This is a genomic window from Pseudomonas salmasensis (genome assembly GCF_014268375.2).
Classification (GTDB): Bacteria; Pseudomonadota; Gammaproteobacteria; order Pseudomonadales; family Pseudomonadaceae; genus Aquipseudomonas; species Aquipseudomonas salmasensis.
The window spans coordinates 2,066,891-2,989,636 of sequence record NZ_CP077083.1; the positions used below are offsets into that span (position 1 = coordinate 2,066,891).

The following is a 922,746-nucleotide window of genomic DNA, read 5'->3' on the forward strand; positions in this document are numbered from 1 at the left end:
TGTGCCCCAACGACGCCTGCCGCGCCGCCTTCGATAGCACCAATGCGTTGAGCACCTTCAACGCCACGAACGTCAACTACCAGCGCACGCCGCACTTCAAGAACAAACCCGGCACGCGGCATATCGACGGCTGCCGCTACGCAGGCAGCCACAAGTCGGCGACGGGTGAAAACGACGACGAGCGTGAGGAAAGTTTCCCATCAGAATTTGTGCTGACGCGTCGACTGTACGCGCCTAAAACGTCGATAGTCGGCACCGATGGAAGCGCCCTGCAGAAACCGACGAAAGCGCCCGCAAACCGTGCTACGACATCCTCTGGCAACAGTGACACAACCCCAGACAAAACCAGCGTGTTCGCACACCCGGTGGAGTGCTACGTGTCCAACATCGATGATAAGGACAAGCTTAAGGCCATGCCCTTGAAAATCGGTGAGCACACGGCGACCTACTGGGCATTCTTCAAGAAGATCGAATACCTGCAAGACAACCAGGGTTTGATTTACTGGGGCAAGATCAAAGCCATCAAGGACTACACCAGCAGCTTTCGCATCGACTTCGAAAAGAAGGTGTGGCTCGACAAGAAGCCTTATTCGGTGAACGTCTACCTGAGCAAAAAGCTCATCGAAAACTACCGCAAGCGCACGGCCTTCCTGGAGCAGATCAAGGCGGCAGCCAGCAGTGAACGGCCACTGTATTGCTTTTTCTATGGGGTCACACCGCAGCTTGTGCAGGTGCCCAGCAAGAAAAACCCCGAGCAAACGTTCGGGGTATTCAGCGCCAAAATCGAGAACCTGGACCACCTGATTATTCGTGAGGCGCCACGGCTGGAATCGTAAGGGTTGCAACGCCAGTGGATGAGCGGTAGAAACAACTGTACAAAAACACAGTATAGTTGCACCTCCCCTGTCGAACCTGGAGAAACCCCATGCCCTCTCTGGCAATGAGTTCTTTCGTAGAACAGCAGATCGTCCTGCATCAATTCACCGCCAAACACTGCGCGCAGGCGCGCGTCATGCTGGGCTGGAGCCGCGAAGAGCTGGCTCGCCAGGCTGGCGTGGCGGTGCAAGCAATTGAGCAACTGGAAGGCCACGGCGACGTGGACGATGAAACCCGTTTGATCCTGGCGTTTCGCCTGGAGGCCGAAGGGCTGGTGTTTTTTCCGGGGTTCGCGCCGGGGTGGGGGATGAGTGCGCGCCGGTTCGATACCCCGGCGGCGCAACCTGCTGTGCAAGGCCTCATCTCTCAATTGATGGGTTCAACAGTGGCAATCAGCAGAGGCTGACTCAAATTCAGCCGTTGGTGGCCTCAACCGTTTTATCTGCACTGGCTGATATTTGCGTAGAAGGAATACCCGGGAGAAAAGCCGGTTTTTGAATGGCCTGCGAGGCGTGTTCATAACCATAGGCGACTGCCAGTAAGGTGGCTTCACTGTTGCCGGAGCCATACACGTAAAGTGCCGTGGGCATACCTTCCTCGTCCATGCCTGACGGAACGGATATACCTGGGTACCCGGCCGCAGCACTGTAAAAATAGTTGTGGGACAGAAAGTTCGACACCATGGCGTCGAGGTTGTGCTCCTTTATGGGGTCATCAACGGTTTTCTGAAATACGGGAAGGATCGCTTCCCACAACGCCTCGCGTTTTTCCGGGGTGGTCTCTAGGTCATTGATCATTTCCAGCAATTTCTGGTCAGGCTCACCAGGTTTCTGCGTACGCTTGATAAAAGCAATCAGCTCAGAAAGTGACTTGACGGGCAAACCTTCCCGCCCAGCCAAATAGTCTTCCAGTTGTTGCTTGACCTCCGAGAACATTGCCTCGTTATAACCCTCATAGGCTTCATCGGGGACACCAGCGTCCAACCGTTCCAAGGGCACCAGAATCGCCCCCTGGGCCTTCATCACTTCCAGCGCCGCCTCATAGTGATTGCGGTCTGCCCGCTTGGCCGGGTCCTTGGCCTCCTCAGCGGACAACTGAGGTAAAGGGGTGTAGCCAATTCGCTTGCCCTTCAAGGCATCGGAGCGCAGGCCTTTGGTGTAGGCAGTCGTCTCGGTCATTGCGTTAAGCGCTTCTGCCGCATCACAGATATTGCGGGTGAAGGTCCCTACCGCATCCATGCGGGTGCTGGTCATGACGCCTTCGGTGCTGACCAGGCCCGTCGTGGTTTTCAGGCCAAACACACCGTTGTAGGCTGCGGGGCTGATGATAGAACCGTTGGTTTCCAGCCCTAACGCCACAGGCACATGCCCTTGCGCTACAGCTACTGCCGAGCCAGAACTGGAGCCTGCCACCGGCCCGCCAAGTCGATGAGGGTTCAACGTCTGGCCACCTCGGGAGCTCCAGCCATCGGCAGGTGATAGTGAGCGAAAGTTGGACAGCTCACTCATATTGGTTTTGCCTACAATCACCACTCCGGCTTTCAGCAAATTATCGACGACCTTGGCATTTTTAGTGGCCGGCGCACCCACCAAGGCCGTTGAGCCTGCGCTGGTCTGCATGCGGTCGTTGGTTTCAAAGACATCCTTCAGCGCTATCGGCACGCCATGTAAATGCCCGCGCACACGGCCATCGGCACGCTCCTTATCGCGGGCCTTCGCCTCACTGAGGGCATCCGGGTTGGTTTCCAAGAATGCATTGCCGCCCTGTAGCCCGCGATCAATATTGGCAATTTTCTTGAGCGAGTCCTTCAATAATGTCTCTGAGGTGACGCCGCCTCCTTGGCCCATCTCCACTGACATCTGGCAGGCACTTTTGAAGCCTTGCACAGGGTTTGAAAGCTCCTGAAGCAGGCCTGTCGCCCATCCACCTGCAGAAACTGGTCCGATCATGAAGTGCCCTCTGTTTGACTGAGTGTGAGCGCTATCTGCCGATAACACCGCACCAGTCTAAGAGCCGACACCCCACCGCTATTTCAGGCGAATCCTGCCACCGCGTCCTCCCCTTCCCAGCCCGGTGTAGGCATCTATACCGTCTATGGCCGAAGCTGGCGGTAAGCGCGCACCAGTGCCGCCAAACCATCACCTGCCCAGCGCGCACCGTAAAACCAGACTCTGGAGCCATCCTCCAGGGTTTCACACACAGTGGGGTATCCGCTTCTCAAGGCGTGATGAAAGGCAGCTTCGGGATCCTCCGACACCAAGGCATCCAGGCGAAGGCCTGCCACCAGCTCATCGATTTCACGACAGGCCTGCTGACTGTCGCCGCTGCGCTGCATGTCCACTGCTACCCATTGCACACCGGCCTGGCGCAGGGTGTCGAAGACCTGCTGCAAAGCCGCACTGTGCTCAACCGGCTCAACCTGATTGCCCTGCACATAGCGCTCGGCATAGCCGATCCGATACCCGGTCAACGCCCGCGTGGCGGTGAAGGTGGTGTTATTTAACACTAACGGCACTTCCACCATCACCGGTTCGCTAGGGTCCACGCCTTTGACGGCGACAAGCGATAGCGCAGGGTCACGTACCGGCCGTATATGGGGCGCCAGGGCGTTATACCCAGGGACGAGCGTGGCGCCCGCAGCCTGTTCGGCGCCAAAGACAATAGAAGTGGGGGCTGCATGGGGTCGTGAGGCGGGCACATCGACGGTGTCCATTGGCCAGAGCAGCGGCTGGGCTGACGCACACGGCAAACCCATCTTCCAAAGTTTCTTACAATGGCTGTCCATCGAAACATCCTCCCGGAAATAAAATTCCCGAAGGATCATCGCACTCTCCTTTGACGTTTGTCGCAGAGCTGAAACCCGCTGAAAAACTCTTTTCCAAGCGGGCTTTCGGCTCAGCCTGCTGCGTGTTCGTTAACCGGTTGAGGCTCCACTTCCAGCCACCAGGCATGCCCGCGCTCAGGCTGGTTCAAGCGAAATGCCTGGCCCATTGCCGGGGTGGTGATCGAGACATTGCGCTCCCAGGCCAGGGCCATGATGCGGTCGAACGGTTCGTGCCAAGCGTGGAAGGCCAGATCGAAGGTACCGTTGTGAATCGGCAGCAGCCAGCGCCCTTTCAGATCGATATGCGCCTGCAGTGTCTGCTCCGGCTGCATGTGCACATGGGGCCAATCAACATTGTAAGCGCCGGTTTCCATCAGGGTCAGGTCAAACGGCCCGTATTGCTCGCCGATACGTTTGAAACCGTCGAAGTAGCCGGTGTCGCCACTGAAAAAGACACGTCGCGTGTCGTCAATCATCACCCAGGAGCACCACAGGGTCTGGTTGCCATCAAACAGGCCGCGACCGGAAAAGTGCTGGGCCGGCGTGCAGACAAAACGAACGCCATCGACTTCGGTGCCCTGCCACCATTCCAGTTGGCGCACTTTGCTGGCGTCTACGCCCCATTTGACCAGCGTGTCACCCACGCCCAGGGGCGCCAGGAAGTAGCGGGTCTTTTCGGCCAATTGGACCACTGCTTTGCGGTCGAGGTGGTCGTAATGATTGTGGGAAAGGATCACCGCTTCCAGCGCTGGCAGCTCTTCCAGGCTGATCGGCGGCTGATGAAAACGCTTGGGGCCGGCCCAGCTGAAGGGCGAGGCGCGCTCGGCAAACACCGGGTCGGTGACCCAGAACTTACCGCGCATTTTCAGCAGCACGGTTGAATGGCCGAGGCGATACACACTGTGATCGGGGGCGGCCAATAACTGCTCGCGGGTCAATGGCTGTACCGGAATCTGCCCCACGGGCCGAGTGGTGCGCGGTTTGTTGAACAGCATGTTCCAGAAAATACGCAGGGTCTTGCCCAAGCCACCGTGCTGCACCGGAGCGTCGTTGCTGAAGGGCCCCAGGCCCTGCTCGGCAGGCTTGGGAGCCGAGGGCGCACGGTCGAGACGGGTTGAAATAGTGGCCATGACAAAGTGACTCCTGCGGTCCGCTCAAGTATTACACTGCACAGTGTAGTTTCTAGATTGCAACAAAGTCCGGAGCAAGTAAACTGCCCGGTGTAAATTCATTGTTGAGTCGAATGCCTTCCATGACTGCCCCCAAACGCCTCACCGAGCGTAAACGCGAAGCCATCGTGGCGGCGGCGATTGCCGAATTTCGCGAGAACGGCTTCGAGGTCACCAGCATGGACAAAATCGCCGCCACCGCTGGCGTTTCCAAGCGCACGGTGTACAACCACTTCCCCAGCAAGGAAGAACTGTTCGCCGAGATCCTCCACCAACTGTGGGCCAGCAGCGTTGCCCAACTGGACGTGATCTATACCCGCGACCGCCCGCTGCGCGACCAACTGCGCACGTTGCTGGAAGCAAAAATGCAGATGATGTCGGATGCCAACTTCCTCGACCTGGCACGCGTGGCCATTGCTGCCACCATTCATTCGCCGGAACGTGCGCAAGACATGGTCAACCGCCTCAGCGCGCGGGAAGAAGGTTTTACCCAATGGGTACGTGCCGCCCAGGAAGACGGCCGCCTCACCTGCACCGACCCGGCGTTCGCCGCCCACCAGATCCAAAGCCTGCTCAAGGCTTTTGCGTTCTGGCCGCAAATCACCCTCGGCCAGCCCACCCTCGACCCTGCCGCCCAAGCCCACGTCATCGAATCAGCCATCGACCTGTTCCTCGCCGGCTACGAAGCCAGCACGCAGTGCCCGCCTCTGTAAGCACTGTTGCAGGCGCGACATTTAAGGTCGTTTCTGGCGTATTTACCCGCTGTTTTGCGCAAATGGCCTGGAAGGACACTGATTAATCCCACGGGAATAATCGACAATTCACCTCTATTACCCGATCACCGGCTCTGCCCGTTGGCCTCACGCTGTCGCATCTGCAAAAAAAGTTAACCCAGGACACTATGGAAAACAGACGAGGCAAAGGGCTTTCATTTGCCAGGCGAATCTACACGCCAAGGATTATCGGCCTGGGTATCGGCAGCATCAGCGTGATCGGCGCGTTGTATCCCTTGTCGATGCCCGGTTGGGTCTGGGCGTTGCTGTTGTTCAACGGCATCGCCTGGCCGCACGTGGCGTACCTGGTTTCCACCCACTCGCCGTTTCCCTACCAGGCCGAACAACGCAACCTGCTGTATGACTCGGTGCTGGGCGGTTTCTGGGCCGCCGCCGCCCAGTTTTCACCACTGACAGCGGTGACCATTCTGTCGATGATGGCCATGAACAACGTCGCAGCCGGAGGCAAGCGCCTGTTCCTGCGCGGGTTGCTGGCACAGGCCGCCGGTATTGCGGTGGCCTGGGGCCTGTTCGGCGTCAAGTTCGACCCCAGCGTCAGCCTCACCGAGGTCTACACCTGCCTGCCAATGCTGACGCTTTACCCGATGGCCATCGGCATGGTCTGTTACCAGTTGGCGATCAAACTGTCGGAACACAAACGCGCCCTCAGCGCCCTGAGCCGCGTCGACAGCCTGACCGGCCTGCTCAACCATGGTTCGTGGAAAGACCTGCTCAACCTCAAGTTTCACAAGTGCCAGCAGCAACAGGGCCAAGCGACCATTGCCTTGATCGATATCGACCATTTCAAGCACATCAATGACGTGCATGGCCACACCGTCGGTGACGCGGTCCTGCGCCAGTTGAGCCAGGCACTGCGCGAACACTTGCGCGAAGAAGACCTGGCCGGCCGCTACGGCGGCGATGAGTTCTGTGTGATTCTGCCGAAAATGCCCCTGCACGCCGCTGCGCAGGTGATGGAACATCTGCGCGAAACCTTCAGTCACTATCGTCATGCGCAGATCCCCGACCTGCGCGTCAGCCTGAGCATCGGCCTGGCGGATTTCCACACGTCGTTCAAGGACGCGGTCATGTGGCTCGATGCCGCGGATCGCGCGTTGTACACCGCCAAAAACAGCGGCCGCAACCGCGTCAAGGTCAGCGAATGCACGGCCGTTCATTCAGCCGGAGTTGTCTGATGACACCTCGTCCGAATCTTGCTCCGCCCACCTGCTGCAATAGCATAATGCCGCCATTGGTCGCCTGGTCAAAATAGTCCTGCCTGATGGGCGAACTTCCAGGTCGATTGATCACTCTGAGACCGTTGTTCCACCCCCCTCTGTCAGCATCAGGAAGCTGGCAATGAGCAAGTCAACCGTAAGGCCAGGGGCCCTACGGGGTCAGGCGCAAATACATGGACCCCGCATACGCTTGCATGCCCGAGCCCTCCACCATGCTATTTCACGCTCACAAGAAAACCATCAGTACCCTGCAACACAGCCTTGCCCAACAGACCAGCCTGCTGGACGCCATTGAGCGCTCCATGGCCGTGATCGAATTTGACCTGCAAGGCACCGTGCTGCGCGCCAATGACAACTTCTTCAAGACCATGGGCTACCGCGCCGAACAGATCCTGGGCCAGCCCCACCGGATGTTCTGTACCCCGGCGTTCGCCCGCAGCGCGGATTACAACCAGTTGTGGACGCACCTGCGCAACGGCCAATTCCAGTCGGGCACCTTTGAACGAGTAGGCGCCAACGGCGCCTCGGTGTGGCTGGAAGCCAGCTATAACCCGGTACGGGATGAAGCGGGGAACGTGATTAAAGTGGTGAAATACGCCATGGACGTCACCCCACGCCTGCAGGCCGAAAGCGAAGCCAACGCCAAGCTCGAAGCCATCGACCGCGCCATGGCGATGATCGAGTTCAACCTCGACGGCACCATCATCACCGCCAACGGCAATTTCCTGCAGCGCATGGGCTACAGCCTGGCACAGATCCAGGGCAAGCATCATCGCCTGTTTTGCACGCCCGAGCTGGCCAACAGTGCGGCCTACAGCGAGTTCTGGAAGCGCTTGAACCAGGGCGAGCTGTTCAATGGCCAGTTTGAGCGGGTGGACAAACACGGCCAGGTCGTGTGGCTGGAAGCCAACTACAACCCGGTGTACGACGCCAGCGGGCGCCTGTGCAAAGTGGTGAAGTTCGCCTCGGATGTCACCGCCCGCGTGCTACAGCATGCCGCTGACGCACAGAGCGCCGCCCAGGCTTACCACCTGTCGTTGAACACCCAGGAGATGGCTGAAAAAGGCGCGGAAGTGATTCAGAAAACCGCCACCGGCATGCGCGAAATTGCCGTGGATATCGACGCCTCTTCGCAACTGATCGCCAAGCTGGGCGAACGCTCGCAACAGATCACCGCCATCGTCAACACCATTCGCGGCATTGCCGACCAGACCAACCTGCTGGCCCTCAACGCGGCTATTGAAGCGGCCCGCGCCGGCGAGCAGGGCCGTGGCTTTGCCGTGGTGGCCGATGAAGTACGGCAACTGGCGGCGCGCACCAGCGGCTCCACCGCCGAAATCTCCGGCATGATCGCCATGATCCAGGACGAAACCCGCCAAGCCATCGACAGCATGGACGCCACCCGCGACCGCGCCGCCCAGGGTGTGGAACTGGCCAACCAGGCCGGCACGGTGATCCTGCAAATTCGTGAAGGCACCGGCGAGGCGGTACAGGCGGTGAGCGCGTTTGCGAACGAGCGAGGTAATCGCTGAGCCATTGGCGCTGGCTGTCTGCAGGCTAACTTCGCAGCCAGCGCACATGCCGCCCCAACTCATCAAACAGCGTCACTACCGAGCGCAATGCCCGGCAATCAGGCCGCGTCAACAACCACAGCGCCGTATCGTGCCCTGCCAGCGCAGGGCCCAGCGGTTGCAGGCCATCGCCCATCAGAAAATCCGGCAGCGCCGCCACGCCCAACCCCGCGCGCACTAATTCGGTCACCGACTGCATGCTGTTGCACCGATAACGGGGACGCACGCCCGGCAAATGTTCACGACGCCAGATGACGGTGGGGTGATCGGGTAAAAAGTCATCTGGCGCGATCCAGGCCAGGTCGGCCCACTCGTGGCCTGCATGCTGGCGCGCATAGTCGGCACTGGCACACACCTGATAGGTCACCGCCCCCAGGCAGCGTCCGACAAGATGCGCTGGCGGCGCCTTGGTCAGGCGCAGGGCGATATCCGCATCGCGGCGGCTGAGGTTGGCGAAGTCATTGGAGGTGCTCAGTTCCAGGGTCAACGCTGGGTAGGCCGGCATGAACTGCGCGAGGGCTGGTAACAGCAAGCCTTGCAACACCGAGTCGGTGCAGGTCAGGCGCACAGTGCCGCTGATCACTTCACCGCCCTGCTCCACGCCAATGCGCGCGGCCTCCAGCGCCTGCTCGGCACGCTCGGCCTGTTGTGCCAGGTTGCTCGCCAGGCCGGTGGGCAAATAACCGGCACGGCTTTTTTCAAACAGGGTCTGGCCCAGCGCCGCCTCCAGCCGCCGCACCGCACGGAACACCGTGGACACATCCACCCGCAGCAACGCCGCCGCCCGCGCCAGAGTGCCGCCGCGCACCAGGGCCAGGATCAATGACAGGTCGGCGTAGTCGATTTGATAGTGCGTGGCTGCATTGAACATATGGGCAAACGCCAATATTGATTGCGTAAGCGCCAATCTATAGTGGGTATCAACCCACCACAAGCCATGGGACGTACACGATGCCAACCCCCGCGCTGCACCTTGCCCTGATCGGTGACTACAACCCCGATGTGACCGCCCACCAGGCCATTCCCGTGGCCCTGCAACAGGCCGCCGATGCTCTGGGCCTGAACGTCCAAGTGCAATGGCTGGCCACCGACACCCTCACCTGCACTTCTGCCTTGTACGATTTTGACGGCTTCTGGTGCGTGCCCGGCAGCCCCTATCGCGATATCGACGGCGCCCTGCGCGCGATACGTTTTGCCCGCGTACAAGGTCGCCCTTTCCTCGGCACCTGCGGCGGTTTTCAACATGCCGTGCTGGAATATGCCCGCAACGTGCTCGGTTGGGCCGATGCCCAGCACGGCGAGTTAGTACCGGATGCTGAGCGCGCCGTCATCACGCCGCTGGACTGCTCCCTGGTGGAAGTGAGCGACACCGTGCGCCTGGCCCCCTACACACGCATCGCCCAGGCCTACGGCAGCCTGGATATCCACGAAGGATACCGCTGCCGCTACGGCATCAACCCCACCTTCGCCGACGCCCTGCTGCAAGCCAACCTGATCCCCACCGGCCACGATTCGGCGGGCGACCTGCGCGCGGTGGAATTGCTCGACCACCCGTTCTTCGTCGCCACCCTGTTCCAGCCCGAACGCGCCGCGCTCAAGGGCATCACGCCGCCGCTGGCGATCGCGCTGCTCAAAGCCTGCCAGGAGGTATCGGCATGATCGCCAAGACACCCGCCCCACCTTATTACGCGGTGATTTTCAGCTCGCTGCGTACCGACGCCGACCTGGGTTATGGCGAGACCGCCACACGCATGCTGGAACTGGCCAGGCAACAACCGGGGTTTCTTGGAGTGGAATCAGCGCGGGAGGATGGGCTGGGAATCACCGTGTCCTATTGGACCAGCGAGGCGGCGATCCTGGCCTGGAAACAGCAGGCCGAGCATCGGCAGGTGCGCGAGCAAGGGCGGGCCACTTGGTATGCGGCGTTTCACACGCGGGTATGCAAGGTAGAGCGGGCCTACACCTTCCCCACTTGAAACACCGAACCCTGTGGGAGCTGGCTTGCCTGCGATGACCATAGGTATCTACACAATCTTGTAGGGTGTAGCAGCCAACGGTAACCACGATGCGAAGCGAGCCGCTCTTGATCTTGATCTGCTTGTGATCTTGATCTCAGGCGCCCCGTTAAACCACGCTGGCCGAACGCAGGCTTGAATTCGTGGGTAACCCGGCAGGACGCCGGGTTAGCCGCCCCGCGCCATGGATGGCGCGTGGCGGCGGCCCACGGATTCAAGCCTGCGTTCGGGCACACCGAGCCTAAGCGAGGTGCCGAGTGGTGGGGCAAGAGCGTTTTGCTTACTTTTGCGCTTTTCAAAAGTGAGCCGCCGTCAGGGCGGAACCCTAAGTGGCCGTTACCTAAATAACGGATATGTACTCAATCTAATCCCACATCCCGGTCGGCTGGCAGGCCGCCATCGCAGGCAAGCCAGCTCCCACATTTGCTCGTCATCGCTTGCAAAATGGCGGACGACTAACTCACCAAACTACGCAACGCGCTGATCTGCGGGATCTCTACCCGGCGCATATACACGCGTAGCGGCTCGGTGATGTTGATGCGGTCGTCGATATTCTGGTCGAGCAACAACTGCAGGCGCGCTCGGCACAGGGTCATGGTGTGGTCGGCGGCCGGTAGCCAGACGAACTCGGCGGTGGGAATGATGCCGTCATCAGCCACGTCCATGCCAAATGAGTCTTCGCTGAAACGCACGATGTACTGGCCGGTCTTGCGATTGAGGCCGACAAAACCCTGGAGTTGGTCGGCGGCCTGGCAAATAAGCTCGGAAGTGATGCGCATGGTAAACCTCACTGAAAAGTCCCACAGGGACTGGAAAGATGGTTTACACGCGTGGCAGAAAATACCGCCCTCTGACGGGGCAGCTACCTGTAAGAATACTGCAACGCCCTGCAAAAAAGTCCACAAAATTGGCCGGTGCGCACGTTAATGTCGGTTTGGTGATAGCGCCGTTCGCAATCAATTGTTAAAAAGGACACCTTCTCAAAGTTACCTCCACGAAAGGACTTCGCATATGCCTGTCACGTTTTCCAAAAGCGCCTTGCTGCTGGCATTGATGCTCGGCCTTGGCCAGGCACAGGCTGCCGAGCCGGTCAGCCCGGCCGAATTGGCGACAAACGAAGGCATCCCCTACCCTGCCGTGATCGCTCACCGTGGCGCTTCCTACGACGCGCCTGAATCCACCGCTGCGGCCTACAAGGTTGCACGCGACCTGGGCGCCGACTACCTGGAACTGGACCTGCAACGCAGCAAGGACGGCGTGCTGTTCGCCCTGCACGACAACAACCTGCAGCGCACCACCGACGTCGCCACCAAGTTCCCCGAGCGCAAAGACGCGCCCGCCAACGAGTTCACCTGGAAAGAACTGCAAACCCTCGACGCCGGCAGCTGGTTCAACGCCGCCTACCCGGACCGCGCGCGCCCTGGTTTCGTCGGCCTGAAGATTCAGAGCCTGGATGACATCATCAAGATCGCCGAAGGCAACCCCTCGCACAAACCCGGCCTGTACATCGAGACCAAGGAGCCCAAGCAGTTCCCAGGCATCGAAGCGGACCTGAAAAACAAGCTGCTCGACAAAGGCTGGCTGAGCTCCGCCGGTTCCAAACTGGGTAAGAGCAACACCGGTGTCGGCCAAGGCAAGGGCCGCGTGGTGCTGCAAACCTTCGAAACCGCCAGCCTCAAAGAGCTGCAGAAAGAAATGCCCAACACCCCGAAAATCCTGCTGTTGTGGGTGGGCGAAGGCAGTATCGAGCCCAAATCCAAAGTGACCTTCGCCGAGTCAGGCGAAACCACCAAAGCCGCCTACTACGCCAAGCAAGAGCCCAAAGACGCCGCCGAATTCGAAAAGTGGGTAGGTGAAGCCAAAAGCCTCGGCGCCATCGGCACCGGCCCGTCGGCTGAGCTGACCGACCACGGCGACCAGAGCTACACCGACTTGGTGAAGCCTGAAATGAACACGCTGACCCACGACAAGGGCCTGCTGGTGCATGTGTATACGGTCGATGAGCCGGTGGACTTCGAGAAAGTCATGAAGGCCGGCGTCGACGGCATCTTCACCAACCGCGCCGCCGAGCTGCTGAAGTTCTACAAACGCTGGCCGTCGTCCAGCGTGCAAGACCTGCTCAACGACCATAAGTACTAAAGGCGTTGGTGTCAGTGAGCCATTAAGGATGAGTTAAGTTGCGCCGGTTAATCTGGCGCCACTTAAACAGCTCAACCAGAAGGACACACACGATGAAAACCTTGACTGCCCTGTTCGCTGCTACTGCCCTGACCTTGACCGCTGGCCTGGCCCAGGCTGATGTTCGTCCGGACCAGATTCCTAGCCTGCTCAAGTCCGGTGAAGTGATGGCGTTTGAAAAGCTCAACGCCGCTGCCGTCGCCAAACATGCCGGCGCGACCATCAACGATACCGAGCTGGACCACGAAGCGGGCAAGCTGGTCTACGAAGTGGACCTGACCGACACCACCGGCAAAAAATGGGATGTGAAGCTCGACGCCAAAACCGGTGCCGTGCTGGAAGACAAGCAAGACACCTGAGTTGAACCTTGAAAAAACGCGCCACCTTAGGGTGGCGCGTTTTTTTATGCGCGCCTCAAACCGTCACATAACCGTCATACGGCCTTGCAATGATTCGCCTAGGAACCTGTGAAACGTCCTACAGGCCCTTTCTCTGCGAGTCGCCATGAACCACAGCATCGACCACGCCCATCAGGATTCCGATCTGTTTGGCCTGCTTTACGGTTTTCGTTTTCGCCCCGGCGAGAAAGGCCAGCAAATTGATTCCGCCACCGCCCTCGCCGCCTTGCAGCAACCGCCAGACTCGGAAGAATTCCTGTGGCTGCACCTGAACCTGGCGCACGCCGCCTGCGAGCGCTGGATGCAGGCGCATTTGTCGCTGCCGGAAGAGTTTTTTGAAGCCCTGCACGAGGGCTCACGCTCCACACGCATCGAGCATGTGGACTCGGCCTTGCTGGCGGTGGTCAACGATGTGGTGTTCAACTTCAGCAGCATGGTGTCGTCGGATATTTCCACGCTGTGGGTGTGTGCGCGCAGCCGCTTGCTGGTGAGCGCACGCCTGCAGCCGTTGCACTCGGTGGATAAATTGCGCTCGTCAGTGAAGGCCGGCGAACACTTTCGTTCCCCCTTGGAGCTGTTGGTGCACCTGCTGCGCGACCAAGGCGAAGTGCTGACACAGATCGTGCGCAAGACCAGCATCAGCGTTGACCATATCGAGGATCAGCTGTTGTCTTCGCGCCTGTCCACCAACCGTGCCGAACTGGGCGCCGCCCGCCGCGTGCTGGTGCGCCTGCAACGCCTGCTGGCGCTGGAACCGGGCTCGCTGCTGCGCCTGCTCAATCGCCCGCCGCAATGGCTGCAAAAGGAAGACGTGAAAGAGCTGCGCAAATCCACCGAGGAGTTTGCGCTGATCATCAACGACCTGACCGCCCTAGGCGAGCGCATCAAGCTGTTGCAGGAAGAGATCGCCGCCAACCTCAATGAACAGAGCAACCGCACGCTGTTTACCCTCACGGTGGTGACGGTACTGGCGCTACCGATCAACATCATTGCCGGCTTTTTTGGCATGAATGTGGGTGGGGTGCCGCTGTCTCAGGATCCGGAAGGCTTCTGGATATTGGTGGCCTTGGTCGCAACCTTTACCCTGATCGCCGGGCGTTGGGCCTTTCGCAAATTCTCAAATTGAAATAAGCCCCAACTGTGGGAGCTGGCTTGCCCCAATGCCACTGTAGGAGCGAGCTTGCTCGCGAAAAACTCGCAGACGCCGCGTTTATTCAAGAAGCACGCGTTATCGTTGACGTTTTTCGCGAGCAAGCTCGCTCCTACAGGGTCAGTGATTGAAAAGCCCAGCCATCGCTTTGAGCCGCTTCTTGTACACCCGCCGCGCCTCCAAAGCCTCCTCGAGACTCACCGCCACAAACCCCGCTCGCTGGTTGGGCTGCATCTGCCCGATCAAGTCCAGGTCGGCGCTGATCACCGTGCCAATCATCGCGTAGCCACCGCCCGATACCGCATCGCGGTGCAGCACAATCGGTTCCAGCCCGGCCGGTACCTGAATCGAGCCAATCGGGTAGCAACTGTCCACGATGTTGGACGGATCGGAGCCCGCGCCGAACGGCTGTTCCCGTGGCTGGAAGCTCAACGCGCTGCCGCCCTTGAAGCGATAGCCAATGCGATCGGCCTCGGAGCCGACCGTCCATGGCTCGGCGAAAAAGCTGCTTTTGGCCTCGTCAGTCAAACGCTCGTAATACAGCCCCGGCACCACCCGCAACGTCACATCGCCGCCGACCGAACGTCGCAACGCCATCGGCAAGCTGTTGCCCGCACGCCCGGTACCGCTGGCAGTACCGATCGACAATTGATCGCCCTCCTGCAAGCGCCGGCCATTAAACCCGCCGAGGGCGCCGAGGGTGTAGGTGGAGCGGCTGCCGAGCACCAACGGCACGTCGATACCGCCGGCGACGGCAAGATAAGTGCGTGCGCCGGCCTTGGGAAACTCGAACCGCAGCACCTGCCCGGCGCGCACGGTAAAGGCGGTGTCCTGGTGCACCACTTCACCGTCCAGGCGCGGCGACATCAAGGCGCCGCTCAACGCCACTAGCGCGTCCTGTTGGAACTCCAGCTCCGGCCCGATCAGCGTGCACTCCAGCCCCGCCGCGCCCACGGGGTTGCCCACCAGGTGGTTGGCCGCACTCAACGCGTATGGGTCCAGCGCCCCCGACGGAGGGATGCCCAAGTGGTAATAGCCTTCACGGCCCAGGTCCTGCACGGAGGTGGCGAGGCCAGGTTTGAGGACCTTGATCATGCCAGCGCCTCCTGCAGGGTTTTCGGATAGCCGATGGGGTCGGCGAGAAAGGCATCCAGGGAAAATTCCACCGGGCGAATACGCAAGTCGAAACGCCCGGCGTCCACCTCGGCGACGGCCCGGTCATACGCCTCTCGGCCTATCGGCTTGAACTGCACGATATCCCCAGGGCGAAAGAACACCATGTGCTCCTTGAGATACGCCAACTGCTGCGCCGGGTCGTAGATCGGTGCCGGGGTGACGCCGAACATCTGGTAACCGCCCGCCCCTCGCACCGAGTAGATACAGCCAAAGCAGCCGCCATGGCCCAGGGTCAGTTTCGGTGTGTCGGTGCGTGGCCGCAGGTATTTGGGTACCTGCAATTGCCGCTCGCGTTCGACCATCTGGAACATGAACGGCAAGCCCGCGACAAAGCCGACCATCGACACAAACCACGGCGCGCCGCTGTGGGCGGCGATGAACGCGTCCACGTCGGCCAGGCCATTGATGCGTGCGGCGTATTCCAGGTCTGTGCCGCTGGGGTCTTGGTGGCGGTCACGAAAGCGCATCAGGGTTTCGTGAGTCCAGGGGTCGTTATAGAGCACCGGGATTTCGATGATGCGCGTGCGCAAGGTGCGTTCGGCCACGGCCTGGGCTTCGGCGCTTTGCACGGCGTCGAGCAACGCGTAAGGGGCGATGCGGTCGGGGTCGAAGCGAATCTGGAACGATGCGTTGGCCAGGCACACATCCAGCACGCCTTCCAGCGCCAGGCGCTCCACGGCGCGGGTCACCGCCATGCCCTTGAAAAAAGCCTCCAGGGACATGCTGTCGCTGACCTCGGCAAACAGGTGTTCATCACCGCCGAAGCTGTAGCGGATGGGGGACGTTTCAGCCATGTCTGTTCCTCTTGGAATCATTGTAGAAAGGCAGGCAAAAAAGTAAGGGGTAAATCTTATTGGGGTGCTCTGACGTCGATGCCCGCCTGGTCCAGGGCTGCACGGGTGGCCTCCACCAGTTCCAGGGCGCCGGGGGTGTCGCTGTGCAGGCAGATGGAATCGAATTCGATGGCCAGGTCTTCGCCTTCGACGGTACGCACCAGGCCGGTTTGGCAGGCGCGCAAGACCCGCGCTGCAACCGTGGCGGGGTCCAGCGCCCGCACATTGCGAGTAAACACGATGGAGCCGCTCAGGTCGTATTCACGGTCGGCATAGAACTCGCGCACCACCGGCTGCCCCAGTTCCTTGGCAATGCGCCAGATCACCGAGTTGGGCATGCAGTACAGCAACAGCGTGGGCTCGATGATCTGCAGGTTTTGCACCAACAGCCGGGCGGCCTCTTCATCGCGGGCCAGGTGCATGTAGAGCGCGCCGTGAGGCTTGATATGTTGCAGGGTCACGCCTTGGGCACGGGCGATTTCGCGCAGGGCACCGAGCTGGTAGAGCATGTCGTCCACCAGTTCCTGGGCCGGTGCGTTGATATGCCGACGGCCGAAGCCCACCAGGTCACGAAAGCCTGGGTGCGCGCCAATCGCCACACCCAGTTGCTTGGCACGCTCGACGGTGCGGCGCATGGTGCCGGGGTCGCCGGCGTGAAAGCCGGTGGCGATATTGGCCGAGCTGATGTAGGCCATCAGCTCTGCGTCGACGCCGTCGCCGATGGTCCAAGGGCCAAAGCCTTCGCCCATATCTGAATTGAAATCCACTGCCTGCATCGAGGTCGCTCCGCCAAAGGTGATGCCCGCAAAGTAGGCCGGGGCTTGACCCCTTGGGAAGATCTATTATCAGATGGCCCATCTTCTGAAAATCAGATATCGCTCATGTCCCTTACCTTGCGCCAGGTTCGCTACTTCGTCGCCACCGCCGAGATTGGCCAGATTTCCCAGGCGGCGATTCACTTGAATATTTCCCAATCGGCGGTGACCACGGCGATCAAGGAGCTGGAAGCCATGCTCGGCGTACAGTTGTTCGTGCGCTCGGCCCAGGGCATGAACCTCACCGACGCCGGGCGGCATTTTCTCAACCGTGCCTATGTGATTGTGCGCAGCGTGGAGGACGCCCTCAACAGCCCGTTGCCGGACTACCGCGCCAGCGGCGTGCTGCGGGTGGCGGCCAGTTACACGGTGCTGGGTTATTTCCTGCCGCACCATTTGCAGCGCATGGAGCATTGGCATCCGGACGTGACCATCGAGGTGTTCGAACAGGAACGCCAGGCCATCGAACAGGGCCTGCTCGACGGCCAGTTCGACATGGCCGTGGTGCTGACGGCCAACCTCACCCATGCCGATATCGTTTCGGAAATTCTGTTCAACTCCGAGCGCCGCCTGTGGCTGCCCAGCCATCACCCATTGTGCGAACGCGGGGCCGTGAGCCTGGCGGACGTGGCCCAAGAACCCTACATTTTGCTTACCGTGGATGAAGCCGAACACAGCGCCATGCGCTACTGGGAACAGGCCGGGCAAACCCCCAAGGTGCGGCTGCGCACCAGCTCGGTGGAGGCGGTGCGCAGCATGGTCGCCAACGGCAGCGGCGTGGCGATCCTGTCAGACCTGGTGCACCGGCCCTGGTCCCTGGAAGGCAAGCGCATCGAAACCCTGACCGTCACCGACCCGGTCACGCCCATGAGCGTCGGCCTGGCCTGGCACCGCGAGCGTGACTTTACCCCGGCGATGCAAGCGTTCCGGGACTACTTCCACGACGCGTTCCTGGCACCGCAGCAGTTGTCGGCGCGCCGCTAGAGATGGGCTTGCAGGGTGGCGGCCAACCAGTCCATGAACACCCGGACCCGCAATGGCAAATGCCGCTGGCCGGCGTACAGCAACGACACATCCAGGGGCGGCGCCTGATAGTCGGGCAGCACCGCCACCAACTCGCCGCTGGCCAACAAGTCGCGTATGCCGAGCTGCGGCACCTGAGTGATGCCAAACCCGCCCAGGCACGCCGATTGATAGGCATCGGTGCTGTTGACCGTCACCCGGCCCGCCATCGGTAACCGCTGCACCTTGTTGCCCACCAGGTATTCGAACCCTGCCGAGCGTGCGCCCAGCGGCCGCACGTAATGCACCAACTGATGATGCGCCAGGTCTGCCAGGGTTTTGGGCACGCCATACCGTTGCAGGTACGCCGCGCTCGCGCAGTTGACCATCGGCATGCTGCACACTCGCCGCGCTACCACGGTTTGATCGGGCTGGGCGCCGACGCGCACCACGCAGTCGAACCCTTCGGCGATCAGGTCCACTTGGCGGTCCGAACAACTGATCTCCATGTCGATCAGCGGGTGGCGCGCCATGAAGGTGGGCAGGTTCGGCAAGATCACGCTGCGTGCCATCACATTGGGCATGTCCACCCGTATGCGCCCGGCCAGTTGGGTTTCATCCTGGCGAAACAAGCCCTCCAATTCCTCCATGTGCGCCAGCAGGTCCTTGCTGCGTTCGTACAGCACACGACCATCCTGGGTCGCCTGTACCTTGCGTGTAGTGCGTTGCAACAGCCGTGCGCCCAGCAGTTCTTCCAGCGCCTGCACATGCTCGGAGACCGTAGAGCGCGGCAAGCCCAGGCTTTGGCCGGCCTGAGTAAAGCTCGACAACTCAGTGACGCGTACAAAGGTGCGCAGCAGCTCAAGCTTGTTCATTAGATTGTTCGTCTTATCCGGCCAGTGATTCCGATATCAGCCTGTTTATCACGTTATGGCCGGACAAATACACTCAGTCCCACTAACCCCATTCGAGGACTGCACCATGACCCGTAAAATCGCACTCATCACCGGCGCCAGCCGTGGCCTGGGCAAAAGCGCTGCCCTGCACCTGGCTGCGCAAGGCATCGACATCATCGGCACCTACCACAGCGCAGCGGCCGACGCCCAAGCCGTGGTTGCCCAAGTGGAGGCCTTGGGCGGCCGCGCCGCCATGCTGCAACTGGACGTCAGCCAGAGCGCAACTTTCGATGCATTCGTTGACCAGATCGGCACCCTGCTCAAGGATGTGTTCGCCCAGGATCATTTCAACTTTCTGATCAACAACGCCGGGGTTGGCACCTACGCAAGCTTTGCCGAAACCACCGAAGCCCAGTTCGACCAGTTGGTGGCGATCCATGTGAAAGCACCGTTTTTCCTCACGCAAAAACTGCTGCCGCTGATCAGCGATGGCGGGCGCATTATCAATATCTCCAGCGGCCTGGCGCGCTTCAGCCTACCGGGTTATGCCGCCTACGCGTCCATGAAAGGCGCGGTGGAAGTGCTGTCGCGCTACCAGGCGAAAGAGCTGGGCCCACGGGGGATTACCGTGAACACCCTGGCACCTGGCGCGATTGCCACCGACTTCGGCGGCGGCGCGGTGCGCGATAACACCGATGTGAATGCGATGGTGGCCAACAACACCGCCCTGGGCCGCGCTGGCTTGCCGGACGACATTGGCGGGGCGATTTCGATCTTGCTGGCCGAGGGCAGCCACTGGATCACCGGCCAGCGGATCGAGGCGTCGGGCGGGATGTTCCTCTAAACCAATGCTTCTCTGTAGGAGCGAGCTTGCTCGCGAAAAACTCAAGAGCGCCGCGTGTTTCCAAAGGCCTCGCGTTATCGTTAGCGATCTTCGCGAGCAAGCTCGCTCCTACAGGGTAACTGGGGTTTTACCGGCGAATTTCTCGCGCAACACGTCATAACCCCAGTGGTACACGTAGGTGTACGGCAGGAAGAACAGCAACACGCCAATGTCGAGGATGAAGGCTTCCAACAGGCTGATCTTCATCAAGGCGGCAATCAACGGCACCGCCAGCAGAATCAGGCCGCCTTCAAACAGCAGCGCATGCAGCACACGGGTCCAACCACCGTTGGCCAGTTGCAGGCGGGTTTTAAGGCGGTCGAACAGGCTGTTGAACACCACGTTCCAGCTCAGCGCCAACAGGCTGATGCCCAAAGTCACTGCGCCCATCTCCAGCGCCGGCCGGCCGGTGATCCACACCAGCAGTGGCGTGCAGATCAACAAGGCCAGCCCTTCGAAACCTAGGGCTTGAAAAACGCGTTCTGTAAGGGATTTGGTAGGGGTCATGACCCGGCTCCATGAGTGACGATGGTTGCCATGATCAGGCTTTGGCTCGATACTTCATAACCAATAACCATCGATCAAGGCGATAGTCATGGCTTCCCATGAAGTGCTCCAGGCGTTTGTCCAGGCGGCCACCCAAGGCTCGTTTTCCGCGGCGGCGCGCAAGCTGGGCAAGAGCCAGTCCACCGTGAGCGCGGCAGTGGCCAGCCTTGAGATCGACCTGGATGTGGTGCTGTTTGACCGCAGCAGCCGCAAGCCGACCCTCACGCCCGCCGGGCAGGTTTTGCTGCAACGGGCAGAGCAAGTGCTGGAAGCCAGTAGCCGCCTGGAGCTGGCGGCCAGTCAGTTATCGCAGGGCCTGGAGCCGAAGCTGAGTATCGCCATGTCCGATACTTACCAATCTGATCGATTCGAGGTCGCCCTCACCGCCTTCGAACAACGCTACCCGGACCTTGAGCTGGAATGCCTGATCGCGGAATGCGAAGACCTGATCGCGCTGGTGCAAAGTGGCCGGGCGCAGATCGCGTTTATCGAGCAACAGGAAGTCTACCCGCCGGACCTGACGTTTTCTCCCGTGGAGGAACGCACGGAAATTGCGCTGTTCGTCTCGCCTAAACACCCATTGGCGAGCCTGGACAAGGTTGCCCCGCACACCCTGCAACAACACCGGGAGCTGCGCCTGGCGAGCATCATCAGCCCCAATGAAAACCGCAGCACCCAGCGCGTGTGGTCGGCACCGAGTTACCTGATGCTGATGGAAATGGCCCAACTGGGGTTTGGTTGGGCACCGATTCCGCGCTGGCTGGTGGAGCGCTTTGGCGGCAACCAGTTGGTTGAACTCAAGGTGCGCAGTTGGCCACGCTCGGTGGCGGTGGATGCGTTGTGGTCGCGGCAACAGCCACCGGGGCCTGCGGGGAGCTGGTTGCTGGAGAAGATGCTGGAATAAGCCTGTAGGAGCGAGCTTGCTCGCGAAGAACGTCAACGATAACGCGTGCTTCCTGAAGAAACGCGGCGTCGGTGAGTTTCTCGCGAGCAAGCTCGCTCCTACATTTGGATCGTCACTGTCTGGGGGATTTGAGTTCGGTGAGGCGTCCCGTGATGAAGCGTTTTTCTGGCGCCTGTTGGGTCAGGGCCAAGGCTTTTTCGTACGCGCTGCGGGCTTGGTCAAACCGTCCCAACTGCCGGCAAAATTCCCCACGCGCCGAATGCGCCAAGTGGTAGTCCTGCAGCTCACCGCGCTGCAATAGGTCGTCTACCAGCGCCAACCCCGCCAACGGCCCCTGCTCCATCGCCACCGCGACCGCACGGTTCAACTCGATCACTGGCGACGGCACAGCCCCGAGCAATACATCGTAGAGCCCGACGATCTGCCGCCAATCGGTTTGCCCCGCGCTGGGCGCCTCGGCGTGCACGGCGGCAATCGCAGCCTGCAAGCAATACGGCCCAAAGCGTGGCGTAATCAGCGCCTGCTCCACCAATGCGCAGCCTTCAGCGATCAAGGCGCTGTCCCAAAGCGTACGATCCTGAGCGTCCAACAGCACCAGTTCGCCGCTGGCAGAAGTGCGGGCAGGCCGGCGCGACTCGTGCAGCAGCATCAACGCCAGCAAGCCCATGACTTCCGGCTCGGGCAGCAACTCGAGCAGCAAACGGCCCAGGCGAATCGCCTCCAGGGTCAGGTCTTCGCGGGTGAGGTCGGCACCCGCTGAGGCCGAATAGCCCTCGTTGAACACCAGGTAAATCACCCGCAGCACACTGTCCAACCGCTCGGGCAATTCGGCCCGGGATGGCACTTGATAGGGAATTTTCGCCTGACGGATCTTGCCCTTGGCGCGCACGATACGCTGGGCAATGGTGGTGGGCGTGGCAAGAAAAGCGTGGGCGATGGCCTCGGTGCTCAGGTCGCAGATCTCGCGCAGGGTCAGCGCAACCTGGGCGTCGGCTGCCAACGCTGGGTGGCAGCAGGTGAACATCAGGCGCAGGCGGTCGTCTTCCACGTCTTCCTCACTCCACGGCGCGGCTTCCAGCGCGTCGACTTGCTCCTCCAGTAACGGGGTAAACCGCGACTGGCGACGCAGGCGGTCGATGGCTTTGAAGCGGCCGGTGGACACCAGCCACGCCCGAGGATTATCCGGCACGCCGTCCTGGGGCCAGCGCTGCACGGCGACAAAAAACGCCTCGTGCAGCGCCTCCTCGGCCAGGTCGAAATCCCCCAGCACGCGAATCAACGTCGCGAGCACGCGGCGTGATTCGCTGCGGTAAATGGCGTCGATCTGCGCGGTCAATCGACCATGTCCTCGGTCACCCATTTCACCAGGCGGTCCAGGCTCCGGCCCCAGCCGTCATGAAAGCCCCATGGCCTGGTGGGCCTGCTGGACAGTTCACATTCAGCGGGTTGAGTGTTCACGGGGAAACCTCCTCACGTCTTTTGATTATTGTGTTGAGAGATTCAATTGGCGCACGGGGCGCACTTCCACACTGCCGACCCGGGCCGCCGGAATGCCGCCCGCCACCTGGAGCGCTTCATTGAGGTCCTTGGCGTCGATCAGGTAGAACCCGGCGAGCTGCTCCTTGGTTTCGGCAAACGGCCCGTCGGTGATCGACAGCTTGCCGTTGCGCATGCGCACGGTAGTGGCGGTGGTCACCGACTCCAGCGGCTCGGCGGCCAGCATGCGCCCGCTGGCCTGGATGGACTCGGCGTAGGCAAGGCATTCCGAGTCGTGAGGACTGTCGGGCGAGGTGTGCAACACCTGTTCGTTGCTGTAGATCAGGCACAGGTATTTCATGGCGTTCTCCGTTTTCGGACTAGTGACTATAGTTCGCGGTGCTCAAGGTTTCAGGTCGAACAACGCTGTGCCGCTTTGCATATCAAACGGTGCCGACCAGTGCTCATGCACCACCTTCCATTGGCCATCGATACGCTGGTAGCCGGCGGTTACGCGCATCCAACAGGCCTTCACCTCGCCATCCGGCCCGGCACCGCCGCAGTGGGCAAGCCAGTGGGCGAACGCGCTGTCTGGCGCGTCGACGATATGCAGTTCATGAAACTCGAAAATACCGGGGCCGGGGCAGTGCTCCATACACGCTTCCCAATGCGCGCGGTAGGCCGCCTTGCCTTTGAATTGCAGGGCGGTTACGGCGTCGAACGAGACGATATCGTCGGCGTAAAAGCTGACAATCTTGTCGATATCGCGGCTGACAACCGCGTGTTTCCATTGCTCGATCAGGCTCTTGATGGCAGTGCTCATGGCGATGACTCCTTGGGTGGAAAATCACGGAAGACACCCTTAGTCGAATGGCCCAAAGGGAAATCGACATCCCCCTGAAAAATAATTTCCCATGGCCCAAACCCGATAAACTGCCCCTTCCCTTGCAGCCGTTCGGACAGCCCGATGCAAACCCGCCTTGTCGCCTACGAGGCGCTGAACGCTGTGCAACAACAGCACGTCGGCGCCATCGAAGTTCACCCTGAACAACTGCCGTTTTGCGGTGACATGTATTGCGCCCTCAATACCCTGCTCGCCAACCCGAGCCCTGGGGTCAAGGGCTTTGCGCTGTTGGCCGATGACCTTCCCGTGGCGTTCCTGCTGCTCAAGCGCCCCCCGTGCCTGCCTCATTGGGCCGATGAACACAGCGCCACACTCCACGCGCTACAGGTAGACCGGCATCAGCAGGGGCGTGGTTACGGCAAGGCGTGTTTGCAGGCGTTGCCCGCCGTGGCGCGCGAGGCATGGCCGCAGATCATGGGGTTGGAGTTGTCGGTGGATGCCCACAACCTGGCGGCGATGGGGTTGTACCTGGGGGCGGGATGGGTGGATCGCGGTGAGGCGTACAAGGGCCGCGTGGGGTATGAGCGTCGGTTGGGTTTCAGGCTTGATCCATAGCGGCAATGTCACGTAAACATGTTCTGTTTACGTGACATCCGGTGCAGTGTCAGCCCCGCTCCCCGATCGGCAGCCAGATTTCCACCGTCCCCGTGCCCTTCCTGGCATCGAAATCCGCGCTGTAGCGCTCGAAATCCGCACCCATGACCTTGTAGCCCGAATGCGGCAGCCATTCAAACATGATGCGCTCGTAGGTTTGCTCAAGCGCCTGCACCGGCCCGTAGTGGGGGAACACGGCATAGTTGAGCGGCGGGATTTCGATGTACTCGAAATTGCTCGGCACGTCCTTTTTAGCCGGGACTTCAACCCCTGCCAGGTAATCGAATTCGCCGTGATGCGGGTTATGGCACACCCCATAGGTCACACCGCCGACGCGCTTCTTGATGTCCTTGATGCAGGTATCGAACAATTCCCACAGCCGTGGGATATCGCCCACGGTGGCCTTCGAATATCGCCCTTGCACCCCGGCGATCACCAGGGCCTTGCCAGCTTCCAGGCGTGGCTCCAACGGTTGTTTTGTCTGCTGATCCATACGAACAGTCTCCTTCTTATGAGGGAACAAACCCGCATCGAGTATAGGGGCATATCCGCGTCGTACTCCATGTAGAAAAATTTCATACGTATCTGGACAACGGACCATCATCGCCCGTATTGTCTGCCCCGCAGGCCACCGCAGTGGCCGACGTCGCTCGGACGGTTCCGGGCGCTTACGTACCTCGAGGCAACAATGGCAGACCAAGGTTCGCCGCGCCGCTTTGCGCGCATAGATCGACTCCCCCCCTATGTTTTCAATATCACTGCCGAGCTGAAGATGGCTGCGCGTCGGCGCGGCGAAGACATCATCGACTTGAGCATGGGTAACCCTGACGGCGCCACGCCTCCTCATATCGTGGAGAAAATGGTCACCGTCGCCCAGCGTGAAGACACCCACGGCTACTCCACCTCCAAAGGCATTCCGCGCCTGCGCCGGGCGATTTCGCGCTGGTACAAGGACCGTTACGCGGTGGATATCGACCCGGAGTCCGAAGCCATCGTGACCATCGGTTCCAAGGAAGGCCTGGCGCACTTGATGCTGGCCACCCTGGACCAGGGCGATACCGTACTGGTGCCCAACCCCAGCTACCCGATTCATATCTACGGCGCAGTGATTGCCGGCGCCCAAGTGCGTTCGGTGCCGTTGATACCCGGCGTGGATTTCTTTGCTGAGCTGGAGCGCGCGATTCGCGGCTCGATCCCCAAGCCGAAGATGATGATCCTCGGCTTCCCGTCCAACCCGACCGCGCAGTGTGTGGAACTGGACTTCTTCGAACGGGTGATCGCCCTGGCCAAGCAGTACGACGTACTGGTGGTGCACGACCTGGCCTACGCCGACATCGTCTACGACGGCTGGAAAGCCCCGTCGATCATGCAAGTGCCCGGCGCCAAGGACATTGCGGTGGAGTTTTTCACCCTGTCCAAGAGCTACAACATGGCCGGCTGGCGCATCGGCTTCATGGTGGGCAACCCGGAACTGGTCAACGCCCTGGCGCGCATCAAGAGCTACCACGACTACGGCACCTTCACCCCGCTGCAAGTGGCGGCGATTGCGGCGCTGGAAGGCGACCAACAGTGCGTCAAAGACATCGCCGAGCAGTACCGCCAGCGCCGCAATGTGCTGGTCAAGGGCCTGCATGAGCTGGGCTGGATGGTGGAGAACCCGAAGGCGTCGATGTATGTCTGGGCCAAGATTCCCGAGCAGTACGCGGCCATGGGCTCGCTGGAGTTTGCCAAGAAACTGCTGCTGGAAGCGAAGGTGTGTGTGTCGCCGGGCATCGGCTTTGGTGAGTATGGCGACGATCATGTGCGCTTTGCGCTGATCGAAAACCAGGACCGGATTCGCCAGGCCGTGCGCGGGATTCGCGGGATGTTCAGGGCGGATGGGTTGGTCAGCAAAGCCTGACCTGCCCCCCTGAAGAAACCCAATGAATGTGGGAGCTGGCTTGCCTGCGATGGCAGTGTTGGATTCACTACCGCTATCGCAGGCAAGCCAGCTCCCACATTTGATCAGTTCCCACCCTTGCTTTGGGGTGTGGCTTACACCACCAACGACAGCAACATGATGAAGATCAGCGCCACGATCGACAGAATGGTTTCCATCGCCGTCCAGGTCTTGAACGTCTCGGCCACGGTCATGTTGAAGTACTGCTTGACCAGCCAGAACCCCGCATCGTTGACGTGAGACAGGATCAACGAACCTGCGCCCGTCGCCAGCACCAGCAACTCGCGGTTAACCCCAGGGATCATGCCCACCACCGGCACCACAATGCCTGCGCCGGTAATGGTCGCGACCGTGGCTGAACCGGTGGCAATCCGAATCACCGCTGCCACCAGCCACGCCAGCAGGATCGGGTTGATCTGCGCGTTCACCGCCATATGGCCGATCACGTCACCCACGCCGCTGGTCACCAGCATCTGCTTGAAGCCGCCACCGGCACCGATGATCAGGATGATCGCGGCGGTCGGCGCAAGGCTGGCGTCGAGCAACTTGAGGATCTGCTTGGAGTGGATGCCCTGGCGATGGCCAAAGGTGTACAGCGACAACAGCAAGGCCAGCAACAGTGCGGTGATCGGGTGGCCGATCATGTCCATCCAGTTGCGCACCACGTTGCCTTCGGCAAACGCGATGTCGGCAAAGGTTTTGAGCAGCATCAGGAACACCGGCAGCAGCACGGTGATCAGGGTGATGCTGAAGCTGGGCAGCGACTTGTTATCGGTCTCGCGGACCAGTTGGTCCACCAGTTCCTGGGACGGATTACCGGGGATGTACTTGGCGATGAACGTACCGAAGATCGGGCCGGCAATGATGGCGGTCGGCAGGGCAACGATCAGGCCATACAGGATGGTCTTGCCGATATCGGCGCCGAACACACCGATGGCCAGCAGCGGGCCCGGGTGCGGTGGCACCAGGCCGTGCACCGCCGAGAGGCCAGCGAGCAGCGGGATACCGATCTTGATCAGCGACACGCCGGTACGTCGGGCGACGATAAACACCAGCGGGATCAGCAACACAAAGCCGATCTCGAAGAACAGCGGGATGCCCACCAGGAACGCGGCGAACATCATCGCCCACTGGACCTTTTCCTTGCCGAAGGCGCGGATCAGGGTCTGGGCGATCTGATCGGCACCGCCGGACTCGGCCATCATCTTGCCGAGCATCGTGCCCAGCGCGAGGATGATGCCGACAAAGCCGAGCACCCCGCCGAAACCGTCCTGGAACGCCTTGATGATCTTGTCCACGGGCATGCCCGAGGTCAGGCCAAGGAAGCCGGCCGCGATGATCAGTGCAATGAACGGGTGCACCTTGAACTTGGTGATCAGTACGATCAACCCGATGATAGTGACTACTGCATCTAGCAGCAGGTAAGACTCGTGGGACATGCCAAACATGGGGGGTCTCTCCTGTTTGTTGTTGTTATTAAAGCGGGTGTTGAACTTCCTGCCGGGGATAGCGCTATCTTTCCGGCAAAAAATTAATGAGTAGGTTCAAAGCCGTGCTTGTGCCACCAAGCGTTGGTCTGGTTGGCCAGTTCCTCGACGCTGTCTTCACTGGCGTTGAGCGCCAGGGTCAGCGGCTCGCCCTTGGGCGATTCAAGGGTGGCGAACTGGCTGTCGATCAGGCTTGCCGGCATGAAATGGCCGGGGCGGTGAGACACGCGGTCGGCGGCGACTTCGCGGGTCAGCTCCAGGAAGACAAAACCCAGGCCCGGCGCGGCTTCGCGCAGGTGGTCACGGTATTTTTTCTTCAGGGCCGAACAGGTCAGTACGGGATGCTCGCCGGCTTTCAACGCGCGGCGCAGTTCATCGCACAGGATGTCGAGCCAGCCGGCGCGGTCGTCGTCGTTGAGGGGGTGGCCGGCGCTCATCTTTTCGATGTTCGCGGCAGGGTGAAAGCTGTCGCCTTCAATGGCAGTGGCGCCGTTCAGGGCGCACAGGGCTTGGCTGACGCTGGACTTGCCACAGCCAGAAACACCCATGATGACCAGGGCGGTAACAGGTTGACTCATGAAACACCTCAGGACGCAGATAGCGCTACCTTTGCATAGCGTAAGGCTAGTGCAAAAACAGGCTTTTCCCGCGCCGACTTGTCATTTTTATGGAGTGACGCGTGCATCTGCTCCAATCATTCGAACCGGATCAGGCAACCCTAGGTTCAATAATTTGCAGCCCTTTGGAGACAGCGCTACCTTAGTGCCTCGATTTTTGTTTGGCAAGCTGCCTGATGACCTCTAAGAACGATAAAAATACCCGCACAACGGGTCGCCCCACCTTGAACGAAGTTGCCCGCCTGGCTGGCGTCAGTCCGATTACTGCCTCCCGTGCTTTGCGCGGTATCAGCACGGTGGCCACCGAACTGGTAGAAAAGGTGCAACAGGCCGCCGCCGAACTGAGCTACGTGGTCAACCCCGCCGCCCGCGCCCTGGCCTCGGCGCAGAGCCATTCGGTGGTGGTGCTGGTGCCGTCACTCTCCAACCTGCTGTTTATCGAAACCCTGGAAGCGATCCATCAGGTACTGCGGCCCAAGGGCTTTGAAGTACTGATCGGCAACTCCCATTATTCGCGCGATGAAGAAGAAGACCTGCTGCGCAACTACATGGCCTACCAGCCACGGGGTTTGTTGCTGACCGGCTTTGACCGCACCGAAAGCGCGCGACGAATGGTCGAGGCCAGCAATGTGCCCTGCGTGTACATGATGGATTTGGATCCCAATGCTGGGGTGAACTGCGTGGGCTTCTCGCAACTGGCCGCCGGTGAGACAGCGGCGGCGCACTTGCTGTCCCGGGGTCGCAAGCGCCTGGCCTATATCGGCGCACAACTGGACCAACGCACCTTGTTGCGTGGCGAAGGCTTTCGTCGCGCCTTGCAGCAAGCAGGCATGTACGACCCGGCGCTGGAACTGCTGACGCCACGCCCGTCCTCCGTGGGCCTGGGTGGCGAACTGTTTTTGCAACTGCTGGCCGCCCACCCGGATGTGGACGCGATCTTCTTCGGCAACGACGACCTGGCCCAGGGCGCCCTGCTCGAAGCCTTGCGCCACGGCATCAAGGTGCCGGAACGTGTAGCCGTGCTGGGCTTCAACGACCTACCCGCCTCGTCCTTCATGGTGCCGCGCCTGAGCAGCATCAGCACGCCACGGGAAGCCATCGGGCGCCGAGCGGCGGAGCATCTGCTGACGATCATGGCGGGCAACAAGGTGGCCAAGCCGGTGGTGGATATGGGGTTTGAGTTGCAGGTGCGCGAAAGCACCTGAGCGTCGAGCCGAACGCACTCAATGTGGGAGCAGGCAAGCCAGCTCCCACATGGGCCATGTAGTGTCCAAAGAATCAGCGCCTGGCACAGATCCCTGTGGGAGCGGGCTTGCTCGCGAAGGCGGTGGGTCAGTCAATCAATCTTTAACTGAACCACCTGAAACTCAGAATTCCTACGTAATCGTGTAAGAGCAGTCAGAGCGCTGTGGGACGCCTGTAGGAAGTGACTGACATTGCAGCAAGCGCCTTGCTCCGCTGCCTACGCTTACGTCAGAATCCGCCGGCTTGTGCGCCTCGGTGGCGGTCTCTAAGGTTTGACGGTCGCTGAATTTCTCGGTGATCGGGTTTAGTAGCCCGAGTTCGGTCACTCTAAGTGCATAAGTCTGCCCGCGTTAATGGCGGCTGTGCGTAGGGCACTTTCGGGTGCGCCGGCTTTGAGTGTCCACCGGTCTACTAACCTGCGTACAGTTGCCACCCTCGTTTAGTAGCGATACGGCGGCAGCCCATTCCAGGATGCTCTAATGATCAAACAAATCGATACGCCGCCCACCACCCTCTTCACACTCATCCCCGATGTTTCCACCGAAACCCTGCTGGCCAACAGCTACGAAACCGTCTGTTCCGTCAGTACCCTCCTGCTCGACCTGTCCGATGACCTCACCGGCAAACACCGCGATGTGGCCCTGGCCATTCATCAATTGAGCGAGCTGAGCGTATTGCTGGTGGGCAAGGCCATGGACCAGCACGCACCACGCTGTTAAGACCTCTATCGGCCAAAGAGTGGGAGGGGCTTGCTCCCGATAGCCGTCCGTCAGTCGATGTTTCCAGTGACTCAGACTTCGAAATCGGCAGCAAGCCTTCTTAATTTACTGCGTTAGCCACCACGGATCGCAGCGTCAAAACCCTTCACCCTATTCCTTGAAATACAGCATAACAACTGTGAGATCTACCAGTAGACACCTTTGAAAGTCCGTCATTTAATCGAATTACCGCTTGCACTCAACAGTGGTTCTTACTACTTCAAAAGAGGCCTGCACTATGGACGCTAAAAAAAGAAAACGTCACAGATCAACAGCGAGCTTCACGCTTAGCAAATCTCCCTATGGCGAGTTCGCTGCCACCCAAATCTTTTTATACGATAGAACACAAACCCTTCTAGTCATGGGCCGTTGCTATATCGAGGATAAGGAAGATGAAGTTCTGCAGGTTGGACTGGTACTGCCAGCACCGGATGGCGAGAGCAAAGGTGAACTTGGCCCTATACCCGAAAGAGTTCCTTTCGCCTATTTCGACCATTACATAGGTAATGAAGGTATCGCTTATGATGCCGAAAGCGGAACCTTTAACATTACACTTATAAGACAAGCCCAGCACCTCACAGGAAACTTCTCCTTCATCTCTCGGGGAAGTGAATTTGTGGGCACTTTCAACGTGAACAACTTTAGTGAAGAGTGATCCTGCTGCTACGTGCGGGCTTTAACATTCAAAGCCTGCACGTTCTTGAAACGCCTTCTCGACTCCCGCGAGCGATACGTTAATCCTAACCGCCCAAACACTCGTCGTAGCCCGCGACGCCTGCTAAATTGCCCTTGTCATCTCGTCATCTTCAGGGAAGCACCATGGGCCATTCACTGAAAATCCTGGGCCGCACCTCCTCCATCAACGTGCGCAAAGTACTCTGGACCTGCCAGGAGCTGGGCATCGACTATGTGCGCGAAGACTGGGGCATCGGTTTCAAGCCTACCCAATCCCCCGATTTCCTCGCCTTGAACCCCAACGCCCAGGTACCGGTGCTGATCGACGACCATGGCGTGCTGTGGGAGTCCAATACCATTTGCCGCTACCTGGTCGGCCTCTATCAGCGCCATGACTTGCTACCCGTTGAGCCTGCCTTGCGTGCACGGGTCGAACAGTGGATGGACTGGCAAGCCACCGAGCTCAACCCTTCGTGGGGCTATGCGTTCCACGCATTGGTGCGTCAAAACCCGGACTATCAGGACCCGCAACGCATCCAGGCGGGTGTGCAGGCCTGGAATGACAAGATGGCCTTGCTGGAACAACAGTTGGCCAAAACCTGTGCCTACGTCGCCGGCGAAGAGTTCACCCTCGCTGACATCTTGATAGGCCTTTCGGTACATCGGTGGCAGATGACACCCATGGAGCGGCCACCCTGCCCCGCCATCGCGGCCTATTACCAACGCCTCAGCCAGCACGCCGGTTTCAAGACGTTCGCTCTCGACGGCCACAATTAGAGAAGCAGTTGCGCGCGTTAAGCTCCACGCCCAATAGCGGTTTGGCTTAAAGCTCGAAGCTTCCAACTCGCTGCTAACTGAAGGTTATTCATGCCCACACTCGCCGCCTGCGTCTCAGACCCCACCCGAGCCGCCCACATCAGCGCCCGCATCGACCGCCTCCCCGCCGTCGCCACTATTTGGCGCCTGGTGGCGTTGCTTTCCATCGGCGGCTTTTTCGAGTTGTATGACCTGTTCCAGACCGCCTATATCAGCCCTGGCCTGATCAGCGACGGGATTTTTCATACCGGCAGCGAAGGTGTGTTTGGCTTCTCGGACCAGGCCGCGTTCGCCTCGGCCACGTTCCTGGGCCTGTTCCTCGGCGCCAGCCTGCTCAGCCCCATCGCCGACCGCTTCGGGCGCCGGGCGATCTTTACCTTTGCGTTGGTCTGGTACACGGTGGCCACGGTGTTGATGGGCATTCAAACCTCGGCCGCGGGCATCATTTGCATGCGCTTTCTGGTGGGCATTGGCCTGGGTATCGAACTGGTGACCATCGATGCCTACCTCTCGGAACTGGTGCCCAAGCGCATGCGCAGTTCGGCGTTTGCCTTCGCATTTTTTATCCAGTTTTTGTCGGTGCCAGCCGTGGCCTTGATGTCGTGGTGGCTGGTGCCACAGGCGCCGTTGGGTATCGCGGGCTGGCGCTGGGTGGTGCTCTCAAGTGCGGTGTTTGCGCTGTTTATCTGGCAACTGCGCAAGCGCCTGCCGGAGTCACCGCGCTGGCTTGCACAACAGGGGCGGTTCGAAGAGGCCGACACGATCCTGAACACCCTGGAAGCACGCTGCCAAAAGGATCATGGCAAGCCGCTGGACGAGCCGGAGCCCGAAGCAATCAGCGTGCAGGGCAGTGGCCGTTTCGCCGATATCTGGCAACCGCCCTACCGTCGCCGCGCCTTGATGCTGATCGTGTTCCATGTATTCCAGGCCATCGGCTTCTTCGGCTTTGGCAACTGGCTGCCGGCGTTGCTCTCGGGCCAGGGTGTCAGCGTGACCCACAGCCTGCTCTACGCCTTCATCATCACCCTCGCCTACCCGCTGGGCCCGCTGTTGTTCGTCAAGGTGGCCAACCGCTTTGAAAACAAATGGCAGATTGTCGGCTCGGCCATGGGGGCGGTGATCTTCGGCAGCCTGTTTGCCCTGCAAACCACCGCGTCAGGGCTGATTTTCTGCGGGGTGATGATTACCTTCTGCAACGCCTGGCTGAGCTTCAGCTATCACTCGTACCAGAGCGAACTGTTCCCCACCAATATTCGTGCGCGGGCGGTGGGGTTCTGTTATTCGTTCAGCCGTTTGTCCACGGTGTTCAGCAGCCTGTTGATCGGCTTTATCCTTGAGCACCTGGGCACGCCGGGTGTGTTGGCGTTTATTGCCAGCAGCATGTTGATTGTGATGATTACTATCAGCTGGTTTGGGCCGCGCACGCGGAACCTGGCGCTGGAGAACATCGCTCACTGACGGCAACGGTTGGCCGCACAAGGGAGACGGCTTGCCGCGCCGGCTGCGCCAGCCCCAGTAAACACTGGGGTTTGGCATCCGGCACAGTATTTGCTCCAGCTGTCGCACCGTCTATTTTCATAGGTGACCGATCATGCTGGTTAACAACACTCAAGCGGCGTCGAACGTGCAACAGATCACACGACCCGACATGGACCCCGCCAACGCCGCCGCCAGTGCGCTCTATAGCGGCGCCCTGCAGGCTGCGCAACACAGCGTCACGGTGCCGGCCGCTCAGAAGGAATTGGACAAGGCCAGCGATCGCATCGACGAAGCCTTCGCCAAGACTCGCGTGCAGTTACAGGCCACGACTAACGGGGCGCGTACTGAGTTCACCGAATACATGAGCAAATCCCCGGCCGAACGTATTCGTGAACAGTTGCTCAAGGAACAATGGCTGACCGAAGAACACGTGCAGGCAATGCCCCAGGAACAACAAGACGCCATCGCCAAACAAGTGGCCGAGCGCTTGAAGGAGCAGCAACAGCAGCAGGTAGCGGCGAAGGCCACTGCTTCGCCAGCCCAGACAAGCAAAGAAACCCTGGCCGCGATCTGAGCCACACAGCAGAGCAACTGTGGGAGCGGGCTTGCTCGCGAAAGCAGAGTGTCAGTCACTGATAAGTTGGCTCAAGCACCGCATTCGCGAGCAAGCCCGCTCCCACAGTTGAATCTTTTTTTCACAGGGGATCAGCGCAGTGTTCGGTTATTGCAATTGCAGCGTCGAACTGAACTGACTGCCGACGCTACTGATACAACAACCCGCAACGAATAGTTTTTCCTGCCGCGTCATTATAGCAACTAGCAATAAGCCTGCTCAGTAACAGCAATTAAAACCCCCTACAATAAGCCACACAAGTGGACAGCGACACTGTCAGACCTGACAGTTGAAATACTATCACCCCAGCGCATAATCACGTCTCGCCTGCAGAAAACGCTGCATTCCGATACTCACTCTCACAGAGAGAACTTAGTCATGTTAAAAAATTACACAACGGGATCTCTTGAAGTTACACGACCTTTAGAGTTTGCCTTCAAGGCTGAATCGGTCATTCTTTATGAAGTAGGCCCAAACTTACAGTTAAACGCATCCCTTGATAAACCAGACGGCATAAAACTAAGAGTCACTTTAGTGGTGGAGGCCAAAGAAGGAGACTCAGAGGGCACGTTTACCGATGACGGCTCCATCCCCTACACGTTCTACGCCAAAATCGAATCACCCAATGGAAAATTCTATTACTCAGACAGCGGTACCTACGCTGTTTATTACAATAAAGCTTCAGGAATATTCACTGGCAAAGTGAACTTCACTGTCAAAACGTCAGAAGCGCCCATTGAGTTTGCATACACCTTTGCCATTCCGGGTACTCGTCAATGAAGGGCGCCCCCTGCTCGCCCGCTCGCGCGGCTGATGGCATCGTTTCAGGGCTCTGGCTCATGGACGATCAAGAGGCTTGAAGACCACCTGCTGCACATCGACTTTTTTCGGGATCAGGCCGTTGGCAAAAAACAGGTCAGCGGTGCGTTGCTGGTTGGCAATGTCGATGGCCTCCAAGGGGCGGATCGGTTCAGGGGAGCGATGTTCGAAGTAGCTTTTGACCACCGCCGGTTGCAGCCCCAAAGTGCCGGCCATCAGCGCGATGCTCGCATCGGGCTGGTCAAGCGAAAGGCGCTGCGCCTTGCCTAGTGTCTGGATAATCGTGGCGATGGCCTCGGGGTGCTGCTTGGCAAACGGGTGGTTGACCACGAAGAAACTGCCCGCAGGGTTCAACCCTTGCCCATCCCCCAGCACGCGTGCCGAGCCGTCGATCACGGCGGCCGAGTAGTACGGGTCCCACACCACCCAAGCGTCCACCTTGCCTTGTTCGAATGCGGCACGGCCGTCGGAAGGCGACAGGTACACCACGTTCACATCCTTCCACTGCAACCCGGCGCGCAGCAGGCTCTTGAGGAACAAGTTGTGTGCACTGGAGCCCTTGAGCAACGCCACGCGCTTGCCCTTGAGTTCAGCCACGGTCTGCACCGTACTGGCCTTGGGCACCAGCACCGCTTCGGTCTTGCCTTCGTTAGGCTCGACGGCGAAATACTGCAAGTCGATCCCGGCCGCCTGGGCGAAGATCGGCGGGATATCGCCAATGTTGCCGATGTCCAGGCTGCCGGCGTTGAGCGCTTCGATCAGCGGCGGGCCGCCGAGAAACTCAGTCCACTGCACCTGGGTGCCGGGCAGCGCCGCTTCAAAAAGCTTGTGCTCACGGGCGAGCACCATGCTGACCGAGCTTTTCTGGTAGCCGATGCGCAACGTGGAAGGTTCGGCCGCTGAGGTGGGCTGCGCCAATACCGCCAATGCCAGCAGCGAACTGCCCAGCAGGTGTTTGATTGCTTTCATAAGTCGCCTCTTGGTGGTTCGATTCACAACAGGTTCCGAGTGGGCACAGCCAGGGTGGGAGGTGCATGGGGTTCAGGGCCGATAACAGGCGATGTCTTCGGCGTGAGCACGGGAGTTGAGGGGGCGGTGCAAGCGGCGCCGGACATAGTGGCTCCTTCTTAATAGGTTGCGTGGTATGTCCGGTGTTCCGGTGAAGCGATCCTAACAAGGCGGCTTATGCTTTAATAATACTTAAAACGTATTTTTATATAACCACATGCAAGTACCGCAGAGGCTACAATGCGCGCCTCGCCCTCTGAGTGGTTTTGACATGCACATCGAACGGCTGGCGCCGCCGCTATGGCCCTTACTGAACAAGTTTTACCGCAGCCATGACTCGTCGATGAAGGCACTCAAGGACGGGCAATTGTGGGTGGCGCGCGACAGCGAGATTGTGGCCGGTGTGTGCCTGAGCCCGGTGGTGGGTGGGCAGTGGCTCACGGGGGTGTTTGTGGCGCCGACTCATCGTGGCCAGGGGCTGGCGGCGCGACTGATTGGCGAGGCCGTGGCGGATTGTGAGGGGACGGTCTGGTTGCTGTGCCATCCAGACCTGGAACGGTTGTATCAGGGGATGGGGTTCAGCCAGGACACAGTTTTGCCGCAATCGCTGAGTGAACGGCTGGTGCGTTACAAGCGTAATAAACCGATGATTGCGATGGGGCTCAATGCCCTGGATAAACGCTGACCCCATGTGGGAGCTGGCTTGCCTGCGATAGCGGTGGGCCAGCCACCTTATTTGTAGCTGATACACCGCCATCGCAGGCAAGCCAGCTCCCACAGTTGAACTGTAGGTGTGCCAGTAACGTTATTCGTCGGCCGTTGGGTCCAGCTCCGGGAACATCACTTCAATAAACCCGAATTTGCTGAAATCGGTGATCCGGGACGGGTACAGCCGGCCGATCAAATGGTCGCACTCATGCTGCACCACCCGCGCATGGAAGCCGTCGGCAAAGCGTACGATCGGCTCGCCTTTGGGGTCGAACCCTTCGTAGCGGATCTGCTGGTAACGGTTCACGGCGCCGCGCAGGCCCGGCACCGACAGGCAACCTTCATAGCCCTCCTCCAGCACCGGGCTGAGCGGTGTGATCAGCGGGTTGATCAGGATGGTCTGCGGCACCGGCGGTGCGTCAGGGTAGCGTTCGCTGGCCTCGAAACCGAAGATCACCAATTGCAGGTCCACACCAATCTGCGGCGCAGCCAGGCCAACACCGCCCACGTGCTCCATGGTCTGGAACATATCGTCGATCAGTTGCCACAACTCAGGGCTGTCGAACATTTCCGGCGGCACCGGCGGGGCGATACGCAGCAGGCGCTCGTCGCCCATTTTCAGGATTTCACGGATCATTGCTCAGGCTCGGTCATGGGCTTGGAGTGGTCCCGGCCTAGGCCAGAGACGTGTTGTTTTTCATCGGTGTGGCCCGGCTCGCCTATTTCCTTTTCGCCAGGGTCCTTGCCCTCGGCAGACATGTGTTCGATCACGGCGTTCATCTCTGCGCCCAGCAGCAGTACGGCGGCAGAGATGTAGAAATACAGGAGCAAGACAATGATCGCACCTATGCTGCCATACATGGCGTTGTAGTCCGCGAAGGTCTTGACGTAGTAGCCAAAGCCCAGGGAGGCGACGATCCATACCACCACGGCCAAGACGGAGCCGGGGGTGATAAAGCGAAATTCCTGCTCAACGTCTGGCATCACGTAGTACATGAGGGCCACGGCGAACATCAGCAAGATCACAATCAGCGGCCAGCGCAGGATGGTCCACAGCGTGACCACGAATTCCTGCATGCCGATCTGCCCGGCCAGCCACTCCATCACTTGCGGGCCCAGCACCATCAGCGCGGCGGCGGCCAGCAGCATGCCGGCGATGCCCACGGTGTAGAAGATCGACAGCGGGAAACGCTTCCAGATCGGCCGCCCTTCAACCACGTCGTAGGCGGCGTTCATGGCGCTCATCATCAGGCGCACGCCCGCAGAGGCCGTCCACAGCGCGATGACGATACCCACCGAGAGCAAGCCACCCTTGGACTGCTGCAACTGGTCGATCACCGGGTTGACCTGCTCCAGCGCCTGGGGAGGCAACACCAGTTCCGATTGCAGGCGCAGCCAACTGAAGAAGTCCGGCAGGTGCAGGAAGCCGATCAGGGCAATGAGGAACAGCAGGAACGGAAACAACGAGAACAGCATCTGGTAGGCCAGTGCCGAGGCGTAGGTAGGCATCTCGTCATCGACGAATTCCTTGATGGTGCGTACCAGCACCTTGTGCAGCTTGAGACCATCGAGTACCGGAAAAAGCATAGCGTCTCCTTTCGCCGCAAAGAGGTTGAGTTCGTGGGCGACTCAGGGGCCGTTTTCTACATCAAAGTAGCCCATTTGGCGACTTTGAAACAATTTCGAAAGTTTAGTTGCAGCACCGGATACAAAAACGGCCATCCGTGGATGGCCGTCGGGCTGCTGGGGGCTGCCCGCCAGGACGTGTTACTCAGTGGCTTTTTTCACTGCGTCCTTGGTCTTGCCCACTGCTTGCTGCGCTTCGCCTTTCTTCTCTTGAATCACGCCTTCAGCACGCAGTTTGTCGTTGTCTGTGACTTTACCGACGCCTTGCTTGATGTTACCGACAGCCTCGTTCGCCAAGCCCTTTACCTTATCGGAAGTGCTGCTCATGGTATTACTCCTGATAACAATCAAATGGTTTATGGTCACTACGTAGCGGTTGACCTGAAGCGCAGCGGCAGAGTTTCAATTATTTTTGCGCAAGCATTTCATCGAATACGGCAGGTTTGGCTTTATGTTTTGCAGCCAACCCACGAGAATGCCCGGCACATTCAGGCTGCAACGCTGAATAACAGATCCCGTAGGAAGGTTATGAAACTCAATAAAGCACAGGCCATTGCCCGCAGAAACCAGGAACTGGGCGGTGCCGTACTCGGCGTCAACAACTGCCACTTCACCGACCTGGACCGCAAACGCAACATCTGGTGGTTCGACCTGCCGGTGGGGCGCATTGCCGTGGGCCAGTACGAGTGGGTCCACCTGTTGATGCACAACGCCGACACCGACCAGTTGCTGCACCTGAAGGTGCCGACCGTGTTCCTGCGTGAAAAACTCGAAGGGCTGGTGGTGCGCAATGCGGGCAAGCGCAAACCGGAGATTACCCTGGAGTTGAGTGCCGACAAGGATTCGTTCTTGAAGGACGTACGCCCCGCCGGTGCGGGTGTGAGCTTCGCGCAGTTCGCCCTGTAAAAACCGTGCGGGCTGCCCTGACAGGCTTTTTGTAGGAGCGAGCTTGCTCGCGAAAAACTCACAGGCACCGCGTTTATCCAGGAAGCACGCGTTACCGTTGACGTTTTTCGCGAGCAAGCTCGCTCCTACATAAAAAACCCCGCATCAGCGGGGTTTTTTTATGGGTTACTTTTTAAGACCGAGTTTCTTCAGCTCTTCATCCCGCAATTCACGCCGCAAGATCTTGCCCACGTTGGTGGTCGGCAACGCATCACGGAACTCCACGGCCTTGGGCACCTTGTAGCCGGTGACGTTGGCGCGCATGTGTTCCATCACCTGGTCCTTGGTGAGCGTAGCCCCTGGCTTGACCACGATGAACAGCTTGATGTGCTCGCCGGATTTTTCATCCGGTACGCCGATGGCCGCACACTGCAGCACGCCCGGCAGGCCCGCCAGCACGTCTTCCAGCTCGTTGGGGTAGACGTTGAAACCGGAGACCAGAATCATGTCCTTCTTGCGGTCGACGATACGCATGTAGCCGTCTGGCTGGATGATCGCGATGTCGCCGGTTTTCAGCCAGCCCTCGCTGTCGAGCATCTCGTCGGTGGCGTCCTGGCGCTGCCAGTAGCCCTTCATCACTTGCGGACCTTTCACACATAGCTCGCCGGTTTCACCCAGTGCAAGCTCGGTGCCGTCGTCGGCGATGACTTTACACACGGTGGAAGGCACCGGAATGCCAATGGTGCCGATCTGGATGTGCTGGATCGGGTTGACCGTGGCCACCGGGCTGGTTTCGGTCATGCCGTAGCCTTCGCAGATCGCGCAGCCGGTCACGGCCTTCCAACGCTCCGCCGCCGCCAGTTGCAACGCCATGCCGCCCGACAGGGTGACTTTCAGCGCAGAGAAGTCCAGCTTGCGGAAACCTTCGTTGTTGCACAGCGCCACGAACAGGGTGTTGAGGCCGACGAAGCCGCTGAACTTCCACTTCGACAGTTCCTTGACCATCGCCGGCAGGTCGCGCGGGTTGCTGATCAGGATGTTGTGGTTGCCGATCAGCATCATCGCCATGCAATGAAAGGTGAAGGCATAGATGTGGTACAGCGGCAGCGGCGTGATCAGGATCTCGCAGCCTTCGTTGAGGTTGGAGCCCATCAGCGCCTTGCATTGCAGCATGTTGGCCACGAGGTTGCGGTGGGTCAGCATCGCGCCCTTGGCCACGCCGGTAGTACCGCCGGTGTATTGCAACACGGCCACATCGCCGCTGGCCGGGCTGGCATCGTTGACCGGCTGGCCATGGCCCTTGGCGAGTACATCGTTGAACTTGATGGCCTGGGGCAGATGATAGGCCGGGACCATTTTCTTCACGTACTTGATCACGCTGTTGATCAGCACGCGCTTGAACGGCGAGAGCAGGTCGGCGACTTCGGTGACGATCACATGTTTGACGGCGGTCTTGGGCACGACTTTTTCAGCCAGGTGCGCCATGTTGGCCAGGCAAACCAGGGCCTTGGCCCCCGAATCATTGAATTGGTGTTCCATCTCCCGCGCGGTGTACAGCGGGTTGGTGTTGACCACGATCAGGCCGGCGCGGATAGCACCGAATACGGCGACCGGGTATTGCAGGACGTTGGGCAGTTGCACGGCGATTCGATCGCCAGGCTTCAAGTCGGTATGCTGTTGCAGATACGCGGCGAATGCGCCGGACAATTCGTACAGTTCACCGTAGGTGATTGTCTTGCCCAGGTTGCTGAAAGCCGGTTTGTTAGCGAAGCGCTGGCAGGACTGCTTCAGTACCGCCTGAATATTCGGATACTCGTCTGGATTGATCTGTGCAGCAATCCCGGCGGGGTACTTATCCTTCCAAAAGTCTTCATTCATGGAAGCCCACTCCTCAGCGACGCGAATTCATCATCGCATTTGATGCGATTATTATTGGTGTATGTTTTTAGGTGAGTCTGGCGCTTTCAAGCAGGCCTAGAAGTCACAAAGCGCGCCGAGAGTAGCAGCTTTGCCAAGGGCCGCCTAGAGCCAAAAGAGGGCCCTACAGTCATAAACATGACTCAAGAATATCCAATGGTCACTTTTAGAGCAAAAATTCTATAACGCCAGGAATGGCTCTAGAACAAGCTCTCAAGGGTGCAGAATGGCAATGTGGGAGCTGGCTTGCCTGCGATAGCAGTGTTTCAGTCACCTGTTGAATTGACTGATCCACCGCTATCGCAGGCAAGCCAGCTCCCACATTTTTTTACCCTGTTTCAATTTCAAGCGATGTCGCGCAGCTCCCGGCGCAGGATCTTGCCCACCGGCGTCATCGGCAACGACTCCCTCAACACAATATGCTTGGGCACCTTGTACCCGGTGAAGTTGGCCTTGCAGTACGCTTTCAGTTCCTCAAGGCTCACCCCCTGGGCCCGAGCCACCACGAACAGTTTCACCGCCTCCCCCGTGCGCTCGTCCGGCACGCCGATCACGGCGCAGTTGGCCACGGCCGGGTGGGCCATGATCACGTCTTCGATTTCGTTGGGGTACACGTTGAAACCCGAGACGATGATCAAATCCTTCTTGCGGTCCACAATGCTGATGTAGCCATCGGTATCGATTACCGCAATGTCACCGGTCTTCAACCAGCCATCGGCGTCCAGGGTTTCGGCGGTGGCGGCCGGTTGCTGCCAGTAGCCCTTCATCACTTGCGGGCCCTGAATGCACAGCTCGCCACGCTCGCCCAACGGCAGTTCTTGCCCCAGGTCATCCACGACTTTCATCGCCGTACCCGGCACCGGGATGCCCACGGTACCCAGGCGCGACAGCCCGCCGTAGGGGTTGGTGCTGGCCACTGGCGAGGTTTCGGTGAGGCCATAGCCTTCACCGATGGCGCAGCCGGTCAGCGCCTTCCAGCGTTCCGCCGTAGCCTTGACCAGGGCAGTGCCGCCGGAGTTGGTGATCTTCAGGTGGGAGAAATCCAGGGTCTTGAAGTCCGGGTGGTCCATCAGCGCCACAAACAATGTGTTCAGCCCCAACAGGCCGGAGAACTGCCACTGCTTGAGCTCCTTGATAAACCCGCCGATGTCCCGTGGGTTAGTGATCAGCACGTTGTGGTTACCGGAGACCATCATGCACATGCAATTGGCCGTGAATGCATAGATGTGGTACAGCGGCAGCGGTGCAATCATCACCTCCTGCCCTTCCTTGATCAGCGGATGGCCGTCGTCGCCCAGTTGCGACATGCACGCCCGCACCTGCTGCATATTCGCCACCAGGTTGCCGTGGGTGAGCATCGCGCCCTTGGCCAGGCCGGTGGTGCCGCCGGTGTATTGCAGCACGGCGATATCGTCCAGGGTCACCGGGTGGCGCGTCACCCCAAAGCCCGCGCCCATGCGCAGGGCGCGCTTGAACGACACTGCCCGCGGCAGGTGGTAGGCCGGAACCATCTTCTTGACTTTGTCGACCACGGTGTTGACCAGCCAGCCTTTGGCGGCGGGCATGAAATCGCCCATCCTGGCTTCGATCAGGTAGTCGATCTCGGTATCGGCGCACACCTCCTGTACCCGCGAACCGAACAGGTTGAGATAGACCAGCGCGCGCACACCGGCGTCCTTGAACTGGTGGCGCATCTCCCTCGGGGTATACAGCGGGTTGGTGTTGACCACGATCAGCCCGGCGCGCAGTGCGCCGAACACCGCCACCGGGTAATGCAGTACGTTGGGCAACTGCACCGCGATGCGCTCGCCGGGCTTGAGGTCGGTGTGCTGCTGCAGGTAACCGGCAAACGCCGCACTTTGGCGTTCAAGCTCGGCGTAGGTGAGGGTAATGCCCATGCTGCTGAATGCCGGACGGTCGGCGAAGGTCTTGCAGGAACGCTCGAAGACCTCGATCACCGACTTGTAGGTGCTGAGGTCGATGGCATTGGGGACGCCCGCCGCGCGTTTGTCATTCCAGAAATCAGGTTGCATTATTCTTGTCCTCTATACCTGAGTGTGTCCGGCCGCTGCCATGCAGATGTGCAGCAATAAGAAGCGGAGCTTTGGGGAAGTTAGCAGCTATGGCCAAACAGGCAAGACGCTGAACTGTGTCATTGATTGTATGAATCTTGCACCTAAGGCGTAGGCAGATACCCCGCCCCACGCCGGATGAGCTATACAATGCAACCACCCTGAGCAAAGGAAGCCGCCATGAACCACAGCACCTTATGGCTGACCGCGAACGACCACACCCGTCTGTACGTCAACCAATGGCTGCCCGACGGCCCGCCCAGGGCCGTGGTGATGCTCTCCCATGGCATGGCCGAGCACGGCGGCCGCTATGCGCGCCTGGCACAGGCATTGTGTGCGGCAGGCCTGGGCGTGTATGCACTGGACCAGCGTGGGCATGGCCGTACCGCAGAGGCCGGCACCGTTGGGCTGTATGCTGAGACGGATGGCTGGAACAAAGTGGTGGGCGACCTGGCCAGCCTCAATCAGCACATCGGCCAACAGCATCCCGGGCTGCCGATCATCCTGCTGGGCCACAGCATGGGCAGCTATATCTCCCAGGCGTATTTGCTGCATCACAGCGCCAGCTTGCATGGCGCAATACTCAGCGGTTCGAATTTCCAGCCGGTGGCCCTCTACCGTGCAGCGCAAATCATTGCGCGCATCGAGCGAGCACGCCAAGGCCTTCGAGGACGCAGTGCGTTGATCGACTTCCTGTCGTTCGGCTCATTCAACAAAGCCTTCAAACCCAATCGCACCGCCTTTGACTGGCTCAGCCGCGACCCGGTTGAAGTGGACAAGTACATCAACGACCCACTCTGTGGCTTTCGTTGCACCAATCAACTGTGGATCGACCTGCTGGGCGGCTTGCAGCAGATCAGCAAAGTCTCCAACCTGGCGCAGATCGATCCTGGCCTGCCGGTCCTGGTGATGGGCGGCGATTGTGATCCGGTGAGTGAAGGCAAGCGTCTCAAGAACCTGGCCCACGCCCTGCGTGAAGCCGGTTGCCAGGACGTGCAATTGACGCTCTACCCGCAGGCGCGCCATGAGGTGTTCAACGAAACCAACCGCGATGAAGTCACCGCCGACCTGCTGGCCTGGCTCGACCAGGCGCTGGCGTTGCGCAGGCCCGCCCGCTGCGAATAGTTTTTGCTTTAAAATCAGCCGATTAATTACCGTTAAGCCACAGGATGCACCTTCAGATGACCCAGGTAACCAACACCCCGTACGAAGCGCTTGAAGTGGGCCAGACTGCCAGCTTCAGCAAAACCGTCGAAGAGCGCGATATCCAGCTGTTCGCCGCCATGTCGGGTGACCACAACCCGGTGCACCTGGACGCCGAATACGCCAAGGCGACCATGTTCAAGGAGCGCATCGCCCACGGCATGTTCAGCGGTGCGCTGATCAGCGCCGCGGTGGCCTGCGAGCTGCCTGGGCCGGGCACGATTTACATTGGCCAGCAGATGACCTTCCAGAAACCGGTGAAGATCGGCGACACCCTGACCGTGCGCTTGGAAATCCTCGAGAAACTGCCGAAGTTTCGCGTGCGCATTGCCACTCGGGTGTTCAACCAGCGCGATGAGTTGGTGGTAGATGGCGAGGCAGAGATTCTGGCACCGCGTAAGCAGCAAGTCGTGACCTTGACCGAGTTGCCGCCGATCAGCATCGGCTGATCTGAATTCCAGCCTCTGCATTAAACAAATGTGGGAGCGGGCTTGCTCGCGAATGCGGTGGATCAGTCAATACAACAGTAACTGATCCACCGCTTTCGCGAGCAAGCCCGCTCCCACACTAGGTCCAGCGTATGGCTTACGACTGAGCGCGAGCCTGGTTACGCAGGGCTTTTACCTGGTCGTGGTTACGCTGTACGCCGTGGTACTGACGCTCAACCAAATCACGAATGCCCACTAGGTTGTGCTTGTTGATCTTCTCGATCGCTTCACGGTAAGCCTTCAATGCGTGGTCTTCACCGCGCTCGGCTTCGTTCAATACCGCCTCTTCGTCCTTGCCAGTGACCATCGACTTCACGTCGACCCAGCCACGGTGCAGGGCGCCGGCCATGCTGCCGGAATCTTCAGGATCGCCACCCAAGGCACGCACAGCCGTTTTCAGTTCAGCGGCGGCTGTCGCGCAATCAGCGGAGCGCTTGGCAAACAGTGCCTTGAGTTCTGGATGCTTGATGTCTTCAGCGCATTCCTTGAAACCCTTTTGGCCGTCGATGCTGGTCTCGATCAGGTCGTTGAGTACGGAGATCGATTCTTTGTTGATATCAGTCATTTTTCAATTCCTTGTACGGGTTAGAAGGTTGCCTTGGTTATTGCAGCGCCCGTGCCAGGTTTTAAAAAATAATTTTTATGTTTATTTTCAATAGCTTACGAATTATTGAACCATCTGTATCTTGGTTATTTGCATGATCTGTCATTTGGCCTTCATGCAGAATGCCTGTATTTTCGAAAGCCTGGCCTCAACCCTGCGACGCTCATGAATCCCGAAAAACTCGAACTGCTGATCACCCGCCAAATGCCCTTCGGCAAATACAAGGGCCGGATCATTGCCGACCTGCCTGGGCCCTACCTGAATTGGTTCGCCCGTGAAGGTTTCCCCCACGGCGAACTAGGCGGTTTGCTGGCCTTGATGCAGGAAATCGACCACAACGGCCTGTCCGAATTGCTCGAACCGCTGCGCGCCAAACACGGTAAACCTGCCCCCCGCCACTAAAGAGATTCGCCATGCCAAGGAATGCTGAGAACGAACCGCACTGGCACACCCTCGCCCAGCGCTATGAGTGCGAACCCGGCCCGATCAACCTGGAAAACGGCTACTTCGGGCGCATGAGTCGGGCGGTGCAGGCCCAATTGAAGTGCTGACTCCGGATGACCCGCGACTGTATTGCGATTGCGGGATCACCGCCTTCAAGCTCAGACGCCGGGGCTGGTGACGTCGGCGGCGGACATCAATGCGCTGGCCCACGCAATCACCCAACTAAACACCGATTAAAACTGTAGGAGCGAGCTTGCTCGCGAAAAACGTCAACGATAACGTGTGCTTCCTGAATAAACACAGCGCCTGTGCGTTTTTCGCGAGCAAGCTCGCTCCTACAGGAATTACGGGCAAAAAAAAGCGGCACACCGACCAAGTGCGCCGCAAAAATGCCGTTAAGCACAGCAACAACGATTCTATAAATCAGTCCAGCAGCGCCAGCGCCTGGGCAGTGACTTCCTGGATACGCGCCCAGTCGCCGTTCTTGACCCACTCCGGATCCAGCATCCAGCTGCCGCCCACGCACATCACGTTTTTCAATGCCATGTAGCTCTTGATGTTGGCCGGGCCAACGCCGCCAGTCGGGCAGAATTTCACTTCGCCGAACGGGCCGCCAAGGGCCTTGATGGCCGCAACGCCACCGCTGACTTCAGCCGGGAACAGTTTGAAGCGGCGATAACCCAGGCCGTAGCCTTCCATGATGCCGGAGGCATTGCTGATGCCCGGCAGCAGCGGGATCGGGCTGTGCACCGAGGCTTCCAGCAAGTCACGGGTGATGCCGGGGGTGACGATAAATTGCGAGCCTGCCACTTCTGCCGCTTCGAGCATGTGACGATCAAGCACGGTACCGGCACCGGTGCACAGCTCAGGACGTTGCTCGCGCAAGACCTGAATGGCCTTGAGGCCGAACTCGGAACGCAGGGTCACTTCCAGCGCGGTCAAACCGCCGGCTGCCAGGGCGTCGGCCAACGGCAGGATGTCCTGCTCGCGGGCAATGGTGATCACCGGCAGGATCCGCGCCTTGGCGCAGAGGCTGTCGATCAAGGCAACTTTATCCGCCATGGACACGGTCGGTTGAGGGCTTTTCATAGCGGCTGATCCTTGGCTCATGGGCACCAGTAAATCTCTAAAGTAGGTTGCAAAAACGCGCGAATCGGCATGGCGGCAACATCGTCGCTGGCCAGGGCGGCGCTCAAGGTCGTCAATTTCGAACTGCCGGAAATCGACAGCACGGTGTAGTTGGCCGTGGCCAGCAACGCACGACTCATGGTCAGGCGCTGGTGCGGCACAGTGGGCGCCAGCATCGGCCAGCAACGGCGGGTACCGTCGGCCTTCAGCGCTTCACTCAGGTTGGGGCTATTGGGGAACAGCGATGCGGTGTGGCCGTCATCGCCCATGCCCAGCACCAGCACATCAATGGCTGGCAACTCGCCCAGCAGGCGATCGGCCTGCTCGGCAGCGTCTTCAAGGTTGGCGGCAGGGCTGTACAGGCTCAAGAACTTCGCCTTGGCCGCCGGGCCTTGCAGCAAGTGTTGCTTCAACAGGCCAGCATTGCTGTCGGCGTGTTCGACCGGCACCCAGCGCTCATCGGCCAGGGTGATGGTGACCTTGGACCAGTCCAGGCCCTGCTTGGCCAGGTTCTGGAAAAACGCCACGGGGCTGCGGCCACCGGACACCACCAACGTCGCCTCGCCCCGGGCACTGATGCCCCCGCGCAGTTGCTCGGCCACGTCATTGGCCAGGCCATCGGCCAGCAGCGCAGGCGTACGGTACTCATGGGCAGTGACACCCTGAGGCAGTTTCAATTCAGATATCGCCATACCACGACCTCCCATCCCGCGTGATCAGTGCAATGGAGCTCATCGGCCCCCAGGACCCCGCGGCATACGGCTTGGGCGCATCACCGGATTTTTTCCACCCGGCGATCAACTGGTCACACCACTTCCACGCGGCTTCGATTTCATCTTTGCGAACAAACAGGTTCTGATTGCCGCGCATCACTTCCAGCAACAATCGCTCGTAGGCATCGGGGATGCGTGCGCTGCGATAGGTATCGGAAAAATTCAGTTGCAGTGGCCCGCTGCGCAGTTGCATGCCTTTGTCCAGGCCCTGCTCCTTGGTCATCACACGCAAGGAAATACCTTCGTCCGGCTGCAGGCGGATGATCAGCTTGTTGCTGATCTGCAGGCGCTGCTCGGGGGCGAAGATATAGTGGGACGGTTCCTTGAAGTGGATGACAATCTGCGACAGCTTTTGCGGCATACGCTTGCCGGTACGCAGGTAGAACGGTACGCCGGCCCAGCGCCAGTTACGAATATCAGCACGCAGGGCAACGAACGTCTCGGTGTCGCTCTGGGTGTTGGAGTTGTCTTCTTCCAGGTAACCCGGCACGGCTTTACCGGCGCTGTAGCCGGCGATGTACTGGCCACGCACCACTTGGGTAGTCAGGCCCTCAGGGCTGATCGGCGCCAGGGCCTTGAGCACCTTGACCTTCTCGTCACGGATGCTGTCGGCGGACAGGTCGGCCGGCGGGTCCATGGCAATCAGGCAAAGCAGTTGCAACAGGTGGTTCTGGATCATGTCGCGCAGCTGGCCGGCCTTGTCGAAATAGCCCCAACGGCCTTCGATGCCAACCTGCTCGGCCACGGTGATTTCCACGTGGGAAATGTAGTTCTGGTTCCACTGGGTTTCGAACAGGCTGTTGGCGAAACGCAGGGCGATCAGGTTCTGCACCGTCTCTTTGCCCAGGTAGTGGTCGATGCGGTAGGTGCGGTTTTCCGGGAAAAACTGCGCCACGGCGTCGTTGACCTTGCGCGACGACTCCAGGTCCGAACCGATGGGTTTTTCCAGCACCACGCGGGTATTTTCCGCCAGGCCGACCTTGGACAGGTTTTCGCAGATCGCGCCGTACACCGCCGCCGGGGTGGCGAAGTAGGCAATCAGGCGTTGATCGCTGCCGGCCTTTTCGGCCAGGGCGACGTAGTCGTCGGCTTTCATAAAGTCGACATGCACATAAGCCAGGCGTGCGAGGAAACGCTGGGCCACGGCTTCGTCGAGTTCCTTGCCGACGTATTTACGCAATTCTTTTTCGATATGGGCCAGGTGTTGCTGCTCGGAGCCGGCTTCACGGGCCAGGGCCAGGATGCGTGTGTCGTCGTGCAGCAACCCGGCGCCATCGAGTTGATAAAGGGCAGGAAATAACTTGCGCAGCGCCAGATCACCCAAGGCGCCAAACAGGGCAAAGGTGCAGGGTTCCACGGTTATCGAAGGCATGATGTTTGTTCTTTTATCAAGTTAAGCTACAAATACCTTTTTTCAAGGCATCACTCAAGGAAAAATGTAGTAATAACCACAACATTTTCCGCAAATACGCATTGCGAGTGGTGGTGTTCAGCTACCCTCAGTAGGATAGGCCACCGCGAAAAGCCACTCATCGATTGGTTACCGCCTTTTTATTTGCATCGTCGCCCGAAGGAAAGACTGAATGGACCGCGTGCGAAATCTTCTGGAACAGATCCGGAACCGCCTCGAAGAATTGAACAAGGCCGAGCGCAAAGTCGCTGAAGTGATCCTGCTCAACCCGCAGCAGGCCACACGCTTCTCGATCGCCGCCCTCGCCCAGGCCGCCTCGGTCAGTGAACCGACGGTCAACCGTTTCTGCCGTTCGTTCGGTGTCAGCGGTTACCCTGAACTTAAATTGCAGTTGGCGCAAAGCCTGGCCAGTGGCGCCGCGTATGTCAGCCGCGCCGTGGAGGCCGATGATAACCCCGAGGCCTACACCCAGAAGATCTTTGGCAGCGCCATTGCCTCCCTGGACAGTGCGTGCCAGGCCCTGGACCCGGCGCTGATCAGCAAGGCCGTGGACTTGTTGATCCAGGCGCGGCAAATCCACTTCTTTGGCCTCGGCGCTTCAGCCCCGGTGGCCATGGATGCGTTGCACAAGTTCTTCCGCTTCAACCTGGCGGTGACCGCCCACGCCGACGTGCTGATGCAACGCATGATCGCCTCGGTGGCGCACACCGGTGAGTTGTTCGTGATTATTTCCTACACCGGCCGTACCCGCGAGCTGGTGGAAGTGGCGCGTATTGCTCGGGAAAACGGTGCGTCAGTGCTGGGCGTCACCGCCGAGAACTCGCCGCTGGCCAAGGCCAGTACGGTAAGCCTGAACATCCCGTTGCCGGAAGACACCGATATCTACATGCCGATGACTTCTCGGATCATCCAGTTGACCGTGCTGGATGTGCTGGCGACCGGCATGACCTTGCGTCGTGGGGTGGATTTCCAGCCGCATTTGCGCAAGATCAAAGAGAGCTTGAATGACAGCCGGTATCCGGTGGGGGATGAGTTCAACTAGCAGGCAGCCCTGCCAGCAGTACCGGCCTTATCGCAGGCAAGCCAGCTCCCACATTTGGAATGCATTCCCCTGTGGGAGCTGGCTTGCCTGCGATAGCGCCATCAGCCACACCGCTAAGCTCCAGCCCGCGCCTGCAAACTCAAATGCGCCCTCTCCCCCGGCGCCAGGCTCGCCGCCGCCATCGCCGCCTCTACGCACACAAACCCCGACGCTTCGTTAAAGCTCACACCCAATAACGGCCGGCTCCCCGGGTGCCACACCACGGTGTCGGCAGTGTCGCCCGTGTCGATGCACAGTTCGCGCTGCCAGGCGTGGTCCTTGAGCTGCAATTCACCCTCATGCTGGAACACCCGCTGGCACCCACCATCGACCCGCAGCTCGCCTTCCTGCTGGCAAACCTGGCGATTGAGCTGGTCATAACCTTGCGCCCCTTCGAGCCCAGACAGCGCTACCTCATCAACGTGACCAATACGCCAGTAAGCGTGCAATGCATGGCTCAACTGGCACGGCAGCTCGTCGTGATGCTCGGTGCTCAGGCGCAGTTCCAGGGTGTCGCCCAGGTGCGCGTGCAAGTCCACCTGCCAGTCGCACAGTTGCAATTGCCAGTGCAGGCGCACGCCGTCGTCATCGGTGCTGCTGTCGAGCAGTTTCCAGTCGATCAAGCGGGCCCAACCGTGGGAAGGCCAGGCATTTTCGCTGGGGTGGCGGCCATACCACGGCCAGCACACCGGCACGCCGCCACGAATGGCGCCGACCTGCGGCCACTTGGCCGCGCACCACAGCCAGGGCTTCTGGCCGGTGGGCTGAAAATGCAACAGTTGCGCGCCCTGGCGACTGAACACCGCCTGGCACAGCGGATGGTCGATCACCAACACATCGCGCATCTGAAAGCGCTCCCAGGCGAACACCGGACGCTCGCGCAGGGATTTGAAAAAGCGTTGCAGCGGTTGCTCGTGCATGTGCCCAGGTCCCGAATATCACAGTGCCACGCAAAAAAAAGCGGATAGCCATGGCTACCCGCAAATGCGCACAGAGAGAGGAGCTTATCGCAACAGCGTTAGAACGTAGACTGAATTTTCAGGCCAGCGACCAAGGCGTTGTCGACTTCATCCACGCCACCTGGGTGGGTGATGTATTGCAGGTTAGGGCGTACGGTCAGCCAGTTGGTGACATGGAAGCCGTAGTTGATTTCGTAGTTGTACTCAGTGCCTTGCAGCGGCATATAGCCGGCTTGGCTGTAGTCAGTGAAACCACCGGCCGCGTTACGCAGCTCTGCGGTTTTCTTCACGTCATCGTTGACATGGATACGGGCAAAGCCAATGCCGATGTCATCTTTTGGACGCGCATCGAACGGGCCTTTGTACACAAACATCAGCGACTGATAGTTGTCGATGAAGTTGGTGTCCTTGTCGTGGAAGGTGACGTTAGCTGCAACGTTCAGACCACGGGAGGCATCCCCGTTATGGGTAGTGAGTTGCTGTTGCACCACGCCCCAGTAGCCGCTCTTGCTGTTGCGAACGCGCAAGGCATCGCCGGTGGCACCAGCATCGCCGCCGTTGACGTCTTCACGGACATCATCGGCGTCAGCCGTGCTCTTGTAATAACCCACACGATATTCGCCCGGCAGGCCATTGACCTTCGGCGACCAGACCAATTCAACCGGCAACACGGTCCCCTTGGTGCCGCTACCGCTGAGCTTGAAGCCGTTGCCCATTTCGGTTTGCGACGGGTTCTGGTTGTACGCGCCAATTTGCGCATACAGCTCAGGGCTGATGTGGTATTTCACGCGCAAAGCGGCTTGGCTGACTGGCCAGTTGTACCAGATGTTGGTGGCCCAGTTACCCACTTGGGAACCACAGAACGCCAGGTTCTGGAATTCGCACGGGAAGGTGTTGAAGTCTTCGCCTTCACCGAAGTAACCGGCTTTGACGTCCAGCTTGCCATCGAGGAACTGGTGCTGGATCCACAGCTGGGTCAGACGCACCATATGGCCACGGCCATACACTTCTTGCGACGAACTCAAGGTGCCGGCACGCGGATCGCCAATGCGGTCATTGGAGATATTTTCGCCATTACGATTGGTCAACTGGATCTTGGCCTGGGTGTTATCCCAGCCCCACAGTTTTTGCAGGTCCAGCGCCACGCCCAGACCGAACTGGTCGGAGTAACGGCCGGTCTTGTCGTCGTTGTAGCCGCCGTGGGCGTTGTAGCCCATCTCGCCCACGTAGTCGGCCTTGATGTCGATACCTTGCTCGATCAGCTTGGTACGCTCGCCGCCCCAATCGCCGGTCATCCACTTGGAATCGGCGCTGAATGCATCGGCCGCCATCGCATTGGCGGACAATACAAGGGCTGCTGCCGCTGACAGTTGGCAGATCAGCCGGGTGTTGTTGTGTTGCTTTTTCATCCCTACATCCTCGTCTTTATTGTTATTAAACTGTTTTTATCTAACGCGGGTTACATTTTTTAACTAAAACAATCACTTATCTTGCTTAACGGCCCTTGAACTGGGTCACATTGTCGGCATGCCCCTGTGCCGGCAATGAAGCGGCCGTGCCCAACCGTTCGCCGGTCTTGGCGTCAAACAGCAATACCTTGGCCGGGTCGAACTGCAAGGTCAGGGTCTCGCCCACTTGCGGTGCCACGTCCGGCGCCAAACGGCAGCAGACCTTGGTGTCGTTAAGCTGCACAAACACCAGGGTGTCCGGGCCGGTAGGCTCGGTCACCTGCACTTCGGCACGAATGCTCGACGAGCCGTTGCCCTCGCCCGCTGCCAGCACGATCTGCTCCGGGCGCAGGCCCAGGATCACATCGCGGTCTTCCAAACCGGCGTCATTCACGCCCAGCGGCAACTCGCAACGGGCCTGGCCGCTGTCGAGCAGCGCGACCAGACCACCGTTCTGGCGTTTTAGACGCATGGGAACGAAGTTCATCGGTGGTGAACCGATAAAGCTTGCCACAAACAGGTTGGCAGGGTCGTTGTAAATTTCCTTCGGCGTGCCGAATTGCTGGATGATCCCGTCCTTCATCACCGCCACTTTGTCGCCCAGGGTCATCGCTTCGATCTGGTCGTGGGTCACGTAGACGGTGGTGGTTTTCAGACGCTGGTGCATCAGCTTCATTTCGGTACGCATCTCGACGCGCAGCTTGGCGTCAAGGTTGGACAGTGGTTCGTCGAACAGGTAGATCTTCGGCCGACGCGCCAGGGCACGGCCCATGGCCACACGCTGTTGCTGGCCACCGGACAACTGGCCCGGCTTGCGGTTGAGCAAGTGCTCGATTTGCAGCAGCTTGGCCACGCGCGCCACTTCGGCGTCGATGTCGGCTTGCGGCATCTTGCGGATCTTGAGGCCGAACTCGATGTTCTCACGCACGCTCATGGTCGGGTACAACGCGTAGGACTGGAACACCATGGCGATGTCACGGTCCTTGGGGCTCATGCCGCTCACGTCTTGATCACCGATCATGATCGCGCCGCCAGTGATGGTCTCAAGGCCGGCGATGCAGTTCATCAGCGTGGATTTACCACAACCCGACGGACCGACCAGGATGAGGAACTCGCCTTCCTTGATCGACAGTTCGATGTTCTTCAAGGTGTCGGGCAGGCCGGCGCCATAGGTCTTGTTTACATTGCGAAGTTCAAGCGTAGCCATGATTACCCCTTGACCGCGCCGGCCGTGAGGCCGCGCACGAAATACTTGCCTGCGATCACATAGACCAGCAGGGTCGGCAGCCCGGCGATCATCGCCGCCGCCATATCCACGTTATATTCCTTGGCCCCGGTGCTGGTGTTGACCAGGTTGTTCAGCGCCACCGTGATGGGCTGGGAGTCGCCGCTGGAGAACACCACGCCGAACAGGAAGTCGTTCCAGATCTGAGTGAACTGCCAGATCAGGCAGACCATGATGATCGGCGTCGACATCGGCAGGATGATCCGACGGAAGATGGTGAAGAACCCCGCTCCGTCCAGGCGTGCCGCCTTGATCAGCGCATCCGGGATGCTCACGTAGTAGTTACGGAAGAACAGCGTGGTGAACGCCAGGCCGTAGACCACGTGGATAAACACCAGGCCGGTGGTGGTGCTGGCCAGGCCCATCTTGCCAAGGGTGAACGACGCGGGCAGCAGCACGGTCTGGAACGGCAGGAAGCAGCCGAACAGCAGCAGGCCGAAGAACAACTGCGAACCGCGGAAGCGCCAGAACGACAACACGTAGCCGTTCAAAGCGCCAATGGCGGTAGAGATCAGCACAGCGGGAACGGTGATCTTGATCGAGTTCCAGAAGTAGCCATCCACAGTGGCCCAGGCCTTGACCCAGCCGATGCCGCTGACCACGGTGGGCCAGCTCAGCAGGTTACCGGTGCTGATGTCTTCCGGGGTTTTGAAGCTGGTGAGCAGCATCACCACCAGCGGCACCAGGTACAGCAGCACCGCCAGGATCAGCACCGCGTAGATCGCGATGCGGCTCAGGCTGATGGCAGGTTTGGCGGCGAGACTAGTCATTGCGCTTGGTCCTCAGCTCGGAATACAGGTACGGCACGATGATCGCGAGGATCGCACCGAGCATCAGGATTGCACTGGCCGAGCCCATGCCCATCTGGCCACGACTGAAGGTGAACGAGTACATGAACATCGCCGGCAGGTCGGACGAGTAGCCCGGGCCGCCTGCGGTCATTGCCGCCACCAGGTCGAAGCTCTTGATCGCAATGTGCGCCAGGATCATCACCGCACTGAAGAACACCGGACGCAGGCTGGGCAGCACCACGCTCCAGTAGATGCGCGGCAGGCTCGCGCCGTCGATCTGCGCAGCACGAATGATCGACTGATCAACGCCGCGCAGGCCGGCGAGAAACATCGCCATGATAAAGCCCGAGGCTTGCCATACAGCGGCGATTACCAGGCAGTAGACCACGCGGTCCGGGTCGATCAGCCAGTCGAGACGAAAGCCTTCCCAGCCCCAGTCCCGCAGAAGTTTGTCCAGGCCCATGCCCGGGTTGAGCAGCCATTTCCAGGCGGTACCGGTGACGATCATGGAGAGCGCCATCGGGTACAGGTAAATGGTGCGGATAAAGCCTTCGCGGCGGATTTTCTGGTCGAGGAAAATCGCCAGCAACACGCCGATCACCAGGGTGATGCCGATGAACATGCCGCCGAACACGGCCAGGTTCTTGCTCGCCACCCACCAACGGTCGTTATCGAACAGCCGCTGATACTGCGCCAGGCCCGCCCATTTGTAGCTGGGCAGGAAGGTCGAGGTGGTGAACGACAGCACGAACGTCCACAGGATGTAGCCATAAAAGCCCACCAGCACGATGAACATGCTCGGCGCCAGCACCAGTTTAGGAAGCCAGCGCTGCAGCACATCGAATGGCGAGGCCTTGCTGAACACAGCAACAGAACTCATGGGAAAATCCAGTACAGGGAAAAAGGACTACAAGATGAACCGAACCCTGTAGGAGCGAGCTTGCTCGCGAAGGACTTCAACGATAACGCGTGCATACAGGATGAACGCGGTGACCTTGAGTTTTTCGCGAGCAAGCTCGCTCCTACAGATGGCTGTGTTACTTGGCCGACTTGATCGCCGCGCCAAGCTTCTTGGCCGTGTCGGCCGGGTCGGCTTTCGGGTCGTTGATGAAGTTGGTCACGACATCAAAGAACGCACCCTGCACCGCCAGGGTCGTGGCCATGTTGTGGGCCATGCTTGGCTGCAAGCCACCGGTCTTGGCGTCGGCCAAAAAGTCCTTGGCGGCGGTCTGGGCGCAGGAGTCAAAGCCGTAGGATTCCATCTTGGTCAGCATGTCGTTACGCACAGGGATCGAGCCCTTGTTGATGCTGAACACCTTCTGGAAGTTTTCACCCAGCACGACTTTGGCGATGTCCTGCTGACCCGCGGCAGTGCCTTTGTCTTTCTGCTTGAACACCGCCAGGGAGTCGATGTTGTAGGTGAAGGCTTTGTCGGTGCCCGGGAACGCTACGCACTCATAATCCTTGCCGGCGACTTTCTTGGCCGCGGTCCATTCGGACTTGGCCCAGTCACCCATGATCTGCATGCCGGCCTTGCCGTTGATGACCTTGCCAGCTTCCAGGTTCCAGTCCTGGCCCTTGCCGTCGACGTCCATGTAGGTCGCGACTTTCTTCAGCTCGGTGAGCGCCTTGACCATTTCCGGGCCGGTCAATGCGCCGTTATCCAGGTCGACCAGGGCTTTCTTGTAACCATCAGCACCCATGACCGAGAGCACCACTGCTTCGAACACGGTGCTGTCCTGCCAAGGCTGGCCGCCGTGGGCGAGCGCAATGAAGCCTGCGGCCTTGAGCTTGTCGCCGGCTGCGTAGAATTCTTCGAGGGTAGTTGGGTTCTTGGTGATGCCGGCTTTCTTGAAGACTTCCGGGTTGATCCACAGCCAGTTCACGCGGTGGATGTTCACCGGCACGGCGACGTAGTCACCGTCGTATTTCACGGTGTCGGAGACTTTCTTGTCGAGCAGCGAATCCCACTTTTCTTCTTTGGCGACGTCTTTGAGCACGTCGGTGTCGAGCAGGCCAGTAGACGCCCATTCCTGGATGTCGGGGCCTTTGATCTGGGCAACGCCTGGCGGGTTACCAGCGACCGCGCGGCTTTTGAGCACGGTCATGGCAGTGGCGCCACCGCCACCGGCTACAGCACCGTCTTTCCAGGTGAAGCCGTCTTTCTCAACTTGGGCCTTCAGGACATCCACAGCCGCTTTTTCACCGCCGGAGGTCCACCAATGCACCACTTCCACCGTACCTTTGGAGTCGGCGGCAAATGCACTGAGGGGGAACAACGAGGCAATGGAAATAGCGACGGCGAGGCGATTAATCGCGTTCATCTGAGTACCTTTTCTTGTTGTTATGCATGCAAGTCTAGAGCTTGCGCTGCACGGAGTTTAAACATGGATTTTCAGGGTGCAGGTAACAAAGGGACGCACAAATGTCACCACTTGGTGACATAGCATCCGCTGCCCAATGCACTGGCCAAGCTGGGTGCCAAGGGCAGCGCAGGCAGCACGACCGCTTGCCAGGCATGGTACAGGTCAGGTTTGCCGCCCCAGATTTTACTGCTGGGTTGGTTGTGGGGGCTGAGCTCGTGGTGCCAGCTGCCCTGGAGCCGGTCGATGAAGTGGGTTTCGCAAAACTCCCAGAAGCGTCGGTACCAGGTTTCGTAATGCAACTCGCCGGTACGTTTGAGCAGCGCCTGAGCGGCGGCGCTGGCTTCAGCATGGGTCCAGTGCAGGCGCTCGCGTACCACCGGGCGCTGGTTCCAATCCAAAGTGTAGACAAGGCCCGACGCACCATCCACCGCCCAGGCGTACTCGCAGGCACTGGCGAACAGGCCTTTGGCGTCACTCATTAGCCAGTCCGGTGTGGCCAGCTTGGCCTTGAGGCGCGCAGCTTCCAGGTGCAGCAGCAACCGCGCCCATTCAAAACCATGGCCGGGTGTGATGCCGTAAGGGCGAAAGCCATCGGCGGGGTTGTCTTGGTTGTAACCGAGCAATGGCTTCCACTGCGCGTCAAAATGCTCGATCACCATGAACTGGTTGCCGGCGGCGTGAGTATGGATCACCCGTTCGACAATGCGCAGCGCGCGGTCCAGCCAGCGTGTATCACCGCTGACATCGGCCAACGCCAGGAAGGCTTCGGTAGCGTGCATGTTGCTGTTGGCGCCACGATAGGCTTCGACGCCGCTCCAGTCCCGGGCAAAGGATTCGAGCATGACGCCCTCCTCTTCGCTCCAGAAGAACTGGTCGATGATATGGATGGCGTCGTTCATCAATGTTTGTGCACCCGGCGCGCCGGCCACTACGGCAGAGCTGGCCGCGAGGGCCACGAAGGCGTGCAGGTAGGCGGCCTTGCCGGTGTTGCCATCGGCCGCGTGGGGCGCGGCGAACCAGCCACCGTGCTCGCTGTCGCGCAGCGGGCCGCTGAGCGCCGCCACACCGTGCGCCACCAACTCGGCATAACCCGGTAACCCCATGGCATGGGCCATGGCAAAGCTGTGGGTCATGCGCGCGGTGTTCATGGTTTCGGCACGGGCGTTGGCCGGCAATTGGCCTTTATCGTCGAGGTTGCCGAAACCGTCCGGCAGGCGCGATGCCTTGGCGAACGCCAGCAGGCGCTGGCCTTCGGCGGCGAGCCAGGCGTGATGGGCAGGTGCATTCAGCCAACTGCTGGCAGGCAGTGGATGGGTGGTCATGGGTGGCCCTTATTGTTTTTTTGGGATGACCGGAGTCTAAACAAGGGCGTGGGATGGGCAAGTAACGAAAGGGAGGGTAAATGTCACCAAGTGGTGACAATCAACACCCTAATCCTAATGTAGGAGCGAGCTTGCTCGCGAAAAGCCAACAAGCGCCGCGTTTATCCAGAAAACCCGCGTGATCGTTAACGTTTTTCGCGAGCAAGCTCGCTCCTACATAGGACGATTTGCGGTCATTGGCTCAGTGGTGTGGCCGCTGCCGGCGCATTGAGACGCTGATTCAAGGTCTGCACCTGGCTCTGCAAGGTGGTGATATTGCGCGTGGTCTGGATGCGGAACACGTCGAATTCCTTGTTGGTCGGCGCGTCGATATTGGCCGGCTGGTTTTCCTGGGCGCTCTTGAGTACCAGCAGGTCCTGCTCGAGACGGGCGATGGCCGCGCTTGGGTTGCCTTGTTTCTTCAACGCTGCCACATCGGTGGCCAAGCCCTTGACCTCGGCCTGCGCTGCCGTGAGGCTGGCGACTGCGTCGGTAAGGGCCTGCACCTGGCCTTGCAGCTTGGTGTTGGCCGCTGTCAGTTCGGTGGTGCTGGCACTCATCTGCGCCAGGCGGCTGTCCAGTTCGGTGGCTTGACCCGCGACGCCCAACTGTTGCTTGCCCTGCTCCTGCAACTGGGCTTCCAGCTGCTTGATCTGCAGCTTCAAGGCTTCGCTGCCGTTGTTTACATTGGCTTCGCTGGCCACGACCTTGCCGGAAATCGCCTGCAGGCGCCCCGCCGCTTCCTCGCTGATGCGGGCAAAGCTTTCCTGGGTGGCGACCAACTGCTGGCCCATCAGGGAGATCTGCTGAAAGCTCCACCAGGCCAGGCCCGCGAAAGCGATCAACAGCGCGCCGACCAGTGCCCACAACGGGCCGGTGCTGGCGCTCTTGACCTTGACCACGGGCGTCGTTCGCGAACGCACCGAAGTCGCAGGGGTCGGCACGAAATCATCGTCATCCCCACTATCGGCCCGCAGGCTGGGAACGTTGTCGAAGTCGTCTTTAGCATCGTTACGCATGAATCTACCCTGAATCAATGAGATGGCTGGCTGCAAAGCCGAGCGGCAGGAGTATAAACCGCACTCCCGGCGCATGGATCGACTCGGAACCTGGAATTGGGTTCCCGAAGTGTTGCTGCTTATGAGCTTATTGGCGGCCCGGGTCCTGGGCTTTCCACCAGCTGCAGAACTCGTCAAGCGCGGCCCACAGGCTGACCTTGGGCTCGTAGTCGAGATAATGCCTGGCGCGGCTGATGTCGAGGGTGAAATCTTTGTTCATCACCTGCATGCCCAGGCGCGACAATGCCGGTTCCGGCCGCCCCGGCCACATCGCGCAGAAGGCTTCATTCAAGGCCGCCACGCTGTAAGACACACCGTAGGAGCGGTAACGGGTCACCTGGGGCAGCTCCATTTGCCGCATCACGTAGTTCACCACATCCCAGATCGGCACCGGTGCGCCGTTGCTGATGTTGTAGGCTTTGCCCAGCGCCGAGCCGGTGGCGAGCAAACTGCTGAGCAGCGCCTCGTTAAGGTTGTGCACACTGGTGAAGTCGACTTTGTTCAAGCCGTCGCCGACGATCGCCAGGCGGTTCTTGCGCTGCATTTTCAGCAGGCGCGGGAAGATGCTCATATCGCCGGCCCCGGTGACGAAGCGCGGGCGCAGGGCTATCACTTCCAGGCCGAATTCCTGGGCGCCGAACACCTTCTGCTCGGCCAGGTACTTGGTGGCGGCATAGGGATGTTTGAAACGCTTGGGCACTTGTTCTTCGGTGAGCCCCAGGTGGTCGCGACCGTCAAAGTAGATCGACGGCGACGACAGGTGCACCAGGCGCCCGACGCGCTGTTTCAGGCAGGCTTCGACGACGTTTTCGGTGACCAGCACGTTGTTCTGGTGAAAGTCCTGGTACTTGCCCCACAGCCCGACGGCGCCGGCGCAATGCACCACGGCTTCGACATCGCGGCACAGGTCGCGCACCAGGTCGGCGTCATTCAAGTCACCCTGGATAAACTCGGCACCGCGCCGTACCAGGTGCTCCACACCCTCGGCGCGCCGCCCGTTGACCCGCACGTCCAGGCCCTGTTCAAGGGCGAAGCGCGCAAAGCGCCCGCCAATGAAGCCGCTTGCGCCGGTGACCAGAATTTTCATGTCGTACTCCGTGTTCTTTCGTTTTTCATCGCTGTTGCCTTGACGCGCGCCATCACTCCAACGGCACCAACCAATGGCCACACACATCGGCCAGATGGTCGGTCAACAAGCCCAACAGTTGTCCGCCACTGCGCCAATGATGCCAGTACAGCGGCACATCGATGGGCTTATCTGGCAATAACTCGACCAATACGCCGGTTTCCAACTGGTCGCGCACCTGCAATTCAGGCACCAGGCCCCAGCCCAGGCCGGCTTCCGTCAGGCGGATAAAGCCTTCGGATGACGGGCATAGATGGTGTTCGAAACCACCGTCCACTCCCAGGGACGCCAGGTAGCGGTGCTGCAGGAAATCATCCGGGCCGAACACCAGCGCAGGCGTGCGCGCCAATTGGTCGGCCCGCACGCCCCCAGGAAAATGCCGCGCCAGAAAGGCCGGGCTGGCCAGCGCCCGATAACGCATGGCGCCCAGCAACAGGCTGCGGGCACCGGCCACGGGGCGCTCGCTGGCGCAAATGCAGGCCGCCACTTCACCGGCGCGCATGCGCTTGAGGCCCACGGTCTGGTCTTCGACCACCAGGTCCAGCAGCAAATGCTGTTCGGCGCAGAAGTCGCTGACCGCCTCGGCCCACCAGGTGGCGAGGCTGTCGGCATTCAGGGCAATGCGCAGGCGCTCGGGCATACCCTCCTCGTCCAGGGCCGGCACCTGGCTTTGCAGGTCACGCTCCAGCAAACGCACCTGCTGCACATGGTTGAGCAGGCGCCGGCCGATATCGGTGGGCGTTGGCGGCGAGGCGCGTATCAACACCGGCTGGCCGACGCGCGCCTCCAATAGCTTGATGCGTTGGGAGATGGCGGACTGCGACAGCCCCAACACCTGGGCACCGCGCTCAAAGCCGGCTTGTTCCACCACCGCCGCCAGGGCGGAAAGCAATTTATAGTCGAACATCAGTTTCTCTAATGAGCGATCAGCAATATTGGTTTTTCTTATACAACCTCGAGCGGCACCATAGCCAGCATCGTTTGAGCATCAACAAGGATCTCCCTCTATGTGGCAAAGCTATATGAACGGTTTGCTGGTGGCCCTCGGGCTGATCATGGCAATCGGCAGCCAAAATGCATTCGTGCTCGCGCAAAGCCTGCGCCGCGAACATCACTTACCCGTGGCGGCGCTGTGTGTGATCTGCGACGCACTGCTTGTGGCCGCTGGGGTATTCGGGTTGGCCACCGTGCTGGCGCAAAGCCCGATACTGCTGGCGGTGGCACGCTGGGGCGGCGCAGCGTTTTTGCTCTGGTACGGCGCATGCGCGCTGCGCAGGGCCTGCTCGAAACAGAGCCTGGACCAAAGCGACAGCCTCAAGACGCGCTCATTGCGCGCCGTGTTGCTGAGTGCTCTAGCGGTGACTTTGCTCAACCCCCATGTCTACCTGGACACCGTCCTGTTGATCGGTTCCCTGGGTGCGCAACAAACCGAACCCGGTGCCTACGTAGCCGGAGCAGCCAGTGCTTCGTTCCTGTGGTTCGCCACCCTGGCGCTGGGCGCGGCATGGCTGGCGCCCTGGCTGGCACGCCCGGCCACCTGGCGACTGCTGGACCTGCTGGTGGCCGCGATGATGTTCTCGGTGGCCTATCAACTGATCAGTGCCTGAGCAATATTCCAAAACGCGCTGGAACCTCTATCCCACACAGTTGTTGCGTGGTTATGCCGCACCCCCGGTGCTATGATCGGCCCCCTGCGCCGCAAAGAGTACAAACTCCCCGGCGCATGTTTGGCCGCCCGTGATCGGCCTTGCGCTCACCGCAACTGACCTGATTAGGAGAATCATCATGGCTTTCGAATTGCCGCCGCTGCCCTACGCACACGATGCCCTGCAGCCGCACATCTCCAAGGAAACCTTGGAATACCACCACGACAAGCACCACAACACCTATGTCGTGAACCTGAACAACCTGGTGCCTGGCACCGAGTTCGAAGGCAAGACCCTGGAAGAAATCGTCAAGTCTTCCTCGGGCGGCATCTTCAACAACGCCGCTCAGGTCTGGAACCACACCTTCTACTGGAACTGCCTGGCGCCAAACGCCGGCGGCCAACCAACCGGCGCACTTGGCGACGCCATCAACGCTGCGTTCGGTTCGTTCGACAAGTTCAAGGAAGAGTTCACCAAGACTTCGGTCGGCACCTTCGGTTCCGGTTGGGGCTGGCTGGTGAAAAAGGCTGACGGTTCGCTGGCCCTGGCCAGCACCATCGGCGCCGGCAACCCGCTGACCAACGGCGACACCCCGCTGCTGACCTGCGACGTCTGGGAACACGCCTACTACATCGACTACCGCAACGTGCGTCCAAAGTATGTGGAAGCGTTCTGGAACCTGGTCAACTGGAAGTTTGTGGCTGAGCAGTTCGAAGGCAAGGTCTTCACTGCCTAAGCAACGCTTGCAGTAGAAAGAGCCCGGCGACTGCCGGGCTTTTTTATGCGCGCCAGTCAGACAGCCCAGAGATACCGGAACTCAACAGTAACAATTGACCACACAAACGTCAGGAGGAATAACCCTCCTGAATCAATGTGGAGCATGACGATGGATCCTATTTCGATGGCAGCAGGGGTTGCAGGTGCAGTCCCAATGGTAGCGGGCGTTGTTGATAAAGGGCTGGACCTGGCAAACGGCGTAGTGGGCGCGGGAAACAAGATCCTGGACATGGCAAACAAAGCCCTGGACATGGCCAGTGAAGGCTCCAAGATCGGTGGGGAACAGCAAGAGCCCCAGGGCAAGATCGATTTTTCTTAAATCGTCGCCTACTCGAAGGCGGATCGCCTCCGCCTTCTCTACTGCCGGGCTTGCAGCCCCCTGCCCTTTCCTGTTTATGACAAGCCCGAACCTCAGCGGGCGCCTACCTGCTTTTATCCAGCCCCAACCTCAATTAAGCCAAGGCCCCAATGTCCCTTTGACTGCCATCACCAGATTGCCAATACTCATGGCATATTGACGGCCACCCGCATGAGACAAGGAATGCCCCTTTGAAGCTGGAACTCAAGAACAGCTTGTCGGTGAAGTTGCTACGGGTTGTGCTGCTGTCGGCCTTGATAGTGGGTGTGGCGCTGAGCGTGGCGCAGATCGTTTTTGATGCCTACAAGACGCGCCAGGCCGTGGCGGGCGATGCCCAGCGCATCCTCGACATGTTTCGCGACCCCTCGACCCAGGCCGTGTACAGCCTGGATCGCGAGATGGGCATGCAGGTGATCGAAGGTCTGTTCCAGGACGACGCTGTGCGCATGGCCTCTATCGGCCACCCCAACGAGACCATGCTGGCGGAAAAAAGCCGCCCTTTACAGCAGTCCCCCAGCCGCTGGTTGACCGACCTGATTCTGGGCCAGGAACGCTCCTTTACCACTGCGCTGGTGGGCAAGGGCCCCTACAGCGAATATTACGGCGACCTGAGCATCACCCTCGACACCGCCACCTATGGCCGAAGCTTTCTGGTCAGCTCGGTCATCATCTTTATCTCGGGGGTATTACGCGCCCTCGCCATGGGGCTGGTGCTGTACTTGGTGTATCACTGGATGCTGACCAAACCGCTGTCGCGGATGATCGAGCACCTGACCTCGATCAACCCGGACCGCCCCAGCGAGCACAAGATCCCTCAGCTCAAGGGCCACGAACGCAACGAACTGGGGCAGTGGATAAACACCGCCAACCAATTGCTCGAATCCATCGAGCGCAATACCCACCTGCGCCACGAAGCCGAATCGAGCCTGTTGCGCATGGCCCAATACGACTTCCTGACCGGCCTGCCGAACCGCCAGAAGTTGCAGGCGCAACTGGACAAGATCCTCACGGACGCTGGCCGCCGGCAACGCCGTGTCGCAGTGTTGTGCGTGGGCCTGGATGACTTCAAGAGCGTCAACGAGCAGTTCACCTACCAGGCCGGCGACAAACTGCTGCTGGCCCTGGCCGACCGCCTGCGCGCCCACAGCGGCCGCCTGGGTACGCTCGCGCGCCTGGGCGGCGACCAGTTCGCCCTGGTGCAAGCCGATATCGACCAGCCCTACGAAGCCGCCGAACTGGCGCAAAGCATTCTCGATGACCTGGAGGCTGAATTCGCCCTCGACCACGACCTGATCCGCCTGCGCGCCACCATTGGCATTACGCTGTTCCCGGAGGATGGCGACAGCACCGAGAAGTTGCTGCAAAAAGCCGAGCAGACCATGACCCTGGCCAAGAGCCGCTCGCGCAACCGTTACCAGTTTTATATCGCCAGCGTCGACAGCGAAATGCGCCGGCGCCGTGAATTGGAGAAAGACCTGCGCGATGCCCTGAGCCGCGAGCAGTTGCATCTGGTGTACCAACCGCAAATCAGCTACCGCGACCATCACGTGGTGGGCGTGGAAGCCCTGCTGCGCTGGCAACATCCCGAACACGGGCTGGTACCGCCGGACTTGTTTATCCCGCTGGCGGAACAGAACGGCACCATCATTCCCATTGGCGAATGGGTGCTGGACCAGGCGTGCCGGCAATTGCGCGAATGGCATGACCAGGGCTTCACGGCGCTGCGCATGGCCGTCAACCTGTCCACCGTGCAACTGCACCACACCGAGTTGCCGCGGGTGGTCAACAACCTGATGCAGATCTATCGCCTGCCGCCGCGCAGCCTGGAGCTGGAAGTGACCGAGACCGGCCTGATGGAAGACATCAGCACCGCCGCCCAGCACCTGCTGAGCCTGCGCCGCTCCGGGGCACTGATCGCCATTGATGACTTCGGCACCGGCTATTCCTCCTTGAGTTATCTCAAGAGCCTGCCCCTGGACAAGATCAAGATCGACAAGAGCTTCGTCCAGGACCTGCAGGACGACGACGATGACGCAACCATCGTGCGCGCCATTATCCAACTGGGCAAAAGCCTGGGCATGCAGGTGATTGCCGAAGGGGTGGAGACTGCCGAACAGGAGGCCTACGTCATCTCCGAGGGGTGCCATGAAGGGCAGGGTTATCACTACAGCAAACCGCTGCAGGCCCGGGAGTTGACGGCTTACTTGAAGCAGTCAGAGCGCAATAACGCCGTGAGTCTTTGAATTTACACTTCGATACTCAATATTTCCCGCGTATAAGCCTTTACACAAAATGCAAATCTTTCGCATTATGTCGCAGCGTTTGCGCTCCCCGCGCGCCCTATCAACAACCGAAGCAGGATGTTCGCCATGATTCGTATGCCCCTGGCCACCGCCAGTCTGCTGGCCATTGCCATTTCTCTCGCCGGTTGCGGCGAAGGTAAAGACAAGGCCGCCGCGCCCCAGGCACCCGCTGCCGCCAGCACTACCGCACCGGCGGCTGCCCCGGCTGGCCAGGTCGACGAAGCGGCCGCCAAGGCCGTGGTCGCGCACTACGCAGACATGGTGTTTGCGGTGTACAGCGATGCCGAATCCACCGCAAAAACCCTGCAGACTGCAATCGACACCTTCCTCGCCAACCCGAACGACGAAACCCTGAAAGCGGCCCGTACCGCCTGGATCGCCGCGCGCGTACCCTACCTGCAGAGCGAAGTGTTCCGCTTCGGCAACACCATCATCGACGACTGGGAAGGCCAAGTTAACGCCTGGCCCCTGGACGAAGGCCTGATCGACTACGTCGACAAGTCCTACGAGCACGCGCTGGGTAACCCAGGCGCCAACGCCAACATCATCGCCAATAACGAGATCCAGGTGGGCGAAGACAAGGTCGACGTCAAGGACATCACCCCGGAAAAACTCGCCAGCCTCAATGAGCTGGGCGGTTCCGAAGCGAACGTCGCCACCGGCTACCACGCCATCGAATTCCTGCTGTGGGGCCAGGACCTCAACGGCACCGGCCCAGGCGCGGGCAACCGCCCGGCGTCGGACTACATGACCGGTGACGGTGCAACCGGCGGCCACAACGAGCGTCGCCGTACTTACCTGCGTGCGGTCACCCAACTGCTGGTCAGCGACCTGCAGGAAATGGTCGACAACTGGAAGCCCAACGTCGAAGACAACTACCGCGCCACCCTGGAGTCGGAACCGGGCACCGACGGCCTGCGTAAAATGCTGTTCGGCATGGGCAGCCTGTCCCTGGGCGAGCTCGCCGGGGAGCGCATGAAAGTGTCCCTGGAAGCCAACTCGCCGGAAGACGAGCAAGACTGCTTCAGCGACAACACCCATTACTCGCACTTCTACGACGCCAAGGGCATCCGTAACGTCTACCTGGGCGAATACACCCGTGTTGACGGCACCAAGCTGACCGGCGCCAGCCTGTCGTCCCTGGTGGCCAAGGCCGACCCGGCAGCCGACGCGGCCCTCAAGGCTGACCTGGCGGCAACCGAAGCGAAGATCCAGGTGATGGTTGACCACGCCAACAACGGCGAGCACTACGACCAATTGATCGCCGCCGACAATGAAAAGGGCAACCAGATCGTGCGTGACTCGATCGCCGCCCTGGTCAAGCAGACCGGCTCGATCGAAGCCGCTGCCGGCAAGCTGGGCATCAGCGACCTGAACCCGGACAGCGCTGATCACGAGTTCTGATCAAGCGCAGTTGAAAGAGGCGACCCGCGGGTCGCCTTTTTCATGCGCGCAGTAACTGCTGCACCCATCCCTGTGGGAGCTGGCTTGCCTGCGATCCAGACAACTCGGTGATTCAGGCACACCGAGTCGATACCTTCGCAGGCAAGCCAGCTCCCACAGTTGACCGCGCCCGGCCACACACTCCACGATGCGAAGCGAGCCGCTCTTGATCTTGATCTGCTTTTGATCTTAGGCGCCCCGTTAAACCACGCTGGCCGGAATTCGACAGGGATTTGGGGGGTAAACCGGCAGGGATGCCGGTTTAGCCGCCCCGCGCCATGGATGGCGCGTGGCGGCGGCCCCCCAAATCACTGGCGGATTACGGGCACACCGAGCCCAAGCGAGGTGCCGAGTGGTGGGGCAAGAGCCCTTTGGTTACTTTGGGGCTCTTTTCCAAAGTGACCCGCCGTCAGGCGGAACCCCAAGTAGCCGTGACCGCAGCAATGGATATGTACACAATCCAACTGTGTTGACTGTCAGGCCGCCTTCGCGAGCAAGCCCGCTCCCACAGTTTTGACCGCGGCGTGTCAGGTAAATAAGTGTCGGCTGGCAGGCCGCCATCGCAGGCAAGCCAGCTCCCACAGTTGGATCGTGGAAGTGTCAGGGAGATCTGCGCCAGTCACGGGAGCAAACTACCTCGCCACAGGTTCAGCGTCGCCGCGAAGTTGTGTAGACACCAAACCACCGCAGCCCTTGGTTTACAAGACCTGCACCGCAGGTAGAATGGCGCCTCAGCCCAATCACCCGAGCGAACTTCATGGCGTTGCCGACTCTGCGTATCATCGGTTTCATCATCGGCATCTTCCTGATCACCCTTGCGGTCGCCATGGTGATCCCGATGGCGACCCTGGTGATCTTCGAACGCACCAGCGACCTGCCCTCGTTCCTGTGGGCCAGCCTGATTACCTTTATCGCCGGCTTGGCGCTGGTCATCCCTGGCCGCCCAGAGCATGTACACCTGCGCCCCAGGGACATGTACCTGCTCACGGTCAGCAGCTGGGTAGTGGTGTGCATCTTCGCCGCCCTGCCCTTTTTGCTGACCCAGCACATCAGCTACACCGACTCGTTCTTTGAAAGCATGTCCGGCATCACGGCCACGGGCGCCACCGTGTTGAGCGGCCTGGACAGCATGTCGCCAGGCATTTTGATGTGGCGTTCGCTGCTGCACTGGCTCGGCGGTATCGGCTTTATCGGCATGGCGGTGGCGATCCTGCCGCTGCTGCGCATTGGTGGCATGCGCCTGTTCCAGACCGAGTCCTCGGACCGCTCGGAAAAGGTCATGCCTCGCTCGCATATGGTGGCGCGCCTGATCGTGGCGGCGTATGTGGGCATCACCATCTTCGGCAGCCTGGCCTTCTGGTGGGCCGGGATGGGTGTGTTCGATGCGATCAACCATGCCATGTCGGCGATTTCCACCGGTGGGTTTTCCACCTCGGACGAGTCCCTGGCCCACTGGAAGCAACCGGCGGTGCACTGGGTGGCGGTGGTGGTGATGATCCTGGGCAGCTTACCGTTCGCTCTGTACGTGGCCACCTTGCGCGGCAACCGTCGGGCGCTGATCAAGGACCAGCAAGTGCAAGGCTTGCTCGGCCTGTTGCTGGTGACCTGGCTGGTACTCGGCACCTGGTACTGGTGGACCACCAACCTGCATTGGCTTGATGCCTTGCGCCATGTGGCGCTGAACGTGACGTCGGTGGTGACCACCACCGGCTTTGCACTGGGGGATTACAGCCTGTGGGGCAACTTCTCACTGATGCTGTTCTTCTACCTGGGCTTTATCGGCGGCTGCTCGGGCTCCACCGCGGGCGGTATCAAGATCTTCCGTTTCCAGGTGGCCTACATCCTGCTCAAGGCCAACTTGAATCAGTTGATTCATCCGCGCGCGGTGATCAAGCAGAAGTACAACGGCCATCGCCTCGATGAAGAGATCGTGCGCTCAATCCTGACCTTTTCGTTTTTCTTCGCCATCACCATTTGCATGATCGCCCTGGCCCTGTCACTGCTGGGCGTGGACTGGATGACCGCGTTGACCGGCGCCGCCAGTACCGTATCCGGCGTGGGCCCAGGCCTGGGCGAAACCATCGGCCCGGCCGGCAACTTCGCCACGCTGCCGGATGCCGCCAAGTGGATCCTGTCCCTGGGCATGTTGTTGGGGCGCCTGGAGATCATCACCGTGTTTGTGTTGTGCATTCCGGCGTTCTGGCGTCACTGACGGTCGACATTTGCTGCAAGCGCGCCCGGTATTCGCCGGGCGTGGCATCGAACCAGCGGCGAAAGGCGCGGAAAAAATTGCTCGGGTCGGCAAAGCCCAACAGGTAGGCGATTTCCAGCAAGGTCATGCCCGGTTGTGCCAGGTACTGCTCGGCCAGTTCGCGCCGGGTGTCATCGAGCAAGGCCTGGAAGCTGGTGCCCTCCTCCTGCAACCGCCGCTGCAAGGTACGCTGGGACAAGTGCAACGTCTGCGCCACCGCTTCGCGCTTGGGTTCGCCTTGGGGCAGCAGGCGGCATAGCACCTGACGCGCCTTGTGGGTCACGCGGCTTTCGGAAAAACGCGCCAGGTATTCACCGGCAAAGCGATCATGCAACAGCGCCATGGCTTCATTGGCCGTGGGCAGCGGCGCCTCCATGTCGGCCTGCTCGAAAATCAGCGCGTCATAGGGCGCATTGAATTGCAAAGGCGCGTGGAAGGCGTGTTGGTAGGGCGCCAGGTCCGCTGGCTGGTCGCCTTGCAGCAGCACTTTGCGCGGTTGCAGAGTGCGCCCGGTGAGCCAGCCGCACAGGGCGAGGGCGCTCGCCAGCGAGGCTTCGGCGCTTTGGCGGGTGGGCGGCAGATGATCCCCATGCACCGTCAGAATCAACGCATAGCCTTCGGGTAAAAGTCGGAAACTCAAGTCAGCGCTTTCGGCGATGATGCGCTGGTAACGCACCAAGCGCATAAAGCCTTCGGCCAGGGTGTTGCTGGACATCAACGCATAACCGGCAACATGAAACGAGGCAGGCCGCACCACCTTGCCCATGTTCAGGCCAATCGCCGGGTTGCCCGACACCTCCACCGCACGCTGCCACAGGCGGGTCATGGCGTCTTGCGGGAAGCGCGCATCGGGGTCAGTGAGGGACGCATAATCCAGGCCCAACTGCTTGAACAAGGCCCTGCAATCCAGGCCATCCATTTCCAGCGCCTTGACGATGCCCATCGCCCAGCTTGCAGAAGTTGTTCGTTCGCTCATGGCGTCTTCTTATTGAAAGCAGGCTCAAACGGCAGCCAGGAAGCCAAGGATACTAAAGTGGCATCTATTGTCACTGGCTGTTAGCACTGTTCACTCTAGACTCAAATAAGCTCCCCGCCGCGCACCCGTTGGCGGCACAACAACCAGAGGGCCGGTGACCGTGGAAAACATCAAGAAATTCAACAGTTTTGCCGAGTTCTACCCGTACTACCTGGCCGAGCATGGCAACAGCACCTGTCGACGCCTGCACTTTATCGGCACCACCCTGGTGATCGGCATTCTCGCCTATGCCATCGGCAGAGGCTCATTGGTTCTGCTGCTGGCCTTGCCGCTCGCGGGCTACAGCTTTGCCTGGATTGGCCACTTCTTCTTCGAAAAGAACCGCCCTGCCACCTTTCAACACCCGTTCTACAGCTTACTGGGGGATTTTGTGATGTACCGCGACATGATCCTGGGCAAGGTGCCGTTCTAAATCCCTTGTAGGAGCGAGCTCGCTCGCGAAGCTCGCACAGACACCGCTGGCTACCTGACGCACTGCGTTATCGTTGACGCTTTTCGCGAGCAAGCCCGCTCCTACAGTCTTTTAGGAGAAAAATGGGCGAGACAGTCGAGATAAAAGTCTTTTTGTCATTTACGGTGCTGTATCCTGCCAAGGCTTTTTGAGAGCGCGGAATCACCTGCGATTGAAAAAACAGACCTTGCGAGGAGCGACCACGATGCACGAGATACCTAATCTCCCCTTCCCAAGCCTGCACCCAACTGAGCAGCCAACACCGCAGCAGGCCAGCGACAAGCAGCCTGAGGCCAAAGAAGCAAAACCAGTCGAGCGCGAAAGCCGGGACTGACGCCGTACCAGACCGTGTGGAAAGCGCGCCTTTGAGCGCTTTCCACACTGCCTGAATCATCGAGACCTTCCCTATGACCACCTCCCCTTCCGACACGCCGGACGCCGCTGTACTCGACGCTGCCTTGCAGATGGTCGAGGTCTGGAACCGCCTCAGCGCCGACAAACAAGCGGCACTGCTCAAGCGCTTTGGCACTCAGGAAAACGCCCTGGCGGCCCTGGTGACCACCCAATTGCTGGCCCCCGCCCAAGCTTGATCGGCTTTCGATCCGACGTTTTACATTTTTGCCGCCCTGCCCGGCCTGAGCGCCGGTATCATTAGCAGCCTATCTTTACCTGCTGCGACAGTGGATCTCTCCCATGCCAGATACCCAGCGCCCCAAGGCGGTCACGCTGCAAGTCGTTTCCATCGTGCTGTTTACCTTTATCGGCTACCTGAATATCGGCATCCCCCTGGCCGTATTGCCCGGTTATGTGCATAGCCAACTGGGCTATGGCGCCGTTATCGCCGGGCTGGTGATCAGCGTGCAATACCTGGCTACCTTGCTGAGCCGCCCCTATGCCGGCAAGATCATCGACAACCTGGGCAGCAAGCGCGCCGTGCTGATCGGCCTGGTGGGCTGCGGTTTGAGCGGCGTATTCATGTTGCTGGCGGCGTGGTTTTCCAGCCTGCCGGCCTTCAGCCTCGGCTGCCTGCTGATCGGTCGACTGGTGTTGGGCAGCGCCGAAAGCCTGGTGGGTTCGGGCGCGATTGGCTGGGGCATTGGCCGCGTCGGCGCGGCGAACACGGCCAAGGTTATTTCCTGGAACGGCATCGCCAGCTACGGCGCGCTGGCGGTCGGTGCGCCGTTGGGGGTGCTTCTGGTCAGCCAGTTGGGGCTGTGGAGCATGGGCGTCAGCATCATTCTATTGGCCGTGCTGGGCGTGCTGTTGGCCTGGAAAAAACAAGCCGCGCCGATTGTGCCCGGCATCCGGTTGCCGTTCATGAATGTGCTGGGCCGTGTGCTGCCCCATGGTTGCGCGCTGGCGCTGGGCTCCATCGGCTTTGGCACCATCGCCACCTTTATCACGCTGTATTACAGCACCCAGCACTGGGATAACGCGGTGTGGGCCTTGAGCCTGTTCGGTGCCAGTTTTATCGGCGCGCGTTTGCTGTTTGGCAATTTGATCAACCGCATTGGCGGTTTTCGCGTCGCCATCGCCTGCCTGTCGGTGGAAGTGCTGGGCCTGCTGTTGCTGTGGCTGGCGCCGGATGCCCAGCTGGCGTTGGCGGGTGCGGCGTTGAGCGGTTTCGGCTTTTCCCTGGTGTTCCCGGCGTTGGGGGTAGAGGCGGTCAACCTGGTGCCGGCTTCCAGCCGCGGCTCGGCGGTGGGCGCCTATTCACTGTTTATCGACTTGTCTTTGGGCATCACCGGGCCACTGGCGGGCGCCGTGGCGGCAGGTTTTGGCTTTGCCTCGATCTTCCTGTTCGCCGCCCTTGCCGCTTTCGCCGGTTTGCTGCTGAGCATCTACCTGTACCGCCAGGCGCCCAAGGCCCGCGAAACACGCGATGCCTAGAAGTCGACCTTGCCGCGCCCGGCCTTGATGCTGCCACGCTTGGTCTTGGATTCCAGGCGTCGCTTCTTCGAGCCCAGGGTAGGCTTGGTCGGACGGCGTTTTTTCTCGACCTTGGTGGCGCTCTGGATCAACTCCACCAGGCGCTCCAGCGCATCGGCGCGGTTCTGCTCTTGGGTGCGATATTGCTGGGCCTTGAGCACCAGCACGCCTTCGCTGGTGATCCGGCTGTCACGCAGCGCCAGCAGGCGCTCCTTGTAGAACTCTGGCAACGACGAGGCCGGAATATCAAACCGCAGGTGCACCGCACTCGACACTTTATTGACGTTCTGCCCACCCGCACCCTGGGCACGAATGGCGGTCAGCTCGATCTCGGCATCGGGCAAGTGTACGTTGTTGGAAATCACCAGCATGGAAAACGCGAGCCTTGGTAGGAAAGCTTAGAGATACGCCCCTCAAGCCGAGCGCGGTCAAAAATGTGGGAGCGGGCTTGTGTGGGAGTCGGGCTTGCCCGCGATGCAGGCACCGAGGTGTAACAGGTACACCGCGGTGATGCTATCGCAGGCAAGCCAGCTCCCACATTTAGCGCAGTATACGGCCTTACTTCGCCGTCAAGGCTTGGACTGCGACGGACTGCTGCGCCCGCCTGTTCTTGACCCAGTAACAAACGCCCATGAACGCCACCCACACCGGGATCGCGTACACCGAGCGGTCAATGCCTGGGATCATCAACATGGTGCCCAGGATAAACACCACGAACGCCACACAGATGATGTTGCCATACGGGTACCACAGCGCCTTGAACAGCGGCACCTGGCCGGTGCGGTTCATGTGCTGGCGGAACTTGAAGTGGGAGAAGCTGATCATCGCCCAGTTGATCACCAACGTGGCCACCACCAGCGACATCAGCAGTTCCAGCGCGTCATGGGGCATCAGGTAGTTCATCAGCACCGCCACCAGGGTGATCGCCGCCGAGGCCAGGATCGAACGCACCGGCACGCCGCGCTTGTCGATCTTCGCCAGGGCCTTGGGCGCGTCGCCCTGCTCAGCCATGCCCAAGAGCATGCGGCTGTTGCAGTAGGTACCGCTGTTGTACACCGACAGCGCGGCCGTCAGCACCACGAAGTTGAGGATATGCGCGGCGGTGTTACTGCCCAGCATCGAGAACACCTGCACGAACGGGCTACCGCTGTAGGCATCACCGGAAGCGTTGAGGGTGGCCAGCAGGCTGTCCCACGGGGTGAGCGACAGCAAAACCACCAGCGCACCGATGTAGAAAATCAGGATGCGATAGATCACCTGATTGATCGCCTTGGGGATCACGGTACGTGGCTGGTCGGCTTCGGCAGCGGTAAAGCCGAGCATTTCCAGGCCACCGAAGGAGAACATGATGATCGCCATGGCCATCACCAAGCCGCCGACGCCATGGGGGAAGAAACCACCATGCTCCCACAGGTTGCTGACCGAGGCTTGCGGGCCGCCGCTGCCGCTGACCAGCAGGTAGCTGCCCAGGGCAATCATGCCGACGATCGCCACCACCTTGATGATGGCGAACCAGAACTCGGCCTCACCGAAGACTTTGACGTTGGCCAGGTTGATCGCGTTGATCAGCACGAAGAACGCCGCCGCCGAGACCCAGGTCGGGATCTCGGGCCACCAGTAGTGCACGTACTTGCCGACGGCCGTCAGCTCCGACATGCCCACCAGAATGTACAGAATCCAGCAGTTCCAGCCCGACAGGAAGCCGGCGAAACCGCCCCAGTACTTGTGGGCAAAGTGGCTGAAGGAGCCGGCGACCGGCTCCTCGACGATCATTTCGCCAAGCTGGCGCATGATCATGAAGGCGATAAAGCCGCAGATGGCATAGCCCAGGATCATCGACGGGCCGGCGGATTTGAGCACCCCGGCCGAGCCCAGGAACAGGCCGGTGCCGATGGCGCCACCGAGGGCGATCAACTGGATATGCCGGTTTTTCAGGCCGCGTTTCAGCTCGCCTGAAGAAGAATGGGGTCCACTCATGAAAAGGGTCTCACGCAAGGTTTGAAGAGGTGAATGCAGGTTGCTGCCTTGAATTACCGACTCAAGCAGCGCCGCTCAAACCCCAGCGCAGGCACCAGGAGTACAGCGTCTTTCTAATGGTCATGCGTCACCTGTTTGTTTTTATCTGTGACGAAATCGAACCCGTCCGGCTCGTGGCCAGGCGGAGTGATCAGGGGAATCAAACCCTGAGGTCTAGGCCTTTTGCGTGGGTACGCAAGGGGGGTCACAGTAAAACGCGGCGCATTGTACACCGCTCGACAGCTTCGGCACGCACCGCGAATGTGCATAGGCGATTCTGTCAGCTAATGCTTACATCAGTGCGACGTCCAACAAAGCCGGGGCAGTTGCGTAAACCTGTCGTTACACCCCGGAAAATCTGCGTTACAACCAGACTTTGGCAGCCCTCAACGGAATTCTGTCGGTAGGCAACGTCTGAAGAATCGCTTCAGCCAATTCACTGTTTTGCCTGGATAAAAAAATCCGCCAAAAAACAGAAGAAAAAATCCAAATGAAACCGTGTCAATAAATTTTTTGCATTTCGAAACACTCTCTTCTAGGTTCTTTGCACTTGCCCGCGAAGCCCGTGGGTGAGCCGTTCTCAATCAACGTCCTCTAGGAGATACACCATGCAAGCACTGGAAAACGACCTGGAAACCGAACTGCAACTCGACGATTGGTTTGAAGCGCCGACCCATGAGGCCGCCGTTGAAATGATGCAAGCCGATGCCGTTGTGCCTTTTGGCACCGCGATGTGGCCTTTCTAATACCCGGCAGGCATCCGGCAGGCGCTGTGCACGGCGCCTGCCCCCTTACCCAAGGCACAGAAGGACACCCGTCATGGACAAGGCCCGCGCCGTCGAACACTTTCTCTACTACCTTGCGCACCACCCGGCCCTCAACGGCCTGAACCGCCCCACCGTGTTGCTGGGCCATACCGAGCGCTATGACGCCATCGCCCAGGCGATCACCCACGGCAGCGCCGCCCGCTTCAACTTCCAACTGCAACGCCTGGACCTGGCGCCCAGTGACACCCTGGCCCAAGCCATTCAAACCTGTGACCTGTACCTGTTTCTCTACGATTCCTCCACGCTGCCCAACCCCCGCGCCGAAGGCCCGGACTTTATCCGCGCCCTGCAAGGCGTGATGGCCGAGCACTGGAAAAAATCCCTGCTGTTCAAGGATTACGGCGACTATTTCTACGACACCTTCAGCGTCGAGCCCCAACGCATCGCCGACCTCAACGCCACGCTGATCCGGCGCATGGCCCAGGCCAACGTGCTGAGCTTTACCGATAAACACGGTTCACGCCTGGAAGCGCCGATGAGCAGCATCAAGAAGTGGACCAATATCAACGGCGTCGGCAACCATGACCTGGCCCCCGGCGAAATCGCCACTCACAGCGAAGCCATCAACGGCCAGGTACGGTTTGTCGGCACCTTCCTCAGCACCATCCCCTTTGCACGCAAATACGGCGTGCTGCAATCACCGCTGGAGTTATGGATCGAAAACTCCACCGTTTGCAGCGTGGCCAGTGATGTGCCGGGGCTGGCGGATGATTTCAACAAGTACCTGAATGCCAACCCGTCCAACCGTCGCGTAGAGGAATTGGGGATTGGTACCAATGAAGGGGTCAAGGACCTGTATGCGCGCAATGCCGGGTTTGAAGAGCGCCATTGCGGGTTGCACCTGGGCTTGGGTGGCGGGCAGAAAGGCAGTCATCACCTGGACCTGATCTTCGCCAGTGGAGTGTTGGCGCTGGATGACAAGCCGGTGTTTGATGGCGCCTTTGCCTTTTAAAAGACCGTCAGACGTGTAGAGATCCCTGTGGGAGCCGGGCTTGCCCGCGATAGCGGTGGGTCAGTTAGCATAAAGGTGACTGACCCACCGCTATCGCAGGCAAGCCAGCTCCCACAGTGGGTTGCATTTCAAATTCAAGTTGAAAAAAAACGCCAACCCTAGGGTTGGCGTTTTTGTGCAGCGCTTAACGCATCACTGCGGCTTCTTGCGACCGAAGCCAGGACGCTGGCCGGAACCGGCCGGTGCGCCACGGCGCTTGCCCGACGGCTCGTCCGCGACCAGTTTCGGCCCAGGGCGCTTGTTCGCCGCTGGCTTGGCTGGACGCTTGGTGCTGGCGTTATCGGCCGGGCGATCCTCACCACGGTTGCTGCGACCACCCGCCGGGGCAGGACGTGGCGTACGTGGCGCACGCTCACCTTCCTGACGCGATGGCGCGGTAGGGCGGCGCTCGCCTTCAATGTGCGGCTGACGCGAGATACGACCGCCGGTGGCCGGTGCATCCAGCGCAGGGCGCAGGGTGCGGGCAACACGTTCGGTACGTGGCACCGGGCGCGACGATTTACGCTGCATACGCTCAAGCTTGTCTTTGCTCTTGGCGTTCATCTGAGGCATGGCAACCGGCGTCAGGCCCACTTCGGCACTGAGGATATCGACTTCGTACTGGCTCATTTCGCGCCAGCGGCCCATCGGCAGGTCGGAGTTCAGGAACACAGGGCCAAAACGCACGCGCTTGAGGCGGCTGACCACCAGGCCCTGGGACTCCCACAGGCGACGCACTTCACGGTTACGGCCTTCCATCACCACGCAGTGGTACCAGTGGTTGAAACCTTCTCCACCTGGCGCCTGCTTGATGTCGGTGAACTTGGCCGGGCCGTCTTCGAGCACCACGCCCGCCTTGAGGCGTTCGATCATCTCGTCATCGACTTCACCACGCACACGCACGGCGTATTCGCGGTCCATCTCGTAGGACGGGTGCATCAGGCGGTTGGCCAACTCACCGTCAGTGGTGAACATCAGCAAGCCGGTGGTGTTGATGTCCAGGCGGCCGATGTTGATCCAGCGGCCTTCTTTAGGCTTGGGCATCTTGTCGAACACGGTCGGACGGCCTTCCGGGTCGTCACGGGTGCAGATCTCGCCGTCGGGCTTGTTGTACATGATCACGCGGCGCACCGATTCGGCGGCCTCTTCACGCTTGATGACCTTGCCATCAATGGTGATTGCATCGTGCAGGTCGACGCGCTGGCCGAGGGTGGCCTCGACGCCGTTGACCTTGATGCGCTTCTGGGTGATCCAGGCTTCGACGTCGCGGCGCGAGCCCACGCCGATACGCGCCAGCACCTTTTGCAGTTTTTCGCCTGCTGGGCCGATTTCCTGGTCTTTCTGGTCTTGGTCATTCATCGTAAGCACCTCCCGGTGGGTCGATTCAGGCGTGGCCTGAGGGGTATTGAAAGCGGGGCCTTGGCCGAATAGCTCGCCAAGGGGTCGCGAATCATACGCGCATGGCGCGTGTTGCGCATCACAGACTAGTCGATAACGCCCAGCTCATTTGCTTTTCCGCCGACCGGTGGCCCCCAGGGCCAGCAATCGCAGCTCGGCTTCGGCCAATACTGTGCGTTTGTCAGCTTTATCGAGTTTCTTCCAGGCACGGATTTCACGCTTGCTGCGGCCACAGCCGACGCAGATGTCGTCGTTGAATTTGCAGATGCTGATGCACGGGTCTTTCATAGCACTCATGGTCGATCCTCTGTGGGAGCTGGCTTGCCTGCGATGGCATCACCTCCTTGCATCTGAAACACCGAGGTGTCTGCATCGCAGGCAAGCCAGCTCCCACATGGGTTGCGCGGTGAACGTCAGAGCCGGTCAGTCTTCGAGTTGGCGACGTTCGTTTTCGATGGCCTCGGCCAGCGCCCGAGCTTCGTCTTCTTCGTCGCTCAAAGGCGGCTGTTCAAGAGCAGCAACAGCGGCCAGGAGTTTTTCCCGAGCCTCGGCCACGCCGAGAATATCTTCCTCGGTTTGGACCTCAGGCTCGGATTCAACGTTCACCTGGGTTTGCGGCTGCTCCGCACCATCACGCAGCAAATCGTCGAAGTCGGTCTTGATGCCCTGCTCCATGTCGTCCAGCTCCAGCAACAGCGTATGGAAACTGGTCTCGTCCTTGGGTTCCAAGGGCTCGGCGCTGGCGTCGGCCAGCTCCTGCAGGCTTTGCGGCACCGGCGCGTCGTCGAAGTCGAGCACCGGCTCGGCTTCCATTTCCCGCAGCTCGGCCAGGGGTGGCAGGTCGTCGAGGTTTTTCAGGTTGAAGTGATCGAGGAACACCTTGGTGGTGGCGAACATCGCCGGTTTGCCCGGCACATCGCGGTAGCCAACAATGCGGATCCACTCGCGTTCCAGCAGGGTCTTGACGATATTGCTGTTCACGGCCACGCCACGCACGTCTTCGATCTCGCCACGGGTGATGGGCTGGCGATAGGCGATCAGCGCCATGGTCTCCAGCATCGCCCGGGAGTAGCGCTGCGGGCGCTCTTCCCACAACCGCCCGACCCACGGCGAAAACTTCTCACGGATCTGCAGGCGGTAACCCGACGCCACTTCGCGCAGTTCAAAGGCACGGCCCTCGCAGGACTTGCGCAGGATCTCCAGGGCTTTCTTGAAGACCGGCGGCTCCGGGCGTTCGGCTTCTTCAAAAAGCTCGAACAGGCGCTCCAAAGATTGCGGTTTACCCGAGGCCAGGAGAAAGGCCTCCAGCAAAGGGGCCAGTTCGCGGGGTTCAGTCAGATTCATCGATTCAGCTCGTTATTCGGCTCGCGCCCGCACGTGGATAGCCGCAAAAGGCTCATTCTGCACCAGCTCGACCAAGGACTCCTTGACCAGCTCAAGGATCGCCATAAAGGTCACCACCACGCCCAAGCGCCCTTCTTCGGCGGTGAACAACTCGACAAAGGGCACAAACCCTCCGCCCTTGAGGCGCTCCAGCACATCGCTCATGCGTTCGCGGGTGGACAGCGCTTCACGGCTGACCTGGTGGCTTTCAAACATATCGCCACGGCGCAGTACTTCGGCCATGGACATCAGCAATTCTTCCAGGCTCACGTCCGGCAGCAATTTGCGCGCGCGCGCCTCGGGGGCGTCGAGCTTGGGCACCACCACATCACGGCCCACACGACTCAGGCCGTCGATGCCTTCGGCGGCAGCCTTGAAGCGTTCGTACTCCTGCAGGCGGCGGATCAGCTCGGCGCGCGGGTCGTCCTCTTCGGCTTCCACCGTCTCCGAGCGCGGCAACAGCATGCGCGACTTGATCTCGGCGAGCATGGCCGCCATCACCAGGTACTCGGCGGCCAGTTCCAGGCGCACCGACTGCATCAGCTCCACATAGCCCATGTACTGGCGGGTGATTTCTGCCACCGGAATGTCGAGGATGTTGATGTTCTGCTTGCGGATCAGGTACAGCAGCAAGTCCAGCGGGCCTTCGAAGGCTTCAAGGAACACCTCCAGAGCGTCCGGCGGGATATACAGGTCCAGGGGCATTTCCATGACCGCCTGGCCGTACACCATGGCAAACGGCAGTTCCTGCTGGGCGCCGGCCTGGGGATCAGCGGTTTGCACGGCCGACATTCAGGCCTCGACCATGAACGGAGCCGGGTCGCCACAACCCACACGTACCACTTCTGGCTCGCCGTCGGCCAGGTTGATCACCGTGGAGGCCTTATTGCCGCCATAGCCGCCGTCGATGATCAGGTCGACGTGTTTTTCCAGCAATCGGCGCATTTCGTAAGGGTCGTACAACGGCTCGGTTTCACCGGGCAAGATCAACGACACGCTCATCAGCGGTTCGCCCAGCTCGGCCAGCAGTGCCAGGGCGATCGGGTGTTCCGGCACGCGCAGGCCGATGGTGCGTTTCTTGGGGTGCAGCAACAGGCGCGGGACTTCGCGAGTGGCGTTGAGAATGAAGGTGTAAGGCCCCGGCGTGTGGGCCTTGAGCAGACGGAAGGTGCCGGTGTCGACCTTCGCAAACAGACCAAGCTGGGACAAGTCGCTGCAGATCAGCGCAAAGTTGTGCTTGTCGTCCAGCTGGCGCAGGCGTCTTACCCGCTCGACCGCGCCCTTGTCGCCGATCTGGCAGCCAATGGCGTATGAAGAATCCGTCGGATAGATGACTACACCACCGGCCCGGATGATCTCCACGGCCTGCTTGATCAGGCGCGCCTGAGGGTTTTCCGGATGAATCTGGAAGAATTGGCTCACGTGCTCTACCTGTTCAGACGGTGGCAATAATGGGGTCATGCTTGAATCGCCCCCACAACAGCGGCAGATCTTCCGGGACCTGGCGATACTCGCCAATCTCGGACCAGCCGCCTGGGCCATGAAAATCACTGCCGGCACTGACCAGCAGACCAAATTCGCGGGCAAGGATCGCCAGGCTGCCGACCTGTTCGGCGGGTTGATGCCCGTTGACCACTTCGATGGCGTGGCCACCCGCTCCAATATAGTCGCTGATCAGCTTGCGGCGCTTGCTGCGGGTGAAATCGTAATGCCAGGGATGCGCCAGGCTCACCCAGGCCCCGGAGTCCCGCAGGGTCTGGACGGTGTCTTCCAGGGTCGGCCAATGCAGCTTCACGTCGCCCAACTTGCCGGCGCCCAGCCATTTGCGAAAGGCCTCGGCGCGATCCTTCACATAGCCTTCACGCACCATCCAGTCGGCAAAGTGCGGACGGGCCGGTGCGTTGCCGCTGTCACCCAGCTCTTGCTGGATAGCCCGGGCGCCGTCTAGGGCACCCGGCATGCCTTTAAGGCTGAGCTTGCGGCTTATTTCTTCGGACCGCAGCCAGCGGCCATCGTGCAATTGGGCAATCGCCGCCACCAAGGGTGGGGCCTTTTGATCAAAACCGTAGCCCAGCACATGGATGGTGGCGCCGCCCCAGGTGCAGGACAACTCCACGCCATTGACCAGCTGCATGCCCAGGGACTGCGCGGCCTGGCGGGCTTCATCGAGGCCTTCGAGGGTGTCGTGGTCGGTCAATGCCAGGACTCGCACGCCTTTTTCAAACGCACGCGCAACCAGTACCGCGGGCGCCAGGGCGCCGTCGGAGGCCGTGCTGTGGCAGTGCAAATCAACATTCACGGGAGTGTGTAACCTCAAGTCAGCTGGCGCTATCGCAACCAAGGATGTTTGTTATTATGCCGCCACATCCAGCTTCTGGCTCTTACTGTGAAACAATTCATCGACTTCATCCCGCTGTTGCTGTTTTTCATCGTTACCAAACTCGACCCCAGGGTCATCGAAATCGCCGGCCACGAGTTATCGTTCGGGGGCATCTACAGCGCCACCGCCGTACTGATCGTCAGCTCCATCGTGGTCTACGGCGCCATCTTCATCTCCCAGCGCAAGCTGGAAAAAAGCCAGTGGCTCACGCTTATCGCCTGCCTGGTCTTCGGTGGCCTGACCCTGGCCTTCCACAGTGAAACCTTCCTTAAATGGAAAGCCCCGGTGGTGAACTGGCTGTTCGCCCTGGTGTTCATCGGCAGCCACTTCATCGGTGACCGCCTGCTGATCAAGCGGATCATGGGCCATGCGCTGACCTTGCCGGAGCCGGTGTGGGTACGCCTGAACGTGGCCTGGATCGTGTTTTTCCTGTTCTGCGGCGCCGCCAACCTGTTCGTGGCCTTTACCTTCCAGGATTACTGGGTCGACTTCAAAGTGTTCGGCAGCCTGGGCATGACCGTGTTGTTTTTGATCGGCCAGGGTATCTACCTGTCGCGTCACCTGCATGACACCGCAGCTACCACACCAAAAACCGAGGACTGACATGCTCTACGCCATCATTGCCACCGACGTTGCCAACTCCCTGGAAAAACGCCTGAGCGTACGCCCGGCCCACGTCGAGCGCCTCAAACAGCTGCAAGCCGAAGGCCGCATCGTACTGGCCGGCCCGCATCCGGCCGTCGACAGCAATGAGCCCGGCGACGCCGGTTTCACCGGCAGCCTGATCGTGGCCGAGTTCGCCTCCCTGGCCGACGCCGAGGCCTGGGCCAAGGCAGACCCTTACGTTGCAGCAGGCGTCTACGCCGATGTGGTGATCAAGCCGTTCAAGCAAGTCTTGCCTTGAGCCCGGCTGCGTCGAACCTAATCGTTTCGGCGTACTCATAATGGCTCACGGCGTCACCGGTGGGGCCTTCGCCGCCGACAATGGCTAAATTGAGTGAGTCATGAGCGAGCTGTTACTGATAGATGATGACCAGGAGCTCTGTGAGCTGCTGACCAGTTGGCTGAGCCAGGAAGGTTTCCAGGTGCGCGCCTGCCACGACGGCTTGAGCGCCCGTAAAGCCTTGGCCGACAGTGCGCCGGCGGCCGTCGTGCTCGACGTGATGCTGCCCGACGGCAGCGGCCTGGAGCTGCTCAAGCAATTGCGCAACGACCACCCGGAGCTGCCGGTGCTGATGCTCTCGGCCCGGGGCGAACCCCTGGACCGCATCCTTGGCCTGGAACTGGGCGCCGACGACTATCTGGCCAAGCCTTGCGATCCACGTGAGCTGACGGCGCGCCTGCGCGCCGTATTACGCCGCAGCCACCCGGCCGCGGTGTCGACCCAGCTGGAACTGGGCGACCTGTGCTTCAGCCCGGTGCGCGGCGTGGTCAGCATCGATGAACAGGAGTTCGCCCTCACCGTCTCCGAAAGCCGCCTGCTCGAAGCCCTGCTGCGCCAACCCGGCGAGCCCCTGGACAAACAGGAACTGGCGCAGATCGCCCTGGGCCGCAAGCTGACCCTGTATGACCGCAGCCTGGACATGCACGTCAGCAACCTGCGCAAAAAGATCGGCCCACACCCCGATGGCCGGCCAAGGATCGTGGCGTTGCGCAGTCGTGGCTATTACTACAGCCTCTAAACACAATACAGCCCCCTGTAGGAGCGAGCTTGCTCGCGAAAAACGCCAACGATAACGCAGGCATCCTGATTAAACGCGGTGCCTATACGTTCTTCGCGAGCAAGCTCGCTCCTACAGAGACCGGGCTTTGTCAGTGCCTATCAAACCCGTCTTTACCGAAGCTTTACCCTCCCCTGACCGCCGCTGACCTTGCTCTGCGTAACCTACTCACATCCGGACTCACCGGAATAGAGACAGGAGAATCACCATGCGCAAGACCCTTATCGCTTTGATGTTCGCCACTGCCCTGCCCACCGTTGCCATGGCAATGCCGGAAGGCCCAGGCCCGATGGGTGGCCCTGAAAGCCGCATGATGGGTGGCCCAGGCCACGGTGAACACGGCCCGCGTGGCAAAGGCGGCCCGTTCAGCCAGCTGGACTTGAGCAAGGAACAGCGCGAGCAGATCCGCAAGCTGATGGGTGACCAATGGCACGCCCGCAAAGACCTGACCCAAAAGTACCTGGACAAACTCCCCGCCGCTGACCAGAAGGCCATGCAGGACGAAATCGCCGCCGGCAAGCAGAAAACCCAGGCCGATATCCGTGCCGTGCTCAAGCCCGACCAGCAGAAGAAGTACGACGATATCGTCAAGAAGCAAGCCGAGCGCCGCGCCGAATGGAAAGAGTTCCAGGCCTGGAAAGCCCAGCAAGCGCAAAAAGCGCAATAATGGCCTAGCTTCACCCCCAGCCCAGTGGTTCACGCCGCTGGGCTTTTCCTGTTTGAGGGTTTCCTGTGCGTTCATTGTTCTGGCGTATCCTGGCGAGTTTCTGGCTGGCCATCGCCCTGGTTGCCGGGTTATCGATCCTGCTTGGGCACATGCTCAACCAGGACGCCTGGATTCTCAGCCGCCACCCTGGCCTCAACAACCTGGCCCAGGAGTGGACGCAGCTCTACGAAACCCAGGGCGAAGACGCCGCCCAGGACTTGTTGCAGCAGCGCAAACGCCAGTACCACATCGACGTGCAAGTGCTTAACGAAAGCGGCGATCCGGTGGTGCGCGGCACCTTCCCGCGCCGCGCCGCCGCCTTCGAAGCCCGGCAGAACGACAGCCAGGACGGCCACCTGCCCTGGCGGCGCCTGACCGCCGAGTACACCAGCGCCAAAACCGGCGATACCTACCTGCTGATTTACCGTATCCCTCACCCGGAGCTGGACGCCTGGCACCGCAGCAGCCTGCTGTGGCCGCTCAGTGCATTGGCGATTACCCTGGTGGTACTGACCCTGTTCAGCTTGCTGGTGACCTTGTCCATCACCCGCCCGCTCAGCCGTCTGCGCGGCGCGGTGCATGACCTGGGGCAAACCACCTATCAACAGAACAGCCTGGCGCAACTGGCCAACAGGCGTGATGAATTCGGCGTGCTGGCCAACGACTTCAACCGCATGGGCGCGCGCTTGCAAAGCCTGATCGGCAGCCAGCGCCAATTGCTGCGCGACGTCTCCCACGAACTGCGCTCACCCCTGGCACGCTTGCGTATCGCCCTGGCCCTGGCCGAACGCGCCAGCCCCGAAGAACGGGAAAAACTCTGGCCGCGCCTGACCCGCGAATGCGATCGCCTGGAAGCCTTGATCAGCGAGATCCTGGTATTGGCACGGGTCGACGCCGACAACGCCAGCGCCGAAGACATCGACCTCAACCCGTTGCTTAAAACGCTGCAAAAGGACGCCCAACTCAGTGCCCCCGAGCAAGTGGTGCAACTGACGACTGCCAATGATTTGCAGCTCAAAGGCTGGCCGACCATGATCGAACGCGCCGTGGACAACCTGCTGCGCAATGCCCAGCGCTTCAACCCGGTGGGCCAACCGATTGAATTGCAGGCCCAGCATCAAGGCGGGCGCATTCTGATCAGCGTACGCGACCACGGCCGCGGCGTTGAAGCCGAGCACCTGAGCCAATTGGGCGAGCCGTTCTACCGGGCGCCGGGCCAGACCGCCCAAGGCCATGGCCTGGGCCTGGCCATCGCCCGTCGCGCCGCCGAACGCCACGGCGGCAACCTGATCCTGGCCAACCATCCCGATGGCGGCTTTATCGCCAGCATCGAACTGCCCTTGATCCCTGGGGTTGCCACACCGGTGGGATGATCTTCTATAGTGGCCCTTCTCTTACGGAGGGCCTTTGATGACTGACCTGCTGACTCCCATCCAAGCCGCACTCGCTCTACCGCACGCCCCACTGCCCCAGGCGCAGGCCGGTGCCTTGCCTTCGACCTTTGCCGTCACTGACCTGGCGGCCGCCAGCATCGGCGCCGCGGGCCAAGCCGTCGCCCAGTTGATTGAGCAACAAACCGGGCGCCTGCCCAGCGTCAGCGTGGATCGACGCCAGGCCTCGTTGTGGTTCTCCTCGTCGATTCGCCCCGTGGGTTGGCAAGTGCCGCCTTTGTGGGACCCGGTAGCGGGTGACTACGCCAGCGTCGATGGCTGGATTCGCTTGCACACCAACGCGCCCCATCATCGTGCAGCGGCCGAGCGGGTATTGGGGCCTGCCGCTGATCGCGCAGCAATGGCAAGTAAAGTTGCGACCTGGAAAGCCGCCGAACTGGAACAGGCGGTTGTCGATGCGGGCGGTTGTGCGGCGCAGATGCGTAGCTGGCAAGCCTGGCAGCAGCATCCCCAAGGCCTGGCGGTAAACGCCGAGGCGTTGATCCAGCGCCAGGTCTTCGAACCTGGCACCGACAAACCCTGGCTCGGCTCAGCCGCTCGCCCACTGGCTGGCATCAAAGTGCTGGATTTGACCCGCGTACTGGCCGGCCCGGTGGCCAGTCGTTTCCTCGCAGGCTTAGGCGCCGACGTACTGCGCATCGACTCGCCCAGCTGGAACGAACCCGGCGTGGTGCCGGAAATGACCCTGGGCAAACGCTGCGCCCGCCTTGATTTAAAGAGCCGCGAAGGCCGAAAGGTGTTCGAAGCGTTGCTCAAGGACGCCGACATCCTGTTCCACGGCTACCGCGCCGATGCCCTGGAACAACTGGGTTATACCCTTGGCGAACGGCAACATATCGCCCCCGGCCTGATCGACGTCAGCCTCAACGCCTACGGCTGGAGCGGCCCATGGCGCAATCGTCGTGGCTTTGACAGCCTGGTACAGATGAGCAGCGGGATTGCCGAGGCCGGCATGGCCTGGAAACAGGCGGATAAACCACTGCCGCTGCCGGTGCAGGCGCTGGATCACGCCACCGGCTACTTGATGGCCGCCAGTGCGATCCGGGCGTTGGCCGAGCGCCTCGAATCCGGGCGCGGCGGATCGGCGCGCTTGTCGTTGGCGCGCACGGCGAAGTTGCTGGTGGAGGCCGGGCCAGTGGCACAGCAAGCGGCATTGCGCGAGGAAGACATTAATGACCAAGGCCTGGTCGTGGAGCAGACAGCCTGGGGCCAGGCCCATCGGCTACTGGCGCCGCTGAGTATCAGTGGCACGCCGTTGCAGTGGGATTTGCCGGCGGTGGAACTGGGCTCGCACCGGCCTCAGTGGTGACTAATACCCTGTAGGAGCGAGCTTGCTCGCGAAGGTCGCCAACGATAACGCGGGAAACCTGATACACAGCGGCGTTCTCAGGTTTTTCGCGAGCAAGCTCGCTCCTACAGGGTTGTCCACAAATGCTGCGCCGCATACGCCCTCAACGGCCGCCACGCCTCGGCCCGTGCCAATAACTGCCGGGCCGACACTGGCCCACCTTCCAAAGCCGCCAAAGCATTGATCAGCCCGATGTCCCCCGTCGCAAACGCATCCGCCTCGCGCAACTGGCGCATGGCGATGTACTGCGCGGTCCACTCTCCAATCCCCGGCAACGCCACCAACCGTGCCACGCCATCCTTGAGGCTGGCCTTGGGTTGGAAAAGCTGAGGGTCATCCAACAGCGCCTGGGCCACACCAGACAAGGTACGGCCCCGCGCCTTGGGCATGCCCAGCGTGGCCAGGTCCGCCGCCGCCAGCACTTCAGGTGTCGGGAACAGGTGGGTAATACCGGCGTGCGGGGTTGGCAGCGCCTGGCCATACTGCGCCACGAGCTTGCCCGCCAGGCGAATCGCCGCCACCACGGTGATCTGCTGGCCCAGCACTGCACGCATCGCCAGTTCCAACCCATCCCAGGTGCCAGGCAACCGCAGGCCAGGGCGAGCCGCAACCAGTTGCGCCATCAGGGGGTCTTGTGCCAATTGCGCGTTGATCACCTCAGGTACCGCGTCCAGATCAAACATCCTGCGCAAGCGCCGCTCGATCTCAGGCATGGCGGCAGGCTCGGGAAAGTCGACCGTCACCTCCAGCCAATCCCCCGCCCCCGGTTCGACGCAGACCCAGCCATGTCGCCCAGCCACACTGATGCTGCGTCGATACACGCCGGCGACCACCGTTTCCAGCCCGGTAATCGCCCGCGCCGATAGGAACCCCAGCATCGCCGCCCAGTCGTAGGGCGGCTGATACGCCAATCTCACAGTGACAATACCCCGCTGTACAGCCCATACGCGGCCAACCCGGCGCCCGCGATCACGCCGCTGAAAATGCCTTTTTCCACGGTGGTAAATAACGGTTGGCCCTGCTCGCGCTTGGCCAGGGCAAACAGGATCACGCCCGGTGCGTACAGCAACGCCGACAGCAGCAAGTACTTCAAGCCCCCCGCATACAGCAGCCAGATCGCGTAGCCGAGGGCAACCAGCCCCACCAACAGATCTTTCATGCGCCGGCGCTGCCAGCCGGTATAGGTTTCGCCGCGCGCGCTCAACAGCACCGCATAGGCCGCCGACCACAAATAAGGCACCAGGATCATCGACGACGCCAGGTAGATCAGGGTGGTGTAGGTGCTGGCTGAAAACAGCGTGATCACCAGGAATGCCTGGATCATCACGTTGGTCAGCCATAAGGCATTGACCGGCACCTGATTGGCGTTTTCCTTCTTCAGGAACGCCGGCATGGTCTTGTCCTGGGCGGTGGCATAGAGGATTTCCGCGCACAGCAGCGCCCAGGAGAGCAACGCCCCGAGCAGCGAAACCGCCAGGCCGAGGCTGATCAATACCGCGCCCCAAGGCCCGACGATATGCTCCAACACACCGGCCAGGGACGGGTTCTGCAACTGTGCCAGCTCCGGCTGGCTCATGATGCCCAGGGACAGCACGTTCACCAGCACCAGCAAGGCCAGCACGCCCACAAAACCAATCACCGTGGCGCGCCCCACGTCCGAGCGTTTCTGTGCTCGCGCCGAGTACACACTGGCGCCTTCGATGCCGATAAATACAAACACCGTGACCAGCATCATGTGGCGCACCTGCTCGACCACGCTGCCCATCTGCGGGTTACCCAGGCCCCAGATATCGCGAGTGAAGATATCCGCCTTGAATGCAACCGCAGCGATCACGATAAACATCAACAGCGGCACGATCTTCGCCACCGTCGTCACCTGGTTGATAAACGCCGCCTCTTTGATGCCGCGCATCACCAGAAAATGCACCGCCCACAGCAACAGCGACGCGCAGCCGATGGCCAACGGGGTATTGCCCTGGCCGAACGCCGGAAAAAAGTAGCCGAGGGTGCTGAACAGCAAGACGAAATAACCGACGTTGCCCATCCACGCACTGATCCAGTAACCCCAGGCGGACGAAAAACCCATGTAGTCGCCGAACCCTGCCTTGGCGTACGCATACACTCCGGAATCCAGTTCGGGCTTACGGTTCGCCAACGTCTGGAACACAAAGGCCAAGGTCAGCATGCCGATGGCGGTGATTGCCCAGCCGATCAGTATGGCGCCCACATCGGCACGGGCGGCCATGTTCTGCGGCAGTGAAAAGATGCCGCCGCCAATCATCGAGCCCACCACCAGGGCGATCAGGGCGCTGAGCCGAAGTTTCTGGGCGGGTTGAGACATGCAGGTTCCTCGAAATAAACGGTTGGGCAACAACTGCGCCCACACGTAATTCAAATTAATGACGGTGTCATAACATAAGGATATGTAAAGGCGCGAAGTTTAGGCTTATTTAGAATTTAAATACGTCAATTATGAAGTACTCGACAAACAACGTACAAAAAATTTGCACATCCGCAAATAAGAACTAGCGTCAACACCCATGCCCTCGACCAACTGATTAACCACAAAGCAGAGAGCGCTCTAGCAAGCGCCTTTGCGGGACTCGTTCGCCCGCAAAATCTCACCCTAAGTCGTTAATTCACAATGGAATGTGCCAATGAAGTGATCTGAGTCAGCTGTTTGCTTAGCGCACGGAATTATTCTGTGGTCTCTCTTCTCCTGCATTGGAGTCATGCAATGTCTGAAACTCCCGGAAAACTTCGATTAGGCGCCCTGGTCGCACTTGTCGTCGGCTCGATGATTGGCGGCGGCATCTTTTCATTGCCACAAAACATGGCCGCCAGCGCCGATGTCGGTGCGGTGCTGATTGGCTGGGTGATTACCGCCATCGGCATGTTGACCCTCGCCTTCGTGTTCCAGACCCTCGCCAACCGCAAGCCCGACCTCGACGGCGGGGTGTACGCCTACGCCAAGGCCGGTTTCGGCGACTACATGGGTTTTTCATCCGCCTGGGGTTACTGGATCAGCGCCTGGCTGGGCAACGTCGGCTACTTCGTCTTGCTGTTCAGCACCCTGGGCTACTTCTTCCCGGTCTTTGGCGAGGGCAATACGCCTACGGCGGTGATCGCTGCGTCAGTGCTGTTGTGGGCCGTGCATTTCCTGGTGCTGCGCGGGATCAAGGAAGCCGCGTTCATCAACCTGGTGACCACCGTCGCCAAGGTGGTGCCGCTGCTGCTGTTCGTGCTCATCGCCCTGTTCGCGTTCAAGCTGGACATCTTCACCGCTGACATCTGGGGCGTGAAAAACCCGGACCTGGGCAGTGTGATGAACCAGGTGCGCAACATGATGCTGGTCACCGTGTGGGTGTTTATCGGCATCGAAGGCGCGAGCATCTTCTCGTCCCGTGCCGAAAAACGCAGCGACGTGGGCAAGGCCACCGTGATCGGCTTTATCACCGTGCTGCTGTTCCTGATGCTGGTGAACGTGCTGTCCCTGGGGATCATGACCCAGCCGGAACTGGCCAAGCTGCAGAACCCGTCGATGGCCGCCGTGCTGGAGCATGTGGTGGGCCACTGGGGCGCGGTGCTGATCAGCGTGGGCTTGATCATCTCCCTGCTCGGCGCGCTGCTGTCCTGGGTGCTGCTATGTGCGGAGATCATGTTCGCCGCCGCCAAGGACCACACCATGCCGGAGTTTCTGCGCAAGGAAAACGCTAACCATGTGCCGGTCAACGCCCTGTGGCTGACCAACGCAATGGTGCAGATATTCCTGGTGATCACGCTGTTTTCCGCCAGCACTTACCTGTCGCTGATCTACCTCGCCACCTCGATGATCCTGGTGCCTTACCTGTGGTCGGCGGCCTATGCCCTGCTGCTGGCGGTGCGCGGCGAGACTTACGAGAACGCCCTCAAAGAGCGCAAGAAAGACCTGTTCATCGGCGCCATCGCCCTGATCTATGCGATCTGGCTGCTGTATGCCGGCGGCACCAAATACCTGCTGCTCTCCGCCCTGCTCTACGCCCCCGGCGCGATCCTGTTCGCCAAGGCCAAGCGTGAACTGGGCAAACCGATTTTCACCCCCGTCGAGAAGCTGATTTTCGCCGCAGTGGTCATTGGCGCCCTGGTGGCGGCCTATGGGCTCTACGACGGCTTCCTGACCCTGTAATTGTTGTTCACTGGAGGATCTGTAATGACCACGGAAAAAGTGAAGTACGGCGTACATTCCGAAGCCGGCAAACTGCGCAAAGTCATGGTGTGCTCCCCAGGTTTGGCCCACCAGCGGCTGACCCCCAACAACTGCGACGAACTGCTGTTCGATGATGTGCTGTGGGTGGCCCAGGCCAAGCGCGACCACTTCGACTTCGTCACCAAGATGCGCGAGCGGGACATTGATGTGCTGGAAATGCACAACCTGCTCACCGACATCGTCGCCAACCCCGAAGCGCTGGACTGGATCCTGGAGCGCAAGATCACCGCCAACACGGTCGGCCTGGGGCTGGTCGATGAAGTGAGCGCCTGGCTGCGCAGCCTGGAGCCGCGCAAAATCAGCGAATACCTGATTGGCGGCGTATCGGCCGACGACCTGCCGAGCAGCTTCGGTGGCAAGACCATCGAGATGTTCCGCGATTTTCTCGGCCACGCCAGTTTCATCCTGCCGCCGCTGCCCAATACCCAGTTCACCCGCGACACCACCTGCTGGATCTACGGCGGCGTGACGCTCAACCCGATGTACTGGCCGGCGCGACGCCAGGAAACCCTGCTGACCAGCGCCATCTATAAATTCCACCCTGAGTTCACCAACGCGGACTTCCAGATCTGGTACGGCGACCCCGACCAGGAACATGGCGCCGCGACGCTGGAAGGCGGCGACGTGATGCCGATTGGCAATGGCGTGGTGTTGATCGGCATGGGTGAGCGCTCGTCCCACCAGGCTATCGGCCAACTGGCGCGCAACCTGTTCCAGAACAAAGCCGTGGAACGCGTCATCGTTGCCGGCCTGCCCAAATCCCGCGCGGCGATGCACCTGGACACCGTGTTCAGCTTCTGCGACCGCGACCTGGTTACCGTTTTCCCCGAAGTGGTCAACCAGATCGTGCCGTTCACTCTGCGCCCTGACGAGAGCAAGCCCCACGGCATCGACATCCAGCGCGAGAAAACCAACTTCCTCGAAACCGTGGCCGCAGCCCTCAACCTCAAGGCCCTGCGCGTGGTCGAGACCGGCGGCAACAGCTTCGCCGCCGAACGCGAGCAATGGGATGACGGCAACAACGTGGTGGCCGTGGAGCCGGGCGTGGTGATTGGCTACGACCGCAACACCTACACCAACACCTTGCTGCGCAAGGCCGGTGTGGAAGTCATCACCATCAGCGCCGGTGAACTTGGCCGTGGCCGTGGCGGCGGCCACTGCATGACCTGCCCGATCATCCGCGACCCTATCGACTACTAAGGAGATTCCATCATGGCTTTCAATATGCGCAACCGCAGCCTGCTGTCGCTGATGCACCACACCACCCGCGAGCTGCATTACCTGTTGGACCTGTCCCGTGACCTCAAACGCGCCAAATACACCGGCACCGAGCGTCCGCACCTGCAGGGCAAGAACATCGCGCTGATCTTCGAAAAAACCTCGACCCGCACTCGCTGTGCCTTCGAAGTCGCGGCCCACGACCAAGGCGCCCACGTCACCTATATCGACCCGGTGTCGTCGCAGATCGGCCACAAAGAAAGCATGAAAGACACCGCCCGCGTACTGGGCCGGATGTTCGACGCCATTGAATACCGTGGCTTTGAACAGGAGATCGTCGAAGAGCTGGCCAAGTTCGCGGGCGTGCCGGTGTTCAACGGCCTCACCGCCGAATTCCACCCGACCCAGATGATCGCCGACACCCTGACCATGCGCGAACACAGCGACAAGCCGCTGCATGACATCAGCTACGCCTACCTGGGTGATGCACGCTACAACATGGGCAACTCGCTGCTGATGATCGGCGCCAAGCTCGGCATGGACGTGCGCATCGGCGCGCCGAAAGCGCTGTGGCCCCATGAAGATTTCATCAAGGAGTGCCAGGCCTTTGCCGAGGAAAGCGGCGCACGCATCACCATCACCGAAGACCCTGCAGAGGCCGTGAAGGGCGTGGACTTCATCCACACCGATATCTGGGTGTCCATGGGCGAACCGGTGGAAGCGTGGGACGAGCGCATCGAGCAACTGCTGCCGTACCAGGTCAACGCCAAGATGATGAAAGCCTCGGGCAACCCTCGGGTGAAATTCATGCATTGCCTGCCGGCGTTCCACAACAGTGAAACCAAGGTCGGCAAGGACATTGCGGCGCGCTATCCGCACTTGGCCAATGGCGTGGAAGTGACCGAAGAGGTGTTCGAGTCGCCGGCCAATATCGCCTTCGAGCAAGCGGAAAACCGCATGCATACCATCAAGGCGATTCTGGTGTCGGCGTTGGCGGATATCTAAACCCTGCCGCGATCCCACTGTAGGAGCGAGCTTGCTCGCGAAAAACTCAAGGGCACCGCGTTCATCCAGAATGGGCGCGTTATCGTTGACCGCCTTCGCGAGCAAGCTCGCTCCTACACCGGATTGCGAGCTCTAGAAGGATTGCATTATGCGCATCGTCGTAGCCCTGGGCGGCAACGCCCTCCTGCGTCGTGGTGAACCCATGACCGCAGACAATCAACGGGCCAACATCCGTATCGCCACCGAACAGATCGCCAAGATCCACCCCGGCAACGAACTGGTGATCGCCCACGGCAATGGCCCGCAAGTGGGCCTGCTGTCGTTGCAGGCAGCGGCCTATACCAGCGTCTCGCCTTACCCGCTGGACGTGCTGGGCGCCGAGACCGAGGGCATGATCGGCTACATCATCGAACAGGAACTGGGCAACCTGCTGGACTTTGAAGTGCCGTTCGCCACCCTGCTCACCCAAGTGGAAGTGGACGCCAAGGACCCGGCCTTCCAGAACCCCACCAAGCCCATCGGCCCGGTATACGCCAAAGCCGAAGCAGAGAAACTCGCCGCCGAAAAAGGCTGGGCCATCGCGCCCGACGGCGACAAATACCGCCGCGTGGTCGCCAGCCCGCGCCCCAAACGCATCTTTGAAATCCGCCCGATCAAATGGCTGCTGGAGAAAAAAGCCATCGTGATCTGCGCCGGTGGTGGCGGCATCCCGACCATGTATGGCGAAGATGGCAAGCTGCGCGGCATTGAAGCCGTGATCGACAAAGATCTGTGCTCCTCCTTGCTGGCCACGCAACTGGAGGCCGATTTGCTGGTGATCGCCACCGACGTCAACGCTGCCTTTATCGACTTCGGCAAGCCCACCCAGAAGGCCATCGGCCAGGCCCACCCGGACGACATGGAAAAACTCGGCTTCGCCGCCGGCTCCATGGGCCCCAAGGTCCAGGCCGCCTGCGAGTTCGCCCGCCAGACTGGCAAAACCGCGGTGATCGGTTCACTCTCGGACATCGAAGCCATCGTCCAGGGCAGCGCCGGCACCCGCATCAGCACGGCAACACCTGGCATCACCTACCTGTGAAGTTGAGGAGAAACGCCTATGGCTATCTTTGAACCCGGCCACCTGCATATCGAGCGACACGCGCTGAACAAGGACGATGTCAGCTACGACCTGTGCCTGGACTACGAAGTCTTCACGGATGAGCGCGAAGGCAAAGGCATGCAGTTCACCCTGCACGGCAGCATCCAGGGCAAGGACATGAAAGAGACCTTTTTCCTGCCCAAGGACCAGGCCTACAACTTCGCCAGCAATGTGACCAAGATTGTTGAAAAACACGGTATTCCCAAGACCCATAGCAGCGTCGGCTCGCAGCACAAGCACTACGATCTGATGTTCGAGGATGTGCGCAAGCAGTTGGATATGAAATCCGGCGACCCGGTCAAACCCGAACACCTGGAATAACAGCCCCAATTGTAGGAGCGAGCTTGCTCGCGAAGATCGCTATATCAACACGCGCATTCAGACAACCCGCGTTATCGTTGACGTTTTTCGCGAGCAAGCTCGCTCCTACAGATTTCACCTCTGGCATACTTGCCGCCTCTGCTCTTCAGAATTGCCAATCGCCCCATGCGTATCCACGTCAGCTTCATCGACCGCGTCGGCATCACCCAGGAAGTCCTGGCCTTGCTCGGTGGGCGCAATCTCAATCTGGATGCGGTGGAGATGGTGCCGCCCAATGTCTATATCGACGCGCCGACCCTCAGCGCCGACGTGCTCGAAGAGCTGCGCGACGCGTTGTTCAGCGTGCACGGCGTGCAGGCGGTAAAGGTCGTCGACATCCTTCCCGGCCAGCGTCGCCACTTGCAACTCGACGCCCTGCTGGCAGCCATGACCGACCCGGTGCTGGCCCTGGACAGCGCGGGCAAGATTTTGCTGGCGAACCCGGCATTGATCGCCTTGTACGGGCGTGAACCGGCCGGCGAAAGCATCGCCGAGCTGTTCGATGACGCGGCATTGCTGGAGACCCTGCTGGAGCAGGGCTTTCGCTTGCCGCTGCGCGAGATCAGCGTGAACGGCCAGACCCTGCTGCTGGGCGCCACGCCGATCACCGACGCCGGCGCCCTGCTCACGCTCTACCAGCCCAACCGCATCGGCGAACAACTGTCGGCGCTGCACCATGACCATGCCGAAGGGTTTGATGCGCTACTGGGCGAGTCGCCGGCGATCCGCACGCTCAAGGCCCGGGCGCAACGGGTGGCGGCGCTGGATGCACCGCTGCTGATCCAGGGCGAAACCGGCACCGGCAAAGAGCTGGTGGCCCGCGCCTGCCACGCCATCAGCACGCGTCACAGTGCGCCGTTTCTGGCACTGAACTGCGCGGCGCTGCCGGAAAACCTCGCCGAAAGCGAATTGTTTGGCTATGCGCCAGGCGCCTTTACCGGCGCGCAACGCGGTGGCAAACCGGGGCTGATGGAGCTGGCCAACCAGGGCACGGTGTTCCTCGATGAAATCGGTGAAATGTCGCCGTACCTGCAAGCCAAGCTGCTGCGTTTTCTCAATGATGGCAGCTTTCGTCGCGTGGGCGGCGACCGCGAAGTGAAGGTCAATGTGCGCATCCTCAGCGCCACCCACCGCGACCTGGAAAAGATGGTCAGCGAAGGCACCTTTCGCGAAGACCTGTTCTACCGCCTCAACGTGCTCAACGTCGCCGTACCGCCCTTGCGTGAACGCGGCCAGGACATCCTGCTGCTGGCGCGCTACTTCATGCAGCAAGCCTGCGCGCAGATCCAGCGCCCGGTCTGCCGCCTGGCGCCCGGCACCTATCCTGCCCTGCTGGGCAACCACTGGCCGGGCAACGTGCGGCAGTTGCAAAACGTGATCTTCCGCGCTGCCGCCGTCTGCGAAAGCAGCTTGGTGGACATCGGCGACCTGGACATTGCCGGCACCTCCGTGGCGCGCCAGAACGATGGTGAAGTCGACAGCCTGGAACAGGCCGTGGAAGATTTCGAGCGCAGCCTGCTGGAAAGCCTCTACAGCCGCTACCCCTCCACCCGCCAACTGGCCAGCCGCTTGCAAACCTCCCACACGGCTATCGCCCACCGCCTGCGCAAGTACGGCATTCCCAACAAACCCTGAGCCATGTTCTCTCCACTGTAGGAGCGAGCTTGCTCGCGAAAAACCCGAGGGCGCCAGGTTCATCCAGGCTTCCCGCGTCATCGTTGACGATCTTCGCGAGCAAGCTCGCTCCTACAGTGGGGCGCATTACAGTTTTGGTCTGGGAACGACACTCAGTGTACTGAAAGCGCTACAGCGTAACGATATCGCTACAACCCTGCTTTTTGCGCGCCATGCAAGGCTTTGATCCGCATAGGCTTTTTTTCACGCACCCAACTGTAGCGAAATCGCTACAGCTCGTTACGCCCACCTTATCGCAGAATCTGTTAAGCATTTGATATATAACGAATTAATAACATTGGCCGCGATATTGCTAAGCAACTCCCCATTATTCCAATCCCGTCCACCAGACGATTCTGGCCCTGAGGAGTTTCCATGAGCGAGTTGCGTTTCACTGAAGATCACGAATGGCTGCGCGCCGAAGCCGATGGCAGCGTCACCGTGGGTATCACCGCGTTTGCGCAGAACGCGCTGGGTGATGTGGTTTTCGTGCAACTGCCGGAGTTGCAGGCTTACGAAAAAGGCGCCGAAGCCTCCACCGTTGAGTCGGTAAAAGCCGCCAGCGGTGTGTACATGCCGTTGGACGGTGAAGTGCTGGAAGTCAACGACAAGCTCGATGGCAGCCCGGAACTGGTCAACGAAGACCCGATGGGCGAAGGCTGGTTCTTCCGCTTTAAACCGGCCGATGCCAGTGCAGTGGCTAAGCTGTTGGATCAGGATGCGTACGACCGCCTGATCAAAGCCAACGCTGAAGCCTGAGGAGCGCGCCATGACCGTTAATCTGACCACCGCCAACGAATTCATCGCCCGCCACATCGGCCCGCGCCAGGAAGATGAGCAGCAAATGCTCGCCAGCCTGGGGTTTGATTCCCTGGAAGCCCTGAGCGCCAGCGTGATCCCGGAAAGCATCAAGGGCACCAGCGTGCTCGGCCTGGAAGACGGCTTGAGCGAAGCCCAAGCCCTGGCCAAGATCAAGGCCATTGCCGGCCAGAACCAACTGTTCAAAACCTACATCGGCCAGGGCTACTACAACTGCCATACGCCGTCGCCGATCCTGCGCAACCTGTTGGAAAACCCGGCCTGGTACACCGCCTATACGCCCTACCAGCCGGAGATTTCCCAAGGCCGCCTGGAAGCCCTGCTGAATTTCCAGACCCTGATCAGCGACCTCACCGGCCTGCCGATTGCCAACGCCTCCCTGCTCGACGAAGCCACCGCTGCCGCCGAAGCCATGACCTTCTGCAAGCGCCTGAGCAAGAACAAAAGCAGCAACGCGTTCTTCGCGTCGGTGCACAGCCACCCACAAACCCTCGACGTCCTGCGTACCCGTGCCGAGCCACTGGGCATCGATGTAGTGGTGGGCGATGAGCGCGAACTGACCGACGTCAGCCCGTTCTTCGGCGCCCTGCTGCAATACCCGGCCAGCAACGGCGATGTGTTCGACTATCGCGAACTGACCGAACGTTTCCACGCCGCCAACGCACTGGTCGCCGTGGCTGCCGACTTGCTGGCCCTGACCCTGCTGACGCCGCCGGGTGAATTCGGCGCCGACGTCGCCATCGGCAGCGCACAGCGCTTTGGCGTGCCGCTGGGTTTTGGTGGCCCGCACGCGGCGTACTTCTCCACCAAGGATGCGTTCAAGCGCGACATGCCTGGCCGTCTGGTCGGCGTTTCCGTTGACCGCTTCGGCAAGCCGGCCCTGCGCCTGGCCATGCAGACCCGCGAGCAACATATCCGCCGCGAGAAAGCCACCAGCAACATCTGCACAGCCCAAGTGCTGCTGGCCAACATTGCCAGCATGTACGCCGTGTACCACGGCCCCAAAGGCCTGACCCAGATCGCCCAGCGTATTCACCAGTTAACTGCGATCCTGGCCAAGGGCTTGACCGCCCTGGGCCAGAACGTCGAGCAGGCACACTTCTTCGACACCCTGACAATTAACACCGGCGCCCACACCGCGGCCCTGCACGACAAGGCCCGCGCCCAGCGCATCAACCTGCGTGTAGTAGACGGCGAGCGCGTGGGCTTGTCGGTCGACGAAACCACCACCCAGGCCGATATCCAGGCCTTGTGGGCCATCTTCGCGGACGGCAAAACCCTGCCAGCCTTTGCTGCCACCGACAGCACCCTGCCGAACGCATTGCTGCGCCAGTCGCCAATCCTCAGCCACCCGGTGTTCAACCGCTATCACTCGGAAACCGAGCTGATGCGCTACCTGCGCAAACTGGCCGACAAGGACCTGGCCCTGGACCGCACCATGATCCCGCTGGGCTCGTGCACCATGAAGCTCAACGCCGCCAGCGAAATGATCCCGGTGACCTGGGCCGAATTCGGTGCCCTGCACCCATTCGCTCCCGCTGCGCAAAGCGCCGGCTACCAGCAACTGACCAGCGAACTGGAAGCCATGCTCTGCGCGGCCACCGGTTACGACGCGATCTCCCTGCAGCCGAACGCCGGCTCCCAGGGTGAATACGCAGGCCTGTTGGCCATCCGTGCCTATCACCAGAGCCGTGGCGAAGAACGTCGCGACATCTGCCTGATCCCATCGTCAGCCCACGGCACCAACCCTGCCACCGCCAACATGGCCGGCATGCGCGTGGTGGTCACCGCTTGCGATGCACGCGGCAACGTCGACATCGAAGACCTGCGCGCCAAGGCCATCGAGCACCGCGAGCACCTTGCCGCGCTGATGATCACCTACCCGTCCACCCACGGGGTGTTCGAGGAAGGTATCCGCGAAATCTGCGGGATCATTCACGACAACGGCGGCCAGGTGTACATCGACGGCGCCAACATGAACGCCATGGTCGGCCTCTGCGCACCGGGCAAGTTCGGTGGCGACGTGTCCCACCTGAACCTGCACAAAACCTTCTGCATCCCCCACGGCGGTGGCGGCCCGGGCGTTGGCCCGATTGGCGTCAAGTCGCACCTCACGCCATTCCTGCCTGGCCACGCAGCCATGGAGCGCAAGGAAGGCGCGGTGTGCGCTGCGCCGTTCGGCAGCGCGAGCATTTTGCCAATCACCTGGATGTACATCAGCATGATGGGCGGCGCCGGCCTCAAGCGCGCGTCGCAGTTGGCGATCCTGAATGCCAACTACATTTCCCGCCGCCTGGAAGAGCACTACCCCGTGCTGTACACCGGCAGCAATGGCCTGGTGGCCCACGAATGCATCCTGGACCTGCGCCCGTTGAAAGACAGCAGCGGCATCAGCGTGGACGACGTGGCCAAGCGCCTGATCGATTTTGGTTTCCATGCGCCGACCATGTCGTTCCCGGTGGCCGGCACCTTGATGATCGAGCCGACCGAAAGTGAATCCAAGGAAGAACTGGACCGCTTCTGCGACGCCATGATCGCCATCCGCGAAGAGATCCGCGCGGTAGAAAACGGCACCCTCGACAAAGACGACAACCCCCTCAAGAACGCGCCGCACACGGCTGCGGAACTGGTGGGCGAATGGAGCCACCCATACAGCCGTGAACAAGCGGTGTACCCGGTAGCGTCGTTGATCGAAGGCAAGTACTGGCCGCCGGTTGGCCGGGTCGACAACGTGTTTGGCGATCGCAACCTGGTGTGTGCGTGCCCGTCGATCGAGAGCTACGCCTGATAATGCCCCACCTGTAGGAGCGAGCTTGCTCGCGAAGAACCTGAGATCGCCGCTCAAATCTGATTGAACGTGGCGCCTATAAGTTTTTCGCGAGCAAGCTCGCTCCTACAGGGAAGGGGTGGATTGGGTTCCCAATAATAAGAAACCGGAGAACAACCATGTCCCTTAGCGTGTTCGACCTGTTCAAGATTGGCATCGGCCCCTCCAGCTCCCACACCGTCGGCCCGATGCTTGCCGCCGCTCGATTCGTCGAGGGGCTCAAGCGTGACAACCTGCTGGAGGCCACCACTGGCATCAAGGTGGAACTCTACGGGTCGCTGGGCGCCACCGGCAAAGGCCACGGCAGCGACAAGGCCGTGCTGCTGGGCCTGGAAGGCGAACACCCGGACACCGTGAACACCGAAACCGTGGCTGCACGCCTGGCGCAGATGCGCAGTGACGGGCGCCTCAACCTGCTCGGCGAACACAGCATTGCGTTCAACGAGAAAGAACACCTGGCGATGATTCGCAAGCCCCTTGCCTATCATCCCAACGGCATGATTTTTCGTGCCTTTGACGCCGCCGGCATCCAGATCCGCAGCCGCGAGTATTACTCGGTCGGTGGTGGTTTCGTGGTGGATGAAGACGCGGCCGGCGCCGACCGTATCGTCGAAGACGCCACGCCCCTGACCTTCCCGTTCAAACACGCCAAGGATTTGCTTGGCCATTGCACCACCTATGGCCTGTCCATCAGCCAGGTGATGCTGACCAATGAAAGCGCCTGGCGCCCGGAAGCGGAAACCCGCAGCGGTTTGTTGAAGATCTGGCAGGTGATGCAGGACTGCGTCGATGCTGGCTGTCGCAACGAAGGCATCTTGCCCGGAGGCTTGAAGGTCAAGCGCCGGGCAGCGGCCTTGCACCGGCAGTTGTGCAAGAACCCGGAGTCGGCGCTGCGCGACCCGCTGTCGGTGCTCGATTGGGTCAACCTGTATGCGCTGGCAGTCAACGAAGAAAACGCCAATGGCGGGCGTGTGGTCACCGCGCCCACTAACGGCGCAGCCGGGATCATTCCCGCCGTGCTGCATTACTACATGCGCTTCATCCCCGGCGCGAACGAAGACGGCGTGGTGCGCTTTTTGCTCACCGCCGCCGCCATCGGCATTTTGTACAAGGAAAACGCTTCGATCTCAGGCGCCGAAGTCGGGTGCCAGGGCGAAGTCGGCGTGGCCTGTTCCATGGCCGCAGGCGCACTCTGTGAAGTGCTGGGCGGCAGCGTGTCCCAAGTGGAAAACGCTGCCGAGATCGGCATGGAACACAACCTCGGCCTGACCTGCGACCCGATTGGCGGGCTGGTGCAGGTGCCGTGCATCGAGCGCAATGCCATGGGCTCGGTGAAGGCGATCAATGCGGTGCGCATGGCCCTGCGTGGCGACGGGCAGCACTTCGTGTCCCTCGACAAGGTCATCCGCACCATGCGCCAGACCGGCGCCGACATGAAAAGCAAATACAAGGAAACCGCCCGTGGCGGTTTGGCGGTCAACATTATCGAGTGCTGACGCCCACAAGCGCGTCGGCACGTTTTTCAGGAGCTGAATATGTCCACCGAAACCCTGTTGAAAACTCCACTGCACGCCCTGCACCTGGAACTGGGCGCACGCATGGTGCCCTTCGCCGGCTACGACATGCCGGTGCAGTACCCCTTGGGCGTGATGAAAGAACACCTGCACACCCGTGAACAGGCCGGGTTGTTCGACGTGTCCCACATGGGCCAGATCCGCCTCACCGGCGCGAATGCCGCCAAGGCCCTGGAAACCCTGGTACCCGTCGATATCATCGACCTGCCAGTCGGCATGCAGCGCTATGCGATGTTCACCAATGAGCAAGGCGGCATCCTCGACGACCTGATGGTCGCCAACCTGGGTAACGACGAGTTGTTCCTGGTGGTCAACGCGGCTTGCAAGGACCAGGATCTGGCGCACCTGCGCGCACATATCGGCGACCAATGCACCATCGAACCGCTGTTCGAAGAACGCGCCCTGCTGGCCCTGCAAGGCCCGGCGGCGGTGAAGGTATTGGCGCGCCTGGCCCCTGAAGTCACCCAGATGACCTTCATGCAATTTGCCACCCTGCGTTTGCTGGACGTGGACTGCTACGTCAGCCGCTCCGGCTACACCGGTGAAGACGGCTTTGAAATCTCCGTACCGGCGGCCAATGCCGAGAGCCTGGCCCGCAGCCTGTTGGCCGAAACCGAAGTGCAGGCCATCGGCCTGGGCGCCCGCGATTCGCTGCGCCTGGAAGCCGGCCTGTGCCTGTACGGCCACGACATGAACACCGACACCACCCCGATCGAAGCCAGCCTGCTGTGGGCGATCTCCAAGGCTCGACGTGCCGATGGCCCGCGGGCCGGTGGCTTCCCTGGCGCCGACCGCATCTTCACCCAGCAGCAAACCGGTGTGGCGCGCAAACGCGTAGGCCTGCTGCCGCAGGAGCGTACCCCGGTGCGTGAAGGCGCAGAAATCGTCGATGCACAAGGTACGGTTATCGGCAGCGTGTGCAGCGGCGGCTTTGGCCCCACCTTGGGCGGCCCATTGGCGATGGGTTACCTGGACAGCGCATTTGTCGCACTGGATACCGAAGTTTGCGCAATGGTACGTGGGAAAAAGGTGCCACTGCGTGTAAGTAAAATGCCATTCGTTCCGCAACGTTACTACCGCGGCTGATTGACTGTTTCTATAAGTAACGCGGTTGCGTTAACGTGCACTAAACTGTAACGCAACCGCCATAAAACAGTGCATTCACGATAGGCTTTTTTATAGCTACCGCTCTATAACAAGTGAGCAACTCTATCGAATAAGCCGGCACCCGAACATTCAACAAAGTGTCATGAGACCCAGTAAAATCAAGGCCTTCCCCAGGGCTTGTTTTTTTCATCTTAGTTGGCGTAGAGTTTGCCCACTGTGTTTGCATGGGTCGCTTGGAACCTGGACCTGGGCAGTAGCTGAAGTAGTTGCTACAACCCGTTCGACGTCTCTTAACTTTCCTGCAACCCAGCCCAGTACTCTTTCGTGTGAAAGGGGCTGTCATTAATTTTTAGCGTCAAAGGAAAGAAGAAAATGTCGGATAGCAAACGTCAGAGCGGTACCGTCAAGTGGTTCAACGACGAGAAAGGGTTTGGTTTTATCACTCCTGAAAGCGGCCCGGATCTGTTCGTGCATTTCCGCGCCATTCAGGGCAACGGCTTCAAAAGCCTGAAGGAAGGCCAGAAGGTCACCTTCGTTTCAGTTCAAGGCCAGAAAGGCCTGCAGGCTGACGAAGTCCAAGCAGAAGGCTGATCCTTCCTGCGACAAAAAGCCCCTGATATGACATCAGGGGCTTTTTTATGGGCGCCATTGCGTAAACTGCGTGCTTTCTTCAGAGAGCCCTGCCATGTCCAAACCCCTGTTGAGCCCCCGGGGCGAATTCCCCGCCGTTGGCCTGGGCCGCCGCCTGGCAGCGATGTTCTACGACTTCCTGTTGTGCACCGCCTTGCTGATCGTCACCGCGTTTATCTACAAGCTGGTGTGGATCGCCTTCGTGGGCGAAGCGAAGATGCGCACGCTCACCGAATCCGGCGCGCTGGACGGTGACCCGTTGCTGTCGACGATCCTGTTGTTCGTGCTGTTTGGTTTCTTCGCCAAGTTCTGGACCCATTCGGGGCAAACCCTGGGCATGCAGGTGTGGGGCGTGCGCGTGCAGAACGCCGACGGCTCGCGGATCAGCCTGTGGCAGGCACTGTTGCGTTTTGTGGTGTCGATTGCGTCATGGCTGTGCGTGGGGCTGGGGTTTATCTGGTCGTTGTTCGATAAACAAAAACGCAGCTGGCATGACATCTATTCGGATACCCAACTGGTGCGGATTCCGAAGCAAAAGAAGTAACTCAAGCGCATCACAGATTAACTGTGGGAGCTGGCCTTCTGTAGGAGCGAGCTTGCTCGCGAAAAACGTCAACGATAACGCGTGCTGCTGAATGAACGCGGCGCCTTTGAATTTTTCGCGAGCAAGCTCGCTCCTACAAAAACGCCTTAACTCACTGGCATTAAGGCAAGCCAGCTCCCACATTTTGATTTGTGCTCAGCCTGAGGATCAGGCGTTGCCGGCCAGCTTCAACCGTGCAGCCTGGGTAAAGTCGAGCATGCGCTTGAGCGGCCGTACCGCCTGTGGAATCACCGCCGGTTCCACGAAGATCTCATTGCTGCCCTCCCGCAAACACTGCAACGTACGCTCCAGCGTATTCATCGCCATCCACGGGCAGTGCGCGCAACTGCGGCAGGCTGCGCCGTTACCGGCGGTAGGCGCTTCGACGAAAACTTTGTCCGGGCACAGCTGCTGCATCTTGTAGAAGATGCCGCGGTCGGTGGCGACGATAAAGGTCTTGTTCGGCAAGCGTTGCGCAGCGGCGATCAGTTGGCTGGTGGAGCCCACCGCGTCAGCCAGTTCGATCACCGAAGTCGGTGACTCCGGGTGCACCAGGATCGCCGCATCCGGGTACAGCGCCTTCATGTCTTCGAGTTGCTTGGACTTGAATTCTTCGTGGACGATGCAGGCACCGTCCCAAAGCAGCATGTCGGCACCGGTCTGGCGCTGGATGTAGGTGCCCAAGTGTTTGTCCGGGCCCCAGATAATGGTCTCGCCGTTGTCCATCAGGCTTTCGACGATCTCCAGCGCGCAGCTGGAAGTCACCACCCAATCCGCCCGGGCTTTGACCGCCGCCGAGGTGTTGGCATACACCACCACGGTGCGCTCGGGGTGTTGATCGCAGAACGCAGAAAACTCATCCACGGGGCAACCCAGGTCCAGGGAGCAGGTGGCTTCCAGGGTAGGCATCAGGATGCGTTTTTCAGGCGTGAGGATCTTGGCGGTCTCCCCCATGAAGCGCACGCCGGCTACCAGTACGGTCTTGGCCGGGTGGGCGGCGCCGAAGCGGGCCATCTCCAGGGAGTCGGAAACACAGCCGCCGGTTTCTTCGGCCAGGGCCTGAATCACCGGGTCGCAATAAAAGTGGGCAACCAGCACTGCATCCTGAGCCTTGAGCTCGGCGGCGATTGCGGTTCGCAGGCTCGCCTCTTCGGCAGCGCTGAGCACCTTGGGCTGCTTGGCGTCGAGGTGGGCTTGAACCAGTAGGCGTTCGGAAATGTGCGTCATGTTCGCAAGACCTGCAGGCGCAGTAGCGCGAAAGTCGAGTGTACCACCGGCTCCGGAGCCCTTCGGGCGCCGCCGGACGAAGTGTTTTTGTTCATCAAGTACGGGTAAAACTGAAGCTGCGCAAGGCTACAGAATATCCAATGGATTCAAAAGCCTAATCTACAGGTGAAGACACGCCGGCCGCACAGAGCTCCCACTTACAGTTTCACTAGTGCGAGCGGCCCGTTGGTAGTATCTTCGCCGCGATGTTTCAAAACATTTCACACCTGCATGTATGTCGGTCGGATCTGCATCATGGAGGAGCTGCTGAAGAATAAAGATGGGCTAACCGGCTGCATTCTCTGCCGGACACAAGGCCGCTCCCCGCACCTCGACCCGGTGTGGAGAGTAAGGCGCAGCCTCCAAAACGTGTGACTCGCCGTTGAGATAGAGAGACAAGGAGGTCTGATGGATACATGGAAGAGCGATATGTGGGGCATTTTCGAGCTCGACGGCTGTGAACAAACCATCTTCAAAAAAATAACAGCTGCCGCTCAGCAGCTCGGTTTTGATCACTGCGCTTACGGCTTGCAACTGCCCCTACCCCTGACAGCCCCCAAAGTCATTATTCTCGACAACTACCCTGAGGCATGGCGAGCCCGCTACAGCGCCGCTCACTATATGAAAGATGATCCCGCCGTCCTGCATGGTCGTCGCACTCAAGCCCCGTTGATCTGGAGTGCATCGAGCTTTTGCCAAGCTGCGCAACTGTGGGAGGAGGCCAATGCTCACGGCATCAACGTCGGCTGGTCGCAGTCGCACATCGATTTGGTCGGTGCCGGCGGCATGCTCAGCGTGTCCAGGTCTGCTCAAACGTTAAGTTCATCAGAACTGGCACACATTGAAAACAGGCTGACCTGGTTGGTCTCCATTGCCCATTCTTCCTTGTCGAGGGCCATCACTCATCGCCATCGAAAAGAACAAGATCCCAACCTGACGTTCCGTGAATTGGAGGTCTTGAAATGGACAGCCGACGGAAAGTCAGCAAGCGAAATTTCGGACATTCTTACTGTGTCCAAAAACACCATAGACTTTCATATCAAGAACGCCGTACTCAAACTCAAGACATGCAATAAAACCGCTGCCGTCGTGCGGGCGGCCATGTTGGGTTTATTAGTATGACCTTATCACCCCCAACGTCAATAAACCATCACCGCGCAACACTAAGGCAATGCCAATTTCTTGGCATGAACGAAACTTAACACGCCGTGCCCAAACGGGCAACCTACGATTTATAGTAGGTGGCCTGAGATCATTTTTTATATCTAATTGCCTGGCAGATTCTCGCCAGGTGATCAAAAGTGCACTTCATTACCGGAACATCATCCACACTTACGCCCTCTGTAATGAACGCGATAGGACAATATCGCCATAAAGTGTTCGTTGAGCACCTGGGCTGGAAGCTCAATTGCACTAACGGTCTCGAATACGATCAATTTGATCGCGACGACACTGTCTATGTGGTCGCTCAGAATGATGATGAACAGATCATCGGCACCGCCCGACTGCTCAGCACTACCCGTCCTTATTTATTGAGCGAAGTGTTCCCCGAGTTATTGAGCGGCGAAGCACCGCCGAACTCGGAAACTGTCCTGGAGTTGTCTCGCTTCGCGGCGATGGATTTCGAGACTCGAAACAAAAGAGTCGCCTCTCAGTTTTCTTCCGATGTCGCTATCGACTTGATGCGCAAAACACTGGCGAGCGCCGCCGGGCAAGGCGCAAGCAAGCTGATCACCGTATCGCCGCTGGGCGTGGAACGGTTGCTGCGCAACGTCGGCATTCATGCCAGCCGCGCTGGAAAAGTCACGCACTCCGACGGCAAGAAAATTTTCGCATCGTGGATAACGGTGGCGTGACTCGTCGTCTTTTTTTCATTCGCTGACAGACACAACACAGCCGGCCGCGACTTCGCTCGGGCCTCGTATCTCAATCCCTGGAGGGCCGTCATGCCTGCAACTGAACTACTGAACAAGATCACCGACACGTGGTACGCCAAGGCCACCGTACGTTCAACACCGCGGATTCTTGTGCCCGACTACAGCGGCGAGCAGCTTATTTATCCAGTGGCACGCTGCTCTATTTGCGAGCACCCCTTGGTATCGGCGCTGGGCCCGCAGGTGCGCTCTTATATTCTGACTCAGGCCGCCTATCAATTTTTATACGGCGTCGGTTTACTCGAAACCAAGTTTGTCATCCAGTGCTGCCTGGACATGCTTCACAATCATATCAAAGGCATCAACGATGCCGCTAAGTTGCAGGCACTGACGGTTATCGTCGACGAGGGTTACCATGCCCATGTTGCGCTTGACTACATCATTCAAATGAAGAAAAAAAGCGCAATAGAACCCTTGGAAGTGCCGCAGACCAATCGAAAACTTGATGCGACCGCGCGAGCTTATGCGGCCTTGCCGGAAGACATGCGCATGGACTTCCAGCTCCTGGCCGTGACAATCGCGGAGAACGTCCTGACCGATGAAGTTGCCAACCTTGGTCGTGAGCGGGAACTCGCTCAGTCATTTACCACCTTGATGATGGACCATGTACGCGATGAGGGCCGCCACTCTCGATTCTTTGCTGATCTTATGAAAGAACGCTGGCCACAACTTCCACGCGAGACACAAGAACACATTGGCTTAATGCTCCCGGCCTACTTGGATGATTTCCTCGGGGCCGACCTCAGTCGTCGTTTCGAACGCAGAATACTCGCTGAATGCGGTTTGTCCGACGCCCAAGCAGAGCGCGTTATTGATGAGTCCGATCCGCATTTCTCAACGGATCAGGAGCGCATGAAGAAATCGATATTGCAGCGCATCTACCGACTGCTCAACCAGATCGGCGTATTAGAACTTGACAGTGTTAAGGATGCTTTTTCAGATCGCAACTATGTCACGTCTTGAGTATTAAGAAACGAGAGCTGACCCCATGTTCAAGACTTTGATTATCGACAACTTCGATTCTTTCACCTACAACCTTTATCAATATATGGGGCAAGTAACAGGGGAAGAACCTGATGTCTTTACCAACGATGCGTCGCCCCACGATATAGACCTGGGCCGCTACGACTGCATCATCGTGTCCCCTGGCCCTGGTACGCCCAAGCGTCGGCAAGACGTTGGGATCAGTGAAGACGTGATCCGCGATGCCCACGTGCCTTTATTGGGGGTTTGCCTGGGTCACCAGTGCATGGCGCACGTGCACGGCATGGACGTGGACCACGCACCGGAACCCATGCATGGGAGAGTCAGACATATACGCCACAACAATGAAGGTGTGTTCAAAGGCCTGCCCGAGGAAATGCCGGTCGTTCGTTATCACTCCCTCGTCGTAAAGGCGCTCAAGGAACCGTTTGAGCTCAGTGCCTGGGATGAAAACGGAATGATCCACGGTATCCGTCATAAAGAGCGACCGCTCTACGGCATCCAGTTCCACCCCGAATCCATCTGCACTGACTCCGGGCTTGATCTGCTGCGCAATTTTCGAGACATCGCGCACCGGCACAAACTCGACCGTCTACCCCGCTAAACCTGCCGGCTACCGGCATCACAACTAACAGGAGTGGGCAATGACAACCTTTGATGTCGAAGTCAGAGCACTTGACTATAACCCCGATCCATTGCGTGTATTTCGCAGCGAATTTCTGAGTTCACCGCGCCATTTCTTTCTCGAAAGCAGCGTCGTGAAACCCGGTTTCTCCCGCTTCTCGTTCATGGGCGACTCCCATGGACGCCTCGCTGAAACGATCACTTACGAGGCATCCTCGCACAGCGCCTGCGTTGAGTGCAGCGACGGCATCACTCGGGAGTCAACGCAGGACTTCCTCCAATTGTTAGCCTCGCGTCTCAACCATTACCAGTGCAAACAGCCAGACCGGCTGCCGTTTGATTTCAACCTTGGGTACGTCGGCCTGCTTGGCTATGAGCTCAAGAGCCAAACCATCGGCGCTCAAGCTTATGCATCCCGATCACACGATGCGGCCTTCATTCTGGCCACACGGATGATTGCGTTCGATCACGCCGAACAACGCTGCTACTTGCTGTACCTCGTGGAACATGATCAGGACCGTCAGAGTGCGTCCCACTGGTTCGACCAAGTCCAAGCGCGCCTGCACGAACAGCCCAGGGGTGCGCAGCCGATAAGCCGTCAACGTAAGTTGTCGCTGCCTCAGGTGGAGGCGTGGATACAAGACCACGCCTCCATACGACACTCCAAACAGTGCTACATCGACAAGATCAACGAAGCCCAACGCGAAATCATCGATGGTGAGACCTATGAGGTCTGCCTGACTAACTTGATTGAGTTTCCATTCGCCGACTCGCCTTTTGATCTCTATACCGTGATGCGTGAACTGACGCCCGCTCCCCATGCCGGCTATTTCTCGATCCCCGATTTTCAGATCGTCAGTTCGTCACCGGAACGCTTCCTGAAAATCGACCGGCACCACCAGGTCGAAGCCAAACCGATCAAAGGTACCCGACCACGCGGACGGTGCGCCGAAGAAGATCAGGAACTGATCGAACAGATGCGCGGTGACGAAAAAGATCGGGCTGAAAACCTGATGATTGTCGATCTGCTGCGCAACGACCTGGGGCAGGTCTGCACCATCGGTTCCGTCAGGGTGCCAGCGTTGTTTGCCGTCGAAACTTACTCTCACGTGCACCAATTGGTATCCACCATCAGCGGCCAACTCAAACCGTCACTCAGCGCCGTTGACTGTGTGCGGGCGACGTTTCCCGGAGGCTCGATGACCGGTGCGCCGAAAAAACGCACGATGGAAATCATCGACCGCCTCGAAGAAGGCCCGCGTGGCGCCTATTCCGGCTCGCTCGGCTGGTTTGGCCTGGGCGGTGCCTGCGATCTCAACATCATGATCCGCTCTATCACTGTCGACGCCAAGGTCGCCCGCTTCGGCGTCGGCGGCGCTATTACCTCGCTTTCCGATCCATTGGGCGAATACATCGAAACCATCGTCAAGGCCAGCGGCGTTGTCGAGGCCGTCACACAATTGAGGAATACATCGGTATGAGCCTTCCCTCCTCCGCGCATCGTCATGCCGTCGTCGTCGGCGTACTCGGCTCAATCGGCCAGTTACTGGCCAATCAACTGAGCGTTGCCGGCTACAGCGTCACCGGCATTGACCTGGCCGCAGACGGTCAATCGCTCGAGGCCCAGACACACACGGTTATCCAGGGCGATATCCTGCGCCCCAGCAGTGAAATAAAACAGCAACTGGGCGACGCTCGAATCCTCGTGTTGGCGCTGGCCCAGAACGTCCTCATAGAAGCGCTGCCTCACCTACTCCCCTCATTGCGCTCCGATTGCCTGATCGTCGATACCCTGTCGATCAAAAGCGAATTCGCCGATTTCGTCGCGACCCTGGATGTGCCGCAGCCCATGGTTGGTATCAACCCGATGTTTTCCGGTGACCTGGACCCCACCGGCAGGCCTGTAGCGGTAGTGACCTACCGCGACGGCGACGCGGTGGCCGGACTCATCGAGTGGTTGTACAGCTGGCCAGTGAACGTCTTTGAGATGACCACCGGCGAGCATGATCGGACGATGGCGTATCTGCAGACCCTTGGCCATGCCTTGGTGATGGGGTTTGGTATGACGCTGGAGGAGTCTGCTGCCCCGCTGGAAAAGGTATTCGAACTCGCACCGCCCCCCTTCAAAGTCATGCTTGCGTTACTGGCACGCATGACTAAAAACCATCCCGATGTGTATTGGGAAATACAGTCGAATAACCCCTACTCCCAAGAGATACGCAGCCGAATGCTCGCGCAACTGGGCAAGCTCGATGACATGGTCAATACCGGCTCACGCCTGGACTACCACTTGTCGATGGCAATGCTGAGAAACGCGCTGCAACCGCTGAACCCCGGCCTTGAAAATACCAGCCGCCGCCTGTTCGAACAGCTTGGCCAAACGCCGCCAGCGAAGAATGAGGCACCAGAGGGTTTGGCGGACTTTCGTCAACGTATCGACTGCATCGACGACCAACTGGTGGACTTGCTCGGTCAGCGCCTGGGCCTCATTCGAGAGGTCGCGCAAAGCAAAAAAGACCACCACACAGCAGTCATGCAGCCCAACCGCGTGGTCCAGGTCATCGAGCGGTGCAAGGCTCGTGGTCGCCAGCACCACATCCGCGAGTCCCTGATCGAGCAACTCTACGGCCTGATCATCGATGAAGCCTGCCAGATCGAATACGACGTGATTGGCGGCCCCCGCGAGTCGCTTTACGAAGCCAGCCCATCCGCCTTCACCTCAAGTGCAGAGAAAATCCAATGAGCAATGTCAAACAACAAACTGCCCAAATCGTCGATTGGTTGAGCTCAACCCTAGGTAAGGATCACCAGTACCGTGAAGAAAGCCTGAGCCTGACGGCGAACGAAAACTATCCCAGCGCCCTGGTGCGCCTGACGTCCGGCTCTACCGCCGGGGCGTTCTACCACTGCTCGTTTCCCTTTGAAGTGCCCGCAGGCGAATGGCATTTCCCTGAGCCTGGGCACATGAACGCCATTGCTGATCAAGTGCGTGACCTGGGTAAAACACTGATCGGCGCGCAGGCCTTCGACTGGCGCCCCAATGGTGGTTCTACCGCTGAGCAGGCACTCATGCTGGCGGCCTGCAAGCCGGGTGAAGGTTTTGTCCACTTTGCCCACCGCGACGGTGGTCACTTTGCGCTGGAGAGCCTGGCGCAGAAAATGGGCATCGAGATTTTCCATCTGCCGGTAGACCCCATCAGCCTGCTGATCGACGTCGCCAAGCTCGATGAGCTGGTTCGACGCAACCCTCATATCCGTATCGTCATTCTCGATCAATCGTTCAAGCTGCGCTGGCAGCCGTTGGCCGAGATCCGCGGTGTACTGCCGGACTCTTGTACCCTGACCTATGACATGAGCCACGACGGCGGCCTGATCATCGGCGGTGTGTTTGATTCTCCTCTCAACTGTGGGGCCGACATCGTCCATGGCAACACTCACAAGACCATCCCTGGCCCGCAAAAAGGCTATATCGGTTTCAAATCGGCTCAACATCCCCTTCTGGTAGATACCGCCCTCTGGGTCTGCCCACACTTGCAGAGCAACTGCCACGCAGAACAGTTGCCGCCGATGTGGGTGGCGTTCAAGGAAATGGAGCTCTTCGGTCGGGACTATGCCGCACAGATCGTGAGCAATGCCAAGACTCTGGCCCGCCATCTACATGAGCTGGGGCTGGATGTGACAGGTGAGTCGTTCGGTTTCACCCAGACCCATCAAGTGCACTTTGCCGTTGGCGATCTGCAAAAAGCCTTGGACCTGTGCGTCAACAGTCTGCATGCCGGTGGTATTCGCTCCACCAATATCGAAATCCCTGGCAAGCCTGGTGTACATGGCATCCGCCTGGGTGTTCAAGCAATGACGCGCCGAGGCATGAAAGAAAAAGATTTCGAAGTGGTCGCACGCTTCATTGCCGACCTGTACTTCAAGAAAACCGAGCCGGCCAAGGTCGCGCAGCAGATCAAAGAATTCCTCCAGGCTTTCCCCCTGGCGCCATTGGCCTACTCCTTCGATAGCTACTTGGACGAGGAGTTGCTGGCGGCGGTGTATCAGGGAGCCCAACGATGACTGACCTCCCCTCCACACATATCAACCTGACCTCCCTGGAGGTCAGCCTGGGCGACCTGGTGGGTCGAGTGCTGGTTGAAAGCGGGATCGATGATCTGTTTTGTATCCCCGGTGACTTCACCATGCAGTTGTCGCGAGAACTGCTGAACACGCCGGGACTTGCACTCAGGACCATGTCCCACGAGTACGGCACCACGCTGGCGGCCTTGGGTTATGCGGTAGGCAAAGGGGTTCCAGGCGCCGTGTGCTTCACCTATGGCGTGGGTGTGCTGAACGCCACCAATGCCATCGCCCAAGCCTACGTGGAACGCGTGCCGCTGCTGGTATTTTCCGGCTCACCGGGCACCCGCGAGCGCCAGGCGCCATTATTCCTGCACCACACGATCGTAGATCACCAGACCCAGTACCGCATCATGAAAGAGATTACGGTGCATCAGGTCTGTGTCACGGACCCGCATCAGGTGCTGGAGCAACTGCGCGAAGCGGTTGCCTTGGCGGTACTGCACTCAAGGCCCGTATATGTAGAAATCCCACGAGACCTGTTCCAGGCGCGGGTGCGCTACACCCCTGCCCGTCGGGTGCCGCTGGAACCTTCCGTGCGTTATAGCCAGGCCGCGCGCCAAGCTGCAGAACTGGCGTATGCGTTGGTACGCAAGGCCCGTGACCCGGTGTTCGTACCTGGCCTGGATCTCAAGCGTCGCGGGCTGACGGACCTGGCCATGCGGGTCTGCGAGCGGCTCGCCATGCCTTGGGTGGCAACTCCCATGTCCCGAGGCGGCATTCCGACCTCGCATCCCAACTACCGAGGCATTTATGCCGGGCCTGCTTCACCTTCAGGGATAACCCGTGAGCTTTTGGCCAAGTGCGATGTGCTGATGCTCGTCGGCGAACCCAACTCTGACGTCAACATGGGTATTGCCAGCCATATCCCCAAGGGCCGCTTGATTCACGCCGATGACGGCAAAATTGTGGTCGGACGCCAATGCTTCAAGGCCTCCACAGCAGAGTTCCTGATTGCCTTCAGCGATGTGATCCAGAGCACCAAGACGCCACTGGCGCCACTGACCGACGCGCAAAAAACCTTCATCGTACCGCCGCCCACCAGCCTTTACCCCTCAGAAGAAGGCCCGCTGACGCCGTTCGACATTATCAACGAGCTCAACCGTCATTTCGTCAGTCGGCCGGACACCCAACTCGTGGTCGATTGCGGCGATGTGTTCTTCATGTCCCTAGGCATGTTCCCCGCCGACGTCCTCACCTCGCCGCTGTATATGAGCATGGGGATTGCGGTGCCTGGGGCCATGGGCTACCAATTGGGCACCGGTAGACGGCCGATCGTTCTAGTGGGGGATGGCGCCTTCCACATGACGGGCAACGAGCTGATGCGCGCAGCCAAGTTTGGCCTGAGCCCTATCGTGATTGTTCTCAATAATCAGCGCTGGGCCTCGCTGTCCTCGGATGCCGCTGACATCGCGCTCACCGAACAGATGCCCATGAGCTTTTGCGCAGCAGGGCAGTTCCTGCAAGTCCAGGCGTTCACCGCCACCACTGGCCGCGAGCTGCGCCTGCACTTGGACGAAGCCTTGAGCATGGACAGACCGGTGCTGATTGACGCTCAAGTCGACCCTTCCAAACGCTCCTATTTGTGCGAGCGTTTTTTCGACGCTGTTAAAAGCCAGCAGCATTTACCCAAGGCATGACCTTTCGTGCATTTACCATTTCCGACCGGAGTTAAAACTGGCATGTCAGCCTCATTCACCACTGCTTTGACATCTGCCCAACAGTCGATTTGGATGGGGCATCAATTCGACCCGCAAAGCCCTGCCTACAACGTTGCCAGCTATATCGAGCTGCGCGGTGAGATAGACCCCCAGCGCCTGCAGCATGCCCTGCAGCGGGCGGTGAACGACATCGAGGGTTTGCGCGCCCGCTTTGATGAAGACCCGGCTCAGGACGGCGCACTGACACAAACCATCCTGGCCCAGGTCGCCGTAGACCTTGGCGTGCTCGACCTGGATGCCGAACAGGCGCGGGCCTGGATGGAGAACGACCTGGCGCGTCCCACGGACCTGTCAAGCGGCCCGATTTTCTCCAGTGCACTGCTGCACGTGGCACCCAACGTCAACTATTGGTACTTCAAGACCCACCATATCGTCATGGATGGCGTCGCACTCTCCATGCTGTTCAAGCGCGTCGCAGAGCTTTATGGGCAAGCGCTGGAAGTCAACTCGCCATCGCCTTTTGGCAGTGTGCGAGAGGTACTGGAGAACGAACTGGCTTGGCGTGCATCACCAGCCTTTGCACAGGACCGTGCGTTCTGGCAACAACACTGCCAGGACATGGCCGAGGTGGCGAGCCTCAACAGTGACGTCGCTCAACCTTCCTACCAAGCCATCCAGCATCGCCAGGTGTTGAGCGAACCTATCCTGGCCAGCTTGCGCGAACGTGCCGAGGCGCTGGACTCGCAGTGGGTCAATGTACTGTTGGCGGCCTTCGCAGCGTTTATCGGGCGTAGCACCGGGTATCGCCAAGTGACCGTTGGCCTGCCGATGATGAACCGCTTCTCCACCGGCGCGATCAACGTTCCCTGCACCCTGGCCAATGTGCTGCCGCTGCGACTGGACATCAAGCCCGGCGAAAGCGTTGAACAACTGGTTGAAAGCGTCCAGGAACAATTGGACCGCATGCGTGCCCACCAACGCTATCGCGCCGAAGATATCCGACGAGATTGCAACCTGCTGGGTGATAACCGACGCCTGACAGGACCGCAAATTAATATTGATTTCTTCTCCACAAAGCTATCGTTCGATGGCGTGCATGGCGAAGTCCACGTGCTCAGCGCTGGCCCTGCCGACGATCTCTCATTACTGATCCAGACGCCGGCCGATGATAAAACCTTGAACATCATTGCCATGGCCAACCCGGCGCTATACAGCCATGAGGCCCTTCAACGGCACGTGCAGCGGTTCGTCGACTTTGTCGAGCGTTTCGCGGCGGCCAGCGATGCCCCGTTGGGGCTGCTGGACGCCTACGACGCCACAGACCCGGGCTACGCCCAAGGCAACGCCTGCTTCAGCCCGGTAAACCAAGCGCATACGCTGGCGCAGACCCTGGTCGAACGTTTCGAACACGCCGTGCATGCGGCCCCGGATGCCATCGCCCTGACCTTCAATGGCGAACATCTGAGCTACCAGACGCTCAACCAGCGCGCCAACCGTCTCGCCCATTTGATCCAGGCCCGGACCGGACGAAACGGTACACAACCGGTCGCTCTGTTATTGGCGCGCTCTGTCGAGACACTTGTCTGCATCCTTGGGGTCTTGAAGGCCGGCGCCTACTACGTGCCACTGGACCCGGACGCCCCAGCCGAACGCATCGCCACGATCCTTGAAGACACCGGTCCGACATTGGTGATCTGTGATCAATCAAGCCAGGAGCTGGTCCCGGGCAGCAGTTTGAACGTCATGGTCATCGACGCACCAGAGTGTACGGACGCTTTGCAGCAGCAGCCCATCGACAACGTGCAGTCGGGACCGGGCGCCGAAGACCTGGCCTACATCATCTATACCTCCGGTTCCACCGGCAAACCCAAAGGGGTGTGCATTACCCACCACAACGTTGTGCGCTTGTTCGAGAGTACCCATCACTGGTTCGATTATCGCAGCAGCGACGTATGGACCGCCTGCCACGGCTACATCTTCGATGCGTCGGTCTGGGAAATGTGGGGCGCATTCGCCCATGGCGGCCGCCTGGTATTGGTGCCTGTAGACACCACCCGCGACCCGGAAAAACTGCTGGAACTGGTGGTGCAGGAACAGGTGACCGTATTCGGCCAGATCCCGTCCGCGTTCTACCGTTTGATGGAGGCCCAGGCCGATCACCCGGAACTCGCGTCCCGCTTGAACCTGCGCTATCAGTGCTTTGGCGGCGAGGCGCTGGACTTGAGCCGGCTCAAACCCTGGTTCGATCAGTACGGTCATAGCCGTACCCGTTTGTTGAACCTGTACGGCATCACCGAAACGACCATTAACGCGACGTACCAGTTCATCACACTGGAACAAGTCCTGGCTAATCAAGGCAGCCTGATCGGCACGGTCTACGATGACCTCGACATCAAGGTTCTGGATGATGCACTGCGCCCGGTACCCGTGGGTGGTTATGGCGAAATGTATGTACGCGGGGCGGGCCTGGCGCGCGGTTATCTCAATCGCCAGGACCTGGATGCCACCCGCTTTGTGGCCGACCCGTTCGGTGCCCCCGGCGAGCGCATGTACCGCAGTGGCGACGTGGCGGCGTTGCAGGAAGGTGGGGTATTGGAGTACATCGGGCGGGCCGACCAGCAAGTCAAGGTCCGTGGTTATCGCATCGAGTTGGGCGAGATCGAAACCCAACTGCGCGGCCACCCGCTGTTGTCCGATGCCATTGCGTTGGTGGTCACCGATGCATCGGGCGATCCCAAATTAGTGGCGCACGTAGTGCCAAGAGCCACATGCCGTTGCGAGGATATCGACACTGCGCAGGTGCGCGACTACCTGCGCGAGCGTTTGCCCTCCTACATGGTGCCTGGCGCCATCGGTGTGCAAGAGCGCCTGCCTGTCACTTTGAGCGGCAAGGTGGATCGAAAGGCTTTGCCGGCCATTGCTCTGTCGGGTGCGCGTCAGGTCCAGGCGCCTCGTGATGAGTTGGACGAGCGAGTCCTGGCCGCCTGGAGTGAGCAACTGGAGATAGAAACCCTCGGCATCGATGATAACTTCTTCGATATCGGCGGTGACTCGATCAAAGCCATCAGGGTCTGCCGGGACCTGGGACTGCCAGTGACCGAGCTGTTCGAACAGCCGACCCCCAGGGCCAATGCAGACTATCTGCGTGATCATCAGGACAGCGAGACCCAGGGCGCGGCCAACTGGCTGCACAAGTTCGACAAGGGCGCAAAGAAAGAGCGCCTGAACCTGGTCTGCGTTCCGTTTGCCGGTGGTAATGCGTTTGCCTACCGCAACCTGGTCAACCAGCTGTCGAGCGTCTTCAACTGTGTCTCGGTCAACCTGCCGGGGCACGACATCATGCGCCCGGACGAAGGCATGCAAGACCTGGAAACCGTCGCTGACGCCGCGACTCAGGAAATTCTCGCCACGCTGAGCGGGCCGATCGTTGTCTACGGGCACTGCGCCGGTAACGCCACCGCCATCGAGATCGCACGACGCCTGGAACAAGGCGGTGCCGATCTCAAGGCTCTGGTCATTGGCGGCATGCTGCTGGATCAAGACCCGGTAGAAGTGCGGGCCAGGGTTGCCGAGCAGAGCGGCGAAAACATTATTGATTTCCTGCAGCAAATTGGCGGTTTCAAAGAGGTCCTCGACGATGCCAGCATGGCAAGCATCGCTCGCATGACCAAACATGACGCCACCCAGACCGCACGCTTTTTCGCCGAGGAAGCGCTCAATCGCCAAACGTTGCAGGCGCCTATCCATGTGATCGTTGGCGACATGGACCCGCTCACCCCCGACTACGAGGCGCGCTACAAGGATTGGCTGATGTACTCGCCAGACGTAACGCTGTCGGTGATCGAAGGCGGCGGACATTATTTCGTGACCGACCTTGCCGAACCGTTAGCCCAGGTGTTGCTGGCGCGCTATAAGCACCTCAACCCGATTGTCCCTATCCGTGGGCCACGCGCCCTGCGCGCGTTCCATAACCCGTTCGACGATGTTGACGGTAGCTTCCGCCTGCTCATCAACGATGCCCAGCAACTGTCGTTGTGGCCAGACTTTGCGCCCACGCCGACGGGCTGGAACACACTATTTGGCCCAGCCAGCCATGGCGAATGCCTGGGCCGCACGCAAGACAACCGACTCGAAACACTGATCAGCCCTCCTGCACCCATCGAAGGGCTCGATGCCCCTTATTGGCCCAGGGAGTTCGAGACTCGCTATCGGGCCAGTGGTTGGTGGACCGGGGAAACTCTGGGCGCAATACTCACGCGTCATGCGCTGCTGGCCCCGAATCGCGTGGCGGTTACCGACGGCGAACGGAACCTGAGCTATTCGCAACTGGACAGCAATGCCGATCGAATTGCCGATGGCTTCGCCGCCCTGGGCTTGAAGGCGGGTGACCGGGTGGTTGTGCAGCTGCCCAACTCCCTGGAGTTCATAGAAACCATTTTCGGCTTGTTTCGTCTCGGTGCAATTCCGGTGTTTGCCTTGCCCTCGGATCGCCTGAATGAAATCACCCACATTTTTCAGATTTCAGGCGCAATCGCCTACGTAATCAAAGACCAGACGATGGGCTTCGATTACCGACATATCGCCACCGAGCTCACGCAGCAGATTCCAGCCATCAAGCAGGTCATCGTCGTCGGCGATGCTGAAGGTTTCGTACCTTTCGCCCAGCTGTACGGACGTACCGCTGCCTGGCCGCAGCGCCATTCGCGCGAGCCTGCGCTCATCACGTTGTCCGGCGGCAGCACCGCGCTGCCTAAACTCATCCTGCGCCGACATGACGACTACCTCTATAGCTTCAAGGCCAGCGCTCAAATCTGCCAGTTGAATAGCGACAGCGTGTACCTGTGCGTGTTGCCTGCCGGGCACAACTTCACGCTGAGTTCGCCAGGCTTTCTCGGCGTGCTGTACGCCGGTGGCCGCGTCGTCATGACTTCGGACCCTAGTGGTTCAGCCGCTTTTGCATTGATAGAGCGCGAGCGCGTGACATTGACGTCGGTAGTTCCAAGCCTGGCCCAGGCCTGGCTGCATGCCTCCCGCGAACATGACCTGTCCAGCCTGAAATTGCTCCAGGTTGGAGGTGCACGCCTGAGTGATGATGTGGCCGAGCGGCTTGCCAAATCGTTCGATTGCCAACTGCAGCAGGTCTACGGCATGTCCGAAGGCTTGGTGTGCTACACGGCGATGGACGACACCCAAGAGCATGTTTTGCATACGCAAGGGCGTCCTATCAGCAGTGACGATGAAATCCTGATCGTCGACGAGAACGACGAGCCAGTGGCCAACGGCATCGCAGGGCAACTGCTGGTACGCGGCCCCTACACCATTCGCGGCTACCTCAATGCGCCGGAACACAACGCCAGGGCCTTCACACCAGAAGGGTTTTACCGCACAGGGGATGTGGTGGTGTTCCGCGACGACGGCTATCTGGTGGTCACCGGTCGCATCAAGGACCAAGTGAACCGCGGCGGCGAAAAGATCGCCGCAGAAGAAATCGAAGGCTACCTGCTTGCCCATCCGGGCGTTCTGGAGGCCGCGATCATCGGGCTGCCGGATGAGTATCTGGGTGAGGTGTCATGCGCGGTGGTCGTGCTGGCACCTGGCACGCAGCTGTCGGGCAGTGCGCTCAAGTCGTTCGTTCGTCAGCAAGGGATAGCGGCCTTCAAGGTCCCAGACCAGGTTTATCTGGTCCCGTCATTGCCTAAAACCACCCTGGGCAAGATCGACAAGAAGCGACTGCGAATACAACTGGGCCAATGACCACCGCTTAGCTGGCACCTGAACCTACAAGGACTGAATGATGGCAATCCCGAAAATCATGGAATACCGCGCGCCGAACGAAGTAGCACTGCAACGCAAACCGCTGGACTGGGCCGTCGAGCCATCCCGGGCGGCGCTGTTGATTCACGATATGCAAAATTACTTCCTGGCGCCTTACGCCTCCAAGGCTTTCATCGATGGCGTCATACAACGTATCGCTGCCATCAAGGAGTGCTGCCATGCGCTGAATATTCCCGTGTATTACACCGCCCAGCCAGGCAACCAATCCAAGGACGACCGTGGTTTGCTGACGGACTTCTGGGGGCCGGGCATGCCCGAGCAAAGCAACGCAAAAGATATTGTCGCGGGGCTTGAACCTGACGCGGACCTTGATGAGGTGCTGGTTAAACATCGCTACAGCGCCTTTGCCAAGTCGCCGCTGCTCAAACGCATGCAGGAGGGCCAGCGCGACCAACTGATTATCTGTGGCGTATATGCCCACATTGGCTGCCTGGTCACGGCGACCGAAGCCTTCATGTGTGATATCCAGCCATTCGTGGTCGCAGATGCCATGGGCGATTTCTCTCTGGACTTGCATGAAATGGCGATACGCCACATGGCCAACTGCTCCAGCAAGATAATGTCTTGCAATGACATGCTGGCAGAACTGGGGAAGGCACGATGACCCCGGGCAAGCTGATGTACGAAAAGCCGGATTTCTACGCTGAGATTGCCGCGATATTGAGAATCCCAACGGAGGAACTCGCCGAGTTCGAGTCGCCTCAAGAGGCTGGCGTAGACTCAGTGCGCTTGCTGACGCTCAGTGAGAAATGGCGTAAGCGCGGGATTGACGTGAGCTTCATGGAGCTTGCTGAACGCCCCAGTTTTACCGCCTGGTGGATGCTGCTCAGCGAGCGGATGCCGGTGACGGAGTGTGAGCAACCATGAGCCGTTTCCAACATCAGTCGATTGTCGTTACCGGAGCGGCCCAGGGCATAGGAGCTGCTATCACACGCCTGCTGCTCCAGGAAGGCGCCGAGGTCTTTGCCTTGGACAATAACGCCCAGGCACTGGCGGTGCTGGCCGATGAACAACGCTCGCTCAAGCTGCATCCGAAGGTTGTCGATATCACCCGGGCGCACGAAGTGGAGTCGGCCATTGCCGCCATTGACAACCATTACCCACTGGACGGGCTGGTCAACAATGCCGGCGTTTTGATCCCCAAGAGCATCGCCACTACGTCAGCCGAAGAATGGCAGAAGACCTTTGAGGTGAACGTCCACGGTACCTTCTTCATCTCCCAGGCCGTGGCCACACGCATGGCCGCCCGTGGTCAAGGCGCTATCGTTACGGTTGCCTCGAATGCGGGCAGCACACCGCGCGTCAACATGGGCGCCTACTGCGCGTCCAAGGCAGCTGCAGCCATGCTCACCCGTTGCATAGGCTTGGAGTTCGCCGCTCAGGGAATTCGCTGCAATGTGGTGTCGCCCGGCTCGACCCGTACGCCCATGCTGGCAAACCTTGCTGGTGAAGGCACGCAGACCGAGCAGCGCATCATCGCTGGCGACCCCGCGCAATACCGACTCGGTATTCCCCTGCAAAAAATTGCAGAGCCGCAGGATATTGCGGCGGTGGTGGCCTTCCTGCTGTCTCGCGATGCGAACCATATCACCCTGCAAAACCTGATCGTTGATGGTGGGGCCACCTTTGAGTAAGTCACCCCACGCCATTGATGTCGAGTATTGCCTGGAGGCTTGAAGTGTTAAATCTTGATTCGGTATACGCATCGCAATCCTGGCGTCCGGAAAGCTGGCGCGACAAGGAACGCCGACATATGCCCAACTACCCGGGCAAGCAGCTGTCTGCCGTGCTCAAGCAACTGTCACGGCTACCGGGCCTGGTCAATGAAGACGACATTGTCCGGTTGCGGCGGGCACTGGTGCACGCAGCCGACGGCCAAGCGTTCGTGCAACTCATGGGCCAACGTGAACAGAGCCTGAACGACGTCACTAAGGCCACCTTCGAACAGCGCATCAAGACGCTTGAATCGCTAAGCGGGTACCTGGCATTAATGCTTGGCCTACCCGTATTGGCAATCGGCCCAGTCGCTGGAAGCTATGCGCGCACCCAACCCGATGCCACGGAGTTGCTCAATGGCATCATGCTGGATCGCTACTTTGGCGACATGGTCAACTGCAAGGCAGCCACACCGTGGGCCAGGCGCCCGGATGCCAATCGTCTGCTGTGGGCGTATGAAGCCACTGACACCGCAATGCAGCAGCTGCGCGGTAAAATGTCGGCAGTCCATACTTGCCATGAGTGCGCTCATCTGGACTATGAGCAAGCCCTGGTGCGCCGTACTTACCACTCGGGTTTCTACGCCTCCAGCGCGTCTTTGCTTTGGATCGACGCGTGCAACCTGTTTCACGACAGTTGCTATGTAGAGTTTGCCCGTGGCCTGCAAAACCCCGTCGCACTTCGCCTCGGGCAGCAGATCGATACCGATGTGCTGGTAAACACCGTGGAACGCCTCAACCCCGACCGCCAGACCGGCAAGATCCTCCTGATCGCCAATACGGCGGGCAGCCCGCAAGCGTTGGGCGAAGCGATCCGCGCCCTGCAGACACAACGATCACCCGTGATCTGGTTATGCGACCCGCTGAATATACACACAGCGCAACAATCGGCCGGCAGCCAGACCCAAAACGCCGCGCTTGAATGGGACCAAACCTTGAACCTGCACAGGACCCTGGACAGTCGGTTGAGCGGTATCGCTCTGGAAGTTCGTAGCCTCGCCAGCAGCCATCCTGCCCCTGAGCGTCATGAAGACCCGGCCCCGTTCTTCGACTTTCAAAAAACCTTGCAACTGTGCAGTCATCTGGCCCATGCCTATCGGGAGTCTCGATGAATACCCTCAAACAGTCGAGCTATGCCAACCCCTATCCAAACCTGAACGCGCACGAGCTGGGTGCCGCATTGCTGCCCGTGCTGGAACGGCGCTTCCCAAAACTGGCGAGTGAGTTCATGGGCTTGTTCAGCCACCATACCGACGGCACGAGAACGTCAATGATCGGCATCGGGAGTGAATTTCGCCTGGTGGTCACCCATGACGGGGCGCACCTGAATCTGCAGTTGCAACATGAACAAGCGGTGTGCCTGGCAGAAACGGTGGCGCTGGACGTGTCGCAGCTGTTCCATGAACAATTGTTCGATGCGGTGGCGCGCTTCGTGGAGCAGCTACGCCCATGGTTAATGGAAAAGCAGGGGCTGCCCGCATCAGCGACCTTCCTGGGAGGATGGCGTTGCGCAACCCATCCTGAGTACCTGAGCGAACCGCTGATATTCACCCTACCGCGGTTATTCTGCCGGATCAGTGAAGAGCAACTTACGTTCAGTTGTCTGCACGAAGATATCTGGTACGCCATCGACGAACGTCTCATCGCCTCTGTGGCTGACTTCACCCCGACGGCCAACCCACGTATCACCAAACGCGAAGACATTCCGGCGTGTGCAGACTACGTGGACGACCTGGTCGGTTTGTTGAACGAGCTGGCGTGCACCGATGCAGACAAAGTTGTCATTGGCCGTGAAGTCAAATTAACCCTCGAACGCCCCATCTCTCCTGCGGTGTTGTTACGCCTGGTGGCGCCCCGTCCCAACCCCCATTACGAGTTTGTCTTCCGCTGGGCCGATCAGGTGGCGTGGGTGGGAATTTCACCTGAGACGCTGCTGCGCAAGGAAAAAGAGCTGTTGGTAGTCGAACCCCTGGCGGGAACGCGCAAGGGCTCAAGCGAAGGTGAAAAAAATGCGCGCTACAGGCAGGAGCTCACCAGTGACCTGAAGGAACTCGAGGAGCATGAAACCGCCGCAGGGCTGTTTCTTGAACAGCTCGCCACCGTCTGCGAGAACGGCACATTAGACTTGCGCGAATCTCGCAGCGTGATCGACCTGGGGTATGTGCAACACCTCAAAAGCTTGATCAGCGGTACAGTAAAAGCAGGGCTGAACGTATTCAATGCATTGGCGGCGGTTTACCCTCCCGCCACGATCTGGGGCAAACCCTTGGCAGTCTGCGGCGAACGTATTCGCCGCTATGAACAAATCGACCGCGGTTTTTTCACCGGTGGGCTTGGTTACTTCACCCTGGGTGATGATGCCAACTTTGCGCTGGCCATACGCATGGTCAAGCTCACTCAATCGCATATTCACGTCTATGCTGGCAGCGGCATCGTCAAGGCCAGCGACCCCTATCGGGAATGGCTGGAGACCACTAACAAAATGAAACCCTATCTCGCCAATGAATATGTCTGGAACATATCGTGATATGGTTGCACACCGCGGTTCCAGACGCTTGGGCAGCCTATTCAGGTTAGGTTGCCCATACACTCATATGGCTACACACAACGCATTCACGCGTTAGATACTATTAATATTCGAGCACCCTTACATATGGTCACTATCGCTCTACCGGACGGCAGTCGCAGAGAATTTCCAGAAGCTTTGACTGTGCAACAGTTGGCTCAATCCATTGGCGCAGGACTCGCCGCCGCGACCCTTGGCGGCAAGGTCGACGATACGCTGGTCGATGCCAGCTACCTCCTGGAAACAGATGCCACCGTAGAGATCATCACGACCAAGAGCCCACAAGCGCTGGAGCTTATACGCCACTCGACAGCTCACTTGATGGCCCAGGCGGTTCAACGACTGTATCCCGGCACTCAAGTAACGATAGGCCCTGTTATTGATAATGGCTTCTATTATGACTTCGTGGCACCTCGTCCTTTTACAATGGATGACCTGCCGCTCATCGAAGCCGAGATGACCAAGATCGTCAAAGAGCAACTACCGGTGATTCGCACGCAGCTATCGCGTGATGAAGCACTGGCGTTTTTTGAAAAACTGGGCGAAAGCTACAAGACCGAAATCATCGATTCTATCCCTTCCGGCGAAATACTCTCGCTTTATACCCAGGGCGAGTTCACCGATCTGTGCCGCGGGCCTCATGTACCCAACACTGCAAAGCTGGGCGCTTTCAAACTCATGAAAGTGGCGGGTGCTTACTGGCGTGGTGACTCCAACAACATCATGCTCAGTCGCATCTACGGTACCGCCTGGGGTAACGAAAAAGAGCTCAAGACTTACTTGAATCAACTTCAAGAAGCCGAAAAACGCGATCACCGCAAACTGGCAAAACAATTCGACCTGTTCCATCAACAGGAAGAAGCTCCAGGCATGGTCTTCTGGCACCCCAAAGGCTGGTCGTTGTGGCAGACGGTCGAACAGTACATGCGTCGGGTTTACCGCGACGGTGGCTACCGTGAAGTCAAGTCGCCGCAAGTGCTTGACAGTACCCTGTGGAAAAAATCCGGGCACTGGGACAACTACAAAGAAAACATGTTTGTCACCGAGTCCGAAAACCGCCAGTACGCACTCAAACCGATGAACTGCCCAGGCCATATCCAAATCTTCAAGCATGGCCTGCGCAGCCACCGTGAACTGCCGATCCGTTACGGCGAGTTCGGTGGCTGCCACCGCAACGAACCTTCGGGTGCCTTGCACGGCATTATGCGGGTGCGCGCCTTTACCCAGGATGACGGGCACATCTTCTGCACCGAAGAGCAAATCGCAGCCGAGATCAAAGCGTTCCACTACCAGGCAATCAAGGTGTATGCCGACTTTGGCTTCACTGATATTGCGGTAAAAATCGCACTGCGTCCTGAGCCGGGCAAACGCTTGGGCAGCGACGAGGTGTGGGACAAGGCCGAAAACCTGTTGCGTGATGCCCTCTCGGAGTGTGGCGTTGAGTGGGAAGAGCTGCCAGGCGAAGGCGCGTTCTACAGCCCCAAGATCGAATACCACCTGCGTGACGCCATCGGCCGTGAATGGCAGGTAGGCACCATGCAGGTCGACTATCACATGCCGGATCGCCTGGGCGCAGAATACGTCGATGAGCACTCGCAACGTCGCAAGCCAGTGATGCTGCACCGGGCAATCGTAGGTTCGCTGGAACGGTTCCTCGGTATTCTCATCGAGCACCATGCTGGCCAGTTCCCGCTATGGCTTGCGCCAGTGCAAGCCATCGTCGTGACGGTCACCGATGCACAAAACGATTATGCCGACCAGACACGCAATGATTTGGTGCAGCTTGGGTTCAGGGTTGAAGCCGATCTGCGCAATGAGAAAATCGGCTACAAAATTCGTGAAAGTACGCTTCAACGCGTGCCTTACCTGCTCGTAGTCGGTGAACGAGAGAAAGAAAACGGCACCGTCACTGTTCGCTCCCGCGCGGGCGAAGACTTGGGAAGCATGACCATGGAAGCCCTGCATGCCTTCCTGTTGAACGAGCAATCAGCTGGAGGCTGATGAGAGGTTCGCACCCGAAAAGGCCATTCGCGAGAATGGCCTTTTTTCGTTTTACCGTGCAGACACGTCTGTCGGGCGCCCACCGTAGCTATAAACAGGGTGATTAACAGCACTACTTGCAACAATAAACATAACGTCTCGCCCCCTCCCCCCCCTACAAAGCCCTGAAACAAAGGGTTATCAGGTTGCCTCCTGCCCGCCACGCACTATTTTTGTGCGATTTTTCCCTGAATAACGTGGCATTCCTCACGTTTTATGCAATAAATCCTACACCCATGTAACAAAACGATTAATGATGACTCCAGTTCAGCAAGCCCCTGAACTCAAGGTTTGGCTCAGAAGGCATAGATCGTGTGTATTTCTACGTTAAGGATGTCGAGTGCCAAATCAGCTCTCAACCGGACACTTGTGCTGTCTTCACAAACTGGGCGTCGCCCTGCTCTGCCTTTGCTCGCTGCCTATGGCCGCTGCCGACGGCCCGCAGCCTGGCCAGGAAGCCTTGCGCTTGCAGCAACAACAGCAGCGCGACCTTCAACAACTCCAACTCGAACAACGCCAGCGGCAGATGCAACGCGGCAGCTTCGCTACGCCTGCGGCCACACCGGCCTTGCCCACGGACATCGCCAAGGATGAACACTGCTGGCCCTTGAGCGGTACGCGCCTGGCCGGGGTCACGCTGTTCAGCCGTGCCGCGCTAGACAAACATATCGAGCCCTACGTAGCGCCTTGCATGGGCGTCACGCAGATCAACCGCCTACTGGCCGAGATCACCCGGCTGTACGTCGAGGCCGGTTATATCGCCAGCCGCCCCTACCTGATCAGTGCGCCCGCCGCCGGGCAGCCGCTGGATATTCACGTCGAAGAAGGCTACCTGGAAGCTATCGAACTGGCCGACCAGAGCCTGCCCGTTTCATTGGGCGGGGCATTCCCTGGAATGCTCGGCAAACCCCTGAACCTGCGAGACCTGGAACAGGGCCTGGACCAGCTCAACCGCCTGCGCTCGGTGGACCTCACCGCCGACATCGCCCCAGGCAGCACAGCGGGCGCGTCGCGCATCATCCTGCGCTCGCGCGGCAGTGCCTCGCGCTGGGCCCTGGGCCTGGGGGTGGATAACCTCGGCAGCGCCGGCACCGGGCGTGATCGCAATGCCATCAACTTGAGCCTGGACAGCCCGCTGCAACTCAACGATTCGCTCAACCTGAGCTTCAGCGACACGCTCAACCATGGGCCGCGCTACAGCCGCAGCCACAGCCTGTTCTACTCCATCCCTTACGGTTACTGGACCTATAGCCTGTTCGCCAGCCATGCCGAATACCGCTCACCGTTCAAGCTCAGCCGCACCACGTTTTACAACAGTGGCCGCACCGATCAGGTCAGCCTGCGCAGCGACCGTGTGTTGTGGCGCGACCAGGGCCACCAACTGAGCGCCAACCTGCAACTGGCCTACAAAGACGTCGACAGCTACCTGCAGAAGGTGCACCTGGACATCCAGAGCCCCACGCTGACCGTGGCCGAAGCGGGCCTGAACCTGTTCTGGCTCAACAGCGCGGTGTGGAACCTGGACGTCAACTACGCCCAGGGCCTGACCTGGTTCGGCGCCGATCGCGATGCCGACCAAGTGCAGAAAAACCGGCCCAAGGCGCAGTTTCAAAAGTACCGCGCCAACCTCACCCAATGGCGCAACGGCCAATGGTCAACGCAGCCATGGCAGTGGCAAAGCCAGTTGTCGGTGCAGTACAGCCCGGATGCATTGCCCGCCATCGAACAGTTGCTGATCACCGATGACTCGGCCGTGCGCGGCTACCGCGAAAACAGTACTTCCGGTGCCATTGGCGCGGTATGGCGCAACACCTTGCGCCTGCCGCTCAACACTGACTTGCCGGTGAAACTCACCCCGCGCCTGGGCCTGGACAACGGCTGGGTCAAGCATGAACACGGCGCCCGGAGCCAACGCCTGAGCGGCGCCAGCGCGGGGCTCAACCTGAGCTGGAAGAACGTGCAGCTCGACGTCGATTACCAACGCAACCTCAACACCCCCACAGGTTTTCGCCAGGAGCCGGAGGTCTGGCTGACGCGCCTTAGCGTGCAGATATGAGTGTGCACAGATGAGCCAACACCTGTTTTTAGCCTGAGTCACCGCCGTACCTGACCACCCCAGCAGCGTTGCAACGAACAACGCACGTGGTGGATCAGCCAACACAGAGCGAGATTATTTATGCCGACTACTCCACACAGCTTCCACCTTTCACCCCAGGGCAAACTGCGCTGGGCCATCGCCAGCCTGTTCCTGCTGCCGCAGCTCGCGCTCGCCGCAGGCTTGACCGTCGTCGAAGGGCCTGGCGGCACGCCGCAACTGCAAAACCAGGGTGGCGTACCCATCGTCAACATCGTCGCGCCGAACGCCGGCGGCCTGTCCCATAACCAGTTTTTGGACTACAACGTCGACCGCCAGGGTGTGGTGTTGAACAACGCCTTGCAGGCTGGTCAATCCCAACTTGCCGGGCAGCTGGCGGCCAACCCGCAGTTCCAGGGCCAGGCGGCGAGCGTGATCCTCAACGAAGTGATCAGCCGCAACGCCTCGACCCTCAACGGCGCCCAGGAGATTTTCGGCCAGGCGGCCGATTACGTGCTGGCCAACCCTAACGGCATTTCGGTGAATGGCGGCAGTTTCATCAACACGCCCAATGCCAACCTGGTGGTGGGCCGCCCTGAACTCAACGACGGCAAGCTGCAAGCCTTGAGCACCCGCGATGCCAACGGCCAACTGACAGTGCAAGGCCAGGGCCTGCAAAACCGTGAAGGCTCCATCAACCTGATCGCGCCGCGCATCGACAGCGAAGGTCGCCTCAGTGCTCGCGATCAATTGAACCTCACCGTCGGCCGTAACCAAGTCGATTTCGCCAGCGGGCAAGTGCGCCAGGTGGACCCGGCCAGCAAGACCCAGGACCAACGCATCGACGCGCGCCTGTTCGGCGCCATGCAGGCCGGGCGCATCAACATCATCAGCACCGCCGAAGGCGCCGGTGTGCGCGTGGGCGGCGTGCAGGTGCAAGGCACCGACGGGGTGAAGATCAGTTCGGCGGGCGACCTCGACATCAGCGGCCAGGTGCGTGCCGACAGCCTCGACGCCATTCGTGCTGGCGTGCACAGCCGCCAGGGCGATATCGACTTGCACAGCGCCAAAGATTTGAACCTGGCCGCCACCGACGTCAGCGGGCGCAACGTCAAACTCGACGCCAGCCGCAACCTGACCCTCAGCAGCCTGGAAAGCCGCAAGCTCCAGGAAAAGCGTGAGCAGTGGAACAACAGCAACTTCCTGTTCACCTACGAAACCTACGACCGCACCACCACCGACAAAGACTCGCGCCAACACGGCAACAAGGTCGTGGCGCAACAGGATGCCGCGCTGTCTTCCGGCGCCAACACCGAGATCAAAGCCAGCCATGTGGAAGCGGGCAACACCCTGCGCGTCGACAGCGGTGCCGACCTGCACGTTAACGCCGCCACCGAAACCCATGAAACCCGCGACCAGGGCAACCATCGCAAGCACCTGTGGAAAGCCAACTGGGATAAGTCCAGCAGCGAACAACGCAGCATCACCAGCAGCCTCAAGGCCGGCAACACGCTGGAACTGACCAGCAAGCAAAAACTGCAATTGCAAGGCGCCGAGCTGAAAACCCCCGGCGATATTCAACTGGCCGCCCGGCAGGTGGAAATCACCAGCGCCAGCCGTACCCAGAGCAGCCGCGACAACGCCTACTCCGGCGACCTCACCGGCGGCAGCTTCTTCGGCAAGAACGGCGACGGCAACCAGGGCAAGACGTCGAACACCGGCAGCAAGGTCAACGCCGATGGCAAGCTGATCGTCAAGGCCGACGACGTGCGCATCAGCGGCAGCCAGGCCCGGGGCGGCAAGCAGGCCAGTGTCATCAGCGACAAAGGTTCGCTGGTGATCGACGGCGTGCAAGACACCTCCCACGACAACCGCTACAGCAATGACAGCAAGTTCTTCGGTATCTCCAAGGATGAAAGCCGCAAGAACCTCAAGGACAGCACCGTGGTTGCCAGCGACCTGCGCTCGGACAGCAACCTCAAGCTGCAAAGCGCCCAGGACATCCGCGTCAGTGGCTCCCAGGTGTCGGCTGGCGGCGAACTGCAGGCGGATGCCAAAGGCGATATCAAGGTCGTTGCCGCCGAGAACACCACTCACGACACCACCCGCACCCATACCCGTGGCTTCGATGGCTACGCCAAGGAAACCGAGGGTGTCAGCCGCCAGTACCGTGCGGGGTTGAGCTACGAAGACCAGCAGCAAACCCGCACGACCGACACCTCCCAGCAGCAGGCTTCCAGCCTCAAGGGCGGCAGTGTCGTGGTGAAGGCCGGTAACAACGTCAGCATCACCGGGTCCGACCTCAAGGCAACCGCAGGCGATGCCAGCCTGAGTGGCAAAAACGTCGAGCTGTTGGCCGCCCACGACAAGCGCACCGAAGCCGTCGACAAAACCACCACCGGCGGCAGTTTCTACTACACCGGCGGCATTGATCGGGCAGGCAGTGGCGCTCAGTTCAGCCACCAAAGCAGCCAAGACACCGCTGAAAAAACCACCGCGCAAACCAGCACCGTGGCCGCGGCTGGCAAGCTGACCATCAACGCTGGCAATACCTTCACCAGCGAGGGTGCACAGGCCAAGGCCGGCGCCGAGCTGCAGGTCAACGCTGGCCAGATTAACAACCAGGCCGCCCATTCCACCGACACCAGCACCCACAAGGAAAACGGCTGGGCCGCCGACGTCGGCGCCAATGTCGAATACAGGGGCATTACCCGCCCGATCGAAAAAGCCGTCGAGGGCGTGGCCCAGGCCAAGTTCCATCAGCCCGGTTTGCTGGACGCGTTCGAGCAACCCAATGTGGGCCTGGATGTGGAAATCGGCCACACGAACAAAACCGGCACAACGCAGGACAGCACCGCCGTGGTCAGCCAGTTCAGTGGCGCCACGGTGCAGGTCAATGCAGCCGGCACGTTGCAGGACGAGGGCACCCAGTACCGCGCCACCGAGGGTGGGCTGAACATCAAGGCCGGCGAGCACCTGGCCACGGCAGCGGCCAACACCCAGAGCAGCAGCGAGCAAGGCGTGGACGCCAAGGCTGGCGTGCGGGTCTATACCACCACCGGTGAAGACGTGAATGTGCGCGGCAGCGGCCTGGGCGGCAGCAGCGATGTGCGCGAATCCACCAGCACGGCGGTGGTCGGCAGCTATGCGGCCAGCCAAGGCGTGAGCATCGAGGCCAAGGGCGATGCCCGATATGAAGGCAGCCAGTTCGACGGCGGCCAGGCCGGGGTCAACCTCAAGACCGGCGGTGAATTGGCGCTCAACCAGGCCACCGATACCCAGAGCAAAAACAGCAGCACGCTGCGCGGCAACGGCTCACTGACGGTGGGCACCGCACCCGGCGCCAATGGCAGCAACGTCAACCTCGGTGCCGGTGTGCAGCTGGATAACAAGCGCCTGGACACCCAGGACAGCCAAGCCCAGGTCGCGACCATTCAGGGCAGCGGCCCCGTGCAGCTCAGCAGTGGCGCTGACATGACCCTGCAAGGCACGCAGATCGGCAGCACGGGCGCGAAGGCTGGCGATATCAGCCTCAGCGCCGGCGGCAAGCTGGACCTGCAAGCCGCCACCGACAGCCACGTCAGCAACGGCAGCAACCTGGGCGGCGGCCTGACCCTCGGCGCCGGCAAGACCAGCAGCGCCGAAAGCAGCAGCAAGACCGGCAGCCTCAGCGCCAACTTCAACATTGGCAAAGTGGCGGAGAACGACCAGAGCGCCGTCATCGGACAGTTGCACAGCACGGGCAAGGTCAGCCTCGCCAGCGGCGCTGATGCAACCGATGCCATTCACTTGCAGGGCACTCAGGTCAGCGCAGCCAGCGTTAGCCTCGATGCGCAAAACGGCGGCATCCTGCAAGAGTCCGCGCAATCGACCCAGGCCCATGACAACTGGGGCGTCACCCTGGGCGCAGGGGGCAGCGTCGGCAAAACCACCTTGGCCGACGCCAGTGAACATGAGACACCCAAGACCCAGCGCGGCATCAATGCGCGGGCCACGGTCGATGTGGATCACCTGCAAGGCACCACCCAGCACAACAGCCTGATCACGGCGGGTAACGTCACCCTCAACAGTGCCGGCGATACCCATCTGGCCGGAGCGCGTATCGACGCCGACAAGGTGAACGGCACGGTGGGCGGCGACCTCGTCGTGGAAAGCCGCAAGGACCACGTCAATAGCACCCAGGTGAATGTCGACGCCAGGCTGGACGTCGAGAAGAACCAGCCGGGGGTGGTCGATAAACTGGCCAAAACCACCGGCCCGCTCAAGGACAAGGTACAAGCCAAGGCTGAAGGCGCGTTCGACAAGCATCGCGACAAGCTGGAGAACGTCGTCGACAAGGGCACCGGGCACCTGGCCTCGGCCAAGGACAGCGTGGTCAACAGCGTGGTCAATGCCAAGGAACGCCTGGGCGAAAAACTCACCCGAAGTGGCAGCTACGACGTGAACCCAGAGCCCCGTGGCGCCTTCGGCACTCGCGTGGACAAGGCCAAGGCTTACCTGGCAGACAAGACCGATGCCCTGGGCACGCGCCTGTCTGGCTTCAAGGATAAGGTCTGGCCAAAAACCAGCGACAGCTACACCGTCAGTGGCAAAGACACCACCGGCAGCAAGGTGGCCAATACCGCTGAAAACGTGTTGTTCGGCGACAAGAGCGGCAACACCAGCTACACCCCGACGCTGTATCTGGATGTCAGCCATGTGGTCAAAGACAGCGTCACCCAGGCGTCGGGCATTCGCGCAAGCCGGGGTGTCAACGTGCAGGTCAAGGGTGATACGCAGCTCACGGGCGCGCGGATCAGTGCGCCCAATGGCAAGGTCGAGTTGGGTGGCTCCAAGGTGACTGCAACCACACTGGCCGGCAGTGACTACCGCGCCGATGTCGGGCTGAACGTTTCGAAGTCACCGGTCAACCTGGCCCTGGGCGCCAAGGACGAACTGACCCAGAAACACGACGACGCCACGCGCAAGGACCAAGCCTTCAACCTGGGCCCGCTGCGCGCGGGTGGGCACAGTGAAAGCCAGGCCTTGCAGGCGGGGATTGATCAGGCCATCAACTAAAGGGTAATGCCCACCCCACTGTAGGAGCGAGCTTGCTCGCGAAGAACGTCAACGATGACGCTGGCATGCTGAGAGTACGCGGCGTTCTCAGGTTTTTCGCGAGCAAGCTCGCTCCTACACATCAGTTGAAGAGCGCCTGTACGTTCTTCATCGCATCATCGGCAAAGCCTTGCAGGAAGGCTTCGAACGCCGGTACGTCTTCCTTGCCGCCCGTGCAGGGCTGGCCAATGATGGTCCAGGTCGCCAGGCTCTGGGCCGGGCCTTGCTGCACCACCTCCATCAGCGCCCACAGGTTGCCAATATTCAGTGAGGTGTAAATCAGCGACCAGGTCATGGTCATGGCTTGGTCATCATGGCTGTTGAGTTGCTCAATCACCACGTTGCCGTCCTTGAACAACTTCTTGCGTACGGACCGCACGCCCTCGCCGGTCATTTCGATATGGGACAAGGCCGGAATAAATGTCGCAAAACCGGCGAAATCGCCGACCACATTCCACACACTGCGAGCATCGCCGTTCACGCTAACGCGTGCGACGACAGGGTTGCCCACCGGGTTACAAACCAGGGTATCGGGTTGTTGCATGAGAGAGCTCCTTTTTTCCGGGAGGCGGATAGTGGGCTCCTACCCAACGCAGTGAGCTGTACACATTCAATACCTGCTTGGCGTGGTTATGCGTTTTTGGCTGACTGCCGTAACGCCAAGGCCGCGACACCGCACACGATCAACGCGACACAGGACACGTAGAACGCATCGCTGTAGGCCATCAGGTACGCCTCGCGCCGCACGGTGTGGATCAAGCCGTCGATCACCTGCTGTTGAGCGGGTAGTAGCTGGTTGAAGATGAAAGCCTCGCTGTCGGCCATGCTGGCGCGCAGGCGTTCCTGCAAGGACGGGGAAAACAGCGTGATCGACTCCCCTACCCGCTCAGAGTGAAAGCGCTCGCGCATGGCCACGATCTGCGTCAGGCCCGCCGTGCCCACGGCACCACCCAGGTTACGCAGCATGGAGAACAAGGCCGAGGCCGAGCCGGCCTCATCCTTTGCCAGGCCAGACACCGCCAGTACGGAAAGCGCCACCATGATCAGCGGCTGCCCGATGCCCCGTACCACGGTGGACGGAATAATCACGTTGGCGGCACTGTCCACGTCCAGGTGCGCGCCGAGGTAGCACCCCAGGGCCATGATGAAAAAGCCACTGGCGACCATCAGTTTCGGGTTGAGCCACTGCATCAGGCGCGGCATGAACGGCGCCAGTACCAGTTGCACCATGCCGTAGGCGATCAGGCTGATGCCAATCTCCCGGGCGTTGTAGCCCTGCAATTGGGACAGGTAATTGGGTACCAGGAACACCAGGCCGAAGGTGGCCCCGCCGAAGATAAACATCGCTGCGCTCGCCACACCGAAGTTGTAGCTCTTGAGCAGGCGCAGGTTGATGAAGGAGCGACTGCCATACAACTGCGACAGCACGAAGTACACCAGGGCAACGCCGGCAATCAGTGACATCCACACAATGAAATCGGAGCCGAACCAGTCCTTGCGGCCGCCCTCTTCCAGCACGATCTGCAAGCCACCCAGGCCGACGATCATGGCGATGATCCCGCCCCAGTCGCCACGCTTGAGCAGGCTTAGTTGCATGGGTTTGGCATCGATGGACCATGCCACCGCCAGCAGCAAGAGAATGCCGGGAGCCAGTTGCAGGTAAAAGATCCAGCGCCAGGAATAGGCATCGGTCAGCCAGCCGCCAATGGACGGCCCGGCGGCCTGGGCGACGCTGTTGGACAGCGCGAACAAGGCCATGCCCATCGCGATTTTGCTGGGCGGCAGCTCGGTGATGATCAACTGGAATGACAAGGGGATCAGCACTGCGCCGGCAGCGCCCTGGATCACCCGAATGATGATCATCACTTGCAGGTTGGGCGCCCAGGAGCAGGCAATCGACGCCACCAGAAACACAAACGAGCCCACGAGCATCACCCGTCGCAGGGAGAACACCTGCACCAGCCAGGCGGTGAGCGGAATCATCACGATTTCTGCGACCAGATAGGCGGTGGAAATCCACGAGCCTTCCTCGAACGTCGCCCCCAGGGAGCCTTCGATCTCCGGCAGCGCGGCGCTGGTCACATGCACGTTCATGCCAGCCATGAAACACCCGAACAGCCCCCCGATCACCGCCACCCAGGCGCGAAAGGAGACGCTCTTTTCAGCCGCTTCAGTCATGTGTAGCGCCCTGATCATCTGGGCGGGTGTCCACCGTGGTGATGACCGACATGCCCGGCAGGATAGGTCCGCCTTCGTCATGCTCATCAATGACGATCTTCACTGGAAAGCGTTGCACGATCTTGGTGAAGTTGCCGGTGGCGTTATCCGACGGCAACAGTGCGAACACCGCCCCGGAGCCTGGCGAGAAACTCACCACATGGCCTTTGAGCTTGCGCCCCGAATAGCTGTCGACGCTGATATCCACCGGTTGGCCGGCACGCATATCGCGCAATTGGGTTTCTTTGTAGTTGGCCACGACGTAAGCCTGCTGCAAAGGCACCACCGCCAGCAGCGGCAACCCTGGCGCGACGTATTGGCGGGTTCGCACTTTGCGCTGCCCCACTACGCCGTCGATGGGCGAGCGGATCAAGGTGTCCTCCAACGCATGGGTCGCCAGGTTCAACTGCGCCTCGGCGTGGCTGCGCCGGGCTATCTGTTGCTGGAGCGAGGCCTGGGCCAGTTGGCGACGGGTGACGGCCACGGTCAAGCGGGTTTCCTGCTGACGTTGCATGGCCTTGGCAATCTCCACCGCAGCATTGGCCTGGGTGTAACTGGCGGCGGCCGTTTCCAAGCGCTGGGCGCTAGCGGCGTGTTCGCGCACCAAGCCTTCGTAGCGGCGCTGGTCCAGGCTAGCGCGGCGCAGCTCGGCAGCCACACTGCGGACGTGGGCCTCGGCCTGGGCAACGCCGGCCTTTTGCTGGGCGATAAGGTTGTCGGTGACGTGCAGGTTGGCCTCTTGCGCTGCCACCGAGGCCTGGGTCTCGGCCAATTCTGCGCGGGCTTGTGCCAAGCGGGCCTGGTAGTCACGGTCCTCGATGCGCACCAGCACATCCCCGGCCTTGACGGGCTGATCGTCCTCTACCATCACCTCGGCCACATAGCCTGAGACCTTCGGGCTGATGGGAATCCAGTCGGCCCGCACATAGGCATCATCGGTTTGCTCCAGGTAACGGCCGACCGTCATCCAGTACAGGCCGAACACCACCGCCGCGATCAACAACCCAGCGCCGCCCAGGATGAGCAGATGCCTTTTGCGGCGTGAGTTGTGCTCAGCCAGCTGTTCATCCTGGACAGCAGTTTTTTCATCAACGGCGATATTCATGGCTGGGTACCGGAAAAAGTGGTGTAAGCGTGGGTGGGCGCTGAAGGCTGCCAACCACCGCCAAGCGCCCGAAACAGGCTGATCTGGCGTTGCAGCAATTGACCATCGGCGTCGGCGCGCGTGGCCTGCAAGCGGATCAGTTCACGCTCGCTGTCCAGCACGTCGAGAAAGTCGATAGCCCCCGCCTCATAGTTGAATTGGGCCAAGGTGTAGGCCTGGCGGCTGCTCTCCAGCGCCTGGCTCAGGGCCGCGTGGCGCTGGCGTTCGCCGTCGTATAACGCCAGGGCCTGGCGCACCTCCTTGAGGGCCTTGAGCACGCTGGCCTCGAACTGCGCCACCTCCCCTTGCTCAAGCGCTCGCGCCTGCCTGACCCGCGCACGGTTGGCCTGCCAATTCGGAAACTGCCAGGTAATCAGCGGGCCGATGCCGAACATCACCGCACTGCTGTCCCCCAGCTCATGGGGCTTGTTGGCCGATGAAGACACGGACGCGCCGAAGGTCACCTTGGGGTACAGGTCGGCCTGGACGATATCCACTTGCAGCGTGGCCGCCTGCAACGCTCGCTCGGCCTGACGGATGTCGGGGCGGCGCGCCAATAATTGCCAGCCATCGCCCACCGGTAACTCGGCATTGAGTTGTGGCACCACTTCACACGTCGCGGCGCCAGAGTCCTGTTCAAGATCAGCGACGCCGGTCAGCATGGCCAATTCGTAGAGCGCGGCTTGCCGACGCGCCTCGAGCATCGGCAACAGCGCCTGGGTTTCGCCTTGCAGGGCTTGCATGCGGCTGTACTCAAGGTCTGTCACCACACCGGCCTGGCGCTGGCGATCGGTCAACGCCAGGCTATGCCCGACCACGTCCAACGAATGGCGCTGGACCTTGGCACGCGCCCCCAGGGCGCAGGCATTCACATACGCGCGAGTGGTTTGCGCCACGACCGTGATGCGCAGCAAGTCTTCGGCATCCTGCGCGGCCGCGGTTTGCACTTGAGCCCGTTCAATGGTGCGCTGAACCTGGCCCCAGACATCCACTTGATAAGCCAGCTCGAAGCCTGGGTTGAATGCCCACTCTGACGGCGCATGACTATCGGTGGCCTTGGCCAGCGTCTGGTCATCAGCCGTCTTGCCGTAAGCGGCACCCAGTGACGCCTGGGTGGACGGCCAGCGCTCGGCATCGGCCTGCTGGATGCCGGCCAGCATTGCCTGCACATGGGCCTGGGCCGCCGCCAGGTCGCGGTTGTGCAGCAACGCCTTTTGCACCAGCGCATCAAGTTGCGGATCGTTGTACAGCTGCCACCAACGCTCGGGCAATGCCTGGGCCGACACGCCTTGCGGCAAACGACTCAGGGCATTGATGCGTTCAGGATGGGGCTGTGCCGGTGTATGGGCGACCCAGGACGAACACCCCGCCAACAACGACACCGCCACGCCGAGCAGCGAAAGACGGCCATGCCGTGGGGAAAAAGAAGGCGAACCCATCGAAGAAATCCAGAAAGCCAAGTAGAGGCGCAGGGTAAAAGCGCAACGGGGTGCGCATCTCCCGAGTTCTGGACAACCATCGTTTCGATTGGGACAAGGTGCAGGTCTGTAGGAGCGAGCTTGCTCGCGAAAAACGTCAACGATAACGCAGCGCTCTCAGGTTTTTCGCGAGCAAGCTCGCTCCTACACGGGCATGAGGGCAGCCCCCACATTTGGACCGAGGCCAGAAGGAAGTCCGTCGCCGAGTCAGCTCACACCAATCGGCAGTGACTCGGCGTGTAACCCAGGGTGCGCTTGAACATCGCGGTAAATGCACTCGGGCTTTGGTAACCGTGCTCCAAGGCCACCTCCAAAATCGAGGCCCCACTGGCCAGCCGCTGCATGCTGAGCAGCAACCGCGTGCGCTTGCGCCACTCGCCATAACTCATGCCCAGCTCTTTCTGAAACAGCCGCGCCAGGGTGCGTGAACTCATATTCAGTTGCGCCGCCCAACACTCCAGTTTCGACTCCTGGGAAGGGTTGTCGATAAAGCCCGCACACAGCGCCTTGAGCCGCGGCTCATCCGGAATCGGCACATGCGCCAGCACCCGCTGCGCGCGGTCAAGCTCCGAGAAAATCAGCTCGACAATCTGCACATGACGCAACGACACCGCCTGGCTGTCAGGCTCATCGCCCGCAGCCACAATCAGCTCGCGCAGCAAGGGCGAAACCCTGATCACCTCACACGCCTGCGCCAACCGACCGTGCGCCCCCGGCGAGATCAACAAAGTGCGCATACGCACCTCGCCGGTCATGCGGATCTGATGCTCCATCGCCGGTGGCACCCACAGGGCATGCCCAAAAGGCAGCACCCAAGTTGCCTGCTGCACCGACACCAGCATCACACCGTTGATGGCGTAGACCAGTTGGCCCTCGTCATGTCGGTGGGCAGGCACGATGTCGCCGTGAAGATAGTTACCGGCGAGGGCTGCCAAGGGGGTATGCGCGTTCATCTCAGGAGGCCGCGAGCAGGTTAGGTCGGCCAGTGTTGGAAGGATCCTGGGGTGTCATGTCGCTTCTCCTTTTTTGAACAGCGTGACCCGTTGGGCCTCGGTGGCCACTGGATTCAATACTAAACAAAGAAAGGGTGGGGGGAATTGCGTATTGGGGTGGGTATTGGGGAAAAACGTCGAGGAAAAATTAAAAAAACCGGAATATTGGGGAGTGGATTTCGACGAAGAAAGATTAGTGTTTTTGGGGATAACAGGGGCTCGCAAAGAGCCCCTGTTTGCGTTCACCCCTAAAACGCGTAACGCGCCTTGACCATCACACCATCAGCATCAAACCCGCTACGCGCCTGGCGGGTATAGCTGGCGCCCACCGTCAGCGCCGACACCTGATAATTCAGGCCCAGGCTGGCTTCGTAGCTGTCACGTGCCACCGAAGCGCCCGTGACGGTAAACGCCGAACCGCCCAGCACAAAGCTGGAGGTTTGCGCCACGCGGTCGCCCATCAGGTCGTGATAGGCCATCAGGGTCGCTTCCGGTTGCAGGCTGCCGGTAGCCAACGGGAAGTTGCTTGCCAAGCGCACACCCGCGCCCAACTCGCCTACTTCATAGCGTTGTGAGCCGGTGCTCAGCGCCGCCGAAGAGCCCTTCTCGGTGAATCCATCCATGCGCACGTTGGAATAACGCGCCGCTACTCAAGGTCCAATCACAGCAGCATCCGACAGCTTGAAGCTGTAGCCACCCAATACGCTGGCCGACAACACATTGCTGTCGTAGCTGCCCTTGGCGGTAGTACCCGCCACACGACGCTTGCTGTCATTGTCGTTATGGCCGTAGCTCAAGCTGCCGTCGACAAACCAGTTCTGCAGCGACCAGTTGCCGTACAGCGACAGCGCATGGCCTTCGACGTCGGTCTTGTTGCCGAGGTCCGAATGGATGTTGGAATTGAGGTAGCTGTACGCCACGCCCAGGGTGGTGGTGTCGTTCAAACGACCATCCACACCCACCGCCATGCCGCTGCTATTGGCCGAATAACCGTTGTCGCCGTTGCGGCCATTTTGATCCATGTTGCTGCTCAAGCCTTGCAACCACACACCCATGGCTTCGCGATTATCACGCTGGCCCGAGAGGCGATTGAGGATTGCGCCATTGATCACCGTCTGGCCCGACAAGGCCACGTCCAGCGCACCACGGTTGACGTCCGGCTTGAGTTGCTTGCCCACCTGCGCCAACTGCTGCGCGGTGCCCGCGTTGGCCAGGGCCTGGAACACCGGATCATCCGTTGCCAACTGCCCGAGCACGTCATTTTTTGCTTCGTTGACCACGGTAACGACCGGGTCAGTGGCGCCCGCGCCGGTCAGCTCCTCTTGCACTTGCTGATTGCTCTTCAAACCCACCACGGCCTTGACCGTTTGCGCGTCGGCCGAGTAACTCAGCACATCCAGCAACGACGAAGTGCTGGCGACCGACAGGCCGTTGTTCTGCACACTGCTGGCTTGCAGCAAGGTGTATTCGGTGCCGCTTGGCACGGCGGTGAAATCGCCTGGGTTGGCGCTCAAGGTCACTTTCGACGCCTGAGCAAAATTCGCCGCACCGTTGACCGTCAGGTATGGCGTGGTTGGCACCACGCTGTTAGCCAGGCGCATATCAATGCCCGCACCGCTGGCGATGTTGAGGTCACCGGTGAGCACCGTGCCAGGGGCCGACAGGTTCAGAGAGCCCGAGTTGATCGACACCGGCGCGATGATGCGGCTGCCGGAAAAGTCAGCCTGGCCGGCGATGTTCACCGCGCTGACGTTGAGCACATCACCGACGATTTTGCCGCCGGTCCAGTTGAGGGAGGCGCGGTTGGCTGCGTCGATGGCGATGCCGGAGTTGCTGCGGATTTCACCGGCTTGTTGATTGATTTCGAAGACGGAAGTTTGCTCGGCTGCGTCAACAGAGATGGCCGTGCCATCGGCGATGATCGTGCCGCGGTTGATGATCCCGCGGGAGCCGGTGGGGTTGTTTTGGGTGAAGGTGGCGCCCAGGAGATCAATGGCTTTGGCGTTGGTGCCTTGGGCTTGGAGCGTGCCGGTGTTGAGGATGGAGTCAACGGTGCCTACATAAAAAATGAGGCCGGCTGAATCAGAGCCATTCACGGAAATCAGTCCACTGTTTTCAATACGCAGTGGACTCGTGGTGGTTTCAACCTCTATGCCCCAGGCGCGCTGGCCCGTTGCGGTGATGGTACCGGAGTTGATGATTTTTCCGCCGATATTGATCGGGTACGCTTGCGGGCCATCCACCGCCAGACCCACCACCTCATCACCCGCCATTTCGATCACGCCTGTATTAGCCACGTCGCCTGCCACTTGGGTGTTATGCAGGAACATGCCCTCGCCGCCAAACGTGCCATTGACAGCAGAGACGTCCGATACAAAAGGCGTTGATTTGATAGTGCCAGAGTTGATAACACTGCCACCAATCACTGCATCACCAATCTCAAAACCTTCGTAACCGCCATTGTTCATGGTGATGTTACCGGCCTGAATAACATCGCCCGTAATCGTACTGGGGGTCGAGCCGTCATTTGCAAAACCGAATGGGTCCACGGCAAACGCCCGGATGGAACGTCCGTCGGAGGTCATCACAATATCAGCACGATTGATCAGCGAACCTTGAATGCTGGTACTGGAAACACTCACGCCCATCAACGCAGTAGTGCCAGAGTCGGGGGTGGGCGTTTGATTAGTCGCCTCAGTCAGCCTTCCGGTGAAAATCAGAGACTCATTGAACGTCTCACCCTTCCACGAGGTTTTGCCTTGACTCAGATCTACTTCAACGGCCAATACCTGGCTGCTGATTGCACCGACCATCACGGCCAACAGTTTTTGCTTGAACGGATTTCGCTTCATTTGAAAACTCCATGTACGACAGAAGAGATCGCCATAAACCCTGGCGATCACAGATATAAAACGAACGACTACAACAAGCGCCGCTGCACCGCCTCATCCAACGTGCTGCGAGTGAGGGCTTGCACCACCTCGTGGGTGTCCTGACGGAAAGGCACGGCAACGATCAACAACAATTGCATCCAGGTACGCAGCGACTCGCTCTTACGCACACGACCCAGCTCTTTACCGTCCTTGTCCTTGAATACGGTCTCCAGGGTGAAAGTGTTCTTCGCGGTAGAAGGAATAATGAAAAACGTCACCCCGGTGATGATGGCCGACGCCATGCTGAACTGTTCGTTGTTGTACAAGGTGGCCTCAACATAAAGATCTGCCTCGGCCTTATCCGTACTCACCCACGCAAAACGCCCCGACTCACGAAAGCCCTCGGCAACCGTCGCCTCCCCAACCGCTGCCGCAGCCCCCGCAGCCGTATTGGCCGGCCCACCGTTGACCTGATTCATGACCGTGGTGCGCACGAACACCTTCGGCTTCTGTTGCGGCGTATTGGCCGTGGGTGGCCACGTCTGTACGGGAGGCAACTCGTTTTGCGAATACGTCACGCAGCCAGACAACAGAACCGCAGCGAGCACCACACAGTGCTTGATTGAACCGATCATTTTTGTTCTTCCTTAAGGGTTGGTTGTACCAACTTCGCCGTGGCGTTATCGAGCAGCGTTGAAACCAGTTCATTCAACTTCTTGACCCCCATCACCGGCGACCAATACTCCCGCCCGTAAAGCCCCACGTTGTGCTCAAACTTGATCTGCTCCTTGGCGGCAGCCAGTTCTTTACCGTTACGGTCAACGATCGCCAGATCACCAGCCATATCAAAACTGTCGACGTAGATGGGGCCGTTGACCCAAATCCAGATCGTCAGGGTCAATAAAGCCCCCGGAATGTAAGCAGGATGCGGCGCGCGATGGCCCTTGAGCGATGTCATGTTGAATTTGAGCACCACGTCGTTCTCACCCAGGCGCACCGGGTATTCGGTGACATCCTTGAAATAGCCACCGGCCTTGACGTATTGGTTGAGCTGATGGGTGAGTGAGCGGCTGATGGCGGCGCGGGTGGCGTCGTCAGTGTCTGGGATGGCGACGGAAACGTCGGCGATTTGTGCGGTACGGGGGCTGCTGACCAGTGCTGGGTGAAGCGGAGTTCCTAACGGACCGGTGACTGTGTAAGAAACGCAGCCGGTCATCGAGAACACCGTGATGAGTACGGTGGTTTTGAAGAGGGTTTTAAGCACGGAATGTGCTTATGGGTGTAGTGGTATGTTGGAATGAAATTTTGGAACAGCAAAATAGAGGCGCGCCGGAGGGATGCAATAGTTTTCTAACGTTAAGTTTTTATAGGCGAAGGACCGGGTTAGAAAACCGGACAGCCGTGGAACGCTAAGCAAGTGACATTCGGGATGAACTTATTGACACAGCAAAGCGGGGGCGACGAATAAATCCGCCCCGAATAAAATTAGTCACATCGCTGGTTAGCTGTTAAGTAAGCGCCATTCAAATCTGTCTCCTTTTTTTTGCAAGCGCCTTTTGCACCATCTAAACTCTAACGAGCACAAACTCCATCAAAACACCACTACCACTCATACTTTCAATAATTGCTCGACTCGCTTCTATCGACTTCAAAGCGAAATTCATTTCATTTAATGACGAGGAAAAGTCAACAATACAATCCATGTCTGGAACTCTCTTGTTTCCCTTGACTTTAAAACCCTCAATACCAAGAACTGCAATATTATTATTTTTGCAGTAGTCGACCAGCCTGATGCCATCGCCAACATCAAACAAAGGAATGCCACCCCACATCAATGTAGGTGTGATAGGTAAATCCTCAACGAACACTTCAACTGTAATCAGTCCCATGGTGCAACCCACTCAGGATCTTTTTTATTGGAGACTTGGACAATCGCTCCCGTGCGATCATTCCTTACCACATAAGAACCATCCTTAGCGATATACCCAGTAGCTGGATCGTTAAGGCGGCCCCCTGACACAGTATCAAAGCGAGTATCTTTCGTCACAACCGTTTTGACTGGTTTATCGATTACAGACTGTATAGAGCTTTCCGTCCAACCCCGTTTACCCATTTGGTCGGCAATCTTTGGTTCAATCGTAATTGAAACTCCTTTTGCACCTCCCATCACAAGCCGACCTAATACAGCCGCTAGCCCCGCACCAGTGAGCTCACCGGCCATAAAATAACCCCAAGCCTCAACGAACTCATTAGCCGGTTGAACCCCTTCAAAACCCTGCCCTCGGGCCAGCTCCAGCTGTGCTTGGGCAATTTGGTCGTTAGTGGCACCTTTTTCCAGCATGTCCTTTGCCAGAGTAGTCGCCGCTGATCCGTATTCACTTAAGCCTGGTGGCAGATGCTCCAGAAAATTGTATTGCGTCAGGTTTTGCGCAACCCAAGCCCCTTTCTCGATCTTGGCAGCATTCGCATCTTTCTGCCCCGCAGCCGCCAACACTCCCACGATCTTCGAACTCATCGTCAGCAACTCTTCGTTGCCGTTAACCAGCGTATTCAGATGAGTAACCAGCGCCTCATTCGCCCCCGCCGCCAATGCACCGGTTTTAAAATCGCCGCCTGTAGCCTCAGCCAGCAAACCACCTACCATCGCGTGAATCGCAATCTTAGGTGCCGATCCATCGGCAACTACACCTTCAGTGAAATTCCCCACCAGGTTGAAACTGGCTGCCGCCAACGTGTTGAACAGCGCGCTTTTCAGCGCGTCGCTGGCGCTACCGCCCTGCCCCAGCGCCTTGCTCAACAGCATGGATGTGCCGCTTTGCAGTGTTTGGTTGGCGGCAAATTTACCGACGCCACTCCACGTATTCAGTAGACCCGGCGTCGTAACTTTCCCGGTGATTGTGTTTGTTTGAGTTCCCGTCCAATCACCAAAGTAACCAGCGGTCAGCCCTGCCGTAGCACCGGCAATTACGTACCCCTTCATCGCATCCGAAGAGGTCACGTCCTCGAGCACCGCGCCCAGGTTGCCGCGATTATTGATGACACTTACCGTCGCGTTGGTTGCAGCTCCCGACGCAACTGCACCGATCACCGCACCGGATACGGCTCCCCCTGTCAGACCAGCAGCCAACGGCCCAACCACCGCCGCCATCACAATCGCAATAATGATCTGCGACGCCGGCCCCAACCCCGAGTTGCTGTACTTGAAGCTGTCATGAATCTCCTTGACCTGCCTCCAGTCCACATCCCCACGCGCTTCGGCCTCTTTGATCCAGGCCAACTGCGGATCGGCCTTGACCATCGCATCAATCGATTGGCTGACGGTTTGCTGGTTGACCTGCCTGACGTCGATCTTCAGGCCTTCCACCGCCTTGATCGCGATATTGCCCTCAGCCACCATTTGGGTCTGGCGCAGGGTCTCATCTGTATTTCCTTTTCCTTTTGACGATGTCCAGAACGCATCTCCCTTGCTCTTCTCGTGGCTCTCCTGATGCAGATCCTTCACCGCCTCAAACTCGACGGCCCCTCCACTGACAATCGCAATATCCCCACCACTCTCAAGCTTCGCCGCCTGATACTTCTGATCCCCCCCGCTCTCCAGCGTCAGGTCCCCCCCAGTCTTGATCTCACTGCCGACATTCTTCACATCGGTCACTTCATCACGCTGAGTCTTCTTGCTGCCCCAACTGCCCTTCTTGCTCATGTCGTACAGCGAGTAGTGGCTGTCCTGCGCCGCCAGCATTTGCAGTTCGTTATCAGCGTGCACATAGGCTTCGTTGCCCGCGCTGATTTTGCTGGCGACTAGCGTGAGGTCGGTGCCGGCGATGGCGATCAGGTCGCCGCCGGCTTTGAGTTCGGCGCTTTGTTGGGTGACGTCGTCCAGTTGGGTGGTGGTTTTGGTGCCGCCTTTTTTTCCTTTTGAATAGTCGTGTTGTTCGTTGGCGGCGGCGGCCAGGGTCAGGTTTTCGCCGGCCTTGACGCTGAGGTCTTTGGCGGCGCTGACGGTGCTGGCGACCACGGCGATGTCGCGGCGGGCGTCGATGGCGAGGTTGCCGCCCACGTCCACGGCGGAGGTGTGTTGCAGGATAGTTTGCTCGGTGCCGCTGATGCGGCGGCGTTGGTAGGCGTAGTCGTCCTGTTCGGTCTGGCTGGCGATCAGCACGTCGCGACCTGCCGTTACGCTGGCGTTGCCACCGGCCTTGAGGTTGCTACCGAGGTTGAGCACGTCGCGCCCGGCGTTCAGTTTGAGCGTGTCGGTGGCTTCGAAACGGGAGGCTTCGCTGGCCACGTCGTTGCGCAGTTGGTAGCCCTGGCCGTCCTGTTTGAAGGTGGTGACGGTGCGTTCGTTGATGATGTCGCCGGTCACGGCGGTGGCGCTGATGTCGCGGCCATTGATGATGCCGCCACGGCTGTTGCGGATCGAGTCGGTGGCGAGCATTTCCAGGCGGTTGCCGGCTTGCATCAGGCCACTGTTGTCGATGTTGCCGGCGACCATGTTCAGGTTGTTGGTGGCGCGCAGGGTGCCGCTGTTGTGCAAGTCGCCGCCGGTGACCAGGCTCACGTCCTGGCCCTGGATCAGCGCGCCGTTGGGGGCCAGGCGGTTGTTGGCCTGGGCCAGGTAGAGCACGGGGGTCAGGACTTTCTGGCCGTTGACCTCGGCTTCTTCCATCCACACGATGTCGTGGGTCAGCGCCGCGACTTGTTCGGCGGTGAGGGACACGCCCAGTTGCAGGTTGAGCGAGTCCTTGTAAGAGATGGCGTTGTCCATCAGGTAGCGGAACAGCGCGTCATCACTGGCAAGGCCGTTGATGTAGCGTTGGCCGGTACGGGCCACCACGGCTTCGCGGATCAGGCGCTGCTCGTACAGGCCGTCGCCCAGGCGCTTCCAGCTGGCGTCGGGGTTGTAGCCGAGTTTGCCGAGCAGGTAGTCGGAGCTCATGAACTGCTTGAGGTCGGTGAGCGCCGGGTTGGTTTCGATCAGGTATTTGTGGCTGTTATCTACCGGGGTGATTTCCGGCAGGCCTTGTACGCGGGTGACTGATGGGGCACGGCTGTCCAGAGCCAGCGGGCCCTGGCCGTTGACTGCGCCGCTGACGGGCTGGCCGTCGAGGCTGAAGCCGCGTTCTTGCACGGCGTTGTAGTCGAGGGTTTTCTCGCGGTCGGCGGCGGTGATGACACGTCCGTTTGCGCTGAAGTCACCCGTGGCGGTATCCGCTTTAGCCGCTGCACCGCCCTTCGCGGCCTGGCCGCTGAGACGGAATAGACCGTTCTCACCCGTTGGCAGGCTGAAGCCCGGCAAGGTCACTGGGTTGACCTGACGTTGGGCCAGGTCTGGCGGTAGTTGCGCGGTTATCGCCGGTTTTACCGTGGAGGCAAATACATCCGAGTTGGTGTTGCGGTTGGCCGCCGGGGTGTCGATGTTGGTGGCATTCGGGCGGATGACGCTGTTGTTGATTTCTTTGGTTGCGTTAACGGTGACCGAGCCGGCTGCCTGGATCACCGCTTGGGCAATTACGCTGCCGGAGGTGGGGACGGTGTAGTCGATAGGTGATGTGAAGAAGGTGTCCGAGAACCTCGTCTTCTCAACAAACTGGTCGAACGTGTACGCACCCGGCTTATAGTCACTTGAGTTGGGATCGTTGCTGCGGTTGAACTGCTCGACTTCGCTCATCAGCAACGAGTAAGCCGACCGGTTGCGTGTGTAGTAGGCGTAACCGAAATTACGCTGTTCACCACCAGCAGCGCCGGTGTTGTTCAGCACGTCGGTGTTGATCAGGATGTTTTTAGCGGCCGATACCGAGCTGTAGAGGTTATCGAAGGTCTGGCTGCCCACCGTCAGGTCGCCACCGGCATTGATGAATGCGGAGGCGGAGCTGCCTTTGATGGCGTCCTCATAGGTTTCGACGCCGCTGAACTTCAGCTCGCAGCCTTTGCCTTTGCAGTAGTCGTTGCCGTAGACACTGATGCTCCCGGAAACCATGCTTTTTTCGGTGGTGAACTGGTCGCGCCGGTTGCTCAGGGTATCGGCCAGCAAACGCATATTGCCGTCGCTCTCCAGCGTCCCGGAGACGTTTTCGATCAGCGCACTGCGCCCATTGGCATCATCGCGGGCGATGTCGAGGCCGCCCAGGCTGTAGACATCGCCGAAGCGGTTGCTGAAGTCGTTGACCCGCAGGGTCATGTCCTTGCCGCTGAACAGCAGGCCTTTTTCGTTGAGCAGATGCGTGGCGTTGAGGCGCACGCTCTCGGAGCCGCCCAGGGTGCCGTAGTTGTTCAGGGCGGCGGCGTTGACTGTCAGATCACCTACGGACGTCAGGCGACCACGGTTGTTCAGGACGTTGGTGCTGGTGATTTGAGTAAGCGCGCCACCGGCAATACGACCATTCTCGCCCAGGTCCAGGTTGGCCGCCGCGAGGGTCATATCGCCCAGGCTGCTGACCCGCCCGTTGCCGCTGTAGCCACCGGTGAGGGTCAGCTTGAGGGTGCCATCACTGGCCAGCAGGCCGTCGTTGGTCCAGGTGTCGCCCGTGCCGGTCAGGCTTTGTGCGCCGAGCAGTTGCCCGCTGGCAGTCTGGGTGAATTGGCCGATGTCGAGCTTCAGGCGCCCGGCCTGGATCACGCTGCTGTTGGTCCAGCTGGCAGCCTTGATGTCCAGTTGGCCGTTGGTGACGAAGCTGCCGCCGGCGCGGGTGACTTGATCGGACGTGAGGTCGAATTTACCGCCGCCAGTGTGGACGATACGCCCGCCGTTGTTATCCAGGCTGGCCGCTTGCAGGTTGAGGGTTTCGTTGGCGCTTTCCAGCGCGCCGAAGCGGTTATCGAACAGGCCCGTGGTGCGAATATCGGTGGTGCCCACCCGGCCCATTGCGCGCAGGTTGCCGCTGACGTTGTCGATGGTCTGCGCGACGAGGCTCAGGGTGTCGTCGCTTTCGATCAGGCCATTGCGGTTGCTCAGGGTGCCGGTGAGGCCGAAGTCAATGGTGCGTGCGCCGACTTTGCCGCCGTTGCCCGCCGCCGTGCCCTGGTTGTCGAAGTCCTGGGCGGTGACTTTGAGCAAGGTGTCGGCATACACACCGCCGCCCTGGTTATTCAGGGTGGTGGTGACGATCTGGCTGTCACCGCCAAGGGCCGACAGATGCCCCAGTTGGTTGAGCAGGCCGCCTTTGGCTTCGATGTTCAACGACTGCGCCTGGGTGATGCCGCTGCCGTTGTTGAACAGCCCAGTGACCAGCTTGATCCAGCCTTTGCTGCTGTTGAGGATGCCACCTGCGGTATTGGCGACGCTGGCCGTTTCCAGGTCCAGGTTGCCACTGAGGCTGTCGACACGGCCGCCCTGGTTATTCAGGGCGCCACTGAGGCGCAGGCGGTTATCGGTCTGGCTTTGCAGCGTGCCTTGATAGTTGGTGAGGGTGCGGGCGGTAAGGTCCAGCTTGCCCTTCTGGCTGAACATCAGGCCGTCTTGCTGGTTGTGAACGTCACCGGCCAACAGCTTGATCATCAGGTCTTTCTGGCTGGCGAGTGTGCCTTTGGCGCTGTTATCCAGGTCGCCCTTGGCGAGGGTGAGGTCAAGGCGGCCCTGGCTGACCAGTTGACCGCCTCGGTTGTCCAGGCTGGCGGCGTTCAGCAACAGGGCTGCGCCACTGGCCAGGCGGGCGTTGTTGGCGTTGATCAGCGCACCACTGAGGGTGCCTTCCAGGGTGCCCTGGCTGATCAGTTGACCGCCGCTGTTGTCCAGGCTTTCACCGAGCAGTGAGAGGCTGGCAGCGTTGATCCGGCCACCACGGTTGAGAATGTGGCTCTGAGCGTTGTTGAAGTCCAAGTGCTGGGCTGCGGAGATCAAGCCGTTGTTGCTGTTTTCCAGGCGGCCGGCCACGTTGAGGCTGACATCAGCCTGGCCGGAGATGATCCCTTGATCATTGTTCAGGCTGCCGGCGATAAGGGTTTGTTTGCCCTGGCTGACCAGGGCACCCGCTGCGTGGTTATCCAATACACCTGTGAGGTCGGTGTGCAGGGTGCCGCTCCTGCTCGACAACGTGCCCTCGGCGCTGTTGTCGAGGCTATTGCCGACCACCGTCAGACCGTTCCATCCGGAGATCAAGCCCTTGTTGGCGTTGACCACAGCATCTGCTTCAAGGCGTAGTTGATCAGCACTGAGGATGACTCCGCGATCGCCGTTATCGATGCGTTTGGCGGCCACGGTGAACGCCGCCTGGCTGGAGATTTCGCCTTGTTCACGGTTGGTCAGGTTGGCCAGGCGTGCGAACGTCAGTGGGCCTCTGGCACTGATCAAGCCGGCGCTGTTATCGAGGTTGCCGCCTTGCAGGTCGAGGGTTACGGCGCGCTCGCCGATCAAGCGGCCCTGGCGCTGGATCAGCTGGTGGACGATGAGTTTCAAGTCGCCTTTGGCCGAGATCTCCCCGTCCAGGCTGGAGTCGACTGTATGCCCGGTCAGGGTCAGGTCCGCCTGGCTATTGATCAACCCGGCGGTGTTATCGAGGTTGGCAGTGGTCAGGTTCAGCGCCTGTTGGCTGCCGATCACACCCGCGCGGTTATCCACATTGGCGGCAGTGACTGTCTGGCTACCGTCGCTGACGATTCGTCCGCCCTGGTGATTATCCAGCGCGCCGGTGTTGAGCGTCTGGTGGGTGCCCGCCGAGAGGCGGCCCTTGTCGCTGTTGTCCAACAAGCCTGCGTTAGCGGTCAAGGCTGTGGCAGCGGAAATCAGCCCTTGGTTATGGTTGTCCAGTGCTCCGATGACCTTCAGGTCCAGCGCGCCCCGGCTGGCGAGTGCGCCACCGGCCTGGTTGTCCAGGCTGTCGGCCTGTACCTGCAGAAAGCGCTTCGCCGACAACACTCCTTCGAGGCTGTTATCCAGCGCCTTGGCGACGCGGACCTGAAGGCTGTCGCCACTGATGACTTTACCGCCGCGGTTGTTCAGCGCGTCGGCGGCCAACAGGAATGACTGGGTGCTGGAGATTTCACCGCCCTGGCTGTTGTCGACGCTGCCCAGGTTGTTCAGTAGCAGTTGACCCGGTGTTGCGATCAGGCCGTGGTCGCGGTTGATCAGTTGCCCATGGTTCAAGTCCAGTTCGATGCCGGTATTGCTGACCAGCTCACCACGGTCATGTTGGTCCAGCCCATTCAGGGTTGCCTTGACCGCTGACTTGGCGAAGATCGACCCTTGTTGGCTGTTGTCCAGTTGCCCCGCAGTGAGAGTGATACCGGCATCACTGCTGATGCTGCCGCGCTGGCTGTTATCAAGGCCGGCACTGCGCACATCAACCTGTTGCTTGGCGCTGATCACGCCGCCCTGACTGTTGTTCAGCGCAGCGCTGACCAGCGTGGCTGTGCCATCTGCCAGCAGTTTGCCCGCCTGATTGTTCAGTTGGCCCTGAGTGGTGATCGACAGCGCATTGGCCGCCGACACAATGCCGCCCTGGGTGTTATCCAGGGTGCCAGCCTTGACGGTCAGCCCGCCCTCGCTCAGCAGCGTGCCCTGCTCTTGGTTGAGCAAGGCGCCGGTCAGGGTGATGTTCAGGTCTTTTTGGCTGGTAACGCGGCCACCTTCACTGTTGTCCAGTTGGGCGCCGCTCAGAACGAGGCTCTCACGCCCCGCCAGCAAGCCTTTGCTCTGGTTGAGCAGGCGTTGCACCGTGAGAGTCAGGCCGCTGTCGCCAATGACTTTGCCGGTGGTGTTGTTCAGTTGGTCGGCAACTACCAGCACCTTGGCCTGGCTGGAGATCTCGCCCTGCTGGTTAAGGATGGTCTGGCTGCGCAGGTCCACGCCGTGGGTGGCCGCGACAAGGCCGCCGTTGCGGTTGTCCAGCGAGGTGCCGCGCAGCGTCAGTGCACCGTCGCTGACGAGTTCGCCCGCTTGTTGATTGAGCACACCGACCGTTGCCTGCAAGTCGCCCTTGGCGCTGATACGACCGGCGCCGTTTTCGAGCCGGGTGGCGTTAAGGGTCAACGCACCATCGCTGCTCAACTTGCCGCCGCTGCTGTTGTTCAACTGGTTCAGTTGCACCTGCGCAGTGGCCTTGGTGCTGATCACACCTGCTTGGCTGTTATCCAGATCGCCGCCGGTGAGGGTCAGCGCATCGTCAGCAATCACCAAGCCGCCTTGGTTGATCAGGTTATCGCCGCGCAGGGTCATTGTGGCTTTGCTGGACACCAGCCCGCCCTGGCTGTTGTTCAATTGCCCGGCGGTTATTTGCTGAGCGCCCTGGCTGACCAAGTTGCCTTCATTGCGATTGTCCAGCAGCCCAGCGACGGTCAGGTTCATCAGGCCTTGGCTGGCTACCGAACCTTTATCACGGTTATCCAGGCTGCCTGCCTGTAAGGTCAACAGACTGGTGGCGGAAAAAATCCCCAGGCGGTTATCGATGCCGCCGCTGGCGGTCACGTTGAGGTTGCTGCCCAGCAACTTGCCGGAACGGTTATCCAGGGTCGTGGCAGCCACGGTGGCCTGGTTGGCGGAGATTTCACCCGCTTGGTTGCTCAGTTGCCCAGCGGATACATGGGCTTGCGCCTGGCTGGCGACCAGGCCGTTATCGTTAGTCAGTTGGCCTGCGTTGAGCGTCAGGTTTTTCAGGCCGATCACGCGACCGCTCTGGTTATCCAGCGCAGCGGTTACCGTAACGTCGGTGCTGTTTTCGCTGTGCAGCAAACCGTTGGTGCGGTTATCCAGGCCGGTAGCCGTGACCTTGAGCGAGTCCGTACCCAGTACACGACCGCCGCGGTTGTCGAGTTGACCGGCGTTAATCACGGCGGTGGTACCGCTCAATGTGCCGCCTTGATTGTTCAAGGTTTGGTTGGCTGTCGCGGTGAGGGTTCGGCTGGCAACCACGCTGGCGCTATTGCTCAGGTTAGCGGCGGCAAGGCTGACATCGCCGCTGGTGTTGCGGCTTTCATCGGCGTTGACCCCGGCTTCGATGATGCCGCTGTTGACCAACGTCCCACCGCTGGTCACGGTGATGCTGTCGCGGGCCGCCAGGCTTTTCTGATTGTTCAGGCCTGCCGTGGTTTGTACATCGACTCGCGTGCCGGCATACACCGCACCCGCAGCGTCCAATTGACCGGCCTTGATCACCACCGCTTCGCTGGCTTTGGCATTGGCCAAACTCAGACGTCCGTTGGCATCGAGCTGAATATCACCACCACTGGCCATTAACGTACCGTCGAGCTTCACGCCCACGCCGGCCTCGGTGCCCACCAGTTTGATCGCCCCGGCATACATCCCGCCCAACGCCGTCGAGTCAATCGCCAGTTCCGGCTTGGCACTGCCGTCATCGGCGCGGGCAGTGGCTTGCAGGCTTTTAGCGTCGACATCATTACGACCGGCAACCACGCTCAAGTTGCGCGCATTGATCTGCGCATTGATCTTGGCCGAGCGGGTGATGATCTCGAAGCGGTCGACGTTGTCGGCGTTCAAGCCCTGGCCGTCGATGGTCACGGCGCCGCCATCAACCTGGTAACGCTGCAGTTGGCCGCTTGCGTCGAGTATCGGTTTGCCGGTGGTCAGGGTGACATTGGGGGTGTTGATGAAGCCGCAGCCGCTGCAGGTGATGCCGTAGGGGTTGGCAACGATGACCTTGGCCGACTGGCCCGCCACTTCGGTGTAGCCGCGCAGTTGGCTGGGGCTGCCGCCGTTGACTTCGTTGAGGATGATATTGGCGGCGCGACCTTGCAGGTTCGGGTTGCCGAGGATGAGGCCGCCCAGTTGCGTCGATTGAGTGCGTTCGGTGGCGTTGTTGAGGATTACGCCGTTGGCGCCGACGTTGTAGTCCTTGAACTGGTTGTGGGACAAGCCACTGCCATTGGGGGTGGCGATGTTCACCACCGGCACGCCATTGCCCGCCGCGCCCACGGTGGTGCCGGGCGCGCTGACCACGATGCCTTCGGCCTGGGCCAGTAGCGGCTGCCAGAACAGCGCGTTGGCCAGGATCAGTGCCAAGCCGCGTTTGGGCAGGCCGAGGAACGCGTCACGGCTTTTCAGGGCAGCAGAAGGCTGGCGAACCAGGAAGGCAAATTGGCGAACATCCATTTCAAATTCTCGTTGCAACTGGGCGTTGAATTACAGGAAGAAATCCAGGCGGAAGTAGATCGGCGCTTCGCGCTCAAGCAGCGCAGCCGGTCGTTCCAGCGAGTGGGCAAAGGTCACGCTGGTGCTCACGCGTTGGCCGCGGGCGAACAGCTCAAGGGAGTTGCTTGAGACGCGACCGTGCACTTCGCCGTTGTAGCGGCCGTTGCGGATCACGCCCTGGTCGTAACCGACGCTGGCGCCGTATTCACCGAACACCGGGCGCAGCCAGCCGAGGGTCACCGGGCGGCTCCAGCGCAGGTCATTACGCCAGTAACCGCCGCTGTCGCCGGTCAGTTGCTGGTCCTTGTAGCCGCGAACTGAGGCTGACCCGCCAAGGCTCATGCGCTGGGGGCTGAACAGTACGTCTTCGCTGCGTTGGCCGGTGGCCAGGCTGGTGAAACTGAACGACTCGCCCCACAGCGTGAAGGGTTGCAGGTAGCTGACAGTGGCGGTGTATTTGCGGTAGCGGGAGTTGGCCAGTCGATTGCCGTTCTGATCGCGCTCATGTTGCGCCTGAGCATCGAGCAAACCGATGCCGTCCTGCATACCGAGGTCAACGTTGACAAACGCACTGCCAACTCGCCGACCGTGGTTGATGCCCCACTGCAACTCGCTGAGCCGATTGCTGCTGACGGCCAGGCGGCTGTCTTCGATGTAGTTGTTGGTGCGCAGGTGGGACAGGCCGACGTTGAGCGAGGTTTTGCTCAGGGCGTCGCGGTGGATCACCCGCTCAGCGCGCAGTTGGTGGTTTTCACTGTCGCCGGTTTGCTTGAAGTCGAAACCATCGCCCTGGACGACCGAACGGTAGTCGCTCTGGTTATAGCTGTAGCTGAAGTTCCACCAGCCCCAGGGCACGTTGTAGTAGAGCATCGCGTTCTTGGAGGTTTTCTGGTGGTCGCTGATGGCGTCGTGGCCGCCGCGCAGAATCAGCTGGTCGGCCAGGCCCAAGGGACTGTCCCATTCAAAACCGGTGCCCCACTGCTGTTCGCCGGTGCTTTTCTGGCCATCGTTGTTACGCGACAGGCTGGCGCGCCAGGGCTTCTGCGGGTTGTTTTTGACCAGCACCGAGCTGCCGCCCACCGCATCGCCTGGGGTCAGTTCCATTTGGGCTTGGTTGGATGGCAAGCGGTTGAGTTGGTCGACGGCCTGTTCGATTTCTCGCAGGTTCAATATCTCGCCGCTTTTGCCGGGAAAGGCCATGGCCAGCTCGTGGTCCGTCAACTTGCTGGTGTCGGCGCCCTTCAAGCCTTCGAGTTTGCCTTCCACCACCAGCACTTGCAGATGCCCCTTGGACATATCTTGCTGGGGCAAGTACGCGCGGCTGGTGACCAGGCCTTTGTCGATGTAGAAGTCGGTGAGGTCTTTGAGCAGGGCGTTGAGCTGGGAAACGCCCAGGCATTGATCGGTGTACGGCTTGAGCAGACGCTCACGCTCAGTGACAGGCAGGTGCTCGGCACCTTGCAGTTCAATGGTCTGGATCGGGAAGCAACGGCTGTCCACCGGGGCTGCCGGCGCTTCGGGCCTGGCCTCTTTGCCGGGCAGTTCCTTGAGTTGTTCAAGGCGGCGTTGTTGATCTTCCAACAGGCGATTTTGCCGCTCGCGGATCAGGTCCTGATCACCCGGGAGGGTTGCCGCCATCACGCTGTGGGAAACGAGGCAGGCAAGCAGGGCAATACTCAGTGAATACCGAGTCCGTGGCAGTTGGGAAGACATGTTCGATCCATCGAATTTACGAAGGGTGGCAAACTAACATCGTCCGCCCCTCACGCCAATAAACCGACTGTATTTTAGGAAATTTCTTAAAAAATTCTTAAGTAGCTGACACATAAGAAAAAACAACCAAACAGGAAAGAATTTCGTTTGGAGTTCTGAGCTGGTTTCCGACCAGCGGTATCAGGTTTGATACACATGAGGGCGCATACGAACGACCGGACTCTTCGGTCAGCACCGGTCCGCGTATGAATATTAGAATTTAAGGAATGCTTTTTGAACGGCGACAGAATCTGAGCAAGGGATGACTCAGCGTCGACTCGGATCTGCCAAATGACAGGCAAAAAAAAACCCGGAAATCCTCACTTACGTGGGCCTTCCGGATTTTCTAAACCGCCAAAAATGGTGGGTCGTGTGGGATTCGAACCTACGACCAATTGGTTAAAAGCCAACTGCTCTACCAACTGAGCTAACGACCCGCTGTGTGGTGGCGCGTATAATACTGATTTCTAAGGATTATTCAACACCTTATTTTAAATAAATCAGAAAAAACGCATTTGAACGGTAATTCGGTGGGTAGAACGCCTCTCGCAGCCGCCTGATCAGCGCCCTGGCTCGTCGTTCCACAGGTACTTGTGCAGCTGCAATTGCAGGCGCACCGGCAGGTTGTCCGCCACTACCCAGTCGGCCAGCTCCCGCGCATTCAGGTCGTGATGGCTGGGCGAGAACAGCACCTCGCCCGCACGGCGCTCCAGGCCATACTGGATCAGCTTGGAGGTGGCCCAGTCATAATCGTCACGGGAACAGATGACGAACTTGACCTGATCGTTGGCCGTCAGCAAGTCGATGTTCTCGTAGCGGTTGCGGTGCGCTTCCTTGGAGTCCGGGGTCTTGAGGTCGACGACTCGGCTGACGCGCGGGTCGACTGCAGAGATGTCCAGGGCGCCGCTGGTTTCCAGTGACACCTCGTAGCCGGCGTCACACAGTTGCTTGAGCAACGGGATGGCGTTGGGTTGCGCCAAGGGCTCACCGCCTGTCACGCAGACGTAGCGCGGCCGGTAGCCGGCAACCTGTTCCAGGATGTCGTCGAGGGTGCGCACGGTGCCGCCGCTGAAGGCGTAGGCGCTGTCGCAGTATTGGCAGCGTAACGGGCAGCCGGTGAGCCGTACAAATACGGTGGGCAGGCCAGCAGTGCGCGTTTCACCCTGCAACGAGTAAAAGACTTCGGTAATACGTAATGTGTCTTGCATAGTCGCCACGGGCGTAACAGCTAAACAGGCTGTCCGCCTCCGTCAGGCACTTCAAGGGATTGCGCCAACGCGTCAACCCCAGAAAGCGTGTTTCATAAAAGGGCGTGGATTCTAACGAAAAAACCCGCGACAAGCGCGGGTTTCTTCTAAACGGGCTGCATCGCTTACAAGCGTTGCAGGTCCCGTTGGGCCAACTGAGCCGCGGAGGTACCCGGGTACTGGGCAACCACCTGCTGCAGAATGCCTTTGACCTTGTCGGTATGACCCAGGCGGCGTTCTACGTCAGCGAGTTTGTACAGCGAATCCGGAACCTTGGCGTGCTTGGGGTACAGCTGGCTGACCTTGGCAAAAGCCTGGCCAGCCCCCTGCAAATCACCCTTTGCCAGGTTGACCTCACCCAACCAGTACTGAGCATTGCCCGCGTACTGGCTGTTAGGGTATTTGCGCAGGAAAGCAGTAAAAGCCTGGCTGGCTTTATCGAAATCCTTGGCTTTGATCAGGTCGAAGGCTGCATCGTAATACAGTTTTTCCTTCGCTGGATCACCCGGCTCGCTGCTGGCAGCAGGGGCAGCAGCAGCGGCCCCCGCTGCGGCGCCACCGGCAGCGGCACTGGGTGCGCCACCGGCAGAAGAATTATCAGGAGTAGCGGCAGGTGCAACACCGGCTCCAATACGACGATCAAGATCCTGGTAACGCTCCAGGCCTTCTTGCTTGAGCTGGTTCACTTGGTTCTGCAGAACTTCAATGGCGCCTTGTTGCTGGGCCAATTGATCCTGCATGCGTTGCAGCTGGTTGAACAGCTCGCCCTGTGCCGAGGGAGCGGACGTAGCCGCTCCCCCCGCATAGGCGCCGTTCGTGCCATAACCTGCTGGCGGATAACTGCTCCCGCTATTGTTATAGCCTGAGTTGCTATCCGTTACAGGAACCGCAGCCCACACCGCAAGCGGTGCGAAGCTGAGAGCCAATACAGTTAGAGCACGACGGCACGTTCGCATAACGAATTACTTACGCAGTTCGACGCGACGGTTCTGAGCCCACGACTGTTCGTCGTTGCCAGTTGCAACTGGACGCTCTTTACCGTAGGAAACCAGTTCCAGTTGGCTTGGAGCAACACCTTGCAGTACCAGGTAGCGCTGAACGGCTTTCGCACGACGCTCGCCCAGAGCCATGTTGTACTCACGAGTACCACGGGCGTCAGTGTTACCTTCCAGAACAACGCGAGCGCCGTTAGCTTTAAGGTCCTTGGCGTGAACGTCCAGAGCGCGCATGGCTTCTGGCTTCAGGTCCGAACTGTCGTATTCGAAGTAGAAAGTGGTGATAGCGCGCAGAGCAGCTTCTTCGCTCAGGGAGCCGTCGACCGCACCAGTGTTGGCGCCGTAACCAGCGTTTGGATCAACAGCTGCGCCTTCACCGGCATTGTCGCCGCCTTTAGAGGAGCAACCAACGGCTACGGACAGAGCCAGAGCCAGAGCAGCAAACTTACCAAACTTCAGCATTTCCATCGTGAAACTCCTAATGAACCCCAGTGTGTTAAGTACTTCTTTTTGTAGCGCCGCGTCAGTTCAGGTAAGGGGACCAGGATGGTTCTCTGACTTCGCCTTGTGCGGTAGGAAGTGGGAGCCTTACGCGTCCATTGATGGACACGAGCATCAAGACTCCCCGGCCCTGCTGGCGGGTGGCGTAGATTACCATGGTGCCGTTGGGCGCAACAGTGGCTGACTCATCAAGGTTGGTATCTGTAAGGATTTTTACGGTTCCGCGCTGCAAATCCTGGGCCGCAACCCGGAAATTAGTGAAACCATCCTGACGGTGAATCATCACCAACGTCTTTTCATCGGCCGAAAGCTTGGGGTTGGCGTTGTAGTTACCAATAAAGGTCACACGTTCCGCACCGCCGCCGTTCACATTTGCCTTGTAGACCTGAGGCTTGCCGCCACGGTCGGAGGTGAAGTAAATGGTCGAGCCATCCTTACCCCAGAACGGTTCGGTGTTGATGCCCGGGCCGCTGGTCACACGCGAGAGCTGACGCGAGGCCATGTTCATCACGTAGATATCCGGGTTGCCGTCCTTGGACAGCACGAAAGCCAGGCGCGAACCATCCGGCGACCAGGCTGGCGCACCGTTGAGGCCTTCGAAGTTGGTGATCTGCTCACGACGGCCAGTATCAATGTGCTGCACGAAGATACGTGGACGGCGCTGCTCGAACGATACGTAGGCAATACGCTTGCCGTCCGGCGCAAAGCGCGGCGACAGGATGGGCTCACGGGACTGCAGCAAGGTCACTGCACGTGCACCGTCGTAGTCCGAACGTTGCAGGGTGTAGCGGGTATTGTCTACAGAGAAACGCTCAGCCGTGACATACAGCAGGCGCGTCGAGAACGCCCCCTTGATACCGGTGAGTTTTTCAAACGACTGGTCCGAGATGTAGTGGGCCATGTCGCGCAATTGCTCGGCGGTACCCGATACGCTGCCGGTCAAAACCTGCTGCTCGGTGGCCACGTTGAACAAGGTGTATTGGATCTGCAGGCGACCACCGGCCGGCGTGATGTTGCCGACCATCACGTACTGCGCGCCCACGGCTTTCCAGTCACGGAACACGACTTCGCTGGCCTGGTTGGGCTGGCTGATCATGTTGCCTTTTGGAATCGGCGCGTAGTAACCGGAGTTACGCAGGTCGTCGCTGACGATCTGGGCCATGTCGTCCGGCAGCACGCTGCCGCCCTGCCAACCGAAGGGTACGACGGCGATCGGAGTAGCCCGATCGCTGCCGCTGGTTACCAGGATGTTCTTTTCATCCGCCGCCGCTATCCCTGCCATACAGCAAATAACGACAAGCATTCCTCGAAGAAGGTTTCTCACAAGGCTAGATCCTCAGGTGTGAATGTCATCTTGAATGAACGATAGGGAGCGAAGTCACTTGGTTTCATTCCCTGCATCTCGGTCAACCGGCCAATATTCTTGACTGCGGCAACCGCTGAACTGTCGAACGTACCGTCACCACTGGACTTGGCCACGCTGACCGAAGTCACCGTACCGTCTGGCAACATGCCGATCTGCAGCACTACTGTCATGCCTTTGCGTGCCGAAGGTGGACGAGTCCAGCCTTCCGCTGCCCGCGCCCGAATCAGGTCGTCGAAACTGCCCGCGACTTCATCGCCACGCTCATCGGCCAAGGCTTGCTGACGCTGCGGCGTGTCGGAAAGCAAATCTGCCAAGGCCTGGGCCTTTTTCTCTTCGGCGGATTTGCGTGCTGCTTCCTGGGCCTTCTTCTTGGAGGCGTCGGCGGCAGCTTTCTTCTTCGCTTCGTCGGCGACTTTCTTCTTCGCCTCGTCTGCTTCAGCTTTTTTCTTGGCGTCTTCGGCGGCTTTCTTCTTCGCGTCTTCGACAATCTTTTTCTTGGCTTCTTCAGCGGCCTTTTTCTTGGCCTCTTCTTCGGCAGCTTTCTTGGCTTCTTCTTCCGATTTCTTCTTGGCTATATCAGCCAATTGTTTCTCTTCGGCCTTTTTCGCTTCGGCAGCTTTCTCGGCTTTCTTGGCTTCATCAGCCTTTTTCGCCTCGTCGGCCTTCTTGGCTTCGTCAGCCTTTTTCGATTCCTCGGCCTTTTGAGCCGCCTCTTCTTTCTTTTGTTCCGCAGCAGCCTTCACCGCTTCCTGCTCGACCTTCTTCTGTTCCATCTGCTCGACTTCAGTCTGGCGCGCGGCCGACTTCTGGGCCTCACCCGCAATCTTCTGATTGGTCTGGGTGGTGGCCTGGCTTTTCGATTTCAGCTGATACAGGGTCGCCTGCACGATCGGCTTGGCTGGCGGCAAATCCGGGGTCATGGCAAAGCTGACAAACAGCATGCCGAACACCAGGACGTGCAGGGCTATTGCCCACACGCCAGGCCAGAAGTAGCTTTCCGAGGCGGACGGCTCTCGCTGTTGCTGCATCAGGGCGCCTCGGTAATCAAGCCAACGTTACCGACGCCGGCCTTCTGCAGCCCGCCCATGGCACCCATGACGGAGCCGTAGTCGACCGATTTGTCACCCCGGATGAAGACCTGGGTGTGCTTGCCGCCTTCGTTGCCGGAGCGAATGATCTTGGTCACCGCATCGGTCATGGCCGGCAAGGTCAGGGCCTTGTCCTGCTGCTTTTGCGTGTCGACTTCGCTGCCAAGGTTCCAGTAATAGGTCTTGTCAGCCTTGATCGAAATGGTCAGGACCTGAGTGTTGTTGTCCTGCGGCAAGGCTTCACTGGAAACCTTGGGCAGATCAACCTTCACGCCCTGGTTGAGCATCGGCGCGGTCACCATGAAGATCACCAGCAGCACCAGCATCACGTCGATGTAGGGCACTACGTTCATCTCGGCGACCGGCTTGCGCTTTTTGCGAGATCGAGCGATTAAAGCCATTGGGAATTACCTGCTTATTCTTCGCTGGTGTGCACTTTACGGTGCAGGATCGCCTGGAATTCATCGGCGAAGGTGTAGTAACGGCCAATCAACGTCTCGCTGGTTGCGGCGAAACGGTTGTAGGCGATTACTGCGGGGATAGCGGCGAACAGGCCGATCGCGGTGGCGATCAGGGCTTCGGCAATACCCGGGGCCACGGTGGCCAGCGTGGCTTGCTGCGCCTGGGCCAGGCCGCGGAAGGAGTTCATGATGCCCCATACGGTACCGAACAGGCCGATGTACGGGCTGACGGAACCCACGGTGGCGAGGAACGGCAAGCCCTGCTCAAGTTTCTCTTCTTCGCGGGAAATGGCCACGCGCATGGCACGGGCCACGCCTTCCATCACCGCTTCCGGGTCGACACCAGGCTGCTGGCGCAGACGCGAGAATTCCTTGAAGCCGGCACGGAAGATCTGCTCGACGCCCGAGTCCGGGTCCGGGTTGCTGCCGGCCTGGCGGTACAGCTTGGACAGGTCGATACCCGACCAGAAGCGCTCTTCAAAGCTCTCCAGGGCACGTCGACCGGCACGCAGCATGTTGCTGCGCTGAAAAATCATGACCCAAGAGGTAACCGATGCGGCTACCAGGGTCAGCATGACCAGTTGAACCACGACACTGGCATTGCTGACCAGGCTCCACATGGAGGAATGGTCGACGACGGTAGGTTCCACGCTAAATCTCCTGCTTTGATTGTTGACCCGCGCCGCTCACGGCGGCAAAGGCCGCGCGTAGAGTTTCGGGAATGGCCCGAGGTTTCAAGCTGTTGGTGCGCACACACGCCACCAGGAACTGCCCCTCACAGAGCAGCGTTGCATCCGTGGCCCGCCTGACCTGCTGTTTGAAACGCAGGCTGGCACGGTTCAATTCGATGACTTCGGCACTGACCAGCAATTCGTCGTCCAGTCGCGCCGGTGCGTGGTAACGCGCCTCGCTGGAATGCACGACGAATAACAGGTCCTCGCCTACCAGCTCGGACTGGGCAAAACCCAACTCCCGCAGCCGCTCGGTTCGAGCCCGTTCCATGAATTTCAGGTAATTGACGTAATAAACGATGCCGCCGGCATCGGTGTCCTCGTAATAAACGCGACAGCGATGTGCGAACGACTGATCCCCGTTTTGCGCGCGCATACTCTAGTGCTTACTCCTCAGGTTGCCAATTGGCTGGGCAACTGTTTTTTCATTCCTGAACGCTTTCAAATGACGACGCCAGACACTGGGACAGCACAAAGCTCGGATAAATCACCCCACATGGCAAATACCCTGTAGGAGCGAGCTTGCTCGCGAAGAACCTGAGCACGCCGCGTATAACCAGACATACCGCGTTATCGTTGGCGTTTTTCGCGAGCAAGCTCGCTCCTACAATTTTTAATCGTCTACTGCATCGAGGAATTCGTCTACCACGGGCATCTCTCCCAATCGTGACGGAATGTTTAGCCCAAAGTGCAGGTAAGCATGACGTGTCACCACCCTGCCCCGTGGGGTTCGCATGATGTAGCCCTGCTGGATCAGGTACGGCTCCAGCACATCCTCAATGGTATGGCGCTCTTCACTGATGGCCGCGGCCAGGCTGTCCACGCCGACCGGGCCACCGTCGAATTTCTCGATCATGGTCAACAGTAGGCGTCGATCCTGGTGATCGAAGCCATGCTCGTCCACATCCAGCAGGTTCAACGCCAGGTCCGCCACCGCCTTGGTGATGTGGCCCTTGGCACGCACTTCGGCAAAGTCGCGCACGCGGCGCAGCAAGCGGTTGGCGATGCGTGGCGTACCGCGGGCGCGCCGGGCGATTTCAAAGGCGCCTTCCGGGTCCAGGGGCAAGCCAAGGATACTCGCGGAACGGCTGACAATGGTCGCCAGATCGGCGGTGCTATAGAACTCTAGACGTTGAACAATACCGAAACGGTCTCGCAGCGGGTTGGTCAACATGCCCGCGCGAGTGGTCGCGCCCACCAGGGTGAATGGCGGCAGGTCGAGCTTGATCGAGCGGGCCGCCGGGCCTTCGCCAATCATGATGTCGAGCTGAAAGTCTTCCATGGCCGGGTACAGCACTTCTTCGACAATCGGCGACAAGCGATGGATTTCGTCGATAAACAGCACGTCATGGGGTTCAAGATTGGTCAGCAGCGCTGCCAGGTCACCCGGCCGTTCCAGCACCGGGCCGGAGGTTGACTTGATCGACACGCCCATTTCATTGGCGATGATCATGGCCAGGGTAGTTTTCCCCAACCCCGGCGGACCGAAGATCAACGTGTGGTCCAGGGACTCACTGCGCCCGCGCGCGGCCTGGATAAACAGCTCCATCTGCTCGCGCACGGTGGGCTGGCCGATGTATTCGGCCAGGCTCAGCGGGCGGATGGCCCGGTCCTGGACTTCTTCACGGTCACGCGGGCCGGTGGCCGCGATCAGACGATCGGCTTCAATCACTTAAATCATTCCCTTCAGGGCACGGCGAATCATGTCTTCAGCGCTCAGGTTCTTGTCCTTGATGGCCGATACGGCCTTGCTGGCCTCCTGGGGCTTGTAGCCCAGGGAGATCAGCGCATTGACCGCATCGCTTTCGGCGCTGGCGACCTGGGCCGCCGGCATATCCGGCTGGTTCGGTACCAGGGCGAACATGCTCGGTACCACCTCCCAGGCTTTGAAGCGGTCCTTGAGCTCGACCAGCAAGCGTTCGGCGGTTTTCTTGCCCACTCCCGGCACCTTGGTCAGGGCCGAGGTGTCCTGGGCGGATACGGCACGCACCAATTCATCCACTTCCAGGCTCGACATCAGGGCCAGGGCCAATTTGGGCCCCACGCCATTGAGACGAATCAGCTCGCGGAAGAAATCGCGGTCGCGCTTGCCGATGAAACCATAGAGTAGTTGCGCGTCTTCGCGCACCACTAAATGCGTGTGCAAGGTTATCGGCTCGCCGACCGACGGCAGCCGATACAGGGTGGTCATGGGCACTTCCAGCTCATAACCCAACCCATTCACATCCAGAATCAGGTGCGGCGGCTGTTTCTCAGCCAGGGTGCCGCGCAAGCGTCCAATCACGGTTCAGATCCTTAAAGCTTGGGGGTCAGTTCAAGGCCTGACCGCAAAAATAACGATTGCGCTGATGCTATCAGAGACGCAGGCGCCCGCCACGACTACGTGCTGCGCCCAAGCCATGAGGCAGCAGGCTGGAGCGGGTATGGGCATGGCAAATGGCGATGGCCAGGGCGTCCGAGGCGTCGATCTGCGGCTTGGAAGTGAGCTTGAGCATGTGCATGACCATCATCTGCACCTGCTCTTTGTTGGCGCCACCGGTGCCGACCACGGCCTGCTTGACCTGGGTCGCGGTGTATTCAGCGATCTCCATGCCCTCCTCGGCACCCGCCACGATGGCCGCGCCACGGGCCTGGCCGAGCTTCAACGCCGAGTCGGCATTCTTGGCCATGAACACTTTTTCGATGCCCATGGTGACCGGGCCGTAGGTCTGGATGACTTCACGCACGCCGCGATAAACGATCTGCAGCCGCTCGGCCAACTCGCCGGCACCGGTGCGGATGCAGCCCGAGGCGACGTACACACAGCCGCGCGGGGTCTGCTGCACCACGCCAAAACCGGTGATGCGCGAACCGGGGTCGATACCTAGGATTAAAGTCATAACGCCTGCGGGTTTATCAGTTGAGGCGTCAGAAGCGACGCTATTCCACTGTAGGAGCGAGCTTGCTCGCGAAAAACTCGATAGCGACGCGGGGTGTCAGATACCCAGCGTTATCGTTAACGACCTTCGCGAGCAAGCTCGCTCCTACAATGGTGGGTGTCAGGTGAGTTGTTCGGCTACCGATTCCGGGATGTCGGCATTCGAATACACATTCTGCACATCATCCAGGTCTTCAAGCATGTCCAGCAGCTTCAGTACCTTCTGCGCACCGTCCAGGTCCAGTTCGGCACTGGTGGTCGGCAGCATCACGATTTCCGCTTCGGTGCCGTTGAAACCAGCGGCTTCCAGGGCGTTGCGCACGGCGTAGAAGCTGGCGAACGAGGTAAATACATCGATGGAGCCGTCTTCGTTGGTGACCACGTCATCGGCATCCGCTTCCATCGCGGCTTCCATCAGCGCGTCTTCATCGGTGCCGGGTGCGAAGGTGATCTGCCCCTTGCGTTCAAACAGGTAGGCTACCGAGCCATCCGTGCCGAGGTTGCCGCCGCATTTGCTGAACGCATGGCGTACGGCTGCCGCGGTACGGTTGCGGTTATCGGTCATGCACTCAACCATCACCGCCACGCCGCCCGGGCCGTAGCCTTCATAGGTCAGTTCGACCATGTCGTCGGTATCGGCCGCACCGGCACCACGGGCCACGGCGCGGTCAATGATGTCGCGGCTCATGTTTGCGCCCAAGGCCTTGTCCAGCGCCAGGCGCAGACGCGGGTTGGAGCCCGGGTCACCGCCACCCTGGCGGGCAGCGACGGTCAGTTCGCGGATCCACTTGGTGAAGATCTTGCCTTTCTTGGCATCCTGACGCTCTTTGCGGTGCTTGATGTTCGCCCACTTGGAATGGCCAGCCATAACACAACTCCGAAATTCTCTAGAAACCTTATCAATCCCGCCCCCCGGCGTAATGCCGTTCAGTTAAGCGTATATCGCCCTCTGTAGGAGCGAGCTTGCTCGCTCCTACAGAAAGCCTTAACTGAACGGCATTACGCCCCAGGCGAGATTTCCCTCTTTTAAACGCAAAGGCGCATCCGAAGATGCGCCTTTTTGACTGCCTACCACCTTAATCGCGCTTTCACGCAGCAGCCTTACTCAGCCTTCGGCGTCTCACGCAGGCGGATGTGCAGCTCGCGCAAGGCCTTGGCATCCACCACACCCGGCGCCTGGGTCATGACGTCCGCAGCGCTCTGGGTTTTCGGGAAGGCGATCACTTCACGGATCGACTGGGCGCCGGTCATCAGCATTACCAGACGGTCCAGGCCGAACGCCAGGCCACCGTGCGGCGGCGCGCCGTATTTCAGGGCGTCGAGCAGGAAGCCGAACTTCTCTTCCTGTTCCGCTTCGTTGATGCCCAGCAGGCGGAATACCGCTTGTTGCATCTCTTTGCGGTGGATACGGATCGAACCGCCACCCAGCTCAGTACCGTTGAGCACCATGTCGTAGGCACGGGACAGCGCGCCTGCAGGGTTGGCTTCCAGCTCCTGCGGGGAGCACTTCGGCGCGGTGAACGGGTGGTGCAAGGCGCTGAAGCTGCCGTCGTCGTTCTCTTCGAACATCGGGAAGTCCACAACCCACATCGGTGCCCATTCGCAGGTCAGCAGGTTCAGGTCGTGACCGAGCTTGATACGCAGCGCGCCCAGGGCTTCGCTGACGATCTTGGCCTTGTCGGCGCCGAAGAACACGATGTCGCCGTCAACCGCACCGACGCGATCAAGGATCGTGTTCAGGTTGGCTTCAGGGATGTTTTTCACGATCGGCGATTGCAGGCCGTCGACGCCGTTGGTGCGCTCGTTGACCTTGATGTACGCCAGGCCCTTGGCACCGTAGATGCCGACGAACTTGGTGTAGTCGTCGATCTGCTTGCGCGGCATGCTCGCGCCGCCAGGCACGCGCAGGGCGGCGATGCGGCATTTAGGGTCGTTGGCCGGGCCGCTGAACACCTTGAAGTCGACGTCCTTGAGCTGGTCGGCCACGTCCACCAGTTCCAGCGGGTTACGCAGGTCTGGCTTGTCGGAACCGTAGCGGCGCATGGCTTCTTCGAAGGTCATGTGCGGGAATTCGCCGAACTCCAGGCCCAGCACTTCCTTGAACAAGTTGCGGATCATCTGCTCGGTCAGGCCCATGATCTCTGTTTCATCGAGGAAGCTGGTCTCGATGTCGATCTGGGTGAATTCCGGCTGGCGGTCAGCGCGCAGGTCTTCGTCACGGAAGCACTTGGCGATCTGGTAGTAACGGTCGAAGCCGGCCACCATCAGCAGTTGCTTGAACAGCTGTGGCGATTGCGGCAAGGCGAAGAAGCTGCCAGCGTGGGTACGGCTCGGTACCAGGTAGTCGCGCGCGCCTTCCGGGGTGGCCCGGGTGAGGATCGGCGTTTCGACGTCGAGGAAGCCGTTTTCATCCAAGAAGCGGCGGATGCTGGTGGTCATGCGCGAACGCAGGCGCAGCTTCTCGGCCATTTCCGGACGACGCAGGTCCAGGAAGCGATAGCGCAGGCGGGTTTCTTCGCCTACGTCGGAGTATTCGTTGAGTGGGAACGGCGGAGTTTCCGACTCGTTCAGCACTTCCAGCTCATAGCCCAGCACTTCGATGCCGCCGGACGCCATGTTCTTGTTCACGGCACCGGCCGGACGCAGGCGTACCTTGCCGGTGATCTTGACGACGTATTCGCTGCGCACGCGGTCTGCGGCGGCAAAACTCTCGGCGCGGTCCGGGTCGAACACCACCTGGGCCAGACCATCACGGTCACGGATATCGAGGAAGATCACCCCGCCGTGGTCGCGGCGACGGTGAACCCATCCGCAAAGGGTGATTTCCTGACCTTCCAGGGTCTCGTTCAGTTGGCCGCAATAGTGGCTGCGCATCATGGTCGTGGTTTCACTTCTCGTAATTCGAAATTCGGTGGCAGGCCTGCCTCGTCACCGTACAGTTAAGCAGGGGACGGATAATGCAGGAGCCTGCGCGTAGAGTTCAACTCAGTCTGCTTTGTCGCCGCCCGCCAGGTTCTTCTTGGCGCCGGTCTTGAAATCGGTCTCGTACCAGCCGCTGCCGCTCAGGCGGAAGCCCGGCATGGACAACATCTTCTTCAACTCAGGTGCCTGGCAGGCAGGGCAATCGACCAGCGGCGCGGCGCTGATCTTCTGAATGGCTTCCAACTGATGACCACAGGAAGCGCATTGATAGTCGTACATGGGCATGGAGATGTCTCAGCGATCAGATCGTTACAGCGCCACGCCCTGCCCTGTGCATAAAGCCCGGCATGCGCAGCAAAGCGCGGGATTATATCTGGTAAATCAACACAGCGCAGCCGGCTTTGTGCCCAGGGCCCGGCCCGCCGGGATGACGGGCCGACCACCGGACTACTGCGCGAGCGTGTCTCCGGGCGTGAGGGCGCCCCGGCCTTTGAGCACGTGGACCACGCACACCACCCTCACCAGCCCACTGAAGTTCTTTACGCCTCCGTAACGCAAATGCACTTCCCGATCGACATAGGACAACAACGCACTGACCGAACAGGTATTGAGCCTGGCGATTTCCGTCAGGATGTTCCAATAGATCTGTTCAAGCCGCAGGCAGGTAGAAAACCCATTGAGCCTGACCGACCGGGACAGTGGCTTGGCCAGCCCCATATCAAAACCCTTGGCAAAAGGGTCGACCTTTATCTTGTGAAAACCACAGGTTTCCATCACTCCCTTACCCACTCCACGTGACATACACCTGACACTCCATTGCCAAACAGCAGCCAACAGGTTTCTCCCATTGGACGATGGGCCTATAAAACAGCAGCCAGCGCAGAGCAGCCAGAAGACGGGGAGTAGTTAGTCGTAGGACAACGCCAGGAAGCGCAGGGAAACCAGCAGGCAACGCCCAAAAGGCGCCGCCAGGGTTTCAACCGTTACTGGTTTTCGAGCAGGGAGCGCAGCATCCACGCGGTTTTCTCGTGAACCTGCATACGCTGGGTCAAGAGGTCCGCCGTCGGCTCATCACTGACTTTGTCGAGCAATGGGAAGATGCCTCGGGCGGTACGCGTGACCGCTTCCTGGCCGGCCACCAACTGCTTGATCATCTCTTCGGCGCTCGGCACACCCTCTTCTTCCTTGATGGAAGACAGGCGCGCGTAAATCGAATAGGCACCCGGCGCCGGGAAGCCCAGGGCACGGATACGCTCGGCAATGGAGTCCACTGCCAGCGCCAGCTCGTTGTACTGCTCCTCGAACATCAGGTGCAGCGTACGAAACATGGGGCCTGTGACGTTCCAATGGAAATTGTGGGTCTTCAGATACAGAACATAGGTATCGGAAAGCAGGCGGGAAAGTCCGTCGACGATGGATTTACGGTCTTCTTCACTGATACCAATATCGATTGCCATGTGTTTCCCCTTCAATTGACGAGCATTCATTGATCAGGTGCAGCTCCACTCTAGCAAGAGAGTGCGCCATGTGCAGCCCGACACACCCAGGCGACATGCGGCAAATCGCCCCGCACCGCCTGCGAGATCTGACTTGGCAAGCCTGTTTACCTGTGGGAAGAGTCTCGGCATGCCAATGAAAAATCCCGCACCTGTCTAGGACAAGCGTTTGACGCAGAAATGCCGTGGCCGTGGCAACACCCCGAAATGCTTGATTTGAGTAGGCACAGCCTTTGCTGTTAAATAGACGCGGTGTGGCTGCCGTTTATTCCTGCGGCACGTCACATAGGCTGATACCCGCGCACGTGCTCAACGCCTCCCATTGTTCAGAAGCGAACCGTGCCAGTCAGCTCTTCCTTGTGATCCGTCTTAACGTGAGTTAACCAAAATGTTGAAAATCGTCCACCTGCTAACGGGCGTTGCAGCGTTGCTGCTGTCCTTTATTCCGAGCCTGCAGCCTGAAAGCCTGCCCTATCTGGAACAACACGACGCCCTGTACCTGGCCTTGTTCGGCCTTCTTAACCTGACGCTCGCACCGGTAATCCCTTACTGGAACAAAGGCACGCGTCATCAACTGCAAAACCTGGTCAGTGCGCTGCTGGTGCTGACTGTTGTCGTACAAACCCTCACCCTCCTGGCGCCCATGCCTGAAGTCGGGGGCCATCCGGCCATCCTGCTCAGCCTGGTGATTGCTGTGGTCGCCATCGTTCTTCACCTGGCCATCAGCTTCTACCGCTCGTCTCCAGCGGCCGCGTCGCAAAACTATGACATGACCAACCGGGATACCGGGACCGTCAAGTGGTTCAACACCTCCAAGGGCTTCGGCTTCATTTCCCGCGATTCGGGCGACGATATCTTCGTCCACTTCCGAGCCATTCGTGGCGAAGGCCATCGCGTCCTGGTCGAAGGCCAGCGCGTGGAGTTCTCGGTGATGAACCGTGACAAGGGCCTGCAAGCCGAAGACGTCATCGCTGCCCTGCCGCGTCGCTGATTCCTAGCCTTCGCAGCAAAAAAAAACCGCGATCCAGCCTTGGCTGGGTCGCGGTTTTTTATTGCGTGCACATTCAATAGTGGGGCGGCGGCGCTTCTTCTTCGGATGACTCGAACTGCCCGCCCATTTCTTCCTGGCGCTTGAGCAGTGCAGTCATCTGCAATTGCAGGCGTTCGACGGCCCGCTGCTGGGCAACCAGGATGTCGTTGAGGGTTTCAATGGTGTCGTCCTGGAAGGCCAGGCGGCTTTCCAGGTCGGTAACGCGTTCTTGCAGGTCCATGGTTCAGTCCTGGGTAAAGATGAAGTCGGCAGGCAATAGCTCGCGCATCCGGCTGCGAATCGCGGCCACCTGCTCTTCGGTGTAGGGCTGGGCTGGATGTTTGCCCCACACGGGGGCTGGCCAGGCGGCGTCGTCGCGCTTGCGCACAATCACATGCACATGCAACTGGCTGACGACGTTACCCAGCGCGCCGATGTTCATCTTATCGGCCGCCAAGCCCTCGTTGAGCAACTGCGCCAAGGCCGTCGTTTCTTGCCACAAGGTTTGTTGATCTGCGACATCCAGTTGAAACACTTCGCTGATACCGTTGACGCGTGGCACCAGGATGAACCAGGGGTAATTCGCATCATTGGACAGCAGCAGGCGACAGAGCGGGAAGTCCCCAATGGCCAAGGTATCTTGTTGCAGGCGTTGATCTAAGGCGAACACGTGGCACTCCGTTCGGCAGGTCGGTAACAGGTGCCCAGCATACCTTCGAATGCACAAGGCTTCACGGGCAATGCTGGCGGCCTTGAGGCAGTCGGGCGAAAAAATGCACCCTTTAGAGGCAGTGACCCAGAGGAGCAACGCTAGGCCGGGCCTCAACGGGATGCACCAAAATGACCCACCTGTGCCTCAAAGGGATCCGCCGATTACCCACCGATAAGGGTCAACCGGTAACGTTTTACCCAGGTAAAGGATTCAGGTACCACCGAACCTGGGTACCACCCTGGCGTCAAGCCCAACCCAAATGGCGTAAAACCCCCGTGCTTATGCGGTTTTTACAGGTTCATCACACTTTTCACGAAAAAATGACATTCGGTCGGCGGTTTGAGCACGCTTGTTGCATTCACCCCCATATCGTCGACAACGGCACCCGTTTGGACACAGGTGTTTCGCGATAAAAACAGTGGCGTTTCGATGTGTATCAGGGACGTGTTCAAACTTTGTAAAGAAGTCTGAAAACAGCATTGAAGTTGTCAGCCTGGATACATTTCAGGCTGTGAATTTGCGACATGGATCTAGCGATTTACGACAGCCTCGTAAAGAAGCTGAAAGGATAGTTGAGTAAGTATCGTCAATAGGGTCTGCGTGAGCTAACTTTGCGCCGACACAAAAAGAAAGAGCCGCCCAGATAAAAATACAGGTGGGACGGCAGTACTCTTCCTAAAACCAAAGGAGCAAATCACGATGCGCGTGATGAAGTGGAGCATGATCGCCCTGGCTGTTTCAGCAGGCACCTCGCAGTTCGCAATGGCGTCCGCCCAGGACGATTCCAAGGGCTTTGTTGAAGACAGTACGTTCAGCATCAATACTCGCGCGCTGTACTTCAGCCGTGACTTTCGCAACAACCCGTCGGGCCCAGGCTCCAAGAGCCGTGCTGAAGAAACCGGCCTGGGCTTCAATGCCCTGTACGAATCGGGCTTCACCCAAGGCACTATTGGTGTCGGTGTGGACGTGATCGGCCTGATGGGCCTCAAGCTCGACAGCGGCAAGGGCCGCGCCGGCACCGGCCTGTTCCCTACTGGTTCCGACGGTCGCTCGCAAGATGACTATTCCAAAGGCGGCGGCGCGGTCAAGTTCCGCATCTCCAACACTGTGCTGAAAGTGGGTGACCAATACACCACAGCTCCAGTGTTTGCCTCCGACGACAGCCGCTTGCTGCCAGAGCTGCCACAAGGTATCTCGATCACCAGCAACGAGATCAAGGGCCTGAAGCTTGAAGGCGGTCACTTCACTTCCAGCGTCGCGCAGAACCAGACCTACCATGACAGCCTGGGTCTGACCAAAACCGACTTTGTCGGCGGAGTGTATGCCTTCACTCCGGAGTTCACCGGCAGCCTGTACTACGCGAAAACCGAAGATTACTTCCGCAAGTACTACAGCAACCTGAACTGGACCCACGCCCTGAGCGATGATCAGTCGTTCGCCCTGGACTTCAACATCTACGACACCAAGAGCGACGGCGCCGGCCTGCAACGTGCAGAGAAAGACGGCGTGACCAAGCTCGACAACCGCGCCTTCAGCTTGCAGGGCGCGTACACCATCGGCGCTCACACCTTCACCCTGGCAGCCCAGAAAGTCACCGGTGACGGCGACTACGGTTACGGCGTAGACGGCGGCGGCACTGTGTTCCTGGCCAACTCCATTGCCCGTTCCGACTTCAACGCCGAAGGCGAAAAGTCCTACCAGGCGCGTTATGACATCAACATGGCAACCTTCGGCATTCCGGGCCTGAGCTTCATGACCCGTTATGTCACCGGTAGCGGCGCCAACACGGGCACCACCAGCAACGGCAAAGAGTGGGAACGCGACATCGAAGCCAAGTACGTGATCCAGAGTGGCCCGGCAAAAGACCTGAGCCTGCGTCTGCGTCAAGCGACTTACCGTTCCGGTGATGGCGTGTACTACGGTTCGCCGTCGATCGATGAGCTGCGTCTGATCGCCAACTACCCGCTGAACATCTTGTAATTGCTGGTTCAATTACAACGATGACTTGAGGCCTAGGCCTTAAATAAAAAGCCGCTCCTCTGTTCAACAGGGAGCGGCTTTTTTATTGCAGTTTTATTTCAACCCAAAAAAACAACTAGCAAGCTAAGTAACTAGTTTGTCAAAACTGACCTTTCGGCCAAATTTTATAGCGTCACGCCAAGTTATTTCGTTGCACTTTCCTGCATCACCCGAATAACCCGTTGTGGAAACGGAATATCAATTCCGGCCGCTTTCAAACGGTCACGCGCCAGTTCATTGAGCATAAACACTACGTCCCAATAATCCGGGGTGTTGGTCCAGCAACGCAGGGAGACGGTGATGGAACTGTCGCCCAAGGTCGACACCACGGCCACTGCGGCAGGGTCCTTCAGTACCCGTGGGTCTTCGGCCAGAGCCAGCAATACTTCACGGGCCTTCTGCAGGTCCGCCTCATAGTCCACACCTACGTCAAACACGACCTTGCGGGTCGGCTGGCGGTTGGTGTTGGTGATAAGGCCGTTGGACAGGCTGCCGTTGGGAATGATCACCGTCTTGTTGTCGCCGGTGCGCAACACCGTGTGGAAGATCTGGATGCTGTCCACGGTACCCGAGGTGCCCTGGGCTTCGATCCAGTCACCGATGCGGAACGGACGGAACAACAGGATCAGCACGCCGCCGGCAAAGTTCGCCAGGCTGCCTTGCAAGGCCAGGCCGATAGCCAGGGTAGCGGCACCGATCGCCGCCACGAACGAGGTGGTGGCCACACCGATCATCGAGGCCACGTTGACCACCAGCATGACTTTGAGCGCGATGTTGGCAAGGCTGGTGATGAAGTGTTGCAACGCCATGTCCGCGTTACGCATGGCCAGCAGGCGGCCCACGCGTTGCGTCAAGACATTGATCAGCCACCAGCCGATAGCCAGGGTGACCAACGCCAGCAATACGCGGCTGCCGTATTCCATGATCATGGGGATCCAAGACTGGGAGGTCTTGATCAGGTGATCCATTTCAGCGTTCAAATCCATCTACTTTCTCCTGTTGTGCGGCGATAAGGCTCGACTGACTGCCTGAAAACGCAATTGAGCCCCGAAGGGCTCAATTGTAGGCAATGATGCTGGGGCGTGGGACGTCAAAAGTACCCACAGGTTCCCCAAAGTGCCATCAGTCGCGGAAGTTATTGAACTGCAGCGGCATATCAAACGTCTTGGCGCGCAGGGCCGCGATGGCCTCTTGCAGGTCGTCACGCTTCTTGCCGGTAACGCGAACCTGCTCGCCCTGGATGGCGGCCTGGACCTTGAGCTTGGCGTCCTTGATGTGCGCCACGATCTTCTTGGCCAGCTCTTTGTCGATGCCTTCCTTGAGCACGGCTTCCTGCTTCATCAGCTTGCCGGAGGCGTAGGCATCCTTGACTTCCAGGCACTGCACGTCGATCTTGCGCTTGACCAGAGCCAGCTTGAGGATCTCGATCATCGCTTCCAGCTGGAAATCGGCTTCAGCGGTCAGGTTGACGGTCAGTTCCTTTTCCTTGAATTCGAAGCTGCCCTTGCCTTTCAAGTCGTAGCGACGGTCCAGTTCCTTGACGGCGTTCTCGACGGCGTTGGTGACTTCGTGTTTGTCCAGTTCAGATACCACGTCGAACGAAGGCATGTGATTTCTCCAATATAAGGGGCGGGCTCAGTAGAGATGGAGCGCGCCCGAGCTAAAATGCCGGGGCATTATAGCGGTTCTTTCGCGCCATTCACCGCTGGCGAGCTTATGGAGTACACACTGATGGCGACCCCCTGGCATATTCTTGGCGCCGGCAGCCTGGGCACCCTCTGGGCCGCACGGCTGGCGCGCGCGGGCGTGCCCGTCAGGCTGATCCTGCGCAATGAGGCGCGCCTGGCCGACTATCGAGCCGGCCAAGGGCTGACCCTGGTCGAGCAGGGTGTGGAGCAGACTTACCCGGTAGTCGGCGAAACGCCTGACAGCCCAGAGCCCATTCATCGCTTGCTGGTGGCGTGCAAAGCCTACGACGCCCAAAGCGCCATTGCCCAGTTGCAACCTCGACTGGCGCCCGACGCCGAACTGATCCTGCTGCAAAACGGCCTCGGCAGCCAGGACGCAGTGGCTGCACAGGTGCCGTCGGCCCGCTGCATCTATGCCTCGAGTACCGAAGGCGCGTTTCGCGAAGGCGACTGGCGGGTGGTATTTGCCGGCCATGGTTACACCTGGCTGGGAGATGCGAGCCACCCCACCCCGCCGCTATGGCTGGACGACCTGCAAGCGGCCGGCATTCCCCATGATTGGGCCAGCGATATTCTCACGCGCCTGTGGCGCAAGCTGGCGCTCAATTGCGCCATCAATCCCCTGACCGTGCTTTACCAGTGCCGCAACGTCGGCTTGCAAGCCCACGCGTGTGAAGTGGCGACCTTGTGCGCTGAACTGGCCGAGCTGCTCGAATGCTGCGGCCAGCCCGCCGCCGCACAGGACCTGTACAGCGAAGTACAGCGGGTGATCCAGGCCACGGCGGCCAATTACTCGTCCATGCACCAGGACGTGGCCAACGCACGGCGTACCGAGATCAGCTACCTGTTGGGCTACGCCTGCCAGGCGGCCGCCCGCCATCAATTGGTGTTGCCACACCTGCAACAGTTGCAAGCGCGCCTGGTCGAGCATTTGCGCGCACGCGGATTGGCCAGCGACTGAGGCACGCGCTACCCTGCCTACCTGTCTATCACCTGGGAAAACCCTGATGCCACTGCGCCAGCGTCTTGAAAATCTACCGGTAGGGCAGAAACTGTTGGCGGCCCTGCTGGTGTTGTTGACCACCGTATTGCTGGTGGCCAACCTGACGTTTATCAGCGCCGCCTACTGGATCTCCCAGGAAAGCATGGCCCCCCAGGCCTTGCAGTCCATTGGTCGACTGGTGTCCAACCCCGCGCTCGCCGCCGAGGCCCTTGAGTCTCCGACCAAGGCCGAGGCGCTGCTCAATGAGCTGACCAGCTATTCACCCTTGCGCGCCGCTGCCCTGTACGACGGCGAAGGCAACCGCCTGGCGCAGATGCAGCACGGCGACCGCCTGCACCTGCCGGACCACTACCGGCATATCGAAGCATGGCGCCTCACTGAATTTCGCAGCAACCAGGTCATCACCCTGCCCCGCGGCAACCAGCCTTCTGGGCATTTGTTGCTGGTGGCCAGCAGTGAGCTGCCGGTGGCGTTCTATACCGGCACCCTGACCGCGAGCCTGGGCATCCTGATTTTCAGTGTGTTGCTGTGGCTGGTCATCGCCCGGCAGATCAAACGCCTGATCACAAGGCCGATTCATGAACTGGAAGAACTGTCTCGCCAGGTGACCCGCGAGGAGAACTACGCCTTGCGCGCCGGGCGTGGCAACCGTGATGAAATCGGCAGCCTGGCCGAAGCGTTCAACACCATGCTGTCGCGCATCGAAGCCCGTGAGCAGCAACTCAAACGCGCGCGCGACGACTCCCAGGCCGCGTACGACCAGGCCCAAGGCCTGGCCGAAGAAACCCGGCATACCAACCGCAAGCTGGAGCTGGAAGTCCAGGTGCGCAGCAAGATCGAGAAAAAGCTCACGGGTTTCCAGAACTACCTGAACAGCATTATCGACTCGATGCCCTCGGCGTTGATCGCCCTGGACGAACAACTTTATGTCACCCAGTGGAACCAGGAAGCCACCGCCCTATCCGGCACGCGCCTGGACGAAGCCTTGAACCAGCCGGTGTTCCTGGCCTTCCAGCCGCTCAAGCCGTACCTGCCGCAGATCAAGGCCACCGTGGAGCAACACACCGTGGAGCGGATCGAGCGGGTCACCTGGATCAAGGACGACGAGCCCAAGCATTACGCGCTGACGTTCTACCCGTTGATGGGTGGCGCCGGGCGCGGTGTGGTGATCCGAATCGACGACATCACCCAGCGCCTGTCCCTGGAAGAAATGATGGTGCAATCGGAAAAAATGCTATCCGTGGGCGGCCTGGCCGCCGGTATGGCCCATGAGATCAACAACCCGCTGGGCGCGATCCTGCACAACGTGCAGAACATCCGTCGGCGCCTGTCCCCCGAGCTGCCCAAGAACCTGGAACTGGCCGAACAGGTGGGCATTGAGCTGGAGACAGTCAACCGTTACCTGCAAGGCCGCGAGGTCCCGCAACTGCTCGACGGCATTCAGCAGGCCGGCGCACGTGCCGCGAAAATCGTTACCCACATGCTCAGCTTCAGCCGCCGCAGCAATCGGCAGATGGCCCCCTGCGATTTGCCGGCGCTGATCGACCAGGCCGTGGAAATCGCCGGCAACGACTTTGACCTGACCATCGGTTTCGATTTCAAGGGCCAGGCGATCATCCGCCAGTTCGACCCGCAACTGGGCCCGGTGCCCGGTACCGCCAACGAGCTGGAGCAAGTGCTGCTCAACCTGTTGAAGAACGCCGCCCAGGCCATTCACCTGCGTGAAGACGACAGCGAACCTGGGCGCATTATCCTGCGCACCCGCCTCAACCCGCCGTGGGCAGAAATCCAAGTAGAAGACAACGGCATCGGCATGAGCGAAAACGTGCGCAAGCGTACATTCGAACCGTTCTTTACCACCAAGGAAATCGGCCAGGGCACCGGGCTAGGCCTGTCGGTGTCGTACTTCATCATCACCAACAACCACAAGGGCCAGATGGAAGTGCATTCCACCCTGGGCCAGGGCACCTGCTTTACCTTGCGCCTGCCCCTGGCCGGCAGCCAATTGCCCCCCACTGAACTTACCCAACTGGAGCACTGACCATGGGCTTTCGCCTGTCGAAGATCTACACCCGTACCGGCGACAAAGGCGAGACCGGCCTCGGCGACGGCCGTCGCGTGCCCAAGGACCATCCACGCGTGGAAGCGATTGGCGAGGTGGATACGCTGAACAGCCAGTTGGGCCTGCTGCTGGCCAACCTTGAAGAACAAAGCGGCAAGCACCCGGGGTTGAAGGATGTGATTGAAGTGCTCACACCTTGCCAGCACCGTCTGTTTGACTTGGGCGGTGAACTGGCGATGCCGGTGTACAAGGCGCTGAATGCGGCGGAAGTGGATCGGCTGGAAGCAGCGATTGATCGGTGGAATGAAGAGGTTGGACCGCTGGAGAACTTCATTCTGCCCGGCGGCTCAGCCTTGATAGCCCAGGCCCATGTGTGTCGCAGCCTGGCGCGAAGCGCAGAGCGCCGCTGTCAGCACCTGAATGCGGTGGAGCCGTTGGAGGGTGTGGGGTTGGCGTATATCAATCGGTTGTCGGATTTGCTGTTTGTGGCGGCCAGGGTGATTGCCAAGCGCCAAGGTGTTGCGGAAGTGTTGTGGCAGGCGGCGGCCAAGCCACACTGATATTTATCAGGTGGCTGGGAGGGCCTCATCGAGGTGTAGGAGCGAGCTTGCTCGCGAAAAACTCGCAGGCGCCACGTCTATTCAAAAAGCCCGCGTTATCGTTGACGCTTTTCGCGAGCAAGCTCGCTCCTACATCCCGATAGGGCCCATCAGCGCTGCATCACACCTGCGGCCAAAACGCCCGAATACCTGCCACACCTTGCGCACCAGCCTCCCACGCCTGCTCCCGCTGCGCCGGCCCAACCCCGCCCAACAGAAACACCGGCTTGCTGAACCCGGCGATCAACTGCTGCGCCTGCTCCCAACCCAACGGCTGGGCATCCGGATGAGTCTGGGTGGGCTGCACCGGCGACAGGGTGACAAAATCCACGTCCATCATTTCTGCCAGCGCCAGCTCTTCAGCGTTATGGCACGAGGCAGCCAGCCAACGGTCTTTGGGCAGCGGGCGGCCCTTGCTGGCGTATTTGCGCAACTGCGCCGAGGTCATGTGCCAGCCGGCAGCGGGAAAATCCCCCAGCCACTCGAACGGCCCCTTGAGCATCAGTTGTGCCTTGCCGGCACACAGGCCCACCGCATCCACCGCCAGGTCGCGGTATTTGGGGTCATAGCCGTTGGGGGCACGCAGTTGAACCAGCTTGATGCCACCGGCGATAGCCTTCTGGATACCGCGCAACAACGTCGGGGTTTCCAGCTCGCCAGGGGTGATCAGGTACTCGGCGGGCAAGCGTGCCGCTGCGACAATCGGGGCATTCGCCGCCGGGAATTCATAGTTGACCAAGTCCCGCGGTGCCACCCATTCCAGCGGCTGCCCTTCAGCGCCATGGGGCTCGCCAGTAAAGGCCGAGACTTCCCAGACATCCAGCAATACCTGTTTGTCCGGATAGTCATGTTGCACCTTGATCAGCGGCCGCGCCGTGGTGACCTGGATGCCCAGCTCTTCCTGCAATTCACGGGACAAGGCCGTGGCAACCGACTCATCAGCCTCCACCTTGCCGCCGGGAAACTCCCAGAGGCCGCCTTGATGCTGAGTATCGGCACGGCGCGCCAGCAGGATCCTGCCATCGACACCGCGGATCACCGCTGCTGCTACATGCACTCGTTTCACGCCACTGCTTCCTCTCGTTATAGCCCTTTGTAGGAGCGAGCTTGCTCGCGAAGAACGTCAACGATAACGCGTGCATCCTGGATAAACGCGGTGGCCTTGAGTTTTTCGCGAGCAAGCTCGCTCCTACAGGGGGAGGGTCATTTTCAGGTACGGTATTCCGCGTTGATCTTCACGTACTCGTGGGACAGGTCGGTGGTCCAGATGGTTTCGCTGCACTCGCCGCGACCCAGCTCGATACGGATGGTGATTTCTTCCTGCTGCATCACCGCCGAGCCCTGGGCTTCGGTGTAGGTTTCGGCGCGGGCGCCACGGCTGGCGATGCACACGTCACCCAGGAACACGTCGATCTTGCTCACGTCCAGGTCCGGCACGCCAGCACGGCCGACAGCCGCGAGGATACGGCCCCAGTTCGGGTCCGATGCAAACAGCGCGGTCTTGATCAGCGGCGAGTGCGCCACGGTGTAGCCCACATCCAGGCATTCCTGGTGGTTGCCGCCGCCGTTGACTTCAACCGTGACGAACTTGGTCGCGCCCTCGCCGTCCCGCACGATGGCCTGGGCCACGTCCATGCACACTTCGAACACCGCCTGCTTCAACGCCGCAAACAACGGGCCTTCGGTAGAGGTGATTTCTGGCAGGTTGGCCTGGCCGGTGGCGATCAGCATGCAGCAGTCGTTGGTGGAGGTGTCACCGTCGATGGTGATGCGGTTGAACGACTTGTTGGCGCCGTCGAGCATCAGGCGTTGCAGCACATCGCGGGAGACTTTGGCGTCGGTGGCAATATAGCCGAGCATGGTGGCCATGTTCGGGCGAATCATGCCTGCGCCCTTGCTGATACCGGTGACGGTGATGGTCACGCCTTCATGCACGAACTGGCGGCTGGCGCCTTTTGGCAAGGTGTCGGTGGTCATGATGCCGGTAGCGGCAGCCGCCCAGTTATCCACAGACAGGTCATCGAGCGCGGCTTGCAGGGCGCCTTCGATTTTTTCCACCGGCAGCGGTTCACCGATCACACCGGTGGAGTACGGCAGCACCTGGCTGGCATCGACACCGGTCAACTGGGCCAGCTTGGCGCAGGTGCGCGCCGCCGCGACCAGGCCCGGCTCGCCGGTGCCGGCGTTGGCATTGCCGGTATTGGTCAGCAGGTAGCGGATCGAACCGGCCACGCGCTGCTTGGCCAGAATCACCGGTGCGGCGCAGAAGGCGTTGAGGGTGAACACGCCCGCTACGGTCGAGCCTTCAGCACAGCGCATCACCACCACATCCTTGCGCCCCGGGCGCTTGATGCCGGCCGAAGCGATACCGAGTTCAAAACCGGCAACCGGGTGCAACGTGGGCAAAGGACCAAGACCAACAGCCATGAATGCGCTCCTTAAAAATAGGTGATGTCTGTGCCGTCGCTATCGACGGTGGGAATTAATGGCAAAACGCCGCGACGGCAAAGGCCGGTCGCGGCGCGGGGTGTTGCAGCGTCAGGCGAAAATCTTATTCGATCTGGCCGTGGCAGTGTTTGAATTTCTTGCCCGAACCGCAGTAGCACAGCTCGTTGCGACCCAGCTTCTGGTCATTGCGAACCGGGGTCTGGGCCAGGGCCACATCGACCTCTTCACCCAAGGCTTCAGGCTCATCCAGGCCCGGCGCTTCGTCGTGCTGGAACTGCATGCGCGCCGCCAGGGCCTCGGCTTCCTGACGCAGGCGTGCTTCTTCCTCGATCGGGTCTTCGCGACGCACCTGAACGTGGGACAGCACGCGGATCGAATCGCGCTTGATCGAATCCAGCAATTCGGAGAACAGAGTGAACGACTCGCGCTTGTACTCCTGCTTCGGGTTCTTCTGGGCGTAGCCACGCAGGTGGATACCGTGGCGCAGGTGGTCCATGGTCGACAGGTGGTCTTTCCACAGGTCATCCAGCACGCGCAGTACGATCTGTTTCTCGAAGGTGCGCAGTGCTTCGGCACTCGCCTGCTCTTCTTTCTCGTTGTACGCGGCCAGCAGCTCGGCCATCAGTTTTTCGCGCAGGGTTTCTTCGTACAGGTGGTCGTCTTCGTCCAGCCATTGCTGAACCGGCAAGTCCACACCGAAGTCGCTCTTCAATGCCGCTTCCAGGCCGGCAACATCCCACTGCTCAGGCAGCGATTGTGGCGGGATATGAGCGCTGACTGTGGCGTTGAGCACGTCCTGACGGAAATCAGCGATGGTCTCGCCAATGTTGTCGGCGGCCAGCAACGTGTTACGCATGTGATAGATCACTTTACGCTGTTCGTTGTTGACGTCGTCGAACTCGAGCAGTTGCTTACGAATGTCGAAGTTACGGCCTTCTACTTTGCGCTGGGCCTTCTCGATGGCGTTGGTCACCATGCGGTGCTCGATCGCTTCACCGGACTGCATGCCCAGGGCTTTCATGAAGTTCTTCACCCGGTCCGACGCGAAGATACGCATCAGGCTGTCTTCCAGCGACAGGTAGAAACGGCTGGAACCGGCGTCACCCTGGCGGCCGGCACGGCCACGCAGCTGGTTGTCGATACGACGCGATTCGTGACGCTCGGACGCGATCACCTGCAAGCCACCGGATTCCAGCACGGCCTGGTGACGCTTCTGCCAGTCGGCCTTGATCTGGGCGATCTGCTCAGGCGTCGGGTTGTCGAGCGAGGCCACTTCCACTTCCCAGTTGCCGCCCAACAGGATGTCGGTACCACGACCAGCCATGTTGGTGGCGATGGTCAGTGCGCCTGGGCGACCGGCCTGGGCGATGATCTCGGCTTCTTTTTCGTGGAACTTGGCGTTCAGTACCTTGTGCTCGATACCTTCCTTGTTGAGCAGGTTGGACACGTGCTCGGAAGTCTCGATGGTGGCGGTACCCACCAGGATCGGGCGGCCCTTGGCCATGCCGTCCTTGATGTCATTGATGATCGCCGCGTATTTCTCTTCGGCGGTCAGGAACACCAGGTCGTTGTAGTCTTTACGCGCCAACGGTTTGTTCGGCGGAATGACCATCACGGCCAGGTTGTAGATCTGGTGGAATTCGAACGCTTCGGTGTCGGCCGTACCGGTCATGCCGGACAGCTTGTTGTACAGACGGAAGTAGTTCTGGAAGGTGGTGGACGCCAACGTCTGGCTTTCGGCCTGGATGTTGAGGTGTTCCTTGGCTTCGATGGCCTGGTGCAGGCCTTCGGACAGGCGACGACCGGGCATGGTACGACCGGTGTGCTCGTCGACCAGTACCACCTGGCCTTCCTGCACGATGTATTCGACGTTGCGGTGGAACAGCTTGTGGGCGCGCAGGCCGGCATACACGTGGGTCAACAGGCCCAGGTTGTGCGCCGAGTACAGGCTTTCACCTTCGGCCAGCTCGCCGATCTGGGTGAGCATTTCTTCGACAAACTGGTGACCGGCCTCGTTGAGCTCGACCTGGCGGGTCTTCTCGTCGATGGTGAAGTGACCTTCTTTGGTCACCACGCCTTCCACTTCCTCGATGTGCTGCTCCAGCCGCGGGATCAACTTGTTGATCTCGGTGTACAGGCGCGAGCTGTCTTCGGCCTGGCCGGAGATGATCAGCGGGGTACGGGCTTCGTCGATGAGGATGGAGTCGACTTCGTCGATCACGGCAAAGTTGAGTTCACGCTGGAATTTTTCATCCATGCTGAACGCCATGTTGTCGCGCAGGTAGTCGAAACCGAATTCGTTGTTGGTGCCGTAGGTGATGTCGCAGGCGTACGCGGCGCGCTTCTCTTCCGGCGGCTGGAACGGCGTTACCACGCCGACGGTCAGGCCGAGGAATTCATACAACGGGCGCATCCAGTTGGCGTCCCGGCGAGCCAGGTAGTCGTTCACCGTCACAACGTGCACGCCCTTGCCGGACAGTGCGTTGAGGTAGACGCCCAGGGTTGCCACCAGGGTCTTGCCTTCACCGGTGCGCATTTCGGCAATCATGCCTTCATGCAAGGTCATGCCGCCGATCAACTGGACGTCGAAGTGGCGCATGCCCATGACGCGCTTACCGGCTTCACGGGCGACCGCGAAGGCTTCGGGCAGCAGCTTGTCGAGGGTTTCACCTTTGGCTATGCGGGCCTTGAACTCTTGGGTCTTGGCGCGCAATTGCTCGTCCGACAGAGCAACCATCTGCTCTTCGAAGGCATTGACCAGCTGCACCGTCTTGAGCATGCGTTTGACTTCGCGCTCATTCTTGCTTCCAAAAAGTTTCTTTAACAAAGGCGCAAACATATCGGCAGGTTCTTCCACACATAGGGATGGAGGGCGCACCGTGAGTGGCCCGAGCAGCCCTCACGGCCGCATTGCGAACGCGCATTCTACCCGGAATCGTGGGTGAGGAAAGTGGCGTTGTTCCCCGAGGCAGGCACGGCGCTGTGAGAGGGCTTGTTTAAAATAAGGGCTTTTGCGCGAACTTCAACCCATGGAGTGCAGAAGTTACTTATTGATTTCATGGGCAAAGCCCAGTCGACGCAGAGCCTCGGGGTGTGCAGGCGCTTTCTGCTAAGATAGCCGCTCTGTTACCTAAGGTGTCTAAACATGGCATTTCGCCCTCTTACAGCCCGCGCTCCCGGCGTGTTGCTTCGCGAAGCCAAGCCGTTGAAAGCCATCTTTGGCCATGCCAAGCGCCTGGGCCATTTGCAACGCCTGCTTGAAAGCCAGCTGCAACCGGCCGCACGTGAGCACTGTCATGTGGCGTCCTGGCGTGAAGGCAATCTGCTATTGATCGTCACCGATGGTCATTGGGCCACGCGCTTGCGCTATCAGCAAAAACGCTTGCAGCGCCAGCTGATGGTGTTTGAAGAGTTCGCCGGTTTGACGCGCATTCAGTTCAAGGTACAGCCACCCACCGTGCCGCAAGGCGCGGTGGGGCATACCATGGACCTGTCGGAAACGGCCGCCGAAACCCTTCAGGCCACCGCCGAAGGGATCAACGACCCGGGCTTGCGCGCCGCCCTGGAACGGCTGGCCGCCCATGCCCGGCCCAAAGCCTGAAGCGCTACTTGCGTTTGCTGCCGCCCAATAACGAACCCAGCAGCCCCCGCACCAACTGGCGCCCCATCTGATTGGCGGCCTGCTGCATGGCTGATTTCAACGCCTTGCCCGCCGTGGTCCCCAGGAAGGCACCCGCCTTGTCGGTGAAGCTTGGCTCTTCGGCGGCCGGCGCGGCCTGCTCGGCAGGGCCAAGCTCCTTGCGCGCCATCAGCACTTCATAGGCAGACTCACGATCCACCGGCTTATCATAGCGCCCCAACAGCGGCGAACTGGCGACCAACGCTTTGCGTTCGGCTTCGGTGAGCGGCCCGATCCGCGATTGCGGGGGGGCAACCAATACGCGCTGGACGACTTCCGGCGTGCCCTTTTCCTGCAAGGTTCCCACCAATGCCTCACCGGTGCCCAACTCTGTAAGCACCGACAAGGTATCGAATGTCGGGTTGGGCCGGAAACCGTCCGCCACTGCCCGCAGCGATTTCTGTTCTTTGGCGGTGAACGCGCGCAAACCGTGCTGGATGCGCAGGCCCAGTTGCGCCAGCACCGTATCCGGCAGGTCGCCCGGCGATTGGGTGACGAAATACACACCGACGCCTTTGGAACGGATCAGGCGCACCACCTGCTCCAGACGCTCCTGCAAGGCTTTTGGCGTATCGGCGAACAACAAATGCGCCTCATCGAAAAACAACGCCAGCAACGGTTTGTCGGCATCGCCGCGTTCCGGCAATTGTTCGAACAACTCTGCCAGCAGCCACAACAGGAAAGTCGCGTAGACCTTCGGCGCCTCATGCACCAAGCGGCTGGCGTCCAGCAGGTGGATGCGCCCACGTCCATCGCTGGCGGGCTGCAAAATGTCTTCCAGTTGCAGGGCCGGTTCGCCAAACAAGGCTTCGGCGCCCTGCTGTTCCAGCACCGCCAGGCGCCGTAACAAGGCCTGGCTGGAACCGGTGGTCATCAAGGCGGCGTCTTCGCCCAGCAGTTCCGGGTGATAGCGCAGGTGATTGAGCAGTGCCTTGAGGTCCTTGAGGTCCAGCAGCAACAGGCCTTCGCGGTCGGCCACTTTGAACGCCGCATAGAGCGCCGATTGCTGGCTGTCGGTGAGTTCCAACAGGCTGCCGAGCAACAGCGGGCCCATTTCACTGATAGTGGTGCGCAACGGATGACCGGATTGGCCGTGGATATCCCACAGGGTGACCGGGTACGCCTGGGCCGTGTAATTAAGGAAGGGCATACCGGCGATGCGCTCGGCCACTTTGCCCTGGGGGTTGGCGGCGGCGCCCAGGCCGCAGAGGTCGCCCTTGATGTCGGCAGCAAACACCGCCACGCCCGCATCACTGAAGGCTTCCGCCAGGCGCTGCAAGGTGACGGTCTTGCCGGTGCCCGTGGCGCCAGCGATCAAGCCATGACGGTTGGCCAGGCGCATGGACTGGGCGATGGGCTGGCCGTCAAGGCCGGCACCGATAAGCAGTTGTGTGGAGTCAGGCATTTCGTCACCTATGGTTAATCTTTAGTGCCGCGAGGTCGATATAGACGGATGTAAGCCCGACAAAGACTAAAAAACGGTCAGATAATTCCGATACGGACCAACGGAGCTATCACCAGAAATACCACACCTTTTTTGACGCTGCCATTTTGCGCCTCCCGCATAGGATGCGCCTCGGATATTAAGACCTTAGCGGACCCTTCAAGCCATGAACAAAAATCTGCGCTTCAGCCACAAGATCCTGCTTGCAGCCTCCCTTATCGTCATCGCCGCCTTTGCGTTGTTTACCCTCTACAACGACTACCTGCAGCGCAACGCGATTCGTGACGACCTCAATAACTACCTGCATGAGATGGGCGACGTCACCGCCAGCAACATCCAGACCTGGCTCACCGGGCGTATCGCCCTGGTGGAAAACGCCGCACAGAACATCGCTATCAACCCTGAACAAAGCGTGGTCGCCAACCTGCTGGAACAGAAAGCGCTGACCTCGTCATTCATGGCCACCTACGTCGGTGACAGCCAGGGCGCGTTCACCATCCGCCCCGACACCAAGATGCCCGACGGTTTCGACCCGCGCGTTCGCCCCTGGTACAAAGGCGCCCAGGCCAGTAACGGCTCGACCCTGACCGAGCCCTATATCGACGCGGCGACCGGGCAACTGATCATCTCTGTCGCCACGCCCAGCGCCAAGGGTGGCCAGAGCATCGGCGTGGTCGGCGGCGACCTGAGCCTGCAAACCCTGGTGGATAACATCGGCGCGCTGGATTTTGGCGGCATGGGCTATGCGTTCCTGGTCAGCGCCGACGGCAAAGTGCTGGTGCACCCCGATAAAGCCCTGGTCATGAAAACCCTGGCGGATGTGTATCCAAAGGACACGCCGAAGATCAGCGGCGACTTCAGCGAAGTGCAAGCCAACGGCAAGACCAGTATCGTGACGTTCACACCGATCAAGGGCCTGCCCTCGGTGAACTGGTACCTGGGCGTTTCGGTGGATAAAGACAAGTCTTTCGCCATGCTCAGTGAGTTTCGCACCTCGGCGGTGATCGCCACGATCATCGCGGTGGTGATCATCATCGCCCTGCTTGGCATGCTCATCCGTGTGTTGCTGCAACCTTTGCACCTGATGACCCGGGCCATGCAGGACATTGCCGACGGTGAAGGCGACCTGACCCGCCGCTTGACCATCCAGAACAATGATGAGTTCGGCACCCTGGGCAATGCGTTCAACCGCTTCGTGGAGCGTATTCACACCTCGATTCGCGAAGTGTCTTCCGCCACCGAGCACGTCAATGAAGTGGCCCTGCGGGTGGTCAGCGCCTCCAACTCGTCGATGGTCAACTCGGATGAGCAGGCCAACCGCACCAACAGCGTCGCCGCCGCCATCAACCAACTGGGCGCTGCGGCCCAGGAGATCGCACGCAACGCCGCCCAAGCCTCCAGTCAGGCCAGCGATGCACGGCACCTGGCCGAAGACGGCCAGCAGGTGGTGGAACGCAATATCAAGGCGATGACGCAGTTATCTAGCATGATCAGCACCTCAAGCACCAATATCGAAGCACTTAACAGCAAAACGGTGAATATCGGCCAAATCCTTGAGGTGATCACCAGCATTTCCCAGCAAACCAACCTGCTGGCGCTCAACGCGGCGATCGAAGCGGCGCGCGCCGGGGAAGCCGGGCGTGGCTTTGCGGTGGTAGCCGATGAAGTGCGCAACCTGGCCCATCGCACTCAAGAGTCGGCCCAACAGGTGCAAACGATGATCGAAGAGCTACAGGTGGGCGCCCGGGACTCGGTGACCACCATGAGCGAAAGCCAACGCCACAGCCTGGACAGCGTGGAAATCGCCAACCTGGCCGGCGAGCGCTTGAACAGCGTGACCCAGCGCATTGGCGAGATCGACGGCATGAACCAGTCGGTCGCCACCGCCACTGAAGAACAGACCTCGGTGGTGGAGTCGATCAATATGGACATCACCGAGATCAACACCCTCAACCAGGAAGGGGTGGAAAACCTGCAATCGACCCTGCGCGCCTGCTCGGACCTGGAACAACAGGCCTCGCGCTTGAAGCAATTGGTGGGCAGCTTCCGGATTTGAAATTCACCCGTAGGAGCGAGCTTGCTCGCGAAAAACGTCAACGATAACGCGGGCTGCCTGAAGAAACGCGGCGTCTGTGAGTTTTTCGCGAGCAAGCTCGCTCCTACAGCGTAGGTTTGTCCGCTTCCGCCACCGTTATGCTGCGAATCTAAACCGAACATCTATCCTTACCTCAGGTCCATCTAGGGAGAGCAATGGATCGGAGGGATGTTCATCGTGCATATCGCTGACATAACCATGTTCTACGCCCCAGCCAGCGGTGGCGTACGCACTTACCTTGACGCCAAGCACCGGCGTCTGGCGCTCAAGCCGGGCATTCGCCACAGCCTGTTGATCCCCGGCGCACACTTGAGCGAGCAGGACGGCATCTTCAAAGTACCGGCGCCCGCCCTGCCCTTTGGCAAAGGCTATCGCTTCCCCGTTCGTTTGGCGCCCTGGCGAAACGTCCTGCACGATTTACAGCCCGATCTGATCGAAGTTGGCGACCCTTACCTGACGGCCTGGGCCGCCCTGGACGCCCGGCGCCAGTTGGATGTGCCGGTCATCGGCTTTTACCACTCCGACCTGCCACTGCTGGTGAGCAACCGCATGGGGCCTTGGTTTACCCCCAATGTTGAAGCCTATGTGCGCAAACTCTATGGGAATTTTGATCGGGTGCTCGCCCCCAGCCAGGTTATGGCCGACAAGCTCACCGGGCTTGGCGTCAGAAATGTCTTCGTGCAACCCCTGGGGGTAGACCTGCAAACCTTCACCCCTGAGGTACGCGACCCCGGCCTGCGCGCCGAACTGGGGATTGGCGAAGACACTCGGCTACTGATCTTCGCCGGGCGCGGCTCCAAGGAGAAAAACCTGCCGGTGCTGCTCAACTGCATGAAGCGCCTGGGGGAAGGCTACCACTTGCTGTTGGTGGGCTCTGGCATGCCGGCCAGCGTGCCGGACAATGTCACCGTCATTGATGGATTCCGCCCTGCCCAGCATGTTGCGCGCCTGATGGCCAGCGCCGATGCCTTGCTGCACGGTGGCGACCAGGAGACCTTCGGCCTGGTGATCCTGGAAGCCATGGCCTGCGGTATTCCGGTGGTCGCCGTGGCGGCCGGAGCCTTTACCGAGATTGTCGACGAGCGTTGTGGCCTGCTGTGCGCGCCAAACAACCCCAAGGCCATGGCCGATGCGGTGCGCGAGCTGTTCAGTACCGACAGCCGACGCTTGGGTGCTCAGGCTCGGCGCCACGTCGAGCAGTATTATGCGTGGGACACCGTGGTCGACAGCTTGCTGGGGCATTACTACGCCGTGCTGGGCAGCCATGAACCGATGCTCGCCCATGGCTGAGCGCGCGCTGATGCTGGTCCTGCACGACGTGGCACCGCACACCTGGGCCGACTACCGGCCCTTCGTCGAGGCCGTCGATGCATTGGGCAACGTGCCCATTACTTGGCTGGTAGTGCCGGACTTCCACCACCATGACGACCTGGCCGCCCACCGCGATTTTCGGCGCCTGCTCGATAGCCGTGTCGCCAAGGGCGATGAGCTCACCTTGCATGGTTATTACCATTGCGACGACCAACCTCGGCCGCGTACGCCAAAAGAATGGTTTATGCGACGCATCTATACCCACGAAGGCGAGTTTTACCAGTTGTCTGAGGCCGAGGCGTTGCGGCGGCTGACCGCCGGCATTGAGGTGTTCCAGCGCAATGGTTGGCCGCTGCATGGCTTTGTCGCGCCCGCCTGGTTGATGAGCGACGGCACCCGACAGGCATTGCGCCAGTTGCCGCTGAGCTACACCAGCGACCCGCAACATCTTTATCGCTTGCCTGACTTCACGCCCATCGACGCTCCCGGCCTGGTGTGGAGTGCCCGCAGTGCCTGGCGCCGTGGGCTGTCCAAAATCCTCAGCGACCGCCGTGAACAACGCTGGCAGACGGCCCCGCTGATCCGACTCGGATTACACCCGGTGGACATGCGCCACAGATTTTCCCGCGATTATTGGCTGCACACCCTGCAACGCCTGCTCAACGCAGGAAGCGTCCCCCAAACCAAGGCCGCCTGGCTGGCGACGCAGCCATGGGGCGGCTGATCTGGCTGGTGGTGGCCCTCCTGGCGGCACTGGCCATTCCGGTGTGGCTGGGCGGCGGCGAAAGCATTGCGCGCCTGCGCCAGTTTCCGTTGCCCCAGTTGCTGGGGATGTTCGCCATGATCATCGGCTGCTGGCTGATCAACAGCCTGCGTATCCGCCTGTTGCTTGGCGAACATCGCGCACAGTTAGGGCCGCTTAAAAGCCTTGGCGTGGTGATATCCAGCGAGTTCGCCATGTGCGCCACACCCGGCGGCAGCGGCGGGCCGTTGACCCTGATGGCGCTGCTGGCACGTAACGGCGTGCGCCCTGCCCACGGCAGTGCGGTGTTCGCCATGGACCAATTGAGCGACTTGGTGTTTTTTCTCTGCGCACTGGTGGGGATCCTGCTGTATGCGCTGTTTCATAGCCTCAGCCCGCGTATGGAGTGGTTGCTGGGGCTCAGCGCCGTGTCGATGGTGGGTGGGGTGATCAGTGGCTGGGCCGTGGTGCATTTTCACCGACGGCTGATTCGCCTGGCGGGTTTGGCACTCAAGGCCATGAAGGTCGGCGCTACCACCCGCCGACGCTGGGCACGCCGGTTGCTGCGTTTTCTTGCGGCGTTCAGCGCCACCCTGAAACTTCCCCGGAGCACCTTGCTTGGGGTCTTTGCGCTGACCAGCCTGCATTGGCTGCTGCGTTACAGCGTGCTGTACCTGGCGCTGCGCGGGTTGGGCGGTGAGGTGCAGTGGGCGTGGAGCTTTCTGATCCAGATGCTGTCGCTGACTGCCGGGCAGTTCAGCCTGGCGCCAGGCGGGGCCGGCGCTGCGGAATTGACGTCCGCGGCACTGCTGGCGCCCATGGTGGGCACATCCACAGCGGCGGCGGCGATTCTGATCTGGCGCGCAGTGACCTACTACTTTTATTTGCTGGCCGGTGCGCCTGTATTTCTATTGATGGTCGGCAAACCGCTGCTCAAGCGTCTTTTTCAGGGGCGGCAGGCGGCTCGTCCTGCGCCTGTGTCTGCTCCCATAAACGCGCCGCGCCTGGAAAGTCAGTACCATCCTCGGCATCCAGCGCGTCCGGGTCGTAACGACTCAAACAGCCCTCGCCCAAGGTAGCAGGCGCCCGTGAGGTGGCTTTATCGAGCGGGTCGCTCATGGGAATCTCCTGAAACAGAAATAAAAAAGGGCCTGGAGAGTTTTACCTCCAGGCCCCTGCGTCTTTCAATCAAAACCGTTTGATCAGAAGACCACGGTCTTGTTGCCGTGCACCAGCACGCGATCTTCCAGGTGGTAGCGCAAGCCACGGGCCAACACCATCTTCTCGACATCACGGCCGAAGCGCACCATGTCTTCAATACTGTCGCTGTGGCTGACGCGCACCACGTCCTGCTCGATGATCGGGCCGGCGTCCAGCTCTTCGGTCACGTAGTGGCAGGTTGCACCAATCAACTTCACGCCACGCAGGGAAGCCTGGTGATACGGCTTGGCGCCGACAAACGACGGCAAGAAGCTGTGGTGGATGTTGATCACTTTGCCAGCGTATTCGCGGCACAGCTCCGGTGGCAGGATCTGCATGTAGCGCGCCAGCACCACCACATCCGCGTCGTGCTGCTTGACCAGGCGCGACACTTCGGCGAATGCCGGCTCCTTGTCCTGTGGGTTGACCGGCACATGGTAATAAGGGATGCCATGCCATTCGACCATGCTGCGCAGGTCGTCGTGGTTGGAGATCACGCAAGCAATCTCGCAATCAAGTTCGTCGCTGTGCCAGCGGTGCAGCAGGTCTGCCAGGCAGTGGGATTCGCGGCTGGCCATCAGCACCACGCGTTTCTTCTGCTCGGTGTCGGTGATGTGCCAGGTCATCGAAAACTCTTCGGCAATCGGCGCAAACGCCTCGCGGAAAGCCTCCAGGCCAAAGGGCAGCGTATCGGCACGGATTTCGTGACGCATGAAAAACCAACCGCTGAGATCGTCCGAGTGATGGCTCGCCTCGGTGATCCAGCCATTATGGGAAGCCAGAAAGTTACTGACCTTGGCAACGATGCCAACCCGGTCCGGGCAAGCAATCACCAGCCGAAAAGTGCGCATTAGGGGGAAACTCCAGAACTTCACAAAGGCCGCTATTCTAGCGATTACGCAGAAAAACTGCAGTATTCCCTTGCACCTAATCTTGAGCCCTCGCCGTGGTAACACCCCTTAATCGTGTAAGGTTTTACCACCGCTATATGACGGTACAACGGCATGCTCAGGCCAGTAGCAAAAAATTAACGCGATTATCTTTGCGCATAACGCTTACTAATTAACTCATCGGCCAGGTTTTCTCACACACATTCAATGTCATTCACCTGAATAACGTCTTAAATGTTTACTTGATGAAATTGCCTGACTATTATTAGCCCACTCACCCTGTCAATCAGCGTTCTACATAAGGTAGTCCACATGTCACTGATCAACGAATACCGCGCCACCGAAGAAGCTATCAAAGAGCTGCAAGCCCGTTTGAAGAACCTGTCCGAAGACGACAAGCTGAAAACCGAGCTGGAATTCGAAGGCAAATTGCGCACCCTGATGGGTGAATACTCCAAATCCCTGCGTGACATCATCGCGCTGCTGGATCCAGAGTCGAAAGTTAAAGCACCGCGTGGCGCTGTGAAAACTACCGGCACCAAGCGTGCTCGCAAGGTCAAGCAGTACAAAAACCCGCACAACGGCGAAGTGATTGAAACCAAAGGTGGCAACCACAAAACGCTGAAAGAGTGGAAAGCCAAGTGGGGCGGTGACGTAGTTGAAGGTTGGGCAACCCTGCTGGGCTAAGCCCGGTCGGACGTGCACCCGATACGTCACACATAAAAAACGCCAGCTTGCTGGCGTTTTTTATTGTCTGAATATTCTGTAGTTATGCGCCTACAGATTCAGGCGCACTGCTAAAGAGTCCACATAGTCCTGCCATTGCGCCAGTACCTGGCACTGAAACGATGTAGCACTAACCGCCAACTCCTCATGCGCCTGCTTAAATGCCAACAGGGTATTCGGTGCCCCCCACTGCGCATCCGACAAACGTTGCTGACAGAAAAGTTTCCAGCGTTGCTGCTCCTCATTGTTCAAGGTTTCAGGAAAGTTACGTGCCCGATAGCGAAATAATAATTCCGGCAAACGATGATCGTCGAACGGCCACTGCTGATGGGCTAATTGCGCGGGCTCTGCCATGCGAACTTGCTCACATAAACGGCGGTCACGGTCGCCAATAAAACCATCGTAGAGCTGCTGCTCCGGGTCCGCGTTCGACGCAAAGTCTTCCTCGGCATAAATGGCCGCTAACTTGTCCCGCCAAACTTCCTGTGCGTCAGTTAGCCGCAGCGCCCGCGCGAGGCACGCCTCCTTATCCAATTGCAGGCGCTCCAGGTCTTGCGGGCGCAGCACTTTCAACGGCGCGACCACTGGGCATCGGTTGATATGCAGCAATTTGAGCGGAACCGGCAGCTCACCTTCGGCCAACTCATCGCGGCGCGTGTAAAGACGCTGGCGCAGGGTCGCCGCATCCAGGTCCAACAGCCCTTGTGGATCGAGCCCCAGGTCACAGACGATCAAGGCATTGCGATTGCGCGGGTGCCAGGCCAGGGGCAAGACCACGCCCAGGTAATGGCGCTCGGCAGAAAAACGCCCCGAGATATGCACCATCGGTTGCAGCAACCGCACCTGATCCATGACCCGCTGTTTGCTGCGCAGTTGAAACAACCACTCATACAACTTCGGTTGTTTCTCCCGGACCAACCGCGCCAGGGCGATGGTTGCACGCACATCCGACAACGCGTCATGGGCCTGGCCATGGTCGATGCCGTTGGCCTCGGTCAAGCGTTCAAGCTTGAGGGTCACACGCCCGTCCTGCTCGGGCCAGTTGATGCCCTCCGGCCGCAGGGCGTAGGCAGTGCGCATGACATCGATCAAGTCCCAGCGACTGTTGCCGCCCTGCCACTCGCGCGCATACGGGTCGAAAAAATTGCGGTACAGGCTGTAACGCGTCATTTCATCGTCAAATCGCAGGGTGTTGTAGCCGGCGCCGCAGGTACCTGGCGCGGCCAGCTCGGCGTGCACCCGGGTCATGAAATCGGCTTCGGCAAGGCCCTTCTCGGCGAGGATACCCGGCGTGATACCCGTGATCGCACACGCTGCCGGATGAGGCAGGATATCGTCGCTGGGCTGGCAATAAAGATTGATCGGCGCACCGACCTCATTGAGCTCAAGGTCGGTGCGGATCCCGGCTACCTGGAGCGGACGATCGTTGCGCGGGTTGATGCCGGTGGTTTCATAGTCGTACCAGAAAATCGAGGTCACGGGCTATTCCTGTGCTGAAGACCGACAAAGTCTAGGCGCTGCAAGGCGTTTGGGGCCAGCGATACCTGACTGTATAAATATCCAGAAAAACCTCGGGTGGTTGCTTCCATCCTCGACACTGCTAGCATCCGTGTTTCTAAGTCGCCTCGCACTGCCAAGGATCGCAATGCCATCAACGCCTTTGGATACCCACTATCAGATAGAAACGCCGGAGGGCATCGACCTGCCCCTGCGCCCTGCTGGCCTGCCCTCGCGGGCATTGGCGTTTGCATTCGACCTGGGCGTGCGCGGGATCATCATGGGTATCCTGCTGGTGCCGCTGGCGCTGCTCGGCAATGTGGGGGTCGGGCTGGGTTCGCTGCTGCTGTTCCTGGTGAGCTGGTGGTACATGGTGTTGTTCGAAGTGCTCAACCAGGGCTGCTCGCCGGGCAAGCAGGTCATGGGCCTGCGCGTGGTACAGGATGACGGCACGCCCATTGGCTGGTCGGCATCGCTGATCCGCAACCTGCTGCGTTTTGTCGACATGCTGCCCTTCGGTTACTTCCTCGCCGCGATCAGTTGCCTGCAGCATCCACACTTCAAGCGGCTCGGCGACCTGGCCGCCGGTACGCTGGTGGTGTACCGCGAACTGCCGCTGGTACGCCCAAGCATCCCTCAAGCACCCGCCCTGCTCCTGCCCTTCGCCCTGGCGTTGAGCGAACAGCGGGCCATTCTCGGTTTCGCCGAACGCCAGGCCGAGCTCTCGGCCGAACGGGTGCATGAACTGGCCGCCATCCTCGCAGAGCCCCTGCAGGTTTCTGCGACGCGCGCCGTGGAGCAACTCAACGGTGTAGCCCGTGGTTTGTTGGGGCCGACATGAAACAGAGCCTTTTTGAAAGCCGCCACCAGCACCAATGGCAAACCTTCGCCGAGCAGTTGACCCAACTGGAGCAAGGTAAAGCCAAGGCCGCCGACGTCGCCGACTTCCCGCATCAATATCGACGCCTGTGCCAACACCTGGCCCTGGCTCAGCAGCGGGGCTATAGCAGTTACCTGGTCGACCCGTTGCAACAGCTTGCACTGCGCGGCCATCAACAACTGTATCGCCATCGCAGCCACCTGACGGCAAACATACTGGCATTTCTTCTGGCCGACTTCCCGCGTCTGGTACGCGAACAATGGCGCTTTGTGCTGATCGCCGGCCTGCTGTTCTTTGGCAGCCTGGTGGGGATAGCCCTGCTGGTGTACCTGTTCCCGGACCTTGTCTACAGCATCATCAGCCCCCAGCAGGTGGCCGAGATGCAGGGTATGTACAACCCCGACGCCAGCCGCTTGGGCCGTGCTGCCGAACGTGCCGCCAGCGAAGACTGGATGATGTTTGGCTATTACGTGATGCACAACATCGGCATCGCCTTCCAGACCTTTGCCGCCGGCCTGTTGTTCGGCCTGGGCAGTGTGTTCTTCCTGATTTTCAACGGTCTGGTCATAGGTGCGGTCTCCGGGCACCTTACCGACATCGGCTATGGCCAGACCTTCTGGTCGTTTGTCATTGGTCACGGCGCATTCGAGTTGAGCGCCATCACACTGGCCGGTGCCGCAGGCTTGCAACTGGGCTGGTCACTGGTCGCCCCCGGGCGCTTGGCGCGCAGCGAAGCGCTGCGCCTGGCCGCGCGCAAAAGCGTACGGATGCTTTGCGGTGTCATGGTGTTTCTGTTGATCGCCGCCTTTATAGAAGCCTACTGGTCTTCAACCACTGGCATTGAGCCCTGGATCAAATACGCGGTAGGCGCCGCGCTCTGGCTGCTGGTGGCCGCTTACCTGACCCTGGCCGGGCGGAGTCGCCATGCGCCTGACTGACGCCAGCGTAGTGATTCGCCCGCGCACTTCCTGGGAAGCCATGGACCTGGGTGTGCTCATGGCCAGGGAACACCGCGCCCTGCTGATGGGCAGTTGGGCGCTGGTGAGCCTGCCGGTATTCAGCCTGTTGACAGTGCTGCTCTGGAATTATCCGTCTTTGGCCATGTTCCTGTTCTGGTGGCTCAAGCCGGCCTTCGACCGCTTGCCGCTGTACATTCTGTCCAAGGCCCTGTTTGGTGAGCCCCCCAACCTCAAACAGGCCGTTCGCCATTGGCCGCAGTTGCTCAAGGGGCAACTGTTCGCCAGCCTGACGTGGCGGCGGCTGAGCATGAGCCGCAGCTTCACCCTGCCCGTCAGCCAACTGGAAGGCCTTGACGGTGACGCACGTCAACGACGCCTTGGGGTGTTGCTGCAACGTAACGCTGGCGCCGCACGCTGGCTGACGACCATCGGCGTGCACCTGGAAATCGGCCTGTGGTTTGGCGCCATGGCCCTGTTCTATCTCTTCATCCCGCAACAGGTTGAACTGGACTGGGACTGGCAACGGCTGGTACTGGCGTCAGGCTCGGACGTGCTTTGGCTGGAGCACCTGAGCAATGCCTTCTATGCCTTGGTCCTGGTGTTCTGGGAACCCATTTACGTCGCCTGTGGCTTCAGCCTGTACCTCAACCGCCGCACGGTGTTGGAGGCCTGGGACCTGGAACTGGTATTCCGTCGCCTGCGCCAGCGCTTGAGCAACGTCGCACCGCTGTTGTTGCTGGTCGTCGGCTTGGCGCTGCTACACGTCAGCCCACCCGCCATGGCAGATGAAGCCACAGCCCATAAGCCCCTCAGCACCCAGGCCGCCAGCCAATCCATCCAGGCATTGCTGGAAAAGCCACCCTTCAAGAACCCGGAAACCGTCACACGCTATCGGTTTGGCGAAGAAAAAACGCCGGTTAAAAACAAGGCCAAGGGCGACGGAAAATTACCTGGCTGGCTCCAGGCACTGCTCGACAACTTCAACAGCGACACTTTCAAATACGTCGCCAAAACCTTGGAAGTACTGCTCTGGAGCCTGGTGATTGGCGGCCTGGCCCTGGTGTGCTGGCGTTACCGTGAATGGTTGCGCACCTTCGTCAGCCGCCTCGGGCCCACTCGCACGGCCGCTCCCTCGCCCGTTCCCGCTCAGTTGTTCGGGCTGGAGCTGGGCACCGAGACATTGCCCCAAGACATCGCCAGCACCGCCGAACAGCTATGGCCCACCCAGCCCCGGGAAGCCCTTGGCCTGCTGTATCGCGGGTTGCTCAACCGGCTGTTGCATGAGTTCGACCTGCCACTGACAAGCGCCGATACCGAGGGGCAGGTACTGGAGCGTGTTCATCATTTGCAACAACCGCAGTTACTGGCGTTCAGCGACGAACTGACACGCCACTGGCAAAACCTGGCCTATGGTCACCGTCTGCCGCCCTCTTCAGCCCAACAGAAATTGTGCAGCGACTGGCGCGCGCTCTTCAGTGACGGAGCGAGCCAATGAACCGGGCGTTATGGTGGGTAGCGCTGCTACTGGCGTGCCTGTTGGGTGCGGGCGGTCTATATGCCTGGCACAAGGCAATTCCCTACGACGAAGTGGTAGATCGCGGACCGTCGCCAGAGGCACACGCCAACCCTTACCTGGCCGCCGAGCACTTTCTGCGCCAGCAAGGCGTGGTGGTGGCGCACGCCAATGGCCTTGAACGACTCGCCGAACTGCCCGCCAAAGGCCATAGCCTGTTGCTGCTGGGGGAGCGCAGCAACATGACCCCGCGCCAGGTCGAACAACTGCTGGGCTGGGCAAAAGCCGGCGGCCACCTGCTACTGGTCGCCGAGGCATTATGGGATGAAGAAACCGGCACCAGCGGTGACCTGCTGCTTGATCGCCTCACTGTCCGCCAAACCTTGAGCGACACCTTCGACGAACCCTCACCACCGCGTAAAAAAACCAAGCCGGACCTGACCAAGCTGTATGTCGACAACGAAACGGCACCGGCGTATTTCAGTTTTGACACCGACTTCAACCTCACCGACCCCAAGCACCTGGCGCAGTTTTCCGCCAACAGCGCCAAGTCCAGCCACCTGATGCAACTTGAACTGGGGCAAGGTCGCGTCACGGTGATCACCGACAGCGACCTGTGGAAAACTGCGGATATCGGCAAACATGATAATGCCTGGTTGCTGTGGTACCTGAGCCAGGGCACTGACGTCACCTTGCTGTTCAACAGCGACACGGACGATCTGTTTACCCTGTTGCTCCGTAATTTCCCCCAGGCCCTCGTCGCCTTGGTTGCACTGCTTGCCCTGGGGTTGTGGCACGCAGGCATGCGTCAGGGCCCGATCCAGGCGCCGGCGCCCAAGGCCCGTCGCCAGCTGCAGGAACACTTGAAGGCCAGCGCGGATTTCCTGTTGCGCCGCAGCGGCCAGGGCACGTTGTTGCAAGCCTTGCAACACGACATTCTGCGCGCAGCCCGGCGACGCCATCCTGGGTTTGAACACCTCGATGTGCCAGGGCAACGCCAAGTGCTGGAACACCTTACGCGTCAACCCCCTCATATCATCAGCCAGGCGCTTGAGCCCGTTGCGCTGAAGCGGCTCTCCAGTGCCGACTTCAGCCGTCAGGTGGCGTGCCTGCAAACCCTCAGGAATGCCTTATGAGCGACTCTCCACTGGCCACCGCCCTGACCGCCGAGAACCTTCAGCATGCCAGCCAGCAGGCCCAGGCGCTGCGCGTGGAATTACGCAAGGCCGTGATTGGCCAGGACCTTGTGATTGATGACGTGCTCACCGCTCTGATCGCAGGCGGCCACGTACTGCTGGAAGGCGTGCCCGGCCTGGGCAAGACCTTGCTGGTACGCGCCCTGGCCCGCTGCTTTGGCGGTGATTTCGCCCGTATCCAGTTCACCCCGGACCTGATGCCCAGCGATGTCACCGGCCACGCCGTGTACGACTTGCAGACCGAACAGTTCAAACTGCGCAAGGGGCCGTTATTCACCCACCTGCTGCTGGCCGACGAGATCAACCGTGCACCGGCCAAAACCCAGGCAGCGCTTCTTGAAGCCATGCAGGAACGTCAAGTGACCCTTGAGGGTGAGGCATTACCCATCGGCCAACCCTTCATGGTACTGGCGACCCAGAACCCCATCGAGCAGGAAGGCACCTACCCACTGCCCGAGGCCGAGCTGGACCGGTTCATGCTCAAGGTGCGAATGGACTACCCAGATGCTCTACAAGAGCTGGATATGGTCCGCGAAGTGACGCGCTCGTCCAAGGCCGACATGCTGGAAGTACAGCCGTTGCGTACCGTGCTGCAAGCCGAGGACGTAGTACTGATGCAGCAAATTGCCAGCGGCCTGCCATTGGATGAACAGGTGCTCGATTACGCCGTGCGCCTGGCCAGGGCAACACGCAGCTGGCCGGGGCTGGCCATCGGTGCCGGCCCCCGGGCCTCCATTGCGCTGGTACGCGGCGCCCGTGCCCGCGCGCTGTTGCGCGGTGGCGAATTCGTCACCCCTGACGACATCAAAGGCTGCGCCCTGGCGGTGTTGCGTCATCGGGTGCGCATCGCACCAGAACTGGACATCGACGGCTTGGAGGTCGACCAGGTGCTCCAGCAGTTACTCGACCAGATTGCAGCACCAAGGCAGTGACGCCGTCATGAAACCGACCCGTCTGCTGCTGTCCTGGCTGGGCGTTCTGCTCGGTTTGAACACCCTGTTGGGCGCCTCGGCAGCGTTGCAGTTCAAAGTGCCCGCCACCTTGCATTCGGTAGCCTGGGGCCTGCTGCTGGCCCTGTTGCTGCTGGCGATGCTGGATGCCGCACGCTTGCGCCGCCGCCCCTCGGCCCGCGTGTACAGGGCATTGCCCGGCAGCCTGGCGCTGGGGCGCTGGGAAGAAATACGCCTTTGCCTGGAGCACGACTACCCACAGCCACTGACCGTGCAGGTGTTCGATCACGTGCCCGATGGCCTGGCTGTGGATAATCTGCCTCAATCCATTCAACTACGCCCCGGTGAACGTGCTGAGTTGGGCTATCGCGTACGGCCCTTGCGACGCGGGCATTTCCATTTCAGTCGCTGCGAGCTGCTGCTGCCCAGCCCATTGGGGCTGTGGTCGGCACGACGCTGGGTCGAGACCCACGATGCCACCCGTGTTTACCCGGATTTCGCGCGCTTATACGGCGCGCAGTTGCGGGGTGTGGATAACTGGCTGAGCCAACTGGGCGTGCGCCAACATCAGCGGCGAGGATTAGGCCTGGAGTTTCACCAACTGCGCGAGTTTCGTGAAGGCGACAGCCTGCGTCAGATCGACTGGAAAGCCACCGCCCGCCAACGAACGCCCATTGCCCGGGAATACCAGGATGAGCGCGACCAGCAAATCGTGTTCATGCTTGATTGCGGCCAGCACATGCGCAGCCAGGATGATGAGCTGTCCCATTTCGACCACGCCCTCAATGCCTGCCTGCTGCTGAGCTACGTCGCCTTGCGCCAGGGCGACGCCGTAGGGCTGTGCACGTTTGCCAGCGACCAGCCGCGCTACCTGAAGCCGGTCAAGGGCAGTGGCCAATTGAACCTGTTGCTCAATACGGTCTATGACCTGCAAACCACGCGAAAAATCGCCGACTACCAGGCGGCCGCCAGCCAATTGCTGGCACGGCAAAAACGCCGGGCGCTGGTGATCATCGTTACCAACCTGCGGGATGAGGAGGATGAAGCCTTGATGGCCGCCGTCCAGCGTATCGGCCGTCATCACCGGGTACTGGTGGCCAGTCTACGGGAGGAGATCCTGGATCAACTGCGCCAGGCGCCGGTGCACACATTGCCCGAAGCGCTGGCTTACTGCGGCACGGTCGATTACCTCAACACCCGCAACCAACGCCATGATCGCTTGAGCGCCCATGGGCTCTCGGTGCTGGATACCTTGCCATCGGCGCTGGGTGCCGGGCTGGTTACGCGCTATCTGGAGTGGAAAAAGGCCGGGGTATTCTGAGGATGACTGCGCAGGGCCATGGCCAGTAAACAGCCACGACCCCACGCATAATTCAGACAGGGGCTTGCAAAGGATGAAAGCTGAAGTACTGCAACAGCGCGTTGATCAGGTGCCGGTATTCTTCGGGCGCCTCGAGCACGCTGAACCCCGAGTCGTAATGCTGCGGGGTGACATCCTCATGGCTCCACAAGCAGGTTGCCGTGAGGTCAACCGCCTTGAACTCGCCTTGCGCCACCGGCACTTTCAAGCGCAGCTCGAAATCCACCTCGGTCATCATGGGTAACGAGCTGATCAGCATCAGTCCGTTTTCAGACACATTTCCAAGAAAGCCGATTGGCTTGTCAGTAATACGATTGAACACCTGCAAAAAATACGGCAGTTGATGCCGCTCGATCCGTCGTTCGGTAAACATGATGAAGTCGCCATCCAATAGCCAAAAAATCTGGCCGTGCCAGTGATTCGGAACAAGCAATCGCTCGCTCTCCCTGGATCTCGGTGTGACAACAGGTACCGCTTGTCACCAAACAGCTGCCGAATCCGGGCCTTGCATCCGTTCGAATGGGGAACTGCACAAACAGACATTCAAAGAATAGCGCAAGACTGGCGACAGGCCAGCTACGAAGCGACAAATACCCTTACAACGACGCAGGCCTCGGTTTTGCCAGGCCTGCCGCCGGCAAATGCCCCAGTTGTTGCAAGGTATCGAGCCGCGCGCGGGCTCGATAGGCATACTCGCTCGACGGGTAGTGGCCGATGATGAACTGATAGGTCTGTGCGGCATCGACAAACAGTTTCTGGCGCTCCAGGCACTGCCCGCGCAACATCGAAACCTCCGGTTGCACGTAGCGGCGGGTACGGCTCTCGCGATCGACCTGGGACAACTCCAGGGTGACACGCTGGCAATCACCGACCCCATAGGCACGGTAAGCATTGTTCAAATGGTGGTCCATCGACCAGCGGGTACAGCCGACAACACTGACGGCCAGGGCAGCAACGAGCAAAATTCGCATGGGGTTCTCCTGTCTTGTGCAGTGTATCGACCCCTGGTCGAAAATCTTCAAGGCGTTTGCCCATTCAACCGCAGCCAAAACAAGCCAATCGTCGATAAGTAGTGCAAACGAACAATGACTACAACGAAAGAGCATAGTAGCCTTCCCCAGCGCTTGAACTCAGGAGTCCGTGCATGTCCGTCCGTCGTACCAAAATCGTCGCCACCCTTGGCCCGGCCAGTAACTCGCCGGAAGTCCTCGAACAGCTGATTCTGGCTGGTTTGGACGTCGCCCGTCTGAACTTCTCCCACGGCACCCCGGACGAGCACAAGGCTCGCGCCAAGCTGGTGCGTGACCTCGCCGCCAAGCATGGCCGCTTCGTTGCACTGTTGGGCGACCTGCAAGGCCCGAAAATCCGTATCGCCAAATTCACCAACAAGCGGATCGAGCTGAAGATCGGTGACAAGTTCACCTTCTCCACCAGCCACCCGCTGACCGAAGGCACCCAGGACGTGGTGGGCATCGACTACCCGGACCTGGTCAAGGACTGCGGCGTCGGTGACGAGCTGCTCCTGGACGACGGCCGTGTGGTGATGCGCGTCGACACCGCCACGCCGACCGAACTGAACTGCACCGTGATCATCGGCGGCCCGCTGTCCGACCACAAAGGCATCAACCGTCGCGGTGGTGGCCTGACGGCGCCGGCCCTGACTGAAAAAGACAAGGCTGACATCAAGCTCGCCGCCGAAATGGAAGTGGACTACCTCGCCGTGTCCTTCCCGCGCGACGCCGCCGACATGGAATACGCTCGTAAGCTGCGCGACGAAGCCGGCGGTACCGCCTGGCTGGTAGCGAAGATCGAACGTGCTGAAGCCGTGGCCGACGATGAAACCCTCGACGGCCTGATCAAGGCTTCCGATGCCGTGATGGTTGCCCGTGGCGACCTGGGCGTGGAAATCGGTGACGCCGAGCTGATCGGTATCCAGAAGAAGATCATCCTGCACGCACGCCGTCACAACAAAGCGGTGATCGTGGCGACCCAGATGATGGAGTCGATGATCCAGAACCCGATGCCGACCCGTGCCGAAGTGTCCGACGTGGCCAACGCCGTACTCGACTACACCGACGCCGTGATGCTCTCGGCTGAAAGTGCCGCCGGCCCTTACCCGCTGGAGGCCGTACAGGCCATGGCGCGTATCTGCGTCGGTGCCGAAAAGCACCCGACCAGCAAGACCTCCAGCCATCGCATCGGCAAAGTCTTCGAAAGCTGCGACCAGAGCATCGCCCTGGCTGCCATGTACACCGCCAACCACTTCCCGGGCGTGAAAGCGATCATCGCCTTGACCGAAAGTGGCTACACGCCGTTGATCATGTCGCGCATCCGTTCCTCGGTGCCGATCTACGCGTTCACCCCACACCGCGAAGCCCAGGCCCGAGCGGCCATGTTCCGTGGCGTGTACACCATCCCGTTCGACCCGGCGTCACTGGCGCCGAACGAAGTCAGCCAGAAGGCGATCGACGAGCTGGTTAAACGCGGCGTCGTGGAGAAAGGCGACTGGGTCATCCTGACCAAGGGCGACAGCTACCACACCACTGGTGGCACCAATGGCATGAAGATCCTGCATGTAGGCGACCCGCAGGTCTGAGTGACAGGCTGAAAAACAAAAGCCCCGCCCTGTGAATGGCGGGGCTTTTTGCATTTAAAATGCCGTTGAGGTGTTGACGATCGGCGGCAAGCCCTAGGCTCTATTGTAGGAGCAAGCTTGCTTGCGAAAAACGTCAACGATAACGCGTATTTCCTGAATAAACGCGGCGCCTATAAGTTTCTCGCGAGCAAGCTCGCTCCTACAAAAGCCTTAACTGACCAGTTCATCGCGGCTACGCCTGTGCTCAACGCCAGCTACCCACGGGGCAGGAACACATCCGCCAGCAGTTGATTACGCGGCAGTCCCGCCAGGAACAAGCGTTTGGAAAAGGCCTCGACGCTGGCCGGGTGCCCGCAAAGCAAGGCCAGGGTTTGCCGGGAAACCAGCCGCAGTTGCGCCAATGCCGGCTGCAACTGCGCCGCGGTCCATAGCTCCACGGTCAGGTTCCCATGCTGCGCGGCAAGCGCTGCCAGGGGCTCAGCCAGATAATGAGCCTCGGCCTCATGGGCCAGGTGAATCACGCGAATCTCGCCTTGATGATTCTGGCGCAGCGCCTCGCGCAACACGCCCCACAAGGGGCCCAGGCCTGTACCGGAAGCCAGCAGCCACAATGGCCGCGATTGCCAGTCGGGATCATAGTGCAGCGCTCCACCCCGCAGCTCGCCCAGGCGTAGAGGCTCACCGACCTTGAACTGTCGCGCGGCATTGCTGAATGCACCAGGTTGGCGGCAGTCGATATGAAACTCCAGATACGGGTCTTCCTGGGGCAAGCTCGCCAGGGAATACGGACGTGCCACCTGCCCCGCCCACAGCACCAGATGCTGCCCGGCGCTGTACCGCAGGGCACGTTCCGGTTGCAGGCGCAGACGCAGTACCGTCGAACTCAGCCAATCGGCGCCCACCACCTGGGCGGGCAGGCCATCGCGCTGGGGGTCAAACGCTTCGACCTTCAGGTTTGCACTCACCCGGCACTGGCACGCCAGGCGCCAACCTTGCTGGCGCTGCGTCGGGCTCAGGGCGTCGGGCTGTTGGTCGTCAACCTCACCCTCGCAACGCACCAGGCACGCATGGCAACTGCCGGCCCGGCAACTGAAGGGCACGGCCACGCCGGCCTGATTCAAGGCATCCAGCAGGTTGCTGCCGGAGGTGACCGACCAGTGGCGTTCGCCGACGTACAGTTCAGGCATAACGCCGTTACCTCTATTAGGTAGGAGCGAGCTTGCTCGCGAAGAGCGCCAACGATAACGCGGACCACCTGATGAAACCCACCAGATTCACGTTTTTCGCGAGCAAGCTCGCTCCTACAGATAACCGGGCCGGGCATTCGTGACCATAGTCGGGTGTATCGGCCACCGTGCCGGGTTATACTGCCGCGCCTTTTTAGCGTCGCGCCTGCACCATTCTGGCGTGCCTTGGAAAGATGGCTTCAGCCGACCGATGCAACACTGACGCCATCTTTATTGAATGTTCCCTTATAGAGGAGCGCGACTCATGACCGTGATCAAGCAAGACGACCTGATTCAGAGCGTTGCCGACGCCCTGCAATTCATTTCCTACTACCACCCCGTTGACTTCATCCAGGCCATGCACGAAGCCTACCTGCGCGAAGAATCGCCGGCGGCCCGTGACTCCATCGCCCAGATCCTGATCAACTCGCGCATGTGTGCCACCGGCCATCGCCCGATCTGCCAGGACACCGGTATCGTCACCGTGTTCGTGCGCGTGGGTATGGACGTGCGTTGGGACGGCGCCACCATGGGCCTGGACGACATGATCAACGAAGGCGTGCGTCGCGCCTACAACCTGCCGGAAAACGTCCTGCGCGCCTCGATCCTCGCCGACCCGGCCGGCGCCCGCAAGAACACCAAGGACAACACCCCAGCGGTCATCCACTACTCCATCGTCCCGGGCAACACCGTGGAAGTGGACGTGGCGGCCAAGGGTGGCGGTTCCGAGAACAAGTCGAAAATGGCCATGCTCAACCCGTCCGACTCGATCGTCGACTGGGTGCTCAAGACCGTTCCGACCATGGGCGCCGGCTGGTGCCCACCGGGCATGCTCGGCATCGGCATCGGCGGCACCGCCGAGAAAGCCGCGGTAATGGCCAAGGAAGTGTTGATGGAGTCCATCGACATCCACGAGCTGAAAAAGCGCGGCCCGCAAAACCGTATCGAAGAAATGCGCCTGGAGCTGTTCGAGAAGGTCAACCAACTGGGCATCGGCGCCCAGGGCCTGGGTGGCCTGACCACCGTGCTCGACGTGAAGATCATGGACTACCCGACCCACGCCGCCTCCCTGCCCGTGTGCATGATCCCCAACTGCGCCGCCACCCGTCACGCGCACTTCGTGCTCGACGGTTCGGGCCCGGCGTCGCTGGAAGCGCCACCGTTGGACGCCTACCCGGAAATCGTCTGGGAAGCCGGCCCATCGGCCCGTCGCGTCAACCTCGACACCCTGACCCCGGAAGAAGTGCAGAGCTGGAAGCCGGGCGAAACCGTACTGCTCAACGGCAAGATGCTCACCGGTCGCGACGCGGCGCACAAGCGCATGGTCGAGATGCTGAACAAGGGCGAAACCTTGCCGGTGGACCTCAAGGGCCGCTTTATCTACTACGTCGGCCCGGTTGATCCGGTGCGCGAAGAAGTGGTTGGCCCAGCGGGCCCGACCACCGCGACGCGGATGGACAAGTTCACCCGCCAGATCCTCGAGCAAACCGGCCTGCTGGGCATGATAGGCAAATCCGAGCGCGGCCCGACCGCCATCGAAGCGATCAAGGACCACAAGGCTGTGTACCTGATGGCCGTGGGCGGCGCCGCTTACCTGGTGGCCCAGGCCATCAAGAAGTCGCGCGTGGTTGCCTTCGCCGAACTGGGCATGGAAGCCATCTACGAGTTCGACGTGAAAGACATGCCGGTCACCGTTGCCGTGGACAGCAAAGGTGAGTCCGTCCACATCACCGGTCCTGCCATCTGGCAGAAAAAGATCAGTGACAGCCTGGCGGTAGAAGTGCAGTAAGCACTTTCTCCACAAGCATAAAGGCGACTGCGGCCCCATGGCCCAGTCGCCTTTTTTATGCCCTACCCACGATGCGAAGCGAGCCGCTCTTGATCTTGATCTGCTTGTGATCTTGATCTCAGGCGCCCCGTTAAACCACGCTGGCCGAACGCAGGCTTGAATTCGTGGGTAACCCGGCAGGACGCCGGGTTAGCCGCCCCGCGCCATGGATGGCGCGTGGCGGCGGCCCACGGATTCAAGCCTGCGTTCGGGCACACCGAGCCCAAGCGAGGTGCCGAGTGGTGGGGCAAGAGCGCTTTGCTTACTTTCGCGCTTTTCGAAAGTGAGCCGCCGTCAGGGCGGAACCCTAAGTGGCCGTTACCGCTGCAATGGATATGTACACGATCCAACTGCGTAGACTGTCAGGCCGCCTTCGCGAGCAAGCCCGCTCCCACATTGGGATCGTGGGGTGTCAGGTAGATAGCCGTCGGCTGGCAGGCCGTCATCGCAGGCAAGCCAGCTCCCATAGTTGGATCGTGCGGTGTCAGGTAGATAGCCGTCGGCTGGCAGGCCGTCATCGCAGGCAAGCCAGCCCCCACACAAGCGCCTTGGCCACAAGATATGTGCCGCCCATGCTATGGTGCTCGCCCCTTACCGTGCCTGTTCATCATCGTATGATCGTGATCCCTCGCCCCCTGCGCCTGACCTTCTATTCCCTGTTGATCATCGCCGGTGCGGTGCTGGCCGCCGCCTTGGCCACGCGCCATGCCGAACGCCAGGCCTTGGTGGACGACGCCGCCCGTGCCAATCAGCAACTCGCGCTGTATGCCAACTCGCTGCACACCCTGATCGAACGCTACCGTGCCCTGCCCGCCGTGCTGGCGCTGGACTCGGAAATGATCAGCGCCTTGAAGGGCCCGCTGGACGCCGCCACGCAAGACCGGCTCAACCGCAAGCTGGAGCGTATCAACGGCGCCGCGCAGTCTTCGACCCTGGAACTGATGGACCGCACCGGCCTGGCCGTGGCCGCCAGCAACTGGAACCTGCCCAGCAGTTATGTCGGCCACAATTACGCGTTCAGGCCGTATTTCAGCCAAACCTTGAGCCAGGGCACCGGGCGTTTTTATGCGGTGGGGGTGACCACGGGCATTCCGGGTTACTTCCTGTCCAGCGCGGTCGTGGATGAGCACGAGCAGTTCCTCGGCGCCATGGTGGTCAAGCTGGAGTTCCCCGAGCTGGAACGCGAATGGGCCCAAGGCAATGACCTGCTGTTGGTCAGCGATGCGCGGGGCATCGTGTTTATCGCCAACCAACCGGGCTGGCGTTATCGCAACCTGCGGCCGTTGTCCGAAAATGACCTGGCTGAACTCAAGGCCACCCGGCAATACGACAAGAAGCAACTGCAGCCACTGGACACCCAGCCCCTGCAACGCTTTGACGAAAACAGCCACTTGATCCGCGTCAACGGCCCCGACGGCAACGCCAATTACATCTGGGAGTCGCTGCCGCTCAAGCGCGAAGGCTGGACCCTGCACCTGTTGCGCAAACCCCAGTTTGCCTTTGAAGACCAACGCAACGCGGGCCTTGCCGCTGCGGGTTCGTGGCTGGCCCTGGTATTTCTGGTGCTGTTTCTCAGCCAGCGTTGGCGCCTGGCCCGCTTGCGCCAGCGCAGCCGAGAAGAGCTGGAGCAATTGGTCGAAGAACGCACACAAGCCCTGCGCACCGCTCAGGATGGCCTGGTGCAGTCGGCCAAGCTGGCGGCATTGGGGCAGATGTCGGCCGCCCTCGCCCATGAAATCAACCAGCCACTAACCGCCCAGCGCATGCAACTGGCGACGCTGCGGCTGTTGCTCGACCATGGTCGCGTGGACGATGCCTACAAGGCTCTCACGCCATTGGATGACATGCTCACGCGCATGGCCGCGCTCACCGGCCACCTCAAGACCTTCGCCCGCAAGAGCCCCAGTGGCTTGCGCGAAAAGCTGGACCTGGCGACGGTGGTCGATCAATCCTTGCACCTGCTCGATGCGCGCCTGCGTGACGAAGCCATCGGTGTGGTGCTGGACCTCACCCGCCCGGCCTGGGTACGCGGCGACGCGATCCGCCTCGAACAGGTACTGATCAACCTGTTGCGTAACGCTCTGGACGCCATGGCCGACAAACCGCGCAAGCGCCTGGAAATCCGCCTGCACGCCGATCAGCAGCTGTGGCAGTTGAGCGTCTGCGACAGCGGCGGCGGGATTGCCGAAGAACATTTGAGCAGCGTGTTCGACCCGTTTTTCACCACCAAACCGGTGGGCGACGGGCTCGGCTTGGGGCTGGCGGTGTCCTACGCTATCGTGCATGAACTGGGCGGCCGCCTGAGCGCCGCCAACCGTGGCGATGGCGCAATTTTCACCTTGACCCTGCCTATCGCCCTGGAGACGCCAGACCTATGTTGAACGCGGTGATTGTGGTCGATGACGAAGCCAGTATTCGCACGGCCGTCGAGCAATGGTTGAGCCTGTCGGGGTTTGAGGTGCAGTTGTTCAGCCGCGCCGAAGAGTGCCTGGCGCAACTGCCCAGAGACTTTGCCGGGGTGATTCTGAGCGACGTGCGCATGCCAGGGCTCAGCGGCCTTGAGCTGTTGGCCGAGGTGCAGCGCCGCGATGCCGATTTGCCGGTGATTTTGCTCACCGGCCATGGCGACGTGCCAATGGCCGTCGAAGCGATGCGCGACGGGGCCTACGACTTCCTGGAAAAACCCTTCAGCCCCGACGCCTTGCTCAACAGCCTGCGCCGGGCACTGGACAAGCGCGGCCTGATCCTGGAAAACCGCCGCCTGCATCAACAGGCCGATCATCGCGCGCAGTTGGAGTCCAGCCTGCTGGGCGTGTCCAAGGGCCTGCAAAGTTTGCGCCGCCAAGTGCTGGACCTGGCGAGTTTGCCGGTCAATGTGCTGATTCGTGGCGAGACCGGCAGCGGCAAGGAGCTGGTCGCCCGCTGCCTGCATGACTTCGGCCCACGCGCCAAGAAGCCCTTCGTGGCCCTCAATTGTGCGGCGATCCCCGAGCAGTTGTTCGAAGCCGAGCTGTTCGGGCATGAAAGCGGCGCCTTCACCGGCGCCCAGGGCAAACGTATCGGCAAGCTGGAATATGCCCACGGCGGCACCTTGTTCCTGGATGAAATCGAAAGCATGCCCCTGGCCCAACAGGTGAAATTGCTGCGTGTGTTGCAAGAGCAGAAGCTTGAGCGGCTGGGCTCCAACCAGAGTATCCATGTGGACCTGCGCATCATCGCCGCCACCAAGCCCGACCTGCTAGAAGAGGCCCGCGCCGGGCGCTTTCGCGAAGACCTGGCCTATCGGCTCAACGTCGCCCAACTGCGCCTGCCGCCATTGCGTGAACGTCGCGAAGATATTCCGCTGCTGTACGAGCATTTTGCGCAAAGCGCCGCCGAGCGTCTGGGCCGCCAGGTCGAGCCCTTGAGTGGGCCGCAGCTGGGGCGCCTGCTCAGCCATGACTGGCCGGGCAATGTGCGCGAACTGGCCAACGTCGCCGAGCGCCAGGTGTTGGGGCTGGACGAGCCGGAACCGCAAGGGATCGAAGCCGGGCAGTCGTTGGCAGCGCAGCAGGAGGCGTTCGAGGCACACTGCCTGAAGGCCGCGTTGACGCGTCACAAGGGCGATATCAAGGCGGTGCTGGCCGAGTTGCAACTGCCGCGCCGTACCTTCAATGAGAAGATGCAGCGGCATGGGTTGGTGAGGGAGATGTTTGTGTAGCGGCCTTTGAATCGCCATCGCGGGCAAGCCCGCTCCCACATTTTGATCTGTGAACACAAGCAGGTGTGGGAGCTGGCTTGCCTGCGATGGCGTCGGCAGCCATAAGCGGATTTCCGCTCATTACCCAAAAACCATCAGCGACTTTCCGCTCAAAAAAATCCCACAACCCTTCTATTGCGGGCCTTCCTCTACCTGGCACAGCTCCTGCTATAGCCCCAACAGGCTGCGCACGCGCCGCTCCATAAAAACAACTAGATGAAGGATCCTTCAATGGATAACTCCAACACCGTGCCTCTGGGATCGACGGCCGCAAAAGCGCAGGAGCGCACCACCTCCAGCCGCATCAAGTCGATTTTCAGCGGATCAGTCGGCAACATGGTCGAATGGTACGACTGGTACGTCTACGCCGCCTTCTCGCTGTATTTTGCCAAAGCCTTCTTCCCCAAGGGCGACACCACTGCCCAACTGCTCAACACCGCCGCGATCTTCGCCGTGGGCTTCCTGATGCGCCCGATCGGTGGCTGGCTGATGGGCCTGTACGCCGACAAAGTCGGGCGTAAAAAAGCCTTGATGGCCTCGGTCTACCTGATGTGCTTCGGCTCGCTGCTGATTGCCCTGAGCCCAGGCTATGAAGTCATTGGTATCGGTGCGCCGATCCTGCTGGTGTTTGCCCGCCTGCTGCAGGGCCTGTCGGTCGGCGGCGAATACGGCACCTCTGCCACTTACCTGAGTGAAATGGCCACCAAGGAACGTCGCGGTTTCTACTCCAGCTTCCAGTACGTGACCCTGATCTCCGGCCAGCTCATCGCGCTGGCGGTGCTGATCGTGCTGCAACAGGTACTCACCACCGAGCAGTTGTACGCCTGGGGCTGGCGCATCCCGTTCGCCATCGGCGCCCTGTGTGCCGTGGTCGCGCTGTACCTGCGTCGTGGCATGGAAGAAACCGAGTCGTTCACCAAAAAAGAAAAAGCCAAGGAAAGCGCAATGCGCACCTTGATGCGCCACCCCAAGGAACTGCTGACCGTGGTCGGCCTGACCATGGGCGGCACCCTGGCGTTCTACACCTACACCACCTACATGCAGAAATACCTGGTGAACACCGTCGGCATGAGCATCTCCGACTCCACCACCATCTCGGCGGCGACGCTGTTTCTGTTCATGTGCCTGCAACCGATCATCGGCGGGCTGTCGGATAAAATCGGCCGCCGCCCGATCCTGATCGCCTTCGGCGTGCTTGGCACCCTGTTCACCGTGCCGATCCTCACCACCCTGCACACCATTCAGAGCTGGTGGGGCGCGTTCTTCCTGATCATGGCAGCGCTGATCATCGTCAGCGGCTACACCTCGATCAACGCCGTGGTGAAGGCCGAGCTGTTCCCGACTGAAATCCGTGCGCTGGGCGTAGGCCTGCCGTATGCCCTGACCGTGTCGATCTTCGGCGGTACCGCTGAATACATCGCACTGTGGTTCAAGAGCATCGGCATGGAAACCGGCTACTACTGGTACGTGACGGCGTGTATCGCGGTGTCGTTGATGGTGTACGTGACCATGAAAGACACGCGTAAACACTCTCGAATCACCACCGACTAACAGCCTAATGCAGTAAAAACTGTGGGAGCGGGCTTGCTCGCGAAAGCGGAGTGTCAGTCGATAGGTTCATTGACTGGCACACCGCATTCGCGAGCAAGCCCGCTCCCACATTGGATATGATGGAGGCCCCAGAATCGAGAGCAGAACAGGGCCATGTCCGACGATATCCACTTTTACGAACCCGCCAACGGCCACGGCCTGCCCCATGACCCGTTCAATGCCATCGTCGGCCCACGCCCGATTGGCTGGATCTCCTCCCACGACCGCGAAGGCCGCCTGAACCTGGCGCCCTACAGTTTCTTCAACGCCTTCAACTACATTCCGCCGATCATTGGGTTTTCCAGTGTCGGGCGTAAAGACAGCCTGAACAATATCGAACAGACCGGCGAATTCGTCTGGAATCTGGCCACCCGCCCGCTGGCCGAGCAGATGAATCAGAGCTGCGCGGCAGTATCGCCCGAGGTGAATGAATTCGAACTCTCCGGCCTGACGCCAGTGGCTTCGAAAATCGTTGGCGTACCACGGGTGGGCGAGAGCCCGGTGTCGTTCGAGTGCAAGGTGACGCAGATCATCCAGTTGCAACGTGCTGACAAGGCATTGGTGCCGAGCTGGTTGGTGCTGGGCGAGGTGGTTGCGGTGCACATCGCCAAGTGGTTGCTCAAGGACGGGATCTACGACACCGCTGCCGCCGAGCCGATTTTGCGTGGGGGTGGCCCGGCGGATTATTTTCAGCTGGGGCCTGAGGCCCTGTTCAAAATGTACAGACCTCAATAGCCCCTGTAGGAGCGAGCTTGCTCGCGAAGATCGCCAACGATAACGCGGGGCACCAGGCTGAACGCGGTGCTCTTGAGTTTTTCGCGAGCAAGCTCGCTCCTACAGTGCGGCGGGAGCCCAGCTCAGTTGGCCTTCTGCATCCACATCGACCAGATGCTCAAGTTGCAGCGTCGCCGCATCATCGGCATCCGAAGCCGTCTTGAACGTCTGCCCATCAAGGATCTTGTGAAACCTGGGTGCGCCCATGCCATCCAGTGCCTTGACGGCGACGGCGGCGCTGTAGCCACCTTCGCCCGGTACTACGGCGGAAACGGCTTCGTGGTGGGCAAATTGCTTACGTGCCATGTTGCAGGTCCTGGCCAATGGAAAGTCGGCCATTCTAACCGTTAACCGGCCAGTTGCAGGTACTCGCCGTAGGCCTGTACGGCCGATGCGTCGGTAAAGGTCTGGAAGTCCATGCTGCGTACGACCATGTCGTTCAATAGCTCAGTGAAGATCATCAGGGCAGGAGAGCTGAAGTAGGCGCTCATGGCCTGCTCGCTGCTCCAGAACCCGGACACCAGCCAGACATCGGGGTCGACCTGGGAATGCTGCAACGAGAATTGCAGGCAACCCTGGGCCTGGCGACCCGGTTCAATCAAACTGCTCAAGCGTGCACCGAGTTCGGTGCTGCACCCGCTACGGGCACGGATAAAGGCCATATGGCTCGCGGGAATGGGGGTGGACATGTTCGACTCTCCCGTTGAGAAGTGATGCTCGGCAAGCACAATGAGGGCGTGTTGCCACAGGATCAAAGATAACGGCGCGGGGGTGGGCGCGGTTAGTCAATTCCTGCAGGCTTATTGCACAATCCTGCGAGAAGCGTAGGGAGGACGTCCGGCCCCAGCATTTATTCCAGGCACAGGCCCCATGTTTCAGGCAGATGACAGGCTGCGCACTTGCCTGATTCACGCTATCTCGCAGGATCAGGCAAGGATGCTGCAGAATCGACGTAACACTTTTTGAAAAGCCGCCGCTAAGCTGAGCCCATCAAAGCAGCGTGTAGAGGACGCCCCATGCCGTCGCCCGAATCCAAGTCCGTTCCCCTCGATGCCGAGATGGAGAAACAACGCGCCGAGCTGGCCAGTATCGTGCACCGCCATACCTGGGAGGACGGCTCCTACGGCACGGCGATCACCTCGCTGTACCTGAACCGCCACAACGCGCCACGGGATTTCATGCCGGTGTTGGTGGAACCCGCACTGTGCATCCTTGCCAGTGGCAGCAAGGAAGTACGCCTGGCCGACGAGATCTTTGCCTACGACCCGCTCAACTACCTGGTGTTCTCGGTGGCAATGCCGGTGGCCGGCCGCATCATCGACGCCACCGCCGAGGACCCGAACCTCTCGGTGCGCATCAATATCGACCCGGCGCAGCTCACCGCGCTGATCGCAGAGGCCGGGCCAATGGGCGTGCCCTCGCGCCCGACCTCACGAGGCATGTACGTCGACCGCATCGATCACGCATTGCTCGACGCGGTGCTGCGCCTGACCCGCTTGCTGGACACCCCGAAAGACATCGCGATGCTCGCGCCCTTGATCAACCGTGAAATTCTCTACCGTTTGCTGCGTGGCCCGCAGGGTTATCGCCTGTATGAAATTGCGGTGACTAACAGCCAGAGCCATCGGGTGAGCCAGGCGATCAAATGGCTGAACGGCAACTATGAGCAGCCACTGCGTATCGACGACCTGGCCAAGGAAGTGAACCTGAGCGTCTCGACCTTACACCATCGGTTCAAAGCGATCACGGCCATGAGCCCGCTGCAATACCAGAAGCAACTGCGCTTGCAGGAAGCCCGGCGGCTGATGATTGCCGAAGGGCTGGAGGCTTCGGCGGCGGGGTATCGGGTGGGGTATGAAAGCCCGTCGCAGTTCAGCCGGGAGTACAGCCGGTTGTTCGGTGCGCCGCCGCTGCGCGACTTGGCCAGACTGCGTCAAAGCATCTGATGCACGCGTAGCAAAATGTGGGAGCTGGCTTGCCTGCGATGGCGGTGTGTCAGTCACTTTTGTATTAACTGACCCACCGTCATCGCAGCATAGGTATCTACACAACTTTGCGGGTTGTAACAGCAGACGGTAACCACGATGCGAAGCGAGCCGCTCTTGCTCTTGATCTGCTTTTGATCTTGATCTTAGGCGCCCCGTTAAACCACGCTGGCCGGAATTCGACAGGGATTTGGGGGGTAAACCGGCAGGGATGCCGGTTTAGCCGCCCCGCGCCATGGATGGCGCGTGGCGGCGGCCCCCCAAATCACTGGCGGATTACGGGCACACCGAGCCTAGGCGAGGTGCCGAGTGGTGGGGCAAGAGCGTTAATGAGATGGTCAGCCCGGCACGGGAACCCCGGTAAATCTAGACTTACCGGGGTTCTCACTTACTTGAGGAGACCTCTCATGGACACCTTGGAACTGCTTGGCCTGGATATTGGAAAAAGCACTTTTCATCTCATCGGGCACAACGGCAAAGGCCATGAAGTACTACGCAAGAAATTCAATCGCAATCGCTTGCTTGAGTTCGCTGCAAAACTAAAGCCTTGCACCATCGTGATGGAGTCTTGCGGCGGTTCGCACTGGCTTGCCAGAAAACTTATATCTTTCGGGCATCAAGTGAAGTTGATCGCGCCGCAACATGTAAAACCTTACGTTACCGGCAATAAAAACGACTACATCGATGCTGCTGCCATCTGTGAAGCCGCGTCCCGCCCCAGAACGCGCTACGTCGCGATCAAGACAGTGGAGCAGCAAGTGCTTTCGACCCAGCACCGCCTTCGAGAGGCGCTGGTAGGTCATCGAACTCAAACCATAAATCGCATTCATGGGTTCTTGCTTGAGTTTGGAATTGCGTTGCCTGCGACAAAAGCGGCGATGAATCAGATTCACCAAATTCTGGACGATCCTGCCGCAGAGCTGCCTCAACAGCTGAAGTGCGATATTGAATATCTGCTGGAAGAGATCAAACGGCTCACCGGGGAAATAAAGGCAATTGACCGAAGTATCAAAGAGCAAGTGGCAGCTGATGATGCGGGAACACGCTTAATGAGCATCCCCGGCATCGGCCCGATCATCGCTAGCGCGCTGCTGGCCGACATCGGGGACGCTTCCAATTTTCATTCGGCTCGAGACTTTGCCGCTTCGCTAGGACTGGTGCCGAGGCAATACTCAACAGGCGACCAAACCGTCCTTTTGAACATCAGCAAACGTGGTGATAAGTATCTTCGAAAGCTTCTGGTCCAAGGTTCGCGGGCAGTGTTGGTGCGGATCGACAAACGCAACGATGCTCTTGGAAGGTGGTGCAGAGACCTCCTTGCACGAAAGCACCCAAACAAGGTTGCCTGCGCCTTAGCCAATAAATTGGCAAGAATCGTATGGGCCGTTTTAGCTCGTGGAGGCAGCTACAACGCGCAGTTGGTGACTTGAGCGAAACACTACCGGCTTTTGCGACGACAACGATGATGACGATAAACAGCTCAGATCCTGCTTGAAAACCTGGTAAGCAAAACAGCTTTCGAAGCTGAAGCGTTTTTCAAGGACAGGCGGGAGCGACTATTCATCAAGGGCCGAGCGGTGAAACTGCCAACTATGAGCCCGGATACATTAGCGCAAGCATGCTTTACCGCTCATCGCCTGTGGTTGCAGGAGGTGGGCTGACCATACATTTGCTTACTTTTGCGCTTTTCAAAAGTGAGCCGCTGTCAGAGCGGAACCCTAAGTGGCCGTTACCTAAATAACGGATATGTACCCGGTCCAACTGTGTTGCCTGTCAGGCCGCCTTCGCAGGCAAGCCAGCTCCCACAGTAGTCCTGCGTATATTCAGTCTAATCCGCGGGGAAGTTGCAAGGTGACGCGCAGGCCGCCTTCGCGCAGGTTCTGCAAACTCACTTCGCCCCCATGGCTGTGGGCAATGTTGCGCGCAATCCCCAACCCCAACCCGTAACCCTGCTGCTGGCCGGCCAGGCGAAAGTGCGGTTCAAACACTTGCTCCAGTCGCTGCTGCGGCACGCCGGGGCCCTCATCATCCACGTGCAGGATGAACTGCACGCCATCGTCCTCGATATGCAAATGCGCGTTCTGCCCGTACTTGAGCGCGTTGTCGATCAGGTTGCCGATGCAACGCTTGAGCGCCAGTGGCTTGCCTGGGTAGGCTGACAGCGCCGCGCCATCGAGGGTCACTCGGCCATTGCCATGGGGTGCCAGGTACGGCTCCACCAGGCATTCGAGGACGTGGTTGAGGTCCACCGGCTGGATGTTTTCGTGGATGTCGGTGTCTTTCACGCATTGCAGTGCGCCCTTGACCAGCAATTCCAGCTCATCCAGGTCACGGCCGAATTTGTTTTGCAGGTTCTCGTCTTCCAGTAATTCCACGCGCAGGCGCAGGCGGGTGATGGGCGTGCGCAGGTCGTGGGAAATCGCGCTGAACAGCTGACTGCGCTCGGTCAGGTAACGGCTGATGCGTTCACGCATGGCATTGAATGCACGGCCCACTTCCACCACTTCACTGCCGCCGCCTTCAGCCACCGGCTCCACATCGGCGCCCAGGGACATGTCCCGCGCCGCGCGCGCCAGGCGCTTGAGCGGCCGGCTTTGCCAGTGCACCAGCAGGCCGATGAACAGCAGCAGAAAACCGCTGGTGAGCACGATAAACCACACCTGCTGGGAAGGCAGGCCTTGTTCTTCCAGGCTGGTGTAGGGCTCGGGCAACAGCGAGGCGATGTACAGCCACTCGCCGGGCGCCAATTGGATCTGGGTGACCAGCACCGGCGGGTTCACCGGCTCCAGGGTCAGCGCGTAATGGGCCCAGGAGCGTGGCAGTTCGTCGAGCTTCAGGCCGGCATTGAAGATGCGCAGGTCTTCGGCGCTGACGAACTCCACCGAGATGTGCACGTCGGCACCCAGGGTCTGGCGCAGCACTTCATCCACCGCCACCAGCACCGCCTGCTTGCGCGGGGTTTCCGGCAGTATTTGCATGTCCAGCGGGCGATCATTGAGGGTCACGACAAAACGCGTGCCGCCCATGCTGCGCAACTGGTCCAGCACCAACGGGCGATAGGCCACCGGCAGCGAACGAAAATAACTCACGCTGGCGGTCATTGAATGCGCCAGGCTGCGGGCGCTGGTGACCAGGCCCTCAAGCTGGGTGGCGCGCAATTGCGACACCCAGATCACGCTGGACAGCGCCTGGGCGAACAGCACCGCCAGCAAGGTCAGCAGTAACATGCGCCCCAGCAGCGAGCGGGGTACCGGCAAGCGGCGACGGCGTTCGTTCAGCGGTTCAGTGGGCATTGCCGGCAACCACGCTGGCTGCCAGTTGATAGCCGCTGCCACGCACGGTGCGGATCAGCCGCGGTGGTTTCTCGGTGTCGCGCAAGCGCTGGCGCAGGCGGCTGACGGCCATGTCGACGATCCGGTCCAAGGGCATCAGGTCGCGGCCACGGGTAGCGTTGCCGATGGTGTCACGGTCGAGAATCTGCTGCGGGTGGTCGAGAAATAACTTGAGCAAGGCAAAGTCAGCGCCGGAGAGGATCACCTCTTCACCATCCACATGAAACAAACGGTGGCTGATCATATCCAGGCGCCATTCATCGAACACCCACACATCGCCGCCGCTGCTGCGCTCCTGGCCGAACTGGCAGCGGCGCAGCAATGCCTTGATGCGCGCCTGCAACTCGCGGGGGCTGAAGGGTTTGCCGATATAGTCATCGGCGCCCAGCTCCAGGCCGATCACGCGGTCGGCTTCGTCGGAACTGGCGGTGAGCATGATGATCGGCACCTGCGCCTGGCGCGGGTGCTGGCGGATCCAGCGGCACAGGCTGAAGCCGTCTTCGTCTGGCAACATGACATCGAGGATGACCAGGTCGCACGGCGCCTCGTTCATGGCCTGGCGGAACCCTGCGCCGTCGGCTACGCCACGGACCTGGAAGCCGGCGCGACTGAGGTAGGTTTGCAGCAATTCGCGGATTTCCTTGTCGTCGTCGACGAGGAGAATGGATTTACTGATTACGCTCACGGGGGCCTCCTTGTTGTTATGGCCTGGCTTAAATCATCGGGTGCCCTTTAGGCCGCCATCGCAGGCAAGCCAGCTCCCACACTTGGAATGCATTCCAGACGGTGGGAGCTGGCTTGCCTGCGATGGCGCCATTATGACCTATGCAAAGGCTTGCTCAAGCGCCACAGCCGCCCCAGTCAACCCGGAATACGGCGCCGTCACCAGCCACACCGGAATACCCTTGAAGTAGTCGCTCATGCAGCCTTTATCCGCAAAGCTTTTGGCGAAACCGCTGTTGATAAAGAAGTCGGCAAACCTCGGTATCACCCCACCCACGATGTACACGCCACCGCGCCCACCGGTGGTCAAGACGTTATTGCCCGCCACCCGGCCCAGCCAGATGCTGAACTGGTCCAAGACTTCCATGGCCACCGGGTCACCGGCCAGGCCCGCCGCCGTGATGGCTTCGGGGGTGTCCAGCACCGGCGCATGCCCATCCACCGCACAAATAGCCCGGTACAGCCGCGGCAAGCCGCCACCGCTCAATGCGGTTTCGGCGCTGACATGCCCGATCTCGCTATAGATGTGCTGCCACAGCTGGGTTTCCCGTGGGCTGCTCAGAGGCAGGTCGACATGCCCACCCTCCCCCGGCAACGCTACCCAGCGGCCTGCGCCCAGGTCCAGCAAGGTGCCGACGCCAAGGCCGGTGCCCGGGCCGATCACCACGGCCGGGCGCAAGGGTTCCGGCGTGCCTTCGCAGACCACACGGAATTCGTCGGGTTTGAGCCGGGTCATGCCCAGGGCCATGGCCGAGAAATCGTTGACCAGCAACAGCTCATCCACCTGCAGGGCCTGGCAAAACGCGGTTTTGCTCAGGCGCCAGTGGTTGTTGGTGAACTTGAATTCATCGCCGCTCACCGGCCCGGCCACCGACAGGCACACCGCACCGATGTCGCCGATTTGCAGGCCTTCTTCTTTGAGATAGACCTTGATCGCCTCTTCAGGGCTGCCGTGATCCGCCGTGGCATGCACGCGGATCGAATGCAGTTCCTGATCCCGCCATAACGCAAAACGGGCGTTAGTCCCCCCGATATCACCGACCAGCGCAAGCTTCACTTAAGCGTCTCCAAGGCAGAGGTAAAGGCGCTGGCGCCCTGCTCTGCGGAGCTTGCGGCCAAGCGCATGAATGCAAACAGCTCGCGACCGGCTCCCACGTTATTGCCCAACAGGCCCGTGGCAGGCGTGCGCGCTGCAAATACTTCGGCGTCCACCTTAAGCTCCAGGGTGCCGGTAACGCCATCCACACGGATGATATCGCCATCCTGGACTCGCGCCAGCGGCCCGCCGCTCTGGGCTTCGGGGTTGACGTGGATCGCGGCAGGGATCTTACCCGACGCGCCGGACATTCGCCCGTCTGTCACCAGTGCCACTTTGAAACCACGGTCCTGCAACACGCCCAGGAACGGCGTCATCTTATGCAATTCCGGCATGCCGTTGGAGCGCGGCCCCTGGAAGCGCATTACCGCGACGAAGTCTTTTTCCAGCAGGCCGGCCTTGAAGGCATCGGCCAGGTCCTGCTGGTCCTGGAACACCACCGCCGGCGCTTCGACCACCTGATGCTCCGGGGCCACCGCCGAAACCTTCATCACGCCACGGCCAAGGTTGCCTTCCATCACGCGCAAACCGCCTTCCGGCGAGAACGCACGGGCCACGGGGCGCAGGATGGTTTCGTCGAGGCTTTCGATCGGGCCGTCGCGCCAGACCAGTTCGCCGTCGACCAGGAAAGGTTCCTGGATATAGCGGCTCAGGCCCTTGCCGGCCACGGTGTTGACGTCTTCGTGAAGCAGGCCGGCTTCGAGCAGTTCGCGGATCAGGAACGACATACCGCCCGCCGCCTGGAAGTGGTTGATGTCAGCCTTGCCGTTTGGATACACGTGGGACAGGGTCGGCACCACCTCGGAAAGGTCGGCCATGTCCTGCCAGGTCAGGATGATGCCTGCCGACATGGCGATGGCCGGCATGTGCAGGGTGTGGTTGGTGGAGCCGCCGGTGGCGTTGAGCGCAACGATGGAGTTGACGATGGACTTCTCGTCGACAATCTCGCCAATGGGCGTGAAGTTGCCATTGGCCTTGGTCAAGCGCGTGACCTGGTGCGCGGCTTCGCGGGTCAACGCATCGCGCAGTGGCGTGTACGGGTTGACGAACGAAGCGCCCGGCAAGTGCAGGCCCATGACTTCCATCAGCAACTGGTTGGTGTTGGCGGTGCCGTAGAAGGTGCAGGTGCCGGGGCTGTGGTAGGACTTCATCTCCGATTCCAGCAGTTCTTCGCGGCTGGCCTTGCCTTCGGCATAGCGCTGGCGCACATCGGCCTTCTGCTTGTTGGAGATACCCGACGGCATCGGCCCGCCCGGCACGAAGATCATCGGCAGGTGGCCATAGCGCAGCGCGCCCATCATCAGGCCAGGGACGATCTTGTCGCAGATGCCCAGCATCAGCGCGGCGTCGAACATGTTGTGGGACAGCGCTACCGCCGTGGACATGGCAATGACTTCACGGCTGAGCAGGCTCAGCTCCATGCCCGGCTCGCCCTGGGTCACGCCGTCGCACATGGCGGGGGTGCCGCCGGCGAACTGGCCGACCGAGCCGACTTCGCGCAGGGCCTTTTTGATTTGTTCGGGGAAATGCTCGTAGGGCTGATGCGCCGAAAGCATGTCGTTATAAGAAGAAACAATTGCCACGTTGGCGGCATTCATCATGCGCAGGCTGTTTTTGTCTTCGGTGCCGCAACCGGCCACGCCGTGGGCGAAGTTGGCGCATTGCAGCTTGCCGCGCATCGGACCGTCGCTGGCTGCGCCGCGAATGAGCGCAAGGTAAGCCTCGCGGGTGGCGCGGCTGCGGGCGATAAGCCGTTCGGTGACCTCAAGAACGCGGGGATGCATGTATAGAACTCCAGGCTAACGGATGTGGCGACCTGAGAGTCTATGCTGATCAAACGCCCACGGCTCATGGGATGGCAGGGGGTCGTTTGGATCATCGGACCAGTTGATTCAGGTCACTCGTTGTAGATTGAACAAAATATTGCCACTAAAAAGGCTTGTTTTCTATTTTTATGCGAATAATCTTGTAATTCTTACAACAAATCGACGACAGGCACTTTCCGATGACTCTTCGAATCGCAATCAATGGTTTTGGCCGTATCGGCCGTAATGTCCTGCGCGCACTGTATACCCAAGGCTATCGCCAGGATTTGCAGATCGTCGCCATCAACGATTTGGGCGACAGCTCGATCAATGCCCACCTGCTCAAGTACGACACCGTACACGGCACTTTCGACGCAGAGGTTGCCCACGATCAGGAAAGCCTGACCGTCAATGGTGACCGGATTGCCGTGAGTGCCATTCGCAACCCCGCCGACCTGCCGTGGGCTGCGCACAAGATTGACGTGGTGTTCGAATGCACCGGCCTGTTCACCGACCGTGACAAGGCTGCCGCCCATATTAGCGCCGGCGCGCGCAAGGTGATCATCTCCGCCCCGGCCAAAGGCGCGGACGCCACGGTGGTCTACGGGGTAAACCATGACATTTTGCGTCAGTCCCACCAGATCATTTCCAACGCGTCGTGCACCACCAACTGCCTGGCACCAGTGGCCCAGGTGCTGCATCGCGAGCTAGGCATCGAAAGCGGGCTGATGACCACCATCCACGCCTACACCAACGACCAGAACCTCACCGACGTGTACCACACCGACCCGTACCGCGCGCGTTCGGCCACTCAGAACATGATCCCGAGCAAGACCGGCGCCGCTGAAGCGGTGGGCCTGGTGCTGCCGGAACTGGCAGGCAAGCTGACCGGCATGGCGGTGCGTGTACCGGTGATCAACGTGTCCCTGGTGGACCTCACCGTGCAGCTGAAGAAAGAAGCCACGGCCGATGAGGTCAACGCCCTGCTCAAACACGCCAGCCAGCATTCGAAGATCCTCGGCTACAACACCCTGCCGCTGGTTTCCAGCGACTTCAACCATAACCCGCTGTCGTCGATCTTCGACGCCAATCACACCAAGGTCAGCGGCAAATTGCTCAAAGTGCTGGCGTGGTACGACAACGAGTGGGGTTTCTCCAACCGTATGCTGGATAACTGCCTGGCGCTGTGTAACGCCGAATAAGCCTCGGCATCCTGTAGGAGCGAGCTTGCTCGCGAAGAACGCGTAGTCACCGCGTTTACCCAGGTTGTCAGCGTTATCGTTGACGACCTTCGCGAGCAAGCTAGCTCCTACAGCCAAACGTGCCACTTGCCATTTCAGTTGATGATAAGCATTATCATTCACTGCAAATCGGTCTGGTATCATTGTGAGCCAATCTCGCTTCAACCACGTCTTCCTCACCCAACGGGTGATCCTGCTACGAACCCTGCAACGCATGGTGCATAACCACAGCACTGCAGAGGACCTGTTGCAGGAAACCTACCTGCGCGTGACTCGGGCCCTGAGCGAGCGGCCAATCGACCATCTTGAACCCTTTGTTTACCAGACAGCGCGTAACCTGGCGCTGGATCATTTGCGCTCGCGCAGGATTCAGGCGCGTACCCTGCAGGAGGATGTCCCGCTGGATGTCCTGCAAAGCGTCGCCGCGCCGGCCAGCACGCCGGAGGAAGCCACCCAGGCCGAGCAACTGCTGGAGCACTTGAGTGTCAGCCTCGGCCAGTTGAGCGCCCGCCAGCAGCGGATTTTCATCCTCAGCCGCCTGCACGGTTGCAGCTACCAGGAGATTGCCGATCAGTTGGGTGTGTCCTTGAGCACGGTGCAAAAGGAACTCAAATTGATCATGGCTATCTGTGTGGGTGTGGCCGAACGGCTGGATCAGCCTTAAGCTTCACCCGACAGAGGTGTCGATCCAAGCTGTAGGAAAAATGAATAGAACGTGGCGAAGACCCGAGGAACACCGTGACGGACCCGAATAAACTGCGCCCCCATGCGTTGGCTCATGAGGTGTTGCAAGACGCGGCCATGGACCAAGCCCTCGACTGGCTGATCGCCTTGCAGTGCCCGCAACCTGGGCAGCAGGCCGCGTTCGACGCCTGGCTGGCCCAGGACCCGGCCCACGTCCACGCCTTCAGCAAGGCCCAGGCCGCCTGGGGTGACGCGCCGGTGCACAGCGCCGCCGTGGCCCTCGCCGCACCGCGTAAGCCCAGCGGCTGGCGGCGGATCAGACCGCACTGGAAACCCCTGGCCACCGCCGCCGTGTTGCTGGTCGGCCTGTTCAGTTTCAGCAACCTGCCGGTGCGCTTGCAGGCCGACCATCTGACGGTGGTGGGCGAGCGCCAGCGCCTGCAACTGGACGATGGCTCCAAGGTGCTGCTGAACACCAACTCGGCGTTTTCCAGCACCATCAAGGATCACCAGCGCATTGCCCGCCTGTACCAGGGCGAAGCGTTCTTTGAAATAGCACCCTCCCGTGGCCTGCCCCTGGAGATCGACGCCGGGCCGGTGCGCGCCAGCGTGCGTGATACCGCCTTTGCCGTGCGCTACCTCAATGGCGAAGCCCAGGTTCAAGTGCAGCGCGGCGATGTCGACCTGAGCAACACGTTCGACGATGCCCGTGTGCGCCTGAGCGCCGGGCAAAGCATCCGCATCGGCCCCAAGGGTTTCGGCCAACCGGCCAAGCTCGATACCAGCAAGGACCTGGCCTGGGTGCAGGGCCGGCTGGTGTTCGAAAACTGCCCGCTGAGCGAAGTACTGGCTGAACTGCGCCGCTATTACCCAGGTTGGATCGTCAACAACAACGAGCAACTGGCCAGCGTCGCCGTCACCGGCAACTACCGCCTTGACCAACCCCTGGACGTGGTGCGCTCCCTGGCCCACATCACCTCGGCCAAGCTGTCGGAGTACCCGGCGCTGGTGATCCTGAACTAAATGAGAATTATTTTTACTCGATGTTAACCGGCGATACGTCTCGTTATAGCCAATGCAACTGATTCCTATTTGGTTCGGTTCGCAACTATAAGATTCGTATCCCGGAGCGCTCTCGATGTCCTCTCGTTTCAACCGCCGGTCTGCTTCGCCCGTTTTGTCCTTGCTGACCGCCGCGATCCTGCTGGCTGGCGCGCCCGTCATGAGCGCCACCGCCGCCGAACCTGCCGCTCGCAGCCACGCCAATTACACCTTCAGCATTGAACAGCAGCCACTGGTGTCGGCACTCAACGCCTTTACCGCAGTGACCGGCTGGCAAGTCGGCCTGCCGGCCGAACTGGGCCAGGGCGTTTCGTCCCCGGGCGTACGCGGCCCACTGCCAGCGGAAAAAGCCCTGGACCGGCTGTTGGTGGGGACCAACCTGAGCTATCGCAAACTGGGTAATAACAGCATCGTGCTGGAAAAACGTAGCGCCGGCAGCGTCCTCGCCCTGCAACAGGTGACCATCAGCGCCACCCGCAATGAACAGGATGTGAACAGCGTACCGAGCACCGTCAGCGTGCATGATCGCGAAGAGCTGGACCGCCAGAACGTCAACACCATCCGTGAACTGGTGCGCTACGAACCCGGCGTCTCGGTCGGCGGCGCCGGTACCCGCTCGGGTAACGCGGGCTACAACATTCGTGGCATCGACGGCGACCGCGTGCTCACCCAGGTGGATGGCGTCGAAGTGCCCGACAACTTCTTCAACGGCCCCTACGCCAAGACCCGCCGCAACTACGTCGACCCCGAAATCGTCAAGCGCGTGGAGATCCTGCGCGGTCCGGCCTCGGCCCTGTACGGCAGCAGTGCCATCGGCGGCGCGGTGAGTTATTTCACCCTCGACCCGGACGACATCATCAAGCCAGGCCAGGACGTCGGCGCCCGCCTGAAGACCGGCTACAGCTCCGCCGACGAGAGCTGGCTGACCTCCGGCACCTTCGCCGGGCGTGTGCAGGACTTCGACGGTTTGCTGCACCTGAGCCAGCGCAACGGCCATGAAACCGAGTCCTACGACGGCAATAACGCCACCGGCCTGGCCCGTACCGGCGCCAACCCGGAAGATGCGCGCACCACCAACGTGCTGGCCAAGCTGGGCTGGAACTATGGCGATGACAACCGCTTGGGCCTGACCTACGAGAAGTTCAAGGATGACCGCGACGTCAATCTGAAAAACGCAGTGGGCGGCCCGTTCATCGGTGGCCGGGGCATGAACCTGTACCGCGACCGTCGCGGTAACGACACCATTACCCGCGAGCGCTTCGGCCTGGAAAACACCTTCGCCCTGGAGTCGCCGATTGCCGACCGCATCAAGACCAGCCTCAACTACCAGATCGCCAAGACCGACCAGACCACCGCTGAAATCTACCAGGCCGGCCGTCGCGTGCTGCGCACCCGCGACACCCTTTACGAAGAAAAACAGTGGGTCTTCGACGCTCAGTTGGACAAGGCTTTCAGCCTGGGTGAGACCGACCACCAAGTCACCTACGGCACCACCCTCAAGCAGCAGAAAGTCACCGGTTCACGCGAAGGCTCGGCCTCGTGCCTGGCCATTGGTGCCGGCTGCACCGCCATTGGCGCGCCAAGCCCGCAAGCGAGCGACAGCGTGAAGAAGGCCAGCGACTTCCCCGACCCGACCATCAACACCTACTCGCTGTTCGCCCAGGACCAGATCACCTGGGACAAATGGACCTTCCTGCCCGCCGTGCGTTATGACTACACCCGGCTCAAGCCCAAGCTGACCCAGGAATTCCTCAACACCGTCAACCCGACCGGCGCCTATACCGTCGACGGCAAAGACAAGACCTGGAACCGCGTAACACCCAAGTTCGGCCTGACCTACGCCCTGACCGACAACTACACCTGGTTCGGCCAATACGCTGAAGGTTTCCGCACGCCGTCTGCCAAAGCCCTGTACGGTCGCTTCGAAAATCTAAACCTGGGCTATACCGTCGAACCCAACCCCGACCTCAAGCCAGAAACCAGCAAAGGCATCGAAACCGGGATTCGCGGCAAATTCGACGAAGGCTCCTTCGATATTGCGGTGTACTACAACAAATACCGCGACTTTATCGACGAAGACAACGCCGTGGTCGGCGGCACCGTGGAGCAGTTCCAGGCCGTCAACATCAAGCGCGCCACCATCAAGGGCGTGGAAGCCAAGGGCCGCCTGAACCTGGATACCTTCGGCGCGCCGAAGGGCCTGTATACCCAGGGCTCGGTTGCCTACACCTACGGTCGCAACGACGACAATGGCGAGCCGTTGAACAGCGTCAACCCACTCAAGGGCGTGTTTGGCCTGGGCTACGACCAGGACAACTACGGTGGCCTGCTGAGCTGGACCGTGGTGAAAAAACAGGACCGCGTCGACAGCACAACCTTCCACGCGCCCGACGGCGGCACCGACGGCCCGTTCAAAACCCCGGGTTTCGGCATCCTCGACCTGACCGCCTACTACAAGGTGAGCAAAGACGTGACCGTCAACGGTGGCCTCTACAACCTCACCGACAAGAAGTACTGGAACTGGGATGACGTGCGCAGCTACGACAGCGTCGGCGAGGCCGGTGTGACCGGCCCGGCCAACCTCGACCGCCTGACCCAGCCCGGTCGCAACTTTGCGATCAACGTGATCTGGGACATCTGACCCATGCGCCCCACCTCGCCGCCCATGCATCCGCGGCGAGGTGAGGATTTTTTACTGTGCCGCGTCTTCTTGTTCGTCTAGTTGATAACAGCTCTCTTTAAGGGCACCCAGGCGCTTCTCTTCTCAAGGACTTTTTTCATGACCGCTTCTTCCACCGCAGAACGCCCAAGCCTGCGCTCCCAGCGCCTGAACCAGATCACCAACGCGCCGCACACCAAGCTCGACGCATTGGTGAAGGCTCACGCGCCGTTCGAAACCCAGGCCAACTTCGCCCGCTTCGTCGTGGCCCAATACCTGTTCCAATCGGAACTGGTAGCCCTGTACAACGATGCCGAGCTGAACCAGATCATCCCTGACCTGGCCGCCCGCTGCCGCGCCGAAGCGGCCAAGCTCGACCTGGCAGACCTGGACACCGAAATCCCGGCCCCGGTTGCCGGCGCGGTGAACAACCCCAGCAAAGCCTGCGCTTTGGGCTGGCTGTTCGTCTCCGAAGGCTCCAAGCTGGGCGCTGCGTTCCTGATCAAGCGCGCCGTGGGCCTGGGCCTGAGTGAAACCTTCGGTGCCCGCCACCTGGGCGAGCCAGCCGGCGGTCGCGCCGAGGGCTGGAAGAGTTTCACCCGCACCCTCGACGGCCTGGAGTTCAGTGCCGAAGAAGAAGCTGCCGTGGAAAAAGGCGCGATTGATGCGTTTGTGCGCTTCACCGTGTTGCTGGAACAGGCGTACGCTAGCGCCCCGGAACTGGCATAAGTATTCCGGTAGACAGCGGTTCAATGTGAGAGCTGGCTTGCCTGCGATGGCGGTGAGTCAGCTCCAGATGTTTAACCTGATACACCGCTATCGCAGGCAAGCCAGCTCCCACAGTTGAGTGCATTTCATGGCTAACAATGTGTAAACCTTCCCACCAGAAAACTGCAGCATGACCGGCAAACCCCAATCCTCCTCCAAAATCGCCCAGCTTCTCTTCGGCCTGCTGGCCTACGTCAGCCTGGGGATCGGCTTGGTGGCGATTGTCATACCGGGGTTGCCCACTACTGAATTCATCCTGCTCGCCGCCTGGGCCGCCACCAAAAGCTCGCCGCGCCTCAGCGCCTGGCTGGAAAACCATCGCCTGTTCGGGCCGATCCTGTCCAACTGGCGCAACGGCAAGATCATTGCCCGTCGCGCCAAGGTCAGCGCCACGGTGAGCATGTTGCTGTGCGCCGTGTTGATGCTGGTGATGCTCGATCACGGCTGGCCGGTGTACCTGGCGATTGCCGGGATGAGCCTGGGCAACCTGTGGATCTGGTCCCGCCCCGAACAGCTCGCACGGCCCGTCTAAGGCGGCGTGTAGGCGTTTTCCTACCGCTCATCGCCTATTTCTCATGAATTGATGTGTGACGCCGATGTTCCAGGCATGACGCCGAAGGGACTTGGCGCGTTTGCGTGCATTCCAACAAGTCCATTCGTGAGTGAACCTATGTTCGACACCCTCTCTATCCGCTTGAAAATCGTGTTGCTGTCCGGCCTGTGCCTGCTGGGTGTCATCGCACTGGTGGTCGGCATCAATATCTACAACACCAACCAGAACGATCGGCTGGTCAGTGATTCAAGCTCACGAATGCTCACCGCCAGCGTGGAGCAGTTGCTGCAATCCAAAGCGGCCGAACAGGCCGGCCACTTGCAGCAGACCTTCGGCGAAAACCTGCTGGTGGTCACCGCCCTTGCCGACCAGATCAAAGACCTGCGTCAGTTGGGCACCCAGCGTTCCCTTGAAGCCGCAGCGCTGCGTGAAGAACTCAACCGCAGCGTCAAAACCGCGTTCGAGCGCAACACCAAGGTGCTGGGCATCTGGTTGTCGTTCGAACCCAACGGGCTGGATGGCAAGGACAGCGAATTTATCGACGACAAGGCACGCGCCTCCAATGAAAAAGGCCGGTTTTCCAGCTACTGGAGCCGGGCTGGCGGCGAAGGCCAGAACACCATCATGGTCGAAGACGACCTGACCAAAACCACGCTTAACCTCAGCGGCACGCCCTATAACATCTGGTACACCTGCCCACGGGACACGCGCAGCACTTGCCTGCTGGACCCGTACGAAGACACGGTGGCCGGCAAACCGGTACTGATGACCACCATTTCCTTGCCGCTGATCGTCGACGGCAAAGTCATCGGCGTGGTCGGCGTGGACATCGCCCTCACCGCCCTGCAAGCGACCACCGATGCGGCGCAAAAAGACCTGTTCAACGGCGCCGCCCACCTGGAGATTCTGTCCAGCACCGGCCTGATCGCCGCCTACAGTGGTGAGCCGGCCAAAGTCGGCAAGAACCTGATCGACAGCATTGGCGCCGAAGGCAAGGAGATCGTGCAACTGCTGGCCAATGACCGGCCTGTTATCCGTGAAGAGGACGACACCATTCGTGCCGTGTACCCGCTCAAGCCGATTGCCGGTGCCAAATCCTGGGGCGTGGTGATCAAGCTGCCCAAAGCAGTGATGTTGGCCGACAGCGAAAAACTCCAAGCCGTGCTCGACGAGGCCCAGGCCACGGGCACGCTCAAAGCCCTGCTGGTGGCCGCCGCCGCTGGCCTGCTGGGCTTGCTGTTGATCTGGCTGACCGCTACTGGCGTGACCCGCCCTATCAATAGCGTGGCCGCCATGCTCAAGGACATCGCCAGCGGTGACGGCGACCTCACCCAGCGCCTGGCCTACACCAAGAAGGACGAACTGGGCGAGTTGGTGAACTGGTTCAACCGTTTCCTCGACAAGCTGCAGCCGACCATTGCGCAGATCAAGCAAAGCATCACCGAAGCCCGTGGGACGGCCGATCAATCGTCCGCCATTGCGCGCCAGACCAGCGAAGGCATGCAAGTGCAGTTCCGTGAAATCGACCAGGTCGCCACCGCGTCGAACGAAATGAGCGCCACCGCCCACGACGTGGCCAACAGCGCCTCCAATGCCGCCAGCGCGGCACGCGGCGCCGATCAGTCGGCACGCGAAGGCATGTCGATCATCGAACAGAGCACCCGCGATATCACCACTCTGGCCGACGAAGTCAGCAAAGCCGTGGGCGAGGTCGAAGCCCTGGCGGTCAACAGCGAGCAAATCGGTTCAGTGTTGGAGGTGATCCGCAGCATTGCCGAACAGACCAACCTGCTGGCATTGAACGCCGCGATTGAAGCGGCACGCGCCGGGGAAAGCGGGCGTGGTTTTGCGGTGGTGGCCGACGAAGTGCGCAACCTGGCCAAACGCACCCAGGATTCAGTCGAGGAAATCCGCCTGGTGATCGAACGTATCCAGAGCGGCACCCGTGGCGTAGTGGCGACCATGCACTCCAGCCAGCACCAGGCGCAGAGCAATGCCGGGCAGATCCATCAAGCCGTGCAAGCCCTGGGCAAGATCAGCGACGCGGTCACGGTGATCAGCGACATGAACCTGCAAATCGCCAGCGCGGCCGAACAGCAGAGCGCGGTGGCCGAAGAGGTCAACCGCAATGTCTCGGCGATTCGCACCGTGACCGAAACCCTCACCGGCCAGGCTACCGAGTCGGCGGCGATCAGCAGCCAGCTCAATGCCCTGGCCAGCCAGCAGATGAAGTTGATGGATCAGTTCAGGGTCTGACGGTCCTTAAAACATTGCCCCCTGTAGGAGCGAGCTTGCTCGCGAAAAACGTCAACGATAACGCGTGCTTCCTGAATAAACGCGGCGTCTGTGAGTTTTTCGCGAGCAAGCTCGCTCCTACCTATAGAGCAGAATGGGGGTGAATTACCGGCCGGGCCAGGCCTGGACGAACGGCGTCAGGTCTTCCTTCGGCGCCGTGCGCGGCGGGTTCTGCGGCGTGCCCAGGTAGAGAAAACCGATCACTTCTTCATTCGCCGCCAGCCCCAGGCCTTTGGCAACGTGCGCCGAGTAGGACAATTCGCCGGTACGCCACACCGCGCCAATACCCTGGGCATACGCCGCCAGCAGAATGCCGTGGGCCGCGCAGGCGGCGGCCAGCAATTGCTCGGACTTGGGCACTTTGAAATGCTCTTGCAAGCGTGCAATCACCACCACCACCAGCGGCGCACGCAGCGGGCCGTTCTGGGCTTTGTCGATGGCAGCCTGGGGCGCTTCGGCGTCCTGCAAGCGCGCCGCTTCGGCCAACAGCGTGCCCATCTGTTCACGGGCGCAGCCTTCGACGGTAAGGAAACGCCACGGGCGCAGTTGACCGTGGTCGGGCGCGCGCATGGCGGCGGCGAACAGCAGGTCGCGCTGCTCCTGGGTCGGTGCCGGGTCGAGCAAACGCGGCACGGAAACACGGTTGAGCAAAGCGTCGAGAGCCTGCATTGGCCACCTCCATAAAAAAATGTGCGGTCATTCTAACGGGAAAGAATCGGGATGCCACCAAACGATAATTGCTCTTATTCAATCCGCCCTGCCCTGTTAGACTTTGCGCCTTAATTTTCTGCCCTCGTCCAGGAATCTCGATGTTCCGTGCGCTTTTGTACCTGCCTGCAGCGTTGATGGCTTTAAGCCTGACCGCTTGCGATGACGCCCCTCGCTTCACGAAAGCAGAGCCGGGTGAATCGCGGGCCGGTGGCTCGGCGACGGTAAACAAGCGCGACCAGAACGCCTTTTCCCTGCCCTCGGCCAACCTGACGCCCACGCGGCGCCTGGACTTCAGCGTCGGCAACAGCTTCTTTCGCAACCCGTGGGTGATTGCGCCGTCCACCACCACGGCGCGCGATGGCCTGGGCCCGTTGTTCAATACCAACGCCTGCCAGAACTGCCATATCAAGGATGGCCGTGGCCACCCGCCACTGCCCGACGCGCCCAATGCCGTGTCGATGCTGGTGCGCCTGTCCATCCCGGATGCTCAGCCTTACGCCAAGCTCATCGAACAGATCGGCGTAGTACCCGAGCCCGTCTATGGCGGGCAACTCCAGGACATGGCCGTGCCCGGCGTTGCGCCGGAAGGCAAGGTGCGGGTCGACTACACACCGGTCAACGTCAGGTTCAACGACGGCACGCTCGTTGAATTACGCAAGCCCGACCTGCAGATCACCCAACTCGGCTACGGCCCGATGCACCCCGACACACGCTTCTCGGCGCGTATCGCCCCGCCGATGATCGGCCTGGGCCTGCTCGAAGCGATCAGCGATGCCGATATCCTGCGCAACACTAACCCCAAGACCGCCGACAAAGAGGCCATCGTGGGCCGCGCCAATTGGGTCTGGGATGACGCCCAGAACAAAACTGTCCTCGGGCGTTTTGGCTGGAAAGCCGGGCAGCCCAACCTCAATCAACAAAACGTTCACGCATTTTCGGGTGATATGGGCCTCACCACGTCCCTGAGACCCTTCGATGACTGCACCGACGCGCAAGTGGCCTGCAAACAGGCGCCCAACGGCAATGGCCCCGAGGGTGAGCCGGAAGTCAGCGATAACATCCTGCGCCTGGTGCTGTTCTACACCCGCAACCTCGCGGTGCCCGCACGCCGCGACGTTGATACGCCGCAAGTGCTGGCCGGCAAGAACCTGTTCTACCAGGCCGGTTGCCAGGGCTGTCACAAGCCCACGTTCACCACGGCCGCCAACGCCGCCGAACCTGAACTGGCCAACCAAGTGATTCGGCCTTACAGCGACCTGCTGCTGCACGATATGGGCGAAGGCCTGGCCGACAACCGTAGCGAATTCAAAGCCACTGGCCGCGACTGGCGCACCCCGCCGCTGTGGGGCATTGGCCTGACGCAAACCGTGAGTGGCCACACCCAGTTCCTGCATGACGGCCGCGCCCGCAACCTGCTTGAAGCCGTGCTGTGGCATGGCGGCGAAGCCCAAGCGGCGCAGCAACATGTGTTGTCGTTCAATGCCGAGCAGCGTGCCGCGTTGCTGGCGTTCCTGAATTCTTTATAAGCTTTGCCCCACTTACAGAAGGGAGCTCGACATGTTTCGTCCCAAGTTGTTGTTCACCAGCCTCGCCGCTCTGGCCTTGGGCGCCTGCTCGCCCCAAGACCCGCAAGCCGTGACCTCGGCGGCCATCGCCAAGCAAGTGATCCTGCCAACCTACAGCCGCTGGGTTGAGGCCGACCGTCAGTTGGCCGTCAGCGCCCTGGCTTACTGCCAAGGCAAGGAAAGCCTGGACACTGCCCGCGCCGACTTCCTGCACGCGCAAAAAGCCTGGGCCGAGCTGCAACCGCTGCTGATCGGCCCGCTGGCCGAAGGCAACCGGGCGTGGCAGGTGCAGTTCTGGCCAGACAAGAAGAACCTGGTAGGCCGTCAGGTCGAGCAACTGGTCAGCGCCCAGCCGCAGATCGACGCCGCGGCCCTGTCGAAATCCAGCGTGGTGGTACAGGGCCTGTCGGCGTACGAATACATCCTTTACGACGCCAAGCCCGACGTCGCCGACGACGCCCAGAAAGCGCGCTATTGCCCGCTGCTGATGGCGATCGGTGAACGCCAGAAAGTCCTGGCCGAAGAGATCCTGGCCAGTTGGAACAGCACCGACGGCATGCTCGCGCAGATGACCAAGTTTCCGAACCAGCGCTACGCTGATTCCCACGAAGCCATCGCCGACCTGCTGCGCGTGCAAGTGACCGCCCTGGACACCCTGAAGAAAAAACTCGGCACCCCGATGGGCCGCCAGACCAAGGGCATCCCGCAACCGTTCCAGGCCGATGCCTGGCGCAGCCAGTCGTCCCTGCAAAGCCTGGAAGCCAGCCTCGCCGCGGCTCAAACCGTATGGGTGGGCGTCGATAACAAAGGCCTGCGTGGCCTGCTGCCGGCGGACCAGAAGCCACTGGCCGAGAAAATCGACGCCGCCTACGCAGCGTCCCTGAAACTGTTCGCCAGCAACCAGCGCACCCTCAACGAACTGTTGAACGACGCCGCCGGGCGCCAGCAACTTAACGACATTTACGACAGCCTCAACGTGGTCCACCGCCTGCATGAAGGTGAACTGGCCAAGGCGCTGGGCGTACAACTGGGCTTTAACGCCAACGACGGTGACTGATGATGCTCAGGCGACAGGCTTTGGCGGTGGGCAGCGTGCTGCTCAGCGCTATCACCTTGGGTGGCTGGACGCTGTTCAAGCACAAAGACAAAGGCCCGCTGCTGCTGTCGGCGCGCGATGATGCCGACGGCAAGCACTACGCTGTCGGCTATCGCCTGGACGGCAAGCCGGTATTTGCCACCCAGGTCGGCCAGCGCTGCCATGACATCATCAACCACCCGACCTTGCCGATTGCACTGTTCGTCGCCCGTCGCCCAGGCACCGAGAGCTACCTGATCGACCTGCGCGATGGCAGGCTGCTGCAAACCATTACCTCGAACGCCAACCGTCATTTCTATGGGCATGCGGTGATCCACAAGAGCGGTGACTGGCTGTACGCCACCGAAAACGACACCTCCGACCCTGGCCGCGGCCTGTTGGGTGTGTATAAGTTTGAAGGTGAGCGGCTGGTGCACAGCGGCGAGATTTCCACCCACGGCATCGGCCCGCATCAGGTCTCGTGGATGCCCGACGGCGAGACGCTGATCGTGGCCAACGGCGGCATTCGCACCGAAGCCGAAAGCCGGGTAGAAATGAACCTAAACGCCATGGAGCCGAGCCTGGTGCTGATGCGCCGCGACGGCAGCCTGATCAGCAAGGAAACCCTGGCCCAGCAGATGAACAGCGTGCGGCACATGGGTATTGCCAGCGATGGCACCATCCTCACCGGGCAGCAGTTCATGGGCCCGTCTCAGGAGCGTTCCGAGTTGCTGGCGATCAAGCGCCCGGGGCAGCCGTTCGTGGCGTTCCCGGTGGCCGATGAGCAGTTGCAGGCGATGGGGCATTACACCGCCAGCGTGGCGGTGCACAGCGAACTGCGCCTGGTGGCGCTGACAGCACCGCGGGGCAACCGCTTTTTTATCTGGGACATGGACACCGCCGAACTGCGCCTGGATGGGCCCTTGCCAGACTGTGCGGGGGTGGGCGCGGTGGCGGATGGGTTTGTGGTGACATCCGGCCAGGGGCGTTGCCGCTTCTATGACTGCCGCCAGGAAAAGTTACTGGCAACCCCACTGGAGTTACCGGCGGGGTTCTGGGATAACCATCTGCACCTGGTCTGAAATTACCCCTCTGTATTCTGTAGGAGCGAGCTTGCTCGCGAAGATCGCCAGGGATAACGCGCCCATCCTAGATGAACGTGTCGTCTGCGGTTTTTTCGCGAGCAAGCTCGCTCCTACAACAGTTGAGGTGTCAGGCACAAAAAAAGGGCCTTGCATCGCAAGGCCCTTTTGGGGGTCAATCGTTTCAACTTTGCGGCCTCATCGCTTGAGACATGCCGAACATGAATAACAGCAATTCATGGTCGGGCTTGGCCGCCACACTCGTCTTGGCAATGCGTGGCAGCAGGCATTGCCCGCCACCGTCTACCGCACTCAACACTTGTGTACGAGGTTGTTCCCATACCGCCAGGGCCAGGGCTGCAACACCCAATGCCCCGACCAGAAACAAACCTCGTGCTATTTCTAGCTTCATCTGGTTAAACCCTTGATAGCGCTGCCAAACGCCGTCTCGTAAAAGTAGCTGAGTTTTTTCCAGTCGGTATCATTCCACGACGAATGGCGACGCAATTGCAGCATGTCGTGGGACGCGGCCCGATAAGCGGTCAAGCGCTGGCGGCATTTCTCAAAGTCCAGCAGGGCCACTTCCACTGTCGCCGCATCAGGCTCACCGGTCACCCGCACGAAGATGTGCTTGATATACAGGCAACCGTGTTGCCAGCGGCCTTTGTGCATACGGGCCAAGGTGCCGGCCAACTCTTGCAGCAGGCGCTCGTGCACCGCCTCGCCATACTGTTGGCGGCCACCGGCGGCGTACCAGTTTTCGATCTCGTCGAAACCGTCCAGGGACGCGGTCACCAACAGGGCTTTCCATTGGTGCTCCGGGTCGCGACGCGCCTCGCAAAACACCAATTCCGGCACACGCACATCCAGCAAACGCAGGCCTTTGAGGGCATCACGCTCACGCAGCACGGTCGGACGCCCGAAGGGGTGCAGCCAACTGCGGTAAATGTGGCCGGTCTGGCGCTTGCAATAGAGCAAGCGGCCGTTAGGGCTGATCACCCGCTGCACGCCACTTTCACCACCACGGCGACGGTTGGGTTCTTCCACCCATTCACCTTGCTGACGCCAGAAAAAATCAAATCGTTCTTCGGGAGCTACATGACTGCCTACTACGCACTCAACTGCCATCCTGTTACCTCTTACGCAATACATACACTCGCCACATGGCGTAAAGCGGTATGAAGTCCAGGGATTCCTGAACACGGAAACCGGCCTGCTCGAACTCTGCCTCGACAGTAGCAGCCGGTAACACAAACCGGTTTTGGTAACCTTCCTGCTCACCTTTTTTGCGACGACGCACTTCGCTGCGCTTGCGCTTCCAGGCCTTGAAATTGCCGTCTACCCACAGCGAAAGAATCACGCTGTCGCGGGTAACACGTTGAAACTCGCGCAGTATTGTCAGCCTGTGCTCCGGCTCACCAATGTGGTGCATCAAGCGCATGCAGAAAATACTGTCGACGGAATTATCTGGCAAATCGATATCAAAGGCAGACGTCTGCAAAGGGCGTACCCGTTTCACCACCTCTGCCGGTTGGGCCGCAGTGGCGATCTTCAACATCGACGCCGAATTGTCAGCTCCGATAATCACACGGTTGGGTTTTTCGGCCAGTAACGGCCAGAAGCGTCCAGCGCCACACGGCAGGTCCAACACCAGGCCCGGCTCACCGGCCATGGCCAGTGCACCGCGCGCCAACTGCTCGTCGCGTTTGTGGGACAACCGGCGAGCCAGATTGTCCTGATGCTTGAGCAAATATTTCTGCGCGTGTTGATCGTCGTACTTGTCAGAAAATTCCAGCTTGATCGGGGAAGGCATCTTACGTCTCCAGTAACTGATGCCTACGACCTTAAGCAGCGAACTGTGATCAACAGGTCAACTGGTTGTGAAAATCTTGTCCTGTCCAACTGCATACATTTCAAGACTTTACAGAAACATTCAGTAGCACCGGGCCATCTTCGCCGAAAAGCAGGCAGTCTGCATCAGCAAAACGACAGACTGAAGGGTCAGGTTTTGACTGGGTTGAGCTCCACATGAAAACGGCAGCCATTGGGCTCCATGGTGCTCAGGCTTACGCTCCAGCCCTGGCTTTCGCAGATCCGTTGCACCAGCGACAGGCCGAGGCCAAGGCCCTCGCCACGCTTCTCGCTACCGCGCACGAACGGCTCGAACATCGCTTCGCGCTTCTCTTCGGGGATGCCGACACCGGAGTCCTCCACCACGAAGCCACTGGGCTCCAGCGTCAGGCGGATAAACCCGTGTTCGGTGTAATGCAGGGCATTGCGCAGCAGGTTACCCATCACCGCATGCAAGAAGGTGGTGTTGTAGCGGGTGTCCAGGGGGTTGCCTGGCAGGTAGATCAACGCCAGGCCTTTTTTCTCGATGGGCTCGCGCCAGATACCGAGCAGGTCTTCGGCCACCTGGGTGAGGTTGCCCTGCGGCGAACTGGCAGCGTCGTCGTGTTTGGCGCGGGCCAGCATCAGGAAGGTCTGCACCAGTTCGCGCATTTCTTCACAGGCACGGGCAATGCGCTCGACCTGGTTGCGACCACGTTGATCGATGGCCGGGTTTTCGCGCAGCAGTTCGCAGGAACTGGCCAGGACCATCAAGGGCGTGCGCAACTCATGGCTCACATCGCTGGTAAACAGCTGCTCGCGTGACAACGCCTGGCGCAAACGGCCGAGGGTGGCGTCGAACGCCACCGCCAGTTCGCCCACTTCATCGGCGGCGTAATCCGGCGCCAGGGGCGGAGCCAGGCCTAACAGTTGGTCACGATGACGGACCTGGCGAGCCAGGCGTACCACCGGCGCCATCACCTTGCGGGCCAGCACCCAGCCGAGGAACGCCGCCAGCGCCAGGCTGAGCACGAAGCCCACCAGCACCACCGCAAACAACACGCGCTCACGTTCTTCGAAATCGCTTTGGTCTTGCAGCAACACATAACGCCGACCATCGACCACTTCAACCATGGCGTGGTACGACAGCGCCTCGCGAAACACCTCATGAAACCCTGGGTCCAGATGGCGCAGATCCTTGGGCAGTTCAAAATCGCCACGCCCGCCGCTGAAATAAAACAGCTGGTCCGGCTCCGGCCGATGGCTCCAGTCTTCGACGCTGTCCATCAACAACAGGCGTTGCAGGTCACCGCCCAGGCCCGCCGAGATCAACTTCTCTTCCACCAGGTGCACCGTCGCAATGATGCCCACAGCGAAGGCCCCCGCTACCAACGCACTCATCAAGGCGAAGGCGATGATGATCCGCTGGGCAAGGCTTTGCTTAAACTCCATCACGACCCTCGGCCAGGCGATAACCCACACCGTGCACCGTTTGCAGTAGCGGTTTGGCGAAGGGCTTGTCGATCACTTGGCGCAGTTGATGAACGTGGCTGCGCAGGCTGTCGCTGTCCGGGCAGTCGTCGCCCCACAGGGCTTCTTCAAGAACTTCACGGCGCAAAACATGCGGGCTTTTCTGCATCAGCACGGCGAGCAGTTTCAGGCCCACCGGGTTGAGCTTGAGCAGGCGCCCTTCGCGGGTGACTTCCAGCGTATCGAGGTCGTAGTTCAGGTCACCCACTTGCAGGGCACGACGACCGCCGCCCTGGGCACGGCGCAACACCGCTTCGATACGGGCGGCCAGTTCCGACAAGGCGAAGGGTTTGAGCAGGTAATCATCGGCGCCGGACTTGAAGCCCTGCAGCCGGTCATCCAATTGGTCACGAGCGGTGAGCATGATCACCGGTGTGTCGCGGCGTGCGTCTTCACGCAGGCGTTTGCACAAGGTGTAACCATCGATGCCGGGCAGCATGATATCGAGCACGATCAGGTCGTAATGCTCGGTGGCCGCCAGGTGCAGGCCCGACAAGCCGTCCTGCGCACAGTCCACTGTGTAGCCTTTGAGCCCTAGGTAATCGGCCAGGTTGGCGAGGATATCGCGGTTGTCTTCAACCAATAGAATTCGCATGGGCAGTGTCTCCGTACGCGGTAACGGCCGTGTTGGCTCGCGCAGCTTAAGGCCAAGCGGGGCTCAGGGATAGAGCGCCGAGCCCCGCTGATAAAGGTTTTCAACTGCGCGTAGAGCCAAACAAGTTTTTCACTATAGCTTCACACACTGACTACAGCCTCAGGAAGAAGATCGCCCCCCATTGATCTAAGGAACATAGACATGGGGTTTATCAAAACTGCACCAATGCGCTACTTGCTGCTGATTACCGGTACCTGGTTACTGGTTTTCCTGCTTACCCGCAGTGTGCTGCTCATTACTCACCTGGATGAAGTCGGTGGCAACCTGCTGCCGGTGTTTGGCGTGGGTGCGCTCTACGACCTGGCCTTCCTCGCCTATGCCGCCTTGCCGCTGGGCCTGTATCTGCTGCTCTGCCCACCAGCCCTGTGGCGTCGCCGTGGCCATCGCTGGTTCCTGCAAGCGGTGCTGACCGTCAGCCTGTTCGCCATGCTGTTTACCTCGGTGGCCGAATGGTTGTTTTGGGATGAGTTTGGCGTGCGCTTCAACTTTATCGCCGTCGATTACCTGGTGTATTCCGATGAGGTGCTGAACAACCTGCTGGAGTCTTACCCGATCGGCAAGCTGCTGAGCCTGCTGGCGATGCTTGCACTGATTCTGAGCGTGGCTCTGCGCAAGCCCTTCAATGCCGCGATGGCAGCGCCCTTGCCTGCGCTGCGTGGCCGTTTGGTCAACGCCCTGAGCCTGCTGGTGCTCGCCGGCCTCAGCCTGCAACTGGTCAGCCAGGACAGCCCGCGCACCCAAGGCGGTAACGCGTACAACAACGAATTGGCCAGCAACGGCCCCTATCAGTTCTTCGCCGCCTTCCGTAACAACGAATTGGACTACACCCAGTTCTACAAAAGCCTGCCGACCGACGTCGTCGCCAAGCAGTTGCGCGCCGAACTGAGTGAGCCCAACGCCCGCTTTATCGACCCGGACCCGCTGGATATTCGCCGTGCCATCACCAACCCCGGCACACTGCGCAAGCCCAACATCGTACTGGTGACCATCGAGAGTTTCAGCGCCAAGTACATGGGCAGCAATGGCGATGCGCGCAACCTCACGCCCAATCTGGATGCGTTGCGCCAACAGAGCCTGTACTTCAATAACTTCTATGCCACCGGTACGCGCACCGACCGTGGCCTGGAGGCTATTACCCTGGCAATCCCGCCGACGCCGGGGCGTTCGATCGTCAAGCGCATCGGCCGCGAAAGCGGGTTCGCCAGCCTGGGGCAACAGCTCTCGGCCATCGGTTATGACAGCGTATTTGTCTACGGCGGGCGCGGTTACTTCGACAATATGAACGCGTTCTTCAGCGGCAACGGTTATCGGGTGGTGGACCAGAGCAGCGTGCCCGAAGCAGAAATCTCATTCAAAAACGCCTGGGGCATGGCCGACGAAGACCTGTTCAAACAGACCTTGAAACTGGCCGACGCCGACTACGCCAAGCAACAGCCGTTCTTGCTGCAATTGATGACCACCTCCAACCATCGCCCTTATACCTACCCGGACGGGCGTATCGACATCAAGTCCGGCAAGGGCCGCGACGGCGCGGTGAAATACACTGACTACGCCATCGGCCAGTTCCTCGAAGCTGCACGCCAGAAGCCGTGGTTCGATAACACGATCTTCGTGTTCGTCGCCGACCACACGGCTGGCAGCGCCGGCAAGGAAGACCTGCCGATCACCAACTACCAGATCCCGCTGTTTATCTACGCGCCTAAGCTGATCGACGCACGGGGATCCGCCCAACTGGCCAGCCAGATCGACCTGGCGCCGACCTTGCTGGGCCTGCTCAACCTGAGCTACGAATCGACATTCTTTGGCCGCAACCTGCTGCAAGACAACCCACTGCCTGCACGGGTGGTGGTGGGCAATTACCAGCACCTGGGCCTGTTTGATGGCAAGGACCTGGCAATCCTCAGCCCGCGCCAAGGCTTGCGTCGCCACGACCAGGCCCTGGGCGAGAGCCAGGAGCTGCGCGTCGGTAGTGATGACCCCTTGATCCAACGGGCAATCACCTACTACCAGGCCGCCAGTTACGACTACAAACAGCAACTGCTGAGCTGGAAAGCACTCAAGGAACAGGCTCCCGTCTTAAGCAAACGCTAATCAAAAAGCCCCGCGCAGGTAAGCACGGGGCTTTTTTACCAAGGTTCGAGATGAAATCCCCCTCCTCTTTACCGGTTTCCAAACCGCTTGATTTTTGGCTGTGCCTGGGCCTGCCTGCCAGCGCTGCGGTGGCCTTGCTGTTGCTGGAGCTGACGTCACTGGACATGAACCTGGCCAGGCATTTCTACAGCGCAGAGGCTGGCGGCTTCATTGGCCGCTATAGCTTCTTCCTTGAAGACATCCTGCATGACCGTGCCAAGCAACTAGTGATCCTGTTTTCGGTGCTGGCAATTCTGGGGCTGGTCGGCAGCTTTATCCTGCAGCGGCTCAAACCGTACCGCCGTGAACTGGTGTGCCTGGTGCTGTCGTTGGGAATGGCGACGGCGTTCGTGTCGCCATTGAAAACCATCACCGCCGTGCAATGCCCCTGGAGCCTCAAGGAATTCGGCGGCCAGGAAACCTACAGCGAACTGCTCAGCCCGCGCCCGCCTACCGATAAACCCGGCCGCTGCTGGCCCGGCGGGCATGCCGCCACAGGGTTCGCCTTGTTCGCCTGGTTCTTCGCCCTGCGGGATCGACGGCCACGGCTGGCGCGTTACGCGTTCATCTTTGCTGTCAGCCTGGGCAGCGTGTTTTCCGTCAGCCGTATGCTGCAAGGGGCGCACTTTTTTTCCCACAATGTGTGGACAGCGATCTTTTGCTGGTTGATTTGCCTGGGGCTGTACTGCTTGTTGCTGTACCGGCCTGCACGGCAACGGTCATAGCCTTCTGTAGGAGCGAGCTTGCTCGCGAAAAACTTCAACGATAACGCGTGCTTGCTGAATGAACGCGGCGCCTTTGAGTTTTTCGCGAGCAAGCTCGCTCCTACAAAAAAGCCATTAGGGCTGCCTGCGAAAGCCAACGGTAACCACGATGCGAAGCGAGTCGCTCTTGATCTTGATCTGGCTTTTGATCTTAGGCGCCCCGTTAAACCACGCTGGCCGGAATTCGACAGGGATTTGGGGGGTAAACCGGCAGGGATGCCGGTTTAGCCGCCCCGCGCCATGGATGGCGCGTGGCGGCGGCCCCCCAAATCACTGGCGGATTACGGGCACACCGAGCCCAAGCGAGGTGCCGAGTGGTGGGGCAAGAGCGTTTTGCTTACTTTTGCGCTGTTCAAAAGTGAGCCGCCGTTGGGGCGGAACCCTAAGTAGCCGTTACCGCAGCAATGGATATGTACCCAATCCAACTGTGTCGCCTGCCAGGCCGCCTTCGCGAGCAAGCCCGCTCCCACATTGGGACCGAGGGGCGTCAGGTAGATATCCGTAGTCACGAGAGCAAGCTCCCTCGCCACAGCTCCAGCATACAGCCATGCATAAAAAAGCCCCGCCTGCATCACTGCAGGCGGGGCTTTTTATAGCGCCGGGTAAGGCTGGCTTACATCATGCCGCCCATGCCACCCATGCCGCCCATGTCTGGCATACCGCCGCCAGCGCCTTCAGCCTTAGGCTTGTCGGCAATCGCAACTTCGGTGGTCAGCAACAGACCAGCGATCGAAGCGGCTGCCTGCAGAGCCGAACGAGTCACCTTGGTTGGATCCAGGATGCCCATTTCGACCATGTCGCCGTATTCGCTGGTAGCAGCGTTGTAACCGTAGTTACCTTTGCCGTTCTTCACTTCGTTGACCACAACACTTGGCTCGTCGCCGCTGTTGGAAGCGATCTGGCGCAGAGGTGCTTCAACAGCACGACGCAGTACAGCGATACCGACGTTCTGGTCAGCGTTGTCGCCGGTCAGGCCAGTCAGGGCTTCCAGAGCACGGATCAGCGCAACGCCACCGCCAGGTACCACGCCTTCTTCAACGGCTGCACGGGTTGCGTGCAGGGCGTCTTCAACGCGGGCCTTCTTCTCTTTCATTTCAACTTCGGAGCCAGCGCCAACCTTGATCACTGCAACGCCGCCAGACAGCTTGGCCAGACGCTCTTGCAGTTTTTCACGGTCGTAGTCCGAGGAAGTCTCGGCAACCTGGGCACGGATCTGAGCGATACGGGACTCGATGTCGCCTTCAACGCCAGCACCGTCAACGATGATGGTGGCTTCCTTGGACAGGGTCACGCGCTTGGCGCTACCCAGGTTTTCCAGGGTGGCGCTTTCCAGGCTCAGGCCGATCTCTTCGGAGATAACGGTACCGCCGGTCAGAACGGCGATGTCCTGCAGCATGGCCTTGCGACGGTCGCCGAAGCCTGGAGCCTTGACGGCTGCAACCTTGACGATGCCACGCATGTTGTTAACAACCAGAGTCGCCAGGGCTTCGCCTTCAACGTCTTCAGCCACGATCAGCAGTGGGCGACCGGCTTTGGCAACGGCTTCCAGCACTGGCAGCATTTCGCGGATGTTGGAGATCTTTTTGTCGACCAGCAGGATCAGCGGGCTGTCCAGCTCGGCAACCATGGTGTCCGGCTTGTTGACGAAGTACGGGGACAGGTAGCCACGGTCGAACTGCATGCCTTCTACAACCGACAGTTCGTTTTCCAGGCCCGAGCCTTCTTCAACGGTGATCACGCCTTCTTTACCGACTTTTTCCATGGCTTCGGCAATGATGTCGCCGATGGAGCTGTCGGAGTTGGCAGAGATGGTACCTACCTGAGCGATGGCCTTGGTGTCGGCGCATGGCTTGGACAGGTTCTTCAGCTCTTTGACGATGGCGATGGTCGCCTTGTCGATGCCGCGCTTGAGGTCCATCGGGTTCATGCCGGCAGCAACGGACTTCAGGCCTTCATTGACGATCGACTGAGCCAGTACGGTCGCGGTGGTAGTACCGTCACCTGCGTCATCGTTGGCACGGGAGGCAACGTCTTTGACCAGCTGCGCGCCCATGTTTTCGAAACGGTCTTCCAGTTCGATTTCTTTGGCGACGGAAACGCCGTCCTTGGTGATGGTCGGAGCGCCGAAGCTCTTCTCGATGATCACGTTACGGCCTTTCGGGCCCAAGGTTGCTTTTACTGCGTCAGCCAGTACGTTGACGCCAGTGAGCATTTTCTTGCGGGCGGAGTCGCCGAATTTAACTTCTTTAGCAGCCATGATCGATATTCCTTAAATACTTTGTAGTAACGGGAAAATGAGCGAGGAAATCAGTCTTCCAGAACGGCGAGAATCTCGTTCTCAGCCATTACCAGCAGGTCTTCGCCGTCTACTTTCACAGTGTTGCTGCCGGAGTAAGGGCCGAAAACAACCTTGTCACCCACTTTCACGGCCAGTGCGCGTACATCACCGTTCTCCAGGGTTTTGCCTGGGCCAGCAGCGACGATGACACCGTGGTTGGCTTTTTCAGCAGCCGAACCTGGCAGAACGATCCCGCCAGCGGTTTTCTTTTCTTCTTCGCTGCGACGGATTACGACGCGGTCGTGCAGAGGACGAAGCTTCATTGTCGATCTCTCCTAATTGTGTTTTTCATCGGCCGGTATCAATTCCGGCGGGTTAAATTCCGGCGGTGCCGGTCGCGGCTCGCTGGGCGAGACGCGGAAGTCTGTCTGATGTCACCACCAGAAACCTTGCGGTGACCGTTACATAAGGGCGCCCAGGCTTATTACAAGGGGCCGGGGATGAAATTTTTTGTGTCTGCGCAAGGTTAAATGCAACACGGCACCCGAAGGTGCCGTGCCAGTGAAGCGGTTATTTGTTGTCGCGGTGTTCGAACTCGCCTTCGATCACATCACCTTCACGCCCCAGGGGTTGGCGCGGAGCCGGGCCGCCACGGGGTTGCAGGTCGTCGGCGAACGCACGCTGGCGCATCGCGGCCTCTTCGGCACGCTGGCGCATCTTGCCGGCCAGCAGCTTGCGGGTGAACGGCAGCAACAGCACCAGGCCGAGCACATCGCTGATAAAGCCTGGCAGGATCAGCAGGCCACCGGCCAGGGCCATCATCAGGCCCTCAAGCATGGTCTGGGCCGGCAGTTCGCCGCGGTTCAGGCTTTCACGGGCACGCAGCGCAGTCGCCAGGCCGGCGACACGCAGCACCAGCACGCCAAGCATGGAGCCTACGATAATCAGCAGCAGCGCCGGGAAGAAACCGATCGCACCGCTGACTTTAACGAATACGAACAGCTCCAACACCGGAAACAGCAGAAAGAGCAATAAAAAAGGGCGCATCAAATGGTTCCTCAACGCAAGAATGCCTTGCCAGTTCACCTTAGATGACGTCGCCATTGCGTGAATTCAAGCAGTAACCGCGGTTTTTTTCGGCCAGACCTCGGCATGCGCCAATGAAACCAGGGCTTCGCGCACTTGTGTCGGCGTGTTGCAGGGCTCGGCAAACCCTAGCCAATGTAACGCCTGACCAATACGCAGATGCATGCCTTCGCTGTCGATACCGGCCAGTTGCGCAGGCTCGGTGGTGGGCAAGCCGCCCAGCTCGACGTAATGGGCAATAGCCTTGGTGTGATCGCTGTTCATGTGCTCGATCATGCTGCGCTCGGCCTTGCCCGCAAACGGGTTGGCCAAGGTCAACTGGTCGACCCAATGGATCGCGCCGAACCCACCGATATAACGGTGGCGCACTGGCTTGAGTACCCAGAAATCGAAATCATGGGCCTTGTGGTAGTTGGCCGAATCAGGGAAGTAGCGGTAGTAGCGCTCGGCAGCGGCTTCGATGGCGGCGGCATCTTCCAGCTTCTCGGCTTCGGCCAGGTAGGTCAGGCGCCCGACGGCTTGCACATCATCGGCCTCGCGCTCCCCCACCAGCAACGAACACTTGGGGTCTTTTTGCAGATTATGGGTGTGCTGGGCAATGCGGCTGATCAGGATCAGCGGGCGGCCCTGCTCGTCCAGGCAGTAGGGCACCACCGAGCCGAAGGGAAAGCCGGGCATGGCTTTGGACTGTGTGGCGAGCGCCCCACGGTATTCCTTGAGCAACAGCTCTCGGGCGTTCTTGGCAACCTGCGTGCTCAATATAGGATTCCTCGGATGTTCCGCGACCCATGGCATATGGGAATGGATCTCAACACAAGGTAATCAATATCTGCGCAGGTTGCCAGAGGGGCCGACGCCGGTTTACCAGGCCACGCCAAAGCCTGCGGTGTAGCGGGTCTTGCTCAAGCTGCTGTCGGAGTCGCCGCTGATGACGTCACGCTCGGCCTTGAGGTTGAGCGATGCCCATTCGGTGACTTTGTAGCGCAGGCCCATCTCGGCATCCAGGGAATAATCGGCCGGGCCGTCCAGAGGCTTGCCCAATTCGCCGTTGGTGAAGAACTCCACGGTCTTGCCCACCAGGTAGCGGTTGTAGTTCCACTTCATGGCCAGGGAATAGAAGTTGTCCTTGCCGCCGTCGGCATATTCGTAATCGGTGCGGTTGACCAGCGAGCCGAGGGAGAACGCGCCCAACTCATCGTCCCAGAACTGGTAGCCCGGGCCGGTACCCACGGTGCGCTGACGCGCCAGGTCTTCGACCTTGTCGCGCTTGTAGGTCAGGCGACCCTGCCAGAACCAGTGTTCTGTAATGAAGCGGTCCAGGTCGTATTCCAGGGCCCAGTTGTCGGTGGTGGTGACGTCGTCCTGGAACTCGCGGTTGTACTCGCCCTTGCCCGTATGACGCCACTGGCCGTGACGGGCCGAGGTCTTGAAGTCGATGTCGTAGTCGTTGGTGTCTTTGTCGGCGCGCTTGTAGTCCAGCGCCAGGTCGACGTTACCCTTCCACACCAGGTCTTCGATCACGGGCTTGGGCTTCATGATCTGTTGGATACTTGCCAGTTCCACCGTCTTGGGCGCCTCGCCATTGGCCAGCACCACCTTGCCGTCATCGGCTGCCTGCAAGGATTTGGCCTTTTCACCGGTGTAGGCGTCCTGCTTGACCAGCAGTTCCTGGTCGCTTTCCAGGGTTTTGACCTGCTTCCAGTCCACCGGGATGGAGCCTGCGTAGGAGGTTTGGATCAGCAACTTGCCACCGTCGAAGACTTTGATCTTGCCGGTGAGCCGGTCACCGTTTTTCAACCAGACGGTATCGGCGAGCAAGGGCGTGGAAGCACTGAAAACAGCAAGGCACAACAGGGTTCTGGACAACATAAGCAAGTACGGGGCTCAGGGTAGGCAAAAAAGGGGCGTTATAGTGTTACATGGCTAGAACTGACTCAAGGATTTATATTGAGTTCAATACTCATCACCATGTTTACAGACGTTTCTGACAAAACCACGACGATCTCAACGGACATGCCCACAGTGATCCCACCTGCCGATACACCACAAAGCCCCGCCGAGATGCGCCGCACAGCCCTGTACCTGACGCTGTCGCAGGTGCCCGAAGGCTGCGTGGTGAGTTACGGCGAGCTGGCGCACCTGGCAGGTTTGGGCCGTGCTGCCCGTTGGGTCGGGCGCACCCTGAGCCAGTTGCCGCAGGACACGCGTTTGCCCTGGCATCGTGTGCTGGGTGCCGGTGGTCGGATAAGTCTGCCGGTGGGCAGTGCCTCGGGTGACGAACAACGTGCGCGTTTACGTAGCGAAGGCGTCACTATCCTGAACAATCGTGTTGATATTCAGCGTCATGGCTGGCGCCCGGTAGAGCACAGCGGTTAGAGTGCGCGCTTTGTTTCCGCAAATCTGAGGCAGACTCCAGCCCATGCCCCGTAAAACCTGGCGCGCCGCGCTCGCCGCCTATGCCAGCCCTTCGACGTTAGTGCTGTTGTTGCTCGGTTTCGCCGCCGGCATGCCTTACATGTTGGTGTTTTCGACGCTTTCAGTGTGGCTGCGTGAAGCCGGTGTGGCCCGCGAGACCATTGGCTATGCGAGCCTGATCGGTCTGGCCTACGCCTTTAAATGGGTCTGGTCGCCGCTGCTCGACCAATGGCGCCTGCCGTTGCTGGGCAAACTGGGGCGCCGTCGCTCGTGGCTGGTGCTGGCCCAATCGCTGGTGATCCTCGGATTGATCGGCATGGGTTTTTGTGACCCGCAAAAACACCTGTCCTGGTTGATCGCCATTGCGGTGGTCGTCGCCTTCGCGTCGGCCACTCAAGACATCGCCGTGGATGCCTACCGCCTGGAAATCGCCGACGACAGCCGTCAGGCGGCCCTGGCGGCCAGCTACATGTCTGGTTATCGCATCGCCGCCCTGCTGGCCACGGCCGGTGCGCTGTTCTTTGCCGAAGGCTTCGGCTCCACCGGTTTCAACTATAAACACTCGGCCTGGACCGGCACTTATGTGCTGTTCGGCGTGTTGATGGTGCCGGCGTTGCTCACCACCTTCCTCATGCGTGAACCTGATGTGCCACTGCGCACCCAATTGCAGGCCGGGCGCTACAGTTTCATGCACCAGTTGGTGTCGGTGTTTGTCTTGATCGTGCTGTTGGTCTCGGTGCCGGCGATGTTCACCCAGCTGTACAACACCGACTTTGCCAGCGTGCTGTTTCAGGGCGTGAGCCTGTGGGAACTGCTAATGGAAGACCGCGCCTTCCTGCGTGCCATCCTCTATATAACGCTCACTGCCCTGTGCCTTTCGGCCATGGGCCGCCGGGGCCTGGCGCCGGTGCTGACGCCGGTCAACGACTTTATCCTGCGCTACCGCTGGCAGGCGCTGCTGCTGCTCGGGCTGATTGCGACGTATCGCATGTCCGACACAGTGATGGGCGTCATGGCCAACGTGTTTTATATCGACCAGGGTTTCACCAAAGACCAGATCGCCGGGGTGAGCAAGATCTTCGGCCTGATCATGACCCTGCTCGGCGCTGGCATGGGCGGGCTGTTGATCGTGCGGTTCGGGATATTGCCGATCCTGTTCATCGGCGGCGTGGCCTCGGCCGGCACCAACCTGCTGTTCGTGATGCTCGCCGACATGGGCCCCGACCTGCAGATGCTGATCGTCACCATCTCCCTGGACAACTTCAGTTCGGGCATGGCCACTTCAGCGTTCGTGGCTTACCTGTCGAGCCTCACCAACCTCAAGTTCTCTGCCACCCAATATGCGTTGCTCAGCTCGATCATGCTGTTGCTGCCACGCTTGATCGGCGGCTATTCAGGGGTGATGGTGGAGAAGTTCGGTTACCACAACTTCTTTATGATCACCTGCCTGCTGGGTGTGCCGACGCTGCTGCTGATTGCGCTGCACTGGTTCCAGGAGAACCGGCGGGCCCGGCTGAATCCCCCTGAAGAAACGGACCCCTTGTAGGAGCGAGCTTGCTCGCGAAAAACGTCAACGATAAAGCGGGCTTCCTGTATGAACGCGGCGCCTGTGAGTTTTTCGCGAGCACGCTCGCTCCTACAGGCATCAGGGCCAGCCACCCCCACAGTCAGATCCCCCGCAACGTCACGCCTGTACTCCGGCGACAAGCGCCCGTACAATCCCAAGTCATTTCAAGTCCAAGCAACCGACAACGGCCTACCATGCGTACCAGTCAATATTTGCTCGCCACACAGAAAGAAACGCCTTCCGACGCGGTTGTGATCAGCCATCAGCTGATGCTGCGCGCCGGTATGATCCGCAAACTGGCCTCGGGCCTGTACACCTGGTTGCCCATGGGCTTGAAGGTGATGCGCAAGGTCGAAGCCATCGTTCGTGAAGAAATGAACGCTGCCGGCTCTCTGGAAGTGTTGATGCCGAGCACCCAACCGGCTGAGTTGTGGCAGGAATCCGGGCGCTGGGAAGAGTACGGCCCTGAGTTGCTGCGCTTTAAAGACCGTCATGGTCGCGATTTCTGCGCCGGCCCGACCCACGAAGAAGTCATCACCGACCTGATGCGCAACGAGTTGAGCAGCTATAAGCAGTTGCCGCTGAACCTGTATCAGATCCAGACCAAGTTCCGTGATGAAATCCGCCCACGCTTCGGCTTGATGCGTGGCCGCGAATTCATCATGAAGGACGCGTATTCGTTCCACGCCGACCAGGCTTCCCTGCAAGCGACCTACGACCGCATGCACCAGGCCTACTGCAACGTGTTCACGCGCCTGGGCCTGAAGTTCCGCCCGGTTGAAGCGGACAACGGCTCCATCGGCGGTGCCGGCTCCCACGAATTCCACGTGCTGGCCGAGTCCGGCGAAGACGATATCGTGTTCAGCAACGGTTCCGACTACGCGGCGAACATCGAGAAGGCCGAAGCCATACCACGTGAAACCTCGCGCCCTGCTCCCACCGAGGAACTGCGCCTGGTCGACACGCCAGACACCAAGACCATCGCGGCCCTGGTGGAGAAATTCAATCTGCCGATTGAAAAGACCATCAAGACCCTGATCGTGCGCGCCGAAGAAGAAGGCAAGCTGATCGCCCTGGTGATCCGTGGCGACCACGAGCTCAACGAAATCAAGGCCGCCCAGCAACCTGGCGTGGCCAGCCCGCTGGTCATGGCCACCGATGCCGAACTGCGCGACGCCATTGGCGCCGGTGCTGGCTCCCTGGGCCCACTGAACCTGCCGCTGCCGATCATCATCGACCGTTCGGTGGAGCTGATGAGCGACTTCGGTATCGGCGCCAACATCGACGACAAGCACTACTTCGGCGTGAACTGGGAGCGTGACCTGCCGGTTCCGACCGTGGCCGACCTGCGCAACGTCGTGGCCGGCGACCCGAGCCCGGATGGCAAGGGCACCCTGGAGATCAAGCGCGGCATCGAAGTCGGGCACATCTTCCAGCTGGGCAACAAGTACAGCAAGGCGATGAAGTGCGAAGTACTGGGTGAGAACGGCAAGCCGATCACCCTGGACATGGGCTGCTACGGCATCGGCGTATCCCGCGTGGTGGCTGCTGCCATCGAGCAGAACAACGACGAGAAAGGCATCATCTGGAGTGACGCCCTGGCGCCGTTCCAGGTGGCCCTGGTGCCGTTGCGCTATGAAACCGAGCAAGTACGCGAAGCCACCGACAAGCTGTACGCGGAACTCACCGCTGCCGGTTTTGAAGTGCTGCTCGATGACCGGGACAAGAAAACCAGCCCGGGCATCAAGTTCGCCGACATGGAACTGATTGGCATCCCGCACCGGATCGTGGTCAGTGACCGCGGCCTGGCAGATGGCAATCTGGAATACAAGAGCCGGACCGAAGCCGAAGCCCAACCGTTGCCGGTGGCTGACGTGCTGTCTTTCCTTCAGGCGCGTATTCGTCGCTGAAAACCAGATCAAGAGAAGTCATGTTCAAGCGAAACACCAGAGCCCTGGGGGGCGCCGCCTTGTGCGGCGCCCTGCTGGTCAGCGGCTGCGCCAATCAGATGTCGCAACGCAGCGAGCACGAGGAGCGGGTCGAGCGTAAGTTGCTCGACCACAGCCTGCAGATCGATGTAGGCGAGCCTAAAGTGCTGGAGCTGCCGCAACGCCGGGTTCGCATTCATGAGCAGAAGACCTTCGAGGTCAACGAATTCGAAGTCACCCGTCGCTACGATCGCTACACGCCCTACCAGCCCTGGCGCAAACTCTATGAGATGCCCTTGGGTGCAGTGGCGCTGGTGGCGGGCGTGGGTGCCAACGTGGCGAATATCTTCGCCCTCGGCAACCTGCCCACGAGCGTGACCCGTGACTGGCTGAGCTACGGCGTGGACGGCATCAACCCGTTCATGAACGTGCAATCCCACGGCCGTGCGCAACAGAACCTGGCGGCTATCGATGAAGTCCAGCGTGACAAACGCCTGGAGTATTCGAGCCTGCCCTGGAGCGAGCGCCCGGTACAAGTCACCGCCGGTAAGCAGACCCATGAGCTGACCACCGACCGCAACGGCATCCTGCGCCTGAACCTGTTGGACAGCCCCTTTGCCGAGCAGGATCTGAACCGCGTCACCACCTTGAAGATCACTGTGCAAGATGGCCAGGACGACGTGCATACCGACTCGACCCTGGCGGTCAGCAACACGCTGCGCAGCAAGCTGCTCGAAGCCCATGCCCTGATCTATGACGACCTGGAAGATGACGAGGTGAACCAGTGGGTGCACCGGGTCAAACGCCTGTCGGAGCTGGGGCTGGAAGAAGAAGCCAGCGAGCTTGAACAGAGCCTGATTGAACTAACGCGCAATGATCCGGAGTTGCAGCAGGAGTTTGTGCAGGCGCTGACCAAGGATGCGGGGCGGTTAGTCGCCGATCCTGGCGCACGCTGATCCCAGGCTTTTTTTGTAGGAGCGAGCTTGCTCGCGAAAAACTCACAGGCACCGCGTTTATTCAGCAAACACGCGTTATCGTTGACGTTCTTCGCGAGCAAGCTCGCTCCTACAGGGGGCACCCGTTTTTTACCAGGAAAACTCGAGCTGTTCGTTGCCGCCGCTCAGGTCCAGCAACCGTACGCCTATCCCCAGCAACCGCACCGGCTTGCCCCCGCGATTGAACGCCTGGGTCATCAACTGCTCATAACTCTCCAGATCCCGCCCTGCCCCGGCCTGCTCCAGCGTCGTCTGGGTAAAGTCATGAAACTTAACTTTGACGAACGGCTTGCCCGCCCGGTAGCTGCTGTCGATACGCGCCATGCGCCCGGCCAGGGTTTCCATCAGTTCCGGCAGTTTCGCCAGGCAACTCGGAAGGTCTGGCAGGTCCACGTCGAAGGTATTTTCCACACTGATGGACTGCCGCCGACTGTCGTTTTGCACCACGCGGTCATCAATCCCACGCGCCAGGCTCCACAGGCGTTCGCCGAAACTGCCGAATTCGCGCACCAGCGCCAGTTTGTTCCAGTCGCGCAATTGCAGGCAGTCTTCGATGCCCAGGCGCGCCAGCTTGTCGGCGGTGACCTTGCCCACGCCATGCAGCTTGCTGACACGCAACTGCGAGACAAAGTCTTCGACCTGATCCGGCGTGATCACAAACAACCCATTGGGCTTCTTCCAGTCGCTGGCGATCTTGGCCAAAAACTTGTTGGGCGCTACGCCGGCAGACACGGTGATATGCAACTGGTTGGAAACACGGCGCCGAATGTCCTGGGCAATACGCGTGGCGCTGCCGCCAAAATGCGGGCTGTCGGATACGTCGAGGTAGGCCTCATCCAGCGACAACGGCTCGATCAAGTCGGTGTAGTCGCGGAAGATCAGCTGGATTTCTTTCGATGCTTCTTTATAGGCATCCATGCGCGGCTTGACGATGGTCAAGTCCGGGCACAGCTTCAAGGCATGACGTGACGACATCGCCGAACGCACCCCATACGCCCGCGCCTCGTAATTGCAGGTGGCGATCACGCCGCGCCGATCTGCCGAGCCACCGACGGCCAAGGGCTTTTGCGCCAGGCTCGGGTCGTCGCGCATCTCGATGGCGGCGTAGAAGCAATCACAGTCGACGTGGATGATTTTGCGCTGCGTCATATAAACGGGGTGTTAACCAACGGGTGGCCAGTATCGCACTCACCCCTGTATATAGCACCAGTAGTTTGAATCTTCCGCCTGAGCGGTAGGAAATTCCGTAGATGAATATATTTTCTCAATCGAAAATCACATCCCAATAGAGCTGAAAGCCTTGTCCTGCCTGGCTTCAAGCCCTCAAGACGCGCCCCATCAAGCGCTAACCGATTGAAGCGCAAGCGCTTTTCTTCGATTTACGGGTTGACACACTCGCGTTCCTCTGTAGAATGCCGACACACAGACGCGGGATGGAGCAGTCTGGTAGCTCGTCGGGCTCATAACCCGAAGGTCGTCGGTTCAAATCCGGCTCCCGCAACCAAACATCAAAAAAGGCTACTCGAAAGAGTGGCCTTTTTTGTGCGCGTCTGTTTTCCCTAGCACGATGCGCCCAACACCTTGATTTCTGAATAATTAGCGCTTATTTCAGCGATCGGCTCATTAACGGTTGACACCCCGCCGCTGGGCTGTAGAATGCCGCCCACAGACGCGGGATGGAGCAGTCTGGTAGCTCGTCGGGCTCATAACCCGAAGGTCGTCGGTTCAAATCCGGCTCCCGCAACCAAACATCAAAAAAGGCTACTCGAAAGAGTGGCCTTTTTTGTATCTGGCGAAAAAGTTCTTCTGAAACAATGGCATGGCATCTTTCATGAAACCGTAGACGGTTTGCAGAGTCCATCTCATTGCACGCTATGCTCACTGCTCAAGCGCTACCCCTCTACGACCAATGGCCGCAGTCGCCGCCCCCGGCGATCCGCGTTAATATTTGTAATTATTTTGTCCATAGGGATTGGTAACTTGGCTGGATACCTCCATCCTGTCGCGCACAATCCACGAGGTGATTGATGCGCGCCAACTCGTCTGAACCACAAGACACCGTCACAGCAGAACAACCGATCACTCCCACCCGTTTGCGGTGGCTGGACCTGTTGAGCAAGTACCGCCAGCCCATTGGCCTGGCCGTGACGCTCCTGCTGTTTGCAATCGCCCTGATCGCCTGCCGGCACCTGTTGCTGGAACTGGACCTTTACGCCCTGCACGATTCGATCCTGGAAGTGCCCAAGCCTGCTCTATTGGGTGCCTTCGCGGCGGCGGTCGCCGGCTTCATTATCCTGCTCGGCTATGAATTCTCCGGCGCGCGGTATGCTGGCGTGAAATTGCCCGCCAAAACCCTGGCCCTGGGTGGTTTCACCGCCTTTGCCATTGGCAACGCCATTGGTTTGTCGATGCTCTCCGGCGGTTCGGTGCGCTACCGTTTATATGCACGCCATGGCATCGGCGCCTCGGAAGTGGCGCACATGACCGTATTCGCCAGCCTGGCCCTGGGCTGCGCCCTGCCGCCACTGGCAGCGCTGGCCACGTTGAGCAACTTGCCGGCCGCGTCCACTTACCTGCATTTATCGCAAAGCCTGCTCGGCGGCATTGCCGGCGCCGTGCTGCTGTTGTCGGCCCTCCTGTGCATCGGCATCTATCGCCGCCGCCTGCCGGAACAGCCCTACCCCGACAACCTGCTGGTCAAGGCTGGGCGCCGTACCCTGCGCCTGCCGGGCCGACGCCTGACGTTCCTGCAACTGATCATCACCGCACTGGACGTCGCCGCAGCCGCTACCGTGCTGTATCTGCTGTTGCCGGAAGCACCGCCCTTCGGCCCGTTCCTGTTGGTGTACCTGCTGGCGCTGGCCGCCGGCGTGCTCAGCCATGTGCCGGGCGGTGTGGGTGTATTCGAAGCGATCCTGCTGGCGGCCTTTGCCGACAAACTCGGTGCCGCGCCCCTGGCTGCTGCCTTGTTGCTGTACCGCATGATCTATGTGGTGCTGCCGCTGCTGATCGCCTGTGTATTCCTGCTGGTCAACGAGGCCCAGCGCCTGTTCCAGACCCAGCAAAGCCTGCGGGTTGCATCAGGGCTGGCAGCGCCAGTATTGGCCGTCCTGGTTTTTTTGTCCGGCGTGGTCCTGCTGTTTTCCGGCGCCACGCCAGAGATCGACTCACGCCTGGAAAACATCGGCTTCCTGATCCCCCATCGTCTGATTGACGCGTCGCACTTCGGTGCCAGCCTGATCGGCGTGTTGTGCCTGTTGCTCGCTCAGGGCCTGCGTCGGCGGTTGTCGGCGGCCTGGATGCTGACCATGGTGCTGCTGCTGGTCGGCGCCCTGCTCTCGCTGCTTAAAGGTTTCGACTGGGAAGAAGCCAGCCTGATGACCATGACCGCAGTGCTGCTGGCGATCTTCCGCCGCTCGTTCTACCGCGCCAGCCGCCTGACCGAGTTGCCGTTTTCGCCGCTGTACCTGGTGGCCAGTGTCTGTGTGCTCGGCGCTTCGATCTGGCTGTTGCTGTTTGCCTACCAGGACGTGCCCTACAGCCATCAACTCTGGTGGCAGTTCACCCTCGACGCCAACGCCCCACGTGGCTTGCGTTCGCTGCTCGGCGCCGCCGTGTTGCTGGTGATCGTGTCGCTGACCTGGCTGCTGCGCACGGCACGCCCGGTCATCCACCTGCCGACCCCGGAAGAACTGGAGCGCGCCAGCAAGATCCTGATGGCCTCGTCCCAACCCGACGGCGGCCTGGCGCTCACTGGCGACAAGGCGCTGCTGTTTCACCCCAACGATGAAGCCTTCCTGATGTATGCCCGTCGCGGGCGCAGCCTGGTGGCCCTGTATGACCCGATCGGCCCGACTCAACCGCGCGCCGAGATGATCTGGCAATTCCGCGACCTGTGCGACATCCACCACGCCCGCCCGGTGTTCTACCAGGTACGCGCCGAGAACCTGCCGTACTACATGGACATCGGCCTCACCGCGATCAAGCTGGGTGAAGAAGCCCGCGTCGACCTGAAACGCTTTGACCTGGAAGCCAAGGGCAAAGAAATGAAGGATTTGCGCTACACCTGGAACCGTGGCACCCGGGACGGCCTGTCCCTGGAGATCTGCGAACCGGGCAAGGCGCCGATGGATGAATTAAAAGTCATCTCCGATGCCTGGCTTACAGGTAAGAATGTGCGGGAAAAGGGCTTCTCCCTGGGCCGTTTCAGCGATGACTACCTCAAGCACTTTCGTATTGCGATCATTCGCTTCGAAGGGCGCCCGGTGGCCTTCGCCAACTTGCTCGAAACCTACAACCATGACCTGGCCAGCCTCGACCTGATGCGCGCCCACCCGGACGCGCCCAAGTTGACCATGGAATTTATGATGGTGGGCCTGATTCAACATTATAAGAGCCACGACTACGCACGCTTCAGCCTCGGCATGGTGCCGTTGTCGGGCTTGCAACCGCGCCGTGGCGCACCGCTGACCCAACGCCTGGGCTCGATGGTGTTCCGCCGTGGCGAGCAACTGTATAACTTCCAAGGTTTGCGCCGCTTCAAAGACAAGTTCCAGCCCGACTGGGAACCCCGTTACATGGCCGTGCCCGCAGGACTGGATCCGCTGGTGGCATTGGCCGATACCGCCGCCCTGATCGCGGGCGGCTTGACTGGATTGGTGAAACGCTGATGATTCGACGCTCCTGGCGGTATGTATTGGCTTTAGTGGTGCTGCTTGCGCTGATCGCGGCGGGTGGCTTCTGGTACTGGAACCGCCCTGCTCCGCAACCGACCCTGGAGCACTTGCCCCAGGCCGACGGTTCGGTAATGACCCGCGTAACCCCGGCCAGCAACGCAAAAGCCCGCGTGGCCGTGGCGGTGATGGCCGACGAAACCCTGACCGACAGCCAACTGATGGCCCTGAGCCAGGGCGGTTCAGCGCAACTGGTTCAGGTGGTGCTGCCAAAAGATGACTGCGCACTGCAGGAAAAAGCCCTGCAAGGCGCCCTGGCCCAGCTTAAAGGCCCGGCGACCCTGGTCAGCGGCATCGGCCCTGGCGCCGCACTCGCCTGGCGCTGGCTGGCCACCCAGAACGACGACAAGGCCAACGCCATCTCCGTGGGCTTTGCCCTGAAACAGGAAGGCTGCAACGACCCGCTGCCGAAAACCGCCGCCCATGGCAGTTGGCTGGTGGCGTGGAACGATAACCCCGACGATGAAAGCGCCAGTTTCGTACGCGACACACCGCGCGCCACCACCAGTATCAGCGACTACGACATTCATTACCCACAGGTGCTGAACAACGAACTGCGCAAGCAACTGGTCGGTTCGGACAACGGCGGCCTGGCGATTCCGGTGGTGGAAGTACCTGCCGGCCAAGCCAAGGACACCGTGACCCTGTTCCTCTCCGGTGACGGCGGCTGGCGCGACCTGGACCGCGACGTGGCGGGCGAGATGGCGAAGATCGGCTACCCGGTGGTGGGCATCGACACCCTGCGCTACTACTGGCAGCACAAGACGCCTGAGCAAAGTGCCAAGGACCTCACCGAGCTGATGCAACACTACCGGCAAAAGTGGGGCACCAAGCGCTTCGTGCTGACCGGTTACTCGTTCGGCGCCGACGTATTGCCGGCGATCTACAACCGCATGCCAGAGAACGAACAGCAACGGGTAGACGCGATCATCCTGCTGGCCTTCGCCCGCACCGGCAGCTTTGAAATCGAAGTAGAAGGTTGGCTGGGCAACGCCGGCAAAGAAGCCGCCACCGGCCCGGAAATGGCCAAGCTGCCGCCTGAAAAAGTCGTGTGCATCTACGGCGCCGAAGAAGTCGACGAGAGTGGCTGCACCGACAAGACCGCCGTGGGCGAAGCCATGAAGCTACCGGGCGGGCATCACTTCGATGAGAACTACCCGGCGCTGGCCAAGCGCTTGGTGGATATTATCGTCAAGCATCAGGCCAAAGCCGAGTAACTCAGGCTTAACCGAAGACCCAATGTGGGAGCGGGCTTGCCCGCGATAGCGCTGGCTCAGTCACAGTAGCGTTGACTGACACTCCGCCATCGCGGGCAAGCCCGCTCCCACACTGGTCTGTAGTGTTGGTGAAAACTAACGCGGTTCGATGTGCGCAATCATCAACTGCACCGTCTCATTGCCACGAAATTCATTCACATCCAGCTTGTAGGCCAATTCCACCCAACGCACCGTCGGGTTCGGCCACACTTCGCGGTCCACGCCAAAGGCAATGCCATCGAGCTTCACCGACCCGCATTCGCTCTTGAGCACCACTTTCAAATGCCGCTCGCCCACCACCCGCTGCTCCACCAGCTGGAATACCCCGTGAAACAACGGCTCGGGAAAGTGCTGCCCCCACGGGCCGGCATGGCGCAGGGCGCGGGCCAGTTCCAGGTGAAACTCTTCCACCGCCAGGGTACCGTCTGAAAGCAGGCGGCCGGTGAGGTCTTCTTCGCGCAGTTGCCGACGCACTTCGGCATCAAAGGCTTCGGCGAACAACGAGAAGTTGGCCTCCGGCAAGGTCAGCCCCGCCGCCATGGCGTGGCCGCCGTATTTGGTGATCAGGTTGGGATGCTGGCTGGCGACGACCGCCAGCGCATCTCGGATATGAAAGCCCTGCACCGAGCGTCCAGAGCCCTTGAGCAGGCCATCGCCCGCATCGGCGAAGGCGATGGTCGGGCGGAAATAACGCTCCTTCATACGTGATGCGAGGATGCCGATCACCCCTTGGTGCCACTCCGGGTCGAACAGGCACAAGCCGTACGGCATCGACTCCACCGGCAAGTCCTTGAGCTGGGCCAGGGCCTCGCGCTGCATGCCTTGCTCGATGGATTTACGGTCCTGGTTCATGCCGTCCAGTTGCGCGGCCATTTCCCGTGCGGCGGCGAAGTCGGTGGTGAGCAGGCATTCGATGCCCAGGCTCATGTCATCCAGGCGCCCGGCGGCATTCAGGCGCGGGCCGAGGATAAAACCCAGGTCGGTGGAGGTGATACGTGCATGATCACGCTTGGCCACTTCCAGGATCGCCTTGATCCCCGGCCGCGCCCGGCCGGCCCGAATACGCTCCAGGCCCTGGTGCACGAGGATGCGGTTGTTGGCGTCCAGCGGCACCACGTCGGCGACGCTGCCCAGGGCCACCAGATCAAGCAGTTCAGCGATATTCGGCTGGGGCTTGTTGTCATACCAACCCAGGCTGCGCAACCGCGCACGCAGGGCCATCAACACATAGAAGATCACGCCGACCCCGGCCAGGGCCTTGCTGGGGAACCCGCAGCCCGGCTGGTTCGGATTGACGATAGCGTCGGCGGCCGGCAGTTCATCGCCGGGCAAGTGGTGGTCGGTCACCAGCACCTGCAACCCCGCCGCTTTCGCCGCCGCCACGCCTTCGACGCTGGAGATACCGTTGTCCACAGTGATCAGCAACTGCGGCTCGCGCTGCAGCGCCACCGCGACGATTTCCGGGGTCAGGCCATAGCCGTATTCGAAGCGGTTGGGCACCAGGTAGTCGACATGGGCCGCACCGAGCAAACGCAGGCCCAGGGTGCCTACGGTGCTCGCTGTGGCGCCATCGGCGTCGAAGTCACCGACGATCAGGATGCGCTGACGCTGCTCCAGGGCCGTCACCAGCAAGTCCACCGCGGCGTCGATGCCCTTGAGCTGCTGATAGGGAATCAACCGCGCCAGGCTCTTGTCCAGCTCGGCTTCCGATTGCACCCCGCGTGCGGCGTAAAGGCGCGTCAACAGCGGCGGCAGTTCACCGAGAAAAGGCAGGACGGCGGGCAATGGGCGGGGATCGATACGCATAGGGTGGTGATAACTTCTCTTTAATCATTGTAGGAGCGAGCTTGCTCGCGAAGGTGGTTAACGATGGCACGTGTGCCTGGGTGATCGCGGTGCCCTGGAGTTTTTCGCGAGCAAGCTCGCTCCTACAGGGAGCCCTGCTCAACCGCGTTCGCCGACCAGCCATTGCAGTTGCACTTCATGCTGGCCACGGTCATCGGTCACAAAGATCGTGCCTTCGCTGATCATCACGTCCCACTTGATCACTCGCGGCATGTCCTTGGCCAAAGTCTCCAAGACTTCCTGAGGCACCGCAGCGATATGCACGTTTTTCAGGTTGTTGGCCACCGGCACCACCTTGCCTTCCCACACGCGCAAGCTGCCATAGGCCAGCAGGCTGGTGCGTTCGGTGCGGCGCGAGCACCAGGTGAGCCGGTCGGCATCCGGCTGGCCGACTTCGATCCAGTGCAAAACACGATCATCCAGGCTTTTTTCCCACAGGGCCGGTTCGTCCACATCCGACAGGCCACGCCCGAACGCCAATTGCTCGTTGTACCAGAGGGCGTAGGCCAGCAGGCGCACGGTCATGCGCTCCTCGGTTTCCGAAGGGTGGCGAGCGATGGTCTGTTTGACGCTCTCGTACACCGAGCGGTCGAGGTCGGTGAGGTTGAGTTCGAATTTGTAGGTCGTGGACGGCTGGGCCATGAACGGGCTTCTAAAGACAAGGAAAGGCGGCCAGTCTAACCGATGGCGAGGGCATTGAACGAATACTGCGCTGCATCCGCGCGGCTCGCCTATGTTAAAAAGCAGTACATCATCGTCCCGCGCTTGTAAGGATCCCCATGTCGCTCACTGCCAAACCACTTGCCGGCCTAAAAGTCATCGAACTGGGCACTCTGATCGCCGGCCCGTTTGCCTCACGCATCTGCGCTGAATTCGGCGCCGAAGTGATCAAGGTCGAATCCCCGGACGGCGGCGACCCACTGCGCAAATGGCGCAAGCTGTATGAAGGCACTTCGCTGTGGTGGTTCGTACAGGCGCGCAACAAGCAGTCGCTGACCCTCAACCTCAAGCACCCTGAGGGGCTGGCGATCCTCAAGCAACTGTTGGCCGACGCCGACATCCTCATCGAAAACTTCCGCCCAGGCGTGCTGGAGAAACTCGGCCTGAGCTGGGAAACCCTGCACGCCCTCAACCCCAAGTTGGTGATGGTGCGCCTCTCGGGCTTCGGCCAGACCGGGCCGATGAAGGACCAGCCGGGGTTTGGCGCGGTGGGCGAGTCCATGGGCGGCTTGCGCTATATCACCGGCTTCGAGGACCGCCCGCCAGTGCGCACCGGCATTTCCATCGGCGACTCGATTGCCGCGTTGTGGGCGGTGATCGGCGCGCTGATGGCGCTGCGTCACCGCGAAGTCAACGGCGGCCTGGGCCAAGTGGTGGATGTGGCGCTGTATGAAGCCATCTTCGCCATGATGGAAAGCATGATCCCCGAGTTCGATGTGTTCGGGTTTATCCGTGAGCGCACCGGCAACATCATGCCCGGTATCACCCCGTCCTCGATCCACACCACCGCAGACGGCAAGCATGTGCAGATCGGTGCCAATGGCGATGCGATCTTCAAACGCTTCATGCAGGTGATCGGCCGTGACGACTTGGCGAACGACCCTGCACTGGCCAGCAATGACGGGCGTGACACTCGCCGCGACGAGCTGTACGGCGTGATTGATCGCTGGGTCAATTCGCTGTCGCTCGACCAGGTGATTGAGCATCTGAATAAAGCCCAGGTGCCCGCCAGCCGCATCTACAGCGCCGAAGATATGCTGGGCGATCCGCAATTTCTGGCCAGGGAAATGTTCCTCAAGGCGCAGTTGCCAGGCGGCAAAGACTTCAAGATGCCCGGCATCGTGCCCAAGCTCTCGGACACACCGGGCAGTTGCGAATGGGTTGGGCCGCAATTGGGTGAACACAACAGCCTGGTGCTCAATGCCCTGGGCTACGACGCCGCAGCTATCACCCGCCTGCGCGAGGACGGGGCGATCTGACAAATTGCAGGCAAAAAGAAACCCCGAGCAGTGGGGAGACAACTCGGGGTTAAACGTGGCCTACAAAGGCCAGTACAGCAAGCGACAAGCACCGGAGCACAATGCCTGCTCTTGCTGTTACAAACTCTGACTGACCACCTTGTAGGAAGGTTCCGAAGAAAAATAATGTTTCATGCCAGTGCGCCGCCACGGGTTTGGGAGGCGTTGCGCAAGGCAGCGATGACTGAAGGTTCCAGGCGCCCTTCGGCGATTTTCAGGTCGCGAAGCAGGCAATCCACCACATCCACCAGCGCGCGCTTGTCGCTCAATTGCGCACGATCGACTTCACGTTCAACCACGATGGCGCCACCGGGGTTCTTCACGGTTACCAGGCAGTCGTCGCGCATACCGGCAGAGGTCAGCGTAACCTGATAAGGGCTCAGTGCTTGGCTGAGCAATAGGTTGATACTTTCCATCTCGATCACCACTCAATCATTCGAAAAAGGTTCGAAAAACAAAAATGTCACGAAGAGGCTGACATTCAAGTGACCCGTGCTCAAAGCAGAAAGTTCTACCTTTTGTGTAATCCACTGCTTGAGGAAAACGAGCATGCACGGAAAAGATGACAGAGAAAAAACAACAGCTCACAGGCTAGAATCCCTGGATTATCCCGGGAGCCTGCCTTGAGAGCTGCGTCTGAACCGCCCTTGCGTATCGTGATTGCCGACGATCACCCGATTTTCCTGATTGGCCTGCGCGCCGTGCTCGAACGGGACCCGCAGATCAGCATCGTCGGCGAGGCCAATTCCCCCCAGGCCCTCAGTGCGTTGTTGCAACACTGTGCCTGCGATGTGGTGGTGACCGATTTCATGATGCCCGTCGAGCCCCAGGCCGACGGGCTGCGCTTGATCGAGCAACTGCGCCGGCACTATCCGCACCTGCCCATTGTGGTGGTGACCATGCTCAATAATGCCGGCTTGTTTCATTCCATCCTGGCATTGGGTGTGATGGGTTTGCTGAGCAAGGCCAGCCTCGCCGATGAGCTGCCCCAGGCGATCCGCCAGGTGCGCCAGCAACGCACCTACGTGGCCCAGACCATCCGCCAGGCGCTGAGCCTGGCCGGGGAAGTCGGCGCTGATCGCCTGCATTCCCAGGAGCACCTGTCACCCCGGGAGCTGGAGGTGATTCGCCTGTTGGCCGGTGGCATGACGGTGGGCGAGATCGCCGCGCACCTGCATCGCAGCAAGCAGACCGTCAGCGCGCAAAAAGTCAGCGCCATGCGCAAGCTGGGGCTGGTCAACGATGCCGCCCTGTTTATTTACGTGCAGGAACACGGGCTGGCCTAGCCTGGAACGCGATCCATTGCTTGAGCGCCTCGGCCTCCATGGGCCGCGCGATAAAGCAGCCTTGCAGCCACGCCGCGCCCAGTTCGCCCACGGCGTGATAGTCGGCGGCGGTTTCCACACCGGTGACCACCACGGCGACGTCCAGGCGCGCCGCCATGCTCATGGCGCCCGCCACCACCGCAGCCTTGCGGTCATCATTGGCCATCCCACAGGCAAACGCCGGGGGGATTTTCAGTTCGGTAAAAGGTAGCTCCAGCAAATGCTGCAGGCTGGTGCCGCCCATGCCGAAGTCGCCGATGGACAACTGGCAACCCAACATGCGCAAGCGCAGCAAGCCGGTGACATGGGCGCTGTCGGTTTTCAATGTCGAGGTTTCCACCAGCTCCAGGGTCAGGCTATGGGCAGGCACACCGTGCAGTTGCAGCAAACCTTGCAGTACCTGGGGGAAGTGCTCGCGCTCCAGCATGCGCCCAGGGATGTTCACGGCCACTGGCAGCACCTGGCCGCTTTCGCCCATCACTTGGTTCGCCAGGCCAAGCGCCTGCTCCAGCACATGCCAGGTAAACGCCTCTTCCATGCCGGCAAACTCCAGCACCGGCAGGAACTCGTCAGGCAGCAATAGCTCACCGTCCTGCAACTGCCAACGCGCCAGCGCCTCCACCCCTTGCAACACCCCGGCCTGACTGACGATGGGCTGGTACCAGACCCTGCCACACGCCGCGATAGTCGCCTGGCTGACATCCGCCGAGGGCGGCAGTTGTTCCTGCTCGCTCAAGCTCAGCAGTTGACGGACGCGCTCCCAGGACAACACCGGTGGGCCCGGGCGCAAGTGCTCCTGACAGTCGCTCAGCACTTGCCCGATCAGCTTGGCCGAAGCCGGCTTGGGCAAGCACGCCAAGACCTTGAGCCCCAATTGGCGCGCCATGTTCGCCACGCCTTCCAGCACGTCGGGCTCGGCGTTGCTGAGCAGGATCAACACCTGGGCCAGGCGGCGCTCGGCCAACTCACGGATCAACGCCAGGCCATCGCCCTGCTCCAGGTACAGATCACAGATGGCGATATCCACCGGGCCCTTGCTGTCCAGGGACTGGCGGGCGGTTTCGACCGTTTCCGCGGCGCGTACATTGAACACGCCGTTGGCATTGAGCATCTGGTGCAGGGCCATCAGTTGAAACGGGTTGTCTTCGAGGATCAGGACGTTCAGGGATCGCATGGGTAAGGGTGTCGATACAGGGAAAGTCCTGCACAGTAGTCATACGCTGCGGTGTGCCCCATAGGACGTGTCCTAAAAGCATCCTTAAATGTAAGAGGGGCAGATCCCCTGTGGGAGCTGGCTTGCCTGCGAAGGCGGCCTGACAGTCAACACAGTTGGACCGTGTACATATCCATTCCTGCGGTAACGGCTACTTAGGGTTCCGCTTTTACAGCGGCTCACTTTTGAAAAGCGCAAAAGTAAGCAAAACGCTCTTGCCCCACCACTCGGCACCTCGCTTAGGCTCGGTGTGCCCGAACACAGGCTTGAATCCGTGGGCCGCCGCCACGCGCCATCCATGGCGCGGGGCGGCTAACCCGGCGTCCTGCCGGGTTACCCACGAATTCAAGCCTGCGTTCGGCCAGCGTGGTTTAACGGGGCGCCTGAGATCAAGATCAAAAGCAGATCAAGAGCGACTCGCTTCGCATCGTGGTTACCGTCTGTTGCTACAGCCCACAAAGTTGTGTAGATACGGCTATCGCAGGCAAGCCAGCTCCCACATTTGATCTTCGTTGCCTTGAGCATCGCGCTCGCTTAGCTGACCGGCATTAGGGTGTCAGGCATCCAGATAGGGTTGCAGATCGCGACGAAACGCCTTGAGCACCTCCGACAAGCGCAACCAGGGTGCCTCAAGCTCGGCGCCGCGCTGTTCACGGGCGCACTGCTCAAGGGCGACGCAGGCCTTGGCGAGTGGCAATGCGTCCACCAAGGAGCAAATGCCCTTGAGCCGATGCAGCGATGCATTCAAGCGTGCCATGTCACGCTCGGCCAGGGCGCCCACCAATACCTCGTGTTCGTGGTCCAGGCTCTTGGCCAGTTCCTGCAACATGCTCTGCAGCACCGGCCCGTCGGCCTGGGTCATGGTGCGCAGGGCCTGGATATCGAACGAACGCTGGGGCGCCACGCGGGCCAGCACTTGGGTCCAGTGTTCCAGGGTTACGGGCTTGACCAGCAGTTCGTCCATACCGGCGTCCTCGCAGCGGCGTTGTTCATCTTTCATGGCGTTCGCGGTACAACCCACCAGCGCGCTACGAGGCCGTTGCTCCTCTGCCTCCAGGCGCCGGATCGCCGCGCTCAAGGCATAGCCGGACATGCCGGGCATCTGGCAATCGGTGACCAACACGTCAAAACGCTGCTCACGCCAGCGTTGCAACGCGGCCTCGGCCGACTCCAGGGCGACCACCTGGTGACCGAGGAACTGCAACTGCTGCGCCAGCACCAGGCGATTGGCCGCCAAATCGTCCACCACCAGCACCGACAGGCTACGCCCCGTCGATGACAACGTCGCGGTAGGCGCTGCTGGCACATCATCGGTGCTGACCCGGTCCAGGCGCAGGTCAATGCACACCACCGTCCCCTCGCCCACCACACTGTCGAGGTGAATGCTCCCGCCCATCAATTCCACCAGTTGCTTGCAGATACTCAGGCCCAGCCCGGTGCCGCCGTGTTGCGCGGCGGTCAGGGCGCTTACCTGAGTAAACGGCTTGAACACCCGCGGCTGTTGCTCGGCGCTGATGCCCGGGCCGCTGTCCTTGACGCACAGGTGCAGGTATTCGGTATCGTGCTCATCCCGCTGGCAGGTCACGCTGAGGTGAACGCCGCCCCGCTCTGTAAATTTGAGCGCATTGCCCAACAGGTTGTGCATCACCTGGCGTAACCGCAGCGGGTCGAACCAGTAATAGCCCTGAGCAGCCGGATCAAACGCAAGGGTCAGATGCAGGCCCTTCTTTTGCGCCGTGGCTTCGAACAGGCTCTGGATACCCTCGAAAAAGCCCTTGAGTTCAGTGGTCTGTGGCGCCAGTTGCAGGTGACCGGCCTCGATCTTGGCCAAGTCCAGGCTGTCGCCCATCAGCGCAATCAGCTCGCGCGCCGAACGATGGGCCACTTGCAGCGCCTCGGAAACCGGCTGGCCGCTTGCCAGGCAACGCTCTTGCTCCAGTTCGAGCAAGCCAATGATGGCGGTCATGGGGGTGCGAATCTCATGGCTCAAGGCCGAGAGAAATGCACTTTTGGCGTAGTTCGCCTCATCGGCGGCCTGGCGGGCGTCCATCAGCTGGCGCTCCAGGTCTTTGCGTTCGTTGATATCGATCCAACCGCCCAACAACCCCTGCAAGCGGCCCTCAGCATCGAAAAAGGGCACGGTCCACTGATAGACGTGATAAGTGCCGCCGTTGAGTTCCAATTGCCGGTCGACAAACAACGGCTGCTGCTTAGCCAATTGCTCCATGTGCCCTTCGTGCAGGCGCGCCGCCGTGGCGTCGGGCACCACCTTGCTTTCCATCAGCGTCAGGCCCTGGATCAGCTCCAGCCGGGTGGCCAATTGCTGTTCATAACTTTTATTGCAGGTCACCAACCGCCCGTCCAGGTCGCGGACGAACAGCGGGTTGGGCATACCGTCGAGCAATGCACGCTTGAACGCCAGTTGGTCATTGAGCCGTTGCTCGGCCTCCAGCCGTTGGCGGATCTGGCGCTTGAGCCGGCTGTTCCACACCAGCGACACCAACACAAACAGCAGCGCCGTGGCCACCGTCCAATAGGCCCAGGGCGGTACACGCTGCCAGACGGGCGGGGGAATCGTCACGGCACCGATCCAGCGCAGGCGCAAGGCACTCAACTCAGCCACCGGCAACGCCTCCAGGGCTTTGTTCAGAATGTTCAGCAATTCAGGCTGGTCCTTGCGCACCGACAGGCAGTTGGACGACCACCGCCCGTCGACACTGCGGCCCATGCGCAAGCCATCTTCTGCGTAACTCTGCACTTCCACTTCAGTCTGTAGGGTGGCGGCGGCCTCGCCCCGTCTTACCAGCTCACGGGCCTGGGTGTAATTGTCTACCAGGCGCAACTTGATGCGCGGATGGTCATGGCGAATCTGGCTCTCCATGACGTGGCGCGCCGGCAATGCCAGCACCTTGCCGTCCAACTGGTTCAAGCCCATCAGGGGCGCGGCATCGGCACGTTCGATAAACACCCAGCCGGCCCCGCCAAAATCATGGCTGAAGTTGAGCAGCGCACTGCGCTCCTGATTCACCGCCAGGGTGGTGTTCATCTGCGCCCGGCCGGTTTCCAGCCATTCCAGGGTTTGTGCGGTAGAACCCACCTCTTCATAAATGAACTGCAAACCGGTCATGCGCGAGATGCGATTCAACAGGTCGACATTCAAGCCAACCCAGTGGCCGTCCTTGTCCCTGAAGATATAAGGCGACATTTGCTGGGCCACCACCACGACATGGGGATGCTCGCGCACCCAGGCCTGCTCAGACGCGGACAACGCAATGCGCTCACCACTGATGCCGACGCCCAGCCCGGTGGTCCAGCGCGCGAGGATTTCGCGCTGCACAGACTCGTCGAGGCTTGCCAGCGCGCGGTTCATCATGGCCCCCAACAACGGATCGGCCTGGCGGGTGGCGAAGGCAAAACCGATCGGCGCCAGCCGGCTTTGCTCCTTGATCTGTAACCCCAGGTAAGGCCGCAGCGATTTATAGGCGCGCACAATCACTTCGTTGCCGATAAACGCATCGACGTCGCCCTGCTTCAAGGCTTCGAGGCCGCTGTAGAGGTTGGGCGCGAGCATGATGTGGCTGTCCGGATACGCCGCATGAACCTTCTGCACGTTGGCGTAGCCGTCGAGCAACACCAGCTTCTTGCCGGCCAGATCGTCGCCTTGGGTATCGTCGCGACGCAGCACTACTACAGAGCGGTCGGGCATGTAATCGGGGGTGAATTGCAGGCCGGGCACATCTCGCTCGTAGCCATTGGCACTGGTGAGAATATCGATGGTGCCGTTGCGCAGCGCTTCGACCGCCTGGGCGCGCTCGGAGAAGCCCAGCACTTGCATGGGCACACCCAGCCGCGCGCCGACCAGGCTCAAGTAATCGGCGCTGATGCCCTGGTAGCGGTTGCGGTCGCGGGTGATGTCGATCGGCTGGTAGTCATCTATCGAGATGCCTACTTTCAACGTCCGATACGCCGCCAACCACTGCTGCTCGGTCGGCGCCAGGGGCATAGGTTCAAGCGCGATAAACGCCGGCACCAGTTTGAACGGCAGGCTGACAGCGGCCAGGGTCATGGGCACCTGGGTGAGCCACAACAGGCACACCAGCTTTAACGTCCATTGGATCAACACCTGCACCGGTTGGGTTTCCTTGATTGGGCGAATGGGCAAGTATGGCTCGCCAGAATGAAAAAGCCCGTCACGAGGACGGGCTTGGCCGACTGCAAAAAAAGCTGACTGTTGCCCCACCACGTCTTGGGTGGATGAAATCAGCTTGAATGTGGGAGCGGGCTTGCTCGCGAAAGCGCTGTGTCAGTCACTGAATGTGTGACTGATCCACCTCATTCGCGAGCAAGCCCGCTCCCACATTTTGGATCGTGGGGCAGCACAAAGATGCCCCTTGGCCGTCAGGCAGCCCTGTCGATCAGAGCGGCTTGCCTCGATTGCCATGCTGGCTGACGAACGCCTGCACTGCCTTCAGGTCGTTGGCCAACACGGTGCAGCGCTCTTCGCGCTCGAACAGGTCGGTCAAGTGTTCCGGCAGTTCCAGCGCCTTGCCAATGCCGGCCTTCTCCACCGCTTCCGGGAACTTGACCGGGTGCGCGGTACCGAGGATCACCATTGGAATATCCAGGCTGCGGCGGCACTCGCGGGCGGCTTTCACGCCGATGGCCGTGTGCGGGTCGAGCACTTCGCCGGTCTCGGCATAGACTTGCGCGATGGTTTCGCAGGTCTGCGCGTCGTCCACGGCCAGGGAATCGAACAGCTTGCGGGTTTCGGTCCAGCGCTCTTGTTCGACGCTGAAACCGCCACCTTGCTTGAAGCTGTTCATCAGCTCGGCCAGGGCTGCGCCGTTGCGACCGTGCATGTCGAACAGCAGGCGTTCGAAGTTCGAGGACACCATGATGTCCATGGACGGCGACAGCGTGGCGTGCAGGGTTTCCTTCACGTACTGGTTGCCGCTCATGAAGCGATGCAGGATGTCGTTGCGGTTGGTGGCGACAATCAACTGGTTGATCGGCAGGCCCATATTGCGCGCCAGGTAACCGGCAAAAATGTCGCCGAAGTTGCCGGTCGGCACCGAGAACGACACCGAACGCGCCGGGCCACCCAACTGCAGCGAGGCGTGGAAGTAGTAGACGATCTGGGCCATGATCCGCGCCCAGTTGATCGAGTTCACCGCCACCAGGCGCGTGCCCTTGAGGAAGCTCTGGTCAGCGAAGCTGTTCTTGACCATTTCCTGGCAGTCATCGAAGTTGCCTTCGATGGCGATGTTGTGGATGTTCTCACCGAAGATGGTGGTCATCTGGCGACGCTGCACTTCCGACACACGCTTGTGTGGGTGCAGGATGAAGATGTCGACGTTCTCGCAGTGCTTGCACCCTTCGATCGCCGCCGAGCCGGTATCGCCGGAGGTGGCGCCGATGATCACCACGCGCTCGCCGCGCTTTTCCAGCACGTAGTCGAGCAGGCGACCCAGCAGTTGCAGGGCGAAGTCCTTGAACGCCAGGGTCGGGCCGTGGAACAGCTCCAGCACCCACTCATTGCCGTTCAGTTGACGCAGGGGCGCGATGGCGTTGTGGGAAAACACGCCATAGGTTTCTTCCAGAATCTTTTTGAAGTCCGCATCCGGAATGCTGCCGGTCACGAACGGGCGCATCACTCGGAAAGCCAGCTCGTGGTACGGCAGGCCGGCCCAGGAAGCGATTTCTTCCTGGGTGAAGCGTGGCAGGTTTTCCGGCACGTACAGGCCGCCGTCGGTGGCAAGGCCTGCCAGCAGAACGTCTTCGAAATTCAGGGCCGGTGCCTGGCCGCGGGTGCTGATGTAACGCATGACTGGCTCCTCTAAAACATTCTCGAACAGGGGCCGCCGAATGGACGGGGCCCCTGGAACAAATCGGTTAGTTCAAGTGTTCAACGCGAATCCGCACCACCGGGCCCACTACGCCTTGCAAGGCTTCCAGGGCATGGATGGCATCGTTGATGTGCTGTTCGAGCACGCGGTGGGTCAGCAGGATCATCGGCACCTGGCCGTTTTGCTCCTCGACTTCCTTCTGCATGATCGACTCGATGTTGATACCGCGCTCCGACAGGATGCTGGCCACCTGGGCCAACACGCCTGGATGGTCCTGGGCCTGGATGCGCAGGTAGTAGGCACTTTCGCAGGCTTCGATCGGCAGGATCGGGTGGGCCGACAGCGAGTCCGGCTGGAAGGCCAGGTGCGGCACGCGGTTTTCCGGGTCGCTGGTCATGGCGCGAACCACGTCCACCAGGTCGGCGATCACCGACGAAGCGGTCGGCTCCATGCCGGCACCGGCGCCGTAGAACAAGGTGGAACCGGCGGCGTCGCCGTTGACCATCACCGCGTTCATCACGCCGTTGACGTTGGCGATCAGGCGGTCGGCCGGGATCAGCGTCGGGTGCACACGCAACTCGATGCCCGCCGCAGTGCTGCGCGCCACGCCCAGGTGCTTGATGCGGTAGCCCAGGGCTTCGGCGTAGTTGACGTCGGCGGTGGTCAGCTTGGTGATGCCTTCGGTGTAGGCCTTGTCAAATTGCAGCGGGATACCAAAGGCGATGGACGCCAGGATGGTCAGCTTGTGGGCCGCGTCGATGCCTTCCACGTCGAAGGTCGGGTCGGCTTCGGCGTAACCCAGGGCCTGGGCTTCGGCCAGCACGTCTTCGAAGGTACGGCCCTTCTCGCGCATTTCGGTGAGGATGAAGTTACCGGTGCCGTTGATGATGCCGGCCACCCAGTTGATGCGGTTGGCGGACAGGCCTTCACGGATCGCCTTGATCACCGGGATACCACCGGCCACCGCGGCTTCGAACGCCACGATAACGCCCTTCTCGCGGGCCTTGGCGAAGATCTCGTTGCCGTGCACGGCGATCAGCGCCTTGTTGGCGGTGACCACGTGCTTACCGTTCTCGATGGCCTTGAGCACCAGCTCGCGGGCCACGGTGTAGCCGCCCACCAGCTCGATAACGATATCGATCTCAGGGTTGGTGGCCACCGCGAACACATCGTTGGTAATCGCAATACCGGTCGTTTCGAACTGAGGCTTTGGCGAACGCGTGGCAATCTGCGCCACTTCAATCCCGCGACCTGCGCGGCGGGAAATTTCTTCAGCGTTACGCTGAAGTACGTTGAAGGTACCGCCACCGACGGTCCCTAACCCACAGATGCCTACTTTGACCGGTTTCACTGAAGAACTCCCCATGAAACGGCCGACGCGAGGTCGGCCGTGAAAACAGCCGCACAACTGCGGCTCTCAATTAATGACCCACCGACGGTTCGGCGGGCCATGATCGTCAAAGGCTCAACGATAAATGCTTACTTGGCACCCAGTGCCAGTTTGGCAACTTGCGGCGCCGGCTGGTAGCCCGGAATCACCTGGCCGTCGGCCAAAACGATGGCCGGTGTACCGTTCACACCAATGGACTGGCCCAGGGCGAACTGCTTGGAAACCGGGTTGGCGCATTTGGCCGACTTGATTTCCTTGCCATCGACCATCTTGTCCATGGCCGCTTTCTTGTCGGCCGAGCACCACACCGCCTGCAACTGCTCGTCACCCGGCGAACCCAGGCCCTGGCGCGGGAAGGCAACGTAGCGCACCTCCACGCCCAGCTTGTTCAGCGCCGGGATTTCAGCGTGCAGCTTGTGGCAGTACGGGCACGTGGTGTCGGTGAACACGGTGATGTGGGTCTTGGTTTCGCCAATGGCGGGGTAAACCACGGTTTCAGCCACCGGAATGCCGTTGATCAGCTTGGACACGCCCAGGCGCTCGGCCTTCTCGGTCAGGTTGACCGGCTTGCCGTCCTTGAGCTGGAACAGGTAGCCCTGGACGATGTACTGGCCATCGGCACTGGCGTACAGCACGCGGCTGCCCTTGAGCTTGACTTCGTACAGGCCGGCCATGGGGCTGGCGCTGATGCTTTCGATAGGCGTGTCGAGCGCCAGGTTGGCCAGGCTCTTGCGGATGGTCTGCTCGGCCGCATCATCGGCGAGCGCAAAGGTGGAAACCAACGCAATGGCTGCGGCGGCAATAATCTGGGTCAAGCGCATGGGAACTCCTGAAGGCAGAGGCAGGGACGGGAGCAGAATACTGATCTGGACCACAATGGATGCCGTCCCCTTTGCGAACCGGCAAAGCCTACCACAGTTGGGCGGGAGGGCAGCCCGCGACAGGTAAAATGGGCCATTTCTGACGGTTTTATCCGCGTGGGTGGTGCTTGGCGTGCATGTCCTGCAAACGTGCGCGCGCCACATGGGTGTAGATCTGGGTTGTGGATAAGTCGCTGTGCCCAAGCAGCATTTGCACCACGCGCAAATCCGCACCGTGGTTGAGCAAGTGGGTGGCGAACGCATGGCGCAGGGTGTGGGGTGACAGCGCCTTGCCGATCCCGGCCACTTTGGCCTGGTGCTTGATGCGGTGCCAGAAGGTCTGGCGGGTCATCTGCTCGCCGCGCAGGCTGGGGAACAGCACGTCGCTGGGGCGCCCACCGAGCAGTTCGTGGCGCGCATCGCGCATGTAGCGCTCGACCCACACAATCGCCTCCTCGCCCATGGGCACCAGCCGCTCCTTGCTGCCCTTGCCCATCACGCGCAACACGCCCTGGCGCAGGTTGACCTGCTCGAGCGTCAGGCTGATCAGTTCGGTGACGCGCAGGCCGCAGGCATACAGCACCTCAAGCATGGCGCGGTCGCGCTGGCCGATGGCCTCGCTCAGGTCCGGGGCCGCGAGCAAGGCATCGACGTCGGCTTCCGACAAGGACTTGGGCAACGGCCTGCCGAGTTGCGGCATGTCGATTTGCAGGGTCGGGTCGACGGCGATGAGTTTTTCCCGCAGCAGGTAGCGATAAAAGCCACGTACACCGGAGAGAAATCGCGCGGTGGAGCGCGGTTTGTAGTTCTGCTCCAGGCGCCAGGCCAGGTGATCGAGGATCAGCTCGCGCCCGGCATTGATCAGCTCAAGGTTTTTCTCCTGCAGCCAGCCGTTGAACAGCGCCAGGTCGCTGCGGTACGCCTGGCGTGTGTTGTCCGACAGGCCTTTTTCTAACCAGAGGGCGTCGAGGAAGCGGTCGATCAGGGGATGGTCAATGGCAGGCATGGGCACTCAAGCAACGCAGCACAAGGCAATACGCGAATTATTTAGTGAACTGTGGCAAGAGCCATTAGTCTTTCATAGCCCGCTACTTCTAGGAACAGGAAGCTTTAATGAACGAACAACAGATTTTGTTGGCTTTTGGCGGTATTGGCGTGGCCGCACTCGGCTGCCAGTGGCTGGCCTGGCGCCTGAAACTGCCAGCGATTCTGTTTCTTCTGCTGAGCGGGATTCTGGCAGGGCCGATACTCGGATGGCTCGACCCGCAGGAAATGTTCGGCCCACTGTTGATGCCGTTGGTGTCGTTGGCGGTGGCGCTGATTCTGTTTGAAGGCAGCCTGACCCTGCACCTGTCGGAATGGAAGGAAATCGGCAGCGTCGTCCATCGGCTGGTCACCGTCGGCGCACTCTCGACCTGGGCGGTGATCACCCTGGCCACCCACTGGCTGCTGGGTTTTGACTGGATGCTGGCGCTGCTGTTCGGCACCCTGACCCTGGTCACCGGCCCAACCGTGATCGTGCCCATGTTGCGTGTGGTGCGCCCCAAAGCCTCCATCGCCAACATCCTGCGCTGGGAAGGCATCGTCATCGACCCGATTGGCGCACTGCTGGCGGTAGTGGTGTATAGCTTTATCATCGCCAGTGCATCGGGCGACGGTTTGAGCCACAGCCTGCTGACCTTCGGCGGCGTTATCCTTTGCGGCAGCCTGTTCGGCATCGCCGGTGGCTGGGTACTGGGGCAGATCATGCGCCGCCAGTGGTTGCCGGAATACCTGCATAACCTGGCGACACTTGCGGGCGTGCTGGGCATCTTCATTGCCTCCAACCAAGTGATGCATGAGTCCGGCCTGCTGGCGGTCACGCTGATGGGCATGTGGATGGCGAATATGAAGGGCGTGGATGTACGGCACATCCTGCACTTCAAGGAAAACCTCAGTGTGTTGCTGATTTCCGGGCTGTTTATCCTGCTGGCGGCACGCCTGGACCTGAACGCCATGATCGCCCTGGGCCCGTTCGTGTTGATCCTGCTGTTGATCATCCAATTCATTGCACGCCCGTTGAACGTGGCGCTTTCGACCTTTGGCTCGGGGTTGAACTGGCGCGAGCGCGCACTGCTGGCCTGGATCGCCCCACGGGGTATTGTGGCGGCGGCGGTGTCAGCGATCTTTGCGATCCGTCTGGATGAGGCTGGCCACGAAGGCGCGTTGTTGCTCGTTCCGCTAACCTTCGCGGTGATCATCGGCACCGTGGTGCTGCAAAGCGCCACGGCACGCCCCTTGGCCCGCCTGCTGAAAGTCGCCGAGCCGGCGCCCAGCGGCTTCCTGATCGTGGGTGCGAACGGCCCGGCACGGGCACTCGGTAAAGCGTTGCAGCAATTGGGCAGCCGCGTGTTACTGACGGATTCCAGCTGGGAAAACATCCGCGCCAGTCGTATGGAAGGCTTGCCTACCTACTTCGGTAACCCGGCTTCCCAGCATGCCGAGTCCCATCTGGACCTGGTCGGCCTGGGGCATCTGCTGGCGCTCTCGCCTTCTGGCGAACTGAATGCCTTGGCCACCATGCGTTTTCGCCATGACTTCGGCCATCGCCTGTTCGCCCTGGCCAGCAGCCAGGAAAACCGTCGCACCGACAAGCACAAGGCCAGCCATGAACACCGTGGCCATTTGCTGGGCAGCCAACCTTTGAGCTACACCAAACTGGCCAGCCTGTTGGGCCAGGGCGCCGAACTGTATAGCACCAACCTCACCGACGGCTTTGGCTGGGAGCAGTACCAGGCGTTGCACGGCGAGCGGGCTACCTTGCTGTTTGCCCGGGACACCAGCGGCTGGGTGCACGTGGTCTCGCCCGAGAGTAACTTGAAGCCTGTAGCGGGCTGGACCTTGCTGGCGGTGATTCAACCGCAGGCCAGCACCGCCGAGTAATCAGTCAACAAGGCCAGGCAGTACCGGGACAGGGCGTTTATCTGCGTCAATCGCGACGAAGCTGAACACGCCCTGGATCGCCTTTTCACGGCCATCAGCGCTCATGCTCTCAACGAACACCTCCACCTCGACCTTGAGGCTGGTGTTGCCGACCTTGATCACCCGACCGATCAGCTCAACGATAGAGCCGGCCGGGATCGCGTGGTTGAAGTCGATACGGTCGGTGGAGACCGTCACCAAAGGCAAGCGGCAGAAACGCGTGGCGGTGATGAACGACACTTCGTCCATCCATGCCAAGGCGGTGCCGCCGAACAGGGTGTTGTGGTGGTTGGTGGTGGGCGGGAACACGGCCTTGGTCACGTGGGTGACGGACAGGTCGGTGCGACGCTGGATTTCTTCGAGGCGGGTGGTCATGGATCAATACCGGTAGATAGGCAAATTTCAGGCACAAAAAAGCAGCCCGTAGGCTGCTTTTTTCTGCATCGGGAAGCTGGACTTAAGCCAGTTTTTCCTTGATGCGAGCTGCTTTACCGGACAGGTCACGCAGGTAGTACAGCTTGGCTTTACGTACGTCACCGCGACGCTTAACGGCCATGCTGTCGATTTGCGGGCTGTAGGTCTGGAAAGTACGCTCTACGCCAACACCGTTGGAGATTTTACGAACAGTGAAAGCACTGTTCACACCACGGTTACGCTTGGCGATTACCACGCCTTCGAACGCTTGCAGACGCGAACGGTCGCCTTCCTTCACTTTCACCTGAACGACAATGGTGTCGCCCGGGGCAAAGGTAGGGATCTCTTTGGTCATCTGCTCTGCTTCGAGTGCAAGGATGATTTTGTTAGTCATGCTGTGCTCCTAAGGTAAGTCAATGGACCTACCATCGATACGTTGTTAACTATCGTCCCGCGCGAGGATGTATTCCTCGAGCAGCTTCTTCTCTTCTCCAGAAAGCGAGCGGCTTTCCAGAAGATCGGCGCGTCGTTCATAGGTCCGACCAAGGGACTGCTGTAAACGCCAACGCCGGATGTGTGCGTGATTGCCACTTAGCAATACGTCGGGAACACGCTGATCCACATACACCTCCGGACGGGTGTAGTGCGGGCAATCCAGCAAACCATCCGTGAAGGAATCTTCCTCCGCGGAGTCCGCATGCCCTAAAGCTCCGGGCAGCAGTCGTGTAACCGCATCTATCAGGACCATCGCCGGCAGCTCGCCGCCAGACAGGACATAGTCCCCAATCGACCACTCTTCATCGACATGAGCTTCAATAAAACGCTCGTCAATGCCTTCATAGCGACCGGCAATCAGGATCAAACTTTCCTCATTCGCCAGTTCGCGTACCGCCGCCTGTTTCAGCTGACGGCCTTGAGGGGACAGGTAAATTACCTTCGCCTTCTCCCCGGCAGCTGCCTTGGCCTGAACCAACGCGTCTTCCAGGGGCTTGATCTTCATCACCATGCCCGGGCCACCGCCAAATGGGCGATCGTCCACAGTGTGATGTCGATCCGTCGTGTAGTCTCGCGGGTTCCAACAGGTGAGCTGCAACAGCCCCTGTTTCACCGCCCGACTGGTGATGCCGTACTCGCTGATGGCGGAAAACATCTCGGGAAACAAACTGATCACTTCAATGCGCAAATTAGCCACGCTTAGAAGTCCGCGTCCCATTCCACCTTCATCTCGCCCGCGGCTAGGTCGACGGCCAACACGCATTGCTCGGTATAGGGCAACAGGCGTTCACGGTCATCCAGGCTGCCAGCGCAAGGCTTGACCACCATTACATCATTGGCGCCGGTTTCCAGAAGATGATCGATTTTCCCCAGCAATTGCCCGAGTTGATCAATAACCTTCAGACCTTCCAGCTGGTACCAGTAGTACTCGCCGTCGGTCAATTCAGGGAACAGGTTGCGCGGCACGCAGATCTCATAACCGGCCAGAAGACGAGCTTCTTCACGGTCATCAAGACCCTTGAGCTTTGCGACCAGGAACTTGTCGCTCCCGCGTCCACTGACCAGCTCTACCTGTTTCACACTCCCTTCGCGCTTGAGCGTCCAGGTCTTGTACTGCAACAGGTTTTCAGTCGGATCAGTAAAGGAATACACCTTCACTTCGCCGCGAACGCCATGAACAGAGTAAATCTTGCCGATAACGATCAAATCATCAGCAACAGCTGGCGTCGCGTTCATATTGCTCAGGCTGCGGCCTTAGCCGAGTCCTTCAACAGTTTTGCAACGCGCTCGGATGGCTGTGCGCCAACGCTCAGCCAGTAGGCTACGCGCTCTTGGTTCACGGACAGACGAACTTCTTGACCACGAGCAACAGGGTTGAAGAAACCAACCTGTTCCTTGTGCGAACCGTCACGCGGGTTGCGGCTGTCGGTTACGGTCAAGTGGTAAAACGGGCGCTTTTTGGAGCCGCCAAGGGCAAGACGGATTGTTAGCATGTGAACATCGTTCCTGTAGTCGGTGCTGCAAATCTAAATGCACAGCGGGCATAGGTGCCCGAAAGGCCGCATATTCTAAGGAATATCCGGACTTTTGCAAATGTCTTTTTCTGGCGCCTATCAGCGTGCCATTCAGATCTGCTATAGAGCCGTCGGTTAAAACGGCGAGTCAGCGCCCGCCAACGGCGGGTTTGCTGGAAATCCCACATCCTTGTGGGGCGGAGCGCAAGCAAGGCTTGCGCTCGAATACTTTACATTTTAGGCATGCCGCCGCCGGGCAACATACCGCCCATGCCGCGCATCATCTTGGCCATACCGCCCTTGGCGGAGAATTTCTTCATCATCTTCTGCATCTGCTTGTGCTGCTTGATCAAGCGACCGATGTCCTGCACCTGGGTGCCGGAACCCATGGCGATCCGGCGCTTGCGCGAACCGCTGATCAGCTCAGGGTCGCGGCGCTCGGCCGGGGTCATAGAGTTGATGATGGCTTCCATCTGCTTGAACTGTTTCTCTGCCGCGCCCTGGGCGTTGCCCATTTGCGCCAGGTTCACACCGCCGATGTTAGGCAGCTTGTCCATCAGGCCGCCGAGGCCGCCCATGTTCTTCATCTGTTGCAGCTGGTCGCGGAAGTCTTCGAGGTCGAAGCCCTTGCCCTTCTTCAGCTTCTTGGCCAGTTTGTCGGCCTTGTCCTTGTCGAGCGTGGCTTCGGCCTGCTCGATCAGGCTGAGTACGTCACCCATGCCGAGGATGCGCGAGGCGATACGCTCAGGGTGGAACGGCTCGAGCGCTTCGCTCTTCTCGCCCATACCGATGAACTTGATTGGCTTGCCAGTGATGGCACGTACCGACAGCGCGGCACCGCCACGGGCGTCGCCGTCGACCTTGGTGAGGATCACGCCGGTCAGCGGCAGTGCATCACCAAAAGCCTTGGCGGTGTTGGCCGCATCCTGGCCGGTCATCGCGTCGACCACGAACAGGGTCTCGACCGGGTTGATCGCGGCATGCAGCGCCTTGATCTCGTCCATCATCTCTTCGTCGATGTGCAGGCGACCGGCGGTATCGACGATGACCACGTCGATGAACTTGAGCTTGGCTTCTTTAATAGCCGCGTTGGCGATGTCGACCGGCTTCTGGCTCAGGTCGGACGGGAAGAAGGTCACGCCCACTTCGCCCGCGAGCATTTCCAACTGCTTGATGGCCGCCGGACGGTACACGTCGGCCGATACCACCATCACGGATTTCTTCTTGCGCTCTTTGAGGAAGCGCGCCAGTTTGCCGGCGGTGGTGGTTTTACCCGCACCTTGCAGGCCGGCCATCAACACGACAGCTGGCGGCACGGCGCTGAGGTTCAGGTCTTCGTTGGCCGCGCCCATCAGGCTTTCGAGTTCGGCCTGGACGATCTTCACGAAGGCCTGGCCCGGAGTCAGGCTGCGGGACACTTCGGTGCCGACCGCACGTTCCTTGACCGAGTTGACGAAGTCCTTCACCACCGGCAAAGCCACGTCGGCTTCCAGCAACGCCATGCGCACTTCACGCAGGGTGTCTTTAATATTGTCCTCGGTCAGCTTGGCCTTGCCGGTAACGTGGCGCAGCGTCTGCGAGAGACGGTCAGTCAAGTTTTCAAACATGCGCGATCCTTTCAGGCCCTACTCATCGAAATGCAGGTAGACCGAGGTAATGGCGGCCCAGGCTGGGGTCAATCGCTATTAAAAACAGCGCTCGCCGAGCCTGCGGCGTGGGCAGGTCGCGGATTATAGCGAAGACTGCGCCCATGCACACCCGCTGTCTGGCGAGGGAGTCTTTCGTGCAGCGCAGGTGTGTGCCAAACTCAACGCCTTTCGGGCTTGCCTACCAGGATTTATGCTCCCCTTGTCACCCAGTTTGCTACCCAGCCTCGCCGCCGCCATTTTGTATGCCGCTGCGACCCTCTATCAGGGCACTCGTCTGGCCCAAGGCACCAAAGCGGACAAACGTCTGCTCGTCGGCCTTGGCGTGCTGGCCCTGCTGGCCCATGCCGCCAGCCTGTTCACCCACCTGATGACCCCGGTGGGCCTGGGCCTGGACTTTTTCAGCGCCGCCAGCCTGATCGCCGCGGCCGTCATCGCGCTGACGCTGCTGGCCTGCTACCGGATCCCGGTGGAGAACCTGCTGGTGCTGCTATTCCCCCTGGGAATGCTGACGGTGCTGCTCGCCCAGTTCACCCCCACTGGCACCGTACAGGTGATCGACGAGGAGCCGGGCATCCTCGCCCACATCCTGTTGTCGATCCTCGCCTACGGCATGTTCACCATCGCGGTGTTCCAGGCCCTGCTCCTGCTGCTGCAGGATCACCAGCTCAAGCACAAGCACCCCTCCGGGCTGATCAAGAACTTCCCGCCGCTGCAAACCATGGAAAGCCTGCTGTTCGGGTTCCTTTGGGCCGGCTGGACCCTGCTGTCGCTGTCGCTGATCTCCGGCTGGCTGTTCGTCGAAAACCTGTTTGCCCAGCACCTGGTGCATAAAACCTTGCTGGCGTGCCTGGCGTGGGTGGTGTTCAGCGTGCTGCTGTGGGGGCGCAACCGTCTCGGCTGGCGTGGGCACAAGGCGATCCGCTGGACCCTGGCCGGTTTCTGCCTGTTGATGCTGGCCTATTTCGGCAGCAAGCTGGTTCGCGAATACATCCTGCATATCTGACGGGCAGTGATCATGGACAACTTGCCCTTAGGGCCGATGCTCGCCGTAATTGCCCTGCTGATTTTATGGGCGGCGCTGTTTACTGCCATAGAAGCTGCACAACAACACCTGCTGGCCCTGCGCCCAGGCACACGCCAGGGCGACAAGGCGGCTGCGCGCCTGAGCTTCCCGCGCCATAGCCTGATCCTGTGCAACAGCCTGTGCCGCGCCGCCGTGGTGATTCTTTGCACCCTGCTGGCGATCTATGCCTGGGCAGAGAACGGGCCCTGGCTGGGCTGGCTGATTTCCTGTGCAGCGCTGCTGGTACTGGCCGACTACCTCCCCCGCACCCTGGCCACCCGTCACCCCCAAGCAGTGCTGGGCTTTGGCAATACGTTGCTGGGCGTGCCGCTGAAAATCCTCTACCCGCTGGCCTGGCTGCTCAATGGCATCAGCCTGCTGTTATTGCGCCCGTTTGCCCGCAAATCCGGCGTGGTCAAAAACAGCGACGAGCCCCTGCCCGACCATGACGACGACCCAGAGCCCGACACCGACGCCGACCGCACGCCCGGCCTGCCCGGCATCCATGCCCTGGACAACATCACGGTCAATGACATCCTGGTGCCGCGCAGTGAAGTGGACGGTATCAACCTGGATGAGCCGATAGAGGACATCATCGAACAGTTGCGCACCTCGCCGCGCACCCGCCTGCCGGTGTTCCACAGCGACATCAACCAGGTGCAGGCGGTGCTCAATACCCGGCAGGTCCAACACCTGCTGCCCGACGCCAGCCTGACCAAAGAGGCCCTGCTCGCCGCCTGCCACGAACCTTACTTCGTGCCGGAAAGCACGCCGTTGCAGCTGCAACTGCTGAACTTCCACAAACAGCAGCGGCGCCTGGGCATGGTGGTGGACGAGTACGGTGAAGTGCTGGGCATTGTCACCCTTGAAGATATTCTGGAAGAGATCGTCGGCGAGTTCGAAAGCGACCAGGCTGTGGATAACCCGCATATCGAAGCCCAACCCGATGGTCGCTACATCATCGACGGCGCCGCCTCGATCCGTGAACTGAACAAAAGCCTGGGCTGGCACCTGCCCAGCGACGGCCCCAAGACCCTCAACGGCCTAGTGACCGAGGCGTTGGAGACCATTCCCGATTGCGCGGTGTGCCTGAAAGTCGGGCGCTATCGGCTGGAAATCCTCGAGACCGAAGACAACCGAGTGAGCAAGGTGCTGATCTGGCATACCAGCCACGTGCCAGTGGCTGCATAAGCGCCTCAATCCCCTCTGTAGGAGCGAGCTTGCTCGCGAGAAATCTGTAGGCGCCGCGTTTATTCAGAAAGTACGCGTTATCGTTGACGTTTTCGCGAGCAAGCTCGCTCCTACAGAAGTCACTTGTTGTCTCTCCAAACCCCTTCCTATAATCCCTGCGGCTTACCCAAGCCCTGCCCGACCGCGTGCTACCCGCACCCAGCGTGTCCTGGCACCGCCTTACCATGTCCGACCGGTGTTTGCTCCCATCCCGAGCCGCCCCGCGCACAACCCTGATCCATGGGTGTTCGACCAATAATAATCCGCGTCCAAACGCGCAATAACCGTCAGGGATAACGTCATGAGCACCACCTACCAAGAGGCCGCGAGCGCCGCACCTGCCAACTCGACCGCCCGCGTCGCGACGGCAAGCATCGTCGGCACCGCCATTGAGTTCTACGACTTCTACATCTACGCCACGGCCGCCGCCCTGGTGATCGGCCCGGTATTCTTCCCCCAGACCTCCGGCACCGCGCAGATGCTGGCGTCGTTCCTGACCTTCGGTATCGCCTTTATCGCCCGCCCATTGGGGTCGGCGTTGTTCGGCCACTTCGGCGACCGTATCGGCCGTAAATCCACCCTGGTGGCTTCTCTGCTATTGATGGGCGTGTGTACCACCTTGATCGGCTTGCTGCCGGGCTACGACAGTATCGGCGCCTGGGCGCCGATTCTCTTGTGTGTTTTGCGCTTCGGCCAAGGCCTGGGCCTGGGTGGGGAATGGGGCGGCGCGGCCTTGCTGGCGACCGAGAATGCCCCCAAGGGCAAGCGCGCCTGGTTCGGCATGTTCCCGCAACTGGGCCCGTCGATTGGCTTCCTGGCGGCCAACGGCTTGTTTCTGATTTTGGCCATGAGCCTGAATGACGAACAGTTCCGCAGCTGGGGCTGGCGCATTCCGTTCATCCTCAGCGCCGCGCTGGTGATGGTGGGCCTGTATGCGCGCCTGAAACTGCATGAGACGCCGGTGTTCGCCAATGCCGTGGCCAAGGAAAAACCGGTGAAAGTGCCATTAGTGGAGCTGTTCAGCCAGCATTGGCTGCCGGTACTGCTGGGCGCCGCGTCGATGGTGGTGTGCTATGCGCTGTTCTATATCACCACGGCGTTTTCGTTGAGCTACGGCGTTTCCACCTTGGGCTACAGCCGTGAAACCTTCCTCGCCCTGCTGTGTTTCGCGGTGCTGTTCATGGGGCTGGCGACACCGTTGGCCGCCTTGGCCAGTGATCGCTACGGGCGCAAGCCGGTGTTGATCGTCGGTGCGGTCCTGGCGATTCTGTCGGGCTTTACCATGGAGCCGCTGCTGACCCACGGCTCGACCTGGGCCGTGGCGCTGTTCCTGGCGCTGGAGCTGTTTTTGATGGGCGTGACCTTCGCACCAATGGGCGCCTTGCTGCCGGAATTGTTCCCGACCCGCGTGCGTTATACCGGTGCATCGGCCGCCTATAACTTGGGTGGGATCGTGGGGGCCTCGGCGGCGCCGTTCTTCGCGACCAAGCTGGTGGCGATGGGCGGGCTGAGTTATGTCGGGGGGTATGTGTCGGCGGCAGCGTTGCTGAGCTTGATTGCGGTGCTGTGCCTGAAAGAGACGCGGGATAACGACTTGAACAAGGTTGCCTGATAGTCAAAATCTGTAGGAGCGAGCTTGCTCGCGAAAAAGGTACATCCGACACCGCAAGGTGCCTGAAATACCTTCGCGAGCAAGCTCGCTCCTACAGGGGCCGCTTTAGAGCTCTACAACAACAGCCTTGGAAGCACGGGTCGCTTTAGCCCGAGCCGCTTCAATCGACTCATCCCGCGCCAGTGCTACGCCCATGCGGCGCTGGCCGTTCACTTCGGGTTTGCCAAACAGACGCAACGCCGTATCCGGTTCGCTCAGCGCGGCGCCAAGGTTGGCGAATGCGGTCTGGGTGGACTGCCCTTCCACCAGGATCACCGCCGACGCCGAAGGCCCGAACTGACGGATCAAGGGGATCGGCAGGCCCAAGATGGCGCGAGCGTGCAAGGCAAACTGCGACAGGTCCTGGGAAATCAGGGTTACCAGGCCAGTGTCATGGGGGCGCGGCGACACTTCGCTGAACCACACCTGATCGCCCTTGATAAACAACTCCACACCAAACAGACCACGACCACCCAAGGCTTCGGTGACGGCTTTAGCAACGCGCTCGGATTCCGCCAAGGCAACCGGGCTCATGGCCTGCGGCTGCCAGGATTCCTGATAATCGCCCTTCTCCTGACGATGGCCCACCGGGGCGCAGAAAGTGGTACCGCCGATGTGACGCACGGTCAGCAGGGTGATTTCGTAGTCGAAGTCGATAAAACCTTCGATGATCACCCGACCCTTGCCGGCACGCCCGCCCTCTTGGGCGTAGTCCCAGGCTTTCTGCACGTCGTCGGCGCTGCGCAACAGGCTCTGGCCCTTGCCCGACGAACTCATCACCGGCTTGACCACGCACGGGAAGCCCAGGTCCTGGACGGCCTTGCTGTAGTCTTCGAAGGTGTCGGCGAAGTGATATGGCGAGGTCGGCAGGTCCAGCTCTTCGGCGGCCAGGCGACGGATGCCTTCACGGTTCATGGTCAGCGACGTGGCGCGGGCGGTGGGGATCACGGTGAAACCTTCGGCCTCCAGCTCAACCAGTGTCGCGGTGGCAATGGCTTCGATTTCCGGCACGATGAAGTGCGGCTTCTCCGCCTCGATCACCGCACGCAATGCGGCACCGTCGAGCATGTTGATCACATGGCTACGGTGCGCCACCTGCATGGCCGGCGCGTTGGCGTAGCGATCCACGGCAATCACTTCAACGCCCAGGCGTTGCAGTTCGATTACCACTTCCTTGCCCAGCTCACCGCAGCCACACAGCAAAACGCGGGTCGCGGTTGGCGACAATGGAGTTCCGATTCGGGTCATCTCAGGTCCTCAGGGGAGCGGATCATGGGGGAGAAAGGCCGGCATTTTACATGAACTGTAAAAATTGGCCTCAGTTGGCGACGGCCCGCCGGCGGATGCGCCAGGCCATGATCAGCCAGACCACGGTGACCCCGGCGAATTTGGACACCAATGCCGTGCCCGCCACCGCCGGTGTTAGCGCGCCGATCAGGCCGAAAAAGATAAAGGTATCGAGGGGAATGCTCAGCGCCGAACTTATCCACAGGCGGTCATGCAGCGGGCGCTTGGTGATGCTGAACACCAGCCAATCGATGCACTCGGACACCGCAAACGCCGTGGCACTGGCCAGGGCGATGGACGGGTCGGAGGTGATATAGGACAACACCAGCGCCGCCAGCATGGCGATGATTGCGCCATGGCCGAAGCGGGTTTGCACCATGTCGCGCAGGATGAATACCAGGCCGCCCCAGGCAGACCAGATAACGTCCAGGTGTGGGGCGGTGGAGAAGGCGAAGTTGATCAGCACGACGCTGCTGATGTAGGCGATCAGGAAAAACATGGGGCAGAAAACCTGTAGGAGCGAGCTCGCGAAGAACGTTAACGATGACGCGGGGCACCTGACTATACGCGGTGTTCTTGGGTTTTTCGCGAGCAAGCTCGCTCCTACAGGGGGGCAGCGGTCAGGCGCCGGATTTCCCAGGGGTCATCCACATCATCCCACTCGCCACCGCCCGCTCATGGCACAACCCCAGCACCACCCGGCGCTCGGCGTTGTCCATGCGGCTCCAGCGCGTGATCTCATCCACATTGCGCTGGCAGCCGGTGCAGATATCGTCATCATCCAGCGCGCAAATGCTCACGCAGGGCGAGGCGACCGGTCGTTCAATCGTGCTCATTCCTGCTGCTCGGCCAGGTCACGGGCATAACGCTGCGCGTTATGCACATAGTGCGCGGCGCTGGCTTCGAGCATGCGCTTTTGAGCCTCGGTCAGCTCGCGCACCACTTTGCCCGGCGAGCCCATGACCAGCGAGCCATCGGGGATTTCCTTGCCCTCACCGATCAGCGAATTGGCGCCGATGATGCAGTGCTTGCCGATCTTGGCGCCATTGAGGATCACTGCGTTGATACCAATCAGGCTGTAGTCGTCGACGGTGCAGCCGTGCAGCATGGCGTTATGGCCAATGGTCACGCCGGTGCCGAGGGTCAGCGGGTAGCCCATGTCGGTGTGCATCACGCTGCCGTCCTGCACGTTGCTGTTCTTGCCGATCAGGATCAGCTCGTTATCGCCACGCAACACCGCGTTAAACCAGACGTTGGCGCCCTCCTCCAGCTTGACCTTGCCCACCAAAGTGGCATTAGGCGCCACCCAGCTGTGGGGGTGCGTCTCGACGCGGGCGTCGCCCAGGCGGTATTTCATGGTTTTTCCTCACGGCATGCCATTTAAGCGATGGCTTATAGATTGATGAAGCTCTTGGGCGGCTGGTGCAGGCTGATCTGGGCATCGTCATAGAGCAGGTTGATCAGCTCGACAATCATGATCGCCGTCAGCCCCCAGATTTTGTATTCGCCGAACCGGTAGCTGGGCACATACCAACTGCGGCCCTGGTAATCAATGCGGTGAGTATGTTCGCGTGGGTCCTGTCGGAAAAAGTCCAAAGGCACGCTGAAAACGGCGGCAATCTCGGCGTCGTTGGCCAGGTATTCGACATAATCGGGGATCACGCCTACATACGGGGTCACGCGTATGCCATGCAGGGAGATCAACGGGCTCAATGGCCCGATCACCTCGACCAGCCCCGGCGGCAGGCCGATTTCTTCTTCGGCTTCGCGCAAGGCGGTAAAGATCAGGTCCGGGTCTTCGGGGTCGCGGCGCCCGCCGGGAAAGGCCACTTCGCCCCCGTGGGTCGACAGGCCGCTGGCGCGCAGGGTCAGGATCAGCTCGGGTTCGTCACTGCGGGTAATCGGCACCAGCACCGCCGCCTCGGGGAAACGCCCGTCGGTTTCCAGGGTGTGGGGGGTGTGATTGCTTACCCGGCGAAGTAGCTCGTCCAGCATGAGTCATCTCGGTCTGTTGGCTACCTTGCATCATGCACCAAAGCGTGCGAGCGCCCAACCCCAAAACCGCAGGGCTGTCGCGAAACGACAACTTGCAGGAACGCCCGGCACCGAGCCAAGATGTGCCCATTGTCCAGGAACCCCAGCATGAATTTCTGCAGCCAGTGCGGCAAACCGGTGACCCAACGCATTCCCGAAGGCGACGCACGCCTGCGTTATGTATGCGACCACTGCTCGACCATTCATTACCAGAACCCCAATATCGTCGCCGGTACCGTGCCGGTATGGGGCGATCAAGTGCTGCTGTGCCGCCGCGCCATCGAGCCACGCCTGGGTTACTGGACCCTGCCCGCAGGCTTTATGGAAAATGGCGAGACCGTCGAACAGGCCGCCATGCGCGAAACCCTGGAAGAAGCCTGCGCCCGGGTGCGTAACCTGAGCATCTACACCCTGATCAATGTGCCGCACATCAGCCAGGTGCATATCTTCTACCGCGCCGAACTCATCGACCTGAACTTCGCCGCAGGCCAGGAAAGCCTGGAAGTGAGGCTGTTCGACGAAGCCGATATCCCTTGGTCCGAGCTGGCTTTCCGCACGGTCGGGCGTACCTTAGAATGCTTCTTCGCTGACCGTCGCCAACAGGCGTACCCGGTACGTAGCGAGTCCGTGCCACCGCTGTCCAAGCCCGCCCAATAACAAGCCGGCCAATGTCGCCAAAGGGATACCGTTTCAATGCGTTGGTTGCTTGCTCTGATCTGCCTGTCGTTCGCCACGCTGTCCCCGGCCTCCACGGTGCAAACCCTTGGCGGTAAAACGGTCGAGAAAGTCCTGGTACTCAAGTCCGCCCACCAGTTGCAGTTGATCAACGACGGCAAGCCGTTCAAGACCTATCGCATTTCCCTGGGCAAGAACCCCAAGGGCCACAAGTTGATCGAAGGCGACCGCCGCACGCCCGAAGGCCTCTACTGGATTGACTGGCGCAAGACCAGCGACCGCTTCAACCTGGCCATGCACATTTCCTACCCCAACATCAGCGACGCCGCCCGCGCCCGCCGCGAAGGCGTGAAGCCGGGCAGCATGATCATGATCCACGGCACCCCCGACACCGAAGACTACCCGGAACAGTGGTTTCACACCCTGGACTGGACCGACGGCTGCATCGGTATGCGCAACGTGGATATGCGCGAAGTGTGGAACCTGGTCAAAGACGGCACCCTCATCGAAATTCGGCCGTAATCCCACGCCGTTGGTAAAATAATTCGAAAATAATTCCTGCCCCAGGCAGCGCCTGCCGGTGAATACCAGTTCACCGCGCGGGACCCTGCACTTGTGCGCGCCATAAAGACCTCTCTAATACCACTTGATGCCAAGCCCCATTAAAGCGCCCTGAAACCGGGATTCGCACCGTTTTGGTAGCATTGACATGGTATTTAAGTGGTATTAGTTTTCGGCCATTACCGGGCGACAACACTCCAATAACGCATCGGAAACCTGACAGATGAACCCCATCCTGGCCCTGCGCCCCGACGACAAGCAATCCACGCCGCTGTACCTGCAACTGGCCCGCAGCCTTGAAGCAGCGATCCATGCCGGCCAGTGGAAATCCGAACAGGCCCTGCCTTCGGAACGCGCCCTCAGCGAGCAGTTGAGCATCTCGCGGGTCACCGCCCGTAAAGCGCTGGAAGTGTTGCTGGCTCAAGGCCTGATCCGTCGCAGCCAAGGCTCCGGCACTTTCATTACGCCGCGCCTGGAACAACCCTTGTCGCGCCTGTCGGGGTTCAGCGAAATGCTGCGGCTCAAGGGGTTTGTGCCCACGTCCCAGTGGCTGGAGCGCGACATCACCCCGCCGACCCACGAAGAACTGATCCGCCTGGGCCTGTCGCCCACCGACAAAGTGGCGCGCCTCAAGCGCCTGCGCAAAGCCGATGACACGGTGATGGCGATTGAAATGACCGCCATGCCGGCCTCGGTGTTGCCCCACCCCCAGGCCATCGGCAATTCGTTGTACGAATACCTGGAAAGCATCGGCAAGCCCATCGTGCGTGCCTTGCAGCATATCCAGGCGATCAATGCCTCGGAGGAGTTCGCCGCGCTGGTCGGCATCGCCCCCGGCACCGCCATGCTGCTGATGACCCGCGTGGGCTACACCGCCGACAACACGCCGATTGAAATCACCGACACCTACTGCCGCAACGATTACTACGACTTTGTCGCAGAACTGCGCCGCCATGATTACTCCGCCGAATTGCGAACTTAGAGAACTGCCCATGACTGAAGACAATATCCTCACGCCCAGCGGCTGGATGCGTGGTCGCCTGGTGCACGAGCACGGCAAGGTGGTCGCCATTGACGGCACGCCGTGCGACCCGGCCGACAACGACCTGCCCTACCTGCTGCCGGGCTTTATCGACCTGCATGTGCATGGCGGTGGCGGCGCGGACATCATGGAAGGTGCGGGTGCCTTCGAGACCATTACCCGTACCCACGTGCGTTTTGGCACCACCTCGCTGCTGGCCACCACCATGACGGCGCCGGTGGAAGAAATCTCCCGGGTGCTCGGTGAGCTGGGCACGTTCTGCGAACAGCGCCCAGCCGGCAGCGCCCGCGTACTCGGCGTGCACCTGGAAGGCCCCTACATCAATCCGGGAAAACTCGGCGCCCAACCCAACTTCGCCCACACCGCATTGATGCAGGAAGTGGAAGCCTACCTGCGCCTGGCGCCGATCCGGGTGATCACCATCGCCCCGGAAATCGCCGGCCACGACGGCCTGATCCGCGCCCTCAGCGAACGCGGCGTGCGCATGCAGATCGGCCACACCCTGGGCAGCTATGAAGAAGGCGTTGCCGCCTTGGCCGCTGGCGCCACCAGTTTCACCCATTTGTACAACGCCATGAGCCCGCTGCATCACCGCGAACCCGGCATCGTCGGCGCCGCGCTGGCCCACGCCCAGTACGCCGAGCTGATCCCGGACTTGCTGCATGTGCACCCCGGCGCCATGCGCGTGGCGCTGCGCTCGATCCCCTGTTTGTACTGCGTCACCGACTCCACCGCCGCCGCCGGCATGCCCGACGGCGAGTACAAGCTGGGCAGCCACACCGTGACCAAATGCCTGGGCGGCGTGCGCCTGGCCGACGGCACCCTGGCCGGCAGCACCCTGACCATGGATCAGGCGCTGCGCAACCTGGTGAAAATCGGCCTGCCTATCAGTGAAGCCTCACAACGCTTGTCGCAATTTCCTGCGGACTACCTGGGCCTGGAAGAACGCGGCCGCCTGCAACCCGGCAGCTTTGCCGACTGCGTGCGCCTGGACCGCTCCCTGACACTCACCGACGTAATGGTCGAAGGAGACACCATTGACTTCAAAAATGCTTGAAGAGGCCCTGGCCTCCTGCGACGCCGTCGCGGCCCAACTGCAACGCCTGGACCCGATGCTTGAAGAAATCGCCGGCCGCCTGCGCCGCCAGCCACCGCAAGTGGCGATGACCATCGCCCGTGGCAGTTCCGACCATGCCGCCAGCTACTTCGCCTACCTGGCCATGCAGCATGTGGGCATTCCGGTGGCATCGTTGCCGATGTCGGTGGTGACCCTGTTGCAGGCGCCGATGAAAGTCAGCGGCCAAGTGGCGTTTGGTTTCTCCCAATCGGGGCAGAGCCCGGATTTGGTCAACAGCCTGCGCCTGTTGCGCAAACGTGGCGCCCTGAGCATCTCACTGGTCAACGCTGAAGACTCGCCGCTGGAAGCCGCCTGTGAATTCCACGTGCCGCTGTGCGCCGGGCCGGAACTGAGCGTGGCCGCCACCAAGAGCTTTATCGCCACCCTCAGCGCCAGTGCACAGTTGATCGGCCACTGGAATCAGGAAGCCGACTTGCTGCAAGCCTGCCAGGCCTTGCCCGAGGGCCTGCGTGACGCCGCCACACAGGATTGGCGCACGGCCATCGACGCCCTCAAAGACAGCCAGCGCTTGATGGTAATCGGCCGTGGCGCCGGGTTTGCCATCGCCCAGGAAGCCGCGCTCAAGCTCAAGGAAACCTCGGCGATCCAGGCCGAAGCCTTCAGCAGCGCCGAAGTGCGCCACGGGCCGATGGCGCTGATCGACGAAAACTACCCCCTGCTGGTGTTCGCCCCACGCGGCGCCGAGCAGGCCGGCCTGTTGAGCCTGGCCGCCGATATGCGCCAACGCGGTGCTCGCGTGCTGCTGGCTGCGCCGGATGACATCGCCGAACGCGACCTGACCCTGAGCCGCGCCGAACACCCGAGCCTGGACCCGATCCTGGCGATCCAGAGTTTCTACGTGATGGCCGCAGGCCTGGCTGAAGCCCGGGGCATGGACCCGGACCAGCCGCGCCACCTGAGCAAAGTCACCCGCACGCACTAAAGCGGCGTTTTCCTGATGAGTACCGTGCCCATGCCCAACAACAATAATCCATTGACCCTTAGCGCCCCCTTGAGTGGGCCGGTGCTGGCCCTGAACCGCGTCCCCGACGAAGTGTTCGCCAGCGGCGCCATGGGCGACGGTATCGCTATCGACCCGCTGAACGACTGCCTGCAGGCGCCCTGTGACGGCGTGATCATCCATGTCGCCCGCACCGGGCACGCCCTGACCCTGCGCGCCGACAACGGTGCCGAAGTGTTGATGCATATCGGCATCGACACTGTTGAACTCAATGGCGAAGGCTTTGCCTTGCTGGTGAAGGAAGGCGCACGGGTAAGCCAAGGCCAGGCACTGGTACGGTTTGACCTGGACCGCATTGCGCGCCAGTGCAAGAGCCTGGTGAGCCTGATCATCCTCACCAACAGCGACCGTTTTGCGCTGACGCCTGTGGCCGTGAAAAGCGTCAAGGCCGGTGAGCCGCTGATGCAACTGGCCCCGCGTTCGGGCACCGTCGTGCAGGCAGCTGTGGATAACTCCAGCGCCGAAGCCAGCGCCAGCGTGCGCATCACCCACCGCGGCGGCTTGCATGCGCGCCCTGCCGCACTGGTGCGCAAAACGGCGCAAGGTTTCAGCAGCCAATCGCAGTTGCACAGCGGTGATAAATCGGCGCCATGCGACAGCCTGATCGGCCTGATGGGGCTGGGCATTGGCGAAGGCGACGAGGTGCGGGTGACCTGCCGTGGCACCGATTGCGAAGCCGCGTTGCAGGCACTGGTCGCCGCGCTGTCTGTGGTGGTGCACGAGGAACATCACGCGCCGGTCGTGGCCACGCCCCGCCGCGTGAATACCGAAGCCAATGTACTGCAAGGCGTGTGCGCGGCACCGGGCCTGGTGTGCGGGCCGTTGTTCCGCCTGACGGGCATCGAGCTGCCGCAAGACACCGGTTCACATAACGTCGACGAGCAACGGCAACAGCTGGCTGCGGCCCTTGAGCAAGTGCGCGGCGAAATCCGCAGCACCCTGGACCACGCTCGCCAACGCAAGAATGTCGAGGAAGAAGAGATCTTCGCCGCCCACCTCGCCCTGCTGGAAGACCCCGCATTGCTCGACGCGGCCACCGCCGCCATCGCCCTGGGCAGCGCCGCCACCCACGCCTGGCGCGATGCGATCCAGGCCCAATGCGCCGTGCTGCTGGCGTTGGGCAAGCCGCTGTTCGCCGAACGCGCCAACGACCTGCGCGACCTGCAACAACGGGTACTGCGTGCGTTGCTGGGTGAAGCCTGGCACTTCGAATTGCCGGCCGGTGCGATTGTCAGCGCTCACGAACTGACGCCCTCGGACTTACTGCAACTGAGCACGCAACAGGCCGCAGGCATCTGCATGGCCGAAGGCGGCGCGACCTCCCATGTGGCCATCTTGGCCCGCGGCAAAGGCCTGCCCTGTGTGGTGGCGTTGGGCGATGAAGTGCTCGACGTGCCCCAAGGCCAACGGGTGGTGCTCGACGCCGGCAATGGCCGCCTGGAATTGGCCCCCAGCGAAGCGCGCCATGCCGAAGTCCACCAGATTCGCGAAACACAAAAACTGCGTCGTAAAGAGCAGCAGGCCCAAGCCCAGCAAGCGGCGCTGACCCGCGATGGCGTGACCATCGAAATCGCCGCCAATGTCGCCTCCAGCAGCGAGACCCAATTGGCGCTTGCAAACGGCGCCGATGGCGTCGGTCTGCTGCGCACCGAATTCCTGTTTGTCGACCGTCGCACCGCGCCGGATGAGCAGGAACAACGCCAGGCCTACCAGGCCGTGCTGGATGCCATGGGCGACAAGTCGGTGATCATCCGCACCATCGATGTGGGCGGCGACAAACAACTCGACTACCTGCCACTGCCCGTCGAAGCCAACCCGGTGCTGGGCCTGCGCGGCATTCGCATGGCCCAGGTACGCCCGGAACTGCTCGACCAGCAACTGCGTGCCTTGCTGCAAGTCTCGCCGCTGGGGCGTTGCCGCATCCTGCTGCCGATGGTTAGCGAGGTGGATGAACTGCTGCAGATTCGCCAGCGCCTGGATGAGTTGTGCGTGGAGTTGGCACTGACCGAGCGCCCCGAACTGGGGGTGATGATCGAAGTGCCCGCCGCCGCGCTGATGGCCGAAAAACTCGCCGAGCATGCGGACTTTTTGTCCATCGGCACCAATGACCTGTCCCAGTACACCCTGGCCATGGACCGCGACCACGCAGGCCTGGCCGCCCGTGTCGACGCGCTGCACCCGGCGTTGTTGCGGCTGATCGCCCAAACCTGCATCGGCGCAGCCAAGCATGGGCGTTGGGTTGGCGTGTGTGGCGCCTTGGCCTCAGACCCGCTGGCCACGCCGGTACTGGTCGGCCTGGGCGTCACCGAGCTGTCGGTAAGCCCGCCACAGATCGGAGAGATCAAGGACCGCGTTCGCCATCTGGACGCGGCGCAATGCCGGCAACTGAGCCAGGCACTGCTCGACCTGAGCAGCGCCAAGGCCGTTCGCCAAGCCTGTCAACACCACTGGCCGCTGAGCTGAAAACAACAAGAATAGGGAGACACGCCATGTACCAACACTTTATCGAAGGCCTGCAACGCCTGGGCCGCGCCTTGATGCTGCCGATCGCGATCCTGCCGATTGCCGGCCTGTTGCTGCGCCTGGGCGACACCGACTTGCTCAACATTGCGGTGATGCACGACGCCGGCCAGGCGATCTTCGCCAACCTGGCGCTGATCTTTGCCATCGGCATTGCCGTGGGGTTTGCCCGTGACAACAACGGCACCGCAGGCCTGGCCGGGGCGATTGGTTACCTGGTGATGATCTCCACGCTCAAGGTGATGGACACCACCATCAACATGGGCATGCTCGCCGGTATCGCCAGCGGCTTGATGGCCGGTGGGCTGTACAACCGCTTCAAGGACATCAAGTTGCCGGAGTACCTGGCGTTCTTTGGCGGGCGACGGTTTGTGCCGATTGTCACCGGCTTCAGCGCGGTGGGCCTGGGCGTAATCTTCGGCCTGATCTGGCCGCCGATCCAGCACGGCATCAACAGCTTCGGCGTGCTGCTGATGGAAAGCGGCAGCCTGGGCGCGTTCGTGTTTGGCGTGTTCAACCGTCTGCTGATCGTCACCGGCTTGCATCACATCCTTAACAACATGGCCTGGTTCGTGTTCGGCAGCTTTACCGATCCAGTCACCGGCGCGGTCGTCACCGGCGACCTGACCCGCTACTTTGCCGGCGACCCCAAAGGCGGCCAGTTCATGACCGGCATGTTCCCGGTGATGCTGTTCGGCCTGCCCGCCGCGTGCCTGGCCATGTACCGCAATGCGTTGCCTGAGCGGCGCAAAGTGATGGGCGGGATCTTCCTGTCGATGGCGCTGACCTCGTTCCTCACCGGGGTGACCGAGCCGATTGAATTTGCCTTTATGTTCCTGGCGCCATTTCTGTACCTGATCCACGCGCTGCTCACCGGCCTGTCGATGGCGGTCACCGACCTGCTGAATATCCACCTGGGCTTTACCTTCTCCGGTGGGTTTATCGACATGGTGCTGGGTTGGGGCAAGTCCACCAATGGCTGGCTGGTGGTGCCGGTGGGCCTGGCCTACGCGGTGATCTACTACAGCGTGTTCAGCTACTGCATCCGCCGTTTCAACCTGAAGACACCGGGCCGGGAAGACATCCAGGTGGTGCAGGCTGAAGCGATGAGTGATAACCAGCGGGCTACGGCTTATATCCAGGCGTTGGGTGGGGCTGAGAACTTACTGAGTGTGGGTGCTTGCACCACGCGGCTGCGCTTGGACATGGTGGATCGCAACAAGGCGGTGGATGCGCAGCTCAAAGCGCTGGGCGCCATGGCTGTGGTGCGGCCGGGGAATGGCGGCAGTTTGCAGGTGGTGGTTGGGCCGATGGCCGATAGTATTGCCGATGAAATTCGCTTGGCGATGCCGGGGTTTGTCGCCGTAACGCCTGTAGCGGTTGCACCTGTGGATAAGCCGGTGACGGTGAATGTGCAGGAGGCTGAGAAGTGGCTGAGTGCGTTGGGTGGCCGGGGGAATGTGCGCCATCTGGAAGCGGTAGCAATGACCCGGTTGCGGGTGGAGTTGGGGGATGATTCGCGGCTGTCTGAGGTTCAGCTCATTGCGCTTGGTTGCCAAGGTGTGAGTCAGCTTGAGAGCGGTGTTTGGCACCTGTTGATGGGTGACAAGGCATCGGGGTTGGGTGAAGCGCTGGAGCGGTTGGTGAGTCGTCCGATCAACGCCTGACGGCGCTAGGGTGACGCAGAGCGTCACGGGATGCGTTCCCACGCAGAGCGTGGGAACGATCAAACATTAGTAAGCGTCTTAAGTAACCGTGATCACCCATGGTTCCGAGCTATCTTGTGTATCTCTGTTAACGGCCACGAACTCGTATTTCTTGGCATCCAAATTGTTCACAGTAACGTCGAAGGGGGTACCAGTGATGGCTTGCGCACTCCCTAAGACCTGCCCTTGCGGGCCATCTTTGATATCAACAAACCCAGAAACAGAGACGCGACCGGTAAAGGTCAAAGTTCTACGAGGGGTATTGCCGCCACTTGGAATCTCTTGCCCACCTGCCGTTTTAACGCTGGTAATCATAACAGCCATGATCATTCTCCATCTGCGTAAGTGAGCAGCCAGTGAGCCATTATTGGCGAACAGGGGTAACTGTTAGAAATAACAGTTTCGATGAGCGGTTCGGGCCACTTCAGTGGTTGGGCGGGGCGTTGGAGCGGTTGGTTACCCGACCAATCAACGCCTGACCGATCGGTTACGTGTCTACTGTGAGATCTCACAGTAGATATTCGAGAAAGCGAGCACTAGTCTTGGCTGACAGGACAGTACTCCCGTGTAGCCGTCGCCCTGATTCTTATTGACTGAGTCTGGAGATGCGGCAATGGCTATCACTGTCGAAAAATTAGAAATCGCTCGTCGTGACTTTGAAAGAAATGACGCGAACCATGACGGCCTGTTAACAGCAGATGAATACCGACAGGCGCTGAAAGGCTATGGAGTTTCAGACAACACCATTGATGAGGCGCTGAATGAACTGGACCCCGATCACAATGGTGAAATTACGTGGTTCGAATTCCTCGTCGATTATGTCAACGATGTCCTAGGCCGTAAGGTCGCTTATCTCCAGATGCTGGAAAATCTGGATAAAACCTTCAAAGAATACGACACCAACAATGATGGCAAAGCGTCAGCCATTGAGATCACCGAGGCGCTGAAAAATCAGAACTACAGTGGCTACGATATTGAGAGCGCCATCACTCACCTGACCCAGCATTACGATATTGATGAGGATCGGGAAATCACCTGGAACGAACTGTTCATCAGCCTTATCCGCCAGTTTGAACACTGACAGTCCATCACTGCCTGAACTGGCCTCATCGCAGCATAGGTATCTACACAACTTCGGGTATTGCGCCGAGCCTGTGGCGAGGGAGCTTGCTCCCGTGGCGACCGGACAGCCGATGCTTATCTACCTGCCGCCCCGCGATCAAACTGTGGGAGCGGGCTTGCTCGCGAAGGCGGCCTGACAGCCGACAGGGATGTGGGATTAGATTGAGTACATATCCGTTATTTAGGTAACGGCCACCTAGGGTTCCGCCCCGGCGGCTCACTTTTGAAAAGCCGGAATGCCGGCCCAGTCAAAAGTAAGCAAAACGCTCTTGCCCCACCACTCGGCACCTCGCTTGGGCTCGGTGTGCCCGAACGCAGGCTTGAATCCGTGGGCCGCCGCCACGCGCCATCCATGGCGCGGGGCGGCTAACCCGGCGTCCTGCCGGGTTACCCACGAATTCAAGCCTGCGTTCGGCCAGCGTGGTTTAACGGGGCGCCTGAGATCAAGATCACAAGCAGATCAAGATCAAGAGCGGCTCGCTTCGCATCGGGGTTACCGTTGGCTGCTAAAACCTACAAAATTGTGTAGATACCTATGCTCATCGCAGGCAAGCCAGCTCCCACATTTTGAGCTGTGAATATACCGATCGCTCCCACGTAGAGCGCGGGAACGATCAACCCTGTGGTGAGGGTTCAGTTACTGATGGGTACTTCCTGGAGATCCAGAACTCGATCCACCATCAACTGAATGCCCTCCACCATCCGATGAATCCCCAGCACCGCATCACGGTGCGGGCCGTCGATTTCAAAAGCCAGATTACCCGCCAGCGCCTGTACGGAAGCCAGGTCTTGGGAGGCGTTGGCGAGCAGGGTTTCGCTGTTCAGGTTGGTTAGGACGGTGAAGATTTGGTCGGTGGACAGAGAATCAGATGGGGGATTTGGGCTGTCTTTGATCATGGTAAACCTCTGGTGTGAAGTAAGGACTACCAGCATCACTTGCAGATGATGGGTGGCAGCTGTGTGCGGGCCTGCAAGACCGAGAATCACCAGCAAGTCTCGGTAGACCCGAAGGTCTCCCGCACACAGCCGCCATAAATGGCGACCATGAAAAAGCGCCGCAATTATAAAGGCGCTTGTAACTAACTGGTGAGGTTTCGGCGGGCTTGCAGTCCCGGTCGCTGAATTGGCAGCGACTGACGAAGGTTAGTGGTACCCGTTCTGAGGGACAACCTGAAAGGCTTGTCGGAAAGTTCTGAGGCACCTGCACCGGCGCCATCGCAGGCAAGCCAGCTCCCACAGTGGGTTGATGCATGACAGGACAACACGATCAAACTGTGGGAGCCGGGCTTGCCCGCGATGAGGCCCTCACAGACAACAAAAAACCCGCTGACCAAACTGGCCCAGCGGGTTTCTTGTTTATGCAGCCAGCCGATCAAAAATCCGCCAACTGCCACACCTCATACGCCGGTGTCTCATACGGGTGACTGAGTTTCAAAGCAGCCACAACAGCCGCAATCAACTCATCCGCCACCACCAGCTCAACCTTCCACTCCTCAACCACTTCAACCTGGCCCACCTGCCCGATAAACGGCTGGCTGCCGTCCAACGCGCGGAATTGGCCCTGGCCCAGCACTTGCCAGGCGCAGCTGTCGTAGTCGCCGATGCGCCCGCCGCCAGCGGTGAAGACGGCGGTTTTCACCGTCTCTACATGGCTGTCGGGCACGAAGAAGGCGAGCTTGTACACGGCCTTAGTTCACCCACACACGAGCGTTGCGGAACATGCGCATCCAGGCGCCGTCTTCGTTCCACTCTTCTGGGCGCCACGAGTTCTGCACGGCGCGGAATACGCGCTCCGGGTGCGGCATCATGATGGTTACGCGGCCGTCGCGGCTGGTGAGGCCGGTAATCCCGCGCGGCGAGCCGTTCGGGTTGGCCGGGTAGCTCTCGGTGACCTTGCCGTGGTTATCGACAAAGCGCAGAGCAATGGTGCCGGACAGGTCGGCTTCAAGCAGTGCTTCTTCGCTGCTGAATTCGGCATGGCCTTCACCGTGGGCGATGGCGATGGGCATACGCGAACCGGCCATGCCCTGCAGGAAGATCGAGTTGGACTCCTGCACTTGCACCATGGCAACACGGGCTTCGAACTGCTCGGAACGGTTGCGCACAAAGTGCGGCCAGAACTCGCTGCCCGGGATCAATTCGCTAAGGTTGGACATCATCTGGCAACCGTTGCACACACCCAGGGTGAAGCTGTCGTTGCGTTCGAAGAAGCCCTGGAACGCATCGCGGGCACGGCTGTTGAACAGGGCCGACTTGGCCCAGCCTTCACCGGCACCCAGCACGTCGCCGTAGGAGAAACCACCGCAGGCCACCAGGCCCTTGAACTCGTTGAGGTCAACGCGACCGGCGAGGATGTCGCTCATGTGCACGTCAATCGCATTGAAGCCGGCGCGGTCGAACGCGGCCGCCATTTCCACCTGGCCGTTGACGCCCTGCTCACGCAGTACGGCAACCTGTGGGCGAATGCCCTTCTTGATGTAAGGCGCGGCAATGTCCTGGTTGACGTCGAAGCTGAGCATGGTGCTCAGGCCCGGGTTGTCTTCTTCCAGGATCACGTCGAATTCCTGCTCGGCGCAGTCGGCGTTGTCGCGCAGACGTTGGATCTGGTAGCTGGTCTCGGCCCACTGGCGTTGCAGCAAGCGGCGCTGACCGGTAAAGACCGTGTCGCCGTTGAACGAGATATTGACTTCGCCGTTGTTGATCGGTTGACCAATCACCGCCACGCACTCGGCCAGGCCAGCGGCGCTGAACTGCGCGAGTACGTCTGGGGTAGCGTCCTGGCGCACCTGGATCACCGCACCCAGCTCTTCGTTGAACAGGATGCCGTTGATTTCGGCAGCATCCTCGGCAACGCTGTCGAGCACGATGTTCAGGCCGCAGTGACCGGCGAAGGCCATTTCGACAACGCTGGTCAGCAAACCACCGTCGGAACGGTCGTGATAAGCCAGCAGGTGGCCGTCGGCGTTGAGGCCCTGGATCACGGCGAAGAAGGCTTTGAGGTCTTCGGCGTCATCGACGTCCGGGGCCTGCTTGCCAAGCTTGCCGTGGGTTTGCGCCAGGATCGAGGCGCCCATGCGGTTCTGGCCACGGCCCAGGTCGATCAGGATCAAGTCAGTGGTGCCCTTGTCCATGCGCAGTTGCGGCGTCAGGGTCTGGCGAATGTCGGTGACCGGCGCAAAACCGGTGACGATCAACGACAGCGGCGACGTGACGCTCTTGTCGGTGCCGTCTTCGTTCCAACGGGTGGCCATGGACATGGAGTCCTTGCCCACCGGAATGGTGATACCCAGTTCCGGGCACAGCTCCATGCCGACGGCTTTGACCGTGTCGTACAGGCGCGCATCTTCACCCGGGTGGCCGGCAGCGGACATCCAGTTGGCCGACAGTTTGATGTCGGACAGCTTGCCGATGCGCGAGGCGGCGATGTTGGTAAGGGTTTCACCAATGGCCATGCGGCCCGACGCCGGAGCGTCCAGCAAGGCCAGCGGCGTACGCTCGCCCATGGCCATGGCTTCACCGGTGTACACATCGAAGCTGGTGGCGGTGACGGCAACGTCGGCCACCGGCACTTGCCATGGGCCGACCATCTGGTCACGGGCAACCAGGCCTGTGATGGTGCGGTCGCCGATGGTGATCAAAAAGCTTTTGCTCGCCACGGCCGGGTGGTGCAGCACGCGTTCGATGCTGTTGGCCAGGTCCAGCGTGCTTGGGTCGAAATCATCGCCCAGTTCGCTTTCACGTACCGCCGAACGGTGCATGCGCGGGGCCTTGCCCAGCAGCACTTCGAGCGGCATGTCCACGGGGCTGTTGCCAAAATGGCTGTCGGTGACTGTCAGCTGCGGCTCGGCAGTGGCTTCGCCGACCACGGCAAACGGGCAACGCTCGCGTTCGCAGATGGCCTGGAAGCGTGCGAAGTCTTCAGGGCCGACGGCCAGTACGTAGCGTTCCTGGGATTCGTTGCTCCAGATTTCGTGCGGGGCCATGCCCGGCTCGTCGTTTGGAATGTTGCGCAGTTCGAAACGGCCACCACGCTCGCCATCGTTGACCAGTTCCGGGAAGGCGTTGGACAAACCACCGGCGCCGACGTCGTGGATGAAGCTGATCGGGTTCTTGTCACCCAACTGCCAGCAACGGTCGATGACTTCCTGGCAGCGGCGCTCCATCTCAGGGTTTTCGCGCTGTACGGAAGCAAAGTCCAGGTCGGCCGAGCTGGTGCCGGTGGCCATGGAAGAGGCCGCACCGCCGCCCAGGCCGATCAGCATCGCCGGGCCGCCGAGCACGATCAGCTTGGAGCCGACCAGAATTTCGCCTTTCTTGACGTGCTCTTCACGGATGTTGCCCATGCCGCCGGCCAACATGATCGGCTTGTGGTAACCGCGCACTTCATCGCCACGCGGGGTGGTGATGGACTGCTCGAAGGTCCGGAAGTAGCCGGTGAGCGCCGGGCGCCCGAATTCGTTGTTGAACGCGGCACCGCCCAGCGGGCCTTCGATCATGATGTCCAGCGCGGTGACGATGCGCTCAGGCTTGCCGTACGGCACTTCCCAGGGCTGTTCGAAGCCCGGGATCTGCAAGTTGGACACGGTGAAACCGGTGAGGCCCGCCTTGGGCTTGGCACCACGACCGGTGGCACCTTCATCGCGGATTTCGCCACCGGAACCGGTGGCTGCGCCCGGGAATGGGGCAATCGCGGTCGGGTGGTTGTGGGTTTCAACCTTCATCAGGATGTGCACCGGCTCCTGCACCGCGCCGTACTGACGGGTTTCAGGGTCCGGGAAGAAACGGCCGGCGACGGAGCCGACGATCACCGAGGCGTTGTCCTTATAAGCCGACAGAACGCCTTCGCTGTGCATCACGTAGGTGTTCTTGATCATGCCGAACAGGCTTTTTTCCTGGCTTTGGCCGTCGATGTCCCAACTGGCGTTGAAGATCTTGTGACGGCAGTGCTCGGAGTTGGCCTGGGCGAACATCATCAGTTCGATGTCGTGGGGGTTGCGCTTCAAGCCGTTGAAGGCGTTGACCAGGTAGTCGATCTCGTCTTCGGCCAGGGCCAGGCCCAGCTCGGTGTTGGCCTTCTCGAGGGCGGCGCGGCCACCGCCGAGTACGTCAATGGCGGTGAGCGGCTTGGGTTCGGCGTGGCTGAACAGGCCGGCAGCCTGTTCCAGCTGGCTGACGATGATCTGGGTCATGCGGTCGTGCAGGCTGCTGGCGATCAGCTCGGCCTCGGCGTCGCTGAACTGGCCGGCAACGTAGAAGGCGATCCCACGTTCCAGGCGCTGGATTTTATCCAGGCCGCAGTTGCGGGCGATGTCGCTGGCCTTGCTCGACCAGGGCGAGATGGTGCCGAACCGTGGCAGAACCAGGAACAAGCGGCCAGTCGGCTCTTGAACGGGAACGCTTGGGCCGTACTTCAGAAGGCGTGCCAGCACTTGCTGTTCGTCGGCGGTCAAGACGCCGGTTACGTCGGCGAAGTGAGCAAATTCAGCGTACAGGCCTGTAACAGCTGGAACCTTCTGGCTCAGTTGCTCAAGGAGTTTGCTGTGGCGAAAGGCAGAAAGGGCAGGAGCGCCGCGCAGGATCAACATCTTCGGGACAGCCTCGGGAAGGGGTGTGCTTTGAGGCCGTGCATTCTAGCGTAAACCTTCGCCAACGGCACCCGAAACGCTACCGGTGGCCGCCGCCGAACGTCAGTTGGCACGCTTTGCCTGCGATCACGGCGTTATCCAGGGCATTGGGCGCAGTTATTTTAACCGTCACAAACGCTCGCCAAGCCCCGTTTCTGCGGGTTGCAGCACAGTTTTGCGCTGGCTAGCAGACAAGTGCGCCGCTGTCGAGATATGGCGCCGTGAGCCGTTTGCGTATACTGCGCAGATGTTCTTCCCAACTGTTTCGCGCCTGCGATGCGTCAAATGGCTCATCGCCACCTTGCTCTTCCTGATGCTCAGTGCCTGTGTTGATAAACCCAGCACACTGGAGCGAATCAAGGAGGATGGCGTATTGCGGGTGGTCACTCGCAACAGTCCCGCCACGTATTTCCAGGATCGCAACGGTGAAACCGGCTTCGAATACGAACTGGTCAAGCGCTTTGCCGACGACCTGGGGGTGAAGCTGGAAATCGAGACAGCCGACAACCTTGACGACCTGTTCAACCAGTTGAGCAAACCCAACGGCCCGGTACTCGCCGCCGCCGGCCTGGTGAGCAGCGAGCAGCGTCAGCAGCAGGTGCGCTTTTCCCACCCGTACCTTGAAGTCACCCCGCAGATCATCTACCGCAACGGCCAATCGCGCCCGACCAACGCAGGCGATCTGGTGGGCAAGAAGATCATGGTGCTCAAGGGCAGCACCCACGCCGAACAACTGGCGGCGCTGAAAAAACAGAACCCGGCCATCGAGTACGAAGAATCCGACGCCGTTGAAGTGGTGGATTTGCTGCGCATGGTCGACGAAGGGCAAATCGACCTGACCCTGGTGGACTCCAACGAAGTCGCCATGAACCAGGTGTACTTCCCCAACGTGCGCGTGGCCTTCGACCTCGGCAATGCCAGCAACCAGAGCTGGGCAGTGGCGGCCGGTGAAGACAACAGCCTGCTCAACGAGATCAACAGTTACCTGGACAAGGTCGAGAAGAATGGCACCCTGCAGCGTCTGAAGGATCGCTACTACGGGCATGTCGATGTCCTTGGCTATGTCGGCGCCTACACCTTTGCCCAGCACCTGCAACAACGCCTGCCCAAGTACGAGAAACACTTTCGCGCCTATGCCAAGGCCGAGAAAGTCGATTGGCGGTTATTGGCAGCCATTGGTTACCAGGAATCGCTGTGGCAACCCACGGTCACGTCCAAGACCGGCGTGCGCGGCCTGATGATGCTGACCCAGAACACCGCGCAAGCGATGGGCGTGTCCAACCGCCTGGACCCCAAGCAGAGCATCATGGGCGGCGCCAAGTACCTGGCGCGGATCAAGGATGAGCTGGACGACAAGATCGCCGAACCCGACCGCACCTGGTTCGCCCTCGCCGCCTACAACGTGGGCACCGGCCACCTGGACGACGCACGCATCCTGGCGAAAAAAGAAGGCCTGAACCCGAACAAGTGGCTGGACGTGAAGAAGATGCTGCCACGCCTGTCGCAGAAGCAGTGGTACAGCAAGACCCGCTACGGCTACGCCCGCGGCGGCGAGCCGGTGCATTTTGTGGCCAACATCCGGCGTTACTACGACATCCTCACCTGGGTGACCCAGCCGCAATTGGAGGGTAACCAGGTGGTGGAAGGCAACCTGCATGTGCCGGGTGTGGACAAGACCAAGCCTGCGCAAGACACCCCACAGCTATAAGAGCCTTAAGGCCTTTGTAGGAGCGAGCTTGCTCGCGAGAAACCCATAGGCGCCGCGTTTATTCAGAAAACACGCGTTATCGTTGGCGTTTTTCGCGAGCAAGCTCGCTCCTACAGAGGGCATTAGGGCAAGCCCTCACACACTTTTAGAGGCCGGTGAGCAGGTGGACCACGCCACCCGTCAACACCATCACTGCCGGTATACCCGCCGCCTTCAACGCCGACTCATCCAAACGCCCCGCCTCCCGCAACTGCACACGCACCCGCGTGAGTGCCACGCGCTGCTGTGACGTGACGTTGCCCGCCCCGCCCAATGCACTCAGCACCTCGGCCGACAACAGGCTCGGGGTCGTCGGCGTGACCGTCTCCGCCACCAAATCAGGCGTCAGGGCTTTCCAGAACGCCCGCTGCAATTTCTCGAACATGCTCAGTGCTCCACGACAGGTGAGGTTTCAACGGTGGCCGCGTGGTACAGGCGCAGGGCCTCGCGCACTTGGTCGGCTTCTTCAAGGCCCAATACCTGGCGGGCGATGAGCTGGCAGTCGTGCAGGTCCAGCTCGCGCACGGTGGCCTTGATGCTGGGGATCAGCGGCACACTCACCGACAGCTCATCCACACCCAGGCCGATCAACACCGGCACCGCCATGGTTTCGGACGCCAACGCACCACACACGCCCACCCACTTGCCATGGGCATGGGCCGCTTTGACGGTGATGTCGATCAGGCGCAGCACCGCCGGGTGGAAACTGTCGGCCTGGCTGGCCAGGCGCGGGTGGTCGCGGTCCATGGCCAAGGTGTATTGGGTGAGGTCGTTGGTGCCGATGGAGAAGAAATCCACGTGGGGTGCGAATACATCCGCCATCAACGCCGCGCTCGGCACTTCGATCATGATGCCCAGCTTGGGGAGTTCGCTCAGGCCAAGGGCCTGTGCTTCCTCTTCGAGCATTTTGCGCGCCAGGTGCAGTTCCGACAGCAGGCTGACCATCGGCAACATGATATGCAGCCGCGCCAAGCCGGCGCTGGCAAGAATCGCACGCAGCTGTTCACGCAACAGTTCGGGGCGTTCCAGGCACAGGCGGATGCCGCGCAGGCCTAGGAACGGGTTGGTCTCGCTGTCCATCGGCACATAGGCCAAGGGTTTATCGCCGCCCACATCCAGGGTACGTACCACCAGATTGCGCTCAGTGCCGAGGGCGCGGGCGATGGCGCTGTAGGTATCGGCCTGCTCCTCTGCGCTCGGCGCACGGTTGCGCTCCAGATAGAGAAACTCCGAACGCAGCAGGCCCACGCCTTCACCGCCTAGGGTCAGGGACTGCTCCACTTCCTGCAACGAGGCGACGTTGGCCGTGACCTCGACGTGGTGACCGTCGCGGGTGACCGCTGCCTGTGAGGCCTGTGCCACTTCACGCTGCAGCCGCAGCTTTTGCTGTTGGCGCACCGCCTGCAGTTGTTCGATTTCGGCCAGGTTCGGCTCCAGCTGCAGCTCACCTTTGTCGGCATTGAGCAGTACCCGCTTGCCGTTGGCCAAGGCCAGTACTTGACTGGGTACACCGCAAAGGGATGGCAAGCCGAGGGCCCGGGCGAGGATGGCCACATGACTGGTAGCGCCCCCGGCGACCGTGACAAAGCCCAGCACTTTGCTGGTATCCAGGCCGGCGGTTTGTGAGGGTGTCAGTTGTTCAGCGACCAGGATGGCGCACTCCGGCAGTTCCATGGACCGCTCTGGAACGCCCAGGATCAATTTGAGTACGCGCTGGCCGACGTCGGCCAAGTCCGCCGCACGCTCAGCCAGCAGCGTTTTACCCAAGCCTTCGAAGAGTCTGGCGGTCGCCACTGTGGCGGTGTTCCAGGCAAAGGCAGCGCTCTTGCCTTCGGCCAGCAGGCTATGGGCTTGTTCAAGCAGGGTCGGGTCTTCAAGCAGTTCCTGATGGGCGCGGAAGATCTCGGCCTGGGCGCTGCCGGCCGCCTTGGCCTGCAACGCTTGCAACGCCTCGTTTGCCGCCCGCAGGCCACGCGCCAATGCGGTACGTTCGAAGGTTTCTCCGGCACCGGCTTCGGGAATCTCAAGCGCCGGTTCAGCCACTTGGACCACCTGGCCGAACGCCGAGCCAGGCGAGGCACAGATGCCTCGCAACACGGACGCCGAAGAAGCAGGCGCAGCGGGTTTGTTGATCGTCTCGACCGCTACCGGCAGCGTCTCGCCACAGCCCTCGAGCAACAACGCCACCAGCGCCTGAATCGCCGCCTCGGCATCTTCCCCCGCCGCGCTCACTTGCACACTGTCGCCCTGGGAGGTCTGCAGCGCCATGATCGCTACAAGCGACTTGGCATTCGCGCTCAAGGTTTGCTTGTGCAGGAAAATGCTGGAACTGAACCCCTTTGCCGCCTGGGCAAATACCGCCGCAGGGCGGGCGTGCAAGCCGCTGGCATTGGGCAGGGTCACTGGCTTGGAAAACAGCGCATTGCCCTCCTCCTCGTCCACCTCAGCTTTCATCGGCCCCGGTGAGACCTGCAACAGTGGCTGGCCGGACTCGACCAGCGCCTGACCGGCCACCAACGGCACAAACGGCTCGCCGCTCACAATGAGCATCAAGGTCAGCAGGCTGCGCGCATTGAGCGCCACATAATCGGCATCGAACTCGATCAGCGGCTGCCCGGCCTCCACCCGCTGGCCCTCCTCGACCAGCCGGGTGAAGCCCTGGCCCGCCAGGTTCACGGTATCCAGGCCAATATGCAGCAGCACCTGCACACCGTTATCGGCGGTGACACTGACCGCATGGCCGCTGTCCTGAATGTTGCTGATCACCCCGGTCAACGGCGCGCAGAGGGTTTGCGAGGTGGGGTCGATGCACAGGCCATCGCCAATCACGCGGCCGGAAAATACCGGGTCGGGAACCTGATCCAGCGCCAGCAAAACCCCGGACAAGGGTGCCAGCAGTTCCAGGGGTTGAGATGTGGTCATGACTTCACCTGTTTGTGTTGTTCTTTAAAAATCGTTGAGTCGATGCAAGGTTGAGGATGACGAAGGTCCGTGTGGGAGCGGGCTTGCTCGCGAAAGCGGTGTATCAGGCGACACATTCACTGACTGACCCGCTGCATTCGCGAGCAAGCCCGCTCCCACATTAGCCCGCGTACTCCCTCCTGATTACTTCCACCAATATTCGACCTGCACACCGACGTTCGACCCATGCCGCGCCGTGCCATAGGCGCCGGTGTCGGACAACGCCGAGCCCGCCGCCAGCTCATTGGCCGCACGCTTGGCCGCTTCGTTCCAGGACGCATAGGTGTAATACAACCGCACCTCCGGCCGCGCCCAGAACTCAGGGCCTTTGGGCGACCAGGTCGGGGCGAAGGTAAATTTGCTCAATTTGCGCGTACCGCCGGTGGCCACGACCTGATCGTGCCCCAGCTCAGTGACCAGTTTGAATTGCTCGCTGAGCGCATACGCAGGACGCACACCGAGCGACATCCAGTTCTGGTCCTGGCGCCCTGGGCGCACATCTTTCTGGTACACCGCCTCGACTTGCCCGCCGAAACGCGGCGTTACCTGCCAATCAAAGAACTCCACGGCGCGGTAACTTTTGCTGCTCTTGTCCAGCGCGGTATTGCCGGTGTAACCCAGGCCGGTGCCGGGGCCTTCGCCATACTGCAGGGCAAACTTGTTCTTGCCGCCCAGGAAGGCCGCTTGCACATGCTGCGCCGTCAGCGCCCAGCCGCTGTTAGTGTCACGCCCACCGGCCTTGGCGATGTAGCTCAAGCCCAGTTCCAGTTCGCCACCGGGGTTGGTCTTGAAACCTGCGACGTTGAAGTCGTGACGGGTGGCGTATTCCTTCTGGTACAGGTTGTCCTTGCGCGACAGCGCATAGCTGTATTTCAAGCCGCCGATCAGCACGTCCTCGATCCCGCCACCGGTGGCGCTCTGGTTCCAGTAGTAGAAGTCGGAGATATGGATATCGTTACGCTTGTAGTAACGCCGCCCGGCCCACAGCGAGCCGCCATTGAGGCTGGGCAGGTTGGACCATTGCGCATACATCTGCGGCATGCGCGCCGAGCCGTTGTTTTCACCCTGGAACTTCAGGGCACGATCGTACTTGTTATAAAGGGAAGCCATGGCATCGACGCTGAGCACCGAACCGTCGTCGAAGGTCAGCAAATCCTGACGCAGTTCCAGCTCGGCGTACTGCTCGCATTCGTTGCCCAAGCGGTACTTGGTTTGCGCACCCGGCAGTTGGAAACATTGCTGCTTGCCACTGCCCGTTGACGTGCCCACGCCGCTGCGCAAATACCCGGCAAACTCCAGGGCCTGTGCGCCGAGAGGCAGAGTGAGGCACGTCGCTATAAGGCCCAGCTTTATTGTTGTTTTCATGAAGCGCTCCTTCTATTTTTATTGTTTTTCTTACGGTCTTGCGTGACGCGATCACCTGTAGGAGCGAGCGTGCTCGCGAAGAACTTGCAGCCTCCGCGCAAACCCTGGAGGGGCGCGTTTTCGTTGACGATCTTCGCGAGCGAGCTCGCTCCTACAGGGGGGGTTTCAACCCGTCAGGTGCAGCACGAAGGATTCATAAGGGCGTAGCGCCAGCGTGCTCGTGCGCGGTGGGCAGTCGGGGTAGTTGCTGATCAGCAGGCGTTGCTCGTTCGCGGCGTTGATCACGCCTTCGGGCAGTTGGATCTCGCACGGTGATCCATAGAAGTTGTTGACTACCAACAGGCGCTCGCCGTGGCCTTCACGCAGGTACGCCCAGACCTGGAGATGGTCTTGCAGCAACGGGCGGTAAACGCCTTGCTGTATCAGTGGTTCGCGACGGCGCAAGTCGATCAGCCTGCGGTAGTGATGCAGCACTGAATCGGGGTCATCCATCTGGCTTGCGACGTTGATCTGCGCGGCATTGGCGGGGATGCCGATCCAGGGTTCACCGCGGCTGAACCCTGCGTTCGCTTCGGTGCTCCACTGCATGGGCGTACGCCCGTTGTCACGGGACTTCTGCATGATCGCCGCCATGCTCGAGGCTTCGGACTCGCCCGCATCGCGCTTGAGCCGGAAGATGTTCAGGGTTTCCACATCACGGTATTGCGAGATGCTGTCAAAGCCGGGGTTGGTCATGCCCAGCTCTTCGCCCTGATACACATACGGCGTGCCCTGCAGAAAGTGCAGCGCCGTGGCGAGCATCTTGGCCGAGACCACGCGGTATTCGCCGTCGTCACCAAAGCGCGAGACCACCCGTGGCTGGTCGTGGTTGCACCAGAACAACGCGTTCCAGCCGCCACCGGCCTGCATGCCCACCTGCCAGTCGGAGAAAATCTGCTTGAGCTGCAGGAAATCGAAATCGGCCTTCACCCACTTCTGCAGGTTCGGGTAATCGACTTTCAGGTGATGGAAATTGAAGGTCATCGACAGCTCTTTCGACGCTGGATTCGAGTAGCGAATGCAGTGCTCCAGGCGGGTGGATGACATCTCGCCCACGTTGATCAGGTCATGGCCTTCAAAGACCTCGCGGTGCATTTGCTGCAGGTATTGATGCACGTTCGGGCCGTCGGTGTAGAAGCGGCGGCCATCGCTGTTGTCCTCGGGGAAATCGGCGGGCTTGGAGATCAGGTTGATCACATCCAGGCGGAACCCACCCACGCCTTTGTCGCGCCAGAAGCGCATCATCTTGAACACTTCGGCGCGCACCTGGGGGTTGTCCCAGTTGAGGTCGGCCTGGGTGTGGTCGAACAGGTGCAGGTAGTACTGGCCGGTCTGCGCTTCGTATTCCCAGGCCGAGCCGCCGAACTTGGACTCCCAGTTGTTCGGCTGGTCGCGCCAGATGTAGAAGTCGCGGTAGGGGCTGTCGAGGCTGCTGCGCGCCTGCTGGAACCATTCGTGTTCGATGGAGGTGTGGTTGACCACGATGTCGAGCATCAGCTTGATGCCACGCTTGGCGGCTTCGCTGATCAGCAGGTCGCAATCGGCCATGGTGCCGTAGCTGGGGTCGATGGCGTAGTAGTCGCTGATGTCGTAGCCGTTGTCGCGCTGGGGCGAGCGCAGGAACGGCGTGACCCACAGGCAATCCACGCCCAGCCACTTGAGGTAGTCGAGTTTGTCCACGATGCCCAACAGGTCACCGGTGGCGTTACCCGCGTGGCTGTGGAAGCTTTTGGGGTAGATCTGGTAGATCACCGAGTGTTGCCAGGTTTGCATGGTAGGTTCCTTCAGTAGAGTTGGGGGCTGGCCCTTCTGGTCTCATCGCAGGCAAGCCAGCTCCCACACTTGAATGTGTTCACAAATCACTGTGGGAGCTGGCTTGCCTGCGATAGCGATCTTCAGGCGACCCGGTACCCAGGCCGAACGATCTTCATGCTCAACATGCACGTCAGCGCAAACGGCACGACCATCGCCACGACCATGCCAATCACAAACATTGGAATGGCGCTCGGCACGATCGAGATAAACCCGGGCAACCCGCCGACGCCGATAGCCGAGGCCTGCACCTTGTTCAACGACAGGAAAATGCTGCCCAGCGCCGAGCCCAGCAGCGCGGCATAGAACGGAAACTTGAAGCGCAGGTTCACCCCGAACATCGCCGGCTCCGTAATGCCGAAGTAAGCGGAAATCGCCGAGGTCGAGGCCATGCTTTTGTCCCGCGCGTTGCGGGTCATGTAGAACACTCCCAGCGCGGCGCTGCCCTGGGCTAGGTTGGACATGACGATCATCGGCCAGATAAAGGTGCCGCCCTGAGTCGAGATAAGTTGCAGGTCGACGGCGAGAAACATGTGGTGCATGCCGGTGATCACCAGCGGCGCGTAGAGCAGGCCGAAAATCGCGCCGCCGATCATCGGGGCAATCTCGAACAGCGTCACCAAACCCTCGGTAATCAGGATGCCAAGGTGACGGGTCACCGGGCCGATAATCGCCAGGGCCAGCACGCCGGTGACGACGATGGTAGTGATGGGCACCACCAGCAGTTGAATGGCATTCGGCACCCGCGCCCGCAGCCATTTTTCGATCACGCTCATGACAAAGGCCGCCATCAGGATCGGCAGGATCTGCCCTTGATAGCCGACTTTCTCGATCTGGAACCAGCCGAAGATATCGAAGTACGGCAGGCTCTGGCCGTCGAGGCCGGCGACCGCCGTGCCGTAGTTCCAGGCGTTGAGCAGGTCGGGGTGCACCAGCATCAGGCCGAGCACGATGCCGAGGATTTCACTGCCGCCGAACCGCTTGGCCGCCGACCAGCCCACCAGCGCCGGCAGGAACACGAAGGAGGTGTTGGCCATCAGGTTGATCAGGCTCCACAGGCCATCCAGGTTCGGGTAGGCCTCCAGTAGCGTCTTGCCTTCGATGAACATGCCCTTGGCGCCCATCAGGTTGTTCACGCCCATCAACAGGCCGGCGATGATCAACGCGGGCAGGATCGGCATGAACACATCGGAGAACACCCGCACCAGGCGCTGCATGGGGTTGGTCTTGTCGCCGCCGGCCTTCTTGACGTCGGCAATGGTCGAGGCGGCCAGGCCGGTCAGTTCGCGCAGGGCGGCGTAGACCTTCTCCACTTCACCGGGGCCGATCACCACCTGGAACAGGCCACCGGTAAAGAACGACCCTTTGACCAGGTCGACCTGGTTCAGCGCACTGCTATTGACCAGGCTGGGGTCCTTGAGCGCCAGGCGCAGGCGGGTCACGCAATGGGCGGCTTGCTCAAGGTTTTCGCGGCCCCCGAGGTTGTCGAGAATCTCGCGGGCAATCGTTGAATAGTCGTGGCTCATGCTCGTTTTCCACTGTGATTGTTTTTATGGGTGGCAGTCGTTGGCAGCACGCCGAGGAGGGAAAAGTACTCGTCTGTACGAGTTAAATCAACAACTCGTCTGTACGAGTTACACTTTTGTTTATGTCTGCGATCTTTCTGTCAGATTTTTCCCCGACTCGCACCGCTGTCCAATGGACAAACCCCACCTCTGCCACTATGGTTCCTGCCTTGAACGCGCCGTCCACCTTCATAACGCCGGGCAAGAGCCATCCCATGAGCAAATACAACCAGATCTATACGGATCTGCTTGCCAGCATCACCACCGAACGCCTGCAGCGCGGTACGCGCCTTCCCTCCGAAACCGAACTGATGGACGCCTACCAGGCCAGCCGTGGCACCGTGCGGCGCGCCATCGAACAGTTGCAGGAACGTGGCTTTGCACAAAAAATCCACGGCAAGGGCACCTTTGTGTTGTCGCCCAACCCGATCGAGTTCCAACTGGGCGGCATCGTCAGCTTCCACGAGACCCACGCCGACCTGGGCGATGACGTACGCACCGACGTAGTCGAATTCACCCAGATCCCACTGGAAGGCTCACTGCTGCAACACATCGAGGCCGAGCCCGGCACCCTGATCACGCGCATCAAACGGGTACGCCGCATCGGCGGCAAACGCGTGATCCTGGACATCAACCACTTCATCAGCGACCTGATTCCCGGCCTGGACCGCGACATCGCCGAGCAGTCGATCTACGCGTTTATCGAGCAAACGCTGCAGTTGCAGATCAGCTACGCGCAACGCACCATCGAAGCCCTGCCGCGCAGCAAGGACGACCAGGCGCATCTGGACCTGGATGGGCAAAGCCATGTGATTGTGGTGAGTAACCAGACGTTCTTGCAGGATGGAAGGCAGTTTGAGTACACCGAGTCGCGGCATACGTTGGATAAGTTTTACTTTTCGGATATAGCGCGGCGGTAAGCGTAAGCCGTGAAACCCACTGACACCACGAAAAATACCCTTCACGAAAAACCTTCTTCGTAGTGACTGCATTAACTGTTGCGCAGACGTCGTACACATTATCCGAGTCAAACCAAGGGAGAGAATACGATGTTCAGGAAGAGCTTGGTGTCGAGTATGTACGCGTTGCTATTGATCGGCTGCACCGGCAGAGGCTTTCAACCACCGTCGCCGGAATTTACCAATTGGAAGAAGATCGGGGTGTCTGAAGAGGGCGTCAAACACGCCATGACCACATGCGGCTATACCAACCTGATAGGGACGGGCGACAAAACCCCGATTGACCAGGTGCTCACGCGGTTTTATTGCATGAAAGACGCAGGTTTCAAGCGCACAGATAACATTGACCTTTGCAAGGAAGGCCGCATCGGCGAATCACCCGTTTGCGAAGGCCGCCGGTAATCCGTCAGCAAAAAGACACAAGGTGCTTGGCGATGCACAAAGCTGCCAGAATTTGCCAGACCCAAAAAGCCAAAAGCCCGCTATTACGCGGGCTCCAGGGCATTTGATGCTAGATCGTGCCGGACAATGCCGGACGCCCCATCATTCCCACTCGAACATAAACATACTTCATAAGCTGAAACACGCTCGCCTATGGGAATGACTGAACGTGCTGGACGGCAATCAAACAGTGCATAACCGCTATGAGGATGCCGGGGCCGCTTGCAAACCCTTCTAGAGCGACTCACCCTACGGCGTCTCACACTTATCCGAGTCAACCCATAAGGAAGAACGCCATGTCCACTAGGAGCCTGTTGCTGAGTTTTTGCGCTGTGTTACTGGTTGGCTGCACGGGAAGGGGCTTTCAACCGCCGCCTCCGGATTACACAAAATGGTACAAGGAGGGCGTCTCGCAGACCGGGATCATTGCTGCGATGCGTGCGTGCGGATATACCAATGTTGATGGCGCAGGAGACAGGTCGCCAATCGATGTGAGGTTAATGAATTTCTATTGCATGAAAGACGCGGGCTACAAACGCAAAGATAACTTGGACATGTGCAAGCTCGGTCGTATTGGTGAGTCTGCGGTGTGTGACGGGCGCCGGTAATCAGGCACAGTCCGGGGCGCTCATGGACATGGAGCATGTGATGTTGCTGACTCGAAATCAGTGGTTGGGCCTGAGCCTTCTGGTAGCAGTTGGGGGCTGTACCCCTTTTCAACCGCCGCCAGGGGACTACACCCAATGGAAAAAGAAGGGCGTCTCCCAGCAGGGCGTCGATGACGCAATGCGGGCTTGCGGGTATACCAATCTTGATGGCGTTGGCGACAAGTCGCCGATTGATGTGGTGCTGACGCGCTTCTACTGCATGAAGGATGCGGGTTTTATCCGCACGGACGATCTGGACCTGTGCAAGCTAGGCCGCGTTGGCGAATCGCCGGTGTGCGACGGCCGCCGTTAAACCATTACTAAAAGGACACAGGGAATGAACAATCTACGCAACGGACTGTATGGCGCCGCATTGGCCCTGGCGGCAACAGCGCTGGGCGGTTGCGCCTCCTCGGCCGCGATCACCGGCGAGCCTGGGGTAAACATGGGCGACAGCTATCAGAAGGTGCTCGCGGTGGTCAGCCGCACCAATACCGTGACCAAACAGGTCGATGGCCAAGGCTTCCGGGCGGAAGGTTACTCAGCGATGTTCAAGGACTGTCGCGTCAAATACTTCCTGTTTCAGGACGCCGATGGTTTGCAGCGCGTGAGCTATGAGCCGGCGCCACATCTGTCGGTCAACCAGAACTGCCGCCAGCCTTAACTTCCCCCTTACGAGTCAATGCCTGATGAGACTGTTGCCTGTAATCCCCGCCGTGCTGCTGCTAGCGCTCGGCGGCTGCGGCCAAGTGGCGAACGTGCGTTCGCTGTCCACCGGCTATGTGCCCCCGCAGGGCGGCGAGACCGCGCGTATCCGCCTGCTCACCGACGGCCTGGTGCGCGCCGTGCCGGGGCGTGATTGCCTCGACTGGAACGTGCCCGGCGCGGGGGTAATGGCGTCGGCGAAACCCGGCTTCCCCGACCATAACGGCGAAAACCTCGGCATTCCCGGACCGATCTTTTCGTGGGCCGGTGCGGTCTCGTCGGAGCTGGTGGTGTCGGCGAACAAGCCGATCGCGTTCCATTATCTGGGGCGCCTGCAATATTCCCGGCAGTGTGCCAAAACCATGACCTTCGTGCCTCGGCCCGGCGTGGACTACATGGTGCAGGCCACCATGTCGGCGGACTGTTCGTTCCAGCTGGATGAATTGGAGGCGGGCGGCAAGCAGTGGGCCATGACCAAACCGCAGCCAGCGGGGAAGGTGTCGATGTGCAACGCGATTGATAACTTCTAGCCCGAAATCTGCGCGGGTTGAGGCTGCGCGCGAAGTTCTTCAAAACACACGCCTACACCCTAGGGTAGATGGGCAAACAGTTATTGCTGACATCTGCGCTGCTAAGCGTTTTCGATACCATGCCGACATTCCTTGTCCGGGACATGGTATCGATCTAGCTCTCTCAAATACGTACGATGGGCGCCATTAGAAACGCCATTGATGACGTATCAAACATAACTATTCAATTCTATTTTTTCAAAGAAAATCAAATAGTTATTGTACAGCTTTACTCCCACTCAATCGTCGCCGGCGGCTTGCTCGACACGTCATAAGTCACGCGGGAAATACCTTCGATCTCATTGATAATCCGGCCGCTGACCGTTTCCAGCAGTTCGTAAGGCAGGTGTGCCCAACGCGCTGTCATGAAGTCGATAGTCTCTACGGCACGCAGTGCAACAACCCACGCGTAACGGCGGCCATCGCCTACAACGCCAACCGATTTTACCGGCTGGAACACCACGAATGCCTGGCTGACCTTGTGGTACCAGTCGGCCTTGCGCAGTTCTTCGATGAAGATGTGGTCGGCGCGACGCAGCAGGTCGGCGTATTCCTTTTTCACTTCACCCAGAATACGCACGCCCAGGCCCGGGCCTGGGAATGGGTGGCGGTAGACCATGTCGTACGGCAGGCCCAGTTCCAGGCCCAGACGGCGCACTTCGTCCTTGAACAGTTCGCGCAGCGGTTCTACCAGCTTGAGGTTCATTTCCTCAGGCAGGCCGCCCACGTTGTGGTGGGACTTGATCACGTGGGCCTTGCCGCTCTTGGCGCCGGCCGACTCGATCACGTCGGGGTAGATGGTGCCCTGGGCGAGGTACTTGATGTTGTCCAGTTTGGTGGACTCGGCATCGAATACGTCGATGAAGGTGCGGCCGATGATCTTGCGCTTCTTCTCCGGGTCGGACTCGCCGGCCAGGTTGTTGAGGAACTGGTCCTCAGCGTTGGCGCGGATCACCTTGACGCCCATGTTCTCGGCGAACATGGCCATCACTTGCTCACCTTCGTGCAGGCGCAGCAGGCCGTTGTCGACAAATACGCAGGTCAGCTGGTCGCCGATGGCCTTGTGCAGCAAGGCCGCCACAACCGAAGAGTCAACGCCGCCGGACAGGCCGAGCAGCACGTTGTCGGTGCCGACCTGGGCGCGCACCTGGGCGATGGCGTCTTCAGCGATTTTCGACGGGGTCCACAGGGCTTCACACTCGCAGATGTCGAGGATGAAACGCGACAGGATGCGCCCACCTTGCTTGGTGTGGGTCACTTCCGGGTGGAACTGCACGCCGTAGTAGCGACGCTCGTCGCTGAACATGCCAGCGATCGGGCAGCTTGGGGTGCTGGCCAGGATGTGGAAGTCTTCCGGCATCTTGGTGACCTTGTCACCGTGGCTCATCCACACGTCGAGGCCGAACAGGCCGTCGGCGTCGATGTGGTCTTCGATGCCGTCCAGCAGGCGGCTCTTGCCGACCACGTCGACACGGGCATAACCGAATTCACGCAGCTCGGAACCCTCAACCTTGCCGCCCAGTTGCTCGGCCATGGTCTGCATGCCGTAGCAGATGCCGAACACCGGCACGCCCAGGTCGAATACCGCTTGCGGGCAGCGCGGGCTGTTGGCTTCGTGAACGGACTCGGGGCCACCGGCGAGAATGACGCCTTTGGGTGCGAATTCGCGGATCGCTTCATCGTCCATGTCGAACGGGTGCAGTTCGCAGTACACGCCGATTTCACGCACGCGGCGGGCGATCAGTTGGGTGTACTGGGAACCGAAGTCGAGGATCAGGATGCGGTGGGCGTGAATGTCGAGGGCCATGAAGTCAGTCTCGTCTAATGAATCAGAAACAACTCGGGGCTGAAGAACAGCCCCGGTTACTTAACATTTTGCTGGAAGGCTCAACCTACACGGTAGTTTGGCGCTTCCTTGGTGATCTGCACGTCGTGGACATGGGATTCAGCCATGCCGGCGCCGGTGATCCGCACGAACTCTGGCTTGGTGCGCATTTCTTCGATGTTGGCGCTGCCGGTGTAACCCATCGAGGAACGCAGGCCGCCCATCAGTTGGTGGATGATCGCGCTCAGGGTGCCTTTGTACGGCACACGGCCTTCGATGCCTTCCGGTACGAGCTTCTCGGCGCCTGCCGAAGAGTCCTGGAAGTAACGGTCGGAAGAGCCTTGCGCCTGGGACATGGCGCCCAGCGAACCCATGCCACGGTAAGCCTTGTACGAACGGCCCTGGAACAGTTCGATCTCGCCCGGCGCCTCTTCGGTACCGGCGAACATCGAGCCCATCATCACGCAGGAGGCACCAGCCACGATGGCCTTGGACAGGTCACCGGAGAAACGGATGCCGCCGTCGGCGATCAACGGTACGCCAGTGCCTTCAAGGGCAGCGGCGACGTTGGCGATGGCGCTGATTTGCGGCACGCCGACACCGGCAACGATGCGGGTGGTGCAGATGGAACCAGGGCCGATACCGACCTTGACTGCATCGGCGCCCGCTTCGGCCAGGGCCTTGGCGGCAGCGCCGGTGGCGATGTTGCCGCCGATCACCTGCACGTCAGGGAAGTTCTGCTTGACCCAACGCACGCGGTCGATCACGCCTTTGGAGTGGCCGTGGGCGGTGTCGACCACCACCACGTCAACACCGGCAGCGACCAGGGCCGAGACGCGGTCACCGGTGTCTTTACCGGTACCGACCGCAGCGCCAACGCGCAGACGACCTTGGTCATCCTTGCTGGCCAGCGGGTAAGCCTTGGCTTTTTCGATGTCGTTGACGGTCATCATGCCTTTGAGGGCAAATTTGTCGTCGACGATCAGCACGCGCTCGATGCGGTGCTTGTGCAACAGTTCGCGCACATCGTTCTTGTCGGCGCCTTCCTTGACAGTGACGAGGCGCTCTTTAGGCGTCATCACTTCGCGGACGGTGACTTCAAGACGGTTCTCGAAACGCACGTCACGGGAAGTGACGATGCCGACCAGGTCGCCATCGTGCAGCACCGGAACGCCGGAGATGTTGTGCATGCGAGTGAGTTCGAACAGGTCACGCACGGTGGCGTCAGCTTCGATGGTGATCGGATCTTTCACCACGCCGGCTTCATAACGCTTGACCTTGCGCACTTCGGCAGCTTGCTGCTCGATGGTCATGTTCTTGTGGATGATGCCGATGCCGCCTTCCTGAGCCATGGCAATGGCCAGACGGGCTTCGGTGACGGTGTCCATGGCAGCGGAAACCAGGGGAATATTCAGCTCGATGCCACGGGTTAGGCGGGTCTTGAGACTGACTTCGTTAGGAAGCACCTCGGAATAACCGGGCACTAGGAGAATGTCGTCGAATGTCAGAGCTTCTTGGCTGATACGCAGCATCGCGGGGGCTCCCGAGCGGGAAAATGGAAGCGCGCCATTATATACATGCACCCTGCCGGGCTCAATGTAAAACTCTGACAAACTTGGTAATACTGATAGATGGAGAAAACCCGCCGCTTTTTCTGTAGGAGCGAGCTTGCTCGCGAAGGAGGCAAAGGCACCGCGTTAAATCAGACACACCCCGTTATCGTTGACGATTTTCGCGAGCAAGCTCGCTCCTACAGCTCAACGTTGACCCAGGCAATCTTCTGGTCCAACCAGTCGGCAAACTCGTCGATAAAACTCTGCTTGAAGCCCGCCTCCGCCCAGTTGTTGAAGATAAAGCCCAGGTTGGAAAACCCGCATTCCTGCAGGAATAGAAAGCCGTTGATGTCGTCTTCATGCCCACACAGCGGGCAGGTGAAATTATCGGTGTGGCCGGGCATCCAGTCTTCCAGGCTTTCGAACAGCGCTTCTCCGACTTCCTTGAGGCACTCCGGGCAGCCGGCTTCTTCGAGAAAGCCCTTGGCCGGGGTATAGATGCACCGCTTGTAGATGATCTCCAAGCCATTGACCGGCTCGTTGAATGGCAGCGCCTCGGGGTGCAGCACCACGGCGCGGGCGCCATCGGCCAGGGCATAGCCCATGCGGTTGCCAGTGCGACCGCAGGTGGTGAGTTCTTCCTTGATGATGTTCTTGCGCACCAACCAGCGCACGATCGCCCGGGCGCGGGGCTCGTGGACCGGCAAGGTGGAGATTTTCGGGACAAGGATGCTTTGGGAGTTCATGGGAGTCCTGCGGTGTGGCTATTGGCGCCATCGCGGGCAAGCCCGGCTCCCACAGTTGATCGCATTCCAATGTGGGAGCCGGGCTTGCCCGCGATGACGCCCGGGAGGACGGCAGCTTAATCCCTGAAAAAATGAGGTCAAGTACTCAAATACCGTCCGACCAACGCAATACCACTGGCCAATACCAACCAGGTCACCAACCGCACGAACGCCTCACGGGACAGCCGCATCGTCAGCCTGCGCCCACACCACAGCCCCAGGGCCATCGCTGGCAACAGGCAAACCGCCAACATCCATAACGGCCAATCGGCATACACCCCGGCAATCAGGAACAGACTCAAACGCACGACCGTGCTGCAACTGATCAGCGCACTTTGCGTGGCCCGCGCTGCGTCCTTGGGCAAACGGCTATTCAGATAGATCGCATATAAAAAGCCGCCACTGCCAAATAGCGCACCAAACAGCCCACCCACCGTGCCCATGGGAATCGACCACCCCGCCGCCAGTTGAGTGGGCCGTGCTTTCACCGCCAGGCTGTAGATCGCGTAGGCGCTGATAAACAGCCCCATCAACAACAGCAACAGGTCCGAATGCAGGTTGAGCAAAAACACCACCCCCAAGGTGCAGCCGATGGCCATGCAGGGCAGCAACCGCAACAGTTCCGGCTTGCTCACATTGCGCCGGGTTTGCAGCAAGCCGCCAAACGCCGCGACAAAGTCCAGAAGCACCAGCAACGGGATAATCTTTGACAGAGGCATGAATAAAATCAGGATCGGCCCCGCCACCAGCGCCGTGCCGAACCCGGCAATGCCGAACACGATATACGCCGCCGTCACGCCCAAACCGATCACCAGCCAATCAACACCGCCGAACGACCACTGGCTCATTAGCTCCACCAGGCTCATGGCTTATTCCTTCTATTTCAGATGCCGTTCACTTTAGCCATCGACGAGCGTTGCGACTAATATCTTCAAAGCTCGCTACCCATCTCAAAAAGGCATGACTTGTGATCTCCACCCGGCAACTGCGTTACTTCGTCGAAATCGCCGACAGCGGCAGCTTCAGCGCCGCCGCCGAACGCCTGTTCGTAGCGCAATCGGCGTTGAGCCGGCAGATCAAAGAGCTGGAAGCCCAACTGCAAACCCCGCTGTTCGAGCGCACTGCACGCCAGCCACGGCTGACGGCTGCTGGCGAAGCCTTTTACCCGCGGGCGCGTAACCTGCTGAGTGAGTTGCTCAAGGCCAGCGACCTGGCGACGCAAGTGGGCCAGGGCCAGCTCGGCACCTTGCGTCTGAGCCACTCGAGCACCGTGCCGATGAGCGGCGCATTACTACAAGGCATCAGCACGTGGCTGGAGTGCTGCCCTGGAGTGTCGATGGATATCGCGAAGCTCTCCTCCGAAGCCCAGTTGGAGGAAATCGCCGAGGGTCGCCTGGACGTCGGCCTGCTGCGGTTGCCGGTGTTGCGCCAGCGCGAAGGCGTGCGCGTGGTGCCTTTGTACACCGAGCCGTTGGCGCTGGCGGTGCCGGCGGATCATCCCTTGGCACGCGGCAACGCAGCGGTCGAATTAATGCAACTCAAAGACGAGGCGTTTATCTCGATCCCCCACCCTCAGCGCGGCGGGCTGAGTTATCTGTCAGCCGAGTTATGCATGCGTGCCGGTTTTTTCCCCAAGGCGGCGCGGGTGATGTCGCGCAAGACCACGCAGTTGCAATTGATCCAGGCAGGTTTCGGTATTGCCTTGTTACCAAAATCCATGCAGGACATTGCCCCGCCCAATGTGCATTTTTTGCCCTTGGCCGACCCGGACTGCCACAGCACCGTAGCCCTGGCCTGTGCGCAAGCGCCGAACGCGCTGGTGGAGCAGTTCTGTCAAACCCTGCACGAATGCCTATAAACTGCCGCCCATGATTAAAGATCCTTTTGCCCGCTTGGGCCTGGACCGCGAAGTCCTGACTGTCAGCCAACTCAACGGCCGTGCGCGGGTGTTGCTGGAAGACGTATTCACCAATATCTGGGTGGAAGGCGAGATCTCCAACCTCGCCCGCCCGGCTTCCGGCCATGTGTACTTCACGCTCAAGGACAGTGGCGCCCAGGTGCGTTGCGCACTGTTTCGCAATAACGCGGCGCGGGTACGCCAGGCGTTGAAGGACGGCCTGGCGGTGAAGGTGCGTGGCAAGGTCTCGTTGTTCGAGGGCCGTGGCGATTACCAACTGATCCTCGACACCGTGGAGCCGGCCGGTGATGGTGCGCTGCGCCTGGCCTTCGATGCACTGAAGGAAAAGCTCAGCGCCGAAGGCCTGTTCAGTGCCGAACGCAAAGTGGCGCTGCCGGTGCATCCTCGGCGCATTGGCATTATCAGCTCGCCGACCGGCGCGGTGATTCGCGACATCATCAGCGTGTTCCGCCGCCGCGCGCCGAGCGTTGAACTGACCCTGATCCCTACCGCCGTGCAAGGCCGCGAAGCGATCGCGCAGATTGTGCGAGCGCTGAAACTCGCCGACGCCCGCGGTTTCGACGCGCTGATCCTGGCCCGTGGCGGTGGCTCCCTGGAAGACTTGTGGTGCTTCAACGAAGAGGCGGTGGCCCGCGCAATCGATGCCTGTGTTACCCCCATCGTCAGTGCCGTTGGCCATGAGACCGATGTGTCCATCAGCGACTTCGTGGCGGACGTCCGTGCCCCTACCCCCTCCGCCGCCGCTGAGTTGCTGGCTCCCGACGCCAGCCACCTGGTGCGCCAGGTAGAAAACCTGCAGCGCCGCCTGGTGATGCTGATGCGCAACCGCCTGAGCCACAGCCGCCTGCGCCTGGAAGGCATGGCCCGTCGCCTGCGCCACCCTGGTGAGCGCTTGCGCCAGCAGGCGCAGCGCCTGGATGACCTGGACATGCGCTTGCGCCGTGCGTTTGAGCGCAGCCTCAATACCCGTCGCGAACGCTTGATCCGCCTGGAGACCCGCCTCGCCGGCCAGCACCCGGGCCGTCAACTGGCCCTCTTGCGCCAACGCCTGGACAGCCTCGCCGAACGCCTGCCCCGCGCCATGCGCGAAGGTCTCAAGGCGCGGCGCCTGCAACTGCAAAGCCAGGTGCAGACGTTGCAGGTGGTCAGCCCGCTGGCGACCCTGGGCCGTGGCTACAGCATCCTGTTGGACGAGCGCGGCCAGGCGATTCGCAATGCCGCACAAACCCACACCGGCCAGCGCCTCACCGCGCGCCTGGGTGAAGGCCAATTGCAAGTGCGGGTGGAAGACAACCACCTGACACCCGTCACCCTTTCATTATTGGATTGATCGATGCCACGCCTACTGAGCCTGTTGATGCTGTTGTGCCTCACGTTTAACGCCTACGCCGACAGCTACATCACGCGAACCCTGAACAAACCGGTGCCTGGCGGCGTGGCCGTCGTCGAACTAGGCCCTTCGGCCACAGCGCCGAAAGCCACCTACCAGGGCAAGCCGGTGCTGGTGGTCAAGGAGCAGGACAACTGGCTGGCGATTGTCGGCATCCCATTGACGGTCAAGCCTGGCAACGAGCGCATCAGCAGCGGTGGGCGCAACCTGCCATTTATCGTCGGCTACAAGAAGTATCCGGAACAGCGCATCACCTTGAAAAACAAAAGCCAGGTCAACCCTGACCCGGCCCAGCTCAAGCGCATCGAAAATGAGCTGGCCGTGCAGATCAAGGCTTACCGCAGTTTCAGCCCGAACCTGCCGAGCAACCTGGTACTGGATAAACCGGTGAACGGGCCGCTGTCGAGCAAGTTTGGCGTGCGCCGCTTCTTCAACGGTGAAGAGCGCAACCCGCACTCGGGCCTGGACTTCGCCGTGCCGGCCGGCACGCCGATCAAGACGCCCGCGAACGGCAAAGTCATCCTGGTGGGCAATTACTTCTTCAATGGCAACACCGTGTTCGTCGACCATGGCCAAGGCTTTATCAGCATGTTCTGCCATATGTCCAAGATCGACGTGAAGGTGGGCGAGCAACTGGTGCGCGGCGCGGTGGTGGGCAAGGTTGGCTCGACAGGCCGTGCGACCGGGCCGCATATGCACTGGAACGTCAGCCTCAACGATGCCCGGGTAGACCCGGCGATATTCATCGGTGCGTTTCAGCCCTGATCAAAGGTGAAGCTACCGCCTCATCGCGGGCAAGCCCGGCTCCCACATTGGAATGCGGCCTAATGTGGGAGCTGGCTTGCCTGCGATGGCGCCAGGCCAGTCGCCTCAATTGCGCGCCTCACAAACGCCACGCAACAAAAACATGAATAAACCTAGATTAAAGCAATAAAATCTCGATTCCTACGACAGCAAAAGAACTTATCTCAATTTTTCTCGACTGCTTGCCATCTTTCACCTCGGCGGTTAGGGTTGAGCTTATGAAAACCTCTCACACCCTCATTCAGCTCCGCCAGCACCGCAGCCTGTGCCTCGTCAGCGCACGACTGCCAGGCTGAATCGATCTGCCTCGTCCTCACGTTTTATCCCCAATAACAGTTCTACGGCAGGCCGCCTTTTCTCGGCCCCTACAACCAAGGATTTCCCGATGAGCATGCTCAAAGACCCGTCTTCTAAATACCGCGCGTTCCCGACCATCGACATCCCGGACCGTACCTGGCCGTCGAAGACCATCACCCAAGCGCCTATCTGGTGCAGCTCCGACCTGCGTGATGGCAACCAGTCGCTGATCGAGCCGATGGACGCGGTGAAAAAGCTGCGCTTCTGGAAAACCCTGGTGGCCGTTGGCGTGAAGGAAATCGAAGCCTCGTTCCCGGCCGCTTCGCAAACCGACTTCGACTTCGTGCGCACCCTGATCGAAGACAACCACATCCCCGAGGACACCACCATCCAGGTGCTGACCCAGGGCCGTGAAGACTTGATCGCACGCACTTTCGAATCCCTGCGCGGCGCCAAGAAAGCCATTGTGCATTTGTACAATGCCACTTCGCCGTCGTTCCGCCGCATCGTGTTCAACCAGGACAAGGACGGCGTCAAGGCCATCGCGGTCAACGCCGCCAAGCTGTTCGTCAAATACGCCGCCCAGCAGCCGGAAACCCAGTGGACGTTCGAATACTCCCCAGAGACCTTCAGCGCCACTGAGCTGGAGTTCGCCAAGGAAGTCTGCGACGCGGTGATCGAGGTGTGGAACCCGACGCCTGAGCACAAGATGATCCTCAACCTGCCGGCCACCGTCGAGTGCGCCACGCCGAATATCTATGCCGACCAGATCGAGTGGTTCGGTCGCCATATCAACCGTCGTGACAGCGTGATTATCAGCCTGCACACCCACAACGACCGTGGCACTGGCGTGGCCGCCACCGAGTTGGGCCTGATGGCCGGCGCCGACCGTGTGGAAGGCTGCCTGTTTGGCAACGGCGAGCGTACCGGTAACGTCGATTTGGTCACCGTGGCGCTGAACATGTACACCCAGGGCCTGGACCCGCAGTTGGACTTCTCCGACATTGACGGTGTGCGCAAAGTGGTCGAGGAATGCAACCAGATCCAGGTGCACCCACGTCACCCATATGTCGGCGACCTGGTGCACACCGCATTCTCCGGCTCGCACCAGGACGCGATCCGCAAGGGCTTCTCCCAGCAGAAAGACGATGCCTTGTGGGAAGTGCCGTACTTGCCGATCGACCCGGCGGACATTGGCCGCAGCTACGAGGCGGTGATCCGCGTGAACAGCCAGTCGGGCAAGGGCGGCATCGCCTACCTGCTGGAGCAGGAATACGACATCAGCTTGCCGCGTCGCATGCAGATCGAGTTCAGCCAGGTGGTGCAGGCCGAAACCGACCGCGTGGGCCTGGAGATGACCGCGCCACAGATCTACGCCTTGCTGCAACGTGAATACCTGCAAGCCAACACGCCATATGCGTTGGTCAGCCACCGCCTGCAGGAAGAAAACGGCAACAGTTTTGTCGAGGTTGAAGTCTCGGGCAAAGGCCAGGGCGAAACCAACCTGCATTGGAAGGGCAAAGGCAACGGTGCACTGGAAGCCCTGGTGGCCGGCCTGCCGATTGGCGTGGAGATCATGGACTACAACGAGCACGCGATTGGCGCGGGCACCAATGCCAAGGCGGCGGCCTATATTGAACTGCGCGTGAACGGCGAACGCCCGGTGCATGGCGTGGGGATCGATGAAAACATCACTACCGCCAGCTTCAAGGCGCTGTTCAGTGCGCTGAACCGTTCGTTGAGCCAGTTGGAAGCCAAAGCGGCGTAACTTTATCGCAGCAATGCAAAAGGCCCCTGGGTGAGAATCCAGGGGCCTTTTCGTTTCAATACCTTGTAGGAGCGAGCTTGCTCGCGAAAAACCAAAAGGCACCGCTGGCAACCTGATAACGCTGCGTTATCGTTGACGCTTTTCGCGAGCAAGCTCGCTCCTACAGGAACTGAAAGCTATCGGCATCCAGGTTCGCCGGGAATCGTGTACGGTAAGCCGCCAGCTCCGCCGCATCCAGGATCACCTGGAACACCCCATCCGCCTCCCCTGCACTCAGCAACGTCTCACCCTGGAAATCCAGCACCTGGCTATCGCCGGTGTAGGCAAAACCCTTGCCGTCGGTGCCCACCCGGTTCACCGCCGCCACATAACACAGGTTCTCAATGGCCCGCGCCGGCAACAGGCGGTTCCAATGCTGACGCCGAGCACCCGGCCAGTTGGCGGTGTACAGCAGCAGGTCCGTATCCTGGGCGTCGCGGCTCCACACCGGGAAGCGCAGGTCATAGCAGATCAGCGGGCGAATGCGCCAACCCTTCAATTCGAACTGCACCTGGCGCTCGCCTGGGGTGTAATGGTCATGTTCACCGGCCATGCGGAACAGGTGGCGCTTGTCGTAATGCAACACCTCGCCATCCGGCCGCGCCCACAGCAGGCGGTTGCGGTGGCTGCCATCGGCGGCCTGGATGATCACACTGCCGGTAATCACGGCCTGATACTTTGCCGCCTGGGCCTGGAGCCAATGATGGGTGGGGCCGTTTTCCGGCTCGGCGAGGGCTTCTGATTCCATGGAAAACCCTGTGGTGAACATCTCTGGCAGCACGATCAAGTCGGCGCCTTTGGCCTGCTCCAGCAGCAACTCGAAGTGTTCGAAATTGGCCTGGCGGTCATGCCAGGCCAGGCTCGTCTGCACCAGGGCAATGTTCAGATTCGGCAATGTACTCAGATCACGCATAGTTTTTGCGCCGCGTGTCGCAGCGTCTCCTCGCGTTTGGCAAAGCACAGGCGCACCAGGCGCTGGCCTTGGGGTGGGTGCTGGTAGAACACCGAAACCGGAATGGTCGCCACGCCATGTTCGCGGGTCATCCACAGGGACATGGCCACGTCATCCAGGTCTGGGCGAATCTGCGAGTAATCCACCAGTTGGAAGTAAGTGCCGCTCACCCGGGTGAAGCTCAAGCGCGATGGCGCCAGCAGGTCGCAGAACAAGTCCCGTTTGGCCTGATAGAAGGCCGGCAGTTCTTCGACATGTTCCGGGTGTTCGGCCATGAAGTCCGCCAAAGCGTACTGCAAAGGGGTGACGCCGCAGAAGTTGACATATTGATGCACCTTGCGCAGTTCGGCGCTAAGGGCCGGTGGCGCGACCACGTAGCCGGTCTTCCAGCCTGTGACGTGATAGGTCTTGCCGAATGAGCTGACCACGAACGCGCGCTGATACAGCTCCTCATGGGCCAATACGCTGACGTGGGGCACGCCGTCGAACACCAAGTGCTCGTAGACCTCATCGCTGACCAGGTAGATATCGCGGTCGCGGATCAGTTCGGCCAACTGGTCCAGCTCGGCACGGCTGATCAAGGCGCCGGTGGGGTTGTGCGGGCTATTGAGGATGATCATGCGCGTACGCGGTGAAAGCGCAGCCTTGAGTTTCTCGAAGTCCAGGGCGAAGCCTTGCAGGCTCAGTTGCACATGCACGCAGCGACCACCGGCCAGTTCAACCGAAGGCTCGTAGCTGTCGTAGCTGGGGTCAAACACGATGACCTCATCGCCGTTGCGAATCACCGCCTGGATCGCGCAGAAGATCGCCTCGGTGGCACCTGGCGTAATGGTCACTTCAGTGTCCGCATTCACTGTGGCGCCATAGCTGCGGGCGATCTTGGCGGCTACCTGCTGACGCAACACGGGCAAGCCAGTCATGGGGGCGTACTGGTTATGACCGAGGGCGATGTGCTTACCCACTGCATCGAGCAAACCCTGCGGGCCATTGAAATCGGGAAAACCCTGGGACAGGTTGAGCGCGCCGGTTTCGGCGGCGAGTTGCGACATGGTGGTGAAAATGGTCGTGCCGACGTTTGGCAGCTTACTGGTGATCATCAAAAGCCCCTGCAGGTGAGCCCCAAGTTTTAAGCTGCCTATTGCATCGGGTCAAGGCACAAACCGTCGCGCACAAAAAAGGGCTCCAAAGGAGCCCTTTTTTGCAGCGTGTCACTTACCACTCAAAGCTGCCGTTATTTCTTGTCACGGCGCTTCTTGTCGGCCTTCTTGTGGTGAGTCATCAAACGACGCTTCTTGTTCACCTGACGGTCGGTCAGTGTGTTCTTGTTGCCTTCGTATGGGTTATCGCCACCTTTGAACTCGATACGGATCGGCGTACCGACCAGCTTCAAGACACGGCGGTAGGTGTTTTCCAGGTAACGCACGTAGGACTTGGGCACCTTCTCGATCTGGTTACCGTGAATCACGATAATCGGCGGGTTGGCACCACCCAAGTGGGCGTAACGCAGTTTGATCCGGCGGTTGTTGACCATCGGCGGTGCGTGCTCGCCCACCGCGTCTTCCAGGATCTGGGTGAGGCGGTTGGTCGGCCAGCGGGTGACCGCAGACTTGAACGAGTTCTGTACGGACGCGTAGAGGTTGCCCACGCCAGTGCCATGCAGTGCCGAGATAAAGTGGATATCGGCGAATTCGACGAAGAACAAGCGGCGTTGCAGCTCGATCTTGACGAAATCGCGCTCGCTCGGCGTCATGCCGTCCCACTTGTTGATCGCGATCACCAGCGCGCGACCGGCTTCCAGGGCAAAGCCCAGCAAGTTGAGGTCGTGGTCTACCACGCCTTCGCGGGCGTCCATCACGAAGATCACCACGTTGGCGTCTTTGATGGCTTGCAGGGTTTTGACCACGGAGAACTTTTCAACTTCTTCGTGGATCTTGCCGCGCTTGCGCACACCGGCGGTGTCGATCAGCGTGTACTTTTCCTCGTTGCGTTCGAACGGGATGTAGATGCTGTCGCGGGTGGTGCCGGGTTGGTCATAGACGATAACGCGGTCTTCACCGAGCATACGGTTGACCAAGGTCGACTTGCCGACGTTCGGACGGCCAATGATGGCGATCTTGATACCGTCTTTTTCGCTCGGGCCCGGAATGCGCTTGGCTTCCTCGCCTTCAGCAACGATCTCTTCTTCGCCCTCTTCTTCCTCGACGTCATCCTTGGGGAAGTCGCGCAGGGCGATTTCCAGCATCTGGGTGATGCCGCGACCGTGAGCACCGGCGACCGGGATCGCGTCGCCCAGGCCCATCGGGCTGAATTCGGCACGGGCCGCCTCAGGATCGATGTTATCGATCTTGTTGGCGACCAGATAGGAACGCTTGTTGCGCTTGCGCAGGTGCTCGCCAATCATCTGGTCGGCAGCGGTGTAGCCCGCACGGGCGTCCACCAGGAACAGCACCACATCGGCTTCTTCGATAGCGAGCAGCGACTGCTCGGCCATCTTTTCGTCCATGCCATGCTCGTCACCGGAGATACCACCGGTGTCGACAATAATATAGGAGCGCCCTTGCCACTTTGCCTCACCGTATTGGCGATCACGGGTCAGACCGGACAAGTCGCCGACAATGGCGTCACGAGTCCTGGTCAGGCGGTTGAACAAGGTGGACTTGCCGACGTTAGGTCGGCCCACCAGGGCGATTACGGGAACCATGCGGCTCTCCACTTCGTTATTTCAGAAAATACAAAAGCCGCTGCAGGGCAGCGGCTGGTGCTCGGGGCGGCATTTGAAATGCCACATGCCCTGCTCTGGCACTACTACTGTAGGAGCGAGCTTGCTCGCGAAAAACCCGAGAACGACGCGTTTATCCAGAAAACCCGCGTTATCGTTGACGTCCTTCGCGAGCAAGCTCGCTCCTACACCGAGCATTGAAGCAGGGCCGCCTGGGGGTTACCCCAAGCATAGTCAAACCTTTACTTGATGGTCAGGGCTTCCAGCTTGCCGCCGTTGCCATACACATAAAGCATGTTACCCACCACCAGCGGACGCGCACGCAGGCCGTCGCTGTCGATACGCTGGCGACCGACAAAACGACCGTCTACCTGGCTCAGCAGGTGCAGGTAGCCTTCGAAGTCACCGACCGCGACGTAGCTGGAGAAGACTTCCGGTGCCGACAGTTGACGGCGAGCCAGGGAGTCATTGCTCCACAGTGCAGTGGTGGAACGCTCATCGACACTTTCAACGGTGCCGGATGCCAGGCTCACATAGACGCTGCCAAACCCTTGGGCGACACCCGCATAGCTGGAAGCATCACGCTGCCAGTTGATGCGGCCGCTTTGCAGGTCCAGCGCGGCAACACGGCCCTGGTAAGTAGCGACGTAGAGGGTTTCACCCGACAGCAGCAAGCCGCCGTCGATGTCTACAACGCGATCCAGTTCGGAACGACCTTGTGGGATAGCCACACGGGTTTCCCAGGCCGGCACGCCGTTCTGGGTATTCAGGGCGACCACTTTACCGGTCGACAGGCCAGCAACGGCCAGGTTGTTGGTCACAATCGGACCACTGGTACCGCGCAGGGTCAACACCGCAGGGGTGCTGTCGTACAACCAGCGTTGGTCGCCGGTGGAGGCATCCAAGCCGATCACGCGGTCGTCCTGGGTTTGCACCACGACGATATCGCCGTTGGTCGCCGGTGCCGAGAGCACTTCACTGGTCACGCGAGCGCGCCATTTCTCTTCACCGGTGCTGGAGTCCAGCGCGACCACGTCACCCTTGAGCGTACCGATCAGCACCATGCCGTAGCCGACGCCCACACCGCCGGAAACCGGCAGCTCGAGGTCTTTCTTCCACTTGACGTCGCCGTTCATGCGATCCATGGCAACCACGACGCCAGTGGAATCAGTGGCCACGATGTTGTCGCCGTCAATCGCCGGCTGCAACAGGTTGTAGAGGTCGCCCTGCCCATCACCAATGGATTGGCTCCATTGTTTTTGCAGGACCACTTCTTCCTTGAAGCTGGTCAGCTCGGCAGGAGGCAGTTCTTTTTTGCTGTTGCTGCTGCAACCCGCGGCCAAAACGGCCAGAGCCAGCAATGCTGCATGTTTCCAACGGATCACGTCACGCATCCCCTTTGGCCAAGTCGTCGAGCTTGATTTGTAAGCCACCGACCGCCGCTTCATCAGACAGCGCCGCCTTGGCTTTTTGGTACGCAGCATGGGCTTCGTCGGTACGACCCAATTGGACCAACAGGTCGCCCTTGAGCTCTTCGCGAGTGGCCACGAATGCCTTGTCAGCATCGCCGTCGAGCAGTTTGAGTGCTTCGTCAGCCTTGTTCTGTGCCGCCAATACCTGTGCCAGGCGCTGACGTGCGATCTCACCCAGGGTCGGGTTGGTCGGCTTGTCGGCGATGGCCTTCAGCTCGGTGGCCGCGTCATCCAGCTTGCCGGTGTCGACCGCGACTTTCGCGACGAACAGGCTGCCGTACTGGGCGTACGTGCTACCACCGAATTCGTTCTTCAGCTTGCCGGCCAGGTCTGCAACCTGTGCAGGGTCGGGCTTGCCGTCCGGGGTCAGGGTAGTTTCCAGCAATTGCTGATAAACGATCGAGGCACCTTGGGACTGGTTGGCCTGATACTTGGTCCAGGCTTGCCAGCCGAACACCACCACTAGCGCCAGCAGGCCACCTGTGACCAGGGGCTTGCCGTTACGCTGCCACCAGTCCTTGAAGTCGGCCAGTTGCTCATCATCAGTACTCGACACCCCAATACTCCTTAATCGCTAAATTCGGCTGTTCGACAGCTTCAACCCTGCACAACGCAGGTGGCCAAGTGCGCAGCGAGCGCATCAAAGGCAATGTTCTGTTGTTCGCCCTGGCCACGCAGGGGTTTGAAACCTACCACTTGCTGGGCCAGCTCGTCATCGCCGAGGATCAGTGCGTACAGCGCACCGCTCTTGTCGGCCTTCTTGAACTGGCTCTTGAAGCTACCAGCGCCGGCATTGACCTGCAGGCGCAGGCTCGGCAGTTGGTCACGTACTTTTTCGCTCAAGGCCAGGGCCGCCAGTTCGGCAGCCTCGCCGAAGGCGCACAGGTACACGTCCACCTGACGGGAAATCTCTTGCGGGACCTGCTCCAGGGTTTCCAGCAGCAGGATCAGCCGCTCGATGCCCATGGCAAAGCCCACGCCCGTGGTCGGCTTGCCGCCCATTTGCTCGACCAGGCCGTCGTAGCGACCACCGGCACACACGGTGCCCTGGGCGCCAAGCTTGTCGGTGACCCACTCGAACACGGTCTTGCTGTAGTAGTCGAGGCCACGCACCAGCTTGGGGTTGATCACGTAGGGAATACCGGCTGCATCCAGGCGAGCCTTGAGGCCCTCGAAGTGCACACGGGATTCGTCGTCCAGGTAATCGGCCATTTTCGGCGCATCGACCAGCACGGCCTGGGTATCGGCGTTCTTGGTATCCAGGACGCGCAACGGGTTGGTTTTCAGACGGCGTTGGCTGTCTTCGTCCAGTTTGTCCAGGTGGGCCGACAGGTACTCGACCAAGGCTTCGCGGTAGCGCCCGCGGGACTCGCTGGTGCCCAGGCTGTTGAGTTCAAGCTTGACGGCGTCACGAATGCCCAACTGGCCCCATAGGCGCCAGGTCAGCACGATCAGCTCGGCGTCGATGTCCGGGCCGTCCAGGTTGAACACTTCGCAACCGATCTGGTGGAACTGGCGGTAACGGCCTTTCTGTGGGCGCTCGTGGCGGAACATCGGGCCGATGTACCACAGCTTCTGGGTCTGGCCACCACCGGTGATGCCATGTTCCAGTACGGCGCGCACGCACGCGGCCGTGCCTTCCGGACGCAAGGTCAGGGAGTCGCCGTTGCGGTCTTCAAAGGTGTACATCTCTTTTTCGACGATGTCGGTCACTTCACCGATGGAGCGCTTGAACAGCTCGGTGAACTCGACGATCGGCATGCGGATCTGCTTGTAACCGTAGTTATCCAGCAGGCGCGCGACCGTGCTCTCGAAGTAGCGCCACAGTGGCGTCTGCTCCGGCAGGATGTCGTTCATGCCACGAATGGCTTGCAGAGACTTGCTCACATCAGATCCTTAAATTCGGTCAATCAGCCGCGAGCGATCAGCGCTGCGTCAGCGGCGACCTTCTCGGCCGCTTTCTCGCGGATCAGCTTTTCCAGCTCATCCACCAGATTGTCATTCGTTAGCTTCTGCGACGGCTTGCCGTCGATGTAAATCAGGTTCGGTGTACCACCGGTCAGGCCCACGTGGGCCTCTTTGGCCTCACCCGGCCCGTTGACCACACAACCGATCACCGCGACATCCAGCGGCACCAGCAGGTCTTCGAGGCGCAACTCCAGGTCGTTCATGGTTTTCACCACGTCGAAGTTCTGCCGCGAGCAGCTCGGGCAGGCGATGAAGTTGATACCACGGGAACGCAAACGCAGGGATTTGAGAATGTCGTAGCCGACCTTCACTTCCTCTACGGGGTCTGCCGCCAGGGAGATGCGGATAGTATCGCCAATCCCTTCGGCGAGCAGCATACCGAGACCCACCGCAGATTTCACCGTGCCTGAGCGTAAACCGCCCGCTTCGGTGATCCCCAGGTGCAGCGGTTGCACGATTTCTTTGGCCAGCAGGCGATAGGCTTCTACGGCCATGAACACATCAGAGGCCTTTACGCTGACCTTGAAGTCCTGGAAATTCAGGCGTTCCAGGTGTTCAACGTGGCGCAGTGCAGACTCAACCAGCGCTGCCGGCGTGGGCTCGCCGTATTTTTTTTGCAGGTCTTTTTCCAGGGAGCCGGCGTTGACGCCAATGCGGATCGGAATACCACGATCCCGGGCAGCATCAACCACAGCACGCACGCGATCTTCACGCCCGATATTGCCGGGGTTGATACGCAGGCAGTCCACACCCAGTTCGGCCACGCGCAACGCGATCTTGTAGTCGAAGTGAATATCGGCAACCAGTGGCACCTTGACCAACTGTTTGATACGACCAAAGGCCTCGGCTGCGTCCATGTCCGGAACGGACACCCGCACGATGTCCACGCCAGCCGCTTCCAGACGATTGATCTGGGCCACGGTGGCGGCCACATCGTTGGTGTCGCTGTTGGTCATGCTCTGCACTGCAATGGGGGCATCGCCACCCACCGGCACCGAGCCGACCCAGATCTTGCGCGATACGCGACGTTTGATTGGAGATTCGCCGTGCATGACTATTGTCCCAACTTGAGGCGAGCAGTCTCGCCACTGGTGAACGGCGCCACGTCTACAGGCTGGCCGTTGTAGGCCACTTGCGCGCCACGGGCAAAGCCCAGACGCAGCGTCAAAGGAGGCTTGCCGCCCTGGTCAAGCGTATCTCCCTTACGCTTCAAACCGCTGAACAGCACTTTGCCGTTGCCATCGGTGACCTGCGTCCAGCAGTCAGCGATGAAGGTAATTTGTACGCGCCCGTCACCGGCGATCAATGCCGGGGTGGTGGGAGGCGACATCGCCGGCGCTGCGGGTGCGGCTGGCGCAGGGGTCGCAGGGGCAGGTGTCGGAACCACCGGAGCCTGGGCCACGGGTGCTGCCGGAGCGGTTGGAACCGCCGGAGCCGGCACCGCAGCCGTCGCAGCCGGGGCCGTGCCAGCGTCTGGCGCGGGTTGCTCGGCAGTGGCCGGCGCTTGCGGCGCGGCTTGCCCTTCTACCACGGCCTGGTCTTCCGGCTCGTCCAGGGGGTGAATCTGAGTGGTGCCGTCCGCACTTTCGACTTCGACATGTTCCATGGCGTTGCTGGTCAGGTCTTTGTTGCGCTGGGAGGTCTGGTCTTGCCACCAGACAAAACCGCCGCCGACCACGGCAATCAGCAACAACAGGCTGACAATCCGCAAAATGGTGTGGGAAACCCGTGTTGGCTCTTCGATACGCCCCAACCCATGGACATTACTGCCTTGGGCGTCGGTACCGGTGAACTGGTCGAACTCCTGAACCAGCACGGCCTGGTCGATACCCAGCAATTTGGCATAGGCGCGGATATAGCCGCGGGCAAAGGTGTGCCCAGGCAGCTTGTCGAACGCGCCGGCTTCCAGGTTGGCCAGGGAGGTGCTGGTCAAATTGAGCTTGAGGGCCACTTCCGCCAGCGACCAACCATGGCTTTCGCGGGCCTGGCGCAAGGTTTCGCCTGGGTTGACGCGATTAGCTGCTACATCTTCCGGGTGCGCGGCTTTCATCATTGCTCCGACAGGTATTGCTGATATTCCGGCGTACCGGGATAGAGTCGTTCGAGTTGCTGGCCAAAACGTGCGGCCGTGTCGTGTTCTTCATGAACCGTCGCCAGGCGCACACCGAGCAATAGACTACGTGCATTTTGCCCGCTGAGCAGGCTAAAACGCTCGTAATAGTCACGTGCCGGCACATAATGCCTGTCTTCGTAAGACAACTCAGCCATTTCGAGCAATGCCCGTGGCTGGCGACTATTCAAATGCAGGGCTTTTTCCAGTTGCTGGCGGGCGCTGTCGCGCTGGCCGAGGCGCATCGAGGTCACACCGAGGTTCTCGAACACCCGCGAACGTTGCGGGTAGAGGGTATCGGTGGCGGCTTGCTGGAAATAACGTGACGCCAGGTCATACCGTTGCTGCTCGAACAGGAAACTGCCGTAGTTGTTCAGCAGCCGCGGGTCGGCAGGACGGGAGGCCAGGGCCTTGTGAAAATAGCGGTCGGCCAGCTCGGGCTCGGCCTGGGCCTGAAACACCAGGGCCAGCGCGGCGTTGGCATCGGCATCATCGGCGTCCAGTTCAAGGGCCTTTTTCAACGGCACCTTGGCCTGCTCGCTCATGCCTTGGCGCAGGTACCCCAAGCCCAGTTGCACATAGGCAACTCGCGCCTCATCACGGCCTTTATCAGTGCGCAACGGGCTGTCATGGCCCGATGAAACGCAACCGGCCACGAGGCCGGTAAAGAGTAAAAGCAGCGCAAGGCGCAAGGGCATAGAGATCCTCTCTCAGATTCGATTCACAGCGATTTGCGGCAAATCTTCAGCGGCGTTAAGTTCGCGCACGGCGATATAACGTTCACTGCGGCGGGTGCGGTCCATCACCTGCCCTACCAATTGGCCACACGCGGCATCGATGTCTTCACCACGAGTGGTTCGCACAGTGACGTTATAGCCGGCCTGGTGCAGTTGATCCTGGAAACGACGGATAGCGTTGTTGCTCGGCCGCTCGTAGCCAGAATGGGGAAACGGGTTGAACGGGATCAAGTTGATCTTGCACGGGGTGTCCTTGAGCAATTCGATCATCTCGACCGCGTGCTCCAGTTTGTCGTTGACGTCCTTGAGCATGGTGTACTCAATGGTCAACACACGCTTCTCACCCAGGGTCGCCATATAACGCTGGCACGACTCGAGCAACATCTTAAGCGGATACTTCTTGTTGATCGGCACCAATTGGTTACGCAATGCGTCATTAGGTGCGTGCAGCGACAACGCGAGGGAGACGTCGATGTGCTTGGCCAGCTCATCGATCATCGGTACCACGCCGGAGGTCGACAGGGTCACACGGCGCTTGGAGATGCCGTAGCCCAAGTCGTCCATCATCAGGTGCATGGCCGCAATCACGTTGTCGAAGTTCAGCAGCGGCTCACCCATGCCCATCATCACCACGTTGGTGATGGCACGGTCGACGGTCGCCGGGACGCTGCCAAAGGATTTGTTGGCAATCCACACCTGGCCGATAACTTCAGCGGCGGTGAGGTTGCTATTGAAGCCTTGCTTGCCGGTGGAGCAGAAACTGCAGTCCAGGGCACAGCCTGCCTGGGACGAAACGCACAAAGTGCCGCGTTTGCCCTGGGGAATGTACACGGTCTCGACACAGCTGCCGGACGCCACGCGCACGACCCACTTACGGGTACCGTCGCTGGAGATGTCCTCGCTGACCACTTCGGGACCACGCACCTCGGCAATGGCCTTGAGCTTGTCGCGCAGGGCCTTGCTGACGTTCGTCATGGCGTCGAAATCGTCGACGCCAAAGTGGTGAATCCACTTCATTACCTGACCGGCACGGAAACGCTTCTCCCCGATTGAGTCGAAGAATTTCTCCATTTCCGGCTGAGTCAGACCCAGCAGGTTGGTTTTAACAGTCGATGTAGTCATGGATTCACCCTCACTCTTTAAGCCGATGCTTAGCGAGCGGTTACTTCAGTAGCAGCGAAAAAGTACGAGATTTCGCGAGCAGCAGCAGCTTCGGAGTCCGAGCCGTGAACAGCGTTGGCGTCGATGGATTCAGCGAAGTCAGCACGGATGGTGCCAGCAGCTGCTTCTTTAGGGTTGGTAGCGCCCATCAGCTCGCGGTTCAGAGCGATGGCGTTTTCGCCTTCCAGAACCTGGACAACAACAGGACCGGAGATCATGAAGGCAACCAGGTCGCCGAAGAAGCCACGAGCGCTGTGCTCAGCGTAGAAGCCTTCAGCTTCAGCCTTGGACAGTTGCTTGAGTTTCGAAGCTACAACCTTCAGGCCGGCTTTTTCGAAACGAGTGGTGATCTCGCCGATGACGTTTTTTGCAACAGCGTCAGGCTTGATGATGGAGAAAGTACGTTGAACAGCCATGGTGTAACTCCAGAAACGGTAATTTACGAAAAATTAAACCCGCGAATTATACGCGGGTTCAGGGGTATTGCCTAACCTGCAAGGTCGATCAGTCGATTTCTTCGATCCAGAGCTGTTGGACAGCTTCCAGAACCTTCTCGCCACAACGGCCAGAGTTACTATCGAAATCGGGAAGCTCCATGATCCAGTGCTGCAGATCGACAAAATTAACGGTCAACGGATTCACGTCCGGCTTGGCTTCGGCCAACTCTTCTGCGATGCGTTGTACATCATTCCAACCATAGCTCATGACAGTGACACCATCAGTGCGGCGCTTCGGCCGCATGGTTAAGCGAATATTTCGGGATTTCGACGGTGAGGTCTTCAGTCCCCACTTTTGCCTGGCAACTCAGGCGCGACGTCGGCTCCAGGCCCCACGCCCGATCAAGATAGTCTTCTTCCAGGTCGTCAGCCTCATTGAGGCTGTCGAAACCTTTACGAATGATGCAGTGACAGGTGGTGCAGGCATTGACGCCGCCACAGGCACTTTCGATCTCGATATGGTTGTCATGCGCGACGTCGAGCAGGGACTTGCCGGTCTCAGCCTCCACGACCATGCCATCAGGGCAATGTTCGGCGTGCGGTAGAAAAGTGACCTGCGGCATCAGTTATTCCTCAATTTCATTCAGGTTGCGGCCCGCCAGCGCGGCTTTAACCGTCTGATCCATACGGCGGGCGGCAAAGGCATCAGTCACTTGCGACAGGCGCTTGGTCTGTTGCTCGATGGCGTAACCATCGTTGCCTTTCATCAGTTCGGCCAGTTCCTGCATCTGCAGGTCAATGACCATGCGTTCTTCGGCATCCAGCAAGCGCTCGCCGTCGGCTTCAAGGGCACCCTGCACCGCTTCAAGCAGGCGCTGGGCATCCACTTGTTGCTCGCGCAATACGCGGGCGACCTTGTCGTCACCGGCATACTGGAACGAATCCTTGAGCATCTTGGCGATTTCGCCATCGGTGAGGCCGTAGGACGGCTTGACCTGGATGCTGGCTTCAACGCCCGAGGCCAGTTCGCGCGCAGCCACGCTGAGCAAGCCATCGGCATCGACCTGGAAGGTCACGCGAATCTTGGCGGCACCGGCCACCATCGCTGGAATGCCACGCAACTCAAAGCGCGCCAGGGAGCGGCAGTCGCTGATCAGCTCGCGCTCACCTTGCAGCACATGAATCATCATGGCTGTCTGGCCGTCTTTGTAGGTGGTGAAGTCCTGGGCGCGCGCGACGGGGATGGTGGTGTTACGCGGAATCACCTTCTCCATCAAGCCGCCCATGGTTTCCAGGCCCAAGGACAACGGGATCACGTCGAGCAACAGCAATTCGCCGCCATCGCGTTTGTTACCCGCCAGGGTATCGGCCTGGATGGCAGCGCCGATGGCGACGACTTGATCCGGGTCGATTTCGGTCAATGGTTGACGCCCAAAGGCCTCGGCGACCGCTTCACGCACGCGCGGCACACGGGTGGAACCGCCGACCATGACCACTGCACCGACGTCTTCCAACTCGATACCGGAATCACGCACAGCACGACGGCAGGCCTTGAGGCTGCGGGCGACCATCGGCTCGATCAGCGCATCAAAGGCTTCGCGGGTCAGCTGTGCCGACCAGTCACCGTAGGACACTTCAACAGAGGCAGCGTCAGTCAGCGCCTCTTTGGCCGCGCAGGCAGTTTGCAGCAAGTTGCGCTGCGCGCCTGGGTCCAGGTCAGCCGACAAGCCGACACTGCTGATGATCCAGCCAGCAATAGCGTGATCGAAATCATCGCCACCCAGGGCGCTGTCGCCGCCGGTTGCGAGCACTTCAAACACACCGCCGGTCAGGCGCAGGATCGAAATATCGAAGGTGCCGCCGCCCAGGTCATAAATAGCGACCAGGCCCTCAGCGTGCTGATCGAGGCCGTAGGCCACCGCCGCCGCAGTCGGCTCGTTGAGCAAGCGCAGCACGTTCAAGCCGGCAAGTTTCGCCGCATCCTTGGTGGCTTGGCGCTGGGCGTCATCGAAATACGCCGGAACAGTGATCACCGCCCCTACCAGCTCACCGCCCAGGGTGCTTTCTGCACGCTGGCGCAGCACCTTGAGAATATCGGCCGACACTTCCACCGGGCTTTTGGGCCCCTGGACGGTGTCGATGAACGGCATATGGGATTCGCCGCCGACAAAGCGGTACGGCAGTTGGTCGCCCAATTGCTTGACGTCGGACAACCCACGACCCATCAAGCGCTTGACCGACAACACCGTGTTCAAGGGGTCTGCGGACGCGGCCAGCTTGGCCGATTCGCCCACTTCGGTGCGGTCGGCGTGATAACGCACGGCGGACGGCAGGATCACCTGCCCATCGGCATCGGGCAGTGGCTCGGACAGGCCGCTGCGCAAGGCAGCAACCAGGGAATTGGTGGTGCCCAGGTCAATCCCGACCGCCAGGCGACGCTGGTGCGGTTGAGGGCTTTGGCCGGGTTCGGCGATTTGCAGTAGAGCCATGGTAATCAGGTCTTATCTGTCTATCAGGCGTGCATCACGGGCAGCACTGGGTTAATCGTCGAGGCGCTCTTCTAGCTGGCGCACTTCGTAGGTGAGCTTGTCGAGGAACTGCATGCGCCGCATCAGGCGTTCGGCCTGTTCGCGTTGCGCCGCATCATCCCAACAGGCTGCGAAGCTTTCGTTGAGCTCATCCTGGGCCACCTTCAGACGGCGCTTGAAGACCACGACGCCAGCCACATCGGCTTCGTCCTGCAAGTCTTCGAGCTCTTCACGCCACTGCATCTGCTGCATCAGGAAGTCCGGGTCATGCACGGTGACTTCCATCGGCAACTCACCGCCCTTCATCGCCAGTAAATAACGGGCGCGTTTCGGGGGGCTTTTTAGCGTCTGATAGGCTTCGTTGAGGCTGGCCGATTGCTCCAGCGCCAAGCGTTGCTCACGCTCGGAAGCGTCGGCAAAGCGGTCCGGATGCACGCCACGCGCCAACTCACGGTAGCGCGTAGCAAGCTGCTCAAGGTCCAGCCGAAAGCTCGGCTGCAGCTCGAATAAAGCGAAATGACAAGGAGTACCCACGAGTAGCCTCAGATGTTGAAGCTTTCGCCGCAGCCACATTCACCGCGCACGTTAGGGTTGTTGAACTTGAAGCCTTCGTTCAACCCTTCCTTGACGAAATCGAGTTCGGTGCCGTCCAGGTAGGTCAGGCTCTTGGGGTCGATAATCACTTTTTCGCCGTGACTTTCGAACACCTGATCCTCTGCAACCACCTCGTCGACAAACTCCAGCACGTAGGCAAGGCCGGAACAGCCCGTGGTGCGTACACCCAGACGAATCCCCTCACCTTTACCGCGCCCATTCAGGGAGCGGCGAATGTGCTGCGCAGCCGCTTCTGTCATGCTGATAGCCATCGTTGACTCCTTACTCGTCGCCAAATGCTTAGATCAAGCCTTTCTTCTGCTTGTAGTCGCGAACCGCCGCCTTGATGGCGTCTTCAGCGAGTACCGAGCAGTGGATTTTCACTGGCGGCAGCGCCAGTTCTTCGGCCAGCTGGGTGTTGCTGATGGTGACAGCCTCATCCAGGGTCTTGCCTTTCATCCATTCGGTCGCCAGGGAGCTGGAGGCGATAGCCGAACCGCAGCCGTAAGTCTTGAATTTGGCGTCTTCGATAACGCCAGCATCGTTGACCTTGATCTGCAGGCGCATCACATCGCCGCACGCCGGAGCGCCAACCATGCCAGTGCCGACATCAGGATCTTCCGCGTTCATCTTGCCGACGTTGCGCGGGTTTTCGTAGTGGTCGATGACCTTTTCGCTGTAAGCCATGGTACTGAATCCTCACTCATCAGGGCCGCTCTGGAACCCTGTAGAAACGCCTGCGTTTTCCGCCACGTTCTTACAGAGCTTGGGTGGCGGCTTCTATAGTTAGTGTGCCGCCCATTCGATCTTGGAAATATCGACACCGTCTTTGTACATGTCCCACAGCGGGGACAGGACGCGCAGCTTGTTGACGGCTTCGCAGACCTTCTGCGCGGCGTAGTCGACTTGCTCTTCGGTGGTGAAGCGGCCGAACGTAAAGCGGATCGAGCTGTGTGCCAGTTCGTCGTTGCGGCCCAGGGCGCGCAGTACGTACGAAGGCTCAAGGGACGCCGAGGTGCAGGCCGAACCGGACGATACCGCCAGGTCCTTGAGCGCCATGATCAGCGACTCGCCTTCGACGTAGTTGAAGCTCAAATTCAGGTTGTGCGGTACACGGGCGGTCATGCTGCCGTTGATGTACAGCTCTTCAAGGTTTTCGACCTGCTTGTAGAAGCGATCGCTCAGGGCCTTGATGCGCACGTTTTCGGCAGCCATGTCTTCCTTGGCTACACGGAAGGCTTCGCCCATGCCGACGATCTGGTGGGTCGCCAGGGTGCCCGAACGCATGCCGCGCTCGTGACCGCCGCCGTGCATGGTCGCCTCGATACGTACGCGCGGCTTGCGGCTTACGTAGAGAGCACCGATGCCTTTAGGGCCGTAAGTCTTGTGGGCCGAGAACGACATCAGGTCGACTTTCAGCTTGGACAGGTCGATATCGACCTTGCCAGTGGACTGAGCAGCGTCGACGTGCAGCAACACGCCCTTGGAGCGGGTCAGCTCGCCAATGGCGGCGATGTCGTTGATGGTGCCGATTTCGTTGTTCACGTGGATCACCGAAACCAGGATGGTGTCTTCACGCATCGCAGCTTCGATCATGGCCGGGGTGACGATACCGTCGGTGGTCGGCTCAAGGTAGGTAACCTCGAAACCTTCACGCTCCAGTTGGCGCATGGTGTCCAGGACAGCCTTGTGCTCAATCTTGGTGGTGATCAGGTGTTTGCCTTTGGTCGCGTAGAAATGCGCCGCACCCTTGATAGCCAGGTTGTCGGACTCGGTGGCACCGGAGGTCCAGACGATTTCGCGCGGGTCGGCATTGACCAGGTCAGCGACCTGGCGACGAGCGTTCTCGACCGCTTCCTCGGCTTTCCAGCCGAATACGTGGGAACGGGAGGCCGGGTTGCCGAAGTTTCCGTCGACCAGCAGGCATTCGCTCATTTTTTGCGCGACACGCGGATCAACCGGGGTGGTCGCTGAGTAATCAAGGTAAATCGGCAATTTCATGGACTTTCTCCTAAATCAGGCTGGCTGGCGTGCCGTTAGCTCTTCGGCTGTCACTCGACGGCGGACGCTTCAATCTTGTCCAGACGCGGCGCCTTGGTGTTGCAACGGCGCTGGTCCTGACGCTGGGCTACTTCTTGCACCTCACGGCGAGTCACAAGATCAGCCAAGCTGATACCACTCAAAAACTCATGGATCTGCAGGCTCAAGTCACACCACAAGTGGTGTGTCAGGCAGGTGTCGCCGGCATGGCAGTCACCCAAACCCTGGCATTTGGTGGCATCGACGGATTCGTTGACCGCGTCGATCACCTGAGCCACCTGAATGCCCTGCATGTCGCGGGACAACTGATAGCCACCACCCGGACCGCGAACGCTGGAAACCAGATTGCTACGGCGCAATTTGGCGAACAACTGCTCGAGGTAGGACAGGGAAATGCCTTGGCGCTCGGAGATATCGGCCAGGGACACCGGCCCAGTTTGCGCGTGCAAGGCCAAGTCGAGCATGGCGGTCACCGCGTATCGGCCTTTTGTAGTCAGTCTCATGGACAAGTACCAAGGTGCTTCAGAATGGGAGCAAGTATGCGATTCCCGAGTATTTAAGTCAACTATAAGACCTAGTACTTTAGTCAGGATTACCCGTAAAAAGGGCGCGCGAATCATAGCAGGGTGGGGTGGGATCGAACAGCGCAACCAATATGGCGGCGAACAACTGTAGGAGCGAGCTTGCTCGCGAAGACCCAGAGAGCGCCGCGCCAAACCAGATGCGCTGCGTTATCTTTGACGATCTTCGCGAGCAAGCTCGCTCCTACAGGGATGAACGTCAGCTTGCCTTGGTGGCGGCTTCGTCCTTGATTTGGGCGAAGTCTTCTTCACGCAACTCAGGCAGGTCTTTGGCGCAGTACGGGCTCCCCAGCTCCTTCAGCGCACCGCACATACCCTCCAGCTTGCCGTCTACCGCCTGCAGATGATCCAGCAATTGACCAATGGCGCGAGCCACCGGGTCGGGCATGTCTTCACTGACGCCATAGGCATCGAAGCCAATCTTCTCGGCCATGGCCTTGCGCTTGGCCTCTTGCTCATCACCGACTTGCGGCTTGACGATGATACGGCCTGGAATACCCACAACCGTGGCACCCGGCGGTACAGCCTTGGTCACTACCGCGTTGGAGCCAACCTTCGCACCAGCCCCCACGGTAAACGGCCCGAGCACCTTGGCGCCCGCCCCTACCACCACGCCATCGCCCAGCGTTGGGTGGCGCTTACCCTTGTTCCAGGTGGTGCCGCCCAGGGTCACGCCTTGATAGAGGGTGACGTCATCGCCGATCTCAGCCGTCTCGCCAATCACGATGCCCATGCCGTGGTCGATAAAGAACCGACGACCCACCTTGGCACCCGGGTGGATCTCGATACCGGTCAACCAGCGCCCGAAATTCGATACCAGCCGCGCCAGCCATTTCCAGCCCATGCCCCACAGGGCGCCGGACAGGCGGTGGATCCAGATCGCGTGCATGCCCGGGTAGCAGGTCAGCACTTCAAAGGCGTTGCGCGCCGCCGGGTCACGGTGGAAAACACTTTGGATATCTTCTCGCAAACGCTCGAACATTTTTAATCCTTCCGCTTAAGAAGCTCACCACGGGCCGCTTTCTGGGTTTCCGTGAGGATGCCACGCAATATGTTCATTTCAGCCCGGCTCACCGAGCTGCGGCCGTACAAGCGACGCAGGCGCGCCATCAAGTGCCGTGGCTTTTCAGGGTCGAGGAATTCGATGGCGACCAGGGTTTGCTCCAGGTGCTCATAGAACCGTTCCAGCTCGTCCATGGTGGCCAACTCGCCACTTTTGGTCGATGCAACCTCTTCCTTTTCCACCTTGCTCGGCTGGCCAGCAGCGGCCAGCCAGGCCATGCGCACTTCATAAGTCAGCACCTGCACCGCAGCCCCGAGGTTCAGCGAGCTGAACTCAGGGTCTGAGGGGATATGCACGTGGTAATGACATCGCTGCAGTTCTTCGTTGGTCAGGCCGGAGTCTTCACGGCCAAATACCAAGGCGATCTCAGCGCCGCCAACAGCCTCCTCCACCACTTTGGTGCCGCACTCACGCGGGTCCAGCAGCGGCCATGGGATACGCCGGTCACGGGCGCTGGTGCCGAGCACCAGATTGCAGCCGACCAAGGCGTCCTCCAAGGTGGCGACCACCTGGGCATTTTCAAGCAAGTCATTGGCGCCGGACGCACGAGCATCAGCCTCGTGGTGCGGGAATACCCGCGGTTCGACCAGCACCAGGCGCGTCAGCCCCATGTTTTTCATGGCTCGCGCCACCCCGCCGATGTTGCCGGGATGACTGGTATTGACCAAGACGACACGAATGTTTTGCAGCAAGGGAGGCGCTCTCGGACACAGGAAAGGGGAGCAAATCTTACAGAACCGCCTAAGGTTATGCCATGAAAGCGAACGTCGTCCTTCACCTGAAGAAAGTTTCTGCTAGAATGCTCGGCTTTCTTTAACAACCTTAGGTGACCTATCCATGCAGCCCATGCTGAATATCGCGCTGCGCGCCGCCCGCAGCGCCAGTGAATTGATTTTCCGCTCCATCGAGCGCCTGGATACCATCAAGGTCGACGAAAAAGACGCCAAGGATTATGTATCCGAGGTGGATCGCGCCGCCGAACAGAAAATCATCGACGCCCTGCGCAAGGCCTACCCTACCCACGGCATCCTCGGCGAAGAAACCGGCCTGCACAAAGGCAGCGGCGAAGGCGAAGACTACCTGTGGATCATCGACCCACTGGATGGCACCACCAACTTCCTGCGCGGCATCCCGCACTTTGCCGTGAGCATCGCCTGCAAATACCGTGGCCGCCTGGAACACGCCGTTGTGCTGGACCCGGTTCGCCAGGAAGAATTCACCGCCAGCCGTGGCCGTGGCGCCCAGTTGAACGGTCGCCGCCTGCGTGTCAGCGGCCGTACCAGCCTGGAAGGCGCCCTGCTGGGTACCGGCTTCCCGTTCCGTGACGACCAGATGGACAACCTGGAAAACTACCTGGGCATGTTCCGCGCTCTGGTTGGCCAGACCGCCGGCATCCGCCGCGCCGGTGCAGCCAGCCTGGACCTGGCGTATGTAGCCGCCGGTCGTTTTGATGCATTCTGGGAGTCGGGCCTGTCCGAGTGGGACATGGCTGCTGGCGCCCTGCTGATTCAAGAAGCGGGCGGCCTGGTGAGCGACTTCACCGGTGGTCACGACTTCCTGGAGAAAGGCCACGTCGTGGCTGGCAACACCAAATGCTTCAAGGCAGTACTGACGGCGATCCAGCCGCACCTGCCGGCTTCGCTGAAGCGTTAAGCGAGCGAGCACAAAAAAAGCACCCCTCGGGGTGCTTTTTTTATGCGTGGGATTTAGCAAAAAACCAATTCCAACTGACTCAATACAATCCAATGTGGGAGCTGGCTTACCTGCGATGGCGGGCTGCCAACCAAGTGATTAGTTACTGACCCACCGCTATCGCAGGCAAGCCAGCTCCCACATTTGGATCGAAACCAGACCTTGGGGTTACTGCTGGTTCTGACCCAGGATCAGACGGCCTTCCTTGTCCACCGGAATCTGGCTGCCAGGGTCGCGCTCCATACGCACGGTACCTTCCTTGCCATCCAGGTTGTAACGCACGTCATAACCGACCACCTTGTCACTGATGTCGTTAACGGTGTTACAGCGAGTTTGCGTGGTGGTGTAGGTATCTCGGTTCTGCATGCCTTCCTGAACCTTGTTACCGGCGTAACCACCACCGACCGCACCGGCCACGGTGGCCAGCTTCTTACCGTTACCGCCACCAATCTGGTTGCCTAGCAGGCCACCCGCAAGGGCACCCACCACGGTACCGGCGATTTGATGTTGATCCTGCACCGGACGCTGCCGGGTCACAGTGACGTCCTTGCAGACCTCACGAGGGGTTTTAATCTGGGTTTTCACCGGCTGCACCGCCAGCACTTGCGCATACTCAGGGCCGCTTTTTACCAGGCTGTAGGTGGCAACAGCGCCTCCGGCAGTCACACCGACAGCACCCAATACCGCACCAACCAGCAACGACTTGTTCACATGAACCTCCTGACCATCACAAGCGGACCGAAAGATCCGCGCTATACCCAGCCTTGGAGCAAAAAAAAAGGCGCGAGTTCAATACTCGCGCCTTTCTTGTAACGGCGGATCAACAAGCGCCCATCAAGGACGGTCGTCGACCTCCTTGTCGGTAGCGGCAGGAGGGATCAAGTCTTCGCTGTTGAGGTTCAGCCAGATCAGCACCACGTTGGCGATGTAGATCGACGAGTAGGTACCCGCCAGAACGCCGATAAACAGCGCCAGGGAGAAGCCCCACAGGTTGTCGCCACCAAAGATCATCAGCGCAGCAATCGCCAGCAAGGTGGAGATCGACGTCGCCATGGTCCGCAGCAGGGTCTGGGTGGTGGAGATGTTGATGTTCTCGATCAACGTCGCCTTGCGCAGTACACGGAAGTTCTCACGAACCCGGTCGAATACCACGATGGTGTCGTTGAGCGAGTAACCAATGATCGCCAGCACGGCCGCCAATACGGTCAGGTCGAAGGTGATCTGGAAATAGGCCAGGATACCCACGGTCACGATCACGTCGTGGATCAGCGACACAATGGCGCCGACACCGAACTTCCACTGAAAGCGGAACGCCAGGTAGATCATGATGCCGACCAGCGCCATCAGCATGCCGAGGCCGCCCTGGTCGCGCAGTTCTTCACCCACTTGCGGGCCGACGAACTCGACGCGCTTGACCGACGCCGGGTTGTCGCCACCCACCTTCTGCAAGGCCTCGGCTACCTGGTGACCCAGTTGCGGGTCTTCGCCAGGCATACGCACCAGCAAGTCGGTGGTGGCACCAAAGCTCTGTACCACGGCCTCGTGATAGCCGGCCTTGACCAGCTCGTTGCGCACCAGGGTAACGTCGGCGGGCTTCTCGTAGGTCAGCTCGATGAGCGTACCGCCGGTGAAGTCCAGGCCGTAGTTCAGGCCCTTATGGAACCAGCTGAACAACGCCAGAACAGTAAGGAGCACGGTGACGCCGAACGCAACGTTGCGAACGCCCATGAAGTTGATTGTACGTAACATGGCAGCCCCTTAAATCCACAACTTCTTGAAGTCACGCCCGCCAAAGATCAGGTTGACCATTGCGCGGGTCACCATGATGGCCGTGAACATCGAGGTAAAGATCCCGAGGGACATGGTCACCGCAAAGCCTTTCACCGGGCCTGTGCCCATGGCGAAGAGAATCCCGCCGACCAAGAGCGTGGTCAGGTTGGAGTCGAGGATCGCGGTAAATGCCCGGCCGAAGCCTTCGTTGATTGCACGCTGCACGGTCATGCCGGCGGCGATCTCTTCACGAATCCGCGAGAAGATCAGCACGTTGGCGTCCACCGCCATACCCATGGTGAGTACGATACCGGCGATACCCGGCAGGGTCAGTGTGGCGCCCAGCAACGACATCAGGGCCAGCAGCATCACCATGTTGCCCGCCAGGGCGACGGTGGCGATCACACCAAAGAAGCGGTAGATGGCGATGATGAACAGCGACACGAACAACATGCCCCACAGCGCCGCATCGACACCCTTGGTGATGTTGTCGGCACCCAGGCTCGGGCCGATGGTACGTTCTTCAGCGAAGTACATCGGTGCAGCCAGGCCACCGGCACGCAGCAGCAACGCCAGCTCGGACGACTCGCCCTGGCCGTTCAGGCCAGTGATACGGAACTGAGCACCCAGCGGCGACTGGATGGTCGCCAGGCTGATGATCTTCTTCTCTTCCTTGAAGGTCTGCACCGGCACGTCTTTCTCGACGCCGTTGACCATCTGCTTGGTGTAGGTGGTCACCGGGCGCTGCTCGATGAAGATCACCGCCATGCTGCGACCGACGTTGCTGCGCGTGGCGCGGCTCATCAGTTCGCCGCCATGGCCATCCAGACGGATGTTCACTTCAGGCGTGCCGTGCTCGCCGAAACCGGCCTTGGCGTCGGTCACTTGGTCACCGGTGATGATCAAGCCACGCTCGATCAGCGCAGGAGGACGGTTACCTTCGCGGAATTCGAATTCTTCGGAAGTGGCACGCGTAGCGCCTGGGTCTGCCGCGAGACGGAACTCCAGGTTGGCGGTCTTGCCGAGGATACGCTTGGCTTCAGCGGTGTCCTGTACGCCTGGCAGCTCAACCACGATGCGGTTGGCGCCCTGGCGCTGCACGATCGGCTCGGCCACACCCAGCTCGTTGACGCGGTTACGGACCGTGGTCAAGTTCTGCTTGATGGAGTATTCGCGGATTTCAGCGATCTTGGCCGGGCTCATCGCCAGGCGCAGTACCGCTTGACCATTGAGGTCGGCCGGTACGATGTCGAAGTCATTGAAGTTCTTGCGGATCAGCGCACGGGCTTGTTCGCGGGATGCTTCGTCAGCAAAGCCCAGCTGGATGGCACCGTTGAGCTGCGGCAGGCTGCGATAGCGCAGCTTCTCTTTGCGCAGCAGGCTCTTCACGTCGCCTTCGTAGACCTTCAGACGTGCGTCCAGGGCCTTGTCCATGTCGACTTCCAGCAGGAAGTGCACACCACCGGACAAGTCCAGACCCAGCTTCATCGGGTGCGCGCCAATGCTGCGCAGCCATTGTGGCGTGGTCTGGGCCAGGTTGAGCGCGACAACGTAGTCGTCACCCATGACCTTGCGTACGACATCTTTGGCCGGCAATTGGTCTTCTTGCTTGGTCAGGCGCAACAAGCCGCCTTTGGAACCAGCCGCCAAGGTTGCCGCTTTAACCTGGATACCCGCGTCGTTGAGCGCTTTGCTCGCACGGTCCAGATCAGCCTGATTGACCTGCAGCGAAGTGCTGGCGCCAGAGATCTGGATCGCCGGGTCATCAGGATAGAGATTGGGAGCGGAATAAATAAAGCCGATCGCCAGCACCGCCAGGATCAGTACGTATTTCCACAGAGGGTATTTGTTCAGCATCACGCCGCCCGCTTATAACGCGGGGCGCCTTGCGCGCCCCGTCGATTGGTAAAGGTTGTTACTTAGATCGCTTTGAGCGTGCCTTTAGGCAGCGTGGCGGCGATGGCGCCCTTCTGGAACTTCATTTCCACGGTGTCGGAGACTTCCAGTACCACGAAAGCATCGGAAACCTTGGTGATCTTGCCGGCGATGCCGCCAGTGGTCACGACTTCGTCGCCTTTTTGCAGGCTGCCCAGCAGGTTTTTCTGCTCTTTGGCGCGCTTGGCCTGTGGACGCCAGATCATCAGGTAGAAGATGACCAGGAAGCCGACCAGGAAAATCCACTCGAAACCACCGCCCATAGGGCCGGCAGCAGCAGGCGCAGCGGCGTCAGCCATGGCGTTAGAGATAAAAAAGCTCATTTAGCACTCCAGTTGCAAATAGTGAATCTTAGGGTCGGAAAACTCAGTCCAAGGGCGGCACAGGGAGGCCACGCTTGGCATAGAAGGCATCGACGAAGGCGGCCAATGTACCCTGTTGAATAGCCTCGCGCAAACCAGCCATCAGGACTTGGTAGTGACGCAAATTGTGGATGGTATTCAACATGCTACCCAGCATTTCCCCGCACTTGTCCAGATGGTGCAGATAAGCACGGGAGAAGTTCTGGCAGGTGTAGCAGTCACAGGTAGGATCCAGCGGCGAATCATCATGGCGATGGAACGCGTTACGGATCTTCAGCACGCCTGTATCGATGAACAGATGCCCATTGCGGGCATTACGGGTTGGCATCACGCAATCGAACATGTCCACACCGCGGCGCACACCCTCTACGAGATCTTCCGGTTTGCCAACGCCCATAAGGTAACGAGGTTTGTCAGCGGGCATCAGGCCCGGCAGGTAATCGAGCACCTTGATCATTTCGTGTTTGGGCTCGCCCACCGACAAACCGCCGATGGCCAGGCCGTCGAAGCCGATCTTGTCGAGGCCTTCCAGCGAGCGTTTGCGCAGGCTTTCATGCATGCCGCCCTGGACAATACCGAACAGCGCTGCCGAGTTATCACCATGGGCGTTCTTCGAACGCTGGGCCCAGCGCAGCGACAACTCCATGGAGATACGCGCCACGTCTTCATCGGCCGGGTACGGCGTGCACTCGTCGAAAATCATCACGATGTCCGAGCCCAGGTCGCGCTGTACCTGCATCGACTCTTCCGGGCCCATGAACACCTTGGCGCCGTCGACCGGCGAGGCGAAGGTCACGCCCTCCTCCTTGATCTTGCGCATGGCGCCCAAGCTGAACACCTGGAAACCACCGGAGTCGGTGAGGATCGGGCCTTGCCACTTCATGAAGTCATGCAGGTCGCCATGCTTCTTGATCACTTCCGTGCCTGGGCGCAGCCACAGGTGGAAGGTGTTGCCGAGAATGATTTCGGCGCCAGTGGCGACGATGTCACGGGGCAACATGCCCTTGACGGTGCCATAGGTGCCGACCGGCATGAACGCCGGGGTCTCCACAGTGCCACGCGGGAAGGTCAGCCGACCACGACGGGCTTTGCCGTCCGTAGCGAGCAATTCAAACGACATACGACTCATAAGTTGTCCTCAGGGCCGCGCGGCGCCGGGTTACGGGTGATAAACATCGCATCACCGTAGCTGAAAAAACGGTACTCGTTAGCGATGGCGGCTTGATAAGCGGCCATGGTTTCCGGGTAACCGGCAAATGCCGACACCAGCATCAACAGCGTGGATTCGGGCAAATGGAAGTTGGTGACCAGGCAATCGACCACATGGAATGGCCGCCCTGGGAAAATGAAGATATCGGTGTCGCCACTGAACGGCTTGAGCACGCCATCACGCGCCGCGCTCTCCAGCGAACGCACGCTGGTGGTGCCCACGGCCACCACCCGACCGCCCCGCGCCTTGCACGCCGCCACCGCATCCACCACGTCCTGGCTGACTTCCAGCCATTCGCTGTGCATATGGTGGTCTTCGATGTTATCCACACGCACCGGCTGAAACGTCCCGGCCCCCACGTGCAGGGTCACATAGGCGGTGTCGACGCCCTTGGCGGCAATCGCATCCAGCAGTGGCTGGTCGAAATGCAGCCCGGCAGTCGGCGCGGCGACGGCGCCGAGGCGCTGTGAGTACACGGTCTGATAGCGCTCGCGGTCCGCGTCTTCGTCGGGGCGGTCTATATAAGGAGGCAACGGCATATGGCCGACACGCTCCAACAGCGGCAACACCTCTTCAGCAAACTTGAGTTCGAACAAGGCATCGTGGCGCGCGACCATCTCGGCTTCACCACCGCCCTCGATCAGGATGCTCGACCCCGGTTTGGGCGACTTGCTGGAGCGCACATGGGCCAGCACACGATGGCTGTCCAGCACCCGTTCCACCAGGATTTCCAGCTTGCCGCCGGAAGCTTTCTGGCCAAACAGCCGCGCCGGAATCACCCGGGTATTGTTGAAAACCATCAGATCGCCTGGGCGCAAATGCTCAAGCAAATCAGTGAATTGACGGTGTGCGAGGGCACCGCTGGGCCCGTCAAGGGTCAGCAGTCGACTGGCGCGACGCTCGGCCAAAGGGTGGCGAGCGATCAGCGAATCAGGGAGCTCAAAAGTAAAGTCAGCAACGCGCATGATGGGGTTCGTCTAGCAGGGCCGGGAAGTCTAGCGGAAATAGTGAAAATAGACCATGAAACGTGATTGACCAACGGTAATCTCATCTCTATACTTCGCCGCCATTGAGCCCTGATGGCGGAATTGGTAGACGCGGCGGATTCAAAATCCGTTTTCGAAAGGAGTGGGAGTTCGAGTCTCCCTCGGGGCACCATATAGCAGTATCTGAAAGTCTCTACCAGACTCTCAGACCCAGAGAAACCGGCCACTTGAGCCGGTTTTTTTGTGTCTGGCTTTCTACCTCTGTATCCCCTTATCCGTTGTATCCCTGTATCCCTGCTTGTATCCTGAGAAAAATACCGAACTTTGGGATACAAGGATGAAGCGCGCAGATATCAAGCGCCGCCCTCTCGCAGACACGACGCTTGCAGGGCTGGAGCCGGAGTCAAAGGAATACCGGGAGCTAGACGGAAACGGCCTCTACTTCAGGGTCAAACCTGATGGTGGTAAATCCTGGCAGCTACGCTACAAACGTCCGGCGGGCAATTGGGCTTGGATGGGGCTCGGGGGTTACCCAGAGGTCAGTGGTGCGCTGGCAAGAGAGAAAGCTGCCGATCTACGCAAAGTGGTGAGTAGCGGCGCTGATCCCCTTGAGCAGAAACGATCCGCTAAAGCTGCAATCGATGCGGCCAAGGCTCGAACGTTTCGAGCTGCTGCTGAAGCTTGGCTCAAGGCCAAAGAAGAAAAGGGCCTCGCAACCTCTACCCTTCACAAAATCCGCACCTACCTCGACAAGGACATACTCCCGGCATTGGGAGATAAGCCCCTCGACGAAATCACCCGCACCGACTGTGCAGATCTCCAGGCATCCCTCGAAGCTAGAGACGCTCACAACGTGGCAGAAAAGTGCCGCACCTGGATCAACCAAATCTTCGGCCGAGCAATTGGTTTAGGACTCACCGAAAACGATCCGGGCAGCCGCCTTCGCGACATTGCCGCCCAGGCGCCCAAGACTCAGCAGCATCCACACTTGCTGGAGCCTGAACTCGCTGAGTTTCTCCAAGCACTCAAAAACACTCCGAGCAGACTGACTGCACGTACCGCCGCATGGCTTTGTATCTGGACGGCATCCCGCCCAGGCATGGTCCGCTTGGCTGAATGGAAAGAGTTCAACCTTGAGAAGGCCATTTGGACGACGCCTGCTGCCAAGATGAAGATGCGCCGGGATTTTGTATGCCCCCTTCCCCACCAAGCCGTTACAGCACTGAGGGACCTGCACTGTTTAACGGGACGGAGTCGCTGGCTTTTCCCCGGCGTCGGAGCAAAGAACCCAACCATCAGCGAAAACACAATCAACAAAGTCTTCGCTACCATCGGCTACAAAGGGCGTCTAGTAGGACACGGTACTCGACACACCGCGAGCACGTTACTTCGAGAACATGGCTGGCCGAAGGAACATGTTGAAGCGCAGTTGGCTCACAAAGAGGAAGGCATCTCGGGGGTATACAACAAGGCCCAATACTTTGAGCAACGCGTAAAAATGATGCAATGGTACGCCGATCACCTTGATTCCCTAGAGGCCGGAAATGTAGTGCAAGGTCAATTTGGGAAGGCCGTGTGAAGCCGTCAACCCTATACCCCTTCAAAAATGGTGTTACGGGTGTTACGCGTGTTACGCCCACCAATAACCCATTGTATTTATTGAATATTTTTAGCGTTACACGCACTGCAAAGCTTCTGAACGCCACGTGTTACATCGAGCAGTCGTGTTACAGAAAAGCCACGCCCTCAACCCTGCTGGCATCGGCGCCTCCACCTGCAAATCGCTGTAACAGCCTATCGGCTTCGGGGCGGCGGGGAGATCTAAATGGACTTTGAGCGGGGCATCGAGGCAGAAGAGCTCGAACTCGAAATCGCAGGTTTCGACGTAACGTGCCTGGTGTGGGATCAGGACGATGTCGAGGCAGCCGTTCGCAGTCTTGCGCTGTTTCCGCAGTTCAACGAACACTTCAAAAGTGCCTTCGATCTGATCAACACAGCCACATCGTTCTGGCTTGAGGAGGGTTCCTACTCCCCAGGTGCAGAATCGATCACACGAACCCTTTACTCCTTACGTGATGCCATCTACGACCATGCCGACTCTGCGGAAGCAGGCTCGTTGCCAAGCGTGATTCGAGGGCTCCTTCGGGTCAGCCGTTCCGCATCAGACTCACAGCTCGTGGCTACCTACGCCCTGGTACTTGGAACGCAGGCCGTTGAGACGCTCGCAAATTGGCTATTCGACCTTGAACTCGCGACCTACGACATTGATGCAGACCTGATAGAGCAACTGAGACATGACTCACCCCGCCAGTACCTTGCACTGATCGAAAAAGAGCGGGACCGTAGTAGCGGAAACGAAATCCGAGCACGAGAAGACTTCGCTACGTTGTTAGGTGAGGCGAACCAGGCTTTGTTGATGGCGAGCCTTTATCGTCAAGTGGAGCAGATGGATGTGTTTAAAAAAGGCTTCAACACATCAAGCCTGATGCATCGAATTCTCGACGACGCCTTTTCAACAAAGGCGACGAGACGAGGCCAGGAAGCCGGCAAGGGGAACCGTGATCCCAGCTCAAAAATACAGACCGACACAATGGATAGACGAGCAAAAATCAAGGCTGCTGCCGAGCAAATCATTAATGGTCGGAAAACTGAAAAGCGAAGCCTGTCCGATGCTGAACTGACCAATATTCTTTCCGAACGGAAGAGCCACGGCACAAAAAAAACCATTAGAGAGCATTTGACCGCTCTGGGCCTTAGACCTCTGAAATAAAAAAGGGAGCGGACACAGTCCACTCTTCCTCCCCTGCGTAGCGTATGACCCGTTGTCTCAATTAACAAAGGGTTAGCTCGCTATGACTACCGTATTAAAAGCAATTCCCTCGCACGATCCCTCCATGACGCTCATCCGCATGCCCGAGGTCATTTCAATCGTAGGGCTCGCACGCCCGACTATCTACAAGCTGATGCGTCAACCTGAAAGCGGATTCCCATTGCCGGTGAAGCTGAGTAACAGCAATGCCCGAAGCGCTCCGGTTGCGTGGGTACTGGGGGAAGTTCAGGCATGGACACGCGCACGCATCGCTGCCCGCGATCAGGTGGCAGCATGAAAAATCGTGTCGCCAATAAGGCCATTTTGCAGCCCTTCTCTGTACTCAGAAATGTGGGTTTCTCATCACGAGGTATGCAGCGTTTCGAGCGCTACCGTACTGAGCAAAAACGCATTAACCGAGACGTGATGGTGATGCGATGGGCAGATGGAACCTGGTGCGCATTGTCGGTTCCCTGCCAAGCCCCCCGAGCAATCATCGTTGACGAAGGCCAACAGGTCGAAGCCTACGAAGATGCACGCGCCCGTCTCGATGGCGACTTCTTGCCCTTTGTTTCCCTGCGCTGGGAAGTCCATGCCTGAAATGAAAACGCCCCCGGCGGCAACCGGAGGCGTTGAGGTAAATCTACATGCCTGATCAATTTATGCCCCATCGAAAAAATCCGCAAGTGATCTGCACAGTTGCACTTTCAAAAAACGGACGTTACTCTCTGGTCGTCGCTGCAAATTCAGCGACCGGGTTTGGCGACCCGAGTTACTTGGCGCACAGGCGCCCCATCCGACAGCAGGCGCTTTTTTTGTGCCTGCCGTTTCGTGTTATGGCAGCTGTGCGTGGGAGACCTTCGGGTCTGCCGGGTTCCAAGTTCCCGGTTCGCCAACCTGCGCACAGCTGCCACCCTAATTCGTTTGGCGACGATCAGTGGCAGCTCCATCTTCAAACTTGGAGTGTCACCTATGCCTGCCCTCAATCCGTCCAAAATTCGCGCCGCCGCTCATCGAGCAATGGCTCTCGCCGCTTTACACGCCAACTCCAGCCTCGCTACACGCCTTTCCCGTTACAACAGCCATATGTCCAAGGCCCGCGCCCTAGAAGCCGCAGGGGGTGCACAATGAGCATGCTCCCAGGCTTTGCACTGCCCGAGGATCTCCTCTGCGTCAGCCAGGACGCCGAAGCCGGTCTGCCTATCGACGCCATCACCTGTGCGCTCGACCGTGCCGACTCCGTTCTCATGCTGCTGGAGGACCACTTAGACGGAGATAAACCCCTGCTCTCCAACCGCGTGCTGTCGTCCGTTATTTGGGACGTGCGTGGCACCTTGGGTTTGATCAAAACACTCACCATGTACGGTGATGCCTCCTCTGTGCCGATGGGCCAGAAAGGCGGTGCGCTGTGACACACTCCAGCACGCTTGGACGCTCCGAGTTTTCCCCTGCCAACGGTAACGGCCAAAACCTGTTTCGGGTGAATGCCGGTATCCCGCTGGAGGACGCACTTGAAGCCGTCTCACAGATTCTCCACCACGCCAATCAACTGATCCTCGACGCCGCCATCAGCGATGCGAGCGAGCGTTTTAGTTGGCCTGCGTTCTACCTCGGCGAGATGGCTAAGGCGCTGATCGACGACGTGAACGAGGCGTTGCTTGAGTCGAGGACCACACTATGACTCAGCGCACCGGCAACACCTCAAAACGCCCCAGCTTTGCTGACGTAAAAAGCGCTGCCCTGAAAAACATCGACCGCGTCCTTACTCACTGGCTGCCGAACGGTAAACGCGTCGACGGCGGCAAGGAATACACAGCACCCAATCCGACGCGTACAGACAAGCGCGCTGGCTCGCTCAAGGTCAATTTGAGCAAAGGCACCTGGGCAGATTTTGCCACTGGCGATAAGGGCGGCGACCTGATCGACCTGGTGCGCTATATCGACGGCGGCACGGACGTTGAGGCCTGCAAAAAGCTGGCGGATCTGCTCAGTGTTTCCGCTGGTTCTGCGACCACCAAAAGCGCACCGGCCAAGAGCGCAACGCCGGAGTGGATCGCAATTCAACCGATCCCGGCCGAGGCCATGAACAAGTGCCCTGCCAAACACCGGCAACACGGTGTTCCGTCCAAGGTGTGGATCTATCGTGATGCCCAGGGCCAGCCGGTCATGGCGCTGTATCGCTTCGACCTGGCCCCGGATGAAGACGGCAAACCGAAGAAGGTCTTTGCACCGCTGACCTGGTGCAAGCGCTCCGATGGGCAAACCACACAATGGCGCTGGCAGGGGTTGCCCGAGCCTCGGCCACTGCTGCGCCTGGATGAGCTGGCACAGCGCACCGATGCGCCTGTGGTGTTGTGTGAAGGCGAGAAGGCTGCTGATGCCGCCGCCGAACTGATGCCCGACCACGTAGCCACCTGCTGGCCGAACGGCTCCAACTCTTGGCACAAGGCCGACCTGACGCCCCTCAAAGGGCGCGCTGTGGTGCTGTGGCCGGATAACGATGCCAGCGGCAAGACCTGCATGGACTCCATCGAGCTCAAGCTGACTGAGCTGGGCGCCGCTTCAGTGCAACGAATCTCGCTCGACGTGTTCAAGCTCAAGCCCAGCAGCGAAGGTGGCAAGCCGACACTGATCAAGGGTGGCAAATGGGCGGATGGCGATGATGCAGCAGATGCATTAACCAAAGGTTGGACCGCTGACCATATGACCGAGCTGGTGCGTAACGGCGTGTTTTTCGGCACTCTCGCTGAGCACAATGAGCCCCAAGAACCGAAGGCTAAGGCACCTGCAAAACGCCCCGCGAAATCGAAAAATGACCTGTTGCCGGGCGGCTTTCGCCTGACGCCCGAAGGGGTGTTCTATTCCGGCGATGATGGCGAGGCGCGTCCTGTGTGTTCGCCTCTCGAAATCATCGCCCGTACTCGCGACGACAAGGGACACAACTGGGGTTTATTGGTCGAGTTCGACGACCCGGACGGCGCCAAAAAGCGCTGGAATATCCCGGCCCGGACCATGACCGGCGACTTCGGCAAGGACGTCCTCGGGCCGCTGGTAGACATGGGGCTACGCCTTGCAGGAAGCCGGTCGGGACGTAACGCACGTAATGACTTGCAGAGCTACCTCGGCGGCTTCGACAGCGCACAACGCGCACGACTGGTGACGCGTCTAGGCTGGCACGGCAACGCTTTCCTTTTGCCCGAACAGCAAATCGGCTCGCACGCCGAACACCTGCATTTTTATGAAGCCGGGGCACAGTTACCACCGATCAACGAAGCGGGCTCTCTGGAGCAATGGCAGCAACAAATCGGCGCGTTGTGCGTTGGCAACCACCGCTTGGCGTTTGTCGTCTCTGTGGCCTTTGCAGGCCCGCTGTTGAACCTGCTCGGGCATGAGTCAGGCGGCTTCCACCTCTATGGTGACAGCTCCGGTGGCAAAACGACCCACTTGCAGGTCGCTGCCTCGGTCTGTGGCGGGCCGCGTCTGGTGCGCTCGTGGCGCTCCACAGATAACGCTCTGGAGTCCATCGCCGCCGCTCACTCAGACGGCCTCCTGGTACTGGATGAAATCGGCATGTGCGACCCGCGCATTATCGGCGAGACGGTGTACATGCTCGGCAATGGCACCGGCAAAGCCAGGGCGAATGATCGAGGACAAGCAGGCCGACAGGTGCAGGAGTGGCGCTTGCTGTTTCTCTCGACGGGCGAGAAGACGTTGGCGCAGCACATGGCGGATGCCAACAAGGAGCTGAAAGCCGGCATGGAGGTGCGCATGCTCGCCGTGCCTGCGGATGCGAGCAAAGGCCTTGGCATGTTCGATGTGCTGAACGGTTTTGAGGATGCAGCCGCCCTATCCGACGCACTCAAAGCTCGCGTAGCCAAATACTACGGCACTCCCCTCACCGCCTTCCTGCACGCGCTGTGCGCGCCCGGAGAAATGCTCAGGTGGTCGGTGATCGTTCGCCGCACAGTGGAGCAGTTCATCACCCAAAACCTGCCCGCTTCGGCCAGTGGTCAGGCCCAGCGTGCCACCCTCCGCTTCGGTCTCGCAGCAGCGGCCGGAGAGTTGGCCACCGCCTTCGGCGTCACTGGCTGGCCGGACGGCACAGCCACGACCGCCGCACGGGTGTGTTTGCATGCGTGGCTGGCCGAACGTGGCGGCGCCGGTAACTTCGAGGGTGATGCGATCTTGGCGCGGCTACGCCAGGTCATCGAGCGATTTGGAGAAAGCCGCTTCACCCGATGGGAATCCGCCGCCGCCAAAATCGATGAGCACGGCCCACGCACGATTGATCGGTTGGGCTTTCGCAAGACCCTGGAACACGGCATGGGCGACGCCCTGCACACCACCAACACCTACTACGTGCTGCCTGAAGCCTGGAAGGCCGAGATCTTCAAGGGCATGAATATCAGTGCGGTGAACAAGGAGCTGCTGCAACGGGGCGTGCTCGAGCCGGGAAGTGATGGAAAGGCGTACAGCTTGATTCGCCTGCCCGGGTTAGGACCTCAACGCTGCTATGTGGTGAAGACAGTCCCTGGAACGGATGAAGGCGAGGCCAAGGCCGCCTGACGGCATGCCTGCTGATAGAGGTAGCGCCGGCTCATTCCCGGCCTCGCCAGCCGTTCAACTATTCCCATCAACGTATTGCTCAGAGACAACACAGATGAACACTATCCAAGAACTGAAAGACCGCCGCGACCAACTGACCCTCGAAATGGAGAGCATTCAGAATGACCTGGCGCCCTTCGAAGCGGCGCTGGAAAGCCCTGAGGTTATCGAGCAAGGCCGTCAACGGGCTGTACAAGAGGAAATCAACGATCACAAAAGACGCATCGACTCCCGACATCTCGAGATCAGCGCACTGAACCAGAAGATTGATCGCCTTGAGACATTGGAGAACCGTGAGAGCATGGCTGCGAGCTATCTCAGCGATATGGCGAACTGGAAAGCCGACGAGATGGAACTCAACGAAAAGCGCAGCAGCATCGAGACTCGGTTGCAGCATGTCCGCCAGAGCGATCAGGAAGACATGGCAAAAGCTCGACAAGCTGAAACGGACGCGGCCACCGCTTATGCACAGGCTGTCGCCTGGGGCGATGTGGAGGGCGAAAAAGCGGCAAACGCTGAAGCTCAAAAGGCAGCAAAAAACCTCACGGCTGCGGTTGAGCATCATCGCCGCCAACAACTGCTCATAACGGCCCTGGAGCAGGAACTGGTGACAATTGATCTGAACATCACAGAGGCACAAAAGGAACGCACCGAGATCGAGAAAAACGCGGCTCACCTGGCAAACACCGTGTTAGAAGAACAATGGAATGAGGCGGCGAAAGCACTGCTGGAGACCGGCGGCAAGCTGTGGGCTGCACGCAACCTGATTAGTCGAGACCCAGTTGCACTGATGAAGCTGGACATCCCTGAACAGGGCGAAAACTTCGGAAACTGGACCTGGCGAGAACTTGCGGATCGCTCACACCAATACAGCCTGATTGACCTATTGGCAGCCTAACCTAAACCATACCCGAAGCTACCGGCGAGGGCAGGTTGCTTCGGGCCTACCATCGATCCACCGATGATCAAAACACCACAGAACAGTGCGCAGATGCGTGATTACCAAAAGGCCCGCAAGCTCCATTTGAAAGGAACATTCGGGTCATGGTCGATATGAATATTTCATTGATGCGGAGCTGAGCTTTACGCTGGCCGCCAATGTGAATATGATTCTCGATTTGAGGAGGGATTCTTATATGAGCATCACAATTTTCACGCAGGAATACGATGCTGTTATTAAAAGTGTTGTGTTGACTGGGCAGACTACATATGGCTATGCAATTGAAAATATTTTTCCTCTGATCAACCGTTTTGCCGCGCAGCGAAAAATTCAAAACCCTGCATTTTATGATCGCCTTCGGAATGACCTTTTAAAGGGTTGTTTGATGCCTGCGATTACTCTAGCAATGGTGGATCAGGACCCAGAGTTTGACGACATCGAAGAAGCAGCTTTATACGCAAATGAAAATATAGTCAGTGGATATGTCCTAGACGGCATGCAACGCCTAAACACACTTAATAGCATCAAAGATGACGAAGGCTTTCCAGCTGATAAAGCCCTATTTTTAAGCATCATCATCTCTGGCAACAAAGATATGCTCCTGTATCGGATGATTACATTAAACAACGGTCAGCGCCCAATGACCCCTAGGCATCAAATCGAAGTTCTCACTGAAGAGCTATTCGACTTTGAGTCTCTTGATATAGAGGTTCAATCTGAGAAGGATCGTGGAGACAAGATAAAGCGCGGCGCATTTAATCTTGCTGATATATCCAAAGGATATTTAGCATTCTTCACCAATAGCGTTCATAACGAAAACAATAAAATCATCAGTGAAAAAATGGATGAGATTATTGTTGGAAATATCATGGCGACCGCTGTAGTGGAGAACGGCCTAGAATTCCAACAGGTGCTTGAGTTGGTTGACAAATTTTCGGCCAATGAAGCTGGTAAAAGCTGGCTTAAAACTCAGAACAATTTTATCGGGTTTTGTGTAGGCGTTAAATCCTCGTACAACGACCTAGTAGAAATGAGCGCCGATGAATTTGGTGACGCTGTAGATATGTTCGACGGCGCTTTTAAATCAATTGATGCGGCCAAGGTAAATCTTGGAAAATATCGCCGCGAACTCAGCAAAAAATTTATAGAGAAGATCAGTACACTAAAGGAATCTAGTGACATTGAGCTGCTTAGCTACTTCTCGGATGAGATCGCAGCATAAATGAAAACTGTTAGCTATGAGTTCTCGGAGTGCAATGGATCTCCACTTACGCCTGAGTCTCCTTTCTTTATACATGATGGAGCTACGGAGTTCGCTCTAATATTTCGAGTTCTATCTGGTAGTTGCCAGATTACCAACTTGAACACAGATGAAAGTGCAGCCCTCTCAAAAAATTATTTTTATGGCGACATGAGACATAATGAAAATGGAGATTTGTCATTTTTCGATGAATTCGACGAAGGCTTGACGCTATCGGATTATGAACGGCTTGTAAAGAGAACGGGATGGAAGAATCGGAAATTCTATAAACCGTTTCTAAGCGAGCTGGCGAGCTGTGTTTACCATGAAGAAGGTGGGCGTCACACGGCTGCATTCGTTCATTTGTATAGATCTTATGAGCACCTATCATATGCTTTTCCGATGATCTATGCATCAAGGACGCAAGATTATGTCGGGACGTTTGAGAATCTTCGGAAGTGGATGAACAATGATTCAGATGGGAATGTTGGCGAGCTAAAATTCCACAAAACATTTGTAGTAAGTCTTTTCAAAGGCATGCCAGAGCTAGCGCGCACTGTTGATGTAGAAATAAATACAAAGCAAGAATATAGGGAGCCAATATTCAAGGCATTAGCTGAAAAAGTTGCAGGTTGGAAAAGCCCAGACAGTTATACACCTGCAACAGTTCGCCCAGACCGTCTGGCTATTCCTTTCGCGGAGTATCATAGTTTTTTTGTCACCTTACGAAATAGGTTTTTTCATTACTCAAACGCACGAAGTGACAATATCGGCTTAGATGACATTGTTGAGGCGGATCTGCTTTTTTCATTCATCAACAAAATAACTCTTAATTATATAGCCACCATCTTTCACGGGGTAGCAAAACACCAGTTAGCGTTTGACTAGCTGTTATATTCACTACGCGCGTATTGCTGTATACGGATTAGGGCGCACAACCAAGACCAACCGGCAAACTAACAAGGGATTATTAGAGATGCAGGACAGCCCGCATTTTCCGCGAAAAAACTTACGAGGCGTATCATTAGAGGGTGACTTCTGGGCCACAGATCAAGATGGCGTGCGGGTTGATCCATCAAAAGCGGTTTTTCCAATCCTTAAAATGTCAAAAACGGGCAAATACAGCTTAGTTGGTACCGGCTTCTTTGTCGGACCTGAAGGCATTTTCGCGACTGCTAGTCATGTTATGGATGAGTTCGTTGCAGATGATGGATCTGCTAGTGGGATGCCGCTGATCATCCAAATGATCGAAGGTGACTCTTATGTTAAGAGGCCAATCACATCTGTTCACAAACATCCGAGAGCTGATATCTGCATCGGCCGCGTAACCTCAATGACGAGTCTTACTAGAGGTAAGCTAGAAAATCCAGTTGCGAAACTGTCTTCCAAAGTTCCTGATGTGGGTGAAATTGTGGTGACGTACGCCTACCCCAGGTCCGTATTCCAACCTGGCGAGGTAAGGGAGGCTTGCTATCTTTGGGGGGAATTCTTTAAAGGTGAAGTGCAAGAGCACTTTCTACAAGGTAGAGATAGCGTGATGCTTCCCGGCCCATGCGTGCAAACTTCCATTTTTATACACGGAGGAGCGAGCGGCGGCCCTGTGTTCAATTCACAAGGGTTAGTAGTCGGCGTGAATAGTACTGGTTATGAGGATGAGGGCTTATCTTTCATCACTCCTCTTTACCTTCTTAAGGATCTGAAAGTTGACGGCATACTCACCTCGATTGATGCCAAAGAAAAATTCACCACAGTAGCCGAACTGATCAAAACTGGGATGATATCTTTCGATATATAATTTATTTAAAAATCTTACAGCAATTGAAAGTTTAATAGGATCACGCTACCTACAAACGCCATTGTAAACGCCGTGCTAGCTGTCGCGAGCGGATTTTTAATTAGAACGGCAGCAATAGGTCGACAATGGTCATTGATGGAAGAATACAATTGGCCGATTTCGCTGAAAAAGTCTGTTCTTCTAGGCTGCCAGCCTACTCACCGCAGAACTCTTTTTTGCGCGTTGCGAAACGGTATCTGAGCCCGTAATCCTCTATTCAATGTAAAGACTTCAATATCAATCGGATATTTTTCTAAGGTGCAAACCATGGCCAACTTTTTCAATAGAATCAGCTGAGAGCGGTCGTTCATCAGCTGCAGCTAACGGCTATTTTTAGCAAAAAAAAGAGATACATAATTTGACTCTTGGGAAATACCCAAAATCAAATTGACTCAGTCCTGAATTTTTCGCTAGAAATCGTGATGCGTAGGCCTAACCGAGCAGCGAGAGGTTCAAGCACGCCCATAATTACCAAACGAATCATTTTCTTTGATGGCATGCTTTCATACAGCCGCATCAGACTTTCTGCCTCGGTAATAGTGCCGCCTTTGGCTATAACTAATATTACTCTAGATGCAAGGTTGTACGCTCCAGAACTAGCGAGGTGTTCAAGTTCTTCCAGTGGAGGAGCTTCGCCAATTGTATGTAGAATCTCTAGTGCGCTTCCCTCCAAGCTGCCGTCAGAACTCTTTTCACTCACCGGCATAGCTATTATAAAGTCGAAGAGCGGACGGAGACTTTTAGCGGCTCCGGGTACACCGAGCCTCACCGCATCGAGCATGAGCCGAAGCCGTTCACGTGGTTCATAGTCGGCTTTAGCTAACCACTCTCTAAACAAACCGAAAGCAATAGCTCGCCCTGGATGAGGAGGCGCGGGATCAAGAGAACCCGAATTTATTCCCATCATATTCAAACGACAGGTTAATCCCGTCGAGAGAGAGCCAGCGATCAAGAGACGATCTTCAGCTTTCCATTGTCGATTTGTTATCGCAGAGACCGCCCGATCCACACGCAAACGATCAGGCACATGTCCGAACATAATCACTGTCCCGCTAACCATCTCTGCGGTCATTACGGGAATACGATTAAGTAAGGAGTCGAAGGCGCCCAGATTCCCTTTCTGAACAGCATATAGCGAGACAATATCACGCATTTTCTCGCTGATACCTTCCGCAACCAACAGATCGTTGACCTTATCAGAGCGCCCGAGCTTACCCCAATCACTGATGAGGTACTCCATGGTATCCAAAGAATGCTTCTCGGGTACTTGCGGTGATCGCAAGAGACGTAGAATCGATGCTATCTCGACCTGGGGCGATGACAACGCTTGTGCTGCGGAAGCGTTCATATGAAACCCACCACCCGCCATCGCCTGAACGATGATTTCTTCCATCGCGGGTTCGAGCTTGCGCGCCGAATGGCTCCAGGCGGCTAACCGGACTTCAATTGGAAGGGTTTTATCGCCGGCTGCTGAATATGCAACATCGGCATGTACGCAACCAATGCACATATGACCAATCAGGCAACTGATCGCTTGTCCGTCTTCGGCTTTTTCTGGGTAGAGACGACTTCGAGCGATATATAGATTAAACGCAGCTGTTCCAAGTCGGTTCACCTCATGCTGAAAGTCACCAATATTGAGCATGTGCTCGATATCGCCGTCCAGAAGCTCGCCGAGAACCGCTAATGAGAGGCTTGTTTCGCTGCGCCTTGCTAAGATTGTGCCGGAACCGTTATGAAGCAGTTGGCGCTCCCCTAGCCTCGCCCGCACAGCTAGATGCAAGGGCTGTGAGAACGCATCAACGATGATACCGTCGATCAACCTGCTTGTCCGCCACGATACTTTGCCCCAAATTGCGGCGATACGTTCTCCTATCACCTGCCGCTGTGACCTTGAGGCAGACATCCCGTTGGCCAAACACCTACCAAGCAATCGCAATCCGGTGTGAAAAACATCGTCTTCATGTTCAAGAATCTCGTCGATTAGAGAGCTTGGGTTAGGATGACGCTCAAGAGCAAACTGAATTGCCTGTGCCCACGGACGTTTCGCGATCTTGGACAACCGCTGCGCGAGTTGGTCTTGGTGGCACTCAAGCAGTTCGGCCGAGGCAAGATATTCCTGAACAATTGGGAAAGGGAAGGTCAACCTCACCAGCCCCTCTCGCCTCAATACACCTCGACGAATCAACGCATCGCGCACGTCATCGGTACGGAAGGCTGGCGCTAGGCCCTTAACACATCTTTCGAGTAGCCTCGAGCTCAAGCCAAGCGTATCCGTTTCAAGTGCTTCGAACGCTGCTTGCTCAGCAATACGCCTAAGCAGTGAGGTGTCGATTGGGTCGGCTTTTTGGGTGCTTTTGAATGCTGCTGGGCGGAACAGAGTTTCGAGATAACTATCAAGCAAGTCACTACGACGCAGGTCCTCGCGCTCTTGGCGCATAACAAGCAATAACGCGAGAAATATGGGAATACGTACGAGGTGAGCTAAATCCGGACGTGCCTCCATACGATCAAGCAGCGCTTTAGCTAAACCAGGCTCACCTGGTCGGTAGAAGTCGACATAGAGTGTAATATCCTCATCGTTTAAAGACATCAGCTCCACCATCGTTACGTCACTGGGCGGAGATAGAGCTGCTGCGTCTCGCACTGTCATCAACCAGCGCACACCTGGATGAGTAGCGCGATATACTCTAAGGCGTTCCAATATCAAAGTTCGCCGGTCACTAGACACTTCATCCAGTCCGTCCAGCAGGAGTACAAGCGTCCCTGCATTGGCGGCAGCACGCCAATCTATTTGTACGTCGAACTCGCTATTCAATTTCTGCGAAAGGTAGTCCGCAATAGATAGGTCAGAATCGGAAAGCTTAGTAATCGGCACTATTGCCGGTAGGAGATCTTCAAGAGCAACCTTTCTTGCAATCGCATAAACAAGGGTGGTCTTCCCAAACCCCGGCCCTGCAATGACAACTACAGCCTCTAGGTCAGTGCTGGGAAAATCGCAAAGATCGACTGTTGCCTCCTCGTGAATATTTCGCCACCCAGGTAGGTCATCGTCGAAGTCAGGTTGACGATCCCGATCATATCGAAGGCATTTGGGCCAGAGATAAGCTCCTTCGGGTAGGTGAATGAATTCAGTGCCTGGAACCTCGATTACAGAGAGCGCCGCGACAGCATCACGATACTTCGCGCTCCCCCAGTTCGGAGGATCTAGGACGACGATCTGAGCCTCGGAGCGCAGTCGAGCATATAGCGTGGCTCCGTGAAAACGCGTTCTGACTTGGGCTCCCTCCCAAACCATGTCAGTCAGCGTCTTGAAAAGTGTAGTGCTCTGAACTGTCGAATGTGGCATCCATTGGGGCAAAAAATCCCGAGCTAAGGATTCAGATGGCCAAACGCTAATGTCAAGACGCGTAACAATACGCCAAACCTTTTGAATATCGTTGGACAGAAGCTTTTGAATAGATGAGATAAGTCTGCGCTGACTATCCGACAGACGAGCGTGCCACTCGGCAAGATCTGAACCTTCGTGACGCCTAGTAATTGCTGATAACTGGGATGCAAGATTCGATGGTGCACCCAATATGAGCTCCAAGCGATCATCCAGAGCGAAGTTGGTTTCCAACTGGCGTAAAAAGGAGGGCCAAAGCGTCTTCCAAGCCAAACCTTTAGTATCAAGCGAGAGTTTGACCTGAAAAAAGCGATGTGCTCCATCTGCAAACTTAACGACAAAATCGTCCACGCACTCAGGTGCTTCTATTCTCACCTCCACCGGTTGATAGTGCAGCGGGCGCTCACGTGGATCGATCATTCGTCCGAGGTAAAGTGCCGCCACCTGATCTTGGTATCTAACGCCCGCCTGGGTTGATGGTCCGCCCGCTTCACTCAATGTGATCACCTTCCATATAGCCGCTGCAAGGGAGGCTGTCATTACCCTGTACAGCAGGACAACCCTTATCCGCACGCAGTATACAGCCCGCCTTCAAGTTAGCTTACACCCGTATTTTTATATCCTAACGGCAGCTACGCAGTGGAGATTCTAACTATCGAGCGATAGCTTCAAGGCAAATTCTGCACTTTGCGACACGCAAAAATTAGGCCGTAGAGCCACATAATGAACGGCTCTGGCCCGATGACAGAGCCTTGTTCACCAATAACCACCCCTCGCAGAGCTGATATTGATGTAACACCTATTTGCCATGTAACACGCCTATCGACAAACGAAACGCCGATGTGTAACACCGAATAAGTCTTTAGAAATCATATAGTTAAAGCTAAATGTAACACGCGTAACACGCGTAACACGATTTTGTTAAGGGTATCCCCGAACCCCATTAGTAATGCTCCATCAGCGAAGGGCGACTGATCATGCTCTTGGCTTTGATTTGCGAACGGGGGTCCCTGTGCATCTCGGTTTTGCGCAGTGCATTTGCCCTATGAATCGGAAAGCTGCTGAGGATCCAGGGCATTTCGGATCGATGCGGGGCATTGAACCCGCGGGATCGTGTTAGCGGCAGTCTTTCCTACGTCAGTTGACAGGTTGACGTGGTTGACACCCATCGCCATGGTTGATGCCATGAAGGCGTTCACTATCCGCAACAGATTCAGCAACCTTTTCCGAAGCTGTAACGATGGCCCTTGTTCTTCAAGATCCTTTCAATTTCAACGATTGAAATTTCAGTAACTTCCAACGCCTCCCACTAACTCGATCCCGCGGGTTTCATGCCCCGTATCTAGTGAAAAGCCTCAGGGTCCCCAGCAGCATTTCAGATCCGTGACTGTCCAACGAGCCGCATACATTGGCAGACGGTCGGAGGGGCCTGGGTCATATCCATCCAACCACATGAACCGCGTCGCTTTATGTCAGGATAGATATACAGCACATCGTCCCTGCCTCCCGAGACTGAGCATGCCATCCAGCCCAGCATCAAACCTCGCATTTCGTACAGGCTCAATCACAAGCGCCTTCCCGTCTGACCTTACGTTGAGAGCTGAAGGCTTACACCCAATATTGGGGAACACCAGCCAAGCAACACATCCAGGCATTGAAGTCAGAGTAGGTGGCGAGGATTTAGTCATTCCCTATCGAATTCATCACGAGGGCAATGAGCAGGGATGTCTACAGTTAAGTGGGCTTCAAAGCGTCATGTACTCCTGCATCCTGACAAGGCATCACGATGGTCATGTCCGACAACGTCAGCTAAAGCAAATTATCTCTGTGTCTGAGCCTTGGGTGGTCCCGTTCGTGGTGCAGCTAACTGGCGAGTACGTAATGGAAATACTTGATACCTGCGAGGCTCACCTGCAAGCGCTTGATCCGGAGCTGTACGGAGCATTCATCAGGGACAACCCGAAGTACTTCAAAGCACAACAGGATCGGATGATCAGTTACTGGGATTGCTACTACCGACACCTGTATAAGCACAGGCAGGACTATGTGGGGTTTCGGTTATTCGAGCACTTTCGTAAACTCGCAAAGGGATAAAAGGTGAGCCAGCGCACGTCAGCGTGTATCCCTACCTGTATCCCTAACCGTAAAATCCGTCTACAAGGCACGGCTTATATGGCATGCGCGAGTCTCCCTCGGGCACCATCTTAAAGAAAGACCTTGAAATTCAAGGTCTTTTTTTTCGCCTGTAAAAAAGTGCCAGGCGTGGCAGTGGAGGTAGCGGGACCATGGAGTTGACGCTTGAAGCGGTTGCGTTGTTTGCATTGAAGCTGGCGCATGAGACTGACGACGGCAGCCCGTTGCTGCGCGATGATCCTGTGATGGAGGGCTATGATCGCGAAGTGTTTGGGTTGTTGGTGCGCCAGGGAAATTTGGCTGAAATCCAGTTGAAGCTCGATGAGTGCATCACCCAGGCGTTGATTGCATTGGGTGGAGCGGGCAGCGTGCTCGGGCGTGAATTGCAAAGGCTATCCAACGATGTGCAAAACATCGCTCGTCTTGATGAGTTGACCTGCCCGCTGACCGTACTAAAGGGCTATCTGAAAGATGTGCAATGAATCGTTGATCAGCATAACGGCCAGGTAAACCATCAACACCGCCACCCCTGCATCCAGCCAGCGCCAGACCGCAGGCTTGCGAAACAATACCGTCAATCGCTGACAGCACAGCGCCAACACCACGAACCACACGAGTGATGCCGTCATGGCGCCTGTCGCGAACAGCGCCTGTTGGCCCGCAGGTTTCGTGGCACCGATGGAACCAATCAGCACCACGGTATCGAGCCAGGCGTAAGGGTTGGCAAAGCCGAGTATGACCGCCGAGCGCAACAGCCCTCTTTGCGAGTTGCCGCCTTGAGCATCCGGCATGGACTGATCCCGGATACAAGCCAACAGACGCTGGCCACCAAACCAAAGCAGATAGGCAGCGCCGGACAACAGCAATAGCGCCATCACCTCAGGCCGACTTCCAAGTAATGAACCTAACCCTGTGACCCCGAAAGCGATCAGGAAAATATCGGCCAAGACGCAAATAGCGACAACGCCCCAGATCGGCCCGCGACCGACACCTTGGCGGATCACCAAGGTGTCTTTCGGGCCAGGGGCGGCGAACAGTCCGATACCCAAGAGCAAACCTTCGATGTAAAGGGCATTGAAGTGAGGAAACATGGACTGTTCGAGCCCTCCGGGACTATTTAGCGCAGTTGAATCGGTTGATTACCGAAACCGGTATGACGAGCATTCACAGTACTGCCCAGATCAATGGGTTTCTGGCGGTAAAAGGTCGTTAGCAACTGATCAGGATTGGGGTTTGCAAAGTAGATCAATGAGCTTCTGGCAACCGGTTTGCTAGGTGCAAGTACAGCATGGTAGGCGGCAGGCACGGCATGATCAGAGAGTTCTGTCAGCAAGGAGCCCGCCAGCACCGCGACCTCATTCTCCAGAAGGCGTACCGGCTCCAACGATCGTCCTTTCATCAAAACCAGCCCTTCGCGGGTAGGTTTGATAAACGAAAGCATATGCCCGTCTTCATGTGGATCCTGGGCATATTTACGAGAATTGTCTTTGGCCTGTGGACCATAGACACACAACTGGATGTACGATGCCGAGCGAAAGGGGGCCAAGGATTGAACGCCAAACTCCGCGCAAATGCCATCCATCACTCCCTGGGCCAACTCGCTCATCTGTCGCTCATAACTGCCGACTGCGGCAACGAAAGTACTTCGGGTGAATTCGAAAGCGGTTCTTTTTGAAGCGTGGGCGGGCCAGTAACAAAACCGCTCGCACAGGTCAGGGTGATCCTCGGCAAGGGAGTACTCGGCGCCAAAAGGGAAAAAACCATCCGTGTCGTGGGCAAAGGAAAACTCATCCTTGATGGCCTGGGGAATGGCCGAATACCCATCAATGATCTTTTTGTAGTCCTGCAACATCGCATCAGGAATTTGCAGGATGCCAAAGCCTGATCGGGCTATGGATTCGCAGCATGCTTTAAATTGAGACATAGCTATATCCAAAGATAGTTGTAAAGGAATGCAACACACCAGGTTCGCAAGCATGCGAGAAACCGCGACACTGGATATAGTCAAACAAAAAGGGACCGATCCATGTCCTTCACAACGTCGCTAGCAGGTTGCGAGTGTGCACGGTTCAATACACGCGACGGCGAGCAAGTTGTCCTTTTTGGCGAACAAGTTGACGACTTTTTTCAAGGATTGGGATCACATACGGACATGAGCATCAAAACCCGCGGCACCCTCCAGGCACTGGTCATACGACGCAGTCGGGAACTGGGAAAGTCCATGACAACCCTGGCTAAGGAAGCCGGTATTTCACGAACCTATTTGTACGGATTGGCGGGTGGTATTTCAAAAGATCCGTCGGTACGCACCTTGATCAAATTGGCCAAGGCGCTGCAGGTGTCCCCCTTAATGCTGTTCCGCTACTTCGCCGATTTGTCAGGCTCGCCGGTCGATGCCCATTCAATGGCAACCACCAACCGAGCCATCGGCCTGCATGATCCTGGCGACGTTGTGGTATTCAACGCCGATGTCACCACCCCCGACCAAACCGTCGTGTTGCCAGGCGAAACATTTCAGAAAACCTGGGAGATCCAGAATGTCGGCACCCGCGCCTGGCGCGGTAGACGATTGGTACGAGTAGACGGTGAATACGTCATCGCCCGTCGAACGGCTACAGGCGCGCCCCTGGAAGTGGTGATGGACAGCCATCTGCGCAGCCTTGACAGCGAGGTGCCGATCGCCGAAACCCTGCCTGGGCAGCCGGTGCATATCACGGTGGAGTTTGGAGCGCCGCGGGAGACCTGTACGGTCACCTCGATCTGGCGTATCGAAGATGAACACGGGCGCCCCTGCTACGGACCTGCATTCATCCTGCATGTGATCGTCAACGTCATGGCACGCTGAAAGCAGATTTAGCGCCGCCCTTCCACCGCCATCCGCACCGCCAAGCCCATCAACACCGACCCCATCAGCCAGCGCTGCAGCACCTGCCAACCCGGCCGGGTGACAAAGAACACCGCGATGGAACCCGCCATGCAGGCAATCACCGCGTTGACGCTCACGCTGATAACAATCTGCAGGGAACCCAGCGCCAGGGATTGCATCAGCACACTGCCATGCCCATTCGGGTCGATGAACTGGGGCAGCAGCGACAAATACATCACCGCCACTTTGGGATTGAGCAGGTTGGTGACCAAGCCCATGGTCACCAACTTGCGCGGGCTGTCCTTGGGCAAGTCGCGCACCTTAAATGGCGAGCGCCCACCCGGCTTGACCGCCTGCCAGGCCAGGTACACCAGATACAGCGCCCCGCCGAACCGCAACGCGTCGTAGGCAAACGGTACCGCCATCACCAACGCCGTGATACCCAGCGCCGCGCACACCATATACACCACAAACCCCAGCGCCACCCCACCGAGAGAAATCAACCCGGCCGTGCGCCCCTGGCAGATGGAGCGGGAAATCAGGTAGATCATGTTCGGCCCGGGAGTCAGTACCATGCCGAGTGAAATCAGGCCGTAGGCGAGCAAGCTGGACATATCAGGCATGGATTGGCTCCTGGTTTTTTAGGCTGCCAGCGTGAAATCCTTCGCCGACGCGGTCGTGTTGAGCGTCATGCTAGGGGCTTGCAGGCCCAGGCGTTAGATACAGATCCGCAAGTAAAACGTCATACACCGGCGGCACCACTTACCTAGGACAGGCACATGATCGACTTCAACAACAAAGGCTTCTTCAAACTCAAGCAAAACAACGAATACGCCGAACGCGTATCGGCCCTGCTGCTGGACGACGAAGAAGTGGTCGACGCGTACAAGGCCATGCGCGACGGCGTTGTGTTCACCACTAAACGCATCATCGCGGTGAACGTGCAGGGGATTACCGGCAGCAAGAAGGACTTCACTTCATTGCCGTACAAGAACATCGTGGCGTACTCGGTGGAAACTTCAGGGACGTTTGATCTGGATTCGGAGTTGGAGATTTACTTTTCTTCGTTGGGGAAGGTGAAGTTCGAGTTCACTGGGAAAACCTCGATAGTGGAAATCTCGCGGCTGATTTCCAAGCATCTGCTGAGTTGATCCACATCGCTGTTCAAAAGTGAGCCACCGTTGGGGCGGAACCCTAGGTGGCCGTTACCTCAGGAATGGATATGTACTCGGTATAACTGTGTCAGCTGTCAGGCCGTCTTCGCAGGCAAGCCAGCTCCCACATTTGGATCGCAGCGCGTCAGCTACACCAACGCCCGCTGTCAGGCCGTCACGGGAGCAAGCTCCCTCGCCACAGGTTCAGCGTCGCGCCGAAGTTGTGTGATACCTATGCTGCGATGACGCCAGCCCCATACGTGCTCAAGAAAATTGCCCTCGAGAGAAAGTTAGAGGGTTCGCTTTCTATGATTATCAAATCCAAAGAGCAGGCCTACTTACATAGTAGGCCTTCCCTTTTCTGCTATTTACTTCTTCCTGGGCTTTCCTGCATCGTCCCGCTTATCGCGAACCTGGCCATCTTTATTTCTTGATCGCGGCTGCTCGCCACCACCGGGCTTCGGAACATTAACATTTGGATTCAGAGGTCTTCTATCTGTCATTTTAGTTTCCTTAAGGTACGTTGGACTTACTCAGGAAAATCACAGCCGCTGAATCACTAAATACTCAGGCACCCACTTAATCGAACTGCTGGTGGTCACCGGCCACTCCGGAGACTAGCAAATGGCCATCACCATAGCTATCCCGCTCATCGGAGCCATATCCCATTCCCAATTCCTGTGCCTGCAGCGCCAAAGCCTCCATACATATCTGACTCACAATATCCTGCCGTTCTTTCAACGTATTTAAGCGCACAACTCGAGCTCGCCTAATTTTAAGTCGCCCCTCAACCCCGTCGAAGTACACCATCATTCCCGCCCCCTACTCAAACGCCTGCCATACCAAACCGCCCCGCTCAACGCCGCTCCCAAAACCACAACCCCATTCCCAACCAACCAAAACCCAAAATTCCTGCTCTGATCCGCATCCCCTTGGTAAAACGGCCCAAAATACGCAGACACGGCCACCACCAAACCGTTAAACACTCCGAGCGCCACTACAACCAGCCCGACGACAAACACCACGCCCTTAACCAGCTTCATATGACCTTCCAAAACCAGATTTCCCTGGACTCGTGATAGTCCGAGAACGTCCCCTCAATCGAAAACCCCAGCTGGATACGCGGATAACTCAGCCAATCCGTCAACCGCCGTCCATTCCAAAGGTCAATGTGGTCACCGCTGCGATTGCCAAACGTCTCATTCCCTCGGCGCCAAAAATCTTTGAAAAAGATAATGCCTTGCTGTCCCGCCAACACCTCTTCGAAATCCTCAGGTTTTATCTTCTTCGGGCGCTGCAAACCGGGGATATTCGCACCACTTAGAGCTTTGGCCATCTCCTCAGCCGCCAACACATGGCCCTCGCTCTTGGCATGCTGCCAACAATAGCGCACGCCTCTCAACCTGCTCAGGTCGGCGCCTGACCTGCGCAGTGCTACACCCAGGTTAATGGCGCATTGGTCACTGAAATTTTTGGCGCCGTTTGTTCTACAAGGGGCGGCGTCTCCGAAGATTTCGGGGTGGTTTTTCCATAGGGAGTTGAACGTCAACATTAAGCGCTTCCATCGCGTATTTTTCACACGAACGTAGCAAACGCTTTGCCGATAATGGTGAGGTCAGGCGCAAATCAGAACGGTCCTACTTGTGTGTAGGCTTTGGATGCAGGCTAAGGCTCACACTGTGCTTTTTTGTAGGATCGAGCTTGCTCGCGAAAAACGTCAACGATGACGCGTGCTTCCTGAATGAATGCGACGCCTGTGAGCTTTTCGCGAGCAAGCTCGCTCCTACAGAGGACGGTGATGCGTGCCAGCCTGTGCGCCTCACTTGGGCTGGAATGTCTCAAAGTACGCCAGGATATTTTCAATCTTCTCTTGGTCACTGATCCCCCAGAAGATCATCCGCGTGCCACTGACAACCTTCTTCGGATTTTCGATGTAAGCCGCCAGTTTTTCCCGCGTCCACACCACGCCCGAATTTTTCATCGCATCCGAATACTGGTAGTCCGTTGTAGTACCGGCAGGCCGGCCAATGATGCCGTTCAGTTCCGGGCCAAAACCACCCCGCGCGCCTTCACCGATGCTGTGGCAGCCGCCGCAGGTCTTGGTGAAGAGTTTGCCGCCCGCTTCGGCGTCGCCGGCCGCGAACGCGGGTGCGGCGATAACGGTCAGGGCGAGGGTCAATAACACATACTTCATTCAGGTCTCCCTATCGGCTGTTGCCGTCGATTATGCCTGCTGGAGCGGCCTTTCCCCCAGCCGCTCCACCAGGCGTACCAGGTAACCGTCCGGGTCTTGCACGATGAACTGGCGTTGCCCGGCCTCCACGTCGTCGGCTCGGTACCAGGCGTCTTCTACATCGCGGAACAATGGCCAGCCGATTTGCGCCAAGCGTTGCAGGATAGGCGCTACGGCAGGCACATCGATTTGCAGGTTGATGCCGCGCCCGAACGGTGGCTGCAACGGTGCGGTCAGCCACTGGCCGGCCTCGGGGTCGTATTGTTCGAGCATGATTTGCGCGCCGTGCAGGTCGAGGTAGGCAAAGCCTTCTTCAGCACGCTGATAGGCAATGGCGAAGCCTAACTGTTCGACCCAGAACGCCAGACTGGCGCTGAGGCGGGTGACGATCAGTTCGGGCACGAGTGGGTTACGGTTGAACATGGCATTCCTTGGGACGGCAGGGTGGCGTTCACCTTAACGGATTGTGGTGCCCATGACTCACAAGCGGTCAAACGACCACCCATCGATTAAAAAACATCCAATCGAACCTATCCGGCCACCTTCCACTCCACCTTACTGAACCCCCTGATGGTGGAGTAAGGATCATGGCTCAGCCATCGATTTTGGTATTGGAAGACGACGAGATCATTCGGGCGTTGATGGTGGATGTGCTGGAAGACTTTGGTGCGGTGGTGACATCGTTTGCCTCAGCGGACGAAGGGATGATTTACCTGGAGCGCGGCGATGACCCGGTGGATTTGATTGTCAGTGATATTCAAATGCCCGGTTTGCTCAATGGTTATGACTTGAGCCGTGTGGTCGCCCATCGCTGGCCTGAAGTGCAGGTGGTGCTGACCTCAGGCAACACGAAAATCGCCGCCGAGTTGGGCAGTTCGGTGCGGTTTCTGCCCAAACCGTGGAGTACCGACCACTTGCTCGAGTGCGTGCAAACGGCATTGATGCACTAGGGCCTGCCCCTGCATTGATAGCAGCGCGATATCATTTCAACCGAACTTGAGGGCCTGTTCTGCGGTCATGTAAGGTGCAAGGAGCGACTTTTCTGATCCACTGGTCAGCCTTTTCGCTTATGCGTTCAGCTGACGACAATGAGTTGTGTAGAATCGTCGCCCATTTTCACGCGTCATTCATGGCCGACAGGCCCACAGTTCGAGCTCATTGAATGCATTCACAGGCCCATGACGTTAGTGCGCCCTCCTTGTTGGAAACGTTGCGCACGGGCACGGGCCTGCTGCATGTGGCGTTGGAACAGCGCCTGCCGTTTTTTTCCGAGCGCCTGGATGCCCAGTGGTATCGGCGCTTGCTGCAGGCGTACTACGGCTTTTATCAGCCAATGGAAGCGGCGCTGTACGAAAGCGGCTTGATTCCCGATGGATATGAGTCTGCGTTGCGTGTGAAAACGCCAACACTGGTCAATGACCTTCTTGCGCTCGGCCTCACTGATCACGCCATTCATGCCCTGCCTCGCTGCACTCAACTCCCTGCATTAGACACACCGGCTGCGTGCCTCGGCGCCCTGTATGTGCTGGAAGGCGCCACCCTGGGCGGCCAAGTGCTGCGCCGGGAAATGGCCCTGCGCCTGGGTGTGAACGCCGACAACGGGGGTGCCTTTCTCAATGTATACGGCGCTGAGACCGGACGGCGCTGGAAAGATTTCCTCGATTACCTGGGCCGTCAGCCACTGGATACACATACCGCCGCGCGCGCGGTGATGGCGGCCCGTTCGACATTCAGCGGCTTTGAGCAATGGCTCGACAGCCAGGAGGTATTGCTGTGAAACCCGAAGATTTTGAAGAGCTGCTTGCCAACTGCGCCGACGAACCCATTCGTTTTCCGGGGGCCATCCAGCCCCACGGCGTGCTGCTGACCTTGTCGGAACCCGGCCTTAACATCATTCAGGTAAGTGCCAACGTCGGTACGTTGTTCGGCCACGCCCCCGAGGCGCTGTTGAATCAACCACTGCACAGGTTGATTGGCGAGGAGTACGCCCAGGCCGTGCAAACCATGGCCGAGGACAGCGCATTCCTGGACTCGCCGCCCCTGCTCATCACCTTCAAGGGTGAGCAGTTCGAAGGCCTGTTGCATCGCCATCAGGGCGTACTGGTGCTGGAATTCGAACCACGCCTCAAGGATTTCAAACCCCGTGCGCACAATGGCCGCACCAGCGACCTGGGCAAGATGCTGCACCGCCTGCAATCGGCAAAAACCTTGCAGGCGCTCTACGCCATCACCGTCAACGAAATCCAGGCCATGACCGGCTATGACCGGGTGCTCATCTATCGCTTCGAAGAAGAAGGCCATGGCCAAGTGATCGCCGAAGCTTCGGCACCTTCCATGGAATTGTTCAACGGGCTGTTCTTCCCCGCGTCCGACATCCCCGAGCAGGCCCGCGAGCTGTATCGCACCAACTGGCTACGGATCATCCCGAATGCGTCCTACGAACCGGTACCGCTGCTGCCCAAATTACGCCCGGACACCGGGCAACCCCTGGACCTGAGCTTCGCCACCCTGCGCAGCGTGTCGCCGATTCACTGCCAGTACATGCAGAACATGGGCGTGTTGTCGTCCATGAGTATTTCACTGATGAAGGGCGACAAGCTCTGGGGCCTGATCAGCTGCGGTAACCGTGAGCCGCTGCTGGTGCCTAACGATTTGCGCATGGCCTGCCAGACCATCGGCCAGGTGCTGTCACTGCAGATCAGTGCCATGGAGACCCTGGAGCTGACCCGCCAGCGCGAAGAAAAAGTCGAAGCGCTGGCGCTGCTGGACCTGGCGATGAAGGCCTCGGCCAATAACGTATTCGACGGCCTGGCCCAGCAAGGCCGAATGCTGATGGACCTGACCCTCTCTGGTGGCGTGGCGATCATCGAAGATAAACAATTGCACCGCTACGGCAACTGCCCGGAACCGGCGCAGATACGTGCGCTGCACAAGTGGTTGCAGGGCAACGGCGCGCCGGTATTTTCCAGCCATCACCTGGCCTCGGTTTACCCGCCTGCCGCCGAGTATCAGAGCGTGGCCAGTGGTGTGCTCGCCATGAGCTTGCCCAAGCCTGTGGATAACGGTGTGTTGTGGTTTCGCCCCGAAGTCAAAGAGAACATCCACTGGAGTGGCGACCCGAAGAAGCCGCTGAATCTGGAAGCCTGCGACGCGGGTATGCGCCTTCGCCCACGCACCTCGTTTGAAATCTGGAAAGTGGAAATGGCCGGCATCTCCACCAAATGGAGCCACGGCGACCTGTTTGCCGCCAACGACTTGCGCCGCTCAGCGCTGGAGAACGACCTGTCCCGGCAGGTGCTGCGCGAGCAACAAGCGGTGCGTGCCCGTGACGAGCTGGTCGCGGTGGTTTCCCACGACCTGCGCAACCCCATGACCGTCATCTCCATGCTCTGCGGCATGATGCAAAAAGCCTTCAGCTCCGATGGCCCCCACACTTCACGGCGCATCTCTTCCGCCATCGACACCATGCAACAGGCCGCCGGGCGCATGAACGTGTTGTTGGAAGACTTGCTCGACACCTCGAAAATCGAGGCCGGGCGCTATGTGGTCAAACCGGTGGCGCTGGACGTCAGCCAGATCTTTGAAGAGGCGTATTCGCTGCTGGCCCCACTGGCCTCGGAAAAGGGCATCGACCTGTCGTTCAATGTCGAGCCCGGCCTGCAGATCAAAGCCGACCCGGAGCGCTTGTTCCAGGTGCTGTCAAACCTGATCGGCAACGCGATCAAGTTCACCCCGCGCCAGGGCAATATCGGCATCAGCGCCATGAGCAATGGCGAGGAGATTGTATTTTCGGTGCGCGACTCCGGTGAAGGCATTGCACCGCACGATTTGCCCCATGTGTTCGATCGTTATTGGACCCAGACTGAAAACAACCCCACCGGCAGCGGGCTGGGGCTGTATATCACCCAGGGGATTGTCCAGGCCCATGGTGGGCGCATCGAGGCCGAAAGCGAGTTGGGCCGCGGCAGTGAGTTCAGGTTTACGGTGCCAAAGCCTGCCTGAAACGCGCCCATTCTCTGAACCCAACATGCGGATACCTATGGCCGGGAACGAACGACCTGGCCAATGCCACTGAAACAGTGCGCACTCAAAGGGAGTATTGATGCGGGAACAATCCTCCATTTGAGTAAGAGGTTCACCATGATCATCAGTCACGCGTTTTACACCTATTACGCCAACCAATCCGCGCAAAACCAGCTGGCTATCGTCAAGCCTGTGGATATCCCGTCACCCCACACAAACAGCCAGACCGAACCGCAACCGCGGCCAAGGCGCCCCTCCATGGTCGCGCTCGGACAAGGCCGACTGACCTGACTAACGTGCGACAGTGCAGCGCCCGGCGCTGCACTGCGTTGACAAAACACCGACATCCACTGCGCTACTCTTTGCGTTCTACTTCGTGTGAGCCACACCCTCGATGCTTCAACCCGACACTTTGCCCGCGGTCATTGCCGGCCCCCTCCTACGGCGCCTGGAGCCGCAGCGCCTGGTTATCTGGTTGGTGGGCAGCCGTGCCCTGCCCCTGTGCTTGAGGCTGCAATTACCCTCGGGCGAGACGCTGGATACCCCCCTTGATGCGACGCACTGCCAAGTCGTGCCTGTCGGGCGCCATGCCTTTATCCACCTGATCGACATAGCCCTGAGCCACGCCCTGCCACAGGATGAAATCATCGGCTACGACCTGTTGATCGACGGCCTCGCCATTGCACAATGGGCACCGCACGTGCTGTATGGCGACGCGGCGACGCCAAGCTTCGTGCTGCATAGCCGCATCCAGCACTTGGTGCATGGCTCCTGCCGCAAACCCCACCACCGTGCCGACGAAGGCTTGCTGTGCGTCGACCGCCTGTTGGCGGATGCTCGCACACCGCTCGACCGCCCAGCCTTGCTGATGATGAATGGCGACCAGATCTACGCCGACGACGTCGCAGGGCCCATGCTGCGCGCCATTCATGGGCTGATTGCGCGCCTGGGCCTGTTCGATGAGTACCTGGAGGGCTCGGTGGTGAGCGACAGCGCCAGCCTTTATGGGCATCGCGCCAGCTACTACCACCGGGCCGACCTGCTGCCCGCGCTGGACAGTAACGAGACCTTGCGCGAACGCTTTTTCGGCGGCGTGAAGAAACCAATCTTCACCAGCAGCACCGCCGACAATCACCTGGTGACCTTCGCCGAAGTGATCGCGATGTACCTGCTGGCCTGGTCGCCAGCACCCTGGACGCTGATCACGCCAGAACCGCCGCCGCTGAGCGCGCAAGAACAGCAACGCTACGCCCGCGAACAGGTTCATATCGATCAGTTCCGCGACGGCCTGCCGGAGGTGGCGCGAGTGTTCGCGCACCTGTCGACGCTGATGATGTTTGACGATCACGACATCACCGACGACTGGAACCTCAGCGCGCAGTGGGAAGAAACCGCCTACGGCCACCCCTTCTCCAAACGCATCATCGGCAATGCCCTGCTGGCGTATCTGTTATGCCAGGGCTGGGGCAACCAGCCCCAGGTATTTGGCGAGCTGCTGGGCCAGACCCAGGCACTGACCGGCCAGGTACAGGCCAATCATCTCGACGCGGCGGCGCAAGACGCGTTGCTGGAAGCCTTGCTGAAATTCCAGCAGTGGCACTACGTATTGCCCACCACCCCGGCGCTGGTGGTACTCGACACCCGCACCCGACGCTGGCGCAGCGAGTTCGCCCTCAAGCAACCCTCCGGCCTGCTGGACTGGGAAGCCTTGAGCGAACTGCAACAAGCCCTGCTGGACCACCCGTCAGCCATCATTGTCTCGCCCGCGCCGGTCTTTGGCGTCAAGCTGATCGAGACGGTGCAAAAGGTGTTCAGCTGGTGCGGTTTTCCCCTGCTGGTGGATGCCGAGAACTGGATGGCCCACCGTGGCGCCGCCCAAGTGATCTTGAATATTTTCCGCCACTCACGCACGCCGGGTAACTACGTGATCCTCTCCGGCGATGTGCATTACTCATTTGTCTACCAAGTGCTGATCCGCCACCGCAACGGCGGCCCCAAGATCTGGCAAATCACCAGCAGCGGCATCAAGAACGAGTTCCCGCCGCGCCTGCTGGAATGGTTCGACCGGCTCAACCGCTGGCTCTACTCCCCGCGTTCGCCGCTCAACTGGTTTACCCGCCGCCGTACCATGCAGGTGGTGCCCTATATTCCCGAGCACGCCGAGGCGGGTGAACGGTTGTGGAACTCGGCAGGCATCGGCCAGGTGTTTTTCAATGAGCAGGGCCAACCGCAGGCCATTTACCAGCACAACGCGGATGGGAGGCCTCGGACAAAGATGATGGCGCCAGAAAAATAGCGTTTCACCACTCGTCATAAGCAGCACACCTGCCCTATTCAAAGCGCGCCAGCGCCGATGTACAGTAGCGCCAGCCACGGAGTATCGGCGTCAACCATGACTGGCCTTGGGCGCCAGCCCCCGCAGGAAGCGCTCAGATGGACGATACATCCGGCAAAGAACCGCTACGCAATGAGGTGTCCGACCTAAACGTCGACCTGTTGCACGCCATCATGGAACTGGTCAGTGATGGCATCTGGGACTGGAATGCCAATACCGGCTTCGTCTACCGCAATCCCGGTTGGTACGAAATGCTTGGCTACTCCCACCATTCCCTGGAAAACAGCGTGTTCACCTGGGAGAACGTGATCCACCCCGAGGATTACCCCCGCGTGATGGTGGTGTTCGATGACTACATCAGCCAGCGCGCCGCTCATTACCGGGCCGAATACCGCTGCCGAAAAGAAGACGGTACGTACCTGTGGATCGAGGACCGTGGCTACGTCATTGCCCGCAACCCCGACGGTTCAGTGGCGCGCATGGTCGGCGCGCACCGCGATATTCATACCCGCAAACGCTCCATCGAACAGTTGCAAAAGCGCAACCAGTCCCTGGAAGCACTGGTCGCGGAACGCACCCTTGAGTTGTCACGCGTCAACCAGCAACTGCAATTGCAACTGGACGAAAACCGTTCTTTGGCCGAGCGGGACGCCCTGACGCGCATCGCCAATCGCTACCGCCTGGAAAAAGTACTGCTGGAGGAATGCGACCGCGCCGAGCGCTTCCGCCTGCCCCTGGCACTGGTGGCCATGGATGTCGATGACTTCAAGCCGATCAATGACCAATACGGCCACGGCGTCGGCGACCAGGCGCTGATACGGGTGGTGGAAACCTTGGAGACCTGCGTACGTACAAGCGACCTGCTGGCGCGCTGGGGTGGCGATGAGTTTATGGTGGTGCTGCCCAAAAGCAGCCTGGACACGGCCAAAGAACTGGCACAAAGGATTCGCCATAAAATCAAGGAGGCGGCCCCCGTGGGCGCCGTGAACCTTACCCTGAGCCTGGGCGTGGTGGAGCGGCGCATGGGTGAATCCCCGGCGGCGCTGATGGCGCGGGCCGATCAAGCCTTGTACCGGTCCAAGGCGGCGGGCAAGGACGGGGTGTCGGAATAGCCGCAGCTCCTTCCAAGGTGGAATGACCCGGCAACTTTATTTCGTTTGCGGCAAGGCCAGGCGCGCGGCTTAGATAGCGCTGCGCCCACCACTGCCGAGTCCCAGAGTCATGAGTCACGCAAGCATCAGCCAGTCGATTTCCATCGTTCACCCCATCAGCCTCAGTCACGGTAAAAACGCCGAGGCCTGGGACACCGCAGGTAAGCGTTACATCGACTTTGTCGGCGGTATCGGCGTACTCAATCTGGGCCATTGCCACCCGGCCGTGGTGGCGGCGATTTGCGAGCAAGCCACCCGGCTTACTCATTACGCGTTCAACGCCGCACCGCATACGCCCTACATCGAGTTGATGCAACGCCTCAGCGCGTTTATCCCGGTGGGTTACCCGGTCAGCGGCATGCTCACCAACAGCGGCGCCGAGGCGGCGGAGAACGCGTTGAAGATCGCCCGTGGTGCCACCGGGCGCACAGCAGTGATCGCCTTTGACGGCGCCTTCCACGGGCGTACCCTGGCGACCCTCAACCTCAATGGCAAGGTCGCGCCCTACAAGCAGAAGGTCGGCGTACTGCCCGGCCCTGTGTATCACCTGCCCTACCCCAGTACCGATAATGGCGTGACCTGCGCCGAAGCGCTGAAGGCCATGGACCGTCTGTTCAGCGTGGAAATCGACGTAAACGATGTGGCCTGCTTCATCATCGAGCCGGTGCAAGGCGAAGGCGGTTTTCTCGCCCTGGATACTGAGTTCGCACAAGCTCTGCGGCGCTTCTGCGACGAGCACAACATTGTGCTGATCATCGATGAAATCCAGTCGGGTTTCGGGCGCACCGGCCAGCGTTTTGCCTTCTCGCGCCTGGGCATCGAGCCGGACCTGCTGCTGCTCGGCAAAAGCATCGCCGGCGGCATGCCACTGGGGGCGGTGGTCGGGCGCAAGGCGCTGATGGACAACCTGCCCAAAGGCGGCCTGGGCGGCACTTACTCGGGTAACCCCATCGCCTGTGCCGCGGCGCTGGCCACCCTTGAGGTAATGAGCGATGAACATCTGCACGCGTGGGGCAACGCGCAGGAAGCCGCGATTGTGGGCCGCTATGAAGCCTGGCACGCGCAACAACTGTCGCCCTACCTGGGCCGCCTCACCGGTGTCGGCGCCATGCGGGGCATTGAACTGGCCCATGCCGACGGCACACCCGCCCCCCAGCAACTGGCGCAACTGCTGGAGCTGGCGCGAGAGGCTGGCTTGCTGCTGATGCCCAGTGGCAAGTCGCGGCACATCGTGCGCTTGCTGGCCCCGCTGACCATTGAGCCTGAGGTGTTGGAGGAAGGCCTGGATATTCTCCAGGCGTGTCTCGAAGAACTGGACGAGTAAAATGTATCAACAGGTTTGACGCTGCTCCACTCAGTCGTTGACCTTGTCCGTGAAGTCCGGGCGAGGTGGATGACCGTTGATAAGATTCCCGTTGTGGATATGTACGTATTTCTGTACGTTAAACCCATCCAACAAGGAGTCCCCATGGAAACTATCAACTACACCAACGCCCGAGCCCATCTGTCCGAAACGATGGACCGGGTCAACGATGATCACGTCCCACTGTTACTGACTCGACAAAAAGGCGAGCCGGTGGTGATGATCTCGTTATCAGAGTTCAATGCTTTGGAAGAGACGGCTTACTTGCTGCGCTCGCCTAAAAATGCCGAACGTCTCATTAACTCAGTCAACAGTTTACGAGCAGGCAAAGCCAAGCCAAGGCGGTTGATTGAAGAATGAAAATACTTTTTACCCCTGAAGGCTGGGACGACTACCTCTGGTTTCAACAGAACGACAAAGCCGGGCTCAAGCGCATCAACCTCTTGATCAAGGCCATACAGAGAGACCCGTTCGACGGCGTGGGAAAGCCTGAACCTCTCAAACATAATCTGAGTGGTTTCTGGTCTCGGCGAATCACCGCGGAGCATCGTTTGGTTTATGGCATCGAAGATGATGAAGTACAAATATTGATGTGCCGCTACCACTACTGAAATTGTTCTGACGCCCGAGCCAGCCTTGACCTGATCCCCCCACCCGCTGAAAATGCCCGACGTTTTTTTGTCTCTCCGCTTACTACGCAGTGAAATTTTAATGTCTGATTCCTACACCGAAAAATCCGCCGAAGACTCCGTAGTCGCCCTGCACGCCAAAGCCGAATACGAAAACGCCATCAACCTTTCACAGCATGTGCCAGCCGCCAAGATCATCAGCGAGATGGTGCTGGATGCGTTTCACACCTCCAAGGAAAGCGACCAGATCCGCGAATTGCGTGTTGCCATCCGCCAGGCCCATGATGCCTTTGACGATGACAAAGCCTATGAGCTGATGGGCCAGCTCAAGCAATTGAAAGACGCCGAAGCCGCAGACAACGCCGCCCTGGAACACCTGAGCAGCCAGTTCTCGATCAGCCGCATCCTGTCCAGCTTCAAGGACGACCCAGAGTTTCAGGAACTGGTCTACGGCCTGGCCCTCAAGGTGCTTAACCAGTCGCACCAGGCCATCAGCAACCCGAGCGCCGGCAAGGGCAAGGCAGCACGCGCCAAGAAAGACACCGAAGTGTTTGTGATCAGCAAGGATGGCATCAGCGTCACCCTGCCGCTGCGCACCCCGCGTTCCAAGCTCAATGTGGACCGCGAGGCGTTGGAATTCCTCGGCTTCACCTTTGTGGGCGAAGGCAGCGAGGCGGAGCTTGCGAGCGAAACCTTCATCGACAACAGCGGCGCCGAACAACCGGTCACGCGCAAGAGCATCGTGACCGCGCTGCAACAGCAAAGCGCGTTTGACGGCTACGCCATCGCCGCCCAGTAAGTGGCTAACGCAACCCGGCGCGCGCGCAAGGCGCAGCGCCGGTTGCCGTCTACGCCTCTTTGTTCCACAACACCGCCGAGCTTTTCATCATCCCTACGGCAATTGCGAACAGCACCAACACGCAGCCTGTCAGCAGCCACGGTGATGGCAAGGTTGGCCGGGCCAGCAACATGAACGCCAGCGATGGCGCGATCATCACGCCGATGTTGACGCCCGCCGAGTAGTAGCCAAGGTTGCGGCCCACGCTGTCGCGGCTGGAAATGCTGCTGACGTAGTGGGTGATCGCGGGGAACACAATCATCTCGCCCAGGCTCCACAACACCGTAGCAAGCATCAACAGCGCGCCAACCTGACCAAAGCCCATCAAGAAGAAACCACTGCCTGCCAGCAAGAAGCCGATGATCAGCGAGCGGCTGCTCGACAAGTGCGCCATGCGCAGGTTGATCGGCACTTCAAACACAATCACTAGCAACGCATTGATAAAGAAGATGATGCCCACGTAATAGGCCGGCAATTGGGTGTAGTTGATGATGTACGCCGACAGAAAAGTCGGCGGCAATGCGTAAGCCACGTGCACCGGCAGCGCCGCCAACAGGATCACCAGCAGTCGCGAACGCTCATGAGCCACCACCTCGGGCAAGCCCTCGCCCTTGCCGGCGATGGGCGCGTCTTGAGTGGCTGGTCGAAACCGACCGAACCGCAGGCAGGCGGCGAAGGCCAGCAAGGACAACACGGCATTGATGTAGAACACCGCATCGGCATTGCGCAGAAAGATCAAGCTACCCAGCAACGGCCCGATGGCCATGCCGATGTTGATCGCTAGCCGGTTGCAGGAAAACGCCACCTTGCGCGACTCCAGGCTGCTGTGAGCCACCGTCTCGGAGAACGCGGCCGGTGTGAAGGCTTCGTAACAAGCGCCCCAGAGAAATGACAACAGGAACAGCGCGAGCAGGTTTTCCACCGAGGGTATGACCAGCAGCAACACCGCGTTGAACAACAACGAAGCGAGGATGACCCGGTTGGCCGAAAACCGCTTGATCACGGCGCCGATGATCAGGTCGGTACACAGGGCGCCCGCGCCATACACCCCGACCAACAGGCCGGCCGTGCCCGCCGATATCGCGTGTTGATGAATCAGGTACGCCGCGTAAAAAGGAAACGCCAGGGTGCCCATGCGGAACACCAGCGTGATCATGAACAGTGCTTGCAACCGCGCATTAAGGCCGCGCAAGGCGTGAAAAGTGCCCATCAGCGCAACACGCTGGCACAGGTGTGGAGCAAAGCTACAGAGCGGCTCATCCGGATGTCCTTTGGCAATGGCGGCGCCGGTGTGTCCGGCGCCAAACTCCATAGCTGGGCAACCTAATGCAGCACTGTGCAGCCAACAAGCTACCCATTAGGACAGGTAGGTGCTGATTGCAGCCTCAGGCCGGGTGGCGGATATAGCCCAATTGCAGGGCCTTGCCGATTGCTGACTTGCCATTGGTGACCTGCAATTTGCCGAAGATATTCTTCATATGAAACTTGACCGTATGGGAGGTCATCGAGGTCAGGAGCGCTACTTCGTTGTAGGTCTTGCCCAGGCTGACCCAAGACAATACTTCGGTTTCCCGTGGGGTCAGCACCGTCTGTTGCGCGACCGGCGCGGGGTGATCTTCCAGGGCCTCGTCGTACATCGACACCAACAGCATCTGCAGCTCACTTTGATGGGCCAGCACGGTCTCGCGAAACTGCTGGTCTTCGCCGAAGCTGCACAGATTGAGCACCGAATAGAAGCCGCGATTGCCATGCACGATAAAACTGGCGCCCTCGCCAACGGGTTTATAGGGGCCCGGCACCGGCACCGCCTCATCGGCCACGGCCAGCAGGTGTTCATCACTCCAGAAAAACGGTTTGATCCGGGTGCGGGTCAATGAAACCAGCTGGCCACGCCGGTAGAAATCGTCGGCCGTGTCGGAAGGCTCCATGGCCTCGGGGTAATTGGACACAATCTGCGCTTGGTCCATCGGCGGCCCACACTGGTAGACCTCGTAGTGCCCCAGGCCACGGCGGCTCAGCTCGGTATCGAGCAAGCGGCGCATATCCTCGGGCAGCATGGGCGATTTCTTATCGGGTTGGCCATTGGTTCGCACGGGTGTCTTCCTTGAGCATTCGACCCGGTCGAGCATGAAGCATGCCTGGCTTACCTGTCCAGGCAGCGGATGACAAACACAGGGGCTAGACCTGCGCCGCGAATACCTCGCGAAAGCGCTGCATCTCCTGCGGGTTGCCCACCGTCACCCGTACCCAATGCGGCCAACTCTTCCACACCCGCCCAACCAGCACATTCTGTGCCGCCAACTGCTCAATCACCTGCTCTGCCGGGCGCTTCACGTCGATCATGAAGCAGTTGCTGTGGGAAACCGTACAGGTAAAGCCCCGGCCCTTGAGCCAGGCGATCGTCTCATCGCGCAACCTGGCATTGAGCGCTTTGCGCTGGCCCACCAGTTGCGCATCTTCCAGGCTGGCACGGGCGGCCAGCAAGCTGGCGCCGGCCGGGACGTTGTCGCCGCCGAACACCGCCAACCGCTCCAGCAGCGCCGGGTGGCCGATCGCCAGGCCCAGGCGCGCACCGGCCATGCCGTAGATCTTGGAGAACGTGCGCAGCACCAGCAGGTCGTCATGGTCGTTGACCCAGCTCACGCAACTGGGGGCGTCACAGAAGTCGATATAAGCCTCGTCCACGACCAGCACGCTGCCCTTGGGTTTATTCAACAGGGCTTGGCGGATGGCCTCGGTCGAGGTGAGCGTACCGGTCGGGTTGTTGGGGTTGCACAGGTACAGCATGCCGGCCTGTGGGTCCGCCGCGAGCATGGCGGGCACATCGTGGGCATGCTGGGCATCGAGGTTCACTTCTTGCACCGGCGCCTTGATCGATTCGGCCGCCTGGCGCGGTACTTCGTAGGACGGCGTGGCCATCACCAAGCCGCGAGTCTGGCTGGCGAACGCCAGCACCGCGTAACGCAGGGCGGCCATCGAGCCGGCAAATACCCCGACGTTTTCTTCGGCGATGCCCTGTTGCTGGGCAAACAGCGCGGCCAATGCATACATGTCCGGGTAAGGGTAACGCCCGGAGGCTGCAATCGCGCGCTGCATCGCCTGGCGAGCCGCGTCTGAAGGGCCGTAAGGGCTTTCGTTGTAATTGAGCAGCACCTTGTCAGATTTCGTCGGCGCTGGGCTGGCGAGGGCCCAATTGAGCTGCCCCATCACAGGCAGGGCCGCGCCCAAGGCGAGAAGGGATCGACGACTGACACGCACCATAGTGACTACTCCTTGTAGCGGCGCGAGGGATTCGCGCTGGCCGTTCAGAAGAGTATGACGAGAAAGCCGTTGCCGGATTTACCACCAAGGCGTATCCCTGCACTCAGTACTTTATTGTTATAGCGGGCGCATGCAACACTTTCACTGCCGCCAAACCCGCAACATCGGGTTGTGCCGGCATGGACTGATGACTAAATGGAAGTGGTGAGCACTTGATACACAGACGGGAAAAAACCGAGCACTTGAAGAGCAACATCAAGTACTTGATCAAGAGTCGTGGCGAAACCCAGCTTTCGTTAAGCAGTGCCGCCGGCCTCACCAGGACGACTATCTACAACATCCTGGAAGGCAAGGTCGTTAACGTACAGCAGTCGACGATCCGCAAGATCTCGGACTTCTTCGGCGTATCCTACGAAGAAATCGAGACCATCAGTTTTGAGGCCAAGGAAGTCATCGAAAGCAACGTTTCCCCACTAGGCAACAAGAACCCGGCGGCAGTGCCTGTGCTCAAGGAAAGCCTGCTCATGCAGAACCTGGGCAAGCGCATCGGTGAACTGGCCACGCTTCATCCGCTGACCTACTACTTTGGCAGCGCCTGCAACCTGATCGGCGTGCGCCTGGAGCACGGGATTCCCGGCCTCAACGAACCGGGGGACTTACTGATCGTACAGAAAGGCTCGTCGAGCGACGATAAAGAAAAACTGGTGTACGACCGCGCCACCAAGAAGCTGTTCATCACCCTCGAGCCCTGTGGGAACTCAGAACGTTTGTGTGTCATCGGCGACATCCTTGAGGAGCGCTTCAATGACCTCGTCTGAAGGCGCCGTGGAAAACAGCAAATACAAGTTGCTGGGCTTTGAAAACGACAAGCGACTGGCAGTGATCATGGTGATCGCCACAGGCAAGGTCCTCAAGATCAAGCTCAGTGAAGTGCTCAGCAGCGAAATGATGGACAACTTCAACAAGATGGAAATCAAGAACCTGTACAAGAAGTTCTATTCCCAAGGCGGAACACTGACCGCCTACGATATAAACGACCGCAATGAAAACTCCTGGATGATCTACATCATCCTGAACTTGCTGCTGTTCACCTTCTATATCTTCACCAGCATTGCCGCGACCAAGCCGATTTACCTGGAGTCGTTGGGCATCATCGTCACACCGGGCACGTTCCTGTACCCGCTGACCTTTTTGATCGTGGACTTGCTCAACGAGAATTTCGGCTTGCGCCTGGCCAGGCGGGCCATTCTGTTTGCGTTTGCCAGCAACGCGATGATCATCATCCTGCTGTATGGCTCCACGTTCTTGCCGGGGCTGCCGGGCTGGAAGCTGGATGGGCCTTATACCGACGTGATCCTGCAAGTGTCGTCGGTGCTCGTGGCCTCTTCGGTGTCTTTCCTGGTGTCGGAGAACATAAACTCCTACCTGCTGTGCAAGATCAAGGAGCTGACCAACTCCAGGTACCTGTACCTGCGGATATTCCTCAGTACGTTCTTCGCGGTGATTATCGACAGCTTCCTGTTCTGCTTTATTGCCTTCTACGGGGCGATGCAGACCAGCGATATCCTCAGCATGATTTACGTGCAAATCGCGATCAAAGTCGGCTTTGCGTTCTTCAACATCCTGCCCGCCTATGGCGCACGCTCATTGTTCAAACGCTATCAATAATCCTGTAGGAGCGAGCTTGCTCGCGAAGAACCCGAGAGCACCGCGTTCAACCCGATGCGCTGCGTTATCGTTGACGTTCTTCGCGAGCAAGCTCGCTCCTACATGGGTTATTTGAGTTGTAACTTGTGCTTGAGGCTCTGCATGACAGGTGTCTTGTTCTGCAGGTAGTCATTCAAGCCCCGAGCCCGCAGGTTGCACGCATCACACTCGCCGCAGCCGGTACCGATGATGCCGTTGTAGCAGGTCAGCGTCTGCTCGCGCACCAGCTCCAGTTGCCCGTGGTAATCGGCCAGGGCCCAGGTCTCGGCCTTGTTCAGCCACATCAACGGCGTGTCCAGGCGCACGTCGTATTCCATGCCCAACTTGAGGGCCTGGTTCAGTGCTTTGACAAATTCATCCCGGCAATCGGGGTAGCCTGAGAAGTCGGTTTCGCACACGCCGGTGATGACAGTTTCGGCCTTCACTTGATAGGCGTAGATCGCAGCCAGGGTCAGGAACAGGATGTTGCGCCCCGGTACAAAGGTGCTCGGCAGGCTTTCGCCCGAGCTATTCACGGTCGGCACCGGGATGTTGTCGCGGGTCAGGCTGCTGATCGCCAGCTCATTGAGCAGGGACACATCCATTACTTTGTGCACGGTGGCGCCCAACTGCTTGGCCAACTTCTGGGCCACTTCGATTTCTGCCACATGGCGCTGGCCGTAATCAAAGGTAATGCAGTGCACTTCGTCATACAGCGGCAGGGCCTGGATCAGGCAGGTGGTCGAATCCTGCCCGCCACTGAAGACCATCACGGCTTTTTTACTCATTGCATTGCTTCCTGCATTCGAAGAATTAGGGTGTAGGAGCGAGCTCGCTCGCGAAAAACGTCAACGATAACGCAGCGCTCAATAAAAAACCCCGCGCGACTTTCGAAGGCGGGGCTTTTTTACTGCAAGACCACTCAGTGAGCGTAGGTCAGCAACAGCTCTTTCGGCACTTGGAAATCCAGGGACATCATCACGCTGAGCGCGGTGATGGTGAAGATCGAGAACACGAACAGCTTGCGCGCCCAGACGGTGTCGTCCACCGCCTTGTAGCCGGTCCAGGCCATGTACAACCAGTACATGCCCATGGCGGCGGCGACGGCGAGGTAGCTCATGCCGGCGTAGCCACTGAAGGTTAACATCAAGGTCGCCACGAGGAAGGCCAGGATGTAGAGCAGGATGTGTTTCTTGGCCACCTGGATGCCACGCTTGACCGGCAATACCGGAATCGACGCAGCCAGGTAGTCATTGAAGCGGAAAATCGCGATGGCGTAGGAATGCGGCATCTGCCACAGGCTGAACATCACCAGCAGCACCAGCGCGGCCATGTCGAAGCTATTGGTCACAGCCACATAACCAATCACCGGCGGCATCGCCCCCGACAGACTGCCCACCAGCGTGCCGTGAACCGACTTGCGCTTGAGGTACAGGCTGTAGAGGCCGACGTAGATGACAAACCCGATCACGGCAAACAGCGCCGCCAACGGGTTGGCCACCTTGTACAACAGGGCCACACCGGCAACACCCAGGACGGTCGCAAAGATCAGTGCCAGCTTCAGGGAGATAAGGCCCTGGACCAGCACGCGATTCTTGGTGCGCTCCATCTTGATGTCGATGTCACGGTCGATGCAGTTGTTGAATACGCAACCGGAAGCAACCACCAGGGACGTACCGATCATTGCCGCCAGGAAGATGGCCAGATCGACATGTCCCTTGGAGGCCAGGAAGAAACCGCCCGCCACAGAAAGCACGTTACCGAAAATGATCCCCGGTTTGGTGATTTGGATAAAGTGCTTAAGCGACATCGGGTCTTACCTCACTTCGCCATCATGTAGGTGTGGATGCTGAACATGATCCACAGCGACAGACCAACCAGCAGAACGATCACCAGGCCTGCGAACACAAACGCGATCACGTTCTCGCGCTGCTCTTTGGAGCGGTCCAGGTGCAGGAAGTACACCAGGTGAACCAGAACCTGAATCACCGCGAACGCCAGGACGATCATCAAGGTGATCGACTTCGGCAAGGTTGGGTACATCACCAGGCCGAACGGGATCAGGGTCAGGATGACCGACAGGATGAAGCCGATGGCGTAAGACTTTACGCTGCCATGGCTTGAATCGTGGCTGTCATGGGAGTGTGCATTAGCCATTACAGAGTCCCCATCAAGTAAACGACGGTGAATACGCAGATCCAGACCACGTCCAGGAAGTGCCAGAACAGGCTCAGGCAGCTCAGGCGGGTCTTGTTGGTGTTGGTCAGGCCGTGCTTATTGACCTGATAGATCATCACCGCCATCCACAGCAAACCTGCGGTTACGTGCAGACCGTGGGTGCCGACCAGCGTGAAGAACGCCGACAGGAAACCGGAACGGTGCGGGCCGTAGCCTTCGGAGATCAGCAGGTGGAACTCGTTGATCTCCATGCCGATGAAGCCCAGGCCGAACAGGAAGGTCAGGCCCAGCCAGGTCAGCACGCCCTTCTTGTTGCCCTTGTAGAAGGCCAACATGGCGAAGCCGTAGGTGATCGAACTGAACAACAGCAAGGCGGTTTCGCCGAGCACGTAAGGCAGTTCGAAGATGTCGTGGCCCGATGGGCCACCCGCTACGTTGTTTACCAGTACCGCGTACACCGCGAAGATCGACGCAAACAAGATGCAGTCGGTCATCAGGTAGAGCCAGAAACCGTAGACGGTTATTGGCCCCGAGTCGTGGTGGTGGTCATCGTGCCCATGGTCATCGACATGGGCGTGTCCAGCATTGGTCACTAAGTTCGACATGGTTTAAGCCTGTTCCAACGAGGTTTCTACACGGTTGGCCGGGATCTTCTTCTCGGCTACCAGGCGAGCGTGCTGCTCGGCTTCGATGCGTTCGATCGTTTCGACCGGCACCATGTAGCCTTGATCATCACGGGCAGCGTGAATGATGAAGTAACCGATAGTGCCCACCAGGCTCGCGATTGCCAGCCACCAGATGTGCCAGATCATCGCGAAACCGAACACGGTCAACAGCGCACCCATCACCACGCCAGTGGCGGTGTTGTTTGGCATGTGGATCGGTTCGTAGTGCTTAGGCTTCTGGTACGCGGTACCGTCTTCCTTGGCTTCGGTGAACGCATCAATGGTGTTCGCAGTAGGGATCACGGCGAAGTTGTAGAACGGTGGTGGCGACGAGGTCGACCATTCCAGGGTGTGGCCGTTCCATGGGTCGCCGGATTCGCACATGTTCTTCTTGCGATCACGCACGCTGACGTACAGCTGGATCAGCTGGCAGGCGATACCCACAGCGATCATCACGGCACCGAACATGGCAACGTACAGGTACGGTACCCACTCAGGGTTGGTGGTGGCGTTCAGACGACGGGTCATGCCCATGAAGCCCAGTGCATAGAGCGGCATGAACGCGACGAAGAAGCCCGAGATCCAGAACCAGAACGCAGCCTTGCCCCAACCTTCGTGCAGCTTGAAGCCGAACGCTTTCGGGAAGTAGAAGCTGAAACCAGCGATGTAGCCGAATACCGCACCACCGATGATCACGTTGTGGAAGTGGGCAATCACGAACAGGCTGTTGTGCAGCACGAAGTCAGCACCCGGGATGGCCAGCAGTACGCCGGTCATGCCGCCGATGGCGAAAGTCACCATGAAGCCCAGGGTCCACAGGACCTGGCTGGTCATGCGCAGACGACCGTGGTAGATGGTGAACAGCCAGTTGAATAGCTTCACCCCCGTCGGGATGGAAATCAGCATCGTCGCCAGGCCGAAGAAGGCGTTGACGCTGGCCCCCGAACCCATGGTGAAGAAGTGGTGCAGCCACACCATGAAGCCCAGTACGGAGATCGCGCCAGAGGCGTAGACCATCGAGTGGTGACCGAACAGGCGCTTGCCGGTAAAGGTCGAGATCACTTCAGAGAAGATACCGAACGCTGGCAGGATCAGGATGTACACCTCAGGGTGACCCCATGCCCAGAACAGGTTCACGTACATCATTGGATTGCCACCAAGTTCATTGGTGAAAATGTGGAAATCCAGGTAACGGTCAAGCGACAGCAGCGCCATGGTAGCGGCCAGGATCGGGAACGAAGCCACGATCAGCACGTTTGCCCAGGTGCAGGTCCAGGTGAAGATCGGCATGTCCATCAGTTTCATGCCAGGGGCGCGCATTTTCAGGACGGTGGCCAGGAAGTTGACCCCCGTCAATGTCGTCCCGAGCCCTGATAACTGTAGCGCCCAGATGTAGTAGTCCACACCCACGCCCGGACTGTATTGCAGCCCCGACAATGGCGGATACGCAACCCAACCGGTCTTGGCGAATTCGCCGACGCCCAGGGAAACGTTGATCAGCACCACGCCGGACACCAGCAGCCAGAAGCTCAGGGAGTTCAGGAACGGGTAGGCAACGTCACGCGCACCAATCTGCAGCGGCAAGGCAAGGTTCATCAAGCCGGTGAAGAAAGGCATCGCCATGAAGATGATCATGATCACACCGTGGGCGGTGAAGATCTGGTCATAGTGTTCAGGTGGCAGGTAGCCAGGCGAACCCTCGGTGGCCATGGCCAACTGGGTACGCATCATGATGGCGTCGGCAAAACCACGCAGCAGCATGACCATGGCAACGATGACGTACATGACGCCGATTTTCTTGTGGTCAACCGAGGTCAACCACTCGGTCCACAGGTAGGACCACTTCTTGAAATAGGTGATACCCGCAACCAGCGCCAAACCACCCAGCGCGATCATGGCGATAGTCACCATTACGATCGGCTCGTGGAATGGGACCGCGTCCCAGCTTAATTTACCAAACATCGTTTACTCCTCTGCCCCAGCAGTTGAATGCGCGCCCGTATCAGAACCTTCAACCACGGCCACTTCTTTCTTCTCGTGCTTGACCGGCTTGCCTGGCTTCATACCTTCGTACTTGTCGACGATTTTCTGAAACAGGTCCGGCTCATACGCGGAGTACAAGGCGACAGGGTTGTTCTGGCTCGGTTTGGTCAGAGCGTCGTATTCAGCTTGATCAAGCTGTTTAGGTGCGGCCTTGACTGCAGCTACCCAGGCGTTGAAATCTTCCGGGCTTGTCGAGATCGCTTTGAATTTCATGCCGGTGAAGCCAGCGCCGCTGTAGTTGGCGGAGATGCCTTCCATTTCAGCTTTTTCGTTGGCGATCAGGTGCAGGCGGGTCTGCATGCCTGCCATCGCGTAGATCTGGCCGCCCAGTGCAGGGATGAAGAACGAGTTCATCACGGCGTCGGAGGTGATCCGGAAGTTAAGCGGGGTGTTCTCCGGGAAGCGGATCTCGTTGACGGTGGCGATACCCAGGTCCGGGTAGATGAACAGCCACTTCCAATCGAGCGCGACCACTTGGATGTTCACAGGCTTGACGTCGGACTCCAGCGGACGGTACGGGTCCAGCTCGTGGGTCGACTTATAGGTGATGTAACCCAGGGCGATGATGATGAGGATCGGGACCAGCCACACCGCGATTTCGATCTTGGTGGAGTGCGACCACTTCGGCGCGTAGGTCGCGCTGGTGTTCGACGCACGGTATTTCCAGGCGAAGGCGAAGGTCATCACGATCACAGGCACCACAACCAGCAGCATCAGCAGGGTGGCAGTGATGATCAGGTTTCGTTGATCCAGACCGATCTGTCCTTTTGGGTCCATCAAGGTCCACTTGCAGCCTCCCAGCATTAACATCATGCCAAGCAGCGGCAAAAAGCCTAGTAATCGGGGGTACCTGTTTTTACTCATCTCACGACCTCTAAAGCAGCTTGCGCAATGCAGTTGGGTTTTGATCGCCAACACTTCACCCTGCCAAGGGTTGGCATTTCTCTTCGATTGAATAAGAGCCTGCCCGACACGTCATGACTGTACGTTTCACGGACCTGCAGTGAGTTCTTATTCGATTTCGTGGCTAAAGGCCTTGTTACAGACCAATTCCATTTGGTGCGGATAGTTGAAAGGCTGCCGGAACCTGGGGTCGCATTGAGCCTTCCATCTGCTCCTCGACCGCTCCAATGCTCAAATATTGAACAGCACCGGACATTCAGTGCGGGCGATTGTAGTTAGCTAGCGATGTATAAACCATGTCTTATAAAGAAATAATTTTTATCGATTCCAGCAACAATCCTTCACCAAAGTTGCAAAGATTCGCGATCTTATCGTGTTCGATTCTCAACAAAAACCACAAAAATTGCCGTGTTATTGGGCACAGTGCCACTTCCCTTACGGCTTGTAAGGGCATGCGCATGCCGTCCAAGTCCCCATAAAACAAGGCATTCATAGAGGCTGCAGGCGTTCGGGCCGCACACGAATCGGGCCACGGTGCGCACCACGAACTGACAGCACAATTTGTGCGCCGGGTGCAAATTTAAGGGCTGATTTGGTGGGTCAGAAAGGTCCTGCGACAGCGTCCGTGTGACAACATGTCGCACGCTGCGCGCACCTTCCGTTGCCCCTCGTCACGGTGCTTTCACAAATCCCTACAAACAAAAACGCTCCGGCCTTCATTCAGAAGGAACGGAGCGTTTGGCAGCCGCGGCGACTCAGGCTTTGGGGTGACGGTTACGATAGATGCACAGGGGCACCAGGATCGCCGTCAACACGAATGCCACCAGTGCCCATTGGGCCAGGGACAGGCCGAGGATCGGCGGGTAGGGGGTGCTGCAGAAGCCGTCGACCTGGAAGCCCAGGGGAAACACTTTGGCCAGGGGCAGGTCATCGACGATCGGCTGCAACACATCGATGCCGCAGCTGACCTGGGGGAAGAATTGGGTGTACACGTGATGGCCGGCCGCAGCCACGCCACCCAAGGCGCTGAGCACCACCAACCCTTCAAAAAACGTCAGCGCGCCCTTGGTGCGCATGGCGGCACCGATGAACGCGAAGAGCGCAATCAGCAGCAAGGCGTAGCGTTGCAGAATGCACAGCGGGCACGGTGCTTCGCCCAGCACCACCTGCATGTACAGCGCCCCGCCAATCAGCGCCAGGCAGATGATGCCCAGCAACACCAGAAAGCGCCGCTCCCTGCCTAAACGCATGTCGTCAATCATTCCCGTCTTTCCCTTTCTCTGGTTGTGCCTGATGGCAACAAGTTTACACACAGGCAGTGGTTAAAACAGAGAGGGGTTAACTGCGGATTAATCGGGAGCAATAGAGGGCCAAATGTGGGAGCGGGCTTGTCACCGCCTTCTGTAGGAGCGAGCTTGCTCGCGAAAAACGTCAACGATAACGCGTGCTTGCTGAATGAACACGGTGCCTGTGAGTTCTTCGCGAGCAAGCTCGCTCCTACAAAAAAGCCTTAACTGGCTGGGATTAGGGCTTGCCCGCTCCCACATTTTGGACAGTGTTGTTGCTAGGGGGAATTATTCCAGCGCCGCCGCCGGCCCAAAGAACTCATACCGCGCCTGCTCCTGCGGCACACCCAGCGCCTTGAGATGGCGCTTGACCGCCGCCATGAAGCCCTTGGGCCCCAGGAAATAGGCATCAATGTCGCGCTGCTCAGGCAACCAGGCCGCCAGTTGCTCCTGGTTGAGCATCCCGACGTTGTCCGCCGCCGGGCTGATGCCGTCATCCTCGGCGTAGCAGTAGAAACGCTTGAGCTGCGGATGCTGGGCCGCCAGGGCGTCCACCCAGTCACGGAACGCATGCACCCCGCCATTACGGGCGCAATGGATGAAGTGCACCGGACGCTCGGTTGCCAGGGCGGCTTCGAGCATCGGCAGTGTGGGCGTAATGCCTACCCCACCGCTGATCAGCACCAGCGGTTTATCACTGGCGGCCAGGGTGAACTCGCCCGACGGCGGGAACAGGTCAATGGTCGCGCCGACGTGCATCTGGTCATGCAGGTAATTGGAGACCCGCCCACCCGCTTCGCGCTTGACGCTGATGCGGTACAGGCCGGTGTCGGTGAGGGCCGAGAGGGAATAGTTGCGACGCACTTCTTCGCCATCGAGCACCAGTTTCAGGCCGATGTACTGGCCGGGCGCTGCGGCCAGGATCGGGCCGTTGTCCACCGGGGCGAAGTAGAAGGAGATGATCTCGTCGCTCTCCTCCACACGCTTGACCAACAGGAACGCCCGCGCACCCCGCCAGCCGCCAGGCGCCTGGGCTTTTTCGTCGTAGATGGCCGCTTCGGCGCCGATCAGAATGTCCGCCAGTTGGCCGTAGGCCGCGCCCCAGGCACTCATCACCTCGGGGGTGGCAATCTCGCTGCCGAGCACTTCGGAAATAGCCCGCAGCAGGCAGGCCCCCACGATAGGGTAATGCTCCGGCAGGATCTGCAAGGCCACGTGCTTGTTGATGATCTTGGCCACCAGGTCGCCCAGTTGGTCCAACTGGTCGATATGCCGCGCGTACATCAGTACGCCATTGGCCAGGGCGCGAGGCTGGTCACCACTGGCCTGGTGGGCCTGGTTGAACAGCGGGCGGACCTCGGGATACTCGGACAGCATCATGCGATAAAAGTGGGTGATCAGCGCTTCGCCGCCGCTTTCCAGCAGGGGCACAGTGGATTTGATGATTGCACGGTCTTGGGCACTAAGCATGGGAGACTCCTGGGTCTTCTTACTGATTGCCTTAAGGCAGTCAGTAATCGTGCCAACTTATAAATCATTTATTTTCAATGACTTAAATATTATGTAGTCAGTATGACCTCCTACACTTTATAGTCATAAGGACTACAAGGAGTCATTATGACTGCACAACCCCTGCTCACGACCTTGCTGCCGCTGGTCGCCGACCTGTCACGGGACTTGCCCGAAGGCGAGCGCTACCGACGCCTGCTGCAAGCCATGCGCGCCCTGCTGCCCTGCGACGCCGCCGCGTTGTTACGCCTGGATGGCGAGTGGTTGGTGCCGTTGGCGGTGGACGGATTGAGCGCCGATACCTTGGGCCGACGCTTCAAGGTCAGCGAACATCCGCGCTTCGAGATCCTGCTGAGCAGCCCTGGCCCTACCCGCTTCGACAGTGACAGCGAATTGCCCGACCCCTATGACGGCCTGGTCGCCGGTTTGCACGGCCACTTGGAAGTCCACGACTGCATGGGCTGCCCGCTGTTTATCGACGACCAGCCCTGGGGCCTGCTGACCCTGGACGCCCTCGATACCGAGCGCTTTGAACGGGTCGAACTGGACGCCCTGCAAGCCTTCGCCAGCCTTGCCGCGGCCACCGTCAACGTGGCTGAACGCATCGAGCGCCTGGCGCTACGGGCCGAAGACGCGCATCAGCGCGCCGAGATCTATCGCCAGGCCAGCGGCCAGCAGCACAAGGAAATGATCGGTCAGAGCAAAGCGCACAAGCGCCTGGTCGAGGAAATCAACTTGGTCGGCGGCAGCGACCTGACCGTGCTGATTACCGGCGAAACCGGGGTGGGCAAGGAGTTGGTGGCCCAGGCGATCCACGCCGCCTCTTCGCGCGCCGACAAACCGCTGATCAGCCTCAACTGCGCCGCCCTGCCCGAGACCTTGGTCGAAAGCGAACTGTTCGGGCATGTGCGCGGCGCCTTTACCGGCGCGTTGAACGAGCGCCGGGGCAAGTTCGAACTGGCCAATGGCGGCACCTTGTTTCTGGATGAAGTGGGTGAGTTGTCGTTGACCGTGCAGGCCAAGTTGCTGCGCGTGCTGCAAAGCGGCCAGTTGCAGCGCCTGGGGTCGGACAAGGAGCACCAGGTGGACGTGCGCCTGATTGCCGCCACCAACCGCGACCTTGCCGAAGAGGTGCGCAATGGCCGCTACCGTGCCGACTTCTACCACCGTTTGAGCGTCTACCCGCTGCAAGTGCCAGCGCTGCGCGAGCGCGGGCGTGATGTGCTGCTGTTGGCGGGCTTCTTCCTCGAACAGAACCGTTCGCGCATGGGCCTGGGCAGCCTGCGCCTGACCACTGATGCCCAGGCGGCCCTGCTGGCCTACAGCTGGCCGGGCAATGTGCGCGAGCTGGAGCACTTGATCGGACGCAGCGCGTTGAAAGCCCTGGGCAACTGCCGCGAGCGCCCGAAGATTCTCAGCCTGAGCGCCCTGGACCTGGACTTGCCCGACGTGAGTACGGCGGTGGCCGAACAAGCACCGACCCAAGCCCTCCCGGTGGTCAGCGGCGACCTGCGCCAGGCCACCGAGCATTACCAGCGCCAACTCATCAGCGCCTGCCTGGAGCGCCATCAGCACAACTGGGCCAGCGCCGCCCGCGAACTGGGCCTGGACCGCGCCAACCTGGGACGCATGGCCAAGCGCCTGGGCCTCAAATAAAGCAAACACCTCAGTCAAATGTGGGGGCTGCAGCAGCAGACGGTAACCACGATGCGAAGCGAGCCGCTCTTGATCTGCTCTTGATCTGCTCTTGATCTGCTCTTGATCTGCTCTTGATCTTGATCTTAGGCGCCCCGTTAAACCACGCTGGCCGGAATTCGACAGGGATTTGGGGGGTAAACCGGCAGGGATGCCGGTTTAGCCGCCCCGCGCCATGGATGGCGCGTGGCGGCGGCCCCCCAAATCACTGGCGGATTACGGGCACACCGAGCCTAAGCGAGGTGCCGAGTGGTGGGGCAACAGCGTTAATGAGATGGTCAGCCCGGCACGGGAACCCCGGTAAATCTAGACTTACCGGGGTTCTCACTTACTTGAGGAGACCTCTCATGGACACCTTGGAACTGCTTGGCCTGGATATTGGAAAAAGCACTTTTCATCTCATCGGGCACAACGGCAAAGGCCATGAAGTACTACGCAAGAAATTCAATCGCAATCGCTTGCTTGAGTTCGCTGCAAAACTAAAGCCTTGCACCATCGTGATGGAGTCTTGCGGCGGTTCGCACTGGCTTGCCAGAAAACTTATATCTTTCGGGCATCAAGTGAAGTTGATCGCGCCGCAACATGTAAAACCTTACGTTACCGGCAATAAAAACGACTACATCGATGCTGCTGCCATCTGTGAAGCCGCGTCCCGCCCCAGAACGCGCTACGTCGCGATCAAGACAGTGGAGCAGCAAGTGCTTTCGACCCAGCACCGCCTTCGAGAGGCGCTGGTAGGTCATCGAACTCAAACCATAAATCGCATTCATGGGTTCTTGCTTGAGTTTGGAATTGCGTTGCCTGCGACAAAAGCGGCGATGAATCAGATTCACCAAATTCTGGACGATCCTGCCGCAGAGCTGCCTCAACAGCTGAAGTGCGATATTGAATATCTGCTGGAAGAGATCAAACGGCTCACCGGGGAAATAAAGGCAATTGACCGAAGTATCAAAGAGCAAGTGGCAGCTGATGATGCGGGAACACGCTTAATGAGCATCCCCGGCATCGGCCCGATCATCGCTAGCGCGCTGCTGGCCGACATCGGGGACGCTTCCAATTTTCATTCGGCTCGAGACTTTGCCGCTTCGCTAGGACTGGTGCCGAGGCAATACTCAACAGGCGACCAAACCGTCCTTTTGAACATCAGCAAACGTGGTGATAAGTATCTTCGAAAGCTTCTGGTCCAAGGTTCGCGGGCAGTGTTGGTGCGGATCGACAAACGCAACGATGCTCTTGGAAGGTGGTGCAGAGACCTCCTTGCACGAAAGCACCCAAACAAGGTTGCCTGCGCCTTAGCCAATAAATTGGCAAGAATCGTATGGGCCGTTTTAGCTCGTGGAGGCAGCTACAACGCGCAGTTGGTGACTTGAGCGAAACACTACCGGCTTTTGCGACGACAACGATGATGACGATAAACAGCTCAGATCCTGCTTGAAAACCTGGTAAGCAAAACAGCTTTCGAAGCTGAAGCGTTTTTCAAGGACAGGCGGGAGCGACTATTCATCAAGGGCCGAGCGGTGAAACTGCCAACTATGAGCCCGGATACATTAGCGCAAGCATGCTTTACCGCTCATCGCCTGTGGTTGCAGGAGGTGGGCTGACCATACATTTGCTTACTTTTGCGCTTTTCAAAAGTGAGCCGCTGTCAGAGCGGAACCCTAAGTGGCCGTTACCTAAATAACGGATATGTACCCGGTCCACCTGTGTTGACTGTTAGGCCGTCTTCGCGGGCAAGCCAGCTCCCACATTTGGATGGTGGTGTGTCAGGTACATCAGTGTCGGCTGTCAGGCCGTCACGGGAGCAAGCTCCCTCGCCACAGAATCAGCGTCGTACCGAAGTCGTATAGATACCTATGGCCATCGCAGGCAAGCCAGCTCCCTCATTCAGACCCGGCTAGCCTTGAGGTCCGGCACGATGGCCCGGGGCTTACGAAACACCAGCACATTCCCCAGCATCACCAGCACCAGCCCCATCAACGCCGGCACTGTCCACTGGTAACCCTCGGCCACTGCCGACACATTCAGCGCCACCACCGGAAACAGCACCGTGCAATACGCCGCCTTCTCCGGCCCCATGCGGCCCACCAGGGTGAGGTAAGCGGTAAAACCAATCACCGAGCCCGGGATCACCAGGTACCACAGCGCACCGATATACCGCGTACTCCAGTCCATTTCGAAGGGAATACCACGCACCGCGCAATAGGTCGCCAACATCGCCGCCCCATAGGCCATGCCCCAGGCATTGGTGGTCAGCGGCTTGAGCCCGGCCTTTTGTTGCAGGCTCGATAACAGGTTGCCCGCCGAGAAGCACAGGGTGCCGAGCAGGGCCAAGCCCAGGCCCAGCAGCGTTTGCGGGCTGGCGGTATGCCCAACCAGTTCCGGCCAGAACAAAAAGCCCAGCCCCAGCAACCCAAGCGCCCCGCCCATCAGCACGTTGCGCGCCACCCGCTGGCCGAAAAACACCCGGGCATTGAGCGCGTTCCACAAGGTCGCCGTGGAAAACACCACCGCCACCAGGCCACTGGGAATCCATTGGCTGGCGGTGAGAAAGCACATGAAGTTGACGCAGAACAGGCACAACCCCTGCGCCAGGCAGATCAGGTGCCCGCGCCGGTTCATCACCTGCAACTTGCGGCTGAGCAACAACAGCACGAACAGCACCAGGGCGGCCAAGCCGAAGCGATAGACAATCGACACCGGAATCGCCACCACGCCCAACTGCCACTTGAGCGCGATCCAGGTGGTGCCCCAGATGAGCACCGTGAGTAGATACAGGAAAAGATTCATAGCCGGCTCCGTCGATTGAGCCACAGTGTGGTCCTCCCCCCGGATAACGTTCTTGCACATTCTTGCGCTTTTGTCGGGCGATGGGCTCACAGCGCCAGCGGTGGAGCGTAGGATGCAAGGCGTCGGAGAACACACCATGCCAGAGCTGCAATCGCTGCACGTCTTCCAAGCCCTCAACCGCTCGCCCCACGCACGCCTGCAAGCCTGCGCCGAGCTCGGTGACGGCTTGGCTGCGGCCGTGTGGAGCAACCACCATGACGCCCAGGATTACCAGGCCCCCAGCCATCACACTTTGTCCTGCTACATCGGCGGCGGCACGGGCACCTTTCGGCGCGATCAGCCGGGCCTCAAGGGCGGCCCCGACAAACTGTGCATCCTGCCGGCCGAGCATCAGTCAGCCTGGGTGATCAATGGCGATATTCGCCTGGCCCACCTGTATTTCAGCCCGGAACAATTTGCCCTCGGCTGCGTCACCCTGCTGGACCGTGAGCCACGGGAGCTGCACTTGCGTGAGGGCACCTTCCTCGAAGACCCCTTCCAGGCCCGGCGTTTTCACCAGTTGGTCAGCCTCAACTGGTACGAACCCGGCGAGCGCCTGCTGACCAGCAGCCTGGCCCATGAACTGCTCAGCCATACCTTGCTCAGCCAGGTCGGCGCCCGCGAAGGCTTGCGCTTGAAAGGCGGGTTGGCCGCGCACCAACGGCGGCGGCTGGTGGAGTACATCGACCAACATATGGAAGACGCCATCAGCCTCGGCCAGTTGGCCGCCATGTGCGCGCTGTCCGAATACCATTTCGCCCGGATGTTCCGCCAAAGCTTCGGTGTGCCGCCCCATCAGTACTTGCTGTCACGGCGTCTGGCGCGAGCGCAAAACCTGCTGCGCAGCAGCACTTTACCGATCAGTGAGCTGGCCTTGCTGTGCGGTTTTTCCAGCGCCAGCCATTTCAACCAGCGCTTTCGCCACGCCATGGGCGCCACGCCGAGCCAATACCGCCAGGCATTCTGCGGCTAAACCATCAAGCCCAACGTCTTCGCCTTGGCCACCGCCTGGGTGCGTCGCTCTACCCCGAGTTTGCTGTGGATACGCCGCGCGTGCGTCTTGACGGTGTGCAGGGAGATATACAGGCGATCGGCGATTTCCAGGTTGGAGTTGCCGAGCGCGATCAGTTGCAGCACCTCCAGCTCACGCTGGCTCAGCGGGTTTTGCGCCGCCCCGGCAGGCGCGGCCTGGGGTTCCAGGCCCAATTCACTTAAAAGCCCCGGCGCACGTAAACGCAACTCGCGGACCGCCTGCTGCACCTGGCAGCGCTCCGCCAGCGCCAAGCCGGCTTGCAGCGCTCGACGCGCCAACGCTGGGTCGCCGAGTTGCCAAGTCACTTCACCGAGCACCAGGTGCAATTCGGTTTCCAGGCAAAGCATGCCGCGTTGCCGTGAGGTATCGAGCAAGGCATTGAGCCGCGCGATGGGTTGCTCGGCACAGCCCAGCTTGACCTCGGCCAGCACCAGCAAATATTCCAGGCGCGGGATCAGTTCCAAGGTGGCCGGCGGCGCCTGCTTGGCGCACGGCCCGCGAAAGTGACGCAACACCCGGCGCACGGCCTGCACCGTCAATTCGGCGCGGCCTTGCTGCAACCAGAAGTGCCCACTGACCAACAGCAATACCGCGCGGTACACCGTGTCGGGCACATGGCGCTGCTGCATCAGGCGCTCGGCGTCGCGCAATTGAATGAAGGCCTGGGCGTAGTCGCCACGATTGGCTGCCAACAACGCCAGGCCCAGAAAACCATACAACACGCGCTTGTCCTGGCTTTGCAGGCACATGCTCAAGCCAGCCTCGAAACATTCGGCGGCCAGGCCGTCCTGGCCCTGACGCAAAGCCAGATGCCCGCGGCGCAAGACAATACGCCCCACCAAGGGCCCGGCGGTGAGCCGCTGCCCGGCCAACATCGCTTGCATCGTTTCCAACAGGCTTTGCGCCCGGTACGGCGCGCCACGCTGCTCCAGCAATTGGGCGTGGTCCAACTCCAGCAGGGCCTCCAATACCAGCGAGCCGTGGGCTCGGGCCAGGCACAGCGCTTCGCGGCTCAAGCGTTGGGCGGCCTCCAACTCACCGCGCAGCAAGGCTTGCTGGGTCAGGCCCGACAGGCACATCAAGCGCGATGTCCAGGCGCTGTCGGGCAACGCTTGCAGGGCTTCGAGAAAGTGCTCGCGAGAGCGTTCGGCATTGCCGCTCAAATGCAGCAACCAGCCCCATTGCGCCTGCCAGCGCGCCAGCAGATAGCGCTGCGCGGCGGCCGTCGGTTGCGGGGCAAAGCGGGCCAGTTGGTCGATGCACAAGGCTGCCTGTTCGAAGCGCCCGGCAAACAACAACGCGGCCGTGAGCAGCCCCACCAACTGCGCCGACCCCAACATCAATTCATCGCCCTGCTGTTCATGCAGGCTCAACAGCAGCACGGCGTTCTGCTGGCGAAACAGATCCTCGAAACTGAAATGCTGCAACAGGCTCACCGCCACTTCATATTCCTGCGCCAGCAGCGCCTGCTCGAAGGCCGCTTGCCAGTCGCGCTCGGCGCTGAACCATTGGCACGCGCGGCGGTGCCACGAACGCTTGGCCGACCAGGGTTCGTCGCGCAGCAGTCGCGCCAACGGAGCAAACACCTGCAGCCAGTCGCTGGTGCCTTCCCAGGGCTGGATAAACGTCCCCAGCGCCTGTAGCTCGCGCAGGTACTGATCGCCGTCGCCATGACCGAACAAGTGCTCGCACAGGCTCAGGTTAAAGCGCGGCAAATGAGCCAGTACACGCCAGGCTTCGGCCAGTGGCGCGGACAAGGTGCTGAAGAGTTCGTGTTGCAGGTAATCCAGCAAGGTCTTGTCGGGGTGGTTATCGCCCAGCGCGGCGATGCGCACACCGGCACACCAACCACCGCTGAACTGCATCACGCTGTCAACGCTCTGCCCTGGGGCGAGCAGTGCCTGGACCTCCGCAGCGCTGAAAGACAACTCACTGCACTCCAGCAATTCATCCTCCAGCAACAGGCGCGGCCAATTGCACACCGGGCGCCGCCGCGCACCCAGCCACCACGTCAGTTGCGCACTGCTGGCGCTGATCAGACGATCAAGCAACGCGTCCAACTCGGGGGCCGGCAGGCGGCAGAAATCATCCAGAAACAGCCACGTGGGGCTCGGCCAGCGGCTGAGGTCGAGCAGCAAAGTGGCTTCATCGACAAACACCAGGCCCAGGTGCTGCGCCAGCCGTGTGCACAACTCCAACGGGCTGAGTGCTGCGCCATGGAGCGGCATCCAATAAACCAGGCAACCCGCCGGCGCCTGCAATGCACACTCGGCGAGCAGCGCACTCTTGCCACTGCCAACGGGCGCGCACAGCAACTTCACACGCGCCTGCGCCGCGAGCAGCAGCCCGGACAAGCGCGGACGCAACAGGTGATGGGCGGACAGCCGTGGCATGCATCCAGGACGGTCCAGGCAGCGGGTCATGGCGGTCATTGCTGCATCCTGCTGTTTTTATTGTTGCGTCACCCTAGACCTGTGGTTGGCGGTTGTTGAAGAAGTATTCAGCGGGGTGATTGAAGACCATAAAAATCGCGGTAGACACCATTCAGTGTGGGAGCTGGGTTGCCTGGGATGGCCGTCGGTATCTACACAACTTCGGTACGACGCTGATCCTGTGACGGCCTGATAGCCGACGCTGATGTAGCTGACGCGCCGCAGTCCAAATGTGGGAGCTGGCTTGCCTGCGAAGGCGGCCTAACAGTCAACACAGTTGGACCGGGTACATATCCGTTATTTAGGTAACGGCTACTTAGGGTTCCGCCCTGACGGCGGCTCACTTTTGAAAAGCGCAAAAGTAAGCAAAACGCTCTTGCCCCACCACTCGGCACCTCGCTTAGGCTCGGTGTGCCCGTAATCCGCCAGTGATTTGGGGGGCCGCCGCCACGCGCCATCCATGGCGCGGGGCGGCTAAACCGGCATCCCTGCCGGTTTACCCCCCAAATCCCTGTCGAATTCCGGCCAGCGTGGTTTAACGGGGCGCCTGAGATCAAGATCACAAGCAGATCAAGAGCAAGATCAAGAGCGGCTCGCTTCGCATCGTGGTTACCGTTGATTGCGACAGCGTTGTGTAGATACCTATGGCTAATGCAGGCAAGCCAGCTCCCACATTTTCAACCTCACTTCGATGCGCAATCAGCGAACGCCCTCCGTCCTCAGTGCTGCCGGGGTGTAGTCCGCCGCCTTGGCCGCGAAGCCGAACACGAAGCTGCTCTTCTCTTCGTTCTTCATGCCCAGGGCGATGTAGCGCCCGGCAATCAGGTCGTACAGGGTTTCCACGGTGTAGGCGGGCACCTGGTGGTCGTAGTAGAACTGCGCATGGCCTTCGGCAACGCGCCACAGTTGGCCGCGGCCGTCGTAGTGGTCCACCAGCGCGACTTGCCAGCTGTCTTCGTCGATGTACATGTGGCGCTTGGCATAGATGTGCCGCTCGCTGGGCTTGACGGTGCCAACCACTTCCCACACGCGGTGCAGTTCGTAACGGGTCAGGTCCTGGTTGATGTGCCCGGCCTTGATGATGTCGTCGTACTTGAGGCTCGGCGAGTCGAGCTTGTAGCTGTTGTAGGGTATGTACATCTCCTTCTTGCCCACCAGTTTCCAGTCATAACGGTCGGGCGCGCCGGAGAACATGTCGAAGTTGTCGGTGGTGCGCAGGCCGTCGGAGGCGGTGCCCGGGCCGTCGTAGGACACCTGCGGTGCGCGCCGCACACGGCGCTGGCCGGCGTTGTAGATCCAGGCCAGGCGCGGCTCCTTCACTTGGTCGAGGGTTTCATGCACCAGCAGCACGTTGCCCGCCAGCCGTGCCGGGGCGGTGACCGATTGCTTGAAATAGCTGAGCACGTTGGCAGCCTTGGCCGGGTCGATATCCGGGATGGCCTGGGGCACCGCCACTTCCTCTTCGAAGCGGATCGGCGTGTAGCTGCCATTGGTCTGCGGCGTGGCCTGGGTGATGATGCGCCGCAGGTTGCCGCCGTGGTAACGGGTGATGTGATTCCACAGCACCTCCACGCCATTCTTGGGGATAGGGAACGCGTAGTAGCGGTTGCCGGTGAAGTTCTCCAGGCCGTTGCCGTCGTTGATCGCCTTCACATTCACGGCGCTGCGCTTGATCGATTCGTAAATGTCCGCTGGCAAGTTGACCGTGCGGTGGCTGGGGTATACCGGGATTTTGTAGGTTTCTGGATAGCGCTTGAACATCGCCACCTGGCCGTCGGAGAGTTTGTCCTTGTACTTGTCCACCGTGGCGGCGGTGATCACGAACAGCGGTTTTTCGTTGGCGAAGGGGTCAGCCAGGAAGCCCTTGCTGTCTACTGCGCCGGCGTTTTTCGGGATACCGCCGGTCCAGGCCGGGATCGAGCCATCGGGATTGCCGGCTTTTTCGGCGCCGACCGGGGTCAGGGTAGTGCCGAGCTTGGCGGCTTCTTCGGGCGATACCGCCGCCATTACGTTGGCGGCCAATACGCTCAGGGCCAACACTGCAATCATCTTACGCATAGGGTCTTGTCCTTCTTTTAAGCCAGATCAGAAGTTCACGCCGAAGCTGAGGGCGAGGAAGTCGCGGTCGGTCAGGGTGTTGTAGTCCCCGCCAAAAAAGTCGGTGTAGCTCAGGCTTGCGGTGTAGGTGCTGCGATAGTCCGCATCCACGCCGACGCTGATGGCTTTGGCGCCTTTATTGAACAGGCCGTTGGGGCCGTAACCGGCCACGTCATGGGACCAGGACAGGTTGGGCTTGAGGTTCACACCGGCAATGGCGTTGTTGTAGTCAAGGATCGCCCGGGCCCGGTAGCCCCACGAGGTGGAGGTGACAAAACCGTCGGTGTCACCTTGAAAACCATAGGCGCCGTACACCGAGTCTCGGCCGTAGCGCAGTTTGCTTTTGTCTTCCAGGCCGGCGACGTGCACCACCGCCGCTTCGCCCACCAGGGTCAGGCGCTCGGCGCCCAGTACCTGGTCGAAGAACTGGGTCATGGTGCTCTGGATCTGGGTGATTTCCTTGCGGCGGTAGCCTTTGTTGTCATCACCGAAATTGCTGCGGATGGGTGAGGCGAGTTGGCCCGCGATGGGGTTGACCAGGGCCAGGGTCAGGTCAGTGGTGTTGAGCTGCACCGGCGCATTGGGCCGATAGCTGATCTCACCGGTCCACGCCGTGCCTGTGGGCAAGGTGGTGGAGAAGCTGGCGCCGAACAGGCGGATGTCTTCCGGGTAATCCAGGTAGTACTGGCCACGACCAAGCATGGTGCTTTGCGCCAAACCAGCGCCAGAGCCAGGCGCCAGGGCGTTGGCGGTGTTGATGATGCGCCCGATGGTCGCCAGGTTGGTATTGGCGGTCAGGGTGCCGACGGTCGGTGTGCGGCTGTGGTAGTTCATGAAGTACAGGCCGTATTCAGTGTCATCACCCAGCCAGCGCAGGGCCGCGCCGAACTGGCCCGAATCGCGCGCATCGCGGTCACCGGCACGCCGTACAATCACGCCTTCATTGGTCACGCCAAACCCTTGGCCAAAGGCCGCCGCCACCGGTTGCAGCGGTCGGATCGCCGGGCTGCCGACGGTGTAGTTATTGGTGCAACCGTCCGCCGCCACGTCCCCACCAAAGAAGGTGCCGCAGTTGTCGAGCACCGTCTGGTCCCATTCCAGTTGATAGAAACCTTCCACGGTCAGTTGATTGGTCAGGCTCTGGGAGGCAAACAGCATGTTCACCGGGATCAAGCCTTCCTTGATCTCGGCACCGGGCCTGCGGAACGCCGACACGTCGATCGGGTTGATGCTGTTGATGGAATTACCGATGAAGGTACTTTCGCCCCAACTGACCACCTGCTTGCCGGCGCGCACGGTGCCGGGCAGGTCGCCCAGGGAGTAGTTGTGGTAGACGAAGGCATCGAGGATCTGCGCACCGCTGGACTTGGCGCCTTCCTTGCGGTTGTGATCGCTGATGGGTTTGAACTCGCGGTCTTCGTCCTTGAGCTCGAAGTCATACCAATACTTGCCACGCACGAACACGCCGGTGTCGCCGTACTTCAATTCAAGGTCGTGTAGCCCCTTGAAGATCTTGGAGAACGTCTCGCCCTTCTTGAAGTTGAGGCGCCCGTCATCCCCCGTGGACGCCTGGCCCGTACCGCCATTGACGGTGCCGACCAGGCCTCTATCGGCATCGCGCATGCCCCAACTGGCGCCGACCGACAGCGAGGAGTCGAATTGCCCTTCGATCTCGCCAATATTGAACGAAACAGCCTGCGCCTGGGCACAACAGCCCAGCGCAACCGCAGTGGCCAGCGCCTGTGGCGTGAAGATGGCGCGCATTATTGTTTTTGTCATGCGTCTTCCCCGGTGAGTGACAGAAGGCCCCACCCTACTGCCGCCCTTGAGGAGCGATAAGCGCACCAAGGAGGTATTCGTGTTGTCGCCCGAAAGGATGACGGGGTTCTCTGGCCGGGCGTTGGCCTGGTGGCATGCATGCGATGGATGAAGGGTTATCAGAAGAATCGATGGCGCCCTGTAATTATTGCCGATCTGGTAACAGTCCTTGTCCCGATTTGCTATTACTCATTCTGTTACAACCGATTATTCTTGCTTGGCTTTCAGGGCAAAGAGCCCGCTCCCGCATTGGGGAGAAAAGCTGATTTATAGCGGATTGATCCAGTAATCAGTCTGTTCCCGGTGTTCACTGACGTTGATTTGTCGCTCCTTGATCCAACGTCTTACTTCGGCCGCTGCCTATGCAGCGGCCTTTTTTATGCCAAAAATAAAACGGGGCGTCATCGACGCCCCGTGGGATTCATTGATTTACCGGCAATGATCAGAGGCTGAACTTCTGCAAGTTAGCCATCATTTCCTTCAGCGCCTCGATGTTGTCCTTGGGGTGGGCAGCCCCTTCGAAATCGCAGATTTGCTGCCAGTGCGCGGCCACATCTTCCGGCGAAAAACCCGCCTCGGGATCAAAGCCCACGCCCAGGCTACGCTCCCAACGGGTCTTGCCGATCCAGCCGCCACCCACTTCAAACAAGCCTGCGGTTTCCTCACAGGCTTCACTGCCCAGGTACACCACCAGCGGGCTGACCAGTTCCGGCTTGAGGCGCTCGAACACTTGCGGCGGGATCAGCCCTTCGGTCATGCGCGTGCCACCGGTGGGGGCAATCGCGTTGACCAGGATGTTGTTCTTGCGCCCTTCCAGCGCCAGGGTGCGGGTCAGGCCATACAGGCCCAACTTGGCCATGCCGTAGTTGGACTGGCCGAAGTTGCCGTAGATACCGGACGTCGACGCCGTGAAGATCACCCGGCCATAACCCTGCTCGCGCAAATGCGGCCAGGCGGCGCGGGTGACTTTGTAGGCGCCTTCGACATGCACCCGGTAAACCAAGTCCCAGTCGCTGTCATCCATTTTATGGAAGGTCTTGTCGCGCAGGATGCCGGCGTTATTGACCACCACGTCGACCCGGCCGAAGACATCCAGGGCGTTCTGTACGATCTTGTCGCCGTCGGTGACCGAATCATGGTTAGCTTCGGCAATGCCGCCCGCCGCGCGAATCTGCGCCACCACCCGGTCAGCCGCCGAAGCGTTGGCGCCCTCGCCTTGGGTTGAGCCCCCCAGGTCGTTGACCAGCACTTTGGCCCCGTGCTTGGCGAACAGCAGCGCATGGGCCTGGCCCAAGCCACCACCGGCGCCGGTGACGATCACGACCTTATCCTGAAACTGCACTGACTCACTCATACCGAACTCCGCTGGCGACAATGGGAATAGGCAGAGTGTCACGCACGCAGCCTTTGGTCACAATAAAGACGGCCAGGGCTGAATGGTGCTTGATAAGGCAGCGGGATGATGCGCAGGCTCAGGAATAGGCCGCACGCGGTGAGGGCTGGCCGATGCGCTCACGAAACGCCTGGTAGTGCCTGAGCACCTGGACCGGCGCCTCGATCTGCGGGTAGTGGCCGATATTGGCCAGCCTTATCGTGTCGGGCTCGGGCACCAGTTGGCGATAGCGCTCGACCATATGGGCACCGGAAATCGGGTCTACTTCGCCGTCGATCACCCGCAACGGCACTTCGCCTTGCTGCATGGCCGCCAGCCAACGCTCGCGCAGGCGACGGCGCTGGGGAATGTAGGCGATCAGTTTGTGCAGGATACGCGGGCCGTCATTGCAACTGATCAAGCTCCAGAAATCATCCAGCACGCTTTCACTGGGCCGCGTCTGGGGGCCGAAAACCTGGTTGAAACTGCTGGCCAAGGCATTGCGCCCAAAGGCCCGGCCGATCATCCAGCCCAACGGGCTGAGCAATAGCTTTTGCACCAGCGCCGGCCGATGGGTTTCCGGAAACAGCCCGCCGTTGAGAAATACACAGCTCGCCATCTGGAACCGTCCCTCGTAATGCCGGGCCAATAATTCCTGGGCGACACTGTCGCCGTAGTCATGAGCCAACACATGCACCGGCTGCTCTACGCGCAGGTGCTCAAGCAGCGCCTGTTGCAAGTCGGCCTGTTCCAGCAGGCAGTAGTCGTGGTCCAAGGGTTTGGCCGAGTCGCCAAAGCCGAGCATGTCGCAGGCGATCACCAGGTTGCGCTGGGCCAGGGGCTGCCACAGGTAGTGCCAGTCCCAACTGGCCGTGGGGAACCCATGAATCAGCAGCAACGGCTCGCCCTGCCCGGCCACCCAATACCGCACGGTGTGGCCACGAAAGACGAAGTCCTGGCCGCGCTTGCGCCAGGCTCTGAGCGGTATTTCGGCGAGTGGCATCAGCTTTTATACCCAGGGTCCTGTTGGTCCAATTTGCGCAGCAGTGCCGGCCAGGCCAGCGCACCGCCCATACCTTGGGCGCTTTTTGTGACAGCTGCCACCATCGCCTTGGCACCGGCGAGAATCTGCGGTTCGATGGCGATCAACTCGGTGCCGCCGCTCTGGGCCAGTACCTGAATCTCGCAGGCGCGCTGGAAGGTGAACATCATCAGGAAGGTGTCGGCGATGCTGCCGGCGCAGGTCAGCAGGCCGTGGTTGTGCAGCATCAGGAAATTGTTCTGGCCCAGATCCGCTTGCAGGCGGGCCTTTTCCTCATGATTGAGCGCCACGCCCTCATAGGCGTGATAGCCAAGGCTGGATAGTACAAACAGCGATTGCTGGCTGATGGGCAATACACCCTGCTTTTGCGCACACACCGCCACGCCCGCAGCAGTGTGGGTGTGCAGCACGCAGGTCACGTCGTGGCGCACTTCGTGGATGGCGCTGTGGATGGTGTAGCCCGCCGGGTTGATCTCGTAGGGGCTGTCCATTTGCTTATTGCCGGCCTGGTCAACCTTGACCAGGCTCGACGCGGTGATCTCGTGGAACATCAGCCCATAGGGGTTGATCAGGAAATCTTCAGTGCCCGGCACCTTCGCCGAAATATGCGTGAAGATCAGGTCATCCCAGCCGTGCATGGCCACCAGCCGATAACAGGCCGCCAGGTCCACACGGGTTTGCCATTCGGCGGGGCTGACCTGGGCTTTGACGTTTTGTGGTGATGGAGCAGGGGCTAGGCTCATGGCAATGACCTCCTTGGCGCACTTCTTATGGTGTCTAAAGTGAGAGCCAGTCTAGTCAGACGCCGAGGCGCAAGGAGTTGCCTTGGCAGCCAGCTTGATGACTGAGCGAGTCAGTCATGAGAATAGTACAGATATGGGTCAAACAAGCGCCGTCAATAACGGCGCTCTCGGGAATTCAACCGCGCAGCGCAGCGACCAACTCGCCCAGCCAAGGCTCGGCATCAGCTTCCGGAGTAACGCTTTCACTGGCGTCCAGGCGCAGCATTGGCAGCACTTCGTGGACACCCAGTTCGGCGAACAATTCGCGCATTTGTTCACCACCGCCACAGAAGGTATCGCCGTAGCTGGCGTCGCCCAGGCCGATGACTGCACCTGGCAGGCCGCGCCAGGCGGCGGGCAGTTGGTCGCGAATGGTCGAATAAAGCGGTTGCAGATTGTCGGGCAGCTCGCCCATGCCGGTGGTCGAGGTCACGGCCAGGAATGCATCGGGAGCAAAGGCCTGCACGTCTGCCAGCGTGGCACGAGGGTTGTGCCAGGCGTTGAAGCCTGCGTCCTTGAGGATTTCTTGCGCGTGGCGAGCGACTTCTTCAGCCGTACCGTAGACCGAGCCGGAGAGGATGGCGACTTTCATCAATCTGATCCTGTAGTTGAGTGAAAGCGTGGGATATTAGCAGCCTGTGGGAATATTTCAGTGCGCACCGTGCAACATTCCAGACTTGCCATAAACTGGCAAAGTCAAAATCAGGCCAGGGACCGCTCTATGATTAACGCCAAACTGCTGCAAATGGTCGTCAATGCGTCCAATGACGGGATCGTCGTTGCCGAACGCGAAGGCAAAGACAAACCGCTGATCTACGTCAACCCAGCCTTCGAACGGCTGACCGGCTATACCCTGGACGAGATCCTGTATCAGGACTGCCGCTTCCTGCAGTCGGGCGACCGCGACCAACCGGCTCTGATGGCCATTCGTGAGGCGCTCGACAACGGCGGCGCCTGCCGCGAGATCCTGCGCAATTATCGCAAGGACGGCACTCATTTCTGGAACGAGCTGTCGCTTTCGACCGTGTACAACGAGGTCGACAAGCAAACGTATTTCGTCGGCGTGCAAAAAGACGTCACCCTCCAAGTCAAGGCGCAACAGCGTGTCGCCCAACTGGAAGCCCAGTTGGCCGAGCTCAAGAGCGAGCTCGCGGCACTCAAGGCGACGAGTGGATTTAACAAACTGTAAAAAACGCGGTCTTTAGAGCGATAATGGCTTTTTAATGCCTCAGCCTTGAGCTAGATCAATGCAACGCGACACGCTATTGACGCAGGACGAACTGGATTTTATCCAGGACATGCAGCACAACCCGCAGCTCAACCTGCGGGATGCATGGTCGAGCCTGACGGTTAATGGCGGGGCACAGATTCGCGATCTGCTCACGCGGCTAGCGGCTCACGACCAGGTCACCATCCAGGCGCAGTTCGACAACCAGCAACTCACCTTCCCGTTGCACCTGGTGGAAGATGAGTTTCACGCTGTGCATTTGCGCCTGGGCGTACCGAGCATTTTTGAAGACGGGCCGATGATCCGCCCGTGGCGCCTGGCCCTTGAAACGCCGGTGGCGCTGGAAAACATCAAGGGCTACCCCAGCGCGTTGTGGGTGCACGAAGTGTCATTCAAAGGGGTGTTGGTAGAAGTGCGTGGCCGGGTCAAACCGCCGAAGACCTTTTCCTTGTGGTTCAGCCCTTCCGGCTACGAGCGCATCGCCCTGCGCGGCACACTGGAGCGCGAAACCGCCCGTGGCCTGTTCGCTTATCGCCTGAGCCAGAGCGATGCCGATGAGATCGAACGGCTACGCCAGTTCATTCTGCACCAACACCGCCTGGTGCATCCGCACGTTCACGCCTGAGACTCGGGCCCCAGATGGCCGCTGAGCAGTTGCTGCAAGCGGCGCGGCATCAAGCGTCCATCATTGCCCAGGCAACCAATCGGCGACCCTGCCAGGCTGTGTTCTGCCAGGTCCGACGCTTCTCCAGCCAGTAGCAACGGGCAATCGAGGGTGAAGGCCAGACGATTGAGTCGCGACGCCAGATCTGTGCCAGGGGCATGGTTGGAAAACAGCACCAGGGCTTGCGGCCGGGTGCGTTCGCAGATCAGCGTCAACTCATCCAGTGGCTGGCCAACGCCCAGGACCTTGACCGCCAGCTTCTCGCTCGACATCAACAAGCCCGCCACCAGCAACTCCAGCTCACGGCACTCTCCGGCAATGGCCGAGAGCAACACCCTGGGCACGGGCGAGGCACAGGCCATTTGCAGGCATCGCGCGACGCGCGAGCGCAGGAAATTGTCGAAGAACAGCCACTCGCTGGCTTGGCCAAAGCGGCCTTGGTGACGTAACAACTGCTGCCACAGCGGGACCAAAATGTCCTGGAACACCACGGTCGTCGAATAGACGCTGAAAATCTGGCCGTACAACTGGTCAAGCGCCCGATCATCAAAGGCACTGATGGCCTGCCGCAGTTGCGTCTGCCATTGGCGCCACTCCAGTTCGGTATCGCTGCGTGACGCCGTGGCCGGTTCGCTGGCTTGTGGATCGCGCGCCAGCAGCTTGCCGACTTTGCTCACCGCCACGCCACGCTCTATCCAGTCGAGGATACGCTGCACGGTGTCGATATCGGTGCTTGAGTACAGCCTGTGCCCACTTTCGGTGCGTACAGGCTGGATCAAACCGTAGCGACGCTCCCACGCACGCAAGGTCACCGGGTTTACGCCTGTGAGTCTTGCCACTTCACGAATCGGAAACAGCCCCTCGCAGTCAGTGTGGCTGTCGGGTGTCGTTTCGCGAAGAGGCGCAGTGATTTCGGGCATCAGCGGTCAAAAAACTTGTATGAATTTGAATACTATTTAACGCCGATTGAACTGCATGATTCAAGATCTACGGCGATCCATCCGAAGTTTCTGGCGTATTTGGGCAAATCCGGAATAATCCTTGCCTGTTCTTTTGCGTCGCTGCATCACCCCGCAGCTTCGTTCGTGCGCCGCCTACCCGGCCTGGCGCACCTGCTGACTTGGAGATATACGATGTCTACCTCACCCGTCACCTTGATGGTTGCGCGCCGCGTGGCCAAGGGTCGCTACGAAGAGTTGATGGCCTGGCTGCGCGAAGGCGAGCAATTGGCGACTGACTTCCCCGGTTACCTGGGCTCCGGCGTGCTGGCCCCGCCGCCTCATGATGATGAGTTCCAGATCATCTTCCGCTTTGCCGATGAAAAAACCCTGCATGCGTGGGAATTCTCCGCCTCGCGCGGCGCGTGGCTGAGCCGTGGCAGCGAGCTGTTTGCCGACCCGTCGGAGCACCGTGTCAGCGGTATCGATGGCTGGTTTGGCGCAGTAGGTGCCCGCCCGCCACGCTGGAAACAGGCGGTGGCCATCTGGTTGGCATTTTTCCCGGTATCGCTGCTGTTCAACTTCGGCCTGGGCTCGCTGCTCAATGAGCTGGACCTGTTCAGCCGTGTACTGGTGAGCACCGCTGCCCTGACCCCGCTGATGGTTTACCTTTTTATACCGCTGTCGACCCACCTGCTGGCGAACTGGCTGCACCCTTCGCCCCCTCGCAAGGTCACCGAAGCCGCCGCTTGAGTACAGGGAGGCCGGGGCGCTGGTATAGTTTGAGCCTGCCAGCGACTTGAGCCTCCCATGAATGCAACCAACGCTCCGATTCTGATCACCGGTGCCGGCCAGCGTGTCGGCCTGCATTGCGCCGAGCGCCTGCTGGATGAGGGCCAATCGGTGATGTTCAGCTACCGCAGCGAACGCCCCGGCGTGCAGGCGCTGCGTGAGCGGGGTGCCATCGGCGTGTTTGCCGACTTCTCCAGCGAAGCCGGCGTGCTGGCTTTCATTGGCGCAGTGAAAACCCATACCCAAAGCCTGCGCGCAATCATCCACAACGCTTCAGCCTGGGTCGCCGAAACCCCGGGCGACGAAAGCCGTGCCTTTATCGACATGTTCAGCGTGCACATGCTTGCGCCGTACCTGATCAACCTGCATTGTTCACCGTTGCTGCAACGTTCGACACCCGCCGATATCGTGCATATCAGCGATGACGTGGTGCGCAAGGGCAGCCGGCAGCACATCGCCTATTGCGCCACCAAGGCCGGGCTCGACAGCCTCACGTTATCGTTTGCCGCGCAGTTTGCGCCGCTGATCAAGGTCAACGGCATCGCCCCGGCGATGGTGATGTTCAACGAAGGCGATGACGCAGCCTATCGCGCCAAGGTCCTGGCCAAGTCGGCCCTGGGCATCGAGCCCGGGCCCGAGGTGATCTACCAGAGCGTGCGTTACCTGCTGGACAACCCCTATGTCACCGGTACCACCCTGACCGTCAACGGTGGGCGGCATATCAAGTAAGCCGTTTTTGAGGATGTTGTATGACCTTATCCCTGCCCCACCACTACCGCGAAATCCTCAAGGGCCTGGGCGAAGACCCACAGCGCGAGGGCCTGCTCGATACGCCCAAGCGTGCCGCCAAGGCCATGCAGTACCTGTGTCATGGCTATGAGCAGAACCTGGAAGAAATCGTCAACGGCGCGCTGTTTGCGTCGGACAATGACGAGATGGTGATCCTCAAGGACATCGAGTTGTATTCGTTGTGCGAGCATCACCTGCTGCCCTTTATCGGCAAGGCCCATGTGGCCTATATTCCGACCGGCAAGGTGCTGGGCCTGTCAAAACTGGCGCGCATTGTCGACATGTTCGCCCGGCGCCTGCAGATCCAGGAAAACCTCACGCGGCAAATCGCCGACGCCATCCAGGACGTGACCCAGGCCGCCGGCGTGGCGGTGGTGATCGAAGCCAAACACATGTGCATGATGATGCGCGGCGTAGAGAAACAGAATTCAACCATGAACACCTCGGTGATGCTCGGCGCCTTTCGCGAGTCGAACACCACCCGTATGGAGTTCCTGCAACTGATTGGACGGAGCAAGTAGCAATGCCACAACTTCAACCAGGCATGGCGCGTATCCGGGTCAAGGACCTGTGCCTGCGCACCTTTATCGGCATCAACGAGGACGAGATCCTCAACAAGCAGGATGTGCTGATCAACCTGACCATCCTGTATGCCGCCCAGGAAGCCGTACGTGACAACGACATCGACCACGCCCTGAACTACCGCACCATCACCAAGGCCATCATCGCTCACGTAGAGGGCAATCGCTTTGCCCTGCTGGAGCGCCTGACCCAGGAACTGCTGGACCTGGTGATGAGCAACGAATCGGTGCTGTACGCCGAAGTCGAAGTAGACAAACCCCACGCGCTGCGTTTTGCCGAGTCGGTTTCGATCACTCTGGCCGCCAGCCGCTGATAGCAAGTGAGCCCTATGAACGACCAACAACGCCTCGAACTCGAAGCCGCCGCCTTTCGCCGACTGGTAGCCCACCTGGACAGCCGCAAGGATGTGCAGAATATCGACCTGATGAACCTTGCCGGCTTCTGCCGCAACTGCCTGTCCAAGTGGTACAAGGCCGAGGCCGACGAGCGCCAGATCGAGCTCAGCCTCGATGACGCCCGTGAAGTGGTGTACGGCATGCCGTACGCCGAGTGGAAAGCCCAATACCAGCAAGAAGCCAACGCCGACCAACAGGCCGCGTTTGCCAAAAGCAACCCCCAGGGTTAAGCGCTAAGCCCTCACGACGTGGGGCCGGCCCGCGGGAAAAACCAGGAACGCAAAAGCATGCAGATTCAAACCTTTGATACTGCGGATGTGGATCAGCAACTGGCGATTTCCGGCTGGCAGGAACACTACCAGCAAATGTCCCCAGGGTATTTCCGGGGCAAGGTCGTCTACATGCAGTTGGACGGCATCGAGGTGTATGAAGAGCAGATGAACACGCGGGTAGAGCAGCATTTCCATGCGCCCGTCGGTTCATTGGTCTTTAGTTTTGATACGAGTGACGGGGCGCTGTACCTGCTCAACGAGGACAGTCAGAACACCTGGGTTACCCCGCAAAACTATAAAGAAGTCGCGGTGGTGATCGGCCCTCAATACCTCAAGCAACTTGATTGCCTGAACTTGAGCAGCCTGGATGGCATGCTCCTCACCCCGCTGGTTTCCCGGCAGAGCCAGGTTTTTGGCCACTGGTTGAGCAGCACGCTTCAACGGTTGGCCGTGGGGCAATCCCCGGTGCCTGAAGAAGGGCTGGCACAACAGCTGGTCGACGATTGCCTGTATATCCTCGATTGCCCGAGCCAGACGCCGGACCTGGCAAGCCTGAAACACCGAGCCCATGACCGCCGTCTTATCCAACGGGTTTTCGACCTGGTCATGGCCAGCCCGCAAGAACACTTCAATGTGTTGCAACTGGCCAACGGCGCCGGGGTGTCTGTTCGTCAGTTGCAACAACGCTTCACGTCTTCTATCGGTGTATCACCCAGCCAATGGCAGCGGTTACGCCGATTGAACTTTGCCCGCCGCGACTTACTGCGCAGGGTGCCCGCAGAGACGACCGTGGCGGAAATCGCCATGCGCTGGTCATTCTGGCACCTGGGCCGTTTCTCCCAGGCCTATTACCAGCTTTTTGGTGAACTCCCCAGCCGCACACTCTTACGTCCCCGCTGAATCGGCCCCCAAGCGCTTGCGCACCAAAATGAGGCGCGCACGCAAGCGTAAATCGGATAGAGGCCAGCCTTCTGGCGCCCGCATTATCGACTTCAAACAAGGAACCGTGCGTTCGCCGGCCATTGATGTGCTGCGTCGCTAAAACCTCAATAGAACAAAATCAATAAAGGAGCTTTGAATGAAGCGATTTACCCCCTGTGCTCTGGCCGCCATCTTAGCGATCCCCTCACTGCAGGCCATGGCAGCAGCCGATCTGGTATTCACCAATGGCAAGGTTTTCACCGGTGTCCCCGGCCAAGCGCTGGCTCAAGCGGTGGCGGTGGAAAACGGAAAAATCCTCGAAGTCGGTAGCGACGCGCAGATCAATGCCCTCGCCGATGCCAACACTCAACGGTTCGACCTTGCGGGCAAGGTGTTGATGCCCGGCATGATTGATACTCACAGCCATCCGGTGTCTGCAAGTCTCGCGAGCCTGGGTGCCAACTTGCTGGATGAAGAAAAGCCATTGCCCGAGCTTGAGCAATGGATCATCGAGCAAGATAAGGCAGGCCGGGCCAGATCCGGGGACGTCATCTTAATTGCCGGCACCAGCTCGGCCTATTGGGATAAAAGCCGCGAACTGGGCAAGATCTTCAACCACGGCCGCTGGGCCGACCAACCGCTGGTGCTCAGTGGCATCGACGGCCACACCGGCTGGGCCAACAACGCCATGCTCAAGCGTGTGAAAGTCGATGCAGCACTGATAAAAGGCCTGCCTGCGAACGAGCGTGACTACATCGGTCACGAAAACGACTTCACCCCCACCGGTTATTTTGCCGAGTCTCGCTGGGATCAGGTGCGTAATAAGGTTCCTGCACCGAGCAAGGAGACCATGCTCAAGGCCGCCCGCGAAGCGGTGAAGGTCAACAACGGTTATGGCGTCACCGCGTGGATGGATGCGGCATCAAATGCCGGCAATGGCGACTCGCTGTTCGACTTCACCGCAACGGAGCAGAGCTACGGCGTGCTGCCGTTCTACCGCGAACTGGCCGAGAAGGGCGAACTCAGTGCCCACGTCGCCGCCTTGATGCTGACCCACTCCAAAAGCAAGCCGGCCGACCTGGAAGTCGTGGCCAAGGTGATGAAAAAATTCGAGGGTGTGCCCAACCTGACATTCCCCGGCCTCAAGATCTTTGCTGACGGCATCATGGAGTTTCCAGGGCAGACCGCAGCGGTCATCGTCCCCTACAAAAACAGTAATAAACGCGGTCAGTTGCTGATCGATCCGAAGCATTTCGGTGAGTTGGTGGTGGCTGCGGAAAAACGCGGCTGGATCCTGCACGTGCATGCGGACGGCGACCGTGCCGTACGTGAAGCCCTCAATGGCATTGCTTATGCGCGCCGCCTCAACCCAGCGCCTGTGGCCCATAGCCTCGCCCACTTGCAAGTGGTCGATCCAGAAGACTTCCCTCGCTTCAAGCAACTTGGGGTCATTGCCTCCATGCAATTGCTGTGGGCCACCAGCGAGAGTTACACCGAAGAACTGGTCAAGCCTTACCTCAGTACGTCTGCCTACGAGCACCTGTACCCCGCCAAATCCCTGCATGACGCGGGTGCAACCATCGCGGGCGGCAGTGACTGGCCCGTCTCTGGTCCCAACCCGTGGAATGCCATTGCTCAGGCCAGCACGCGTAAAGGCCCATTGGGGGTGCTTAACGCCAAGGAAAGCCTTGATCGCCAGACCATGTTCTACGCCTACACCCTCAATGCCGCCAAAACCCTTCGCCTGGATCAACAGATCGGCTCGCTGGAACCCGGCAAGCAGGCTGACCTGATCGTCCTTGATCGCGATGTGTTCAAGGTCAGCGACGACGAGCTATTCGAGACCAAGGTCCTGAACACCTTCTTCTCCGGCAAACAAATCTGACTCACTCGCTCAATATTACGCAAAACACCTGACGCCGCTCCCAGAGCGGCGCTGGGCACGGTCGCGCCTGGAATAACTCACACACTCATAACAATAAGAGACTTCTATGAACGCACTTTCCGTCTTCATGCTCGCAGCGCTCGCCTTGACCCCACTGATCAACGCTCAAGCCGTCGAGTTCAACGACAGCTTCGAGCTCATCATCAACCCCGCACTGGTCAGTGACTACCGCACCAGTGGCATCTCGCAAACCCAGGGTGACCCTGCCGCACAACTGGGCATTACCCTCAACCACGCCAGTGGTTTGTATGCCGGCGTCTGGACCTCGAATGTCGACTTTGGCAATGGCTCCAAAACGCGTCAGGAAATCGAATATTTCGCCGGCTATTTTTGGCAAATCCATGACGGCATCAGCCTGGACACTTTCTACACGCAGTATGAGTACCCGCGCCAAAGCGATTACAACCAGGGTGAACTCAAGACTGTCCTGGATGTTTACGGCGTTCTGCTTGGCGGCAAATACGTGCGCAACATGAAAGGCCCTGACTACGAGGATGAACATGGCGAGTTCCACAAGGGTAAACAAGACGAGGACTTGTCGTCGTGGTTAATCGGTTACCACACCGTGCTGCCCGCAGAGGTCGGCCTGGAAGCTCGCTATGAATACGTCGACTACAAAGACGATGTATTTTTCAGTAACAACGGCAACGGTCGTGCCGATTATCACAACTGGGAAATCAAGCTCAGCCGAGAGTTGGTCGGCGTTAACTGGTCGCTGAGCTATATCGACACTGACCTTTCAAAAGCCGAATGCACCAGCTTTACCGGCTTCGATAACCTGTGCAGCGCAACAATAGTGGCCGGCGCGAGTAAGACCTTCTAACCCGCCCATCAGCTTGCATGTGGTTCGAAATAACCTCGAAAAAGTTACTATAGGTAATCTCACCTACACCCGTTAAGAAAGAGCCAGAACCAATGACTGATTTGAATACCCTGCGCGCCAGCCTCAACAGCGGCGAACACGCCTTTGCCGACACCCTGGCCTTTATCGCCGCCGGTTACGACTACCAGCCGCAAGCCTTCACCAACGGCGGTGTGGAAAATGCCGCAGGGCAGAATGAAGGGTCGTGCAAGACCCTGGGCCTGGCGCTGCTGGAAGGGCTGAGTGATCAGGAAACGTTGCTGGCGTTTGGCGAGCATTACCGGTCGGTAGTGGCCACTCCGGACGGCAGTGACCATGGCAATATTCGGGCACTGATTGCCCATGGGTTGGCCACAGTGAAGTTTGCTGAACAGCCTCTGACCCGCCGCTGATTGCATAGCCGACCCCGCTCAATGTGGGCGCCGGGCTTGCCTAATGCCTGTAGGAGCGAGCTTGCTCGCGAAAAACTCAAAGGCGTCGCGTTCATTCAGCAAGCACGCGTTATCGTTGACGTTTTTCGCGAGCAAGCTCGCTCCTACAGAAAGCGATGACCGCTTAACTGACCGGTAACCACGATGCGAAGCGAGTCGCTCTGTCCGGCCGTCACGGGAGCAAGCGCCCTCGCCACAGGTTCGGCGCCATACCGAAGTTGTGTAGATACCTATGGCTATCGCAGGCATAAAAAAACCGGCTTTCGCCGGTTTTTTCAATTCAACGGGTTTAGAACGAAGCGTCCTTCAAACCGTCGAGGTAACGCTCGGCATCCAGGGCCGCCATGCAACCGGCGCCGGCCGAGGTGATGGCCTGGCGGTAGACGTGGTCTGCCACGTCGCCGGCAGCGAAGATACCTTCGATGTTGGTCGCAGTCGCATTGCCTTCACGGCCGCCCTGCACCACCAGGTACCCGTCTTTGGCTTCCAGCACGCCTTCGAACAACGAGGTGTTCGGGGTGTGGCCGATGGCGATGAACACGCCGTCGACTTTCAGCTCGTCAAAGCTGCCGTCGTTGTTCTTCAGGCGAGCACCGGTCACGCCCATGTTGTCGCCCAGCACTTCATCCAGGGTGGCGTTGAGCTTGAGGATGATCTTGCCTTCAGCGACACGGGCATGCAGCTTGTCGATCAGGATTTTCTCGGCGCGGAAGGTCTCGCGGCGGTGAACCAGGGTCACGGTACTGGCGATGTTGGCCAGGTACAGCGCCTCTTCCACGGCAGTGTTGCCACCGCCGACCACGGCAACCGGCTTGTTGCGGTAGAAGAAACCATCGCACGTGGCGCAGGCCGAAACGCCCTTGCCCATGAACGCTTCTTCCGACGGCAGGCCCAGGTAACGTGCACTGGCGCCGGTGGCGATGATCAGTGCGTCGCAGGTGTACACACCACTGTCACCGGTCAGGCTGTAAGGCTTTTTCGAGAAGTCGACCTTGTTGATATGGTCGAAGACGATCTCGGTTTCAAAGCGCTCGGCGTGTTCTTTCATACGCTCCATCAGCACCGGGCCGGTCAAGCCGTGGACATCGCCCGGCCAGTTGTCGACTTCAGTAGTGGTGGTCAACTGACCGCCCGCCTGCATGCCGGTGATCAGCAGCGGCTTGAGATTGGCCCGGGCAGCGTAGACAGCGGCGCTGTAACCGGCAGGGCCGGAACCGAGGATAATCACTCGGGAATGACGGGTATCAGACATGACTCACTCCTACCGACCGCCCGGACCACAGGGCGGCGAGAATAAAAAAGGACGGCGAAGCACTTGGGGAAGGCTTTGACTCGCCAGGTCCTGAAAATAATGGGTGCAGCGTATCGAGGGGGGCAAGATTAAGGAAATACGCATTAACAATCCAGCTCATAGGTGTTCTCTATGCGCGCAATTGAGTTAATGGACACCTTTGTAACCCTGGATGTCGCCTACCTGCCCGCGCTTTCACATCAGGTGCAAAGCCGGTAAGGTCGGCGCGTTCGCCATTTTGCTCGGAGTACTCCATGCCCGCCCCTGCTCTTTCCGGCCCGCAATACCTGCGTGAAGGCCTCAAACTGGTGTTGAGCCCTGGCCTGCGCCTGTTTGTGTTGCTGCCGCTGGCGATCAACCTGGTGCTGTTCGTCGGGTTGATCTATTTTGCCGGCCATCAGTTCAGCCTGTGGGTCGACAGCTTGATGCCGACGCTGCCCCACTGGCTAGGCTTTTTGAATTACCTGCTGTGGCCGCTGTTTGTGGTGCTGGTGGTGCTGATGGTGTTTTTCACCTTCACCATGCTCGCTAACATTATCGCCGCACCGTTCAACGGGTTTCTCGCCGAGAAAGTCGAGGTCGTGGTACGTGGCACCGATGACTTCCCGCCGTTCAGTTGGGCTGAACTGGCCGCCATGGTCCCACGCACCCTGGCGCGGGAGATGCGCAAGCTGGGTTACTTCCTGCCACGTGCCATCGGCCTGTTTATCCTGTCGTTCATCCCGGTGGTCAACCTGATCGCGGCGCCGCTGTGGCTGCTGTTTGGCGTGTGGATGATGGCGATCCAGTACATCGACTACCCGGCCGACAACCACAAGCTGGGCTGGAACGAAATGCTCGCGTGGCTGCGCCAGAAGCGCTGGCAGAGCATGAGCTTTGGCGGCATTGTTTACCTGGTGCTGCTGGTGCCGGTGGTCAACCTGCTGATGATGCCAGCGGCGGTGGCCGGGGCAACGTTGTTCTGGGTGCGTGAACAAGGCGCCGAAGCGATGGCGCAGCCAGCGGTGGCCAAGTCATAAATCCATCATCGCACTGACACAATGGCGACATGGCCCACGCCGACACTGTGGGTCATGACGACAGCCTCGCTTCACATCACCCTCATTACCGAAACCTTCCCGCCGGAAATCAACGGGGTGGCCAATACCCTTGGCCGTCTGTGCGAAGGTTTGCGCTCACGCGGCCATCAGGTAGAGCTGGTACGCCCACGCCAGAGTGCCGACCAAAGCCGCCCCAGCGACGATGAACTGCTGCTGTGCCGCGGCTGGCCCCTGCCGGGCTATCCAGGCCTGCAATGGGGCCAATCGTCAATGCGCAAGTTGCTGCGCCGCTGGACGCGCCAGCGCCCGGATGTGCTGTATATCGCCACGGAAGGGCCGTTGGGGCTCTCGGCGTTGCGCGCCGCGCGGCGCCTGGGCATCAGCGTGGTCAGCGGCTTTCATACCAATTTCCAGCAGTATTCGAAGCAGTATGGCTTGAGCCTGTTGAGCCGCGTGGTTACCCATTACCTGCGCTGGTTTCATAACCGCTCGAGCCTGACCCTGGTGCCAAGCGCCAGCCAGCGCCTAGAGTTGGAGCGCCGGCATTTTGAGCGCCTGGGCATGTTGTCGCGAGGGGTGGACAGCCAACTGTTCCACCCAGCCAAACGCAATAACACCTTGCGTGATGATTGGGGCTTGGCGAACGACGATATTGCCGTGCTGCATGTGGGACGTCTGGCCCAGGAGAAGAATCTTGGGTTGCTCAAGCGCTGCTTTGAGGCATTGCAAGACACCTACCCCACGCGGCGCATGAAGCTGATTATCGTCGGTGACGGCCCCCAGCGTTCGTCACTGGAACGCGACTTGCCCGATGCCGTGTTCTGCGGAGCTCAACGCGGCGAGGAGCTGGCAAGGCATTACGCCTCAGGAGACTTGTTCCTGTTCCCAAGCCTGACCGAAACCTTCGGCAATGTGGTGCTTGAAGCGATGGCTTCTGGCCTGGGTGTGGTGGCTTATGATCAAGCGGCCGCAAGCCAGCATCTGCGCCATGGCTATAGCGGCGCACTGGCAATGCCGGGGGATGAAGATGCGTTTTGCGATGCGGCCATCTGGCTGCTGGAGGAGCGTGAAACGCTACGCAGAGCGCGCTTGAATGCCCGACAACATGCCAGCCGCCAGGGCTGGCCGGCGATTATCGAGCAATTCGAGCAGCAGTTACGCGGTGTGTGTGCGCAGCGTTATGCCCTCTCAGCGCAACCTTACGTGCCTTGAAGGCGTATTTCGCAACAGGCAGGGAAGCGCCTGGGGTACGCCCTTTAAGTTTTGCCTAATATTTAAAATAGGAACCAGCAGCCGTGCGGTGCCAATCAGTAGCACCTGCAATAGAGCAGGCCTTTCAACGAATAGAGAGACCGCGCAATGGCAATTTATGGAATGGGTGTACGCAATGGCGTGAACATGCCAACGGCACAATGGACCCAACAGCAACAATGGCTGGATCAATCCCGCGCAGAGCCGTCAACTTACGGCCAGCCTGGGCATAAAGACGCACTCAAGACTGATCACAGCAAAGAGCTGAACAAGCGCCCAGAGTATTAATCACTGAGGCGAGTGCTCCCTGTGACCCTCACAGGGAGCACTTCCCTTACACCAGCGTTGTCAGCGCCTCACGACTGAAGGGCAAGATGTCGCCCTCACGCCCTTCGCGCACCTTCACGGCCCAATCCGGGTCCACCAGCAACGCACGGCCCACGGCTACGAGGTCGAACTCATCGTTGTTCAGGCGCTCCAGCAGTTTCTCCAGGCTGGCAGGCTGGGCAACCTTGTCGGTGTTGACCATGAACTGCAGGAACTCGCCATCCAGGCCCACGCTGCCCACCGTGATGGTTGGCTTGCCGGTGAGCTGACGCGTCCAACCGGCCAGGTTAAGGTCGGAGCCTTCAAATTCCGGCTCCCAGAAACGACGGGTGGAACAGTGGAAAATATCCACGCCAGCCTCAGACAGTGGCTTGAGAAACTCGCCCAACGCCTCAGGGGTTTGTACCAGGCGCGCGGTGTAGTCCTGCTGCTTCCACTGGGAGAAACGCAAGATGATCGCAAAGTCCGGGCCGACAGCGGCGCGGGTGGCCTGGATCAGTTCAATGGCGAAGCGCGAACGGTTGGCCAGGCTGCCACCGTATTCGTCGGTGCGCTGGTTGCTGCCTTCCCAGAAAAACTGGTCCACGAGGTAACCGTGGGCACCGTGGATTTCCACGCCGTCCATGCCGATGGCCTGGGCATCCTTGGCGGCTTGGGCGAAGGCGTTGATCACCTCCTTGATGTCCTGTTTGGTCATGCCGTGCACAACGACATTGCCGTCCTTGAGCTTTTCCGTCGGGCCATAAGCCGGCACGCTGGCATCAGGTTCGGTACCGATACGGCGCACACTGCCCACATGCCACAGCTGCGGGACAATCTTGCCGCCTTCGGCGTGGACCGCATCGACCACTTTCTTCCAGCCGGCCAACGCGGCTTCGCCGTAGAAATGCGGCACGTTGGGATAGCCGTTGGAGGCCTGGTGCCCGACCACGGTGCCTTCAGTGATGATCAAGCCCACACCGGCAGCCGCACGGCGGCGGTAGTACTCAATGACTTTGGAATTGGGCACGCCACCCGGGGAGAACGAGCGGGTCATGGGCGCCATGACCACGCGGGTCGACAGTTGCAATGCACCGAGCTGGAAGGGTTTGAACAAGGCTTGGACGGGCATGGAGCGCTCCACGGCAAAGGAATTTATGACGTAGATAATATGCAGGCCACAGCACCACTCATAGCACTATTGATCTAAATGATTAAGGTATAGAAGCACCCGAATACCTGTAGGAGCGAGCTTGCTCGCGAAGCACCTGAGGACGTCGCGTATTTAAGGAAGCGCGCGTTATCGTTGGCGTTTTTCGCGAGCAAGCTCGCTCCTACAGGAGGTCGGAGTCAGGTCAGGGCTTTTTCGATGGCCTGGATGATGGTGGGATCTTCTGGGGGCGTACGGGGTGAGAAGCGCGCAAGTACGCGGCCATCTTTACCTAACAGGAATTTCTCGAAGTTCCAGGTGATATCCCCAGGAAACTCAGCGCCCTCGCCCGCCAGCAAGCGGTACAGCTGGTGCCGATCAGGGCCGTTGACCTCGATCTTGCTGCCCAGTGGGAAGGTCACGCCGTAGTTCAGGTTGCAGAACTGCTGGATCTCCTCCTCCGTGCCTGGTTCCTGGCCAGCAAACTGATTGCATGGCAAGCCGAGCACCGTGAACCCTTGGCCCTTGTACTGCTGGTAGAGGTTTTCCAACGCCGCGTATTGCGGGGTCAAACCACATTTGGACGCCACATTGACCACCAGCACAACTTGGCCCTTGAAAGGCGCCAGCGGTAGCGCTTGTCCGTCCAAGGCTTTGAGTTTCAGATCGTGGAAAGCACTCATGACGAACTCCAGATATCCCATGTTCTTTGCATTGCAGCCCTTCGGAGCTTACAACCGGCAAAGCTGCAATCATAGACGCCGGTGACGAAACTCGCCTGCAGGTTACTGAGCGGTCGGCCAGGGCAAAATCGGAATCGCTGTCACCGCATTCTGCGGGCTGCCTTCGATCAGGCGGTCGCTGTAGACCAGATACACCAGGGTGTTGCGCTTCTTGTCGAGGAAACGCACGACCTGCATGGTCTTGAATACGAGGGAGGTGCGCTCCTTGAACACTTCGTCGCCATCCTTGAGTTCACCCTTGAAGTGGATCGGGCCCACCTGGCGGCAAGCGATCGAGGCTTCGGCACGGTCTTCGGCCAGGCCCAGGCCGCCCTTTACACCGCCGGTCTTGGCACGCGACAGGTAGCACGTCACGCCATCGACCTTGGGGTCGTCAAACGCCTCGACCACAATCCGGTCGTTGGGGCCGACAAACTTGAACACCGTCGATACCTGGCCGACTTCTTCGGCCGAGGCCAGCAGCGGCATGGCCAACAGCAGGCCGAGCAATCCCTTCATCACGCGCATCGTGTATTTCCTATGGTTAAACCAGGATCAGGTTGTCGCGGTGAACCAGTTCCGGTTCCGCCATATAACCCAAGAGTCCGACAATGGCGTCGGAGGGTTGTCCAATAATCTTCTGTGCTTCCAAGGCGCTGTAATTGGCCAGGCCACGGGCGATCTCGCGACCGTCTGGCGCAACGCACACCACCATCTCGCCACGGCGGAAGCTGCCCTGCACCAACTTCACACCCACCGGCAGCAGGCTCTTGTTGCCCTGGGACAACGCCGCCACTGCGCCCGCGTCCAGCACCAGCGTGCCACGGGTTTGCAGATGACCGGCCAGCCACTGCTTGCGTGCCGCCAGCATGCCGCGTTCCGGCGACAGCAGCGTACCGATGCGCTCACCGGCCTTGAGGCGATCGAGCACGCGCTCCAGGCGCCCGCCGACGATAATGGTGTGGGCCCCCGAACGCGCCGCCAGGCGCGCGGCGCGTAGCTTGGTCTGCATGCCACCGCGGCCCAGGGCACCGCCGACACTGCCGGCGACCGCATCCAGCGCCGGGTCATCGGCGCGGGCTTCGTAGATAAGCTGGGCATCGGGGTTGTTGCGCGGGTCGGCGTCGAACATGCCATCGCGGTCGGTGAGGATCACCAACAGGTCGGCCTCTACCAGGTTGGCCACCAGGGCGGCCAGGGTGTCGTTGTCACCGAAGCGGATTTCGTCGGTGACCACGGTGTCGTTCTCGTTGATGACCGGGATGACCTTGAGTTCCACCAGCGCGCGCAAGGTGCTGCGGGCGTTGAGGTAGCGCTTGCGGTCGGACAGGTCGTCATGGGTCAGCAGCACCTGCGCCGTGTGACGGCCGTGCTCGGCAAAGCTGGACTCCCAGGCTTGCACCAGGCCCATCTGGCCGATGGCGGCGGCGGCTTGCAGTTCGTGCATCGCGCTGGGTCGCGCGGTCCAGCCGAGGCGGCTCATCCCGGCGGCAACCGCTCCGGACGACACCAGCACCAACTCAACGCCTGCTTCATGCAAGGCCACCATCTGCTCGACCCAGACGCTCATGGCTGCGCGATCCAGACCTTTGCCATCCGCCGTCAACAGCGCACTGCCGATTTTCACGACCCAGCGCTGCGCACCTGTCACTTTGCTCCGCATCATCTTCAACCTTAGAGTGAGGGCCGCGCGACCCAGCGCTGCCCATAACGTTATACCCGGATACCAAAACGCCGCTCCAGGGAGCGGCGTTCAAGTTTATCGCAACGGATCAGTCACGCACGTAAATGATTTCCGGACCGTCTTCATCATCCACGTCTTCTTCGTCCCAATCATCGTCACCGATGTCGTGGACCGACTTCACGCCGCTGCGGCGCAGGGCACGCTGGTCGTCCAGGGCCTGCAACTGGGCGCGGGCCTCGTCTTCGATCTGCTGGTCGAGCTCGGCGAGTTCGGCCTTGTACACCGGGTCGGCCGCCAAGCGGTCGGCACGGTCTTCCAGGTAACGCATGATGTCGCGGGTCAGGCGCTCGGTGCCTTCTTTGGCGATAGCCGAGATGACGTAGACCGGACCTTCCCACTCCAGGCGATCAACGATCTCCTTGACGCGCTCTTCGTGCTCTTCTTCCAGGATCTGGTCGCACTTGTTGAGTACCAACCAGCGATCGCGCTCGGCCAGGGCCGGGCTAAACTTGGTCAGCTCGCTGACGATGACTTCGGCGGCATCGGCGGCACTGGTGTCATCCAGCGGTGCCATGTCGACGAGGTGCAGCAGCAAACGGGTGCGGGACAAGTGCTTGAGGAAGCGAATACCCAGGCCTGCGCCGTCGGAAGCGCCTTCGATCAAGCCAGGAATGTCGGCAACCACGAAGCTTTTCCAGCGGTCTACGCTGACCACGCCCAGGTTTGGCACCAGGGTCGTGAATGGGTAGTCGGCGACTTTCGGCTTGGCGGCCGATACCGAGCGAATGAAGGTACTTTTACCCGCATTCGGCAGGCCCAGCAGGCCTACGTCCGCCAGTACTTTCATTTCCAGCTTCAGGTCGCGCTGCTCGCCCGGCTTGCCCGGCGTGGTCTGACGCGGTGCACGGTTGGTACTGGACTTGAATCGGGTGTTACCCAGACCGTGCCAGCCGCCTTGCACAACCATCAGCTTCTGGCCGGCCTTGGTCAGGTCGCCAATCACTTCCTGGGTGGCGGAGTCGATGATCGTGGTGCCGACCGGTACGCGCAGTACCAGGTCTTCACCTTTTTTACCGGTGCAATCGGTGCTGCCGCCGTTGGAGCCACGCTCAGCATCGAAATGCCGGGTGTAACGGTAGTCGACCAGGGTGTTCAGGTTTTCGTCGGCCATCATGTAGATGGAACCGCCGTCACCGCCGTCACCGCCGTTTGGACCACCGTTTTCGATGAATTTTTCGCGACGGAAACTCATGCAACCGTTACCGCCGTCGCCTGCTTTTACTCGGATGGAAACTTCATCAACGAACTTCATAACAAAACGCCTCTCGCCGCATGGACGAGCTTAAGAAACCAAGACATAAGACTCTTGCAAAAATGAGCGCAGCGACCTCAATCAGCGACCGCAAACCAGCGCCTGAGCTCATCACAGACAGCTTTGCAAGAGACTCACTCCACAAACGAAAAAGCCCCGTCGCAAGACAGGGCTTTTCCAGCGATCTCGCAATTAAGCTGCGACAACGCTCACGTAACGGCGGTTGAACGCGCCCTTTACTTCGAACTTGATCACGCCTTCGATTTTAGCAAAGAGGGTGTGATCTTTACCCATGCCAACACCGTAACCGGCGTGGAATTGGGTGCCGCGCTGACGCACGATGATGTTGCCCGGAATGATTTTCTGGCCGCCATACATCTTCACGCCAAGGCGTTTGGCTTCTGAGTCGCGACCGTTACGGGTACTACCACCAGCTTTTTTGTGTGCCATGAGTCAATTCTCCTAGTGAGGAATTAGGCTGAAATTAAGCCTGAATACCGGTGATTTTGATCTCGGTGTACCACTGGCGGTGGCCCATACGCTTCATGTGGTGCTTACGACGACGGAACTTGATGATGCGGACTTTATCGTGACGACCTTGGGAGATCACTTCAGCCACAACGGTAGCGCCAGCAACAACTGGAGCGCCGATGTTCACGTCATCGCCATTGGCGACCAACAGAACGCGATCAAAAGTAACGGATTCGCCAGTAGCGACTTCCAGTTTCTCGATCTTCAGGTATTCACCTGGGGCGACTTTGTATTGCTTGCCACCAGTAACAATTACTGCGTACGACATGGTATTTCTCCGATAATCCTGCTCACCCAGCGCTTTATAAGAAGAGGTATTGGCTGGCATGGCTGCATGGGATGGACGTCCCGAATGCAATTGCGTAAGGCAGGTGCTGCCCAGGAAGTTCAGGGTGCGCGATTGTACGCAAGGTAAAGAGGCGTTGCAAGGGGCCGTCTATCGCGCCTTGACACCCGGGGGTGAGGGTCCTAGCATGCCGCGCAACCCTTCTGGAGCGACTGTCGCTGATGCAACCCCAAGCTTTCTACCGCGCGGTCGCGGACGATTTTAGCGCCGTCGACGGCATCATCAAGCAGCAGCTGACGTCTAAAGTGCCGCTGGTCTCCAAAATTGGCGACTACATTACGTCGGCGGGCGGTAAACGCCTGCGTCCTTTATTAGTGTTGCTGTGCGGCAAGGCCCTGGGCCGTCAAGGCGACGACCTGCGCCTGCTGGCCGCCACCATCGAATTCCTGCACACCGCCACCCTGCTGCATGACGACGTGGTCGACATGTCCGGCATGCGCCGTGGTCGCGAGACCGCAAACGCGATGTGGGGCAACGCGCCCAGCGTGTTGGTGGGCGACTTCCTGTATTCGCGCTCGTTCGAAATGATGGTCGAGCTGGGCTCGATGCCGGTGATGAAGATTCTTTCACAGGCCACGCGCATCATCGCCGAAGGCGAAGTGTTGCAGCTTTCTAAAGTCCGCGACGCCAGCACCACCGAAGAAACCTATATGGAAGTGATTCGCGGCAAAACCGCGATGCTCTTCGAAGCCTCTACCCACAGTGCCGCCGCGCTGTGTGGCGCCACCGCCGAACAGGCCGAGGCCCTGCGCACGTTCGGTGATCACCTGGGCGTTGCGTTCCAACTGGTGGATGACCTGCTCGACTACAAGGGCGACGCCGAAACCCTGGGCAAGAACGTCGGTGACGACCTGGCCGAGGGCAAGCCGACCTTGCCGCTGATCTACACCATGCGCGAAGGCACGCCGGAACAGGCTGCCCTGGTGCGCAAGGCGATCCAGAAAGGCGGGATCGAAGACCTGGAAGCCATCCGTGCCGCTGTGGAAGCCTCGGGTTCCCTGGAGTACACCGCGCAACTGGCGCGTGACTACGTGGCGCGGGCGATCACATGCTTGGAAGCGCTGCCGGCCAGCGAATACCGGGATGCCCTGGTTGAGCTGAGTGAGTTTGCGGTCGCCCGTACTCACTGAACTAGCACTTTTTAATGTGGGAGCTGGCTTGCCTGCGATGACTGTAGTGAATTCACTGCCGCTATCGCAGGCAAGCCAGCTCCCACATTAGGACGAGTCCAACCCCACCCGCGTTTAAAACCCTATATAATGTGCGACTTTTAGCCATCACTGACTTTCTAGGAGCTTTAGTGAGCACGTTGCCTCCCTGCCCCAAATGCAATTCCGAATACACCTACGAAGACGGCGCCCAGCTGATCTGCCCGGAATGCGCCCATGAATGGTCCGCCACTGGCGAGGCCGAAGTGGTTGGCGATGAAACCGTGAAGAAAGACTCTGTGGGCAACGTCCTGCAGGACGGCGACACCATCACCGTGATCAAGGACCTCAAGGTCAAGGGCACGTCCCTGGTGGTCAAGGTCGGCACCAAGGTCAAGAACATCCGCCTGTGCGACGGCGACCACGATATCGATTGCAAGATCGACGGTATCGGCCCGATGAAACTCAAGTCCGAGTTCGTGCGCAAGGTCTGAATCTGCTGCATCCATCCCGCGCCCGCCGCGGGATGGCGTTTTGCCCTCTGCGTTGATCGAACGCAATACCCACACAGAAAAAAACAGAAACTGCCAATAGACGCTTGCTATTCTACGAATAAGAATTATTCTCATTGAAACCCATCAAGGAGAACGAACATGACTTATTTGATAGATGCCTGGCTGGACCGTCCACACCCTTACCTGCGAATCCTGCATCGGGAAACCGGCGAAGTCTGTGCGGTGCTTGAAGAAGAAGCGTTGAACGAGCTGCAGGACCAGGGCGATCTGGACGTAAACGGCCTGAGTTCCAGTGAGCCTGGGGTGCTGAAGGAAGTGGTGAGGAATCTGTTTCTGTTCTGCTATGCGCGAGCGTTGCGCCCGGCGACGGAGCTCAATGGCAAGTTCCATCCATGAGAAACAACGGCAAATACTGTAGGAGCGAGCTTGCTCGCGAAGATATCAAAGGCACCGCGTTAAACCAGGTTTTACGCGTTATCGTTGACGTTCTTCGCGAGCGAGCTCGCTCCTACAGGTACGGGTCTTACAGAACGTCGAGCAGCTCGACGTCGAATACCAGAACGCTGTGCGGCGGGATGCTGCCAACGCCTTGAGCGCCGTAAGCCAGTTCGCTCGGCACGTACAGGCGCCATTTGCTGCCGGCATTCATCAGTTGCAGGGCTTCGGTCCAGCCGGCGATCACGCCGCCAACCGGGAATTCTGCAGGCTGGCCGCGCTCGTAGGAGCTGTCGAACACAGTGCCGTCGATCAGGGTGCCGTGGTAGTGAGTACGCACTTGGTCTTCACGGGTCGGCTTGGCGCCGGTACCGGCCGTCAGCACTTCAAATTGCAGGCCGGAAGCCAGGGTGGTGATGCCCTCACGCTTGGCATTTTCCGCCAGGAAAGCCAGGCCAGCGCCTGCTGCTGCTTCAGCCTTGGCAGCAGCTTCGGCTTGCATGATTTCGCGGATCACTTTGAAGCTGGCCGCCATTTGCTCTTGGTCAACACGGCTAGGCTTGCCTGCGTACGCGTCGGTCAGGCCGGCCAGGATCGCGTCCAGGCTGACGCCCGGTGGCGGGTTGTCGCGCAGTTGGTCGCCCAACTGACGGCCGATACCGTAGCTGACGCGGGTTTCGTCGGTGGACAGATTAACTTCGGACATGAAGAGGCTCCGCTGTAGGACGCCACAGTTTCCCGCGCCGCCCAGAACTAAAAGGGCCCGCAGACTAGCACACATGAGCGGGCCGTGATCAGCCCCACCCAGGCATTGCCGTAGCGCGCCAGCGACCCTTCGTCGCTCGGCAATAAAAGTATTTCAGAATCATCCTTTCCCGCCGATACAGCCCTACACATCTTGGCTGGCTCAAACAAAAACACACCGTCCAGCAGACAGACATCACTCTTCAAGGAGCTTTCGATGAACAGCTGGTTCGGTAACATCAGTGTCAATCTCAAACTCGGCCTGGGCTTCGGCCTGGTGTTGGTCCTTACTTCAGTCCTGGCGCTGACGGGCTGGACCAGCCTGGGCGGCTTGATCGACCGTAGCAATTGGATGAGCGACATCACCCAGCTCAACGCCTCGTTGACCAAGCTGCGTATCGTGCGCTTGCAATACATGCTGGCCAACGGTGACGAAGCCGTGGCGCAGAACGTGCAGACCAGCCTCGATGCCTTCGCCGCCCAGCAACAGAAGCTGCTCGACAGCTTCAAGAGCCCGGAAAACCTCAAACTGCTCAATGAGCAGAAAGCCGTCATTACCGCTTACCGCCAGTCCCTGAACAAAATGCGCGAGGCCTACCGCAATGGCAACGCTGCGCGCGATGTCATGGGCGCCAAGGCCGACATCGCCAACGCTCAAATCAATGCGCTGGAAACCAGTGTGCAGCAGTCACCCGACAGCCCGGAACGCTTCACGCAGTTTGTGGCCGTGACCCAGGCCAAGAACGAATTCCTGCAGGCTCGCTACGAAGTGCGCGGCTATACCAATAGCCCCAACGCAGAAACCGAAGCGCGCGCTGCTACACAGCTGGAGAAAGCTGTTGCGGGTTTGAAAGGCCTCAGCGTTGCCTTCGGTACTGGGCAGCAAAGCGCATTGTCCGCACTGGAAACCGCCCTCGTTGCTTATCGCAGTGCGGTACAGAGCTACAAAGCGGCCAACGCCAATATCGTCACCGCCCGTGCCGAAATGACCACCCAGGGCGCCGACATCGTGACGATCAGCGACAAGCTGTACGACATCCAACTGGAACGTCGCGACGCTGAAAGCACCCAGGCCCGCAGCCTGCAACTGATCAGCACCTTGCTGGCCCTGTTGGTCGGCGTGATTGCCGCGTGGGTGATCACGCGCCAGATCACCCGTCCGATCCAGGAAACGCTGGCCGTGGTAGAACGCATCGCTTCGGGTGACCTGAGCCACAACATCCAGGTGACCCGTCGTGATGAATTGGGCGTGTTGCAGCAAGGCATCCAGCGCATGGGCACCACCCTGCGCGAGCTGATCAGCGGCATTCGCGACGGCGTCACTCAGATCGCCAGCGCTGCCGAAGAGTTGTCAGCGGTGACCGAGCAAACCAGCGCCGGCGTGAACAGCCAGAAGATCGAGACCGATCAGGTCGCCACCGCGATGCATGAAATGACCGCCACCGTGCAGGAAGTTGCGCGTAATGCCGAGCAGGCTTCCCAAGCCGCTTCCGACGCTGACGGCCAAGCCCGCGAAGGCGATAAAGTGGTGGCTGAAGCCATCGCCCAGATCGAACGCCTGGCGGCCGAAGTGGCGCGTTCCACCGATGCCATGACGCACCTGCAACAAGAGAGCAACAAGATCGGCAGCGTGATGGACGTGATCAAGGCCGTGGCCGAACAGACCAACCTGCTGGCCCTCAACGCCGCCATTGAAGCTGCGCGTGCAGGGGAAGCCGGCCGTGGCTTTGCCGTGGTCGCCGACGAAGTACGCGGCCTGGCCCAGCGCACACAGAAATCCACCGAGGAAATCGAAGGCCTGGTGGCAGGTTTGCAGAACGGCACCCAACAAGTCGCCAGCGTGATGAACAACAGCCGCAGCCTGACCGACAGCAGCGTCGAACTGACGCGCAAGGCCGGGGTATCCTTGGAAAACATCACCCGCACCGTGTCCAATATCCAGTCGATGAACCAGCAGATTGCCGCGGCCGCCGAACAGCAAAGCGCCGTGGCCGAAGAGATCAGCCGCAGTATCGTGAACGTGCGTGATGTGTCCGAGCAGACCGCGACTGCCAGTGATGAGACGGCCAAGTCGAGTGTGGAACTGGCACGGTTGGGTAGCCAGTTGCAGCAGATGGTCAGTCATTTCCGGGTTTAAAAAACCAAAAAAGCCGCCTCAATTTAAGCCGAGGCGGCTCCACTTCTCAGACCTTACAGGTCATCAAAGCTGTCCCGCAGGAATGTCCACACGTGATAAACACGTAGAGCATTCACTACGAGGTTCCACGTACGTCGTGCAAACTTAGACATACTCGGCCCTCCTTGAGTTGGGCCTTACCTCCAGCGCACTTACCGGAACACGTGAGCCTTTGGACGCGGGTCAATGCGTCCTTTGAGGTGGCCGGGCCAGTGGTCCTTCCGCATCAATCCGGCACGGATTACTAGCCCGTGGCGGTCGGTCCAGAATTCGCGCGTATACCCGGCCCACCCAAAAGCGACAAACGCAGAACGGGGAAGATCCTAACCAACATTCCCGTCTAAGGTGTGTCCAACAGTGGTCAAATATCCAGTATCGCCCGATAGATTCATTGCAAGCTTTTGCAGTCAAATCAGGCAAGAGAAAGATGCCTAAAGTATCCATGCCGGCCATCGTTCCGTGTTGCGTGAAGACGTGACCGGCGGTAGTATCCACGTGCGGGTCAATGCGTCCTTTGAGATAGCAAACCCCAGCCACTCACTGGGTTTGCAATAAAAAACCGCCCTACTAAGGCGGTTTTTTATTGCCTGCCATTTACCCGTCAGCCCTCGCTGCCCTCAACAAACACCAACCGATTCCCAAACGGATCGCGGATGCTCATTTCCCGCGTCCCCCAGGGCGTATCTTCAACCCCTGGCTTGGCATAACGGTACGCTTTGCCCAGCAACTGCTGTTGATACGCGTCGACGCCTGGAGCCTGGATCCGCACGGCCGCCCCTGGCGAAGCATCGCCATGATGCTCGGACAAATGCAGCACACACTCCCCCAGCGACACTTGCAGGTACAACGGAAAATTCGCCTCGAAGCGATGCTGCCAATCAACCTTGAACCCCAGAAAATCGACGTAGAACTCCAACGCCTTGGCCTCGTCGAAAATCCGCAGGATGGGGGTGACTTTTCCTAAGTGCATGGCAACAGCTCCATCTAAAAGAACCCCAACTATAGAGACGAAAACCCGCCACGCAAATCCCCGTTGCGCGCCAGGAACCGGCCTGCTCTCTCACCATTGGCCTGCCCTTCGCGATAGCTCAATACGCCATTGACCCACACACCCTCAATCCCTTCAGCCGCGCGCTGGGGTGCCTTGAAATCGGCCACATCCCGCACCCGCAGTGGGTCAAATAACACCAGGTCGGCCCAGTGCCCTTCACGGATCTCACCACGCTCGGCCAACCCAAAGCGCGCCGCCGACAAGCCGGTCATCTTGTGCACCGCCGTGTGCAGCGGGAACAAACCGACATCCCGGCTGAAATGCCCCAGTACGCGAGGGAAGGCGCCCCACAAGCGCGGGTGAGGAAACGGGTCTTCAGGCAACCCATCCGATCCCACCATCGATAACGGATGCGCAAGAATGCGCCGTACATCTGCCTCATCCATGCCGTAGTACACCGCGCCCGCAGGTTGCAAACGGCGGGCGGCATCCATCAGTGAAACGCCCCACTGGGCGGCGATGTCCTGCAAATCGCGCCCGCCCATGTCCGGGTGCGGTGTGGACCAAGTGATGGTGATGCGAAACGCGTCGGTGACTTGCTTGAGGTCCAGGGTCGATGAGCTGGCGGCATAGGGGTAGCAATCGCAGCCCACCGGATGATCTTTTGCCGCCGCTTCCAGGGCCGCCAATAGCTGCGGGCTGCGCCCCCAATTACCGGCTCCGGCGCATTTAAGGTGAGAAATGATCACCGGCACCCTCGCCTCGCGGCCGATCAAGAACGCTTCATCCATCGCCTCCAGCACCGGTTCGAACTCGCTGCGCAGGTGGGTGGTGTACACCGCGCCGTAGGCCGTCAGCTCTTGGGTCAGTTGCAGCACCTCATCGGTCTCGGCGTTGAACGCGCTGGCGTAGGCCAGGCCTGTGGATAAACCCAGGGCACCGGCCTCCAGGCTTTCCTGCAACTGCACGCGCATGGCCGCAATTTCATAGGGTGTGGCGGTGCGGTGCAGGTCGTCCATATGGTTGCTGCGCAGCGCCGTGTGGCCGATCAGCGCGGCGACGTTCACCGCCGGGCAGGCCCGTTGCACTGCGGCGCGGTAATCGGCAAACCGTGGATAAGAGAACGCCTCGCGGGTGCCCAGCAAGTTCATCGGGTCTGGTGGGTCGCTGCGCAAACTGACCGGCGCGGCGCTGATGCCACAGTTGCCGACAATCACCGTGGTCACGCCCTGGCTGAGCTTGGGCAGCATCTGTGGCTGGCGAATCACCACCGTGTCATCGTGGGTGTGCACGTCGATAAAACCCGGCGCCAACACTCGGCCATGGGCGTCGATGACCTGCTCGGCCCGGGCTGTGGACAAGTCGCCAATCGTGCGGATGCGCCCTGCGTGCACGCCCACATCGGCGACATACCCTGGGGTGTTACTGCCATCGATGATCAGCGCCTGGCGAATCAGCGTGTCGTACTTCATATCAGTCTCCAAGTGGCAGGCTGCCAGGGCCGCCGCGGTAATCGTCGAGGGCCAGTTTGATCCGGCGCAGGCGTTCCTGGTTGTCGTCCGGCAGGGCCAGCGCCAGCTCGGTGGCGAGCAGGTCGATAGCCAGCAGCATGCCGTAGCGGGCCGCAGTGGGCTTGTAGATAAAACTGGTTTCCGCCGATTGCAGCGGCAGCACGACATCCGCCAACTGCGCCAGGGGCGAATCGGCAAGGGTGATGGCAATGATCCGCGCGTCGTAGTTGCGCGCCAGCGTCACCACCTCCAATAACTCGGGGGTCAGGCCCGTGAGTGAGCAGACGATCAGCGCATGCTCCGGCCCCAGGGTCGCCGCCGTGACACGCATCATCACCGGGTCATGGCTGGCGGCAATCGGATAGCCCAGCCGCACCAGGCGCACCTGCAACTCATCGCTGCACAGGCTCGACGGCCCGCCCATACCGAACGCATGGATCATCCGCGCCTTGCCCAACAGCTTTACCGCATCGCCAAAGCTGCGCTGATTGAAACCCGCCAGGTGCTGACGCAACGTCGCCTCGATATCCCCCAGGATCTGCCGATGAAACGCCGACTGTTCTGGCTTGCCGGCTGGGTCGAGGAAGCGGCTGCCCACACCACTGGCCTGGGCCAATTGCAGGCGCAAATCGCGCAAGTCACGGCAGCCCACGCTGCGGGCAAAGCGTGACAAGGTGGCGGTACTCACCTCGGCCCGTGCAGACAACTCCTCCAGGCTGGCGGAGGCGGCAAAGCCCACATCCTCAAGCATCAGCTTGGCAATACGCCCTTCGCCGGCACTGAAAGCGTCCTGGCGGGCGCGGATCTGGTAGAGGATGTCCATGGGGGCTCCGGGTTACAGGCTCATAAAACAAGGGACAGACCGTAGGTCAGTCCGAAGGCGACCAGCGAAATCAGGGTCTCGAGTACGGTCCAGGTCTTGAAGGTCTGGATGACCGTCATATTGAAGTATTCCTTGATCAGCCAGAAGCCGCCGTCGTTCACGTGGGAGAAAATCACCGAACCCGCACCGGTCGCCAGCACCAGCAATTCCGGGTGTGGATAACCCAGGCCCAAGGCGACCGGCGCGACCACCCCGGACGCGGTGGTCATGGCCACCGTGGCCGAGCCAGTGGCGACGCGCATCAACGCGGCGAACAGCCAGCCCATCACCAGCGGCGACAACTGGAACGCATGGGCCAGGCCGAGGATTTCATGGGTGACGCCGGCGTCCACCAGGATGCGGTTCAACCCGCCGCCCGCGCCCACCAGCAAGGTGATGCTGGCGGTCGGCGCCAGGCATTCGTTGGTGAACTTGAGGATCGACTCACGGTTAAAGCCCTGGGCCAGGCCCAAGGTCCAGAAACTCACAAGGGTCGCCACCAACAGGGCAATCACCGAGTTACCGATAAACAACAGGAACTGGTTGAAACCGCTGCCCGGCGTGGAAATCACATTGGCCCAGCCGCCGATCATCATCAACACCACCGGCAACAGAATGGTGCCCATGGTCAGCGCAAAACTGGGCAAGCGCGTACGCGGTTCACGCTCGATAAACTGGCGCTCCAGCGGGTTTTCCGCTGGCAAATGAATGTGCGGCACGATGAACTTGGCGTAGACGGGCCCGGCAATGATCGCCGTGGGGATGCCAATCAGGATCGCATACAGCACCGTCTGCCCGACCGAGGCGTTATAGGCCAGCACCGCCATCATCGCCGCAGGGTGCGGCGGCACCAACGCATGCACCACCGACAGGCCGGCGACCATCGGCAGCCCGACCATCAGGATCGACACGCCCACGCGCCGCGCCACGGTAAAGGCAATCGGCACCAGCAGCACAAAACCGACCTCGAAAAACAGCGGCAGCCCCACCAGGAACGCAATGCACACCATCGCCCAGTGGGCATTGCGCTCACCGAAGCGGTTGATCAGCGTGCGCGCCACCTGCTCGGCGCCACCGGATTCGGCCATCATCTTGCCGAGCATGGTGCCCAGCGCCACCACCAGGGCGATATGCCCCAGGGTCTTGCCGACACCCGCCTCGTACGACCCCATGATGGTGTCCGCCGGCATCCCGGCCATCAGCGCCAGGCCGATGGACACCAGGGTAATCACGATAAAGGGGTTGAGTCGGTAGCGTGCAATCAGCACGATCAATGCAATGATGGCGATGGCAGCGTATGCCAACAGCCCGAAGCCCGGTAATGCGGCCATGCGGTACTCCTCGGAAAGGGTCACGTCGAATTGGTTGTGAAACTCATAAATCATTCCCGAGGAGGATTTTCAATTTTTATGAAAGTAATTTTCGCCCACGGATAAGCGCTGTCGCTTGGGGACATGCCCGACGTTGCCGGATGAAAATTCGGGGGGTGTTCTTACATGAAGATCAGAGAAGGCGGAAACTCAAACGCCGCCCTTGAGTCATAGACTGCGCATCCACTGCCCAGGAAACCGCTCATGATTCGCACCACAATCGCCGCCAGCGTCCTGCTCTTGTGCGGCAGCGCTTATGCCGTCGACAACGCTGCCTTGAAAACATGCATGGATAGCGCCAATTCCACCGCAGACATGGTCAATTGCAACGCCAAGCAAACCAAGGTGCAGGACGACCGCCTGAACCGCGCCTACAAGACCGCCCTCGCCGCCCAGGAAGGCGCCCGCAAACAGCAACTGCAAGACGTGCAGCGCCTGTGGATCAAATACCGCGACGCCAATTGCGCCTTCGCCGGCAGTGCCACTGGCGGCACGATTGATCAGGTCAATGGCACAGGCTGCGTGCTGGACATGACCCAGACCCGTGCCCAGGAGCTGGAAGACCTGGTCGGGCCGTAATAACGACCTTGCCCCCTCGTAATAACGACCTCGCCCCCTGTAGGAGCGAGGGGTTCAGTCGTGGTGAACCTTGGCGCGCTTGAGCAGTTTCTTGCAGCGCTCGGATAAATGCAGCACCCGCAGGTGCTTGCCGGCTTTGGCGTAGCGTTCGCGCAGGGTCATCAGCGCGGCAATTGCCGAATAGTCGACAAAGCTCAGGTGACGGCAATCCAGCGTGACCTGAGCCGGGTCATTGGTCGGGTCGAACTGATTCAAAAACGGTGTGGTCGAGGCGAAGAACAACGTGCCGTGCAGCCGATAGAGCTTGCTGCCATCGGCCTCCAGGTGTTCATCGGCGTACAGCTCCCGCGCCTGCTGCCAGGCGAAGTTCAGCGCGGCAATGACGATACCGCACAGCACGGCGGTGGCCAGGTCGGTGAACACGGTAATGATCGTCACCGCCATGATCACCAGCACATCGTTGAGCGGCACCTTGTTGATCACCCGCAACGACGCCCAGGCGAAGGTCTGTTGCGACACCACGAACATCACGCCCACCAATGCCGCCAGCGGAATCCGCTCGATCAGCGGCGATAGAAACAGAATGAACAACAGAATCATCACCCCGGCAAACACCCCGGAGAAACGTCCGCGCCCGCCGGAGCTGAGGTTGATCACGGTTTGCCCGATCATCGCGCAACCGCCCATGCCGCCGAACAGGCCCGAGACCATATTCGCCGCGCCCAGGGCCACGCTTTCACGGTCGGGGTAACCACGGGTCTCGGTGATTTCGTCGGTGAGGTTGAGGGTCAGCAGGGTTTCCAACAGGCCGACCATCGCCATCAAAAACGCGTAGGGCGCGATGATGCCGAGGGTTTCCAGGGTCCAGGGGATCTGCGGCAACGCGAAGGTCGGCAAGCCACCGGCGATATGCGCCATATCCCCCAATGTGCGGGTCGGCAAACCCAATAGATACACCGCCAGGCCCACCCCCAGAATCGCCACCAGCGCGGGCGGTACGGCACGGGTCAGGCGCGGCAACAGGTACACAATCGCCATAGTGACCGCCACCAGCCCGGCCATCACGTACAACGGCGTGCCGCTGAGCCAGGTTTCACCGCTCTTGAAATGCTCCAGTTGCGCCAGCGCAATGATGATCGCCAGGCCGTTGACGAAACCGAGCATCACCGAATGCGGCACCATGCGCACCAGTTTGCCCAGGCGCAGCAGGCCGAAAGCGACCATGATCAGCCCGCCGAGCAACACCGTCGCCAGCAAATACTCCACGCCGTGTTGCACCACCAGCGCGACGATCACCACTGCCATGGAGCCTGCCGCACCGGACACCATGCCGGGCCGGCCGCCGAACAACGCGGTGAGGGTGCAAATGATGAAAGCGCCGTAAAGGCCCATCAGCGGGTTGAGATGGGCCACCAGCGCAAAGGCGATGCATTCGGGCAGCAAGGCGAAAGACGTGGTGAGGCCGGCCAGGGCGTCGGCGCGCAGACGGGTGAGGTTCATGGAGTACCAGGGAGTTGCGGGGGATAAGGCGGGGAATGGTACGAAATTGCGGCGGGTGGGGCTAGTGAAGTGTCAGGTCCGATATACCGAGTCGCGCCTTTCGCGAGCAAGCCCCGCTCCCACATTTGAATCTATTCACAGATCCAAATGTGGGAGCGGGCTTGCTCGCGAAGGCAGCACCGCGGTGCTAAGCGAACATCACACCATCTCGTCGCGAATCCACTCCACCACCGACGTGCGCTGAGGCGCCCACCCCAACAATTCACGGGCATGTTGGCCGCGCACTCGGCTATTGGAGCCCAACCCGTAGTTGGCCATTTCATAGCCCCACTCGGCCTCAGCCTCGGCCAATGGCCAGTCTTGTGGCTTGCCCAGGCCCAGGGTTTGGGCAATCGCCATGGTCATGTCGATGAACGCCGCTTCGCTGCTTTCCACAAAGTAGAAAGTGCCGGGTACGTTCTTGGTCAGCGCCAACAGATACAAAGCCACCACGTCTTCAATATGCACGTTGGACCAAATGTTCTGGCCCGGACCCACATGGCGTACTACACCGCTCTTGCGTGCCTGCTTGAGCAAGCGTGGCAATTGCACGCTGTCACGCTTTACGCCCAGGCTGTGGCCGTAGATCAGGGTGTTGCAGATCACCGCCGAATTCACGCCGTCATTGGCGGCCGTGAGGATCAGGTTGTCGATGGCCACGCGAGCGGCCTTGTCGACGGTCGGCTCAGGCAGGTTGTCTTCCAAGTAGATGACATCGCTGGCTTTACCGCCCGACGCATCGCCGACGATGCTCGAACCACTGGTATGCAGGAACGGCTTGTTCGAGCCTTTCAAGGCGGCCAGCAAAGTTTGCACGGCGCCGCGGTGGTCGCTGCTGGCGGCGTTGATCACCGCATCGGCCTTCTGCGCCTGCTCGGTCAATACCGCTGCGTCGTCGAGGTTGCCGATCACCGGCGTGATGCCCAGGGCAGTCATTTCGGCGGCTTGCTCGGCGCTGCGCACGAGGCCCGTGACGTGATGGCCGGCGTTGACCAGGCCGGTGGCGATCGAACCGCCGATAAACCCTGCTGCACCGGTAACGAATACATTCATGGAGGTTGCTCCTGACTGGGTAAGTGATGCGCCCAGTATCCAGCCCCCGCTGCTGCCGAATAAGCCCGTACGGCCCAATTCACTCTTGCGTGCAAGTCACGAATCAGCGCGCATACCGTGCCAGCTTGGCCTGAATAAAGTCCAGGAAGCACTGGATGCGTAGCGCCAATTGCGAGTTGCGATAGAACACCGCGTGGATCGGCTGGCGATAACCGCTGTTGAACACCTCCAACATGGGCACCAGGCGGCCGGCGTCGATGTCAGCGACGGTCATGAAATTCGACAGGCAACAAATGCCCTGCCCCTGCAGCGCTAACTGGCGCACGGTTTCGCCACTGGAGGCGCTGACGCTGGGCTGAATCAGCCAGCGGTCACCTTCACCGTGACGCAGCGGCCAGTGGTTGAGGGTCTCGGTGTGGGTGAAGCCCAGCAAGGTGTGATCAGCCAACTCGGCAACGGTCGTCGGCGTGCCGTACTGCTTGAGGTAGTCGGGGCTGGCCAGGACATGCAGCGGCGTGCTGCCCAGAAAGCGCGCATGCAGGGTCGAGTCGGCCAGGGCGCCGATGCGAATGGCGATGTCGGTGCTTTGCTCCAGCAGGTCGATGATCAAATCATCGCTGTTGAGCTCCAACTGGATATCCGGGTAGAGGCTGCGAAATTCGGCGATGTACGGCACGATCCCATGCAGCATGAACGGCACGGCGGCGTTGATACGCAGGCGCCCGGCCGGTTTTTTCTGGCGCGAGGACAGGCGCTCTTCCAACTCGTCCATCTGCGCCAGGATCAGCTTGGCCTGTTCGAAGAAGTACTTGCCCTCTTCGGTCAGGTCCATGCGCCGCGTGGTGCGGTTGATCAAGGTGGTGTCGAGCTTGGCTTCCAGGCGGGACAAGGTGCGGCTGACCGCCGATGGCGTTTGCCCGACTTTTTCGGCGGCGGCGGAAATCGAGCCGCACTCGATCACGCTGACAAAAATCTGTAGCTCATCAGATCGGGCTTTCACGGGCAGTCCTTCATTAAACGGCTGACAAATGCCCGGTCATTATTAACCAGCCAGCAACAAATGGCCTCCCAACAACGCCATGCCGGTGAAAAATCCACGTTTGAACCACACGGCACTGATGCGCCGACGCACCACCTGGCCCAGCCACATCCCCAGCAAGGCCGGCACCAGCGCCAACACCGACGCCCCGACTTCGGTGCCACCCAACGCACCACGCCAAGCCAGCCCGGCGGCGAGCGCCAAGGTCGACACGGTGAATGACAGCCCCAGCGCCTGCACCAACTGATCACGGCTCAAGCCCAGGGCTTGCAGATACGGCACCGCAGGGATCACGAAGACACCGGTGGCCGAGGTGATGAGGCCGGTGACCACTCCGCACAAAGGCCCCAGCCAACGCTCGGTGCGGGGCGCGACCCTGAAGGTCGGCAGGAATAACCCGCTCAAGGCATACACCAGTAACGCCGCGCCCAAGGCACGCACCACCCAAGGCCCGCTGCCCATGCCCAGCCACAAGGTGCCCAGCCCGGTGCCGAGAAAAATCAGCAGCAGCATCGGCCACAGGCGTTTGAGCAAGGCCCCCAAGTGGCCGCCAAAGGTGAGTTGCCAGAGGTTGGTCACCGTCGAAGGAATAATCAACAATGCCGCAGCCTGCGCCGGCAACATAGCCAGGCCAAGCATACCCATGGCCACGGTGGGCAGGCCCAGGCCGATGACACCCTTGACCGTACCGGCCAGCAGGAAGGTGGTGATGACCAACGCTGTCAGGGCGGGTCCGAGGTTTTGGTAGAACGCTAGGAAGGTATTCATGCACCGATTGTGCAGGGCTGGAGGGAGGCTGAAAATTCGCCATATACTGAGGCAGCCTCTTGTTTTGTGTGAGGCTGATACCACTATCGCAGGCAAGCCAGCTCCCACACCTTGAATTGTGAATACATTCAAATGTGGGAGCTGGCTTGCCTGCGAAGAGGCCCTTCCAGTCACTGGGATACTTCATGCACTTTGACCTGATCGACCTGCGCCTCTACCTGCACATCCTGGACACCGGCAATATCACCGCCGGCGCGGCCCGCAGCCACCTGTCCCTGGCTGCCGCCAGCGCACGCATCCGGGCAATGGAATCTTCACTGGGTATTACGTTTCTCGAGCGCGGCCGCCGTGGCGTCACCCCAACACCCGCGGGCAAAGCCCTGGCCCGACACGCTCGCCTGCTGTTGCAACAGGCCGACCACCTGCAACAAGACCTGGCCGAATACGCCAACGGCGTCAAAGGCCAGGTACGCTTGCTGTGCAACACCACCGCCCTCAGCGAATACCTGCCGGAACTGCTCGCAGATTTTCTGCGCAAACACCCCAACCTCGATATCGACCTGCAAGAGTTGCCCAGCCTGCGCATCACCCATGCCTTGCGCCAGGGCACCGCCGACCTGGGGATTATTTCCGATGCGGTAGACACCCACGGCTTGCAGACCCTGGCGTTTCGCGACGACCCGCTGGTGCTGATCGTACCCCTCGACCATCCACTGACCACTGCCGGGTTTATCGACAGCTTGCACTACGATTACGTCAGCCTGGCAGCCAACAGCGCGCTGGCGGTGTACCTGGAAGAACAGGCCTTGCACGCAGGCTTTCGCCTGCACACACGGATTCGCGCCGACAGCTTTGACGGGGTGATTCGCATGGTCGCCGGGGGCGCCGGCCTGGGCATCGTGCCTCAGGCCGCCTTGGACCGTTGGCCACCTGCGCGCCGCTTCAAGGCCCACCCCCTGCAAGAAGAATGGGCCTGCCGCAAACTGTTGTTATGCGCACGCTCGTTCGAGCAATTGCCCGGTTACGCCAGCACCTTACTCGCTGCGCTCACTGCCCCCCTGTAGGAGCGAGCTTGCTCGCGAAGATCGTCAACGATAACGCGCGCTATCGGGTTTAACGTGGGGCTCTCGGGTTTTTCGCGAGCAAGCTCGCTCCTACAGGGGATCGGGCTCGCTTGTGGAAGAAGGTGTAGTAGACCGCCGACAGAATCAGCAAGAACGGCACACCAAACACCAGCGTCATCTTGAATGCGTCGGTGAAATAGGTGGTGATCATCACCGCCCCCATCAGCACCAGCCCCAGCAACGTGCTGTAGGGAAACAAGCGCAACTGGAACGACAACTTCGCCCCGCCATGACGCTTGCGATAGCGGCGGAAAAACAGGTGCGTGAGGAAGATCATGAACCAGGTGAAGATCGCGCCAAACATCGAGATCGCCATCATCAGGGTGAACGAGCTTTCCGGGTACACCACATTGAGCAACGTCGCCAGGGCAATGCCCGAGCTGGACAGCAGCAATGCGTTGAGGGGAATACCGTTCTTGCTCAACGCGCCCATGGACTTGGGCGCAAAACCGGCACGGGACAAGCTGAACATCATGCGCGTGGTGATGTAGAGCTGGCTGTTCATGGCCGACAGCGCCGCGATCAGGATCACGAAATTCATCACCCCGGTGGCGCCGGGAATGCCGATGGTCTGCATCACTGTGACAAACGGGCTCTGGGCCTGGCCGGCCTGGTTCCAGGGCACGATGGCGAGCATCAGCGCCAGGGTCAGCAGGTAGAACACCACCAACCGCACGATGGTAGCGCGAAAGGCTTTCTTCACCGCCTGCTCCGGGTCGGCAGCTTCACCGGCGGCCACGGCGATCATCTCGACGCTGAGGTAGCTGAAGATCGACACGATCACCGCGATCCACATGCCACTCAGGCCATGGGGGAAAAAGCCGTCGTGGGCCGTGTAGTTCTGCACCCCGTAGTCAGGGTTGCCGGAGCCGAACACCACATACACCGCCAGGATGATGAAACCGACAATGGCGCTGATCTTGATCGTGGAGAACCAGTATTCGAAGTTGCCGAAGGTCTTCACGCTGATCGCATTGAGCACAATCAGCACGCTGGAGAACGACACAATCCACACCCACTCCGGCACATTGGCGAACCAATACTTCATGTACATCGCCACTGCCGTGACCTCGGCCCCCACCGCCAGCACAATCGCTGCCCAGTAGGCATACCGCACCAGGAACCCGGCCAATGGGCTGATGTAGAACTCGGCATAGGCGCCAAAGGAACCGGAGGTGGAATGGGCCACCGTCATCTCCGCCAGGCAGCCCATCAGCAGCAAGGTAATCAACGCACCGATGGCGTAGCTCACCAGCACGCTCGGCCCGGCATAACCGATGGCGTAGGCGCTGCCCATGAACAGCCCGGTGCCGATGGCGCCACCGATGGCGATCATGCTCATCTGGCCGGAAGTGAGCTGGCGCCTCAGGCCCAGTTCACGGTGGGTAATCTCTGCAAAGCCGTTGTCTGGCGTGGTCACTGGTGTGCCCCTTTATTATTGTGATTGCACAGGAAGCGCTTGTTTTCTGTAGGAGCGAGCTTGCTCGCGAAAAACCTGAGAACGCCGCGTGCATTCAGCATTCGCGCGTTATCGTTGACGATCTTCGCGAGCAAGCTCGCTCCTACAGTGGGTTTGTGTGTTGTCAGGTGACGCTGTTGCGCACTTTGAATTGCGGCTGGTCCCATGTGCGCTTGTCGAGTATTTCGCCGAGGATTTCCACGGCGTCCCACACTTCGGTAAAGCTGGTGTACAACGGCGTGAAGCCAAAGCGCATGATCCGCGGTTCACGGTAATCGCCGATCACGCCTCGGGCGATCAAGGCCTGGATCACCGCGTAGCCTTCGGGGTGTTCAAAGCTGACGTGGCTGCCGCGCCGGGCGTGTTCACGCGGGGTGATCAGTTCCAGGCCGTGGGCGGCGCAGCGGCTTTCGACCAATGCGATGAACAGGTCGGTCAGCGCAAGAGATTTAGTCCGCAGGCGGGCCATGTCGGTCTGGGCAAAGATCTCCAGGCCGCATTCCACCATGGCCAACGAGGTGATCGGCTGGGTACCACACAGGTAGCGAGCAATGCCGGCGCTGGGGGCGTAGGTGGACTCCATGGCGAACTGCCGGGTATGCCCGAACCATCCGGACAACGGCTGGCGCACCACATCCACCAACGCCGGGTTGACCCACACAAACGCCTGGGAACCCGGGCCGCCGTTGAGGTATTTGTAAGTGCAACCAATCGCATAATCCGCATTGGCCTGGTGCAAGTCGACAGGCACCGCGCCCGCCGAATGCGCCAGGTCCCAGATGCTCAGCGCGCCGCACTCGTGGCTCAGTGCGGTCAGTGCCTCCATGTCGTACATGTAGCCGGTCTTGTAGTTGACGTGGGTGAGCATCACCACCGCCACGTCCGCATCGATGGCCTGGGGCAGTTCGGCCGGGCTGTTCACCAGCCGCAGGGAATAGCCTTGTTGCAGCAGTTCGGCCAAGCCTTCGGCGATATACAAATCAGTGGGGAAATTGCTCGCTTCACTGACGATGACCTTGCGCGCCGGCGTGCGTTGGCGCTGCACACTCAAGGCGGCGCTGAGCACTTTGAACAGGTTGATCGAGGTGGTATCGGTGATCACCACCTCGCCGTCACGCGCGCCAATCAATGGCGCCAGGCGATTGCCCAGGCGCTGGGACAAATCCGCCCAACCGGCGCTGTTCCAGCTGCGAATCAAACCAGTGCCCCACTCCTCGGCGATCACCTGTTGTGCCCGCTCCAGCGCCGCCACCGGGCGCGCGCCGAGGGAGTTGCCGTCGAGGTAGATCACCCCTTCGGGCAAGGCGAATTGGGCACGCAGGGGGGCCAAAGGGTCCTGGGCGTCGAGGGCTTGGCAATGGCTTCGAGTGGTCATGGGTCGTCCTGGTTTTTATAGGTGAGGATGGACCAAATAATGAACGAACTTTTAGAGAATTTTCGTGCAAAGTGGTGGGTAAACGGCTATTTAAGCTGTAGGAAATTCGAATTTAACCTCCAAATACGCGGATATCTTCCAAGCATGATTCTCGATGCCACCGACCTGCGCCTCCTGCATTTCCTGCAACAGGATGGCCGCATCAGCAACCAGGAACTGGCGGAAAAAGTCGCGCTGTCGCCGTCGGCGTGCCTGCGCCGTTTGCGCCTGTTGGAGAGCGAAGGAATCATCAGCGGTTACCGCGCGGTATTGAACGCCGAGCAGTTGGGGATCGAGCTGGAAGCCATCGTGCACCTGTCGTTGCGCCAGGATGTGGAGGACTGGCATGAGACGTTCATCAAGAAGGTGCAAGGCTGGCCGGAGGTGGCGAGCGCCTATGTGATCACCGGCGCCAGCAACTATGTGCTGCGGGTACAGGCGCGCAATCTCAAGCACTTTTCGGACTTTATCGTGAACCACCTGAACCGCACGGCGGGGGTGATGGATATCCGTTCTGAGATCGTGCTGCAGAAGATCAAGGACCGGGATGAGGTGTTGGACCTGGTCCTGCGCAAATAACACAAGCAACCCAAAACCAATGTGGGAGCTGGCTTGCCTGCGATAGCGGTGGAACATTCACCACCGCTATCGCAGGCAAGCCAGCTCCCACAGATCAGTCTTCGAGGGCACGCACTCGCTGCATGCGCTGCTGCTCTATTGGCGCATCCGCCACCTGCAACTCAAAGTCAAAATCAATCTGCGCAAACCGCCCTTGCACGCCAAACTCCCGCGCCAGTTGCGGGTCGTCGCTGAAGCGAATCTCGGCAATCAGCTCATCCCGGGTAGCATAGGCAAAGTCATCATGCAGGTACGGGTCATCCGACAGGTTGATCTGTGTGGTCAGGTGCCGGTGCCCGGGCGCCGAGATGAAGAAGTGGATATGCGCCGGCCGTTGCCCGTGGCGCCCGAGTTGGTCGAGCAACTGTTGCGTCGGCCCGCTCGGTGGGCAGCCGTAGCCTGAAGGCACGATGCTGCGAAAACGGTAGTTGCCGTGGGCGTCGGTCTCGATGCGCCGGCGCAGGTTGAACTCAGATTGATTCGGGTCGAACCACGAATAGGTCCCGCCCGTGTTGGCCTGCCACACATCCACAATTGCCCCTGCCAACGGCTTGCCGTCGGTATCGCGCACTTGCCCGCGCATGAACAACGGCACCGCGTCGTCCTGGCCATCATCCAGCCGCGCCTCGTACTGGGACAGCGGCGCACCGGCCACATACAACGGGCCTTCAATGGTGCGCGGCGTGCCACCCGACTTACCGGCCTCCTCGTCGGCGGCGTCCATCAACAGGTCCAGGTAATGCTCCAGGCCCAAGCCGGCGGCGAGCAGGCCGGCCTCCTGGTTTTTGCCTAGGTCATTGAGGTAGTTGACCGCCTTCCAGAATTCTTCCGGGGTCACTTCCAGGTCTTCGATGATGTTCACGGTGTCGCGCAGGATCCGGTAAATCAGCGCCTTGGTGCGTGGGTTGCCCGCGTCATTGAGGTTACCGCTGGCTTCTTCGAGAAACTGTTGGGCGTGGGCAGTCTGGGACAGGCGGATGGACATGGTGCATTCCTCATCTTGTAGTTATAGGTGCAAGCCGGCTCAGCGGTCGTCCGCATGGATCGACGACGGATGGCGGCACAGCGCATTCACTTCGATGGCCATGTAGGGGAACAACGGCAGTTGCATCAGCAGGTCGTGCAGGTCCTGCACGCTGTCGACATCGAACACGCTGTAGTTGGCGTAATGCCCGGCGATGCGCCACAGGTGGCGCCACTTGCCCTCTTGTTGCAGGCGTTGCGCCAAGGCTTTTTCCTCGGCCTTGAGGCTGGCAGCGCGCTCGGGGTGCATGTCGAGGGGCAGGTTCACGGTCATTTTTACGTGGAACAACATGGCAAGGGCCTCTTAGTGTTTGTCACGGCGAAAGAACGCCAGGCGCTCTTCATCAAGCATCAGGCCCAGGCCTGGCGCAGTGGACACATGCAGCTGGAAATCGCGGTACACCGGTGGCTCGGCAAGAATGTCTTCAGTGAGCAACAGCGGGCCGAACAGTTCGGTGCCCCACGCCAGGGTGTCCAGCGTGAGAAAGGCATGGGCCGAGGCCAGGGTGCCAATGCCACCTTCAAGCATGGTGCCGCCGTACAGGCCGATGCCGGCCGCTTCGGCTATCGCCGCCGTGCGCAATACGGCGCGAGGGCCGCCGTTCTTGGCGATCTTGAGGGCGAACACCGTGGCCGCGCCTTCACGGGCCAGGTTGAAGGCGTCTTCGACGCATTCGATAGATTCATCGGCCATGATCGGCGCCGGGCTCGACAGGTTGAGCCGGGCCATGCCACCACGGTTATTACGTGAGATCGGTTGTTCGATCAGGTCGATACCGTGGTCGCCGAGCACCTTGCACGCCCGCAGGGCCACGGCTTCATCCCAGGCCTGGTTGACGTCGACGCGCACACTGGCGCGTTCACCCAGGGCTTTTTTGATCGCGATCACATGGGCCAGGTCTCGATTGACCTCGCCCGCGCCGATCTTCAATTTGAAGAGGCGGTGACGGCGCAGGTCGAGCATCTTCTCGGCCTCGTTGATGTCTTGTTCGGTATTACCGCTGGCCAGGGTCCAGGCCACCGGCAACGCGTCCCGCACACGTCCGCCAAGCAGCTCGCTGACCGGCAGCCCAAGGCGTTTGCCGAGGGCGTCGAGCAAGGCGCTTTCGATACCGGACTTGGCAAAGGTGTTGCCGCGAATACTGCGCTCCAGGCGCAACATGGCGGCATTGACGTTACTCGCGTCCTGGCCGATCAGCAGCGGCGCGAAGTGGCGGTCGATATTGACCTTGATGCTGTCGGGGCTCTCGTTGCCGTAGCTCAGGCCACCGATGGTGGTGGCTTCACCGATGCCCTCGATGCCGTCGGTGCAACGCAGACGGATGATAACGAGGGTCTGGTTTTGCATCGTGTGCATCGCCAGCTTGTGCGGGCGAATGGTGGGAAGGTCGACGATGACAGTTTCGATCGACTCGATGGCGCAAATCGGCATGGCAATACCCGTTGGGTTCTTTATAGATTTGCGTCGATTCTGTTCCGCATTTTTTCGGGCTTCCAATATAGAATTGGTCTCGTGCAATACCCTTAAGGTATGAAAGGAGTCGATATGGAACTGCGTCACCTGCGCTACTTCCAGGTGTTGGGCGAGACCCTCAACTTCACCCGCGCCGCCGAACGTTTGCACATCGCCCAGCCGCCATTGAGCCGGCAGATCCAGCAACTGGAGGATGAGCTTGGGGTGATGTTGCTGGAGCGCAGCCGGCCTTTGCGGCTGACAGAGGCCGGGCGGTTTTTCTATGAACATGCCAATGTGTTGCTCGAACAACTGGGCAAGGTTTGCGACACCACCCGGCGCATCGGCCAAGGCGAGAAAACCTGGCTGGGCATCGGCTTTGCGCCCTCGACCTTGTACGGCGTGCTGCCGGAATTGATTCGGCGCCTGCGCACGCACGAGGCCCTGGAGCTGGAGTTGGGTTTGTCGGAGATGACGACGTTGCAGCAGGTCGAAGCACTCAAGGCGGGCCGCATTGACGTAGGCTTCGGGCGGATTCGCATTGACGACCCGGCCATCGTCCAGCGCGTACTGGTGGAAGACCGCCTGGTGGCCGTGCTGCCCAGTGGTCACCGGTTGCTGGGCGCCCCGGCCACCCTCGCCCAGTTGGCCGCCGAACCCTTTGTGCTCTACCCCGGCAACCCGCGCCCCAGTTATGCCGACCATGTGATCGCGCTGTTCGACGCCCATGGCTTGAGCGTGAAGGTGGCGCAATGGACCAACGAATTGCAGACCGCTATTGGCCTGGTGGGCGCAGGTATGGGAGTGACGCTGGTGCCGGCGTCGGTGCAGGTGCTGCATCGGGCGGATATCGGCTATACGCCGGTGGTGGAGGCGACGGCGAGTTCGCCGATCATCCTCAGCCGACGGGTGAATGATCAGTCGCCGGGGCTGACTCATTGCCTGCAACTGGTTGAAGAGTTGATCTGAGATTTTCCCAAACACCGCAATTCCCTTGTAGGAGCGAGCTTGCTCGCGAAAAACTCACAGGCGCCGCGTTCATCCAGCAAGCACGCGTTATCGTTGACGTTTTTCGCGAGCAAGAACTAGGCGTCCCCCTCGCTCCTACATTTGGTTTCAGAGGCTGCGCAAACGCTTGCGCTGCAATGTCTGGCTGGGCGACTCATCGAACAGCTTGCGGTACTCCGCCGAAAACCGCCCCAAGTGCGTAAACCCCCAACCCAGGGCGATTTCAGAGATGGTGCGGATCGAGCCCTGCTCCAGAATCTCCTGGCGCACCGCCCCCAACCGATGCTTCTTCAGATACGCCATGGGCGACAGCGCGAAGTACTTGCGAAACGCATCGAACAGTTTGAACCGCGACACGCCCGCCGCCGCTTCCAGGTCTTCCAGGTGCAGCGCTTCACGGGCGTTGTCGTGGATAAATTGCCGGGCGCGAATCAGGTAGTGCGGCAGTTTCACCCCCAGCACGTCGCGCAGTTCTTCAGAGTAGTTATTCGGTTGGGCCAGGATCAGGCCCTTGATCAGTGAGCTTTCCAGGTCGCGGGTAAACGCCGCCTGCTCGTACAATTCGCTGCTGCATTCCAATTCGGCGATGAAGTATCGCGCCATGCGCCACCACGAAGCCGGGGCGCCGTCCACTGCATCCATCACCGACTCAAAGCGCAACGGCGCATCAATGGGCCGTTGCAGCAAACCTTCCAGCGACTCGCTCATCGCTGCGCGGGTGATCACCACTTGCAACTTGCGGCAGTCACCGGAAATCGCCAGCACCTGATGCTCATTGGGTGAAATGATCACGCCCTGGTCGCGGTTGGAGCTGAGGCGCTCACCGTTCTTGCTCAGCTCCTGCTCGCCCACCAACGGCAGGCTCAAGCTGTAGCTACTGAAGTGCTCGGCGTCTTCGATGTCGATGGTCACGTCAGTGCCGTACTCGATCACGCCCAGGGTGGTGGCGCGGGATTTGAACACGTTGGCGCTGTGGTGAAAGCGCAGGCGCTCGGGCGTTGCCGTCGCCAGGCGATGGGGCCCGCAGATGCCGGACATCCAGCTGCACGCGCCCTCCAGGTCGAAGCGTTGAATATGAATATCGCGTGTCTGACTAGTCATCAGGGTGCACCCACGGCGGTTAGGCATTTGCGCGCTCTGGCGGCGCGTCGTTGAACCTCGACAGCAAGTTCCAGGCCACGCCAGCGCAGTTCTCACTGGGTGGATAGCAACAGTCGACTATGTGGATAAACCCCAGGGTTTTGCGACCATCGCCCGCCTTCACAGTAGCGCATGCCGTCACCGGCGCGCACCGCCATGGGTATTTGCTGCCCAACTTTGCGGCCTACGTTCCCCCATTAAGCGGATAGCCCGCCACCGCATCGCAGCCGCTTAATGGCTCACCGTTTAGCCATGATCAAAAGGTGCCTCCCATGAGTGGTGCAAGAACCGTCGAGCAATGGAAATCCTTTATCGAAAGCTGCCTGGACTTTCGCCCGGCGGATGAAGTGTTCCGCATCGCCCGCGACATGTTCACCGAGCCCGAGCTGTTCGACCTGGAGATGGAGCTGATCTTCGAGAAGAACTGGATCTACGCCTGCCACGAAAGCGAACTGGCCAATAACCACGACTTCGTGACGATGCGCGCCGGGCGCCAGCCGATGATCATCACCCGCGACGGCGAAGGCCGGCTCAACGCGCTGATCAATGCCTGCCAGCATCGCGGCACCACCCTTACCCGCGTGGGTAAGGGTAACCAGTCCACCTTCACCTGCCCGTTTCACGCCTGGTGCTACAAGAGCGATGGCCGACTGGTAAAGGTCAAGGCGCCGGGGGAATACCCGGAAGGTTTCGACAAGGCCACCCGCGGCCTGAAAAAAGCGCGCATCGAAAGCTATAAAGGCTTTGTGTTTATCAGCCTGGACGTGAACGGCACCAACAGCCTGGAAGACTTCCTGGGCGACGCCAAAGTGTTCTTCGACATGATGGTCGCGCAATCGGCCACCGGTAAGTTGGAGGTGCTGCCGGGCAAGTCCGCCTACACCTACGACGGCAATTGGAAGCTGCAAAACGAAAACGGCCTGGACGGTTATCACGTCAGCACCGTGCACTACAACTACGTGGCCACCGTGCAGCATCGCCAGCAGGTCAACACCGAGAACGGCGCAGGTTCCAGCACCACGCTGGACTACAGCAAGCTCGGCGCCGGCGACGCGAATACCGACGACGGTTGGTTCGCCTTCAACAACGGCCATAGCGTGCTGTTCAGCGATATGCCCAACCCCAGCGTGCGCTCCGGCTACGCCACCATCATGCCGCGCCTGGTGGAAGAACACGGCCAGCAGAAGGCCGAGTGGATGATGCACCGCCTGCGCAACCTGAACATCTACCCCAGCCTGTTCTTTCTCGACCAGATCAGCTCGCAGTTGCGCATCATCCGCCCGGTGGCCTGGAACAAGACCGAGATCATCAGCCAGTGCCTGGGCGTTAAGGGCGAGTCCGACGCCGACCGCGAAAACCGGATTCGCCAGTTCGAAGACTTCTTCAACGTTTCGGGCATGGGCACGCCCGATGATCTGGTGGAGTTTCGCGAAGCCCAGCGCGGTTTCCAGGGCCGTCTGGAACGCTGGAGCGACATCTCACGGGGCAGCCATCGCTGGGAGACCGGGCCGACGCCCAACAGCGAGGCTATCGGCATCCAACCGGCGATGACCGGCACCGAATTCACCCATGAAGGCCTGTACGTCAACCAGCATCGCAACTGGCAGCAGTTCCTGCTCAAGGGTTTGGACCAGCAAGCTTTGACATTGCGGGAGGTGAAGTGATGAACGCGCCATTGCAGTACCAGATCGAGCAATTCTTCTACCGCAAGTCCGAGCTGTGCGACGCCCAGGACTGGGACGCCTATGTGCAGTTGTTCGACCCGCAGAGTGAATTCCACCTGCCGCAATGGGACTCGGAACACGTCTACACCCAAGACCCCAAGCGCGAAATGTCGTTGATCTACTACGCCAACCGTTCGGGCCTGGAAGACCGCGTGTTCCGCCTGCGCACCGGCAAAGCCGCCTCCGCCACGCCGATGCCGCGCACCTTGCACCTGATCAATAACGTACGCATTGCCGAGCAGGCCGACGGCACGTTGGAGGTGCGTTTGAACTGGCACACGTTGTTTTATCGCCTGGCCACGTCCGAGCAGTTCTATGGGTATGCCACGTACCGCCTCAAGCCTGCGGGCGATAGCTGGCTGATCATGCGCAAGCACGCCTTGCTGCTCAACGACACGATTAACTCGGTGCTGGATTTCTACCACCTGTAACGGTGGTGCACTGCCTGTAGGAGCGAGCTTGCTCGCGAAAAACGTAAGTACGCCGCGTTCATTCAGGATGTCCCGCGTCATCGTTGACGTTCTTCGCGAGCAAGCTCGCTCCTACAAGGGGTTCATACTTATCCACGGAGTTATGTGAATGAATCACAAAGTGGCCTTCAGCTTCGCCGATGGCAAAACCCTGTTCTTCCCGGTGGGCGCCCATGAAATCCTCTTGGATGCCGCGCTGCGCAACGGCATCAAGATCCCGCTCGATTGCCGCGAAGGCGTGTGCGGCACCTGCCAGGGGCGCTGTGAGTCCGGCGAGTACACCCAGGACTATGTCGACGAGGAAGCCCTCTCCAGCCTCGACCTGCAACAACGCAAGATGCTCAGTTGCCAGACCCGGGTGAAGTCCGACGCCACCTTTTATTTCGACTTCGATTCAAGCCTGTGCAACGCCCCCGGGCCTGTGCAGGTACGCGGTACGGTGAACGCGGTGCAGCAGGTGTCGACCAGCACCGCCATCCTGCAGGTGCAACTGGACCAGCCACTGGACTTTTTGCCTGGCCAATACGCGCGCCTGTCGGTGCCCGGCACCGATAGTTGGCGCTCCTATTCCTTCGCCAGCCGGCCGGGCAGTCAATTGCAGTTTCTGGTGCGCCTGCTGCCCGATGGAATAATGAGCAACTACCTGCGTGAACGCTGCCAGGTGGGTGATGAAATGCTGATGGAGGCGCCCTTGGGTGCGTTTTATCTGCGGCACGTCACCCAACCACTGGTGCTGGTGGCGGGCGGCACGGGGTTGTCGGCGCTGCTGGGCATGCTCGATGAGCTGGCCGTCAACGGCTGCACACAACCCGTGCACCTGTACTACGGCGTGCGCGGGGCTGAAGATTTATGTGAAGCGGCGCGTATCCACGCCTACGCGGCGAAAATCCCGAACTTTCGCTACACCGAAGTGCTGAGCGACGCCTCGCCCGAGTGGACGGGCAAACGCGGCTACCTCACCGAGCATTTCGACCTGGCCGAATTGCGGGACACATCGGCGGATATGTACGTATGCGGCCCGCCTCCAATGGTCGAATCCATCCAACAATGGCTGGTGGATCAGGCACTTGATGGCGTCCAGCTGTATTACGAAAAGTTTACCCAGAGTAATATCTGACCCTCAGCAGTTCTGAGGGGCCGATGCGGCGTGCAATCACCCTTGAGAAAAACAAGTAGAAGGGAATGTTAATGGCGGATGACATGGTTAACCCGGTGGGCCTCAAGCGCGGCCTGAAGAACCGGCACATTCAGCTGATCGCCTTGGGAGGGGCGATTGGTACAGGCTTGTTCCTCGGCTCGGCCGGGGTACTCAAGTCGGCGGGGCCGTCGATGATCCTGGGTTATGCGGTGGCCGGGTTTATCGCGTTCCTGATCATGCGCCAGCTCGGCGAGATGATCGTCGAAGAGCCGGTGGCCGGGTCCTTCAGCCACTTCGCACACAAATACTGGGGCGGTTACGCGGGCTTCCTGGCGGGCTGGAACTACTGGGTGCTCTACGTGCTGGTGGGCATGGCCGAGTTGACGGCGGTGGGCAAGTACATCCAGTTCTGGTGGCCAGAGATTCCAACCTGGGTCAGCGCGCTGGTGTTCTTTGTCGCGGTGAACCTGATCAACACCCTGAACGTGAAGTTCTTCGGGGAGGCCGAGTTCTGGTTTGCGATCATCAAGGTGGTGGCGATTGTCGGCATGATCGTGCTCGGCTGCTACCTGCTGTTCAGCGGCACCGGCGGGCCGCAAGCCTCGGTCAGCAACCTGTGGAGCCACGGTGGGTTCTTCCCCAATGGCGGCATGGGGCTGTTGATGTCGATGGCCTTCATCATGTTCTCGTTCGGTGGCCTGGAGCTGGTCGGCATCACCGCCGCCGAGGCCAGCGAACCGCGCAAGGTGATCCCCAAAGCGATCAACCAGGTGGTGTACCGCATCCTGATTTTCTACGTCGGCGCGCTGACCGTGCTGTTGTCGTTGTACCCGTGGGATCAACTGCTGCAAACCCTCGGCGCGTCGGGCGATGCCTACAGCGGTAGCCCGTTTGTGCAGATCTTCTCGCTGATCGGCAACGACACCGCCGCCCACATCCTCAACTTCGTGGTGCTGACCGCGGCGTTGTCGGTGTACAACAGCGGCGTGTACTGCAACAGCCGCATGCTGTTCGGCCTGGCCGAACAAGGTGATGCGCCCAAGGCGCTGATGAAGCTCAACAAACAAGGCGTGCCGTTGCGGGCGCTGGCGATTTCGGCGCTGGTGACCATGCTGTGCGTGGTGGTCAACTACGTGGCGCCGCACAGTGCGCTGGAGTTGCTGTTCGCGCTGGTGGTTGCTTCGCTGATGATCAACTGGGCGCTGATCAGCCTGACCCACATCAAGTTCCGCAAGGCCATGGGCGAGCAAGGCGTGACGCCGTCGTTCAAGACCTTCTGGTTCCCGTTCAGCAACTACCTGTGCCTGGCGTTCATGGTGATGATCATCGGCGTGATGCTGGCGATTCCGGGGATTCGCGAGTCGGTGTATGCGATGCCGGTGTGGGTGGGGATTATCTACGTTGCCTATCGGTTTCGGATCAGAAACGGGAAGGTTGCCGTGGCGCAGTAACCCCTGTGGGAGCGGGCTTGCCCGCGATTGCGCGCGTATCAGCCAATGGATGAGCCGACTGATACACCGCAATCGCAGGCAAGCCAGCTCCCACAATTGACTGTGTTTCACATAGAAAAAGCCCCGGTAATCCGGGGCTTTTTGTTTAGAGCGTGGAACGTACGCGCCACAGTTCGGGGAACAACACCGTGTCGAGCATCTTGCGCAGGTACCCCACACCTTCAGTCCCACCAGTCCCCGGCTGGAAGCCGATGATGCGCTCCACCGTGGTGACATGCCGGAAGCGCCACTGGCGGAACGAATCTTCCAGGTCGATAAGCTTCTCGGCCAACTGATACAAATCCCAGTAACAGCTCGGGTCGCGATACACCTCGCGCCAGGCCGCTTCCACCGATTCATCGTGCACCGTGGCTGCGGTCGGGTCGCGTTCGGCGCGCTTGGGGTCAATCGCAAGCCCTGCCTTGATCATCAGGTTCACGGCCTCGTCATACAGCGACGGCGTGGCAATCGCCACCTGCAATTGCTGCAGCAACTCCGGGCGATGGGCATGGGGGCGCAGCAGCGCCGGGCTTTTGTTGCCGAGGATGAATTCGATCTCACGGTACTGGAACGACTGGAACCCCGACGACTGCCCCAGGAACGGGCGAATCGCCTTGTACTCCGACGGTGTCATGGTCGCCAGCACCGCCCAGGCGTGCACCAGTTGATCAAAGATCCGCGACACCCGCGCCAGCATCTTGAATGCCGGTGGCAGCTCACCCAGGCGCACGTGTTCGCGGGCGGCCTTGAGTTCGTGGAGCATCAGCTTCATCCACAGCTCCGAGGTCTGGTGCTGGATGATGAAGAGCATTTCGTTGTGGTCCGGCGACAGCGGATGCTGGGCGCTGAGGACTTTGCCCAGGTCCAGGTAGTCGCCATAGCTCATGGACTCGGAGAAATTCAGTTCGGCGTTATGCCATTCTTCCGGGGCTTGGTTATCAGCAGGCTTATAGTCTGGTGAGAAAGGACATTGGCTCATCGCGTGGGCTCCTTGAGCGGACGGAGAATGGCGCGCACAGGGCTGGCGTCCAGGTTGGCGAAGCGCAGCGGCAGTGCGATCAATTCATAGTCGCCCTCCGGTACGTCATCGAGCACGATCCCTTCCAGAATCGCCATGCCATGGCGAGCCACGGCGTTGTGGGAATCCATGGTCTTGGACTGTTGTGGGTCCAGGGACGGCGTATCGATTCCGATCAGGCGCACCCCCAGGCTGGCCAGCAGCTCAATGGTCTGTGGGGCGATGGCGGTGAAGTTCGAGTCCCATTCGGTGAGCGGCGCTTGTGGATAAGTGCGCAGCAGCACGCGCTCGGGTAAGTTATCTACACGGCCTTGCAACTGATGGGGCTCGACCAACGCGCCACTGCCCAGGCAATGCAACACCCGGCAAGGGCCCATGTACACGTCCAGCGACACTTCGCCAATCGGCGCACCGTCTGCGCTGTAATGCAGCGGCGCATCCACATGGGCGCCGGTGTGCGGCGACAGGGTCACGCGCCCCACATTCACCGGGCACTCCGGGCCGAACTGCCACACGCGCTCTTCCTGAAACGGCGTATCGCCCGGCCAGGTCGGGGTGGCTGTGCTCAAGGGCGGGCTGATATCCCACCACGTTTTTATTGGGTTCATTGCAAGGCTCTCACTGGGTACTGAGGTGAATGATACGAGGGCCAGCTCTGAATTTTCTTGCGAATTCTGGCGCGACACGGGAAATCTTTCGCAGTTACTGCGAGGAAACTTCGGTTTGATGCACAGATCTGTCGCTCAGTTACGCCACGACCTCCTGTGGGAGCCTGGCTTGCCAGCGATAGCGGTATGTCAGGCAATGGAGATGCTCGCTGTGCCACCGTCATCGCGGGCAAGCCCGGCTCCCACAGGGGACTGCGCTTCTGGACATCCCAATGTCGAGTTCAGACCATCTGCGCAACGCCCAAGGCCTTAGGGTGCATCTTTCCCTTCCCTGCCTCGGAGTCATCATGTCCAAGCCCATCACCGTACTGCGCGACACCCACCCACTGCCGGTCCTGGATGCCTGCAAATGGGAAAAGCTCGAAGGCGACCCGCACACCGTCAACCTCAACGCCTACACCAGCGAAGACGGCAGTAAGATCATGGGCACCTGGATCTGCACACCGGGCAAGTGGTACGTGGAATACGTGAAGTGGGAATACTGCCATTTCCAGGAAGGCTACTGCGTGATCACGCCTGAAGGCATGGAGCCGATCCACCTGCGGGCTGGGGATATCTTTGTGGTGGAACCGGGGATGAAAGGAACGTGGGAAGTGGTCGAGACGGTGCGTAAGTATTTTGTGTTTGCCTGACACATCCCCGTCCCTGTAGGAGCGAGCTTGCTCGCGAAGATCGTCAACGAAAACGCGCTCATCCAGGATGAACGCGTTGCTCTCACCTTTTTCGCGAGCAAGCTCGCTCCTAAAGCTTGCGATAGCTGTTGATGATCGCCGAGAAGTCTTTACCGCCCTCCCCGCGCTGGCTCATGGATTGGTACAACTGCTGGGCCACCGCACCGAGGATCACCGGCTGGTGTGCCTGGCGCGCAGCCTCAGTCGCAAGGCCCAGGTCCTTGAGCATCAGGTCGGCACCAAAACCACCGGTATAGCCACGCGATGATGGCGCGGTCTCGATCACGCCTGGCCAAGGATTGTAGGTATCGGAACTCCAGCAGCGCCCCGTGGAGCTGTTGATGATGCCGGCCAGCACTTGTGTATCAATGCCAAGTGCATCACCCAGGGCCATGGCTTCACTGACGCCGACCATGCTGATACCCAGCAGCAGGTTGTTGCAGATCTTGGCGATTTGCCCAGTGCCGACATCACCACAGTGCACGATGTTGCGGCCCATCTGCGCCAGCACCGGTTGCAGGGTGGCGAACAATTCCGGGTTGGCGCCGACCATGAAGGTCAGCGTCCCGGCTTGCGCACCGCCGGTGCCACCAGAGACCGGCGCATCGGCCACCGCTACGCCTTGTTTGGCTGCTGCGGCCGCTACATCACGGATGGTTTGCGGGTCGATGGTGCTGCAGTCCACCGCCGGCACGCCTTTGCCGATGCCGGCGAGCACGCCGTCTTCATTGAGCCACACGCTGCGTACATGGGCGGCGGCCGGCAGCATGGTAATCACCAGTTCGGCGCCTTGGGCGGCGTCACGCGGTGAGCTGCTGATGGTGCCGCCCAGTTCGGCGAGTTCCTTGAGTACGGCCTGGTTCAGGTCGAACAGGTTCAGCGCGTGGCCAGCCTTGATCAGGTTGCGGGCCATGGGCGCGCCCATGTTGCCCAGGCCGATAAATGCAATCTTCATGGTCGTCTCCCAGGTTCAGCGCAGGTTGATGGTGGTGTTGACGCCATCGTTGACCGTGTTGTCGTCGAACCAGCGGCTGGTGACGGTCTTGGTCTGGGTGTAGAACTGCACCACTTGCTTGCCGTACGGGCCGAGGTCGCCGAGCTTGGAACCGCGCGAGCCAGTGAAGCTGAAGAATGGCACTGGCACCGGAATCGGGATGTTGATGCCGACCTGGCCCACATCGATTTCGCTCTGGAATTTACGCGCCGCCGCACCGCTCTGGGTGAACAGGCCCGTACCGTTGCCGAAGGGATTGGCGTTGACCAGAGCAATGGCTTCATCGAGGGTATCGACTTCCAGCACCACCAGTACCGGGCCGAAGATTTCTTCGGTGTAGATACGCATGTCGGTGGTCACGCCCGAGAACAGGGTGGGGCCGACAAAGTTGCCTTGCTCAAAGCCCGGCACCTTGATGTCGCGGCCGTCCAGCTCCAGCTTGGCGCCTTGTTTCACGCCGCTTTCGATCAGTTCCAGGATACGTGCCTTGGCACGCTTGGAGATCACCGGGCCGACATCCGTGCCCGCTTCGCTGCCGGCATTGACCTTGAGCTTTTGAGCCAGGGCCTTGAGGTCTGGCAGCCATTGCTTGGACGCGCCCACCAGCACCACCACCGAGGTGGCCATGCAACGTTGGCCCGCCGCGCCGAAACCGGCACCGACCAGGGCATTGAGGGTGTGTTCACGATTGGCATCCGGCAGCACCACTGCATGGTTCTTGGCGCCCATCATCGATTGCACACGCTTGCCGTGTTTGCCGGCCAGGTCGTAGACATGAGTGCCCACAGCCGTCGAACCGACGAAGGACACCGCCTTGATGTCTTTGTGAGTGCACAGTGCATCCACCACGTTCTTGCCGCCATGCACCACGTTGAGCACGCCGGCCGGTACACCGGCTTCCAGCGCCAGCTCCACCAGCAGCATGGTCGACAGCGGGTCTTGCTCGGAAGGTTTGAGGACGAAGGTGTTACCGCAGGCAATCGCCATCGGGAACATCCACAGCGGAATCATCGCCGGGAAGTTGAACGGGGTGATGCCGGCGCACACGCCGATAGGCTGGCGCAGGGTGTAGGTATCCACGCCGCCGGCCACGTTCTCGGCGAACTCGCCCATTTGCAGAGTGCCGATGGAACAGGCGTGCTCCACCACTTCCAGGCCACGGAAAATATCGCCCTCGGCATCGGCAATGGTCTTGCCCTGCTCGGCGCTGAGGACCACGGCAATGCGCTTGGAATGTTCGCGGATCAAGGCTTGCAGCTTGAGCATGATGCGCATGCGTGCGCCGATCGGCGTGAGTTTCCAGGTCTGGAACGCTTGATGGGCAGCGTCGATGGCCGCGTTGACTTCATCGGCCGTGGCAAACGGGACTTTGGCCAGCACTTGCTGGGTGGCGGGGTTGACGATGTCTTGCCACTCGGTGGTCTTGGACTCGACCCACTCGCCGTTGATCAGCAACTTGACCTGTTGCACGGAAATATCGGCAGATGCGTTCATGTGGTCTCCAACTCTTATATTTATACAGAGACAAGGCGCGTGAATCGCCTTGAAGAATGAGGCGTTCGGACTGTTTTTGGAGTATAGATGTGCAAATCTCTAATAAGAACGCACATAAAAGCCGGTCCAATATGCAAAAAAACATCACCTCCCTGGGCGCCCTGAACTGGGATGACCTGAAGTTTTTCCTCGAAGTGGCCCGCACCCGCAAGGCCAGCGTCGCCGCCAAGCGCCTGGCGGTGGACTACACCACCGTGTCGCGGCGCATCAGCTCTCTGGAAGTGTCCCTCGGTACGCTGCTGTTCGAAAAATCCCGGACCAACGGCTTCGTGCTCACCAGCGAAGGCCAGCGTTTGCTGGGTTACGCCGAATCCATCGAAAGCACGCTGCACATGGCCTGCGAACAGGTGTCCGGGTCCGGCGTGGCACTTTCCGGACATGTGCGCATGGGTTGCACCGAAGGCTTCGGCAGCTTCTTCGTCACCCCGCAACTGAGCCATTTCGTCGACACTTATCCTGCGATCTCGGTGGATATCCTGCCCCTGCCCCACTTCATCAGCCTGTCCAAGCGCGAAGCCGACATCGTCATCGCCCTGGAACGCCCGGAACACGGGCCGTATGTGTGCTGCAAACTGTGCGACTACACATTGCAGCTCTACGCCACCCAGGACTACCTCGACCAACACCCGCCGATCGGCAAACCTGCGGATTTGGCCGAGCATCCGTTTATCAGCTATGTGGATGATCTGGCCTTCAGCTCGGAGTTGCTGTACTTGGCCAATGTGGTGCCCGGCGCCAGCGCCAGCCTGCGCAGTACCAGCGTGATCGCGCAGTACGTGGCGGCCCAGCAAGGCCGGTCGATGGCGATATTGCCGTGTTTTCTGGCCGCGCAGGACCCGCGCTTGTTACCGGTGTTGGGGGAGCAGATTACGATTACGCGGCAGTTCTGGATGTATTGCCGGGAGGATTTGCGGAAGTTGAAGCGGATTACTCTGTTGTGGGATTACATCAGGGAGGTGACGGAGCAGAACCAGGGGTTGTTGATGGGGAAGACGCGGGAGATGCGATTTGCGGACTAAATGTGGGAGCTGGCTTGCCTGCGATAGCGGTGTATCAGCAGAAGCTATATCTACAGATCAACCGCCATCGCAGGCAAGCCAGCTCCCACATTTTGAATGGGTTTCAGCTTGGGGAAAGTGAAACCACTTAGTCTGCGATCACAACGATGGAGACCCGGCGGTTCTCGGTGCGGCCTGCTGGGGTCGTGTTCGACGCCACCGGCTCGCTGCTGCCCAGGCCGCGCAGTTGGATGTTTTCTTCTTTCATGCCCACGCGGGTGAGCACCTTGCCCACGCTTTTGGCGCGGCGCAGGGACAGGGCCACGTTGTAGGGTTCTTTGCCCGAGGCGTCGGTGTGGCCGTCAACGCGCACGCGCTCGATGCCCGCGCCAACCAGGGCGCTACCGATGCGTTCGACGATGTCGGTGCTGGGTTTGTTGAGGGTTTCGACGTCGCTGCCAAACAGCACTTTGCCGGAAAGGCCGAAGGCCCAGCCTTCATCGGTCAGCTCGAAGCCTTGTTGCTTGAGCACGGCGACTTGCGCCGGGGTCAGGCCTTTGGGTGGAGTCTGGCAGCCAGTGAGGGCCAGGAAGGCCACGAGTAAAGAAATAAATAAAACGCGTGTGTTAGCGAACAAGGGAATCAACTCCTGTGTTGAACGTTGGCGACGGGGTGCTCCGACTCCGCCGTTTGCTGGCCACCCGAAGACAGTCGTTTGGCCTGGTACATCGCCGCGTCCGCGGCGTTGAGCAAGGTGCCGGGCGTGGCGCCATGCTCGGGATAAATCGCAATGCCGATGCTGAGGGAGGTCAACACTTGGCTGTCGCCTGGCAGTAGGATCGGCGCGTCCATGCTGGCAATAATTTTGTCGGCGATGCGCTGGGCGTCTTCGGCCTTGTGCAGGGGCGCCAGCAATACCGCGAATTCATCACCGCCCAGGCGCGCCACCAGGTCGTCTTCGCGCAGTTGCGCCCGCACGCGGTCGGCAACGGCCACCAGCACGGCGTCGCCGGCGGCATGCCCGAAGCGGTCATTGATGTCTTTGAAACGGTCACTGTCGAGGAACAGCACCGCCACCTGCTCGTTGACCTTGGCCGCGCTGCGCAAGGCGCGAATCAGCCGGCCTTCGAAGAACGCACGGTTGGGCAGGCCGGTGAGGCTGTCGTGGCTGGCCTGGTGGGCCAGGGTTTCGTTTTCGCTTTGCAAGTGGCTCTGCCAGGCCTCCATCTCGCCGAGCAGAGCGTTGAAGTCGCTGCCCAGGCTGTCGAGTTCGGCGATCTCTGCCGGGGGCACACGGCGGTCAAAGTCGCGTTCACTGCGGGCGGCATGGGCCACGGCGGCAAGGCTTTGCAGCGGGCCGGTGATCCCGTCCAGCAGTCGGCGCGACAAGTGCAAGGCCACCCAGGCACTCAGGGCGGTGCAAACCAGAATCCCCGCCAAGCCGCTGAGCAAGAAGCGCAGCAAGCTGCCGCCATGACCGGTCAGGTGGATGCTGCCGACCGTTTGCCCTTGATGGAGAATCGGTTGGTTGATGGGCTGCTCGAGCAAGCCATGCGCCAGCTGAAGCTCAACCTGCGACAACATGCCGGTGTTCGGCCGCACCCATTGCGCCAGCAGTTTGCCCTCGTCGTCGAAGACTTCGGCCTGGGCAACCTCTTCGGTGGAGGCGATCAGGCTCAGGGCTTCAGTGGCTGCCGAACTGTCGTTGAACACCACGGCCGCTTCGACGGTGTAGTTGATGGAGCGTGCGATCAAATGCAAGTTGTGCTCGGCGTACACGCGTAACGCCAGCACGCCAAGCAAAGTCAGGGAGACGCTGGCCAGGGTCACCGCCACCAGCGCCAGGATCATGTGCCCCCGGCCAATGACCGAGCGCAGAGTCGGCCGCCCTTTAGCGAACCTCATGGCGCAGGCGCTCTACGGCGGGACAATTGCAGCACGCTGGGGTGAATGCGCACGCCGCTGCGGGCAACGGAGTCCAGGTTGACTTCGAACGACACTTGCTCGTCGCTCACCCGCAGGCAAAACAGGCTGCCCACGGTGCATTGATCACCGCCTTCGCTGATGCTGAGCACCGGGTGGCCAATCAACGACGTGAACAGCCGGTTGCGTTCATCCATGCTCAGCTTGCCAATGTAGACCGCGTCGCAGGCATTGACGATATCGGGATGGTCAGCCAGCAAACGGCGCACCGACACCGGACGGCCAGTGGCCTGTGTGGTGCCCTTGATCAGGTCGTCGGTGTACTGGGTGGGCCCGACGATGCACAAGCGCAACGTCTGCGGCTCAACCGGCCAACGGGCGTAGCTGAGGATACCGAGCACCACTTGGGTGACCGCCTGGGCACGGTGCTCGGCCAGGCTGGGCGTCTGCGCAAATACGCACGGCGCAAGCAGGCACAGCACCGTCACCAGTAACAGGCGTCTCCAACTCATACTGCGCACTTTGGGCGAGACAGCCACGTTCATGCAGCGATACTCTCAAGGGTTTTCAGGGTGATGCCGCAACGATAGCACAGCGGCGGACATCCCCACGAAGCACAGCATTCGAGGGGTTCGCTATTTTTTCAGAAAAATCAGACGTCTGAATAAGAAATATCGCCTGACCTATCAGTCATTTTTTTCAGACGGATGGTCCAACTCCAACATCAACCCACTCAGACGCTTGACCTTGCGCCGCACCGCTTCCTCAAACACGCCGCCGCGCGGCTCGATCAGGCTGAACCAGCGCTTGGCGCGGGTGATGCCGGTATAGATCAGCTCTTTGGTCAGCACCGGGTTGAGGGCATCCGGCAGGATCAGCGCGGTGTGAGTGAACTCCGAGCCCTGGGATTTGTGCACGGTCATGGCGTACACGGTTTCCACATCATTCAAGCGGCTGGGCAATACAAAGCGCACGCCGCCCTGGCCATCGTTACGTGGAAAAGCCACCCGCAGCACGTGGGGGCCGCCGTCGCTTTCGGGCAATTTCAGCGCGATGCCGATGTCGCCGTTCATCAGGCCCAGGCCGTAGTCGTTGCGGGTCATCAGCACCGGGCGGCCTTCGTACCACTGCTCGTCACCTTCGATCAGGCGTACCTTGCGCAACGCGGCAGTGATTCGCAGGTTGAGCCCTTCGACGCCCCAGGGGCCTTTGCGCACCGCGCACAGCAGCTGAAACGCGTCGAAGGCGTGCAGCAATTGTTGCGCCCAAGCGGTCCAGGCTGGGTCGTCACGCGGTGTGTCGGCAGAAGGACGCGCCGATTGCAGCAGGTTCAGGTAGTAGCGGTAACCCTGGGCGCCATCGCCCTGCCCGTCCAATACCAGGCGCTCAAGGGCGTGGTCATGTTCGCCCTTGAGGCTGACGCAGAACAGGTCGTCGTGGCGGCCTGCGGCTAGCAGCTGGCGGGCCTCTTCGGCGTTTTGCTGGTTGACCCAACGCGCCAGTTGACCAATGCCGCTGCCCTCACCGAAGCGGCGCGAATAGCGCAGCATCACTACTTGCTGGGCCAGGGGATGGCTGCCATCGAGGTCTTCTTGCAGGCCGCTGGTGCTCAGGTCTTCACCGCTGACGGCTTGCAGCCAGTGGCGAGTCTGCGGGCTGTACCAGCCGGCTTCGGCATCGCGGCACAAATCGCCAAGTACGGCCCCCGCTTCTACCGAGGCCAGTTGGTCTTTGTCGCCCAGCAATACCAAGCGTGCATGGGGCGGCAAGGCGTCGAGCAGGTTGGCCATCATTTCCAGGTCGATCATCGAGGCTTCATCCACCACCAGCACATCCAAGGGCAAGGGGTTACCCAGGTGATGACGGAAGTGCCGGGTGCCCGGGCGGCTGCCCAATAAGCGGTGGACCGTGGTGACCTGGGTCGGGATTTTTTCCCGCACGCTGTCGGGCACTGTCAGTGACAGCACTTGCTGGCTGATGGATTCGGTCAGGCGGGCAGCAGCTTTACCGGTGGGCGCGGCCAGGCGGATGCGCAACGGGCTGCCGGATTCCACGGCGGGCGCCTGCAACAGCGCGAGCAGGCGCACCACGGTGGTGGTCTTGCCGGTACCGGGGCCGCCGGTGACGATACTGAAGGCGCCGCGGGTCGCCAGGGCGCAGGCGAGCTTTTGCCAGTCAATCACCCCATCGGGCGCCGGTTGGTCGAACAGGCGATTGAGCCGTTGCGGCAGATCGGCGGCGGCGTCTTCCACGCTGGCAAGGCGCAGGCGCAGGGCGCGGTCGATACGCCGCTCGTAGGCCCAGTAACGGCGCAGGTACAGGCGCTTGCCGGACAACACCAACGGACGGCTGCGGGCCTCCTCGCTGCCATCGACGGACAGCGCGACCATCGGGCTTGAAGCCAGAGCATGGCACCAATGGCCGCCATCCAGGCCGTGCAGCAACTGCGAGGGTAGCAGCATGGCGCCGGTGTGCAGGTCGCCTTCGGGTGGCAGTGACAGGGCGAAATCCGGCGCCTTGAGGGTTTCGAACACATCCAGGCAGACGTGGCCATGGCCCAATTGATGGCTGGTCAAGGCCGCCGCCAGCAACACCAGCGGATCGGCGTTTGGGTCCAGCTCGTACAGGAAGCCGACGAAGGCTTTGTCCAAGGCCCGCAGCCAACCCCGCTCGACCCAACGTGCAAGCAACTGCAGCAGGTCGGCGGCGCGATCAAGCGGCAAAAGCGCCTCCAGCGGTAACGGCGACAGGCTCATAACAGCACTCCTTGTTCCCAGGCAGACTCAACCTTGGGTGGGATGGGCTTGCCCTGGAACAACAGGTCCAGGTTTTCGATCAACTCACGGGGCGGGCGGGTGAAATACGCGCCCTGGCTCACTGACTGGCTACCGCGCAGGAACAGGTACAGGGCACCGCCGACGTGCTGGTCATAATCGTAATGCGGCAGGCGCGCCTTGAGTTGGCGGTGCAGGGCCAGCAGGTAAAGTACGTATTGCAGGTCGTACCGATGCTCGAGAATCGAGTGTTCCATGGCGTCCTGGGTGTAGGCCGAGTCGTCAGGGCCAAGCCAATTGGATTTGTAGTCGGCCACGTAATAACGGCCATCGTGCTCGAACGTCAGGTCGATAAAGCCCTTGAACATGCCGTTGAGCAGCACCGGTTCGGCGGCCACACGGGACACGCCGCCATGGGTGTGCTGGCACACCAGCTTGTCGAGGGCGAGTACGTCGACGGTGTGACTGGCAAACCAGAATTCCATCTCGATCTGGTACTGCTGCAGGCCGCTGAGGGTGAAGCGCTCGTTGTGCAGCGGCAGTGGCGTTTGCAGCAGGTGCTCCAGCCAGCCGCTGAGGGTGACGATCCAGCCTTCCCAGTTGCGGCGGTTACAGCGTGCGCCCACGGCTTTTTCGATCGCCTCCGGGGTCACGTTGAAACCTTCTTCACCGGCCCATTCCAACAAGCCGTGAAGGAAGGTGCCTGGGTTGGGACCGCGTGGGAAACGGTGAATATCCCCGCCGGACGCGACCGTTTCCCGAGGGGCATCGGGGTCGAGGCGTTCGTCATCGAACAGCTTCTGGGCCTGTGGGCTTTCGGGCGCTTCGAGGTTGGCGGCGCTCATGCTGTCGCCAATGCGCAAGGCGCTGTAGGAGGCAATCCACCAGTTTTCTGCGGCCTTGCGTGCAGGCAGCAACGGCGCGAGCAGGGTCGCTTGGTTGCGCGGCGGGTGGAACAGGATGTCTTGGGCGTCGGGCACAAGGTCATAACGGATGGCCTCGCAGCCTTGCTGCACGTCCAACAACCAGCGCGCCAGACCCGCTGATTCGCCCAACGACGCGCCGGCTCCCAGCAGATAGCCCAGCGCTGAGAGGTGCAAAACCGAGCTGCTGTTATTGCCGCGCTTGAGGTCGGCGATGCCCAGCCAGCAAGCGTGTTTGGCGCGGGTCAAGGCCACGTAGAACAAACGCAGGTCTTCCGCCAGACGCTCGTCATCGGCCTGGGCGATCAGCTCGGCGGTGGGTCGCAGGCTGACGTGGGACTTGCCGTGTTCATCGTGGTAATGCAGCGGCAAGCGACTGCCATCCACGGGCTTGGCCGAACAGATGAACGGCAAGAACACCAAGTCGTATTCCAGGCCCTTGGATTTGTGGATGGTCACCACTTTGACCAGTTGCTCGTCGCTTTCCAGGCGCAGGATCTGTTCTTCACCGGCCTGCGCCGACAGCGCCAAATGCTCGGCCAAATGACGGATCAACGCCTGCTCGCCATCCAGTTCCGAGGCGGCCTGTTGCAACAATTCACTGAGGTGCAACAGGTTGGTCAGCACCCGCTCGCCATCACTGCGGGCGATAAGGGTTTGCGGCAACTTGAAGTCGTGGAGCAGGCGCCGCAGCATCGGCAACACGCCTTGGGTACGCCAGATGGCACGGTAGCCACGGAACTGCATTACCCGCGATTCCCACGCCAGTTCGTCTTGGTTCAGACGTTCCAGCTCCGCCAGGGACAGGTTCAGGGTGACGCAGGCCAGAGCCGCCCGTAACGGCCGTTCGACGTCCGGCTCGGCGCACGCCTTGAGCCAGGCCAGCAGGTCATGGGCTTCCTGGGCGGCAAATACCGAGTCTTTATCCGACAGGTACACACTGCGCACACCACGGCTGGCCAGTTCGGCACGTACGGCTTGGGCTTCCTTGCCGTCGCGCACAAGGATGGCGATATCTGAGGGCAACACGCCCTTCAAGCGCCCCGCTTTCACAAAACCAGCGCTGCCTTGCTGACCACCATTGAGCAACGCAACGATCTGCGTGGCGCAGGCAGCGGCCAGGTGTTGACGATAAACCGCGTTGGAAATCGGCTGCTCGGTGGGCAAGTGCCAAAGGTTCATGGCCGCCAGCGTGTGGCCGTCGACCTGCAACTGCTCGCTACGGCCTTGGGACAGTACCGAATGGAACGGCACCGGGTTATTGCCGTTGGGCTGGCGAAACAGGAACGCACCACGGCCGGTTTCCGCACGCTGGAACACATGGTTCACCGCCTCGACCATCGCATGGCTGGAGCGGAAGTTGGTGCCCAGGGTGTGATGGCGGCCGGTGGTGGCCTGCCGGGCACGCAGGTAGGTGTAGATATCGGCGCCGCGAAAGGCGTAGATCGCCTGCTTGGGGTCGCCGATCAGGAACAGGCCGCTGTCGAGATGGTTTTCTTCGATGCGGTAGATGCTGTCGAATATGCTGTATTGCACCGGGTCGGTGTCTTGGAATTCATCGATCAGGGCCACCGGGAATTGCTCGCGGATCACACTGGCCAGGCGCTCGCCACCGTCTGCCTGGAGGGCGGCGTTGAGGCGGATCAGCATGTCGTCAAACCCCATCTCGGCGCGGCGACGTTTCTCTTCTTCGAAGCGTTTGCCGACCCAGCCGGCAGCGTGTTGCAGCACCGCCGCGTCGGGCGTTGGCAAGGCGTCGAGGCTGGCTTTGAGGCCGGCCATCGCTTCGATGCCAGGGTGCTGCGGCGGCTCGCCTTTCCAGGCTTCGGCCATGCCATCGGGCGTCAGGCGGGTGAAGCCGGTGCCGATGTCCAGTTGTTCCAGGGTTTCGTCAGCGGCCCAGGCGCTGATCTTTTCGAACCAGGGCTCGAAGTAACGCGCTTGCATCTTGCGCCCATCGACCGCTTTGGCGGCGACGGCTTGCAGGCAGATATCCCGCAACTCGGCGGCCCATTGTTGCCAAGGTGCCTTGAGGGTAACAAGCGCGGCGCGGCGCTCTTGCAGGCAGGCGCTGATCAGTTCGGCTGGCTCGCGGGTTTCGTCGGTGGGCCGCTCGCTGCCGAACAACGCACGCACCCGTGGCATCAGCGCCGCGGGGCCACCCCAATTATTGCGCACCCAGTTGAGCGCATCGTCGTGCATTGGGTAGCAGAACAAGCGCCAGTAGTCGCGCAGCACTTCGCCCAGCAGGTCGCTATGGTCGGTTTCCAGGGTTTGTGTGAACAGGCTGCCGCTGTCGAACGCGTGTTCACGCAGCATGCGCTGGCACCAACTGTGGATCGTCGAGACCGCCGCTTCATCCATCCATTGCGCGGCGATGTCCAGGCGATTAGCACAGGCGGGCCATTGCTGCGGATCATAGTGCTCGCGCAGGTCTGCGATCAGCGCATCGGGCTGTTCGATTTCGTCACGGAAGAAGCGCGCGGCTTCGGCCAGGCGGATGCGGATGCGTTCACGTAGCTCCTTGGTGGCGGCGTCGGTGAACGTCACCACGAGGATTTGCGGTGGCAGCAGCTCGCGGCCGAAACCGGATTCATCGCCGCCATGGCCGAGCACTAGGCGCAGGTATAAGGCGGAGATGGTGAAGGTCTTGCCGGTGCCAGCACTGGCTTCAATCAACTGGCTGCCTTTGAGCGGGAACGCCAGTGCCAAGGGTTTGCCGATCATGCGTTGGCCTCCGTGCTGGAAAGCGATCGCCAGGGGGCGTTGATCAGCGGGCGATACAGGGTTTCGCACCAGCCTTCGAATTCTTCGCTGGCGACCAACGCCGCGTAGTCGGGAAATTGCCGCGTGAGGGCTGGCGTTTCGCGGCGTTCGCCGTCAGTGGTGATGCCATCGCCTTCATAGGCTTTGCTCGCAGCCGCTTGGGCCTTGGCGGGGTCAGTCTGGCCGAGCCAGGCGAACGCGGTTTTCACTGCGACCGGGAGCGGCGCGCTCATGCCCGTGTGCCAGGCCAACAGCAGGTTACCGAGGATTTCCTCGGCGCTGGCCTTGTCCAGCGGGGCCAACAGTAAGGTGTCGTCACTGGCTACCAGACCGGTGCTCAAGGGCAGGCCACAGGCGCAGGCCACCACGTGATTGACCCAGGGGCGGATGAGGCGGTGCCACTTGCGTGTCTTGATCGAGCCAATGCTATTGGGGATGGTGGTGACGCTTAACAGCCCGCCATCACTGCGTCGGTGCAGGCCGCTGATCCAACCTTCCAGCTGGATGCCCTGGTACGCAAAACTGATCGGTTCAGCGCCGGTATGCGGGGTGGGCCACAGCGCCAGAAGGTGTTGGTAGCGTTGCACCAGGTGCGGCAGCGGCTCGATCAGCTCGTTACGCAGGCATTCACCGAAACCGACCATCGGCAGCAGGCCGCTGCCTTGCAGGCGCAGGGCCTGGGCGTTGAGCGCCTGATCGAGCTGATCGGGGTGGGTGAGCGCCGCGTTCAACAGGCTGTCGCTGAGGTTGTAACGTTGCAACGCGTCCAGCACGAAGGGTTCTTCGTCAGCCAGGGGCACTTCGGCGGCTTCGAAGAATACTTTCAGGCGCTGGCTGAAGAAGTGCTTGACCGGATTGCGCAGGAAATCCTGTAACTGGCCGAGGCTCAGGGGCTCTTCCTGTTGGTGAGGGGCCAAGCCTTGCTCTTGGGTGATGACCGCCGGTGCCTGATGCAGCAATTGCCATTCGCGGGCATAGCTGAACAGCGGATCGCCTTCGTGGAAGTAGCGGGCGCTGAAGGGTTGCAGGGGGTGTTCCTGGGTCATTGCGTCGATCAGCGGCTGATCGTTGCTGGCGTGCTCCCAACCACTGGCAAGATGGTCGCGCAGTTGGCCGATCAGCACCGAGGCCGGGCGATCGCTGTTGTCACGTATGCTGCGGCCTACCCAACTGACATACAGCTGGTCACGGGCCGACAGCAGCGCTTCGAGCAATAAGTAGCGGTCGTCTTCGCGGCGAGAACGGTCGCCGGGGCGGTAATCGCTGCCCATCAGGTCAAAGTCCAGGGGGGGCTGGGCCCGCGGGTAGTCGCCGTCGTTCATGCCGAGCAGGCAAACCAGCTTGAACGGGATCGCACGCATAGGCATCAGCGTACAGAAATTGACCGCTCCCGCCAGGAAGCGCTGGGACAGGCGCCCCTGATCCAATCCGGCCAGCCATGCCTCACGTACTACCGTAAGGGGTAGCTCGTCTTGCAGCCCAACGGATTCGCAGGTTTCCAGCCAGGTCTCTCTCAGTTGTTCGAGCTGGCCCAGCAAGTAGTCATCGTGCTCGCTGCTGGGCAGGAAAAACAGCTGCATCAAGCGTTGCAGACGCTCGCCCCAGGCCTGTGGGGAGGCGGGTTCTGATAAAGCCTGATGGGCATCGTTCAAGGCATCGAGCAAGGCGACCAGCGGGCCGATCAAGGCCGCATCAAGGCCACCGATTTCGTCATACGGCTCGATACCATCGCAGGCCGAGCCAGTGCCGACGGCATAGCCCAGCAGCATACGGCGCAGGCCGAATCGCCAACTGTTTTGCTCCAGCTCCGTGGGCAGGCCTAAACCGGCGCGTTGCTCGGCGTTCAGGCCCCAGCGGATGCCGGCGCCTTCGATCCAGCGATGCAAGGTGGGCAGGTCACGCTCTTTTATGGCGAAGCGTTCGCGCAGGGCCGGGACGTCGAGCAGGTCGAGGATTTCGCTGACGGGGAAGCGGCTGTCGGGGAGTTTGAGCAGGTGCTCGACGGCGATCAACAGCGGGTCGCGACCTCGTTGGCCTTGGTCTGTGAGGGTGAAGGGGATGAAGCGTGGGTCATGGCGTTCGAGCTGGCCGAAGACCGCGCGAATATGCGGTGCGTAGCTGTCGACATCGGGCACCATGACGATGATATCCCGAGGGCGCAAGGTGGGGTCGGCGCTGAAGCGATGGAGCAATTGGTCGTGGAGGATTTCCACTTCGCGCTGGGCGCTGTGGGCGATATGGAAACGGATCGAAGTATCGCGTTGCAAGTCGACAGCGGGCCAGAGCTCACGGGTTTCATTCAACGGTCGCAGTTCGAGGATATCGTCCTGGAGTTGATTGAGGAGCGTGGTGGGTTCGTTGTCGCTGAACAGGTCGATACGACCGTCGCGAAATGCCGCGCGGTAGCTGTTGGGGTCATCGTAGCTGTCCAGCAGACTGATGTAATCACGGCCCTGCTTGCCCCAGGCAGCAAGCAGCGGATGGGCGTGCTGGTGCAAGGTTTGTGGGTCGATAGTGACGGGCATGCCCGTTTTGCGCGCCTGGCGTTTGTATTCGTTACGCAATAAGTCTTTGTCGGCGACGATGTCCGACCAATGATGGCGGCAGGGGTTATGCACGCAAAGCAGGACTTGGCTGAAACGGGCCAGGCCCGCCAAGGCTTCCAGGGCCTGGGCCGGCAGCGATGAGATGCCGAAGACAATCACCCGGGGAGGCAAGCCGGGAGGTGCTTGTTCAAGGCTGTTGATGCGCTCGATAAAGCGCTGATGAACGCCGGCCCGGCTTTCGGCCATGCCTGCTTCACCGACATCCAACAGCAGCGCGCGCCATAGCTCGGCTTGCCAGCAGTTGGCTGGGTTGAGCGGTTTGGACTCGCCTCGACCATTGCGCAGTTGGTGCCGGCCTGCGGCCCAATCTTCCAGCCAGTCAGCACGGTAGACCTGGTATTGGTCGAACAAGTCAGCCAGGCGCTCGGCGAGTTGGTAGCGTTTGCGCAGGTCGGTGTCTTGCGTCAGGAAGCGTTGCAGCGGCTCGAAGTGCGCTTGGCCGATCAGCTCGGGTAACAGGCGCATGAGGCGCCAGGTCAGCGGGGCTTTATCAAGCAGGGACTTGGGCGGGATCTCATCACGGCCCAAGACCATGCGATAAAGCTGCCACATAAAGCTGCCAGGCAGTTGCACGTCGATGGCTGCGGCAATGCCACAGCCGCCCATATCATCGGCTTGCGGGTCTTCGGCCAAAGCCAGCTTGAGCCACTGGGCAATGCCGTTGCTTTGTACCAGGGCGATTTCGTTTTCCAAAGGCGCCAGTGGGTAACGGCGCATCCAACTGACCACCAGGCTTCGCAGCTCGTCCAGGCGGTTGCCATGAACCACCATGAATCCAGGGCTGAGGGACGTCGCGTCCGGCATAACGGCTTCCTTGGGAAAAGCAAAATCGAGGGGTGGACTTTAGCACTGTGGTGCATGGGGCGGACACAAGGCTGACAGGTGTACGGGGACAAGGTGGACACTTTTCGAGCGCCCAAAACAAAACCCCAACTGCTTTCGCAATTGGGGTTTCGGAATTTAATCTTGACGATGACCTACTCTCACATGGGGAAACCCCACACTACCATCGGCGATGCATCGTTTCACTGCTGAGTTCGGGATGGGATCAGGTGGTTCCAATGCTCTATGGTCGTCAAGAAATTCGGGTACTGAGTCGTGGCCAGTTGGCCTCGCTTCAGCAAATTGGGTAGGTGATAGATCTCGGTGTTTTGTGAGCGTCGAACTTTCGGTTCATCTTCGTCTTCACACACCGCAATCTGGTCTCTTTCGCTTTTCAGCTCAGAGCATGCAAATTGCTTGGGTGTTATATGGTCAAGCCTCACGGGCAATTAGTATTGGTTAGCTCAACGCCTCACAGCGCTTACACACCCAACCTATCAACGTCGTAGTCTTCGACGGCCCTTCAGGGAACTCAAGGTTCCAGTGAGATCTCATCTTGAGGCTAGTTTCCCGCTTAGATGCTTTCAGCGGTTATCTATTCCGAACATAGCTACCCGGCAATGCCACTGGCGTGACAACCGGAACACCAGAGGTTCGTCCACTCCGGTCCTCTCGTACTAGGAGCAGCCCCTCTCAAATCTCAAACGTCCACGGCAGATAGGGACCGAACTGTCTCACGACGTTCTAAACCCAGCTCGCGTACCACTTTAAATGGCGAACAGCCATACCCTTGGGACCGGCTTCAGCCCCAGGATGTGATGAGCCGACATCGAGGTGCCAAACACCGCCGTCGATATGAACTCTTGGGCGGTATCAGCCTGTTATCCCCGGAGTACCTTTTATCCGTTGAGCGATGGCCCTTCCATACAGAACCACCGGATCACTAAGACCTACTTTCGTACCTGCTCGACGTGTCTGTCTCGCAGTCAAGCGCGCTTTTGCCTTTATACTCTACGACCGATTTCCGACCGGTCTGAGCGCACCTTCGTACTCCTCCGTTACTCTTTAGGAGGAGACCGCCCCAGTCAAACTACCCACCATACACTGTCCTCGATCCGGATAACGGACCTGAGTTAGAACCTCAAAGTTGCCAGGGTGGTATTTCAAGGATGGCTCCACGCAGACTGGCGTCCACGCTTCAAAGCCTCCCACCTATCCTACACAAGCAAATTCAAAGTCCAGTGCAAAGCTATAGTAAAGGTTCACGGGGTCTTTCCGTCTAGCCGCGGATACACTGCATCTTCACAGCGATTTCAATTTCACTGAGTCTCGGGTGGAGACAGCGCCGCCATCGTTACGCCATTCGTGCAGGTCGGAACTTACCCGACAAGGAATTTCGCTACCTTAGGACCGTTATAGTTACGGCCGCCGTTTACCGGGGCTTCGATCAAGAGCTTCGCGTTAGCTAACCCCATCAATTAACCTTCCGGCACCGGGCAGGCGTCACACCCTATACGTCCACTTTCGTGTTTGCAGAGTGCTGTGTTTTTAATAAACAGTCGCAGCGGCCTGGTATCTTCGACCGGCATGAGCTTACGGAGCAAGTCCTTCACCCTCACCGGCGCACCTTCTCCCGAAGTTACGGTGCCATTTTGCCTAGTTCCTTCACCCGAGTTCTCTCAAGCGCCTTGGTATTCTCTACCCAACCACCTGTGTCGGTTTGGGGTACGGTTCCTGGTTACCTGAAGCTTAGAAGCTTTTCTTGGAAGCATGGCATCAACCACTTCGTTACCTAAAAGGTAACTCGTCATCAGCTCTCGGCCTTAGAATCCCGGATTTACCTAAGATTCCAGCCTACCACCTTAAACTTGGACAACCAACGCCAAGCTGGCCTAGCCTTCTCCGTCCCTCCATCGCAATAACCAGAAGTACAGGAATATTAACCTGTTTTCCATCGACTACGCTTTTCAGCCTCGCCTTAGGGACCGACTAACCCTGCGTCGATTAACGTTGCGCAGGAAACCTTGGTCTTTCGGCGTGGGTGTTTTTCACACCCATTATCGTTACTCATGTCAGCATTCGCACTTCTGATACCTCCAGCAAGCTTCTCAACTCACCTTCACAGGCTTACAGAACGCTCCTCTACCGCATCACTTACGTGATACCCGTAGCTTCGGTGTATGGTTTGAGCCCCGTTACATCTTCCGCGCAGGCCGACTCGACTAGTGAGCTATTACGCTTTCTTTAAAGGGTGGCTGCTTCTAAGCCAACCTCCTAGCTGTCTAAGCCTTCCCACATCGTTTCCCACTTAACCATAACTTTGGGACCTTAGCTGACGGTCTGGGTTGTTTCCCTTTTCACGACGGACGTTAGCACCCGCCGTGTGTCTCCCATGCTCGGCACTTGTAGGTATTCGGAGTTTGCATCGGTTTGGTAAGTCGGGATGACCCCCTAGCCGAAACAGTGCTCTACCCCCTACAGTGATACATGAGGCGCTACCTAAATAGCTTTCGAGGAGAACCAGCTATCTCCGAGCTTGATTAGCCTTTCACTCCGATCCACAGGTCATCCGCTAACTTTTCAACGGTAGTCGGTTCGGTCCTCCAGTTAGTGTTACCCAACCTTCAACCTGCCCATGGATAGATCGCCCGGTTTCGGGTCTATTCCCAGCGACTAGACGCCCTATTAAGACTCGCTTTCGCTACGCCTCCCCTATTCGGTTAAGCTCGCCACTGAAAATAAGTCGCTGACCCATTATACAAAAGGTACGCAGTCACCCAACAAAGTGGGCTCCCACTGCTTGTACGCATACGGTTTCAGGATCTATTTCACTCCCCTCTCCGGGGTTCTTTTCGCCTTTCCCTCACGGTACTAGTTCACTATCGGTCAGTCAGTAGTATTTAGCCTTGGAGGATGGTCCCCCCATATTCAGACAAAGTTTCTCGTGCTCCGTCCTACTCGATTTCATGACTAAGAGATTTTCGCGTACAGGGCTATCACCCACTATGGCCGCACTTTCCAGAGCGTTCCGCTAATCTCAAAGCCACTTAAGGGCTAGTCCCCGTTCGCTCGCCACTACTAAGGGAATCTCGGTTGATTTCTTTTCCTCAGGGTACTTAGATGTTTCAGTTCCCCTGGTTCGCCTCTTGCACCTATGTATTCAGTACAAGATAACCATCTTATGATGGCTGGGTTCCCCCATTCAGACATCTCCGGATCAAAGTCTGTTTGCCGACTCCCCGAAGCTTTTCGCAGGCTACCACGTCTTTCATCGCCTCTGACTGCCAAGGCATCCACCGTATGCGCTTCTTCACTTGACCATATAACCCCAAGCAATCTGGTTATACTGTGAAGACGACATTCGCCGAAAATTCGAATTTCTCAGTTAAGAGAACTCACAAATTTTACCTTAGCCTGATCCGTTACCAGTGAAAGTAACGTTCAGTCTATCTTTCTATCACATACCCAAATTTTTAAAGAACGAACTAGTCAAAGACTAGAAATCAACATTCACCATCACAACAATGGAATGCTCATTTCTAAGCTTTATACAAACAGAAGCAGTAGTGGTGGAGCCAAACGGGATCGAACCGTTGACCTCCTGCGTGCAAGGCAGGCGCTCTCCCAGCTGAGCTATGGCCCCGTATTTCTACAGGCGTTTCCCACACAAAATTGGTGGGTCTGGGCAGATTCGAACTGCCGACCTCACCCTTATCAGGGGTGCGCTCTAACCAACTGAGCTACAGACCCAATTTCGGGCTGCTTCTTTTCGTCTTCTTCAATGAATCAAGCAATTCGTGTGGGAACTTATGGAGCAGCTGATGTCGTCGATTAAGGAGGTGATCCAGCCGCAGGTTCCCCTACGGCTACCTTGTTACGACTTCACCCCAGTCATGAATCACACCGTGGTAACCGTCCTCCCGAAGGTTAGACTAGCTACTTCTGGTGCAACCCACTCCCATGGTGTGACGGGCGGTGTGTACAAGGCCCGGGAACGTATTCACCGCGACATTCTGATTCGCGATTACTAGCGATTCCGACTTCACGCAGTCGAGTTGCAGACTGCGATCCGGACTACGATCGGTTTTATGGGATTAGCTCCACCTCGCGGCTTGGCAACCCTCTGTACCGACCATTGTAGCACGTGTGTAGCCCAGGCCGTAAGGGCCATGATGACTTGACGTCATCCCCACCTTCCTCCGGTTTGTCACCGGCAGTCTCCTTAGAGTGCCCACCATTACGTGCTGGTAACTAAGGACAAGGGTTGCGCTCGTTACGGGACTTAACCCAACATCTCACGACACGAGCTGACGACAGCCATGCAGCACCTGTCTCAATGTTCCCGAAGGCACCAATCTATCTCTAGAAAGTTCATTGGATGTCAAGGCCTGGTAAGGTTCTTCGCGTTGCTTCGAATTAAACCACATGCTCCACCGCTTGTGCGGGCCCCCGTCAATTCATTTGAGTTTTAACCTTGCGGCCGTACTCCCCAGGCGGTCAACTTAATGCGTTAGCTGCGCCACTAAAAGCTCAAGGCTTCCAACGGCTAGTTGACATCGTTTACGGCGTGGACTACCAGGGTATCTAATCCTGTTTGCTCCCCACGCTTTCGCACCTCAGTGTCAGTATTAGTCCAGGTGGTCGCCTTCGCCACTGGTGTTCCTTCCTATATCTACGCATTTCACCGCTACACAGGAAATTCCACCACCCTCTACCATACTCTAGTCAGTCAGTTTTGAATGCAGTTCCCAGGTTGAGCCCGGGGATTTCACATCCAACTTAACAAACCACCTACGCGCGCTTTACGCCCAGTAATTCCGATTAACGCTTGCACCCTCTGTATTACCGCGGCTGCTGGCACAGAGTTAGCCGGTGCTTATTCTGTCGGTAACGTCAAAATTGCAGAGTATTAATCTACAACCCTTCCTCCCAACTTAAAGTGCTTTACAATCCGAAGACCTTCTTCACACACGCGGCATGGCTGGATCAGGCTTTCGCCCATTGTCCAATATTCCCCACTGCTGCCTCCCGTAGGAGTCTGGACCGTGTCTCAGTTCCAGTGTGACTGATCATCCTCTCAGACCAGTTACGGATCGTCGCCTTGGTGAGCCATTACCTCACCAACTAGCTAATCCGACCTAGGCTCATCTGATAGCGCAAGGCCCGAAGGTCCCCTGCTTTCTCCCGTAGGACGTATGCGGTATTAGCGTCCGTTTCCGAACGTTATCCCCCACTACCAGGCAGATTCCTAGGCATTACTCACCCGTCCGCCGCTCTCAAGAGAAGCAAGCTTCTCTCTACCGCTCGACTTGCATGTGTTAGGCCTGCCGCCAGCGTTCAATCTGAGCCATGATCAAACTCTTCAGTTCAAACATCTTTGGGTTTTTAAGAAACCCTAAACTTGGCTCAGCAATCGTTGGTTACATCTTTGATTTCTCGCGGAGTAACTTGTGATGCTGATAATCTTGTTGACTATCAGTCTGACTCCACAAGCACCCACACGAATTGCTTGATTCAGTTGTTAAAGAGCGGTTGGTTAAGATCTTTCGTCTCAACCGAGGCGCGCATTCTACAGCAGCCTCATTTGCTGTCAAGTGGTTATTTTCAGAAGTTTTCGAAGATTTCTTCAACAACTTCAACCACTTGCGCCTGCGATCTCTCGTAAGCGGGAGGCGAATTCTACAGCGTTACACGCTGCTGTCAACACCTCTTTTTCAACTTCCTTTTGGCTTCGATGAACTGAAGCAACTTACTGCCGAGAACTGCGTAACTCATTGTTTACCAAGGAGTTTTCCGTTTCGACTGCGCCGGAAGTGGGGCGAATTATAGGCTTCCAGAATCTGCCGTCAAGGCTTAATTACGCTTTTGTTGCAGAAGGCGCTTTTTTAGCAATAAGGCGAGGGATTCGACGCATTACCGGCGGCACCCGCATCAACAGAAGTAGCGCACCTATAGAAGCGTAGATAGCCCACTCCTTCAGATCAGCCCGCACTATCCATAACATGTGCAGCAAACCGAGCCCAAGAATCACATAGACCAGACGATGCAGCTTCTTCCAACGCCCCCCCAACCGACGCTGGCTATAGCGGTTCGAAGTCACGGCCAACACCAGGAGAGCAACAAACCCCAGTGCCCCCACAATGATGTAGGGCCGCTTGCTCAACTCCACGCCGAGCTGCGACCAATCCAGCCCCAGGACAAACACGCAATAGGCCGCCAGGTGCAGCACAACGTAAGCAAAGCACCACAGCCCCAACTGTCGGCGCACCGCTATCCACCCCGCCCAACCGCTCAACTTCTGCAGCGGCGTCATGGCAAGCGTGATCAGCAATAGAATCAGCGTCCCCAAACCCAGGCGATCAACCAGTACCTTGCCAGGGTCCGGCCCCAGCGCAGAACTCCACGCCTCATACAACCAGAGCAATGGCCACACCGCGGCAGCTACAAACACGCCGATGCGCCAGATGGGATAGCGCATCAGTAGTTCTTCCGCAGATCGAGGCCGGTATATAAAGAAGCAACCTCATCCGAATAGCCATTGAACATCTGCGTCTCGCGCACATTCGGACTAAACAGGCCGCTCGGCAGACGGCGCTCACGCGCCTGGGTCCAGCGTGGATGATCGACCGTAGGGTTCACATTCGCATAAAACCCATACTCATCAGCCGCAATACTTTGCCAGGTGGTTTTCGGCTGCTCACTGACCAGACTGATACGCACGATGGACTTCACACTCTTGAAGCCATACTTCCACGGCACCACCAGGCGCAACGGCGCGCCGTTCTGGTTAGGCAACTCCCGTCCGTACATGCCCACAGCGAGGATCGCCAGCGGATTCATCGCCTCATCCAGGCGCAGCCCTTCTACATAAGGCCAGTCGATCAAGCCGAAACTTGAGCGTTGCCCAGGCATGCTCTTAGGATCCTGAAGGGTTTCAAAACGGATGTACTTGGCTTTAGAGGTAGGCTCGACCTGCTTGAGCAACGCCGAGATGGGAAAGCCTATCCACGGAATCACCATGGACCATGCCTCGACACAGCGCAGACGGTAGATGCGCTCTTCCAGCTCATAGGGTTTCATGAAGTCCTCCAAGGCATAGCGCCCAGGCTTTGCGACTTCACCATCTATCACCACGCTCCAGGGCTGCGTCTTGAGCGAGCCCGCATTCGTGGCCGGGTCGCCCTTGCCTGTTCCGAACTCATAGAAGTTGTTGTAGTGGGTCGCGTCCTTGAACGGCGTGATGGCCTCATCTTTGACCGTCACCGCCTGCCATTGCGTACCCGGTAGTTTTTCCGTAAACCAGCCGGGCGCGCTGCCGGGCTCGACATCGGCATACCGCGAGGCATCGCCCGCACTGGCCCAACGCGGCAAGCTGCTGGCGGCAATACCGGCAAGCGCACCGCCGAGCAGGCTGCGGCGAGAGAGGTAGAAGGATTCAGGCGTGACATCCGATTCGTGACAATCGGACGCTTTGGGTAATTTGATTAACATGGTAACTCCGCAGCGTTGGAGAACTGATGCACCAATAGACTGCGGAGTATGGGGGAAATTACATTAAGGCAATGTTTTGTCCCGACGCAGACGCAACAAGTATTGAATCGGGCCCGAAGCGGCATAGGCCAGGAACGCCAGCAGCAAAATACGCGGCGGATCACTGAACACCACCGCAAACACCAGCACCACCACAAGGATGGCCACGAAAGGCACGCGCCCCTTGAGGTCGAACTCCTTGAAGCTGTTGTACTTGATGTTGCTGACCATCAGCATGCCGGCGGCCGCCACCATCAGGGCAACCAGGAACGACATCTTCGACCCCTGAATCCCGTAGTCGCTGAACGCCCAGACAATCCCCGCGACAACACCCGCCGCTGCCGGGCTGGCAAGGCCGATGAAGTAGCGTTTGTCGGCAGTCCCCACCTGGGTGTTGAAGCGTGCCAGGCGCAAAGCGGCGCCCGCGACATAAATGAAGGCAACCATCCAACCAACCTTGCCCATGTCACCCAATGCCCAGGCAAACGCCAGCAGTGCGGGAGCGACACCAAAGGCAACCATGTCCGACAACGAGTCGTACTCGGCGCCGAAGGCACTTTGGGTATTGGTCATACGCGCCACACGCCCGTCCAGGCCGTCGAGCACCATGGCCACGAAGATTGCGATCGCGGCAAAACCGAAGTATTTGCTGGCACTCGCCGCATCACCCGCCGCCAGCGCACTCTGGGCACTCATGGAGTTGATAATGGAATAGAAGCCGGCGAACAGGTTCGCCGTGGTGAACAGGTTGGGCAGCAGATAGATGCCACGATGCCGGACCTTGCGGCCTTCGGCGTCATGCCCTTCTTCGACATGTTCATCGATCGGCAGCATGCTTTCGGCGTCGGAAGCCTGATGTGGCTCTTCGGGACGTTCGCTCATGGACTTTACCTTGCAACGGTGTGAAAAAATTCGACAGATACTTGCAGCGAGTGTTCGCCTGCAAACGATGCAGCTTTATACCAGAACCGGCCCTCCAAACGAAAAAACGCGGCCTAAGCCGCGTTTTCCCTTGATGCGTTCGACTTAGTTCTTGGCTTTGTCGACGATCTTGTTGGCACCGATCCACGGCATCATGGAGCGCAGTTGCTCGCCGATGACTTCGATACCGTGAGCGGCGTTGTTACGACGCTTGGCGGTCATCGAAGGGTAGCCGGTAGCGCCTTCGCTGATGAACATTTTGGCGTATTCGCCGTCCTGAATACGTTTCAGGGCGTTGCGCATAGCCTGGCGGGACTCGGCGTTGATTACTTCAGGGCCGGTCACGTACTCGCCGTATTCGGCGTTGTTGGAGATCGAGTAGTTCATGTTGGCGATGCCGCCTTCGTACATGAGGTCAACGATCAGCTTCAGTTCGTGCAGGCATTCGAAGTAGGCCATTTCCGGCGCGTAGCCAGCTTCAACCAAGGTTTCGAAACCGGCTTTTACCAGCTCAACGGTACCGCCGCACAGAACGGCTTGTTCGCCGAACAGGTCGGTTTCGGTCTCGTCCTTGAAGGTGGTTTCGATGATGCCGGTACGACCGCCACCCACGCCAGCAGCGTAGGACAGTGCAACGTTCTTGGCGTTGCCCGACGCGTCCTGGTAGATCGCGATCAGGTCAGGGATACCGCCGCCTTTGACGAACTCGGAACGCACGGTGTGGCCCGGTGCTTTGGGCGCGATCATGATCACGTCGAGGTCCGCGCGTGGCACAACCTGGTTGTAGTGAATCGCGAAGCCGTGGGAGAAGGCCAGGGTGGCGCCCTTCTTGATGTTCGGCTCGATTTCGTTCTTGTACAGCGAGGACTGGAACTCGTCCGGGGTCAGGATCATGACCAGGTCGGCAGCCGCAACAGCCGAAGCAACGTCAGTCACTTTCAGGCCATGAGCTTGCGCCTTGGCAACAGTGGCCGAGCCTTTACGCAGGCCAACAGTCACGTCAACGCCGGAATCTTTCAGGTTGCACGCTTGGGCGTGGCCCTGGGAACCGTAGCCGATGATGGCGACTTTCTTGCCCTGGATGATCGACAGGTCACAATCTTTATCGTAATAAACTTTCATGAGGTTCCTCTATATATCCAGGCCGTAAGGCCATTCGCTAATTGGGTTAGATGCTGAGTACTTTGTCGCCACGGGCAATCCCGGTGACACCACTGCGTACGGTTTCCAGAATCGAGGCCGTCCCGATCGACTGGATGAAGCTGTCCAGTTTGTCGCTGGTACCGGTCAGTTGAACGGTATAAACGCTGGCGCTCACATCGACGATCTGCCCGCGATAAATATCGGTAGTGCGTTTGATCTCGGCACGTTGGGCACCCGTGGCCTTGACCTTGACCAGCATCAGTTCGCGCTCGATGTGAGCGCTTTCCGACAAGTCGACCAGCTTGACCACTTCGATCAGCTTGTTGAGGTTCTTGGTGATCTGCTCGATCACTTCATCGTGACCCACGGTGGTCAACGTCAGGCGCGACAGGGTCGGGTCTTCGGTCGGGGCCACGGTCAGGCTTTCGATGTTGTAGTTGCGTTGCGAAAACAGGCCGACAACACGAGACAGAGCGCCGGGTTCGTTCTCCAGAAGCAGGGAGATAATATGCCGCATGATTAAGTACGCTCCGTCTTGTTCAGCCACATGTCGCGCATAGAGCCGTCTTTGATCTGCATCGGGTAGACGTGCTCGCTGGTATCCACCTGAATATCGATGAACACCAGGCGGTCCTTCATGGCGAACGCCTCTTCCATTTTCGGCTTCAGATCTTTCAGATCGTTGATGCGAATGCCGACGTGGCCATAGGCTTCAACCAATTTGACGAAGTCTGGCAACGACTCCATGTAGGAATGGGAGTGACGACTGCCGTAGCTCATGTCCTGCCACTGACGAACCATGCCCAGTACGCCGTTGTTCAAGCAGACGATCTTCACCGGAAGGCCGTACTGCAGGCACGTCGACAGTTCCTGGATGTTCATCTGGATGCTGCCTTCGCCCGTCACACAAGCAACGTCGGCATCCGGGAAGCTCAGCTTCACACCCATGGCCGCAGGGAAACCAAAGCCCATCGTGCCCAGGCCACCGGAGTTGATCCAGCGGTTAGGCTTGTCGAACTTGTAGTACTGCGCCGCGAACATCTGGTGCTGGCCTACGTCGGAGGTCACAAAAGCGTCGCCCTTGGTCACTTCGCACAGGGTTTCGATCACGGTTTGTGGCTTGATGATGCTGCCGTCGCCCTTGTCGTAAGGGAACAGGCCGCGATCACCGCGCCATTCGTCGATCTGCTTCCACCAGCTGGCAACGGATTCCTTGTTCGGCGTTTCGCCGATGTCCTTGAGTGCAGCGACCATTTCGGTCAGTACACTCTCTACAGGACCCACGATTGGCACATCGGCCTTGATGGTCTTGGAGATGGACGCCGGGTCGATGTCGATGTGGATGATCTTGGCATTCGGGCAGAATTTGCTCGCGCCGTTGATCACCCGGTCATCGAACCGCGCGCCCACGGCCAGGATCACATCGGCGTGGTGCATGGTGAGGTTGGCGGTGTAGCTGCCATGCATACCGAGCATGCCGACGAACTGACGGTCCGAACCCGGGAATGCGCCGAGGCCCATCAGGGTGTTGGTCACCGGCAGGTTGAGCAACTTGGCCAGTTCGGTCAACGGAGCAGAACCGCCGCCCAGAATCACGCCACCGCCGGAGTACAGCACCGGGCGCTTGGCCGCCAGGAGCATTTCTGCCGCCTTGCGGATTTGCCCCGAGTGCCCACGCACGGCCGGGCTGTAGGAACGCAGCTTGGCTTTTTTCGGGAAGACGTATTCGAACTTCTCGGCCGGGTTGGTCATGTCTTTCGGGATATCGACCACTACCGGGCCCGGGCGACCGGACTGGGCAAGGTAGAACGCCTTTTTCATGACATCCGGGATTTCCGAAGGATGCTTGATCATGAAGCTGTGTTTCACGATCGGCCGGGAAATACCGATCATGTCGGTTTCCTGGAATGCATCGGTACCGACCATGGTGCTAGGCACCTGGCCAGAGATGATCACCATCGGAATGGAGTCCATATAGGCAGTCGCGATGCCGGTAATGGCATTGGTTGCGCCTGGGCCGGACGTTACCAGTACCACGCCGGCTTTACCGGTGGCACGGGCGTAACCGTCAGCCATATGGGTCGCGGCCTGTTCGTGGCGAACCAGGATGTGGGTAACAGCCGGTTCCTTGAACAGTGCGTCGTAGACATGCAGCAGAGCACCACCTGGGTACCCGTAGATATAGTCGACGCCTTCGTCACGCAAAAAGCGGACGAGCATCTCACCGCCAGATAAAAGCTCCACGTTGTTCACCTCTAAAACGCCAGAATACCGTCCGTTAAAAAACCGACGGGTCTTAATAGGTTTACTTCTCAACAGAGCATGAGCGACGGTGGTCGCCGACTACGTCAGCACTGACTGAGCAAGTATTGGGATCGTCCCAAGTGTTGCGGGCTTTTCCCACCCAGCGCGAGGTAACGCGTTGCGGGTGTTACAGGTCGGCGCGGATGTGCGCCTCATGATCTGCTGAGCGGGCCTGCTTCTGGCAGTCCCGATACAGCGGACTTTGGATTCTTCTGTTTCACGCTCTTCAAGTCAAGCAATAATTGCGCTTTTTTCCAACTAAGCGCATGAGAACGTAGAAGAAAGGGCTTTGAGGAGGGATAAAACTCGCCTGAATGTCGTCAAGCGGTAGAAATGTGCGCAAGACTGCCGAAAAACCCGGCAGTCAGGCAATTAACGAGCGTCGACGATCAATTGATCGAACTTTTTCAGCGCATTACGCAAGCCGAGGCTCTCCCGCGGTCGGTCGGCGTAGACCATCTCGGCCATTTCCAGGATCCCCGATGCATTCGGCAAGGGCAGGTCCTGTTCCAGGATCTGCTTCATACGTGCGAGGAAGATCCATTGCAGCCACTGATGGAAGTCCAGGGTGTCGACGGAAAAGGGCTCGACACTGCTGAGGGCTTCAGCGCCAGGGGAAACTTCATCCCACCAGCCCTGCACGCGCAGCTCGCGCTCAATCAGCAATAACTGCTCGGCAATCGCGGGGAAACGCGCATCCATCAGAGGCTGACCTTGGCTTTTTGCCGCGCCTGGGCTGCACCGGCCGCATCCCCTTGGGCGGCACGTGCATCACCGATCAAGGCCCACAGGCTGGCTTGCAGGTCTGGACGGCCATTGGCCAGGCTCAGGCCGCGACGAGCGAACTGCTCCGCTTGGGGCGCATCGCCCTGGGCCATGCGCACCTGGGCCAGGCGATAGAGCACTTGTGGCTCACGCGGCGCCACGCGCTGGGCACGTTCAAGGCTCGACGAGGCGCCGTTCAAGTCACCACCGGCCTGCTGCTGCTGAGCGGTAGTGAGCAACGCCAGCACCGGGCCATCGAGTTGTTCGTCAGCCGACAACCCGCCTGCATTGGACGATGACGGAATACCGCTCGGCGTCGAAGGCATGCTGTAGGTGCCCTGGTTGACCAGCGCGGTTTGAATCGGCGTGGAGTTCGCCGGCCCGGCAGTGCTCGGCCCTGGGGTCCATGGCTCGGCACTGATAGGCGCCGAGGTTGCAGCCCCACTGCCGGGCACCATCACCACGACGCCGGAATCCTGGGGAATTGCCTGGGTTGCAGCTTGGGCAGGCCGTTTGACCACGGTCTGACGGAAGCCGCCATTGGCCGAAATGCGGTCGTTATTGGAGACGGACGTGCTTGAGTCCACCACAGGGATAGAGCCGCGCTGCACGCTGGAGCAACCGCCGAGCAAAGCCAGAGCCGTAATTGCTGGAATCCACAACTTGTTCACTTGAAACCCTCTTTGCTTAATTCATCCAGCCCTTGACCCAATCCATCACCGAATCCGCGTCAGCAGGTGTACTGCCACTGCACGCGGCGCCGGGTGGTGGTTCGCTGCCGCGAATATACGGCATCTGCACCGCGCCCGGACAGTTGGCGTCGGAGCCTTGGCCGGTGTGCGGATCAATCCAGGCCTGCACGATATTGTCCGGCTGCGGCATGTTGAGCGGCAACGGGTCAGCCTTGCGCATGAAACTGGTCCATACCTGCAGCGCGCCGGTGGCACCGGTGAACGGCGTCTTGCCATTGTCGTCGCGCCCCAGCCACACCACGGCCAGTACATCCTGGCCGAACCCTGCGAACCAGCTGTCGCGGGAGTCGTTACTGGTACCGGTCTTGCCCGCCAGGGTCAGGTTCGACGGCAGCACGCTGTAGACCGAACGCCCTGTACCCTCACGCATCACGCGCTGCATGGCGTTCTGGATAAGGTAAATGGAGCCCGCATCGAAGCGCTGCTGAATCTGGAACGGATAGCGCTTGAGCGGCTCGCCATCGGCGGTCAGCACACTGCGAATACCGCGCATCGGCGTATTGAAGCCACCATTGGCCAGGGTCTGGTACATGGTGGTCACTTCCATCGGCGTCATGGCCGCAGCGCCCAAAAGCATGGATGGGAATGCAGGGAACTCACGCTCCACCCCCAGTCGCGCTATGGTTTTCAGGACACTTGGCACACCGACCTCAAGCCCCAGGCGCGAGGTCGAGATGTTGTAGGAATGCGCCAACCCTTGATACAGGAACACCGTGCCATGGGAGCGGCGGTCGAAGTTCTTGGGGGTCCACACCTGGCCATCCGCACCTTTGACCGACAGCGGGTCATCGGACAGCCAACTGGTTAGCGTGTACTTGCTGGGTTTTTCCAGTGCCGTGAGATAGACCGCGGGCTTGACCAGCGAGCCAATCGGCCGCACGGCATCCAGTGCGCGGTTGAACCCGGCGAAACTGGCCTGGCGGCTGCCGATCATGGCCTGGACTTCGCCGGTTTCCGGATTGGTCACGACCATGGCGGCTTCGACTTCATCCGAACCTTTACGGCCGGTCAGGCGCTTGAAGGTGTCGTTGACCGACGCTTCGGCCTTCATCTGCAGGATGGGATCGAAGCTGGTGAAGATCCGCAGGCCCTCTTCGGTCAAGTCTTCGTCGCGGTAGTCTTCGCGCAGTTGGCGCTTGACCAGGTCGATAAAGCCGGGGAACGAGCTATCCGCCAGCTTGCCGCGGGTGGTCACACCCAGTGGCATTTTCTTCGCAGCGGCCACCTGTTCGGCGGTGGCGACGCCCTGCTGTTCCAGCACATCGAGCACCAGGTTGCGACGTTCAAGCGCACGCTCCGGGTTGCGGCGCGGGTTGTAATAAGACGGCCCCTTGACCATCCCCACCAGCAACGCGACCTGATGCAACTTCAACTCGGACAACGGCTGCCCGAAGAAGAACTGGCTGGCCAGGCCGAAACCGTGCACGGCGCGCTGGCCATCCTGACCGACGAATACCTCGTTGAGGTAGGCCTCGAGGATTTCCTGCTTGCTGTAATGCAGCTCCAGCAACATCGCCATCATGGCTTCGGTGAGTTTACGGGTGAGGCTGCGTTCGTTGGTCAGGTAGAAGTTCTTGACCAACTGCTGCGTCAGCGTACTGCCGCCCTGGGTCATCTTGCCGCCGGAGGTGTTGACCCAGATAGCGCGGGCAATCGACTTCGGCGACACACCCCAGTGGCTATAGAAATCGCGGTCTTCGACAGCGACCAGGGTTTCCAGCAGGTACGGCGGCACCTGATCGAGCTTGATCAGGATGCGATCTTCAAGGTTTTTCGGGTAAATACCGCCGATCAGCAACGGCTCAAGACGCACCACCGGCAGCTTGGAGCCATTGAGCGACGACAGCTCAGCCACATAGTCGCCAGAGAAACGCACGCGCACCGGCTGGGCTTTTTCCAGGCCTTCGTAGAACTGGAAGCCACGGGTGTTCAGGTCGACGGTATTACCGCTGACCGCCGCAGCGCCGGGGCCATTGCTCACAGGTTCGCGGCGGTAGCCCAGCGCGTCGAGTTCGGTGAGGAAGTCTTCCTTGCTGAGCTTCTGGCCAGAGAACAGTTCCAGCGGGCGTGCATACACCTTGGCCGGAATGGTCCAGCGCTTGCCGGAGAATTTTTCCTGCACCACGGCATCGAGGTACACCGCAAGGCCGGCGACTGCCACAAGGCCCACCAGGCCAAGCTTGATCACCCAGCCCAGCCAAGGGCGCGGGCCGCGGGAAGGAGGTTTTTTACGGGAACGGGGAGATCGGGTTCGAGTCATGGCGGCGGATTATACGCACTTTATTGATGATCAACATGAGCCGGACAGCGGTTTGCACGACTGGCATCAGCAGCCATAATGCCCCCCATGATTTTCCCCAGACTTTGAAGGATCGCCCGTGAGCCAGACCCTGATCGCTGCCCTGCAAAACCCGGCCTTGTACCCTCATCCGGTTGACGCGTTTCAAGTCATCGAGACCCATATTTCCTGGGTGATACTGACGGGCCCCTATGCATATAAGCTGAAGAAACCGATGAACTTCGGCTTCCTGGACTTCACCAATCTGGACGACCGCGGGCATTTCTGCCGCGAGGAACTGCGCCTGAACCAACGCCTGACCGAAGATTTGTATCTTGAAGTGTTGCCGATTACCGGCACTGCCGAGGCGCCGCAACTGGGTGGCGACGGCCCGGCCATCGAGTACGCGCTGAAAATGCGTCAGTTCCCGCAAAGCCAGATGCTCAGCACCCTGCAAGCCAATGGCGAACTGACCAGCGCGCACATCGATGAGATGGCCAAGCAGATTGCGCAGTTCCACCTCAGTGCCCCCAAAGTCCCGCAAGATCACCCGGCCGGCACGCCGCAGGAAGTAATGGCGCCGGTACGCCAGAACTTTGACCAGATCCGCCCGTTCCTCAGCGACAAGGCCGACCTGACGCAACTGGAGGCTCTGCAAGCCTGGGCTGAAAGCAGCTTCGAACGCCTCAAGCCTCTGCTTGCGCAGCGCAAGCTCGACGGCTATACCCGTGAATGCCACGGCGATATCCACCTGGGCAACGCCACCCTGATCGATGGCCGCGTGGTGATCTTCGACTGCATCGAGTTCAACGAGCCCTTCCGCTTTACCGACGTGTACGCCGACACCGCCTTTTTGGCCATGGACCTGGAAGATCGGGGCCTCAAATGCCTGGCACGGCGTTTTATCAGCCAGTACCTGGAACTGACCGGTGACTATCAGGGCCTGGAACTGCTGAACTTCTATAAAGCCTACCGTGCGCTGGTGCGCGCCAAGGTTGCGCTGTTCAGCATGCCGAGCGAAGCCAACCCGGTACAACGCGCTACCACGCTGCGCCAGTACCGCAACTACGCCAACCTGGCGGAAAGCTACAGCACCATTCCCTCGCGCTTCCTGGCAATCACCCACGGTGTGTCAGCCGTGGGCAAAAGCCACGTGGCCATGCGCCTGGTCGAAGCCCTGGGCGCCATCCGCCTGCGCTCGGATGTAGAGCGCAAGCGCCTGTTTGGCGAGCAGCAGGTAGAGAACACCCTGCAGGCCGGCATCTACAATCAGGACGCCAGCGCTGCCACCTACGCACGCCTGAACGAGATTGCCGACACCGTGCTGCGCGCCGGTTACCCGGTGGTGCTGGATGCCACATTCCTGAAACGCGCACAGCGTGACGCCGCCGCGCAGGTTGCCGAAGCCACTGGGGCGCCTTTCCTGATCCTGGACTGCAACGCCCCGCAAGCCGTTATCACCAGTTGGTTGGCACAACGCCAGGCGGATAAAAACGATCCTTCCGACGCCACGCTGGCCGTTATCGAAGAGCAACAAGCCAGTCGTGACCCGCTGACCGCCGAGGAGCTGTTGTTGAGCAAGCGTGTAGAGACCAATGAAAGCGGGACGCTCGACGCCTTGGTCGGGCATATCCGCCAGCGCCTGCCGGGCCTGTAAGAAATATTTCTTGGTCGCGTCGCCGTCTTCGGCGCGCGACCTCGCGATAGTGGCACTATACTGGCTCAATAACACCAGCCAGAGTCGCGATCATGAGTCAGCCCAAGCTTCTTGATACCCCGCTCTACGCCCTCCTGCATAAGGACGATATCCGCGGCTTCAACCAGGAGCGCCCTGAAATCGGCACCATCGACATGCGCGGTGGCGACTTTCGAGGACTGGACCTGCGCGACCTGAACGCCACCGGTATTGACTTCACCGACGCCTATTTTCGCTCTGCCGACCTGCGCGGCCTGGACTTGCGTGGCTGTTCATTGGAAGGCGCCAGCCTGGCACATGCGCAGATTTCGGGTGCTTATTTCCCTCCCGAACTCACGGCAGACGAAATACTCATGTCGGTCAATTTCGGTACTCGCCTGCGCTACCGTACCAAGTAACCCCACACACTGAGTGACGGCCACATCCCCTGCCTGCCGGGCGCTTTGCGCCTACCTGCGAGCAAATGCGGTCGCGCCATTCTTATAATCTTTTCAGCTCTTCCTGACCAAAGAACCACGCTTTTCCTACTGAGCGCTACACTCATTTTCAGGCTGCCTGGTCACGACACCCACCGCACCATTCGGCCAACGCAAGGAGGCTTGATGAACGATGAGCTGCAACACCTGAAAAACCTTGGCAAGACGTCAGCGCAGTGGCTGCATGCGGTGGGCATCCACAGCGCGTCCGACCTGCGTCGGCTGGGGGCGGTCGATGCTTACCGAGCCGTGCGCACGCGCGGGTTTCGAGCATCGAAGGTTCTGCTGTATGCCATTGAAGGGGCATTGATGGATGTGCACTGGAACGACATACCCACGGAGCGCAAAGAGGCCTTGAACCGTCAACTGGATGCCATTTCAGTGCGTCCGAAAAACTAGAGTGGCATTCAAACCCAATGTTTACAGGCATTACAAACGAGCGTTTGAGAAAACTGGATGAGCCAAGAAAACAAATGTTGACTCTCAAATGAGAATCGTTATGATTATCACAACTGGTCGCGAGATCAGCCGATAACTGAAAGACCATTGGTTCGGACTCTCAGATTATCTCCTCATCAGGCTAATCACGGTTATTTGACCCGGCTCTTGCCGGGTCTTTTTTTGCCTATGAATTAACCCGCCTCAGCGCGCAATGATCAGCGGATGCCCACGCTCCGGATGCGGCTGTACCAGCACATCCAGACCGAATACAGCCTTCAGCGGCTCAGGTCGCAGCACTTTGGAGGGCGTATCCAACGCGTGGGGGCGGCCGTTTTCCAACAACAGGATCCGGTCACAGTAACGCGCCGCCAGGTTCAAATCATGCAGGATGACCAGCACCGCAGCGCCTCTGTCGGCAAAGTGTCGAATAGCCTGCAAGGTGGTGTGTTGGTGCAGAGGGTCGAGCATCGACGTGGGCTCGTCCAGCAACAACGTCTGCCCCGCCTCACCCGGCCATAACTGCGCCAATACCCGCGCCAGGTGCACACGCTGCCGCTCGCCGCCCGACAGGGCCAGGTAACTGCGGCCACTCAGGTGTCCGACATCCGCCGCTTGCAGGGCCGCGCTGATGATTTCGTCGTCGCGCACTCGCCCGGTCTGATGAGGCAAGCGGCCCATGCCCACCACCTCCTCGACACGGAAGGCAAAATCCAGGGTGGAAGATTGTGGCAGCACCGCCAGGCGCTGGGCACGCTGCGCGCCGGTCATGTGCTTGAGCGCCTGCTGATCCAGCCAGACCTTGCCCTGATCCGGCTGCAACTCCCCGCACAACGCCCCAAGCAGGGTACTTTTGCCGGCGCCGTTGGGGCCCAGTACGCCCAGCACTTCGCCCGGCAATAGGTCCAAGGTGATATCGGCCAGCACGGTTTTCCCACCGCGCCGGATCTGCAACGCTTCTACACGTAACATCAGGCGCGCCCTCGTAACAGTAGATAGAGGAAAAACGGCGCACCGATAAACGCAGTGACAATACCAATCGGCAGTTCCGCCGGCGCCAACGCCAAGCGCGCCACCAGGTCCGCAAACAACAGCAGGCTCGCCCCCGCCAGCACGGAAGCCGGCAACAACACCCGATGATCCGGCCCCGCCAGCAGCCGCACCAGATGCGGCACCACCAACCCAACAAAACCAATCATGCCCGCCGCCGCCACTGCGGCGCCCACGCCCAGGGCCGTGCAAAACACCAGCTCGCGTTTGAGCCCCTCGACATCTATACCCAGATGATTGGCCTCAGACTCACCCAACAGCAGCGCGTTCAGCGCCTTGGCCCGGCGCGGCAACCACAGCGCCACGCCCGCACTCACCAGCAGCAAGGGCCACAACCGCGAGTAGCTTGCGCCATTGAGGCTGCCCAGGTTCCAGAACGTCAGCGTGCGCAAGGTGGCGTCGTCAGCCAAATAGGTAAAGAGCCCCACCGCAGAACCGGCCAGGGCCGTCAGCGCGATACCGGCAAGCAACATCGTCGCGACATTGGTCTGGCCATTGCGACGCCCCAGCCGATAGACCAGCGCCGTGACGCCCAAGCCACCAAGGAATGCACACAGCGACAACAGGTAGGGCCCGAAAGCATCCGGCAGCCCGCCAAAGAACGAACCACCGACAATTGCCACCGCCGCCCCCAGCGCTGCGCCGCTGGACACACCGACCAAGCCAGGGTCGGCCAGCGGGTTGCGGAACAACCCCTGCATCGCCACACCCGACAATGCCAGCACACCGCCGACCGCCAGCCCCAACAGGGTCCGCGGCAGGCGAATCTGCCCCAGGATCAACTCGGCCTGCTCCAACCCCTGGGCCTCTATCGGTACGCCCATCAGTTTTAGCGCAGCCCTGAGCGTGTCCACTAACGGCAGGCTGACCGGCCCCAGTGCCAATGAGAGCCAGATCGCCAATACACACAGCAGCGACAGCCCGATAAACAGCGTTTTCGGCTTAACCAGAGTGGTCATGGGGCAGGCTTAGGCTGGGACGGATAAAAACCGGCAGACAGTTTCTCCAGGCTTTGCGGCAATCTAGGCCCCAGGCCACCTACCAGCAAGGTCGCGTCCAGCTCAAAGACGCGGCCGCTCTTGGCTGCCGGCGTAGAGGCAAGGATCGGATTTTCCTTGAACAAGGCTGCGCGCGCCGCGTCACCGGTCAGCGCGCGATCGGCAAACACCAGCACCTCAGGGCTCAAACCCGCCAGCGATTCGACGGAAAACGGTTTATAGCCCACATGCGTGGCCAGATTACGCCCTCCAGCCTGCTGCAACATCCAATCAGCGGCCGTGTCTTTGCCGGCGATCAGCGGCTTGCCACCGGCATGGCCGAGCAGCAACAGCACGCCTGGAGCCTTTTGCGTAGCCTGGGCCTTGGTCACCCAGCTTTTTTGCTGCGCCAGCGCCTGCTCATACCCGGCAAACAAGGCATCAGCCTTAGCCTCACTGCCGAGCAGTTTGCCCAAGTGCTCAAGGCTGCCTTTGAGCGTGGGCAAATCCGGCTGGGCCGAGAACATATCCACCTGCACCCCGGCACTGCGAATCTGCGCCAGCACCGGCGGTGGCCCCATTTCCTCCGTGCCCACGAGGATTTGCGGGCGCAGGCTGAGAATGCCTTCGGCCGACAACTGCCGCTGGTAACCAATGCTCGGCAAGGCCTTGAGCGAGGCGGGATGCTGACTGGTGGTGTCCACCCCCACCAACTTCGACTCACCGCCCAGGGCCGTCACCCATTCCGATAGCGCCCCGCCGGCACTGACCCAGCGTTGCGGCAGTTCAGAGGCGTGCACCCCAGGGTTGACCAGCAGTGAGGCAACAAGCGCAATAGCGCTGGTACTCAGGCGCATAACAGGGTTTCCTTCCTAGGGCAGGGCCACTCAAGCACTCATTGATGTGACAGATTACCCCCGCCATGCATCGTATTGAGCACCCAGTCAGCTGACGGGCGAAGCAGGCATTTGATAATTGTTTGCATTTGCACGTCAAGGCACTTAAGGATTGAAATGAAGTTTCTCTGCGCCTCAGGCGACCTCGCCCCCGACAGCAGCCGCGGTTTTGATATCGATGGCCACAGGCTGTTGGCAGTGCGCCGGGACGGCATTGCGTACTTCTATCTCAACCGCTGCCCCCATCGTGGCATCCCGCTGGAATGGCAACCTGATCGCTTCCTCGACGACAGCGCCAGCCTGATACAATGCGCCACCCATGGCGCGCTGTTCCTGATTGAAAGCGGCGAGTGCATCGCCGGGCCTTGCGCAGGCCAAAGCCTCACCGCCCTGCCCGGCCGCGAAGACGAACAGGGCTTGTGGGTAAAGCTCTAGTCGCCCAGCAGTACCTTCAGCGCACGCTCGACGTAGATCTCCTGCGGCGTGACCCGTACGCCGTAAGCCAGCACCTCTACACCTGCAGCCTTGGCCTCACGTAGCGCCGCCGCATAACCGGCGTCGATTTCCACAGCCGGGCGCACCGCGTCGATCCCTGACAGGTTCACGCAATACAACTGCACCGCCCGTATACCGTCGCGCGCTAGGTGGGCAAGCTCACGCAAATGCTTGGCACCTCGCTGGGTCACCGCATCGGGGAAAGCCGCCACCGAGCTGCCATCAAAGCCCAGTGTGACGCTTTTAACCTCGACAAACGCAGCGCCCTGGGGGTAATCCAGGCGAAAGTCGATGCGGCTTTTCTCCTGACCATAAGGCACCTCACGCTTCAACGCGGTAAAGCCGTTGAGCTCAGTGATCACACCCGCCAGCAAGGCTTCTTCCACCAACTGATTGGCACGCGCGGTGTTGACGCACGCCAGGCGGCCCTGGGGTGTTTCGGCAATCTCCCAGGTGCCCGGCAACTTGCGCTTGGGGTCCGTAGAACGGCTGAACCAGACCTGGCCACCTTCGACCATGCAGTTGAGCATCGAACCGGTGTTCGGGCAGTGAATGGTGAGCAACTCGCCGGTAACGGTTTCGATATCGGTGAGAAAGCGCTTGTAGCGACGGATCAGCCGCCCTTCTTCAAGAGTAGGATTAAAACGCATCAGCCTTGCCAGCTCCGCAAACCACGGGCGATCCGCTCCACCGCTTCTTGCAGCCGATCGAGGTTTTGCGTGTAGGCAAACCGCACGTGATGGCCCGCCTGGTAGCGACCGAAATCCAACCCGGGCGTAAAGGCCACATGCTCGGTTTCGAGGAAATGCCGGCAAAACGCGAAGGCATCGCCGCCGAACGCGCTGATATCGGCATACAGATAAAAAGCACCTTCGGGCTCCACGGCGATACCGAACCCCAGCTCACGCAGAGCCGGCAGCAGGAAGTCACGGCGGCGACCAAATTCGGCACGGCGCTGCTCCAGAATCTCCAGGGTTTGCGGGGTGAAACAGGCCAACGCGGCGTGCTGGGCCATGCTTGGCGCACTGATGTAGAGGTTCTGCGCCAATTTCTCCAATTCACCCACCGCTTCAGGGGGGGCCACCAGCCAACCGAGACGCCAGCCGGTCATGCCGAAATACTTCGAAAAACTATTCAGGACAAAGGCGTCATCGTCGACTTCCAACACGCTGGCCGCGTCGGTGCCGTAGGTGAGGCCGTGATAAATCTCGTCGACCACCAGGTGACCGTTGCGCGCCTTGATGGCGCCCGACAGCCCAGCCAACTCGTCCCGGGTGAGGATCGTGCCGGTGGGGTTGGCAGGCGATGCCACCAGTGCGCCGACACTGTCCTGGTCCCAATGCCTGGCCACCAGATCGGCGGTCAACTGGTAACGTACGTCTGGGCCGACCGGCACCAACTGCGCAGCGCCCTCTACAAGGCGAAGGAAGTGTCGGTTGCAGGGGTAGCCTGGGTCAGCCAGCAGCCAGTGCTTGCCCGGATCCACCAGCAAACTGCTGGCCAGCAGTAACGCACCGGAGCCGCCAGGGGTGATCAGAATGCGCTGCGGGTCGATGCTCAAACCGTAGCGTTGCTGGTAGAAACCGCTGATGGCTTCACGCAATTCGGGCAAGCCGCGGGCGGCGGTGTAGCGGGTTTTACCGTTTGCCAACGCGGCTTGACCGGCCAGGATGATCGGTTCGGCGGTGGTGAAGTCCGGCTCGCCGATTTCCAGGTGGATCACGTCGTGACCGGCGGCCTGCAGCTCATTGGCACGCGCCAGTAACGCCATGACATGAAAAGGTTCGATGGCGCGACTGCGCGCACTGTAGGGCTGAGCCATTAGCCTTCCTTAGACGGTGAGGACAAAATCTGGATTCTACCGAACCCTCACGGTAAAACATGCTCTATTGCCTGATTGGGGCTGCAAGTGCACCCTGCGCGCGCTCGTAAAACAGCTAAAATCAACATTCGAGGCGATACATACCCAGTCATGGCGGGCTGCTACAGTTTGCAACCCCTTTGCCCTGGACCTCGACAACCGGGAGTAGCGCACCCTGAATCTATCTGGTAAGTTCGCCCGCTTGCAGCCGCAGGGCCGGCAGGTGTCGGTGACGTTGCAATCCTGCGCAATGGATTAGAAGAGTGAGAGGCGGTCTATTCATGTCCACCCAAGCAAAGCAACAGCAGACTCAAGGCCTCGGCGGCTTCGAACCCTATGTCGAAAAAAAGGGCGAGGAGTACATGGGCGAGCCCATGCGCGAGCACTTCACCAAGATCCTCAACAAGTGGAAACAGGACTTGATGCAGGAAGTCGACCGTACGGTTGACCATATGAAGGATGAAGCGGCCAACTTCCCTGACCCGGCCGATCGTGCCAGCCAGGAAGAAGAGTTCGCCCTCGAACTGCGCGCCCGCGACCGCGAGCGCAAGTTGATCAAGAAGATCGACAAGACCCTGCAACTGATCAAAGACGAAGAATACGGCTGGTGCGAATCCTGCGGCGTCGAAATCGGTATTCGCCGCCTGGAGGCCCGCCCAACCGCGGACCTGTGCGTAGACTGCAAGACCTTGGCTGAAATCAAGGAAAAACAGGTCGGCAAGTAACGTTGCCGAGTTGAACGAATGGAGCGTGCGAACGCTCCATTTTTGTTTCTGGCGTTTACCGGTTATGCAGTAGTATCCGGGCCATGACAGCCTCTACTTATATCGGGCGCTTCGCCCCCACGCCCAGCGGCCATTTGCACTTCGGTTCCCTGGTTGCCGCCCTCGCCTCCTACCTCGATGCACGCGCCCACCAGGGCCGTTGGTTGATGCGCATGGAAGACCTCGACCCTCCCCGTGAAGAGCCCGGCGCCCAGGCGGCGATTGTGCATGCGCTGGAAAGCTACGGCTTTGAATGGGATGGCGAACTGGTTCGCCAGAGCGAGCGGCATGATGCCTACGCCAAAGTGCTCAACGACCTGTTCAACCACGGCCTGGCCTACGCCTGCACCTGCTCACGCAAGCAGTTGGAGCCCTACAACGGGATTTACCCAGGCTTGTGCCGCAATGCCGGCCACGCCCAGCAAGACGCCGCCATCCGCCTGCGCGTGCCCGAGTTGGAATACCATTTTACCGACCGTGTGCAGGGCGAGTTCCGACAGCATCTGGGTCGCGATGCCGGCGACTTCATCATCCGTCGACGCGATGGCCTCTACGCCTACCAACTGGCGGTGGTGCTCGACGACGCCTGGCAAGGTGTAACCGATATCGTACGCGGCGCCGACCTGCTCGACTCCACACCGCGCCAACTTTACTTGCAAGAGCTGCTCGGCCTGCGCCAGCCACGTTACTTGCACGTGCCGCTGATCGTGCAGCCAGACGGCAACAAACTGGGCAAGTCCTACCGCTCTCCACCGTTGACAGCCGACCAGGCCACGCCTTTGCTGCTCAGAGCGCTGCGTGCCCTTGGCCAACAGCCCGACGCGCAGCTGCTGTACGCCAGCCCGCGAGAACTGCTGGACTGGGGCATTGCGCACTGGGACGCCACGCGCATCCCGCGCACACTGACCCTGGCCGAAGCGCAATTGAGTTGAAGGCGCTTGCAGGTTGCCCATCATCCGTTAACATCGCGGCAGATTTTTAATCAGAGGCCAACATGTACATCTATCGTTTGGTCCTGCTGCTGGTCGTCGGGATCTACCTGTTCTCCCCCGCCATCATGGATTGGTGGATCGACGCCACGGGCGCCTGGTATCGCCCTTATCTGCTATGGCTGATCCTGATCGTCGTGACCTTCATCCTGCAGAGCCAAAAAGATGCCGATGAGCTTTAGTCTCACCCAGATGCTGCTGATCAGCGCCGCCTACCTGGCTGCGTTATTCGGCGTGGCCTGGATCAGTGAGCGCGGAATGATTCCGCGGGCGATAATTCGCCATCCGTTGACCTACACCTTGTCCCTGGGCGTATACGCCAGTGCCTGGGCGTTCTACGGCACGGTGGGGTTGGCCTATCAGTACGGCTACGGCTTTCTCTCCAGTTACCTGGGGGTATCGGGCGCGTTCCTGCTGGCACCGGTGCTGCTCTACCCGATCCTCAAAATCACCCGGACGTACCAGCTGTCTTCCCTGGCCGACCTGTTTGCCTTTCGCTTTCGCAGCACCTGGGCCGGCGCGCTGACCACCATCTTCATGCTGATCGGCGTGCTGCCCCTGCTGGCCCTGCAGATCCAGGCGGTGGCCGACTCCATCAGCATCCTGACCCGCGAGCCCGTGCAACATCGGGTTGCCCTGGCGTTCTGCGCGCTGATCACCTTGTTCACCATCTTCTTTGGCTCTCGCCATATCGCCACCCGCGAGAAACACCAAGGCCTGGTGTTTGCGATTGCCTTCGAGTCGGTCATCAAACTGATCGCCATCGGCGGCGTCGGCCTTTATGCGCTCTACGGGGTGTTCGACGGGCCGCAACAGCTGGAGCTGTGGCTGCTGCAAAACCAGACCGCCCTTGCAGCCTTGCATACCCCCTTGCAAGAAGGCCCATGGCGTACGCTGCTGCTGGTGTTCTTCGCCTCGGCGATCGTGATGCCGCACATGTACCACATGACCTTCACCGAGAACCTCAACCCGCGCTCGCTGGTCAGCGCCAGCTGGGGCTTGCCGCTGTTCCTGTTGCTGATGAGCCTGGCAGTGCCGCTGATCCTGTGGGCCGGCCTGAAACTGGGAGCCACCACCAACCCTGAGTATTTCACCCTGGGCATCGGTATTGCCGCCAACAGCCCAGCCCTGGCGCTGCTGGCCTATGTCGGCGGGTTGTCGGCCGCCAGTGGGTTGATCATCGTCACCACCCTGGCACTCTCGGGCATGGCGCTCAACCACTTGGTACTGCCGCTGTACCAGCCGCCGGCTGAGGGCAATATCTACCGTTGGTTGAAATGGACCCGACGCGCGCTGATCGTCGCGATCATCATGGCCGGTTACGCGTTTTATCTGCTGCTGGGCGCTGGGCAAGACCTGGCCAACCTCGGCATCGTCGCGTTTGTCGCCACCTTGCAGTTCCTGCCGGGTGTGTTGTCGGTGCTGTACTGGCCGACCGCCAATCGCCGTGGCTTTATTGCCGGGCTGTTGGCCGGCATCCTGGTGTGGACCGTGACCATGCTGCTACCGCTGGTCGGCAACCTGCAGGGTTTTTATATCCCGTTGCTGAACATGATCTACGTGCTGGACGACACCAGTTGGCACATGGCGGCCATCGCCTCGCTGGCCGCCAACGTACTGATGTTCACCCTGATCTCGCTGTTCACCAACGCCAGCGCCGAAGAAACCAGCGCCGCCGAAGCCTGCGCGGTGGACAACGTGCGCCGCCCGCAACGCCGCGAACTGCATGCGGCCTCGCCCCAGGAGTTCGCCACCCAACTGGCCAAGCCCCTGGGTGCCAAGGCCGCACAAAAGGAAGTCGAACAGGCACTGCGCGACCTCTATCTGCCGTTTGACGAGCGCCGCCCCTATGCCCTGCGCCGCTTGCGTGACCGTATCGAGGCCAACCTGTCCGGGTTGATGGGCCCCAGCGTGTCCCAGGACATGGTCGAAACCTTCTTGCCCTACAAGGCCGGTGGCGAAAACTACGTCACCGAAGACATCCACTTCATCGAAAGCCGGCTGGAGGATTACCACTCGCGCCTCACAGGCCTGGCCGCCGAACTCGACGCCCTGCGCCGCTACCACCGCCAAACCTTGCAGGAACTGCCGATGGGCGTGTGCTCCCTGGCCAAGGACCAGGAAATCCTGATGTGGAACAAGGCCATGGAAGAACTCACCGGCATCGCCGCCCAGCGGGTGGTGGGTTCGCGCCTCAATACCCTGGGCGATCCATGGAGAGAGCTGCTGCAAGGTTTTATCAACCTGCCGGACGAGCACTTGCACAAGCAACACCTAGCCCTCGACGGACAAACCCGCTGGCTCAACTTGCACAAAGCCGCCATCGACGAACCCTTGGCGCCAGGTAACAGCGGCCTGGTGCTGCTGGTGGAAGACCTGACCGATACACAGATGCTCGAAGACAAGCTGGTGCACTCCGAACGCTTGGCCAGTATTGGTCGCCTGGCGGCCGGCGTAGCCCATGAAATCGGCAACCCGATCACCGGTATCGCCTGCCTGGCGCAAAACCTGCGCGAAGAGCGCGAAGAAGACGGGGAAATCACCGAAATCAGCGGGCAGATCCTCGAACAGACCAAGCGGGTTTCACGCATCGTCCAGTCGCTGATGAGCTTTGCCCACTCCGGCGCCCATCAGAATCAGGACGAAGCGGTATGCCTGGCCGAAGTGGCGCAGGATGCCATTGGGCTGTTGGCCTTGAACCGGCGCAATTTCGAAGTACAGTTCTTTAACCTGTGCGATCCGGACCATTGGGTCGATGGCGACTCACAACGCCTGGCCCAGGTGCTGATCAACCTGCTGTCCAACGCCCGCGACGCGTCGCCGGCCGGCAGTGCTGTACGTGTCAAGAGCGAGGCTTTCGAGCACACGGTCGACCTGATCGTGGAAGACGAAGGCAGCGGCATTCCACAGAACATCATGGACCGATTGTTCGAACCCTTCTTCACCACCAAGGACCCCGGTGAAGGTACCGGTCTGGGCCTTGCACTGGTCTATTCCATCGTTGAAGAGCATTATGGACAAATCACCATCGACAGCCCGGCTGACACACAAAGCCAACGCGGCACCCGTATACGGGTGACCTTGCCGCGTCATGTCGAAGCGACGTCCGCTGTGAACTGAGACCGTCGAGAGAATTGAATCAATGCCGCACATTTTGATCGTCGAAGACGAAACCATTATCCGCTCTGCCTTGCGACGCCTGCTTGAACGTAATCAGTACCAGGTCAGCGAAGCCGGCTCGGTGCAGGAAGCCCAAGAGCGATTCAGCATTCCCACGTTCGACCTGATTGTCAGCGACCTGCGCCTGCCCGGCGCCCCGGGCACCGAGCTGATCAAGCTGGGCCAGGGCACCCCGGTGCTGATCATGACCAGCTACGCCAGCCTGCGCTCGGCGGTGGACTCGATGAAGATGGGCGCGGTGGACTACATCGCCAAGCCTTTCGATCACGATGAGATGCTCCAGGCCGTGGCCCGCATCCTGCGCGACCGTGTGTCCGCCAGCAGTGCGCCTGCCGAGCAACGCCCCACCGGCAAGGCCAGCGGCGGCGAAAAACCGGGTGTAGACAACAGCAACGGCGAGATCGGCATCATCGGCTCCTGCCCTCCGATGCAGGACCTGTACAGCAAGATCCGCAAAGTGGCGCCGACCGACTCCAATGTATTGATCCAGGGCGAGTCGGGCACCGGTAAAGAACTGGTGGCCCGCGCCCTGCACAACCTGTCCAAGCGTGCCAAAGCACCGATGATCTCGGTGAACTGCGCGGCGATCCCCGAATCCCTGATCGAGTCCGAGTTGTTCGGCCACGAGAAAGGCGCGTTCACCGGCGCCAGCGCCGGGCGTGCGGGCCTGGTGGAAGCCGCGGACGGTGGCACCTTGTTCCTCGATGAAATTGGCGAGCTGCCCCTGGAAGCCCAGGCGCGGTTGCTGCGCGTGCTGCAGGAAGGCGAGATTCGCCGGGTCGGTTCGGTGCAATCTCAGAAGGTCGATGTTCGATTGATCGCAGCGACACACCGAGACCTCAAGAGCCTGGCCAAGATCGGCCAGTTCCGTGAGGACTTGTATTACCGCCTGCATGTTATTGCGCTTAAATTGCCGGCCCTGCGCGAGCGTGGCGCCGACGTCAACGAAATCGCCAATGCGTTCCTGTTGCGTCAGGGCGCACGTATTGACCGCACCGACCTGAAGTTTGCCGCCGACGCCGAGCAGGCGATCCGTCACTACTCGTGGCCAGGGAACGTGCGTGAGCTGGAGAACGCCGTCGAGCGCGCGGTGATTCTGTCGGAGAGCCCGGAGATTTCCGCCGAGTTGCTGGGCATCGACATTGAGCTCAGTGACCTGGATGACGACGATTTCATCGGCCTGGCCCCGCAGCAGGGCGGAGCCAGCAATACCAGCCATGAACCGACGGAAGACTTGTCACTGGAAGACTACTTCCAGCACTTCGTGCTCGAGCATCAGGACCATATGACCGAGACCGAGCTGGCACGCAAGCTGGGCGTGAGTCGCAAATGCCTGTGGGAACGGCGCCAGCGCCTGGGCATTCCGCGGCGCAAGACCGGGGTGGCCAGCGAAAGCTGAGGGTGCAGCCCCACAGGTAACACCTGCTGATGTGAAAAAACTGTTACCGCTGACTTTTCACGTAACAAAAGCCGGGGCTTACGGTAACGAAGCCCCGGCTTTTTTTGGCCCTCAATCTGGCGAAACCAGCCCAAACCCCCGGTTTTGCTGGACGGCGCAAAAGTTGGCACGCACCCTGCTATATGCTTAGTACAAAAACAATAACAAGCTTTGTACAAGACAATAAAAATAAGACGAATCGACTCACGCATAACAAAAACAACACGGCGGAGGCGCAGCTAACTGATTCTTTTGGAGAGGCGTTGCATTTGGGGCTTGCCCCGCAACCAGGCTGAGAACAACAAAAACTGCCCTAAGGCAGAGCCTGAACTGGTTGGATCGTAGATCAGCAACACAGCGACCAAAGCAATCCGTTTGCTCTTGACTCCCGATTGGGAGTGTCATGAAGGTGAAGCTTCATGGCGAGGGCGATCAACAAAAACAAGAAGCCCGACATCAATAATAAAAATAGAGCACGCAACTACTTCTGGGGGAGCTTCGGCTCCCCTTGTAGTTTCCGGGTTTTGACCGTCAAACGCTTATGGCGCAATGCCTTTAGCTTGTTCCTACACCATCCCCCGACTAAATGCTAGAATCCCCGCCCATCATGCGGTCATTCTTCGTTATGGCCGAACATTCCTTCAAACAGTGCATCCCATGCTGAAGAAGTTGTTCCAGTCATTCCGTTCTCCCTTGCGTCGAACGCAACACAAACGCAGCACGCCTGAAGTGCTCAATAGCAGCCAGCATTCGCTGCAGCGCGCTCAATTCAGCCGTTATGCAGTGAACATCGTCGAACGTTTGCAGAACGCCGGCTACCAGGCCTACCTGGTGGGTGGCTGCGTACGTGACATGTTGCTCAACATCACGCCCAAGGATTTCGACGTCGCCACCAGCGCCACGCCTGAACAAGTGCGCGCCGAGTTTCGTAATGCACGAATCATCGGCCGGCGCTTCAAGCTGGTGCATATCCACTTTGGTCGCGAAATCATCGAGGTCGCGACCTTCCGCGCTGGTCACCCGCAAAATGATGAAGAGGAGGACACTAACCAGTCTTCCCGCAACGAGAGCGGGCGCATCCTGCGCGATAACGTCTATGGCACTTTGGAAGAGGACGCGCAACGCCGCGACTTCACCATCAACGCCTTGTATTACGACCCGGTCAGCGAGCGCATCCTCGATTACGCCAACGGCGTACACGACATTCGCAACAACCTGATCCGCCTGATCGGCGACCCGACGCAGCGCTACCAGGAAGACCCGGTGCGCATGCTGCGCGCCGTGCGATTCGCCGCCAAGCTCAATTTTGGCATCGAAAAGCACACCGCCGCGCCGATTCGCGAACTGGCGCCGATGCTGCGGGAAATCCCCTCGGCGCGCCTGTTTGAGGAAGTGCTCAAGCTGTTCCTTTCGGGCTACGCCGCCGACACCTTTGAAATGCTGGTGGACCTGCAGCTGTTCGACCCACTGTTCCCGGCCAGCGCCGAGGCCTTGGAGTACAACCCGACGTACACCCACACCTTGATCAGCGAAGCCCTGATCAACACCGACCTGCGCATCAAACAGAACAAGCCGGTGACCCCGGCGTTCCTGTTTGCCGCCTTGTTGTGGCCGGCCCTGCCCAAACGCGTACTGCGCTTGCAGGACCGTGGCATGCCGCCGATCCCGGCCATGCAGGAAGCGGCTCACGAGCTGATCGCCGAACAGTGCCAACGCATCGCCATCCCCAAACGCTTCACCATGCCGATCCGCGAGATCTGGGACATGCAGGAGCGCCTGCCACGCCGTAGCGGCAAGCGCGCCGACCTGTTGCTGGACAACCCGCGCTTCCGTGCCGGCTACGACTTCCTGCTGCTACGTGAAAGCGCGGGCGAGCAGACCGATGGCCTGGGCGAATGGTGGACCGATTATCAGGACGCCAATGATAGCCAGCGCCGCGAGATGATTCGTGAGCTAGGCAGCAAAGGTGATGGCGCCGGCGAAGGCCCGAAAAAGCGTCGCCGCAGCGGTACCAAGCGTAAACGCAGCAGTGCCGATGCCTCGGGCGCTGCGGGCGAGTAAACGTGGAACGTATCTACATCGGCATGGGCAGCAACCTGGCTGCCCCGGAGCAACAATTGCGCAGCGCGATCGAGGCGCTGGCGCAATTGCCTGGCACTCAGCTCGCCGGCGTGTCCGCTTTCTACCAAAGCGATTCATTGCTGCCGGGCCAGCCGCGCTACACCAACGCCGTTGCGGCGTTGGACAGTCACCTGGCGCCATTGGACCTGCTCGATGCCCTGCAAGCCATCGAGAACGATCAGGGCCGCGAACGCCTGGAACGCTGGGGCCCGCGCACCTTGGACCTGGATATCCTGTTGTTCGGTGATCGCCTGATCGACGAGCCGCGCCTGAAGGTGCCGCACTACCAGATGCATCTGCGCGCGTTTGTGCTGTATCCGCTGGCTGAGCTGGCGCCGGCCGACCTGCAGCTGCCTGACGGCCAGCGTTTAAGCGACCTGCTCACCGCCTGCCCGTTCGTCGGCCTGGAACGCCTACCGCAAGAATGACTCGGTCAATGTGGGAGCTGGCTTGCCTGCGATGCAAGCGACTCGGTGTATCAGCCACACCGAGTGGATGCCATCGCAGGCAAGCCAGCTCCCACCTTTGATCTTCTTTGCCGTAATACCGCGCACACGTTGCGCAATCGCTTCAGTAACAGCGGTAACACCGCCATCGTAACAATGCGGTAACACATCCAATTGACTTCCCGTGTCCTCCTCACGACTATAGGCGTCCCGCTGCCGCCAACCCGGCGCGACAGGGCGCAATCCAGGCCTTATAAGCACTGCTTTCAAGACAGTGCGCCTGTATAAACGAAGACTCACGCGCGTTACTCGCTGTTTCCAAGCGCCTGAACGAGGACCCTTTTCATGCCAGACATTACCCTGACCACTTTGCAGAGCCTCAAGCTCAAAGGTGAAAAAATCACCATGCTGACCTGCTATGACGCCACTTTCGCCCACGCCAGCTGCCAGGCTGGCGTCGAAGTGCTGCTGGTGGGCGACTCCCTGGGCATGGTTCTTCAAGGGAATGACAGCACACTGCCCGTGACCACCGATGAACTGGCCTACCACACCGCCAGCGTCAAGCGTGGCAACAAGGGCGCCTTTATCATTGCCGACCTGCCGTTCATGGGTTACGCCACCCTCGAGCAAACCTTCCTGAACGCCGGCAAGCTGATGCAGGCCGGCGCGCACATGATCAAAGTCGAAGGTGCCGTGTGGCTGGCCGAGTCGATCCGGCTGCTGGCCGAGCGCGGCGTACCGGTGTGTGCGCACATGGGCCTGACGCCGCAGTCGGTCAATATCCTCGGTGGCTACAAGGTCCAGGGCCGCAATGAAGCCCAGGCCCGCCAGATGCGCGCCGATGCCATCGCCCTGGAACAAGCCGGTGCTGCGATGATTCTGCTGGAGTGTGTGCCGAGCGAACTGGCCGCCGAAATCACCCAGGCCGTCAAAGTGCCCGTGATCGGCATTGGCGCAGGTTCCGCCACCGACGGCCAGGTGCTGGTCCTGCACGACATGCTCGGCCTGTCGATCACCGGCCATGTGCCTAAGTTCGTGAAGAACTTCATGGCCGGCCAGGACAGCATCCACGCCGCCCTGAGCGCCTACGTCAGTGAAGTCAAAAACGTGACGTTCCCAGGCATTGAACATGGGTTCTCGGCATGAACACCGTTAAGACCGTCCGCGAACTGCGGGCTGCCGTAACCCACGCCCGCAGCGCCGGCAAACGCATCGGCTTTGTGCCCACCATGGGCAACCTGCACAGCGGCCATGCCACCCTGGTGACCAAGGCCGCGCAGCAAGCCGATTTCGTGGTGGCGAGCATTTTCGTCAACCCGCTGCAATTCGGTGCTGGCGAAGACCTGGATAAATACCCGCGCACATTGGCCGCCGACCAGGAAAAGCTCCTGCAGGCCGGTTGCAACCTGCTGTTCGCGCCCACGGTCGAGGAAATGTACCCCGATGGCATGAACGGCCAGACCCGCGTCAGCGTGCCTCAGCTGTCCGAAGGCTTGTGCGGCGCCAGCCGCCCAGGGCATTTTGAAGGCGTGGCCACGGTGGTCAGCAAGCTGTTCAACATGGTCCAGCCGGACATGGCCGTATTCGGCCAGAAGGACTACCAGCAGTTGGCGGTGATCCGCGCCATGGTCCGCGACCTGAACATGCCGATCCAGATCATCGGCGAGCCCACCGTGCGCGCCGAGGACGGCCTTGCGCTGTCATCACGCAACGGCTACCTCACCGAGGAGCAGCGGGCTGTCGCGCCAGTGCTGTACCGCGCGCTCAGCCAGATCGCCACGGCCATCAAAAGCGGCGATCATGATTTCGCCAGGCTTCGCGCCGAGCACATCCAGCAGATTGAAGCCGCAGGGCTGCGCATGGACTACCTGGAAGTGCGCCAAGGCGTGCATCTGCGCCCGGCCACGGCTGAAGATCGCGATGTGGTGATCCTGGTCGCCGCTTATCTGGGGGCAACACGCCTCATCGATAACCTGCACCTGAACCTCGCCTGACGCCCGCTTTACCTCAACCTGTTGCCCCGACGGCTGTGCCGGTATAAAAAAGTACCGGCCACAGCGCAGACAAAGCCAAGACATATCCACACGCTAGGTTTAATGTAACTGCCCTGCGCTATGGTTAGCGCTGTCTGGAACCCAGTCCTTGCGATAAGACTGGATGTTCCGGGCTTTGAAGTGTCCTAAAGGCAGTCCCCGTAATAAAAAGGAAACCCGCAGCGATGGCGTACTACCGCACCCCTCATGACGTTACCGCGCTGCCCGCCTGGCAAGCGCTTGTTCAACATCGCCAAGCCATGCAGGATTTCAGCATGCGCGAGGCGTTCAATGCCGATCCTCAGCGTTTTTCCCAGTTCACCTTGAGCAGCTGCGGACTTTTCCTCGATTACTCGAAAAACCTGATCACCAGCGAAACCCGCGACCTGCTGGTGGGCCTGGCCAAGGAAGTCAATCTTAAGGCGGCGATCGACGCGCAGTACGCTGGCGAACCGGTCAACTCCTCCGAGGGCCGCCCTGCCCTGCACACCGCCCTGCGCCGCCCGGTGGGCGACAAGCTGTCGGTCAACGGCGTGAACATCATGCCGGACGTGCACAAGGTGCTGAACCAGATCACTGACTTGGTCGGCCGTATCCACGACGGCCTGTGGCGCGGCTACACCGAGAAACCGATCACCGACGTGGTGAACATCGGTATCGGTGGCTCATTCCTCGGCCCGGAACTGGTCTCGGAGGCCTTGCTGTCCTACGCCCATAAAGGTGTGCGTTGCCACTACCTGGCGAACATCGACGGCAGCGAGTTCCACGAACTGACCATGAAGCTGCGCGCCGAGACCACGCTGTTTATCGTCTCGTCCAAATCCTTCAACACCCTGGAAACCCTGAAAAACGCCCAGGCCGCCCGCGCCTGGTACCTGGCCCAGGGGGGCTCGGAAGCCGAGCTGTATCGCCACTTCATCGCCGTCTCGAGCAACAATGCCGCGGCCGTGGCGTTCGGTATCCGCGAAGAGAACATTTTCCCGATGTGGGACTGGGTCGGTGGGCGTTACTCGCTGTGGTCTGCCATCGGCTTGCCAATCGCCCTGGCTATCGGCATGTCCAACTTCAAGGAACTGCTGTCGGGTGCCTACACCATGGACCAGCACTTCCTGAACGCGCCGTTCGAAGCCAACATGCCCGTGCTGCTCGGCCTGTTGGGTGTGTGGTACGGCAACTTCTGGGGTGCGCAGAGCCATGCGATCCTGCCGTACGACCATTACCTGCGTAACATCACCAAGCATTTGCAGCAGCTGGACATGGAATCCAACGGCAAGAGCGTGCGCCAGGACGGCACGCCCGTGTCCACCGATACCGGCCCGGTGATCTGGGGCGGCGTGGGCTGCAACGGCCAGCACGCTTACCACCAGTTGCTGCACCAAGGGACTCAACTGATCCCGGCCGACTTCATCGTGCCGATTGTCAGTTTCAACCCGGTCTCGGATCACCACCAGTGGCTGTACGCCAACTGCCTGTCCCAGAGCCAGGCACTGATGCTCGGCAAAACGCGTAGCGAGGCCGAAGCCGAGCTGCGTGAGAAGGGCCTGCCGGAAGCCGAAGTACAGAAGCTGGCACCGCACAAGGTGATCCCGGGCAACCGTCCGAGCAACACCCTGGTGGTCGAGCGCATCAGCCCGCGCCGCCTGGGCGCGCTGGTGGCGATGTATGAACACAAGGTGTTCGTGCAGAGCGTGGTGTGGGGCATCAATGCCTTCGACCAATGGGGCGTTGAACTGGGCAAGGAGCTGGGCAAAGGCGTGTACAACCGCCTGACCGGCGCCGAAGAAACCTTGGCCGAAGATGCTTCGACCCAGGGCCTGATCAACTACTTCCGCGGTCGTCACCGCGGCTGAAGCCGTGCATTCAAGGCCAACGTCCGTTTGGACGTTGGCCTTGAACCCTCCCGCCTCAGGGTGCATCTTTATGACTTGTCGCAAAAACAAGAATAAGGAGCGCTCATGTTCGATATCAGCACCTTTCCCACCGCCGATGCCGTCCGCCGGGCTGCGCAACTGCGTCAAGAGGACTACCAGCGCCTCTATCGCCAATCCATCGACCAGCCAGACACCTTCTGGGCCGAACAGGCCAAGGGTTTTCTCGACTGGATAAAACCCTGGCACAGCGTCCAACAGTCAGACATCCACACCGGTGCTGCCCAATGGTTTGCCGGTGGCCAGTTGAACGTCAGCTACAACTGCATCGACCGCCACCTGGCGCATCGCGCCGATCAGCCGGCCTTCATCTGGGAAGGCGATGATCCGCAACAATCCAACACCATCACTTACCGCCAACTGCATCAAAACGTCAGCCGCCTCGCCAACGTCTTGAAAAGCCGTGGCGTGAACAAAGGCGACCGCGTGTGTATCTACATGCCGATGATTCCCGAAGCGGCCTACGCCATGCTCGCCTGCACGCGAATCGGCGCGGTGCACTCGGTGGTGTTTGGTGGTTTCTCCCCGGACGCCCTGCGTGACCGCATTCTTGACGCGGATTGCCGCACCGTGATCACCGCCGACGAAGGCGTGCGCGGTGGCAAGCCCGTGGCGCTGAAACAGAACGTCGACAAAGCCCTGGCCAGTTGCCCGAATGTCAGTACGGTACTGGTGGTGGAGCGCACCGGGGCGAGCGTGACTTGGCACGAGGGCCGCGACCTCAAGTACCAAGCTGCCCTGGACGCCGCCAGCGACAACTGCCCACCCGAGCCGATGGACGCTGAAGACCCGCTGTTCATCCTCTATACCTCCGGCAGCACCGGCAAACCCAAAGGCGTGTTGCACACCACCGCTGGCTACCTGCTGCAAGCGGCGATGACCTTCAAGTACGTGCTCGACTACCAAGAGGGCGAAGTGTTCTGGTGCACCGCCGACGTGGGCTGGGTCACCGGCCACAGTTATATCGTGTATGGCCCGCTGGCCAATGGCGCCACCTCGCTGATGTTCGAAGGCGTGCCGAGTTATCCGGACAGTTCGCGCTTCTGGCAGGTCATCGATAAACACCAGGTGAATATTTTCTACACCGCGCCCACCGCCCTGCGCGCCCTGATGCGTGAAGGCCACGGCCCGTTGCAGAGCACGTCCCGCGCCAGCCTGCGCCTGCTGGGCAGCGTGGGTGAGCCGATCAACCCGGAAGCCTGGGACTGGTATTTCAACGCCGTCGGCGAACAGCGCTGCCCGATTGTCGATACCTGGTGGCAGACCGAAACCGGCGGCATCATGCTCAGCCCGTTGGTCAGCGCCCAGCGCATCAAACCGGGCTGCGCGACACAGCCCATGTTCGGCGTACAACCGGTGTTGCTCGATGAACAGGGCAAGGAAATCAGCGGCGCCGGCAGTGGCGTCCTGGCGATCAAGGCCAGCTGGCCGGGGCAGATTCGCAGCGTCTACGGCGACCCGCAGCGCATGATCGACACCTACTTCAAGCCCTACCCCGGCTACTACTTCACCGGGGATGGCGCACGGCGCGATGAAGACGGTGACTACTGGATCACCGGGCGCATCGACGATGTAATCAACGTCTCGGGCCATCGCATTGGCACCGCCGAGGTGGAAAGTGCCCTGGTGCTGCATGACCAGGTCGCCGAAGCCGCCGTGGTGGGCTACCCCCACGACGTCAAAGGCCAGGGCATCTATGCCTTTGTCACCCCCATGAATGGCGTAGAACCCAGCGACGAATTGAAAAAGCACTTGCTGGAGTTGGTCAGCAAGGAGATTGGCAGCTTCGCCAAACCGGAATTGATCCAATGGGCCCCTGCCCTGCCGAAAACCCGCTCTGGCAAGATCATGCGGCGCATCTTGCGCAAGATCGCCTGCAACGAACTGGACAGCCTGGGCGATACCTCGACCCTGGCCGACCCCAGCGTGGTGGACGGTTTGATCGATAAACGCCTCAACCGATAGCGCCAGGATAATCCCCGGCCTGTGCAGGCCGGGGTTAGCTGTTAAACTTCGCGCCCCCTTTTTCTTATTCATCTGCAAGCAAGGCGCGCTCCATGACTCCCTTGAATCAGGCGCTGCGCGCCGCCCTCGATCACCGCCAAGACCTGATCAACACGCTGCACAGCCAGGGTACGGACTGCTATCGGCTGTTCCACGGCAGCCAGGAAGGCGCCGGCGGCTTGACCATCGACCGCTACGGTCCGCAATTGCTGGTACAAAGCTTCCACCAGTCCCTGGAAACGGCAGACCTGCTGGACCTGCACCAACTGATCAACCAGTACATGGGCCTGGAATTGTTGCTGGTGTACAACGACCGTGCCCGCGGCAACTCACGCATCGACCGCGAAGACACGGTGTACCGCGCAGAGCCTGGCGCATTGGAAGATCTGGTCGGCCACGAGTGGGGCCTCAATTACCGTGTGCGTGGGCGCCACGCCGGGCAAGACCCACTGCTGTTCCTCGACCTGCGCAACACCCGTGGCTGGGTCAAGGACCACAGCGCCGGCAAAAGCGTGCTGAACCTGTTCGCCTATACCTGCGGCGTCGGTTTGAGCGCGGCTGCGGGCGGTGCACGCGAGGTGTGCAACCTGGATTTTGCCGAGGGCAACCTGGCGGTGGGGCGTGAAAACGGCCAACTCAACCCGCAGTTGCCGAGCATGGAATTCATACAGTCCGACTACTTCCCGGCGATTCGCCAACTGGCAGGCCTGCCCATCACCCAGCGTCGCGGGCAGAAGCTGCCGAGCTATCCGCGCCTGGAACAGCGCCAGTACGACCTGGTACTGCTCGATCCTCCCGCCTGGGCCAAGAGCGCTTTCGGTACCGTCGACCTGTTGCGCGACTATCAAAGCCTGCTCAAACCCGCACTGCTGGCCACCGCCGACAATGGCGTGCTGATTTGCTGCAACAACCTCGCAAAGGTCAGCATGGAGGACTGGCGTGAGCAGGTGCTGCGCTGCGCAGAAAAAGCCGGCCGCCCGATACGCGAATGGCAGGTTATGACACCTGGAGCCGACTTTCCCTCCAGAGACCAACAGCCTCCGTTGAAGACGCTGATCCTGCATTTGTAGGAAGTTTCCCAGCGCCCACGGTTCTTCGGAACCGAATTCCCGTGCCATACTCCAAGGCACTCTCGTTCGACATAGATGGCGTTCACCCATGCCCAAAGGATTGATCCGCGCCGTAGGCGCCTTGTTGACCGCCCTTGCTTTGTACAGCTTGCTGGGCTTTCTGATATTACCCGGCATCGCCCTTCGCATTGCCAACCAACAGTTGGCCAACTACGCCACAGTGCCGGCGCGAATCGAGCGTATCGAGCTCAACCCCTTCAGCCTGGAACTGACGCTGTGGGGCCTGAAGATTGGTGAGCCGGGCAAAGAGCAAGTGGGTTTCGAACGCCTCTACGCCAACCTGCAGATCGACAGCCTCTGGACCCGCGCCCTGCACCTGGCCGATGTGCAACTGGACAAGCCCAAGACCGAACTGTTGTTCGACAAGTCCGGCCAACTGAACCTGGCGCAGCTGTTCAAACTGCCACCGAGCGAGCCAACCCCCGCCGATCCTGATGCCAAGCCGTTCCCACTGCGTATCGACAGCATCAAGCTGGCCGGGGGTAACCTGCATTTCCAGGACCTGCGCCCCAGCGAACCCATCGAATTCCTCTACGACGAACTCGACTTCGAGCTGAAAAACCTCAGCACCTTGCCCGACGACAATGCCGACATGACCCTGGTCGCCGCCGGCCCCGAAGGGGGTCAGATCGACTGGAAAGGCAATTTCAGCCTGGTACCGATCACCTCCGAAGGCACCTTGAAGGTTACCGACGGCAAGATGAAAGCCTGGTGGCCGTATGTACGCGACGCCCTGCCACTGGTGTTGGAAGACGGGGTGCTCAACTTCAGCACCGACTATAAGTTCAGCCTGGCCAAAGAGACCGAGCTGAACCTGACCAACACCGCCGCCAGCATCGCCCCCTTCGCTATCAAGGCCCCCGATGGCCGGCCACTGGCGCGCCTGGAGCGTCTGGATGTCAGCGAAACCACGGTAGACCTGGCCAAGCAGCAGGTCATTGTCGGCAAGATCCGCAGCAACAAGCTGGAAACCTGGGCCGCCCGTGAGGCCGATGGTCAACTGGACTGGCAAAAACTATTCGCCAGCCAACCGAGCAAACCGGCCAAGGCACCGGAGCCAGCCACTGCCGACGCGCCTTCGGCGCAACCGGCTGCGCCGAACAAACCGTGGCAAGTGCTGCTCAAGGATGTGCAACTGCGTAACTATCAGGTGCACCTGGCGGACCGCCAGGCTAAACCTGCTGTCGCGCTGGAACTGGGCCCGTTGAATGTCGACGTACAAAACTTCGACAGCCTCAACCAGAGCCCCTTTGCCCTGAAGGTCGACACCGGCCTGGGTAAGCAAGGCAAGATCCAGGCAACCGGCGAGGTCAATCTCAACCCGGTCAGCGCCAAACTGAAAGTGAACACCCAGGACATCGACCTGAGGGTCGCCCAGGCCTATATCAGCCCGTTTATTCGCCTGGAATTGCGCAGCGGCATGCTGGGTAGCAACTTGGACGTGAACCTCAAAAGCACCGAGCCACTGGCCCTCCAGGTCACCGGCCGCGCCCAGGTTGACCAGTTGCATACCCTGGACACCCTCAAGACCCGCGACTTCCTCAAATGGCAGCGCCTGGTGCTCGAAGGCGTGAATTACCAGCACGGCCAAAGCCTGTCGATCGACAAGGTCAACCTGTTGCAGCCGTATGCGCGCTTCATGATCAACGAAGATCGCACCACCAACATCGACGACCTGCTGATTCCGCAGCCCGCCGACAGCGGCAGCAAGTCGGCCGCCAAACCTGCCGCCAGTAACGACAAGCCCTTGGGCATTCATATCGGGCAGATCGCGATCAACGACGGCTCGGCCAACTTTGCCGACTTCAGCCTCACGCCCAACTTTGCCACCGCGATTCAACAGCTCAACGGCCAGATTGGCACCATCGACAGCCGCCAAGCCAAGCCGGCCAGCGTCGACATCAAGGGCAAGGTGGACCGTTACGCGCCAGTGACGATCAAAGGCAGCGTGAACCCGTTTGACCCGATGGCCGCGCTGGACATCGCCACCAGCTTCAAGCGTGTCGAGCTGACCAACCTGACACCTTACTCGGGCAAGTTCGCAGGCTTCCGCATCCGCAAGGGCCGCCTGAATCTCGATCTGCACTACGTGATCACCAAAGGCCAGTTGAAGGCTGAAAACAAAGTGGTGGTCGAGCAACTGCAGTTGGGTGAAAAAGTCGACAGCTCCGATGCCGTGGACTTACCGATTCGCCTGGCTGTCGCCCTGCTCAAGGACTCCGACGGCAAGATCTCCATCGAACTGCCGGTAAGCGGCGACCTGAACAACCCGCAATTCAGCGTGATGCCGATTGTGTGGCAGACCCTGCGCAACCTCGTGGTGCGCGCGGCAACGGCGCCCTTCAAGTTCATTGGTGGGCTGGTCACCGGGGGTGGCTCTGAAGACCTGGGCAATGTGTCGTTCGCCGCAGGCTCCAGTGAGCTGAACAAAGACGCCGAAGGCGCCCTGAACACCCTGGCCAAGGCGCTGAAAGAGCGCCCTGCCCTGCGCCTGGAAATTGAAGGCACCGCCGCTGCCAGCAGCGACGGGCCGTTCCTGGCCGCACAGCGGCTGGAACGTGAATACCAATACAACTACTACAAGATCCTCCAGCGCCGTGGCGACAAAGTCCCGGCCCAGGCCTCGTTGCTTGAAGTGCCAGAGAAGGAAAAAGCACCCTTGCTGGAAGGCATCTACCGCACCCGCCTCAAACAGCAACCACCCGCCGAATGGAAAGACCTGGGCAGCGATGAGCGCTCGGCGAAGCTCAAGGACGGGGTGATCAAGTTCTGGAGTGGCAGTGATGTGCTACTGCGCCAGTTGGGGCAGGACCGAGCCAGCACCATCAAGGATTACCTGGTAGACAAGGGCCAGCTGGAAGATGACCGTGTGTACTTCATCGATGCGCAGTTGGGGCAGGCCGAGAAAGACGGCCGAGTGATCACTCCAATGCACTTGGATGCTGAGTAACTTCTAAGCGCCGCCCATCCTAATGTGGGAGCTGGCTTGCCTGCGATAGCATCACCTCGGTGCAACTGAATGACCGAGGTGCCCGCATCGCAGCATAGGTATCTACACAATTTTGTAGGTTGTAGCAGCCGACGGTAACCACGATGCGAAGCGAGCCGCTCTTGATCTGCTTTTGATCTCAAGCGCCCCGTTAAACCACGCTGGCCGGAATTCGACAGTGATTTGGGGGGTAAACCGGCAGGGATGCCGGTTTAGCCGCCCCGCGCCATGGATGGCGCGTGGCGGCGGCCCCCCAAATCACTGGCGGATTACGGGCACACCGAGCCTAGGCGAGGTGCCGAGTGGTGGGGCAAGAGCGCTTTGCTTACTTTCGCGCTTTTCGAAAGTGAGCCGCCGTCAGGGCGGAACCCTAAGTGGCCGTTACCTAAATAATGGATATGTACTCGGTCAAATCCAATATCCCGGTCGGCTGGCAGGCCGTCTTCGCAGGCAAGCCAGCTCCCACATTTTTTTGGCCTGATCATTCTGTTTCAGCCTGAAATAGAACAGGCCCCGACACTAGTGCCGGGGCCTGTAATGACCACATCCGTGTGGCCGGTCGCATGAACTCCAGAGGTGCGTCAGGTGGATATCTAACTCACCCTAAGCCGCCGCTATTCAGTTCAAACGAAACGTCAGCGTTACTCTGCTTTCAGGCCGTCGGCCGATACAGCTTTAACGCCTTTGATTTTCTTGGTGATCGCTACAGCCGTTTCTTTCTGCGAAGCGGTCACAGCGGTAGGCGACGACAGGGATACAACACCTTTGTTGGTTTCAACCTTGATGTCGGTGCCAGGAATGCCTTTTTCAGTTACGAGGTCAGCCTTCACTTTGGTAGTGATCCAGGTATCGCTGGTGGTCTCTTTAGCGTCGTGGGCAGCGCCTTTGGTTTTGTCGATGCCGTCAGCTTTGGTAGCGCCGCCAGCCAGCAGGCCGTCAGCAGAAACAGCAGTCACACCTTTGATTTTCTTGGTGATCCCTACAGCCATTTCTTTCTGCGAATCCGAGATTGCTACGTCGGAGGACAGGGAAACCACACCTTTGTTGGTCTCAACCTTGATGTCCGAACCTGGAATGCCTTTTTCGGTCAGCAGGTCAGCTTTGACTTTAGTGGTGATCCAAGTATCCGAAACGCTTTCCTTAGCCTTGGTCGCTTCACCGGCCGCCAAAGTCATAGGGGCTTGGGAAGTCTGAGCAAAGGCTACGTTAGCACCCATGGCCAGGGTCAGAGCGGTAGCAGTAGCGAGAGCGAACTTCTTCATACGAGTAACTCCTGTTTTATTAAAAGTCTGCAGGCGTAAACCTTCATGCTGCAGCGCTACCAGCGATATTGCAGGCAGTGTGCCAAGTCGCCGAACAGATTAAATCCCTTATTAAACAATGACTTATGAAAAGCATGAATTTTCGAAATCGTGCAACTTGCATGAAGCGCATCGTGCCTGCATGCAAGTTGCGGCTTTTTGGCGGCGCTAAACAGCTGATTCTGCTTCATTTTCTTGCGCCCATAAAAAAAGGACTCCGAAGAGTCCTTTTTTTCAGCGTAAAGCCTGCGGGTGATTAAACGCCCGAAGCCTTGGCTGCTGCTACGTCCTTGATGGACAGCTTGATACGGCCGCGGTTGTCCACGTCCAGTACCAGCACTTCCACTTCCTGGCCTTCTTTCAGAATGTCGGTCACTTTCTCAACGCGAGCATCGCTCAACATGGAGATGTGAACCAGACCGTCTTTGCCCGGGAGGATGTTGACGAACGCGCCGAAGTCGACGATGCGCTCAACCTTACCGACGTAGATCTTGCCGATCTCGGCCTCAGCGGTGATACCCAGGACGCGCTGGCGTGCTGCTTCAGCCGCTTCCTTGGTTTCGCCGAAGATCTTGATCGAACCGTCGTCTTCGATGTCGATCGAAGCCTTGGTTTCTTCACAGATCGCACGGATGGTCGCGCCGCCTTTACCGATGACATCACGGATTTTGTCGGTGTCGATTTTCATCGCGATCATGGTCGGAGCATTTTCCGACAGTTCGGTGCGGGACTGACCAATGATCTGGTTCATCTGGCCGAGGATGTTCAGGCGCGCTTCCAGGGCTTGGCCCAGGGCGATTTCCATGATCTCTTCGGTGATGCCCTTGATCTTGATGTCCATCTGCAGCGCGGTCACACCTTTGGCGGTACCGGCTACTTTGAAGTCCATGTCGCCCAGGTGGTCTTCGTCACCCAGGATGTCGGTCAGGATGGCGAACTTCTCGCCTTCTTTAACCAGGCCCATGGCGATACCGGCAACCGGTGCCTTCATTGGCACACCGGCGTCCATCAGCGCCAGGGAAGCACCGCAGACCGAAGCCATGGAGCTGGAACCGTTGGACTCGGTGATTTCCGATACAACACGGATGGTGTACGGGAACACGTCAGCGGCAGGCAGCATGGCCTGAACCGAACGACGGGCCAGACGGCCGTGACCGATTTCACGACGACCTGCACCGCCCATACGGCCACACTCGCCCACCGAGAAAGGAGGGAAGTTGTAGTGCAGCATGAAGGGGTCTTTTTTCTCGCCTTCCAGGGTGTCCAGCAGTTGTGCGTCACGGGCAGTACCCAGGGTCGCAACCACCAGGGCCTGGGTTTCGCCACGGGTGAACAGCGCCGAACCGTGGGTCTTGGGCAGAACACCGACTTCGATGTTCAGCGGACGTACGGTGCGGGTGTCGCGACCGTCGATACGTGGCTTGCCGTTAACGATGTTTTCGCGAACGGTGCGGTATTCGATCTCACCGAAAGCAGCTTTGACTTCGCTGGAAGAAGGCTGGCCTTCTTCGCCGGACAGCTTGGCCACGACCTGGTCTTTCAACTCGCCCAGGCGAGCGTAACGGTCGGCCTTGACGGTGATGGTGTAGGCGTCGGAGATGGCAGCGCCGAACTCGGAGCGGATAGCGCCCAGCAGTTCGGTGGCTTCCGGGGCAGCAGCCCAGGTCCAGGTTGGCTTGGCAGCTTCGGCAGCCAATTCTTTAACCGCGTTGATCACAACCTGGAACTCGTCGTGAGCAAACAGTACGGCACCCAGCATCTGGTCTTCGGTCAGCTCTTTGGCTTCCGATTCAACCATCAATACGGCTTCGGACGTACCGGCAACAACCATGTCCAGGCTCGAGGCTTTCTGTTGCTCGTAAGTCGGGTTCAGCAGGTAGCCGGTGCTTTCGTGGAACGCAACGCGGGCAGCGCCGATCGGGCCATCGAAAGGAATGCCGGAGATGGCCAGGGCAGCCGAGGTACCGATCATCGCAGCGATGTCCGGATCGGTCTTCTTGCTGGTGGAAACGACGGTGCAGACAACCTGCACTTCGTTCATGAAGCCTTCTGGGAACAGCGGACGGATCGGACGGTCGATCAGTCGGGAAGTCAGGGTTTCTTTCTCGGAAGGACGGCCTTCGCGCTTGAAGAAACCGCCAGGGATCTTACCGGCAGCGTAAGTTTTTTCCTGGTAGTGAACGGACAGAGGGAAGAAGCCCTTGCTCGGGTCAGCGGTCTTGGCGCCAACAACGGTCACCAATACGGTCACGTCGTCGTCAACGGTAACCAGCACTGCGCCGGAGGCTTGACGGGCGATACGGCCTGTCTCGAGGGTAACGGTCGACTGACCGAACTGGAATTTTTTGATAACCGGGTTCACGGTGTCCTACCTTCTTTGTGGCTCTTGGGGGAACTTGTCTTCTTGCGAAATTCTTGGGCAATGCCGGGAATCGGCCCGACGCTCGTCCAGGGTAAAACGTGTATCCAGATAAAACTTGAGGCTGGGAGCCTACCACGGGCCAACGGGAATCCCGATGACACGCGGCAGACAACCAACCTCTAGCGCAATCGCTTATTAGCGACGCAGACCCAGGCGACCGATCAGAGTCTGATAACGACCCAGATCCTTGCCTTTCAGGTAGTCCAGCAGCTTACGGCGCTGGTTTACCATGCGGATCAGACCACGACGGGAGTGGTGGTCTTTACCGTTGGCCTTGAAGTGACCTTGCAGTTTGTTGATGTTGTGGGTCAGCAGTGCAACTTGCACTTCTGGCGAACCAGTGTCACCAACAGCTTGCTGATAGTCAGCTACGATTTGTGCTTTTTCTTGAACGTCGAGAGCCATGAGGCAATCCTTTTTTTAAGGAAACCACCCAAAGGGCAGTTTCAACAGGCCAGGGACAAATCCCTGTATCTAAAAATGAGTGTTGACCATGCCTGTTAACAGCCACACTCGTTCGGTCATTCTGACCGAATCAGCCGACGCGGCGCGATGCGCCCGTCTTCGCTCACTTCACCGATACCGATAAAGCGACCGTTATGATCCTGTACTCGCACCATGCCGAACTTCGGGGCATCCGGAGCGCGTACCGGCTGGCCGTTGAGCCAGTAGAACGCGCTGTGCTCCGAGAAGTGCAGCAGCGGCCAATCGAGCAAACCGCTGTCCGATGGCATCAGGAAGCGATCAACCGCTTCATTGCCGCCTTCGGCATGTACCGCTTCCAACTCTTCCAGCGTGACCGTCTGGGCCAGGCTGAAAGGCCCGGCCTGGGTGCGTCGCAGTTCTGCAACGTACGCGCCGCAACCGAGCTTTTCACCAATATCTTCCACCAGGGTACGGATATAGGTGCCTTTGCTGCAGTCCACGGCCAAACGGGCAGTGTCGCCTTCACACGCAAGCAATTCCAAGCGCGCAATAGTAACAGAACGCGGTTCGCGCTCCACTACTTCGCCCGCACGTGCCAGCTTGTAAAGTGGCTGGCCATCGCGCTTGAGTGCCGAGTACATCGGCGGTATCTGACTGATTTGCCCACGAAAACCGGGTAAGGCAGCTTCGATATCCGCACGACCAACGGTCACGTCGCGAACCTGCAAAACATCACCTTCGGCATCTGCCGTGGTGGTGGTCTTGCCCAGTTGCATCAGGGTTTCGTAACCCTTGTCGGAATCCAGCAGGTATTGCGAAAACTTGGTGGCCTCGCCAAAGCACAACGGCAATACACCGGTGGCCAATGGATCAAGGCTGCCGGTATGCCCGGCCTTCTCGGCATTGAGCAGCCAGCGAACCTTCTGCAACGCGGCATTGGAGGTAAAGCCAATAGGTTTATCGAGCAGAATGATGCCACTGACGTTGCGACGGATACGTTTGACCTGAGCCACCGCTTACTCCTTGGCGTCGTCAGGTGTGGACGGATGCTGGCTGTCTTCAGCCACGGCGCGTTCGATCAGGGCCGACAGGTGCGCGCCACGCACGACGCTTTCGTCGTAGTGGAAGTGCAACTGCGGAACGCTGCGCAGCTTCATTTCGCGGGCCAACTGCATACGCAGGAAACCTGCAGCAGAGTTGAGCACCTTGATGCTTTGCGCGATTTCTTCGCTGCTGTCCTGCCCCATCACGGTGATGAAGATCTTGGCGTGACCCACGTCACGGCTCACTTCAACAGCGGTAATGGTGACCAGGCCAACGCGTGGGTCTTTGACTTCGCGGCGGATCAGTTGGGCCAGCTCACGCTGCATCTGATCGCCGATACGCTGGGTACGGCTGTATTCTTTTGCCATGTCTTGTTACCTGTTACTGCCACACGGTGAAACCCGTGGGGTCTGAAAGCGGCAAACGCCCGGCCTGACAAAAGCCAGACCGGGCGTTGCGTTTAGAGTCCTGACGCTGCGCGGGGCATCTGCATGCCCACACGCTGCGCGGCTCCTGAAGTGCGCGAGTTAGAGGCTGCGAGCAACCTGAACCTTCTCGAAGACTTCGATCTTGTCGCCAACCTTGACGTCGTTGTAGCTCTTGACGCCGATACCGCATTCCATGCCGGCACGTACTTCGGCAGCGTCATCCTTGAAGCGGCGCAGGGATTCCAGCTCGCCTTCGAAGATAACGATGTCTTCACGCAGTACACGGATTGGACGGTTACGGTACACAGTACCTTCAACCACCATACAGCCGGCGATCGCACCGAATTTCGGCGAGCGGAACACGTCACGCACCTCGGCGATACCCAGGATGTTCTCCCGAACGTCGCTGCCAAGCATGCCGGTAAGGGCTTTCTTGACGTCTTCGATGATGTCGTAGATGACGTTGTAGTAACGCATGTCCAGGCCTTCCTGCTCGACGATCTTGCGAGCGCCAGCATCGGCACGCACGTTGAAGCCAAACAGTACAGCGTTGGAAGCCAGTGCCAGGTTGGCGTCGGATTCGGTGATACCACCGACACCGCCACCGACAACGCGCACTTGCACTTCGTCGTTACCCAGGCCGTTCAAGGCGCCGTTCAACGCTTCGAGGGAACCACGAACGTCAGACTTGAGGACGATGTTAAGCGTCTTCTTCTCTTCCTGGCCCATGTTCTCGAAGATGTTTTCCAGCTTGCCGGCGTGAGCACGGGCCAGCTTGACCTCGCGGAACTTGCCTTGACGGAACAGAGCCACTTCACGGGCTTTCTTCTCGTCAGCCACTACGCTCATCTCGTCGCCAGCGTCCGGCGTACCGTCCAGGCCGAGAATCTCGACCGGGATAGCAGGACCGGCTTCCTTGATTGGCTTGCCGTTCTCGTCGAGCATGGCACGTACACGGCCATAGTTCGAACCGACCAGTACCATGTCGCCTTGGCGCAGGGTACCGTCTTGAACCAGCACGGTGGCAACCGGGCCACGGCCCTTGTCGAGACGGGACTCAACCACGACGCCACGGCCAGGAGCCGATGGAGTAGCGGTCAGTTCCAGGACTTCGGCTTGCAACAGAACTGCTTCGAGCAGCTCGTCAACGCCGGTACCCATTTTCGCCGAGACCGATACGAATGGCGTCTCGCCACCCCATTCCTCGGACGTCACGCCGTGAACCGACAGTTCGCTACGGATGCGATCGAGATCAGCGCCCGGCTTGTCGATTTTGTTCACGGCAACAACCAGAGGAACACCGGCAGCCTTGGCGTGCTGGACAGCTTCAATGGTCTGCGGCATTACGCCGTCGTCCGCTGCAACCACCAGAATCACGATGTCGGTCGCCTTGGCACCACGGGCACGCATTGCGGTAAACGCGGCGTGACCTGGGGTGTCGAGGAAGGTGACCATGCCGCGCTCGGTTTCAACGTGGTATGCACCGATGTGCTGGGTAATACCGCCGGCTTCGCCCGCAGCAACCTTGGCACGACGGATGTAGTCGAGCAGGGAAGTCTTACCGTGGTCAACGTGGCCCATTACGGTCACAACCGGCGCACGGGAAACCGCTTCACCTTCAAACTTCAGGGACTCGGCCAGGGAATCTTCCAGGGCGGTGTCGCTGACCAGGGTCACTTTGTGGCCCAGCTCTTCAGCAACCAACTGGGCAGTTTCCTGGTCCAGTACCTGGTTGATGGTGGCTGGAGTGCCCAGCTTGAACATGAACTTGATGATTTCAGCAGCCTTGACCGACATCTGCTGGGCCAGATCGCCCACAGTGATGGTCTCGCCGATCTTCACTTCACGCACGACAGGGCCGGTTGGGCTCTGGAAACCGTGGGCGTTGCGCTTCTTCAGCTTGGCCTTGCCGCGACCACCACGACGGAAGCCATCGCTTTCTTCGTCGGTAGTACGTGGGGCAACACGTGGCGCAGGCGCTTTCTCTTTGACCGAGGCGCGGTGCGGAGCGTTTTTACGCTCGCCATCGCCACCACCACCGCGACGATTGTTGTCGTCAGCACGTGGCTTGTCCGGACGACGAGGTTCGTCGCGCTTGCGGGCGTCTGCTGCAGGAGCAGGTGTGGCGGCAGCCGGGGCAGCCTCACGCACAGCTTCAACAGGCGCGGCGACCGCGTCAGTGGCAGCAGGTTGCGCAGCAGCAGGCTGGCGACGCGCTTCTTCTTCGGCGCGACGCTTGGCTTCTTCTTCAGCCTTCTGACGTGCAGCATTTTCTACTGCGCGACGTTCTTCCAGCTCGCGTTTGCGCTCGGCTTCGATTTCTTCCGGGCTGCGCTGTACGAAGACTTTCTTCTTGCGTACTTCAACGCTGATGCTCTTGCTACCCGCAACCCGCAGGGTGCTGGTGGTTTTGCGCTGCAATGTAATCTTGCGCGGTTCTTCCACTTTCGCCTTGTGGCTGCTCTTCAAGTGAGTCAGCAAAGACTGCTTCTCACTATCGCTCACACCTTCATCGGCGGCGGTGTGCGGCAGACCTGCCTCACGCATCTGCTGCAACAGGCGCTCTACCGGTGTTTTGACCTCATCGGCCAGTTGTTTCACCGTGACTTGCGTCATGCACTTCTCTCCTCAGGCCGCGCCTAATTACTCGAACCAATGGGCTCGGGCGGCCATGATCAACTTGCCGGCACGATCTTCGTCAATGCCGTCGATGTCGAGCAGATCGTCAATAGACTGCTCGGCCAGGTCTTCGCGGGTAATTACGCCGCGCACCGCCAGTTCCATCGCCAAATCCTTGTCCATACCCTCAAGCGAGAGCAGGTCTTCGGCCGGATGGGCGTCTGCCAGCTTTTCCTCAGTAGCGATGGCTTTAGTCAACAAACGATCCTTGGCCCGAGCGCGGAGCTCGTTGACGATATCCTCGTCAAAGCCGTCGATGTTGAGCATTTCTTCCAACGGTACGTAGGCAATCTCTTCCAGGCTGGTGAAGCCTTCATCTACCAGCACCTGTGCCAGTTCTTCATCGACTTCCAACTCTTCGATGAAGTTGCGCAGGATGTCACCGGTTTCAGCTTGCTGCTTAGCCTGGATGTCCGATTCGGTCATCACGTTCAGGGTCCAGCCGGTCAGTTGGCTGGCCAGACGCACGTTCTGACCACCACGACCAATGGCCTGAGCCAGATTGTCTGCGCCAACGGCGATGTCCATTGCATGGGCATCTTCGTCAACGATAATTGCCGCCACTTCAGCTGGCGACATGGCGTTGATCACGAACTGCGCCGGGTTATCGTCCCACAGGACGATGTCCACACGCTCACCGCCCAATTCGCCCGACACTGCCTGGACGCGCGAACCGCGCATACCGATGCAAGCGCCTTGCGGGTCGATGCGTTTGTCCTTGGAGCGGACCGCGATCTTGGCACGCGAACCCGGGTCACGGGACGCAGCCATCACTTCGATCAGGCCTTCGGCGATTTCCGGCACTTCGATACGGAACAGCTCGATCAGCATTTCCGGCGCGGTACGCGACAGGATCAACTGCGGGCCGCGGTTCTCGGTGCGGATTTCCTTGAGCAGCGCACGCAAACGCACACCGACACGGAAGGTTTCGCGAGAGATGATGTCTTCGCGGGCCAGCAACGCTTCGGCGTTGTTGCCCAGGTCGACGATCACGTTGTCGCGGGTAACTTTTTTCACGGTGCCGGAGATGATTTCACCCAGGCGTTCGCGATAGGCGTCAACGACTTGAGCGCGCTCGGCTTCGCGAACCTTCTGCACGATGACCTGCTTGGCGGTCTGTGCAGCAATACGGCCGAATTCGATCGACTCGATCTTTTCTTCGACAACATCGCCAACCTGGGCGCCCGGATGCGTTTGCGCAACCTTGCTTGGCCAGGTTTCGATGGCCGGATCATCAAGATCGTCCTCTTCGACCACCGTCCAGCGACGGAAAGTCTCATAGGCACCGGTGTGGCGGTTGATTTCCACACGCAGATCTACTTCGTCTTCAAAACGTTTCTTGGTAGCAGTGGCCAGGGCCAGCTCCAACGCTTCAAAAATCACGCTTGCCGGTACACCCTTTTCATTGGATACCGACTCAACAACCAGCAGTACTTCTTTGCTCATCGTACGCCTCGCCTTTCGCAAGCCATTGGATCCGCGGGATCCGCGTCTCAGTCAAAACTGGGAATAATGTTGGCCTTGTCGATCATATCGATCGGCAACAGGAACTCATGGTCTTCTACCTGCACCACGACATCCTGCTCTTCTACACTGCGCAGAAGGCCCTGAAAGTTGCGTCGCCCTTCAAAGGGGGAGCGCAGCCTGATCTTCACTTGTTCACCGGCATATTTAGCAAACTGCTCGAGAGTGAACAGTGGGCGTTCCATGCCTGGCGAGGAAACTTCAAGGGTGTATTCAGCGGAGATTGGATCTTCAACATCCAGCACACCGCTGATCTGACGGCTGACAATGGCACAATCGTCCACCAGCACGCCGCCCTCTTTATCGATATAAACGCGCAACATTGAGTGGCGACCTTGAGCCGAAAACTCAATACCCCAGCATTCATAGCCTAGGGCCACGACCACCGGGGCCAGCAAGGCCTGCAACTCTTCTAGCTTGCTCGACACCTGAACCCCCTCGTGCATGTATGTGCATGCTGTGCAAAATAAAAAAATGGGCGAAACGCCCATCCTTGAAACGCCGTCGAACAGCGGCGTTGAAAGTGTCCAGCTAACAAAAAGCCCCTTAAAAGGGGCTCCGCTAAAACTGGTTGCGGGGGCCGGATTTGAACCGACGACCTTCGGGTTATGAGCCCGACGAGCTACCAGACTGCTCCACCCCGCGACAAAGCTGGGGCGGAAGTATACGACCGATCCCTTACAGGGTCAATGTAACCTTCCACCTACAAGAAAGCCCGCAACAGCGGGCTCTCCTGATAATTGGTACCGAGAAGGGGACTCGAACCCCTACACCCTATGGGCACAACCACCTCAAGGTTGCGTGTCTACCAATTCCACCACCTCGGCAATACAGCGCTTACAACCCTTCTTACTTCTGCTCTTGAGCTGGAGGTACGTCAGTCGCTGGAGTAGCCGACTTTTGCTCTTGAAGCACCGGGACATCATCAGAAGCCGGTTTTGCTTTTGGAACTTCCAACACTGCTGGGTTTGGCAAACCTACTTGAGTCAGCACTTGAGCTTTCTCTTTAGCAAAGTAACCTAACCCTAAGCTGGTTATGAAGAAACCTGCGGCAAGTATAGCAGTAAACTTACTAAGAAAGGTAGAGGAACCTTGGCTTCCGAACACAGTATTTGAAGCACCTGCACCGAAAGACGCACCAGCATCCGCACCTTTACCCTGTTGCAACAAAACCAGAGCAACTACGCTCAGGGCAGCCAACAGATGAAAAACGACTACGACTGTTTCCAGCATTTTTTCAGTTTCCCGCGGCGCGACAGATCGCACCGAACTCATCTGCATTCAGGGAAGCTCCACCAATGAGCCCCCCATCGATATCCGGCATGCCGAACAGTTCGACCGCATTGGCCGCCTTCACGCTGCCGCCGTATAGAAGCCGCACACCTTGTGCGACTTCAGAATTCTCTGCCGCTAACTGCGCGCGGATGGCTGCGTGCACATCCTGCGCCTGTTGCGGTGTAGCAGTCAGCCCGGTGCCAATGGCCCAGACCGGCTCGTAAGCAATGACTGCCTTTGCAAATGCACCTACACCCAGCTCCTCGATGATGCTGCCCAGCTGACGCGAGACAACTTCAAGAGTCTTGCCCGATTCGCGCTGCTCGAGGGTCTCCCCTATGCATAACACCGGAATCAAGCCACAAGCCTGTGCCGCGGCGAACTTGCGGTTGAGTGTCCCATCCCGCTCGCCCATCATCTGGCGACGCTCGGAGTGCCCGACAAGCACATAGGAACAACCCGCATCAACCAGCTGACTCGGCGATATCTCGCCGGTCAACGCACCTTGCATCGGCTCCACCGCAGAGTTCTGCGCGCCGACCTGAATCGACTTGCCTTTCAAGCCATCAACCACTTGGTTGATATGCAAGCAAGGCGGGAACACTGCGACGTCAACACCGCTAGGCAAGGCCAAGTGACGAAGGCCGTTGATCAGCTCAGCGACACTGGCGCGGGTACCGTGCATCTTCCAGTTACCAGCTACCATAGTGCGACGCATGCTGTACCCCGTCGGTCAAAGTGGGCGCAGATGTTACCCAACCACATCACCACTGGCAAGCCGAATTCAGGCGCAAACTTCAGTTACCAGTTTTGCCAGGTCTTCGGCATGGCCGCGAACCTGTGTTTCGTCCTCGCCTTCGACCATCACACGCACCAGCGGCTCTGTGCCGGACTTACGCAGCAACACACGCCCGCGCCCCGCCATTGCCTGGGTCACGCGCTCGCAAGCCTCTTTGACAGCAGGGTGCTCGATGGGGTTTTCGCCGCCGGCAAAACGCACATTGAGCAGCACTTGCGGGCACTTGCGCAGGGCTTGACGCGCCTGGGCCAGGCTCTCCTCGCGGCGACGCAGGGCCAACAGCACCTGTAGCGCGGCGATGATAGCGTCCCCCGTGGTGGCGTGCTGGAAGCAGACCACATGCCCGGAATTCTCACCGCCAACCAACCAGTTACGCTCCAGCAGCTCGGCGATCACGTAGCGGTCACCGACATTGGCGCGAATAAAGGGAATCCCCAGTTCTGCCAACGCCAATTCAAGCCCGAGATTGCTCATCAGGGTGCCGACCACGCCACCTTGCAGCTTGTTACGCTCGTGCAGGTCGCGGGCAATGATGAACAACAGATCATCACCATCCACGATCGTGCCGGTGTGATCCACCATCAGCACACGGTCGCCATCGCCGTCAAAAGCGATGCCCAGGTCCGCATGCTCAGCCAGCACTGCAGCCTGCAGCTGCTCCATATGGGTGGAACCGCAGTTGTCGTTGATGTTCAAGCCGTTGGGCTGAGCCGACAGCACGGTGACCTGTGCACCCAGTTCCTTGAAGACGCTCGGCGCCACCTTGTAGGTCGCCCCATGGGCGCAATCGACAACAATCTTCAAGCCTGCAAAATTGGTGCTGCTCGGAACGCTGCTTTTACAAAATTCGATATAGCGACCTGACGCGTCGTTAATGCGCGACACTTTGCCCAGCTTGCTGGACTCAACCACCGTCATCGGCGCATCCAGCAGCTCTTCGATCATCAACTCGATTTCGTCAGGCAGCTTGGTACCCTGGCCCGAGAAAAACTTGATGCCATTGTCATCATGAGGATTGTGGGAAGCACTGATCACAATACCGGCTTCAGCGTGGAAGGTACGCGTCAGGTAAGCGATCGCCGGCGTGGGCATAGGGCCCAGTAGCATCACATCGGCTCCGGCGGCGGACAGGCCGGCCTCCAGCGCGGACTCAAACATGTAGCCCGAAATACGGGTGTCCTTGCCCACCAGGATGCGACACGCGCCCATGCTGCGGAACGCCATGCCTGCCGCCCAACCCAGCTTGAGCATGAAATCAGGGGTGATCGGAAATTCGCCGACCCGACCACGAATGCCGTCGGTGCCAAAATATTTTTTAGTCATAAGTGCTCCATCATTCTTATTCGGCTGATTCTACAGCAGCGAGCATGCGCACCACATCGACCGTTTCGGCGACATCATGCACACGCAAAATACGTGCGCCCTTGGTTACAGCAAGCGCCGCAAGCGCCAGGCCGCCATACAGGCGTTCGCCGACCGGGCGATTCAAGGCGAGCCCTATCATGCTCTTGCGCGAAACCCCGACCAACAGCGGGCGACCAAGGGCGTGCAAGGCTTCCATGTGCTTGAACAGGCTTAGATTGTGCTGCAGGGTCTTGGCAAAGCCAAACCCCGGATCGAGGATGATCTGCTCGGGCGCAATACCCACAGCCACACACTGCGCAATCCTCTCAGCAAGAAACCCACTTACCTCGCCAACCAGGTCGTCGTAATGCGGATTGTCCTGCATGTTGCCGGGCTCACCCAGCATATGCATGAGGCAGACAGGCAAGCCGGTTGCAGCGGCCGCATCAAGGGCGCCGTCGCGCTGCAAGGAACGCACATCGTTGATCAACCCAGCCCCCAAACGCGCGGTTTCGCGCATCACTGCCGGGGTGGAGGTATCTACCGAGATGATGACATCCAGCTCACGGGCAATACGCTCAACCACCGGCGCCACCCGCTCCAGCTCCTCCAAAGGAGAAACCACGCGAGCGCCTGGGCGGGTCGATTCCCCTCCCACATCAATCAACGTCGCACCGACAGCCACCATCGCCTCGGCATGACGCAACGCGGCGTCCAGCTGACTGAAGCGGCCACCATCGGAAAAGGAATCAGGGGTTACATTGAGGATGCCCATGACATGCGTCCGGGCCAAATCAAGAACCCGGTTGCCGCAAGGCAACCGGGTAGAGGACAAAGCAGAAGTCATTTCAAACCTTAGTGATCAGCTGCCGGGCCGCCGATAGGCGTTTCAGGGCGCTCATTCTGCACCACAGGCGGAGTGCCCGAAGTACCCGAACCACCTTCCCAGTCGCGCGGTTCACGCGGCGCACGGCCCGCCATGATGTCATCGATCTGGTCGGCATCGATGGTTTCGTACTTCATCAACGCATCAGCCATGGCGTCCAGCTTGTCACGGTTGTCAGTCAGGATCTGCTTGGCCGTGCCGTAGCACTGGTCAATGATGCTGCGAACCTCGGAGTCGATTAGCTTGGCTGTCTCACCCGAGAAGCTGGCGCTTTGCCCACCGCCGCCACGACCGAGGAACACTTCGCCTTCTTCTTCGGCGTACATCAATGGGCCGAGTTTTTCCGACAAGCCCCACTTGGTCACCATGTTTCGTGCGATCTGGCTGGCACGCATGATGTCGTTGGAGGCGCCAGTGGTCACACCGTCGAAGCCAAGGGTCATCTCTTCAGCAATACGGCCACCATACAGCGAGCAGATCTGGCTGATCAGCGCACGCTTGGAGAGGCTGTAACGATCCTCTTCCGGCAGGAACATGGTCACGCCCAGTGCCCGACCACGGGGGATGATCGACACTTTGTAGACGGGGTCATGCTCTGGCACAACGCGACCTACAATGGCGTGACCGGCCTCGTGATAAGCGGTGTTCTGCTTCTCTTTCTCGGACATAACCATGGATTTGCGCTCGGCGCCCATCATGATCTTGTCTTTCGCCAATTCGAACTCTTTCATCTCAACGATGCGCTTGCCAGTACGGGCAGCGAACAGCGACGCCTCGTTGACCAGGTTTGCCAGGTCAGCACCGGAGAAGCCAGGAGTACCACGGGCGATCACAGCCGGAGCCACGTCGTCACCCATCGGCACCTTGCGCATGTGTACTTTCAGGATCTGCTCACGGCCACGAATGTCTGGCAAGCCGACCACAACCTGACGGTCGAAACGGCCCGGACGCAGCAACGCAGGGTCCAAAACGTCGGGACGGTTGGTTGCGGCGATGACGATAATGCCGTCATTCATCTCGAAACCATCCATCTCTACCAGCAATTGGTTGAGGGTCTGCTCACGCTCATCGTGACCGCCACCCATGCCAGCGCCACGATGGCGACCAACGGCATCGATTTCGTCGATGAAGATGATGCATGGCGCGTGCTTCTTGGCCTGCTCGAACATATCGCGAACACGGCTGGCGCCGACGCCGACAAACATCTCGACAAAGTCAGAACCGGAAATCGTGAAGAAAGGCACCTTGGCTTCGCCGGCAATCGCCTTGGCCAGCAAGGTTTTACCGGTACCCGGTGGGCCCACCATCAGCACACCGCGAGGAATACGACCACCCAGGCGCTGGAACTTGCCCGGATCACGCAGGAACTCGACCAACTCACCGACTTCTTCCTTGGCTTCGTCGCAACCCGCAACGTCAGCCAGGGTGGTCTTCACCTGATCTTCGGAGAGCAGGCGCGCCTTGCTCTTGCCGAAGCTCATCGGCCCGCCCTTGCCTCCCGCACCACCTTGCATCTGGCGCATGAAGAACATGAACACGGCGATAATCACCAGGATCGGGAAGCTGGCCACCAGGAGTTGGGTCCAGATGCTTTGCTGTTCAGGCTGCTTGCCTTCCACAACGACCTTGTTATCCACCAGGTCACCGATGAGACCGTTGTCCTGAATGGCAGGACGAATGGTCTTGAAGCTGTCGCCATCGTTGCGCTTACCGGTAATCACGTAGCCATCAACCGCTACGCGCTCGACCTTGCCATCCTTAACTTGCTGGATGAAGTCGGAATAGTTGAGGGTCTGCGGCTCGTTAGGGCTGGAGAAGTTGTTCATCACCGTCACCAGGACAGCCGCGATGATCAACCACAGGATCAGATTCTTTGCCATATCGTTCAATTAACTACCCTCTGAAGCAAGCTCCGCTACTGGCGCGCGCTTCGCATGATATTCACCGGCCTAACTTACTACATTACCTACAACTCTGGCAGGCGCCGTCTGTAACCCTTTGTGAAACTTTGACTACGCAATATTCGTAAAGCTTCGTGACGAAAGCGATATAAAAAAACCTATCGCCCCCCTCGAATTTCTCAAAAACGCTCTTCGCTCGCCGCGCCTTCGACGCCACGGTACCCACGGCACAGCAGATACTGCTCCCTGGACCTGTCACGGGAAGAGTCCGGCTTACGGGTCTGTACCTTGTCGAACAACTTGCGAATGTTCTTGTGGTACTCGTCGAAACCTTCGCCCTGGAACACCTTCACCAGGAAATCACCACCCGGACGTAACACCCGACCTGCCAAATCCAGCGCCAGTTCACACAGGAACATGGCACGCGGCATATCAACAGCCGGTAATCCACTCATATTGGGGGCCATGTCGGAAATCACAAGGTCTACCTGCGAATTTCCCACAGCCTCCAAGATCTCGGCCAATACTTTGTCCTCGGTAAAATCGCCGTGAACAAAGGTCACGTCCGGGATGCTGTCCATCTCGAGGATGTCCGAAGCGATCAATCGGCCTTGCCCACCAATCAGACGACTGGTCACCTGGGACCAGCCACCGGGGGCCGCGCCGAGATCGATAACGCTCATGCCTGGACGGATCAATTTGTCCTTGTCCTGGATCTCCAGCAGCTTGTAGCTGGCCCGGGAACGATAGCCGTCCTTTTGCGCCTTTTTGACGTAAGGGTCGTTGAAATGTTCTTGTAGCCACTTAAGGCTGGTTTTGGAACGGGCCACGGGCCACCTCGAAAAAATAAAACGGGTCGTGATTAACTGGGCGGTCCCGGACTCGCTCGGGTAAACTGGCCGCCGCTTTTTACAAGATCAGACGCAGGGGTCAGATTATGCCGCTCACTCAAGAGCAGAAGAAACAGTACAAATCCATTGGCCACCATCTGAAACCAGTTCTGATTGTGGCAGACAACGGTTTGACTGAGGGTGTGCTAGCCGAATTCGAGCGCGCACTGAACGATCACGAACTGATCAAGATCAAGGTCAACATCCTTGATCGCGAAGCGCGCCTGGCCGCCGTTGCAGAACTGTGCAAGGTGGGCAAAGCGGACCTGGTTCAGGTCATCGGCAAGATGGCGCTGCTGTATCGCAAGAACTTCAGCGTCAACAAGCAACTGTCGAACGTTCATCGCTTCAAATGATGAAAAGGGTCAAGGGCGTGCTTCGCGCGCCCCGCCACTCCATCCCGGCGCAGGCTGCATAACCAGCACCAGGCCAGAGAACCCTAGCACAAGATAGCTGAATAACTGCCAGCGCAACGCTTGCGGCAACCACACATGCACCACGCAAAACATTGCGCATGCATACAGCGCCATCAACAGCAGTTGCCCGCGAATATCCCGCCACAAACTCTTCAGGCCTTCAGCCTTGACCAGCACCAACACCTGAAGCAGCACGCACGCCGCCGCAAAACTCACCAGCAGCGCACTCAGCAATCCGTCGATCTCATCGATCAGCAGCGGCGCCAGGCCAATCAGGCCCAACGCCGGCAATACACCAATATGTAACAGCCATAGGCCGCCCACCCAAAGCATCTGAGAGAGCTGCCAAAGCATGGCGCCCGCACGCAGCGGGCGCCGTCTTTCAGATGTGACGAACTTCGACAATCTCGTACTCGATGACGCCGCTCGGCGTTTTCACGGCAACGACGTCGCCTTCTTCCTTGGCAATCAAGGCACGAGCAATCGGCGAGCCGACAGAGATCTTGCCTTGCTTGAAGTCAGCCTCATCCTCACCCACGATCTGGTAGGTCACGCTTTCGTCAGTCTCGACGTTGGCGATTTCCACGGTCGTACCGAAAATCACCTTGCCGGTATGCGGGATGGTGGTGACATCGATGATCACGGCATTCTGCATACGGCCTTCGATGTCACGAATCCGCGCCTCAACCATACCCTGCTGCTCGCGAGCAGCGTGGTATTCAGCGTTTTCCTTCAGGTCACCCAGCTCGCGGGCCGTACCGATGTCCTGGCTCAGCTTTGGACGTACGACCTTGGTCAGATGGGCGTGTTCCTCTTCCAGGGCGCGTGCGCCCTGAACGGTCATCGGGTATTTGGTTATGCTCATGCCTTCAATCCTGCGTGTAGATCCTGCAAGCGACGCACGGTCTTTTCCGGACCGAACTTCAGCGCTTCACAGATAGCTTCGCCAGCAGCAATGGTAGTGGTGCAGTAAATCTTGTGCTGCAAGGCATTACGACGAATGGAATAGGAGTCCGCGATCGACTGGCGACCTTCGGTGGTGTTTATGATCAGGGTGACTTCGTCATTCTTGATCATGTCGACCACATGCGGACGGCCTTCCGTCACCTTGTTCACGCGACGTACTTTCAGGCCGGCAGCTTCGATCAGCTTGGCGGTCCCGGCGGTAGCCACGACTTCAAAGCCCAAGTTGATCAGATCGCGGGCGACCCCTGCAACCAGTGGCTTGTCGTCATCACGCACGCTGATAAACGCAGTACCGCCGGTCGGCAGCACTTCGCTGGCGCCCATCTGGGCCTTGGCGAACGCTTCACCGAAGGTATCGCCCACGCCCATCACTTCACCGGTGGACTTCATCTCTGGGCCCAGGATCGGGTCCACGCCAGGGAATTTGGCGAATGGGAACACCGCCTCTTTCACACTGTAGAAGTTCGGAATGATTTCCTTGGTAAAGCCGATTTCCTTCAGAGTCTTACCAGCCATCACACGCGCAGCGATCATGGCCAGGGACACACCGATGCACTTGGACACGAACGGTACGGTACGCGAAGCACGCGGGTTGACTTCAATGACGTAGATGTCTTCGCCTTGCAGCGCCAACTGTACGTTCATCAGGCCGACAACGCCCAGTTCCAGGGCCATTTTCTTGACCTGTTCACGCATCTCGTCCTGGATGTGCGCCGGCAGCGAGTACGGCGGCAGCGAGCAGGCCGAGTCACCGGAGTGAACGCCGGCTTGTTCGATGTGCTGCATGATGGCGCCGATCACTACATCGGTGCCGTCGCAGACCGCATCCACGTCCATTTCGATGGCGCAGTTGAGGAAGTGGTCCAGCAGCACCGGGCTGTCGTTGGAGACTTTAACCGCATCACGCAGGTAACGCTTGAGTTCTTCTTCTTCGTAGACGATTTCCATCGCCCGGCCGCCCAGCACGTAGGACGGACGCACCACCAGCGGGTAGCCGATCTTGCTGGCCGCACGAATGGCTTCGTCTTCGCTGCGCACGGTGGCGTTCGGCGGCTGACGCAGGTTCAGACGCTCAACCATTTGCTGGAAACGCTCACGGTCTTCGGCACGGTCGATAGCATCCGGGCTGGTACCGATGATCGGCACGCCAGCGGCTTCGAGGGCACGCGCCAGCTTCAGCGGGGTCTGGCCGCCGTACTGGACGATCACGCCTTTAGGCTTCTCGACGCGGCAGATTTCCAAGACGTCTTCCAGGGTTACCGGCTCGAAGTACAGGCGGTCGGAAGTGTCGTAGTCAGTGGAAACCGTTTCCGGGTTGCAGTTGACCATGATGGTCTCGTACCCGTCTTCGCGCAGGGCGAGGGCGGCGTGTACGCAGCAATAGTCGAACTCGATGCCCTGGCCGATACGGTTCGGACCGCCACCCAGGATGATGATCTTGTCGCGGCCCGTCGGCGCGGCTTCGCACTCTTCCTCATAGGTGGAGTACATGTAGGCCGTGTCGGTGGCGAATTCTGCGGCGCAGGTATCAACGCGCTTGTAGACCGGGAAGATATCCAGCTTATGGCGATGAGTACGCAGGTTCTTCTCGGTCACACCCAGCAGCTTGGCCAGACGCTGGTCGGAGAAGCCTTTGCGCTTGAGGCGGAACATCAGGTCGCGGTCGATAGACGACAGACCCAGCGTCTTGACCTTCTCTTCTTCCTTGATCAGATCTTCGATCTGCACCAGGAACCACGGGTCGATCATGTTCATGCCGAAGATATCTTCGACGCTCAGGCCGGCACGGAAGGCGTCCGCCACGTACCAGATACGCTCGGCGCCCGGCACGGTCAGCTCGCGCTTGAGGATGCTCATGCTTTCCGGGTTGCTCAGGTCGAGCTTCTCGTCCAGGCCGCAAACACCCACTTCCAGGCCGCGCAGAGCTTTCTGCAGGGATTCCTGGAACGTGCGGCCGATTGCCATGACTTCACCGACCGACTTCATCTGGGTGGTCAGGCGTGCATCCGCCTTGGCGAATTTCTCGAAGGCAAAGCGCGGCAGCTTGGTCACGACGTAGTCGATAGACGGCTCGAAAGACGCCGGCATCGCGCCGCCGGTGATTTCGTTTTGCAGCTCGTCCAGGGTGTAGCCGATAGCCAGCTTGGCAGCGATACGCGCAATCGGGAAGCCGGTCGCTTTCGAGGCCAGCGCCGAAGAACGCGATACACGTGGGTTCATCTCGATCACGACCATGCGGCCGGTGTCCGGACAGATGCCGAACTGAACGTTGGAACCGCCGGTTTCAACGCCGATCTCGCGCAGTACTGCCAGGGAGGCGTTACGCAGGATCTGGTATTCCTTGTCGGTCAGGGTCTGTGCTGGCGCCACGGTGATCGAGTCACCGGTGTGCACGCCCATCGGGTCGAAGTTTTCGATGGAGCAGACGATGATGCAGTTGTCCTTCTTATCGCGGACAACCTCCATCTCATATTCTTTCCAGCCGATCAGGGATTCGTCGATCAGCAGCTCTTTGGTCGGCGACAGGTCCAGGCCACGAGCGCAGATTTCTTCGAACTCTTCGCGGTTGTAAGCGATACCACCGCCGGTGCCGCCCATGGTGAAGGACGGACGGATAATGCACGGGAAGCCCAGGGTCTCGAGGACCGCGTTGGCTTCTTCCATGCTGTGGGCGATACCGGAACGCGGGCACGCCAGGCCGATGGACTTCATGGCCTTGTCGAAACGCGAACGGTCTTCAGCCTTGTCGATGGTGTCGGCATTGGCACCGATCATCTCTACACCGAACTTTTCCAGGACGCCTTCGCGCTCCAGGTCCAGGGCGCAGTTCAGAGCGGTCTGGCCGCCCATGGTTGGCAGCAGTGCGTCCGGGCGCTCTTTCTCGATGATCTTGGCAACGGTCTGCCACTTGATCGGCTCGATGTAGGTGGCGTCGGCCATGGCCGGGTCGGTCATGATGGTGGCTGGGTTGGAGTTCACCAGGATGACGCGGTAGCCCTCCTCGCGCAGGGCTTTACAGGCCTGGGCGCCGGAGTAGTCGAATTCGCAGGCCTGGCCGATCACGATCGGGCCAGCGCCGAGAATCAGGATGCTTTTTATGTCTGTACGTTTTGGCATGGGTTTGTCACTCAAATCCGCAGGTCAGTCGGCAAGCCGTCTTGAACAATCTTTGAAGAGCCTGCGGGGGCCACCGCAATCCGGGGCCGCCCGCAGGCCACTCAGTCAGCGTCGCTTGGCCATCTCATTGATGAAACGGTCGAACAGCGGCGCTACGTCGTTCGGGCCCGGGCTGGCTTCAGGGTGGCCCTGGAAGCTGAACGCGCTCTTGTCGGTGCGCTCGATGCCCTGCAGGGAACCGTCGAACAGCGACTTGTGAATGGCGCGCACGTTGCTCGGCAGCGAGGCTTCATCCACTGCAAAACCGTGGTTCTGGCTGGTGATCATCACAACGCCAGTGTCCAGGTCTTGTACCGGGTGGTTGGCACCGTGGTGGCCGTGGCCCATTTTCAGGGTCTTGGCGCCGGAGGCCAAAGCCAGCAACTGGTGGCCAAGGCAGATACCGAACACCGGAATCTCGGTCTCCAGTACGTCCTTGATGGCCTGGATAGCGTAGTCGCATGGCTCAGGGTCACCCGGGCCGTTGGACAGGAACACACCGTCCGGCTGCATCGCGAGCACATCGCTGGCAGGGGTTTGCGCAGGCACCACGGTCACGCGGCAACCGCGTTCGACCAGCATGCGCAGGATGTTGTACTTGACGCCGTAGTCATAGGCGACCACGTGGTAAGGCAGATCGGCAGCCTCGATAGTCGCGTGGCTGTCGGTCTTCAGATCCCACACAGTGGAACGCCACTCGTATTTCTCTTTGACGCTGACGACTTTCGCCAGGTCCATGCCTTTCAGGCCAGGGAAGCCTTGCGCTGCGGCAATCGCCGCTTCTTCAGAAATATTGTCACCGACCATGATGCAGCCGTTCTGCGAGCCTTTTTCACGCAGGATGCGCGTGAGGCGGCGCGTATCGATACCGGCGATCGCCACAACGTTGTTGGCTTTCAGGTAATCGGACAGCGACATCGTGTTACGCCAGTTGCTCGCAACCAGTGGCAGGTCACGAATCACCAGGCCCGCCGACCAGACACGATCAGACTCGACATCTTCCGGGGTAGTACCGGTGTTGCCGATGTGCGGATAGGTCAGGGTAACGATCTGTTGGGCGTAGGAAGGATCGGTAAGGATTTCCTGATAGCCGGTCATGGCGGTGTTGAACACCACCTCTCCAACGGTTTGACCGTCGGCTCCAATGGCTTCGCCGCGAAAAATGCTGCCATCAGCAAGGGCGAGTATGGCTGGCTTAGTCAAGAAGACCTCCCGTAAATAAAGCCTGAAAGGGCGATCGCAGGTTGTAAAAAAGCGGAGTGACGTATGGACACGTCACCCCGCTTCTTCACTGAATTATTCTGCGCGCTTTTAGTGGACACACTAAAGCTGTAGCTTACAGAAAAAGGCTTTTTTGGTCCACCGCTAATGAGCCTTAAAGGCAGGGGAATGCGACAGGACGTCGCTTAGCGGGTAAAAACGGGGCCACAGGATAATCCTGAGGCCCCGTTTTAGCTACTGCTTAGTGCAGGTCCAGCACGTCACGCATGTCGTACAGGCCAGGCTCACGCCCTTCCAGCCAGAGTGCAGCACGCACCGCGCCCTTGGCGAAGGTCATGCGGCTGGAGGCTTTGTGGGTGATTTCCAGGCGCTCACCTTCGGTGGCAAACAGCACTGTGTGATCGCCGACCACATCACCACCGCGCACAGTGGCAAAACCAATGGTGTCACGCGCACGAGCACCGGTATGGCCCTCACGCCCGTACACCGCTACTTTCGACAGATCGCGACCCAGCGCATCCGCGATAGCTTCACCCATGCGCAATGCCGTGCCCGAAGGCGCGTCGATCTTGTGGCGATGGTGCGTCTCGATGATCTCGATATCCGCTTCATCACCCAGCACACGCGCCGCCAGGTCCAGCAACTTCAGCGACAGATTCACACCCACGCTGAAATTGGCCGCGAAGACGATCGGAATATCCTTGCCCGCCTCCACCAACAACTGTTTCTGCTCGGCACTCAAACCGGTCGTGCCGATCACCATGGCCTTGCCTGCCTTGCGGCAGAAGGCCAGGTTTTTCAGCATCACTTCCGGCAGGGTGAAGTCGATCAGCACGTCGAATTCGTCCGCCACCTGCTCGAGGTTGCCAGACAGCGAAACACCGATGCGACCCAACGAGGCCAACTCACCTGCGTCCGCACCGATCAACGTACTGCCTGGGCGAACAATCGCCGCCGTCAGCCCGGAGGCCGGCGAGCGTTGCTGCACCGCCTCGACCAGCGTCTTGCCCATGCGCCCGGCAGCGCCCATTACGGCTATACGTCGCATATTCAGATCCTTACAGGTCGCCGAAGAAGCGTTTTACACCGTCGAAGAAGCCCGTGGTCTTCGGCGAGTGGGAGTCGTCGCCTTCCAGCGAGCTGCGGAACTCTTCCAGCAGTTCACGCTGACGACGATTCAGGTTCACCGGGGTTTCAACCGCCACACGGCACATCAGGTCGCCAGCACCGCCACCGCGCACGGGCGCAACGCCTTTGCCACGAATGCGGAACTGCTTGCCGGTTTGAGTCCCCTCGGGAATCTTGAGCTTGACCCGACCATCCAGCGTCGGAATCTCCAGCTCGCCACCCAGCGCTGCATCAACAAAGCTGATCGGCACTTCGCAGAACAAATGCTTGCCGTCACGCTGGAAGATCGAGTGCTCGCGCACATTGATCACCACGTACAGGTCGCCCGTAGGGCCGCCCTGGGCACCCGCCTCGCCTTCGCCCGACAAGCGAATACGATCACCGGTGTCCACACCCGCCGGCACTTTGACCGACAGCGTCTTGTACTCTTCGACGCGGCCTTCGCCATGGCAGGAGTCGCACGGATCGGAAATGATCTTGCCCTGGCCGTGGCAACGCGGGCAGGTTTGCTGCACCGAGAAGAAGCCCTGCTGCATGCGCACCTGCCCGATACCGCCGCAGGTCGGGCACGTGATCGGCGAGGAGCCTTTCTTCGCACCCGAGCCGTCGCACGGCTTGCAGTTGACCAGCGTCGGCACACGGATATTGACACTGGTACCGCGCACGGCCTCTTCCAGGTTCAACTCCAGGGTGTAACGCAGGTCGCTGCCGCGCTGAGGGCCGCCACGCTGACCGCCACGGCCACCGCCGAAGAAGTCGCTGAACACGTCGCCGAAAATATCGGAGAAGTTCTGGCCACCAAAACCGGCACCGCCGCCGCCCATGCTCGGGTCGACACCGGCATGGCCATACTGGTCGTAGGCTGCACGCTTATTGGGATCACACAGGCATTCGTAGGCCTCGTTGGCCTCTTTGAACATCTCTTCGGATTCTTTGTTATCCGGATTACGGTCCGGGTGGTGCTTCATCGCCAGGCGACGGTAGGCCTTTTTCAGCTCCGCCTCGCTGGCGCCACGCTCCACACCCAATACTTCGTAATAGTCACGCTTTGCCATAAGTCTTTGCACTCTTAAGGACGTTCGACCTGGCCCTCCTGAACCCTGCCAAACTCGTTGAGCCCCAATACAGGCCCGGACCCAACTCACGTCAATTCAACGATCCTGGTCATTACTGCTTTCAGCCAGGGACCCGGCCAAAAACGCGGTGACTGTCATTCGGAAAGCAGGAGCATTCCCGTTCACACCGCCAGCATCCGAGCGTTGTCGCATGCTGTAAAAATTCGCATACCCCAGACACGCCAACGCGGGAGCAAGCTCCCGCGCGGCGACATCCTACCAGTCACCGCTTGTGCGCGGTCAACCGGGCGACAACTTACTTGTTGTCTTTAACTTCTTCGAACTCGGCATCGACAACATCGTCGTGCTTGGCTTCAGGCTCTGCTTGTTGCGCAGCGCCGTCAGCCGGCTGGCCTTGCTCGGCATACATTTTTTGAGCAACTGGCGCGGAGACTTTCGACAGCTCCTCAACCTTGGCTTCGATGGCAGCCTTGTCGTCGCCTTTGATGGCGGCTTCCAGGGCAACCACTGCCGCTTCGATTGCGGTTTTCTCTTCGTCGGTCACTTTGTCGCCAGCATCAGCGATCATTTTGCGAGTCGAGTGAACCAGCGCGTCACCCTGGTTACGGGCGCCTGCCAATTCTTCGAACTTCTTGTCCGCTTCAGCATTGGTTTCAGCATCACGGATCATCTGTTGAATTTCTTCATCAGACAGGCCGGAGTTGGCCTTGATGGTGATCTTCTGCTCTTTGCCAGTGGCCTTGTCTTTCGCGCCGACGTGCAGGATGCCGTTGGCGTCGATGTCGAAGGTCACTTCGATTTGTGGCACGCCACGTGGTGCTGGTGGAATCTCAGCCAGGTCGAACTTGCCCAGGGACTTGTTCTGTGCGGCTTGCTTACGCTCGCCTTGCAGCACGTGGATAGTCACGGCGCCCTGGTTGTCATCGGCAGTCGAGAACACCTGGGATTTCTTGGTAGGAATCGTGGTGTTTTTCTCGATCAGCGCAGTCATCACGCCACCCATGGTTTCGATACCCAGGGTCAGCGGGCTTACGTCCAGCAGCAACACGTCTTTCACGTCACCGGCCAGTACGGCACCCTGGATGGCAGCACCCATGGCAACGGCTTCGTCCGGGTTCACGTCTTTACGTGCTTCTTTGCCGAAGAACTCGGTGACCAGCTTCTGAACCAGTGGCATACGGGTCTGACCGCCCACCAGGATCACGTCGTTGATAGAGCCAACGTCGATACCGGAGTCTTTCAGCGCGATGCGGCAAGGTTCGATGGTGCGTTGAACCAGGTCTTCAACCAGCGCCTCGAGCTTGGAACGCGAGATCTTCACGTTCAAGTGCTTAGGACCGGTGGCGTCTGCAGTGATGTACGGCAGGTTCACGTCGGTCGACTGAGCGGAAGACAGCTCGATCTTGGCTTTTTCAGCGGCTTCTTTCAGGCGCTGCATGGCCAGCGGGTCACCTTTGAGGTTCATGCCGCTTTCTTTCTTGAATTCGTCAACGAGGTAGTCGATCAGACGAATGTCAAAGTCTTCACCACCCAGGAAGGTGTCGCCGTTGGTGGCCAACACTTCAAACTGGTGCTCGCCGTCAACTTCTGCGATCTCGATCACGGAGACGTCGAACGTACCGCCACCCAGGTCGTAAACGATCACGGTGTGGTCGCCCTTGGCCTTGTCCATACCGTAAGCCAGCGCAGCTGCGGTTGGTTCGTTGATGATACGTTTTACATCCAGGCCCGCGATGCGGCCGGCGTCTTTGGTGGCCTGGCGCTGGCTGTCGTTGAAGTAGGCCGGAACGGTGATCACCGCTTCAGTCACTGCTTCACCGAGGTAGTCTTCGGCGGTCTTCTTCATCTTTTTCAAGATTTCAGCCGAGATTTGTGGCGGCGACATTTTCTGGCCGTTCACTTCAACCCAGGCGTCACCGTTGTCGGCCTTGGCGATTTTGTAAGGCACCATCTTGATGTCTTTCTGTACGACTTCTTCGTCGAACTTACGACCGATCAGACGCTTTACCGCGTACAGGGTGTTGTGCGGGTTGGTCACTGCCTGACGCTTGGCCGATTGGCCGACGAGAATTTCACCGTCGTTGGCGTAAGCGATGATCGACGGAGTGGTACGTGCGCCTTCGGCGTTTTCAATAACTTTTGCAACGCCGTTTTCCAGCACGGAGACACAGGAGTTGGTGGTCCCCAGGTCGATACCGATAATTTTGCCCATGATTTACTCTCCCGAAACTTGAATTTGGTTGCCGCAGCAGTTGTGGCTAACTGCGGTAGCACTTAAACGCTTGACTTATAAATGGGGGCCTTGCGGCGGATTTCAAGCCTGCTCATCAATAGAAGGTGCAACGGGTGCAGGAGCCTTGCTCACCACCACCATCGCCGGGCGCATCAGGCGACCGTTGAGCTGGTAACCCTTCTGGAACACCTTGATCACGCTATTAGGCTCCAGGTCATGGCTTTCCTGCATGGCCATGGCTTGGTGATGCTCAGCATTGAACGGCTCGCCGGCTTGCGGGTCGATCGCTTCCAACTGATAGCGCTTCAGGGTGTCCTGGAACATTTTCAGGGTCAGCTCGATGCCTTCGCGCATTGGGCGGATGTTTTCGTCATCCGGGTTGGACAACTCAAGACCACGCTCCAGGCTGTCGATGATCGGCAGCAGGTCACCGGCGAATTTTTCCAGCGCGAACTTGTGAGCCTTCTCTACGTCCTGCTCGGCACGGCGGCGGACGTTCTGCAGATCGGCGGCAACACGCAACGATTGATCCTGCGCAGCGGCCAATTGCTCTTCGAGCACTTGCACACGAGTCGCCAGTTCATCACCGGCAGCCGAATTGGCGTCTGGAGTTTGCGTATCCTGCGTCTGTTCGTCAGCCATAGATTTCTCCTTTCAAAATCATGCGCGAACTCAACTCGCGCTTCTGCTCCGGTATATGGGGCCACAATTTTCAGGTTCAAGGGCGCAGGCGTTACCAAAAGTCTTTCGATTGACCTGGATCATTTCCTTCACGCTCATTCCACATCGCGCTAAAAAAAATCGCGACTCAAGCAAATCGAGCTAAGCGTCAGGATTGTCAGCCCCGAACAAAACACTGTATAAATAACCAGACCTAAAGCCTGGGAGCGGCCGTCATGCTCGTGCACCTGTCTGTACATAACTACGCCATCGTTGAACATCTGGATCTTGAACTGGATCGCGGGATGAGCGTAATCACAGGCGAAACCGGCGCCGGCAAGTCGATCATGCTCGACGCCCTCGGCCTGACGCTTGGCGATCGCGCTGACAGTGGCGTGGTGCGCCCTGGCTCCGACAAGGCCGACATTCTGGCCACCTTTGACCTGGCGGACATCCCCGAAGCCGAGGCATGGCTGGCCGAGCGCGACCTTAATAATGAAGGCCCCTGCATTCTGCGCCGGGTGATCACCGCCGAGGGGCGCTCGCGCGGCTATATCAACGGCACGCCTTGCCCACTGGGCGACTTGAAAGCCCTGGGCGAATTGCTGATCGATATCCATAGTCAGCACGAACACCAATCCCTGCTGAAAACCGATACCCACCGTCGCCTGCTCGATGAGTACGCCGGCGCCACCGATCTTTCCCGGCAAGTTCAACTGGCCGCCCAACGCTGGCGCCAGACACGCCAGGAACTGGAACGCCTTTCCAACTCCGGCGACGAACAACGCGCCCGCCACCAGCTACTCAGCTATCAACTGGAAGAGCTTGAAAGCCTGGGCCTGGGTGAGACCGAGCTGGAACAGCTTGAGCAGGAACACAAGAACCTGACCAACGCCGAAACCCTGCTGGGTATCTGCCGCCAGGTGGTCGAGCAATGTAGCGAGAGCGACTCCGGCAATGTGCTCAACGCACTGACCGCCAGCCTCAATCGCCTGTCCAGCGTGAACAATGCTTCGGGCTCACTGAGTGAAGCGACCACCCTGTTGACCAGCGCGCAGATCCAGGTTGAAGAGGCCGTGGGCGAACTCAATCGTTTCCTGGATCACTTCGACGCCGACCCAGCACGCCTGCAGGAAATAGAAGAGCGCCTGGATACGATTTATACCCTGGCGCGCAAGCATCGAATCCAGCCGACTGAAGTCGCAACCATGCAGCAGAAACTGCTGGATGAAATCGAAACACTCAACGCGAACGACGAATCCATTGAGCGCCTGGGCGAGGAGCTCGCTTCGTTTGCCCGTCATTATCAGGAAAAAGCCCGGGAGTTGAGCGCTCTGCGCCAGCAGGCAGCTACTAGCCTGGCAAGCGCCGTCGAGCAGGAAATCCAGCGCCTGGGCATGCCAGGCGGGCGCTTCACCATCGAGTTGCATCCCAACGCCAGCCAAGAATTGCAGCCCCATGGGCTGGAGCACGTCGAGCTGCTGGTGAGTGCCAACCCCGGCCAACCGCTCAAGGCCCTGGCCAAAGTGGCCTCCGGCGGCGAACTTTCGCGGATCAGCCTGGCGATCCAGGTGATTACCGCCCAGACCTCACGGGTACCCACACTGGTATTCGATGAAGTGGATGTGGGCATTGGCGGGCCGACCGCAGAAATTGTTGGCCAATTGCTGCGTCGCCTGGGGGATCGTGGCCAAGTGCTTACAGTGACCCACTTGCCGCAAGTGGCAGCCCAAGGGCATCAGCACCTGTTTGTGCATAAGGTGCGCGGTAGCGACGCGACACACACAGCCGTCTCCAAGCTGAACAAATCGGAACGGGTGGAAGAAGTGGCGCGGATGCTCGGCGGTATCGACTTGACCAAGGAGTCCTTGGCTCACGCGAAAAAAATGGTGGTGGCCGCGAAGGCTTGAATCGACACTTTTCCCTCTTATAGAAAGCACGAAGGCGACCCGAGGGTCGCCTTCAATCGTTTCGCAAAGCAAAACTGCGTCGATTTTTACTTTTTCTTACGGATGTACAACACAAGATTGTGGTCGACCAAATCGAACCCATGCTCCTCAGCAATCTTGTGCTGAAGCGCTTCGATTTCAGGGCTGGTGAACTCGATAACCTCATTGGTATCCAGGTCAACCATGTGGTCATGGTGACCACCGTCAGCCAATTCAAACACCGCATGACCGCCGTCGAAATTATGACGAACCACCAGCCCTGCGGCTTCAAACTGGGTCAGTACACGGTAGACCGTGGCCAGGCCGACGTCCTCGTTAGACTCCATCAGCGCCTTGTAAACGTCTTCGGCACTCATGTGGCGCTGCTCAGCAGAATCGAGCATTTGTAGAATCTTGACTCGTGGCAGAGTCACTTTGAGACCGGCTTTGCGTAGTTCGCTATTTTCAACCATGGTTAGCTTTCTCGCGGATGCTGCTTCGCAGCTTCTCTTAATACGGGTATGATCGGCGTTTACGTTGTCCCAGCCAAGATAGTGGAAGTCGCCCACCGATGCAAAACACCAAGCTCTTGCTAACCAGTTTCACCTTTGTGGGACTGCTCGCACTCGCCGGTTGTTCATTCCCCGGGGTTTACAAAATCGACATCCAGCAGGGCAATGTCGTCACGCAGGACATGATAGACCAGTTACGCCCGGGAATGACCCGACGGCAAGTACGGTTTATCATGGGTAATCCCCTGCTGACCGACACTTTCCATGCCGATCGCTGGGATTATCTCTACAGCCTGCAGCCTGGTGGCGGTGAACGCCAGCAGGAGCGCGTCAGTGTCATTTTTAATGGCAATGACCAGCTCGTGAGCCTGTCCGGTGACTTCATGCCCGGCGTAAGCCGCGATGAAGCCCTGCTGGGCAAGGACAGCGGCACCAACGTGACCGCACCTGCGCAGCAAGCTGAAAAACCAAAATCCGAGGAGCCGGCCAAGCCAGGTTCCTTGCTGGACAGCATCCAGAAAGACATCGACAACGTGGAAACCGTGCCCGTGCCGACGCCTGAGCCTCTGGACACCAGCCCGCAATAATTTTGCGCTCGATAAAAAGCCCGGCATGCCGGGTTTTTTGTTGCCTGCCATTTGCATAGCGATATTGCCCACAGCATCAGCGCCTGGCTCAGATCCCTGTGGGAGCGGGCTTGCTCGCGAAAGCGCTGTGTCAGTCAATGATTCTTCAACTGACCCACCGCTATCGCAGGCAAGCCAGCTCCCACATTGGCCATGTATTGCCCACAAATCAGCACCTGGCTCAGATCCCTGTGGGAGCGGGCTTGCTCGCGAAGGTGGTGTGTCAGGCAAGTTTTTTTCAACTGACCCACCGCCTTCGCAGGCAAGCCAGCTCCCACATTGGCCATGTATTGCCCACAAATCAGCACCTGGCACAAATCCCCTGTGGGGGCGGGCTTGCCCGCGAAGGTGGTGTGTCAGGCAAGGATTTTTCAACTGAACCAGCGCTTTCGCAGGCAAGCCAGCTCCCACAGTTGGATCGCGCGGCTCCAGGGAGATAGGTGTCGGTTGGCAGGCAGTTACCGGTTCAGCTGCGTATGGCAGTGGTGCAGATAGCTACACTGCCCTTTGGCACGCTCAAGAATTCGCCTGCCTGGCCAACGCCGCCTTGGCCGCGCGCAGCCTGCGCACCTCTTTAGGGTCGGCCAGCAAAGGCCGATAGATCTCAATACGGTCACCGGCTTGTACGCAGCGCACCTGTGCATCAACGACGACCTTGCCAAATATACCCACCGGGCAATCAGCCAGATCAACATCAGGAAAATGCGCCGCCATTCCCGACGCCTGCACCGCTTCGCGCAAACTAGTGCCTTCAGCCACCTTTACCGCCAGCAACACCTGGCGATCCTCAGCGGCAAACACCACCTCAATCTCAACCATGCAGTTGCTTGGCGCGCTGACAGAACGCGTCCACCAGGGTATTGGCTGCCTGATTGAACAAAGGCCCCAAGGTCGCACGAACAATCGGCCCGGCATAATCAAACGACAGATCCAGGCTGATCTTGCAGGCTTTGTCCGTCAGCGCCTTGAACACCCACACGCCGTGCAGTTGAGTGAACGGCCCTTCCTGCAGGTTCATTTCAATGGACTTACCCGGCACCAGCACATTGCGCGTCACAAAATGCTGGCTGAGGCCGCCCTTGGCCACCCCGACACTAGCAACCATGTGCTCGTCACTGCTCTCCAGAACCTCGGCCGTCGAGCACCAAGGCAGAAACTCTGGGTAACGCGCCACGTCGTTGACCAGGTCATAGAGCGCCTGCGCCGGGTAGGGCAACAGGGCCGAACGTTGAATATGCGTCGTCATGTGAGCGTTACTTCCACTGCTTAAGGCAAACATCGCGAAAGAACAGCCCAATCCGCGAGAGAAAAAAACCAAAGAACTGCCCGCATTGTCCGGGATTCGTCCAACTCGCTCAAGCACACAGGTTGACCGTAGCCGACACGCTCGCAACTCCCTATAATGCCGCCCCTATGGCTAAACAAAAGAAACACCCCACAGGGACCATCGCGCAAAATAAAAAAGCGCGACACGATTACTTCATCGAACATCGGTTCGAGGCTGGTCTGGTCCTGGCCGGCTGGGAAGTAAAAAGTCTGCGTGCCAGCAAACTGCAGCTGGTCGACAGCTATGTGCTGCTCAAGGATGGCGAGGCATGGCTGCTTGGCAGTCATATCACCCCGCTGACCACCGCGAGCACCCACGTGATTGCCGACCCGGTGCGTACGCGCAAGTTGTTGCTCAATGCCCGCGAACTCGAAAAGCTCGCCGCGGCCGTGCAGCAAAAAGGCTACGCGTGCATCTGCTTGTCCTGGTACTGGAGCAAGCACTTGGTCAAATGCGAGATCGCATTGGGCAAGGGCAAGAAGGAATACGACAAGCGCGACACCGAACGCGAGCGCGACTCCAATCGCGAGCTGCATCGCGCCGTGCGCAACAAAGGCAAGGAAGAGTAATCCTTGTGACGGTGTAGCCCACGCGGGCTACATCCCTTTGCGTCGCTCCGCCCGAGCCACGCGTTGAACCTCCTGACGCACCTCCTCCAACACCTCCTGCACATACAGCAAATGCCGTGTCGAGACTTCGCGCGCCTGCTCGGCCCGCCCCTCGATGATGGCCAGGTACAAGTCCCGATGCTGATTGATCAGCATGTCGCGGGTCTCGGTACGCTGCTGGTACATGCCACCAATATTCGTCACTACGTTACGCTTGAGCAGGTCGAACAGCCCACGAATGGTGTGCAGCAATACGGCGTTATGACTGGCTTCGGCAATCGCCAAGTGAAACCTTGCATCCGCAGCGCCCTCCTCCACTCGGCTCACTTCGTCGGCGCGCGCATAACAATCCTGCAACGCCTCAAATGCGGCGGTCAGCCGTTCACGATCAACCTCCGTAGCGCGTAACGCCGCGTAATAAGCACACGAAGCCTCAAGGGTCTGGCGAAACTCCAGCAGATCGCGCTGCGCTTCGGGATTGCTCTCCAACAAGTGCAGCAGCGGATCGCTGAAGGTCGAACCCAGGGAGTCGACCACATAGTTGCCACCGCCCTGGCGACTGACCAGCAACCCCTTGGCCGCCAGCTTCTGAATCGCCTCACGCAATGATGGGCGCGACACACCAAAGCGCTCAGCCAACGCGCGCTCGGCCGGCAAACGCTCGCCCGACTTCAGCGTGCCCTCGAGAATCATGCCCTCAAGCTGCTCGACAATATCGTCAGACAAACGGCGCTGACGCACCTGATCAAACCCCATAACTCACTCTCCACCATCCCGACCACTCGCCGGGGCCCCTATTCTGGCCTATCGACGTGCCGGCAGCACCTATCAGAACGCCTTCAATTTCGCCGATCAGAACGCGCCGCCTCCCGACCTACGACCAAAGTTTCGCAGGCGGCAAATTGACACACCCCTGCCCAGCCTCTTAATCTAGCCCACAGCGATTGTAAATTGGTATTACCAATTACCCAAGCTCACCAAACAACAACAATCAGGGGCCACCCCATATGCAAACCTGGCAACAGCTTTACAGCCCACTCGGCAGCCTCGGCCTGTCCGCACTGGCCGCCGTCATTCCCATCGTATTCTTCTTCCTGGCGCTGGCCGTGTTCCGCCTCAAAGGCCATGTGGCCGGCAGCATCACCCTGGCCCTGTCGATCCTGGTCGCCATTTTCGCCTTCCAGATGCCGGTAGACATGGCGCTGGCTGCAGCCGGTTATGGCTTTGCCTACGGCCTATGGCCCATCGCCTGGATCATCGTCGCGGCGGTATTCCTGTACAAATTGACGGTCAAGAGCGGCCAGTTCGAAATCATCCGCAGCTCCGTCTTGTCGATCACCGATGACCAGCGCTTGCAGGTGCTGCTGATCGGCTTCTGCTTTGGCGCCTTCCTGGAAGGCGCGGCCGGTTTCGGTGCGCCCGTGGCGATCACCGCCGCGCTGCTGGTAGGCCTGGGCTTCAACCCGCTGTACGCCGCCGGCCTGTGCCTGATTGCCAATACCGCGCCGGTGGCGTTCGGCGCCCTGGGCATCCCGATCATCGTCGCCGGCCAGGTCACCGGCATTGATGCGTTCAAGATCGGCGCCATGACCGGCCGCCAACTGCCGCTGCTGTCGCTGTTCGTGCCATTCTGGCTGGTGTTCATGATGGACGGCCTGCGCGGCGTTCGCGAAACCTGGCCGGCAGCCTTGGTGGCGGGTTTGAGCTTTGCCGTCACCCAATATTTCACCTCGAACTTCATTGGCCCGGAGCTGCCGGACATCACCTCGGCACTCGCCAGCCTGATTGCCCTGACGCTGTTTTTGAAAGTCTGGCAACCCAAGCGCACCGCAGGCGCACAGATTGCCGGCGCTACCTCCAGCGTGGCGGTCACCTCCAGCGCCGGCGGCTTCGGCTTGCCGCGCAACACCGTGGTTTCGCCCTACAGCCTGGGGCAAATTTTCAAGGCGTGGTCGCCGTTCCTGATCCTCACCGTACTGGTGACCATCTGGACCCTCAAACCCTTCAAGGCCCTGTTCGCCGCGGGCGGTTCGATGTACGGCTGGGTGTTCAATTTTGCGATCCCGCACCTGGATCAACTGGTGGTTAAAGTCGCGCCCATCGTGACCAACCCCACCGCCATCCCGGCCGTCTTCAAGCTGGACCCGATATCTGCCACCGGCACTGCAATCTTCTTCTCGGCACTGGTCTCCATGCTGGTGTTGAAAATCGACGTCAAAACTGGTCTTACCACTTTAAAAGAAACCTTCTTTGAGCTGCGCTGGCCGATCCTGTCCATCGGCATGGTGCTGGCATTCGCCTTCGTCACCAACTACTCCGGCATGTCCTCGACCATGGCCCTGGTTCTGGCCGGCACCGGTGCTGCCTTCCCGTTCTTCTCTCCATTCCTTGGCTGGCTGGGAGTTTTCCTGACAGGCTCCGATACCTCATCCAACGCCCTGTTCAGCTCACTGCAAGCCACTACCGCGCACCAGATCGGCGTCAACGACACCCTGCTGGTAGCCGCGAACACCAGCGGTGGCGTGACCGGCAAAATGATCTCGCCGCAATCGATCGCCGTGGCCTGCGCCGCCACCGGCCTGGTGGGCAAGGAATCCGACCTGTTCCGCTTTACCCTCAAGCACAGCCTGTTTTTTGCCACCATCGTCGGGCTGATCACCTTGGCACAGGCCTACTGGTTCACCGGTATGCTGGTGCACTGAGACCTGCACGTAATAGGGTAAGAATCGACGCCGGAGCATCCTGCCGGCGTCTGCTATTTCTGGAGGACCGATGAGCCTGCCTGCTGCTTTCCTGAGCGACGTCGCACAACTGATCCCGCAAGATCGCCGCTTCGACGATCCACTTTCCACCCTCGCCTTCGGCACCGACGCCAGCTTTTACCGTCTGATCCCACAGCTGGTGATCCGCGTGGAGTCAGAAGACGAAGTGGTGACACTGCTGCAACTGGCCCAGCGCGACCGCGTGCCGGTGACCTTCCGTGCCGCAGGCACCAGCCTCTCGGGCCAAGCCATCAGCGACTCGGTGCTGATCGTGCTGGGTGATAACTGGAACCACCGCGAAATTCGCGGGCAAGGCACCCAGATCCGCCTGCAACCCGGCGTGATCGGCGCCCAGGCCAACGCCTGGCTCGCACCGTTCGGGCGCAAGATCGGGCCGGACCCAGCGTCCATCAATGCTTGCAAGATCGGCGGTATCGTCGCCAACAACGCCAGTGGCATGTGCTGCGGCACGGCGCAAAACACCTACCACACCCTGGCGGGCATCCGCCTGGTGCTGGCCGATGGCAGCCGCCTGGACACCGAAGATGCCGCCAGCGTGCAAGCCTTCCGCCAGTCACATGGCGCACTGCTTGAACGCCTGGCCCTGTTGGGTCGCGAAACACGCGCAAATACTGAGCTGGCGGCAAAGATCCGCCACAAATACCGCCTGAAAAACACCACCGGCCTGTCACTCAATGCGTTGGTGGATTTCGACGACCCGCTGGATATCCTCAGCCACCTGCTGGTCGGCTCCGAGGGCACCCTGGGGTTTATCAGTGCCGTCACCTACGACACCGTGATCGATCACCCCAACAAAGCCTCGGCGCTGATCGTCTTCCCGGATGTCGAAACCTGCTGCAACGCCGTCACCGTGCTGAAAACCCAGCCAGTCTCCGCCGTTGAACTGCTGGACCGACGCAGCATGCGCTCGGTGCAGGACAAACCGGGCATGCCTGCTTTCGTACAGCACCTATCGGAAAACGCCTGCGCACTGCTGATCGAATCCCGCGCCGCTTCGCCATCGCTGCTGCACGAACAACTGACGCTGATCATGGCCTCCCTGGCGGTATTCCCCGTGGAGAAACAAGTCGACTTCACCGAAGACCCACTGGAAAACGCCCGCCTTTGGGCCATCCGCAAAGACACCTTCCCGGCCGTAGGTGCCGTGCGCAAAACCGGCACCACCGTGATCATCGAAGACGTGACCTTCCCCGTAGAACAACTGGCGATTGGCGTAAACCGCTTGATCGCACTGTTCGACAAACATCACTACGACGAAGCCATCCTTTTCGGACATGCCCTGGAAGGCAATCTGCACTTTGTGTTCACCCAAGGCTTCAACAGCAGCGAAGAAGTCGCACGCTATCAAGCGTTCATGGACGACGTCGCGCAACTGGTGGCCGTGGAGTTCGGGGGCTCACTGAAGGCCGAACACGGCACCGGCCGCAATATGGCCCCTTTCGTCGAACTGGAATGGGGCAGCGACGCTTATCAACTGATGTGGCAACTCAAGCGCCTGCTCGACCCCAACGGCATCCTCAACCCGGATGTGGTGCTCAGCGAAGACCCGCAGATTCACCTCAAACACCTCAAGCCCCTGCCCGCCGCCGATGAGCTTGTGGATAAGTGCATCGAGTGCGGGTTCTGCGAACCGGTGTGCCCGTCAAAGGGCCTGACCCTGAGCCCGCGCCAGCGCATCGTGATCTGGCGCGACATCCAGGCCAAAAAACGCGCAGGCGTGGACACCACCGAACTGGAAGCGGCCTACCACTACCAGGGCATCGACACCTGCGCCGCCACCGGCTTATGCGCGCAACGCTGCCCTGTAGGCATCAATACCGGCGACCTGGTAAAAAAACTGCGCAGCCGCGAGGCCGACCGTACGAAAACCGCCGACTGGCTCGCCAGCCATTTCGCAACCGCGCTGCAAGGTGCGCGCTTTACCCTGCACGTCGCCAACGGTGCGCGCATGCTGCTGGGCGCTCCACGGCTGGCCAAGCTCTCGAGCACGCTGACCAAGCTGTCCAAAGGGCAAATTCCGCAGTGGACCAACGCCATGCCACAACCGGAAAAAACCATTCGCTTCAGCCCGCCGGTAATGGATGAGCGCCCGCGCGTGGTTTACCTGGCCGCCTGCGTCTCCCGCGCCATGGGCCCTGCAGCCGGCGATAAAGAGCAAATGTCGCTGTACGACAAAACCCGCCAGCTGCTGGAAAAGGCCGGCTACCAGGTAGTCTTCCCCGACAACCAGGACAGCCTCTGCTGCGGCCAGCCCTTCGCGTCAAAAGGCTACGCCGAGCAGGCCGAACACAAGCGCCAGGAACTGATCGGCGCCCTGCTCCACGCCAGCCGAGGCGGCCTCGACCCCATCTACTGCGACACCAGCCCCTGCACCCTGCGCCTGGTGCAAGAGTTGGGAGAAACGCGCCTAGACCTCTACGACCCGGTGCGCTTTATCCGCACCCACCTGATGGACCGCCTCGACTTCACGCCCCAGGAAGCGCCCATCGCCGTACACGTCACCTGCAGCACCCAACACCTGGGCGAGAGCCAGGCACTGATCGAACTGGCACGCCGCTGCGCAAAAACCGTGGTGATCCCCGAAGGCATTCATTGCTGCGGCTTTGCCGGCGACAAAGGCTTCACCACACCGGAACTCAACGCCCACTCCCTGCGCTCACTCCAGGACGCCGTGCAATATTGCAGCGAAGGCATCTCCACCAGCCGCACCTGCGAGATCGGCCTGAGCCAACATGGCGGCATCGACTACCACGGCCTGGTCTACCTGGTAGACCGCGTCACCCGCGCCCGCGCCCACTGACCCGGCAAAAAAACCGAACCCTCGCGCACCGGCGCAGTCATCTGCATAGGCCTCGACAAACGAGGCCCATCAGTGATGTCGCTGGCAGCGGTTGCACGCCAGCAGCGTCGAGCCCTTTTGCGCAAGGAGACACCCTATGAAGCGTTCCGCTCTTGCTGGCTTGTTCATGACCGCTGCGATGCTCGCCTCCCCCGCTTTCGCAGCCAGTGACAAAGACCTCTGCCAGATCAACCTGGACAAAATCAACAACGGCAAAGCCCTGCTCGCCACCGACACCAGCGGCAAAAGTGGCGAAATAGACACCGCCGTCTCCCAGGCCAAGGCAGCCCACGCCGCCGGTGATGAGAAGAAGTGCATCGAAATCACCTCCAAGGCCCTGCAAGACCTGCAGAACAGCGAGAAAGGCGGCCAGTAAGCGAGAGGGCCAACCTTCGGGTTGGCCTTCGCTGACGTTTTGGCGTACACTGCACAGGCTTGTCACTCACTAAGAAACAACGAGTTACAAGCACGGGGCCGTTTAGGATTCGACGCCGGTCGCGAAACTTTAGGTGCATGCCGAGTTGGTAACAGAACTCGTAAATCCACTGTTGCAACTTCTTATAGTTGCCAATGACGAAAACTACGGCCAGGAATTCGCTCTCGCTGCGTAAGCAGCCTTAGCCCTGAGCTTCTGGTACCTTCGGGTCCAGCAATCACCAGGGGATGTCTGTAAACCCAAAGTGATTGTCATATAGAACAGAATCGCCGTGCAGTACGTTGTGGACGAAGCGGCTAAAACTTACACAACTCGCCCAAAGCACCCTGCCCTTCGGGTCGCTGAGGGTTAACTTAATAGAAACGGCTACGCATGTAGTACCGACAGCGGAGTACTGGCGGACGGGGGTTCAAATCCCCCCGGCTCCACCAATTGAACGAGAAAAGACGCCTGAGAGCGTCTTTTTTTGTGTCTGGAATCCAGTGAATACGGTGTGAAAAATAAATCCGTCCCCTTTTCCCTTTTCCCTTTTCCCTTTTCCCTTTTCCCCTTTTCCTACAGCCATGTTTAAGACATGGGCTAGTCCGGGGACCCACTTGAGGCATGCAAAAACTTCGATCACTCAAAGGTGCCCAGCTTTTTTCATCAACGCGGCACTGGATCTGCAGCTAGGCATTACGCGATTTAAGGGCCTCCTCAATGCCATCTAGGATGTTGCTGATTAGATGCTCGCTTTCAGGCCATTCGCTAACTAGCTTTTCCACGCGGTGAGACAGGTTCGTCACTGCTTCTGTAGGTCGAGCCGCATAAATTTCAACGTTCAAATATTTGCATATTTTCTGCATATTTTTGCCGAGTCGCGCCGTATCTCCTCTCTCAATCCGGGAGATCTGTGTGTAATGCACCCCGACGAGCTCACCCAAAAATTTCAGGGAAAGTCCAAGATCCTTGCGAGCCTTCATTATCCGACGGCCGAGCAGGTTTAAGTCGATTTGAGTGTTGAATTGAGAGCTCATAATATGCAAAATATTTGCATATTATTTAAGTTAAGGCGAGCAAATATGGCGGTCTATGTCGATGCAGAAGGCATTCGTTGGCGTGGACGCGAATGGTCCCACCTGGTGGCAGATTCGCTGGATGAGCTGCATACATTCGCCGATCGGCTGGGGCTGCAACGTCGCTGGTTTCAATCCAAGAGTCGTTACCCTCATTATGACGTGACAGCATCAGTAAGAGCTCGCGCCCTCTCATTGGGTGCAACAGGTGCCGAAAGGGAAGTAATTGTCGGTTGCGCAAAAAGGATGCGATCCGAGATGATTCAGCTATACCAAAATGCCATTGCTGGCGCTGAGTCATCCAAGAAAGGAATTTTGCATGTCCAAGCCCATACCCCAAGCCATGGCGTTGTCAGTTCCTGAATACAGTCTGAAAGCGGGGGGTACCAACCGGTTTCAGACCACCCCTGAAGGCTTCCAAAGTCTTAAATTTGGATATTTCGGAGAAATCGGGGGGCTGCTGTCGGCCTTCAAAAAAGTCGGGCGTGACCAGCTCGTTGCCACGGTCAGTGAACTGGCGGCGGAAGAGCTGGGTGATGCATTGTGGTATCTGATTAACCTGGCAGCGTCTGTAGGTGTTGAACATAACCATATTGGGGAACGCTGCATTGCTGCGTTGCGTACTCGCTTCAACGAAAGCGAACAGGACCCCGTGATACCGGTGACGTTCAGACACATCGACAGCTTGATTGAGGTGAGAAGAACACCAGGTTCTATTAATCGATCGGATCAGCTGGGGATCTTGGCCGCCGCCGCTGGAATTATCGCTGACACCAGTCAAACTCGATACATGGCCCTTTCACACCAAGCACGATGCGATCATTTCGGCACTCAGCTTGCTGAACTGGCCCTGACATGCGCCAGTTTCGATCTAAGGTTTGAGGATGTAGCTCGGTCGAATTTGGAGAAGATCCACAGCAGATGGCCAGGAGAGAATGCACGATACCCCAAAGCATTTGATGAAGGCTTCCCTGAGCACGAGCAATTTCCTCGCCAGATAGCTATGGATTTTATCGAACGAGGTACAGCCCAAAATGGGTATGTCGTTCAAAGCTTGCGAGGTGTGTACATCGGGGATCGGCTGACTGACAACAGCAACGAGCCTGATGACTATCGTTTCCATGATGTTTTCCATCTGGCATATGTCGCGTTTCTGGGGTGGTCACCAGTGCTTCGGGCCTTGTTCAAGCGCAAGCGAAAATCCGATGCGAAAAAGGATGAAAACGAGGACGGCGCACGCGCCATGATCATTGAAGAAGGCATTGCCACTTGGATCTTCAATCACGCCAAAGGCCAACATTTCTATGTCGATGCGAAAGTCGGAAGCCTGGATTATGGCGTGCTCAAGCAAATCCAAAGCATGGTTGAAGGTTATGAAGTGGACAAATGTGAGCTGTGGCAGTGGGAAAAAGCGATACTGACCGGCTTTGAGGTTTTCCGTAAGCTGCAAGAGCACCGCGGCGGCACCGTAACCGTCGACATGGTGCAGCACACCATGAGTTTTGAACCCTTCACGAAGAAATGAGCAGCAATGAACCCAACAGCCTTTGTGAACGCCCTGTCCGCCTTGAAGCTCGACAACGTGTTCAATCCTTACGCAGATACGTGCCCGATCCATGACCGAGCCGATGCCGTAGCTTCGCGTCGCCGCAACCTTCGTGGCTATTTGAAGGCGGCAACTGAAATTGGCGTCGACACGATTTGGATGGGGCGGGACCTTGGCTATCGGGGCGGCCGGCGTACCGGCCTGGCGTTGACCGATGAGTTTCATTTGCCAGAGATGACACAGAGATACCCGGGCTCCAATTTCAAACAGGCTACGATCGGTCCAGCGCTTGCAGAGCGCACTGCCTCTGAAATCTGGTCAGTGCTACGCTCCGTAGACTTGCCGCCGTTGCTTTGGAACGTCTTCCCGTTTCATCCCCACGAACCTGGCAACCCATTTACCAATCGCAAGTTCACCGCTCGAGAGCTACTACAAGTCGACGAGTTAAATGGCTTATTAATCAAATGGCTGAAAGTACGCAGAGTCGTGGCGATCGGGCAGGACGCGTTCAATTACGCGAGTCGGTTCGATGTGGAGGTAGTTGCGATCCGTCACCCTAGCTACGGTGGTATCAAGGATTTTCGAGACGGGATGAGTACGCTCTACAACATCCCAATCGACTCGCTGAACGCCAAAAGACAAGCCTCACTGTTTTGACTACCCAGGGAAGTCCTTGAGCATTCTTTTTGTTTCTTGAGGCCCACCCAAGCTACCCATATCGAGATACGCATGCGTGGCGATGCAGGTAAGCATTCCGCACTCAAAGCCTGATTCTGTGCCGACAAACTTATGCAGATTGCTCAGGCCGATCAGGTTGCCCAACGCTCGCTGCCCGTACCAATGCGAGCGATAGACTGCGGTCAGGTCGAGCTTTCCAGCCGTCACTTTGAAACTCAGATGACTGAGGCATGGCATGTTCAAGGCTTTGTTGCGATCGAAGCCCGGATCGTACAAAGGCAACTCACAACCAAAGCCATCGGTATTGTCGGCAATATCGTACTCTGGATCAATGACCCCTAATTCGTACGCAGCTTGATAGCAGCGCCCCGCCTTGGAAGACTGCAGCTTGCGTATGATCACCTCAAGTGGGTTAAACAGGGTCTTGCCGTCGCGGGCAACCCTGCGCATCATCCGCAGTGCATAGGTGCCCCAGGTGCCATGCTTTTTCGCCCGCGCCATGACATCAAGATAGCGCGCATAAAACTCGGGACGACCATCGCGTTTGTAAAGCCCATTTGGGAAAATAGTTCCTGCTACGGTGTCGACACTTAAGCCTGGCGTGCTCTGGCGTAAAGCTGTATCCACAGCCTTGATTATTTCAAGATCCCCGGCGGTGAGTTCACTTGCGGATGCCATCTCGAGGATCAGATTGCGATCGGTGTACTCGGGGCAGGCCACCAAATGACGTGCCGCAGCCAGCCAGGCGGAGACTGCGCGTTCTTCCTTAATCAGTACTGCCATGTACTACTCCAAAGGCGCATGCCGCATGCGCTGCAATATAGGTAGAAGAAACCCAGGCATGGCCATGCTGCCCCCAGGCATCTCCCCAGCTGTTTCTGATCAAAAACCAAGGTTCGTCATCACCGTCATAACCGAGTCCGACCGCAACGACAGCGTGCACCATCGTGCCCGGGAGCACCGATTCACTGAAGGAAACAATCCCGTCCTGAGGTTGGAAGAACTCAAGAGTTAGTCGCAGCGCGAGACCCACTGCATTCTGCGCTCGAATGTTTGAGATAAGCCAATCAACATCAGGCTCAAAAAACTGAACAGGACATCCAAAGTGCTCTAGATGCGTGGGAAGCGCTTCGAGGGGCACTCCAGGCTCATGATCCAGATAGGGAAACAATCGTTCAACTGGGTGACCCAAGGCGGAGGACTTCAGGGCAGCCGGAATTTGCAGACCGTCGCCAGGTTGCCAGTTCGGGATATGGGCAATTGTCGCGCGATAGAAAAACTCAGGGCCTAATTCTTCATCCGCAAATCGACGATTCAGGTCCGTGATAGCAAATGCCAAGCAAGTAGGTCGATTGCCTTGATTCTTTGCCTCAACCGGAGTTGCGTCGACCAAGATTTCAGGAGTGATCACGGTAACAACGCCTCTTTAATGAGGACTATTTTTGCCTCACGGGAAAGGCCTTCAGCGATCGGCTCAAAATGCGCTCTTGAATTGAAACTCGCATCCTCTGCCTGTTTGCCGGCCCAAGGACGCTGCTCAGTAAACACAAGGGGGTACGGAGCATCAAACTGCACATCTTCTCCGGATACGACATAGTCCATAGTCGCATCCGCGCCAAACGACAAACCATTCTTATCAATTTTTGACGCCGGCAAAGGTGCGATCACAAAACCTTCGGCCTTTGCCTCATCGACTGAATCTGCCAGCCATAGATAACCTGCCGATGCATGGCTTTTCAAACGGACGACAATGTGATCTTCAGGGCGCGGCTCAAGGATCGAAGATTGATCAGCATCATCGAGCAGCCAGACTTCCTTGGTCGCATCGGGTAACGGGCCTTGCATCAATGCTCGCTTGATCGAGGCAGGAGTTGTCTTGAGTAACTGCTGAACCATGTCGTAGTCGAACAGCTTATGCCTCATTAGAGACCACGCGGTGGCGGCGTAGCTGACCCCAAGCCTCAGTGACAACTGATATAGGATCAGTGGGTTTTGAAGGGATTGACGATTCCAACCCTTGCGCTTGCAGATAATAGTGAGAAGCTGACGAGGTACCAGCAAATGGTAGCCGAAGGATTCCGCTTCCTGCTCTTGAATCGCGCCCTTCGGGCCATAATCAATAGTTTCGTCGAAGGCGGTATCGTGACCCATAAAATAATGACCCAGTTCGTGTGCGCAGGTCATGTGTATCAAGCCGGCAGAGCGCGCTGCATTGACGAGGATCCCGGAGGCATCACCTCGTATAAAAGCGCCATACAACCTGTCCAGGGGCTGCAGCATTACGGAAATACCTTCGGAAGCAGCGATCTTGAAAGGATCAATCCGGGTATAACCGTCCTGCTCAATACGCTCCATCGCACGTGTCGCTTCGAAGACATCAGAAGCCAGCTTAGCGGTGGTTATCGCAATATCACGATGCCCCATTTCCAACTCCTATTTTTTGCGCCCCGATTGCTTTAGAAACTGAGCAAAACGTGCTACTTCTTCCAGATCTTTCGGCGAGAGCCCATCGATAGCTCGCGCAAGAAATCCGAGTTGTTGTGGACCATCTGAAATGGGCTCAACCCCGGTAGATAGGTAATCGAGCGTCCTGTGATAAAGCTTCGCCAGTTTGCTGAGTTCGATGGCTTCAACCTTTCGCGCCCCTAGCTCAATATTGGTAATGGAAGGCCTTGACAGGCCTAAAACAGCAGCGACTTCATCTTGAGAAAGCCCAACGTACTCTCTCGCCTGGCGAAGTCGATCCCCCATTTGATTGCGTTCGTCTTGCAGGACAATGCTCATTTTGGGCTGTCCTTGAGGTGCTTCAGCACCCCTTTGGTAATTTCTGTCACAAATTGATTTTTTGATTCGTAGCCGCCATGGCGGATGATCAGCTCCACAGGTAGCTTTTTCTTCACCAACTTGTCCAAATGAACAAACGCATCGCATGCCGCAATAGAATCCAACGGCGCACCGAGATCGTCAGTCGCCAGTGGATCGTCGAGAATCTCCAAAGCCCGTTTTTCCCAAAACGCACCAAGTAGTTTTTCGATCTCAACTCTGAGGTCCATGTGTGCATCCTCGTAAGAAAATCAAACCGTAGATGTACGAAAAACATACGCCAAAATCTCGATAACCTCAAGAGTACGTGTTAAGTCATAAACAGTTGCCTTGAAAGTAGGCATATGACGAGCGTGGCAAGTCGATTACAAGGGAGGAGCAATGGCATTGCCATCTTGTGACGTATTCCAATTGGTATTCCAATCAAAACTCAAACTAAATTTATTATATTAATCAATAATTTAAAATACAGATTCAATTTACCCTGGCATCAACAATAAAGACGCCCAAGGACGTTTTTTGTACTTGGCATCCCATCAATTACGATGCTAGTGTCAACCCAATGACTATCTATTGCCTCACCTCAACAACCACCACCACGACCGCATCAAGCGGAGCGTGCGAGGTGTCGTGAGCCAATAACCAACGAACTTCAAAGGCCCGCCAGCGATGGACAGGGCCTTTTTTTATGCCCTTGTGTCGCTGGTTCACATGCAAGGAGATGCACCCATGTACGCCCTGTTGATACTGGATATCCAAGTCGGACTCATCCACGGCCCAGAAAAACCATGGCGCTGCGACGAGCTGTTGGAAACCCTCAATACCCTGATGGACAAGGCACGCAGCGCAGGCGCGCCGATTTTTCTCGCTCGTCGGCCCCGCTGGCTCGCCAATCGAACCAGGCAGCCCGCTTACGCTGGTTGCACAGGAACTAAAGTTGCTAGGTGGAGAAGTGGTGTTCGAAAAGCATCGGCCTAACGCTTTTGCAATGACTGACCTGGCGGACAATCTGTGCTCCAGCGGCGCCACCGGCGTGGTAGTTACCGGGATGTAAACGCAGCACTGCGTCGACAGCACCTGCCGTGCCGCACGTGATCTTGGCTTCGATGCGGTGCTTATCGCCGACGGTCATACCTGTTCTGATACGCCCTTGATGAAAGCCGACGCCATCGTGGCTCATCACAATGCCACGCTCAACGGGCCGTTCTGCCAGTTGGTTCAGGCTGAGGACTGGAGCTTTTAACAGAGCCTGACGACGGGGACGCCAACAGGGCCGAGCTTCGGAATTTTCCTGCAAGTTGCCGCGCTGTTGGTGAACTGGCGCAACCCCCTTCACAACGCTAGCTTCTTTGCGTCGCTGATGATCAGCGACCGGCTTTGACAGGCCGAAAAGTGTAACCTTTCACACCCCGTGATAAGACGGCATGCTTGCGCATTCCGCTCCGTTCATGGCGGCTGTGCGTGGGGCATCTTCGGGTGCGCCGGGTTCCTACACTTCCGGTCTGTCAACCCGCGTACAGCTGCCACCCAATCCTGTTTGACAGCAGGGGGAGGCAGCTCCTTAAACAGTGTAGGAGCTTCATCGTGAAGAAAATCACCCCCAATCCCCCCACCACCCTCTTCATCCTCGCCGAAAACATCCACCCCGAAACCCTGCTAATCCAAGCCAGCGAAACCCTCGCCTCCCTCAACGCCATGACCACCGACCTGGCTTTCGAACTTGAAGGCGCGCACCGCCACAAGTTGCTGGCCGCTCAACAATTGATCGTTCTGGGTGAGCTACTGGTAGAACGGGTCCTGAACACCCAACCATTCACTACCCAGCCGCCACAGCCTTAAAACACGAAAACGGGCGAGACGCCTCAGCGCATCTCGCCCGCTGGCATCCCCCCACACTTCCCATTACCCTGACGGCCTTTATCAGACAACCGGAAGTCAGATACCCGTGTTCAAGCCCTTCGCCGTCATCGCCCTTACCGTCATGCCTTTACTCGCCACCGCTACCGAGCTGGCCGGGGTTTGGCAAGGCACTTTGGGCAAGTCCGCTATTACCGTGTGTTTCAACGGCGCCGACGGGGAGCATGGCAGTTATTACTACCAGCGCATCCGTACCCCTATCCAGTTGACTCAGGCCAACGACGCCGCCCCCTGGGTAGAGGAAGGCAACACCGGTTTCTGGGCCCTGCAAAAACCTCAGGGCGATACCCTTTCTGGTGCCTGGAGCAAAACCGATGGCGGCACGCCGCTGCCACTGGCATTGCGCCGCATTGGCACGGACGGCTGCGGCAGCGATGCCTACAACGCGCCCATGGAAGCTGCGCCGCTGCCGATCAAGACTGAGAAGAAGACTTTCCACAGCCACACCTACCAGCTCAAGACCCAAGGCCCCCGCGTCACGCTCAAGCTGGAGGGCGATAGCCCGGCGGTGCAGAAGATCAACCAGCAGCTCGCCGCCCTGGCCGTCAATGACGAAGATCTAACCGACTATTTTTATGAACGGCGTGAATACCTGGGTCGCAACGGCTCGGTCTATACCAGTGAGATCGAGGTTGAGCCCGCCTATTGGTCATCGCATTTTCTCACCGTGCGGTTCTATCGCTGGGCCGCAGGCCAAGGCGCCATGGGCATCAGCTGGGGCCTGCACTCCTGGAACCTGCAAACCGGTGACAGTGTGGACCCATGGGCCTGGCTCGGCGGCCATCAGCAATGGCATGACGCCTATTCCGGCCATTTGAAGCTGCCGGCCGCCTTCAGCACTTGGCTGGCCAAGCAAACCACCACTGACGAGGGCTGCCCGGCGATCACCGATTACTCCATCTTTCACCTCAGCTTCAACACCCAGGGCCTGCAACTCTCGACACCGGCCAATGGTGACGGTTGCGACAACGACTTGGCCTTCACCTGGGAGCAGTTGGAGCCGGTGCTGACCGCACAAGGCAAAGCGGCAGTGCCCAGTTTGAAGCTGCCTTGATCCGCCGGAGAAAAACCCCACGGCCGTTCACCAAAGGTTAAGAATCGCGCTCGTATACTCCCTGACTACCCATGACCGGTCGCCCGATCGGTCTCATGCCTCGGTAGCCAGACTCCATGACGCGCCCCGCTCCCCTGCTGCTCTTGCTTGCTGCTCTGTTGTTCTTCTTCGCCCTCGGCAACCATGAGCTGCAAGGCTCTACCGAAGCCCGGGTGTCCGGGATCGCCATGGCGATGCACCTGGACAATGACTGGGTGGTGCCGCGCCTGTTTCGTGAACCCTTCCTGGAAAAACCGCCCCTGAGCCTTTGGCTGGACGCCGGCGCGATTCGCCTGTTTGGCGCCAGCACCGGGGCGGTGCGCTTGGCGTCGGCGTTTGCCGGGTTGTTCAGTGTGATGCTGTTGTACGGAATGCTGCGACGGTTCGGGCGGCCGCAGACGCTGGCGTTCAGTGCCGCGTTGATCCTGGCGACCATGGCCAGTTACTGGGGCAATGTGCGGGGGGTGGGTGAGGATTCGTTGCTCAGCCTCGGTGTCACCGCTGCCCTGCTGGGGTTTTACCAGGCGGTACGGCCCGAGCGTGAAGGCTCGAGCACCTGGGCCTGGGCGTTGTTTACCGCCGGTATGGTCATCGCCACGTTGAGCAAGGGCGTGTTGGGCCTGGCGATGCCGGGCATTGTGATTTTTGTGTACCTGCTTTGCACCAGTTTGATGGATAAGCGCCTGCGGCTGGGCGATTGGTTCAAGCCGGCGCTGTTCACGTTGTTGGCGTTGGTGCCGTTGCTGATCTGGCTGGGGTTTCTGTTTCAGCGCGGTGGGATGCAGGCGGTGGGTGAGGTGTTATGGACCAATAGCGTCGGGCGCTTCAGTGGTTCGTTCGTCGAGGCCGGGCATTACGAGCCTTTCTACTATTACCTCGCCAAACTGCCTGAGGCCTTCCTGCCCTGGAACATCCTGGTGTACCTGGGCCTGTGGCACTTCCGCAAAAGCCTGGTGCGCAATCGCTACCGGTTGTTTTTCTGCGTGTGGCTGGTGGCGCAGTTCACCCTGTTGACCCTGGCTTCCAGCAAACGCACGGTGTATTTGATGGCGCTGACGCCAGCCGCCGCGGTACTGGCTGCCGAATATGCGCGGGTGCTGCTGGAGTGGGCCAAAGACCATAAGCCGGGGCTGTACCGTTTTCATCGGCTCATTATCGGTGGGGTTTTCGCCCTGGCCATCGCCTGCTACCTGAGCGCAGCGTTCTGGTTTGCGCCCAAAGCCGATGTGCGCCATTCATTCGTACCGGTAATGAGCCAGATCCAGGCCCTGCAAGACGAAGGCAGGACGGTGGCGATGTATCAACCCAACGAGCGCATCGACGGCGCCAGTGTGTTCTACCTGCAGGCCTACTTGCCGATCCTGAACACCGAAGCCGAACTGCGCGCCTTCCTCAGCGCCAAGCCCGGCAACGTTGCATTGACGGACCACACCGACCGGCTGAAAGCGCCGGTTACGGTGATCAAGCAAATGGCGATCAACCGCCAGCCTTATTACTTCGTGGAGCAGTAAGGCCAGCGCGGGGCATTAGTGCTTGGTGAGCTTGTCCAGGTAGCCCATGGCAAACGCCGAGACCACGAACGTCATGTGGATGATCACGTACCACATCAGGTGCTCTGGATCGACGTTCTTGGCGTCCATGAAGATGCGCAGCAGGTGGATAGAGGAAATCGCCACGATGGAGGCCGCCACTTTCATCTTCAGCGACGAAGAGTCCATGGTGCCCAGCCAGTTGAGCTTTTCCTTGTTTTCGTCGATATCCAGCTGCGAGACGAAGTTCTCGTAGCCGGAAATCATCACCATCACCAACAAGCCGCCGACCAGGGCCATGTCGATCAACGACAGCAGCAGCAGGATCACTTCGGCTTCCAACATGGTGAAGATGTTGGGAATCACGTGAATGATTTCCTGGAAGAATTTCAGCGCCAGGATCAGCAAGCCCAGGGACAGGCCCAGGTAGATCGGTGCCAGCAGCCAACGCGAGGCGTACATCGTATTTTCGATAAAGCGTTCCATTGAATCTCACACAGCTTGGCTAAAAATGGTGCCGAGTATACCAGCCGCCACCGGGCACCTGTCACCGCGAGAAAACTGACCCAAGTGGCATCTGTAAGAGAATTTTTCTGCTAGTGTCGAGACCATTCACTCGGCTCGATGATGTCGGACAGGAAGACTCAGATGATGGATGTGCGATCCCCTTTGGCCGCTCTCGGCCTGTGTGCGGCGTTGCTGATGGCCAACGGCTGCTCCCCCAAAGAAGAGCAGAAGCAGGCGACCCTCGAAGAGAAAACCACGAAGTTCGAACAGTCCCTGGACAGCATCCAGGACCCCAAGCTGCGCGATGCCATCGCCGACCTGGGCGGCTCGCTGCTGTTGCTGGAACGTGCGCGCGTCAAGCTCGCCAGCAAGCCCATCGAAGCCGAATACGGCGAAGACAGCCTGGCCCTGCTCAAGCACTACCCAACGCCCCAAGCGCTGGTGGACACCTACATCAATGGCCTGTTCGTGCTGCGCAAAACCTCGCACTCCGACTACCTGACGGATTTGCAGCCGGTCTTCCCGTTCAACTTCAACGCCCCGGACCAGTTCCCCTTCCCCCATGGCCTGGAATGGCAGTCGGTCACCCTGAGCAACAATAAAATCATTCCCTTCCAACCGGAATGGTCAGAAACCGACCCCGGCATCCAACTGAGCCCCAGCAGCTCCAACCTGACCAACCCCGACGACCTGACGGTGACCTACCCGTTTATCGAAGGCATCGAGACGGAAAACAAGAGCCAACCCCAACCCATCAGCCTCAAGGGCGCGGTGGAGGTGATCACCCCGGGCAAGGTGCTGACGTTCGACCTGACCCAACAAGACGTGGGCCATAAACGCACTGACGGCAACATCACCCTCAACCTGCTGACGCTGGAAAAGAACTACGCCGAGATCGAACTGACCAACAGCCAGCCCCTAGCCGCCGAAGTGGGCGACGCGTCACCCAACCCGCTGCTGGTGCAGGCACGGGACAGCACCGGGCAATTTCTGACCCGCTCAGGTTCGATCAACGAGAGTGCCGCACAGGTGGCGTTCTATGAGAAACAACTGGCCGAGATGCAGAAACAAACCGCGTGGTCCGACGCCTTCGACAAACAGCTCACCGACGCGCAAAAAGCCTTCGAGCGCCAGCAGACCAGCCATTACGCCAAGGTGTATTTCAACGGGCTGATCGATAACCTGCAGGTCAATGTGCTGGATTTCTCCAAGGCCACGCTCACCCGTAAAGACCTCGACCTGCCGGTGATGCGCTTTGACAGGAACAGTCTGCAAAAGACTGTGCAGGCCCTGCCGATGCCGGTCACGGTGTATGACGACGGCGCCGCCAGTTGGCTCAAGGATGCCTCGATGACCGAGGAGCAGTTGAAAAACAGCGTCACCATCAGCCAATCGACCGAAGACGCCAGTGCCGCAAAAATCGTGTTCGACCACCCGTTCACCTTCAACGACGACCTGGTCGGTGCCGAGCGCAACAACAGTGACGCGCCTATCACCTTTTTCACCGCCGATGACAAGGGCGAGCGTGGCGAGCCCATCGAGCTGCCGACTGAAGCGTTTGAGCTGAATGCTGCCAGTGGCACGTTGACGTACGACCTCAACCTGTTCCCGGAAACCCCGGCGTATGTGGTGGGCTCGGTACCGCTGTTTTTGGCCACCATCGAGAAAGCCATAATCGACGCCGCCAAGCTGCCCAAGGGCCTGTCGCTCAAGGACAACGCGCTGATCGTCGACCAGAAGGACTTCCCCGCCGACAGCTGGCGCTTCTATGCCAAAGATGCCAGCGGCAATTACCTCAAGGAGATCCTCGGCGTCAGCCACCGCGCCGAGGAATACGGCACGGCGATGTTTGACGTGCATTACTTCTACGGCCGGCCGGCCACGCTGGAGAGTTACCAGCGCACTGACCTCAGCACCGTGCAATACGGTTTTGAGGTGAAGCTGGACAGGCCTGAGAGCAAATAACCGGCGCTACAGGGCTAGCCGCTCCTGGCCGCCATTGAGTTGGCGCAGATGGGCCTGCAGGTGCAGGCACCAGATCTGTGGCTCGTCCATTTGCTCGTAGCCGTGCAAGGTCAGGCTATCAACGATGGTGCCCAGCATGCGTTCTGCCACAAAAGGCCCATGAAACGGGCCCTGGGATTTGACGGTGGAAGGCTGTTCGCCCGACATGCCGGCGGCAAATAGCAGCGTCCACATCCCGTTATCCCCGGCGAGAGGGCGAATGGAGCATTCGATACGGGTGACCAGGCCCAGGCACTGGCGGGTAAGGCAAAGGTTGCGCGACATGGCGGCGACCCTCGGTAGATCGGTGTTCAGCCCCAGCGCACGGCGAGGCTGTTTCTATCCTGCGACTCCTGTGGATATCCCTGACTCTGAGAATAGAATAAAAACGCGACAAACCAAGGTTGTAGAGACCAACGGGCGTTGGTCCCTGAGGGTGGAGTCAATTTTGTGGCAGATCAGTATGTAGGAGCGAGCTTGCTCGCGAAGAATGCAAGGACACCGAGTTAAACCAGGATGCCCGCGTTATCGTTGACGTTCTTCGCGAGCAAGCTCGCTCCTACAAGGGAAGAATCAGGTTGGCTTGGCTTCTGCCAACGCCTGCTGCGCCAGCTCTTTCTCCGCCTCCTTCAAATCCTCCTCGCTGATCATCTCGGCAATCGCGCGCAAGCGCTCCACCACCCGCGCATTCACGGTGCCTTCCGGGAACTGCCCCTCGGCATCCGGTTCACCGGCATCCTCGCCCACCAGCAGGCTCAACGCCTCATCGGCCTGGCGCACCGCGTAGATGTGGAATTGCCCCGCACGCACGGCCTGCAACACCTTCTCGTCGAGCATCAGCGTGGCGACGTTGGCCTGAGGGATGATCGCGCCCTGCTCACCGGTCAACCCGCGAGCTTCGCACAAGCGGAAGAAGCCTTCGATCTTCTCGTTGACCCCGCCCACCGCCTGCACTTCACCAAACTGGTTGATCGAGCCGGTAATCGCAAAGCATTGCTTGAGCGGCGTCTTCGACAAGGCCGAAATCAAGGTGCACGCCTCGCCCAGGGACGCACTGTCGCCGTCCACGTACCCGTAGGACTGCTCCAGGGCGATGCTCGCGGAGATGGCCAGCGGAAATTCCTGGGCATAGCGGCTGCCCAGGTAACCGGTGAGGATCATCACACCCTTGGAGTGGATCGGCTGGCCGAGGTTAACTTCGCGCTCGATGTCGACAATGCCGCTGCCGCCCGGGTACACCGTGGCGGAAATCCGCGCCGGCACGCCGAATGCCGAGTCGCCGACCTCAAGCACCGTCAACCCGTTGCACTTGCCCACGGCCGCACCGGCGGTGTCGATCAGGATGACGCCAGCAAGCATGTCGTCGAGAATCCGCGCCGACACGCGGCCGGTGCGCGTGGCCTTGGCCTTGAGGGCGCGCTCGATGTGCCCGGCATCGGTCATCTCGTCGCCCGCCAGGTGGCGAATAAAGTCCGCCTCGCTCACCAGCTGGAACAAATCACCAATACGCGCCGACAAGCGCCCCTGATGTTCGGCCAGGCGTGCGCTGTAGGTCGCCAGGCGCGCCACCGCGTCCGAGGTCAGCGGCGCCATGCCTTCTTCCGAAGTACGGGTTTTGAGCAACTGGGCGAACTGCTCCAGGCTCTCGTCGACCATGGGGATATCTTCATCGAAGTCCACCAGTACGCGGAACATCTCCTGGAAGTCCGGGTCGGCGTCCTGCAAGGCGTAATACAACTGGCGCGAGCCGATGATGATCACCTTGACCTGCAAGGGAATCATTTGCGGGTTGAGGGTCACGGTGGCCAGGCGGCCGAGTTCGCCCAAAGGCGATTCCATCTTCAGCTTGCGCGATTGCAGGGAGCGTTTCAGCGCATCCCACACAAAGGGCTCGCTGAGCATTTTTTCGGCTTCCAAGATCAGGAAGCCGCCATTGGCGCGGTGCAAGGCGCCGGGACGCAGCTGGCGATAGGTGGTGTAGAGCGCGCCCTGGTCGGTGCTGTATTCGATACGGCCGAACAGGTTGTCGTAGGTCGGGTGCGGTTCAAACACCACCGGCGCGCCACCGTTGACCGAGTGGCCCACCACCAGGCTCGGGCAGTACTGCTCTTCGAGCAGCTTGCGCGCCTGGGCGTCGGTCTTGGCGTCGTCCACCAATTGCTCCACCACGGTTTTGAGCAGGTACACCTGCATGGCTTGCAGGTAGCCACAGACGCCGGCGTTTTCTGCGTATTTTTCCGACAACGGCGCCAGCAAAGGCTGCAGGGCCAGGGTGATGGTTTCTTCGTTGAACTGGCGCAGCTGGTTGTTGGACTCGCGCTTCCACTGCGGCAGGCTGGCCAGCTCTTCGTTGAGGCGTTCTTCCAGCTCGGAGATATCGGTGTGGAAGCGCTCACGATCGGCTTCCGGCAGTTGCGAAAACTCGGCTTCGTCCAGCGCCTTGCCGTCGAGCATCGGCGTGAAGGCGATGTTGGAGCTGTCGCGGTACAGCGCCACGTCTTTTTCCAGGGCCAGGCGCTCGATCACGTCCAGCGCCTTGTCGTAGCGCTGGTTGAACGCCCGGTCGATGGCGCTTTTACGCTGTTGATACGTCGGGTGTTCGAACACCGCCGGGAAGGTGGCGACCAGGTTATCGACCAGGCCGTTGATATCGGCAATAAACGCCGCAGCGGCGCCACCTGGCAATTCCAGGGCGCGGGGCTCGCGGGGCTCATCGAAATTATTTACATAAACCCAGTCCGCCGGGGTTTGCAGGCGCTTGCCTTCGGCTTTCAGGTAGCGTTTGACGAACGAAAAGCGGCCGGTGCCCGGCTCGCCCATGACAAACACGTTGTAACCGGGGCGTGGCATGGCCACGCCGAACTGCAAGGCTTCAACCGCACGTTCCTGGCCAAGCACACCGCGAAAGGGCTCCAAATCATTGGTGGTCGAGAAGCTGAACTGTTCAGCGGAGAAAGGGCGAGTCAGCGCTTCGGGCGCTAGACGCAAGCTGGCAGCAACAGGATCAGGCATCGGGCTTCCTTACATCAGGCGGGGCAGATGGGGCATTCTGGCTCCCGGTTGAGCGCTCTGGCAAGGCGCGCTTTTCCTGAAAGCATAGACACGGCACACGTCCTACAAAAAAATCGCCCGCCACTGAATGTTTATAAAAAAACACGGAACCCTGGGAACGTGCCTAAACTCCAAACTGCGCGGGTTGGACTAATAACTGGCCCCTAGGGTGCGTTGAGCACCTGAACCCTTGTCCATTGGTTTGCACACAAAGAGAACAAAGCTATGAAACGGATCCTTCTTGGTACTCTCTTCACCGTCGTCTCCCTCAATGCAATGGCAGAAGCACCAGGTGGCCCGAACTGCGGTTGGGGCAACATGTTGTTTGAAGGCCAGCGCGGTACTCCGGCCCACTTCCTCGCCTCCACCACCAACGGTACTTCGGGTAACGCCACCTTTGGCATGACCTCGGGCACCAACGGTTGCAGCACCAACAGCGCCCTGTCCTACGGCGGCAAGTCCTGGATTGCCATGAATGGCATGATGAACGAGCTGTCCGAAGACATGGCCAAAGGCAACGGCGAAGCGCTGACCACCTACGCGGTGGTACTGGGTGTTGCGCCGGAAGATCGCGAGCACTTCGCGGCCGTGACCCACGAGCACTTCCAGCAGATCTTCAGCAAGGCTGACGTGACCGCTGACGACGTGCACAACAACACCATTGCTGTACTGAAAAGCGATGCCCGTCTGGCGAAATACGCAACCCAGGCTTAAGCTCGACCTGCCCGCGCCTTTCGAGGCGCGGGTACTATTTTTGGACCCGCCTCCCCTTTGGGTCTCACTTTTTTGACTTAAGTTGCCCCTATGCTCAAACGCTTTGCCTGGTTGGCACTCTTCGCCTGCGCCCCGCTGTACGCGGCCTCGCACCTTGATGATCAACGTTTGCAGCAACTGGCCAATGATCCGTTCTGGCTGTCGCTGGGGCACTACGAAGCCGGCAAAGTCAGTGGTTGGCGCAGCTATGTCAGCGACAAGAAATTCTTCATCGCTCCCGATGGCGCACACCATCCGGACGCCGAACTCAAGGCCACCGTTGATGCGCTGTATGCACCGGCCAGCCTGGGTGAAAAGCACGCCCAATGCGTCTACCCCGCACGTACCCGCTGGCTCAAGGCGCAGTTGCAACTCAACGACCTGCCCGCCCTGGAATGCAAAGAGTTCACCCAGTGGTTCAAGGATGTCGCGCCCCATAGCGCAGTGATGATCTTCCCGGCGGCCTACCTCAACAGCCCGTCGTCGATGTTCGGCCACACCCTGCTGCGCATAGACCAGGCTGACGTGCAAAGCAACAACACCGCCCTGCTCAGCTATGCGATCAACTTCGGTGCCTATATCGAAGGCTCCGACAACAGCATCCTCTATGCCTGGAAGGGCCTGATGGGCGGTTATCCCGGCCTGTTCGCCCTGGTGCCTTACCAGGAAAAGCTCTCCGAATACCGCAGTCTTGAAAACCGCGATTTGTGGGAGTACCGCCTGAACCTCACCGAGGTCGAGACCAAGCGTATGGTCGAGCACGTGTGGGAGCTCAAGCAGATCCAGTTCGACTACTTCTTCTTCGACGAAAACTGCTCCTACCGCCTGCTCGAACTGCTGCAAGTGGCCCGCCCCGGCCTGCGCCTGACCGAACAGTTCCCGCTCACCGCGATCCCTACCGACACGGTCAAAGCGGTAAAAGACGCAGGTTTGGTGGAGAAGATCGACTATCGCCCATCCCGTGAACGTGAACTGCTGGAACGCGCCAAGCCACTCGATAGCGATGAGCAACAGTGGGTGCTGAAAATCAGCGATGACCAAAAGCAACTGCAGGAGCCTGCATTCAAAGCCCTGCCCCGCGAGCGCCAGGCACTGATCGTGGACGCCGCTTACCGCCTGGGCCGCTACCGCGCCAACGGTTTGGAACGCGATGCGACACGCTCCCAACGCAGCTTCGAACTGCTGCGCGCAATCAACCAGAACCCGGCGCCAGACCTGAAGATCACCCCGCCCGGCCTGCCGGAAAACGGCCACGAGTCGCGCACCTGGCAAGCCGGCATCGGCACCCGCGGCGACAAAGCCTTCGGCGAATACGGCCTGCGCATGGCCTATCACGACCTCAACGACAACGCCGAAGGCTTCCCCCTGGGCGCGCAGATCGAAATCCTGCAAATGAAGTTGCGCCAGTACGAGGGCAATCACTGGCAGCTTCAGCAACTGGACCTGGCCACCATCCGCTCCCTGACGCCGCGCAATGCGCTGCTGCAGCCTTGGTCGTGGCAAGTCACCGGCGGCCTGGAACGCGTACCGGGCAAGCACGACGACGAAACCCTGGTGGCCCACGTCAACGGCGGCGCCGGTGGCACGTGGCAACTCTCCGACGACATGCTCGGCTTCGCCCTCGGCACCGTGCGCGTGGAACACAACAACGACTTCAGCGAAGCCATCTCCCCCGCCGCCGGGTTCAACACCGGCGTGCTGTGGAAAAACCCGTTGGGCAACCTGAGCCTGGAAGCCAAGGGCGATTTCTTCACCAACGGCGAAGTGCGGCGCAGCATCAGCCTCAACCAGCAATGGGAACTGTCGCGCAACCTGGGCCTGCGCCTGAGTGCCCAGCGTGAGTTCAGCCACCTGTCCACGCCGGTAAATGAAGTGATGCTTGAGCTGAAGTGGTACCACTACTGACTCAAGCCTGGTGAAAATCAAAAGCTAGGCGGCGCTCGCTCCTACAGAAGGCGATGATGCATAACTTTTGCTCATCACACATTCCTGACAGCCATTTCACGCCACTCAAACAAATCCCCTTCTAGACTTCCCCTATCAGCCGTAAAACGGCCAGGGAGTACGCCATGTGGCGGTATGCGGTCATGCTGTGCGCGGTGGTGGGGTTGTCGGGTTGCCAGTCAACCCATCAGGAATTGCTGGCCAAAGGTTACCCACCCGCCTTCGCCGATGGCTTTGACGACGGATGCAGCAGCGGTCGCCAGGCCGCTGGGGTGATTACCGGGGCGTTTCGCAAGAATGTGCCGCGCTATCTGAAAGACCGGCCATACGCCGAAGGCTGGGAAGATGGGTTTCGTCAGTGCAAGGCCATGCGCGAGAGCCAGGAATTGCGTGACTACGAGGAAAACCGCAGGGACGACCGCGAACACGATTGGCAGCAGGAAAAAGATCGCGACGCCGCCAAAGCCTATCGCTCACGCTGATCGTGGGAACGATCAGCCCGCGTACGTGGCCCAACTTCCATAGGAAGGAGAACGCCATGAGCCGAGCTTTTGTAAACGAAGATAACGCGGCGGCCCAGGCTGATCAGCCGGTGGAGCGCCAGGTCAGCGAACAGCCCAACCGCATGACTGCGCAAGGGCTGGCGCAGTTGCAGGCCAAGGTGGCGCAGTTACACGCGGAGCACAGCGACGAAGCCGCCAAAGGTGAGCAGGCTGATAAACAGCGCCAGGCTGACCTTGAGCGGGATTTACGCTACTTCAACCAGCGGGTGCAAAGCGCCCAAGTAGTCGTGCCGGCCACGTCTACCGACAAGGTGCAGATCGGCAGTTGGGTCACGTTCGCCAACGAGCAGGACGAACAGCAGCGCATCCAGTTGGTCGGTGAAGACCAGGCCGATGCCAACGCGGGCTTGATCAACTGGGGCTCGCCCCTGGGCCGTGCCTTGTTGGGCGCCCAGGTGGGCGACGAGGTGCTGTGGCAGCGCCCCGTCGGCGATCAGTTGATGGAAGTGTTGCGCATTGAGCCTGAGGCTTAGACGATGCCTTGGGCCAGCATCGCGTCAGCCACTTTGACGAAGCCTGCGATGTTGGCGCCCTTGACGTAGTTGATACGGCCGTTTTCTTCGCCGTAATGCACGCAGGCATGGTGGATCGACTGCATGATGTTGTGCAGCTTGCTGTCCACTTCGCCTGCGGTCCACAGCAGGCGCATGGCGTTCTGCGACATTTCCAGGCCGCTCACCGCCACACCACCGGCATTGGACGCCTTGCCCGGCGCAAACAGGATGCCCGCGTCGATAAAGATATCCACAGCCTCCAACGTGGTCGGCATGTTGGCGCCTTCGGCCACGCAGAGGCAGCCGTTGCGCAGCAAGGTGCGCGCAGCGTCGGCGTCGAGTTCGTTCTGGGTGGCGCAGGGCAGCGCGATATCGCAGGCCAGTTCCCACGGCGTCTGGCCTTTGCGGAACTCCAGGCCGAAACGTGTGGCCAGTTCACTGATACGCCCGCGCTGTACGTTCTTCAACTCCAGCAGCGCCGACCATTGTTCTTCGGTCAAACCGCTTTCGGCGTACAGGGTGCCTTCGGAGTCCGACAGGGAAATGACCTTGCCGCCCAGGTCCATGACCTTGCGCGCCGCGTACTGCGCCACGTTGCCAGAGCCGGACACCGCCACCCGCTTGCCTTCGACGCGCTGGCCTTGGCGCTTGAGCATTTCCTCGGCGAAATACACACAGCCAAAACCGGTGGCTTCCGGGCGGATCAAGCTGCCGCCGTAAGTCATGCCCTTGCCGGTCAGCACCGAGGTGAATTGATTGCTCAAGCGTTTGTACTGGCCGAACAGAAAGCCGATTTCCCGCGCGCCCACGCCGATATCGCCGGCCGGTACGTCCAGGTCCGCACCGATGTGGCGGTACAGCTCGCTCATGAACGCCTGGCAGAAGCGCATCACTTCGGCGTCGCTCTTGCCCTTGGGGTCGAAGTCCGAGCCGCCCTTGCCGCCGCCCATGGGCAGCGAGGTCAGGGAGTTCTTGAAGGTTTGTTCGAAGGCGAGGAATTTCAGCACGCCCAGGTTGACCGAGGGGTGAAAGCGCAAGCCGCCTTTGTAGGGGCCGATGGCGCTGTTCATCTGGATACGGAAACCGCGGTTGACCTGGACCTTGCCGTGATCATCCACCCACGACACCCGGAAGGTGATCGCGCGCTCCGGCTCGCAGATGCGCTCCAGGATGCCCGAGGTCAGATAGTGGGGGTTGGCTTCAAGAAAGGGCCACAGGCTGCGTAACACTTCTTCTACAGCTTGGTGGAATTCCGGTTGGTCCGGGTCGCGTTTCTTGAGGCGGGCAAGGAAGGAGTCGACGGATTCGGTCATGAAAAGTCTCGGCAAATTGATTGTTGTTAAACAGAGATTGAGCCGGACTTTATCAATTCGTTTCGCACCGCGACAGGGCAAAATGTCGCCTTTGTGAAATTAAATGGTGCAATAAGTATAAATAACCCGCGCTTTCTGCCCTTAAATGGGGATTTCACTCTGAATTTCGCACCAACAGGTAGGCCGCCATCGCAGGCAAGCCAGCTCCCACATTTGATCGAGTACACCGGTCATGTGGGAGCTGGCTTGCCTGCGATGGCGGTGGTGCAGTTACAGATGCATAGTCCTTTATTGGATGAAAAAATCAGGCTGGTTTGCCGCGCTGTCCGGCGATCAGGGCCTGGGGCGTTACCGGTTTCCAGCCCAGCAGGGCAATCGCCAGCGACAACAGCTGAAAACCTGCGACCAACGCCACGCAGCCCGGCCAGCCCCACTGATTCCAGAGCATGGCCGGGACCACAGCGCCGGCGCTGCCGCCCAGGTAATAGCCGGTCAGGTACAGCCCCACGGCGCCGGACTTGTCCGGGCCTGCCGTGGTGGCGATATACGCATTGGCGGATGCCTGCGCCAGGAATACGCCGGTTGAGCTCAGGGCCAGCCCCAGCACGATCAGCCACAGGGACGGCAACAATGTCAGCGCCGAACCACAGATGCCGAGCGCCACAGCGCCGGTCAGTAACTGCGATTGTGGTCGCGATTTGCTCAAGCGCCCCGCAATAGGAATGACCACCAGCGCCAGCAGGAACACCGCATACAAAGTGCCCAAGGCTGCGGCGCCCAGGTTGAACGGGGCCTGGCTGAGATACAGGCCGGCATAGGTAAAGGTTGCGACTTGTGAGAACAGCACGCAGAAACCGACGCCATAGGCCGCCAGCAAGGGTTTGCGCAGAAGCCGGCGCACCCCGTGCATGCCCACGGCCGCAACGCCGGGCCGTGCCACCGGGTTGGCCGGCAACAGCCACACAATCAGCAGGCCGACCAGCAGGCTGATCACCGCCAACAGTTCGAAGGCTTCGCGCCAGCCCACATATTGGGTCATGACACCCGAGACAAAGCGCCCGGCAAACCCACCGAGCACCGTACCCGCGACGTACAAACTGGTGATCTCGGTAACGCTGGCCGCACGCCAGCGATCGCCGATATAGGCCACGCTGGTGGCGAACACCACGGGGATCAACATCCCTTCGACAAAACGCCACACCAGCAGCTCGGCAAAACTGTCCACATAGGCCGTCAGCAGCGTCGGCAGCGCCAGCAGCAACGCGGCCACAGCAATCACCGTGCGCTGCTCGAAACGTCCGGTCAGACGCCCGACAAACGGCGCGGTCAGCGCCACGGCCAGCGTGGTCACCGTGATGCTCCACCCTGCCTGCCGGGCGCTCACCTGGAAGCTTTCGGCAAACGCAGGCAGGATGCTCTGTGTCGCATAGAGATTCAGAAACGCCGCACAGCCACACAGGAACACGGCGAAGCGGGCGTGATGCATGCGCGGGTTCATGTGGCCTCTCGTCTTATAGTCGAGGATGTTTATAGAATACCCAGCGCAGCGAACACCAATACCGAATTCGGACCGATCAATACCCAGGAAACAGAATGCTTGATCTACGCAAGTTACGTTACTTCCTGACGGTCGCCGAAGAGCTGCACTTCGGCCGTGCGGCCCAGCGCCTGCACCTTGCCCAGCCGCCCCTGACGCGGCAGATCTCGGCCCTGGAAACCGAGCTTGGCTTTCGCCTGTTCGACCGCACCAGCCGCACGGTCACACTGACTGCCCAGGGCCAGCACTTTTTGCCCTATGCCCGCGCGGCGCTGGAGCACGCCAGGCTTGCACAAGACATCGCTGCCAAACTGGCCGCCGGCTCGACCGGCCAACTGGTCGTAGGCTATGCCAGTTCGATCGCGTTGTCGGAACTCTTCAGCCAAACCCTGCAAGCCTTCGCCCAGCGCTTTCCCGATGTGCAACTGACCCTGGTGGAGAGCGCTTCCGGCAGCCTGCACACGCACGTGCTGGACGGGCGCATCGACGTCGGCATGAGCCGCCTGCTGCCGGAGGCCGGGCAAACCGGCGTCGAGGCTTTGTCGTTGGGGCAAGAACCGCTGGTGGCGGCGCTTTGCAGCGACAACCCGCTGGCGGAGCAGAGCGAAGTCACCCTCGCCCAGCTCAGTGAGTACCCGTTGATTCTGTTCCCCAGCGATTACGGTTCGGGCCTCAACGGCTCCATCGAGCACCTGTATCAACGCCGCGGCCTGGCGCTGCGCCCGGGCCCGGCGGGGCGCCAGATCACCTCGATCATCGCCCTGGTGGCGGCAGGCCAAGGTGTTTCGCTGGTGCCCCAGTGCACCCGCACCCTGGCCAGGAAAGGCGTAGTCTACCGCCCCTTGGCTGACCCCGAAGCCTGGGTACACTTGCTGATACTCACGCGCTCACCGTCACGCTCATTGTTGGTAGAGGCCTTTATGGGAGTGGTCGAAGAATTGCTGCGCAGCCGCCCGGCCCTGGCGCCCACAACGCTTCCGGCATAACGGGGGCAAAAAAATACCCCTGCGTGAGGGGTATTTTTTCAACAGGCTGCTGCGGCTATTGCAGCATCAGGCCAGTTTCTTGTGCCGCACACGGTGCGGCTGGGCAGCGGCCTCACCCAAGCGCTTTTTACGGTCGGCTTCGTACTCGGTGTAGTTACCTTCGAAGAACACCGCCTGGGAGTCATCTTCGTACGCCAGGATGTGGGTCGCGACGCGGTCAAGGAACCACCGATCGTGAGAGATCACAATGGCGGCGCCTGGGAAGTCCAGCAGGGCTTCTTCCAGGGAACGCAGGGTTTCAACGTCGAGGTCGTTGGACGGTTCGTCGAGCAGCAGGACGTTGCCGCCCTCTTTCAGGGTCAGGGCCAGGTGCAAGCGACCGCGCTCACCACCGGACAGGTCCTTGACGAACTTCTGCTGGTCGCCGCCCTTGAAGTTGAAACGACCGACGTAGGTGCGCGACGGGATTTCATAGTTGCCGATGCGGATCTGGTCAGAACCGTCGGAGATCTGCTGGAACACGGTCTTGCTGCCGTCCAGGTCATCGCGGCTCTGGTCCACACAGGCCAGTTGCACGGTGTCGCCGATCTCGATGCTGCCCGAGTCCGGGGTTTCCTTGCCCATCAGCATGCGGAACAGTGTGGATTTACCCGCACCGTTACCACCGATAACGCCGACGATCGCGCCTTTTGGCATGGCGAACGACAGGTTGTCGATCAGCACGCGGTCGCCATAGCCTTTGGTGACGTTCTTGAACTCGATGACCTTGTCACCCAGGCGCGGGCCGGCCGGGATGTAGATCTCGTTGGTTTCGCTGCGCTTCTGGAATTCCTGCGACTGCATTTCTTCAAAACGTTGCAGACGCGCCTTGGATTTGGACTGGCGGGCCTTGGCGCCTTTGCGCACCCACTCCAGTTCTTCCTTCATGGCTTTTTCGTGGGCCGATTGCTGCTTGGATTCGGCGGCCAGACGGTCGGACTTGGCTTCCAGCCAACCGGAGTAGTTGCCCTCGTAAGGGATACCGGCGCCGCGGTCGAGCTCCAGGATCCAGCCGGCGACGTTGTCCAGGAAGTACCGGTCGTGCGTGATCGCAACCACGGTGCCCGGGAAATCGTGCAGGAAATGCTCCAGCCAGGCGACGGAATCGGCGTCCAGGTGGTTGGTCGGTTCGTCGAGCAGCAGCATGTCAGGGGCCGACAGCAGCAGGCGGCACAGGGCCACACGACGCTTCTCACCACCGGACAGGTGCTCGACCTTGGCGTCCCAGGCTGGCAGGCGCAGCGCATCGGCGGCGACTTCCAGTTGGCGCTCCAGGTTGTGGCCATCGCCCGCTTGCAGGATCGCTTCAAGCTTTGCCTGTTCGGCGGCCAGCTTGTCGAAGTCGGCATCCGGTTCGGCGTAGGCGGCGTACACCTCGTCGAGGCGCGCCTGGGCGTCCTTGATCACGCTGACGGCTTCTTCGACCACTTCACGCACGGTCTTGGTCGGGTCCAGGATCGGCTCTTGCGGCAGGTAACCGATGTTCAGGTCCGGCATCGGGCGGGCTTCGCCTTCGAACTCGGTGTCGACGCCCGCCATGATTTTCAGCAGGGTGGACTTACCCGAACCGTTGAGGCCGAGCACGCCGATCTTGGCGCCTGGGAAGAAGGACAGCGAAATGTTTTTCAGGATTTCCCGCTTCGGCGGAACAACTTTTCCCAGCCGATGCATGGTGAAGACGTATTGAGCCATGGTGAACCTAGCGTCAGTGACTGATGAATTAAGCGGACGAAGCCCGTGCCAGGCCATGCGCCGCGCGGGCCTTTGACTATCATCAATGCCAGCGAGCAAAAAAAAGCCTGAATGTCTGGGGCTGGAACGCCCCCGCGTAACCGGCAAAGCTACCTGAATGCGCTGGGGCAGTCCAGCCAGGCAGGACTGGCACTTTGCCACAACTCAAGGCATGCTAGCCGCCCTTCGGGCGTCCGGCTTATAGTGCACGTCGCGCGCCAGTCCAGCCAAACCGCAGGATCACAGTTTGTCCAACGTCACGCCGCCCACGCCCTTGCGCGCCGCTCATATTGCGCCGGGAGCGCCCCTGCACGGCACCTTGAAAGGCGCGTTGGCAACGCTTGTCCTGCTGTTGCTCGCCTTGTTGTTCTGGCAACTGCTTGACCAATTGCAGCAAAACCAGAAAAACCAACAGCAATACACCATCGACTACAGCGCCGACCTGGCCGAGCAGATCAGCCAGAACATGGCCCTGAGCGCGCAGATCGCCCTGAACCTGCTGCCCATCCTCGAACCACCGCGCACTGCCGAACAGCAACAGGCCTTGATGCGCTCCCTGCAGCGCTCCCTGCCGGATTTGCGCAGCTTCGCCCTGCTCGCCCCCAGCGGCGCACTGATCAGCGACACTGCCCAAGGCAGCCGAGACAGTGCCCTGCTCGAAGACCTGGTCAAGCGCAGTCACGCTCAGTCCTACTACCTGAGCAACGACAATGACGGCACGGTCATCTATCTGTTGCTGCACCAACCCAGCGGTGGCTCCAAGGTGTACTGGGCCCTGCGCCTGGCGCCCAATTACCTGGCCAACCTCACGCGCCAGGATGTCCAGAGCCAACGCCCGATGTGGGCGATCGAGAACAACCTGAACCACCGTGTGGTCAGCCGTGACAGCGGGATGCCGGCGCAGTGGTCCGGCGCCCTGACCCCGGAAGAATTGAACCGCAGCGTGCTGGTCACGCCGTTGAGCAAAAGCGATTGGCAACTGCGCGGCATGTTTGACCGCGGTGCGGTGCTGGAACAGCTGCTGCCGGCCTTTATCGGCAAGTGCCTGCTCGGCCTGGCGTTTTCGCTGATCCCAGTGATCGTGCTGCTCAACATGCGCCGCCGCCAACGCCAGGTGAATGAAGGCCGGCGGCGCTATCAGGACATCTTCGAAGGCACCGGCGTGGCCTTGTGCGTGCTGGACCTGTCGGGGCTCAAGGCGTTTTGCAACAAGACCCAGGTGCAAAGCCGCGAGCAGTTGCACGCCTGGTTGCAGGCCAACCCCACGCAGCGCAAGCAACTGCTCAAGGAGTTGCGCGTCACCGAGGTCAACCAGATGGCGGTGCGCCTGCTGAACGTGGCGTCCTGCGAGCAGGCCTGGGAGCGTCTGATCGATGATTGCCCACGCAATGCCACGTCCATCGGCTATCAGGTGCTGGAAGCCGTACTGACCCGGCAAAAACAGCTGGAACTGGAAATCCAGCTCAACGACGTGGCCGGCAACGAACAGTACCTGTGGCTGGTGATGCGTTTGCCGGAGCAGCAAGATGACGTCAAGGCCGTGATCCTCAGCATCAGCGACATCACCAGCCGCAAGCTGATCGAGTTGTCGCTGGTGGAGCGTGAAAGCTTCTGGTCGGATGTGGTGCGCACCGTGCCCGATCACCTGTATGTGCAGGACGTGATCAGCCAGCGCATGATTTTCAGCAACCATCATCTGGGCCACACCTTGGGCTACAACAAGGCCGAACTGCAGCAAATGGGTGAGTACTTCTGGGAAATCCTGCTGCACCCCGAAGACGCCGAGCATTATCACGACTTGCGCCAGCAGCAACGCCAAGCCGCTTACACCACCCAACTGCACTGCCAACTGCGCTTTCGCCACCGCAATAACCAGTGGCGCCGCTTCGATATCCGCGAACAGGCCCTGGCCCGCGATACGTCAACGGTGGTCACCCGGATCATCGGCGTGGCCAAGGACATTACCGACCAGATCGAGGCCAGTGAATCGCTGCGCGACAGTGAACAGCGCTACCGGATGCTGGCCGAAAGCATCAGCGACGTGATCTGCTCCACCGACAGCCAACTGGCGCTCAACTACATCAGCCCCTCGGTCAACACCGTGCTGGGCTATGACGTGGACTGGGTGTTCAAGAACGGCTGGCAGTCGATCGTTGCCAACCCTCAGCAGTTGACCGGCATTTACAGCCTGATGGAACAGGTCAGCCGCGCCCTCGGCAACCCCGAGGCCTTGAACACCTTGCGCGATGAAGTGCAGACCCAACTGTTTCTGTTCGACTGCCTGCGCGCCGACGGGCGCAAGGTGCCGATAGAACTGCGCCTGGTGCTGGTGTGGGATGAACATGGCGCGTTTGAAGGCATCCTCGGCGTGGGCCGCGATATCAGCCAGCAACGCCGCGCCGAAAAAGACCTGCGCATGGCGGCCACGGTATTCGAGCATTCCACTTCGGCGATCCTGATCACCGACCCGGCCGGTTACATCGTGCAGGCCAACGAGGCGTTCAGCCGGGTCAGCGGCTATGCGGTGAGCGATGTGCTCGACCAGTTGCCCAATATGCTCACCGTCGATGAGCAGCAGGAAGCCCATCTGCGTTATGTGCTCAAGCAATTGCACCAGCACAGCACTTGGGAAGGCGAGGTGTGGCTCAAGCGTCTCAATGGCGAGCATTACCCGGCCTGGGTCGGCATTACTGCGGTATTCGACGACGAAGGCGACCTGGCCAGCTACGTGTGTTTCTTCAGCGATATCAGCGAGCGCAAAGCCAGTGAGCAGCGCATCCATCGCCTGGCCTACTACGACGCCCTGACCCACTTGCCCAACCGCACGCTGTTCCAGGACCGCCTGCACACCGCGTTGCAGTCCGCCGAACGGCAGAAGTCGTGGGTGGTGCTGATGTTCCTCGACCTGGACCGCTTCAAGCCGATCAACGACTCCCTCGGCCACGCGGCCGGCGACCGCATGCTCAAGGAAATGGCCACGCGCCTGCTCGGCTGTGTGGCCGAAGACGACACCGTGGCGCGCATGGGCGGCGACGAATTCACCCTGCTTTTGCAACCGCGGGTCAGCCGCGAAATGGCGCTGAACCGTGCGATCCATGTGGCCGAGCAGATCCTCGCCAGCCTGGTCAAACCGTTCGTGCTGGAAGGCCGCGAGTTCTTCGTGACCGCCAGTATCGGCATCGCCCTGAGCCCGCAAGACGGCAACGAGCTGAGCCAACTGATGAAAAACGCCGACACGGCGATGTATCACGCTAAAGAACGCGGCAAGAACAACTTCCAGTTCTACCAGGCCGACATGAACGCCAGCGCCCTGGAGCGCCTGGAACTGGAAAGCGACCTGCGCCACGCCTTGGACCAGAACGAATTCGTGCTGTACTACCAGCCGCAATTCAGCGGCGACGGCAAACGCCTGACCGGCGCCGAAGCCCTGCTGCGCTGGCGCCACCCGCGCCGCGGGCTGGTGCCGCCTGGGGACTTTATCCCGGTGCTGGAAGAGCTCGGGCTGGTGGTGGATGTGGGCGACTGGGTGATTGGCGAGGCCTGTCGCCAGCTCAAGAGCTGGCACCAGAACAAAGTGCGCGTGCCGAAAGTCTCAGTGAACATTTCGGCGCGGCAGTTCTCCGACGGCCAGTTGGGCACGCGCATCGCCACCATTCTCAAGGACACCGGCCTGCCGCCGGCGTGCCTGGAGCTGGAACTGACCGAAAGCATCCTGATGCGCGAAGTCAACGAAGCCCTGCAGATCCTCGCCAGCCTGAAGAACCTGGGCCTGAGCATTGCGGTAGATGACTTTGGCACCGGCTATTCATCGCTCAACTACCTCAAGCAATTCCCCATCGATGTGCTGAAGATCGACCGCACCTTCGTCGACGGCCTGCCCTCGGGTGAGCAGGACGCGCAGATTGCGCGGGCGATTATTGCCATGGCCCACAGCCTGAACCTGGCGGTGATTGCCGAAGGGGTGGAAACCCACGAGCAGTTGGACTTCCTGCGTGAGCATGGCTGTGATGAGGTGCAGGGTTACCTGTTCGGGCGGCCAATGCCGGCGAATCGGTTTGAGGTGCAGTTCAGTAATGATGCGCTGTTCATGTTTGACTGAAAGCTGTGGCGGGGCTTAGGTTTTTTTGTAGGAGCGAGCTTGCTCGCGAAAAACTCACAGGCGCCGCGTTCATTCAGGATGCACGCGTTATCGTTGACGTTTTTCGCGAGCAAGCTCGCTCCTACAGAAGAAGGCGATGGGGCCAGTACCGACACCGCCCATCCCCAGATGAACCCCACTTGTCCGCGACATGATGTCCTTTCATATGCCATCTAAAACCCATTGGGTTAGAATGCCCTCCTTTTCTGCCCCCGATCCTTGAGGACCGCCATGTTCAGCCGTGATTTGACTATTGCCAAGTACGACGCCGATCTCTTCGCCGCCATGGAGCAAGAAGCCGTGCGCCAGGAAGAGCACATTGAGCTGATCGCTTCGGAAAACTACACCAGCCCTGCGGTGATGGAGGCTCAAGGTTCGGTTCTGACCAACAAGTACGCCGAAGGCTACCCAGGCAAGCGCTACTACGGTGGCTGCGAGTACGTCGACGTGGTTGAGCAGTTGGCCATCGACCGTGCAAAAGAGCTGTTCGGCGCCGATTATGCCAACGTCCAGCCACACGCCGGTTCCCAAGCCAACAGCGCCGTGTACCTGGCCCTGCTGCAAGGCGGCGACACCATCCTGGGCATGAGCCTGGCCCACGGCGGTCACCTGACCCACGGCGCCACGGTTTCGTCCTCCGGCAAGCTGTACAACGCCGTTCAGTACGGTATCGATGCCAACGGTCTGATCGACTACGACGAAGTCGAGCGCCTGGCGGTCGAGCACAAGCCAAAAATGATCGTGGCCGGTTTCTCTGCCTACTCGCAGATCCTGGATTTCCCACGCTTCCGTGAAATCGCCGACAAGGTGGGTGCCTACCTGTTCGTCGACATGGCCCACGTGGCCGGTCTGGTGGCTGCGGGCGTTTACCCCAACCCAGTGCCTTACGCCGACGTGGTCACCACCACGACCCACAAGACCCTGCGCGGTCCACGTGGCGGCCTGATCCTGGCGCGTGCCAACGCCGAGATCGAGAAGAAGCTCAACTCCGCCGTTTTCCCGGGCGCCCAAGGCGGCCCGCTGGAGCACGTGATCGCGGCCAAGGCGATCTGCTTCAAGGAAGCGCTGCAGCCTGAGTTCAAGACCTACCAGCAGCAAGTGGTCAAGAACGCCAAGACCATGGCCAGCGTGTTCATCGAGCGCGGTTTTGACGTGGTGTCCGGCGGTACCGAAAACCACCTGTTCCTGCTGTCGCTGATCAAGCAGGACATTTCCGGTAAAGATGCTGACGCTGCCCTGGGCAAAGCCTTCATCACCGTGAACAAGAACTCCGTGCCAAACGACCCACGTTCGCCGTTCGTCACCTCCGGCCTGCGCTTCGGCACACCGGCTGTGACCACCCGTGGTTTCAAGGAAGCCGAGTGCAAGGAACTGGCCGGCTGGATCTGCGACATCCTGGCCGACCTGAACAACGAAGCCGTGATCGACGCGGTACGTGAGAAGGTCAAGGCCATCTGCAAGAAGCTGCCGGTATACGGCGCGTAATACAAAGAAGCCCACTGTAGGAGCGGGCTTGCTCGCGAAAAACGTCAACGATAACGCGTGCATCTTGGGTGCATGCGTTGCCTGTTAGTTCTTCGCGAGCAAGCTCGCTCCTACAAGTGGGCTTTTTTATGCCTGATAGACCCGCGCAAAGCCTTGGCGGATCTTGTCTTCGGGCAGCTCATCGGCAATAAACACGATCACACTCTCCCGCGCCTCGCCCTCAGCCCATTCGGTATCCCAGTCGAAGCCATACAGCTTCAACACGCCCTGGAACACCATGCGGCGATCCTCCCCGGCAATGTTCAATACGCCTTTGTAACGCAGCAGTTGCTTGCCATGGTCTTCCAGCAGTTCATTCATAAACTCGCTGAGGCGGTCGATATCCAGCGGCTGGTCGGTGCGCAGCACCAGGCTGGAAATACGGTCGACCGAAGGCGCTGCACTCACCGGGCGCAGGCTCATGCCGGCGTTGAGGTTGAAACCGCGCACATCCAGTAATTCGGCCAGGTCAATCTTGCCGTGGTCCACCACACGAATCGGCGCACGGCGGTTGATGCGGGTGAGGCGCTGGCTGAGGGCGTCGAAGGTGGCATCGTCTACCAGGTCGCGCTTGCTCACCAACAGGCGGTCGGCAAAGCCGATCTGGGCCTGGGCGATGGTCTGGGTCAGGTGATGCTCGGCGTGGGCCGCATCCACCAGGGTGATGATGCCGTCGAGGATATAGCGCTCGCGCAGTTCTTCGTCGATGAAAAAGGTCTGGGCCACCGGTGCGGGGTCGGCCAGGCCGGTGCATTCGATCACCAGGCGGTCGAAGGCGATCTCGCCGCTGTCCAGGCGCTCAAGCAGCAGGTACAGGGCTTTGGTCAGGTCGGTGTGGATGGTGCAGCACACGCAGCCGTTGGACAGGGTCATCACTTGCACCGGCTCGTCGCCCAGCAGTTGGGTGTCGATACCGGCGTCACTGAATTCGTTTTCGATCACGGCGATTTTCAAGCCGTGCTCGGCTTTGAGCAGGTGGCGCAGCAAGGTGGTCTTGCCGGCGCCGAGGAAGCCGCTGAGGATGGTGACGGGGATGGGAGAGGACAAAGAGATTCTCCTGAAAAATGGGGACGCAAAAACAACTGTAGGAGCGAGCTTGCTCGCGAAGAACGTCAACGATAACGCGTGCTGTCTGGATGCACGTGGTGTCCTTGGGTTTTTCGCGAGCAAGCTCGCTCCTACAGGTAAGGCAGTTTTACCAACTTAGCAGCACTTGGGCCCACCCTTGCCGCCGTAACGGGCTTCCTGGCGTTCCCGGAAGAACGCCTTGTAGTCCATCACCGGCTTGTCCGGGTGTTTGGTTTGCATATGCTCGACGTAGGTGTCGTAGTCGGGCATGCCGACCATCAGGCGGGCGGCCTGACCGAGGTATTTACCGAGGCGACTGATGTCATTGAACATGTTTGCAATCCTCGTTTACGCGTCCGGTACAGCCTGGAACGGGGCTTCTTTATCCGTACGCTCTTTGTTGCCCCAGGCGGCGACACCCACCTTGAGCGCATAGAACAGGATGCTGAACACCACGAACAGGAACAGCGCCGTCAGCGTTGCGTTGGTGTAGGCGTTCCAGATCACGTGCTGCATCTGGTCGATGCTCTTGGCCGGAGCCAGGATCTGGCCGTTAGCCAGGGCATCGCTGTATTTCTTGGCCAGCGACAGGAAGCCGATCGCCGGGTTGGCGTCGAACAGCTTGATGAAGCCCGCCGTGGTGGTGCAGATCAACAGCCACACCGCTGGCAACATGGTCACCCAGATGTAACGCTGGCGCTTCATCTTGATCAGCACAACGGTCGCCAGCATCAGCGCGATACCGGCCAGCATCTGGTTGGAGATACCGAACAGCGGCCACAAGGTGTTGATGCCACCCAGCGGGTCGATCACGCCTTGGTACAGCAAGTAGCCCCACATGGCCACGCAACCGGCCGTGGCGATCAGGTTGGCGGTCCAGGACTCGGTGCGTTTGAGCGCCGGCACGAACGAACCCAGCAGGTCTTGCAGCATGAAACGACCGGCACGGGTACCGGCGTCGACCGCCGTGAGGATGAACAGCGCTTCGAACAGGATCGCAAAGTGGTACCAGAACGCCATGGTGTTTTCACCCGGCAGCACACTGTGCAGGATCTGCGCGATACCCACTGCCAACGTCGGTGCACCACCGGCACGCGCCAGGATGGTGGTTTCACCGATATCGTGGGCCACGGCAGAGAGCGCCTCAGGCGTAATGGCAAAGCCCCAACTGCTGACCGTCTGCGCCACGGTAACCACGTCGGTGCCGACAATGGCGGCCGGGCTGTTCATGGCGAAGTACACGCCCGGCTCGATCACCGAGGCGGCAACCATCGCCATGATGGCCACGAACGACTCCATCAGCATGCCGCCGTAACCGATGTAACGGGCATGGCTTTCGCTGGCCAGCAGCTTGGGCGTGGTGCCCGAGGAGATCAGCGCATGGAAGCCCGAGACCGCGCCACAGGCAATGGTGATGAACAGGAACGGGAACAGGCCGCCCTTCCACACCGGGCCGGTGCCGTCGATGAACTGGGTAAGCGCTGGCATTTTCAGATCAGGCATGGTGATCAGGATGCCAATCGCCAGGGCGATGATGGTGCCGATTTTCAGGAACGTCGACAGGTAGTCGCGGGGCGCCAGGATCAGCCACACCGGCAGCACAGCGGCCACGAAACCGTAGCCGATCAGCATCCAGGTGATCTGGATACCGGTGAAGGTGAACGCCTTGGCCCACACCGGGTCAGCGGCAATCTGCCCGCCCAGCCAGATCGAACCCAGCAGCAACAGCACGCCGATGATCGAGATTTCACCGATGCGGCCCGGGCGGATGTAGCGCATGTAGATGCCCATGAACATCGCGATCGGGATGGTCGCCATCACCGTGAAGATGCCCCATGGGCTCTCGGCCAGGGCCTTGACCACGATCAGCGCCAGCACCGCGAGGATGATGATCATGATCAGGAAGCAGCCGAACAGCGCGATGGTCCCGGGAATGCGGCCCATCTCTTCGCGAACCATATCCCCCAGGGAACGGCCGTTACGACGGGTGGACAGGAACAGGACCATGAAGTCTTGCACCGCACCGGCCAGCACCACCCCGGCAATCAGCCAGAGGGTGCCGGGCAGATAGCCCATTTGCGCCGCCAGCACCGGGCCGACCAACGGGCCTGCACCGGCAATCGCCGCAAAGTGGTGACCGAAAAGAATGTGTTTGTTGGTCGGCACATAGTCCAGACCATCGTTGTTGACCACCGCAGGGGTTGCCCGCCGAGGGTCGAGTTGCATCACGTTATTGGCGATGAACAGACTGTAGTAACGGTACGCAACCAGGTAGATGGCCACTGCAGCGACCACAATCCACAAGGCGTTGATCGCCTCGCCGCGGCGCAAGGCCACTACGCCCAGGGCGCACGCTCCTACAATTGCCAGCACCAGCCAGGGTAAGTGGCGTAGCAGGCTATTATTATTTTTCATTTTTATATTCCAGCCAGGGTGGACAGAAAGGACAGCCAGCCCGAGTTTAGCGCTACTGGCCTTAAAGACCAGCCCCCTACGTTGGTCTAGAGCCTTCAACCGGTAAAAAAAGCCGAAATAAACGCCCCTTGATGGCCCCGGGCTACACTCCTCCCATTCACAGAGGGCTTTACCATGACCAAGCATGCGTCCGACCGTCGCCGTTTTCGCCGGATTGCCTTTGATGCTACGGCCGAACTTCGGCAAAACGGCAGCGAATGGCCGGTGAAGCTGCTGGATCTATCACTCAAGGGTTTGCTGGTGGAACGGCCTGACGACTGGAAGGGGAATAAAGCGCTGCCCTTTGACGTCGACATACGCCTGGACCAGAAGACACATATAAAGCTGCAAGCGCGGCTGACCCATGAAGATCCTGGGCAATTGGGCTTCGTGTGCAAACACATTGATCTGGATTCGATCAGCCATTTGCGCAGGTTCGTTGAGTTGAACCTGGGTGATGAGCAAGAGCTGGAGCGCGAGCTGGGCGCCCTGCTGGAGATCTGAAAACACACATCAATCAAAATGTGGGAGCTGGCTTGCCTGCGATGGCGGTGTATCAGACAAGGATGGGTAAGCTGACCCGCCGCTATCGCAGGCAAGCCAGCTCCCACAGGGGTTCAGCAGTGTTGCGGGTTATTCGAACAGCGCATCCAACGCCTGCTCCAGCCGTGTCACTGCAATAATCTGCAACCCCGGCGGCGCCTCTTTCGGCGCATTGCCCTTGGGCACAATCGCCCGTTTGAAGCCATGCTTGGCCGCCTCCTTCAAGCGCTCCTGCCCACTCGGCACCGGGCGCACTTCGCCCGACAAACCCACCTCACCAAACACCAGCAAATCATGGGGCAGCGGCCGATTACGCAGGCTGGACATCACCGCCGCCATCAACGCCAGGTCGGACGCAGTCTCCAGCACCTTGACCCCGCCCACCACGTTGAGGAACACATCCTGGTCGTGAGTCGGAATGCCGCCATGTCGGTGCAGCACCGCCAGCAACATCGCCAGGCGGTTCTGGTCCAGGCCCAGGGTGACGCGCCGTGGGTTGGCCAAATGGCTGTCATCCACCAGCGCCTGGACTTCCACCAGCATCGGCCGGGTGCCTTCCCACGTCGCCATCACCACACTGCCTGGGACTTCTTCCTGGGCGCGGGTGAGAAAGATCGCCGAGGGGTTCGAGACTTCTTTCAGCCCCCGGTCGGTCATGGCAAATACACCCAGCTCGTTGACGGCGCCAAAGCGGTTCTTCACCGCCCGCAGCAGGCGCAGGCGGCCGTCGGATTCCCCTTCGAAATACAACACGGTGTCGACCATGTGTTCCAACACCCGTGGCCCGGCCAGTGCGCCCTCCTTGGTGACGTGGCCGACCAGGAAGATCGCCGTGCCGCTCTGCTTGGCGTAGCGCACCAGCAGCGCCGCGCTTTCGCGCACCTGAGACACGCCGCCGGGTGCCGATTGCAGTTGTTCGGTGAAAATCGTCTGGATCGAGTCGATGACCATGACCTTGGGCTTTTCGATGCGCGCCGTGGCGATGATGCTTTCGATGCAGGTTTCGGTCATGACCCGCAACTGGTCCTGGGGCAAACCCAGGCGCCGGGCGCGCATGGCCACTTGCTGCTGGGACTCTTCGCCGGTGACGTACAGCGCAGGCATGCGGCTGGCGATGCTGCACAGGGTTTGCAGCAGGATCGTGGACTTGCCGATGCCAGGGTCACCGCCGATCAGCACCACCGAGCCGTCCACCAGGCCACCGCCCAAGACCCGGTCCAGTTCGCCGGAGGCGGTGGAAAAGCGTGGGATCTCTTCGACGCTGACTTCGGCCAGGGTCTTGATCTGCGCCTGTTGCCCGGTCCAGCCGGCACGGCCGGTGGGGGCTGCGGCACCGCCACTCTCGATCATGGTTTCAGTCAGGGTGTTCCACGCGCCGCATTCGGAGCATTGGCCCGCCCATTTGGGAAAGGTCGCGCCGCACTCTGTGCAGCCGTACATGCGCTTGGCCTTTGCCATATGAGAACCTCCAACCGAAAAACCGCGATGATAGCTCAGCGCGACGCTGGGGTCCGGATTTCGCCATTAGCCAAACGTGAAGCGCTGTTACCGACGGGGTCTTCGGCGTTCAGGTCGGCGCCTTTGGCTTGCAGCGCGCCCAGCAACTCGACGCGCTTGAACAACCCGGCGTACATGGCGGCGGTCTGCCCTGCGCCGTTGCGTTGGTCGGGGTTGCAGTCGGTGGCCAACAGGCGCTGGGCGATTTTCAGCTCGCCTTTGAAGATGGCGCCCATCAACGCCGTGTTGCCGCGCTTATCCTGCACACAGGCGTCGGCGCCGGCATCGAGCAGACGCTCCACATACGGGCCCTGGCCGTGATAAGCAGCCAGGATCAACGCGGTGTAGCCCTTGTCGTCCTGGGCATTGAGGCCGTAGCCGGACTCAATGAAGGTGTTGAGCATGTCGAGGTCGCCACGACGGGCGGCGTCGAAATAATAGTCCTGTAACTGTGCCTTGAGCGCCACCGGGTCGGGGGACTCGGCATGGGCAGCGAAGGCCAGCATGGCCATCAATAAGCCGATAGAGATGCGCATAGGGTGTTCTCCTGCCAAAGGTCGACGCCCGTGAAGGCGCCGACCGCAACCAACGAATCAGTCAGTCAGTTTTTCCGCCAGCGCCTTCACGCGAGCCAGGTCGCCCTTGGCGACTTTGGCTACGCCGGTGCCGTATTCCGGATCCGCCTTGTAGAGGAACGACAGGATGATGTGCTTGCTCTCGTCATCGGTGGTGGCCAATGAGCCGCCGAAGTTGTTGATCAAGTCCTCGCGCTCTTTCTTGGTGTAGGAACGGTACAGATCACCGGCCTGCTTGAAGTTCTGCTCACGCTGGATCTTGGCCTGCTGGGTGCTGCCCGACAACGGCGACTGGCTGTAGCGCGCCGCTTGCGGCTCTTCCCGTGGCAACAAGCGGCTGGGCTGGTAGTTCACGCCGGTGGTGGTCTTGCCGAAATTCATCGCGCCATCCTGGTTGCCGTTGTTGACGGTGACCCGTGGAGCGTTGATCGGCAGTTGCAGGGCGTTCGCGCCCAGGCGGTACATCTGCGTATCGGCGTAGGAGAACACCCGACCTTGCAGCAAGCGGTCTTCCGACGGCTCGATACCCGGTACCAGGTTGGCCGGGGCCATCGCCACTTGCTCGGTTTCCTGGAACACATTGGCCGGGTTGCGGTTCAGCACCATTTGCCCGACTTTGCGCTCGGGCACATTTGGCCAGATCTTGGTGGCATCCAGTGGGTCGAAATCAAACTTGGCCAGGTCTTCAGGCTTGAGCACTTGCACATACAAGTCCCACTTAGGGAAGTCGCCTTTGTTGATGTGCGTGACCAAGTCATTGGTCATATGGCTGTAATCACGGCCTTGCACTTCGCCGACTTGTTTTGGATCCAAATTCTTGATGCCCTGCAGGCTCTTCCAGTGGAACTTGACGTAGTGCACTTCACCTTTAGTGTTAATCAACTTGTAGGCATGTACGCCATTGCCGTCCATTTCGCGGTAACTGGCTGGGGTGCCGGAGTCCGAGTACAACTCGGTCAGTGTACGAGTGGACTCTGGAACATGGGAGAAGAAGTCGAAACGACGCGAGTCATCGTCTAGGTTAGTGCGAGGGTCCGGTTTAAAGGCATGGACCATGTCCGGGAACTTGATGGCATCGCGAATAAAGAAGGTAGGGAAGTTATTACCGACCAGGTCCCAGTTACCTTCGGCGGTATAGAACTTGGTGGCGAAGCCTCGTGGGTCGCGCAGGGTTTCCGGGGAGTGGTTGCCATGCACCACGGCCGAGAAGCGCACGAACACCGGTGTGGTTTCACCGGCGGCGAATACCTTGGCCTTGGTCAGGTCGCTGAGGTTGTCGGTCACGGTGAAGGTGCCATGGGCGCCCGTGCCGCGTGCGTGCACCACGCGCTCCGGGATGCGTTCGCGGTCGAAGCGCTGCAGCTTCTGGATCAGTTGCACGTCTTGCAGTAACACCGGGCCGTTGGCGCCGGCGGTCTGGGAGTTCTGGTTATCACCGACGTTGGCCCCGTTATCGCGGGTCAGGTTGGCGGCTTGCACAGAGAGGGAAAGCAGGCTGGCGGTCACCAGGGCCAGCGCGTGGCGCGCCGACACGGGCCTGCGGCTGATTGGAGTGTTCATCGAGGTTTCCTCTGGTTTTTTTAATGCACATTCAGTTGTGCTTGCCAGAGGCTAGTGACCTGCGAGTCAGAAGATAAATAGAAAAACACCACAGGCCCGATTAAGAAAAAAATCTGGTAACTCGCTGAAATAGCCGGTAATTCGCGCGCGATTGATGGCACTTTGCAAACTATTTGCGATTTGATGTGTCGATAAAAACCGACAGTGTTAACAGTTGTGTCGAGCAAGCGCTGTTCGACTGAATTACACTGACCTCCACCCTCCTCAACTGTAACAAGGAATAACCTATGGGCGTGATCAGTGAGTTCAAGGCCTTCGCGGTCAAAGGTAATGTGGTCGACATGGCCGTCGGTATCATCATCGGTGCCGCCTTCGGCAAGATTGTTTCCTCATTTGTAGGCGACGTGATAATGCCTCCCATCGGCCTGCTGATCGGTGGTGTGGACTTTGCCGATCTGGCCATCACGCTCAAGGCAGCACAGGGTGATGTACCTGCGGTTGTGCTGGCGTACGGCAAGTTCATCCAGAGCATCATCGACTTTGTGATCGTCGCGTTTGCAATCTTCATGGGCGTGAAGGCAATCAACCGTCTGAAGCGCGAAGAAGCCGTGGCCCCAAGCCTGCCGCCGACGCCGAGCAAGGAAGAAGTGCTGCTGGGCGAGATCCGCGATCTGCTCAAGGCACAGAACAACAAGCCGCTTTAACCCGCGGTTGCAAAAAAAAGGCGCCTCGCAAGGCGCCTTTTTTCTACCAGTAGTTTTCTACCGCCACCTGGCCAGGCCGTCGGCTCAGGCTCAGTTGCATGTCCCGCTGCTTGAGCAACTGGCGCGTGTCATCGACCATCTGCGGGTTGCCGCAAATCAGTACGCGCGAATCCTGCGCCGTCAGCTCCACGCCGGCGGCCCGCTCCAGTTCGCCATTTTCGATCAAGGCCGTAATACGCCCGTTCAATGCGCCCGGATGCAGCTCGCGGGTGACGATGGGAATGTAGGTGAGCTTGTGGGCGTAGTCGGCCAGGTATTCGCGCTCACCCAGTGTGTTGATCAGGGACTGGTAGGCCAGTTCCTTGGCTTCCCGGGCGCTGTACACCAGGATGATGCGCTCGAATTTTTCCCAGGCTTCGAAGTCCTGCAGGATCGACAGGAACGGCGCAACGCCCGTACCGGTTCCCAGCAACCACAGGTCGCGCCCGTCGACAAAACGGTTGAGGGTCAGAAAACCCGTGGCCTGGCGCTCTACCAGCAAGGTATCGCCCACCTTCAGGCGGCTCAGTTCACTGGTGAACTCACCGCCGGGGACCACGATGGAAAAGAAATCCAGATGCTCGTCAAACGGCGAAGACACGATGGAATAGGCGCGCCACACGGTGCTGCCATCCGCCTTGGTAACGCCCAGGCGCACGAACTGGCCGGCGGTAAAACGAAAACCGGCATCGCGGGTGGTGCGCAGGGTGAACAGGCTGGGGGTCAGCGATTGCACATCGAGCAGGGTCTGGCGGGTAAATTTCTCAGCACTGGCCGTCATGGGGGGCTCCGTTTTGCACAGGCCTTTAGTGTCCCTCAAAACAGGCCGCGCAAACACCGATGATTGGTACTGGCTTTGCAATCGCTGAAGGCCCGCGCAGCTGGCCCGCGCGTTTTTGAGCCAGCCAGGGGCTACACCATGGGCGCCTCAGTGGAACTAATTATTTGGCTATTAATGCACCCCGAACACCTCACTAGATGAAACAGCACTTACAACGACATCATTTTGATACTGTTTTTAAGACATTAAAAACGTTGAAAAAACTTCCGCTGCCAAGTGCCCTTATACAAAACTTCAAGCCTTGTACAAAACCGGCGTGCGAAACAAACCCTGTAAGTAAAATATTTTTCAGACTCAGTTGTAGGACTTCCCCTACACTTGTTTTCGAGTTGCATTGGGAGATCAGGACGTACCCAAGTCACACAGAAACCTATGGAGAGTCATCGATGGTCAATTGGCATAACACCCGGCTGCCCAAGCTGGAAGGCGAGAGTGAAATCACCAGTGTGTTTGAGATGGTGATTAACCACACCTATGAACTGGGTTTCGAATATTGCTCTTTTACGATGAGCTCCCAGTCACAAGACACTCAAACAAAACCCATTCTATTTAGTAACTATCCAAACGAATGGAGCCACATTTATAAACAAGCACACTACTTCGATGTAGACCCCGTTGTAACCCACTGCAAAAGTTCGGTACTGCCCATTCTCTGGGAGCAAAAAACCTTTGCCAACACCCCCCAGTTGTGGGAGTTGGCCCAGTCCTGCGGGGTGCATTTAGGCTGGACCCAAGCCGTGCATGATTTCCAGGGGGTATTCAGCATGCTGACCCTGGTTCGCAGCAAGGGCGAGGTCAGCCCGCAAGAGCTTTACGAAAAAGCCGGCCAGGTGTTGTGGCTTTGCCACGCGATGCATGCGGTCGTCGCGCAGAAGTACGCCGACGCGCCCGACATCAAAGCGCCCAGCAAATTGACCGCCCGGGAAACGGAAATTCTCAAGTGGTCCGCGATGGGCAAGACTGCCTCCGAGATTGCCGCGATTCTTTGCCTGTCCGAACGCACCGTGGGCTTTCATATCAGCAGTACCTTCAAGAAGCTGGGCGTGCACAACAAGATCCAGGCCGTGCTGCGCGCCGCTAAAGCCGGGCTGTTTTAGCCTACGCAAAACACCGCATGTCATCGCGTTGAAAAAAACGTAACATTTACGGCCAATTCTGAGTGTTGAGGGTGCGCTTCCCATGGTTGCCCCGCCGTTCACTCAGACGGTCCGTCGATTACCCAGAGCCTTGCCCCGCCATGCCCCTGCTTGACAGCCCTTTCGCCCAGCTCGACCTGATTCGTCAGCCAGAGCAACACAATGATCCGCTGCAAGCCTTCGATGCCGCCGACGAATACCTGCTCAGCCACCTCGCCGCGCAACAGCCCGCTGCCGCCACCCGCGTGCTGGTCCTCAATGACAGCTTCGGCGCCCTGGCGGCCAGCCTTCAAGGCCAGGCGCAGGTGACCTCCAGCGGTGACTCGTTCCTCGCGGCTCAGGGCCTGGAAAAAAACCTGGTGCGCAACGGCAAGCCCTTTGATGCCGTGCCCTTCATACCGGCCAGCCAACTCGCGACCGGGCCGTTTGACCGCGTGTTGATCCGCGTGCCGAAAACCCTGGCGTTGCTGGAAGAACAACTGATCCGCCTGCAAGGGCAACTGGCGCCCGGCGCCGAGGTGATCGCAGGCGCAATGGTCAAGCATTTGCCCCGGGCTGCGGGCGAATTGCTGGAGCGTTACATCGGCCCCATGCACGCCTCATTGGCGGCCAAAAAAGCGCGGCTGTTGATCGCCAGCGTCGAGCAGCGCCCTGCTGCGGTTTCGCCCTACCCAACCCGCTATACCTTGGATGCGCCCGTCATCGAGTTGCGCAACCACGCCAACGTGTTTTGCCGCGAAGGCCTGGACATCGGCACCCGCGCCTTCCTGCCGCACCTGCCAAAAAACCTGGGCAGTGCCCGCGTGGCGGACCTGGGCTGCGGCAACGGCGTACTGGCAATTGCCAGCGCCCTGCACAACCCCGATGCGCACTACACCTTGGTGGATGAGTCGTACATGGCGGTGCAATCGGCCGCCGAAAACTGGCAAGCCGCCCTGGGTGAACGGGACGTCACCGTGCAGGCCGGAGACGGCCTGGCCGGCCAGGAGCCGCAGTCGCTGGACGTGGTGCTGTGCAACCCACCGTTCCACCAACAACAAGTGGTCGGTGACTTCCTCGCCTGGCGCATGTTCCAGCAGGCACGCGAAGCGCTGGTGGTCGGTGGCGCCTTGTACATCGTCGGTAATCGTCACCTGGGCTACCACAGCAAGCTGGCGCGGCTGTTCCGTGGTGTAGAGCAAGTAGCCGCCACGCCCAAGTTCGTCATCCTCAAAGCGCGAAAATAAAAACCCCTGCTTATTGTAGGAGCGAGCTTGCTCGCGAAAAACGTCAACGATAACGCGTGCTTACTGAATAAACGCGGCGTCGTTAAGTTTTTCGCGAGCAAGCTCGCTCCTACATTATTGGTATTGGGGTCAGTGGGTGCTCAGGCCTGCTGCATTCATGAACATGCGCATCAGGCTGGCCACCACGAACAGGGCCAGCACGCTGCCGGTCCAGATCATCGCCAGCCACCCCAGGCGCCGCCACAATGGCTGCTTCTCGGCCTGTTCAATCTCGTGCAACGAAGGTTTGGACATGTTTCAACCCTCCTAGTGATAGCCGTCTTCGTGGGTGACCTTGCCGCGGAACACGTAGTAGCTCCAGAAGGTGTAGCCCAGGATGAACGGGATGATGAACAGCGTGCCCACCAGCATGAAGCCCTGGCTTTGCGGCGGCGCGGCGGCATCCCAGATCGATACGGACGGCGGGATGATGTTCGGCCACAGGCTGATCCCCAGGCCGCTGTAGCCGAGGAAAATCAGCACCAGCGTCAACAGGAACGGCGTGTAGTGCGCGTTACGTGCCACGGCGCGGATCAGCCCGTACATGGTGACCAGCACCAGGATCGGCACCGGCAGGAACCAGAACAGGTTCGGCAGGGTAAACCAGCGCGAAGCGATTTCCGGGTGGGTCAGCGGCGTCCAGATGCTGACGATACCAATCACCGCCAACACCACGAAGGCCAAAGGCCGCGCCAGGTTGTGCATCTGCTCCTGCAACTTGCCTTCGGTCTTCATGATCAGCCAGGTGCAGCCGAGCAAGGCATACGCCACGATCAGCGCCACGCCGCAGAACATCGTGAACGGCGTGAGCCAGTCCAGCGAGCCGCCGGCGAACTGGCGGTCCACCACGGGGATGCCGTCGATAAAGGCGCCCAGCGCCACGCCCTGGAAGAAGGTCGCCGCCAGCGAGCCGCCAATAAACGCTTTGTCCCACAGGTGACGCTTGTGGTCCTTGGCCTTGAAGCGGAACTCAAAGGCTACGCCGCGAAAGATCAGCCCGATCAGCATCAGGATCAGCGGCAGGTACAGCGCCGACAACACCACCGAATAGGCCAGCGGGAACGCGCCGAACAACGCCGCGCCGCCGAGTACCAGCCAGGTTTCGTTGCCGTCCCATACGGGCGCCACGGTGTTCATCATCACGTCACGGTCGACTTTGCCCGGAATAAACGGGAAAAGAATGCCAATCCCCAGGTCGAAGCCGTCCATGACCACGTACATCATGATGCCGAAGATGATGATCACGGCCCAGATCAGCGGAAGATCAATACCCATCTCAATTCCCCTTGTGCTGGATGTGGTCGTGGTCGTTATCACTGCCATCGTCGGCAGCAGACAACGGACGTGCCGGGGTGCGTTTCTGGCCAGGGCCACCATGGGCCGGCTCGGTACTGTCGTGGGTTACAGGGCCTTTGCGCACCAGGCGCATCATGTAGCCCAGGCCCGCGCCGAACAGCGCGAAGTACACCACCACGAACAACACCAGGGTAATGGTCATCTGCGTCAGGCTATGCCCGGAGGAGGCATCTGCCGTGCGCATCAAGCCGTAGACCACCCAGGGCTGGCGACCGATTTCGGTGGTGAACCAACCGGCCAGAATCGCAATCAGGCCAGATGGGCCCATCCACAACGCCAGGTACAGGAACGGTTTGGAGGTGTACATCTTGTCGCCCCGGCGCAGCCACAGGCTGAACAGACCGGTGAAGATCATCAGGAACCCCAGGCCGACCATGACCCGGAACGACCAGAACACAATGGTCGAGTTGGGCCGGTCTTCAGGCGGGAACTCCTTGAGCGCCGGCACCTGCTTGTCCAGGGAGTGAGTCAGGATCAGGCTGCCCAGGTACGGGATCTCGACCGCGTACTTGGTTTTCTCGGCTTTCATGTCCGGCCAGCCGAACAGGATCAACGGCGTGGGCTCGTTGCCGATATTTTCCCAGTGGCCTTCAATCGCGGCGATTTTAGCCGGCTGATGCTTGAGGGTATTAAGGCCATGGAAGTCGCCGATCACCGCCTGGATGGGCGCAACGATCAGCGCCATCCACATCGCCATCGAAAGCATTTTGCGGATCGCCGGGTTGTCCTTGCCGCGCAGCAAATGCCAGGCCGCCGACGAGCCGACGAAGAACGCCGTGGCAACAAAAGCAGCCGTGGCCATGTGCATCAGGCGGTAGGGGAACGACGGGTTGAAGATCACTGCCAGCCAGTCGGTCGGGATCACGCGGCCATCGATGATTTCAAAACCCTGGGGCGTCTGCATCCAGCTGTTGGAGGCAAGAATCCAGAACGTGGAGATCAACGTACCCACGGCCACCATCACCGTGGCAAAAAAGTGCAGCTTGCGCCCCACCTTGTTCCAGCCAAACAACATCACGCCCAGGAAACCAGCCTCGAGGAAGAAGGCCGTGAGCACTTCGTACGTCAGCAACGGCCCGGTGACGGCGCCGGCGAAGTCCGAGAAGCGGCTCCAGTTGGTGCCGAATTGGTAGGCCATGACCAGGCCCGATACCACACCCATGCCGAAGTTGACGGCAAAGATCTTCGACCAGAAATGGTAGAGGTCACGGTAGGTGTCGTTGTGGGTCTTGAGCCACAAGCCCTCCAGCACCGCAAGGTAACTGGCCAGGCCGATGGTGATCGCCGGGAACAGGATGTGGAATGAGATGGTGAACGCGAATTGAATTCGGGCGAGATCTAGCGCCTCCAAACCGAACATAAGTCTTCCTCTGTCAGGTAATACCGGCTGCTGGCTGGGAGCCTGCACCCACTGCCCCCACGGATATGGAGTGTGGCGAATTTCAATTCGTTTCTTTTATTACCCATCGCGTGGGGAATCTGGCCTTGCGGCCGCCAGAACAATCCCGGGGCAGGTTTTGATCTGGATCAAGCATCGTTGAAAGAGTAGTCCCATTTTTGCGGTAGGACTGTGTGGTCTTTTGCCGCGTGACAGCTTGCCTCAGCTCAGTTCTTGCAACTCTTTGTTACAGCTTGATGCTAATCTCGCCATTCTCCCGTTGCCGACCTGATTGCCGATGCCCAGTGAACCTGCGTTGCTGTTACGTCACCACCGCCCTTTCATCGCGTTCTGGCTGGCACGGATCTTTACCGCCAGCGGCTTCCAGATGCTCACCGTGGCGATTGGCTGGAACCTCTACCAACTGACCGGCAATGTGCTGGACCTGGGCCTGGTCGGCCTGGTGGAATTCGTGCCGCGCGTGCTGTTCATGCTGCACACCGGGCACGTGGCGGATCGCTATGAGCGCCGCCGGGTCGCAGCCATCTGCCAGACCTTGCAGGCACTGATTGCCTTGTCCCTGGCCATCGGTGGCCTGACCGGCAACGTGACCCGCGAGATGATCTTTATCCTCGCCTTCCTGCTGGGCGCCGCGCGCTCGTTTGAAATGCCCACCACCCAGGCGCTGTTGCCGAGCATCGTGCCCAGCGCGCTGTTCCCCCGCGCCGTGGCCGCTTCGCAATCGGCCCAGCAGCTGGCGACCATCGTCGCACCGGCCGTTGGGGGGTTGCTCTACGCCTTTGGCAGCGTGTGGGTGTACGGCCCCACCGTGGCGCTGTACCTGATCGCCTGCGTGCTGACCCTGAACTTGCCCGCGCGCCAGACTCCGCTGAACAAAGCCAAGGCCACCCTGGACTCGCTGCTGGCCGGCATTCGTTTTATCCGCAGCCGCCCGGACATTCTCGGCGCCATCTCCCTGGACCTGTTTGCCGTGCTGCTGGGCGGCGCCACCGCGCTGTTGCCGGTGTTCGCCAAGGACATCCTGCTGACCGGCGCCTGGGGGCTGGGCCTGCTGCGGTCGGCACCGGCCGTGGGCGCGTTGCTGATGTCACTGTGGCTGGCGCGCTTTTCGGTCGACCGCCAGGTGGGCCGCGTGATGTTCACTGCCGTCGGCGTGTTCGGGGTGGCAACCATCGCCTTCGGCCTGTCGACCTCGTTCTGGTTTTCCCTGGCGGTGCTGGTGGTATTGGGCGCGGCGGACATGATCAGCATGGTGATCCGTGCATCGTTCGTGCAGTTGGAAACGCCGGATGAAATGCGCGGGCGGGTGAGTGCGGTCAATGGCCTGTTTATCGGCGCCTCGAATCAATTGGGCGAGTTCGAATCCGGGATAACCGCCCACTGGTTTGGCACCGTGCCTGCGGTGGTGATGGGCGGGGTTGGTACGCTGGTGGTGACCGGAGTGTGGATCAAGCTGTTCCCGACTCTGGCTAACCGGGATCGCATGCATGTGCCGGTGGAAGAAACCAAGCCATAGGCTTCACCGCCATACCCTGTGGGAGCCGGGCTTGCCCGCGATAGCGGTGTATCAGGCAACTTTCTGGTGGCTGATACACCGCTATCGCAGGCAAGCCAGCTCCCACACTGGGACTTCATTGGTCTGAGGGTTTGGGCTACAGCACCTTATCCAAGGTAATCGGAAACTCCCGCACCCGCTTGCCGGTGGCATGGTAAACCGCATTCGCCACCGCCGCCGCCACCCCGACAATGCCGATTTCCCCCACGCCCTTGGAGCCGAGTGCATTGACGATCTCGTCATGTTCTTCAACAAACAGCACATCAATCTCGCCGATGTCGGCGTTCACCGGGATGTGGTACTCGGCCAGGCTGTGGTTCATGTAGCGCCCCAGTTCATGGTCCACCTGGGTCTCTTCATGCAGTGCCATGCCAATGCCCCACACCACGCCGCCGAGGATCTGGCTGCGGGCCATCTTGGGGTTGACCACGCGCCCGGCGGCAATGGCGCTGACCACACGGCTGACCTTGATGGTGCCAAGGTCTTCATCCACCCGCACTTCGACGAACACCGCCGAGTGAGTGGCGCTGGCATAACCCTCGCGCTTCTTGTCGGGCTGGCTGTCGACCTGTACCTCCAGGGCCTCTTCACCGCTGTCCTTGACCAATTGCGCCAACGACACGCTCACATCACCGCTGTGTAGCTGGCCGTCTTCAAACCGAACCGAATCGGCCTCCTTGAATACCGGGTACGTCTGCCGGGCGATCTCCAGCAACTTGGCATTCAGCGCTTCGCACGCTTGCTGCACGGCAGTGCCGACGGACGAGACGGTAAACGAGCCGCCCTGCAACGGCGCGGTGGGCAATGACGAATCGCCCAGCACAAAGCTGATATCGGCCATCGCCACGCCACTGGCCTGGGAGGCAATCTGGGTCATTACCGTGTAGGTGCCCGTGCCGATGTCGGTGGTGGCGCTGCTGACGGTGAGTTTGCCGTTGCTATCGATGCGGGCCTTGGCGCTGGCCTTCATCTGCATGGCTTCCCACACGCCGCCGGCCATGCCCCAGCCGATCAATTGGCGGCCGTCACGCATGCTGCGCGGTTCCGGGTTGCGCTGGCTCCAGCCGAAGCGTTCGGCGCCTTCGCTGTAGCATTCGCGAAGGGCCTTGCTCGACCAGGGTTTGTCTTCGTTCTGGTTGCGTTCGGCGTAATTGATCAGGCGCAATTGCACCGGGTCGATGGCCAGGGCGCAGGCCAGTTCGTCCATGGCACACTCCAGGCCGATCACGCCCAGTGCGGCGCCGGGCGCGCGCATGTCCAGCGGGGTAAACACGTCCAACGGCGCCAGCTTGTAGGTCAGTTGCACGTTGTCGCAGTGATAGAGCATGCCGCTCCACTCCACCACGTGCTCGCTGAAATCCTCAAAGCGCGATGTCTGGCCAATTGCGGTATGCCCCAACGCCAGCAAGCGCCCATTGGCAGCGGCGCCCATCTGCAAACGCTGCAAGGTGCGCGGGCGATAGCCGAAGGTGAACATCTGCTGGCGCGTCAGGGTGACGCGCACCGAGCGCTTGAGCGCCATGGCCGCCATCACCGCGAGCGGTAATTGGTATTGCGGGCGCAGGCCCGAACCGAAGGCGCCACCGACAAAGGCAGCAAAGATGCGCACCTGGCGCTTGTCCAGGCCGAAGACTTTTTGCACGTAGGCCTGGCAGTTCTGCGGGCCCTGGGTCTTGTCATGGATATGCAGGGTGCCGTCGGGCTGATACAGCACAGTGCTGGCGTGGGGTTCCATCGGGTTGTGATGCTCGATAGGCGTGCTGTAGTGCAAGTCCAGACTGATTGCGGCACCGGCCCATTCAGCCTCGAAGTTGCCTCGCGGTTTGGGTGGGGTCTGGGGCGACGGGTGCGCTGCCGCTTGTTGGGTGAGCAGGTCGGTTTCGAAGGCTTCGGGCGCGTAGTCGATCTGCACCAGTGAGCCGGCGTGCCGCGCCAGTTCGAGGTTATCGGCAATCACCAAAGCCAGGGGCTGGCCGCTGTAAAGCACGCGGTCGTTATACAAAGGGCGAAAAGGCGAGCCATCGGCCGCATCGGCATCAGCGAAGGCCTCATCGTAGCTGGCGATTTTCGGCCGATTGAGGTGATGGATCACGTCCACTACACCGGGCAAGGCTAACGCCTTGGACGCATCGATGCGCAGCACCCGGCCTTTGGCGATCGAACTCGACACCACGCTGCCATGCAGCAGGCCGTCCTCGGGAAATTCACCGGCGTAGCGTGCTTGGCCGGTGACCTTGAGCAGACCGTCGACGCGGTCTAGGGGTTTGCCGATGGCGCTCATGGCTGTTCTCCTGCGACGGCGGCGTCGCTCAGGGCACGAATGATTGCGCGCCGGGCCAGCTTGACCTTGAAGCCGTTGTGTTCCAACGGTTCGGCGTCTTGCAGCAGGGCGTCGGCGGCGGCGCTGAAGGTTTCGCGGCTGACCGTGCGGCCGATCAGCAAGGCTTCCACTGCGCGGTCACGCCAGGGTTTATGCGCCACACCACCCAAGGCCAGGCGGGCGTCGATGATTTCATCGCCGTCCAGCTCCAAGGCGGCGGCCACCGACACCAGGGCGAAGGCATAGGAGGCACGGTCGCGGATCTTCAGGTAATGGCTGTGGCGGGCCAGGTGATCGGCGGGCAGTTCAATCGCGGTGATCAGCTCATCGTCGGCCAATTGGTTGTCACGTTGCGGCGCATCGCCTGGCAAGCGGTGGAAGTCGGCGAACTCAATCACCCGTGCGCCGCCGCGGCCCTCCACATGCACCCGCGCCGCAAGCGCCGCCAGGGCCACGCACATGTCCGAAGGATGGGTGGCCACGCACTGTTGACTGGCGCCGAGGATCGCATGGATACGGTTCAAACCGTTGCGCGCCGGGCAGCCGCTGCCGGGCTGGCGCTTGTTGCACGGCACCGCGGCGTCGTAGAAGTAATAGCAACGGGTGCGCTGCAACAGGTTGCCGCCGGTACTGGCCATGTTGCGTAACTGCGGCGACGCCCCGGCGAGGATGGCCTGGGACAGCAACGGGTAACGCTGCTCGATCAGCGGGTGCCAGGCCAGGTCGGCGTTGCTCACCAGCGCACCGATACGCAGGCCGCCCTCAGCGGTTTCTTGAATGTCATGCAGCGGCAAGCCGGTGATGTCGATCAGGTGCTCGGGATGGCTGATGTTTTCTTTCATCAGGTCCAGCAGGTTGGTGCCACCGGCGATAAAGCGCGAGGCGGCGCTGCTCATCTGCACGGCCTGCTGCACATCGGTCGGCCTGCTGTAGTGGAAGGGGTTCATGACTCACCTCCCTGGCGGCGGCAGGCCGGCAGCGCGTCTTCGATGGCATCGCGGATGTTGTTGTAGGCACCGCAGCGGCACAGGTTGCCGCTCATCAATTCCTGGATCTGCGCACGGTCGTGGGCGCGGCCTTCATTGGCCAGGCCCACGGCAGAACAGATCTGGCCGGGCGTGCAATAGCCGCACTGGAACGCGTCGTGCTGGATAAAGGCCTGTTGCATGGGGTGCAGTTGGTCGCCGTCGGCCAGGCCTTCGATGGTGGTCAATTCGGCGCCGTCGCACATCACGGCCAGGGTCAGGCAGGCATTCACGCGTTTGCCGTCACGCAACACGGTGCAGGCGCCGCACTGGCCGTGGTCGCAGCCTTTTTTGCTGCCCACCAGGTCCAACTGCTCGCGCAGCAAGTCCAGCAAGGTGGTCCAGGGCAACACGTTCAGTTGGCGAGCCTGGCCGTTGAGTGTCAGGCGTATCGGGTGGGCGACGAACGGCTGGGCCGCCGCGCCATTGGGGGTCGCGCTCATAAACACCTCACGGGTTGGTGTACGTCCGCGGCGTTCAGGAAAATCGCCGTCTTAAGGGGTACGACTTCCCGGTTTTTTGAGCGTTCAAGATGATTGATCAGCGGATATTGAGCGTGGCTTTCAGGGTGTTTTGCGGCGGGTTGATCGAGGTATTGGTGAATTCGAACCAGCCCTGGGCCTGGACGTTCAGGTCGAACACATAGATGTAGCCCATCAAGGTGCCCACGCCGTTGCACGCCTCACTGATGTTGCCGACCTGGCACACCGCTGTGCGTTGCCCATTCAACTCTGCGCCGTTGAAGCGGCCCATGGGGCTGTTGCCCAGGCCGACTTCCATCACCGAAACCTTGGTGGGCCCGCGGTGCTCGCACAGCTGGGTAGTGTTGACCCGCTCCGCGATCGCTTCGCTGCACGTGGCCGATTCCACCTTGAACACCCGCACCTCGCTCAAGGCCGGTGCAGTCGCGCCCCATGCCGGTGCCGCGCCCAGCCACAGGCTGATACTGGCGATCAGAGCTAGACTCCACGGGTTAGCTTTTTTCATGCTGTCGATGACCGGCTGTTGAACGTCGGCGCAGTATGCCTCAAGCCCATGCGCCACACAGCCTCGGCTGCTGGTATGATGCGCCGCTTTTTCCGATCCTCTCTGAAACCACAAGCGTTTGGCGCAGTTTGTGCTTTGACTTAGAGGTCAACAAATCACGACGCACACTCGCGTCACAGGGAGCCGGCATGCTGGAAAAGCTGTTTCAACTCAAAGCCCACAATACGAATGTGCGCACCGAGATTCTCGCGGGGATCACCACCTTCCTGGCCATGGCCTACATCCTGTTCGTGAACCCGAGCATCCTCGGCGAGACCGGCATGGACAAGGGCGCGGTGTTTGTCGCCACCTGCCTGGCGGCGGCCATTGGTTCGACCGTGATGGGCCTGATCGCCAACTACCCGATTGCCCTGGCACCGGGCATGGGCCTCAACGCCTTCTTCACCTACACCGTGGTCCTGCACATGGGCCACACCTGGCAGGTGGCGCTGGGCGCAGTGTTCATTTCGGCGGTGCTGTTCTTCCTGCTGTCGATCTTCCGCATTCGTGAGTGGATCATCAACGCCATCCCCCTGCCCCTGCGCTCGGCGATTGCCGCCGGCATCGGCCTGTTCCTGGCGCTGATCGCCCTGCATAACGCCGGTATCGTGGTGAGCAACCCAGCCACCATGGTGGGCCTGGGCGACCTGAAACAACCGGCACCGATCCTGGCCACCCTGGGTTTCGTGCTGATCGTCGCGCTGGAAGCCCTGGCCGTACGCGGGGCGGTGCTGATCGGCATCCTGGCGGTGACTGTCGCCTCCATCGTCCTGGGCTTCACGCCGTTCATCGGCGTGACTTCGGTACCGCCGTCCCTGGCGCCGACCTTCCTGCAGCTGGATATCAAGGGCGCGCTGGACATCGGCCTGGTCAGCGTGATCTTCGCCTTCCTGTTCGTTGACCTGTTCGACAACTCCGGCACCCTGATCGGCGTCGCCAAGCGCGCCGGCCTGATGGGCAAGGACGGCCATATGCCGAAAATGGGCCGTGCGCTGATCGCCGACAGTACCGCCGCCATGGCCGGTTCCCTGCTGGGCACCTCGACCACCACCAGCTACATCGAATCGGCCGCAGGCGTGAGCGCCGGTGGCCGTACCGGCTTGACCGCCATCGTGGTCGCGATCCTGTTTTTGCTGGCGTTGTTCTTCTCGCCACTGGCCGCCAGTGTGCCGGCCTATGCCACCGCGCCAGCCTTGCTGTTTGTGGCGGTGTTGATGAGCCAAGGCCTGGCCGAAATCGACTGGGACGACATTACGGTGGCAGCGCCGGTGGTGATCACCGCCCTGGCGATGCCCTTCACTTACTCCATCGCCAACGGCATCGCCTTCGGTTTCATCGCCTGGACCGCCATCAAGCTGCTTTCGGGCCGCTACCGTGAGCTGAACCCGGCACTGGTGATCCTGTCGATCCTGTTTGTGATCAAGCTGGGCTGGTTCAACGCATGACTTTCGACGCCGCAAGCTACACCGCTCAACTGCAAGACAAGGTCACGCGCCTGCGTGACCTGCTGGCACCGTTCGACGCGCCCGAGCCGCAGGTCTTCGACTCACCGCTGCAGCACTTTCGCCTGCGCGCGGAGTTCCGCCTGTGGCGCGAAGGCGGCGAGCGCCACTACGCGATGTTCTCCCAGGAGGACAAGCGCACGCCGATCCTCATCGAAGAATTCCCCATCGCCAGCCAGCGCATCAATCAGTTGATGCCGCAACTCAAGGCCGCCTGGCAAGCCAGCGCCGCCCTGAGCCACAAGCTGTTCCAGGTGGAGTTCCTCACCACCCTGGCCGGCGACGCGATGATCACCCTGTGTTATCACCGCCCGCTGGATGAGCACTGGCACAGCGCCGCAAACCAATTGGCCGCTGAGCTGAATGTGAGCATCATCGGCCGCTCCAAGGGCAAGCGCGATGTGATCGGCCATGACTATGTGGTGGAAAAACTCGACGTCGGTGGCCGCACCTTCAGCTACCGCCAACCCGAAGGCGCGTTCACCCAACCCAACGGCACGGTGAACCAGAAGATGCTCAACTGGGCCTATGAAGCCCTGGGCGATCGCCCGGACGATTTGCTGGAGCTGTACTGCGGCAACGGCAACTTCACCCTGCCGCTGGCGACCCGCGTGCGCAAGGTGCTGGCCACCGAGATCAGCAAGACCTCGGTGAATGCGGCACTGAGCAACCTGGATGAAAATGGCGTGGATAACGTCACCCTGGTGCGCCTCTCCGCCGAAGAACTCACCCAAGCCCTGAATGAAGTGCGCCCGTTCCGCCGCCTGCACGGCATCGACCTGAAAAGCTACGAGTTCGGTAGCGTCTTCGTCGACCCGCCCCGCGCCGGCATGGACCCGGACACTTGCGAGCTGACCCGGCGCTTCGACAACATCCTGTACATCTCCTGCAACCCGGAGACGCTGGCGGCGAACATCGCGCAACTGCACGACACGCACCGGATTACCCAGTGCGCAATGTTTGACCAGTTCCCGTGGACGCACCATATGGAATCGGGTGTGTTGCTGACCCGCCGATAAACCTGCAAGTAGGCGCGAGCTTGCTCGCGAAAAACGTCAACGATAACGCGTGCTTCCTGGATGAACGCGGTGCCTGTGGGTTTTTCGCGAGTAAGCTCGCTCCTACAGTTTATTCAAGTGTCTGTTGTCTCTGGGGGCTGCGGGGCTTCCTTGCGTGGCCGGCCACCCTTCTTGCCATTGGCGCGAGCCGCTGCGGATTTGGCCGCGCTGCTTTTGCGGCCATTGCGCGATGCCACCAGGCTGGTTGCCAGGTCCATCAGCGGCTGGCTTGTAGCGATCAACCCTGTGATCGAAACATCCAGGTCCTGCGCCTCACAGCTAATCGCCTTGCCACCGAACGTCACTTCCAACTGCTGGAAATCCTTCGCTGAAAACCCTTCGAACTCCGGCAGGCCAGCCACCGGCAACACGACGCGGCTGCCATCGCTGAAGCCAATGGAGAGGCAGTCGTTTTCATACCGTACGTTGCTGGCGTTGGCGTACAGGCGTTTCAACTTGCGCCCACGGGCGATTGCCTTGTCAACGTCGGCTTCAGTGAGAGGTACATAAGGTGTGACTTTGGCTTTTATGATTTTCATAAATTAATCCCCACGCAATCTGGCGCTCTTACCAGATTCAAAATTGTCCGTTGCGCTACGACGTCGTGCCTGGCGCTCGCGATGACGTAGAGACCTTGTCGAATGACCAACCCAGGGACCAACTCACCAGCGTCCCAATTCCAGGAATGATTCTCCAGGCAAACCGTCTGCAGTTTTTCCCACCAGATCCTGCGTGCCCGTGCCAAGTAGTGCCGCTGCATGATCGCCCCGCGTATCTCTTTCAGAAGTGCTATGGGTGGCCGCCTCCGTTCAGGCTCTACGTCCCACAACTCAACTTCCCCATCCAGAAAACTGAAGCGAAAACGCGCATCCCAGCCCTTGCCCCTGACATGCACATGGGGCGGGCAATGCTCATCCCTGATAAACACCGAAATGACATAGCCTTTGTAAGCACCTACTCTCATCGTAACCCATCCGTTAGGTTATTTTCCGCCAGGTAACAATTTTTCTCTGCCACCCGACAACCGGCTCCTATTCCCGAAGCTGTTTCACAGATTAGTCACCACAAAAAACCCGGCGAATGCCGGGTTGTAACCACTCATGCCGAGGGTTGGAAATACCCGGCCAGTGCCCGCAAGTCCTGCTCGCTTAGCAATCCCGCGTAATACTTCAACTGAATGCGCGCCAGCAGGTAGGCATGCCGGGCATTGGCCAGATCACGTCGGGCGGTGAACAGCTGTTGTTCGGCGTCGAGAACGTCGAGGTTGACCCGCTCGCCGCCACTGACGCTTTTCTGAGTGGCGGTGACCAGTGCCGTGGCGGACCTGACTGCCATTTCATAGGCCCGCACCTTCGCCGCGCCGCTGGTGTTGAGGTTGAATTGCTTGCGCAACTGCACCAACGTGGCAGCGGTTTGCGCGTCCAGCTCGTATTGGGCCTGGGACAGTTGGTTGGCCGCCTGACGGGTGGAGGCCGAGACCGAGCCACCGGCAAACAGCGGCAGGCTGACCTGGATGCCGACGCTGTTGGTGTCGTACTTCTGGTTGTAGCTGCTTTCTGAATCGGAATGGGTCTTGCGGCTGGTCGCGTACAGGCTGACCTTGGGCAAATGCCCGGCGCGCTTGCGCTCCACTTCATAAGAGGCCACGTCGAGCGCGTGGTGCTGGGACTTGAGTTCAGGGTTGTTGGCCATGGCCAGTTCACGCCAGGTTTCGAATCGGTTGGGCTCAAGCGGCGCGATCTCGAATGGGCGCGCCAGGGGCGCCAGTTCTTCGATTTGCAGCGGCTGGCCGACAATGGCTTCCAACTCACGTAAAGCACTGTCCTGGGCATCCACGGCTTCGATCTCTTCGGCCTGGGCCAGGCTCAGTCGCGCCTGGGTTTCGAGCACATCGGTACGCGTGCCTTCACCGCCTTTGAGCAAGCGGTCATTGAGTTGCAGGCGCTCGGCAAACGCACGCTTCTGGGCACGGCTCAGCTCGATGCGCTCTTGTGCCAGCAATGCCTGGCTGTAAGCGCCCAGCACCCGCACGGCCAGCTCCTGGCTCTTGCCGCGAAAACGCTCATCGGCCATCAATGCCTGGGCGGTGCCTTGGCGAAAACGCGCATAGGCTTCGTAATCGAGCAGCGGTTGCTGCAGGGTCAGGGCTGAGGCGTAGCTGCGGTAATTGCGGTCGCTGGTGACATTACCCAGCGCCGTGCTCTGGGTGACTTCTGACTCATTGCGCGAGTTGTTGTAGCTCCATGACAGGTTCGGCAGCAATGCCGCCCGACCGATCACGCGGTTTTCTTGCTCGGCCTCACGCTCCTGAATCGCCGCTTGAAAGGTTGGGTCGTTGCGCAGCGCCAAGTCATACACATCCAACAACCCCAGGGCGTGCGCCGCCGGTGTACAGCTTAAACAGAGGATGAACAGCAACGCCTTCATTCTTCCACCAGGGCCATATGGGTGCGATCCAGCAAGGGTTTGAACAGGTAGTTGAGCATCGAGCGCTCACCGGTCTTGACGAAGGTTTCCACTGGCATGCCCGGGCGGATCTGCACGCCGTGCAGTTGCTGCATGCCCGCCGTGCTGACCTGGGCCCGTAGCGTGTAATACGGCTCATCGGTGCGCTCATCGACCTGGCGATCGGCCGAGACCAAGGTGACTTCGCCCGCCACCCGTGGCGTGGTGGACTGGTTGAACGCCGAAAACATCAATTCAACCGGCAAGCCCGGGTGCACCTTGTCGATCATCTGTACCGGCACCCGTGCTTCCACCAACAGTGGCTCGCCTTCGGGCACGATGTCCATCAGCGCCTGGCCGGGCTGGATCACCCCGCCTTCGGTGTACACCTGCAACCCCACCACCACGCCAGACGCCGGTGCGCGGACCAGGCTGTTGGCCAGTTCGAATTCGGCAGAGGCCAGGCGATTGCGCAAGTCCTCGCTGCGGGTGCGGGTCTCGGCCAACTGGCTGCGCAGGTCTTTCTGGAAGTCCTCACCGAGCTGGCGGATGCGCAGGCGCAGTTCCAGTACCTGGCGTTGCAACTGGCCAATACGGCCAAAATCCTCGGCGATGGCTCCGTCGATTTGTGCGTACAGCCGCTCGCTGTCGAGCAGGCGATTGCGCGGGATATAACCCTCGCGCGCCAATTCGCGCAGGCCTTGCAGTTGCTCAGTCAACGCCGCCCGCTGCTGCACTTTGCTCGCCTGGGAATCCCGCGTCCCCCGCAGTTGCGCCTCAACGCCGGCGATGGTTTCACGCAAGCCTGCCTGCTCGGTGGCCAGCGCCTGGGCGCGGCTGTGGAACAACTGGCGTTGCAGGCTCAAGGTGCTGGCGGCCTCAGGATCGGCCAGCAACTGGGGCGCAAAGTCGATGGTCGCCAGGCCTTCACTCTCAGCATTCAAGCGCGCTTCACTGGCCAGGGACGCCCGGTATTGGCTGCGCAATGACTGCATTTGCCCGCGCAACGGGGTTTGCTTCAAACGTAACAGCACCTGGCCGGCGCTGACCCGGTCGCCGTCACGCACCTGGATACGCTCGACGATCCCGCCCGCCGGGTGTTGCACCGTCTTGCGATGCCCCGAGACCATAACCTTGCCCGGCACCGCCACGCCCTTGTCCAACGGCGCCAGCGCCGCCCAGCCGAGGAACCCGGCAAAGCCGCCGAGCACCAGCCACCAACCCAGGCGGGAGTATTTTTTGTCATCCAGCGCCAGCACGTTGGATGGGTCACTGACCAAAATGGGCTTGCTCTGGCTCATGCGGGCTTTCCTGCACCGAGGCGGTAGCTCATGCTCATGGTCGAGACCGGTTTGTTTGCCGCAGTTTTTTGCCGCGCCTCCAGCACTCGCGCCGTGGGGCCGAAGGCCTGCATCTGGCCGTCCTTGAGGATCAGCAACTGGTCGGTGAGGCTCAGCACGTTGGGTTTGTGGGTAATCAGGATCAAGGTGCGGCGTTGCTGCTTGAGCTGGGCAATGGCCTGCAGCAACGCCTGCTCGCCCACTTCGTCCAGGTTGGCGTTCGGTTCGTCCAGCACGATCAGTGCCGGCAACCCGTACAGCGCACGCGCCAGGGCCACCCGTTGCTTTTGCCCGCCGGACAAGCCCGCGCCGCCCTCCCCCAGTTGCGTGTCGTAGCCCTGGGGCAGTTGCAGGATCAACTCATGCACGCCAGCCATCTGCGCGGCGGCGAGGACGGTGTCGGCCTCTACCGTTTCAAAACGCGCGATGTTCTGCGCGATGCTGCCGGCGAATAACTGGATGTCCTGGGGCAGGTAACCGATATGCGGGCCGAGTTGTTGCTTGTCCCACAGGGCCAGGTCGGCGCCATCAAGGCGCACCTTGCCCGCCAAGGGTGCCCAGGCCCCCACCAGCACCCGCGCCAGGGTGGACTTGCCGCACCCCGACGGGCCGATAACACCGAGTACATCCCCCGCCGGCAGGCTGAAACCCAGGTTTGCCAACGCTGGCCGGCGGCTGCCGGGCGCGCAGGCGCTGATCTGCTCCACGCTCACCTGGCCCTTGGGCACGGGCAGGCTCATGCGCACCGGTCGCGCCGGGTTATCCTGCAGCATCAGCGACAAGCGCTCATAGGCCAGGCGCGCCGAACCCCATTGTTTCCACACGCCGATCAACTGGTCGATGGGGCTGAGTACACGTCCCATCAGGATCGAGCCCGCAATCATCATCCCCGGCGTTATGTCGCCGTTGACCGCCAACCAGGCGCCCAGGCCCAGCACCAGCGATTGCAGGGCCAGGCGTACGCCCTTGGACCAGGCCGTGACCACCGCAGTCTTTTCACTGGCCAGGTTCTGCTGCACCAGAAACGCCTGGTGCTGGCTGAACCAACGCCCGCGCAAGGTGGCGAGCATGCCCATGGCTTCAATGGTGTCGGCGTTGCGCAGGTTGGCCGTGGCCTGCTGGCTGGCGCTGATCGACAGTTGGCTGGCCAGGGCCATCGGTGCCTGGCTGACATAATGATTAGCCCAGGCCAATGCCATCAGCAGCAACGCCCCAGCCAATGCCAGCAGGCCCAGCCAGGGGTGGAACAGGAAGATCACCAGCAGGTACACCGGAAACCACGGCGCATCGAAAAAGGCGAACAACGCCTGGCCGGTGGCGAACTGGCGCAAGGTAGTCAGGTCGTGCAGGGCCTGGCCCGCCGCCTGGGTGCCGCCCTTGAGCTGGGCTTCGTAGGCGGCATCGAACACGCGCTGGTTCAAACGCATGTCCATCTGCGCGCCGAGGCGAATCACCACCTGGCTGCGCACCCACTCCAGCGCGCCCATCAAGCCGAACAGGCCGAGGATCATCAGCGTCAGCATCAGCAGGGTCATCTGGTTGCCCGAGGCCAATACGCGGTCGTACACCTGCAACATGTACAGCGCCGGGGCCAGCATCAGCAGGTTGATCACCGCCGAGAACAAGCCAATGTTGAAGAAGGCGCTTTTATAGGCGGTGAGTGCGGCCAGCATCTCATTCGCGCGCTTGGCACCGGGCCGAGTCATGAAGGGCATCCCATTGAAGAGTCAAGCAAGGGCCCGCCCGGTGCGTTGACAGCACCTGTGGCGCGCCCACAGAATTTGCAGCCGCCGCCGCCCTGGCCTGCAAGCACTCGGGCGGCGACGGTGTTTGAGCAAGGCCGATGAAAGAGCGATCTTTCATCGGCTTTTTTGCATCAGGCGGCCAGGGCGAAGTCGTGCGGCGCGTCCTGAATACCCACCAGGCCCACATCGGCAGCCGCAAACGCAGCCGAATCCTGATGCGCCACACCGGCAGCGGCCAGCTGATCGAAGGTAGAGTTGACCGACAGGCTTGGGTCGATGCCCCTGAGCAGGGTGTCGATGGCCGAGGCCAGCGCCGAACTGTCGCCGCTCATCAGGCCGTACACGATTTTGTGCACCTGGCCATCGCGACCTTCGGACTGCAGGCTCGACAGGCCCAGGTTGGTGAAGCTGACTTCCTGGTTGGCGATGGTGTAGCCACCGCTGCTCGCGCCGCCGGCGAGGGTATCGCCCAGGGTCAGGCCGTCGAGCGAACCCCACAAGGTGTGGGTCGGCGGATTGAACAGGGTGTAATGCAGGCTGCCTTCAGCCACCACCGCCGCATCGCTGACGCTGCTTGTCACGCCATATTGGGTGCCGTCGAACGGCCCCGGGTTGAAACCACCGGTGTTCACACCCTCTTTCACCGAACCTTCACGGTGGTTGAGATCACCAAAGTAAGCCGACCAGTCGTTCAGGTATTGGGCGACGGTGCTGGCGGCGTAGGTCGTGCTGTATGAAATAGAAATGCTCATGCAAAACTCCAAGTCATTGGGTGGTCACTCCCCAGCAAGCCGGTGCCTGCTGTGGTTTTGCCCGTCACTGGGCAAAAGCGGTCAGAACTGATATTCAACGGTGCCCTGCACGGTGCGCCCACGGCCCAGAGTGAAGGCCAGCACATCCCCGAGCGGCACCAGGTAGGCGCGGTCGGTGACGTTCTCCATGGCCAGGCGCAGGGTCAATTGGTCGGTGGCGCGGTAGCTGCCATACAGGTCGTAGACGGTGTAGGGCTTCCAGTCGGCGGGGTAGACGCCGGTTTGCGAGGTGGTTACCCCGGCGGCGCCCTTGACGTAGTAGCCGGCGCTGTAGCGGGCACGCACACCCACGTCCAGCTTGCGCTCAAAGAACCGCGCGCCCAGCGTGGCGGTGCCGCGGTCCATGGGCATGTGTTCGGAGGAGCCGAGGATCGCGCTGCAACCCACGCCGGCATTGGCCGCATCGTCCGGCACCATCGCGTCCACCGGGGCACGGTTACCCGGGCGTTTCTGGGTCTTGGTCACGCCGCCCAGCCACGCGGTTTTGCTGCAGAACTTATTGCTGCCAAGCATGCGCGTGTAGTTGAACTGGCCGTAGGCAAAACCGGCGTCGTAATCGAGTTGGTATTCAAGCCCCCGAAAACGCGTGGTCTCCAGGTTGTTTACATAGGCCGCACTGCCGATATTGACGTTGCCATAACCCGGCGGCTGCACGCCCAGGGCCATATAGGAAAAGTCATCGACCCGGGTGTTGAAGTAGGACACCTTCATGCCCACGCGATCATCGGAAAACAGCAGGTCTTCCTTGAGCACATTGAAGCCGACTTCCCACGCCGTGGACCGCTCCGGCTTCAGGTAAGGGTTGGGGAAAATCGACTCCGAACCACCGCCGTGGGGCCGGCCGCTGACCATGGTTTCGGTCACTGCCGGCGGGCGCCAGCCCTTGCCATAGGTGGCGAAGAGTTGCAGCCAATCCACACCCGGCTTGACCGACAAGCCAAACGTCGGCGAAAAACGGCCCTCCTCGCGATCCACATCGTAAGTGGTGGGCACACTGATCTGGCGAGTGGTGCCGATGATGAAGGTGCGGGTGTTCAAGCCGGTATCGCCGCGCAGCCGATAACGGTCATAACGCAAGCCGGCGTTGAGGTTCAGCCAACCGTCGTAGTCGAAATCCAGGCGCCCGAACAGGCTGCCCATGGCCCGATCACCTTTGGGCGTGATGCTCTCCGCCGCCGAGGCCGTCAGCGCCGAGCCTGCTTCTACCCCCTGGTTGGAGTCCGGCCGGACCTTGTCGTAGAAAAACTCCAACCCATAGTTGGCCTTGAGGGTGGCCAGTTCCGTCAGGGCAAAGGTCGAGATGTTCTGCGCCTGCGCGCCGTAGGTATTGGTTTGATAGGTGACGTCGTAAGCCTTGCTGATACCCCGGGCCAGGGTGGATTGGTCGTTGCGGGTATCGACATGGTAGAGCTTGGCCTTGAAGTCGATCAGCGGGTTGGCTGGCGCATAGCTGTAGTCGAGCGCGAAGTTCTGCGCCTTGACGTTGCTGCTGCCGAGCTTTTCCCATAACTGGGGCTTTTCGGCGGTCATCATATTGACGTCGTCGTAGTCGACTTCGGTGACCAGGTAACTCAGTTGCAGGCGCTGCTCAACCGGAAGATTGAGCCCCAGCTTGAGCAAGCGTGAACGCATCACCGAGCCCGAATAGGCAACGGTGGTGTTCTTGATCCGCTCCTCACTGGCCGGCATGTACGCCGCGCCGCTACGCAACTCGCCAATGCTGCCCCGGGTGCCGGGGTTGTAATCGCCGAGGTGACGCTCGCTGGCGGCCACCAGCATGTCCCAGACATCGGTGCCCACGGCAAACGCCGAACTGCCAATAAAGTGCGTGCCGTTGCTGCGCCCACCCAGCCCCGAGGTGAGCCGAATGCGCCCGCCGATTTGCTTGCCATCCTTGAGCAGGTCAGCGGCTTCCAGGGTGCGGAAGTTAGCCACCCCGCCAATCACCCCCGCACCGCCCTGGGTGGAGGTCGCGCCCTTTTCGATCACCACCTCGGACAGCAACTGCGGGTCGACATACAGCGTGCCATTGCGTTGCTGGTGACCACTTTGCTGGTAATTCTGGCGCATGCCATCGACCGACATATTGACCCGGCCATAGTCCTGGATACCGCGGATATTCACCGACAACCCTGGGTCTTGCTGGCTGACGGCGGAGTAGACGCCCGGCGCCTCTTCCAGCATCTCGGCGGCATGACGCGGCGGGTTGCGATCCAGCTGTTCGCGCCCCACCACACTCACCGAGCGTGGGGTTGAATACACCCAATCCTGCGGGTGCAGGCCGGTGACCGTGGTGGTGGCCAAGGCCAGGGCACCGGCCTGTTGCTCGACCCGGGTGAGGGTGACCTGGCGATCGCCGGTAAAGCGGTACTCCACCGGGGCGGCGCCGAGCAGGCGGCCCAAGCCTTCCTGCACGTCAAAGCGCCCCTTGAGCGCGGTGCTGCTCAGCCCGTGCAGGCGCTGGCTGTCGAACAACACTTGCAGGCCGGCCTGGTCAGCGAAGGCCAGCACCGCACTGCCGAGGGACTGCGCAGGGATATCGAACGTCAACACGGCGGACTGGGCCGTAACGGCTGGAGGCTGTAGCGCGTAGGCCGGTACGGCCACGGCGAACAACCCCAGGTGAATGGCCAGGGCTAAGCGGCTGCCGGTGGTACGCCCCTTGGTGAGTGCTGACATTGGTGGTGATCCCTGCGCTGAGCATTTTTTGTTTATGCGAATACTTCTCACCTAGCAAGACGTGCGAGGCGCGGGAAGTCAGTAATATTTTTTGCAGGAGCGGGCTTGCTCGCGAAGAACGTCAATGAAAACGCGGTGCCCTGGGTATTTTCGCGAGCGAGCTCGCGCCTACAGGGGCATCGGTTTTTAACGGGGGAAGGTCAGTAGATCAGGCTGAGGCCAGCCAGCTCCACGCGTTGCACTTGAAGCTCTTGGGTGAGGGTGGCCAGGGCGCTATCGAGCATGTCCAGGCGGAAGACGCCGCTGACTTCGCGCTCGCCCAGGTCTGCGTTGGCCAACACCACCCGCCCGGGGCGGTAACGGTTGAGTTGCTCGATGACCTTGGCCAGCGGCTGCCGGTCGAAGATCAACACACCACGGTGCCAACTGGTGGCGCGATCCACATCAAACTGATCCAGGCTGACCACCCCGTCCTGGGGGCTGTAGCGCGCAGCCTGGCCCGGTAGCAGGACCTGCTCGGCAGGGCCGTTTCTGGGTGACGCCGGCACTGACACTTCGACGCTGTGTTGCAGCACACCGACCCAGGCCTGGCTCTCGCGCTCACGTTCGACCACAAACCGTGTGCCCAGCGCCCGGGTCTGGCCGCCGGCACTGTGCACCACGAACGGTCGGGTTTCTTCGCCGGCCATCGGCGCCACCTGAAAAATCGCCGCGCCCTGGAGCAGGCTGACGCCGCGCTGTACGCCGTCGTACTCAAGGCGAATGGCGCTGTCGGAATCCAGCTCTACCACGCTGCCATCGGCCAGGTGCACCGTGCGCACTTCGCCTTTGTGCGTGACGTAGTCGGCCTGCAAGCGCAGCAAGGCATCCGGCCCGCGTACCCAGCCGATGCCCGCCGCCACCAGCACCAGCGCCACGGCGGCCGCACGTTGCCACGGCCGTCGGCGTTTGGCGCGGCGCAAGGGTGTAGCGGGCGCGGGCGGGCGCTGCCGGTGTACCGCCTCGTCCGTGTGCACCTCGCCCAGCGCCGCCCAGGTCTGTTCGGCAAACCGCAGGGCCGCTTCGTGGCGGCTGTCGCGGGCGATCCACTGGCGCAGTTCGGCTTGTTCCTGTTCGCTCAAGGCACCGGCGTGCAGGCGCACCGCCCAATCGGCGGCCGCCTCGGTAATGCTGTGCTGTTGCGGTCCCTGGCTATTCACGTGTGAATCTCGAATTCTCGTTATATAGACGCTGTGACGTCTGGCCTGGCGTATTTCGGTAATTCATTCGTCGGATGGCGTCACCTCGCCTTCCTGCAAGCGCTGCATCACATAGGCCAGGGCCTTGGCCAGATGCTTTTGCACGCTGCTGTCGCTAATGTCCAGATGCCGGGCGACCTGAGCGTGGGTCATGCCTTCGATACGGTTCAAGCGGAAAATCTGCTGGGTGCGCGCCGGCAATTCCGAAAGCGCCTGCTTCAATGCCTGCCGCTGTTGCTGCGCCATTGCCTGAGCCTCCAACCCGGCCACGTCATCTTCAATCTCGGCCAGCGCCTCGTGGGGCACGGTGTCGGTCTTGCGCCGTGCTTCCTGGCGAATATGGTCGATCAGCAGATTGCTCGCCGTTCGATAGAGATAACCCTGGGAGTTGTCGATACGCTCACCGGCCGGTTTTTCTGCCAGGCGCAGGAAGCTCTCCTGCACCAGGTCTGCGGCCAGTTGCGGGTCCCGTACCCTGCGGGCCAAATACCCGCGCAGCGTATCGGCGTGCTTGAGAAACAGGCCCTTGAGATCCACGTCCGACAAACCGACTCCCTGGAATGTTAAGGAAACAGGCGGGCATCTTAAGCGTTGTCGAGAATGATTTTCAATTGATATCTAATCCGATTGAGCCTAGTGATGGCGTTGATTAAACGTTCGATCACCGAACAGATCCGCCGCCATCCATTGACCAAATTAACCAACCAGTACATTTTGACTCCACAACCAATAAGAACTGTGGAGAAGCCTCTATGCCGCCCATCGTGCTGGTGCTCAACGGCCCCAACCTCAACCTGCTCGGCACCCGCGAGCCTGCCACTTATGGCCATGAAACCCTGGCCGATATTGCCGCCCTGTGTGGCCGCAGCGCCGACAAGCTGGGGCTGACCATCGAATTTCGCCAGACCAACCACGAGGGCGAATTGCTCGACTGGATCCACGCCGCCCGCAACCGCTGCGCCGGTATCGTGATCAACCCGGCAGCCTGGACCCACACCTCGGTCGCGATCCGCGACGCGCTGGTGGCCAGTGAAGTGCCGGTGATCGAAGTGCATTTATCCAACGTGCACGCCCGTGAAGCCTTTCGTCATCACTCGTTTGTGTCACCGATCGCCAAGGCCATGCTGGCCGGGTTTGGCAGCCATGGCTACCACCTGGCCCTGGAACATTTCAGCCATACGCTGAAGGGACGCACTTGATGAAACCACGCATTCTCGCCGGCCTGATCGGCGCCGGCATCCAGGCCTCACGCACCCCGGCACTGCACGAACAGGAAGGCGACGCCCAGGGCTTGCGCTACCTGTATCGCCTGATCGACCTGGAGCCGCTGCACCTGGACCTCAACGCCCTGCCGGAACTCCTGCGAGCCGCCGAGCTGATGCACTTCACCGGGCTGAACATTACCTACCCGTGCAAGCAGGCGATCCTGCCTCTGCTCGATGAACTCTCCGATGAGGCCCGGGGCATTGGCGCGGTCAATACCGTGGTGTTCAAGGACGGCAAGCGCATTGGCCATAACACCGACTGCCTGGGGTTCGCCGAAGGCTTTCGGCGCAACTTGCACAACGTGCCGCGCCAACGCGTGGTGCAGATGGGCGCCGGTGGCGCGGGCGCGGCGGTGGCCCATGCACTGTTGGCAGAAGGTGTGGAGCAGTTGAGCATCTTCGATGTCGACCGCACCCGCGCCCAGGACCTTGTGGATAACCTTGCCCGGCAGTTCGGTGCCGGTAGCGCTCAAGTCGGTAGCCACCTGGAAAACGCCATGGCCCAAGCCGATGGCCTGGTGAACACTACGCCGATGGGCATGGCCAAGCTGCCCGGCACACCGGTGCCAGCGGCGTTGTTACGGGCCGAATTGTGGGTAGCGGAGATCGTGTACTTCCCGCTGGAAACCCAACTGCTGCGTGACGCTCGCGCCTTGGGTTGCCGTACGTTGGATGGCGGCAATATGGCGGTGTTTCAGGCGGTGAAGGCGTTTGAGCTGTTCAGCGGGGAAGTGGCGGATGCAGACCGGATGCTGGCGCATTTCCAGAGCATGAATATCTAGGGATGCAACCCCATCAAAATGTGGGCGTACCCAATGCTGTAGGAGCGAGCTTGCTCGCGAAAAACTCACAGGCGCCGCGTTCATTCAGCAAGCACGCGTTATCGTTGACGTTTTTCGCGAGCAAGCTCGCTCCTACAGCATTGGGGCAAGCTGGACTCGGTCTTGAAAACGGGTGTTCTCAGGCTTGCAGGTAGCGCAGCACCGACTCGCAAATCATCTCCCGATGCCGCTGTTTGATCGCCTCATCCGACAGCTCGATCTGGAAAATCTCGCTGAAGGTGTGCCGGTTGGACACCCGGTAGAAACTGAACGAGTTGATCAGCAAGTGCACATCCAGCGGCTCCAGCCCTTCGCGAAACAGCCCCAACTCAGCCCCGCGGCGCAAGGTCTCTCCCAGCCCTTCCAGGATTTTGCTATTCATCGCCTTGATGGTGTCGGTGCGCTTGACGTACTCGGCGTTGTGGATATTTTCGATGCTGACGATGCGCACGAAATCCACGTTCTGGTCGTGGTGATCGAAGGTGAACTCCACCAGCCGGCGAATCGCCTCACGCGGCTCCAGCGCGGTGAGGTTCATGCGCGTTTCGGTGTTGCGGATATCGCCGTAGAGCTTCTCCAGCACTTCGACGTATAGCTGCTCCTTGCTGCCGAAGTAGTAATAAATCATGCGCTTGGAGGTGTGGATGCGCTCGGCGATGGCGTCCACGCGAGCGCCGGCCAGGCCCTGCTGAACAAACTCGACAATGGCTTCTTGCAGAATATTTTCGCGGGTCTTTTCCGGATTGTTCTTGCGACTCTTGCGCGGTGCGTCAGCTACCGCGGGGAGATCGGGACTCGAGGTCATGGTGCGCTCACGGCCATTGTTGTGCAGGCGCTGATTATGGGCCGCGGCGCTCCCCGAAGGAAGCACCCACCCTGCCCTTATAAACGGGCCTGGCGCACCGCACCGCTGCGTGACTTGGCCATCGCCGCCAGACGCACCGCCACGTTGGCCGCGCCGTAGCCGGCATAGCCGTGCTTGCGCTGGATGATCTCGAAGAAAAACCGCCCTTCGAACGGCTCGGTGTACACATGAAACAGCTCACCGCCCTGGGCGTCGCGGTCGTACAGCACGTTGTAGTACGCCAACTCACTGAGGAACTCATCGTCAAAATCGAAGCGCGCCGCCAGGTCGTCGTAGTAGTTGAGCGGGATATCCAGCAGCGGCACACCGGCTTCCTTGGCCCGGCGCACCTCAGCAAAAATGTCCGCGCAGTCAAAGGCAATATGGTGCACGCCCGAACCGCGATAGCTTGAGAGTGCGTGGGAAATCGCGGTGTTGCGGTTTTCGGAGATATTCAGCGGCAGGCGGATAGAGCTGCAGCGGCTGCGCAACGCACGGCTTTTCACCAGGCCGTAAGGGTCGGGTAGCACCACTTCGTCATCGGCTTCGAAATCCAGCAGGCTCTTGTAGAACAGCACCCAGCTGTCGAGGCTGTCGGCCGGCAAGGCCATGGCCATGTGGTCGATACGCAACAAGCCGCCGCTGGCGGGTGTGGCCGCTTGCAGGTTGAAATCGGTGTCGTACAGCCCGCCTTCGCTGGGGTCTACCAGGTAAATCAGGCTGCCATCCGGCGCACGCACCGCGGCCAATTCCAACTCGTTGGGCCCCACCAGGCCGCGGTAAGGCTGGCCCTTGTAGGCCACCGCCCGCTCCAGGGCCTTGGCACTGTCCTTGACCCGCATCGCCGTGGCGCATAAAGACGGGCCATGAGCCTCGAAAAAGTTATGGGCGAAGGAATAGGGTTCGCAGTTGAGGATCAGGTTGATATCGCCCTGGCGCAACAGGCTCACATTCTTCGACCGATGCTGGCCGGCCTTGGTGAAACCCAGGCGTTCCAGCCAATTGCTCAGCTTGGCGCCGAGGCTTTCATCCACGGCAAATTCCAGGAATTCGATCCCGTCGTACTCGCTGGCCGCCGGGGTTTCAAACAGGATATCCACCGGCGCAGCGGGTGCTTCTTGCGCCAGGCGCTGGCGGGTTTTTTCTTCCAGGTACAGCAACGAGCGCAAGCCGTCCGCCGCATTCGCACGGGTCGGCGCGGCGCGGAAGCCATCGTTGAAAATTTCCAGGGACAAGGGCCCGGTGTAGCCACTTTTGATGATCGGCGCGAGAAAGCCCGCCAGGTCAAATTCGCCCTGGCCTGGGAAGCAACGGAAATGCCGGCTCCACTCCAGTACATCCATGGCCAGGATCGGTGCGTCGGCCATCTGCACGAAGAAAATCTTGTCGCCCGGGATCTGGGCGATGGCACTCGGGTCGCCCTTGAGCGACAAGGTGTGGAAGCTGTCGAGCAACACACCGAGGCTCGGGTGGTCTACCTGGCGCACCAGGTTCCACACCTGCTGCCAGGTGTTCACATGCTTGCCCCACGCCAGCGCTTCATAGCCGATGCGCAAGCCGCGCTTGCCGGCGTGTTCGGCCAGCAGGCTCAGGTCATCGAGCAGAATACGTTCGTCGCCCACGCTGTCGGCCGAGGCGTTACTGCACACCAGCACTAGGTCGGTGCCTAGCTCTTGCATCAAATCGAATTTGCGTTCGGCACGCTCCAGGTTGCGCGCCAGGCGATCACGGCGGCAGCCTTCGAAGTCGCGAAACGGCTGGAACAGGGTGATGGCGATGCCCAGGTCGGCGCACATCTGCCTGACTTCCCGCGGGCTGCCGTCGTAATACAACAAGTCGTTCTCAAAGATCTCCACCCCATCAAACCCGGCGGCGGCAATGGCTTCGAGTTTTTCCGGCAGGGTGCCGCTCAAGGACACAGTGGCAATAGAACGTTGCATGGAAGACTCCCGGCAATTGTTGTTTGTGGCAAATTATTCGCCCCCAGCCTACAGGCAGCAATTAAAATGTACGAACCGGTTAGTTTTTGGTGCGATTATCGAACACTAAGCCCCTTTGGCGAATTGACGACTTTTTAACCACTGCGCACCATCGACCGGGCAATTCGTTCACGTAACAAAGACCCAGAACACACCATAAGAATTTCAAAAAACGGGTACAAACCTCATGCCTCTGCAAAATCCAGCCCTGGCCGCGCGCCCGGGCAACCCGCACGCCGGTATCGGCGACAAGATCCGCGGTGCCCTGGCCGTGGGTAAAACGCGCTGGGGCATGCTGGCCCTGGTGTTCTTCGCCACCACCTTGAACTACATCGACCGCGCCGCCCTGGGCGTGATGCAACCGATCCTCGCCAAGGAAATGAGCTGGACGGCGATGGACTACGCCAACATCAACTTCTGGTTCCAGGTCGGCTACGCCATCGGCTTTGTGCTGCAAGGCCGCCTGATCGACCGGGTTGGCGTCAAGCGCGTGTTCTTCTGCGCCGTGCTGCTGTGGAGCCTGGCCACCGGCGCCCATGGCCTGGCCACCTCGGCGGTCGGCTTTATGGTCTGCCGGTTTATCCTCGGGCTGACCGAAGCCGCCAACTACCCGGCCTGCGTCAAGACCACACGCTTGTGGTTCCCGGCGGGTGAACGTGCAGTGGCCACCGGCATCTTCAACGCCGGCACCAACGTCGGCGCAATGATGACGCCCATGCTGCTGCCGTTGATCCTGCACGTGTGGGGCTGGCAGGCGGCGTTCCTGTGCATGTCGGCACTGGGCGGTATCTGGTTGGTGCTCTGGGGCTTGAAGTACTACAACCCGGAAGACCACCCCACCGTTAAACAATCCGAATTGGACTACGTGCAACAGGAAGTCGAACCGGAACAACCCCGCGTGCCGTTCAGCCGCATCCTGCGCATGCGTGGCACCTGGGCCTTCGCCCTCGCCTACTCGCTGACCGCGCCGGTGTTCTGGTTCTACCTGTATTGGCTGCCGCCGTTCTTGAACCAGCAATACAACCTGGGCATCAACGTGACGCAGATGGGCATTCCGCTGATCATCATTTACCTCACCGCCGACTTTGGCAGCGTGGGCGGCGGGATCCTGTCGTCGTTCCTGATTGGCCGTGGGATGAACTCGATCAAGGCGCGGCTGTTGTCGATGCTGCTGTTCGCCTGCTGCATCGTCGGCGTGATCATGGCGGCCGGTTCCAGCCAACTGTGGGTCGCGGTGTTCGCCATCTCCCTGGCCATCGGCGCGCACCAGGCCTGGACCGCCAACATCTGGAGCCTGGTGATGGACTACACGCCCAAGCACATGATGAGCACGGTGTTCGGCTTTGGCGGCATGTGCGCGGCCATCGGCGGCATGTTCATGACCCAGATCGTCGGCCATATCCTCACGGTGACCAACAACAACTACACGATCTTGTTCACCCTGATCCCGGCGATGTACTTCATCGCCCTGGTGTGGATGTACTTCATGGCGCCGCGCAAGATCCCTACGGTAGACGTTTAATTAACGCCGCCGCTGCTGCCAGGCAGCGGCCAACCCGCTCATGCAGATCACCCCGATGCCCACCAGCGTGGTCATATCGGGGGTATGGCTGAACACCAGCCAGCCCAACAACCCCGCAAACACGATCTGGCAATAGCCAAACGGCGCCAGCAAGGCCGGTGCCGCGAAGCGGAACGCCTGGGTGAGCATCAGGTGCGCGGTCATCCCGCAGGTGCCCAGCGCCAACATCATCACCGCGTGCCACAGCGTCGGCACTTGCCAGAAGAACGGCACCATCGCACTCATCACCAAGGTGTTGCACAGGCCGGCGAAGAAGTTGCTGGTGGTGGGGCTGTCGTATTGGCTGAGGATGCGCGTGAGCAACTGGTAGAAGCAGAAGAACAGCGCCGAGCACAGCGGCAGCAACACTGCCGGGGTAAACAGCTCGCCGCCGGGGTGGATGATGATCACCACGCCGATAAACCCGCAGATCACCGCCAGCCACTGGCCACGGGTCACGTGCTCACCGAGCAACGGCACCGACAACGCCGTCACCAGGATCGGCGCCAAGAAGTTCACCGCCGTGGCCTCGGCCAACGGGATGTAATGCAGCGCCGTGGTGAAGAACAGGCTGGTGCCCAACAGGCATAACGCCCGCACCACCTGCATGCCCGGCCGCTTGCTGCGCAACACGCGCAGGCCCGATTGCGGCAGGAAGATCCCGGCCATCAGCAAGGTGTGCACCATGTACCGCGCCCACACCACCATCACGATCGGGTAAAACCCGGCCAGGTATTTGGACAAGGCGTCGTGGCTGGAGAACAGGAACGTCGCCAGCACAATCAGCAGGATGCCTTTGAACGGATGGTTGACGCCGGAGAGCGGGGTACTGACAGTCATTGAATTCTCTTGTGTGGCGAGCGGGACGCTGAGCGCTGAACCAAGTAGCGCTCAACCCGGTAATCTAGCAGCCGGGCCGGAGTCTGCCCCAAGAGCATAACCAAACACCGGGCGAACAGCGCACTAAATCGATGGATCCGAGTCCAACGCTGCACGCTCGCCCCGGCGTTGCACACTTTTTAACCAAGGCCTTGCCGCTATGAAAAAAATTCTCTTTGCCCTGTCTGCCCTCGCCCTGCTCGCTGCCTGCGATAAAGCCCCGAAAGAAGCCCCCAAGCCCGCGCCCGCTTCCGTGCAAGCGACCCTGGTGCCAGAGACCCCGCCCACCGATAAATGGGTTGGCAAGTGGGTTGGCGTCGAAGGCTTGCACCTGACCATCGCCAAGGACGACAGCATTGGCCGCGGCCACTACCTGCTGACCATGCAATATGGCCTCGACGCCGATGACGCTGGCACCTTCAAAGGTGAAGCCACTGACGACGGCATCGCCTTCACCCGCCCCGACGGCCCGCAGCTGTTGCGCGCTGGCGATGGCGCCGCCACCGGCTTGAAGTGGCTGGCGGATAAAAAAGACTGCCTGATCGTTGCCACGGGCGAAGGCTATTGCCGTTAATACCGACCATAATCAATCACGGTTAGCACACAGAGGATTGCTCCCATGCTATGGAAAAAAGGCCGACGCAGCGACAACGTGGTGGATGCCCGTAATGACAGTGGCGGCGGCGGTGGCGGTATGCGCTTCGGCGGCGGCAAGGGCCTGAGCCTCACGGCCATCGTGCTGATCGTCGGCATTGGCTGGCTGACCGGCCAGGACCCGATGCAGATCCTCGGCCAATTGACCGGCCAGATGGAACAGGCGCCGTCGGTCAGCACCCAGCCGCGTCAGGCACCGCCGGCCAACGATGAGCAAGCCGACTTCGTGCGCGCTGTGCTGGGCGATACCGAAGACACTTGGGGCCAAGTGTTCCAGCAAAACGGGCTGGCCTATAAGAACCCGAAACTGATCTTGTTCCGTGGCCGGGTGAACTCTGCCTGTGGTGGCGCCACCTCAGCCAGCGGCCCGTTCTACTGCCCGGCTGACCAGCAGGTGTACCTGGACCTGGACTTCTTCCGGGAAATGTCGCAACGCTTCCAGGCCGCCGGTGACTTCGCCCAGGCCTACGTGATCGCCCACGAAATCGGGCACCACGTACAAACGTTGCTGGGCATCTCGTCCAAGATCCAGGCGGCGCGCCAACAGGGTCGGCAGATGGAAGGCGACGGTGGCCTGCTGGTTCGCCAGGAACTGCAAGCCGACTGCTTTGCCGGCGTGTGGGCCAACCATGCGCAAAAACGCCTGAACTGGCTGGAACCCGGCGATATCGAAGAAGCCCTGAACGCAGCCAATGCCATCGGCGACGACCGTTTGCAGCAGCAGGGCCAGGGGCGCGTGGTACCGGACTCCTTCACCCACGGCACCTCGGCCCAACGCGTGCGCTGGTTCAAGACCGGCTTCGCCCAGGGCCAGATCACTCAATGCGATACCTTCGCGGCCAAGAGTCTTTAAATGATCAAACGGTTGGGGTTACTGCTGGGTGTGCTCGTGTCCTGTTGCACCTTCGCGGCCGAACACGGCGTCAAGGTGGTCAGCCCCGATCGCTTTCATCTTGAGGCCGGCGACCTCAGCCTGGGCCTGAGCCAGGATTGGCGCCAGCCGCTGCCCAAGGTCACGCGCGCATTGATCATCGTGCATGGCCGCCTGCGCAATGCACAAACCTACCTGCAAAGCGGCATCGACGCCGCCGAGCATGCTGGGGTGGGCGGCAGTACGCTGGTGATTGCGCCGCAGTTTCTCAATCAAGCCGACGTGAAGCGTAACCACCTGAGCAACGACGTAGTGCGTTGGAAGGGTAACGACTGGATGGCCGGCGAAGTGTCCACCGGGCCAGGGCAGATCAGCTCTTATGGCGCTCTGGACCAGATCCTCAAGCACTTGGGCAACCGCAAACTGTTCCCGGCGCTGAAAGAAATCGTGATCGCCGGGCATTCCGGTGGCGGCCAAGTGGTGCAGCGCTTCGCCCTCACCGGCCACGACCATCCGCTGCTGAACGCCGAAGGCATCCGCCTGCGGTATGTGGTGGCTAACCCGTCGTCCTATGCGTACTTCAGCCCGCAACGTCCGGTGAAGTTCGATGCGGCCAGTTGCCCGGGCTTCAACGACTGGAAGTACGGCATGCAACACCTGCCGGGTTACGTGGGTGACCGAGGTGCCCAGCAACTGGAACAGGCCTACGTCTCACGCGACATCACTTACCTGTTGGGCCAGCAGGACACCGACCCCAACCACCCGGCATTGGATAAAAGCTGCGAGGCCGAGACCCAGGGCGCGTATCGGCTGATGCGTGGGCACAACTACTTTGATTACCTCAAACAGCGGCATCCGCAGTTGGCTCACAGGCTGGTGGAAGTGCCGGGGGTGGGGCATGACGGGGACAAGATGTTCACCTCGCCGCAGGGAGAAAAGGTGCTATTTACCCAATAGCAACTGAAAGAACCCAATCAAAATGTGGGAGCTGGCTTGCCTGCGATAGCGGTGGGTCAGCTGACACTTTATCAACTGACAGTCCGTCATCGCAGGCAAGCCAGCTCCCACATTTGATCTCTGTCGCCTGTTAGATCATTCGGCGCAGCGCCGCACAATCCTCGGCATGCCAATCCGCCAATTCCGGCCAAGGGTTCTCCGGCAGGTTCACCAACACCGTCTTGGCCCCCGCTGCCCGACCACAGTCCAGGTCAAAGCGATAATCTCCCACCATCACCATTTCGCTGGGCGCCACGTCCCAAGCCGCCGCCAGTTTCAGCAACCCACCCGGGTCCGGCTTGTGCGGTGCATCATCGCGCCCCAGCACATCCTCAATGGCAAAGCAGTCCGCCAGGCCAATCGCTTCCAGGGTGATATGCGCCAGCTCCCGCGCATTGCGGGTCAGGATGCCCAGGCGGTAACCGCGCCCGGCCAATTCCCGTATCAGCTCAACGGCACCTTCGGCCGCAATGGAACCCAGCGCCAGTTCGCGCTCATGCTCCAGCGACCAGGCATGTTTGGCCTCTGCGACATCTGCCGGCAATGCCGCGAGGTGCGTGAGAATGTCGTCTTCAGGCGGGATCTGCAGCGCCACGCGGATAGCAGCAAAGTCATGCACCGCCACCGTGAGGGTGCCGTCCATGTCGAACACCCAGTGCTTAACGTCGCAGAGGCTCATGCCCAATCCTTGCGATGGCGGATCAAACCTTCCTGAGTCACCGAGGCCACCAATTGCCCGGCACGGTTGTACACGCTGCCCCGGGAGAAACCTCGTGAATTGCCGGCCCACGGGCTGTCCATGGCGTACAGCAACCAGTCATCGGCACGCAGGTCGGCGTGGAACCACAGCGCGTGATCGAGGCTGGCGACTTGCATATCCTTCTGCCACACGGTCTTGCCATGGGGCAGCAGCGAGGTGGTCAACAGGCCAAAGTCCGAGGCATAGGCCAGCAGGTATTTATGCAGCGCTGGCGTGTCCGCCAAGGCACCGTCAGCACGAAACCACACGTACTTGACCGGGTCGGACGGCTGCGGGTTGAACGGGTCTTTTTCGGTGACCGGGCGCACTTCGATGGGCTTGGGGCACAGCAGCTTGTCGCGCATGTGCTCGGGGATCAGGTGCGCACGTTGCTGGGTCAGCTCCAGCTCCGACGGCAGGTTTTCCGGGCCCACTACCACCGGCATGGTGGTCTGGTGCTCGAAGCCTTCTTCGTCGTACTGGAACGAGGTCGTGCAGGTGAAGATCGGGTTGCCCTTTTGAATCGCGGTGACACGACGCGTGCTGAAACTGCCGCCATCGCGCACGCGGTCCACCGAATACACCACCGGCAAGGCCGCATCGCCAGGGCGCAGGAAATAACCGTGCAGGGAATGCACATGCCGCGCTTCGTCTACGGTCTGGCTGGCCGCCGACAGCGACTGGCCGAGCACTTGGCCGCCGAACAGTTGGCGAAAGCCCAGGTCCTGGCTGCGGCCGCGAAAGAGGTTTTCCTCGATCGGCTCAAGGGTCAGCAAGTCCACCAGATCTTCCAATACTTGGCTCATTGAAACTCTCCTCAAAGCAAAACGGTATCTACCTGTAGGAGCGAGCTTGCTCGCGAAGGTCGTTAACGATGACGCAGCGCTTCTGGTTTACCGCAGCGCTCTTGCGTTCTTCGCGAGCAAGCTCGCTCCTACGGGTTTCTGTTGAGCATGACCGCCTGCTTATCCGTGCAGCGTGTCCAACCATTGGGCGCGGGTGATGCGGTACAACACGTGAGGGCGCAGCGGGTCACCGGCTGCGACTTTCGGGTGTTCAAAATCTGCCTGCGGATCGTAATGCATACCGATGGCCTGCATGACTTTTTGTGAGGGCAGATTGCTCTCGGTGGTGAAAGCCAGGATTTCGTCCAGTTGCAGGCGGTCAAAACCACAGCGCAACGCCGTCCAGGCGGCCTCACTGGCATAGCCCAGGCCCCAATGCTCGCGGGCCAGGCGCCAACCGATTTCCACCGCCGGGGTAAAGCCGGCTTCGAAGCTGACATTCGCAAGCCCCGTCAGGCCGATAAACTCACCGGTGTCCTTGCGCTGCAAAGCCCAGAAACCAAAGCCATATTCAGCAAAATGCCCGCGTATCCGGCCGATCAGCGCCGCGCTTTCCAAGTGGCTCAATTGCGCCGGGAAGTAGCGCATTACCTGCGGGTCGGCGCACATGCGCGCAAAGTCCGGCAGGTCGCTGTCGCGCCATTGGCGCAGCACCAAGCGTGCACTTTCCAATTCCAGTATCGGCTCCATGGGTCCCCCCTGCCTTGCCATGTGCGTGAGTGTACAGCGCTGTTAAGATCCTTCGCAGGTTCCCGTCAGAAAATCCCATGCCCTTGCCATTGATCTACCACGAAGACTACAGCCCTGAGTTCCCGGCGGACCACCGGTTCCCCATGGACAAGTTTCGCCTGTTGCGTGACCACCTGGTGGACAGCGGCCTGACCCAAGACAGCCAATTGCTGCGCCCGCCGCTGTGCCCGGCAGACATTTTGGCCCTGGCCCATGAACCTGGGTATATCGAACGCTACATGGGCGGCGAACTGTCCCGCGAAGACCAACGCCGCCTCGGCCTGCCCTGGAGCGAAGCCCTGGCCCGGCGCACGGTGCGTGCGGTGGGCGGTTCGATCCTGGCCGCCGAACAAGCCCTGGAACATGGCCTGGCCTGCCATCTGGCGGGCGGCACCCACCATGCCCATTACGATTATCCGGCCGGTTTCTGCATTTTTAATGACCTGGCGGTGATCAGCCATTACCTGTTGGCCAGCGGCCGGGTCAATCGCGTATTGATCTTCGATTGCGACGTGCACCAGGGCGACGGCACCGCGCGCATCCTCCACGACACGCCGGAGGCCATCACCGTGTCGCTGCACTGCGAAAAGAACTTCCCGGCCCGCAAGGCCCAGAGCGACTGGGACATCCCGCTGCCCATGGGCATGGGCGATGCCGACTACCTCAAGGTGGTGGATGACGCGCTCAACTACCTGCTGCCGCTCTACCAGCCAGACCTGGTGCTGTACGACGCCGGCGTGGATGTGCACAAGGACGACGCCCTTGGTTACCTCAAGCTGACAGACGCCGGCGTCGCCGCCCGTGATGAAAGCGTGATGCGCCACTGCCTGGGCCGCGACATTCCAGTCATGGGCGTAATCGGTGGCGGCTACAGCAAGGACCGCCCCGCCCTCGCCCGCCGCCACGGCATCTTGCACCACAGCGCGCAGCGGGTATGGACGTCATCAGGCTGTCATTGAAGTGTGAGCGTTACCCACAATGCCTGTGGAACGGCCTGTGGATAACTTGAGCGTAAGCGGCTGCAAGCGTCTGGCCGTATGGCCTGTAGGAAAGTGTACGTTTTTTGATCAGGCAGCGGCGTCGTGGTCGGGTAGAATGCTCGGCCTATTCACATCACCGTAGCCCTGCCCATGCCTCAGACTTCTGCCCACCACGTATCCATTATCGGCGGCGGCCCCGCCGGGCTGATGGCCGCCGAAGTCTTGAGCCAGGCGGGCGTGCGCGTGGACCTGTACGACGGCATGCCATCGGTGGGGCGCAAGTTCCTGCTGGCCGGCGTGGGCGGCATGAATATCACCCACTCCGAAGCCTATCCGGCGTTCCTGTCGCGCTACGCCGAACGCGCCCCGCACATGGCGCCGCTGCTGCGCAGCTTTGGCGCCGAGGCGTTGTGCGAATGGATTCATGGCCTGGGCATTCAAACCTTTGTCGGCACCTCTGGGCGTGTGTTTCCTACCGATATGAAAGCCGCGCCACTGTTGCGCGCCTGGCTCAAGCGCCTGCGGGAGCAAGGTGTGGTTATCCACACCCGGCATCGTTGGCTGGGCTGGACTGCCGAAGGCGAGTTACTTATCCACAGCCCGGAAGGCGAAAAAGTTGTCCACAGCGACGCTGTGCTACTGGCCCTGGGCGGCGGCAGCTGGTCGCGCCTGGGCTCCGACGGTGCGTGGCTTAACCTGTTTGAAGGCAAAGGCCTGCCCTATGTGCGGCTGCAACCGAGCAACTGCGGGTTTGAAGTGTCGGCATGGAGCGAGTTGATGGTCAGCAAATTCGCCGGCGCACCGTTGAAAAACGTCGCCATTGGCCTTGGGGATGACAAACCTCGGCTCGGCGAATGCGTGATCACCGCCACCGGCATTGAAGGCAGTTTGATTTACGCCTTGTCGGCACCGATTCGCGAAGCGATCAACCGCGACGGTGCGGCCACGGTGCATATCGACTTGCTGCCCAGCAAGCCGCTGGACAAGGTGCAGGCCGCATTGGCCAAGCCTCGTGGCTCGCGGTCGATGAGCAAGCACTTGCACAGTCAGTTGGGGTTGGATGGCGTGAAGGCAGCGTTGTTGCGCGAGCTGACGCCCGCTGAACACTTCACCGATCCGGCGCAATTGGCGGTGGATATCAAAGCGTTGCCGCTGACATTGGTGAAAACACGGCCGATGGATGAGGCGATCAGCACGGCCGGTGGTGTGCCGTTTGAAGCACTGGATGAGCGGTTGATGCTCAAGCCTTTGCCTGGGGTGTTTTGTGCGGGGGAAATGCTCGACTGGGAAGCGCCGACCGGTGGGTATTTGCTGACCGGCTGTTTTGCCAGTGGCCGGGCGGCTGGGCTGGGGATGTTGGAGTGGCTTAACCGCTGAGCGCTGCGGTGGACTCAAGGCCGCCATCGCAGGCAAGCCAGCTCTCACCTTTGACTGTGTTCACAATTCAAAAGGTGGGAGCTGGCTTGCCTGCGATGAGGCCATCAGCCACAGCGCAAAATCACTTCTTCTTACGCGGCCCGGTATTAAACACCGGCACCTTGCGCACCGGCTTGATCGAAGGCTCGGCCGGCGCCACTTCCCCACTGTCCACCCACTTGCCCAGGTTGCGCTTGCCGCCACCGCCAGACGCCTTAGGCTTCTTCGGCTTTTTCGGCTTCTTCACCACCTGCCCGCTGGCATCGGTGTCTGGCACGCGGTGCTCGGGTTCGAAGTCCGGTTCCATTTTGCGCGTGAGGGTCTGGCGGGTCAGCATCTCGATGGCCGAGAGCATGTTCACCTCGTCGGCACAGACCAGGGAAATCGCCTCACCGGTATTGCCTGCACGCCCGGTACGGCCGATGCGGTGGATGTAGTCTTCGGCCACGATAGGCAGGTCAAAATTGACCACCAGCGGCAGGTCTTCGATATCCAGGCCACGGGCCGCTACGTCGGTGGCCACCAGGATCTGCACGTCGCTGGCCTTGAAGCGGTCCAGTGCGCGTTGGCGAGTGGCTTGGGGTTTGTCGCCATGGATGCCGTCGGCATTGATGCCCAGGCCCTGCAACTTGTCCACCAGGGCGTCTACGCCGTTGCGGGTCTTGGCGAACACCAGCACCTGCTTCCAACGGCCCTTGCGCATCAGGTGCACAAACAGCTCCGGCTTGCGCTTTTTATCCACCGGCACCACCCACTGCTTGACGGTGTTGGCGGCGACGTTGCGTGGGCTGACTTCGATGCTCAGCGGGTCGTTGAGCATCTGCCCGGCGAGCAGGCGAATGTCATCGGAGAAGGTCGCGGAGAACAACAGGGTCTGGCGCTTTTTCGGCAGCATGCGATAAATGTTGGCAAGCTCTTCGGAGAAGCCCAGGTCGAGCATGCGGTCGGCTTCGTCCAGCACCAGGGTTTGCAGCTGGTTGAGCTTCAGCGCGTTCTGGCGGAACAGGTCGATCAGGCGGCCAGGGGTGGCGACCAGAATATCCACACCCTTGCGCAGCTTCATCATCTGCGGGTTGATGCTCACGCCGCCGTACACTGCGTAAGTGGTCAGCGGCAGGTGCTGGGCGTATTCAGCGACGCTGGCGTGAACCTGCTCGGCCAGCTCGCGAGTGGGGCACAGGATCAGCGCACGCGCTGAGTTGGCGGCGACTTTCGGCCCTTCCAGGGTCAACAGTTGCAGCAGCGGCAAGGCGAAACCTGCGGTCTTGCCGGTGCCGGTCTGGGCCGCGGCCATCAGGTCGCGACCGGCCAGCACGGCCGGAATGGCTTGGGCCTGCACCGGCGTCGGGGTCTGGTAGCCAAGCGTCTCAAGGGCGCGCAGCAAGGGTTCGATCAGGCCAAGGGTGGCGAAAGTCATGTAGTTACCGTAGGAAAAATTCAGCGCAAGGGCGTAATGCGCGGCAGTTTACCTTATTTCCGGTTTGGGCTTGCGCCATTGGGGCAGGCTGATCAGCAACACCGCGCTGATGATCACCAGCATCGCCAGGGCTTCTTCCAGGCCGATGCTCTCACCCACGAACACAATCCCCAGCAGCACGGCCACTGCCGGGTTCACATAGGCATAGCTGGTCGCCGCCGCCGGGCGTACGTGCTTGAGCAGGTACATATAAGCGTTGAAGGCAATGATCGAGCCGAACACCGTGAGGTACGCCAGGGCCAGCCAGCCTTCCAGCGGCGGCATGGCCTGCAGGTGCTCGCCAGACAACGCGCTGACGATCAGCAGCGCCACGCCGGCCACGAGCATTTCCGCGGCGCTGGCCATGGCGCCCTGGGGCAGCGGCAAATGCCGGCTCCACACCGAGCCGAAGGCCCAGGACGCCGCCGCCATCAACAGCAACACCGCGCCCAGTGGGCTCGACTGCAAGGTACTGCCCATGTTGAGCATGGCGATGCCGATGATCCCCAGCAGCACCCCAGCCCATTCCAGCCGCGTATTACGTGCGCCCCAGAAAAACCCACACAGCAAGGTAAACAGCGGCACCGTCGCCACCGCCAGCGCGGCCACGCCGGACGACACGCCCATATGTTCGGCCACACTCACGCCACCATTGCCCACGGTGAGCAGCAAAATGCCGATCATCCCGGCCGCCTTCCACTGCGGCCAGGTCGGCGCCGGCACCCCGCGCCACCGGAGGAAGCCGTACATCAACGCGCCCGCCGTGCAAAACCGAATCCCCGCCAGCAACAGCGGCGGCCAGTACTCCACGCCGATGCGGATCACCAGGTAGGTGGAACCCCAGATCACATACAACGCAAAAAAAGCAGCGATCAGCGGTAAGGGAAAGCGACGTGGGCCAGGCATTGGGCAGCTCTATGGCAGGTAATGGGAGACTTATTCTAGAAACGAAGGTGGATAAACATAAGTTACAAAACCTGTTTAAAACGCCAATACACTTCTCAAACCATGGTTATCAAGGCTATAAACCGTGCTTTCGAAAGCCACGCGCAACCGGAGCCTTATCATGGACAAATACGACCGCATGCTCCTCAGCGCCCTGCTTGAAGATGGCCGTGCTTCCTACGCGCAACTGGCACGCACCGTAAACCTCTCCGCCCCCGCCGTGGCCGAACGCGTGGCCAAGCTTGAGGCCAGCGGCGTAATCACCGGCTACCAGGCCAAGGTGGATTTATCCAAAGTGGGTTTGCCGATTCAATGCGTAATCGAACTGCGGCTGACCAATCACGGCAGCCAGAAGGTGTACGACGCCCTGGCAGAGATACCCGAACTGACCGAATGCCACCGCGTCACCGGCGACCCGTGCGTGATCATGCAAGCGGCGGTGGGCACCATGCCGCAGCTGGAAGACCTGATTAATCGGGTGGCGAAGTTCGGCTTCAGCAAGACCTCGATTATTTTGTCCAGCGCCATAGAGCGGCGGGTGCCGTTGGGGCAATTGGAAGCCAATGGGAAAAATGCTGGCTGAGCGATCGCCATCGCGGGCAAGCCCTGCTCCCACAGGGATCGCGTACTGCCCAGGCGACGCGGTCAACTGTGGGAGCTGGCTTGCCTGCGATGGCGCCAGTGGCCTCACCGGTTGCCCGCCGCCCCCCCCTGTAGGAGCGAGCTTGCTCGCGAAAAACCCGAGGGCGCCACGTGCATTCAGGATGCCAGCGTCACCGTTGGCGTTTTTCGCGAGCAAGCTCGCTCCTACAAAGGGCTCGATCTGAGCTCGATCAAATCGACTATCTGCTTGATGGTCGTGATGTGATCCCAATCCTCCTGCGTCGCTTGCAGCTTGAACTGCCATTTGATCTGCATGACAAAACACGTCAGGTCGTCATCAATGATGTCGAAGTCATGGATGAAATCGGTTTGCTCCGACACTGCGCTTCGGTCGATAAAACCGATGATATCGACGAATAGCTGGATCACTTTTTCGCTGATGTCGGCTCTGCTCAGATGATTCTTCATTTTTAGCCGCATCTCCAAAACCCCGTCCGATAAGCCTGCCACTATTGGCCAGCAAGACCCATCCCGATCAATTGCAGGACGTTTCCGAGCAGCCTTTCAAGCCTTGTTCCATCAGAACGCGACCGCTAATCTGCCACGCGTCATCGACCCTTCGGTGACCGGAAGTGCAAGCCGAAATTGACGGAAGGAGAGCGTTAAAGATCCCGGAGATTCAACATGGTCAAAGCAACCTCTGCTTCAACTGAAAACAAAACCGACTTCCTCAGCGAAGACGCCCTGCTCCACCGTCGTGCCATCGACTACTACCTCAAGGCATCCGCCCCGGATGCGCCGATCTTTATCCTGAATGACAACCTGAGCTTCGAAGACGCCCTGGCCCATGCGGCGGAGTTGTTGCACTGCGCGGTGGAGACGGCGAATGCGTCGGGTGAGGCGATGAAGGCGCCGCAGCGGGCGGTGATGCATTTGGTGGAGATGGCGAAGGGGGTGGTGGACCAGGCGTTGGAGTGCGCACAGCCTCGATAGTCGACGCATAACCCCCTGTGGGAGCGGGCTTGCCCGCGATAGCGGAGGGTCAGGCAATAAATGGCTGGCTGATACACCGCTATCGCAGGCAAGCCAGCTCCCACATTGGAGCTTCAGTGTTCTTGAGGGGGGTGGCTGGATCAGAACCCGCGATGTTTCTTCAGGTGTTCATTGATCTTCGCCGCAGGCACTTTCTGCAAGGTGCACAACAGGTCATGGGACAGCTCGCGCAAACCATGAGTCTGGCGCAGTTCCTGGGCCAGGTGCGCCGTGAGGTTGGCAGCCATTTCCGCATCCGCCAGCGCCCGGTGAGCCTGGCCGGTGTGGGGCAGTTTGGCGTAGGCGTTGAGGGTGCCGAGCTTGTGGTTGGGCGCAGCCGGCATGAGACGGCGGGCCAGGAGCAGGGAGCAGGCGAATTTCTGCAGGCGGGTGCGGCGGATCAGGCCCAGCTCAAAGTCCCAGAACTTCTGGTCGAACGCGGCGTTGTGCGCCATCAGTGGCGTGGTGCCGACGAACTCATTGACCTCGTTCATCACCCGTTCAGCCGGTGGCGCGCTGCGCAGCATGGCGTTGCTGATGCCGGTGAGCTGTTCGATAAAGGCCGGTACACGCACGCCGGCGTTCATCAGGCTCTGGTAGCGGTCCACGATTTGCCCGCGCTCGAGGATGACCACGCCAATCTCCGTGGCCCGGCAGTGGCTGCTGGGGGTGATGCCGGTGGTTTCAAAGTCGATGACCGCTATGCGTTCCAAACCTGTTCCTACTCCGTTCAACGATCTATTTGAGCAACAACGCGCCTTCGATCGGCACGTAGTGGCTGGCGGCGCGTATCAATGAGTTGGCCGTCAGCCCCGGCACGCCGTAGGCCACGGCCCGCACGCCATGCTTGTGGATAATGCGCTCGAGCAGCATGTCGAAATCACCGTCACCGGAGGCCAGCACGACTTCGTCGACATGGTCGGCGGCGTCCATGATGTCCAGGGTGATGCCCACGTCCCAGTCGCCCTTGGCCGAGCCATCGCTGCGCTGGATATACGGTTTGAGTTTTACCGTAAAGCCCAGGTTGCGCAGGATCTGCTGAAACTGCTGCTGCTTGCTGTCGCCACGGTCGATGGCATAGGCGTACGCCTCGACAATCTGCCCGCGCGCGCTGATGTCAGCCCACAGGGCGGCGTAGTTGAAGTGGCAACCATAGGCCTGGCGCACGGTGTAGTAGAGGTTTTGCACATCGGCGAACACCGCAATTTTTTTCACCGCACTTCCTCATGGACAGCCAGGCGCCAGCGCCCGGAAAGGGCGCCAGTATGCCAGCCAAGGGAGTGTTGCCGGGAAAAAATCAGACCGGAGCGCCGTGGCGTTCCGGTCTGTGTGGGTCAGACGAAAGAATCGTCGTCGCCGAATGAAGAGGAATCGTCCGAAAAATCGCTGTCGGCATTGTTGCCACCCCAGCTGTCATTGCCGGCGAACTGCTGGTCATCGTTGCCCCAGTTGCCTTGATCGCTGGCCGGTGCCGGTTGTTCGATTATCTCCTCCACTACCTGCGGCTGCGAGTTGTGATGGAACAGGCTGCTGATCCCTTCGGCCAGCAACACACCACCGGCCACACCCGCGGCGGTCTTCATGGCGCCACCGAGGAAGCCACTGCCGGCTGGCGCGGCGACCGGTGCTTGAGGTGGCTGGTAGTTCTGTTGCGGCGCTGGCTGGCCAAAAGCGGGCCGCGCCGGCTCACGCCAGCCGCCCCCTGAGTTGCTCGGCGCAGGCTGTGGCTCACGGGAGCCGCCGCCAAAGATACTCGACAGGAACCCACCACCGCTGGCCGGCGCAGGTTGCGTGGCCTTGGCCCGTTGCAGCTCGTCCTGCAATTGCTGGATCTGCTGGGCCTGTTGCTTGTTTTGCGCGTCAAGGCTTTGCAGCGCATGTTCCTGCACCAGGATCGACTGGGTCATGTAGTAGCCGACGGCGGGTTGGCGAGCCATATGCTCCTTGATCCGCGCTTCGGCCTGGGCGTCGCGGGGGGCTGAGTCCGTTTCGGCTTGCTGCAACCGTGAAAACAGTCCATCGATCAGGGTTTGCTCTTCGCTGTTCATGGCGACCTCGTAGATTGCCGATAAAAAATTCTCGTCCCGCCTGTGATCAGGCCAGGGGCATTTCAGTTATGGGGATGTTACGAGTTGTTTCAATGGTCTTTACTCAAGGTTTACGTTTGCGCCCCTTTGAGCCTGATCGGTTAAAGTGTCGCCCTCTGCTTCCAGGCCTGTGATGACCCTGATGAATCCGTTAGACGTTTTGCGCGACTCCTTCCGCTTTACCCAGCGCAACCTGGGCGCCATCGTCCAGCTGTGCCTGCCGTTGGTGATCCTCGAAGCCTTGCTGCAACAGGTGCTGGACCACACGCTGGGCCCGGATGCGTTTCCCGGCTACAGCGTGGTCGTGGGTTTATTGGTGTACCCGCTGTACACCGGCGCCCTGATCCTGTTTCTCGACGCCCGCACCCGGGGCGAGTCGCCGCGCACCAAGGATGTGTGGGCCATGGCCTTGAGCCTGTGGCCGCGTTTTGCCCTGCTGACGGCCATGAGCACCTTGCTGATTCTGCTGGGGCTGTCGCTGTATTTCCTGCCGGGCTTGTGGCTGATGGTGGTGCTGGCGTTTGCCGAATACCTGCTGGTATTGCGCGGCATGCCGGCGTTGGCGGCGATGAAGGAAAGCCTGCGCCTGACCCGTGGGCATTTCTGGCGCATCCTGGTGTGCCTGCTGTGCGTGATGACGCCGCTGTGGCTGCTCAAGGGCGCCAGCGTGGCGGCGTACCCTGAGCCGGCGCCGTTGCTGGGGCTGCTGATGGACAGCGCCCACAGCTTCCTGCAACTGTTCACCAGCGTGGTGTTGTTCCGTTTATTCATGCTGATCGGTGGCGACGCCGACGTGCGGTGATATGCTCCGTGGCTCTTCTGACACGCATATAAGCCGAGCCGATGACCCGTTTATTGCGCATCACCCTGTTGAGCCTGTTGATCATCGCCGGCCTGCTGGCCGCGCTGATCTACAGCCTGACCTGGCGCCCTGCCGACAAAGAGACCCTGCCCGTCAGCTGCGTGGCACCCCGCGCCCCGACGCTGTTGCCGGGGCAGGCGCTCAAGGTCATGACCTGGAATGTGCAATACCTGGCCGGCAAGAACTACGTGTTCTGGTACGACACCCCGGACGGCAGCGGCCCGGACGATCGCCCCACCGTCGAAGACATGGCCTTCAGCCTCGACGAAGTGGCCCGGGTGATTCGCGACGAACAGCCCGACATCCTGCTGTTGCAGGAAGTCGACGAAGGCGCCAAGCCTTCCCACTATCAGGACCAGCTTGCGCTGTTGCAGGAGCGCCTGGTGGATCTGTACCCATGCAGCACCCAGGCCTTCGACTGGAAAGCCGACTTTGTGCCCAGCCTGCACATCTTCGGTAGCGTGGGGCGCAAGCTCGCTACCCTCAGCCGCTACCAGATCGAACACGCCGAACGCCTGCAACTGCCGGCCGCCGAAACCAACTTCATCAGCCGCCAGTTCCAGCCTAAACCTGCGTTGCTACTGACTTACCTGCCCTTGAGCGATGGCGGCCAACTGGCCGTGCTCAATACACGCCTGGACGGCGGCGCACCTGGTCGCTCGGCAGCAGCACAACAAGTGCAAGACACGGCCAAACTGCTGGATAAATTCGAAGGTCGGGGCACGCCCTGGTTGATCGGCGGGGATTTCAACCTGCTGCCACTGGGCCAATACCTGCGCCTGGATGCGGCTAAGCGTGGCCAGTATTCGCCAGACAGCGAGCTGCACCTGCTGTGGGACAAGTACCCGATGATCCCGCGCAATAGCGAATCCAGCGGGGTTGATCGTGAGAAATGGCTGACGCACTTCCCCAACGACCCAGGCCTGGACGGGCCGGATCGCACCTTGGATTACCTGTTCTACAGCCCGCGCATCAAGCGGGTGGAGGCGAAGGTGAGGCAGGAAGACACGTTGCGCATCTCCAACCATTTGCCGGTCATTGCCCGCTTCCTGCTGCCTGCCGCGCAATAACCTACACCATTAATCTTTGTGGGAGCTGGCTTGCCTGCGATGCAGCCGATGCGGTCTTTCAGTGACACCGCAGCGATGCGATCGCAGGCAAGCCAGCTCCCACATTTGAATTGCATCACGCCTACTTACGCGGCTTGATCCGGGCCGTCGCTTCGGCCACCAACGGGTCATCCGGCCAGTAATGCTTGGGGTAGCGCCCTTTCAAATCCTTCTTCACCTCGGCGTAGGTACTGCGCCAGAAGTTCGCTAGATCCTGCGTGACCTGCACCGGCCGCCGCGCCGGGGACAGCAGGTGCAGCTTCACGGCCAGGCGCCCGCCGGCAATACGCGGGGTGTCTGCCAGCCCGAACAATTCCTGCAAGCGCACCGCCAAAATAGGCGGCTGTTCGCTGTAGTCCAGGCGCACCGATGACCCCGACGGCACTTTCACATGCTGCGGCGCCAACTCTTCCAGGCGTTGGGGCAAGGGCCAGGGAAGCAGGTTATGCAGGTAGCTGGAGATATCCAAGTTGGCAAAATGGCTGAGGCGCGAGACCTTGCCCAGGTAAGGCATCAGCCAATGCTCAAGGCTGGCGAGCAGGGCCTTGTCGCTGAGGTCAGGCCACTCGCTGGTTTTGCCGGCGTCCAATTGGCGCAGCAGCATCACACGGGCTTGCCATTGGCGCAGTTCCGGGGTCCAGGGCAGCAGTTCCAGGCCTTTGCGGCGCACCAGGTTGACCAGCGCCTGGCTGCGGGCGGACTCGTCGAGGCCGGTCAAGGGTTCACGGCTGAGCACCAGTTCGCCGACTTTGCGCTGGCGCTCGGCACGCAGAACGCCTTCGCGCTCGTCCCAGTCGAGTTGGTCGACGTTGCGCACTTGCTCGGCCAGTACTGTGTCGAACAGCGCCGGGTCAAAATCCGCCGCCAGGTAGATGCGCTCTTCGCGCTGGCCCTGGCGGCTGCCCAGGTCGGCGATCACCAGCCAGGGTTGTTTCATCAGGCTGTCGGCTTCGGCAAACAACGCCGCTCGGCCATTGGCCAGGCGGTATTCAGCGCCACCGGGGCGGCGTTGTTGGGCGACGCGGTCCGGGTAGGCCAGCGCCAGCAAGGCGCCGAGCCAGCGTGGGTGGTCGGGGTTGTCCACCGGCTGGGTCGCCTTGCCGCGCAGGTAGCCACGGTATTGCCGTGCAAACTGCTTTGCGCGCTGCACGCCACCTTGGGTGCCGCGCGCACGTTCTTCACCGGACATCAGCGCCAGGCGGCTGTGCAAATCGGCACCGCCGCCGCGCAAGATGTCGCGTTCGCCCAACAGGGCTGCCACGTCGCAGGCGGTGGCGGCGAGACCCAAGTCCTGGCCACGCAATAACAGATGGGCAATACGCGGGTGAGCGGGCAACTCGGCCATCTTCTGGCCATGGGCGGTGAGGTTTTCTTCGCTCAATGCGCCGAGGCGTTGCAACAGATCCTGAGCCTGGGCATACGCGGCAGTCGGTGGTACGTCCAGCCACACCAACTGGTTGGGCGTCACACCCCAACGGGCCAGTTGCAAGGCCAGCCCCGCCAGGTCGGCGGCGAGGATTTCCGCGCTGCCATAAGCGGCCAGACCGTCGTGCTGGTCTTCGGACCACAATCGGTAACACACCCCCGGCTCCAACCGCCCTGCCCGGCCGGCGCGTTGGGTGGCGCTGGCGCGGGAGATGCGCTGGGTGTCGAGGCGGGTCATGCCGCTGCCGGGGTCGAAACGCGGCACCCGCGCCAGCCCGGCGTCGATCACCACGCGCACGCCGTTGATGGTCAGGCTGGTCTCGGCGATGTTGGTGGCCAGCACCACTTTGCGCTTGCCGGCCGGTGCCGGGTCGATGGCGGCGCGCTGGGCATTGAGGTCCAGCTCGCCATGCAGGGGGCACAGCAGCACATCAGGGCGATCACCCAGGGCGTCGGCCAGTTGCTGGTTGACCCGGCGAATCTCCGCTTGCCCCGGCAAAAAAACGAGCACGCTGCCGGTCTCGTCATGCAGGGCTTCGAGGATGGTCTGCACCACGCGCGGCTCGATAAACTCGCCGGCCTGGTAGGGTCGCCCCCAGCGCATCTGCACCGGGAACATGCGTCCCTCACTGCGCAGGATCGGCGCGTCATCCAGCAGGCCGGCCAGGCGTTCGCCTTCAAGGGTGGCGGACATCAGCAGGATTTTCAGCGGCTGCTCGTCGCGAAACAACTCGCGACCGTTGAGGCTCAAGGCCAGCGCCAGGTCGGCATCGAGGCTGCGCTCGTGGAACTCGTCAAAGATCAACAGGCCCACGCCATCCAGCGCCGGGTCGTCCTGCAGGCGGCGAGTGAGGATGCCTTCGGTGACCACCTCGATACGCGTATTGGGGCCGACTTTGCTGTCCAGGCGGATGCGGTAGCCCACGGTCTCACCGACCTTTTCGCCCAGCTCACTGGCCAGCCGTTCGGCAGCAGCACGCGCGGCCAGGCGCCGAGGTTCGAGCATCAGGATGGTTTGCCCGGCAAGCCACGGCTCATGCAACAAGGCCAAGGGCACGCGGGTGGTTTTACCGGCGCCGGGGGGCGCTTCCAGCACGGCTTCATGGCGATGCGCCAAGGCGTCACGCAGGGCGGGTAAAACATCATCGATCGGCAACGAATTCATACTGGCTCCAAAGCAGAGCGGCGAGTATAACGGCGAACTGCCGGATGCCGATGCGGGTCTCAAAAACACCCACGCTTTGGGCTGTGAATGCAGTCAAAGGTGGGAGCTGGCTTGCCTGCGATAGCGGTGTGACAGTTGCCGCTGTATTTTTTGAACCGTCGCAATCGCAGGCAAGCCAGCTCCCACATTGGTTCATCGGCGTCTGGCCGATCTGGCTTATAGTCACCCTTAAATATGTTCAGGAGACTTTTTCATGCGTATCGCTTCCCGTGTCATCGGCGGTGTCCTCGCCGTCACCCTGCTGAGCCAACTCACCGCCTGCGGGTCGATTTTCTACCCCGACCGCCGTGGCCAGATCGACGGCAAGATCGACCCGACCATCGCGGTACTCGATGCCCTCGGCCTGTTGTTTTATGTGATCCCCGGGCTGATCGCCTTCGGTGTCGACTTCGCCACGGGCGCTATTTACTTCGAGCCGGGCAAAACAGCTCAGGTCGACCCCGAGAAACTGCACGAAGCCATCGGCGCCGACGGCACGGTTGATAACGCCAAGCTGCAAAGCATCATCCAGAAAGAAACCGGCCGCACCTTGCCGCTGGACGACCCACGCCTGATCCAGTTCAAGGGCAGCGTGCAGCAACTGGCGGCCCTGGGCCTGCAGCCTGCCGCGTAAGGGCTGCCCATGACCAGCAGCCCCGAACACGCAAGGCTCTTGCGCCTGGCCACCCGCGCCTCGGTGGGCGTGGCCTGTGTGTTGATTGTGACCAAGGCCATCGCCTGGTGGCTCAGCGGCTCGGTGAGCATGCTCGCCGGGTTGACCGACTCACTGCTCGACGGCGTGACCTCGCTGTTGAACTTGCTGGCGGTGCATTACGCCCTGCGCCCGGCCGATGACGATCACCGCTATGGACACGGCAAGGCGGAGTCGCTGGCGGGGATGGCGCAGGCCTTGTTTATCGCCGGCAGTGCGGTGCTGATTGCGCTGCAGGCCTATGAACGGCTCAAGCATCCGGAGCCGGTCGGGGCACCGTGGTTGAGTATCGGCGTAATTATTTTGTCCCTGGCGCTGACCGTGGCCCTGCTGATGCTGCAACACCGCGTGGTGCGCGAGACCGGCTCCAACGCGGTGCGTGCCGACTCGCTGCATTACCGCTCAGACTTGCTGCTCAATGGCAGCATCCTGATTGCGCTGGTGTTGGCTGGGGTGGGCTTTCATCAGGTCGACGCCTGGTTCGGCCTGGGAATCGCCGCCTACATTCTGTGGAGCGCGATCCAGATCGCCCGGGAAAGCTTTGCCGTGCTGATGGATGAGGAGTTACCGCCGGACGTCAGCCAGCACATGCTGGAACTGGCCCGTGGCGTGCCCGGCGTGCTGGGTGCCCACGACTTGCGTACGCGGGTTTCCGGCAACCACTGGTTTGTGCAGTTGCACCTGGAGTTGCCGGGGGAATTGACGCTGTCGGTGGCCCATGGCATCAGCGACCAGGCCGCCGATGCCATTCACCGGGAATACCCGAAAGCCGAAGTGCTGGTGCACGCCGACCCACGCGAAGTGGTCACCGGTAACAAGGCCTAGTACTGCACCTGATACCCCCGACTGCCCAGGCAGTTGCCCTGGGCCTGGCGGTAGGTTTGCACCACCGCAGGGTCCGGGGCGTAGGTGACGGTGCGCGGGTCGAAGCCACTTTGTTGCACCGCCCAGCGATAACAGTCGTAGCCGTCCTGCTGGACCTGGGCCGGGGATTGGCCATTGACAGGATAGGCCACTACGTCATAGCCGTTGCCTTGCGGCGCTGGCTGGGGTGATGGCACTTGCGCCGGCGGCTGCACCACCACGTATTGCTGGGTGCTTTGCTCGTAGGCGTAATAGGCGCCAGCGGCGAGGAACAACAGCGAGCCGCCTACCCACACTTCACGTGCGTAGTCCGGCAGGTAATGCACGCGGATGCCGTAGGGCGGCGTCACCACTACGTAGCGAGGGCCTTGGGGGCGATACCAGTAGCCACCCGAGAAGAAGTAGTCCTGGCCACGGTAAGGCACGCGGTAATTGCGGTCTGGGAAACGGTCGATGACATAACCGGGGCGATGCTGCGGGCCTGGGCCCCAGCCATTGCCATGACCGTCGGGGCGACCTGGCCAGCGGTTATAGTTGGGATGGTCATTGCCCACACGCGGCCCAGGGCCACCGGCCTCCCAATGCCTGTTGTCATCGGGGCGTCTGGGAATATCACGGTAATAACCCTGGCGCGGCTCCTGGGTCTGGCGCACGGTGTCGGGCCGGCCCTGGATCGGCAGGTTATGCTCAGGCCGCGGCCCACCTTCGGGGCCCCGTTCATGCTGCCCCTGCGGCCCATGCCCCTGGCCCGGTGAGTTATCGCGTTCGTCGGCCATTGCCTGGGAGCCGACGCTGACCACCAGCAAACCAACACCTGCCATACGCCAGATGCGCTTCATGCTTTTCCTCACTGCGGATTGGGGCTTGATCATGAGACTGGAAAAGCCTCGCCCGGTTCTGAGACAGGTTATCAGTCACGAGAACTATTTTCTGAAGGCAAAACGCGCACAAAGAAAAAGGGGTGACCCGTCGGCCACCCCTTGAGAATTTCGTCCTGGCTCAACGCTTTTGACGTTGGCTCACCTCACGCCGTCTTGTGGACAATGTGCAGCCTGGAGGCCGGCTCAACCCTGCTGGGGCGGCGGCCGCAACGGGCCTGATTGGGCGCGTTGCTGTGGACTGTTGTCCAGGCGGTGATTCTGTTGGTAATCATAGGCGTGGCGGGCGGGCAGAGGATTGCGAAGATTGCGTCAATAAACAGTGCTTGCGCAATTTTTAACCCTTCATGGATAATTCACCGCAATAGTTACGACAAAGGCCAACCCAATGAGCAAGCTTGACCGATACGACCTGAGTATTCTGGCGGAATTGCAGCGCGACGCGAGGATCTCCAACCAGGAGCTGGCCGAACGCATCGGCCTGTCGCCTTCGCCCTGCTCACGCCGGGTCAAGCAATTGGAAGACGACGGCTACATCGCCCGCCAGGTCGCCCTGCTCGACCGCAAGATGCTCGGCCTGAGCCTTACGGCCTACGTGCTGATCGGCATGGACCGTCACACGCCGGAACGCTTCGAGAATTTCGAAGCCGCCATCCGCACCCTGCCGCAAGTGCTGGAGTGCAGTTTGGTGACCGGCATGGATGCGGACTATCAGTTGAAGGTGGTGGTGCCGGACATGGACCATTATCAGAAGCTGCTGCTGGGCCACCTGACGCGGATTGAAGGCGTGACCAGCGTGCGTTCCAGCTTTGTGCTCAATCAGGTATTGAACAGCACCGAACTGCCCCTGACCCACCTGCGCACCTGAGAACAACGATGTTCAACTGTAGGAGCGAGCTTGCTCGCGAAAAACGTTAACGATAACGCGTGCCTCCTGAATGAACGCGGCGTCTGTGAGTTTTTCGCGAGCAAGCTCGCTCCTACAGTGGCATCAGGGCCCCCACAGTTTGACCGTGCAGGACTCAGGTCAATGTTGCCGGTGTGACGCTGCCGTATACTGCTCGCTTGTCTTGTCGGAAGAGCCCCATGAACAACATCGACCCCGCCCTGTTTGAAGAATGGATGATGACTGGCCTGGTCAGCATCCTGATCATTTTCATGGGCTTTATCGTCTGGGACCTGGCGAAGAAATCCAAGGCCGGGCGCTTTGGTTCGTTCATCCTGTTTTTCGTGCTGGGCCTGGGCGTGGCCGCGTTCATCATCAAGAGCGTGGTAATCGGCCTGATCGAGTCCGGCGCTTTATAAACGCGCCGGCACTGCCTTCCACTGGCCTTGATCCAGGCCGTCGATCGACCACTCACCAATACGCACGCGCACCAGGCGCAGGGTCGGCAAGCCTACTGCCGCGGTCATGCGCCGTACCTGGCGGTTACGCCCTTCGCGAATCACCAATTCCAGCCAGTGGGTGGGCACGCTTTTACGAAAACGCACCGGCGGGTTGCGCGGCCATAATGCTGGTTCATCCAGTTGCCGTGCCTCGGCAGGCAAGGTCATCCCGTCGTTCAGTTCGACGCCATCGCGCAAGCGTTGCAGCTGTTCTTCAGTCGGCTCGCCTTCCACCTGCACCCAGTAAGTTTTCGCCAGCTTGTGCTTGGGGTCGGCAATCCGCGCTTGTAGCTGACCATCGTTGGTCAACAGCAGCAGGCCCTCGCTGTCCCGGTCCAGGCGCCCTGCCGGGTAAATACCGGGAATATCAATAAAGTCCTTGAGGGTCGCGCGCCCGCCTTCGTCGCTGAACTGGGTCAGCACGTCGAAAGGTTTATTGAACAGGATCAACTTCGGCTCGGCCGGTGGCGCCTTGGCAACGCGGCGAGCGGCAGAGTGCGGAGGTTTCACGCCAGGGCGGCGCGAATCGGGACGAGTGGGACGGGACATGGCAAAGGAACATCTAACGGTCAGGACCGACAATGCTAGTGGCCTGACCGCTAAATGACCATCCCAACCGCTTAGCGGAACGGCGGCTCGTCGAAGCTGCGCAGTTTGCGCGAGTGCAAGGAGTTGAGTTCGGTGCGCAACAGGTCCACCGCCTCGATGCCGATCTTCAAGTGCTGGCTGACCGCACGCTCATAGAACGCGTTGGCCGAGCCTGGCAGCTTGATCTCGCTGTGCAAGGGTTTGTCCGATACGCATAACAAGGTGCCGTAAGGTACGCGCAAACGGTAACCCTGGGCGGCGATGGTGCCGCTTTCCATGTCCACGGCCACGGCGCGGGACAGGTTGATCAGCGGGCGCTCCTGGGCCCAGCGCAGTTCCCAGTTACGGTCGTCATAGGTCAGCACGGTGCCGGTGCGCAGGCGTTTTTTCAGCTCTTCGCCTTTTTCGCCAGTGACCTTGGCCGCCGCCTGCTGAAGCGCCAACTGCACTTCGGCCAGGGCCGGAATCGGGATGTTCGGCGGTACCACGCGGTCGAGAATTCCGTCGCGGCGCATATAGGCGTGGGCCAGTACGTAGTCGCCGATGGTCTGGGATTGGCGCAGGCCGCCGCAGTGGCCGATCATCAGCCAGCAATGCGGGCGCAATACGGCCAGGTGGTCGGTGATGTTCTTGGCGTTGGACGGGCCCACGCCGATGTTCACCAGGGTCACGCCGTGGCCATCAGTGGCTTGCAGGTGATACGCCGGCATCTGGTAGCGGTGCCACACCACGCCGGCGGCAATGGCCGAGGCTTCGCCGTGGTCCATGCTCTTGTCGATCACCACGTTGCCGGGCAGCACCATGCGGATAAAACGCGGGTCACTGCGCAGTTGCTCCAGGCCATGCAGGATGAACTGGTCCACGTAGCGGTGGTAGTTGGTCAGCAGGATCCACGGCTGCACATGGCGCCAGTCGCTGCCGGTGTAATGCACCAGGCGACGCAGGGAAAAGTCCACGCGGGCGGCATCGAACAGGGCCAGGGGCAGCGGGTCGGTGTTTTCCCAGTCGTACAGGCCATCGGCAATGCCATCGGTGGCGGCGGACAGGTCGGTACTGGGAAACACGCGAGCCAGGGTCGCGGCGGTAACGCCGGAGCCGGCCAGTTCATCGCCCTGCTCCACCACATAGGGGTACGGGATGTTCTGCTGGCTGACGCCTACTTCCACCGTCACGGTGAAGTCGTGCATCAGCGGCACCAGTTGCTCCAGCAGGTACTTACGGAACGCGGCCGGGTGGGTCACGGTGACGCTGTAGGTACCCGGCAGTTGCACCTTGGCGTACGCCCGAGTGGTCTGTGGGACTTCACCGTGGCAGTGGTAAGTCAGGCGCAGTTCCGGGTAGCGAAACAACGCGCGCTGCGCGGCGTCGGGCTCGACGCGGTCCTTGAGGTATTGCTTGAGCGCCTGGTTGAGCGCGCCAGTGGCACGCTCATGCAGCGCCGCCAGCCGGTCCACGGCTTCTTCGGCGGTTTTAACGACAACAAAAGCTTCGGTCACGGTAAGCATCCTGTGTTCTGACTTGCAGGCCTTTATCTTGCCTGTATCCAAGCGTCACCGAAACCACAGGATTGGAATGCACCTTAAAATGTGGGAGGGGTAATACCATGTAGGAGCGAGCTTGCTCGCGAGAAACCCATAGGCGCCGCGTTTATTCAGGAAACACGCGTTATCGTTGACGTTTTTCGCGAGCAAGCTCGCTCCTACAGTTGACCGTGTTGATTCAAGGAAACGTCGGGGTTGAGCGGGTGACAATCGCTTCCACGTCGACGCCACGCGGCAAGGTGCCATATACGCGCCCCGACGACTCACCCAACCGGCTGGCGATAAACCCATCGCTGACCGCCGCATTGCCCGCCTCCAACAGCAACTTGGCCTGCAACGCCAGGGCGATGTCCTCGGTCAGTTGCCGCGCCCGATACTGGATGTCCTGGGTGTCCATGAACGCCGCCTTCAACTGCTCGATATGCCGCGCCAACTGTTTGTGGCCGTGGCCATCGCCCAGTTCGACAAACAGCACCTCAAGCACACCGGGCTCTTTGGACAGTGCACGCAATACGTCCAGGCACTGCACATTGCCGGAACCTTCCCACGTCGAATTCACCGGTGCCTCGCGGTAAAGGCGCGGCAGGATGCTGTCTTCCACATACCCGGCACCGCCCATGCATTCGGCGGCTTCGTTGATCATCGCGGGCGCGCGCTTGCAGATCCAGTATTTGCCCACGGCCGTGACCAGCCGGGCGAATTTGGCTTCATGCGCCTCATCCAGATGATCCAGGGCGCGCCCCATGCGCAGGCTCAAGGCCAGGGCCGCTTCGCTTTCCAGGGCCAGGTCGGCCAGCACGTTCTGCATCAGCGGCTGCTCGCTGAGCACGCGGCCACCCACCTGGCGATGGGCGCAGTGATGGCTGGCCTGGGTCAGCGCCTGGCGCATCAAGGCGCTGGAGCCGACCATGCAATCGAAGCGGGTCATGGCGACCATTTCGATGATGGTTGGAACGCCGCGGCCTTCTTCACCGACCATCCAAGCCAGGGCCCCGCGAAACTCCACTTCACTGGAAGCGTTGGAGCAGTTGCCGAGTTTGTTCTTCAAGCGCTGGATGTAGAACTCGTTGCGCGTGTCATCCGGACGGTGCCGGGGCAGCAGGAAACAGGTCAGGCCCTTGTCGGTCTGGGCCAGGGTCAGGAAACCATCGCACATCGGCGCCGAGCAGAACCACTTATGCCCCACCAGCTCGTAGGCTTGGCCGGGGCCGCCCGCGCCCACGGGGTAGGCGCGGGTGGTGTTGGCGCGCACGTCGGTGCCGCCCTGCTTCTCGGTCATGGCCATGCCGATAGTGGCGCCGGCCTTGTGGGCGATACCGACATTGCGCGGGTCGTACTGAGTATTGAGGATCTTCGGCAGCCAGAAGTCCGCCAGCGCAGGTTGCAGGCGCAAAGCCGGGACGCAGGCGAAGGTCATGGTCAGCGGGCAACCGCTGCCGGCTTCGGCCTGGCTGTGCAGGTACGTCATCGCCGCGCGCGCCACATGGGCGCCAGCCTGCGGATGGGCCCACGGCAACGACGGCAGGCCATGCTCGACGGCGGTGCGCATCAGTTCGTGATAAGCCGGGTGAAACTCCACCAGGTCAATGCGATGGCCATAACGGTCATGACTGCTGAACACCGGTTTGTTCTGGTTGGCCAGGAACCCGGCCGCCATCAACGGCCCACCCGCCAGCGCGCCGTAGGCATCCATGCGCGACTCGGCCCAGCCGGCGCCAAAGCGGCGCGACCATTCCTGCAAAGGCACGTCGATGCGATACAGGTTGGTGCCGTCCAGGGACGGTGGCTGGTTGGTAACGTCGTGGGTTTCGGCAAACTGATGCAGGTTCATGACGGGCCTCCTGAAAAAAAGGCCACGTCGATTTCAGGCTGCCTGTAGGAGCGAGCTTGCTCGCGAAAAACCTGAGCGTAACGCGCTAACCCAGGCGGGGCGCGTTATCGTTGAGGTTCTTCGCGAGCAAGCTCGCTCCTACAAAAAACACGGATCGATTGAGGCCGGTTTTTCCAGTTAAGCATCGCCACCGCGCTTAAAAAAGTGGCATACGCGCCGAATGCTCGGCGCTTTCACCCTCATCCGCACACAGCACGCTGCGCTCAAGCGCCGCCTGCAAGGCGTCGAAACGCACCGGCTTGGCCAGCCGATCCGTCATGCCAATACCATGGCAGCGCTCACGCTCCGGCCCAGTGGGCGAAGCGCTCAGGGCGATCACCGGCAATTCACCGCAGCCGGGCAGTGCGCGAATCTGGCAGCACAACGAAAAGCCACCCTCTGGCACGTCCAACAGCACGGCGTCGAAGCTGTGCCCTTGCAATGCAGCGAGGGCCGCCGGGCCGCTGTCCACGGTTTTGACCCGGTAACCGAGCTTGAGCAACATGCCACGCACCGCCAACTGGCCCACGCTGTTGTCGTCCACCAGCAGCACCGTGCATTCCTGAGGCGCACGCTGTGCAGGCAGCATCTGCGTGGCCGGCGTCACCTGCTGCGGCACGGCACTGACGTCCACGTCCAACTGGAAGCGGCTGCCTTTACGGGGCTCCGAATGATGGGTCAGACGCCCGCCCAGCAGTTCGATCAACTGCCGGCAGATCGCCAGGCCAATGCCCAGGCCGCCGTATTCACGCGTCATCGAACCATCGAGCTGGAAGAAACGCTGATACAGCGTGGCCTCATCGAGAAAGGCGAAGCCGATACCGGTGTCGGTGACGATAAAGCTCAGGTGCAAGGCGCCATTCCCTTGCGGCACGCCCACCACCCGCAAGCGCACCGCGCCGACGTGGGTGAATTTGAAGGCGTTATCGAGCAGGCAATCCAGGCACTGGAGCAGTTTGTCGGCATCGCCGATCAGCCGATCCGGTACCTCATCGGCTATATCAATGGAGAACGCCAGGCCCTTGCTCTGGGCGCTGCCGGTGAACTGCTGGCGCAAGGTGTCGAGCGTGCCGCGCAGGCTGAACACTTGCGGCTGGGCCACTAGGCGACCGGCCTGCAACTCGGTGAGGGTGAGGATGCCGTTGACCATGCGCATCATGTCCCGCGCCGAGCCGGCGGCGGTTTGCTGGTATTGCGTCATGTCATCGTCCAATGACACGGTTTGCATCAGCTCCAACGAGCCGATCACACCGTTCATCGGCGTGCGCAGTTCGTGGGTCAGGGTGGCGAGAAATTCGTCTTTGAGGCGGTTGCTGCGGGCCAGTTGCTGGTTGAGCGCTTCGAGTTTCTGGCTGGCATCGAGCAGAATCTGTGCCTGTTGTTCGCGCATGCCGTTGATACGGTCGGCCAGAGCCAGGGACAACAGCGCCACTTCAATGGCTGAACCGAGCTGGCTGGCGTACATGGTCAGGAATACGTTAGGCAGGTAACCCAACACCATCAGGGTATTGACCACCCCGCCGAGCAGGAAGGCCGACCAGGCGATGATGAAATAACGCGCCATGCGCTGCCCGCAGTACCAGGCCTTGATGGCCGCCACAAAGATGGTCACGGTAAACACCAGCGCCAGCGCAGTAGCCAGGCGCAGGGCCACGGCGTAACTGGTCAACAACGCCAGTGCCATCACCACCCCACCACAGGCCGCCAGCGCCAGCAGGATGCGGTTGAGCCAGCGGCTGTGCTGCGCGGTGTGCAGGAAGCTGCGCGCGAACAGGCTGCCGAACAAGGCCGCCGAGCCGATCAGAAAGGGAACCGCCGCATTCGCCCACCACGGGTTGTTCGGCCAGAAGTACTCCACCGCTACACCATTGACCGACAACTGATACAAGCCGAACGAGGCGATATAGAGGATGTAATACAGGTAGCTGGTGTCGCGCACGCTCAGGTAGATGAACAGGTTGTAGATCAGCATGCCCAGCAACACACCGTAGATGGCCCCCAGCACATACAAACGCAGCGGTTGCTCTTCCATATAGGCGGTGCCGGCCCACAATGTCAGCGGCGCCTGGATAGAGCCTTGGCTTTGCAAGCGCAGGTAGACGGTTTGTTGCTGGTCGGGCAAGAAGCTGAGCTTGAACAGGTAGTTGCTCTGGCTCACCTCACGGCTGGAAAACGGCAACGCGCTGCCGGTGCGGGCGGTGAGGCGGTAATTCCCGGTACCGTCGTTCTGGTAAAGGTCCAGGCGATTGAGCGGCGGGTAGGCCAGCTCCAAAAACCAGGTGCGTGGTGCGCGGGGGTCTGTGGCGGTGTAGTGCAGGTTGACCTTCAGCCAGAACACCGAGCGTGAATAGCCGGCATTGAGGGTGTCTTTGTCATGGGTCTTGAATTGGGCGGCATAGGCGGGAGAACTGACATCGGCGATGGTGAGGGCATCGGTTGGGTCTTCGAGCACCTGCATGACCCGGCCCAACGGGAGGCTTCGCGTGTCCTGGTTGAACTCGACGGCGCTGGCGAGCATCGGCAGCCCGCACAATATAAACATCAGCAAATAGCGCATAGAGCCCCAGCGTAGCCTGGTCCGGTTGTGTCAAAAGCCCCCCATTCCTTTTGAGAAGACGTACACCGGCGATACAGTAAGTTGTTTGGATGCACTTTAGCATAGCCAGTAAAAGCCATTAGCCACCGCAGGAACTTTTTTTAGGACAGCTCTAGGACAATGCTTTCAGCTCATTTCAGTGCAGCGCTCAGCCACGGCAAGTCGCGCCGCAGCGGCAAACTTCTGCCATCGCCAGGCAGCCACGCAAAAAGCGTTTGGTGGTAAGCTCGCGCACCATGAATATCTACAGTTCTCGCCCCGTTGTCCTCTGTCTCTCCGGCCACGACCCCAGTGGGGGCGCCGGCCTGCAGGCAGATATCGAAGCCCTGCTCGCCCAGGGTTGCCACGCGGCCCCGGCCGTCACCGCGTTGACCGTGCAAAACACCGTCAATGTCAGTGACTTCCGCGTGCTTGACCGTGAGTGGGTACTGGCCCAGGCCAATGCCGTGCTCGGCGACTCTGAAGTTGCGGCAGTCAAGCTGGGCATGCTCGGCTCCACCGCGATGGTCGACACCGTGATCGAACTGCTGCAGGCGCACCCGCATTTGCCGGTGGTCTGCGACCCGGTGCTGCGCGCCGGCGGCGGCGGTAGCCTGGGCAAGGACGAGGTCGGTTATGCGATGCGCGAGCGGCTGCTGCCCTTGTCATTGATCGCCACCCCCAACCTGCCAGAAGCGCGGATCCTCGCGGAACTGCCCGACGGCAGCGCCGACGACTGCGCCGAGAAGCTGCTGCCGTACATCAAGCACCTGCTGATCACCGGCGGCCATGGCGATGAGCACGAAGTGCACAACCGTCTGTACAGCCGCGACGGTACGCGCCAGACCTTTACCTGCCAGCGCTTGCCCGGCAGTTATCACGGCTCGGGTTGCACCTTGGCCAGTGCGCTGGCCGGGCGCATTGCCCAAGGCGAAGGGTTGGCCAGCGCCGTGCAAACGGCCCTCAACTACACGTGGCGTACCCTGCGCGATGCCGAACAACTCGGCCAGGGCCAGTTCGTGCCGCGCCGATTGCCGCTGGATTTCTGCTCGTAACTTATCGCTCGTCAGCAAGGGGTTTGCCCGATGAAACTACGCGGCCTTTACGCCATTACCGACAGCCAACTGTTGGCCGGCAAATTCCTCGCCTACGTCGAGGCGGCGCTGGACGGTGGCGTCACCCTGTTGCAGTACCGCGACAAGAGCAGCGACGAGGCACGGCGCCTGCGTGAAGCCGAAAAGCTGTATGAACTGTGCTCGCGCTACAAAACTCAATTGATCATCAACGACGATGCCGAACTGGCCGCGCGCCTGGGCGTCGGCGTGCACCTGGGCCAGACCGACGGCCCGATGACCTCGGCCCGGGCACTGCTCGGCGCCAAGGCGATCATCGGCGCCACCTGCCACAGCCAGATCGAGCTGGCCGAACAGGCCGCCAAAGAAGGCGCCAGCTATGTCGCCTTCGGCCGTTTCTTTAATTCCACGACCAAACCCGGCGCACCTGCCGCCACCGTTGACATGCTGGCCCAGGCCCGCAAGCGCCTGCACCTGCCGATCTGCGTGATCGGCGGCGTCACCCTGGAGAACGCCGAGCCGCTGGTGGCCCACGGGGCCGACCTGCTCGCCGTGGTCCATGGCCTGTTCGGTGCCGACAGCACCCAGGAAGTCACCCGCCGCGCCCGTGCATTCAACGACCTTCTTAAATCTTCAGTTTAGAGAGCCCGATCATGTCCCGTTCCGAAACCCTGTTTGCCAACGCCCAGAAACACATCCCCGGCGGTGTGAACTCCCCCGTGCGTGCGTTCAAGAGCGTGGGCGGCACGCCGTTGTTCTTCAAGCATGCCGAAGGCGCCTACGTCACCGATGAAGACGACAAGCGCTATGTCGACTACGTCGGCTCCTGGGGCCCGATGATCCTCGGCCACAGCCATCCGGACGTGCTGGACGCGGTGCGCCAGCAACTGCAACACGGCTTGTCCTACGGCGCCCCGACTGCAATGGAAACCGAGATGGCCGACCTGGTCTGCTCGATCGTGCCGTCGATGGAGATGGTACGCATGGTCAGCTCCGGCACCGAAGCGACCATGAGCGCGATCCGCCTGGCCCGTGGTTTTACCGGCCGTGACAACATCATCAAGTTCGAAGGCTGCTACCACGGCCACTCCGACAGCCTGCTGGTAAAAGCCGGCTCCGGCGCGCTGACCCAAGGCGTACCCAATTCCGCTGGCGTACCTGCGGCGTTCGCCAAGCACACCCTGACCCTGCCGTTCAACGACATCGCCGCCGTCGAGCAGATGCTCAGCGAAGTTGGCCAGGACGTGGCGTGCATCATCGTCGAGCCAGTCGCCGGCAACATGAACTGCGTACCCCCGGCACCGGGTTTCCTTGAGGGCCTGCGCGAGCAGTGCGACAAGCATGGCGTGGTGCTGATTTTTGACGAAGTGATGACCGGTTTCCGGGTCGCCCTTGGTGGCGCCCAGGCTTACTACGGCGTCACGCCGGACCTGAGCACCTTCGGCAAGATCATCGGCGGCGGCATGCCGGTAGGCTGCTTCGGCGGCAAGCGCGAGATCATGCAACACATCGCCCCGCTCGGCCCGGTCTACCAGGCAGGCACCTTGTCGGGTAACCCGCTGGCAATGGCCGCCGGCCTGACCACCCTGCGCCTGATCAGCCGCCCGGGCTTCCACGCCGAACTGACCGACTACACCACACGCCTGCTCGACGGCCTGCAACAGCGCGCCGATGCCGCTGGCATCCCGTTCGTGACCACCCAGGCCGGTGGCATGTTCGGCCTGTACTTCAGCGGCGCCGACGATATCGTCACCTTCGATGACGTGATGGGCAGCGATGCCGAGCTGTTCAAGCGCTTCTTCCACCTGATGCTCGAAGGCGGCGTGTACCTGGCACCGAGCGCCTTTGAAGCCGGCTTCACGTCGATCGCCCATGGCGAAGCCGAACTGAAATTGACCCTGGATGCTGCCGAGCGCGCCTTTGCGGCCCTGAAATAAGTGACGGCAACCGCTGACGTTGCCCCTGGCAGCGTCAGATTTGCTACTTTGCTTACAGACAATTCCTGGTTTTTTCGAGAATTGCCCTGCAATCCGGCAGATAACTTGCCTAAGCAGCAGAAAAACGAGTAAAGACTTTGTAAGCAGAGGCCTGCTTATTTCATAATGCGCGCTTATTGGACTCCCTCGAGGGTCCGCGCGCCCCGTCAGAGGTAAGTCGATTCCCATGAAACGCACCGGCCGCACCCTGGTTCTGGGCTGCCTGTTGCTCCTTCAACCGCTACTGGCACATGCCCAGGCCGGCGGCAACTCGTTGTTAATCCCAGCGATGGGTCGTTGCACCCTCAATACCCAGCCAGACAGCCAGGCCGAAGCCCTGAGCGCGTGCCAGAAACAGGCCGAGGACGGGGATGCGCAGGCGCAATACGAGTTGGGCGAGTACTACCACGACAGCAAGAACCCGGCCGTTGATCTCAACAAAGCGTTGAGCTACTTCGAGAAAGCCTCGTTGCAGGGCCACGCCCAGGCGCAATACCAGTTGGGCAACATGTTCTTCAAAGGCGAAGGCGTGCCGGCCAACAACGTCCAGGCGTACATCGTGCTGAAAATGGCCGCGGTCAACGGCGCTGAAGACGCACTGGACACCGCCGACGAAGTCGCCGAGCACATGCAGCGCGATGAACTGGAAGTGGCAACCCAGGTGCTGGGGCAGATTTTCCGCAACTACCTGCAAGAATTGCAGAGTGCTGATGGGCGTTCGCCGTTCTCACCCCTTCCCTGATTTTTTGTAGACCTTACATCGCTATCGCAGGCAAGCCAGCTCCCACAGTTGACTGCATTCCAGCATTGAAACGCGGTCGAGTGTGGGAGCTGGCTTGCCTGCGATAGACACCCCTCGGTCTAAAGCCCTACTTCTCAGGCATCGGCATCGGAAACGGCATCACATTGCTCATGCCCCGAGCCTCACTGATCTTCGGCGTCCCCAGGCGCTCGACCTCATCGATGCGCACAATCGAATGCATCGGCACAAAGCTGCGCACCACGCCTTCGAACTGGGCCTTGAGCTTTTCTTCGCCTGGGTCGACTACCAATTGGGTGCGCTCGCCAAAGACGAACTCTTCCACCTCCAGGAAGCCCCACAGATCACTTTGATAGATCTGCTTGGCGTACATTTCGAACACCTGGCCCTGGTTGAGGAAAATCACCTTATAGATTGGAGCTTCACGTTTGGTCATGGTGGGCGAACAACACATGGGGATATAAAAGAGGGCGCGAACTATAGCATGGCACCCGATGCACAGCGCTAGGAACCAATGGGCATGCCCCCTATAATGCGCGGTTCTTTACCACCAGTTGACGATTCCCATGGCCAAGAAGCTTTACATCGAAACCCACGGTTGCCAGATGAACGAGTACGACAGCTCGCGCATGGTCGACTTGCTGGGCGAACACCAGGCCCTGGAAGTCACTGCCCGCGCCGAAGATGCCGACGTGATCCTGCTCAATACCTGCTCGATCCGCGAGCGGGCCCAGGACCGTGTGTACTCGCAGCTGGGCCGCTGGCGTGAATTGAAACTGGCCAACCCGGACATGGTGATCGCCGTCGGCGGTTGCGTGGCCAGCCAGGAAGGCGCTGCGATCCGCGACCGCGCGCCCTATGTCGATGTGGTGTTCGGCCCGCAAACGCTGCACCGCCTGCCGGAAATGATCGACGCCGCACGCGTCACCAAGCTGCCGCAAGTGGACGTGTCGTTCCCCGAAATCGAAAAATTCGACCATCTGCCCGAACCGCGCATCGACGGGCCGAGCGCCTATGTGTCGGTGATGGAAGGCTGCAGCAAGTACTGCACCTTCTGCGTGGTGCCTTACACCCGTGGCGAAGAAGTCAGCCGGCCGTTTGACGATGTGCTGGCAGAAATCATCCACCTGGCTGAAAACGGCGTGCGCGAAGTGACCCTGCTGGGCCAGAACGTCAACGGCTACCGTGGCCAGACCGATGACGGGCGCCTGGCCGACCTGGCGGAATTGATCCGCGTGGTCGCCGCCGTCGACGGCATCGAGCGCATCCGCTACACCACCTCGCACCCGTTGGAGTTTTCCGACAGCCTGATCCAGGCCCACGCCGAAGTACCAGAGCTGGTCAAGCACCTGCACTTGCCGGTGCAATCGGGTTCGGACCGCATTCTGTCGGCGATGAAGCGCAACCACACCGCGCTGGAATACAAATCCAAATTGCGCAAACTGCGCGCCGCCGTGCCAGGCATCTGCATCAGCTCGGACTTTATCGTCGGCTTCCCGGGTGAAACCGAGAAAGATTTCCAGCAGACCATGAAGCTGATCGAAGACGTCGGTTTCGACTTCTCCTACTCGTTCGTCTACAGCCAGCGCCCGGGCACCCCGGCTGCCGACCTGCTGGATGAAACCCCGGAGGCGTTGAAAAAAGAGCGTTTGAACGCGCTGCAACATCGCCTCAATCAACAGGGCTTTGAAATCAGCCGACAAATGGTCGGTTCGATCCAGCGCATTCTGGTCACCGATTATTCGAAGAAAGACCCGGGTGAGTTGCAGGGGCGTACCGAGAACAACCGAATCGTCAACTTCCGCTGCGACAATCCCACGCTGATCGGCCAGTTTGCCGATGTGCACATTGATGCGGCGCAGCCACACTCGTTGCGTGGCTCGTTGATCAACTGATCTCGCTGACCTGACGAAGATCAAAATGTGGGAGCTGGCTTGCTTTAATGCCAGTCAGTTAAGGCTTTTTTGTAGGAGCGAGCTTGCTCGCGAAAAACTCACCGGCGCCGCGCTCATTCAGCAAACACGCATTATCGTTGACGTTTTTCGCGAGCAAGCTCGCTCCTACAGGGTTTCTTCAGGTTTATCGAGAGTGGGGCCAGGCTATTTAAGTGCTTTCGCACACCGGCGCCTGGCGTTATTCTCTCTCTCACCTCATCAGCCAAAGGGCGGCTAAAAGCAACCTTGAACGCACCCATAGCAGAACCCCATCGTTTTATCCTCGAGCCTTTTGAGGCTCGCCGTTTCGCCAACCTGTGCGGACAGTTCGACGAGCACCTGCGCCTGATCGAACAACGCCTGAGCATCGAGATCCGCAACCGCGGCAATCAGTTCGAGCTCATTGGTGAACCCCAACACACCACGTCTGCAGAAAACCTGCTGCGCCGTCTCTACCGTGAAACCAAGGGTAGCGAGCTGTCGCCGGAGACCGTGCACCTATACTTGCAGGAATCGGCCGTGGAAGACCTGGCCAACAACCCGGTGGCCGAAGCCAGCGTGGCCTTGCGTACCAAAAAAGGCATGATTCGCCCACGCGGCTTGAATCAGCAGAAGTACGTCAAGGAAATCCTCGGCAACGACATCAACTTCGGCATCGGCCCGGCCGGTACCGGCAAGACCTACCTGGCAGTGGCCTGCGCCGTCGACGCCCTGGAGCGCGAGCAAGTGCGGCGCATCCTGCTGGTGCGCCCAGCGGTCGAGGCCGGCGAAAAGCTCGGCTTCCTGCCCGGCGACCTGGCCCAGAAGATCGACCCGTACCTGCGCCCGCTCTACGACGCGCTGTACGAAATGCTCGGCTTTGAATACGTGGCCAAGCTGATCGAGCGCCAGGTGATCGAGATCGCCCCGCTGGCCTACATGCGTGGCCGTACGCTCAACAACAGCTTCATCATTCTCGACGAAAGCCAGAACACTACCGTCGAGCAGATGAAGATGTTCCTCACCCGTATCGGTTTCGGCTCAACCGCCGTGATCACGGGCGACATCACCCAGGTCGACCTGCCCAAGGGCACCAAGTCGGGCCTGGGCCAGGTGATCGAGGTGCTCAAGGACGTGCCGGGTATCAGCTTCACGCATTTTATGCCCAAGGATGTGGTACGCCACCCGCTGGTGCAGCGCATTGTCGAGGCCTATGAGCGTTTCGAACACCGCGACGACGCGCCCGCCAAGGACGCTCGCCACGATGCTTGAGCTAGACCTGCAGCTGGCCACCGACGCGCCCGCCCCCAGCGAAGCCCAGTTCCGCCAGTGGTGTGAACTGGCCTTGCGCCAGCGCACCGCCGACTCGGAGCTGACCATTCGTCTGGTGGACGAGGCCGAAGGCCGTGAGCTGAACCACACGTGGCGCCACAAAGACTACGCCACCAACGTGCTGTCCTTCCCCGCCGACGTCCCCGACGAATTGCTGGATATCCCGTTGCTGGGCGACCTGGTGATCTGCGTCGCGGTGGTCGAGCGAGAAGCTGCCGAACAAGGCAAGGAACTTGAGGCCCATTGGGCCCATCTAGTCATCCACGGCTGCTTGCATCTCTTGGGTTACGACCATATAGACGATGACGAAGCCGAAGAAATGGAAGCACTGGAACGAACGTTGCTTGCAGAACTGGGTCACCGCGACCCGTACGCAGACGACGAAAGCTGATCAACACTCAACTGTCATATCAAAGGATTTAGAGTAATCGCTATGAGCGAAGACCGATCGAGCAACGGGCAGAAGTCATGGCTGGGTAAACTGACCCAGGCTTTTGCCCACGAGCCGAAAAACCGCCAGGAGCTCTTGGAGCTGCTGCGCGATGCACACCAGAACAAATTGCTGGACAGCGAAGCGCTGGCCATCGTCGAAGGCGCCATCCAGGTGGCTGACCTGCAAGTACGCGACATCATGGTCCCGCGCTCGCAGATGATCAGCATCAAGGCGACCCAGACCCCACGGGAATTCCTCCCGGCCGTGATCGACTCGGCGCATTCGCGCTACCCGGTGATCGGTGAAAGCCATGACGACGTCATGGGTGTCCTGCTGGCCAAGGACCTGCTGCCGTTGATCCTCAAGGAGAATGGCGACAGCTTCAACATCAAGGACCTGCTGCGTCCGGCCACCTTCGTGCCCGAGTCCAAGCGCCTGAACGTGCTGCTGCGCGAGTTCCGCGCCAACCACAATCACATGGCCATCGTGATTGACGAATACGGCGGCGTGGCCGGCCTGGTCACCATCGAGGACGTGCTGGAGCAGATCGTCGGCGACATCGAAGACGAGCACGACGTCGAAGAAGACAGCTACATCAAGCCGCTGCCCAGCGGTGATTTCCTGATCAAGGCGCTGACGCCCATCGAGAACTTCAACGAGTTTTTCGACAGCGAGTTTTCGGACGATGAGTTCGACACCGTCGGCGGCCTGGTGATGAGTGCGTTCGGGCACCTGCCCAAGCGTAATGAAACCACCGAGATCGGTGCGTATCGCTTCCGCATCCTCAATGCCGATAGCCGGCGTATCCATCTGATCCGATTGACACCTATCGCCCGCTAAGGACTGACATGCGCCGTATGATCGCACCCGGCTGGCCCGGTAATTTGCTGGCCGTGGTGGCCGGCGCCATCACAACCCTGGCGCTGGCGCCGTTCGATATCTGGCCGTTGGCGCTGGTAGCGGTCGGCCTGTTCTATATCGGCCTGCGGGAACTCTCGCCCCGCCAGGCCCTAGGCCGTGGCTGGTGTTTCGGCTTCGGCCTGTTTGGCGCTGGTACCAGTTGGATCTACTACAGCATCCACCACTTCGGCGGCGCTTCGGTGCTGCTGGCGGGGTTCCTGATGCTGCTGTTCACCGCCGCCATCGCCTGGTTCTTCGCCCTGCCCGCCTGGCTATGGGCGCGCTGGTTGCGCCGTAACGAAGCACCGCTGGCGGATGCATTGACGTTCGCCGCGTTGTGGGTCGGCCAGGAAGCCTTTCGTGGCTGGTTCCTTACCGGCTTCCCGTGGTTGTACTCCGGTTACAGTCAACTCGACGGGCCATTGACCGGCCTTGCGCCATTGGGCGGGATGTGGCTGATTTCCTTCGCCCTGGCACTCACCGCCGCATTGCTGTGCAACCTGCCGCGCCTGCTGGCCAGCAAGCGCAATGCCTTCATCGGCGCGGGCCTGTTATTGCTGGTTGCACCCTGGGCCATTGGCCTGGCGCTCAAGCATCACACCTGGACGTCGCCGTCTGGCGCGCCGCTGAGCGTGGCCGCGATTCAGGGCAACGTCGAGCAAAGCATGAAGTGGGACCCCGACCAGCTCAATGCACAGTTGGCGCTGTACCGCGACATGAGCCTGAGCTCCAAGCGTGTCGACCTGCTGGTCTGGCCGGAAACCGCCGTGCCGGTGCTCAAGGAGTCCGTGGAGGGCTACCTGGGCATGATGGGCAAGTTTGCCGCCGACCGGGACACCGCGTTGATCACCGGGGTACCGATTCGCCAGGAAGTGCACCACCAGAAGCGCTACTTCAACGGCATCACCGTGGTCGGTGAAGGCGACGGCACCTACCTCAAGCAAAAACTGGTGCCGTTTGGCGAGTACGTGCCGTTGCAGGACATGTTGCGCGGGCTGATTGCCTTCTTCGACCTGCCCATGTCGGACTTCGCCCGTGGCCCTTCGGACCAGCCCATGCTGCAGGCCAAGGGTTATCAGATTGCGCCGTTCATTTGCTATGAAGTGGTGTACCCCGAATTCGCCGCCGGCCTGTCGGCCCAGAGCGACCTGCTGCTGACCATCAGCAACGACACCTGGTTCGGCCGCTCCATCGGCCCGCTGCAACACCTGCAAATGGCGCAGATGCGGGCGCTGGAGGCTGGCCGCTGGATGATCCGCGCCACCAACAACGGCGTGACCGGGCTGATCAACCCGTTTGGGCAGATCACCGCGCAGATCCCGCAGTTCGAGCGTGGCATTCTCTATGGGGAGGTGGTGCCGATGCACAACCTCACGCCGTACCTGCAATGGCGCTCGTGGCCGTTGATCATTGTGTGCCTGGCATTGTTTGGCTGGGCTCTGCTGGCCGCACGAATGTCCAAAACGCTCTGACCTGTGGGAGCTGGCTTGCCTGCGATGGCGATAGGTATCTGCACAACTGTGCAGTTCGCCGCAGCCGCCGGTAACCACGATGCGAAGCGAGCCGCTCTTGATCTGCTTTTGATCTTAGGCGCCCCGTTAAACCACGCTGGCCGGAATTCGACAGGGATTTGGGGGGTAAACCGGCAGGGATGCCGGTTTAGCCGCCCCGCGCCATGGATGGCGCGTGGCGGCGGCCCCCCAAATCACTGGCGGATTACGGGCACACCGAGCCTAAGCGAGGTGCCGAGTGGTGGGGCAAGAGCGCTTTGCTTACTTTCGCGCTTTTCGAAAGTGAGCCGCCGTCAGGGCGGAACCCCAAGTGGCCGTTACCTAAATAACGGATATGTACCCGGTCCAACTGTGTTGACTGTTAGGCCGTCTTCGCGAGCAAGCCCGCTCCCACAGTTTGATTGCGGGGTGTCAGCTAGATTGGCGTCGGCTGTCAGGCCGCTATCGCAGGCAAGCCAGCTCCCACAATTGATCTCCTGCGTTGCACCTATCGGTAGAACAACCGATACCCCACCTGCCCCACCGCTTCGTTAATCAACTGCCCGCTTTGCCACACCGCCTTGACGTCCGGCATCCAGCCGCCCAGCGGCCGGCCATGGTCCACACCCAGAAAGCCCACCGGCCCCGGCACCACGGTGAAGCCGGCCTTCTCAAAGCTCCACACCGAACGCGGCATGTGCCAGGCCTGGGTCACTACCACTACACGCTTGATACCTTGCGGCAGCAAAATCTCGGCGCTCATCTGGGCGTTTTCCCAGGTGGTGCGGCTGCACTCTTCTTTCCAGCGCACGCTAACACCGAAATCATCCTGCATCGACACCGCCATCAGCTCGGCCTCACTGGGCGGCGTGCCGTAGTGCAAGCCGCCGCTGGTCAGCACCGGCAACCCGGATGCCTTGGCCAGCCGCGCGGCAAAACGCTCACGTTCCAGGCCAATACCGGTGGGCTGGTCGCTGCCCCACGCAATGTCCCCGCGCTCGCGCCCCGAGCCCAGCACCACAATCGCGTCGGCCCGTTGGGCCAGGGTGGCCCATTCTTCCCGGGCCAACGGTGGCTCTGTCTCCAGGGCACGGGCGCCCCACTGCACCATCACGGGCAGGCTGATCAACCACATCCCGCCAAGCCCCAGGGCAAAGCACAAGCCCGCCAGGCGCGGACGGCTGCGGCGAAACCACCAGGCACACGCCAACAACAGCAGAAAAATACCGGGCGGTAACAACAGTTGTTTAATGAAATAACGAAAAGGCATCGGGCATCTCCAAAGATGCCCGAAGCCTAGATGCAACGGGGTTTTGCAACAATCCTTACCGACAACATTTTGATAACGCTAACGGATAACGCGGGGCTCACTTGCACCGCACAGACCGCAAGTTCTCTGGCCTGCGGCCGGTCGCCAGGTCTTTGAGCCAGATGACCTTGGCCGAATGAGCGGGCGGGGAAGCCTGCCCATGGGAGGCGCGGTCGTGATTCAACGCCAGGTAGTTATTGATCAATTCAAGTTCCGCCTGGCTCAAGCCTCGCAACTCCAGCTCCAGAGGCCGTTCATCACGCAATCGGCCTGCGGTTCTTGCGGCATCCAATGCCCGACCCAAACGGTCGATCAGTCCTTCGTACAATTGCGGTTTCGTTAAAGTTCGCTGCGATTCAACCATCCCCTCACCTCATTGAAGAAATACTTGCTCCCCACTAAACAGCGTAGCCCCCGTTGCTGCGCCTGCCCGGTGCCGCGACAGACGGCCCTTGCCGCGCAATCAGGGTTTCCCTCGATAGAGTGGGGTCATGTATGCTACGGCGCTTCCTGTAACTCCACTTCCCGCAGGGTTTGGGCACGGACGCGCCGCTTCTTGGTGTCGAACAACCCGGACAGTGCACCGAAGAGGATTAGGCCACCCCTATCCAGTTCAAAAGTAGCCATGCACGAACAATATCAGCCCCGTGAAATAGAAAATGCCGCCCAAACCTTCTGGGACGAGCAAAAGTCCTTTGAAGTCAGTGAACAGCCAGGCAAGGAGACGTACTACTGCCTATCGATGTTCCCTTACCCCAGCGGCAAGCTACACATGGGGCACGTGCGCAACTACACCATCGGCGACGTGATTTCGCGCTACCAGCGCATGCTCGGCAAGAACGTGTTGCAACCCATGGGTTGGGACGCCTTCGGCATGCCGGCAGAAAACGCCGCGATGAAAAACAACGTGGCGCCCGCCAAGTGGACCTACGAAAACATCGCCTACATGAAGACCCAGCTGCGCAGCCTGGGCCTGGCGGTGGACTGGTCCCGCGAGGTCACCACCTGCAAGCCCGATTACTACCGTTGGGAACAATGGCTGTTCACGCGCCTGTTCGAAAAAGGCGTGATCTACAAAAAAAGCGGCACCGTGAACTGGGACCCGATCGACCAGACCGTACTGGCCAACGAACAGGTCATCGACGGTCGCGGCTGGCGTTCCGGCGCGCTGATCGAAAAGCGCGAAATCCCGATGTACTACTTCAAGATCACCGCCTACGCGGACGAACTGCTGTCGAGCCTCGACGACCTGCCGGGCTGGCCTGAACAGGTCAAGACCATGCAGCGCAACTGGATCGGCAAATCCAAGGGCATGGAAGTGCAGTTCCCGTACAACGTCGACTCCATCGGCGAAGCGGGCGCACTCAAGGTGTTCACCACCCGCCCTGACACTCTGATGGGCGCGACCTACGTCGCCGTGGCCGCCGAACACCCGCTGGCCACCCAGGCCGCACAGAACAACCCTGAGCTGCAGGCGTTCATCGCTGAATGCAAAGGCGGCAGCGTGGCCGAAGCCGACGTCGCCACCCAGGAGAAAAAGGGCCTGCCAACCGGCCTGTTCGTCGAGCACCCGCTGACCGGCGAGAAACTGCCGGTTTGGGTCGCCAACTACGTATTGATGCATTACGGCGATGGCGCCGTCATGGCCGTGCCGGCGCACGACGAGCGCGATTTTGAATTCGCCACCAAATACAACCTGCCGATCAAGTCGGTCGTACGCACCAGCTCGGGCGACACCAACCCCGCTCCGTGGCAAGACGCCTACGGCGAGCACGGCACGCTGATCAACTCCGGCGAATTCGACGGCCTGGATTTCCAGGGCGCGTTCGACGCCATGGAAGTGGCCCTGATCAAGAAAAACCTCGGCGCCTCGCGCACCCAGTTCCGCCTGCGCGACTGGGGCATCAGCCGCCAGCGCTACTGGGGCTGCCCGATCCCGATCATCCACTGCCAAACCTGTGGTGACGTGCCGGTGCCAGAAGACCAACTGCCGGTCGTGCTGCCAGAAGACGTAGTGCCGGATGGCGCTGGCTCGCCGTTGGCACGCATGCCTGAGTTCTACGAGTGCAGCTGCCCTAAATGCGGCGCGCCGGCCAAGCGTGAAACCGACACCATGGACACCTTCGTCGAGTCCTCGTGGTACTACGCTCGTTATGCCTCGCCGCACTATGAAGGTGGCCTGGTGGAGAAATCCGCAGCCGACCATTGGTTGCCGGTGGATCAGTACATCGGTGGCATCGAACACGCCATCCTGCACCTGCTGTACGCGCGCTTCTTCCACAAGCTGATGCGTGACGAAGGCCTGGTGAGCTCCGATGAGCCGTTCAAGAACCTGCTGACCCAGGGCATGGTGATCGCCGATACTTACTATCGTCGCGAAGCCAATGGCGCCTACACCTGGTTCAACCCGGCGGACGTCGAGCTTGAGCGTGACAGCAAGGCCAAGGTGATCAGCGCCAAGTTGAAAGCCGACGGCCTGCCGGTGGAAATCGGCGGCACCGAGAAGATGGCCAAGTCCAAGAACAACGGCGTCGACCCACAGTCGATGATCGATCAGTTTGGCGCCGACACCTGCCGCCTGTTCATGATGTTCGCCTCGCCGCCCGATATGAGCGCCGAATGGTCCGACTCGGGCGTCGAAGGCTCGCACCGTTTCCTCAAGCGCGTCTGGCGCCTGGCCCACGCCCATGTCAGCCAGGGCCTGCCGGGCAAGCTGGACCTCGGCGCCTTGAACGACGAGCAGAAAGCCGTGCGCCGCAGCATCCACCTGGCTATTCGCCAGGCCAGCCAGGACGTCGGGCAGAACCACAAATTCAACACCGCCATCGCCCAGGTGATGACGCTGATGAACGTGCTGGAAAAAGCCCCGCAGGCGAGCGAACAAGACCGTGCGCTGATCCAGGAAGGCCTGGAAACAGTTACCCTGTTGCTCGCGCCGATCACGCCGCACATCAGCCATGAACTGTGGAGCCGCCTGGGCCACAACGGTGCCGTCATTGATGCCGCTTGGCCGGTGCAAGATGACAGCGCCCTGGTGCAGGACACGCTGCAACTGGTCATCCAGGTTAACGGTAAACTGCGTGGCCAGATCGACATGCCGGCCAGCGCCAGCCGTGAAGAGGTTGAAGCGGCTGCACGTATCAATGAGAACGTGCTGCGCTTTACCGAAGGCCTGACCATCCGCAAGGTGATCGTGGTGCCCGGCAAACTGGTCAATATCGTCGCCAGCTAAATCGGATCGGGCGCGGGGCTTGGGCCCCGCGCCGAACTAAACCTTTAGGGCCCGAGAAGGCCCACCTGGTTTCAAGGGGAGCAACAAAATGATCAAACGCAATCTGCTGGTTATGGGCCTTGCCGTGCTGTTGAGCGCTTGCGGCTTCCAGCTGCGCGGCACCGGCACCAATGAGCTGTCGCTCAAGGAACTCGACGTCAGCGCCCGCAACGCCTACGGCGAAACCGTCACCCAGCTGCGCCAGACCCTGGAAAACAGCGGTGTGCACGTGTACAACGGCGCCACCTACAAGCTGATCCTGACGGATGAGCGCGAAACCCAGCGCAATATCAGCTACGCCAGTGCCGGCCGTGCGTCCGACGTCGAGCTGAACACGGCGCTGATGTTCGAAATACAAGGCCGTGATCAGTTGCCGCTGATGGGTGACAAGATCCAGGTGCAGAAAGTGGTGAGCCACGATGGCAACAACCTGGTGGGTTCGGACTCCGAGACCATTCAGGTGCGCAAGGAAATGCGTCGTGAGCTGATCCAGCGCATGATGACTCGCCTGCAAATGCTCACCCCGGAAAAACTGGCTGAGCTGCAGCAAGTGGCCGACAACAAGGCCAAGGCTGACGCCGACGCCCTGAAAGCCGCGCAGGAATATGAAGACAACACGCCGAAACAGTCGCCTGTTGAAGTCCCTGTCGAGTAAGCCAGACGGGGCGCCCCTGGCGCCCCGTTCGCCCCGCCTATGAAACTTGCCCCCGCCCAACTCGCCAAACACCTGCAAGGTGGCCTTGCGCCTGTGTACATCGTCAGCGGCGATGACCCGTTGCTGTGCCAGGAAGCGGCCGACGCTATCCGCACCGCCGCCCGCCAACAGGGCTTCGATGAACGCCAGGTGTTCAGCGCCGACGCCAGTTTCGACTGGGGCACGCTGCTGCAAGCTGGCGCGAGCATGTCGCTGTTTGCCGAAAAACGCCTGCTGGAACTGCGCCTGCCCTCGGGCAAGCCGGGCGATAAAGGCGCAGCGGCCCTGATGGAATACTGCTCGCGCCCCGCCGAAGACACCGTGTTGCTGATCAGCCTGCCCAAGCTCGACGGCAGCGCGCAGAAAACCAAGTGGGGCAAGGCCCTGGTCGAAGGTCCACAGACTCAGTTCATCCAGATCTGGCCGGTGGACAGCAACCAGTTGCCGCAGTGGATTCGTCAGCGCCTGTCCCAATCAGGCCTGGCGGCGACACAGGATGCCGTGGAGCTGATCGCCGCTCGGGTCGAGGGCAACCTGCTTGCCGCCGCCCAGGAGATCGAAAAGCTCAAGTTGATGGCTGAAGACGGGCAGATCACCGTCGAAACCGTGCAAGGGGCAGTGGCCGATAGCGCGCGCTTCGATGTGTTCGGCCTGGTGGATGCCATCCTCAACGGCGAGCCGGCCCACGCCCTGCGCATGCTCGAAGGCCTGCGCGGCGAAGGGGTGGAACCACCGGTGATTCTGTGGGCCCTGGCCCGCGAGCTGCGGGTGTTGGCGAACATTGCCCTGCAATACAGCCAGGGCACACCATTGGACAAATGCTTCAGCCAGGCCCGGCCACCGGTGTGGGACAAACGCAAACCCCTGATGAGCAAAGCCCTGCAACGGCACTCGGCGCAACGCTGGGCGCAACTGTTGCTGGAAGCCCAGCGCATCGATGCACAGATCAAAGGCCAGGCAGCCGGCTCGCCGTGGATGAGCCTGAGCCGTCTGTCGCTGTTAATGGCCGGCCAGCGCCTGGCGTTGCCTGCCGAATAACCCAGCTAAACCCAATGTAGGAGCGAGCTTGCTCGCGAAAAACGTCAACGATAACGCGTATTTTCTGAATGAACGCGGCGTCTGTGAGGTTTTCGCGAGCAAGCTCGCTCCTACAGGGGGTTATCGTCGGGCTTTACAGCCAGCCCACTTCGGCAGATGATTTGCACCGCTGCATTCCACCCCCAAGCGAGAGAACCCACGATGAGCAAAAAGCCATCCAAGCATGGCCCCAACAAGGCCAAATCCATCATCGCCCAGCCCTTGTTCCGCAGCCGTCAGGAACGCGCCGGCAAAGGCAAAGGCAGCTACCGCCGCGAAGCCTTCCAGTCTAATAGCTGGGAGGCTTCTTACTTTCTGGCTGCCTGAAGGCAAGCGCCCCTCTGGCATGATAAGGTCTGTACCTGATTGGTAATCCCTGGACCTGTGCATGCCCTCTAGTCTTTCCCGTCGTTGGCACCTACGCCAATTGATCGCTGCCTCCAGCCTCATTCTGCTCGTCGCCTGCGCCGAAAAGCCCACCGCTGTGGACGCTCAACCCCTGCCCAAGCTCCAGACCGCCCCGGCTATTGCGCCTGCGGTAGTTGCCCCATTGGCAGTGGACAATCTCGATATCCAACCCACCCAGACCTTTGCCGAGTGGCAGGCTGGCTTCCGTGCACAAGCCCTGCAAGCCGGGATAACGCCCGTGGTGTTCGATAACGCCTTCGCCGGGGTCACCCCCGATATGGCGGTGATTCGTGCCGACCGCAGCCAGCCAGAGTTTTCCCGCCCGGTGTGGGAATACATCGAGGGCGCCCTGTCGCCGCTGCGCGTGCGCAATGGCCAGGCGTTGCTGGTCAAGTACGCCGATATCCTGCAGCGCATCGAAGAGCGCTATGGCGTTGACCGCCAGGCGCTGGTCTCGGTGTGGGGCATGGAAAGCAACTTTGGCCAGTTCCAGGGCAATAATTCGGTAATCCGTTCCCTGGCCACCCTGGCTTACGAAGGGCGTCGTCCGGCCTTTGCACAAGCGCAGTTGCTGGCGGCGCTGCAGATCATCCAGCATGGCGATATCCAGGCTGATCAGATGAAAGGCTCCTGGGCCGGGGCGATGGGCCAGACCCAGTTCATCCCGACCACCTACAACACCCACGCCGTGGACTTCGACGGTGACGGTCGCCGCGATATCTGGAACAGCCCGGGCGATGCCCTCGCCTCTACCGCGCACTACCTGCAAAGCTCCGGCTGGCAAAAAGGCCAGCCATGGGGCGTTGAAGTGCAGCCGCTGCCGTCGGGCTTCGACTACAGCCTGGCCGATGGCGGCGTGCGCAAGACCGTGGCGCAATGGCTGCAACTGGGCATCCAACTCCCCCCTGGCGTGAGCCTGCCGGCCAATGTCGACCAGTTGTCCGCCGCCCTGCTGCTGCCGGCCGGCTACCGTGGCCCGGCGTTCCTGGTGCTGGATAACTTCCGCGCGATCCTCAAGTACAACAATTCGTCGTCCTATGCACTGGCGGTTGGTTTGCTGTCGGAGCGATTTGGCGGTGGCGGTGTGATTCGGGGCAGTTGGCCAAAAGATGAGCTGCCATTGAGCCGCTCGCAACGCATTGACCTGCAGACGGCGCTCAGCGCCAAGGGCTACGACGCGGGTAATGCCGACGGGATTATTGGCGCCAACACGCGCAAGGCGATTCGGGCTGCGCAGCAGGCGCTGGGCTGGCCGGCGGATGGGTATCCGACGGTGAAGTTGCTGGAGTCGTTGCAGGGTCAGTAAACCGCGACCACCGCCATCGCAGGCAAGCCAGCTCCACACTTGGAATGCATTTCAAAATGTGGGAGCGGGCTTGCTCGCGAATGGGGCCCAACAGGCGCCCATTATTTGAAGACTACATCCTGCTCCAGCAGCACCCGCTGCTCCCCCGCATCCAGGCGCACCAAGGCGCCCATCGGCAATGTCAGGTTCGGGTCGCAATGCCCACTGCGCCAACCCGCCAGCACTGGAATGCACAGCGGCGCAAAGGTCTGCTTCAGCAGACGTGCCAACGCCAGGTTATCCACACCCGCCACATCCCCTACCAGCACACCGGCGACCTGAGCCAGCTTGCCAGCCAACCGCAGGTGAGTCAGCAATCGGTCGATGCGATAAAGCGGTTCGTTGACGTCTTCGATAAACAGGATGATGCCATCGGCGTCTATTTCGTACGGCGTGCCCATGACCGCGGCGATCATCGACAAGTTACCGCCCAGCAAGCGCCCACAGGCCACACCTGGCTCGATTGTGGTCAGCGGGTAGGCCATCGGGTGCGGCAGCACACTGCCGGCGCCCCGTTGGCCACGCAGCAGGCTGAACAAGGAGGACTCGGTGGGCGGCTGTTTGCCGCCGAGCAGGTCGGCATTGAGCATCGGGCCGTGGAATGTCACAAATCCCGCGTAGCGGTTGATCGCCAGGTGCAAGGCGGTGATATCGCTGTAGCCTACGAACGGCTTAGGGTTGGCGCGTAGCAGGTCGAAGTCCACGGCATCCAGCAAACGGGGCGTGCCATAGCCGCCACGCAGGCAAAGGATGGCATCGATATCGGGGTTGGCGAAGGCCGCATGCAAATCGTGCAGGCGCACTTCATCGCTACCGGCCAGGTAGCCGTCGCGCTCGTGCACACCCGGGAAAATATGCAGGTCGTAGCCACGAGCACGCATCCATTGCCTGGCTTTTTCAACATCCAGCTCGGCGGGGCCGGCGGGGGCGATCAGGCCGAGGGTGCCTTCGGGGCGCAGTGCAGGTACGGCGGCACTCATCCATGGTTCTCCCAATATGACGCAGAACGAAATGTGGGAGCTGGCTTGCCTGCGATGCAAGCGCCTCGGTGTATCAGTGACACCGAGGTGATGCTATCGCAGGCAAGCCAGCTCCCACACAGGCCAGCATTTGCACACCGATTTTGCGGTGCTGTTTACGAAACCAGGCTCGCCTTGACCAGCTTGGCCTGCTCATCGGCGTGGTACGAAGACCGCACCAACGGGCCCGACGCTACGTTCTTGAAGCCCATCTTGTAGCCTTCCTCGGCGAACCAGGCGAAGGTGTCCGGGTGCACGAAGCGCTGCACCGGCAAGTGGCTGCGGGACGGTTGCAGGTACTGGCCCAGGGTCAGCATGTCGATGTCGTGTTCGCGCATGCGCTTCATGACTTCGATGACTTCTTCGTCGGTTTCACCCAGGCCCAGCATCAAGCCAGACTTGGTTGGAATGTGCGGCATCATCTGCTTGAACTTCTGCAGCAGGGTCAGCGACCACTGGTAGTCCGACCCCGGGCGCGCAGCCTTGTACAGGCGCGGTACGGTTTCCAGGTTGTGGTTGAACACATCCGGCGGCTCGGCGGCGGTGATTTCCAGGGCGACGTCCATACGGCCACGGTAGTCCGGCACCAGGGTTTCGAGCATCACATTCGGCGACAGCTTGCGGATCTCGCGGATGCAGTCGGCAAAGTGCTGGGCACCGCCGTCACGCAGGTCGTCGCGGTCTACGGAGGTGATCACCACGTACTTGAGTTTGAGGTCGGCGATGGCGATGGCCAGGCTTTCTGGCTCGTTGACGTCCAACGGCTTCGGACGGCCGTGGCCCACGTCGCAGAACGGGCAACGACGGGTGCAGATGTCACCCATGATCATGAAGGTGGCGGTACCGCCGGAGAAGCACTCGCCCAGGTTCGGGCAGGACGCTTCTTCGCAGACGCTGTGCAACTTGTGTTTGCGCAGCAGCGACTTGATACGGTCGACTTCCGGCGAAACCGGGATGCGCACGCGAATCCAGTCAGGTTTTTTCGGCAGTTCGGTGGTCGGGATGATCTTGACCGGGATGCGTGCAACCTTCTCGGCGCCGCGCAGCTTGACGCCGGCTTCCACCTTGGCACGCGGGGCCGGGGCTGGACGCTCAGTGATGTCCAGCGTCGGGATCATGGTTTGCACAACATCAGTAGTCATATCAATCGATTCCGCCCGTCAGGGTCGTCTGCTCTGCATAGTCGAGGTGTTTGACGAGCTGCGCGCGCAGCCGGGCACTTACCTCGGCAAATTCAATGGATGTTGCATGGTCACTCAACTGGGTCATCGCAAGCCCGGCGTAACCGCACGGGTTGATGCGCCGGAACGGCGCCAGGTCCATGTCCACATTCAAGGCCAGGCCATGAAAGGAACAACCGTGGCGAATGCGCAGCCCCAGGGAGGCGATTTTCGCGCCATCCACGTACACACCCGGTGCATCGGGCTTGGCCACGGCGGTCACGCCGTAACTGGCCAACAGCTCGATCAGGCACGTCTCCATGCGGCTGACCAGGTCGCGCACGCCAAACCCCAGCTTGCGCACGTCCAGCAGCAGGTAAGCCACCAGTTGACCGGGCCCATGGTAAGTCACTTGGCCACCTCGGTCGACCTGCACCACCGGAATATCCCCCGGCAGCAGCAAGTGCTCGGCCTTGCCGGCCTGGCCCTGGGTGAAGACCGGCGGGTGTTCCACCAGCCAGATTTCATCCGGAGCCGAGGTGCCGCGCTCATTGGTAAAGCGCTGCATGGCGTGCCAGACCGGCTCATAGGCCATCCGGCCGAGCTCGCGAAAGCCCAGGGTTTGCGACATCACAGCACCATGTGCACGAAGCCGGTGGCCCGAAGTTCGCTGTTGATGTCGTAGAGCTGGTCTTGACCGGTCGCAACGATGTGCAACTGGATAGTCGTGTACTTACCGGTGGTGCTGGAGCGCTCATCCACCCGGTTATCGTTGATCGTCGCGTGTTTACGCACGATCTCAAGAATCGTGTCTTTGCGGCCCACACCGGTGTCGCTGATTACCTTGATAGGATAATCCGTCACAGGGAATTCGATTTTTGGCGCTTTTACTTCTTTATCGGTCATGGCAGAACAGCCTCGTAAGCGCTAAGCCGTGGCGACGGGCAAAGCCCCGCGTTGGATCAACGCGGGGCTTTGCAGGTGCACACAATCAGTTGAACAAGCCGTAGAAGAATAGACGGATGCTATCCCATACGCGACGGAAGATACCACCCTCCTCGACAGCGTCCAGCGCGATCAGGTCGGCGCTGTGCACCACCTTGTCGTCCAGCTTCACTTCAACCTTACCGATCACATCACCCTTGGCGATTGGCGCAACCAATTGCGGGTTCAGGGTCATGCTGGCGGCGAGCTTTTTGAGCTGGCCTTTAGGCATGGTCAGGGTCAGGTCGTCGGCCAGGCCGGCCTTGACTTGCGAAGTCGCGCCCTTCCACACCGGCGCGGTCGCCAGCTCAGCACCCTTCTGGTAGAAGGTCTGGGTTTCGAAGAAGCGGAAGCCGTAAGTCAGCAGTTTTTGCGTCTCAGCCGCACGGGCCTGCTCGCTGTTGGTGCCGAATACCACGGCGATCAGGCGCTGGCCATCACGTACGGCGGACGACACCATGCAGTAGCCGGCTTCGTCGGTGTGGCCGGTTTTCAGGCCATCGACGGTCTTGTCGCGCCACAGCAGCAGGTTGCGGTTAGGCTGCTTGATGTTGTTCCAGAAGAACTCCTTCTGGGAGTAGATCGCGTAGTGCACCGGGTCAACGCGGATGATCGCGCGTGCCAGGATCGCCATGTCATGCGCCGACGAATAGTGCTCTGGGTTTGGCAGGCCGGTCGGGTTCATGAAGTGGCTGTTGGTCATGCCCAGCTCGCCGGCGGTCTTGTTCATCATGTCGGCGAAGGCGTCTTCGCTGCCGGCGATGTGCTCGGCCAGGGCGACGCTGGCGTCGTTACCGGACTGGATGATGATGCCGTGCAGCAGGTCGCTCACGGTGACTTGCGAACCCACCTTGATGAACATCCGCGAACCACCGGTACGCCAGGCGTTTTCGCTGACGGTCACCGGGTCGTTTTCGCCGATCTGGCCGCGACGGATTTCCAGGGTCGCGATGTAGGCGGTCATCAGCTTGGTCAGGCTGGCAGGCGGCAGGCGCACGTCACCGCCGTTTTCGACCAGCACGTTGCCACTGGCGGCGTCCATGAGGACCCAGGACTTGGCGGCCAGTTGCGGGGAGGCCGGCACCATTTCAACCGCCCAGGCGGCCGGGGTGATGATCAGCGAGATAAGCAGGCACGTACGTTTGGCTAAGGTGGTGATGTTCATCCGTCTCTCGAAATTGCTTATGGAAACTTGCCCTCGCGGGCAAAACTATTCAGACAGCCCGCTTCCAGACTGTCACGTGTTCGGTTGCCCGCTCACCCCTTGCCCCTGGGTTTTTATTGTTCAACGAGCCAACAACCAGGGTTCAAGCGCGCAGGCGCGCCTGAGCCATCAAACCGTTACTGCTTATTCTGCGGTGACCACGCTGGGTTGCCCCAGGTTAGCCAGGCGCACGCTGTTCTGCACTTGCGCCACTTCGCTTGGTGAGCCGATCGGGCCCATGCGTACACGGTGCAAGGTTTGCTGGTTACGCACGATGGAGCTGATGAAGACCGGCGCGCTGACCATGCCGCTGAGCTTGGACCTTAACAGTTCTGCCGCATCCGGGTTGGCGAAAGCGCCGACCTGCAGGTATTGCCCACCGGCCATGGAAGCGCCCGCTGCCGCATGAGGCACCACCACGGTATCAGGCGCATGCTGCGCCGCTGGCGGCGTCCATTGCTCGATCTTGCCAGTGGAGGCCGTCACTTGCGGTTGCGGGGTTGGCGGTTCGTTGAGCATCAACGGCGCGGGCTTGCCACGCTGGGCCCAGTACTGCGCCGGGTCGATGCCTTCGACTTTGACCCGTGCGGTGCCGGTTTCGGCATAACCGAGCTTCTTGGCGGCCGCGTAGGACAAGTCGATGATCCGGTCCGAATAGAACGGCCCACGGTCATTGACCCGCAGGATCACGGTACGGTTGTTGTCCAGGTTGGTCACGCGCACATAGCTGGGCAGCGGCAGGGTTTTGTGGGCCGCGCTCATGCCATACAGGTCATACACTTCGCCGTTGGCGGTGTTCTGGCCATGGAACTTGGTGCCGTACCAGGACGCGGTGCCCGACTGCACGTAGGTCTTGGATTCCTGCAACGGGAAGTAATTCTTGCCCAGCACGGTGTAGGGGTTGGCCTTGTACGGGCCGGTGTGCAGGGTCGGCGTGGCGTCCGGGATCTTCGACACGTCCACATCCCACCACGGCGCGCCGTCTTTGTGCGCACGGTTGATGTCCAGGCCCGGCTGGGCGCGGACCACCGCACCGCCCGCCTTCTTGGCTGGCGCACGGTTAGGGGTGGTGGAGCAACTGGCGACCAACAAGGACAACGCGGCGAACGCCACCAGCTTGAGCGGTTTTTTGAACGGCGATACCCGCATTACTTGTTGCCCCGTGCTTGAACCAGCTCATCTGACAGCTGATGCACGGCCATGGCGTACATCACACTGCGGTTATAACGCGTGATTGCGTAGAAATTCTTCAGGCCCATCCAGTATTCAGGGCCGTTTGCGCCTTCCAGGCGGAATGCCGTCACCGGCATGTCATCGCGTGGCGCATTCTGACTCGACCAGCCCAGCGCTCGCAACTCCCCGACGGTCTTGACCGGTTCGATACCTTGGGTCAGGCCCTCGTCGGCGCGCTCGCCCGTGACATCGGCGCGGATAACCACCGGCTCGCCGCCAACCCAACCGTGGCGCTTGAAGTAGCTGGCCACGCTGCCGATGGCATCGTCGGGGTTGCTCCAGATATTGATGTGCCCGTCACCGTCAAAATCCACCGCGTAGGCGCGAAAGCTGCTCGGCATGAACTGCGGCAAGCCCATCGCCCCGGCGTAGGAGCCCTTGAGGCTCAGCGGGTCGACCTGCTCTTCGCGAGCCAGCAACAGGAATTCGCGCAACTCCTTGCGGAAGAACTCGGCGCGGGGCGGGTAATCGAAGCCCAGGGTCGACAAGGCGTCGATCACCCGATAGCTGCCGGTGTTGCGCCCGTAAAAGGTTTCGATGCCGATGATCGAGACGATCACCTGGGCTGGCACGCCGTACTCCTGCTCGGCACGAGCCAGGACTGCCTCGTGCTGGCGCCAGAAATCCACGCCACGGGCGATGCGCGCATCAGTAAGGAACATCGGGCGATAGTCCTTCCACTGCTTCACGCGTTCGGCGGGCCGGGAAATGGCGTCGAGGATCGCCTGCTTTTTCTGGGCTTCGCGGAACACGCCCATCAGTTGCTCACCGGCAAAACCGTAGTCGCGGGTCAGCTCACCGACAAATTCGGCAACCTGGGGAGAGCCATCGTAGTCACCGGCCCGCGCCTCTTGCGTTGCCCCCAGCAGCCCGATCAGGCCCATCCAGGTCGCATGCCGAGTCGCCCAGCCGCGCATTACTTGCATTGACATCTTCACCTTATTCAAACCTGTGCGATCCACTTGCGATGCGTATGAATCGACATCAAAACCCCAAACGCTGACAGCAATGTCACCAGCGAAGTTCCGCCGTAGCTAATGAATGGCAACGGCACCCCAACCACCGGCAGCAGGCCACTGACCATACCGATGTTGACGAAAACGTAAACAAAAAAAGTCATGGTCAGGCTGCCGGCGAGCAATTTGCCGAACAGCGTCTGCGCCTGGGCGGTGATCACCAGGCCGCGACCAATCAATAGAAGATAAATCAGCAACAACGCGCAAATGCCCACCAGGCCGAACTCTTCGCCCATCACCGCAATGATGAAGTCGGTGTGGCTCTCGGGCAAGAAGTCCAGGTGGGACTGGGTGCCCAGCAGCCACCCCTTGCCAAATACTCCGCCGGAACCGATGGCCGCCTTGGACTGGATGATGTTCCAGCCGGTGCCCAACGGGTCGCTTTCCGGGTCGAGGAACGTGAGAATCCGTTGCTTCTGGTAATCGTGCATAAAGAAGAACCACATGGCCACGGCCACGGGCACGGCGGCGGCCAGCACGCTGAGGATCCAGCGCCAGCGCAATCCGCCCATGAACAGCACGAACGCGCCACCGGCGAGGATCAGCAACGAAGTGCCAAGGTCCGGCTGACGCACGATCAGCACAAAGGGCACGCCGATCAGGATCAGGCTGATCGCCACGTGCTTGAGCTGCGGCGGCAAGGTGCGCTTGGACAGGTACCAGGCAATGGTGGCCGGCATCAGGATCTTCATGAATTCCGACGGCTGGAAGCGAATCACCCCGGGGATGTTGATCCAGCGTGTGGCGCCCATGGCGTTGTGGCCCATGACGTCCACCACCACCAGCAGCAACACGCCGGCGACATAGCCCAGGGGCACCCAGCGCGCCATGAAGCGCGGCTCCAATTGAGCGATCACCACCATCGACAGCAGGCCCAGGCCAAACGAGGACGCCTGCTTGATCAGCAAGTCCCAGTTCTTGCCGCTGGCCGAATACAGCACGAACAGACTGCCGGCCGCCAGGGTCAGCAGCAGGATCAGCAAGGGGCCATCAATGTGCATGCGTTGCAGCAACGTCGCACGGCGACGCATCACATCTTCACTGGAGAGGATGCGGTCAAAATTACTCTTCACGGGCCGTAACCTCGGGGCTTGAAGGGGGGCCGCCATACTCGGGCTTGAGCCGGCCATCGTCGGCCAGCAGCCAGGCGTCCATCACCTGGCGTACCACGGGGGCCGCGACGCCGGAGCCGGACTCGCCGTTCTCGACCATTACGGCCACCACGATTTTCGGGTCTTCCGCCGGGGCAAAGCCGACAAACAAGGCGTGGTCGCGGTGGCGTTCCTGCACCTTGGAGCGGTCATATTTTTCGCCCTGCTTGATCGCGACCACCTGGGCCGTACCACTCTTGCCAGCAATGCGGTACTGCGCGCCGATTGCCGCCTTGCGTGCGGTACCGCGAGCCCCGTGCATCACCTGCTGCATGCCGTGGTTGACCTTGGCCCAGTCGGACGGGTCACGCAGCACGATGTCAGGAATCGGGTTGTCGTCCACCGGCTTTTCGCCTTCGATGGTCCGGGCCAGGTGCGGCCGGTTCCACACGCCTTTGTTCGCCACCAGCGCCGTGGCCTGGGCCAGTTGCAGCGGAGTGGCCTGCATATAGCCCTGGCCGATACCCAGGATCAGGGTTTCGCCGGGGAACCACGCCTGGCGGCGGGTCGCACGCTTCCACTCCCGCGACGGCATCAGGCCGGGGGATTCTTCGAACATGTCCAGGGAGACTTTCTGACCGAGGCCGAACTTACCCATGTAGGCAGACAGCCGATCAATTCCCAGTTTATGGGCCAGGTCGTAAAAATAGGTGTCGTTGGAGCGCATGATCGCGGTATCCAGGTCGACATAGCCGTCACCGGAGCGGTTCCAGTTACGGTATTTGTGGTCGTAGTTGGGCAGCATGTAATAGCCAGGGTCGTACACCCGGCTTGAGGCCGTGACCACGCCAGCATCCAGGCCGGCAATCGCTACCGCCGGCTTGATGGTCGAGCCCGGTGGGTACAGGCCGCGCAATACGCGGTTGAACAGTGGCCGGTCGATGGAATCACGCAGCTCGGCGTAGGCCTTGAAGCTGATGCCAGTCACAAACGGGTTGGGGTCGAAGCTGGGCTGGCTGACCATCGCCAGCACTTCGCCGGTTTTCGGGTCCAGCGCCACTACGGCACCCCGCCGACCGCCCAGGGCCATCTCGGCAGCTTCCTGCAACTTGATGTCCAGGCTCAGGACAATGTCCTTGCCCGGCACCGGGTCGGTGCGCTTGAGCACGCGCAATACGCGGCCACGCGCATTGGTCTCGACTTCCTCGTTACCCACCTGGCCATGCAACTCGGCCTCGTAGAAGCGCTCGATGCCGGTTTTGCCAATATGGCGGGTGCCGCTGTAGTTGATCGGGTCGAGGGTTTTCAGCTCTTTCTCGTTGATCCGCCCCATGTAGCCAACCGAGTGGGCAAAATGCGGCCCTTGCGGGTAATGCCGCACCAACTGCGCCACTACTTCCACACCCGGCAGGCGGAACTGGTTCACCGCAATGCGGGCGATCTGCTCTTCGGTCAGCTCGAACAGAATCGGCACCGGCTCGAACGGCCGGCGCCCCTGCCGCATGCGTTTCTCGAAGACCACACGGTCTTCCGGCGTCAGTTGCAGCACCTCGACGATGACATCGAGGACCTGCTTCCAGTCGCCGGAACGCTCGCGGGTCATGCTCAGGCTGAAGCTGGGCCGGTTATCGGCAACCACTACGCCATTGCGGTCGAAGATCAGCCCACGGGTCGGTGGAATCGGCTGCACATGCACCCGGTTGTTTTCCGACAGCGTGGAGTGATAGTCGTACTGGATCACCTGGAGGAAATACAGCCGCGCAATCAGCACGCACATCAGCACCACCACCAAGACAGCACCGAACACCACCCGCGCGCGTACCAGACGTGCGTCTTTCTCGTGGTCCTTGATGCGGATCGGTTGGGTCATCGGGGGCGGCGCAGACTATTTGTGGTAAGGGTGCCCGGACAGGACTGTCCAGGCGCGATACAGCTGTTCACCGATCAGAATCCTTACCAACGGGTGCGGCAACGTCAGCGCCGACAACGACCAGCGCTGATCGGCCCGCGCACAGACTTCCGGCGCCAGCCCTTCGGGGCCGCCGACCATGAAATTGACCGTGCGCGAATCCAGGCGCCAGCGATCCAGTTCCACCGCCAGTTGCTCGGTGCTCCAGGGCTTGCCATGCACTTCAAGGGTGACGATGCGCTCATTGGGGCCGACCTTGGCCAGCATGGCTTCGCCTTCCTGACGGATAAAGCGCGCCACGTCGGCGTTCTTGCCCCGGGTATTGAGCGGTATTTCCACCAGCTCAAGCGACAGCTCAGCGGGCAGACGCTTGGCATATTCGTGCCAGCCTTCTTCCACCCACTTGGGCATGCGTGAACCAACAGCGATCAGACGCAGGCGCACAGCCGTTCCTTATTCCTGGTCTTTGTTGAGCTTGTCGAAGTGCGCGTGGCCCACTTCCGGGCTGTGGTGCTTGCCATCGGCAGCACGGCTCTGCTCGGCGCCTTTCCACAGACGCTCCAGGTCATAGAACTGGCGAGCGTTGGAGGTCATCATGTGAACGATCACATCGTCCATGTCCAGCAGCACCCAGTCGCTGTCGCCCTTGCCTTCTTCACCCAGTGGCTTGACGCCCTGGGCTTTGACGGCTTCGCGAACCTTGTCCAGCATCGCGCCGATCTGGCGGTTGGAGGTACCGGTGGCGATGATCATGAAGTCGGTGATGCTCTGCTTGTCGCGCACGTCCAGCACCTGGATGTCCTGGGCTTTAACGTCTTCCAGGGCAGCCACGGCGACTTTCACCAGCTCTTCGCCAGCCAGTTCCGGGCCAACGTGGGCTTCAACCGGCAGCGGCGCGCTTTTGAAGGTGCCTTTGCGCTTAACTTTGCTTACGTCTTTGTTCGTCATATAAAACTCGTTTTGCTCGTATGTTCGGGCGCTTGCTGCACGGTTCGTGCGTTCAAGCGCGCCTTTTTAGTTCGACGCACGGTAAAGCCCGTGCGCATCGATGTAGGCCAGGACCGCGTCAGGCACCAGGAAACGTACCGACTTCCCGCTGGCCAGCAGTTGACGGATCTGGGTGGCAGACACCGCAAGCGGGGTCTGCCAGACGAATGCAATATTCCCGTTCGGCCCGGTCAGGGCCAAGGGGTCACTTACCGACCGCGCGGCCAGCAGGTTGCGCAAGGCATCCGGCGGTTCGCTGTCGGCATCCGGGCGTTGCAAAACCAGGATGTGGCAATGCTGGAGGAGTTCCTCCCAGCGGTGCCAAGAGGGCAGGCCGCAAAATGCGTCCCAGCCCAAAAGCAGAAACAGTGGGTCATCTGCGGCCAATTCGGCGCGCATCAGCTCCAGGGTGTCGATAGTGTAGGACGGTTTATCGCGCTTGAGTTCACGATCGTCCACCACCAGCGGCGATATACCTTCTACGGCAACACGCACCATTTCCAGGCGTTGCTCGGCGGCCACCTGCGGCGTGTCGCGGTGGGGCGGCCGGAAATTGGGCAGCAGGCGCAGCTCATCCAGCGCAAGGGCATCCGCAACTTCCAGGGCACTGCGCAAATGGCCGATGTGCACGGGGTCGAAAGTACCGCCGAGCAGCCCGATGCGTTTAGTCATCAAGTGCGCACATGACCGTCGCCAAACACCACGTACTTCTCACTGGTCAGCCCTTCGAGGCCCACCGGGCCGCGTGCGTGGAGCTTGTCGGTGGAAATACCGATCTCCGCCCCAAGGCCATACTCGAAGCCGTCGGCAAAACGCGTCGAGGCGTTGACCATCACCGAAGCGGAATCCACTTCGTTGAGGAAACGCCGGGCATCGCTGAAATGCTCGGAAACGATGGCGTCGGTGTGCTTGGAGCCATAGGTATTGATGTGTTCGATGGCCTGGTCCAGGTCGTCGACGATGCGAATCGACAGGATCGGGGCCGTGTACTCGGTGTACCAATCCTGCTCGGTCGCCTCGATGACGTCCGCGCCCAGCAACGCACGGGTGCGCTCGCAACCGCGCAGTTCTACCGACTTGTCGCGGTAAATGGCGGCCAGCGGCGGCAGCACGCGCTCGGCAATGCCGGCATGCACCAACAGGGTTTCCATGGTGTTGCACGGCGCGTAGCGGTGGGTCTTGGCGTTGTCGGCGATGCGGATCGCCTTGTCGAGGTCGGCGGCGATGTCGATGAACACATGGCAGACACCGTCCAGGTGCTTGATAACGGGCACCTTGGCATCGCGGCTGACGCGCTCGATCAGGCTCTTGCCACCTCTTGGTACGATCACGTCGACGAATTCCGGCATGGTGATCAGCGCGCCCACGGCGGCACGGTCGGTGGTTTCCACCACTTGCACCACTTCGGCCGGTAACTCGGCCACGGCCAGGCCCTGCTGGATGCAGGCGGCGATGGCGCGGTTGGAATTGATCGCCTCGGAGCCGCCACGCAGGATGGTGGCGTTGCCCGACTTCAGGCACAGGCTCGCGGCGTCGATGGTCACGTTCGGGCGCGACTCATAGATGATGCCGATCACGCCCAGGGGCACGCGCATTTTGCCCACCTGAATGCCGGACGGCAGGTAACGCATGTCGCGAATTTCACCGATGGGGTCAGGCAGCTTGGCCACCTGACGCAAGCCTTCGATCATGTCGTCGATACGCGCCGGGGTCAGCGCCAGGCGGTCCAGCAAGGCTGGCTCCAGGCCATTGGCGCGCCCATTGGCCAGGTCCAGTTCGTTGGCGGCAGTCAGCTCGGAGCGCGAAGCATCCAGAGCATCGGCAGCCGCCAGCAGCGCACGGTTCTTCTGCGCGGTGCTCGCACGGGCGATCAACCGCGAGGCCTGCCGGGCAGCGCGACCCAAGCGGGTCATGTAGTCAAGAACGGACTCAGTCATGGTCAGGGAGTCTTGGCAAAGAGGAAAGCGGCAGATTATAGCTGTGACGCCGCCCGACTGACAGCGGTGAGGGGCGGATGGTCGAAATGAACTGTAAAAACCCCAGGTTCAGGCGTAATTAAGGTGAGAGTTGTTATGATTCGGTCACATTTAGCCGTATCAACCCTTGACCGCCATGCCCGACTTTTCGCCCCAGCTCCCCGCCAGCCCCCTGCCCGATAGCTTCTTCGACCGCGACGCGCAACTGCTTGCGCGCCAATTACTCGGAAAAGTCATTCGCCATCGCGTGGGCGATCTCTGGCTTTCGGCGCGAATTATTGAAACCGAAGCCTATTACGTGGCCGAAAAAGGCAGCCACGCCTCACTCGGCTACACAGAAAAGCGTAAGGCTTTGTTTCTGGATGGTGGCCATATCTACATGTACTACGCCCGTGGCGGCGATTCGTTGAACTTCAGCGCCCACGGCCCGGGCAATGCCGTGCTGATCAAATCGGCCTATCCCTGGGTCGATGACATTTCCGGGGCGGCGAGCCTGGCGCAGATGCTGTTGAACAACCCCAACCCCGATGGCAGCCCACGCCCCTCGCAAAAACTGTGTGCGGGCCAGACGCTGCTGTGCAAGGCCCTGGGCCTGAAAGTGCCGATGTGGGATGCCAAGCGCTTCGATCAGGAACTGCTGTATGTCGAAGACGTGGGCCAGGTGCCCACGCAGATTATCCAGACCACGCGCCTGGGCATCCCCAGTGGGCGCGATGAGCATTTGATGTACCGCTTCGTCGATGCTGGCTATGCGCCTTATTGCACGCGGAACCCGCTGCGTCGGGGGCAGGTCGAAGGCCGGGATTATTTTTTGATTTAACCCGCGACACATCCCATGTGGGAGCTGGCTTGCCTGCGATAGCGGTGGGTCAGGCAACTTCAATGCTGGCCATGCCGCCGCCATCGCAGGCAAGCCAGCTCCCACAACTGAATCTTCAGTGTTTTTGACTATGTATGCATGGAGTGGATTGTATGGGCCAATGGCTCGATAGCATCACCGGCTGGTTGACCCTCAACCCACAATGGCTGGCAGCGGCGGTGTTTATTGTCGCGTGCGTGGAGTGCCTGGCGATTGCCGGGCTGATCGTGCCAGGCACGGTGTTGCTGTTTGCAATCGCCGCGCTGGCCGGCAGCGGCGCGCTGTCGTTGAGTGAAACCCTGCTGCTGGGCTTCCTCGGCGGCTTGTTGGGCGACGGCGTTTCCTATTACCTGGGCCGCCATTTCCATCAGAACATCCGGCGCCTGCCCGGCCTGCGCCAGCATCCTGAATGGATGAACGGCGCAGAAACCTATTTCCACAAGTACGGGATTGCCAGCCTGTTGGTCGGACGTTTCATTGGCCCATTACGTCCCATGCTGCCCATGGTCGCGGGCATGTGCGACATGCCCTTCCCGCGCTTTGCCGCTGTGAGCATCATTGCCGCAGCGGGCTGGACCGTGGCCTATCTGCTGCCAGGCTGGGCCGCCGGCGCCGCGTTCCGCCTGCCGTTGCCGGAAGGTTTCTGGCCGGAAGCGGCGATTATCGCGGCGTGCCTCGCGGTGCTGCTGGGACTGAGTTTGAACAGCAGTTGGCGTGGGCATCGGCGCGCCACCTTGTGGATCGGTTGCGCCAGCCTGGTGTTGTTGATCGCGCTGTTTATCGGCTACCCCCACCTCAATGACTTCGACCAGGGCCTGAGCGCCCTGGTGCAGGAACATCGCAGCCCGTGGCTGGACGAAGTGATGGTGCGGGTCACCCAACTGGGTGAGTTCAAGAAGATGTTTTTCGCCAGCGCCGTGTTCACTGGCCTGTTGCTGTTGGCGCGGCAATGGCGCCACGCCGTATTTGTCGGCGCCACCCTCGCCGGCGCGGCAGTGATCAACACCGGCACCAAGCTGTTTTTCGCCCGTGGTCGCCCGGAAATCCTCACCGACCCACTGACCAGCTTCAGCATGCCCAGCGGCCATGCCTCCGGTGCCTTTGCCTTCTTCCTGGCGCTCGCGGTATTGGCCGGTCGCGGCCAACCCACGCGGCTGCGCCTGACCTGGATGCTGCTGGGCTGTATTCCCGCGGCGTTCATTGCCTTGTCGCGGGTGTACCTGGGGGCTCATTGGCCCACGGACATCCTGGCCGGCACCTTGCTGGCGATGACCGTGTGTGCGTTGAGCCTGACAGCCATCGAGTACCGCAGCCCATTGCCAGCCATGTCGCAAAAAGCCTGGTGGCTGGTGCTGCCCGCCGTGGTGGCTGTGCTCGGTTTTATCGCCTTTACCGGCACGCCCCACGCCCTGCTCAGGTACGCCTACTGACCCTTGGCCGGGCCGATCCAGTCCACGGAGGCGCTGCGCCGTTCAACGCAACGTTCGCGGCGCTCCAGCAGCATCTCATCGGCCACTTCGGCGGCGCGCTCGGCGATGTACTCCGCGCCCCGCGAGGCTTGCTGCTGGAGTAATTGCGTGGTCACGCTGACGAAATAAGCGTCCCACGCGACTTGTTCCGAGGGTGTCAGCCGAATCATGGTTATCTCCGATCATTGTTGTGTGATCGGAAAATAGTGCAGGCGACGCAGTGGAGACGACCGAGCAAAGTCTGAAAGCTCTGTCAGGCAAATCCGAACCTCAGGTGAACAGCTCGCCCTGCAGTTCATCGAGCAACATCTGGATCGCATCCAAGCGTTGCTGTGGGTCGTCCAGTTGCAGCAAGTCGATCTTGTCGGCCTCGGTAAACGGCAGCAGATAGGCCAACCGGTTGCCCAGGGCTTGCTGGCCTTCGACGTCACCGCCCATGTCCAGCGAGGCCACCATCGGGTGCTCGGCCAGGGCCTCGAGCAACGCCAGCAAGTCGGCGTCTTCTTCGCCCAGTGGCTGGTCCGGCAATTCTTGCAGCCATTGCACGTCAGCCACCAGCAACTGGTCTTTTTGCACGCCGGCTTCACGCACGCGCAAACGGCGGCCACCTTCGACACGAATGCCCAGCAGGCCGTTGTCCTGCTGCTTGAAGTCACGAATCAGCGCTTCGCAACCGACAAGCGCATAACCGTCAGGGGCCATGCCCACCTCTGAGCCATCCAGGATGCACACCACACCAAAGCCTTCGCCCTTTTTCATGCAACGGCCGATCATGTCCAGGTAGCGCGCCTCAAATATCTGCAAGTCGAGGGTGCAGCCCGGGAACAACACAGTGTTGAGGGGGAATAGCGCCAGACTCATAACGGTTTCCTTAAAACCTGGTTTAAACAATGACCGACACCGCCAACGGCAGGAACACCGCCGTGGCCACGCCCATCAAACTCATGGCCAGCGCCGCGAAGGCGCCGCATTCTTCGCTTTCCTGCAGGGCCACCGAGGTGCCGACGGCGTGGGCGGTCATGCCCAAGGCCATGCCGCGCGCTTCGGGGCTGCGCACACCCAGGCGCGTCAAGAGCGCTGGGCCGATCATCGCGCCGACCACCCCCGTGATCAACACAAACACCGCTGCCAAGGCCGCCACGCCGCCGATCTGCTCGGCCACCAGCATGGCAATCGGCGAGGTCACCGACTTGGGCGCCATGGTCATCAGCACCCGGTGCTCGGCCCCGAACCACCACCCCAACGCCACACAAAGGCCGGTGGCCAACACCCCGCCTACCACCAGCGTAGTAAAAATCGGCCAGAACAATTGGCGAATCCGTCGCAGGTTCAAATAAAGCGGCACCGCCAGGGCCACGGTTGCAGGCCCCAGCAGGATGCCCATGATCTCGGTACTCTTGCGGTATTCGGCGTAGCTCAGCCCGCAGGTGAGCAGCACGCCAATCACCAGCAACATCGACACCAGCACCGGTTGCAGGAAGATCCAGCGGGTTTTCTCGAACCCCGCCAGCACCAGTTGATAGGCGCCCAGGGTGATACCGATACCGAACAGCGGGTGATGAATGACCGCCGTCCAGGCGCCGTGCCAGTCGAGGATCATTGGTCCTTCTCCTTGCGCTTGACCATCTGCTGCATCAGCACACCGACAAAGCCCATGGCGATCACCAGCGACAACACCAACGCCCCGACGATGGCCCAGAAATCCGCCACGATGTCCTTGGCGTACACCATCACCCCCACGGCCGGCGGCACCAACAGCAGTGGCAGGTAACGCAACAGGCTGCCGGCCGCCAGGCTCAGAGGCTCGCCGACTTCACCGCGCCAGACCAGAAAGCCCAGCATCAGCAACAAGCCGATGATCGGCCCCGGCAGCACCGGCACCAGCAAATGATTGATCGCGGTGCCGATCAATTGAAACAGCACCAGCCAGGTCAGGCCACGTAACAGCATCCCGCTCTCTCCCCCTCAACGCTCGCGCGCATTATAAGCATGCCTGCCCTATGCTCCGGCATTCGCCAAAAGCATCTTGGGTTGACCGGGCTGATTGCCCATGATGATCTACATTGGTTCTCTGTCACCGATAAAAACGCCCGTTACCGATGGGCAAAAATGATGAACCAAGGAGAGACGCAATGCCCTATGTACCCGTAGCGCAGCTCAAAGATTACGTCGGCAAGGAACTGGGACGTTCCGAATGGCTCACCATCGACCAGGCGCGTATCAACCTGTTCGCAGAAGCCACTGGCGATCATCAGTTCATCCACGTCGACCCGGTCAAGGCGGCGCAAACCCCGTTCGGCAGCACCATCGCCCACGGGTTTCTGTCGCTGTCGCTGATGCCCAAGCTGATGGAAGACATCCTGATCATGCCCGAAGGCTTGAAGATGGCCGTCAACTACGGCCTGGACAGCGTGCGCTTTATCCAGCCGGTGAAAGTGAATTCCAAGGTGCGCCTGAACGTCACCCTCACTGACGTCACCGAGAAGAAGCCCGGCCAATGGCTGTTCAAGGCCACCGCCACCCTGGAAATCGAAGGCCAAGAGAAGCCGGCCTACATCGCCGAGTCGCTGTCACTGTGCTTCGTATAACCACCACACCTCCACTGTAGGAGCGAGCTTGCTCGCGAAGGTCGTCATCGATAACGCGTGCTGGCTGAACAAATGCGGCGCCTGTGAGTTTTTCGCGGGCAAGCCCGCGCCTACAGGTGGTAGATCCTGCACATAGACCACTAGGTTCGGCACCCCGGCTACGGCATACTCGGCGCTCAATTATCCGGATCCCGCTATGCGCCCACTCGCTCCCCTTGCCCTTGCCCTGTTGCTCACCGCTTGCGGAGACGGCGAATCGCTGTTGCCGCCCGATGCGCGCCTGCCCGATGGCGGCCGCTACCGTGGCGATGTGGTCAACGGTTTGCTGCAAGGCCAAGGCCGTGTGGACTACCCCAATGGCAGCTGGTACGCCGGCCAGTTCGACAAAGGCCAGTGGCACGGCCAGGGCGAATGGCATGGCAGCAATGGCGAAGTCTATAAAGGCGAATTCAAGCAGGGCCTGTTTGATGGCCAAGGCAGCCTGACCACCTCGGGCAGCAGCTACGTGGGCGGCTTCAAGAACGGTCGACGCAACGGCGAAGGCACCCTCAAAGAGGGGCAGATGACGTATCGCGGCGAATTCCAGGACGACCAGTACTCGGGCCTCGGCCGCCTGGAACTGGCCGACGGCAGCCAGTATCAGGGCCAGTTCGCCCACGGCAAGCCCAATGGCGAAGGCCAGCGCAATGACGACAGCGGCAACCAGTTCAGCGGCCGCTTTGTCGATGGCCAACTGGAAGGCAACGGCACTTTCAACAGCGCCGAAGGCGATATCTATGTCGGCCAGTTCAAGCAGAACCAGCTCAACGGTAAAGGCCGCTACGAGAACGCCGACGGTGATGTGTGGATCGGCCAGTTCAAGGAAGGCGCGCTGACCGGCAAAGGCGAATTGATCGGGGTCGATGGCAGCCACTATGTCGGCCAGTTCAGTGACTGGCGCTTTACCGGCGATGGGCGCCTGAACCTCACCGACGGCAGTTTCTATATCGGTGGCTTCGACAGCGACAACTATCAAGGCCGTGGCACGCTGGTGCTCACCGACGGCACCGTGCAGTCCGGCACCTGGGTCAATGGCCTGCGCGTACGCGACGCCGAGGGCACGCTGCTGCCCGACCCACTGGAGACCGGCATTCTGGCCCAAGGCCGCTTGCTCGATGACGCCCTGGCAGCCGTGCCCGCGTCCACCCCAGCCGTGGAGCTGTACACCCTGGTGCTGGCGGGCGACGGCAAGCAAAGCGTGTTCCTGCGCGAGGCCGATTACGTCAGCAACCTGCTTGCCACCCGCTTTGGTGCTCGCGGGCAGCTGCGCCTGGTCAACCACCGCGACCATATCGCCGACCGCCCTCTGGCCACCCGCGAAAGCCTGCGCCGCTCCGTACAAACCCTGGCCGAACGGACCGGGCCGGAAGACCTGGTGTTCATTTACATGACCAGCCATGGCACCCATGAGCATGAGCTGGTGCTCGACCAACCGCGCATGGAACTGGCCGACCTGCCCGCCGATGAACTGGCCGCCGTGCTCGCACCGCTGAAAAACCGTGACAAGGTCATCGTGATCTCCGCGTGTTACTCCGGCGGCTTCATACCGGCGCTCAAAGATGAGCGCACCCTGATCATGACCGCCTCCCGCGCAGACCGCGTGTCGTTCGGCTGCTCGGAAGAAGCAGACTTCACCTATTTCGGTGATGCCCTTTTCGCACAAGCCTTCAACCAAACGGACGATTTGCAACACGCCTTCAAACTGGCACAACTGCACGTGGCCGAACGCGAACAGGCGGACAATTTCGAAGCCTCCGAACCGCAGATCTGGGCGCCTAAAGGCGTGATCGCCCATTGGCAATTATTACGTAAACAGCAGGCACGAAAGGCGCTCGAAAGCGTCTCAATGAATAGCAAGGAAGCCAAAGGCAACTAAGCTGTAACGTGTAACAAGGGGGAAACACCATGTACCTGACACCGCAGCATATCTTGCTGGCCGGGGCTTCCGGCCTCACGGGCGAACACCTGCTCGACCGCCTGCTCAACGAACCCACCGTGACCCGCGTGCTGGCACCCAGCCGCAAACCATTGGCTGAACATCCACGCCTGGAAAACCCGGTGGGCGACCCGGCTGTGTTCCTGCCGCAACTGAGCGGCCGCGTAGATATCGCCTTCTGCTGCCTGGGCACCACGATCAAAAAGGCCGGCTCGGAAGCGGCGTTCCGTGCGGTCGACCTGGACATGGTGGTGGCCTTCGCCAAGCGCGCACGGGAACTGGGTGCGCGGCACCTGATCGTGATCAGTGCGATTGGCGCCGACCCGAAATCCTCGGTGTTCTACAACCGGGTCAAGGGGGAGATGGAACTGGCGCTACGAGCGCAAGACTGGCCGCAGTTGACCATCGTACGTCCGTCGCTGCTGCTGGGCGAACGACTGGAACCGCGCCTGGCCGAACAATTGGCCGGGCCGCTGTCACGGCTTATTCCGGGCAAGTACCACGGTATTGAAGTCTGCGAACTGGCCCGCGCCATGTGGCGCCTGGCGCTGGAAGAACAGGATGGCGTGCGGGTGGTGGAGTCGGACGAGTTGCGCAAGCTCGGCAAGTAATGATGCGGGGCTGGTACTGGCCTCATCGCAGCATCGGTATCTACACAACTTTGTCGGCTGTAGCAGCAGACGCTAACCACGATGCGAAGCGAGCCGCTCTTGATCTTGCTCTTGACCTGCTTTTGATCTCAGGCGCCCCGTTAAACCACGCTGGCCGGAATTCGACAGGGATTTGGGGGGTAAACCGGCAGGGATGCCGGTTTAGCCGCCCCGCGCCATGGATGGCGCGTGGCGGCGGCCCCCCAAATCACTGGCGGATTACGGGTACACCGAGCCTAAGCGAGGTGCCGAGTGGTGGGGCAAGAGCGTTTTGCTTACTTTTGCGCTTTTCAAAAGTGAGCCGCCGTCAGGGCGGAACCCTAAGTGGCCGTTACCGCAGCAATGGATATGTACACAATCCAACTGTGTTGACTGCCAGGACGCCTTCGCGAGCAAGCCCGCTCCCACATTTGGATCGCGGGGCGTCAGGTAGATATGCGCTGGCCGCCGGGGCCGGCCCAGGCAGCCACTGTCTTACAGCCCGCCCGTGGCGTTGAAGCCAACCCCCAGCACCGTCAACACCGACAGTGGCAACAACAAGGTATCGAGCAACGCACTGGCCGGCAGGTCGAGATGGGGATAGCTCGGGGCCTCGGCCCCAAAGCGGTCCTTGGCGCAGCAGCCGCCGTTGATCGCGTACAGATCCAGCCGCGTGCCGGCATACACCACCGGGGCGCCCGGTTGCGCGGCATCCAGCGTGCGCGCCGTGGCGCAGCCGGTGAGTTGCAGCGCCATCAACAGCAGCAGCGCCTTATTCATCGCCGCCCAGATGGTGCTCACCCCAACGCGGCAGCATGTCCTGGGGAATGTTCAACAGGTTGAGAATGCGCGCCACCACAAAGTCCACCAAGTCGTCGATGGTTTGCGGCTGGTGATAGAAGCCTGGCGACGCGGGCAGAATGGTCACGCCCATGTTCGACAACTTGAGCATGTGCTCCAGGTGAATGCTCGAATACGGCGCTTCGCGCGGTACCAGGATCAACTGGCGGCGCTCCTTCAAGGTCACATCCGCCGCCCGTTCGATCAGGTTGTTGCAGGCGCCCGTGGCAATCGCCGACAAGGTACCGGTGGAGCATGGCACCACCACCATCGCCGCCGGCGCACCGGAGCCCGAAGCTACCGGCGACATCCAGTCTTCTTTGCCGTAGACCTTGATCTGCCCCGCCGCCGCACCGGTGTACTCGGTGAGGAACGCCTGCATCATCTGCACTTTGGAAGGCAGCGCTACATCAGTCTCGGTCGCCAGCACCAACTGCGCCGCCTTGGAGATCAGAAAATGCACTTCACGGTCTTCACGCACCAGGCAATCGAGCAGGCGCAGGCCGTAGGGCGCACCGGATGCGCCGGTCATCGCCAGGGTAATGCGCTCCGGCCCGCTCATTTCAGCGCCTCGGCCAGCTTGCCGTGCAGGCCGCCGAAGCCGCCGTTGCTCATGACCACCACGTGGGTGCCGGGCTGGGCCAAGGACTTCACCTGCTCAATGATGCCTTCCAGCGAATCGCAAACCTTCGAAGGTATGGTGCACAGCGCAGCAATGCCCGGCAAATCCCAGCCGAGGTTGGCTGGCGCATACCACACCACCTGGTCGGCATCGTTGACACTTTCGGGCAGGCCATCACGGTGCGCGCCCAGCTTCATGGAATTGGAGCGCGGCTCGACGACCGCGATGATCTGCGCATCGCCGACGCGCTTGCGCAGGCCATCGAGGGTGGTGGCAATTGCGGTTGGGTGGTGGGCAAAGTCGTCGTAAATGGTAATCCCATTCACGTCGGCCACTTTTTCCATGCGCCGCTTCACGCTCTTGAAGGCGCTCAAGGCGGCAATGCCCATGGCCGGCACCACGCCGACATGCCGGGCGGCGGCCAGGCTCACCAAGGCGTTGGCTACGTTGTGCTGGCCAGTCATGCCCCAGTCAACGATGCCTTGGGCCTGGCCTTCGAACAGCACTTCAAACCGCGAACCGTCATCGCTGAGCAACTTGGCCTGCCACTGCCCGCCCGCGCCGGTGGTTTGCACCGGGGTCCAGCAGCCCATGTCGATCACACGCTGCAACGCAGGCTCGGTGGTGGGATGAATGACCAGGCCTTCGCTGGGAATGGTGCGCACCAAGTGGTGGAACTGCCGCTCAATCGCCGGCAGATCGGGGAAGATATCTGCGTGATCGAACTCAAGGTTATTCAGGATCGCCGTGCGCGGGCGGTAGTGGACGAACTTGGAGCGCTTGTCGAAAAAGGCGCTGTCGTACTCATCGGCCTCGATCACAAAAAACGGTGTTTCACCCAAGCGCGCCGACACCGAGAAGTTCTGCGGCACACCGCCAATCAGAAAGCCCGGGCTCATGCCTGCATGCTCCAGCACCCAGGCCAGCATGCTGCTGGTGGTGGTCTTGCCGTGGGTGCCCGCCACTGCCAGGACCCAACGGCCCTGCAGCACATGGTCAGCCAGCCACTGGGGGCCAGAGACGTAAGGCAAGCCTTTGTTCAGTACGTATTCCACCGCCGGGTTGCCGCGCGACATGGCGTTGCCGATGACGACCAGGTCCGGCACCGGGTCGAATTGCGCGGGGTCGTAACCTTGAGTCAGCTCAATCCCTTGCGCCTGTAGCTGCGTGCTCATGGGGGGATAAACATTGGCATCGGAGCCTGTTACATGATGGCCCAGCTCTTTAGCCAGAACCGCCATCGAACCCATGAACGTACCGCAGATACCCAGAATATGAATGTGCATAGTCGACCTCGTAAACATCGAGGCAGGTTAGCGTAGGGTGGGAAAGTTCGCACGCATTAGCTGAGGGCGAAACGCCCGCCGGTAGGATCCGGCGGGCAAAAGGGATGCTCTAAAACCGTGGTGCCGGCTTTTTAAAGCTCAGCGTTTTTCAAGACCATGATTCGTTCAGCCGCTTTTTCCAACGCATGAAACCGACGCTCGATTACGCCTAAGCGTCCCCCGGTGCCGGGGGATGTTGATGACTCGATGTGAGGTTTGAAAATAATGCCGTTATCCTCGGCCACTTGCTTCATATGGGTTTCTGAAACGCTCAGTAACCGCTCCAGGTTAGTCAAGCGTGCCCCGCGCTCCTTGGGCCAGCCGTCGCCCATGGCTAGCCGCTCTCCGGTGCTTCCAGACGCCAGTGTCATGATGACGTTGGCAAACTCCAGTACCACTTTTTCTACCCGATCCAGATGGCGCGTGGTTCCAGGCGCAGGCTCATCGGATGGGGATGGCGCAGCGGTTTGCGACGTAGGCTTCTGATCGGGCTGCGCAAGGCCGGGTAAATGCGGTGGCGGTGGAGCCACTGGCGAGGGCAGGTATTGACCCTTGATCGCTTCCCCCGCAGCCACGGATCCGGCATACGCGCCCACATTGATCGGCGCGCTGACGATACCATTGACACCTGCGTTGATGAACGCGTCCTTGACCGTCTTGCTGGTAGAGGGTGATGTAGAAATAACGCCCGCTTTGACCAGCCTGTCGGCATCCAGCAGTCGCTGGGTGACATCGGCCACACTGACCTTGGGCGAACCCTCCGGTGTCACAGCGGGGGGCCCACCGCGGGGGGGCGTCTGAGGTTTTTTGTTCAGCACATCCTGGAGTTTATCTGCGGTCGACTGGCTTGAGCTGCCCGCGCTCACGCTGGTGCCAGGGGTATCGTGGTTTGTTTTCGGCTTTTTCCCACCCCCCGGGGTTTGAGGCCGGTTGGGCGTGGGAATGACCGGGACAGGCGGTACCCTGGGCGTTGGTCTGGGGGGCACGGGTATCGAGGGTCCGGGTCCTCCTCCAAGCGGGAACCGCCGCCCGAAGATTCCACGCTTGATGCGCACCTTCGGCGTTTGATCAGCCTCCTGCTCAGACGCCTGCATACCAGGCTCAAGGGGGTGCATCGGTTCGCCCCAGCCCGCCTTTAAAGATTGCGCAGGGGACGTAGGGGTATTATCAAGTTGAACAGGGAGTTGTGGCACAGGAGTCGTTATTGGACTTGTAATATTCATGTGTTGTCACCCTAGAAGTTTCAAACAACGGTGTTTAAGGGCAAGTGATGCGCTGCCCTTATTCCATCAGTGCTTAAAACAGCGCGCCACGTTCCGGGACGACGTGAGTGCGTAGAGCGATAAAAAACCTTAAATCACGTGGGACAAAAAACGAGCAGTTCGCAATAACTGATTTATTCCGACAACTGTCGCGCCCCTAATGCATAACGTCCCGTGAAATACCATGTTTGCGTAACTTGCGGTACAGCGTATTGCGACTGACGCCCAACTGTTCAGCCACATGGCTCATATGCCAGCGTTGCTGCGCCAACGCATCGAGTAATGCCTGGCGCTCGGCGCTCTCCAGCGGCGAGGCGCACGGCACATCCACCCTCTCCCCCTGCGGCCGCGCCTGGCGAATCAGCGCCGGCAAGTCCTCAAGCCCGACTCGCCCACCCTCACAGAGCGCCACCACCGTGCGCAACACCGTACGCATCTGCCGCAGGTTGCCGGGCCAGTTAAATGCCAACAAGGCCTGACGCGCCGACTCGTCGAGCCTCACCTGTTCGGTGCCTGCTTCCTGGGCCAAGAGGAAGTCCAACAGTTGCGGCTTGTCACTGCGTTCGCGCAACGGCGGCAGGGCCACTTCCAAGCCGTTCAAGCGGTAATACAGGTCTTCGCGAAAGCTGCCATCGGCCACACGTTCCAGCAAATTACGGTGCGTGGCGCTGATGATGCGCACGTTCACGGCTTGGGGTTCGCCGCCGATAGGCACCACCAGGCGATCCTCCAGCACCCTTAACAGGCGGGTTTGCAACGCCAGGGGCATGTCGCCGATTTCATCGAGAAACAGGGTGCCGCCATCGGCCTGTTGCAGCTTGCCGCGCATGCCTTCTTTAAGGGCGCCGGTGAAACTGCCGGCGCGATAGCCAAACAATTCGCTCTCGATCAGGTTTTCTGGAATCGCCGCACAGTTCAGCGCAACAAAGGCCTTGTCGCCCCGCTGGCTAGTCTGGTGCACGGCCTTGGCGAAGGCTTCTTTACCACAGCCGGTTTCACCGTTGATCAGCAAGGGCACGTCGCGCTCGAACACTCGCGAGGCCTTGCGCAGCTCATTTTGCAACGCCGGGTCGCCCAGGCAGATACCCAAAGGCCGTGGCGCCTGCGGCTTGATGATAGGGGCCGGCACACTGCGCGGCTGGCCTCGCAACGCCGCAAACAGCGGGCGGCCATCGCGAGTGCGCAACGGCCAACTGGCCGTGGCATTCGCACTGGCCCGCCCCAGCAACTGATCCAGGGAACAGTCGAAAAATGCGTCCACCGGCTGGCCCACCAAGCCGCCTCGAAGCTGCCCCAACAGGTTCAGAGCGCTCTGGTTGACCGCACAAATGCGCCCTTCACCATCGAACGCCAGCAAGCCTTCGCTGAATAACCCGACCGACTCGGCCTGCAGGTGAAAACGCAGCAGCCAGTGATGTTCGAAGTGGCGCAGGAAGTAGCAGCTTTCGATCATCTTGGCCGACAGGTTCACCAGCGCCATGGTGTGGAACTGGCTCTGGCGCGACACCGCTTCGCGGGCCGAGGACACATCCAAAACCGCGAGCAATTCACCGTGAGGGTCGAACACCGGGCTGGCCGAGCAGGTCAGCCCGGTATGGCGGCCGCGAAAGTGTTCGTCACGGTGGATCGTCAACGACTGCCGCTCCACCAGGCAGGTGCCGATGCCGTTAGTGCCTTCGCAGGCTTCGCTCCAGTCCGCGCCCAGCCATAAGCCGGCGCGCTCGAAAATCTTGCGCTCGGACGGCGCGGTGACACAGTTGAGGATCACCCCGCGCGCATCCGTGAGCAGCACCGCATGACCGGCGCCGGAAAGCTGTTGATGCAGGCTGTTCATCTCACTGCCGGCGATGTGCAGCACTTGGCGCAGGCGCTCGCGACTTTCCAGCAGGCGCCCGTGTTCGAGCACGGTGGGCGCGATGGTCAGCGACGGGTCGAGGTGGTAGTCCTCCACGCAGCGCAGCCAGGAGCGGGCGATGGACGGGTCGCTGCCCGGCCCCTGGGAAAGCTCTTGGCCCCGGGTGACGGTCAAGACTTGCTGGGCATGGCGACTGAAATGATCGTTATGCATGTTCTTATTATTCTCCCTGCGTGAGAACGCCCAGCATCCCCCAGCCATCCGGCCATTGCAATCCCGGCCCGACCCACCGGTCACAGGCTGTACCGTTTGTGGCACAAACTGTCACGTCACCTGTATCACCCCTGCCACAGCAAAGCCTTGCAACAAAGCCCAAGCCCTTGATTTCGCTGGCCCGCGCAGCGGTGGCCCAACCTTTGCTCTACGCTTTATAACGCGCTTGCCGCGCTGTACTCCAATAAACATAAAAGCAGGAGATGCCCACCATGCGTTATGCACACCCCGGTACTGAAGGCGCCATCGTTTCGTTCAAGGCCAAGTACGGCAACTACATCGGCGGCGAATTCGTGGCGCCGGTCGATGGCAACTATTTCTCCAACACCTCTCCGGTCAACGGCAAGCCGATTGCCGACTTCCCGCGCTCCACCGCCAAAGACATCGACAAGGCGCTGGACGCCGCCCACGCCGCCGCCGATGCCTGGGGCAAAACCTCGGCCCAGGACCGTTCGCTGGTGCTGCTGAAAATTGCCGACCGCATCGAGCAAAACCTCGAACTGCTGGCCATCACCGAAACCTGGGACAACGGCAAGGCCGTGCGTGAAACCCTCAACGCCGACATCCCCCTGGCCGCCGACCACTTCCGCTACTTCGCCGGCTGCATCCGCGCCCAGGAAGGCAGCAGCGCCGAAATCAACGAACTCACCGCCGCCTACCACTTCCACGAGCCGCTGGGCGTGGTCGGCCAGATCATCCCCTGGAACTTCCCGCTGCTGATGGCCGCGTGGAAACTCGCGCCAGCCCTGGCCGCCGGCAACTGCGTGGTGCTCAAGCCCGCCGAGCAAACGCCGCTGGGCATCAGCGTACTGATGGAACTGATCGGCGACCTGCTGCCGCCAGGCGTGCTGAACGTGGTGCACGGTTTTGGCAAGGAAGCCGGCGAAGCCCTCGCCACCAGCAAGCGCATCGCCAAGATCGCGTTCACCGGCTCAACGCCTGTGGGCTCGCATATCATGCATGCGGCGGCCGAGAACATCATTCCGTCCACGGTTGAGCTGGGCGGCAAGTCGCCGAACATCTTCTTCGCCGACATCATGAAAGCCGAACCTCAATTCATCGAAAAAGCCGCCGAAGGCCTGGTGCTGGCGTTCTTCAACCAGGGCGAAGTGTGTACCTGCCCTTCCCGCGCACTGGTGGAAGAGTCGATCTACGACGACTTCATGAAAGTGGTGATGAAAAAGGTCGAGTCGATCAAGCGTGGCGACCCGCTGGACACCGACACCATGGTGGGCGCCCAGGCGTCCGAGCAGCAGTTCGACAAGATCCTGTCCTACCTGGAAATCGCCAAGGGTGAAGGCGCGCAACTGCTCACCGGCGGCAAGGTCGAGAAGCTCACGGGCGACCTGGCCACCGGTTATTACATCCAGCCGACCCTGCTCAAGGGCACCAACGACATGCGTGTGTTCCAGGAAGAAATCTTCGGCCCGGTGGTGAGCATCACCACCTTCAAGGACGAAGCCGAAGCCCTGACGATTGCCAACGACACCGAGTTCGGCCTGGGCGCTGGCCTGTGGACCCGCGACATCAACCGCGCCTACCGCATGGGCCGGGCGATCAAGGCCGGCCGTGTATGGACCAACTGCTACCACCTGTACCCGGCGCATGCCGCGTTTGGCGGTTACAAGAAGTCTGGCGTAGGCCGTGAAACCCACAAGATGATGTTGGATCACTACCAGCAGACCAAGAACTTGCTGGTGAGCTACGACATTAATCCGCTGGGTTTTTTCTAACCCCACCGAGGCAACAACCGTCACTGTAGGAGCGAGCTTGCTCGCGAAGAACGCTAACGATAACGCGAGCAGCCTGACTCCCCGAGGCGCTCGCAAGCTTTTCGCGAGCAAGCTCGCTCCTACATTAGCGGCGTGCATCAGCCAAATAAGGGGTAGCAGACAGGCCGCTATCGCAGGCAAGCCAGCTCCCACATTTGATATCACACGCAATTGCTACCTCGTTCGGCACACAGATGCCGAGTCAAAAACAATAAGAATGGAAGGTACTTCCCATGCCTAGCGAACCCACTGGTTCTTCTGTCGACTTCGAAAAAGTCGGCACCGATTATTTTCAACAACGCGAACTGAAAAAAGGCGCCGCCGGCTGGGTACTACTGGTTGGCCTGGGCGTCGCCTATGTTATTTCCGGAGACTACGCCGGCTGGAACTTCGGCCTGGCCCAGGGCGGTTGGGGCGGCATGTTCCTCGCCACTTTGCTGATGGCCACCATGTACCTGTGCATGTGTTTTTCCCTGGCCGAGTTGTCTTCCATGATCCCCACTGCTGGCGGTGGCTACGGTTTTGCCCGCAGCGCCTTCGGCCCTTGGGGCGGGTTCCTCACCGGCACTGCCATCCTTATCGAATACGCCATCGCGCCCGCCGCCATCGCGGTGTTTATCGGCGCCTATTGCGAGTCGCTGTTCGGCATTGGCGGCTGGATGATCTACCTGGCGTTCTACATCATCTTTATCGGCATCCACATTTTTGGTGTGGGTGAAGCCTTGAAGTTGATGTTCGTGATCACCGCCGTCGCCGCGATTGCTCTGGGCGTGTTCCTGGTGTCGATGGTGCCGCACTTCAACGTCGCCAACCTGCTGGATATTCCGGTGACCGAGGCCAAGGGCGCCAGCAGCTTCCTGCCGTTCGGCTACGTCGGCGTGTGGGCCGCGATCCCTTATGCCATCTGGTTTTTCCTGGCGGTGGAAGGCGTGCCGCTGGCCGCTGAAGAAACCAAGAACCCCAAGCGCGACCTGCCGCGTGGACTGATTGGCGCGATTGTGGTGCTGACCAGTTTCGCCCTGTTGATCCTGGTGATCGCGCCGGGCGGTGCGGGGACTTACGCGCTGATCAAATCCGGCAACCCGCTGGTGGAAGCCTTGGCGTTGTCCTACGGCGGTTCCACCTGGATGGGCAGCTTCGTCAACCTGGTCGGCCTGGCCGGTTTGATCGCGAGCTTTTTCTCGATCATCTACGCCTATTCGCGGCAGATCTTTGCCTTGTCCCGTGCCGGTTACCTGCCGCGCAAATTGTCCGAGACCAACAAGAGCAAGGCACCAGTGCTGGCACTGGTCATCCCGGGGATTATCGGGTTTGGCCTGTCGCTGACCGGCCAGGGTGACTTGCTGATTCTGGTGGCGGTGTTTGGCGCCACGATTTCCTACGTATTGATGATGGCCGCCCACATCACCCTGCGCATCCGTCGCCCTAAAATGGAGCGGCCATACCGCACACCGGGCGGCATCTTCACCTCGGGCGTGGCGCTGGTGCTGGCTTGCGTGGCCGTAGTGGCGGGCTTTTTGGTGGACCCGCGCGTGGTGATTGGCGCGGCGATCATCTATGGAGTATTAATTGCTTACTTTGCTTTCTACAGCCGGCATCACTTGGTAGCAGGCACGCCGGAAGAGGAATTCGCGGCGATCCAGGCCGCAGAGGCCGCCCTGCACTAACTGCCGAAAACCTCGACGCGGCGCCTTGCCCACAGCAGGCCCGCGTCATCAAGGAGACACTGTATGGCAAGTTTTTCCCACGCGGTGGGTGCTCAAACCTACCGCTTCGACAGCCTCAAGGACGTGATGGCCAAGGCCAGCCCGGCACGCTCCGGGGACTTCCTCGCCGGTGTCGCCGCGCAGAATGACGGCGAACGTGTGGCGGCGCAGATGGCGCTGGCAAATATCCCGCTCAAGCACTTCCTGCAGGAAGCATTGATTCCTTATGAAAGCGATGAAGTCACCCGGCTGATCATCGACACCCACGATAAACAGGCGTTTGCAGCGGTCAGCCACCTCACCGTCGGCGGCCTGCGCGACTGGCTGCTCAGCGATGCGGCCGATGAACATACCCTACGCGCCTTGGCGCCAGGGCTGACACCGGAAATGGCCGCGGCCGTGTCCAAGATCATGCGCGTGCAAGACCTGGTGCTGGTGGCGCAGAAGATCCGCGTGGTCACCCAGTTTCGCGGCACCCTGGGCCTGCGCGGGCGCTTGTCCACGCGCTTGCAGCCCAACCACCCCACCGACGAACCGGCCGGCATCGCCGCGAGCATTCTCGACGGCCTGCTGTACGGCAACGGCGACGCCATGATCGGCATCAACCCGGCCACCGACAGCATCGCCTCGATCTGCGCCATGCTGGAAATGCTCGACGCGATTATCCAACGCTACGAAATCCCCACCCAGGCCTGCGTGCTGACCCACGTCACCACCTCCATCGAAGCGATCAACCGCGGCGTACCGCTGGACCTGGTGTTTCAGTCGATCGCCGGCACTGAAGCGGCCAATGCCAGTTTCGGGATCAACCTGAACGTGCTGCAGGAAGGATACGACGCGGGCTTGAGCCTCAAGCGCGGCACCCTCGGCCAGAACCTGATGTACTTCGAAACCGGCCAGGGCAGCGCCTTGTCGGCCAATGCGCACTTTGGCGTCGACCAGCAAACCTGTGAAACCCGTGCCTACGCTGTGGCGCGGCACTTCAAGCCGTTTCTGGTGAACACCGTGGTCGGCTTTATCGGCCCGGAGTACCTGTACAACGGCAAGCAGATTATTCGCGCCGGCCTTGAAGACCACTTCTGCGGCAAGCTGCTCGGCGTGCCCATGGGTTGCGACATCTGCTACACCAACCACGCCGAAGCCGACCAGGACGACATGGACACCCTGCTGACCCTGCTCGGCGTGGCGGGCATCAACTTCATCATGGGCATCCCCGGCTCCGACGACATCATGCTCAACTACCAGACCACCTCGTTTCACGACGCCCTGTACGCCCGGCAAACATTGGGTTTAAAACCGGCGCCGGAGTTCGAGCAGTGGCTGGCGAAAATGGGTATCTTCACGCAGGCTGATGGCAAGGTGCGCTTTGGTAACAGCCTGCCACCGGCCTTTCGCCACGCCTTGGCGCAATTGGGATGAAGGAGCCGACTGTGCAACCAGAATTGCCTGACAACCCGTGGCTGGAACTGCGCCGCCTGACCCCGGCACGTATTGCCCTGGGCCGCACCGGTACCAGCCTTCCCACCACCGCCCAATTGGACTTCCAGTTTGCCCACGCCCAGGCGCGGGACGCGGTGCACCTGCCCTTCGATCACACCGGCCTCAGCCGCCAATTGGCCGAACGTGGCCGAGACAGCCTGTTGCTGCACAGCGCCGCTACAGACCGGCACATGTACCTGCAACGCCCGGACCTGGGGCGACGCCTGAGTGATGAGTCGGCGCAAACGCTGTGCGACTACGCTTCGGCCCAGCCCGATGGGGTGGACTTGGCCATCGTGGTAGCCGATGGCCTCTCGGCACTGGCGGTGCATAAACACACGGCGCCGTTTCTGGCGCGCCTGGAAGAACAGACCCACGCCGAAGGCTGGTCGTTGTCACCGGTGATTTTGGTGGAGCAAGGCCGTGTGGCGGTGGCCGACGAGATCGGCCAACTGCTCGGCGCCAAGATGGTGGTGATTCTGATCGGCGAACGCCCAGGGCTCAGCTCGCCGGACAGCCTGGGCCTGTATTTCACCTACAACCCCAAGGTCGGCCTCACCGATGCCTATCGCAACTGCATCTCCAATGTGCGGCTGGAAGGCTTGAGTTATGGCATGGCGGCCCATCGCCTGCTGTACTTGATGCGAGAGGCGTGTCGCCGGCAGTTGTCGGGGGTCAATCTCAAGGATGAGGCGCAGGTTCAGACCCTGGAATCCGACGACCCGGACCTGATGAAGGGCAATTTCCTGCTCAGCCCGGCGGAGGACCGATAGCGGCACGATTGCGCTTTTTGGCGTCATTAGGCAGCATCGAGTCACGGCCGCTCGTGTGGTCATACCCCATTTGGAAGTTGAGGCCTGGCATGCGGATTACTCAAGCGACCCTGGAACACCTGGACCTGTTGACCCCATTGTTCGTCAAATACCGCGAGTTCTACGGGGCCTTGCCGTTCCCGGACTCGTCACGGGCCTTTTTGGAAAAGCGCCTGCGGCGCAAGGAGTCGGTGATCTACCTGGCCCTGGCCGACGATGACGACAAGCGGCTGCTGGGGTTTTGCCAGTTGTACCCGAGCTTTTCCTCGCTGTCGCTCAAGCGGGTGTGGATCCTCAACGACATCTATGTGGCCGAGGATGCGCGCCGGCAACTGGTGGCCGACAACCTGATGCGCACGGCCAAAAAAATGGCCAAAGACACCCACGCGGTGCGGTTGCGGGTATCGACCAGCAGCGATAACGACGTGGCGCAGAAGACCTATGAGTCGATTGGGTTTCGCGAAGACACCGAATTCAAAAACTACGTGTTGCCGATCAACGAAGACTGACCAGTAATGTGGGAGCGGGCTTGCTCGCGAATGCGGTAGACCCGTCAAAACCTCATTGACTGACACACCGTTTTCGCGAGCAAGCCCGCTCCCACACTTGGATAGATGAGGGCCTGGAAGCCCAACCCCTTCACAATTTCGCGACACTCCCCGCTACAAAAGCCACACGCTTTTCACCTCTCAATCCGTATAATGCCGACCTTTCAGGGTTGTAAGAACCGCGACAATTACTTGTAGCCTTATTGCCTGAGCTTCCGCACAAGCCCGCTGAGCCGGGCTATTCACACAGGTGCCATCCATGGATTTCAACCCGCTCGACCTTATCCTGCATCTCGACGTTTACCTCGACATGCTGGTAACCAATTACGGTCCGTGGATCTACGCCATTCTGTTCCTGGTGATTTTTTGCGAAACCGGCCTGGTGGTCATGCCCTTCCTGCCGGGCGACTCCTTGCTGTTTATCGCCGGTGCCGTCGCGGCCGGTGGCGGTATGGACCCAGTCCTGCTGGCCGGCCTGCTGATGCTGGCGGCCATCCTCGGCGACAGCACCAACTATGTGATCGGACGAACGGCGGGCGAGCGTTTGTTCAGCAACCCGAACTCGAAGATCTTCCGCCGCGACTACCTGCAAAAAACCCACGACTTCTACGACAAGCACGGCGGCAAAACCGTAACCCTGGCGCGCTTCCTGCCGATCCTGCGCACCTTCGCGCCGTTCGTCGCGGGCGTGGCCAAGATGCCGTATCCGCGCTTCTTCGGCTTCAGCGTACTGGGCACCATCCTGTGGGTCGGCGGCCTGGTGACCTTGGGTTACTTCTTCGGCAACGTGCCTTTTATCAAGAAGAACCTGTCGCTGCTGGTGGTGTTCATCATCCTGCTGTCCCTGGTGCCGATGATTATTGGCGTGGTGCGCAGCCGCTTTGGCCGCACTTCTTCCGAAGCCAACCCGCACTGACCGCCCGTGTGGTCCTTCAGCGCCTGGCGTCGCCGGCGCCTGCTGGCCAAGCACCCGATTGCCGATGACACCTGGCAACGGGTGCGCCACCACCTGACCTTCCTCGACGGCATCACGCCGGAGCAAGACCAGTGGCTGCGCGAAGCCTGCGTGGTGTTCCTCAGCGAAAAACACCTCACCGCCCTGCCCGGCGTCGAACTGCATCAGGAACAACGCCTGCTGCTCGCCGCCCAGGCGCAACTGCCGCTGATGAACCTGGGCGACCTCGACTGGTACCAAGGCTTTCATGAGATCGTGCTGTACCCCGACGACTTCCTCAGCCCACAACGCCATCGCGATGCCAGCGGCGTCGAACACGAGTGGGACGGCGAACACAGCGGCGAAGCCTGGCAACAAGGCCCGGTGATCCTCGCCTGGCCCGGCGTGCTCGCCAGCGGCCAATGGGAAGGCTACAACCTGGTCATCCACGAACTGGCGCACAAGCTGGACATGCTCAACGGCGACGCCAACGGCCTGCCGCCCCTGCACCACGACATGCGCGTGCAGGACTGGGCCAGCGTCATGCAAGGCGCCTTCGATGACCTCAACCGCCAGTTGGACGCCAACCCGGACGCCGAGACCGAGATAGACCCTTACGCTGCGGAAAACCCGGCGGAATTCTTCGCCGTCACCAGTGAATATTTCTTCAGCGCCCCGGATTTACTGGTCAATAGTTATCCACAGGTGTACGCCCAACTCAGCCGCTTTTATCGCCAGGATCCCCTGGCCCGCCTGACCCAACTGCAAGCCTGCGACCCGCGCTACTCGCCACAGGGCGAATGACCGTACGACGCTTGGCGCATGGCATCGGCGTCAGAATATGCCTATAATCGCCGCCACTTTTAGGCCAATCCGGCCATGTCATATGGCCAACTAACGGGGGCAACGCCCAATGAGCTACAGCAAGATTCCGGCTGGCAAAGACCTGCCGAACGACATCTACGTCGCCATCGAAATTCCGGCCAACCACGCGCCGATCAAATACGAAATCGACAAAGACAGCGATTGCCTGTTCGTTGACCGTTTCATGGCCACCCCGATGTTCTACCCGGCCAACTACGGTTTTATCCCTAACACCCTGGCTGACGACGGTGACCCCCTCGACGTGCTGGTGGTGACCCCTTACCCGGTCACCCCAGGCTCGGTCATCCGCGCGCGCCCAGTCGGTATCCTGAACATGACCGACGACGGCGGCGGCGATGCCAAAGTTATCGCAGTGCCACACGACAAGCTGTCCCAGCTGTACGTGGACGTGAAGGAATACACCGACCTGCCGCCACTGCTGCTGGAACAGATCAAGCACTTCTTCGAGAACTACAAAGACCTCGAAAAAGGCAAGTGGGTGAAGATCGACGGTTGGGGCAACGCAGACGCCGCCCGCGCCGAGATCATGAAGTCGGTTGCCGCCTACAAAGGCTGATACCCGCGCCTCATTGCCACGGCAAATAAAAAGCCCCGTTAATTCGGGGCTTTTTTATGGGCCGAATTAAACATCAAGTTCAATGTTTATTTGCAGCGTTTAACTAAGTTGCACACCTGAAAGATCCAGCCACAACTAAGCCAAATCCTACAACCGCAAATCAACGCATGGTTTATTTGATTAGACTTTCCGGCCAGTAAACTCTGCGTTTATGAATACATCAGGTGATCGTTTAAAAGCGCTACTACGGGAAGTTCATCTTTCCGCCTCCGACTTCGCCAAGAACCGCGGCGTCACGCCTCAGCACGTGAACAACTGGTTCAAACGCGGCGTCCCCATGGGCCGACTCAACGAGATCGCAGAATTGCTGTGCGTCTCAAGTCGCTGGTTAAGCGACGGCAAAGGCCCCAAACACCCGCCCGCCAACTACCTGTTGGAAGGCCCCACCGCAAGGATTGCAACCGCCCGCGAAGACACAGGCAAATACCTCACAGGCCCCGCCTGCCGCCCGGAAAAAACCGACGTGGAGATCCCCCTCCACCCCACCTTCACCTCAACCGAACGCATCCGCGTCTCCCTGCACAGCCTGGAAGCACTCAACGTCAACCCCGACCGCGCGATAGGCGCCTACATGGTCGACAACAGCATGATCGACATCATCCAGCAAGGCGCCACCCTCGCCATCGACCGAGGCCGCACCCAAATCATCGACGGCGAAATCTACGCCGTCGAACACGACGGCATGCTGCGCATCAAATACCTCTACAACCGCCCCGGCGGCGGCCTGCGCATGCGCAGCCACAACGCCAGCGAACACCCGGACGAATACCTCAACCACGAGGAACGCTTCGAGCAAAGCTTCAAGATCGTCGGCTGGGTATTCTGGTGGTCCACCCTCAACAACCGCCGCCCACCGGTGCCACTGGATGAACACCTGCTGGGCTGGGAAGGCTCTAAATCGGAACCGGAGGTGGGCAACTGAAGTGAATGTGAGTATCATGCGCCGCACATTTGGCAGGGGTCGCTTCTAGCTGACTCCCTGCTGGCGAAGCGGAGGAGTTCCCGCGGATGCCCTACTATTCAGCCTGACGCAATGTGGGCTGAGCGATTTGAAGGCTGGTGAGGTTTGTCAAAAACAAGCTGAGGCAGTCCCCGAGAAGCCGGCCACAAGCCGGCTTTTTAATGCCCCCCTTAAGAGCCTTAAAGATCCTCTGCCCCCCCCTGAACATGTCTCTGGTGCAATAGGCAGCCATTCAAAGGCCAGTGGCAAAATGACTCGACGCAATTTAGGTGCTTCATCCAAATAGTCAGCGACCTGATCGGTATCCAACATGTCGCCAACAGCGACACGAGGATGAAACATGTCGCAAAAATACAAAAATAACGACACGTTATGCACGCGGGTTTACACTAGCGACATGACAAGGGCGCTTATAAAAGCGGCCTCACCTTTAATTGGACGTCCTAGTGAGCGTGCGCCCATGACAAACCCCCAGCGGCCTTGGCAGGCGGATAGACCCTATAACCAGCTTCCACCCTTGCCGCCAAAGGCAGAACTGGAAACCCGAGCGGTCCTCAAACGCTGCATCGAAGCTCGAGCAGCCTTGGCCGAATTGAAACAAGCAGCCGAGCTGATTCCTAACCAAACGATGCTGATCAATACGATCCCGCTGCTGGAAGCCAAGGACAGCTCCGAGATCGAAAGTATTGTCACTACTACAGATTTACTCTTTCAGCATGCCCAGGATGGCGCCAATCATGCAGATCCCGCGACCAAAGAAGCCCTCCGGTACCGCAAGGCTTTACATAACGGTTTCCAGTCGCTGGCTGAACGTCCACTCTCTACCGGCACAGCAGTAGAGATCTGTCGCACGCTCAAGGGTGTAGACATGGACATCCGTCGAGTACCAGGCGTCCAGCTAGCCAATGATCGGACCGGAGAAATTATCTATACCCCACCAGAGGGCGAAGATCGCTTACGCGACTTGCTCGCCAACTGGGAACGTTTTCTACACAACGAGACAGACCTCGACCCGCTGGTTCGCATGGCTGTCGGGCACTATCAGTTCGAGGCTATCCATCCATTCACAGACGGCAATGGTCGTACCGGGCGTGTGCTAAACACCCTGTATCTGATCCAGGAAGGTCTGTTGAATCTACCGATTCTCTACCTTAGTCATTTCATCATTGCGCATAGAGCCGATTACTATCGACTACTGCTTGATGTCACACGCGAACAGGCCTGGGAGCCCTGGCTGCTGTACATGCTTACTGCCGTGGAAGAAACAGCTCGCTGGACCAGTGCCAAAATTGCCGCCATTCGCAGCCTGTCCGAGCACACCAGCCAATTTGTTCGCGAGCGTCTGCCGAAAACCTACTCACGCGAATTGGTGGACGTGATTTTTGAGCAGCCCTATTGCCGTATTAGCAACGTCGTCGACAAGCAGATCGCTCAGCGCCAGGCTGCTTCTCGCCACCTCAAAGAGCTGGTCTCCATTGATGTTCTGCAAGAGGTTCAGGTCGGAAAGGAAAAACTGTTCATTCATCCAAAGCTGATGCAGTTGCTGATTCGCGACAGCAACAAGTTCAAGCCCTATTTCTGAGCCGAAATTAAGGAAATCGTGAATAAGTCGCCTGGACGATCAAAACCGAACAGGCGACGTCATATCACCTAGGCTGCAAACACTCCACCGCCCGATCCGCAACCATTTTCGCCATCTCCACCAAATGCATCACCGCTCTCTGCGGCGCAGCCACTGAATCGCCGATCACCTGTGACGTAGCCAGCGCACAATGCAGCAGCTCAGCCACCTGCACCCAGGCATCCTCGAAGCTCAGTTCTTCATTGACCGTGAATGGGTTGGTCGGGTGTGACGACAGCGTATCTGAACGAACGTTATCCATAGCAAAACTCCTAGCAGTAAGTGACTACCACCGTCCTTTCGCGACTAAACGGGCAGAGGTGGCGGCTGTACGCAGGTTAGTCGACCGGCCGCTAGGCACCGGCGCACCCGAGGGTGCCCTGCGCACAGCCACCATAAAGTGCAGGCGAGAAGACACCTGTCTTTGGGATGGCGCGTGCGCCTAGCGAGGTCCGGGCGACTAAACCCGATCACTGAATTAGCAGTGACGGTCAGCAGCCTAGTCACCCAATTCCACTGGCGCAAGCGGTTGGGATTCTCTCGGAAACGTCCTGCAAAGGAAAGGGATCGGACCTGCTGGCTACTCAAAATCAGGCAATTCACTCCTGTTCTGCACAGCAACCCGGAGACCTGAAATCGGGCGTCAACCATTGTCCACTTTAAGTTGACAGTAAGACTCATCCCACCCGATTTATCCCTCATCACCCACCCATTAATCTGTGCCCATGTTGAACGCAACGCCCAACCAACCTAAACAAAAAAGGATTCAACCATGAGCGCTTCCACCTACAACCGCTTGAACAAAGACGACGCCATTGTTCTGCTGGTCGACCACCAGACCGGCCTGATCTCCCTGGTGCAGGACTTCTCCCCCAACGAGTTCAAGAACAACGTGCTGGCCCTGGCTGACCTGGCCAAGTTCTTCAACTTGCCGACCATCCTCACCACCAGTTTCGAGCAAGGCCCTAACGGCCCGCTGGTGCCAGAGTTGAAGGAGATGTTCCCGGACGCGCCGTATATCGCTCGCCCTGGTCAGATCAACGCCTGGGACAACGAGGATTTCGTCAAGGCGATCAAGGCCACGGGGCGTAAGCAGATCATCATTGCCGGTGTAGTAACGGATGTGTGTGTGGCATTCCCGACGCTGTCGGCGCTGGCGGAAGGGTTTGAGGTGTTTGTGGTGACGGATGCGTCGGGCACATTCAACACCACGGTGCAGCAGGCGGCGTGGAGCCGGATGACGCAGGCCGGTGCGCAGTTGATGAACTGGTTCTCGGTGGCGTGTGAGTTGCACCGCGACTGGCGCAACGACATCGAAGGGCTGGGGAATCTGTTGTCCCAGCGGATTCCTAACTACCGCAATTTGATGAATGGGTATGCGGCGCTGACTGCCCAGTCTAAGTAAGTAAGTCACCACGCTGTATGACAAGCCTGCTTTGAAAAGCAGGCTTTCTCATTTCACGGCTTACCCGGCCAGCAATTGCCCAACCACCGCCTTGAATTTGGTCAGAGCGCCTATCCGCTTAGCAACAGATATCTACCTGATGGTATGCAGCTTCCATCGCACGGCAGGTAAACAAGCCTGAGCGGCATAACGTGGATCAAGTGGCATTGGCAAAACGCTCCGGAACGGTAATGAGGAACTCTTTATCGAGTCGACCGCCCCGGATGATTTGCCGCTTGCCCTTACCCATGTCGATGCTGGAACGATCTATTCGCCCATACCACGCATGGTTCGCGTTACGTGCCAGCAACAGGAACACGCGTTTGACGCGGATCGAGTTGCACGCTTCAAGCAGTTTTTGCAGGCGTTTGGGGCTGAGTGTGGCCAGACCGCTCAATACATCAGCCACACCGCTGAACAGCATTTCATCGTCGCTTTGATGGATAAGCTCAAGCACCGCACGCTCCGGGGTGGAGATTTTTAGCGCAAATTGGCGGTAAGGCACTTGGAAAACTTGTAACGCCATATCTTCCAGCCCCGCAAAGAGCGCACCTCGGTAGAAATTTACCTGGGCCTCCCATTCGTGCTTGCGAAACCAGCCTGGCAGAAGAGCTTCTGATGTGCCGAATAGATCGACTGTCTGCTTTCCGAAGGTCAGGTAGTGGCTGTAACCGGCCAGGCTCAACGCCGTCGCACCACCCGGCCAAATCTGCACCGTTGCGTCTTGTTGCAGTGCGAAGACACCGCCTTGCCAATCAAGATCGTCGCCGCTGCGTTTCCACGCACCATGCCCCACACGCTCTACCCAGCCCGTGTGCTGATACTTTTGAATGAGGCTCGGCCCAACGCCGTGCTCGTGCAGCCACGCTTGGGTGGCAATGGAGCCCGGTGGCCATTCAGCGAGAAGATGGTTTATTTTCATTATAGATATCACCCTATAAGGGTATTTATATGAAAAATATTAAACCACGAGAACGCTGGGCATGACTATTCTTGCCAAGCGTTGATTGCAGCCGTGAATGGGTACGTCAATACCAGGGCGCGGTGACGCGGAGCGTCACTGGATGCGTTACCACGCGGAGCGTGGGAACGATCAACTTCCTTAATCCAGGATCAAGTGCGGCAGAAACCGGCTTGAGTCCTTGGTGATCAAGCTATTGTCCTCGCGCACGCCGATGCCGGCGGCCTGGTCGCCAATTACCCAAGAGCCGATCAGCGTGTAGCTGTCACCAAATTTTGGCAGCGGTGCGAACTCTTGAAGGATGAACGGTGCGTCCGTGTAGGGGCCGTCTTCTTTTACGATGAGGCCGTCGGCGGTTTGCAGTTCGATGTTGGCGCCTTCCCGGGAGAAGAACGGTTTGCGCACCCAGCCCTTGGGCACGGCTTTGCCTGGGTCGGTGTCCAGGTGGGACGCGAGCAGGTTGGGGTGGCCTTGGTTGAATTCCCACAGCAGCGGCAGGATGCCTTTGTTGGAAATAATGGATTTCCACGCGGGCTCAAAGAACTGCGTGTCGCTCTGGGCAATCGCGGCACCAAAGGGTTCGTGGAAGATGAACTCCCAGGCGTGCAGTTTGAACAGGTGGGGGATCCAGCGATCTTCAAGGTCGACGAAGCGGCCTTCGCGGGTCAGGCCGATGTCTTCGATGTCGATGTGGCGTGATTCGATGCCGACCTTTTCGGCGACCAGGCGCAGGTAGTCGGTGGTGCCTTTGTCTTCGACCGAGTCTTTCATCGAGGCGAAATAGAACGGCTGGTTGACCTGCAGCTGCGCGAAGGCCTGGTGCAGTTTGGTGTCGATGCTGTTGAACTGGTCGGCGTGCTTGGGCAGCAGGCCGCGTTCGATGCATTGTTCCAGCCAGCCCCACTGGAATGCCGCGGCTTCGTAGAGGCTGGTGGGGGTGTCGTAGTTGAGTTCCAGCAACTTGGCGGGCCCGCTGCCGTTGTAGGAGAAGTCCATGCGCCCGTACAGGTGCGGGTGGCCTTCGAGCCATGAGGTGCGGATCATGTCGTAGAAGGGCGCGGGGATGCTCAGGCGTTCAAGCAGTTCTTCGCTGTGGACCACGCGGGCGACGAGGTCCATGCACATGTCATGAAGCTCGGTGGTCGGGTCTTCGAGGTCGCGCTCGATTTGCTTGAGCGTGAACTGGTAGTACGCGCTTTCGTCCCAGTAGGGTTCGTCGTCGATGGTATGGAACAGGAAGCCGAGACTCTCGGCGGTATGTTTCCAGTCATGACGCTCTGCGCATTGGATCTTCTTCATGGCCGGTTTCCTTAGCTGCTCGACCCGCCGCCCCAGCCACTGCGTGCGCTGGCTTTGCTGCCGAAGCCGCCCCGGGAGGTGGCCGATGAAACCGAGCTCGACGTAGGTGAAGAGCGCAGCGTGCTGGTGTAATTGCTGCTGCCGTACCGGGCCTGGTTCGAGCGGCCAAAGGTCGCGCCATTGGACACGCGTTGGTTGAGCGTCGAGTTGCCGTAATTGCCGCGATCATCGCGATAGCGGTACACCGGTTCCGAGCGGTAGCTGTTGCGGTTGTTGCTCAGCATGTTGCCGATCAGCAGGCCGGTCAGCAGGCTGCTGGTAGAGAAGCCTGAGCCGCCGCCGCTGGCCTGAGCTTTGGCCGCTTGCGCATTGGCAGCATCAACCTGGGATTGTGTCACCTGGCCTTCGGCGGTCAGTTCGAAACCGCCCAAGCGCGGGATGAATTTGCCGGTGGAGTCTTGCTGGCACCAATCAGCGACAAAGTCGGCGTCGCAATCGGCCTGGCTGTCATACACCGGCGCAATGCGGCGATGCTCGGCCATGGCCGTCATGTAGGCGTCCGAGCAGACGTCCACCGGAAGCTTTTCATCGGCGCATTGCTGTACCGATTGGAAGTTGTACTTCTTTTGCAGGTCGTAGGTTTTTTCCGTTGGGCCGCAGCCGGATATCGCCATGGCGACCGACGCTGCCAGCGAAAGCTGGACGTACTTGCTTCGTTTCATCGGGAGCTCCGTGGGCAATCAGTTCGAGGTGGGCGTCATGCACGCGGCATTCAGCATGCCGACGCTGATGGCCACCGCGGCCACGTAGATACCGGCCGCCAGTTCGCCCTTCTTGATGCGCTCGGACGTGCCTTTAAGCACCAGGCTGGTCAGCAGGAACGCCAGCAACTGGACGACGGCGGCGATCACGGCCCAGACGATGAAGTCGAGAACGTTGATCGAGTAGGCAATCACGTTGCTGGCCGGAATGGCGAAACCGACGATGGCACCGCCCAGGGCGACCGCTGCGGAGGTGTTGCCCGCACGGATCAGTTCGAACTCCTTGTGCGGGGTGATACGGGTGTAGACGAACTGGAACAGCGCGAACAGTACCGCAGCCCCCAGGATGTAGAGGACAAAGCCGAGCACGGCGGCTTTGTTGAGGGAGATGGAGAGTGCTTCTAGCATGGACGGCTTCCTTTTTTAGAGCGTAGTCAGGTCGGTGGTGTACAGCGAAATGCCCAGGGATGTGCTCAGGCTGATGGTGCCTTCGGCATCTTCTTCGACGGAGAACAGCAGGAACTCTCGACGGTCGGTCAGGCCGGTGTCGCGGGCGTATAGCATCGAACGGTGCTCGACGTTGTAGGTGGCCTCTGGGCTGGTGACCTGCTCGCTCATCGCCACCAATTCGGTCTGGCCGTCCTCGCTGCCCCACTCCCGGAAAAACTCGACGCCGTCGTGGGTGTAGGTCGGCAGCCCGATCAGGCTCTGTGGGCCCGCCAGCCTGCGCAGTTCCGCTTCGCTGCTGATGGTGACGTAACTGAGGTAGTTGAACAGAATCACCGACTCGACCTGGCCTGCGATCTGGCCGGTGGTGTGCACCTGCAGCCAATAGTCTTCGTCGTTCATGTAATAGCGCGACAGCCAGGTGGACTGGCCAAGATCGATGGTGCCATTGCTCCAGATTTCCTGGGAGCCGGGGATCACCACGTTGGTTTTTTCATCAAGCAGCAATTTCAGGGTGGTGTCGAACATCACCCCCTTGCCCGGTGCCAGGCCAAGCGGGCCGGTGGCTGGCAGGCTTGGGCTGGCGGTCCGGTTCGAGTCGGTAGTGGCTTTTGGGGCCTCAAGCCCCATTAACTGTTTAAGCCATCCCATGGGAGATTTCCTTAAGCCGAGTGGAAGCGATGTAGAAGAGTTCGCCGCCTTTGACCTGTGTGGCACTGGGCGGGTTGATCGACGCCTGCTGAACACCTTGGGCGCGATAGCCGATGAGGGTGGCGTTGTGGCGCTCCTTCATCTGCGTGTACAGCTCGCCGAAGGTTGCCTCAAAGGCATCGGGCAATTTCATCAGGTACTGGGTGGCGCCCTGCCCCACGCACAGCAGCTCATTGATGACCACCGACGAGCCCGGATCCTGAGAGGCGCGCACCAGCATTTCGATTGCCATGCTGGACGTGCACTCCAGGCGCGGAGCGTAGGAGCTGGCGAGTGCGGCGATTTCACTTTCGTTGAAGTGGGCGACTACATGCCCGACGGGGCTCAGTTGGTTCACCGCCAGCACGGTGGCCAGGGTCAGGTCATCAGACGGGGTTCGCACCAGCACACGCTCGGCACCGGGCACACCGGCACGCAGCAACAGCGCGGTGGAAGACAAGCTTTCGCCGCGGATGAACGCTGCTTTGCCGGGCATCGGGTTTTCTTCAAGGCTGCAATCGCAGATCACGATCAGGTTGTCGTTCGAGGTTTCGTCTTGCAGCAACAACTCAATCACCCGCTCGCTGGACGCGCCCTCCCAGCCGATCAGCACGGTATGGCCGACCTTGCCGGTGAAATCACCTTTGCCCTTCATGCCTTTTCTCCATGCATCGATAACACTGCTGGTGGTTTTGCCGATGGCTGCCGTGAGCAGCGCAATGCCCCCGAGCATGACCCAGGCCGCCACGAAGATTCGCCCAGCAGAAGTCTGCGGTGCGAGGTCGCCATAGCCCACGGTGAGTGTGGTAGTGAGATAGAAGTAGATAAACGTGGCGGGAGCGGTGAGGTGTTGTTCGCCCAGCAAAACCAGGCCCAGATAAGCCGTGCTCAGGTGGACCCCCAAGGCAACGATCAGGCCTGCCCAACCGAAGCGGTGAAAGAGCGACGAGGCGTACATGCGTAACAAAAGGAAAATCGACATTTAGCCCCTGGCTCCCTGGGTACTTGAATCCTGACGACAGCATCGCCTCGGCGTTTGGATGCTCAAGTGCGTTCACCCGGCATTAAACCCGCTGCGCGGCGTGGATAGAAGTACCTTGGCTGCAATAAATCCGGCGAGCGCACCAAACAGATGCCCTTCGAAGGAAACGCCGTGCCGGGGAAGGAAGCCCACGATCAGCCCGCCATACAGCAAAGCCACGACAGCGGCGGTTAGCAGGTTGCCCCAGCTTCTGTGGAACCAGGCGCGAGACAGCAGGTAGGCCCATAGCCCGAACACCCAGCCGCTGGCGCCGACGTGTACGCCTGAAAAACCAAACAGCCAGACCAACAAGCCGCCCAGCAGAATGACGATGGCACTGACGGCAATGAACCGGTTGACCCCTTCGATCATGACCAAAGAACCCAAGACCAAAAAGGCAATCAGGTTGGCGCTCAGGTGGCCGAAGGAAGCGTGCAAAAACGGTGAGGTGAGGATGCCGAACAGGCCCTGCACCGTTCTCGGGATCAGCCCGAACGCCATAAGGCTGTAACCGGTCGCCACATTGAGCAGTTGCAGCGCGACCATGAAGAGGGCCAGGCCTGCGATTGTCTTGAAACCGTTCAAGGCGTTCACCCTGACCTCAACATACAAAAGAAGAGCACTGCCACTGTGGCAGTGCTTAAATGTGCGGATTTGTTACTCAGCCGACTTTTGCTTCAAGCGCTCCAGAATCGCATTGGCACTGCCTTCGTTCGGCGTGATGCCGGCATCGCGCAGTTTGCGTTCCAGGTCTGTTCCCGTCGACGCTTCAGCCAGTTCATCCTGGGCTTGCAGCTCAGCGGCACGTTGCTGCTGTTTGGCCTGCAAGCGATTGAGCGTACCGACGGCGGTTTCCAGCTTGCCGTTGGCACCGCCGCTGGCAATCGAGGCACTGACCTGGGCCTTTTGCACGCTGTCGCGAGCCTTGGCCATGTCCACTTGCTGGCGCAGGCTTTTGATGCGGCTCTCGGCCTTGGTGATGTCTTTGCGCATGCTCTCGGCGTACCCACCGAACTCGGCAGTCTGCTTTTGCTCTACGTCCCGCTCGTTGGTCAGGGTCGAAATGGCTTCGGCCACTTCCAGGGCGAGGTCTTCACGGTTGGCCTGGATAGCGGCCATCGCCTTGGATTCCAGGTCTTTGATCTTGGCGTCGTACTCGCCAACACGATCAGCCGCCAGTTTGTGCTTGGCCATGATGCTCACAAGCTCACGCTTGGCGTTGGCCAAGGCGCTGTCGGCATCGCGAATTTCCTGGTCAAGGATGCGCAGGGCCTGTTGGTCGACGATCGATTCGCCGACTTCGCTGGCACCGCCACGCAGCGCGGTGAACAATTTGCTCCAGATGGACTGAGTCATTGGATTTTCCCGAATAATTAAATGAAGAAACGTTCGAAGGCTTCGCTGGCGCGCTGCACGTTATCAACCAGGGTTTTCACCTCGGTCACGATGTTGGTCAGGCTGGAGTCGGAGCTGAGTGCACCGAACATGTTGTAGACCACCTGCCCGTTCGGCATGGACTCGATACCGATGGACGACAACGGGAACATCTCCCGGCTGCGCAGCACGGCGTCGTTGAAGGCCGGCACGTCGTTGATGGACTCAGCGTCAACCAGGACGGTATCCACGATGATTTGCTCGCCCACCACCGCGATGTAAATCGGCAAGCCACCAAAGTCGTTCATCTCAAGCTTGATGCTGGACTCGGAGCCTTGGACGAGAGAAAGCGTAATGTCATTGGACGTCACGTCATCCAGGGCCTGGAGAGCACTGAAGAGGCGATCGATATTCCAGTTGGTACCTGCGCTCATGAAATTCTCCGACATGAATGAGCCAGCCAGGATCGGTTGGCGTAGCTGTTTCTCCATTTGCTTGAGCAGGCTTCGGTTTTCGGGAAGCACCCAAGTCTCGTGTTTCACATAACCGGCCGCCGCCAGCCCCGCGCGCATCTGCTTCATGTAAAAGCTCGACGGCTTTTTTGCGGACGGCTTCAAGCGCTCTCCCTTGAGGCTTGCTGAATCGGTATCGGGCCCTGCTGATGGGCTCGATGGAGAGCTGCTGTTCATGGTACTGACCTCGCTGTGAAAAACTCACGCGTGAGAAAATCTACAGGCAATCCGCAAGGTACTCAATAGCTCACGCGTGAGATTTTTCCTTACATTTTTCAGCCACCGAAAAGGCCCAGCCTACCCCGCCAACTCTCGCTCGATTTGCTCGTCTGCCGGGAAGTTTGTCCAAAAGCGCGACTTGATGGCACCAAGACAATTGTGCAGCAGCCTGTTGCACAATTTTCCGAATCCGACCACGCCTTAGCAAAAGCACGCCTGTACTTGAAATCGCGCGGCGAAGAACCCTGATGTCAGGGAAGGCAGGCTAGCCAGCCCACAGTACCGTCACAAGCGTTCATGAGCACTTCAGGAAGGGTCCTGCGCACGTCACAGAAAGGTCCTGCTGGCCCTTGACTCTCCCCTATACGGCAACCCCTACCCTGAATGCCCTTTTTCCAGAACTTATCACCATGAGTCAGCGCATTCTGGTCATTCTCGGCCACCCGTCCGCCGATAGTTTTTGCTCCGCTCTCGCGCACACTTATATCCACGCCGCTAAAACGGCCGGCCACGAAGTCCGCGTCCTGCGCCTGGGTGATCTCAGCTTCGACCCGATCCTTCATCATGCTTACACCCAGGCTCAAGCGCTGGAACCCGACTTGCTCAGTGCCCAAGCCGACATCCTTTGGGCCGAGCACCTGGCGTGGGTTTTCCCTGTTTGGTGGGGCGGTGTTCCGGCACTGATGAAGGGCTTTATCGACCGCGCTTTCCTCCCCGGCTTTGCCTTCAAATACCGCGCAGGCAAAGCATTCCCAGACAAGCTATTAAAGGGCAGAACCGCGCACTTGTTAGTGACCCTCGACACGCCGCCGTGGTATTACCGCTGGGTCTATCGCATGCCGGCCATCCACCAGATGCGTCGTACCACGCTGGCGCTCTGTGGCATCACGACGAGCAAGACGCTGCTGTTGGGGCCAGTGCTGGGCTCTACGCTGACGCAGCGGGCCAAGTGGCTGAAACAGGCCGGCGCACTATTTGAAAAAGGGAGTTTTCATGTACATCGGCAAAGCCGCGCAGTTGTCCGGCACGACCATCAAGGCGATTCGTCACTATGAGGCGATCGGGCTGATGCCAGCGCCTGCGCGTCAGGGCGGTTATCGCGTTTATACCGAGCAGCGTGTCGAGCGGCTGATGTTTATAAAGTGCGCGCAACAGCTGGGGTTCAAACTCAAGGAATTGCAGGAGATTTTGCTGGGGTACGAGGGTGATGCGCTTCCTTGGGACCGGGCTGAACAAGCCATCGCCGACAAGAAGCGCACGCTGGCCGCGCAGATCGCCGTATTGCAACGGATGCAGGCTGGGCTGATTGAGTTCGAAACCCAACTCAAAGGCGCTCAAGGGGACTGCTCGTCAATCAGTAGCTTCGCGATTTAAAGTGGCCTTTATGTATGGGTTAACGCCGACTTTTACCCGTCCGTTGTAGCCGCAATCTGATTTTTCCAACCGTTCATCCAGCCGTTTTTTACTGCGGCAGACTCCGACGCCTTGCCTTGCGACGAGACGTCATGGATGACCCAACCTGCCCACATCAACTTTATCGAACACGAGCTAAATGGTTTCCATCAGAGCCTGGTGGAGTACCGCCAGCAGATGGGTGCCTGGTATTCGCGCGCGCTGGATACGGTCAGTCATGCAGCGGACATGCCGTCGTTGCTGGGTATGGATCGAGTGTTGCGGGCTGGGGATGCGCAGCAGTCGGTGAGTCTTGGCGATACGGATTTTTCCACCGTGGCCCGCTGCCCGGCAGGGGGTGTGCTGAAGATCCAGAGCCGGTTCGAGTCAGCGTACGACGTGCCAATCGGCAATATCCCGGTTGAGGTGATCAGGCTGGATGACGGCAGTTCCAGGGTCATCCTGCTCGACGAGCACGGCGAAGGTTCCCACGACTGCGCCGCCGGCGGGCGCTATCAGGTGAGGGTTCAAGGCGGTGTTTCAGCGCAGCAAGTCGATGCCTTGTTTGCTTCCTATGCGGGGCTGACAGCGGATCTGGAGCAATGGCTGCGCGAGCAGTGGCAGGGCTTCAAGCCGCACTGGCAGCAATCCACCGCCAGCGCAATTGGCAGCGGCGTGCTAGCCGGCAGTTGGGCAGCGATCCGTGACGCGTGGGACAGCATCAAGCAGGTGCAGGCGATGCTTGAAGACCCGCTCAAGTACGCCGAGCAACTGGGTAGCGAGGCGGCCAGGTTGGCGCAAATCGCCACTGATGCGCCCAAGGTCATGGAACAGGCGATGTTGCTGGCCAGTGATGAGGCGGCGCTGTACCTGATACTGCGCACCGCCATGATCTGGCTGGAGGCGTTACCGCCCAGTGAAGTCGCGCAAGCAGCCGCCGGTTTTATGGTGTCGCTGCTGATTGACCTGGTGATTGGCGCGGTGCTGACCATCGCGCTGCCGGCAGCGGGCGTAGCGTATTTGAGTATGCGCCTGGTCAAGTACGGTGCGCGGGTGCTTCAGTCAGCCGTGGGCTTCGTGACCGGTGTGCTGACGATCCTCACAAAGTTCATGCAGGCGGTGGACCGCTACAAAGCGGTGGCGGTTCGCGGGGTGGTAGGTGGGCTGAAGCAAGGCACGATGCAGATGCGCTGGCGGGCGCGGCAGAACGCGGTGCTGAGGCAGAAAGAGCGTGTGGATGATGTGCCGGCGGTGGCGTCGAATCCGAAGGGGGATGCGGCGGCGCCAGCGGACAAGACCGTTACCCACGGTTGCCCGGTGTCGATGGTCACTGGCGAGGAATTGCTGACCCTCACCGATGGTGCGTTGGACGGGATCTTGCCGTTTGAATGGACGCGGCTGTACCGCACCAGCGCGGTGGAGATCGATTGTGGGTTGGGGTTTGGCTGGAGCCATGCGCTGGCTCATCGGCTGGTGGTGTCGGGCGATTTGGTGGTGTGGACTGACCATGAAAACCGCTCGACTACTCTGCCCTTGCCCACCGATTCACGGCCCGCGATCACCAACAGCCTGGCTGAAGCGGCGATCTACTTGGGTTCGGCGCCTGACGAGTTGGTGCTGGCCCAGGCCTCGCGTTTCTATCACTTTCGCGATGGTGTACTGACAACCATCAGCGATGCGTATGACAACCGGCTGCGCCTTTGTCGGGATCACTCAGGGCGGATTGAGCGGCTGGATAACGGTGCGGGTCGCTCGTTGCTGTTGCGTTATGAGTTGGGTCGCATCGTCGCGGTGGACTACCAAGTACATCGTGCCAAAGGGCGTGAGCCCTACGTGTGGGAGACCGAGCAGAACCTCGTTTCCTACGCCTATGACGAACACGGCCGACTGGTTTGCGCGACCAATGCCGTCGGGGAAAGCGAGCGTTATCGCTACGACGATCAGCACGTCATTCTGGAGCGCCAACTGGCCGGTGGGGCAAGTTTCTTCTGGGAGTGGGAGCACGCTGGCAAGGCGTCACGCTGTGTGCGGCATTGGGCGAGCTTTTCGCAGATGGACACGCGTTATGCCTGGGGCGATGACGGGCGCGTCACCGTGCATAACGCCGATGGTAGCCAGGAGGTGTATGTCCATGACCAGCGGGCGCGGTTGGTGCAGCGCGTCGATCCGGATGGCGCCACGCATTTCAAATCCTACGATGACAAGGGCCGGCTGACCGTCGAGCAAGACCCGATGGGCGCGGTGACGGCCTATCAGTATGACGATGCCGGGCGCTTGGTGGGGCTGTTTCCGGGGGATGATGAGCCGACGGCCTACGAGCATGACAATGGTTTTGTACGGGTTGTCAGGCGTGGGGAGGCAGTCTGGAAATATGAGCGTAATGAGCAAGGCGATGTTACGCGTAGGACCGATCCCGATGGTGAGGTCACGGACTACAGCTACAACAAACAGGGGCAACTGACCGGGGTTTGGTATCCCGACAGCAGTTGTCATCGGCTGGTGTGGAACGAGCGTGGGCAGTTGCTTGAAGAGCAATTGCCCAATGGTGGGATCAGGCGTTATCGCTATGACGACTTGGGGCGGCAAGTTGCCTGTGAGGATGAACACGGCGCACAGACCGTTTATGAATGGGACAGCGTCGGTAGGCTGATTCGCCTTGTGTTGCCAGGCGGCGCCACACGAAAATTCAGCTACAACCCCTACGGCAAAATCATCGCCGAACGCGACGAACTCGGCCACGTCACCCGCTACGAATACGCAGACGGCCTGCACCTGATCAGCCGCCGCCTCAACGCCGACGGCACCCAGGTCAAGTACCGCTACGACAACGTGCGGCTGTTGCTCACCGAGATCGAAAACGAAGCCGGCGAAACCTACCAACTCGACTACCACCCCAACGGCCTGATCCGCCAGGAAACCGGCTTCGACGGCCAGCGCACCGCGTATGCCTACGACCTCAACGGCAACCTGCTGGAGAAAACCGAATACGGCGACGATGGCAGCCAATTAATCACCCGCTACCAGCGCGACCACGCCGGGCGACTCGTCCGAAAAACCCTGCCCGACAGCAACGTTGTCGACTATGCCTACGACCGCCAAGGCAACCTCCTCAGCGTCGAAGACGGCCACTGGGCGTTGGCCTACGAATACGACCGCCAAAACCGCCTCACCGCCGAACACCAAGGCTGGGGCACCCTGCGCTACGGCTACGACGCCTGCGGCCAGCTTCAACACCTGTGCCTGCCAGACAACAACCGCGTCACCTTCAACCACGACAAAGGCGGCCACCTCGCCACCGTCGAACTCAATGGTGACGTGCTCACCTCACATCTATTCAACAGCGGCCGAGAGCATCAGCGCCAGCAAGGCCAACTGCTCAGCCACTACCACTACGACGACCAACACCGCCTGCACGCCCACGCGGTCACTCAGCAACAGAACCACCTCTACCAACGCCAATACGACTACGACAAAAGCGGCAACCTCACCCGCCTGCTCGACACCCGCAAAGGCGAACACCTTTACCGCTACGACCCGCTAAACCGCCTGACCCGCGCCGATCACTCGCAAGACATACAGGAACGCTTCGGCCACAACCCGGCGGGCAACCTGCTCATGCAAGCCCGCCCCGGCCCGGACATCGTCGCAGCCAACCGCCTGATGATCCAGGGCGACCGCCATTACGACTACGACGCCTTTGGCAACCTCATCCGCGAACGGCGCGGCAAAGGCCAGCAACTCATCACCGAATACCGCTACGACTGCCAGCATCGGCTGATCAGCGTCACCCAACCCAACGGGCAAACCGCCAGCTATCGCTATGACCCATTTGGGCGGCGCATCAGCAAGACCGTGGACGGCAAGACCACGGAGTTTTTCTGGCAAGGCGACAAGCTGATAGCCGAGCACCATGCAAAACGCCATCGCAGCTACCTCTACGAACCCGACAGCTTCCGCCCATTGGCACTATTAGAAGGTTTCGGCCCAAAAGAAACCAAGCCCTACCACTACCAACTCGACCACCTCGGCACCCCGCAGGAACTCACCAGCCCCGAGGGAGAAATCGCCTGGTCCGCCCACTACCGCGCCTACGGCCAGATCGCCCGGCTCGACGTGGGCAAAATCGACAATCCGCTGCGCTTTCAAGGGCAGTATTTCGATGCGGAAAGCGGCCTGCACTACAATCGCCATCGCTACTACAATCCGGATATTGGTCGTTACCTGACACCGGACCCGGTGAAGTTGGCGGGGGGGATCAATGGGTATCGGTATGTGCTCAATCCTACGGGGTGGGTGGATCCGCTAGGCTTGAGCAGTTGTCCTGGCAGCGATAAATGCAAGCCGAGCATCAGTCATGAAGACCCGGCGGGAATACCAAAAGTTAATGAGGGCGGTCCCCTAAGCCCGACAAGCTCAAATACCTCACCGGAAATTGGCTACCACAAGGAGGTCTACGCCAATAAGCCAGTAAGGCCGGAGGACGCCGCCAGGAAATGGGAAGATTTTTTGGGCCCTGGCCCTCATACAAATACACACCCACGAACTGGCAAACCCGACCGTGACAGAATCGTTTCCACCGATGCAAAGAGAAGTATTCGTTACGGCCCCCATGAAATGAACAGCAAGCCAAGCAAGCATCATTATCATGAGGAAATATGGACGTTTGAGCTAAAAACCAACACCATGAACGTGGATAACACTGTCGTCAGAGTTCCACTAACGAAGAAGTGAAATGAAGATAAGAGTAGCTGGTGTTTTTTCTGATCAAGGCATTCTGCGTGTGAGATTTAACTCGCCCTTTGGAAATGGTATAGCTTTATGGAGTTATCCCTCACCAGACATTGGTGAAGTTCTGGACGTAGAGTTCGAACTAGACGAAGTCTTTTTTTGGCAAAAAAACATCATACCCTCGCTTGAAAAGACGCCACGAATCACGCTAACCAATGACACGCACTCCATAATAGGCAAGTTAATTCAAGATGGAGACAGTAGTTGTGCCGCATTAAAGCTTGGCGACTCAATAATCCTTATTGAGCTTAATGAGGTCATCGAACAGGATCTCGATTTAGTAGAATTGAAAGTAAATACCATTCATCTATACCCAACAAACGTCTGAGCGCGACTTCGGCCCCTCAATCACACAGAAATTAACAAGAAGCCAGCTCCCTAGACCACGAGCCAAATACGTCGCACAATCGGCTCACAAAATGAGCCGAATAGACCCTCTATTCGGCTCACGCACCCAGGCACTCATCCATGGATCATCCGAACTGGATCTGGCAACACACCGACTGGCCTCACTTTCACTGGCAGCCTGGGCGGCTGGCGGCCTTGCTGCGCGAGTGTGGGCAGGCCCAAGGCAAGCTACTGGGCATGCTGGGTTCTGTCACCCAGGCAGTCAGCGCGCAGAATGAATTGGATGCCCTGCTGCAAAATATCCTGACCTCTTCGGCCATCGAGGGTGAGCAGTTGAACGTTGGTTCGGTGCGCTCCTCCCTGGCACGACGAATGGGTTTGGAAGCCACGAAGGACGGCCAGGTCAGCCGCCGCAGTGAACGGCTGGCCGATCTGATGATGGATGCCACCGAGCAATTTGCGCAGCCGTTCACCTTCACGCGCCTGATGAATTGGCACCATTTGTTGTTCCCAGAGCCTGAGGCAGGCTTTGCCACACGAGAACTCAGCATCGGGACGTTGAGGGGCAAAGAGCCGATGCAGGTGGTGTCGGGCAGGCTTGATCGGCCAACCGTGCCTTTTGAGGCGCCGCCACGTCAGGGCCTGGAGCACGCTGTGGAGGATTTCCTGGAGTAGTTCGAAACCAGTCGCAATCAACCTGAACTTGATCCATTGGTTCGTGCAGGTGTTGCGCACTTCTGGTTCATCACCTTGCATCCTTTTGATGATGGCAATGGTCGTCTGACACGTGCCATTACTGACTTGGCCTTGGCTCAGGGTGAACACTACGCCATTCGCTTTTACGCCATGTCGGCCAGCATCCTTGAAGATCGGGCCGGTTACTACACCGCCTTGGAGTCCAGTCAAAAGGCCACACTGGATATCACCGACTGGCTGGAATGGTTTCTTAAAACCCTGTTGCGCAGCCTGCAACAAGCGATGACACGGATAGACCGGGTGTTGGCCAAAAGCCGGTTCTGGCAGCAGCACCGTGACGTCTCGCTCTGCGTCGAGCAAGTCAAGGTACTCAATCGCCTGCTCGAGGGTGGTGAGCGGGGCTTCGAACAGGGCATCAGCGCCGCGCAATACCAAGCGGTGGCCAAAGTGTCCAAGGCGACTGCGACGCGGCACCTGGCAGACCTGCTGGAGAAAAACTGCCTGGTGCGCCTCCCCGGGGGCGGCCGCAGTACGCGTTATCACGTCAATACCCCTTAGGAGTAGCCCCCCACTCATTTGCCCCAATCCCCCATGTCTGCTAGTGTCGCGCCGGTTTACCGTCTACCGGAATTGCCGCCATGGCCCGCAAAAAAGTTGCACTCGATTTCGAACAATCCCTCGCCGACCTGCAAGCCTTGGTCGAGCGTCTGGAGAACGGCGAGTTGTCGCTGGAAGACTCGTTGACGGCGTTTGAGCAAGGCATCGGCCTGACCCGCGACTGTCAGAGCGCGCTGGCGCAGGCGGAGCAGAAGGTTCAGGTATTGCTCGAGCGTGACGGGGAGTTGGCCGAAGAACCTTTCGATGCGGAACAGCCGGAATGATCAGCGCGTATCAGGCCAGTAGCCAAGCCCGGGTGAATGCGGCGCTGGAGCCCTTGTTTGTGGCGCCAAGCCCGGAAATGACGCGCCTCTATGCAGCCATGCGCTACAGCGTGATGAACGGCGGTAAGCGCGTGCGCCCGTTGCTGGCCTATGCGGCCTGCGAAGCCCTGGGTGCGCCGGCGGCCGAGGCCAATGGCGCGGCGTGTGCGGTGGAGTTGATACACGCGTATTCCCTGGTGCATGACGATTTGCCAGCCATGGACGACGACGATCTGCGCCGCGGCCAGCCCACCACCCACAAAGCCTTCGACGAGGCTTACGCGATCCTGGCGGGCGATGGCTTGCAGAGCCTGGCGTTCAGCGCATTGCTGGACCCGCGTTTGAGCAGCGTCAACGCTGAGATCCGCCTGCGCATGGTCACCGCCCTGGCTCACGCCGCAGGCCCGGCCGGGATGGTCGGCGGGCAAGCCATCGACATGGGCTCGGTCAGCCTCAAGCTGGATCAAAAAGCCCTCGAACACATGCATCGTCACAAGACCGGTGCACTGATTGAAGCCGCCGTGCAGTTGGGCGCCCTGGCCAGTGGCCGCGCCGACGCCGAGCACTTGGCGGCCTTGCAAACCTATTCCCGCGCGATCGGCCTGGCCTTCCAGGTGCAGGACGATATTCTCGACGTGGAAAGTGACACCGCCACCTTGGGCAAACGCCAAGGCGCCGACATCGCACGGGACAAGCCGACTTATCCTGCATTGCTCGGGCTGCAAGCCGCCAAGGCGTATGCCATCGAGCTGCGCGACCAGGCCCTGGACGCCCTGCGACCTTTCGACGCGGCGGCCGAGCCACTGCGTGACCTGGCGCGGTATATCGTCGAACGTCGCCACTGACAGTCGCGGCCATTTGCGCCGCATATCGGCCAAGTTCGGCGCTCTGCGTGGGCAGTTTGCACGGCTTGAGGTAAACTGCCGCCTCTTCTATACCTATAACGATTCGCCTGATGCCCACGACGTTTCAAGAGATTCCCCGCAAACGCCCGTCCACGCCCCTGCTCGACCGTGCTGCCACGCCGGACGGCCTGCGTCGACTGGGTGAAGCCGAGCTGGAAACCCTGGCCGATGAGCTGCGCCTGGAATTGCTCTACACGGTCGGCCAGACCGGTGGGCATTTTGGCGCCGGGCTGGGTGTGATCGAGCTGACCATCGCCTTGCATTACGTGTTCGACACCCCGGACGACCGGCTGGTGTGGGACGTGGGCCACCAGGCGTATCCGCATAAAATCCTCACCGGCCGTCGTGAGCGCATGGCCAGCCTGCGCCAGAAGGACGGCCTGGCCGCCTTCCCGCGCCGTGCCGAGAGCGAGTACGACACCTTTGGTGTCGGCCACTCCAGCACCTCCATCAGTGCAGCGCTGGGCATGGCGATTGCCGCCCGCCTGCAAGGCAGTGAGCGCAAGGCGATTGCGGTGATTGGTGATGGCGCGCTGACCGCCGGCATGGCCTTCGAAGCGCTGAACCATGCGCCGGAAGTGGACGCCAACATGTTGGTGATCCTCAACGACAACGACATGTCGATTTCGCGCAACGTGGGTGGCCTGTCCAATTACCTGGCGAAGATCCTCTCCAGCCGTACTTACGCCAGCATGCGCGAAGGCAGCAAGAAAGTGCTGTCGCGTCTGCCTGGCGCGTGGGAAATTGCGCGTCGCACCGAAGAATATGCCAAGGGCATGCTGGTACCCGGCACGCTGTTCGAAGAACTGGGCTGGAACTATATCGGCCCTATCGACGGCCACGACCTGCCCACCCTAATCGCCACCTTGCGCAACATGCGCGACCTCAAGGGCCCGCAGTTCCTGCATATCGTTACCAAGAAAGGCAAAGGTTTCGCGCCGGCGGAAGTCGACCCGATTGGTTACCACGCGATCACCAAACTCGAACCCCTTGATGCCCCCGCCGCCGCGCCGAAAAAGGCCAGCGGGCCGAAGTATTCCGGGGTGTTTGGCGAATGGCTGTGCGACATGGCCGCCGCCGACCCGCGCCTGGTGGGTGTTACCCCGGCGATGAAGGAAGGCTCCGACCTGGTGGCGTTCAGCGAGCGTTTCCCGCTGCGTTACTTCGACGTGGCGATTGCCGAGCAACACGCCGTGACCTTCGCGGCCGGCATGGCCTGCGAAGGCGCCAAGCCGGTGGTGGCAATCTACTCCACCTTCTTGCAACGCGGTTATGACCAGCTGGTTCACGATGTGGCGGTGCAGAACCTCGATGTGCTGTTCGCCATCGACCGCGCCGGCCTGGTGGGTGAAGACGGCCCGACCCATGCGGGCAGCTTCGACCTGTCGTACCTGCGTTGCATCCCCGGCATGCTGGTGATGACACCGAGCGACGAAAACGAACTGCGCAAGATGCTCAGCACCGGCCACCTGTACAACGGCCCGGCCGCTGTGCGCTACCCGCGCGGCACAGGCCCCAACGCCGTGATCGAAAAAGACCTGGAGCCGATTGAAATCGGTAAAGGCATCGTGCGTCGCCAAGGCAGCAAAACCGCGTTCCTGGTGTTTGGTGTGCAACTGGCCGAAGCCTTGAAAGTCGCTGAGAAGATCGACGCCACCGTGGTCGACATGCGGTTCGTCAAGCCACTGGATGACGCGTTGGTGCGCGAGATCGCCGCTGGCCATGAGCTGCTGGTGACCGTCGAAGAAAACGCCATCATGGGTGGCGCCGGTGCGGCAGTCAGTGAGTTCCTGGCGCGGGAGAACATCCTCAAGTCGGTGCTGCACCTGGGCTTGCCGGATGTGTACGTCGAACACGCCAAGCCGGCGCAGATGCTGGCTGAATGCGGGCTGGATGAAGCGGGTATCGAGGCGTCCGTTAGCGAGCGCCTGGCGCTACTGAATCTGTAATCAGCCCCAACTGTGGGAGCTGGCTTGCCTGCGATGACGGCGGCACATTCGCTAACAATGTGTCAGATACACCGCTATCGCAGGCAAGCCAGCTCCCACAGTGGTTTTGCATGACCTTCAAATGCCATGGACAGCCCATGAAACGCCTGTGCCTTGCCCTGCTACTGCTTCCCTGCGCGGACCTGCTCGCCGACACCCCCGACCAGGCCTTGAAGCTCTCCGACGTGGTCATCAGCGCCAACCGCCAAGTCCAGGCGCGTAACGACAGCAGTGCCGCCAACACCGTGTTCACCCGCGCCGACATCGACCGCCTGCAACCCACCAGCGTCACCGACCTGCTCAGCCGCGTGCCCGGCGTGCAAGTTGCGCCAACCGGCGGGCGTGGCAGTTTGCCGGGGATTTTTATTCGCGGCACCAAGTCGGCGCAGAGCCTGGTGCTGGTGGACGGCCAACGCATTGCCAACACCACCTCCGGCGACAGCGGCTTGCAATACCTCAACGTCGATCAGATTGAACGGGTGGAAGTGCTGCGCGGTTCACGTTCGGTGATTTACGGCAGCGATGCGATTGGTGGGGTGATTCAGGTGTTCACCCGGCGCAATGCCGAGCAAGGCTTGCAGCCGCGCTTGAAACTGGGGTTTGGCAGCAACCAGACCTGGGAGCGCAGCCTGGGCCTGTCGGGCGGCGATGAACACACGCGCTTCAACCTGGGCGCGAGCCTGGATGAAACTGCCGGTATCAACGCGAGCCACGCGTCGTTCCCCAGTGACGGCGACCATGATGCTTACCGCAACCAGTCGATCAGCCTGAACCTCAGCCATTCGTTCAGCGATGAGCTGGAGGTGGGCTTCAATCTGCTGGATAACCGTGGCAAGTCGGAGTATGACAACAGTTACGGTCGCAATAACGGCACCTCGGGACAAAAACCTTATACCGACTACACCGTGAGCAGCACCAGCGGCTATGTCGATGCCAAGCTCAATGACAACTGGCAGTCGCGCCTGGAACTGGGCCACAGTGAAAACCGCGACACCAAGCGCGATACCCTCAGCGATGATTACAGTGCATTCAACACCTACCGCGACTCGGTCAATTGGCAGAACGACCTGACCTTGGATGAGCAAAACAGCCTGATCGTCGGTGGCGACTGGTACGAAGACCGTTTCCACGGTTCCACCACCTTTACCGAGAACAGCCGCTGGAACCGGGCGGCCTTTGTGCAGCACCGTTTCAAGAGCCAGTGGTTTTCCACCGAGCTGGGCGTGCGCCGCGACCAGAACCAGCAGTTCGGCGGCCAGAACAGTTGGAGCGGCACCCTCACCGTGCCGGTCAACCCTGACAATGACCTGCTCTTGAGCTACAGCGAAGGCTTCCGCGCGCCAACCTTCAACGACCTCTATTACCCCGACACGCAGTACAGCAACCCCAACCTGCAGCCCGAAACCTCAAAGAGCTACGAGCTGCAATGGCGCAGCCAACTGACCGACAGCACACGCCTGGAAGCCTCGCTGTATCGCACCGACCTGAGCGACGCGATCATCCTTGACGCCGGCAAGCCGCAAAACGTGGCGTCGGCGCGGATCAACGGCTTTGAAGCGGCGCTCAAGCAGGAACTGTTTGGCTGGCAGGGCAACCTGGGCCTGTCGCTTATCGACCCGCGTGACCGTGACAGCGGCCACACCCTGGCACGTCGCGCGCGGCGCACGGTGAACCTGGATCTGGACCGGCAATTTGATCAACTCGGCCTCGGCGCGAGTTGGCAGGCGATCAGCAGCAGCTACGACGATGAAGCCAACCGCAACCGTCTGGGCGGTTATGCCTTGTTGGGACTGCGCAGCAGCTGGGCGTTGAACCGGGAGGTGTCGTTGTCGCTGAAGGTGGATAACGTGCTGGACAAGTCTTATGCACGGGCGAAGTACAGCTACCTCGGGGAAAGCCAGAATTATCGTGAAGAAGGTCGGGTGTGGATGTTCGGGGTGACGTGGACGCCTGAGATCTGAGGAGCCTGCACCGACGTCATCGCAGGCAAGCCAGCTCCCACAGTTGAAATGCGTTCCCCTGTGGGAGCTGGCTTGCCTGCGATAGCGGTGTCACAGGTTAGGCGCAATCACCTGACACAACCGCCCCACCGCTTCAAGCATCTGCCCACTCGGCCGCTCCAGGCCCTTGTCCGGCACTAACCGTACCCGAGCAGCCATCATTGGCCATGCCTTCCAAGCGTCCTTCTGAGCCTGATCTCCCACCAGGATCACCTCCGGATCACGCGCCAGCACCGACTCGATATTCACCTGCGGCGCCGGCAACTTCAGGTCATCAAACACATTGCGCGCCCCGCACACGTTGAGGGCATCGCTGATGATCTGCCCACCGCCCACGGTGTACAGCGGCTGGTTCCACACTTGGTAAAACACCCGCAGCGGCTCGGCCCGCTGGTAGCGCTGGCGCAACTCGGCCAAGCGCTGGCGCAATTGGGCAGCACGCTCGCGCCCGGCCTCAGCGCGGCCCAATTGCTCGGCAATGGCTTGCACCTGAGTGGCCAGTTGTTCAATGCTGTGGGGTTCGGCGACGTACACCGGGATATTCAACCGCTGGAGTTGCTCGCGCTGGGCCGGGCCAACGCTGCCAGGCCACAGCAGGATCAGGTCGGGTTTGAGGCTGAGCAGGCGCTCCATGTCCAGTTGGCCGTACTGCCCGACCGAGGGCACCTTCGCCAATGCCGCCGGGCGGTCACCACCGTCAAGCAGGCCGATCAGCAAGTCCTCGGCGCCCAGTTCAAGCACGATTTCTGAGAGTGACGGCGCCAGGCTGACGACGCGTTCGACCGCCAACGCCTGGGCACTGAAGACCAGCAGCAGCGCCAGCCAGTAGCGTTTCATCCCAACTGACGCGGTATGCGATAGAGGTAGAACAGCACCAGCGTCGACAACGCCAACAGAAACAGCGGCACCGCCTCCAGGCCGACGAACACCGCCAGCGCACCGATCCAGGCCGGTAACGCGGCCACCAGCAAGGCCGTGCGCCGACGCGCCGCCAGGGTGATCCAGGCTGCGGGCTCTTCAGCAGTATCAAGGGCTTTGGCGGTGGCGATCAGCGCGTGTTTATAGGCATGAAAATAACGCAGGCTGAGAAACATTGAGGCCACGCCGGCGATGAAGAACGGCATGGCCAATACGGGCAACAAGGATTCAGCACGGCCAAACAGCAGGTTGATCACGAACAAGGGCAGCAATGCCAGGGCCAGGTACTGCCACCAACTGAAGGACAGTCGCCGTTTCACCTGGCCACGGGTCACGCGCGGTCGACCTCGCCCTGGTGCTCGTTGCCCATCATGTGGTCGAGCTTGCTGGCCTTGGTGGCCAGGTAGAGTTTGTTGTGCGGGTTATGCCCGGTGTGCAGCGGCACGCGCTCGGCCACGGTGATGCCCATCTCGGTCAAGGCTTTGACCTTGCGGGGGTTGTTGGTCATCAGGCGCAGGGATTTGACCCCCAGGTGCTCGAGCATCGGCAGGCAGATGGCGTAGTCGCGCTGGTCGGCAGCAAAGCCCAGGCGCTCGTTGGCCTCGACGGTGTCGGCGCCGCCGTCTTGCAGCTCGTAGGCGCGGATCTTGTTCAACAGGCCAATACCCCGGCCTTCCTGACGCAAGTACAGCAACACGCCACGGCCTTCACGGGCAATGGCCTGCAGTGCGGCCTCCAGTTGCGAGCCGCAGTCACAGCGCTGGCTGAACAGCGCATCGCCGGTCAGGCACTCGGAATGCACACGCCCCAGCACCGGCGCGCCATCCGTGATGTCGCCGAGGCTGAGCACAACGTGCTCGCGCCCGGTGGCTTCTTCAAGAAAGCCGTTCATGGTGAACGTGGCAAAAGGGGTAGGCAGCTTGGAAGCGGCGACGAAAACGACGGGCACCGTGTGCTCCTGATTTCAGATTTCACAGAGGCGGGCATTGTAACAGCACGTTCCTACAGACGCTTAAGCTGAATTATCGCTGATAAAGATCAATAGGTTCGATTGGCCTTTGGATTGATTCTATGTAGGCGCGAGCTTGCTTGCGAAAGTGGTCAACGATGATGCGGTATCCTGAGTGAACGCGGCGTTTATGAGTTTTTCGCGAGCAAGCTCGCTCCTACAAGGGGTAGGGTTGTTTCCAGCGGTCAAAAATTGCTTTCAGCTCACCGGTCTTGATCAGGCTGGCCAAGCGCTGGTCATACACGGCCATCAATGCCCTGCCGCGCTCGGTGTCGGCGAAGGCTACGTAGAGCGGCAACTCAGCGATATGCGTGAGCTTGAATTGCGTCGGGTCTTGGGACTGAGTGAGCACGTATTTGGCTTCGGTAAGGGCATCGATATAGAAATCGGCACGGCCGTGTTGCAGCATCGGCAGAATGCCGCTGCGCCGCTCGATCTGGTTAAAGCGCTGCACGTTGGGCAGGTACCCCTCGTATTTGTAACCACGCACCCAGGCCAGGCGGTACTTGCCCAAGGTCGCCAGGGTCGGCGTGGGTGCAGTGGCCAGCCCGAGGGCGTAGACATGATCGGCGTCGAAGTTCCAGCGCGGGTACAGCACACCGCTGGCCTCCTCGCGATAGGTGCCGACACAACCATCCACCTCACCACGCTGGGCCAGGCCGATCGAGCGGGTGTAGGGCACGCTGCGGGTGTGCACGGCGATGTCAGCCGGTTCAAAGACTTGGCGCAACAGGTCCCAGGCCAGGCCGCTGCCATCTTTGTTGGTGTAGTCGTTCCATTCCTCACTGGCCAGCACGATTTTGCCGGGCACGGGAGTGCTCGCCTGGGCCAGGGAAGCGAAGGTACACAGCACGATCAGCAGCCAGCGGCATGCAGCCATAGTCACGGCCTCTTACTCGGGATAATCGTATAAAGGGTAGCGCAGAGCGCCGGCTTAGGGCGTCTGGCGAAAATGCTGGTAGCCACGCACGGCCGGGGTGATGTCCTGGCCGTCGCCGTCGAGCAGCGTCACGCCCTGCCCCGCTTCGACGCGGCCGACCACATGCACTGGCCAGCCATCGGCCTGCAACGGTGCCAACTGGGACGGTGGCAAGGTAAACGCCAGTACATAGTCGTCGCCCCCGCTCAACGCCGCCACGTGAGCCTGGTCTTTACCGACAAACGCCAGCAAGGCCTCGGACAACGGCAACCGCTGACGCTCAACCACCAGGCGCACCGCTGACGCCTTGGCGATATGCCCACAGTCGGCCAACAGCCCATCGGAGATATCCATGGCCGCTGTCGCCTTGCCCCGCAACGCCAGCCCCAGGGCCAACTGCGGTTGCGGCGACCAGTAATGCGCCAGCAGCGGCTCGGCGATGGCGGCGTCAGCCGTGCGCTGCCCCAATACCAGCGGCAAGGCGCCAGCGGCATTGCCCAACTCGCCGCCGACACACAGCAGGTCGCCCGGCTGTGCACCGCTGCGCGTCAAGGCCTGGCCAGCCGGCACGCGGCCGAACACGGTCAGCGTCAGGCTCAGCGGCCCACGGGTGGTATCGCCGCCCACCAAGCCTACGCCGCAGCTTTGTGCCATGGCGTTCAAGCCTTGGGCATAGCGTTGCAGCCAATCGGCTTCGACGCTCGGCGTGGTCAGGGCAAGGGTAAAGGCGAGGGGGTGGGCGCCCATGGCGGCCAGGTCGCTCACCGCCACGGCCAGCGAGCGCTGGCCGAGCAGGAACGGGTCACAGGGGTCGGCAAAATGCACCCCAGCCACCAGCGTATCGGTGGAGACTGCCAGTTGCTCCCCGGCGGGAAGCGCCAGCAAGGCGCAGTCGTCGCCGATCCCCAGGGCAATGCCTTCGCCGCCTTGCGCACAGGGCGCGGCGGCGAAGTAAGTGCGGATCAGCTCAAACTCACCCATTGAAGACTCAAGCGCAGGTTAGCGCTTGTGTTCCTTCACTTCGGCTTCACGCAGGCGCGGGGCCAGTTTGTCGAGCACGCCGTTGACGAACTTGTGGCCGTCGGTCGAACCGTAGACTTTCGCCAGTTCGATGCCTTCGTTGATCACCACGCGGTACGGCACGTCAACGCGCTTGAGCAGCTCCCAGGTAGACAGGCGCATTACGCACAGCTCAACCGGGTCGAGTTCTTCGATGGTCAGGTCCAGGCAAGGCGCCAGGGCTGTGTCGATCTCGGTCAGGTTGGCATGCACGCCGTGCAGGATGTCGTGGAAGTAGCTCTGGTCGGCGAAGGTGAAGTCGTTATCGACGCGAAACTGTGCCTCGATTTCGTTCAGCGAAGCGCCTGCCAGGTGACGCTGGTACAGCGCCTGGGTCGCAAGTTGACGCGCCTTGCGACGCTTCTCGCTCTTGGACGGCTTGCCGGCATCGGCAGGACGCGGGTCCTGAGGGTTGAACTGATCGCTTTCGTCGGAAATCACTTGGCCTCCAACTGCGACAGCAGGCTGACCATTTCCAGGGCGGACAAGGCAGCTTCAGCGCCTTTGTTACCGGCCTTGGTGCCGGAACGCTCGATGGCTTGCTCGATGGAATCCACGGTCAGTACGCCAAAAGCGACTGGCACGCCGAACTCCATGGACACCTGGGCCAGGCCCTTGGTGCATTCGCCGGCCACGTATTCGAAGTGCGGGGTACCGCCACGAATCACGGCGCCCAGGGCGATGATCGCCGCGTATTCACCCTGCTGAGCAACTTTTTGCGCAACCAGTGGAATTTCGAAGGCGCCAGGGGCACGGATAAGGGTGATATCTCTCTCGCTCACACCGTGGCGAACCAGGGCGTCAACCGCACCGCTTACCAGGCTTTCAACCACGAAGCTGTTGAAGCGGCCAACCACCAGGGCATAGCGGCCTTTGGGGGCGATGAAGGTACCTTCGATGGTCTTCAGGGTCATTCGACAAATCTCTTAAAGAGCCGGGACGCGAAAAGTGCGTCCCTCAGTGATGATTTAACCGCGAACAAGGGGCAAAAATCGCCGGCCTTTATTCGGAGGGCACGTATTCTACAACTTCCAGGTCGAATCCGGATATCGCATTAAATTTCATCGGTGCGCTCATCAGGCGCATTTTGCGCACACCGAGGTCGCGCAGGATCTGCGAACCGGCACCGACGATGCTGTAGGTGGTCGGTTTTTTCACCGGCACGGCATCCGCGGTTTCGCGGATATGCGCCAGCAACACATCGCCGTCCAGCGGGTGGCCGAGCAACAGCACCACACCGCTGCCCGCCTCGGAAACCGCGGCCATGGCGGCGCGCAGGCTCCAGCGGCCTGGCTGCTTGACCATCAACAGGTCACGCAATGGGTCCATGTTGTGCACGCGTACCAGGGTCGGTTCTTCTGCGCAAATGTTGCCCAGGGTCAGGGCCATGTGCACGTCGCCTTCCACTGAATCACGGTAGGTCACCAAATTGAATTGGCCCAGTTCGCTGTCCAGTGGCTGCTCGGCAATCCGCTGAACGGTACGTTCGTGGATCATCCGGTAGTGAATCAGGTCGGCGATGGTGCCGATCTTGAGGTTGTGCTCTGCGGCAAAGGCTTCGAGTTCAGTGCGACGGGCCATGGTGCCATCGTCGTTCATCACTTCGCAGATCACCCCGCTGGGCTCGAAACCCGCCATGCGCGCCAGGTCGCAGGCGGCTTCGGTGTGGCCAGCACGGGCCAGGGTACCGCCCGGTTGGGCCATCAGCGGGAAGATGTGGCCGGGGCTGACGATATCTTCGGCCTTGGCGTCTTTGGCAGCGGCGGCTTGCACGGTGCGGGCGCGGTCAGCGGCGGAAATGCCGGTGGTGACGCCCGTGGTGGCTTCAATGGATACGGTGAACTTGGTGCCAAAACCCGAGCCATTGCGCGGCGCCATCAAGGGCAGCTTGAGCAATTCGCAGCGTTCGCGGCTCATGGGCATGCAGATCAGCCCACGGGCGTGCTTGGCCATGAAGTTGATGTGCTCGGGTTTGCACGCCTCGGCGGCCATGATGATATCGCCTTCGTTCTCGCGATCTTCGTCATCCATGAGGATGACCATCTTGCCTTGGCGGATGTCTTCAACCAGTTCTTCGATGCTATTGAGCGCCACGCGGCACCCCCTTGGTCAGGATTTCAGGTAGCCGTTAGCGGCCAGAAAACTTTCGGTGATGTTACCGGCTGCAGGCTCTGCGGCCTTTTCGCCCAGCAACAGGCGCTCCAGGTAACGGGCAAGCAAGTCCACTTCCAGGTTCACCCGGCGGCCCGGCTGGTACGAGGCCATGATGGTTTCGCTGAGGGTGTGGGGAATGATGGTCAGTTCAAATTCGGCGCCATTCACGGCGTTCACGGTCAGGCTGGTGCCATCGACGGTGATCGAGCCTTTGTGGGCGATGTACTTGGCCAGCTCTTTGGGCGCGCGGATGCGAAATTCCACGGCGCGGGCGTTTTCGCTGCGGGCTACCACTTCGCCGACACCGTCGACGTGGCCGCTGACCAGGTGACCGCCCAGGCGGGTGGTCGGCGTGAGGGCTTTTTCCAGGTTGACCGGGCTGCCGGCCGCAAGATCATTCATGGCGGTGCAGTCCAGGGTTTCCCGGCTGACATCGGCGGCAAAGCCGTTGCCCGGCAGCTCGATGACGGTCAGGCACACGCCGCTGACGGCGATGCTGTCGCCCAGCTTGACGTCGCCGAGGTCCAGCTTGCCGGTTTCAACCAGCAGGCGGACATCGCCGCCTTTGGGGGTCATTGCACGGATGCTGCCGATGGATTCGATAATGCCGGTGAACATTTCGTTCTCCTGAAAACGAGGGGCTGACGCTTAAGCGCAGGCCGGGAATTATACGCTCGCTGCTGGCACAGGGATGGCAGTGACTCGCCAGTCGTCGCCCACAGCGCGCATGTCGGTGATCTTGAGTTGGGGCGCGTCGGCCAACTTCTCAAGCGGCCAGTCCAGCAACGGGCGGGCAGCGGAGCCTAAGAACTTGCCGGCGATGAATATCACGTACTCATCCACCAGGCCTTGCTGGGCAAACGCGCCCGCCAGGCTCGGGCCGGCTTCCACCAACACGTCGTTGACGCCACGGGCAGCCAGGGCGACCAAAGCCGAGCGCAGGTCCACCTGGCCTTCCACGCCCGGAACTACCAGGCACTCGGGGCCACGGGGGAACTGGTTCTCTGGGGTGACGCAGGTGATGACCAATGCCGGGCCGGCCTTGAAGAACGGTGCGTTGAGCGGCACCCGCAGGCGGCCATCGATCAGCACGCGCAGCGGCGGGCGCGACATGGCCAGGGCGGTGGTTGCGTCGTCCAGGCCCAGTTCGGCGGCGCGTACGGTCAAGCGGGCACCGTCGGCCAGTACCGTGTCGGCACCGGTCAGCACCACACTGGCTTCGGCGCGCAGGCGTTGCACCGCAGCACGGGCAGCGGGGCCGGTGATCCATTGGCTTTCGCCGCTGGCCATCGCCGTGCGGCCGTCCAGGCTCATCGCCAGCTTGACCCGCACAAACGGCAGGCCATGCTCCATGCGCTTGAGGAAGCCGGGGTTAAGCGCCCGCGCCTCGGTTTCCAGCACACCGCTGCGCACCTCGATACCCGCCTGGGCCAGGCGCTGCATGCCCCGCCCGGCCACTTCCGGGTTCGGGTCCTGCATGCCGGCCACCACCCGCGCCACGCCGGCGCTCACCAGCGCATCGGCGCAGGGCGGCGTACGGCCATGATGGCTGCACGGTTCAAGGGTCACGTACACCGTCGCGCCACGGGCCTTGTCGCCAGCGGCGCGCAGGGCATTGGGCTCGGCATGGGGCTCGCCGGTGCGCTCATGCCAGCCTTCGCCGACAATCTGCCCGTCACGCACGACCACGCAGCCAACACGCGGGTTAGGATGGGTGGTGTACAGGCCCTTGCGCGCCAATTGGAGGGCGCGGGCCATGTAGTGGGCGTCGAGCACAGCCTGTTCAGAGGTCATTGTTTGGAGGGCTCACGGGCCAGGCGATCGATCTCTTCGCGGAACTCATTGAGGTCCTGGAAGCGTCGATACACCGAGGCAAAACGGATATAGGCGACTTCGTCGAGCTTTTGCAGCTCGCCCATCACCAGCTCACCGACCACTAGGCTCTTGACCTCGCGCTCGCCAGTCGCCCGCAGCTTGTGCTTGATGTGCACCAGCGCCGCTTCCAGGCGCTCGACACTCACCGGGCGTTTTTCCAAGGCGCGCTGCATACCGGCGCGCAGTTTTTCTTCGTCGAAAGGCTGGCGGCTGCCGTCGGACTTGATCAGACGCGGCAACACCAGTTCGGCGGTTTCGAAGGTGGTGAAACGTTCACCACAGGCCAGGCATTCGCGCCGGCGACGCACTTGGTCGCCCTCGGCGACCAGACGCGAGTCGATGACCTTGGTGTCGTTGGCACCGCAGAAGGGACAGTGCATGGTTGGCAGGCAACAAAAAATGGGAGGGCCATGGTAGCGCATCCCTGTGGCAAGACAAGCCATAGCCTTTACGGTATATAGGCAGGCTTATATGTTTCATATTTTTAAGCCACGGATTTTGTCCTTTCTGGAGCCGTACATGCAGTTACGACCACTCGTTCTACTCAGCCTGTTCAGTTTTCTGGTCGCCTGCAGCAGCGAAGCCCCCAAGCCGGCCGTGCCTCAACCCACCCCCGCGCAAGAGAAAAAAGTCCCAGGCATCGAAGACCTCGGCCCCCTGCCCGCCTATCAGCGCGAAATCAGCGGCAGCCTGACCAACGTGCCGGCCGGCGCCGAAGTCGAGATGGCGCTCTTGGTGATCGACGACCGTTCGCGCCCGCAGCAACTGCTCGCCAGCAGCGTACTGAGCGGCAACGGCAAGCCCCTGGCCTTCCGCCTGCGTTTCAACCCTGAAGCCTTCCCGGCCGGTGCGCGCGTGGAATTGCGCGGCCGCGCCAGCCAGTCCGGCCAGTTGATCCTGCATCTGCCTGCCGTGCGCGTCACCCAGGCGATCACCCAGAGCACCGGCCCCCTGCAACTCGTCAAGGCACCATGACGCCACCGCTGAGCCTGCAACACGCCTTGAGTGGGTTGATTGGCGATGCGCAATTGGTGCCCTGCCCGTTGCCGGGCACCGCGTTGTCGTTGTGGCTGCTGGATGCCGACAACATGGACCGCGCCTTCAGCCAGGAAGAAACCCGGCGCATCCTGCATGAGCCGCCCTACTGGAGCTTTTGCTGGGCCAGCGGCCTGGCGTTGGCGCGTTACCTGGCGGCGCATCCCGAGTGGGTCGCCGGCAAACGCGTGCTGGATTTCGGCGCAGGTTCGGGCGTGGCCGGGATCGCCGCCGTCAAGGCTGGCGCCCTGGAGGTGGTGGCCTGCGACCTGGACCCACTGGCCTTGGCCGCTTGCCGTGCGAATGCCGAACTCAACCAGGTGGCGCTGAGTTATTCGGCAGACTTTTTTGCCGAAGCCGACCGCTTCGACCTGATCCTGGTGGCCGACGTGCTCTACGACCGCGCCAACCTGCCGTTGCTGGATCAATTCCTGACCCGCGGCCGCGAAGCGCTGGTGGCGGATTCGCGGGTACGGGATTTCCAGCATCCGGATTACCAGCGGCTGGAGATCCTCGAGGCCTTGACCCTGCCGGATCTGGCGGAGCCTTGGGAGTTTCGTAAGGTGAGCCTGTACCATTCGCGGCGTGCTTGAGGCCATCGCGGGCAAGCCCTAATGCCAGTCAGTTAAGGTTTTTTTGTAGGAGCGAGCTTGCTCGCGAAAAACTCAAAGGCGCCGCGTTCATTCAGCAAGCACGCGTTATCGTTGACGTTTTTCGCGAGCAAGCTCGCTCCTACGCAAGGCGATGACCGCTTAACTGATTGGCATTAGGGCAAGCCTGCTCCCACAGGGGGATGCATTTCAAGGTGGGCTTTCAGCCAACCTCGCCAGCCCTTATAGTTGCCCCCATTCCCGCTTTATTCGAGATGCCCCATGAGTGAGCCCACGCCGTATATCTTCGACGTCACCACCGCCAGCTTCGACCAGGCCGTTATTCAGAACTCCTTCGAAAAGCCCGTATTGGTCGATTTCTGGGCCGAATGGTGCGCACCCTGCAAAGCGCTGATGCCAATGCTGGCGAAGATTGCCGAGAGTTATCAGGGCGAGTTGCTGCTGGCCAAGATCGACTGCGAAGCCGAACAGGACATCGTGGCGCGGTTTGGCATTCAAAGCCTGCCGACGGTGGTGTTGTTCAAGGATGGCCAACCGGTGGACGGTTTTGCCGGGGCACAGCCGGAGTCGGCAGTACGGGCAATGCTGGAGCCCCATGTGCAGATGCCGCCACCGGCTGCGGCGGACCCATTGGAGCAGGCTCAGGCGCTGTTCAGCGAAGGGCGCATCAGCGAGGCCGAAGCGCTGCTGGTGCAGTTGTTGGGCGAGGACAATACCAACGCCGCCGCCCTGATCCTGTATGCACGTTGCCTGGCTGAGCGCGGTGAGTTGAGTGAAGCCCAGGCCGTGCTCGACGCGGTCAAGAGTGACGACCACAAGGCCGCCCTGGCCGGGGCCAAGGCGCAAATCACCTTCCTGCGCCAGGCTGCGGACTTGCCGGACGCCGCCGAGCTGAAAAGCCGCCTGGCGCAAAACCCGCAGGATGACGAAGCGGCCTATCAGTTGGCGATTCAGCAACTGGCGCGCCAGCAATACGACGCAGCACTGGAAGGGCTGCTCAAGTTGTTTATCCGCAACCGCAGCTACAGCGAGGGCCTGCCCCACAAGACCTTGCTGCAGGTGTTCGAATTGCTGGGCAATGATCACCCGCTGGTCACGGTGTACCGCCGCAAGTTGTTTGCCGCGCTGTATTAACCCAACCTTGTAGGAGCGAGCTTGCTCGCGAAAAACGACAACGATAACGCGGGCATCCTGGATGAACGTGGTACCTGAGAGTTTTTCGCGAGCGAGCTCGCTCCTACGAAGCGCCGACCCAGGTGTAGAGCGGGGTGTCGCCGCCGCTGGCCACCTTCACGTTGGCGCTGTGGCGCAGGCGCACCAGCAGGCGCTTGCCCGCCCCGGCATCGCCGGCCAGGCCTTCGAGCTGGTCGAGTAGCTCCAGGCCGTTGAGTTGCCCGGCCTTGCGCAGCAAACCCTGGGCGTTCTGCCACAGGTCTTCGTTCTGTTTGACCGGCGCCGCAGCGGGCGCGCTGGGCGTTGGCGCGGCCTGCAGTTGGGCGCCCAATCGCGCCCAATCGCCGTCGTCCAGCTCCACGGTCAAGTCCACTGGCAGGTCGCCGATGGTTCCACGAATTCGCAACATCGTCCTTACTCCTGCATTTTTCTGACGGGCATGCTCCCACGCAGCTTGCGCAACACCAAGCGGGCGGTCAAACTCTCGGCTCAACTGTTATAAGATCACATAACAAAACTTTCATCCTGGAGCCCTCTCATGCGCCGTTTGCTGCTCGCTTTGCCGTTCGCCCTGCTGCCTCTGGCTGTCGCTCATGCTCACGAAGACCATGACCACGAGCACGGTAGCCTCGGCGCCCATGAACATGGCGTCGGGCGCCTGAATGCCGTACTGGACGGCCAGGCCCTGGAGCTGGAACTGGACAGCCCGGCCATGAACCTGGTGGGTTTCGAGCATGTGGCAACCAGCGCCGCCGACAAAGCCAAGGTCGCCGCGGTGCGCAAACAGCTGGAAAATCCATCGGCCCTGTTCAACCTGCCCAAGGCCGCAGGTTGCGTGGTCAGCAGCCAGGAACTCAACAGCCCGTTGTTTGGCGACAAGCCAGAAGCCGAGCATGACGACGATGACCACGCCACCGACGGCAAAGGCGCCGCCGCCCACAAACATGATCACGACCACAGTGAAATCCACGCCCATTACCAGTTCACCTGCGCCACGCCGACGGCCCTGGGCAACCTGGACTTGAGCCAGGTGTTCAAGACCTTCCCCGCCACCCAGAAAATTCAGGTACAACTGATCGGCCCGAGCGGTCAGCAAGGTGTTGACGCGACAGCGACCGCAGCCACTCTGAAGTTCTGAGTTCACATGACCCAAGCACTGATCGAACTGTCCGACCTGGGCTTCAACTGGCCCGGTCACCCGCAGTTGCTGGACATTCCCGCGTTCCGCCTGGAACCCGGGGAAACCTTGTTCCTCAAGGGCCCGAGCGGCAGTGGCAAGACCACTTTGCTGGGGCTGCTGGGCGGCGTGCAGAAGCCCAGCCAGGGCAGCATTCGCCTGCTCGGCCAGGAGTTGACCGAACTCTCGGCCGGCGCCCGTGACCGTTTCCGTGTGGACCACACCGGCTATATCTTCCAGCAGTTCAACCTGCTGCCGTTTCTGTCGGTGCGCGAGAACGTCGAGTTGCCTTGCCACTTTTCCAAGCTGCGCGCGCAACGGGCCAAGCAGCGCCACGGCAGTGTCGACCAAGCCGCTGCGACCTTGCTCGCACACCTGGGTTTGAAGGACCCAAGCCTGCTGGAACGCCGTGCCGATTCGCTGTCCATCGGCCAACAACAACGGGTGGCCGCTGCCCGAGCGCTGATCGGCCAGCCGGAGCTGGTGATCGCCGACGAACCCACCTCGGCCCTGGACTACGACGCCCGCGAAGCCTTCCTGCAGTTGCTGTTCGCTGAATGCCGCGAAGCGGGCGCCAGCCTGTTGTTTGTCAGCCATGACCAGAGCCTGGCGTCGCTGTTCGACCGCAACCTGTCGCTGACCGAACTCAATCGCGCCGCCATGCCCGCAGAGGTTTGAGATGTATCTGTTCCGTCTAGCCATGGCCAGCCTGGCTAACCGCCGCTTTACCGCGATCCTCACCGCGTTTGCCATCGCGCTTTCCGTCTGCTTGCTGCTCGCGGTGGAGCGTGTGCGCGTCGAGGCGCGCAACAGTTTCGCCAGCACCATCAGCGGCACCGACCTGATCGTCGGCGCCCGTTCCGGCTCGGTCAACCTGCTGCTGTACTCGGTGTTCCGCATCGGCAACGCCACCAACAACATCCGTTGGGACAGCTACGAGCACTTCGCCGCCAGCCCGCAAGTGAAATGGGCGATCCCGATTTCCCTTGGCGACTCCCATCGCGGTTACCGGGTGATGGGCACCAACGAGTCCTACTTCGAGCACTACCAGTACGGGCGCAAGCAAAACCTCGAGCTGGCCAGCGGCCGCGCCTTCGCCACCGACCCGTTCGAGGTAGTGCTCGGCGCTGAAGTGGCCGAGGCCCTGCATTACAAACTCGGCGACAAGTTGGTGCTGGCCCATGGCGTGGCGGTGGTCAGCCTGGTCAAGCATGACGACAAACCGTTCACGGTGGTCGGCATTCTCAAGCGCACCGGCACGCCGGTGGACCGCACGCTGCATATCAGCCTCGGCGGCATGGAAGCAATTCATATCGACTGGCACAACGGCGTGCCGGCCCAGGGCAAAGGCCGCATCAGTGCCGACCAGGCGCGCAATATGGACCTCACGCCGCAAGCCATTACCGCGTTCATGCTGGGCCTGAACAACAAAATTTCCACCTTCGCCTTGCAACGGCAGATCAATGAATTCCGTGGCGAGCCCATGCTGGCGATCCTGCCCGGCGTCGCGCTGCAAGAGTTGTGGAGCATGATGGGCACCGCCGAAAAAGCCTTGTTTGTGATCTCGCTGTTCGTGGTGCTGACCGGTTTGATCGGCATGCTCACGGCGATCCTCACCAGCCTTAACGAGCGCCGCCGAGAGATGGCGATCCTGCGCTCGGTGGGCGCGCGGCCTTGGCACATCGCAACACTGCTGATCTTCGAAGCCTTCGCCCTGGCCTTGTCCGGCGTGGTGGCGGGCCTGGGGTTGCTGTACCTGTGCATTGCCGCCTCGCGGGGTTATTTGCAGGCCAACTACGGCCTGGACCTGCCGATGTCGTGGCCGAGCGAATATGAATGGACGTTGCTCGCCGGTATCCTGGCAGCCGCCCTGTTGATGGGCAGCGTGCCCGCGTGGCGCGCCTACCGCCAATCTTTGGCCGATGGCCTGTCCATCCGTTTATGAGGAAGGCTTCGATGCGTCGTGCCCTGTTTGCCCTGTTGTTGTTGATGGCCGTGCCTGCCTGGGCACAGGAGCAGCCCAAGGATTTGTCCTGGCAGGAGATGATCCCGCCGGATGCGCCACCTGAAGTGCCCAATATGAAGCCGCTGCACGACCTGTCGAACATGGCCGATGCCTTGTCCGCCGAAGCCGCGCCGGCGGCCAAGCAGGACATGCCCAACGCGCCGGTGGTGCAGAGCCTGGATGGCCAGCACATTCGCCTGCCGGGGTATATCGTGCCGCTGGAAGTCAGCGAAGAAGGCCGCACCACGGAGTTTCTGCTGGTGCCGTATTTCGGCGCCTGTATCCATGTGCCGCCACCACCGTCGAACCAGATCGTGCATGTGAAAAGCGAGGTGGGGGTGAAGCTCGATGAGCTGTATCAACCGTACTGGATCGAGGGCGCGATGCAGGTCAAGCCATCGTCCAGCGAGTTGGCCGATGCCGGTTACCAGATGGACGCTCAGAAGATTTACATGTACGAGCTCGAGGAATAATCCTCACCTGTGAACACACCGAAGCTCCCACAGCTTTAGATCAGTGCCGAAAGTGACTGATCACCCTTTCATTGAGCTGAGTCAAAAGACCGAACGGAACGATCTTTACCATTGGACGTACAACTTTTAAACGTCCTTTGGAGCTCCCATGAACAAGTCTCTGCTCGGCGCGTCCCTCTTCGCGCTCGCCCTCGTCGCCCCCGTCGCTCACGCCCACCAGGCGGGCGATATTCTGGTTCGCGCCGGTGCAATCACCGTGAACCCGAAGGCCGACAGCAGCAGCGTCAAAGTTGACCAGGGCCCATTGGCCGGTACCAACCTGGGCGGCAAGGCGACCATGAGCAGCGACACCCAATTGGGCTTGAACTTCGCCTACATGATCACCGACCACGTCGGCATCGAACTGCTCGCGGCCACGCCGTTCGAGCATGACGTGAAGATCAAGAACACCGCCCTGGGCGCCGCCAACGGCAAGCTCGGCACGCTGAAACACCTGCCGCCGACCTTGAGCGTCGTGTACTACCCGCTGGACCACAAGTCTGCGTTCCAGCCGTATGTGGGCGCCGGTATCAACTACACCTGGATCTACGACGAACACGTGGGCAGCCGTGCCGAACAGGCTGGTTTCAGCAACTTCAAGGCCGAAAACTCCTGGGGCTGGGCGGCACAGATCGGCGCCGACTACATGATCAACGACAAGTGGATGATCAACGCCCAGGCGCGCTACATCGACATCAGCACCAAGGCGACTGTGGATAACAACGCGCTGGGCCAGGGCACTCGGGCCAAGGTCAATGTGGATGTAGACCCGATGGTTTACATGGTGGGTATCGGCTACAAGTTCTAAGTCCGATATAAGCCACACCGCATAACCCATGTGGGAGGGGGCTTATGTGGGAGCCGGGCTTGCCCGCGATGCAGACACCTCGGTGTATCAGTGATACCCAGGTGATGCTATCGCAGGCAAGCCAGCTCCCACATAAGTCCCCTCCCACTTTTGGTTTTGGGGGTGTCAGCTATGGCGGTAGAAGCGATCCAGTAGCGCCGGCAAGCCTGCCCGCCATGCCCTGGGCTTGATGCCGAAGGTATGCAGGATTTTCTTGCAGGCCAGCACCGCATGCTGCGGTTCATCCGCCGCATCCGGCCGCGCTGCGTGAGCCTGGGCGGTCGGGGACTCGATGGCGAGCGGATGGAAGTTGCGCGCTTCGGTGAGAATCGCCTGGCCCAGCGCCAACGGCGTGGTCGCCTCGTGGCCGGCGTAGTGGTAGGTGCCCCATAGCGGCGCGGCGCAATCGAGTTGTTTGAGCACCGAGATGATCACCCGCGCCGCATCGTCCACAGGCGTCGGGTTGCCCCGGCGGTCGTCGGCCATCAGTAGTTCGTCGGCGTTCTCGGCCCGGGCCAGGAAGCGCCCGAGCGTGCCGTCGACGCTGTCATCCAGTAGCCAGCCAAACCGCAGCAGCACATGCTGCGGGCACGTGGCGCGCACGCTTTGTTCGATACGCCACAACGCCTGGCCGCGCAGGCCCAGGGGCACCGGCTCGTCTTTCTCGCTGTAGGCGGTGGCGCGGGAGCCATCGAACACGCGGTAGCTGGACGGTTGCAGCAGGGTGATGCTGTGATGCTGGCACAGCTCGGCCAGGCGTTCGATGGCGAATTCCTGGGCGGCCAGGCGGGTTTCGCTCACGGCTTCGGCCTGGAACCAGTCGAAATAGTAGGCGAGATTGATCAAGGCATCGGGACGGGTGTCGTCGAGCAATTGGGTGAGGCTGGCGGCATCCCAGCCGTCTTGGGGCGGTTTGGGGGCGAGGAAACCGATGTCTTCCTCCGCACCGAGGCGAATCAGCGCCTGCCCGAGGGCATTCCCGCCGCCCAGTAACATAAGGCGCATTCGCATAGATTGAGCAGGCCCGGTCTGTTTGGAACGATGGTTATTATCGACAGGCGTGTGTGCGCTGTCGTAGGTCATTGCCAGAATCGTTGCATTTTGCGGGCTTGTAGCGCAACCGTCACGGATTAAGTGTCTTGACGTCGGGTTCGGCGGCCTCCTGTTTTAGCGCCGTGCGGGGTGCGAGCAACAGCTGCTGTGGATAAGTCTGGGCGAAGTGCACCGCCTCACAGTTATCCACAAGCTTTTTCAGACGCTGGTTAAACGCACGGCTGACCGCGTATTGGCCACCCGACACGGTGCGAAACTGCGCGGTGAGCACCACGCCATTGAGGTCCATCTTGTCCACCCCGAACACCTCCAGCGGCCCTTGCAGGTTGTACTTGAGGAACACATCGTCGCGGATCGACTGGCCGGCCTCGCGGATCAGCTCCACGGCCTTGTCCACGTCGGTGTCGTAGGTGAACTGCACCGAGAAGAACGCATAGGCGAATTGACGGGACTGGTTGGTGACCGCCTTGATCTGCCCGAACGGCACCGAATGCACAAAGCCCTTGCCATCACGCAGGCGCAGGGTGCGGATGGTCAGGCCCTCCACGGTGCCGGCGTGACCGGAGTCGAGCACCACCCAGTCGCCGATGGACAGAGTGTCTTCGATAATGATGAACAGGCCGGTGATCACGTCCTGCACCAGTTGCTGGGAACCGAAACCGATGGCCAGGCCCACCACGCCGGCGCCCGCCAGCAACGGCGCGACATTGATGCCCAGGTTGGCCATGGTGGTGATCGCGCAGATCACCACCAGGATGATCTTCACCGCATTGCGCAACAGCGGCAGGATGGTTTTGACCCGGGTGCTGGGCTGGCGACTGGAGCGTTTGTTCACCGGTGGCTTGAGGGCTTCCTGGATCGCGGTGTCGAGCACCACCCAAAACAGCCAGGTCACCAACAGGATCAGGCCGATACTGCTGAGAGAGTCACTGATGGCCCGGCCCACTGAGTTGCGTTGGGCGAATTCGAACAGCGAAACACCCCAGATACGCCCCAGTATCTCGATAAACGCGATGGCCATGACGATACGCAAAATCGCGTGCAGCAAACTCAGGAAGCGTTCCTTGTAGGCGCTACTGCGTTGGATCGACACCTGGCTGCGGGACTTGAACAGGTGTTGCAGCACGGTGCTGAGAAACACCGTACCGATCAGCAACAGCGTAGTGAGCAGCGCGCAGCGCAGGGCCTCTTGGTTGTCGTCGCCGGCGCCAATCAGGTTGACCGCCGAGACCAGCACCATCAACAGAATCGGCCAGTACCAGAGCCCGGAAAACACCCGCAGCGACTGTTGCAAGGCTGGATGCTTGATGCGCTGGGCCAGCGGCCGGTTGCGGATCAAATGGGCCACCGGGCGACGCAGGCGTACCACCAGCACGCCAAAGATGACCGCGGCAAACAGGCCGGTAAACACAGCGATGCTGCTGGTGATATTGCCGCCCAACTGACGAGCGATTTGCGGGCTGGTCAACGCATCGCTGAGGGCCGCGAGAAAGCCGATCAAGAACAGCGGCTTGGGGCAGTAGTCACGAATGATCTGCACGGCAGGCCGCTTGTGCCCGACGTTAAACATCACAATGACGCACAGCAGCAACGATGTGGAAAAGATGCCACTGCTGGTGGCGTAGGCAAAACACAGTGCCAGGGCTCGGCCGACAGACGCTGGTAAAAAGTGGCTGACATAAAGGGTCAACGGCAGGCAGATCAGCGCTGGAATCGTGTAGGGCACCACATAGCCCAGCAAGCCTTGCAGCCGTTGACGCCGCGCAAGGAATGAGCGGCGGCTCGCGCGTTTCACAACCAGGCGCCCCAGCATCGTCAGCACAGCAAAGGCACCGACCCACACGCCAGACAACAGCAGGAAATCGCCAGCCACGCTCCACGGCGAGCGTGCGGTGGTCTGGTCGACCAGGCGCCCGACTTCATCCGCGGCGCGGTCGGCACGCAGGCGCCAGGCATCAATGAGGTTCTGGTTGAGGTCGAGCTTGTCTTGCACGTCATCGATACTGGAACTGATGGCCCCCAGCAGCCCGCCTTGCACCAGCAGTTCCGGCTTGGCCGGGGCCTCGGTGGCCGGTGCGGTGGCCGCGGCTTGCAGTGCGCCGTTGCCGCAAAGCAGCAACGCACCGAGCAGTAATGCAGTCTTTAAATTCAGCAAAACAGCGAGCTCCTTCAGCAGGGTCTGTAAGGAACTGACGGGTTTAGGCCTTGATCGTTCCCCGCATGGGCGATGCCCTCCCATCTTTTCCTACCCTGTACCGCCTGTAGGAATGTGGAAACTTTCGGCCAAACAGCGCAGTCATCCCATAACGGAGGTCACCTCACCCACCATTCACGGGAGCACACATGGCGGCGATTCACATCGGCATTTCCGGCTGGCGCTACACGCCCTGGCGCGGGGACTTCTACCCCGAAGGGCTGACCCAGAAACGCGAGTTGCAGTTTGCGTCACGCGCCGTCAACAGCATCGAAATCAACGGTTCGTTCTACGCGCTGCAAACCCCTAAGCGCTATGCCGAATGGTATGCCGATACGCCCGAAGGCTTCATGTTCAGTGTCAAGGCGCCCCGTTTCATCACGCATATCCTGCGCCTGCGCGATGTACACAAGCCGATGGCGAATTTCTTCGCTTCCGGGGTGCTGGAACTCAAAGAAAAACTCGGCCCCATCCTCTGGCAGTTTCCGCCCAGCTTCAAATTCGACGCCACGCTGTTTGAAACCTTTTTGGCTGAATTACCCACCGACACCCAACAGGCCGCCGCCCTCGCCCGCCAGCATGAGCCGCGCCTTAACGGCAAGGCGAGCATGAAGGCCTATGCCAAGAAGCCGTTGCGCCATGCCGTGGAGATTCGCAACACGAGTTTTGCCGTGCCGGAGTTTATCCAGATGCTAGATAAATACGGGGTGGCCCTGGTAGTCGCGGACACCGCAGGCAAGTGGCCGTACATGGAAGACGTGACCGCCAACTTCATGTACCTGCGCTTGCACGGCGACAAGCAGTTATACGCCAGTGGTTATAGCGCCGAAGCGCTCCAGCGTTGGGGTGACCGCATTGAGCGCTGGGCCCACGGCAAGCAACCTGCGGACGCCCACCTCGTCGACCCGCACCACACGCCCCGCAGGCGTAAACAGCGCGATGTGTTCTGTTTTTTCGACAACGACATCAAAGTGCGCGCGCCCTTCGATGCACGCCAATTGCTGCAACGTTTCGGGCTGGACCAACACCTGCTCACCGAACCTGGCCGGCTGCCGGAACCAGGGGTATTGCCATGACGCATCCAGAGCTGATCCCCACCCCGCCGACCACCGCCATCACCCGTTTCACGGTGCTGACGGTCAATATCCACAAGGGTTTCACCGCGCTGAATCGCCGCTTCATCTTGCCCGAGCTGCGTGAAGCGGTGCGCAGTGTGGGCGCGGACATGGTGTTCTTGCAGGAAATCCACGGCACCCACGAACGTCATCCGCAGCGCTACAGCGACTGGCCGAAAATGCCGCAGTATGAGTTCCTCGCCGACAGCATCTGGCCGCAGTTCGCCTACGGGCGCAATGCGGTTTATCCCCATGGCGACCACGGCAATGCGCTGCTGTCGAAATTCCAGATCATTCGCTACGACAACCTCGACATCTCGCAAAGCGGCCATGAAAACCGTGGCCTGCTGCATTGCGTGTTGCGCCTGCCGGGCAGCGGCCAGCAGGTGCACGCGATCTGCATCCACCTGGGCTTGCGCGAGGTGCATCGCCAACAACAATTGCGGTTGCTGGAGCAACGTATCAGCGAGATTCCGGCTGATGCGCCGTTGGTGGTCGCTGGCGACTTCAACGACTGGCGGCAAAAGGCCGACCTGAGCCAAAGCGGTTTGCAGGAAGTGTTCATGCACACCCTCGGCAAACCGGCGCGCACCTTCCCGGCACGCCTGCCACTACTGCCGCTGGACCGTATTTATGTGCGCAATTTGAAGGTGCACAACCCGCGCGTGCTCACCACGCGCCCCTGGTCCCATCTTTCAGACCATGCGCCGCTGTCGGTGGAGGTGGAGCTATGAACGTTGCGGTAGACCATATCGCCACAGACCAACCGCCAGATGACAGCAAGGCGCGGGATCTGGATTACGGCTGGCAAAGCGGCAACCGCGTGGAGTTGCTGGAGAACGGCGAGGCGTACTTTCCTGCCGTATTCGAAGCGTTGCGCAGCGCCGAGCGCGAGATTCTGCTGGAGACCTTTATCCTCTTTGAGGACAAGGTCGGCTTTGAGCTGCACAGCATCCTCATCGAGGCGGCCAAGCGCGGGGTGAAGGTGGTGGTCAGCCTCGACGGTTTTGGGTGCGGCGAGCTGAGCCCGGGCTTCCTGCGGGAATTGGCCGAGGCCGGGGTGATGGTGCAGATGTTCGACCCAGCGCCCAAGACGCTCGGCATACGCACTAACTGGTTTCGCCGCCTGCACCGCAAGATTGTCGTGGTGGACGCCCGCGTGGCGTTTATCGGCGGGATCAATTTTTCCGCCGACCACCTGGCAGATTTCGGCCCCGAAGCCAAGCAGGATTACTCAGTACAGGTGATCGGCCCGGCCGTGGCCGACCTGCACCATTTCGCCCTCGCCCAAAGTGGCCGCCAGGTACGCAGCCGTCGCGGTTGGCGGCGACGCCAGCAACGGCCCTCGCCCTGGACGAACGAGCCAGGCGACGGCCTGGTGCGCCTGATCTATCGCGACAACATCCAGCATCGTGACGACATCGAAGACGCGTATATCCACGCCTTGAGCCAGGCCCGGCAGCGGGTGGTGATCGCCAACGCTTACTTCTTCCCCGGCTACCGCCTGCTTCGCGAGATCCGTAACGCGGCGCGCCGTGGCGTGCACGTGCAGTTGATCATGCAGGGCCAGCCGGACGTGCTGTTGGCGAAACTGGCCGCGCGCATGCTCTATGACTATCTGCTCAAGGATGGTGTGGTGATTCACGAATACTGCCAACGCCCGCTGCACGGCAAGGTGGCATTGGTGGATGACGAATGGAGCACCGTCGGCTCCAGCAACCTGGACCCACTGAGCCTGGCATTGAACCTGGAAGCCAACGTGCTGATTCGCGACCGGGCTTTCAATCAGCAGCTCTACGAACGCCTGGAAGCCCTCGCCCACAATCATTGCCAGACCATGCCGGAAAAGCGCAAGCCGCGCCTGTGGCTCTGGCGCTTGACCGTGGGTTTCCTAGTGTTTCATGTGATGCGCCATTTCCCGGTGCTGGCCAGTTGGTTGCCGGCCCACAAACCGCGCTTGAAGCCTTTTGAGACTACGCCCCATGACGTCTGAAGCCCGCCCCCAAGCGCAAGCCTCTGGGTTCAAGCGCTGGAAGAAACCGTTGACGATCGCGTTCTTCGTGCTGCTGATCGTGTTGTTTACCCTGCTCGCCCGGCGCATCGACTGGAGCGAAGTGTTCCAGACCTTGAGCGAGTTCAAGCTGCGCACATTGTTCATCGCCGGCGCGCTGACGCTGTGCAGTTTTATTGTTTACGCCTGCTTCGATTTGATCGGCCGCACCTACATTCGCCAGCCGTTGCGTTGGAAGCAGATATTGCCGGTGGGTATCATCAGCTACGCGTTCAACCTCAACCTCAGCGCCTGGGTCGGCGGCATTGCCATGCGCTATCGGCTGTATTCGCGCCTGGGCGTGAGCACCAGCAATATCGCCAAGATCCTCGGCCTGAGCCTGGCCACCAATTGGTTCGGCTATATGGCGTTAGCCGGGGTGGTATTCAGCAGCGGGTTGGTGACCCTGCCGCCGGGCTGGAAGCTCAGCAGCGGCGCCTTGCAAGGGGTCGGGGTGTTATTGGTGCTCGCGAGCCTGGGTTACCTGGCGGCGTGCCGGTTTTCTAAAAAGCGCGCGTGGTCGATTCGCGGTATCGAGATCAACTTGCCGTCGCTGCGCATGGCCTGTTTGCAACTGGCTCTGGGTGCGTTGAACTGGTCGTTGATGGCCGCGGTGATATTTACCTTGCTGCCGGCCAAGCTGGATTATCCGCTGGTGCTGGGGGTGCTGTTGATCAGCGCGATTGCCGGGGTGGTCACTCATATCCCGGCCGGGCTGGGTGTGTTGGAGGCGGTGTTCATTGCGCTATTGCAACATGAGGCGTCGCGGGGGAGTTTGCTGGCGGGGCTGATCGCGTACCGGGCAATTTATTTTATTTGCCCGTTGTTGATTGCCCTGGTGATGTATTTGGGGGTGGAGGCCAAGGCCAAGGCGTTGCGGGTGAAGAAGCCAGCCTGAGGAGACGGTGGTGACTGTTGAATCGCTATCGCGGGCAAGCCCGGCTCCCACCTCAGAACGCATTCCCCTGCGGGAGCCGGGCTTGCTCGCGATAGCGATCAAAAAGGGCGACACCTATCGGGACTGAATGATGCTCAACCGCTCCCCCACCACCATCTCGGTAATCCAGTCCACCAGGATCGACGTGTACGCCTGTTGCGACACCGGGTCGCTCAGGGAATGGTCGGCGCCGTCGATGATGCGGTGGGTCAGGGAATGGGTCTGCTGGCACGCCGCGCGGTAACTCATGATGGTGGCGTGGGGCACATGGTCGTCGGTTTCCGACTCGACAATCAGCACATCGCCGGTAAATTGCGCGCAGGCATGCAGGGCCCGATTGGTTTCGGCGTGCACAAGGGTGCCGCGGTAATCCATCAGGTCGGCTTTGTCCAAGTCGCGCTTGGGCTTGAGCCATTCCTGATCGCGGTACAATGCCGGCACTCGCAGCGCCAGCCAGCGTACCGGGCGCAACGAGGTGAGGATCGCCGCCAGGTAACCGCCATAACTGGTGCCCACCACCGCCACCGCCGAGGTGTCGATCGCCGGGTGGGACAGCAGGCGGTCGTAGGCAGCCAGCAGGTCGCGCAGGTTGTCTTCGCGGGTGACGCGGGACAAGGGGATGCCGGTGCCAGCATGGCCACGCAGGTCGAAGGTCAGGCACACACACCCAAGGCCTGCGATACCTTTGGCCCGCTCCAGGTCGCGCTCCTGGCTGCCGCCCCAACCGTGCACGAACAACACACCGGGCACTTTGGACTTGGGACTCAGGAAGGTCCCGCTCATTTGTTCGTCGTCTATATCGATGGTGATGCTCTCGCTTCTAGCCGTCATAAGTCTTGACCGTCACATACTTGAGTAGAAAGCCGCTGTTTTCGGCCGGGCCTCGGTATACCTCGATGGCATCCGCCGGCAGCGCTTGGTCTACATAGGTTTCTACCGAGGACACACGGATGGCCTTCAGGCCCGGGTGGTTGATAAAGCTCTGTAGCGCCGCGACTTCCGCGCTGCTGGCCCCGCCCATGCGCCAGGATTGTTCGAGCACGCCACTGCGGCGCTGGCCTGTGCTGTCCAGGCCCTGGGCGATATCGTAGTTGCGGCGCGAGGCGAAGAAGCTTGGGTAGGCCTCATTCGCAGCTCGGTCAAAAACCAGCGCCTGTTCGATAGCCTTACGCACGTCTTCAGGCAGATCCAGTTTGAGCAGAGCCGCGTAATCACCGGGGACGACCAGCAGATCGGAACCACCGTAGACCTCTTCGCCCTGCCCGTCTTGCGTCAGGTGCTGCTCGCCGCAATAGCTGAAGAGGTGATCGCCGATAAAACTCTGGCCCACACTGTGGGTGACCACCTCGTGCAGGTCTTGTTCCAGCACCACGCCTTGATTGAACATTTTGGCCGCTTCCGGGCGCGCCACTATCGCGTCGAACTCATCCAGGCTGTGGATAACTTCCTGCCCCCGCCCTGCACAGGCGTTCACCGGTTTCAGACGAATAGGGCCGCTGTAGAGCAAGCGGGTCGCAGCAGGCCGTGCATCCTCAAGGGCGAACACACTCACACCGTCTAACACCACGTCACGCACACGCTCGCAGAATGTCAGCGACCAGCCTTCGGGCGCCTTGGCCTCGGAACTCAGCAGGCCATGACTGATGGCTTTGGTGCAGATGAAGGCGTGATCGACATAGCCGCCCCACAGATCGCCCGGCCCCGAGATATTGAGCTGCTGCGCTTGGGCTGGCCCGACCAGGGTTTGCGTGGGCAGCAGGTACAGCTCCCGGCCCGCATGCAGGGTGGGGTCATAGCTGCCACCGAACTTGAGCCCCAGAATCTGCGCCAGCCAGCGTGCGAGGGCGCGGTTGGTTTCGACTTCATGCAGAGGCGCCCCCTCTCGCATGGAGTGAGCAACCACCAGCTTCTTGCGACTTATGGGGGTCATGCGTTCCCCTTTCTATCCGCCGTTGTGTAGCAGGAGGGCTGCATGGATCAGGCCAATGCAGGGTTTGCGGGGATGGCCGTAAAATCAATCAGTTGCACACAAAGTGATGGCCGTTAGCCTGTTTTATTCTGCACGACCCCAGGTTAACCCTGCGGCGTTCTGCACGATTCAAACCCCAAAACGGTTGCGATAATCGCTGGGAGACAGGCCGGTGATTTTTTTGAAAATGGCGCGAAAGGCGCTGGGGTCCTGATACCCCACGGTCCAGGCAATGTGATCGATCGTGCCGTTGGTGAACTCCAGCATTTGCCGCGCCTTGCCGACCCGCAGGTGCTGACAGTACTCGGTGGGTTTCAAGCCGGTGGCGTTGCGAAAGCGCCGCAGGAAGGTGCGCTCTTCCAGGTTGGCCTCCTGCGCCATCGCCGCCACGGACACATCCACCGCGCCACTGGCCTGCAGCCAATGCTGGACCTTGAGGACCGCGCCATCACCGTGCCTGAGAATCGGCGCAAAGTTGCTACCGCACTGGCTGGCGCTGGCGCTGTGTTCGATCACCAGAAAACGCGCCGTGTCAGCCGCAACGCTCGGGCCCATCAGGCGGTCGACCAGGCGCAGGCCCAGTTCGGACCAGGCCATCAGCCCAGCGGAGGTGATCAGGTCGCCGTCATCGACGATGGGTTTATCCGCCTCCAGGCGCACCGCCGGGTAACAGGCCGCAAAGGACTTCGCGGAAGACCAGTGAGTGGTGGCGCTGCGGCCATCCAACAGGCCGCTGCGCGCCAGCATGATCGAGCCGATGCACACGCCGCCCAGCACGGTGCCGGCTGCATGTTGCTGGCGCAGCCATTGCAGCAGTGCAGGCGGCGCCTGGTCTTCGGTGAACTCTGCAATCGAGGGGGGCACCAGCACGGCCATCATCGGTTGGTCGGGGCCAGGGTGGCTGTCGAACGTGCGCGCGGGCGTGCCGTGGGCATCTACCTGCCAGTGGCTGACCCGCAGCAGCGGCAGTTGCGCAGATTCATGCTCGGCGGCGATGCGGTTAGCGACCCCGAACAGGTCGGTCAGCCCGTGGACTGCGGCGAGTTGCGCGCCTTGGTAGATCAACACACCCAACTCGACAGTGCTGCGTTGCGCGGCCATTGTCAGTTTTCCCCCTGTTATTGTCGGTGCAGCCAATTCTCGGCGCGGTCGCCAGCTAAGATACTAGGCCCATCAACCCATCACGAGGCAACACACATGGCCAAGCAGGCGCTCATCCTAATCGATATCCAGAACGACTACTTCCCCCAGGGCAAGTGGCCGCTCGACGGCGTGGAAGCCGCAGCGGACAAGGCGGCGCAGGTGCTACAGGCATTTCGGCAGGCAGGCGATGCGGTGATTCATGTACGCCATGAGTTCGCTGGCGACGACGCACCGTTCTTCGCACCGGGCTCCGAAGGCGCGCACTTGCATGCCAAGGTGCTCAACGAGGGCGATGAACCGGTGGTGCTCAAACATTTCGTGAATGCGTTTCGCCAAACCAACCTGCGCGAATTGCTGGAACAGCGCAGCATCACCGATGTGGTGGTAGTGGGCAGCATGAGCCATATGTGCGTTGACGCCGTGGTGCGGGCGGCGGCGGACCTGGGCTACAAAGTTACGGTGATCCATGACGCCTGCGCGACCCGCGACCAGGAATTCAACGGCCAGGTGATTCCGGCGGTACAGGTGCACGGGGCGTACATGGCTTCCCTGGCATTTGGCTACGCGGGTGTGGTGTCGGCAGAGGAATATCTGAAGGCCCAAGCAGCGGCTGCGTGACCGCCACCCGGGCTGATCGCTTTAGCGTGTGGCGATGATGAACAGGCGCGGAAAGGGCAACAACACCGTGCCATCGGCCAGGGCGGGATAAGCCTGGGTAATTCGCGCCTGGTATTGCTGCAGGAAGGCGGCTTTTTCATCGTCGGTCAACGGCGCCAGAAAAGGCCGCAATGCCGAGGCCTTGAACCACTCCACCACCGCCGCGTGGTCCGCCAACGGGTGTTGATAGGTGGTGCGCCATACATCCACGGTACTGCAATACTTGCTCAGCAGTTCGTAGTAGTAACTGGCGGTGTGCCGCTCATTGTGTTTGACCGCCCCTATCTTTGCCGCCCATGGGCCATCGGCCGCAACTTCACGGGCCAGGCGATGGGCGGGCTCGTCAAGGTTATCCGGGGTTTGCACCGCCAGCTTACCACCTGGGTTCAATTGGTGGACCAGGTGTGGGTAGAGCGTAGCGTGGTCGGGTAGCCATTGCAGCGAGGCATTGGCCAGGATCACATCCAAGCGTTGCGCAGGATGCCAGGCGCCGATGTCTGCCAGCTCGAAGTTCAACCTGGGCAGGCGCTTGCGGGCGTCCACCAACATGTCATCGGAGCTGTCCATGCCCGTGACGTGCGCTTGGGGGAAACGCTCGGCCAGTACTTCGGTGGAGTTCCCCGGCCCGCATCCCAGGTCGACGGCAGTAACCACGTCGGTGTTGGGAATTGCCGCAATCAAGTCACGGACAGGGCGAGTGCGCTGCTGTTCGAACATCGTGTACTGCTTGGCGGACCAGGTCATCACAGCTTTCCTTCTTGCTAGAGGTGGCGACAGCCTAAATTTTTTGAGCCACAAGAACAAATGTCGGGGTTGGCGTGCTGTCTGCACAAAGCATCCCGCACGCCGACACCTGGGCATTGCCCATAAAAAACCCCCGATGCTTTCGCTATCGGGGGTTTTGTTTGTTCAAGGTCGGTCTTGGACCTTAGAACGGGATATCGTCATCAAAGCTGTCGAAATCCTGAGCCGGTTGCGGAGCAGCCTGTTGTGGTGCTGGGCGCGACTCACGCTGTGGCTGCTGGCTTGGCTGCGGACGCGACTGCTGTGGGCGCGGTGCCGAGTTGGACATGCCGCCCTGGCCCTGTTGGTCGCCCTGTGGACGGCCGCCCAGCAGTTGCATGGTGCCTTGCATGTCGACCACGATTTCGGTGGTGTAACGCTTGATGCCGTCTTTTTCCCACTCGCGGGTTTGCAGTTTGCCTTCGATGTAAACCTGAGAACCTTTGCGCAGGTATTCACCGGCGATCTCTGCGACCTTGCCGAACATCGACACGCGGTGCCATTCGGTCTTCTCGACCTTCTGGCCGGTCTGCTTGTCGGTCCACTGTTCGCTGGTCGCCAGGCTCAGGTTGGTCACGGCGTTACCGTTAGGCAAGTAGCGAACTTCGGGATCCTGGCCGCAAGTACCGACCAATATGACTTTGTTAACCCCACGGGCCATAACGTTCTCCTAAGCTGGGCGCGCTGTCGGCACTGGGTTGACCAGTTGCTCGAGCGTCGCGCGATCCAATAATTCGGTGTCCAATTTGATGTAAATGGCCGCCTCTTCAGCGACCACCACTGCATCCGTTACCCCTACGACGGCCTTCAGGCGCTCTACCAGGCCGGCTTCGCGGATCGCCTCGGGCGATAGCGGCAAACGCAGGCTGGTGACGTAGGGAGGTTCGCGCATGGTAACAGCAAAGACCAGCCAAAGTGCAGCCAGCGCGGCGCATCCGAGGAACACAACCGACAAACCGCCATGCTGGAACATCCAGCCGCCCATGATGCCGCCCAACGCGGAGCCCAGGAACTGGCTGGTGGAATACACCCCCATGGCCGTGCCCTTGCCGCCCGCCGGTGAAACTTTACTGATCAGCGACGGCAACGACGCTTCGAGCAGGTTGAACGCGGTGAAAAACACCACCGTGCCGATCACCAGTGCGCGCAGGCTGTCGCCGAACTGCCAGAAGAATAGTTCAGTGAGCATCAATGTCGCGACGGCGCCGAGTAAAACTCGTTTCATTTTGCGTTTCTTCTCGCCATAGATGATGAACGGGATCATGGCGAAGAACGAAATCAACAGCGCAGTGAGGTAGACCCACCAGTGCTGCTCCTTGGGCAGGCCGGCTTTTTGCACCAGGGCCAGGGGCAAGGCGACGAAGCTGCACATCAGCATGGCGTGTAATACGAAGATACCTAAATCCAGGCGCAGCAGGTCCGGGTGCTTGAGCGTCGGCAGCAACGCCTTGCGTGCAACGCCCGATTCACGGTGCGCCAGGGTGCCGGTGGAGCGCGGCACCATAAAGGCCACGATCAGGATGCCGAACAACGCCATGCCGCCCGTGGCCAGGAACAGCCCATGCAAGCCAAACGCACGCGTGAGCAAGGGGCCGACCACCATGGCCACGGCAAACGACAGACCGATGGTCATGCCGATCATCGCCATGGCCTTGGTGCGGTGTTGTTCGCGGGTCAGGTCCGAGAGCAGCGCCATCACGGCGGCGGAAATCGCACCGGCGCCCTGCAGGATGCGCCCGGCGATCACGCCCCAGATCGAATCGGATTGGGCCGCTAGCACACTGCCAAGGGCGAATACGATCAGCCCGAGATAGATCACCGGGCGACGGCCAATGCGGTCGGAAATAATCCCGAACGGGATCTGGAAAATCGCCTGGGTCAGGCCATAGGCACCAATCGCCAGGCCGATCAAGGCGGGGGTCGCGCCTGCGAGATCCATCCCATAGGTGGCCAGCACCGGCAACACCATAAACATGCCCAGCATACGGAAGGCGAACACCAGGGCCAGACCGCTTGCCGCTCGGGTCTCGCCGCTACTCATGCGTTCGCTGTGGGGATCGTGCATGGAAAAACCTCGTGTGAACCGGCGGCGATTCTACCAGTCCCATCGATTGAGAGGGTATATGCGGCGCTTTGCCGCGCAGCTTTCATGTAAGGCTGCAAGCGGCGTTTTGACAGTGTATATTCATCCAGTCTTTAGCCGTATACTCCGGCATCATTTACGCCCGCCGTGCGAGGCCATCTTGGACAAGATCCTGATTCGTGGGGCTAGAACCCACAACCTGAAGAACATCGACCTGACCCTGCCCAGGGACAAACTGATCGTCATCACCGGCTTGTCCGGCTCCGGCAAATCGTCCCTGGCGTTCGACACGCTGTATGCCGAAGGTCAGCGTCGCTATGTGGAATCGCTGTCGGCCTACGCCCGGCAGTTCCTCTCGATGATGGAAAAGCCCGACGTCGACACCATTGAAGGCCTGTCGCCGGCTATTTCCATCGAGCAGAAGTCTACTTCACACAACCCGCGTTCCACTGTGGGCACCATTACCGAGATCTACGACTACCTGCGTCTGCTTTACGCACGCGTGGGTATCCCCCGCTGCCCGGACCACGATATTCCCCTGGAAGCCCAGACCGTCAGCCAGATGGTCGACCTGGTGCTGACCCAGCCCGAAGGCGCCAAGCTGATGCTGCTGGCGCCAGTGATTCGCGAGCGCAAGGGCGAACACCTTTCGGTCTTCGAAGAGCTGCGAGCCCAGGGGTTCGTGCGGGCGCGCATCAACGGCAAGCTCTACGAGCTGGATGAAGCGCCGAAGCTGGACAAGCAGAAAAAGCACTCCATTGATGTGGTGGTCGACCGTTTCAAGGTGCGTGCCGACCTGCAGCAGCGTTTGGCGGAATCGTTCGAAACCGCGCTGAAGCTAGCCGATGGCATTGCCCTGGTAGCGCCGATGGATGACGAGCCGGGCGAAGAGATCATCTTCTCCGCACGCTTCGCCTGCCCAATCTGTGGCCACGCCATCAGTGAGCTGGAACCCAAGCTGTTTTCCTTCAACAACCCGGCCGGCGCCTGCCCGACTTGCGACGGCCTGGGTGTGAAGCAGTTTTTCGATATCAAGCGCCTGGTCAATGGCGAGCTGACCTTGGCCGAGGGTGCGATACGCGGCTGGGACAGGCGTAACGTCTACTACTTCCAGATGCTTGGGTCGTTGGCGTCCCATTACAAGTTCAGCCTCGAAGTGCCGTTCAACCAACTGCCGGCAGACCAGCAAAAGGTCATTCTCAATGGCAGCGGCTCACAGAATGTCGACTTCAAATACCTGAACGACCGCGGCGATATCGTCAAGCGCTCGCACCCGTTCGAAGGCATCGTGCCGAACCTGGAACGCCGCTACCGCGAAACCGAATCGGCGAGCGTGCGCGAGGAGCTGGCGAAATTCCTCAGCACACAGCCTTGCCCGGATTGCCGTGGCACGCGCCTGCGCCGTGAAGCCCGGCACGTATGGGTGGGCGAGAAGACCCTGCCGGCAGTGACCAACCTGCCGATCGGCGATGCCTGTGAATACTTTGGCGTGCTGAAGCTGACCGGACGTCGCGGGGAAATTGCCGACAAGATCCTCAAGGAAATTCGCGAGCGGTTGCAGTTCCTGGTTAACGTGGGCCTGGACTATCTGTCGCTGGACCGCAGCGCCGACACCTTGTCCGGTGGTGAGGCACAGCGCATTCGGCTGGCCAGCCAGATTGGCGCCGGCCTTGTAGGCGTGCTGTATATCCTCGACGAGCCGTCAATTGGCTTACACCAACGGGATAACGACCGCCTGCTGGGCACGCTGAAACACCTGCGCGATATTGGTAATACCGTGATCGTGGTCGAGCACGATGAAGACGCTATCCGCCTGGCGGACTACGTGGTCGATATCGGCCCCGGCGCGGGCGTGCATGGTGGCCATATTGTTGCAGAAGGCACGCCTGCCGAGGTGATGGCACATCCTGATTCACTGACCGGCAAATACTTGTCCGGCCGTGTGAAGATTGAAGTGCCCGCCAAGCGAACGCCGCGTAACAAGAAGATGGCGCTGCATCTCAAGGGCGCGCGCGGCAACAACCTGCGCAATGTCGACCTGGAGATTCCGCTGGGCCTGCTGACCTGCGTGACCGGTGTTTCCGGTTCGGGCAAGTCGACGCTGATCAACAACACCCTGTTCCCCCTGAGTGCCACTGCCCTGAACGGCGCGACCACCCTGGAAGCAGCGGCCCACGACAGCATCAAGGGCCTGGAGCATCTGGACAAGGTGGTCGATATCGACCAGAGCCCGATTGGGCGTACGCCGCGCTCCAACCCAGCCACCTACACCGGGCTGTTTACGCCTATCCGTGAGTTGTTCGCTGGCGTGCCAGAGTCGCGCTCACGAGGTTATGGGCCAGGCCGGTTCTCGTTCAACGTCAAGGGCGGGCGCTGTGAAGCGTGCCAGGGCGATGGCCTGATCAAGGTGGAGATGCACTTCCTGCCGGACATCTACGTGCCGTGCGATGTGTGCAAGAGCAAGCGCTACAACCGCGAGACCCTGGAGATCAAGTACAAGGGCAAGAGCATTCACGAGACCCTGGAAATGACCATCGAGGAAGCTCGCGAGTTCTTCGACGCAGTGCCGGCGTTGGCGCGCAAGCTGCAGACGCTGATGGATGTGGGCCTGTCGTACATCAAGCTGGGGCAATCAGCGACCACGCTGTCGGGTGGCGAGGCGCAGCGGGTCAAGCTGTCTCGCGAGCTGTCCAAGCGCGATACCGGCAAAACCTTGTACATCCTCGACGAGCCGACCACTGGCCTGCACTTCGCGGATATTCAGCAGTTGCTGGACGTACTGCACCGCTTGCGGGACCACGGCAATACCGTGGTGGTGATCGAGCACAACCTTGATGTGATCAAGACGGCCGACTGGCTGGTAGACCTGGGCCCGGAAGGTGGTTCGAAGGGTGGCCAGATCATCGCAGTGGGCACGCCGGAGCAGGTTTCCGAAATGCCGCAGTCGCACACCGGTTACTACTTGAAACCGTTGCTGGAACGCGACCGGGCCTGATTTTTCAGGCCCAATAAAAAGCCCCTGTCACTTTGCGGTGACAGGGGCTTTTTTGTAACCGGGAATCAGAACTGCGATTGCAGGTAATTCTCCAGGCCGATCAACTTGATCAGGCCTAACTGCTTTTCCAGCCAGTAGGTGTGATCTTCTTCGGTGTCATTCAACTGCACCCGCAATATTTCCCGGGTGACATAGTCGTTATGCTGCTCGCAAAGCTCAATGCCCTTGCAAAGTGCGGCACGAACCTTGTACTCAAGGCGTAGGTCGGCAGCGAGCATGTCAGGCACTGTGGTACCCACATCCAGGTCATCAGGACGCATACGCGGTGTGCCTTCGAGCATCAGGATACGGCGCATCAGGGCATCAGCGTGCTGTGCCTCTTCTTCCATCTCGTGGTTGATACGCTCGTAGAGCTCGGTAAAGCCCCAATCTTCGTACATACGCGAATGGATGAAATATTGGTCACGAGCTGCCAGTTCGCCCGTCAGCAACGTGTTGAGGTAATCGATTACGTCGGGGTGACCTTGCATCGCCCTACATCTCCCTGCTTGAAAGACTGTAGTTTGAACCATGCTGACTTGAAGGTCACGGGACAAACGGCAGAAAAGTGAAGATTTCCGGAGAAAAGTAGCTGAAATAACGCAAAAACCGCCCAAATGAGGGCGGTTCTGCTTATCGTTTAGAGTCAGTTAAGCGATACACCCAGCGCCTTTGCGATTGCTTCTCCATAAGCCGGGTCAGCCTTATAGAAGTGCTGCAGTTGACGCTGGACCACGTCGCTGGAAACGCCCCCCATAGCACCGGCGATGTTATTGGTGAGCAGGGCTTTCTGCTCATCATTCATCAGACGGAACAGCGCACCGGCGTGGCTGTAGTAGTCCGTATCTTCGCGATGATCGTAGCGATCAGCGGCGCCGCTCAGAGCCAATGCTGGCTCTGCATAGTGCGGAGCCTGTTTCGGCGCGTCGGCATAGCTGTTTGGCTCGTAGTTCGGAGCCGCACCACCGTTGCTGCCAAAAGCCATGGAGCCGTCACGCTGGTAGCTGTTAACCGGGCTACGCGGCGCGTTCACCGGCAGTTGCTGGTGGTTGGTGCCCACACGGTAGCGGTGCGCATCGGCGTAGGCAAAAACCCGACCTTGCAGCATGCGGTCTGGCGACAGACCAACGCCTGGGACCATGTTGCTTGGGCCAAATGCCGCCTGCTCAACTTCTGCGAAGTAGTTCTGCGGATTACGGTTGAGCTCCAGCTCACCCACTTCAATCAACGGGAATTCTTTTTGCGACCAGGTCTTGGTCACGTCAAAAGGGTTCTCGTAATGGGCGTTCGCCTGTGCCTCGGTCATGATCTGGATGCACACGCGCCACTTGGGGAAGTCACCGCGCTCGATCGCACCAAACAGATCACGCTGGGCGTAGTCAGGGTCGGTACCCGCCAAGCGAGCGGCCTCGGCCGGCGCCAGGTTCTTGATGCCTTGCTTGGTCTTGTAGTGCCACTTTACCCAATGACGCTCGCCCTGGGCGTTGATCAGGCTGTAAGTGTGGCTGCCGAAACCGTGCATGTGACGGTAACCGTCTGGAATGCCACGGTCCGAAAACAGAATGGTGACCTGGTGCAAAGCCTCTGGGGAGTGCGACCAGAAATCCCACATCATCTGCGCGCTTTTCAGGTTGCTTTGCGGCAGACGCTTCTGGGTGTGGATAAAGTCCGGGAATTTCATCGGGTCACGGATAAAGAACACCGGGGTGTTGTTACCGACGATGTCCCAGTTGCCTTCTTCGGTGTAGAACTTCAACGCGAAGCCACGTGGGTCGCGCTCAGTATCAGCCGAACCACGCTCACCGCCTACGGTGGAGAAACGCAGGAACGTAGGCGTCTGCTTGCCAACGGACTCGAACAACTTGGCGCTGGTGTACTGGGTAATGTCTTTTGTCACGGTAAAGGTACCGAAGGCACCTGAACCTTTCGCGTGCACGCGACGCTCAGGGATATTTTCACGGTTGAAGTGAGCAAGCTTCTCGATCAGGTGGAAATCGTCGAGCAGCAAGGGGCCACGTGGGCCGGCGGAACGTGAGTTCTGATTGTCCGCAACGGGCGCGCCGCTGGCGGTGGTAAGGACTTTATTCTGGCTCATGCGCATCTTCCTCAGGTCGGGCTTGGAACTGCCGGCTAATCGGCTTGGAGGGAGTATTGACCATCCACATGACACCTACAAATTCATTAAATTGTAGGCATCAATAGAAAATAACTACCAACATACCCAACGCTCATAGTGAAGCGTGTCGCTTGAGGATTCTTGTACGCAGCGCGCTTTTGTTACGCGCACAAAAAACCGGGCACTAGGCCCGGTTTTTCGTTGCAGCTTGTCGTCTTACTCGGCGCTTACAGCTTCGCCGGCAGTAGCACGATCAACCAACTCGACGTACGCCATAGGCGCGTTGTCGCCAGCGCGGAAACCGCACTTGAGGATGCGCAGGTAGCCACCCTCACGGGTAGCGTAACGCTTGCCCAGGTCGTTGAAGAGCTTACCAACGATAGCTTTCGAACGAGTACGGTCGAAAGCCAGACGGCGGTTAGCCAGGCTGTCTGTCTTGGCCAAAGTGATCAGCGGCTCAGCAACGCGACGCAGTTCTTTAGCTTTCGGCAGTGTAGTTTTGATCAGCTCGTGCTCGAACAGCGACACCGCCATGTTTTGGAACATGGCCTTGCGGTGCGAGCTGGTACGGCTCAGGTGACGACCACTTTTACGATGACGCATGGTTCATTCCTTACCAAACTCACGTTCGGTGATTACGACGATCAGGCAGTCGCCTTGTCGTCCTTCTTAAGACTTGCAGGCGGCCAGTTGTCGAGGCGCATGCCGAGGGACAGACCGCGGGAGGCCAGAACGTCCTTGATTTCAGTCAAGGATTTCTTGCCCAGGTTCGGAGTCTTCAACAGTTCTACTTCGGTGCGCTGGATCAGGTCACCGATGTAGTAAATGTTTTCCGCCTTAAGGCAGTTAGCCGAACGTACAGTCAGTTCCAGATCGTCAACCGGGCGAAGCAGGATCGGATCGATCTCGTCTTCCTGCTCGATTACCACTGGTTCGCTGTCACCTTTGAGGTCGACGAACGCAGCCAACTGCTGTTGCAGAATGGTTGCAGCGCGGCGGATAGCCTCTTCAGGATCCAGGGTACCGTTGGTTTCCAGATCAATAACCAGCTTGTCCAGGTTAGTACGCTGTTCGACACGGGCGTTTTCCACCACGTATGCGATACGGCGAACCGGGCTGAACGAAGAGTCAAGCTGCAAGCGACCAATGCTGCGGCTTTCGTCTTCATCGCTCTGACGCGAGTCGGCCGGTTCATAACCACGACCACGAGCTACAGTGAGCTTCATGTTCAGGGCGCCGTTAGACGCCAGGTTAGCGATTACGTGATCGGGGTTAACGATCTCGACATCATGATCCAGCTGAATATCGGCAGCGGTAACCACCCCCGAACCCTTCTTCGACAAGGTCAGCGTAACTTCGTCACGGCCGTGCAGCTTGATAGCCAGACCTTTAAGGTTCAACAGGATTTCAATTACGTCTTCCTGTACACCTTCGATGGCGCTGTACTCGTGGAGCACACCGTCAATCTCGGCCTCGACTACTGCACAGCCGGGCATTGAGGACAACAGGATGCGGCGCAGCGCGTTGCCCAGGGTGTGGCCAAAACCACGCTCGAGAGGCTCGAGAGTAATTTTGGCGCGGGTTGGACTGACAACCTGCACATCAATGTGGCGGGGTGTCAGGAACTCATTTACCGAAATCTGCATGGATGCACCTATTTTCTAGCCCTTACTTGGAGTAGAGCTCGACAATCAGGCTTTCGTTGATGTCGGCGGACAGATCACTGCGAGCAGGAACGTTCTTGAAAACGCCCGACTTCTTCTCAGTGTCTACTTCTACCCATTCTACGCGGCCACGTTGGGCACACAGATCGAGAGCTTGGACAATGCGAAGTTGGTTTTTTGCTTTCTCGCGAACTGCGACCACGTCACCAGCACGAACCTGGTAGGACGGAACGTTTACGGTCTGACCGTTAACGCTGATCGACTTGTGCGATACCAGCTGACGGGATTCGGCACGAGTCGAACCAAAGCCCATACGGTATACAACGTTGTCCAGACGGCATTCGAGCAGTTGCAGCAGGTTTTCACCGGTTGCACCTTTCTTGCCAGCAGCTTCTTTGTAGTAGCCGCTGAACTGACGCTCGAGAACGCCGTAGATACGACGGACCTTCTGCTTTTCACGCAGTTGGGTGCCGTAGTCGGACTGGCGACCGCGGCGTTGGCCGTGGATACCAGGTGCTGCTTCAATGTTGCACTTCGATTCGATCGCGCGCACGCCGCTCTTCAGGAAGAGATCGGTGCCTTCGCGACGAGCGAGTTTGCATTTTGGACCAATGTAACGAGCCATTCTTTACAATCTCCTGGATTACACGCGGCGCTTCTTCGGCGGACGGCACCCGTTGTGCGGGATTGGCGTCACGTCGGTGATGCTGGCGATCTTATAGCCACAGCCGTTCAAAGCACGGACAGCAGACTCACGACCTGGACCTGGACCTTTGACGTTAACGTCGAGGTTTTTCAGGCCATATTCCAGCGCAGCTTGACCAGCACGTTCAGCAGCTACTTGAGCAGCAAACGGGGTGGACTTGCGGGAACCGCGGAAACCCGAACCACCGGAGGTAGCCCAAGAAAGCGCGTTACCTTGACGGTCGGTGATGGTCACGATGGTGTTGTTAAAAGATGCATGGATGTGGGCGATGCCATCAACCACTGTCTTTTTAACTTTTTTACGAGGACGAGCAGCAGGTTTTGCCATGATAATTTTCCTGTCGATTCGCTGGGGCGATTACTTGCGGATCGGCTTACGCGGACCTTTACGGGTACGCGCGTTAGTCTTGGTACGCTGACCGCGTACTGGAAGACCACGACGATGACGCAGACCGCGATAGCAACCGAGGTCCATCAAACGCTTGATTTTCATGTTGATTTCGCGACGCAGGTCACCTTCAGTGGTGAACTTCGCCACTTCGCCACGCAGCTGTTCAATCTGCTCGTCGCTCAGATCCTTGATCTTTGCGGCTGGGTTTACCCCAGCAACTGCGCAAATTTTCTGCGCAGTAGTGCGACCAACACCATAGATGTAGGTCAGCGAGATAACAGTGTGCTTGTTATCTGGAATGTTAACGCCTGCAATACGGGCCATTCAGTGGGACTCCAATTGACAGCTACCTACGCCCCGGAAGCCAAGAAATAGGGCGCGAGATAATATCGCTGTAATAACAAATAATCAACCCGGCAGCGCACTAGCTGCCGGGCTTCAAGCGGATCACACTCAGCCTTGGCGCTGTTTGTGACGCGGTTCCGCGCTGCAAATTACTCGAACAACACCTTCGCGGCGAATAATCTTGCAGTTACGGCACAGCTTTTTCACCGATGCACGAACTTTCATCACCAACTCCTCGAACCTTATGGGGTACTCAGCGCAACATGCCGCTGCCGTAGCCCTTCAGGTTGGCTTTCTTCATCAGGGATTCGTACTGGTGCGAAACGAGGTGCGATTGTACTTGGGACATGAAGTCCATCACAACCACGACCACGATCAGCAACGAGGTCCCGCCAAGGTAGAACGGAACGTTTGCTGCAACCACCAGGAACTGGGGCAACAGGCACACGGCCGTCATATATAGAGCACCGAACAGGGTCAAACGAGTCAGAACGCCATCAATGTAGCGTGCCGACTGCTCACCTGGACGGATGCCCGGAATAAAGGCACCGGACTTCTTCAGGTTTTCCGCTACGTCTTTCGGATTGAACATCAACGCCGTATAGAAGAAGCAGAAGAAAATAATCCCTGCACTAAACAGCAGAATATTCAACGGCTGACCAGGAGCGATCGACTGAGAGAGGTCCTGCAGCCAGCCCATATTTTCAGACTGACCAAACCAGGTACCCAACGAAGCCGGAAACAGCAAGATGCTGCTCGCGAAAATTGCCGGAATAACACCGGCCATATTCACTTTCAGCGGCAAGTGGCTGGTCTGCGCAGCAAAGACCTTACGGCCCTGCTGACGCTTGGCGTAGTGAACAGCAATACGACGCTGGCCACGCTCAATGAACACCACAAAACCGATAATCGCTACTGCCAGCAAACCGATGGCAACCAAGGCGAAGATATTGATATCACCCTGACGCGCAGACTCGAAAGACTGCCCGATTGCTCTCGGAAGACCGGCGACGATACCTGCGAAAATCAACATCGAGATACCGTTACCAACACCACGCTCAGTAATCTGCTCACCCAGCCACATCATGAACATCGCACCAGCCACAAACGTGGATACCGCGACGAAATGGAAGCCAAAGTCACCAGTGAACGCAACGCCCTGCCCTGCCAAGCCAACGGACATGCCGATAGCTTGAACCAGGGCGAGAACGACAGTGCCGTAGCGGGTGTACTGGCTAATCTTGCGACGGCCAGCTTCACCTTCCTTCTTCAACTGCTCCAGCTGTGGGCTGACGGCTGTCATCAGTTGCATGATGATCGATGCCGAGATGTACGGCATGATCCCCAGTGCAAAGATGCTCATCCGCTCCAGCGCACCGCCGGAAAACATGTTGAACAAGCTAAGAATGGTCCCCTCATTCTGTCGAAACAGGTCTGCGAGTCGGTCCGGGTTGATACCTGGAACCGGGATGTGTGCGCCTATTCGGTAGACGATAATCGCCAGGAACAGAAAACGCAGACGAGCCCAAAGTTCAGACATACCGCCTTTGCCGAGCGCTGAGAGAGCACCTTGCTTAGCCATTTATTCCTCGAACTTGCCGCCAGCTGCTTCGATAGCCGAACGCGCACCTTTGGTGGCGCCGATTCCCTTGCCGATAGTGACAGCGCGAGTCACTTCACCGGACAGCATGATTTTCACACGCTGTACGTTGACGTTGATCACGTTGGCATCTTTCAGGGTCTGCACAGTAACGATGTCGCCTTCCACTTTAGCCAGCTCGGACAGACGCACTTCTGCGCGGTCCATGGCTTTCAGGGATACGAAACCGAACTTAGGCAGGCGACGATGCAGCGGCTGTTGACCGCCTTCAAAGCCTGGAGCAATGGTGCCACCGGAGCGGGAGGTTTGACCCTTGTGGCCACGGCCACCGGTCTTACCCAAACCACTACCGATACCACGGCCCGGACGATGCTTTTCGCGACGGGAACCCGGCGCTGGACTCAGATCATTGAGTTTCATCGATTAACCCTCTACACGCAGCATGTAGTAAGCCTTGTTGATCATCCCGCGATTCTCGGGAGTATCCTGGACTTCTACAGTGTGACCGATGCGACGCAGACCCAAACCTTTAACGCACAATTTGTGGTTAGGGATGCGGCCGGTCATGCTTTTGATCAGCGTTACTTTAACGGTAGCCATGATCAGAAGATCTCCTTGACAGTCAGACCACGCTTGGCAGCGATGGACTCAGGAGATTGCATAGCCTTCAGACCCTTGAAAGTGGCGTGAACCACGTTTACCGGGTTAGTCGAGCCGTAGCACTTGGCCAGAACGTTCTGAACGCCAGCAACTTCGAGGACAGCACGCATAGCGCCGCCAGCGATGATACCGGTACCTTCAGAAGCAGGCTGCATGTACACCTTCGAAGCGCCGTGAGCGGACTTCATTGCGTACTGCAGAGTGGTGCCGTTCAGATCAACTTGGATCATGTTGCGACGAGCAGCTTCCATTGCCTTCTGGATCGCAGCAGGCACTTCACGTGACTTGCCACGGCCGAAGCCAACACGCCCTTTACCATCACCCACCACGGTCAACGCGGTGAAAGTGAAGATACGGCCGCCTTTAACGGTTTTGGCTACGCGGTTAACTTGAACCAGCTTCTCAATGTAGCCTTCGTCGCGCTTTTGGTCGTTATTTGACATAACTTAGAACTCCAGCCCAGCTTCACGAGCAGCATCAGCCAGCGCTTTCACGCGACCGTGGTACTTGAAGCCAGAGCGGTCGAAAGCCACTTGCGAGACGCCAGCGGCCTTAGCACGCGTAGCGACCAGCTGGCCAACCTTTGTGGCCGCGTCGATGTTGCCAGTGGCACCATCACGCAGTTCTTTATCCAAAGTCGAGGCGCTTGCCAGGACTTTGTTGCCGTCGGCCGAGATGACCTGGGCGTAGATGTGCTGCGACGAGCGGAACACGCAGAGACGCACGACTTCGAGTTCGTGCATTTTCAGGCGTGCTTTGCGAGCGCGACGCAGTCGAGTAACTTTTTTGTCGGTCATTTGCTATGCCCTACTTCTTCTTGGCTTCTTTACGACGGACGACTTCGTCCGCGTAGCGCACACCTTTGCCTTTGTACGGCTCTGGTGGACGGAAGTCGCGGATCTCAGCGGCCACTTGACCTACCAGCTGCTTGTCGATGCCCTTGATCAGGATATCGGTCTGGCTAGGAGTCTCAGCAGTGATACCCGCTGGCAGTTCGTAATCCACTGGGTGCGAGAAGCCAAGGGCAAGGTTCAAAACCGTGCCTTTTGCTTGCGCTTTGTAACCAACACCGACCAGCTGGAGCTTACGCTCGAAGCCTTGGCTTACGCCTTGGACCATGTTGTTTACCAACGCACGCGTGGTACCGGCCATTGCGCGAGTTTGTTGATCGCCATTGCGAGCAGCGAAACGCAGCTCACCAGCTTCTTCAACGATCTCAACGGACGAATGGATGTTCAGTTCAAGAGTACCCTTGGCACCCTTCACCGAAAGCTGTTGGCCTGCGAATTTGACTTCGACACCGGCTGGCAGCTTAACGGGGTTCTTAGCGACGCGAGACATGCTTATCCCCCCTTAGAACACAGTGCAAAGAACTTCGCCGCCGACACCGGCAGCGCGCGCAGCACGATCCGTCATCACACCTTTGTTGGTGGAGACGATAGACACGCCCAGACCGCCACGAACTTTCGGCAGATCTTCAGCGGACTTGTACTGACGCAGGCCTGGACGGCTAACGCGCTTCACTTCCTCGATGACCGAACGGCCTTCGAAGTACTTCAGCTCGATGGACAGCAGTGGTTTGATTTCGCTGCTGATCTGATAACCCGCAATGTAGCCTTCGTCTTTCAGGACTTTGGCAACAGCTACCTTCAACTTGGAAGATGGCATGCTTACGACGGACTTTTCAGCCATCTGGGCATTACGGATACGAGTTAGCATGTCCGCTAACGGGTCCTGCATACTCATGGGCTAGACGCTCCTAATACAAAAAAATTAGCCTTGCGGCTACATATGTCGCCGAGAATCTCCGAGCACAAAAAACACGGGCTCAGGCGAGCCGCGTATTTTAGACATACTCCAGAAATGAAACAAGCCCCAAAAGGGGCTTGATCCAGATTCAAGGTCACCGGCGGTCAGTATCTTGCGATTCCGACCACCTGGACGTTGAAAGTACTTACCAGCTGGCTTTAACCAGACCTGGTACGTCACCACGCATTGCCGCTTCACGCAGTTTGTTACGGCCGAGGCCGAACTTGCGGTAAACGCCGTGTGGACGACCGGTCAGGCGGCAGCGGTTACGCATGCGCGAAGCGCTTGCGTCACGTGGCTGCTTCTGCAGAGCAACTGTAGCTTCCCAACGTGCTTCTGGACTTGCGTTCAGATCAACGATGATTGCTTTCAGTGCTGCACGCTTCTTGGCGTACTTGGCAACCGTGAGCTGACGCTTCAGCTCGCGGTTTTTCATGCTCATCTTGGCCATGGTCCTACTCCAATCAGTTGCGGAACGGGAATTTGAAAGCACGCAACAGGGCGCGACCTTCATCATCGTTCTTGGCAGTGGTGGTCAGGGTGATGTCCAGACCGCGGAGAGCATCGATCTTGTCGTAGTCGATTTCCGGGAAGATGATCTGCTCTTTCACGCCCATGCTGTAGTTACCACGACCATCGAAGGACTTGGCATTCAGGCCGCGGAAGTCGCGGACCCGAGGCAGGGAGATCGATAGCAGACGATCCAGGAATTCGTACATACGCTCACGGCGCAGAGTCACTTTGACGCCGATCGGCCAACCTTCACGGACTTTAAAGCCAGCGATGGATTTCCGAGCGTAAGTCACAACGACTTTCTGACCGGTGATCTTTTCCAGGTCGGCAACAGCGTGCTCGATGACTTTTTTGTCGCCGATCGCTTCGCCCAGACCCATGTTCAGGGTGATTTTGGTGACGCGCGGAACTTCCATCACGTTCCCGAGCTTAAGTTCTTCCTTAAGCTTAGGGGCGATTTCCTTCCGGTAAATCTCTTGTAGTCGTGCCATGGTCTAATCTACCTAGCAGTGTTCAAGCATCAACCGCTTTTTGGGTCGACTTGAAGACACGAATTTTCTTACCGTCTTCTACTTTGAAACCAACTCGGTCAGCCTTGTTGGTTTCGCCGTTGAAGATGGCGACGTTAGAAGCATCCAGTGGAGCTTCTTTCTCGACGATACCGCCCTGCACGCCCGACATCGGGTTAGGCTTGGTATGACGCTTGACCAGGTTCAGACCACCGATAACCAGACGGTTATTAGCGAGAACCTTAAGCACCTTACCGCGCTTACCTTTGTCTTTGCCGGCGATCACGATGATCTCGTCGTCACGACGAATCTTTTGCATGTCGGATCTCCTTACAGCACTTCTGGGGCGAGCGAGACGATCTTCATGAACTTCTCAGTACGAAGTTCACGGGTCACTGGCCCAAAGATACGGGTGCCGATCGGCTCTTGCTTGTTGTTCAGAAGAACAGCAGCGTTGCCATCAAAGCGGATAATGGAGCCATCAGCACGACGTACGCCGTGACGAGTGCGGACTACAACAGCAGTCATCACTTGGCCTTTTTTCACCTTACCGCGAGGAATTGCTTCCTTCACGGTAACTTTGATGATGTCACCGATACCAGCGTAACGACGATGGGAGCCACCCAGCACCTTGATGCACATAACACGGCGAGCGCCGCTGTTATCGGCCACATCGAGCATGGATTGAGTCTGAATCATATAATTTCTCCGACCCCTAGTCCTTAGACTTCCACAGCGCGTTCGAGAACATCAACCAGTGCCCAAGACTTGGTCTTGGCCATCGGACGAGTTTCACGAATAGTGACTTTGTCGCCGATGTGGCACTGATTGGTTTCGTCGTGCGCGTGCAGCTTAGTCGAACGCTTAACATATTTACCGTAGATCGGGTGCTTAACGCGACGCTCGATCAAAACGGTGATGGTTTTGTCCATCTTGTCGCTGACAACACGGCCAGTCAGCGTACGGACAGTCTTTTCGGCTTCAGCCATGATCACTTACCTGCCTGCTGGTTGAGCACAGTCTTCACGCGAGCGATGTCACGCTTAACTTGCGAGAGCAGATGAGACTGCCCCAACTGGCCAGTTGCTTTCTGCATACGCAGATTGAACTGGTCGCGCAGCAGGCCGAGCAGTTGCTCGTTCAGCTGCTGTGCGGATTTTTCACGAAGTTCATTCGCTTTCATCACATCACCGTCCGTTTAACAAAGGAGGTGGCGAGCGGCAGCTTTGCAGCAGCCAGGGCGAAAGCCTCACGCGCCAGCTCTTCAGAAACACCCTCGATTTCATACAGGACTTTGCCTGGCTGAATCTGGGCTACCCAGTATTCCACGTTACCCTTACCTTTACCCATCCGAACCTCGAGAGGTTTTTTGGAGATCGGCTTGTCCGGGAATACACGGATCCAGATCTTGCCGCCACGTTTTACGTGACGGGTCAGAGCACGACGCGCTGACTCGATCTGACGAGCGGTGAGACGACCACGAGCTACAGACTTCAGCGCGAACTCGCCGAAGCTGACTTTGCTACCGCGCTGAGCCAGACCACGGTTGTGGCCTGTCATCTGCTTGCGGAACTTCGTACGCTTAGGTTGCAACATTTGGCGTACCCCTTACTTAGCAGCTTTTTTACGAGGCGCTGGTGCTTGTGGTTTCAGTTCTTCTTGGCGACCACCAATTACTTCGCCTTTGAAGATCCAAACCTTTACACCGATCACACCGTAAGTGGTGTGAGCTTCGTAGTTGGCATAGTCGATGTCGGCACGCAGGGTGTGCAGTGGCACACGACCTTCGCGATACCATTCAGTACGTGCGATTTCAGCACCGCCGAGACGACCGCTCACTTGGATTTTGATGCCTTTGGCACCAATGCGCATGGCGTTCTGTACGGCGCGCTTCATAGCGCGACGGAACATTACGCGACGCTCCAGCTGCTGAGCTACGCTCTGCGCAACCAGCATACCGTCGAGCTCCGGCTTGCGGATCTCTTCGATATTGATGTGCACAGGCACACCCATTTGCTTGGTCAGGTCCTGACGCAGTTTCTCAACATCTTCACCTTTCTTCCCGATAACGATACCTGGACGAGCGGTGTGGATGGTGATACGTGCAGTTTGGGCCGGACGATGGATATCGATACGGCTTACGGACGCGCTTTTTAGTTTGTCTTGGAGATACTCACGCACCTTCAGATCAGCGAACAAGTAGTCCGCATAAGTCCGACCGTCTGCGTACCAGACGGAGGTGTGCTCCTTGACGATTCCCAGGCGAATGCCAATGGGATGTACTTTCTGACCCATCTCTTCGACTCCGTTACTTGTCAGCAACCTTGACAGTGATATGGCAAGACCGCTTGACGATGCGATCAGCACGGCCTTTGGCACGTGGCATGATGCGCTTCAGCGAACGCCCTTCGTTGACGAAAACGGTGCTGACCTTCAGGTCATCAACGTCTGCGCCTTCGTTATGCTCGGCGTTGGCTACGGCCGACTCCAGCACTTTCTTCATGATCTCGGCGGCTTTCTTACTGCTGAAAGCCAACAGGTTGAGCGCTTCGCCCACCTTCTTCCCGCGGATCTGGTCGGCGACCAAGCGGGCTTTCTGGGCGGAGATTCGAGCGCCCGACAACTTAGCGGCTACTTCCATTTCCTAACCCCTTAACGCTTGGCTTTCTTGTCTGCCACGTGCCCACGATAAGTGCGGGTACCGGCAAACTCGCCCAGTTTGTGGCCGACCATGTCTTCGTTAACGAGAACTGGGACGTGTTGACGACCGTTGTGTACTGCGATGGTCAGACCGACCATTTGTGGCAGGATCATCGAACGACGCGACCAGGTTTTAACTGGTTTGCGATCGTTCTTTTCCGCCGCCACTTCGATCTTCTTCAGTAGGTGAAGATCAATAAAAGGACCTTTTTTCAGAGAACGTGGCACTGTCGTATCCCTCTATTTACTTGCGACGACGGACGATCATTTTGTCGGTACGCTTATTACCACGAGTCTTCGCGCCCTTAGTCGGGAAGCCCCATGGCGATACCGGATGACGACCACCAGAGGTACGACCTTCACCACCACCGTGTGGGTGGTCAACCGGGTTCATGGCAACACCACGAACGGTTGGGCGAACGCCACGCCAGCGTTTGGCACCAGCTTTACCCAACGAACGCAGGCTGTGCTCGGAGTTCGAGACTTCGCCCAGGGTCGCACGGCATTCAGCCAGTACTTTACGCATCTCACCAGAACGCAGACGCAGGGTCACGTAGACACCTTCACGAGCGATCAGCTGAGCCGAAGCACCAGCGGAACGAGCGATCTGTGCGCCTTTACCTGGCTTCAATTCGATGCCGTGTACGGTGCTACCAACTGGAATGTTACGCAGTTGCAGAGCGTTGCCCGGCTTGATCGGCGCCAGAGCACCTGCGATCAGCTGGTCGCCAGCACTCACGCCTTTAGGGGCGATGATGTAGCGACGCTCGCCATCTGCGTACAGCAGCAGAGCGATGTGAGCAGTACGGTTTGGATCGTATTCGATACGCTCGACAGTGGCAGAGATGCCATCTTTGTCGTTGCGACGGAAGTCGACCAGACGATAATGCTGCTTATGGCCACCACCGATGTGACGAGTGGTAATACGACCATTGTTGTTACGACCACCAGACTTCGATTTCTTCTCGAGCAGCGGTGCGTGAGGAGCGCCTTTATGCAGCTCCTGGTTGACCACCTTGACCACAAAACGGCGGCCAGGGGAAGTCGGTTTGCATTTAACGATTGCCATGATGCACCCCTTCCTTACTCAGCACTGCTGCTGAAATCGAGATCTTGGCCTGGCTGAAGGGAGATAACTGCCTTCTTCCAGTCATTACGCTTGCCCAGACCGCGAGCAGTGCGCTTGCTCTTACCCAGAACGTTCAGGGTAGTAACACGCTCTACTTTCACGCTGAACAGGCTTTCGACGGCCTTCTTGATTTCCAGCTTGGTTGCGTCAGTTGCAACCTTGAAAACGAACTGGCCTTTCTTGTCAGCCAGAACCGTAGCCTTTTCGGAAACGTGCGGGCCAAGCAGAACTTTAAATACGCGTTCCTGGTTCATCCCAGCAGCTCCTCGAATTTCTTCACGGCCGACACGGTGATCAACACCTTGTCGTATGCGATCAGACTAACTGGATCGGAACCTTGCACGTCACGAACATCAACGTGTGGCAGGTTGCGAGCAGCCAGGTACAGGTTCTGATCAACAGCTTCGGACACGATCAAAACGTCGGTCAGGCTCATGTTGTTCAGTTTGCCCAGCAGATCTTTGGTTTTTGGACTTTCAACAGCGAAGTCCTGAACCACGACCAGACGATCAGTACGCACGAGTTCAGCAAGGATGGAGCGCAGTGCTGCGCGGTACATCTTCTTGTTGAGCTTCTGAGAGTGATCCTGTGGACGAGCTGCGAAAGTGGTACCGCCGCCACGCCAGATTGGGCTACGGATAGTACCGGCACGAGCACGGCCAGTGCCTTTCTGACGCCAAGGGCGCTTACCGCCACCACGTACGTCGGAACGGGTCTTTTGCTGCTTGCTACCTTGACGGCCGCCGGCCATGTAGGCCACGACTGCTTGGTGAACGAGCGTCTCGTTGAATTCGCCGCCAAATGTCAGTTCGGAAACTTCGATCGCTTGAGCGTCATTTACATTTAATTGCATGTCAGCTTCCCCTTAACCGCGAGCCTTGGCCGCTGGACGTACAACCAGGTTGCCGCCAGTAGCGCCAGGAACAGCACCCTTGACCAACAACAGATTGCGTTCAGCGTCGACGCGCACTACTTCGAGGGACTGCACGGTCACGCGCTCAGCGCCCATATGACCGGACATTTTTTTGCCCTTGAATACACGACCAGGAGTCTGGCACTGGCCAATAGAGCCCGGGACGCGGTGGGAAACGGAGTTACCGTGAGTGTTGTCTTGACCACGGAAATTCCAACGCTTGATCGTACCCTGGAAGCCTTTACCCTTGGACTGACCGGTTACATCAACCAGTTGACCAGCGGCGAAGATTTCAGCGTTGATCAGATCGCCAGCCTGGTAGTCGCCGTCTTCAAGACGGAACTCCATGACAGTACGACCAGCTGCAACGTTTGCTTTAGCGAAGTGACCTGCTTGAGCAGCAGTCACACGCGAAGCACGACGCTCGCCGACAGTGACTTGCACTGCACGATAGCCATCGGTTTCTTCAGTTTTGAACTGGGTGACGCGATTCGGTTCGATCTCAATGACCGTGACCGGAATGGAGACACCTTCTTCGGTGAAAATACGGGTCATACCGCATTTACGACCGACTACACCAATAGTCATGTTGTAAACCTCATGAGTGTACGGGGCTTTCACCCGCTATGGCCGCCCATTTCAGAGCGTTACACGACTAAGACCCAAGTCTTAGCCGAGGCTGATCTGTACTTCCACACCGGCCGCCAGATCGAGCTTCATAAGTGCATCAACGGTTTTATCCGTTGGCTGGACGATGTCCAGTACGCGCTTATGAGTACGGATCTCGTACTGGTCACGCGCGTCTTTGTTGACGTGCGGGGAGACCAGAACGGTGAACCGCTCTTTACGGGTAGGCAGTGGAATTGGACCACGCACTTGAGCACCAGTACGTTTCGCGGTTTCCACGATTTCCTGGGTGGATTGGTCGATCAGGCGATGGTCAAAAGCCTTCAACCTGATACGGATTTGCTGATTTTGCATTGGATTTCAGACTCCGGCTGCTATTCCCACCGGGCGCAATACGCCCGTTAAAAGGAGGCGCAATTCTATAGACGCCCTAGATAGGTGTCAACCCAATAAAAAAGCCCCCGCTAAGCGGGGGCTTTCTCAAAACATCAAAGCTCACTCAAAAGAGAGATTACTCGATGATTTTAGCTACAACGCCAGCACCAACGGTACGGCCGCCTTCACGGATTGCGAAACGCAGGCCGTCTTCCATAGCGATGGTTTTGATCAGGGTGACAACCATTTTGATGTTGTCGCCTGGCATTACCATTTCTACGCCTTCCGGCAGTTCGCAGTTACCAGTCACGTCAGTAGTACGGAAGTAGAACTGTGGACGGTAGCCTTTGAAGAACGGAGTGTGACGACCGCCTTCTTCTTTGCTCAGCACGTACACTTCAGCTTCGAACTTGGTGTGCGGCTTAACCGAACCTGGCTTGACCAGAACCTGGCCACGCTCAACGTCGTCACGCTTGGTACCACGCAGCAGAACGCCGCAGTTCTCGCCAGCACGACCTTCGTCGAGCAGCTTACGGAACATTTCAACACCGGTGCAGGTGGTGACGGTAGTGTCACGCAGACCAACGATTTCCAGTGGATCTTGAACCTTGACGATACCGCGCTCGATACGACCAGTTACAACAGTACCGCGACCGGAGATCGAGAATACGTCTTCGATTGGCATCAGGAACGGCTTGTCGATAACACGGACTGGATCTGGGATGTAGCTGTCCAGAGTCTCAACCAGTTTACGAACGGACGTGGTGCCCATTTCGTTATCGTCTTTGCCTTCCAGAGCCATACGAGCAGAACCGATGATGATCGGAGTGTCGTCACCTGGGAAGTCGTAAGTGCTCAGCAGATCGCGCACTTCCATCTCAACCAGTTCCAGCAGCTCAGCGTCGTCTACCAGGTCAGCCTTGTTCAGGTAAACCACGATGTACGGAACGCCAACCTGACGGGACAGCAGGATGTGCTCACGGGTTTGTGGCATCGGACCATCAGCGGCCGAGCAAACCAGGATTGCGCCGTCCATCTGGGCAGCACCGGTGATCATGTTCTTCACATAGTCAGCGTGACCTGGGCAGTCAACGTGAGCGTAGTGACGGATCAGCGAGTTGTATTCAACGTGCGCGGTGTTGATGGTGATACCACGAGCTTTCTCTTCTGGCGCGCTGTCGATTTTATCGAAATCAACGATTGCGGAACCGAATACTTCGGAGCAAACGCGAGTCAGAGCAGCAGTCAGAGTGGTTTTACCGTGGTCAACGTGACCGATGGTGCCAACGTTGACGTGCGGTAGGGAACGATCAAATTTTTCTTTAGCCACGACAATTAACTCCTTGCCTAAAGGACTGAATCAGCCTTGTTTTTTGGATACAGTTTCAGCGATGTGCGCCGGAGCTGTGTTGTATTTTTTGAATTCCATAGAGTAGCTTGCGCGACCCTGGGACATGGAACGAACGTCGGTCGCATAACCGAACATCTCGCCCAACGGAACCTCGGCGCGAATCACTTTGCCGGAAACCGTGTCTTCCATACCCAAGATCATGCCGCGACGACGGTTAAGGTCGCCCATGACATCACCCATATAGTCTTCAGGTGTAACAACTTCTACCGCCATGATTGGCTCAAGCAACTCACCACCGCCCTTCTGAGCCAGTTGCTTGGTTGCCATGGAAGCAGCCACCTTAAACGCCATCTCGTTGGAGTCGACGTCGTGGTAAGAACCGTCAAAAACGGTTGCTTTCAGGCCGATCAGCGGATAGCCGGCAACAACACCGTTCTTCATCTGCTCTTCGATACCCTTCTGGATAGCAGGGATGTATTCCTTAGGAACAACACCACCTACTACTTCGTTCACGAATTGCAGACCTTCCTGACCTTCGTCAGCAGGAGCAAAACGGATCCAGCAGTGACCGAACTGACCACGACCGCCGGACTGACGAACGAACTTGCCTTCGATTTCACAGTTCTTCGTGATGCGCTCACGATAGGAAACCTGAGGCTTACCGATGTTGGCTTCGACGTTGAACTCACGGCGCATCCGGTCAACCAGGATGTCCAGGTGCAGCTCGCCCATGCCGGAGATGATCGTTTGACCAGTCTCTTCATCAGTCTTGACGCGGAAAGATGGATCTTCCTGAGCAAGCTTGCCCAGAGCGATACCCATTTTTTCCTGGTCATCCTTGGTCTTAGGCTCTACGGCAACCGAAATAACCGGCTCCGGGAAGTCCATGCGAACCAGGATGATTGGCTTGGCAGCGTCGCACAAAGTCTCACCAGTGGTGACGTCCTTCATGCCGATCAGGGCCGCGATGTCACCAGCGCGTACTTCCTTGATCTCTTCACGGGCGTTTGCGTGCATTTGCACCATACGACCCACGCGCTCTTTCTTGCCTTTAACCGAGTTGATCACGCCGTCGCCGGAGGCCAACACGCCCGAGTAAACGCGGACGAAGGTCAAAGTACCCACGAATGGGTCGGTAGCGATCTTGAACGCCAGAGCCGAGAACGGCTCGTTGTCATCGGCGTGACGCTCCATTTCTTCTTCCTCGTTATCAGGGTTGGAACCCTTGATAGCAGGAATGTCGGTTGGAGCAGGCAGGTAGTCGATAACGGCGTCGAGAACCAGGGGAACACCCTTGTTCTTGAACGAGGAACCGCAAACAGCCAAGACGATCTCACCAGCGATAGTACGCTGACGCAGAGCGGCCTTGATTTCCACGTTGGTGAGCTCTTCACCTTCGAGGTACTTGTTCATCAGCTCTTCGCTGGCTTCGGCGGCAGCCTCAACCATGTTGTTGCGCCACTCGTCAGCCAGTTCCTGAAGCTCTTCAGGGATAGGCTTACGAACAGGAACCATACCTTTGTCGGAATCATTCCAGTAAACAGCTTCCATGTTGATCAGATCGATCTGACCCTGGAAGTTGTCTTCGGAACCGATAGCCAGCTGGATAGGCACCGGAGTGTGACCCAGACGCTGCTTGATCTGACCGATCACGCGCAGGAAGTTGGCACCAGCACGGTCCATCTTGTTTACATAAACAAGACGTGGAACGCCGTACTTGTTGGCTTGACGCCATACGGTTTCCGACTGAGGCTCAACACCCGAGGTGCCGCAGAACACAACGACAGCGCCGTCGAGTACGCGCAGGGAACGTTCAACTTCAATGGTGAAGTCTACGTGGCCCGGGGTATCGATTACGTTGAAGCGATGCTCGTCTTTGTACTGCTTCTCGGAACCTTTCCAGAAGGCGGTAATAGCAGCAGAAGTAATGGTAATACCACGCTCCTGCTCCTGAACCATCCAGTCTGTGGTCGCGGCGCCGTCATGCACCTCGCCCATTTTGTGACTTTTGCCGGTGTAAAACAGTACGCGCTCGGTGGTGGTGGTTTTACCAGCATCCACGTGAGCGACGATACCGATGTTACGGTAGCGGCTAATCGGAGTAGTACGAGCCATAAAGCCCTCGCAAAATTAGTGAAGCTAAAATTAGAAGCGGTAGTGCGAGAAAGCTTTGTTGGCTTCAGCCATACGGTGCACGTCTTCACGCTTCTTAACAGCAGCACCTTTACCTTCAGCAGCGTCCAACAGTTCGCCGGCCAAACGCAGAGCCATAGACTTCTCGCCGCGCTTACGGGCGAAGTCTACCAACCAGCGCATTGCCAGAGCGTTACGACGGGACGGGCGAACTTCAACCGGAACCTGGTAAGTAGCACCGCCTACACGGCGCGACTTCACTTCGACCAGCGGAGCGATGGCGTCGAGAGCTTTCTCGAAGATTTCCAGGGGGTCGCTGTTCTTGCGTTCTTTAACCTTTTCCAGCGCGCCATAAACGATACGCTCGGCAACGGCTTTCTTGCCGCTCTCCATCACGTGGTTCATGAACTTGGCCAGAATTTGGCTTCCGTATTTTGGATCGTCAAGCACTTCGCGCTTGGCTGCTACGCGTCTTCTTGGCATGGATAAGCCCTCAAACGGTCTTCAGGTTCGCTCGGAATCGGTGCCCTTTCGGGACGCCTCCGACCTTACTCTTATCGACTCAGAAAATAAGATGATTCAGGTTTACAAAAAGCCGCTACTACTTAGGCTTCTTGGTACCGTACTTCGAACGACCCTGGTTACGACCTTTAACGCCGGAAGTATCCAAAGAACCGCGTACGGTGTGATAACGAACACCTGGCAAGTCTTTTACACGACCGCCGCGGATCAGTACCACGCTGTGCTCTTGCAGGTTGTGGCCTTCACCGCCGATGTACGAGGAAACCTCGAAACCGTTGGTCAGACGCACACGGCATACTTTACGCAGTGCCGAGTTAGGTTTTTTCGGCGTGGTGGTATACACACGGGTGCATACGCCACGACGTTGCGGGCAGTTCTGCAGCGCAGGTACGTCGGATTTCTCGACGATACGCTTACGCGGCTGACGTACCAGCTGGTTGATAGTTGCCATCTACTAGCTCCACTGTTGTCTTGCGACGCTATTGTCTTGCAAGAAAAGCAAAATGGCAGGAACGAATTCCCGCCAAATTTAGGGGTACAAGAGTCTAAAGAGGATCTTGTCCCCAGTCAAGGCAAGGCCCCGACCTCCCCTCGCGTCGAACCGGGGCAAAAATGCCTCGATCCGACGAATGGGAGTGTCAGGGCCCAGACTCATCTATCGCAGAACTCAGTTACCGCTTGAGTTCAGCGCTTCGGTCAGTGCAGCTTCCACTTCACTGGCGCTTACGCGCAGCGGCTTGTCAGCATCACGGCGACGCTTACGCTCGCTGTGGTAAGCCAAACCGGTACCCGCCGGGATCAGACGACCCACGACTACGTTTTCTTTCAGGCCGCGCAGGTAATCGCGCTTGCCGGTTACCGCTGCTTCGGTCAGTACGCGAGTGGTCTCCTGGAAGGAGGCCGCCGAGATGAACGACTCAGTGGACAACGACGCCTTGGTGATACCCAGCAGCACGCGAGTGAACTTGGAGACAAATTTCTCTTCGTTCGCCAGGCGCTCGTTTTCTACCAGTACGTGAGTCAGTTCCATCTGGTCGCCCTTGATGAAACTGGAATCGCCGGATTCAGCGATCTCAACTTTACGCAGCATCTGACGCAGGATGGTCTCGATGTGCTTGTCGTTGATCTTCACGCCTTGCAGGCGGTAAACGTCCTGGATCTCGTTAACGATGTACTTGGCCAGCGCACTCACACCCAGCAGACGCAGGATGTCGTGTGGATCGCTCGGACCGTCGGAGATAACTTCGCCGCGGTTTACCTGTTCGCCTTCGAACACGTTCAGGTGACGCCACTTCGGAATCAGCTCTTCATACGGATCGCTACCGTCGTTCGGGGTAATAACCAGACGGCGCTTGCCTTTGGTTTCTTTACCGAACGCGATGGTGCCGCTGACTTCAGCCAGAATCGACGCTTCTTTCGGACGACGAGCTTCGAACAAGTCGGCAACACGCGGCAGACCACCGGTGATGTCACGGGTCTTCGAAGTTTCTTGCGGGATACGCGCGATAACATCACCGATCGCGATCTTCGCACCATCCGCTACACCGACCAGGGCGTTGGCTGGCAGGAAGTACTGAGCGATTACGTCAGTGCCTGGCAGCAACAGATCCTTGCCGTTGTCATCGACCATCTTCACGGCAGGACGGATGTCCTTACCGGCAGCTGGACGATCTTTGGCGTCGAGTACTTCAATGTTGGTCATACCGGTCAATTCGTCAGTCTGACGCTTGATCGTGATGCCTTCTTCCATGCCCACGTAGGTCACGGTACCTTTCATTTCGGTAACGATTGGGTGAGTGTGCGGATCCCACTTGGCCACGATTGCGCCAGCGTCGACCTTGTCACCTTCTTTAACCGAAATCACAGCACCGTACGGCAGCTTGTAACGCTCACGCTCACGACCATAGTCATCAGCGATGGCCAGCTCACCGGAACGGGACACAGCAACCAGGTGGCCATCCACTCGCTCAACATGCTTGAGGTTGTGCAGGCGGACGGTACCACCATTCTTCACCTGAACGCTGTCGGCTGCGGAGGTCCGGCTTGCCGCACCACCGATGTGGAATGTACGCATGGTCAGCTGGGTACCCGGCTCACCGATGGACTGGGCAGCGATAACGCCGACCGCTTCACCGATGTTCACCTGGTGACCACGAGCCAAGTCACGGCCATAGCACTTGGCGCAAATGCCGTAGCGGGTTTCGCAGCTGATCGGCGAACGAACGATCACTTCGTCGATGCTGTTGAGTTCGATGAACTCGACCCACTTCTCGTCAACCAGGGTGCCAGCAGGAACGATAACTTCCTCGGTACCCGGCTTGAACACGTCACGGGCAATAACACGACCCAATACACGTTCACCCAGTGGCTCTACAACGTCACCGCCTTCAATGTGCGGAGTCATCAGCAGGCCGTGCTCGGTGCCGCAATCGATCTCGGTTACAACCAGATCTTGTGCAACGTCTACCAGACGACGAGTCAGGTAACCGGAGTTAGCGGTTTTCAACGCGGTATCCGCAAGACCCTTACGAGCACCGTGAGTGGAGATGAAGTACTGAAGTACGCTCAAACCTTCACGGAAGTTCGCAGTGATCGGCGTTTCGATGATGGAACCGTCCGGCTTGGCCATCAGGCCACGCATACCGGCGAGCTGACGGATCTGCGCAGCAGAACCCCGTGCGCCCGAGTCGGCCATCATGTACATCGAGTTGAAGGATTCCTGGTCAACTTCGTCGCCGTGACGGTCGATGACTTTCTCTTTCGAGAGGTTGGCCATCATCGCCTTGGAAACTTCGTCGTTCGCCTTGGACCAAAGGTCGATTACCTTGTTGTACTTCTCGCCCTGGGTTACCAGGCCGGAGGCGTACTGGCTCTCGATCTCTTTCACTTCGTCAGTGGCAGCACTGATGATGCGAGCTTTTTCATCCGGGATAACGAAGTCGTTAACGCCAATGGAAACGCCGGAGATAGTCGAGTAAGCGAAACCTGTGTACATCAACTGGTCAGCGAAGATAACGGTCTCTTTCAAACCAACCACGCGGTAGCACTGGTTGATCAGCTTGGAGATCGCCTTTTTCTTCATCGGCAGGTTGACGACGTCGTACGACAGACCTTTTGGCACAACCTGGTACAACAGCGCACGGCCGACAGTGGTGTCGACGATACGGGTGTTGCTCACGCTGCCGCCGTCACGGTCGTTGACGGTTTCGTGGATCCGCACTTTGACCTTGGCGTGCAGTGCGGCTTCGCCGGCACGGAACACACGGTCAACTTCCTGCAGGTCTGCGAACACACGACCTTCGCCCTTGGCGTTGATCGCTTCACGGGTCATGTAGTACAGACCCAATACAACGTCCTGCGACGGAACGATGATTGGCTCACCGTTGGCTGGCGACAGGATGTTGTTGGTCGACATCATCAACGCACGCGCTTCCAACTGGGCTTCCAGTGTCAGCGGTACGTGCACGGCCATTTGGTCGCCGTCGAAGTCGGCGTTGTACGCGGCACAGACCAGAGGGTGCAGCTGGATAGCCTTACCTTCGATCAGTACAGGTTCAAACGCCTGGATACCCAGACGGTGAAGGGTCGGTGCACGGTTGAGGAGAACCGGGTGTTCGCGGATCACTTCAGCAAGAACGTCCCAAACCTCTGGCAGTTCGCGCTCGACCATTTTCTTGGCCGCTTTGATGGTGGTCGCGAGACCGCGCATTTCCAGCTTGCCGAAGATGAACGGCTTGAACAGCTCGAGTGCCATCTTCTTAGGCAGACCGCACTGGTGCAGACGCAGGGTCGGGCCTACGGTAATTACCGAACGACCGGAGTAGTCAACACGCTTACCGAGCAAGTTCTGACGGAAACGACCTTGCTTACCCTTGATCATGTCAGCCAGGGATTTCAGAGGACGCTTGTTCGAACCGGTGATAGCGCGGCCACGACGACCGTTGTCGAGCAGGGCATCGACCGCTTCTTGCAACATACGCTTTTCGTTGCGCACGATGATGTCCGGAGCGGACAGATCAAGCAGGCGCTTCAAGCGGTTGTTACGGTTGATCACGCGGCGGTACAGGTCGTTGAGGTCGGACGTCGCGAAACGACCACCGTCCAACGGTACCAGCGGACGCAGGTCTGGCGGCAGAACCGGCAGAACGGTCAGTACCATCCACTCTGGCAAGTTGCCGGAACCCTGGAAGGCTTCCATCAACTTCAGACGCTTGGACAGCTTCTTGATCTTGGTTTCGGAGTTGGTTTGCGGAATCTCTTCGCGCAGACGACCAATCTCGTGCTCCAGGTCGATAGCGTGCAGCAGTTCGCGGACAGCTTCGGCACCCATGCGGGCATCGAAATCGTCGCCGAACTCTTCCAGCGCTTCGAAGTACTGCTCGTCGTTCAGCAGCTGACCTTTTTCAAGGGTGGTCATGCCTGGGTCGATAACGACATAGCTCTCGAAGTAGAGAACACGTTCGATATCACGCAGGGTCATGTCCATCAGCAAGCCGATACGGGACGGCAGCGATTTCAGGAACCAGATGTGGGCAACCGGCGAAGCCAGTTCGATGTGCGCCATGCGCTCACGACGAACTTTGGCCAGTGCGACTTCAACGCCACACTTCTCGCAGATCACACCACGGTGCTTCAAGCGCTTGTACTTACCGCACAGGCACTCGTAATCCTTTACCGGGCCAAAGATCTTGGCGCAGAACAGGCCGTCACGCTCAGGTTTGAACGTACGGTAGTTGATGGTTTCCGGCTTTTTAACTTCACCGAACGACCACGAACGGATCATCTCAGGCGATGCCAATCCAATACGGATGGCGTCGAACTCTTCGACTTGACCCTGGTTTTTCAGCAAATTCAGTAGGTCTTTCAAGGCCTTTCCTCCTGGCGGAGCAGAGAGCGAGCTAAACAGCCCCGCTCTCGATTCGCGTCACGTGTTATTCGGTTTCCAGATCGATATCGATGCCGAGGGAACGAATTTCTTTGATCAACACGTTGAAGGACTCGGGCATGCCCGGCTCCATACGGTGATCGCCGTCCACGATGTTTTTGTACATCTTGGTACGACCGTTCACATCGTCCGACTTCACTGTGAGCATTTCTTGCAGAGTGTATGCAGCACCGTATGCTTCCAGTGCCCAGACCTCCATCTCCCCGAAACGCTGACCACCGAACTGAGCCTTACCACCCAGCGGCTGCTGGGTAACCAGGCTGTACGAACCGGTAGAACGAGCGTGCATCTTGTCGTCTACCAAGTGGTTCAGCTTCAGCATGTACATGTAGCCAACAGTAACCGGGCGCTCGAACTTGTTGCCGGTACGGCCGTCGAACAGCTGCATCTGGCCGCTTTCTGGCAGGTCTGCCAGTTTCAGCATGGCCTTGATTTCGCTTTCCTTGGCACCGTCGAACACCGGGGTAGCCATTGGAACGCCGCCGCGCAGGTTCTTCGCCAGATCCAGGATTTCCTGGTCGGAGAAGGTGTCCAGCTCTTCGTTGCGACCGCCGATCTCGTTGTAGATCTCGTGCAGGAACTTACGCAGGTCTGCGACCTTGCGCTGCTCTTCGATCATACGGTTGATCTTCTCGCCCAGACCTTTGGCTGCGAGGCCCAGGTGGGTTTCAAGGATCTGACCGACGTTCATACGCGAAGGTACGCCCAACGGGTTGAGGACGACGTCGACCGGGGTGCCATTGGCATCGTGCGGCATGTCTTCAACCGGCATGATCACAGAGACCACACCCTTGTTACCGTGACGACCGGCCATCTTGTCGCCCGGCTGGATGCGGCGACGGATTGCCAGGTAAACCTTGACGATTTTCAGCACGCCTGGAGCCAGGTCATCGCCCTGCTGCAGTTTGCGCTTCTTGTCTTCGAACTTGTCGTCCAGCAGACGGCGGCGATCAACGATATAGGCCTGGGCCTTCTCGAGCTGCTCGTTCAGAGCATCTTCAGCCATGCGCAGTTTGAACCACTGGCCGTGCTCAAGACCGTCGAGGATTTCGTCGGTGATGTCCTGACCTTTCTTCAGGCCTGCGCCGCCTTCGGCCTTGTGGCCTACCAGAGCGGAACGCAGACGTTCGAAGGTCGCGCCTTCAACGATACGGAACTCTTCGTTCAGATCCTTGCGGATCTCGTCGAGTTGGGTCTTCTCGATGGACAGTGCACGAGCATCACGCTCAACGCCGTCACGGGTGAAGACCTGTACGTCGATGACAGTACCTTTGGTACCGGTAGGTACACGCAGGGAGGTGTCTTTAACGTCGCTGGCTTTTTCACCGAAGATGGCACGCAGCAGCTTCTCTTCCGGCGTCAGTTGGGTCTCGCCTTTCGGAGTGACCTTACCGACCAGGATGTCGCCAGCGCCAACTTCAGCACCTACATAAACGATACCGGCTTCGTCCAGCTTGTTCAGTGCAGCTTCACCCACGTTCGGGATGTCTGCAGTGATTTCCTCAGGCCCAAGCTTGGTATCACGTGCCACACAGGTCAGTTCCTGAATGTGGATCGTGGTGAAGCGGTCTTCTTGAACCACACGCTCGGACAGGCAGATGGAGTCTTCGAAGTTGAAGCCGTTCCATGCCATGAACGCGATGCGCATGTTCTGACCCAGAGCCAGTTCACCCATGTCGGTGGACGGGCCGTCGGCCATGATGTCGCTACGCTGAACGCGATCACCCTTGCTTACCAGCGGACGCTGGTTGATGCAGGTGTTCTGGTTCGAGCGGGTGTATTTGGTCAGGTTGTAGATGTCGACACCGGCTTCGCCAGTTTCTACTTCGTCATCGGCAACACGAACCACGATACGGCTGGCATCAACGGAATCGATCACACCGCCACGACGAGCCACGACGCAAACGCCGGAGTCACGCGCTACGTTGCGCTCCATGCCGGTACCTACCAGCGGCTTGTCAGCACGCAGGGTCGGTACAGCTTGACGCTGCATGTTGGAACCCATCAACGCACGGTTGGCGTCATCGTGTTCCAGGAACGGGATCAGCGACGCTGCAACCGAAACTACCTGCTTCGGAGAAACGTCCATCAAGGTGACGTCTTCCGGCGCCTTGACGGTGAACTCGTTCAAGTGACGAACAGCTACCAGCTCGTCGACCAGGACCTTCTTGTCGTTCATCGTGGCCGAAGCCTGAGCGATCACGTGATCAGCTTCTTCGATGGCGGACAGGAATACGATCTCGTCGGTGACCAGGGCGTCTTTCACCACACGGTACGGGCTTTCGAGGAAGCCGTACTGGTTGGTGCGCGCATAGGCAGCCAGGGAGTTGATCAGACCGATGTTCGGACCTTCCGGCGTTTCGATCGGGCAAACACGACCGTAGTGCGTCGGGTGTACGTCACGGACTTCAAAGCCAGCACGCTCACGGGTCAGACCGCCCGGGCCCAGTGCAGAAACACGGCGCTTGTGGGTGATCTCGGAGAGCGGGTTGTTCTGGTCCATGAACTGCGAAAGCTGGCTGGAACCGAAGAACTCTTTCACCGCCGCAGCCACTGGCTTGGCGTTGATCAGGTCTTGCGGCATCAGGCCTTCGCTTTCAGCCATCGACAGACGCTCTTTGACCGCACGCTCAACACGTACCAGGCCAACGCGGAACTGGTTCTCGGCCATTTCGCCTACACAGCGAACACGACGGTTACCCAGGTGGTCGATGTCATCGACGATGCCTTTGCCGTTACGGATGTCGACCAGGGTCTTCAATACCGCGACGATGTCTTCCTTGCACAGCACGCCCGAACCTTCGATCTCGGTACGACCGATACGACGGTTGAACTTCATCCGGCCGACCGCAGACAGGTCATAGCGCTCAGGGCTGAAGAACAGGTTGTTGAACAGGGTTTCGGCAGCGTCTTTGGTTGGTGGCTCACCAGGACGCATCATGCGATAGATCTCGACCAGCGCTTCCAATTGGTTGCTGGTGGAGTCGATCTTCAGTGTGTCGGAGATGAACGGACCGCAGTCGATATCGTTGGTGTACAGGGTCTCGATGCGAACAACCTGAGCCTTGGCGATCTTGGCCAGGATTTCAGTGTTCAGCTCGGTGTTGCACTCAGCCAGGATTTCGCCTGTAGCCGGGTGAACGATGACCTTGGCGGTAGTGCGACCCAGGACGTAGTCCAGTGGCACTTCCAGCTCTTTGATACCGGCTTTTTCGATCTGGTTGATGTGGCGCGCAGTGATACGACGGCCAGCCTCAACGATGACCTTGCCTTTTTCGTCCTGGATGTCCAGGACAGCAATTTCACCACGCAGACGCGAAGCGATCAGCTCCAGCTTGAGGGTTTCATCCTTCAGGCTGAATACGTTGGTGGTGTAGAAAGCGTCCAGCACCTGCTCAGTGGTGTAACCGAGCGCGCGCAGCAATACCGAAGCCGGCAGCTTGCGACGACGGTCGATACGCACGAACACGCAATCTTTCGGGTCGAACTCGAAGTCCAACCACGAACCGCGGTACGGAATGATCCGCGCGGAGTACAGGAGTTTGCCGGAGCTGTGCGTCTTGCCGCGGTCGTGGTCGAAGAACACGCCCGGGGAACGGTGCAGCTGGGAAACGATTACACGCTCGGTACCGTTGATTACGAAGGTACCGTTCTCAGTCATCAATGGGATTTCGCCCATGTAGACTTCTTGCTCTTTGATGTCCTTGATCGCTTTGTTCGACGATTCTTTGTCGAAAATGATCAGACGGACTTTTACCCGCAAAGGTACGGCGTACGTAACGCCACGCAACACGCATTCTTTGACATCAAATGCCGGTTCGCCCAGGCGATAACCGACGTACTCCAGCGCAGCATTGCCGGAGTAGCTGATGATCGGGAAAACGGATTTGAAGGCCGCATGCAGGCCCACGTCGCGGAACTGATCTTTGGTCGCTCCCGCCTGCAAGAATTCACGATACGAATCCAGCTGGATAGCCAGAAGGTACGGGACATCCATGACGTCCGGCAACTTGCTAAAGTCCTTGCGGATACGTTTTTTCTCAGTATATGAGTAAGCCATCAGCGTTCCCCAGCTTGGTCACCTGCTTGTTTGGCCCCTCCGACGGGAGCAGCCAGAAAATCTTGCAAACCCCATGGTTTGCACCACCGCTTCGGGTGGCTACAGCGCGTTAATGGCGGCGACCGAGTCGACAGCCAAGAACGGAAAAAGGCCGGTGGCAAGAGCCACCAGCCATCAGCCTTCAGCTTAACGCTTGGGCTGGAGACGCAAGGTCGATGCTTACTTCAGCTCGACTTTAGCGCCTGCTTCTTCCAGAGTAGCTTTGGCTTTGTCAGCGGCGTCTTTCGACACAGCTTCCAGAACCTGGGCAGGAGCGCCGTCAACTACAGCCTTGGCTTCTTTCAGGCCCAGACCGGTCAGTTCACGTACTGCCTTGATCACGTTTACTTTCTTCTCGCCAGCTTCCAGCAGCATGACGTTGAATTCGGTTTGCTCTTCAGCAGCGACAGCAGCAACAGCTGGGCCAGCGGAAGCAGCGGCAGCGGAAACGCCGAATTTTTCTTCGAAAGCTTTGATCAGCTCAACAACCTGCAGAACCGACATTTCAGCTACGGCGTTGAGGATATCGTCTTGGGAGATAGACATTGCTGTATTTCCTGAATTGGGGGACGGCCTACGCGGCCATCGAAATAAACAAAAATACGCGAAAGAATTTGCTCAGCCTTAGGCTGCGGCAGCTTCTTTTTGCTCGCGAACTGCAGCCAGAGTACGAGCCAGCTTGCTGGTAGCGCCTTGAATCACGCTCATCAGCTGCGAAATAGCTTCGTTACGGGTCGGCAGTGTTGCCAGTACGTCGATTTGGTTAGCTGCGAGGAACTTGCCCTCGAACGCAGCTGCCTTGATCTCGAACTTATCCTGACTCTTGGCGAATTCTTTGAACAAACGGGCAGCAGCGCCTGGATGATCTTTAGAGAACGCGATCAGAGTCGGGCCGGTGAACACGTCGTTGAGAACACTGTATTCAGTGTCAGCAACGGCGCGCTTGAGCAGGGTATTACGTACAACACGTACGTATACGCCAGCTTCACGAGCCTCTTTACGGAGTCCGGTCATAGCGCCTACTGTCACACCACGGGCATCAGCCACGACAGCGGACAGAGCAGCTTTGGCAGCCTCGTTGACTTCAGCGACGATGGCCTTCTTGTCTTCGAGATTAATTGCCACGGGTTTAACTCCTGCTTGTTACCGTTTCATCTGGCCTAGGCCTGATGTCGTTTTGGTGTCTGATTCGGTAAGGAACCGGGAGCACCATCTGCGTAGGCTTGTTGGTTTAAGACTTGCGTCGCCTACGGTCTTGGATAGCCCCCGCCAGGCAGGGACCCCAATCTTTCAATTGGCGCAATTACTTGCGCCAATTTATGTCTTATACGTCCAGCGAACCTTGGTCGATGACCAGACCTGGGCCCATAGTGGTGCTCAGGGTAACGCGCTTGACGTAGATACCTTTCGAGGAAGCAGGCTTGATACGCTTCAGATCAGCGATCAGGGCTTCAACGTTTTCCTTCAGCTTGACGGCATCGAAGCCGACTTTGCCAACGGAGGTGTGAATGATGCCGTTTTTGTCGGTGCGATAACGAACCTGACCAGCCTTGGCGTTTTTAACCGCGGTAGCTACGTCTGGCGTTACGGTGCCGACTTTAGGGTTAGGCATCAGGCCACGTGGACCGAGGATCTGACCCAACTGACCTACAACGCGCATTGCATCCGGGGAAGCAATTACGACGTCATAGTTCAGGTCGCCGCCTTTCATTTCGGCAGCCAGGTCGTCCATGCCAACGCGATCAGCACCAGCGGCCAGAGCAGCTTCAGCAGCTGGGCCTTGGGTGAAGACAGCAACACGTACAGTCTTGCCAGTACCGTGTGGCAGCACAGTAGCGCTACGAACGACCTGGTCGGATTTACGTGGGTCAACGCCCAGGTTCACAGCAACGTCAACAGACTCGCTGAACTTGACAGTCGACAGCTCGGTCAGCAGGGCAGCAGCGTCTACGAAGTTGTAGGACTTGCCCGCTTCGATTTTGCCGGCGATAGCCTTTTGGCGCTTGGTCAGCTTAGCCATTACACACCCTCCACGTTAAGGCCCATGCTACGAGCAGAACCGGCGATGGTACGCACGGCTGCATCCATATCAGCTGCAGTCAGATCCGCGTTTTTGGTTTTCGCGATTTCTTCCAGCTGAGCACGGGTTACAGTGCCAACCTTAACGGTGTTAGGACGAGCGGAACCGCTAGTCAGACCGGCAGCTTTCTTCAGCAAAACCGAAGCCGGGGTCGACTTGGTTTCGAAGGTGAAGCTACGGTCGCTGTATACAGTGATGATCACTGGAGTCGGCAGACCTGGCTCAAGACCCTGAGTACGGGCGTTGAAGGCCTTGCAGAATTCCATGATGTTCACGCCGTGCTGACCCAGAGCTGGACCGACGGGTGGACTAGGGTTGGCCTGAGCGGCCTTCACTTGCAGCTTGATGTAAGCGGTAATCTTCTTGGCCATGAGGCACTCCAATTACGGGTTCAAACGCCTCGAAAGGCTCCCCGGTTACTTGCGCGTTTATCCCAGTGACGACAAAACCCCACAGCCGAGGCTGCGGGGTTGGGATGCTTGCCCAGCTAGACCTTCTCGACCTGGCTGAACTCCAACTCTACCGGAGTAGAGCGACCGAAAATGAGCACTGCCACTTGGATCCGGCTCTTTTCGTAGTTAACTTCTTCGACCGTACCGTTGAAATCAGCAAACGGACCGTCTGTAACACGAACAACCTCACCCGGCTCGAACAACGTCTTCGGCTTGGGCTTGTCGCTACCGTCAGCAACACGACGCAGAATTGCTTCCGCCTCTTTGTCGGTGATCGGAGCAGGCTTATCGGCAGTACCGCCAATGAAGCCCATGACGCGAGGGGTATCCTTGACCAAGTGCCAAGTACCTTCGTTCATGTCCATCTGTACCAGCACGTAGCCAGGGAAGAACTTGCGTTCGCTTTTGCGCTTCTGCCCATTCCGCATTTCAACCACTTCTTCAGTGGGAACCAGAATTTCGCCGAAGCCATCTTCCATGCCTGCCAGCTTTACGCGCTCTAGCAAAGAGCGCATAACATGCTTCTCGTAACCCGAGTAAGCATGCACAACGTACCAACGCTTAGCCACGGGACACCCTTAGCCAACAATCAAGGAAACAAGCCAGCCGAGCAGGGAATCAAGCCCCCACAACAGCAACGCCATAACCAGAACAACAGCCACGACAATCAATGTGGTCTGCGTGGTTTCTTGGCGAGTCGGCCAAACGACTTTACGGATTTCGGTGCGAGCTTCCTTAACCAGTACCGCGAAGGACTTGCCTTTGGCAGTCTGCAGGCCTACAAAGGCAGCTACAGCAGCAAGGGCAAGCAAAGCGAGTACACGGTACAGGATCGGCGAAGCAGAATAGTACTGATTGCCAACAACGCCTACGACCACCAAGGCGACTACAGCGAGCCACTTTACCAGATCGAAACGAGAGCTTTGAGCTTCAGCCTTAGGAGTCATCTATGAAGATCCTGTGAAAAGAAAGCCAGACACACCACGTGAATCTGGCAGGTCAGGAGGGAATCGAACCCCCAACCTACGGTTTTGGAGACCGTCGCTCTGCCAATTGAGCTACTGACCTAAAACAAAATCAGGCCGACCATTATGCAGGCCTGAAAAAGACTTTACAACAACCAACCCCACAAGACCTGAAACACCGAACAACATTCAAGCCGAGGCAGCTGTTAAAACAAAGGCAGATATTTTCATATCTGCCTTGTTATATGGAGCTCTTGAGCGGATTTGAACCGCTGACCTCACCCTTACCAAGGGTGTGCTCTACCAACTGAGCTACAAGAGCGAAACACCTTGCACAACCTGCAAACTTGGAGCGGGTAGCGGGAATCGAACCCGCATCATCAGCTTGGAAGGCTGAGGTTCTACCACTAAACTATACCCGCGGAGCTTGCAGCTCACGCTAAAAATGGTGGAGGGGGAAGGATTCGAACCTTCGAAGTCGTAGACGTCAGATTTACAGTCTGATCCCTTTGGCCGCTCGGGAACCCCTCCTAAGCGAGCCGGCATTTTACATCACGCCGACCTTCTGTCAAGCATTTTCTCATTTAAATTATGAGGTTAGCTGCATTGACGGTAGCTTTGCACTGTAGCCCTTAAAGGTCTTCACTGCGAAGCGGGCGCCATTCTATGCAAACTATTCGAGAGTTGCAATGCCTTCGCACAGCATTATTTTATGTTTTAACTCATTGAATTCATTAGCAAGGCTTTCAAAGGGCAGATCGTCAGCCAGGCGACGACTCTCAGGGGCCACACGCAACCAATAACCCGAAGCGTCCGGCGCATTCAGCAGTTGGACCTTGACCTTGATATCCAGGCTCGTGAGCCTCTGCTCGAGAGAGGAGGCTTGGCGTCGATCAGAGAACCCACCGATGTATAAGCAGGTATTTTGCCCCTCCGTCGGCCTCACCCGATCGCGCCGCGCCACCGCATCTGCCGACTCACTCAGGAGGCGAATATCTTGCTGCGCTCCCCGATGGAGACTCAAGGGCGTGACATCCTTGGCCCGCAATGGCGCCTCTTGCTGATGCCAGACGTAATAGAAAACATTGAGGACCAGTAACAGTAAAAACAGCCAGCGCATAATCACCTCAAGACAAAGGACACGCCATTGCCAAACCAACAAACACCAGGTCCGGGATCAGCCGAGCCTGAGGCGCAGCATCCCTCACCAGGTCGGCATCTCCTCCAGTGAGGAAGACCGTGAAATCCTCCCCCCAATAGCCTCGCGCCAACTCGAGCTGGGTCAGCACGAACCCTCTAAGCATGAGCGTACAACCACGCTCGACGGCCTCTACGGTCGTGCGACCAGGAGAGAGACGCTCCAGAGCCCGCTCAGCGGCCGCATCGTCATAGCGTATCTTGCGGGTATGGGTTCGCAGCTGATTCCGCATAAGCGGCATACCCGGGCAAATAAACCCTCCCAGGTGCCCACCGTCCGGACCAATAAAATCTGCTGTTGCCGCTGTACCAAAATCGAGCACCAGGCATGCACCTGACGCCAACTTGAACGCGCCTAGCATGGCCAGCCATCGATCCATCCCCAGGCGCTGAAAGTCTTCGTAGCCGTTGCGCACTCCGCTCATTTCTCGAGCAGAGGTGGCACAGGAAACAGCAACGCCAAATGCCGCGACCAACGCAGCTATCAGCTTATCGGTCTCCTCAAGCGCGCGAACACTCACCAACCGACAACGCGTGAGCAATAGACCAGGCAAAGCCACCAAACTATCGATCAGCGCGATATCCGAACCTGCGATGCCTTCCGCGCGAACAGTTGCCTCACTCGACTCAAGAACACGCCATTTGATAAAGCTATTTCCACAGTCGAGCTCAAGAATCATCACGCAACCTCAGGCTTAACTCACCACCGCTGTATATTTTCTCAACGCCACCGACATCCAAACGCAAGGCGCCCTGACGATCCACGCCCAGCACAACCCCATCAATCTGATTGACGCCCGCGATAAGCGACACGGACTTCCCCTGCCAGGCGTGATGCTGCTCCCATTCGTCTTGCAACCCTGCAAAACCCGCAGCCTTGTGCCGATCTAGGTAGGCTTGTAGCTGCAAGCCCAGTCGCGCTACCAGGTGATTGCGATCAACTGAAGAGCCCGTCTCAAGCTGCATCGAGGTCCACTGCTGATCAACCTCAGCAGCCCTCTGCATATTCACATTGATACCTATCCCTAGCACAACGTGACAGATATCCGCAGGATCTCCCACCAGCTCAAGCAAGATGCCTGAGATTTTCTTGTGCCCAACCAAGACGTCGTTTGGCCACTTCAAAGCAGCACCCTGCACACCCGACTCACGCAGAGCCTGCAGGACCGCCAATCCCACCACCAGACTCAGCCCTTCCAGTTGCCGCAGACCGCCCTCAATACGCAATACAAGGCTGTAGTAAACGTTTTGCGCAAATGGGCTGACCCATTTGCGACCCCGCCGCCCCCTACCCGCGGTCTGCTGCTCCGCTAGCACAACGAAAGGTGCCGCACTGCCCGCGTCGACAAGACGCAAAGCCTCAGCATTAGTGGAGTCAATGGAGTCGAAAATATGAACAGGCCAAGCCAAGGAAGCTGCCCCGCGAGAAATATCCTGCGCATTCAAAAACACTAATGGCGAAGCCAATTTATACCCGCGGCCCCGAACCTTATGAATAGGGAGATTCAATTCTGCCTCAAGATGCTGAAGCTGCTTCCACACGGCACTGCGACTAACGCCCAGGGCGGCGCCAAGCGCTTCTCCAGAATGGAACTGACCATCTTTCAGAAGTTTCAACAACGTCAGCATGCACATATCGCCTCAGAATGAGGCACGCATGATAGCCATGCGCAGAGCCATTGCATAGAAAGGCTGGATATCAGTCTGGATCGAGATTTTCGAGCGCCCAAAACAAAACCCCAACTGCTTTCGCAATTGGGGTTTCGGAATTTAATCTTGACGATGACCTACTCTCACATGGGGAAACCCCACACTACCATCGGCGATGCATCGTTTCACTGCTGAGTTCGGGATGGGATCAGGTGGTTCCAATGCTCTATGGTCGTCAAGAAATTCGGGTACTGAGTCGTGGCCAGTTGGCCTCGCTTCAGCAAATTGGGTAGGTGATAGATCTCGGTGTTTTGTGAGCGTCGAACTTTCGGTTTATCTTCGTCTTCACACACCGCAATCTGATCTCTTTCGCTTTTCAGCTCAGAGCATGCAAATTGCTTGGGTGTTATATGGTCAAGCCTCACGGGCAATTAGTATTGGTTAGCTCAACGCCTCACAGCGCTTACACACCCAACCTATCAACGTCGTAGTCTTCGACGGCCCTTCAGGGAACTCAAGGTTCCAGTGAGATCTCATCTTGAGGCTAGTTTCCCGCTTAGATGCTTTCAGCGGTTATCTATTCCGAACATAGCTACCCGGCAATGCCACTGGCGTGACAACCGGAACACCAGAGGTTCGTCCACTCCGGTCCTCTCGTACTAGGAGCAGCCCCTCTCAAATCTCAAACGTCCACGGCAGATAGGGACCGAACTGTCTCACGACGTTCTAAACCCAGCTCGCGTACCACTTTAAATGGCGAACAGCCATACCCTTGGGACCGGCTTCAGCCCCAGGATGTGATGAGCCGACATCGAGGTGCCAAACACCGCCGTCGATATGAACTCTTGGGCGGTATCAGCCTGTTATCCCCGGAGTACCTTTTATCCGTTGAGCGATGGCCCTTCCATACAGAACCACCGGATCACTAAGACCTACTTTCGTACCTGCTCGACGTGTCTGTCTCGCAGTCAAGCGCGCTTTTGCCTTTATACTCTACGACCGATTTCCGACCGGTCTGAGCGCACCTTCGTACTCCTCCGTTACTCTTTAGGAGGAGACCGCCCCAGTCAAACTACCCACCATACACTGTCCTCGATCCGGATAACGGACCTGAGTTAGAACCTCAAAGTTGCCAGGGTGGTATTTCAAGGATGGCTCCACGCAGACTGGCGTCCACGCTTCAAAGCCTCCCACCTATCCTACACAAGCAAATTCAAAGTCCAGTGCAAAGCTATAGTAAAGGTTCACGGGGTCTTTCCGTCTAGCCGCGGATACACTGCATCTTCACAGCGATTTCAATTTCACTGAGTCTCGGGTGGAGACAGCGCCGCCATCGTTACGCCATTCGTGCAGGTCGGAACTTACCCGACAAGGAATTTCGCTACCTTAGGACCGTTATAGTTACGGCCGCCGTTTACCGGGGCTTCGATCAAGAGCTTCGCGTTAGCTAACCCCATCAATTAACCTTCCGGCACCGGGCAGGCGTCACACCCTATACGTCCACTTTCGTGTTTGCAGAGTGCTGTGTTTTTAATAAACAGTCGCAGCGGCCTGGTATCTTCGACCGGCATGAGCTTACGGAGCAAGTCCTTCACCCTCACCGGCGCACCTTCTCCCGAAGTTACGGTGCCATTTTGCCTAGTTCCTTCACCCGAGTTCTCTCAAGCGCCTTGGTATTCTCTACCCAACCACCTGTGTCGGTTTGGGGTACGGTTCCTGGTTACCTGAAGCTTAGAAGCTTTTCTTGGAAGCATGGCATCAACCACTTCGTTACCTAAAAGGTAACTCGTCATCAGCTCTCGGCCTTAGAATCCCGGATTTACCTAAGATTCCAGCCTACCACCTTAAACTTGGACAACCAACGCCAAGCTGGCCTAGCCTTCTCCGTCCCTCCATCGCAATAACCAGAAGTACAGGAATATTAACCTGTTTTCCATCGACTACGCTTTTCAGCCTCGCCTTAGGGACCGACTAACCCTGCGTCGATTAACGTTGCGCAGGAAACCTTGGTCTTTCGGCGTGGGTGTTTTTCACACCCATTATCGTTACTCATGTCAGCATTCGCACTTCTGATACCTCCAGCAAGCTTCTCAACTCACCTTCACAGGCTTACAGAACGCTCCTCTACCGCATCACTTACGTGATACCCGTAGCTTCGGTGTATGGTTTGAGCCCCGTTACATCTTCCGCGCAGGCCGACTCGACTAGTGAGCTATTACGCTTTCTTTAAAGGGTGGCTGCTTCTAAGCCAACCTCCTAGCTGTCTAAGCCTTCCCACATCGTTTCCCACTTAACCATAACTTTGGGACCTTAGCTGACGGTCTGGGTTGTTTCCCTTTTCACGACGGACGTTAGCACCCGCCGTGTGTCTCCCATGCTCGGCACTTGTAGGTATTCGGAGTTTGCATCGGTTTGGTAAGTCGGGATGACCCCCTAGCCGAAACAGTGCTCTACCCCCTACAGTGATACATGAGGCGCTACCTAAATAGCTTTCGAGGAGAACCAGCTATCTCCGAGCTTGATTAGCCTTTCACTCCGATCCACAGGTCATCCGCTAACTTTTCAACGGTAGTCGGTTCGGTCCTCCAGTTAGTGTTACCCAACCTTCAACCTGCCCATGGATAGATCGCCCGGTTTCGGGTCTATTCCCAGCGACTAGACGCCCTATTAAGACTCGCTTTCGCTACGCCTCCCCTATTCGGTTAAGCTCGCCACTGAAAATAAGTCGCTGACCCATTATACAAAAGGTACGCAGTCACCCAACAAAGTGGGCTCCCACTGCTTGTACGCATACGGTTTCAGGATCTATTTCACTCCCCTCTCCGGGGTTCTTTTCGCCTTTCCCTCACGGTACTAGTTCACTATCGGTCAGTCAGTAGTATTTAGCCTTGGAGGATGGTCCCCCCATATTCAGACAAAGTTTCTCGTGCTCCGTCCTACTCGATTTCATGACTAAGAGATTTTCGCGTACAGGGCTATCACCCACTATGGCCGCACTTTCCAGAGCGTTCCGCTAATCTCAAAGCCACTTAAGGGCTAGTCCCCGTTCGCTCGCCACTACTAAGGGAATCTCGGTTGATTTCTTTTCCTCAGGGTACTTAGATGTTTCAGTTCCCCTGGTTCGCCTCTTGCACCTATGTATTCAGTACAAGATAACCATCTTATGATGGCTGGGTTCCCCCATTCAGACATCTCCGGATCAAAGTCTGTTTGCCGACTCCCCGAAGCTTTTCGCAGGCTACCACGTCTTTCATCGCCTCTGACTGCCAAGGCATCCACCGTATGCGCTTCTTCACTTGACCATATAACCCCAAGCAATCTGGTTATACTGTGAAGACGACATTCGCCGAAAATTCGAATTTCTCAGTTAAGAGAACTCACAAATTTTACCTTAGCCTGATCCGTTACCAGTGAAAGTAACGTTCAGTCTATCTTTCTATCACATACCCAAATTTTTAAAGAACGAACTAGTCAAAGACTAGAAATCAACATTCACCATCACAACAATGGAATGCTCATTTCTAAGCTTTATACAAACAGAAGCAGTAGTGGTGGAGCCAAACGGGATCGAACCGTTGACCTCCTGCGTGCAAGGCAGGCGCTCTCCCAGCTGAGCTATGGCCCCGTATTTCTACAGGCGTTTCCCACACAAAATTGGTGGGTCTGGGCAGATTCGAACTGCCGACCTCACCCTTATCAGGGGTGCGCTCTAACCAACTGAGCTACAGACCCAATTTCGGGCTGCTTCTTTTCGTCTTCTTCAATGAATCAAGCAATTCGTGTGGGAACTTATGGAGCAGCTGATGTCGTCGATTAAGGAGGTGATCCAGCCGCAGGTTCCCCTACGGCTACCTTGTTACGACTTCACCCCAGTCATGAATCACACCGTGGTAACCGTCCTCCCGAAGGTTAGACTAGCTACTTCTGGTGCAACCCACTCCCATGGTGTGACGGGCGGTGTGTACAAGGCCCGGGAACGTATTCACCGCGACATTCTGATTCGCGATTACTAGCGATTCCGACTTCACGCAGTCGAGTTGCAGACTGCGATCCGGACTACGATCGGTTTTATGGGATTAGCTCCACCTCGCGGCTTGGCAACCCTCTGTACCGACCATTGTAGCACGTGTGTAGCCCAGGCCGTAAGGGCCATGATGACTTGACGTCATCCCCACCTTCCTCCGGTTTGTCACCGGCAGTCTCCTTAGAGTGCCCACCATTACGTGCTGGTAACTAAGGACAAGGGTTGCGCTCGTTACGGGACTTAACCCAACATCTCACGACACGAGCTGACGACAGCCATGCAGCACCTGTCTCAATGTTCCCGAAGGCACCAATCTATCTCTAGAAAGTTCATTGGATGTCAAGGCCTGGTAAGGTTCTTCGCGTTGCTTCGAATTAAACCACATGCTCCACCGCTTGTGCGGGCCCCCGTCAATTCATTTGAGTTTTAACCTTGCGGCCGTACTCCCCAGGCGGTCAACTTAATGCGTTAGCTGCGCCACTAAAAGCTCAAGGCTTCCAACGGCTAGTTGACATCGTTTACGGCGTGGACTACCAGGGTATCTAATCCTGTTTGCTCCCCACGCTTTCGCACCTCAGTGTCAGTATTAGTCCAGGTGGTCGCCTTCGCCACTGGTGTTCCTTCCTATATCTACGCATTTCACCGCTACACAGGAAATTCCACCACCCTCTACCATACTCTAGTCAGTCAGTTTTGAATGCAGTTCCCAGGTTGAGCCCGGGGATTTCACATCCAACTTAACAAACCACCTACGCGCGCTTTACGCCCAGTAATTCCGATTAACGCTTGCACCCTCTGTATTACCGCGGCTGCTGGCACAGAGTTAGCCGGTGCTTATTCTGTCGGTAACGTCAAAATTGCAGAGTATTAATCTACAACCCTTCCTCCCAACTTAAAGTGCTTTACAATCCGAAGACCTTCTTCACACACGCGGCATGGCTGGATCAGGCTTTCGCCCATTGTCCAATATTCCCCACTGCTGCCTCCCGTAGGAGTCTGGACCGTGTCTCAGTTCCAGTGTGACTGATCATCCTCTCAGACCAGTTACGGATCGTCGCCTTGGTGAGCCATTACCTCACCAACTAGCTAATCCGACCTAGGCTCATCTGATAGCGCAAGGCCCGAAGGTCCCCTGCTTTCTCCCGTAGGACGTATGCGGTATTAGCGTCCGTTTCCGAACGTTATCCCCCACTACCAGGCAGATTCCTAGGCATTACTCACCCGTCCGCCGCTCTCAAGAGAAGCAAGCTTCTCTCTACCGCTCGACTTGCATGTGTTAGGCCTGCCGCCAGCGTTCAATCTGAGCCATGATCAAACTCTTCAGTTCAAACATCTTTGGGTTTTTAAGAAACCCTAAACTTGGCTCAGCAATCGTTGGTTACATCTTTGATTTCTCGCGGAGTAACTTGTGATGCTGATAATCTTGTTGACTATCAGTCTGACTCCACAAGCACCCACACGAATTGCTTGATTCAGTTGTTAAAGAGCGATTGGCTAAGATCTTTCGTCTCAACCGAGGCGCGCATTCTACAGCAGCCTCATTTGCTGTCAAGTGGTTATTTTCAGAAGCTTTCGAAGATTTCTTCAACAACTTCAACCACTTGCGCTTGCGATCTCTCGTAAGCGGGAGGCGAATTCTACAGCGTTACACGCTGCTGTCAACACCTCTTTTTCAACTTCCTTCTGGCTTCGATGAACTGAAGCAACTTGCTGTCGAGAACTGCGTAACTCTTTGTTTACCAAGGAGTTTTCCGTTTCGACTGCGCCGGAAGTGGGGCGAATTATAGACAGATATAATTCGCCGTCAACACCTATTTCAGACTTATTCGGATTTGAGCGTAATACGCGCAAATGCCTTCTTCCCAGCCTGACAAACGTGAGTGGCGCCCAGCTCGTATATAAAGGTGCGATCAACCACCTCACCATCTATACGCACACCGCCCGAACCCAAGAGATCACGCGCGACCGCCGAGTTTTTCACCAGGCCAGCCTTATTAAGCACTGCCGCAATCGGCATCGCCTCGGCAGCAGTCAATTCAATCTCCGGCAGATCGTCAGGCAGCTCGCCGTCTTTCATGCGATTACCTGCCGCGCGGTGAGCGCTGGCAGCAGCCTCCTCACCATGGAAACGCGCAACGATTTCTTCAGCCAGCTTAATCTTCACATCGCGAGGATTAGCACCCGCCTCGACATCCGCCCGCAGCGCATTGATTTCGTCCATTGAGCGGAAGCTCAACAGCTCGAAGTAACGCCACATCAGTGCATCCGGAATGGACACCAGCTTGCCGTACATCACACCTGGCGCTTCCTGGATACCGACATAGTTACCCAGGGACTTGGACATCTTCTTGACGCCATCCAAGCCTTCCAGCAATGGCATGGTCAGAATGCACTGAGACTCCTGCCCATAGGCGCGCTGCAATTCACGCCCCATCAACAGGTTGAACTTCTGATCGGTGCCACCCAACTCAACGTCCGCACGCAGCGCCACCGAGTCGTACCCTTGAACCAGCGGGTAAAGGAACTCATGGATGGCGATTGGCTGATTGGTCGAGTAACGCTTGTCGAAGTCATCGCGCTCAAGCATGCGCGCCACGGTGTATTGGGAGGTCAGGCGAATGAAATCTGCCGGCCCCATTTTGTCCATCCAGGTGGAGTTGAACGCCACCTCGGTCTTGGCTGGATCAAGGATCTTGAATACCTGGGTCTTATAGGTCTCGGCATTATCGAGCACCTGTTCGCGAGTCAGCGGCGGGCGCGTAGCGCTCTTGCCGCTTGGATCACCGATCATCCCGGTGAAGTCACCTATAAGGAAGATGACCTGATGGCCCAGCTCCTGGAACTGACGCAGCTTATTAATAAGCACGGTATGCCCCAGGTGCAGATCCGGCGCAGTCGGATCAAAGCCAGCCTTGATACGCAGGGGTTGGCCACGCTTGAGCTTTTCGATCAGCTCGGCCTCGACCAACAGTTCTTCCGCACCACGTTTTATCAGCGCTAGCTGCTCTTCAACCGACTTCATAACAGACCCGCAAGGCTCAGATTCAAAAGGGAACCAACCATACAAGATCAGGGACTAATTACAAGTTTTGCCCTGCGCACGGACACCGTTCAGCAAGCCCAGCGTTCGCGAGCTTGCGCCACAGATGATTTGGTTATATTTTATACAGTTATTTCATCTTCATCATGTCATTCATCTTTTCCATTTCATCTTCAAAGTCAAAATTACCTATGACCACTGAACCGTCTAAAGCGCCGCCGCTTTACCCGAAGACCCACCTGCTCGCCGCAAGTGGTATCGCCGCCCTTCTCAGCCTGGCACTGCTGGTATTCCCTTCCAGTGACGTTGAAGCCAAACGAACATCCCTGAGCCTTGATCTGGAAAGCCCAGTTGAACAACTGACACAAGATCAAGACGCTTCCGACGCTCAACAAGCCACAAACACTGCAACTGAATCACCTTTCGCACAGATCGAAAGCACTCCCGAAGACACCCAGCAAGCCACCCAGGAAGCACCTGCGGCAGCCGCAGCCAAGAATCCCCAGCATCGCGAAGTCATCGTGGGCAAAGGCGACACACTCTCTACCCTGTTCGAAAAGGTCGGGTTGCCAGCCGCCGCTGTAAATGAAGTGCTCGCCAGCGATAAGCAAGCCAAGCAATTCACCCAGCTCAAACGTGGCCAAAAGCTTGAGTTTGAGCTGACGCCAGACGGCCAGTTGAACAACCTGCATACCAGCATCAGCGACCTGGAAAGCATCAGCCTGAGCAAAGGCGCCAAAGGTTTCGCCTTCAATCGAATCACCACCAAACCCGTCATGCGTTCCGCCTACGTACACGGCGTGATCAACAGCTCCCTGTCACAATCGGCCGCGCGTGCGGGCCTTTCGCACAGCATGACCATGGACATGGCCAGCGTATTTGGCTACGACATCGACTTCGCTCAGGACATCCGTCAAGGCGACGAATTCGATGTGATCTACGAGCAGAAAGTAGCCAACGGAAAAGTAGTCGGCACTGGCAACATTCTGTCTGCACGCTTCACCAACCGCGGCAAAACCTACACTGCCGTGCGCTACACCAACAAACAAGGCAACAGCAGCTATTACACGGCTGATGGCAACAGCATGCGCAAGGCCTTCATCCGTACCCCCGTGGACTTTGCCCGTATTAGCTCGCGTTTCTCCATGGGCCGCAAGCATCCAATTCTGAACAAAATTCGCGCACACAAGGGCGTCGACTATGCCGCGCCGCGTGGCACGCCAATCAAGGCGGCTGGCGATGGCAAGGTCTTGTTGGCGGGGCGCCGTGGCGGTTATGGCAATACGGTGATCATCCAGCACGGCAACACTTACCGCACGCTGTACGGCCACATGCAAGGGTTCGCCAAGGGCGTCAAGACTGGCGGCAACGTGAAACAGGGCCAAGTGATCGGTTACATCGGTACCACCGGCCTCTCCACCGGCCCGCACTTGCACTACGAGTTCCAGGTCAACGGCGTACACGTCGACCCATTGGGCCAGAAGCTGCCGATGGCCGACCCGATTGCCAAGGCCGAACGCGCGCGCTTCATGCAGCAGAGCCAGCCGCTGATGGCACGGATGGATCAAGAGCGCTCCACCTTGCTGGCTTCGGCGAAGCGTTAAGGTATGCCGCTCTATATCGGTGTGATGTCCGGGACCAGCCTCGACGGCCTGGATATCGCCCTTATCGAACAAGGTGCGGCGATCAATCTGATCGCCACCCGCTACATCCCGATGCCTGACGCCTTGCGCACAGAACTGCTGAGCCTATGCGCCAGCGGCCCGGATGAAATCGCCCGCTCGGCAATCGCCCAGCAACAATGGGTCACGCTCGCCGCCCAAGGCATCCACGCCTTGCTGGATCAACAGAACCTCAAGCCTCAGGACATTCGGGCGATTGGTAGCCATGGCCAGACGATTCGCCATGAACCCGCCCGAGGTTTCACCGTTCAGATTGGCAACCCTGCCCTCCTCACCGAGCTGACAGGCATCACCGTCGTCAGCGACTTCCGCAGCCGCGATGTCGCTGCCGGCGGCCAAGGCGCCCCATTGGTTCCAGCCTTTCATGAAGCTTTGTTCGGCGAACAGACGGGCAATCGCGCGGTATTGAATGTCGGCGGGTTCAGCAACCTCAGCCTGATCGAGACGGGCAAGCCTGTCGCCGGTTTCGACTGCGGCCCGGGGAACGTGCTGCTCGATGCCTGGATTCACCTGCAGCGCGGCGAACACTTTGATCGGGACGGGCAATGGGCGGCCAGCGGAAAGGTCCAGCCCCAGCTACTCAATACGCTTCTCAGCGATCCGTTCTTCATGACCACAGGCCCGAAAAGCACGGGCCGAGAGGTATTCAACCTGGCCTGGCTGCAGCAGCACCTTGGCCGTTTGCCCACCTTTGAACCCCAAGACGTCCAGGCCACCCTGCTGGAGCTGACGGCCCTGACCATCGTCGAGTCCTTGCAAAGCGCCCAGACTGACACAACAACCTTGCTGATCTGCGGCGGCGGCGCCCATAACGGCGCACTGATGAGCCGGCTGACCGCGCTACTGCCTTCCACCCATGTCAGCACTACAGCGGCCTACGGCGTAGATCCTGACTGGGTAGAAGCAATGGCCTTCGCCTGGCTGGCCCATTGCAGCCTTGAAGGCATTGCCGCCAATCGTCCCAGCGTCACTGGCGCACGTGGGCTTCGAGTGCTTGGCGCGATCTACCCCGCCTGAACCCCAGACAGCAAAACGCCGCTTGGCCCGTAAAAGCCAAGCGGCGTTTTTGTATCTGCTACCGATCAGATCGAGAACGAAGACCCGCAACCACACGTCGTGGTGGCATTAGGGTTCTTGATCACGAAACGCGAGCCTTCCAGACCTTCCTGGTAATCCACCTCGGCACCTGCCAGGTATTGGAAGCTCATCGGATCCACGACCAGGCTCACACCCTCGCGTTCAACGATAGTGTCGTCATCGGCCACATCTTCATCGAAGGTAAAACCGTACTGAAACCCTGAACAACCGCCGCCCGTAACGAATACGCGCAGCTTCAAGCGATCATTACCCTCTTCATCGACCAGGCTCTTCACCTTGTGCGCAGCACCGTGGGTGAATTGCAAAGCCGTGGGGGTGAAGGATTCAACGCTCATGCTGATAATCTCCCGGCGTAGCGCCGCCATATGCGTAATGGCCGGTATTATCCGCTTCTCCTAGAAAAGCGGTCAACTATTGTTACGGTATATCAATCTGCCCAGCGCCCATTAAAAATGCAAAAGGCCCGATCAACGGGCCTTTTGCACAACGGTAAGTCTGCGTTAAGGCAGCATGCCCGCGTGGGACAGGCCCAACTTCTCGTCCAGGCCGAACAGGATGTTCATGTTCTGCACCGCCTGGCCCGACGCGCCCTTGACCAGGTTGTCGATCACCGACAACACCACCACCAGGTCGCCATCCTGCGGACGATGCACCGCAATACGGCACACGTTGGCGCCACGCACACTGCGCGTTTCCGGATGGCTGCCGGCCGGCATCACATCGACGAACGGCTCACTGGCATAACGTTTTTCAAACAGCGCCTGCAGGTCTACCGAGCGATCAGTGACAGTCGCATACAGCGTGGAGTGAATCCCGCGGATCATCGGCGTCAGGTGCGGCACGAAGGTCAGCCCTACCTCCTGGCCGGCAGCGCGGCGCAGGCCCTGGCGAATTTCCGGCAAGTGACGATGACCTTTTACCGCATAGGCTTTCATGCTTTCCGACGTTTCGGAGTACAGAGAACCGACCGCCGCGCCACGGCCCGCACCACTGACGCCCGACTTGCAGTCGGCGATCAGGCGCGACGCATCCGCCAAGCCAGCTTCCAGCAATGGCAGGAAGCCCAATTGCGTGGCTGTTGGATAGCAACCCGGCACCGCAATCAGGCGTGCTTGCTTGATCTGCTCGCGATTGACTTCCGGCAGGCCGTAGACTGCCTCTTCCAACAGCTGCGGCGCACCATGGGGTTGGCCGTACCACTTGGCCCACTCATCGGCGTCTTGCAGGCGGAAGTCTGCCGACAAGTCGATAACCTTGGTACCCGCCGCCAACAGCTCACCGGCCAACGCATGGGCTACACCGTGAGGCGTGGCGAAGAACACCACGTCGCAGGCACCCAGGGTCTTGGTGTCCGGCACACTGAACGCCAGGCCGTCATAGTGGCCTCGCAGGTTCGGGTACATATCGGCCACGGCCAGCCCGGCTTCGGATCGGGAAGTGATGACCACCACCTCAGCTTGCGGATGCTGAGCCAACAGACGCAGCAATTCGACACCGGTGTAACCCGTGCCGCCGACGATACCGACCTTGACCATAAACCTGCCCTCAACGAACCCACTGGAAAGCCGTCGATAATAGGGGCCGTATCGTCCTGCGACAACCGTCAACGTGACGTACGGGCGCATGAGCCACTACTATCTTCGCTACCGTGAACCTGGGAATAACTAAAATGCTCTATCTATGGGTCAAAGCCTTCCATATCGTCAGCATCGTCTGCTGGTTTGCCGGGCTGTTCTACCTGCCGCGCCTGTTCGTCTACCACGCCCAAAGTGAAGACACCGTCAGCAAGGAGCGCTTCAGCGTCATGGAGCGCAAGTTGTACCGGGGCATCATGGGCCCGGCGATGGTTGCCACACTGGTCTTCGGCATCTGGATGCTGGCCCTCAACCCCGGCATTTTCCAGTCGGGCGCCTGGATCCACGCCAAGCTGACCCTGGTCGTCCTGCTGATTGGCTACCATCACATGTGCGGCGCACAGGTAAAGCGCTTCGCCCGTGGCGAAAACACCCGCAGCCATGTCTTTTATCGCTGGTTCAATGAAGTCCCGGTTCTGATATTGCTGGCTATCGTAATTTTGGTCGTGGTCAAACCGTTCTAACTTCAATTACTCGGGGAACCTCCAATGTCGCTGCCCGCTCTGCTGGAACAACGTCTGCGCCTGCCCGTGGTGGCCGCGCCGATGTTTCTGATCTCCAATCCGCAACTGGTCCTGGCCTGCTGTCGCAACGGGGTAGTCGGGAGTTTCCCGGCGCTCAACCAACGCGAAAGCAGTGGTTTCAAGGCCTGGCTGGAAGAAATCGAAGCGGGCTTGGCTCAGTTGGACAACCCTGCGCCCTATGCGGTGAACCTGATCGTGCACAACAGCAACCCGCGGCTGGAGGCCGACCTGGCGATCTGTGTCGAGCACAAGGTGCCCATCGTCATCACCAGCCTCGGTGCGGTAAAGGAATTGGTAGATGCCGTTCACAGCTACGGCGGCCTGGTATTTCATGACGTCACTACCCGACGCCATGCCGAGAAAGCCGCTGAAGCGGGTGTCGATGGCCTGATTGCCGTAGCCGCTGGTGCGGGTGGCCACGCTGGCACCTGGAGCCCCTTTTCACTGATTGCCGAAATTCGCCAGTTCTTCGACAAAACCCTACTGCTGGCGGGCTGCCTTAACCATGGGCACGAAATCCTCGCCGCCCAGGTGCTGGGGGCAGACCTCGCTTATTTCGGTACGCGCTTTATCGGCACCACCGAAAGCCAGGCACCGGATGCCTATAAGGAGATGCTGCTCACATCGCGCGCCGCCGACATCGTGCACACTCCTGCTGTCTCCGGCGTACCTGCAAGCTTCATGCGCCAGAGCCTGGAAAATGCCGGTTTTGACCTTGCTGCGCTTCAAGGCAAGGGTGAAGTCAATTTCGGTTCCAAGCTCAAGCCATTGAGCGATGAGGCCAAAGCGTGGAAAACTGTATGGTCTGCCGGCCAAGGCGTCGGTGAGATCAATGATGTGCCCAGTGTGGATGAACTCGTCGCGCGCCTGGATGCCGAATACCGCAAAGCACGCGAGCATGCCGCGCAACTGCGCTGGCCACGCTGACCCACTGCCTGGCCTGCCAATTGGACAGGCCTGCATACTCCCCCTGATTAAGTGACAAGGATGCCCGCATGAGCGACAGCCGTTTCAAGATTGTGTTTGACGGAGCCTTGCGCCCAGGTGTCGAAAGCACCACCGCCAAGCTGAACCTCGCCGAGTTATTCAAAAGCGATGTTGAAGCGATCGAAAAGCTCTTCACCGGTCGCCCCGTCGCGCTCAAGCGCGACCTGTCCCACTCCGACGCGCAAACCTACCTCACGGCGCTGCACAATGCCGGGGTCGACGCTCGCATCGAAGCCGAACAACCCGTGGCATTCAGCCTGGCAGAAACCCACGAGACGAACTCGTCAACCACTGACCGCGCCGCCGCGTCACCTTATGCACCGCCACGCGCCGCTGTTGGCGATGACCTGCCGGAGTTCGCCACCCTCAAGGTGTTCACCATCCACGGGCGCATCGGACGCCTACGCTACCTTGCCTGGACGCTGGCGCTGACCGTCGCGATGTTGGTGGCCGCGGGCATCATCAGTACGGTGGGCTTCGCGGTGGCGACAGCCTCGCCAACCATCGCCATCATTATTGGCTCACTGCTGGGTTTCGCGCTGTTTGTGGCACTGGTAGTGGTGAGCGTGCAAATCGGCGTGCAGCGCCTGCATGACCTGGGCTGGTCTGGCTGGCTTTACCTGCTCAACCTGGTTCCGCTGGTCAACAGTGTTTTCCCTCTGCTGTTGCTGGTATTACCAGGCAACACGGGCGCCAACCAATACGGCGCGCCACCACCACGCAACTCCACGGCGGTGAAAATCCTGGCCTCGCTGTGGCTGGCGTTCATTCCCTTGATGCTCATCATCGTCGTCACCCTGGGCATGAACGGCTACCTGGACCAGCTTGAAGCCAACATGGACAGCAGCTACGAAAGCAGCTCCATCACCTCCGATGCAGACGCCGATCAAAGCGTTATCGTTGATGAAGCCGCAGCGCAAAGTGCTGACGACGCAGCCGAACCTGTAGACTCTCCAGAACAGTGAAGAAACGCCCGCCGCCTGTGACGCACTGTCATGGGCCGGTGGCGTTGCGATGGAGAAAGGCATGACCCGTTACGCTCTGATCACCGGCGCCTCCAGCGGCATCGGCCTGGCATTGGCCGAAGCCCTCGCTCGGCGCGGCCGTAGCTTGATTCTGGTGGCCCGCCAGCGTGATCAGTTGGAAAGCATTGCATTGGAATTGACCCAACGCTTCGGCGTCGAGGTGCTGTTTCGCGCCTGTGACTTGGGCGAGCCGCTGCGCTTGTCCGGCTTTTTGCTGGAACTCGAAGAGGGTGAGCGGCAGATCGACCTGCTGGTCAACTGCGCCGGCATCGGCACCAGCGGGCCGTTCCTGGCCCAGGACTGGATGACCGAGCAGGACCTCATCGAAGTCAACATCCTGGCCCTGACCCGCATGTGCCACGCACTGGGCAATGCCATGGCCCTGCATGGCGGCGGGCAAATCCTCAATGTGGCCTCGGTCGCAGCCTTCCAGCCTGGGCCGTGGATGAGCAGCTACTACGCCAGCAAAGCCTACGTGCTGCACTTTTCCGAAGGGTTGCGCGAAGAGTTGAAGACCTGTGGCATCAAGGTCTCAGTGTTGTGCCCTGGCCCGACGCGCACCGCATTCTTCGGCACCGCGCAGATGGATACGGCGAAACTCGACCGCAGCCAACAACTGATGAGCCCGGAAGAAGTCGCGCTCTACACCGTGCGTGCCTTGGAAAAGAACAAAGCCATCATCATTCCCGGGCGCCGCAACCGTTGGCTGACGTTCAGCCCACGCCTGAGCCCGCGCTGGCTGACCCGCAAAATTGCCGGCGCCATCAACAAGGCCTATTGCCCACGCTGATGCCCTGCGTACACTCACCTCACTTTCACAATGGAGATACAGCTGTGGATACTCTGTTCACCAAGATCATCAACAGAGAAATACCGGCGAAGATCATCTATGAAGATGACCAAGTCCTGGCTTTTCACGATATCGCCCCACAGGCGCCAGTGCATTTTCTGGTTATCCCGAAAAAGCCCATTCGTACCCTCAATGACCTGACCGAGGACGATAAGGCGCTGGCCGGCCATATCCTGTTCACTGCCCAACGCCTGGCCGTGGAACAAGGCTGCGAAAAAGGCTTTCGCGTGGTGATGAACTGCAATGAAGACGGCGGGCAAACCGTTTATCACATCCATATGCACGTGCTCGGTCAGCGCCAGATGAACTGGCCACCGGGCTGAGTGCACAAGGGCAAATTGACTCAGCACAAACGCTGGACGCTCTCTTGCGGTAAACTGGCCGCCGAGATTCTTCCCGGAGGTCAGCATGACTACCCAACGTCACTACTCGCCGATTGACCGTCTGTTGCTGCAAGCCGACATGGCCATGCGCACCCTGCTGCCGTTCAGCGGCCAACCTTACCGTCCATCGCCCGCCATCGTGCAGCCGGATGTACAGCTGAGCGAGACCGATACCCGTCACGTCGCTGGCCTGATGCGCATCAACCATACCGGTGAAGTCTGTGCCCAGGCGCTGTACCAGGGCCAGGCGCTGACCGCCAAGTTGCCACAGGTACGCACGGCAATGGAGCATGCGGCCGAGGAAGAGATCGACCACCTGGCCTGGTGCGAACAACGCATCCGCCAGTTGGGCAGCCATCCCAGCGTGCTCAACCCACTGTTTTATGGCTTGTCGTTTGGTATCGGCGCGGCTGCCGGGCTGATCAGCGACAAAGTCAGCCTGGGGTTTGTGGCCGCGACAGAACATCAGGTGTGCAAGCACCTGGATGAACACCTGGAGCAACTGCCGGCCGAAGACGAAAAGTCCCGGGCCATTCTTGAGCAGATGCGTATCGACGAAGAACACCATGCAGAAAGCGCGCTGGATGCGGGAGGCTTCCGCTTTCCAGCCCCGGTACGGTTCGGCATGAGCCTGTTGGCCAAGGTCATGACCAAAAGCACCTATCGAATCTGAACCGAAAAAAAGGGCGCCCGAAGCGCCCTTTCTTTTGCCTGCTGCAATCAACCCAACTCGATGATTTCGTAGTCGTGGGTAATGACCACGCCCGCCGCCCCCAGCATGATCGACGCTGAGCAGTATTTCTCGGCAGACAACTCGATGGCACGCTTGACCTGGGCTTCTTTCAACGCCCGGCCCTTGACCACGAAATGCATATGGATCTTGGTAAAAACCTTCGGGTCTTCAGTGGCGCGCTCGGCTTCCAGGAAGGCTTCGCAGCTTTCCACGGCCTGACGCGACTTCTTCAAGATGCTGACCACATCGAAGTTGCTGCAACCGCCCACACCCAGCAGCAACATTTCCATCGGGCGTACACCCAGGTTACGCCCGCCGGCTTCCGGCGGACCGTCCATGACCACCACGTGGCCGCTGCCCGACTCACCGAGGAACATGGCTTCGCCCGCCCATTGGATGCGTGCCTTCATCGCCCAGACTCCACTGCTAAAAAAGGGTCGCCAGCTTAGCACAGGGCCTTGAAACAACAGCGCCCTGCATAAATTCGATAAATGACAGCGTTTGCCCGGTAAATTGGCTAATCGTGACAGAAGGTGTCTGGTAAGCTGGCGCCAAATGAATGGCGCATTGCCATGACTTGTACAGCGTCTATCAATGCGATGCCGCTGGATAAAAACAACGCCAACTACACCGCGCAGTCTTTTCGGGATACAACCATGGTTGCTCTTACTCCCACACCCAAGATCAAGAACCTCGACAAGCTGCTGTTGCATTGCCAGCGCCGGCGTCATCCGGCCAAGCACAACATCATCTGCGCCGGCGAGCGTTCAGAAACCCTGTTCTTCATTATCAAGGGCTCGGTCACCATCCTGATCGAGGATGAAGATGGCCGTGAGATGATCATTGCCTACCTCAACACCGGGGATTTCTTCGGGGAGCTGGGCCTGTTTGAACAAGCAGGCAAAGAGCAGGAACGCAGCGCTTGGGTAAGGGCCAAAGTTGAGTGCGAAGTGGCCGAGATCAGCTATTCGAAATTTCGCGAACTGGCCCAGCATGATCCGGACATCTTGTACGCCCTGAGCGGACAGATCGCCCAGCGACTGCGCGACACCACGCGCAAAGTCGGCGATCTGGCGTTCTTCGATGTCACCGGTCGCGTCGCTCGCTGCCTGCTGGAGCTATGCAAGCAACCCGACGCCATGACCCATCCCGACGGCATGCAGATCAAAGTCACGCGCCAGGAGATCGGACGTATTGTCGGGTGTTCACGGGAAATGGTCGGCCGCGTGCTCAAGGACCTGGAAGAACGCAACCTGGTGCACGTCAAAGGCAAGACGATGGTGGTGTTCGGTACCCGTTAAACCGGCAGGAAGCCAGCCAGCATCTGACGGTACAACGTGTCGAGCCGACGGATCGCATCCGGCGCCGTAAACGCTTCGTGCAGTGCGATATGGCTATCGGCGCGAACCCGCTGCTCCAAACCGCAGGCTTGATTGAAGCGATTGACCGCCGCAATCAATTGCTCACGATCATTCTCCAGCAACATTGCGCCATGCACCAACCCGACCGGGCGGCCACCGCTTTGTCGCCAACGCTGGGCAGTGCCCACCATTTTGCGGCCATTGAGGTTGACGTTGTAACGACCGTCGCAAAAGGCACCGTCAATTTCGCCGACGGACGCATCGCCGCCCAACTCGATCAACAGATCACAGATCGGTTGGCACAAGCGCTGATAGCCGGTTTCGATACGCCCTTGGTCGCCTTCACTGCGCGGCGGGGCATAGACCAGGGCGATATTGACCGTGGCGCCGGACTGCGGCACCGGCTCACCGCCGGTTTCACGCAGCAACACCGGCCAACCCGCATCGGCCGAGACCTGGCTCGCCGCCTCGAATGCCGGCAACCGGCTCAAACGGCGCGGCATGACCAGCGCTTGGTCACTGGGCTGCCAGAACAGCAATCCGAACGCCTGCTCACCCGCGCAAACGGCTGCCAATAGGTCTTGCTCGGCGCCAAGGCCTGCTTCGACAGTCATGATCACGGGCTGGAGCATCGAACACCTACCTACCTGAATAAACACAACACCAATGTGTGGCTTGCCTGCGATGGCGGTGTATCAGCTATACAGAGGTTGGCTGACCCGCCGCTATCGCAGGCAAGCCAGCTCCTACAGTTCCGAGCGTATTTCAAATCAGTCTAGTGTCGAACCGCTGATCGTCGTACCGCGCTCCGGGAAGAACAAGCGCTGCAATTCCGCCCCTGGGTTCTCGGCGCGCATAAACGTCTCGCCCACCAGGAACGAGTACACGCCACTGATTTCCATCAGTTCCACATCGGCGCGGTTGACGATGCCACTCTCGGTAATCACCAGACGATCGCGAGGGATACGCGGCAGCAGGTCGAGGGTGGTTTCAAGGCTGACGTCGAAGGTATGCAGGTTACGGTTGTTGACGCCCACCAACGGTGTGTCGAGAGTCTTCAATGCGCGCTCCAACTCGTCGCCGTCGTGCACTTCGACCAGCACGTCTAGACCGACGCTTTTGGCCACGGCCGCCAGCTCGGCCATCTTCACGTCATCCAATGCGGAGACAATCAGCAACACGCAGTCGGCACCCAAGGCTCGGGCTTCGACGATCTGGTACGGGTCGACCATGAAATCCTTGCGGATCACCGGCAACTTGCACGCGGCGCGCGCCTGTTGCAGAAACAGGTCGGAACCTTGGAAGTAGTCGATATCCGTCAGTACGGACAGGCAAGTCGCCCCACCCTTCTCATAACTGGCGGCGATCTCGGCGGGTACAAAGTTCTCGCGAATCACCCCTTTGCTCGGCGAGGCTTTCTTGACCTCGGCGATCACGGCCGGCTGCTTGAGCTTGGCCTGGGCGATCAAGGCATTGGCAAAGCCGCGTGGCGCATCGGCGGTTTTCGCCTGCGCTTCCAACTCGGCCAGGCTCACACGGGCGCGGCGCTCGGCCACTTCTTCAGCCTTGCGGGCCAGGATCTTTTCCAGAACGGTTGGCACACTCATCCTTCATTCTCCATCTTGAATACGGCGGTGAATGCTCCCAGCTCTTCGAGCTTCTCACGAGCCAGGCCGGTGTGCAGCGCATCGTGGGCCAAGGCAACACCTTCCTTGAGACTATAGGCATGGTCGGCGGCATAAAGGGCTGCGCCAGCATTGAGCACAATCATTTCCGCAGCTTTCTGACCGTTTTCGGTCTTGCGACGCCCCAGGGCATCACGAATCAGCTCCAGTGAAGCCGCCGGGCTTTCCACCGCCAGGCCGTGCAGGCTCTGGCTTTTCATCCCCAGGTCTTCGGGCTCGACCCAATATTCGGTGACCTCGTCGTTCTTGAGCTCCGCCACGAAGGTCGGCGCCGCCAGGCTGAATTCGTCGAGGCCATCCTTGGAATGCACCACCAGCACATGCTTGCTGCCCAGGCGTTGCAAGACTTCGGCCAGCGGCCGGCACAGCGCCTGGCTGAATACACCCACCACCTGGTGCTTCACACCGGCCGGATTCGTAAGCGGGCCGAGCATGTTGAACAGGGTACGCAGGCCAAGGTCCTTGCGCGGGCCGGCAGCGTGTTTCATTGCGCCGTGATGGGACTGGGCAAACATGAAGCCAATGCCAACGCTGTCAATGCAGCGCGCTACTTGCACCGGCGTGAGGTTCAGGTAAATACCGGCCGCTTCCAGCAAGTCGGCACTGCCGCTCTTGCCAGACACTGCCCGGTTACCGTGCTTGGCGACGGTGCAACCAGCGGCGGCCACCACGAAGGATGAGGCGGTCGACACGTTGAAAATATTCGCACCGTCACCGCCGGTGCCCACTACATCGACGACGCCGTCGAGGGTCTTGAGTTCGACCTTGTCCGCCAGCTCACGCATCACCGACACCGCACCGACGATTTCGTCGATGCTTTCGCTCTTCATGCGCATCGCCATCATAAAAGCGCCGATCTGGGCGTCGGTGCATTGACCGGTCATGATCTCGCGCATCACATCGCTCATTTCCGCGGTGCTCAGGTCCAGATGGCCGACGATACGGCTCAGGGCAGTCTTGATATCCATGAAAAGTCCTTAGCGCGTGCCGCCGCTCTGCTTGAGAAAGTTGGCGAACAGCTCGTAGCCCTGCTCGGTCAGGATTGATTCAGGGTGAAATTGCACCCCTTCGATGTTCAGTGTCTTGTGACGCAGGCCCATGATCTCGTCGACCGAGCCGTCTTCCAGCTGGGTCCAGGCGGTCAGTTCCAGGCATTCAGGCAAGGTTTCACGCTTGACCACCAGTGAGTGGTAACGGGTCACGGTCACCGGCAGGTTCAGGCCATGGAACACACCCAGGTCGCGATGGAACACCGGGCTGGTCTTGCCGTGCATCACCTCGCGCGCGCGCACCACATCACCGCCAAACGCCTGGCCGATGGACTGGTGCCCCAGGCAGACGCCCAGGATCGGCAGCTTGCCGGCGAAATACTGGATGGCTTCCAGAGAGACGCCCGCCTCGGTCGGCGTGCATGGGCCAGGTGAGACGACGATGCGCTCAGGGTTCAACGCGGCGATTTCGGCAACGGTGAGTTCATCGTTGCGCACCACCTTGACCTCGGCACCCAGTTCGCCCAGGTACTGCACAACGTTGTAGGTAAAGGAGTCGTAGTTATCAATCATCAGCAACATGTGGGTTCAAACCTCTTGAATTCACTGATTTCAAATGACCGCCTTCCAAGCGTGTGACCCGCTGCCAGACGCACGTTCCGGTTGCCAGGGGGAGTTGGCAAGGGGCGTCAGACAACGGGTGAAGAAGGCAAATCGGTACAGGTCCGGCCAGGCCGGCAGAGAAAAATGTCAGGCGCGCCAACGCCAACGGGCGTGTGCCTTGACTACTCGCATCAAGAGTTTGCTGATGATCAACACGGGGAGGGTCTCATTCATACGTTCAGGCACAGTAACGTAGGCTCGCCAGCGGTGCAATATGGAGCCGCAAATACGGGGGCGCAACGTAGGCGGATTCCGGATTTCCCTACAGAAAATGCCAGAAATTTTGCTAGTGTTTCACTTCCAACATAAAAACAACCCAATGGAATCTTGCATGCTCAGACCAGCGTTTTTCGCCCCCCTTGCCGGCTGCCTCCTGTCATTGGCCTGCGCCCAGGCGTTCGCAGCCCCGTCACCTTATTCAACCATGGTGGTTTTCGGCGACAGCCTGGCGGATGCAGGCCAGTTTCCCGACGGTTCGGCCGGCGCCACATTACGTTTTACCAATCGAACCGGGCCGACCTTCCAGGGTGAATACGGCCTGGTCTCCTCGACCCTGCTGGGTGCAAAACTGGGCGTAGCTCCCAACGACCTGAATGCCTCCACCTCACCGGTTCGCGCAGCCCAGGGTTTGCCAGACGGAAACAACTGGGCAGTGGGTGGCTACCGTACCGACAATATCCTCGACTCCATTACCTCCGTCTCCAATGCTGCGATTCCCCCAGGCAACCCAGGGGGCGGCACTGTGTTGCGCAGTCGCCAGGGCTATCTGCCGGCTAATGGTGGGAGAGCCGACCCGAACGCGCTTTACTTCCTTTCCGGTGGTGGCAATGACTTCCTGCAAGGCCGGGTCCTCAGCCCCGCTCAAGCGGTCGCCGCCGGTGGCAGGCTGGCGGACAGCGCCCAGGCCCTGCAACAAGCCGGCGCGCGTTACATCATGGTGTGGATGCTACCCGACCTGGGGCTGACGCCGGCCATCAACGGCACCCCACAGCAAGCAGCGACTTCGGCACTGAGTAATATTTTCAACCAGTCCCTGGTACAGCGCCTGTCACAAGTGGATGCGCAGGTTATCCCGCTGAACATCCCGCTGTTGTTGAACGAGGCTTTCGCCGATCCGGCCCGCTTCGGCCTCGCCACCGGGCAGAACCTGACCGGCACCTGCTTCAGCGGTAACAGTTGCACCGCCAACCCAACCTACGGCATCGGTGGTACCAACCCGGACCCGACCAAGCTGATCTACAACGACTCGGTCCACCCTACCGTGGCCGGGCAACGCTTGATTGCCGACTACGCCTATTCGCTACTCGCCGCGCCGTGGGAACTGACCTTGCTGCCAGAAATGGCGCAAGGCACATTGCGCGCCCACCAGGACGAACTGCGTAACCAATGGCAAGCAGACAATGGCAGTTGGCAAGCCATCGGCCAATGGCGCGCCATAGTGGCCGGCGGAGGCCAACGCCTGGATTTCGATGATCAGAGCAGCTCGGCCAGTGGCGACGGCAGCGGCTATAACCTGAATATCGGTGGCAGCTACCGGCTCGATGAAAACTGGCGCGTGGGCGTTGCCGCCGGCCTGTATCGGCAGACACTCGAAGCCGGTGCCAATGATTCGGACTACAAGCTCAACAGTTATATGGGCACGGCTTTCGCTCAGTACCAGCAAAATCACTGGTGGGCCGATGCCGCATTGACCGGCGGCAAGCTGGACTTCGACAGCCTCAAACGCAAGTTTGCCCTGGGTGTCAGCGAAGACTCGGAGAAAGGCGACACCGATGGCTGGCTCTGGGCCCTGAGTGGCCGCGTGGGGTATGACATCGCCGCACCGGGTAGCGACTGGCACCTGTCGCCGTTCGTTAGCGCCGATTACGCGCGAGTTGAAGTCAATGGCTACTCGGAGAAAAGCAGCCGCTCCACCGCCCTGACCTTTGACGATCAACAACGCGACTCCAAGCGCCTGGGCGTTGGCCTGCAAGGCAGCTACCGCATCACGCCGCAAACCCAGGTTTTTGGCGAAGTGGCCCACGAGCATGAGTTTGAAAATGACACCCAGAAGGTGAACATCTCGCTCAACAGCGTGCAGGGAATCGACTTCAAGCTGGACGGGTATACGCCTCGCAGCAACTCTGACCGTTTGAGCCTGGGTGTCAGCCACAAGCTGACTCAGGACCTGGCGTTGCGGGCGGCGTATAACCTGAGGAAGGATGACAATTTGACCCAGCAAGGCGTCAATGTCGGGGTCAGTCTGGATTTCTAAATACTGCGCAAAACAAACGTGGGAGCAGGCAAGCCCTAATGCTAGTCAGTTAAGGCTTTTTTGTAGGAGCGAGCTTGCTCGCGAAAAATTCAAAGGCGCTGCGTTTATTCCGCAAGCACGCGCTATCGTTGACGTTTTTCGCGAGCAAGCTCGCTCCTACAGAGGGCGATGACCGCTTAACTGACTGGCATTAGGGCAAGCCCGCTCCCACATTTTTTATTCCAGCTTTAGTCTTGTGGGGTTTGCTCTGCCAATGCCACGGCACGGAACATCGCCCGACGCTTGTTCAGGGTTTCTTCCCACTCAAGGGCCGGCACCGAGTCCGCCACAATCCCGCCACCGGCCTGCACATGCAGCTCGCCGTTCTTGATCACCGCCGTGCGGATCGCAATGGCGGTGTCCATATTGCCGTTCCAGGCGAAATACCCGACGGCGCCACCATAGACACCACGCTTGACCGGCTCCAGTTCGTCGATGATTTCCATCGCACGGATCTTCGGCGCCCCCGACAATGTGCCCGCCGGCAAAATCGCCCGCAGGGCGTCCATCGCGGTCAGCCCGGCCTTCAGCTCGCCGGTGACGTTGGACACGATATGCATCACATTGGAATACCGCTCGATGACCATCTTCTCGGTCAGTTTCACCGAGCCGATTTCCGAGACACGCCCGGTGTCGTTGCGCCCCAGGTCGATCAACATCAGGTGTTCGGCGATTTCCTTTTCGTCGCTGAGCAGGTCTTCTTCCAGCGCCACGTCGGCCTCTTCGGTCGCGCCACGGGGACGCGTGCCGGCAATCGGGCGCACGGTGATCAGGTTGTCTTCAACCCGCACCAGCACTTCTGGCGAACTGCCCACAACGTGGAAGTCGCCGAAGTTGAAGAAGTACATATACGGCGTCGGGTTGAAGCAACGCAGTGCGCGGTACAGGTCAATCGGCGCCGCCTTGAAGTCGATGGACATGCGTTGCGACGGCACCACTTGCATGCAGTCACCGGCGAGGATGTATTCCTTGATGGTATCGACAGCGCGCTCGTAGTCAGCCTGGGTAAAGCTTGAGCGGAACACCGGGTCGGCCGCGGGTGGGCGGCTGAGGTCCAGGCCGCGACGCGGGGTGATCGGCTGGCGGAGTTTTTCCAGCAACGCTTCCAGGTTGGCCTGGCCTTGTTCGAAGGCATCAGCCTGGGCGGGGTCGGCCAGGACAATCGCATGCATCTTGCCGGCGAGGTTGTCGAACACCACCACCGCGTCGGACACCATCAGCAAAATGTCCGGCACGCCTAGCGGGTCCGGGTTCGGGCATTTGCCCAAGCGCTTCTCCACATAGCGCACGCAGTCATAGCCGAAGTACCCCACCAGGCCGCCGTTGAAGCGCGGCAGGCCAGCAATGGTCGGCACGTTGTAGCGCGCCTTGAAGGTTTCGACAAAGGCCAGCGGGTCTTCTACGTCATGGCTTTCGATCTCCACGCCGTCATGGGTGATGCTCACATGATGGTCGTGTACCCGCAGCACCGTGCGGCACGGCAGGCCAATGATCGAGTAACGGCCCCACTTCTCACCGCCCTGTACCGACTCGAGCAGGTAAGAGTTGGGCTCGTCGGCCAGCTTCAGGTAGATCGACAGCGGCGTATCGAAGTCGGCCAGGGTTTCGCAAGCCATGGGGATACGGTTATAGCCGGCAGCGGCCAAACGCAGGAATTCTTCGCGGGTCATGAGGTGCCTCGTGGTGTGAGGGTCAAACAGTCAGGTAGGCAAACGTGCCGCACACGCGGCGAGGATCAGTCAGGCGCGCCAACGCCAGCGGGCCAGGGCCTTGATGACTTTCATCCAGAGTTTGCGAGTGACCACCACGATGGAATTTCCAGAAGGGGACGAATCAATGTCGGGCAACGTTATCTCAGCGCCAGCGCCCAAGCAACCGGGGATTAGCAGTCGCAGGTCATCAATCACCAGCGCTGGGGACTCCTCGGCAATCGGCCTGCCATGGTTGTAACCATAACTCAAGGCCACGCACTGCACGCCCGCCGCTTTCGCCGCCAGCACATCACTGCGCGAATCGCCGACAAACAGCGATTGAGACGCTGGGATATTGGCCATTTTCATCACGAAAAACAGGGCCGCCGGGTCGGGCTTTTTCTGCGGCAAGGTATCGCCGCCGATGATCCAGCGGAAGTAGCGACCGATTTTCATCTGGTCCAACAACGGCGCAACGAAGCGCTCCGGCTTGTTGGTGATCAGGGCCATTTCCACGCCCTGCTTGCTCAACCACTTGAGGGTGTCGCGCACGCCGGGGTAAACCACGGTCAGTTCGTGGCTGCTTTCATAAGCGGCATTGAACAGTTCCAAGGCATGTTCTGCCTCGACCTCATCCACGCCCGTGGCATCGATGTCGTTGGCCAAGGCCCGGCGCACCAACATCGGCGCGCCATTGCCAACCCATTCGCGCACCGACTCGATCCCCGCCGGCTTGCGCCCCAGCTTGAGCAGCATCTGGTCCACGGCGGCCGCCAGGTCGGGTACCGAGTCGATCAAGGTACCGTCCAGATCGAACATCACCAGCCGTGGCAATTTGCCGGGGAACAACTGCTCAAAACCGCTCATGGACGCGCCAGCGCCAGTTCGGCACGCATCTTGTCGATGACGGCCTGGTAGTCCGGGGCGTTGAAGATCGCCGAGCCGGCCACGAAGGTATCGGCACCCGCAGCGGCGATCTCACGGATATTGTTGACGTTGACCCCGCCGTCGATCTCCAGGCGGATGTCACGCCCTGACGCATCGATCAGCGCACGGGCTTCACGCAGCTTGTTCAAGGTGCCAGGGATGAACTTCTGCCCGCCGAAGCCTGGGTTGACGCTCATCAGCAAGACCATGTCGACCTTGTCCATCACGTACTCAAGCACGCTCAGCGGCGTGGCCGGGTTGAATACCAGGCCTGCCTTGCAGCCGCCTTCGCGGATCAGTTGCAAGGTGCGGTCAACGTGCAACGTGGCTTCCGGGTGGAAGGTGATGTAGGTCGCACCCGCCTCGATGAAGTCACCGACGATACGGTCTACCGGGCTGACCATCAGGTGCGCATCAATCGGCGCGGTGATGCCGTACTTGCGCAACGCGGCGCACACCATCGGGCCGATGGTCAGGTTGGGTACGTAGTGGTTGTCCATGACATCGAAGTGCACGAAGTCGGCACCGGCGGCCAACACCTTGTCCACTTCCTCACCCAGGCGGGCGAAGTCGGCAGAGAGAATCGATGGAGCAATGACGAAGGGCTGCATGACGCACCTTTTTTGAGCTAAATCACGATGGCGCGCATTGTATACCTCATGCTTTGCTGCGCGCACCGTGACCTATCTCAACGGTTAGTAAGCTGCCCGGTAGATTTTTTCGATATCGGCGGCGCTGAGCTTGCGCGGGTTGTTGCGCATCAATCGTTCAATGCCCGCAGCTTCGCTGGCCATGGCCGGGATGGCGTCCTCGGGCACGCCGAAACTGCGCAGGCCGGACGGGATCTCCACTGCCGCACACAGTCGCGTCATCGCCTCTACCGCCTGGTCGGCAGCGTCATTCACACTCAGCGCGGCAGTATTGACGCCCATGGCCTGGGCAATGTCCTGCATGCGCTCGACGCAGGCCAACTTGTTCCAGTGCATCACATACGGCAACAACAGCGCGTTGCTTACGCCATGGGCAATGTTGAAGCGCCCACCCAACGGGTACGCCAGTGCATGCACCGCACCGACGCCCGCGTTGCCAAAGGCCATGCCGGCCATCAGGCTGGCGGTGGCCATGTCGTCACGGGCCTGCAGGTTCGCCGGGTTGGCGTAAGCCTTGGGCAACGCGCTGGCAATCAGCTTGATTGCGCCGATGGCCAGGGCGTCGGTGATCGGCGAGGCATTCAGCGACAGGTAGGACTCGATGGCGTGCACCAAGGCGTCTACACCACTGGCGGCCGTGATACCCCGTGGGCAGGTCAAGGTCATTTGCGGGCTGATCAGCGCGACATCGGGCAACAAGTAATCGCTGACGATGCCTTTTTTCAGCTGTGCAGCCTTGTCGGACAGTATCGCCACATTGGTCACCTCCGAGCCGGTGCCCGCCGTGGTGGGGATGGCGATCAACGGCGGGCCTTTGCGCGGCACCTGATCGACGCCAAACAAGTCCGCCAGCGCGCCGTGATAACCGGCATACGCCGCCACGCTCTTGGCGATGTCGATGGCACTGCCGCCGCCCACGCCGATCAGGCCGTCATGCCCGCCTTCGCGGTAAGCACGCATGCAGTCTTCGACGATGGCAATTTCCGGGTCGGGCAGCACGCGGTCAAAGATTTCGTAGGCTCGATCGCCCAGATGCTCCAAGGCCAGCGCCACGGTGCCGGACTGGACCAGCGCGGCGTCAGTGACGATCAGCGGGTTATCCACATCCAGGCGCGTGAGTTCGGCAGCCAATTGTTCGATGGCACCTGCGCCGGTCAGCAGTTTGTGGGCGATCTTGAATGAGGAAGTACTCATGTGCGCGGCCTCTTATGAATGATGGGCTGGCACAAGAATAGCTGCCCCTGACGTGTTGTCTGCCATTCATTGGTTGAATGGTGGCGCCGCGCCCATCAAGGCAGCGTACAAACCGCCGATAGCCTGTTGTTAACGAGAACCGCGCCTCATCCCCCTGACAAATACCGACCAACCCATTAGGCTGCTGGAATCACTTCTGGCCGGGAATCAACGATGCTTTTTCTTCACCGTTCGGCACTGCCAGCATGGTGCCTGTCACTTCTGTTTATCAGCGTCTTGCCTGTTCAGGCCGACGAAGCGCCCTCGCCTGCCGTCGAAAAACCGGCTGAGCGCCAGCCCTTGCCCGAGCGTAGCCAGCAAGAAGCCAGCGCGCTCGAACGGCAAGTGCCGCAGCAGGAGCAACAGCAATTGCAGGCTGGGAGCGATTCGTTCCTGGCGCTGTGGAAACCTGCCAACAGCGCCGAAGCCGAGGGTGTGGTGATCCTCATACCCGGTGCTGGGGAGAACGCGGACTGGCCGCAGGCCATCGCGCCTCTGCGGCGCAAGTTGCCGGACGCCGCCTGGGGCACCCTCAGCCTGTCATTGCCTGACGTCAATGTAGACACCCTGCCGCCACGGGTCATCGAACCGCCGACAGCGGCGGTCGATACCAGCAGCAAGGACGGCAGCACCGCTGCCAAACCGGTCGAACAGGCCGCCAGTGCCGAGGCCGAAGGCACTGACCCGGCGGTGGTGCCGGGGGCGGATGAGCAGGACAAGACCGACGCCAAGCGCATCTTCGACCGTATCGACGCCGCCGTCGCCTTCGCCCAGACCCAAAACGCCCGCAGCGTGGTGTTGCTCGGCCATGGCACCGGCGCCTGGTGGGCGGCCCGCTACCTGAGCGAGAAACAACCTTCTCAAGTGCAGAGGTTGGTGATGGTGGCCGGCAAGACGCCCGCGGCTCGCCAACCAGACCTGCAACAACTGGCGCCGGTTTTGAAGGTGCCCACGGCGGACGTGTTCTATCAAGAGGGCGCCCAAGACCGCAAAAACGCCCAGGAACGACTTCAGACGGCCAAGCGCTCGAAGAATGACGGCTATAAACAGGTGTCGCTCACGGCGTTGCCCGGTAATAGCGCGGCCGAGCAAGAGCAGTTGTACCGCAGGGTTCGGGGATGGTTGAGCCCGCAGGGCAGCGCAGACTGACACTCCGCTATCGGGGCAACATCGCTCTCTGTAGGAGCGAACTTGCTCGCTCCTACAGGGTATTAGGGCTTGCCCCTCCCACATGGAGTTGAGTGGCGATAGCCTCAGCGAAAATCCCGCCGCTCACGAATCAACGCATAGGCGTTATGCAACTCTCGGGTTCGCTCGGTCGCCTCACGCACTTGCGCGGGGCTGGCTCCCGTGCCGGCGATCTTGTCCGGATGGTGGCGGCTGAGCAGGCGGCGGTAGGCGCGCTTGATCACCGATGGTTCAGTGGTTGCCGTCACCCCCAAAATACGCAACGCCTCCTGATAGGCACCGCCACGATTGGCCAGTGGCTTGCGCTCCGGCGCGTAATCGCTCGCCAATGCCTGCAGCTGTTGCGGCGTCCAGCCCAACCACTTGCCCCACTGGTCGATCAGGTCGCGCTCGGCAGCATCCGCCCGACCGTCCGCCCACGCCATGCGCCAACAGGCGCGCAGCACGCCCTCCGCCGCATGGGGCTGCGTCTTGAGCACCCGTAGGTAACTGCGTACCCGGTCGCTGCCGGACTTACCCCCGTTGAAGGCGCTGATCGCGCGGCGCTGGGCCGGCTCAGTCATGTCCAGTGCGCGCATTTCCTGGCGCGCTTGCTGGATATGCCCATCGACTACCCGGCCGTTACTCTTGGCCAAGCGCCCCAGCAGCACAAATAACAGTTCATCGTTGCGCAAAGCCGGGCGCCCACCCAGGCGTTCACGCAACTGCGCCCAACTGTGCAGTTGCAGGCGGCGATCCAGCGCCTGCCCCAGCAATGCCCCCAACAAAGCCCCCGGAATACTGGCAATGGCAAAGCCAGCCCCGGCGCCGATCAGCGTCCCTGGCCACAACATCCTACTGCCCCGCTGTCAGCAAGGTTTCGACCTGCGCCAGTCGCTCCAGCGTCCCCACATCCACCCAGCGTCCCGCCATGTGCTCCCCCGTTACCAGACCTTTGGCCATCGCCTCGCGCAACAGCGGGGCCAGCTTGAAGGCACCGGCGCTGCAACCCGCGAACAACTTGGGGTCGAGCACTGAAATGCCACTGAAGGTCAGGTTATCGGCACCGGGCGCGGCATCATGAAGCACACCGTGATCCAGGTAGAAATCCCCGCCCGACGGGTGGTGCGCAGGGTTGTCGACCATCACCAAGTGCGCCAGGCCCCGGATCGGCTGCTTGAGCTGGGTGAAATCGTAGTCCGTCCAGATATCGCCATTGACCACCAGAAACGGTTCGTCGCCCAGCAGCGGCAATGCCTGGAATATGCCGCCCCCCGTTTCCAGCGGTTCACCCTCCGGGGAGTAGCGGATGCGCAGACCGAACTGGGCACCGTCGCCCAGGTAGCTTTCGATCTGCTCGCCGAGCCAGGCGTGGTTGATCACGATCTCGATAAAGCCGGCCTTCGCCAAGGCTTCAAGGTGATACTCGATCAGCCGCTTGCCGCCGGCTTGCACGAGCGGTTTGGGCGTATGCAGGGTGAGCGGGCGCATGCGCTCGCCCTTGCCCGCCGCCAGGATCATCGCCTTCATACGCTGGCCTCGGCAGGTTCGCGCAGGCTGGCGAGCAATTCGCCCAGGTCACTCAACTCAGGTCGGTCCGCCAGCACCGCGTCTATATAAGCAAAGAAACGCGGCACGTCGGCCAGGTAGCGGGGCTTGCCGTCGCGGTGGCAGATACGCGAAAAAATGCCGATAACCTTGAGGTGACGCTGCACGCCCATCAGGTCGCTGGCACGCAGGAACTCTTCAAAGTCGTCCTGTACGGGAATCCCCAACTGCCCGGCGCGCTGCCAATAGCCGCGCTGCCATTCACGCACGCGGGCCTGGGGCCAACTGAGGAAGGCGTCCTTGAACAGGCAGGTGATGTCGTAGGTCACCGGGCCGTAGACCGCGTCCTGAAAGTCCAGCACGCCGGGGCTTGGCTCACTGATCATCAGGTTGCGCGGCATGTAGTCGCGGTGTACCAGCACCTTGGGCTGGGCCAGGGCGCTGTCGATCAACTGCTGGCTGGCACGTTGCCAGAGGGCTTGTTGCTCAGGGTCGAGGTCGATGCCCAGGTGACGACGCACGTACCATTCCGGGAACAGTTCCAGCTCGCGACGCAATAAGGCCACGTCATAGCTGGGCAACGGCGCATCCATCGGCAATTGCTGGAAAGCCAGCAGCGCGTCGATGGCATCGGCAAATAATTGATCGGCATTTTCACCGTCAATCACGTCCAGATAGGTTTTTCTGCCCAGGTCATTGAGCAAAAGAAAGCCACGGGGCAAATCTTCTGCATAAATTTTTGGCACATTTATTCCCGATTTCGCGAGCAAATGCGCAATATCGACGAAAGGTTTGCAGTTTTCCTGGGGGGGTGGCGCGTCCATGACGACGAACGTATGGGCACCGCCCTCCCATCGAAAATAACGCCTGAAACTCGCGTCGCTGCTGGCCGCGGTCAATGTGGCCGGGGGCACGGGGCCCCAGTCCTGAGCGTTGAAGAGGATCGGCAACTGCTCATCCAGCCAGACTTCCAGCTGTTGTAAACGTAGATCGTGCTCGGGCATTACAAGGGTCTCCGACGGCGCTAGCCGTCAAGCGGGGCATGCTTTATTATCACGCATCTTTTTCAGACCATCGAGAGGCGTGCGGCCCAAACCGCGGGCAGATGGCACGCAGGAAGCCCGGACTAATAAGATGGCATTGAAATCCCCCGCGTTTCGTAGAAAATTTCCGTTGCTGGTAACCGGCAGTCTGCTGGCCTTGCAACCTTTCGCCACCTCATTCGTGGTCGCCGCGGAACAGTATGACTGCTCAGTCTCTGCTTCGGGTGCCTGGGATTGCGCGCCGAAGACGGCCGCCGCCCCATTGCCACCGCGCCCGGTGCATGACGGTGCTGCCGTCAGCTCGGCCAACAGCACGCCGCAAGGCAAAGCTGGCGGCAGCGTCGACGCCGAACCCAAGACCATGCTGGTCACCGAATCCAAGGGCCGCGGCCTGCGTTCGCGCAGTGCTGACTACAGCCACCTGGACTGGGTACCTCGCGACAAGCTGACCGCAGCACAGCTGGCCGAAACCGGCCCTTACTGCGGCGGCGCGTACATCGAGCCGACTCGTCCTGGCATGAACGACAAGACGAACAAGAGCGATGCACCGACCTTCATCGGCGCCAAGGCCTCTCGTTACGAGCAGGAGCAGCAGGTCGCTACCCTGGCCGGTGACGTGGTCATGCGCCAGGGCAGCATGCAGCTGGAAGCGGACGAAGCCAGCCTGTACCAGGCCGAGAACCGTGGCGAACTGAACGGCAAAGTGCGCCTGCGCGACAACGGTGCCCTGATCGTGGGCGACCATGCCCAGGTTCAGCTCGACACCGGCGCCGCCCAGATCGACAACGCCGAATACGTGATGCACAAGTCGCGCATCCGCGGTAACGCGCTCTACGCCAAGCGTGCAGAGAACGCGATCATCCGTCTCAAGGACGGTACGTACACCACCTGCGAGCCGGACAGCAACGCCTGGCAGCTCAAGGGCAACAACATCACGCTGAACCCCGCCACCGGTTTCGGTACGGCGACCAACGCGACGTTGCGGGTCAAGAACATCCCGATCCTGTACACCCCGTACATCTACTTCCCGATCGACGACCGTCGTCAATCCGGCTTCCTGCCGCCGAGCTTCAGCACCGGTGGGGAAACTGGCTTTACGCTGGTAACGCCGTACTACTTCAACCTGGCACCGAACTACGATGCCACGTTGTACCCGCAGTACATGACCAAGCGCGGCATGTTGATGGAGGGCGAATTCCGCTATCTGACCAAGTCGAGTGAAGGGCAGTTTGGTGGGGCTTACCTCAACGACGACAATGACGAGCGGAAGAAGCAGACCGATTACGAAAAAACCCGCTATATGCTCAATTGGCAGCATAAGGGTGGGCTAGATTCGCGTCTGACGACCTTGGTCGATTACACCAAGATCAGTGATCCGTTCTATTTCCAGGATTTGAAGTCCTACCAGGAAGGCGTTCAGAGCCAGGACTTCCTGAACCAACAGGGTACCGTGAGCTACCGTGGCGACAGCTACCAGGCTGCCGTGAACTTGCAGTCGTACCAACTGGCAACGATTTCCCAGATCACTCCGTATGATCGACTACCGCAAATTACATTTAACGGCACCCTCCCGTTTCAACCGGCAGGGTTGAACTTCTCCTATGAGACAGAAGCAGTCAGGTTTGATCGTGACCTGCGTAGCGGTAGAGTTCGCAACCAGGATGGTGGCCCGTTTAATGCTGATGGCACCATCGGAGAGCGTCGCCTGGATGAAAACGTAACAGGTCTGACCCGCGCAAACGGTACTCGCCTGAACGTTGCACCCGCCGTCTCGTACCCGATGAACTGGAGCTACGGCTTCATCACGCCGAAGTTGAAGTACGTCTATACCAAATACGACTTGGATCTCGATGGTAAAGGCAAGGACCAAATGGCCTTGGCCGGCCAGACGTTTAACAGCTCGCAAGATCGCTCCGTGCCTATCGCCAGCATCGACAGCGGCCTGTACTTCGACCGTAAAACCAATTGGTTCGGCAAAGACTACAACCAGACCCTCGAACCTCGTGCGTTCTACCTCTATGTGCCGAACAAAGATCAAAGTGACATTCCGGTCTTCGACACCAGTGAAAACTCTTTCAGCTACTCCTCGCTTTTCCGGGATAACCGCTTCAGCGGTTCCGACCGTATCGGCGACGAGAACAAGCTGTCCTTTGGCCTTACCAGCCGCTGGATTGAAGAAAACGGTTTCGAACGTCAACGTGCTTCCATCGGCCAAGCGGTGTACTTCAAGGATCGCGAAGTTCAATTGCCGGGCGTAGATGCCAAGACACGTGATGATGCGCACTCGGACGTATCTCCTGTTGCACTGGAGTACGAGTTCCGCTTCAACCGCGACTGGCGCGCCACAGCCGACTACAACTGGGATACCGAGACCCATAGCCCTCGCTCCGGCAGCGCAATGTTCCACTACCAGCCGGAAGACAACCCGAACAAGGTCGTCAACCTGGGCTACCGCTATCGCAACGACCAGGTTGTCTACAACCAACTGACCGGCAAATGGCAGTTCGGCGGTGACTTTGGCCAGGAAGGTGACAAGGATTTTGTGAAGGATTACTACAAAATCCAACAACACGACTTCTCGATGATGTGGCCGATCGTTCCGCAGTGGAACCTGATCACCCGCTGGCAGTATGACTATGCCCGCAACCGTACCCTGGAAGCCTTCGGTGGTTTCGAGTACGACAACTGCTGCTGGAAACTGCGCGTCATCAACCGTTACTGGGTTTCCAACGACGAATACACGCAGCTCGCCCCTCAGAACGAAAAGGGTGACCACGGGCTCTTCTTCCAGATCGTCCTTAAAGGACTCGGCGGCCTGACCGGCGCCAAGGTAGAGAGCTTCCTCGACAAAGGCATTGAAGGTTATCGTGAACGTGAAGACAAAGCTTTCTGAGTGTTTGCGCCCGCTAGTGCTGGGCGCGCTGTTCCTGGGTACTGTTTCGGCACACGCCGCAGTTCAACAGCTGGATAAAGTAGCGGCCATCGTCGACAACGACGTGATCATGCAGAGCCAGCTGGACCAACGGGTCAAGGAAGTTCAGCAAACCATCGCCAAGCGTGGCGGTGGTGTACCACCGAGCAGCGTTCTGGAACCCCAGGTGCTGGAGCGTCTGATCGTCGAAAACCTGCAATTGCAGATTGGCGCCCGTTCCGGCATCCGTATTTCGGACGAAGAATTGAACCAGGCCGTTGGCACCATCGCTCAGCGTAACAACATGAGCATTGATCAGTTCCGCGCCGCCCTGGCTCGCGATGGTTTGTCCTATGAGGACGCCCGTGACCAGATCAAGCGTGAAATGATCATCAGCCGTGTGCGCCAGCGCCGTGTGGCCGAGCGGGTTCAGGTGTCCGAGCAGGAAGTGAAGAACTTCCTGGCCTCGGACCTGGGCAAGATGCAGCTCTCCGAAGAGCTGCACTTGGCCAATATCCTGATCCCAACCCCGGACGGAGCCAACTCTGAGCAGCTTAATGCCGCCGCCGCTAAAACCCAGGCGATCTACGAGCGCCTGAAAGCGGGTGCAGATTTTGCCCAGATGGCCATTGCTCAGTCCGGCAGCGACAACGCTCTTGAAGGCGGTGACATGGGCTGGCGTAAAGCTGCTCAATTGCCACCTCCGTTTGATCGCGAATTGAGCGCCATGGAAGTCGGCGGCATTACCCAGCCAGCACGCACTCCGGGTGGTTTCATCATCCTGAAGTTGCTGGAACGCCGCGGCGGCGAGACCTCGCTGAAAGACGAAGTCCATGTTCGTCACATCCTGGTCAAACCGAGCGAAATCCGCACCGAGGCCCAAACCAAGGAACTGGCCCAGAAGATCTACGACCGCATTGAAAGCGGTGAAGACTTCGCCACCCTGGCCAAAAGCTTCTCGGAAGATCCAGGTTCTGCCCTTAACGGCGGCGACCTGAACTGGATCGACCCGAAAGCCCTGGTGCCTGAGTTCCAGCAGGTCATGGCCGAGACGCCACAAGGCGTATTGTCCAAGCCCTTCAAGACTCAATACGGCTGGCATGTGCTGGAAGTGCTTGGCCGTCGCGCCACGGACAACACCACCCAGGCCCGCGAGCAACAAGCCCTGACCGTGTTGCGTAACCGCAAATACGACGAAGAGCTGCAAACCTGGCTGCGTCAGATCCGTGACGAAGCGTATGTAGAGAACAAGCTGCCAGGCGCCGAGCAAACAGGCACCGACCAGGCACCCCAGTGAAACCCCAGCGTTTCGCGGTGACACCCGGCGAGCCAGCCGGCATTGGTCCAGACCTGTGCCTGCTGCTCGCCTCGCAACCCCAGCCACACCCCCTGATTGCCATTACCAGCCGCGACCTGCTCCTTGAGCGGGCCGCGCAGCTGGGTGTGGCCGTCAACCTGCTGGACGTGGCGCCGGGCGACTGGCCCGACCTGCCGGCGCCGGCCGGTAGCCTGTATGTGTGGGACACCCCGCTGCAGGCCAAGGTGGTGGCCGGGCAGTTGAACACGGCCAACGCGGCATTTGTGCTAGAGACGCTGACCCGTGCGGGCCAAGGCTGCATCGACGGCGACTTTGCCGGCATGATCACCGCTCCGGTGCACAAAGGCGTGATCAACGAATCCGGCATCGCCTTTTCCGGCCATACCGAATTCCTCGCGGAACTGACCCATACCGCTCAAGTGGTGATGATGCTCGCCACCCGTGGCCTGCGTGTGGCGCTGGTGACCACCCACTTGCCGCTGCGTGAAATCGCCGATGCCATTACCGCCGAGCGTGTGGAGCGTGTTACGCGCATCCTGCACAGTGACCTGCAACACAAATTCGGCATTGCCCAACCGCGTATCCTGGTCTGTGGGCTCAACCCCCACGCCGGTGAAGGCGGCCACTTGGGCCATGAAGAAATCGACATCATTGAACCGACATTAGAGCGCCTGCGCCAAGAAGGCATGGACCTACGCGGCCCATTGCCTGCAGACACTCTGTTTACCCCCAAATATCTGGAGCACTGCGACGCAGTGCTGGCGATGTACCATGACCAGGGGCTGCCCGTGCTGAAATACAAAGGCTTCGGCGCCGCAGTCAACGTGACACTGGGCCTGCCGATCATCCGCACCTCCGTCGACCATGGCACTGCCCTGGACCTCGCAGGCAGCGGCAAGATCGATACCGGCAGCCTGCACGTGGCCCTGGAAACCGCCTATCAGATGGCCGAGACCCGTATATGACTGAGCATTACCAACACCGGGCGCGCAAGCGCTTCGGGCAAAACTTCCTGCACGACGCTGGCGTGATCGACCGTATCCTGCGCTCCATCCACGCCAAGCCAGAAGACCGCCTGCTGGAAATCGGCCCGGGCCAGGGCGCGCTGACACAAGGCCTGCTGGCCAGCGGTGGGCAACTGGACGTGGTGGAACTGGACAAGGACTTGATCCCGATCCTCAACCAGCAGTTCGCCGGCAAAGCCAACTTCAACCTGCACCAGGGCGACGCGCTGAAGTTTGACTTCAACAGCCTTGGCGCTGCGCCCAACAGCCTGCGGGTGGTGGGTAACCTGCCGTACAACATTTCCACGCCGCTGATTTTCCACCTGCTGAACAACGCAGGGATTATCCGCGACATGCACTTCATGCTGCAAAAGGAAGTGGTGGAGCGCCTGGCCGCAGGCCCTGGCGGTGGTGACTGGGGCCGCTTGTCGATCATGGTCCAGTATCACTGCCGCGTGGAGCACCTGTTCAACGTCGGCCCGGGCGCGTTCAACCCGCCGCCGAAGGTTGATTCGGCCATCGTGCGCCTGGTGCCGCATGCCGTGCTGCCGCACCCGGCCAAGGATCACAAACTGCTGGAGCGTGTGGTACGCGAAGCGTTCAACCAACGCCGCAAGACCCTGCGTAACACCCTCAAGGCCCTGCTGAGCAACGCCGAGATCGAAGCCGCTGGCGTCGACGGCGGCCTGCGCCCCGAGCAACTGGACCTGGCCGCGTTCGTGCGCCTGGCTGACCAGCTTGCCATCCAGCCAGCGCCAACAGCGGAATGACAAAACTGTAGGAGCGAGCTTGCTCGCGAAGAATTAACAGGCGCCACGTTTTTTCAGACTGAACGCGTTATCGTTGACGACCTTCGCGAGCAAGCTCGCTCCTACAGAGCATCAGACAGCATGTCTGGCCTAGTGCCCTCCTCTTGGCCTAGACTGACCCGCATCTGCTGTCCTTCGCTTTTAAGGCCTCTTGCATGTCCGATCCTCGCTATCAGATAGACGTCAGCGTCGTCACCCGCTTCCTGGCGGACCAATCGCAACCCGAACATAACCGCTTCGCCTTTGCCTACACCATTACAGTGAAGAACAACGGGCTGGTACCGGCCAAGCTGCTGTCGCGCCACTGGGTCATCACCGATGGCGACGGCCAGGTCGAGGAAGTGCGCGGGGCAGGCGTTGTCGGCCAGCAGCCGTTGATCGACAGCGGCGCCAGCCACACTTATAGCAGCGGCACGGTGATGACCTCCAAGGTCGGCACCATGCAAGGCTCGTATCAAATGAAGGCCACCGACGGCCAACTGTTCGATGCAATCATCAAGCCCTTCCGCCTGGCCGTGCCAGGAGCGCTGCACTGATGGCGACGTACGCGGTCGGCGACCTGCAAGGCTGCCTTGACCCTCTCAAGCGCCTGCTGGAGCGCGTAGCCTTCGACCCGGCAAATGATCGCTTGTGGTTGGTGGGCGACTTGGTCAACCGCGGCCCACAGTCCCTGGAAACCCTGCGCTACCTCTATGGCCTGCGTGACTCCTTGGTATGCGTGCTGGGCAACCATGACCTGCATTTGCTTGCGGCCGGCAACAATATCGAACGCCTCAAAAAAGGCGACACCCTGCGGGAAATCCTCGAAGCCCCAGACCGCGCTCAACTGCTCGACTGGCTGCGCCGGCAAAAACTCATGCACTACGATGAAGGCCGCAACATGGCCTTGGTGCATGCCGGCATCCCGCCGCAGTGGACGCTGAAAAAAGCCCTCAAGTGCGCCGCCGAAGTTGAAAGTGCATTGGCCGATGACAACCTGTACACCGCTTACCTCGACGGCATGTACGGCAACGACCCAGTAAAGTGGGACAACGACCTCACCGGCGTCGCCCGCCTGCGAGTCATCACCAACTACTTTACGCGGATGCGCTTCTGCACGGCCGAAGGCAAACTGGACCTCAAAAGCAAGGAAGGCGCCGACACCGCCCTCCCCGGCTACAAGCCCTGGTTCGCCTACAAGGAACGCAAGACCCGTGACACAAAGATCATCTTCGGCCACTGGGCCGCGCTGGAAGGCAAGTGCGATGAGCCCGGCGTGTTCGCCCTCGACACCGGCTGCGTGTGGGGCGGTGCCATGACCCTGATGAACATCGACACAGGCGAACGCCTCGACTGCCAGTGCGAATCGCCCCTTTCCATTACCCAGCCGGCCACCGCCAAGCAATAGGAGCCCGCCATGACCGAATTCAAACGTATCCCTCCCCAAGAAGCACAAGCCCTGCGCGAGCAAGGTGCTGTAGTCGTCGACATCCGCGACCAGCCTACTTATGCCGCCGCTCACATCACCGGCGCCCAGCACTTGGACAACGTCAACATCGCCGACTTCATCCGCGCCGCTGACCTCGATGCGCCGCTGATCGTGGCCTGCTACCACGGCAATTCCAGCCAGAGCGCAGCCGCGTATCTGATCAGCCAGGGTTTCTCCGACGTCTATAGCCTGGACGGCGGGTTTGAGCTGTGGCGTGCGACCTTTCCTGCGGAAATTTCTTCAGGCAATTCGCAATAATTTTTTTCACACCCCGCTACCCCGCGTGATGCTTGGGCTTGCGCCGTTTCTGACGAACGGCGCAGCCAAACTAATTGCGCATCGCGCCTTGACCTCCCGGATTCCGAACTATCCTTAAGCGCAGGCCATCCGAATCAGGGGAGAGCCGGTACACCGGCGTTCGGGTCATCGGTAGCGTTTCAGGGTGTTCTGGGGGGAAAACAGCCATTGGCGTGCGCCAATGACTGCCAGCATCGACTGATTGATCCGGCGTCGGCTCCACGTATCGAGCGAGGTGACGACGTCATGAGTATCTTTAGCCACTTCCAACAACGCTTCGCGTCCACACAGCAGGAAGAACTCACGCTTCAGGAGTATCTCGAACTGTGCAAACAGGACCGCAGCACCTACGCCTCTGCCGCCGAACGCCTGCTACTGGCGATTGGCGAGCCAGAACTGGTGGAAACCGCCAATAATTCGCGCCTGTCGCGGATATTTTCCAACAAGGTGATCCGCCGCTATCCGGCCTTTGAAGACTTCCATGGGATGGAAGAATGCATCGACCAGATCGTTTCCTACTTCCGCCATGCCGCCCAAGGCCTGGAAGAGAAGAAGCAGATCCTCTATCTGCTCGGCCCGGTCGGCGGAGGCAAGTCGTCCCTGGCCGAAAAGCTCAAGCAATTGATCGAGAAGGTGCCCTTCTATGCGATCAAGGGCTCGCCCGTCTTCGAGTCGCCCCTGGGCCTGTTCAACGCCACGGAAGATGGCGCGATCCTCGAGGAAGACTTCGGCATCCCGCGGCGCTACCTCAACACCATTATGTCGCCCTGGGCCACCAAGCGCCTGGCCGAGTTCGGTGGTGATATCAGCCAGTTCCGCGTGGTGAAACTCTACCCGTCGATCCTTAACCAGATTGGTGTGGCCAAGACCGAACCAGGTGATGAAAACAACCAGGACATTTCGGCGCTGGTGGGCAAGGTCGATATCCGTAAGCTGGAAGAATTCCCGCAGAACGATGCCGATGCCTACAGCTATTCGGGCGCACTGTGCCGGGCCAACCAGGGCCTGATGGAATTCGTGGAGATGTTCAAGGCACCGATCAAGGTGCTGCACCCACTGCTGACCGCTACCCAGGAAGGTAACTACAACAGTACTGAAGGCCTGGGGGCAATTCCGTTCACCGGGATCCTGCTGGCCCACTCCAACGAATCGGAATGGCATACCTTCCGCAACAACAAGAACAACGAAGCCTTCATCGACCGGATCTATATCGTCAAGGTACCGTACTGCCTGCGGGTCAGTGATGAAATCAAGATTTACGACAAGCTGCTGTTCAACAGCTCCCTGGCCAAGGCCCACTGCGCGCCCGACACCCTGAAGATGCTTGCCCAGTTCACTGTGCTGTCGCGCCTCAAGGAGCCGGAGAACTCCAATATCTATTCGAAGATGCGCGTCTACGACGGCGAAAACCTCAAGGACACCGATCCCAAGGCCAAGTCGATCCAGGAGTACCGTGACACAGCCGGTGTGGACGAGGGCATGAACGGTCTGTCGACGCGCTTTGCGTTCAAGATCCTGTCCAAAGTTTTCAACTTCGACCCCCATGAGATTGCCGCCAACCCGGTGCACTTGCTCTATGTGCTGGAGCAACAGATTGAACAGGAGCAGTTCCAGGCCGAAACCCGTGAGCGCTACCTGCGCTTCCTCAAGGAATACCTGGCGCCGCGCTACATCGAGTTTATCGGCAAGGAAATCCAGACCGCTTACCTGGAGTCTTACAGCGAGTACGGCCAGAACATCTTCGACCGCTACGTGCTGTACGCCGATTTCTGGATCCAGGACCAGGAATACCGCGACCCGGAAACCGGCGAAATCCTCAACCGCGTGGCCCTAAACGAAGAACTGGAAAAAATCGAGAAACCCGCCGGCATCAGCAATCCGAAGGATTTCCGCAACGAAATCGTCAACTTCGTACTGCGCGCCCGTGCCAACAACAACGGCAAGAACCCCACTTGGCTCAGCTACGAGAAGCTGCGGGTGGTCATCGAGAAGAAAATGTTCTCCAACACCGAGGACCTGCTACCCGTCATCAGCTTCAACGCCAAGGCCAGCAAGGAGGATCAACAAAAACACAACGACTTCGTCACACGCATGGTCGAGCGAGGCTACACCGACAAACAGGTACGGCTGCTCTCCGAGTGGTACCTGCGGGTTCGCAAATCACAGTAAGGCAGCGGCAAGCGCACACTGCCAGGCATCCTGCCTGGCAGTTGACCGCTTGTCCCTAAGCTTCCAGCTCGCGGCTTGAAGCTTGTAACGTGAAGCTGCCCGGAGGGCTCCCCATGAGCTATGTGATCGACCGACGCCTCAATGGCAAGAACAAGAGCACGGTAAACCGCCAGCGTTTCCTGCGGCGTTACCGTGACCACATCAAAAAGGCGGTAGAAGAGGCCGTCAGCCGCCGCTCCATCACCGACATGGAGCATGGCGAACAAATCAGCATTCCCGGCCGGGACATCGACGAACCGGTGCTCCACCATGGCCGCGGCGGCAAACAGACCGTGGTGCACCCCGGCAACAAGGAATTCACCACCGGCGAACATATCCAGCGCCCACAAGGCGGCGGTGGTGGCAAAGGCCCGGGCAAGGCCGGCAACTCTGGCGAAGGCATGGACGAATTCGTGTTCCAGATCACCCAGGAAGAATTCCTCGAATTCATGTTCGAAGACCTGGAACTGCCCAACCTGGTCAAGCGCAACCTCACCGGCACCGACACCTTCAAGACCGTACGCGCAGGGATCAGCAACGAGGGCAACCCTTCGCGCATCAACATCATCCGTACCCTGCGCTCAGCCCATGCACGGCGCATCGCCCTGTCGGGCAGCAGCCGCGCCAAACTCAAGCAGGCCAAGGAAGAGTTGGCACGTTTGAAGCGCGAAGAGCCGGACAACTTCGGCGATATTCAGGAAATCGAGGCAGAAATCGAAAAACTCAGCGCGCGCATTCACCGCGTGCCGTTCCTCGATACCTTTGACTTGAAGTACAACCTGCTGGTCAAGCAACCCAACCCCAGCTCCAAGGCTGTGATGTTCTGCCTGATGGACGTTTCCGGCTCCATGACCCAAGCCACCAAGGACATCGCCAAGCGTTTCTTTATCCTGCTGTACCTGTTCCTGAAACGGAACTACGACAAGATCGACGTCGTGTTCATCCGCCATCACACCAGCGCCCGGGAAGTGGACGAAGAGGAGTTTTTCTACTCGCGGGAAACCGGCGGCACCATCGTTTCCAGTGCACTGAAGCTGATGCAGGAGATCATGGCCGAGCGCTACCCCGCCAACGAGTGGAACATCTACGCCGCCCAGGCCTCCGACGGCGACAACTGGAACGACGACTCGCCGATCTGCCGGGACATCTTGATCAACCAGATCATGCCGTTCGTGCAGTACTACACTTACGTCGAAATCACCCCTCGTGAGCACCAGGCCCTGTGGTTCGAATACGAGCGCATCGGCGAAGCCTTTGCCGACACGTTCGCCCAGCAGCAACTGGTCTCGGCCGGCGATATCTACCCGGTCTTCCGTGAACTCTTCCAGCGCAGGTTAGTGACATGACCGCCAAAAAAGAGAACAAGCGCCAACCCATTTCCACCGGCTCCGAGTGGACCTTTGAACTGATCCAGGCCTATGACCGGGAAATCAGCCGTATCGCGGCGGGTTATGCCCTGGACACCTACCCCAACCAGATAGAAGTCATCACCGCTGAACAGATGATGGATGCCTATGCCTCCGTGGGCATGCCCCTGGGCTATCACCATTGGTCCTACGGGAAACACTTCCTCAGTACCGAGAAGTCGTACACCCGTGGCCAGATGGGCCTGGCCTACGAAATCGTGATCAACTCCGACCCGTGCATCGCGTACCTGATGGAAGAAAACACCATCTGCATGCAGGCGCTGGTGGTAGCTCATGCCTGCTATGGGCATAACAGTTTCTTCAAGGGCAACTACCTGTTTCGCACCTGGACCGATGCCAGTTCGATCATCGATTACCTGGTGTTCGCCAAGCAATACATCATGCAGTGCGAGGAGCGCCACGGTATTGATGCGGTGGAAGACCTGTTGGACTCCTGCCATGCGCTGATGAATTACGGGGTCGATCGCTATAAGCGTCCCTATCCTATTTCCGCCGAAGAGGAGCGCCTGCGCCAGAAGGAACGCGAGGAGCACCTGCAGAAACAGATCAACGACCTGTGGCGCACCATCCCCAAGCGCGCCGACAAAAACAGCGACAAGGACAATGCACGCTTCCCCGCCGAACCGCAGGAAAACATCCTGTATTTCCTGGAAAAACACGCTCCTCTGCTCGAACCCTGGCAGCGCGAAATCGTGCGCATCGTACGCAAGATCGCGCAATATTTTTATCCACAGCGCCAAACCCAGGTGATGAACGAAGGCTGGGCCACCTTCTGGCATTACACGCTGATGAACGACCTGTACGACGAAGGCCTGGTCACTGACGGCTTTATGATGGAGTTCCTCACGTCCCATACCAGCGTGGTCTTCCAGCCAGGTTTCGACAGCCCGTATTACAACGGCATTAACCCTTATGCGCTGGGTTTTGCCATGTACCGCGATATTCGCCGTATGTGCGAGCACCCCACAGAGGAAGACCGCCGCTGGTTCCCGGAAATCGCCGGCAGCGACTGGCTATCGACCATCAAGTTCGCCATGAGCAGCTTCAAGGATGAGAGTTTTATCCTGCAGTACCTGTCGCCCCAGGTAATCCGCGACCTCAAGCTGTTCAGCATCCTGGACGACGACCTCAAGGATGACTTGGTGGTGCCTGCCATCCACGACGAACCCGGCTACCGCATCATTCGCGAAACCCTCGCCGCGCAATACAACCTCGGTAACCGCGAGCCTAACGTGCAGATCTACAGCATCGATGTGCGTGGCGACCGTTCGTTGACCTTGCGTCACCAGCAGCACGACCGCAAACCCTTGGGCGAATCCACTGAGGAAGTGCTCAAGCACCTGCATCGGCTGTGGGGTTTTGATATTCATCTGGAAACCCTGCAGGGCGATCAAGTGATGAAAACCCACCATGTGCCACCGCGCAGCGATCATAACGACAATGACTACGGCCGCCTGGACATGGCCGTCGTTCACCTCTGAAACAGCAAAGCCTCCATTGGCCAGGCTCAGGCGTTATCCTGTGCCGCTAATGGAGGCTTTTTCATGAAAATCTACAAAGTCGGCGGCGCCGTGCGTGATCGCCTTCTGGGCATCGAGGTCACCGATATCGACCGCGTCGTCGTTGGCGCGACGGCCGAAGAGATGCTCGCCAAGGGTTATAAACCGGTGGGCGCCGATTTCCCGGTATTTCTCGACCCGAAAAACGGTGACGAATACGCCCTCGCTCGCACCGAACGCAAGAATGGCCGGGGTTACGGTGGCTTTGTGTTCCATGCGAGCCCCGACGTTACGCTGGAAGAAGACCTGATCCGGCGTGACCTGACCATCAATGCCATGGCGGAGGACGACGAAGGTAATCTGACTGATCCTTACCACGGCCAACGCGACCTTGAAGCGCGTATTTTGCGGCATGTTTCTCCCGCGTTTGCCGAAGATCCACTCCGAGTGCTGCGTGTTGCACGCTTCGCCGCGCGCTATGCGCCTCATGGCTTCACAGTCGCCCCTGAGACGCTGGCGTTAATGCGCCAACTCAGTGAGTCCGGCGAGCTGGAGGCCCTTACCCCCGAGCGCAGTTGGAAGGAAATCTCACGGGCGCTGATGGAAGCTCAACCCCAGGTATTTATCCAAGTACTGCGCGACTGCGATGCGCTGAAAACCTTGATGCCCGAGGTGGATGCGCTGTTCGGCGTGCCGCAGCCCGCAGCGCACCACCCGGAAATAGACACCGGCGTGCACACCTTGAGCGTGCTGGAGCAGGCCGCCCTGCACAAGCAACCGCTGAGCGTGCGCTGGGCCTGCCTGCTGCATGATTTGGGTAAAGGCCTGACGCCTGTGGATAAGTTACCGCAGCATATTGCCCACGAGCAGCGCGGCCTGAAGCTGATCAAAGCGGTGAACGAGCGCTTCAAGGTGCCAAAGGATTGCCAGGAATTGGCCTTGCTCGTGGGGCAATATCATACCCATGGGCATCGTGCACTGGAGCTCAAGGCCTCGACATTGCTGGACTTGCTGCAAAGCTTCGACGTGTACCGTCGGCCGCAACGCTTTGAAGAATTCGTGGCGGCCTGCGAAATGGACGCTCGAGGCCGCCAGGGTTTTGAGCAACGCAGTTATCCACAGGCCGATTATTTACGGGCAGCCGCAAAGGCTGCACGCGAAGTACCGGTAGCGCCGTTGCTGGAAAAAGGTTTCAAAGGCCCCGAACTGGGCGAGGCGCTCAAGCGCGAACGGCTCAAGGCACTCAAAGCCTACAAGGAACAGCAAAAGCCCCTGTAGGAGCGAGCGTGCTCGCGAAGAACCTCAACGATGACGCAGCGCCCTCAGGTTTTTCGCGAGCAAGCTCGGCGCCTACAAAAGAGCTAGCGGCGTCAGTGGCTGACCCTGCCACTCGAACGCCACAGGCGCCAATACCTGATCAATTTGCGCGTCTCGCCACAAGTCGGCCATTGTCTTGCCCGCCTCCGGGTGCAGACGCTCCGGCGCCATCATCGACAGCGGCCACAACACAAAGGCGTTTTTCAGAATTTCGGCTCGCGGCAGGACCAACCCATCAAAATCGCCCACCAGATCGCCGTACAACAACACATCGATGTCCAGCGGCAGGCCTTTGCGGTCGGGCGCGTAGCGGCCATTGTCGGCCTCGATGGATTTCAAGCGGCGGTCCAACTCCATCAATGGCAGGTCGGTATAAGCCGACACCACCAGATTGAAAAACGGCCCGCTCTTGATACCCACCGGCTGGCTTTCGAACACCGCTGAACAGCGCATATCCGTCAAAAAGCCCGCCAACGCATCCAAGCCGGCGCATAAACGAGCCTCGCGCTCGATATTGCTGCCAAGCCCGAGGTAAACCTGAGTCAACGACATCCGCGCTCGATCTCCACGCCCACGCCCTTGGCAGCCGGTACCGCGCCGGGCTTGGTCAACTTGAGGTGCAGCCAGGGAATCTGGAATTCACTCATCAGCACTTCGGCCAGGCGCTCGGCAAAGGTTTCCACCAACTGGTACTGGGACTGCTCGGCAAAGGCCTGGATACGCGCAGACACCCTGGCGTAATCCAGTGCCAGGGTCAGGTCATCACCGGCCGCAGCTGGGCGATTATCCCAGGCGAAGCTCAGGTCCAGGCGCAGGCATTGCCGGATTCCGCGCTCCCAGTCGTAAGCCCCGATCACGGTGTCGACTTCCAGGCCTTCGATAAACACTCTGTCCAAGCACTTTTCTCCGCAGCACGACAAGGGCGCGATGCCCCGTTAGAATCAGGGCGTCCTCGCCCGGAATAGTTAGCATGTTTTGGTCACTGGCGATTTTCGCCTACCTGCTCGGCTCGCTGTCCTTCGCCATTTTGCTCAGCCGCTTGACGGGAAATCCCGACCCGCGAATGAGTGGCTCAGGCAATGCCGGCGCCACCAATATGTTGCGCCTGGCCGGCAAGAAACTCGCCGTCCTGACCTTGCTGGGCGACCTGTGCAAGGGCCTGCTGCCCGTGCTCATCGCCAGCCTCGTCGGCCTTAGCTTGCAACAGCAAGCCTGGGTGGGCCTATGCGCCGTCCTGGGCCACCTGTTCCCGTTGTACTTCCGCTTTCGCGGCGGCAAGGGCGTCGCCACGGCGGCCGGCATGCTGCTGGGTATTTACCCCCCTGCGGCGTTACTGGCCATGCTCGCCTGGCTGCTGACGTTCTACCTGACCCGCACCAGCTCACTGGCCGCGCTGATTGCCACGCCACTGACCCTACCGTTGCTGGCTTGGCAGGAACCGCAAGCGCTGGTGCCGATGAGCGTGCTGACACTGCTGATCGTCTGGCGCCACCGCGGCAATCTACGCGACCTGTTTGCCGGGCGCGAACGGCATTTTTAAATACCCGCCCGAACCCGGCGCCCTCAACCCTTACAACGACGGCAGTTGCTCCATCGGCCAGCGCGCCTGCACGCTGATCGCCAGGCTTTCGTGCTGCCCGGCCTGCAAGCGCTGGCAACCGGCATAGGCGATCATCGCGCCGTTGTCAGTGCAGAACTCAGGGCGTGCGTAAAACACATTGCCATTCATGTCGCCGAGCATTTTTTCCAGGGAGCTGCGCAACGCCTTGTTGGCGCTGACGCCGCCTGCGATCACCAGCCGCTGCATGCCCGCCTGTTTCAGGGCGCGCTTGCACTTGATGGTCAAAGTCTCCACCACAGCCTGCTGGAACGCCAGCGCGATGTCGCAACGGGCTTGCTGGCCGTCGTCCCCGGCGCTGACACTCTGTTGCCAGGTGTTCAAGGCAGAGGTTTTCAAGCCGCTGAAACTGAACATCAAGCCAGGACGATCACACATCGGTCGCGGGAAGGTGTAGCGGCCGGCAACGCCGTTTTCGGCAAGGCGGGCGATTTCCGGACCGCCAGGATAATTAAGCCCCATCATCTTCGCGGTTTTGTCGAACGCTTCGCCGGCGGCATCGTCCAGCGACTCGCCCAACAGCGTGTATTGGCCGATCCCATCCACCTGAACCAGCTGCGTATGCCCGCCCGAAACCAACAAAGCGACGAACGGGAACTCTGGCGGTGTTTTTTCCAGCATGGGCGCCAATAAATGGCCTTCCATATGGTGCACGCCAAGGGCAGGAATGCCCCAGGCAAAGGCCAGCGCCTGGGCGCAAGAGGCCCCAACCAGCAGGGCTCCGACCAATCCGGGCCCTGCCGTATAGGCGATGGCATCGATCTCGGTTGCCACACAGCCGGCCTCATCCAGCACCTGGCGGATCAGCGGCAGCATGCGCTTGACGTGATCGCGGCTGGCAAGCTCCGGCACCACGCCGCCATAGGCGCGATGCAGGTCGATCTGACTGAACAGTGCATCGGCCAAAAGCCCGCGTTCACTGTCGTATAGTGCGACTCCGGTTTCGTCGCAGGAGGTTTCAAGTCCCAGTACTAGCATGGGTTTGCGCCTTGTAGAGGCTGAATTCGAAGGCGCGCATAATAGTCGCCACTCCCCCTCCCGACTAGCGGTTTTCGATCAGAGGCTTTGCATTCCGGGCAATGAGGGGTTAACATCCGCAACCCTTAAAAACCGACGACCTCAGCCGCGAATTTTTTGCGACGAGAACGTTGATTCCCGGTAATGAAAGAAGGTAGCTCTGGATGCCAGCCGTCAAAGTAAAAGAGAACGAACCCTTCGACGTAGCTCTGCGTCGTTTCAAGCGCTCCTGCGAAAAAGCCGGTGTTCTGGCTGAAGTTCGTAGCCGCGAATTTTATGAGAAGCCAACTTCTGAGCGTAAGCGCAAAGCAGCAGCCGCTGTTAAGCGTCACGCTAAGAAAGTTCAGCGCGAACAGCGCCGCGCCGTTCGTCTGTACTAATACACAGACGTTCGTAGCAAGCTTCTGCCAAGCCCGGCCCTCAGCCGGGCTGTTGGCATTTGCGGATATCGCTTGATGCTTCACCGTCGACGCCGCACATGCGACCGAGACACTGCTTCACACGTCAGGGCTGGCTCTTTTGCCAGCGGTGCACGTCTCTTCTGACGAGCCTAACAAGGCTACTGACGAGCACACCTATTCTTCAAACAGACGATCAACTGTATCGGCTGTGCCCAACAATGCGTTTCCGAGGCCGCCATTGGCCTAGACCGAACGCCCGGGCAACATTTCCATGCCGAAGACTGAACAGAAACTACCCTCAGTGAATATTCGGCAGATACACTTCCTGATGACCTATGCAGACGATGATGCTCAAGCACTCCATACGTGCGCTTGAACACGTCACGGGTCCTCATTTACACGCAGTGATGACGAGAACGCCATGGCCGGGCTGATTCCCCAGAGCTTTATTGACGACCTTCTGAACCGCACCGACATCGTCGATGTTGTCAGCTCACGCGTACAGCTAAAAAAAGCCGGCAAAAACTACACCGCCTGCTGCCCGTTCCATAAAGAAAAAACCCCATCCTTCAGCGTCAGCCCCGACAAGCAGTTTTATTACTGCTTCGGTTGCGGCGCGGGCGGGAATGCCCTGGGTTTCCTGATGGACCACGACAACCTGGACTTTCCCCAGGCTGTCGAGGACCTGGCGAAAGCCGCCGGCATGGAAGTGCCCCGCGAAGACAGTGGTCGCCCGCACAAACCCCGGCAACCCACCGATTCGCCGCTGTACCCGCTGCTGACCGCCGCTGCCGACTTTTACCGCCAGGCGCTCAAGAGCCATCCGCAGCGCAAGGCCGCTGTCGACTACCTCAAAGGGCGCGGCCTCACCGGCGAAATCGCTCGGGATTTTGGTCTCGGCTTCGCTCCGCCGGGCTGGGACAACCTGTATAAACACCTGAGCAGCGACACCCTCCAGCAAAAGGCCATGATCGATGCCGGCCTGCTGGTGGAAAACGCCGAGACCGGCAAGCGCTATGACCGCTTCCGCGACCGCGTGATGTTCCCGATACGCGACAGCCGTGGCCGCATCATCGCCTTCGGCGGCCGCGTACTCGGGGACGACAAGCCCAAGTACCTGAACTCCCCGGAGACCCCGGTGTTCCACAAGGGCCAGGAACTCTACGGCCTGTTCGAAGCGCGCAAGAACAACCGCAACCTCGACGAGATCATCGTGGTTGAAGGCTATATGGACGTGATCGCCCTCGCCCAGCAAGGCCTGCGCAACGCGGTCGCCACCCTCGGCACCGCCACCAGCGAAGAACATTTGAAGCGCCTGTTTCGCGTCGTGCCCAGCGTGCTGTTTTGCTTCGACGGCGACCAAGCTGGCCGCAACGCCGCCTGGCGCGCGCTCGAAGCCACACTGTCGAGCCTGCAGGATGGCCGCCGCGCACGCTTCCTGTTCCTGCCCGAAGGCGAAGACCCGGACACCCTGGTGCGCTCCGAAGGTACCGACGCGTTCCGTGCACGCATCAATCAACATGCACAGCCGCTGGCGGATTATTTTTTCCAGCAACTGACCGAAGAAGCTGACCCGCGCTCCCTGGAGGGCAAGGCCCATATGGCCACCCTCGCGGCGCCGCTGATCGACAAGGTCCCGGGCGCCAACTTGCGCACACTGATGCGTCAGCGCCTGCTGGAGATCACCGGTTTGAGCGGCGAAGCCGTAAGCCAGCTGGTGCACAGCGCCCCGCAGGATGCGCCGCCAGCCTACGACCCCGGCATGGATTACGACGCCATGCCGGACTACGCTGACTTTCACCAACCTCAGGAGGCCTTCGCGCCCCAGCAGGAATGGACGCCGAAGAAGCCCGGCGCCGGCGGCAAGAAGTGGGACAAAAAGCCCTGGAGCAAAAACGGCAAACGCGGTGATCGCGATGAGGCCTACGCTCCACGCACACCCGTAGCGGTGGAAGCCCCCACACTGATTGCACTGCGCACATTGATTCACCACCCGCAATTGGCCGGCAAGGTTGAAAGCGCCGACCATTTTGCCAACGCGAGCAACACCTACGCCCAGGTGCTTATTGCACTGATCGAAGCCGTGCAGAAAAACCCTAAGCTAAACTCAATTCAGTTGATGGCTCGCTGGCATGGCACGGAACAGGGCCGTTTATTACGGGCACTGGCGGAAAAGGAGTGGCTAATTGACGGCGACAACCTTGAACAACAGTTTTTAGACACCATTAATAGGTTATCCGCGGGTCAACACACTCAGACCCTCGATGAACTTATCAAGAGAGCGAGGCAGCCGGGATTATCGGCTGAAGAGCAAATTCAGATAGCAAAACAGATGCGCGACCTCTTAAAACAGAATGTTTACGCATCAAACCCGACCTCAGCTGGCGTGTGAGGTCATAGCTCGGGTATAATCCTCGGCTTGTTTTTTGCCCGCCAAGACCTTCAGTGGATAGGGTGTTATGTCCGGAAAAGCGCAACAGCAGTCTCGTATCAAAGAGTTGATACTTCTTGGTCGTGAGCAGGGTTACCTGACTTACGCGGAGGTCAACGACCACCTGCCTGAGGATATTTCAGATCCTGAGCAGGTGGAAGACATCATCCGCATGATTAACGACATGGGGATCAACGTATTCGAAGTCGCGCCAGATAAGGATTCCCTTATGCTGGCCGACGCTGATACCGACGAGGCCGCCGCTGAGGAAGCTGCTGCCGCGCTGGCTGCAGTAGAGACCGATATCGGCCGCACGACAGACCCGGTGCGCATGTATATGCGCGAAATGGGTACCGTCGAGCTGCTGACACGCGAAGGCGAAATCGAAATCGCCAAGCGTATCGAAGAGGGCATCCGTGAAGTGATGGGCGCAATTGCGCACTTCCCTGGCACGGTTGACCACATTCTCTCCGAGTACACCCGCGTCACCACCGAAGGTGGCCGCCTGTCCGACGTCCTGAGCGGTTATATCGACCCGGACGACGGCATTGCGCCGCCTGCCGCCGAAGTGCCGCCGCCTGTTGATGCGAAAGCCGCAAAAGCGGACGACGACTCCGACGACGACGAAGCTGAAAGCAGCGACGACGAAGAAGAAGCCGAAAGCGGTCCAGACCCGGTCATCGCTGCCCAGCGCTTCGGTGCGGTTTCCGATCAAATGGAAATCACCCGCAAGGCCCTGAAAAAGCACGGTCGTGGCAACAAGCAGGCGATTGCCGAGCTGGTGGCCCTGGCTGAGCTGTTCATGCCGATCAAGCTGGTGCCCAAGCAGTTCGAAGGCCTGGTTGAGCGTGTTCGCAGTGCCCTTGAGCGTCTGCGTGCCCAAGAGCGTGCAATCATGCAGCTCTGTGTGCGTGATGCGCGCATGCCGCGTACCGATTTCCTGCGCCAGTTCCCGGGCAACGAAGTTGACGAAAGCTGGAGCGACGCACTGGCCAAGGGCAAGGCGAAATATGCCGAAGCCATAGGTCGCCTGCAGCCCGATATCATCCGTTGCCAGCAGAAGCTGACCGCGCTTGAGACCGAAACCGGCCTGACGATTGCAGAAATCAAAGACATCAACCGTCGCATGTCGATCGGCGAGGCCAAGGCCCGCCGCGCGAAGAAAGAGATGGTTGAAGCGAACTTGCGTCTGGTGATCTCCATCGCCAAGAAGTACACCAACCGTGGCCTGCAATTCCTTGATCTGATCCAGGAAGGCAACATCGGCTTGATGAAGGCGGTGGACAAGTTCGAATACCGTCGCGGCTACAAGTTCTCGACTTATGCCACCTGGTGGATCCGTCAGGCGATCACTCGCTCGATCGCCGACCAGGCCCGCACCATCCGTATTCCGGTGCACATGATCGAGACCATCAACAAGCTCAACCGCATTTCCCGGCAGATGTTGCAGGAAATGGGTCGCGAACCGACCCCGGAAGAGCTGGGCGAACGCATGGAAATGCCTGAGGATAAAATCCGCAAGGTATTGAAGATCGCTAAAGAGCCGATCTCCATGGAAACGCCGATTGGTGATGACGAAGACTCCCATCTGGGTGACTTCATCGAAGACTCGACCATGCAGTCGCCAATCGATGTCGCCACTGTTGAGAGCTTGAAAGAAGCGACTCGTGACGTACTGTCCGGCCTCACTGCCCGTGAAGCCAAGGTACTGCGCATGCGTTTCGGCATCGACATGAATACCGACCACACCCTTGAGGAAGTCGGTAAGCAGTTTGACGTGACCCGTGAGCGGATCCGTCAGATCGAAGCCAAGGCGCTGCGCAAGTTGCGCCACCCGACGCGAAGCGAGCATCTGCGCTCCTTCCTCGACGAGTGATACCAGAACCCCCGGCCCAGGCCGGGGGTTTTGCTTTCTACCGACCGCTTTCCACAGATTAACTGCCCCGCATCACCCTGCCCCCGCAATGCCCGTCTACACTCGAGACATTCCCCGTGCCATAACGAGACCGTTATGCCCAGATTGCCGACCGTGATACTGCTGTCGCTGCTGACCTGGACCGCAACGGCTGGCGCGTTGACTCTTACGGATGATGAGCGTAGCTGGTTGGCGGACCATCAGGAGCTGCGCCTCGGCGTGGACGCGTCCTGGCCACCTTTTGAATATCGCGATGAAAATGGCCGATATCAGGGCCTGGCTGCCGACTACGTACGCCTACTCCAGGACCGTCTGGGTGTGCGAATCAAACTGATCGAACCGGTGAACTGGACTGCGGTGCTTGAACAAGCCCGCAATAACCAGCTCGACCTGCTACCTGGCATCATGTCCACCCCCGAACGCCAGAATTTCCTGGCCTTCACACGCCCCTATCTCGACTTCCCCATCGTCATCCTGGCCCACGAAGGCGGCGCGAAACCCCGCAGCCTCAAGGATTTGTACGGGCTGAAAATTGCCGTGGTGGAAAACTACGCGCCCCACGAACTGCTGCGTACCCACCATCCGGACCTGAATCTGGTGGCCCTGCCCAACGTCAGTTCGACGCTGCAAGCCCTGGCCACCGATGAAGTGGACGCCGTAGTCGGCGACCTGGCCTCCAGCGTCTGGAGCCTGCGCCAACTCAAGCTCGACGGCCTGTACGTCAGCGGCGAAACGCCCTACCGCTACCAACTGGCGATGGGCGTGCCGCGGGATGAGAAAATCCTGGTGGGCATCCTGGACAAAGTCCTCGCCGACCTCAGCTCAGCCGAAACTGATGCGATCCAGCAACACTGGGTCGGCAGCTTCACCGATCACCGCACCTTCTGGGCTGACTTGCTGATGTACGGCCTGCCAGCGGTGTTGCTGTTGAGTACGGTGCTGGCGATCGTCATTCGCATCAACCGCAGGCTCAGCTCGGAAATTTCCCGCCGGGTCGCCCTTGAGCAAGAATTGCGCAGCAGCGAGTACCACTATCGCGGCCTGGTGGAGAGCTTGTCCGCCATCGCCTGGGAAGCAAGCATCAGCGATTTCACCTACAGCTACGTGTCGCCCCATGCCGAAGACCTGCTCGGTTATCCCCGCGCCCATTGGCTGATTCCAGGTTTCTGGCGCAACATCATCCACCCCGCCGACCTGACCCGCGCCGAGGCCTATTGCTATCGGGAAACCCGTGCAAACCGTGATCACAGTATTGATTACCGAGTCATCACCGCTGATGGCCGCTGCCTGTGGGTACGTGACATTGTCAGCCTGATCGAACACGGCCATGAGCCGGTGCTGCGCGGCCTGATGATCGACATCAGCGAAGCCAAGCGCACCGAAGAAGCCCTGCAACTGTCCGAGCAGAAATTTGCCTCAGTGTTTCAGCAGTGCCCCGACATCCTGGTGATTGCCCGGTTGTCCGATGGCTGCCTGCTGGAGGTCAATAAGGCATTCGAGGACCAGATTGGCCTGCGCGCCGACGAGGTGGTAGGCAAAACCGCCCCCGACCTGAATATATGGGGTATTCAAGGGGGCGGCCCGGATTTGCTGCAACGAGTACAGACCACCAGCATCCGCAACCTGGAAATGCCCTTTCTGCGCAGCAATGGCCAAGCCTTTACCGGGCTGATCTCGGCCGAGCCATTCCAACTCGACACCACCGAAGCCTTGGTGGTGGTGGTGCGGGACATCACCCAGCTCAAGGAAACCCAACAGCGACTGCAAACTTCCGAAGAAAAGTTTGCCAAAGCCTTCCATGCCTCCCCCGATGGCTTGCTGCTGAGCCGTCAGAGCGATGGCCTATTGATTGAAGTAAACGAGGGTTTCAGCCACCTGACCGGTTTCACCAGCGCCTCTTCACTCGACCAATCAGCCCTGGACCTGGGCATCTGGGTCGACCTCAACGAACGCAAGCACATGCTCGAATTGATGCAGCGCGACGGCTTTGTCCGCGATTTCATCTGCCATATCCGTCGTGCCGACGGCGAGATTCGCCTGTGCGAAGTGTCCAGCCGCCCGCTGCCGATTGGCGACGAAGATTGCATGCTGACCATCGCCCGGGACATCACCGAACGCCAGTTGATGCAGGAAAAACTACAGCAGGCCGCCACGGTGTTCGAAAGCACCGCCGAAGGCGTCTTGATCACCGACACACGGCAGAACATCAGCGCCGTCAACCGCGCCTTCACTGAGATAACCGGCTATAGCGAGGTTGAAGCCCTTGGTCATACCCCGCGTCTGCTTGCCTCCGGCCTGCATGACAGCGCGTTCTATGCGGCGATGTGGCACCAGTTGACGGCCCACGGCCACTGGCAAGGCGAGATTTCCAACCGCCGCAAGAACGGCGAGGTGTATCCGAGTTGGTTGACCATCAGCGCCGTGCGTAACCACGAGCAATTGATCACACACTTCGTTGCCGTGTTCGCCGACATCTCCAGCCTCAAGCTGGCCCAGGCACGCCTCGACTATCAGGCCCACCACGACCCATTGACCGGCCTGCCCAACCGCACCCTGTTTGAAAACCGGCTGCAGGCCGCCCTCAACGGCCAGCAGGAAAGTGGCAAGCAGGGTGCGGTGCTGTTTCTCGACCTCGACCGGTTCAAACACATCAACGACAGCCTCGGTCACCCGGTCGGCGACCTGCTGCTCAAAGACATTGCCGTACGCCTCAAGGAACAGTTGCGGGACGTGGACACCGTTGCCCGCCTGGGCGGCGACGAATTCATCATCCTGCTGCCCGGTTTGCAACAGGCCAGCGACGCCCAGCACTTGGCGAACAAACTGCTCGACTGCTTTACCCCGCCCTTCCAGGCCGGCGAGCATGAGTTCTTTATCAGCGCCAGTATCGGCACCAGCCTGTATCCACAGGACGGCACCGACGTGGCCACCCTGGTCAAAAATGCCGACGCCGCAATGTATCGCTCCAAGGCCAAGGGGCGTAACCGGGTCGAGCGCTATACCCGCGACCTGACCGCCCAGGCCAATGAACGCGTAGCGCTGGAGCACGAACTACGCCGTGCCATCGAGCGTGAAGAATTGAGCCTGTATTACCAACCCAAACGCAGCCTGGTCACCCAGCAACTGATCGGCGCAGAGGCCTTGATCCGCTGGCATCACCCGACGCTGGGCGAGGTCCCGCCCGAGCACTTTATTGCCCTGGCCGAAGAGAACGGCATGATCCTGCAAATCGGCGACTGGGTACTGGAACAGGCCTGCCGGCAGTTGCACGCCTGGCAAGCGGCTTTCGAGGATTTCGGCCCCCTGTCGGTCAACCTCGCAGGCGCGCAACTGCGTCACCCCAACCTGCTTTCACGCATCGAACAACTGCTGCACGATTACCGCCTCGAACCCGGCTGCCTGCAACTGGAAATCACCGAAAACTTCATCATGAGCCAAGCCGAAGAAGCGCTCGCGGTGTTGCACCAACTCAAGCGCCTAGGCGTCCAGCTGGCAATCGATGATTTCGGCACCGGTTATTCATCCCTCAGCTACCTCAAGCGCCTGCCCCTGGACTTCCTCAAGATCGATCAATCCTTCGTCCGCGGCTTGCCCGACGACCCTCACGATGCAGCCATCGTGCGCGCCATCATCGCCCTCGGCCACAGCATGCAATTCACCATCATCGCCGAAGGCGTGGAGACCCCGGCACAACAAGCATTTCTCGCAAGCGAGGGGTGTGAACAGATGCAAGGCTACATCGTCAGCCTGCCCCTGCCGCCGGAGCTTTTTGCCGCCAGCTTCCTTCGTACACGGCATGAGGATTTTTCGGATGGCACAGTGAACAAACCATCGTTATAATCCGCGACCTACTGAGGGCCTATAGCTCAGTTGGTTAGAGCAGGGGACTCATAATCCCTTGGTCGTAGGTTCGAGTCCTACTGGGCCCACCACACAAAAAAAGCCGCGCATTGCGCGGCTTTTGCGTATCTGACGTTTGACTCAAACAGACAATTCGCGCAGCGCTGTCGTCGCCAAAAAACCTGAACGCGAGGCGTAGCGATGATCCTTTTGCACACGCTCGTCAATTCGATGCAAAAGCTGCTCGGGTAAAGAAGCGTTGAACCGTACCGATTTCCCCAAGTAAGGCGTGAGGTCGAAGTCGACGATCGCCCAGACACCACCGACGAAGTCGGGATTATCAAGATGAGCATCAACCTCTTGGGCCTGGGGAAGTTTTTCCTCGTCGGCAACCAATCCTTCAAGGTGCAGCGCCAGCGCCTCCCGAACATTATCTAACGCTTCGGAAAACGAAGAGCCCGCCGAGAAGCAGCCTGGTACGTCAGGGACCGTTACGCTGTAGTCCGAATCAGCGTCTTTATGCACTACCACTGGAAATTTCATTGCGTCTCCTATGAACGAGCCCAGAGAAAAATAAAGTGGTCAGCGGGGTAATCCGCTTCGCCAAAGAGTCTTCGCCGGTCTTTATGCTTGCAAGCCGATTGGCTACTCCACCGCCAGCCAATACCACCAGCTTGTGCCTTCTCCCCCAACACAAGCCTGTAATATGCCTCACGACTATACCCCGCACCGGAGCCCCCCTTGCCCGCCCTAGACGAAATCGACCGCCAACTGATCGCCGCCCTGCAGCTCAACGCCCGTGAAAGCGTGGCCATGCTCGCCCGGCAGTTGGGCATCGCGCGTACCACTGTCACGTCGCGTCTGGCCCGCCTGGAGAAAACCCAGGTCATCACCGGTTACGGCGTGCGCCTGGGCCAGCGCGTCGCGGATGGAGGGTTGCAGGCTTATGTGGGCATTACCGTGCAACCCCGTTCGGGCAAAGAGGTGTTGCGCAGGCTGAGCGCCATGGCCCAGGTGCAGCAGTTGTGCGCAGTGAGCGGGGAATTCGATTACGTGGCTTGGCTGCGCACCGATTCGCCGGAGCAATTGGACCAATTGCTGGACCAGATCGGCAGTGTCGACGGCGTGGAGAAAACCACCACCTCGATCATCCTCAGTAACAAACTGGATCGCGGACAACCAATCTGATCACTATCTTCGTCATATTGACTAAAACTAGCGCAATACGACGACACATTGCGTCTTATTAACGAGCGCAACGCTCCCTAAACTGGCTGCCATCTTTTCCTATACTCAACGGGCCCTCCTCCCGCCGAGCCGTCAGTAAGGTCAGCCATGAGCATTCCGTCCAGCACCCTCAGCAAGCCCAATCGCCACCCGGGCGACGGCAAGAAACCCATCACTATCTTCGGCCCGGATTTCCCGTTTGCCTTTGATGACTGGATCGAACACCCCGCCGGACTGGGCAGTATTCCTGCGGCTAATCACGGCGCCGAAGTGGCGATCGTCGGTGCCGGCATCGCAGGCCTGGTTGCGGCCTACGAGTTGATGAAGCTAGGGCTCAAGCCAGTGGTGTATGAAGCCTCGAAGATGGGTGGCCGCTTGCGCTCGCAGGCCTTTGAAGGCGCCGAAGGCATCATCGCCGAGCTGGGCGGCATGCGGTTCCCGGTGTCGTCCACGGCGTTCTACCATTATGTGGACAAACTGGGACTGGAGACCAAGCCCTTTCCCAACCCGCTCACACCGGCTTCCGGCAGCACCGTGATCGATCTGGAAGGCCAGACCCACTACGCGCAAAAACTCTCCGATTTACCTGCATTGTTCCAGGAAGTCGCCGATGCCTGGGCCGACGCTCTGGAAGCCGGTTCGCAGTTCGGCGATATCCAGCAGGCAATCCGCGACCGCGACGTGCCGCGGCTCAAGGAGCTGTGGAACAAGCTCGTGCCGCTGTGGGATGACCGTACCTTCTACGACTTCGTCGCCACCTCCAAAGCCTTCGCCAAGTTGTCGTTCCACCACCGCGAGGTGTTTGGCCAGGTCGGTTTCGGCACCGGCGGCTGGGACTCTGACTTCCCCAACTCCATGCTGGAAATCTTCCGCGTGGTGATGACCAACTGCGATGATCATCAACACCTGATCGTCGGTGGCGTGGCCCAAGTGCCCATGGGCATCTGGCGCCATGTGCCGGAACGCTGCGCCCACTGGCCGGCCGGCACCAGCCTGAGCTCGCTGCATAGAGGCGCACCACGTGCAGGCGTGAAGCGCATTGCCCACGCCGCCGATGGCCGTTTCGCCGTTACCGACAACTACGGCGACACCCGCGAATACGCGGCAGTGCTGACCACCTGCCAAAGCTGGCTGCTGACCACCCAGATCGAATGCGACGAAACCCTGTTCTCGCAAAAAATGTGGATGGCCCTGGACCGCACCCGCTATATGCAGTCATCGAAGACCTTCGTGATGGTTGATCGCCCTTTCTGGAAAGACAAGGACCCGCAAACCGGTCGCGACCTGATGAGCATGACCCTCACCGACCGCCTGACCCGTGGCACCTACCTGTTCGATAACGGCGACGACAAGCCAGGGGTAATCTGCTTGTCCTACTCGTGGATGAGCGACGCGCTGAAGATGCTGCCCCAGCCTATCGACAAGCGGGTAAAACTGGCCCTGGATGCACTGAAGAAGATCTACCCCAAGGTCGACATCAAGGCGCGCATCATCGGCGACCCGATCACCGTGTCCTGGGAGGCCGACCCGCATTTCCTCGGGGCCTTCAAAGGCGCCTTGCCCGGTCACTATCGCTACAACCAGCGGATGTATGCGCACTTCATGCAAAAGGATATGCCTGCCGAACAACGCGGGATCTTCATCGCCGGTGATGATGTATCGTGGACGCCCGCCTGGGTCGAAGGCGCGGTACAAACCTCGCTCAACGCGGTATGGGGCATCATGAACCACTTCGGTGGCAGCACCCACCCGCAGAACCCAGGCCCGGGCGACGTGTTCGATGAAATAGGGCCCATCGCCCTGGCAGAATAAGGAGTTGAGCATGCGTGTCGCCCTGTACCAATGCCCGCCGCTGCCGCTGGATGTGGCCGCTAACCTGCAGCGCCTGCACCGGCTGGCCCATGAGGCACACGGCGCCGATGTGCTGGTGCTGCCAGAGATGTTTCTCAGCGGCTATAACATTGGCGCAGAAGCCGTTGGCGCACTGGCCGAGGCGCAGGACGGGCCGTCGGCGCAGGCGATTGCCGAACTGGCACAAGGCGCCGGGCTGGCGATCCTGTATGGCTACCCGGAGCGGGCCGACGACGGCCAGATCTACAACGCCGTGCAGTTGATCGACGCCCAGGGCACACGCCTGTGCAACTACCGCAAGACCCACTTGTTTGGCGATCTTGATCACTCGATGTTCAGCGCCGGCCCCGATGATTTCCCGGTGGTGGAATTGAACGGGTGGAAGGTGGGCATGCTGATTTGCTACGACTTGGAGTTTCCGGAAAACACCCGGCGCCTGGCTCTGGCCGGCGCCGAACTGATCCTAGTGCCCACCGCCAACATGGTGCCGTTCGACTTTGTCGCCGACGTCACCGTGCGGGCGCGAGCCTTTGAAAACCAATGTTTCGTGGCCTATGCCAACTACTGCGGGCACGAAGGCGAGATTCACTACTGCGGGCAAAGCAGTATTGCCGCGCCGGACGGCCAGCGAATTGCCCAGGCCGGCCTGGATGAAGCCTTGATCGTCGGCACCCTGGAGCGCCAATCGATCTTCGATGCCCGCGCCGCCAACCACTACCTGCAAGACCGTCGCGCCGAACTCTACGGCGCACTGCACAAGCCCTGACCCATTGGGTTTGCTAGCATAGGCACTTCCCACGCCTCGGAAGTGCCCATGCCTGCGCCGGTTCACCCTCATCCCGTTCACCTGACCCTCGCCAATGGGCTGCGGGTTTGCCTGCGCCATGCGCCACGCTTGAAGCGCTGCGCCGCCGTTTTACAGGTGGCTGCCGGCAGCCATGACGTGCCATTGGCTTGGCCTGGGCTCGCGCATTTTCTTGAGCACTTGTTGTTTCTCGGTACCGCGCGCTTTCCAGCCGGCGAAGGGCTGATGGCCTACGTGCAGCGACACGGAGGGCAGGTCAATGCCAGCACCCGTGAGCGCACCACCGAGTTTTTCTTTGAACTGCCGGTGCCGGTTTTTGCCGACGGGCTGGCGCGGTTGGCGGATATGCTGACTCACCCACGCCTGGCCCTCGACGATCAACAGCGTGAGCGCGAAGTGCTCGACGCGGAGTTCATCGCCTGGTCCCAGGATGCCAAGGTCCAACAACAAGTGGCGCTGCTGCAAGGCTTGGCAGCGGATCATCCGTTGCGCGGTTTTCATGCCGGCAACCGCGACAGCCTGCCAGTGGAAAGCGAGGCCTTTCAGCAAGCCTTGCGCGAGTTCCACGCACACTTCTATCAAAGCGGGCAGATGGTTTTGAGCCTTGCCGGCCCACAGTCGCTGACCGACCTACAGGCCTTGGCCCAGCAGCTCAGTGACCAACTGACGCCCGGGCCATTGCACCCGCAGGCCGCTCCACCGGCCTTGATGCAAGGCTCGGCACGCTGCTATCAACACGCCGCCGGCCAACACCTGCATCAGGTCATTACCTGCAACGCGCCACGGGAAGCGCTGGCGTTTCTCTGCACCTGGCTCAACGCCTCGACGCCCGGTGGGTTGCTCGCCGAACTGCAAGCTCGACGACTGGCCACCGCGCTGCAGGCGTGCGTGCTGTACCAGTTTGCGGATCAAGCCGTGCTGGATATCCACTTCACTCTCGCCAGCGAGCGCGAACCGGCCACGCAGATCGAAGCGTTGCTGCACGACTGGCTGAGCTTCTTCGCACACAGCGACTGGACAGCGTTACGCGAAGAGTTCGCCTTGCTCAATGCTCGCCAACAACAGGTCCAAGGCGCCCTGGCCTTGGCGCGCAACGACGGCCAAGACCTGTCGGAACAAGGCGCCGCAGCCCTCAAGGCCATGCTCGAATCGCTGCACCTGCCTGCCTCCCGCCACCCTTGGCAACTGCCGCCTAATAATCCCTTTCTCCGTGCACCCGCCAAGGACGAACGCGCCGGCCTGATTCGCGGCCAAACCAGCGCCCACCGTGGCTTGCGTACCTTTGCCCAGGATCGCTCACGGGGCCGACGGGAGCTGTCGGCGCTGACCTTCAGCCAGGCGCTGGCGGATGACACTGGCGAAGGCGCGCTGTACCTGCACTGGCGGTTTGAGTCGGCCGTACCCACCGGGCTGGAAAGCCTGTTGCGGCCGTTGCGCGAGCAGGCACGCCAGGCGGGCGTCCAATTGTCTTGCGAAACGATCGCCACTGACTGGCAGGTGAAGATGCACGGCCTTCATGAGCCCATGCCCGCGGTGCTCGAAACGTTGGCGCGGTGCCTGAGTGGCTCGGATGAAACGTCGCCTGCGCCCGCGCCAATGATCGCCATCCGGGAACTGCTCAAGGCGTTGCCTGCTTGCTGTGCCGGTGTTCAACCCGAGCCTCAGGGGGCGACAGCGTCCTGGGCCACAGCACGCTGGCAGGGGCTGGTCACAGGCTTGCCCGCCACCTGTGAAGCGGCGATCAAAGCCGCAGCGGCCCGGTTGCCTGGGCAACCGGCAACTATGCCTTTCACACCTCAGGCCCTTGACGGACAAAAGCGCTGGCACGCAGTCCACACCGAATCCAGCGAGGCGGCGCTACTGCTATTTTGCCCAACGCCGACTCAATCCCTCGCCGATGAAGCCAACTGGCGGTTACTCGGGCACGTGCTCCAGGGGCCGTTCTACCAGCGCCTGAGAGTCGAACTGCAAATCGGCTACGCCGTGTTCAGCGGCATCCGACAGATCAACGGCCAAACCGGCCTGCTGTTCGGGGTGCAATCGCCCAGCACTTCCCTGGACGGCATCGTCGAACAGTTGCAGGCCTTCCTCGGGCAACTGCCGTCGTTGATCGAGCGCTGCCCCAACTTGGGTAACCAAGCCTTCGCACAGCAGTTCGCGGCCCAGACGCTGCCCATCAACGAAGCTGCCGAGTTGCTCTGGCATGCGCATCTGGCAGGTCATTCGTCGGGTTATCTGGATCAGCTTCAAGCGTTGATTCAACAATGCACGCGCGAAGATGTGCAGCACGCCGCGCACCAACTCAATGACGCTGCAGGCGGCTGGCGTTGCGTGGCCAACGGGCCGCGTATCAACGACGACTGGCAAGCGGCGCCGTGATCATTGCCAACCCTGCAACAGGCTTTCTCCACTGAGACAGCGCTAACTTGAATAAAATTGCGTAACATTGCGCAGCAATATCTGAACATCTCCAATGGGAGGTGGACTATATGTATTACTTGGTAGTGAACGTCCCATCCCTTGATAGGAGTAAGAATATGACCTGGTCCAAACCTGCTTACACTGATCTGCGTATTGGTTTCGAAGTCACCATGTACTTCGCCAGCCGTTGATTGGCTGAGTAATACAACGCCTCGGTTCGCCCGGGGCGTTTTTGTTTTGAGCTGTGCTTGATGGAGCGATCATGTTTGTCCAGATTCTAGGTTCCGCCGCCGGCGGTGGCTTCCCGCAGTGGAACTGCAACTGCGTGAACTGCGCAGGTTTTCGCGATGGCAGCCTGCGGGCCCAGGCGCGTACCCAGTCGTCCATCGCGATCTCCGACGATGGCGTGAATTGGGTGCTCTGCAATGCCTCACCGGATATCCGCGCGCAATTGCAGGGTTTTGCGCCCATGCAACCGGGCCGCGCCCTGCGCGATACCGGCATCAGCGCAATCATCCTGATGGACAGTCAGATCGACCACACCACCGGCCTGCTGAGCCTGCGCGAAGGCTGCCCGCATCAGGTGTGGTGCACCGACATGGTCCACGAAGACCTGAGCACCGGTTTCCCGTTGTTCACCATGCTGACCCACTGGAACGGTGGCCTGGCCTGGAACCGCATCGAACTGGACGCCAGCTTCACTATCCCGGCCTGCCCCAACCTGCGCTTTACCCCCCTGCCGTTGCGCAGCGCCGCGCCGCCCTATTCGCCGCACCGCTTCGACCCACACCCCGGTGACAACATCGGCCTGATCGTCGAAGACCTGCGCACCGGCGACAAATTGTTCTACGCACCGGGCCTGGGCAAGGTCGACGCACCGCTGTTGGACATCATGGCCGGCAGCGACTGCTTGCTGGTCGACGGCACGATGTGGGACGACGACGAAATGCAGCGCCGTGGCGTCGGCACCCGCACCGGGCGTGAGATGGGCCACCTGGCCCAGAACGGCCCCGGCGGCATGCTTGAAGTGCTCGAGCAACTGCCCAAGCAGCGCAAAGTGCTTATCCACATCAACAACACCAACCCGATCCTCGATGAAGACTCCCCCGAGCGAGCGGAGCTGGTGCGGCGCAATGTCGAAGTGGCTTACGACGGCATGAGCATTGAATTGTAGGAGTGATCGAAATGACCGACACACCGTTGAGCAAGGCTGAGTTCGAAGCGGCCCTGCGCGCCAAAGGCGCCTTCTACCATATCCATCACCCCTACCATGTGGCGATGTACGAAGGCCGCGCCAGCCGTGAGCAGATCCAGGGCTGGGTCGCCAATCGCTTCTACTATCAGGTGAATATCCCGCTGAAAGACGCGGCGATCCTGGCCAACTGCCCAGACCGTGAAATCCGTCGCGAATGGATCCAGCGCCTGCTCGACCACGACGGCGCGCCCGGTGAAGACGGCGGTATCGAAGCCTGGCTGCGCCTGGGCCAGGCTGTGGGCCTGGACCCCGACCAACTGCGTTCCCAAGAGTTAGTGCTGCCCGGCGTGCGCTTCGCCGTGGACGCCTATGTCAACTTCGCCCGCCGCGCCAGCTGGCAAGAGGCCGCCAGCAGCTCGCTGACCGAGCTGTTCGCGCCGCAAATCCACCAGTCGCGCCTCGACAGCTGGCCCCAGCATTACCCGTGGATCGACCCGGCCGGTTACGAGTACTTCCGCACACGCCTGGGCCAGGCCCGGCGCGATGTGGAACACGGCTTGGCGATCACCCTGCAGCACTACACCACCCGCGAGGGCCAGGAGCGCATGCTGGAAATTCTCCAGTTCAAACTGGACATCCTGTGGAGCATGCTGGACGCCATGAGCATGGCCTACGAACTCAAACGCCCGCCCTATCACAGCGTGACCGAGCAGCGGGTATGGCATAAAGGGATCACCCTATGAGCTTTGATCGCAGCAAAAAACCGACCTGGCGCCAGGGCTATCGCTACCAGTACGAGCCTGCACAGAAAGGCCATGTTCTGCTCTACCCCGAAGGCATGATCAAGCTCAACGACAGCGCCGCATTGATCGGCGGCCTGATCGACGGCGAGCGCGACGTGGCGGCCATCATTGCCGAGCTGGACAAGCAGTTCCCCGGCGTACCGGAGCTGGGTGACGACATCGAGCAATTCATGGAGGTCGCCCGTGCTGAGCACTGGATCACCCTTGCCTGAGAAGCCCGCCATCGGCCTGCCGCTGTGGCTGCTGGCCGAGCTCACCTATCGCTGCCCGTTGCAGTGCCCGTATTGCTCCAACCCGCTGGATTTCGCCGAGCAGGGCAAGGAGTTGAGCACCGAACAATGGATCAAGGTTTTTCGCGAAGCCCGTGAAATGGGCGCGGCGCAGCTGGGGTTTTCCGGCGGTGAGCCGCTGGTGCGCCAGGACCTGGCCGAACTGATCGGCGAAGCGCGCAAGCTGGGTTTCTACACCAACCTGATCACCTCTGGCATTGGCCTCACCGAGCAAAAAATCAGCGACTTCAAGAAAGCCGGCCTGGACCATATCCAGATCAGCTTCCAGGCCAGTGACGAGCAGGTGAACAACCTGCTGGCCGGCTCGAAAAAAGCCTTCGCGCAAAAACTCGAAATGGCCCGAGCGGTGAAAGCCCACGGCTACCCGATGGTGTTGAACTTCGTCACCCATCGGCACAATATCGACAAGATCGACCGCATCATCGAACTGTGCATTGCGCTGGAAGCGGATTTCGTCGAGCTCGCCACCTGCCAGTTCTACGGTTGGGCGCAGCTCAATCGCGTGGGCTTGCTGCCCACCCGCGAGCAGCTGGTGCGCGCCGAACGCATCACCAATGAATACCGCGCCAAGCTGGAAGCCGAAGGCCACCCGTGCAAGCTGATCTTCGTGACACCGGATTATTACGAGGAGCGCCCCAAAGCCTGCATGAATGGCTGGGGCAGCATCTTCCTGACAGTCACACCCGACGGCACCGCACTGCCCTGTCACGGCGCGAGGCAAATGCCCGTGCAGTTTCCCAATGTGCGCGACCACAGCATGCAGCACATCTGGTACGACTCGTTTGGCTTCAATCGCTTTCGTGGCTACGACTGGATGCCCGAACCGTGCCGTTCATGCGACGAAAAAGAAAAGGACTTCGGCGGCTGCCGTTGCCAGGCCTTCATGCTTACCGGTGACGCCAGCAATGCCGACCCGGTATGCAGCAAATCCGAGCAGCACGGCATCATCCTTCAGGCGCGGGAAGAGGCCGAACAGGCCACCCAGACCATCGAGCAACTGGCCTTTCGCAATGAGCGCAACTCAAGGCTCATTGCAAAAGGCTGAGGCCCTCAACGCTTGGCGATGATGTACACCGCGTGGATGATGCCGGGGAAGTAACCGCACAGGGTCAGCAGGATATTCAGCCAGAAGGCACCGCCGAAACCTACTTGCAGGAACACACCCAATGGCGGCAGCAGAATGGCGATGATGATACGAATGATGTCCATGGGTCAGCTCCAGAAAATCGGCTCGTGTGAGCCGTGTAGCTAATCGACCTTGGCGGTTCGTGAGGGTTCAGTGGATTCTGGCATTGGGCCATCTCAGGCCAGAATCTCCAGCCATCTTTTCACACCAGAAATTACCCAGACAAAAAAACGCCCCCAGCCAAAAGAATCAGGCTGGAGGCGCCGCGTATGCCGCGAGACGGTTCAGGAAACTGGGGTCAAACGGCGATGCCCTTGCGGCATTGCACTTGAGCGGTACGCACCCGAGAAAAGGCGCGGGCAAGCCGCAGCAGCATTTCGTCGATGTGGGTTTTGCTGATGTTCAGCGCAGGGGTAAAGCGCAGGCAGCCAGGTTGTGAGGCGGTGAGAATCAGGCCTTCGTGCAGCGCGGCCTTGACCACTGCTGCGGCGCAATCGTCCGACAGTGTCAGGCCCCAAAGCAGCCCGTTGCCGCGCAAGGGTCCATGGCCGTAACGGTAGGCCAGCCGGGCAAGGCCTTCTGCGAGGTACAAACCGGATTCGCGTAGGTGCTCGAGAAAGCCGTTCGCCAATAGGGTGTCGAGTACTGCGATACCCGCAGATGCCATCAGCGCATTGCCATGATGCGTACCGTCCAACTCGCCCGGTTCGAAGCAACAGGCAGTGCCACGCGCCAGCAGCGCCGCCAGGGGCACGCCGCCGCCCAGGCCTTTGCCCACGGCAATGATGTCGGCGCGCACGCCGTATTGCTGTTCGGCCAGCAAGCTGCCGCAACGGCCCACGCCGGTTTGCACTTCGTCGAAGATCAGCAGGATCCCCAGCTCACGACACAGGCGTTCGACGCCCTTGAGGTAATGTTCGGTCGCGGGGATGACACCGCCGCCGCTTTGTATCGGCTCCAGCATGATAGCGACGGTCTGCGCATCGACCGCTGCGTGCAGGGCGGGCAGATCGTTAAACGGCACGTGGCTGAAACCTGGCAACTGCGGTTCGAAACGGTTTTCGCAGGCCACAGCCGACGCCGACATCGCCCCTAAGCTCCGGCCATGACAGCCATTGCTCACGGTGATGATGTGGTAAGCGCCACCGCGATGCCGTTGGCCCCACTTGCGTGCCAGCTTGATCGCCGCTTCACAGGCTTCGGCACCCGTGTTGAGCAAGTAGGCCTGATCGCTGCCGGTGTGGTGGCACAGACGGTCGACGAGGTCCAGTTGCGCGCGGTTGTGCAAGCCCAGGCCAGGGTTGATCACGGTGTGCATCTGTTCGGCAATGGCGTCGCGCACGGCCTGGGGACTGTGGCCCAGGCTGTTGGCGCCGCCGCCTTGACTGAAATCCAGATAGGCGCGGTCGTCAGCGTCCGAAAGCCAGGAGCCCTGCCCCTGCACAAATACTTGGGGCGGGCGCGCCACAGTGGGCATCAGGCACTGGCTGGACACCTCTGCACGCGGGGCATGCACAACCAGGTCATCCAGACTCGGCGCAGAGCGACGGAACAAGTTCACACTTCACCTCCGTTGGCAACCTGACCTTGGTCGATGCCGCCTGCCAATGAGGCCTTGAGATTTTTTGCCTTGCCTATGTAAACGCTATCAACAAAAACGCTGTTCATTGTCCGATCCGGCCCTGTAAGCCCTGCGAATAGGCGCTAGACTAGGCGCCTCGGGGGCCAGCGGCCATTTCGATTTTCCAGCTTTTTCGATAAGCAAACCTTATGGATTTCAAGCAACTGCGTTATTTCGTCGCGGTGTATGAGGAAGGCCACGTAGGCCGTGCCGCGGAGCGTCTGTCGATCTCCCAGCCAGCGCTGTCGCAACAGATTCGCCAACTGGAGCAGAACCTCGACGTCAGCCTGTTCGAACGCAGCAGCAAGCGCCTGTTGCCGACCCTGGCGGCCCACACCCTATACAACCATGCATTGCCGCTGATTGATGGCATGCAGCAAGCCGTCGAGGCGCTGCGCAACTTCAAGGGCCAGGCCATGCGCACCCTGGCCATCGGCGTGCTGCAAACCGTGCACACCAGCCTGGTGCCGCGGATGCTTGAGCGCGTGCGCAAGGCCCAGCCCCATCTGGTGGTGCAGATTTACGAGCTGACCGGGCTTGAGATTGAGCGGCGGTTGCTCAATGGCTCACTCGATATTGGCATCAGCTACCTTCCACCCCGTCAACCGGGCCTGCACGGCGTGTTGCTGTATGAAGACGAATTGAAGGTGGTGATTCCCGAAGACCATCCGTTGCGCGAGTTCAAGAAAGTCTCGCTCAAACAAGCCGCCGAGTTACCGATGTTGCTGCTGGGGGAAGAGTTTCAGGTTCGGCAGATCTGGCAAGGCCAACTGTCCAACCTCGGGCGGCGTCCACAAGTGCAGGCGGAGCTCAATACCATGGTGGGCATTCTCGACAGCCTGCCTCACACCCGCTTGGCAACGGTGCTGCCTGGGCGCTCCCAAGACGAACACAACAGCAAGGCGCTGCTGTGGAAACCCTTGAGCGAGCCCAGGGTGCCGCTGAAAGTCGGGTTGGTATGCCGCGATGTGCAACGCCAGCAGGCGACGGTGGCGTTGCTGCGCACCCTGCTGGAAGACGTGATGAATGCCCCGCCGGCAAGCGCCTGACTTTTTCGCGGGCAAAAGAAAACCCCGCCGAAGCGGGGCTTTGCAGACTGTTTCCCTGACATCCATTTCACTCCGCCGTCCTGGCAGAATCCTACGTGTCCGTGTTGTTGCTTTGCGCTTCCTGCGCGACGTCCATGTGAAGTAGATTAGCCGTGGATCCAATGTGGCGATAGAGGACGATTAGCAGCACGTCATGTAAGAGAATGCTTACACGCCCTCCCCGCCCTTAAAACAGGGCTTCATCCATCAGGAACAGGGATTCGCTACCGGCTTTTACCGACGCACTCAATGAGTGGATACGCGGCAACAGGCGGGCAAAGTAGAACCGTGCAGTTCCCAGTTTGCTGGCGTAGAAATCCTCCTCACCCTCTTTGCCCAACGCCGCCTTGGCCATGCGCGCCCACATATAGGCATAGGCCATGTAGCCGAACGCATGCAGGTATTCCACCGAGGCCGCGCCGATTTCATTGGCGTTGCTCTTGGCGCGGTCCAGCACCCAGGCCGTCAGCTCATCCAGGTTATCCACAGCCGCACTTAGCGGCTTAGTGAATTCGGCCAACTCAGGGCCCGATGCGGCGATGAACTGGCGGATCTCATCGGCGAACAAGGTATAAAACGCACCGCCGCTGCCGACGATCTTGCGGCCCATCAGGTCCAGGGCCTGAATGCCGTTGGTGCCTTCGTAGATCTGGGTGATGCGCACGTCACGCACCAACTGCTCCTGGCCCCACTCGCGGATGTAACCGTGACCGCCAAACACCTGCTGGCCGAGCACGGTGGTTTCCAGGCCCAGGTCAGTAAGGAACGCCTTGGCCACTGGGGTCAACAACGCCACCAGGTTATCGGCACGCTCGCGGGCCTGCGCATCGTCGCTGAACTTGGCGATGTCCAACTGCGTCGCCACGTAGGTGGAGAACGCCCGGCCGCCTTCGTTCGCAGCCTTCATGGTCAGCAACATGCGACGCACATCCGGATGCACGATGATCGGGTCTGCCGGCTTGTCCTTGGCCTGCGCGCCTAGCGGGGAGCGGCTCTGCAGGCGGTCGCGGGCATATTCAATCGCGTTCTGATAGGACCGCTCGCCAGAAGCCAAGCCCTGGATACCGACGCCCAAACGCTCATAGTTCATCATGGTGAACATCGCCGCCAAGCCACGGTTGGGCTCACCGACCAGGTAACCCACCGCTTCGTCAAAGTTCATCACACAGGTGGCGGAGGCCTGGATGCCCATCTTGTGTTCAATGGAGCCGCAGTTCACCGGGTTACGCGCGCCCAGGCTGCCATCGGCATTCACCAAAAACTTCGGTACCAGGAACAGCGAGATGCCTTTGGGCCCGGCCGGTGCGTCCGGCAGTTTGGCCAGCACCAAGTGGATGATGTTGTCGGTCAGGTCGTGCTCGCCACCGGTGATGAAGATCTTGGTGCCGCTGACCTTGTAGGAACCGTCCGGCTGAGGCTCGGCCTTGGTGCGGATCATCCCCAGGTCGGTACCGGCATGGGCCTCCGTCAGGCACATGGAACCGGCCCACTCACCGGAATACATCTTCGGCAGGTAGGTGGCCTTGAGTGCTTCACTGGCGTGGGTGTTGATCGATACACAGGCGCCGGAGGTCAACATCGGGTACAGGCCGAAAGCCAGGCTCGACGAGTTGATCATCTCTTCAACCTGCGCCGACACGGCCTTGGGCATGCCCATGCCGCCGTAGGTCGGGTCGCCGCCCACGCCTACCCAACCGCCTTCGGCGTAGGTGCTATAGGCTTGGGGGAAACCGTCGGGGGTCGTGACGGCGCCGTCTGCCCAGTGGCAACCCTGCTCATCGCCGCCGCGGCTAAGCGGGGCGATGGACTTGGCGGTGACCTTGCCGGCCTCTTCCAGGATCGCCTCGACGGTTTCGGCGTCAACGCTGTCTGCCAATGCCGGTAACTGGGCCCAAGTATTAGCGACCTCAAAAACTTCGTTGAGGACGAAGCGCATATCACGCAACGGCGCTTTGTAATCAGCCATGGCAAACCTCGTGAGAACGTGAAAAGTGATTCGATAGGATCGGTTTTACAGACGCCGAGTGTACCCGAACAACTTTTCAGACACATAGGGTCCGTTCGTGACCATTAAGTATTTATAAGTCACACTGTAGGAGCGAGCTTGCTCGCGAAAAACTCAAGAACACCCCGCTAAACCAGGCGTGCGCGAATCGTTGAAGTTCTTCGCGAGCAAGCTCGCTCCTACAAGGAGAAAGCGTCGGCTGGGAGACTCATCAGGCATTCGCTCCCTGCCTCCACCGCAGCACGGTGCATGGCCGTACGCGGCAACAGGCGCTTGAAATAAAAGTCGCAGGTCGCAAGCTTCGCCTGGGCAAACCCTTCGTCATCCTGGGCGTGCGCCGCGATCGCCATGCGCAACCACAAGTAGGCAAGGATGATGTAACCGCTGTACATCAGGTAATCCATCGCCGCTGCGCCCACTTCATCAGGGTTTTTCATCGCCGCCGTGCCGACCTTCAGGGTCAGTTCGCCCCATTGCTGGTTCAGCTCATTGAGTTGCGCCACATGGGCCTTGAGCTGCGCATGCTCGGCATTGGCCGCGCAGAACTTATGCACAATTTTGGTAAACCCACGCAGCAACTTGCCCTGGCTGCCCAGCACCTTGCGTCCGAGCAGGTCCAGAGCCTGGATGCCGTTGGTGCCTTCATAGATCGGGGCAATCCGTGCGTCACGGGCCAGTTGCTCCATGCCCCACTCACGAATATAGCCATGGCCACCGAATACCTGCATGCCGTGGTTGGTCACCTCCAGGCCGGTTTCGGTCATGAAGGCTTTGCAGATCGGGGTGAGGAATGCCAACAGGTCCTCGGCTTCCTGGCGTTGGCCGGCGTCGCTGCCCAGATGCGCGGTATCGAGCAGTTGCGCGGTGAAGTAGGTCAAGGCGCGGTTGCCTTCGTTGAAGGCTTTCATGGTCAGCAACATGCGGCGTACGTCGGCGTGCACGATGATCGGGTCGGCGGCTTTTTCCGGGGCCTTGGCGCCGGTCAACGAGCGCATTTGCAGGCGGTCGTTGGCATACTTGATCGCGCCCTGGAAGCTCGCCTCGCCGTTGCACAGGCCCTGCATGCCGGTGCCCAGGCGCGCGTGGTTCATCATGGTGAACATGCAGTTGAGGCCCTTGTTCGCCTCGCCAATCAAAAAGCCCTTGGCGCCATCGAAGTTCAGCACGCAGGTGGCCGAAGCCTTGATGCCCATCTTGTGTTCGATGGAGCCGCAGTGCACCGCATTGCGCTCGCCGGAGTCGGCATGAAACTTGGGCACGATAAACAATGAGATGCCCTTGGTGCCCGCCGGCGCGTCCGGCAGTTTGGCCAGCACCAAGTGGATGATATTGGCGCTCATGTCGTGCTCGCCGGCCGAGATGAAGATCTTGCTGCCGGTGACCGCATAACTGCCGTCTGCCTGCGGCACGGCGCGGGTCTTGATCAAGCCCAGGTCGGTGCCGCAGTGGGCTTCGGTCAGGCACATGGTGCCGGTCCATTCGCCGGCGGTGAGTTTGCTCAGGTAAGTGGCTTTCTGTTCGTCGGTGCCGTGGGCGTGGATCGCCGACATCGCGCCGTGGGTCAGGCCCGGGTACATGCCCCAGGAGGTGTTGCTGGAGCCGATCATCTCGCTCAGCACCAGGCCCAGGGAATGGGGCAGGCCCTGGCCACCGTAGGCCGGGTCTGCCGCCACGCCATGCCAGCCGCCTTCCACATACTGGGCGAAGGCTTGCTTGAAGCCTTTGGGGGTGGTCACCACACCATTATCGAAATGGCAGCCCTCTTCATCGCCGCTGCGATTGAGCGGCGCGAGTACGTTTTCGCAGAATTTGGCGCCTTCTTCGAGGATCGCACTGACCATGTCCGGGCTGGCATCCGTGGCGCCCAGGGCCGCGTAGTGGCCGTGGAAATCGAATACGGTGTCGATCAGAAAGCGCATGTCGCGCAGGGGAGCTTTGTACTCAGGCATGGCAATGTCTCCGGCAGCAGATAGGGTTAACCTACTGCCGGCCATGGCCGTGGACAATCACTGTAGCGCTGCTGAATACAGCGCCATTACTCAACCGGCAGCGCTTTGCATGCGCACTGCGCCACGGCGGGTTTGCCCGGCCGCGACCACACAATTACGCCCCGCGCCCTTGGCGGCGTACAACGCCTGGTCGGCGGACTTGAGCACCTCGTCGGGGCTGCGCTGCTCGGCCTGGCGCTCGGCCACGCCGATGCTTACCGTCACCGACACACTGGATGCACCGCTGCCCGCACGGCGTTGGCGGCCTTGATGGTCGTCCTGGGGGCGGTCCGGGTTGCGCAACTTGATGTCGTAGCTGGCGATGATCTCGCGGATCTCCTCCAGGTGCGGCATGCACTCATCCAGGGTCTTGCCGGCAAACACCACAGCAAACTCTTCACCGCCATAACGATAGGCCCGCCCGCCGCCATTGACCTTGGACAGCTTGCTCGCCACCAGGCGCAGCACCTGGTCGCCCACATCGTGGCCGTGGGTGTCATTGAAACGCTTGAAGTGATCGACGTCGCTCATCGCCAGCACATAGTTGCGACCTAGCCGCTGCATGCGCTCGTTGAGGGCACGTCGCCCCGGCAAGCCGGTGAGTTCATCACGGAACGCCATTTGATACGCCTCGTGCGCCACGCCTGCAGCGATCATCAACATCACCTGGCTGCACATGATGTTGAGGGTGAACGGCAAGATGAAGGTTTGCGGCAACATCCAGAACATCCCCAGCAACCCCACCAGTTGTGCGGCGTGCAGCGGGCGCGGCTGGTACCAGTATTGGGCGGCCAGGGTGAGAAAGCCGATCAGGAACATCGGATAGGAAAGTTGGATCAGGCTCATCCAGGCGCCATGCAGCATCGGCCAACGGATCTCCGCCAACCAGCCCAGCAAGGCCTGGGGAAAACTTTGCTCCAGGGCCAGCGCCACACTGCCCACCGCCAGCAGCACCGCGCAGCGGGCGACGAAGTCACGGAACAGATGGGTCTTTTCCTGCCACAGCGCATAGATGCTGAACAGCAAGGGCAACAGCAGGCAGCACAGGTGGAACACCACCGCAGCGTCTTCACGCACGCGGCCGTTGTCACGATAGAAGTCGGTCTGGGTATCCAGCAGGAAATAGGCGACGTACACCGTGACCATCAAGAACAGTTCACGCTGGCGTCGATACACCGCGCAGTAGGCACCGCCGAGCAGCAGGACCAGGGTGGGCAGCACGTTGAACAGCGAGGTGAAGAAGACGCTGAGGTCCTTGACGTACGCAGCCGAAAGCCCGGCCAGCAACAGCAGCAGCGAAGGTAGGAAATGGCTGAAACGTACAGCGGACACGCGTGACAAGGGTAAAACTCCGACCCGCAAACAAATAATGGCACTGTGCCTCTAAGCGGTCAGTTAAGCACAACCGACCGGGCATGTATCACATTGCCATCACTGTAACGGCAGCGGGCTGCAATCCCTGAGTGCCTTACTGCGGTTTTTTAAACTCGCCCCCCTGTAGGAGCGAGCTCGCTCGCGAAAATTTCACCGGCACCGCGTTTAATCAGGCCGCCCGCATTATCGTTAGCGACCTTCGCGAGCAAGCTCGCTCCTACACAAGTGCAAAAAAAACCGCCGCGTCCCGAAGGAGGCGGCGGTTTTTTAAAGAGCCCGGTAAGGCTTAGTAAGCCAGGCCGAAGTCCTCTTCTTTCATGTCCATCAGGTTGTTGGCGCCCGACAGCATAGTTGCCACGTGGGTGCGGGTACGCGGCAGGATTCGCTGGAAGTAGAAACGCGCAGTCTGCAACTTGGCGGTGTAGAACGCCTCTTCGCTGGTGCCAGCGGCCAGTTTCTCGGCGGCCAGGCGTGCCATGTCGGCCCAGAAGTAAGCCAGGCACGCGTAACCGGAGTACATCAGGTAGTCCACCGAAGCGGCGCCGACTTCTTCACGGTCTTTCATCGCGGCCATGCCGACCTTCATGGTCAACTCGCCCCACTCTTTGTTCAGTGCCGCCAGCGGTGCAACGAACTCTTTGACCGCTTCGTTGCCTTCGTTGGCTTGGCAGAACTTGTGCACGATCTTGGTGAAGCCCTTGAGCGCTTCGCCTTGGGTCATCAGCACTTTACGGCCGAGCAGGTCCAGCGCCTGAATGCCGGTGGTGCCTTCGTACAGCATCGAAATGCGGCTGTCGCGAACGTTCTGCTCCATGCCCCACTCAGCGATAAAGCCGTGGCCACCGTAGATCTGCACGCCGTGGTTGGCCGATTCAAAACCAACTTCGGTCATGAACGCCTTGGCGATCGGGGTCATGAAGGCCAACAGGGCATCGGCCTGCTTCTTGGCTTCGTCGTCGGTGCCGTACTTGACGATGTCCACTTGCTTGGCGGTGAAGTACACCATCGCACGGTTACCTTCGGCGAAGGCTTTCATGGTCAGCAGCATGCGGCGTACGTCAGGGTGCACGATGATCGGGTCAGCGGCTTTGTCCGGTGCTTTCGGGCCGGTCAGGGAGCGCATTTGCAGGCGGTCACGCGCATATTTCAAGCCGCCCTGGAAGCCGATCTCGGCGTGAGCCAGGCCTTGCAGCGCGGTGCCCAGGCGAGCGGTGTTCATAAAGGTGAACATGCAGTTCAGGCCTTTGTTCGCCGGGCCGATCAGGAAACCGGTGGCCGCGTCGAAGTTCATCACGCAGGTGGCGTTGCCGTGGATGCCCATCTTGTGTTCCAGGGACCCACAGGTCACCGCGTTGCGCTCGCCCACCGAGCCATCGGCATTGGGCAGGAACTTGGGCACGATAAACAGCGAGATGCCTTTGGTGCCAGCCGGTGCATCCGGCAGGCGGGCCAGTACGATGTGGACGATGTTGTCGGCCATGTCGTGTTCGCCGGCCGAGATGAAGATCTTGGTGCCGGAGACTTTGTAGGAACCGTCAGCCTGAGGCTCGGCCTTGGTGCGCAGCATGCCCAGGTCGGTGCCGCAGTGTGGCTCGGTCAGGCACATGGTGCCGGTCCATTCGCCCGACACCAGCTTGGTCAGGTAAGCGTCTTGCTGCTCGGGGGTGCCGTGCTCGGAAATGGTGTTCATCGCGCCATGGGACAGGCCAGGGTACATGCCCCACGACCAGTTGGCTTCGCCGACCATTTCGCTCACAGCCAGGCCCAGGGATTCCGGCAGGCCTTGGCCACCGTGCTCCACGTCGTGGGCCAGGCTTGGCCAGCCGCCTTCGACGAATTGTTTGTAGGCTTCTTTGAAGCCCGCTGGGGTCTTAACGCCTGACTCACTCCAGGTACACCCTTCGATGTCGCCCACGCGGTTCAACGGTGCCAGTACTTGCTCACAGAACTTGGCGCCTTCTTCGAGGATGGCGTCGACCATGTCCGGGGTAGCGTCCTGGCAAGCCGGCAGGCTCTGATAGTGCGCTTCATAACCGAGCAGTTCGTCACGAACGAAGCGAATATCACGCAAGGGGGCCTTGTAGTCAGGCATAGCGATAAACCTCTGCTGATGTAGCTGGGATGAACAACCGCGTGGATTTGTTATGGCGGTCAAACAGGTGTTTGAAACATACGTTTACGACCCAGGGTTGTCAAGCGTCGGCCAGATGCCGTTTGTCTTGACACAGGTCAGCGTCAGGCACGGCGAGGCCTGCGGCGGGATGCCACACAGAATTTTCAGGAAAGATGAAGCTTTTTGTAGGAGCGAGCTTGCTCGCGAAGGACATCAGCACACCGTGCTAGTCCAGGCGGTACGCGTTGTCGTTGGCGTTTTTCGCGAGCAAGCTCGCTCCTACAGGGTGGGACGGGATCAGGCGTAGGTATCGATCAAGGTACCGAGCATTTCATCCGAAGCCTTGGCGACTTTCGCCCCCAGTTCAACTTGAAACTTGCCCTGGGCCATTTCCACCATGTTGCTCGCCGAGTTGGACGCTTGGGCGCGGTCGTTGGCTTGCAGACGGTCGCTTTGCGCGGCCGATGGCTGAGTGGTCGCGGCGCTGGCAATCTTGCCGGCCGCCTGGTCGACGCGGTTCTGCCCGGTCTGAATGGTGCTCAGCCCCGAATAAAACGCGCTGCTTCCAGAGATGTCCATGGCGTAAGCCTGCCTTTGAGAAAATCGTGAAACCGGATTGAAGCAGACATCCTGGCAAAAGGCCCGTCAAAAACACTAATGGCATATTGCCTTAGCGATAGCCAAAATCAGTCAAGCAGGTCCAGCTCCAGGTACTCGGCCACCGCGGCAGCCCCGGCGTGCTTGAGTTTCGGCACTCGCCCCAGGCAAGGCGCTGGCAAACGCTCAGCCAGGGTGGCGAGGTTTTCTTCCAGACGGGAGGTCTTGGGGTCGATGATGTTGGCCACCCAACCCGCCAGCGGCAAGCCATCCCGTGCGATGGCTTCGGCGGTGAGCAACGCGTGGCTGATGCACCCCAGGCGCACGCCCACCACCAGGATCACCGGCAGCTTGAGCGCCATGGCCAGGTCCGACAGATTGGCCTGGTCGGCCAAGGGCACGCGCCAACCGCCCGCCCCTTCGATCAAGGTGAAGTCCGCGCCCCGTGCCAGGATCTGCTGCATCGGCTTGAGCAGCGATTGCACCGTAAGCCCGACGCCCGCCTCGCGCGCCGCCAGATGCGGCGCGATAGCCGGCTCGAAGGCCACCGGGTTGACCTCGGCATAACTGAGCGGTACGGAACACTCGGCCAGCAACGCCAACGCATCGGCATTGCGCAGGCCCTTGGCCGTCAGTTGGCAGCCAGACGCCACCGGCTTTCCGGCGGCCGTGCTTTTGCCAGCGAGCCTGGCGGCATGCAACAGGCCGGCGGCGATGGTGGTCTTGCCAACATCGGTGTCTGTACCGGTGATGAAGTACGCGGCGCTCATAACGGTTTCTCCAGTACGGCATACACCACTTGGTACGTGGCGGGCAGGCCCTGGGCCTGGCGGAACTGCTCGTAGGCCTCTACCAGCGCGACAATCCGCGCACGGCCCGTCAACCCTCCCGGGCGGCCTGGGTTGAGGTTATGGGCGCCCAGTGCTTTGAGCTCATGGGTCAGGCTGCGCACATCCGGGTAATGCAACACATGGGGCTGTCGCTCCAGGCTGATCACGCGCAAACCACTGGCCGCACACAGTTGCTGATAAGCCTCGAAGGTGCGGAAGCGATTGACGTGGACCAGGCCGTCCGCCGCCCGCCAACTTTCGCGCAACTCATCCAGGGTGCCTACGCACAGGCTGGCAAAGGCCAGCACGCCACCTGGTCGCAGCACACGCTGGGCTTCGCTGAGCACCGCATCAAAATGGGCACACCACTGCACCGCGAGGCTGGAGAACAGCAGCTCGAAGCTGTCAGCTGCAAGCGGCAAGCGTTCTGCATCACCGACTATAAAGTGCGCAGCGCCACCCAGTGGACGCGCGTGGTTGAGCATGCCCTCGGCAATATCCAACGCCACACCTTGGCTACCGGGCAAACGCTCGCCCAGTACGCGACTGAAGTAACCCGTGCCGCAGCCCATGTCCAGCCAACGCTGGGGCACCAGGCCGTGCGGCAAGCGGCTGAGCAGTGTATGCCCGACCGCACGCTGCAACTCGGCCACGCTGTCGTAACTGGCCGCCGCACGGGAGAACGAGGCCGCGACCTGGCGCTTGTCCGGCAAGCCCCCAGGCAAGGGCGGGTGGGATAGGTCAGTCATCAACACACTCATACAAAAAAGCCTGGATGGCCCCGGCAACTCCGTGAGGGTCTTCCAGAAGAAACGCGTGACCGGCCTGTTCAATCAGGCCGATTTCTACATCGGGGAGCAAGGCCAGCAGGTCACTGGCGGCTTCGGCAGGCACCAGCCCATCCAGGCCGGCAAACAGGTGCAACTGCGGCCCACGAAAGGCCTGCAAGGCCGCCCGCGTATCCAGTTGGGCCAACAGCTCCAGGCCGGGCATCAACACGCTGGGGGAGGTATTCGGCGCACCGCTGACCAACAACCGCGACAAGCCGCGCGGGTCTTCGGCACCCTTGGCGCACAACAGCCCAAAGCGCTTGAGCGTGACCTGGGAATCGGCATGGCAGCCGGCCAGAAATGCGTCGAAGGTTTCCGTAGGCATCCCATGGGGCCAGCCGTCATGGGCGACGAAACACGGGTTGCTCGCCAGGGTCAGCAAGCCACAGCACCGCTCGCCACGGCGCGCCGCCAACTCGGACGCGAGCATGCCGCCCAGCGACCAGCCCCCGAGCCAGGCGTTGTCCGGCAGCGTCGCATCGAGTTCGTCGAGCCATTCACCGAGCTCGCTGGCCTCAAGCGCCGGCAAGGGTTCGATCTGTACCTGCAAGTGCTCGTTCAAGCCGTGCAGCGCAGCGGCCAACGGCTCCAGCGGTGACACACCCAGGCCCCAGCCCGGTAGCAATATCAGTCGATTACGCATGGCCGGGCTCCGAATCGCCTAACAAGCGAAAACACGCTTGCAACCCTTCTAACAGTAGCTGCACCTGCGCTTCGCTGTGGGCCGCCGTCAATGTCACCCGTAATCGAGCACTACCGGCAGGCACGGTCGGTGGGCGAATGGCGGTCACCATCAGGCCGCGCTCGCGCAGCATCTGCGATAGGCGCAGTGCTCGGGCGCTGTCGCCAATCAGGATCGGCTGGATCGGCGTAAAGCTGTCCATCAACGCCAGGCCTATCTGCTCGGCGCCATGGCGGAACTGGCGGATCAACGCGTTGAGGTGCTCGCGTCGCCACTGTTCGCTGCGCAGCAGTTCCAGGCTTTTGAGGGTGGCGCAGGCCAGGGCCGGTGGTTGGCTGGTGGTGTAGATATACGGGCGGGCGAATTGGACCAGGCTCTCGATCAAGTCGTCACTGCCGGCCACAAAAGCCCCGGCGGTGCCGAACGCTTTGCCCAGGGTGCCAACCAGCACGGCCACGTCCTCCTGGCTCAAGCCGAAATGCTCGACGATACCGCCGCCGTTGGCACCAAGCGGGCCGAAGCCATGGGCGTCATCCACCATCAGCCAGGCACCTTTGGCTCGGGTTTCACGGGCCAGCGCCGGCAGATCGGCGAGGTCGCCGTCCATGCTGAACACACCGTCGGTAACCACCAAGGTATTGCCGGTGGCTTTCTCCAGGCGCTTGGCCAGGCTGCCCGCGTCGTTATGCAGGTAGCGGTTGAAACGCGCACCGGACAGCAAACCAGCATCCAGCAAGGACGCGTGGTTAAGCCGGTCTTCCAATACCGTATCGCCCTGCCCCACCAGCGCCGTGACCGCGCCGAGGTTGGCCATGTAGCCGGTGGTGAACAGCAAGGCACGCGGGCGACCGGTCAAGTCAGCCAGGGCTTCTTCCAGCTCATGGTGCGGCGTGGCGTGGCCCACCACCAAATGCGAAGCCCCGCCCCCAACGCCCCAACGGGACGCACCGGCGCGCCAGGCTTCGATCACTTGCGGGTGATTGGCAAGGCCCAGGTAATCGTTATTGCAGAAGGCCAACAACGGTTGCCCGTCTACCACCACCTGCGGGCCTTGGGGGCTCTGCAGCAAGGGGCGCTGGCGGTAAAGATGGTCGGCACGGCGGGCAGCGAGGCGCGCGGCGAGATCGAAAGACATGCTGGCCTCGATTTAACAGTTTCAACTGGGTCCAATGGAGGAGCTGGAATGCATTCCAAAGGTGGTTACACCACAGCGTTGTAGAACTGCTCGCTGCTCTTTTGCTCCACCAACGCCTGCTCGATCGCCGCCTGGTGCACTTCGTCGGCATGCTCTTCACGGGCTTCGGGCAGGATGCCCAGGCGTGCGAACAGTTGCATGTCCTTGTCAGCCTGGGGGTTGGCGGTGGTCAGCAGTTTGTCGCCGTAGAAGATCGAGTTGGCGCCGGCAAAAAACGCCAGGGCCTGCATCTGCTCGTTCATGGCTTCGCGGCCGGCCGACAGGCGTACGTGGGACTGCGGCATCAGGATGCGCGCCACCGCCAGCATGCGGATGAAATCGAAGGGGTCGATGTCATCGGCGTTTTCCAACGGCGTACCCGCTACCTTCACCAGCATGTTGATCGGCACCGATTCCGGATGCTCCGGCAGGTTGGCCAGTTGGATCAGCAAGTTGGCGCGGTCATCGAGAGATTCGCCCATGCCGAGGATGCCGCCCGAGCAGATTTTCATCCCGGAATCACGCACATACGCCAGGGTTTGCAGACGCTCGCTGTAGGTGCGGGTGGTGATGATCGAGCCGTAGAACTCCGGCGATGTATCGAGGTTGTGGTTGTAGTAGTCCAGGCCAGCCTGGGCCAGGGCTTCGGTCTGGTCCTGGTCGAGGCGACCGAGGGTCATGCAGGTTTCCAGGCCCATGGCCTTCACGCCTTTGACCATTTCCAGCACGTAGGGCATGTCTTTGGCCGATGGATGCTTCCACGCCGCGCCCATGCAGAAACGCGTCGAACCGATGGCCTTGGCGCGCGCGGCCTCTTCGAGGACTTTTTGCACCTCCATCAGCTTCTCTTTTTCCAGGCCAGTGTTGTAGTGGCCCGACTGCGGACAATATTTGCAATCTTCCGGGCAGGCGCCGGTCTTGATCGACAGCAGGGTCGACACCTGCACGCGGTTAGCATCGAAATGCGCGCGGTGCACGGTCTGCGCCTGGAACAACAGGTCGTTGAAGGGCTGCACGAACAGGGCTTTGACTTCAGCTAAAGACCAATCGTGACGCAGGGTGGCAGAGGTGCTGGCGCTCATGGGCGATTCCTTGATTATGCTTTGGCAAGCGCTGTGGGAAGGGCAATACCCACAGGCACGACACGGATGCTCGGCATATTTAAGGAAGATCCATGCACTGTCAACCCAAGCACAAACACCAGGTTTACATCTGGTTAAAAAGCATACAACCCTGTTTGATTTGCGATGAGTGCACCGAATCAGCCGAGGCCGTGTGCAGCGCCTGCGAAACGCAATTGCCATGGCTGATGGAACAATGCGAGCGCTGCGCGCTGCCCTTGCCCATGGATGGGCTGATCTGCGGCCAGTGCCAAAAACAGCCTCCGGCCTTTCACCAGGTAGTGGCGCCGTGGACCTACAGTTTTCCCGTGGACACCCTGATCAGCCGCTTCAAGCATCAGGCGCGTTGGCCGCTGGGGCACCTGTTGGCGCGCCTGCTGGGGCAGCACTTGCAGCATCGCTTCGATAACGCCGAACTGGAGCGCCCCGACTGCCTGCTGCCGGTGCCCATGGCGCGCAAACGTCTGCGCGAACGTGGCTTTAATCAAGCGCTGATGCTGGCCCGCTGGCTCAGTCACGCCCTCGACATTCCCTTTGATGAACATGCGCTGCTGCGCCCCCATGAAACCGTGGCGCAGCAAGACCTCGATGCCAAGACCCGCAAACGCAACCTGCTCAACGCCTTCGCCCTGGCCCCCGGCATCCAGGTTGCCGGGCAACATCTGGCGCTGGTAGACGACGTCCTCACCACCGGTGCCACAGCCCACAGCCTGGCGCGCTTGTTGATAAATGCCGGCGCCCGCCAGGTGGACGTGTATTGCCTGGCCCGTACGCCCAAACCCGGCAACTGACTTGACTCCCCTGCGTCAGCGCGGCAACGTCGGCGCTTCTCACCCAAGCGTATCTGCCATGTCTGTGCCCAGCCCTCTCAGCCAACACATCATCCGCCGCCCCCAGCGCATTGCCTTGCTGGGGCACATCGCCGAGCAGGGTTCCATCACCCGTGCGGCCAAGAGTGCCGGGTTGAGTTACAAGGCCGCCTGGGACGCCATTGATGAGCTGAACAACCTGGCGCAAAAACCGCTGGTGCAACGCAACGTCGGCGGCAAGGGCGGTGGTGGCGCCAAACTGACGCAAGAAGGTGAACGGGTGCTGCGCCTTTATCAGCGCCTGCAACTGCTACAGGCCGAGATCCTTGGCTCGGACGAAGCGGCCAGCGACTTCAACCTGCTGGGCCGCTTGATGCTGCGCACCAGCGCGCGCAACCAATTGCACGGCCAGGTCAGCGCCATAGAGAGCCATGGCCACAACGACATGATCCGCCTGCAATTGGCTGGCGGCCTGCACCTCGATGCACAGATTACCCACGACAGCACCCTGCGCCTGGAACTGCAGACCGGCGTGGAAGTGGTCGCGCTGATCAAGGCTGGATGGCTTGAATTATTGGCGGAGGAGCAAACCGAAACACTTGGACACAATTGCATGAGCGGTGTGATAGAGACCATTCTCGCCGCCGAAGATGGCCCCAGTGAGGTGCGTATCACCCTGCCCAACGGCCAAGTGTTGTGCGCGCTGGCGCAGCCCGTCGCACTCAAGGCCATCGACGCAGCGCAGGGCCAGCCGATCCGCGTGCAGTTTGCACCCAGCCATGTATTACTCGGCACCCCGGTGTAACGGGCCCGCGTCTTCAAGCTGCAACAATTCGGTCACAAGCGCTGCTTAAGGTGTCTGCAAAAACCTTAAGGAGCCTGTGATGAGCCTATTAGAAGAAAACCAAGCCACCGACCTTGAACAGATGGTGGGCCTGACCCGCCGTCGCTTTATCGGCGCAGGCGCCTTGTGCGGCGCCGCGATGTTCCTCGGCGGTAACCTGCTGAGCCGTAGCGCCCTGGCCGTGAATGCTGCTTCGGCCAGCCCGCTGCTGGGGTTCACCAGTATCGCCGCCGCCACCAGCGACACTATCACGCTGCCACCGGGCTACAGCGCTTCGGTGCTGATCAGTTGGGGCCAGCCCCTGCACAAGCACGCCCCGGCTTTCGACCCGTCCGGCCATGGCACCGCCAAGGCCCAGGAACAACAGTTCGGCGACAACAACGACGGCATGAGCCTGTTTCCATTCCCCGGCGACGACAACCGCGCACTGATGGCGATCAACAACGAATACACCAACTATCGCTACCTCTACGCCCACGGCGGCGCGCCACAATCGGCCGAAGACGTGCGCAAGGCCCTGGCCAGCGAAGGCGTGTCGGTGATCGAAGTACGGCGCCAGGGTGACACCTGGCAGTTCGTCCAGGATTCGCGCTACAACCGGCGCATCCACGGCAACTCACCGATCCGCTTGAGCGGCCCTGCCGCAGGCCATGAATGGCTGAAAACCGGCGCCGACAAGAGCGGCAAAAAAGTTCTCGGCACGTTCCAGAACTGCGCCAACGGTAAGACCCCGTGGGGCACTTACCTGACCTGCGAAGAAAACTTCACCGATTGCTTTGGCAGCAGCAACCCGCAGCAAACCTTCGATGCCGGGCAGAAGCGCTACGGCGTGGTGGCCGCCAGCAAGGACATCAACTGGCATCCGCACGACCCGCGCTTTGATATGGCCAAGAACCCCAACGAACTCAATCGCCATGGCTGGGTGGTGGAAATCGACCCGTTCGATCCGCAGTCCACCCCGGTCAAGCGCACGGCCCTGGGCCGCTTCAAACACGAAAACGCGGCCCTCGCCGAAACCCGTGACGGCCGCGCCGTGGTGTACATGGGCGACGATGAACGCGGTGAATTCATCTACAAGTTCGTCAGCCGCGATCAGATCAACCATAACAACCCGAAGGCCAATAAAGACCTGCTCGACCACGGCACTTTGTACGTGGCGATCTTCGACGCGGGCGACGGCAACACCGACCACCCCAAGGGCAAAGGCCAGTGGGTTGAACTCACCCATGGCAAAAACGGCATCGACGCCAGCAGCGGGTTCGCCAACCAGGCCGAGGTGCTGATTCACGCGCGCCTGGCCGCCAGCCTGGTGAAAGCCACACGCATGGACCGCCCGGAGTGGATAGTGGTCAGCCCTACCGACGGCCAGGTCTATTGCACCCTGACCAACAACGCCAAGCGCGGCGAAGAGGGCCAGCCGGTGGGCGGCCCCAACCCACGGGAGAAAAACGTCTACGGCCAGATCCTGCGCTGGAAAGCCGACGCCGATAACCACGGTGCCACGGACTTCACCTGGGACCTGTTCGTGGTGGCCGGCAACCCCGGCGTACATGCCGGCAACCCCAAGGGCGGCTCGTCCAACATCAACCCGCAAAACATGTTCAACAGCCCCGACGGCCTGGGCTTCGACAAAGCTGGGCGCCTGTGGATCCTCACCGACGGCGACTACAGCAACGCCGGCGACTTTGCGGGCATGGGCAATAACCAGATGCTGTGTGCCGACCCGAGCACCGGTGAGATCCGTCGTTTCATGGTGGGGCCAGTGGCGTGTGAAGTGACGGGGATCAGCTTTTCGCCGGACCAGAAGACGCTGTTCGTGGGTATTCAACACCCAGGGGAAACCGGTGGCTCGACCTGGCCGGAACACCTGCCCAATGGCAAGCCGCGGTCGTCGGTGATGGCGATTCGGCGGGACGACGGCGGGATCGTAGGCGCCTGATAGGCCGCTATCGCAGGCAAGCCAGCTCCCACATCTCGATGTGTAAATACATGCCAGTGTGGGAGCTGGCTTGCCTGCGAAGGCGTCCGCACAGCCACCGGCTATCTATGCTGTTACCATACCCGGCCGGACGCGGCGCCCTGCTGCGCGCAGGAGTTCGCATGGCCCACCCGTTTGAAACACTCACCCCAGACCTGGTGCTCGACGCCGTCGAAAGCATCGGTTTCCTCAGCGACGCGCGGGTTCTAACCCTCAACAGCTACGAAAATCGCGTGTACCAGGTGGGCATCGAAGACGCCGAACCGCTGATTGCCAAGTTCTATCGCCCCCAGCGCTGGAGCAACGAGGCGATCCTGGAAGAACACCGCTTTACCTTCGAACTGGCCGAGTGCGATGTACCGGTGGTCGCCCCATTGATCCACAACGGCGAGAGCCTGTTCGAACACGCAGGTTTCCGCTTCACCCTGTTCCCCCGCCGTGGCGGCCGTGCGCCGGAGCCGGGCAACCTCGATCAGCTTTACCGGCTCGGGCAACTGCTCGGGCGTTTGCACGCCGTAGGCTCCACCCGCCCGTTCGAACACCGCGAAGCCCTGGGGGTGAAGAATTTCGGCCATGACTCCCTCACCACCCTGCTTGAAGGCAACTTCATTCCCAAAAGCCTGTTGCCGGCCTACGAGTCCGTAGCCCGCGACCTGCTCAAGCGTGTGGAAGAGGTTTACAAGGCCACCCCGCACAAGAACATCCGCATGCACGGTGACTGCCACCCCGGCAACATGATGTGCCGCGACGAGATGTTCCATATCGTCGACCTGGATGACTGCCGCATGGGCCCGGCGGTGCAAGACCTGTGGATGATGCTGGCTGGCGACCGCCAGGAATGCCTCGGCCAGCTCTCGGAGCTGATGGACGGCTACCAGGAATTCCACGACTTCGACCCCCGCGAACTGGCGCTGATCGAACCACTGCGCGCCCTGCGCCTGATGCACTACAGCGCCTGGCTGGCGCGACGCTGGGACGACCCGGCGTTTCCCCATAGCTTTCCGTGGTTTGGCAGCGAGCGGTATTGGGGCGATCAGGTACTGGCGTTGCGCGAGCAACTGTCGGCGCTCAACGAAGAACCGCTGAAGCTCTTCTGAGCAACACGACGCTCTCCTGTAGGAGCGAGCTTGCTCGCGAAAAACCCGAGAGCGCCATTGGGTGACGGCCTCCCGCGTTATCGTTGACGATCTTCGCGAGCAAGCTCGCTCCTACAGAAAGCGGCGCCCATTGTTTGACAAATATCCTTACAATTGCGCTTTGTTAGCTGCCTAAGCAAGGATTCTGCAATGCAAGCCGCCAACCCTCGCAAGGGGTACATCCTAGGCCTGAGCGCCTATGTCATCTGGGGTCTGTTCCCGCTCTATTTCAAAGCCATCGCCAGCGTGCCCGCCGCCGAGATCATCGTGCACCGCGTGTTGTGGTCGGCACTGTTCGGTGGGCTGTTGCTGCTGGTGTGGAAACATCCCGGCTGGTTCCGCGAGCTGCGCGACAACCCCAAGCGCCTGGCGATCCTGGCCCTCAGTGGTTCGTTGATTGCCGCTAACTGGCTGACCTATGTGTGGTCGGTGAACACCGGGCGCATGCTTGAAGCGAGCCTGGGTTATTACATCAACCCGCTGGTGAATGTGCTGCTGGGCATGCTGATCCTCGGCGAGCGCCTGCGCCGTTTGCAATGGGTGGCTGTGGGGTTGGCAGCGGCGGGTGTGGCGCAGCAAGTGTGGCAAGTCGGTAGCCTGCCGTGGGTGTCGCTGGCGCTGGCACTGACGTTCGGCTTCTACGGTTTGATCCGCAAGCAGGCGCCGGTCAAGGCGCTGCCAGGGCTGGTGGTGGAAACCTGGATGCTGGTACCCATTGCCATCGCCTGGTTGCTGTTCAACCCCACCGCCCACAGCGCGCAACTGGCGTTCTGGAGCACCTCCGAGGCCTGGTGGCTGGTGGCGGCAGGCCCGGTGACGCTGATTCCCCTGGTGTGCTTCAACGCCGCTGCACGGCATTTGCCCTACACCGCCCTGGGCTTTTTGCAGTATGTGGCGCCGACGCTGGTGTTGCTCGAAGCCGTGCTGTTGTTCGGTGAACACCTGGCGCCGAGCACCCTGATCGCCTTTGCCTTTATCTGGGCCGGGCTGGTGGTGTACAGCCTGGATGCCTGGCTGACCGTGCGCAAACGCTGATCAAATAACGTACAAACGTCTGCAAGCCACAGCTTTCGTGGCTTGCAGCGTTCCACCCCAAGGTTATCCACAACCTGATCCCCGCCATTTGTGCACAAGCCCTTGAAACTGCTCGTTTTTTGCTCAACTTGCGCAGATCCCCGGCGGGCGTGGCCTGGCGTCGGGTCTCTACAGGTTATCCACAGGCCCATGCAAGATTTTGATGCATAACCTTGTGGATCGTTATTCCTCCTGACGCAGCTCCACCATCAAGTCATCGGCCAAGGTTTCCAAAGCCTCTTGCAAGATTTCCAGCGACAGCGTGGCCGGCACTTGCAGCAACGCCTCGGCGTTGAACAGCGGATCACCACTCATGGGCGCCGGGCGCACATCGGTGCTCAGGCGTTCCAGGTTGACACCCTGCTGGCTCAACAGCGCGGTGATCTCACGCACGATGCCCGAGCGGTCATTGCCCACCAGGGTCATCAGGATCGGCTTGGACGCCGATGCCTGGCCGCTGCTGCCCTCACCCACCAACACGCGAATGCCGTGGGTGGATAAATCCTCCAGCGCCCCCACCAATGCCTGGCGCTGCTCGCTCGGCACGCTGACCCGCAGGATCCCGGCAAACTGCCCGGCCATGTGTGCCATGCGGCTTTCCAGCCAGTTGCCCCCATGACTGGCGATGTTCTGCGCGATGCGCTCAACCAGGCCGGGTTTGTCGGCGGCGATAATAGTGAGTACAAGATGGTCCATGGCGAAATACCTCGGTGCTATTCCTGTAGGAGCGAGCTTGCTCGCGAAGGTCGTCAACGATAATGCGAAAAAACTGATACTTGCGGTGCTCTCAGGTTTTTCGCGAGCAAGCTCGCTCCTACAAAGTGGACGCGCGGTTGCCCGAAGACAAATCGTGTACCATTTTGATATTTATCTGGAACAATCTCATAGTTTTTTGAGAACATCCGGTTCTCCGCTGTGACCGTACGACCAAAATGGGTCGCTAAACGACGTATTTAGTCTAATTTTCACAACCGCAAGTCATCATGTAGTATGCCCAACCGTGCACTACATAATGAAAATCTGAAAAAGCGCATAAGCTCCGCAGAGTGAGGCAAGCAATGACTGAACACGTTCAAGTCGGTGGCCTGCAGGTCGCCAAAGTCCTGTTCGACTTCGTGAACAACGAAGCCATTCCCGGTACCGGCATCACTGCCGACCAGTTCTGGGCCGGTGCCGACAAGGTCATCCATGACCTGGCCCCGAAGAACAAAGCCCTACTCGCCAAACGCGACGACTTCCAGGCGCGGATCGATACCTGGCACCAGACCCACGCAGGCCAGGCTCATGACCCGGTGGCCTACAAAGCCTTCCTGCAAGACATCGGCTACCTGCTGCCAGAAGCCGCAGACTTTGAGGCCTCGACCCAAAACGTCGATGACGAGATCGCACGCATGGCCGGCCCACAGCTGGTCGTGCCGGTAATGAACGCCCGCTTCGCCCTGAATGCCTCGAATGCGCGCTGGGGTTCGCTGTACGACGCGCTGTATGGCACCGACGCCATCAGCGAAGCCAACGGCGCCGAGAAGGGCAAGGGCTACAACAAAGTGCGTGGCGACAAGGTGATTGCCTTCGCCCGCGCCTTCCTCGACGAAGCCGCACCGCTCAGCGCCGGCAGCCACGTCGATTCCACCGGCTACAAGATCGTCGATGGCAAGCTGATCGTCAGCCTCAAAGGCGGCAGCAACAGCGGCCTGCGTGACGATGCCCAGTTGATCGGTTTCCAGGGCCCTGCGGCCGAGCCGATTGCGATCCTGCTCAAGCACAATGGCCTGCACTTCGAAATCCAGATCGACGCCAGCACCCCAGTCGGCCAAACCGACGCCGCAGGCGTCAAAGACGTGCTGATGGAAGCCGCGCTGACCACCATCATGGACTGCGAAGACTCCGTCGCCGCCGTGGATGCCGATGACAAAGTGGTGATCTACCGCAACTGGCTCGGCCTGATGAAGGGCGACCTGGCCGAAGAAGTGGCCAAGGGCGGCCAGACCTTCACCCGCACCATGAACCCTGACCGCGTCTACACCGGCGTGGATGGCAGCGACGTCACCCTGCACGGCCGTTCGCTGTTGTTCGTGCGCAACGTTGGTCACCTGATGACCATCGACGCGATCCTCGATAAAGACGGCAACGAAGTACCCGAAGGCATCCTCGACGGCCTGATCACCAGCCTGGCGGCGATCCACAGCCTCAACGGCAACAACACCCGCAAGAACAGCCGCACCGGTTCCGTATACATCGTGAAACCGAAGATGCACGGCCCGCAAGAAGCCGCGTTCACCAACGAACTGTTCGGTCGCATCGAAGAGGTGCTGAACCTGGCGCGCAACACCCTCAAGGTCGGGATCATGGACGAGGAGCGCCGCACCACGGTCAACCTCAAGGCCTGCATCAAGGCGGCCAGTGAGCGCGTGGTGTTTATCAACACCGGTTTCCTCGACCGCACTGGCGATGAAATCCACACCTCCATGGAAGCCGGCGCGATGGTGCGCAAGGCGGCCATGAAGGCAGAAAAGTGGATCGGCGCCTATGAGAACTGGAACGTCGATATCGGCCTGAGCACCGGCCTGCAAGGTCGTGCACAGATCGGTAAAGGCATGTGGGCCATGCCCGACCTGATGGCTTCGATGCTTGAGCAGAAAATCGCCCATCCGTTGGCCGGTGCCAACACCGCCTGGGTACCGTCGCCGACCGCCGCGGCCCTGCATGCGTTGCACTACCACAAGGTTGATGTGTTCGCCCGCCAGGCCGAGCTGGCCAAGCGCGAGCGCGCTTCGGTGGACGATATCCTCACCATTCCTCTGGCCAGCAACACCGATTGGTCCGAGGAAGAGATCCGCAACGAGCTGGACAACAACGCCCAGGGCATCCTCGGCTATGTAGTGCGCTGGATCGACCAGGGTGTGGGCTGCTCCAAGGTGCCGGACATCAATGACGTCGGCCTGATGGAAGACCGCGCCACCCTGCGTATTTCCAGCCAGCACATCGCCAACTGGCTGCGCCACGGCATCGTCAACGAAGCCCAAGTGATGGAAAGCCTCAAGCGCATGGCGCCGGTGGTAGACCGCCAGAATGCCGGGGATGCGTTGTACCGCCCACTGGCTCCGGATTTCGACAGCAACATCGCGTTCCAGGCAGCGGTGGAGTTGGTGATTGAAGGGACCAAACAGCCCAATGGCTATACCGAGCCGGTGTTGCACCGCAGGCGTCGGGAGTTCAAGGCCAAGAACGGCCTGTAATGGTAGGAGCGAGCTTGCTCGCGAAAAACGTCAACGATAACGCAGGCACCTTGGACAAACGCGGTGCCTGTGCATTCTTCGCGAGCAAGCTCGCTCCTACAGATGCAAAAAAGCCCTGATCGAAAGATCGGGGCTTTTTTATCAGGTGTGTCAGTTAGACCGCGTTGCCTGATTCGCAGGCAAGCCAGCTCCCACAGGGGAATGCATTTCAAATGTGGGAGCCGGGCTTGCCCGCGATGAGGCCAGGCCAGTCACCCTACTCTCAGGGCACCATCCCCAACTCCCGCTTCACCAACTTCGCCAACTTCACGCTATCAATCGGCTTGAGCAAGAAATCCACCACGCTCAAATGCATCGCATCAATCACATCCGGGGCTTCCGCGTCGCCAGACATGATGATGATCGGCAACGCCGCACGGGTGGACTCACGCACCTGGCGGATCAATTCCAGGCCATTGCTGGGCGCCATGCGCAGGTCGGTGATCAGCAAACCGATGGAACTGCGCGTCTTCAACAACTCCCACGCTGCCTCGCCACTTTCGGCAGTCATGCAGCGAATACCGTCGAGCCCAAGGATTTCCGCCAACAGTTCACGCGCGTCCTTGTCGTCGTCCACGATCAATACGCGTTGGGGGGGTAAATCGGGCTCCAGCATTACGGCGCTCAGCGCCTCGCGCTCGGCATCACTCAAAATATCGTGGTCGGACATACGTTTCTCAGCAGTTCTCATCAATCTCCCAGCACACTCGTCAGACATCTGCGGAAGGGCGATCAATGTGCACTTCGTCGGAAAGTTTGACTAGTGGGCGTTCTACGGGTTTTGGACGATTGTCATGTAAGGTTTTTCCCTAGTTTTGCGCGGTATTCCTCGACCTAGACTTACGTCCAATGGGCACCCACCGCGCAGGAGTCGACCATGCAGCACGATAACGACAAAAACACTGCGGTCACTGTTATGAGTAAAGCTGATGCATTCGCACAGGCGGGTAAAACCGCGGTGTTGCAGAACATCCACGGCACCCTGCAATTCCTGCAACGCTTCCCGCCGTTCAACCAGATGGAGCAGGCGCACCTGGCCTTCCTGGTGGAACAGTGCCAGCTGCGTTTCTACGGCCCTGGCGACAGCATCCTCAAGCCGTCGGGCGGCCCGGTCGAGCATTTTTATATCGTCAAACAGGGGCGGGTCGTGGGTGAGCGCCCAGACTCGGCAGACACCACCTTTGAAATCGCCACCGGCGAATGCTTCCCCCTCGCCGCCTTGCTGGGTGAACGCGCGACCCGCACAGAACACAAAGCCGCTGAAGACACCTTTTGCCTGCAACTGAACAAGCCGGCCTTTATCAAGCTGTTCGCGCTGTCCAGCCCGTTTCGTGATTTCGCCTTGCGCGGGGTCAGCAGCCTGCTCGACCAGGTCAACCAGCAGGTGCAGCAAAAAGCCGTGGAAACCCTCGGCACCCAATATTCCTTGAATACCCGCCTGGGTGAATTGGCCATGCGCCACCCGGTCACCTGCAGCCCGCACACACCCTTGCGCGAAGCGGTGACCTTGATGCACGAACAGCAGGTCGGCAGCATTGTGATCGTCAACGAACACAAGGCGCCCCTGGGCATCTTCACCCTGCGCGATCTGCGCCAGGTGGTCGCCGATGGCACCAGCGATTTCAGCCAGAGCATTGCCGGGCACATGACCCAGGCGCCGTTTTACTTGAGCCCGGAGCACAGCGCGTTCGACGCGGCCATCGCCATGACCGAGCGGCATATCGCCCATGTGTGCCTGGTGCAAGACCAGCGCCTGTGTGGAGTGGTCTCCGAGCGTGACTTGTTCTCCTTGCAGCGCGTGGACCTGGTGCACCTGGCCCGCACCATCCGCAACGCACCCCGGGTGGAAAACCTGGTGGCGATTCGCGGTGAAATCGGCCAGTTGGTGGAGCGCATGCTCGCCCATGGCGCGTCGTCCACCCAGATCACCCACATCATTACGCTGCTCAACGACCACACCGTGTGCCGGGTAATCGAGCTGACCCTCGCCGAAAAAGGCGACCCCGGCGTGCCCTTCAGTTGGCTGTGTTTTGGCAGCGAAGGCCGCCGCGAGCAAACGCTGTACACCGACCAGGACAACGGCATCCTGTTCGAGGCCAAGGACGCCGTCGAAGCCGCCGACTTTCGTGGCCGCTTGCTGCCCCTGGCGCAGCACATCAACCAAAGCCTGGCGCTGTGCGGCTTCAGCCTGTGCAAGGGCAATATCATGGCCGGCAACCCCGAGCTGTGCTTGTCCCGCGTGGAGTGGGCGCGGCGCTTCGGCGCGTTCATTCGCGAGGCGACGCCGGAAAACCTGCTGGGCTCAAGCATCTATTTTGACTTGCGCGTGGTGTGGGGCGATGAGCACGGTTGCGAGCAACTGCGCCAGGGCATTCTCGATCAGGTGGCGGATAACCGTTTGTTCCAACGCATGCTGGCCGAAAACGCACTGCTGCGACGCCCGCCGGTGGGGCGTTTTCGCGAGTTTGTGCTGACCCGCAAAAATGGCGAAAAAGCCACCCTCGACCTCAAGGTGCAGGGCCTTACGCCCTTTGTCGACGGCGCGCGCCTGTTGGCCCTGGCCAATGGTATTCACGCCAACAACACCCTGGAACGCCTGCGCCAGTTGGTGGACAAGGCCGTGATCGAGCCCCTGGATGGCGCCGCCTATGAAGAGGCCTACCACTTTATCCAGCAGACCCGTATGCAGCAGCATCAATTGCAGACCCGCGAGAACCTGCCCTATTCCAACCGCGTCGACCCCGACAGCCTCAACCACCTGGACCGGCGCATCCTGCGTGAGTCCCTGCGCCAGGCCCAACGCCTGCAAAGCAGCCTGAGCCTGCGGTATCAGCTGTGAGTTTGTTTGGCTGGCTGCGCACCAAAAAGCCTGGGCTCAGCACTGCGCAACAGCAGCGCCTGGAGCAGTTACCCAAGCCCGCCGAACTGGGCGATGGCCCATTGCGCAGCCAGCGCTGGGTGGTGGTCGACCTGGAAACCAGCGGCCTGAACCTGCACCGCGACCAGGTGCTGTCCATCGGCGCCGTGGTCATCGAGGACGGTGCGGTGGATTTTTCCCAACTGTTCGAGCGCACCCTGCAGCGCACCGACACCAAGCTCAGCCCCAGTGTGCTGATCCACGGGCTGGGGCCCAGTGCAATCGCTGCCGGCAGCGACCCGGCCGAGGCGTTGCTGGATTTCATGGCGTTCGTGGGCGACAGCCCTCTGCTGGCTTTTCATGCGCCGTTTGATCAACACATGCTGTGCCGGGCGCTCAAGGACAGCCTGGGGCATCGTCTGTCCCATCCATTCCTGGATGTAGCAGACCTGGCCCCACTGTTGTGCCCCGAGGCGCATATCCGCGAGGCCGGGCTGGATGACTGGCTCAACCACTTCAAGCTACAGGCCGGCGAACGCCACCATGCCAGCGCCGATGCACTGGCGACGGCGGAGCTGATGCTGATCCTGTTCAGCCGTGCGCGGCAGCAACAGATCGACACGCCTCAGGCGCTGCAAGCGCGTTTGGCCCAATGGAAACGACGCAAACAGTCCCCTTCCCTTTAACGCTTCGCGCCCGACGCGGAGCGTCGAGGGATGCATTCCCACGCAGAGCGTGGGGACGATCTCCCGACAGACGCCAATTGCGCCCACCCCACGCCTCTGCGACAATCGCGAATAATTCTCGTTAGTTTAAACCTTATTCGGTGATGCCTTGTCGTCGGTCCAGACCCCACGCAGTGAGCTTGTTGGTGCGTTATATCGCGACCACCGTGGCTGGCTGTTGGCTTGGCTGCGCCGTAACGTGGCGTGCCCGAGCCGTGCCGAAGACCTGAGCCAGGACACCTTCATGCGCCTGCTGGGCCGTGATGAGTTGCGCGAGCCCCGCGAACCGCGGGCGTTCCTGGTGGCGATCGCCAAGGGTTTGCTGTTCGACTACTTCCGTCGTGCGGCCCTGGAACAGGCCTACCTCACCGAATTGATGCTGATTCCGGAAAGCGAACAGCCTTCGCCGGAAGCCCAGCAACTGATCCTCGAAGACCTCAAGGCCATCGACCGCCTGCTCGGCAAACTGTCGAGCAAGGCCCGCGCCGCGTTCCTTTATAACCGCCTCGACGGCCTGGGCCACGCCGAAATCGCCCAGCGCCTGGGCGTGTCGGTGCCCCGCGTGCGCCAATACCTGGCCCAGGGCATTCGCCAGTGCTACATCGCACTGTATGGCGAGCCGTCGTGACCGCCATCGGTTCCAAACCGGTGTCGTCGCGCGTGCTGGATGCCGCGATTGCCTGGCAACTGTCCCTGGACTCGGGCAACGGCAGCGCGGTGGAACAGGAAGAGTTCAGCAAGTGGCTGGCCAGCGATGAGGAACATGCGCGCGCCTGGCGCCAGTTGGGCATGCTCGACCAGCGTTTCAGCGTGGCCTCGGGCCCGGCCCGGGCGGCGCTGTTGCAGTCGCGCCACGGCATTGCCCAGCGCGTGCGCAAACTGGGCCGGGGGCTGGCGAGTATTGTTGTGGTGTGCGGCCTGGCGCTGTTTGCCGGTGAGCGTTACGTGCCTATCCACTATTGGCTGGCCGACCAACGCACCGCCACCGGTGAACAACGCACGCTGAAACTGGCGGACGGCACGCGGGTCAACCTCAACACCCACAGCGCCATTGATGTGCGCTTCGACGAAACACGCCGCTTGATCGTGTTGCAGGCAGGCGAAATCCTCGTCGAAACCGGCCACGACGATTCACGCCCGTTCTACGTGCAAACCCGCGACGGCAGCCTGCGGGCGCTGGGCACCCGGTTTATCGTCAAGCGCGAAGACGACGCCACGCGCCTGAGTGTGTTGCAGTCAGCCGTGGCCGCCCAGCCCGAGGCATTGCACCAGGAACAGGTGTTCAAGGCGGGCCAGCAGGTGCTGATGCGCAGCGACGGCCTTGGCCCGCTGCTGGCCGTCACCCCGGCCACCGATGCCTGGACCCGCGGCATGCTGGTGGTCGACAACGCCCGGCTGGGGGATGTGATCGCGGAGTTGGCGCGCTATCGCACCGGCTACCTGGGTGTGGATAAGTCCGTGGCCGACCTGCGCATCACCGGCAGTTTCCCGCTGCACGACACCACGTTGGCATTGAATGCGCTGTTGCCGACCTTGCCGGTGCAGATCGAGCAGCACACGCCGTGGTGGGTGACCGTCAAGGGTAAGCCTTAGGTCCTGCAGTTGATCGTTCCCACGCTCCGCGTGGTAATGCAGCCCGGACGCTCTGCGTCCCAGGCCGTGACGCAGAGCGTCATACGAGGCGTTCCCACGCGGAGCGTGGGAACGATCACAGCACACCGCAAAAAATATTTTCACCCAGCCCTATCACTTTTCGATTCTCGCTCGGCACCTAGGCAATTGAGAAATATTTCCATTCAGGAGCCGCCCGTATGTCCCGCACGCTAGACACCTTGTTGCGCCCCAGCCTGTTAGCCGTGGCGATCGCCCTCAGCGCCCCGCTGGCCAGCACCACGCTGTATGCCGCAGAACAAGCGTCCAGCGTGCGCGCCTACAACCTGCCGGCTGCGCCCCTGGCCAGCACACTGAACCAAATCGCCAGCCAGGCCGGCCTGGCGCTGACCCTCAACCCTGCACTCGCCGCCGGCAAGACCTCGGCGCCGGTCAAAGGCCAGTTCGATGCGCAGGGCGCGTTGCGCGAAGCGCTGCGGGGGACGGGGTTGCAGTTGGAACAAAGCAGTGCGGGCACTTACACCCTGATGCCGGTTCCAGAGGGCGTCGTCGCCTTGCCGACCACCAACATCACCGGCCAAGGCAGCTATGAAAGCGCTTGGGGGCCGGTGGAGGGATATGTAGCAAAGCGCACCGCCGCCGGCACCAAAACCGATACCGCGCTGGTTGAGGCACCACGCTCGATCTCGGTGGCTACTCGCGAGCAGATGCAAGACCGTAACGTCCAGAACCTCGACGACGCGGTGAAGTACATGCCCGGCATCGTGTCCGCCAGCTACGGCAGCGACACCCGTTACGATTGGATGCGCGTGCGCGGCTTTGAACCCACCCAATTCCTCGACGGCCTGCCACTGCCCCGTGGCGTGTACGCCAACCCAAAAGCCGAAACCTGGAACCTCGATCGCCTCGCCCTGCTGCGCGGCCCGGCTTCATCGGTTTATGGTCAAACTCCACCTGGTGGCTTGCTGGACATGGTCAGCCGCCGTCCCAGCGCCGAACAGAGCAGTGCTATCCAGGTGCAATACGGCAGTGACAACCACCGCCAGATCAATTTCGAAAGCACTGGCAAGATCGATGATGAGGGCCAGTTTCTCTACAGCGTTGGCGGCGTGGTGCGCGATGCCGGTACCCAGGTCGATCACATCGACAACAAGCGGTACAACATCGCACCGAGCTTGACCTGGAATATCGACACCGATACCAAGTTGACCTTGCTGTCACAGTTCACCCGTGATGATACCGGCACCACCAGCCAGTTCCTGCCGATTCAGGGCACCAAAATCAAATCACCGCTAGGCGAGGTTTCCCACCACAAGAACCTCGGCGACCCGGACTACGATTTCTACGACCGCACCTACTACGCATTGGGCTACGCGTTCGAGCACCGTTTCAACGATACCTGGCAATTCAAGCAGAACCTGCGCTACACCAAATCCGAGCTGGCGTTCCAGCAACTGACGGTAGGCTCGTTTGCCTTTTCCCCCGCCGATGCCAATGGCGACATCAGCCGCTCTTCGACCAATGTGGACGAGGACATCAGCCAGTTCGCGGTGGACAACAATTTCCAGGCTGACTTTGCCACTGGCGACATCTCCCACACCGTGCTGCTGGGCCTGGATCATCAACGCACCGACACCTCGTACCTGGCGATTTTCGGCGACGGTGGCACTACGAACATCTTTAACCCGGTCTATGGCCAGCCGATCGTGCGCCCGGCGCGCTCCACCGCGTTCTACGATTACAACCAGAAAACCGTGCAGACCGGCCTTTACGTGCAAGACCAGATGGCCCTGGACAACTGGCGCCTGACTCTTGGTGGTCGTGAAGACTGGGTGCACCAGGGCACCACCTACTTCAACAAGAACGACGCGACCAATACCGACCGCAGCAAGAATTTCAGTGGCAACGCGGCGCTGAGCTATGTGTTCGACTCGGGCTTTGTCCCCTACCTCTCGTACGCCGAGTCGTTCCAGCCTGCGAGCAACGCCAGTGTCGACCCCCTCCAGTCGTTCAAACCGACGGAAGGCAAGCAGTGGGAGTTGGGGATCAAATACCAGCCACCCGGCTCCAACACCCTGCTTAGTGCGGCGGTCTACGACCTGACCCAAAAGAACGTGCAAGTCACCAGCTTCCAGTCCGGTGGCGCCTCCGTGACCGACCAGACGGGCGAAGTAAAAGTCAAAGGCCTGGAGCTGGAAGCCGTATCTGACGTAACCGAAAACCTCAAAGTGATCGCCGCCTACACGTTGGCCAAATCCGAAGTGCAAAAAGGCGAGTTCAAAGGCAACCGCCTGCAACTGATGCCTAACCAGCAAGCATCCTTGTGGACCGACTACACCTGGCACACCGGCGCACTCGACGGTTTCGGTATCGGCTTCGGCGCACGCTACACCGGCAATACCTATGGCGACCAAGCCAATACCTGGGCCGGCAAGGCCAACGCCTACACCGTGTTCGACGGCGCCGTGCATTACGACCTCGGTCGCCTGGACAACAGTCTCAAGGGCGCCTCGGTAAAAGTGAACGCGACCAACCTGTTCAACAAAGACTACATTTCCACCTGTGATGGCTCCTATTGCTACTTCGGCGACCAACGCAGCGTAGTTGCCAGCGCCACCTACCAGTGGTAATCAGCTGAGTTAACCACCAGGCCGCCCAAAGGGCGGCTTTGGTGCATCTGAAGGCTAGACAATGAAAAGCAAAACCATCCGCCGCTGGTCCTTCATCCACACCTGGACCAGCCTGATCTGCACCGTATTCCTGCTGCTGCTCGCCCTCACCGGCCTGCCGTTGGTGTTTCACCACGAGATCGACCACCTGCTGGGCAACGAGCCCGAACTGGCGCAGATGCCTGCCGATACACCCCGGCTCAACCTCGAGCAGCTTGTAGCCAAAGCCCAGGCCCATCGCACCGGCGAGGCCATGCAGTACCTGGCCTGGGACGAAGACGACAATAACGGCGTGATCGCGATCATGGCGGCCACCGCCGGCACGGAGCCGAACTCGTCGCACACCTTTATGCTCGATGCCCGCACCGGCGAAACCGTCGACATGCCGTCTGCCAATGGGGGCTTCACCCTGTTCCTGCTGCGCCTGCATGTGGATATGTTTGCCGGGCTGCCGGGCAAGTTGTTGCTGGCGTTCATGGGCATTCTGTTTGTGCTGGCGATTATCTCGGGCACGGTGTTGTACCTGCCGTTCATGCGCCGCTTGAAGTTCGCCACCGTGCGCCAGGACAAGTCCACTCGCCTGCGCTGGCTCGACCTGCACAACCTGATCGGCGTGGTCACCCTGACCTGGGCGCTGGTGGTGGGGGTGACCGGCGTGATCAGCGCCTGCGCCGACCTGATCATCGAGGCATGGCGCCAGGACAGCCTCAGCGCCATGATCGAACCCTACAAGAACGCCCCGCCGCTGACCCAGCGCGCACCCGCCACCGAGCTGTTGAGCATTGCCGCCAAGGCCGCACCGGGTATGGAGCCGGACTTTATCGCCTTCCCCGGCACGCGCTTCTCCAGCGAACATCACTACGCCGTGTTCATGAAGGGCAGCACCCACTTGACCTCCCACTTGCTGACACCGGTACTGATCGACGCCAGCACCCTGGCCGTCACGGCCATCGCCGAACGACCGTGGTACATGGACGCCATGGGCATGTCCCAACCCCTGCATTTTGGTGATTACGGCGGCATGCCAATGAAGGTCCTGTGGGCGATGCTGGATGTGCTGACCATCATCGTGCTGGTGAGCGGCATTTACTTATGGATCGTGCGGCGCAAGGCGGCCAAGGTATGAAGCCGCGGCAGTCGAATTTCTGGAAGGTGTTTGCCATACCGCTGGGGATTGGCCTGCTCAGTGCCGCCGGGTTGTTTGCGGCGCTGCTAGGCGATGGGTGGTGGGATTCGTTGAGTTGGATCGGGTTGGGCATACCCGCGACCATTGCCGTCTACAAACTACTGTAGGAGCGAGCTTGCTCGCGAAAAACCCGAGAGCACCGCGTTAAACCAGGCGAGCTGCGTTATCGTTGGCGTTATTCGCGAGCAAGCTCGCTCCTACAGAGGAATGCCCATGTCCGCGCCCAGCATGACCTTGTTCCACAACCCGGCGTCACCGTTCGTGCGCAAAGTCCGCGTGCTGCTGATCGAGACCGGCCAACAGAACCGCGTGGCCCTGCACGCCTGCATGCCCACACCGGTCACCCCGGACGCCGATGTGGTGCAAGGCAACCCCACGGGCAAGATCCCGGCCCTGCGCCTGGCCGACGGTTCGGTATTGCACGACAGCCGGGTGATCCTCGATTACTTCGACCACCAGCATGTCGGCAACCCGCTGATCCCCCGCGACGGCTGCGCCCGTTGGCGACGCCTGACCCTGGCCTCGATGGCTGACGGCATCATGGATGCCGCCGTGCTGGTGCGTTACGAGACCGCCATGCGCCCGCCAGAAAAACACTGGGCGCCCTGGCTGGATGAACAGCGCAACAAGATCCGCCGCGTCCTCGCCGAGCTGGAGCGGGACGCCATTGCCGAACTGGCCAGCCACTTCGACATCGCCGCCATCAGCGTGGCCTGTGCACTGGGCTATATCGACTTTCGTCATCCGGACATGCAGTGGCGCTCGGACACTCCCAAGCTTGCCGCCTGGTACGCCGAGGTCAGCCTGCGGCCTTCGATGCAGCAGACTCAGCCGCCTCTGTAGGAGCGAGCTTGCTCGCGAAAATCGTCAACGATAACGCGGGTCGTCTGGTTAAACGCGGTGCTCTTGCGTTCTTCGCGAGCAAGCTCGCTCCTACAGTGGAAGGTGGCGTTGGTGAGGAAGTTGACCATCTTGGCTTTCATTTGCTGGTCTTCGCGCAGTCCGATCATTGCCCTTGCTCCACCTTGCGTTTACCCACCCCATACCAATCCAGCTTGCGTGTCAGCACCATCACCGTGCCCAGCAAGCCAAACAGCAACAGCGAGCCCATCAACAGCGCGTAATCCTCGGCACTGAGCAACCCGTACAGCAAGCCATACAACGCTGCCAGCCCGGCCGAAAACCCCAGGCCGTGGGCGACGCTGCGCAGCACATGGCACACGTAGAAGCCGATCAACACCACACAGGCGCTGGCAGATATCAGGTAGGCCAGGGCAAAGCCCAGATGCTCGGACAACGACAACAGCAGCAGATAGAAGAACGCCAGGGCGACGCCCACCAAGGCGTACTGGATCGGGTGCACCGCCAGACTCTTGAGCACCTCGAACAGGAAGAAGCCAGCAAAGGTCAGCGCGATAAACAACAGCGCATATTTAATCGCCCGGTCGCTCTTGAGGTACTGGTCTACCGGGTCGATGAAGTTCACACCAAAGCTGCGGTTGCTGAAGTTTTCACAGCCTTGCCCGTCCAGGCAGTTCTGCAGGGCTTGTTCCAGGTTGGTGGAGAAGAATGTCGTCTGCCAGTTGGCGCTGAAACCCTGGTCGGTGACGTCACGTTGAGCTGGCAGGAAGTTGCCGATAAAGCTTGGGTGTGGCCAGTTGGACGCCAGTGACACCTGGCTGGTCTTGCCCACAGGCACCACTTGCAGTTGCTCGGTGCCTTGCAGGCGCAGGTCGAAGGCGAACTCCACCACGGCGGGTTTCTTGCTGTCCTGCTCGGGCAGCGTCACATGCACACCCTCGCCCAGCCAGTCGACTTGGGAGCCTGGCGAGAACTCCAGCCGCTGCTCACCCAGTTCCAGCTTCAGCGCGTTTTCAATGCCGCGAATATCGCTGATGCCCACCGCCAGAAACGCCGGTTCAAAGCGGTAGTCGGCAAAGTCTTCGGTGATCCCCAACTGCGCAGGCAACTCGAAACGCCCGCTGATACGGTTGTCGGCATGGAACAACCGCGCCTGGTAGATACCCCGCGAGCGCAGTTCGGTTTGCACCTTGCCGTCGAGCTCAAAACGGTCCGGCAGGAAATACAGACGGCCGCGTTCTTCACGGGTTTCTTCGTAGCGTTTGTTGAGTTTCTCATTGAGCTTCCACTCACGCACGGTCTTGCGATACGGCACCACCATCACCGGCCCGGTGAGGCGCTGGGCAAAGCTTGAGCTGCGGGCAATGTCCATCAGTACGCCGTCGCGCAGTTGCTGACGGTCGCTGATGATGCCGTTGATCATCAGCAATGGAATCAGCAACAGCAGGATCAGCAGCGCAATCGCGCCCAATTTGAAAAGCAGGTTGCGGTTCATGGGTCTCTCCCTGTTTTGATGGGGAGAGTCTGCCCAGCCGGTATGGAGGATTTATGTGGGCAATGTGGAGACTGTGTGGAGATGCAGCACCGCTCGCACGCCGCCTGGCACGTTGCCGATCTGCAATGAGCCGCCGTGCAGCTTCATCACCTCCTCGACAAAGTTGAGCCCCAGGCCCGTACTTTTGCGCCCGCTGGCCGGGCGCGGCAGCGAGTAGAAGCGCTCGCTCAGGCGCGGCAAGGCGTAGTCGGGAATTGCATCCGCCTGGTTGAACAGGCTGACCTGCACCTCGTGATGCTGCACCTGGGCGCTGAACCTCAGCGTGCCGCCCGGCGGGGTGAAATCCAGGGCATTGTCCAACAGGTTGCCCAGGGCCTGGCGCAGCAGGAAGGGTTCGCCCACCACCTTCACATCAGCGGCGATGGCCTGCTCGACGTGCAAGCCGGCGCCTTCGATCCGCGCACATTGAGCCTTGAGCACATCCTCAACCAGCGCGGCCAGAGGAATGCTCGACTGCTCTTCCAGACCCTGGCGCTGCTCCACCTGGGCCAGGTTCAACAGGCGTTCGATCAACTGTTGCAGGCGCGCGCTTTCGCTGTCGATATTGCCGACAAAACGCTGCTGCTGCTCGCGGCTCATGTCGCCCTGCAACAGCTCCGCCGCCCCGCGAATCGCCGCCAACGGGCTTTTCAATTCATGGGTCAGCGTGTGCACGTAGCGCTCTACGTAAGCCTTGCCTTCCAGCTGCGTGCGCATGTGTTCCACGGCGGTGGATAACTGCTTGAGCTCGCCGCCGCGGTAATGCGGCAACTCGGCGCGGTGGCCCTCGCTCACGGATTCGGCATAGGCGGTAAGACGTCTGAGGGCCGCCGTCAGCCACCACGACAATAGCGCGCCCAGCAGCAGCCCCAGGGTGACCAGGCCGGCGCCGTACCACAGCAGGCGCCGCTCAGTGCGATCCACATAGGGTTGCAACGAGCTGTTGGGCTTGGCCACCGTGACCACACCGATGATCTGGCCGTTATCGCGAATCGGCGCCCCTACGTGCATCACCGATGAGGTGGCGTCGTCCGCGTCGCTGCGGGTGGAGCGCGCGCCGTATTCGCCACGCAGGGTCAAGTACACGTCGTTCCATTTCGAATAGTCCTGGCCCACCGCTTCATCGCTGGAGTCGAGCAATACCCTGCCCTTGGCGTCGGTCACGTAGATGCGATGGTTGACCTGGTTCTTCGGCAGCCCCCAAATCACCGCACCCGGTTGACGGTTGCCATAGGCCTTGAGCAGCGCTGGCCAATGACTCTGGCCGAGGGTGCCGTTCTTCACGTCCTCGCGCAGGATCTCGGCCAACAGGTTGGCGGTGTCCACCAGAGTTTCTTCGGTGGACTGGCGCACGCCGGGGCGGATTTCCTTCATCACGGTGTTGAGCACGAAGTAACCGGTCAGGCCGATAAACAGCGCATACACCAGGAAAATCCGCAGCCCCAGGCGCATCAGCTGTGGCTCGGGCTGTAGCTATAACCGAGGCCACGATGGGTCTGGATCGGCTCGGCGTCCGCCGCCACACTCCGAAGCTTACTGCGCAGGCTTTTGATATGGCTGTCGATATTGCGCTCGTAACCGGCATCAAAGGGTACGCCCAGCGCGTCCAGCAGTTGTTCGCGGCTGAACACGCGCTCGGGTTGGTTCAGCAGGCTTTGCAGCAGGCGGAACTCATGGCGCGTGAGGCTCAAGGGTTGCCCACGATAGAGAATCTGCATGCGCTCCAGGTCTACCTGGAACAGCGTCGGCGCCACACCCGGGCCGACCCGCTTGAGAATCGCCCGGACCCGCGCCGCCACTTCCCGCGGGCTGAAAGGCTTGACCACGTAATCATCGGCGCCGATCTCCAGCCCCACTACCCGGTCGATCTCGGCATCCCGGGCACTGAGGAACATCACCGGCACTTCGCTGAAGCGGCGCAATTGCTTGCAGGTTTCAAAGCCGGTGATGTCCGGCAGGCCGATGTCAAGGATGACCAGGTCCGCCGGGGTCTGGCGCTGATGCTCCAGCGCCGCCTGGCCCAGCGTCAGCCAGGTGGTGGTGAAGCCTTCGCCTTGCAGGGCAAAGATCAGCGTGTCGGCAATTGCCGCTTCGTCTTCGACAATCAGGATGTGCGGCATGGGTTCAATCAGCAGTCTGGTTTGTCGGCAGTGTAACGACGCGCCGGGTTCACCGCAGCACCAAACTCACGCAGGGCCTTGGCGCCGATCAACAGTGGGTAGTTGAAACTGCTGCGGTCAGTGAGGTTGACCTCGACGGTGCGCTTGACGTCACCCAGGCACATTTCCAGGTCGATCACCGGGCGCTTGGCCACGCTGGCTTCGTCCTTGTCATCATCTTCGTCGGCGCGGCTTTTGATCTTGCTGATGCGCGACACCTTGTGCTCATACACCTTGTTACCCGCCTCTTCACCGCCGAGGCGGAAGCGTACCCAGTCATCGCCGTCGCGCTGAAAGGTTTCGATGTCACGCGCCGACAGCGAGGCGGTCAGCGCGCCGGTGTCCATCTTGGCCTTGAAGGTCTGGCCGATCTCCGGCAACTGGATGTATTCGTAGCGACCGTAAAGGGTCGGCTCGGCCGCCATGACAGGTACGGCAACCAGGGCGAACGCGGCAAGGAGTAATTTCACGGCAGGATTTCCTCGAAAGAAGTGGGCGGAGTCTAGACCGCAAACACGGCACTTAGTTGGATGACCGAGCATATCGCGCACAGTGTGAAACATTCGTCGGGCATTTTGCGATTTGGCCTCTAGACTCACCTTGCTTATCATGGCCCGCCCACAGAATTCCAAGAGTTGCTTATGCGCCGCCTGCTCACCGGCTGTCTGGTTACACTGCTGCTGTTACTCAACACGCTGATCCTGATCGGCCCCTTGATGGTCTTCGCCCTGCTCAAGCTGGTGGCGCCAGGGCGCTCGCGCGACTATGCCTCATGGGCGGTGATGTGGATCGCCGAAACCTGGGCCGAGATCGACAAGCTGATCTTCGCCGCGTGCATCCCCACCCAATGGGATATTCGCGGTGGCGAGGACCTGCGCGGCGATACCTCTTACCTGGTGATCAGCAACCACCAATCCTGGGTCGACATTCCCGCGCTGATCCAGGCATTGAACCGGCGCACGCCGTTCTTCAAGTTCTTCCTGAAAAAAGAACTGATCTGGGTGCCCTTTCTCGGCCTGGCCTGGTGGGCGTTGGATTACCCCTTCATGAAACGCTACACCAAGGCGTTCCTGGCCAAGCACCCGGAGCTGGCGGGGCAGGATCTGAAGATCACCAAGGAGGCCTGCGAGCTGTTCAAGCGCCAACCGGTCACGGTGGTCAATTACCTGGAGGGCACGCGATTCAACGAGGCCAAGCGCACGCAACAGGCTTCACCGTATAACCGGTTGCTCAAGCCCAAGGCGGGCGGCGTGGCCTTTGTGCTGGCGGCGATGGGCGAACAGTTGGACGCGATCCTCGACGTGACCGTGGTGTACCCGCAGCAAAAGATTCCGGGGTTCTGGGACTTGATCAGCGGCGCGGTGCCAAAGGTGATCGTGGATATCCGCACCCGCGAACTGGACCCAGCGTTGTGGCAAGGAGATTACGAGAATGATCCAGCGTTTCGCCAGACCGTCCAGAACTGGGTGAACCAGCTCTGGACGGAAAAGGACCGTCGAATTCAGGAACTGCTTGAAAACGACGGGGCGCAACGCGACGGATAACTTGCTGGACGCCGTTTGTTCCGGAGCAGCTTCAGGAAGTTGTGGGTACAACGAGGTATTTATAAGTTGTCCGGCTTGGGAGGGGTGGATGGACTCAGGCAGGTTTTTTCAAGGCTTCCACAAGACTGGAAATCAGTTTTTTCGAGTCCAGCCCCGCCTGGTTTGCTTCGCTGAGCGCGGCCCTCAACGCCCCGCTAAAAGCCCGGCCATCGGAGTTTGGACCGGCGAATGCGCGCAGCCCATCGGCCAAGTCGCCAGCGACCTTTTCATACACGTTAGCATCCTGTTCGTTCAGCGCTTGCGGCGTGGGGACCGGGCTGCCAGTGCCATCGCCCGCGCTGCTCAACTGCGTTCGCAGATGCTCAAGCAGCGCCGTCGAATCAAATCGATTTGTTGCACCAGGCGCGAAGTAACCCGCCACATCCGCGAGTATTTGGCTAATAGGGTGCTCAGGGTTTCTGGCCTTTGAGACGTTGTCTAGTCCATCCTGCACAGTGAGCCTGAGGTTAGGCGACGGTTCTTCGACCCCCCTTTTTTGACGGCTCGCTGTTCGCTTGTAACTATCATAGTCAATACCCAACTCTTCAAGGCGCGCACGCAGGTGCTCATCTGGGTCATCCCGATCGAGAGAGGGAACAGAAATATAATTTTTGATGTCTGGAGTTTGTGTCTCTTTGATATTCAAAATGCCACCACTCATATGTTCTAGGATTAACCTTTCAAGGTCGAACACGACCTTGAAAGGTAACCATATGTGGCGTCTTGTTTCCTACGGTTCCCTACAACCTAACGATTTTTACCAGGTACGATTTTTCAGCTGCGAACGCTATAAAAACGCCCTTTGCAGAGGTAACTAACTACCGGTGCCCCAGGCTTGAGCCAATTTGCCCAACACGGAGCTGCTGGCACCCTCGCCGCCCAGGTATTGCAAAATCACCGGGGCAAACTGCCCGATCATGCCACTGTCCATGCCAAGGGCACTGAACGCAGTGTTCAAGTCGTTAGTGTTTTTCACGTTGCCCAACAGGCCGTCCAGGCCGCTGGTCTTGCTGCCGCCGGTTTGGCCGAGCAACCCGCTCAAGGCACCGAGGCTGCCCAATGCGTTGTTACCTGATAATTGCTCGAGGCCCGGCACAGTGCTGCTCAACTGGGAGAAGTCGTTGCCGCTCAGCTTGTTCTTCGCCAGACCCAGCATGGCACCCGTGCCGCCCACCGCTTGCTCGGGGGTGATGTTCAGTTGCGAGGTCAGGGCCGTCAGCAGGTCGGCCGTCTCCGACGTAGGCGCGGCGGCGGCGGCCTTGTTGTTGCCACCCTGCATGCCGGAAATGGCGTTGGCTGCATCGCCAAGGCTGAAACCTGCGGCGAACACCGGGCCGGCGGCCACGGTCAACAGGCAGGACAGGGCAAAACCGCGTGAAATCTTCATCGAAACAACCTCTGGGTATAGGGGTAAAAGCAGGCGTTGGACTGGGTATCCCGTCGGTTGTTCCGGAGCCACTCAGGAACCCATCGAGGATAAGCGGGTCCATGAACTGACTACAAAATTTGTCGAGAAGAGACTTATGACTGCGATCCAACCCCCAGTGATTGAGCACAAGCCTGCGTTCTGGAGCCGCCCTCGCCTGTTCATCGGCGCCTGCGTGGTGGTGGTTGCCGGTATCGGCGGCGCGCTCTACACCCAGGACAGCGTCAAATCCGCGGCGACATTGGTGACCACGACCCAGCAGCCAGCCGCACAGATCATGGCCCACAAGGATTACCTGGAAGTAGAACCGATTGCCTCCACGGCGCCAGCACCGGACCAAAGCCTTGAACTCTGGGCGATCCCTAAAGATGGCGCACCGGTGTCACTGGGCCTGTTACCGGAGGATGGCAAAGGCATCATTGGCCTGAACCCCCGCCAGCAGGAGACGATCAAACAGCCCGTGGAGTTGATGGTAAGTTCTGAAACCAAAGGTGGTTCAGTGAGTAAGCAGCCAACCGGGCCTACGGTGTATCAAGGGGCACTGGCCACTCGCTAATCATCGGCTGCGCAAACTCGGTTCAAACTGTCGGAGCGGGCTTGCCCGCTCCAACGTCACCTGTAAATCGCCCATCACACGATCAGACATCTTGAATACTTATTCAATTTGATTATAGACCGTATAAAAAATGAATCTAAAAACCTGTCAACATTCACAGTAGCTCATATCAAATTAAATATTGATGATGGAGACTCCTTCAAGCATTGGAGCAAACAAGGATGAACCCCTCAACATTCAAAAAACAGCCTTCTCTGAGCATGTTCTGCCTGTCAGGTTTTATATCGCTGGCTGCGTTATTTGGAGCCACTTACGCGTCGGCGGAAAGCTGTCCAGATCTCAGTCAGGTCACTGGTTCCTTGGACAACGGAACCTACAAATACCAGTTTGGTAATTGGAAAGGCTCCAATCAGCCCGGCGCACCCGACGCTGAGAAGTCTTACCTGAATGCAGGGCTACACTTTGACAGGGTCACACTGGCGCAACGGGTAATTTCAAGCACAGAGGGATCGGAGGATCCCAATGAAACAGAAAGTCCGGGCACAACTGTCGCCTACATCAGATGCGATTATGTTGGCGCGGGAGATGACGCTCGAATCCGACTGGTCAAACGCGTCGGCGAGCTACCTAAACCGGATGCTGGCACTTGGGAAAATGAAACCACCACTAATACAGCCGGCACGATCAACAAGTACTGCACCCATACAAGTTGCTCTTTTAAATAAATACGACTACCAGACCTCTCAGCGTGGGTTGTCGCGTGGAGAATTCAAAGCCGCTAAACGCGCGTTACCTCACTATGAAAGTCCTAGCTTTCAAATAATGCAGCAGGGCGGCCGTTGGCCGCCCTTTTATCTTGAACTCAAGCTGCACTAAACAAACTATGCGGATCAATCACAAACTTCTTCGGCACACCCGCATCGAACTCGCCATACCCGCGTGGCGCGTCATCCAGGCTGATCACCTGCACGCCGACGATCTCGGCAATGTTGATACGGTCCCACATGATCGCCTGCATCAGTTGGCGGTTGTACTTCATCACGGGTGTTTGCCCGGTGTGGAAGCTGTGGGATTTGGCCCAGCCCAGGCCAAAGCGAATGCTCAGGCTGCCCATTTTCGCGGCAGCATCGACAGCACCTGGGTCTTCGGTCACATACAGGCCTGGGATACCGATCTTGCCCGCCACGCGCACCACGCCCATCAGCGAGTTGAGCACCGTGGCCGGGGCTTCGGCCTTGACGCCGTCGTGGCCGTGGCCGCGCGCTTCAAAGCCCACGCAGTCAACGGCGCAGTCCACTTCCGGCTCGCCGAGCAACGCGGCAATCTGTTCGTGCAGAGGGGTATCGGTGGACAGGTCGACGATTTCAAAACCTTGAGCCTTGGCGTGGGCCAGGCGGATTGAGTTGACGTCGCCGATGATCACCACCGCGGCCCCCAGCAAACGAGCGGAGGCGGCAGCCGCCAGGCCTACCGGGCCGGCGCCGGCGATGTACACGGTGCTGCCTGGGCCAACACCGGCCGTGACAGCGCCGTGATAGCCGGTGGGCAGGATGTCAGAGAGGCAGGTCAGGTCACGGATTTTCTCCATGGCCTTGTCGCGGTCCGGCAGTTTCAGCAGGTTGAAGTCGGCATACGGCACCAGCACGTACTCGGCCTGGCCGCCGGTCCAGTCGCCCATGTCCACGTAGCCATAGGCGCCACCGGCACGGGCCGGGTTGACGGTCAGGCAGACGCCGGTGTGTTGCTCCTTGCAGGAGCGGCAGCGGCCGCACGCCACGTTAAAGGGCACGGACACCAGGTCACCGATTTTCAGGTTCTCGACGTCGCTGCCCTTCTCGATCACTTCACCGGTGATTTCATGACCCAGCACCAGGCCGGTCTGGGCCGTGGTGCGGCCACGCACCATGTGTTGGTCGGAGCCGCAGATGTTGGTGGAGACCACGCGCAGGATGACGCCGTGCTCAATCTTCCTGCCACGGGGGTCCTGCATTTTGGGATAGTCGATTTTCTGTACTTCGACCTTGCCGTTGCCGAGATACACGACACCACGATTACCAGACATGCTTTCACCTCGCTGTTGTTTTTATGGAACTGCGTTGCCGCTTGGATGGGCAGCGCGTTGAGTGCTCGGGTACAGATGCTGTTTCTTGTGTTGCTTGTAAGGGCCTCTTCGGGAGCAAGCCCCCTCCCACAGTTGATAGGGTTCCAACCTTGGAATGCTGTCGAATGTGGGAGCGGCGGTGCGACGATTCGACTTGCTCGCGAAGGCGTCAGTCAGAGCACCACCGTGCGATTGGCATTCAAAAACACCCGCCGCTCGATGTGATACCCCACCGCCCGCGCCAATGTGAGCCCTTCGATATCGCGGCCCTTGGCAATCAAGTCTTCGGGATAGTGGCTGTGATCCACCACTTCCACGCCTTGGGCGATGATCGGCCCTTCATCCAGATCGTTGTTGATGTAATGCGCCGTGGCGCCCACCAGTTTCACGCCTTTGTTGTACGCCTGGTGATACGGCTTGGCGCCCTTGAAGCCCGGCAGCAACGAGTGGTGAATGTTGATGGCCTTGCCGTCCAGCTTGCGGCACAGCTCCGGCGACAGCACTTGCATGTAGCGCGCAAGGATCACCAATTCGGCGCCGGTGTCTTCAATCACCTGCCACACCTGACGCTCCTGGGACGGTTTGTCGTTGGGGTCCAGGGGGAAATGGTAGTAGGGAATCTGGTGCCAGTCGGCCAACGGTTTCAGATCAGGATGGTTGGACACCACTGCGACCACATCCATCGACAACTGGCCGATGCGCTGGCGATACAGCAGGTCGTTGAGGCAGTGATCGGCCTTGGAGACCATGATCACCACTTTGGGCCGGTAGTTCGGCGCCGTCAGTTCGAAGATCATGCCAAAGGCTTCGCCACGGGTTGCCAGGCCTGCGCGAAAGGCTTGCTCGTCGAAGCCATCGGGCTGGCGGAATTCCACACGAATGAAAAACCGGCCCGAGAGGCGGTCATCGAACGAATGGTGCTCGGTGACGTAGCAGCCCTGCTCAAACAGGTAGCGGGTGACCGCGTCCACCGTGCCGAGCACGCTGGGGCAGTCGGCGGTCAAAATCCATGTATCAGGGGCGCGGCTCATTACGAATAACTCCTCAAACAACGCTATCTACTGTAGGAGCGAGCTTGCTCGCGAAGAACGCCAACGATGATGCGTGCATGCTGAATGAACGCGGCGTCTTTGAGTTTTTCGCGAGCAAGCTCGCTCCTACAGTGAAGGGGTGAGACAGCGCGAGCGCCATGTCAGGCTTGGACGCTCAAACCGAATTCGGCCGAGGCATCCTGCAACCACAACCACCAGTAATCTGAGAAGCTGCGACGGATCAGCAGTTCCCAGGTGTCCTCGCTGGTATGACGGATCACCAGTTGCGACTTGGCGAACACCGTACCCACGGCTTTGCCGACCGGGAAGTTGTTGGGGTGCACGTCGTAGCTGGTGGACTTCATCAGCACATCGCGCACATTCGGGCCGCTCAGTTCAAGAATCTGCTGGCCGCCGCTGACGTTGACGATCTGGATATGCAGGTCGCCCAGGGCGGCGCGCAGATTTTGCTCGGCGGCAAATTCTTCACCGCTCGGCACGATCAACAGCCACTCATCCGGGCCGAGCCACTGCAGGCTGGTTTCACCCTTGAAGACCACGCTCAGGGGGCCGGGCAGCTCGATGCCGACGGCCTTGTGTACGCCAGCGGCGAAGGCGGCGTCATGGCCATCGCCACGGATGGTCAGGTGGCCGAGGAGTTTCTTTTCACGCACGGTCACGCCGGCATTCTTGCGGCCCTTGCCCACCAGGCTGGCGAGGTCGGCATGGTGCAGCGACGACTCGGCCTTGGCACCGGTGGTGGGGCGTTGTTGGTAAACATTGGCTGCTGTCATAAAGCACCTGTTCTGAATTCTGTTGATCGTTCCCACGCTCTGCGTGGGGATGCCGCCATGGACGCTCTGCGTCCGCTCTTGGGGCGCAGAGCGCCCCGGAATGCATTCCCACGCGGAGCGTGGGAACGATCAGGTGTCAGATGTTCTGGCGATCGCCTTTCGGGTCAAAGAACACCGAAGACACAATCTCGGCCTCGATCACGCTGCCATCCGCTTGCGGCGAGAACACCCGCTCGCCGATGCGCTTCAAGCCGCCCTTCACCACACCCATGGCAAACGAATAGCCCAGGGAGTTATGCGCATAACTTGAGGTGACGTGCCCCACCATCTTCATCGGAATCGTCTGCTTCGGATCGAACACCAACTGCGCGCCTTCCGGCAGCCACACGTTCGGATCAATCGGCTTGAGCCCCACCAACTGCTTGCGCTCTTCACGCACGCAGTCTTCACGGTTCATGCCGCGCCAGCCGATCCACGAGAACGGTTTGGTACGGCCGACGCACCAGCCCATGTTCAGGTCGTCCGGGGTCATCGAACCGTCGGTGTCTTGCCCGACGATGATGAAGCCCTTCTCGGCGCGCAGTATGTGCATGGTCTCGGTGCCGTACGGGGTCAGGTTGTACTTCTTGCCGGCCTCGACGATCTTTTCCAGCACGCCCATGGCGTAGTCGGCCTGCACGTTGACTTCATACGACAGCTCACCGGTAAACGAGATACGGAACACCCGCGCCGGCACGCCGCCCACCAGGCCTTCCTTCCAGGTCATGAACGGGAAGCCGTCCTTGTCCAGGTCGATGTCGGTAACTTCCGCCAGCAGCTTGCGGCTGTTGGGGCCCGACAGGGTCATGGTTGCCCAATGGTCGGTGACCGAGGTGAAGTACACTTTGAGGTCCGGCCATTCGGTCTGCTGGTAGATTTCCAGCCACTGCAACACGCGGGCGGCGCCGCCAGTGGTGGTGGTCATCAGGAAGTGGTTGTCGGCCAGACAGGCCGTCACGCCGTCGTCGAAGACCATGCCATCTTCCTTGCACATCAGGCCGTAGCGCGCCTTGCCCACGTCGAGCTTGGTCCAGGCGTTGCTGTAGATACGGTTGAGGAACTCGCGGGCATCCGGGCCTTGAATGTCGATCTTGCCGAGGGTGGACGCGTCTAGCAGGCCGACGCTATCACGCACCGCCAGGCATTCGCGCTTCACCGCAGCGTGCAGGTCTTCACCGTTACGCGGGAAATACCACGGGCGTTTCCACTGGCCGACGTCTTCAAACTCGGCGCCGTTCTTGACGTGCCAGGCTTGCAGCGCGGTGTAGCGTACCGGCTCGAAGATATGCCCACAGTGACGGCCCGCTACGGCGCCGAACGTCACCGGCGTGTAGTTGGGACGGAACATGGTGGTGCCCATCTGCGGGATGGTCACGTTCAGCGAACGGGCCGCGATGGCCAGGCCGTTGACGTTACCCAGCTTGCCCTGGTCGGTGCCAAAGCCCAGCGCGGTGTAACGTTTGACGTGCTCCACCGACTCGAAACCTTCGCGGGTGGCCAGTTCGATGGCGGCGGCGGTCACGTCGTTCTGCAGGTCGACAAATTGCTTTGGCGCCCGTGCGGTAGCTTTTTCGTGGGGCACCTGGAACAGCGCCAGGGTTGGCTCTTCAAGACGGCTCAAGGCTTTTGGCAGCGTGCCTTCAACCGGGGCAAAACCGGCTTCGCTGGCCGCACGCACGCCGCCTTCAAAGCCATCGGCGAGGGAATCGCCAAGGCCGTAGACACCGTTGATGCCGCCCACGCACACGCGTTTTTGCGGTGCTTCACCCGGTACAAACCCGAGGATATCTTCACGCCAGGTCGGCTTGCCGCCCAGGTGCGAGGCCAGGTGCACCACCGGGCTGTAACCGCCGGAGCTGGCGACCAGGTCACAGTCCAGCCACTCGCCGGGGCTGGTGACTTTATGCGCCTTGACGTCGATGGCTGCCACGCGGGCGCCGGTCACATGCTTACTGCCACGGGCTTCGATCACAGCGCTGCCGGTAAGGATGCGAATGCCTTTGGCACGGGCTTCTTCCACCAGTGCACCGCGTGGGTTGTGACGCGCATCGGCCACCGCGACAACGGTGAGGCCCGCATCGAACCAGTCCAGCGCTACGCGATAGGCATGGTCGTTGTTGGTCGACAGCAGCAGCTTTTTACCCGGTGCCACGCCATAGCGACGCACATAGGTAGACACCGCACCTGCGAGCATATTGCCCGGCACATCGTTGTTGCCGTACACCAGCGGACGCTCGCACGCACCGGTGGCCAGCACCACACGCTTGGCACGTACGCGGTGGATACGCTGACGCACCACACCAATCGGTGCACGGTCACCCAGGTGGTCGGTCAGGCGTTCGTGAATGGTCAAGAAGTTATGGTCGTGGTAGCCGTTGACGGTAGCGCGGGGCAGCAGCACCACGTC

The 922,746-nt window shown here is 59.9% G+C and carries 833 protein-coding genes, 15 tRNA genes, 6 rRNA genes, 1 other RNA gene and 8 pseudogenes (2 of these 863 only partly in view); 379 read left to right on the plus strand and 484 right to left on the minus strand.

Annotation, left to right across the window (positions count from 1 at the left end):
* Both HU731_RS09070 and HU731_RS09075 read left to right on the plus strand, forming a co-directional pair.
* Positions 1 to 836: the 3' portion of a hypothetical protein gene (locus HU731_RS09070; protein ID WP_186608587.1), read on the plus strand. Its footprint begins 115 nt before the window's first position; the window shows 836 of its 951 coding nt (coding positions 116-951); its start codon lies beyond the left edge, outside the window; its stop codon occupies positions 834 to 836.
* 89 nt (positions 837 to 925) lie between these two features.
* Positions 926 to 1,282, plus strand: a complete 357-nt coding sequence (locus HU731_RS09075; protein ID WP_186608588.1) for a helix-turn-helix domain-containing protein — start codon at positions 926 to 928, stop codon at positions 1,280 to 1,282.
* Between the two features lie 7 nt (positions 1,283 to 1,289).
* Here the strand turns inward: HU731_RS09075 and HU731_RS09080 are convergent, their stop codons facing one another.
* The 3 genes from HU731_RS09080 to HU731_RS09090 all read right to left on the minus strand — a co-directional run bounded on the left by HU731_RS09080 (position 1,290) and on the right by HU731_RS09090 (position 4,830).
* Complete coding sequence (locus HU731_RS09080) at positions 1,290 to 2,825, minus strand: amidase family protein (RefSeq protein WP_225931640.1); 1,536 nt, start codon at positions 2,823 to 2,825, stop codon at positions 1,290 to 1,292.
* Between the two features lie 143 nt (positions 2,826 to 2,968).
* Complete coding sequence (locus HU731_RS09085) at positions 2,969 to 3,700, minus strand: hypothetical protein (protein WP_225931641.1); 732 nt, start codon at positions 3,698 to 3,700, stop codon at positions 2,969 to 2,971.
* Between the two features lie 71 nt (positions 3,701 to 3,771).
* Entirely contained in the window at positions 3,772 to 4,830 is a 1,059-nt protein-coding gene (locus HU731_RS09090; protein ID WP_186608589.1) for an MBL fold metallo-hydrolase, read from the minus strand.
* Between the two features lie 122 nt (positions 4,831 to 4,952).
* Between HU731_RS09090 and HU731_RS09095 the strand changes: the two genes are divergently transcribed.
* The 3 genes from HU731_RS09095 to HU731_RS09105 all read left to right on the plus strand — a co-directional run bounded on the left by HU731_RS09095 (position 4,953) and on the right by HU731_RS09105 (position 8,412).
* Positions 4,953 to 5,582 (plus strand): TetR/AcrR family transcriptional regulator, encoded by a 630-nt coding sequence (locus tag HU731_RS09095; RefSeq protein ID WP_186608590.1) that lies wholly within the window; start codon positions 4,953 to 4,955, stop codon positions 5,580 to 5,582.
* A gap of 188 nt (positions 5,583 to 5,770) precedes the next feature.
* Complete coding sequence (locus HU731_RS09100) at positions 5,771 to 6,838, plus strand: diguanylate cyclase (protein ID WP_186608591.1); 1,068 nt, start codon at positions 5,771 to 5,773, stop codon at positions 6,836 to 6,838.
* Positions 6,839 to 7,092: 254 nt separating this feature from the next.
* Positions 7,093 to 8,412, plus strand: a complete 1,320-nt coding sequence (locus HU731_RS09105; RefSeq protein ID WP_032897795.1) for a methyl-accepting chemotaxis protein — start codon at positions 7,093 to 7,095, stop codon at positions 8,410 to 8,412.
* A gap of 25 nt (positions 8,413 to 8,437) precedes the next feature.
* On the opposite strand, the gene HU731_RS09110 is transcribed toward HU731_RS09105, so the two are convergent.
* Positions 8,438 to 9,322, minus strand: a complete 885-nt coding sequence (locus HU731_RS09110) for a LysR family transcriptional regulator (protein WP_186608592.1) — start codon at positions 9,320 to 9,322, stop codon at positions 8,438 to 8,440.
* 80 nt (positions 9,323 to 9,402) lie between these two features.
* On the opposite strand from HU731_RS09110, the gene HU731_RS09115 reads away from it, so the two are divergent.
* Positions 9,403 to 10,110 (plus strand): CTP synthase C-terminal region-related (seleno)protein, encoded by a 708-nt coding sequence (locus HU731_RS09115; protein ID WP_186608593.1) that lies wholly within the window; start codon positions 9,403 to 9,405, stop codon positions 10,108 to 10,110.
* A complete protein-coding gene (locus tag HU731_RS09120) occupies positions 10,107 to 10,427 on the plus strand; it encodes an antibiotic biosynthesis monooxygenase family protein (RefSeq protein ID WP_186608594.1) in 321 nt (106 codons plus the stop codon). The genes HU731_RS09115 and HU731_RS09120 overlap by 4 nt, the downstream gene beginning before the upstream one ends.
* 494 nt (positions 10,428 to 10,921) lie before the next feature.
* On the opposite strand, the gene HU731_RS09125 is transcribed toward HU731_RS09120, so the two are convergent.
* Positions 10,922 to 11,245, minus strand: coding sequence for a DUF2025 family protein (locus HU731_RS09125; protein WP_032895610.1), 324 nt, complete (start codon positions 11,243 to 11,245; stop codon positions 10,922 to 10,924).
* Positions 11,246 to 11,477: 232 nt separating this feature from the next.
* On the opposite strand from HU731_RS09125, the gene HU731_RS09130 reads away from it, so the two are divergent.
* The 3 genes from HU731_RS09130 (at position 11,478) to HU731_RS09140 (ending at position 14,168) form a co-directional block, all read left to right on the plus strand.
* Positions 11,478 to 12,605 (plus strand): glycerophosphodiester phosphodiesterase family protein, encoded by a 1,128-nt coding sequence (locus HU731_RS09130; protein WP_186608595.1) that lies wholly within the window; start codon positions 11,478 to 11,480, stop codon positions 12,603 to 12,605.
* A 92-nt stretch (positions 12,606 to 12,697) separates the two neighbouring features.
* On the plus strand, positions 12,698 to 13,003 hold the full coding sequence (locus tag HU731_RS09135) for a PepSY domain-containing protein (protein WP_073523074.1): 306 nt from the start codon (positions 12,698 to 12,700) through the stop codon (positions 13,001 to 13,003).
* 145 nt (positions 13,004 to 13,148) lie between these two features.
* Positions 13,149 to 14,168, plus strand: a complete 1,020-nt coding sequence (locus HU731_RS09140; protein WP_186608596.1) for a transporter — start codon at positions 13,149 to 13,151, stop codon at positions 14,166 to 14,168.
* Positions 14,169 to 14,312: 144 nt separating this feature from the next.
* On the opposite strand, the gene HU731_RS09145 is transcribed toward HU731_RS09140, so the two are convergent.
* The 3 genes from HU731_RS09145 to HU731_RS09155 are packed head-to-tail and all read right to left on the minus strand — an operon-like array spanning position 14,313 to position 16,977.
* Positions 14,313 to 15,287 carry a 5-oxoprolinase subunit C family protein gene (locus tag HU731_RS09145; protein ID WP_186608597.1) on the minus strand — a complete coding sequence of 325 codons (975 nt, stop codon included), beginning with the start codon at positions 15,285 to 15,287 and terminating at the stop codon, positions 14,313 to 14,315.
* On the minus strand, positions 15,284 to 16,162 hold the full coding sequence (locus HU731_RS09150; protein WP_186608598.1) for a 5-oxoprolinase subunit B family protein: 879 nt from the start codon (positions 16,160 to 16,162) through the stop codon (positions 15,284 to 15,286). The genes HU731_RS09145 and HU731_RS09150 overlap by 4 nt, the downstream gene beginning before the upstream one ends.
* A gap of 56 nt (positions 16,163 to 16,218) precedes the next feature.
* Positions 16,219 to 16,977 (minus strand): 5-oxoprolinase subunit PxpA, encoded by a 759-nt coding sequence (locus tag HU731_RS09155; protein ID WP_186608599.1) that lies wholly within the window; start codon positions 16,975 to 16,977, stop codon positions 16,219 to 16,221.
* Positions 16,978 to 17,082: 105 nt separating this feature from the next.
* Here HU731_RS09155 and HU731_RS09160 point away from each other — a divergent pair, with 105 nt between their 5' ends.
* Positions 17,083 to 18,000 carry a LysR family transcriptional regulator gene (locus tag HU731_RS09160; RefSeq protein ID WP_056791556.1) on the plus strand — a complete coding sequence of 306 codons (918 nt, stop codon included), beginning with the start codon at positions 17,083 to 17,085 and terminating at the stop codon, positions 17,998 to 18,000.
* Here the strand turns inward: HU731_RS09160 and HU731_RS09165 are convergent.
* A complete protein-coding gene (locus HU731_RS09165) occupies positions 17,997 to 18,893 on the minus strand; it encodes a LysR family transcriptional regulator (RefSeq protein ID WP_186608600.1) in 897 nt (298 codons plus the stop codon). The genes HU731_RS09160 and HU731_RS09165 overlap by 4 nt on opposite strands.
* A 106-nt stretch (positions 18,894 to 18,999) precedes the next feature.
* Here HU731_RS09165 and HU731_RS09170 point away from each other — a divergent pair, with 106 nt between their 5' ends.
* On the plus strand, positions 19,000 to 19,758 hold the full coding sequence (locus HU731_RS09170) for an SDR family NAD(P)-dependent oxidoreductase (RefSeq protein WP_186608601.1): 759 nt from the start codon (positions 19,000 to 19,002) through the stop codon (positions 19,756 to 19,758).
* A 108-nt stretch (positions 19,759 to 19,866) separates the two neighbouring features.
* Here HU731_RS09170 and HU731_RS09175 read toward each other — a convergent pair whose 3' ends face one another.
* Positions 19,867 to 20,304 carry a multidrug/biocide efflux PACE transporter gene (locus tag HU731_RS09175; RefSeq protein WP_044273180.1) on the minus strand — a complete coding sequence of 146 codons (438 nt, stop codon included), beginning with the start codon at positions 20,302 to 20,304 and terminating at the stop codon, positions 19,867 to 19,869.
* Positions 20,305 to 20,392: 88 nt separating this feature from the next.
* Between HU731_RS09175 and HU731_RS09180 the strand changes: the two genes are divergently transcribed.
* Entirely contained in the window at positions 20,393 to 21,247 is an 855-nt protein-coding gene (locus HU731_RS09180; protein ID WP_186608602.1) for a LysR family transcriptional regulator, read from the plus strand.
* 112 nt (positions 21,248 to 21,359) lie between these two features.
* On the opposite strand, the gene HU731_RS09185 is transcribed toward HU731_RS09180, so the two are convergent.
* The 4 genes and pseudogenes from HU731_RS09185 to HU731_RS09200 form a co-directional block, all read right to left on the minus strand.
* Positions 21,360 to 22,583 carry an RNA polymerase sigma factor gene (locus tag HU731_RS09185; RefSeq protein ID WP_186608603.1) on the minus strand — a complete coding sequence of 408 codons (1,224 nt, stop codon included), beginning with the start codon at positions 22,581 to 22,583 and terminating at the stop codon, positions 21,360 to 21,362.
* Positions 22,580 to 22,673 (minus strand): annotated as a pseudogene (locus tag HU731_RS09190) (polyketide cyclase); the annotation flags it as partial. The pseudogene HU731_RS09190 and the gene HU731_RS09185, both read right to left, overlap by 4 nt.
* A gap of 57 nt (positions 22,674 to 22,730) precedes the next feature.
* Positions 22,731 to 23,084, minus strand: coding sequence for a YciI family protein (locus tag HU731_RS09195; RefSeq protein WP_186608604.1), 354 nt, complete (start codon positions 23,082 to 23,084; stop codon positions 22,731 to 22,733).
* A 42-nt stretch (positions 23,085 to 23,126) separates the two neighbouring features.
* On the minus strand, positions 23,127 to 23,546 hold the full coding sequence (locus tag HU731_RS09200; RefSeq protein WP_186608605.1) for a YybH family protein: 420 nt from the start codon (positions 23,544 to 23,546) through the stop codon (positions 23,127 to 23,129).
* A gap of 144 nt (positions 23,547 to 23,690) precedes the next feature.
* Between HU731_RS09200 and HU731_RS09205 the strand changes: the two genes are divergently transcribed.
* A complete protein-coding gene (locus HU731_RS09205) occupies positions 23,691 to 24,182 on the plus strand; it encodes a GNAT family N-acetyltransferase (protein ID WP_186608606.1) in 492 nt (163 codons plus the stop codon).
* A gap of 49 nt (positions 24,183 to 24,231) precedes the next feature.
* On the opposite strand, the gene HU731_RS09210 is transcribed toward HU731_RS09205, so the two are convergent.
* Complete coding sequence (locus tag HU731_RS09210) at positions 24,232 to 24,714, minus strand: GyrI-like domain-containing protein (RefSeq protein ID WP_186608607.1); 483 nt, start codon at positions 24,712 to 24,714, stop codon at positions 24,232 to 24,234.
* A 195-nt stretch (positions 24,715 to 24,909) separates the two neighbouring features.
* Here HU731_RS09210 and alaC point away from each other — a divergent pair, with 195 nt between their 5' ends.
* A complete protein-coding gene (alaC, locus tag HU731_RS09215; RefSeq protein WP_032895593.1) occupies positions 24,910 to 26,121 on the plus strand; it encodes an alanine transaminase in 1,212 nt (403 codons plus the stop codon).
* Between the two features lie 134 nt (positions 26,122 to 26,255).
* On the opposite strand, the gene HU731_RS09220 is transcribed toward alaC, so the two are convergent.
* Both HU731_RS09220 and HU731_RS09225 read right to left on the minus strand, forming a co-directional pair.
* Positions 26,256 to 27,608 (minus strand): GntP family permease, encoded by a 1,353-nt coding sequence (locus tag HU731_RS09220; protein ID WP_186608608.1) that lies wholly within the window; start codon positions 27,606 to 27,608, stop codon positions 26,256 to 26,258.
* Between the two features lie 83 nt (positions 27,609 to 27,691).
* Positions 27,692 to 28,225 (minus strand): gluconokinase, encoded by a 534-nt coding sequence (locus HU731_RS09225; RefSeq protein ID WP_186608609.1) that lies wholly within the window; start codon positions 28,223 to 28,225, stop codon positions 27,692 to 27,694.
* Positions 28,226 to 28,437: 212 nt separating this feature from the next.
* Between HU731_RS09225 and gntR the strand changes: the two genes are divergently transcribed.
* From gntR to HU731_RS09260, 7 genes are all read left to right on the plus strand, one after another.
* Entirely contained in the window at positions 28,438 to 29,469 is a 1,032-nt protein-coding gene (gene gntR, locus HU731_RS09230; protein WP_161793224.1) for an HTH-type transcriptional regulator GntR, read from the plus strand.
* Positions 29,470 to 29,988: 519 nt separating this feature from the next.
* Positions 29,989 to 30,228 (plus strand): DUF6124 family protein, encoded by a 240-nt coding sequence (locus tag HU731_RS09235; protein WP_186608610.1) that lies wholly within the window; start codon positions 29,989 to 29,991, stop codon positions 30,226 to 30,228.
* A 277-nt stretch (positions 30,229 to 30,505) separates the two neighbouring features.
* Positions 30,506 to 30,922, plus strand: coding sequence for a hypothetical protein (locus HU731_RS09240; RefSeq protein WP_186608611.1), 417 nt, complete (start codon positions 30,506 to 30,508; stop codon positions 30,920 to 30,922).
* Positions 30,923 to 31,086: 164 nt separating this feature from the next.
* Positions 31,087 to 31,719 carry a glutathione S-transferase family protein gene (locus HU731_RS09245; protein ID WP_186608612.1) on the plus strand — a complete coding sequence of 211 codons (633 nt, stop codon included), beginning with the start codon at positions 31,087 to 31,089 and terminating at the stop codon, positions 31,717 to 31,719.
* A 90-nt stretch (positions 31,720 to 31,809) separates the two neighbouring features.
* A complete protein-coding gene (locus tag HU731_RS09250; RefSeq protein ID WP_186608613.1) occupies positions 31,810 to 33,216 on the plus strand; it encodes an MFS transporter in 1,407 nt (468 codons plus the stop codon).
* A gap of 133 nt (positions 33,217 to 33,349) precedes the next feature.
* The gene (locus HU731_RS09255; RefSeq protein ID WP_186608614.1) at positions 33,350 to 33,811 is read left to right on the plus strand and encodes a hypothetical protein; all 462 of its coding nucleotides are present in this window, start codon (positions 33,350 to 33,352) and stop codon (positions 33,809 to 33,811) included.
* Positions 33,812 to 34,228: 417 nt separating this feature from the next.
* Positions 34,229 to 34,630 carry a hypothetical protein gene (locus HU731_RS09260; RefSeq protein WP_186608615.1) on the plus strand — a complete coding sequence of 134 codons (402 nt, stop codon included), beginning with the start codon at positions 34,229 to 34,231 and terminating at the stop codon, positions 34,628 to 34,630.
* Positions 34,631 to 34,687: 57 nt separating this feature from the next.
* Here HU731_RS09260 and HU731_RS09265 read toward each other — a convergent pair whose 3' ends face one another.
* Positions 34,688 to 35,638: an aliphatic sulfonate ABC transporter substrate-binding protein gene (locus tag HU731_RS09265; protein WP_186608616.1), complete on the minus strand. Its 951-nt coding sequence runs from the start codon at positions 35,636 to 35,638 to the stop codon at positions 34,688 to 34,690.
* Between the two features lie 310 nt (positions 35,639 to 35,948).
* Between HU731_RS09265 and HU731_RS09270 the strand changes: the two genes are divergently transcribed.
* Positions 35,949 to 36,362, plus strand: coding sequence for a GNAT family N-acetyltransferase (locus HU731_RS09270; RefSeq protein WP_186608617.1), 414 nt, complete (start codon positions 35,949 to 35,951; stop codon positions 36,360 to 36,362).
* A gap of 120 nt (positions 36,363 to 36,482) precedes the next feature.
* Here HU731_RS09270 and def read toward each other — a convergent pair whose 3' ends face one another.
* From def to HU731_RS09285, 3 genes are all read right to left on the minus strand, one after another.
* Positions 36,483 to 37,022, minus strand: coding sequence for a peptide deformylase (gene def / locus HU731_RS09275; protein ID WP_003193731.1), 540 nt, complete (start codon positions 37,020 to 37,022; stop codon positions 36,483 to 36,485).
* Complete coding sequence (locus HU731_RS09280) at positions 37,019 to 37,972, minus strand: YihY/virulence factor BrkB family protein (RefSeq protein WP_032895581.1); 954 nt, start codon at positions 37,970 to 37,972, stop codon at positions 37,019 to 37,021. Before HU731_RS09280 ends, def begins: the two co-directional genes overlap by 4 nt.
* Positions 37,973 to 38,152: 180 nt before the next feature.
* Complete coding sequence (locus HU731_RS09285) at positions 38,153 to 38,338, minus strand: CsbD family protein (protein ID WP_003193737.1); 186 nt, start codon at positions 38,336 to 38,338, stop codon at positions 38,153 to 38,155.
* 201 nt (positions 38,339 to 38,539) lie between these two features.
* Here HU731_RS09285 and HU731_RS09290 point away from each other — a divergent pair, with 201 nt between their 5' ends.
* Positions 38,540 to 38,917, plus strand: coding sequence for a hypothetical protein (locus tag HU731_RS09290; protein WP_098950536.1), 378 nt, complete (start codon positions 38,540 to 38,542; stop codon positions 38,915 to 38,917).
* 165 nt (positions 38,918 to 39,082) lie between these two features.
* On the opposite strand, the gene fadD1 is transcribed toward HU731_RS09290, so the two are convergent.
* On the minus strand, positions 39,083 to 40,774 hold the full coding sequence (gene fadD1 / locus HU731_RS09295) for a long-chain-fatty-acid--CoA ligase FadD1 (RefSeq protein ID WP_186608618.1): 1,692 nt from the start codon (positions 40,772 to 40,774) through the stop codon (positions 39,083 to 39,085).
* 383 nt (positions 40,775 to 41,157) lie between these two features.
* The gene (gene fadD2 / locus HU731_RS09300) at positions 41,158 to 42,846 is read right to left on the minus strand and encodes a long-chain-fatty-acid--CoA ligase FadD2 (RefSeq protein ID WP_186608619.1); all 1,689 of its coding nucleotides are present in this window, start codon (positions 42,844 to 42,846) and stop codon (positions 41,158 to 41,160) included.
* 219 nt (positions 42,847 to 43,065) lie between these two features.
* Here fadD2 and HU731_RS09305 point away from each other — a divergent pair, with 219 nt between their 5' ends.
* Positions 43,066 to 44,010 (plus strand): alpha/beta hydrolase, encoded by a 945-nt coding sequence (locus HU731_RS09305; protein ID WP_186608620.1) that lies wholly within the window; start codon positions 43,066 to 43,068, stop codon positions 44,008 to 44,010.
* Positions 44,011 to 44,066: 56 nt separating this feature from the next.
* Positions 44,067 to 44,537: a MaoC family dehydratase gene (locus tag HU731_RS09310; RefSeq protein ID WP_003193747.1), complete on the plus strand. Its 471-nt coding sequence runs from the start codon at positions 44,067 to 44,069 to the stop codon at positions 44,535 to 44,537.
* Between the two features lie 136 nt (positions 44,538 to 44,673).
* Here the strand turns inward: HU731_RS09310 and HU731_RS09315 are convergent, their stop codons facing one another.
* Positions 44,674 to 45,141 carry a ferritin-like domain-containing protein gene (locus HU731_RS09315; RefSeq protein WP_014719659.1) on the minus strand — a complete coding sequence of 156 codons (468 nt, stop codon included), beginning with the start codon at positions 45,139 to 45,141 and terminating at the stop codon, positions 44,674 to 44,676.
* Positions 45,142 to 45,345: 204 nt separating this feature from the next.
* Here HU731_RS09315 and HU731_RS09320 point away from each other — a divergent pair, with 204 nt between their 5' ends.
* Together HU731_RS09320 and HU731_RS09325 are read left to right on the plus strand one after the other, a co-directional pair.
* Positions 45,346 to 45,582 (plus strand): DUF3820 family protein, encoded by a 237-nt coding sequence (locus HU731_RS09320; RefSeq protein WP_008056784.1) that lies wholly within the window; start codon positions 45,346 to 45,348, stop codon positions 45,580 to 45,582.
* A gap of 11 nt (positions 45,583 to 45,593) precedes the next feature.
* Positions 45,594 to 45,719, plus strand: a pseudogene (locus HU731_RS09325) (aminotransferase class V-fold PLP-dependent enzyme); the annotation flags it as partial.
* Positions 45,720 to 46,047: 328 nt separating this feature from the next.
* Here the strand turns inward: HU731_RS09325 and HU731_RS09330 are convergent.
* The 3 genes from HU731_RS09330 to zwf are packed head-to-tail and all read right to left on the minus strand — an operon-like array spanning position 46,048 to position 48,897.
* Positions 46,048 to 46,713, minus strand: a complete 666-nt coding sequence (locus tag HU731_RS09330; protein ID WP_026067364.1) for a bifunctional 4-hydroxy-2-oxoglutarate aldolase/2-dehydro-3-deoxy-phosphogluconate aldolase — start codon at positions 46,711 to 46,713, stop codon at positions 46,048 to 46,050.
* A 17-nt stretch (positions 46,714 to 46,730) separates the two neighbouring features.
* Positions 46,731 to 47,444, minus strand: coding sequence for a 6-phosphogluconolactonase (pgl, locus tag HU731_RS09335; protein ID WP_186608621.1), 714 nt, complete (start codon positions 47,442 to 47,444; stop codon positions 46,731 to 46,733).
* Positions 47,431 to 48,897 (minus strand): glucose-6-phosphate dehydrogenase, encoded by a 1,467-nt coding sequence (gene zwf / locus HU731_RS09340; RefSeq protein WP_044267731.1) that lies wholly within the window; start codon positions 48,895 to 48,897, stop codon positions 47,431 to 47,433. Before zwf ends, pgl begins: the two co-directional genes overlap by 14 nt.
* Before the next feature lie 220 nt (positions 48,898 to 49,117).
* Here zwf and HU731_RS09345 point away from each other — a divergent pair, with 220 nt between their 5' ends.
* Positions 49,118 to 49,978 (plus strand): MurR/RpiR family transcriptional regulator, encoded by an 861-nt coding sequence (locus HU731_RS09345; protein WP_169856377.1) that lies wholly within the window; start codon positions 49,118 to 49,120, stop codon positions 49,976 to 49,978.
* Between the two features lie 113 nt (positions 49,979 to 50,091).
* On the opposite strand, the gene HU731_RS09350 is transcribed toward HU731_RS09345, so the two are convergent.
* The 10 genes from HU731_RS09350 to HU731_RS09395 form a co-directional block, all read right to left on the minus strand.
* Positions 50,092 to 50,937, minus strand: coding sequence for a D-hexose-6-phosphate mutarotase (locus tag HU731_RS09350; protein WP_047711647.1), 846 nt, complete (start codon positions 50,935 to 50,937; stop codon positions 50,092 to 50,094).
* Positions 50,938 to 51,035: 98 nt separating this feature from the next.
* Complete coding sequence (locus tag HU731_RS09355) at positions 51,036 to 52,385, minus strand: carbohydrate porin (RefSeq protein ID WP_186608622.1); 1,350 nt, start codon at positions 52,383 to 52,385, stop codon at positions 51,036 to 51,038.
* An 85-nt stretch (positions 52,386 to 52,470) separates the two neighbouring features.
* Complete coding sequence (locus HU731_RS09360; protein WP_186608623.1) at positions 52,471 to 53,631, minus strand: ABC transporter ATP-binding protein; 1,161 nt, start codon at positions 53,629 to 53,631, stop codon at positions 52,471 to 52,473.
* A 2-nt stretch (positions 53,632 to 53,633) separates the two neighbouring features.
* Positions 53,634 to 54,479, minus strand: coding sequence for a carbohydrate ABC transporter permease (locus tag HU731_RS09365; RefSeq protein WP_003193763.1), 846 nt, complete (start codon positions 54,477 to 54,479; stop codon positions 53,634 to 53,636).
* Positions 54,472 to 55,380, minus strand: a complete 909-nt coding sequence (locus HU731_RS09370) for a carbohydrate ABC transporter permease (protein WP_003193765.1) — start codon at positions 55,378 to 55,380, stop codon at positions 54,472 to 54,474. Before HU731_RS09370 ends, HU731_RS09365 begins: the two co-directional genes overlap by 8 nt.
* A gap of 157 nt (positions 55,381 to 55,537) precedes the next feature.
* Positions 55,538 to 56,824, minus strand: a complete 1,287-nt coding sequence (locus HU731_RS09375) for an ABC transporter substrate-binding protein (RefSeq protein ID WP_003193767.1) — start codon at positions 56,822 to 56,824, stop codon at positions 55,538 to 55,540.
* 104 nt (positions 56,825 to 56,928) lie between these two features.
* The gene (locus HU731_RS09380; protein ID WP_186608624.1) at positions 56,929 to 58,188 is read right to left on the minus strand and encodes a D-mannose isomerase; all 1,260 of its coding nucleotides are present in this window, start codon (positions 58,186 to 58,188) and stop codon (positions 56,929 to 56,931) included.
* A gap of 233 nt (positions 58,189 to 58,421) precedes the next feature.
* Positions 58,422 to 59,246, minus strand: coding sequence for a coiled-coil domain-containing protein (locus HU731_RS09385; RefSeq protein ID WP_186608625.1), 825 nt, complete (start codon positions 59,244 to 59,246; stop codon positions 58,422 to 58,424).
* A gap of 127 nt (positions 59,247 to 59,373) precedes the next feature.
* Positions 59,374 to 60,372: an NAD-dependent epimerase/dehydratase family protein gene (locus HU731_RS09390; RefSeq protein WP_186608626.1), complete on the minus strand. Its 999-nt coding sequence runs from the start codon at positions 60,370 to 60,372 to the stop codon at positions 59,374 to 59,376.
* 52 nt (positions 60,373 to 60,424) lie between these two features.
* Complete coding sequence (locus HU731_RS09395; RefSeq protein ID WP_047711650.1) at positions 60,425 to 61,318, minus strand: LysR family transcriptional regulator ArgP; 894 nt, start codon at positions 61,316 to 61,318, stop codon at positions 60,425 to 60,427.
* Positions 61,319 to 61,418: 100 nt separating this feature from the next.
* Between HU731_RS09395 and HU731_RS09400 the strand changes: the two genes are divergently transcribed.
* The 6 genes from HU731_RS09400 to HU731_RS09425 all read left to right on the plus strand — a co-directional run bounded on the left by HU731_RS09400 (position 61,419) and on the right by HU731_RS09425 (position 69,150).
* The gene (locus tag HU731_RS09400; RefSeq protein WP_032895568.1) at positions 61,419 to 62,018 is read left to right on the plus strand and encodes a LysE/ArgO family amino acid transporter; all 600 of its coding nucleotides are present in this window, start codon (positions 61,419 to 61,421) and stop codon (positions 62,016 to 62,018) included.
* 178 nt (positions 62,019 to 62,196) lie between these two features.
* Positions 62,197 to 62,793 (plus strand): superoxide dismutase, encoded by a 597-nt coding sequence (locus tag HU731_RS09405; protein WP_186608627.1) that lies wholly within the window; start codon positions 62,197 to 62,199, stop codon positions 62,791 to 62,793.
* A gap of 150 nt (positions 62,794 to 62,943) precedes the next feature.
* Positions 62,944 to 63,153 carry a hypothetical protein gene (locus HU731_RS09410; protein WP_186608628.1) on the plus strand — a complete coding sequence of 70 codons (210 nt, stop codon included), beginning with the start codon at positions 62,944 to 62,946 and terminating at the stop codon, positions 63,151 to 63,153.
* Positions 63,154 to 63,383: 230 nt separating this feature from the next.
* A complete protein-coding gene (locus HU731_RS09415) occupies positions 63,384 to 65,435 on the plus strand; it encodes a putative bifunctional diguanylate cyclase/phosphodiesterase (RefSeq protein WP_044267757.1) in 2,052 nt (683 codons plus the stop codon).
* A gap of 126 nt (positions 65,436 to 65,561) precedes the next feature.
* Positions 65,562 to 66,899, plus strand: a complete 1,338-nt coding sequence (locus HU731_RS09420; RefSeq protein ID WP_032895564.1) for an imelysin family protein — start codon at positions 65,562 to 65,564, stop codon at positions 66,897 to 66,899.
* Between the two features lie 796 nt (positions 66,900 to 67,695).
* Complete coding sequence (locus HU731_RS09425) at positions 67,696 to 69,150, plus strand: TrkH family potassium uptake protein (RefSeq protein ID WP_186607923.1); 1,455 nt, start codon at positions 67,696 to 67,698, stop codon at positions 69,148 to 69,150.
* On the opposite strand, the gene HU731_RS09430 is transcribed toward HU731_RS09425, so the two are convergent.
* Positions 69,107 to 70,165: an AraC family transcriptional regulator gene (locus HU731_RS09430; protein ID WP_186607922.1), complete on the minus strand. Its 1,059-nt coding sequence runs from the start codon at positions 70,163 to 70,165 to the stop codon at positions 69,107 to 69,109. The two genes, HU731_RS09425 and HU731_RS09430, sit on opposite strands and share 44 nt — an antisense overlap.
* A 160-nt stretch (positions 70,166 to 70,325) precedes the next feature.
* Here HU731_RS09430 and HU731_RS09435 point away from each other — a divergent pair, with 160 nt between their 5' ends.
* From HU731_RS09435 to HU731_RS09445, 3 genes are all read left to right on the plus strand, one after another.
* Positions 70,326 to 70,637, plus strand: coding sequence for an Mpo1-like protein (locus tag HU731_RS09435; protein ID WP_003193783.1), 312 nt, complete (start codon positions 70,326 to 70,328; stop codon positions 70,635 to 70,637).
* 446 nt (positions 70,638 to 71,083) lie between these two features.
* Entirely contained in the window at positions 71,084 to 71,266 is a 183-nt protein-coding gene (locus HU731_RS09440) for a hypothetical protein (protein WP_054918213.1), read from the plus strand.
* 103 nt (positions 71,267 to 71,369) lie between these two features.
* On the plus strand, positions 71,370 to 72,566 hold the full coding sequence (locus tag HU731_RS09445) for an MFS transporter (RefSeq protein ID WP_186607921.1): 1,197 nt from the start codon (positions 71,370 to 71,372) through the stop codon (positions 72,564 to 72,566).
* Here HU731_RS09445 and arfB read toward each other — a convergent pair.
* Complete coding sequence (gene arfB, locus HU731_RS09450; protein WP_032895560.1) at positions 72,563 to 72,976, minus strand: alternative ribosome rescue aminoacyl-tRNA hydrolase ArfB; 414 nt, start codon at positions 72,974 to 72,976, stop codon at positions 72,563 to 72,565. The two genes, HU731_RS09445 and arfB, sit on opposite strands and share 4 nt — an antisense overlap.
* Positions 72,977 to 73,163: 187 nt before the next feature.
* A complete protein-coding gene (locus HU731_RS09455) occupies positions 73,164 to 74,582 on the minus strand; it encodes an amino acid permease (protein WP_032895559.1) in 1,419 nt (472 codons plus the stop codon).
* A gap of 647 nt (positions 74,583 to 75,229) precedes the next feature.
* Here HU731_RS09455 and HU731_RS09460 point away from each other — a divergent pair.
* Positions 75,230 to 75,367 (plus strand): hypothetical protein, encoded by a 138-nt coding sequence (locus tag HU731_RS09460; protein ID WP_003175756.1) that lies wholly within the window; start codon positions 75,230 to 75,232, stop codon positions 75,365 to 75,367.
* 73 nt (positions 75,368 to 75,440) lie between these two features.
* The gene (locus HU731_RS09465) at positions 75,441 to 76,400 is read left to right on the plus strand and encodes a CgnE/CgnB domain-containing protein (RefSeq protein ID WP_186607920.1); all 960 of its coding nucleotides are present in this window, start codon (positions 75,441 to 75,443) and stop codon (positions 76,398 to 76,400) included.
* A 192-nt stretch (positions 76,401 to 76,592) separates the two neighbouring features.
* Here the strand turns inward: HU731_RS09465 and rluB are convergent, their stop codons facing one another.
* The 6 genes from rluB to HU731_RS09495 form a co-directional block, all read right to left on the minus strand.
* Complete coding sequence (rluB, locus tag HU731_RS09470; RefSeq protein WP_038451308.1) at positions 76,593 to 77,798, minus strand: 23S rRNA pseudouridine(2605) synthase RluB; 1,206 nt, start codon at positions 77,796 to 77,798, stop codon at positions 76,593 to 76,595.
* Positions 77,799 to 77,942: 144 nt separating this feature from the next.
* Positions 77,943 to 78,134 carry a DUF1289 domain-containing protein gene (locus HU731_RS09475; RefSeq protein WP_034128540.1) on the minus strand — a complete coding sequence of 64 codons (192 nt, stop codon included), beginning with the start codon at positions 78,132 to 78,134 and terminating at the stop codon, positions 77,943 to 77,945.
* Positions 78,135 to 78,260: 126 nt separating this feature from the next.
* A complete protein-coding gene (gene scpB, locus HU731_RS09480; RefSeq protein WP_186607919.1) occupies positions 78,261 to 79,181 on the minus strand; it encodes an SMC-Scp complex subunit ScpB in 921 nt (306 codons plus the stop codon).
* Between the two features lie 12 nt (positions 79,182 to 79,193).
* The gene (locus tag HU731_RS09485) at positions 79,194 to 80,012 is read right to left on the minus strand and encodes a segregation and condensation protein A (RefSeq protein WP_032895554.1); all 819 of its coding nucleotides are present in this window, start codon (positions 80,010 to 80,012) and stop codon (positions 79,194 to 79,196) included.
* Positions 80,013 to 80,642 carry an L-threonylcarbamoyladenylate synthase gene (locus HU731_RS09490; RefSeq protein ID WP_003193796.1) on the minus strand — a complete coding sequence of 210 codons (630 nt, stop codon included), beginning with the start codon at positions 80,640 to 80,642 and terminating at the stop codon, positions 80,013 to 80,015. It abuts the gene before it with no gap.
* Positions 80,643 to 80,655: 13 nt separating this feature from the next.
* Positions 80,656 to 81,519 carry a PHP domain-containing protein gene (locus HU731_RS09495; protein WP_137203913.1) on the minus strand — a complete coding sequence of 288 codons (864 nt, stop codon included), beginning with the start codon at positions 81,517 to 81,519 and terminating at the stop codon, positions 80,656 to 80,658.
* 87 nt (positions 81,520 to 81,606) lie between these two features.
* On the opposite strand from HU731_RS09495, the gene HU731_RS09500 reads away from it, so the two are divergent.
* The 6 genes from HU731_RS09500 to HU731_RS09525 all read left to right on the plus strand — a co-directional run bounded on the left by HU731_RS09500 (position 81,607) and on the right by HU731_RS09525 (position 86,787).
* Complete coding sequence (locus HU731_RS09500; protein ID WP_044267795.1) at positions 81,607 to 82,203, plus strand: septation protein A; 597 nt, start codon at positions 81,607 to 81,609, stop codon at positions 82,201 to 82,203.
* Position 82,204: 1 nt separating this feature from the next.
* A complete protein-coding gene (locus HU731_RS09505) occupies positions 82,205 to 82,504 on the plus strand; it encodes a YciI family protein (RefSeq protein WP_186607918.1) in 300 nt (99 codons plus the stop codon).
* A 100-nt stretch (positions 82,505 to 82,604) separates the two neighbouring features.
* Positions 82,605 to 83,282 (plus strand): response regulator transcription factor, encoded by a 678-nt coding sequence (locus tag HU731_RS09510; protein WP_003193803.1) that lies wholly within the window; start codon positions 82,605 to 82,607, stop codon positions 83,280 to 83,282.
* 247 nt (positions 83,283 to 83,529) lie between these two features.
* Positions 83,530 to 83,988 (plus strand): LTXXQ domain protein, encoded by a 459-nt coding sequence (locus HU731_RS09515; RefSeq protein ID WP_032895550.1) that lies wholly within the window; start codon positions 83,530 to 83,532, stop codon positions 83,986 to 83,988.
* A gap of 65 nt (positions 83,989 to 84,053) precedes the next feature.
* Positions 84,054 to 85,400, plus strand: a complete 1,347-nt coding sequence (locus HU731_RS09520) for a sensor histidine kinase (RefSeq protein ID WP_186607917.1) — start codon at positions 84,054 to 84,056, stop codon at positions 85,398 to 85,400.
* A gap of 37 nt (positions 85,401 to 85,437) precedes the next feature.
* A complete protein-coding gene (locus tag HU731_RS09525) occupies positions 85,438 to 86,787 on the plus strand; it encodes a CoA transferase (protein ID WP_186607916.1) in 1,350 nt (449 codons plus the stop codon).
* A gap of 104 nt (positions 86,788 to 86,891) precedes the next feature.
* Here HU731_RS09525 and HU731_RS09530 read toward each other — a convergent pair whose 3' ends face one another.
* Positions 86,892 to 87,743 carry a DNA-3-methyladenine glycosylase family protein gene (locus HU731_RS09530; RefSeq protein ID WP_186607915.1) on the minus strand — a complete coding sequence of 284 codons (852 nt, stop codon included), beginning with the start codon at positions 87,741 to 87,743 and terminating at the stop codon, positions 86,892 to 86,894.
* A complete protein-coding gene (arcD, locus tag HU731_RS09535) occupies positions 87,740 to 89,167 on the minus strand; it encodes an arginine-ornithine antiporter (protein ID WP_186607914.1) in 1,428 nt (475 codons plus the stop codon). Before arcD (HU731_RS09535) ends, HU731_RS09530 begins: the two co-directional genes overlap by 4 nt.
* A 396-nt stretch (positions 89,168 to 89,563) precedes the next feature.
* Between arcD (HU731_RS09535) and arcD (HU731_RS09540) the strand changes: the two genes are divergently transcribed.
* From arcD (HU731_RS09540) to HU731_RS09595, 12 genes are all read left to right on the plus strand, one after another.
* The gene (gene arcD / locus HU731_RS09540) at positions 89,564 to 90,991 is read left to right on the plus strand and encodes an arginine-ornithine antiporter (RefSeq protein WP_032895542.1); all 1,428 of its coding nucleotides are present in this window, start codon (positions 89,564 to 89,566) and stop codon (positions 90,989 to 90,991) included.
* Positions 90,992 to 91,015: 24 nt separating this feature from the next.
* Positions 91,016 to 92,272: an arginine deiminase gene (arcA, locus tag HU731_RS09545; protein ID WP_186607913.1), complete on the plus strand. Its 1,257-nt coding sequence runs from the start codon at positions 91,016 to 91,018 to the stop codon at positions 92,270 to 92,272.
* A gap of 12 nt (positions 92,273 to 92,284) precedes the next feature.
* Positions 92,285 to 93,295: an ornithine carbamoyltransferase gene (locus HU731_RS09550; protein ID WP_003193818.1), complete on the plus strand. Its 1,011-nt coding sequence runs from the start codon at positions 92,285 to 92,287 to the stop codon at positions 93,293 to 93,295.
* 148 nt (positions 93,296 to 93,443) lie between these two features.
* Complete coding sequence (gene arcC, locus HU731_RS09555; RefSeq protein WP_032895541.1) at positions 93,444 to 94,373, plus strand: carbamate kinase; 930 nt, start codon at positions 93,444 to 93,446, stop codon at positions 94,371 to 94,373.
* A gap of 18 nt (positions 94,374 to 94,391) precedes the next feature.
* Positions 94,392 to 94,754, plus strand: a complete 363-nt coding sequence (locus HU731_RS09560; protein ID WP_186607912.1) for a DUF5064 family protein — start codon at positions 94,392 to 94,394, stop codon at positions 94,752 to 94,754.
* A gap of 165 nt (positions 94,755 to 94,919) precedes the next feature.
* Positions 94,920 to 96,428 carry a transcriptional regulator GcsR gene (gene gcsR, locus HU731_RS09565; RefSeq protein WP_186607911.1) on the plus strand — a complete coding sequence of 503 codons (1,509 nt, stop codon included), beginning with the start codon at positions 94,920 to 94,922 and terminating at the stop codon, positions 96,426 to 96,428.
* Between the two features lie 414 nt (positions 96,429 to 96,842).
* Positions 96,843 to 97,226 (plus strand): glycine cleavage system protein GcvH, encoded by a 384-nt coding sequence (gene gcvH / locus HU731_RS09570; protein WP_186607910.1) that lies wholly within the window; start codon positions 96,843 to 96,845, stop codon positions 97,224 to 97,226.
* Positions 97,227 to 97,236: 10 nt separating this feature from the next.
* A complete protein-coding gene (gene gcvP / locus HU731_RS09575) occupies positions 97,237 to 100,074 on the plus strand; it encodes an aminomethyl-transferring glycine dehydrogenase (protein ID WP_186607909.1) in 2,838 nt (945 codons plus the stop codon).
* A 158-nt stretch (positions 100,075 to 100,232) separates the two neighbouring features.
* Positions 100,233 to 101,609, plus strand: a complete 1,377-nt coding sequence (locus tag HU731_RS09580; RefSeq protein WP_186607908.1) for an L-serine ammonia-lyase — start codon at positions 100,233 to 100,235, stop codon at positions 101,607 to 101,609.
* 39 nt (positions 101,610 to 101,648) lie between these two features.
* Positions 101,649 to 102,773 (plus strand): glycine cleavage system aminomethyltransferase GcvT, encoded by a 1,125-nt coding sequence (gcvT, locus tag HU731_RS09585; protein WP_186607907.1) that lies wholly within the window; start codon positions 101,649 to 101,651, stop codon positions 102,771 to 102,773.
* 393 nt (positions 102,774 to 103,166) lie between these two features.
* On the plus strand, positions 103,167 to 103,385 hold the full coding sequence (locus tag HU731_RS09590) for a cold-shock protein (RefSeq protein WP_003193835.1): 219 nt from the start codon (positions 103,167 to 103,169) through the stop codon (positions 103,383 to 103,385).
* A 94-nt stretch (positions 103,386 to 103,479) separates the two neighbouring features.
* Positions 103,480 to 103,968 carry an RDD family protein gene (locus HU731_RS09595; protein ID WP_186607906.1) on the plus strand — a complete coding sequence of 163 codons (489 nt, stop codon included), beginning with the start codon at positions 103,480 to 103,482 and terminating at the stop codon, positions 103,966 to 103,968.
* 207 nt (positions 103,969 to 104,175) lie between these two features.
* On the opposite strand, the gene nadA is transcribed toward HU731_RS09595, so the two are convergent.
* A complete protein-coding gene (gene nadA / locus HU731_RS09600; protein ID WP_003193840.1) occupies positions 104,176 to 105,234 on the minus strand; it encodes a quinolinate synthase NadA in 1,059 nt (352 codons plus the stop codon).
* A 447-nt stretch (positions 105,235 to 105,681) separates the two neighbouring features.
* Between nadA and HU731_RS09605 the strand changes: the two genes are divergently transcribed.
* The 17 genes from HU731_RS09605 to HU731_RS09685 all read left to right on the plus strand — a co-directional run bounded on the left by HU731_RS09605 (position 105,682) and on the right by HU731_RS09685 (position 133,886).
* Positions 105,682 to 106,395 carry an autoinducer binding domain-containing protein gene (locus HU731_RS09605; protein ID WP_186607905.1) on the plus strand — a complete coding sequence of 238 codons (714 nt, stop codon included), beginning with the start codon at positions 105,682 to 105,684 and terminating at the stop codon, positions 106,393 to 106,395.
* A gap of 179 nt (positions 106,396 to 106,574) precedes the next feature.
* Complete coding sequence (locus HU731_RS09610) at positions 106,575 to 107,129, plus strand: acyl-homoserine-lactone synthase (protein ID WP_202889559.1); 555 nt, start codon at positions 106,575 to 106,577, stop codon at positions 107,127 to 107,129.
* Between the two features lie 90 nt (positions 107,130 to 107,219).
* Positions 107,220 to 108,170, plus strand: a complete 951-nt coding sequence (locus tag HU731_RS09615) for a diiron oxygenase (RefSeq protein WP_186607904.1) — start codon at positions 107,220 to 107,222, stop codon at positions 108,168 to 108,170.
* A gap of 25 nt (positions 108,171 to 108,195) precedes the next feature.
* Positions 108,196 to 108,795, plus strand: coding sequence for an anthranilate synthase component II (locus HU731_RS09620; RefSeq protein ID WP_186607903.1), 600 nt, complete (start codon positions 108,196 to 108,198; stop codon positions 108,793 to 108,795).
* Positions 108,796 to 108,835: 40 nt separating this feature from the next.
* Complete coding sequence (gene pabB, locus HU731_RS09625; protein ID WP_186607902.1) at positions 108,836 to 110,296, plus strand: aminodeoxychorismate synthase component I; 1,461 nt, start codon at positions 108,836 to 108,838, stop codon at positions 110,294 to 110,296.
* Entirely contained in the window at positions 110,293 to 111,558 is a 1,266-nt protein-coding gene (locus HU731_RS09630) for a chorismate mutase (RefSeq protein ID WP_186607901.1), read from the plus strand. The genes pabB and HU731_RS09630 overlap by 4 nt, the downstream gene beginning before the upstream one ends.
* Positions 111,555 to 112,877: a hypothetical protein gene (locus HU731_RS09635; RefSeq protein WP_186607900.1), complete on the plus strand. Its 1,323-nt coding sequence runs from the start codon at positions 111,555 to 111,557 to the stop codon at positions 112,875 to 112,877. The genes HU731_RS09630 and HU731_RS09635 overlap by 4 nt, the downstream gene beginning before the upstream one ends.
* Complete coding sequence (locus tag HU731_RS09640) at positions 112,874 to 114,577, plus strand: thiamine pyrophosphate-binding protein (RefSeq protein ID WP_186607899.1); 1,704 nt, start codon at positions 112,874 to 112,876, stop codon at positions 114,575 to 114,577. The genes HU731_RS09635 and HU731_RS09640 overlap by 4 nt, the downstream gene beginning before the upstream one ends.
* 93 nt (positions 114,578 to 114,670) lie before the next feature.
* Positions 114,671 to 120,352 carry a non-ribosomal peptide synthetase gene (locus HU731_RS09645; RefSeq protein ID WP_186607898.1) on the plus strand — a complete coding sequence of 1,894 codons (5,682 nt, stop codon included), beginning with the start codon at positions 114,671 to 114,673 and terminating at the stop codon, positions 120,350 to 120,352.
* Positions 120,353 to 120,392: 40 nt separating this feature from the next.
* Positions 120,393 to 121,037, plus strand: a complete 645-nt coding sequence (locus tag HU731_RS09650; protein ID WP_202889557.1) for an isochorismatase family protein — start codon at positions 120,393 to 120,395, stop codon at positions 121,035 to 121,037.
* Complete coding sequence (locus HU731_RS09655; protein WP_202889555.1) at positions 121,034 to 121,300, plus strand: phosphopantetheine-binding protein; 267 nt, start codon at positions 121,034 to 121,036, stop codon at positions 121,298 to 121,300. Before HU731_RS09650 ends, HU731_RS09655 begins: the two co-directional genes overlap by 4 nt.
* On the plus strand, positions 121,297 to 122,067 hold the full coding sequence (locus HU731_RS09660) for a 2,3-dihydro-2,3-dihydroxybenzoate dehydrogenase (protein WP_186607897.1): 771 nt from the start codon (positions 121,297 to 121,299) through the stop codon (positions 122,065 to 122,067). The genes HU731_RS09655 and HU731_RS09660 overlap by 4 nt, the downstream gene beginning before the upstream one ends.
* A 119-nt stretch (positions 122,068 to 122,186) precedes the next feature.
* Positions 122,187 to 123,260: a 3-deoxy-7-phosphoheptulonate synthase gene (locus HU731_RS09665; protein WP_186607896.1), complete on the plus strand. Its 1,074-nt coding sequence runs from the start codon at positions 122,187 to 122,189 to the stop codon at positions 123,258 to 123,260.
* The gene (locus HU731_RS09670; protein ID WP_186607895.1) at positions 123,257 to 124,675 is read left to right on the plus strand and encodes a chorismate-binding protein; all 1,419 of its coding nucleotides are present in this window, start codon (positions 123,257 to 123,259) and stop codon (positions 124,673 to 124,675) included. Before HU731_RS09665 ends, HU731_RS09670 begins: the two co-directional genes overlap by 4 nt.
* Before the next feature lie 126 nt (positions 124,676 to 124,801).
* Positions 124,802 to 126,715: a threonine--tRNA ligase gene (gene thrS / locus HU731_RS09675; RefSeq protein ID WP_186607894.1), complete on the plus strand. Its 1,914-nt coding sequence runs from the start codon at positions 124,802 to 124,804 to the stop codon at positions 126,713 to 126,715.
* Positions 126,716 to 127,175: 460 nt separating this feature from the next.
* Positions 127,176 to 128,810 (plus strand): ShlB/FhaC/HecB family hemolysin secretion/activation protein, encoded by a 1,635-nt coding sequence (locus tag HU731_RS09680; RefSeq protein WP_225931645.1) that lies wholly within the window; start codon positions 127,176 to 127,178, stop codon positions 128,808 to 128,810.
* Between the two features lie 120 nt (positions 128,811 to 128,930).
* On the plus strand, positions 128,931 to 133,886 hold the full coding sequence (locus HU731_RS09685; RefSeq protein WP_186607892.1) for a hemagglutinin repeat-containing protein: 4,956 nt from the start codon (positions 128,931 to 128,933) through the stop codon (positions 133,884 to 133,886).
* Between the two features lie 121 nt (positions 133,887 to 134,007).
* Here the strand turns inward: HU731_RS09685 and HU731_RS09690 are convergent, their stop codons facing one another.
* The 29 genes and pseudogenes from HU731_RS09690 to HU731_RS09825 form a co-directional block, all read right to left on the minus strand.
* The gene (locus HU731_RS09690) at positions 134,008 to 134,469 is read right to left on the minus strand and encodes an SRPBCC family protein (RefSeq protein ID WP_186607891.1); all 462 of its coding nucleotides are present in this window, start codon (positions 134,467 to 134,469) and stop codon (positions 134,008 to 134,010) included.
* Between the two features lie 86 nt (positions 134,470 to 134,555).
* Positions 134,556 to 136,103, minus strand: coding sequence for an MDR family MFS transporter (locus tag HU731_RS09695; RefSeq protein ID WP_186607890.1), 1,548 nt, complete (start codon positions 136,101 to 136,103; stop codon positions 134,556 to 134,558).
* On the minus strand, positions 136,096 to 137,247 hold the full coding sequence (locus HU731_RS09700) for an HlyD family secretion protein (RefSeq protein ID WP_186607889.1): 1,152 nt from the start codon (positions 137,245 to 137,247) through the stop codon (positions 136,096 to 136,098). The genes HU731_RS09695 and HU731_RS09700 overlap by 8 nt, the downstream gene beginning before the upstream one ends.
* Positions 137,244 to 138,725 (minus strand): efflux transporter outer membrane subunit, encoded by a 1,482-nt coding sequence (locus tag HU731_RS09705; protein ID WP_186607888.1) that lies wholly within the window; start codon positions 138,723 to 138,725, stop codon positions 137,244 to 137,246. Before HU731_RS09705 ends, HU731_RS09700 begins: the two co-directional genes overlap by 4 nt.
* Positions 138,726 to 138,976: 251 nt before the next feature.
* Positions 138,977 to 139,717 carry an AraC family transcriptional regulator gene (locus HU731_RS09710; protein ID WP_186607887.1) on the minus strand — a complete coding sequence of 247 codons (741 nt, stop codon included), beginning with the start codon at positions 139,715 to 139,717 and terminating at the stop codon, positions 138,977 to 138,979.
* A gap of 287 nt (positions 139,718 to 140,004) precedes the next feature.
* Positions 140,005 to 142,608 (minus strand): annotated as a pseudogene (locus HU731_RS09715) (autotransporter family protein).
* 68 nt (positions 142,609 to 142,676) lie between these two features.
* Entirely contained in the window at positions 142,677 to 143,264 is a 588-nt protein-coding gene (locus HU731_RS09720) for a hypothetical protein (RefSeq protein WP_186607886.1), read from the minus strand.
* Positions 143,261 to 143,893: a hypothetical protein gene (locus HU731_RS09725; protein ID WP_437180732.1), complete on the minus strand. Its 633-nt coding sequence runs from the start codon at positions 143,891 to 143,893 to the stop codon at positions 143,261 to 143,263. Before HU731_RS09725 ends, HU731_RS09720 begins: the two co-directional genes overlap by 4 nt.
* 301 nt (positions 143,894 to 144,194) lie before the next feature.
* Positions 144,195 to 144,518, minus strand: a complete 324-nt coding sequence (locus HU731_RS09730) for a hypothetical protein (RefSeq protein WP_186607885.1) — start codon at positions 144,516 to 144,518, stop codon at positions 144,195 to 144,197.
* Positions 144,509 to 154,669: a two-partner secretion domain-containing protein gene (locus HU731_RS09735; RefSeq protein WP_186607884.1), complete on the minus strand. Its 10,161-nt coding sequence runs from the start codon at positions 154,667 to 154,669 to the stop codon at positions 144,509 to 144,511. The genes HU731_RS09730 and HU731_RS09735 overlap by 10 nt, the downstream gene beginning before the upstream one ends.
* Before the next feature lie 30 nt (positions 154,670 to 154,699).
* Positions 154,700 to 156,421, minus strand: a complete 1,722-nt coding sequence (locus HU731_RS09740) for a ShlB/FhaC/HecB family hemolysin secretion/activation protein (protein ID WP_186607883.1) — start codon at positions 156,419 to 156,421, stop codon at positions 154,700 to 154,702.
* 400 nt (positions 156,422 to 156,821) lie between these two features.
* Positions 156,822 to 156,897, minus strand: a tRNA-Lys gene (locus HU731_RS09745).
* Positions 156,898 to 157,020: 123 nt separating this feature from the next.
* On the minus strand, positions 157,021 to 157,668 hold the full coding sequence (gene queE, locus HU731_RS09750; RefSeq protein WP_005790893.1) for a 7-carboxy-7-deazaguanine synthase QueE: 648 nt from the start codon (positions 157,666 to 157,668) through the stop codon (positions 157,021 to 157,023).
* Between the two features lie 164 nt (positions 157,669 to 157,832).
* Positions 157,833 to 158,663: a tol-pal system protein YbgF gene (gene ybgF, locus HU731_RS09755; protein WP_057013720.1), complete on the minus strand. Its 831-nt coding sequence runs from the start codon at positions 158,661 to 158,663 to the stop codon at positions 157,833 to 157,835.
* A gap of 6 nt (positions 158,664 to 158,669) precedes the next feature.
* On the minus strand, positions 158,670 to 159,170 hold the full coding sequence (gene pal / locus HU731_RS09760; RefSeq protein ID WP_186607882.1) for a peptidoglycan-associated lipoprotein Pal: 501 nt from the start codon (positions 159,168 to 159,170) through the stop codon (positions 158,670 to 158,672).
* A gap of 55 nt (positions 159,171 to 159,225) precedes the next feature.
* On the minus strand, positions 159,226 to 160,506 hold the full coding sequence (gene tolB, locus HU731_RS09765; RefSeq protein WP_032803700.1) for a Tol-Pal system beta propeller repeat protein TolB: 1,281 nt from the start codon (positions 160,504 to 160,506) through the stop codon (positions 159,226 to 159,228).
* Positions 160,507 to 160,523: 17 nt separating this feature from the next.
* On the minus strand, positions 160,524 to 161,597 hold the full coding sequence (tolA, locus tag HU731_RS09770; protein ID WP_005790902.1) for a cell envelope integrity protein TolA: 1,074 nt from the start codon (positions 161,595 to 161,597) through the stop codon (positions 160,524 to 160,526).
* The gene (gene tolR, locus HU731_RS09775) at positions 161,597 to 162,049 is read right to left on the minus strand and encodes a protein TolR (protein ID WP_162097537.1); all 453 of its coding nucleotides are present in this window, start codon (positions 162,047 to 162,049) and stop codon (positions 161,597 to 161,599) included. Before tolR ends, tolA begins: the two co-directional genes overlap by 1 nt.
* 23 nt (positions 162,050 to 162,072) lie before the next feature.
* A complete protein-coding gene (gene tolQ / locus HU731_RS09780; protein WP_003193865.1) occupies positions 162,073 to 162,768 on the minus strand; it encodes a protein TolQ in 696 nt (231 codons plus the stop codon).
* A 1-nt stretch (position 162,769) separates the two neighbouring features.
* Positions 162,770 to 163,225, minus strand: a complete 456-nt coding sequence (gene ybgC / locus HU731_RS09785; RefSeq protein ID WP_003193866.1) for a tol-pal system-associated acyl-CoA thioesterase — start codon at positions 163,223 to 163,225, stop codon at positions 162,770 to 162,772.
* Positions 163,226 to 163,462: 237 nt separating this feature from the next.
* A complete protein-coding gene (gene ruvB / locus HU731_RS09790) occupies positions 163,463 to 164,521 on the minus strand; it encodes a Holliday junction branch migration DNA helicase RuvB (protein ID WP_083356995.1) in 1,059 nt (352 codons plus the stop codon).
* Entirely contained in the window at positions 164,522 to 165,133 is a 612-nt protein-coding gene (ruvA, locus tag HU731_RS09795) for a Holliday junction branch migration protein RuvA (protein WP_003193868.1), read from the minus strand.
* Between the two features lie 70 nt (positions 165,134 to 165,203).
* Entirely contained in the window at positions 165,204 to 165,728 is a 525-nt protein-coding gene (gene ruvC, locus HU731_RS09800; RefSeq protein ID WP_019821257.1) for a crossover junction endodeoxyribonuclease RuvC, read from the minus strand.
* A gap of 46 nt (positions 165,729 to 165,774) precedes the next feature.
* A pseudogene (locus HU731_RS28385) lies at positions 165,775 to 165,891 on the minus strand (outer membrane lipoprotein carrier protein LolA); the annotation flags it as partial.
* Positions 165,888 to 166,634 carry a YebC/PmpR family DNA-binding transcriptional regulator gene (locus tag HU731_RS09805; protein ID WP_186607881.1) on the minus strand — a complete coding sequence of 249 codons (747 nt, stop codon included), beginning with the start codon at positions 166,632 to 166,634 and terminating at the stop codon, positions 165,888 to 165,890. The gene HU731_RS09805 and the pseudogene HU731_RS28385, both read right to left, overlap by 4 nt.
* A gap of 233 nt (positions 166,635 to 166,867) precedes the next feature.
* Positions 166,868 to 168,643 (minus strand): aspartate--tRNA ligase, encoded by a 1,776-nt coding sequence (gene aspS, locus HU731_RS09810; protein ID WP_186607880.1) that lies wholly within the window; start codon positions 168,641 to 168,643, stop codon positions 166,868 to 166,870.
* 108 nt (positions 168,644 to 168,751) lie between these two features.
* Positions 168,752 to 168,973, minus strand: a complete 222-nt coding sequence (locus tag HU731_RS09815) for an FmdB family zinc ribbon protein (RefSeq protein WP_003193872.1) — start codon at positions 168,971 to 168,973, stop codon at positions 168,752 to 168,754.
* A gap of 162 nt (positions 168,974 to 169,135) precedes the next feature.
* Positions 169,136 to 169,489, minus strand: coding sequence for a ribbon-helix-helix domain-containing protein (locus HU731_RS09820; RefSeq protein WP_186607879.1), 354 nt, complete (start codon positions 169,487 to 169,489; stop codon positions 169,136 to 169,138).
* A gap of 182 nt (positions 169,490 to 169,671) precedes the next feature.
* Entirely contained in the window at positions 169,672 to 170,145 is a 474-nt protein-coding gene (locus tag HU731_RS09825) for a Dps family protein (RefSeq protein ID WP_003193874.1), read from the minus strand.
* 427 nt (positions 170,146 to 170,572) lie between these two features.
* On the opposite strand from HU731_RS09825, the gene HU731_RS28790 reads away from it, so the two are divergent.
* Complete coding sequence (locus tag HU731_RS28790) at positions 170,573 to 171,175, plus strand: cold-shock protein (protein ID WP_003193875.1); 603 nt, start codon at positions 170,573 to 170,575, stop codon at positions 171,173 to 171,175.
* A gap of 73 nt (positions 171,176 to 171,248) precedes the next feature.
* On the opposite strand, the gene HU731_RS09835 is transcribed toward HU731_RS28790, so the two are convergent.
* Complete coding sequence (locus tag HU731_RS09835) at positions 171,249 to 171,455, minus strand: SlyX family protein (RefSeq protein WP_003193876.1); 207 nt, start codon at positions 171,453 to 171,455, stop codon at positions 171,249 to 171,251.
* Positions 171,456 to 171,458: 3 nt separating this feature from the next.
* The gene (locus HU731_RS09840) at positions 171,459 to 171,884 is read right to left on the minus strand and encodes an HIT domain-containing protein (protein ID WP_186607878.1); all 426 of its coding nucleotides are present in this window, start codon (positions 171,882 to 171,884) and stop codon (positions 171,459 to 171,461) included.
* Positions 171,885 to 172,625: 741 nt separating this feature from the next.
* Between HU731_RS09840 and HU731_RS09845 the strand changes: the two genes are divergently transcribed.
* Entirely contained in the window at positions 172,626 to 173,906 is a 1,281-nt protein-coding gene (locus HU731_RS09845) for an OprD family porin (RefSeq protein ID WP_032895504.1), read from the plus strand.
* A gap of 182 nt (positions 173,907 to 174,088) precedes the next feature.
* Here the strand turns inward: HU731_RS09845 and HU731_RS09850 are convergent, their stop codons facing one another.
* Positions 174,089 to 174,931: a mechanosensitive ion channel family protein gene (locus tag HU731_RS09850; RefSeq protein ID WP_056791140.1), complete on the minus strand. Its 843-nt coding sequence runs from the start codon at positions 174,929 to 174,931 to the stop codon at positions 174,089 to 174,091.
* 136 nt (positions 174,932 to 175,067) lie between these two features.
* Positions 175,068 to 175,553 carry a YajQ family cyclic di-GMP-binding protein gene (locus HU731_RS09855; protein ID WP_003193880.1) on the minus strand — a complete coding sequence of 162 codons (486 nt, stop codon included), beginning with the start codon at positions 175,551 to 175,553 and terminating at the stop codon, positions 175,068 to 175,070.
* Positions 175,554 to 175,676: 123 nt separating this feature from the next.
* Between HU731_RS09855 and HU731_RS09860 the strand changes: the two genes are divergently transcribed.
* Genes HU731_RS09860 through HU731_RS09870 form a run of 3 tightly spaced genes read left to right on the plus strand, consistent with a single transcriptional unit; the run spans position 175,677 to position 179,258 of the window.
* Positions 175,677 to 176,594, plus strand: a complete 918-nt coding sequence (locus HU731_RS09860; protein WP_186607877.1) for a putative 2-dehydropantoate 2-reductase — start codon at positions 175,677 to 175,679, stop codon at positions 176,592 to 176,594.
* 46 nt (positions 176,595 to 176,640) lie between these two features.
* Positions 176,641 to 178,677 carry a sensor histidine kinase gene (locus HU731_RS09865; protein ID WP_032895499.1) on the plus strand — a complete coding sequence of 679 codons (2,037 nt, stop codon included), beginning with the start codon at positions 176,641 to 176,643 and terminating at the stop codon, positions 178,675 to 178,677.
* A gap of 2 nt (positions 178,678 to 178,679) precedes the next feature.
* On the plus strand, positions 178,680 to 179,258 hold the full coding sequence (locus HU731_RS09870) for a cob(I)yrinic acid a,c-diamide adenosyltransferase (RefSeq protein ID WP_014719723.1): 579 nt from the start codon (positions 178,680 to 178,682) through the stop codon (positions 179,256 to 179,258).
* Between the two features lie 160 nt (positions 179,259 to 179,418).
* Here the strand turns inward: HU731_RS09870 and HU731_RS09875 are convergent, their stop codons facing one another.
* The 3 genes from HU731_RS09875 to secA form a co-directional block, all read right to left on the minus strand.
* Complete coding sequence (locus tag HU731_RS09875; protein WP_186607876.1) at positions 179,419 to 180,363, minus strand: Nudix family hydrolase; 945 nt, start codon at positions 180,361 to 180,363, stop codon at positions 179,419 to 179,421.
* Between the two features lie 143 nt (positions 180,364 to 180,506).
* Positions 180,507 to 181,724, minus strand: coding sequence for a bifunctional glutamate N-acetyltransferase/amino-acid acetyltransferase ArgJ (gene argJ, locus HU731_RS09880; protein WP_056791131.1), 1,218 nt, complete (start codon positions 181,722 to 181,724; stop codon positions 180,507 to 180,509).
* Between the two features lie 124 nt (positions 181,725 to 181,848).
* The gene (gene secA, locus HU731_RS09885; RefSeq protein WP_003193886.1) at positions 181,849 to 184,584 is read right to left on the minus strand and encodes a preprotein translocase subunit SecA; all 2,736 of its coding nucleotides are present in this window, start codon (positions 184,582 to 184,584) and stop codon (positions 181,849 to 181,851) included.
* Positions 184,585 to 184,890: 306 nt separating this feature from the next.
* Between secA and HU731_RS09890 the strand changes: the two genes are divergently transcribed.
* On the plus strand, positions 184,891 to 185,346 hold the full coding sequence (locus tag HU731_RS09890; protein WP_073522923.1) for a DUF721 domain-containing protein: 456 nt from the start codon (positions 184,891 to 184,893) through the stop codon (positions 185,344 to 185,346).
* A gap of 4 nt (positions 185,347 to 185,350) precedes the next feature.
* On the opposite strand, the gene HU731_RS09895 is transcribed toward HU731_RS09890, so the two are convergent.
* On the minus strand, positions 185,351 to 186,829 hold the full coding sequence (locus HU731_RS09895; protein WP_186607875.1) for a helicase HerA-like domain-containing protein: 1,479 nt from the start codon (positions 186,827 to 186,829) through the stop codon (positions 185,351 to 185,353).
* A gap of 349 nt (positions 186,830 to 187,178) precedes the next feature.
* Here HU731_RS09895 and HU731_RS28920 point away from each other — a divergent pair.
* From HU731_RS28920 to gpgF, 5 genes and pseudogenes are all read left to right on the plus strand, one after another.
* A pseudogene (locus HU731_RS28920) lies at positions 187,179 to 188,018 on the plus strand (HAMP domain-containing protein); the annotation flags it as partial.
* A gap of 141 nt (positions 188,019 to 188,159) precedes the next feature.
* Complete coding sequence (locus HU731_RS28925; RefSeq protein WP_370694806.1) at positions 188,160 to 188,924, plus strand: methyl-accepting chemotaxis protein; 765 nt, start codon at positions 188,160 to 188,162, stop codon at positions 188,922 to 188,924.
* 207 nt (positions 188,925 to 189,131) lie between these two features.
* Positions 189,132 to 190,253 (plus strand): N-acetylglucosaminyl phosphatidylglycerol synthase, encoded by a 1,122-nt coding sequence (gpgS, locus tag HU731_RS09905; protein ID WP_186609429.1) that lies wholly within the window; start codon positions 189,132 to 189,134, stop codon positions 190,251 to 190,253.
* On the plus strand, positions 190,246 to 190,998 hold the full coding sequence (gene gpgD / locus HU731_RS09910; RefSeq protein ID WP_186609427.1) for an N-acetylglucosaminyl phosphatidylglycerol deacetylase: 753 nt from the start codon (positions 190,246 to 190,248) through the stop codon (positions 190,996 to 190,998). Before gpgS ends, gpgD begins: the two co-directional genes overlap by 8 nt.
* Positions 190,986 to 192,095, plus strand: coding sequence for a glucosaminyl phosphatidylglycerol flippase (gene gpgF, locus HU731_RS09915; protein WP_186609425.1), 1,110 nt, complete (start codon positions 190,986 to 190,988; stop codon positions 192,093 to 192,095). The genes gpgD and gpgF overlap by 13 nt, the downstream gene beginning before the upstream one ends.
* Positions 192,096 to 192,218: 123 nt before the next feature.
* On the opposite strand, the gene purU (HU731_RS09920) is transcribed toward gpgF, so the two are convergent.
* Entirely contained in the window at positions 192,219 to 193,067 is an 849-nt protein-coding gene (gene purU, locus HU731_RS09920; protein WP_019821236.1) for a formyltetrahydrofolate deformylase, read from the minus strand.
* 351 nt (positions 193,068 to 193,418) lie between these two features.
* Here purU (HU731_RS09920) and mvaT point away from each other — a divergent pair, with 351 nt between their 5' ends.
* Positions 193,419 to 193,793 (plus strand): histone-like nucleoid-structuring protein MvaT, encoded by a 375-nt coding sequence (mvaT, locus tag HU731_RS09925; RefSeq protein WP_019821235.1) that lies wholly within the window; start codon positions 193,419 to 193,421, stop codon positions 193,791 to 193,793.
* Between the two features lie 90 nt (positions 193,794 to 193,883).
* On the opposite strand, the gene sbcB is transcribed toward mvaT, so the two are convergent.
* Positions 193,884 to 195,311 carry an exodeoxyribonuclease I gene (sbcB, locus tag HU731_RS09930; RefSeq protein WP_186609423.1) on the minus strand — a complete coding sequence of 476 codons (1,428 nt, stop codon included), beginning with the start codon at positions 195,309 to 195,311 and terminating at the stop codon, positions 193,884 to 193,886.
* Positions 195,312 to 195,477: 166 nt separating this feature from the next.
* On the opposite strand from sbcB, the gene HU731_RS09935 reads away from it, so the two are divergent.
* Genes HU731_RS09935 through HU731_RS09960 form a run of 6 tightly spaced genes read left to right on the plus strand, consistent with a single transcriptional unit; the run spans position 195,478 to position 202,148 of the window.
* The gene (locus tag HU731_RS09935) at positions 195,478 to 196,170 is read left to right on the plus strand and encodes an RDD family protein (protein ID WP_186609421.1); all 693 of its coding nucleotides are present in this window, start codon (positions 195,478 to 195,480) and stop codon (positions 196,168 to 196,170) included.
* On the plus strand, positions 196,167 to 197,147 hold the full coding sequence (locus HU731_RS09940) for a stage II sporulation protein M (protein ID WP_186609419.1): 981 nt from the start codon (positions 196,167 to 196,169) through the stop codon (positions 197,145 to 197,147). The genes HU731_RS09935 and HU731_RS09940 overlap by 4 nt, the downstream gene beginning before the upstream one ends.
* Positions 197,134 to 198,663, plus strand: a complete 1,530-nt coding sequence (locus tag HU731_RS09945; protein ID WP_186609417.1) for a DUF4129 domain-containing protein — start codon at positions 197,134 to 197,136, stop codon at positions 198,661 to 198,663. The genes HU731_RS09940 and HU731_RS09945 overlap by 14 nt, the downstream gene beginning before the upstream one ends.
* A complete protein-coding gene (locus HU731_RS09950; RefSeq protein WP_186609415.1) occupies positions 198,660 to 199,817 on the plus strand; it encodes a DUF4350 domain-containing protein in 1,158 nt (385 codons plus the stop codon). The genes HU731_RS09945 and HU731_RS09950 overlap by 4 nt, the downstream gene beginning before the upstream one ends.
* Positions 199,814 to 200,809, plus strand: a complete 996-nt coding sequence (locus tag HU731_RS09955) for an AAA family ATPase (RefSeq protein WP_186609413.1) — start codon at positions 199,814 to 199,816, stop codon at positions 200,807 to 200,809. The genes HU731_RS09950 and HU731_RS09955 overlap by 4 nt, the downstream gene beginning before the upstream one ends.
* A 7-nt stretch (positions 200,810 to 200,816) precedes the next feature.
* Positions 200,817 to 202,148, plus strand: coding sequence for a DUF58 domain-containing protein (locus tag HU731_RS09960; protein WP_186609411.1), 1,332 nt, complete (start codon positions 200,817 to 200,819; stop codon positions 202,146 to 202,148).
* Between the two features lie 52 nt (positions 202,149 to 202,200).
* On the opposite strand, the gene HU731_RS09965 is transcribed toward HU731_RS09960, so the two are convergent.
* Positions 202,201 to 202,560 carry a PilZ domain-containing protein gene (locus HU731_RS09965; RefSeq protein WP_186609409.1) on the minus strand — a complete coding sequence of 120 codons (360 nt, stop codon included), beginning with the start codon at positions 202,558 to 202,560 and terminating at the stop codon, positions 202,201 to 202,203.
* A gap of 223 nt (positions 202,561 to 202,783) precedes the next feature.
* Positions 202,784 to 203,158, minus strand: a complete 375-nt coding sequence (locus HU731_RS09970) for a tetratricopeptide repeat protein (RefSeq protein WP_003193903.1) — start codon at positions 203,156 to 203,158, stop codon at positions 202,784 to 202,786.
* Positions 203,159 to 203,331: 173 nt separating this feature from the next.
* Here HU731_RS09970 and pyk point away from each other — a divergent pair, with 173 nt between their 5' ends.
* Entirely contained in the window at positions 203,332 to 204,783 is a 1,452-nt protein-coding gene (pyk, locus tag HU731_RS09975) for a pyruvate kinase (protein ID WP_003193904.1), read from the plus strand.
* A gap of 254 nt (positions 204,784 to 205,037) precedes the next feature.
* Here pyk and HU731_RS09980 read toward each other — a convergent pair whose 3' ends face one another.
* Positions 205,038 to 205,970, minus strand: a complete 933-nt coding sequence (locus tag HU731_RS09980; protein ID WP_186609407.1) for an iron-sulfur-binding ferredoxin reductase — start codon at positions 205,968 to 205,970, stop codon at positions 205,038 to 205,040.
* Positions 205,971 to 206,274: 304 nt separating this feature from the next.
* On the opposite strand from HU731_RS09980, the gene HU731_RS09985 reads away from it, so the two are divergent.
* The 5 genes from HU731_RS09985 to HU731_RS10005 all read left to right on the plus strand — a co-directional run bounded on the left by HU731_RS09985 (position 206,275) and on the right by HU731_RS10005 (position 213,901).
* Positions 206,275 to 207,798, plus strand: a complete 1,524-nt coding sequence (locus HU731_RS09985) for a fumarate hydratase (RefSeq protein ID WP_003193907.1) — start codon at positions 206,275 to 206,277, stop codon at positions 207,796 to 207,798.
* A gap of 653 nt (positions 207,799 to 208,451) precedes the next feature.
* Positions 208,452 to 210,218, plus strand: coding sequence for a two-component system sensor histidine kinase MifS (locus tag HU731_RS09990; protein WP_032895471.1), 1,767 nt, complete (start codon positions 208,452 to 208,454; stop codon positions 210,216 to 210,218).
* Positions 210,212 to 211,537 carry a two-component system response regulator MifR gene (locus tag HU731_RS09995; protein WP_186609404.1) on the plus strand — a complete coding sequence of 442 codons (1,326 nt, stop codon included), beginning with the start codon at positions 210,212 to 210,214 and terminating at the stop codon, positions 211,535 to 211,537. Before HU731_RS09990 ends, HU731_RS09995 begins: the two co-directional genes overlap by 7 nt.
* Before the next feature lie 270 nt (positions 211,538 to 211,807).
* The gene (locus HU731_RS10000) at positions 211,808 to 213,127 is read left to right on the plus strand and encodes an MFS transporter (RefSeq protein WP_032895468.1); all 1,320 of its coding nucleotides are present in this window, start codon (positions 211,808 to 211,810) and stop codon (positions 213,125 to 213,127) included.
* A gap of 153 nt (positions 213,128 to 213,280) precedes the next feature.
* Positions 213,281 to 213,901, plus strand: coding sequence for a flavin reductase family protein (locus HU731_RS10005; protein WP_186609402.1), 621 nt, complete (start codon positions 213,281 to 213,283; stop codon positions 213,899 to 213,901).
* Positions 213,902 to 214,000: 99 nt separating this feature from the next.
* Here the strand turns inward: HU731_RS10005 and HU731_RS10010 are convergent, their stop codons facing one another.
* Together HU731_RS10010 and HU731_RS10015 are read right to left on the minus strand one after the other, a co-directional pair.
* Positions 214,001 to 214,246, minus strand: coding sequence for a hypothetical protein (locus HU731_RS10010; protein ID WP_225931647.1), 246 nt, complete (start codon positions 214,244 to 214,246; stop codon positions 214,001 to 214,003).
* Positions 214,247 to 214,287: 41 nt separating this feature from the next.
* A complete protein-coding gene (locus HU731_RS10015; RefSeq protein WP_032895463.1) occupies positions 214,288 to 214,629 on the minus strand; it encodes an antibiotic biosynthesis monooxygenase family protein in 342 nt (113 codons plus the stop codon).
* A gap of 327 nt (positions 214,630 to 214,956) precedes the next feature.
* Between HU731_RS10015 and HU731_RS10020 the strand changes: the two genes are divergently transcribed.
* Positions 214,957 to 215,886, plus strand: coding sequence for an AraC family transcriptional regulator (locus HU731_RS10020; protein WP_186609398.1), 930 nt, complete (start codon positions 214,957 to 214,959; stop codon positions 215,884 to 215,886).
* Positions 215,887 to 216,332: 446 nt separating this feature from the next.
* Positions 216,333 to 217,355 (plus strand): IS110 family RNA-guided transposase, encoded by a 1,023-nt coding sequence (locus HU731_RS10025; RefSeq protein ID WP_186609620.1) that lies wholly within the window; start codon positions 216,333 to 216,335, stop codon positions 217,353 to 217,355.
* 393 nt (positions 217,356 to 217,748) lie between these two features.
* On the opposite strand, the gene HU731_RS10030 is transcribed toward HU731_RS10025, so the two are convergent.
* From HU731_RS10030 to edd, 4 genes are all read right to left on the minus strand, one after another.
* A complete protein-coding gene (locus tag HU731_RS10030; RefSeq protein ID WP_056789187.1) occupies positions 217,749 to 219,218 on the minus strand; it encodes an ATP-binding protein in 1,470 nt (489 codons plus the stop codon).
* Positions 219,208 to 219,942 (minus strand): response regulator, encoded by a 735-nt coding sequence (locus tag HU731_RS10035; RefSeq protein WP_186609245.1) that lies wholly within the window; start codon positions 219,940 to 219,942, stop codon positions 219,208 to 219,210. Before HU731_RS10035 ends, HU731_RS10030 begins: the two co-directional genes overlap by 11 nt.
* Before the next feature lie 138 nt (positions 219,943 to 220,080).
* Positions 220,081 to 221,037, minus strand: coding sequence for a glucokinase (locus HU731_RS10040; protein ID WP_186609243.1), 957 nt, complete (start codon positions 221,035 to 221,037; stop codon positions 220,081 to 220,083).
* Positions 221,034 to 222,860 carry a phosphogluconate dehydratase gene (gene edd / locus HU731_RS10045; RefSeq protein WP_014719752.1) on the minus strand — a complete coding sequence of 609 codons (1,827 nt, stop codon included), beginning with the start codon at positions 222,858 to 222,860 and terminating at the stop codon, positions 221,034 to 221,036. The genes HU731_RS10040 and edd overlap by 4 nt, the downstream gene beginning before the upstream one ends.
* Positions 222,861 to 223,081: 221 nt before the next feature.
* Here edd and gap point away from each other — a divergent pair, with 221 nt between their 5' ends.
* From gap to HU731_RS10080, 7 genes are all read left to right on the plus strand, one after another.
* On the plus strand, positions 223,082 to 224,083 hold the full coding sequence (gene gap / locus HU731_RS10050; RefSeq protein WP_003193921.1) for a type I glyceraldehyde-3-phosphate dehydrogenase: 1,002 nt from the start codon (positions 223,082 to 223,084) through the stop codon (positions 224,081 to 224,083).
* 184 nt (positions 224,084 to 224,267) lie between these two features.
* The gene (locus HU731_RS10055; protein WP_003193922.1) at positions 224,268 to 224,786 is read left to right on the plus strand and encodes an RNA polymerase sigma factor; all 519 of its coding nucleotides are present in this window, start codon (positions 224,268 to 224,270) and stop codon (positions 224,784 to 224,786) included.
* Positions 224,787 to 224,860: 74 nt separating this feature from the next.
* Entirely contained in the window at positions 224,861 to 225,829 is a 969-nt protein-coding gene (locus HU731_RS10060) for a FecR family protein (RefSeq protein WP_186609241.1), read from the plus strand.
* A 115-nt stretch (positions 225,830 to 225,944) separates the two neighbouring features.
* Positions 225,945 to 228,509 carry a TonB-dependent receptor gene (locus HU731_RS10065; protein ID WP_186609239.1) on the plus strand — a complete coding sequence of 855 codons (2,565 nt, stop codon included), beginning with the start codon at positions 225,945 to 225,947 and terminating at the stop codon, positions 228,507 to 228,509.
* 138 nt (positions 228,510 to 228,647) lie between these two features.
* Positions 228,648 to 229,256, plus strand: coding sequence for a biliverdin-producing heme oxygenase (locus HU731_RS10070; RefSeq protein WP_186609237.1), 609 nt, complete (start codon positions 228,648 to 228,650; stop codon positions 229,254 to 229,256).
* Positions 229,257 to 229,425: 169 nt separating this feature from the next.
* Positions 229,426 to 229,827, plus strand: a complete 402-nt coding sequence (locus HU731_RS10075; RefSeq protein WP_161906229.1) for a YbaN family protein — start codon at positions 229,426 to 229,428, stop codon at positions 229,825 to 229,827.
* A 138-nt stretch (positions 229,828 to 229,965) separates the two neighbouring features.
* Positions 229,966 to 232,104 (plus strand): methyl-accepting chemotaxis protein, encoded by a 2,139-nt coding sequence (locus HU731_RS10080; protein ID WP_186609235.1) that lies wholly within the window; start codon positions 229,966 to 229,968, stop codon positions 232,102 to 232,104.
* A 144-nt stretch (positions 232,105 to 232,248) separates the two neighbouring features.
* Here the strand turns inward: HU731_RS10080 and HU731_RS10085 are convergent, their stop codons facing one another.
* Positions 232,249 to 232,812 (minus strand): NAD(P)H nitroreductase, encoded by a 564-nt coding sequence (locus HU731_RS10085; protein ID WP_186609233.1) that lies wholly within the window; start codon positions 232,810 to 232,812, stop codon positions 232,249 to 232,251.
* A gap of 140 nt (positions 232,813 to 232,952) precedes the next feature.
* Here HU731_RS10085 and HU731_RS10090 point away from each other — a divergent pair, with 140 nt between their 5' ends.
* The 3 genes from HU731_RS10090 to HU731_RS10100 are packed head-to-tail and all read left to right on the plus strand — an operon-like array spanning position 232,953 to position 236,576.
* Positions 232,953 to 234,380 carry a di-heme oxidoreductase family protein gene (locus tag HU731_RS10090; protein WP_186609232.1) on the plus strand — a complete coding sequence of 476 codons (1,428 nt, stop codon included), beginning with the start codon at positions 232,953 to 232,955 and terminating at the stop codon, positions 234,378 to 234,380.
* A 31-nt stretch (positions 234,381 to 234,411) separates the two neighbouring features.
* Positions 234,412 to 235,476 carry an imelysin family protein gene (locus HU731_RS10095; protein ID WP_186609230.1) on the plus strand — a complete coding sequence of 355 codons (1,065 nt, stop codon included), beginning with the start codon at positions 234,412 to 234,414 and terminating at the stop codon, positions 235,474 to 235,476.
* Between the two features lie 2 nt (positions 235,477 to 235,478).
* The gene (locus HU731_RS10100) at positions 235,479 to 236,576 is read left to right on the plus strand and encodes a DUF1513 domain-containing protein (protein ID WP_032902721.1); all 1,098 of its coding nucleotides are present in this window, start codon (positions 235,479 to 235,481) and stop codon (positions 236,574 to 236,576) included.
* Positions 236,577 to 236,760: 184 nt separating this feature from the next.
* Here the strand turns inward: HU731_RS10100 and HU731_RS10105 are convergent, their stop codons facing one another.
* The 5 genes from HU731_RS10105 to colR all read right to left on the minus strand — a co-directional run bounded on the left by HU731_RS10105 (position 236,761) and on the right by colR (position 240,531).
* A complete protein-coding gene (locus tag HU731_RS10105; protein WP_003193932.1) occupies positions 236,761 to 236,988 on the minus strand; it encodes a hypothetical protein in 228 nt (75 codons plus the stop codon).
* A complete protein-coding gene (locus tag HU731_RS10110; protein WP_003193933.1) occupies positions 236,985 to 237,704 on the minus strand; it encodes a lipopolysaccharide kinase InaA family protein in 720 nt (239 codons plus the stop codon). Before HU731_RS10110 ends, HU731_RS10105 begins: the two co-directional genes overlap by 4 nt.
* A gap of 4 nt (positions 237,705 to 237,708) precedes the next feature.
* Positions 237,709 to 238,389 carry a class I SAM-dependent methyltransferase gene (locus HU731_RS10115; RefSeq protein WP_186609228.1) on the minus strand — a complete coding sequence of 227 codons (681 nt, stop codon included), beginning with the start codon at positions 238,387 to 238,389 and terminating at the stop codon, positions 237,709 to 237,711.
* A gap of 188 nt (positions 238,390 to 238,577) precedes the next feature.
* Entirely contained in the window at positions 238,578 to 239,858 is a 1,281-nt protein-coding gene (locus HU731_RS10120) for a sensor histidine kinase (RefSeq protein ID WP_003193935.1), read from the minus strand.
* Complete coding sequence (gene colR, locus HU731_RS10125; protein ID WP_003193936.1) at positions 239,848 to 240,531, minus strand: two-component system response regulator ColR; 684 nt, start codon at positions 240,529 to 240,531, stop codon at positions 239,848 to 239,850. The genes HU731_RS10120 and colR overlap by 11 nt, the downstream gene beginning before the upstream one ends.
* 201 nt (positions 240,532 to 240,732) lie before the next feature.
* Here colR and HU731_RS10130 point away from each other — a divergent pair, with 201 nt between their 5' ends.
* Genes HU731_RS10130 through HU731_RS10140 form a run of 3 tightly spaced genes read left to right on the plus strand, consistent with a single transcriptional unit; the run spans position 240,733 to position 243,713 of the window.
* Complete coding sequence (locus tag HU731_RS10130) at positions 240,733 to 242,682, plus strand: LTA synthase family protein (protein ID WP_186609226.1); 1,950 nt, start codon at positions 240,733 to 240,735, stop codon at positions 242,680 to 242,682.
* Positions 242,683 to 242,732: 50 nt separating this feature from the next.
* Positions 242,733 to 243,446: a phosphatase PAP2 family protein gene (locus tag HU731_RS10135; RefSeq protein WP_186609224.1), complete on the plus strand. Its 714-nt coding sequence runs from the start codon at positions 242,733 to 242,735 to the stop codon at positions 243,444 to 243,446.
* Between the two features lie 18 nt (positions 243,447 to 243,464).
* The gene (locus HU731_RS10140; protein ID WP_186609247.1) at positions 243,465 to 243,713 is read left to right on the plus strand and encodes a hypothetical protein; all 249 of its coding nucleotides are present in this window, start codon (positions 243,465 to 243,467) and stop codon (positions 243,711 to 243,713) included.
* Positions 243,714 to 244,098: 385 nt separating this feature from the next.
* Here the strand turns inward: HU731_RS10140 and groL are convergent, their stop codons facing one another.
* The 5 genes from groL to HU731_RS10165 form a co-directional block, all read right to left on the minus strand.
* Complete coding sequence (groL, locus tag HU731_RS10145) at positions 244,099 to 245,742, minus strand: chaperonin GroEL (RefSeq protein WP_032895444.1); 1,644 nt, start codon at positions 245,740 to 245,742, stop codon at positions 244,099 to 244,101.
* A 50-nt stretch (positions 245,743 to 245,792) separates the two neighbouring features.
* A complete protein-coding gene (locus HU731_RS10150; protein ID WP_003193940.1) occupies positions 245,793 to 246,086 on the minus strand; it encodes a co-chaperone GroES in 294 nt (97 codons plus the stop codon).
* Positions 246,087 to 246,333: 247 nt separating this feature from the next.
* Positions 246,334 to 246,810 carry an FxsA family protein gene (locus tag HU731_RS10155; protein ID WP_034128625.1) on the minus strand — a complete coding sequence of 159 codons (477 nt, stop codon included), beginning with the start codon at positions 246,808 to 246,810 and terminating at the stop codon, positions 246,334 to 246,336.
* A 66-nt stretch (positions 246,811 to 246,876) separates the two neighbouring features.
* Positions 246,877 to 247,608, minus strand: coding sequence for a HugZ family pyridoxamine 5'-phosphate oxidase (locus tag HU731_RS10160; RefSeq protein WP_186609222.1), 732 nt, complete (start codon positions 247,606 to 247,608; stop codon positions 246,877 to 246,879).
* A 102-nt stretch (positions 247,609 to 247,710) separates the two neighbouring features.
* Positions 247,711 to 248,718 (minus strand): DUF481 domain-containing protein, encoded by a 1,008-nt coding sequence (locus HU731_RS10165; RefSeq protein ID WP_044270899.1) that lies wholly within the window; start codon positions 248,716 to 248,718, stop codon positions 247,711 to 247,713.
* Positions 248,719 to 248,862: 144 nt separating this feature from the next.
* On the opposite strand from HU731_RS10165, the gene HU731_RS10170 reads away from it, so the two are divergent.
* From HU731_RS10170 to HU731_RS10185, 4 genes are all read left to right on the plus strand, one after another.
* Complete coding sequence (locus HU731_RS10170) at positions 248,863 to 249,225, plus strand: MGMT family protein (RefSeq protein WP_186609220.1); 363 nt, start codon at positions 248,863 to 248,865, stop codon at positions 249,223 to 249,225.
* A gap of 43 nt (positions 249,226 to 249,268) precedes the next feature.
* Entirely contained in the window at positions 249,269 to 250,810 is a 1,542-nt protein-coding gene (locus HU731_RS10175) for an AmpG family muropeptide MFS transporter (protein ID WP_186609218.1), read from the plus strand.
* A gap of 215 nt (positions 250,811 to 251,025) precedes the next feature.
* Entirely contained in the window at positions 251,026 to 252,741 is a 1,716-nt protein-coding gene (locus tag HU731_RS10180) for a proline--tRNA ligase (protein WP_034128629.1), read from the plus strand.
* Positions 252,742 to 252,761: 20 nt separating this feature from the next.
* A complete protein-coding gene (locus HU731_RS10185; RefSeq protein ID WP_186609216.1) occupies positions 252,762 to 253,715 on the plus strand; it encodes a hypothetical protein in 954 nt (317 codons plus the stop codon).
* 129 nt (positions 253,716 to 253,844) lie between these two features.
* Here the strand turns inward: HU731_RS10185 and dinB are convergent, their stop codons facing one another.
* Positions 253,845 to 254,903: a DNA polymerase IV gene (dinB, locus tag HU731_RS10190; RefSeq protein WP_098950470.1), complete on the minus strand. Its 1,059-nt coding sequence runs from the start codon at positions 254,901 to 254,903 to the stop codon at positions 253,845 to 253,847.
* A 278-nt stretch (positions 254,904 to 255,181) separates the two neighbouring features.
* Between dinB and HU731_RS10195 the strand changes: the two genes are divergently transcribed.
* The 4 genes from HU731_RS10195 to HU731_RS10210 all read left to right on the plus strand — a co-directional run bounded on the left by HU731_RS10195 (position 255,182) and on the right by HU731_RS10210 (position 259,704).
* A tRNA-Met gene (locus tag HU731_RS10195) sits at positions 255,182 to 255,258 on the plus strand.
* Positions 255,259 to 255,424: 166 nt separating this feature from the next.
* Positions 255,425 to 255,501: transfer RNA gene (locus HU731_RS10200), tRNA-Met, on the plus strand.
* A 280-nt stretch (positions 255,502 to 255,781) separates the two neighbouring features.
* Positions 255,782 to 258,424 (plus strand): bifunctional lysylphosphatidylglycerol flippase/synthetase MprF, encoded by a 2,643-nt coding sequence (gene mprF / locus HU731_RS10205; RefSeq protein ID WP_186609590.1) that lies wholly within the window; start codon positions 255,782 to 255,784, stop codon positions 258,422 to 258,424.
* Entirely contained in the window at positions 258,424 to 259,704 is a 1,281-nt protein-coding gene (locus HU731_RS10210) for a virulence factor family protein (RefSeq protein WP_186609588.1), read from the plus strand. The genes mprF and HU731_RS10210 overlap by 1 nt, the downstream gene beginning before the upstream one ends.
* Before the next feature lie 135 nt (positions 259,705 to 259,839).
* Here HU731_RS10210 and recJ read toward each other — a convergent pair whose 3' ends face one another.
* Together recJ and HU731_RS10220 are read right to left on the minus strand one after the other, a co-directional pair.
* A complete protein-coding gene (recJ, locus tag HU731_RS10215; protein WP_186609586.1) occupies positions 259,840 to 261,549 on the minus strand; it encodes a single-stranded-DNA-specific exonuclease RecJ in 1,710 nt (569 codons plus the stop codon).
* Between the two features lie 138 nt (positions 261,550 to 261,687).
* Positions 261,688 to 262,230, minus strand: a complete 543-nt coding sequence (locus HU731_RS10220) for a YaeQ family protein (protein WP_003193952.1) — start codon at positions 262,228 to 262,230, stop codon at positions 261,688 to 261,690.
* Between the two features lie 137 nt (positions 262,231 to 262,367).
* Here HU731_RS10220 and HU731_RS10225 point away from each other — a divergent pair, with 137 nt between their 5' ends.
* Positions 262,368 to 263,567, plus strand: coding sequence for a CaiB/BaiF CoA transferase family protein (locus tag HU731_RS10225; RefSeq protein ID WP_186609585.1), 1,200 nt, complete (start codon positions 262,368 to 262,370; stop codon positions 263,565 to 263,567).
* A gap of 170 nt (positions 263,568 to 263,737) precedes the next feature.
* Here HU731_RS10225 and HU731_RS10230 read toward each other — a convergent pair whose 3' ends face one another.
* Positions 263,738 to 264,022, minus strand: a complete 285-nt coding sequence (locus HU731_RS10230; RefSeq protein WP_020301357.1) for a DUF3509 domain-containing protein — start codon at positions 264,020 to 264,022, stop codon at positions 263,738 to 263,740.
* Positions 264,023 to 264,229: 207 nt separating this feature from the next.
* Between HU731_RS10230 and HU731_RS10235 the strand changes: the two genes are divergently transcribed.
* A complete protein-coding gene (locus HU731_RS10235) occupies positions 264,230 to 264,892 on the plus strand; it encodes a response regulator (protein WP_186609584.1) in 663 nt (220 codons plus the stop codon).
* On the opposite strand, the gene HU731_RS10240 is transcribed toward HU731_RS10235, so the two are convergent.
* The 6 genes from HU731_RS10240 to xerD all read right to left on the minus strand — a co-directional run bounded on the left by HU731_RS10240 (position 264,861) and on the right by xerD (position 275,246).
* Positions 264,861 to 266,105, minus strand: coding sequence for an EAL domain-containing response regulator (locus HU731_RS10240; protein WP_186609583.1), 1,245 nt, complete (start codon positions 266,103 to 266,105; stop codon positions 264,861 to 264,863). The two genes, HU731_RS10235 and HU731_RS10240, sit on opposite strands and share 32 nt — an antisense overlap.
* Before the next feature lie 595 nt (positions 266,106 to 266,700).
* The gene (locus HU731_RS10245) at positions 266,701 to 270,273 is read right to left on the minus strand and encodes an ATP-binding protein (RefSeq protein WP_186607873.1); all 3,573 of its coding nucleotides are present in this window, start codon (positions 270,271 to 270,273) and stop codon (positions 266,701 to 266,703) included.
* 286 nt (positions 270,274 to 270,559) lie between these two features.
* Complete coding sequence (gene thrC / locus HU731_RS10250; protein ID WP_003193958.1) at positions 270,560 to 271,969, minus strand: threonine synthase; 1,410 nt, start codon at positions 271,967 to 271,969, stop codon at positions 270,560 to 270,562.
* 67 nt (positions 271,970 to 272,036) lie between these two features.
* Positions 272,037 to 273,341, minus strand: coding sequence for a homoserine dehydrogenase (locus HU731_RS10255; RefSeq protein WP_032895431.1), 1,305 nt, complete (start codon positions 273,339 to 273,341; stop codon positions 272,037 to 272,039).
* Between the two features lie 128 nt (positions 273,342 to 273,469).
* Positions 273,470 to 274,201: a thioredoxin fold domain-containing protein gene (locus tag HU731_RS10260; RefSeq protein WP_003193960.1), complete on the minus strand. Its 732-nt coding sequence runs from the start codon at positions 274,199 to 274,201 to the stop codon at positions 273,470 to 273,472.
* A gap of 148 nt (positions 274,202 to 274,349) precedes the next feature.
* Positions 274,350 to 275,246 carry a site-specific tyrosine recombinase XerD gene (xerD, locus tag HU731_RS10265; protein WP_003193961.1) on the minus strand — a complete coding sequence of 299 codons (897 nt, stop codon included), beginning with the start codon at positions 275,244 to 275,246 and terminating at the stop codon, positions 274,350 to 274,352.
* Between the two features lie 107 nt (positions 275,247 to 275,353).
* On the opposite strand from xerD, the gene HU731_RS10270 reads away from it, so the two are divergent.
* Entirely contained in the window at positions 275,354 to 277,162 is a 1,809-nt protein-coding gene (locus HU731_RS10270; protein WP_020301361.1) for a cation:proton antiporter, read from the plus strand.
* Here HU731_RS10270 and HU731_RS10275 read toward each other — a convergent pair whose 3' ends face one another.
* From HU731_RS10275 to ffh, 6 genes are all read right to left on the minus strand, one after another.
* A complete protein-coding gene (locus tag HU731_RS10275) occupies positions 277,163 to 277,576 on the minus strand; it encodes an acyl-CoA thioesterase (protein WP_186607867.1) in 414 nt (137 codons plus the stop codon). It abuts the gene before it with no gap.
* Positions 277,577 to 277,658: 82 nt separating this feature from the next.
* On the minus strand, positions 277,659 to 278,009 hold the full coding sequence (gene rplS / locus HU731_RS10280) for a 50S ribosomal protein L19 (RefSeq protein ID WP_003175895.1): 351 nt from the start codon (positions 278,007 to 278,009) through the stop codon (positions 277,659 to 277,661).
* A 45-nt stretch (positions 278,010 to 278,054) separates the two neighbouring features.
* Positions 278,055 to 278,828 (minus strand): tRNA (guanosine(37)-N1)-methyltransferase TrmD, encoded by a 774-nt coding sequence (gene trmD, locus HU731_RS10285; protein ID WP_153475158.1) that lies wholly within the window; start codon positions 278,826 to 278,828, stop codon positions 278,055 to 278,057.
* Positions 278,810 to 279,346, minus strand: a complete 537-nt coding sequence (gene rimM / locus HU731_RS10290; protein ID WP_003175898.1) for a ribosome maturation factor RimM — start codon at positions 279,344 to 279,346, stop codon at positions 278,810 to 278,812. Before rimM ends, trmD begins: the two co-directional genes overlap by 19 nt.
* Positions 279,347 to 279,351: 5 nt before the next feature.
* Positions 279,352 to 279,603, minus strand: coding sequence for a 30S ribosomal protein S16 (gene rpsP, locus HU731_RS10295; RefSeq protein WP_003175899.1), 252 nt, complete (start codon positions 279,601 to 279,603; stop codon positions 279,352 to 279,354).
* Between the two features lie 251 nt (positions 279,604 to 279,854).
* Positions 279,855 to 281,231, minus strand: coding sequence for a signal recognition particle protein (gene ffh / locus HU731_RS10300; RefSeq protein ID WP_186607866.1), 1,377 nt, complete (start codon positions 281,229 to 281,231; stop codon positions 279,855 to 279,857).
* Positions 281,232 to 281,463: 232 nt separating this feature from the next.
* Here ffh and HU731_RS10305 point away from each other — a divergent pair, with 232 nt between their 5' ends.
* The 3 genes from HU731_RS10305 to HU731_RS10315 all read left to right on the plus strand — a co-directional run bounded on the left by HU731_RS10305 (position 281,464) and on the right by HU731_RS10315 (position 285,178).
* On the plus strand, positions 281,464 to 282,276 hold the full coding sequence (locus tag HU731_RS10305) for a cytochrome C assembly family protein (RefSeq protein ID WP_034115853.1): 813 nt from the start codon (positions 281,464 to 281,466) through the stop codon (positions 282,274 to 282,276).
* A gap of 12 nt (positions 282,277 to 282,288) precedes the next feature.
* The gene (locus tag HU731_RS10310) at positions 282,289 to 283,527 is read left to right on the plus strand and encodes a transporter associated domain-containing protein (protein WP_186607865.1); all 1,239 of its coding nucleotides are present in this window, start codon (positions 282,289 to 282,291) and stop codon (positions 283,525 to 283,527) included.
* Positions 283,528 to 283,867: 340 nt separating this feature from the next.
* On the plus strand, positions 283,868 to 285,178 hold the full coding sequence (locus tag HU731_RS10315) for an MFS transporter (protein ID WP_078466367.1): 1,311 nt from the start codon (positions 283,868 to 283,870) through the stop codon (positions 285,176 to 285,178).
* Between the two features lie 105 nt (positions 285,179 to 285,283).
* On the opposite strand, the gene purT is transcribed toward HU731_RS10315, so the two are convergent.
* The 5 genes from purT to HU731_RS10340 all read right to left on the minus strand — a co-directional run bounded on the left by purT (position 285,284) and on the right by HU731_RS10340 (position 288,499).
* Positions 285,284 to 286,465 (minus strand): formate-dependent phosphoribosylglycinamide formyltransferase, encoded by a 1,182-nt coding sequence (gene purT / locus HU731_RS10320; protein WP_016971940.1) that lies wholly within the window; start codon positions 286,463 to 286,465, stop codon positions 285,284 to 285,286.
* A 70-nt stretch (positions 286,466 to 286,535) separates the two neighbouring features.
* Complete coding sequence (locus HU731_RS10325) at positions 286,536 to 287,003, minus strand: preQ0 transporter (RefSeq protein WP_003193971.1); 468 nt, start codon at positions 287,001 to 287,003, stop codon at positions 286,536 to 286,538.
* 121 nt (positions 287,004 to 287,124) lie between these two features.
* Positions 287,125 to 287,340 (minus strand): DUF1289 domain-containing protein, encoded by a 216-nt coding sequence (locus HU731_RS10330; RefSeq protein ID WP_003193973.1) that lies wholly within the window; start codon positions 287,338 to 287,340, stop codon positions 287,125 to 287,127.
* On the minus strand, positions 287,337 to 287,861 hold the full coding sequence (locus tag HU731_RS10335) for a gamma carbonic anhydrase family protein (protein WP_044272404.1): 525 nt from the start codon (positions 287,859 to 287,861) through the stop codon (positions 287,337 to 287,339). Before HU731_RS10335 ends, HU731_RS10330 begins: the two co-directional genes overlap by 4 nt.
* Before the next feature lie 35 nt (positions 287,862 to 287,896).
* Positions 287,897 to 288,499, minus strand: coding sequence for a CoA pyrophosphatase (locus tag HU731_RS10340; RefSeq protein ID WP_098950462.1), 603 nt, complete (start codon positions 288,497 to 288,499; stop codon positions 287,897 to 287,899).
* Positions 288,500 to 288,646: 147 nt separating this feature from the next.
* Here HU731_RS10340 and HU731_RS10345 point away from each other — a divergent pair, with 147 nt between their 5' ends.
* The 7 genes from HU731_RS10345 to nagE all read left to right on the plus strand — a co-directional run bounded on the left by HU731_RS10345 (position 288,647) and on the right by nagE (position 297,141).
* Positions 288,647 to 289,195 carry an NUDIX hydrolase gene (locus HU731_RS10345; protein WP_044272407.1) on the plus strand — a complete coding sequence of 183 codons (549 nt, stop codon included), beginning with the start codon at positions 288,647 to 288,649 and terminating at the stop codon, positions 289,193 to 289,195.
* A gap of 36 nt (positions 289,196 to 289,231) precedes the next feature.
* A complete protein-coding gene (locus tag HU731_RS10350; protein WP_014719790.1) occupies positions 289,232 to 289,735 on the plus strand; it encodes a L,D-transpeptidase family protein in 504 nt (167 codons plus the stop codon).
* 262 nt (positions 289,736 to 289,997) lie between these two features.
* Entirely contained in the window at positions 289,998 to 290,756 is a 759-nt protein-coding gene (locus tag HU731_RS10355) for a GntR family transcriptional regulator (RefSeq protein WP_186607864.1), read from the plus strand.
* A gap of 10 nt (positions 290,757 to 290,766) precedes the next feature.
* Positions 290,767 to 291,873: an N-acetylglucosamine-6-phosphate deacetylase gene (gene nagA / locus HU731_RS10360; protein ID WP_044272409.1), complete on the plus strand. Its 1,107-nt coding sequence runs from the start codon at positions 290,767 to 290,769 to the stop codon at positions 291,871 to 291,873.
* Positions 291,854 to 292,876, plus strand: a complete 1,023-nt coding sequence (locus HU731_RS10365) for an SIS domain-containing protein (protein WP_152641132.1) — start codon at positions 291,854 to 291,856, stop codon at positions 292,874 to 292,876. Before nagA ends, HU731_RS10365 begins: the two co-directional genes overlap by 20 nt.
* A gap of 30 nt (positions 292,877 to 292,906) precedes the next feature.
* Positions 292,907 to 295,417, plus strand: a complete 2,511-nt coding sequence (gene ptsP, locus HU731_RS10370; RefSeq protein WP_186607872.1) for a phosphoenolpyruvate--protein phosphotransferase — start codon at positions 292,907 to 292,909, stop codon at positions 295,415 to 295,417.
* Positions 295,418 to 295,443: 26 nt separating this feature from the next.
* A complete protein-coding gene (gene nagE, locus HU731_RS10375; RefSeq protein ID WP_186607863.1) occupies positions 295,444 to 297,141 on the plus strand; it encodes an N-acetylglucosamine-specific PTS transporter subunit IIBC in 1,698 nt (565 codons plus the stop codon).
* A gap of 78 nt (positions 297,142 to 297,219) precedes the next feature.
* Here nagE and HU731_RS10380 read toward each other — a convergent pair whose 3' ends face one another.
* Entirely contained in the window at positions 297,220 to 297,504 is a 285-nt protein-coding gene (locus HU731_RS10380; RefSeq protein WP_186607862.1) for a hypothetical protein, read from the minus strand.
* Between the two features lie 289 nt (positions 297,505 to 297,793).
* Here HU731_RS10380 and HU731_RS10385 point away from each other — a divergent pair, with 289 nt between their 5' ends.
* On the plus strand, positions 297,794 to 298,261 hold the full coding sequence (locus HU731_RS10385; RefSeq protein WP_186607861.1) for an EF-hand domain-containing protein: 468 nt from the start codon (positions 297,794 to 297,796) through the stop codon (positions 298,259 to 298,261).
* Between the two features lie 674 nt (positions 298,262 to 298,935).
* Here the strand turns inward: HU731_RS10385 and HU731_RS10390 are convergent.
* From HU731_RS10390 to purL, 3 genes are all read right to left on the minus strand, one after another.
* Positions 298,936 to 299,199 carry a DUF6124 family protein gene (locus tag HU731_RS10390; RefSeq protein ID WP_186607860.1) on the minus strand — a complete coding sequence of 88 codons (264 nt, stop codon included), beginning with the start codon at positions 299,197 to 299,199 and terminating at the stop codon, positions 298,936 to 298,938.
* A gap of 475 nt (positions 299,200 to 299,674) precedes the next feature.
* Complete coding sequence (locus HU731_RS10395) at positions 299,675 to 299,986, minus strand: YqfO family protein (protein ID WP_044268045.1); 312 nt, start codon at positions 299,984 to 299,986, stop codon at positions 299,675 to 299,677.
* 4 nt (positions 299,987 to 299,990) lie between these two features.
* Positions 299,991 to 303,887: a phosphoribosylformylglycinamidine synthase gene (gene purL / locus HU731_RS10400; RefSeq protein ID WP_098950455.1), complete on the minus strand. Its 3,897-nt coding sequence runs from the start codon at positions 303,885 to 303,887 to the stop codon at positions 299,991 to 299,993.
* Between the two features lie 286 nt (positions 303,888 to 304,173).
* Between purL and mltF the strand changes: the two genes are divergently transcribed.
* Positions 304,174 to 305,634, plus strand: a complete 1,461-nt coding sequence (mltF, locus tag HU731_RS10405; RefSeq protein WP_186607859.1) for a membrane-bound lytic murein transglycosylase MltF — start codon at positions 304,174 to 304,176, stop codon at positions 305,632 to 305,634.
* A 145-nt stretch (positions 305,635 to 305,779) separates the two neighbouring features.
* On the opposite strand, the gene HU731_RS10410 is transcribed toward mltF, so the two are convergent.
* The 5 genes from HU731_RS10410 to treP form a co-directional block, all read right to left on the minus strand.
* Positions 305,780 to 306,058, minus strand: a complete 279-nt coding sequence (locus HU731_RS10410; protein WP_186607858.1) for a PTS sugar transporter subunit IIB — start codon at positions 306,056 to 306,058, stop codon at positions 305,780 to 305,782.
* A gap of 2 nt (positions 306,059 to 306,060) precedes the next feature.
* Positions 306,061 to 308,595 carry a phosphoenolpyruvate--protein phosphotransferase gene (ptsP, locus tag HU731_RS10415; protein ID WP_186607857.1) on the minus strand — a complete coding sequence of 845 codons (2,535 nt, stop codon included), beginning with the start codon at positions 308,593 to 308,595 and terminating at the stop codon, positions 306,061 to 306,063.
* Between the two features lie 183 nt (positions 308,596 to 308,778).
* Positions 308,779 to 309,999 carry a maltoporin gene (locus tag HU731_RS10420; protein WP_186607856.1) on the minus strand — a complete coding sequence of 407 codons (1,221 nt, stop codon included), beginning with the start codon at positions 309,997 to 309,999 and terminating at the stop codon, positions 308,779 to 308,781.
* A 165-nt stretch (positions 310,000 to 310,164) separates the two neighbouring features.
* Entirely contained in the window at positions 310,165 to 311,811 is a 1,647-nt protein-coding gene (treC, locus tag HU731_RS10425; protein ID WP_186607855.1) for an alpha,alpha-phosphotrehalase, read from the minus strand.
* Positions 311,812 to 311,933: 122 nt separating this feature from the next.
* Positions 311,934 to 313,376, minus strand: a complete 1,443-nt coding sequence (gene treP, locus HU731_RS10430) for a PTS system trehalose-specific EIIBC component (protein WP_186607854.1) — start codon at positions 313,374 to 313,376, stop codon at positions 311,934 to 311,936.
* Between the two features lie 254 nt (positions 313,377 to 313,630).
* Here treP and treR point away from each other — a divergent pair, with 254 nt between their 5' ends.
* The 6 genes from treR to HU731_RS10455 all read left to right on the plus strand — a co-directional run bounded on the left by treR (position 313,631) and on the right by HU731_RS10455 (position 316,697).
* Positions 313,631 to 314,335: a trehalose operon repressor gene (gene treR, locus HU731_RS10435; protein ID WP_186607853.1), complete on the plus strand. Its 705-nt coding sequence runs from the start codon at positions 313,631 to 313,633 to the stop codon at positions 314,333 to 314,335.
* A gap of 129 nt (positions 314,336 to 314,464) precedes the next feature.
* Positions 314,465 to 314,776 (plus strand): hypothetical protein, encoded by a 312-nt coding sequence (locus tag HU731_RS10440; protein ID WP_032895406.1) that lies wholly within the window; start codon positions 314,465 to 314,467, stop codon positions 314,774 to 314,776.
* A gap of 335 nt (positions 314,777 to 315,111) precedes the next feature.
* Positions 315,112 to 315,423: a hypothetical protein gene (locus HU731_RS28400; RefSeq protein WP_032895405.1), complete on the plus strand. Its 312-nt coding sequence runs from the start codon at positions 315,112 to 315,114 to the stop codon at positions 315,421 to 315,423.
* Positions 315,424 to 315,463: 40 nt separating this feature from the next.
* Positions 315,464 to 315,775, plus strand: a complete 312-nt coding sequence (locus HU731_RS10445; RefSeq protein WP_186607852.1) for a hypothetical protein — start codon at positions 315,464 to 315,466, stop codon at positions 315,773 to 315,775.
* 24 nt (positions 315,776 to 315,799) lie between these two features.
* On the plus strand, positions 315,800 to 316,126 hold the full coding sequence (locus HU731_RS10450) for a hypothetical protein (RefSeq protein WP_032895404.1): 327 nt from the start codon (positions 315,800 to 315,802) through the stop codon (positions 316,124 to 316,126).
* Between the two features lie 25 nt (positions 316,127 to 316,151).
* Entirely contained in the window at positions 316,152 to 316,697 is a 546-nt protein-coding gene (locus HU731_RS10455) for a hypothetical protein (RefSeq protein WP_186607851.1), read from the plus strand.
* Between the two features lie 268 nt (positions 316,698 to 316,965).
* Here the strand turns inward: HU731_RS10455 and guaA are convergent, their stop codons facing one another.
* The 4 genes from guaA to HU731_RS10475 form a co-directional block, all read right to left on the minus strand.
* The gene (gene guaA, locus HU731_RS10460; RefSeq protein WP_003193997.1) at positions 316,966 to 318,543 is read right to left on the minus strand and encodes a glutamine-hydrolyzing GMP synthase; all 1,578 of its coding nucleotides are present in this window, start codon (positions 318,541 to 318,543) and stop codon (positions 316,966 to 316,968) included.
* 80 nt (positions 318,544 to 318,623) lie between these two features.
* Positions 318,624 to 320,093: an IMP dehydrogenase gene (guaB, locus tag HU731_RS10465; RefSeq protein ID WP_003193998.1), complete on the minus strand. Its 1,470-nt coding sequence runs from the start codon at positions 320,091 to 320,093 to the stop codon at positions 318,624 to 318,626.
* Positions 320,094 to 320,311: 218 nt separating this feature from the next.
* Positions 320,312 to 320,860: a sugar ABC transporter ATPase gene (locus tag HU731_RS10470; protein WP_186607850.1), complete on the minus strand. Its 549-nt coding sequence runs from the start codon at positions 320,858 to 320,860 to the stop codon at positions 320,312 to 320,314.
* Between the two features lie 137 nt (positions 320,861 to 320,997).
* Positions 320,998 to 321,765, minus strand: a complete 768-nt coding sequence (locus tag HU731_RS10475; protein WP_186607849.1) for a sulfite exporter TauE/SafE family protein — start codon at positions 321,763 to 321,765, stop codon at positions 320,998 to 321,000.
* A gap of 101 nt (positions 321,766 to 321,866) precedes the next feature.
* Here HU731_RS10475 and HU731_RS10480 point away from each other — a divergent pair, with 101 nt between their 5' ends.
* The 4 genes from HU731_RS10480 to leuA all read left to right on the plus strand — a co-directional run bounded on the left by HU731_RS10480 (position 321,867) and on the right by leuA (position 327,076).
* On the plus strand, positions 321,867 to 322,757 hold the full coding sequence (locus tag HU731_RS10480) for a LysR family transcriptional regulator (protein ID WP_186607848.1): 891 nt from the start codon (positions 321,867 to 321,869) through the stop codon (positions 322,755 to 322,757).
* A gap of 10 nt (positions 322,758 to 322,767) precedes the next feature.
* Positions 322,768 to 324,147 carry an exodeoxyribonuclease VII large subunit gene (xseA, locus tag HU731_RS10485; protein WP_161904601.1) on the plus strand — a complete coding sequence of 460 codons (1,380 nt, stop codon included), beginning with the start codon at positions 322,768 to 322,770 and terminating at the stop codon, positions 324,145 to 324,147.
* Positions 324,148 to 324,150: 3 nt separating this feature from the next.
* Positions 324,151 to 324,972: a M23 family metallopeptidase gene (locus HU731_RS10490; protein ID WP_186607847.1), complete on the plus strand. Its 822-nt coding sequence runs from the start codon at positions 324,151 to 324,153 to the stop codon at positions 324,970 to 324,972.
* Between the two features lie 424 nt (positions 324,973 to 325,396).
* Positions 325,397 to 327,076, plus strand: a complete 1,680-nt coding sequence (gene leuA, locus HU731_RS10495; protein WP_032895397.1) for a 2-isopropylmalate synthase — start codon at positions 325,397 to 325,399, stop codon at positions 327,074 to 327,076.
* A gap of 160 nt (positions 327,077 to 327,236) precedes the next feature.
* On the opposite strand, the gene HU731_RS10500 is transcribed toward leuA, so the two are convergent.
* The 21 genes from HU731_RS10500 to trmJ form a co-directional block, all read right to left on the minus strand.
* Positions 327,237 to 328,028, minus strand: coding sequence for an amidohydrolase (locus HU731_RS10500; protein WP_098952618.1), 792 nt, complete (start codon positions 328,026 to 328,028; stop codon positions 327,237 to 327,239).
* The gene (locus HU731_RS10505; protein WP_186607846.1) at positions 328,016 to 329,164 is read right to left on the minus strand and encodes a pyridoxal phosphate-dependent aminotransferase; all 1,149 of its coding nucleotides are present in this window, start codon (positions 329,162 to 329,164) and stop codon (positions 328,016 to 328,018) included. The genes HU731_RS10500 and HU731_RS10505 overlap by 13 nt, the downstream gene beginning before the upstream one ends.
* A gap of 134 nt (positions 329,165 to 329,298) precedes the next feature.
* Positions 329,299 to 330,768: a ribosome biogenesis GTPase Der gene (der, locus tag HU731_RS10510; protein WP_003194008.1), complete on the minus strand. Its 1,470-nt coding sequence runs from the start codon at positions 330,766 to 330,768 to the stop codon at positions 329,299 to 329,301.
* A gap of 260 nt (positions 330,769 to 331,028) precedes the next feature.
* Positions 331,029 to 332,180, minus strand: coding sequence for an outer membrane protein assembly factor BamB (gene bamB / locus HU731_RS10515; protein ID WP_032903676.1), 1,152 nt, complete (start codon positions 332,178 to 332,180; stop codon positions 331,029 to 331,031).
* Complete coding sequence (locus HU731_RS10520) at positions 332,173 to 332,814, minus strand: YfgM family protein (protein WP_056789048.1); 642 nt, start codon at positions 332,812 to 332,814, stop codon at positions 332,173 to 332,175. Before HU731_RS10520 ends, bamB begins: the two co-directional genes overlap by 8 nt.
* 41 nt (positions 332,815 to 332,855) lie before the next feature.
* Positions 332,856 to 334,145 carry a histidine--tRNA ligase gene (hisS, locus tag HU731_RS10525; RefSeq protein ID WP_186607845.1) on the minus strand — a complete coding sequence of 430 codons (1,290 nt, stop codon included), beginning with the start codon at positions 334,143 to 334,145 and terminating at the stop codon, positions 332,856 to 332,858.
* A 23-nt stretch (positions 334,146 to 334,168) separates the two neighbouring features.
* The gene (gene ispG / locus HU731_RS10530) at positions 334,169 to 335,278 is read right to left on the minus strand and encodes a flavodoxin-dependent (E)-4-hydroxy-3-methylbut-2-enyl-diphosphate synthase (protein WP_003175952.1); all 1,110 of its coding nucleotides are present in this window, start codon (positions 335,276 to 335,278) and stop codon (positions 334,169 to 334,171) included.
* Positions 335,279 to 335,280: 2 nt separating this feature from the next.
* Complete coding sequence (locus HU731_RS10535) at positions 335,281 to 336,276, minus strand: RodZ domain-containing protein (RefSeq protein WP_186607844.1); 996 nt, start codon at positions 336,274 to 336,276, stop codon at positions 335,281 to 335,283.
* Positions 336,276 to 337,034, minus strand: coding sequence for a type IV pilus biogenesis/stability protein PilW (pilW, locus tag HU731_RS10540; protein ID WP_105228359.1), 759 nt, complete (start codon positions 337,032 to 337,034; stop codon positions 336,276 to 336,278). Before pilW ends, HU731_RS10535 begins: the two co-directional genes overlap by 1 nt.
* Positions 337,035 to 337,046: 12 nt before the next feature.
* The gene (gene rlmN, locus HU731_RS10545; RefSeq protein ID WP_003194014.1) at positions 337,047 to 338,195 is read right to left on the minus strand and encodes a dual-specificity RNA methyltransferase RlmN; all 1,149 of its coding nucleotides are present in this window, start codon (positions 338,193 to 338,195) and stop codon (positions 337,047 to 337,049) included.
* 29 nt (positions 338,196 to 338,224) lie between these two features.
* On the minus strand, positions 338,225 to 338,650 hold the full coding sequence (gene ndk, locus HU731_RS10550; RefSeq protein ID WP_003175956.1) for a nucleoside-diphosphate kinase: 426 nt from the start codon (positions 338,648 to 338,650) through the stop codon (positions 338,225 to 338,227).
* An 88-nt stretch (positions 338,651 to 338,738) separates the two neighbouring features.
* A complete protein-coding gene (gene iscX, locus HU731_RS10555; RefSeq protein WP_186607843.1) occupies positions 338,739 to 338,939 on the minus strand; it encodes a Fe-S cluster assembly protein IscX in 201 nt (66 codons plus the stop codon).
* A gap of 13 nt (positions 338,940 to 338,952) precedes the next feature.
* A complete protein-coding gene (fdx, locus tag HU731_RS10560; protein ID WP_005791182.1) occupies positions 338,953 to 339,294 on the minus strand; it encodes an ISC system 2Fe-2S type ferredoxin in 342 nt (113 codons plus the stop codon).
* A 3-nt stretch (positions 339,295 to 339,297) separates the two neighbouring features.
* Entirely contained in the window at positions 339,298 to 341,160 is a 1,863-nt protein-coding gene (gene hscA, locus HU731_RS10565) for a Fe-S protein assembly chaperone HscA (protein ID WP_186607842.1), read from the minus strand.
* A gap of 51 nt (positions 341,161 to 341,211) precedes the next feature.
* Positions 341,212 to 341,733 carry a co-chaperone HscB gene (gene hscB, locus HU731_RS10570; protein WP_186607841.1) on the minus strand — a complete coding sequence of 174 codons (522 nt, stop codon included), beginning with the start codon at positions 341,731 to 341,733 and terminating at the stop codon, positions 341,212 to 341,214.
* Between the two features lie 8 nt (positions 341,734 to 341,741).
* Positions 341,742 to 342,065, minus strand: a complete 324-nt coding sequence (iscA, locus tag HU731_RS10575) for an iron-sulfur cluster assembly protein IscA (RefSeq protein ID WP_003175963.1) — start codon at positions 342,063 to 342,065, stop codon at positions 341,742 to 341,744.
* Between the two features lie 28 nt (positions 342,066 to 342,093).
* Entirely contained in the window at positions 342,094 to 342,480 is a 387-nt protein-coding gene (gene iscU, locus HU731_RS10580; RefSeq protein WP_003175965.1) for a Fe-S cluster assembly scaffold IscU, read from the minus strand.
* A gap of 99 nt (positions 342,481 to 342,579) precedes the next feature.
* A complete protein-coding gene (locus tag HU731_RS10585; RefSeq protein WP_003194019.1) occupies positions 342,580 to 343,794 on the minus strand; it encodes an IscS subfamily cysteine desulfurase in 1,215 nt (404 codons plus the stop codon).
* Between the two features lie 50 nt (positions 343,795 to 343,844).
* Positions 343,845 to 344,336, minus strand: coding sequence for a Fe-S cluster assembly transcriptional regulator IscR (gene iscR / locus HU731_RS10590; protein ID WP_003194020.1), 492 nt, complete (start codon positions 344,334 to 344,336; stop codon positions 343,845 to 343,847).
* A gap of 277 nt (positions 344,337 to 344,613) precedes the next feature.
* Positions 344,614 to 345,396: a serine O-acetyltransferase gene (cysE, locus tag HU731_RS10595; protein WP_186607840.1), complete on the minus strand. Its 783-nt coding sequence runs from the start codon at positions 345,394 to 345,396 to the stop codon at positions 344,614 to 344,616.
* Between the two features lie 2 nt (positions 345,397 to 345,398).
* Positions 345,399 to 346,169 (minus strand): tRNA (cytosine(32)/uridine(32)-2'-O)-methyltransferase TrmJ, encoded by a 771-nt coding sequence (gene trmJ / locus HU731_RS10600; RefSeq protein WP_186607839.1) that lies wholly within the window; start codon positions 346,167 to 346,169, stop codon positions 345,399 to 345,401.
* 145 nt (positions 346,170 to 346,314) lie between these two features.
* On the opposite strand from trmJ, the gene suhB reads away from it, so the two are divergent.
* On the plus strand, positions 346,315 to 347,130 hold the full coding sequence (suhB, locus tag HU731_RS10605; protein ID WP_005791195.1) for a type III secretion system regulator SuhB: 816 nt from the start codon (positions 346,315 to 346,317) through the stop codon (positions 347,128 to 347,130).
* Positions 347,131 to 347,337: 207 nt separating this feature from the next.
* Here the strand turns inward: suhB and HU731_RS10610 are convergent, their stop codons facing one another.
* From HU731_RS10610 to queA, 6 genes are all read right to left on the minus strand, one after another.
* Positions 347,338 to 347,880 carry a glycine zipper 2TM domain-containing protein gene (locus tag HU731_RS10610; RefSeq protein ID WP_003194023.1) on the minus strand — a complete coding sequence of 181 codons (543 nt, stop codon included), beginning with the start codon at positions 347,878 to 347,880 and terminating at the stop codon, positions 347,338 to 347,340.
* 123 nt (positions 347,881 to 348,003) lie between these two features.
* Positions 348,004 to 348,918 carry a protein translocase subunit SecF gene (gene secF, locus HU731_RS10615; RefSeq protein WP_186607838.1) on the minus strand — a complete coding sequence of 305 codons (915 nt, stop codon included), beginning with the start codon at positions 348,916 to 348,918 and terminating at the stop codon, positions 348,004 to 348,006.
* 9 nt (positions 348,919 to 348,927) lie between these two features.
* Positions 348,928 to 350,796, minus strand: a complete 1,869-nt coding sequence (gene secD, locus HU731_RS10620) for a protein translocase subunit SecD (protein ID WP_186607837.1) — start codon at positions 350,794 to 350,796, stop codon at positions 348,928 to 348,930.
* Between the two features lie 62 nt (positions 350,797 to 350,858).
* Entirely contained in the window at positions 350,859 to 351,197 is a 339-nt protein-coding gene (gene yajC / locus HU731_RS10625; protein ID WP_003175975.1) for a preprotein translocase subunit YajC, read from the minus strand.
* Positions 351,198 to 351,240: 43 nt separating this feature from the next.
* The gene (gene tgt, locus HU731_RS10630) at positions 351,241 to 352,356 is read right to left on the minus strand and encodes a tRNA guanosine(34) transglycosylase Tgt (protein WP_186607871.1); all 1,116 of its coding nucleotides are present in this window, start codon (positions 352,354 to 352,356) and stop codon (positions 351,241 to 351,243) included.
* A 5-nt stretch (positions 352,357 to 352,361) separates the two neighbouring features.
* Positions 352,362 to 353,411: a tRNA preQ1(34) S-adenosylmethionine ribosyltransferase-isomerase QueA gene (queA, locus tag HU731_RS10635; protein WP_003194027.1), complete on the minus strand. Its 1,050-nt coding sequence runs from the start codon at positions 353,409 to 353,411 to the stop codon at positions 352,362 to 352,364.
* Between the two features lie 108 nt (positions 353,412 to 353,519).
* Between queA and HU731_RS10640 the strand changes: the two genes are divergently transcribed.
* The 12 genes from HU731_RS10640 (at position 353,520) to HU731_RS10695 (ending at position 364,821) form a co-directional block, all read left to right on the plus strand.
* Positions 353,520 to 353,604: transfer RNA gene (locus HU731_RS10640), tRNA-Leu, on the plus strand.
* 165 nt (positions 353,605 to 353,769) lie between these two features.
* Positions 353,770 to 355,011 (plus strand): tyrosine-type recombinase/integrase, encoded by a 1,242-nt coding sequence (locus tag HU731_RS10645; RefSeq protein ID WP_186607836.1) that lies wholly within the window; start codon positions 353,770 to 353,772, stop codon positions 355,009 to 355,011.
* A 246-nt stretch (positions 355,012 to 355,257) separates the two neighbouring features.
* On the plus strand, positions 355,258 to 356,202 hold the full coding sequence (locus tag HU731_RS10650) for a hypothetical protein (RefSeq protein ID WP_186607835.1): 945 nt from the start codon (positions 355,258 to 355,260) through the stop codon (positions 356,200 to 356,202).
* 82 nt (positions 356,203 to 356,284) lie between these two features.
* Positions 356,285 to 356,539 (plus strand): helix-turn-helix transcriptional regulator, encoded by a 255-nt coding sequence (locus tag HU731_RS10655; RefSeq protein ID WP_026078127.1) that lies wholly within the window; start codon positions 356,285 to 356,287, stop codon positions 356,537 to 356,539.
* Positions 356,536 to 356,841: a hypothetical protein gene (locus tag HU731_RS10660; RefSeq protein ID WP_104504657.1), complete on the plus strand. Its 306-nt coding sequence runs from the start codon at positions 356,536 to 356,538 to the stop codon at positions 356,839 to 356,841. The genes HU731_RS10655 and HU731_RS10660 overlap by 4 nt, the downstream gene beginning before the upstream one ends.
* Positions 356,842 to 357,368: 527 nt before the next feature.
* Positions 357,369 to 357,653, plus strand: a complete 285-nt coding sequence (locus tag HU731_RS10665) for a hypothetical protein (protein WP_017846196.1) — start codon at positions 357,369 to 357,371, stop codon at positions 357,651 to 357,653.
* Positions 357,650 to 357,922: a DUF3077 domain-containing protein gene (locus tag HU731_RS10670; RefSeq protein ID WP_186607834.1), complete on the plus strand. Its 273-nt coding sequence runs from the start codon at positions 357,650 to 357,652 to the stop codon at positions 357,920 to 357,922. Before HU731_RS10665 ends, HU731_RS10670 begins: the two co-directional genes overlap by 4 nt.
* Positions 357,919 to 360,807, plus strand: a complete 2,889-nt coding sequence (locus HU731_RS10675) for a DUF927 domain-containing protein (protein ID WP_186607833.1) — start codon at positions 357,919 to 357,921, stop codon at positions 360,805 to 360,807. The genes HU731_RS10670 and HU731_RS10675 overlap by 4 nt, the downstream gene beginning before the upstream one ends.
* A 94-nt stretch (positions 360,808 to 360,901) precedes the next feature.
* A complete protein-coding gene (locus tag HU731_RS10680) occupies positions 360,902 to 361,744 on the plus strand; it encodes a coiled-coil domain-containing protein (protein ID WP_186607832.1) in 843 nt (280 codons plus the stop codon).
* A gap of 238 nt (positions 361,745 to 361,982) precedes the next feature.
* Positions 361,983 to 363,008 (plus strand): hypothetical protein, encoded by a 1,026-nt coding sequence (locus HU731_RS10685; RefSeq protein ID WP_186607831.1) that lies wholly within the window; start codon positions 361,983 to 361,985, stop codon positions 363,006 to 363,008.
* 138 nt (positions 363,009 to 363,146) lie between these two features.
* Positions 363,147 to 363,914: a hypothetical protein gene (locus HU731_RS10690; RefSeq protein ID WP_186607830.1), complete on the plus strand. Its 768-nt coding sequence runs from the start codon at positions 363,147 to 363,149 to the stop codon at positions 363,912 to 363,914.
* Between the two features lie 88 nt (positions 363,915 to 364,002).
* Positions 364,003 to 364,821, plus strand: a complete 819-nt coding sequence (locus HU731_RS10695) for a S1 family peptidase (protein WP_186607829.1) — start codon at positions 364,003 to 364,005, stop codon at positions 364,819 to 364,821.
* 421 nt (positions 364,822 to 365,242) lie between these two features.
* Here HU731_RS10695 and HU731_RS10700 read toward each other — a convergent pair whose 3' ends face one another.
* Positions 365,243 to 368,746 carry an NACHT domain-containing protein gene (locus tag HU731_RS10700; RefSeq protein ID WP_186607828.1) on the minus strand — a complete coding sequence of 1,168 codons (3,504 nt, stop codon included), beginning with the start codon at positions 368,744 to 368,746 and terminating at the stop codon, positions 365,243 to 365,245.
* 1,787 nt (positions 368,747 to 370,533) lie between these two features.
* On the opposite strand from HU731_RS10700, the gene HU731_RS10705 reads away from it, so the two are divergent.
* Positions 370,534 to 370,863, plus strand: a complete 330-nt coding sequence (locus HU731_RS10705; RefSeq protein WP_186607827.1) for a hypothetical protein — start codon at positions 370,534 to 370,536, stop codon at positions 370,861 to 370,863.
* On the opposite strand, the gene HU731_RS10710 is transcribed toward HU731_RS10705, so the two are convergent.
* Entirely contained in the window at positions 370,834 to 371,472 is a 639-nt protein-coding gene (locus HU731_RS10710; protein WP_186607826.1) for a LysE/ArgO family amino acid transporter, read from the minus strand. The genes HU731_RS10705 and HU731_RS10710 overlap by 30 nt on opposite strands.
* A 26-nt stretch (positions 371,473 to 371,498) precedes the next feature.
* Entirely contained in the window at positions 371,499 to 372,305 is an 807-nt protein-coding gene (locus HU731_RS10715) for a 2OG-Fe(II) oxygenase family protein (RefSeq protein WP_186607825.1), read from the minus strand.
* A 102-nt stretch (positions 372,306 to 372,407) separates the two neighbouring features.
* Between HU731_RS10715 and HU731_RS10720 the strand changes: the two genes are divergently transcribed.
* A complete protein-coding gene (locus HU731_RS10720) occupies positions 372,408 to 373,226 on the plus strand; it encodes an NBR1-Ig-like domain-containing protein (RefSeq protein ID WP_225931649.1) in 819 nt (272 codons plus the stop codon).
* A gap of 8 nt (positions 373,227 to 373,234) precedes the next feature.
* On the opposite strand, the gene HU731_RS10725 is transcribed toward HU731_RS10720, so the two are convergent.
* Entirely contained in the window at positions 373,235 to 373,870 is a 636-nt protein-coding gene (locus HU731_RS10725; protein ID WP_186607824.1) for a LysE family translocator, read from the minus strand.
* A 156-nt stretch (positions 373,871 to 374,026) separates the two neighbouring features.
* Between HU731_RS10725 and HU731_RS10730 the strand changes: the two genes are divergently transcribed.
* On the plus strand, positions 374,027 to 374,398 hold the full coding sequence (locus HU731_RS10730) for a PH domain-containing protein (protein ID WP_044268264.1): 372 nt from the start codon (positions 374,027 to 374,029) through the stop codon (positions 374,396 to 374,398).
* A 582-nt stretch (positions 374,399 to 374,980) separates the two neighbouring features.
* On the opposite strand, the gene HU731_RS10735 is transcribed toward HU731_RS10730, so the two are convergent.
* The 5 genes from HU731_RS10735 to HU731_RS10755 form a co-directional block, all read right to left on the minus strand.
* Positions 374,981 to 375,214, minus strand: a complete 234-nt coding sequence (locus HU731_RS10735) for a hypothetical protein (protein ID WP_186607823.1) — start codon at positions 375,212 to 375,214, stop codon at positions 374,981 to 374,983.
* Positions 375,211 to 375,444 (minus strand): hypothetical protein, encoded by a 234-nt coding sequence (locus HU731_RS10740; protein ID WP_078803760.1) that lies wholly within the window; start codon positions 375,442 to 375,444, stop codon positions 375,211 to 375,213. Before HU731_RS10740 ends, HU731_RS10735 begins: the two co-directional genes overlap by 4 nt.
* The gene (locus tag HU731_RS10745; protein ID WP_161904582.1) at positions 375,441 to 375,953 is read right to left on the minus strand and encodes a type VI secretion system amidase effector protein Tae4; all 513 of its coding nucleotides are present in this window, start codon (positions 375,951 to 375,953) and stop codon (positions 375,441 to 375,443) included. The genes HU731_RS10740 and HU731_RS10745 overlap by 4 nt, the downstream gene beginning before the upstream one ends.
* 267 nt (positions 375,954 to 376,220) lie before the next feature.
* Positions 376,221 to 376,595 (minus strand): c-type cytochrome, encoded by a 375-nt coding sequence (locus HU731_RS10750; RefSeq protein WP_186607822.1) that lies wholly within the window; start codon positions 376,593 to 376,595, stop codon positions 376,221 to 376,223.
* Between the two features lie 30 nt (positions 376,596 to 376,625).
* Positions 376,626 to 377,057 (minus strand): bleomycin resistance protein, encoded by a 432-nt coding sequence (locus HU731_RS10755; RefSeq protein WP_186607821.1) that lies wholly within the window; start codon positions 377,055 to 377,057, stop codon positions 376,626 to 376,628.
* Positions 377,058 to 377,221: 164 nt separating this feature from the next.
* On the opposite strand from HU731_RS10755, the gene HU731_RS10760 reads away from it, so the two are divergent.
* The 10 genes from HU731_RS10760 to HU731_RS10805 all read left to right on the plus strand — a co-directional run bounded on the left by HU731_RS10760 (position 377,222) and on the right by HU731_RS10805 (position 386,934).
* The gene (locus HU731_RS10760; protein ID WP_044268271.1) at positions 377,222 to 377,584 is read left to right on the plus strand and encodes a response regulator; all 363 of its coding nucleotides are present in this window, start codon (positions 377,222 to 377,224) and stop codon (positions 377,582 to 377,584) included.
* A 212-nt stretch (positions 377,585 to 377,796) separates the two neighbouring features.
* Entirely contained in the window at positions 377,797 to 378,411 is a 615-nt protein-coding gene (locus HU731_RS10765) for a biliverdin-producing heme oxygenase (RefSeq protein ID WP_186607820.1), read from the plus strand.
* On the plus strand, positions 378,408 to 380,636 hold the full coding sequence (locus tag HU731_RS10770) for an ATP-binding protein (protein WP_186607819.1): 2,229 nt from the start codon (positions 378,408 to 378,410) through the stop codon (positions 380,634 to 380,636). The genes HU731_RS10765 and HU731_RS10770 overlap by 4 nt, the downstream gene beginning before the upstream one ends.
* A 138-nt stretch (positions 380,637 to 380,774) precedes the next feature.
* Entirely contained in the window at positions 380,775 to 380,948 is a 174-nt protein-coding gene (locus HU731_RS10775) for a hypothetical protein (RefSeq protein WP_186607818.1), read from the plus strand.
* A 103-nt stretch (positions 380,949 to 381,051) separates the two neighbouring features.
* Complete coding sequence (locus HU731_RS10780; RefSeq protein ID WP_186607817.1) at positions 381,052 to 382,953, plus strand: alkaline phosphatase D family protein; 1,902 nt, start codon at positions 381,052 to 381,054, stop codon at positions 382,951 to 382,953.
* A gap of 137 nt (positions 382,954 to 383,090) precedes the next feature.
* Positions 383,091 to 384,104, plus strand: a complete 1,014-nt coding sequence (locus tag HU731_RS10785; protein WP_186607816.1) for a sensor domain-containing diguanylate cyclase — start codon at positions 383,091 to 383,093, stop codon at positions 384,102 to 384,104.
* A gap of 109 nt (positions 384,105 to 384,213) precedes the next feature.
* A complete protein-coding gene (locus HU731_RS10790) occupies positions 384,214 to 385,467 on the plus strand; it encodes a 2-aminoadipate transaminase (protein ID WP_186607815.1) in 1,254 nt (417 codons plus the stop codon).
* A 144-nt stretch (positions 385,468 to 385,611) separates the two neighbouring features.
* A complete protein-coding gene (locus tag HU731_RS10795) occupies positions 385,612 to 385,866 on the plus strand; it encodes a type II toxin-antitoxin system Phd/YefM family antitoxin (RefSeq protein WP_003194039.1) in 255 nt (84 codons plus the stop codon).
* Positions 385,863 to 386,117, plus strand: a complete 255-nt coding sequence (locus HU731_RS10800) for a Txe/YoeB family addiction module toxin (protein ID WP_135309690.1) — start codon at positions 385,863 to 385,865, stop codon at positions 386,115 to 386,117. The genes HU731_RS10795 and HU731_RS10800 overlap by 4 nt, the downstream gene beginning before the upstream one ends.
* Positions 386,118 to 386,217: 100 nt before the next feature.
* Positions 386,218 to 386,934, plus strand: a complete 717-nt coding sequence (locus HU731_RS10805; RefSeq protein ID WP_186607814.1) for a hypothetical protein — start codon at positions 386,218 to 386,220, stop codon at positions 386,932 to 386,934.
* A 49-nt stretch (positions 386,935 to 386,983) separates the two neighbouring features.
* On the opposite strand, the gene HU731_RS10810 is transcribed toward HU731_RS10805, so the two are convergent.
* The 3 genes from HU731_RS10810 to ptaA all read right to left on the minus strand — a co-directional run bounded on the left by HU731_RS10810 (position 386,984) and on the right by ptaA (position 390,234).
* Positions 386,984 to 388,285, minus strand: coding sequence for an MFS transporter (locus HU731_RS10810; RefSeq protein ID WP_225931651.1), 1,302 nt, complete (start codon positions 388,283 to 388,285; stop codon positions 386,984 to 386,986).
* Between the two features lie 73 nt (positions 388,286 to 388,358).
* Positions 388,359 to 389,030 (minus strand): helix-turn-helix transcriptional regulator, encoded by a 672-nt coding sequence (locus HU731_RS10815; protein ID WP_189661204.1) that lies wholly within the window; start codon positions 389,028 to 389,030, stop codon positions 388,359 to 388,361.
* A gap of 121 nt (positions 389,031 to 389,151) precedes the next feature.
* Complete coding sequence (ptaA, locus tag HU731_RS10820) at positions 389,152 to 390,234, minus strand: pyoverdine biosynthesis transaminase PtaA (RefSeq protein ID WP_186607812.1); 1,083 nt, start codon at positions 390,232 to 390,234, stop codon at positions 389,152 to 389,154.
* A 212-nt stretch (positions 390,235 to 390,446) separates the two neighbouring features.
* On the opposite strand from ptaA, the gene HU731_RS10825 reads away from it, so the two are divergent.
* Both HU731_RS10825 and HU731_RS10830 read left to right on the plus strand, forming a co-directional pair.
* Positions 390,447 to 391,052, plus strand: a complete 606-nt coding sequence (locus HU731_RS10825; RefSeq protein ID WP_186607811.1) for a helix-turn-helix transcriptional regulator — start codon at positions 390,447 to 390,449, stop codon at positions 391,050 to 391,052.
* Positions 391,039 to 391,902 carry a queuosine precursor transporter gene (locus HU731_RS10830; protein ID WP_186607810.1) on the plus strand — a complete coding sequence of 288 codons (864 nt, stop codon included), beginning with the start codon at positions 391,039 to 391,041 and terminating at the stop codon, positions 391,900 to 391,902. Before HU731_RS10825 ends, HU731_RS10830 begins: the two co-directional genes overlap by 14 nt.
* 107 nt (positions 391,903 to 392,009) lie before the next feature.
* Here HU731_RS10830 and queC read toward each other — a convergent pair whose 3' ends face one another.
* The 8 genes from queC to hmpA form a co-directional block, all read right to left on the minus strand.
* The gene (gene queC, locus HU731_RS10835) at positions 392,010 to 392,708 is read right to left on the minus strand and encodes a 7-cyano-7-deazaguanine synthase QueC (protein ID WP_044268318.1); all 699 of its coding nucleotides are present in this window, start codon (positions 392,706 to 392,708) and stop codon (positions 392,010 to 392,012) included.
* Positions 392,709 to 392,842: 134 nt separating this feature from the next.
* Positions 392,843 to 393,730: a heme o synthase gene (cyoE, locus tag HU731_RS10840; protein WP_019817484.1), complete on the minus strand. Its 888-nt coding sequence runs from the start codon at positions 393,728 to 393,730 to the stop codon at positions 392,843 to 392,845.
* Between the two features lie 11 nt (positions 393,731 to 393,741).
* Entirely contained in the window at positions 393,742 to 394,077 is a 336-nt protein-coding gene (gene cyoD / locus HU731_RS10845) for a cytochrome o ubiquinol oxidase subunit IV (RefSeq protein WP_003194051.1), read from the minus strand.
* Positions 394,077 to 394,703 carry a cytochrome o ubiquinol oxidase subunit III gene (locus HU731_RS10850; protein ID WP_034133624.1) on the minus strand — a complete coding sequence of 209 codons (627 nt, stop codon included), beginning with the start codon at positions 394,701 to 394,703 and terminating at the stop codon, positions 394,077 to 394,079. The genes cyoD and HU731_RS10850 overlap by 1 nt, the downstream gene beginning before the upstream one ends.
* A 3-nt stretch (positions 394,704 to 394,706) precedes the next feature.
* On the minus strand, positions 394,707 to 396,725 hold the full coding sequence (cyoB, locus tag HU731_RS10855) for a cytochrome o ubiquinol oxidase subunit I (protein WP_005791254.1): 2,019 nt from the start codon (positions 396,723 to 396,725) through the stop codon (positions 394,707 to 394,709).
* A gap of 3 nt (positions 396,726 to 396,728) precedes the next feature.
* Complete coding sequence (gene cyoA / locus HU731_RS10860; RefSeq protein ID WP_186607868.1) at positions 396,729 to 397,670, minus strand: ubiquinol oxidase subunit II; 942 nt, start codon at positions 397,668 to 397,670, stop codon at positions 396,729 to 396,731.
* Positions 397,671 to 398,464: 794 nt separating this feature from the next.
* Positions 398,465 to 398,971, minus strand: a complete 507-nt coding sequence (locus HU731_RS10865; protein WP_003194055.1) for a disulfide bond formation protein B — start codon at positions 398,969 to 398,971, stop codon at positions 398,465 to 398,467.
* Positions 398,972 to 399,283: 312 nt separating this feature from the next.
* Positions 399,284 to 400,465, minus strand: a complete 1,182-nt coding sequence (hmpA, locus tag HU731_RS10870; RefSeq protein WP_186607809.1) for an NO-inducible flavohemoprotein — start codon at positions 400,463 to 400,465, stop codon at positions 399,284 to 399,286.
* Positions 400,466 to 400,612: 147 nt separating this feature from the next.
* On the opposite strand from hmpA, the gene norR reads away from it, so the two are divergent.
* Both norR and HU731_RS10880 read left to right on the plus strand, forming a co-directional pair.
* On the plus strand, positions 400,613 to 402,160 hold the full coding sequence (gene norR / locus HU731_RS10875; protein ID WP_186607808.1) for a nitric oxide reductase transcriptional regulator NorR: 1,548 nt from the start codon (positions 400,613 to 400,615) through the stop codon (positions 402,158 to 402,160).
* A 386-nt stretch (positions 402,161 to 402,546) separates the two neighbouring features.
* Positions 402,547 to 403,569, plus strand: a complete 1,023-nt coding sequence (locus tag HU731_RS10880; RefSeq protein WP_186609620.1) for an IS110 family RNA-guided transposase — start codon at positions 402,547 to 402,549, stop codon at positions 403,567 to 403,569.
* 514 nt (positions 403,570 to 404,083) lie between these two features.
* Here HU731_RS10880 and HU731_RS10885 read toward each other — a convergent pair.
* The gene (locus HU731_RS10885) at positions 404,084 to 404,986 is read right to left on the minus strand and encodes a DMT family transporter (protein ID WP_186609612.1); all 903 of its coding nucleotides are present in this window, start codon (positions 404,984 to 404,986) and stop codon (positions 404,084 to 404,086) included.
* A 136-nt stretch (positions 404,987 to 405,122) separates the two neighbouring features.
* Between HU731_RS10885 and HU731_RS10890 the strand changes: the two genes are divergently transcribed.
* Positions 405,123 to 405,998, plus strand: a complete 876-nt coding sequence (locus tag HU731_RS10890) for a helix-turn-helix domain-containing protein (protein WP_186609614.1) — start codon at positions 405,123 to 405,125, stop codon at positions 405,996 to 405,998.
* On the opposite strand, the gene HU731_RS10895 is transcribed toward HU731_RS10890, so the two are convergent.
* From HU731_RS10895 to HU731_RS10925, 7 genes are all read right to left on the minus strand, one after another.
* Positions 405,995 to 408,490, minus strand: a complete 2,496-nt coding sequence (locus HU731_RS10895; protein WP_186609611.1) for a LuxR C-terminal-related transcriptional regulator — start codon at positions 408,488 to 408,490, stop codon at positions 405,995 to 405,997. The two genes, HU731_RS10890 and HU731_RS10895, sit on opposite strands and share 4 nt — an antisense overlap.
* Positions 408,491 to 409,189: 699 nt before the next feature.
* Positions 409,190 to 410,548, minus strand: coding sequence for a DUF1329 domain-containing protein (locus HU731_RS10900; RefSeq protein WP_186608748.1), 1,359 nt, complete (start codon positions 410,546 to 410,548; stop codon positions 409,190 to 409,192).
* Between the two features lie 27 nt (positions 410,549 to 410,575).
* Positions 410,576 to 412,366: a DUF1302 domain-containing protein gene (locus tag HU731_RS10905; RefSeq protein ID WP_186608747.1), complete on the minus strand. Its 1,791-nt coding sequence runs from the start codon at positions 412,364 to 412,366 to the stop codon at positions 410,576 to 410,578.
* A 481-nt stretch (positions 412,367 to 412,847) separates the two neighbouring features.
* On the minus strand, positions 412,848 to 413,759 hold the full coding sequence (locus tag HU731_RS10910; RefSeq protein ID WP_044268345.1) for an SDR family oxidoreductase: 912 nt from the start codon (positions 413,757 to 413,759) through the stop codon (positions 412,848 to 412,850).
* A 118-nt stretch (positions 413,760 to 413,877) separates the two neighbouring features.
* Complete coding sequence (locus HU731_RS10915) at positions 413,878 to 414,780, minus strand: alpha/beta fold hydrolase (protein ID WP_186608746.1); 903 nt, start codon at positions 414,778 to 414,780, stop codon at positions 413,878 to 413,880.
* Positions 414,780 to 415,562: a class II aldolase/adducin family protein gene (locus HU731_RS10920; RefSeq protein WP_032895353.1), complete on the minus strand. Its 783-nt coding sequence runs from the start codon at positions 415,560 to 415,562 to the stop codon at positions 414,780 to 414,782. Before HU731_RS10920 ends, HU731_RS10915 begins: the two co-directional genes overlap by 1 nt.
* 175 nt (positions 415,563 to 415,737) lie before the next feature.
* Positions 415,738 to 416,193 (minus strand): flavodoxin, encoded by a 456-nt coding sequence (locus tag HU731_RS10925; protein WP_186608745.1) that lies wholly within the window; start codon positions 416,191 to 416,193, stop codon positions 415,738 to 415,740.
* 129 nt (positions 416,194 to 416,322) lie between these two features.
* Here HU731_RS10925 and HU731_RS10930 point away from each other — a divergent pair, with 129 nt between their 5' ends.
* Both HU731_RS10930 and HU731_RS10935 read left to right on the plus strand, forming a co-directional pair.
* Positions 416,323 to 416,790 carry a PAS domain-containing protein gene (locus HU731_RS10930; RefSeq protein WP_186608744.1) on the plus strand — a complete coding sequence of 156 codons (468 nt, stop codon included), beginning with the start codon at positions 416,323 to 416,325 and terminating at the stop codon, positions 416,788 to 416,790.
* 58 nt (positions 416,791 to 416,848) lie between these two features.
* Positions 416,849 to 417,454, plus strand: coding sequence for a hypothetical protein (locus HU731_RS10935; protein WP_032895350.1), 606 nt, complete (start codon positions 416,849 to 416,851; stop codon positions 417,452 to 417,454).
* Here HU731_RS10935 and HU731_RS10940 read toward each other — a convergent pair.
* Positions 417,445 to 418,413, minus strand: coding sequence for a MerR family transcriptional regulator (locus HU731_RS10940; RefSeq protein ID WP_186608743.1), 969 nt, complete (start codon positions 418,411 to 418,413; stop codon positions 417,445 to 417,447). The genes HU731_RS10935 and HU731_RS10940 overlap by 10 nt on opposite strands.
* 213 nt (positions 418,414 to 418,626) lie before the next feature.
* On the opposite strand from HU731_RS10940, the gene HU731_RS10945 reads away from it, so the two are divergent.
* From HU731_RS10945 to HU731_RS10985, 9 genes are all read left to right on the plus strand, one after another.
* The gene (locus tag HU731_RS10945; RefSeq protein ID WP_057710535.1) at positions 418,627 to 419,184 is read left to right on the plus strand and encodes a putative antibiotic biosynthesis monooxygenase; all 558 of its coding nucleotides are present in this window, start codon (positions 418,627 to 418,629) and stop codon (positions 419,182 to 419,184) included.
* 57 nt (positions 419,185 to 419,241) lie between these two features.
* Positions 419,242 to 419,952: a dihydromonapterin reductase gene (gene folM / locus HU731_RS10950; RefSeq protein WP_094774894.1), complete on the plus strand. Its 711-nt coding sequence runs from the start codon at positions 419,242 to 419,244 to the stop codon at positions 419,950 to 419,952.
* Between the two features lie 20 nt (positions 419,953 to 419,972).
* Positions 419,973 to 420,533, plus strand: coding sequence for a GTP cyclohydrolase I FolE (gene folE, locus HU731_RS10955; protein WP_003194072.1), 561 nt, complete (start codon positions 419,973 to 419,975; stop codon positions 420,531 to 420,533).
* Positions 420,534 to 420,535: 2 nt separating this feature from the next.
* Positions 420,536 to 420,907, plus strand: coding sequence for a dihydroneopterin triphosphate 2'-epimerase (gene folX, locus HU731_RS10960; RefSeq protein WP_003194073.1), 372 nt, complete (start codon positions 420,536 to 420,538; stop codon positions 420,905 to 420,907).
* Positions 420,908 to 420,922: 15 nt separating this feature from the next.
* Positions 420,923 to 421,219 (plus strand): DUF1244 domain-containing protein, encoded by a 297-nt coding sequence (locus HU731_RS10965; RefSeq protein ID WP_186608742.1) that lies wholly within the window; start codon positions 420,923 to 420,925, stop codon positions 421,217 to 421,219.
* Positions 421,220 to 421,276: 57 nt separating this feature from the next.
* On the plus strand, positions 421,277 to 422,161 hold the full coding sequence (locus tag HU731_RS10970; RefSeq protein WP_186608741.1) for a helix-turn-helix domain-containing protein: 885 nt from the start codon (positions 421,277 to 421,279) through the stop codon (positions 422,159 to 422,161).
* Between the two features lie 178 nt (positions 422,162 to 422,339).
* Positions 422,340 to 424,067: an amidohydrolase gene (locus HU731_RS10975; RefSeq protein ID WP_186608740.1), complete on the plus strand. Its 1,728-nt coding sequence runs from the start codon at positions 422,340 to 422,342 to the stop codon at positions 424,065 to 424,067.
* Positions 424,068 to 424,173: 106 nt separating this feature from the next.
* Positions 424,174 to 424,950, plus strand: coding sequence for a TorF family putative porin (locus HU731_RS10980; protein ID WP_186608739.1), 777 nt, complete (start codon positions 424,174 to 424,176; stop codon positions 424,948 to 424,950).
* A gap of 92 nt (positions 424,951 to 425,042) precedes the next feature.
* Positions 425,043 to 425,381 carry a HopJ type III effector protein gene (locus HU731_RS10985; protein WP_186608738.1) on the plus strand — a complete coding sequence of 113 codons (339 nt, stop codon included), beginning with the start codon at positions 425,043 to 425,045 and terminating at the stop codon, positions 425,379 to 425,381.
* Between the two features lie 328 nt (positions 425,382 to 425,709).
* On the opposite strand, the gene trxB is transcribed toward HU731_RS10985, so the two are convergent.
* The gene (gene trxB, locus HU731_RS10990; RefSeq protein ID WP_003194076.1) at positions 425,710 to 426,672 is read right to left on the minus strand and encodes a thioredoxin-disulfide reductase; all 963 of its coding nucleotides are present in this window, start codon (positions 426,670 to 426,672) and stop codon (positions 425,710 to 425,712) included.
* A 293-nt stretch (positions 426,673 to 426,965) separates the two neighbouring features.
* Here trxB and cysZ point away from each other — a divergent pair, with 293 nt between their 5' ends.
* The 3 genes from cysZ (at position 426,966) to HU731_RS11005 (ending at position 429,290) form a co-directional block, all read left to right on the plus strand.
* Positions 426,966 to 427,730, plus strand: coding sequence for a sulfate transporter CysZ (gene cysZ / locus HU731_RS10995; RefSeq protein ID WP_186608737.1), 765 nt, complete (start codon positions 426,966 to 426,968; stop codon positions 427,728 to 427,730).
* Positions 427,731 to 427,784: 54 nt separating this feature from the next.
* Entirely contained in the window at positions 427,785 to 428,963 is a 1,179-nt protein-coding gene (locus HU731_RS11000; protein WP_186608736.1) for a glycosyltransferase family 4 protein, read from the plus strand.
* Between the two features lie 147 nt (positions 428,964 to 429,110).
* The gene (locus HU731_RS11005; RefSeq protein WP_003194079.1) at positions 429,111 to 429,290 is read left to right on the plus strand and encodes a hypothetical protein; all 180 of its coding nucleotides are present in this window, start codon (positions 429,111 to 429,113) and stop codon (positions 429,288 to 429,290) included.
* 46 nt (positions 429,291 to 429,336) lie between these two features.
* On the opposite strand, the gene HU731_RS11010 is transcribed toward HU731_RS11005, so the two are convergent.
* The 7 genes from HU731_RS11010 to rplU form a co-directional block, all read right to left on the minus strand.
* Positions 429,337 to 430,440, minus strand: a complete 1,104-nt coding sequence (locus HU731_RS11010) for an NADH:flavin oxidoreductase (RefSeq protein ID WP_186608735.1) — start codon at positions 430,438 to 430,440, stop codon at positions 429,337 to 429,339.
* Between the two features lie 218 nt (positions 430,441 to 430,658).
* A complete protein-coding gene (locus tag HU731_RS11015; protein ID WP_186608734.1) occupies positions 430,659 to 431,141 on the minus strand; it encodes a glutathione peroxidase in 483 nt (160 codons plus the stop codon).
* Positions 431,142 to 431,243: 102 nt separating this feature from the next.
* Positions 431,244 to 431,708 (minus strand): CreA family protein, encoded by a 465-nt coding sequence (locus tag HU731_RS11020; protein WP_003194082.1) that lies wholly within the window; start codon positions 431,706 to 431,708, stop codon positions 431,244 to 431,246.
* Positions 431,709 to 431,724: 16 nt separating this feature from the next.
* Positions 431,725 to 432,843 (minus strand): glutamate 5-kinase, encoded by a 1,119-nt coding sequence (gene proB / locus HU731_RS11025; RefSeq protein WP_003194083.1) that lies wholly within the window; start codon positions 432,841 to 432,843, stop codon positions 431,725 to 431,727.
* Positions 432,844 to 432,952: 109 nt separating this feature from the next.
* Positions 432,953 to 434,176 carry an Obg family GTPase CgtA gene (gene cgtA / locus HU731_RS11030; protein ID WP_003194084.1) on the minus strand — a complete coding sequence of 408 codons (1,224 nt, stop codon included), beginning with the start codon at positions 434,174 to 434,176 and terminating at the stop codon, positions 432,953 to 432,955.
* A gap of 192 nt (positions 434,177 to 434,368) precedes the next feature.
* The gene (rpmA, locus tag HU731_RS11035) at positions 434,369 to 434,626 is read right to left on the minus strand and encodes a 50S ribosomal protein L27 (protein ID WP_003176049.1); all 258 of its coding nucleotides are present in this window, start codon (positions 434,624 to 434,626) and stop codon (positions 434,369 to 434,371) included.
* Between the two features lie 34 nt (positions 434,627 to 434,660).
* Positions 434,661 to 434,975 (minus strand): 50S ribosomal protein L21, encoded by a 315-nt coding sequence (rplU, locus tag HU731_RS11040; RefSeq protein ID WP_007950961.1) that lies wholly within the window; start codon positions 434,973 to 434,975, stop codon positions 434,661 to 434,663.
* A 239-nt stretch (positions 434,976 to 435,214) separates the two neighbouring features.
* On the opposite strand from rplU, the gene HU731_RS11045 reads away from it, so the two are divergent.
* The 3 genes from HU731_RS11045 to HU731_RS11055 all read left to right on the plus strand — a co-directional run bounded on the left by HU731_RS11045 (position 435,215) and on the right by HU731_RS11055 (position 437,112).
* On the plus strand, positions 435,215 to 436,183 hold the full coding sequence (locus HU731_RS11045) for a polyprenyl synthetase family protein (protein WP_003194086.1): 969 nt from the start codon (positions 435,215 to 435,217) through the stop codon (positions 436,181 to 436,183).
* Positions 436,184 to 436,353: 170 nt separating this feature from the next.
* Complete coding sequence (locus HU731_RS11050; protein ID WP_003194087.1) at positions 436,354 to 436,695, plus strand: zinc ribbon domain-containing protein YjdM; 342 nt, start codon at positions 436,354 to 436,356, stop codon at positions 436,693 to 436,695.
* Between the two features lie 159 nt (positions 436,696 to 436,854).
* The gene (locus HU731_RS11055) at positions 436,855 to 437,112 is read left to right on the plus strand and encodes a PA4570 family protein (protein ID WP_003194088.1); all 258 of its coding nucleotides are present in this window, start codon (positions 436,855 to 436,857) and stop codon (positions 437,110 to 437,112) included.
* A 127-nt stretch (positions 437,113 to 437,239) separates the two neighbouring features.
* Here HU731_RS11055 and bamJ read toward each other — a convergent pair whose 3' ends face one another.
* Complete coding sequence (bamJ, locus tag HU731_RS11060) at positions 437,240 to 437,857, minus strand: BamJ family beta-barrel-assembly machinery protein (RefSeq protein WP_186608733.1); 618 nt, start codon at positions 437,855 to 437,857, stop codon at positions 437,240 to 437,242.
* A 390-nt stretch (positions 437,858 to 438,247) separates the two neighbouring features.
* On the opposite strand from bamJ, the pseudogene HU731_RS28930 reads away from it, so the two are divergent.
* Both HU731_RS28930 and HU731_RS28935 read left to right on the plus strand, forming a co-directional pair.
* Positions 438,248 to 439,129 (plus strand): annotated as a pseudogene (locus HU731_RS28930) (methyl-accepting chemotaxis protein); the annotation flags it as partial.
* A gap of 198 nt (positions 439,130 to 439,327) precedes the next feature.
* Entirely contained in the window at positions 439,328 to 440,032 is a 705-nt protein-coding gene (locus HU731_RS28935; protein WP_370874670.1) for a methyl-accepting chemotaxis protein, read from the plus strand.
* Positions 440,033 to 440,672: 640 nt separating this feature from the next.
* On the opposite strand, the gene HU731_RS11070 is transcribed toward HU731_RS28935, so the two are convergent.
* Genes HU731_RS11070 through HU731_RS11085 form a run of 4 tightly spaced genes read right to left on the minus strand, consistent with a single transcriptional unit; the run spans position 440,673 to position 444,820 of the window.
* Positions 440,673 to 441,041, minus strand: a complete 369-nt coding sequence (locus HU731_RS11070; RefSeq protein ID WP_186608732.1) for a glyoxalase superfamily protein — start codon at positions 441,039 to 441,041, stop codon at positions 440,673 to 440,675.
* A 29-nt stretch (positions 441,042 to 441,070) separates the two neighbouring features.
* Entirely contained in the window at positions 441,071 to 442,534 is a 1,464-nt protein-coding gene (locus HU731_RS11075) for an N-acyl-D-amino-acid deacylase family protein (protein ID WP_186608731.1), read from the minus strand.
* 1 nt (position 442,535) lies between these two features.
* On the minus strand, positions 442,536 to 443,396 hold the full coding sequence (locus tag HU731_RS11080; protein ID WP_186608730.1) for a MurR/RpiR family transcriptional regulator: 861 nt from the start codon (positions 443,394 to 443,396) through the stop codon (positions 442,536 to 442,538).
* Between the two features lie 20 nt (positions 443,397 to 443,416).
* Complete coding sequence (locus HU731_RS11085; protein WP_032895331.1) at positions 443,417 to 444,820, minus strand: GntT/GntP/DsdX family permease; 1,404 nt, start codon at positions 444,818 to 444,820, stop codon at positions 443,417 to 443,419.
* Positions 444,821 to 445,009: 189 nt separating this feature from the next.
* On the opposite strand from HU731_RS11085, the gene HU731_RS11090 reads away from it, so the two are divergent.
* Positions 445,010 to 445,384: a lysozyme inhibitor LprI family protein gene (locus tag HU731_RS11090; RefSeq protein WP_186608729.1), complete on the plus strand. Its 375-nt coding sequence runs from the start codon at positions 445,010 to 445,012 to the stop codon at positions 445,382 to 445,384.
* Between the two features lie 54 nt (positions 445,385 to 445,438).
* Here the strand turns inward: HU731_RS11090 and HU731_RS11095 are convergent, their stop codons facing one another.
* From HU731_RS11095 to HU731_RS11110, 4 genes are all read right to left on the minus strand, one after another.
* Positions 445,439 to 446,884 (minus strand): SulP family inorganic anion transporter, encoded by a 1,446-nt coding sequence (locus HU731_RS11095; protein WP_186608728.1) that lies wholly within the window; start codon positions 446,882 to 446,884, stop codon positions 445,439 to 445,441.
* Positions 446,885 to 447,082: 198 nt separating this feature from the next.
* The gene (locus HU731_RS11100) at positions 447,083 to 447,976 is read right to left on the minus strand and encodes an NAD-dependent epimerase/dehydratase family protein (RefSeq protein WP_186608727.1); all 894 of its coding nucleotides are present in this window, start codon (positions 447,974 to 447,976) and stop codon (positions 447,083 to 447,085) included.
* A gap of 103 nt (positions 447,977 to 448,079) precedes the next feature.
* Complete coding sequence (locus HU731_RS11105) at positions 448,080 to 448,976, minus strand: LysR family transcriptional regulator (protein WP_186608726.1); 897 nt, start codon at positions 448,974 to 448,976, stop codon at positions 448,080 to 448,082.
* A gap of 42 nt (positions 448,977 to 449,018) precedes the next feature.
* Entirely contained in the window at positions 449,019 to 449,783 is a 765-nt protein-coding gene (locus HU731_RS11110) for a sulfite exporter TauE/SafE family protein (protein WP_186608725.1), read from the minus strand.
* A gap of 185 nt (positions 449,784 to 449,968) precedes the next feature.
* Between HU731_RS11110 and HU731_RS11115 the strand changes: the two genes are divergently transcribed.
* Positions 449,969 to 450,847, plus strand: a complete 879-nt coding sequence (locus tag HU731_RS11115) for a LysR substrate-binding domain-containing protein (RefSeq protein WP_186608724.1) — start codon at positions 449,969 to 449,971, stop codon at positions 450,845 to 450,847.
* Between the two features lie 49 nt (positions 450,848 to 450,896).
* Here HU731_RS11115 and HU731_RS11120 read toward each other — a convergent pair whose 3' ends face one another.
* Positions 450,897 to 452,327: an amino acid permease gene (locus HU731_RS11120; protein WP_186608723.1), complete on the minus strand. Its 1,431-nt coding sequence runs from the start codon at positions 452,325 to 452,327 to the stop codon at positions 450,897 to 450,899.
* A 163-nt stretch (positions 452,328 to 452,490) separates the two neighbouring features.
* Positions 452,491 to 453,741: a kynureninase gene (gene kynU, locus HU731_RS11125; protein ID WP_186608722.1), complete on the minus strand. Its 1,251-nt coding sequence runs from the start codon at positions 453,739 to 453,741 to the stop codon at positions 452,491 to 452,493.
* Between the two features lie 144 nt (positions 453,742 to 453,885).
* Here kynU and HU731_RS11130 point away from each other — a divergent pair, with 144 nt between their 5' ends.
* Complete coding sequence (locus HU731_RS11130) at positions 453,886 to 454,359, plus strand: Lrp/AsnC family transcriptional regulator (RefSeq protein WP_003194103.1); 474 nt, start codon at positions 453,886 to 453,888, stop codon at positions 454,357 to 454,359.
* A 94-nt stretch (positions 454,360 to 454,453) separates the two neighbouring features.
* Here the strand turns inward: HU731_RS11130 and catA are convergent, their stop codons facing one another.
* From catA to HU731_RS11145, 3 genes are read right to left on the minus strand one after another with little or no spacing between them, the layout of a single operon-like run.
* Positions 454,454 to 455,383 carry a catechol 1,2-dioxygenase gene (catA, locus tag HU731_RS11135; protein WP_186608721.1) on the minus strand — a complete coding sequence of 310 codons (930 nt, stop codon included), beginning with the start codon at positions 455,381 to 455,383 and terminating at the stop codon, positions 454,454 to 454,456.
* Between the two features lie 39 nt (positions 455,384 to 455,422).
* Positions 455,423 to 455,713: a muconolactone Delta-isomerase gene (gene catC / locus HU731_RS11140; protein WP_014719906.1), complete on the minus strand. Its 291-nt coding sequence runs from the start codon at positions 455,711 to 455,713 to the stop codon at positions 455,423 to 455,425.
* Between the two features lie 12 nt (positions 455,714 to 455,725).
* Positions 455,726 to 456,853 carry a muconate cycloisomerase family protein gene (locus tag HU731_RS11145; protein ID WP_186608720.1) on the minus strand — a complete coding sequence of 376 codons (1,128 nt, stop codon included), beginning with the start codon at positions 456,851 to 456,853 and terminating at the stop codon, positions 455,726 to 455,728.
* Between the two features lie 114 nt (positions 456,854 to 456,967).
* Between HU731_RS11145 and HU731_RS11150 the strand changes: the two genes are divergently transcribed.
* Entirely contained in the window at positions 456,968 to 457,843 is an 876-nt protein-coding gene (locus HU731_RS11150) for a LysR family transcriptional regulator (protein WP_186608719.1), read from the plus strand.
* A 147-nt stretch (positions 457,844 to 457,990) separates the two neighbouring features.
* Here the strand turns inward: HU731_RS11150 and HU731_RS11155 are convergent, their stop codons facing one another.
* Positions 457,991 to 458,983 (minus strand): AraC family transcriptional regulator, encoded by a 993-nt coding sequence (locus tag HU731_RS11155; protein WP_047711774.1) that lies wholly within the window; start codon positions 458,981 to 458,983, stop codon positions 457,991 to 457,993.
* 311 nt (positions 458,984 to 459,294) lie between these two features.
* On the opposite strand from HU731_RS11155, the gene antA reads away from it, so the two are divergent.
* From antA to HU731_RS11175, 4 genes are all read left to right on the plus strand, one after another.
* Positions 459,295 to 460,686, plus strand: coding sequence for an anthranilate 1,2-dioxygenase large subunit (antA, locus tag HU731_RS11160; RefSeq protein WP_186608718.1), 1,392 nt, complete (start codon positions 459,295 to 459,297; stop codon positions 460,684 to 460,686).
* The gene (gene antB, locus HU731_RS11165; RefSeq protein ID WP_186608717.1) at positions 460,686 to 461,177 is read left to right on the plus strand and encodes an anthranilate 1,2-dioxygenase small subunit; all 492 of its coding nucleotides are present in this window, start codon (positions 460,686 to 460,688) and stop codon (positions 461,175 to 461,177) included. The genes antA and antB overlap by 1 nt, the downstream gene beginning before the upstream one ends.
* Before the next feature lie 148 nt (positions 461,178 to 461,325).
* Positions 461,326 to 462,333, plus strand: a complete 1,008-nt coding sequence (gene antC / locus HU731_RS11170; protein ID WP_186608716.1) for an anthranilate 1,2-dioxygenase electron transfer component AntC — start codon at positions 461,326 to 461,328, stop codon at positions 462,331 to 462,333.
* A 71-nt stretch (positions 462,334 to 462,404) separates the two neighbouring features.
* Complete coding sequence (locus HU731_RS11175) at positions 462,405 to 463,805, plus strand: amino acid permease (protein WP_034128783.1); 1,401 nt, start codon at positions 462,405 to 462,407, stop codon at positions 463,803 to 463,805.
* 145 nt (positions 463,806 to 463,950) lie between these two features.
* Here HU731_RS11175 and kynA read toward each other — a convergent pair whose 3' ends face one another.
* Together kynA and kynB are read right to left on the minus strand one after the other, a co-directional pair.
* Positions 463,951 to 464,823, minus strand: coding sequence for a tryptophan 2,3-dioxygenase (kynA, locus tag HU731_RS11180; protein ID WP_186608715.1), 873 nt, complete (start codon positions 464,821 to 464,823; stop codon positions 463,951 to 463,953).
* Positions 464,820 to 465,470: an arylformamidase gene (kynB, locus tag HU731_RS11185; protein ID WP_032895314.1), complete on the minus strand. Its 651-nt coding sequence runs from the start codon at positions 465,468 to 465,470 to the stop codon at positions 464,820 to 464,822. Before kynB ends, kynA begins: the two co-directional genes overlap by 4 nt.
* 347 nt (positions 465,471 to 465,817) lie before the next feature.
* Between kynB and HU731_RS11190 the strand changes: the two genes are divergently transcribed.
* Complete coding sequence (locus tag HU731_RS11190) at positions 465,818 to 466,162, plus strand: cupin domain-containing protein (RefSeq protein WP_003230905.1); 345 nt, start codon at positions 465,818 to 465,820, stop codon at positions 466,160 to 466,162.
* A gap of 109 nt (positions 466,163 to 466,271) precedes the next feature.
* Here HU731_RS11190 and mmsB read toward each other — a convergent pair whose 3' ends face one another.
* Both mmsB and HU731_RS11200 read right to left on the minus strand, forming a co-directional pair.
* Positions 466,272 to 467,156: a 3-hydroxyisobutyrate dehydrogenase gene (gene mmsB, locus HU731_RS11195; protein WP_056788661.1), complete on the minus strand. Its 885-nt coding sequence runs from the start codon at positions 467,154 to 467,156 to the stop codon at positions 466,272 to 466,274.
* Between the two features lie 15 nt (positions 467,157 to 467,171).
* Positions 467,172 to 468,689: a CoA-acylating methylmalonate-semialdehyde dehydrogenase gene (locus HU731_RS11200; RefSeq protein ID WP_186608714.1), complete on the minus strand. Its 1,518-nt coding sequence runs from the start codon at positions 468,687 to 468,689 to the stop codon at positions 467,172 to 467,174.
* A gap of 131 nt (positions 468,690 to 468,820) precedes the next feature.
* On the opposite strand from HU731_RS11200, the gene HU731_RS11205 reads away from it, so the two are divergent.
* On the plus strand, positions 468,821 to 469,768 hold the full coding sequence (locus HU731_RS11205; protein ID WP_186608713.1) for a LysR family transcriptional regulator: 948 nt from the start codon (positions 468,821 to 468,823) through the stop codon (positions 469,766 to 469,768).
* Between the two features lie 127 nt (positions 469,769 to 469,895).
* Here HU731_RS11205 and yfiB read toward each other — a convergent pair whose 3' ends face one another.
* The 20 genes from yfiB to mrcB all read right to left on the minus strand — a co-directional run bounded on the left by yfiB (position 469,896) and on the right by mrcB (position 497,236).
* A complete protein-coding gene (yfiB, locus tag HU731_RS11210; protein WP_186608712.1) occupies positions 469,896 to 470,384 on the minus strand; it encodes an outer membrane lipoprotein YfiB in 489 nt (162 codons plus the stop codon).
* A 5-nt stretch (positions 470,385 to 470,389) separates the two neighbouring features.
* A complete protein-coding gene (gene dgcN / locus HU731_RS11215; RefSeq protein ID WP_186608711.1) occupies positions 470,390 to 471,652 on the minus strand; it encodes a diguanylate cyclase DgcN/YfiN in 1,263 nt (420 codons plus the stop codon).
* Positions 471,649 to 472,215: a regulatory sequestration protein YfiR gene (yfiR, locus tag HU731_RS11220; RefSeq protein WP_186608710.1), complete on the minus strand. Its 567-nt coding sequence runs from the start codon at positions 472,213 to 472,215 to the stop codon at positions 471,649 to 471,651. Before yfiR ends, dgcN begins: the two co-directional genes overlap by 4 nt.
* Before the next feature lie 141 nt (positions 472,216 to 472,356).
* Positions 472,357 to 474,426: an exodeoxyribonuclease V subunit alpha gene (gene recD / locus HU731_RS11225; protein WP_186608709.1), complete on the minus strand. Its 2,070-nt coding sequence runs from the start codon at positions 474,424 to 474,426 to the stop codon at positions 472,357 to 472,359.
* Entirely contained in the window at positions 474,423 to 478,094 is a 3,672-nt protein-coding gene (gene recB / locus HU731_RS11230) for an exodeoxyribonuclease V subunit beta (protein ID WP_186608708.1), read from the minus strand. Before recB ends, recD begins: the two co-directional genes overlap by 4 nt.
* Positions 478,091 to 481,543: an exodeoxyribonuclease V subunit gamma gene (gene recC, locus HU731_RS11235; protein ID WP_186608707.1), complete on the minus strand. Its 3,453-nt coding sequence runs from the start codon at positions 481,541 to 481,543 to the stop codon at positions 478,091 to 478,093. The genes recB and recC overlap by 4 nt, the downstream gene beginning before the upstream one ends.
* A gap of 160 nt (positions 481,544 to 481,703) precedes the next feature.
* Positions 481,704 to 481,819, minus strand: a 5S ribosomal RNA gene (gene rrf, locus HU731_RS11240).
* 170 nt (positions 481,820 to 481,989) lie between these two features.
* A 23S ribosomal RNA gene (locus HU731_RS11245) occupies positions 481,990 to 484,881 on the minus strand.
* A 247-nt stretch (positions 484,882 to 485,128) separates the two neighbouring features.
* Positions 485,129 to 485,204: transfer RNA gene (locus HU731_RS11250), tRNA-Ala, on the minus strand.
* A gap of 30 nt (positions 485,205 to 485,234) precedes the next feature.
* Positions 485,235 to 485,311, minus strand: a tRNA-Ile gene (locus HU731_RS11255).
* Between the two features lie 82 nt (positions 485,312 to 485,393).
* Positions 485,394 to 486,930, minus strand: a 16S ribosomal RNA gene (locus tag HU731_RS11260).
* The 16S, 23S and 5S rRNA genes sit together here with 2 tRNA genes alongside, the layout of an rRNA operon.
* Positions 486,931 to 487,418: 488 nt before the next feature.
* Positions 487,419 to 488,039, minus strand: a complete 621-nt coding sequence (gene msrQ / locus HU731_RS11265) for a protein-methionine-sulfoxide reductase heme-binding subunit MsrQ (RefSeq protein ID WP_186607204.1) — start codon at positions 488,037 to 488,039, stop codon at positions 487,419 to 487,421.
* Positions 488,039 to 489,052: a protein-methionine-sulfoxide reductase catalytic subunit MsrP gene (msrP, locus tag HU731_RS11270; protein WP_186607203.1), complete on the minus strand. Its 1,014-nt coding sequence runs from the start codon at positions 489,050 to 489,052 to the stop codon at positions 488,039 to 488,041. The genes msrQ and msrP overlap by 1 nt, the downstream gene beginning before the upstream one ends.
* Positions 489,053 to 489,115: 63 nt before the next feature.
* Complete coding sequence (pssA, locus tag HU731_RS11275; RefSeq protein ID WP_003194131.1) at positions 489,116 to 489,973, minus strand: CDP-diacylglycerol--serine O-phosphatidyltransferase; 858 nt, start codon at positions 489,971 to 489,973, stop codon at positions 489,116 to 489,118.
* A 144-nt stretch (positions 489,974 to 490,117) separates the two neighbouring features.
* A complete protein-coding gene (gene ilvC / locus HU731_RS11280; RefSeq protein ID WP_056785090.1) occupies positions 490,118 to 491,134 on the minus strand; it encodes a ketol-acid reductoisomerase in 1,017 nt (338 codons plus the stop codon).
* A gap of 46 nt (positions 491,135 to 491,180) precedes the next feature.
* Complete coding sequence (gene ilvN, locus HU731_RS11285) at positions 491,181 to 491,672, minus strand: acetolactate synthase small subunit (protein WP_003176102.1); 492 nt, start codon at positions 491,670 to 491,672, stop codon at positions 491,181 to 491,183.
* A 2-nt stretch (positions 491,673 to 491,674) separates the two neighbouring features.
* Positions 491,675 to 493,399, minus strand: a complete 1,725-nt coding sequence (locus HU731_RS11290) for an acetolactate synthase 3 large subunit (protein ID WP_003194133.1) — start codon at positions 493,397 to 493,399, stop codon at positions 491,675 to 491,677.
* Between the two features lie 432 nt (positions 493,400 to 493,831).
* On the minus strand, positions 493,832 to 494,161 hold the full coding sequence (locus tag HU731_RS11295; protein ID WP_003194134.1) for a YqcC family protein: 330 nt from the start codon (positions 494,159 to 494,161) through the stop codon (positions 493,832 to 493,834).
* A complete protein-coding gene (locus tag HU731_RS11300; protein WP_186607202.1) occupies positions 494,161 to 494,895 on the minus strand; it encodes a tetratricopeptide repeat protein in 735 nt (244 codons plus the stop codon). The genes HU731_RS11295 and HU731_RS11300 overlap by 1 nt, the downstream gene beginning before the upstream one ends.
* A 16-nt stretch (positions 494,896 to 494,911) precedes the next feature.
* Positions 494,912 to 497,236 (minus strand): penicillin-binding protein 1B, encoded by a 2,325-nt coding sequence (gene mrcB, locus HU731_RS11305; protein WP_186607201.1) that lies wholly within the window; start codon positions 497,234 to 497,236, stop codon positions 494,912 to 494,914.
* A gap of 118 nt (positions 497,237 to 497,354) precedes the next feature.
* On the opposite strand from mrcB, the gene HU731_RS11310 reads away from it, so the two are divergent.
* The 3 genes from HU731_RS11310 to HU731_RS11320 all read left to right on the plus strand — a co-directional run bounded on the left by HU731_RS11310 (position 497,355) and on the right by HU731_RS11320 (position 499,825).
* Positions 497,355 to 498,911: a bifunctional aminoglycoside phosphotransferase/ATP-binding protein gene (locus HU731_RS11310; RefSeq protein ID WP_186607200.1), complete on the plus strand. Its 1,557-nt coding sequence runs from the start codon at positions 497,355 to 497,357 to the stop codon at positions 498,909 to 498,911.
* 92 nt (positions 498,912 to 499,003) lie between these two features.
* Positions 499,004 to 499,348: a pentapeptide repeat-containing protein gene (locus HU731_RS11315; RefSeq protein ID WP_044268549.1), complete on the plus strand. Its 345-nt coding sequence runs from the start codon at positions 499,004 to 499,006 to the stop codon at positions 499,346 to 499,348.
* Between the two features lie 204 nt (positions 499,349 to 499,552).
* Positions 499,553 to 499,825 carry a TfoX/Sxy family protein gene (locus HU731_RS11320; protein WP_186607199.1) on the plus strand — a complete coding sequence of 91 codons (273 nt, stop codon included), beginning with the start codon at positions 499,553 to 499,555 and terminating at the stop codon, positions 499,823 to 499,825.
* Between the two features lie 243 nt (positions 499,826 to 500,068).
* On the opposite strand, the gene HU731_RS11325 is transcribed toward HU731_RS11320, so the two are convergent.
* From HU731_RS11325 to HU731_RS11335, 3 genes are read right to left on the minus strand one after another with little or no spacing between them, the layout of a single operon-like run.
* Positions 500,069 to 500,836 (minus strand): heme ABC transporter ATP-binding protein, encoded by a 768-nt coding sequence (locus HU731_RS11325; RefSeq protein WP_186607198.1) that lies wholly within the window; start codon positions 500,834 to 500,836, stop codon positions 500,069 to 500,071.
* The gene (locus HU731_RS11330; protein ID WP_186607197.1) at positions 500,836 to 501,873 is read right to left on the minus strand and encodes a FecCD family ABC transporter permease; all 1,038 of its coding nucleotides are present in this window, start codon (positions 501,871 to 501,873) and stop codon (positions 500,836 to 500,838) included. Before HU731_RS11330 ends, HU731_RS11325 begins: the two co-directional genes overlap by 1 nt.
* A complete protein-coding gene (locus tag HU731_RS11335) occupies positions 501,870 to 502,748 on the minus strand; it encodes a heme/hemin ABC transporter substrate-binding protein (RefSeq protein WP_186607196.1) in 879 nt (292 codons plus the stop codon). The genes HU731_RS11330 and HU731_RS11335 overlap by 4 nt, the downstream gene beginning before the upstream one ends.
* Before the next feature lie 156 nt (positions 502,749 to 502,904).
* Here HU731_RS11335 and HU731_RS11340 point away from each other — a divergent pair, with 156 nt between their 5' ends.
* On the plus strand, positions 502,905 to 503,222 hold the full coding sequence (locus HU731_RS11340) for a Rieske (2Fe-2S) protein (RefSeq protein ID WP_186607195.1): 318 nt from the start codon (positions 502,905 to 502,907) through the stop codon (positions 503,220 to 503,222).
* On the opposite strand, the gene sfsA is transcribed toward HU731_RS11340, so the two are convergent.
* Positions 503,219 to 503,932, minus strand: a complete 714-nt coding sequence (gene sfsA, locus HU731_RS11345) for a DNA/RNA nuclease SfsA (RefSeq protein ID WP_186607194.1) — start codon at positions 503,930 to 503,932, stop codon at positions 503,219 to 503,221. The two genes, HU731_RS11340 and sfsA, sit on opposite strands and share 4 nt — an antisense overlap.
* A complete protein-coding gene (locus tag HU731_RS11350; RefSeq protein WP_186607193.1) occupies positions 503,932 to 505,104 on the minus strand; it encodes a pyridoxal phosphate-dependent aminotransferase in 1,173 nt (390 codons plus the stop codon). Before HU731_RS11350 ends, sfsA begins: the two co-directional genes overlap by 1 nt.
* Positions 505,105 to 505,424: 320 nt before the next feature.
* Here HU731_RS11350 and dksA point away from each other — a divergent pair, with 320 nt between their 5' ends.
* From dksA to HU731_RS11415, 13 genes are all read left to right on the plus strand, one after another.
* The gene (gene dksA / locus HU731_RS11355; protein WP_003194150.1) at positions 505,425 to 505,868 is read left to right on the plus strand and encodes an RNA polymerase-binding protein DksA; all 444 of its coding nucleotides are present in this window, start codon (positions 505,425 to 505,427) and stop codon (positions 505,866 to 505,868) included.
* An 83-nt stretch (positions 505,869 to 505,951) separates the two neighbouring features.
* Complete coding sequence (gene gluQRS, locus HU731_RS11360; protein ID WP_186607192.1) at positions 505,952 to 506,839, plus strand: tRNA glutamyl-Q(34) synthetase GluQRS; 888 nt, start codon at positions 505,952 to 505,954, stop codon at positions 506,837 to 506,839.
* Positions 506,840 to 506,901: 62 nt separating this feature from the next.
* Positions 506,902 to 507,078 (plus strand): hypothetical protein, encoded by a 177-nt coding sequence (locus tag HU731_RS11365; RefSeq protein WP_003176118.1) that lies wholly within the window; start codon positions 506,902 to 506,904, stop codon positions 507,076 to 507,078.
* Positions 507,062 to 510,016, plus strand: a complete 2,955-nt coding sequence (locus tag HU731_RS11370) for a sensor histidine kinase (protein ID WP_162259478.1) — start codon at positions 507,062 to 507,064, stop codon at positions 510,014 to 510,016. Before HU731_RS11365 ends, HU731_RS11370 begins: the two co-directional genes overlap by 17 nt.
* 22 nt (positions 510,017 to 510,038) lie before the next feature.
* Entirely contained in the window at positions 510,039 to 511,475 is a 1,437-nt protein-coding gene (locus tag HU731_RS11375; RefSeq protein ID WP_186607191.1) for a sigma-54-dependent transcriptional regulator, read from the plus strand.
* A gap of 696 nt (positions 511,476 to 512,171) precedes the next feature.
* Positions 512,172 to 513,575: a polynucleotide adenylyltransferase PcnB gene (locus HU731_RS11380; protein ID WP_186607190.1), complete on the plus strand. Its 1,404-nt coding sequence runs from the start codon at positions 512,172 to 512,174 to the stop codon at positions 513,573 to 513,575.
* A 2-nt stretch (positions 513,576 to 513,577) separates the two neighbouring features.
* Positions 513,578 to 514,063, plus strand: coding sequence for a 2-amino-4-hydroxy-6-hydroxymethyldihydropteridine diphosphokinase (gene folK, locus HU731_RS11385; protein ID WP_098950354.1), 486 nt, complete (start codon positions 513,578 to 513,580; stop codon positions 514,061 to 514,063).
* Between the two features lie 363 nt (positions 514,064 to 514,426).
* Positions 514,427 to 515,227, plus strand: coding sequence for a 3-methyl-2-oxobutanoate hydroxymethyltransferase (panB, locus tag HU731_RS11390; RefSeq protein WP_186607189.1), 801 nt, complete (start codon positions 514,427 to 514,429; stop codon positions 515,225 to 515,227).
* Entirely contained in the window at positions 515,224 to 516,075 is an 852-nt protein-coding gene (gene panC, locus HU731_RS11395) for a pantoate--beta-alanine ligase (RefSeq protein ID WP_186607188.1), read from the plus strand. The genes panB and panC overlap by 4 nt, the downstream gene beginning before the upstream one ends.
* Before the next feature lie 224 nt (positions 516,076 to 516,299).
* Complete coding sequence (pgi, locus tag HU731_RS11400; RefSeq protein WP_003194166.1) at positions 516,300 to 517,964, plus strand: glucose-6-phosphate isomerase; 1,665 nt, start codon at positions 516,300 to 516,302, stop codon at positions 517,962 to 517,964.
* 105 nt (positions 517,965 to 518,069) lie between these two features.
* A complete protein-coding gene (gene acs, locus HU731_RS11405) occupies positions 518,070 to 520,007 on the plus strand; it encodes an acetate--CoA ligase (RefSeq protein WP_186607187.1) in 1,938 nt (645 codons plus the stop codon).
* Positions 520,008 to 520,099: 92 nt separating this feature from the next.
* On the plus strand, positions 520,100 to 521,116 hold the full coding sequence (locus HU731_RS11410) for a class I SAM-dependent rRNA methyltransferase (RefSeq protein WP_186607186.1): 1,017 nt from the start codon (positions 520,100 to 520,102) through the stop codon (positions 521,114 to 521,116).
* Between the two features lie 88 nt (positions 521,117 to 521,204).
* A complete protein-coding gene (locus HU731_RS11415; protein ID WP_186607185.1) occupies positions 521,205 to 524,126 on the plus strand; it encodes a DUF748 domain-containing protein in 2,922 nt (973 codons plus the stop codon).
* Positions 524,127 to 524,806: 680 nt separating this feature from the next.
* On the opposite strand, the gene HU731_RS11420 is transcribed toward HU731_RS11415, so the two are convergent.
* The 16 genes from HU731_RS11420 to rlmE form a co-directional block, all read right to left on the minus strand.
* Positions 524,807 to 525,427: a BON domain-containing protein gene (locus tag HU731_RS11420; protein WP_054898021.1), complete on the minus strand. Its 621-nt coding sequence runs from the start codon at positions 525,425 to 525,427 to the stop codon at positions 524,807 to 524,809.
* A 295-nt stretch (positions 525,428 to 525,722) separates the two neighbouring features.
* Entirely contained in the window at positions 525,723 to 527,828 is a 2,106-nt protein-coding gene (gene pnp / locus HU731_RS11425; RefSeq protein ID WP_003194180.1) for a polyribonucleotide nucleotidyltransferase, read from the minus strand.
* 195 nt (positions 527,829 to 528,023) lie between these two features.
* Entirely contained in the window at positions 528,024 to 528,293 is a 270-nt protein-coding gene (gene rpsO, locus HU731_RS11430) for a 30S ribosomal protein S15 (RefSeq protein WP_003177875.1), read from the minus strand.
* A gap of 116 nt (positions 528,294 to 528,409) precedes the next feature.
* Positions 528,410 to 529,327: a tRNA pseudouridine(55) synthase TruB gene (gene truB / locus HU731_RS11435; protein ID WP_016976825.1), complete on the minus strand. Its 918-nt coding sequence runs from the start codon at positions 529,325 to 529,327 to the stop codon at positions 528,410 to 528,412.
* Between the two features lie 3 nt (positions 529,328 to 529,330).
* On the minus strand, positions 529,331 to 529,726 hold the full coding sequence (gene rbfA, locus HU731_RS11440) for a 30S ribosome-binding factor RbfA (RefSeq protein WP_044268596.1): 396 nt from the start codon (positions 529,724 to 529,726) through the stop codon (positions 529,331 to 529,333).
* A gap of 159 nt (positions 529,727 to 529,885) precedes the next feature.
* Entirely contained in the window at positions 529,886 to 532,402 is a 2,517-nt protein-coding gene (infB, locus tag HU731_RS11445) for a translation initiation factor IF-2 (RefSeq protein ID WP_186607184.1), read from the minus strand.
* A gap of 27 nt (positions 532,403 to 532,429) precedes the next feature.
* Complete coding sequence (nusA, locus tag HU731_RS11450; protein ID WP_003194187.1) at positions 532,430 to 533,911, minus strand: transcription termination factor NusA; 1,482 nt, start codon at positions 533,909 to 533,911, stop codon at positions 532,430 to 532,432.
* 47 nt (positions 533,912 to 533,958) lie between these two features.
* The gene (gene rimP / locus HU731_RS11455) at positions 533,959 to 534,417 is read right to left on the minus strand and encodes a ribosome maturation factor RimP (protein ID WP_186607205.1); all 459 of its coding nucleotides are present in this window, start codon (positions 534,415 to 534,417) and stop codon (positions 533,959 to 533,961) included.
* A 140-nt stretch (positions 534,418 to 534,557) separates the two neighbouring features.
* Positions 534,558 to 534,634 (minus strand) — tRNA-Met (locus tag HU731_RS11460).
* Between the two features lie 96 nt (positions 534,635 to 534,730).
* Positions 534,731 to 534,816, minus strand: a tRNA-Leu gene (locus tag HU731_RS11465).
* A 22-nt stretch (positions 534,817 to 534,838) separates the two neighbouring features.
* Entirely contained in the window at positions 534,839 to 535,222 is a 384-nt protein-coding gene (gene secG / locus HU731_RS11470) for a preprotein translocase subunit SecG (RefSeq protein WP_186607183.1), read from the minus strand.
* Positions 535,223 to 535,226: 4 nt separating this feature from the next.
* Complete coding sequence (gene tpiA / locus HU731_RS11475) at positions 535,227 to 535,982, minus strand: triose-phosphate isomerase (protein ID WP_003194193.1); 756 nt, start codon at positions 535,980 to 535,982, stop codon at positions 535,227 to 535,229.
* Positions 535,983 to 536,048: 66 nt separating this feature from the next.
* On the minus strand, positions 536,049 to 537,386 hold the full coding sequence (gene glmM / locus HU731_RS11480) for a phosphoglucosamine mutase (protein ID WP_186607182.1): 1,338 nt from the start codon (positions 537,384 to 537,386) through the stop codon (positions 536,049 to 536,051).
* Positions 537,387 to 537,402: 16 nt separating this feature from the next.
* Positions 537,403 to 538,254 carry a dihydropteroate synthase gene (gene folP / locus HU731_RS11485; protein WP_186607181.1) on the minus strand — a complete coding sequence of 284 codons (852 nt, stop codon included), beginning with the start codon at positions 538,252 to 538,254 and terminating at the stop codon, positions 537,403 to 537,405.
* Positions 538,255 to 538,262: 8 nt separating this feature from the next.
* Positions 538,263 to 540,173, minus strand: a complete 1,911-nt coding sequence (gene ftsH, locus HU731_RS11490; RefSeq protein WP_032895273.1) for an ATP-dependent zinc metalloprotease FtsH — start codon at positions 540,171 to 540,173, stop codon at positions 538,263 to 538,265.
* Between the two features lie 200 nt (positions 540,174 to 540,373).
* Positions 540,374 to 541,024 (minus strand): 23S rRNA (uridine(2552)-2'-O)-methyltransferase RlmE, encoded by a 651-nt coding sequence (gene rlmE / locus HU731_RS11495; RefSeq protein ID WP_003194199.1) that lies wholly within the window; start codon positions 541,022 to 541,024, stop codon positions 540,374 to 540,376.
* A gap of 107 nt (positions 541,025 to 541,131) precedes the next feature.
* Here rlmE and HU731_RS11500 point away from each other — a divergent pair, with 107 nt between their 5' ends.
* The gene (locus tag HU731_RS11500; RefSeq protein WP_003176146.1) at positions 541,132 to 541,440 is read left to right on the plus strand and encodes a YhbY family RNA-binding protein; all 309 of its coding nucleotides are present in this window, start codon (positions 541,132 to 541,134) and stop codon (positions 541,438 to 541,440) included.
* Between the two features lie 9 nt (positions 541,441 to 541,449).
* Here HU731_RS11500 and HU731_RS11505 read toward each other — a convergent pair whose 3' ends face one another.
* The 8 genes from HU731_RS11505 to grpE form a co-directional block, all read right to left on the minus strand.
* The gene (locus HU731_RS11505; protein ID WP_044268600.1) at positions 541,450 to 541,854 is read right to left on the minus strand and encodes a hypothetical protein; all 405 of its coding nucleotides are present in this window, start codon (positions 541,852 to 541,854) and stop codon (positions 541,450 to 541,452) included.
* A gap of 28 nt (positions 541,855 to 541,882) precedes the next feature.
* Complete coding sequence (greA, locus tag HU731_RS11510) at positions 541,883 to 542,359, minus strand: transcription elongation factor GreA (protein WP_032873232.1); 477 nt, start codon at positions 542,357 to 542,359, stop codon at positions 541,883 to 541,885.
* A gap of 2 nt (positions 542,360 to 542,361) precedes the next feature.
* Complete coding sequence (gene carB, locus HU731_RS11515; RefSeq protein WP_003194205.1) at positions 542,362 to 545,583, minus strand: carbamoyl-phosphate synthase large subunit; 3,222 nt, start codon at positions 545,581 to 545,583, stop codon at positions 542,362 to 542,364.
* A gap of 105 nt (positions 545,584 to 545,688) precedes the next feature.
* Positions 545,689 to 546,825 carry a glutamine-hydrolyzing carbamoyl-phosphate synthase small subunit gene (gene carA / locus HU731_RS11520; RefSeq protein WP_003194208.1) on the minus strand — a complete coding sequence of 379 codons (1,137 nt, stop codon included), beginning with the start codon at positions 546,823 to 546,825 and terminating at the stop codon, positions 545,689 to 545,691.
* A 259-nt stretch (positions 546,826 to 547,084) separates the two neighbouring features.
* A complete protein-coding gene (gene dapB, locus HU731_RS11525) occupies positions 547,085 to 547,891 on the minus strand; it encodes a 4-hydroxy-tetrahydrodipicolinate reductase (protein ID WP_003194209.1) in 807 nt (268 codons plus the stop codon).
* A gap of 10 nt (positions 547,892 to 547,901) precedes the next feature.
* Entirely contained in the window at positions 547,902 to 549,026 is a 1,125-nt protein-coding gene (gene dnaJ, locus HU731_RS11530) for a molecular chaperone DnaJ (RefSeq protein ID WP_014719958.1), read from the minus strand.
* Between the two features lie 316 nt (positions 549,027 to 549,342).
* Positions 549,343 to 551,259, minus strand: a complete 1,917-nt coding sequence (gene dnaK / locus HU731_RS11535) for a molecular chaperone DnaK (RefSeq protein WP_014719959.1) — start codon at positions 551,257 to 551,259, stop codon at positions 549,343 to 549,345.
* Positions 551,260 to 551,361: 102 nt separating this feature from the next.
* Entirely contained in the window at positions 551,362 to 551,922 is a 561-nt protein-coding gene (gene grpE / locus HU731_RS11540; RefSeq protein WP_003194215.1) for a nucleotide exchange factor GrpE, read from the minus strand.
* Positions 551,923 to 552,176: 254 nt separating this feature from the next.
* Here grpE and recN point away from each other — a divergent pair, with 254 nt between their 5' ends.
* On the plus strand, positions 552,177 to 553,850 hold the full coding sequence (gene recN, locus HU731_RS11545) for a DNA repair protein RecN (protein WP_032895266.1): 1,674 nt from the start codon (positions 552,177 to 552,179) through the stop codon (positions 553,848 to 553,850).
* An 86-nt stretch (positions 553,851 to 553,936) separates the two neighbouring features.
* Here recN and fur read toward each other — a convergent pair whose 3' ends face one another.
* On the minus strand, positions 553,937 to 554,341 hold the full coding sequence (gene fur / locus HU731_RS11550) for a ferric iron uptake transcriptional regulator (RefSeq protein WP_003194220.1): 405 nt from the start codon (positions 554,339 to 554,341) through the stop codon (positions 553,937 to 553,939).
* A 98-nt stretch (positions 554,342 to 554,439) separates the two neighbouring features.
* On the opposite strand from fur, the gene HU731_RS11555 reads away from it, so the two are divergent.
* Positions 554,440 to 554,967, plus strand: coding sequence for an outer membrane protein assembly factor BamE (locus tag HU731_RS11555; protein ID WP_098950348.1), 528 nt, complete (start codon positions 554,440 to 554,442; stop codon positions 554,965 to 554,967).
* Positions 554,968 to 555,522: 555 nt separating this feature from the next.
* Here the strand turns inward: HU731_RS11555 and HU731_RS11560 are convergent.
* Together HU731_RS11560 and HU731_RS11565 are read right to left on the minus strand one after the other, a co-directional pair.
* On the minus strand, positions 555,523 to 555,825 hold the full coding sequence (locus HU731_RS11560) for an RnfH family protein (RefSeq protein WP_034133693.1): 303 nt from the start codon (positions 555,823 to 555,825) through the stop codon (positions 555,523 to 555,525).
* On the minus strand, positions 555,818 to 556,252 hold the full coding sequence (locus tag HU731_RS11565) for a type II toxin-antitoxin system RatA family toxin (RefSeq protein ID WP_005791512.1): 435 nt from the start codon (positions 556,250 to 556,252) through the stop codon (positions 555,818 to 555,820). Before HU731_RS11565 ends, HU731_RS11560 begins: the two co-directional genes overlap by 8 nt.
* Before the next feature lie 167 nt (positions 556,253 to 556,419).
* Here HU731_RS11565 and smpB point away from each other — a divergent pair, with 167 nt between their 5' ends.
* Positions 556,420 to 556,902 (plus strand): SsrA-binding protein SmpB, encoded by a 483-nt coding sequence (gene smpB / locus HU731_RS11570; RefSeq protein ID WP_003176160.1) that lies wholly within the window; start codon positions 556,420 to 556,422, stop codon positions 556,900 to 556,902.
* 27 nt (positions 556,903 to 556,929) lie between these two features.
* Here smpB and HU731_RS11575 read toward each other — a convergent pair whose 3' ends face one another.
* Positions 556,930 to 557,697, minus strand: a complete 768-nt coding sequence (locus tag HU731_RS11575) for an FCD domain-containing protein (protein WP_014719963.1) — start codon at positions 557,695 to 557,697, stop codon at positions 556,930 to 556,932.
* A gap of 251 nt (positions 557,698 to 557,948) precedes the next feature.
* On the opposite strand from HU731_RS11575, the gene HU731_RS11580 reads away from it, so the two are divergent.
* The 4 genes from HU731_RS11580 to ssrA all read left to right on the plus strand — a co-directional run bounded on the left by HU731_RS11580 (position 557,949) and on the right by ssrA (position 563,430).
* Positions 557,949 to 559,643, plus strand: a complete 1,695-nt coding sequence (locus HU731_RS11580; RefSeq protein WP_020301770.1) for a lactate permease LctP family transporter — start codon at positions 557,949 to 557,951, stop codon at positions 559,641 to 559,643.
* Between the two features lie 70 nt (positions 559,644 to 559,713).
* Positions 559,714 to 562,524, plus strand: coding sequence for an FAD-binding and (Fe-S)-binding domain-containing protein (locus HU731_RS11585; RefSeq protein ID WP_186607180.1), 2,811 nt, complete (start codon positions 559,714 to 559,716; stop codon positions 562,522 to 562,524).
* Between the two features lie 136 nt (positions 562,525 to 562,660).
* On the plus strand, positions 562,661 to 562,939 hold the full coding sequence (locus HU731_RS11590) for a PA2433 domain-containing protein (protein WP_003194233.1): 279 nt from the start codon (positions 562,661 to 562,663) through the stop codon (positions 562,937 to 562,939).
* A 94-nt stretch (positions 562,940 to 563,033) separates the two neighbouring features.
* Positions 563,034 to 563,430: a transfer-messenger RNA gene (gene ssrA, locus HU731_RS11595) on the plus strand.
* 237 nt (positions 563,431 to 563,667) lie between these two features.
* Here ssrA and HU731_RS28815 read toward each other — a convergent pair.
* Complete coding sequence (locus HU731_RS28815) at positions 563,668 to 564,015, minus strand: helix-turn-helix domain-containing protein (RefSeq protein WP_186607179.1); 348 nt, start codon at positions 564,013 to 564,015, stop codon at positions 563,668 to 563,670.
* Between the two features lie 45 nt (positions 564,016 to 564,060).
* Between HU731_RS28815 and HU731_RS11605 the strand changes: the two genes are divergently transcribed.
* Genes HU731_RS11605 through HU731_RS11615 form a run of 3 tightly spaced genes read left to right on the plus strand, consistent with a single transcriptional unit; the run spans position 564,061 to position 566,257 of the window.
* Positions 564,061 to 564,417 (plus strand): DUF4031 domain-containing protein, encoded by a 357-nt coding sequence (locus HU731_RS11605; RefSeq protein WP_186607178.1) that lies wholly within the window; start codon positions 564,061 to 564,063, stop codon positions 564,415 to 564,417.
* A complete protein-coding gene (locus HU731_RS11610; RefSeq protein WP_186607177.1) occupies positions 564,374 to 565,579 on the plus strand; it encodes a nucleoside triphosphate pyrophosphohydrolase family protein in 1,206 nt (401 codons plus the stop codon). The genes HU731_RS11605 and HU731_RS11610 overlap by 44 nt, the downstream gene beginning before the upstream one ends.
* A 6-nt stretch (positions 565,580 to 565,585) precedes the next feature.
* Positions 565,586 to 566,257, plus strand: coding sequence for a uracil-DNA glycosylase family protein (locus HU731_RS11615; RefSeq protein WP_186607176.1), 672 nt, complete (start codon positions 565,586 to 565,588; stop codon positions 566,255 to 566,257).
* Here HU731_RS11615 and HU731_RS11620 read toward each other — a convergent pair whose 3' ends face one another.
* The 5 genes from HU731_RS11620 to HU731_RS11640 are packed head-to-tail and all read right to left on the minus strand — an operon-like array spanning position 566,258 to position 569,331.
* The gene (locus HU731_RS11620) at positions 566,258 to 567,061 is read right to left on the minus strand and encodes a thymidylate synthase family protein (protein ID WP_186607175.1); all 804 of its coding nucleotides are present in this window, start codon (positions 567,059 to 567,061) and stop codon (positions 566,258 to 566,260) included.
* The gene (locus tag HU731_RS11625; RefSeq protein WP_186607174.1) at positions 567,045 to 567,689 is read right to left on the minus strand and encodes a C1 family peptidase; all 645 of its coding nucleotides are present in this window, start codon (positions 567,687 to 567,689) and stop codon (positions 567,045 to 567,047) included. The genes HU731_RS11620 and HU731_RS11625 overlap by 17 nt, the downstream gene beginning before the upstream one ends.
* Positions 567,686 to 568,702: an ImmA/IrrE family metallo-endopeptidase gene (locus tag HU731_RS11630; RefSeq protein WP_186607173.1), complete on the minus strand. Its 1,017-nt coding sequence runs from the start codon at positions 568,700 to 568,702 to the stop codon at positions 567,686 to 567,688. Before HU731_RS11630 ends, HU731_RS11625 begins: the two co-directional genes overlap by 4 nt.
* Positions 568,703 to 568,711: 9 nt before the next feature.
* Positions 568,712 to 569,062 (minus strand): helix-turn-helix domain-containing protein, encoded by a 351-nt coding sequence (locus tag HU731_RS11635; RefSeq protein WP_186607172.1) that lies wholly within the window; start codon positions 569,060 to 569,062, stop codon positions 568,712 to 568,714.
* Positions 569,059 to 569,331: a hypothetical protein gene (locus tag HU731_RS11640; RefSeq protein ID WP_186607171.1), complete on the minus strand. Its 273-nt coding sequence runs from the start codon at positions 569,329 to 569,331 to the stop codon at positions 569,059 to 569,061. The genes HU731_RS11635 and HU731_RS11640 overlap by 4 nt, the downstream gene beginning before the upstream one ends.
* Before the next feature lie 499 nt (positions 569,332 to 569,830).
* Here HU731_RS11640 and HU731_RS11645 point away from each other — a divergent pair.
* From HU731_RS11645 to HU731_RS11660, 4 genes and pseudogenes are all read left to right on the plus strand, one after another.
* A pseudogene (locus HU731_RS11645) lies at positions 569,831 to 570,344 on the plus strand (isochorismatase family protein).
* A gap of 341 nt (positions 570,345 to 570,685) precedes the next feature.
* Positions 570,686 to 570,940, plus strand: a complete 255-nt coding sequence (locus HU731_RS11650) for a DUF6124 family protein (RefSeq protein ID WP_056792061.1) — start codon at positions 570,686 to 570,688, stop codon at positions 570,938 to 570,940.
* A gap of 106 nt (positions 570,941 to 571,046) precedes the next feature.
* A complete protein-coding gene (locus HU731_RS11655; protein ID WP_186607170.1) occupies positions 571,047 to 572,072 on the plus strand; it encodes a hypothetical protein in 1,026 nt (341 codons plus the stop codon).
* A 116-nt stretch (positions 572,073 to 572,188) separates the two neighbouring features.
* The gene (locus HU731_RS11660; protein ID WP_186607169.1) at positions 572,189 to 573,622 is read left to right on the plus strand and encodes an ArnT family glycosyltransferase; all 1,434 of its coding nucleotides are present in this window, start codon (positions 572,189 to 572,191) and stop codon (positions 573,620 to 573,622) included.
* 15 nt (positions 573,623 to 573,637) lie between these two features.
* Here the strand turns inward: HU731_RS11660 and HU731_RS11665 are convergent, their stop codons facing one another.
* Positions 573,638 to 574,126, minus strand: coding sequence for a TIGR00645 family protein (locus tag HU731_RS11665; RefSeq protein WP_098950318.1), 489 nt, complete (start codon positions 574,124 to 574,126; stop codon positions 573,638 to 573,640).
* A 162-nt stretch (positions 574,127 to 574,288) separates the two neighbouring features.
* Here HU731_RS11665 and HU731_RS11670 point away from each other — a divergent pair, with 162 nt between their 5' ends.
* Positions 574,289 to 576,112, plus strand: a complete 1,824-nt coding sequence (locus HU731_RS11670) for a hypothetical protein (protein ID WP_186607168.1) — start codon at positions 574,289 to 574,291, stop codon at positions 576,110 to 576,112.
* 6 nt (positions 576,113 to 576,118) lie between these two features.
* On the opposite strand, the gene HU731_RS11675 is transcribed toward HU731_RS11670, so the two are convergent.
* The gene (locus HU731_RS11675) at positions 576,119 to 576,436 is read right to left on the minus strand and encodes a PA4575 family protein (RefSeq protein WP_003194269.1); all 318 of its coding nucleotides are present in this window, start codon (positions 576,434 to 576,436) and stop codon (positions 576,119 to 576,121) included.
* A gap of 288 nt (positions 576,437 to 576,724) precedes the next feature.
* Complete coding sequence (locus tag HU731_RS11680) at positions 576,725 to 579,163, minus strand: Lon protease family protein (protein WP_014719999.1); 2,439 nt, start codon at positions 579,161 to 579,163, stop codon at positions 576,725 to 576,727.
* A gap of 264 nt (positions 579,164 to 579,427) precedes the next feature.
* Between HU731_RS11680 and HU731_RS11685 the strand changes: the two genes are divergently transcribed.
* The 4 genes from HU731_RS11685 (at position 579,428) to HU731_RS11700 (ending at position 582,935) form a co-directional block, all read left to right on the plus strand.
* Complete coding sequence (locus HU731_RS11685; protein ID WP_010206666.1) at positions 579,428 to 579,916, plus strand: DUF3015 domain-containing protein; 489 nt, start codon at positions 579,428 to 579,430, stop codon at positions 579,914 to 579,916.
* A gap of 90 nt (positions 579,917 to 580,006) precedes the next feature.
* Positions 580,007 to 581,860, plus strand: coding sequence for an Lnb N-terminal periplasmic domain-containing protein (locus HU731_RS11690; protein WP_186607167.1), 1,854 nt, complete (start codon positions 580,007 to 580,009; stop codon positions 581,858 to 581,860).
* Between the two features lie 164 nt (positions 581,861 to 582,024).
* Entirely contained in the window at positions 582,025 to 582,381 is a 357-nt protein-coding gene (locus HU731_RS11695) for a hypothetical protein (RefSeq protein ID WP_047711822.1), read from the plus strand.
* Between the two features lie 56 nt (positions 582,382 to 582,437).
* Positions 582,438 to 582,935 carry a GreA/GreB family elongation factor gene (locus tag HU731_RS11700; RefSeq protein ID WP_186607166.1) on the plus strand — a complete coding sequence of 166 codons (498 nt, stop codon included), beginning with the start codon at positions 582,438 to 582,440 and terminating at the stop codon, positions 582,933 to 582,935.
* Here the strand turns inward: HU731_RS11700 and gdhA are convergent.
* On the minus strand, positions 582,932 to 584,269 hold the full coding sequence (gene gdhA, locus HU731_RS11705; protein WP_186607165.1) for an NADP-specific glutamate dehydrogenase: 1,338 nt from the start codon (positions 584,267 to 584,269) through the stop codon (positions 582,932 to 582,934). The genes HU731_RS11700 and gdhA overlap by 4 nt on opposite strands.
* Positions 584,270 to 584,573: 304 nt before the next feature.
* Complete coding sequence (locus HU731_RS11710; protein WP_003194293.1) at positions 584,574 to 585,767, minus strand: MFS transporter; 1,194 nt, start codon at positions 585,765 to 585,767, stop codon at positions 584,574 to 584,576.
* Positions 585,768 to 585,862: 95 nt separating this feature from the next.
* On the opposite strand from HU731_RS11710, the gene HU731_RS11715 reads away from it, so the two are divergent.
* Positions 585,863 to 586,792 (plus strand): LysR family transcriptional regulator, encoded by a 930-nt coding sequence (locus HU731_RS11715; RefSeq protein ID WP_034126955.1) that lies wholly within the window; start codon positions 585,863 to 585,865, stop codon positions 586,790 to 586,792.
* A gap of 66 nt (positions 586,793 to 586,858) precedes the next feature.
* On the opposite strand, the gene ettA is transcribed toward HU731_RS11715, so the two are convergent.
* Positions 586,859 to 588,523: an energy-dependent translational throttle protein EttA gene (gene ettA, locus HU731_RS11720; RefSeq protein WP_014720011.1), complete on the minus strand. Its 1,665-nt coding sequence runs from the start codon at positions 588,521 to 588,523 to the stop codon at positions 586,859 to 586,861.
* A gap of 286 nt (positions 588,524 to 588,809) precedes the next feature.
* On the opposite strand from ettA, the gene HU731_RS11725 reads away from it, so the two are divergent.
* Together HU731_RS11725 and glyA are read left to right on the plus strand one after the other, a co-directional pair.
* Positions 588,810 to 592,661, plus strand: a complete 3,852-nt coding sequence (locus tag HU731_RS11725; protein ID WP_186607164.1) for a sensor domain-containing protein — start codon at positions 588,810 to 588,812, stop codon at positions 592,659 to 592,661.
* 270 nt (positions 592,662 to 592,931) lie between these two features.
* Positions 592,932 to 594,185, plus strand: a complete 1,254-nt coding sequence (gene glyA / locus HU731_RS11730; protein WP_003194304.1) for a serine hydroxymethyltransferase — start codon at positions 592,932 to 592,934, stop codon at positions 594,183 to 594,185.
* Between the two features lie 126 nt (positions 594,186 to 594,311).
* On the opposite strand, the gene yjiA is transcribed toward glyA, so the two are convergent.
* From yjiA to HU731_RS11745, 3 genes are all read right to left on the minus strand, one after another.
* A complete protein-coding gene (gene yjiA, locus HU731_RS11735; RefSeq protein WP_186607163.1) occupies positions 594,312 to 595,271 on the minus strand; it encodes a GTPase in 960 nt (319 codons plus the stop codon).
* Between the two features lie 156 nt (positions 595,272 to 595,427).
* Entirely contained in the window at positions 595,428 to 595,625 is a 198-nt protein-coding gene (locus HU731_RS11740) for a YbdD/YjiX family protein (protein ID WP_003194308.1), read from the minus strand.
* A 15-nt stretch (positions 595,626 to 595,640) separates the two neighbouring features.
* The gene (locus tag HU731_RS11745) at positions 595,641 to 597,707 is read right to left on the minus strand and encodes a carbon starvation CstA family protein (protein WP_014720014.1); all 2,067 of its coding nucleotides are present in this window, start codon (positions 597,705 to 597,707) and stop codon (positions 595,641 to 595,643) included.
* 174 nt (positions 597,708 to 597,881) lie between these two features.
* Between HU731_RS11745 and HU731_RS11750 the strand changes: the two genes are divergently transcribed.
* Positions 597,882 to 598,250: a PilZ domain-containing protein gene (locus tag HU731_RS11750; protein WP_186607162.1), complete on the plus strand. Its 369-nt coding sequence runs from the start codon at positions 597,882 to 597,884 to the stop codon at positions 598,248 to 598,250.
* A gap of 129 nt (positions 598,251 to 598,379) precedes the next feature.
* On the opposite strand, the gene radA is transcribed toward HU731_RS11750, so the two are convergent.
* Genes radA through katB form a run of 3 tightly spaced genes read right to left on the minus strand, consistent with a single transcriptional unit; the run spans position 598,380 to position 601,921 of the window.
* The gene (radA, locus tag HU731_RS11755) at positions 598,380 to 599,747 is read right to left on the minus strand and encodes a DNA repair protein RadA (RefSeq protein ID WP_003194313.1); all 1,368 of its coding nucleotides are present in this window, start codon (positions 599,745 to 599,747) and stop codon (positions 598,380 to 598,382) included.
* 35 nt (positions 599,748 to 599,782) lie between these two features.
* Positions 599,783 to 600,322 (minus strand): ankyrin repeat domain-containing protein, encoded by a 540-nt coding sequence (locus tag HU731_RS11760; protein WP_186607161.1) that lies wholly within the window; start codon positions 600,320 to 600,322, stop codon positions 599,783 to 599,785.
* Between the two features lie 57 nt (positions 600,323 to 600,379).
* Positions 600,380 to 601,921 carry a catalase KatB gene (gene katB, locus HU731_RS11765; protein WP_186607160.1) on the minus strand — a complete coding sequence of 514 codons (1,542 nt, stop codon included), beginning with the start codon at positions 601,919 to 601,921 and terminating at the stop codon, positions 600,380 to 600,382.
* Positions 601,922 to 602,208: 287 nt separating this feature from the next.
* On the opposite strand from katB, the gene mscL reads away from it, so the two are divergent.
* Positions 602,209 to 602,625: a large-conductance mechanosensitive channel protein MscL gene (gene mscL / locus HU731_RS11770; RefSeq protein WP_003194320.1), complete on the plus strand. Its 417-nt coding sequence runs from the start codon at positions 602,209 to 602,211 to the stop codon at positions 602,623 to 602,625.
* 43 nt (positions 602,626 to 602,668) lie between these two features.
* Here mscL and HU731_RS11775 read toward each other — a convergent pair whose 3' ends face one another.
* Positions 602,669 to 603,445 carry a ferredoxin--NADP reductase gene (locus HU731_RS11775; protein WP_186607159.1) on the minus strand — a complete coding sequence of 259 codons (777 nt, stop codon included), beginning with the start codon at positions 603,443 to 603,445 and terminating at the stop codon, positions 602,669 to 602,671.
* Positions 603,446 to 603,891: 446 nt separating this feature from the next.
* Here HU731_RS11775 and HU731_RS11780 point away from each other — a divergent pair, with 446 nt between their 5' ends.
* Together HU731_RS11780 and HU731_RS11785 are read left to right on the plus strand one after the other, a co-directional pair.
* Positions 603,892 to 604,602 (plus strand): helix-turn-helix transcriptional regulator, encoded by a 711-nt coding sequence (locus tag HU731_RS11780; protein ID WP_137204517.1) that lies wholly within the window; start codon positions 603,892 to 603,894, stop codon positions 604,600 to 604,602.
* Between the two features lie 140 nt (positions 604,603 to 604,742).
* Positions 604,743 to 605,867 (plus strand): methyltransferase, encoded by a 1,125-nt coding sequence (locus HU731_RS11785; RefSeq protein WP_186607158.1) that lies wholly within the window; start codon positions 604,743 to 604,745, stop codon positions 605,865 to 605,867.
* Between the two features lie 129 nt (positions 605,868 to 605,996).
* On the opposite strand, the gene HU731_RS11790 is transcribed toward HU731_RS11785, so the two are convergent.
* The 3 genes from HU731_RS11790 to HU731_RS11800 are packed head-to-tail and all read right to left on the minus strand — an operon-like array spanning position 605,997 to position 608,622.
* On the minus strand, positions 605,997 to 606,161 hold the full coding sequence (locus HU731_RS11790; protein WP_003194328.1) for a DUF2474 domain-containing protein: 165 nt from the start codon (positions 606,159 to 606,161) through the stop codon (positions 605,997 to 605,999).
* A 12-nt stretch (positions 606,162 to 606,173) separates the two neighbouring features.
* Entirely contained in the window at positions 606,174 to 607,181 is a 1,008-nt protein-coding gene (cydB, locus tag HU731_RS11795) for a cytochrome d ubiquinol oxidase subunit II (protein WP_014720024.1), read from the minus strand.
* Position 607,182: 1 nt separating this feature from the next.
* Positions 607,183 to 608,622: a cytochrome ubiquinol oxidase subunit I gene (locus HU731_RS11800; protein WP_003194330.1), complete on the minus strand. Its 1,440-nt coding sequence runs from the start codon at positions 608,620 to 608,622 to the stop codon at positions 607,183 to 607,185.
* Positions 608,623 to 608,938: 316 nt separating this feature from the next.
* Between HU731_RS11800 and HU731_RS11805 the strand changes: the two genes are divergently transcribed.
* Positions 608,939 to 610,177 carry an MFS transporter gene (locus HU731_RS11805; RefSeq protein WP_032895226.1) on the plus strand — a complete coding sequence of 413 codons (1,239 nt, stop codon included), beginning with the start codon at positions 608,939 to 608,941 and terminating at the stop codon, positions 610,175 to 610,177.
* Positions 610,178 to 610,313: 136 nt separating this feature from the next.
* Here the strand turns inward: HU731_RS11805 and HU731_RS11810 are convergent, their stop codons facing one another.
* The 4 genes from HU731_RS11810 to HU731_RS11825 form a co-directional block, all read right to left on the minus strand.
* The gene (locus HU731_RS11810; RefSeq protein ID WP_186607157.1) at positions 610,314 to 612,497 is read right to left on the minus strand and encodes a xanthine dehydrogenase family protein molybdopterin-binding subunit; all 2,184 of its coding nucleotides are present in this window, start codon (positions 612,495 to 612,497) and stop codon (positions 610,314 to 610,316) included.
* Positions 612,494 to 613,483: an FAD binding domain-containing protein gene (locus HU731_RS11815; RefSeq protein WP_186607156.1), complete on the minus strand. Its 990-nt coding sequence runs from the start codon at positions 613,481 to 613,483 to the stop codon at positions 612,494 to 612,496. Before HU731_RS11815 ends, HU731_RS11810 begins: the two co-directional genes overlap by 4 nt.
* Positions 613,480 to 614,004 (minus strand): (2Fe-2S)-binding protein, encoded by a 525-nt coding sequence (locus HU731_RS11820; protein WP_032895224.1) that lies wholly within the window; start codon positions 614,002 to 614,004, stop codon positions 613,480 to 613,482. Before HU731_RS11820 ends, HU731_RS11815 begins: the two co-directional genes overlap by 4 nt.
* A 97-nt stretch (positions 614,005 to 614,101) precedes the next feature.
* Complete coding sequence (locus HU731_RS11825) at positions 614,102 to 614,548, minus strand: DUF4879 domain-containing protein (RefSeq protein ID WP_186607155.1); 447 nt, start codon at positions 614,546 to 614,548, stop codon at positions 614,102 to 614,104.
* 188 nt (positions 614,549 to 614,736) lie between these two features.
* Between HU731_RS11825 and HU731_RS11830 the strand changes: the two genes are divergently transcribed.
* Both HU731_RS11830 and trmA read left to right on the plus strand, forming a co-directional pair.
* On the plus strand, positions 614,737 to 616,032 hold the full coding sequence (locus tag HU731_RS11830; protein ID WP_003194342.1) for an NCS2 family permease: 1,296 nt from the start codon (positions 614,737 to 614,739) through the stop codon (positions 616,030 to 616,032).
* Positions 616,029 to 617,108 (plus strand): tRNA (uridine(54)-C5)-methyltransferase TrmA, encoded by a 1,080-nt coding sequence (gene trmA, locus HU731_RS11835; protein ID WP_186607154.1) that lies wholly within the window; start codon positions 616,029 to 616,031, stop codon positions 617,106 to 617,108. Before HU731_RS11830 ends, trmA begins: the two co-directional genes overlap by 4 nt.
* Positions 617,109 to 617,221: 113 nt before the next feature.
* Here trmA and HU731_RS11840 read toward each other — a convergent pair whose 3' ends face one another.
* From HU731_RS11840 to HU731_RS11880, 9 genes are all read right to left on the minus strand, one after another.
* Entirely contained in the window at positions 617,222 to 617,686 is a 465-nt protein-coding gene (locus HU731_RS11840; RefSeq protein WP_120248800.1) for a DUF2442 domain-containing protein, read from the minus strand.
* A complete protein-coding gene (locus HU731_RS11845) occupies positions 617,683 to 618,111 on the minus strand; it encodes a DUF4160 domain-containing protein (protein ID WP_186607153.1) in 429 nt (142 codons plus the stop codon). The genes HU731_RS11840 and HU731_RS11845 overlap by 4 nt, the downstream gene beginning before the upstream one ends.
* Before the next feature lie 134 nt (positions 618,112 to 618,245).
* Complete coding sequence (locus tag HU731_RS11850; RefSeq protein ID WP_186607152.1) at positions 618,246 to 619,574, minus strand: TolC family outer membrane protein; 1,329 nt, start codon at positions 619,572 to 619,574, stop codon at positions 618,246 to 618,248.
* Complete coding sequence (locus tag HU731_RS11855; protein WP_186607151.1) at positions 619,571 to 620,893, minus strand: HlyD family type I secretion periplasmic adaptor subunit; 1,323 nt, start codon at positions 620,891 to 620,893, stop codon at positions 619,571 to 619,573. The genes HU731_RS11850 and HU731_RS11855 overlap by 4 nt, the downstream gene beginning before the upstream one ends.
* A complete protein-coding gene (locus HU731_RS11860) occupies positions 620,890 to 622,638 on the minus strand; it encodes a type I secretion system permease/ATPase (RefSeq protein WP_186607150.1) in 1,749 nt (582 codons plus the stop codon). The genes HU731_RS11855 and HU731_RS11860 overlap by 4 nt, the downstream gene beginning before the upstream one ends.
* A gap of 170 nt (positions 622,639 to 622,808) precedes the next feature.
* Positions 622,809 to 623,429: a heme acquisition protein HasA gene (locus HU731_RS11865; RefSeq protein ID WP_186607149.1), complete on the minus strand. Its 621-nt coding sequence runs from the start codon at positions 623,427 to 623,429 to the stop codon at positions 622,809 to 622,811.
* 81 nt (positions 623,430 to 623,510) lie between these two features.
* Complete coding sequence (locus HU731_RS11870; RefSeq protein WP_186607148.1) at positions 623,511 to 626,168, minus strand: TonB-dependent receptor; 2,658 nt, start codon at positions 626,166 to 626,168, stop codon at positions 623,511 to 623,513.
* A 200-nt stretch (positions 626,169 to 626,368) separates the two neighbouring features.
* A complete protein-coding gene (locus HU731_RS11875; protein WP_186607147.1) occupies positions 626,369 to 627,367 on the minus strand; it encodes a FecR family protein in 999 nt (332 codons plus the stop codon).
* 63 nt (positions 627,368 to 627,430) lie between these two features.
* The gene (locus tag HU731_RS11880) at positions 627,431 to 627,952 is read right to left on the minus strand and encodes an RNA polymerase sigma factor (RefSeq protein WP_003194359.1); all 522 of its coding nucleotides are present in this window, start codon (positions 627,950 to 627,952) and stop codon (positions 627,431 to 627,433) included.
* Between the two features lie 206 nt (positions 627,953 to 628,158).
* Here HU731_RS11880 and aroQ point away from each other — a divergent pair, with 206 nt between their 5' ends.
* Complete coding sequence (gene aroQ / locus HU731_RS11885; protein ID WP_186607146.1) at positions 628,159 to 628,605, plus strand: type II 3-dehydroquinate dehydratase; 447 nt, start codon at positions 628,159 to 628,161, stop codon at positions 628,603 to 628,605.
* A complete protein-coding gene (locus HU731_RS11890; RefSeq protein WP_437180733.1) occupies positions 628,605 to 629,453 on the plus strand; it encodes a shikimate dehydrogenase in 849 nt (282 codons plus the stop codon). Before aroQ ends, HU731_RS11890 begins: the two co-directional genes overlap by 1 nt.
* Positions 629,454 to 629,631: 178 nt before the next feature.
* Here HU731_RS11890 and HU731_RS11895 read toward each other — a convergent pair whose 3' ends face one another.
* Positions 629,632 to 630,297, minus strand: a complete 666-nt coding sequence (locus HU731_RS11895; protein ID WP_054896166.1) for a TetR/AcrR family transcriptional regulator — start codon at positions 630,295 to 630,297, stop codon at positions 629,632 to 629,634.
* Between the two features lie 77 nt (positions 630,298 to 630,374).
* Positions 630,375 to 632,276 carry a 3-dehydroshikimate dehydratase QuiC gene (quiC, locus tag HU731_RS11900; protein WP_186607144.1) on the minus strand — a complete coding sequence of 634 codons (1,902 nt, stop codon included), beginning with the start codon at positions 632,274 to 632,276 and terminating at the stop codon, positions 630,375 to 630,377.
* A gap of 226 nt (positions 632,277 to 632,502) precedes the next feature.
* On the opposite strand from quiC, the gene HU731_RS11905 reads away from it, so the two are divergent.
* Positions 632,503 to 633,837 carry an MFS transporter gene (locus HU731_RS11905; RefSeq protein WP_003194368.1) on the plus strand — a complete coding sequence of 445 codons (1,335 nt, stop codon included), beginning with the start codon at positions 632,503 to 632,505 and terminating at the stop codon, positions 633,835 to 633,837.
* Here the strand turns inward: HU731_RS11905 and HU731_RS11910 are convergent, their stop codons facing one another.
* Positions 633,838 to 634,716 (minus strand): DMT family transporter, encoded by an 879-nt coding sequence (locus tag HU731_RS11910; RefSeq protein WP_186607143.1) that lies wholly within the window; start codon positions 634,714 to 634,716, stop codon positions 633,838 to 633,840.
* Between the two features lie 199 nt (positions 634,717 to 634,915).
* On the opposite strand from HU731_RS11910, the gene HU731_RS11915 reads away from it, so the two are divergent.
* From HU731_RS11915 to HU731_RS11925, 3 genes are read left to right on the plus strand one after another with little or no spacing between them, the layout of a single operon-like run.
* Entirely contained in the window at positions 634,916 to 635,329 is a 414-nt protein-coding gene (locus tag HU731_RS11915) for a lipoprotein (RefSeq protein WP_044268883.1), read from the plus strand.
* Positions 635,330 to 635,374: 45 nt separating this feature from the next.
* Positions 635,375 to 636,262 (plus strand): KPN_02809 family neutral zinc metallopeptidase, encoded by an 888-nt coding sequence (ypfJ, locus tag HU731_RS11920; RefSeq protein WP_003194372.1) that lies wholly within the window; start codon positions 635,375 to 635,377, stop codon positions 636,260 to 636,262.
* Positions 636,263 to 637,237 (plus strand): alpha/beta hydrolase, encoded by a 975-nt coding sequence (locus HU731_RS11925; protein WP_186607142.1) that lies wholly within the window; start codon positions 636,263 to 636,265, stop codon positions 637,235 to 637,237. It abuts the gene before it with no gap.
* Between the two features lie 130 nt (positions 637,238 to 637,367).
* On the opposite strand, the gene HU731_RS11930 is transcribed toward HU731_RS11925, so the two are convergent.
* The 3 genes from HU731_RS11930 to HU731_RS11940 all read right to left on the minus strand — a co-directional run bounded on the left by HU731_RS11930 (position 637,368) and on the right by HU731_RS11940 (position 639,550).
* Positions 637,368 to 637,955 carry an HAD family hydrolase gene (locus tag HU731_RS11930; protein WP_186607141.1) on the minus strand — a complete coding sequence of 196 codons (588 nt, stop codon included), beginning with the start codon at positions 637,953 to 637,955 and terminating at the stop codon, positions 637,368 to 637,370.
* On the minus strand, positions 637,952 to 638,821 hold the full coding sequence (gene tesB, locus HU731_RS11935) for an acyl-CoA thioesterase II (protein ID WP_032895201.1): 870 nt from the start codon (positions 638,819 to 638,821) through the stop codon (positions 637,952 to 637,954). Before tesB ends, HU731_RS11930 begins: the two co-directional genes overlap by 4 nt.
* A 159-nt stretch (positions 638,822 to 638,980) precedes the next feature.
* The gene (locus tag HU731_RS11940; protein ID WP_014720044.1) at positions 638,981 to 639,550 is read right to left on the minus strand and encodes a GNAT family N-acetyltransferase; all 570 of its coding nucleotides are present in this window, start codon (positions 639,548 to 639,550) and stop codon (positions 638,981 to 638,983) included.
* A gap of 77 nt (positions 639,551 to 639,627) precedes the next feature.
* Between HU731_RS11940 and HU731_RS11945 the strand changes: the two genes are divergently transcribed.
* Together HU731_RS11945 and HU731_RS11950 are read left to right on the plus strand one after the other, a co-directional pair.
* Positions 639,628 to 640,548 (plus strand): histone deacetylase family protein, encoded by a 921-nt coding sequence (locus tag HU731_RS11945; RefSeq protein WP_186607140.1) that lies wholly within the window; start codon positions 639,628 to 639,630, stop codon positions 640,546 to 640,548.
* Positions 640,549 to 640,719: 171 nt separating this feature from the next.
* Positions 640,720 to 641,946 (plus strand): TIGR03862 family flavoprotein, encoded by a 1,227-nt coding sequence (locus HU731_RS11950; protein ID WP_186607139.1) that lies wholly within the window; start codon positions 640,720 to 640,722, stop codon positions 641,944 to 641,946.
* Positions 641,947 to 642,067: 121 nt separating this feature from the next.
* On the opposite strand, the gene rhlE1 is transcribed toward HU731_RS11950, so the two are convergent.
* Positions 642,068 to 643,402: an RNA helicase RhlE1 gene (gene rhlE1, locus HU731_RS11955; protein ID WP_056791984.1), complete on the minus strand. Its 1,335-nt coding sequence runs from the start codon at positions 643,400 to 643,402 to the stop codon at positions 642,068 to 642,070.
* A gap of 48 nt (positions 643,403 to 643,450) precedes the next feature.
* Complete coding sequence (yedA, locus tag HU731_RS11960) at positions 643,451 to 644,347, minus strand: drug/metabolite exporter YedA (protein WP_003194388.1); 897 nt, start codon at positions 644,345 to 644,347, stop codon at positions 643,451 to 643,453.
* Between the two features lie 160 nt (positions 644,348 to 644,507).
* Between yedA and HU731_RS11965 the strand changes: the two genes are divergently transcribed.
* Positions 644,508 to 644,969, plus strand: coding sequence for an Lrp/AsnC family transcriptional regulator (locus tag HU731_RS11965; protein WP_043050670.1), 462 nt, complete (start codon positions 644,508 to 644,510; stop codon positions 644,967 to 644,969).
* A gap of 224 nt (positions 644,970 to 645,193) precedes the next feature.
* Here the strand turns inward: HU731_RS11965 and HU731_RS11970 are convergent, their stop codons facing one another.
* Entirely contained in the window at positions 645,194 to 645,457 is a 264-nt protein-coding gene (locus tag HU731_RS11970; protein ID WP_186607138.1) for an acyl carrier protein, read from the minus strand.
* Between the two features lie 216 nt (positions 645,458 to 645,673).
* On the opposite strand from HU731_RS11970, the gene HU731_RS11975 reads away from it, so the two are divergent.
* Positions 645,674 to 645,982, plus strand: coding sequence for a DUF6124 family protein (locus tag HU731_RS11975; protein WP_186607137.1), 309 nt, complete (start codon positions 645,674 to 645,676; stop codon positions 645,980 to 645,982).
* A gap of 140 nt (positions 645,983 to 646,122) precedes the next feature.
* Here the strand turns inward: HU731_RS11975 and HU731_RS11980 are convergent, their stop codons facing one another.
* The 3 genes from HU731_RS11980 to HU731_RS11990 all read right to left on the minus strand — a co-directional run bounded on the left by HU731_RS11980 (position 646,123) and on the right by HU731_RS11990 (position 648,069).
* Complete coding sequence (locus HU731_RS11980) at positions 646,123 to 646,734, minus strand: 3'-5' exonuclease (protein WP_054896175.1); 612 nt, start codon at positions 646,732 to 646,734, stop codon at positions 646,123 to 646,125.
* 25 nt (positions 646,735 to 646,759) lie between these two features.
* On the minus strand, positions 646,760 to 647,236 hold the full coding sequence (locus HU731_RS11985; RefSeq protein ID WP_003194396.1) for a LabA-like NYN domain-containing protein: 477 nt from the start codon (positions 647,234 to 647,236) through the stop codon (positions 646,760 to 646,762).
* Between the two features lie 119 nt (positions 647,237 to 647,355).
* Positions 647,356 to 648,069 (minus strand): DUF2076 domain-containing protein, encoded by a 714-nt coding sequence (locus tag HU731_RS11990; RefSeq protein ID WP_186607136.1) that lies wholly within the window; start codon positions 648,067 to 648,069, stop codon positions 647,356 to 647,358.
* A 181-nt stretch (positions 648,070 to 648,250) separates the two neighbouring features.
* Here HU731_RS11990 and HU731_RS11995 point away from each other — a divergent pair, with 181 nt between their 5' ends.
* Together HU731_RS11995 and HU731_RS12000 are read left to right on the plus strand one after the other, a co-directional pair.
* On the plus strand, positions 648,251 to 648,910 hold the full coding sequence (locus HU731_RS11995; protein ID WP_034133780.1) for a DUF7847 domain-containing protein: 660 nt from the start codon (positions 648,251 to 648,253) through the stop codon (positions 648,908 to 648,910).
* 41 nt (positions 648,911 to 648,951) lie between these two features.
* Complete coding sequence (locus HU731_RS12000; protein WP_186607135.1) at positions 648,952 to 650,040, plus strand: endonuclease/exonuclease/phosphatase family protein; 1,089 nt, start codon at positions 648,952 to 648,954, stop codon at positions 650,038 to 650,040.
* A 121-nt stretch (positions 650,041 to 650,161) separates the two neighbouring features.
* Here the strand turns inward: HU731_RS12000 and hrpB are convergent, their stop codons facing one another.
* Positions 650,162 to 652,669 carry an ATP-dependent helicase HrpB gene (hrpB, locus tag HU731_RS12005; protein WP_186607134.1) on the minus strand — a complete coding sequence of 836 codons (2,508 nt, stop codon included), beginning with the start codon at positions 652,667 to 652,669 and terminating at the stop codon, positions 650,162 to 650,164.
* 253 nt (positions 652,670 to 652,922) lie between these two features.
* On the opposite strand from hrpB, the gene pmcY reads away from it, so the two are divergent.
* Together pmcY and HU731_RS12015 are read left to right on the plus strand one after the other, a co-directional pair.
* Complete coding sequence (gene pmcY, locus HU731_RS12010) at positions 652,923 to 653,342, plus strand: periplasmic Zn2+ metallochaperone PmcY (RefSeq protein WP_186607133.1); 420 nt, start codon at positions 652,923 to 652,925, stop codon at positions 653,340 to 653,342.
* Between the two features lie 9 nt (positions 653,343 to 653,351).
* Complete coding sequence (locus tag HU731_RS12015; RefSeq protein ID WP_056791968.1) at positions 653,352 to 654,245, plus strand: cation diffusion facilitator family transporter; 894 nt, start codon at positions 653,352 to 653,354, stop codon at positions 654,243 to 654,245.
* On the opposite strand, the gene HU731_RS12020 is transcribed toward HU731_RS12015, so the two are convergent.
* Positions 654,242 to 655,123, minus strand: a complete 882-nt coding sequence (locus HU731_RS12020) for a DUF6515 family protein (protein ID WP_186607132.1) — start codon at positions 655,121 to 655,123, stop codon at positions 654,242 to 654,244. The two genes, HU731_RS12015 and HU731_RS12020, sit on opposite strands and share 4 nt — an antisense overlap.
* 427 nt (positions 655,124 to 655,550) lie before the next feature.
* Between HU731_RS12020 and HU731_RS12025 the strand changes: the two genes are divergently transcribed.
* On the plus strand, positions 655,551 to 656,030 hold the full coding sequence (locus HU731_RS12025; protein WP_003194418.1) for an Lrp/AsnC family transcriptional regulator: 480 nt from the start codon (positions 655,551 to 655,553) through the stop codon (positions 656,028 to 656,030).
* 227 nt (positions 656,031 to 656,257) lie between these two features.
* The gene (locus tag HU731_RS12030) at positions 656,258 to 656,467 is read left to right on the plus strand and encodes a DUF2788 domain-containing protein (RefSeq protein WP_016773053.1); all 210 of its coding nucleotides are present in this window, start codon (positions 656,258 to 656,260) and stop codon (positions 656,465 to 656,467) included.
* Here HU731_RS12030 and HU731_RS12035 read toward each other — a convergent pair.
* From HU731_RS12035 to HU731_RS12050, 4 genes are all read right to left on the minus strand, one after another.
* Entirely contained in the window at positions 656,462 to 657,097 is a 636-nt protein-coding gene (locus HU731_RS12035; protein WP_078466467.1) for a pseudouridine synthase, read from the minus strand. The two genes, HU731_RS12030 and HU731_RS12035, sit on opposite strands and share 6 nt — an antisense overlap.
* A 71-nt stretch (positions 657,098 to 657,168) precedes the next feature.
* Positions 657,169 to 658,641 (minus strand): AMP nucleosidase, encoded by a 1,473-nt coding sequence (amn, locus tag HU731_RS12040; protein WP_153475217.1) that lies wholly within the window; start codon positions 658,639 to 658,641, stop codon positions 657,169 to 657,171.
* 214 nt (positions 658,642 to 658,855) lie between these two features.
* Positions 658,856 to 660,508 (minus strand): acyl-CoA dehydrogenase family protein, encoded by a 1,653-nt coding sequence (locus tag HU731_RS12045; protein WP_186607131.1) that lies wholly within the window; start codon positions 660,506 to 660,508, stop codon positions 658,856 to 658,858.
* 196 nt (positions 660,509 to 660,704) lie between these two features.
* Positions 660,705 to 663,104, minus strand: coding sequence for a hybrid sensor histidine kinase/response regulator (locus HU731_RS12050; RefSeq protein ID WP_186607130.1), 2,400 nt, complete (start codon positions 663,102 to 663,104; stop codon positions 660,705 to 660,707).
* 275 nt (positions 663,105 to 663,379) lie between these two features.
* Between HU731_RS12050 and HU731_RS12055 the strand changes: the two genes are divergently transcribed.
* The 4 genes from HU731_RS12055 to HU731_RS12070 all read left to right on the plus strand — a co-directional run bounded on the left by HU731_RS12055 (position 663,380) and on the right by HU731_RS12070 (position 666,913).
* Positions 663,380 to 664,177, plus strand: a complete 798-nt coding sequence (locus HU731_RS12055; RefSeq protein ID WP_186607129.1) for a hydroxymethylpyrimidine/phosphomethylpyrimidine kinase — start codon at positions 663,380 to 663,382, stop codon at positions 664,175 to 664,177.
* Between the two features lie 30 nt (positions 664,178 to 664,207).
* Positions 664,208 to 664,837: a thiamine phosphate synthase gene (gene thiE / locus HU731_RS12060; protein WP_186607128.1), complete on the plus strand. Its 630-nt coding sequence runs from the start codon at positions 664,208 to 664,210 to the stop codon at positions 664,835 to 664,837.
* Positions 664,838 to 664,848: 11 nt separating this feature from the next.
* Positions 664,849 to 666,132 carry a glutamate-1-semialdehyde 2,1-aminomutase gene (gene hemL, locus HU731_RS12065; protein WP_032895176.1) on the plus strand — a complete coding sequence of 428 codons (1,284 nt, stop codon included), beginning with the start codon at positions 664,849 to 664,851 and terminating at the stop codon, positions 666,130 to 666,132.
* Positions 666,133 to 666,358: 226 nt separating this feature from the next.
* Positions 666,359 to 666,913 carry a tetratricopeptide repeat protein gene (locus HU731_RS12070; RefSeq protein WP_003194434.1) on the plus strand — a complete coding sequence of 185 codons (555 nt, stop codon included), beginning with the start codon at positions 666,359 to 666,361 and terminating at the stop codon, positions 666,911 to 666,913.
* A 127-nt stretch (positions 666,914 to 667,040) separates the two neighbouring features.
* Here HU731_RS12070 and HU731_RS12075 read toward each other — a convergent pair whose 3' ends face one another.
* Entirely contained in the window at positions 667,041 to 667,367 is a 327-nt protein-coding gene (locus HU731_RS12075; RefSeq protein ID WP_003215457.1) for a DUF1820 family protein, read from the minus strand.
* 130 nt (positions 667,368 to 667,497) lie between these two features.
* Between HU731_RS12075 and miaB the strand changes: the two genes are divergently transcribed.
* The 5 genes from miaB to lnt all read left to right on the plus strand — a co-directional run bounded on the left by miaB (position 667,498) and on the right by lnt (position 672,981).
* Positions 667,498 to 668,826 (plus strand): tRNA (N6-isopentenyl adenosine(37)-C2)-methylthiotransferase MiaB, encoded by a 1,329-nt coding sequence (gene miaB / locus HU731_RS12080; protein WP_003194438.1) that lies wholly within the window; start codon positions 667,498 to 667,500, stop codon positions 668,824 to 668,826.
* 285 nt (positions 668,827 to 669,111) lie between these two features.
* Positions 669,112 to 670,116 (plus strand): PhoH family protein, encoded by a 1,005-nt coding sequence (locus tag HU731_RS12085; protein ID WP_019818064.1) that lies wholly within the window; start codon positions 669,112 to 669,114, stop codon positions 670,114 to 670,116.
* Complete coding sequence (ybeY, locus tag HU731_RS12090; RefSeq protein ID WP_186607127.1) at positions 670,109 to 670,567, plus strand: rRNA maturation RNase YbeY; 459 nt, start codon at positions 670,109 to 670,111, stop codon at positions 670,565 to 670,567. Before HU731_RS12085 ends, ybeY begins: the two co-directional genes overlap by 8 nt.
* 42 nt (positions 670,568 to 670,609) lie before the next feature.
* Positions 670,610 to 671,449, plus strand: coding sequence for a CorC family transporter (locus HU731_RS12095; RefSeq protein ID WP_003194444.1), 840 nt, complete (start codon positions 670,610 to 670,612; stop codon positions 671,447 to 671,449).
* Between the two features lie 8 nt (positions 671,450 to 671,457).
* Positions 671,458 to 672,981: an apolipoprotein N-acyltransferase gene (gene lnt / locus HU731_RS12100; protein WP_186607126.1), complete on the plus strand. Its 1,524-nt coding sequence runs from the start codon at positions 671,458 to 671,460 to the stop codon at positions 672,979 to 672,981.
* 526 nt (positions 672,982 to 673,507) lie between these two features.
* Here lnt and HU731_RS12105 read toward each other — a convergent pair.
* On the minus strand, positions 673,508 to 674,269 hold the full coding sequence (locus HU731_RS12105) for a YdcF family protein (protein WP_186607125.1): 762 nt from the start codon (positions 674,267 to 674,269) through the stop codon (positions 673,508 to 673,510).
* 97 nt (positions 674,270 to 674,366) lie between these two features.
* Complete coding sequence (locus HU731_RS12110) at positions 674,367 to 674,672, minus strand: hypothetical protein (protein ID WP_044268949.1); 306 nt, start codon at positions 674,670 to 674,672, stop codon at positions 674,367 to 674,369.
* Positions 674,673 to 674,933: 261 nt separating this feature from the next.
* Between HU731_RS12110 and leuS the strand changes: the two genes are divergently transcribed.
* The 5 genes from leuS (at position 674,934) to HU731_RS12135 (ending at position 681,064) form a co-directional block, all read left to right on the plus strand.
* On the plus strand, positions 674,934 to 677,540 hold the full coding sequence (gene leuS, locus HU731_RS12115) for a leucine--tRNA ligase (protein WP_186607124.1): 2,607 nt from the start codon (positions 674,934 to 674,936) through the stop codon (positions 677,538 to 677,540).
* A gap of 88 nt (positions 677,541 to 677,628) precedes the next feature.
* Positions 677,629 to 678,234, plus strand: a complete 606-nt coding sequence (locus HU731_RS12120) for an LPS-assembly lipoprotein LptE (protein WP_014720078.1) — start codon at positions 677,629 to 677,631, stop codon at positions 678,232 to 678,234.
* A gap of 39 nt (positions 678,235 to 678,273) precedes the next feature.
* Positions 678,274 to 679,311 carry a DNA polymerase III subunit delta gene (holA, locus tag HU731_RS12125; RefSeq protein ID WP_032895162.1) on the plus strand — a complete coding sequence of 346 codons (1,038 nt, stop codon included), beginning with the start codon at positions 678,274 to 678,276 and terminating at the stop codon, positions 679,309 to 679,311.
* A gap of 201 nt (positions 679,312 to 679,512) precedes the next feature.
* A complete protein-coding gene (arfA, locus tag HU731_RS12130) occupies positions 679,513 to 679,677 on the plus strand; it encodes an alternative ribosome rescue factor ArfA (RefSeq protein WP_003176285.1) in 165 nt (54 codons plus the stop codon).
* Between the two features lie 61 nt (positions 679,678 to 679,738).
* The gene (locus HU731_RS12135) at positions 679,739 to 681,064 is read left to right on the plus strand and encodes a lytic murein transglycosylase (RefSeq protein WP_186607123.1); all 1,326 of its coding nucleotides are present in this window, start codon (positions 679,739 to 679,741) and stop codon (positions 681,062 to 681,064) included.
* 101 nt (positions 681,065 to 681,165) lie between these two features.
* Here the strand turns inward: HU731_RS12135 and HU731_RS12140 are convergent, their stop codons facing one another.
* From HU731_RS12140 to HU731_RS12200, 13 genes are all read right to left on the minus strand, one after another.
* Positions 681,166 to 682,083: a S66 peptidase family protein gene (locus tag HU731_RS12140; protein WP_186607122.1), complete on the minus strand. Its 918-nt coding sequence runs from the start codon at positions 682,081 to 682,083 to the stop codon at positions 681,166 to 681,168.
* A 155-nt stretch (positions 682,084 to 682,238) separates the two neighbouring features.
* On the minus strand, positions 682,239 to 683,240 hold the full coding sequence (lipA, locus tag HU731_RS12145; RefSeq protein WP_161794304.1) for a lipoyl synthase: 1,002 nt from the start codon (positions 683,238 to 683,240) through the stop codon (positions 682,239 to 682,241).
* Positions 683,241 to 683,265: 25 nt separating this feature from the next.
* Positions 683,266 to 683,913 carry a lipoyl(octanoyl) transferase LipB gene (gene lipB, locus HU731_RS12150; protein ID WP_032895159.1) on the minus strand — a complete coding sequence of 216 codons (648 nt, stop codon included), beginning with the start codon at positions 683,911 to 683,913 and terminating at the stop codon, positions 683,266 to 683,268.
* Entirely contained in the window at positions 683,913 to 684,188 is a 276-nt protein-coding gene (locus HU731_RS12155) for a DUF493 domain-containing protein (RefSeq protein WP_003194466.1), read from the minus strand. Before HU731_RS12155 ends, lipB begins: the two co-directional genes overlap by 1 nt.
* A gap of 85 nt (positions 684,189 to 684,273) precedes the next feature.
* Positions 684,274 to 685,431, minus strand: coding sequence for a D-alanyl-D-alanine carboxypeptidase family protein (locus HU731_RS12160; RefSeq protein ID WP_003194468.1), 1,158 nt, complete (start codon positions 685,429 to 685,431; stop codon positions 684,274 to 684,276).
* Positions 685,432 to 685,614: 183 nt separating this feature from the next.
* Positions 685,615 to 686,619: a septal ring lytic transglycosylase RlpA family protein gene (locus tag HU731_RS12165; protein WP_186607121.1), complete on the minus strand. Its 1,005-nt coding sequence runs from the start codon at positions 686,617 to 686,619 to the stop codon at positions 685,615 to 685,617.
* Positions 686,619 to 687,629 carry a lytic murein transglycosylase B gene (gene mltB, locus HU731_RS12170; RefSeq protein WP_003194472.1) on the minus strand — a complete coding sequence of 337 codons (1,011 nt, stop codon included), beginning with the start codon at positions 687,627 to 687,629 and terminating at the stop codon, positions 686,619 to 686,621. The genes HU731_RS12165 and mltB overlap by 1 nt, the downstream gene beginning before the upstream one ends.
* Before the next feature lie 17 nt (positions 687,630 to 687,646).
* On the minus strand, positions 687,647 to 688,750 hold the full coding sequence (gene rodA, locus HU731_RS12175; RefSeq protein ID WP_044268991.1) for a rod shape-determining protein RodA: 1,104 nt from the start codon (positions 688,748 to 688,750) through the stop codon (positions 687,647 to 687,649).
* A 31-nt stretch (positions 688,751 to 688,781) separates the two neighbouring features.
* Positions 688,782 to 690,680 carry a penicillin-binding protein 2 gene (gene mrdA / locus HU731_RS12180; RefSeq protein WP_217894836.1) on the minus strand — a complete coding sequence of 633 codons (1,899 nt, stop codon included), beginning with the start codon at positions 690,678 to 690,680 and terminating at the stop codon, positions 688,782 to 688,784.
* A 15-nt stretch (positions 690,681 to 690,695) separates the two neighbouring features.
* On the minus strand, positions 690,696 to 691,163 hold the full coding sequence (gene rlmH / locus HU731_RS12185) for a 23S rRNA (pseudouridine(1915)-N(3))-methyltransferase RlmH (RefSeq protein WP_003176297.1): 468 nt from the start codon (positions 691,161 to 691,163) through the stop codon (positions 690,696 to 690,698).
* Positions 691,164 to 691,172: 9 nt separating this feature from the next.
* Positions 691,173 to 691,667 carry a ribosome silencing factor gene (gene rsfS, locus HU731_RS12190; RefSeq protein ID WP_003176298.1) on the minus strand — a complete coding sequence of 165 codons (495 nt, stop codon included), beginning with the start codon at positions 691,665 to 691,667 and terminating at the stop codon, positions 691,173 to 691,175.
* 66 nt (positions 691,668 to 691,733) lie between these two features.
* A complete protein-coding gene (gene nadD, locus HU731_RS12195) occupies positions 691,734 to 692,378 on the minus strand; it encodes a nicotinate-nucleotide adenylyltransferase (RefSeq protein WP_003194480.1) in 645 nt (214 codons plus the stop codon).
* Positions 692,378 to 693,643, minus strand: coding sequence for a glutamate-5-semialdehyde dehydrogenase (locus tag HU731_RS12200; RefSeq protein WP_034126904.1), 1,266 nt, complete (start codon positions 693,641 to 693,643; stop codon positions 692,378 to 692,380). The genes nadD and HU731_RS12200 overlap by 1 nt, the downstream gene beginning before the upstream one ends.
* A 175-nt stretch (positions 693,644 to 693,818) precedes the next feature.
* On the opposite strand from HU731_RS12200, the gene HU731_RS12205 reads away from it, so the two are divergent.
* A complete protein-coding gene (locus HU731_RS12205; RefSeq protein WP_098950274.1) occupies positions 693,819 to 694,502 on the plus strand; it encodes a DNA-3-methyladenine glycosylase in 684 nt (227 codons plus the stop codon).
* A 152-nt stretch (positions 694,503 to 694,654) separates the two neighbouring features.
* On the plus strand, positions 694,655 to 695,971 hold the full coding sequence (locus HU731_RS12210) for a bifunctional DedA family/phosphatase PAP2 family protein (RefSeq protein WP_186607120.1): 1,317 nt from the start codon (positions 694,655 to 694,657) through the stop codon (positions 695,969 to 695,971).
* Here HU731_RS12210 and HU731_RS12215 read toward each other — a convergent pair.
* The 4 genes from HU731_RS12215 to HU731_RS12230 form a co-directional block, all read right to left on the minus strand.
* Positions 695,965 to 696,180, minus strand: coding sequence for a hypothetical protein (locus HU731_RS12215; protein ID WP_032895144.1), 216 nt, complete (start codon positions 696,178 to 696,180; stop codon positions 695,965 to 695,967). The genes HU731_RS12210 and HU731_RS12215 overlap by 7 nt on opposite strands.
* A gap of 100 nt (positions 696,181 to 696,280) precedes the next feature.
* Positions 696,281 to 696,871, minus strand: coding sequence for an LON peptidase substrate-binding domain-containing protein (locus tag HU731_RS12220; protein ID WP_186607119.1), 591 nt, complete (start codon positions 696,869 to 696,871; stop codon positions 696,281 to 696,283).
* A 22-nt stretch (positions 696,872 to 696,893) separates the two neighbouring features.
* Positions 696,894 to 697,610 carry an LrgB family protein gene (locus HU731_RS12225; protein ID WP_186607118.1) on the minus strand — a complete coding sequence of 239 codons (717 nt, stop codon included), beginning with the start codon at positions 697,608 to 697,610 and terminating at the stop codon, positions 696,894 to 696,896.
* Positions 697,607 to 697,960 carry a CidA/LrgA family protein gene (locus HU731_RS12230; RefSeq protein ID WP_003194494.1) on the minus strand — a complete coding sequence of 118 codons (354 nt, stop codon included), beginning with the start codon at positions 697,958 to 697,960 and terminating at the stop codon, positions 697,607 to 697,609. The genes HU731_RS12225 and HU731_RS12230 overlap by 4 nt, the downstream gene beginning before the upstream one ends.
* A gap of 182 nt (positions 697,961 to 698,142) precedes the next feature.
* Here HU731_RS12230 and HU731_RS12235 point away from each other — a divergent pair, with 182 nt between their 5' ends.
* The 3 genes from HU731_RS12235 (at position 698,143) to HU731_RS12245 (ending at position 701,184) form a co-directional block, all read left to right on the plus strand.
* Positions 698,143 to 698,598 (plus strand): MaoC family dehydratase, encoded by a 456-nt coding sequence (locus tag HU731_RS12235; RefSeq protein ID WP_003194496.1) that lies wholly within the window; start codon positions 698,143 to 698,145, stop codon positions 698,596 to 698,598.
* A gap of 196 nt (positions 698,599 to 698,794) precedes the next feature.
* Positions 698,795 to 700,513 (plus strand): C13 family peptidase, encoded by a 1,719-nt coding sequence (locus HU731_RS12240; RefSeq protein ID WP_186607117.1) that lies wholly within the window; start codon positions 698,795 to 698,797, stop codon positions 700,511 to 700,513.
* A 29-nt stretch (positions 700,514 to 700,542) separates the two neighbouring features.
* Positions 700,543 to 701,184, plus strand: coding sequence for an oxidoreductase (locus HU731_RS12245; RefSeq protein ID WP_014720096.1), 642 nt, complete (start codon positions 700,543 to 700,545; stop codon positions 701,182 to 701,184).
* A gap of 513 nt (positions 701,185 to 701,697) precedes the next feature.
* Here HU731_RS12245 and HU731_RS12250 read toward each other — a convergent pair.
* The 5 genes from HU731_RS12250 to HU731_RS12270 form a co-directional block, all read right to left on the minus strand.
* A complete protein-coding gene (locus HU731_RS12250) occupies positions 701,698 to 701,982 on the minus strand; it encodes a YceK/YidQ family lipoprotein (RefSeq protein WP_003194502.1) in 285 nt (94 codons plus the stop codon).
* Entirely contained in the window at positions 701,975 to 702,604 is a 630-nt protein-coding gene (ubiX, locus tag HU731_RS12255; RefSeq protein WP_032895136.1) for a flavin prenyltransferase UbiX, read from the minus strand. The genes HU731_RS12250 and ubiX overlap by 8 nt, the downstream gene beginning before the upstream one ends.
* Positions 702,601 to 703,950, minus strand: a complete 1,350-nt coding sequence (mpl, locus tag HU731_RS12260) for a UDP-N-acetylmuramate:L-alanyl-gamma-D-glutamyl-meso-diaminopimelate ligase (protein WP_186609394.1) — start codon at positions 703,948 to 703,950, stop codon at positions 702,601 to 702,603. The genes ubiX and mpl overlap by 4 nt, the downstream gene beginning before the upstream one ends.
* A 131-nt stretch (positions 703,951 to 704,081) precedes the next feature.
* A complete protein-coding gene (locus tag HU731_RS28410) occupies positions 704,082 to 704,729 on the minus strand; it encodes a hypothetical protein (protein ID WP_225931655.1) in 648 nt (215 codons plus the stop codon).
* Positions 704,730 to 705,408: 679 nt separating this feature from the next.
* Entirely contained in the window at positions 705,409 to 707,319 is a 1,911-nt protein-coding gene (locus tag HU731_RS12270; RefSeq protein WP_186609387.1) for a sigma-54-dependent Fis family transcriptional regulator, read from the minus strand.
* 272 nt (positions 707,320 to 707,591) lie between these two features.
* Here HU731_RS12270 and exaC point away from each other — a divergent pair, with 272 nt between their 5' ends.
* From exaC to fic, 10 genes are all read left to right on the plus strand, one after another.
* Positions 707,592 to 709,112 (plus strand): acetaldehyde dehydrogenase ExaC, encoded by a 1,521-nt coding sequence (gene exaC, locus HU731_RS12275; RefSeq protein ID WP_186609385.1) that lies wholly within the window; start codon positions 707,592 to 707,594, stop codon positions 709,110 to 709,112.
* Between the two features lie 272 nt (positions 709,113 to 709,384).
* Entirely contained in the window at positions 709,385 to 710,818 is a 1,434-nt protein-coding gene (eat, locus tag HU731_RS12280; RefSeq protein WP_003194515.1) for an ethanolamine permease, read from the plus strand.
* Between the two features lie 63 nt (positions 710,819 to 710,881).
* Positions 710,882 to 712,276, plus strand: a complete 1,395-nt coding sequence (locus tag HU731_RS12285; RefSeq protein WP_138761852.1) for an ethanolamine ammonia-lyase subunit EutB — start codon at positions 710,882 to 710,884, stop codon at positions 712,274 to 712,276.
* Complete coding sequence (gene eutC, locus HU731_RS12290) at positions 712,273 to 713,109, plus strand: ethanolamine ammonia-lyase subunit EutC (protein WP_186609383.1); 837 nt, start codon at positions 712,273 to 712,275, stop codon at positions 713,107 to 713,109. The genes HU731_RS12285 and eutC overlap by 4 nt, the downstream gene beginning before the upstream one ends.
* Before the next feature lie 89 nt (positions 713,110 to 713,198).
* Complete coding sequence (locus HU731_RS12295; protein WP_014720105.1) at positions 713,199 to 713,657, plus strand: GNAT family N-acetyltransferase; 459 nt, start codon at positions 713,199 to 713,201, stop codon at positions 713,655 to 713,657.
* A gap of 298 nt (positions 713,658 to 713,955) precedes the next feature.
* On the plus strand, positions 713,956 to 714,612 hold the full coding sequence (locus HU731_RS12300; RefSeq protein WP_003194521.1) for a DedA family protein: 657 nt from the start codon (positions 713,956 to 713,958) through the stop codon (positions 714,610 to 714,612).
* 6 nt (positions 714,613 to 714,618) lie between these two features.
* Positions 714,619 to 715,434, plus strand: coding sequence for a M90 family metallopeptidase (locus tag HU731_RS12305; protein ID WP_186609381.1), 816 nt, complete (start codon positions 714,619 to 714,621; stop codon positions 715,432 to 715,434).
* 109 nt (positions 715,435 to 715,543) lie between these two features.
* Entirely contained in the window at positions 715,544 to 716,071 is a 528-nt protein-coding gene (gene ppa, locus HU731_RS12310) for an inorganic diphosphatase (RefSeq protein ID WP_003176323.1), read from the plus strand.
* A 211-nt stretch (positions 716,072 to 716,282) separates the two neighbouring features.
* Positions 716,283 to 717,053, plus strand: a complete 771-nt coding sequence (locus HU731_RS12315) for a LexA family transcriptional regulator (RefSeq protein WP_186609379.1) — start codon at positions 716,283 to 716,285, stop codon at positions 717,051 to 717,053.
* A gap of 499 nt (positions 717,054 to 717,552) precedes the next feature.
* Positions 717,553 to 718,674, plus strand: a complete 1,122-nt coding sequence (gene fic / locus HU731_RS12320; protein ID WP_186609396.1) for a protein adenylyltransferase Fic — start codon at positions 717,553 to 717,555, stop codon at positions 718,672 to 718,674.
* 64 nt (positions 718,675 to 718,738) lie between these two features.
* On the opposite strand, the gene HU731_RS12325 is transcribed toward fic, so the two are convergent.
* On the minus strand, positions 718,739 to 718,975 hold the full coding sequence (locus HU731_RS12325) for a hypothetical protein (protein ID WP_186609377.1): 237 nt from the start codon (positions 718,973 to 718,975) through the stop codon (positions 718,739 to 718,741).
* 510 nt (positions 718,976 to 719,485) lie between these two features.
* On the opposite strand from HU731_RS12325, the gene ycaC reads away from it, so the two are divergent.
* On the plus strand, positions 719,486 to 720,118 hold the full coding sequence (ycaC, locus tag HU731_RS12330; protein ID WP_186609375.1) for an isochorismate family cysteine hydrolase YcaC: 633 nt from the start codon (positions 719,486 to 719,488) through the stop codon (positions 720,116 to 720,118).
* Positions 720,119 to 720,314: 196 nt separating this feature from the next.
* Here ycaC and HU731_RS12335 read toward each other — a convergent pair whose 3' ends face one another.
* From HU731_RS12335 to HU731_RS12375, 9 genes are all read right to left on the minus strand, one after another.
* A complete protein-coding gene (locus HU731_RS12335) occupies positions 720,315 to 721,079 on the minus strand; it encodes a type IV toxin-antitoxin system AbiEi family antitoxin (protein WP_186609373.1) in 765 nt (254 codons plus the stop codon).
* Positions 721,080 to 721,259: 180 nt separating this feature from the next.
* A complete protein-coding gene (locus HU731_RS12340) occupies positions 721,260 to 722,417 on the minus strand; it encodes a glutathionylspermidine synthase family protein (RefSeq protein WP_186609371.1) in 1,158 nt (385 codons plus the stop codon).
* A gap of 11 nt (positions 722,418 to 722,428) precedes the next feature.
* Complete coding sequence (locus tag HU731_RS12345; RefSeq protein ID WP_186609369.1) at positions 722,429 to 723,139, minus strand: DUF1190 domain-containing protein; 711 nt, start codon at positions 723,137 to 723,139, stop codon at positions 722,429 to 722,431.
* Positions 723,140 to 723,157: 18 nt separating this feature from the next.
* Positions 723,158 to 723,586, minus strand: coding sequence for a DUF350 domain-containing protein (locus tag HU731_RS12350; RefSeq protein ID WP_186609367.1), 429 nt, complete (start codon positions 723,584 to 723,586; stop codon positions 723,158 to 723,160).
* A gap of 15 nt (positions 723,587 to 723,601) precedes the next feature.
* Positions 723,602 to 724,276 carry a DUF2491 family protein gene (locus tag HU731_RS12355; protein WP_186609365.1) on the minus strand — a complete coding sequence of 225 codons (675 nt, stop codon included), beginning with the start codon at positions 724,274 to 724,276 and terminating at the stop codon, positions 723,602 to 723,604.
* Positions 724,263 to 725,297 (minus strand): ion channel, encoded by a 1,035-nt coding sequence (locus HU731_RS12360; RefSeq protein WP_098950241.1) that lies wholly within the window; start codon positions 725,295 to 725,297, stop codon positions 724,263 to 724,265. Before HU731_RS12360 ends, HU731_RS12355 begins: the two co-directional genes overlap by 14 nt.
* Before the next feature lie 72 nt (positions 725,298 to 725,369).
* Positions 725,370 to 725,930 carry a rhomboid family intramembrane serine protease gene (locus HU731_RS12365; protein ID WP_186609363.1) on the minus strand — a complete coding sequence of 187 codons (561 nt, stop codon included), beginning with the start codon at positions 725,928 to 725,930 and terminating at the stop codon, positions 725,370 to 725,372.
* A 63-nt stretch (positions 725,931 to 725,993) separates the two neighbouring features.
* Complete coding sequence (locus HU731_RS12370) at positions 725,994 to 726,692, minus strand: PspA/IM30 family protein (protein ID WP_003194548.1); 699 nt, start codon at positions 726,690 to 726,692, stop codon at positions 725,994 to 725,996.
* A gap of 17 nt (positions 726,693 to 726,709) precedes the next feature.
* On the minus strand, positions 726,710 to 727,291 hold the full coding sequence (locus HU731_RS12375) for a YjfI family protein (protein ID WP_032895109.1): 582 nt from the start codon (positions 727,289 to 727,291) through the stop codon (positions 726,710 to 726,712).
* 560 nt (positions 727,292 to 727,851) lie between these two features.
* On the opposite strand from HU731_RS12375, the gene HU731_RS12380 reads away from it, so the two are divergent.
* The 9 genes and pseudogenes from HU731_RS12380 (at position 727,852) to HU731_RS12420 (ending at position 740,439) form a co-directional block, all read left to right on the plus strand.
* Positions 727,852 to 728,496, plus strand: coding sequence for an NAD(P)H-dependent oxidoreductase (locus HU731_RS12380; protein WP_186609395.1), 645 nt, complete (start codon positions 727,852 to 727,854; stop codon positions 728,494 to 728,496).
* On the plus strand, positions 728,435 to 728,815 hold the full coding sequence (locus tag HU731_RS12385; protein ID WP_186609359.1) for a MerR family transcriptional regulator: 381 nt from the start codon (positions 728,435 to 728,437) through the stop codon (positions 728,813 to 728,815). Before HU731_RS12380 ends, HU731_RS12385 begins: the two co-directional genes overlap by 62 nt.
* Positions 728,816 to 728,950: 135 nt before the next feature.
* Positions 728,951 to 733,564: an RHS repeat-associated core domain-containing protein gene (locus tag HU731_RS12390; protein ID WP_225931656.1), complete on the plus strand. Its 4,614-nt coding sequence runs from the start codon at positions 728,951 to 728,953 to the stop codon at positions 733,562 to 733,564.
* A gap of 1 nt (position 733,565) precedes the next feature.
* Positions 733,566 to 733,949 (plus strand): hypothetical protein, encoded by a 384-nt coding sequence (locus HU731_RS12395; RefSeq protein ID WP_186608680.1) that lies wholly within the window; start codon positions 733,566 to 733,568, stop codon positions 733,947 to 733,949.
* Positions 733,950 to 734,089: 140 nt separating this feature from the next.
* Positions 734,090 to 735,223, plus strand: a pseudogene (locus tag HU731_RS12400) (Fic family protein).
* 80 nt (positions 735,224 to 735,303) lie between these two features.
* On the plus strand, positions 735,304 to 735,546 hold the full coding sequence (locus tag HU731_RS12405; protein WP_003194556.1) for an exodeoxyribonuclease VII small subunit: 243 nt from the start codon (positions 735,304 to 735,306) through the stop codon (positions 735,544 to 735,546).
* Entirely contained in the window at positions 735,543 to 736,430 is an 888-nt protein-coding gene (gene ispA / locus HU731_RS12410) for a (2E,6E)-farnesyl diphosphate synthase (protein WP_032895105.1), read from the plus strand. The genes HU731_RS12405 and ispA overlap by 4 nt, the downstream gene beginning before the upstream one ends.
* Positions 736,431 to 736,540: 110 nt before the next feature.
* A complete protein-coding gene (gene dxs, locus HU731_RS12415; RefSeq protein WP_186608681.1) occupies positions 736,541 to 738,439 on the plus strand; it encodes a 1-deoxy-D-xylulose-5-phosphate synthase in 1,899 nt (632 codons plus the stop codon).
* Positions 738,440 to 738,576: 137 nt separating this feature from the next.
* The gene (locus HU731_RS12420; RefSeq protein ID WP_186608682.1) at positions 738,577 to 740,439 is read left to right on the plus strand and encodes a TonB-dependent receptor domain-containing protein; all 1,863 of its coding nucleotides are present in this window, start codon (positions 738,577 to 738,579) and stop codon (positions 740,437 to 740,439) included.
* Between the two features lie 90 nt (positions 740,440 to 740,529).
* On the opposite strand, the gene HU731_RS12425 is transcribed toward HU731_RS12420, so the two are convergent.
* From HU731_RS12425 to nrdR, 11 genes are all read right to left on the minus strand, one after another.
* Positions 740,530 to 741,315 carry a cobalamin-binding protein gene (locus HU731_RS12425; protein WP_186608683.1) on the minus strand — a complete coding sequence of 262 codons (786 nt, stop codon included), beginning with the start codon at positions 741,313 to 741,315 and terminating at the stop codon, positions 740,530 to 740,532.
* A complete protein-coding gene (locus tag HU731_RS12430) occupies positions 741,312 to 741,731 on the minus strand; it encodes an MFS transporter (RefSeq protein ID WP_186608684.1) in 420 nt (139 codons plus the stop codon). The genes HU731_RS12425 and HU731_RS12430 overlap by 4 nt, the downstream gene beginning before the upstream one ends.
* Complete coding sequence (gene ribA, locus HU731_RS12435) at positions 741,728 to 742,345, minus strand: GTP cyclohydrolase II (protein WP_005791841.1); 618 nt, start codon at positions 742,343 to 742,345, stop codon at positions 741,728 to 741,730. The genes HU731_RS12430 and ribA overlap by 4 nt, the downstream gene beginning before the upstream one ends.
* Positions 742,346 to 742,562: 217 nt before the next feature.
* On the minus strand, positions 742,563 to 743,285 hold the full coding sequence (locus HU731_RS12440) for a substrate-binding periplasmic protein (protein ID WP_186608685.1): 723 nt from the start codon (positions 743,283 to 743,285) through the stop codon (positions 742,563 to 742,565).
* Positions 743,286 to 743,339: 54 nt separating this feature from the next.
* Positions 743,340 to 744,305 carry a thiamine-phosphate kinase gene (thiL, locus tag HU731_RS12445; RefSeq protein WP_186608686.1) on the minus strand — a complete coding sequence of 322 codons (966 nt, stop codon included), beginning with the start codon at positions 744,303 to 744,305 and terminating at the stop codon, positions 743,340 to 743,342.
* Between the two features lie 18 nt (positions 744,306 to 744,323).
* Positions 744,324 to 744,824 (minus strand): transcription antitermination factor NusB, encoded by a 501-nt coding sequence (nusB, locus tag HU731_RS12450; RefSeq protein WP_014720126.1) that lies wholly within the window; start codon positions 744,822 to 744,824, stop codon positions 744,324 to 744,326.
* Positions 744,821 to 745,297: a 6,7-dimethyl-8-ribityllumazine synthase gene (gene ribH, locus HU731_RS12455; RefSeq protein WP_186608687.1), complete on the minus strand. Its 477-nt coding sequence runs from the start codon at positions 745,295 to 745,297 to the stop codon at positions 744,821 to 744,823. Before ribH ends, nusB begins: the two co-directional genes overlap by 4 nt.
* Positions 745,298 to 745,385: 88 nt before the next feature.
* Positions 745,386 to 746,477, minus strand: coding sequence for a bifunctional 3,4-dihydroxy-2-butanone-4-phosphate synthase/GTP cyclohydrolase II (ribBA, locus tag HU731_RS12460; RefSeq protein WP_003194579.1), 1,092 nt, complete (start codon positions 746,475 to 746,477; stop codon positions 745,386 to 745,388).
* A gap of 15 nt (positions 746,478 to 746,492) precedes the next feature.
* The gene (locus HU731_RS12465) at positions 746,493 to 747,155 is read right to left on the minus strand and encodes a riboflavin synthase (protein ID WP_047711880.1); all 663 of its coding nucleotides are present in this window, start codon (positions 747,153 to 747,155) and stop codon (positions 746,493 to 746,495) included.
* Between the two features lie 48 nt (positions 747,156 to 747,203).
* Positions 747,204 to 748,331 carry a bifunctional diaminohydroxyphosphoribosylaminopyrimidine deaminase/5-amino-6-(5-phosphoribosylamino)uracil reductase RibD gene (gene ribD, locus HU731_RS12470; protein WP_186608688.1) on the minus strand — a complete coding sequence of 376 codons (1,128 nt, stop codon included), beginning with the start codon at positions 748,329 to 748,331 and terminating at the stop codon, positions 747,204 to 747,206.
* Entirely contained in the window at positions 748,328 to 748,792 is a 465-nt protein-coding gene (nrdR, locus tag HU731_RS12475) for a transcriptional regulator NrdR (protein WP_019818855.1), read from the minus strand. The genes ribD and nrdR overlap by 4 nt, the downstream gene beginning before the upstream one ends.
* Positions 748,793 to 748,931: 139 nt before the next feature.
* Here nrdR and HU731_RS12480 point away from each other — a divergent pair, with 139 nt between their 5' ends.
* From HU731_RS12480 to trxA, 3 genes are all read left to right on the plus strand, one after another.
* Positions 748,932 to 749,387, plus strand: coding sequence for a YbaY family lipoprotein (locus tag HU731_RS12480; RefSeq protein WP_186608689.1), 456 nt, complete (start codon positions 748,932 to 748,934; stop codon positions 749,385 to 749,387).
* A complete protein-coding gene (locus HU731_RS12485) occupies positions 749,384 to 750,040 on the plus strand; it encodes a class I SAM-dependent methyltransferase (RefSeq protein WP_186608690.1) in 657 nt (218 codons plus the stop codon). The genes HU731_RS12480 and HU731_RS12485 overlap by 4 nt, the downstream gene beginning before the upstream one ends.
* A 279-nt stretch (positions 750,041 to 750,319) precedes the next feature.
* Positions 750,320 to 751,192, plus strand: coding sequence for a thioredoxin (gene trxA, locus HU731_RS12490; protein ID WP_186608691.1), 873 nt, complete (start codon positions 750,320 to 750,322; stop codon positions 751,190 to 751,192).
* 103 nt (positions 751,193 to 751,295) lie between these two features.
* Here the strand turns inward: trxA and HU731_RS12495 are convergent, their stop codons facing one another.
* On the minus strand, positions 751,296 to 751,640 hold the full coding sequence (locus HU731_RS12495; protein ID WP_186608692.1) for a hypothetical protein: 345 nt from the start codon (positions 751,638 to 751,640) through the stop codon (positions 751,296 to 751,298).
* A 129-nt stretch (positions 751,641 to 751,769) separates the two neighbouring features.
* Between HU731_RS12495 and HU731_RS12500 the strand changes: the two genes are divergently transcribed.
* The 5 genes from HU731_RS12500 to HU731_RS12520 all read left to right on the plus strand — a co-directional run bounded on the left by HU731_RS12500 (position 751,770) and on the right by HU731_RS12520 (position 755,733).
* Positions 751,770 to 752,369 (plus strand): DUF2796 domain-containing protein, encoded by a 600-nt coding sequence (locus HU731_RS12500; protein ID WP_047711882.1) that lies wholly within the window; start codon positions 751,770 to 751,772, stop codon positions 752,367 to 752,369.
* A 6-nt stretch (positions 752,370 to 752,375) separates the two neighbouring features.
* A complete protein-coding gene (locus HU731_RS12505) occupies positions 752,376 to 753,086 on the plus strand; it encodes an ABC transporter ATP-binding protein (protein ID WP_186608693.1) in 711 nt (236 codons plus the stop codon).
* A 1-nt stretch (position 753,087) separates the two neighbouring features.
* Complete coding sequence (locus HU731_RS12510; protein ID WP_044269071.1) at positions 753,088 to 754,353, plus strand: ABC transporter permease; 1,266 nt, start codon at positions 753,088 to 753,090, stop codon at positions 754,351 to 754,353.
* Between the two features lie 11 nt (positions 754,354 to 754,364).
* A complete protein-coding gene (locus HU731_RS12515) occupies positions 754,365 to 754,886 on the plus strand; it encodes a DUF3299 domain-containing protein (RefSeq protein WP_032895087.1) in 522 nt (173 codons plus the stop codon).
* A gap of 148 nt (positions 754,887 to 755,034) precedes the next feature.
* Entirely contained in the window at positions 755,035 to 755,733 is a 699-nt protein-coding gene (locus tag HU731_RS12520) for an OmpW/AlkL family protein (RefSeq protein ID WP_014720136.1), read from the plus strand.
* Positions 755,734 to 755,898: 165 nt separating this feature from the next.
* On the opposite strand, the gene HU731_RS12525 is transcribed toward HU731_RS12520, so the two are convergent.
* Both HU731_RS12525 and HU731_RS12530 read right to left on the minus strand, forming a co-directional pair.
* Positions 755,899 to 756,783 carry a sugar nucleotide-binding protein gene (locus tag HU731_RS12525; RefSeq protein WP_054896955.1) on the minus strand — a complete coding sequence of 295 codons (885 nt, stop codon included), beginning with the start codon at positions 756,781 to 756,783 and terminating at the stop codon, positions 755,899 to 755,901.
* Positions 756,784 to 756,895: 112 nt separating this feature from the next.
* A complete protein-coding gene (locus HU731_RS12530) occupies positions 756,896 to 758,980 on the minus strand; it encodes a mechanosensitive ion channel family protein (RefSeq protein ID WP_186608694.1) in 2,085 nt (694 codons plus the stop codon).
* A 188-nt stretch (positions 758,981 to 759,168) separates the two neighbouring features.
* Here HU731_RS12530 and HU731_RS12535 point away from each other — a divergent pair, with 188 nt between their 5' ends.
* The 4 genes from HU731_RS12535 to HU731_RS12550 are packed head-to-tail and all read left to right on the plus strand — an operon-like array spanning position 759,169 to position 763,082.
* A complete protein-coding gene (locus tag HU731_RS12535) occupies positions 759,169 to 760,095 on the plus strand; it encodes a DUF72 domain-containing protein (RefSeq protein ID WP_186608695.1) in 927 nt (308 codons plus the stop codon).
* On the plus strand, positions 760,092 to 760,868 hold the full coding sequence (locus HU731_RS12540; RefSeq protein ID WP_186608696.1) for an endonuclease/exonuclease/phosphatase family protein: 777 nt from the start codon (positions 760,092 to 760,094) through the stop codon (positions 760,866 to 760,868). Before HU731_RS12535 ends, HU731_RS12540 begins: the two co-directional genes overlap by 4 nt.
* The gene (gene clsB, locus HU731_RS12545; RefSeq protein ID WP_186608697.1) at positions 760,865 to 762,127 is read left to right on the plus strand and encodes a cardiolipin synthase ClsB; all 1,263 of its coding nucleotides are present in this window, start codon (positions 760,865 to 760,867) and stop codon (positions 762,125 to 762,127) included. Before HU731_RS12540 ends, clsB begins: the two co-directional genes overlap by 4 nt.
* The gene (locus HU731_RS12550; RefSeq protein ID WP_098950219.1) at positions 762,117 to 763,082 is read left to right on the plus strand and encodes a lysylphosphatidylglycerol synthase domain-containing protein; all 966 of its coding nucleotides are present in this window, start codon (positions 762,117 to 762,119) and stop codon (positions 763,080 to 763,082) included. Before clsB ends, HU731_RS12550 begins: the two co-directional genes overlap by 11 nt.
* A gap of 114 nt (positions 763,083 to 763,196) precedes the next feature.
* Here HU731_RS12550 and HU731_RS12555 read toward each other — a convergent pair whose 3' ends face one another.
* The 3 genes from HU731_RS12555 to HU731_RS12565 all read right to left on the minus strand — a co-directional run bounded on the left by HU731_RS12555 (position 763,197) and on the right by HU731_RS12565 (position 766,191).
* Positions 763,197 to 763,952 (minus strand): alpha/beta hydrolase family protein, encoded by a 756-nt coding sequence (locus HU731_RS12555; RefSeq protein ID WP_043050059.1) that lies wholly within the window; start codon positions 763,950 to 763,952, stop codon positions 763,197 to 763,199.
* Positions 763,942 to 765,051 (minus strand): DUF3182 family protein, encoded by a 1,110-nt coding sequence (locus tag HU731_RS12560; protein ID WP_186608698.1) that lies wholly within the window; start codon positions 765,049 to 765,051, stop codon positions 763,942 to 763,944. The genes HU731_RS12555 and HU731_RS12560 overlap by 11 nt, the downstream gene beginning before the upstream one ends.
* Before the next feature lie 168 nt (positions 765,052 to 765,219).
* Entirely contained in the window at positions 765,220 to 766,191 is a 972-nt protein-coding gene (locus HU731_RS12565) for a GlxA family transcriptional regulator (RefSeq protein WP_186608699.1), read from the minus strand.
* Between the two features lie 96 nt (positions 766,192 to 766,287).
* Here HU731_RS12565 and HU731_RS12570 point away from each other — a divergent pair, with 96 nt between their 5' ends.
* A complete protein-coding gene (locus tag HU731_RS12570) occupies positions 766,288 to 766,851 on the plus strand; it encodes a cysteine hydrolase family protein (protein WP_186608700.1) in 564 nt (187 codons plus the stop codon).
* 21 nt (positions 766,852 to 766,872) lie between these two features.
* Here the strand turns inward: HU731_RS12570 and tam are convergent, their stop codons facing one another.
* The 3 genes from tam to HU731_RS12585 form a co-directional block, all read right to left on the minus strand.
* Positions 766,873 to 767,634 carry a trans-aconitate 2-methyltransferase gene (gene tam / locus HU731_RS12575; RefSeq protein WP_186608701.1) on the minus strand — a complete coding sequence of 254 codons (762 nt, stop codon included), beginning with the start codon at positions 767,632 to 767,634 and terminating at the stop codon, positions 766,873 to 766,875.
* 184 nt (positions 767,635 to 767,818) lie between these two features.
* Complete coding sequence (locus HU731_RS12580; RefSeq protein WP_020302451.1) at positions 767,819 to 768,334, minus strand: single-stranded DNA-binding protein; 516 nt, start codon at positions 768,332 to 768,334, stop codon at positions 767,819 to 767,821.
* Positions 768,335 to 768,343: 9 nt separating this feature from the next.
* Entirely contained in the window at positions 768,344 to 769,738 is a 1,395-nt protein-coding gene (locus HU731_RS12585) for an MFS transporter (protein ID WP_186608702.1), read from the minus strand.
* A gap of 178 nt (positions 769,739 to 769,916) precedes the next feature.
* On the opposite strand from HU731_RS12585, the gene uvrA reads away from it, so the two are divergent.
* Complete coding sequence (gene uvrA / locus HU731_RS12590; protein WP_138761826.1) at positions 769,917 to 772,751, plus strand: excinuclease ABC subunit UvrA; 2,835 nt, start codon at positions 769,917 to 769,919, stop codon at positions 772,749 to 772,751.
* Between the two features lie 65 nt (positions 772,752 to 772,816).
* Here the strand turns inward: uvrA and bfr are convergent, their stop codons facing one another.
* From bfr to tyrS, 55 genes are all read right to left on the minus strand, one after another.
* Positions 772,817 to 773,281 carry a bacterioferritin gene (bfr, locus tag HU731_RS12595; protein ID WP_003176400.1) on the minus strand — a complete coding sequence of 155 codons (465 nt, stop codon included), beginning with the start codon at positions 773,279 to 773,281 and terminating at the stop codon, positions 772,817 to 772,819.
* A gap of 155 nt (positions 773,282 to 773,436) precedes the next feature.
* A complete protein-coding gene (locus HU731_RS12600; protein WP_186608703.1) occupies positions 773,437 to 774,885 on the minus strand; it encodes a catalase in 1,449 nt (482 codons plus the stop codon).
* A 237-nt stretch (positions 774,886 to 775,122) separates the two neighbouring features.
* Positions 775,123 to 775,509, minus strand: coding sequence for a 50S ribosomal protein L17 (gene rplQ, locus HU731_RS12605; protein WP_003176402.1), 387 nt, complete (start codon positions 775,507 to 775,509; stop codon positions 775,123 to 775,125).
* Between the two features lie 41 nt (positions 775,510 to 775,550).
* A complete protein-coding gene (locus tag HU731_RS12610) occupies positions 775,551 to 776,552 on the minus strand; it encodes a DNA-directed RNA polymerase subunit alpha (RefSeq protein ID WP_003176403.1) in 1,002 nt (333 codons plus the stop codon).
* A 22-nt stretch (positions 776,553 to 776,574) separates the two neighbouring features.
* Entirely contained in the window at positions 776,575 to 777,195 is a 621-nt protein-coding gene (gene rpsD, locus HU731_RS12615; protein ID WP_003176404.1) for a 30S ribosomal protein S4, read from the minus strand.
* Between the two features lie 18 nt (positions 777,196 to 777,213).
* Entirely contained in the window at positions 777,214 to 777,603 is a 390-nt protein-coding gene (gene rpsK / locus HU731_RS12620) for a 30S ribosomal protein S11 (protein ID WP_002555466.1), read from the minus strand.
* A 30-nt stretch (positions 777,604 to 777,633) separates the two neighbouring features.
* On the minus strand, positions 777,634 to 777,990 hold the full coding sequence (gene rpsM / locus HU731_RS12625; RefSeq protein WP_003194635.1) for a 30S ribosomal protein S13: 357 nt from the start codon (positions 777,988 to 777,990) through the stop codon (positions 777,634 to 777,636).
* A 129-nt stretch (positions 777,991 to 778,119) separates the two neighbouring features.
* On the minus strand, positions 778,120 to 778,236 hold the full coding sequence (gene rpmJ / locus HU731_RS12630) for a 50S ribosomal protein L36 (RefSeq protein ID WP_002555468.1): 117 nt from the start codon (positions 778,234 to 778,236) through the stop codon (positions 778,120 to 778,122).
* A gap of 28 nt (positions 778,237 to 778,264) precedes the next feature.
* A complete protein-coding gene (secY, locus tag HU731_RS12635) occupies positions 778,265 to 779,593 on the minus strand; it encodes a preprotein translocase subunit SecY (RefSeq protein WP_003194637.1) in 1,329 nt (442 codons plus the stop codon).
* A complete protein-coding gene (rplO, locus tag HU731_RS12640; protein WP_003176407.1) occupies positions 779,594 to 780,031 on the minus strand; it encodes a 50S ribosomal protein L15 in 438 nt (145 codons plus the stop codon). It lies immediately after the preceding gene.
* Positions 780,032 to 780,034: 3 nt separating this feature from the next.
* Positions 780,035 to 780,211, minus strand: coding sequence for a 50S ribosomal protein L30 (gene rpmD / locus HU731_RS12645; protein ID WP_003176408.1), 177 nt, complete (start codon positions 780,209 to 780,211; stop codon positions 780,035 to 780,037).
* A gap of 2 nt (positions 780,212 to 780,213) precedes the next feature.
* Positions 780,214 to 780,714, minus strand: coding sequence for a 30S ribosomal protein S5 (gene rpsE, locus HU731_RS12650; protein ID WP_003176409.1), 501 nt, complete (start codon positions 780,712 to 780,714; stop codon positions 780,214 to 780,216).
* A gap of 3 nt (positions 780,715 to 780,717) precedes the next feature.
* Positions 780,718 to 781,068: a 50S ribosomal protein L18 gene (gene rplR / locus HU731_RS12655; protein ID WP_003186037.1), complete on the minus strand. Its 351-nt coding sequence runs from the start codon at positions 781,066 to 781,068 to the stop codon at positions 780,718 to 780,720.
* Between the two features lie 10 nt (positions 781,069 to 781,078).
* Complete coding sequence (rplF, locus tag HU731_RS12660) at positions 781,079 to 781,612, minus strand: 50S ribosomal protein L6 (RefSeq protein WP_003194640.1); 534 nt, start codon at positions 781,610 to 781,612, stop codon at positions 781,079 to 781,081.
* Positions 781,613 to 781,624: 12 nt separating this feature from the next.
* Positions 781,625 to 782,017: a 30S ribosomal protein S8 gene (gene rpsH / locus HU731_RS12665; RefSeq protein ID WP_003176413.1), complete on the minus strand. Its 393-nt coding sequence runs from the start codon at positions 782,015 to 782,017 to the stop codon at positions 781,625 to 781,627.
* 208 nt (positions 782,018 to 782,225) lie between these two features.
* Entirely contained in the window at positions 782,226 to 782,531 is a 306-nt protein-coding gene (gene rpsN, locus HU731_RS12670; RefSeq protein ID WP_003176414.1) for a 30S ribosomal protein S14, read from the minus strand.
* A 13-nt stretch (positions 782,532 to 782,544) separates the two neighbouring features.
* The gene (rplE, locus tag HU731_RS12675; protein WP_003194642.1) at positions 782,545 to 783,084 is read right to left on the minus strand and encodes a 50S ribosomal protein L5; all 540 of its coding nucleotides are present in this window, start codon (positions 783,082 to 783,084) and stop codon (positions 782,545 to 782,547) included.
* A gap of 22 nt (positions 783,085 to 783,106) precedes the next feature.
* Positions 783,107 to 783,421, minus strand: coding sequence for a 50S ribosomal protein L24 (rplX, locus tag HU731_RS12680; protein ID WP_003176416.1), 315 nt, complete (start codon positions 783,419 to 783,421; stop codon positions 783,107 to 783,109).
* Between the two features lie 11 nt (positions 783,422 to 783,432).
* On the minus strand, positions 783,433 to 783,801 hold the full coding sequence (gene rplN / locus HU731_RS12685; RefSeq protein WP_002555479.1) for a 50S ribosomal protein L14: 369 nt from the start codon (positions 783,799 to 783,801) through the stop codon (positions 783,433 to 783,435).
* A gap of 23 nt (positions 783,802 to 783,824) precedes the next feature.
* Positions 783,825 to 784,091, minus strand: coding sequence for a 30S ribosomal protein S17 (gene rpsQ / locus HU731_RS12690; protein ID WP_003194644.1), 267 nt, complete (start codon positions 784,089 to 784,091; stop codon positions 783,825 to 783,827).
* Between the two features lie 2 nt (positions 784,092 to 784,093).
* Positions 784,094 to 784,285 (minus strand): 50S ribosomal protein L29, encoded by a 192-nt coding sequence (gene rpmC, locus HU731_RS12695; RefSeq protein WP_002555481.1) that lies wholly within the window; start codon positions 784,283 to 784,285, stop codon positions 784,094 to 784,096.
* Entirely contained in the window at positions 784,285 to 784,698 is a 414-nt protein-coding gene (rplP, locus tag HU731_RS12700; protein ID WP_003176421.1) for a 50S ribosomal protein L16, read from the minus strand. Before rplP ends, rpmC begins: the two co-directional genes overlap by 1 nt.
* A gap of 12 nt (positions 784,699 to 784,710) precedes the next feature.
* Positions 784,711 to 785,397: a 30S ribosomal protein S3 gene (gene rpsC, locus HU731_RS12705; protein WP_003176422.1), complete on the minus strand. Its 687-nt coding sequence runs from the start codon at positions 785,395 to 785,397 to the stop codon at positions 784,711 to 784,713.
* Positions 785,398 to 785,410: 13 nt separating this feature from the next.
* Positions 785,411 to 785,743, minus strand: a complete 333-nt coding sequence (rplV, locus tag HU731_RS12710; RefSeq protein WP_003103908.1) for a 50S ribosomal protein L22 — start codon at positions 785,741 to 785,743, stop codon at positions 785,411 to 785,413.
* An 11-nt stretch (positions 785,744 to 785,754) separates the two neighbouring features.
* Complete coding sequence (rpsS, locus tag HU731_RS12715) at positions 785,755 to 786,030, minus strand: 30S ribosomal protein S19 (RefSeq protein ID WP_002555486.1); 276 nt, start codon at positions 786,028 to 786,030, stop codon at positions 785,755 to 785,757.
* A gap of 16 nt (positions 786,031 to 786,046) precedes the next feature.
* Complete coding sequence (rplB, locus tag HU731_RS12720; RefSeq protein WP_008053874.1) at positions 786,047 to 786,871, minus strand: 50S ribosomal protein L2; 825 nt, start codon at positions 786,869 to 786,871, stop codon at positions 786,047 to 786,049.
* A 14-nt stretch (positions 786,872 to 786,885) separates the two neighbouring features.
* Positions 786,886 to 787,185, minus strand: a complete 300-nt coding sequence (gene rplW / locus HU731_RS12725) for a 50S ribosomal protein L23 (RefSeq protein ID WP_002555488.1) — start codon at positions 787,183 to 787,185, stop codon at positions 786,886 to 786,888.
* Positions 787,182 to 787,784 carry a 50S ribosomal protein L4 gene (rplD, locus tag HU731_RS12730; RefSeq protein ID WP_003176424.1) on the minus strand — a complete coding sequence of 201 codons (603 nt, stop codon included), beginning with the start codon at positions 787,782 to 787,784 and terminating at the stop codon, positions 787,182 to 787,184. Before rplD ends, rplW begins: the two co-directional genes overlap by 4 nt.
* Positions 787,785 to 787,796: 12 nt before the next feature.
* Positions 787,797 to 788,432 (minus strand): 50S ribosomal protein L3, encoded by a 636-nt coding sequence (gene rplC, locus HU731_RS12735; protein WP_003194649.1) that lies wholly within the window; start codon positions 788,430 to 788,432, stop codon positions 787,797 to 787,799.
* Positions 788,433 to 788,513: 81 nt separating this feature from the next.
* A complete protein-coding gene (gene rpsJ, locus HU731_RS12740; RefSeq protein WP_003186070.1) occupies positions 788,514 to 788,825 on the minus strand; it encodes a 30S ribosomal protein S10 in 312 nt (103 codons plus the stop codon).
* 157 nt (positions 788,826 to 788,982) lie between these two features.
* Positions 788,983 to 790,176, minus strand: a complete 1,194-nt coding sequence (gene tuf / locus HU731_RS12745; protein ID WP_003176426.1) for an elongation factor Tu — start codon at positions 790,174 to 790,176, stop codon at positions 788,983 to 788,985.
* A 30-nt stretch (positions 790,177 to 790,206) separates the two neighbouring features.
* Positions 790,207 to 792,312, minus strand: coding sequence for an elongation factor G (gene fusA, locus HU731_RS12750; protein WP_003194651.1), 2,106 nt, complete (start codon positions 792,310 to 792,312; stop codon positions 790,207 to 790,209).
* 30 nt (positions 792,313 to 792,342) lie between these two features.
* Complete coding sequence (gene rpsG / locus HU731_RS12755; protein WP_002555493.1) at positions 792,343 to 792,813, minus strand: 30S ribosomal protein S7; 471 nt, start codon at positions 792,811 to 792,813, stop codon at positions 792,343 to 792,345.
* Between the two features lie 118 nt (positions 792,814 to 792,931).
* On the minus strand, positions 792,932 to 793,303 hold the full coding sequence (rpsL, locus tag HU731_RS12760; protein ID WP_002555494.1) for a 30S ribosomal protein S12: 372 nt from the start codon (positions 793,301 to 793,303) through the stop codon (positions 792,932 to 792,934).
* Between the two features lie 216 nt (positions 793,304 to 793,519).
* Positions 793,520 to 797,719, minus strand: a complete 4,200-nt coding sequence (gene rpoC / locus HU731_RS12765) for a DNA-directed RNA polymerase subunit beta' (protein ID WP_003194653.1) — start codon at positions 797,717 to 797,719, stop codon at positions 793,520 to 793,522.
* A 64-nt stretch (positions 797,720 to 797,783) separates the two neighbouring features.
* Positions 797,784 to 801,857 carry a DNA-directed RNA polymerase subunit beta gene (rpoB, locus tag HU731_RS12770; protein WP_010206926.1) on the minus strand — a complete coding sequence of 1,358 codons (4,074 nt, stop codon included), beginning with the start codon at positions 801,855 to 801,857 and terminating at the stop codon, positions 797,784 to 797,786.
* A 219-nt stretch (positions 801,858 to 802,076) separates the two neighbouring features.
* Complete coding sequence (rplL, locus tag HU731_RS12775; RefSeq protein ID WP_003176432.1) at positions 802,077 to 802,442, minus strand: 50S ribosomal protein L7/L12; 366 nt, start codon at positions 802,440 to 802,442, stop codon at positions 802,077 to 802,079.
* A 78-nt stretch (positions 802,443 to 802,520) separates the two neighbouring features.
* Entirely contained in the window at positions 802,521 to 803,021 is a 501-nt protein-coding gene (gene rplJ / locus HU731_RS12780) for a 50S ribosomal protein L10 (RefSeq protein ID WP_003176433.1), read from the minus strand.
* A gap of 199 nt (positions 803,022 to 803,220) precedes the next feature.
* Positions 803,221 to 803,916, minus strand: coding sequence for a 50S ribosomal protein L1 (gene rplA / locus HU731_RS12785; protein WP_003176434.1), 696 nt, complete (start codon positions 803,914 to 803,916; stop codon positions 803,221 to 803,223).
* Positions 803,916 to 804,347, minus strand: a complete 432-nt coding sequence (gene rplK, locus HU731_RS12790) for a 50S ribosomal protein L11 (protein WP_003176435.1) — start codon at positions 804,345 to 804,347, stop codon at positions 803,916 to 803,918. Before rplK ends, rplA begins: the two co-directional genes overlap by 1 nt.
* 116 nt (positions 804,348 to 804,463) lie before the next feature.
* Positions 804,464 to 804,997, minus strand: coding sequence for a transcription termination/antitermination protein NusG (nusG, locus tag HU731_RS12795; RefSeq protein ID WP_003176436.1), 534 nt, complete (start codon positions 804,995 to 804,997; stop codon positions 804,464 to 804,466).
* A gap of 9 nt (positions 804,998 to 805,006) precedes the next feature.
* On the minus strand, positions 805,007 to 805,375 hold the full coding sequence (gene secE, locus HU731_RS12800; protein ID WP_003194658.1) for a preprotein translocase subunit SecE: 369 nt from the start codon (positions 805,373 to 805,375) through the stop codon (positions 805,007 to 805,009).
* A gap of 45 nt (positions 805,376 to 805,420) precedes the next feature.
* Positions 805,421 to 805,496: transfer RNA gene (locus HU731_RS12805), tRNA-Trp, on the minus strand.
* Positions 805,497 to 805,639: 143 nt separating this feature from the next.
* A tRNA-Thr gene (locus HU731_RS12810) sits at positions 805,640 to 805,715 on the minus strand.
* A gap of 26 nt (positions 805,716 to 805,741) precedes the next feature.
* A tRNA-Gly gene (locus HU731_RS12815) sits at positions 805,742 to 805,815 on the minus strand.
* 24 nt (positions 805,816 to 805,839) lie between these two features.
* Positions 805,840 to 805,924: transfer RNA gene (locus HU731_RS12820), tRNA-Tyr, on the minus strand.
* Positions 805,925 to 806,066: 142 nt separating this feature from the next.
* The gene (locus tag HU731_RS12825) at positions 806,067 to 806,513 is read right to left on the minus strand and encodes a hypothetical protein (protein WP_186608704.1); all 447 of its coding nucleotides are present in this window, start codon (positions 806,511 to 806,513) and stop codon (positions 806,067 to 806,069) included.
* A 7-nt stretch (positions 806,514 to 806,520) separates the two neighbouring features.
* Complete coding sequence (locus HU731_RS12830) at positions 806,521 to 807,270, minus strand: pantothenate kinase (RefSeq protein ID WP_186608705.1); 750 nt, start codon at positions 807,268 to 807,270, stop codon at positions 806,521 to 806,523.
* A complete protein-coding gene (birA, locus tag HU731_RS12835) occupies positions 807,260 to 808,219 on the minus strand; it encodes a bifunctional biotin--[acetyl-CoA-carboxylase] ligase/biotin operon repressor BirA (RefSeq protein ID WP_186608706.1) in 960 nt (319 codons plus the stop codon). Before birA ends, HU731_RS12830 begins: the two co-directional genes overlap by 11 nt.
* Before the next feature lie 145 nt (positions 808,220 to 808,364).
* A 5S ribosomal RNA gene (gene rrf / locus HU731_RS12840) occupies positions 808,365 to 808,480 on the minus strand.
* A 170-nt stretch (positions 808,481 to 808,650) separates the two neighbouring features.
* A 23S ribosomal RNA gene (locus HU731_RS12845) occupies positions 808,651 to 811,542 on the minus strand.
* 247 nt (positions 811,543 to 811,789) lie between these two features.
* A tRNA-Ala gene (locus HU731_RS12850) sits at positions 811,790 to 811,865 on the minus strand.
* A 30-nt stretch (positions 811,866 to 811,895) separates the two neighbouring features.
* Positions 811,896 to 811,972, minus strand: a tRNA-Ile gene (locus HU731_RS12855).
* Between the two features lie 82 nt (positions 811,973 to 812,054).
* Positions 812,055 to 813,591, minus strand: a 16S ribosomal RNA gene (locus HU731_RS12860).
* A gap of 495 nt (positions 813,592 to 814,086) precedes the next feature.
* Positions 814,087 to 815,286 (minus strand): tyrosine--tRNA ligase, encoded by a 1,200-nt coding sequence (gene tyrS / locus HU731_RS12865; protein ID WP_186607805.1) that lies wholly within the window; start codon positions 815,284 to 815,286, stop codon positions 814,087 to 814,089.
* 209 nt (positions 815,287 to 815,495) lie between these two features.
* Between tyrS and HU731_RS12870 the strand changes: the two genes are divergently transcribed.
* Both HU731_RS12870 and HU731_RS12875 read left to right on the plus strand, forming a co-directional pair.
* Complete coding sequence (locus HU731_RS12870; protein WP_186607804.1) at positions 815,496 to 816,908, plus strand: peptidoglycan DD-metalloendopeptidase family protein; 1,413 nt, start codon at positions 815,496 to 815,498, stop codon at positions 816,906 to 816,908.
* Between the two features lie 3 nt (positions 816,909 to 816,911).
* Complete coding sequence (locus HU731_RS12875; protein ID WP_186607803.1) at positions 816,912 to 818,003, plus strand: anhydro-N-acetylmuramic acid kinase; 1,092 nt, start codon at positions 816,912 to 816,914, stop codon at positions 818,001 to 818,003.
* Between the two features lie 65 nt (positions 818,004 to 818,068).
* Here HU731_RS12875 and erpA read toward each other — a convergent pair whose 3' ends face one another.
* The gene (erpA, locus tag HU731_RS12880; RefSeq protein WP_003176443.1) at positions 818,069 to 818,419 is read right to left on the minus strand and encodes an iron-sulfur cluster insertion protein ErpA; all 351 of its coding nucleotides are present in this window, start codon (positions 818,417 to 818,419) and stop codon (positions 818,069 to 818,071) included.
* Positions 818,420 to 818,584: 165 nt separating this feature from the next.
* A complete protein-coding gene (argC, locus tag HU731_RS12885) occupies positions 818,585 to 819,619 on the minus strand; it encodes an N-acetyl-gamma-glutamyl-phosphate reductase (protein WP_032895063.1) in 1,035 nt (344 codons plus the stop codon).
* Positions 819,620 to 819,753: 134 nt separating this feature from the next.
* On the opposite strand from argC, the gene hemJ reads away from it, so the two are divergent.
* From hemJ to coq7, 6 genes are all read left to right on the plus strand, one after another.
* Positions 819,754 to 820,182 (plus strand): protoporphyrinogen oxidase HemJ, encoded by a 429-nt coding sequence (hemJ, locus tag HU731_RS12890; protein WP_056784039.1) that lies wholly within the window; start codon positions 819,754 to 819,756, stop codon positions 820,180 to 820,182.
* 24 nt (positions 820,183 to 820,206) lie between these two features.
* Entirely contained in the window at positions 820,207 to 821,169 is a 963-nt protein-coding gene (locus HU731_RS12895; RefSeq protein ID WP_186607802.1) for an NAD(P)H-dependent flavin oxidoreductase, read from the plus strand.
* 68 nt (positions 821,170 to 821,237) lie between these two features.
* Positions 821,238 to 822,194: a DUF805 domain-containing protein gene (locus tag HU731_RS12900; RefSeq protein ID WP_186607801.1), complete on the plus strand. Its 957-nt coding sequence runs from the start codon at positions 821,238 to 821,240 to the stop codon at positions 822,192 to 822,194.
* Positions 822,195 to 822,255: 61 nt separating this feature from the next.
* Positions 822,256 to 823,044, plus strand: a complete 789-nt coding sequence (locus HU731_RS12905) for an SDR family NAD(P)-dependent oxidoreductase (RefSeq protein WP_003194680.1) — start codon at positions 822,256 to 822,258, stop codon at positions 823,042 to 823,044.
* A gap of 44 nt (positions 823,045 to 823,088) precedes the next feature.
* Positions 823,089 to 823,427, plus strand: a complete 339-nt coding sequence (locus HU731_RS12910) for a histidine triad nucleotide-binding protein (RefSeq protein ID WP_003194682.1) — start codon at positions 823,089 to 823,091, stop codon at positions 823,425 to 823,427.
* Between the two features lie 85 nt (positions 823,428 to 823,512).
* The gene (gene coq7 / locus HU731_RS12915) at positions 823,513 to 824,160 is read left to right on the plus strand and encodes a 2-polyprenyl-3-methyl-6-methoxy-1,4-benzoquinone monooxygenase (RefSeq protein WP_003194684.1); all 648 of its coding nucleotides are present in this window, start codon (positions 823,513 to 823,515) and stop codon (positions 824,158 to 824,160) included.
* Between the two features lie 47 nt (positions 824,161 to 824,207).
* Here the strand turns inward: coq7 and HU731_RS12920 are convergent, their stop codons facing one another.
* Positions 824,208 to 824,630 carry an OsmC family protein gene (locus HU731_RS12920; protein WP_003194686.1) on the minus strand — a complete coding sequence of 141 codons (423 nt, stop codon included), beginning with the start codon at positions 824,628 to 824,630 and terminating at the stop codon, positions 824,208 to 824,210.
* A 246-nt stretch (positions 824,631 to 824,876) separates the two neighbouring features.
* On the opposite strand from HU731_RS12920, the gene crp reads away from it, so the two are divergent.
* A complete protein-coding gene (gene crp, locus HU731_RS12925) occupies positions 824,877 to 825,521 on the plus strand; it encodes a cAMP-activated global transcriptional regulator CRP (protein WP_044269426.1) in 645 nt (214 codons plus the stop codon).
* Here the strand turns inward: crp and HU731_RS12930 are convergent.
* The 4 genes from HU731_RS12930 to HU731_RS12945 all read right to left on the minus strand — a co-directional run bounded on the left by HU731_RS12930 (position 825,518) and on the right by HU731_RS12945 (position 828,837).
* Positions 825,518 to 826,213: a lipoate--protein ligase family protein gene (locus HU731_RS12930; RefSeq protein WP_186607800.1), complete on the minus strand. Its 696-nt coding sequence runs from the start codon at positions 826,211 to 826,213 to the stop codon at positions 825,518 to 825,520. The genes crp and HU731_RS12930 overlap by 4 nt on opposite strands.
* 138 nt (positions 826,214 to 826,351) lie before the next feature.
* A complete protein-coding gene (gene trpC / locus HU731_RS12935) occupies positions 826,352 to 827,188 on the minus strand; it encodes an indole-3-glycerol phosphate synthase TrpC (protein ID WP_186607799.1) in 837 nt (278 codons plus the stop codon).
* On the minus strand, positions 827,185 to 828,234 hold the full coding sequence (gene trpD, locus HU731_RS12940; protein ID WP_003194694.1) for an anthranilate phosphoribosyltransferase: 1,050 nt from the start codon (positions 828,232 to 828,234) through the stop codon (positions 827,185 to 827,187). The genes trpC and trpD overlap by 4 nt, the downstream gene beginning before the upstream one ends.
* A gap of 9 nt (positions 828,235 to 828,243) precedes the next feature.
* Positions 828,244 to 828,837, minus strand: a complete 594-nt coding sequence (locus tag HU731_RS12945) for an aminodeoxychorismate/anthranilate synthase component II (protein ID WP_186607798.1) — start codon at positions 828,835 to 828,837, stop codon at positions 828,244 to 828,246.
* Positions 828,838 to 829,249: 412 nt separating this feature from the next.
* On the opposite strand from HU731_RS12945, the gene estP reads away from it, so the two are divergent.
* Positions 829,250 to 831,172, plus strand: a complete 1,923-nt coding sequence (estP, locus tag HU731_RS12950; RefSeq protein WP_186607797.1) for an esterase EstP — start codon at positions 829,250 to 829,252, stop codon at positions 831,170 to 831,172.
* A 227-nt stretch (positions 831,173 to 831,399) separates the two neighbouring features.
* On the opposite strand, the gene trpE is transcribed toward estP, so the two are convergent.
* The 4 genes from trpE to HU731_RS12970 form a co-directional block, all read right to left on the minus strand.
* Positions 831,400 to 832,881, minus strand: coding sequence for an anthranilate synthase component I (gene trpE / locus HU731_RS12955; protein WP_186607796.1), 1,482 nt, complete (start codon positions 832,879 to 832,881; stop codon positions 831,400 to 831,402).
* Between the two features lie 69 nt (positions 832,882 to 832,950).
* On the minus strand, positions 832,951 to 833,769 hold the full coding sequence (locus tag HU731_RS12960; protein ID WP_044269436.1) for a phosphoglycolate phosphatase: 819 nt from the start codon (positions 833,767 to 833,769) through the stop codon (positions 832,951 to 832,953).
* Entirely contained in the window at positions 833,766 to 834,440 is a 675-nt protein-coding gene (rpe, locus tag HU731_RS12965; RefSeq protein ID WP_003194703.1) for a ribulose-phosphate 3-epimerase, read from the minus strand. The genes HU731_RS12960 and rpe overlap by 4 nt, the downstream gene beginning before the upstream one ends.
* Before the next feature lie 84 nt (positions 834,441 to 834,524).
* Positions 834,525 to 835,673, minus strand: a complete 1,149-nt coding sequence (locus HU731_RS12970; RefSeq protein ID WP_186607795.1) for an iron-containing alcohol dehydrogenase — start codon at positions 835,671 to 835,673, stop codon at positions 834,525 to 834,527.
* Between the two features lie 213 nt (positions 835,674 to 835,886).
* Here HU731_RS12970 and HU731_RS12975 point away from each other — a divergent pair, with 213 nt between their 5' ends.
* Positions 835,887 to 836,861: an alpha/beta hydrolase family protein gene (locus tag HU731_RS12975; RefSeq protein WP_186607794.1), complete on the plus strand. Its 975-nt coding sequence runs from the start codon at positions 835,887 to 835,889 to the stop codon at positions 836,859 to 836,861.
* Between the two features lie 104 nt (positions 836,862 to 836,965).
* On the opposite strand, the gene HU731_RS12980 is transcribed toward HU731_RS12975, so the two are convergent.
* Genes HU731_RS12980 through HU731_RS12990 form a run of 3 tightly spaced genes read right to left on the minus strand, consistent with a single transcriptional unit; the run spans position 836,966 to position 839,431 of the window.
* The gene (locus tag HU731_RS12980; RefSeq protein WP_186607793.1) at positions 836,966 to 837,733 is read right to left on the minus strand and encodes a TerB family tellurite resistance protein; all 768 of its coding nucleotides are present in this window, start codon (positions 837,731 to 837,733) and stop codon (positions 836,966 to 836,968) included.
* A 1-nt stretch (position 837,734) separates the two neighbouring features.
* On the minus strand, positions 837,735 to 838,409 hold the full coding sequence (gene murU, locus HU731_RS12985; RefSeq protein ID WP_186607792.1) for an N-acetylmuramate alpha-1-phosphate uridylyltransferase MurU: 675 nt from the start codon (positions 838,407 to 838,409) through the stop codon (positions 837,735 to 837,737).
* Complete coding sequence (locus HU731_RS12990; RefSeq protein ID WP_186607791.1) at positions 838,406 to 839,431, minus strand: aminoglycoside phosphotransferase family protein; 1,026 nt, start codon at positions 839,429 to 839,431, stop codon at positions 838,406 to 838,408. The genes murU and HU731_RS12990 overlap by 4 nt, the downstream gene beginning before the upstream one ends.
* A gap of 130 nt (positions 839,432 to 839,561) precedes the next feature.
* Here HU731_RS12990 and HU731_RS12995 point away from each other — a divergent pair, with 130 nt between their 5' ends.
* From HU731_RS12995 to HU731_RS13045, 11 genes are all read left to right on the plus strand, one after another.
* Positions 839,562 to 842,363: an LPS-assembly protein LptD gene (locus tag HU731_RS12995; protein WP_186607790.1), complete on the plus strand. Its 2,802-nt coding sequence runs from the start codon at positions 839,562 to 839,564 to the stop codon at positions 842,361 to 842,363.
* Entirely contained in the window at positions 842,344 to 843,678 is a 1,335-nt protein-coding gene (locus HU731_RS13000) for a peptidylprolyl isomerase (RefSeq protein WP_186607807.1), read from the plus strand. The genes HU731_RS12995 and HU731_RS13000 overlap by 20 nt, the downstream gene beginning before the upstream one ends.
* Positions 843,675 to 844,664 (plus strand): 4-hydroxythreonine-4-phosphate dehydrogenase PdxA, encoded by a 990-nt coding sequence (pdxA, locus tag HU731_RS13005; protein ID WP_186607789.1) that lies wholly within the window; start codon positions 843,675 to 843,677, stop codon positions 844,662 to 844,664. The genes HU731_RS13000 and pdxA overlap by 4 nt, the downstream gene beginning before the upstream one ends.
* Positions 844,661 to 845,473 carry a 16S rRNA (adenine(1518)-N(6)/adenine(1519)-N(6))-dimethyltransferase RsmA gene (rsmA, locus tag HU731_RS13010; protein ID WP_186607788.1) on the plus strand — a complete coding sequence of 271 codons (813 nt, stop codon included), beginning with the start codon at positions 844,661 to 844,663 and terminating at the stop codon, positions 845,471 to 845,473. Before pdxA ends, rsmA begins: the two co-directional genes overlap by 4 nt.
* A gap of 194 nt (positions 845,474 to 845,667) precedes the next feature.
* Positions 845,668 to 846,048, plus strand: coding sequence for a Co2+/Mg2+ efflux facilitator ApaG/CorD (gene apaG / locus HU731_RS13015; protein WP_003194726.1), 381 nt, complete (start codon positions 845,668 to 845,670; stop codon positions 846,046 to 846,048).
* The gene (locus HU731_RS13020; RefSeq protein ID WP_186607787.1) at positions 846,048 to 846,899 is read left to right on the plus strand and encodes a symmetrical bis(5'-nucleosyl)-tetraphosphatase; all 852 of its coding nucleotides are present in this window, start codon (positions 846,048 to 846,050) and stop codon (positions 846,897 to 846,899) included. The genes apaG and HU731_RS13020 overlap by 1 nt, the downstream gene beginning before the upstream one ends.
* A gap of 9 nt (positions 846,900 to 846,908) precedes the next feature.
* Entirely contained in the window at positions 846,909 to 847,238 is a 330-nt protein-coding gene (gene glpE, locus HU731_RS13025) for a thiosulfate sulfurtransferase GlpE (RefSeq protein ID WP_044269456.1), read from the plus strand.
* A gap of 285 nt (positions 847,239 to 847,523) precedes the next feature.
* Positions 847,524 to 849,446: a PrkA family serine protein kinase gene (locus tag HU731_RS13030; RefSeq protein ID WP_003194732.1), complete on the plus strand. Its 1,923-nt coding sequence runs from the start codon at positions 847,524 to 847,526 to the stop codon at positions 849,444 to 849,446.
* Positions 849,447 to 849,559: 113 nt separating this feature from the next.
* Positions 849,560 to 850,831, plus strand: coding sequence for a YeaH/YhbH family protein (locus HU731_RS13035; RefSeq protein ID WP_003194735.1), 1,272 nt, complete (start codon positions 849,560 to 849,562; stop codon positions 850,829 to 850,831).
* Positions 850,828 to 852,393 (plus strand): SpoVR family protein, encoded by a 1,566-nt coding sequence (locus HU731_RS13040; protein ID WP_003194736.1) that lies wholly within the window; start codon positions 850,828 to 850,830, stop codon positions 852,391 to 852,393. The genes HU731_RS13035 and HU731_RS13040 overlap by 4 nt, the downstream gene beginning before the upstream one ends.
* Before the next feature lie 63 nt (positions 852,394 to 852,456).
* Complete coding sequence (locus tag HU731_RS13045; protein WP_186607786.1) at positions 852,457 to 853,689, plus strand: multifunctional CCA addition/repair protein; 1,233 nt, start codon at positions 852,457 to 852,459, stop codon at positions 853,687 to 853,689.
* 72 nt (positions 853,690 to 853,761) lie between these two features.
* Here HU731_RS13045 and folK (HU731_RS13050) read toward each other — a convergent pair whose 3' ends face one another.
* Together folK (HU731_RS13050) and folB are read right to left on the minus strand one after the other, a co-directional pair.
* On the minus strand, positions 853,762 to 854,280 hold the full coding sequence (gene folK, locus HU731_RS13050; RefSeq protein ID WP_186607785.1) for a 2-amino-4-hydroxy-6-hydroxymethyldihydropteridine diphosphokinase: 519 nt from the start codon (positions 854,278 to 854,280) through the stop codon (positions 853,762 to 853,764).
* Positions 854,271 to 854,624, minus strand: a complete 354-nt coding sequence (folB, locus tag HU731_RS13055) for a dihydroneopterin aldolase (protein WP_032895029.1) — start codon at positions 854,622 to 854,624, stop codon at positions 854,271 to 854,273. Before folB ends, folK (HU731_RS13050) begins: the two co-directional genes overlap by 10 nt.
* A gap of 74 nt (positions 854,625 to 854,698) precedes the next feature.
* Here folB and plsY point away from each other — a divergent pair, with 74 nt between their 5' ends.
* Complete coding sequence (plsY, locus tag HU731_RS13060; RefSeq protein ID WP_032895027.1) at positions 854,699 to 855,268, plus strand: glycerol-3-phosphate 1-O-acyltransferase PlsY; 570 nt, start codon at positions 854,699 to 854,701, stop codon at positions 855,266 to 855,268.
* 30 nt (positions 855,269 to 855,298) lie between these two features.
* On the opposite strand, the gene tsaD is transcribed toward plsY, so the two are convergent.
* Positions 855,299 to 856,324: a tRNA (adenosine(37)-N6)-threonylcarbamoyltransferase complex transferase subunit TsaD gene (gene tsaD, locus HU731_RS13065; RefSeq protein ID WP_186607784.1), complete on the minus strand. Its 1,026-nt coding sequence runs from the start codon at positions 856,322 to 856,324 to the stop codon at positions 855,299 to 855,301.
* Positions 856,325 to 856,527: 203 nt separating this feature from the next.
* Between tsaD and rpsU the strand changes: the two genes are divergently transcribed.
* From rpsU to HU731_RS13090, 5 genes are all read left to right on the plus strand, one after another.
* Complete coding sequence (gene rpsU, locus HU731_RS13070; RefSeq protein ID WP_002551877.1) at positions 856,528 to 856,743, plus strand: 30S ribosomal protein S21; 216 nt, start codon at positions 856,528 to 856,530, stop codon at positions 856,741 to 856,743.
* Positions 856,744 to 857,185: 442 nt separating this feature from the next.
* Complete coding sequence (dnaG, locus tag HU731_RS13075; protein ID WP_186607783.1) at positions 857,186 to 859,156, plus strand: DNA primase; 1,971 nt, start codon at positions 857,186 to 857,188, stop codon at positions 859,154 to 859,156.
* A gap of 67 nt (positions 859,157 to 859,223) precedes the next feature.
* Complete coding sequence (rpoD, locus tag HU731_RS13080) at positions 859,224 to 861,071, plus strand: RNA polymerase sigma factor RpoD (protein WP_034128833.1); 1,848 nt, start codon at positions 859,224 to 859,226, stop codon at positions 861,069 to 861,071.
* A 135-nt stretch (positions 861,072 to 861,206) separates the two neighbouring features.
* Positions 861,207 to 864,950, plus strand: a complete 3,744-nt coding sequence (locus HU731_RS13085; protein WP_186607782.1) for a bifunctional diguanylate cyclase/phosphodiesterase — start codon at positions 861,207 to 861,209, stop codon at positions 864,948 to 864,950.
* 15 nt (positions 864,951 to 864,965) lie between these two features.
* Positions 864,966 to 865,042, plus strand: a tRNA-Ile gene (locus tag HU731_RS13090).
* 49 nt (positions 865,043 to 865,091) lie between these two features.
* Here HU731_RS13090 and HU731_RS13095 read toward each other — a convergent pair.
* Complete coding sequence (locus tag HU731_RS13095; RefSeq protein WP_186607781.1) at positions 865,092 to 865,493, minus strand: type II toxin-antitoxin system HicB family antitoxin; 402 nt, start codon at positions 865,491 to 865,493, stop codon at positions 865,092 to 865,094.
* Between the two features lie 198 nt (positions 865,494 to 865,691).
* On the opposite strand from HU731_RS13095, the gene HU731_RS13100 reads away from it, so the two are divergent.
* From HU731_RS13100 to pqqE, 9 genes are all read left to right on the plus strand, one after another.
* Positions 865,692 to 866,138 carry an Lrp/AsnC family transcriptional regulator gene (locus tag HU731_RS13100; RefSeq protein ID WP_003194755.1) on the plus strand — a complete coding sequence of 149 codons (447 nt, stop codon included), beginning with the start codon at positions 865,692 to 865,694 and terminating at the stop codon, positions 866,136 to 866,138.
* A 147-nt stretch (positions 866,139 to 866,285) separates the two neighbouring features.
* Entirely contained in the window at positions 866,286 to 867,989 is a 1,704-nt protein-coding gene (locus tag HU731_RS13105) for a flavin monoamine oxidase family protein (protein ID WP_032895015.1), read from the plus strand.
* 10 nt (positions 867,990 to 867,999) lie between these two features.
* Positions 868,000 to 868,794 carry a carbon-nitrogen hydrolase family protein gene (locus HU731_RS13110; protein ID WP_186607780.1) on the plus strand — a complete coding sequence of 265 codons (795 nt, stop codon included), beginning with the start codon at positions 868,000 to 868,002 and terminating at the stop codon, positions 868,792 to 868,794.
* A 48-nt stretch (positions 868,795 to 868,842) separates the two neighbouring features.
* A complete protein-coding gene (pqqF, locus tag HU731_RS13115; protein WP_186607779.1) occupies positions 868,843 to 871,212 on the plus strand; it encodes a pyrroloquinoline quinone biosynthesis protein PqqF in 2,370 nt (789 codons plus the stop codon).
* Positions 871,213 to 871,370: 158 nt separating this feature from the next.
* Positions 871,371 to 871,445 (plus strand): pyrroloquinoline quinone precursor peptide PqqA, encoded by a 75-nt coding sequence (pqqA, locus tag HU731_RS13120; RefSeq protein ID WP_003194766.1) that lies wholly within the window; start codon positions 871,371 to 871,373, stop codon positions 871,443 to 871,445.
* 71 nt (positions 871,446 to 871,516) lie between these two features.
* On the plus strand, positions 871,517 to 872,428 hold the full coding sequence (gene pqqB / locus HU731_RS13125; RefSeq protein WP_186607778.1) for a pyrroloquinoline quinone biosynthesis protein PqqB: 912 nt from the start codon (positions 871,517 to 871,519) through the stop codon (positions 872,426 to 872,428).
* A gap of 11 nt (positions 872,429 to 872,439) precedes the next feature.
* Entirely contained in the window at positions 872,440 to 873,192 is a 753-nt protein-coding gene (gene pqqC, locus HU731_RS13130) for a pyrroloquinoline-quinone synthase PqqC (protein WP_003194770.1), read from the plus strand.
* Positions 873,189 to 873,464 (plus strand): pyrroloquinoline quinone biosynthesis peptide chaperone PqqD, encoded by a 276-nt coding sequence (gene pqqD / locus HU731_RS13135; RefSeq protein WP_003194772.1) that lies wholly within the window; start codon positions 873,189 to 873,191, stop codon positions 873,462 to 873,464. The genes pqqC and pqqD overlap by 4 nt, the downstream gene beginning before the upstream one ends.
* Complete coding sequence (pqqE, locus tag HU731_RS13140; protein ID WP_019817403.1) at positions 873,457 to 874,587, plus strand: pyrroloquinoline quinone biosynthesis protein PqqE; 1,131 nt, start codon at positions 873,457 to 873,459, stop codon at positions 874,585 to 874,587. The genes pqqD and pqqE overlap by 8 nt, the downstream gene beginning before the upstream one ends.
* A 5-nt stretch (positions 874,588 to 874,592) precedes the next feature.
* Here pqqE and HU731_RS13145 read toward each other — a convergent pair whose 3' ends face one another.
* A complete protein-coding gene (locus HU731_RS13145) occupies positions 874,593 to 874,751 on the minus strand; it encodes a YqaE/Pmp3 family membrane protein (RefSeq protein ID WP_003194776.1) in 159 nt (52 codons plus the stop codon).
* Positions 874,752 to 874,966: 215 nt separating this feature from the next.
* Positions 874,967 to 876,229: an aspartate aminotransferase family protein gene (locus HU731_RS13150; protein WP_186607777.1), complete on the minus strand. Its 1,263-nt coding sequence runs from the start codon at positions 876,227 to 876,229 to the stop codon at positions 874,967 to 874,969.
* Between the two features lie 209 nt (positions 876,230 to 876,438).
* On the opposite strand from HU731_RS13150, the gene HU731_RS13155 reads away from it, so the two are divergent.
* A complete protein-coding gene (locus HU731_RS13155; protein ID WP_186607776.1) occupies positions 876,439 to 877,338 on the plus strand; it encodes a LysR family transcriptional regulator in 900 nt (299 codons plus the stop codon).
* Positions 877,339 to 877,564: 226 nt separating this feature from the next.
* Here the strand turns inward: HU731_RS13155 and HU731_RS13160 are convergent, their stop codons facing one another.
* The 10 genes from HU731_RS13160 to bioB form a co-directional block, all read right to left on the minus strand.
* Positions 877,565 to 879,343, minus strand: a complete 1,779-nt coding sequence (locus HU731_RS13160) for an acyl-CoA dehydrogenase C-terminal domain-containing protein (protein ID WP_186607775.1) — start codon at positions 879,341 to 879,343, stop codon at positions 877,565 to 877,567.
* A gap of 218 nt (positions 879,344 to 879,561) precedes the next feature.
* Positions 879,562 to 881,331 (minus strand): acyl-CoA dehydrogenase C-terminal domain-containing protein, encoded by a 1,770-nt coding sequence (locus HU731_RS13165; RefSeq protein ID WP_186607774.1) that lies wholly within the window; start codon positions 881,329 to 881,331, stop codon positions 879,562 to 879,564.
* Positions 881,332 to 881,421: 90 nt separating this feature from the next.
* Complete coding sequence (locus HU731_RS13170; protein WP_003194787.1) at positions 881,422 to 882,711, minus strand: GGDEF domain-containing protein; 1,290 nt, start codon at positions 882,709 to 882,711, stop codon at positions 881,422 to 881,424.
* Positions 882,712 to 883,030: 319 nt separating this feature from the next.
* A complete protein-coding gene (locus tag HU731_RS13175; protein WP_020302163.1) occupies positions 883,031 to 884,836 on the minus strand; it encodes a phenylacyl-CoA dehydrogenase in 1,806 nt (601 codons plus the stop codon).
* Between the two features lie 318 nt (positions 884,837 to 885,154).
* Positions 885,155 to 885,436, minus strand: a complete 282-nt coding sequence (locus HU731_RS13180; protein ID WP_020302162.1) for a hypothetical protein — start codon at positions 885,434 to 885,436, stop codon at positions 885,155 to 885,157.
* Positions 885,437 to 885,543: 107 nt separating this feature from the next.
* Positions 885,544 to 886,224, minus strand: coding sequence for a dethiobiotin synthase (gene bioD / locus HU731_RS13185; RefSeq protein WP_047711931.1), 681 nt, complete (start codon positions 886,222 to 886,224; stop codon positions 885,544 to 885,546).
* A complete protein-coding gene (gene bioC / locus HU731_RS13190) occupies positions 886,221 to 887,033 on the minus strand; it encodes a malonyl-ACP O-methyltransferase BioC (RefSeq protein WP_186607773.1) in 813 nt (270 codons plus the stop codon). The genes bioD and bioC overlap by 4 nt, the downstream gene beginning before the upstream one ends.
* Complete coding sequence (locus HU731_RS13195; RefSeq protein ID WP_186607772.1) at positions 887,026 to 887,757, minus strand: alpha/beta fold hydrolase; 732 nt, start codon at positions 887,755 to 887,757, stop codon at positions 887,026 to 887,028. Before HU731_RS13195 ends, bioC begins: the two co-directional genes overlap by 8 nt.
* Entirely contained in the window at positions 887,750 to 888,931 is a 1,182-nt protein-coding gene (bioF, locus tag HU731_RS13200) for an 8-amino-7-oxononanoate synthase (protein WP_186607771.1), read from the minus strand. The genes HU731_RS13195 and bioF overlap by 8 nt, the downstream gene beginning before the upstream one ends.
* A 65-nt stretch (positions 888,932 to 888,996) precedes the next feature.
* Positions 888,997 to 890,052 (minus strand): biotin synthase BioB, encoded by a 1,056-nt coding sequence (gene bioB / locus HU731_RS13205; RefSeq protein WP_014720209.1) that lies wholly within the window; start codon positions 890,050 to 890,052, stop codon positions 888,997 to 888,999.
* A gap of 92 nt (positions 890,053 to 890,144) precedes the next feature.
* On the opposite strand from bioB, the gene HU731_RS13210 reads away from it, so the two are divergent.
* From HU731_RS13210 to rarD, 5 genes are all read left to right on the plus strand, one after another.
* Complete coding sequence (locus HU731_RS13210) at positions 890,145 to 890,882, plus strand: ComFC family protein (RefSeq protein ID WP_186607770.1); 738 nt, start codon at positions 890,145 to 890,147, stop codon at positions 890,880 to 890,882.
* A 58-nt stretch (positions 890,883 to 890,940) separates the two neighbouring features.
* On the plus strand, positions 890,941 to 891,705 hold the full coding sequence (locus HU731_RS13215) for a molybdenum-dependent transcriptional regulator ModE (RefSeq protein WP_186607769.1): 765 nt from the start codon (positions 890,941 to 890,943) through the stop codon (positions 891,703 to 891,705).
* A 79-nt stretch (positions 891,706 to 891,784) separates the two neighbouring features.
* Positions 891,785 to 893,683 (plus strand): PhoX family protein, encoded by a 1,899-nt coding sequence (locus tag HU731_RS13220; protein WP_186607768.1) that lies wholly within the window; start codon positions 891,785 to 891,787, stop codon positions 893,681 to 893,683.
* A gap of 161 nt (positions 893,684 to 893,844) precedes the next feature.
* Positions 893,845 to 894,819, plus strand: a complete 975-nt coding sequence (locus tag HU731_RS13225) for an SrkA family protein kinase (protein ID WP_186607767.1) — start codon at positions 893,845 to 893,847, stop codon at positions 894,817 to 894,819.
* A gap of 189 nt (positions 894,820 to 895,008) precedes the next feature.
* Positions 895,009 to 895,893: an EamA family transporter RarD gene (gene rarD, locus HU731_RS13230; protein WP_098950177.1), complete on the plus strand. Its 885-nt coding sequence runs from the start codon at positions 895,009 to 895,011 to the stop codon at positions 895,891 to 895,893.
* A gap of 222 nt (positions 895,894 to 896,115) precedes the next feature.
* Here the strand turns inward: rarD and HU731_RS13235 are convergent, their stop codons facing one another.
* Positions 896,116 to 896,628 carry a glycine cleavage system transcriptional repressor gene (locus tag HU731_RS13235; RefSeq protein ID WP_186607766.1) on the minus strand — a complete coding sequence of 171 codons (513 nt, stop codon included), beginning with the start codon at positions 896,626 to 896,628 and terminating at the stop codon, positions 896,116 to 896,118.
* Between HU731_RS13235 and HU731_RS13240 the strand changes: the two genes are divergently transcribed.
* A complete protein-coding gene (locus HU731_RS13240) occupies positions 896,627 to 896,851 on the plus strand; it encodes a hypothetical protein (RefSeq protein WP_186607765.1) in 225 nt (74 codons plus the stop codon). The genes HU731_RS13235 and HU731_RS13240 overlap by 2 nt on opposite strands.
* Before the next feature lie 139 nt (positions 896,852 to 896,990).
* A complete protein-coding gene (locus HU731_RS13245; RefSeq protein ID WP_186607764.1) occupies positions 896,991 to 899,168 on the plus strand; it encodes a malate synthase G in 2,178 nt (725 codons plus the stop codon).
* A 262-nt stretch (positions 899,169 to 899,430) separates the two neighbouring features.
* Here the strand turns inward: HU731_RS13245 and HU731_RS13250 are convergent, their stop codons facing one another.
* On the minus strand, positions 899,431 to 899,877 hold the full coding sequence (locus HU731_RS13250) for a response regulator (protein ID WP_056783925.1): 447 nt from the start codon (positions 899,875 to 899,877) through the stop codon (positions 899,431 to 899,433).
* A gap of 246 nt (positions 899,878 to 900,123) precedes the next feature.
* On the opposite strand from HU731_RS13250, the gene HU731_RS13255 reads away from it, so the two are divergent.
* From HU731_RS13255 to HU731_RS13290, 8 genes are all read left to right on the plus strand, one after another.
* A complete protein-coding gene (locus HU731_RS13255; RefSeq protein WP_094773957.1) occupies positions 900,124 to 902,046 on the plus strand; it encodes a putative nucleotidyltransferase substrate binding domain-containing protein in 1,923 nt (640 codons plus the stop codon).
* The gene (locus tag HU731_RS13260) at positions 902,043 to 902,750 is read left to right on the plus strand and encodes a 3'-5' exonuclease (RefSeq protein ID WP_186607763.1); all 708 of its coding nucleotides are present in this window, start codon (positions 902,043 to 902,045) and stop codon (positions 902,748 to 902,750) included. The genes HU731_RS13255 and HU731_RS13260 overlap by 4 nt, the downstream gene beginning before the upstream one ends.
* Positions 902,751 to 902,898: 148 nt before the next feature.
* The gene (locus HU731_RS13265) at positions 902,899 to 903,417 is read left to right on the plus strand and encodes an RNA polymerase sigma factor (protein WP_003194824.1); all 519 of its coding nucleotides are present in this window, start codon (positions 902,899 to 902,901) and stop codon (positions 903,415 to 903,417) included.
* Entirely contained in the window at positions 903,414 to 904,382 is a 969-nt protein-coding gene (locus HU731_RS13270) for a FecR domain-containing protein (RefSeq protein ID WP_186607762.1), read from the plus strand. The genes HU731_RS13265 and HU731_RS13270 overlap by 4 nt, the downstream gene beginning before the upstream one ends.
* Before the next feature lie 218 nt (positions 904,383 to 904,600).
* Entirely contained in the window at positions 904,601 to 907,030 is a 2,430-nt protein-coding gene (locus HU731_RS13275) for a TonB-dependent siderophore receptor (RefSeq protein WP_186607761.1), read from the plus strand.
* Between the two features lie 61 nt (positions 907,031 to 907,091).
* Complete coding sequence (locus tag HU731_RS13280) at positions 907,092 to 908,195, plus strand: PepSY-associated TM helix domain-containing protein (RefSeq protein WP_186607760.1); 1,104 nt, start codon at positions 907,092 to 907,094, stop codon at positions 908,193 to 908,195.
* Complete coding sequence (locus HU731_RS13285; protein WP_177345144.1) at positions 908,192 to 908,362, plus strand: hypothetical protein; 171 nt, start codon at positions 908,192 to 908,194, stop codon at positions 908,360 to 908,362. The genes HU731_RS13280 and HU731_RS13285 overlap by 4 nt, the downstream gene beginning before the upstream one ends.
* A 106-nt stretch (positions 908,363 to 908,468) precedes the next feature.
* A complete protein-coding gene (locus tag HU731_RS13290) occupies positions 908,469 to 909,098 on the plus strand; it encodes a glutathione S-transferase family protein (RefSeq protein WP_186607759.1) in 630 nt (209 codons plus the stop codon).
* Here HU731_RS13290 and HU731_RS28940 read toward each other — a convergent pair.
* From HU731_RS28940 to rloA2, 5 genes are read right to left on the minus strand one after another with little or no spacing between them, the layout of a single operon-like run.
* Complete coding sequence (locus HU731_RS28940) at positions 909,083 to 909,265, minus strand: hypothetical protein (RefSeq protein WP_186607758.1); 183 nt, start codon at positions 909,263 to 909,265, stop codon at positions 909,083 to 909,085. The two genes, HU731_RS13290 and HU731_RS28940, sit on opposite strands and share 16 nt — an antisense overlap.
* Complete coding sequence (gene creD / locus HU731_RS13300; RefSeq protein ID WP_056782901.1) at positions 909,262 to 910,611, minus strand: cell envelope integrity protein CreD; 1,350 nt, start codon at positions 910,609 to 910,611, stop codon at positions 909,262 to 909,264. The genes HU731_RS28940 and creD overlap by 4 nt, the downstream gene beginning before the upstream one ends.
* 51 nt (positions 910,612 to 910,662) lie before the next feature.
* Positions 910,663 to 912,102, minus strand: a complete 1,440-nt coding sequence (gene creC, locus HU731_RS13305) for a two-component system sensor histidine kinase CreC (protein WP_186607757.1) — start codon at positions 912,100 to 912,102, stop codon at positions 910,663 to 910,665.
* The gene (gene creB / locus HU731_RS13310; RefSeq protein WP_186607756.1) at positions 912,102 to 912,770 is read right to left on the minus strand and encodes a two-component system response regulator CreB; all 669 of its coding nucleotides are present in this window, start codon (positions 912,768 to 912,770) and stop codon (positions 912,102 to 912,104) included. Before creB ends, creC begins: the two co-directional genes overlap by 1 nt.
* A gap of 8 nt (positions 912,771 to 912,778) precedes the next feature.
* The gene (gene rloA2, locus HU731_RS13315; RefSeq protein ID WP_186607755.1) at positions 912,779 to 913,279 is read right to left on the minus strand and encodes a retropepsin-like aspartic peptidase RloA2; all 501 of its coding nucleotides are present in this window, start codon (positions 913,277 to 913,279) and stop codon (positions 912,779 to 912,781) included.
* A gap of 171 nt (positions 913,280 to 913,450) precedes the next feature.
* Between rloA2 and yihG the strand changes: the two genes are divergently transcribed.
* Positions 913,451 to 914,353: a 1-acylglycerol-3-phosphate O-acyltransferase, YihG family gene (gene yihG / locus HU731_RS13320; protein ID WP_186607754.1), complete on the plus strand. Its 903-nt coding sequence runs from the start codon at positions 913,451 to 913,453 to the stop codon at positions 914,351 to 914,353.
* A 94-nt stretch (positions 914,354 to 914,447) separates the two neighbouring features.
* Here the strand turns inward: yihG and HU731_RS13325 are convergent, their stop codons facing one another.
* Together HU731_RS13325 and HU731_RS13330 are read right to left on the minus strand one after the other, a co-directional pair.
* Complete coding sequence (locus HU731_RS13325) at positions 914,448 to 915,086, minus strand: hypothetical protein (RefSeq protein ID WP_186607753.1); 639 nt, start codon at positions 915,084 to 915,086, stop codon at positions 914,448 to 914,450.
* A 120-nt stretch (positions 915,087 to 915,206) separates the two neighbouring features.
* A complete protein-coding gene (locus tag HU731_RS13330) occupies positions 915,207 to 915,779 on the minus strand; it encodes a DUF2780 domain-containing protein (RefSeq protein ID WP_186607752.1) in 573 nt (190 codons plus the stop codon).
* 136 nt (positions 915,780 to 915,915) lie between these two features.
* On the opposite strand from HU731_RS13330, the gene HU731_RS13335 reads away from it, so the two are divergent.
* Complete coding sequence (locus tag HU731_RS13335) at positions 915,916 to 916,374, plus strand: anti-sigma factor domain-containing protein (protein ID WP_003194846.1); 459 nt, start codon at positions 915,916 to 915,918, stop codon at positions 916,372 to 916,374.
* 221 nt (positions 916,375 to 916,595) lie between these two features.
* Entirely contained in the window at positions 916,596 to 917,099 is a 504-nt protein-coding gene (locus HU731_RS13340) for a hypothetical protein (RefSeq protein ID WP_144020179.1), read from the plus strand.
* A gap of 137 nt (positions 917,100 to 917,236) precedes the next feature.
* Here the strand turns inward: HU731_RS13340 and fdhA are convergent, their stop codons facing one another.
* The 4 genes from fdhA to HU731_RS13360 all read right to left on the minus strand — a co-directional run.
* Positions 917,237 to 918,436, minus strand: a complete 1,200-nt coding sequence (fdhA, locus tag HU731_RS13345) for a formaldehyde dehydrogenase, glutathione-independent (RefSeq protein WP_116667930.1) — start codon at positions 918,434 to 918,436, stop codon at positions 917,237 to 917,239.
* A gap of 212 nt (positions 918,437 to 918,648) precedes the next feature.
* A complete protein-coding gene (purU, locus tag HU731_RS13350; RefSeq protein ID WP_014720231.1) occupies positions 918,649 to 919,506 on the minus strand; it encodes a formyltetrahydrofolate deformylase in 858 nt (285 codons plus the stop codon).
* A gap of 161 nt (positions 919,507 to 919,667) precedes the next feature.
* Positions 919,668 to 920,300: a sarcosine oxidase subunit gamma gene (locus HU731_RS13355; protein WP_186607751.1), complete on the minus strand. Its 633-nt coding sequence runs from the start codon at positions 920,298 to 920,300 to the stop codon at positions 919,668 to 919,670.
* Between the two features lie 136 nt (positions 920,301 to 920,436).
* Positions 920,437 to 922,746: the 3' portion of a sarcosine oxidase subunit alpha gene (locus tag HU731_RS13360; RefSeq protein WP_186607750.1), read on the minus strand. It continues 708 nt past the right edge of the window; 2,310 of the gene's 3,018 nt are visible here — the last part of the coding sequence; the start codon falls outside the window, past its right edge; its stop codon occupies positions 920,437 to 920,439.

Excerpts from the sequence above, each read along its gene's own strand:
- HU731_RS12495 (WP_186608692.1), bottom strand. The coding sequence starts at position 751,640 with ATGTTGCGAATTCGTGGAACCATCGGCGACCTGCCAGTGGACTTGACC.
- HU731_RS13280 (WP_186607760.1), top strand. The coding sequence starts at position 907,092 with ATGAAAAGCAAAACCATCCGCCGCTGGTCCTTCATCCACACCTGGACC.
- HU731_RS11630 (WP_186607173.1), bottom strand. The coding sequence starts at position 568,702 with ATGGGGCATCGTGATATTGCGATAACCACCGCTAAGCTGGCTTCTGAT.
- argC (WP_032895063.1), bottom strand. The coding sequence starts at position 819,619 with ATGGTCAAGGTCGGTATCGTCGGCGGCACGGGTTACACCGGTGTCGAA.
- HU731_RS12405 (WP_003194556.1), top strand. The coding sequence starts at position 735,304 with ATGGCCCGCAAAAAAGTTGCACTCGATTTCGAACAATCCCTCGCCGAC.
- HU731_RS10355 (WP_186607864.1), top strand. The coding sequence starts at position 289,998 with ATGAACCCCATCCTGGCCCTGCGCCCCGACGACAAGCAATCCACGCCG.
- HU731_RS09560 (WP_186607912.1), top strand. The coding sequence starts at position 94,392 with ATGGCTATCTTTGAACCCGGCCACCTGCATATCGAGCGACACGCGCTG.
- HU731_RS10025 (WP_186609620.1), top strand. The coding sequence starts at position 216,333 with ATGGACACCTTGGAACTGCTTGGCCTGGATATTGGAAAAAGCACTTTT.
- HU731_RS09420 (WP_032895564.1), top strand. The coding sequence starts at position 65,562 with ATGATTCGTATGCCCCTGGCCACCGCCAGTCTGCTGGCCATTGCCATT.
- HU731_RS09650 (WP_202889557.1), top strand. The coding sequence starts at position 120,393 with ATGGCAATCCCGAAAATCATGGAATACCGCGCGCCGAACGAAGTAGCA.
- purT (WP_016971940.1), bottom strand. The coding sequence starts at position 286,465 with ATGACCCGAATCGGAACTCCATTGTCGCCAACCGCGACCCGCGTTTTG.
- bioC (WP_186607773.1), bottom strand. The coding sequence starts at position 887,033 with ATGACTGACCTATCCCACCCGCCCTTGCCTGGGGGCTTGCCGGACAAG.
- HU731_RS09935 (WP_186609421.1), top strand. The coding sequence starts at position 195,478 with ATGCCATCAACGCCTTTGGATACCCACTATCAGATAGAAACGCCGGAG.
- pyk (WP_003193904.1), top strand. The coding sequence starts at position 203,332 with ATGTCCGTCCGTCGTACCAAAATCGTCGCCACCCTTGGCCCGGCCAGT.
- HU731_RS12990 (WP_186607791.1), bottom strand. The coding sequence starts at position 839,431 with ATGCCCGAGCACGATCTACGTTTACAACAGCTGGAAGTCTGGCTGGAT.
- rplE (WP_003194642.1), bottom strand. The coding sequence starts at position 783,084 with ATGGCACGACTACAAGAGATTTACCGGAAGGAAATCGCCCCTAAGCTT.
- HU731_RS12945 (WP_186607798.1), bottom strand. The coding sequence starts at position 828,837 with ATGTTGCTGATGATTGATAACTACGACTCCTTTACCTACAACGTTGTG.
- rpsU (WP_002551877.1), top strand. The coding sequence starts at position 856,528 with ATGCCAGCCGTCAAAGTAAAAGAGAACGAACCCTTCGACGTAGCTCTG.
- katB (WP_186607160.1), bottom strand. The coding sequence starts at position 601,921 with ATGAACACTCCAATCAGCCGCAGGCCCGTGTCGGCGCGCCACGCGCTG.
- rpsJ (WP_003186070.1), bottom strand. The coding sequence starts at position 788,825 with ATGCAAAATCAGCAAATCCGTATCAGGTTGAAGGCTTTTGACCATCGC.
- HU731_RS10340 (WP_098950462.1), bottom strand. The coding sequence starts at position 288,499 with ATGCTGGACGAGCTACTTCGCCGGGTAAGCAATCACACCCCCCACACC.
- HU731_RS11370 (WP_162259478.1), top strand. The coding sequence starts at position 507,062 with ATGCCGATGAGCTTTAGTCTCACCCAGATGCTGCTGATCAGCGCCGCC.
- gcvT (WP_186607907.1), top strand. The coding sequence starts at position 101,649 with ATGTCCACCGAAACCCTGTTGAAAACTCCACTGCACGCCCTGCACCTG.
- thiL (WP_186608686.1), bottom strand. The coding sequence starts at position 744,305 with ATGGGTGAGTTTGAGCTGATCCGCACTTACTTCGCCGCCGCGCCCTGT.
- treR (WP_186607853.1), top strand. The coding sequence starts at position 313,631 with ATGAGCAAATACAACCAGATCTATACGGATCTGCTTGCCAGCATCACC.
- HU731_RS09245 (WP_186608612.1), top strand. The coding sequence starts at position 31,087 with ATGGGCCATTCACTGAAAATCCTGGGCCGCACCTCCTCCATCAACGTG.
- thrS (WP_186607894.1), top strand. The coding sequence starts at position 124,802 with ATGGTCACTATCGCTCTACCGGACGGCAGTCGCAGAGAATTTCCAGAA.
- HU731_RS12500 (WP_047711882.1), top strand. The coding sequence starts at position 751,770 with ATGCGCCGTTTGCTGCTCGCTTTGCCGTTCGCCCTGCTGCCTCTGGCT.
- HU731_RS13195 (WP_186607772.1), bottom strand. The coding sequence starts at position 887,757 with ATGCGTAATCGACTGATATTGCTACCGGGCTGGGGCCTGGGTGTGTCA.
- rpmD (WP_003176408.1), bottom strand. The coding sequence starts at position 780,211 with ATGGCTACCGTTAAAGTAACGCTGATCAAAAGCATGACCGGCCGCATC.
- scpB (WP_186607919.1), bottom strand. The coding sequence starts at position 79,181 with ATGAATCTGACTGAACCCCGCGAACTGGCCCCTTTGCTGGAGGCCTTT.
- HU731_RS09970 (WP_003193903.1), bottom strand. The coding sequence starts at position 203,158 with ATGCGAATTTTGCTCGTTGCTGCCCTGGCCGTCAGTGTTGTCGGCTGT.
- mrdA (WP_217894836.1), bottom strand. The coding sequence starts at position 690,680 with ATGACCCAACCGATCCGCATCAAGGACCACGAGAAAGACGCACGTCTG.
- HU731_RS09870 (WP_014719723.1), top strand. The coding sequence starts at position 178,680 with ATGGGCTTTCGCCTGTCGAAGATCTACACCCGTACCGGCGACAAAGGC.
- HU731_RS10585 (WP_003194019.1), bottom strand. The coding sequence starts at position 343,794 with ATGAAATTGCCGATTTACCTTGATTACTCAGCGACCACCCCGGTTGAT.
- hrpB (WP_186607134.1), bottom strand. The coding sequence starts at position 652,669 with ATGAATTCGTTGCCGATCGATGATGTTTTACCCGCCCTGCGTGACGCC.
- HU731_RS12360 (WP_098950241.1), bottom strand. The coding sequence starts at position 725,297 with ATGTCGATTTTCCTTTTGTTACGCATGTACGCCTCGTCGCTCTTTCAC.
- ybgF (WP_057013720.1), bottom strand. The coding sequence starts at position 158,663 with ATGCGAACGTGCCGTCGTGCTCTAACTGTATTGGCTCTCAGCTTCGCA.
- HU731_RS09290 (WP_098950536.1), top strand. The coding sequence starts at position 38,540 with ATGAAACTCAATAAAGCACAGGCCATTGCCCGCAGAAACCAGGAACTG.
- HU731_RS12350 (WP_186609367.1), bottom strand. The coding sequence starts at position 723,586 with ATGCTAGAAGCACTCTCCATCTCCCTCAACAAAGCCGCCGTGCTCGGC.
- HU731_RS13145 (WP_003194776.1), bottom strand. The coding sequence starts at position 874,751 with ATGGACATCATTCGTATCATCATCGCCATTCTGCTGCCGCCATTGGGT.
- HU731_RS12300 (WP_003194521.1), top strand. The coding sequence starts at position 713,956 with ATGGATTTCAACCCGCTCGACCTTATCCTGCATCTCGACGTTTACCTC.
- HU731_RS12070 (WP_003194434.1), top strand. The coding sequence starts at position 666,359 with ATGAAACGCACCGGCCGCACCCTGGTTCTGGGCTGCCTGTTGCTCCTT.
- gdhA (WP_186607165.1), bottom strand. The coding sequence starts at position 584,269 with ATGACCGAATCCGTCGACTCCTTCCTTGCCCGCCTCAAGAAACGCGAC.
- rplA (WP_003176434.1), bottom strand. The coding sequence starts at position 803,916 with ATGGCTAAGCTGACCAAGCGCCAAAAGGCTATCGCCGGCAAAATCGAA.
- amn (WP_153475217.1), bottom strand. The coding sequence starts at position 658,641 with ATGCTTACCGTGACCGAAGCTTTTGTTGTCGTTAAAACCGCCGAAGAA.
- HU731_RS12515 (WP_032895087.1), top strand. The coding sequence starts at position 754,365 with ATGCGTCGTGCCCTGTTTGCCCTGTTGTTGTTGATGGCCGTGCCTGCC.
- alaC (WP_032895593.1), top strand. The coding sequence starts at position 24,910 with ATGGCAGACCAAGGTTCGCCGCGCCGCTTTGCGCGCATAGATCGACTC.
- HU731_RS11810 (WP_186607157.1), bottom strand. The coding sequence starts at position 612,497 with ATGAGCGCCATCGGCAAACCCCTAGACCGCGTCGACGGTCTGCTCAAG.
- dgcN (WP_186608711.1), bottom strand. The coding sequence starts at position 471,652 with ATGAGGTTCGCTAAAGGGCGGCCGACTCTGCGCTCGGTCATTGGCCGG.
- HU731_RS09460 (WP_003175756.1), top strand. The coding sequence starts at position 75,230 with ATGCAAGCACTGGAAAACGACCTGGAAACCGAACTGCAACTCGACGAT.
- yedA (WP_003194388.1), bottom strand. The coding sequence starts at position 644,347 with ATGCCTGGCCCACGTCGCTTTCCCTTACCGCTGATCGCTGCTTTTTTT.
- HU731_RS12035 (WP_078466467.1), bottom strand. The coding sequence starts at position 657,097 with ATGTCCCGTCCCACTCGTCCCGATTCGCGCCGCCCTGGCGTGAAACCT.
- HU731_RS10915 (WP_186608746.1), bottom strand. The coding sequence starts at position 414,780 with ATGCCACTCGCCGAAATACCGCTCAGAGCCTGGCGCAAGCGCGGCCAG.
- creD (WP_056782901.1), bottom strand. The coding sequence starts at position 910,611 with ATGAACCGCAACCTGCTTTTCAAATTGGGCGCGATTGCGCTGCTGATC.
- tolB (WP_032803700.1), bottom strand. The coding sequence starts at position 160,506 with ATGCTTGTCGTTATTTGCTGTATGGCAGGGATAGCGGCGGCGGATGAA.
- mmsB (WP_056788661.1), bottom strand. The coding sequence starts at position 467,156 with ATGAAGATTGCATTTATCGGCCTGGGCAACATGGGCGCGCCCATGGCC.
- guaA (WP_003193997.1), bottom strand. The coding sequence starts at position 318,543 with ATGGCCCTCGACATTCACGCCCACCGCATCCTGATCCTCGACTTCGGT.
- secE (WP_003194658.1), bottom strand. The coding sequence starts at position 805,375 with ATGACTCCTAAGGCTGAAGCTCAAAGCTCTCGTTTCGATCTGGTAAAG.
- HU731_RS09475 (WP_034128540.1), bottom strand. The coding sequence starts at position 78,134 with ATGAGTGCTATGAAAGACCCGTGCATCAGCATCTGCAAATTCAACGAC.
- HU731_RS10680 (WP_186607832.1), top strand. The coding sequence starts at position 360,902 with ATGAACACTATCCAAGAACTGAAAGACCGCCGCGACCAACTGACCCTC.
- rplL (WP_003176432.1), bottom strand. The coding sequence starts at position 802,442 with ATGTCTATCTCCCAAGACGATATCCTCAACGCCGTAGCTGAAATGTCG.
- purU (WP_019821236.1), bottom strand. The coding sequence starts at position 193,067 with ATGCGCACTTTTCGGCTGGTGATTGCTTGCCCGGACCGGGTTGGCATC.
- HU731_RS09455 (WP_032895559.1), bottom strand. The coding sequence starts at position 74,582 with ATGAGTGGACCCCATTCTTCTTCAGGCGAGCTGAAACGCGGCCTGAAA.
- purU (WP_014720231.1), bottom strand. The coding sequence starts at position 919,506 with ATGAGCCGCGCCCCTGATACATGGATTTTGACCGCCGACTGCCCCAGC.
- HU731_RS12020 (WP_186607132.1), bottom strand. The coding sequence starts at position 655,123 with ATGAAGCGCATCTGGCGTATGGCAGGTGTTGGTTTGCTGGTGGTCAGC.
- HU731_RS10100 (WP_032902721.1), top strand. The coding sequence starts at position 235,479 with ATGCTCAGGCGACAGGCTTTGGCGGTGGGCAGCGTGCTGCTCAGCGCT.
- ubiX (WP_032895136.1), bottom strand. The coding sequence starts at position 702,604 with ATGAGCGGGCCGGAGCGCATTACCCTGGCGATGACCGGCGCATCCGGT.
- fic (WP_186609396.1), top strand. The coding sequence starts at position 717,553 with ATGACAAACCCCCAGCGGCCTTGGCAGGCGGATAGACCCTATAACCAG.
- HU731_RS13210 (WP_186607770.1), top strand. The coding sequence starts at position 890,145 with ATGCACTGTCAACCCAAGCACAAACACCAGGTTTACATCTGGTTAAAA.
- arcD (WP_032895542.1), top strand. The coding sequence starts at position 89,564 with ATGTCTGAAACTCCCGGAAAACTTCGATTAGGCGCCCTGGTCGCACTT.
- HU731_RS09630 (WP_186607901.1), top strand. The coding sequence starts at position 110,293 with ATGAGCCTTCCCTCCTCCGCGCATCGTCATGCCGTCGTCGTCGGCGTA.
- cyoE (WP_019817484.1), bottom strand. The coding sequence starts at position 393,730 with ATGTCGCTTAAGCACTTTATCCAAATCACCAAACCGGGGATCATTTTC.
- HU731_RS09270 (WP_186608617.1), top strand. The coding sequence starts at position 35,949 with ATGCACATCGAACGGCTGGCGCCGCCGCTATGGCCCTTACTGAACAAG.
- HU731_RS09145 (WP_186608597.1), bottom strand. The coding sequence starts at position 15,287 with ATGATCAAGGTCCTCAAACCTGGCCTCGCCACCTCCGTGCAGGACCTG.
- HU731_RS12980 (WP_186607793.1), bottom strand. The coding sequence starts at position 837,733 with ATGTTGTGGCCAGGGACGCTGATCGGCGCCGGGGCTGGCTTTGCCATT.
- HU731_RS12335 (WP_186609373.1), bottom strand. The coding sequence starts at position 721,079 with ATGAAAATAAACCATCTTCTCGCTGAATGGCCACCGGGCTCCATTGCC.
- HU731_RS09955 (WP_186609413.1), top strand. The coding sequence starts at position 199,814 with ATGAGCGACTCTCCACTGGCCACCGCCCTGACCGCCGAGAACCTTCAG.
- HU731_RS11990 (WP_186607136.1), bottom strand. The coding sequence starts at position 648,069 with ATGAACAGCGAAGAGCAAACCCTGATCGATGGACTGTTTTCACGGTTG.
- HU731_RS10085 (WP_186609233.1), bottom strand. The coding sequence starts at position 232,812 with ATGCAGGCTCTCGACGCTTTGCTCAACCGTGTTTCCGTGCCGCGTTTG.
- HU731_RS10410 (WP_186607858.1), bottom strand. The coding sequence starts at position 306,058 with ATGTTCGAGAAATTGCAGCGGGCGTTCTGGAAAGCCCTGACGCCTGAT.
- HU731_RS11805 (WP_032895226.1), top strand. The coding sequence starts at position 608,939 with ATGCCCAGTGAACCTGCGTTGCTGTTACGTCACCACCGCCCTTTCATC.
- HU731_RS13105 (WP_032895015.1), top strand. The coding sequence starts at position 866,286 with ATGAGCATTCCGTCCAGCACCCTCAGCAAGCCCAATCGCCACCCGGGC.
- rodA (WP_044268991.1), bottom strand. The coding sequence starts at position 688,750 with ATGCGTCGCCGTGCGACGTTGCTGCAACGCATGCACATTGATGGCCCC.
- mrcB (WP_186607201.1), bottom strand. The coding sequence starts at position 497,236 with ATGACTCGAACCCGATCTCCCCGTTCCCGTAAAAAACCTCCTTCCCGC.
- HU731_RS11560 (WP_034133693.1), bottom strand. The coding sequence starts at position 555,825 with ATGGTTGAGATTGAGGTGGTGTTTGCCGCTGAGGATCGCCAGGTGTTG.
- HU731_RS11970 (WP_186607138.1), bottom strand. The coding sequence starts at position 645,457 with ATGAAGAATCATCTGAGCAGAGCCGACATCAGCGAAAAAGTGATCCAG.
- recB (WP_186608708.1), bottom strand. The coding sequence starts at position 478,094 with ATGATCGGCAAACCCTTGGCACTGGCGTTCCCGCTCAAAGGCAGCCAG.
- smpB (WP_003176160.1), top strand. The coding sequence starts at position 556,420 with ATGGCTAAACAAAAGAAACACCCCACAGGGACCATCGCGCAAAATAAA.
- lnt (WP_186607126.1), top strand. The coding sequence starts at position 671,458 with ATGCGCCGTATGATCGCACCCGGCTGGCCCGGTAATTTGCTGGCCGTG.
- birA (WP_186608706.1), bottom strand. The coding sequence starts at position 808,219 with ATGCTGACGTTGTTGAAACTTCTGAAAGATGGTCAGTTCCATTCTGGA.
- treC (WP_186607855.1), bottom strand. The coding sequence starts at position 311,811 with ATGCAAACCTGGCAACACTCGGTGATCTACCAGATCTACCCCAAAAGC.
- ruvC (WP_019821257.1), bottom strand. The coding sequence starts at position 165,728 with ATGACTTTAATCCTAGGTATCGACCCCGGTTCGCGCATCACCGGTTTT.
- rbfA (WP_044268596.1), bottom strand. The coding sequence starts at position 529,726 with ATGGCAAAAGAATACAGCCGTACCCAGCGTATCGGCGATCAGATGCAG.
- HU731_RS09200 (WP_186608605.1), bottom strand. The coding sequence starts at position 23,546 with ATGAGCACTGCCATCAAGAGCCTGATCGAGCAATGGAAACACGCGGTT.
- trxA (WP_186608691.1), top strand. The coding sequence starts at position 750,320 with ATGAGTGAGCCCACGCCGTATATCTTCGACGTCACCACCGCCAGCTTC.
- HU731_RS11085 (WP_032895331.1), bottom strand. The coding sequence starts at position 444,820 with ATGATTTATGAGTTTCACAACCAATTCGACGTGACCCTTTCCGAGGAG.
- HU731_RS12155 (WP_003194466.1), bottom strand. The coding sequence starts at position 684,188 with ATGACCGATAAAGAAGTAAAAGCGCCAAAAATCGAATTCCCTGTGACG.
- HU731_RS10240 (WP_186609583.1), bottom strand. The coding sequence starts at position 266,105 with ATGCGATCCCTGAACGTCCTGATCCTCGAAGACAACCCGTTTCAACTG.
- HU731_RS13085 (WP_186607782.1), top strand. The coding sequence starts at position 861,207 with ATGCCCAGATTGCCGACCGTGATACTGCTGTCGCTGCTGACCTGGACC.
- HU731_RS10850 (WP_034133624.1), bottom strand. The coding sequence starts at position 394,703 with ATGTCGAACTTAGTGACCAATGCTGGACACGCCCATGTCGATGACCAT.
- HU731_RS12390 (WP_225931656.1), top strand. The coding sequence starts at position 728,951 with ATGACCCAACCTGCCCACATCAACTTTATCGAACACGAGCTAAATGGT.
- HU731_RS11100 (WP_186608727.1), bottom strand. The coding sequence starts at position 447,976 with ATGAATGTATTCGTTACCGGTGCAGCAGGGTTTATCGGCGGTTCGATC.
- rpmA (WP_003176049.1), bottom strand. The coding sequence starts at position 434,626 with ATGGCACACAAAAAAGCTGGTGGTAGTACCCGTAACGGTCGCGACTCA.
- HU731_RS09170 (WP_186608601.1), top strand. The coding sequence starts at position 19,000 with ATGACCCGTAAAATCGCACTCATCACCGGCGCCAGCCGTGGCCTGGGC.
- rpsH (WP_003176413.1), bottom strand. The coding sequence starts at position 782,017 with ATGAGTATGCAGGACCCGTTAGCGGACATGCTAACTCGTATCCGTAAT.
- glmM (WP_186607182.1), bottom strand. The coding sequence starts at position 537,386 with ATGACTAAAAAATATTTTGGCACCGACGGCATTCGTGGTCGGGTCGGC.
- rpe (WP_003194703.1), bottom strand. The coding sequence starts at position 834,440 with ATGCAGCCCTTCGTCATTGCTCCATCGATTCTCTCTGCCGACTTCGCC.
- creB (WP_186607756.1), bottom strand. The coding sequence starts at position 912,770 with ATGCCGCACATCCTGATTGTCGAAGACGAAGCGGCAATTGCCGACACG.
- plsY (WP_032895027.1), top strand. The coding sequence starts at position 854,699 with ATGTTTTGGTCACTGGCGATTTTCGCCTACCTGCTCGGCTCGCTGTCC.
- proB (WP_003194083.1), bottom strand. The coding sequence starts at position 432,843 with ATGCGGAGCAAAGTGACAGGTGCGCAGCGCTGGGTCGTGAAAATCGGC.
- HU731_RS09210 (WP_186608607.1), bottom strand. The coding sequence starts at position 24,714 with ATGGATCAGCAGACAAAACAACCGTTGGAGCCACGCCTGGAAGCTGGC.
- HU731_RS09075 (WP_186608588.1), top strand. The coding sequence starts at position 926 with ATGCCCTCTCTGGCAATGAGTTCTTTCGTAGAACAGCAGATCGTCCTG.
- HU731_RS10665 (WP_017846196.1), top strand. The coding sequence starts at position 357,369 with ATGAGCATGCTCCCAGGCTTTGCACTGCCCGAGGATCTCCTCTGCGTC.
- HU731_RS09995 (WP_186609404.1), top strand. The coding sequence starts at position 210,212 with ATGTTGAACGCGGTGATTGTGGTCGATGACGAAGCCAGTATTCGCACG.
- HU731_RS11045 (WP_003194086.1), top strand. The coding sequence starts at position 435,215 with ATGCAACCCCAAGCTTTCTACCGCGCGGTCGCGGACGATTTTAGCGCC.
- HU731_RS13235 (WP_186607766.1), bottom strand. The coding sequence starts at position 896,628 with ATGGACCATCTTGTACTCACTATTATCGCCGCCGACAAACCCGGCCTG.
- HU731_RS09620 (WP_186607903.1), top strand. The coding sequence starts at position 108,196 with ATGTTCAAGACTTTGATTATCGACAACTTCGATTCTTTCACCTACAAC.
- thiE (WP_186607128.1), top strand. The coding sequence starts at position 664,208 with ATGAAACTACGCGGCCTTTACGCCATTACCGACAGCCAACTGTTGGCC.
- HU731_RS10225 (WP_186609585.1), top strand. The coding sequence starts at position 262,368 with ATGTCGCTCACTGCCAAACCACTTGCCGGCCTAAAAGTCATCGAACTG.
- HU731_RS11295 (WP_003194134.1), bottom strand. The coding sequence starts at position 494,161 with ATGGATGCGCGTTTCCCCGCGATTGCCGAGCAGTTATTGCTGATTGAG.
- HU731_RS12285 (WP_138761852.1), top strand. The coding sequence starts at position 710,882 with ATGGCAAGTTTTTCCCACGCGGTGGGTGCTCAAACCTACCGCTTCGAC.
- HU731_RS12960 (WP_044269436.1), bottom strand. The coding sequence starts at position 833,769 with ATGAGCGGTTTTGAGCAGTTGTTCCCCGGCAAATTGCCACGGCTGGTG.
- rpsP (WP_003175899.1), bottom strand. The coding sequence starts at position 279,603 with ATGCTAACAATCCGTCTTGCCCTTGGCGGCTCCAAAAAGCGCCCGTTT.
- tyrS (WP_186607805.1), bottom strand. The coding sequence starts at position 815,286 with ATGAAGTCGGTTGAAGAGCAGCTAGCGCTGATAAAACGTGGTGCGGAA.
- rpsK (WP_002555466.1), bottom strand. The coding sequence starts at position 777,603 with ATGGCAAAACCTGCTGCTCGTCCTCGTAAAAAAGTTAAAAAGACAGTG.
- HU731_RS12075 (WP_003215457.1), bottom strand. The coding sequence starts at position 667,367 with ATGACCAAACGTGAAGCTCCAATCTATAAGGTGATTTTCCTCAACCAG.
- HU731_RS10755 (WP_186607821.1), bottom strand. The coding sequence starts at position 377,057 with ATGTTCAACCGTAACCCACTCGTGCCCGAACTGATCGTCACCCGCCTC.
- rpsM (WP_003194635.1), bottom strand. The coding sequence starts at position 777,990 with ATGGCCCGTATTGCAGGCGTTAACATTCCAGATAACAAGCACACTGTT.
- HU731_RS10660 (WP_104504657.1), top strand. The coding sequence starts at position 356,536 with ATGAAAAATCGTGTCGCCAATAAGGCCATTTTGCAGCCCTTCTCTGTA.
- HU731_RS11380 (WP_186607190.1), top strand. The coding sequence starts at position 512,172 with ATGCTGAAGAAGTTGTTCCAGTCATTCCGTTCTCCCTTGCGTCGAACG.
- HU731_RS09640 (WP_186607899.1), top strand. The coding sequence starts at position 112,874 with ATGACTGACCTCCCCTCCACACATATCAACCTGACCTCCCTGGAGGTC.
- HU731_RS09485 (WP_032895554.1), bottom strand. The coding sequence starts at position 80,012 with ATGTCGGCCGTGCAAACCGCTGATCCCCAGGCCGGCGCCCAGCAGGAA.
- HU731_RS12505 (WP_186608693.1), top strand. The coding sequence starts at position 752,376 with ATGACCCAAGCACTGATCGAACTGTCCGACCTGGGCTTCAACTGGCCC.
- HU731_RS09265 (WP_186608616.1), bottom strand. The coding sequence starts at position 35,638 with ATGAAAGCAATCAAACACCTGCTGGGCAGTTCGCTGCTGGCATTGGCG.
- eat (WP_003194515.1), top strand. The coding sequence starts at position 709,385 with ATGCCTAGCGAACCCACTGGTTCTTCTGTCGACTTCGAAAAAGTCGGC.
- HU731_RS12875 (WP_186607803.1), top strand. The coding sequence starts at position 816,912 with ATGCCGCTCTATATCGGTGTGATGTCCGGGACCAGCCTCGACGGCCTG.
- HU731_RS13330 (WP_186607752.1), bottom strand. The coding sequence starts at position 915,779 with ATGAAGATTTCACGCGGTTTTGCCCTGTCCTGCCTGTTGACCGTGGCC.
- HU731_RS12480 (WP_186608689.1), top strand. The coding sequence starts at position 748,932 with ATGCAGTTACGACCACTCGTTCTACTCAGCCTGTTCAGTTTTCTGGTC.
- HU731_RS11350 (WP_186607193.1), bottom strand. The coding sequence starts at position 505,104 with ATGGCTCAGCCCTACAGTGCGCGCAGTCGCGCCATCGAACCTTTTCAT.
- HU731_RS09235 (WP_186608610.1), top strand. The coding sequence starts at position 29,989 with ATGATCAAACAAATCGATACGCCGCCCACCACCCTCTTCACACTCATC.
- HU731_RS13220 (WP_186607768.1), top strand. The coding sequence starts at position 891,785 with ATGAGCCTATTAGAAGAAAACCAAGCCACCGACCTTGAACAGATGGTG.
- HU731_RS11620 (WP_186607175.1), bottom strand. The coding sequence starts at position 567,061 with ATGGCAGTACTGATTAAGGAAGAACGCGCAGTCTCCGCCTGGCTGGCT.
- yajC (WP_003175975.1), bottom strand. The coding sequence starts at position 351,197 with ATGAGCTTTTTTATCTCTAACGCCATGGCTGACGCCGCTGCGCCTGCT.
- HU731_RS12345 (WP_186609369.1), bottom strand. The coding sequence starts at position 723,139 with ATGAAACGAAGCAAGTACGTCCAGCTTTCGCTGGCAGCGTCGGTCGCC.
- HU731_RS11760 (WP_186607161.1), bottom strand. The coding sequence starts at position 600,322 with ATGCGCATCTCTATCGGCTTATTGATGGCCATGCTGGCCTTCGCTGCC.
- HU731_RS10155 (WP_034128625.1), bottom strand. The coding sequence starts at position 246,810 with ATGCGCCCTTTTTTATTGCTCTTTCTGCTGTTTCCGGTGTTGGAGCTG.
- aroQ (WP_186607146.1), top strand. The coding sequence starts at position 628,159 with ATGCCGCCCATCGTGCTGGTGCTCAACGGCCCCAACCTCAACCTGCTC.
- HU731_RS12355 (WP_186609365.1), bottom strand. The coding sequence starts at position 724,276 with ATGGGATGGCTTAAACAGTTAATGGGGCTTGAGGCCCCAAAAGCCACT.
- glpE (WP_044269456.1), top strand. The coding sequence starts at position 846,909 with ATGACCGAATTCAAACGTATCCCTCCCCAAGAAGCACAAGCCCTGCGC.
- HU731_RS10815 (WP_189661204.1), bottom strand. The coding sequence starts at position 389,030 with ATGCTGCCCGAGGATATGCGCCGCTTGCTCGATACCGAGCTGAGCCGC.
- HU731_RS12270 (WP_186609387.1), bottom strand. The coding sequence starts at position 707,319 with ATGCATAACGATCATTTCAGTCGCCATGCCCAGCAAGTCTTGACCGTC.
- HU731_RS12295 (WP_014720105.1), top strand. The coding sequence starts at position 713,199 with ATGCGGATTACTCAAGCGACCCTGGAACACCTGGACCTGTTGACCCCA.
- rimM (WP_003175898.1), bottom strand. The coding sequence starts at position 279,346 with ATGAACGCGACGCCAGCTGTTGCTGATGATTTGATCGTTATCGGCAAG.
- exaC (WP_186609385.1), top strand. The coding sequence starts at position 707,592 with ATGCGTTATGCACACCCCGGTACTGAAGGCGCCATCGTTTCGTTCAAG.
- arcD (WP_186607914.1), bottom strand. The coding sequence starts at position 89,167 with ATGTCTCAACCCGCCCAGAAACTTCGGCTCAGCGCCCTGATCGCCCTG.
- HU731_RS12825 (WP_186608704.1), bottom strand. The coding sequence starts at position 806,513 with ATGCGCTGGCTGTTTTTACTGTTACTGGTCCTCAATGTTTTCTATTAC.
- HU731_RS13035 (WP_003194735.1), top strand. The coding sequence starts at position 849,560 with ATGAGCTATGTGATCGACCGACGCCTCAATGGCAAGAACAAGAGCACG.
- carB (WP_003194205.1), bottom strand. The coding sequence starts at position 545,583 with ATGCCAAAACGTACAGACATAAAAAGCATCCTGATTCTCGGCGCTGGC.
- HU731_RS09615 (WP_186607904.1), top strand. The coding sequence starts at position 107,220 with ATGCCTGCAACTGAACTACTGAACAAGATCACCGACACGTGGTACGCC.
- HU731_RS09175 (WP_044273180.1), bottom strand. The coding sequence starts at position 20,304 with ATGACCCCTACCAAATCCCTTACAGAACGCGTTTTTCAAGCCCTAGGT.
- HU731_RS12420 (WP_186608682.1), top strand. The coding sequence starts at position 738,577 with ATGAAACGCCTGTGCCTTGCCCTGCTACTGCTTCCCTGCGCGGACCTG.
- HU731_RS09740 (WP_186607883.1), bottom strand. The coding sequence starts at position 156,421 with ATGTCTTCCCAACTGCCACGGACTCGGTATTCACTGAGTATTGCCCTG.
- cyoB (WP_005791254.1), bottom strand. The coding sequence starts at position 396,725 with ATGTTTGGTAAATTAAGCTGGGACGCGGTCCCATTCCACGAGCCGATC.
- HU731_RS09105 (WP_032897795.1), top strand. The coding sequence starts at position 7,093 with ATGCTATTTCACGCTCACAAGAAAACCATCAGTACCCTGCAACACAGC.
- HU731_RS12610 (WP_003176403.1), bottom strand. The coding sequence starts at position 776,552 with ATGCAGATTTCGGTAAATGAGTTCCTGACACCCCGCCACATTGATGTG.
- HU731_RS10130 (WP_186609226.1), top strand. The coding sequence starts at position 240,733 with ATGGGGTTTATCAAAACTGCACCAATGCGCTACTTGCTGCTGATTACC.
- HU731_RS09195 (WP_186608604.1), bottom strand. The coding sequence starts at position 23,084 with ATGAAATACCTGTGCCTGATCTACAGCAACGAACAGGTGTTGCACACC.
- ribD (WP_186608688.1), bottom strand. The coding sequence starts at position 748,331 with ATGACCTCTGAACAGGCTGTGCTCGACGCCCACTACATGGCCCGCGCC.
- HU731_RS10180 (WP_034128629.1), top strand. The coding sequence starts at position 251,026 with ATGCGTACCAGTCAATATTTGCTCGCCACACAGAAAGAAACGCCTTCC.
- fusA (WP_003194651.1), bottom strand. The coding sequence starts at position 792,312 with ATGGCTCGTACTACTCCGATTAGCCGCTACCGTAACATCGGTATCGTC.
- mpl (WP_186609394.1), bottom strand. The coding sequence starts at position 703,950 with ATGCACATTCATATTCTGGGTATCTGCGGTACGTTCATGGGTTCGATG.
- dapB (WP_003194209.1), bottom strand. The coding sequence starts at position 547,891 with ATGCGACGTATAGCCGTAATGGGCGCTGCCGGGCGCATGGGCAAGACG.
- HU731_RS10120 (WP_003193935.1), bottom strand. The coding sequence starts at position 239,858 with ATGGAGTTTAAGCAAAGCCTTGCCCAGCGGATCATCATCGCCTTCGCC.
- HU731_RS10880 (WP_186609620.1), top strand. The coding sequence starts at position 402,547 with ATGGACACCTTGGAACTGCTTGGCCTGGATATTGGAAAAAGCACTTTT.
- hmpA (WP_186607809.1), bottom strand. The coding sequence starts at position 400,465 with ATGCTTAGTGCCCAAGACCGTGCAATCATCAAATCCACTGTGCCCCTG.
- HU731_RS10935 (WP_032895350.1), top strand. The coding sequence starts at position 416,849 with ATGCAACGCGACACGCTATTGACGCAGGACGAACTGGATTTTATCCAG.
- HU731_RS11945 (WP_186607140.1), top strand. The coding sequence starts at position 639,628 with ATGCCCTTGCCATTGATCTACCACGAAGACTACAGCCCTGAGTTCCCG.
- HU731_RS11670 (WP_186607168.1), top strand. The coding sequence starts at position 574,289 with ATGATGGATGTGCGATCCCCTTTGGCCGCTCTCGGCCTGTGTGCGGCG.
- HU731_RS12015 (WP_056791968.1), top strand. The coding sequence starts at position 653,352 with ATGACCAGCAGCCCCGAACACGCAAGGCTCTTGCGCCTGGCCACCCGC.
- HU731_RS12225 (WP_186607118.1), bottom strand. The coding sequence starts at position 697,610 with ATGATCCTCGACTGGCACGGCGCCTGGACGGCGGTCATTCATCACCCG.
- HU731_RS12210 (WP_186607120.1), top strand. The coding sequence starts at position 694,655 with ATGGGCCAATGGCTCGATAGCATCACCGGCTGGTTGACCCTCAACCCA.
- HU731_RS11695 (WP_047711822.1), top strand. The coding sequence starts at position 582,025 with ATGTGGCGGTATGCGGTCATGCTGTGCGCGGTGGTGGGGTTGTCGGGT.
- HU731_RS12315 (WP_186609379.1), top strand. The coding sequence starts at position 716,283 with ATGAATACATCAGGTGATCGTTTAAAAGCGCTACTACGGGAAGTTCAT.
- cysE (WP_186607840.1), bottom strand. The coding sequence starts at position 345,396 with ATGTTCGAGCGTTTGCGAGAAGATATCCAAAGTGTTTTCCACCGTGAC.
- HU731_RS09220 (WP_186608608.1), bottom strand. The coding sequence starts at position 27,608 with ATGTTTGGCATGTCCCACGAGTCTTACCTGCTGCTAGATGCAGTAGTC.
- hemL (WP_032895176.1), top strand. The coding sequence starts at position 664,849 with ATGTCCCGTTCCGAAACCCTGTTTGCCAACGCCCAGAAACACATCCCC.
- rplO (WP_003176407.1), bottom strand. The coding sequence starts at position 780,031 with ATGAAACTCAATGATCTGAGTCCAGCGCCGGGTTCCCGTCGCGAAAAG.
- HU731_RS10015 (WP_032895463.1), bottom strand. The coding sequence starts at position 214,629 with ATGTCCACCCCCATTCCCGCGAGCCATATGGCCTTTATCCGTGCCCGT.
- rplV (WP_003103908.1), bottom strand. The coding sequence starts at position 785,743 with ATGGAAGTAGCCGCTAAGTTGTCGGGCGCTCGAATCTCCGCCCAGAAA.
- secF (WP_186607838.1), bottom strand. The coding sequence starts at position 348,918 with ATGTTACGTACAATCAACTTCATGGGCGTTCGCAACGTTGCGTTCGGC.
- HU731_RS11575 (WP_014719963.1), bottom strand. The coding sequence starts at position 557,697 with ATGGGGTTTGATCAGGTGCGTCAGCGCCGTTTGTCTGACGATATTGTC.
- HU731_RS09690 (WP_186607891.1), bottom strand. The coding sequence starts at position 134,469 with ATGCAACAACCCGATACCCTGGTTTGTAACCCGGTGGGCAACCCTGTC.
- HU731_RS13040 (WP_003194736.1), top strand. The coding sequence starts at position 850,828 with ATGACCGCCAAAAAAGAGAACAAGCGCCAACCCATTTCCACCGGCTCC.
- purL (WP_098950455.1), bottom strand. The coding sequence starts at position 303,887 with ATGTTGATCCTGCGCGGCGCTCCTGCCCTTTCTGCCTTTCGCCACAGC.
- HU731_RS09645 (WP_186607898.1), top strand. The coding sequence starts at position 114,671 with ATGGGGCATCAATTCGACCCGCAAAGCCCTGCCTACAACGTTGCCAGC.
- gcsR (WP_186607911.1), top strand. The coding sequence starts at position 94,920 with ATGCGTATCCACGTCAGCTTCATCGACCGCGTCGGCATCACCCAGGAA.
- HU731_RS11555 (WP_098950348.1), top strand. The coding sequence starts at position 554,440 with ATGCAAAACACCAAGCTCTTGCTAACCAGTTTCACCTTTGTGGGACTG.
- HU731_RS10900 (WP_186608748.1), bottom strand. The coding sequence starts at position 410,548 with ATGCGTAAGATGATTGCAGTGTTGGCCCTGAGCGTATTGGCCGCCAAC.
- rpsE (WP_003176409.1), bottom strand. The coding sequence starts at position 780,714 with ATGTCAAATAACGACCAAAAGCGCGACGAAGGCTACATTGAGAAGCTG.
- HU731_RS09125 (WP_032895610.1), bottom strand. The coding sequence starts at position 11,245 with ATGCGCATCACTTCCGAGCTTATTTGCCAGGCCGCCGACCAACTCCAG.
- bfr (WP_003176400.1), bottom strand. The coding sequence starts at position 773,281 with ATGCAAGGTCACCCCGACGTAATCGATTACCTCAACACGTTGCTGACG.
- groL (WP_032895444.1), bottom strand. The coding sequence starts at position 245,742 with ATGGCTGCTAAAGAAGTTAAATTCGGCGACTCCGCCCGCAAGAAAATG.
- dnaJ (WP_014719958.1), bottom strand. The coding sequence starts at position 549,026 with ATGGCAAAGCGTGACTATTACGAAGTATTGGGTGTGGAGCGTGGCGCC.
- HU731_RS09735 (WP_186607884.1), bottom strand. The coding sequence starts at position 154,669 with ATGGATGTTCGCCAATTTGCCTTCCTGGTTCGCCAGCCTTCTGCTGCC.
- HU731_RS11205 (WP_186608713.1), top strand. The coding sequence starts at position 468,821 with ATGCAAAAAAACATCACCTCCCTGGGCGCCCTGAACTGGGATGACCTG.
- mvaT (WP_019821235.1), top strand. The coding sequence starts at position 193,419 with ATGTCACTGATCAACGAATACCGCGCCACCGAAGAAGCTATCAAAGAG.
- HU731_RS12165 (WP_186607121.1), bottom strand. The coding sequence starts at position 686,619 with ATGCGGGTATCGCCGTTCAAAAAACCGCTCAAGCTGGTGGCGTTCGCC.
- rpoB (WP_010206926.1), bottom strand. The coding sequence starts at position 801,857 with ATGGCTTACTCATATACTGAGAAAAAACGTATCCGCAAGGACTTTAGC.
- yfiR (WP_186608710.1), bottom strand. The coding sequence starts at position 472,215 with ATGAACGTGGCTGTCTCGCCCAAAGTGCGCAGTATGAGTTGGAGACGC.
- pabB (WP_186607902.1), top strand. The coding sequence starts at position 108,836 with ATGACAACCTTTGATGTCGAAGTCAGAGCACTTGACTATAACCCCGAT.
- norR (WP_186607808.1), top strand. The coding sequence starts at position 400,613 with ATGACTGCACAACCCCTGCTCACGACCTTGCTGCCGCTGGTCGCCGAC.
- HU731_RS10750 (WP_186607822.1), bottom strand. The coding sequence starts at position 376,595 with ATGAAGTATGTGTTATTGACCCTCGCCCTGACCGTTATCGCCGCACCC.
- HU731_RS13110 (WP_186607780.1), top strand. The coding sequence starts at position 868,000 with ATGCGTGTCGCCCTGTACCAATGCCCGCCGCTGCCGCTGGATGTGGCC.
- rpmJ (WP_002555468.1), bottom strand. The coding sequence starts at position 778,236 with ATGAAAGTTCGTGCATCGGTGAAAAAGCTGTGCCGTAACTGCAAGATT.
- HU731_RS11615 (WP_186607176.1), top strand. The coding sequence starts at position 565,586 with ATGAACCCAACAGCCTTTGTGAACGCCCTGTCCGCCTTGAAGCTCGAC.
- HU731_RS11740 (WP_003194308.1), bottom strand. The coding sequence starts at position 595,625 with ATGTTCAATGACATCAGTCGCCTCGGTAAATACCTCGGTCAGGCCGCC.
- rpsO (WP_003177875.1), bottom strand. The coding sequence starts at position 528,293 with ATGGCTCTCGACGTTCAAGAAAAAGCACAAATCGTAGCTGACTATCAG.
- estP (WP_186607797.1), top strand. The coding sequence starts at position 829,250 with ATGCTCAGACCAGCGTTTTTCGCCCCCCTTGCCGGCTGCCTCCTGTCA.
- quiC (WP_186607144.1), bottom strand. The coding sequence starts at position 632,276 with ATGCAACGTTCTATTGCCACTGTGTCCTTGAGCGGCACCCTGCCGGAA.
- HU731_RS10885 (WP_186609612.1), bottom strand. The coding sequence starts at position 404,986 with ATGAATCTTTTCCTGTATCTACTCACGGTGCTCATCTGGGGCACCACC.
- HU731_RS12245 (WP_014720096.1), top strand. The coding sequence starts at position 700,543 with ATGTACCTGACACCGCAGCATATCTTGCTGGCCGGGGCTTCCGGCCTC.
- HU731_RS10020 (WP_186609398.1), top strand. The coding sequence starts at position 214,957 with ATGCCGTCGCCCGAATCCAAGTCCGTTCCCCTCGATGCCGAGATGGAG.
- HU731_RS12025 (WP_003194418.1), top strand. The coding sequence starts at position 655,551 with ATGAGCAAGCTTGACCGATACGACCTGAGTATTCTGGCGGAATTGCAG.
- HU731_RS13180 (WP_020302162.1), bottom strand. The coding sequence starts at position 885,436 with ATGGACATCTCTGGAAGCAGCGCGTTTTATTCGGGGCTGAGCACCATT.
- HU731_RS10790 (WP_186607815.1), top strand. The coding sequence starts at position 384,214 with ATGAGTCACGCAAGCATCAGCCAGTCGATTTCCATCGTTCACCCCATC.
- creC (WP_186607757.1), bottom strand. The coding sequence starts at position 912,102 with ATGCGCCTGGGGCTGCGGATTTTCCTGGTGTATGCGCTGTTTATCGGC.
- HU731_RS10005 (WP_186609402.1), top strand. The coding sequence starts at position 213,281 with ATGTCCGACGATATCCACTTTTACGAACCCGCCAACGGCCACGGCCTG.
- secG (WP_186607183.1), bottom strand. The coding sequence starts at position 535,222 with ATGCTGGAAACAGTCGTAGTCGTTTTTCATCTGTTGGCTGCCCTGAGC.
- ilvN (WP_003176102.1), bottom strand. The coding sequence starts at position 491,672 with ATGCGGCATATTATCTCCCTGCTTCTGGAGAACGAACCCGGCGCTCTG.
- pilW (WP_105228359.1), bottom strand. The coding sequence starts at position 337,034 with ATGCCCTTGCGCCTTGCGCTGCTTTTACTCTTTACCGGCCTCGTGGCC.
- HU731_RS09115 (WP_186608593.1), top strand. The coding sequence starts at position 9,403 with ATGCCAACCCCCGCGCTGCACCTTGCCCTGATCGGTGACTACAACCCC.
- HU731_RS09080 (WP_225931640.1), bottom strand. The coding sequence starts at position 2,825 with ATGATCGGACCAGTTTCTGCAGGTGGATGGGCGACAGGCCTGCTTCAG.
- HU731_RS11020 (WP_003194082.1), bottom strand. The coding sequence starts at position 431,708 with ATGCGCGTGATGAAGGGATTGCTCGGCCTGCTGTTGGCCATGCCGCTG.
- mltB (WP_003194472.1), bottom strand. The coding sequence starts at position 687,629 with ATGCAAGTAATGCGCGGCTGGGCGACTCGGCATGCGACCTGGATGGGC.
- HU731_RS10705 (WP_186607827.1), top strand. The coding sequence starts at position 370,534 with ATGGAGTTGACGCTTGAAGCGGTTGCGTTGTTTGCATTGAAGCTGGCG.
- HU731_RS10075 (WP_161906229.1), top strand. The coding sequence starts at position 229,426 with ATGACCGGCAAACCCCAATCCTCCTCCAAAATCGCCCAGCTTCTCTTC.
- HU731_RS09260 (WP_186608615.1), top strand. The coding sequence starts at position 34,229 with ATGTTAAAAAATTACACAACGGGATCTCTTGAAGTTACACGACCTTTA.
- HU731_RS10720 (WP_225931649.1), top strand. The coding sequence starts at position 372,408 with ATGTCCTTCACAACGTCGCTAGCAGGTTGCGAGTGTGCACGGTTCAAT.
- HU731_RS12000 (WP_186607135.1), top strand. The coding sequence starts at position 648,952 with ATGACCCGTTTATTGCGCATCACCCTGTTGAGCCTGTTGATCATCGCC.
- bioB (WP_014720209.1), bottom strand. The coding sequence starts at position 890,052 with ATGAGCGCCAGCACCTCTGCCACCCTGCGTCACGATTGGTCTTTAGCT.
- HU731_RS12565 (WP_186608699.1), bottom strand. The coding sequence starts at position 766,191 with ATGGCCGCGCAACGCAGCACTGTCGAGTTGGGTGTGTTGATCTACCAA.
- HU731_RS13275 (WP_186607761.1), top strand. The coding sequence starts at position 904,601 with ATGTCCCGCACGCTAGACACCTTGTTGCGCCCCAGCCTGTTAGCCGTG.
- ndk (WP_003175956.1), bottom strand. The coding sequence starts at position 338,650 with ATGGCTGTTCAACGTACTTTCTCCATCATCAAGCCTGACGCTGTTGCA.
- kynU (WP_186608722.1), bottom strand. The coding sequence starts at position 453,741 with ATGACCACTCGAAGCCATTGCCAAGCCCTCGACGCCCAGGACCCTTTG.
- HU731_RS12220 (WP_186607119.1), bottom strand. The coding sequence starts at position 696,871 with ATGAGTCTGGCGCTATTCCCCCTCAACACTGTGTTGTTCCCGGGCTGC.
- msrQ (WP_186607204.1), bottom strand. The coding sequence starts at position 488,039 with ATGCGCTATCCCATCTGGCGCATCGGCGTGTTTGTAGCTGCCGCGGTG.
- HU731_RS09980 (WP_186609407.1), bottom strand. The coding sequence starts at position 205,970 with ATGCCTGAACTGTACGTCGGCGAACGCCACTGGTCGGTCACCTCCGGC.
- HU731_RS10710 (WP_186607826.1), bottom strand. The coding sequence starts at position 371,472 with ATGTTTCCTCACTTCAATGCCCTTTACATCGAAGGTTTGCTCTTGGGT.
- HU731_RS10175 (WP_186609218.1), top strand. The coding sequence starts at position 249,269 with ATGCCCCGTAAAACCTGGCGCGCCGCGCTCGCCGCCTATGCCAGCCCT.
- HU731_RS09985 (WP_003193907.1), top strand. The coding sequence starts at position 206,275 with ATGACCGTGATCAAGCAAGACGACCTGATTCAGAGCGTTGCCGACGCC.
- HU731_RS10890 (WP_186609614.1), top strand. The coding sequence starts at position 405,123 with ATGCCAGAGCTGCAATCGCTGCACGTCTTCCAAGCCCTCAACCGCTCG.
- HU731_RS09945 (WP_186609417.1), top strand. The coding sequence starts at position 197,134 with ATGCGCCTGACTGACGCCAGCGTAGTGATTCGCCCGCGCACTTCCTGG.
- HU731_RS09960 (WP_186609411.1), top strand. The coding sequence starts at position 200,817 with ATGAAACCGACCCGTCTGCTGCTGTCCTGGCTGGGCGTTCTGCTCGGT.
- clsB (WP_186608697.1), top strand. The coding sequence starts at position 760,865 with ATGAACGTTGCGGTAGACCATATCGCCACAGACCAACCGCCAGATGAC.
- HU731_RS13335 (WP_003194846.1), top strand. The coding sequence starts at position 915,916 with ATGACTGCGATCCAACCCCCAGTGATTGAGCACAAGCCTGCGTTCTGG.
- HU731_RS09940 (WP_186609419.1), top strand. The coding sequence starts at position 196,167 with ATGAAACAGAGCCTTTTTGAAAGCCGCCACCAGCACCAATGGCAAACC.
- HU731_RS11950 (WP_186607139.1), top strand. The coding sequence starts at position 640,720 with ATGCCTCAGACTTCTGCCCACCACGTATCCATTATCGGCGGCGGCCCC.
- HU731_RS11775 (WP_186607159.1), bottom strand. The coding sequence starts at position 603,445 with ATGACGGCCAGTGCTGAGAAATTTACCCGCCAGACCCTGCTCGATGTG.
- HU731_RS09430 (WP_186607922.1), bottom strand. The coding sequence starts at position 70,165 with ATGAGCGAACGAACAACTTCTGCAAGCTGGGCGATGGGCATCGTCAAG.
- HU731_RS11150 (WP_186608719.1), top strand. The coding sequence starts at position 456,968 with ATGGAACTGCGTCACCTGCGCTACTTCCAGGTGTTGGGCGAGACCCTC.
- crp (WP_044269426.1), top strand. The coding sequence starts at position 824,877 with ATGGTTGCTCTTACTCCCACACCCAAGATCAAGAACCTCGACAAGCTG.
- HU731_RS10440 (WP_032895406.1), top strand. The coding sequence starts at position 314,465 with ATGTTCAGGAAGAGCTTGGTGTCGAGTATGTACGCGTTGCTATTGATC.
- HU731_RS09390 (WP_186608626.1), bottom strand. The coding sequence starts at position 60,372 with ATGAAAATTCTGGTCACCGGCGCAAGCGGCTTCATTGGCGGGCGCTTT.
- fdhA (WP_116667930.1), bottom strand. The coding sequence starts at position 918,436 with ATGTCTGGTAATCGTGGTGTCGTGTATCTCGGCAACGGCAAGGTCGAA.
- HU731_RS11965 (WP_043050670.1), top strand. The coding sequence starts at position 644,508 with ATGGACAAATACGACCGCATGCTCCTCAGCGCCCTGCTTGAAGATGGC.
- HU731_RS09850 (WP_056791140.1), bottom strand. The coding sequence starts at position 174,931 with ATGGATTTGAACGCTGAAATGGATCACCTGATCAAGACCTCCCAGTCT.
- HU731_RS09100 (WP_186608591.1), top strand. The coding sequence starts at position 5,771 with ATGGAAAACAGACGAGGCAAAGGGCTTTCATTTGCCAGGCGAATCTAC.
- HU731_RS11145 (WP_186608720.1), bottom strand. The coding sequence starts at position 456,853 with ATGCCGATTTGCGCCATCGAGTCGATCGAAACTGTCATCGTCGACCTT.
- trpC (WP_186607799.1), bottom strand. The coding sequence starts at position 827,188 with ATGAGTGTGCCAACCGTTCTGGAAAAGATCCTGGCCCGCAAGGCTGAA.
- HU731_RS11665 (WP_098950318.1), bottom strand. The coding sequence starts at position 574,126 with ATGGAACGCTTTATCGAAAATACGATGTACGCCTCGCGTTGGCTGCTG.
- rpsD (WP_003176404.1), bottom strand. The coding sequence starts at position 777,195 with ATGGCTCGTTACATTGGTCCAAAATGCAAACTCGCTCGTCGCGAAGGC.
- HU731_RS13030 (WP_003194732.1), top strand. The coding sequence starts at position 847,524 with ATGAGTATCTTTAGCCACTTCCAACAACGCTTCGCGTCCACACAGCAG.
- rpmC (WP_002555481.1), bottom strand. The coding sequence starts at position 784,285 with ATGAAAGCGAATGAACTTCGTGAAAAATCCGCACAGCAGCTGAACGAG.
- recJ (WP_186609586.1), bottom strand. The coding sequence starts at position 261,549 with ATGCGTATCGATCCCCGCCCATTGCCCGCCGTCCTGCCTTTTCTCGGT.
- HU731_RS13175 (WP_020302163.1), bottom strand. The coding sequence starts at position 884,836 with ATGCCTGACTACAAGGCCCCCTTGCGTGATATTCGCTTCGTTCGTGAC.
- HU731_RS11660 (WP_186607169.1), top strand. The coding sequence starts at position 572,189 with ATGACGCGCCCCGCTCCCCTGCTGCTCTTGCTTGCTGCTCTGTTGTTC.
- HU731_RS10450 (WP_032895404.1), top strand. The coding sequence starts at position 315,800 with ATGAACAATCTACGCAACGGACTGTATGGCGCCGCATTGGCCCTGGCG.
- HU731_RS28925 (WP_370694806.1), top strand. The coding sequence starts at position 188,160 with ATGGTCAACTCGGATGAGCAGGCCAACCGCACCAACAGCGTCGCCGCC.
- HU731_RS12380 (WP_186609395.1), top strand. The coding sequence starts at position 727,852 with ATGAGTCAGCGCATTCTGGTCATTCTCGGCCACCCGTCCGCCGATAGT.
- HU731_RS09135 (WP_073523074.1), top strand. The coding sequence starts at position 12,698 with ATGAAAACCTTGACTGCCCTGTTCGCTGCTACTGCCCTGACCTTGACC.
- HU731_RS11610 (WP_186607177.1), top strand. The coding sequence starts at position 564,374 with ATGTCCAAGCCCATACCCCAAGCCATGGCGTTGTCAGTTCCTGAATAC.
- tesB (WP_032895201.1), bottom strand. The coding sequence starts at position 638,821 with ATGAGCCAAGTATTGGAAGATCTGGTGGACTTGCTGACCCTTGAGCCG.
- rlmN (WP_003194014.1), bottom strand. The coding sequence starts at position 338,195 with ATGACTACATCGACTGTTAAAACCAACCTGCTGGGTCTGACTCAGCCG.
- leuS (WP_186607124.1), top strand. The coding sequence starts at position 674,934 with ATGCACGAACAATATCAGCCCCGTGAAATAGAAAATGCCGCCCAAACC.
- HU731_RS10150 (WP_003193940.1), bottom strand. The coding sequence starts at position 246,086 with ATGAAGCTTCGTCCTCTGCACGACCGCGTCGTAATCCGTCGCAGCGAA.
- ybgC (WP_003193866.1), bottom strand. The coding sequence starts at position 163,225 with ATGCGCGCGCAAAACGGGGATCAGTCGTTCGCACATCGCTGTCGCGTT.
- HU731_RS12570 (WP_186608700.1), top strand. The coding sequence starts at position 766,288 with ATGGCCAAGCAGGCGCTCATCCTAATCGATATCCAGAACGACTACTTC.
- pqqF (WP_186607779.1), top strand. The coding sequence starts at position 868,843 with ATGCCTGCGCCGGTTCACCCTCATCCCGTTCACCTGACCCTCGCCAAT.
- HU731_RS11780 (WP_137204517.1), top strand. The coding sequence starts at position 603,892 with ATGGTCAATTGGCATAACACCCGGCTGCCCAAGCTGGAAGGCGAGAGT.
- HU731_RS09090 (WP_186608589.1), bottom strand. The coding sequence starts at position 4,830 with ATGGCCACTATTTCAACCCGTCTCGACCGTGCGCCCTCGGCTCCCAAG.
- HU731_RS13225 (WP_186607767.1), top strand. The coding sequence starts at position 893,845 with ATGGCCCACCCGTTTGAAACACTCACCCCAGACCTGGTGCTCGACGCC.
- HU731_RS13255 (WP_094773957.1), top strand. The coding sequence starts at position 900,124 with ATGAGTAAAGCTGATGCATTCGCACAGGCGGGTAAAACCGCGGTGTTG.
- HU731_RS10535 (WP_186607844.1), bottom strand. The coding sequence starts at position 336,276 with ATGAAAGCCGCGCACCCGGAAGATGTAGCAGCTAATCGCGTCAACCCA.
- HU731_RS09165 (WP_186608600.1), bottom strand. The coding sequence starts at position 18,893 with ATGAACAAGCTTGAGCTGCTGCGCACCTTTGTACGCGTCACTGAGTTG.
- arcC (WP_032895541.1), top strand. The coding sequence starts at position 93,444 with ATGCGCATCGTCGTAGCCCTGGGCGGCAACGCCCTCCTGCGTCGTGGT.
- HU731_RS09305 (WP_186608620.1), top strand. The coding sequence starts at position 43,066 with ATGAACCACAGCACCTTATGGCTGACCGCGAACGACCACACCCGTCTG.
- HU731_RS09730 (WP_186607885.1), bottom strand. The coding sequence starts at position 144,518 with ATGGGACTGATTACAGTTGAAGTGTTCGTTGAGGATTTACCTATCACA.
- HU731_RS11675 (WP_003194269.1), bottom strand. The coding sequence starts at position 576,436 with ATGTCGCGCAACCTTTGCCTTACCCGCCAGTGCCTGGGCCTGGTCACC.
- HU731_RS09370 (WP_003193765.1), bottom strand. The coding sequence starts at position 55,380 with ATGAGTTCTGTTGCTGTGTTCAGCAAGGCCTCGCCATTCGATGTGCTG.
- rplN (WP_002555479.1), bottom strand. The coding sequence starts at position 783,801 with ATGATTCAGACTCAATCCATGCTCGATGTGGCCGATAACAGCGGCGCT.
- HU731_RS10895 (WP_186609611.1), bottom strand. The coding sequence starts at position 408,490 with ATGACCGCCATGACCCGCTGCCTGGACCGTCCTGGATGCATGCCACGG.
- HU731_RS28400 (WP_032895405.1), top strand. The coding sequence starts at position 315,112 with ATGTCCACTAGGAGCCTGTTGCTGAGTTTTTGCGCTGTGTTACTGGTT.
- HU731_RS10930 (WP_186608744.1), top strand. The coding sequence starts at position 416,323 with ATGATTAACGCCAAACTGCTGCAAATGGTCGTCAATGCGTCCAATGAC.
- radA (WP_003194313.1), bottom strand. The coding sequence starts at position 599,747 with ATGGCAAAGGCCAAGCGCATGTACGGCTGCACAGAGTGCGGCGCGACC.
- rplW (WP_002555488.1), bottom strand. The coding sequence starts at position 787,185 with ATGAACCAGGAACGCGTATTTAAAGTTCTGCTTGGCCCGCACGTTTCC.
- folP (WP_186607181.1), bottom strand. The coding sequence starts at position 538,254 with ATGACTTCTGCTTTGTCCTCTACCCGGTTGCCTTGCGGCAACCGGGTT.
- HU731_RS09350 (WP_047711647.1), bottom strand. The coding sequence starts at position 50,937 with ATGCACGAGCAACCGCTGCAACGCTTTTTCAAATCCCTGCGCGAGCGT.
- treP (WP_186607854.1), bottom strand. The coding sequence starts at position 313,376 with ATGAGCCACGACTATTCAACGATTGCCCGCGAGATTCTCGACAACCTC.
- HU731_RS10275 (WP_186607867.1), bottom strand. The coding sequence starts at position 277,576 with ATGACCACCCGCCTCGAAGAAATCCAGCGTCGCACCGACCTGTCCGTC.
- HU731_RS10380 (WP_186607862.1), bottom strand. The coding sequence starts at position 297,504 with ATGGCTGTTATGATTACCAGCGTTAAAACGGCAGGTGGGCAAGAGATT.
- nrdR (WP_019818855.1), bottom strand. The coding sequence starts at position 748,792 with ATGCACTGTCCCTTCTGCGGTGCCAACGACACCAAGGTCATCGACTCG.
- HU731_RS12905 (WP_003194680.1), top strand. The coding sequence starts at position 822,256 with ATGACCCGTTACGCTCTGATCACCGGCGCCTCCAGCGGCATCGGCCTG.
- gpgS (WP_186609429.1), top strand. The coding sequence starts at position 189,132 with ATGTTCATCGTGCATATCGCTGACATAACCATGTTCTACGCCCCAGCC.
- miaB (WP_003194438.1), top strand. The coding sequence starts at position 667,498 with ATGGCCAAGAAGCTTTACATCGAAACCCACGGTTGCCAGATGAACGAG.
- cyoA (WP_186607868.1), bottom strand. The coding sequence starts at position 397,670 with ATGAGTAAAAACAGGTACCCCCGATTACTAGGCTTTTTGCCGCTGCTT.
- HU731_RS12105 (WP_186607125.1), bottom strand. The coding sequence starts at position 674,269 with ATGCCTTTTCGTTATTTCATTAAACAACTGTTGTTACCGCCCGGTATT.
- HU731_RS09205 (WP_186608606.1), top strand. The coding sequence starts at position 23,691 with ATGCAAACCCGCCTTGTCGCCTACGAGGCGCTGAACGCTGTGCAACAA.
- HU731_RS12520 (WP_014720136.1), top strand. The coding sequence starts at position 755,035 with ATGAACAAGTCTCTGCTCGGCGCGTCCCTCTTCGCGCTCGCCCTCGTC.
- guaB (WP_003193998.1), bottom strand. The coding sequence starts at position 320,093 with ATGCTGCGTATCAGCCAAGAAGCTCTGACATTCGACGACATTCTCCTA.
- HU731_RS09660 (WP_186607897.1), top strand. The coding sequence starts at position 121,297 with ATGAGCCGTTTCCAACATCAGTCGATTGTCGTTACCGGAGCGGCCCAG.
- HU731_RS09395 (WP_047711650.1), bottom strand. The coding sequence starts at position 61,318 with ATGTTCGACTATAAATTGCTTTCCGCCCTGGCGGCGGTGGTGGAACAA.
- HU731_RS11825 (WP_186607155.1), bottom strand. The coding sequence starts at position 614,548 with ATGAAAAAAGCTAACCCGTGGAGTCTAGCTCTGATCGCCAGTATCAGC.
- HU731_RS09815 (WP_003193872.1), bottom strand. The coding sequence starts at position 168,973 with ATGCCCATGTACGACTATCAATGCGCTTCCTGTGGTCATCAGTTGGAA.
- HU731_RS11320 (WP_186607199.1), top strand. The coding sequence starts at position 499,553 with ATGAACGATGAGCTGCAACACCTGAAAAACCTTGGCAAGACGTCAGCG.
- infB (WP_186607184.1), bottom strand. The coding sequence starts at position 532,402 with ATGACGCAAGTCACGGTGAAACAACTGGCCGATGAGGTCAAAACACCG.
- HU731_RS12550 (WP_098950219.1), top strand. The coding sequence starts at position 762,117 with ATGACGTCTGAAGCCCGCCCCCAAGCGCAAGCCTCTGGGTTCAAGCGC.
- HU731_RS11710 (WP_003194293.1), bottom strand. The coding sequence starts at position 585,767 with ATGAACCCGCGCATGCATCACGCCCGCTTCGCCGTGTTCCTGTGTGGC.
- HU731_RS10795 (WP_003194039.1), top strand. The coding sequence starts at position 385,612 with ATGGAAACTATCAACTACACCAACGCCCGAGCCCATCTGTCCGAAACG.
- HU731_RS12440 (WP_186608685.1), bottom strand. The coding sequence starts at position 743,285 with ATGGCTGCATGCCGCTGGCTGCTGATCGTGCTGTGTACCTTCGCTTCC.
- HU731_RS12580 (WP_020302451.1), bottom strand. The coding sequence starts at position 768,334 with ATGGCCCGTGGGGTTAACAAAGTCATATTGGTCGGTACTTGCGGCCAG.
- ppa (WP_003176323.1), top strand. The coding sequence starts at position 715,544 with ATGAGCTACAGCAAGATTCCGGCTGGCAAAGACCTGCCGAACGACATC.
- queE (WP_005790893.1), bottom strand. The coding sequence starts at position 157,668 with ATGCAAGACACATTACGTATTACCGAAGTCTTTTACTCGTTGCAGGGT.
- HU731_RS28815 (WP_186607179.1), bottom strand. The coding sequence starts at position 564,015 with ATGAGCTCTCAATTCAACACTCAAATCGACTTAAACCTGCTCGGCCGT.
- HU731_RS10105 (WP_003193932.1), bottom strand. The coding sequence starts at position 236,988 with ATGAAGCTAGAAATAGCACGAGGTTTGTTTCTGGTCGGGGCATTGGGT.
- HU731_RS09550 (WP_003193818.1), top strand. The coding sequence starts at position 92,285 with ATGGCTTTCAATATGCGCAACCGCAGCCTGCTGTCGCTGATGCACCAC.
- HU731_RS28940 (WP_186607758.1), bottom strand. The coding sequence starts at position 909,265 with ATGATCGGACTGCGCGAAGACCAGCAAATGAAAGCCAAGATGGTCAAC.
- HU731_RS10445 (WP_186607852.1), top strand. The coding sequence starts at position 315,464 with ATGTTGCTGACTCGAAATCAGTGGTTGGGCCTGAGCCTTCTGGTAGCA.
- rplP (WP_003176421.1), bottom strand. The coding sequence starts at position 784,698 with ATGTTGCAACCTAAGCGTACGAAGTTCCGCAAGCAGATGACAGGCCAC.
- ilvC (WP_056785090.1), bottom strand. The coding sequence starts at position 491,134 with ATGAAAGTTTATTACGATAAAGATTGTGACCTGTCGATCATCCAGGGC.
- HU731_RS10725 (WP_186607824.1), bottom strand. The coding sequence starts at position 373,870 with ATGCCTGATATGTCCAGCTTGCTCGCCTACGGCCTGATTTCACTCGGC.
- HU731_RS11325 (WP_186607198.1), bottom strand. The coding sequence starts at position 500,836 with ATGTTACGTGTAGAAGCGTTGCAGATCCGGCGCGGTGGGAAAACCGTG.
- HU731_RS09705 (WP_186607888.1), bottom strand. The coding sequence starts at position 138,725 with ATGGGTTCGCCTTCTTTTTCCCCACGGCATGGCCGTCTTTCGCTGCTC.
- HU731_RS11095 (WP_186608728.1), bottom strand. The coding sequence starts at position 446,884 with ATGAACCTCACCCGTCTGCGCGCCGACGCCCTGGCCGGCCTCACCACG.
- HU731_RS10010 (WP_225931647.1), bottom strand. The coding sequence starts at position 214,246 with ATGGCACGTAAGCAATTTGCCCACCACGAAGCCGTTTCCGCCGTAGTA.
- HU731_RS13245 (WP_186607764.1), top strand. The coding sequence starts at position 896,991 with ATGACTGAACACGTTCAAGTCGGTGGCCTGCAGGTCGCCAAAGTCCTG.
- ftsH (WP_032895273.1), bottom strand. The coding sequence starts at position 540,173 with ATGGCAAAGAATCTGATCCTGTGGTTGATCATCGCGGCTGTCCTGGTG.
- HU731_RS12930 (WP_186607800.1), bottom strand. The coding sequence starts at position 826,213 with ATGCTCCAGCCCGTGATCATGACTGTCGAAGCAGGCCTTGGCGCCGAG.
- ettA (WP_014720011.1), bottom strand. The coding sequence starts at position 588,523 with ATGGCTCAATACGTCTTCACCATGCATCGGCTGGGAAAAGTTGTTCCG.
- gcvP (WP_186607909.1), top strand. The coding sequence starts at position 97,237 with ATGACCGTTAATCTGACCACCGCCAACGAATTCATCGCCCGCCACATC.
- HU731_RS10210 (WP_186609588.1), top strand. The coding sequence starts at position 258,424 with ATGATTCGACGCTCCTGGCGGTATGTATTGGCTTTAGTGGTGCTGCTT.
- HU731_RS11855 (WP_186607151.1), bottom strand. The coding sequence starts at position 620,893 with ATGAGCCAGAGCAAGCCCATTTTGGTCAGTGACCCATCCAACGTGCTG.
- HU731_RS11635 (WP_186607172.1), bottom strand. The coding sequence starts at position 569,062 with ATGAGCATTGTCCTGCAAGACGAACGCAATCAAATGGGGGATCGACTT.
- HU731_RS09720 (WP_186607886.1), bottom strand. The coding sequence starts at position 143,264 with ATGATCGGTTCAATCAAGCACTGTGTGGTGCTCGCTGCGGTTCTGTTG.
- HU731_RS10420 (WP_186607856.1), bottom strand. The coding sequence starts at position 309,999 with ATGAAAACAACAATAAAGCTGGGCCTTATAGCGACGTGCCTCACTCTG.
- HU731_RS12540 (WP_186608696.1), top strand. The coding sequence starts at position 760,092 with ATGACGCATCCAGAGCTGATCCCCACCCCGCCGACCACCGCCATCACC.
- HU731_RS12160 (WP_003194468.1), bottom strand. The coding sequence starts at position 685,431 with ATGAACATCACCACCTTAGCCAAACGTACGTGCCTGCTTATCTCGCTG.
- mscL (WP_003194320.1), top strand. The coding sequence starts at position 602,209 with ATGGGCGTGATCAGTGAGTTCAAGGCCTTCGCGGTCAAAGGTAATGTG.
- bioD (WP_047711931.1), bottom strand. The coding sequence starts at position 886,224 with ATGAGCGCCGCGTACTTCATCACCGGTACAGACACCGATGTTGGCAAG.
- dksA (WP_003194150.1), top strand. The coding sequence starts at position 505,425 with ATGTCCACCCAAGCAAAGCAACAGCAGACTCAAGGCCTCGGCGGCTTC.
- ispG (WP_003175952.1), bottom strand. The coding sequence starts at position 335,278 with ATGCACGGCGAATCTCCAATCAAACGTCGCGTATCGCGCAAGATCTGG.
- ptaA (WP_186607812.1), bottom strand. The coding sequence starts at position 390,234 with ATGGTGCGTGTCAGTCGTCGATCCCTTCTCGCCTTGGGCGCGGCCCTG.
- HU731_RS11690 (WP_186607167.1), top strand. The coding sequence starts at position 580,007 with ATGCTCAAACGCTTTGCCTGGTTGGCACTCTTCGCCTGCGCCCCGCTG.
- pssA (WP_003194131.1), bottom strand. The coding sequence starts at position 489,973 with ATGAGCGAACGTCCCGAAGAGCCACATCAGGCTTCCGACGCCGAAAGC.
- HU731_RS12205 (WP_098950274.1), top strand. The coding sequence starts at position 693,819 with ATGCCCGACTTTTCGCCCCAGCTCCCCGCCAGCCCCCTGCCCGATAGC.
- HU731_RS09385 (WP_186608625.1), bottom strand. The coding sequence starts at position 59,246 with ATGCGTAACGATGCTAAAGACGACTTCGACAACGTTCCCAGCCTGCGG.
- HU731_RS09120 (WP_186608594.1), top strand. The coding sequence starts at position 10,107 with ATGATCGCCAAGACACCCGCCCCACCTTATTACGCGGTGATTTTCAGC.
- HU731_RS09805 (WP_186607881.1), bottom strand. The coding sequence starts at position 166,634 with ATGGCTGGCCATTCCAAGTGGGCGAACATCAAGCACCGCAAAGAGCGT.
- HU731_RS11870 (WP_186607148.1), bottom strand. The coding sequence starts at position 626,168 with ATGTCAGCACTCACCAAGGGGCGTACCACCGGCAGCCGCTTAGCCCTG.
- HU731_RS11840 (WP_120248800.1), bottom strand. The coding sequence starts at position 617,686 with ATGAAAATCATAAAAGCCAAAGTCACACCTTATGTACCTCTCACTGAA.
- HU731_RS09580 (WP_186607908.1), top strand. The coding sequence starts at position 100,233 with ATGTCCCTTAGCGTGTTCGACCTGTTCAAGATTGGCATCGGCCCCTCC.
- secD (WP_186607837.1), bottom strand. The coding sequence starts at position 350,796 with ATGCTGAACAAATACCCTCTGTGGAAATACGTACTGATCCTGGCGGTG.
- trmA (WP_186607154.1), top strand. The coding sequence starts at position 616,029 with ATGACTTTCGACGCCGCAAGCTACACCGCTCAACTGCAAGACAAGGTC.
- recN (WP_032895266.1), top strand. The coding sequence starts at position 552,177 with ATGCTCGTGCACCTGTCTGTACATAACTACGCCATCGTTGAACATCTG.
- HU731_RS10165 (WP_044270899.1), bottom strand. The coding sequence starts at position 248,718 with ATGTTGTCCAGAACCCTGTTGTGCCTTGCTGTTTTCAGTGCTTCCACG.
- HU731_RS11130 (WP_003194103.1), top strand. The coding sequence starts at position 453,886 with ATGATTCTCGATGCCACCGACCTGCGCCTCCTGCATTTCCTGCAACAG.
- HU731_RS12055 (WP_186607129.1), top strand. The coding sequence starts at position 663,380 with ATGAATATCTACAGTTCTCGCCCCGTTGTCCTCTGTCTCTCCGGCCAC.
- HU731_RS10325 (WP_003193971.1), bottom strand. The coding sequence starts at position 287,003 with ATGTTTTTCCTGATCGCCTACATCAGCAGCGTCGTGCTGATCAACTTC.
- HU731_RS12465 (WP_047711880.1), bottom strand. The coding sequence starts at position 747,155 with ATGTTCACCGGCATTATCGAATCCATCGGCAGCATCCGTGCAATGACC.
- HU731_RS10470 (WP_186607850.1), bottom strand. The coding sequence starts at position 320,860 with ATGAACTCCCAAAGCATCCTTGTCCCGAAAATCTCCACCTTGCCGGTC.
- HU731_RS09525 (WP_186607916.1), top strand. The coding sequence starts at position 85,438 with ATGACTGACCTGCTGACTCCCATCCAAGCCGCACTCGCTCTACCGCAC.
- HU731_RS09835 (WP_003193876.1), bottom strand. The coding sequence starts at position 171,455 with ATGGACCTGCAAGAACGCGTTACCGACCTGGAAAGCCGCCTGGCCTTC.
- HU731_RS09855 (WP_003193880.1), bottom strand. The coding sequence starts at position 175,553 with ATGCCTTCGTTCGACGTGGTATCTGAACTGGACAAACACGAAGTCACC.
- HU731_RS11155 (WP_047711774.1), bottom strand. The coding sequence starts at position 458,983 with ATGACTAGTCAGACACGCGATATTCATATTCAACGCTTCGACCTGGAG.
- pgi (WP_003194166.1), top strand. The coding sequence starts at position 516,300 with ATGGCGTACTACCGCACCCCTCATGACGTTACCGCGCTGCCCGCCTGG.
- HU731_RS10925 (WP_186608745.1), bottom strand. The coding sequence starts at position 416,193 with ATGAAAGTCGCCATCCTCTCCGGCTCGGTCTACGGTACGGCTGAAGAA.
- HU731_RS09595 (WP_186607906.1), top strand. The coding sequence starts at position 103,480 with ATGTCCAAACCCCTGTTGAGCCCCCGGGGCGAATTCCCCGCCGTTGGC.
- HU731_RS09635 (WP_186607900.1), top strand. The coding sequence starts at position 111,555 with ATGAGCAATGTCAAACAACAAACTGCCCAAATCGTCGATTGGTTGAGC.
- pqqD (WP_003194772.1), top strand. The coding sequence starts at position 873,189 with ATGAGCTTTGATCGCAGCAAAAAACCGACCTGGCGCCAGGGCTATCGC.
- ispA (WP_032895105.1), top strand. The coding sequence starts at position 735,543 with ATGATCAGCGCGTATCAGGCCAGTAGCCAAGCCCGGGTGAATGCGGCG.
- ycaC (WP_186609375.1), top strand. The coding sequence starts at position 719,486 with ATGAGCGCTTCCACCTACAACCGCTTGAACAAAGACGACGCCATTGTT.
- HU731_RS09155 (WP_186608599.1), bottom strand. The coding sequence starts at position 16,977 with ATGCAGGCAGTGGATTTCAATTCAGATATGGGCGAAGGCTTTGGCCCT.
- nadD (WP_003194480.1), bottom strand. The coding sequence starts at position 692,378 with ATGACTAAACGCATCGGGCTGCTCGGCGGTACTTTCGACCCCGTGCAC.
- rplK (WP_003176435.1), bottom strand. The coding sequence starts at position 804,347 with ATGGCCAAGAAGATTACCGCTTACATCAAGCTGCAAGTGAAGGCCGCT.
- HU731_RS11330 (WP_186607197.1), bottom strand. The coding sequence starts at position 501,873 with ATGACCACTCTGGTTAAGCCGAAAACGCTGTTTATCGGGCTGTCGCTG.
- rplB (WP_008053874.1), bottom strand. The coding sequence starts at position 786,871 with ATGGCAATCGTTAAATGCAAACCGACTTCCCCTGGCCGCCGTTTTGTG.
- HU731_RS10490 (WP_186607847.1), top strand. The coding sequence starts at position 324,151 with ATGCCACGCCTACTGAGCCTGTTGATGCTGTTGTGCCTCACGTTTAAC.
- hemJ (WP_056784039.1), top strand. The coding sequence starts at position 819,754 with ATGCTCTATCTATGGGTCAAAGCCTTCCATATCGTCAGCATCGTCTGC.
- der (WP_003194008.1), bottom strand. The coding sequence starts at position 330,768 with ATGGTTCCCGTAATCGCCCTGGTGGGCCGACCTAACGTCGGCAAGTCC.
- HU731_RS09405 (WP_186608627.1), top strand. The coding sequence starts at position 62,197 with ATGGCTTTCGAATTGCCGCCGCTGCCCTACGCACACGATGCCCTGCAG.
- HU731_RS12920 (WP_003194686.1), bottom strand. The coding sequence starts at position 824,630 with ATGAAGGCACGCATCCAATGGGCGGGCGAAGCCATGTTCCTCGGTGAG.
- HU731_RS11000 (WP_186608736.1), top strand. The coding sequence starts at position 427,785 with ATGACGACAGCCTCGCTTCACATCACCCTCATTACCGAAACCTTCCCG.
- panB (WP_186607189.1), top strand. The coding sequence starts at position 514,427 with ATGCCAGACATTACCCTGACCACTTTGCAGAGCCTCAAGCTCAAAGGT.
- HU731_RS11090 (WP_186608729.1), top strand. The coding sequence starts at position 445,010 with ATGATTCGCACCACAATCGCCGCCAGCGTCCTGCTCTTGTGCGGCAGC.
- holA (WP_032895162.1), top strand. The coding sequence starts at position 678,274 with ATGAAACTTGCCCCCGCCCAACTCGCCAAACACCTGCAAGGTGGCCTT.
- HU731_RS09400 (WP_032895568.1), top strand. The coding sequence starts at position 61,419 with ATGTGGCAAAGCTATATGAACGGTTTGCTGGTGGCCCTCGGGCTGATC.
- bioF (WP_186607771.1), bottom strand. The coding sequence starts at position 888,931 with ATGTCTTTCGATCTCGCCGCGCGCCTCGCTGCCCGCCGTGCCGACCAT.
- HU731_RS10185 (WP_186609216.1), top strand. The coding sequence starts at position 252,762 with ATGTTCAAGCGAAACACCAGAGCCCTGGGGGGCGCCGCCTTGTGCGGC.
- HU731_RS12340 (WP_186609371.1), bottom strand. The coding sequence starts at position 722,417 with ATGAAGAAGATCCAATGCGCAGAGCGTCATGACTGGAAACATACCGCC.
- iscU (WP_003175965.1), bottom strand. The coding sequence starts at position 342,480 with ATGGCTTACAGCGAAAAGGTCATCGACCACTACGAAAACCCGCGCAAC.
- HU731_RS11200 (WP_186608714.1), bottom strand. The coding sequence starts at position 468,689 with ATGAACGCATCTGCCGATATTTCCGTGCAACAGGTCAAGTTGCTGATC.
- HU731_RS10745 (WP_161904582.1), bottom strand. The coding sequence starts at position 375,953 with ATGTTGACGTTCAACTCCCTATGGAAAAACCACCCCGAAATCTTCGGA.
- HU731_RS09355 (WP_186608622.1), bottom strand. The coding sequence starts at position 52,385 with ATGAAAAAGCAACACAACAACACCCGGCTGATCTGCCAACTGTCAGCG.
- apaG (WP_003194726.1), top strand. The coding sequence starts at position 845,668 with ATGTCCGATCCTCGCTATCAGATAGACGTCAGCGTCGTCACCCGCTTC.
- bamB (WP_032903676.1), bottom strand. The coding sequence starts at position 332,180 with ATGCGTGACGTGATCCGTTGGAAACATGCAGCATTGCTGGCTCTGGCC.
- HU731_RS12900 (WP_186607801.1), top strand. The coding sequence starts at position 821,238 with ATGAGCGACAGCCGTTTCAAGATTGTGTTTGACGGAGCCTTGCGCCCA.
- lipB (WP_032895159.1), bottom strand. The coding sequence starts at position 683,913 with ATGTCGCAAACCCTGGGCTTTCGCGAGCTCGGCCGGATGGCCTATGAG.
- rplU (WP_007950961.1), bottom strand. The coding sequence starts at position 434,975 with ATGTCGTACGCAGTAATTGTTACTGGTGGCAAGCAATACAAAGTCGCC.
- tsaD (WP_186607784.1), bottom strand. The coding sequence starts at position 856,324 with ATGCTAGTACTGGGACTTGAAACCTCCTGCGACGAAACCGGAGTCGCA.
- HU731_RS10230 (WP_020301357.1), bottom strand. The coding sequence starts at position 264,022 with ATGGAAAGTATCAACCTATTGCTCAGCCAAGCACTGAGCCCTTATCAG.
- HU731_RS11745 (WP_014720014.1), bottom strand. The coding sequence starts at position 597,707 with ATGAAAAATAATAATAGCCTGCTACGCCACTTACCCTGGCTGGTGCTG.
- HU731_RS09440 (WP_054918213.1), top strand. The coding sequence starts at position 71,084 with ATGACCACCTCCCCTTCCGACACGCCGGACGCCGCTGTACTCGACGCT.
- cgtA (WP_003194084.1), bottom strand. The coding sequence starts at position 434,176 with ATGAAGTTCGTTGATGAAGTTTCCATCCGAGTAAAAGCAGGCGACGGC.
- HU731_RS11930 (WP_186607141.1), bottom strand. The coding sequence starts at position 637,955 with ATGAGCCTCTGCGACGTTAAGCACTGGGTGTTCGACATGGACGGCACC.
- gap (WP_003193921.1), top strand. The coding sequence starts at position 223,082 with ATGACTCTTCGAATCGCAATCAATGGTTTTGGCCGTATCGGCCGTAAT.
- HU731_RS11790 (WP_003194328.1), bottom strand. The coding sequence starts at position 606,161 with ATGTCCAAACCTTCGTTGCACGAGATTGAACAGGCCGAGAAGCAGCCA.
- HU731_RS13290 (WP_186607759.1), top strand. The coding sequence starts at position 908,469 with ATGTCCGCGCCCAGCATGACCTTGTTCCACAACCCGGCGTCACCGTTC.
- HU731_RS10805 (WP_186607814.1), top strand. The coding sequence starts at position 386,218 with ATGTCTGATTCCTACACCGAAAAATCCGCCGAAGACTCCGTAGTCGCC.
- HU731_RS11715 (WP_034126955.1), top strand. The coding sequence starts at position 585,863 with ATGCTTGATCTACGCAAGTTACGTTACTTCCTGACGGTCGCCGAAGAG.
- HU731_RS12870 (WP_186607804.1), top strand. The coding sequence starts at position 815,496 with ATGACCACTGAACCGTCTAAAGCGCCGCCGCTTTACCCGAAGACCCAC.
- rplC (WP_003194649.1), bottom strand. The coding sequence starts at position 788,432 with ATGACTATTGGTGTAGTCGGTCGTAAATGCGGTATGACCCGTATTTTC.
- tgt (WP_186607871.1), bottom strand. The coding sequence starts at position 352,356 with ATGTCGTTTGAATTGCTCGCTACGGACGGCAAAGCCCGTCGTGGTCGG.
- HU731_RS12395 (WP_186608680.1), top strand. The coding sequence starts at position 733,566 with ATGAAGATAAGAGTAGCTGGTGTTTTTTCTGATCAAGGCATTCTGCGT.
- HU731_RS11975 (WP_186607137.1), top strand. The coding sequence starts at position 645,674 with ATGGTCAAAGCAACCTCTGCTTCAACTGAAAACAAAACCGACTTCCTC.
- rplR (WP_003186037.1), bottom strand. The coding sequence starts at position 781,068 with ATGACCGACAAAAAAGTTACTCGACTGCGTCGCGCTCGCAAAGCACGC.
- rplS (WP_003175895.1), bottom strand. The coding sequence starts at position 278,009 with ATGACTAACAAAATCATCCTTGCACTCGAAGCAGAGCAGATGACCAAA.
- HU731_RS11590 (WP_003194233.1), top strand. The coding sequence starts at position 562,661 with ATGAAGCGTTCCGCTCTTGCTGGCTTGTTCATGACCGCTGCGATGCTC.
- HU731_RS10500 (WP_098952618.1), bottom strand. The coding sequence starts at position 328,028 with ATGCGTGATCTGAGTACATTGCCGAATCTGAACATTGCCCTGGTGCAG.
- fdx (WP_005791182.1), bottom strand. The coding sequence starts at position 339,294 with ATGCCGCAGGTCACTTTTCTACCGCACGCCGAACATTGCCCTGATGGC.
- HU731_RS10030 (WP_056789187.1), bottom strand. The coding sequence starts at position 219,218 with ATGCCCACTGAACCGCTGAACGAACGCCGTCGCCGCTTGCCGGTACCC.
- HU731_RS11365 (WP_003176118.1), top strand. The coding sequence starts at position 506,902 with ATGTACATCTATCGTTTGGTCCTGCTGCTGGTCGTCGGGATCTACCTG.
- rpsQ (WP_003194644.1), bottom strand. The coding sequence starts at position 784,091 with ATGGCTGAAGCCGAAAAGACTGTCCGTACGCTGACTGGCCGTGTTGTC.
- antC (WP_186608716.1), top strand. The coding sequence starts at position 461,326 with ATGAATCACAAAGTGGCCTTCAGCTTCGCCGATGGCAAAACCCTGTTC.
- rpsC (WP_003176422.1), bottom strand. The coding sequence starts at position 785,397 with ATGGGTCAGAAAGTACATCCCATTGGCATTCGCCTGGGAATCGTCAAG.
- queA (WP_003194027.1), bottom strand. The coding sequence starts at position 353,411 with ATGCGCGTTGCTGACTTTACTTTTGAGCTCCCTGATTCGCTGATCGCT.
- HU731_RS11750 (WP_186607162.1), top strand. The coding sequence starts at position 597,882 with ATGACCAAGCATGCGTCCGACCGTCGCCGTTTTCGCCGGATTGCCTTT.
- HU731_RS11340 (WP_186607195.1), top strand. The coding sequence starts at position 502,905 with ATGAAGTTTCTCTGCGCCTCAGGCGACCTCGCCCCCGACAGCAGCCGC.
- HU731_RS09505 (WP_186607918.1), top strand. The coding sequence starts at position 82,205 with ATGCTCTACGCCATCATTGCCACCGACGTTGCCAACTCCCTGGAAAAA.
- HU731_RS10080 (WP_186609235.1), top strand. The coding sequence starts at position 229,966 with ATGTTCGACACCCTCTCTATCCGCTTGAAAATCGTGTTGCTGTCCGGC.
- HU731_RS12050 (WP_186607130.1), bottom strand. The coding sequence starts at position 663,104 with ATGCGCTATTTGCTGATGTTTATATTGTGCGGGCTGCCGATGCTCGCC.
- HU731_RS11915 (WP_044268883.1), top strand. The coding sequence starts at position 634,916 with ATGAAAAAAATTCTCTTTGCCCTGTCTGCCCTCGCCCTGCTCGCTGCC.
- HU731_RS10390 (WP_186607860.1), bottom strand. The coding sequence starts at position 299,199 with ATGATCAAAGACAGCCCAAATCCCCCATCTGATTCTCTGTCCACCGAC.
- HU731_RS10945 (WP_057710535.1), top strand. The coding sequence starts at position 418,627 with ATGTCTACCTCACCCGTCACCTTGATGGTTGCGCGCCGCGTGGCCAAG.
- dinB (WP_098950470.1), bottom strand. The coding sequence starts at position 254,903 with ATGACGCAGCGCAAAATCATCCACGTCGACTGTGATTGCTTCTACGCC.
- HU731_RS12585 (WP_186608702.1), bottom strand. The coding sequence starts at position 769,738 with ATGCACGATCCCCACAGCGAACGCATGAGTAGCGGCGAGACCCGAGCG.
- HU731_RS09950 (WP_186609415.1), top strand. The coding sequence starts at position 198,660 with ATGAACCGGGCGTTATGGTGGGTAGCGCTGCTACTGGCGTGCCTGTTG.
- secY (WP_003194637.1), bottom strand. The coding sequence starts at position 779,593 with ATGGCTAAGCAAGGTGCTCTCTCAGCGCTCGGCAAAGGCGGTATGTCT.
- HU731_RS11015 (WP_186608734.1), bottom strand. The coding sequence starts at position 431,141 with ATGAGTGCTTTCCACGATCTGAAACTCAAAGCCTTGGACGGACAAGCG.
- HU731_RS12110 (WP_044268949.1), bottom strand. The coding sequence starts at position 674,672 with ATGGTTGAATCGCAGCGAACTTTAACGAAACCGCAATTGTACGAAGGA.
- HU731_RS10830 (WP_186607810.1), top strand. The coding sequence starts at position 391,039 with ATGACCTCGTCTGAAGGCGCCGTGGAAAACAGCAAATACAAGTTGCTG.
- HU731_RS12140 (WP_186607122.1), bottom strand. The coding sequence starts at position 682,083 with ATGAGTGCCGCCGTACCTGCACTGCGCCCCGAAGGCACCCTCGGCCTG.
- HU731_RS10735 (WP_186607823.1), bottom strand. The coding sequence starts at position 375,214 with ATGATGGTGTACTTCGACGGGGTTGAGGGGCGACTTAAAATTAGGCGA.
- nadA (WP_003193840.1), bottom strand. The coding sequence starts at position 105,234 with ATGACGCACATTTCCGAACGCCTACTGGTTCAAGCCCACCTCGACGCC.
- ypfJ (WP_003194372.1), top strand. The coding sequence starts at position 635,375 with ATGCTATGGAAAAAAGGCCGACGCAGCGACAACGTGGTGGATGCCCGT.
- HU731_RS09465 (WP_186607920.1), top strand. The coding sequence starts at position 75,441 with ATGGACAAGGCCCGCGCCGTCGAACACTTTCTCTACTACCTTGCGCAC.
- HU731_RS12135 (WP_186607123.1), top strand. The coding sequence starts at position 679,739 with ATGCCCTCTAGTCTTTCCCGTCGTTGGCACCTACGCCAATTGATCGCT.
- catC (WP_014719906.1), bottom strand. The coding sequence starts at position 455,713 with ATGTTGTTCCACGTAAAAATGACCGTGAACCTGCCCCTCGACATGCAC.
- folX (WP_003194073.1), top strand. The coding sequence starts at position 420,536 with ATGCCACAACTTCAACCAGGCATGGCGCGTATCCGGGTCAAGGACCTG.
- HU731_RS09425 (WP_186607923.1), top strand. The coding sequence starts at position 67,696 with ATGGCGTTGCCGACTCTGCGTATCATCGGTTTCATCATCGGCATCTTC.
- HU731_RS09180 (WP_186608602.1), top strand. The coding sequence starts at position 20,393 with ATGGCTTCCCATGAAGTGCTCCAGGCGTTTGTCCAGGCGGCCACCCAA.
- arfB (WP_032895560.1), bottom strand. The coding sequence starts at position 72,976 with ATGCTGGTGATTTCCAACAACGTACACTTGCCCGATGCCGAGATCGAG.
- pqqC (WP_003194770.1), top strand. The coding sequence starts at position 872,440 with ATGACCGACACACCGTTGAGCAAGGCTGAGTTCGAAGCGGCCCTGCGC.
- argJ (WP_056791131.1), bottom strand. The coding sequence starts at position 181,724 with ATGGCTGTTGGTCTTGGTCCTTTGCCCACGTTGCACCCGGTTGCCGGT.
- pal (WP_186607882.1), bottom strand. The coding sequence starts at position 159,170 with ATGGAAATGCTGAAGTTTGGTAAGTTTGCTGCTCTGGCTCTGGCTCTG.
- HU731_RS11500 (WP_003176146.1), top strand. The coding sequence starts at position 541,132 with ATGCCGCTCACTCAAGAGCAGAAGAAACAGTACAAATCCATTGGCCAC.
- HU731_RS11375 (WP_186607191.1), top strand. The coding sequence starts at position 510,039 with ATGCCGCACATTTTGATCGTCGAAGACGAAACCATTATCCGCTCTGCC.
- HU731_RS11685 (WP_010206666.1), top strand. The coding sequence starts at position 579,428 with ATGAAACGGATCCTTCTTGGTACTCTCTTCACCGTCGTCTCCCTCAAT.
- eutC (WP_186609383.1), top strand. The coding sequence starts at position 712,273 with ATGAAGGAGCCGACTGTGCAACCAGAATTGCCTGACAACCCGTGGCTG.
- HU731_RS11925 (WP_186607142.1), top strand. The coding sequence starts at position 636,263 with ATGATCAAACGGTTGGGGTTACTGCTGGGTGTGCTCGTGTCCTGTTGC.
- HU731_RS11700 (WP_186607166.1), top strand. The coding sequence starts at position 582,438 with ATGAGCCGAGCTTTTGTAAACGAAGATAACGCGGCGGCCCAGGCTGAT.
- HU731_RS10455 (WP_186607851.1), top strand. The coding sequence starts at position 316,152 with ATGAGACTGTTGCCTGTAATCCCCGCCGTGCTGCTGCTAGCGCTCGGC.
- HU731_RS11815 (WP_186607156.1), bottom strand. The coding sequence starts at position 613,483 with ATGAACCCCTTCCACTACAGCAGGCCGACCGATGTGCAGCAGGCCGTG.
- HU731_RS12235 (WP_003194496.1), top strand. The coding sequence starts at position 698,143 with ATGCCCTATGTACCCGTAGCGCAGCTCAAAGATTACGTCGGCAAGGAA.
- pqqB (WP_186607778.1), top strand. The coding sequence starts at position 871,517 with ATGTTTGTCCAGATTCTAGGTTCCGCCGCCGGCGGTGGCTTCCCGCAG.
- pmcY (WP_186607133.1), top strand. The coding sequence starts at position 652,923 with ATGCGTATCGCTTCCCGTGTCATCGGCGGTGTCCTCGCCGTCACCCTG.
- rpoD (WP_034128833.1), top strand. The coding sequence starts at position 859,224 with ATGTCCGGAAAAGCGCAACAGCAGTCTCGTATCAAAGAGTTGATACTT.
- HU731_RS10910 (WP_044268345.1), bottom strand. The coding sequence starts at position 413,759 with ATGAGTGAGTCAGTGCAGTTTCAGGATAAGGTCGTGATCGTCACCGGC.
- gluQRS (WP_186607192.1), top strand. The coding sequence starts at position 505,952 with ATGACAGCCTCTACTTATATCGGGCGCTTCGCCCCCACGCCCAGCGGC.
- nagE (WP_186607863.1), top strand. The coding sequence starts at position 295,444 with ATGTACCAACACTTTATCGAAGGCCTGCAACGCCTGGGCCGCGCCTTG.
- folE (WP_003194072.1), top strand. The coding sequence starts at position 419,973 with ATGACCTTATCCCTGCCCCACCACTACCGCGAAATCCTCAAGGGCCTG.
- antA (WP_186608718.1), top strand. The coding sequence starts at position 459,295 with ATGAGTGGTGCAAGAACCGTCGAGCAATGGAAATCCTTTATCGAAAGC.
- HU731_RS09130 (WP_186608595.1), top strand. The coding sequence starts at position 11,478 with ATGCCTGTCACGTTTTCCAAAAGCGCCTTGCTGCTGGCATTGATGCTC.
- HU731_RS11075 (WP_186608731.1), bottom strand. The coding sequence starts at position 442,534 with ATGAAGTACGACACGCTGATTCGCCAGGCGCTGATCATCGATGGCAGT.
- HU731_RS28790 (WP_003193875.1), top strand. The coding sequence starts at position 170,573 with ATGTTGAAAATCGTCCACCTGCTAACGGGCGTTGCAGCGTTGCTGCTG.
- mltF (WP_186607859.1), top strand. The coding sequence starts at position 304,174 with ATGTTCTTCCCAACTGTTTCGCGCCTGCGATGCGTCAAATGGCTCATC.
- HU731_RS13045 (WP_186607786.1), top strand. The coding sequence starts at position 852,457 with ATGAAAATCTACAAAGTCGGCGGCGCCGTGCGTGATCGCCTTCTGGGC.
- msrP (WP_186607203.1), bottom strand. The coding sequence starts at position 489,052 with ATGTTAATCAAATTACCCAAAGCGTCCGATTGTCACGAATCGGATGTC.
- HU731_RS09590 (WP_003193835.1), top strand. The coding sequence starts at position 103,167 with ATGTCGGATAGCAAACGTCAGAGCGGTACCGTCAAGTGGTTCAACGAC.
- HU731_RS11910 (WP_186607143.1), bottom strand. The coding sequence starts at position 634,716 with ATGACTGTCAGTACCCCGCTCTCCGGCGTCAACCATCCGTTCAAAGGC.
- cysZ (WP_186608737.1), top strand. The coding sequence starts at position 426,966 with ATGCCCGCCCCTGCTCTTTCCGGCCCGCAATACCTGCGTGAAGGCCTC.
- recC (WP_186608707.1), bottom strand. The coding sequence starts at position 481,543 with ATGCCGGACGCGACGTCCCTCAGCCCTGGATTCATGGTGGTTCATGGC.
- HU731_RS10270 (WP_020301361.1), top strand. The coding sequence starts at position 275,354 with ATGAACGAACAACAGATTTTGTTGGCTTTTGGCGGTATTGGCGTGGCC.
- HU731_RS10965 (WP_186608742.1), top strand. The coding sequence starts at position 420,923 with ATGAACGACCAACAACGCCTCGAACTCGAAGCCGCCGCCTTTCGCCGA.
- sfsA (WP_186607194.1), bottom strand. The coding sequence starts at position 503,932 with ATGCGTTTTAATCCTACTCTTGAAGAAGGGCGGCTGATCCGTCGCTAC.
- arfA (WP_003176285.1), top strand. The coding sequence starts at position 679,513 with ATGAGCAAAAAGCCATCCAAGCATGGCCCCAACAAGGCCAAATCCATC.
- HU731_RS10905 (WP_186608747.1), bottom strand. The coding sequence starts at position 412,366 with ATGACAAAAACAATAATGCGCGCCATCTTCACGCCACAGGCGCTGGCC.
- fadD2 (WP_186608619.1), bottom strand. The coding sequence starts at position 42,846 with ATGCAACCTGATTTCTGGAATGACAAACGCGCGGCGGGCGTCCCCAAT.
- HU731_RS12240 (WP_186607117.1), top strand. The coding sequence starts at position 698,795 with ATGCGCCCACTCGCTCCCCTTGCCCTTGCCCTGTTGCTCACCGCTTGC.
- HU731_RS11940 (WP_014720044.1), bottom strand. The coding sequence starts at position 639,550 with ATGGAGCCGATACTGGAATTGGAAAGTGCACGCTTGGTGCTGCGCCAA.
- glyA (WP_003194304.1), top strand. The coding sequence starts at position 592,932 with ATGTTCAGCCGTGATTTGACTATTGCCAAGTACGACGCCGATCTCTTC.
- HU731_RS13285 (WP_177345144.1), top strand. The coding sequence starts at position 908,192 with ATGAAGCCGCGGCAGTCGAATTTCTGGAAGGTGTTTGCCATACCGCTG.
- tam (WP_186608701.1), bottom strand. The coding sequence starts at position 767,634 with ATGACCTGGTCCGCCAAGCAGTACACGATGTTCGAACAGCAGCGCACT.
- HU731_RS13240 (WP_186607765.1), top strand. The coding sequence starts at position 896,627 with ATGGCGAAATACCTCGGTGCTATTCCTGTAGGAGCGAGCTTGCTCGCG.
- HU731_RS10780 (WP_186607817.1), top strand. The coding sequence starts at position 381,052 with ATGCTTCAACCCGACACTTTGCCCGCGGTCATTGCCGGCCCCCTCCTA.
- ybeY (WP_186607127.1), top strand. The coding sequence starts at position 670,109 with ATGCTTGAGCTAGACCTGCAGCTGGCCACCGACGCGCCCGCCCCCAGC.
- HU731_RS12555 (WP_043050059.1), bottom strand. The coding sequence starts at position 763,952 with ATGACGGCTAGAAGCGAGAGCATCACCATCGATATAGACGACGAACAA.
- HU731_RS10715 (WP_186607825.1), bottom strand. The coding sequence starts at position 372,305 with ATGTCTCAATTTAAAGCATGCTGCGAATCCATAGCCCGATCAGGCTTT.
- HU731_RS10730 (WP_044268264.1), top strand. The coding sequence starts at position 374,027 with ATGATCGACTTCAACAACAAAGGCTTCTTCAAACTCAAGCAAAACAAC.
- HU731_RS12250 (WP_003194502.1), bottom strand. The coding sequence starts at position 701,982 with ATGAATAAGGCGCTGCTGCTGTTGATGGCGCTGCAACTCACCGGCTGC.
- HU731_RS10810 (WP_225931651.1), bottom strand. The coding sequence starts at position 388,285 with ATGGAGTTTGGCGCCGGACACACCGGCGCCGCCATTGCCAAAGGACAT.
- HU731_RS10135 (WP_186609224.1), top strand. The coding sequence starts at position 242,733 with ATGAAATCCCCCTCCTCTTTACCGGTTTCCAAACCGCTTGATTTTTGG.
- HU731_RS12120 (WP_014720078.1), top strand. The coding sequence starts at position 677,629 with ATGATCAAACGCAATCTGCTGGTTATGGGCCTTGCCGTGCTGTTGAGC.
- HU731_RS11410 (WP_186607186.1), top strand. The coding sequence starts at position 520,100 with ATGACTCCCTTGAATCAGGCGCTGCGCGCCGCCCTCGATCACCGCCAA.
- yihG (WP_186607754.1), top strand. The coding sequence starts at position 913,451 with ATGCGCCGCCTGCTCACCGGCTGTCTGGTTACACTGCTGCTGTTACTC.
- HU731_RS10310 (WP_186607865.1), top strand. The coding sequence starts at position 282,289 with ATGGACAACTTGCCCTTAGGGCCGATGCTCGCCGTAATTGCCCTGCTG.
- dnaK (WP_014719959.1), bottom strand. The coding sequence starts at position 551,259 with ATGGGCAAAATTATCGGTATCGACCTGGGGACCACCAACTCCTGTGTC.
- dxs (WP_186608681.1), top strand. The coding sequence starts at position 736,541 with ATGCCCACGACGTTTCAAGAGATTCCCCGCAAACGCCCGTCCACGCCC.
- pgl (WP_186608621.1), bottom strand. The coding sequence starts at position 47,444 with ATGGCGATATCTGAATTGAAACTGCCTCAGGGTGTCACTGCCCATGAG.
- HU731_RS10315 (WP_078466367.1), top strand. The coding sequence starts at position 283,868 with ATGAGCACCACCTACCAAGAGGCCGCGAGCGCCGCACCTGCCAACTCG.
- HU731_RS09375 (WP_003193767.1), bottom strand. The coding sequence starts at position 56,824 with ATGAACGCGATTAATCGCCTCGCCGTCGCTATTTCCATTGCCTCGTTG.
- fadD1 (WP_186608618.1), bottom strand. The coding sequence starts at position 40,774 with ATGAATGAAGACTTTTGGAAGGATAAGTACCCCGCCGGGATTGCTGCA.
- HU731_RS09250 (WP_186608613.1), top strand. The coding sequence starts at position 31,810 with ATGCCCACACTCGCCGCCTGCGTCTCAGACCCCACCCGAGCCGCCCAC.
- tolA (WP_005790902.1), bottom strand. The coding sequence starts at position 161,597 with ATGCAGCAACAGCGAGAGCCGTCCGCCTCGGAAAGCTACTTCTGGCCT.
- rplD (WP_003176424.1), bottom strand. The coding sequence starts at position 787,784 with ATGCAATTAAATGTAAATGACGCTCAAGCGATCGAAGTTTCCGAACTG.
- HU731_RS12560 (WP_186608698.1), bottom strand. The coding sequence starts at position 765,051 with ATGACCCCCATAAGTCGCAAGAAGCTGGTGGTTGCTCACTCCATGCGA.
- xerD (WP_003193961.1), bottom strand. The coding sequence starts at position 275,246 with ATGCCTGCCATTGACCATCCCCTGATCGACCGCTTCCTCGACGCCCTC.
- HU731_RS09150 (WP_186608598.1), bottom strand. The coding sequence starts at position 16,162 with ATGGCTGAAACGTCCCCCATCCGCTACAGCTTCGGCGGTGATGAACAC.
- HU731_RS09315 (WP_014719659.1), bottom strand. The coding sequence starts at position 45,141 with ATGACTGATATCAACAAAGAATCGATCTCCGTACTCAACGACCTGATC.
- HU731_RS09310 (WP_003193747.1), top strand. The coding sequence starts at position 44,067 with ATGACCCAGGTAACCAACACCCCGTACGAAGCGCTTGAAGTGGGCCAG.
- HU731_RS11890 (WP_437180733.1), top strand. The coding sequence starts at position 628,605 with ATGAAACCACGCATTCTCGCCGGCCTGATCGGCGCCGGCATCCAGGCC.
- HU731_RS10775 (WP_186607818.1), top strand. The coding sequence starts at position 380,775 with ATGATCATCAGTCACGCGTTTTACACCTATTACGCCAACCAATCCGCG.
- HU731_RS09825 (WP_003193874.1), bottom strand. The coding sequence starts at position 170,145 with ATGGCAATCGATATTGGTATCAGTGAAGAAGACCGTAAATCCATCGTC.
- hscA (WP_186607842.1), bottom strand. The coding sequence starts at position 341,160 with ATGGCTCTACTGCAAATCGCCGAACCCGGCCAAAGCCCTCAACCGCAC.
- cydB (WP_014720024.1), bottom strand. The coding sequence starts at position 607,181 with ATGGGTATTGATCTTCCGCTGATCTGGGCCGTGATCATCATCTTCGGC.
- HU731_RS11850 (WP_186607152.1), bottom strand. The coding sequence starts at position 619,574 with ATGAAGGCGTTGCTGTTCATCCTCTGTTTAAGCTGTACACCGGCGGCG.
- HU731_RS11315 (WP_044268549.1), top strand. The coding sequence starts at position 499,004 with ATGAGTCAGCCCAAGCTTCTTGATACCCCGCTCTACGCCCTCCTGCAT.
- HU731_RS12045 (WP_186607131.1), bottom strand. The coding sequence starts at position 660,508 with ATGAACCTGCATCAGTTTGCCGAAACCCACGACGTTACCAACCAGCCA.
- HU731_RS09865 (WP_032895499.1), top strand. The coding sequence starts at position 176,641 with ATGCCACTGCGCCAGCGTCTTGAAAATCTACCGGTAGGGCAGAAACTG.
- HU731_RS09665 (WP_186607896.1), top strand. The coding sequence starts at position 122,187 with ATGCCCAACTACCCGGGCAAGCAGCTGTCTGCCGTGCTCAAGCAACTG.
- HU731_RS12995 (WP_186607790.1), top strand. The coding sequence starts at position 839,562 with ATGGCATTGAAATCCCCCGCGTTTCGTAGAAAATTTCCGTTGCTGGTA.
- HU731_RS09095 (WP_186608590.1), top strand. The coding sequence starts at position 4,953 with ATGACTGCCCCCAAACGCCTCACCGAGCGTAAACGCGAAGCCATCGTG.
- rhlE1 (WP_056791984.1), bottom strand. The coding sequence starts at position 643,402 with ATGACTTTCGCCACCCTTGGCCTGATCGAACCCTTGCTGCGCGCCCTT.
- HU731_RS11005 (WP_003194079.1), top strand. The coding sequence starts at position 429,111 with ATGGCAATTTATGGAATGGGTGTACGCAATGGCGTGAACATGCCAACG.
- HU731_RS09890 (WP_073522923.1), top strand. The coding sequence starts at position 184,891 with ATGGCATTTCGCCCTCTTACAGCCCGCGCTCCCGGCGTGTTGCTTCGC.
- HU731_RS28935 (WP_370874670.1), top strand. The coding sequence starts at position 439,328 with ATGACCGCCACCGTGCAGGAAGTTGCGCGTAATGCCGAGCAGGCTTCC.
- HU731_RS12525 (WP_054896955.1), bottom strand. The coding sequence starts at position 756,783 with ATGCGAATGCGCCTTATGTTACTGGGCGGCGGGAATGCCCTCGGGCAG.
- trpE (WP_186607796.1), bottom strand. The coding sequence starts at position 832,881 with ATGACCCGCGAAGAATTCCTGCGTTTGGCCGCTGCCGGCTATAACCGT.
- HU731_RS11175 (WP_034128783.1), top strand. The coding sequence starts at position 462,405 with ATGGCGGATGACATGGTTAACCCGGTGGGCCTCAAGCGCGGCCTGAAG.
- HU731_RS09255 (WP_186608614.1), top strand. The coding sequence starts at position 33,350 with ATGCTGGTTAACAACACTCAAGCGGCGTCGAACGTGCAACAGATCACA.
- thrC (WP_003193958.1), bottom strand. The coding sequence starts at position 271,969 with ATGCGTTACATCAGCACCCGCGGCCAGGCACCGGCCCTGAATTTCGAA.
- HU731_RS10650 (WP_186607835.1), top strand. The coding sequence starts at position 355,258 with ATGGACTTTGAGCGGGGCATCGAGGCAGAAGAGCTCGAACTCGAAATC.
- leuA (WP_032895397.1), top strand. The coding sequence starts at position 325,397 with ATGAGCATGCTCAAAGACCCGTCTTCTAAATACCGCGCGTTCCCGACC.
- HU731_RS09510 (WP_003193803.1), top strand. The coding sequence starts at position 82,605 with ATGAGCGAGCTGTTACTGATAGATGATGACCAGGAGCTCTGTGAGCTG.
- HU731_RS10335 (WP_044272404.1), bottom strand. The coding sequence starts at position 287,861 with ATGAAATACCGCCTGGGCGACGCCCGCGTCGAGACGCACCCCCACAGC.
- zwf (WP_044267731.1), bottom strand. The coding sequence starts at position 48,897 with ATGCCTTCGATAACCGTGGAACCCTGCACCTTTGCCCTGTTTGGCGCC.
- iscA (WP_003175963.1), bottom strand. The coding sequence starts at position 342,065 with ATGGCTATCAGCATGACAGAAGCGGCTGCGCAGCACATTCGCCGCTCC.
- HU731_RS09895 (WP_186607875.1), bottom strand. The coding sequence starts at position 186,829 with ATGCCTGACTCCACACAACTGCTTATCGGTGCCGGCCTTGACGGCCAG.
- HU731_RS10685 (WP_186607831.1), top strand. The coding sequence starts at position 361,983 with ATGAGCATCACAATTTTCACGCAGGAATACGATGCTGTTATTAAAAGT.
- fur (WP_003194220.1), bottom strand. The coding sequence starts at position 554,341 with ATGGTTGAAAATAGCGAACTACGCAAAGCCGGTCTCAAAGTGACTCTG.
- HU731_RS12200 (WP_034126904.1), bottom strand. The coding sequence starts at position 693,643 with ATGACTGAGTCCGTTCTTGACTACATGACCCGCTTGGGTCGCGCTGCC.
- secA (WP_003193886.1), bottom strand. The coding sequence starts at position 184,584 with ATGTTTGCGCCTTTGTTAAAGAAACTTTTTGGAAGCAAGAATGAGCGC.
- HU731_RS12325 (WP_186609377.1), bottom strand. The coding sequence starts at position 718,975 with ATGGATAACGTTCGTTCAGATACGCTGTCGTCACACCCGACCAACCCA.
- HU731_RS11865 (WP_186607149.1), bottom strand. The coding sequence starts at position 623,429 with ATGAGCATTTCTATTTCATACAGCACGACCTACGCCGCCAGCACCGTC.
- aspS (WP_186607880.1), bottom strand. The coding sequence starts at position 168,643 with ATGATGCGCAGCCACTATTGCGGCCAACTGAACGAGACCCTGGAAGGT.
- erpA (WP_003176443.1), bottom strand. The coding sequence starts at position 818,419 with ATGAGCGTTGAATCCTTCACCCCCACGGCTTTGCAATTCACCCACGGT.
- trxB (WP_003194076.1), bottom strand. The coding sequence starts at position 426,672 with ATGTCTGATACCCGTCATTCCCGAGTGATTATCCTCGGTTCCGGCCCT.
- grpE (WP_003194215.1), bottom strand. The coding sequence starts at position 551,922 with ATGGCTGACGAACAGACGCAGGATACGCAAACTCCAGACGCCAATTCG.
- rplX (WP_003176416.1), bottom strand. The coding sequence starts at position 783,421 with ATGCAAAAGATTCGTCGTGACGACGAGATCATCGTGATCGCCGGCAAA.
- HU731_RS09365 (WP_003193763.1), bottom strand. The coding sequence starts at position 54,479 with ATGACTAGTCTCGCCGCCAAACCTGCCATCAGCCTGAGCCGCATCGCG.
- HU731_RS09380 (WP_186608624.1), bottom strand. The coding sequence starts at position 58,188 with ATGACCACCCATCCACTGCCTGCCAGCAGTTGGCTGAATGCACCTGCC.
- HU731_RS11800 (WP_003194330.1), bottom strand. The coding sequence starts at position 608,622 with ATGTTCGGTTTGGAGGCGCTAGATCTCGCCCGAATTCAATTCGCGTTC.
- rpsL (WP_002555494.1), bottom strand. The coding sequence starts at position 793,303 with ATGGCAACTATCAACCAGCTGGTACGTCAGCCGCGTAAGCGTATCGTC.
- HU731_RS11115 (WP_186608724.1), top strand. The coding sequence starts at position 449,969 with ATGCACTTTGACCTGATCGACCTGCGCCTCTACCTGCACATCCTGGAC.
- HU731_RS10115 (WP_186609228.1), bottom strand. The coding sequence starts at position 238,389 with ATGCCTTCCCCGATCAAGCTGGAATTTTCTGACAAGTACGACGATCAA.
- panC (WP_186607188.1), top strand. The coding sequence starts at position 515,224 with ATGAACACCGTTAAGACCGTCCGCGAACTGCGGGCTGCCGTAACCCAC.
- HU731_RS11680 (WP_014719999.1), bottom strand. The coding sequence starts at position 579,163 with ATGCCTGATCCTGTTGCTGCCAGCTTGCGTCTAGCGCCCGAAGCGCTG.
- gpgD (WP_186609427.1), top strand. The coding sequence starts at position 190,246 with ATGGCTGAGCGCGCGCTGATGCTGGTCCTGCACGACGTGGCACCGCAC.
- HU731_RS09140 (WP_186608596.1), top strand. The coding sequence starts at position 13,149 with ATGAACCACAGCATCGACCACGCCCATCAGGATTCCGATCTGTTTGGC.
- HU731_RS09225 (WP_186608609.1), bottom strand. The coding sequence starts at position 28,225 with ATGAGTCAACCTGTTACCGCCCTGGTCATCATGGGTGTTTCTGGCTGT.
- kynA (WP_186608715.1), bottom strand. The coding sequence starts at position 464,823 with ATGAGCCAATGTCCTTTCTCACCAGACTATAAGCCTGCTGATAACCAA.
- tpiA (WP_003194193.1), bottom strand. The coding sequence starts at position 535,982 with ATGCGTCGCACTATGGTAGCTGGTAACTGGAAGATGCACGGTACCCGC.
- HU731_RS13155 (WP_186607776.1), top strand. The coding sequence starts at position 876,439 with ATGGATTTCAAGCAACTGCGTTATTTCGTCGCGGTGTATGAGGAAGGC.
- HU731_RS10070 (WP_186609237.1), top strand. The coding sequence starts at position 228,648 with ATGACCGCTTCTTCCACCGCAGAACGCCCAAGCCTGCGCTCCCAGCGC.
- HU731_RS09845 (WP_032895504.1), top strand. The coding sequence starts at position 172,626 with ATGCGCGTGATGAAGTGGAGCATGATCGCCCTGGCTGTTTCAGCAGGC.
- HU731_RS10800 (WP_135309690.1), top strand. The coding sequence starts at position 385,863 with ATGAAAATACTTTTTACCCCTGAAGGCTGGGACGACTACCTCTGGTTT.
- HU731_RS11785 (WP_186607158.1), top strand. The coding sequence starts at position 604,743 with ATGCCCCTGCTTGACAGCCCTTTCGCCCAGCTCGACCTGATTCGTCAG.
- HU731_RS09710 (WP_186607887.1), bottom strand. The coding sequence starts at position 139,717 with ATGAACGCGCATACCCCCTTGGCAGCCCTCGCCGGTAACTATCTTCAC.
- HU731_RS10095 (WP_186609230.1), top strand. The coding sequence starts at position 234,412 with ATGTTTCGTCCCAAGTTGTTGTTCACCAGCCTCGCCGCTCTGGCCTTG.
- HU731_RS10110 (WP_003193933.1), bottom strand. The coding sequence starts at position 237,704 with ATGGCAGTTGAGTGCGTAGTAGGCAGTCATGTAGCTCCCGAAGAACGA.
- HU731_RS09990 (WP_032895471.1), top strand. The coding sequence starts at position 208,452 with ATGATCGTGATCCCTCGCCCCCTGCGCCTGACCTTCTATTCCCTGTTG.
- rpsG (WP_002555493.1), bottom strand. The coding sequence starts at position 792,813 with ATGCCAAGAAGACGCGTAGCAGCCAAGCGCGAAGTGCTTGACGATCCA.
- HU731_RS10695 (WP_186607829.1), top strand. The coding sequence starts at position 364,003 with ATGCAGGACAGCCCGCATTTTCCGCGAAAAAACTTACGAGGCGTATCA.
- HU731_RS10920 (WP_032895353.1), bottom strand. The coding sequence starts at position 415,562 with ATGAGCCTAGCCCCTGCTCCATCACCACAAAACGTCAAAGCCCAGGTC.
- acs (WP_186607187.1), top strand. The coding sequence starts at position 518,070 with ATGTTCGATATCAGCACCTTTCCCACCGCCGATGCCGTCCGCCGGGCT.
- HU731_RS10345 (WP_044272407.1), top strand. The coding sequence starts at position 288,647 with ATGAATTTCTGCAGCCAGTGCGGCAAACCGGTGACCCAACGCATTCCC.
- HU731_RS13340 (WP_144020179.1), top strand. The coding sequence starts at position 916,596 with ATGAACCCCTCAACATTCAAAAAACAGCCTTCTCTGAGCATGTTCTGC.
- HU731_RS11080 (WP_186608730.1), bottom strand. The coding sequence starts at position 443,396 with ATGGACATCCTCTACCAGATCCGCGCCCGCCAGGACGCTTTCAGTGCC.
- recD (WP_186608709.1), bottom strand. The coding sequence starts at position 474,426 with ATGAGCCTGTCGCCGTTACCGCTGGAGGCGCTTTTGCCGCTTGATCGC.
- kynB (WP_032895314.1), bottom strand. The coding sequence starts at position 465,470 with ATGAACCCAATAAAAACGTGGTGGGATATCAGCCCGCCCTTGAGCACA.
- arcA (WP_186607913.1), top strand. The coding sequence starts at position 91,016 with ATGACCACGGAAAAAGTGAAGTACGGCGTACATTCCGAAGCCGGCAAA.
- HU731_RS11505 (WP_044268600.1), bottom strand. The coding sequence starts at position 541,854 with ATGCTTTGGCAGCTCTCTCAGATGCTTTGGGTGGGCGGCCTATGGCTG.
- HU731_RS11580 (WP_020301770.1), top strand. The coding sequence starts at position 557,949 with ATGCAAACCTGGCAACAGCTTTACAGCCCACTCGGCAGCCTCGGCCTG.
- HU731_RS10350 (WP_014719790.1), top strand. The coding sequence starts at position 289,232 with ATGCGTTGGTTGCTTGCTCTGATCTGCCTGTCGTTCGCCACGCTGTCC.
- HU731_RS12535 (WP_186608695.1), top strand. The coding sequence starts at position 759,169 with ATGGCGGCGATTCACATCGGCATTTCCGGCTGGCGCTACACGCCCTGG.
- HU731_RS09320 (WP_008056784.1), top strand. The coding sequence starts at position 45,346 with ATGAATCCCGAAAAACTCGAACTGCTGATCACCCGCCAAATGCCCTTC.
- HU731_RS13095 (WP_186607781.1), bottom strand. The coding sequence starts at position 865,493 with ATGAAATTTCCAGTGGTAGTGCATAAAGACGCTGATTCGGACTACAGC.
- ptsP (WP_186607857.1), bottom strand. The coding sequence starts at position 308,595 with ATGACCACATCTCAACCCCTGGAACTGCTGGCACCCTTGTCCGGGGTT.
- HU731_RS10385 (WP_186607861.1), top strand. The coding sequence starts at position 297,794 with ATGGCTATCACTGTCGAAAAATTAGAAATCGCTCGTCGTGACTTTGAA.
- folM (WP_094774894.1), top strand. The coding sequence starts at position 419,242 with ATGAATGCAACCAACGCTCCGATTCTGATCACCGGTGCCGGCCAGCGT.
- HU731_RS10000 (WP_032895468.1), top strand. The coding sequence starts at position 211,808 with ATGGATAACTCCAACACCGTGCCTCTGGGATCGACGGCCGCAAAAGCG.
- HU731_RS11110 (WP_186608725.1), bottom strand. The coding sequence starts at position 449,783 with ATGAATACCTTCCTAGCGTTCTACCAAAACCTCGGACCCGCCCTGACA.
- HU731_RS11860 (WP_186607150.1), bottom strand. The coding sequence starts at position 622,638 with ATGACTCGGCCCGGTGCCAAGCGCGCGAATGAGATGCTGGCCGCACTC.
- HU731_RS09110 (WP_186608592.1), bottom strand. The coding sequence starts at position 9,322 with ATGTTCAATGCAGCCACGCACTATCAAATCGACTACGCCGACCTGTCA.
- nusA (WP_003194187.1), bottom strand. The coding sequence starts at position 533,911 with ATGAGCAAAGAAGTACTGCTGGTTGTTGAGTCGGTATCCAATGAAAAG.
- dnaG (WP_186607783.1), top strand. The coding sequence starts at position 857,186 with ATGGCCGGGCTGATTCCCCAGAGCTTTATTGACGACCTTCTGAACCGC.
- HU731_RS11605 (WP_186607178.1), top strand. The coding sequence starts at position 564,061 with ATGGCGGTCTATGTCGATGCAGAAGGCATTCGTTGGCGTGGACGCGAA.
- HU731_RS12215 (WP_032895144.1), bottom strand. The coding sequence starts at position 696,180 with ATGATTCGGCTGACACCCTCGGAACAAGTCGCGTGGGACGCTTATTTC.
- rsfS (WP_003176298.1), bottom strand. The coding sequence starts at position 691,667 with ATGACGAACAAAGACGTAAGCAAAGTTAAGCGCAAAGGCACCTTCAAA.
- HU731_RS10170 (WP_186609220.1), top strand. The coding sequence starts at position 248,863 with ATGCCCACAGTGATCCCACCTGCCGATACACCACAAAGCCCCGCCGAG.
- HU731_RS10220 (WP_003193952.1), bottom strand. The coding sequence starts at position 262,230 with ATGGCCCAGCCGTCCACGACCTACAAATTCGAACTCAACCTCACCGAC.
- rplF (WP_003194640.1), bottom strand. The coding sequence starts at position 781,612 with ATGTCTCGCGTCGCTAAGAACCCCGTTAAGCTGCCAGCCGGTGTCGAA.
- catA (WP_186608721.1), bottom strand. The coding sequence starts at position 455,383 with ATGTCCATCCGCCTGTCCCAGACTGCCCACGCCCAACAGTTTCTCGAA.
- HU731_RS13215 (WP_186607769.1), top strand. The coding sequence starts at position 890,941 with ATGTCTGTGCCCAGCCCTCTCAGCCAACACATCATCCGCCGCCCCCAG.
- HU731_RS09860 (WP_186607877.1), top strand. The coding sequence starts at position 175,677 with ATGGCGACCCCCTGGCATATTCTTGGCGCCGGCAGCCTGGGCACCCTC.
- HU731_RS10090 (WP_186609232.1), top strand. The coding sequence starts at position 232,953 with ATGTTCCGTGCGCTTTTGTACCTGCCTGCAGCGTTGATGGCTTTAAGC.
- HU731_RS09515 (WP_032895550.1), top strand. The coding sequence starts at position 83,530 with ATGCGCAAGACCCTTATCGCTTTGATGTTCGCCACTGCCCTGCCCACC.
- HU731_RS10655 (WP_026078127.1), top strand. The coding sequence starts at position 356,285 with ATGACTACCGTATTAAAAGCAATTCCCTCGCACGATCCCTCCATGACG.
- HU731_RS12375 (WP_032895109.1), bottom strand. The coding sequence starts at position 727,291 with ATGAAGCAGATGCGCGCGGGGCTGGCGGCGGCCGGTTATGTGAAACAC.
- HU731_RS11905 (WP_003194368.1), top strand. The coding sequence starts at position 632,503 with ATGCCTCTGCAAAATCCAGCCCTGGCCGCGCGCCCGGGCAACCCGCAC.
- HU731_RS10985 (WP_186608738.1), top strand. The coding sequence starts at position 425,043 with ATGACTGATTTGAATACCCTGCGCGCCAGCCTCAACAGCGGCGAACAC.
- HU731_RS12970 (WP_186607795.1), bottom strand. The coding sequence starts at position 835,673 with ATGAGTACTTCCTCATTCAAGATCGCCCACAAACTGCTGACCGGCGCA.
- HU731_RS13020 (WP_186607787.1), top strand. The coding sequence starts at position 846,048 with ATGGCGACGTACGCGGTCGGCGACCTGCAAGGCTGCCTTGACCCTCTC.
- HU731_RS09700 (WP_186607889.1), bottom strand. The coding sequence starts at position 137,247 with ATGAATATCGCCGTTGATGAAAAAACTGCTGTCCAGGATGAACAGCTG.
- coq7 (WP_003194684.1), top strand. The coding sequence starts at position 823,513 with ATGACTACCCAACGTCACTACTCGCCGATTGACCGTCTGTTGCTGCAA.
- colR (WP_003193936.1), bottom strand. The coding sequence starts at position 240,531 with ATGCGAATTCTATTGGTTGAAGACAACCGCGATATCCTCGCCAACCTG.
- ptsP (WP_186607872.1), top strand. The coding sequence starts at position 292,907 with ATGCCCAACAACAATAATCCATTGACCCTTAGCGCCCCCTTGAGTGGG.
- HU731_RS09685 (WP_186607892.1), top strand. The coding sequence starts at position 128,931 with ATGCCGACTACTCCACACAGCTTCCACCTTTCACCCCAGGGCAAACTG.
- HU731_RS09680 (WP_225931645.1), top strand. The coding sequence starts at position 127,176 with ATGGCCGCTGCCGACGGCCCGCAGCCTGGCCAGGAAGCCTTGCGCTTG.
- HU731_RS12095 (WP_003194444.1), top strand. The coding sequence starts at position 670,610 with ATGAGCGAAGACCGATCGAGCAACGGGCAGAAGTCATGGCTGGGTAAA.
- HU731_RS11070 (WP_186608732.1), bottom strand. The coding sequence starts at position 441,041 with ATGCACTTAGGAAAAGTCACCCCCATCCTGCGGATTTTCGACGAGGCC.
- HU731_RS11830 (WP_003194342.1), top strand. The coding sequence starts at position 614,737 with ATGCTGGAAAAGCTGTTTCAACTCAAAGCCCACAATACGAATGTGCGC.
- rarD (WP_098950177.1), top strand. The coding sequence starts at position 895,009 with ATGCAAGCCGCCAACCCTCGCAAGGGGTACATCCTAGGCCTGAGCGCC.
- rplQ (WP_003176402.1), bottom strand. The coding sequence starts at position 775,509 with ATGCGTCATCGTAAAAGTGGTCGTCACCTGAGCCGTACCAGCTCGCAC.
- HU731_RS11420 (WP_054898021.1), bottom strand. The coding sequence starts at position 525,427 with ATGAAGAAGTTCGCTCTCGCTACTGCTACCGCTCTGACCCTGGCCATG.
- HU731_RS10305 (WP_034115853.1), top strand. The coding sequence starts at position 281,464 with ATGCTCCCCTTGTCACCCAGTTTGCTACCCAGCCTCGCCGCCGCCATT.
- HU731_RS10760 (WP_044268271.1), top strand. The coding sequence starts at position 377,222 with ATGGCTCAGCCATCGATTTTGGTATTGGAAGACGACGAGATCATTCGG.
- HU731_RS12600 (WP_186608703.1), bottom strand. The coding sequence starts at position 774,885 with ATGAGCCAGAATAAAGTCCTTACCACCGCCAGCGGCGCGCCCGTTGCG.
- HU731_RS11995 (WP_034133780.1), top strand. The coding sequence starts at position 648,251 with ATGAATCCGTTAGACGTTTTGCGCGACTCCTTCCGCTTTACCCAGCGC.
- HU731_RS10260 (WP_003193960.1), bottom strand. The coding sequence starts at position 274,201 with ATGCGCTTGACCCAGATTATTGCCGCCGCAGCCATTGCGTTGGTTTCC.
- HU731_RS10980 (WP_186608739.1), top strand. The coding sequence starts at position 424,174 with ATGAACGCACTTTCCGTCTTCATGCTCGCAGCGCTCGCCTTGACCCCA.
- HU731_RS10505 (WP_186607846.1), bottom strand. The coding sequence starts at position 329,164 with ATGATCACCAGTAAGCTGCCAAACGTCGGCACGACCATTTTCACCACC.
- rsmA (WP_186607788.1), top strand. The coding sequence starts at position 844,661 with ATGACTGAGCATTACCAACACCGGGCGCGCAAGCGCTTCGGGCAAAAC.
- gcvH (WP_186607910.1), top strand. The coding sequence starts at position 96,843 with ATGAGCGAGTTGCGTTTCACTGAAGATCACGAATGGCTGCGCGCCGAA.
- HU731_RS11010 (WP_186608735.1), bottom strand. The coding sequence starts at position 430,440 with ATGCCCGTCCAAGCCTTGTTCAAACCCTTCCAGCTCGGTGCATTGCAA.
- HU731_RS09670 (WP_186607895.1), top strand. The coding sequence starts at position 123,257 with ATGAATACCCTCAAACAGTCGAGCTATGCCAACCCCTATCCAAACCTG.
- HU731_RS09330 (WP_026067364.1), bottom strand. The coding sequence starts at position 46,713 with ATGAAAAGCCCTCAACCGACCGTGTCCATGGCGGATAAAGTTGCCTTG.
- HU731_RS09820 (WP_186607879.1), bottom strand. The coding sequence starts at position 169,489 with ATGTCACGTGGAGTGGGTAAGGGAGTGATGGAAACCTGTGGTTTTCAC.
- HU731_RS12385 (WP_186609359.1), top strand. The coding sequence starts at position 728,435 with ATGTACATCGGCAAAGCCGCGCAGTTGTCCGGCACGACCATCAAGGCG.
- HU731_RS09085 (WP_225931641.1), bottom strand. The coding sequence starts at position 3,700 with ATGATCCTTCGGGAATTTTATTTCCGGGAGGATGTTTCGATGGACAGC.
- gpgF (WP_186609425.1), top strand. The coding sequence starts at position 190,986 with ATGGGGCGGCTGATCTGGCTGGTGGTGGCCCTCCTGGCGGCACTGGCC.
- HU731_RS11415 (WP_186607185.1), top strand. The coding sequence starts at position 521,205 with ATGCCCAAAGGATTGATCCGCGCCGTAGGCGCCTTGTTGACCGCCCTT.
- ribH (WP_186608687.1), bottom strand. The coding sequence starts at position 745,297 with ATGACCCTGAAGACCATCGAAGGTACCTTCATCGCCCCCAAAGGCCGC.
- iscR (WP_003194020.1), bottom strand. The coding sequence starts at position 344,336 with ATGAGACTGACTACAAAAGGCCGATACGCGGTGACCGCCATGCTCGAC.
- trpD (WP_003194694.1), bottom strand. The coding sequence starts at position 828,234 with ATGGATATCAAGACTGCCCTGAGCCGTATCGTCGGCCATCTGGACCTG.
- def (WP_003193731.1), bottom strand. The coding sequence starts at position 37,022 with ATGATCCGTGAAATCCTGAAAATGGGCGACGAGCGCCTGCTGCGTATC.
- HU731_RS11585 (WP_186607180.1), top strand. The coding sequence starts at position 559,714 with ATGAGCCTGCCTGCTGCTTTCCTGAGCGACGTCGCACAACTGATCCCG.
- HU731_RS10970 (WP_186608741.1), top strand. The coding sequence starts at position 421,277 with ATGCAGATTCAAACCTTTGATACTGCGGATGTGGATCAGCAACTGGCG.
- cyoD (WP_003194051.1), bottom strand. The coding sequence starts at position 394,077 with ATGGCTAATGCACACTCCCATGACAGCCACGATTCAAGCCATGGCAGC.
- HU731_RS12975 (WP_186607794.1), top strand. The coding sequence starts at position 835,887 with ATGCTTTTTCTTCACCGTTCGGCACTGCCAGCATGGTGCCTGTCACTT.
- HU731_RS10865 (WP_003194055.1), bottom strand. The coding sequence starts at position 398,971 with ATGATTGACGACATGCGTTTAGGCAGGGAGCGGCGCTTTCTGGTGTTG.
- HU731_RS13160 (WP_186607775.1), bottom strand. The coding sequence starts at position 879,343 with ATGGCTGATTACAAAGCGCCGTTGCGTGATATGCGCTTCGTCCTCAAC.
- folK (WP_186607785.1), bottom strand. The coding sequence starts at position 854,280 with ATGTCGTTGACTCAGGTTTACCTCGGGCTTGGCAGCAATATCGAGCGC.
- HU731_RS10330 (WP_003193973.1), bottom strand. The coding sequence starts at position 287,340 with ATGAGCACGATTGAACGACCGGTCGCCTCGCCCTGCGTGAGCATTTGC.
- HU731_RS10740 (WP_078803760.1), bottom strand. The coding sequence starts at position 375,444 with ATGAAGCTGGTTAAGGGCGTGGTGTTTGTCGTCGGGCTGGTTGTAGTG.
- HU731_RS10765 (WP_186607820.1), top strand. The coding sequence starts at position 377,797 with ATGCATTCACAGGCCCATGACGTTAGTGCGCCCTCCTTGTTGGAAACG.
- HU731_RS11640 (WP_186607171.1), bottom strand. The coding sequence starts at position 569,331 with ATGGACCTCAGAGTTGAGATCGAAAAACTACTTGGTGCGTTTTGGGAA.
- ffh (WP_186607866.1), bottom strand. The coding sequence starts at position 281,231 with ATGTTTGAAAACTTGACTGACCGTCTCTCGCAGACGCTGCGCCACGTT.
- HU731_RS09360 (WP_186608623.1), bottom strand. The coding sequence starts at position 53,631 with ATGGCTACGCTTGAACTTCGCAATGTAAACAAGACCTATGGCGCCGGC.
- HU731_RS10975 (WP_186608740.1), top strand. The coding sequence starts at position 422,340 with ATGAAGCGATTTACCCCCTGTGCTCTGGCCGCCATCTTAGCGATCCCC.
- HU731_RS12485 (WP_186608690.1), top strand. The coding sequence starts at position 749,384 with ATGACGCCACCGCTGAGCCTGCAACACGCCTTGAGTGGGTTGATTGGC.
- HU731_RS10645 (WP_186607836.1), top strand. The coding sequence starts at position 353,770 with ATGAAGCGCGCAGATATCAAGCGCCGCCCTCTCGCAGACACGACGCTT.
- rpsN (WP_003176414.1), bottom strand. The coding sequence starts at position 782,531 with ATGGCCAAGATGAGCATGAAAAACCGCGAGCTGAAGCGTCAGCTCACG.
- HU731_RS10675 (WP_186607833.1), top strand. The coding sequence starts at position 357,919 with ATGACTCAGCGCACCGGCAACACCTCAAAACGCCCCAGCTTTGCTGAC.
- edd (WP_014719752.1), bottom strand. The coding sequence starts at position 222,860 with ATGCATCCCCGCGTTCTTGAGGTCACCGAACGGCTTATCGCCCGCAGC.
- HU731_RS11845 (WP_186607153.1), bottom strand. The coding sequence starts at position 618,111 with ATGAGAGTAGGTGCTTACAAAGGCTATGTCATTTCGGTGTTTATCAGG.
- HU731_RS09285 (WP_003193737.1), bottom strand. The coding sequence starts at position 38,338 with ATGAGCAGCACTTCCGATAAGGTAAAGGGCTTGGCGAACGAGGCTGTC.
- HU731_RS10065 (WP_186609239.1), top strand. The coding sequence starts at position 225,945 with ATGTCCTCTCGTTTCAACCGCCGGTCTGCTTCGCCCGTTTTGTCCTTG.
- HU731_RS13250 (WP_056783925.1), bottom strand. The coding sequence starts at position 899,877 with ATGTCCGACCACGATATTTTGAGTGATGCCGAGCGCGAGGCGCTGAGC.
- HU731_RS11895 (WP_054896166.1), bottom strand. The coding sequence starts at position 630,297 with ATGACCTCGAGTCCCGATCTCCCCGCGGTAGCTGACGCACCGCGCAAG.
- HU731_RS11565 (WP_005791512.1), bottom strand. The coding sequence starts at position 556,252 with ATGACGACGCATATTCAACGTTCGGCCCTGTTGCCCTACCCGGCGCAG.
- trmD (WP_153475158.1), bottom strand. The coding sequence starts at position 278,828 with ATGGGACGCGGACTTCTAAGCGTGGCTAATTTGCGCATTGAAGTGATC.
- queC (WP_044268318.1), bottom strand. The coding sequence starts at position 392,708 with ATGAGTAAAAAAGCCGTGATGGTCTTCAGTGGCGGGCAGGATTCGACC.
- HU731_RS10940 (WP_186608743.1), bottom strand. The coding sequence starts at position 418,413 with ATGCCCGAAATCACTGCGCCTCTTCGCGAAACGACACCCGACAGCCAC.
- HU731_RS11055 (WP_003194088.1), top strand. The coding sequence starts at position 436,855 with ATGACTTATTTGATAGATGCCTGGCTGGACCGTCCACACCCTTACCTG.
- xseA (WP_161904601.1), top strand. The coding sequence starts at position 322,768 with ATGATTAAAGATCCTTTTGCCCGCTTGGGCCTGGACCGCGAAGTCCTG.
- HU731_RS12230 (WP_003194494.1), bottom strand. The coding sequence starts at position 697,960 with ATGCTGTTACGTGGCCTGACCTGGCTGGTGCTGTTTCAATTGATCGGC.
- HU731_RS09445 (WP_186607921.1), top strand. The coding sequence starts at position 71,370 with ATGCCAGATACCCAGCGCCCCAAGGCGGTCACGCTGCAAGTCGTTTCC.
- suhB (WP_005791195.1), top strand. The coding sequence starts at position 346,315 with ATGCAGCCCATGCTGAATATCGCGCTGCGCGCCGCCCGCAGCGCCAGT.
- HU731_RS11335 (WP_186607196.1), bottom strand. The coding sequence starts at position 502,748 with ATGCGCCTGAGTACCAGCGCTATTGCGCTTGTTGCCTCACTGCTGGTC.
- mprF (WP_186609590.1), top strand. The coding sequence starts at position 255,782 with ATGCGCGCCAACTCGTCTGAACCACAAGACACCGTCACAGCAGAACAA.
- HU731_RS09965 (WP_186609409.1), bottom strand. The coding sequence starts at position 202,560 with ATGTTTACCGAACGACGGATCGAGCGGCATCAACTGCCGTATTTTTTG.
- HU731_RS10475 (WP_186607849.1), bottom strand. The coding sequence starts at position 321,765 with ATGAGCCTGGTGGAGCTAATGAGCCAGTGGTCGTTCGGCGGTGTTGAT.
- antB (WP_186608717.1), top strand. The coding sequence starts at position 460,686 with ATGAACGCGCCATTGCAGTACCAGATCGAGCAATTCTTCTACCGCAAG.
- HU731_RS13165 (WP_186607774.1), bottom strand. The coding sequence starts at position 881,331 with ATGCCTGAGTACAAAGCTCCCCTGCGCGACATGCGCTTTCTGATCGAC.
- HU731_RS12895 (WP_186607802.1), top strand. The coding sequence starts at position 820,207 with ATGTCGCTGCCCGCTCTGCTGGAACAACGTCTGCGCCTGCCCGTGGTG.
- HU731_RS09280 (WP_032895581.1), bottom strand. The coding sequence starts at position 37,972 with ATGCTTTTTCCGGTACTCGATGGTCTCAAGCTGCACAAGGTGCTGGTA.
- rluB (WP_038451308.1), bottom strand. The coding sequence starts at position 77,798 with ATGAATGACCAAGACCAGAAAGACCAGGAAATCGGCCCAGCAGGCGAA.
- HU731_RS12830 (WP_186608705.1), bottom strand. The coding sequence starts at position 807,270 with ATGATTCTTGAGCTCGACTGTGGAAATAGCTTTATCAAATGGCGTGTT.
- nagA (WP_044272409.1), top strand. The coding sequence starts at position 290,767 with ATGACTGAAGACAATATCCTCACGCCCAGCGGCTGGATGCGTGGTCGC.
- HU731_RS12510 (WP_044269071.1), top strand. The coding sequence starts at position 753,088 with ATGTATCTGTTCCGTCTAGCCATGGCCAGCCTGGCTAACCGCCGCTTT.
- HU731_RS09655 (WP_202889555.1), top strand. The coding sequence starts at position 121,034 with ATGACCCCGGGCAAGCTGATGTACGAAAAGCCGGATTTCTACGCTGAG.
- HU731_RS09160 (WP_056791556.1), top strand. The coding sequence starts at position 17,083 with ATGTCCCTTACCTTGCGCCAGGTTCGCTACTTCGTCGCCACCGCCGAG.
- bamJ (WP_186608733.1), bottom strand. The coding sequence starts at position 437,857 with ATGTCCGAAGTTAATCTGTCCACCGACGAAACCCGCGTCAGCTACGGT.
- HU731_RS12370 (WP_003194548.1), bottom strand. The coding sequence starts at position 726,692 with ATGACTCAGTCCATCTGGAGCAAATTGTTCACCGCGCTGCGTGGCGGT.
- HU731_RS09410 (WP_186608628.1), top strand. The coding sequence starts at position 62,944 with ATGGATCCTATTTCGATGGCAGCAGGGGTTGCAGGTGCAGTCCCAATG.
- HU731_RS11190 (WP_003230905.1), top strand. The coding sequence starts at position 465,818 with ATGTCCAAGCCCATCACCGTACTGCGCGACACCCACCCACTGCCGGTC.
- HU731_RS11820 (WP_032895224.1), bottom strand. The coding sequence starts at position 614,004 with ATGAGCGCGACCCCCAATGGCGCGGCGGCCCAGCCGTTCGTCGCCCAC.
- lipA (WP_161794304.1), bottom strand. The coding sequence starts at position 683,240 with ATGATCCCGACGCTGGACATCACTGAGCGTCCAGCCCCGGCCCCGCGT.
- murU (WP_186607792.1), bottom strand. The coding sequence starts at position 838,409 with ATGAAGGCGATGATCCTGGCGGCGGGCAAGGGCGAGCGCATGCGCCCG.
- HU731_RS13355 (WP_186607751.1), bottom strand. The coding sequence starts at position 920,300 with ATGACAGCAGCCAATGTTTACCAACAACGCCCCACCACCGGTGCCAAG.
- HU731_RS09605 (WP_186607905.1), top strand. The coding sequence starts at position 105,682 with ATGGATACATGGAAGAGCGATATGTGGGGCATTTTCGAGCTCGACGGC.
- HU731_RS10785 (WP_186607816.1), top strand. The coding sequence starts at position 383,091 with ATGGACGATACATCCGGCAAAGAACCGCTACGCAATGAGGTGTCCGAC.
- HU731_RS12425 (WP_186608683.1), bottom strand. The coding sequence starts at position 741,315 with ATGAAACGCTACTGGCTGGCGCTGCTGCTGGTCTTCAGTGCCCAGGCG.
- iscX (WP_186607843.1), bottom strand. The coding sequence starts at position 338,939 with ATGAGCTATGGTTGGAATGATGTACAACGCATCGCAGAAGAGTTGGCC.
- HU731_RS09240 (WP_186608611.1), top strand. The coding sequence starts at position 30,506 with ATGGACGCTAAAAAAAGAAAACGTCACAGATCAACAGCGAGCTTCACG.
- HU731_RS09695 (WP_186607890.1), bottom strand. The coding sequence starts at position 136,103 with ATGACTGAAGCGGCTGAAAAGAGCGTCTCCTTTCGCGCCTGGGTGGCG.